837 protein-coding genes, 17 tRNA genes, 5 rRNA genes, 1 other RNA gene, 30 pseudogenes and 1 riboswitch (2 of these 891 only partly in view) are annotated in these 922,746 nt (G+C 59.3%); of the genes and pseudogenes, 375 read left to right on the top strand and 515 right to left on the bottom strand.

Annotated elements, in window-relative coordinates:
• Window positions 1-259: the 3' portion of a VOC family protein gene (locus PspS34_RS10945; protein WP_159389704.1), read on the top strand. It extends 1,136 nt beyond the left edge of the window; only the last 259 of its 1,395 coding nucleotides appear in the window; its start codon lies off the left edge, out of view; it ends in the stop codon at window positions 257-259.
• Window positions 260-620: 361 nt separating this feature from the next.
• Here PspS34_RS10945 and PspS34_RS10940 read toward each other — a convergent pair whose 3' ends face one another.
• The 4 genes from PspS34_RS10940 to PspS34_RS10925 form a co-directional block, all read right to left on the bottom strand.
• Window positions 621-1,199, bottom strand: a complete 579-nt coding sequence (locus PspS34_RS10940; protein ID WP_159389703.1) for a hypothetical protein — start codon at window positions 1,197-1,199, stop codon at window positions 621-623.
• Between the two features lie 132 nt (window positions 1,200-1,331).
• Window positions 1,332-2,405: a lipocalin-like domain-containing protein gene (locus PspS34_RS10935; RefSeq protein ID WP_159389702.1), complete on the bottom strand. Its 1,074-nt coding sequence runs from the start codon at window positions 2,403-2,405 to the stop codon at window positions 1,332-1,334.
• Window positions 2,395-4,866, bottom strand: a complete 2,472-nt coding sequence (locus tag PspS34_RS10930) for an ABC transporter permease (protein WP_159389701.1) — start codon at window positions 4,864-4,866, stop codon at window positions 2,395-2,397. The genes PspS34_RS10935 and PspS34_RS10930 overlap by 11 nt, the downstream gene beginning before the upstream one ends.
• 1 nt (window position 4,867) lies before the next feature.
• Window positions 4,868-5,536 (bottom strand): ABC transporter ATP-binding protein, encoded by a 669-nt coding sequence (locus PspS34_RS10925; protein WP_159389700.1) that lies wholly within the window; start codon window positions 5,534-5,536, stop codon window positions 4,868-4,870.
• Window positions 5,537-5,673: 137 nt separating this feature from the next.
• On the opposite strand from PspS34_RS10925, the gene PspS34_RS10920 reads away from it, so the two are divergent.
• The gene (locus tag PspS34_RS10920) at window positions 5,674-7,647 is read left to right on the top strand and encodes an alkyl sulfatase dimerization domain-containing protein (protein WP_159389699.1); all 1,974 of its coding nucleotides are present in this window, start codon (window positions 5,674-5,676) and stop codon (window positions 7,645-7,647) included.
• A gap of 244 nt (window positions 7,648-7,891) precedes the next feature.
• Here PspS34_RS10920 and PspS34_RS10915 read toward each other — a convergent pair whose 3' ends face one another.
• From PspS34_RS10915 to PspS34_RS10895, 5 genes are all read right to left on the bottom strand, one after another.
• Window positions 7,892-9,277, bottom strand: a complete 1,386-nt coding sequence (locus tag PspS34_RS10915; RefSeq protein ID WP_159389698.1) for a DUF1254 domain-containing protein — start codon at window positions 9,275-9,277, stop codon at window positions 7,892-7,894.
• Complete coding sequence (locus PspS34_RS10910; protein ID WP_159389697.1) at window positions 9,274-10,623, bottom strand: DUF1254 domain-containing protein; 1,350 nt, start codon at window positions 10,621-10,623, stop codon at window positions 9,274-9,276. The genes PspS34_RS10915 and PspS34_RS10910 overlap by 4 nt, the downstream gene beginning before the upstream one ends.
• A 163-nt stretch (window positions 10,624-10,786) precedes the next feature.
• Entirely contained in the window at window positions 10,787-12,124 is a 1,338-nt protein-coding gene (locus tag PspS34_RS10905; protein WP_159389696.1) for a DUF1329 domain-containing protein, read from the bottom strand.
• 11 nt (window positions 12,125-12,135) lie between these two features.
• Window positions 12,136-13,962, bottom strand: a complete 1,827-nt coding sequence (locus tag PspS34_RS10900; RefSeq protein WP_150815127.1) for a DUF1302 domain-containing protein — start codon at window positions 13,960-13,962, stop codon at window positions 12,136-12,138.
• Between the two features lie 929 nt (window positions 13,963-14,891).
• Window positions 14,892-15,731 carry an AraC family transcriptional regulator gene (locus PspS34_RS10895; protein ID WP_090456379.1) on the bottom strand — a complete coding sequence of 280 codons (840 nt, stop codon included), beginning with the start codon at window positions 15,729-15,731 and terminating at the stop codon, window positions 14,892-14,894.
• A gap of 94 nt (window positions 15,732-15,825) precedes the next feature.
• Here PspS34_RS10895 and PspS34_RS10890 point away from each other — a divergent pair, with 94 nt between their 5' ends.
• Window positions 15,826-16,746: a LysR family transcriptional regulator gene (locus tag PspS34_RS10890; RefSeq protein ID WP_238786596.1), complete on the top strand. Its 921-nt coding sequence runs from the start codon at window positions 15,826-15,828 to the stop codon at window positions 16,744-16,746.
• Window positions 16,747-16,863: 117 nt separating this feature from the next.
• Here PspS34_RS10890 and PspS34_RS10885 read toward each other — a convergent pair whose 3' ends face one another.
• Window positions 16,864-17,778, bottom strand: a complete 915-nt coding sequence (locus PspS34_RS10885) for a LysR family transcriptional regulator (RefSeq protein ID WP_159389695.1) — start codon at window positions 17,776-17,778, stop codon at window positions 16,864-16,866.
• Between the two features lie 71 nt (window positions 17,779-17,849).
• Between PspS34_RS10885 and PspS34_RS10880 the strand changes: the two genes are divergently transcribed.
• Window positions 17,850-18,890: an AraC family transcriptional regulator gene (locus tag PspS34_RS10880; RefSeq protein ID WP_159389694.1), complete on the top strand. Its 1,041-nt coding sequence runs from the start codon at window positions 17,850-17,852 to the stop codon at window positions 18,888-18,890.
• Between the two features lie 384 nt (window positions 18,891-19,274).
• Here PspS34_RS10880 and PspS34_RS10875 read toward each other — a convergent pair whose 3' ends face one another.
• Complete coding sequence (locus PspS34_RS10875; protein WP_154862333.1) at window positions 19,275-20,081, bottom strand: class I SAM-dependent methyltransferase; 807 nt, start codon at window positions 20,079-20,081, stop codon at window positions 19,275-19,277.
• 171 nt (window positions 20,082-20,252) lie between these two features.
• Here PspS34_RS10875 and PspS34_RS10870 point away from each other — a divergent pair, with 171 nt between their 5' ends.
• A complete protein-coding gene (locus PspS34_RS10870) occupies window positions 20,253-20,630 on the top strand; it encodes a hypothetical protein (RefSeq protein ID WP_154947890.1) in 378 nt (125 codons plus the stop codon).
• A 3-nt stretch (window positions 20,631-20,633) separates the two neighbouring features.
• On the opposite strand, the gene PspS34_RS10865 is transcribed toward PspS34_RS10870, so the two are convergent.
• From PspS34_RS10865 to PspS34_RS10850, 4 genes are all read right to left on the bottom strand, one after another.
• Window positions 20,634-22,067 carry a sigma-54 dependent transcriptional regulator gene (locus PspS34_RS10865; protein ID WP_154862332.1) on the bottom strand — a complete coding sequence of 478 codons (1,434 nt, stop codon included), beginning with the start codon at window positions 22,065-22,067 and terminating at the stop codon, window positions 20,634-20,636.
• On the bottom strand, window positions 22,036-23,529 hold the full coding sequence (locus PspS34_RS10860) for an ATP-binding protein (RefSeq protein ID WP_150815247.1): 1,494 nt from the start codon (window positions 23,527-23,529) through the stop codon (window positions 22,036-22,038). Before PspS34_RS10860 ends, PspS34_RS10865 begins: the two co-directional genes overlap by 32 nt.
• Before the next feature lie 102 nt (window positions 23,530-23,631).
• Window positions 23,632-24,747 (bottom strand): SCO family protein, encoded by a 1,116-nt coding sequence (locus PspS34_RS10855; protein WP_154862330.1) that lies wholly within the window; start codon window positions 24,745-24,747, stop codon window positions 23,632-23,634.
• A 184-nt stretch (window positions 24,748-24,931) separates the two neighbouring features.
• On the bottom strand, window positions 24,932-26,377 hold the full coding sequence (locus PspS34_RS10850; RefSeq protein WP_150815245.1) for a HAMP domain-containing sensor histidine kinase: 1,446 nt from the start codon (window positions 26,375-26,377) through the stop codon (window positions 24,932-24,934).
• Window positions 26,378-26,657: 280 nt separating this feature from the next.
• On the opposite strand from PspS34_RS10850, the gene PspS34_RS10845 reads away from it, so the two are divergent.
• On the top strand, window positions 26,658-28,004 hold the full coding sequence (locus PspS34_RS10845; protein ID WP_159389693.1) for a hypothetical protein: 1,347 nt from the start codon (window positions 26,658-26,660) through the stop codon (window positions 28,002-28,004).
• 35 nt (window positions 28,005-28,039) lie between these two features.
• Complete coding sequence (locus tag PspS34_RS10840; protein ID WP_159389692.1) at window positions 28,040-30,289, top strand: Ig-like domain-containing protein; 2,250 nt, start codon at window positions 28,040-28,042, stop codon at window positions 30,287-30,289.
• A 672-nt stretch (window positions 30,290-30,961) separates the two neighbouring features.
• Here the strand turns inward: PspS34_RS10840 and PspS34_RS10835 are convergent.
• Together PspS34_RS10835 and PspS34_RS10830 are read right to left on the bottom strand one after the other, a co-directional pair.
• A complete protein-coding gene (locus tag PspS34_RS10835; RefSeq protein ID WP_159389691.1) occupies window positions 30,962-32,380 on the bottom strand; it encodes an FAD/NAD(P)-binding protein in 1,419 nt (472 codons plus the stop codon).
• Window positions 32,381-32,395: 15 nt separating this feature from the next.
• Window positions 32,396-32,959: an XRE family transcriptional regulator gene (locus tag PspS34_RS10830; RefSeq protein ID WP_090456428.1), complete on the bottom strand. Its 564-nt coding sequence runs from the start codon at window positions 32,957-32,959 to the stop codon at window positions 32,396-32,398.
• Window positions 32,960-33,043: 84 nt separating this feature from the next.
• Between PspS34_RS10830 and PspS34_RS10825 the strand changes: the two genes are divergently transcribed.
• From PspS34_RS10825 to PspS34_RS10795, 7 genes are all read left to right on the top strand, one after another.
• Window positions 33,044-33,979 carry a DMT family transporter gene (locus tag PspS34_RS10825; protein WP_238786595.1) on the top strand — a complete coding sequence of 312 codons (936 nt, stop codon included), beginning with the start codon at window positions 33,044-33,046 and terminating at the stop codon, window positions 33,977-33,979.
• A 257-nt stretch (window positions 33,980-34,236) separates the two neighbouring features.
• Window positions 34,237-37,155, top strand: a complete 2,919-nt coding sequence (locus PspS34_RS10820) for a monovalent cation/H+ antiporter subunit A (protein ID WP_154947661.1) — start codon at window positions 34,237-34,239, stop codon at window positions 37,153-37,155.
• Entirely contained in the window at window positions 37,155-37,499 is a 345-nt protein-coding gene (locus PspS34_RS10815) for a Na+/H+ antiporter subunit C (RefSeq protein ID WP_007986256.1), read from the top strand. The genes PspS34_RS10820 and PspS34_RS10815 overlap by 1 nt, the downstream gene beginning before the upstream one ends.
• Complete coding sequence (locus PspS34_RS10810) at window positions 37,496-39,181, top strand: monovalent cation/H+ antiporter subunit D (protein WP_154947660.1); 1,686 nt, start codon at window positions 37,496-37,498, stop codon at window positions 39,179-39,181. The genes PspS34_RS10815 and PspS34_RS10810 overlap by 4 nt, the downstream gene beginning before the upstream one ends.
• Window positions 39,178-39,666 carry a Na+/H+ antiporter subunit E gene (locus tag PspS34_RS10805; RefSeq protein WP_150815145.1) on the top strand — a complete coding sequence of 163 codons (489 nt, stop codon included), beginning with the start codon at window positions 39,178-39,180 and terminating at the stop codon, window positions 39,664-39,666. Before PspS34_RS10810 ends, PspS34_RS10805 begins: the two co-directional genes overlap by 4 nt.
• Window positions 39,663-39,941, top strand: coding sequence for a K+/H+ antiporter subunit F (locus tag PspS34_RS10800; RefSeq protein ID WP_007986253.1), 279 nt, complete (start codon window positions 39,663-39,665; stop codon window positions 39,939-39,941). The genes PspS34_RS10805 and PspS34_RS10800 overlap by 4 nt, the downstream gene beginning before the upstream one ends.
• Window positions 39,938-40,300, top strand: a complete 363-nt coding sequence (locus PspS34_RS10795) for a Na+/H+ antiporter subunit G (RefSeq protein WP_090456437.1) — start codon at window positions 39,938-39,940, stop codon at window positions 40,298-40,300. The genes PspS34_RS10800 and PspS34_RS10795 overlap by 4 nt, the downstream gene beginning before the upstream one ends.
• 141 nt (window positions 40,301-40,441) lie before the next feature.
• Here PspS34_RS10795 and PspS34_RS10790 read toward each other — a convergent pair whose 3' ends face one another.
• From PspS34_RS10790 to PspS34_RS10775, 4 genes are all read right to left on the bottom strand, one after another.
• Window positions 40,442-40,879 (bottom strand): DUF3995 domain-containing protein, encoded by a 438-nt coding sequence (locus PspS34_RS10790; RefSeq protein WP_102671389.1) that lies wholly within the window; start codon window positions 40,877-40,879, stop codon window positions 40,442-40,444.
• 118 nt (window positions 40,880-40,997) lie between these two features.
• A complete protein-coding gene (locus PspS34_RS10785) occupies window positions 40,998-42,011 on the bottom strand; it encodes an ABC transporter substrate-binding protein (RefSeq protein ID WP_159389689.1) in 1,014 nt (337 codons plus the stop codon).
• Between the two features lie 120 nt (window positions 42,012-42,131).
• Window positions 42,132-42,335 carry a hypothetical protein gene (locus PspS34_RS10780; protein ID WP_150815148.1) on the bottom strand — a complete coding sequence of 68 codons (204 nt, stop codon included), beginning with the start codon at window positions 42,333-42,335 and terminating at the stop codon, window positions 42,132-42,134.
• Window positions 42,335-42,784, bottom strand: coding sequence for a hypothetical protein (locus tag PspS34_RS10775; RefSeq protein WP_174245513.1), 450 nt, complete (start codon window positions 42,782-42,784; stop codon window positions 42,335-42,337). The genes PspS34_RS10780 and PspS34_RS10775 overlap by 1 nt, the downstream gene beginning before the upstream one ends.
• Window positions 42,785-43,217: 433 nt before the next feature.
• On the opposite strand from PspS34_RS10775, the gene PspS34_RS28530 reads away from it, so the two are divergent.
• The 3 genes from PspS34_RS28530 (at window position 43,218) to PspS34_RS10765 (ending at window position 44,223) form a co-directional block, all read left to right on the top strand.
• Window positions 43,218-43,466 carry a hypothetical protein gene (locus tag PspS34_RS28530; RefSeq protein ID WP_150815149.1) on the top strand — a complete coding sequence of 83 codons (249 nt, stop codon included), beginning with the start codon at window positions 43,218-43,220 and terminating at the stop codon, window positions 43,464-43,466.
• A gap of 160 nt (window positions 43,467-43,626) precedes the next feature.
• Complete coding sequence (locus PspS34_RS10770) at window positions 43,627-43,857, top strand: hypothetical protein (protein ID WP_007973761.1); 231 nt, start codon at window positions 43,627-43,629, stop codon at window positions 43,855-43,857.
• Window positions 43,858-43,986: 129 nt separating this feature from the next.
• Complete coding sequence (locus PspS34_RS10765; RefSeq protein ID WP_007973758.1) at window positions 43,987-44,223, top strand: DUF2789 domain-containing protein; 237 nt, start codon at window positions 43,987-43,989, stop codon at window positions 44,221-44,223.
• A 5-nt stretch (window positions 44,224-44,228) separates the two neighbouring features.
• Here the strand turns inward: PspS34_RS10765 and PspS34_RS10760 are convergent, their stop codons facing one another.
• The 3 genes from PspS34_RS10760 to PspS34_RS10750 form a co-directional block, all read right to left on the bottom strand.
• Window positions 44,229-44,432: a hypothetical protein gene (locus PspS34_RS10760; RefSeq protein ID WP_159389688.1), complete on the bottom strand. Its 204-nt coding sequence runs from the start codon at window positions 44,430-44,432 to the stop codon at window positions 44,229-44,231.
• Between the two features lie 128 nt (window positions 44,433-44,560).
• Window positions 44,561-46,165, bottom strand: a complete 1,605-nt coding sequence (locus PspS34_RS10755) for a methyl-accepting chemotaxis protein (RefSeq protein ID WP_159390386.1) — start codon at window positions 46,163-46,165, stop codon at window positions 44,561-44,563.
• Window positions 46,166-46,403: 238 nt separating this feature from the next.
• A complete protein-coding gene (locus tag PspS34_RS10750) occupies window positions 46,404-46,808 on the bottom strand; it encodes a TraR/DksA C4-type zinc finger protein (RefSeq protein ID WP_007935965.1) in 405 nt (134 codons plus the stop codon).
• Between the two features lie 370 nt (window positions 46,809-47,178).
• Between PspS34_RS10750 and PspS34_RS10745 the strand changes: the two genes are divergently transcribed.
• From PspS34_RS10745 to PspS34_RS10720, 7 genes and pseudogenes are all read left to right on the top strand, one after another.
• On the top strand, window positions 47,179-47,784 hold the full coding sequence (locus tag PspS34_RS10745; protein ID WP_159389687.1) for a glutathione S-transferase: 606 nt from the start codon (window positions 47,179-47,181) through the stop codon (window positions 47,782-47,784).
• 256 nt (window positions 47,785-48,040) lie between these two features.
• Window positions 48,041-48,724: a response regulator transcription factor gene (locus PspS34_RS10740; RefSeq protein ID WP_090456447.1), complete on the top strand. Its 684-nt coding sequence runs from the start codon at window positions 48,041-48,043 to the stop codon at window positions 48,722-48,724.
• Window positions 48,702-50,105 (top strand): HAMP domain-containing sensor histidine kinase, encoded by a 1,404-nt coding sequence (locus tag PspS34_RS10735; RefSeq protein ID WP_154947659.1) that lies wholly within the window; start codon window positions 48,702-48,704, stop codon window positions 50,103-50,105. Before PspS34_RS10740 ends, PspS34_RS10735 begins: the two co-directional genes overlap by 23 nt.
• Before the next feature lie 30 nt (window positions 50,106-50,135).
• Window positions 50,136-50,234 (top strand): annotated as a pseudogene (locus PspS34_RS28525) (metal ABC transporter ATP-binding protein); the annotation flags it as partial.
• Between the two features lie 406 nt (window positions 50,235-50,640).
• The gene (locus PspS34_RS10730) at window positions 50,641-50,922 is read left to right on the top strand and encodes a DUF6124 family protein (protein ID WP_154862320.1); all 282 of its coding nucleotides are present in this window, start codon (window positions 50,641-50,643) and stop codon (window positions 50,920-50,922) included.
• Between the two features lie 142 nt (window positions 50,923-51,064).
• On the top strand, window positions 51,065-52,138 hold the full coding sequence (locus PspS34_RS10725) for an RHS repeat-associated core domain-containing protein (protein ID WP_159389686.1): 1,074 nt from the start codon (window positions 51,065-51,067) through the stop codon (window positions 52,136-52,138).
• Between the two features lie 146 nt (window positions 52,139-52,284).
• Window positions 52,285-53,205, top strand: coding sequence for a LysR substrate-binding domain-containing protein (locus PspS34_RS10720; RefSeq protein WP_154862318.1), 921 nt, complete (start codon window positions 52,285-52,287; stop codon window positions 53,203-53,205).
• On the opposite strand, the gene PspS34_RS10715 is transcribed toward PspS34_RS10720, so the two are convergent.
• Together PspS34_RS10715 and PspS34_RS10710 are read right to left on the bottom strand one after the other, a co-directional pair.
• Window positions 53,126-53,722, bottom strand: coding sequence for a DinB family protein (locus PspS34_RS10715; RefSeq protein ID WP_090456455.1), 597 nt, complete (start codon window positions 53,720-53,722; stop codon window positions 53,126-53,128). The genes PspS34_RS10720 and PspS34_RS10715 overlap by 80 nt on opposite strands.
• A gap of 72 nt (window positions 53,723-53,794) precedes the next feature.
• Window positions 53,795-54,904: an NAD(P)/FAD-dependent oxidoreductase gene (locus PspS34_RS10710; protein ID WP_159389685.1), complete on the bottom strand. Its 1,110-nt coding sequence runs from the start codon at window positions 54,902-54,904 to the stop codon at window positions 53,795-53,797.
• Window positions 54,905-55,022: 118 nt separating this feature from the next.
• Between PspS34_RS10710 and PspS34_RS10705 the strand changes: the two genes are divergently transcribed.
• Entirely contained in the window at window positions 55,023-55,343 is a 321-nt protein-coding gene (locus tag PspS34_RS10705) for a DUF2388 domain-containing protein (protein ID WP_150815279.1), read from the top strand.
• Here the strand turns inward: PspS34_RS10705 and PspS34_RS10700 are convergent.
• Window positions 55,337-56,329: a pyridoxal-phosphate dependent enzyme gene (locus tag PspS34_RS10700; protein ID WP_150815278.1), complete on the bottom strand. Its 993-nt coding sequence runs from the start codon at window positions 56,327-56,329 to the stop codon at window positions 55,337-55,339. The genes PspS34_RS10705 and PspS34_RS10700 overlap by 7 nt on opposite strands.
• A 159-nt stretch (window positions 56,330-56,488) precedes the next feature.
• On the opposite strand from PspS34_RS10700, the gene PspS34_RS10695 reads away from it, so the two are divergent.
• The gene (locus PspS34_RS10695) at window positions 56,489-57,148 is read left to right on the top strand and encodes an isoprenylcysteine carboxylmethyltransferase family protein (protein WP_159389684.1); all 660 of its coding nucleotides are present in this window, start codon (window positions 56,489-56,491) and stop codon (window positions 57,146-57,148) included.
• 50 nt (window positions 57,149-57,198) lie between these two features.
• On the opposite strand, the gene PspS34_RS10690 is transcribed toward PspS34_RS10695, so the two are convergent.
• The 5 genes from PspS34_RS10690 to PspS34_RS10670 all read right to left on the bottom strand — a co-directional run bounded on the left by PspS34_RS10690 (window position 57,199) and on the right by PspS34_RS10670 (window position 60,414).
• Window positions 57,199-57,933, bottom strand: coding sequence for an HAD-IA family hydrolase (locus tag PspS34_RS10690; RefSeq protein WP_238786594.1), 735 nt, complete (start codon window positions 57,931-57,933; stop codon window positions 57,199-57,201).
• 60 nt (window positions 57,934-57,993) lie between these two features.
• Complete coding sequence (locus tag PspS34_RS10685; protein ID WP_154862313.1) at window positions 57,994-58,401, bottom strand: response regulator; 408 nt, start codon at window positions 58,399-58,401, stop codon at window positions 57,994-57,996.
• Window positions 58,402-58,691: 290 nt separating this feature from the next.
• Window positions 58,692-58,961, bottom strand: a complete 270-nt coding sequence (locus PspS34_RS10680; RefSeq protein ID WP_154910984.1) for a pentapeptide MXKDX repeat protein — start codon at window positions 58,959-58,961, stop codon at window positions 58,692-58,694.
• A 53-nt stretch (window positions 58,962-59,014) separates the two neighbouring features.
• Entirely contained in the window at window positions 59,015-59,800 is a 786-nt protein-coding gene (locus tag PspS34_RS10675) for a molybdopterin-dependent oxidoreductase (RefSeq protein ID WP_154910983.1), read from the bottom strand.
• Window positions 59,797-60,414, bottom strand: a complete 618-nt coding sequence (locus PspS34_RS10670) for a cytochrome b/b6 domain-containing protein (protein WP_150815272.1) — start codon at window positions 60,412-60,414, stop codon at window positions 59,797-59,799. The genes PspS34_RS10675 and PspS34_RS10670 overlap by 4 nt, the downstream gene beginning before the upstream one ends.
• Before the next feature lie 281 nt (window positions 60,415-60,695).
• Here PspS34_RS10670 and PspS34_RS10665 point away from each other — a divergent pair, with 281 nt between their 5' ends.
• Window positions 60,696-61,631, top strand: coding sequence for a class I SAM-dependent methyltransferase (locus tag PspS34_RS10665; protein ID WP_150815270.1), 936 nt, complete (start codon window positions 60,696-60,698; stop codon window positions 61,629-61,631).
• Window positions 61,632-61,862: 231 nt separating this feature from the next.
• Here the strand turns inward: PspS34_RS10665 and PspS34_RS10660 are convergent, their stop codons facing one another.
• Complete coding sequence (locus PspS34_RS10660) at window positions 61,863-62,591, bottom strand: tellurite resistance TerB family protein (RefSeq protein ID WP_159389683.1); 729 nt, start codon at window positions 62,589-62,591, stop codon at window positions 61,863-61,865.
• A 258-nt stretch (window positions 62,592-62,849) separates the two neighbouring features.
• Between PspS34_RS10660 and pcsA the strand changes: the two genes are divergently transcribed.
• Both pcsA and PspS34_RS10650 read left to right on the top strand, forming a co-directional pair.
• Window positions 62,850-63,572, top strand: coding sequence for a phosphatidylcholine synthase (pcsA, locus tag PspS34_RS10655; protein WP_159389682.1), 723 nt, complete (start codon window positions 62,850-62,852; stop codon window positions 63,570-63,572).
• Window positions 63,573-63,574: 2 nt separating this feature from the next.
• Window positions 63,575-63,962: pseudogene (locus PspS34_RS10650) on the top strand (DUF488 family protein).
• A 129-nt stretch (window positions 63,963-64,091) separates the two neighbouring features.
• On the opposite strand, the gene PspS34_RS10645 reads toward PspS34_RS10650, so the two are convergent.
• Together PspS34_RS10645 and PspS34_RS10640 are read right to left on the bottom strand one after the other, a co-directional pair.
• A complete protein-coding gene (locus PspS34_RS10645) occupies window positions 64,092-64,904 on the bottom strand; it encodes a class I SAM-dependent methyltransferase (protein WP_057715441.1) in 813 nt (270 codons plus the stop codon).
• A 45-nt stretch (window positions 64,905-64,949) separates the two neighbouring features.
• Window positions 64,950-65,219 (bottom strand): DUF4242 domain-containing protein, encoded by a 270-nt coding sequence (locus PspS34_RS10640; RefSeq protein ID WP_057715442.1) that lies wholly within the window; start codon window positions 65,217-65,219, stop codon window positions 64,950-64,952.
• A gap of 177 nt (window positions 65,220-65,396) precedes the next feature.
• Here PspS34_RS10640 and PspS34_RS10635 point away from each other — a divergent pair, with 177 nt between their 5' ends.
• Complete coding sequence (locus PspS34_RS10635) at window positions 65,397-66,389, top strand: AraC family transcriptional regulator (protein WP_150814995.1); 993 nt, start codon at window positions 65,397-65,399, stop codon at window positions 66,387-66,389.
• A 9-nt stretch (window positions 66,390-66,398) separates the two neighbouring features.
• On the opposite strand, the gene PspS34_RS10630 is transcribed toward PspS34_RS10635, so the two are convergent.
• The 3 genes from PspS34_RS10630 to PspS34_RS10620 form a co-directional block, all read right to left on the bottom strand.
• Window positions 66,399-67,616, bottom strand: coding sequence for a cytochrome c biogenesis protein DipZ (locus PspS34_RS10630; protein ID WP_159389681.1), 1,218 nt, complete (start codon window positions 67,614-67,616; stop codon window positions 66,399-66,401).
• 145 nt (window positions 67,617-67,761) lie between these two features.
• The gene (locus tag PspS34_RS10625; RefSeq protein ID WP_159389680.1) at window positions 67,762-67,974 is read right to left on the bottom strand and encodes a hypothetical protein; all 213 of its coding nucleotides are present in this window, start codon (window positions 67,972-67,974) and stop codon (window positions 67,762-67,764) included.
• A gap of 48 nt (window positions 67,975-68,022) precedes the next feature.
• On the bottom strand, window positions 68,023-68,286 hold the full coding sequence (locus PspS34_RS10620) for a DUF2790 domain-containing protein (RefSeq protein ID WP_057715446.1): 264 nt from the start codon (window positions 68,284-68,286) through the stop codon (window positions 68,023-68,025).
• A 306-nt stretch (window positions 68,287-68,592) separates the two neighbouring features.
• On the opposite strand from PspS34_RS10620, the gene PspS34_RS10615 reads away from it, so the two are divergent.
• Together PspS34_RS10615 and PspS34_RS10610 are read left to right on the top strand one after the other, a co-directional pair.
• The gene (locus PspS34_RS10615; protein ID WP_008023822.1) at window positions 68,593-69,333 is read left to right on the top strand and encodes a response regulator; all 741 of its coding nucleotides are present in this window, start codon (window positions 68,593-68,595) and stop codon (window positions 69,331-69,333) included.
• Window positions 69,330-70,661 carry a HAMP domain-containing sensor histidine kinase gene (locus tag PspS34_RS10610; protein WP_159389679.1) on the top strand — a complete coding sequence of 444 codons (1,332 nt, stop codon included), beginning with the start codon at window positions 69,330-69,332 and terminating at the stop codon, window positions 70,659-70,661. Before PspS34_RS10615 ends, PspS34_RS10610 begins: the two co-directional genes overlap by 4 nt.
• Before the next feature lie 81 nt (window positions 70,662-70,742).
• Here PspS34_RS10610 and PspS34_RS10605 read toward each other — a convergent pair whose 3' ends face one another.
• On the bottom strand, window positions 70,743-72,068 hold the full coding sequence (locus PspS34_RS10605) for an OprD family porin (protein ID WP_159389678.1): 1,326 nt from the start codon (window positions 72,066-72,068) through the stop codon (window positions 70,743-70,745).
• A 329-nt stretch (window positions 72,069-72,397) separates the two neighbouring features.
• Here PspS34_RS10605 and PspS34_RS10600 point away from each other — a divergent pair, with 329 nt between their 5' ends.
• Complete coding sequence (locus tag PspS34_RS10600) at window positions 72,398-73,018, top strand: glutathione S-transferase family protein (protein ID WP_154910980.1); 621 nt, start codon at window positions 72,398-72,400, stop codon at window positions 73,016-73,018.
• A gap of 197 nt (window positions 73,019-73,215) precedes the next feature.
• Here PspS34_RS10600 and PspS34_RS10595 read toward each other — a convergent pair whose 3' ends face one another.
• Window positions 73,216-74,622 carry a cytosine permease gene (locus PspS34_RS10595; RefSeq protein ID WP_159389677.1) on the bottom strand — a complete coding sequence of 469 codons (1,407 nt, stop codon included), beginning with the start codon at window positions 74,620-74,622 and terminating at the stop codon, window positions 73,216-73,218.
• Window positions 74,623-74,945: 323 nt separating this feature from the next.
• Here PspS34_RS10595 and PspS34_RS10590 point away from each other — a divergent pair, with 323 nt between their 5' ends.
• The 5 genes from PspS34_RS10590 (at window position 74,946) to PspS34_RS10575 (ending at window position 79,137) form a co-directional block, all read left to right on the top strand.
• The gene (locus PspS34_RS10590) at window positions 74,946-75,431 is read left to right on the top strand and encodes a flavin reductase family protein (RefSeq protein ID WP_057715451.1); all 486 of its coding nucleotides are present in this window, start codon (window positions 74,946-74,948) and stop codon (window positions 75,429-75,431) included.
• A gap of 208 nt (window positions 75,432-75,639) precedes the next feature.
• Window positions 75,640-76,683 (top strand): LLM class flavin-dependent oxidoreductase, encoded by a 1,044-nt coding sequence (locus PspS34_RS10585; protein ID WP_046043514.1) that lies wholly within the window; start codon window positions 75,640-75,642, stop codon window positions 76,681-76,683.
• A 166-nt stretch (window positions 76,684-76,849) separates the two neighbouring features.
• Complete coding sequence (locus PspS34_RS28265; protein WP_167362844.1) at window positions 76,850-76,999, top strand: hypothetical protein; 150 nt, start codon at window positions 76,850-76,852, stop codon at window positions 76,997-76,999.
• A gap of 90 nt (window positions 77,000-77,089) precedes the next feature.
• Entirely contained in the window at window positions 77,090-77,767 is a 678-nt protein-coding gene (locus PspS34_RS10580; RefSeq protein ID WP_159389676.1) for an isochorismatase family cysteine hydrolase, read from the top strand.
• 5 nt (window positions 77,768-77,772) lie between these two features.
• Window positions 77,773-79,137 carry a cytosine permease gene (locus PspS34_RS10575; protein WP_057715454.1) on the top strand — a complete coding sequence of 455 codons (1,365 nt, stop codon included), beginning with the start codon at window positions 77,773-77,775 and terminating at the stop codon, window positions 79,135-79,137.
• A gap of 183 nt (window positions 79,138-79,320) precedes the next feature.
• On the opposite strand, the gene PspS34_RS10570 is transcribed toward PspS34_RS10575, so the two are convergent.
• From PspS34_RS10570 to PspS34_RS10555, 4 genes are all read right to left on the bottom strand, one after another.
• Entirely contained in the window at window positions 79,321-80,667 is a 1,347-nt protein-coding gene (locus tag PspS34_RS10570) for a glutamine synthetase family protein (protein WP_159389675.1), read from the bottom strand.
• Between the two features lie 20 nt (window positions 80,668-80,687).
• A complete protein-coding gene (locus PspS34_RS10565) occupies window positions 80,688-81,242 on the bottom strand; it encodes an XRE family transcriptional regulator (RefSeq protein WP_008000492.1) in 555 nt (184 codons plus the stop codon).
• Between the two features lie 25 nt (window positions 81,243-81,267).
• On the bottom strand, window positions 81,268-82,557 hold the full coding sequence (locus PspS34_RS10560) for an FAD-binding oxidoreductase (protein ID WP_159389674.1): 1,290 nt from the start codon (window positions 82,555-82,557) through the stop codon (window positions 81,268-81,270).
• Between the two features lie 138 nt (window positions 82,558-82,695).
• Window positions 82,696-83,898 carry an NAD(P)/FAD-dependent oxidoreductase gene (locus tag PspS34_RS10555; RefSeq protein WP_159389673.1) on the bottom strand — a complete coding sequence of 401 codons (1,203 nt, stop codon included), beginning with the start codon at window positions 83,896-83,898 and terminating at the stop codon, window positions 82,696-82,698.
• A gap of 312 nt (window positions 83,899-84,210) precedes the next feature.
• On the opposite strand from PspS34_RS10555, the gene PspS34_RS10550 reads away from it, so the two are divergent.
• On the top strand, window positions 84,211-84,771 hold the full coding sequence (locus PspS34_RS10550) for an Rrf2 family transcriptional regulator (RefSeq protein WP_154862408.1): 561 nt from the start codon (window positions 84,211-84,213) through the stop codon (window positions 84,769-84,771).
• A 93-nt stretch (window positions 84,772-84,864) separates the two neighbouring features.
• On the opposite strand, the gene PspS34_RS10545 is transcribed toward PspS34_RS10550, so the two are convergent.
• A complete protein-coding gene (locus tag PspS34_RS10545; protein WP_057715459.1) occupies window positions 84,865-85,200 on the bottom strand; it encodes a hypothetical protein in 336 nt (111 codons plus the stop codon).
• A gap of 381 nt (window positions 85,201-85,581) precedes the next feature.
• Between PspS34_RS10545 and PspS34_RS10540 the strand changes: the two genes are divergently transcribed.
• Both PspS34_RS10540 and osmE read left to right on the top strand, forming a co-directional pair.
• Window positions 85,582-85,821 carry a hypothetical protein gene (locus PspS34_RS10540; protein WP_159389672.1) on the top strand — a complete coding sequence of 80 codons (240 nt, stop codon included), beginning with the start codon at window positions 85,582-85,584 and terminating at the stop codon, window positions 85,819-85,821.
• A 13-nt stretch (window positions 85,822-85,834) separates the two neighbouring features.
• Window positions 85,835-86,185, top strand: coding sequence for an osmotically-inducible lipoprotein OsmE (gene osmE, locus PspS34_RS10535; protein ID WP_150814964.1), 351 nt, complete (start codon window positions 85,835-85,837; stop codon window positions 86,183-86,185).
• A 130-nt stretch (window positions 86,186-86,315) separates the two neighbouring features.
• Here the strand turns inward: osmE and PspS34_RS10530 are convergent, their stop codons facing one another.
• Window positions 86,316-86,504, bottom strand: coding sequence for an SPOR domain-containing protein (locus PspS34_RS10530; RefSeq protein WP_057715463.1), 189 nt, complete (start codon window positions 86,502-86,504; stop codon window positions 86,316-86,318).
• Window positions 86,505-86,721: 217 nt separating this feature from the next.
• Here PspS34_RS10530 and PspS34_RS10525 point away from each other — a divergent pair, with 217 nt between their 5' ends.
• Window positions 86,722-87,084 (top strand): NUDIX hydrolase, encoded by a 363-nt coding sequence (locus PspS34_RS10525; protein ID WP_150814966.1) that lies wholly within the window; start codon window positions 86,722-86,724, stop codon window positions 87,082-87,084.
• A gap of 3 nt (window positions 87,085-87,087) precedes the next feature.
• Here PspS34_RS10525 and PspS34_RS10520 read toward each other — a convergent pair whose 3' ends face one another.
• The 9 genes from PspS34_RS10520 to PspS34_RS10480 all read right to left on the bottom strand — a co-directional run bounded on the left by PspS34_RS10520 (window position 87,088) and on the right by PspS34_RS10480 (window position 95,596).
• Complete coding sequence (locus tag PspS34_RS10520) at window positions 87,088-87,786, bottom strand: alpha/beta hydrolase (protein WP_057715465.1); 699 nt, start codon at window positions 87,784-87,786, stop codon at window positions 87,088-87,090.
• Window positions 87,787-87,828: 42 nt separating this feature from the next.
• Window positions 87,829-88,602 carry a 1,6-dihydroxycyclohexa-2,4-diene-1-carboxylate dehydrogenase gene (locus PspS34_RS10515; RefSeq protein ID WP_154947541.1) on the bottom strand — a complete coding sequence of 258 codons (774 nt, stop codon included), beginning with the start codon at window positions 88,600-88,602 and terminating at the stop codon, window positions 87,829-87,831.
• 275 nt (window positions 88,603-88,877) lie between these two features.
• Entirely contained in the window at window positions 88,878-89,891 is a 1,014-nt protein-coding gene (gene benC / locus PspS34_RS10510) for a benzoate 1,2-dioxygenase electron transfer component BenC (protein WP_159389671.1), read from the bottom strand.
• A 10-nt stretch (window positions 89,892-89,901) separates the two neighbouring features.
• On the bottom strand, window positions 89,902-90,390 hold the full coding sequence (gene benB / locus PspS34_RS10505; protein WP_102672557.1) for a benzoate 1,2-dioxygenase small subunit: 489 nt from the start codon (window positions 90,388-90,390) through the stop codon (window positions 89,902-89,904).
• Window positions 90,387-91,751, bottom strand: a complete 1,365-nt coding sequence (benA, locus tag PspS34_RS10500) for a benzoate 1,2-dioxygenase large subunit (RefSeq protein WP_057715469.1) — start codon at window positions 91,749-91,751, stop codon at window positions 90,387-90,389. Before benA ends, benB begins: the two co-directional genes overlap by 4 nt.
• A gap of 236 nt (window positions 91,752-91,987) precedes the next feature.
• Entirely contained in the window at window positions 91,988-92,947 is a 960-nt protein-coding gene (locus tag PspS34_RS10495) for an AraC family transcriptional regulator (RefSeq protein WP_057715470.1), read from the bottom strand.
• A gap of 216 nt (window positions 92,948-93,163) precedes the next feature.
• Window positions 93,164-94,093 carry a catechol 1,2-dioxygenase gene (catA, locus tag PspS34_RS10490; protein ID WP_057715471.1) on the bottom strand — a complete coding sequence of 310 codons (930 nt, stop codon included), beginning with the start codon at window positions 94,091-94,093 and terminating at the stop codon, window positions 93,164-93,166.
• Window positions 94,094-94,146: 53 nt separating this feature from the next.
• Window positions 94,147-94,437, bottom strand: a complete 291-nt coding sequence (gene catC, locus PspS34_RS10485; protein ID WP_008053771.1) for a muconolactone Delta-isomerase — start codon at window positions 94,435-94,437, stop codon at window positions 94,147-94,149.
• Window positions 94,438-94,447: 10 nt separating this feature from the next.
• On the bottom strand, window positions 94,448-95,596 hold the full coding sequence (locus tag PspS34_RS10480; RefSeq protein WP_174245512.1) for a muconate cycloisomerase family protein: 1,149 nt from the start codon (window positions 95,594-95,596) through the stop codon (window positions 94,448-94,450).
• A 124-nt stretch (window positions 95,597-95,720) separates the two neighbouring features.
• Here PspS34_RS10480 and PspS34_RS10475 point away from each other — a divergent pair, with 124 nt between their 5' ends.
• Window positions 95,721-96,608 (top strand): LysR family transcriptional regulator, encoded by an 888-nt coding sequence (locus PspS34_RS10475; RefSeq protein ID WP_057715474.1) that lies wholly within the window; start codon window positions 95,721-95,723, stop codon window positions 96,606-96,608.
• Between the two features lie 217 nt (window positions 96,609-96,825).
• On the opposite strand, the gene PspS34_RS10470 is transcribed toward PspS34_RS10475, so the two are convergent.
• The gene (locus PspS34_RS10470) at window positions 96,826-97,725 is read right to left on the bottom strand and encodes a polysaccharide deacetylase family protein (protein ID WP_057715475.1); all 900 of its coding nucleotides are present in this window, start codon (window positions 97,723-97,725) and stop codon (window positions 96,826-96,828) included.
• Between the two features lie 207 nt (window positions 97,726-97,932).
• Here PspS34_RS10470 and PspS34_RS10465 point away from each other — a divergent pair, with 207 nt between their 5' ends.
• Window positions 97,933-98,613 carry an SOS response-associated peptidase family protein gene (locus PspS34_RS10465; RefSeq protein WP_154862405.1) on the top strand — a complete coding sequence of 227 codons (681 nt, stop codon included), beginning with the start codon at window positions 97,933-97,935 and terminating at the stop codon, window positions 98,611-98,613.
• Window positions 98,614-98,772: 159 nt separating this feature from the next.
• Here the strand turns inward: PspS34_RS10465 and PspS34_RS28260 are convergent, their stop codons facing one another.
• The 3 genes from PspS34_RS28260 to PspS34_RS10455 all read right to left on the bottom strand — a co-directional run bounded on the left by PspS34_RS28260 (window position 98,773) and on the right by PspS34_RS10455 (window position 99,993).
• Window positions 98,773-98,919 (bottom strand): hypothetical protein, encoded by a 147-nt coding sequence (locus PspS34_RS28260; RefSeq protein ID WP_167362858.1) that lies wholly within the window; start codon window positions 98,917-98,919, stop codon window positions 98,773-98,775.
• Between the two features lie 64 nt (window positions 98,920-98,983).
• Window positions 98,984-99,295, bottom strand: a complete 312-nt coding sequence (locus tag PspS34_RS10460; RefSeq protein ID WP_167362889.1) for an AzlD domain-containing protein — start codon at window positions 99,293-99,295, stop codon at window positions 98,984-98,986.
• On the bottom strand, window positions 99,295-99,993 hold the full coding sequence (locus PspS34_RS10455; RefSeq protein WP_007978998.1) for an AzlC family ABC transporter permease: 699 nt from the start codon (window positions 99,991-99,993) through the stop codon (window positions 99,295-99,297). The genes PspS34_RS10460 and PspS34_RS10455 overlap by 1 nt, the downstream gene beginning before the upstream one ends.
• Window positions 99,994-100,160: 167 nt before the next feature.
• On the opposite strand from PspS34_RS10455, the gene PspS34_RS10450 reads away from it, so the two are divergent.
• The 5 genes and pseudogenes from PspS34_RS10450 to PspS34_RS28895 all read left to right on the top strand — a co-directional run bounded on the left by PspS34_RS10450 (window position 100,161) and on the right by PspS34_RS28895 (window position 105,298).
• The gene (locus PspS34_RS10450) at window positions 100,161-101,096 is read left to right on the top strand and encodes a sensor domain-containing diguanylate cyclase (protein ID WP_090457832.1); all 936 of its coding nucleotides are present in this window, start codon (window positions 100,161-100,163) and stop codon (window positions 101,094-101,096) included.
• 285 nt (window positions 101,097-101,381) lie between these two features.
• Window positions 101,382-102,257 carry a 4-hydroxy-tetrahydrodipicolinate synthase gene (dapA, locus tag PspS34_RS10445; protein ID WP_159389670.1) on the top strand — a complete coding sequence of 292 codons (876 nt, stop codon included), beginning with the start codon at window positions 101,382-101,384 and terminating at the stop codon, window positions 102,255-102,257.
• Between the two features lie 60 nt (window positions 102,258-102,317).
• A complete protein-coding gene (locus tag PspS34_RS10440; RefSeq protein WP_102672564.1) occupies window positions 102,318-102,683 on the top strand; it encodes a DUF2784 domain-containing protein in 366 nt (121 codons plus the stop codon).
• Window positions 102,684-102,874: 191 nt separating this feature from the next.
• Entirely contained in the window at window positions 102,875-104,539 is a 1,665-nt protein-coding gene (locus tag PspS34_RS10435) for a condensation domain-containing protein (RefSeq protein WP_159389669.1), read from the top strand.
• Between the two features lie 109 nt (window positions 104,540-104,648).
• Window positions 104,649-105,298, top strand: a pseudogene (locus tag PspS34_RS28895) (LysR family transcriptional regulator).
• A gap of 40 nt (window positions 105,299-105,338) precedes the next feature.
• On the opposite strand, the gene PspS34_RS10425 reads toward PspS34_RS28895, so the two are convergent.
• Both PspS34_RS10425 and PspS34_RS10420 read right to left on the bottom strand, forming a co-directional pair.
• Window positions 105,339-106,883 carry a sensor domain-containing diguanylate cyclase gene (locus tag PspS34_RS10425; protein ID WP_154862402.1) on the bottom strand — a complete coding sequence of 515 codons (1,545 nt, stop codon included), beginning with the start codon at window positions 106,881-106,883 and terminating at the stop codon, window positions 105,339-105,341.
• An 84-nt stretch (window positions 106,884-106,967) separates the two neighbouring features.
• On the bottom strand, window positions 106,968-107,495 hold the full coding sequence (locus tag PspS34_RS10420) for a DUF3087 family protein (RefSeq protein WP_154862401.1): 528 nt from the start codon (window positions 107,493-107,495) through the stop codon (window positions 106,968-106,970).
• A 233-nt stretch (window positions 107,496-107,728) separates the two neighbouring features.
• Here PspS34_RS10420 and ppnN point away from each other — a divergent pair, with 233 nt between their 5' ends.
• On the top strand, window positions 107,729-109,102 hold the full coding sequence (ppnN, locus tag PspS34_RS10415) for a nucleotide 5'-monophosphate nucleosidase PpnN (RefSeq protein ID WP_057715483.1): 1,374 nt from the start codon (window positions 107,729-107,731) through the stop codon (window positions 109,100-109,102).
• Window positions 109,103-109,191: 89 nt separating this feature from the next.
• Window positions 109,192-109,632, top strand: coding sequence for an NUDIX domain-containing protein (locus PspS34_RS10410; protein WP_154862400.1), 441 nt, complete (start codon window positions 109,192-109,194; stop codon window positions 109,630-109,632).
• 168 nt (window positions 109,633-109,800) lie between these two features.
• Here PspS34_RS10410 and PspS34_RS10405 read toward each other — a convergent pair whose 3' ends face one another.
• The 15 genes and pseudogenes from PspS34_RS10405 to PspS34_RS10335 form a co-directional block, all read right to left on the bottom strand.
• The gene (locus PspS34_RS10405; RefSeq protein WP_057715485.1) at window positions 109,801-110,124 is read right to left on the bottom strand and encodes a DUF6124 family protein; all 324 of its coding nucleotides are present in this window, start codon (window positions 110,122-110,124) and stop codon (window positions 109,801-109,803) included.
• Between the two features lie 901 nt (window positions 110,125-111,025).
• Complete coding sequence (locus PspS34_RS10400) at window positions 111,026-111,565, bottom strand: type II secretion system protein (RefSeq protein ID WP_154862399.1); 540 nt, start codon at window positions 111,563-111,565, stop codon at window positions 111,026-111,028.
• Entirely contained in the window at window positions 111,540-111,914 is a 375-nt protein-coding gene (locus tag PspS34_RS10395) for a type II secretion system protein (RefSeq protein WP_057715487.1), read from the bottom strand. Before PspS34_RS10395 ends, PspS34_RS10400 begins: the two co-directional genes overlap by 26 nt.
• Before the next feature lie 4 nt (window positions 111,915-111,918).
• Window positions 111,919-112,392 carry a type II secretion system protein gene (locus PspS34_RS10390; RefSeq protein ID WP_090454714.1) on the bottom strand — a complete coding sequence of 158 codons (474 nt, stop codon included), beginning with the start codon at window positions 112,390-112,392 and terminating at the stop codon, window positions 111,919-111,921.
• A gap of 2 nt (window positions 112,393-112,394) precedes the next feature.
• Entirely contained in the window at window positions 112,395-114,221 is a 1,827-nt protein-coding gene (locus PspS34_RS10385; protein ID WP_090454713.1) for a secretin N-terminal domain-containing protein, read from the bottom strand.
• The gene (locus PspS34_RS10380; protein WP_159389668.1) at window positions 114,218-114,736 is read right to left on the bottom strand and encodes a hypothetical protein; all 519 of its coding nucleotides are present in this window, start codon (window positions 114,734-114,736) and stop codon (window positions 114,218-114,220) included. The genes PspS34_RS10385 and PspS34_RS10380 overlap by 4 nt, the downstream gene beginning before the upstream one ends.
• Window positions 114,736-115,284: a GspMb/PilO family protein gene (locus PspS34_RS10375; RefSeq protein WP_159389667.1), complete on the bottom strand. Its 549-nt coding sequence runs from the start codon at window positions 115,282-115,284 to the stop codon at window positions 114,736-114,738. The genes PspS34_RS10380 and PspS34_RS10375 overlap by 1 nt, the downstream gene beginning before the upstream one ends.
• Window positions 115,271-115,816, bottom strand: coding sequence for a PilN domain-containing protein (locus tag PspS34_RS10370; RefSeq protein ID WP_057715492.1), 546 nt, complete (start codon window positions 115,814-115,816; stop codon window positions 115,271-115,273). Before PspS34_RS10370 ends, PspS34_RS10375 begins: the two co-directional genes overlap by 14 nt.
• Window position 115,817: 1 nt before the next feature.
• The gene (locus PspS34_RS10365) at window positions 115,818-116,621 is read right to left on the bottom strand and encodes a hypothetical protein (RefSeq protein WP_057715493.1); all 804 of its coding nucleotides are present in this window, start codon (window positions 116,619-116,621) and stop codon (window positions 115,818-115,820) included.
• On the bottom strand, window positions 116,602-118,308 hold the full coding sequence (locus tag PspS34_RS10360; RefSeq protein WP_159389666.1) for a GspE/PulE family protein: 1,707 nt from the start codon (window positions 118,306-118,308) through the stop codon (window positions 116,602-116,604). Before PspS34_RS10360 ends, PspS34_RS10365 begins: the two co-directional genes overlap by 20 nt.
• Window positions 118,309-118,391: 83 nt before the next feature.
• The gene (locus PspS34_RS10355) at window positions 118,392-118,925 is read right to left on the bottom strand and encodes a response regulator (protein ID WP_102672812.1); all 534 of its coding nucleotides are present in this window, start codon (window positions 118,923-118,925) and stop codon (window positions 118,392-118,394) included.
• Between the two features lie 364 nt (window positions 118,926-119,289).
• Complete coding sequence (locus tag PspS34_RS10350; RefSeq protein ID WP_159389665.1) at window positions 119,290-120,840, bottom strand: ABC transporter substrate-binding protein; 1,551 nt, start codon at window positions 120,838-120,840, stop codon at window positions 119,290-119,292.
• Between the two features lie 9 nt (window positions 120,841-120,849).
• Window positions 120,850-121,185, bottom strand: a pseudogene (locus tag PspS34_RS10345) (hypothetical protein); the annotation flags it as partial.
• A gap of 8 nt (window positions 121,186-121,193) precedes the next feature.
• Window positions 121,194-121,850 carry an SCO family protein gene (locus PspS34_RS10340; RefSeq protein ID WP_150814701.1) on the bottom strand — a complete coding sequence of 219 codons (657 nt, stop codon included), beginning with the start codon at window positions 121,848-121,850 and terminating at the stop codon, window positions 121,194-121,196.
• 471 nt (window positions 121,851-122,321) lie between these two features.
• Window positions 122,322-122,930, bottom strand: coding sequence for a transglycosylase SLT domain-containing protein (locus PspS34_RS10335; RefSeq protein WP_159389663.1), 609 nt, complete (start codon window positions 122,928-122,930; stop codon window positions 122,322-122,324).
• A 196-nt stretch (window positions 122,931-123,126) separates the two neighbouring features.
• Between PspS34_RS10335 and gspG the strand changes: the two genes are divergently transcribed.
• From gspG to PspS34_RS28790, 3 genes are all read left to right on the top strand, one after another.
• The gene (gspG, locus tag PspS34_RS10330; RefSeq protein ID WP_057715501.1) at window positions 123,127-123,561 is read left to right on the top strand and encodes a type II secretion system major pseudopilin GspG; all 435 of its coding nucleotides are present in this window, start codon (window positions 123,127-123,129) and stop codon (window positions 123,559-123,561) included.
• A gap of 14 nt (window positions 123,562-123,575) precedes the next feature.
• Window positions 123,576-124,763, top strand: a complete 1,188-nt coding sequence (locus tag PspS34_RS10325) for a type II secretion system F family protein (protein WP_154862394.1) — start codon at window positions 123,576-123,578, stop codon at window positions 124,761-124,763.
• 172 nt (window positions 124,764-124,935) lie between these two features.
• Window positions 124,936-125,466 carry a hypothetical protein gene (locus PspS34_RS28790; protein WP_159389662.1) on the top strand — a complete coding sequence of 177 codons (531 nt, stop codon included), beginning with the start codon at window positions 124,936-124,938 and terminating at the stop codon, window positions 125,464-125,466.
• A 150-nt stretch (window positions 125,467-125,616) separates the two neighbouring features.
• On the opposite strand, the gene PspS34_RS10315 is transcribed toward PspS34_RS28790, so the two are convergent.
• Window positions 125,617-126,513, bottom strand: a complete 897-nt coding sequence (locus PspS34_RS10315) for a LysR family transcriptional regulator (protein ID WP_154862393.1) — start codon at window positions 126,511-126,513, stop codon at window positions 125,617-125,619.
• A 145-nt stretch (window positions 126,514-126,658) separates the two neighbouring features.
• Between PspS34_RS10315 and PspS34_RS10310 the strand changes: the two genes are divergently transcribed.
• Window positions 126,659-128,086, top strand: a complete 1,428-nt coding sequence (locus PspS34_RS10310) for a mechanosensitive ion channel family protein (protein WP_057715504.1) — start codon at window positions 126,659-126,661, stop codon at window positions 128,084-128,086.
• Window positions 128,087-128,206: 120 nt separating this feature from the next.
• On the opposite strand, the gene ycaC is transcribed toward PspS34_RS10310, so the two are convergent.
• From ycaC to PspS34_RS10280, 6 genes are all read right to left on the bottom strand, one after another.
• A complete protein-coding gene (ycaC, locus tag PspS34_RS10305) occupies window positions 128,207-128,833 on the bottom strand; it encodes an isochorismate family cysteine hydrolase YcaC (protein WP_102672891.1) in 627 nt (208 codons plus the stop codon).
• Window positions 128,834-128,902: 69 nt separating this feature from the next.
• A complete protein-coding gene (locus PspS34_RS10300) occupies window positions 128,903-130,741 on the bottom strand; it encodes an amidohydrolase (protein ID WP_057715505.1) in 1,839 nt (612 codons plus the stop codon).
• Window positions 130,741-131,349: an antibiotic biosynthesis monooxygenase gene (locus PspS34_RS10295; protein ID WP_090454696.1), complete on the bottom strand. Its 609-nt coding sequence runs from the start codon at window positions 131,347-131,349 to the stop codon at window positions 130,741-130,743. The genes PspS34_RS10300 and PspS34_RS10295 overlap by 1 nt, the downstream gene beginning before the upstream one ends.
• Complete coding sequence (locus tag PspS34_RS10290; RefSeq protein ID WP_090454694.1) at window positions 131,342-131,758, bottom strand: DoxX family protein; 417 nt, start codon at window positions 131,756-131,758, stop codon at window positions 131,342-131,344. The genes PspS34_RS10295 and PspS34_RS10290 overlap by 8 nt, the downstream gene beginning before the upstream one ends.
• A 268-nt stretch (window positions 131,759-132,026) precedes the next feature.
• Window positions 132,027-132,293 (bottom strand): DUF6124 family protein, encoded by a 267-nt coding sequence (locus PspS34_RS10285; RefSeq protein WP_090454692.1) that lies wholly within the window; start codon window positions 132,291-132,293, stop codon window positions 132,027-132,029.
• A 1,573-nt stretch (window positions 132,294-133,866) separates the two neighbouring features.
• Complete coding sequence (locus PspS34_RS10280) at window positions 133,867-134,784, bottom strand: LysR family transcriptional regulator (protein WP_159389661.1); 918 nt, start codon at window positions 134,782-134,784, stop codon at window positions 133,867-133,869.
• Between the two features lie 160 nt (window positions 134,785-134,944).
• On the opposite strand from PspS34_RS10280, the gene PspS34_RS10275 reads away from it, so the two are divergent.
• On the top strand, window positions 134,945-135,406 hold the full coding sequence (locus PspS34_RS10275) for an AraC family transcriptional regulator (protein ID WP_159389660.1): 462 nt from the start codon (window positions 134,945-134,947) through the stop codon (window positions 135,404-135,406).
• 36 nt (window positions 135,407-135,442) lie between these two features.
• On the opposite strand, the gene PspS34_RS10270 is transcribed toward PspS34_RS10275, so the two are convergent.
• Complete coding sequence (locus PspS34_RS10270) at window positions 135,443-136,267, bottom strand: alpha/beta hydrolase (protein WP_159389659.1); 825 nt, start codon at window positions 136,265-136,267, stop codon at window positions 135,443-135,445.
• Window positions 136,268-136,310: 43 nt separating this feature from the next.
• Window positions 136,311-136,877, bottom strand: coding sequence for a flavodoxin family protein (locus tag PspS34_RS10265; protein ID WP_150814710.1), 567 nt, complete (start codon window positions 136,875-136,877; stop codon window positions 136,311-136,313).
• Window positions 136,878-137,245: 368 nt separating this feature from the next.
• Between PspS34_RS10265 and PspS34_RS10260 the strand changes: the two genes are divergently transcribed.
• Window positions 137,246-140,050, top strand: coding sequence for a winged helix-turn-helix domain-containing protein (locus PspS34_RS10260; RefSeq protein ID WP_159389658.1), 2,805 nt, complete (start codon window positions 137,246-137,248; stop codon window positions 140,048-140,050).
• Here the strand turns inward: PspS34_RS10260 and PspS34_RS10255 are convergent.
• Entirely contained in the window at window positions 140,015-141,499 is a 1,485-nt protein-coding gene (locus PspS34_RS10255) for a winged helix-turn-helix domain-containing protein (RefSeq protein WP_154947899.1), read from the bottom strand. The genes PspS34_RS10260 and PspS34_RS10255 overlap by 36 nt on opposite strands.
• Before the next feature lie 151 nt (window positions 141,500-141,650).
• Window positions 141,651-142,601, bottom strand: a complete 951-nt coding sequence (locus PspS34_RS10250) for a GlxA family transcriptional regulator (protein WP_159389657.1) — start codon at window positions 142,599-142,601, stop codon at window positions 141,651-141,653.
• Window positions 142,602-142,918: 317 nt separating this feature from the next.
• On the opposite strand from PspS34_RS10250, the gene PspS34_RS10245 reads away from it, so the two are divergent.
• The gene (locus PspS34_RS10245) at window positions 142,919-143,641 is read left to right on the top strand and encodes a pirin family protein (RefSeq protein ID WP_159389656.1); all 723 of its coding nucleotides are present in this window, start codon (window positions 142,919-142,921) and stop codon (window positions 143,639-143,641) included.
• 7 nt (window positions 143,642-143,648) lie between these two features.
• On the opposite strand, the pseudogene PspS34_RS28510 reads toward PspS34_RS10245, so the two are convergent.
• Window positions 143,649-143,768, bottom strand: a pseudogene (locus tag PspS34_RS28510) (metal ABC transporter ATP-binding protein); the annotation flags it as partial.
• On the bottom strand, window positions 143,759-144,820 hold the full coding sequence (locus PspS34_RS10240) for an AraC family transcriptional regulator (RefSeq protein ID WP_057715518.1): 1,062 nt from the start codon (window positions 144,818-144,820) through the stop codon (window positions 143,759-143,761). The gene PspS34_RS10240 and the pseudogene PspS34_RS28510, both read right to left, overlap by 10 nt.
• A 163-nt stretch (window positions 144,821-144,983) precedes the next feature.
• Here PspS34_RS10240 and PspS34_RS10235 point away from each other — a divergent pair, with 163 nt between their 5' ends.
• The 5 genes from PspS34_RS10235 to PspS34_RS10215 all read left to right on the top strand — a co-directional run bounded on the left by PspS34_RS10235 (window position 144,984) and on the right by PspS34_RS10215 (window position 148,352).
• The gene (locus PspS34_RS10235) at window positions 144,984-145,835 is read left to right on the top strand and encodes a 3-hydroxybutyryl-CoA dehydrogenase (protein WP_057715519.1); all 852 of its coding nucleotides are present in this window, start codon (window positions 144,984-144,986) and stop codon (window positions 145,833-145,835) included.
• Window positions 145,822-146,481 carry a TetR/AcrR family transcriptional regulator gene (locus PspS34_RS10230; RefSeq protein WP_057715520.1) on the top strand — a complete coding sequence of 220 codons (660 nt, stop codon included), beginning with the start codon at window positions 145,822-145,824 and terminating at the stop codon, window positions 146,479-146,481. The genes PspS34_RS10235 and PspS34_RS10230 overlap by 14 nt, the downstream gene beginning before the upstream one ends.
• A gap of 89 nt (window positions 146,482-146,570) precedes the next feature.
• Window positions 146,571-146,984, top strand: coding sequence for a VOC family protein (locus PspS34_RS10225; RefSeq protein ID WP_150814717.1), 414 nt, complete (start codon window positions 146,571-146,573; stop codon window positions 146,982-146,984).
• Window positions 146,985-147,122: 138 nt separating this feature from the next.
• The gene (locus PspS34_RS10220) at window positions 147,123-147,551 is read left to right on the top strand and encodes a hypothetical protein (RefSeq protein WP_159389655.1); all 429 of its coding nucleotides are present in this window, start codon (window positions 147,123-147,125) and stop codon (window positions 147,549-147,551) included.
• A gap of 48 nt (window positions 147,552-147,599) precedes the next feature.
• Window positions 147,600-148,352 (top strand): hypothetical protein, encoded by a 753-nt coding sequence (locus PspS34_RS10215; protein ID WP_223473825.1) that lies wholly within the window; start codon window positions 147,600-147,602, stop codon window positions 148,350-148,352.
• 167 nt (window positions 148,353-148,519) lie between these two features.
• Here PspS34_RS10215 and rrf (PspS34_RS10210) read toward each other — a convergent pair.
• The 7 genes from rrf (PspS34_RS10210) to PspS34_RS10175 form a co-directional block, all read right to left on the bottom strand.
• A 5S ribosomal RNA gene (rrf, locus tag PspS34_RS10210) occupies window positions 148,520-148,635 on the bottom strand.
• Between the two features lie 156 nt (window positions 148,636-148,791).
• Window positions 148,792-151,685: ribosomal RNA gene (locus tag PspS34_RS10205) — 23S ribosomal RNA — on the bottom strand.
• 247 nt (window positions 151,686-151,932) lie between these two features.
• Window positions 151,933-152,008, bottom strand: a tRNA-Ala gene (locus PspS34_RS10200).
• A 30-nt stretch (window positions 152,009-152,038) separates the two neighbouring features.
• Window positions 152,039-152,115, bottom strand: a tRNA-Ile gene (locus PspS34_RS10195).
• 159 nt (window positions 152,116-152,274) lie between these two features.
• Window positions 152,275-153,811: ribosomal RNA gene (locus PspS34_RS10190) — 16S ribosomal RNA — on the bottom strand.
• The 16S, 23S and 5S rRNA genes sit together here with 2 tRNA genes alongside, the layout of an rRNA operon.
• A 694-nt stretch (window positions 153,812-154,505) precedes the next feature.
• Window positions 154,506-156,710, bottom strand: a complete 2,205-nt coding sequence (locus tag PspS34_RS10180) for an OsmC domain/YcaO domain-containing protein (protein ID WP_159389654.1) — start codon at window positions 156,708-156,710, stop codon at window positions 154,506-154,508.
• 77 nt (window positions 156,711-156,787) lie between these two features.
• Window positions 156,788-157,666, bottom strand: a complete 879-nt coding sequence (locus tag PspS34_RS10175) for a LysR family transcriptional regulator (RefSeq protein ID WP_150812772.1) — start codon at window positions 157,664-157,666, stop codon at window positions 156,788-156,790.
• A 100-nt stretch (window positions 157,667-157,766) separates the two neighbouring features.
• On the opposite strand from PspS34_RS10175, the gene PspS34_RS10170 reads away from it, so the two are divergent.
• On the top strand, window positions 157,767-159,158 hold the full coding sequence (locus PspS34_RS10170; protein WP_159389653.1) for an aldehyde dehydrogenase family protein: 1,392 nt from the start codon (window positions 157,767-157,769) through the stop codon (window positions 159,156-159,158).
• 107 nt (window positions 159,159-159,265) lie between these two features.
• Here the strand turns inward: PspS34_RS10170 and PspS34_RS10165 are convergent, their stop codons facing one another.
• Window positions 159,266-160,375, bottom strand: coding sequence for an MFS transporter (locus PspS34_RS10165; RefSeq protein ID WP_154910311.1), 1,110 nt, complete (start codon window positions 160,373-160,375; stop codon window positions 159,266-159,268).
• A 165-nt stretch (window positions 160,376-160,540) separates the two neighbouring features.
• Window positions 160,541-161,482 carry a LysR substrate-binding domain-containing protein gene (locus tag PspS34_RS10160; RefSeq protein ID WP_174245511.1) on the bottom strand — a complete coding sequence of 314 codons (942 nt, stop codon included), beginning with the start codon at window positions 161,480-161,482 and terminating at the stop codon, window positions 160,541-160,543.
• 489 nt (window positions 161,483-161,971) lie between these two features.
• Between PspS34_RS10160 and PspS34_RS10155 the strand changes: the two genes are divergently transcribed.
• The gene (locus PspS34_RS10155; RefSeq protein ID WP_150812769.1) at window positions 161,972-163,348 is read left to right on the top strand and encodes an MFS family transporter; all 1,377 of its coding nucleotides are present in this window, start codon (window positions 161,972-161,974) and stop codon (window positions 163,346-163,348) included.
• Between the two features lie 61 nt (window positions 163,349-163,409).
• Here the strand turns inward: PspS34_RS10155 and PspS34_RS10150 are convergent, their stop codons facing one another.
• The 3 genes from PspS34_RS10150 to PspS34_RS10140 all read right to left on the bottom strand — a co-directional run bounded on the left by PspS34_RS10150 (window position 163,410) and on the right by PspS34_RS10140 (window position 166,885).
• Window positions 163,410-164,864, bottom strand: coding sequence for an alanine/glycine:cation symporter family protein (locus PspS34_RS10150; protein WP_159389652.1), 1,455 nt, complete (start codon window positions 164,862-164,864; stop codon window positions 163,410-163,412).
• Window positions 164,865-165,016: 152 nt separating this feature from the next.
• Window positions 165,017-165,835, bottom strand: coding sequence for an alpha/beta hydrolase (locus tag PspS34_RS10145; protein WP_159389651.1), 819 nt, complete (start codon window positions 165,833-165,835; stop codon window positions 165,017-165,019).
• A gap of 156 nt (window positions 165,836-165,991) precedes the next feature.
• Entirely contained in the window at window positions 165,992-166,885 is an 894-nt protein-coding gene (locus PspS34_RS10140; RefSeq protein WP_154860549.1) for a LysR family transcriptional regulator, read from the bottom strand.
• A gap of 105 nt (window positions 166,886-166,990) precedes the next feature.
• Here PspS34_RS10140 and PspS34_RS10135 point away from each other — a divergent pair, with 105 nt between their 5' ends.
• Genes PspS34_RS10135 through PspS34_RS10120 form a run of 4 tightly spaced genes read left to right on the top strand, consistent with a single transcriptional unit; the run spans window position 166,991 to window position 170,167 of the window.
• The gene (locus PspS34_RS10135) at window positions 166,991-167,656 is read left to right on the top strand and encodes an RraA family protein (protein ID WP_154910291.1); all 666 of its coding nucleotides are present in this window, start codon (window positions 166,991-166,993) and stop codon (window positions 167,654-167,656) included.
• The gene (locus PspS34_RS10130) at window positions 167,656-168,318 is read left to right on the top strand and encodes an RraA family protein (RefSeq protein WP_159389650.1); all 663 of its coding nucleotides are present in this window, start codon (window positions 167,656-167,658) and stop codon (window positions 168,316-168,318) included. The genes PspS34_RS10135 and PspS34_RS10130 overlap by 1 nt, the downstream gene beginning before the upstream one ends.
• Window positions 168,318-168,956, top strand: coding sequence for a dimethylmenaquinone methyltransferase (locus tag PspS34_RS10125; RefSeq protein ID WP_154910289.1), 639 nt, complete (start codon window positions 168,318-168,320; stop codon window positions 168,954-168,956). Before PspS34_RS10130 ends, PspS34_RS10125 begins: the two co-directional genes overlap by 1 nt.
• Entirely contained in the window at window positions 168,953-170,167 is a 1,215-nt protein-coding gene (locus tag PspS34_RS10120) for a pyridoxal phosphate-dependent aminotransferase (RefSeq protein WP_159389649.1), read from the top strand. Before PspS34_RS10125 ends, PspS34_RS10120 begins: the two co-directional genes overlap by 4 nt.
• Window positions 170,168-170,224: 57 nt before the next feature.
• Here PspS34_RS10120 and PspS34_RS10115 read toward each other — a convergent pair whose 3' ends face one another.
• Window positions 170,225-171,529 (bottom strand): dicarboxylate/amino acid:cation symporter, encoded by a 1,305-nt coding sequence (locus PspS34_RS10115; protein ID WP_154860553.1) that lies wholly within the window; start codon window positions 171,527-171,529, stop codon window positions 170,225-170,227.
• A gap of 323 nt (window positions 171,530-171,852) precedes the next feature.
• Between PspS34_RS10115 and PspS34_RS10110 the strand changes: the two genes are divergently transcribed.
• From PspS34_RS10110 to PspS34_RS10070, 9 genes are all read left to right on the top strand, one after another.
• A complete protein-coding gene (locus PspS34_RS10110) occupies window positions 171,853-172,392 on the top strand; it encodes a thiamine pyrophosphate-binding protein (protein WP_007896342.1) in 540 nt (179 codons plus the stop codon).
• Window positions 172,380-172,976, top strand: a complete 597-nt coding sequence (locus tag PspS34_RS10105) for a thiamine pyrophosphate-dependent enzyme (RefSeq protein ID WP_150812760.1) — start codon at window positions 172,380-172,382, stop codon at window positions 172,974-172,976. The genes PspS34_RS10110 and PspS34_RS10105 overlap by 13 nt, the downstream gene beginning before the upstream one ends.
• 66 nt (window positions 172,977-173,042) lie before the next feature.
• Window positions 173,043-174,206, top strand: coding sequence for an acyl-CoA dehydrogenase family protein (locus PspS34_RS10100; protein WP_150812759.1), 1,164 nt, complete (start codon window positions 173,043-173,045; stop codon window positions 174,204-174,206).
• A gap of 20 nt (window positions 174,207-174,226) precedes the next feature.
• On the top strand, window positions 174,227-175,429 hold the full coding sequence (locus PspS34_RS10095; RefSeq protein WP_174245510.1) for a CaiB/BaiF CoA-transferase family protein: 1,203 nt from the start codon (window positions 174,227-174,229) through the stop codon (window positions 175,427-175,429).
• A 37-nt stretch (window positions 175,430-175,466) separates the two neighbouring features.
• Window positions 175,467-176,231 (top strand): electron transfer flavoprotein subunit beta/FixA family protein, encoded by a 765-nt coding sequence (locus tag PspS34_RS10090; RefSeq protein WP_154860555.1) that lies wholly within the window; start codon window positions 175,467-175,469, stop codon window positions 176,229-176,231.
• On the top strand, window positions 176,232-177,191 hold the full coding sequence (locus tag PspS34_RS10085; RefSeq protein WP_154860556.1) for an FAD-binding protein: 960 nt from the start codon (window positions 176,232-176,234) through the stop codon (window positions 177,189-177,191).
• A 25-nt stretch (window positions 177,192-177,216) separates the two neighbouring features.
• Window positions 177,217-178,059, top strand: coding sequence for a MaoC family dehydratase N-terminal domain-containing protein (locus tag PspS34_RS10080; protein ID WP_154860557.1), 843 nt, complete (start codon window positions 177,217-177,219; stop codon window positions 178,057-178,059).
• Entirely contained in the window at window positions 178,056-178,871 is an 816-nt protein-coding gene (locus PspS34_RS10075) for a CoA ester lyase (protein ID WP_154860558.1), read from the top strand. Before PspS34_RS10080 ends, PspS34_RS10075 begins: the two co-directional genes overlap by 4 nt.
• Window positions 178,872-179,118: 247 nt before the next feature.
• On the top strand, window positions 179,119-179,460 hold the full coding sequence (locus PspS34_RS10070; RefSeq protein WP_150812753.1) for a hypothetical protein: 342 nt from the start codon (window positions 179,119-179,121) through the stop codon (window positions 179,458-179,460).
• A 587-nt stretch (window positions 179,461-180,047) separates the two neighbouring features.
• Here the strand turns inward: PspS34_RS10070 and PspS34_RS10065 are convergent.
• The 8 genes from PspS34_RS10065 to PspS34_RS10030 all read right to left on the bottom strand — a co-directional run bounded on the left by PspS34_RS10065 (window position 180,048) and on the right by PspS34_RS10030 (window position 189,105).
• Window positions 180,048-181,460: an aldehyde dehydrogenase family protein gene (locus tag PspS34_RS10065; RefSeq protein ID WP_154860559.1), complete on the bottom strand. Its 1,413-nt coding sequence runs from the start codon at window positions 181,458-181,460 to the stop codon at window positions 180,048-180,050.
• A 4-nt stretch (window positions 181,461-181,464) separates the two neighbouring features.
• A complete protein-coding gene (locus PspS34_RS10060) occupies window positions 181,465-182,514 on the bottom strand; it encodes a homoserine dehydrogenase (RefSeq protein WP_154860560.1) in 1,050 nt (349 codons plus the stop codon).
• A gap of 176 nt (window positions 182,515-182,690) precedes the next feature.
• On the bottom strand, window positions 182,691-183,128 hold the full coding sequence (locus PspS34_RS10055; RefSeq protein WP_150812750.1) for an Lrp/AsnC family transcriptional regulator: 438 nt from the start codon (window positions 183,126-183,128) through the stop codon (window positions 182,691-182,693).
• Window positions 183,129-183,150: 22 nt separating this feature from the next.
• A complete protein-coding gene (gene thrC, locus PspS34_RS10050; protein WP_154860561.1) occupies window positions 183,151-184,530 on the bottom strand; it encodes a threonine synthase in 1,380 nt (459 codons plus the stop codon).
• Between the two features lie 16 nt (window positions 184,531-184,546).
• Complete coding sequence (locus PspS34_RS10045; RefSeq protein WP_150812748.1) at window positions 184,547-185,437, bottom strand: LysR substrate-binding domain-containing protein; 891 nt, start codon at window positions 185,435-185,437, stop codon at window positions 184,547-184,549.
• Between the two features lie 60 nt (window positions 185,438-185,497).
• Window positions 185,498-186,928, bottom strand: a complete 1,431-nt coding sequence (locus PspS34_RS10040) for an amino acid permease (protein ID WP_150812747.1) — start codon at window positions 186,926-186,928, stop codon at window positions 185,498-185,500.
• A gap of 151 nt (window positions 186,929-187,079) precedes the next feature.
• Entirely contained in the window at window positions 187,080-188,357 is a 1,278-nt protein-coding gene (locus tag PspS34_RS10035; protein WP_154860562.1) for a cystathionine gamma-synthase family protein, read from the bottom strand.
• A 247-nt stretch (window positions 188,358-188,604) separates the two neighbouring features.
• On the bottom strand, window positions 188,605-189,105 hold the full coding sequence (locus tag PspS34_RS10030; protein ID WP_154860563.1) for an Lrp/AsnC family transcriptional regulator: 501 nt from the start codon (window positions 189,103-189,105) through the stop codon (window positions 188,605-188,607).
• 119 nt (window positions 189,106-189,224) lie between these two features.
• Here PspS34_RS10030 and PspS34_RS10025 point away from each other — a divergent pair, with 119 nt between their 5' ends.
• The 3 genes from PspS34_RS10025 (at window position 189,225) to PspS34_RS10015 (ending at window position 192,954) form a co-directional block, all read left to right on the top strand.
• Window positions 189,225-190,259 carry a histone deacetylase family protein gene (locus PspS34_RS10025; RefSeq protein ID WP_150812744.1) on the top strand — a complete coding sequence of 345 codons (1,035 nt, stop codon included), beginning with the start codon at window positions 189,225-189,227 and terminating at the stop codon, window positions 190,257-190,259.
• A 50-nt stretch (window positions 190,260-190,309) separates the two neighbouring features.
• The gene (locus PspS34_RS10020; protein WP_150812743.1) at window positions 190,310-191,365 is read left to right on the top strand and encodes an ornithine cyclodeaminase; all 1,056 of its coding nucleotides are present in this window, start codon (window positions 190,310-190,312) and stop codon (window positions 191,363-191,365) included.
• A 173-nt stretch (window positions 191,366-191,538) separates the two neighbouring features.
• On the top strand, window positions 191,539-192,954 hold the full coding sequence (locus tag PspS34_RS10015) for an amino acid permease (RefSeq protein WP_154860564.1): 1,416 nt from the start codon (window positions 191,539-191,541) through the stop codon (window positions 192,952-192,954).
• Window positions 192,955-193,201: 247 nt separating this feature from the next.
• Here PspS34_RS10015 and PspS34_RS10010 read toward each other — a convergent pair whose 3' ends face one another.
• Window positions 193,202-194,134 (bottom strand): AraC family transcriptional regulator, encoded by a 933-nt coding sequence (locus tag PspS34_RS10010; protein WP_154860565.1) that lies wholly within the window; start codon window positions 194,132-194,134, stop codon window positions 193,202-193,204.
• A gap of 585 nt (window positions 194,135-194,719) precedes the next feature.
• Here PspS34_RS10010 and PspS34_RS10005 point away from each other — a divergent pair.
• The 4 genes from PspS34_RS10005 (at window position 194,720) to PspS34_RS09990 (ending at window position 198,660) form a co-directional block, all read left to right on the top strand.
• Window positions 194,720-196,069 (top strand): MFS transporter, encoded by a 1,350-nt coding sequence (locus PspS34_RS10005; protein ID WP_154860566.1) that lies wholly within the window; start codon window positions 194,720-194,722, stop codon window positions 196,067-196,069.
• Window positions 196,070-196,168: 99 nt separating this feature from the next.
• Window positions 196,169-196,861 (top strand): fumarylacetoacetate hydrolase family protein, encoded by a 693-nt coding sequence (locus tag PspS34_RS10000; protein ID WP_150812739.1) that lies wholly within the window; start codon window positions 196,169-196,171, stop codon window positions 196,859-196,861.
• 42 nt (window positions 196,862-196,903) lie between these two features.
• Window positions 196,904-197,668 carry an SDR family oxidoreductase gene (locus tag PspS34_RS09995; RefSeq protein WP_150812738.1) on the top strand — a complete coding sequence of 255 codons (765 nt, stop codon included), beginning with the start codon at window positions 196,904-196,906 and terminating at the stop codon, window positions 197,666-197,668.
• 35 nt (window positions 197,669-197,703) lie between these two features.
• On the top strand, window positions 197,704-198,660 hold the full coding sequence (locus PspS34_RS09990) for a 2-hydroxyacid dehydrogenase (protein WP_150812737.1): 957 nt from the start codon (window positions 197,704-197,706) through the stop codon (window positions 198,658-198,660).
• Between the two features lie 45 nt (window positions 198,661-198,705).
• On the opposite strand, the gene PspS34_RS09985 is transcribed toward PspS34_RS09990, so the two are convergent.
• From PspS34_RS09985 to PspS34_RS09980, 3 genes and pseudogenes are all read right to left on the bottom strand, one after another.
• The gene (locus PspS34_RS09985; RefSeq protein WP_150812736.1) at window positions 198,706-200,007 is read right to left on the bottom strand and encodes an Nramp family divalent metal transporter; all 1,302 of its coding nucleotides are present in this window, start codon (window positions 200,005-200,007) and stop codon (window positions 198,706-198,708) included.
• A gap of 310 nt (window positions 200,008-200,317) precedes the next feature.
• Window positions 200,318-200,477 (bottom strand): annotated as a pseudogene (locus PspS34_RS28890) (NAD(P)H-binding protein); the annotation flags it as partial.
• 416 nt (window positions 200,478-200,893) lie between these two features.
• Window positions 200,894-201,715: a MinD/ParA family protein gene (locus PspS34_RS09980; RefSeq protein ID WP_150812735.1), complete on the bottom strand. Its 822-nt coding sequence runs from the start codon at window positions 201,713-201,715 to the stop codon at window positions 200,894-200,896.
• Window positions 201,716-201,914: 199 nt separating this feature from the next.
• Between PspS34_RS09980 and PspS34_RS28505 the strand changes: the two are divergent.
• A pseudogene (locus tag PspS34_RS28505) lies at window positions 201,915-202,119 on the top strand (hypothetical protein).
• 130 nt (window positions 202,120-202,249) lie between these two features.
• Here the strand turns inward: PspS34_RS28505 and PspS34_RS09975 are convergent.
• Window positions 202,250-202,600 (bottom strand): BON domain-containing protein, encoded by a 351-nt coding sequence (locus PspS34_RS09975; protein WP_150812540.1) that lies wholly within the window; start codon window positions 202,598-202,600, stop codon window positions 202,250-202,252.
• 758 nt (window positions 202,601-203,358) lie between these two features.
• Between PspS34_RS09975 and PspS34_RS09970 the strand changes: the two genes are divergently transcribed.
• Window positions 203,359-205,008, top strand: coding sequence for an arylsulfatase (locus PspS34_RS09970; protein ID WP_150812539.1), 1,650 nt, complete (start codon window positions 203,359-203,361; stop codon window positions 205,006-205,008).
• Between the two features lie 332 nt (window positions 205,009-205,340).
• On the opposite strand, the gene PspS34_RS09965 is transcribed toward PspS34_RS09970, so the two are convergent.
• The 6 genes and pseudogenes from PspS34_RS09965 to PspS34_RS09945 all read right to left on the bottom strand — a co-directional run bounded on the left by PspS34_RS09965 (window position 205,341) and on the right by PspS34_RS09945 (window position 210,341).
• The gene (locus PspS34_RS09965; RefSeq protein WP_154860567.1) at window positions 205,341-205,808 is read right to left on the bottom strand and encodes an NUDIX domain-containing protein; all 468 of its coding nucleotides are present in this window, start codon (window positions 205,806-205,808) and stop codon (window positions 205,341-205,343) included.
• A gap of 336 nt (window positions 205,809-206,144) precedes the next feature.
• Entirely contained in the window at window positions 206,145-207,278 is a 1,134-nt protein-coding gene (locus PspS34_RS09960; RefSeq protein WP_154860568.1) for an aminotransferase class V-fold PLP-dependent enzyme, read from the bottom strand.
• An 829-nt stretch (window positions 207,279-208,107) separates the two neighbouring features.
• A complete protein-coding gene (locus tag PspS34_RS09955) occupies window positions 208,108-208,521 on the bottom strand; it encodes a hypothetical protein (RefSeq protein WP_150812535.1) in 414 nt (137 codons plus the stop codon).
• 608 nt (window positions 208,522-209,129) lie between these two features.
• Window positions 209,130-209,288: a hypothetical protein gene (locus PspS34_RS28255; RefSeq protein ID WP_174245509.1), complete on the bottom strand. Its 159-nt coding sequence runs from the start codon at window positions 209,286-209,288 to the stop codon at window positions 209,130-209,132.
• 144 nt (window positions 209,289-209,432) lie between these two features.
• Window positions 209,433-209,576: pseudogene (locus tag PspS34_RS09950) on the bottom strand (phage head morphogenesis protein); the annotation flags it as partial.
• A 417-nt stretch (window positions 209,577-209,993) separates the two neighbouring features.
• Window positions 209,994-210,341, bottom strand: coding sequence for a hypothetical protein (locus tag PspS34_RS09945; RefSeq protein ID WP_154860570.1), 348 nt, complete (start codon window positions 210,339-210,341; stop codon window positions 209,994-209,996).
• Window positions 210,342-210,455: 114 nt separating this feature from the next.
• On the opposite strand from PspS34_RS09945, the gene PspS34_RS09940 reads away from it, so the two are divergent.
• Window positions 210,456-210,818, top strand: coding sequence for a hypothetical protein (locus tag PspS34_RS09940; protein ID WP_154860571.1), 363 nt, complete (start codon window positions 210,456-210,458; stop codon window positions 210,816-210,818).
• 53 nt (window positions 210,819-210,871) lie between these two features.
• Here the strand turns inward: PspS34_RS09940 and PspS34_RS09935 are convergent, their stop codons facing one another.
• Both PspS34_RS09935 and PspS34_RS09930 read right to left on the bottom strand, forming a co-directional pair.
• The gene (locus PspS34_RS09935; protein WP_154860572.1) at window positions 210,872-211,177 is read right to left on the bottom strand and encodes a hypothetical protein; all 306 of its coding nucleotides are present in this window, start codon (window positions 211,175-211,177) and stop codon (window positions 210,872-210,874) included.
• Between the two features lie 75 nt (window positions 211,178-211,252).
• Window positions 211,253-211,483 carry a hypothetical protein gene (locus tag PspS34_RS09930; protein ID WP_150812531.1) on the bottom strand — a complete coding sequence of 77 codons (231 nt, stop codon included), beginning with the start codon at window positions 211,481-211,483 and terminating at the stop codon, window positions 211,253-211,255.
• Window positions 211,484-212,111: 628 nt separating this feature from the next.
• Between PspS34_RS09930 and PspS34_RS09925 the strand changes: the two genes are divergently transcribed.
• From PspS34_RS09925 to PspS34_RS28250, 3 genes are all read left to right on the top strand, one after another.
• Entirely contained in the window at window positions 212,112-212,321 is a 210-nt protein-coding gene (locus PspS34_RS09925) for a hypothetical protein (protein WP_159389648.1), read from the top strand.
• A 287-nt stretch (window positions 212,322-212,608) separates the two neighbouring features.
• Complete coding sequence (locus PspS34_RS09920; protein WP_159389647.1) at window positions 212,609-213,064, top strand: hypothetical protein; 456 nt, start codon at window positions 212,609-212,611, stop codon at window positions 213,062-213,064.
• An 888-nt stretch (window positions 213,065-213,952) separates the two neighbouring features.
• A complete protein-coding gene (locus tag PspS34_RS28250) occupies window positions 213,953-214,078 on the top strand; it encodes a helix-turn-helix domain-containing protein (RefSeq protein ID WP_169721036.1) in 126 nt (41 codons plus the stop codon).
• Between the two features lie 280 nt (window positions 214,079-214,358).
• Here the strand turns inward: PspS34_RS28250 and PspS34_RS09915 are convergent, their stop codons facing one another.
• A complete protein-coding gene (locus tag PspS34_RS09915; RefSeq protein WP_090454537.1) occupies window positions 214,359-214,652 on the bottom strand; it encodes a hypothetical protein in 294 nt (97 codons plus the stop codon).
• Window positions 214,653-214,665: 13 nt separating this feature from the next.
• The gene (locus PspS34_RS09910; protein ID WP_159389646.1) at window positions 214,666-214,941 is read right to left on the bottom strand and encodes an ASCH domain-containing protein; all 276 of its coding nucleotides are present in this window, start codon (window positions 214,939-214,941) and stop codon (window positions 214,666-214,668) included.
• A 62-nt stretch (window positions 214,942-215,003) separates the two neighbouring features.
• Between PspS34_RS09910 and PspS34_RS09905 the strand changes: the two are divergent.
• Window positions 215,004-215,144: pseudogene (locus tag PspS34_RS09905) on the top strand (LysE family translocator); the annotation flags it as partial.
• A 339-nt stretch (window positions 215,145-215,483) separates the two neighbouring features.
• Here the strand turns inward: PspS34_RS09905 and PspS34_RS09900 are convergent.
• Both PspS34_RS09900 and PspS34_RS09895 read right to left on the bottom strand, forming a co-directional pair.
• Window positions 215,484-216,026 carry a DinB family protein gene (locus tag PspS34_RS09900; protein WP_159389645.1) on the bottom strand — a complete coding sequence of 181 codons (543 nt, stop codon included), beginning with the start codon at window positions 216,024-216,026 and terminating at the stop codon, window positions 215,484-215,486.
• 58 nt (window positions 216,027-216,084) lie between these two features.
• Window positions 216,085-216,987, bottom strand: a complete 903-nt coding sequence (locus PspS34_RS09895; RefSeq protein WP_159389644.1) for a LysR family transcriptional regulator — start codon at window positions 216,985-216,987, stop codon at window positions 216,085-216,087.
• Window positions 216,988-217,103: 116 nt separating this feature from the next.
• Between PspS34_RS09895 and PspS34_RS09890 the strand changes: the two genes are divergently transcribed.
• From PspS34_RS09890 to PspS34_RS09870, 4 genes are all read left to right on the top strand, one after another.
• Window positions 217,104-217,523 (top strand): nuclear transport factor 2 family protein, encoded by a 420-nt coding sequence (locus tag PspS34_RS09890; RefSeq protein WP_159389643.1) that lies wholly within the window; start codon window positions 217,104-217,106, stop codon window positions 217,521-217,523.
• Between the two features lie 3 nt (window positions 217,524-217,526).
• A complete protein-coding gene (locus PspS34_RS09885) occupies window positions 217,527-218,594 on the top strand; it encodes an SDR family oxidoreductase (RefSeq protein ID WP_159389642.1) in 1,068 nt (355 codons plus the stop codon).
• Window positions 218,595-218,764: 170 nt separating this feature from the next.
• Window positions 218,765-219,307: a histidine phosphatase family protein gene (locus tag PspS34_RS09880; protein ID WP_159390385.1), complete on the top strand. Its 543-nt coding sequence runs from the start codon at window positions 218,765-218,767 to the stop codon at window positions 219,305-219,307.
• A gap of 193 nt (window positions 219,308-219,500) precedes the next feature.
• Window positions 219,501-220,685, top strand: a complete 1,185-nt coding sequence (locus PspS34_RS09870; RefSeq protein WP_159389640.1) for an MFS transporter — start codon at window positions 219,501-219,503, stop codon at window positions 220,683-220,685.
• Window positions 220,686-220,840: 155 nt separating this feature from the next.
• On the opposite strand, the gene PspS34_RS09865 is transcribed toward PspS34_RS09870, so the two are convergent.
• Both PspS34_RS09865 and PspS34_RS09860 read right to left on the bottom strand, forming a co-directional pair.
• Entirely contained in the window at window positions 220,841-223,972 is a 3,132-nt protein-coding gene (locus PspS34_RS09865; RefSeq protein WP_090454526.1) for an efflux RND transporter permease subunit, read from the bottom strand.
• Window positions 223,969-225,078 carry an efflux RND transporter periplasmic adaptor subunit gene (locus tag PspS34_RS09860; protein WP_090454524.1) on the bottom strand — a complete coding sequence of 370 codons (1,110 nt, stop codon included), beginning with the start codon at window positions 225,076-225,078 and terminating at the stop codon, window positions 223,969-223,971. Before PspS34_RS09860 ends, PspS34_RS09865 begins: the two co-directional genes overlap by 4 nt.
• Window positions 225,079-225,294: 216 nt before the next feature.
• On the opposite strand from PspS34_RS09860, the gene PspS34_RS09855 reads away from it, so the two are divergent.
• Window positions 225,295-226,752 (top strand): efflux transporter outer membrane subunit, encoded by a 1,458-nt coding sequence (locus PspS34_RS09855; RefSeq protein ID WP_159389639.1) that lies wholly within the window; start codon window positions 225,295-225,297, stop codon window positions 226,750-226,752.
• Between the two features lie 90 nt (window positions 226,753-226,842).
• On the opposite strand, the pseudogene PspS34_RS09850 reads toward PspS34_RS09855, so the two are convergent.
• The 3 genes and pseudogenes from PspS34_RS09850 to PspS34_RS09840 all read right to left on the bottom strand — a co-directional run bounded on the left by PspS34_RS09850 (window position 226,843) and on the right by PspS34_RS09840 (window position 229,481).
• Window positions 226,843-228,115 (bottom strand): annotated as a pseudogene (locus PspS34_RS09850) (outer membrane protein transport protein).
• Window positions 228,116-228,310: 195 nt separating this feature from the next.
• Window positions 228,311-228,937, bottom strand: a complete 627-nt coding sequence (locus tag PspS34_RS09845) for a TetR/AcrR family transcriptional regulator (protein WP_159389638.1) — start codon at window positions 228,935-228,937, stop codon at window positions 228,311-228,313.
• A 136-nt stretch (window positions 228,938-229,073) separates the two neighbouring features.
• Window positions 229,074-229,481, bottom strand: coding sequence for a helix-turn-helix domain-containing protein (locus tag PspS34_RS09840; protein WP_090454518.1), 408 nt, complete (start codon window positions 229,479-229,481; stop codon window positions 229,074-229,076).
• Window positions 229,482-229,582: 101 nt separating this feature from the next.
• Here PspS34_RS09840 and PspS34_RS09835 point away from each other — a divergent pair, with 101 nt between their 5' ends.
• Window positions 229,583-230,332, top strand: a complete 750-nt coding sequence (locus PspS34_RS09835) for an NAD(P)-binding domain-containing protein (RefSeq protein ID WP_159389637.1) — start codon at window positions 229,583-229,585, stop codon at window positions 230,330-230,332.
• Between the two features lie 231 nt (window positions 230,333-230,563).
• On the opposite strand, the gene PspS34_RS09830 is transcribed toward PspS34_RS09835, so the two are convergent.
• Window positions 230,564-231,481 (bottom strand): AraC family transcriptional regulator, encoded by a 918-nt coding sequence (locus PspS34_RS09830; protein WP_159389636.1) that lies wholly within the window; start codon window positions 231,479-231,481, stop codon window positions 230,564-230,566.
• Window positions 231,482-231,646: 165 nt separating this feature from the next.
• Here PspS34_RS09830 and PspS34_RS09825 point away from each other — a divergent pair, with 165 nt between their 5' ends.
• The 3 genes from PspS34_RS09825 to PspS34_RS09815 all read left to right on the top strand — a co-directional run bounded on the left by PspS34_RS09825 (window position 231,647) and on the right by PspS34_RS09815 (window position 235,062).
• Window positions 231,647-232,696 carry an NAD(P)-dependent alcohol dehydrogenase gene (locus PspS34_RS09825; RefSeq protein ID WP_159389635.1) on the top strand — a complete coding sequence of 350 codons (1,050 nt, stop codon included), beginning with the start codon at window positions 231,647-231,649 and terminating at the stop codon, window positions 232,694-232,696.
• Between the two features lie 53 nt (window positions 232,697-232,749).
• A complete protein-coding gene (locus tag PspS34_RS09820) occupies window positions 232,750-233,772 on the top strand; it encodes an alpha/beta hydrolase (RefSeq protein WP_159389634.1) in 1,023 nt (340 codons plus the stop codon).
• 87 nt (window positions 233,773-233,859) lie between these two features.
• Window positions 233,860-235,062 carry an MFS transporter gene (locus PspS34_RS09815; RefSeq protein WP_174245508.1) on the top strand — a complete coding sequence of 401 codons (1,203 nt, stop codon included), beginning with the start codon at window positions 233,860-233,862 and terminating at the stop codon, window positions 235,060-235,062.
• 169 nt (window positions 235,063-235,231) lie between these two features.
• Here the strand turns inward: PspS34_RS09815 and PspS34_RS09810 are convergent, their stop codons facing one another.
• The 4 genes from PspS34_RS09810 to PspS34_RS09795 form a co-directional block, all read right to left on the bottom strand.
• Entirely contained in the window at window positions 235,232-236,485 is a 1,254-nt protein-coding gene (locus PspS34_RS09810; protein WP_159389633.1) for an OprD family porin, read from the bottom strand.
• Between the two features lie 91 nt (window positions 236,486-236,576).
• Window positions 236,577-237,881, bottom strand: a complete 1,305-nt coding sequence (locus tag PspS34_RS09805) for a citrate:proton symporter (protein ID WP_090454507.1) — start codon at window positions 237,879-237,881, stop codon at window positions 236,577-236,579.
• 136 nt (window positions 237,882-238,017) lie between these two features.
• Window positions 238,018-239,343 carry a C4-dicarboxylate transporter DctA gene (dctA, locus tag PspS34_RS09800; RefSeq protein WP_090454505.1) on the bottom strand — a complete coding sequence of 442 codons (1,326 nt, stop codon included), beginning with the start codon at window positions 239,341-239,343 and terminating at the stop codon, window positions 238,018-238,020.
• A 44-nt stretch (window positions 239,344-239,387) separates the two neighbouring features.
• The gene (locus PspS34_RS09795; protein WP_090454503.1) at window positions 239,388-240,470 is read right to left on the bottom strand and encodes a 4-oxalomesaconate tautomerase; all 1,083 of its coding nucleotides are present in this window, start codon (window positions 240,468-240,470) and stop codon (window positions 239,388-239,390) included.
• A gap of 166 nt (window positions 240,471-240,636) precedes the next feature.
• Between PspS34_RS09795 and PspS34_RS09790 the strand changes: the two genes are divergently transcribed.
• Window positions 240,637-241,527, top strand: coding sequence for a LysR family transcriptional regulator (locus PspS34_RS09790; RefSeq protein ID WP_015095835.1), 891 nt, complete (start codon window positions 240,637-240,639; stop codon window positions 241,525-241,527).
• 442 nt (window positions 241,528-241,969) lie between these two features.
• Here PspS34_RS09790 and PspS34_RS09785 read toward each other — a convergent pair.
• The 4 genes and pseudogenes from PspS34_RS09785 to PspS34_RS09770 form a co-directional block, all read right to left on the bottom strand.
• A pseudogene (locus PspS34_RS09785) lies at window positions 241,970-242,272 on the bottom strand (oxaloacetate decarboxylase); the annotation flags it as partial.
• A gap of 151 nt (window positions 242,273-242,423) precedes the next feature.
• Window positions 242,424-243,122: pseudogene (locus tag PspS34_RS09780) on the bottom strand (isocitrate lyase/phosphoenolpyruvate mutase family protein); the annotation flags it as partial.
• Between the two features lie 123 nt (window positions 243,123-243,245).
• Complete coding sequence (gene dctA, locus PspS34_RS09775) at window positions 243,246-244,553, bottom strand: C4-dicarboxylate transporter DctA (RefSeq protein WP_159389632.1); 1,308 nt, start codon at window positions 244,551-244,553, stop codon at window positions 243,246-243,248.
• Window positions 244,554-244,655: 102 nt separating this feature from the next.
• Window positions 244,656-245,825 carry a mandelate racemase/muconate lactonizing enzyme family protein gene (locus tag PspS34_RS09770; protein ID WP_159389631.1) on the bottom strand — a complete coding sequence of 390 codons (1,170 nt, stop codon included), beginning with the start codon at window positions 245,823-245,825 and terminating at the stop codon, window positions 244,656-244,658.
• 99 nt (window positions 245,826-245,924) lie between these two features.
• On the opposite strand from PspS34_RS09770, the gene PspS34_RS09765 reads away from it, so the two are divergent.
• On the top strand, window positions 245,925-246,803 hold the full coding sequence (locus PspS34_RS09765) for a LysR family transcriptional regulator (RefSeq protein ID WP_159389630.1): 879 nt from the start codon (window positions 245,925-245,927) through the stop codon (window positions 246,801-246,803).
• 23 nt (window positions 246,804-246,826) lie between these two features.
• Here PspS34_RS09765 and PspS34_RS09760 read toward each other — a convergent pair whose 3' ends face one another.
• Window positions 246,827-247,417 (bottom strand): TetR/AcrR family transcriptional regulator, encoded by a 591-nt coding sequence (locus PspS34_RS09760; RefSeq protein WP_159389629.1) that lies wholly within the window; start codon window positions 247,415-247,417, stop codon window positions 246,827-246,829.
• Window positions 247,418-247,584: 167 nt separating this feature from the next.
• On the opposite strand from PspS34_RS09760, the gene PspS34_RS09755 reads away from it, so the two are divergent.
• The 5 genes and pseudogenes from PspS34_RS09755 to PspS34_RS09735 form a co-directional block, all read left to right on the top strand.
• Window positions 247,585-248,685 (top strand): alkene reductase, encoded by a 1,101-nt coding sequence (locus PspS34_RS09755; protein WP_159389628.1) that lies wholly within the window; start codon window positions 247,585-247,587, stop codon window positions 248,683-248,685.
• A 74-nt stretch (window positions 248,686-248,759) separates the two neighbouring features.
• Complete coding sequence (locus PspS34_RS09750) at window positions 248,760-249,548, top strand: SDR family oxidoreductase (protein ID WP_159389627.1); 789 nt, start codon at window positions 248,760-248,762, stop codon at window positions 249,546-249,548.
• A 96-nt stretch (window positions 249,549-249,644) separates the two neighbouring features.
• Window positions 249,645-250,514, top strand: coding sequence for an alpha/beta hydrolase (locus tag PspS34_RS09745; RefSeq protein ID WP_159389626.1), 870 nt, complete (start codon window positions 249,645-249,647; stop codon window positions 250,512-250,514).
• Between the two features lie 45 nt (window positions 250,515-250,559).
• The gene (locus PspS34_RS09740) at window positions 250,560-251,558 is read left to right on the top strand and encodes an NADP-dependent oxidoreductase (protein ID WP_159389625.1); all 999 of its coding nucleotides are present in this window, start codon (window positions 250,560-250,562) and stop codon (window positions 251,556-251,558) included.
• A 602-nt stretch (window positions 251,559-252,160) separates the two neighbouring features.
• Window positions 252,161-252,367 (top strand): annotated as a pseudogene (locus PspS34_RS09735) (site-specific integrase); the annotation flags it as partial.
• A 137-nt stretch (window positions 252,368-252,504) separates the two neighbouring features.
• On the opposite strand, the gene PspS34_RS09730 reads toward PspS34_RS09735, so the two are convergent.
• From PspS34_RS09730 to PspS34_RS09690, 9 genes are all read right to left on the bottom strand, one after another.
• Window positions 252,505-253,878, bottom strand: coding sequence for an aspartate aminotransferase family protein (locus tag PspS34_RS09730; protein ID WP_159389624.1), 1,374 nt, complete (start codon window positions 253,876-253,878; stop codon window positions 252,505-252,507).
• A 262-nt stretch (window positions 253,879-254,140) separates the two neighbouring features.
• On the bottom strand, window positions 254,141-255,322 hold the full coding sequence (locus tag PspS34_RS09725) for a hypothetical protein (protein WP_159389623.1): 1,182 nt from the start codon (window positions 255,320-255,322) through the stop codon (window positions 254,141-254,143).
• 239 nt (window positions 255,323-255,561) lie between these two features.
• Entirely contained in the window at window positions 255,562-256,800 is a 1,239-nt protein-coding gene (locus PspS34_RS09720; RefSeq protein WP_159389622.1) for a serine hydrolase, read from the bottom strand.
• Between the two features lie 6 nt (window positions 256,801-256,806).
• On the bottom strand, window positions 256,807-257,763 hold the full coding sequence (locus PspS34_RS09715) for an oligopeptide/dipeptide ABC transporter ATP-binding protein (RefSeq protein WP_159389621.1): 957 nt from the start codon (window positions 257,761-257,763) through the stop codon (window positions 256,807-256,809).
• Between the two features lie 24 nt (window positions 257,764-257,787).
• On the bottom strand, window positions 257,788-258,819 hold the full coding sequence (locus PspS34_RS09710) for an ABC transporter ATP-binding protein (RefSeq protein WP_159389620.1): 1,032 nt from the start codon (window positions 258,817-258,819) through the stop codon (window positions 257,788-257,790).
• On the bottom strand, window positions 258,819-259,703 hold the full coding sequence (locus PspS34_RS09705) for an ABC transporter permease (protein ID WP_159389619.1): 885 nt from the start codon (window positions 259,701-259,703) through the stop codon (window positions 258,819-258,821). The genes PspS34_RS09710 and PspS34_RS09705 overlap by 1 nt, the downstream gene beginning before the upstream one ends.
• The gene (locus tag PspS34_RS09700; protein WP_159389618.1) at window positions 259,700-260,716 is read right to left on the bottom strand and encodes an ABC transporter permease; all 1,017 of its coding nucleotides are present in this window, start codon (window positions 260,714-260,716) and stop codon (window positions 259,700-259,702) included. The genes PspS34_RS09705 and PspS34_RS09700 overlap by 4 nt, the downstream gene beginning before the upstream one ends.
• 178 nt (window positions 260,717-260,894) lie before the next feature.
• Window positions 260,895-262,439: an ABC transporter substrate-binding protein gene (locus PspS34_RS09695; protein WP_159389617.1), complete on the bottom strand. Its 1,545-nt coding sequence runs from the start codon at window positions 262,437-262,439 to the stop codon at window positions 260,895-260,897.
• 223 nt (window positions 262,440-262,662) lie between these two features.
• Window positions 262,663-263,490: a helix-turn-helix transcriptional regulator gene (locus PspS34_RS09690; protein WP_159389616.1), complete on the bottom strand. Its 828-nt coding sequence runs from the start codon at window positions 263,488-263,490 to the stop codon at window positions 262,663-262,665.
• 646 nt (window positions 263,491-264,136) lie between these two features.
• Between PspS34_RS09690 and PspS34_RS28500 the strand changes: the two are divergent.
• Window positions 264,137-264,337: pseudogene (locus PspS34_RS28500) on the top strand (histidinol phosphatase); the annotation flags it as partial.
• A gap of 130 nt (window positions 264,338-264,467) precedes the next feature.
• Here PspS34_RS28500 and PspS34_RS09685 read toward each other — a convergent pair.
• The 9 genes from PspS34_RS09685 to thrS all read right to left on the bottom strand — a co-directional run bounded on the left by PspS34_RS09685 (window position 264,468) and on the right by thrS (window position 271,921).
• A tRNA-Pro gene (locus PspS34_RS09685) sits at window positions 264,468-264,544 on the bottom strand.
• Between the two features lie 89 nt (window positions 264,545-264,633).
• Window positions 264,634-264,990, bottom strand: a complete 357-nt coding sequence (locus tag PspS34_RS09680; protein WP_003179985.1) for a MerR family transcriptional regulator — start codon at window positions 264,988-264,990, stop codon at window positions 264,634-264,636.
• On the bottom strand, window positions 264,971-265,273 hold the full coding sequence (gene ihfA / locus PspS34_RS09675) for an integration host factor subunit alpha (protein WP_002553164.1): 303 nt from the start codon (window positions 265,271-265,273) through the stop codon (window positions 264,971-264,973). The genes PspS34_RS09680 and ihfA overlap by 20 nt, the downstream gene beginning before the upstream one ends.
• Window positions 265,274-265,276: 3 nt before the next feature.
• Window positions 265,277-267,655 (bottom strand): phenylalanine--tRNA ligase subunit beta, encoded by a 2,379-nt coding sequence (gene pheT, locus PspS34_RS09670; protein ID WP_057715538.1) that lies wholly within the window; start codon window positions 267,653-267,655, stop codon window positions 265,277-265,279.
• A 26-nt stretch (window positions 267,656-267,681) separates the two neighbouring features.
• Entirely contained in the window at window positions 267,682-268,698 is a 1,017-nt protein-coding gene (pheS, locus tag PspS34_RS09665) for a phenylalanine--tRNA ligase subunit alpha (protein ID WP_007975711.1), read from the bottom strand.
• A 109-nt stretch (window positions 268,699-268,807) separates the two neighbouring features.
• A complete protein-coding gene (rplT, locus tag PspS34_RS09660; protein ID WP_007905879.1) occupies window positions 268,808-269,164 on the bottom strand; it encodes a 50S ribosomal protein L20 in 357 nt (118 codons plus the stop codon).
• A gap of 28 nt (window positions 269,165-269,192) precedes the next feature.
• Window positions 269,193-269,387: a 50S ribosomal protein L35 gene (gene rpmI / locus PspS34_RS09655; RefSeq protein WP_002553160.1), complete on the bottom strand. Its 195-nt coding sequence runs from the start codon at window positions 269,385-269,387 to the stop codon at window positions 269,193-269,195.
• A gap of 60 nt (window positions 269,388-269,447) precedes the next feature.
• The gene (gene infC / locus PspS34_RS09650; protein WP_172435703.1) at window positions 269,448-269,999 is read right to left on the bottom strand and encodes a translation initiation factor IF-3; all 552 of its coding nucleotides are present in this window, start codon (window positions 269,997-269,999) and stop codon (window positions 269,448-269,450) included.
• Entirely contained in the window at window positions 269,999-271,921 is a 1,923-nt protein-coding gene (gene thrS, locus PspS34_RS09645) for a threonine--tRNA ligase (RefSeq protein ID WP_154860591.1), read from the bottom strand. Before thrS ends, infC begins: the two co-directional genes overlap by 1 nt.
• A gap of 375 nt (window positions 271,922-272,296) precedes the next feature.
• Here thrS and PspS34_RS09640 point away from each other — a divergent pair, with 375 nt between their 5' ends.
• Both PspS34_RS09640 and PspS34_RS09635 read left to right on the top strand, forming a co-directional pair.
• Complete coding sequence (locus tag PspS34_RS09640) at window positions 272,297-272,599, top strand: hypothetical protein (RefSeq protein WP_057715540.1); 303 nt, start codon at window positions 272,297-272,299, stop codon at window positions 272,597-272,599.
• Window positions 272,600-272,891: 292 nt separating this feature from the next.
• Complete coding sequence (locus tag PspS34_RS09635) at window positions 272,892-273,104, top strand: cold-shock protein (protein WP_003179963.1); 213 nt, start codon at window positions 272,892-272,894, stop codon at window positions 273,102-273,104.
• A gap of 70 nt (window positions 273,105-273,174) precedes the next feature.
• On the opposite strand, the gene PspS34_RS09630 is transcribed toward PspS34_RS09635, so the two are convergent.
• Both PspS34_RS09630 and PspS34_RS09625 read right to left on the bottom strand, forming a co-directional pair.
• Window positions 273,175-273,495 carry an I78 family peptidase inhibitor gene (locus PspS34_RS09630; RefSeq protein ID WP_008047240.1) on the bottom strand — a complete coding sequence of 107 codons (321 nt, stop codon included), beginning with the start codon at window positions 273,493-273,495 and terminating at the stop codon, window positions 273,175-273,177.
• Window positions 273,496-273,660: 165 nt separating this feature from the next.
• Window positions 273,661-273,966, bottom strand: a complete 306-nt coding sequence (locus PspS34_RS09625; protein WP_007975706.1) for a hypothetical protein — start codon at window positions 273,964-273,966, stop codon at window positions 273,661-273,663.
• A 132-nt stretch (window positions 273,967-274,098) separates the two neighbouring features.
• Here PspS34_RS09625 and PspS34_RS09620 point away from each other — a divergent pair, with 132 nt between their 5' ends.
• Window positions 274,099-274,311, top strand: a complete 213-nt coding sequence (locus PspS34_RS09620; RefSeq protein ID WP_057715541.1) for a hypothetical protein — start codon at window positions 274,099-274,101, stop codon at window positions 274,309-274,311.
• A 33-nt stretch (window positions 274,312-274,344) separates the two neighbouring features.
• Here the strand turns inward: PspS34_RS09620 and PspS34_RS09615 are convergent, their stop codons facing one another.
• The 8 genes from PspS34_RS09615 to PspS34_RS09580 form a co-directional block, all read right to left on the bottom strand.
• A complete protein-coding gene (locus tag PspS34_RS09615) occupies window positions 274,345-275,352 on the bottom strand; it encodes a nucleoside hydrolase (protein ID WP_154860592.1) in 1,008 nt (335 codons plus the stop codon).
• Window positions 275,353-275,415: 63 nt separating this feature from the next.
• A complete protein-coding gene (gene rbsD / locus PspS34_RS09610; protein WP_150812528.1) occupies window positions 275,416-275,820 on the bottom strand; it encodes a D-ribose pyranase in 405 nt (134 codons plus the stop codon).
• Window positions 275,817-276,734, bottom strand: a complete 918-nt coding sequence (gene rbsK, locus PspS34_RS09605; RefSeq protein WP_154860593.1) for a ribokinase — start codon at window positions 276,732-276,734, stop codon at window positions 275,817-275,819. Before rbsK ends, rbsD begins: the two co-directional genes overlap by 4 nt.
• A gap of 91 nt (window positions 276,735-276,825) precedes the next feature.
• Window positions 276,826-277,845: a LacI family DNA-binding transcriptional regulator gene (locus PspS34_RS09600; protein ID WP_154860594.1), complete on the bottom strand. Its 1,020-nt coding sequence runs from the start codon at window positions 277,843-277,845 to the stop codon at window positions 276,826-276,828.
• A gap of 3 nt (window positions 277,846-277,848) precedes the next feature.
• The gene (locus tag PspS34_RS09595) at window positions 277,849-278,826 is read right to left on the bottom strand and encodes an ABC transporter permease (RefSeq protein ID WP_154860595.1); all 978 of its coding nucleotides are present in this window, start codon (window positions 278,824-278,826) and stop codon (window positions 277,849-277,851) included.
• The gene (locus PspS34_RS09590; RefSeq protein WP_154860596.1) at window positions 278,823-280,376 is read right to left on the bottom strand and encodes a sugar ABC transporter ATP-binding protein; all 1,554 of its coding nucleotides are present in this window, start codon (window positions 280,374-280,376) and stop codon (window positions 278,823-278,825) included. The genes PspS34_RS09595 and PspS34_RS09590 overlap by 4 nt, the downstream gene beginning before the upstream one ends.
• A 55-nt stretch (window positions 280,377-280,431) precedes the next feature.
• On the bottom strand, window positions 280,432-281,388 hold the full coding sequence (locus PspS34_RS09585; protein WP_057715547.1) for a sugar ABC transporter substrate-binding protein: 957 nt from the start codon (window positions 281,386-281,388) through the stop codon (window positions 280,432-280,434).
• Between the two features lie 191 nt (window positions 281,389-281,579).
• Complete coding sequence (locus PspS34_RS09580; protein WP_154860597.1) at window positions 281,580-282,041, bottom strand: hypothetical protein; 462 nt, start codon at window positions 282,039-282,041, stop codon at window positions 281,580-281,582.
• 351 nt (window positions 282,042-282,392) lie between these two features.
• Between PspS34_RS09580 and PspS34_RS09575 the strand changes: the two genes are divergently transcribed.
• The 3 genes from PspS34_RS09575 (at window position 282,393) to PspS34_RS09565 (ending at window position 284,626) form a co-directional block, all read left to right on the top strand.
• Window positions 282,393-283,481, top strand: a complete 1,089-nt coding sequence (locus PspS34_RS09575; RefSeq protein ID WP_154860598.1) for an asparaginase — start codon at window positions 282,393-282,395, stop codon at window positions 283,479-283,481.
• A 181-nt stretch (window positions 283,482-283,662) separates the two neighbouring features.
• A complete protein-coding gene (locus PspS34_RS09570; RefSeq protein ID WP_046041595.1) occupies window positions 283,663-283,932 on the top strand; it encodes a DUF1654 domain-containing protein in 270 nt (89 codons plus the stop codon).
• Between the two features lie 4 nt (window positions 283,933-283,936).
• Window positions 283,937-284,626, top strand: coding sequence for an endonuclease I family protein (locus PspS34_RS09565; protein WP_154860599.1), 690 nt, complete (start codon window positions 283,937-283,939; stop codon window positions 284,624-284,626).
• Window positions 284,627-284,710: 84 nt separating this feature from the next.
• On the opposite strand, the gene PspS34_RS09560 is transcribed toward PspS34_RS09565, so the two are convergent.
• Window positions 284,711-285,076, bottom strand: a complete 366-nt coding sequence (locus PspS34_RS09560; RefSeq protein ID WP_150812522.1) for an SPOR domain-containing protein — start codon at window positions 285,074-285,076, stop codon at window positions 284,711-284,713.
• A 250-nt stretch (window positions 285,077-285,326) separates the two neighbouring features.
• Here PspS34_RS09560 and csrA point away from each other — a divergent pair, with 250 nt between their 5' ends.
• On the top strand, window positions 285,327-285,518 hold the full coding sequence (gene csrA, locus PspS34_RS09555) for a carbon storage regulator CsrA (RefSeq protein WP_007975691.1): 192 nt from the start codon (window positions 285,327-285,329) through the stop codon (window positions 285,516-285,518).
• 185 nt (window positions 285,519-285,703) lie between these two features.
• On the opposite strand, the gene PspS34_RS09550 is transcribed toward csrA, so the two are convergent.
• Entirely contained in the window at window positions 285,704-286,159 is a 456-nt protein-coding gene (locus PspS34_RS09550) for a DUF2214 family protein (protein WP_150812521.1), read from the bottom strand.
• Window positions 286,160-286,362: 203 nt separating this feature from the next.
• Here PspS34_RS09550 and PspS34_RS09545 point away from each other — a divergent pair, with 203 nt between their 5' ends.
• Complete coding sequence (locus tag PspS34_RS09545) at window positions 286,363-287,115, top strand: carbonic anhydrase (RefSeq protein ID WP_154860600.1); 753 nt, start codon at window positions 286,363-286,365, stop codon at window positions 287,113-287,115.
• A 75-nt stretch (window positions 287,116-287,190) separates the two neighbouring features.
• Here PspS34_RS09545 and PspS34_RS09540 read toward each other — a convergent pair whose 3' ends face one another.
• Window positions 287,191-287,385 carry a hypothetical protein gene (locus PspS34_RS09540; protein ID WP_056722222.1) on the bottom strand — a complete coding sequence of 65 codons (195 nt, stop codon included), beginning with the start codon at window positions 287,383-287,385 and terminating at the stop codon, window positions 287,191-287,193.
• A gap of 251 nt (window positions 287,386-287,636) precedes the next feature.
• On the opposite strand from PspS34_RS09540, the gene PspS34_RS09535 reads away from it, so the two are divergent.
• Complete coding sequence (locus PspS34_RS09535) at window positions 287,637-287,843, top strand: hypothetical protein (protein ID WP_150812519.1); 207 nt, start codon at window positions 287,637-287,639, stop codon at window positions 287,841-287,843.
• A gap of 250 nt (window positions 287,844-288,093) precedes the next feature.
• Here the strand turns inward: PspS34_RS09535 and PspS34_RS09530 are convergent, their stop codons facing one another.
• Window positions 288,094-288,750, bottom strand: a complete 657-nt coding sequence (locus tag PspS34_RS09530; RefSeq protein ID WP_150812518.1) for a serine protease — start codon at window positions 288,748-288,750, stop codon at window positions 288,094-288,096.
• A 547-nt stretch (window positions 288,751-289,297) separates the two neighbouring features.
• Here PspS34_RS09530 and PspS34_RS09525 point away from each other — a divergent pair.
• The 4 genes and pseudogenes from PspS34_RS09525 to PspS34_RS09510 all read left to right on the top strand — a co-directional run bounded on the left by PspS34_RS09525 (window position 289,298) and on the right by PspS34_RS09510 (window position 291,530).
• The gene (locus tag PspS34_RS09525) at window positions 289,298-289,438 is read left to right on the top strand and encodes a hypothetical protein (RefSeq protein WP_159389615.1); all 141 of its coding nucleotides are present in this window, start codon (window positions 289,298-289,300) and stop codon (window positions 289,436-289,438) included.
• 483 nt (window positions 289,439-289,921) lie between these two features.
• Window positions 289,922-290,194, top strand: coding sequence for an integrase (locus tag PspS34_RS28390; protein ID WP_223473717.1), 273 nt, complete (start codon window positions 289,922-289,924; stop codon window positions 290,192-290,194).
• A gap of 341 nt (window positions 290,195-290,535) precedes the next feature.
• A pseudogene (locus PspS34_RS09515) lies at window positions 290,536-290,744 on the top strand (hypothetical protein).
• A 348-nt stretch (window positions 290,745-291,092) separates the two neighbouring features.
• On the top strand, window positions 291,093-291,530 hold the full coding sequence (locus PspS34_RS09510) for a glycine zipper domain-containing protein (RefSeq protein WP_150812517.1): 438 nt from the start codon (window positions 291,093-291,095) through the stop codon (window positions 291,528-291,530).
• A gap of 479 nt (window positions 291,531-292,009) precedes the next feature.
• Here PspS34_RS09510 and PspS34_RS09505 read toward each other — a convergent pair.
• The 6 genes and pseudogenes from PspS34_RS09505 to PspS34_RS28495 form a co-directional block, all read right to left on the bottom strand.
• Window positions 292,010-292,477 (bottom strand): annotated as a pseudogene (locus PspS34_RS09505) (DUF2514 family protein).
• A gap of 56 nt (window positions 292,478-292,533) precedes the next feature.
• Complete coding sequence (locus tag PspS34_RS09500) at window positions 292,534-292,851, bottom strand: DUF6527 family protein (RefSeq protein WP_150812516.1); 318 nt, start codon at window positions 292,849-292,851, stop codon at window positions 292,534-292,536.
• On the bottom strand, window positions 292,848-293,273 hold the full coding sequence (locus PspS34_RS09495; RefSeq protein WP_150812515.1) for a cell wall hydrolase: 426 nt from the start codon (window positions 293,271-293,273) through the stop codon (window positions 292,848-292,850). Before PspS34_RS09495 ends, PspS34_RS09500 begins: the two co-directional genes overlap by 4 nt.
• A 487-nt stretch (window positions 293,274-293,760) precedes the next feature.
• Window positions 293,761-294,138, bottom strand: coding sequence for a phage tail protein (locus PspS34_RS09490; protein ID WP_154860602.1), 378 nt, complete (start codon window positions 294,136-294,138; stop codon window positions 293,761-293,763).
• Window positions 294,139-294,140: 2 nt separating this feature from the next.
• Complete coding sequence (locus tag PspS34_RS09485; RefSeq protein ID WP_154860603.1) at window positions 294,141-294,647, bottom strand: hypothetical protein; 507 nt, start codon at window positions 294,645-294,647, stop codon at window positions 294,141-294,143.
• Window positions 294,648-294,704: 57 nt separating this feature from the next.
• Window positions 294,705-295,159: pseudogene (locus tag PspS34_RS28495) on the bottom strand (hypothetical protein); the annotation flags it as partial.
• Here PspS34_RS28495 and PspS34_RS09475 point away from each other — a divergent pair.
• On the top strand, window positions 295,065-295,631 hold the full coding sequence (locus tag PspS34_RS09475) for a tyrosine-type recombinase/integrase (RefSeq protein ID WP_317849807.1): 567 nt from the start codon (window positions 295,065-295,067) through the stop codon (window positions 295,629-295,631). The pseudogene PspS34_RS28495 and the gene PspS34_RS09475 sit on opposite strands and share 95 nt — an antisense overlap.
• A gap of 113 nt (window positions 295,632-295,744) precedes the next feature.
• On the opposite strand, the gene PspS34_RS09470 is transcribed toward PspS34_RS09475, so the two are convergent.
• Window positions 295,745-295,821: transfer RNA gene (locus PspS34_RS09470), tRNA-Val, on the bottom strand.
• A 183-nt stretch (window positions 295,822-296,004) separates the two neighbouring features.
• Here PspS34_RS09470 and PspS34_RS09465 point away from each other — a divergent pair.
• Window positions 296,005-297,288 carry an FAD-binding oxidoreductase gene (locus PspS34_RS09465; RefSeq protein ID WP_154860604.1) on the top strand — a complete coding sequence of 428 codons (1,284 nt, stop codon included), beginning with the start codon at window positions 296,005-296,007 and terminating at the stop codon, window positions 297,286-297,288.
• 117 nt (window positions 297,289-297,405) lie between these two features.
• Here PspS34_RS09465 and PspS34_RS09460 read toward each other — a convergent pair whose 3' ends face one another.
• From PspS34_RS09460 to PspS34_RS09440, 5 genes are all read right to left on the bottom strand, one after another.
• Window positions 297,406-298,377, bottom strand: a complete 972-nt coding sequence (locus PspS34_RS09460; protein ID WP_154860605.1) for an XdhC family protein — start codon at window positions 298,375-298,377, stop codon at window positions 297,406-297,408.
• Between the two features lies 1 nt (window position 298,378).
• Window positions 298,379-299,617, bottom strand: coding sequence for a cytochrome c (locus tag PspS34_RS09455; protein WP_154860606.1), 1,239 nt, complete (start codon window positions 299,615-299,617; stop codon window positions 298,379-298,381).
• 2 nt (window positions 299,618-299,619) lie between these two features.
• Window positions 299,620-300,159: a (2Fe-2S)-binding protein gene (locus tag PspS34_RS09450; protein WP_015095868.1), complete on the bottom strand. Its 540-nt coding sequence runs from the start codon at window positions 300,157-300,159 to the stop codon at window positions 299,620-299,622.
• Window positions 300,152-302,983, bottom strand: coding sequence for a xanthine dehydrogenase family protein molybdopterin-binding subunit (locus PspS34_RS09445; RefSeq protein ID WP_154860607.1), 2,832 nt, complete (start codon window positions 302,981-302,983; stop codon window positions 300,152-300,154). The genes PspS34_RS09450 and PspS34_RS09445 overlap by 8 nt, the downstream gene beginning before the upstream one ends.
• A 176-nt stretch (window positions 302,984-303,159) precedes the next feature.
• Complete coding sequence (locus PspS34_RS09440) at window positions 303,160-304,101, bottom strand: LysR family transcriptional regulator (RefSeq protein WP_150812509.1); 942 nt, start codon at window positions 304,099-304,101, stop codon at window positions 303,160-303,162.
• A 125-nt stretch (window positions 304,102-304,226) separates the two neighbouring features.
• Between PspS34_RS09440 and PspS34_RS09435 the strand changes: the two genes are divergently transcribed.
• The 4 genes from PspS34_RS09435 to aldA are packed head-to-tail and all read left to right on the top strand — an operon-like array spanning window position 304,227 to window position 308,992.
• On the top strand, window positions 304,227-305,522 hold the full coding sequence (locus PspS34_RS09435; protein WP_154860608.1) for an MFS transporter: 1,296 nt from the start codon (window positions 304,227-304,229) through the stop codon (window positions 305,520-305,522).
• A gap of 17 nt (window positions 305,523-305,539) precedes the next feature.
• Entirely contained in the window at window positions 305,540-306,724 is a 1,185-nt protein-coding gene (gene rhmD / locus PspS34_RS09430; RefSeq protein WP_008067008.1) for an L-rhamnonate dehydratase, read from the top strand.
• Window positions 306,725-306,738: 14 nt separating this feature from the next.
• Window positions 306,739-307,539, top strand: a complete 801-nt coding sequence (locus tag PspS34_RS09425; protein WP_102668747.1) for an HpcH/HpaI aldolase/citrate lyase family protein — start codon at window positions 306,739-306,741, stop codon at window positions 307,537-307,539.
• Between the two features lie 19 nt (window positions 307,540-307,558).
• The gene (aldA, locus tag PspS34_RS09420) at window positions 307,559-308,992 is read left to right on the top strand and encodes an aldehyde dehydrogenase (RefSeq protein WP_154860610.1); all 1,434 of its coding nucleotides are present in this window, start codon (window positions 307,559-307,561) and stop codon (window positions 308,990-308,992) included.
• Window positions 308,993-309,172: 180 nt separating this feature from the next.
• Here the strand turns inward: aldA and PspS34_RS09415 are convergent.
• From PspS34_RS09415 to leuC, 19 genes are all read right to left on the bottom strand, one after another.
• Window positions 309,173-309,249: transfer RNA gene (locus PspS34_RS09415), tRNA-Asp, on the bottom strand.
• Window positions 309,250-309,354: 105 nt separating this feature from the next.
• Window positions 309,355-309,431 (bottom strand) — tRNA-Asp (locus PspS34_RS09410).
• Between the two features lie 53 nt (window positions 309,432-309,484).
• Window positions 309,485-309,560, bottom strand: a tRNA-Val gene (locus tag PspS34_RS09405).
• Between the two features lie 183 nt (window positions 309,561-309,743).
• The gene (locus PspS34_RS09400) at window positions 309,744-310,520 is read right to left on the bottom strand and encodes an SDR family oxidoreductase (protein WP_057715567.1); all 777 of its coding nucleotides are present in this window, start codon (window positions 310,518-310,520) and stop codon (window positions 309,744-309,746) included.
• Window positions 310,517-311,728: an O-succinylhomoserine sulfhydrylase gene (locus PspS34_RS09395; protein ID WP_057715568.1), complete on the bottom strand. Its 1,212-nt coding sequence runs from the start codon at window positions 311,726-311,728 to the stop codon at window positions 310,517-310,519. The genes PspS34_RS09400 and PspS34_RS09395 overlap by 4 nt, the downstream gene beginning before the upstream one ends.
• A gap of 81 nt (window positions 311,729-311,809) precedes the next feature.
• Entirely contained in the window at window positions 311,810-313,315 is a 1,506-nt protein-coding gene (purF, locus tag PspS34_RS09390; RefSeq protein ID WP_007975670.1) for an amidophosphoribosyltransferase, read from the bottom strand.
• A 41-nt stretch (window positions 313,316-313,356) separates the two neighbouring features.
• A complete protein-coding gene (locus PspS34_RS09385; protein ID WP_007975669.1) occupies window positions 313,357-313,917 on the bottom strand; it encodes a CvpA family protein in 561 nt (186 codons plus the stop codon).
• A gap of 98 nt (window positions 313,918-314,015) precedes the next feature.
• On the bottom strand, window positions 314,016-314,684 hold the full coding sequence (locus PspS34_RS09380; protein ID WP_057715569.1) for an SPOR domain-containing protein: 669 nt from the start codon (window positions 314,682-314,684) through the stop codon (window positions 314,016-314,018).
• Window positions 314,668-315,975 (bottom strand): bifunctional tetrahydrofolate synthase/dihydrofolate synthase, encoded by a 1,308-nt coding sequence (folC, locus tag PspS34_RS09375; protein WP_154860612.1) that lies wholly within the window; start codon window positions 315,973-315,975, stop codon window positions 314,668-314,670. Before folC ends, PspS34_RS09380 begins: the two co-directional genes overlap by 17 nt.
• Entirely contained in the window at window positions 315,972-316,892 is a 921-nt protein-coding gene (accD, locus tag PspS34_RS09370; protein ID WP_008047319.1) for an acetyl-CoA carboxylase, carboxyltransferase subunit beta, read from the bottom strand. The genes folC and accD overlap by 4 nt, the downstream gene beginning before the upstream one ends.
• A 191-nt stretch (window positions 316,893-317,083) precedes the next feature.
• Entirely contained in the window at window positions 317,084-317,710 is a 627-nt protein-coding gene (locus tag PspS34_RS09365) for a phosphoribosylanthranilate isomerase (RefSeq protein WP_154860613.1), read from the bottom strand.
• 63 nt (window positions 317,711-317,773) lie between these two features.
• Window positions 317,774-318,598 carry a tRNA pseudouridine(38-40) synthase TruA gene (gene truA / locus PspS34_RS09360; protein WP_032829430.1) on the bottom strand — a complete coding sequence of 275 codons (825 nt, stop codon included), beginning with the start codon at window positions 318,596-318,598 and terminating at the stop codon, window positions 317,774-317,776.
• 280 nt (window positions 318,599-318,878) lie between these two features.
• Window positions 318,879-321,500, bottom strand: coding sequence for a FimV/HubP family polar landmark protein (locus tag PspS34_RS09355; RefSeq protein WP_154860614.1), 2,622 nt, complete (start codon window positions 321,498-321,500; stop codon window positions 318,879-318,881).
• Window positions 321,501-321,706: 206 nt separating this feature from the next.
• Window positions 321,707-322,717 carry an aspartate-semialdehyde dehydrogenase gene (locus tag PspS34_RS09350; protein WP_154860615.1) on the bottom strand — a complete coding sequence of 337 codons (1,011 nt, stop codon included), beginning with the start codon at window positions 322,715-322,717 and terminating at the stop codon, window positions 321,707-321,709.
• Between the two features lie 283 nt (window positions 322,718-323,000).
• Window positions 323,001-324,113: an aspartate-semialdehyde dehydrogenase gene (gene asd / locus PspS34_RS09345; RefSeq protein ID WP_057715575.1), complete on the bottom strand. Its 1,113-nt coding sequence runs from the start codon at window positions 324,111-324,113 to the stop codon at window positions 323,001-323,003.
• 66 nt (window positions 324,114-324,179) lie between these two features.
• The gene (gene leuB, locus PspS34_RS09340) at window positions 324,180-325,262 is read right to left on the bottom strand and encodes a 3-isopropylmalate dehydrogenase (protein ID WP_154860616.1); all 1,083 of its coding nucleotides are present in this window, start codon (window positions 325,260-325,262) and stop codon (window positions 324,180-324,182) included.
• Window positions 325,263-325,312: 50 nt separating this feature from the next.
• Entirely contained in the window at window positions 325,313-326,080 is a 768-nt protein-coding gene (locus tag PspS34_RS09335; RefSeq protein WP_154860617.1) for a class I SAM-dependent methyltransferase, read from the bottom strand.
• 150 nt (window positions 326,081-326,230) lie between these two features.
• Window positions 326,231-326,875 (bottom strand): 3-isopropylmalate dehydratase small subunit, encoded by a 645-nt coding sequence (gene leuD / locus PspS34_RS09330; protein ID WP_159389614.1) that lies wholly within the window; start codon window positions 326,873-326,875, stop codon window positions 326,231-326,233.
• Window positions 326,876-326,886: 11 nt separating this feature from the next.
• Window positions 326,887-328,305 carry a 3-isopropylmalate dehydratase large subunit gene (leuC, locus tag PspS34_RS09325; protein WP_057715577.1) on the bottom strand — a complete coding sequence of 473 codons (1,419 nt, stop codon included), beginning with the start codon at window positions 328,303-328,305 and terminating at the stop codon, window positions 326,887-326,889.
• Window positions 328,306-328,453: 148 nt separating this feature from the next.
• Here leuC and PspS34_RS09320 point away from each other — a divergent pair, with 148 nt between their 5' ends.
• Window positions 328,454-329,344: a LysR family transcriptional regulator gene (locus PspS34_RS09320; protein ID WP_154860618.1), complete on the top strand. Its 891-nt coding sequence runs from the start codon at window positions 328,454-328,456 to the stop codon at window positions 329,342-329,344.
• A 65-nt stretch (window positions 329,345-329,409) separates the two neighbouring features.
• Window positions 329,410-332,688, top strand: coding sequence for an EAL domain-containing protein (locus PspS34_RS09315; RefSeq protein ID WP_150812499.1), 3,279 nt, complete (start codon window positions 329,410-329,412; stop codon window positions 332,686-332,688).
• 46 nt (window positions 332,689-332,734) lie between these two features.
• On the opposite strand, the gene PspS34_RS09310 is transcribed toward PspS34_RS09315, so the two are convergent.
• From PspS34_RS09310 to gltX, 10 genes are all read right to left on the bottom strand, one after another.
• Window positions 332,735-333,181, bottom strand: coding sequence for an Hsp20 family protein (locus tag PspS34_RS09310; RefSeq protein WP_057715580.1), 447 nt, complete (start codon window positions 333,179-333,181; stop codon window positions 332,735-332,737).
• 132 nt (window positions 333,182-333,313) lie between these two features.
• The gene (locus PspS34_RS09305; RefSeq protein WP_057396160.1) at window positions 333,314-334,273 is read right to left on the bottom strand and encodes a tRNA-dihydrouridine synthase; all 960 of its coding nucleotides are present in this window, start codon (window positions 334,271-334,273) and stop codon (window positions 333,314-333,316) included.
• A gap of 156 nt (window positions 334,274-334,429) precedes the next feature.
• Window positions 334,430-334,885 carry a thioesterase family protein gene (locus PspS34_RS09300; protein WP_150812498.1) on the bottom strand — a complete coding sequence of 152 codons (456 nt, stop codon included), beginning with the start codon at window positions 334,883-334,885 and terminating at the stop codon, window positions 334,430-334,432.
• A gap of 49 nt (window positions 334,886-334,934) precedes the next feature.
• A complete protein-coding gene (locus tag PspS34_RS09295; RefSeq protein ID WP_057715583.1) occupies window positions 334,935-335,768 on the bottom strand; it encodes an alpha/beta hydrolase in 834 nt (277 codons plus the stop codon).
• Between the two features lie 29 nt (window positions 335,769-335,797).
• Complete coding sequence (locus PspS34_RS09290; protein WP_057715584.1) at window positions 335,798-336,337, bottom strand: TetR/AcrR family transcriptional regulator; 540 nt, start codon at window positions 336,335-336,337, stop codon at window positions 335,798-335,800.
• Between the two features lie 193 nt (window positions 336,338-336,530).
• Window positions 336,531-336,606 (bottom strand) — tRNA-Glu (locus tag PspS34_RS09285).
• A gap of 80 nt (window positions 336,607-336,686) precedes the next feature.
• Window positions 336,687-336,762 (bottom strand) — tRNA-Ala (locus PspS34_RS09280).
• Between the two features lie 53 nt (window positions 336,763-336,815).
• Window positions 336,816-336,891: transfer RNA gene (locus PspS34_RS09275), tRNA-Glu, on the bottom strand.
• A 79-nt stretch (window positions 336,892-336,970) separates the two neighbouring features.
• A tRNA-Ala gene (locus PspS34_RS09270) sits at window positions 336,971-337,046 on the bottom strand.
• Window positions 337,047-337,248: 202 nt separating this feature from the next.
• A complete protein-coding gene (gene gltX / locus PspS34_RS09265) occupies window positions 337,249-338,730 on the bottom strand; it encodes a glutamate--tRNA ligase (protein ID WP_090454210.1) in 1,482 nt (493 codons plus the stop codon).
• Window positions 338,731-338,960: 230 nt separating this feature from the next.
• Between gltX and PspS34_RS09260 the strand changes: the two genes are divergently transcribed.
• Window positions 338,961-340,049, top strand: a complete 1,089-nt coding sequence (locus PspS34_RS09260; protein ID WP_154860620.1) for an HlyD family secretion protein — start codon at window positions 338,961-338,963, stop codon at window positions 340,047-340,049.
• A 49-nt stretch (window positions 340,050-340,098) separates the two neighbouring features.
• Window positions 340,099-341,589: an MDR family MFS transporter gene (locus PspS34_RS09255; RefSeq protein ID WP_174245540.1), complete on the top strand. Its 1,491-nt coding sequence runs from the start codon at window positions 340,099-340,101 to the stop codon at window positions 341,587-341,589.
• Window positions 341,590-341,708: 119 nt separating this feature from the next.
• Here PspS34_RS09255 and uvrB read toward each other — a convergent pair whose 3' ends face one another.
• Window positions 341,709-343,724: an excinuclease ABC subunit UvrB gene (gene uvrB / locus PspS34_RS09250; RefSeq protein WP_057715588.1), complete on the bottom strand. Its 2,016-nt coding sequence runs from the start codon at window positions 343,722-343,724 to the stop codon at window positions 341,709-341,711.
• Here uvrB and PspS34_RS09245 point away from each other — a divergent pair.
• The 3 genes from PspS34_RS09245 to PspS34_RS09235 all read left to right on the top strand — a co-directional run bounded on the left by PspS34_RS09245 (window position 343,723) and on the right by PspS34_RS09235 (window position 345,699).
• Window positions 343,723-343,899 carry a hypothetical protein gene (locus PspS34_RS09245; protein ID WP_159389613.1) on the top strand — a complete coding sequence of 59 codons (177 nt, stop codon included), beginning with the start codon at window positions 343,723-343,725 and terminating at the stop codon, window positions 343,897-343,899. The two genes, uvrB and PspS34_RS09245, sit on opposite strands and share 2 nt — an antisense overlap.
• Window positions 343,900-344,060: 161 nt before the next feature.
• The gene (locus PspS34_RS09240) at window positions 344,061-345,257 is read left to right on the top strand and encodes an amino acid aminotransferase (protein WP_008050829.1); all 1,197 of its coding nucleotides are present in this window, start codon (window positions 344,061-344,063) and stop codon (window positions 345,255-345,257) included.
• A gap of 232 nt (window positions 345,258-345,489) precedes the next feature.
• On the top strand, window positions 345,490-345,699 hold the full coding sequence (locus tag PspS34_RS09235) for a hypothetical protein (RefSeq protein ID WP_057715590.1): 210 nt from the start codon (window positions 345,490-345,492) through the stop codon (window positions 345,697-345,699).
• On the opposite strand, the gene PspS34_RS09230 is transcribed toward PspS34_RS09235, so the two are convergent.
• Window positions 345,696-345,926 (bottom strand): hypothetical protein, encoded by a 231-nt coding sequence (locus PspS34_RS09230; protein ID WP_150812496.1) that lies wholly within the window; start codon window positions 345,924-345,926, stop codon window positions 345,696-345,698. The genes PspS34_RS09235 and PspS34_RS09230 overlap by 4 nt on opposite strands.
• A gap of 227 nt (window positions 345,927-346,153) precedes the next feature.
• Here PspS34_RS09230 and PspS34_RS09225 point away from each other — a divergent pair.
• Window positions 346,154-346,229: transfer RNA gene (locus PspS34_RS09225), tRNA-Asn, on the top strand.
• Between the two features lie 134 nt (window positions 346,230-346,363).
• Here the strand turns inward: PspS34_RS09225 and PspS34_RS09220 are convergent.
• The gene (locus PspS34_RS09220; RefSeq protein ID WP_057715592.1) at window positions 346,364-347,881 is read right to left on the bottom strand and encodes a nucleobase:cation symporter-2 family protein; all 1,518 of its coding nucleotides are present in this window, start codon (window positions 347,879-347,881) and stop codon (window positions 346,364-346,366) included.
• A 254-nt stretch (window positions 347,882-348,135) separates the two neighbouring features.
• Here PspS34_RS09220 and PspS34_RS09215 point away from each other — a divergent pair, with 254 nt between their 5' ends.
• Entirely contained in the window at window positions 348,136-348,417 is a 282-nt protein-coding gene (locus PspS34_RS09215) for a BrnT family toxin (protein ID WP_154860621.1), read from the top strand.
• Between the two features lie 3 nt (window positions 348,418-348,420).
• On the top strand, window positions 348,421-348,726 hold the full coding sequence (locus PspS34_RS09210) for a BrnA antitoxin family protein (protein ID WP_090454198.1): 306 nt from the start codon (window positions 348,421-348,423) through the stop codon (window positions 348,724-348,726).
• Between the two features lie 55 nt (window positions 348,727-348,781).
• Here the strand turns inward: PspS34_RS09210 and PspS34_RS09205 are convergent, their stop codons facing one another.
• Entirely contained in the window at window positions 348,782-349,612 is an 831-nt protein-coding gene (locus tag PspS34_RS09205; protein WP_150812495.1) for an arylamine N-acetyltransferase, read from the bottom strand.
• A 113-nt stretch (window positions 349,613-349,725) separates the two neighbouring features.
• On the bottom strand, window positions 349,726-350,520 hold the full coding sequence (locus PspS34_RS09200; protein ID WP_154860622.1) for an exodeoxyribonuclease III: 795 nt from the start codon (window positions 350,518-350,520) through the stop codon (window positions 349,726-349,728).
• A 347-nt stretch (window positions 350,521-350,867) separates the two neighbouring features.
• Between PspS34_RS09200 and PspS34_RS28245 the strand changes: the two genes are divergently transcribed.
• Window positions 350,868-351,194: a hypothetical protein gene (locus PspS34_RS28245; RefSeq protein WP_174245506.1), complete on the top strand. Its 327-nt coding sequence runs from the start codon at window positions 350,868-350,870 to the stop codon at window positions 351,192-351,194.
• Between the two features lie 35 nt (window positions 351,195-351,229).
• On the opposite strand, the gene PspS34_RS09190 is transcribed toward PspS34_RS28245, so the two are convergent.
• Window positions 351,230-352,636: a DUF1254 domain-containing protein gene (locus PspS34_RS09190; RefSeq protein WP_150812493.1), complete on the bottom strand. Its 1,407-nt coding sequence runs from the start codon at window positions 352,634-352,636 to the stop codon at window positions 351,230-351,232.
• 112 nt (window positions 352,637-352,748) lie between these two features.
• Window positions 352,749-354,320 (bottom strand): GGDEF domain-containing protein, encoded by a 1,572-nt coding sequence (locus PspS34_RS09185; RefSeq protein ID WP_159389612.1) that lies wholly within the window; start codon window positions 354,318-354,320, stop codon window positions 352,749-352,751.
• Window positions 354,321-354,563: 243 nt separating this feature from the next.
• Between PspS34_RS09185 and PspS34_RS09180 the strand changes: the two genes are divergently transcribed.
• Window positions 354,564-355,031 carry a hypothetical protein gene (locus PspS34_RS09180; protein WP_150812491.1) on the top strand — a complete coding sequence of 156 codons (468 nt, stop codon included), beginning with the start codon at window positions 354,564-354,566 and terminating at the stop codon, window positions 355,029-355,031.
• A gap of 187 nt (window positions 355,032-355,218) precedes the next feature.
• Here the strand turns inward: PspS34_RS09180 and PspS34_RS09175 are convergent, their stop codons facing one another.
• Window positions 355,219-356,973, bottom strand: coding sequence for a L,D-transpeptidase family protein (locus PspS34_RS09175; protein WP_154860624.1), 1,755 nt, complete (start codon window positions 356,971-356,973; stop codon window positions 355,219-355,221).
• Window positions 356,974-357,054: 81 nt separating this feature from the next.
• Here PspS34_RS09175 and PspS34_RS09170 point away from each other — a divergent pair, with 81 nt between their 5' ends.
• The 6 genes from PspS34_RS09170 (at window position 357,055) to PspS34_RS09145 (ending at window position 362,722) form a co-directional block, all read left to right on the top strand.
• Window positions 357,055-357,756 (top strand): murein L,D-transpeptidase catalytic domain family protein, encoded by a 702-nt coding sequence (locus PspS34_RS09170; protein ID WP_102668829.1) that lies wholly within the window; start codon window positions 357,055-357,057, stop codon window positions 357,754-357,756.
• A gap of 107 nt (window positions 357,757-357,863) precedes the next feature.
• Window positions 357,864-359,570, top strand: a complete 1,707-nt coding sequence (locus PspS34_RS09165; RefSeq protein WP_154860625.1) for a copper resistance system multicopper oxidase — start codon at window positions 357,864-357,866, stop codon at window positions 359,568-359,570.
• Window positions 359,571-359,580: 10 nt separating this feature from the next.
• The gene (locus PspS34_RS09160; RefSeq protein WP_154860626.1) at window positions 359,581-360,483 is read left to right on the top strand and encodes a copper resistance protein B; all 903 of its coding nucleotides are present in this window, start codon (window positions 359,581-359,583) and stop codon (window positions 360,481-360,483) included.
• Between the two features lie 52 nt (window positions 360,484-360,535).
• Window positions 360,536-360,919, top strand: a complete 384-nt coding sequence (gene copC / locus PspS34_RS09155) for a copper homeostasis periplasmic binding protein CopC (RefSeq protein WP_090454177.1) — start codon at window positions 360,536-360,538, stop codon at window positions 360,917-360,919.
• Window positions 360,920-360,922: 3 nt separating this feature from the next.
• Window positions 360,923-361,846: a copper homeostasis membrane protein CopD gene (copD, locus tag PspS34_RS09150; RefSeq protein ID WP_150812487.1), complete on the top strand. Its 924-nt coding sequence runs from the start codon at window positions 360,923-360,925 to the stop codon at window positions 361,844-361,846.
• 90 nt (window positions 361,847-361,936) lie between these two features.
• Complete coding sequence (locus tag PspS34_RS09145; RefSeq protein WP_090454174.1) at window positions 361,937-362,722, top strand: transporter substrate-binding domain-containing protein; 786 nt, start codon at window positions 361,937-361,939, stop codon at window positions 362,720-362,722.
• Between the two features lie 70 nt (window positions 362,723-362,792).
• On the opposite strand, the gene PspS34_RS09140 is transcribed toward PspS34_RS09145, so the two are convergent.
• Window positions 362,793-363,014, bottom strand: coding sequence for a hypothetical protein (locus PspS34_RS09140; protein WP_150812485.1), 222 nt, complete (start codon window positions 363,012-363,014; stop codon window positions 362,793-362,795).
• Window positions 363,015-363,668: 654 nt separating this feature from the next.
• On the opposite strand from PspS34_RS09140, the gene dusA reads away from it, so the two are divergent.
• A complete protein-coding gene (gene dusA / locus PspS34_RS09135) occupies window positions 363,669-364,664 on the top strand; it encodes a tRNA dihydrouridine(20/20a) synthase DusA (protein WP_154860628.1) in 996 nt (331 codons plus the stop codon).
• Window positions 364,665-364,842: 178 nt separating this feature from the next.
• Window positions 364,843-365,769 carry a transaldolase gene (tal, locus tag PspS34_RS09130; RefSeq protein WP_057715632.1) on the top strand — a complete coding sequence of 309 codons (927 nt, stop codon included), beginning with the start codon at window positions 364,843-364,845 and terminating at the stop codon, window positions 365,767-365,769.
• A 204-nt stretch (window positions 365,770-365,973) separates the two neighbouring features.
• On the opposite strand, the gene rssC is transcribed toward tal, so the two are convergent.
• From rssC to PspS34_RS09115, 3 genes are all read right to left on the bottom strand, one after another.
• A complete protein-coding gene (gene rssC / locus PspS34_RS09125) occupies window positions 365,974-366,456 on the bottom strand; it encodes an anti-sigma factor antagonist RssC (protein ID WP_057715633.1) in 483 nt (160 codons plus the stop codon).
• A complete protein-coding gene (rssB, locus tag PspS34_RS09120; protein WP_057715634.1) occupies window positions 366,456-367,637 on the bottom strand; it encodes a two-component system response regulator RssB in 1,182 nt (393 codons plus the stop codon). Before rssB ends, rssC begins: the two co-directional genes overlap by 1 nt.
• Window positions 367,638-368,026: 389 nt before the next feature.
• A complete protein-coding gene (locus PspS34_RS09115; RefSeq protein WP_150812442.1) occupies window positions 368,027-368,716 on the bottom strand; it encodes a VacJ family lipoprotein in 690 nt (229 codons plus the stop codon).
• A gap of 201 nt (window positions 368,717-368,917) precedes the next feature.
• On the opposite strand from PspS34_RS09115, the gene PspS34_RS09110 reads away from it, so the two are divergent.
• On the top strand, window positions 368,918-369,538 hold the full coding sequence (locus PspS34_RS09110) for an HAD family phosphatase (protein WP_150812441.1): 621 nt from the start codon (window positions 368,918-368,920) through the stop codon (window positions 369,536-369,538).
• A gap of 112 nt (window positions 369,539-369,650) precedes the next feature.
• Window positions 369,651-369,914, top strand: a complete 264-nt coding sequence (locus PspS34_RS09105; protein WP_150812440.1) for a DUF4404 family protein — start codon at window positions 369,651-369,653, stop codon at window positions 369,912-369,914.
• 174 nt (window positions 369,915-370,088) lie between these two features.
• Here the strand turns inward: PspS34_RS09105 and queF are convergent, their stop codons facing one another.
• Both queF and PspS34_RS09095 read right to left on the bottom strand, forming a co-directional pair.
• Window positions 370,089-370,919 carry an NADPH-dependent 7-cyano-7-deazaguanine reductase QueF gene (queF, locus tag PspS34_RS09100; RefSeq protein WP_154860629.1) on the bottom strand — a complete coding sequence of 277 codons (831 nt, stop codon included), beginning with the start codon at window positions 370,917-370,919 and terminating at the stop codon, window positions 370,089-370,091.
• Window positions 370,920-370,980: 61 nt separating this feature from the next.
• Window positions 370,981-371,502 (bottom strand): cupredoxin family protein, encoded by a 522-nt coding sequence (locus tag PspS34_RS09095; protein ID WP_150812439.1) that lies wholly within the window; start codon window positions 371,500-371,502, stop codon window positions 370,981-370,983.
• Window positions 371,503-371,657: 155 nt separating this feature from the next.
• Between PspS34_RS09095 and PspS34_RS09090 the strand changes: the two genes are divergently transcribed.
• Window positions 371,658-372,338 carry a heavy metal response regulator transcription factor gene (locus tag PspS34_RS09090; protein ID WP_154860630.1) on the top strand — a complete coding sequence of 227 codons (681 nt, stop codon included), beginning with the start codon at window positions 371,658-371,660 and terminating at the stop codon, window positions 372,336-372,338.
• Window positions 372,338-373,687, top strand: a complete 1,350-nt coding sequence (locus PspS34_RS09085) for a heavy metal sensor histidine kinase (RefSeq protein WP_159389611.1) — start codon at window positions 372,338-372,340, stop codon at window positions 373,685-373,687. Before PspS34_RS09090 ends, PspS34_RS09085 begins: the two co-directional genes overlap by 1 nt.
• 124 nt (window positions 373,688-373,811) lie before the next feature.
• Here the strand turns inward: PspS34_RS09085 and PspS34_RS09080 are convergent, their stop codons facing one another.
• From PspS34_RS09080 to PspS34_RS09070, 3 genes are all read right to left on the bottom strand, one after another.
• Window positions 373,812-375,056, bottom strand: coding sequence for a lipoprotein-releasing ABC transporter permease subunit (locus tag PspS34_RS09080; RefSeq protein ID WP_057715642.1), 1,245 nt, complete (start codon window positions 375,054-375,056; stop codon window positions 373,812-373,814).
• Window positions 375,057-375,122: 66 nt separating this feature from the next.
• On the bottom strand, window positions 375,123-375,806 hold the full coding sequence (gene lolD / locus PspS34_RS09075; protein ID WP_173677889.1) for a lipoprotein-releasing ABC transporter ATP-binding protein LolD: 684 nt from the start codon (window positions 375,804-375,806) through the stop codon (window positions 375,123-375,125).
• A 7-nt stretch (window positions 375,807-375,813) separates the two neighbouring features.
• The gene (locus PspS34_RS09070) at window positions 375,814-377,064 is read right to left on the bottom strand and encodes a lipoprotein-releasing ABC transporter permease subunit (protein ID WP_102668916.1); all 1,251 of its coding nucleotides are present in this window, start codon (window positions 377,062-377,064) and stop codon (window positions 375,814-375,816) included.
• Between the two features lie 94 nt (window positions 377,065-377,158).
• On the opposite strand from PspS34_RS09070, the gene PspS34_RS09065 reads away from it, so the two are divergent.
• Together PspS34_RS09065 and PspS34_RS09060 are read left to right on the top strand one after the other, a co-directional pair.
• Window positions 377,159-377,740, top strand: a complete 582-nt coding sequence (locus PspS34_RS09065; protein WP_159389610.1) for a PilZ domain-containing protein — start codon at window positions 377,159-377,161, stop codon at window positions 377,738-377,740.
• A gap of 14 nt (window positions 377,741-377,754) precedes the next feature.
• On the top strand, window positions 377,755-378,477 hold the full coding sequence (locus PspS34_RS09060) for a glycerophosphodiester phosphodiesterase (protein ID WP_057715645.1): 723 nt from the start codon (window positions 377,755-377,757) through the stop codon (window positions 378,475-378,477).
• A gap of 42 nt (window positions 378,478-378,519) precedes the next feature.
• Here PspS34_RS09060 and sthA read toward each other — a convergent pair whose 3' ends face one another.
• The 3 genes from sthA to PspS34_RS09045 form a co-directional block, all read right to left on the bottom strand.
• Complete coding sequence (sthA, locus tag PspS34_RS09055) at window positions 378,520-379,914, bottom strand: Si-specific NAD(P)(+) transhydrogenase (RefSeq protein WP_007984277.1); 1,395 nt, start codon at window positions 379,912-379,914, stop codon at window positions 378,520-378,522.
• A 207-nt stretch (window positions 379,915-380,121) separates the two neighbouring features.
• Window positions 380,122-381,159, bottom strand: coding sequence for an FAD:protein FMN transferase (locus PspS34_RS09050; protein WP_174245505.1), 1,038 nt, complete (start codon window positions 381,157-381,159; stop codon window positions 380,122-380,124).
• Window positions 381,160-381,455: 296 nt separating this feature from the next.
• On the bottom strand, window positions 381,456-382,919 hold the full coding sequence (locus PspS34_RS09045) for a glyceraldehyde-3-phosphate dehydrogenase (RefSeq protein WP_090454111.1): 1,464 nt from the start codon (window positions 382,917-382,919) through the stop codon (window positions 381,456-381,458).
• Between the two features lie 363 nt (window positions 382,920-383,282).
• On the opposite strand from PspS34_RS09045, the gene mfd reads away from it, so the two are divergent.
• The 3 genes from mfd to PspS34_RS09030 are packed head-to-tail and all read left to right on the top strand — an operon-like array spanning window position 383,283 to window position 390,021.
• Complete coding sequence (mfd, locus tag PspS34_RS09040; protein ID WP_159389608.1) at window positions 383,283-386,732, top strand: transcription-repair coupling factor; 3,450 nt, start codon at window positions 383,283-383,285, stop codon at window positions 386,730-386,732.
• 10 nt (window positions 386,733-386,742) lie between these two features.
• Window positions 386,743-387,321, top strand: a complete 579-nt coding sequence (locus tag PspS34_RS09035; protein ID WP_057715649.1) for a CsiV family protein — start codon at window positions 386,743-386,745, stop codon at window positions 387,319-387,321.
• A gap of 6 nt (window positions 387,322-387,327) precedes the next feature.
• Window positions 387,328-390,021, top strand: a complete 2,694-nt coding sequence (locus PspS34_RS09030) for a DEAD/DEAH box helicase (protein WP_057715650.1) — start codon at window positions 387,328-387,330, stop codon at window positions 390,019-390,021.
• Between the two features lie 143 nt (window positions 390,022-390,164).
• On the opposite strand, the gene PspS34_RS09025 is transcribed toward PspS34_RS09030, so the two are convergent.
• The 3 genes from PspS34_RS09025 to PspS34_RS09015 form a co-directional block, all read right to left on the bottom strand.
• Window positions 390,165-390,902, bottom strand: coding sequence for an S-methyl-5'-thioinosine phosphorylase (locus PspS34_RS09025; RefSeq protein ID WP_007974037.1), 738 nt, complete (start codon window positions 390,900-390,902; stop codon window positions 390,165-390,167).
• Between the two features lie 12 nt (window positions 390,903-390,914).
• Window positions 390,915-391,925, bottom strand: a complete 1,011-nt coding sequence (nagZ, locus tag PspS34_RS09020; RefSeq protein ID WP_159389607.1) for a beta-N-acetylhexosaminidase — start codon at window positions 391,923-391,925, stop codon at window positions 390,915-390,917.
• Window positions 391,926-392,083: 158 nt separating this feature from the next.
• Window positions 392,084-392,791, bottom strand: a complete 708-nt coding sequence (locus PspS34_RS09015; RefSeq protein WP_007974041.1) for a TetR/AcrR family transcriptional regulator — start codon at window positions 392,789-392,791, stop codon at window positions 392,084-392,086.
• A 229-nt stretch (window positions 392,792-393,020) separates the two neighbouring features.
• On the opposite strand from PspS34_RS09015, the gene lexA reads away from it, so the two are divergent.
• Together lexA and sulA are read left to right on the top strand one after the other, a co-directional pair.
• The gene (gene lexA / locus PspS34_RS09010; protein WP_007995278.1) at window positions 393,021-393,629 is read left to right on the top strand and encodes a transcriptional repressor LexA; all 609 of its coding nucleotides are present in this window, start codon (window positions 393,021-393,023) and stop codon (window positions 393,627-393,629) included.
• Between the two features lie 10 nt (window positions 393,630-393,639).
• Complete coding sequence (gene sulA / locus PspS34_RS09005) at window positions 393,640-394,116, top strand: SOS-induced cell division inhibitor SulA (RefSeq protein WP_008052977.1); 477 nt, start codon at window positions 393,640-393,642, stop codon at window positions 394,114-394,116.
• A gap of 92 nt (window positions 394,117-394,208) precedes the next feature.
• Here sulA and PspS34_RS09000 read toward each other — a convergent pair whose 3' ends face one another.
• From PspS34_RS09000 to fadB, 7 genes and pseudogenes are all read right to left on the bottom strand, one after another.
• Window positions 394,209-394,442, bottom strand: coding sequence for a hypothetical protein (locus PspS34_RS09000; RefSeq protein ID WP_046041430.1), 234 nt, complete (start codon window positions 394,440-394,442; stop codon window positions 394,209-394,211).
• A gap of 94 nt (window positions 394,443-394,536) precedes the next feature.
• Entirely contained in the window at window positions 394,537-395,061 is a 525-nt protein-coding gene (locus PspS34_RS08995; RefSeq protein WP_150812431.1) for a DUF6586 family protein, read from the bottom strand.
• A 132-nt stretch (window positions 395,062-395,193) separates the two neighbouring features.
• Window positions 395,194-395,274 (bottom strand): annotated as a pseudogene (locus PspS34_RS28885) (outer membrane lipoprotein carrier protein LolA); the annotation flags it as partial.
• 34 nt (window positions 395,275-395,308) lie between these two features.
• Window positions 395,309-397,936: a type I DNA topoisomerase gene (topA, locus tag PspS34_RS08990; protein WP_150812430.1), complete on the bottom strand. Its 2,628-nt coding sequence runs from the start codon at window positions 397,934-397,936 to the stop codon at window positions 395,309-395,311.
• A gap of 114 nt (window positions 397,937-398,050) precedes the next feature.
• On the bottom strand, window positions 398,051-398,287 hold the full coding sequence (locus PspS34_RS08985; RefSeq protein WP_057715655.1) for a DUF1653 domain-containing protein: 237 nt from the start codon (window positions 398,285-398,287) through the stop codon (window positions 398,051-398,053).
• 95 nt (window positions 398,288-398,382) lie between these two features.
• The gene (gene fadA, locus PspS34_RS08980; RefSeq protein ID WP_008023006.1) at window positions 398,383-399,558 is read right to left on the bottom strand and encodes an acetyl-CoA C-acyltransferase FadA; all 1,176 of its coding nucleotides are present in this window, start codon (window positions 399,556-399,558) and stop codon (window positions 398,383-398,385) included.
• 29 nt (window positions 399,559-399,587) lie between these two features.
• On the bottom strand, window positions 399,588-401,735 hold the full coding sequence (gene fadB / locus PspS34_RS08975) for a fatty acid oxidation complex subunit alpha FadB (protein WP_159389606.1): 2,148 nt from the start codon (window positions 401,733-401,735) through the stop codon (window positions 399,588-399,590).
• 493 nt (window positions 401,736-402,228) lie between these two features.
• Here fadB and PspS34_RS28880 point away from each other — a divergent pair.
• Window positions 402,229-402,342, top strand: a pseudogene (locus tag PspS34_RS28880) (outer membrane lipoprotein carrier protein LolA); the annotation flags it as partial.
• A gap of 12 nt (window positions 402,343-402,354) precedes the next feature.
• Here the strand turns inward: PspS34_RS28880 and PspS34_RS08970 are convergent.
• The gene (locus PspS34_RS08970; RefSeq protein ID WP_090454096.1) at window positions 402,355-402,792 is read right to left on the bottom strand and encodes a hypothetical protein; all 438 of its coding nucleotides are present in this window, start codon (window positions 402,790-402,792) and stop codon (window positions 402,355-402,357) included.
• Window positions 402,793-402,896: 104 nt separating this feature from the next.
• On the opposite strand from PspS34_RS08970, the gene PspS34_RS08965 reads away from it, so the two are divergent.
• Entirely contained in the window at window positions 402,897-403,337 is a 441-nt protein-coding gene (locus PspS34_RS08965) for a universal stress protein (protein WP_046041383.1), read from the top strand.
• A gap of 33 nt (window positions 403,338-403,370) precedes the next feature.
• Window positions 403,371-403,448 (top strand): annotated as a pseudogene (locus PspS34_RS28875) (outer membrane lipoprotein carrier protein LolA); the annotation flags it as partial.
• Between the two features lie 72 nt (window positions 403,449-403,520).
• On the opposite strand, the gene PspS34_RS08960 reads toward PspS34_RS28875, so the two are convergent.
• Complete coding sequence (locus PspS34_RS08960; RefSeq protein ID WP_008022990.1) at window positions 403,521-405,440, bottom strand: ATP-binding cassette domain-containing protein; 1,920 nt, start codon at window positions 405,438-405,440, stop codon at window positions 403,521-403,523.
• 215 nt (window positions 405,441-405,655) lie between these two features.
• On the opposite strand from PspS34_RS08960, the gene PspS34_RS08955 reads away from it, so the two are divergent.
• Window positions 405,656-407,584, top strand: coding sequence for a transglycosylase SLT domain-containing protein (locus tag PspS34_RS08955; RefSeq protein WP_057715658.1), 1,929 nt, complete (start codon window positions 405,656-405,658; stop codon window positions 407,582-407,584).
• A 54-nt stretch (window positions 407,585-407,638) separates the two neighbouring features.
• On the opposite strand, the gene PspS34_RS08950 is transcribed toward PspS34_RS08955, so the two are convergent.
• Together PspS34_RS08950 and PspS34_RS08945 are read right to left on the bottom strand one after the other, a co-directional pair.
• Window positions 407,639-408,682 carry a Fic family protein gene (locus tag PspS34_RS08950; protein ID WP_154946515.1) on the bottom strand — a complete coding sequence of 348 codons (1,044 nt, stop codon included), beginning with the start codon at window positions 408,680-408,682 and terminating at the stop codon, window positions 407,639-407,641.
• Window positions 408,683-408,750: 68 nt separating this feature from the next.
• The gene (locus tag PspS34_RS08945) at window positions 408,751-410,526 is read right to left on the bottom strand and encodes an ABC transporter transmembrane domain-containing protein (protein ID WP_174245539.1); all 1,776 of its coding nucleotides are present in this window, start codon (window positions 410,524-410,526) and stop codon (window positions 408,751-408,753) included.
• A gap of 251 nt (window positions 410,527-410,777) precedes the next feature.
• On the opposite strand from PspS34_RS08945, the gene PspS34_RS08940 reads away from it, so the two are divergent.
• Window positions 410,778-410,957, top strand: a complete 180-nt coding sequence (locus tag PspS34_RS08940; RefSeq protein ID WP_150812426.1) for a PA1571 family protein — start codon at window positions 410,778-410,780, stop codon at window positions 410,955-410,957.
• 79 nt (window positions 410,958-411,036) lie between these two features.
• Here the strand turns inward: PspS34_RS08940 and PspS34_RS28870 are convergent.
• Window positions 411,037-411,154: pseudogene (locus PspS34_RS28870) on the bottom strand (outer membrane lipoprotein carrier protein LolA); the annotation flags it as partial.
• Window positions 411,155-411,205: 51 nt separating this feature from the next.
• Window positions 411,206-412,348, bottom strand: coding sequence for a 4-phosphoerythronate dehydrogenase PdxB (pdxB, locus tag PspS34_RS08935; protein ID WP_159389604.1), 1,143 nt, complete (start codon window positions 412,346-412,348; stop codon window positions 411,206-411,208).
• A gap of 255 nt (window positions 412,349-412,603) precedes the next feature.
• Between pdxB and PspS34_RS08930 the strand changes: the two genes are divergently transcribed.
• Window positions 412,604-413,998, top strand: a complete 1,395-nt coding sequence (locus tag PspS34_RS08930; RefSeq protein WP_057715662.1) for an MATE family efflux transporter — start codon at window positions 412,604-412,606, stop codon at window positions 413,996-413,998.
• Between the two features lie 126 nt (window positions 413,999-414,124).
• Here PspS34_RS08930 and tusA read toward each other — a convergent pair whose 3' ends face one another.
• Entirely contained in the window at window positions 414,125-414,376 is a 252-nt protein-coding gene (gene tusA / locus PspS34_RS08925; RefSeq protein ID WP_056721984.1) for a sulfurtransferase TusA, read from the bottom strand.
• 191 nt (window positions 414,377-414,567) lie between these two features.
• Window positions 414,568-415,641 carry a 23S rRNA (cytidine(2498)-2'-O)-methyltransferase RlmM gene (rlmM, locus tag PspS34_RS08920; RefSeq protein WP_057715663.1) on the bottom strand — a complete coding sequence of 358 codons (1,074 nt, stop codon included), beginning with the start codon at window positions 415,639-415,641 and terminating at the stop codon, window positions 414,568-414,570.
• A gap of 298 nt (window positions 415,642-415,939) precedes the next feature.
• On the opposite strand from rlmM, the gene acnA reads away from it, so the two are divergent.
• The 21 genes and pseudogenes from acnA to PspS34_RS08815 all read left to right on the top strand — a co-directional run bounded on the left by acnA (window position 415,940) and on the right by PspS34_RS08815 (window position 442,309).
• A complete protein-coding gene (acnA, locus tag PspS34_RS08915) occupies window positions 415,940-418,681 on the top strand; it encodes an aconitate hydratase AcnA (RefSeq protein ID WP_159389603.1) in 2,742 nt (913 codons plus the stop codon).
• Between the two features lie 221 nt (window positions 418,682-418,902).
• On the top strand, window positions 418,903-419,691 hold the full coding sequence (locus PspS34_RS08910) for a CPBP family intramembrane glutamic endopeptidase (protein ID WP_159389602.1): 789 nt from the start codon (window positions 418,903-418,905) through the stop codon (window positions 419,689-419,691).
• Window positions 419,692-419,907: 216 nt separating this feature from the next.
• Window positions 419,908-420,342, top strand: a complete 435-nt coding sequence (locus tag PspS34_RS08905) for a low molecular weight protein-tyrosine-phosphatase (RefSeq protein WP_150812422.1) — start codon at window positions 419,908-419,910, stop codon at window positions 420,340-420,342.
• A gap of 24 nt (window positions 420,343-420,366) precedes the next feature.
• Window positions 420,367-422,604: a polysaccharide biosynthesis tyrosine autokinase gene (locus PspS34_RS08900; RefSeq protein ID WP_159389601.1), complete on the top strand. Its 2,238-nt coding sequence runs from the start codon at window positions 420,367-420,369 to the stop codon at window positions 422,602-422,604.
• 54 nt (window positions 422,605-422,658) lie between these two features.
• On the top strand, window positions 422,659-423,165 hold the full coding sequence (gene rfaH, locus PspS34_RS08895) for a transcription/translation regulatory transformer protein RfaH (RefSeq protein WP_159389600.1): 507 nt from the start codon (window positions 422,659-422,661) through the stop codon (window positions 423,163-423,165).
• A 617-nt stretch (window positions 423,166-423,782) separates the two neighbouring features.
• On the top strand, window positions 423,783-425,174 hold the full coding sequence (locus PspS34_RS08890) for an undecaprenyl-phosphate glucose phosphotransferase (RefSeq protein ID WP_159390383.1): 1,392 nt from the start codon (window positions 423,783-423,785) through the stop codon (window positions 425,172-425,174).
• Between the two features lie 266 nt (window positions 425,175-425,440).
• Window positions 425,441-426,343, top strand: coding sequence for a nitroreductase family protein (locus PspS34_RS08885; protein WP_159389599.1), 903 nt, complete (start codon window positions 425,441-425,443; stop codon window positions 426,341-426,343).
• A 63-nt stretch (window positions 426,344-426,406) separates the two neighbouring features.
• Complete coding sequence (locus PspS34_RS08880; RefSeq protein WP_159389598.1) at window positions 426,407-427,714, top strand: oligosaccharide flippase family protein; 1,308 nt, start codon at window positions 426,407-426,409, stop codon at window positions 427,712-427,714.
• Window positions 427,715-427,782: 68 nt separating this feature from the next.
• Complete coding sequence (locus tag PspS34_RS08875) at window positions 427,783-428,877, top strand: polysaccharide pyruvyl transferase family protein (protein WP_159389597.1); 1,095 nt, start codon at window positions 427,783-427,785, stop codon at window positions 428,875-428,877.
• A gap of 16 nt (window positions 428,878-428,893) precedes the next feature.
• Window positions 428,894-429,889 (top strand): glycosyltransferase family 2 protein, encoded by a 996-nt coding sequence (locus tag PspS34_RS08870; RefSeq protein ID WP_159389596.1) that lies wholly within the window; start codon window positions 428,894-428,896, stop codon window positions 429,887-429,889.
• A gap of 455 nt (window positions 429,890-430,344) precedes the next feature.
• On the top strand, window positions 430,345-431,238 hold the full coding sequence (locus PspS34_RS08865) for a glycosyl transferase (RefSeq protein ID WP_159389595.1): 894 nt from the start codon (window positions 430,345-430,347) through the stop codon (window positions 431,236-431,238).
• Window positions 431,239-432,264: 1,026 nt separating this feature from the next.
• Complete coding sequence (locus PspS34_RS08860) at window positions 432,265-433,398, top strand: hypothetical protein (protein WP_159389594.1); 1,134 nt, start codon at window positions 432,265-432,267, stop codon at window positions 433,396-433,398.
• Window positions 433,399-433,681: 283 nt separating this feature from the next.
• On the top strand, window positions 433,682-434,800 hold the full coding sequence (locus PspS34_RS08855; protein ID WP_159389593.1) for a glycosyltransferase: 1,119 nt from the start codon (window positions 433,682-433,684) through the stop codon (window positions 434,798-434,800).
• Window positions 434,797-435,816, top strand: a complete 1,020-nt coding sequence (locus tag PspS34_RS08850) for an NAD(P)-dependent oxidoreductase (RefSeq protein ID WP_159389592.1) — start codon at window positions 434,797-434,799, stop codon at window positions 435,814-435,816. The genes PspS34_RS08855 and PspS34_RS08850 overlap by 4 nt, the downstream gene beginning before the upstream one ends.
• Before the next feature lie 163 nt (window positions 435,817-435,979).
• Window positions 435,980-436,466: pseudogene (locus tag PspS34_RS28490) on the top strand (sugar phosphate nucleotidyltransferase); the annotation flags it as partial.
• A 449-nt stretch (window positions 436,467-436,915) separates the two neighbouring features.
• Window positions 436,916-437,203: a hypothetical protein gene (locus PspS34_RS08840; protein WP_159389591.1), complete on the top strand. Its 288-nt coding sequence runs from the start codon at window positions 436,916-436,918 to the stop codon at window positions 437,201-437,203.
• Window positions 437,204-437,288: 85 nt separating this feature from the next.
• On the top strand, window positions 437,289-438,395 hold the full coding sequence (locus PspS34_RS08835; protein WP_159389590.1) for a polysaccharide biosynthesis/export family protein: 1,107 nt from the start codon (window positions 437,289-437,291) through the stop codon (window positions 438,393-438,395).
• A 14-nt stretch (window positions 438,396-438,409) separates the two neighbouring features.
• Window positions 438,410-439,069, top strand: coding sequence for a YjbF family lipoprotein (locus tag PspS34_RS08830; protein WP_159389589.1), 660 nt, complete (start codon window positions 438,410-438,412; stop codon window positions 439,067-439,069).
• A 38-nt stretch (window positions 439,070-439,107) separates the two neighbouring features.
• Window positions 439,108-439,839 (top strand): capsule biosynthesis GfcC family protein, encoded by a 732-nt coding sequence (locus PspS34_RS08825; protein ID WP_238786591.1) that lies wholly within the window; start codon window positions 439,108-439,110, stop codon window positions 439,837-439,839.
• The gene (locus PspS34_RS08820; RefSeq protein ID WP_159389587.1) at window positions 439,836-441,929 is read left to right on the top strand and encodes a YjbH domain-containing protein; all 2,094 of its coding nucleotides are present in this window, start codon (window positions 439,836-439,838) and stop codon (window positions 441,927-441,929) included. Before PspS34_RS08825 ends, PspS34_RS08820 begins: the two co-directional genes overlap by 4 nt.
• Window positions 441,926-442,309 (top strand): VanZ family protein, encoded by a 384-nt coding sequence (locus tag PspS34_RS08815; RefSeq protein WP_159389586.1) that lies wholly within the window; start codon window positions 441,926-441,928, stop codon window positions 442,307-442,309. Before PspS34_RS08820 ends, PspS34_RS08815 begins: the two co-directional genes overlap by 4 nt.
• A gap of 131 nt (window positions 442,310-442,440) precedes the next feature.
• Here PspS34_RS08815 and PspS34_RS08810 read toward each other — a convergent pair whose 3' ends face one another.
• Window positions 442,441-443,373 (bottom strand): NAD-dependent epimerase/dehydratase family protein, encoded by a 933-nt coding sequence (locus PspS34_RS08810; protein ID WP_159389585.1) that lies wholly within the window; start codon window positions 443,371-443,373, stop codon window positions 442,441-442,443.
• A gap of 492 nt (window positions 443,374-443,865) precedes the next feature.
• Here PspS34_RS08810 and PspS34_RS08805 point away from each other — a divergent pair, with 492 nt between their 5' ends.
• A complete protein-coding gene (locus tag PspS34_RS08805; RefSeq protein WP_159389584.1) occupies window positions 443,866-445,431 on the top strand; it encodes a PAS domain-containing methyl-accepting chemotaxis protein in 1,566 nt (521 codons plus the stop codon).
• A gap of 206 nt (window positions 445,432-445,637) precedes the next feature.
• On the opposite strand, the gene PspS34_RS08800 is transcribed toward PspS34_RS08805, so the two are convergent.
• Window positions 445,638-446,315, bottom strand: a complete 678-nt coding sequence (locus PspS34_RS08800) for an alpha/beta family hydrolase (protein ID WP_159389583.1) — start codon at window positions 446,313-446,315, stop codon at window positions 445,638-445,640.
• Window positions 446,316-446,409: 94 nt separating this feature from the next.
• On the opposite strand from PspS34_RS08800, the gene ccoN (PspS34_RS08795) reads away from it, so the two are divergent.
• From ccoN (PspS34_RS08795) to ccoP (PspS34_RS08760), 8 genes are all read left to right on the top strand, one after another.
• On the top strand, window positions 446,410-447,834 hold the full coding sequence (ccoN, locus tag PspS34_RS08795) for a cytochrome-c oxidase, cbb3-type subunit I (protein ID WP_057715668.1): 1,425 nt from the start codon (window positions 446,410-446,412) through the stop codon (window positions 447,832-447,834).
• A 10-nt stretch (window positions 447,835-447,844) separates the two neighbouring features.
• On the top strand, window positions 447,845-448,453 hold the full coding sequence (gene ccoO / locus PspS34_RS08790; RefSeq protein WP_057715669.1) for a cytochrome-c oxidase, cbb3-type subunit II: 609 nt from the start codon (window positions 447,845-447,847) through the stop codon (window positions 448,451-448,453).
• Between the two features lie 18 nt (window positions 448,454-448,471).
• Entirely contained in the window at window positions 448,472-448,669 is a 198-nt protein-coding gene (locus tag PspS34_RS08785; RefSeq protein ID WP_159390382.1) for a cbb3-type cytochrome c oxidase subunit 3, read from the top strand.
• Window positions 448,666-449,619 (top strand): cytochrome-c oxidase, cbb3-type subunit III, encoded by a 954-nt coding sequence (gene ccoP, locus PspS34_RS08780; RefSeq protein ID WP_057715671.1) that lies wholly within the window; start codon window positions 448,666-448,668, stop codon window positions 449,617-449,619. Before PspS34_RS08785 ends, ccoP (PspS34_RS08780) begins: the two co-directional genes overlap by 4 nt.
• A gap of 482 nt (window positions 449,620-450,101) precedes the next feature.
• Window positions 450,102-451,544 (top strand): cytochrome-c oxidase, cbb3-type subunit I, encoded by a 1,443-nt coding sequence (ccoN, locus tag PspS34_RS08775; protein ID WP_008050393.1) that lies wholly within the window; start codon window positions 450,102-450,104, stop codon window positions 451,542-451,544.
• Window positions 451,544-452,152, top strand: coding sequence for a cytochrome-c oxidase, cbb3-type subunit II (gene ccoO / locus PspS34_RS08770; protein ID WP_009042961.1), 609 nt, complete (start codon window positions 451,544-451,546; stop codon window positions 452,150-452,152). The genes ccoN (PspS34_RS08775) and ccoO (PspS34_RS08770) overlap by 1 nt, the downstream gene beginning before the upstream one ends.
• A gap of 5 nt (window positions 452,153-452,157) precedes the next feature.
• Window positions 452,158-452,343 (top strand): CcoQ/FixQ family Cbb3-type cytochrome c oxidase assembly chaperone, encoded by a 186-nt coding sequence (locus PspS34_RS08765; RefSeq protein ID WP_003175465.1) that lies wholly within the window; start codon window positions 452,158-452,160, stop codon window positions 452,341-452,343.
• The gene (ccoP, locus tag PspS34_RS08760; RefSeq protein ID WP_150812399.1) at window positions 452,340-453,317 is read left to right on the top strand and encodes a cytochrome-c oxidase, cbb3-type subunit III; all 978 of its coding nucleotides are present in this window, start codon (window positions 452,340-452,342) and stop codon (window positions 453,315-453,317) included. Before PspS34_RS08765 ends, ccoP (PspS34_RS08760) begins: the two co-directional genes overlap by 4 nt.
• 70 nt (window positions 453,318-453,387) lie before the next feature.
• Here the strand turns inward: ccoP (PspS34_RS08760) and PspS34_RS08755 are convergent, their stop codons facing one another.
• Window positions 453,388-454,392 carry a metallophosphoesterase gene (locus PspS34_RS08755; RefSeq protein ID WP_159389582.1) on the bottom strand — a complete coding sequence of 335 codons (1,005 nt, stop codon included), beginning with the start codon at window positions 454,390-454,392 and terminating at the stop codon, window positions 453,388-453,390.
• A gap of 135 nt (window positions 454,393-454,527) precedes the next feature.
• Here PspS34_RS08755 and PspS34_RS08750 point away from each other — a divergent pair, with 135 nt between their 5' ends.
• From PspS34_RS08750 to PspS34_RS08710, 9 genes are all read left to right on the top strand, one after another.
• The gene (locus PspS34_RS08750; RefSeq protein ID WP_178122799.1) at window positions 454,528-455,187 is read left to right on the top strand and encodes a hypothetical protein; all 660 of its coding nucleotides are present in this window, start codon (window positions 454,528-454,530) and stop codon (window positions 455,185-455,187) included.
• 97 nt (window positions 455,188-455,284) lie between these two features.
• Window positions 455,285-456,700, top strand: coding sequence for a cytochrome c oxidase accessory protein CcoG (ccoG, locus tag PspS34_RS08745; protein ID WP_090454077.1), 1,416 nt, complete (start codon window positions 455,285-455,287; stop codon window positions 456,698-456,700).
• Window positions 456,701-456,711: 11 nt separating this feature from the next.
• Window positions 456,712-457,251, top strand: a complete 540-nt coding sequence (locus tag PspS34_RS08740; protein WP_057715675.1) for a FixH family protein — start codon at window positions 456,712-456,714, stop codon at window positions 457,249-457,251.
• Between the two features lie 125 nt (window positions 457,252-457,376).
• Window positions 457,377-459,827, top strand: a complete 2,451-nt coding sequence (locus PspS34_RS08735; protein WP_159389581.1) for a heavy metal translocating P-type ATPase — start codon at window positions 457,377-457,379, stop codon at window positions 459,825-459,827.
• 22 nt (window positions 459,828-459,849) lie between these two features.
• Window positions 459,850-460,068: a cbb3-type cytochrome oxidase assembly protein CcoS gene (ccoS, locus tag PspS34_RS08730; RefSeq protein WP_056721958.1), complete on the top strand. Its 219-nt coding sequence runs from the start codon at window positions 459,850-459,852 to the stop codon at window positions 460,066-460,068.
• Window positions 460,061-460,744 carry a sulfite exporter TauE/SafE family protein gene (locus tag PspS34_RS08725; RefSeq protein ID WP_154946542.1) on the top strand — a complete coding sequence of 228 codons (684 nt, stop codon included), beginning with the start codon at window positions 460,061-460,063 and terminating at the stop codon, window positions 460,742-460,744. The genes ccoS and PspS34_RS08725 overlap by 8 nt, the downstream gene beginning before the upstream one ends.
• 200 nt (window positions 460,745-460,944) lie before the next feature.
• The gene (gene hemN / locus PspS34_RS08720) at window positions 460,945-462,327 is read left to right on the top strand and encodes an oxygen-independent coproporphyrinogen III oxidase (RefSeq protein WP_159390381.1); all 1,383 of its coding nucleotides are present in this window, start codon (window positions 460,945-460,947) and stop codon (window positions 462,325-462,327) included.
• Window positions 462,328-462,417: 90 nt separating this feature from the next.
• Window positions 462,418-463,152, top strand: a complete 735-nt coding sequence (gene fnr, locus PspS34_RS08715; protein ID WP_046041331.1) for a fumarate/nitrate reduction transcriptional regulator Fnr — start codon at window positions 462,418-462,420, stop codon at window positions 463,150-463,152.
• Window positions 463,153-463,232: 80 nt separating this feature from the next.
• On the top strand, window positions 463,233-463,781 hold the full coding sequence (locus PspS34_RS08710) for an adenine phosphoribosyltransferase (RefSeq protein ID WP_008057870.1): 549 nt from the start codon (window positions 463,233-463,235) through the stop codon (window positions 463,779-463,781).
• A 129-nt stretch (window positions 463,782-463,910) separates the two neighbouring features.
• Here the strand turns inward: PspS34_RS08710 and PspS34_RS08705 are convergent, their stop codons facing one another.
• The 5 genes from PspS34_RS08705 to dnaX all read right to left on the bottom strand — a co-directional run bounded on the left by PspS34_RS08705 (window position 463,911) and on the right by dnaX (window position 469,713).
• A complete protein-coding gene (locus PspS34_RS08705) occupies window positions 463,911-465,059 on the bottom strand; it encodes an acyl-CoA dehydrogenase family protein (protein ID WP_159389580.1) in 1,149 nt (382 codons plus the stop codon).
• Between the two features lie 190 nt (window positions 465,060-465,249).
• Window positions 465,250-465,852, bottom strand: a complete 603-nt coding sequence (recR, locus tag PspS34_RS08700) for a recombination mediator RecR (RefSeq protein WP_057396224.1) — start codon at window positions 465,850-465,852, stop codon at window positions 465,250-465,252.
• A gap of 79 nt (window positions 465,853-465,931) precedes the next feature.
• The gene (locus PspS34_RS08695) at window positions 465,932-466,963 is read right to left on the bottom strand and encodes an NADP-dependent oxidoreductase (protein WP_159389579.1); all 1,032 of its coding nucleotides are present in this window, start codon (window positions 466,961-466,963) and stop codon (window positions 465,932-465,934) included.
• 262 nt (window positions 466,964-467,225) lie between these two features.
• A complete protein-coding gene (locus PspS34_RS08690) occupies window positions 467,226-467,564 on the bottom strand; it encodes a YbaB/EbfC family nucleoid-associated protein (protein ID WP_007971455.1) in 339 nt (112 codons plus the stop codon).
• 67 nt (window positions 467,565-467,631) lie between these two features.
• Entirely contained in the window at window positions 467,632-469,713 is a 2,082-nt protein-coding gene (dnaX, locus tag PspS34_RS08685; protein WP_159389578.1) for a DNA polymerase III subunit gamma/tau, read from the bottom strand.
• Between the two features lie 123 nt (window positions 469,714-469,836).
• Between dnaX and PspS34_RS08680 the strand changes: the two genes are divergently transcribed.
• The 6 genes from PspS34_RS08680 (at window position 469,837) to PspS34_RS08655 (ending at window position 478,342) form a co-directional block, all read left to right on the top strand.
• Window positions 469,837-470,634, top strand: a complete 798-nt coding sequence (locus tag PspS34_RS08680) for a transporter substrate-binding domain-containing protein (protein WP_159389577.1) — start codon at window positions 469,837-469,839, stop codon at window positions 470,632-470,634.
• 290 nt (window positions 470,635-470,924) lie between these two features.
• Complete coding sequence (locus PspS34_RS08675) at window positions 470,925-472,226, top strand: site-specific integrase (protein ID WP_159389576.1); 1,302 nt, start codon at window positions 470,925-470,927, stop codon at window positions 472,224-472,226.
• Window positions 472,227-473,418: 1,192 nt separating this feature from the next.
• Window positions 473,419-474,915 (top strand): hypothetical protein, encoded by a 1,497-nt coding sequence (locus PspS34_RS08670; protein WP_159389575.1) that lies wholly within the window; start codon window positions 473,419-473,421, stop codon window positions 474,913-474,915.
• Between the two features lie 1,250 nt (window positions 474,916-476,165).
• Complete coding sequence (locus tag PspS34_RS08665; RefSeq protein ID WP_159390380.1) at window positions 476,166-476,789, top strand: recombinase family protein; 624 nt, start codon at window positions 476,166-476,168, stop codon at window positions 476,787-476,789.
• A 496-nt stretch (window positions 476,790-477,285) separates the two neighbouring features.
• Window positions 477,286-477,999, top strand: coding sequence for a hypothetical protein (locus PspS34_RS08660; protein WP_159389574.1), 714 nt, complete (start codon window positions 477,286-477,288; stop codon window positions 477,997-477,999).
• Window positions 478,000-478,123: 124 nt separating this feature from the next.
• Window positions 478,124-478,342, top strand: coding sequence for a hypothetical protein (locus tag PspS34_RS08655; protein ID WP_159389573.1), 219 nt, complete (start codon window positions 478,124-478,126; stop codon window positions 478,340-478,342).
• A gap of 188 nt (window positions 478,343-478,530) precedes the next feature.
• Here the strand turns inward: PspS34_RS08655 and PspS34_RS08650 are convergent, their stop codons facing one another.
• The 8 genes from PspS34_RS08650 to PspS34_RS08615 form a co-directional block, all read right to left on the bottom strand.
• On the bottom strand, window positions 478,531-479,367 hold the full coding sequence (locus PspS34_RS08650; RefSeq protein ID WP_159389572.1) for a DUF4435 domain-containing protein: 837 nt from the start codon (window positions 479,365-479,367) through the stop codon (window positions 478,531-478,533).
• Window positions 479,354-480,628 (bottom strand): AAA family ATPase, encoded by a 1,275-nt coding sequence (locus tag PspS34_RS08645; RefSeq protein WP_159389571.1) that lies wholly within the window; start codon window positions 480,626-480,628, stop codon window positions 479,354-479,356. The genes PspS34_RS08650 and PspS34_RS08645 overlap by 14 nt, the downstream gene beginning before the upstream one ends.
• A 344-nt stretch (window positions 480,629-480,972) precedes the next feature.
• Window positions 480,973-481,069: signal recognition particle sRNA small type (ffs, locus tag PspS34_RS08640), an RNA gene on the bottom strand.
• A gap of 111 nt (window positions 481,070-481,180) precedes the next feature.
• The gene (locus PspS34_RS08635; RefSeq protein ID WP_159389570.1) at window positions 481,181-482,347 is read right to left on the bottom strand and encodes a putative zinc-binding peptidase; all 1,167 of its coding nucleotides are present in this window, start codon (window positions 482,345-482,347) and stop codon (window positions 481,181-481,183) included.
• A 172-nt stretch (window positions 482,348-482,519) separates the two neighbouring features.
• Window positions 482,520-484,877: an NAD-dependent DNA ligase LigA gene (ligA, locus tag PspS34_RS08630; protein ID WP_159389569.1), complete on the bottom strand. Its 2,358-nt coding sequence runs from the start codon at window positions 484,875-484,877 to the stop codon at window positions 482,520-482,522.
• 91 nt (window positions 484,878-484,968) lie between these two features.
• Complete coding sequence (gene zipA / locus PspS34_RS08625) at window positions 484,969-485,823, bottom strand: cell division protein ZipA (protein ID WP_008050196.1); 855 nt, start codon at window positions 485,821-485,823, stop codon at window positions 484,969-484,971.
• 257 nt (window positions 485,824-486,080) lie between these two features.
• Window positions 486,081-489,569 carry a chromosome segregation protein SMC gene (gene smc, locus PspS34_RS08620; RefSeq protein WP_154946549.1) on the bottom strand — a complete coding sequence of 1,163 codons (3,489 nt, stop codon included), beginning with the start codon at window positions 489,567-489,569 and terminating at the stop codon, window positions 486,081-486,083.
• Between the two features lie 2 nt (window positions 489,570-489,571).
• The gene (locus tag PspS34_RS08615) at window positions 489,572-490,231 is read right to left on the bottom strand and encodes a GntR family transcriptional regulator (protein ID WP_102668964.1); all 660 of its coding nucleotides are present in this window, start codon (window positions 490,229-490,231) and stop codon (window positions 489,572-489,574) included.
• Between the two features lie 277 nt (window positions 490,232-490,508).
• Between PspS34_RS08615 and xdhA the strand changes: the two genes are divergently transcribed.
• From xdhA to guaD, 4 genes are all read left to right on the top strand, one after another.
• Window positions 490,509-491,963, top strand: a complete 1,455-nt coding sequence (xdhA, locus tag PspS34_RS08610) for a xanthine dehydrogenase small subunit (RefSeq protein WP_159389568.1) — start codon at window positions 490,509-490,511, stop codon at window positions 491,961-491,963.
• Window positions 491,956-494,355 carry a xanthine dehydrogenase molybdopterin binding subunit gene (xdhB, locus tag PspS34_RS08605; protein WP_150758869.1) on the top strand — a complete coding sequence of 800 codons (2,400 nt, stop codon included), beginning with the start codon at window positions 491,956-491,958 and terminating at the stop codon, window positions 494,353-494,355. Before xdhA ends, xdhB begins: the two co-directional genes overlap by 8 nt.
• Before the next feature lie 146 nt (window positions 494,356-494,501).
• Window positions 494,502-495,344 (top strand): xanthine dehydrogenase accessory protein XdhC, encoded by an 843-nt coding sequence (xdhC, locus tag PspS34_RS08600; protein ID WP_057715689.1) that lies wholly within the window; start codon window positions 494,502-494,504, stop codon window positions 495,342-495,344.
• A gap of 8 nt (window positions 495,345-495,352) precedes the next feature.
• Complete coding sequence (gene guaD / locus PspS34_RS08595; protein WP_159389567.1) at window positions 495,353-496,657, top strand: guanine deaminase; 1,305 nt, start codon at window positions 495,353-495,355, stop codon at window positions 496,655-496,657.
• A 172-nt stretch (window positions 496,658-496,829) separates the two neighbouring features.
• Here the strand turns inward: guaD and PspS34_RS08590 are convergent, their stop codons facing one another.
• Window positions 496,830-497,594: a GntR family transcriptional regulator gene (locus PspS34_RS08590; protein WP_007971481.1), complete on the bottom strand. Its 765-nt coding sequence runs from the start codon at window positions 497,592-497,594 to the stop codon at window positions 496,830-496,832.
• 342 nt (window positions 497,595-497,936) lie between these two features.
• Here PspS34_RS08590 and PspS34_RS08585 point away from each other — a divergent pair, with 342 nt between their 5' ends.
• Complete coding sequence (locus tag PspS34_RS08585) at window positions 497,937-499,151, top strand: benzoate/H(+) symporter BenE family transporter (RefSeq protein ID WP_159389566.1); 1,215 nt, start codon at window positions 497,937-497,939, stop codon at window positions 499,149-499,151.
• Between the two features lie 112 nt (window positions 499,152-499,263).
• Here the strand turns inward: PspS34_RS08585 and PspS34_RS08580 are convergent, their stop codons facing one another.
• Entirely contained in the window at window positions 499,264-499,608 is a 345-nt protein-coding gene (locus PspS34_RS08580; RefSeq protein WP_007971486.1) for a YggL family protein, read from the bottom strand.
• Between the two features lie 234 nt (window positions 499,609-499,842).
• On the opposite strand from PspS34_RS08580, the gene dacB reads away from it, so the two are divergent.
• Window positions 499,843-501,303, top strand: a complete 1,461-nt coding sequence (gene dacB, locus PspS34_RS08575; protein WP_159389565.1) for a D-alanyl-D-alanine carboxypeptidase/D-alanyl-D-alanine-endopeptidase — start codon at window positions 499,843-499,845, stop codon at window positions 501,301-501,303.
• A gap of 120 nt (window positions 501,304-501,423) precedes the next feature.
• On the opposite strand, the gene PspS34_RS08570 is transcribed toward dacB, so the two are convergent.
• Window positions 501,424-503,823 (bottom strand): diguanylate cyclase, encoded by a 2,400-nt coding sequence (locus PspS34_RS08570; RefSeq protein WP_159389564.1) that lies wholly within the window; start codon window positions 503,821-503,823, stop codon window positions 501,424-501,426.
• Between the two features lie 213 nt (window positions 503,824-504,036).
• Window positions 504,037-506,307: a bifunctional 23S rRNA (guanine(2069)-N(7))-methyltransferase RlmK/23S rRNA (guanine(2445)-N(2))-methyltransferase RlmL gene (gene rlmKL, locus PspS34_RS08565; RefSeq protein ID WP_057715695.1), complete on the bottom strand. Its 2,271-nt coding sequence runs from the start codon at window positions 506,305-506,307 to the stop codon at window positions 504,037-504,039.
• Between the two features lie 530 nt (window positions 506,308-506,837).
• On the opposite strand from rlmKL, the gene PspS34_RS08560 reads away from it, so the two are divergent.
• On the top strand, window positions 506,838-507,053 hold the full coding sequence (locus PspS34_RS08560) for a ribosome modulation factor (protein ID WP_003223300.1): 216 nt from the start codon (window positions 506,838-506,840) through the stop codon (window positions 507,051-507,053).
• A 249-nt stretch (window positions 507,054-507,302) separates the two neighbouring features.
• Here PspS34_RS08560 and PspS34_RS08555 read toward each other — a convergent pair whose 3' ends face one another.
• Entirely contained in the window at window positions 507,303-508,322 is a 1,020-nt protein-coding gene (locus PspS34_RS08555; RefSeq protein ID WP_090454050.1) for a quinone-dependent dihydroorotate dehydrogenase, read from the bottom strand.
• 228 nt (window positions 508,323-508,550) lie between these two features.
• Between PspS34_RS08555 and PspS34_RS08550 the strand changes: the two genes are divergently transcribed.
• From PspS34_RS08550 to cobA, 8 genes are all read left to right on the top strand, one after another.
• Window positions 508,551-509,762, top strand: a complete 1,212-nt coding sequence (locus tag PspS34_RS08550) for a CmpA/NrtA family ABC transporter substrate-binding protein (RefSeq protein WP_154946553.1) — start codon at window positions 508,551-508,553, stop codon at window positions 509,760-509,762.
• A gap of 15 nt (window positions 509,763-509,777) precedes the next feature.
• Window positions 509,778-510,353 (top strand): ANTAR domain-containing protein, encoded by a 576-nt coding sequence (locus PspS34_RS08545; protein ID WP_057715697.1) that lies wholly within the window; start codon window positions 509,778-509,780, stop codon window positions 510,351-510,353.
• 339 nt (window positions 510,354-510,692) lie between these two features.
• Complete coding sequence (locus tag PspS34_RS08540; protein ID WP_057715698.1) at window positions 510,693-511,904, top strand: nitrate/nitrite transporter; 1,212 nt, start codon at window positions 510,693-510,695, stop codon at window positions 511,902-511,904.
• 7 nt (window positions 511,905-511,911) lie between these two features.
• Complete coding sequence (locus PspS34_RS08535) at window positions 511,912-513,579, top strand: bifunctional protein-serine/threonine kinase/phosphatase (protein ID WP_159389563.1); 1,668 nt, start codon at window positions 511,912-511,914, stop codon at window positions 513,577-513,579.
• A 289-nt stretch (window positions 513,580-513,868) separates the two neighbouring features.
• Window positions 513,869-516,322: a nitrite reductase large subunit NirB gene (gene nirB, locus PspS34_RS08530; RefSeq protein ID WP_159389562.1), complete on the top strand. Its 2,454-nt coding sequence runs from the start codon at window positions 513,869-513,871 to the stop codon at window positions 516,320-516,322.
• Window positions 516,319-516,636 carry a nitrite reductase small subunit NirD gene (gene nirD, locus PspS34_RS08525; RefSeq protein ID WP_046042889.1) on the top strand — a complete coding sequence of 106 codons (318 nt, stop codon included), beginning with the start codon at window positions 516,319-516,321 and terminating at the stop codon, window positions 516,634-516,636. The genes nirB and nirD overlap by 4 nt, the downstream gene beginning before the upstream one ends.
• On the top strand, window positions 516,636-519,353 hold the full coding sequence (locus tag PspS34_RS08520; protein WP_154860686.1) for a nitrate reductase: 2,718 nt from the start codon (window positions 516,636-516,638) through the stop codon (window positions 519,351-519,353). The genes nirD and PspS34_RS08520 overlap by 1 nt, the downstream gene beginning before the upstream one ends.
• 10 nt (window positions 519,354-519,363) lie before the next feature.
• Window positions 519,364-520,128: a uroporphyrinogen-III C-methyltransferase gene (gene cobA / locus PspS34_RS08515; protein WP_154860687.1), complete on the top strand. Its 765-nt coding sequence runs from the start codon at window positions 519,364-519,366 to the stop codon at window positions 520,126-520,128.
• Between the two features lie 73 nt (window positions 520,129-520,201).
• Here the strand turns inward: cobA and PspS34_RS08510 are convergent, their stop codons facing one another.
• The 8 genes from PspS34_RS08510 to ppsA form a co-directional block, all read right to left on the bottom strand.
• The gene (locus PspS34_RS08510) at window positions 520,202-521,233 is read right to left on the bottom strand and encodes an OmpA family protein (RefSeq protein WP_057715703.1); all 1,032 of its coding nucleotides are present in this window, start codon (window positions 521,231-521,233) and stop codon (window positions 520,202-520,204) included.
• A gap of 107 nt (window positions 521,234-521,340) precedes the next feature.
• Complete coding sequence (sigX, locus tag PspS34_RS08505) at window positions 521,341-521,931, bottom strand: RNA polymerase sigma factor SigX (protein ID WP_015096065.1); 591 nt, start codon at window positions 521,929-521,931, stop codon at window positions 521,341-521,343.
• A 90-nt stretch (window positions 521,932-522,021) separates the two neighbouring features.
• A complete protein-coding gene (locus PspS34_RS08500; protein ID WP_008048604.1) occupies window positions 522,022-522,846 on the bottom strand; it encodes a mechanosensitive ion channel domain-containing protein in 825 nt (274 codons plus the stop codon).
• 2 nt (window positions 522,847-522,848) lie between these two features.
• Window positions 522,849-523,097: a hypothetical protein gene (locus PspS34_RS08495; protein ID WP_008017601.1), complete on the bottom strand. Its 249-nt coding sequence runs from the start codon at window positions 523,095-523,097 to the stop codon at window positions 522,849-522,851.
• A gap of 62 nt (window positions 523,098-523,159) precedes the next feature.
• A complete protein-coding gene (locus PspS34_RS08490) occupies window positions 523,160-524,155 on the bottom strand; it encodes a zinc transporter ZntB (RefSeq protein WP_150812371.1) in 996 nt (331 codons plus the stop codon).
• 26 nt (window positions 524,156-524,181) lie between these two features.
• On the bottom strand, window positions 524,182-524,673 hold the full coding sequence (rraA, locus tag PspS34_RS08485; RefSeq protein WP_008027412.1) for a ribonuclease E activity regulator RraA: 492 nt from the start codon (window positions 524,671-524,673) through the stop codon (window positions 524,182-524,184).
• 114 nt (window positions 524,674-524,787) lie between these two features.
• A complete protein-coding gene (locus PspS34_RS08480) occupies window positions 524,788-525,783 on the bottom strand; it encodes an alpha/beta fold hydrolase (RefSeq protein WP_102668982.1) in 996 nt (331 codons plus the stop codon).
• Window positions 525,784-525,980: 197 nt separating this feature from the next.
• A complete protein-coding gene (gene ppsA, locus PspS34_RS08475) occupies window positions 525,981-528,356 on the bottom strand; it encodes a phosphoenolpyruvate synthase (RefSeq protein WP_090454035.1) in 2,376 nt (791 codons plus the stop codon).
• Between the two features lie 174 nt (window positions 528,357-528,530).
• Here ppsA and PspS34_RS08470 point away from each other — a divergent pair, with 174 nt between their 5' ends.
• Entirely contained in the window at window positions 528,531-529,349 is an 819-nt protein-coding gene (locus PspS34_RS08470) for a pyruvate, water dikinase regulatory protein (protein WP_008048584.1), read from the top strand.
• A gap of 118 nt (window positions 529,350-529,467) precedes the next feature.
• Here the strand turns inward: PspS34_RS08470 and prpD are convergent, their stop codons facing one another.
• The 6 genes from prpD to PspS34_RS08440 form a co-directional block, all read right to left on the bottom strand.
• Window positions 529,468-530,952 carry a 2-methylcitrate dehydratase gene (gene prpD / locus PspS34_RS08465; protein WP_154860688.1) on the bottom strand — a complete coding sequence of 495 codons (1,485 nt, stop codon included), beginning with the start codon at window positions 530,950-530,952 and terminating at the stop codon, window positions 529,468-529,470.
• Window positions 530,953-531,078: 126 nt separating this feature from the next.
• A complete protein-coding gene (prpF, locus tag PspS34_RS08460) occupies window positions 531,079-532,269 on the bottom strand; it encodes a 2-methylaconitate cis-trans isomerase PrpF (protein WP_090454031.1) in 1,191 nt (396 codons plus the stop codon).
• Window positions 532,270-532,335: 66 nt separating this feature from the next.
• The gene (gene acnD / locus PspS34_RS08455; RefSeq protein WP_159389561.1) at window positions 532,336-534,930 is read right to left on the bottom strand and encodes a Fe/S-dependent 2-methylisocitrate dehydratase AcnD; all 2,595 of its coding nucleotides are present in this window, start codon (window positions 534,928-534,930) and stop codon (window positions 532,336-532,338) included.
• Window positions 534,931-535,135: 205 nt separating this feature from the next.
• A complete protein-coding gene (gene prpC / locus PspS34_RS08450; RefSeq protein WP_008048580.1) occupies window positions 535,136-536,263 on the bottom strand; it encodes a 2-methylcitrate synthase in 1,128 nt (375 codons plus the stop codon).
• A gap of 185 nt (window positions 536,264-536,448) precedes the next feature.
• Window positions 536,449-537,339, bottom strand: a complete 891-nt coding sequence (gene prpB / locus PspS34_RS08445) for a methylisocitrate lyase (RefSeq protein WP_008017616.1) — start codon at window positions 537,337-537,339, stop codon at window positions 536,449-536,451.
• Window positions 537,336-538,055: a GntR family transcriptional regulator gene (locus tag PspS34_RS08440; protein WP_008048579.1), complete on the bottom strand. Its 720-nt coding sequence runs from the start codon at window positions 538,053-538,055 to the stop codon at window positions 537,336-537,338. The genes prpB and PspS34_RS08440 overlap by 4 nt, the downstream gene beginning before the upstream one ends.
• Window positions 538,056-538,352: 297 nt before the next feature.
• Here PspS34_RS08440 and PspS34_RS08435 point away from each other — a divergent pair, with 297 nt between their 5' ends.
• Genes PspS34_RS08435 through PspS34_RS08425 form a run of 3 tightly spaced genes read left to right on the top strand, consistent with a single transcriptional unit; the run spans window position 538,353 to window position 541,416 of the window.
• Window positions 538,353-538,889, top strand: coding sequence for an ATP-dependent zinc protease (locus PspS34_RS08435; RefSeq protein ID WP_046042906.1), 537 nt, complete (start codon window positions 538,353-538,355; stop codon window positions 538,887-538,889).
• Window positions 538,890-538,894: 5 nt separating this feature from the next.
• A complete protein-coding gene (locus tag PspS34_RS08430; RefSeq protein ID WP_057715711.1) occupies window positions 538,895-540,430 on the top strand; it encodes an inactive transglutaminase family protein in 1,536 nt (511 codons plus the stop codon).
• On the top strand, window positions 540,430-541,416 hold the full coding sequence (locus tag PspS34_RS08425; protein WP_057715712.1) for an alpha-L-glutamate ligase-like protein: 987 nt from the start codon (window positions 540,430-540,432) through the stop codon (window positions 541,414-541,416). Before PspS34_RS08430 ends, PspS34_RS08425 begins: the two co-directional genes overlap by 1 nt.
• A gap of 12 nt (window positions 541,417-541,428) precedes the next feature.
• Here the strand turns inward: PspS34_RS08425 and PspS34_RS28485 are convergent.
• Window positions 541,429-541,506, bottom strand: a pseudogene (locus PspS34_RS28485) (YqgE/AlgH family protein); the annotation flags it as partial.
• Between the two features lie 101 nt (window positions 541,507-541,607).
• On the opposite strand from PspS34_RS28485, the gene pabB reads away from it, so the two are divergent.
• The gene (pabB, locus tag PspS34_RS08420; RefSeq protein WP_159389560.1) at window positions 541,608-542,951 is read left to right on the top strand and encodes an aminodeoxychorismate synthase component I; all 1,344 of its coding nucleotides are present in this window, start codon (window positions 541,608-541,610) and stop codon (window positions 542,949-542,951) included.
• Window positions 542,952-543,060: 109 nt separating this feature from the next.
• On the opposite strand, the gene thrH is transcribed toward pabB, so the two are convergent.
• On the bottom strand, window positions 543,061-543,678 hold the full coding sequence (gene thrH, locus PspS34_RS08415; RefSeq protein ID WP_057715714.1) for a bifunctional phosphoserine phosphatase/homoserine phosphotransferase ThrH: 618 nt from the start codon (window positions 543,676-543,678) through the stop codon (window positions 543,061-543,063).
• Window positions 543,679-543,851: 173 nt separating this feature from the next.
• Between thrH and PspS34_RS08410 the strand changes: the two genes are divergently transcribed.
• On the top strand, window positions 543,852-544,592 hold the full coding sequence (locus tag PspS34_RS08410; protein WP_057715715.1) for a phosphoadenylyl-sulfate reductase: 741 nt from the start codon (window positions 543,852-543,854) through the stop codon (window positions 544,590-544,592).
• Between the two features lie 4 nt (window positions 544,593-544,596).
• On the opposite strand, the pseudogene PspS34_RS28480 reads toward PspS34_RS08410, so the two are convergent.
• Window positions 544,597-544,677, bottom strand: a pseudogene (locus PspS34_RS28480) (potassium-transporting ATPase subunit C); the annotation flags it as partial.
• A gap of 463 nt (window positions 544,678-545,140) precedes the next feature.
• On the opposite strand from PspS34_RS28480, the gene PspS34_RS08405 reads away from it, so the two are divergent.
• Window positions 545,141-546,682, top strand: a complete 1,542-nt coding sequence (locus PspS34_RS08405; RefSeq protein WP_057715716.1) for an NCS1 family nucleobase:cation symporter-1 — start codon at window positions 545,141-545,143, stop codon at window positions 546,680-546,682.
• A 56-nt stretch (window positions 546,683-546,738) separates the two neighbouring features.
• A complete protein-coding gene (locus PspS34_RS08400; RefSeq protein WP_007988885.1) occupies window positions 546,739-547,467 on the top strand; it encodes an aspartate/glutamate racemase family protein in 729 nt (242 codons plus the stop codon).
• Between the two features lie 133 nt (window positions 547,468-547,600).
• Here the strand turns inward: PspS34_RS08400 and PspS34_RS08395 are convergent, their stop codons facing one another.
• The gene (locus PspS34_RS08395) at window positions 547,601-548,524 is read right to left on the bottom strand and encodes a LysR family transcriptional regulator (RefSeq protein WP_159389559.1); all 924 of its coding nucleotides are present in this window, start codon (window positions 548,522-548,524) and stop codon (window positions 547,601-547,603) included.
• 124 nt (window positions 548,525-548,648) lie between these two features.
• Here PspS34_RS08395 and PspS34_RS08390 point away from each other — a divergent pair, with 124 nt between their 5' ends.
• A complete protein-coding gene (locus tag PspS34_RS08390; RefSeq protein WP_151213299.1) occupies window positions 548,649-549,395 on the top strand; it encodes a 3-oxoacyl-ACP reductase family protein in 747 nt (248 codons plus the stop codon).
• Between the two features lie 135 nt (window positions 549,396-549,530).
• On the opposite strand, the gene PspS34_RS08385 is transcribed toward PspS34_RS08390, so the two are convergent.
• A complete protein-coding gene (locus tag PspS34_RS08385; protein WP_057715719.1) occupies window positions 549,531-550,226 on the bottom strand; it encodes an HAD-IA family hydrolase in 696 nt (231 codons plus the stop codon).
• A 247-nt stretch (window positions 550,227-550,473) separates the two neighbouring features.
• Here PspS34_RS08385 and PspS34_RS08380 point away from each other — a divergent pair, with 247 nt between their 5' ends.
• Window positions 550,474-553,806, top strand: coding sequence for an RHS repeat-associated core domain-containing protein (locus PspS34_RS08380; RefSeq protein WP_159389558.1), 3,333 nt, complete (start codon window positions 550,474-550,476; stop codon window positions 553,804-553,806).
• A 55-nt stretch (window positions 553,807-553,861) separates the two neighbouring features.
• Here PspS34_RS08380 and PspS34_RS08375 read toward each other — a convergent pair whose 3' ends face one another.
• The 10 genes from PspS34_RS08375 to PspS34_RS08330 all read right to left on the bottom strand — a co-directional run bounded on the left by PspS34_RS08375 (window position 553,862) and on the right by PspS34_RS08330 (window position 558,914).
• Complete coding sequence (locus PspS34_RS08375; protein ID WP_159389557.1) at window positions 553,862-554,071, bottom strand: hypothetical protein; 210 nt, start codon at window positions 554,069-554,071, stop codon at window positions 553,862-553,864.
• Between the two features lie 107 nt (window positions 554,072-554,178).
• Entirely contained in the window at window positions 554,179-554,361 is a 183-nt protein-coding gene (locus PspS34_RS08370; RefSeq protein ID WP_150812361.1) for a hypothetical protein, read from the bottom strand.
• Between the two features lie 16 nt (window positions 554,362-554,377).
• A complete protein-coding gene (locus PspS34_RS08365) occupies window positions 554,378-554,857 on the bottom strand; it encodes a YMGG-like glycine zipper-containing protein (protein WP_150812360.1) in 480 nt (159 codons plus the stop codon).
• Between the two features lie 115 nt (window positions 554,858-554,972).
• Window positions 554,973-555,341 carry a hypothetical protein gene (locus tag PspS34_RS08360; protein WP_007988063.1) on the bottom strand — a complete coding sequence of 123 codons (369 nt, stop codon included), beginning with the start codon at window positions 555,339-555,341 and terminating at the stop codon, window positions 554,973-554,975.
• 311 nt (window positions 555,342-555,652) lie between these two features.
• Window positions 555,653-555,841, bottom strand: a complete 189-nt coding sequence (locus tag PspS34_RS08355; protein WP_057716647.1) for a hypothetical protein — start codon at window positions 555,839-555,841, stop codon at window positions 555,653-555,655.
• A 146-nt stretch (window positions 555,842-555,987) separates the two neighbouring features.
• Window positions 555,988-556,308, bottom strand: a complete 321-nt coding sequence (locus PspS34_RS08350) for a YbjQ family protein (protein WP_057715723.1) — start codon at window positions 556,306-556,308, stop codon at window positions 555,988-555,990.
• Complete coding sequence (locus PspS34_RS08345) at window positions 556,305-557,648, bottom strand: serine hydrolase (RefSeq protein ID WP_154860697.1); 1,344 nt, start codon at window positions 557,646-557,648, stop codon at window positions 556,305-556,307. The genes PspS34_RS08350 and PspS34_RS08345 overlap by 4 nt, the downstream gene beginning before the upstream one ends.
• A 59-nt stretch (window positions 557,649-557,707) precedes the next feature.
• Entirely contained in the window at window positions 557,708-558,040 is a 333-nt protein-coding gene (locus PspS34_RS08340; protein WP_150812359.1) for a type II toxin-antitoxin system HicB family antitoxin, read from the bottom strand.
• A complete protein-coding gene (locus tag PspS34_RS08335; protein ID WP_154860698.1) occupies window positions 558,037-558,291 on the bottom strand; it encodes a type II toxin-antitoxin system HicA family toxin in 255 nt (84 codons plus the stop codon). Before PspS34_RS08335 ends, PspS34_RS08340 begins: the two co-directional genes overlap by 4 nt.
• Window positions 558,292-558,824: 533 nt before the next feature.
• Window positions 558,825-558,914: transfer RNA gene (locus PspS34_RS08330), tRNA-Ser, on the bottom strand.
• 308 nt (window positions 558,915-559,222) lie between these two features.
• Between PspS34_RS08330 and PspS34_RS08325 the strand changes: the two genes are divergently transcribed.
• The 3 genes from PspS34_RS08325 (at window position 559,223) to PspS34_RS08315 (ending at window position 561,980) form a co-directional block, all read left to right on the top strand.
• Window positions 559,223-559,912, top strand: coding sequence for a crotonase/enoyl-CoA hydratase family protein (locus tag PspS34_RS08325; RefSeq protein ID WP_154860699.1), 690 nt, complete (start codon window positions 559,223-559,225; stop codon window positions 559,910-559,912).
• Between the two features lie 214 nt (window positions 559,913-560,126).
• Window positions 560,127-560,849, top strand: coding sequence for a 1-acylglycerol-3-phosphate O-acyltransferase (locus PspS34_RS08320; RefSeq protein ID WP_057715729.1), 723 nt, complete (start codon window positions 560,127-560,129; stop codon window positions 560,847-560,849).
• A gap of 159 nt (window positions 560,850-561,008) precedes the next feature.
• Window positions 561,009-561,980 (top strand): magnesium and cobalt transport protein CorA, encoded by a 972-nt coding sequence (locus PspS34_RS08315; protein WP_154860700.1) that lies wholly within the window; start codon window positions 561,009-561,011, stop codon window positions 561,978-561,980.
• On the opposite strand, the pseudogene PspS34_RS28865 reads toward PspS34_RS08315, so the two are convergent.
• The 4 genes and pseudogenes from PspS34_RS28865 to PspS34_RS08300 form a co-directional block, all read right to left on the bottom strand.
• Window positions 561,976-562,053, bottom strand: a pseudogene (locus tag PspS34_RS28865) (outer membrane lipoprotein carrier protein LolA); the annotation flags it as partial. The gene PspS34_RS08315 and the pseudogene PspS34_RS28865 sit on opposite strands and share 5 nt — an antisense overlap.
• Window positions 562,054-562,080: 27 nt before the next feature.
• Window positions 562,081-562,803 carry an amidotransferase gene (locus PspS34_RS08310; RefSeq protein ID WP_159389556.1) on the bottom strand — a complete coding sequence of 241 codons (723 nt, stop codon included), beginning with the start codon at window positions 562,801-562,803 and terminating at the stop codon, window positions 562,081-562,083.
• A gap of 95 nt (window positions 562,804-562,898) precedes the next feature.
• Window positions 562,899-565,043, bottom strand: coding sequence for a 3-hydroxyacyl-CoA dehydrogenase NAD-binding domain-containing protein (locus tag PspS34_RS08305; protein WP_159389555.1), 2,145 nt, complete (start codon window positions 565,041-565,043; stop codon window positions 562,899-562,901).
• A gap of 24 nt (window positions 565,044-565,067) precedes the next feature.
• On the bottom strand, window positions 565,068-566,273 hold the full coding sequence (locus PspS34_RS08300; protein WP_159389554.1) for an acetyl-CoA C-acetyltransferase: 1,206 nt from the start codon (window positions 566,271-566,273) through the stop codon (window positions 565,068-565,070).
• A gap of 595 nt (window positions 566,274-566,868) precedes the next feature.
• Here PspS34_RS08300 and PspS34_RS08295 point away from each other — a divergent pair.
• Window positions 566,869-567,690: a cytochrome c gene (locus PspS34_RS08295; protein WP_090454001.1), complete on the top strand. Its 822-nt coding sequence runs from the start codon at window positions 566,869-566,871 to the stop codon at window positions 567,688-567,690.
• Between the two features lie 120 nt (window positions 567,691-567,810).
• On the opposite strand, the gene PspS34_RS08290 is transcribed toward PspS34_RS08295, so the two are convergent.
• From PspS34_RS08290 to PspS34_RS08245, 10 genes are all read right to left on the bottom strand, one after another.
• Window positions 567,811-568,620 carry a transglutaminase family protein gene (locus PspS34_RS08290; RefSeq protein ID WP_154946569.1) on the bottom strand — a complete coding sequence of 270 codons (810 nt, stop codon included), beginning with the start codon at window positions 568,618-568,620 and terminating at the stop codon, window positions 567,811-567,813.
• Window positions 568,617-569,567 (bottom strand): alpha-E domain-containing protein, encoded by a 951-nt coding sequence (locus PspS34_RS08285; RefSeq protein WP_057715736.1) that lies wholly within the window; start codon window positions 569,565-569,567, stop codon window positions 568,617-568,619. The genes PspS34_RS08290 and PspS34_RS08285 overlap by 4 nt, the downstream gene beginning before the upstream one ends.
• 12 nt (window positions 569,568-569,579) lie before the next feature.
• Window positions 569,580-570,989 (bottom strand): circularly permuted type 2 ATP-grasp protein, encoded by a 1,410-nt coding sequence (locus PspS34_RS08280; protein WP_007988088.1) that lies wholly within the window; start codon window positions 570,987-570,989, stop codon window positions 569,580-569,582.
• Window positions 570,990-571,353: 364 nt separating this feature from the next.
• Window positions 571,354-571,698: a ribonuclease E inhibitor RraB gene (locus PspS34_RS08275; RefSeq protein ID WP_007971898.1), complete on the bottom strand. Its 345-nt coding sequence runs from the start codon at window positions 571,696-571,698 to the stop codon at window positions 571,354-571,356.
• Between the two features lie 209 nt (window positions 571,699-571,907).
• Window positions 571,908-572,141 (bottom strand): hypothetical protein, encoded by a 234-nt coding sequence (locus PspS34_RS08270; RefSeq protein ID WP_150812355.1) that lies wholly within the window; start codon window positions 572,139-572,141, stop codon window positions 571,908-571,910.
• A gap of 216 nt (window positions 572,142-572,357) precedes the next feature.
• On the bottom strand, window positions 572,358-573,233 hold the full coding sequence (gene speE, locus PspS34_RS08265) for a polyamine aminopropyltransferase (protein ID WP_057715739.1): 876 nt from the start codon (window positions 573,231-573,233) through the stop codon (window positions 572,358-572,360).
• Window positions 573,234-573,459: 226 nt separating this feature from the next.
• Window positions 573,460-573,651 carry a PLD nuclease N-terminal domain-containing protein gene (locus tag PspS34_RS08260; protein ID WP_057715740.1) on the bottom strand — a complete coding sequence of 64 codons (192 nt, stop codon included), beginning with the start codon at window positions 573,649-573,651 and terminating at the stop codon, window positions 573,460-573,462.
• Between the two features lie 80 nt (window positions 573,652-573,731).
• The gene (locus PspS34_RS08255; RefSeq protein ID WP_159389553.1) at window positions 573,732-574,262 is read right to left on the bottom strand and encodes a hypothetical protein; all 531 of its coding nucleotides are present in this window, start codon (window positions 574,260-574,262) and stop codon (window positions 573,732-573,734) included.
• A gap of 235 nt (window positions 574,263-574,497) precedes the next feature.
• Window positions 574,498-575,016 carry an ankyrin repeat domain-containing protein gene (locus tag PspS34_RS08250; protein WP_057715742.1) on the bottom strand — a complete coding sequence of 173 codons (519 nt, stop codon included), beginning with the start codon at window positions 575,014-575,016 and terminating at the stop codon, window positions 574,498-574,500.
• A 97-nt stretch (window positions 575,017-575,113) separates the two neighbouring features.
• Window positions 575,114-576,952: a long-chain-acyl-CoA synthetase gene (locus PspS34_RS08245; RefSeq protein ID WP_150812352.1), complete on the bottom strand. Its 1,839-nt coding sequence runs from the start codon at window positions 576,950-576,952 to the stop codon at window positions 575,114-575,116.
• 370 nt (window positions 576,953-577,322) lie between these two features.
• On the opposite strand from PspS34_RS08245, the gene PspS34_RS08240 reads away from it, so the two are divergent.
• Window positions 577,323-577,601, top strand: a complete 279-nt coding sequence (locus tag PspS34_RS08240; protein ID WP_057715744.1) for a DUF3509 domain-containing protein — start codon at window positions 577,323-577,325, stop codon at window positions 577,599-577,601.
• 107 nt (window positions 577,602-577,708) lie between these two features.
• On the opposite strand, the gene mtnC is transcribed toward PspS34_RS08240, so the two are convergent.
• Genes mtnC through aroC form a run of 5 tightly spaced genes read right to left on the bottom strand, consistent with a single transcriptional unit; the run spans window position 577,709 to window position 581,852 of the window.
• A complete protein-coding gene (gene mtnC / locus PspS34_RS08235; RefSeq protein WP_159389552.1) occupies window positions 577,709-578,392 on the bottom strand; it encodes an acireductone synthase in 684 nt (227 codons plus the stop codon).
• Window positions 578,393-578,396: 4 nt separating this feature from the next.
• The gene (locus tag PspS34_RS08230) at window positions 578,397-578,942 is read right to left on the bottom strand and encodes an acireductone dioxygenase (RefSeq protein ID WP_159389551.1); all 546 of its coding nucleotides are present in this window, start codon (window positions 578,940-578,942) and stop codon (window positions 578,397-578,399) included.
• Between the two features lie 20 nt (window positions 578,943-578,962).
• Entirely contained in the window at window positions 578,963-579,583 is a 621-nt protein-coding gene (locus tag PspS34_RS08225; protein WP_057715747.1) for a methylthioribulose 1-phosphate dehydratase, read from the bottom strand.
• A complete protein-coding gene (locus tag PspS34_RS08220) occupies window positions 579,580-580,731 on the bottom strand; it encodes an MFS transporter (RefSeq protein ID WP_090453989.1) in 1,152 nt (383 codons plus the stop codon). Before PspS34_RS08220 ends, PspS34_RS08225 begins: the two co-directional genes overlap by 4 nt.
• A 29-nt stretch (window positions 580,732-580,760) precedes the next feature.
• Window positions 580,761-581,852 (bottom strand): chorismate synthase, encoded by a 1,092-nt coding sequence (gene aroC / locus PspS34_RS08215; protein ID WP_057715749.1) that lies wholly within the window; start codon window positions 581,850-581,852, stop codon window positions 580,761-580,763.
• A gap of 128 nt (window positions 581,853-581,980) precedes the next feature.
• Between aroC and PspS34_RS08210 the strand changes: the two genes are divergently transcribed.
• Both PspS34_RS08210 and PspS34_RS08205 read left to right on the top strand, forming a co-directional pair.
• Complete coding sequence (locus tag PspS34_RS08210) at window positions 581,981-582,934, top strand: alpha/beta fold hydrolase (RefSeq protein ID WP_159389550.1); 954 nt, start codon at window positions 581,981-581,983, stop codon at window positions 582,932-582,934.
• A gap of 88 nt (window positions 582,935-583,022) precedes the next feature.
• A complete protein-coding gene (locus PspS34_RS08205) occupies window positions 583,023-583,814 on the top strand; it encodes a hypothetical protein (RefSeq protein WP_159389549.1) in 792 nt (263 codons plus the stop codon).
• 128 nt (window positions 583,815-583,942) lie between these two features.
• Here the strand turns inward: PspS34_RS08205 and prmB are convergent, their stop codons facing one another.
• Window positions 583,943-584,851, bottom strand: a complete 909-nt coding sequence (prmB, locus tag PspS34_RS08200; RefSeq protein ID WP_057715752.1) for a 50S ribosomal protein L3 N(5)-glutamine methyltransferase — start codon at window positions 584,849-584,851, stop codon at window positions 583,943-583,945.
• Between the two features lie 238 nt (window positions 584,852-585,089).
• Here prmB and PspS34_RS08195 point away from each other — a divergent pair, with 238 nt between their 5' ends.
• The 5 genes from PspS34_RS08195 (at window position 585,090) to PspS34_RS08175 (ending at window position 587,867) form a co-directional block, all read left to right on the top strand.
• Complete coding sequence (locus PspS34_RS08195; protein ID WP_056721821.1) at window positions 585,090-585,680, top strand: cysteine hydrolase family protein; 591 nt, start codon at window positions 585,090-585,092, stop codon at window positions 585,678-585,680.
• A gap of 131 nt (window positions 585,681-585,811) precedes the next feature.
• The gene (locus PspS34_RS08190) at window positions 585,812-586,132 is read left to right on the top strand and encodes a hypothetical protein (RefSeq protein ID WP_008048404.1); all 321 of its coding nucleotides are present in this window, start codon (window positions 585,812-585,814) and stop codon (window positions 586,130-586,132) included.
• 78 nt (window positions 586,133-586,210) lie between these two features.
• Complete coding sequence (locus PspS34_RS08185; RefSeq protein ID WP_159389548.1) at window positions 586,211-586,768, top strand: Smr/MutS family protein; 558 nt, start codon at window positions 586,211-586,213, stop codon at window positions 586,766-586,768.
• A 77-nt stretch (window positions 586,769-586,845) separates the two neighbouring features.
• Complete coding sequence (gene folE, locus PspS34_RS08180) at window positions 586,846-587,391, top strand: GTP cyclohydrolase I FolE (protein ID WP_007988130.1); 546 nt, start codon at window positions 586,846-586,848, stop codon at window positions 587,389-587,391.
• Between the two features lie 104 nt (window positions 587,392-587,495).
• On the top strand, window positions 587,496-587,867 hold the full coding sequence (locus PspS34_RS08175) for a glutathione S-transferase N-terminal domain-containing protein (protein ID WP_046042961.1): 372 nt from the start codon (window positions 587,496-587,498) through the stop codon (window positions 587,865-587,867).
• Between the two features lie 157 nt (window positions 587,868-588,024).
• On the opposite strand, the gene PspS34_RS08170 is transcribed toward PspS34_RS08175, so the two are convergent.
• Entirely contained in the window at window positions 588,025-589,191 is a 1,167-nt protein-coding gene (locus PspS34_RS08170) for a PLP-dependent aminotransferase family protein (protein ID WP_150812348.1), read from the bottom strand.
• 82 nt (window positions 589,192-589,273) lie between these two features.
• On the opposite strand from PspS34_RS08170, the gene PspS34_RS08165 reads away from it, so the two are divergent.
• From PspS34_RS08165 to PspS34_RS08155, 3 genes are all read left to right on the top strand, one after another.
• Window positions 589,274-589,720, top strand: coding sequence for a MarR family transcriptional regulator (locus PspS34_RS08165; RefSeq protein WP_102671808.1), 447 nt, complete (start codon window positions 589,274-589,276; stop codon window positions 589,718-589,720).
• Window positions 589,721-590,037: 317 nt separating this feature from the next.
• Entirely contained in the window at window positions 590,038-591,387 is a 1,350-nt protein-coding gene (locus tag PspS34_RS08160; protein ID WP_057715756.1) for an NCS2 family permease, read from the top strand.
• A 72-nt stretch (window positions 591,388-591,459) separates the two neighbouring features.
• On the top strand, window positions 591,460-592,086 hold the full coding sequence (locus tag PspS34_RS08155) for a LysE family translocator (protein ID WP_150812347.1): 627 nt from the start codon (window positions 591,460-591,462) through the stop codon (window positions 592,084-592,086).
• A 209-nt stretch (window positions 592,087-592,295) separates the two neighbouring features.
• On the opposite strand, the gene uraH is transcribed toward PspS34_RS08155, so the two are convergent.
• Window positions 592,296-592,649 (bottom strand): hydroxyisourate hydrolase, encoded by a 354-nt coding sequence (gene uraH / locus PspS34_RS08150; RefSeq protein WP_003223171.1) that lies wholly within the window; start codon window positions 592,647-592,649, stop codon window positions 592,296-592,298.
• 434 nt (window positions 592,650-593,083) lie between these two features.
• Here uraH and puuE point away from each other — a divergent pair, with 434 nt between their 5' ends.
• The 8 genes from puuE to PspS34_RS08110 all read left to right on the top strand — a co-directional run bounded on the left by puuE (window position 593,084) and on the right by PspS34_RS08110 (window position 601,231).
• Complete coding sequence (puuE, locus tag PspS34_RS08145) at window positions 593,084-594,010, top strand: allantoinase PuuE (protein ID WP_057715758.1); 927 nt, start codon at window positions 593,084-593,086, stop codon at window positions 594,008-594,010.
• Window positions 594,007-594,522, top strand: coding sequence for a 2-oxo-4-hydroxy-4-carboxy-5-ureidoimidazoline decarboxylase (gene uraD, locus PspS34_RS08140; protein WP_159389547.1), 516 nt, complete (start codon window positions 594,007-594,009; stop codon window positions 594,520-594,522). The genes puuE and uraD overlap by 4 nt, the downstream gene beginning before the upstream one ends.
• A gap of 91 nt (window positions 594,523-594,613) precedes the next feature.
• Entirely contained in the window at window positions 594,614-595,609 is a 996-nt protein-coding gene (gene alc, locus PspS34_RS08135; RefSeq protein WP_057715760.1) for an allantoicase, read from the top strand.
• 124 nt (window positions 595,610-595,733) lie between these two features.
• Complete coding sequence (locus PspS34_RS08130; protein WP_085723223.1) at window positions 595,734-596,237, top strand: ureidoglycolate lyase; 504 nt, start codon at window positions 595,734-595,736, stop codon at window positions 596,235-596,237.
• 50 nt (window positions 596,238-596,287) lie between these two features.
• A complete protein-coding gene (locus PspS34_RS08125) occupies window positions 596,288-597,592 on the top strand; it encodes a urate hydroxylase PuuD (RefSeq protein ID WP_057715761.1) in 1,305 nt (434 codons plus the stop codon).
• Window positions 597,593-597,756: 164 nt separating this feature from the next.
• Window positions 597,757-599,115, top strand: coding sequence for a nucleobase:cation symporter-2 family protein (locus tag PspS34_RS08120; protein ID WP_159389546.1), 1,359 nt, complete (start codon window positions 597,757-597,759; stop codon window positions 599,113-599,115).
• Window positions 599,116-599,282: 167 nt separating this feature from the next.
• Window positions 599,283-600,068: an outer membrane protein OmpK gene (locus tag PspS34_RS08115; RefSeq protein WP_154946577.1), complete on the top strand. Its 786-nt coding sequence runs from the start codon at window positions 599,283-599,285 to the stop codon at window positions 600,066-600,068.
• A gap of 377 nt (window positions 600,069-600,445) precedes the next feature.
• On the top strand, window positions 600,446-601,231 hold the full coding sequence (locus PspS34_RS08110; RefSeq protein ID WP_057715764.1) for an outer membrane protein OmpK: 786 nt from the start codon (window positions 600,446-600,448) through the stop codon (window positions 601,229-601,231).
• A gap of 115 nt (window positions 601,232-601,346) precedes the next feature.
• Here PspS34_RS08110 and PspS34_RS08105 read toward each other — a convergent pair whose 3' ends face one another.
• A complete protein-coding gene (locus PspS34_RS08105) occupies window positions 601,347-602,519 on the bottom strand; it encodes a patatin-like phospholipase family protein (protein WP_090453970.1) in 1,173 nt (390 codons plus the stop codon).
• Between the two features lie 132 nt (window positions 602,520-602,651).
• Window positions 602,652-603,584, bottom strand: a complete 933-nt coding sequence (locus PspS34_RS08100; RefSeq protein WP_090453969.1) for a lipid A biosynthesis lauroyl acyltransferase — start codon at window positions 603,582-603,584, stop codon at window positions 602,652-602,654.
• Between the two features lie 118 nt (window positions 603,585-603,702).
• On the opposite strand from PspS34_RS08100, the gene minC reads away from it, so the two are divergent.
• From minC to PspS34_RS08065, 7 genes are all read left to right on the top strand, one after another.
• Window positions 603,703-604,440, top strand: coding sequence for a septum site-determining protein MinC (minC, locus tag PspS34_RS08095; RefSeq protein WP_090457784.1), 738 nt, complete (start codon window positions 603,703-603,705; stop codon window positions 604,438-604,440).
• A gap of 202 nt (window positions 604,441-604,642) precedes the next feature.
• Window positions 604,643-605,455, top strand: a complete 813-nt coding sequence (gene minD / locus PspS34_RS08090; RefSeq protein ID WP_090453967.1) for a septum site-determining protein MinD — start codon at window positions 604,643-604,645, stop codon at window positions 605,453-605,455.
• Between the two features lie 3 nt (window positions 605,456-605,458).
• Window positions 605,459-605,713 (top strand): cell division topological specificity factor MinE, encoded by a 255-nt coding sequence (gene minE / locus PspS34_RS08085; protein WP_007974947.1) that lies wholly within the window; start codon window positions 605,459-605,461, stop codon window positions 605,711-605,713.
• Window positions 605,714-605,894: 181 nt separating this feature from the next.
• Entirely contained in the window at window positions 605,895-606,530 is a 636-nt protein-coding gene (locus PspS34_RS08080; RefSeq protein ID WP_046037585.1) for an RluA family pseudouridine synthase, read from the top strand.
• A gap of 199 nt (window positions 606,531-606,729) precedes the next feature.
• On the top strand, window positions 606,730-608,019 hold the full coding sequence (locus tag PspS34_RS08075) for a M18 family aminopeptidase (protein ID WP_150812344.1): 1,290 nt from the start codon (window positions 606,730-606,732) through the stop codon (window positions 608,017-608,019).
• 36 nt (window positions 608,020-608,055) lie between these two features.
• Window positions 608,056-608,370 carry a hypothetical protein gene (locus PspS34_RS08070; RefSeq protein WP_150814116.1) on the top strand — a complete coding sequence of 105 codons (315 nt, stop codon included), beginning with the start codon at window positions 608,056-608,058 and terminating at the stop codon, window positions 608,368-608,370.
• Window positions 608,371-608,448: 78 nt separating this feature from the next.
• The gene (locus PspS34_RS08065) at window positions 608,449-610,608 is read left to right on the top strand and encodes a mechanosensitive ion channel domain-containing protein (RefSeq protein ID WP_159389545.1); all 2,160 of its coding nucleotides are present in this window, start codon (window positions 608,449-608,451) and stop codon (window positions 610,606-610,608) included.
• Between the two features lie 123 nt (window positions 610,609-610,731).
• Here the strand turns inward: PspS34_RS08065 and PspS34_RS08060 are convergent, their stop codons facing one another.
• Window positions 610,732-611,445, bottom strand: a complete 714-nt coding sequence (locus PspS34_RS08060) for a UTRA domain-containing protein (protein WP_159389544.1) — start codon at window positions 611,443-611,445, stop codon at window positions 610,732-610,734.
• A gap of 363 nt (window positions 611,446-611,808) precedes the next feature.
• Here PspS34_RS08060 and PspS34_RS08055 point away from each other — a divergent pair, with 363 nt between their 5' ends.
• The 6 genes from PspS34_RS08055 (at window position 611,809) to PspS34_RS08030 (ending at window position 617,135) form a co-directional block, all read left to right on the top strand.
• The gene (locus tag PspS34_RS08055; protein ID WP_159389543.1) at window positions 611,809-612,873 is read left to right on the top strand and encodes an ABC transporter substrate-binding protein; all 1,065 of its coding nucleotides are present in this window, start codon (window positions 611,809-611,811) and stop codon (window positions 612,871-612,873) included.
• Window positions 612,874-613,025: 152 nt separating this feature from the next.
• On the top strand, window positions 613,026-613,832 hold the full coding sequence (locus PspS34_RS08050) for an alkaline phosphatase family protein (protein ID WP_159389542.1): 807 nt from the start codon (window positions 613,026-613,028) through the stop codon (window positions 613,830-613,832).
• A 5-nt stretch (window positions 613,833-613,837) separates the two neighbouring features.
• Complete coding sequence (locus tag PspS34_RS08045; RefSeq protein WP_174245537.1) at window positions 613,838-614,674, top strand: ABC transporter permease subunit; 837 nt, start codon at window positions 613,838-613,840, stop codon at window positions 614,672-614,674.
• On the top strand, window positions 614,661-615,461 hold the full coding sequence (locus PspS34_RS08040) for an ABC transporter permease (protein ID WP_090453956.1): 801 nt from the start codon (window positions 614,661-614,663) through the stop codon (window positions 615,459-615,461). Before PspS34_RS08045 ends, PspS34_RS08040 begins: the two co-directional genes overlap by 14 nt.
• Entirely contained in the window at window positions 615,458-616,447 is a 990-nt protein-coding gene (locus PspS34_RS08035) for an ABC transporter ATP-binding protein (protein ID WP_154860715.1), read from the top strand. The genes PspS34_RS08040 and PspS34_RS08035 overlap by 4 nt, the downstream gene beginning before the upstream one ends.
• Before the next feature lie 34 nt (window positions 616,448-616,481).
• The gene (locus PspS34_RS08030) at window positions 616,482-617,135 is read left to right on the top strand and encodes an HAD family hydrolase (RefSeq protein WP_150814121.1); all 654 of its coding nucleotides are present in this window, start codon (window positions 616,482-616,484) and stop codon (window positions 617,133-617,135) included.
• 114 nt (window positions 617,136-617,249) lie between these two features.
• On the opposite strand, the gene PspS34_RS08025 is transcribed toward PspS34_RS08030, so the two are convergent.
• Entirely contained in the window at window positions 617,250-618,212 is a 963-nt protein-coding gene (locus PspS34_RS08025) for a zinc-binding dehydrogenase (RefSeq protein ID WP_057715778.1), read from the bottom strand.
• A gap of 138 nt (window positions 618,213-618,350) precedes the next feature.
• Between PspS34_RS08025 and PspS34_RS08020 the strand changes: the two genes are divergently transcribed.
• Window positions 618,351-620,432 (top strand): carboxy terminal-processing peptidase, encoded by a 2,082-nt coding sequence (locus PspS34_RS08020; protein ID WP_174245504.1) that lies wholly within the window; start codon window positions 618,351-618,353, stop codon window positions 620,430-620,432.
• Between the two features lie 145 nt (window positions 620,433-620,577).
• Window positions 620,578-622,368, top strand: coding sequence for a bifunctional diguanylate cyclase/phosphodiesterase (locus PspS34_RS08015; RefSeq protein WP_154860717.1), 1,791 nt, complete (start codon window positions 620,578-620,580; stop codon window positions 622,366-622,368).
• A 24-nt stretch (window positions 622,369-622,392) separates the two neighbouring features.
• Here PspS34_RS08015 and PspS34_RS08010 read toward each other — a convergent pair whose 3' ends face one another.
• The 5 genes from PspS34_RS08010 to PspS34_RS07990 form a co-directional block, all read right to left on the bottom strand.
• Window positions 622,393-622,800: a sel1 repeat family protein gene (locus PspS34_RS08010; protein ID WP_150814125.1), complete on the bottom strand. Its 408-nt coding sequence runs from the start codon at window positions 622,798-622,800 to the stop codon at window positions 622,393-622,395.
• Window positions 622,801-623,172, bottom strand: a complete 372-nt coding sequence (locus tag PspS34_RS08005; protein ID WP_007898892.1) for a hypothetical protein — start codon at window positions 623,170-623,172, stop codon at window positions 622,801-622,803.
• Window positions 623,169-623,510, bottom strand: a complete 342-nt coding sequence (locus PspS34_RS08000) for a helix-turn-helix transcriptional regulator (protein WP_007974980.1) — start codon at window positions 623,508-623,510, stop codon at window positions 623,169-623,171. The genes PspS34_RS08005 and PspS34_RS08000 overlap by 4 nt, the downstream gene beginning before the upstream one ends.
• Before the next feature lie 114 nt (window positions 623,511-623,624).
• Window positions 623,625-624,080, bottom strand: a complete 456-nt coding sequence (locus PspS34_RS07995; RefSeq protein WP_154860718.1) for a YkvA family protein — start codon at window positions 624,078-624,080, stop codon at window positions 623,625-623,627.
• Window positions 624,081-624,372: 292 nt separating this feature from the next.
• The gene (locus PspS34_RS07990; protein ID WP_057715783.1) at window positions 624,373-625,089 is read right to left on the bottom strand and encodes an FKBP-type peptidyl-prolyl cis-trans isomerase; all 717 of its coding nucleotides are present in this window, start codon (window positions 625,087-625,089) and stop codon (window positions 624,373-624,375) included.
• 270 nt (window positions 625,090-625,359) lie between these two features.
• Here PspS34_RS07990 and PspS34_RS07985 point away from each other — a divergent pair, with 270 nt between their 5' ends.
• On the top strand, window positions 625,360-627,162 hold the full coding sequence (locus PspS34_RS07985; protein ID WP_154860719.1) for a di-heme-cytochrome C peroxidase: 1,803 nt from the start codon (window positions 625,360-625,362) through the stop codon (window positions 627,160-627,162).
• Between the two features lie 28 nt (window positions 627,163-627,190).
• Entirely contained in the window at window positions 627,191-628,327 is a 1,137-nt protein-coding gene (locus PspS34_RS07980; protein WP_159389541.1) for a catalase family protein, read from the top strand.
• Window positions 628,328-628,517: 190 nt separating this feature from the next.
• On the opposite strand, the gene PspS34_RS07975 is transcribed toward PspS34_RS07980, so the two are convergent.
• The 4 genes from PspS34_RS07975 to PspS34_RS07960 form a co-directional block, all read right to left on the bottom strand.
• Window positions 628,518-628,594, bottom strand: a tRNA-Asp gene (locus PspS34_RS07975).
• 15 nt (window positions 628,595-628,609) lie between these two features.
• A tRNA-Val gene (locus PspS34_RS07970) sits at window positions 628,610-628,685 on the bottom strand.
• Between the two features lie 198 nt (window positions 628,686-628,883).
• Window positions 628,884-628,960 (bottom strand) — tRNA-Asp (locus tag PspS34_RS07965).
• Between the two features lie 19 nt (window positions 628,961-628,979).
• A tRNA-Val gene (locus PspS34_RS07960) sits at window positions 628,980-629,055 on the bottom strand.
• Window positions 629,056-629,214: 159 nt separating this feature from the next.
• Between PspS34_RS07960 and rdgC the strand changes: the two genes are divergently transcribed.
• From rdgC to sugE, 3 genes are all read left to right on the top strand, one after another.
• On the top strand, window positions 629,215-630,135 hold the full coding sequence (rdgC, locus tag PspS34_RS07955; protein WP_159389540.1) for a recombination-associated protein RdgC: 921 nt from the start codon (window positions 629,215-629,217) through the stop codon (window positions 630,133-630,135).
• A 147-nt stretch (window positions 630,136-630,282) separates the two neighbouring features.
• Window positions 630,283-631,248, top strand: coding sequence for a bile acid:sodium symporter family protein (locus PspS34_RS07950; protein ID WP_150814129.1), 966 nt, complete (start codon window positions 630,283-630,285; stop codon window positions 631,246-631,248).
• A gap of 131 nt (window positions 631,249-631,379) precedes the next feature.
• Window positions 631,380-631,694, top strand: a complete 315-nt coding sequence (gene sugE, locus PspS34_RS07945) for a quaternary ammonium compound efflux SMR transporter SugE (protein WP_007977599.1) — start codon at window positions 631,380-631,382, stop codon at window positions 631,692-631,694.
• A 125-nt stretch (window positions 631,695-631,819) separates the two neighbouring features.
• On the opposite strand, the gene PspS34_RS07940 is transcribed toward sugE, so the two are convergent.
• From PspS34_RS07940 to PspS34_RS07925, 4 genes are all read right to left on the bottom strand, one after another.
• Window positions 631,820-633,694, bottom strand: coding sequence for an MFS transporter (locus tag PspS34_RS07940; protein ID WP_154860722.1), 1,875 nt, complete (start codon window positions 633,692-633,694; stop codon window positions 631,820-631,822).
• A gap of 110 nt (window positions 633,695-633,804) precedes the next feature.
• A complete protein-coding gene (locus PspS34_RS07935; protein WP_154860723.1) occupies window positions 633,805-634,956 on the bottom strand; it encodes a TDT family transporter in 1,152 nt (383 codons plus the stop codon).
• A 105-nt stretch (window positions 634,957-635,061) separates the two neighbouring features.
• A complete protein-coding gene (locus PspS34_RS07930) occupies window positions 635,062-635,373 on the bottom strand; it encodes a cupin domain-containing protein (RefSeq protein ID WP_154860724.1) in 312 nt (103 codons plus the stop codon).
• A gap of 48 nt (window positions 635,374-635,421) precedes the next feature.
• Window positions 635,422-636,612 carry an MFS transporter gene (locus PspS34_RS07925; protein WP_154860725.1) on the bottom strand — a complete coding sequence of 397 codons (1,191 nt, stop codon included), beginning with the start codon at window positions 636,610-636,612 and terminating at the stop codon, window positions 635,422-635,424.
• Between the two features lie 148 nt (window positions 636,613-636,760).
• Here PspS34_RS07925 and PspS34_RS07920 point away from each other — a divergent pair, with 148 nt between their 5' ends.
• On the top strand, window positions 636,761-637,297 hold the full coding sequence (locus tag PspS34_RS07920) for a TetR/AcrR family transcriptional regulator (protein ID WP_154860726.1): 537 nt from the start codon (window positions 636,761-636,763) through the stop codon (window positions 637,295-637,297).
• A gap of 220 nt (window positions 637,298-637,517) precedes the next feature.
• On the top strand, window positions 637,518-640,988 hold the full coding sequence (locus PspS34_RS07915) for a PAS domain-containing hybrid sensor histidine kinase/response regulator (RefSeq protein WP_154860727.1): 3,471 nt from the start codon (window positions 637,518-637,520) through the stop codon (window positions 640,986-640,988).
• 171 nt (window positions 640,989-641,159) lie between these two features.
• Here the strand turns inward: PspS34_RS07915 and rmuC are convergent, their stop codons facing one another.
• Together rmuC and PspS34_RS07905 are read right to left on the bottom strand one after the other, a co-directional pair.
• Entirely contained in the window at window positions 641,160-642,524 is a 1,365-nt protein-coding gene (gene rmuC, locus PspS34_RS07910) for a DNA recombination protein RmuC (protein WP_162252406.1), read from the bottom strand.
• 175 nt (window positions 642,525-642,699) lie between these two features.
• A complete protein-coding gene (locus PspS34_RS07905; RefSeq protein ID WP_090453933.1) occupies window positions 642,700-643,023 on the bottom strand; it encodes a hypothetical protein in 324 nt (107 codons plus the stop codon).
• Window positions 643,024-644,030: 1,007 nt separating this feature from the next.
• Here PspS34_RS07905 and PspS34_RS07900 point away from each other — a divergent pair.
• From PspS34_RS07900 to PspS34_RS07890, 3 genes are all read left to right on the top strand, one after another.
• Window positions 644,031-644,255 (top strand): hypothetical protein, encoded by a 225-nt coding sequence (locus tag PspS34_RS07900; protein WP_008051046.1) that lies wholly within the window; start codon window positions 644,031-644,033, stop codon window positions 644,253-644,255.
• Between the two features lie 278 nt (window positions 644,256-644,533).
• Window positions 644,534-645,016 (top strand): hypothetical protein, encoded by a 483-nt coding sequence (locus PspS34_RS07895; RefSeq protein WP_007984504.1) that lies wholly within the window; start codon window positions 644,534-644,536, stop codon window positions 645,014-645,016.
• 146 nt (window positions 645,017-645,162) lie between these two features.
• Entirely contained in the window at window positions 645,163-646,443 is a 1,281-nt protein-coding gene (locus PspS34_RS07890) for an outer membrane protein transport protein (RefSeq protein WP_057715795.1), read from the top strand.
• 180 nt (window positions 646,444-646,623) lie between these two features.
• Here the strand turns inward: PspS34_RS07890 and PspS34_RS07885 are convergent, their stop codons facing one another.
• From PspS34_RS07885 to cobO, 14 genes are all read right to left on the bottom strand, one after another.
• A complete protein-coding gene (locus tag PspS34_RS07885; protein WP_090453930.1) occupies window positions 646,624-647,190 on the bottom strand; it encodes a redoxin domain-containing protein in 567 nt (188 codons plus the stop codon).
• Window positions 647,191-647,245: 55 nt separating this feature from the next.
• Window positions 647,246-647,368 carry a hypothetical protein gene (locus PspS34_RS28785; protein WP_008051054.1) on the bottom strand — a complete coding sequence of 41 codons (123 nt, stop codon included), beginning with the start codon at window positions 647,366-647,368 and terminating at the stop codon, window positions 647,246-647,248.
• A complete protein-coding gene (locus tag PspS34_RS07880) occupies window positions 647,365-648,573 on the bottom strand; it encodes an MFS transporter (RefSeq protein ID WP_159389539.1) in 1,209 nt (402 codons plus the stop codon). The genes PspS34_RS28785 and PspS34_RS07880 overlap by 4 nt, the downstream gene beginning before the upstream one ends.
• Before the next feature lie 52 nt (window positions 648,574-648,625).
• Entirely contained in the window at window positions 648,626-649,030 is a 405-nt protein-coding gene (locus PspS34_RS07875) for a MarR family transcriptional regulator (RefSeq protein WP_154860820.1), read from the bottom strand.
• A 173-nt stretch (window positions 649,031-649,203) separates the two neighbouring features.
• Window positions 649,204-649,935 (bottom strand): adenosylcobinamide-GDP ribazoletransferase, encoded by a 732-nt coding sequence (locus PspS34_RS07870; protein WP_154860729.1) that lies wholly within the window; start codon window positions 649,933-649,935, stop codon window positions 649,204-649,206.
• Between the two features lie 2 nt (window positions 649,936-649,937).
• Window positions 649,938-650,513, bottom strand: coding sequence for an alpha-ribazole phosphatase family protein (gene cobC, locus PspS34_RS07865; RefSeq protein ID WP_154860730.1), 576 nt, complete (start codon window positions 650,511-650,513; stop codon window positions 649,938-649,940).
• Entirely contained in the window at window positions 650,510-651,565 is a 1,056-nt protein-coding gene (gene cobT / locus PspS34_RS07860; RefSeq protein ID WP_154860731.1) for a nicotinate-nucleotide--dimethylbenzimidazole phosphoribosyltransferase, read from the bottom strand. The genes cobC and cobT overlap by 4 nt, the downstream gene beginning before the upstream one ends.
• Window positions 651,565-652,083, bottom strand: coding sequence for a bifunctional adenosylcobinamide kinase/adenosylcobinamide-phosphate guanylyltransferase (cobU, locus tag PspS34_RS07855; protein WP_154860732.1), 519 nt, complete (start codon window positions 652,081-652,083; stop codon window positions 651,565-651,567). Before cobU ends, cobT begins: the two co-directional genes overlap by 1 nt.
• 122 nt (window positions 652,084-652,205) lie before the next feature.
• Entirely contained in the window at window positions 652,206-653,657 is a 1,452-nt protein-coding gene (locus PspS34_RS07850; RefSeq protein ID WP_154860733.1) for a cobyric acid synthase, read from the bottom strand.
• Window positions 653,654-654,646 (bottom strand): threonine-phosphate decarboxylase CobD, encoded by a 993-nt coding sequence (gene cobD / locus PspS34_RS07845; RefSeq protein ID WP_057715804.1) that lies wholly within the window; start codon window positions 654,644-654,646, stop codon window positions 653,654-653,656. The genes PspS34_RS07850 and cobD overlap by 4 nt, the downstream gene beginning before the upstream one ends.
• Window positions 654,639-655,547 carry an adenosylcobinamide-phosphate synthase CbiB gene (gene cbiB, locus PspS34_RS07840; RefSeq protein ID WP_154909977.1) on the bottom strand — a complete coding sequence of 303 codons (909 nt, stop codon included), beginning with the start codon at window positions 655,545-655,547 and terminating at the stop codon, window positions 654,639-654,641. Before cbiB ends, cobD begins: the two co-directional genes overlap by 8 nt.
• Window positions 655,544-656,194, bottom strand: a complete 651-nt coding sequence (bluB, locus tag PspS34_RS07835; RefSeq protein ID WP_154860735.1) for a 5,6-dimethylbenzimidazole synthase — start codon at window positions 656,192-656,194, stop codon at window positions 655,544-655,546. The genes cbiB and bluB overlap by 4 nt, the downstream gene beginning before the upstream one ends.
• Window positions 656,191-657,573: a cobyrinate a,c-diamide synthase gene (locus tag PspS34_RS07830; RefSeq protein ID WP_154860736.1), complete on the bottom strand. Its 1,383-nt coding sequence runs from the start codon at window positions 657,571-657,573 to the stop codon at window positions 656,191-656,193. The genes bluB and PspS34_RS07830 overlap by 4 nt, the downstream gene beginning before the upstream one ends.
• Window positions 657,570-658,181, bottom strand: a complete 612-nt coding sequence (gene cobO / locus PspS34_RS07825; protein ID WP_057715808.1) for a cob(I)yrinic acid a,c-diamide adenosyltransferase — start codon at window positions 658,179-658,181, stop codon at window positions 657,570-657,572. Before cobO ends, PspS34_RS07830 begins: the two co-directional genes overlap by 4 nt.
• 81 nt (window positions 658,182-658,262) lie before the next feature.
• Window positions 658,263-658,497: riboswitch (cobalamin riboswitch) on the bottom strand.
• Window positions 658,498-658,650: 153 nt separating this feature from the next.
• Here cobO and PspS34_RS07820 point away from each other — a divergent pair.
• Entirely contained in the window at window positions 658,651-659,235 is a 585-nt protein-coding gene (locus PspS34_RS07820) for a hypothetical protein (protein ID WP_154860737.1), read from the top strand.
• 66 nt (window positions 659,236-659,301) lie between these two features.
• Window positions 659,302-660,615, top strand: a complete 1,314-nt coding sequence (locus PspS34_RS07815; protein ID WP_154860738.1) for a sorbosone dehydrogenase family protein — start codon at window positions 659,302-659,304, stop codon at window positions 660,613-660,615.
• Window positions 660,616-660,741: 126 nt separating this feature from the next.
• Here the strand turns inward: PspS34_RS07815 and PspS34_RS07810 are convergent, their stop codons facing one another.
• The 6 genes from PspS34_RS07810 to PspS34_RS07785 form a co-directional block, all read right to left on the bottom strand.
• Window positions 660,742-661,395, bottom strand: a complete 654-nt coding sequence (locus PspS34_RS07810; protein ID WP_154860739.1) for a class I SAM-dependent methyltransferase — start codon at window positions 661,393-661,395, stop codon at window positions 660,742-660,744.
• Window positions 661,396-661,413: 18 nt separating this feature from the next.
• Complete coding sequence (locus tag PspS34_RS07805) at window positions 661,414-661,950, bottom strand: C40 family peptidase (protein ID WP_057715812.1); 537 nt, start codon at window positions 661,948-661,950, stop codon at window positions 661,414-661,416.
• 165 nt (window positions 661,951-662,115) lie between these two features.
• A complete protein-coding gene (locus PspS34_RS07800) occupies window positions 662,116-662,748 on the bottom strand; it encodes an NlpC/P60 family protein (protein ID WP_057715813.1) in 633 nt (210 codons plus the stop codon).
• 222 nt (window positions 662,749-662,970) lie between these two features.
• Window positions 662,971-663,675 carry a DnaA regulatory inactivator Hda gene (hda, locus tag PspS34_RS07795; protein WP_007984552.1) on the bottom strand — a complete coding sequence of 235 codons (705 nt, stop codon included), beginning with the start codon at window positions 663,673-663,675 and terminating at the stop codon, window positions 662,971-662,973.
• A 230-nt stretch (window positions 663,676-663,905) separates the two neighbouring features.
• Window positions 663,906-664,979, bottom strand: a complete 1,074-nt coding sequence (locus tag PspS34_RS07790) for an AI-2E family transporter (protein ID WP_150814156.1) — start codon at window positions 664,977-664,979, stop codon at window positions 663,906-663,908.
• A gap of 36 nt (window positions 664,980-665,015) precedes the next feature.
• Window positions 665,016-666,074: a DUF2066 domain-containing protein gene (locus PspS34_RS07785; RefSeq protein WP_154860740.1), complete on the bottom strand. Its 1,059-nt coding sequence runs from the start codon at window positions 666,072-666,074 to the stop codon at window positions 665,016-665,018.
• A gap of 383 nt (window positions 666,075-666,457) precedes the next feature.
• Here PspS34_RS07785 and purM point away from each other — a divergent pair, with 383 nt between their 5' ends.
• The 5 genes from purM (at window position 666,458) to PspS34_RS07760 (ending at window position 670,429) form a co-directional block, all read left to right on the top strand.
• Window positions 666,458-667,516: a phosphoribosylformylglycinamidine cyclo-ligase gene (gene purM, locus PspS34_RS07780; RefSeq protein WP_090457782.1), complete on the top strand. Its 1,059-nt coding sequence runs from the start codon at window positions 666,458-666,460 to the stop codon at window positions 667,514-667,516.
• Window positions 667,516-668,166 carry a phosphoribosylglycinamide formyltransferase gene (gene purN, locus PspS34_RS07775; protein WP_102671757.1) on the top strand — a complete coding sequence of 217 codons (651 nt, stop codon included), beginning with the start codon at window positions 667,516-667,518 and terminating at the stop codon, window positions 668,164-668,166. Before purM ends, purN begins: the two co-directional genes overlap by 1 nt.
• 8 nt (window positions 668,167-668,174) lie before the next feature.
• Window positions 668,175-668,888 carry a DUF3108 domain-containing protein gene (locus PspS34_RS07770; protein ID WP_057715817.1) on the top strand — a complete coding sequence of 238 codons (714 nt, stop codon included), beginning with the start codon at window positions 668,175-668,177 and terminating at the stop codon, window positions 668,886-668,888.
• 201 nt (window positions 668,889-669,089) lie between these two features.
• Window positions 669,090-669,506: an OsmC family protein gene (locus PspS34_RS07765; RefSeq protein ID WP_154860741.1), complete on the top strand. Its 417-nt coding sequence runs from the start codon at window positions 669,090-669,092 to the stop codon at window positions 669,504-669,506.
• A 62-nt stretch (window positions 669,507-669,568) separates the two neighbouring features.
• Window positions 669,569-670,429, top strand: coding sequence for a pirin family protein (locus PspS34_RS07760; RefSeq protein WP_057715819.1), 861 nt, complete (start codon window positions 669,569-669,571; stop codon window positions 670,427-670,429).
• A 132-nt stretch (window positions 670,430-670,561) separates the two neighbouring features.
• On the opposite strand, the gene PspS34_RS07755 is transcribed toward PspS34_RS07760, so the two are convergent.
• The 4 genes from PspS34_RS07755 to PspS34_RS07740 form a co-directional block, all read right to left on the bottom strand.
• On the bottom strand, window positions 670,562-671,290 hold the full coding sequence (locus PspS34_RS07755; protein ID WP_154860742.1) for a dienelactone hydrolase family protein: 729 nt from the start codon (window positions 671,288-671,290) through the stop codon (window positions 670,562-670,564).
• Between the two features lie 67 nt (window positions 671,291-671,357).
• Entirely contained in the window at window positions 671,358-673,262 is a 1,905-nt protein-coding gene (gene htpG, locus PspS34_RS07750) for a molecular chaperone HtpG (RefSeq protein ID WP_057716650.1), read from the bottom strand.
• A gap of 81 nt (window positions 673,263-673,343) precedes the next feature.
• On the bottom strand, window positions 673,344-673,796 hold the full coding sequence (locus PspS34_RS07745) for a PaaI family thioesterase (protein ID WP_090453899.1): 453 nt from the start codon (window positions 673,794-673,796) through the stop codon (window positions 673,344-673,346).
• The gene (locus PspS34_RS07740) at window positions 673,793-674,269 is read right to left on the bottom strand and encodes a PaaI family thioesterase (RefSeq protein ID WP_057715822.1); all 477 of its coding nucleotides are present in this window, start codon (window positions 674,267-674,269) and stop codon (window positions 673,793-673,795) included. Before PspS34_RS07740 ends, PspS34_RS07745 begins: the two co-directional genes overlap by 4 nt.
• 158 nt (window positions 674,270-674,427) lie before the next feature.
• Here PspS34_RS07740 and PspS34_RS07735 point away from each other — a divergent pair, with 158 nt between their 5' ends.
• A complete protein-coding gene (locus PspS34_RS07735; protein ID WP_150814887.1) occupies window positions 674,428-674,700 on the top strand; it encodes a hypothetical protein in 273 nt (90 codons plus the stop codon).
• 67 nt (window positions 674,701-674,767) lie between these two features.
• Here PspS34_RS07735 and PspS34_RS07730 read toward each other — a convergent pair whose 3' ends face one another.
• From PspS34_RS07730 to sdhC, 12 genes are all read right to left on the bottom strand, one after another.
• On the bottom strand, window positions 674,768-675,169 hold the full coding sequence (locus PspS34_RS07730; RefSeq protein ID WP_150814888.1) for an MAPEG family protein: 402 nt from the start codon (window positions 675,167-675,169) through the stop codon (window positions 674,768-674,770).
• Window positions 675,169-675,906 (bottom strand): DUF599 family protein, encoded by a 738-nt coding sequence (locus PspS34_RS07725; RefSeq protein WP_090453895.1) that lies wholly within the window; start codon window positions 675,904-675,906, stop codon window positions 675,169-675,171. Before PspS34_RS07725 ends, PspS34_RS07730 begins: the two co-directional genes overlap by 1 nt.
• A 272-nt stretch (window positions 675,907-676,178) precedes the next feature.
• The gene (gene brnQ, locus PspS34_RS07720; protein WP_154860743.1) at window positions 676,179-677,492 is read right to left on the bottom strand and encodes a branched-chain amino acid transport system II carrier protein; all 1,314 of its coding nucleotides are present in this window, start codon (window positions 677,490-677,492) and stop codon (window positions 676,179-676,181) included.
• Window positions 677,493-677,895: 403 nt separating this feature from the next.
• A complete protein-coding gene (sucD, locus tag PspS34_RS07715; protein ID WP_007919877.1) occupies window positions 677,896-678,777 on the bottom strand; it encodes a succinate--CoA ligase subunit alpha in 882 nt (293 codons plus the stop codon).
• The gene (sucC, locus tag PspS34_RS07710) at window positions 678,777-679,943 is read right to left on the bottom strand and encodes an ADP-forming succinate--CoA ligase subunit beta (protein WP_007919879.1); all 1,167 of its coding nucleotides are present in this window, start codon (window positions 679,941-679,943) and stop codon (window positions 678,777-678,779) included. The genes sucD and sucC overlap by 1 nt, the downstream gene beginning before the upstream one ends.
• A 196-nt stretch (window positions 679,944-680,139) precedes the next feature.
• Window positions 680,140-681,576: a dihydrolipoyl dehydrogenase gene (gene lpdA / locus PspS34_RS07705; protein WP_007998079.1), complete on the bottom strand. Its 1,437-nt coding sequence runs from the start codon at window positions 681,574-681,576 to the stop codon at window positions 680,140-680,142.
• A 98-nt stretch (window positions 681,577-681,674) separates the two neighbouring features.
• Window positions 681,675-682,886 carry a 2-oxoglutarate dehydrogenase complex dihydrolipoyllysine-residue succinyltransferase gene (gene odhB, locus PspS34_RS07700; RefSeq protein WP_154860744.1) on the bottom strand — a complete coding sequence of 404 codons (1,212 nt, stop codon included), beginning with the start codon at window positions 682,884-682,886 and terminating at the stop codon, window positions 681,675-681,677.
• A gap of 42 nt (window positions 682,887-682,928) precedes the next feature.
• Window positions 682,929-685,760 (bottom strand): 2-oxoglutarate dehydrogenase E1 component, encoded by a 2,832-nt coding sequence (locus PspS34_RS07695; protein WP_154860745.1) that lies wholly within the window; start codon window positions 685,758-685,760, stop codon window positions 682,929-682,931.
• Between the two features lie 253 nt (window positions 685,761-686,013).
• Window positions 686,014-686,718, bottom strand: coding sequence for a succinate dehydrogenase iron-sulfur subunit (locus tag PspS34_RS07690; protein WP_008063297.1), 705 nt, complete (start codon window positions 686,716-686,718; stop codon window positions 686,014-686,016).
• Between the two features lie 11 nt (window positions 686,719-686,729).
• Window positions 686,730-688,502: a succinate dehydrogenase flavoprotein subunit gene (gene sdhA / locus PspS34_RS07685; RefSeq protein ID WP_057715828.1), complete on the bottom strand. Its 1,773-nt coding sequence runs from the start codon at window positions 688,500-688,502 to the stop codon at window positions 686,730-686,732.
• A 3-nt stretch (window positions 688,503-688,505) separates the two neighbouring features.
• The gene (gene sdhD / locus PspS34_RS07680) at window positions 688,506-688,874 is read right to left on the bottom strand and encodes a succinate dehydrogenase, hydrophobic membrane anchor protein (protein ID WP_008049683.1); all 369 of its coding nucleotides are present in this window, start codon (window positions 688,872-688,874) and stop codon (window positions 688,506-688,508) included.
• Window positions 688,868-689,242: a succinate dehydrogenase, cytochrome b556 subunit gene (gene sdhC, locus PspS34_RS07675; protein WP_057715829.1), complete on the bottom strand. Its 375-nt coding sequence runs from the start codon at window positions 689,240-689,242 to the stop codon at window positions 688,868-688,870. The genes sdhD and sdhC overlap by 7 nt, the downstream gene beginning before the upstream one ends.
• A 364-nt stretch (window positions 689,243-689,606) precedes the next feature.
• Between sdhC and gltA the strand changes: the two genes are divergently transcribed.
• Window positions 689,607-690,896, top strand: coding sequence for a citrate synthase (gene gltA / locus PspS34_RS07670; RefSeq protein WP_007977501.1), 1,290 nt, complete (start codon window positions 689,607-689,609; stop codon window positions 690,894-690,896).
• Window positions 690,897-691,822: 926 nt separating this feature from the next.
• Here gltA and PspS34_RS07665 read toward each other — a convergent pair.
• From PspS34_RS07665 to PspS34_RS07655, 3 genes are all read right to left on the bottom strand, one after another.
• Window positions 691,823-693,481, bottom strand: a complete 1,659-nt coding sequence (locus tag PspS34_RS07665; protein WP_150814891.1) for a cation acetate symporter — start codon at window positions 693,479-693,481, stop codon at window positions 691,823-691,825.
• Window positions 693,478-693,789, bottom strand: coding sequence for a DUF485 domain-containing protein (locus tag PspS34_RS07660; RefSeq protein WP_102669691.1), 312 nt, complete (start codon window positions 693,787-693,789; stop codon window positions 693,478-693,480). Before PspS34_RS07660 ends, PspS34_RS07665 begins: the two co-directional genes overlap by 4 nt.
• A 241-nt stretch (window positions 693,790-694,030) precedes the next feature.
• Window positions 694,031-694,882: a glycine betaine ABC transporter substrate-binding protein gene (locus tag PspS34_RS07655; RefSeq protein WP_057715833.1), complete on the bottom strand. Its 852-nt coding sequence runs from the start codon at window positions 694,880-694,882 to the stop codon at window positions 694,031-694,033.
• 287 nt (window positions 694,883-695,169) lie between these two features.
• Here PspS34_RS07655 and PspS34_RS07650 point away from each other — a divergent pair, with 287 nt between their 5' ends.
• Complete coding sequence (locus PspS34_RS07650) at window positions 695,170-696,765, top strand: beta (1-6) glucans synthase (protein ID WP_154860746.1); 1,596 nt, start codon at window positions 695,170-695,172, stop codon at window positions 696,763-696,765.
• A 126-nt stretch (window positions 696,766-696,891) separates the two neighbouring features.
• On the opposite strand, the gene PspS34_RS07645 is transcribed toward PspS34_RS07650, so the two are convergent.
• The gene (locus PspS34_RS07645) at window positions 696,892-697,260 is read right to left on the bottom strand and encodes a hypothetical protein (RefSeq protein ID WP_150814894.1); all 369 of its coding nucleotides are present in this window, start codon (window positions 697,258-697,260) and stop codon (window positions 696,892-696,894) included.
• 225 nt (window positions 697,261-697,485) lie between these two features.
• On the opposite strand from PspS34_RS07645, the gene PspS34_RS07640 reads away from it, so the two are divergent.
• Both PspS34_RS07640 and PspS34_RS07635 read left to right on the top strand, forming a co-directional pair.
• Entirely contained in the window at window positions 697,486-698,784 is a 1,299-nt protein-coding gene (locus PspS34_RS07640; RefSeq protein ID WP_057715836.1) for a serine/threonine protein kinase, read from the top strand.
• A complete protein-coding gene (locus tag PspS34_RS07635) occupies window positions 698,777-699,565 on the top strand; it encodes a VacJ family lipoprotein (RefSeq protein ID WP_057715837.1) in 789 nt (262 codons plus the stop codon). Before PspS34_RS07640 ends, PspS34_RS07635 begins: the two co-directional genes overlap by 8 nt.
• A gap of 127 nt (window positions 699,566-699,692) precedes the next feature.
• Here PspS34_RS07635 and PspS34_RS07630 read toward each other — a convergent pair whose 3' ends face one another.
• On the bottom strand, window positions 699,693-700,607 hold the full coding sequence (locus PspS34_RS07630; RefSeq protein WP_150814895.1) for a DUF808 domain-containing protein: 915 nt from the start codon (window positions 700,605-700,607) through the stop codon (window positions 699,693-699,695).
• A gap of 134 nt (window positions 700,608-700,741) precedes the next feature.
• Here PspS34_RS07630 and PspS34_RS07625 point away from each other — a divergent pair, with 134 nt between their 5' ends.
• Window positions 700,742-701,350, top strand: coding sequence for a TetR/AcrR family transcriptional regulator (locus PspS34_RS07625; protein WP_150814896.1), 609 nt, complete (start codon window positions 700,742-700,744; stop codon window positions 701,348-701,350).
• Window positions 701,351-701,460: 110 nt separating this feature from the next.
• On the opposite strand, the gene PspS34_RS07620 is transcribed toward PspS34_RS07625, so the two are convergent.
• Together PspS34_RS07620 and PspS34_RS07615 are read right to left on the bottom strand one after the other, a co-directional pair.
• Entirely contained in the window at window positions 701,461-701,919 is a 459-nt protein-coding gene (locus tag PspS34_RS07620; RefSeq protein WP_154860747.1) for a transposase, read from the bottom strand.
• Window positions 701,920-702,115: 196 nt separating this feature from the next.
• A complete protein-coding gene (locus tag PspS34_RS07615; protein ID WP_150757696.1) occupies window positions 702,116-702,556 on the bottom strand; it encodes a heme-binding protein in 441 nt (146 codons plus the stop codon).
• Window positions 702,557-702,824: 268 nt separating this feature from the next.
• Between PspS34_RS07615 and gcl the strand changes: the two genes are divergently transcribed.
• The 8 genes from gcl to PspS34_RS07575 all read left to right on the top strand — a co-directional run bounded on the left by gcl (window position 702,825) and on the right by PspS34_RS07575 (window position 712,396).
• Window positions 702,825-704,600 (top strand): glyoxylate carboligase, encoded by a 1,776-nt coding sequence (gene gcl, locus PspS34_RS07610; protein ID WP_057715848.1) that lies wholly within the window; start codon window positions 702,825-702,827, stop codon window positions 704,598-704,600.
• Between the two features lie 138 nt (window positions 704,601-704,738).
• A complete protein-coding gene (gene hyi, locus PspS34_RS07605; protein WP_090453874.1) occupies window positions 704,739-705,521 on the top strand; it encodes a hydroxypyruvate isomerase in 783 nt (260 codons plus the stop codon).
• Between the two features lie 136 nt (window positions 705,522-705,657).
• Complete coding sequence (locus PspS34_RS07600; protein ID WP_057715850.1) at window positions 705,658-706,551, top strand: 2-hydroxy-3-oxopropionate reductase; 894 nt, start codon at window positions 705,658-705,660, stop codon at window positions 706,549-706,551.
• 158 nt (window positions 706,552-706,709) lie between these two features.
• The gene (locus PspS34_RS07595) at window positions 706,710-707,990 is read left to right on the top strand and encodes a glycerate kinase (protein WP_057715851.1); all 1,281 of its coding nucleotides are present in this window, start codon (window positions 706,710-706,712) and stop codon (window positions 707,988-707,990) included.
• Window positions 707,980-709,395, top strand: coding sequence for a pyruvate kinase (gene pyk, locus PspS34_RS07590; RefSeq protein ID WP_090453871.1), 1,416 nt, complete (start codon window positions 707,980-707,982; stop codon window positions 709,393-709,395). Before PspS34_RS07595 ends, pyk begins: the two co-directional genes overlap by 11 nt.
• 150 nt (window positions 709,396-709,545) lie before the next feature.
• A complete protein-coding gene (locus tag PspS34_RS07585; protein ID WP_090457776.1) occupies window positions 709,546-710,460 on the top strand; it encodes an urea transporter in 915 nt (304 codons plus the stop codon).
• A 21-nt stretch (window positions 710,461-710,481) separates the two neighbouring features.
• Entirely contained in the window at window positions 710,482-711,306 is an 825-nt protein-coding gene (locus PspS34_RS07580; protein ID WP_090453869.1) for an ion transporter, read from the top strand.
• Window positions 711,307-711,397: 91 nt separating this feature from the next.
• Window positions 711,398-712,396, top strand: a complete 999-nt coding sequence (locus PspS34_RS07575) for a sulfate ABC transporter substrate-binding protein (RefSeq protein WP_102669706.1) — start codon at window positions 711,398-711,400, stop codon at window positions 712,394-712,396.
• Window positions 712,397-712,525: 129 nt separating this feature from the next.
• Here the strand turns inward: PspS34_RS07575 and PspS34_RS28780 are convergent, their stop codons facing one another.
• Window positions 712,526-712,651 (bottom strand): hypothetical protein, encoded by a 126-nt coding sequence (locus PspS34_RS28780; protein WP_256355609.1) that lies wholly within the window; start codon window positions 712,649-712,651, stop codon window positions 712,526-712,528.
• A 139-nt stretch (window positions 712,652-712,790) separates the two neighbouring features.
• Between PspS34_RS28780 and PspS34_RS07570 the strand changes: the two genes are divergently transcribed.
• Window positions 712,791-713,996: an MFS transporter gene (locus tag PspS34_RS07570; protein ID WP_150813444.1), complete on the top strand. Its 1,206-nt coding sequence runs from the start codon at window positions 712,791-712,793 to the stop codon at window positions 713,994-713,996.
• 60 nt (window positions 713,997-714,056) lie between these two features.
• Window positions 714,057-714,341 (top strand): annotated as a pseudogene (locus PspS34_RS07565) (LysR substrate-binding domain-containing protein); the annotation flags it as partial.
• 14 nt (window positions 714,342-714,355) lie between these two features.
• On the opposite strand, the gene phnN reads toward PspS34_RS07565, so the two are convergent.
• From phnN to ccmA, 11 genes are all read right to left on the bottom strand, one after another.
• On the bottom strand, window positions 714,356-714,907 hold the full coding sequence (gene phnN / locus PspS34_RS07560) for a phosphonate metabolism protein/1,5-bisphosphokinase (PRPP-forming) PhnN (protein ID WP_150813443.1): 552 nt from the start codon (window positions 714,905-714,907) through the stop codon (window positions 714,356-714,358).
• Between the two features lie 524 nt (window positions 714,908-715,431).
• Window positions 715,432-715,839, bottom strand: coding sequence for a hypothetical protein (locus PspS34_RS07555; RefSeq protein WP_079246789.1), 408 nt, complete (start codon window positions 715,837-715,839; stop codon window positions 715,432-715,434).
• Window positions 715,840-715,853: 14 nt separating this feature from the next.
• Complete coding sequence (ccmI, locus tag PspS34_RS07550) at window positions 715,854-717,056, bottom strand: c-type cytochrome biogenesis protein CcmI (RefSeq protein ID WP_154947859.1); 1,203 nt, start codon at window positions 717,054-717,056, stop codon at window positions 715,854-715,856.
• Window positions 717,049-717,522 (bottom strand): cytochrome c-type biogenesis protein, encoded by a 474-nt coding sequence (locus PspS34_RS07545; RefSeq protein ID WP_102669711.1) that lies wholly within the window; start codon window positions 717,520-717,522, stop codon window positions 717,049-717,051. Before PspS34_RS07545 ends, ccmI begins: the two co-directional genes overlap by 8 nt.
• Complete coding sequence (locus PspS34_RS07540) at window positions 717,519-718,055, bottom strand: DsbE family thiol:disulfide interchange protein (protein ID WP_150724492.1); 537 nt, start codon at window positions 718,053-718,055, stop codon at window positions 717,519-717,521. The genes PspS34_RS07545 and PspS34_RS07540 overlap by 4 nt, the downstream gene beginning before the upstream one ends.
• Window positions 718,052-720,040, bottom strand: coding sequence for a heme lyase CcmF/NrfE family subunit (locus PspS34_RS07535; RefSeq protein WP_057715862.1), 1,989 nt, complete (start codon window positions 720,038-720,040; stop codon window positions 718,052-718,054). Before PspS34_RS07535 ends, PspS34_RS07540 begins: the two co-directional genes overlap by 4 nt.
• Before the next feature lie 3 nt (window positions 720,041-720,043).
• Window positions 720,044-720,499 (bottom strand): cytochrome c maturation protein CcmE, encoded by a 456-nt coding sequence (ccmE, locus tag PspS34_RS07530; RefSeq protein WP_008052305.1) that lies wholly within the window; start codon window positions 720,497-720,499, stop codon window positions 720,044-720,046.
• Entirely contained in the window at window positions 720,496-720,672 is a 177-nt protein-coding gene (ccmD, locus tag PspS34_RS07525) for a heme exporter protein CcmD (protein WP_057715863.1), read from the bottom strand. Before ccmD ends, ccmE begins: the two co-directional genes overlap by 4 nt.
• Entirely contained in the window at window positions 720,669-721,424 is a 756-nt protein-coding gene (locus PspS34_RS07520) for a heme ABC transporter permease (protein WP_102669713.1), read from the bottom strand. Before PspS34_RS07520 ends, ccmD begins: the two co-directional genes overlap by 4 nt.
• Window positions 721,425-721,497: 73 nt before the next feature.
• Window positions 721,498-722,166, bottom strand: a complete 669-nt coding sequence (gene ccmB, locus PspS34_RS07515) for a heme exporter protein CcmB (protein ID WP_007983326.1) — start codon at window positions 722,164-722,166, stop codon at window positions 721,498-721,500.
• Window positions 722,163-722,798, bottom strand: a complete 636-nt coding sequence (ccmA, locus tag PspS34_RS07510) for a cytochrome c biogenesis heme-transporting ATPase CcmA (protein ID WP_057715865.1) — start codon at window positions 722,796-722,798, stop codon at window positions 722,163-722,165. Before ccmA ends, ccmB begins: the two co-directional genes overlap by 4 nt.
• Window positions 722,799-722,997: 199 nt before the next feature.
• On the opposite strand from ccmA, the gene PspS34_RS07505 reads away from it, so the two are divergent.
• From PspS34_RS07505 to PspS34_RS07495, 4 genes are all read left to right on the top strand, one after another.
• Window positions 722,998-724,572, top strand: coding sequence for a flagellar hook-length control protein FliK (locus PspS34_RS07505; protein WP_154860749.1), 1,575 nt, complete (start codon window positions 722,998-723,000; stop codon window positions 724,570-724,572).
• A complete protein-coding gene (locus PspS34_RS07500; RefSeq protein ID WP_150813437.1) occupies window positions 724,569-724,898 on the top strand; it encodes an EscU/YscU/HrcU family type III secretion system export apparatus switch protein in 330 nt (109 codons plus the stop codon). Before PspS34_RS07505 ends, PspS34_RS07500 begins: the two co-directional genes overlap by 4 nt.
• An 818-nt stretch (window positions 724,899-725,716) precedes the next feature.
• On the top strand, window positions 725,717-726,022 hold the full coding sequence (locus PspS34_RS28475) for an IS3 family transposase (protein ID WP_008047186.1): 306 nt from the start codon (window positions 725,717-725,719) through the stop codon (window positions 726,020-726,022).
• A complete protein-coding gene (locus tag PspS34_RS07495) occupies window positions 726,019-726,855 on the top strand; it encodes an IS3 family transposase (RefSeq protein WP_223509062.1) in 837 nt (278 codons plus the stop codon). The genes PspS34_RS28475 and PspS34_RS07495 overlap by 4 nt, the downstream gene beginning before the upstream one ends.
• A gap of 202 nt (window positions 726,856-727,057) precedes the next feature.
• On the opposite strand, the gene PspS34_RS07490 is transcribed toward PspS34_RS07495, so the two are convergent.
• The 55 genes and pseudogenes from PspS34_RS07490 to PspS34_RS07225 all read right to left on the bottom strand — a co-directional run bounded on the left by PspS34_RS07490 (window position 727,058) and on the right by PspS34_RS07225 (window position 781,796).
• Window positions 727,058-727,450, bottom strand: coding sequence for a DUF2802 domain-containing protein (locus tag PspS34_RS07490; RefSeq protein ID WP_150813436.1), 393 nt, complete (start codon window positions 727,448-727,450; stop codon window positions 727,058-727,060).
• The gene (locus PspS34_RS07485; RefSeq protein WP_007980742.1) at window positions 727,451-727,936 is read right to left on the bottom strand and encodes a chemotaxis protein CheW; all 486 of its coding nucleotides are present in this window, start codon (window positions 727,934-727,936) and stop codon (window positions 727,451-727,453) included.
• A gap of 76 nt (window positions 727,937-728,012) precedes the next feature.
• Window positions 728,013-728,942, bottom strand: a complete 930-nt coding sequence (locus tag PspS34_RS07480; protein WP_154860750.1) for a CheW domain-containing protein — start codon at window positions 728,940-728,942, stop codon at window positions 728,013-728,015.
• Window positions 728,940-729,067, bottom strand: a pseudogene (locus tag PspS34_RS28860) (outer membrane lipoprotein carrier protein LolA); the annotation flags it as partial. The gene PspS34_RS07480 and the pseudogene PspS34_RS28860, both read right to left, overlap by 3 nt.
• 1 nt (window position 729,068) lies before the next feature.
• Complete coding sequence (locus PspS34_RS07475) at window positions 729,069-729,857, bottom strand: ParA family protein (protein WP_008020302.1); 789 nt, start codon at window positions 729,855-729,857, stop codon at window positions 729,069-729,071.
• 43 nt (window positions 729,858-729,900) lie between these two features.
• Entirely contained in the window at window positions 729,901-730,791 is an 891-nt protein-coding gene (motD, locus tag PspS34_RS07470; protein WP_154860751.1) for a flagellar motor protein MotD, read from the bottom strand.
• 12 nt (window positions 730,792-730,803) lie between these two features.
• Window positions 730,804-731,544 (bottom strand): flagellar motor protein, encoded by a 741-nt coding sequence (locus PspS34_RS07465; RefSeq protein ID WP_057715870.1) that lies wholly within the window; start codon window positions 731,542-731,544, stop codon window positions 730,804-730,806.
• A complete protein-coding gene (locus PspS34_RS07460; protein WP_154860752.1) occupies window positions 731,544-732,668 on the bottom strand; it encodes a chemotaxis response regulator protein-glutamate methylesterase in 1,125 nt (374 codons plus the stop codon). The genes PspS34_RS07465 and PspS34_RS07460 overlap by 1 nt, the downstream gene beginning before the upstream one ends.
• A gap of 48 nt (window positions 732,669-732,716) precedes the next feature.
• On the bottom strand, window positions 732,717-734,981 hold the full coding sequence (locus tag PspS34_RS07455; protein WP_154860753.1) for a chemotaxis protein CheA: 2,265 nt from the start codon (window positions 734,979-734,981) through the stop codon (window positions 732,717-732,719).
• Between the two features lie 46 nt (window positions 734,982-735,027).
• Window positions 735,028-735,816, bottom strand: a complete 789-nt coding sequence (locus PspS34_RS07450) for a protein phosphatase CheZ (protein WP_150813431.1) — start codon at window positions 735,814-735,816, stop codon at window positions 735,028-735,030.
• Between the two features lie 21 nt (window positions 735,817-735,837).
• A complete protein-coding gene (locus PspS34_RS07445) occupies window positions 735,838-736,209 on the bottom strand; it encodes a chemotaxis response regulator CheY (RefSeq protein WP_003183998.1) in 372 nt (123 codons plus the stop codon).
• 167 nt (window positions 736,210-736,376) lie between these two features.
• Window positions 736,377-737,117 carry an RNA polymerase sigma factor FliA gene (fliA, locus tag PspS34_RS07440; protein ID WP_150813430.1) on the bottom strand — a complete coding sequence of 247 codons (741 nt, stop codon included), beginning with the start codon at window positions 737,115-737,117 and terminating at the stop codon, window positions 736,377-736,379.
• Window positions 737,114-737,944 carry a flagellar synthesis regulator FleN gene (gene fleN / locus PspS34_RS07435; protein WP_008001746.1) on the bottom strand — a complete coding sequence of 277 codons (831 nt, stop codon included), beginning with the start codon at window positions 737,942-737,944 and terminating at the stop codon, window positions 737,114-737,116. Before fleN ends, fliA begins: the two co-directional genes overlap by 4 nt.
• 116 nt (window positions 737,945-738,060) lie before the next feature.
• Complete coding sequence (gene flhF, locus PspS34_RS07430) at window positions 738,061-739,389, bottom strand: flagellar biosynthesis protein FlhF (protein WP_150813429.1); 1,329 nt, start codon at window positions 739,387-739,389, stop codon at window positions 738,061-738,063.
• Between the two features lie 11 nt (window positions 739,390-739,400).
• The gene (gene flhA, locus PspS34_RS07425; RefSeq protein WP_102669722.1) at window positions 739,401-741,530 is read right to left on the bottom strand and encodes a flagellar biosynthesis protein FlhA; all 2,130 of its coding nucleotides are present in this window, start codon (window positions 741,528-741,530) and stop codon (window positions 739,401-739,403) included.
• Window positions 741,531-741,759: 229 nt separating this feature from the next.
• Entirely contained in the window at window positions 741,760-742,899 is a 1,140-nt protein-coding gene (gene flhB, locus PspS34_RS07420; RefSeq protein ID WP_154860754.1) for a flagellar biosynthesis protein FlhB, read from the bottom strand.
• A 3-nt stretch (window positions 742,900-742,902) separates the two neighbouring features.
• Complete coding sequence (fliR, locus tag PspS34_RS07415; RefSeq protein WP_150734894.1) at window positions 742,903-743,688, bottom strand: flagellar biosynthetic protein FliR; 786 nt, start codon at window positions 743,686-743,688, stop codon at window positions 742,903-742,905.
• Window positions 743,689-743,691: 3 nt separating this feature from the next.
• Window positions 743,692-743,961 (bottom strand): flagellar biosynthesis protein FliQ, encoded by a 270-nt coding sequence (gene fliQ, locus PspS34_RS07410; protein ID WP_008058625.1) that lies wholly within the window; start codon window positions 743,959-743,961, stop codon window positions 743,692-743,694.
• On the bottom strand, window positions 743,958-744,716 hold the full coding sequence (gene fliP, locus PspS34_RS07405) for a flagellar type III secretion system pore protein FliP (protein ID WP_150813425.1): 759 nt from the start codon (window positions 744,714-744,716) through the stop codon (window positions 743,958-743,960). Before fliP ends, fliQ begins: the two co-directional genes overlap by 4 nt.
• Window positions 744,716-745,129: a flagellar biosynthetic protein FliO gene (gene fliO / locus PspS34_RS07400; RefSeq protein WP_102669727.1), complete on the bottom strand. Its 414-nt coding sequence runs from the start codon at window positions 745,127-745,129 to the stop codon at window positions 744,716-744,718. The genes fliP and fliO overlap by 1 nt, the downstream gene beginning before the upstream one ends.
• Before the next feature lie 30 nt (window positions 745,130-745,159).
• Window positions 745,160-745,606, bottom strand: a complete 447-nt coding sequence (gene fliN, locus PspS34_RS07395; RefSeq protein WP_150813424.1) for a flagellar motor switch protein FliN — start codon at window positions 745,604-745,606, stop codon at window positions 745,160-745,162.
• Between the two features lie 65 nt (window positions 745,607-745,671).
• A complete protein-coding gene (fliM, locus tag PspS34_RS07390; RefSeq protein ID WP_046037701.1) occupies window positions 745,672-746,640 on the bottom strand; it encodes a flagellar motor switch protein FliM in 969 nt (322 codons plus the stop codon).
• A 9-nt stretch (window positions 746,641-746,649) separates the two neighbouring features.
• A complete protein-coding gene (fliL, locus tag PspS34_RS07385; RefSeq protein WP_150813423.1) occupies window positions 746,650-747,153 on the bottom strand; it encodes a flagellar basal body-associated protein FliL in 504 nt (167 codons plus the stop codon).
• 229 nt (window positions 747,154-747,382) lie between these two features.
• Window positions 747,383-748,711, bottom strand: coding sequence for a flagellar hook-length control protein FliK (locus PspS34_RS07380; protein WP_159389538.1), 1,329 nt, complete (start codon window positions 748,709-748,711; stop codon window positions 747,383-747,385).
• Between the two features lie 100 nt (window positions 748,712-748,811).
• Complete coding sequence (locus PspS34_RS07375) at window positions 748,812-749,162, bottom strand: Hpt domain-containing protein (protein ID WP_150813421.1); 351 nt, start codon at window positions 749,160-749,162, stop codon at window positions 748,812-748,814.
• Window positions 749,163-749,192: 30 nt separating this feature from the next.
• Window positions 749,193-750,899 (bottom strand): fused response regulator/phosphatase, encoded by a 1,707-nt coding sequence (locus tag PspS34_RS07370; RefSeq protein ID WP_150813420.1) that lies wholly within the window; start codon window positions 750,897-750,899, stop codon window positions 749,193-749,195.
• Window positions 750,900-750,904: 5 nt separating this feature from the next.
• Window positions 750,905-751,204, bottom strand: coding sequence for an STAS domain-containing protein (locus PspS34_RS07365; protein ID WP_150813419.1), 300 nt, complete (start codon window positions 751,202-751,204; stop codon window positions 750,905-750,907).
• Window positions 751,205-751,361: 157 nt separating this feature from the next.
• Window positions 751,362-751,811, bottom strand: a complete 450-nt coding sequence (fliJ, locus tag PspS34_RS07360; protein WP_159389537.1) for a flagellar export protein FliJ — start codon at window positions 751,809-751,811, stop codon at window positions 751,362-751,364.
• 6 nt (window positions 751,812-751,817) lie between these two features.
• Entirely contained in the window at window positions 751,818-753,176 is a 1,359-nt protein-coding gene (gene fliI, locus PspS34_RS07355; protein ID WP_057715886.1) for a flagellar protein export ATPase FliI, read from the bottom strand.
• On the bottom strand, window positions 753,166-753,963 hold the full coding sequence (gene fliH, locus PspS34_RS07350) for a flagellar assembly protein FliH (RefSeq protein WP_154860756.1): 798 nt from the start codon (window positions 753,961-753,963) through the stop codon (window positions 753,166-753,168). The genes fliI and fliH overlap by 11 nt, the downstream gene beginning before the upstream one ends.
• 4 nt (window positions 753,964-753,967) lie before the next feature.
• On the bottom strand, window positions 753,968-754,987 hold the full coding sequence (gene fliG / locus PspS34_RS07345) for a flagellar motor switch protein FliG (RefSeq protein ID WP_150813417.1): 1,020 nt from the start codon (window positions 754,985-754,987) through the stop codon (window positions 753,968-753,970).
• Complete coding sequence (gene fliF, locus PspS34_RS07340; RefSeq protein ID WP_154860757.1) at window positions 754,980-756,767, bottom strand: flagellar basal-body MS-ring/collar protein FliF; 1,788 nt, start codon at window positions 756,765-756,767, stop codon at window positions 754,980-754,982. Before fliF ends, fliG begins: the two co-directional genes overlap by 8 nt.
• Before the next feature lie 16 nt (window positions 756,768-756,783).
• The gene (gene fliE, locus PspS34_RS07335; RefSeq protein WP_057715889.1) at window positions 756,784-757,110 is read right to left on the bottom strand and encodes a flagellar hook-basal body complex protein FliE; all 327 of its coding nucleotides are present in this window, start codon (window positions 757,108-757,110) and stop codon (window positions 756,784-756,786) included.
• Between the two features lie 254 nt (window positions 757,111-757,364).
• Window positions 757,365-758,750 carry a sigma-54 dependent transcriptional regulator gene (locus PspS34_RS07330; protein ID WP_154860758.1) on the bottom strand — a complete coding sequence of 462 codons (1,386 nt, stop codon included), beginning with the start codon at window positions 758,748-758,750 and terminating at the stop codon, window positions 757,365-757,367.
• Window positions 758,751-758,755: 5 nt separating this feature from the next.
• Window positions 758,756-759,949: an ATP-binding protein gene (locus tag PspS34_RS07325; RefSeq protein ID WP_174245536.1), complete on the bottom strand. Its 1,194-nt coding sequence runs from the start codon at window positions 759,947-759,949 to the stop codon at window positions 758,756-758,758.
• A gap of 128 nt (window positions 759,950-760,077) precedes the next feature.
• Complete coding sequence (locus PspS34_RS07320) at window positions 760,078-761,553, bottom strand: sigma-54 dependent transcriptional regulator (RefSeq protein WP_150813413.1); 1,476 nt, start codon at window positions 761,551-761,553, stop codon at window positions 760,078-760,080.
• Between the two features lie 172 nt (window positions 761,554-761,725).
• On the bottom strand, window positions 761,726-762,022 hold the full coding sequence (fliT, locus tag PspS34_RS07315; protein WP_154860760.1) for a flagellar protein FliT: 297 nt from the start codon (window positions 762,020-762,022) through the stop codon (window positions 761,726-761,728).
• 24 nt (window positions 762,023-762,046) lie between these two features.
• A complete protein-coding gene (gene fliS, locus PspS34_RS07310; protein ID WP_008001785.1) occupies window positions 762,047-762,436 on the bottom strand; it encodes a flagellar export chaperone FliS in 390 nt (129 codons plus the stop codon).
• 155 nt (window positions 762,437-762,591) lie between these two features.
• Window positions 762,592-763,977, bottom strand: a complete 1,386-nt coding sequence (fliD, locus tag PspS34_RS07305; RefSeq protein ID WP_154860761.1) for a flagellar filament capping protein FliD — start codon at window positions 763,975-763,977, stop codon at window positions 762,592-762,594.
• Between the two features lie 81 nt (window positions 763,978-764,058).
• Window positions 764,059-764,412 carry a flagellar protein FlaG gene (locus PspS34_RS07300; RefSeq protein ID WP_154860762.1) on the bottom strand — a complete coding sequence of 118 codons (354 nt, stop codon included), beginning with the start codon at window positions 764,410-764,412 and terminating at the stop codon, window positions 764,059-764,061.
• Window positions 764,413-764,486: 74 nt separating this feature from the next.
• Window positions 764,487-765,950, bottom strand: coding sequence for a flagellin (locus PspS34_RS07295; protein WP_154860763.1), 1,464 nt, complete (start codon window positions 765,948-765,950; stop codon window positions 764,487-764,489).
• Window positions 765,951-766,199: 249 nt separating this feature from the next.
• Complete coding sequence (locus PspS34_RS07290) at window positions 766,200-767,129, bottom strand: ketoacyl-ACP synthase III (RefSeq protein ID WP_154860764.1); 930 nt, start codon at window positions 767,127-767,129, stop codon at window positions 766,200-766,202.
• A gap of 314 nt (window positions 767,130-767,443) precedes the next feature.
• Window positions 767,444-769,033, bottom strand: a complete 1,590-nt coding sequence (locus PspS34_RS07285; RefSeq protein WP_154860765.1) for a flagellar hook-associated protein 3 — start codon at window positions 769,031-769,033, stop codon at window positions 767,444-767,446.
• Between the two features lie 13 nt (window positions 769,034-769,046).
• Window positions 769,047-771,059 (bottom strand): flagellar hook-associated protein FlgK, encoded by a 2,013-nt coding sequence (flgK, locus tag PspS34_RS07280; RefSeq protein WP_154860766.1) that lies wholly within the window; start codon window positions 771,057-771,059, stop codon window positions 769,047-769,049.
• Between the two features lie 10 nt (window positions 771,060-771,069).
• Window positions 771,070-772,353, bottom strand: a complete 1,284-nt coding sequence (gene flgJ, locus PspS34_RS07275) for a flagellar assembly peptidoglycan hydrolase FlgJ (RefSeq protein ID WP_154860767.1) — start codon at window positions 772,351-772,353, stop codon at window positions 771,070-771,072.
• An 11-nt stretch (window positions 772,354-772,364) separates the two neighbouring features.
• The gene (locus PspS34_RS07270) at window positions 772,365-773,453 is read right to left on the bottom strand and encodes a flagellar basal body P-ring protein FlgI (protein WP_057715914.1); all 1,089 of its coding nucleotides are present in this window, start codon (window positions 773,451-773,453) and stop codon (window positions 772,365-772,367) included.
• A 27-nt stretch (window positions 773,454-773,480) separates the two neighbouring features.
• The gene (gene flgH / locus PspS34_RS07265; protein ID WP_057715915.1) at window positions 773,481-774,176 is read right to left on the bottom strand and encodes a flagellar basal body L-ring protein FlgH; all 696 of its coding nucleotides are present in this window, start codon (window positions 774,174-774,176) and stop codon (window positions 773,481-773,483) included.
• Window positions 774,177-774,228: 52 nt separating this feature from the next.
• The gene (flgG, locus tag PspS34_RS07260; RefSeq protein ID WP_056721513.1) at window positions 774,229-775,014 is read right to left on the bottom strand and encodes a flagellar basal-body rod protein FlgG; all 786 of its coding nucleotides are present in this window, start codon (window positions 775,012-775,014) and stop codon (window positions 774,229-774,231) included.
• 45 nt (window positions 775,015-775,059) lie between these two features.
• A complete protein-coding gene (locus PspS34_RS07255) occupies window positions 775,060-775,800 on the bottom strand; it encodes a flagellar basal body rod protein FlgF (protein WP_090453789.1) in 741 nt (246 codons plus the stop codon).
• Between the two features lie 203 nt (window positions 775,801-776,003).
• Window positions 776,004-776,600, bottom strand: coding sequence for a cytochrome c3 family protein (locus PspS34_RS07250; RefSeq protein ID WP_085723386.1), 597 nt, complete (start codon window positions 776,598-776,600; stop codon window positions 776,004-776,006).
• A gap of 9 nt (window positions 776,601-776,609) precedes the next feature.
• Window positions 776,610-777,101, bottom strand: coding sequence for a nitrate reductase cytochrome c-type subunit (locus tag PspS34_RS07245; protein WP_150813402.1), 492 nt, complete (start codon window positions 777,099-777,101; stop codon window positions 776,610-776,612).
• 11 nt (window positions 777,102-777,112) lie between these two features.
• Entirely contained in the window at window positions 777,113-779,617 is a 2,505-nt protein-coding gene (napA, locus tag PspS34_RS07240; RefSeq protein WP_090453787.1) for a nitrate reductase catalytic subunit NapA, read from the bottom strand.
• Window positions 779,608-779,874, bottom strand: a complete 267-nt coding sequence (locus tag PspS34_RS07235) for a chaperone NapD (RefSeq protein ID WP_057715921.1) — start codon at window positions 779,872-779,874, stop codon at window positions 779,608-779,610. The genes napA and PspS34_RS07235 overlap by 10 nt, the downstream gene beginning before the upstream one ends.
• Window positions 779,875-779,911: 37 nt before the next feature.
• Window positions 779,912-780,079, bottom strand: a complete 168-nt coding sequence (locus tag PspS34_RS07230; protein WP_173677902.1) for a periplasmic nitrate reductase, NapE protein — start codon at window positions 780,077-780,079, stop codon at window positions 779,912-779,914.
• Window positions 780,080-780,236: 157 nt separating this feature from the next.
• The gene (locus PspS34_RS07225; protein WP_095945466.1) at window positions 780,237-781,796 is read right to left on the bottom strand and encodes a sigma-54-dependent transcriptional regulator; all 1,560 of its coding nucleotides are present in this window, start codon (window positions 781,794-781,796) and stop codon (window positions 780,237-780,239) included.
• Between the two features lie 382 nt (window positions 781,797-782,178).
• Here PspS34_RS07225 and phhA point away from each other — a divergent pair, with 382 nt between their 5' ends.
• From phhA to PspS34_RS07200, 6 genes and pseudogenes are all read left to right on the top strand, one after another.
• Window positions 782,179-782,964 carry a phenylalanine 4-monooxygenase gene (phhA, locus tag PspS34_RS07220; RefSeq protein ID WP_057715923.1) on the top strand — a complete coding sequence of 262 codons (786 nt, stop codon included), beginning with the start codon at window positions 782,179-782,181 and terminating at the stop codon, window positions 782,962-782,964.
• 105 nt (window positions 782,965-783,069) lie between these two features.
• A complete protein-coding gene (locus PspS34_RS07215; protein WP_007938547.1) occupies window positions 783,070-783,426 on the top strand; it encodes a 4a-hydroxytetrahydrobiopterin dehydratase in 357 nt (118 codons plus the stop codon).
• Window positions 783,426-784,619 carry an amino acid aminotransferase gene (locus PspS34_RS07210; RefSeq protein ID WP_159389536.1) on the top strand — a complete coding sequence of 398 codons (1,194 nt, stop codon included), beginning with the start codon at window positions 783,426-783,428 and terminating at the stop codon, window positions 784,617-784,619. Before PspS34_RS07215 ends, PspS34_RS07210 begins: the two co-directional genes overlap by 1 nt.
• Window positions 784,610-784,729: pseudogene (locus PspS34_RS28470) on the top strand (metal ABC transporter ATP-binding protein); the annotation flags it as partial. The gene PspS34_RS07210 and the pseudogene PspS34_RS28470, both read left to right, overlap by 10 nt.
• 368 nt (window positions 784,730-785,097) lie before the next feature.
• On the top strand, window positions 785,098-785,283 hold the full coding sequence (locus PspS34_RS07205; protein ID WP_057715925.1) for a hypothetical protein: 186 nt from the start codon (window positions 785,098-785,100) through the stop codon (window positions 785,281-785,283).
• A 99-nt stretch (window positions 785,284-785,382) separates the two neighbouring features.
• Entirely contained in the window at window positions 785,383-786,582 is a 1,200-nt protein-coding gene (locus PspS34_RS07200; RefSeq protein WP_150813398.1) for an MFS transporter, read from the top strand.
• Here the strand turns inward: PspS34_RS07200 and arfB are convergent.
• From arfB to PspS34_RS07165, 7 genes are all read right to left on the bottom strand, one after another.
• Window positions 786,579-786,992 carry an alternative ribosome rescue aminoacyl-tRNA hydrolase ArfB gene (gene arfB / locus PspS34_RS07195; protein ID WP_057715927.1) on the bottom strand — a complete coding sequence of 138 codons (414 nt, stop codon included), beginning with the start codon at window positions 786,990-786,992 and terminating at the stop codon, window positions 786,579-786,581. The genes PspS34_RS07200 and arfB overlap by 4 nt on opposite strands.
• 238 nt (window positions 786,993-787,230) lie before the next feature.
• Window positions 787,231-788,652: an amino acid permease gene (locus tag PspS34_RS07190; protein WP_154860770.1), complete on the bottom strand. Its 1,422-nt coding sequence runs from the start codon at window positions 788,650-788,652 to the stop codon at window positions 787,231-787,233.
• Between the two features lie 861 nt (window positions 788,653-789,513).
• The gene (gene rluB / locus PspS34_RS07185) at window positions 789,514-790,734 is read right to left on the bottom strand and encodes a 23S rRNA pseudouridine(2605) synthase RluB (protein WP_154860772.1); all 1,221 of its coding nucleotides are present in this window, start codon (window positions 790,732-790,734) and stop codon (window positions 789,514-789,516) included.
• A gap of 288 nt (window positions 790,735-791,022) precedes the next feature.
• Window positions 791,023-791,994, bottom strand: coding sequence for an SMC-Scp complex subunit ScpB (gene scpB / locus PspS34_RS07180; RefSeq protein ID WP_154860773.1), 972 nt, complete (start codon window positions 791,992-791,994; stop codon window positions 791,023-791,025).
• 11 nt (window positions 791,995-792,005) lie between these two features.
• Complete coding sequence (locus PspS34_RS07175) at window positions 792,006-792,764, bottom strand: ScpA family protein (RefSeq protein WP_172435389.1); 759 nt, start codon at window positions 792,762-792,764, stop codon at window positions 792,006-792,008.
• 60 nt (window positions 792,765-792,824) lie between these two features.
• On the bottom strand, window positions 792,825-793,454 hold the full coding sequence (locus PspS34_RS07170; RefSeq protein ID WP_032829738.1) for an L-threonylcarbamoyladenylate synthase: 630 nt from the start codon (window positions 793,452-793,454) through the stop codon (window positions 792,825-792,827).
• Window positions 793,455-793,467: 13 nt separating this feature from the next.
• Window positions 793,468-794,331, bottom strand: a complete 864-nt coding sequence (locus PspS34_RS07165; protein WP_150813395.1) for a PHP domain-containing protein — start codon at window positions 794,329-794,331, stop codon at window positions 793,468-793,470.
• An 87-nt stretch (window positions 794,332-794,418) separates the two neighbouring features.
• Here PspS34_RS07165 and PspS34_RS07160 point away from each other — a divergent pair, with 87 nt between their 5' ends.
• From PspS34_RS07160 to PspS34_RS07135, 6 genes are all read left to right on the top strand, one after another.
• A complete protein-coding gene (locus PspS34_RS07160; RefSeq protein WP_057715933.1) occupies window positions 794,419-795,015 on the top strand; it encodes a septation protein A in 597 nt (198 codons plus the stop codon).
• A 1-nt stretch (window position 795,016) separates the two neighbouring features.
• Entirely contained in the window at window positions 795,017-795,316 is a 300-nt protein-coding gene (locus tag PspS34_RS07155; RefSeq protein ID WP_053156484.1) for a YciI family protein, read from the top strand.
• A 122-nt stretch (window positions 795,317-795,438) separates the two neighbouring features.
• Window positions 795,439-795,852: a hypothetical protein gene (locus PspS34_RS07150; RefSeq protein WP_057715935.1), complete on the top strand. Its 414-nt coding sequence runs from the start codon at window positions 795,439-795,441 to the stop codon at window positions 795,850-795,852.
• A gap of 7 nt (window positions 795,853-795,859) precedes the next feature.
• A complete protein-coding gene (locus tag PspS34_RS07145) occupies window positions 795,860-796,537 on the top strand; it encodes a response regulator transcription factor (protein ID WP_007984138.1) in 678 nt (225 codons plus the stop codon).
• Window positions 796,538-796,781: 244 nt separating this feature from the next.
• Window positions 796,782-797,231, top strand: coding sequence for an LTXXQ domain protein (locus PspS34_RS07140; protein ID WP_090453778.1), 450 nt, complete (start codon window positions 796,782-796,784; stop codon window positions 797,229-797,231).
• Window positions 797,232-797,406: 175 nt separating this feature from the next.
• Window positions 797,407-798,750, top strand: a complete 1,344-nt coding sequence (locus tag PspS34_RS07135; RefSeq protein WP_057715937.1) for a HAMP domain-containing sensor histidine kinase — start codon at window positions 797,407-797,409, stop codon at window positions 798,748-798,750.
• Between the two features lie 138 nt (window positions 798,751-798,888).
• Here the strand turns inward: PspS34_RS07135 and PspS34_RS07130 are convergent, their stop codons facing one another.
• Window positions 798,889-799,455 (bottom strand): NAD(P)H nitroreductase, encoded by a 567-nt coding sequence (locus PspS34_RS07130; protein WP_154860774.1) that lies wholly within the window; start codon window positions 799,453-799,455, stop codon window positions 798,889-798,891.
• 121 nt (window positions 799,456-799,576) lie between these two features.
• Between PspS34_RS07130 and PspS34_RS07125 the strand changes: the two genes are divergently transcribed.
• Window positions 799,577-801,031, top strand: a complete 1,455-nt coding sequence (locus PspS34_RS07125) for a TrkH family potassium uptake protein (protein WP_102669776.1) — start codon at window positions 799,577-799,579, stop codon at window positions 801,029-801,031.
• On the opposite strand, the gene PspS34_RS07120 is transcribed toward PspS34_RS07125, so the two are convergent.
• The gene (locus PspS34_RS07120; protein WP_079246791.1) at window positions 800,988-802,049 is read right to left on the bottom strand and encodes an AraC family transcriptional regulator; all 1,062 of its coding nucleotides are present in this window, start codon (window positions 802,047-802,049) and stop codon (window positions 800,988-800,990) included. The genes PspS34_RS07125 and PspS34_RS07120 overlap by 44 nt on opposite strands.
• A gap of 159 nt (window positions 802,050-802,208) precedes the next feature.
• Here PspS34_RS07120 and PspS34_RS07115 point away from each other — a divergent pair, with 159 nt between their 5' ends.
• Both PspS34_RS07115 and PspS34_RS07110 read left to right on the top strand, forming a co-directional pair.
• Window positions 802,209-802,520 (top strand): DUF962 domain-containing protein, encoded by a 312-nt coding sequence (locus PspS34_RS07115; protein ID WP_008051185.1) that lies wholly within the window; start codon window positions 802,209-802,211, stop codon window positions 802,518-802,520.
• Window positions 802,521-802,547: 27 nt separating this feature from the next.
• Complete coding sequence (locus PspS34_RS07110) at window positions 802,548-803,138, top strand: phosphohydrolase (RefSeq protein WP_154860775.1); 591 nt, start codon at window positions 802,548-802,550, stop codon at window positions 803,136-803,138.
• A 147-nt stretch (window positions 803,139-803,285) separates the two neighbouring features.
• Here PspS34_RS07110 and PspS34_RS07105 read toward each other — a convergent pair whose 3' ends face one another.
• On the bottom strand, window positions 803,286-804,101 hold the full coding sequence (locus tag PspS34_RS07105) for a UDP-2,3-diacylglucosamine diphosphatase (RefSeq protein ID WP_150813391.1): 816 nt from the start codon (window positions 804,099-804,101) through the stop codon (window positions 803,286-803,288).
• Between the two features lie 134 nt (window positions 804,102-804,235).
• Between PspS34_RS07105 and PspS34_RS07100 the strand changes: the two genes are divergently transcribed.
• Window positions 804,236-804,994, top strand: coding sequence for an AraC family transcriptional regulator (locus PspS34_RS07100; RefSeq protein ID WP_154860776.1), 759 nt, complete (start codon window positions 804,236-804,238; stop codon window positions 804,992-804,994).
• A gap of 77 nt (window positions 804,995-805,071) precedes the next feature.
• Window positions 805,072-805,965: a DMT family transporter gene (locus PspS34_RS07095; RefSeq protein WP_154860777.1), complete on the top strand. Its 894-nt coding sequence runs from the start codon at window positions 805,072-805,074 to the stop codon at window positions 805,963-805,965.
• On the opposite strand, the gene PspS34_RS07090 is transcribed toward PspS34_RS07095, so the two are convergent.
• From PspS34_RS07090 to recQ, 4 genes are all read right to left on the bottom strand, one after another.
• Window positions 805,959-806,246, bottom strand: a complete 288-nt coding sequence (locus PspS34_RS07090; protein WP_056721456.1) for a SelT/SelW/SelH family protein — start codon at window positions 806,244-806,246, stop codon at window positions 805,959-805,961. The two genes, PspS34_RS07095 and PspS34_RS07090, sit on opposite strands and share 7 nt — an antisense overlap.
• Before the next feature lie 33 nt (window positions 806,247-806,279).
• Window positions 806,280-807,527, bottom strand: coding sequence for a hypothetical protein (locus PspS34_RS07085; protein WP_159389535.1), 1,248 nt, complete (start codon window positions 807,525-807,527; stop codon window positions 806,280-806,282).
• Window positions 807,528-807,654: 127 nt separating this feature from the next.
• Window positions 807,655-808,089 (bottom strand): MarR family transcriptional regulator, encoded by a 435-nt coding sequence (locus tag PspS34_RS07080; protein ID WP_007984163.1) that lies wholly within the window; start codon window positions 808,087-808,089, stop codon window positions 807,655-807,657.
• Window positions 808,090-808,208: 119 nt separating this feature from the next.
• The gene (gene recQ, locus PspS34_RS07075) at window positions 808,209-810,335 is read right to left on the bottom strand and encodes a DNA helicase RecQ (RefSeq protein WP_057715948.1); all 2,127 of its coding nucleotides are present in this window, start codon (window positions 810,333-810,335) and stop codon (window positions 808,209-808,211) included.
• Window positions 810,336-810,762: 427 nt separating this feature from the next.
• Here recQ and PspS34_RS07070 point away from each other — a divergent pair, with 427 nt between their 5' ends.
• From PspS34_RS07070 to lapD, 4 genes are all read left to right on the top strand, one after another.
• The gene (locus tag PspS34_RS07070) at window positions 810,763-811,350 is read left to right on the top strand and encodes a YecA family protein (protein WP_057715949.1); all 588 of its coding nucleotides are present in this window, start codon (window positions 810,763-810,765) and stop codon (window positions 811,348-811,350) included.
• Between the two features lie 10 nt (window positions 811,351-811,360).
• Window positions 811,361-811,756 carry a YbaN family protein gene (locus tag PspS34_RS07065; protein WP_057715950.1) on the top strand — a complete coding sequence of 132 codons (396 nt, stop codon included), beginning with the start codon at window positions 811,361-811,363 and terminating at the stop codon, window positions 811,754-811,756.
• A gap of 256 nt (window positions 811,757-812,012) precedes the next feature.
• The gene (gene lapG / locus PspS34_RS07060; protein ID WP_150813387.1) at window positions 812,013-812,720 is read left to right on the top strand and encodes a cysteine protease LapG; all 708 of its coding nucleotides are present in this window, start codon (window positions 812,013-812,015) and stop codon (window positions 812,718-812,720) included.
• A 22-nt stretch (window positions 812,721-812,742) separates the two neighbouring features.
• A complete protein-coding gene (gene lapD, locus PspS34_RS07055) occupies window positions 812,743-814,689 on the top strand; it encodes a cyclic di-GMP receptor LapD (RefSeq protein ID WP_154860779.1) in 1,947 nt (648 codons plus the stop codon).
• Between the two features lie 82 nt (window positions 814,690-814,771).
• Here lapD and PspS34_RS07050 read toward each other — a convergent pair whose 3' ends face one another.
• Window positions 814,772-824,203 carry a retention module-containing protein gene (locus PspS34_RS07050; RefSeq protein WP_159389534.1) on the bottom strand — a complete coding sequence of 3,144 codons (9,432 nt, stop codon included), beginning with the start codon at window positions 824,201-824,203 and terminating at the stop codon, window positions 814,772-814,774.
• A gap of 587 nt (window positions 824,204-824,790) precedes the next feature.
• Here PspS34_RS07050 and PspS34_RS07045 point away from each other — a divergent pair.
• The 3 genes from PspS34_RS07045 to PspS34_RS07035 are packed head-to-tail and all read left to right on the top strand — an operon-like array spanning window position 824,791 to window position 829,690.
• Window positions 824,791-826,149, top strand: coding sequence for a TolC family outer membrane protein (locus tag PspS34_RS07045; RefSeq protein WP_150813384.1), 1,359 nt, complete (start codon window positions 824,791-824,793; stop codon window positions 826,147-826,149).
• A 16-nt stretch (window positions 826,150-826,165) separates the two neighbouring features.
• Window positions 826,166-828,325 (top strand): type I secretion system permease/ATPase, encoded by a 2,160-nt coding sequence (locus PspS34_RS07040; protein WP_154860781.1) that lies wholly within the window; start codon window positions 826,166-826,168, stop codon window positions 828,323-828,325.
• Between the two features lie 9 nt (window positions 828,326-828,334).
• Entirely contained in the window at window positions 828,335-829,690 is a 1,356-nt protein-coding gene (locus PspS34_RS07035) for an HlyD family type I secretion periplasmic adaptor subunit (RefSeq protein WP_154860782.1), read from the top strand.
• Between the two features lie 119 nt (window positions 829,691-829,809).
• On the opposite strand, the gene PspS34_RS07030 is transcribed toward PspS34_RS07035, so the two are convergent.
• Together PspS34_RS07030 and PspS34_RS07025 are read right to left on the bottom strand one after the other, a co-directional pair.
• A complete protein-coding gene (locus PspS34_RS07030) occupies window positions 829,810-830,406 on the bottom strand; it encodes a DTW domain-containing protein (protein WP_159389533.1) in 597 nt (198 codons plus the stop codon).
• Between the two features lie 5 nt (window positions 830,407-830,411).
• A complete protein-coding gene (locus tag PspS34_RS07025; protein ID WP_007972518.1) occupies window positions 830,412-831,305 on the bottom strand; it encodes a LysR family transcriptional regulator in 894 nt (297 codons plus the stop codon).
• 351 nt (window positions 831,306-831,656) lie between these two features.
• Between PspS34_RS07025 and speB the strand changes: the two genes are divergently transcribed.
• The 6 genes from speB (at window position 831,657) to PspS34_RS06995 (ending at window position 837,273) form a co-directional block, all read left to right on the top strand.
• Window positions 831,657-832,607: an agmatinase gene (gene speB / locus PspS34_RS07020; protein ID WP_007984912.1), complete on the top strand. Its 951-nt coding sequence runs from the start codon at window positions 831,657-831,659 to the stop codon at window positions 832,605-832,607.
• A 9-nt stretch (window positions 832,608-832,616) separates the two neighbouring features.
• Entirely contained in the window at window positions 832,617-833,039 is a 423-nt protein-coding gene (locus tag PspS34_RS07015) for a nuclear transport factor 2 family protein (RefSeq protein WP_057715957.1), read from the top strand.
• A 55-nt stretch (window positions 833,040-833,094) separates the two neighbouring features.
• The gene (locus PspS34_RS07010) at window positions 833,095-834,606 is read left to right on the top strand and encodes a cytosine permease (protein WP_150813380.1); all 1,512 of its coding nucleotides are present in this window, start codon (window positions 833,095-833,097) and stop codon (window positions 834,604-834,606) included.
• A 155-nt stretch (window positions 834,607-834,761) separates the two neighbouring features.
• Window positions 834,762-836,141 (top strand): sodium:solute symporter, encoded by a 1,380-nt coding sequence (locus tag PspS34_RS07005; protein ID WP_150813379.1) that lies wholly within the window; start codon window positions 834,762-834,764, stop codon window positions 836,139-836,141.
• Window positions 836,142-836,225: 84 nt separating this feature from the next.
• Entirely contained in the window at window positions 836,226-836,951 is a 726-nt protein-coding gene (locus PspS34_RS07000; protein WP_150813378.1) for an MBL fold metallo-hydrolase, read from the top strand.
• A 70-nt stretch (window positions 836,952-837,021) separates the two neighbouring features.
• Window positions 837,022-837,273: a phosphopantetheine-binding protein gene (locus PspS34_RS06995; protein ID WP_150813377.1), complete on the top strand. Its 252-nt coding sequence runs from the start codon at window positions 837,022-837,024 to the stop codon at window positions 837,271-837,273.
• An 87-nt stretch (window positions 837,274-837,360) separates the two neighbouring features.
• On the opposite strand, the gene PspS34_RS28775 is transcribed toward PspS34_RS06995, so the two are convergent.
• Entirely contained in the window at window positions 837,361-837,489 is a 129-nt protein-coding gene (locus PspS34_RS28775) for a PA1414 family protein (RefSeq protein WP_007972508.1), read from the bottom strand.
• 135 nt (window positions 837,490-837,624) lie between these two features.
• Window positions 837,625-838,518, bottom strand: coding sequence for a LysR family transcriptional regulator (locus tag PspS34_RS06990; protein ID WP_150813376.1), 894 nt, complete (start codon window positions 838,516-838,518; stop codon window positions 837,625-837,627).
• A gap of 104 nt (window positions 838,519-838,622) precedes the next feature.
• Between PspS34_RS06990 and PspS34_RS06985 the strand changes: the two genes are divergently transcribed.
• Window positions 838,623-839,804: an MFS transporter gene (locus PspS34_RS06985; protein ID WP_154860784.1), complete on the top strand. Its 1,182-nt coding sequence runs from the start codon at window positions 838,623-838,625 to the stop codon at window positions 839,802-839,804.
• Here the strand turns inward: PspS34_RS06985 and PspS34_RS06980 are convergent.
• Window positions 839,749-840,681, bottom strand: coding sequence for a DMT family transporter (locus tag PspS34_RS06980; protein WP_150813374.1), 933 nt, complete (start codon window positions 840,679-840,681; stop codon window positions 839,749-839,751). The genes PspS34_RS06985 and PspS34_RS06980 overlap by 56 nt on opposite strands.
• 196 nt (window positions 840,682-840,877) lie before the next feature.
• Window positions 840,878-841,714 carry a S1-like domain-containing RNA-binding protein gene (locus tag PspS34_RS06975; RefSeq protein ID WP_056721413.1) on the bottom strand — a complete coding sequence of 279 codons (837 nt, stop codon included), beginning with the start codon at window positions 841,712-841,714 and terminating at the stop codon, window positions 840,878-840,880.
• Between the two features lie 351 nt (window positions 841,715-842,065).
• On the opposite strand from PspS34_RS06975, the gene PspS34_RS06970 reads away from it, so the two are divergent.
• From PspS34_RS06970 to PspS34_RS06960, 3 genes are all read left to right on the top strand, one after another.
• Window positions 842,066-842,254, top strand: coding sequence for a hypothetical protein (locus PspS34_RS06970; protein ID WP_015096330.1), 189 nt, complete (start codon window positions 842,066-842,068; stop codon window positions 842,252-842,254).
• A gap of 206 nt (window positions 842,255-842,460) precedes the next feature.
• Window positions 842,461-843,183: a TorF family putative porin gene (locus PspS34_RS06965; protein ID WP_150813373.1), complete on the top strand. Its 723-nt coding sequence runs from the start codon at window positions 842,461-842,463 to the stop codon at window positions 843,181-843,183.
• Between the two features lie 77 nt (window positions 843,184-843,260).
• The gene (locus PspS34_RS06960) at window positions 843,261-844,130 is read left to right on the top strand and encodes a DUF6279 family lipoprotein (RefSeq protein WP_150813372.1); all 870 of its coding nucleotides are present in this window, start codon (window positions 843,261-843,263) and stop codon (window positions 844,128-844,130) included.
• Window positions 844,131-844,252: 122 nt separating this feature from the next.
• Here the strand turns inward: PspS34_RS06960 and PspS34_RS06955 are convergent, their stop codons facing one another.
• Window positions 844,253-844,645, bottom strand: a complete 393-nt coding sequence (locus tag PspS34_RS06955) for a hypothetical protein (protein ID WP_057715967.1) — start codon at window positions 844,643-844,645, stop codon at window positions 844,253-844,255.
• A 194-nt stretch (window positions 844,646-844,839) separates the two neighbouring features.
• Between PspS34_RS06955 and PspS34_RS06950 the strand changes: the two genes are divergently transcribed.
• Both PspS34_RS06950 and PspS34_RS06945 read left to right on the top strand, forming a co-directional pair.
• On the top strand, window positions 844,840-845,574 hold the full coding sequence (locus tag PspS34_RS06950) for a thioredoxin family protein (protein WP_154860785.1): 735 nt from the start codon (window positions 844,840-844,842) through the stop codon (window positions 845,572-845,574).
• A 189-nt stretch (window positions 845,575-845,763) separates the two neighbouring features.
• Window positions 845,764-846,042 (top strand): hypothetical protein, encoded by a 279-nt coding sequence (locus PspS34_RS06945; RefSeq protein ID WP_154860786.1) that lies wholly within the window; start codon window positions 845,764-845,766, stop codon window positions 846,040-846,042.
• A gap of 62 nt (window positions 846,043-846,104) precedes the next feature.
• Here the strand turns inward: PspS34_RS06945 and PspS34_RS06940 are convergent, their stop codons facing one another.
• On the bottom strand, window positions 846,105-847,445 hold the full coding sequence (locus PspS34_RS06940; protein ID WP_007972492.1) for a DEAD/DEAH box helicase: 1,341 nt from the start codon (window positions 847,443-847,445) through the stop codon (window positions 846,105-846,107).
• A gap of 192 nt (window positions 847,446-847,637) precedes the next feature.
• On the opposite strand from PspS34_RS06940, the gene PspS34_RS06935 reads away from it, so the two are divergent.
• Complete coding sequence (locus PspS34_RS06935) at window positions 847,638-848,936, top strand: mechanosensitive ion channel family protein (protein WP_154860787.1); 1,299 nt, start codon at window positions 847,638-847,640, stop codon at window positions 848,934-848,936.
• A 148-nt stretch (window positions 848,937-849,084) separates the two neighbouring features.
• Here PspS34_RS06935 and PspS34_RS06930 read toward each other — a convergent pair whose 3' ends face one another.
• Complete coding sequence (locus tag PspS34_RS06930; protein WP_008018228.1) at window positions 849,085-849,729, bottom strand: hydrolase; 645 nt, start codon at window positions 849,727-849,729, stop codon at window positions 849,085-849,087.
• A gap of 158 nt (window positions 849,730-849,887) precedes the next feature.
• Here PspS34_RS06930 and PspS34_RS06925 point away from each other — a divergent pair, with 158 nt between their 5' ends.
• Window positions 849,888-850,775, top strand: coding sequence for a LysR family transcriptional regulator (locus PspS34_RS06925; RefSeq protein ID WP_150813368.1), 888 nt, complete (start codon window positions 849,888-849,890; stop codon window positions 850,773-850,775).
• A gap of 133 nt (window positions 850,776-850,908) precedes the next feature.
• Here the strand turns inward: PspS34_RS06925 and PspS34_RS06920 are convergent, their stop codons facing one another.
• The 3 genes from PspS34_RS06920 to PspS34_RS06910 all read right to left on the bottom strand — a co-directional run bounded on the left by PspS34_RS06920 (window position 850,909) and on the right by PspS34_RS06910 (window position 853,274).
• Window positions 850,909-851,775 carry a carboxylate/amino acid/amine transporter gene (locus tag PspS34_RS06920; RefSeq protein ID WP_150813367.1) on the bottom strand — a complete coding sequence of 289 codons (867 nt, stop codon included), beginning with the start codon at window positions 851,773-851,775 and terminating at the stop codon, window positions 850,909-850,911.
• Window positions 851,776-852,129: 354 nt separating this feature from the next.
• Entirely contained in the window at window positions 852,130-852,729 is a 600-nt protein-coding gene (locus PspS34_RS06915) for an FMN-dependent NADH-azoreductase (RefSeq protein ID WP_046043697.1), read from the bottom strand.
• 230 nt (window positions 852,730-852,959) lie between these two features.
• Window positions 852,960-853,274, bottom strand: coding sequence for a hypothetical protein (locus PspS34_RS06910; protein ID WP_057715974.1), 315 nt, complete (start codon window positions 853,272-853,274; stop codon window positions 852,960-852,962).
• Between the two features lie 49 nt (window positions 853,275-853,323).
• Between PspS34_RS06910 and PspS34_RS06905 the strand changes: the two genes are divergently transcribed.
• From PspS34_RS06905 to aqpZ, 5 genes are all read left to right on the top strand, one after another.
• Window positions 853,324-854,247 carry a LysR family transcriptional regulator gene (locus PspS34_RS06905; RefSeq protein ID WP_007972479.1) on the top strand — a complete coding sequence of 308 codons (924 nt, stop codon included), beginning with the start codon at window positions 853,324-853,326 and terminating at the stop codon, window positions 854,245-854,247.
• A 14-nt stretch (window positions 854,248-854,261) separates the two neighbouring features.
• Window positions 854,262-855,065: an alpha/beta hydrolase gene (locus tag PspS34_RS06900; RefSeq protein ID WP_154860788.1), complete on the top strand. Its 804-nt coding sequence runs from the start codon at window positions 854,262-854,264 to the stop codon at window positions 855,063-855,065.
• 3 nt (window positions 855,066-855,068) lie between these two features.
• Window positions 855,069-855,632, top strand: a complete 564-nt coding sequence (locus PspS34_RS06895) for a peptidylprolyl isomerase (protein ID WP_090453726.1) — start codon at window positions 855,069-855,071, stop codon at window positions 855,630-855,632.
• Window positions 855,633-855,726: 94 nt separating this feature from the next.
• Entirely contained in the window at window positions 855,727-857,559 is a 1,833-nt protein-coding gene (locus tag PspS34_RS06890; RefSeq protein ID WP_150813363.1) for an ABC transporter ATP-binding protein, read from the top strand.
• A 301-nt stretch (window positions 857,560-857,860) separates the two neighbouring features.
• Entirely contained in the window at window positions 857,861-858,559 is a 699-nt protein-coding gene (gene aqpZ / locus PspS34_RS06885) for an aquaporin Z (protein WP_090453724.1), read from the top strand.
• Between the two features lie 11 nt (window positions 858,560-858,570).
• On the opposite strand, the gene PspS34_RS06880 is transcribed toward aqpZ, so the two are convergent.
• Complete coding sequence (locus tag PspS34_RS06880) at window positions 858,571-859,695, bottom strand: GNAT family N-acetyltransferase (protein WP_154860789.1); 1,125 nt, start codon at window positions 859,693-859,695, stop codon at window positions 858,571-858,573.
• A gap of 281 nt (window positions 859,696-859,976) precedes the next feature.
• Between PspS34_RS06880 and PspS34_RS06875 the strand changes: the two genes are divergently transcribed.
• A complete protein-coding gene (locus tag PspS34_RS06875; protein WP_057715980.1) occupies window positions 859,977-861,308 on the top strand; it encodes a putative porin in 1,332 nt (443 codons plus the stop codon).
• 309 nt (window positions 861,309-861,617) lie between these two features.
• On the opposite strand, the gene PspS34_RS06870 is transcribed toward PspS34_RS06875, so the two are convergent.
• From PspS34_RS06870 to aceK, 4 genes and pseudogenes are all read right to left on the bottom strand, one after another.
• Complete coding sequence (locus tag PspS34_RS06870; protein WP_057715981.1) at window positions 861,618-862,739, bottom strand: beta-ketoacyl-ACP synthase III; 1,122 nt, start codon at window positions 862,737-862,739, stop codon at window positions 861,618-861,620.
• 244 nt (window positions 862,740-862,983) lie between these two features.
• Window positions 862,984-863,058: pseudogene (locus PspS34_RS28855) on the bottom strand (outer membrane lipoprotein carrier protein LolA); the annotation flags it as partial.
• 4 nt (window positions 863,059-863,062) lie between these two features.
• Window positions 863,063-866,974 carry an ATP-dependent RNA helicase HrpA gene (gene hrpA / locus PspS34_RS06865; protein ID WP_154860790.1) on the bottom strand — a complete coding sequence of 1,304 codons (3,912 nt, stop codon included), beginning with the start codon at window positions 866,972-866,974 and terminating at the stop codon, window positions 863,063-863,065.
• A 178-nt stretch (window positions 866,975-867,152) separates the two neighbouring features.
• Entirely contained in the window at window positions 867,153-868,871 is a 1,719-nt protein-coding gene (gene aceK / locus PspS34_RS06860) for a bifunctional isocitrate dehydrogenase kinase/phosphatase (protein WP_150814860.1), read from the bottom strand.
• Between the two features lie 159 nt (window positions 868,872-869,030).
• On the opposite strand from aceK, the gene PspS34_RS06855 reads away from it, so the two are divergent.
• Window positions 869,031-869,939 carry a DMT family transporter gene (locus PspS34_RS06855; protein WP_102671265.1) on the top strand — a complete coding sequence of 303 codons (909 nt, stop codon included), beginning with the start codon at window positions 869,031-869,033 and terminating at the stop codon, window positions 869,937-869,939.
• A 139-nt stretch (window positions 869,940-870,078) separates the two neighbouring features.
• Here PspS34_RS06855 and PspS34_RS06850 read toward each other — a convergent pair whose 3' ends face one another.
• From PspS34_RS06850 to PspS34_RS06825, 6 genes are all read right to left on the bottom strand, one after another.
• Window positions 870,079-871,659 carry an aldehyde dehydrogenase (NADP(+)) gene (locus PspS34_RS06850; protein WP_154860791.1) on the bottom strand — a complete coding sequence of 527 codons (1,581 nt, stop codon included), beginning with the start codon at window positions 871,657-871,659 and terminating at the stop codon, window positions 870,079-870,081.
• 74 nt (window positions 871,660-871,733) lie between these two features.
• Entirely contained in the window at window positions 871,734-872,729 is a 996-nt protein-coding gene (araD1, locus tag PspS34_RS06845) for an AraD1 family protein (RefSeq protein ID WP_150814862.1), read from the bottom strand.
• A 52-nt stretch (window positions 872,730-872,781) separates the two neighbouring features.
• Entirely contained in the window at window positions 872,782-873,957 is a 1,176-nt protein-coding gene (locus tag PspS34_RS06840; RefSeq protein WP_007972458.1) for an L-rhamnonate dehydratase, read from the bottom strand.
• Window positions 873,958-874,286: 329 nt separating this feature from the next.
• Complete coding sequence (locus tag PspS34_RS06835) at window positions 874,287-875,291, bottom strand: 4-hydroxythreonine-4-phosphate dehydrogenase PdxA (RefSeq protein WP_154860792.1); 1,005 nt, start codon at window positions 875,289-875,291, stop codon at window positions 874,287-874,289.
• Window positions 875,288-876,247 (bottom strand): amidohydrolase, encoded by a 960-nt coding sequence (locus tag PspS34_RS06830; protein ID WP_154860793.1) that lies wholly within the window; start codon window positions 876,245-876,247, stop codon window positions 875,288-875,290. Before PspS34_RS06830 ends, PspS34_RS06835 begins: the two co-directional genes overlap by 4 nt.
• Window positions 876,240-877,580, bottom strand: a complete 1,341-nt coding sequence (locus tag PspS34_RS06825; RefSeq protein WP_150814865.1) for an MFS transporter — start codon at window positions 877,578-877,580, stop codon at window positions 876,240-876,242. The genes PspS34_RS06830 and PspS34_RS06825 overlap by 8 nt, the downstream gene beginning before the upstream one ends.
• A 445-nt stretch (window positions 877,581-878,025) precedes the next feature.
• Between PspS34_RS06825 and PspS34_RS06820 the strand changes: the two genes are divergently transcribed.
• The 4 genes from PspS34_RS06820 (at window position 878,026) to PspS34_RS06805 (ending at window position 882,162) form a co-directional block, all read left to right on the top strand.
• Window positions 878,026-879,039 carry a tripartite tricarboxylate transporter substrate binding protein gene (locus PspS34_RS06820; RefSeq protein ID WP_150814866.1) on the top strand — a complete coding sequence of 338 codons (1,014 nt, stop codon included), beginning with the start codon at window positions 878,026-878,028 and terminating at the stop codon, window positions 879,037-879,039.
• 52 nt (window positions 879,040-879,091) lie between these two features.
• Window positions 879,092-879,625: a tripartite tricarboxylate transporter TctB family protein gene (locus PspS34_RS06815; protein ID WP_154860794.1), complete on the top strand. Its 534-nt coding sequence runs from the start codon at window positions 879,092-879,094 to the stop codon at window positions 879,623-879,625.
• Window positions 879,622-881,151: a tripartite tricarboxylate transporter permease gene (locus PspS34_RS06810; protein WP_154860795.1), complete on the top strand. Its 1,530-nt coding sequence runs from the start codon at window positions 879,622-879,624 to the stop codon at window positions 881,149-881,151. The genes PspS34_RS06815 and PspS34_RS06810 overlap by 4 nt, the downstream gene beginning before the upstream one ends.
• 69 nt (window positions 881,152-881,220) lie before the next feature.
• The gene (locus PspS34_RS06805; protein ID WP_150814869.1) at window positions 881,221-882,162 is read left to right on the top strand and encodes a LysR family transcriptional regulator; all 942 of its coding nucleotides are present in this window, start codon (window positions 881,221-881,223) and stop codon (window positions 882,160-882,162) included.
• 46 nt (window positions 882,163-882,208) lie between these two features.
• On the opposite strand, the gene PspS34_RS06800 is transcribed toward PspS34_RS06805, so the two are convergent.
• The 3 genes from PspS34_RS06800 to cysK form a co-directional block, all read right to left on the bottom strand.
• Window positions 882,209-883,072: a DMT family transporter gene (locus PspS34_RS06800; protein WP_154860796.1), complete on the bottom strand. Its 864-nt coding sequence runs from the start codon at window positions 883,070-883,072 to the stop codon at window positions 882,209-882,211.
• 498 nt (window positions 883,073-883,570) lie between these two features.
• Entirely contained in the window at window positions 883,571-884,509 is a 939-nt protein-coding gene (locus PspS34_RS06795; protein ID WP_150814871.1) for an aspartyl/asparaginyl beta-hydroxylase domain-containing protein, read from the bottom strand.
• Between the two features lie 263 nt (window positions 884,510-884,772).
• Complete coding sequence (cysK, locus tag PspS34_RS06790) at window positions 884,773-885,747, bottom strand: cysteine synthase A (RefSeq protein WP_090453716.1); 975 nt, start codon at window positions 885,745-885,747, stop codon at window positions 884,773-884,775.
• A 129-nt stretch (window positions 885,748-885,876) separates the two neighbouring features.
• Between cysK and PspS34_RS06785 the strand changes: the two genes are divergently transcribed.
• The 3 genes from PspS34_RS06785 to PspS34_RS06775 all read left to right on the top strand — a co-directional run bounded on the left by PspS34_RS06785 (window position 885,877) and on the right by PspS34_RS06775 (window position 889,131).
• On the top strand, window positions 885,877-886,950 hold the full coding sequence (locus tag PspS34_RS06785) for a DUF748 domain-containing protein (RefSeq protein WP_057715988.1): 1,074 nt from the start codon (window positions 885,877-885,879) through the stop codon (window positions 886,948-886,950).
• Window positions 886,951-887,095: 145 nt separating this feature from the next.
• Complete coding sequence (locus tag PspS34_RS06780) at window positions 887,096-887,941, top strand: MoxR family ATPase (protein WP_057715989.1); 846 nt, start codon at window positions 887,096-887,098, stop codon at window positions 887,939-887,941.
• 11 nt (window positions 887,942-887,952) lie between these two features.
• Window positions 887,953-889,131 carry a VWA domain-containing protein gene (locus tag PspS34_RS06775; RefSeq protein ID WP_008055445.1) on the top strand — a complete coding sequence of 393 codons (1,179 nt, stop codon included), beginning with the start codon at window positions 887,953-887,955 and terminating at the stop codon, window positions 889,129-889,131.
• Between the two features lie 103 nt (window positions 889,132-889,234).
• On the opposite strand, the gene PspS34_RS06770 is transcribed toward PspS34_RS06775, so the two are convergent.
• The 4 genes from PspS34_RS06770 to PspS34_RS06755 all read right to left on the bottom strand — a co-directional run bounded on the left by PspS34_RS06770 (window position 889,235) and on the right by PspS34_RS06755 (window position 892,971).
• Window positions 889,235-890,161, bottom strand: a complete 927-nt coding sequence (locus PspS34_RS06770; RefSeq protein ID WP_154860797.1) for a biotin-dependent carboxyltransferase family protein — start codon at window positions 890,159-890,161, stop codon at window positions 889,235-889,237.
• The gene (locus PspS34_RS06765; protein ID WP_154860798.1) at window positions 890,158-890,862 is read right to left on the bottom strand and encodes an allophanate hydrolase subunit 1; all 705 of its coding nucleotides are present in this window, start codon (window positions 890,860-890,862) and stop codon (window positions 890,158-890,160) included. Before PspS34_RS06765 ends, PspS34_RS06770 begins: the two co-directional genes overlap by 4 nt.
• Window positions 890,859-891,611: a 5-oxoprolinase subunit PxpA gene (locus PspS34_RS06760; protein WP_057715992.1), complete on the bottom strand. Its 753-nt coding sequence runs from the start codon at window positions 891,609-891,611 to the stop codon at window positions 890,859-890,861. Before PspS34_RS06760 ends, PspS34_RS06765 begins: the two co-directional genes overlap by 4 nt.
• A gap of 73 nt (window positions 891,612-891,684) precedes the next feature.
• Window positions 891,685-892,971 (bottom strand): MFS transporter, encoded by a 1,287-nt coding sequence (locus PspS34_RS06755; protein WP_090453706.1) that lies wholly within the window; start codon window positions 892,969-892,971, stop codon window positions 891,685-891,687.
• Window positions 892,972-893,117: 146 nt separating this feature from the next.
• Between PspS34_RS06755 and PspS34_RS06750 the strand changes: the two genes are divergently transcribed.
• The 3 genes and pseudogenes from PspS34_RS06750 (at window position 893,118) to PspS34_RS06745 (ending at window position 896,697) form a co-directional block, all read left to right on the top strand.
• Complete coding sequence (locus PspS34_RS06750) at window positions 893,118-894,047, top strand: LysR family transcriptional regulator (protein WP_090453704.1); 930 nt, start codon at window positions 893,118-893,120, stop codon at window positions 894,045-894,047.
• Between the two features lie 261 nt (window positions 894,048-894,308).
• Window positions 894,309-894,571, top strand: a pseudogene (locus PspS34_RS28455) (MFS transporter); the annotation flags it as partial.
• Between the two features lie 14 nt (window positions 894,572-894,585).
• Entirely contained in the window at window positions 894,586-896,697 is a 2,112-nt protein-coding gene (locus PspS34_RS06745; RefSeq protein WP_150814874.1) for a TonB-dependent receptor, read from the top strand.
• Window positions 896,698-896,741: 44 nt separating this feature from the next.
• Here the strand turns inward: PspS34_RS06745 and PspS34_RS06740 are convergent, their stop codons facing one another.
• The 4 genes from PspS34_RS06740 to ltrA all read right to left on the bottom strand — a co-directional run bounded on the left by PspS34_RS06740 (window position 896,742) and on the right by ltrA (window position 900,395).
• Window positions 896,742-897,284, bottom strand: a complete 543-nt coding sequence (locus tag PspS34_RS06740) for a DUF2937 family protein (protein WP_095945362.1) — start codon at window positions 897,282-897,284, stop codon at window positions 896,742-896,744.
• An 11-nt stretch (window positions 897,285-897,295) separates the two neighbouring features.
• The gene (locus PspS34_RS06735) at window positions 897,296-898,072 is read right to left on the bottom strand and encodes a class II glutamine amidotransferase (RefSeq protein WP_090453698.1); all 777 of its coding nucleotides are present in this window, start codon (window positions 898,070-898,072) and stop codon (window positions 897,296-897,298) included.
• A 32-nt stretch (window positions 898,073-898,104) separates the two neighbouring features.
• Complete coding sequence (locus PspS34_RS06730; protein ID WP_154860800.1) at window positions 898,105-898,602, bottom strand: MFS transporter; 498 nt, start codon at window positions 898,600-898,602, stop codon at window positions 898,105-898,107.
• Window positions 898,603-898,697: 95 nt separating this feature from the next.
• Entirely contained in the window at window positions 898,698-900,395 is a 1,698-nt protein-coding gene (gene ltrA, locus PspS34_RS06725; protein ID WP_159389532.1) for a group II intron reverse transcriptase/maturase, read from the bottom strand.
• A gap of 1,270 nt (window positions 900,396-901,665) precedes the next feature.
• Between ltrA and PspS34_RS06720 the strand changes: the two genes are divergently transcribed.
• Complete coding sequence (locus tag PspS34_RS06720) at window positions 901,666-903,720, top strand: S9 family peptidase (RefSeq protein ID WP_154860802.1); 2,055 nt, start codon at window positions 901,666-901,668, stop codon at window positions 903,718-903,720.
• A 208-nt stretch (window positions 903,721-903,928) separates the two neighbouring features.
• Window positions 903,929-904,402, top strand: coding sequence for a cyclic nucleotide-binding domain-containing protein (locus PspS34_RS06715; RefSeq protein WP_057715999.1), 474 nt, complete (start codon window positions 903,929-903,931; stop codon window positions 904,400-904,402).
• On the opposite strand, the gene PspS34_RS06710 is transcribed toward PspS34_RS06715, so the two are convergent.
• A complete protein-coding gene (locus tag PspS34_RS06710; protein ID WP_057716000.1) occupies window positions 904,399-904,689 on the bottom strand; it encodes a hypothetical protein in 291 nt (96 codons plus the stop codon). The two genes, PspS34_RS06715 and PspS34_RS06710, sit on opposite strands and share 4 nt — an antisense overlap.
• Window positions 904,690-904,784: 95 nt before the next feature.
• Here PspS34_RS06710 and PspS34_RS06705 point away from each other — a divergent pair, with 95 nt between their 5' ends.
• From PspS34_RS06705 to PspS34_RS06690, 4 genes are all read left to right on the top strand, one after another.
• On the top strand, window positions 904,785-905,471 hold the full coding sequence (locus PspS34_RS06705; RefSeq protein WP_154860803.1) for an MnmC family methyltransferase: 687 nt from the start codon (window positions 904,785-904,787) through the stop codon (window positions 905,469-905,471).
• Window positions 905,472-905,521: 50 nt separating this feature from the next.
• On the top strand, window positions 905,522-905,893 hold the full coding sequence (locus PspS34_RS06700; protein WP_007898702.1) for a YajD family HNH nuclease: 372 nt from the start codon (window positions 905,522-905,524) through the stop codon (window positions 905,891-905,893).
• 193 nt (window positions 905,894-906,086) lie between these two features.
• Window positions 906,087-906,557 (top strand): RNA methyltransferase, encoded by a 471-nt coding sequence (locus PspS34_RS06695; RefSeq protein ID WP_007993783.1) that lies wholly within the window; start codon window positions 906,087-906,089, stop codon window positions 906,555-906,557.
• 80 nt (window positions 906,558-906,637) lie between these two features.
• A complete protein-coding gene (locus PspS34_RS06690; RefSeq protein WP_154860804.1) occupies window positions 906,638-907,015 on the top strand; it encodes a DUF2892 domain-containing protein in 378 nt (125 codons plus the stop codon).
• Window positions 907,016-907,128: 113 nt separating this feature from the next.
• Here the strand turns inward: PspS34_RS06690 and PspS34_RS06685 are convergent, their stop codons facing one another.
• Window positions 907,129-908,358, bottom strand: coding sequence for a hypothetical protein (locus tag PspS34_RS06685; RefSeq protein WP_154860805.1), 1,230 nt, complete (start codon window positions 908,356-908,358; stop codon window positions 907,129-907,131).
• 35 nt (window positions 908,359-908,393) lie between these two features.
• On the bottom strand, window positions 908,394-908,843 hold the full coding sequence (locus tag PspS34_RS06680) for a YcgN family cysteine cluster protein (RefSeq protein ID WP_008015986.1): 450 nt from the start codon (window positions 908,841-908,843) through the stop codon (window positions 908,394-908,396).
• A 164-nt stretch (window positions 908,844-909,007) separates the two neighbouring features.
• Here PspS34_RS06680 and PspS34_RS06675 point away from each other — a divergent pair, with 164 nt between their 5' ends.
• Complete coding sequence (locus PspS34_RS06675; RefSeq protein WP_154860806.1) at window positions 909,008-909,601, top strand: nitroreductase family protein; 594 nt, start codon at window positions 909,008-909,010, stop codon at window positions 909,599-909,601.
• A 124-nt stretch (window positions 909,602-909,725) separates the two neighbouring features.
• On the opposite strand, the gene PspS34_RS06670 is transcribed toward PspS34_RS06675, so the two are convergent.
• The 5 genes from PspS34_RS06670 to PspS34_RS06650 all read right to left on the bottom strand — a co-directional run bounded on the left by PspS34_RS06670 (window position 909,726) and on the right by PspS34_RS06650 (window position 915,656).
• Window positions 909,726-910,658 carry a D-2-hydroxyacid dehydrogenase gene (locus PspS34_RS06670; RefSeq protein ID WP_102671295.1) on the bottom strand — a complete coding sequence of 311 codons (933 nt, stop codon included), beginning with the start codon at window positions 910,656-910,658 and terminating at the stop codon, window positions 909,726-909,728.
• Window positions 910,659-910,777: 119 nt separating this feature from the next.
• Entirely contained in the window at window positions 910,778-911,071 is a 294-nt protein-coding gene (locus tag PspS34_RS06665) for a YcgL domain-containing protein (protein ID WP_057716006.1), read from the bottom strand.
• Window positions 911,068-912,201 carry a ribonuclease D gene (gene rnd, locus PspS34_RS06660; RefSeq protein ID WP_150815305.1) on the bottom strand — a complete coding sequence of 378 codons (1,134 nt, stop codon included), beginning with the start codon at window positions 912,199-912,201 and terminating at the stop codon, window positions 911,068-911,070. The genes PspS34_RS06665 and rnd overlap by 4 nt, the downstream gene beginning before the upstream one ends.
• A 232-nt stretch (window positions 912,202-912,433) precedes the next feature.
• Window positions 912,434-914,083: a phosphoethanolamine--lipid A transferase gene (locus PspS34_RS06655; protein WP_154860807.1), complete on the bottom strand. Its 1,650-nt coding sequence runs from the start codon at window positions 914,081-914,083 to the stop codon at window positions 912,434-912,436.
• 190 nt (window positions 914,084-914,273) lie between these two features.
• Complete coding sequence (locus tag PspS34_RS06650) at window positions 914,274-915,656, bottom strand: glutamine synthetase family protein (RefSeq protein WP_057716009.1); 1,383 nt, start codon at window positions 915,654-915,656, stop codon at window positions 914,274-914,276.
• A 498-nt stretch (window positions 915,657-916,154) separates the two neighbouring features.
• Between PspS34_RS06650 and PspS34_RS06645 the strand changes: the two genes are divergently transcribed.
• The 3 genes from PspS34_RS06645 (at window position 916,155) to PspS34_RS06635 (ending at window position 919,323) form a co-directional block, all read left to right on the top strand.
• Entirely contained in the window at window positions 916,155-917,339 is a 1,185-nt protein-coding gene (locus PspS34_RS06645) for a cyanate transporter (protein WP_154860808.1), read from the top strand.
• A gap of 13 nt (window positions 917,340-917,352) precedes the next feature.
• Complete coding sequence (locus tag PspS34_RS06640; protein ID WP_154860809.1) at window positions 917,353-918,270, top strand: DMT family transporter; 918 nt, start codon at window positions 917,353-917,355, stop codon at window positions 918,268-918,270.
• Between the two features lie 114 nt (window positions 918,271-918,384).
• Window positions 918,385-919,323, top strand: a complete 939-nt coding sequence (locus tag PspS34_RS06635; protein ID WP_154860810.1) for a LysR family transcriptional regulator — start codon at window positions 918,385-918,387, stop codon at window positions 919,321-919,323.
• A 3-nt stretch (window positions 919,324-919,326) separates the two neighbouring features.
• Here the strand turns inward: PspS34_RS06635 and PspS34_RS06630 are convergent, their stop codons facing one another.
• The 4 genes from PspS34_RS06630 to PspS34_RS06615 form a co-directional block, all read right to left on the bottom strand.
• Window positions 919,327-919,692: a 5-carboxymethyl-2-hydroxymuconate Delta-isomerase gene (locus tag PspS34_RS06630; RefSeq protein WP_090453683.1), complete on the bottom strand. Its 366-nt coding sequence runs from the start codon at window positions 919,690-919,692 to the stop codon at window positions 919,327-919,329.
• A gap of 58 nt (window positions 919,693-919,750) precedes the next feature.
• Complete coding sequence (locus PspS34_RS06625; protein ID WP_150815309.1) at window positions 919,751-920,677, bottom strand: LysR substrate-binding domain-containing protein; 927 nt, start codon at window positions 920,675-920,677, stop codon at window positions 919,751-919,753.
• Window positions 920,678-920,955: 278 nt separating this feature from the next.
• Window positions 920,956-921,071 (bottom strand): 5S ribosomal RNA (gene rrf, locus PspS34_RS06620).
• A 156-nt stretch (window positions 921,072-921,227) separates the two neighbouring features.
• Window positions 921,228-922,746: ribosomal RNA gene (locus tag PspS34_RS06615) — 23S ribosomal RNA — on the bottom strand; it runs 1,375 nt beyond the window's last position.

Below are 922,746 nucleotides of genomic sequence, written 5' to 3'. Positions count from 1 at the left end.
AGACCTGCTCAGCGACGGTTACCTGCGGGTAGAACCCCTGGTGTACGAAGACTTCCTGCCCGTCAGCGCGGCGGGGATTTTTCAGTCAAACCTGGGGGACGCGGCGCAAACCCGTTACGGCGCCCATGCCAACCAGCAAGCGTTCGAACAGGCCCTGGGGCGTTCAACGATCGATGAGCTGGAACTGTACGCCGAGAGCCAGCGGCGTTCGATCGAACAGTGTTTCGCCGCGTTGGCCGATGTTGCTTCAAGTCAATAAAAAACATGACTGAATGATTTGTCACAACTCAATAAAAACGGGCGACCTACAGGTCGCCCGTTTTTTTATATCCGAAACGTTCTATACAGCAAATAAAGTGTTCGCCCAGTGCAATGGCCTCGGCAATCCATGCACTGGTAAAGAGCCCTGACACTGGGCGAACGGAACGTATTTTAGTAGAAGCGGATTAATATGTCCGTACGCAAAAATGAAATTTATCGACACAATGTTTAACAAGATGTCGATTTAAATACTATGCAACACGGCATCTCAAACTCACCAGCTCGACCATTACGAGCTGATTATTCCTATACAAAACTTGCACAAAAACAATCGGCCCGTATAACGCCAATACTCAATATTAGTGCTTGCTGGTCACCGTCAATATGTCGGTATAAACCACGTTGACGCTTTGTCCGACTTTCAAGTCCTTGAGTTTGGCCTGGACTTCAGGTCGTTTGACGTCGACGGTCTTGGACTTGCCTTCCGGGTTTTCGAAGGTCACCTGGTTTTTCTTCAGGTCAATGCTGGTGATTTTCAGCTGCACTTTCACCTGACGGTAAGCTTCGCCGCCGGGGTTTGGGCTACCTGGCGCTGTGCGCATTTCGCCGGTGGCTTCGGCGGTGCCGGGCAGGCCTTTGTCGACATCGGTGTCGAGGAAGGCTGCAACGGCGCTGGTAACCCTGATTTCCACCGTATCGCCAGCCTTGAGGTTGTCGAGGTTTTTCGCCTTGTCGGTCAACTGCACAGGGAACTCATTACCCTGCGGGCCTTTAAGGACCACGGAATGGTTCGCGGTATCTACCGAAACGACTTTGGTGGTGACCTGGTCAACCACCACAACTTCGGACAACGGGAGTTCGGCGGCAACCGCGCCAAAACTGGCGACAGACAGCAAGGTTGCGAGGGTGATGGCTTTGCTCAGTGCGTGGCTTTTCATAGGCAGAACATTCCCTGTGATAGATGGCAACAGACGGCGTTGAAACCGGGCTCAACGCCATGTGTGCGAGTGAGCATAGACGCTGTTCAGCGAGTGGTCGCGCCGCAGCGGTGATTTTCCTGACACGAGCGCCTAGTACCCGGTCATTTCCAGATAGCCCTGCCCTGCATGGCTGCCGCTGAGGCGCACCGGGCCTTCCCAGTACGGAATGCGCAAGTCCATCCAGGCCTGGGGATTGAGCGCGGCAATGGTTATATCGAGGTGTCTGGCAGGGATTTTGATCGACCAGCGAATGGGCATCTCACGCCCGGCAACCCGGGCGGTGTCTTGCGGCGTGAGGCTGATGTCGCGGGCGTGCAGCAATTGTGTCTGACCCCGGGCGTCGATCCAGGTGCCGGTGAGGTAAGGCTCACCGTCCTTTTGCCGCATGCGATACAGCATCACCTGCTCGCCGCTGTCCAGATGCAGGGAGAACCAGTCCCAACCGGTCTGGTTGCTCGTCAGGGGCTGGCTGCTCCATTCCCGGTCGAGCCAGGCCGGGCCACTGACCTGAAAGGTCTTGCCGTCGATGTCCAGGGTGCCGCTGGCCTGGAAAAACGGCTGGCTGTAGTAATAAGAGGCCTGACCCTGTTCGGATTTCTGGCTGAAGCCCCGGTCCCCCTGAAGCACCAGCGGACCTGTCGAAGTCAATCGCAGCCGGTAGCTGAAACGCCGGTCGCTGGCACTGAGCTGCAGGTCGGCCAACGGGTCGTCGGCAGTCGCCTGGCTACTCAATTGCCAGTCGTCGATCCACGCGTTGAACGGCGCGACGCTGACACCGGCTTGACCGACGCCGCCACGGGCATAACGTTCGGCCGCGTGATGCGCCGTCGCCGATGTCACCGCCGCGTGGCCGAGCCAGATCGTCTGATTCTGCCAGCCCAGCACCTCGGGGGTGGCTTTCAAGGCACTGCGGAACAAGGTCCATTGCGCGCCAAACTCATGCCCCTGATCGTCCTTCAGGTTGGCCGTGACATACCACCATTCGATGCGAAAGCCCTCGTGCGGGCCGTGATCCGCCGGGAAGCTGAACACCCGACCGGGCACCACCGGGGTGAACGCAGCGGCCTGGTTGCCCAACCCGGCAAAGCCCTTTTCCACCGGTGCCGGTTGATCGCAACCGCTCGCCAGCAGCGCCAGGAGCAACACGCCGACTTTAATCTTCATGGGCAAACGTCCGCAGCAGGTCCGCCGGTTGCGTGCGGTACAAACGGTACAACGGCCAGGCCGAGGCCAGTAACGTCGCCACCAGCGCCAGCCCCATCAATTGCAACAGTTGCAATGGAAACACTCGCAACGGCAGTCGCCAGCCAAAGGCCTGCACGTTGATCACCGCGTCCAGGCACCACGCCAGGGCGATGCCCAACGGCAACGCCAGCACCAGGGTCAATATCGCCAGCAGCCAGGTTTGCCCGAGGTTGAGCAACATCAAATGCCGACGCGTCACGCCCAACGCCCACAATGGCGCCAGTTGCCCGAGACGGCTCTGGCTTTGGGTCAACAGGCTGATGAACAGCGCCACCCCCGCCACGCACAGCGTCAGGCTGTTGAGTGCGGCGGTGGCAGCGAAGGTGCGCTCGAAGACTTGCGTGGACCAGCCCTTGAGCCGTGCCTGATCGACGATGCGGCTGTCGTCCAGGGTAAATCGTGCCTGCAATGCCGTGACGAACGCCGGGATCGATGCCGGATCGATGCGCAGGTTGAAGCGGTTCGGAGTCAGTTGCGGCCAGCCGCGCAACAGGTGGCGGATGTTCACCAGAATGTGGCCCTTGGGATTGCCATAGTCGGCGTAGATCCCGACGATCCGTGGCGACCAAGGGCCGGTGGGCGTCGGCAGCGTCAGGTGATCGCCCAGTTGCACTCGCAGGCGCCGGGCCAGTTGTTCGCTGAGCATCACCGCATCGTCCTTGGCCAGTCGCTCCCAAGGGTTGTCGCCCAAGGCTTCGAGCAGTGGCCAGTGCTGGCGGTAAGTCGGATGGTCGATGATCCCGGACAGGTCCGTCGGCCAGCCCTGCAATTGAATCGAAACCTGCCAGTTGGGCAGCACGGCCGCCAGTTGCGGCTGCTGGTTGAGCCAGCTGTTCAGTTCCCTGGCCTGGGCCGGGTTCTGTGGATTGAGGTAAAGCTCGGCCGTCAGCCGTTGCTCGAGCCAGTCACTGAAGGTCTGGCGAAACCCTGCGGTCATGCTGCCGGCACCGATATTCGCCGCCATGGCCAACAGCAGCGCCATCAAGGCCAGGCTCAACGCCGGCAGTTGCTGGCGGCAATCGGCAACAAACCACTGGCCGAGCACCGAGCGACTGCGCTGCGAAACGAGACTGAGCAGCGCGCTGAGCACCACCGGCAAGGCCAGCGCGGCACCGATCAACAGCGCGGCCATCAACACGAAGCCACTGATCAGGCTGTGGCCGAAGATCAACGCCAGCAACGCGATCATCCCGGCCATGGCCGCCACCCAACCCTGGCGTCGCAACCAGCGCGCATGGGCTTGATGCCAGGCCTGCGGATCAGCCAGCGCCAGCAATGGCAGACGCGCCGCCCGCAGCAGGCTGTTGGCCCCGGCCAGCAACGCGCCGATCAGACTCAAGCCGATACCACTGAACCACCACGACAGACCAAGGCTCAACTGCCCCGCCACTTCGGCGCCATACAAGCCACGCAGGCTGGCGGCGACATCGGGTAACAGCACGCCGGCCAGCAGGTAGCCGCTGACCACCCCGGCCATACCACCGATCAGGGCCAATCCACCCAATTCGACGGCAAGACAGGCCATCAGCATCCGCGCACTCACACCGCAGGCACGCAGGGTCCGGAGCAGGCTTCGCCGTTGCTCCAGCGCCAGCCCGATGGCGGCGTGCACGATAAACAGGCCGACCACGAACGACAGCACCCCCAGGGCATCGAGGTTCAGGTGAAAGCTTTCGGTCAGGCGCCTCAGATTGTTTTCTTCGCCAGCGCGCTTGAGTTGCAACTGGCCCTTGAACGGCTCCGGCAACGGCGCGGTGAAATCCTTCGGTAACAGCAGCCGCGACAGTTGCTGCGGCAACCCCAGAATCTGCTGGGCAAAACCGATGTCCACCAGCAGCACGCCGGGCGCCATATCGGCCTGCACATGCAGCGGCGGCAGGGCCACGCCCGCCAGGTTCAGTGGCCGGTCACCCTCGCGCAAACCCAGTGCCTGCAAGGTCTGCGACGATATCCAGGTGCTGCCCGGCGGACTGAAAAAGCCGACCACCTGTTCAATCGCCAAGGCCTGCCCGGCCACCGCTGCGCCCGTCGGCAGCGACACCGGCTCGATGCCCATCAACTGCAAGCGCTGCTCTTCATGCCCCTTGAGCGTGACCCGGCCTTGCAGCACCGGTGACACCGGCCACCCCGCGCGCCGCAGATCGATAAACCATTGCTGGGGGAACGTGCCGCCACCGGGCGCACCGAGGCTGGCCTGAGGTTCGCCGCCGATCAACTGACTGGCGCGGGCATAGCTGTCGCGGGCCTGGCTGTTGAGTGCCTGGACGCCGGTCAACAGACTGGTGGCCAGCCACAACCCGGTCAGCACACTGAAAAACTGCACCGGATGCTGCCGCCAGTGGCTGAGCAGTGCGCGCAGGGTTTCGCCAAAGATGCGCATGTCAGCGCTCGCCCGCAGCGGCCAGGCGACCGCCGCACAGCAGGGCTTTTTCCGCCAGCCGTGCCGCGACGCCGGGACTGTGGGTGACCATCAACAGGCTGGTGGGGCTGTCGTCGAGCAATTCCAGCAGCAACTGCAACACCTCGGCACCGGTGGTTTCATCGAGGCTGCCGGTGGGCTCGTCGGCCAGCAACAATGGCGGACGCGACGCCAGCGCCCGGCCCAGCGCGACCCGTTGTTGCTGGCCACCGGACAGTTGCTCGGGGTAGCGCCGCAGCAGCTCGCCCAGGCCCAGGCGTCGCACCAGGTGCGCCTGCCAGCGTGGGTCATGACGCCCCGCCAGCCGCGCCTGAATCGCCAGGTTGTCTTCGACCCGCAGGCTGCCGATCAGGTTGAACTGCTGGAACACCAGGCCGATTTCCGTACGGCGCCAGTTCGCCAGTTGCCCTTCATTCATCTGTTCCAGGCAATGCGCGCCACTGCGGATGCTGCCGCGATCGACCTTGTCCAGCCCGGCGATCAGGTGCAGCAAGGTGCTTTTGCCACTGCCCGACTCGCCCATCAGCGCCAGGCTGCTGCCGGGCCTTAGCGTCAGGTCGACGCCTTGCAGCACCGGCAGCGGCCCCTGCGGTGTGGCGTAGCTTTTGAAAACACCATGGACTTCAAGCATGGGTCAACCTGCTGGATAGGCGTGGCTCAAGGATAGCGGTCCTGAATGTTTTTTGTCCGTTGCTGATGATCGCCCCGCCCGCGCCCCGCCCTACCCTCGAAGCTGGTCTAACCATAACGATAAAAAACGGAGACGCCATGCCTCGTTTCACCTTGAGCCCTCGTGGGCTGCTCGCTTGCCTGATCACTGCCTGCCTGACGCAATCGGTGGTCGCCGCCGATGAACCGGTCGCAGCCAGCCCGCAAACCACGGCCAGTAACGCCGCCGTGCTGCAACAACTGCCCTTCACCGACCGCACCGACTACGAGTCGGTCACCAAGGGTCTGATCGCGCCGTTCAAGGGCCAGGTCAAGGACGCCTCGGGCAAGGTCATCTGGGATATCCAGGCCTATGACTTCCTAGCCAAAGACCAGGCCCCGGAGTCGGTCAACCCGAGCCTCTGGCGCCTGGCCCAACTCAGCGCCCATGCCGGATTGTTCGAAGTCAGCCCACGGCTGTATCAGGTGCGCGGCCTCGACCTGGCCAACATGACCATCATCGAAGGCGACGACGGGCTGATCATCATCGACCCGCTGACCATGGCCGAAACCGCCAAGGCGGCACTGGACCTGTACTACCAGAACCGTCCGCGCAAACCGGTGGTGGCGGTGATCTACAGCCACACCCACGTCGACCACTTCGGTGGCGTGCGCGGGGTCATCGACGAAGCCGACGTCAAGGCCGGCAAGGTCAAGGTGTTCGCCCCCGCCGGGTTCATGGAACACGTGATGAGCGAGAACGTCTACGCCGGCAATGCCATGAGCCGCCGCGCACAGTTCCAGTTCGGCAGCCTGCTGCCCCGTGGCGAAAAAGGCCAGGTCGATGCCGGCCTGGGCAAGAGCACACCGAGCGGCGGCACTGTCACCCTGATCCCGCCCACCGACCTGATCGACCAGGAACTGCAAACCCGCACCATCGCCGGTCTCGAGGTAGAGTTCCAGTTGACCCCGGGCACCGAGGCGCCGGCAGAAATGAACCTGTACCTGCCGCAATTGCGCGCCTTGTGCATGGCGGAAAACGCCACGCAAATGATGCACAACATCCTTACCCCCCGCGGCGCGCAAGTGCGTGACGCCAAGGCCTGGGCCGAGTACCTCGACGCCAGCCTGGCGCGTTACGGCGACAAGAGCGACGTGTTGTTCGCCCAGCACAACTGGCCGACCTGGGGTGGCGAACGCATCCGCACCTTCCTCGCCGACCAGCGCGACATGTACGCCTTCCTCAATGACCGCACCCTGCACCTGCTGAACCAGGGCCTGACGCCGCTGGAAATCGCCGATTCGATCAAGAAACTGCCCGGCAACCTCGACCAGAAGTGGTACACCCGTGGCTACTACGGCTCACTGAGTTTCAACACCCGGGCGGTGTATCAGCGCTACATGGGTTTCTATGACGGTAACCCGGCCAACCTCAATCCGCTGCCGCCGGTAGAAACGGCCAAGCGTTCGGTCGAGGCCATGGGCGGCGAAGCGGCAGTGCTTGAGAAAATGCAGGCGGCGATGGCCAAGGGTGAATACCGCTGGGCCGCGCAACTGGGCAATCAGGTGCTGTTCGCCAACCCGGACAACGGCGACGCCCGCAAAGCCCAGGCCCAGGCGTTGGAGCAAATGGGCTATCAAAGTGAAAACGCCACCTGGCGCAACATGTACCTGACCGGTGCCATGGAACTGCGCAACGGCGTGCCACCCCATGCGGGCACTTCGGTATCGGTGGACATGGTGCGGGCGATGAGCCCGCAGATGTTCTTCGACTTCCTGGCGGTACGCCTGGACAGTGAAAAGGCCGTAGGCCATGACCTGACCCTGAACTGGACCTTCGATGACCTGAGCAAGGACTTCAACCTGACCCTGCGCAATGGCGTGCTGACCCACCGTGCCGGGCTCAATGCTCAGGCGGATGCCAGCGTGACCATGAGCAAGGCCACCCTGGAACAGATCAGCCTCAAGCAGTTGGATATTCCGACGGCAATCCAGAAAGGTCTGATCAAGTTGCAAGGCAATGGCAAGAAGCTTGGGGAGTTGATGAGCAGCCTCGATACGTTTGCGCCGCAGTTCAATATCGTCACGCCTTGACCGGATGACGCGGGAAACCGCGTCGCCTTCCTCGCGAGCAGGCTCGCTCCTACACTGGATCTGTGGACGAGACAGATTCAGTGTGGGAGCGGGCTTGCCCGCGAAAGCGGTGTTTCAGTCGATGATGATGTCGAATCATGCGGCCCCTTCGCGGGCAAGCCCGCTCCCACAGGGGACCGGGTTGTTCACAGCATTTGTGAATGGCACAGGTCCAATGTAGGAGCGAGCCTGCTCGCGATGCGGTTCAGGCAGACACCACTTCAACCACCGGCATTTTCCAGTGTTGATTGACCACCTGCTGCCCGGGTCCATACAGGCGCAGGACCAGGGTGAACGCTCCGTTTGCAGGCGTCGGCAACCAGTTGCTCTGCTCCGGCGGAGCGACGTTCTGCAGGATCAACGTCAACCCACCGTCCGCATCTTCCTGCAACTGATCCCGGCTGCTCAGGCAGTAGCGATTGATCGGGTTGGCCACCAGTTGCCGGTCCGGCAAGTCATACAGCGTCAGCGACCAGAACTCGCTGGCCGGCGGCAATTGACCCGCTGCGAAACGCAGGCGATAGCTTCGCCCACCCTGCAAGGGTTGCCCCTGATTATCCAGGCGAGTGCCGGTGTAGAAGGCCTCTTCCACGCTGTTGCCGTAGATGCCGACATTCGCCGCGACAGCACGGTTGAGGTAATTGCCGTTCAGCGCTTCGCGAGTGCCGAACAGCCCGAGGGTGGTGCGTACCTGGCTCACCGCGATTTGTAGTTGCGCCTGAGCGTCTTCAATCCCGGCGAGCAGTGCCTGGCGCGTTGCTGGCGGCAACGTCGCCGGGTCGAAACCCTGGCCGGGCACGATGCCGATCCGTGCAAAGCGCGCGCGCAAGGCTTGTTCGGACGGTTGCGTGGGGCACAGGCTGAGGATCTGGTTCAGCGCCGGAATAAACTCCAGCCCCAACCCGGTCTTGCTGTCCCAGGGGCGCCAGTCAATGGCTGGCGCAGGCACAGGCGGCGCACTGCCGATGTATTCATGCAACGAACGCAAACCGTATTGCTGCTGCAGGGCACGCACCGCCGGCAGGTCCCCGGCGTTTTTCAGGCCCGTTCTCCCAAGCACCATGACGATTTCGGTTTCACTGCGCAGCACAGCTTTGACGCCGTCCGGTGTCGGGCCTTGCCAGTGGGGTCCGGCGATCAGGTAATTCCCCGCATCGCGGCCGGTGCTGAGCACACCGACATAGGCAAAGTTGTGGGTGTACTGGTCGACCAGTTGAAGCACGTAATAGCGGTCGTCAGGCACGGCCGGCACGCTCAACACCTGGGGCTCGCTGCGCAGGTCAAGCCACGCCCAGGAGTACGGCGTGTCGTTGTTCGGCGTGACGATGTCGCGATTGTTCGGGGTAAACAACTCGCTGTAATGACGAAAGCGGTTGAAGCCGCCAACGTACTCCGGCGCGCCCGGCTTGAGCGCCTGTTTTTCCATGGTCTGGTAATGCATGAGCATGGGGTACGCGTAAATCCACGCCTCTTTGGCAATCTGCCGAGGGTCATCGGAATCACCGGCCAGCAGCCGGCGTGGAAACATCAGGCTTGCTCCCAATATCCCCATGCCGCCCAGCAACCGGCGGCGACTGAAAATCAGGTTCATGATTCGATCCTCGCAATCGTCGGCAACTGATAACTCCCGTCCAATGCCCCGCCCTTGGGCAGGTACAGGCGCAACAGCAGGTTGAACGGACCTTGCGGCGTCGGCAGCCAGTTGCCCTGCGGCGCAGCCTTGGGCGCATCGGCTTGCAGGATCAGGGTCAAGCCGCCGTCGGCATCGTATTGTAGACCAGGGCTGCGGTCGCCCAGGGCGTAACGCTGAATCGGGTTGGCCACCAGCAACTGGGTTTTGCCGTCATACAGGGTCAGCGACCAGAACGCATTCACCGGCGGCAATTGCCCGGCGGGAAAATGCAGGCGATAGGCGTGTTGGCCATTGAGTTCCTGCCCCTTTGCATCGTGCAACGCCATCGGGTACAGCGCTTCCACCGCATCGTTGGCGTAGATGTAGCGCCAGGCGACTGCGGCACGGGTCAGGTCATCGTCACCGAACTTGCCGACGTTGGGCGGCGACGGCAACCAGCCCTGCTGTTCCACCGATAGTCGGCTGGAGGCTGCGCGGACCTGTTCGCGACCGGCTTCGGCGCCCTGTGCGACGGCTTCGTTCAAGTCCGCCGGGGCCTGGAATCCGGCCCCCGGCTTCACCCCGATGGCGGCGAAACGGGCCAGTTTCTTTTGTTCGCTGGCGGTCCATTGATGCAAGGGGGCCAGCGCGTTGAAGGTGCTGAACAACACCTGCGCCGGCCCGTGCCTGGTGTCCGTGTAAGCTGGCAGTTGCAGCGGTGCCTGGGGTTCAGGGGGCGCGCTGCCATTGACTTTGGACAGCGGTTGCAAGGCGTAGCCCCTCAGCACTTGCGCGGCGTCTTTCTGATCCGCTTCGCCCTTGACCTCGGTCCGTCCCAACAGGAAGACCAGCCGGCTCGGTGAGCGAATCACCGCGCTGAACCCCGATGGCGCGGGCCCCTTCCAGTCCGGCCCGACAATCAGGTAGCGCCCCGCCTTGTCACCCGTGGCGCGAGTGCCGATGTAGTCGAGGTTGTCGGTGCGCATGTCCACCAGCTGGAAACTGTAGTAGCGACCTTGCACGGCCGGTACGTCGAGCACCACAGGTTCGCTGCGCAAGTCCAGCAAGGCACGGGAATAGAAGGTGTCGTTGTTGGGCGACACCACTTTGTTGTCTTGCGGGCCGAGCAGGCGCGGTTCGCTGTAGAGACGGTTGAACGGCAGTTTCGCGGCGATGGCGCTGAGCACTTTGTCGTGTTCGACGGTGGCGTAGGCGAACACGTAGGCCTCCTGCGCCAGGTCTTTGGCTTGCTGTTGGTCGAGGGTTGCGGCGTGAACAGTACCCAGGCTCGCGCCCAGGGCCAGAGCGGATATCCAGTAGCGCATGGCAGATCTCCTGGTAGATGCAAAAATGTCATCCACCACCGTCCAATGTGGGAGCGGGCTTGCTCGCGAAAAGGGCATCACATTCAACATTTTCGTTGACTGGTACACCGCTTTCGCGAGCAAGCCCGCTCCCACATTGGCTTTGCGGTGGTTTGACGAATGTTTATTTGGCCCAACGCCGCAGGTCCGACGGGGTGTAGTCGTCGGTCTTGGCGGCGAAGCCCACGCGCATCGGCTCGGTCTCTTCGTTGGCCAGGCCGCCGGCGTAGTAGCGTCCGGAGATCAGGTCATAGGAGGTTTCCAGCACGTTGTAGGTGAAGCCGTGGTCGTACTGCTGGATCGCGTGCAGTTCACCGCTGCGCCACAGTTCACCGCGGCTGTCGTACTGGTCCGACTGGGCGATCTGCCAGCTGTCTTCGTCCACATAGAAGCGACGTTTGGCGTAGATGTGCCGGGCACCGGGCTTGAGGGTCGCTTCGACCACCCACACGCGGTGCTTCTCGTAGCGGGCCAGGTCCTGATTGACGTGGTTGGGCTTGATCACGGCGTCGTACTTGAGGTCGCGGCTGCCGATCTTGTAGCTGTTGTAAGGGATGAACAGCTCTTGCTTGCCCACCAGTTTCCAGTCGAAACGGTCCGGCGCGCCGTTGTAGCCATCGATGTTGTCGGCGGTGATCAGGCCGTTGCTGTAACGGGCGCTGTTGTCGTAGGCGATCATCGGCGCACGGCGCACGCGACGTTGCCCTGGCAGGTATTGCCAGGCCGAACGCGGCTCGGCGACCTGGTCGATCGGCTCGTGCACCAGCACCGCCTCACCGGACAGACGCGCCGGTTCCAGCACCCGGCTCTTGAACATGAACAGGATGTTCGAGCCCGGTTCCAGCCCGCCCACGGTGTCGGCAAAGTTGATCAAAGACTGGTTGCGCACGTAGCTGGTGGCGCCATTTTCACGCACCAGCGCGGCGCTGCTGATGCGCTCGTAACTGCCGCCGCGATAACGGGTCATGTGGTTCCACATCACCTCCAGGCCTTCGGTGGGCAACGGAAACGGAATGCCCCTGGCATAGTCGTGCAAGCCGTTGCCGCCGTCGGCCATGCTGGTCTTGGCGACGTTCTCACGACTGACCGCCAGTACCTCCTTGGGCAGGTTGGCGCTGCGATGGCTCGAGTAGATGTTCATCTTGTAGGTGTCGGGAAAACGCTTGAACAACGCGATTTGCCCGGGGCTGAGAAACTTCTGGTACTGCGTCAGGTTCTGCGCGGTGACGGTGAACAACGGCTTCTCGGCGGCATACGGATCGCTGTAGCCGCCCTTGCTGTCGACGGTGCCGGCGTTGCTCGCCAGACCACCGGTCCAGGCCGGAATGCTGCCGTCGGCATTGGCCGCCATTTCCGAGCCCATGGGGGTCAGGGTCTTGCCCAGTGCCGCCGAATCGGTGCCTTTGGCCTGGGCCAGGCCGACGGTGCAGGCCAGGGCCAGCACGCACAATTGCATACGCATAACGGTTCTCCTTAGAAGTCTGCCTTGAAGCTGACGGATGCAAAATCGCGGTCGTCGAGGGTGCTGTAGTCGTTGGAACCGAAGAACGTGTTGTAGGCCAGTTCCACGCTGTAATCGTTCATGTAGACGCCGGTCAGGCTCACGCCCAGCGCTTGCTGGCCTTCCTGGAACGGCCCTTGCGGATCGTAGGAATAGCCCGAGACGTCATGCCGCCAGTTGACGGCCGGAATCAGGTTGATGCCTGGCAACACATCGCTGTATTCGAGGCTGGCGCGCAGGCGATACCCCCACGACCAATCGGTGGCAAAGCCCTTGTCGGTGCAGTATTGGTTGGTCACACCTGAAGCCACCGTGTTGCACAGCGTGCCGTTGCGCGGGGCGCTGCGGCCGAACGCGGCGTTACGGCCCAGGCGCTCGTCCCCGAGATCGTCGATGTGCACGACACCGGCCTCACCGAACAGGCTCAGGCGCGTGGCGCCCAACACGTTGTCGATGGCCTGGGTGGCCGAACCGGTCAACTGCCAGACGCCCTTGCGCTCCCACGCATCGAACTGGCTGCCATTGGTGGTGCTGAAGCCGGGCGGCAACTGCAACCAGGAACTGCCCCCCGGTCCGGAAATCACCGCAACGTTGACGTCGGGCGCGTTGATCGCGATCGGCATGTTCGGCCGGTAGCTCAACTCACCGGCCAGGGAAATCCCGGTGACAGGCTCGACGCCGTTGAGGCTGATGCCGTACAGGCGAATATTTTCCGGGAAGGCCGCCGCGTAACTCGGCCCCTGGATACCACCGGGGAAGGTACCGGGCACGGCGGTGTTCCTGGCGTTAATGGTGAAATACGGCAGCCGCGAGTGATAGTTGATGTAGTAGATCGCCGCTTCCGCATCGTTGAGCGCTGGGATCATCTGGCGCAAGGCGAAGCCGAACTGGCCGTTGTCGGACGGCGATTCATTGCCCCGGGACGTGGCGAACAAACCAGCGGCCTGCATCTGTTGATCGGTCTGCACCTGGCTCAGGTACAGCGGCCCGCAACCCGGCTGGATCACATCACTGCTGGCGAAGAAGGTGCCGCAACCGTCGAGTACGCTGGGGCGCCAGTTGTACTGGTAGAAACCTTCGAGGTTGGTGGTGTCGGTCAGGCCGAAGCTGAAGGAGACCATCTCCACTGGCAACTGGCCCTCCTTGATTTCCACGCCGGGACGGTTGAACGCCGAGATGTCCAACGGGTTGATCACGTTGATGCCGTTCTGGATCAGCAGCGCTTCGCCCCAGGACAACACCTGGTTACCGACCTTTACGTTCAGCGGATGTTCGGCCACCTGGAAGTCTTTCCAGACGTAGGCATCGAGCACCTCGAAGCCCTTGAATTTTGACAGGTCGTCCCAGCCCGAATCGTCGAAATCCTTGAAGCGGCCATTGCCGGTTTCGTAGGCGTGGTCGTACCAGTACTTGAAGCGAATGAACGCGCCCTGGCCCTGGCCATCGAGACTGATATCGGTGAGCCCCTTGAAGAGTTGCGAGATGGGGTCGCCCTTCTTGAAGTTCAGCCGGTTGTCGTCGGCGCTGACGCTGGTGCCATTGGCATTTACACCCTGGGCCTGCAAGGCGTTGGCGCGGGTCATCAGGCTCTTGTCAGGGTTTTGCGTCGACCAGCTGCTGCCCAGGCTCAGGCTGGTCTTGGTCGACAGGCTCCAGTCTTCGTTGAGGTCAAATGTGGTGGCGTAGGTTGGCCCCGTCAGAACGGCAAGAATCGCCAGCGCAAGGGGTTGCGGGCGAGTGTGGCCAAGCCGGTGAAGCCGTTGGCGGACTCCGGCTGTGGCCGAGCGTTTTTTTATCATTATTAGGCTCCGGTCAGGTTTGCTCAGCCCGGACACGGTGCCCAACTATCGGCCCCGACACGCAAGCGATGGCCGACAAAAAATAATCATCGGGGAGATCTGCGGGGGGCTTCGGTTAATTTCTGAAGGCATACATATCCGTTTCTGCGGATGCGGTCACCTGTGGGAGCAAGCTTGCTCGCGATGGCGGCGTGGCAGGCGATGAGTATTTTGTGGGTGTACATATCCATTGCTGCGGTAACGGCCACTTAGGGTTCCGCCCTTACGGCAGGTCACTTGGAAAAGCCCCAAGTAACCAAAGGCTCTTGCCCCTGACATTCGGTGCCTCGCCGTGGCTCGGCATGCCCTCCAGCGTATGCATTCCCCCTGTAGGAGCGAGCCTGCTCGCGAAGGACGTCAACGATAACGCGTGTTGTCTGAATGAACGCGGTGTCTGGACGTTTTTCGCGAGCAAGCTCGCTCCCACAGGTACTGAGTACATCCGCAAGATTTCGGTCGACTGTGAGGCCGCCATCGCGAGCAAGCTCGCTCCCACAGAAGAGCAAAGACAGAGCGGCGTACACCACGCTCTTCACCACTCATCAGGCCGAGCGTTAGCTCGCCTGCAGCTCTTGATCTTGATCCACCCGCCCCCTCGGCAGGCTGAGTGGAGGTGTTTATCCGGGGATTGGCGCGCAGCGCCGTTCGACGCAGTCGAACTCATTGCATGTAGGTCGAAGCGAAGCCGACCGGAGGGCAATGCCCCCGGATGAATACCGGAGCGAAGGAACCCCGAGCCTCAGCGAGGGGCCGTACGTAAGGGGCGAGACCTTTTGGTTCCTTTTGGCTGGGCCGGCACTCCGGGCGTTTGCCAAAAGGGACTCGCCGTAAGGGCGAAACCATAAGCAGCCGTTACCGCAGAAACGGATATGTACACCGACCCCATCAACCTACAAACCAAGACGAAACTGCTTAGGCGTAATCCCGAACTGCTTACGAAACGCCCGAATGAAATTGCTCGGCTGCCGATACCCCAACCGCTCGGCAATCCGCTCAATCGGCTGATCCCCCGCCGTCAACCAGTGCCGCGCCAACTCCAGGCTATCGCTACGGGTGTGTTGCGCCGCAGCGGTCTGCCAGTGCCGCAACATGCTCTGATGCAAAAACCCATTGGCCCCCAGCAAAGGCTCATCGAGACTGGCCGCTGGCAGGCTCAGACACGGATGTGAACCCTCCAGCACCTCGACACCCATGCTACGCAACCACTGCCCGGCAGCCTGTTGCGGCGTCAAGTGGACCGCGACGAACACCTCGGCCGGCGCGCGCCCCAAACGTCGGGCGATGTTGCGCACCAACGTCAGGGTCGCCGCATCAAGACCAAAAAAATGCGGCGGCTGGTCAACACTGCGCAAATGCAAGCGAGCCTGCCCGTCACCCTCCTCCAGTTCCGCCACTACGTAGTTGGTCACCCGCGGCAGGAAATCAGTGAAACACGCCAGGCTCGCGCGAAGGGTCGCGGCGGAGTCCAGCAGAATGTTCAAACCCCGTAACGTGGTAGTCGCCATGCCATTGACCAGTTCGCAGCCAAACGACACCCCGGCGCCCGCACGTTCGCATTCATTCCACAGGCGTTCGACCAGGTGCGCGGGCACGTGCAGGTCCTGCCCTTCGAGCAACGACTGGCAGATGCCGGCTCGTTGCAGCAGTTGGTCCTGGCACAGTCCGGACTGCCGGGCATGGCTGAGAATGGTACGGGTGAAGGCGCTGGAAATGAACGGTTGGCTGGTCATGGCAGGTTACGGCGAGAAGACAGGCGTGTACTTATGCCAGCCCCTGTGATATCGATCCAATGCATTAAAAGTATCCGACAAATGCAGGAGACGCATGATGGACCTACGACAACTCCGCCACCTTGTCGCCTTGGCCGATTACCGCAACTTCGGCCGTGCCGCCGAGGCGATCAACCTCAGCCAACCCGCCTTCAGTCGCAGCATCCAGACCCTGGAGCGCGACCTCGACTGCGCGCTGGTAGAACGCAGCAGCCGCGAATTCCGTCTGACTGGCCAGGGTCAACTGGTACTGCAACATGCCCGGCGCCTGCTCGCCGGCAGCCAGGCACTGCAAAACGAACTGACGCAATACAACGGCCTGACCGGTGGCGAGTTGCACTTCGGCTGCGGCCCGTACCCGGCCCAGGTGCTGGTGCCCGAAGCGCTGGCGGAATTCATCCAGGCTCACCCGGCGATCCGCATCAGCTTCCACCAGGGCGACTGGGAGCAACTTGCGGTCTGGCTTCGCGAACAGCAGATCGAATTCCTCGTGGCCGACGCGCGGTACTTCACCGGCGACCCGCAATACCAGGTTCAGCTGTTGCGCCCTCGACGTGGGCGGTTCTTTTGCCGTGTCGGACATCCCTTGGTGCAGCAGCAGAACCTGTACCTGCGCGCCCTGCTCGACTACGCGGTGGTCGGCACGCGAATACCGCCGATGATCCGCAAGATCCTCGCCGACGTGCAGGGCGAGGCGGACTTCAACCCGAGCGTGGAGTGCGCGCAATTCGATGCGATCCGCCGCGTGGTGATGCGCTCCGATGCGGTGGGTATAGCCACCATGGAGGCCTTGGCCGAACTGGTGGACCAGGGCCTGATCCGGCTGCTGGAGTTTACCGACGTGCCCAAGGAGGATCCCGGCCTGCAATTGCATTACGGCATCGTCAGCCGTGCCGGGCATTCCCTGACACCGGCCGCGCTGGCGATGGTTGAGGCTGTGCTGACGGTCGACCAACGTTTGCTGGCGTCGAACTAGGCGCATCTGAAACACACACAAATCCCTGTAGGAGCGAGCTTGCTCGCGATGGTGTATCAGTCGACACAGCGGTGAATGACACTCCATCGCGAGCAAGCTCGCTCCTACAGGGGTAGATCACGCGCGCCGTGCCAGCGACTGCAAGGCCCGGGGCTCACCGAGGGCGCGCAGCAGGCAGTGCATCGCCTCCTCGCGGCTGCGCTCGAAGCGATAGCGCGACTCGATGTACAGCGCCAGTTTCAATTCCACGGGTTCGTCCAGGGGCAGCGGCACGTGTTGCAGGCCCAGCACGTTGGCGACCCGGCTTGGCAGGCTGATGCCGAACGGCTGGCGATCGGCGATCAGCTTCGCGGCCAGGGTGCTTTGGGTGCTCATCGCCACATTCCGGCGCAGGCCTTTCAAGCCAAGCTGCAAGTCCACCGGGCTGAGCCCGTCGCGGCGGCTCGACACCTGGATCTGCGGCTGCTCCAGATACTCCTGCAGGGTGCGCGGCGGCTCCTTGAGCGCGGCGCCATAGGCGAACACATAATGGTCGGCGGGCAATGCCTGTTTGTGCAGGCCGGCAAGCCCGGCCAGCGGTTGGTCGAGGTCGATCAGGATATCCAGCTTGCCGCTGGCCAGGTCCTGCAAGGCGTCGCGGCGCCGGGGCTGGAAATAACGCACCTGCCAATCGGCGTGGGGCGACTCGAGCAAGGCATCGAGCAACACCGGTTGCAGGCAATCCAGACAACTGACGCGCAGCAGTGGATTGTTCTGCCGCGCGGCGGGAATCATGCGCAAGCCATCGCGCAATGACTCCAGCGCTGCACGCACGTAGTCGGCCAGACGGTGGGCGACCAGTGTCGGCGTCACCCCCAGGCGACTCTTGATGAACAGCGGGTCGCCGCACAACTCGCGCAGGCGACGCAACGCATTGCTCATGGCCGGTTGCGACAGGCACATCACCTCAGCCGCACGGGTGACGCTGCGCTGCTGATAAATCGCATCGAAGGCAAGCAACAGGTTCAAATCGAGCTGGCGTAAATCAAGCATGGTCTTGCTCCGGCAAATCGCTTAACTTCGGGCAGCCTAACCAGTGTTGCGGAACAAGCTGTGAGCCCTACATGACAAAAAGCGATCAGCCACTGCGCGATCAATCGATACCCAATGCGTTCTACGCGCCGACCCTGCTGCCGGCCATCGAAGAGTTGCTGGCCCGTGGCGTGGACCGGGACAGTATCGAAGGCCTGTTTCGTCGCAGCCTGTTCGAGTTGCGCACGCCATTCATGCGCATTCCGCTATTCATGTCGCGGCGCTTCTGGGCGTTTGCCCTGGAGCAGACCGGCGACCCGCTGATCGGCCTGGCGGCTGGCCGGCGTTTCGTTTCCACCGCTACCAATGGCCTGACGTACCTGTTCGACGTGGCCGACTCACTGGACAGCGCCTGCCAGTATTTCGTGCGTTTCTTTCCGTTTTTCAACGGGCACTTCCACGCGCGGATCGTGCGCGGCGACGACAGCGTCCAATTGCACCTGCTCGACCGCGGCAGTGTGAAAAGCAGCGCGGCAACCGCCGATTACATTCTCATCAGCCTGTGCAGCATGTTGCGACGCAAATTCCTCGCCAGCGGCCTGGAGCGTGATCCGGTTCTGGGCGTCGGGCTGGTCGGCGCTTGCACGACCAATGCGCAGGAACATCAACAAGCCTTTCGCGCACCGGTGCAATGGGGGCAGGCGCAGCACTCGATCCGCCTCGATCCACAGCTGTTCGTCATCCCGTTGACGCCGGGCAATCATGAACTGGAACACACGCTGATCGAGCTGCTGGAGCAGACCCGACGCAACAGCGAACCGACCTTGCTGGAGCAAGTCTGCGACCATTTGATCGGCAACCTCGCCGAAGCCAACTGGCAGCAATTCTGTACCACCCAGCACGTGCTCGAGCGCACCGCCGCCCGACGCTTGAAGGCGTTGGGCTGGAGTTTTTCAGAGTTGCTCGACGAATACCGTCGTTACCGGGCCGAAGACTTTTTGCAGGGAACGGACCTGGAGCTGGTGGAGATTTCCGACCGCCTGGGCTACAGCGACGTGCAAAGCTTCAATCGTGCCTGCCTGCGGTGGCTGGGGTGCGCACCGGGTGCCTGGCGAACGCGGCAAGGTCAATAAAAAACACACGGGTGCGCCACGGGTGCCTTTGGTTTTTGCGCTCCCCCGGTTTCCAGCGACAAATGATGAGTGGGTTGAGAGTCCAAAATCTTCAGTGGATTCTCAGCGGGCGCAGTCACCACCCGACGGACTGCTGGAAATCGTCGCCCACCCGAACCAGCTCGGCGCCGACTTCGGCGATGCCTACCTGGAACCGGGAATAACCGAGGCCTACGCAGTTCTAATCGGGTCCACCTGAAACCGCGTCGCCGCCATCGCGAGCAAGCTCGCTCCCACATGGGATTGTTGTCTTATGCAAGACCGATGCACGACTCCGAACACCTGTGGGAGCGAGCCTGCTCGCGATGGGGCCGGCAGGACCCGCACGCAATTGAGCCCAGGGCATCAGCCCTTCACCACCACCCACGTAAAACACAACGGCAACTGCGCTGCCTGCTGCTGATAGCGGTCATAGAGCTCTTCGCGGTTGGAGTGTGGGTATTCCCTGAAGTGACGGATCTGCAGCCCTGCCGCAATGGCGGCGCTGAAGAGGTCGCCCAGGGTGTGGGCGAACCAGTAGGACGGCGCGGCCGGCTGTTCGATCCTGCCTTCGTAGACGATCGGTTCGTGCTGCACGAACGGTTCGCGGCGGAAGTATGAGCTGGCCGGGCGAAAAGGATCGGCTGCCTCGGGGTCGAACATTTCCAGGAACGGATGGGTTTCGTACACCACCAGCGCCCCACCCGGCTTCAGCGTGCGCGCCACATGGCGGAAGAATTCGCCGATGTCCGGCATCCAGTTCAAGACCCCGATGGTGATCAGCGCCAGGTCAAAGCGCTCCTGCAGTCCGGCCGGCAAGTGGTGAATGTCCGCTTCGATGAATTGCGGCGCGTGGGGCGATCGGGACGCCAGTTCCCGTGCCTGCCCGAGAAAGGCTTCGGACTGGTCGACGCCCACCACGCTACGCGCGCCCATGGCGAACAGCGACAGGCTTTCACGACCGTTGTTGCAGCCTAGTTGCACCACGTCCTTGCCGTCGATACCTGTCTGGGTCAGCAAAGCTGTCAGGGTGTCGTCCAGGCAGGAAAAATCCGCGTGTTCCACGCCCTTCAACAAGGCTTGCCATTCGCTGGAGTCCTTGTGGTGACGGGCGGAGTCATTCCAGGCCTCGCGGTTACTGGCGATGGCTTGTTCTTTTGTCGGCAGTTCCATTGCACACTCCAGGGTCCGGGTCGTCGATTTGACCGGCGAAGTCTAGATCAACCCCATCCTGGCAGGTGTTGCGAACTTGTAATCCGCGCGGCAGCGACGGCTGTCCACGGCGCCAGCTATAGTTAAAGACCTTGGGGGAAGTGTGGTTAAACCGATTTAGCAGGTGTTGCCATGAAAAAGACCGACCTGACGCTTTTGCTCGCCGTCTGCCTGGGCGCAACCGCTGTCGTCCACGCGGACGACATGCCCACCACCAACTACAGCAGCGAATTCAACTATTACGGCGCCGACCAACCCTTCGCGCACCCCGTACCACCGTCGATGAACATTGTGCCGCCGGGTTCGTACATCCCGACCGCGCCCGGGGAATTCATTCCGGTTTCAAGTGAGCACGTGTTTTCCGACTCGCGCCTGCCGACAGTGGCCGACGCCACGGTTCGGGTGTTTATCCGCTCCTACGATCCGGAGCGTGGTGTGTACGTGAACCAGGAAGTCGAGAACCCCAGCTGCATGCTGTCCTGTCTGAGGCAGGGCCCGGTGTTGCAGTGAGCCTTACCACTGGCGCTTGTCCGGACGGGCGAGGCCGAGTTTTTCGATCCGGTAGCGCAACATGTCACGGCTCAGACCCAGCAGGCGTGCCGATTTGGTGACGTTCCAGTCGGTCTTGTCGAGCATCTTGCGCACCATGTCGCGCTCCACTTCCGGCAGGTTCATGGAGTCGCTGCCGCTGAAGGACGGACGCGGCTCGCTGAAGTGTGACGGCTCGTGATGAAACATCGGTGGCTCATCCATCAGGCTCAGGCAGACGTTCAACTGATGGGCGGCGATAGTGTCGCTTTGCGCCAGCAACACGGTTTGCTCCAGCATGTTGCGCAGTTCGCGCACGTTGCCCGGCCAGCTGTAGCTGAGCAGCAAATCTTCGGCCTGGTTGCTGAAATGCAGGTTCGGCTTGCCGTAGCGTTTGCCATGTAGCCCCAGGAAGTGCCGGGCCAGCAGCAGGATATCGGCGCCACGGGTATACAGTCGCGGCACCTTGATGGAAATGATGCGCAGGCGGAAGAACAGGTCACGACGGAATTTGCCTTGCTGGACCATCTGTTCGAGATTGCAGTTGGTGGCGCTGATCACCCGCAGGTCGACCTTGCGCTCCTTCACTGAACCGACCCGGCGAATGGTCCGGTCTTCCAGTAGTTTCAGCAGCTTGGCTTGCAGCAGCAGGTCCATTTCACCGATTTCATCGAGGAACAGCGTGCCGCCATCGGCCGCTTCCACCAGCCCCATGCGACGATCCTTGGCGTCGGTGAAGGCGCCCTTCTCGTGGCCGAACAGTTCCGACTCCACCAGATTGGACGGGATCGAAGCACAGTTGAATTCAATGAATGGGCCTTTGGCGCGCGGGCCATCGAAGTGCAAGGCCCGGGCCACCAGTTCCTTGCCGGTGCCCGTCTCGCCTTCCACCAGCACCGGCGGCAGGTCGCTGTTGGCCATGCGCCGTTCGGCGTCGAGCAACTGGGTGATGGTGCCCTTGAGGTACGCCATCGGTGCCGACTCGCCAATCAGTGCCTGCACTCCCGACTTCTGGGCCTCGCGCTCCTGGTAAAACGACAGCGTACGCTCCATGCGGTCGGTGGCCAGGGCCTTGTCCAGCAGCAACTTGAGCTCTGGCAGGGCCACCGGTTTGGTGACGTAGTGAAAGGCGCCCTCTTTCATCGCCACCACGGCGTCTTCGACATTGCCGTAGCCGGTCATCATGATCACTTTCAGATCCGGCGCGCTGATGCGCAGCTTCTGGATCAGGTCGTGACCACTCATGCCCGGCAACGAGTTGTCGGTCAGTACCACGTCAGGCGCGAAAGAACCCAATTGCTCCAGTGCATCTTCAGCCGAGTGGCAGACGGTCACCTCGAAGTCCTTGCGCTCCAGGTAAGTCTGAATATTCTCGGCGAGGATTTCGTCATCCTCGACCAGCAGAATGCTGTGCTCCATATACCCCTCCCGTTGCCACTTTGAAATTGAGACAAACACGGGTTCCTTCCTGCTCCCGGCTGGTCAGTTCGACCGAGCCGTCAAAACGCTCCATTATTCGTTTGACCAGGGCCAGGCCCACACCCAACCCACCTTGCTTGGTGGTAAAAAACGGCTTGAAGACCATTTGCTGCTGTTGTTTGGACATGCCCTTGCCGGTGTCGGTCAATGTCATTCTCACGTCGCCGGACACCGAGGAATCGATCTCGATCGTCAGCACGCCACCCTTGGGCATGGCTTCCAGTGCATTAGCAAACAGGCTATTGAGTATTTGCGTGAGCAGCACCTGCTGGCTGACGACCGGTGGCACGCTGACAGGGGAGAAACGCACTTCGACGTCCGAACGTTTGATCAGGGACTCAAAGGCACTCAGGGTGTCTTCGAGGGCCAGCACCAGGTCGACCGTTTCACAGTCGTCATTCATCGGCCGCAACGACACCAGCAATTCACGGACCCAGCGCGACATGCGGTCGACCTGACTGATGATGTCGCCGATGTTTTTCTGTGCGGTCTGGCTGGCGATGTCCTGGGCCAGTTCGGCGCTGGAACGGATATTGGCCAGCGGGTTGCGCAAGCTGTGGGCGACCGCCGAGGACATCTCGCCAAGGGCGACAAAGGTCTCGTTGGCGATCAGTTGTTTCTGCTGGCTCTGCAACAGCGTCGCCGCGCGTCGCACAATCCAGAACAGCCCCAGGTAAATGGCTGCCCCGCCGATCAGCGTGGCCAGCCAGATTGCCTTGAAGCCACGCTGGATACGCGCCACCAGATCCACCGGCTCCTTGTAGATTTCCACCATGGCAATCACTTTGCTTCTGTCGGCGTTGAACATCGGAATGTAGTTCTCGACGAACAGGTACTCCGGTTCGCGCAGCAAGCGCTGCTCGGGACGCTCCTCATCGATTTCGTGGTAACTGGTGGACACCGGCGATTTCATTTCGAAGGATTCGTCCAGCTCAAAGTCGCCTTCGATACGCACGCCGATCAACTCGGGGTTGGTCGACCAGACCACGGTGCGGTCCAGGGAGTACACCGTCGCCAGCAGGATGTCCGGCAGATGCTTCACATGGTCAAGAAACTCAACGCGCGCGGCGGCCCGGGATACGGGGTTGACGTCGGGGTAGGCATCATCCATGCGCGGGTCGAGCATTTCACCCATGGTTCGCCCCGGGGCAATGCCGGCATGCCGGATTTCGGCCTCGCCAATGGACTGGATGAACTGCGCGGTCAGCATCGAATCGCGCTCGATACTTTCATCGACAACAAAGCGCGTGGAGATGTAACCGAGCCCTAGCGCCACCACAGCGATGATCAGAAAGCTTGCCAGGGAGAACCAGCGCAGCAAATTGAACTGCGGCCGCCAACCCTTGCGTTGTGCAACGGGAGCCTGCGGCGCAGCTACTTTTTGTTGTTCGAGTATCTGCATGGCTGTGTCCTGGGTGCTTGAAATCGAGCCTGTTCAGCCGCTTTCAGGATCAGTGTAGGTGGCATTGATAGCCACCGACTGGCCCGCGTAATTTTTTTGACACTATTGCACCCGGGGTGTCTCGGGGTGCGCGACCGAATGATGTTGTTCAGGCTCTTCATTACCACTGGCCAATGGCGCCGCTGGCGGATGTTGACGGTCGGTTTCTTCTTTCAGGAAATCGATGAGGGACTGGGCGGAACGCGTATCCAGTCGCAAGTTGGGCATCGAGATCCTGTTGTAGCGCTCGAACAGTTCCATCGCGATCGGGTCCTTTTCCGCGAGCATGCGGTCAGGTTCGCGGATCCAGCGGATGAGCCAGGCCTGATCGCGCTGATAGGTCACGCCGATCAGGTCCGGGCCGATGCTGCGCAGGCCGATGCCCTGCCCATCCAGCGGACCGAGGCTGTGGCAAGACGCGCAGCGGGTGCGAAACAGCTCTTCGCCATTGCTCGGCGGACGGATTTCGGGGGCCTCGACGTAGCTTTCCTCCACACTGGGCTGTTTCCAGTTATGCAGGGTATTGGCCAGTTGGTCGGCCAGAATCCACGGGTTTTCGAACGGCGAGGCTTTCATCCAGCGGCCCGTTGCCTGGTTGCCGACGATCAGGCTCAGGTTGTGGTCCTTGTTGCGCCCGTTATCGACGCCTTCGATGAACAGCCCCAGTTTTTTGCGCAGGTCGGTGACGTCGGCGAATTCCCCGGTGAGGAATTTCCACCCGGGCCCGACCTGGAAGCGTTGTGCATAGGCCTTGAGCACCTCGGGGGTATCACTCAAGGGGTCGATGCTGATGGAGTAGAAGAAGATGTCCTTGCCGACCCGATCCCCCAGCAGTTTCTGCACCTGGCGCATGCGCGCGGTTTCCAGGGGGCAGGAGTCACTGCACGAGGTGAAGATGAAGTTGATCACCACCACCTTGTCTTTGATCAAGTCATCGAAAAAACGCAGCTGTTGTCCGTCCTGGTCGGTCAGCAGGGTGTTGGGGAAATAGTCTGCACCCCACGGGGTGACGGCTTCAACGACAGCGGGTTCGGCAGTGGATGCCGGAGCAGGTGCAGGCGTCGACGTCGGCTGGCTGGCGACCAGCAACTGGCTGGCCAGCAAACCGGTCACCAGCATCAGCACCAGGTGCATGCCCAGGGCTCGCGAGCGTGGTGAATGCATCTCTTTTTTTTCCATCACCAGCCGCCTCGATGTGGTGAAGGGGGTTATGGTGGTTTTGCAAGGACCTCGCCAATCATGTGTTTTTTTATAAAAACGTACTAACACTCGACAAAACAGTGATTTATCAAAATCAATGTGCAACGACCGGGGAAATGACCGGGGATTGATACCCGTTATTGGGGGTAGATCATCCCCGTTTTCAGGGGGCCAGAACAAAGGACAGGCGCACAGTGGTGCCCTCGCCTTCACTGCTGTCGAGGGTCACCGCACCGCCAAATCGCTCCATGATCCGCTCGACCAGCACCAGCCCGACCCCCAGCCCGCCCTGTTTGGTGGTGAAGAACGGCCGGAAGGCCATAGTGCGCTCTTCTTCGCTCATGCCTTTGCCGGTATCACTCACCCTCACACTGACGCGCTGGGCATCGCGCGGTTCGATCTGGATGGTCAGGGTGCCGCCGCCGTCCATGGCTTCCACCGCATTGGACAGCAGGCTGTTGAGGAGCTGGGTCAGTTGTACGTGCTGGCTCAGCACCATGGGCGTCTGGTCCGGCTCGAACACCACGTTGACCTTGGCCTTGTTGATCTGATGCTCGTAAGCCATCAGGCTGTCATGCAGGGCCGCCACCAGGTTCACAGGTTCGGCCTCGTCATTGAGCGGTCGCAGGGACTGGAGCAATTCCCGTACCCATGTCGACATGCGATCGACCTGACCAATGATGTCGTTGATGTTCCCGTGTGCCGGCCCGCTGTCGAACTCTATCGCCAGCTCGGCGCTTGAACGGATGTTCGCCAACGGATTGCGCAGACCGTGGGCGACCGCCGAAGACACCTCTCCCAGAGCCACAAAGGTTTCGTTGGTGATCAATTGCTTCTGCTGCGTCGCCAGCAGGATCGCCGCCCGCCGCACGATCCAGTACAGCCCCAGGTAAATGAGACCGCCGCCCAGGGCGGTTGCCAGCCAGATCAGCACCAGGCCGCGCTCCATGCGGTCGATCAGGTCCTGGGGTTCCTTGTAGATCTCGACCATCGCCGTGACGGTGCTGCCATCGGCGTCGAACAAGGGAATGTAGTTTTCGATGAAGGCGTATTTGGGTGGTTCCAGGAACTTCTGCTCCATGCGGGATCTATCCACACCGTGGTAAGCGGTCGACACGGAAATTTTCGAGTTGAATGCCCGATCGAGGTCTTCATTGCCATTGATCGCAATGCCCATCAAGGCCGGGTTGGTCGACCAGATCACCATGCGGTCGGGGGCGTAGATGTTGACCAGAATCACGTCCGGCAAGTTTGCGATATGGTCGAGGAATTCACCACGGGCACTGGCACGGGTCAGAGGGTCGACGTCAGGAAAGTCCATGTCTTTTCGTGGGTCGAGCAACTCACCCATGGTCCTGACGTTGGGAATCGACACATGGTGCACCTCGGCCGAGGCAATCGCCTGAATGAATTGTGAGGTCAATAGCGCATCGCGCTGCACGCTTTCGGTAATCACGAAGCGCGTGGATACCGCCCCCAGCGCCACCGCCACCGTGCCGATCACCAGCATGCTGACCAGTGAAAACCAGCGCAGCAGATTGAAGGGCTCCTTGCGCGTGTTCAAGCGAACTTCGCTGTCGGTCGCAAGTACTTTGGCGATTGTGGTCATGGACACGGTTCCCGGAAACCCCCTATAGGTTTATAGCCCAGCCATGGCCGTTTGGCCGAGCCTGGGGACTGCGATACCCCACCCGTCCCGCGACCCCGTCCCCCCCAAAGTCGGGGATAGCTGCCCGTGCCATAACTTCCCGGCCTGCCGCCTGCGACCGCGCCAACGCCTTTACTGCGGGCGTCTCACGGGCGTTTTCGCCGATTGGTATGGAAGTTGCCGAACTCCCTGCCAACTGCCCCATCCCCAAGGGGCAGGTACTTCGACAGAGGGAACACTCATGCACCCGTTACTGTGCAAAACCGCGTCCGCCCTGGTTGTGACTGCTCTAGCCCAAGGTATTGCCCAGGCCGCGCTGTTTGCCGTAGACCCCGGCCCCTACCTGCCAGCCAATGGCAATTTCGCCGCTTGGTATCAAGACAGCCACGGCCGAACCCTTGACCTGTGTTTATCAAAGGCTGTCAGTTCCAGGGTTGCCAGCGCGCCGGGCGCCCCGACTTACATGTGCTCGCTGATCCCAAATCCCGGCATTTTCGATGACACGCAACCGTTGGTCTTCCCGACCAATTTCCCCGACGAAGCGTTCTGGGCAACAGGCGAAACAACCATCGTCGATACCGCCCGAGGCATCGACCTGACCTATGTCTCGGCGCTCGAAGCAGCCTTCAGTGGTGGGGATCCACTGGAGGGCGACCAGATCAGCTTCGCCCGGATCCGTGTTCGCATCGACGTGGCCACCGCTGGCACTTATGTCATCACCCACCCTTACGGCGTCGAAGTGTTCAACGTCGAGACCCCCGGCCGTCGGGCGATCAACATGACCCGGGACATTGGCATCGGCGCGCCAAAAACCTACAACGGCGCGCTCAAGGGCGACGTCGGGCCGTTCCTGCGCAGCGTCAATGGCCCCTACACCGAGACCAACCCGAGCACGGGCCAGGCCGAACAATTCGTCGGCGATCCGAACCTCACCGAAGCCGTCACCGGCAGCCCGTTCAACACCAACTACGTGCGCATCGAGGGCCCCAATGGCCTGGACTTGCGCACCAACCTCTTCGCTGTTTCCGGCAAGTTGTCGAAGGTGGTCCGTCCGACCCCGGTGATCGCCGAGCGCAGCACCTACTCGCGACAGGCCGGCACCAGCGCCCCGGTGGCCCAGCAGGACGTGTTCGTGATGGCCCCGCCGCCACCCGCCACCGTGACCCTGGACAGCAACAATCCGCTGCTGAACTTCACCGAAGCCAATACCACCGGCCACTGGTATGCACAGTCGCCGAACAATCCGACGTTGCCGAGCACCATGCAGGTAACCGCCGACAACCACCTGGCCATCGCCAGCAGCGCGCCGACCATATTGCCCATGCCGTTGACCGACCTGGTGACGATCTCACGCGCCGAGTACAGCCTGAGCACCGGGCAAATCACCATCGTGGCTTCGACCAGCGATGAAACGTCGCCACCGGTGCTCACCGCCACCTCCGGCACCGGTATCGCCATCGGCGCCCTGAGTGGTGATGGCGCCGTGAAAAGCCTGGCCACCGGCATCTCGCCGATTCCGCCAGCCCAGGTTCGTGTGTCGTCCTCCAATGGCGGCAGCGATACCGAAGAAGTGGTCATCGTGCAATGAACGCCCACATGCCCGGATCCTCATCAGGAGGCATCATGAACAAATGGCCACGCCTGGCGCTCAACGCCCTGGGACTGACTCTATCGCTGACCGGCAGTGCTTTCGCGCAACTCGCCGCCGTCGATCCCGGTCCTTACACCTTTGCCACCGGGAAATTCCCGATCTGGTATCAGGACCAGAACCAGCTGTCGATGGAGCTGTGCCAGTCTCGCGCCGCCAGCTCGCGGGTGGCAGCCAGCGTGCCACCGGCCTACATGTGTACCCTGCTGCCGACACCGGGCATTTTCGACGACACCCTGCCAATGGTGTTCCCGGATAACTGGCCAGACGAAGCCTTCTGGTTCCTTGCCGAGACCAGCATCCCCAACAACACCGCCGGCTATGGCATGGACGTCTATGTCGCCGGGATCGAGGCTGCATTTGCCGGTGGCAACCCGCTCGATGGCGACCAGATCAGCTTCGCGCGGATTCGTCTGCGGGTGAACATTCCCGTTGCCGGGACCTACACCATCACACACCCCTATGGCGTGGAAACGGTCAACGTCACCACCACCGGGCGCCGGGCGATCAACATCACCAGGGACGTCGGCATCGGTGCGCCGGGGGTTTTCAGCGGTGCGGTCAACGGTGCGATCGGGCCGTTCCTGCGCAGCGTCAACGGTCCCTACACCGAGGTGAACCCGGACACCGGCGCCATCGAAACCTTCGTCGGCGACCCCAACCTCACCGAAGCCGTGACCGGCAGCCCCAACAACACCAACTTCGTGCGCATCCAGGGTCCGGCCGGGACCATCCAGACCAACCTCTTCACCCTGTCCGGCAAGGTGCTCGACAACCGCGCGCAGACCGCGGTGGACATGACCCGTGCCACTTACCGCCGCATAGCCGGCACGGGCGGCAACACCACCCGGGTCGAAGTGTTTGCCAAAGCCGCCAACGGTTCGACCCTGTGCTTTCGCGAAAGCATCGCCCTGGTCCCCGGCCCGCCTGTGTCACCTTGCCAGACCAACATGGTGAGCGATAACAACGGCGTGTTCTTCGCCCAGAATCTGCTGGCCAACGCAACGGTGCCGCCGGTCGTGGTGGTCACCGCCACCAACCCCGCCGGGACCACCCGCCCGACTGCGGTGTCGAGCAAGCTCTCGGACGTGGTGAAAATCCAGACCGCCCGTTACGACTGGAGCAACCACAGCCTGCTGATCGAGGCCACTTCCACAGACGAAGTGGTGGTACCGGACATGGTCGCCCAGGGTTACGGGCGGCTGTCGAAAACCGGAATCCTGCAACGCCTGACGGTGGCTGACTTGACCCAACCCCCTGCAACCGTAACGGTCAAGTCCGCTGCCGGCGGCAGTGACATCGAGCCGGTCGTAGTCGTCGGCACTGCACCGGACACCGGCGCGAACCAGGCACCGATCTCCGTCGCCGATACCGGCAGCACCAGCTTCGGCGTGCCGATCACCCTCAACCTGCTGGCCAACGACAGGGACCCGGACGGCAATACGCCGCTGAGCATTACCGCGCTGACCCAACCGGCCGCCAGCCAGGGCACGGTGGCATTGAGCGGCACTACGGCGGTGGTCTACACCCCTCCTGCTGTCGTCAACGCACCGTTGACCACGACCTTCACCTACAAGGCCCAGGACGTCAAAGGCCTGGCCTCGACGACAGCGGCAACCGTGAGCATGACCGTGTCGCCTAACCGGCCTCCGGTGGCCGTTGCCGATGCCGTCACGACACTGGGTGTGGCGATTCCAATCAACGTGCTGGCCAACGACACCGATCCAGAAGGCAATGTGCCGCTAGCCGTCGCCGGCTTCACTCAACCGCTGGCAGGTGGCGGCACCGTCAGCAGTAACGGCACGGTGCTCACCTACACCCCACCGGCCACCGTCACCACGGCCTTCACCACGACCTTCACCTACTTTGCCCGGGACAGCTTCGGCGCCCAATCGACGTCGCCAGCCACGGTCACGGTGCAGGTCTCGCCACGGCCTGCTGCGGAAACCTTCGCAGTGACCACCGCAACGGTGAGAGCCCGCTCCAACAACCGCTTCACCTGGGACTTTGCCGGCACCTCATCGGTGACCACCGGCAACACCATCACCATCAAGGTCACCACTCCGACCGGGCTGGTCACCCTGGGCACCACCGCCGTACCGGCGAATGGACGCTGGCGGTTGACCGTGAACAACACCACCACGGTCGCTCCGTCGGCGAACCCGACCGCCACGATCACCTCGTCCCAAGGCTCCGTGCGCACGGTGCCGGTGATCGCCAACTGAGCCCGCGCCCCATTAACCACGCAGGTTGATGGGGCCGGCTTCAACCCTATGGAAAACCGCGACCTCGGGTGGGGGGACGCGGTTTTTTGCCGGGTGCATTGATGGGAGTAATCCAGCGGTGGTCTGGCTGCCATCACTGGAGCGGTGCCCGGACCAGGCTCAATCCCACAGGTATTCAGTACATCTGAAAGATCTCGATCGACTGGCAGGCCCTCTTCGCGGGCAAGCCCGCTCCCACAGGGGATTGTGTGCATCTTTGAGAAATTGGTCGGCTGGCAGGCCGCCATCGCGAGCAAGCTCGCTCCCACAGAAGAGCAAAGGCAGAGCGGCGTACACCCACGCTCTTCACCACTCATCAGGCCGAGCGTTAGCTCGCCTGCAGCTTTTGATCTTGATCCACCCGCCCCCTCGGCAGGCTGAGTGGAGGTGTTTATCCGGGGATTGGCGCGCAGCGCCGTTCGACGCAGTCGAACACATCGCATGTAGGTGCCAGCGAAGCCAACCGGAGGGCGATGCCCCCGGAGGAATGCCGGAGCGAAGGAACCCCGAGCCTTGGCGAGGGGCCGTACGTAAGGGGCGAGACTTTTTGGTTCCTTTTGTGTCGTTTGACAAAAGGGACTCGCCGTAAGGGCGAAACCATAAGCCGCCGTTACCGCAGCAACGGATATGTACTCAGACCCCCAACCTGATCGACAGCCGCTCGGCCAACGCCTTGGCCTGGCTCGCCACATCGGTGACGGCGGTACTTTCCCACCACATGCCACGCAACGGCGGGCCCATGGCAAACAAACGGAGGGCAGGCTGCCCCTCGGCGTTCAGGACCGCACCATCGACCTCTGCCGCGATGCCCAAGGCCAGCGGCCCGGGCCGGACCAGGCCTCGGGCGAGCAGTTGCCGGGGCAGCGGTCGCGCGACCCGGCGCCAGTCGTATTCGATACCGCTGGAGTTGATCAGGGCGACACCGCTGACCACACAGGTCTGCGCCTCGCCCCGCCGTCGAAGGCGAATACTCACCTCGCCATTCAGCGACGGCTCGAGGCCCTGGTAAGAGGCTGCGTGAATACGTAACCGCCCTTCTTTATACAAGCGCTCAACCAGTTCGGCACTCAAGGGTGGCGAACGGTGATGATGGCTTTCCCACCACGGCCGCACATGCCGCACGAACTGCCGACGCTGCACGTCGGTCGCCTGATGCCACAAGCGGCCGATGTGTGCCCGCACCGTGTCCAGCGGCGCCTGCCAGTCGATGCCTTGGGCGATGGCGTCCCGGCAGTGCCGACGCAGTTCGCGCATCAACTGGCGAGGTGTGCGGATGCTCTGATCCTGCGCGAGAAAATCCACCCAGGCCGGTGGCTGGCGACGCACATGGGGCAGCAGCCCATGGCGGGAAAACACTTCGATCGGCCCATGATGCCCGGCCTGTTCCAGCGACACCACAGCATCGACCATGGTCAGGCCCGAGCCGATGATCATGACCGTCGCTTGCGGATCGAGTTGCCGCATGGCCGCCACATCCCACGGATCGAGGGCTGCTGCGTTCAAGCCGCTGGACCGGGTTTGCGGGGTGCGCGCGGCGGGAAACATCCCGGTGGCCAGCACCGCAAAAGCGCCCTGCAAGCATCGGCCGTCGCTCAGGGTCAACCGCACGGCGTCTGCATCGGCTTGCAAATCGACCACCTCGTCTTGCACATGCTCGACCGTCGAACCGACCAAGGCGCCCACTGCCTGCGCTTCTGCCAGGCGCTGCCGGGCGTACAGGCCGAAAACGCCCCGAGGCGGAAACAACTCGCTGATCGGCACATGCTGCTGGTCCGATTCCGGCCAGCCGCCCGCCTCGATGTACTCGGTCAGCCATTGGGTCAGGTCGTCGGCGTTGTCCGGGTCAACACTCATACGCGCCGCATTGCCGTTGAGCGTATGACCCAGTTCCACCGCGCTGTAGGCTTCACCCCGCCCCAACCCGGCCCGGGGCTCGATCACCAGCACCCGGCGCCGGCCCGGCAAACGCATCAACTGCGCCGCCAACATTGCGCCACTGAGGCCGCCACCGACAATCAGGATGTCGGCGTCATTGTTCAAGGTCTGGCCCATCCATGCACTCCCTGTTCAGATCACCACATTACGCACAAACTTCGCCGCCACCACCCCGTCGTTGCGATAACAGTGTGGCTGGTTGCTGGCGAACATAAAGAATTCACCCGCCGCGATATGCTGTGGCTGGTCGCCGAGCATAACGGTCAGGCACCCTTCGAAGACATAAATCTGCTCGCTCCAGCCATCGGCGTCCGGCTCCGACGGATACACCTCGCCCGGTTGCAGGCACCATTCCCACTGCTCGACTTCGCGGCTGGCCTGGGCCTTGGAAAGCAACACCGCCCTGCTGCCGGGGATCGTGCCGGTCCAGGCCAGCTCATTGATACGGCTGGGATCGCGGGCGTCGGGGGCCTGGATCAAATCACTGAAGGCAACGTCCAGGGCTTCGGCCACCCGGTCGAGGGTGGTCAGGCTGACGTTCTTTTCCCCTGCCTCGATCGCCACCAGCATTCGACGGCTGACACCGGACTTTTCGGCCAGCGCGGTCTGGCTCAGGTCGGCGGCATGACGTAAACGACGAACGTTTTGACTGACGTGCTGGAGGACCGAAGCCCGCTGGGTAGAATCTTTGTGCACTATATTGCTCACTGAGTGGGGTTGGGCAGTATACTGCGCAACATTCGACGCATTGTGCGTCCCCCTCCAGTAGCGTGCAAGGTCATGACGTCGGTGAATTCCCCAAAGGCTTCCTCCCGTTTTACAAGGTTCAGCAAGGCCGAATGCGTGCTGGTACTGATCACGATGGTCTGGGGCGGTACCTTCCTGCTGGTACAGCATGCGATGACCGTCAGCGGCCCGATGTTTTTCGTCGGCCTGCGCTTTGCCGCCGCCGCGAGCATCGTCGCCCTGTTTTCCTGGCGTCACCTGCGCGACCTGACCCTGTTCGAACTCAAGGCCGGGTCGTTTATCGGCGTGGCGATCATGCTCGGCTACGGCTTGCAGACGGTCGGGCTGCAGAGCATTCCCAGCAGCCAATCGGCATTCATTACCGCGCTGTACGTCCCGTTTGTGCCGTTGCTGCAATGGCTGGTGCTGGGGCGGCGCCCGGGGTTGATGCCGAGCATCGGCATCATGCTGGCCTTTACCGGGTTGATGTTGTTGTCCGGGCCGTCAGGTGCGTCGTTCAATTTCAGCCCCGGTGAAATCGCCACCTTGATCAGCGCCGTGGCCATTGCGGCCGAGATCATCCTGATCAGCACCTATGCCGGCCAGGTCGATGTGCGCCGGGTGACGGTGGTGCAACTGGCGGTCACTTCGGTGCTGTCGTTCCTGATGGTGGTGCCGACCAACGAAGCGATTCCGGACTTCTCCTGGTTGCTGTTGTGCAGCGCGCTGGGGCTCGGGGCGGCGAGCGCGGCGATTCAGGTGGCGATGAACTGGGCACAGAAAAGCGTGTCACCGACCCGCGCCACGCTGATCTATGCCGGCGAGCCGGTATGGGCCGGGATTGTCGGGCGCATTGCCGGAGAGCGCTTGCCGGCGATTGCCCTGGTCGGGGCCGGATTGATTGTGGCGGCGGTGATTGTCAGCGAATTGAAGACCAAGGGTAAGTCTGCGGCGCCTGAGGAAGAGCTGGAAGAGGAAACTCAGCGATAAACCGCCGGTTCCGCATCGCCAGATCAATCGCCTTCGCGAGCAAGCCCGCTCCCACAGGGGATTTGTGTCGTTCACAAATCCCCTGTGGGAGCGGGCTTGCTCGCGAAGGGGCCGGAACGGGCTCCCCGACCTCTCTCTGAAACAATGTAAATCAGGGCGTTTCCGTCTACCGTGTAGGATTCTGCGACAGCTTGGCGTTTGGTGATCCGGGAGCTGGCACGTATGATGCTTCACAAACTTCCGCAGATTAGAAGCCTATGTCCCTGATAGTTCTACTGCTTCTGCCTTTCATAGGCAGCTGTTTGGCGGCCGTGTTGCCGCACAATGCCCGTAACGCCGAATCCCTGCTGGCTGGCCTGATCGCCCTGATCGGCACCGTTCAGGTCGCCTTCCTGTACCCGCAGATCGCCGATGGCGGCGTCATTCGCGAAGAGTTTTCCTGGCTACCCAGCCTGGGCCTGAACTTCGTCCTGCGCATGGACGGTTTCGCCTGGCTGTTCTCCATGCTGGTGCTGGGCATCGGCACTCTGGTTTCGCTGTACGCGCGCTACTACATGTCGCCGAACGATCCGGTGCCGCGATTCTTCGCGTTTTTCCTGGCCTTCATGGGCGCCATGCTCGGGCTGGTGATCTCCGGCAACCTGATCCAGATCGTGTTTTTCTGGGAGCTGACCAGCCTCTTCTCGTTCCTGTTGATTGGCTACTGGCACCATCGCGCCGATGCCCGGCGCGGCGCCTACATGGCGCTGATGGTGACCGGTGCGGGCGGTTTGTGCCTGCTGGCGGGGGTCATGCTGCTCGGCCATGTGGTCGGCAGCTATGACCTGGACAAGGTCCTGGCCGCCGGCGATCTGATTCGCGCCCATGCCCTCTACCCGATTCTATTACCCCTGATCCTGATCGGCGCCTTGAGCAAAAGCGCACAGTTCCCCTTCCATTTCTGGCTGCCCCACGCCATGGCCGCGCCGACGCCCGTGTCGGCGTACCTGCACTCGGCGACCATGGTCAAGGCCGGGGTTTTCCTGCTCGCACGGCTATGGCCTTCGCTTTCGGGCAGTGAAGAATGGTTCTACATCGTCAGTGGCGCCGGCGCCTGCACCCTGTTGCTCGGGGCGTATTGCGCGATGTTCCAGAACGACCTCAAGGGATTGCTGGCCTACTCGACCATCAGCCACCTGGGCCTGATCACCCTGTTGCTTGGCTTGAACAGCCCGCTGGCCGCCGTCGCCGCGGTGTTCCACATCCTCAACCATGCGACGTTCAAGGCCTCGCTGTTCATGGCTGCCGGGATCATCGACCACGAAAGTGGCACCCGCGATATCCGCAAACTCAGCGGCCTGTACAAGCTGATGCCGTTTACCGCCACCCTGGCCATGGTCGCCAGCGCCTCGATGGCCGGCGTGCCGTTGCTCAATGGCTTCCTGTCCAAGGAAATGTTCTTCGCCGAAACCGTCTTCATCAATGCCACGCGCTGGATCGAACTGAGCTTGCCGATCGTGGCAACCATTGCCGGTACCTTCAGCGTGGCTTACTCCCTGCGTTTCACCGTGGATGTGTTTTTCGGCCCGCCCGCGACCGACCTGCCCCACACACCCCACGAGCCACCACGCTGGATGCGCGCGCCGGTCGAGTTGCTGGTGTTCGCCTGCCTGCTGGTGGGAATTTTCCCGGCCCAGATAGTCGGCCCGCTGCTCGCGGCGGCGGCGCAACCGGTAGTCGGCGGCACGCTGCCCGAATACAGCCTGGCCATCTGGCACGGCCTGAACGCGCCGATGATCATGAGCCTGATCGCATTGTCCTGCGGCACCCTGCTCTATCTGCTGCTGCGCAATCAATTCAAGCGCGGACGTTTCGATCGTCCGCCCGTCATCGGTCGCCTGGACGGCAAGCACCTGTTCGAATACACGCTGGTCGCCATCATGCGCCTGGCCCGTCGCCTGGAGCCCCGGATTGGCACCAGGCGCCTGCAAATGCAGTTGTTCCTGGTGGTGCTCGCCGCCGTACTGGCCGGGTTGATTCCCATGCTCCACAGCAGCCTTCACTGGGGTGACCGGCCGAAAATCCCGGGGTCGATCGTCTTCGTCACCTTGTGGTTGCTGGCCATCGCCTGCGCCCTTGGCGCGGCCTATCAGGCCAAGTACCACCGTCTCGCGGCCCTGACCATGGTCAGCGTCTGCGGCCTGATGACCTGCGTCACCTTCGTCTGGTTTTCCGCGCCGGACCTGGCCCTGACCCAACTGGCGGTCGAAGTGGTGACCACGGTGCTGATCCTGCTGGGCCTGCGCTGGCTGCCACGACGGATCGAGGAGGTCTCGCCGTTGCCGGGCAGCCTGCGCCGGGCGCGAGTGCGGCGTATCCGCGACTTGCTGCTGTCGACCGCGGTCGGTGTCGGCATGGCGTTGCTGGCCTACGCCATGCTGACGCGCCAGACCCCCAACGATATTTCCTCGTTCTATCTCAGTCGCGCCTTGCCTGAAGGCGGCGGCAGCAACGTGGTCAACGTGATGCTGGTGGACTTCCGTGGTTTCGACACCCTCGGTGAAATCACCGTGCTGGTGGCCGTGGCCCTGACTGTGTTCGCCCTGCTGCGCCGCTTCCGCCCGCCCAAAGAAAGCCTGCAACTGCCGGCCCAGCAACGCTTGCTCGCGCCGGACGTGGTGACCGACCTGGTCAACCCGCGTCACGCCAGCGACACCGCGCTCGGTTTCATGATGGTGCCGGCGGTGCTGGTGCGCCTGCTGTTGCCGGTGGCGCTGGTGGTCTCGTTCTACCTGTTCATGCGCGGGCACAATCAACCGGGCGGCGGTTTTGTCGCCGGGCTGGTGATGTCGGTGGCGTTCATCCTGCAATACATGGTCGCCGGCACGCAGTGGGTCGAGGCACAAATGAGCCTGCGGCCACTGCGCTGGATGGGCACGGGACTGATGATTGCCACGGCCACGGGCCTGGGCGCGATGGTCGTCGGCTATCCGTTCCTGACCACCCACACCTGGCATTTCTCGTTGCCGCTGCTGGGTGACATTCACCTGGCCAGCGCGCTGTTCTTCGACATCGGTGTGTACGGCGTGGTGGTCGGCTCGACCCTGTTGATCCTCACCGCCCTCGCCCACCAATCGGTGCGCGGCCACAAAACCGCCGCCCAGCCCAGATCCGTTGCCGCCAAAGGAGCCGTCTGATGGAAGAAGTCATCGCAATCGCCATCGGCGTACTGGCCGCGTCCGGCGTCTGGCTGATCCTGCGCCCACGGACGTTCCAGGTGGTCATGGGCCTGTGCCTGCTGTCCTACGGGGTCAATCTGTTCATCTTCAGCATGGGCAGCCTGTTCATCGGCAAGGAACCGATCATCAAGGACGGCGTGCCGCAGGACCTGTTGCACTACACCGACCCGCTGCCGCAGGCACTGGTGTTGACGGCGATCGTCATCAGCTTTGCCATGACCGCGCTGTTCCTGGTGGTGCTGCTGGCTTCCCGGGGCCTGACCGGCACCGACCATGTGGATGGCCGGGAGCCCAAAGAATGATGGCGATGACTCACCTGATCGTCGCGCCCATTCTGCTGCCGCTGCTGACCGCCGCGATCATGCTGATGCTTGGCGAGAAGCACCGGCCGCTCAAGGCCAGGATCAATCTGTTCTCCAGTCTGCTCGGGCTGGGCATTGCCGTGGCGTTGTTGCAATGGACACAGACCACCGGCGTGCCCGGCTCCATCGGTGTGTACCTGCCGAGCAACTGGCAAGTGCCGTTCGGCCTGGTGCTGGTGGTCGATCGCCTGTCGGCGCTGATGCTGGTGCTGACCGGCATCATCGGCGTCAGTGCCCTGCTGTTCGCCATGGCCCGCTGGGACAGCGCCGGTTCGAGTTTTCACGCGCTGTTCCAGATCCAGTTGATGGGTCTTTACGGCGCATTCCTCACCGCGGACCTGTTCAACCTGTTCGTGTTCTTCGAGGTGCTGCTGGCCGCGTCCTACGGCTTGATGCTCCACGGTTCGGGCCGGGCGCGGGTGTCGTCGGGACTGCATTACATCTCGATCAACCTGCTGGCCTCGTCGCTGTTCCTGATTGGCGCGGCGCTGATCTATGGGGTCACCGGCACGCTGAACATGGCCGACCTGGCGGTGAAAATCCCGCTGGTGTCCGAAGCTGATCGCGGTTTGCTACACGCTGGCGCGGGGATCCTGGCCATCGCGTTCCTGGCCAAGGCCGGCATGTGGCCGCTGAACTTCTGGCTGGTGCCGGCCTACTCCTCGGCCAGCGCGCCGGTGGCGGCGATGTTCGCGATCATGACCAAGGTCGGCGTGTACACTTTGCTGCGCCTGTGGACGCTGCTGTTCTCCGCCCAGGCCGGGGCATCGGCGTTCTTTGGCGGCGACTGGCTGATCTACGGCGGGATGGCGACCATCGTCTGCGCTGCCATTGCGATCCTCGCCGCGCAACGCCTGGAGCGCATGGCCAGCCTGAGCATCCTGGTGTCGGCGGGCATTCTGTTGTCGACCATCGGCTTCGCCCAGCCGAACCTGGTCGGCGCTGCGCTGTTCTATCTGTTCAGCTCGACCCTGGCGTTGAGCGCCCTGTTCCTGCTGGCCGAGCTGATCGAGCGCTCGCGCTCGGCCAACGAAGTCCTGCTCGAAGATGAAGCCGAACTGCTGCCGCGGCCACTGGAATCGCTGTATCCGCCCAAAGGCACCAACCTCGACGACGACCAGAAAGCCGTGGTCGGCCAGGTGATTCCCTGGACCATGGCGTTTCTCGGTCTGAGCTTCATCGCCTGCGCCTTGCTGATCATCGGCATGCCGCCGCTTTCTGGCTTTATCGGCAAACTCGGGTTGATCGGCGCCCTGCTCAATCCGCTAGGCCTGGGCAACAGCGGCGACACACCGGTTTCCAACGCCGCGTGGGGCCTGTTGGTGTTGTTGATCGTGTCTGGGCTGGCATCGCTGATCGCGTTCTCGCGCCTGGGCATCCAGCGTTTCTGGACGCCTGCGGAACGACCATCGCCCCTGTTGCGACGCCTTGAATGCGTACCGATCTTCGCCCTGCTGGGCCTGAGCATTGCGCTGACCTTCAAGGCCGATCCGCTGCTGCGCTACACCCAGGCCGCCGCCGACGCCCTGTACAACCCGCAGCAATACGTGATGGCGGTGCTCGACACACGCGTCGTACCGAACCCGTCGGCCGTAGCGGCCCCGCAGGAGGTGCAGCCATGAAGCGCCTGTTTCCGGCACCGCTGCTATCGCTGGCCCTGTGGCTGCTGTGGCTGCTGCTGAACCTGTCGATCAGCCCCGGCAACCTGCTGCTGGGTGCCGCGCTGGGATTCTGTGCGCCATTGATGATGCGCAGGCTGCGTCCGCTGCCGGTGCGCATCCGTCGTCCCTGGGTAATCCTGCGCCTGATCCTGCTGGTCGGGCGCGATGTGCTGGTGTCCAACCTCGCCGTGGCCTGGAGCGTGCTCAATGCCGGTCGCCGCCCGCCTCGCTCGCAATTCATCAAGGTGCCGCTGGACTTGCGTGACGCCAACGGCCTGGCCGCGCTGTCGATGATCACCACGGTGGTTCCCGGTACAGTCTGGTCGGAGCTGGCGCTGGACCGCAGCATTCTGCTGTTGCACGTCTTCGACCTGGACGATGAGGCGCTGTTCATCCAGCACTTCAAGGCGACCTACGAACGTCCGCTGATGGAGATTTTCGAATGAGCCCCTTGCTGTCGAACGCGATCCTGCTGAGCCTGTTCTTCTTTTCCCTGGCGATGATCCTGACCCTGATCCGCCTGTTCAAGGGGCCGTCGGCCCAGGATCGGGTTCTGGCGCTGGACTACCTGTACATCGTCGCGATGCTGATGATGCTGGCGCTGGGTATACGTTATGCCAGTGATACCTACTTCGAGGCGGCGTTGCTGATCGCACTGTTCGGTTTCGTCGGCTCGTTCGCCCTGGCGAAATTCCTGCTGCGTGGCGAGGTGATCGAATGAATACGCCATTGTCGTTGTGGGTGGAGATCCCGGTGGCGATCCTGCTGGTGCTCGGCAGTCTGTTTGCCTTGATCGGCGCCACGGGCCTGCTGCGCATGAAGGACTACTTCCAGCGCATGCACCCACCGGCCCTGGCCTCGACGCTCGGGACCTGGTGCGTGGCGCTGGCTTCGATCATCTATTTTTCGGCGCTCAAGTCCGCGCCGGTATTGCACGCCTGGCTGATTCCGATCCTGCTGGCGATTACCGTGCCGGTGACCACCTTGCTGTTGGCCCGGGCGGCGCTGTTTCGCAAACGCATGGCCGGGGATGATGTGCCGGCCGAAGTGAGCAGCCGGCGGACGGAGAGCGGTAGTTAGAGCAAAGATTTTTAGTGCCTGGACTGACCCCTTCGCGAGCAAGCCCGCTCCCACATTTTGAACTGTGTACGCAGATCAATTGTGGGAGCGGGCTTGCTCGCGAAGGCGATAGACCTGTCAATACATCACGACCGGCCTGTCTCAGACCCAGGCCACCGCCAACAACCCCGCCCCCAGCACCACACACAACGGCGAGTAAACCCAGGTGTCGAGCCGGGCAAATTTCGAGCCTTTGACCTCTTTGAAAAAACCAACCAGATCCGAATCGCCAATGGCCCGGGCAAACAGCAAAATCGCAATCGCACTGAGCACCCACTGCAACGACCAGTGATGCAAGGGTGGCAGGCACCAACCCACCCGCAAGCACACCAACACGGCAATCAGCAGCAACAGCCCGGCCACCACCAGCGTGATCCAGCCTCGCGGTTTAAACGCCGGTCGCAGTTGCGCGCTGCCCACCTGCGGTACTTGCGGGACCGCCGCCACCGCCGCCCACTCGCCACCCAACGCCCAATACACATGCACCAGACTGATCGCGGCGAAGATCGTCACCAGCGATTGAGCCAACACCAGGGTCATGGTTCAGAGATCCTTGAAAGGGAAATGAACTGAACATTGTAGGAGCTACCGCAGGCTGCGATGTTTTGATTTTGCATTTCCATGATAAAGATCAAAAGATCCCGACCTGCGGCAGCGCCTACAGGGCGGCGGAGACTTTATCTGCCACGTCCTTGGGCAGCCAGGCCCGCCAGACGCCCGGATGGGCCTTCATGAACGCCTCTGCCGCCTGGCGCGGCGGTGTATGTTTCTCGCTCATCTCGGCCAGGGCCTTGTTCAGCGGGTCGATCGGAAAGTCGACCTTGGCAAAGAACTCGGCAATCTGCGGATATTGCTTCTGGAAGGGGGTGGACACACCGATCGACAGCTTGGAGGCCAGGGAGCGGGTCGGCTTGGGATTGGGGTTGTCGGCGTCGGTCAGGGTCTTCCAGGCTTCGGCGTCGAACGGTGGCTCTTCGAGTTGAATCAGCTTGAAGCGGCCGAGCAACGGCGTGGGCGACCAGTAGTAAAACAGCACCGGCTTGCCACGATGAATGGACGAACTGATCTCCGCATCCAGTGCCGCGCCCGAACCGCTGCGGAAGTTCACGTAGCTGTCGTCCAGCCCATACGCCTTGAGCTTCTGCTTGTTGACCACTTCCGAGGTCCAGCCGATAGGGCTGTTGAGGAAACGTCCCTTGGTCGGGGCTTCCGGATCCTTGAACACGTCTTTGTAACGCGGCAGGTCGCTGACACTGCGCAGGTCGGGCGCCAGCGGCTTGATGCCCTTGGCCGGGTCGCCCTTGATCACATATTCCGGCACCCACCAGCCTTCGGTAGCCCCCTTGACCGTATCGCCGAGGCTGACAACCTTGCCTTCTGATTCCGCCTTGACCCACACCGGGCTGCGACCGGCCCACTCTTCGCCAATGACCTGGATGTCATTGTTGGCCAGCGCGGTTTCCAGAGTGATGGTGGTGCCCGGCAACGTATCGGTCGGCAGCCCGTAGCCCTTCTCGACAATGATGCGCAGGACATCGGTAATCAGGCTGCCGCTTTCCCAGTTCAGGTCGGCAAAGTGGATTGGCGTCTGGGCGGCCAACGCCGGGGCCGGTGTCGCCAGCAAACCGAAAGTGGCCAGGACCGCAGCCAGCAACCGTCGAAATCCGTTCATGCTTTTGCACCTCGTGCTGTTCACAGCAATAGCAGGGGGGGGCCTGGTAGTAGACCGCGAAGCCTCTGAATACTCAGTCCATTGACTGTAGTAGAGGTTCCTGCTTTCGAGGTGCATGGGTCAGTTTTCGCAGGTTTCCTGCAAACGCATCAGTTCTCGTCTGACCATGTTGGCGTAGGGTGCCGGTTGCAGTTGGTAAAGCTGTGACGCCACCCAATTCAGCCAGGCTCCTTGCAGAATGGTCTTCTGCCCGAACAGCCGCCGCGCTTCGTCTTGAGCACTGGCCAGGTTCTGTTCGTGGAAATCGGCGCGGGTCAGGATCATCACTCGCTGGCCTTGAAGGTCACCAGCTCACCCTTGCGCCACTTGGCCGCTTTGGCGGTCACGGCCTTGAGGGTCTTGGTCAGGCCTTCCTGCAACTGTTGATGGGCAGCGAACACCATCACCACGCTATGACCTTCCTTGAACACGATCCCCTGACCGTCGGCCGAGGTCACGAAGGCGTAATCGCCTATTCCGTAGACCGTCAGCTTGATGTCACGAAACCTGATGTCCAGCTTGCCACCTTCGCGGCTGGGCAGCACGGACGCGCTGAAATGATCGCCGACCTTGAGCTTGAGTCCGGGCTTGTCGTCCACAACCAGGGCTGACTCGGTGTCGATTTCGGCAATGTAAATGCCTTCTGCGTTCTGTTCGGTGATGTAAACGAAACGTGATTGAAACTGCTTGACCAGCTTTGCGCGCAAATCACCCAGCACGAACAAAGCATGCATATCGAGATTACTTACTGCCAAGGAAACATCCCCACATCTGAATAATGGTGCCGTGCGCGAAAAATGAACGCACAGCCAAAAAAGCGGCAATGCCGAAGGTGTAGCCAAAGAACCCGGGTTGAAGTCCTGAATGAGCAGTGCACTCATTCATCACGAAGCTTGAGAAGACTACTGGAACGTCACTCACGTCGTCCTGACTGGCGTTCGTCACAGGTTGAAGGAAAACACCCTTCCTGCTGCCAGAAAATTATGGACTATCAATTTCGGGGAAAAATCTCATCAAGAAAAAAACTTTTCCTACATATCGTCCGCAAAAAATTGCTTTAGATAAACGTCATTCACCCACCAGTGGGGGTGATTCTAGAGCAGCGATGCTCTTGGAGACTAGCCAAAACGACGTACATACGTCGGTAAACAATGAAAAGGACTTCATATGTGCACGCTGACACACTTTGCCTATCCCTTGGTGCCTGACTCGAAAACAGCACCAACCCCGCACCCGACACGGTTCTGCCTCCATGAACCAGCTCCCGATGCCCCGACCCGCCCGCGATTTCAGGTGGTAATGGCGGGCATTGCCTTCTTCCACATCAAGGATATTTCTACAGGCTGTGTAAGAGGTTTCCGAGCCAATCATAACGAAGCCTGTGCCCTCGCCCGGTTTCTTGAATCACACGGTTGACTTGCCCACCGCACTCGCTTCCATCGACGTTTCGTCTGCCCGTCGACTTATCTCAGCCGTCGACGGGCAACTACTGCCATACTGCCCGCCCAATAAAACGGATCCGCAGAAAATCGGGTGCGTTGACAACAACAATGTATTTCCAAGGGAAGTCGGCAACGTGACGGAATTTGATATCGGCGAGTTTTTTATCCGGGGTGAAGCCAGAGAAGTCGAAGGTGAATTCCAGGCCGTGATTGTCATGCGGGCCAAACCACCGCTCAAGACCGTGACGTATCACCAGGTCGAAAAGGATCGCTGGTTCAAAACCCCGGATGTCGCCGCCATCGCGGCCCAGGAATCGGCCAGGGAACTCAAGGCCGCGGTCGATGCGGGCGCATTGAAAGCCTGATGGTCGGGTTGGCGGTCTATGCTCATTGTTGCACTTGAACATTGCGATCGAACTCCACCGGTGCGGCGCCCTCGAATCCAGGGTGCGCCTCGTCCCTCGACCCGACCGATGACCTGCAAGGAGATGAAGATGGAATCACCGACCCATGACTTGAAAGGCCTGTTCGACCAACTCGGCCTGGACTCCAGCCAGAAAGCGATCGACGACTTCATTGCCGGCCATTCCCTGCCTGACGACAAGAAACTCATCGACGCCGAGTTCTGGTCACCGCAACAGGCCGGCTTCCTCAAGGAACAACTGCGCGAAGACGCTGACTGGGCGCGGGTGGTCGACGACCTGAACCTGCGCATGCACCAGACCCACTGACAACTTCAATGCAGGCTGCCAGGACTTTCGGCGCTCAATTGCGCCAGCCAGGCAGTCTTGCACTCCTCCGCTTCGTCGCGACTGGAGAACGCCGTGCCCCGGCGCTCGCCATTGAGCAACACTACCCAGCAAACCTTGCGTCCCATGGAACGAAGACTGGCAGGTACTCCACTGCCGATCATGACCGCGACATCAACTTTGCCTTGCATGCTGCCCCCGAACTTAATTAGCAACCTAATTAGTAGGTATGTTAATTAGTTTTCCAACGAGGAAACAGCAAAATCCTGCACAGGTTAATTGCAGAACTTGCAACAATCACCCGGCAAGCACGGCGTTTCTAGCGCGGTTTTTCCGGTTTGTAACCCAGGCGCAAACCACCCCAATGCCAGCCCTTGAGCATGATCGGCACCGAAAGATCGTGCATCAACTCTCCGGTATCACGGGTATAGGTTTGCAGCAGCACGGCCTTCTGATGGCTGCCGCAGCGGATCCCGGTGCGGTCAGCGAATTTGCGTTTGGTCCGGTTCTGCAAGGCATCGACCTGCGCGTCCCCCGTCAGCGGCTGGCTGAACACCTTGTTATGGGTCGGCACATAACCCTGTTGGGTGCAGGCGATGGCGAACACCAATCCTTCGTGACGCGGTAACAACGGTTCTTGAATCGCTGGCAAAACCTGATCGGTGTAACGGTCGAAACGCGTCTGGTACTTGGCCGGGCTGGTATTGGGGATGACCTGGTAATTACGGTCGAACAGATCGTCGAGACTGATTCGACCGGCATCGATATCCGCTTCGAAACGCGCTGCAATCTGGCTCGCGGCGTCTCGGGCCAGGTCATAGATCCGCTGGTGATAGTCATCCAGCCCCACTTCGGCAAGACGCTCACTGATGGTTTCGGCTTGCCCTTCCATTTGCACCGCCGCATGGGCCAGGCGCTGAGTCTGCTGGTCGCTGACCACCAGATCGCTGCGCATCTGTTCGATGGCGTGAAACAGGCTGTCGAGTTGTTCGCGGTTGGTGTCTGCCCCTTGGGCGATCTCCCCGACCTGGGACTCGACACTGGCCGCCAGACGGGCAATGTTCTCCAGATGTTGCCCCGTCCGCTCTACCTGCTCCACACCGGAGTCAAGGTCGCTGGACAGTTGGCGGATCTGCTCCACCACCTGCGCCGTGCGATGCTGGATGTCGGCCACCATCTCGCCCACCTCCCCCGTGGCGGTCGCCGTGCGTGCGGCGAGCCCGCGAACCTCGTCGGCCACCACTGCAAACCCGCGACCGTGCTCCCCTGCCCGCGCCGCTTCTATCGCGGCGTTCAATGCCAGCAGATTGGTCTGGCTGGCGATGGATTGAATCACCAGGGTCACTCGCTGGATATCGTCGCTGCGCAGGCTCAAGGCTTCGATCAGTTCACGGCTGTTGCTGGCGCGCTGGCTGAGCTGATGCATGCGCGAAATGGACTCGATCAACTCCGTACGCCCGACCACTCCGCTTTGATGAGCCTCGCTGGCGGCACTGAGCGCCTGGCGACTGAGGGTCGAGGTGGCCTGTTCGGTGGTGATCATGACCTCGGCATTGCTGACGATCTGTGCCGCCGACGTGAGCTGCGATTGCAGTTTGTCCGCCAGTTGCCGAACCGAAAACGCCACACCGGCGGCCGACAGTGCGTTATGGCTGGTGGTGCAGGAAAGATCGCGAGTCAACGCGCCGATGGCATCGGGGTTGTCGGGGCAAGCCGCCTGCGGGGTCGCGCGCGAACGCAAACGAGGCAACCAGATAATCAATATGGCCAGGGGCAGGCCAAGGTAGAGCGACCCGTCGCCCAGTGTCATGCCACTTAACAACAGCATCAGGGCGATGCTTTGCAGCGTTGGCGTCAGCCAGCGGTTTTTCGGCAACAGCACGGGTGCGGGCACTGCCGCAACCAGAGACCCGTCTTGCGTCATCATCGTCACCCCGTAAAGCTTCTAATTGTTGTCTTCGCATTAAACGCCACCATAAAGCCATTATCCATGAGCCTTTAGTCGCGAACGTTGCAGCAGATCAATAGAAGAACCGGGAAATCGAAGACGGCAGAAAACAAAGATCGCAGCCTGCAACAGCGCCCTACTTCAATTGCGTAGGAGCTGCCGCAGGCTGCGATCTTTTCAAGGCAGCCCGGATTAACGGGGCTGCCCCGCTGAATCAGGCCTGACGCTGGTGCTTGTCGATTTGCTCGTGACGTTCCTGAGCTTCGATGCAGTACTTGGTGGTCGGGCTGATCAGCAGGCGCTTGAGGCCAATCGGCTCGCCGCTGTCGTCGCACCAGCCGAAGCTGTCTTCCTTGATGCGTTCCAGCGCTTGTTCCAACTGAGGCAGCATGCGCTGGTCGCGATCGATCGCATTCACCAGCCAGGTGCGCTCTTCTTCGACCGAAGCCGCGTCTGCCGGATCGGCCGGGGTGTCCAGGCTTTCGATGGCGATGCGGTTCTGTTCGATGCGCTCATGGGTTTCGACTTTCATGTTCTGCAACAGCTCGGAGAAAAAAGCATGTTGCTCGGCATTCATGTAGTCATCCGCCGGCATGGCCAGCAACTTGTCCTTTGTCATTGATATCTCTATAAAAAAACGTGCATTAAGGCGAATTAGGGAGCGTTCCGGCAGGCCTGGGCAGGCCATCGGAAAGGCGCCGTTTGTTCCAAGCGCCACCCGGCACTCAATTTACGAGGGGCGGCAGTCTAAGGCCGACTTGAGGCCTCAGCAACTGAAAAGACAGCGAATTTGTCCGACAAAGCCCTGAAAATGCTCTACGGCAGGCTTTGAGGCGGTAATCGGAGTGCGTTTATAGCAAGAAATTCAATCGAGCGGCTGTATATAGATGACAAACGGCCTGGACCGGGCATTTTTCACTGTCATTTGCAGGGCTGCGAACCTCAGCTAAGGTTGTCCCTCCCGAAATGGCCATATAAAGGAAAGGACCATGAAGCTGATCGGTATGCTTGATTCGCCCTATGTAAGGCGCGCCGCCATTTCTGCCAAATGTCTGGGAATCACGCTGGAACATCAGTCGGTCTCGGTGTTCCGCCACTTCGAACAATTCCAGCAGATCAACCCGGTGGTCAAGGCGCCCACCCTGGTGCTGGATGACGGTGAGGTGTTGATGGACTCGACACTCATCATCGACTACCTGGAAACCCTGGCCCAAAAAAGCCTGATGCCCGTCGAACCGGGCCAACGCCTGCGCGCGCTGCGCCTGATTGGTCTGGCGTTGGCCGCCAGCGAAAAGTCCGTGCAACTTTATTATGAGCGCAACCTGCGGCCTGCAGAGATTCAATTCGAACCCTGGGTGCAACGGGTCGAAGGACAGCTGACGGCAGCCTATTCGGCGCTGGAGCGGGAGCTGGAAAAGCAGCCGCTGAAGACTGACGGTCCGATTGAGCAGGACGGCATCACGCTGGCGGTGGCCTGGAGCTTCACCAATCTGGTGGTGCCGGACCAGGTGAGTGCGGCGCAGTTTCCGCGGATCGCAGCGTTCACGAAGTATGCCGAGGGACTAGAGGTATTTGTCAGTACGCCGATTGACTGACAGATTCGTTTTGCCTGATCTGCCGTCATCGCGAGCAAGCTCGCTCCCACAGTAATTTTCGTCGTACGCGGGCTTTGTGTTCGACATCAATCCGTTGTGGGAGCGAGCTTGCTCGCGATGGCGTCGTGTCAGTCGACACATGAATTGCCTGTCAGCCCGCTATCGCGAGCTAGATGAAAGTTAATTTATTAAGTCGCGGGCAATTCTTGGCAAAATGCTCGCAACTTCGTATTGAACTGCTTATCAGGCCAGCCCTATGACCCGCATCTTGACCATCGAAGACGACGCCGTGACCGCCCGGGAGATTGTCGCCGAACTGAGTAGCCACGGCCTGGACGTCGACTGGGTCGACAATGGCCGCGAAGGGCTGGAGCGTGCGGTCAGCGGCAACTACGACCTGATCACCCTCGACCGCATGTTGCCCGAACTCGATGGCCTGGCGATCGTCACCACGCTTCGGACCATGGGCGTGGCCACGCCGATCCTGATGATCAGCGCGCTGTCCGACGTCGATGAACGCGTGCGCGGCCTGCGCGCCGGCGGCGACGACTACCTGACCAAACCCTTCGCCACAGATGAAATGGCCGCCCGGGTTGAAGTCCTGCTGCGCCGGCAGAACACCGTGACCGCCCAGGCCACCACTTTGCGGGTGGCGGATCTGGAACTGAACCTGATCAGCCACGAAGCCAGTCGCGACGGTCAGCTGCTGACGCTGTTGCCCACCGAGTACAAACTGCTGGAATTCCTGATGCGCAACACCGGGCAAATCCTCTCGCGGATGATGATTTTCGAAGAGGTCTGGGGTTACCACTTCGATCCCGGCACCAACCTGATCGACGTACACATCGGCCGTCTGCGCAAGAAGATCGACCCGCCTGGCAATGCCCCACTGATTCGGACCGTGCGAGGCTCGGGTTATGTCATTGCCGAACCCGTCTAAAGGCTGGCGCTCTTCCAGCAGCCGTCTGCTGGCGCTCTACAGTTCGCTGTTCGTGATCTGGAGCGGGATTCTCATGGGGGTCATGTACTACGAGGTTTCCGCTTACCTGGACAACCTGGCCAAGCATTCGCTGATGCAACGCCAGCACCTGTTTTCACGCTTCTCCGGCGAGCAACTGGTGGACGCCCTCGCCGTCAGCATGACCTTCGACATCCGCGGCATCGACGCCTACGGCCTGTTCGATGCCCGGCACCATTACCTCAGCGGCGCCCTGCGTTACATTCCGGACGGCTTGCCGCTCGATGGCAAGATCCACATGCTGCGCGATTGCGATGCCTCCGGCGACAGCGACGAGCAGACGCTGCCCGCCGACAGTTGTGACGCCGTGGCGACCCGCACCCTCGACGGCCGCTGGCTGGTGCTGGTGCGCGACAACGGTTCGTTGTTTGCCGTGACCCGGATCATCCTTCACGCCTTGTTCTGGGGTGTGACCCTGACCATCGTGCCGGGCATCGTCGGCTGGTATTTGCTGCGCCGCCGCCCGTTGCGGCGCATTCGCGGGATTCAGGCCAGTGCCGAGGCCATCGTCGCCGGCGACCTGAGCCGACGCTTGCCACTGTCCAATCGGCGTGACGAACTGGACATGCTCGCCGCCATCGTCAACGCCATGCTCGAACGCATCGAGCGCTTGATGAACGAGGTCAAGGGCGTGTGCGACAACATCGCCCATGACCTGCGCACGCCCCTGACCCGCCTGCGCGCGCAGCTTTACCGCATGCAGCAACAAGCCGGCGAAGGCTCGCCGCAGGCCATGCAACTGGACCTGGTGCTGGCCGAGGCCGATACGCTGATGGCACGTTTCCGAGGCTTGCTGCGGATCTCCGAGCTGGAAGATCGCCAGCGTCGCTCCGGTTTCGTCCAGGTGGACCCGGTGGCGTTGCTGCAGGAACTGCATGAGTTCTACCTGCCCCTGGCGGAAGACGACGACCTGGTGTTCCAACTTCATCTGCCCGCGTCATTGCCGCCCCTTAATGGCGACCGCGCGCTGATGTTCGAAGCGGTGGCGAACCTGCTCAGCAACTCGATCAAATTCACCCCGCCCGGCGGCGCAGTGATCCTGCGCGGGATCAATGATGGCGGGCACACGCGAATCGAAGTACTCGACTCCGGCCCGGGCATTCCCGAAGCGGAACGTGAAGCGGTGTTCCAGCGCTTCTATCGCGCCGAGGCGGGCAATCACAAAAGCGGCTTCGGGCTGGGGCTGTCCATCGTCGCGGCGATTGTCAGTCTGCATGGGTTTACCCTGGAAGTGGGCAGCAGCGAACTGGGTGGCGCGCGGCTGGTGCTTGATTGTCAGGAGAGTCTGATTCCTCAAGCCTAGTGTTCATCTGAAGAGCAAAACAGATCCCCTGTGGGAGCGGGCTTGCTCGCGAAAGCGGCGTGTCAGGCACCATCAATGTCGACTGACACTCCCTCTTCGCGAGCAAGCCCGCTCCCACAGTTGATGGGTCTCGTACGCAACATTTGTGCCCGCTGAAGATCCCATGTGGGAGCGAGCTCGCCCGCGATGGCGGCGCCTGTTTAAAGCACATGTTTAACGGCTGTCAGCGTAACTTGATGAAAGCTACAACGCCTTGCGTCATTGCCTACGGGTACGCCAGAATCCGCCGGCTTACGCGTCTTGAGTCCGGGCATTATCGTTAGCCGGTCGCTGAAAAACAGCGATCGGGTTTGGTAGCCCGGAGTACTACGCGTAGCGCCACTTCAAGCAGTTGCTGCTTTATGGTTGTCATGCGCAGGGCCTCTTTGGGGGCGCCGGTTCCAGTACTCCGGTCTACCAACCTGTGCATGGCCACCGCCCTTCGTTTGGTAGCGAAAGTGATGGCTCCAATTTTTACAGTACTGGAGTTCTATCGATGATCAAATCAACACCCAACCCGCCAGAAACAGATCTCGCCGCGAACATCATGGCCGCACCCCACAAACCTGCCTCAATGTTCACCATTAACCCCGACATCGACACCGAAACCCTGCTGGCCCACGCCTGCGAGTCGCTGGCCTCGGCCAACGTGATGACCAACGATCTAGCGGGTTTTCTAGATGGCTCGCACCGCAACACGCTGCTGGGCATTGCACAGGTCATCATGCTGGGTGAACTGGCGGTGAACCGGGCGCTGGATCGACTTGATCCACCTTAGTAGCCACTGCCCCGCACCTGTGGCGTGGGAACAAGTTCCTTCGCCCCAGTGGATCATTGACCAAAAAACCTAGCAGTTCTGATAGTTCCCACCGGCTGTGCAAACGCCAATACTGAGCGTCAGAACTTCGGAACCATCACCCATGCCATCGCCAGGCGAATCCCTGCTCTGCTACTTTCGCTACGATCCCCTTGATCGACTGGTAGGCCATAGCCCTGCGGACGCTCCACCGCTTCAGCGCTTCTACTGCAAAAACCGAATGGCCACCGAGATTCAGGGCGCGATGCAGCATTCCATCGTCCAGCACGGTGATTTGCCATTGGTGCAACAACAGCGCCAGGGCGATGCACTCGACAGCACGTTGCTGGCCACCGATCAGCAGCGTTCGGTGCTGCGCACCCTCAGAGCGAATCAACCACTACAACCCTTTGCCTATTCGCCCTATGGTCATCGCTATCCTGAAAACGGGTTATTGTGTTTGCTGGGTTTCAATGGTGAACGTCCCGACCCGGTGACCGGCTATTATTTGTTGGGGAATGGATATCGGGCGTTTAATCCGTCGTTGAAGCGCTTTAACACTCCGGACAGTTTGAGTCCATTCGGTGAAGGCGGCTTGAATGCCTATGCATATTGCCTGGGTGATCCCGTCAATCAAGCGGACCCGACAGGGCATGCAATTTCAATAGGATGGGCATTTGTACGAGATAACCTTAAACGCATCGTGCGCCAATCCCGCCCAATTCCTTGGACCGGAACAAATGGAACGATGGTACTCAATGAAACCCCGGCATTGAGTCGGCTCATAGCGAAAGTTGAGCCCATGAAATCCCTCCCCCCGCCTTTGGGCGAAGTTCCAACTTCAAACCTATCAATTACACTTCCGCGACGTGCAGTGACCAGCTCCGATGAATTTTCGCGCGTTCTTTCACCCGATTTCAGACCTTCGCAACCGTTTGAACATCCAAGTCCTGCGATGAGAATTGCAATGCGCAATGCTGCCGAACCGCGTTTGCCCACTGGCATCATTCCGAGAGCGGTTGTTGATGCTGGTCGCATAAGGGAGATGAGTGGCTACGCCAATATGAGGGGAATAGGGATCACATCCTTCCCAAGGGCGACTCAATTAGCGAATCAACGTAGACGTACGTTTGAAATCAGCAGACTCCGCGACCAGACAATGGAGGGAGCTCCGCTACGGGGAAATCACCCCCGTTAGCGTCTTTGCGAAATGAACTTGTTCAAATCGATAGTTGGAACATTACGAGGGCAATGACTTCCAGCGCCAAGCCGACCAGACGTAAAGCACTCTCAGGGTATGCTGCTTTACTGAAAAAGACTCCTCCCCCAACGAGCCCCTCCCCCATGAACCGCAACGACCTGCGCCGCGTGGACATGAACCTGCTGGTGATTTTCGAAACCCTGATGTTCGAGAAGAACCTGACCCGGGCCGGGGAAAAGCTGTTCCTCGGCCAGCCTGCCGTCAGCGCATCGCTGGCAAAATTGCGCGATCTGTTCGACGATCCGTTGCTGGTGCGCAATGGGCGCACCCTGGAGCCGACCCTGCGGGCATTGCAGATTCTCAAGGAATTGCAGCCGGCAATGGACACCATTTCCGGGGCGGTCAGCCGGGCCAAGGATTTCGAGCCGTCCACCAGCCGCGATGTGTTTCGTATCGGACTGTCCGACGACGCCGAATTCGGACTGTTTCCGCCACTGCTCAAGCAGATTCGTGAAGAAGCGCAGAACGTGGTCGTGGTGGTGCGCCGAGTGAACTTCCTGCTGATGCCATCGATGCTGGCCAGCGGCGAGATTTCCGTCGGCATCAGCTACACCACGGAATTGCCGGCCAACGCCAAGCGCAAGAAGTTGCGCGACTTGAGTGTGAAGATCCTGCGTGGCGATGATCGCCCCGGCCCGTTGACCCTGGACGAGTTCTGCGAACGCCCTCACGCGCTGGTGTCGTTTTCCGGGGACCTGAGCGGTGCCATCGACAATGACCTGGCGCGGATCGGCCGTTCGCGCCGGGTGGTGCTGGCGGTGCCACAGTTCGCGGGGTTGCGGGCCTTGCTGGCGGGCACCGACATGCTCGCCACCGTGCCGGATTACGCGGCCAATGCGTTGATCGAAGGCAGCAGTCAGTTACGGGCGGACGATGCACCGTTTGATATCAACCTTTCCGAACTGTCGATGGTCTGGAACGGGGTCAACGATAACGATCCGGCAGAACGCTGGTTGCGCTCGAAAATTGCACAGCACATGGCGGCGCCACTATCGGGGCATTGATCGACTGCAGGAGCACCGGCTCGGACTCGCGCAGGTACACCGGCATGTCGGTCACCGGTGGCATGGCCGGAATCTCGAAGTACATCTGCACCACCCAGCCACGGTGATAGCTGGCGTGGTTGACCACGTGCATCAGCATCGCGCCGGCACTCATGGTGCCGCTTTCGCCTGAGACAAAGGTGAATTCCAGGGGCTTGTCCAGGGAGGCATCGGTTTGCCGGGCACTCCAGTCGCAGTACCAGCGATCGATGTTTTTTTGCGCCATGCGCAGTTCGGACAGATCGGCATGCAGCAGGTCGTGTGAAGTCTTGAAACCATGCCCCCGGCCTTCGAGGTGCGCCTGCCAGATGCAATCGACCACGTACACGTGATTGAGGGTGCCAATCATGTTTTTGAACACCGACACCCGTTCTTTTTTGACTTCGCCCGGAGGGAGCGCCGCGAGGCTGTCAAAGAGGCGCTGATTGGCCCAGCGCTTGTAATCGGCCAGCAGGCAGGCAGTGCGTACGGTGATCATCAGAGTTCTCCGATGGCAGTAAGCGCATCCCCTAGCATAGACCCGATGGCCACAAAGCAGCGCCAGCCCTGATCATCGGTCGTCCAGGTGTTTCACCACCAACTCGGCGAGCGCCAGGCAACTGGTCAGCCCCGGTGACTCAATACCGAACAGATTCACCAGCCCCGGCACGCCATGTTCGGCGCGAGCGCTGATGAGAAAGTCGGCGCTCGGCTCTGTCGGCCCGCTGATTTTCGGGCGAATGCCGCTGTAGGCCGGTTGCAGGCTGTTGTCCGGCAACCCCGGCCAATAGCGGCGGATCGCCTGATAAAACCCCTCGGCCCGATTGGGTTCGACGCGGTAATCAATGTGCTCGACCCATTCAACATCCGGCCCGAAGCGCGCCTGCCCGCCCAGATCCAGGGTCAAGTGCACACCCAGTCCGGCGCTCTCCGGGGCCGGATACACCAGGTGGCGAAACGGCGCCCGGCCGCTGAAACTGAAATAACTGCCCTTGCACAAATGCGCCCGGGGAATGAATGCCCCAGGCAGTCCGACAATGCTGCTCGCCACCTCGGGAGCGGACAGCCCCGCGCAGTTGATCAATTCGCGGCAGCACAGCGTCATGGGTTGACTGCCGCCCATGTGCAGCTCGAAACCCTGTTCGATGCAACGGGCAGACAGCAGCGGCGTGTGCAAGGCCAGCGTGGCGCCGAACCTCTGGGCATCGCCCTGTAGCGCCAGCATCAGCCCGTGGGAGTCGACAATGCCGGTAGACGGCGACCACAGCGCCGCGACGCAGGACAACGCCGGTTCAAGCTCCCGGGCCTGCGGGCCATCCAGCCACTTCAGGTCATCGACACCATTGGCACGCCCCTGCTGCAACAGGCGCTGCAAAGCTGCGTGCTGCTGTTCGTCGGTGGCCACTATCAGCTTGCCCACGCGCCGGTAATCGACACCGTGCTCATCGCAATAGGCGTAGAGACGCTGCTTACCTTCCACACACAGCCGCGCCTTGAGGCTGCCGTCCGGGTAATAGATGCCAGCGTGAATCACTTCTGAATTACGCGAACTGATGCCCGTGCCGATACCCTCACTCGCCTCGACCACCAGCACTTCCCGCCCGCTCCTGGCCAGGGCCCTGGCCACCGCCAGGCCGACCACGCCGGCCCCGATTACCACGCTTTGAATATCGACGTTCAACGACCTTGCCTCCCTCTCACCCCGTTCCTCGCTAATGCCAGGGAACTCTCGGCGACCGTCACGCATCCTAAACTATGTGGTACTTACCTTATGCTTCATGCTGTCGGAGGACACCGTCATGCGCCGCATATTTATCATTTCTTCCCTGGTACTTTGTTTACCCTTCGGCTCGGCTCTGGCCGATGTGGATGCGGGTGACGTCGCCACTTCCGCCGGGGTTTCCGCCTCGCTGTACTCGACGTTCAAAGACGACAAACTCATGATTCCCGCCCGGGATGACGCTTCCAGCTTCGTCGCCAGCGGCGGTGCGATTCGTGGTGCTTACCTGGAGGCGCTGTTGAAAAAGGTCCGCCAGGACAATCCCGCCCTCAACAATGCAAGCGACGAAGACCTGGCCCGCGCTATTCTCGTCCAGGAAGGCGTTGCCACCGATCACTGAAGATCGTCATCGCCAGCGGTGGGGCTTGTGACACCGGGATAGCGTTTCCAGCCCTGCCTGGCGTGCGTGCCAGTGGACAAACGTGCCCACCCGGCCACGATTTGCGCGTTGATACTCACCCCGCCGCACACCACGATCACCACGTCATTGGCGTCGGCAATCGCCGGGTGATCCAGGTAGGCAATCGCCAATGAAACCCCGCACGCAGGTTCGACCAGCTGACGCAAATCATTGGCGTAACGCACCACGCCCATGATCGCCTCATCATCACTGAGCACCACGCACTCATGGGGGAATTCGCCGATGTGCTTGACCGGCCAGGCGGCCACTTGTGCGGCGCCCAGGGACGTGGCGACAGTGTCGATTTTCGGCAGTCTGACCGGATGCCCGGCCGCCACCGCCGCGGCGAATGATGCCGCGCCTTCGGTTTCGCAGGCAACGATGCGGCAATCGGTGTGCCGATGACGTATCAGGCCGGTGAGCAGCCCCGCCAGCAAGCCACCGCCGCCCACCGATGTCACCAGCACATCCACTGGCGGGCAGTCTTCGAGGATTTCATCGACCATGGTGCTGTGCCCTTCCCACAACACCGGGTGGTCGAAGGCCGGCACGAATTCACTGCGCGGGTCCTGGGCGAGTTCCCGCGCCCGTTGATTGGCTTCGTCCCAGACCTTGCCGTGCACGATCACCTCGGCGCCGGTATTGCTGATCCGCGCCCGGGTGCTTTGCGGGGTAGTGTGCGGCACCACGATGCATGCCTTGAGCCCCAGGCATGCAGCGGCCATGGCCGTGGCCAGGCCCGCGTTACCGCCGGAGGGACAGACCACCTTGCGCTTGCCCTGCTGCGCCGCCCGGCTGCACAGCAAGCCAATGCCGCGTATTTTGAACGAGCCGCCAGGTTGCAGGTTTTCCAGTTTCAGCCAGATACGGCGGGTCGGAGTCGATAGGCCAGGGTGCAGGATCAAAGGCGTTCGGATGTGAAGCATATCGGTTCCTGTTACACGCCACCGGCTCGCGGAACAGGTCAACGAGCCAGCGGTGAACGGTTCTCTCATGCAAGTTTAGTTCACCCGGTCCGGGGTGACCGTCTCAGCGGTCTGGCGCAGGCTCCTACACTTAGAGGTAAGCTAATTCGTGGAGGCACCATGAAGATCTCGGCAAAATTGGCGTTTTTCGCCGTCATCAGCACCCTCGCCTACCTCGCCTTGGCGATCTGGGGAATCGGTGGATTCGCGGCTTATTTCAGCCACGGTTCACTGGTTGTCGTTGCCCTGGCCACCCTGATCATGGCTGTCGCGTCGCTGTTCACCGAGGTCAACCTGAGTTCGGGGGAACGCGAAGACCGGGCCAACCGCTGGGTCATTCCGGCCTTCGGGGTGATCGGGTTGCTGAGCGGCTATCTGCCGGCCTATACCGACCGCATCGATTTCTGGACCTTTGGCGGTGAAGGCGTGCGCTGGCTTGGGGCGCTGTTGTTCATCGTCAGCGGTGCGCTGCGGTTGTGGCCGGTGTTTGTGCTGGGCAAGCGCTTCAGTGGGCTGGTGGCCATTCAGCCGGACCATCGACTGGTCACCGAGGGCATTTACCGCAACCTGCGCAACCCCAGTTATCTGGGGATGATGGTCATCGGCATCGGTTGGGCGCTGGCCTTTCGTTCTGGTGTCGGGTTGATATTGGTGGCGCTGACGCTGATCCCGCTGATTGCGCGCATTCACTCGGAAGAGGCCTTGCTGAGGGCGCAGTTCGGCAGCGAATACGAGGCCTATTGCGCCCGCTCCTGGCGGTTGATCCCCGGGCTTTACTGACCGGAACACTGATCCCCTGTGGGAGCGGGCTTGCTCGCGAAGGCATAGTGTCAGTCGCTATCAATGTTGACTGATACGCCGCTTTCGCGAGCAAGTCGGATCGCCGCACCGCCGCTCCCACATGAGGCCGTGTGCAGGCGCAATCCATCGGCACCCACCTTAACCAGAACCGATTCATAACTTGCCAACGTCGCATGCAACGTCTCGATCGGCTGCTCATGGGTCGCCGTGACAATCATCAAATCCGCCCCCGCCGCCTCGGCGGCCAGAATCCCCACCGTGGCGTCCTCAAAAACCAGGCACTGCTCAGGCTCGACACCCAAGCGCCGGGCCGCGAGTTTGTACCCCGTCGGATCGGGTTTGCCGACCGTGACGTCCTCGGCCGTAATCATGACGTCAGGCTCCGGTATCCCCGCCGCCGCCATGCGCCGCAACGCCAGTTCCCGCGGGGCGGAAGTGACGATGGCCCATTGGCCGGCTGGCAAGGACCGCAAGAATTTTGCCGCGCCAGCCACTTCCAATACCCCGTCGACGTCGACGACCTCCGCTCCGGTAATCCACGCGGCTTCGGCCTCGGCATCCACCCCGGGCAAGTCCAGGCGCCTGATGGTGTCGATGGCGCGGGCACCGTGAATGGTCGGCAGGAAGCTGTCGACATCGACACCATGGCGCACCGCCCAGGTGGTCCAGACCCGCTCGGCGGCGGCAATGGACGTCAGGACGGTGCCGTCCATATCGAACAGAAAGGCACGGTAAGTCGAGTTGAATACAGAGTGATCGGACAAGGAAAAGAACCTCGCAGGTGCCGGACGGATTTGCCCGGCAATGTAGCATCTGCGCGCAGATCAGTTGAGTCGTTTGGACTTGAAGGTCTGGCCCACGCAATCGAGCAGCCCGCCAATCATCCAGGGTTTCTTGATGAACGAGACCGCGTGCCGCACACCTGCGCTTTCAGGGGTTTCGAAACCGGACATGATCATGATCGGCTTGTCCGGCCAGCGATCGCCGAACTGGTTGGCCAGGTCCGCGCCGTTGAGCGTGCCGGGCATGGTGATGTCTGTCAGCAGCATGTGCACCTGTGGCGCATGCTGCTCCAGATAAATCGCTGCCGCGTCCGCACTGACTTGCGGCTCGACGACAAAACCTTCCTCCTGAAGGATTTCGCAGAGAAACTCCAGGATCAGCGGGTCATCCTCAACCACCAGAATCAATCCGCCAGGAAGATCCCCACCCGCCGTCGGTACTCGACTCATGACCGTGCCGCTCCCTGATTGCCTCGATGATTTCGCGGGTTCTGATCCGCCACCTAAAAGGTATGAGCAGCGGAATCGGTGGAAATTCATTTTTGATACAGCCAGATGACCGGCGCCAAGCGTCCGGATCAATCATCGATGTCCCTTTTGGGGATTCAGGTAGTTCGGGGCGACAAAAACCTGTGGGAGCGGGCTTGCTCGCGAAGGCATAGTGTCAGTCGCTATCAATGTTGACTGATACGCCGCTTTCGCGAGCAAGCCCGCTCCCACAGGGTCTGCGGTGCTTGGAATTACTGCGACATTTCGCTTTTTTTCATCGCATCCTTGGACATGGCGTCTTTTTTCATGCCTTCCTTGCTCATGGAGTCTTTGGACATGCCGTCTTTGGACATGGCGTCCCTGGACATCGAATCGGTCTTCTTCATCGCATCCTTGGACATGGCGTCTTTGGACATCGAGTCCTTGCTCATGCTGCCGTTATCGACAGCAGTAGCGGCAAACACAGAGGCAGCGCCAACGGCCAGGCACATGGACAGAACAACAGTGGTCAACTTTTTCATGATGGATCTCCTTGGAGCACGGGTTTGCGGACGGTGAATGTTTCGCACGTTCATCAGCTGCCACCGAACCAGTTGTAGCCCTGGTCTTCCCAGTAGCCGCCGCTGTAGGTGTTGCTGACGAAAATCGCCTGAATGTGTTTGGGGTTCTTGTAGCCAAGCTTGGTGGGCATGCGCAGCTTCATCGGGAAGCCATATTCGCGCGGCAGCACCGCGCCGTCCCAGGTCAGCGCCAACAGGGTTTGCGCATGCAGCGCGGTGGCCATGTCGATGCTGGTGTAGTAGTCGTCGGCGCATTTGAAGCCGACGTATTTGGCATCGGTGTCGGCGCCGATGCGCTTGAGGAAATCGCTGAAGCGTACGCCGCCCCAACGCCCGATCGCGCTCCAGCCTTCGACGCAAATGTGCCGGGTGATCTGCTCGGTCTGGGCCATGGCCCTTAGCTCTTCGAGGCGCCAGCTGCGCTTGTCGGCGACCAGGCCGGTGACTTCCAGGCGATAGCCCTCCTCCTCTACCGTCGGCGCTTCGTCGATGCCGTAGAAGGCATTGAAGGGAAACGGCCGGGTGATCATCGATTCGGGATAGGTCGGCGCCATCGCGTTGGGGTTGAACAGCCAGCCTTGCACCCGGTCGTTGAAGCGCGACATGGACGACAGCGCAGTCTCAACACTGTCGTTGTCAGTGATGTTGCAGCCGGACAGCATCGCCACGCCGCCAAGGGTCAGGCCGCGCAACAGGAACGAGCGGCGCGAGCGGTCCTCGATCTGTGGCGCGAGGATCTTGCGGGCATCGGTGAGGATCGAACCCTCGTCCAGCCCGGCTACCTGAATGCGCTTTTTCATACCTGCTCCTTGCGGCCGACGATCATGGCCCACAGCGTTTTTGGAACCAGTGCGACCATCACCAGATGCACCACCACGAAGGCCACCAGCAATGCCATGGCGAAGAAGTGCACGCGGCGTGCGCCCTCGTAGCCGAACAGCAACTCGCGCAGCAGCGGAAACTGCACCGACTTCCACAACACCAGCCCGGAGAGCACCAGCAGGAGGATGTCGACCATCACGAACAGGTATGCAAAACGCTGCACCTGGTTGTAATGATTGAGGTCGGCGTGCCCGAGTTTTCCCCGCAAGGCGGCCCACAGGTCGTGCAACACGCCTTTGGGCGACACCGGGAAGAAACGCCGCTTCAGGCGCCCGCTGAACAGGTTGAAGGCCAGGTAAATCAGACCGTTGATCGCCAAGAACCACATCGCCGCGAAGTGCCATTGCAGCGCGCCTGCCAGCCAGCCGCCGAGGGTGATCGAATTGGGAAAGCTGAAATCGTAGAGCGGCGAGGCGTTATAGATGCGCCAACCGCTGGTGACCATCACCAGCACCGCCAGGGCGTTGAGCCAATGGGTCAGCCGCAGCCAGCGTGGATGGCTGGCCTTGGGTGAAGCAGTTGTCTGCGACATGTCCGGCTCCCGTTTGTTGTTGTTCGTTGGAGCCGAGTATGGAAGCCGGAAGATCGCCAAATCCTCACGCAAAGTTAAATTAAACGTGATAACTCGCTCCTGACGAGCACCGGAAAACCTATGGGAGCGAGCTTGCTCGCGATGGCGTCGTATCCGGCGATACAACTGCTGAATGACCCACCTCTATCGCGAGCAAGCTCGCTCCTACAGGGTTCTGTGGTGGTCCGTCGGTTGTGCAATTATGGTTAAATGCCGCCCCCGCAAATTGCCGACCCAGACCAATGAACGCAGACGCCCTCTCCACCCTTCACGACCACTTGCTGACGGCACTGGCAACACCCCCCGCCGAAACCCGCCGCCTGTTCCACGGCCGTGGCCGCTGCTGGCCGGGGCTGGAGCAAGTGACCGTGGACTGGTTGCAGGGCGTCGTGCTGGTGGCGCTGTTCAAGGAGCCGGAAGCTGAGCAACTGGAAGGCTTGAAGCAGTTGCTGATGGCGATCACCGAGTCAACGCAATGGGCCCAGTCCGGCGCCCACACCCTGTTGCTGCAACATCGCTACCTGCTGCAAAGCACCACCGAGTGGCTGCTGGGGGACGTCATCGAGGAAATGACCATCACCGAGGGTGGCCTGAAGTACCGGGTGGACCTGGGCCGCAAACAGAACACCGGGCTGTTCCTCGACATGCGCTACGGTCGCGACTGGGTGCGGGCCAATGCCGAGGGCAAACGGGTGTTGAACCTATTCGCCTACACCTGCGGATTTTCGGTGGCGGCCATCGAAGGCGGCGCGAGCCACGTGGTCAACCTCGACATGTCGAGCCCGGCCTTGAACCGTGGCCGTGACAACCACCGGCTCAACGGCCACGACATGAGCAAGGTCAGTTTCCTCGGCCACGACCTGTTCAAGTCCTGGGGCAAGGTGATCGGCAAAGGCCCGTACGACCTGGTGATCATCGACCCCCCATCGTTCCAGAAAGGCAGCTTCCTGCTGACCAAGGACTACCAGCGAGTGTTGCGCCGATTGCCGGAATTGCTCAGCCCCCAGGGTACCGTGCTGGCATGCATGAACGACCCGGCCTTCGGAGCTGATTTCCTGATCGATGGCGTGACACACGAGGCGCCAAGCCTGCGGTTCGAGCAACGGCTGGAGAATCCGCCGGAGTTTCCGGATACCGATCTCGAGTGTGGGTTGAAGGCGTTGGTGTTTCGGCAGTAACACCGAGTCATGCCCTTCGCGAGTAGGCTCCCCACAGTGTTTTTCAGCGCACACGGAATCTGCGCTCGATGGCGATCAAAATGTGGGAGCGAGCTTGCTCGCGATGGCGGTGTGTCAGGCTCCAGGGATGTTGACTGGGTCGGCCACATCGCGAGCAAGCTCGCTCCCACAGTGATTTTCAGCGCACACGGAATCTGCGCTCGGCGGCGATCAAAATGTGGGAGCACCCCGTCAGGCAGTGCCCTTGGCCTGCTGCTCCAGGTGCACTTGCAACTGCGGGTCGATCTGCAACGCCGCGGCCAGTTCATCCAGATAGTTGCGTTCGGCGTCCTGCTGGTCGTCCACCAGCATGACGCTGGCCAGGTACATCTCCGAGGCCATGCCCGGGTCGGTGGCCGACTGCGCGATGTCATAGGCATCCAGTGGCTTGGCGACCTCGTCGTCCAGCCATTGCTGCAATTGCGGATCGTCGGTGTGACGGCCGATTTCAGTGCTGATCATCTGTTTCTCGGCGGCATCGATGCGGCCATCGGCCTTGGCCGCGGCAATCAATGCCCGCAGGATCGCATGGCTGTGCTCCTCGGCCTCCGGGCCGGCCAGCAAGTCCACGGTCCGTGGCGCTTCCTGCGGCGCCGAGGCCTGACTGCGCTGCCAGGCCTGGTACGCCTGGAACGCCATCATGCCCAAGGACGCCAGCGCCGCATAATTGGTGCCGCCAGTGGAACGACTTTGCGGTGCACCGCCCATCGGCGAACCGCCGCCAAGCAAACCACCGAGCAAACCGCCCAACCCTGCGCCACCACCGCCAGCACTGGTACCGGCACCCCCGCCCAACAAACCGCCGAGCAATCCACCCAGGTCGCCGAGCCCGCCCTGGGCCGATGCGTCACCGCCACCCTGTCGCGCCATCGAGCCCTGGCCGGCGCGCAGTAATTGTTCGAGCAGATCGCTGGTGTTCATGACGTTTGTCCTCTTGAAGGGCGTTTATCCAGTCAGGCAACGATAGCCCCCGCAGGCGAATGTGCCAGCACCGTTGGGCTGACCCGCCCGCGCTATACCGGATTCGTCCGGGGTATTTTCTTGCGGCGCAGCTAAGATTCATGAGTGGTGAACCTTATTCCCGGATACCCGGTCGATACCTGCAACCCGACCCGGTTTGCCACCACCCCCGTACGCGGGGTGACAACTGGCTTGCTTCATTCACTGGAGAACGCCCCTGTGATTTCAACCCTGTACATCGCCAGGCTCAAAGCATGGGGCGCCCATGGTTTTACCGCCACTGGCGTGGTCACCGCTTTCCTCGCCACCCTGTCCCTGCTGGAAAACCAGCCGACCCATTGCCTGCTGTGGCTGGGTGTCGCCCTGATCGTTGACGGACTGGACGGTGCGCTGGCACGCAAGGTCAACGTGCAGTCGGTGTTGCCGAGCTTCGATGGCTCGATCCTCGACCTGGTGATCGACTACCTGACGTACGTGTTTATCCCGGCACTGTTCATCTATCGCTATATCCCGTTGCCGGACTACACCTTGCTGCTGAGCGTGTCGCTGATTCTGGTGTCGTCGCTGTTCTGCTTCTGCAACGTCAACATGAAGAGCAAGGACAACTACTTCCAGGGCTTCCCCGCCGCCTGGAACGTGGTTGCCCTGTGCCTTTACATCATCGCCCCGTTGCCGTGGATCACCTTCATTACAGTCATTGGCCTGGCCCTGCTGACCGTGACCCGGATGAAATTCCTGCACCCGTTTCGCGTGCGCCGGTTCATGCCGATCAACATTGCGGTGACGGCCATCTGGTTGCTGTGCAGCCTGTCACTGGTGCTCAACCATCCGCTGATCAACCCGTGGGTGATGGGGCTGTGGCTGCTGATGTCGGCGTACTTCCTGGGCATCTGCTTGTGGCGCACGGCGCTGGAGTGGTTCGACGAATCGAGGCTCAAGTAGCCATGGCGGTCCATATCGTTCAACTCGGCTCCACCCCGTCGACCCGATGAAGGATTGCGCCTGGGCACGGTACGCCGCCCTCCCCGTGGCGTACCGAAAGCCGAATTCGCCCGTCGGGACTTTTATGATGTCTGGCAGCCGCTGCTGTCGCCCAGTGCGCAGTTGGTGGCCGAGGCCAAGGCTGCGCAAGATGCCAAGGCCTGGGAGGTGTTCCGGCGCAAGTTCAAGACCGAGATGAGCCAGCCCTCTGCCAGTCAGTTACTGGATCTGCTGGCCGCGTTGTCCCATCAGACGTCCCTGGCCGTGGGCTGTTATTGCGAGGATGAGGCGCATTGCCATCGGTCGGTGTTGCGCGAGTTGCTGCAGGCGCGGGGGGCCGTAGTGATTTAGATGCCATGACCACCACACAACCCCTGTGGGAGCGGGCTTGCTCGCGAAAGCGGTCTTTCAGTCGAAGATGCTGTGGCTGATACACCGCTTTCGCGAGCAAGCCCGCTCCCACACTGGACTTGTGTCAACTCAACGCCGCGTGATCACCACCTCCAGGTATTCACTCGGCACCACCAGCGACTTGTTGCCCGCCCGGTTCAACCGGTTGATCAGCTCGGTCAAGTCGGTCTCCAGGGCCTTGGCGCCATCCTCGGGCAGCGCGGCGAAGGCCTTGTGCACCGGCCCGTACCACTGGCGGAAGGTGTCGATGAAATGCGCCGCCGAGCGATAGCGGAAATTGAACGTGCGACGCGTCACCTGGAGCAGGAATTCACGCTCGTCGAAATGCTCGTGCAGCCAGGCTTCGGTGCCCCAGCGTGAGGGTGGATTGGCACCCGGAGGGGGGGGCAGGTGCTGGCCAAGGGTCTTGAACATCTGGCCGACGAAACCTTCCGGCGTCCAGTTGGCCAAGCCAATCCGCCCGCCCGGGCGACAAACCCGTGCCAGTTCCGCGGCGGCTTTGGGCTGGTCCGGCGTGAACATCACACCGAAGGTCGACAGCACGGCATCAAAGCTGCCGTCGGCAAAGGGCAAGGCTTCGGCATCGGCGACCTGGAAGGAGACATTCAGCCGTTCTGCCCGGGCCCGTTCTTCGCCGCGTTCGAGCAAGGCGGCGACATAGTCGGTGGACGTCACCTGGCAGCCACGGCGCGCAGCCGCGAGGGTTGCGTTGCCGTTACCGGCGGCAACGTCGAGCACGCGCTCATCGCACAACAGGTCACAGGCTTCGGCCAGTTGCTCGCCGACGATCTGCAGGGTAGTGCCGATCACGGCGTAGTCGCCGCTGGCCCAGGAGGCCATCTGGCGGTTTTTCAAGGCAGTCAGATCAATAGGTGTACTCATGGAGAAGGTCTCTGGGTTGAAACACGAGTCGGGCCTGGCGGGCATTCACTCCGCCGTTGTCGGATCGATGATGTTCATGACCTGGGAAATGCGATTGGCGGGAAACCCGCTCACCCGAGCGTGCTCCCTGATCTGCTCTTCGTTCGGCGAGATGTACACGCAGTAGAGCTTGTCACCGGTGACATAGCTCTGCAGCCACTGCACCTCAGGCAACTCACGCAACGCCCGGCAGGACTTTTGCGAAGCCGCTTTCAAATCCCTATCCGATAATGCTCCGGCGCCCTGGATCTCACGTTCAATGACGAACTTAGGCATGGCAACCTCTCTTTATTGTTCTTGATGGCAGGGTGGCACTCACCCTGTGATCAAACTATCGCCCTGACGGGCGCTGGCGTCCTGTCCGATCGTCGCCCAACCCTGCCCGATCGTCCGGAGATTCCACGTTGCGCGCCGAGGCGCTCACAATCAGGAATCCTTCCACGGGAAACCCCAATGGACGCTCTGTCGCAGACCCTGCGCGTCGTGCATCTGGTCGGCGCGATCTTTATCAACGCCCGGTTCACCGCGCCCTGGTGCTACCAGTCGCCCAGCGCCGACACCGCAGCGCCGTTTCTGGAGCCCGATGCGGAACGGGTAGTGATCTTTCACCTGATAACCGAAGGTGAGTGCTACGTTGAACTGGGCGATGACCCGCCGCTGCATCTGAGTGCGGGCGACGTGGTGATCTTCCCCCAGGGCGACGCCCATCGCATGTGCTCACGTCCCGGATTGCCCCCGGCCACGGGTGCGCGACTGGATGCCGTGCTGGCGCGCCGGCCCCGGCAGTTGAGTTATGGCGGAGGTGGCGCGGTCACCCGGTTGGTGTGCGGTTACCTGGCGTGCGACACGCGCCTGGCGGGCATATTGCTCAAGGGCTTGCCGGCGGTGGTGCGGGTCAATGTGCGCGGTTCGGATGCCGGTATCTGGCTGGAATCCTCCGTGCGCTATGCCCTCGCCGAAGCCCGCTCGCCCCGCCCTGGCGGTGAAGGGGTATTGGCCAAACTGGCCGAAGTGCTGTTCATCGAAGTGTTGCGCCTGTACATGAACGAACAAGGCGAAGGCCGCACCGGCTGGCTGGCCGGTGTGCGCGACCGCATCGTCGGCGCCGCCCTCAACGCCTTGCACAAAAAACCCTGCCACGCCTGGACACTGGACGAACTGGCGCGCACCGCCAGCACCTCAAGATCGGTGTTGGCCGAACGCTTCCAGCAACTGGTGGGGGTGTCGCCGATGCAGTACCTGACGCAATGGCGCATGTTGCTCGCCGCCAATCTGTTACGCAGCAGCAACAGCTCATTGACGCGCATCGCCGAAGAAGTGGGTTACCAGACCGATACCGCTTTCAGCCGCGCCTTCCGTCGCGAGTTCGGTGCGCCACCGGCGGCGTGGCGGCGCGGACAGGAGAAAAAAACCATGGCCCACGGGGCAAGACCCGTGAGCCATTGATCGAGCAAGTTACGCCGCTGGCGTGCCGGCCTTGGCCTCCTCCAGCAACTGCTGAATCATTTTTTCCTGAGTGTCGTAACTACCTTCGCCGAAGTGGGTGTAACGCACTTGCCCCTTGGCATCGATCAGGTAGTGCGCCGGCCAGTACTGGTTGTCGAAGTTGCGCCAGATCGCGTAGTTGTTGTCGATCGCCACTGGGTAGGTGATGCCGTATTCCTTCACCTTGGCCCTGACGTTGTCGATGATGCGCTCAAAGCCGTATTCAGGCGTGTGCACGCCGATCACCACCAGCCCGTCCTTTTCGTATTTCTTCGCCCACTCCTTCACGTATGGCAGGGTGTGCTTGCAGTTGATGCAGTCGAAGGTCCAGAAGTCCACCAGCACAACCTTGCCTTTCAGGGCTTCGTTGCTCAGTGCCGGCGAGTTGAGCCATTCCACCGCGCCGGACAGCGAGGGCATGGCGCCTTGGGCATCGCCCATGGTGCTGTCGGCCTTGACCTTGCTGACCAGGTAATCGACGACTTTCGGCACGGCTTCCAGCACGCCTTTCTCCACACTGTTGACACCTTCCGATGAGGTGTTGGCCAGCAACAGGTCATTGGCCCCCGTTGCAATCACTGCCGCACCGGCGAGCACCGCAACCCCGGCGCCACGGCGCAACCAGCCGGTGACCGGAATCGACGGTTTCAAGCGATTGACCAGGCCGCGCCCGGCAAAGATCAAGATGCCCAGGGACAGCGCACTGCCCGCGCCATAGGCCACCAGCAACAGACTGGTGCCGGCGTTCGCACCTTGCAGCATGGCGCTGGTGAGAATCACCCCGAGGATCGGCCCCGCGCAGGGTGCCCAGAGCAGCCCGGTGGCGACACCGATCATGATCGACGCCAACGGCCCGGACATCTTGCGCGAGTCCGGGTCGATGCGATTGCCCAGCAGCACGAAGGGACGGGCCAGCCAGTCACCGACCCGGGCGGAGATCAGCGACAGGGCGAACAGCACCATCACCGCCAGCGCTACGTGGCGGCCGGTGTTGCTGGCCTGTATCACCCACTCGCTGCTGACCACCGCCAGGCTGGAGACCAGGGCAAAGGTCAGGACCATGCCGCCGAGGGTCAGCAGGATCGAGGAGCGTGTACGGTCGGCCCCGGCAAACAGGAATGGTACGACCGGCAGGATGCACGGGCTGAGGACGGTCAATATGCCGCCCAGGAAAGCGATGAGTAACATGGGATCACCTAATGCAAATTAGAGGGCAACACAGAACCTATGTGGGAGCGGGCTTGCTCGCGAATGCGTCGGGTCAGACGACACATCGTTGATTGAACAATCGCTTTCGCGAGCAAGCCCGCTCCCACAGTGGATCGAGGTGTTTTCAAGCGGTCTGCTCATCCAGTAACTGCCCTTGCGGCGTGCGGCTGGAACCGTCTTGCGCCAGGAAACCCTGGGTGCCCTTCTCTGCCACAGGCGTGAGCTGGAAGCAGGTGTTGCTGGCACAGGCGCTTTGCTCGACAGCGGCGTTGGCATGGGCCGCCGCACCGGCGACGGAAAAGACGATGGCGGTCAGGTAGCGGGTAACGTTGTTCATGATGTCCTTCCTGTTGCAAATGGATTTGGCGGGGGTTGATCGCGACACTCAGTTTTCCGAGTTGCAGTTGTCGGCGAATTTGCTGTAATCCAGCACCTGGGTTTTTGACTGGGAGTCGAGGTAGGTCAGCCGCGCATTCACCACGCCGCAGGAAGGCGTAGTGTCCTCGGTCAGCGACACCACTTTCCTGATATCCAGTTGGGTGCCATAGGTGTAGGTTCTGGGAGCGACATCGGCTTCGGCACGGGCCGACAAGGTGCAGATGTTCAGTGCGGCAAACAGGCAGGCTGCGTAGATGGCTTTGGTGTTCATGGCGGACTCCTCAAGGTTTCAACAGGTCAACTGTTCGTTGGGCCGAGGCGCTCTGGTTTGCCTCGATGGAACCTATTAAAAGCCTGCGAGGTATCTCGTCTGTGTCGGGAATCGGCGAGAATCAATCGCTGCGTATCAGAACGGTGCCTGGATACAAAGCAATACAAAACCGCTGGAAATCGGCTTTTTTGCCTTCGTGTGTATCCTCAGGCAAGCCGGATACACTGCAATACAAAGGGCGGCAGGCGAGCCCGCACAGGCTCGATAGACTGTGTGGCATTCCCCATTTACCAGAGGTTTGGCCCAATGGATCACGTTGATCACATCCTCATCGTTGACGATGACCGCGAAATCCGCGAACTGGTTGGCAACTACCTGAAGAAGAACGGCCTGCGCACCACGGTCGTGGCGGATGGACGGCAAATGCGCGCCTTTCTGGAAACCACCCCGGTGGACCTGATCGTGCTGGACATCATGATGCCGGGTGACGATGGCCTGCTGCTCTGCCGCGAACTGCGCGCCGGCAAGCACAAGGCCACGCCAGTGCTGATGCTCACCGCCCGCAACGATGAAACCGATCGCATCCTCGGCCTGGAAATGGGTGCCGACGACTATCTGGTCAAGCCATTCGCTGCCCGTGAACTGCTGGCGCGGATCAACGCGGTGCTGCGGCGCACGCGCATGCTGCCACCGAACCTGGTGGTGACCGAAGCCAGCCGCCTGTTGGCCTTTGGGCGCTGGCGCCTGGACACCTCGGCCCGTCACCTGCTCGATGCAGACGGCACCATGGTGGCCCTGAGCGGTGCTGAATATCGTTTGCTGCGGGTGTTTCTCGACCATCCACAACGGGTGCTCAACCGCGATCAATTGCTCAATCTGACCCAGGGCCGCGACGCCGACCTGTTCGACCGCTCCATCGATCTTTTGGTCAGTCGTCTGCGCCAGCGCTTGCTCGACGACGCTCGCGAACCGGCCTACATCAAGACCGTGCGCAGCGAAGGCTATGTGTTTTCCCTGCCGGTGGAAATCCTGGGCGATCAATCATGACCCTGGCGCTGCATTGGCCGCGGACCCTGGCCTCGCGGCTGTCGCTGATATTCCTGATCGGCCTGATCCTCGCCCAGGCGCTGTCCTTCGGCGCGCAGTACTACGAACGCTACGAGTCCTCGAAAAACACCATGCTCGGCAACCTGGAAACCGACGTTTCCACGTCCGTCGCCATCCTCGACCGCTTGCCCGCCGATGAGCGAGCCGCCTGGCTCAAACAACTGGAGCGGCGCAATTACAGTTACATGCTCAATGAGGGTTCGCCGGGCACGCCCATCCGCACCGACATGCCCGATGCGCCCATTGCCATTGCCTCGATCAAAGACGCCATCGGCCACGATTACCCGATGACCTTTACCGACATCCCCGGGCCGAAAAAACATTTCCAGGTGCACTTGAACCTGGCCGATGGCAGCCCGCTGACCATCGACGTCCGCCCGGCGATGGTGCCGTTGTCGCCTTGGCTGCCCATCGTGTTGCTCGGGCAACTGGCGCTGATGCTGGCGTGCTCCTGGCTGGCGGTCAGAATCGCCATCCGCCCCCTCACCCGCCTCGCCGGTGCCGTCGAAACCCTGGACCCCAACGCCCATCCCGTACTCCTGGACGAAAAAGGCCCGACCGAAGTCGCCCACGCCGCCAAGGCCTTCAACGCGATGCAGGCACGCATCGCGGCGTACCTGAAGGAACGCATGCAATTGCTCGCGGCAATCTCCCACGATCTGCAAACCCCGATCACCCGCATGAAACTGCGCGCCGAGTTCATGGACGACTCCAGCGAAAAAGACAAACTGTGGAACGACCTGGGCGAAATGGAACACCTGGTGCGCGAAGGCGTGGCCTACGCCCGCAGCATCCACGGTGCCACCGAAGAAAGCCGCCGCACCGACCTCGACTCGTTCCTCGACAGCCTGGTGTTCGACTATCAGGACGTGGGCAAGGATGTTCAGCTCAGCGGCAAGAGTGCCGCCGTCATCGACACCCGCCCCCACGCCTTGCGCCGGGTGCTGGTCAACCTGACGGACAACGCATTGAAGTTTGCCGGTGCCGCCGAGTTGCGGGTGCAAAAGCAGGCCGATGGCAACCTCTCGATCAAGATCCTCGACCGTGGTCCGGGGATCGCCGAGGAAGAACTCAAGCAAGTGATGGAACCGTTCTACCGCGTTGAGAATTCCCGCAACCGCAACACCGGCGGCACCGGGCTGGGGCTGGCGATCGCCCAGCAACTGGCGGTCGCGATTGGAGGCTCCTTGACCTTGAGCAATCGTGAAGGGGGCGGGTTGTGTGCGGAGTTGCGATTGCCGGGGCAGAAGGGTTTGGCTCAGGGGTGAGAATGCCGGACCAACCGTAGAAAGTGGTCGGCTGTCAGGCCGCCTTCGCGGGCAAGCCCGCACACAGGGGGTGCGCCGTGATTACAACAACGACAAGGTGTAATTGATGATGAACCGGTTCTGATCCACGTTGCGCCCGGCATCGGTATTGGACTTGGCGTTACGCAGTGTGAACCCCACCCCCTTGAACGTACCCGATTGCAACACGTAGTCCAGGGTCATGTCGCGCTCCCACTCGGACTGGTCACTGGCGTTTTGCGCCTTGATGTCCGTGCCCTTCAGATACACGATCGAGGCTTTCAGGCCCGGCACGCCCAAGGGCGCGAAGTCGTAGGTGTATTGGCCGAAATTCGTCTGCTCGCCGGCCCGGGCAAAGTTCTGGATCATCTTGTCGGTGGGCAGGTAGACACTGCCGCCGCCCGCCCCCTTGTCCACCAGGCTGCCCTGGTTGGGCTGGACGAAGTTGCTGCCATCGCCCACACGTTGATGCCCCACCGACACTGCGTGACCGCCGTGGCTGTAGGTGACCATCGCGGCCCAGGTGCTGTTGTCGATTTCACCATCGTTGTCGTCGGTGTAGCCCGATACCCGATAGCCTTGCGCACGGCCGGAGGCAGAGCTGTTGGCACCGCTCGACGTGGTACGGAAGTAGCGCAGGTCGGTGGTGAGCGAGCTTGCACTGTCGATGAACAGGATGTGCGTCAGGCCGAGGAAGTTCTGGCTGTAGAAGTCTTCCAGCTGCGCGAAGTAATACTGGGTCTTCAGGTTCCTGGCGAGGTTGTAGTCACCGCCGGCGTAGTAGAACTTGTTGCTGTCCCGCGTGCTGCCGGCGACCGATAAACCTGTGCGGTCCGTCGAGGCGCGCCCTACCGCGTGCTCCAGCACACCGCCGGTCAACGTCAGGCCATCGATGTCGCTCGAGGTGACCTGCGCGCCGGTAAACGATTGCGGCAACACACGGGCATCGTTCGCCAGAAGGATCGGCAATTTCGGCAGCAAGGTGCCGTAGCGAAATTCAGTCTTGGCCAGGCGCATTTTCGCCGTAGGGCCGAAGCTGCTCCAGGCATCGGCCGCGCCATCGCCGTCAGAGGGAATCATGCCGCTACCGACGTGGCGCCCCGCTCCGCTGTCCAGCGTGATGCCGAGCAACGCCTGGGCATCGAGCCCGAACCCCACCGCGCCCTGCGTAAACCCGGACTCATAGCGCAACACGAAACCCTGGGCCGCCTCTTCGGTTTTCGAGGGGGCAGCGCTGCCATCGCGATTGTCGCTGTTGAAGTACAGGGTGCGCATCGACAGGTTGGCCTTGCTGTCTTCCAGAAAACCATGGCCTGCGGTATCGGCAGCCTGTGCGCACACCGAACTGGTGGCCAGCAGGACTGCGGTGGGAATCGCTCGTTTGAACATAGGGGGCTCCTGGGTGTTTCTTATCGTTATTTGAAGGTTTCACCGCCAGACAAGACTCGATTACCGCCCACGCAACAGCGCTCGATGAGTGACATGAGTCATCGGACGTTCGAGGCGAGGGTTGACTGACTGGCTTGTGAAACTCTTAAAACACTTCGAGAGGCTATTATCAAACGCGGTGAAAGTAGTTTTCGTACAGGGATAAGCCTTGTCGCACAGGGGTATGGACGATCACTGTTTTTGAATATCGGTGCGGCGGATTTTCATCATACTGACTTCATCGGCAGCGATCGGTGGCTGCTGGTATGTCACTACAAGAGCAATGACCCATGAACGATCAAATCGAACTTTACGGCGCGAACACCGGCAACAGCCTGAGGGCCGCGATTGCCCTGGAAGAGTCGGGCATCGCCTATACGGCACGCAAGCTCGACTTGTATGCACAGGAACACCGTGGTCCGGCCTTCCTGGCGCTTAACCCGGCCGGGAAAGTGCCGACCCTGATCGATCACGGGACAACTCCGGTGCTGGTCATCAACCAGTCCAACGCCATCATCCAGTACGCCGATTCCATTGCGCCCGGAAGGCTGGCACCGGCGCAGCCAGGACCTGATCGCACCCGGGTGATCGACCGCTATTTCTTTTTCGTGACCGATGTCATCGCCCCCAGCCACGCCGCCTTTTTCCTGCACCAGGCGGGGCAGACCAAGGCGGCGGCGATCATCGATCTGCGCGTGATTGAACAGCTCACCTACTCGGAAAGCTTTCTGACGGACGACTTCATGGCCGGAGCGCAGTTCTCCATGGCCGACATTTCGGCCTTCACCATTGCCACGGCGTTCCGTGATCGGCTGGACTGGAAGCAACTGCCTCAGCTATCACGCTGGTTCGACACAGTCGAAGCCAGGCCGGCGGTTCAACGCGGCCTGAATGTGTTCAACCATTCCTGAGCGTTCGCCGAAAACAAAAATGCCCCATGTCGCCGTAACTGTAGGAGCGAGCTTGCTCGCGATGGTCGTTAACGATTACGCGTGTTTACTGACTAAACGCAGCGCTCTTGAGTCCATCGCGAGCAAGCTCGCTCCTACAGTGACGGCGATGTGCCGGGCATTTTCTGACGTTCTGACGAACACGAAACGACTTTTCCTCAGTCGGTGTAGCCGAACTTCACCGAAGGGCTTTCCTGCGCCTGGCTTCGCGTAGCGAGGCAGTAATACAACGGGCACGTCACCACCAGCCCCACCAGCCACGACAGGTCCGCGCCCTCCACCAGATTGGCATACGGTCCGACGTACAGTGAAGTATTGGCGAATGGCAGTTGCACGATGATGCCGATGAAGTAGGCAATGATCGCATGCAGGTTGAAGCGACCGTAGATGCCGCCGTCGGCCCGGAAGATCGAGGCGATGTCATAGCGACGTCCCTTGATCAGGTAAAAGTCGATCAGGTTGATCGAGGCCCACGGCACCAGCACCAGCAACAGCGCCAGAATCAGGCCGATGAACTGCGAAATGAAATTCGCCGAAGCCCCCAGCGCCACCACGCAGCAACCCGCCAGCACGATGCCCGACAACACCACGCGCACCTTGATGCTGGGCGTCCATTGGCTGGCGAAGGTCTGGATCGAGGTGATGATCGACAGCACTGCGCCATACAGATTCAAGGCGTTGTGGCTGATGATGTTGAGCAGGAACAACACCATCAGGATCGGCCCCAGCCAACCGGTGGACTGCTTGACCGCCGCCATCGCCTCGGTGCCTTCCGGGGTTGCCAGTACCGCCACGGCGCCGAAGGTGAACGACAGGATCGTGCCCAGGGTCGCCCCCAGATACGTGGCCCAGAATGGCTTGGCGATCCCAATATCCGCAGGCAGGTAACGCGAGTAGTCCGACACATACGGCGAGAAGCTGATCTGCCAGATGATGCCCAGCGACACCGTGGCCAGCCAGCCGGACAGGTTGAACCCGCCGCGAGTGAAGAAGTCCGCCGGCAGATCATGGGCGAAGATATAGAGGAAACCGGCGAGCAAGGCACCGCCCATCACCCAGGTGCCGATGCGGTTCAGGGTATGGATGAAGCGATAACCGATCACCCCGATGGCCGTGGCGCTTAAGGCGCCGATGAGAATGCTGGCCGGCACCGGAACCGACGGCGCAATGCCGACAATCGATTTACCTGCCAGCACGATGTTGGAAATGAAGAAACCGATGTAGATCAATGCCGCGAAGAACACGATCAGCAGCGCGCCATAGCGGCCGAACTGACCACGGCTCTGCACCATCTGCGGGATGCCCATGCACGGTCCCTGGGCCGACGCCAGCGCAATCACTACGCCGCCGACCATGTGCCCGAGGGCAATCGCCAGCAACCCCCAGAACAGGTTGAGGTGGAACACCTGGACCACCATGGCGCCGGTGACGATGGGCAGTGGCGCGATATTGGTGCTGAACCACAGGGTGAAAAGATCGCGGGCCTTCCCGTGGCGCTCTGCGAGTGGAACGTAGTCGACCGTGTGATTCTCGATCAACGGGTCTTGCCGGGACATCTGGGACATGTGCATGAACTCGAGTTTGTCTGTTCTTATCTTTGTATGAAGCCAAACCGGGGGGACTCTCTGGCCGCCCCTCAGATGCGGACCATATTATGGTATTCCAAACTTTAAACAAGACTGATCCGGTCTTTGAACAAGCATCTGAGCCGGCATCCTGCCCGATCCACGCCAGCGTTTGCTAGCTTAAAGCCCAGCAATCATTGGGTTCCAGACGAAAGCCTTACGTTTATCGGTTCACCTAAAAAGACCTTGCAATCGATGTATTACGGTATACCATCAGACCTATAAACACATAAAAACGCGTCACACCACCCGAGGACCGTCCAATGATCGATGCCGCCATCTACAAACAAGTCATGGGTTCGTTCCCGTCCGGAGTGACCGTGATCACCACCCTGGATGACGACGGGCAAATCGTCGGCCTGACCGCCAGCGCCTTCAGCTCGCTGTCGATGGACCCGGCTCTGGTGCTGTTCTGCCCCAACTACAGCTCCGATTCCTACCCGGTCCTGATCAAGAACAAACGTTTTGCCATCCACGTGCTTTCCGGCGGCCAGCAAAGCGAAGCCTATGCCTTCGCGCGCAAAGGCAAGGACAAGGCCCAGGGGATCGAGTGGACGTTGAGCGAGCTGGGCAACCCGATTCTGGCCAATGCCACGGCGGTCATCGAGTGTGAGCTGTGGCGCGAATATGAAGGCGGTGACCACGCCATCATGGTCGGCGCGGTGAAAAACCTGATCGTGCCCCGCCAGAGCAGTGGGCCACTGGTGTATTGCCACGGCAAGATGGGCGCGTTGCCGGTCCTGGCCTGATCCCCTAGTGGGAGCGGGCTTGCTCGCGAAGAGGCCGGCACACCCAACATCAATGTTGTCAGGCATACCGCTTTCGCGAGCAAGCCCGCTCCCACAGGTTGCTCACTGACCAGTGAGAAACATTTGCACAGATTTCGTATTATGGTATACCAATAATCAACAGGCCCGCGATCGACTGGCCGACAACAATAGATCCGAGGTAAGCGTCATGAAGTTTTCCCTGTTCGTACACATGGAACGTTGGGACGAAAGCGTCAGCCACCGCCAGTTGTTCGAAGACCTGACCGAACTGACGCTGATGGCCGAGGCCGGTGGTTTCAGCACCGTGTGGATCGGTGAACACCACTCCATGGAATACACCATCTCGCCAAGCCCGATGCCGCTGCTGGCTTACCTGGCGGGCAAGACCACCACCATTCACCTGGGTGCCGGCACCATCATCGCGCCGTTCTGGCATCCGCTGCGGGTGGCCGGTGAATGCGCGTTGCTCGATGTGATCAGCAACGGACGCATGGAAGTCGGCCTGGCCCGTGGCGCCTACCAGATCGAGTTCGACCGTATGGCCGGCGGCATGCCGGCCTCCTCCGGCGGCCAGGCGTTGCGGGAAATGGTTCCGGTGGTGCGGGCATTGTGGAACGGCGACTACGCCCATGACGGCGACATCTGGAAATTCCCGACCTCCACCAGCGTGCCCAAGCCGATCCAGCAGCCGAACCCGCCGATGTGGATCGCCGCCCGCGACCCGGACTCGCACAACTTCGCCGTGGCCAACGGTTGCAACGTCATGGTCACGCCGTTGATGAAAGGCGACGAGGAAGTCCTCGACCTGAAGAACAAATTCCAGGCCGCGCTCGACAACAACCCCGGCGTGCCGCGACCGCAACTGATGGTACTGCGTCACACCCACGTGCACACCGCCGACGATCCTCAAGGCTGGGAAGTCGGGGCCAAGGCAATCTCCAGGTTCTATCGCACCTTCGATGCCTGGTTCGGCAACAAGACCACCCCGGTCAACGGCTTCCTCGCACCGAGCCCGGAAGAGAAATTCGCCGGTCGCCCTGAGTTCGAACTGGAAAGCCTGCACAAGACCGCCATGATCGGTACCCCGGAAGAAATCATTCCGCGCATCAAGTACTACCAGGAACTGGGGGTCGACGAATTCAGCTTCTGGTGCGATAACAGCCTGCCCCACGCGGAAAAGAAAAAATCCCTGGAGCTGTTCATCAAGCATGTGGTGCCAGCGTTCCGCTGATTGCGCCGCCCTGCTCCCCGGACGCGAAGCCGGGGGTCAGCACACCTCAACTGTGGGAGCGAGCTTGCTCGCGATGGACGCCAACGATAACGCGGGCCATCTGAAACACCGCGTTGTCTAGAGTTTTTCGCGAGCAGGCTCGCTCCTACATGGGTCGATTCCAATGATGACTGGTCACCTCCCATCACTCGCCCTTCCCTCCGGCGCCGCGCGGGCTTACCTGCGCGGTGAATGGACCGCTTCGCACCTGCATTTCAAGCGCCTGCGCGCCAGCGTTTCGGCCAAGCAGAACGGTTTCTGGCAAATAGTTCACTGAGCCCACCCGAACAGCCAATCACGCACCCCGCGTCTCGCCATTGCATGGCGCGTACGGTGCATCGTGTTTCGTCTTGATCAGGTTTGCCCAATGAACAATAACAACGCGCTGTTGATCATCGACATGCAGCAGGAGGACAGCTTCGTCCTGGAAAACTTCGACACGGTGGCTACCAATACCGCCACCCTGCTAGATACCGCCCGCCATCAGCGGATGCCTGTCATCTATACCCGCCACATCAATCAGGCCGACGGCAGTGACCTGCCCCACGGCGAACCTTTGGCCGCCGACGGTGGCCCCGGCAGTTACCGCGCCGGCACCCGCCAAGTGGAAATCATCGAGTCACTGACGCCTCAGCCCGGTGAATTGATCATCGACAAGGGCCGTTACAGTGCCTTCCACCGCACCGACCTCGATGCCCGACTCAAGGCAATGGAGGTTGACACGTTGATCGTCTGCGGCGTGTTGACCGACGTCTGCGTGCTGACCAGCGTGTTCGATGCCTTCGCCCTGGGTTATCGCGTGCGCCTGGTCAGCGATGCCTGCACCACGACCACCGAGGCCGGGCATTACTCGGCCCTGCTGATCATGGCCAACTGGGTCTACGCGCTGGAAATCCTCACCACGACCGAGTGCCAGCGCGCCCTGCAACAGCTCGATCACATCAGCCTGATCCCCGAGCAGCCGGACCTGTTTGCCCACCAGCCCCATGAGCTGCAAAGCACCATCGCCCGTCTGCAATCCCACCTCGTCCGGACTCAGGAGTGATCGCCATGCAAGTCGAAAAAAGAAGCATCGATTTCATCCCCGAAACCGAACGTCACGGCAAACCGGGTTCGCTGTTCTACATCTGGTTCGGCGCCAACATGAACATCACCACCATTGCATCCGGCGTGTTGCCGGTGGTGATGGGACTCAACCTGTTCTGGAGTGCGCTGGCGATCATCATCGGCTCGTTGCTGGGGGCGATTTTCATGGCCTCCCACTCGGCCCAGGGACCGAAGCTGGGCATTCCGCAAATGATCCAAAGCCGGGCGCAATTCGGCGTGTTGGGGGCGGTGTTGCCGCTGCTGTTCGTGATGCTGATCTACCTGGGTTTCTTTGTCAGCAACACCTTGCTCGCGGCCCAGGCGCTGGAGTCCGTCAGCCCACTGCCGATGTCCGGCAATATCTACCTGATCGGCGCGTTGTGCTTCGTCGTCGCGCTCTATGGCTATCGGTTGATTCACCGCTTGCAGAAGCTGCTGTCGATTCTGTCGCTGGTGGTGTTCGTGGCCGCCACGGTGCTCGCCTTGCAGTTGCCGATCCCGGCCGAACAATGGCTGCCAACAGGCTTCTCGCTGTCGAAGTTCCTGGTGGCAGTGAGCATTGCCGTGACCTGGCAACTGTCCTATGCACCTTATGTCGCCGACTATTCGCGCTACCTGCCTAGCAACACGCCCACCGCCCAGGTGTTCTGGTACAGCTACGCCGGCACGGTCAGCGGCGGCGCGTGGATGATGATTCTCGGGGCAATCCTGAGCGTCGGTATCGGCGACTTTTCCAGCAACGTCGGCGGGCATGTCGCCGGCCTGTTCGGCGCTGGCGCGGTGCTGCTGTTCGCCTTCATCGTCTACGGCCAAGTGTCGATCAACGTGTTCAACCTGTACGGCGCGTTCATGTCGACCATCACCGTGATCGAACCTTTCGCCCGGCTCAAGGTGACCCCGCGGGTACGCGGTGTGTTCATGCTGCTGATCAGCCTGGTGGCCACGGCCCTGTGCACCATCAGTCAGGACGACTTCATCAGCTTCTTCCTGAATTTCATCTTCTTCATGAGCTACTTCCTGATCCCGTGGACGGCGATCAATCTGGTGGACTACTACTGCCTGCGCAAAGGCCAGTACCGAATTGACGACATCTTCGACTTGAACGGGATCTACGGGCGGGTCAACCGGATTGCCTGCGGCAGTTTCCTGCTGGCGATTGCCCTGGAAATTCCGTTCATGAACACCACGCTGTACGTCGGACCGGTGGCCACGGCGCTGGACGGGGTGGACCTGGCGTGGATCGTCGGGTTGCTGGTGCCGGCGCTGAGTTATTACTGGCTGATGAAGCTCGGCAAGCGAGCGCCGATGATGGAGTCAGCGGCCGACTAAATTTCAGGCAAAAAAAATCCCAGGCAGCTGATGGACGCCTGGGATTTAAAAATGCATAAACCGTGGTGGTGAACGCGGCGCGGATATTACGGAATATTTCACGCTGTAACAAGATATTTTTATTCACTATCTAGTTACTAAACGCTCTAACCCATTAAATATCCACATATTTTCTAAGGGCGACTACAGGAACCAGCGATACTCCCGCGCGCTGATGTCATGCAGAAATGCCAGATGATCCTGACGCTTGTTTTCGCAGTAGACGTCCACGAACTCCGCCCCCAAGCCTTCGCGCAGCGATGAATGACTTTGCATGGACTGCACCGCTTCGAGCATTTCCAGCGGAAAATCGATGCCACTGCTGCGGTCTTCATTAAGCGGTGCAATCGGCTCGCGCTCCCCTTCCAGGCCTTGCTCCAACCCCACCAGAATCGCCGCCAACGCCAGATACGGGTTGGCATCGGCGCCGGCCAGACGATGTTCAATGCGCAGGTTCTTGATGTCCGACTCCGGAATCCGCAAGCAGGCATCGCGATCCTCGAAGCCCCAACTGGCGCGGGACGCGACGTTCACCGTGCCGCTCAGGCGGCGCATGGCATTGTGGTTCGGGGCAAAAATCGGCATGCAGTGCGGCAACACATCCAGGCAACCGGCCACCGCATGACGCAGCGCCCGCTGGCCGTTCGCCGCCAGCAGGTTGTTGCCGGCCTGGTCATACAGGCTGACATGCACGTGCATGCCGCTGCCGGGGTGTTGCAAGTAAGGTTTGGCCATGAAGCTGGCGCGGTAGTTGTGCTTGAGCGCCACGCCCCGGGTGCTGCGGCAGAACAGGGCCGCCCAGTCGGCGGCGCGCAGGCCGTCATCGCAATGGCCGAAGTTGATTTCGAACTGGCCCGGGCCGAGTTCGGCGGTGATCACCGTGGCATCGACGCCCTGGGCTCGAGCGGTCTCGACCATTTCATCGAGCACCGGGGCGAAGCGCGACAAGCGCTCGATGTGCATGTTCGGCTGATCGTCGGCATCGCCGGTCAACTCATCACGGGGAAACTGCGGCAAGCCGTCCTTCAAGCGGCTGTCGAACAGGTAAAACTCCAGCTCGAAGGCCACCACCGGGAAAATGCCTTTGCGGTGCAGACGGTCCAGCACCCGCGCCAGCACTTCACGGGGTTCGAACTCGATGGGTTTTTCGGTGCCGTCGGAGGTGATCAGCATCTGGCCCAAGGGCTGCTTTTCCCAGCTCACCAGCTTCAGCGTGCCGGGCACCAAACGGCGCAGCGCGTCCGGGTCACCATCGTTGAAGCAGTAATCGCCGATCTTGAACAGCCCACCCTGGGTGCCGAGCAGCACGCAGTTCTGCGGCAGCTTCAATGCACTGCCGGCAGCGACTTTTTCCAGCATCTCGATCGGGTAGCGCTTGCCGTAGAAATGCCCCGGAATGTCCAGGGAGATCAGGTCGACGTAACGCACTTCAGGGTTACAGTGGCGGAAGTTGCGAACCTCGGCCAGCAGTTCAGAGCACACAGCATCCATCGTTTTGTTCCTTGTTGTTATCAGGTGTAAACCCAAAGCACGCGGGTCAGTTGGTCGGACAGGTTGCCGTAGCGGCAGTGCGCATGGCTGGCCAGTTGAAAGCTGTCGCCGGGGTGCAGGGTCACCGGTTCATTGTCGTCGAGCCACAGGGTCAGTTCCCCTTCCAGGACATAACCGCCCTGCTCGGAGCTGTCCTTCATGTGCCGGTCACCGCTGCTGGCACCGGGTTCGAGCTGGCTTTCGAGCATCGAGAACGACGCGCGCATTTTCGGCGAAACGAGGATGTCGGTGATGCCGTCGGCGTAGTACAGCGTGCGGCGCTCGTCCGGGCGGGTGACCCAGGACAAGGCCATGGGTTTGGGCAGGCTGTAGAAATAGGTGGTCGGCACCCCCAGGGTTTCGCTGATGGCGGTCAGGTCCGCCACCGTCGGGCGCGACAGGCCGCGCTCGACCTGGGACAGAAAACCCACGGAGCGGCCGATTTTGTCCGCCAGTTCCTTCAAGGTGTACTTCTTGTGTTTGCGCAGGTCCTGGATCAGGATCGCCAGCGCCGAGATTTCTTCTTGCATGTCCATCTAGAGGCTTCCAGAAAGTGTCGCTTCAAATGCTGTCGCGCAGTCGATACCAGGCCTTGCCGATGGCTTCCAGCGGCGCGGCCAGGTATTTGCCGCCGGGAAAACTGCCGTTGTTCAGGCCCTGGTACAGGGACAACTCGTCGGGCTGACCGAGTACCGCGTCGGACACCGCTCTCGCCGCGGCCAGTGTCGGCAGCACGCCATGCCCGGAATACCCCTGCATCCAGTACAGATCGCCCCGCCGTCCGATATCCGGTGTGCGCTTGAGGGTCAGGTCGATGTGGCCGCCCCAGGCAAACTCCAGATCGACGCCGGTGAGTTGCGGGAACACGCGCTCCAGGAACGGCCGGGTCGCGGCGGCGATGTCCTTGGGCATGCCGCCCAGGTAAGTGCAACCGCCGCCGAACAGCAGGCGGTTATCCGGGGTGCGGCGGAAATAATCGAGCACGAACTGGTTGTCGGTCACGCACACATTGCTCGGCAACAGCGCGGTGGCTAACTCCTTCGTCAGCGGCGCGGTCGCGACCTGATAGGTCCCGACCGGCAACACGCAACTGGCCAGTTGCGGGTCGAGTCGATCGAGGTAAGCGTTGCACGCCAGCACCAGCACATCGGCGCGAATACGACCGCGCTCGGTGGTCACCACAAACCCGTCGCCCTCCTCGGCATAGCTCAGCGCCTTGCTTTGCTCGTGGATGCGGCCACCGGCCCGCTCGATCGCATCCGCAAGGCCCAGGGCCAGTTTCAGCGGATTCAAATGCCCGCCCTCGGGATCGAACAGGCCGGCCTGATAACGCTCGCTGGCAACCCACTGCGGCAAATCGCTGCGCTCGATAAATTGCAGTTTGTCGTGGCCCCACTTGTGGCTCGCCTCGTGTTGCCACTCGGTCAGCAGGCCTACCCGACGGGGCATCACCGAGGTCCAGAGATGACCGGCGCGATAGTCGCAATCGAACTCATGGCGGCCGGGCAAGTCACGCAGCTCGCGCGCGGCCCAGCGCATGCCGTCCCACAAGCGCCGCGCCCGCTCGTAACCCAGCGCCGCTTCCAGCGGTGGCATGTCGCACGACCAACCGAGGATCGCCTGGCCGCCATTACGCCCGGACGCGGCCCAGGCCACCCGGCTGGCTTCGAGCAAAGTCACGCGCTTGCCGGCCAGCGCCAGACGCAAAGCCGTGTGCAATCCACTGAACCCGGCCCCGATGATCAGCACTTCGGTGTCTTGTTCACCTTCCAGTGCAGCTCGATTGACCAGACGATCGGCGCAGGTATGGGCGTAGTAACTGGCGACATGCCGGGTGGATTGCTGAAACATACGGCCTCGTGAAATTTTGTATTTTTAATTTCATGAAAAAATACACGGTAAATTTCACACAAGCAATCAACGCGTAAAAAATCCCGCTCAGGCGAACCCGAGCGGGATGTTTTTATTCAGACGTGACGTTCGAATCAATCAGGCCACGGGAATCATCGGATCCGCCGAAGCCAGCGCCGAGGCGCGATCAGCCGCCGGTGGGTAGATCCACTGGGTGTTGATCTGAGTCTTCAATGCCTTGGCTTCGTGCTTGACCAACTTGACCTGACGATCCCAACCCTCGGTGTACACCGCGCCCCAAGCGCCCAGATCGAGGCAGGTCACGTATTTCGGCTGGCTGTACGGCGTCGGGTCGACACCGAGAAGCTGCGCGGCGACATTGTTGCCGGCATGGCGGCCCAGCGAAATAGCATGCTGACAGGTCATCAAGGCGTAGTTGCCGATCTCGTCACTGGCCGCATAGGCGACGTCGCCGGTAGCGAAGATGTCGTTCTGGCCAATGACTTTCAGGTGCGCGTCAACATGCAGACGGCCCAGGTGATCACGTTCGGCGGGAATCTGCTCGGTCAGGGAGCTGGCGCGAACGCCGGTGGTCCAGACCACGGTTTTTGCATCGATGCGCGCACCGTCGGACAGGGTGACACCGTCGGCATCGACCGACACAACCGAAGCTTTCAAGTGCCATTGCACGCCGGTCGCCACGCTGGCCTCGACGATCGATTCGGCGATTTGCTCACCCATCGAGCCGCCCACTTTATCGCCGCGGTCCACGATGATCACATTGATGTCGGCACGGTCGCCGAGGATGGCCTGCAGGCGGGTCGGCATTTCAGTCGCCGTTTCGATCCCGGTGAAACCGCCACCAGCCACCACCACCGTGTTGCGCGCCTTGCTTTCGGGCTGGCTGGCCAGCGCCTTGAGGTGGTTTTCCAGGCGAACGGCCTGCTCGATCTGATCGACGTCGAAGGCATGTTCGGCCACGCCCGGAGTGCTCGACGAAGCCAGACGACTGCCGGTAGCCAGAACGAGTTTGTCGTAGCTGCAGACTTGTCGGGTCCCTGCGGCATCGACATAGCCGACCTGCTTTTGCTCGACGTTGATGGTCTGCGCCGCGCCCTTGATGAACTTGACCCCTACAGCATCAAACAGATCGCCAATCGGCGCGGCCAGTTGATGGGCATTCGGTTCGTAGAAGCGCGGACGCACACGGAGTTCGGCCTGAGGCGCCAGCACGGTCACTTCAACATCGTTGTGGCCGTGAATGTCGAACAGGCGCGTGGCACTCAATGCGGTCCACATGCCACCGAAACCTGCGCCGATCACCAGAATGTGCTGTTTCATTTTTTGACTCCTGGGGGGAATGACCAAGTGTTGAAAATCGTTGAGCGGTTTAGGACCGACGCGGGCTTGTACCCAGATAAGCGCCTGCCACTGCGACCGAGCAACTACGACTGTATTGATCCTAGTTAGATCCTGCAACAGGTTTTTATCGAGGGCTGCCACCGAAAAACGCGACCCATGACCTGAGCCCCCTGTATTCAGCGCATCACAGGAGTGTTTTGTTGTCATGAAAAAAGATTCAACGAGAAGGGATTCGTTGCCTTGCTTACTTTCTGCTGTTAGAATTTACGACTAATTCAGTCGGAGATTTGCATGTCTCTTTACAGCGCGGGTGTCGAATACGGCATCCACTGCCTGCTTTTTCTGGTGGGTAATGGCGGCGACTCGCGCGAAGCGAGCGTGCGCGACCTTGCCGATCTGCAAGGCGTCCCTCAGGACTATCTGGCGAAAATCTTCACCAAGCTGGCCAAGGCCAGACTGGTGGTCGCCACCGAAGGCGTGCGCGGTGGCTTCAAGCTGGCCCGGCCCGCCGACGAAATCACCTTGCTGGATATCGTCAATGCCATCGACGGCCGCAAGTCGATTTTCGATTGTCGGGAGATCCGTGGTCGTTGCGCCGTGTTTGACGGCGCCCCGCCTGAGTGGGCACTGGAGGGTCTGTGCGCGATCAATGGCGCGATGATGGTTGCGCAAAAACGCATGGAAGAGGCCCTCGCGCAACAAACCATCCTCGACATCGCCAGGAAATTCGGGCGCAAGGCCCCGCCAGAGTTCGGCGTCAAAGTGGAAAGCTGGATGAACGAGCGCCGGGAACGCAAAAGTGCCACCCAGGCCAGTGAGCAAATCATCCCGACGACCAACCTTTCAGACTGATCCACACAAAAAAAACCGGATGCGCACCAGACATCCGGTTTTTTCTGGATTCAGGCGAACATCGGTCGCTGACCGATTTTCGGTCTCCCGCGCTTACAAACAGTCGCGCACGATTTTGCGCAGGTCGCCGGACTTGGCCCAAGGTGGCCCCTGATACAGCGAAACCCGGCTGCCTTCCTTGTACTTCACGATATCCAGCACTTCGTCGGCCGTGATCACGCTGGGCGCGGTGATGCGGAATCCGTTGGATATCGAAACCTGGGTCGTATTCGATACTTCCTTTTGCCAGGCAGGCAACACGCACGCCGCATACTCTTTTGGCGTCTTCTCGCTGTGCTTGCTGACATTCGGCTCACCCGGTACCAACGAAGCCGGCAACGAGCACCCGCCCAGCAATGCCAACACGACTCCCCCCATCAACATCCGCATGCTGTTTCCTTTAATTTGAAATAAGAAAATGTAGCTCGCCGTCGTCCCTACAGCCATCCCCAACGATTCAGCGACTGTCATTGATATCGCTTGCCCCGGTTAGTTCCTTGAATTCAGATAATCCATCCATCTTTCGCAGGCGTCATGGTTGGTCGCCGCCTCCAGGTCAACGATCAATTCCTGGGCCATGGCCCTGAAATAATCGGTTGTGGTCATTTTACGTCGCCCCCGCAGGAACAATCGGCACTTGAGAAGGACAGCTTATTTTTTCGTTCGCTGTAATTTTCCCGACCAAAGGGGACCCCGCTGATTCAGACGAACACAACATACGGCGCGGTAAACAGGTCTAAAATTTTGGTGTGCAGAGTTCAGGAGGTCATCATGTGGCTTAACGAATCGGAACAGGAACTTCGGCGCGATCTACAAGGGCTTGCGTCAGACTTGCGCTGGTCGGCCGTCGAGCTGTTGCGCATCGAGCAGCAATTGCGCCTGCTCGGGAGCGAAATCGACGCGCAAGCCGTTCAAAGACTGTGTTCTTTATTTCAAGGCGATGAAGAAAAGCTGTCCGGCTACGCCGAGGAAGTGAAGGCCAAGGTCATTAGCCGCAACAAGGCTCAATAGCGGGAGCGCTGCCATGAACAGACCTCTATTCACGCTGGTCGTCGTACTGACCGCGTTGGCAGGCTGCAGCACCAACTCGATCTACAAGGATCAGCCGCTGGTCGCGAAAGTCGACACCGGCATGACCCAGGAGCAAGTCCGGCAAATCGGCGGCCAACCGCTGGCGGTCAGCAATCGTAGCGTCGAACCCGGTACGTGCTTTGACTACAAACTGACTCATGCCGACCATCAGCAGCCGTACAACGTCAGTTTCGACGGCCGCGGCATGGTCGACCACAAGAGCTTCATGACCTGCGCGGAGTGGAGCCACACGCAGCAAAAGGCCAGGGAACCCTCCCGCCCCAGCGGAGGCGGCGGCTACTAGCGCCCTTGAGGATTTTGCAGGCTGTAGGAGCGAGCTTGCTCGCGATGGACTCAAGCGCGGCGGGTTTAGCCAGGAAACACGCGTTATCGTTAGCGACCATCGCGAGCAAGCTCGCTCCTACAGGGGGGCTTCATTTTCCCGCTGGCCTGGCAGCACGTGCCCTGTAGCCGGGCAGCGATGCGGCAAATGCCAGCGCTTCTTCCCGACTGGCAAACGAGCCAAGCCGGTCACCTTGGGTACATACCCGCCAGGGGCCGTTGTTCACGCTGAGTACGTCATAACCATTCATGTGCATCTTGTTCAACATAGGAACGCTCATAGTCACCTCCTCTCGGGCAGCGATCTCAGGTTGACTTGCCTACCTTACACCCACCCTTGTCCAAAATACCGACCAGACGTCGCCATGGAAATTCCCGAAATCGATTGCACTTTTCCTCGCATTGCCCCCTCGAATTACTCGTAAAGTGCTCAATCGACCCTGGCCCGAATGCTGCATTTCAATGCCTGCACCATCTCAACCGGCCATTAGGTAATCAATGAAAGTACGCGCAACGATCATCTGCGAGCAGGACAGGCATGTACTGCTGGTACGCAAACGAGGAGGACGCTGGACGCTGCCCGGCGGCAAGCTCGAACGGGGTGAAAGCGCAGCCGATGCCGCCGTTCGCGAGCTGCTGGAGGAAACCGGCCTGCGGGTCGACGAGTTGATATACGTGCTGGAACTGGAGTCGGGCGGCACCCGACACCACGTATTCGAGGTGTCGGTGCTGAATCTGGAGCAATTGCGACCGCTCAACGAAATCACCGATTGCATCTGGCACCCCCTTGATGCGCTACACAACCTGAACATCAGCGACGCCATGCGCAGTATTGTCAGCACCTTTGTGCGCCGCTTGTAGGCCCTAGCCTTTGGCCAACGCCGTCGCAGCCCTGTCGATCAAGGCCGCCACTTCGGCGGGCATCGACGCCAATGACGCGTGGCTGGCATTCAAGGTCAGGATCTCCCGGGCGTTGAGTCGCGCGGCCATCCATTGCTGGTTCTGTGGCGCGATCATCCGGTCTGCGGTCGAAATCTGATACCACGATGGCTTTTTCTTCCAGGCCACCGTGCCAATGGTGTCACCGAAGGTACTCGCCAGCGGCGCTTTCTGGGTGATACCCATGACCAACCCTTCGGTCGCCGGCAGGTCCTGACAGAAGCTTTCGTGGTAGAGCTCAGGCTTGACCCACAGGTATCCGTCGCTGTCGGGAGCCAGGTTGGCCGCCGCCGCCGGCAGATGCCTTTGCGTGATGCCACCGGGGCTTTCACCGGCGTCCGGTGCGAATGCGGCGATGTACACCAGGCCCACCACATTCGGCAAATCACCCGCTTCGGTGATCACCGCGCCGCCATAGGAATGCCCCACCAGCAGCACCGGACCGGGCACCTGGGCGACCATCTTGCGCGTACGCTCGGCATCATCGGCCAGCGAAGTCAGCGGCAACTCGACGGCACGAATGCGCGTGTCACCACGGCTGACCAATTTAACGATGACCTTGTTCCAGTGGGCAGCGCCGCCCCAAAAACCATGGACCAGCACGATCGTGGGTTTATCACTCATCACCATGACTCCGTTTGCCGATGGGGTTGTCTGTCGTTCGCCTCAGCCCTGATCGCCGCCGCCCACGGGCATGACCATGCCGGTGATATAGGACGCGTCGTCGCTGGCCAGAAACAGAATAGCCCCCGCCTGCTCATCCAGGGTGCCGTAGCGTTTCATCAAACTGCTGTCGAGGGTCTGGTCGACGATCTGCTGGTACCAGAGTTTTTCCTGCTCACTCTGCTCGGCACCATTGCGGGGTATGCGTCGCGGCGGTGCTTCGGTGCCACCAGGCGCCGTCGCATTGACTCGCACGCCGCGACCGGCGGTTTCGAATGCCAGACAAGCGGTCAAGGCATTGACCCCACCCTTTGCCGCACCGTAGGGCACGCGGTTGAGGCTGCGGGTGGCGATGGAGGAAACGTTGACGATCGCACCGCTGCCCTGCTGCAACATGAACGGCAGCGCGGCATGGCAACACCACAAGGTCGGGAACAGCGAACGGCGAACCTCGGCCTCGATCTGTGACGCTTCATAGTGCTCGAACGGCTTGGCCCAGATCGTCCCGCCGACGTTATTGACCAGCACATCGAGGCGACTGAAGCGCTCGACGGCGGTTTGCATCACCCGACTGCATTCCTCGTATTGCTCAAGGTCGGCGGTCAGGGCCAGTACCTGGGTGGTTGGCGCCAACTGTTGCTGGACTTCGAACACCAGGTCGGAGCGATCCACCAGGATCAGCTTCGCCCCTTCGGCGGCCATACGCTCGGCCACCCGCCGCCCGATACCTTGGGCTGCGCCGGTGATCAGGACGACTTTTTCGTGAAATCTGTTCATGTGTACCTCATGAAGAAGGTTGCCGTTCAACTGTGGGAGCGAGCTTGCTCGCGAAAGCGGTGTCACGGGCAACATCGATGTTGAATGTTCCTGCCTCTTCGCGAGCAAGCCCGCTCCCACATGAGTCCTGTGTCGGGCACAGCATTTGTGTACGACTGCTACCAACTGTGGGAGCGGGCTTGCTCGCGAAAGCGGCCTCAGGGGCAATATCAATGCTGGATGTTCCGGCCTCTTCGCGAGCAGGCTCGCTCCCACATTGGGTATTTATGCGTGGCTCACGCCGCGCTGGCGGCAAATTTTTCGTAGTAGAAATTTGCTGGCTTGATGCCTTGCTCGCCAATGTACCGGCTGACGGCTTCGACCATCGGCGGCGGGCCGCACAGGTAGACGTCGACGTCGCCATCGTTCAAATGCCTGGGCTCGATGTGCTGGGTCACATAGCCCTTGAGCGGGTGTTGGCTCTCGGGGCTGGCGACGCAGGCGCTGAAGGTGAAGTTGGGGATGCGCGCGGCAAAGGCTTCGAGACGGTCGAGTTCCACCAGGTCGAAATCGTGGGTCACGCCGTAGATCAGATGCAGCGGGTGATCGCTGCCCTGCTCGGCGATCTTCTCCAGCATCGCGGTGAACGGCGCCAGCCCGGTGCCACCGGCCAGCAGCAACAACGGCCGACGGATGTCGCGCAGGTAGAAGCTGCCCAAAGGACCGGCCAGGCTCATGCAGTCGCCGGCCTTGGCCATGCCGGTGAGGAAGCTGCTCATCAGGCCACCCGGCACGTTGCGGATCAGGAAACTGACCTCACCGTTGCGCTGCAACGAACTGAACGAATAGGCACGGGTCTGCTCGCTGCCGGGAATCCCCAGGTTCACGTATTGCCCCGGCAGGAACGCCAGTTTGCTCAGGGATTCGCCCTTGATCGACAGCGCGATAGTGCTGTCGGACAGTTGGCGCACGGCACTGATGGTCGCGTCATAACTGGCCTGACGGGTGCGGCAAACCTGCGAGGACGTCGGTACGCGCACCACGCAATCGCTCTGCGCACGCATCTGGCAGGTCAGGACAAAACCCTGCTCGGCCTCTTCAGGGCTGAGGGCGTCTTCGATGTACTCCTCGCCCAGATCGTAGGTGCCGGCTTCGGCAAAACACTTGCAGGTACCGCAAGCACCGTCGCGGCAGTCCAGCGGGATGTTGATGCCCTGGCGGTACGCGGCATCGGCCACGGTTTCGCCGACGTTGGCGTCGATGAACCGGGTGACGCCGTCTTCAAAATTGAACGCAATGGAATGGGTCATGACGGCAGTCTCACAAGTGGTAGACATCGATGACCTGGCGAACGTAATCGTTCTTCAGAATCACTTTCTTGGCCAGGATCAGCGGGTTTTCACCGCGCACGTCGAGGGTGTAGAAACTGCTGCCGAAATAGCTGTCGACCGTCTTGTAGCGAAAACTCAGGGTGTGCCAGTTGAAGCGCACCTTGCACAGTCCGTCGGCCTGTTCGAGCAGCTCGATGTTGCTGATGTTGTGGGAGGTGCGGGTGTCCGGCACGCTGGCGCTGGAGCGCTCGGTCTTGATGCGGAAGACGCGGTCTTCAAGGCCCGTGCGGTTGCCGTACCAGATCAGCGAGATTTCCCGCTGCGGGTCTTCGGTCAATTCGTCGTTATCGTCCCAGGACGGCATCCAGAATGTCGCGTCGGGGGCGTACAGCTCCAGCCACTCGTCCCACTGACGATCATCGAGGTAGCGCGCCTCGCGGTAGAGGAAATCGCGCACGGCATCGTAAGAAATGGTCATTGCACGTCCTCCACGGCGATCAGCTTCGACTGTTCGGCAGCCAATGCCTTGAGCATGGTCTGCTGCCAGTACTTGTGTTGCAGCACGAACAGGCCTTCGTCCTCGGTGCGCACGCCGCTGAGCAGCGGATGCAGGTCGATTTCTTTTGCAGCCTCGTCAGCACCTTCGATCCAGTGTTCGGCGCCACGGGACATGTCGTTCCAGGTGGTGACGCTGCCCTGGTAGCTGGTCTGACAGGAGCGGAACTCTTCCAGATCGTCGGGCGTGGCCATGCCGCTGACGTTGAAGAAATCCTCGTACTGGCGAATCCGGCTGGAACGGGCGTGGTCGCTCTCGCCTTTGGGGGCGATGCAGTAGATGGTGATTTCCGTGCGGTTGACCGAGATCGGCCGGGCAATGCGGATCTGCGAGCTGAACTGGTCCATCAGGTACACGTTGGGGTACAGGCACAGGTTGCGCGAGTTCTCGATCATCCAGTCGGCGCGGGCCTTGCCGAAGTCTTGCGCCAGCTCATCGCGGCGCTCGTACAGTGGACGGTCCTCGGGGTTGGCCCAACGGGTCCAGAGCAGCATGTGGCCCTTGTCGAAGGAATAGAAACCACCGCCCTGCTTGGCCCAGCTGCCGGCGCTCATGGTCGGGTTGGTGTCGCCGGCTTCGCGCTGCTTGCGCTGGTTCTGGGTGGCCGCGTAGTTCCAGTGCACGGAGCTGACGTGGTAGCCATCGGCGCCGTTCTCGGCGGTGAGTTTCCAGTTGCCTTCGTAGATGTAGCTGGAGGAGCCACGCAGCACTTCCAGGCCATCGGCTGACTGGTCGACGATCATGTCGATGATCTTCGCCGACTCGCCCAGGTGTTCGACCAGTGGCAGCACATCAGCTTTCAGGCTGCCGAACAGGAAGCCGCGATAGGACTCGAACCGCGCAACCTTGGTCAGGTCGTGGGAGCCTTCGCAGTTGAAACTCGACGGGTATCCGGCGTTGGCCGGGTCCTTGACCTTGAGCAGCTTGCCGGAGTTGTTGAAAGTCCAGCCGTGGAACGGGCAGGTGTAGGAGCTCTTGTTGCCGGACTTGTGCCGGCACAGGGTCGCGCCGCGATGGCTGCAGGCGTTGATAAAGGCGTTGAGCACACCGTCCTTGTTGCGCGCGATGAAGATCGACTGGCGCCCCATGGTGGTGGTGTAGAAATCGTTGATGTTGGGGATCTGGCTTTCGTGGGCCAGATACAGCCAGTTGCCTTCGAAGATGTGTTCCATCTCCAGATCGAACAACCGGGGGTCGGTGAACATCTCGCGCTTGCAGCGATAGAGGCCTTGCTCGGGATCGTCTTCAAGCAGGGAATGCAAATATTCGGGTCGCAGGGTCATGGCCGCCGCCTCCATTGTTATTGTTCAGGCAGGGGTCATGCTAGGACGGGGGGTCAGGCTGGAATATCCGCGCAGTGCAGACCTTTATCCGTTTTGTGCAGTGTGTTTTTTGTAGGAGCGAGCTTGCTCGCGAAAAACCTGAGAGCACTGCGGGGTGTCAGGTTCCCCGCGTCATCGTTGACCTCCATCGCGAGCAGGCTCGCTCCTACAGTAGATCGGGAGCCATTGCTGGCGCCTCAATGCCGGCGCTTGAGGGTATCGGACGGCAATTCGCCGAACTGCTTGCGGTAGCTGTCGGAGAACCGGCCCAGGTGCAGGAAGCCGTAATCCATTGCCACTTCGGTGACGTTGCGCACGTTGCAGGTTGGATCGCTCAGGCAAGCGTTGATGCGTTCCAGGCGTTTCTGGCGTAGATAGTTTTTCGGCGTAAGGCCGGCATTTCGCTCGAACAATCCGTACAACGAGCGCAGGCTCATGTGGGCCTGGCGCGCCAGCTCTTCGCTGTCGATGTCCTGCTTGAGGTTATTGGCGATGTAGTCGGCAATCGCCTCGAACGTGGCCGTCTGCGAGCCCAGTTCGAGGCGGCTGACGTTGGTTTTCATCAAGCTGAGCATCTTGCTGACGATGATCTGCGTGTAATGCTCCTGGACCCTGGGGATCTGCTCGGTGGATTCGGCCTCCTGGCAGATCATCGCCAACAGGTTGACGAAGCCTTCCAGTTCATCGAGCTGATAACGGTTTTCCAGAAACCGCACGCCCTGCCCCGGATAACGCCAGCGCTGCTCATCGCAGACCGATTCAAATAAGCGGGTCGGGACTTTGAGGATGAATTTTTCGCAATCGGCGGAGTACGTCAAGTCCACCGGATCGTCAGGATTGATCAGCAGCAATTCGCCGGGAGCGAAGTAATGTTCCTGGCCGTGGCCACGCCACAGGCAATTGCCGCGCAGCAGCACTTGCAGGTGATAGATGCTGTCCAGCGCACCGGACGTCACCCGCACACTGGCACCGTAGCTAATGCGGCACAGGTCGAGGCTGGCGAACTTGCGATGGTCAAGGCTGGCCAGCGGGCTGCCGGCACGTGGCATGAGAATGCAGTGATTACCGACGTGCTGATTGACGTAGCCCGACACCGCATAGGGGTCGGCATGGTCGAACACTCTGCTGCGCTGACTCAACAGTTGAGCTTGCATCATCGGGTCACTCTCGTTGTTGTTATAGGTTGCGTCGGGGCATTCTAAGGCAGTACTTGCAGCGGTGTATCAGTGGACTGACCTGTGGGCCTTCTCAATGAAACCTGTAGGAGCGAGCCTGCTCGCGATGGACTTGAGGACGCCGCGGGGAATCAGGCACCCGGCGTTATCGTTAACGTCCATCGCGAGCAGGCTCGCTCCTACAGGGAATCAGGACAATCAGTCCTCGAGTGCGCGAACCCGCTCGTGGCGCTGCTGTTCTTCAGGCTGGGCCGACGACTGCAGGGTGAAATCGAAGTCGATTTCGGCAAAGCGACCGCTCACACCATGGGCCGCCGCGCGCTGCTGATCGTCGCTGAAGGTGATTTTGGCGATCAGTTCGTCACGGGTGGCGTAGGCGAAATCGTCGTGCAGGTATTGATCGCCGTCAAGGTTGATCTGGGTGGTCAGGTGGCGATGATCCGGCGCGGAAATGAAGAAGTGCACGTGCGCCGGACGCTGGCCATGACGACCCAGTTGATCGAGCAGTTGCTGGGTCGGACCGTCCGGTGGGCAGCCGTAGCCCGACGGCACGATGCTGCGGAAACGATAGCGGCCTTCGGCGTCGGTCACGATACGGCGACGCAGGTTGAATTCCGATTGCGTGGTGTCGAAGTACGAGTAGGTGCCACCGGTATTGGCGTGCCAGACGTCTACCACGGCACCGGCCAGGGGTTCGCCAGCGGTGTTGAACACGCGGCCTTGCATGAACAGGGTCACACCCGGATCGACGCCGTCGTCCAGACGCGCTTCGCCTTGCGACAGCGGCGCACCCGCCACGTACAGCGGGCCTTCGATGGTGCGCGGGGTGCCGCCGGACTTGCCGGCCTGCTCGTCTTCGGCGTCCATCAGCAGGTCGAGGTAGTGCTCCAGACCGAGACCGGCCACCACCAGCCCGGCTTCCTGGCGAGCGCCCAGCACGTTGAGGTAGTTGACGGCTTTCCAGAACTCTTCCGGGGTCACGGCCAGGTCTTCGATGATGTTCACCGAATCACGCAGGATGCGATAGACCAATGCCTTGGTCCGTGGGTTGCCGGCATCGTTGAGCAGGCCGCTGGCCTCTTCGAGAAATTTCTGGACTTCGGCAGTGTGGGAAATCTTGACGTTCATTTTGAAGGGTTCCTCATCTTGTAATTATTAGCGTAGCGCTGAACAGGCTGGGCTCAGCGGTCATCGTCACGGATGGAAGAAGGATGCCGGCACATCGCGTCGATTTCGATGGCCATGTACGGGAACAGCGGTAATTGCATCAGCAGGTCATGCAGTTCCTGAACGCTGTCGACATCGAACACGCTGTAGTTGGCGTAGTGCCCGGCGATGCGCCACAGGTGGCGCCACTTGCCCTGCTCTTGCAGGCGCTGGGCCAGGGCTTTCTCGTCAGCCTTGAGTTTGGCTGCCGCTTCGGGATTCATGTCGACCGGCAGATTCACGGTCATTTTTACGTGGAACAGCATAATGCTCTCCTCAGGCTTGATGAATGGCGGTGGATGTCTTGTCGCGGCGGAAGAACGCCAGGCGCTCTTCATCCAGGCTCAGGCCCAGGCCCGGCGTTTTCGGCACGTGCAGTTCAAAATCGCGATACACCAGCGGTTCGCTGAGAATGTCTTCGGTCAGCAGCAACGGGCCGAACAGTTCGGTGTCCCACGCCAGCTTGTTCAGGGTGACGAAGGCATGGGCCGAGGCCATGGTGCCCAGGCCACCTTCAAGCATGGTGCCGCCGTACAGGGCAATACCGGCCGCTTCAGCGATGGAGGCGGTGCGCAATACGGCACGTGGGCCACCATTCTTGGCAATTTTCAGGGCGAACACCGAAGCTGCGCCTTCGCGGGCCAGGTTGAACGCATCTTCCACGCATTCGATGGATTCGTCGGCCATGATCGGCGCCGGGCTCATCGCGTTGAGGCGAGCCATGCCGGCGCGGTTGTTGCGCGAGATCGGCTGTTCGATCAGGTCGATGCCGTTGGTGCCGAGGATCCGGCAGGCCCGCAGCGCCACCGCTTCGTCCCAGGCCTGATTGACGTCGACCCGCACGCTGGCGCGGTCACCCAGGGCCTTCTTGATGGCGATGACGTGGGCCAGGTCGCGGTTGACCTCCCCGGCGCCGATCTTCAGTTTGAAGATGCGGTGGCGACGCAGGTCGAGCATTTTTTCCGCTTCGGCGATGTCCTTCTCGGTGTCGCCGCTGGCCAGGGTCCAGGCCACGGGCAGCGCATCGCGAACACGACCGCCAAGCAATTCGCTGACCGGCAGGCCGAGGCGTTTGCCCAAGGCATCGAGCAGTGCGGTTTCAATACCGGATTTGGCGAAGGTGTTGCCACGAATGCTGCGCTCCAGGCGCAACATGGCAGCGTTGACGTTGTTGCTGTCCTGGCCGATCAACAGTGGCGCGAAGTGCGTGTCGATGTTGGTCTTGATGCTGTCCGGGCTTTCATTGCCGTAAGCCAGACCACCGATGGTGGTGGATTCGCCGATGCCTTCGATGCCGTCGGCGCAACGCACGCGGATGATCACCAGGGTCTGGTTCTGCATGGTGTGCATCGCCAGCTTGTGCGGGCGGATGGTTGGCAGATCGACGATGATCGTCTCGATCGACTCAATGGCTGTTGCAAGCATTTCGATACCCGTCAGGTTCTTGAAGTTCTGGAATCGATTCTCGTACGGCTTTTTTCCTGAAGCCAATATAGAATTGGTCTGACTTGATACCTTAAAGGTATGCAACTGATTGACTGGAGGCCCCATGGAACTGCGGCACCTGCGTTACTTCCAGGTATTGGCTCAAACCCTCAACTTCACCCGCGCGGCCGAGTTGCTTCACATCGCCCAGCCGCCCTTGAGTCGGCAGATCCAGCAACTGGAGGACGAACTGGGAGTGATGCTGCTCGAGCGCGGCCGACCGCTGAAGTTGACCGACGCCGGGCGGTTTTTCCACGAACACTCCACCGCCCTGCTCGAACAACTGAACAAGGTCTGCGACAACACCCGGCGCATCGGGTTGGGTGAGAAAACCTGGCTGGGTATCGGCTTTGCGCCGTCGACACTGTATGGCGTGCTGCCGGAACTGATCCGCCGGTTACGCAGTGGCGAGCCGCTGGAGCTGGAGCTGGGGCTTTCTGAAATGACCACCCTGCAACAGGTGCAGGCGTTGAAGGCCGGGCGCATCGATATCGGTTTCGGTCGAATCCGTATCGACGACCCGGCCATCGTCCAGACCGTGCTCACCGAAGACCGCCTGGTCGCCGCCCTGCCCGCCGGGCATCCGTTGCTCGCAGGGCCCATCAGTTTGCGGGAACTGGCCAAGGAACCCTTTGTGCTGTACCCCGGCAATCCAAGGCCGAGTTACGCCGACCATGTGATTGCCCTGTTCGAGTCCTACGGCGTGAGCATCCACGTCGCGCAATGGACCAACGAACTGCAAACGGCGATCGGGTTGGTGGGGGCGGGAATCGGCGTCACGCTGGTACCGGCCTCGGTGCAGTTGCTGCACCGCGACGACATCGGCTTCACCCCGCTGCTGGAAGACAACGCCACCTCGCCGATCATTCTCAGCCGACGGGTGGGCGATGTATCGCCGGGGTTGAACCATTGTTTGCGGATGATTGATGAGCTGCTGCCACCAGCAGCGTAAGGCAATAGAACAGGCGATAATCACCTGTGGCGAGGGGGCTTGCCCCCGTTCGGCGGCGCAGCCGTCGCAAGCTGAGATGGTTTTAGGGCCGCTGCGCGCCCCAACGGGGGCAAGCCCCCTCGCCACAGGTCAGTGTTCACTGGGAACCTGGGGCAGCCCGCAACCCGCCCGGTGAAATTCGCAATGAGTGCGATCCAGTTCTCATTTCTGCAAGCGTCTAACGGGTGTTCCCGCCCCAGATCCAGTTCCAGAACCCCGGCAATTCGACTGGCTGCGAACCGTCGCGCACGGTGCGCGCCATGGCCGCCCGCTGTAACGCAGCCTGATCGTCGTAAAACGGCTTGTCGGCGGTTTTCACCCCGGTCTCCCGGGCGCTGTCGAGCAGAATCTGCAGGTATTCGCGGGTATGCCGGGCGGTATAGCGGTTGAGGTCGTGGAAGGTCACCACCACCGGAATCACGCCATCGACCACCGGCAACTCGCCGCGGGCAATGCGCTCGCGAACTTCGGACATCGAGCGCAGCATGTGCGACCGGCGCCGGGGGCTGGCGTTGAAGCCCCAGATCTTGCCGTCATTGGCGCTCAAGTCGGTGAGCAGTACATGCAGGCCATGCCGCTGATAAGCGGCGAAGGTGCGTTTGTCGTAGTTCCAGAATGGCGGGCGCAACAGGGTTGGCGCAGCGCCGGTAATCGCAGCGATGTCGGCGCTGCCATCGGTGAGGGCCTGCTCCAACACGGGTGGGTCAAGGGAACGATGATTGGTGTGCCGGGGTGTTGCCGTGTGAAAGCCCAGGATATGACCTTCGGCATGTTCACGACGCATGATGTCCCGGCCCAATTCGCTGCCACCGGCTCGCGGAGCGCGGGTTTGCACGAAGAACACGGCCTTGATGTCCGATTGCAGCGGGTTTTGCGCCAGGCTCTCCAATACAGTGACGGTCGGATTCCACCAACTCGAGGCACTGGGGCCGTCATCGAAGGTCAGCAGAAACCGGATGGGGGGTTGCGCCTGCAAACGCTGCTCGGTCCGCGGAGTCATTTCGATGGGTGCGGCGATACAGCCGAACAAACCCACTGCCAGGGCGCACACCGTTAAACACTTGAACAATCGTTTCATCTTTTGCCTTGGGCCAGACCATCACGGTCGATACTTCAATGGGCAAGGATCCTTCGCCCGCTCATCCGTCGTCGGCCCGCATCCAGACGACGGGCCGAGGTTGGATAGGGTACACAGGGTTTGGTTCCGGTGCTTGCCAGGCCCGTTTCGCCACGAGCAACTAAACTCAAAGCTTCGGTCGGAGCGTCTTAACCGGAGTGTCAGGCCATGTGCGGACGACTGTCGCAATACCGTGGAATCCACGACTTCGTAGCGGTGCTGAGCATCCCCGATGCGCTGATCAATCGCGTCGGCAACGAACCCCTGGGGCACTATAACGCCGCCCCCACCACGCAACTCGCCCTGCTGCACCTGGAGAATGAGCGCCTGCACGCCGATGCCGTGCGTTGGGGTTGGCGACCGCACTGGGCGACGGATCGCGTGGAGCCGGTCAATGCCCGGGTCGAGAAAGTCGCCCACGGCCCGTACTTTCGGGCGATCTGGCCCCATCGCGCGATCTGCCCGATTGATAACTGGTTCGAATGGGTCGACACCGGCGAGGCCAACAAACAACCGTGGCTGATTCGGCGACGGGACCGCGCCCCGGTTTTCTGCGCGGCCATCGGCCAGTACCCCATCGGTGGAGCGCCCCACAGGGAGCACGACGGTTTCGTCATTCTGACGGCCGACAGCGCGGGCGGCATGCTTGACGTGCATGACCGCCGACCGGTGGTGTTCTCACCCGAACTGGCGCGGGAATGGCTGGACCCGGCCACGCCCAGGGAGCGAGCCGAGGAAATGGCGTTATCCCAAGGCGAGGCCAGCGATGTATTCGAGTGGTACAAGGTCGACAGGGCCGTTGGCAATGTCAGGAACCAGGGCGCCACGCTGATCAAGGAAGTCCCATGAACTGATCAACCGCTGTAGGAGCGAGCTTGCTCGCGATGGACTCAAGAGCGCCGCGTTTAGCCAGTAAACACGCGTAATCGTTAACGACCATCGCGAGCAAGCTCGCTCCTACAGCAGCATTACGCTCAATGGCGGGGCTTCGTTGTATTCCCGTGCTGCTCAGAACTTGCGGTCAGGCTCTGACAGTTCCTTACCGTCGTCAGGATGCTTCCAGTCCGGTACCGAACGTTTCTGCTGCTCAATCTCTTCTTCCGTGGGTTCGTCCTCATCTTCTTCCGGGTCCGGTTGCTTGGGTTCATTGGCCATGTTCACCTCTCATCCTGAAGGGATCGGTCATCAACTTAAGCTTAGATCAGTTCCCCTGCCCCGCTCAGAGCCACCAGCGCAGCAAAAAGAAGAAGCCCATGCTCAACAGCATGCTGAGCAACGTATTGCGCGTGTAGAGCACCAGCCCGACCGCCACCAGCGAGCTGATCAGATAGGGATTGTCCCAGTGCAGATTCAGCTGTTTTTCCGGCATGAACACAATCGGCCCGCAGATGGCGGTCAACATGCCCGGTACGGCAAACCCGAGGAACTGCCGGGCATTGCTGCTCAAGCGTAGCGGCAGTCGCGGTTCCAGAAAAACATAGCGGTTGAGGAACACCAACACGCCCATTCCGATAATCACTGCCCAGACCATCATGTGCGTCCACCGTAGAATTTATTGCAGACAAACCCGGCGGTCATGCCCGCCAGCCCCGACAGCACCAGCGCCGAGCCCCATTGCCAGTAGCTGAACAGCACCGAGCAGAACAGTGACACCGCCACGCACACCACGGTCGGCACATTGCGCACCACCGGGGTGATCAGGGCGATGAAGGTCGCCGCGATGGAGAAATCCAGGCCCAGGTGTTCAAGGCCGGGAATGCTGCTGCCGAGCACAATGCCCGCCAGGGTGAACAGGTTCCAGGCGATGTAGAACGTCAGGCCCACGCCCAGGGCGTACCAGCGGTTGAACTGCTGTTTGTCGTGCTGGCTGGTCAGGGCGAACAACTCATCGGTGAGCAAGAACCCCAGGCCCGCGCGCCAGCGCCCCGGCAATGGCGAAATCACCGAGCGCATGCTCATCCCGTAGAGCAAATGCTGGGAGGTCAGCAGCAGCGTGGTCAGCAAGATCGAAAAAATCCCGGCACCGCCCTTGAGCATGCCGATGGCCACCAGTTGCGCGGCACCGGCAAACACAATGCTCGACAGGCCCTGGCCTTGCAGGGGCGTGAGGTTGGCTTCGATGGCCATGGAACCGGCCAGCAAGCCCCAGGGCGCGGTGGCCAGGGACAACGGCATGATCGCCGCTGCGCCGCGCAAAAAGGCACTGCGCGGCATGATTGAGTTGGACATAACGTTCTACAGACAGGGATAGACCCCAGACTGTGCCAGCAGTCGCGGCCGAAGGCTTGAACAATCTTGCTCACTGATACGTGGCGTGCCATTCATCGGCTGCCCGCTTGATTCGCCAAAGTGCTAGCAACATGATGGCCCTGCATTTTCATCGAGGCAGGCCCTTCATGAGTTCAGTGGAAACCGACAGCGACGTTTATAAAACCCTGCTTGAATCGACCCGGGCGATTCCCTGGCGCATCGACTGGAAAACCATGACGTTCAGCTACATCGGGCCACAGATCGAAGAACTGCTGGGCTGGAAACAGCACAGCTGGGCGTCGGTCAATGACTGGGTCGAGCGCATGCATCCGGATGACCGCGACTACGTGATGGACTTCTGCGTCTCGCAATCGCGCGCCGGTATCGATCACGAGGCCGACTATCGCGCACTCACCGAAAGCGGCGAGTACGTCTGGATCCGCGATGTGGTGCATGTGGTGCGCAAGGACGGCGAAGTCGAGGCGCTGGTAGGTTTCATGTTCGATATCAGCGAGCGCAAGAAAACCGAAGAGCACCTGATCCGCCTGCAAAAGCAGCTTGAAGAGTATTCCTTCCAGGACGGCCTGACCGGCATCGCCAACCGGCGCATGTTCGACACCGTGCTGGAGCGCGAGTGGAACAATGCCCAGCGCACCGGCTTGCCATTGTCGGTGATCGTGCTGGATATCGACTACTTCAAGCAGTACAACGACCATTACGGCCACATCAAGGGCGACGAATGCCTGCGCCGCGTTGCGCAAACCTTGTCCCTGGCGGCGAACCGGCCACGGGATTTCATTGCGCGGATCGGCGGTGAAGAGTTTGTCTGGCTGCTGCCGGAAACCGATGCCGAGTCAGCGCGGCTGGTGGCGCACAAGTGTCTGCACCTGATTCGTCAGCAGCAGATCCCCCATGAATTCTCGAACGTGTCGAAGCTGCTGAGTATCAGCCTCGGCGTTGGCACCACCCTGGCGTCGATGCACGCGACGGCCCTGGAATTCGTCGAACAGGTCGATCATCTGCTGTACAAGGCCAAGCACAATGGCCGAATGCGCGCCGAGTACGCCGATTTTCGTGATTGACAAACGGCGCGCCGGCTTTTAAAACTGAGCGCCTCACTCAGGGTGTAAGCAAGTATGTCCGCAACCTTCAATCTCGACTCTTCCGTCATTGGCTTGATTGCCAAGGCGCAAGGTTGCGTTGCGCACGCCCTCAAATCGAAGAAACAGTCGCTCATGTGACCGGGGCGCGCTGTCCCGTCAGATGAGCTGACAGGACATTGAGCGCGACGGACCACCCTCCCCTTGCTTACTCTCCTTCCATGCCCCTGACGGTGACGAATTCGGTCAACCATCAGGAGAAAGTGCATGTCAGCGTTTCAAGGTATCTGGGTTCCACTGGTCACACCATTCCACAACGGCGCCATCGATTTTGTCGGCTTGCGCCGGCTGGTCAGCCATCTGCTGGAAAAAGGTGTCGACGGTCTCATCGTTTGCGGCACCACCGGCGAACCGGCGGCGATGGGCAAGCATGAGCAACTGGCGGTGCTCGATGCGGTGCTGGAACTGGCGCCGGCGCAACAGGTGGTCATGGGCCTGGCCGGTAACAACCTGACCGAGTTGTTGCAGTTCCAGAGCGAGATCCTCAAGCGCCCGGTGGCTGGCCTGCTGGTGCCGGCACCGTATTACATCCGCCCTTCCCAGGCCGGCCTCGAAGCGTTTTTCCGCACGGTCGCCGATGCCTCCAGCGTACCGCTGATTCTCTACGACATCCCATACCGTACCGGCGTGACCTTCGAACAGGCGACCCTGCTCAACATCGTCGCCCACGAGCGGATCGTCGCCATCAAGGATTGCGGCGGTAATTTTTCCAACACCCTCGCCTTGCTCAACAGCGGCCTTGTCGACGTGCTGTGCGGCGAAGACAACCAGATCTTCAATGCCCTGTGCCTGGGCGCCAAAGGTGCGATTGCCGCGTCGGCGCATGTCCATCCCGAACTGTTCGTGCAGTTGCACCGGCAAATCCGCGACAACCAATTGGCCGAAGGCCGCGCCACGTTTTTCCGTTTGCTGCCACTGATCAACAGCCTGTTCCTGGAGCCCAACCCGGCCCCGGTGAAAACCGCACTGGCCCTGCAAGGCTTGATCGGTGACGAACTGCGCACGCCCATGCAACGCAGCAGTGAACCGATGACCGAGCGTTTGAAGGGTGTGCTCAGCGCATTGGGCCGCGACAATCGATAGAGCAACGGCCTGCGGCCCGAGTAACATGGAGCGATTCGTTCAGCCTTCAGGGGCACCGACATGCTGTACCGAATCGCCGCCGACGGGCTGATGCTGTTTCACTTGCTGTTCATCGTGTTTGTGTTGTTCGGCGGGTTGCTGGTGCTCAAATGGCGCCACCTGATCTGGTGGCACCCACCGGCCGCGCTGTGGGGTATGGCGGTGGAGTTCTTCCACCTGCCCTGCCCGCTGACCGACTGGGAAAACCGCATGCGCCATGACGCCGGGCAAACCGGCTATGGCGGAGGATTCATCGAGCATTACATTTGGCCGGTGATTTACCCGGCGGGGCTGACGCCGGCTATTCAACTGTGGCTGGCCGCTGTGGTACTGGCACTCAATGTGCTGGTTTATCTTCGAGTGTTCAGGAAATGGAAGTGCCTCTGAAGGATCGCAGTCTGCGGCCGCTCCCTTTCCAGAGCAAAGAGTTGAATCGGGTGATTAATTTGTAGGAACCGACTCACTCGATAAATGGAAAAGGAGCTGAAAACGCAGGAAAAATCCGACTTAACAATCCATCTACAATCGTCAACAGTACCCCCCCTATTACGGAAAATTTAAACTGCAAAGGGGGCATCATGAGTCGCACCACACCGTCAGTCACTGGCGACGCTTCGACATTCGATCGATTACAAGCTATCTGGAAAGAAATCCTCAACCACCAGGCCATCTCGGCCGACAGCCATTTTTTTGAATGCGGCGCGACTTCCCTGTCGGTCATGATGCTGCTTGGCAAAATTGCCAACCTGTTCAATGTTGACCTGACCCCCAAAGATATTTTCGACCATCCGACGCTGGCTCAGCAGACGAGGCTGCTCAACGGCAGCGCACGCCAGGGTAGTGAAAACAGCCTATTGCTGGACGCCCACGTCTGGCGCAAGCGAGAAGGTGAAGATACGCCCGGACTGGCTCAACGCGAGATCCTTGAAAAGCCCAACGAAACCCCAGCCTATCTGGAAAATGTGGTGATGGCGTTTTACATTCGCGGCGAATGTTCAGTGGCCAGGGTTCGCGAAGCCTTCGGCGCCGTACTTGAACAGCAACCGGCGTTACGTTGCAGTTTCGAATTCAACGCTCACGATCAGTGGCGTCGTTCACAACACGCCCTGGATGAGTTCCCGTTGCCTTTTCACCTGATAAACCTGGCGCTTGAAAGCGATATCAGCCGAACCGTGACAGATCTGATCGCTGAAGAAACAGTGACCGCTTTTGACCTGAAACATCCACCGTTGATCCGGGCAACCTACCTTGAATGCCAAGGGACAGACGACGTGCTGATCATCACTGCCCATCACATTGCATTCGATGGCTGGTCAGGTGCGGTACTGATGGACCAGCTTTGCGCGCACTATCAGTCATTACTCGCCACCGGCGTGCCTGACAAAGCCAAATACTGCCTGCAATACGCAGATTATACCGATGCCCAACATCAACGTTTGGCTGAAAACCTGCTGGATAAACATAACGATTTTTGGCAAAAGACACTGAAACAACTGCCCGAACCCTTTCCACTGCGCGGCGCTATTGAGCGGCCCCGGCAATTCACCTATCGCAGTGCCGTTCTACCGCTTAATCTGGATGTGCAATACCCCGCAATCGCGCAATTGTGCAGCCGAACGGGCTTCAGCCTTTATACCGTTATCCTCACTGCGTTCCTGGTTTCTCTCGCCAGAAACACAGGCACGACCGACCTCTACGTACGTTCTCCGGTGGCTAACCGGACCGACGCGGCCCTGGAGCCGGTAGTGGGGTATTTTGTTCACCCCATGGTGATTCGCCCCCGGCTTTGTGAATGGTCTCCTTCTCTGTTGCTGCTGGAGCAGGTCAACCATTGCGTGTTGGATGCCTATGGCCACGCCATGCTGCCGCCGCATATTTTTGAGGCGCACTGCTCGCCCCGCGCTGTCGCTTACGGCTCCCGATTTCCCTATTGGTATAACCACCATAACTATCCCTCGCGGCAGCGCCAATTAGGCACATCACAGCTCCACGGTATCGGGGTTCCATCCAGCGGGATCAAGACCGATGTTTCGCTTAACACACTACGTACCGAAAGCGGATTGGTCGGTAGTCTTTCCTACTACCGTGACGCCATTTCTGAAGATTGTGTGCAAGCCCTGTTGGTCAGTTTCAAGCAGGTATTGAATGAGTTACTTGCCATCCCACCCGGCGTACTTCTCGGCGACAGCACCAACTTCAACCAGGAAGGCACCGGTAACCAGGCAACCGGGTTGCAGCAATAATCGCGTAGTGGCCCTTGTGGGGATGGTCGCGATCTTTATTGCCGCATACGGAACACAGGGAACGCATATTCTTCTGTAGATACCGTATGGCCCCTCAAGAATTTTGCACATGCTGTCGACAGAAGACCCGGCGCTGCTCGAGGCCATCCGTGAAACCGGCAACCTGTCGCGGGCGGCGGCACACCTGGGCAAAGCGCTGTCGACCGTGTCCTATGCGGCGTGGCAACTGGAGGAACGCTTCGATGCATTGCTGTTCGACCGCCGCCGCTACCGTTTGCAACTGACCCCGGCAGGCGAGCTGCTGGTCAACGAAGCGGCGCGGCTGATGCAGGACGTCTCGCGCCCGACCCAACGGGTCCAGCAAGTCGCCTATGGCTGGGAGAGCCGCTTGTGGATCGTCACCGACGAACTGCTGGAGTTCGAGACCTTGATTCCGGTGATCGACGAACTCGACGCACTGCACAATCCGGCGTATCGCTGCGCATAACCCAGGAAGTGCTCAAAGGAGCCTGGGGAGGCCCTGCGCGAAGGCCGCGCGGACCATGCGCGCAAAAATCCTCGCCAAGTGCAATGCACTGGTGGTGGGCTGGCTGCTCAGGAACCGGGTTGGCTCGCTGCTGAAAACGGCACGCTGGTTGAAAAGCCGATGGCCGCCCCCGAGAGCCGAACATCCTGTACGCCGGTTGGCGTGGCGACCATGACGGTCGCGCCCTGGGCTGGTGGCTGGAGCAGCTGAAGAAATCGTACCTGGCTACCTGACTGGTCCAGGGAACGGACCGGTTTGTCTGACGCCCGACGTTCAGTTGGCGATCACGCTCATGTTTCGCCCACTGGCCTTGGCCACGTACAGCGCCTTGTCTGCCGCACCAATCAGGTCTTCGGGGCGGACCGGGGACGCGGCATTGCTGGCACAGACGCCGACACTGACAGTCACGGTGCCTTCCGGGCTGTCACTGTGGGCAATGTCGGCCTGCAGTACCGCACGGCGGATTTTCTCCGCCACCAGAAATGCCCCCACATAGTCGCTGCCGGGCAGCACCACGGCAAACTCTTCGCCACCATAGCGGGCGGCCAGGTCACCGGGACGCTTGATGCTGTCCGTGATGATCGCACTGACCTTGCGCAAACACTCGTCACCGGCCAGGTGGCCGTAGCGGTCGTTGAACGGTTTGAAATGGTCGACATCAATCATCAACAGCGCCAATTCGGACTGGCTGCGTCGGGCACGGCCCATTTCGGCATCGATGAAAGCATCGAGCTGACGGCGGTTGGCCAGCCCCGTCAGCGCGTCCTTGAGGGCCAGGCCTTCGAGGTTGCGATTGACCTCCAGGAGCTTGTCCTGGGTGTCCAGCAACTCGACCTGCACCAGGTTCTGCTGTTTCATCAGTTTGATAAGCCGAAACCCCAGTACCCCGAGAAAACCCAGCAACAGCGTGACGATGCCGGTGCTGAGCAGCGTCTCCTTGCGCCAGCTGCCGAGCACCTCATCCTTGTTCAACGCGGTAAAAACGATCAGCGGATAACCCTCGACCCGGCGATACCCTATCACCCGCTCGACACCGTCGATGATCGACCTGATCGTCGCCGTCCCCGCGTCGCCCTTGGGCAACAACTGGGTGAACAACGGGCTCTTGGCGAGGCTGGTGCCGATGTCCGCCTCCTTGAAGGGTCTGCGAATGACAATGCTGGCATTGTCGGCGATCAGGTTGATCACGCCGTTACTGCCCATGTCGATGCTGTCGTAGAGCTGCAGGAAATGGCTGAGGTAAATCGTCGCCACCGCCACCCCGGCAAAGCTGCCGTCGGGATGATTGAACCGGCGCGAAACCGTCATGATCCATTCACCGCTCGAACGGCTCTTGATCGACGGCCCGATGTGCGGCCCACGGCTGGGGTTATCGCGATGGAAGGTGAAGTATTCGCGGTCGGAATTGTTGACGCCGGTTTGGCCGGCGCCGTTGGAATTGGCGATCCATTGCCCTTTTTCGTCGAAAACGAACACGCCATGGAGCTGACTCAACTCACTGCGCTGGGCATTGAGCAATGCCGGCAGCCGGGATTGATCCACACCCTCGTGCTCCAGCCGATCGACCAGGGTGAACAACAGTGTGTCGGCCTGCTTGATCGTTGCCTGCGCTTGCGATGCCAGGGTCTGCGCAAGGTTGGACATCGTCACTTCCTTGTCATGCAGGTAGTACTGGCGCGAGCTCCAGGCTTCCCAGATCACGATAGCCACCATCGACAGGCACACTGCGAGCAGCAGGATCACCGCCGAGCGGACCTTGAGCCGGGGCACGGCTGGCCGGAGCATTTCAATATGATCGTTGATCGATGGATGTCCCATGGTGCTCCCTGATTGTCTGTGACAGGGCGATTCTTCCTGATCGCCTCTTTTGCTGACTATGCCTGATACAGGCTCGCAATGATGTTAGCGCGACGCCTGCTTTACCGCCTCCAGCCACGCCGGATCCAGTCGCGTCTGTTCGGTGTCGATGCCCAGCGCTTGCATTCGTTCCTTGTGCTGATCCATTTCGCGGAGCAACTGGCCGTGGTCGCTGGAGTTGCCATCGAGTTGATGCATCTGGTTCAACCCCAAATGGTAGAAACGCAACAGCTTCATCGCAACCGGATCGCCCTTTTCCACGGCCGTCGTTACATGATGCATGACATTGGTAACGCTCATCAGGCTGCGCTTGAGTTGCCAACTGTAGACCGCCGGCGCCATCCATTCCTGGCGCCAGAACACCTTGCGCATCAACGCTGCCATCGCCAGCACCGCAACGAACACGCCACCGGCATTGAAGCGCAGATTGTCGCCTCCCGGCGTGCCGAACAGAGCCACCGCCGCCGTGGACAGCACCATCGCCAGCGCCAGAAAGATCAGGGCAATGATGACCGTGCTGCGCCGGGTCTGTTGCCGGTAGGTCTGGGCGTTCATCGGCTGGATTTCGAACATTGCGTCGGGTTTCCTGAGCTTCAATGGTAAAAAGGGGTCTGAGGCAAAAAGACTGCGGGCCATTATCGCCTCTGCGCAGGATTTAGCTATGCTGGGGCTCCTTTTCATCTTTTCATCGTCAAGCAGGGACATGGCGAGACAGCGCAGTTCGTGCCATCTTCTTTCATGAATACACATTATTCGGATGCCATTCGTTGTTGTTGTGTGAATGACATCGTTTTAAGGATCATTGAATGACCCAACGCCAAGTTATCAACGCCTCCGTCAGTCCCAAAGGCAGCCTGGAAACACTCTCGCAACGGGAAGTCCAGCAATTGAGCGAAGCCGGTTCCGGCAGCACCTACACCCTCTTCCGCCAGTGCGCCCTGGCCATCCTCAACACCGGCGCCCATGTCGACAACGCCAAGACCATCCTTGAAGCCTACAAGGATTTTGAAATCCGCATTCACCAGCAGGACCGTGGCGTGCGCCTGGAACTGCTGAACGCCCCGGCCGACGCCTTCGTCGACGGTGAAATGATCGCCAGCACCCGGGAAATGCTGTTCAGCGCCCTGCGTGACATCGTCTACACCGAAAACGAACTCGACAGCCAACGCATCGACCTGAGCAGCTCCCAGGGCATCAGCGATTACGTCTTCCACCTGCTGCGCAACGCCCGCACCCTGCGTCCTGGCGTCGAGCCGAAGATCGTGGTGTGCTGGGGCGGGCACTCGATCAACACCGAAGAATACAAATACACCAAGAAAGTCGGCCACGAACTGGGCCTGCGCAGCCTGGACATCTGCACCGGTTGCGGCCCCGGCGTGATGAAAGGCCCGATGAAAGGCGCCACCATCGCCCACGCCAAGCAACGCATCCACGGCGGCCGCTACCTGGGCCTGACCGAACCCGGAATCATCGCCGCCGAGGCGCCGAACCCGATCGTCAACGAACTGGTGATCCTGCCGGACATCGAAAAACGCCTGGAAGCCTTCGTCCGTGTCGGCCACGGCATCATCATTTTCCCGGGCGGCGCCGGTACGGCCGAAGAGTTCCTGTACCTGCTGGGCATCCTGATGCACCCGGGCAATGAAGGCCTGCCCTTCCCGGTCATCCTCACCGGGCCGAAACACGCCGCGCCGTACCTGGAACAACTGGACGCATTCGTCGGTGCGACCCTGGGCGAAACCGCCAAGCAGCACTACCAGATCATCATCGATGACCCGGCCGAAGTGGCGCGGCAGATGACCCAGGGCCTCAAGGCGGTCAAGCAGTTCCGCCGCGAGCGCAACGACGCGTTCCACTTCAACTGGCTGCTGAAAATCGACGAAGGCTTCCAGCGCCCGTTCGACCCGACCCACGAAAACATGGCCAACCTGAAACTGAGCCTCGACCTGCCGTCCCACGAACTGGCAGCGAACCTGCGCCGCGCGTTCTCCGGCATCGTCGCCGGCAACGTCAAGGACAAGGGCATCCGCCTGATCGAAGAACACGGGCCGTACCAGATCCGTGGCGACGCGGCGATCATGCAACCGCTGGACCTGCTGCTCAAAGCCTTCGTCGCCCAGCACCGGATGAAACTGCCGGGCGGCGCGGCGTATGTGCCGTGTTATCGGGTGGTGGCATAACCCTTTCGGTGTAATAACGCCAACATGAGCTTTACCGTCGCGAGCCGCAGTGAAAGCTGCGGTTCGCGGCACTCTATGGAAAGAAAAAAATGCGCCAACGTAATTCCGCCAGACTGCTGGTGATCAATCCCTCGCAACAGGTTCTGCTGTTTCACTTCCAACACAAAAACGATGCCCTCGCTGGCCAAAGCCACTGGGCGACACCCGGTGGGGGGCTTGAGCAGGGTGAATCCTTCGAGGCTGCGGCGGTTCGTGAACTGTTTGAAGAGACGGGTTTACTCATCGACACGGTGGGTCCGAGCGTTGCAGAACGCAGTTTTCCGATGATGCTGCCAAGCGGCGAAACGGTGTTGTCCGTTGAGCGCTATTTCGTGGTTCGTACCGACAGTGAACACCTGTCCCGTGAGGGATGGACGGCTAACGAAGTCCGAGTAATGGCTGACCATAAATGGTGGTCGGTGGCAGAGCTGCAAGAGACCCGAGAAACGGTGTGGCCGGAGCAGTTGATCACGATGCTGGAAAACGCCTGAAGCGTGCAAGCCAACACAACCCCTGTGGCGAGGGGGCTTGCCCCCGTTCGGCTGCGCAGCAGTCGCAAATCCACTCAGCGCGGTCAGCCTGAAAAACCGCATTGCCTGATTTTGGGGCCGCTGCGCAGCCCAACGGGGGCAAGCCCCCTCGCCACAAAGGTTCTGTGTTTAGTCCAATGGGGCAACATTATCCAGAGCGCGGTTGACCGCCAGGTCGGCCAGCATGATCACCTGCTGGATGCCCAACAGCATGCTGCGTTGCGGGCCGTCCAGAAACGTGGCGAAATCAGTCGCCATCACGCTTGCTGAAGCCAGCGATTCACAGGCGTGGGCCAACAGGGTTTCGGTGTCGATGTTCGGGGCGATGACGAACATCGTGCTGGGATTGTGGGGGGCGATGCTTTTGAGGATGGCAGGTTTCAGGTGGAGAGTTGATGCACGCTGACTGGTATCGGCTTTTGATTCGGGGGGATTTGGCGTGGGTTTGACCATGACGAAGCTCCTTGATTGATGGAGCCGCCACAATTCGCTGCGAAGCGAAGAAGGTGGCGGCCATACGCGGGTTCGCAGACCGGGAATCAAGGAACCCGGCAGACCCGAAAGTCTCCCGCGCACAGCCGCCATAACGCAAAACAGTGGGCGAACAAAAGCGCCAACTGCAAGGAAACGGTGGCGCTGAGCGCCTTGATTAACCTGGGCTGCGAAACCCGATCGCTGAATTTGCAGCGACCCGGCAACGATAGAATCAGGGTCCAAGGCCCACAAGCCGGCGGATTCTGGCGTAGATGTAGGCAACGACGCAAGGCGGTGTAGCCTCACTCCTGGTCCTACAGCCGCCTCTGACATCCACAAATTCCTGTGGTGTGAGCCAACGGATTATCGTTGGTTGTAAGACCGCCATCGCGAGCAAGCTCGCTCCCACAGAAGAGCAAAAAGCAGAGCATCCCGCACCACCGCGTCGCTTCTCACCACTCATCAGGCCGAGCGTTAGCTCGCCTGCAGCTCTTGATCTTGATCCACCCGCCCCCTCGGCAGGCTGAGTGGAGGTGTTCATCCGGGGATTGGCGCGCAGCGCCGTTCGACGCAGTCGAACACATTGCATGTAGGTGCAGCGAAGCAAACCGGAGGGCGATGCCCCCGGATGAATGCCGGAGCGAAGGAACCCCGAGCCTCAGCGAGGGGCCGTACGTAAGGGGCGAGACTTTTTGGTTCCTTTTGTGTCGTTTGACAAAAGGGACTCGCCGTAAGGGCGAAACCGCCAGCCGCCGTTACCGCAGCAATGGATATGTACACGGTCAACAAAAGACAGGTCGGCTGTCAGGCCGCCTTCGCGAGCAAGCCCGCTCCCACAATTGGACCGGGTACATTTGGCGGAAATGTGTTGGCTGAAGGTTCAAGGCTGCAATGCCTGGGGCCCGGTGGACTGTGCTTTCGGCGGCCCGTCGGTACCTTCGAAGGAGACTTTCTCGGCCACGAACTGCCAGTCCTTGTAGCTGGCCATGCCTTTGAAGTCCGCCCACTGGCTGGGAAAGTTCTCTTGCTTGAGCGGCTTCTGCTCGGACGGGCAGTACACACCGCTGATCCGCCCGTCGAAATCACGCATCAGCTCCCATTCGCCACCTGTCATCGGCTCCGGGTACAACTGCCGCAGATGATGCCTGGCCGACGGAAAACGCTCGTCCTGCAACAGGTCCTTGAGTTCTTTCGGATACTGGGCCATACCGGGCGAACTGCGGTAATAGCTGCGCAGCGCCTGGGCATATTGCGTACCGACCCAGAGCAACTGGTTTTCGCGATCGCGGCGCGCAGCGGTGGCCCACAACTCGCCGGCACTGGCCAGGCCCATGCCCAGCACGACGACCAGAAACAGCACGCCCAGGTAGGTGAAGCCGTCCTGGTTCGAAGGTTTACCACTCGGAATACAGGCTGCCATCACGCGCCCTCCCGCTGGCCCCACTCTTGATATCGGCCACCCCGCCCGCCACGCCATCCGGTGGCGCGACTATGACCCAGGTGTCCTTGCGCTCGGCAATCGGGTCCAGCGGCTGGTTGCGCAGGTAGCGCAGTTCGACCAGCTGTTCGATGGAATCGGGATAACGCCCGGTGTCTCCATAGTAATGATCCAGCGCCTCGCGCATGGACGACAGGCTCTGATGCAAGGTGGTCTCTTTGGAAGCTTCCAGGCTGCTGAAGTAGCGTGGCAAGGCGATCGTCATCAGGGTCGCGATGATTGCCATGACCACCATCAGTTCAATCAGGGTAAAGCCCTTTTGCCGACGCATATGCTCACCACTCTCGGTAGGCGATGCCATTGAGGCCCTTGCCGCGGGCCTTGGAGTAAACGTCAAAGACGTCCTGGCCCTCGCGCGGGTTCTCAGCCGAACTGTCATAGGAACGCAGGCCCCAGCCGCCCTCGTCGTCACGCTTGACGGCTGCCAGCGGGTCACGGGGGATACGTCGCAGGAAGTAGAACTTGGCGCCCTTTGCGCTGCGCGTGTCACGCACACCCTCGACCAGTACCTGCAGGTTCGGCGGGTAGCCGCTGCTGTCGAGCGACTTCTCGATGTAGCCCGCGTCGAAGGCTTGTTTGTAAGCGTCGATGGCATCGCGGATCTGGTACAGCGCGGTTCGCAGGTCCTGCTCTTTGCCCCGACGCACCACGGTCTCGGTCAGCGGTGCGGCCATGCCGGCCAGCAGGCCGACCAGGGCGAGCGTCACCACGACTTCGACCAGGGTAAAACCGCGTTGCGAGGCGTTCATGATCAAGGCTTCCCGACGGTAACGGTGGTGGCGATCGGGGCGGTCATGGGGTTGACCTGAACCGTGGTGCTCATCGAACGGTCCGGTGCCTGGATGTGCATGCTGGTTTCGGTACCGGTCGGGAATTCCATGTCCGACGGACTCTGGTACGGCAGATTGCGCACGATCCGCGGGGTGATCGACAGCACCAGTTCGGATTTGATGACGTCGTCCCTGTTGCTGCCGAACAGGCGACCCAGGCCGGGAATGTCGCCAAGGCCGGGAATCTTGTTGCCGGTGGCGCCGTGGTCGTCGCGCACCAGACCGGCGAGGATCTGGGTTTCGCCGTCATGCAGACGCAAGGTGGTCTGGGCGTTGCGGGTATCGACCTGGACCGGAATGGTGCCCTGAGCGGTCGGTGTCAGCGGCGTGGCGTTACTGACTTCCAGCGCGATCTTGATCGCCACTTCGTTGTTCAGGTGCACGATGGGCTGCACTTCGAGCTTCAGACCGACGTCGAGGTAGGTCACGCTTTCGGTGATCACCGGGCCCTGGGTCGAAGGCACCGAGGTGGCGCTGATGATCGGCACGCGCTGACCGATGTGGATGCGCGCCTGTTCGCGGTTGCTGACCCGAATCACGGGGCTGGCCAGGGTATTGATGTCCTTGTCCTGGGCATTGATCTTGGCCTGGGGCGATGGCGAGATCGTGATGCGGCCGGAGTTGATGCCCTTGAGCTGATCGAGAAGGGTCACCGCCGATCCGTCGCTGTTGACCACGCCGAAGGTGTTTGGCCATTGCAGGCCAAGGTCGAGAATGCGCTGGCGGGCGACTTCCATCACTTCCACTTCCAGCACCACTTCCGGGTTGGACTGGTCCTGCGATTGCAGGAGTTTTTCCGCCATGCGCACAGCGTCACCGGTATCGCGCATGGTCAGGGTGTTGAGGCGCTCATCGACGAACACGTCGCGGGTCTTGAGCATGGTCTTGATCATGTTCAACGCCGTGTTGGCATCGATGCTGGTCAGGTAGAAGGTGCGCATCACCAACTCCTGGTAATCCTTGAGTTTCTGCGGCGAGTCCGGGTAGATCAGCACGGTGTTTTCATTGACCACTTTCTGATGCAGCTGGTTCTGTTGCAGCAGCAGATCCACGGCGTCTTCGATACGCACGTCACGTACGAAGATCGTGGCTTTCATGTCCGGGCGCAGGTCCTTGTCGAAGATGAAGTTCAGGCCGGCGACCTGGGACAGCACTTCGAAAATGGTCTTGAGGTTGGCATCGCGAAACTCCAGGGTCACCGGCCGGTCAAGGCGCGTGCGCAGTTGTGGGTACTGCACCACGTTGCGGCTCTGCACCAGGCGGATGCTGCCTTGCAGTTCCAGGGCGCCTTCGTTCTTCGGGTCCAGTTCGAGAATCTGTCTGACCTGGCGGTCGGCACCATAGATGTCACCGCGACGCAGGTCGCCACGGGCCAGTTCGAGTTTCTCATCCATGCTGCGCAGGTAGTCGAGCTGGCGCAGGGAATCCTGGGCACGACGGTTGTTCGGTTCGATGTTCAAGACCCGGCTGTAAGTCATGCGGGCCCCGGCGAAATTACGCTGGGTGCGGTCCATGTCGGCCTGGGTCAGCAGCGCCGTCACGGCGCGGGCCCGTCCGCTGTTGAGAGCCATGTGCAGTTCGGTATCGCGAGGGTTTTCCCGCAATCCTTCTTCGATGCGCGCCAGACCGGCTTCATACTGGCCCGATTCGATCAGGGCCGAAGCTTCATCCCTGGCAACCTGCGCCGAACTGCATGCGGCCAGCCCCGCGCAGAGACAAAGGCTCATCAGCAAACGGGATTTGTTCATTCCGTACTCCCCACAGACAAGGTCTGCGCCAAATGCAGAGGCAGGTAGACCAGGCTCAGTTCCTTATCGGAAATCCGCTCGATCCGCCAGGTTTCGTCGATGACATCCCCTTTGCGCACGACGTATATTTTTTCGCCGCTCTGCAAAAACACCTGCAGATCGGAACGGTCATCCAGCCTGCCGACAAACTGGAAGGGCAACGGTGGTGCAGTGGGGACTTGCACCACAGGAGTAACGACTACCGGTTGTTCAGTGACGGTGCCCGGGGCCATCGCCGCTATCCAGCTGCGGGCGGCGAACAGGTCGCCTGCCGGGCTCAGGTCCTTGATCGGCGCCAGCGCAGCGGCGCTCGATGCAGCCGTCGATGCGACAGGGGTCTTGCCCTTGGCTGGCGTAGCCACGGTGGCCACCGCAAGGTCGCTGTCGCCGGCCTGATTGAAGTATTCGGGGAGCCAGGCGAGCGCTGCCGCTACACCGAAGAACGCCACCCAACCCGACACTCGTTTGGTATTCATCATGACCTCGACAAGTAAAGGGTCATGCGGATCCGCCCGGTCAGGTCGGTATCGGCGATATTCTTGCGCTGTAGCTCCACATCCTCGAGCACCACCGCCGGCAACTGGCCGAGCAAGGCGTGCAGGAAACGCCGCAGTTGCGGATAGCTGCCACGTACCGGCAGCAGAATCTGATAACGGGCCAGCTGGGTCTTGGGGTCCACGCCCAGGGAGTATTCACCCCGGGACAAGGTGATGCGTTCCTGGGCGGCCAGGGCGTAGATCTTGTCGATGGCCACGGTGGCCTGGGGCTGGGACGGCAACTTGCTGCGAAAATCGTCGAGCTGGCGCTGCGGCACCACCGGCGCGGCCACGCTGCCGTCTTCGACCTTGGCCAGGTACTCGGTGGCTTCGCGAGTCTGCTGGCTGAGGCTCTGCAGCGACTCCCAGTCCGGCAGCAATCCCACCAGGCCATAGCTCAGCGCCAGCACCAGCATGGCCATCCCTGCCAGCCCCGGAATGCCCAGGCCTTGCAGGTATTCGTGGACGATCAATTTATGGATTTGCATCGCCGATCTCCCAGGTAGCCGACAGGTTGAACTGCACCGGGTGTTCCGGCACGTTGGCGACAATTTCGTGGCTCAGCAGCGATACGTCGGACAGCTCGTCGCTGGCTTCGAGACGGCGGTGGAAATCGAGCATGGCGTCCAGGTCCAGTGCCTCGGCGCTGATCCGCACCTGGCCCTTGCGGGCGTCCGGGGTCAGGGTCAGCAGGGCAATGTTGTCCCGCGGCATGGCTTCGAGGGTGGCGAACAGGCGTTCCCAAGGGCGGCGCAACTGCTGGGAGACCTTGCGCATTTCCGCCAGGTTATGCGCCTGCTCGCGAATTTGCGCCGGGGTCAGGCTGAGCTTGCTGCCGGTATCGCCGGTGAGCACTCGCTGTGTGATTTGCAGATGACCTTGCTGTTGTTCGGCTTCGTGGCTCAGGTGCTGTTGCACCAGCAGGCAGGTCAGTGTCAGCACCACGCCACCGGCCAGCAGGCTCCAGCCCAAGGGGCCTGCACGGCGGCGCGGCTGAAAGTCGAGCATCAGGGGGCGCATGTCAGGCCACCGCCCGAGACATGAGGTACAGGCAATCGCGTACGGCTGTCCGGTCTTCTTCGAGGGTGCGCAGATGCACACCAGGCACGTCAGGAGGCGAATCGATGCGCGCCGGTGCATGCAGGTAGACATTCAACGGCCGTTCGCTGCTGGAAGCCTGCAACTGGTGTTCACGACCGATCAACGCGGTCAGCGCCGCATCGCTGTCGCTGCTGCCCACCGATCGCACCGAGGTCCAGCGCCCCTCCCTGGCCAGCAGCAACACGCTGCGCACCGGTTCGGCGACCACGAACAGGAAATCCCCGGCCTCAAAGCTTTTATCGAAATGGTTGAACGCCGTCATCAGGTACGGCTGCACCGAACGCAAGCGCAAACCGCGAGCCCTGACCAGGGCGCGCAGGCGTTCGAGCAAGTCCTGTGGCAGCGCGGTGGCGATGCGGTCGTAACCGGCGGGTTCGGCCGAGAGCACCAGGCTCCAGGGTTGTGTCGGGGCACCGTAGAGGTCTTCGAAACACAGTTGGGCGAAGCCGAGCAATTCGGCCGGGCTACTGATCTGCTCACTCCAGGGCACCAGGCAATAGCGGCTGAAGTGCCCGGAGATCACCACCGTCAGTTCCGCCCTGGCAACGGTGTGTTCGGCCAACAAACGGTCGAGGGTATCGAGGGCCACCGTCCAGGCCTGGAAGCCTTCGTCAATGTAGCCGACGCTGCCCAGCCAGTGGGTTGCAGCACCTTGCCGCTGCCCCAGGCCAACACCGCTTGCGCCGAGCACGGCGACAAATTGCTCACGAGATAAAAGTGACACGATTGATCTCCTCGAGAGTCGTCCGGCCTTGTTCCACCATCTCCAGCGCCGACTCGCGCAACAGGCGCAAGCCACGTTTGCAGGCGTGCGCCTTGATTTTCGAAATGGGTTGGCGCTCGACGATCATTTGCCGCAATTCGTCGTCCAGGTGCAGCAACTCGGCAATTGCGCTACGCCCGCGATAACCGGTGCCCCGGCAATGTCCGCAGCCCTTGCCATGGACGAACCGGTAGTGAGCGACCTTTTGCGGATCAAGCCCCGAGACCTCCAGCTCTTCTTGCGTCGGGCTGTAGGGGCTGCTGCAACTGGTGCAGACCAGGCGGATCAAACGCTGGGCCAGTACGGCATTGAGTGCCGAGACCAGGCTGTAGGGATCGATTTCCATCTGGGTGAAACGGCCGATGACGTCGAACACGTTGTTGGCGTGAATGGTGGTGAACACCAGGTGACCGGTGAGCGCCGATTGCACGGCGATCTGTGCGGTGTCCGGGTCGCGGATTTCACCGACCATGATCTTGTCCGGGTCATGGCGCAGGATCGAGCGCAGGCCCCGGGCGAAGGTCAGGCCTTTCTTCTCGTTGACGGGGATCTGCAGCACGCCCGGCAGTTGATATTCCACCGGGTCTTCAATGGTGATGATCTTGTCCACGCCGTGATTGATCTCGGTGATCATCGCGTACAGGGTAGTGGTCTTGCCGCTACCGGTCGGCCCGGTCACCAGCACCATGCCGTAGGGTTCGGCGGCCAGCCGGCGCAGTTGGCGCAGGGTTTCTTCTTCAAAGCCCAGGGCCTGCAACTGCACGCCACAGACCTTGTCCGCCAGGTCCTGTTTGTCGAGTACCCGCAGCACCGCGTCTTCGCCGAAAATGCTCGGCATGATCGACACCCGGAAGTCGATCTGCCGGCCGCTGATGCCGATCTTGAAGCGACCATCCTGGGGCACGCGTTTTTCGCCGATGTCCAGTTCGGCCATGACCTTGACCCGGGAAATCACTTGCTCGGCGAACTCGCTGCCCTGGATTTTGCTGATGTTGTTGAGCACGCCGTCGATCCGGTACTTGATCACCAGGCCGCTGCCGGTGGTGCCGAGGTGGATGTCGCTGGCGTGCATTTTCAGCGCGTCGTACAGGGTCGAGTTGACCAGTTTGACCACGACGCTGGAATCTTCGCTGATGCTGGTCAGGGACAGGCTTTGCAGGTTATCGGTTTCGGCGCCGGCGTCGCTCTGGGCGTTGAGCGACTCCACCGCATGGAAGCTTTCTTCGTGACGCGCCAGATAGGCCTTCAGGTCATCGGCATGCACCAGGTACAGCGGCGCGCCTTGCAGGCACTCATCGATCCAGGCCAGGCGTGCACTGTCGAAGGGGTCGGCGAACACACCGATGACCGCATCGTTGTGACGCAACAGGGTGAATTCGCGCTTGAGGCATTGGGCCAGGGTCACCCGGTCGAACACCGGCGTGGAATTGAACAGGCTGTCGGTGTCGAGCACCGGGTAGTGCAGGGTTACGCCGAGGCATTGAATGAAAGGCATGGGAGCCAGTGCGCACAGCCGCCCCAGGGCGTCCAGCATCCGCTCGCCGGAACTGGTGGCCAGGGCTCGGGCCTGGGCCAGTTGCTCACTGGTAAAACGAGTCGGTGAACATTCCGGTTGCGCCGGATCTACGGCAAAGGATAGACGGTCCATGGCTTGCTCTCCTACGCCCGGGGCTTTGGGCCCTGTCGGCGCGGCGAGCCATTCGGCGGAGGCCGGAACGTCTTGTCGCGCCACTACTCCCCGGTGAGCAATTGTTCGTCGTCTGGCGCCTTGGAGGCCGATGTACTTTTTCGGCGATCTGCCAGCACCCAGCTACCGTCGTACAACTGCAGCGGGAAACTCTCGGTCCTGCTCTGGCGTCGTTCGACAAAGCCTTCGGAAGTGCTCACCCCCACTTTGGGTTCGCGTTGCCTGCCCAGAAGATCAAGCACGGCACGGGCCAATTCCGCCAATGGAAACGGTTTGAACAGGATATGGCTGACGCCCAGTTGCCGGGCCCGCTCGCAAACCTCTGCGGTTGGATGCCCTGTGATCAGCACGAAATGACACTTCCTGTTCTGGCGGACGGCATCGAGCACCTGAAAGCCTTCCATATCGGGCAAGCGGTAATCGAACACCATCACATCGGGCGCGAAATCATCGGCTTCAGCGATTCCTTTCGCACCGTCGTGGGCAATCCGGACTTCCAGTGCTTGCGCCTGCAGGTAACCCTGGAGGTTCTCCGCCAGCAACTGTTCGTCATCAACAACCAGTACTTTATTCAACAAGGTGGACTCCTTGAAACCGCAGGTCCGGATTTTGAACCTGACGGAGTGCGCGTCCTGACAGGACTAACGCACACTTCATGCCAGGCTGGGCACCGGTAATTTGAGGACTTCATGTCCTTGAATTTAAAAAACAATGCCTTTTCGTAGCGCAGTTCCATCCCCCAAAAACGGGGAAAGCGACGTGATTGGCACTGGACTTTTCCCCCCACTGTTGGGGAAACCCCCTATTGATCGGCAATCCGTTCGATTCGATTGCGCGAGCGCAATGGCGCCGACGCCCTCATCCCGGTTAAGCGTAGCCCTGCGGTTTCGCCAGTGGAAGCGTCTGCACCGGGCGGTATCGAGTTTCATGATCGGCCTCCAGTCAGGGCGTGGCAGCAATGGGTTTATAGGGTGCGACCAGATAGAAACGCTGGCCCGGCAGATCCACCGTGACGATATGGGCACCGCTCAAGCCCAGGCGCCGGCCCGGACCAAAGCTGATCAGCGGTGTCAGCCCGGTATCGAAGTCACGCAAGCCTTCCAGGGCCCTGACCAGCTTCTCGCGACTGGCATTGCGCCCGGCCTGCTTCATGCCTTCGCTGAGCAGCATCATCGAACTGAACGCGCCCACTTGCAGCACCGCATGCTGGCCACCGAGGCCCTGGTGTTCGCGCAACTGGGTCAAGGCCAGGCGCCCAGCCTGAGTCCAGTCGCTGGGCACGAACGGATAGGCCAGGAACACCCGTCGGGAAAATCCGCTGGGCACCTGCATCAGATTACCCGCCACCTGGTTCGAGGCGGCGAACAGGTAAGGCACCTGCCCCGCCGTTTGCAAACGCTCGGCCAGACGACTGAAGCCGCTGCTGCTGCCCAGGTAAAACACCGAGCGCGACCCCAAGGGAAAATCATCCCCGGCCGGGTCATAGGCTTGCAGGCGCACCTTTTGCCAGGCGTGCCCCTGCAAGTACTTGCCGAGCTCCTGCGCCGCCAGCCGTTGGCCGGGTTCGTCCGGGTAGGCGATCAGCGTCGGCCCCTGAAGCACCCGCAGGCTCGCACTGGCGTAGTTGGCCAGGGCGATCAATTGGTCGCGAAGGCCCGGCAGTGGCTCGAATATCTGCGGGCTGGTGTGGAGCGTGCCCTGCAAGGACAGCGGCCCGATCAGGGGAATGCCGGCCTGTTCCAGACGCATGGCGAAGTTCAGGTCCAATGCCGGCGCCATCGGTGCGATCAGGGCAAACACCTGCTCTTCATTGATCAACCGGTCCAGCGCCTTTTCGGCACTGGCGCGGTCGGCGCCGGGGTCGAGGATGGTCAGGCGCAACTGCCGGCCATGAATTCCGCCCGCCTCGTTGATGCGCGCCACGCAGCCATTGAGCACCGCTGCCACCGTGATGCCCTCCTCGCCCAAGGGGCCGGAACCCGGCAACAACGTACCCAGGTGCAGACTGTCGGGGGCCAGTCCCGGAACGCGGTCTTCGGCCAGGTGCTTGAGGTACGCCGTGAGGTTGCGTTGATCGATCATCGACAACACGAACCGTGGCATCGTCGGATCGAGCCGATTGTTGCCCGGGTCGCGCCCCTCCTGCACCGCCCGCGCCAGGGTGATTTCGCTGTAGGCCGGATAACTGCGGCCGTTGATGTGCTGCTGGCCTTGACTGCTGGCCAGTCGCGACCAGCGCAGGTCCGGCGGTCGTACCTCGCCTTCCGGGCGCCCGAGGCCATCCTCGCCATGACAATTGGCGCACGGCAGGCGGGTGGCCGGCAGCAGCACGCCCTCTGCGCCGACCCGGACCATGATCGGTTCGCCGCTGGCCGACACGCCTTCGTGGTACAACCGTTTACCGGCACTTTCGCTGAGACTCAGCGGCAGCGCCTGGGCGGTGAGCGCGATGCTGCCGAAGAGCAGCAGGCCAAGGACGAGGGCAGTATTCATGGCCCTGGCTCAGCGACTGGCCACGGGCATTGTCAGCAACTGCAAGCGCTGGGCAATGGCGGCGGGACGGATTTTGCTCCAGCGCTTGTTCGCCACGTCACCGACGATCAACCGTGTGGAGTGCTGCAAGGGGGTCGGCACGATCTGGTCGATGCGACCCCATACAAGGTCCATTTGCACCTTGTCTTCGGTAAGAAAAAACCAGTGGGGCCCATCGATGCCCTGTTTCAAGGTGCAAGCCTTGAGTACCGCTGGAGTGTTGCGCAGCGGATCACTGGTAAGGGAGATAAAGGTGCTGCCGTTCTGGTCCTGCAAGGGTGTGTCGGGGAAGCAGGTTTTCCTGTCGATGGCGCTCATGGCTGGTGCTCCATGGCGATGGCGGTGTGCTTGGCGTGGGCGTTGCGTTCGCCTCTGAGCCTCTCGACGGCCCGGGCCAGCTCTGTCGGTTCGGTGAGACCGTAGTAGCGGGTCCAGTAGCGGTTGTTGCCGTCCCCCACCAGAATCAGTGGCGAGTGATTCTCGAAGTCACCGCTGTAGACGCCCAGGCCCTTGAGGGTGGCATCGACCGCCTGCGGCGAACCGGTCAGCCAGCTCCAGCCCGGCCCTTTCTGGAAGGTGCGGGCGTAGTCGTTCAGGCGTTGGGGATCATCATGCTGTGGGTCGATGCTGATGGACACCAATTGCACCTCGGTGCCGACCCGCGCGCCCAACTGTTTCTGCACCCTGCCCATGATCGAGGACATCACCGGGCAGACCGTGGTGCAACGGGTGTAAATGAAACCCATGACCACGATTTTGTTGCTGACCAGGTCTTTTTCCAGGTTGACGACCTTGCCGTTCTGGTCCAGCAGGGCCACGTCGGCAAATCTGATCCGGGCGTTCTCCGGGCTGGCGGTGCTGGCCGCCATGTCGTGCCCGGTGTGCTCGTCCGCCGAGTGAGCCAGCGCCTGGTCGATACCGAAGGCCAACAGGCAAAACGTCAGCAGGCCGCAATGCGCGAATCGGTCCATGTCGGTTTCCTCGTTAGTGGGTATCACCGGGATTGACCCGAAATTCCGGCACGACGCCGGACAAGGGTTGGTCCTGTTTTCAGCAACATTCCTCTTTACCGATCTGTACCTGTCTTAACCGCCCCGTTGTGGGAGCGAGCTTGCTCGCGATAGCGGACTGACAGTCGACATCGTTGGCGAGTGGAAAGCAGTCATTGCGAGCAAGCTCGCTCCCACAGGGGGGGGTAAGCAAATCAATCAAGGACCAAGCGTGGGATATGCCAATCATGGACTCGGGCCTCGCTGCGGGTTATCGGGGGAACACTTCGATAAATCGTCCGAAGCAATCCGCATGCCACAAAAAAATACTTTATTAATCAGATTGTTATGATCACGACTTGATTGGTCGGGGGATATTCCCCACCCAATCCCCCCACTTTTTCGCCGGGGCCACTATTCCCCACTATTGGGGAAATTTCCCCGGGTGTTCGATCACAGCGGCGCATCCGCGGGCAACCCCTGCAAACGCCGATACTGGTTCAGCACACTGGGCACATAACGCTGGGTTTCGGCGAACGGCGGGACCACGTTGCCCCGGCTGAGCACCGCTTGCGGGCCGGCGTTATAGGCCGCCACGGCGAGCCGGATATCGTTGTCGAACATCGTCATCAGGCGCTTGAGATAGCGGGCGCCACCCTGGATGTTGGCCTTGGGGTCGTAGACATTGGTCACCCCCATTTCGCGGGCGGTGGCGGGCATCAATTGCATCAGCCCGCGAGCGCCCTTGGGTGAGGTGGCGCGGGCGTTGTAGCTCGATTCGGTCTTGATCACTGCGTGCAGCAGCGCCGCCGGCAGTTCGTTGGCCCTGGCCGCCGCCGCCACCAGCTCGGCATAGGGTTGCGCGGCGATCATCTGCGGTTGCTGATCGAGGCTGACCACCGGCGCATCGGGCTCACGAATCACCCGTACATATTGGCGTCCGGGGCGGTGGACATTGGACAGGACGTAGCCGCCATTGGCGTCCACGGAAACAAACACATCGGCCTGTGCGGCGCTGGCCAACACAAGGAAACCCAGCAATCCGGCGGTGAGTGTCTTCATTGTTATACCTCCCCTTTCCGGCCCCGAAAATTGGGGGTATTGCCCCAATGGCCAGTCGTGCACCAGCCATACGCAAGCACTGTGCCGTAAGCGAGAAGGCCCGTAGCAAGGGGGGCGCGCAAGGGTCAGCAACCGTGAGCATGGCAATTGCATGCAACTACATGGCAACTCTGCTGCCGACTGTTATGAGGTCATCATGAATCAGCGACTGTGTTATGCCCGGCGAACCCAAAGCGGGTTCACCTTGCTCGAACTGTTGGTGGTGCTGGTGGTACTGGGGCTGTTGGCCGGCATCGTGGCGCCGAAGTATTTCGCCCAACTGGGTCGCTCCGAAGTGAAAGTGGCCAAGGCGCAGATAGAAGGCTTGAGCAAGGCACTGGACCTTTACCGTCTGGAAGTTGGCCATTACCCGTCCACCGAACAGGGTTTGCAGGCGCTGGTCACCGCCCCCGCCGACGAACCGCGCTGGACCGGCCCGTACCTGCAGAAAAAACTCCCGCAAGACCCCTGGGGCCGCAACTACGCCTATCGCTATCCCGGTGAAAACAGCGAGTACGACCTGTTGTCCATGGGCAAGGACGGGCAGCCCGGTGGCGAAGGCGAGAACGCCGAAGTCACCAACTGGAACTGACGGGAATGGCGACCATGCGCTTTCATCTCAAGGCTGTCGGCAAGGCCGGTGTGGTCTCGATGACCGTCGAGGCACCGGGGCACAGCGAAGCCAGGCGCATCGCCGAAGACCAGGGCCTGCGAGTGGTCAGCCTGCACGCCGAACGACATTGGCGCGCCTTGCGCCTGCACAAGCGCGAGACGTTCAACCTGGTGTTGTTCAGCCAGGAACTGACCACCCTGCTCAACGCCGGTCTGCCGTTGATCGATGCCCTGGAAAGCCTGGCGGAAAAGGAAAACGCGCCACAGGCCCGCAAGACCTTGAACGAGTTGGTCCGCCTGCTTTACGAGGGCAAATCGTTTTCCCAGGCCTTGAGCCAGCTGTCGGCGGTTTTCCCCCCGTTGTACGTGGCGCTGGTGCAGTCCAGTGAAAAGACCGGCGCCGTGGGCGATGCCCTGGGCCGCTATGTCAGCTATCGCCAACGCATGGACGAGGTTCGCCAAAAGATCATCAGCGCTTCGATCTACCCCTTGCTGTTGCTGGTTGTGGGCGGTGGCGTGGTTTTGTTTTTGATGGGGTATGTCGTGCCGCGCTTCAGCCTGGTGTTTGAAGGACTGGGGTCGAACCTGCCCTGGATGTCGCAGATCCTGATGAGCAGCGGCATGTTCCTGCACGCCCACCAGGGTGAATTCTTCGGTGGCTTGTTGGCCATCATCGTCGCCCTCACCCTGCTCCAGCGCCAGCCGGCCTTTCGTCGGGGGCTGGACCACCTGATCGAAAAACTCCCTGCGGTGCACCAGCGCATCTTCATGTATGAACTGGCGCGCTTCTACCGTTCACTGGGGATTCTGCTGCAAGGCGGCATTCCCCTGGTCACCGCCATGGGCATGGTCCGTGGCCTGCTCACCGTCGCCTCCCGCACGCGCCTGGACCAGGCCTGCGACCGGGTGCGCGAGGGGCAATCACTCTCTGCCGCGCTGGAACTCAATCACCTGGTGACCCCCGTGTCCCTGCGCCTGCTGCGAGCCGGCGAACAGTCCGGCAACCTCGGGCAGATGATGGAGCGCAGCGCCGACTTCTACGACGAAGAAATCAGCCGCTGGATCGAATGGTTCGTGCGGCTGTTCGAACCCTTGCTCATGACCTTCATCGGTCTGTTGATCGGGGTGATCGTGATCCTGATGTACATCCCGATTTTTGAACTGGCCTCGAGCATTCACTGACTCTTTGAAACTGACCCTTTAGACGCGGGTCCAGCTGAACGCTGCACTCTTTTTCAATGTTCCCGCCGAATAAATCGGTGCGCTGAACTGTTCATCAAGTTCCCACGGGGAAAAATCAGCACATTGCACTGTTCATGAAGGTTCCAATCTGAATTACAGGACGGAGAACGACATGCTCATCAATAAGCTTTTACTGGCAGTAGCTATTGGCGCGGTTCTGTCGGCGTCTACCGTATTGATTCCGGACAGTCTGTCTGGAGTTTCCAGCGCTCAGGCCAAGGATGGGGGTAGTGGTGGCGGTGGTGGCGGTGGTGGCGGTGGTGGCGGTGGCGGAAGTGGTGGTGGCGGCAGTCACGGTGGTGGCGGCGGCGGTGGTAGCGGTGGTGGCGGCGGCAGTCATGGTGGAAGCGGCAGTGGTGGCAACAGCGGCAGCGGCCACAGTGGCGACCATGGCAGCAACAGTGGCCATGGCAGTGCCAACAGCGGTTCGAGCCACTCCGGATCGGTCTCGTCCTCAGGACGCAGCGGCACCCATGATGAACCTGGGGACGACCATGGCGTTCATCGGTCCGGTGAAGTCGGCGACGATCATGGCGTTCATGCCAATGGCGAGCCCGGCGATGACCGTGGTGTCCATGCCAATGGCGAGCCCGGTGATGACCGTGGTGTCCATGCCGAGCCCGGTGATGACAAAAGGAGCTGATTCCCACTGATTCCCACACAACACAAAACCCTGTGGGAGCGAGCTTGCTCGCGATGGCGGAGTGTCAGACGACTTCAATGTTGGATGACACGACGCCATCGCGAGCAAGCTCGCTCCCACAGGTTTGTTTGAGTCGGGCACTGCGCACTTCTACAAGCCACCTTCAACCCGATCCAGCCGTTCGCGCAAGAACTCAACCAGCGCCTGCACCGGCCGCGAACTTTGCCGGTGTTGCGGATAGACCGCCGACAACGTCAGCGGCTCCGGCCGAAAATCCTCCAGCACTTCCACCAGCCGTCCATCCTTCAACGCCGAGCCGACAATGAACGTCGGCAAATACGTGATCCCCAGCCCGGCAATCGCCGCGTCCTTGAGCAATTCACCGTTGTTGACCCGCATCCGCCCGCTGACATTGACGCTCAATGGCTTGCCCTGCCCTGCAAACCGCCATTGCACCTGTCGACCATGGCCGTACGGCAGGCAGTCGTGACCGTGCAAATCTTCAGGCTTGAGCGGTGTGCCGCGTTCGGTCAGGTACGCCGGGCTTGCGCAGTACACCCGCTCAATGGAGGCAATGCGTCGGGCGATCAGTGTCGAGTCTTCCAGTGTGCCGATGCGCAGCGCCAGGTCGTAGCCCTCACCGAGCAAATCCACGGGACGATCGCTCAAATCCATCTCCACCGTCACGTCGCGATAGCGCTGCAAAAACACCGGCAACAGGCAGCCCAGATGCGCCAGCGCGAACGACAGCGGCGCACTCACACGAATGGTCCCCCGTGGCTCGGTGGTCTGGCCGGCGATGCCCTGCTCCACTTGTTCGACTTCGCTGAGCAGGCGCAAGGCTGACTCGTAATAGCTCTGCCCCAGCGGCGTGACATCCAGGCGCCGGGTCGAACGATTGAGCAAGCGCACGCCCAGGCGCTCTTCGAGTTGCATCAAGCGGCGGCTGACAAACTGCTTGGACAGCCCCAGTTGATCGGCGGCCGCCGTGAAGCTGCCGGAGTCCATGACCTGGCAAAAAATACGCATATCTTCGAATGGGTTCATTGTCACTTCCCGGTTGACAGTCAAACACTTTATAGCCGCTTGTTCCCTTTCAGGCACACCATTAATCTTCGTTCACCGCACTGAAATCACCTTCCCCGAAGGATCTGCGATCTGTTTGCCTCAAGCATTTAAATGGAGTTTCCCCATGTCCTTGCTCCTTGAGCATTTGCTTTCCCTGAGTGCACTGCTGTTGGTAATCGACGCCCTGCTGTGGCACCTCGCGCCGTTCAAGCATCGCGTCAGCCGGGTCGGTGTGCGCCTGGCGCTGTTTGTGCTGTTCAGCGCGGTGCTCATCAACGCCGGCGTCAGCCCGTTGCAGGCGCCGTTGTTTGCCGATGATCGCGTGGCACAACTGGGGGCCACGGCCCTGGGGATTCTCTGGTGGCTGTACGTCGCGCGGGTGCTGACCGAAGTGATCGGCCTGGCCCTGATGCGGCGCATCGGCCATAGCGGCCGGCTGTTGCAGGATGTCATCGGTGCACTGGTGTTCCTGATTGCCGTGGTGGCCGCCGCCGGCTACGTGCTGGAGCTGCCGGTGAAAGGTTTGCTGGCGACCTCCGGCGTCGTCGCCATCGTGGTGGGTCTGGCATTGCAGAGCACCTTGAGCGACGTGTTCTCCGGCATCGTGCTCAATACCACCAAGCCGTATCAGGTCGATGACCGGGTTTCCATCGACGGTATTGAAGGCAAGGTGCTGGACATCGACTGGCGCGCCACCCACCTGCTGACCAGCGCCGGCAGCACCGCTGTAGTGCCGAACTCGGTGGCGGCCAAGGCAAAGATCGTCAATCTCAGCCGCCCGTTCAATATGCACGGCGTGTCGATCAGCATTCAGGTGCCCAACCACATCCGCCCGCGTCGGGTACTCGATGCCCTGGACCGCACCCTTCAGGGCAGTAGCAGCCTGCTGCTCGATCCGGCGCCGAAAGCCGTGCTCAAGGAGGCCGGCGAAACCATGTCCGAATACGTGGCCAGCGGCTTCATCGCCGAATTGGGCAAAAAGGGTGAAGTACGCAATCAACTGTTCGACCTGGCCCATCGGCACCTCGAAGCGGCAGGCATTTCCCGGCAACCCGATGGCGTGATCGAGCCGTCGACCCGCGCACGGGCCTTGCTCGATGAAGTGAAAATATTCCGCTCCCTGAGCGCCGAGGAACGGGATCACCTGGCCCAGAACATGGTGGCGCAGCAATACGCGGCCGGTGAGGTGGTGCTGGATCTGGATGAAGTACCGGACAGCCTGTTCGTCATCGCCACCGGCGTGGTCAGCGCCACCGTCCCCAACGGCAGCACGCAGATCGAAGCCGGGCGCATGGGGCCGAGTGAAGTCATGGGCGAACAAAGCATCCTCGCCGACACGCCGTCCCAGGCACGGTTCACCGCCATGACCTCAAGCATCATCTACCGCCTCGACAAATCACTGACCCGCAACTGCATGGCGCAACGACGGGAAGTCGACCGGGCGTTGAACAAGCTGCAGGCGGTGCGCCAGCAGAACAGCCGGATGGCGTTGATGGCCAAACCGGTAGCGGTCAGGAAAGGTGGGTTTTTGAGTTGGTTGCAGAGTCGCTGATCCAAGGTTCACACAAAACCTTGTGGGAGCGGGCTTGCTCGCGAAAGCGGTGTGTCAGGCAACATTGCTGTGACTGATACTCCGTCTTCGCGAGCAAGCCCGCTCCCACAGGTTTTGCGATTATTGGGCAGTAAATTTGGTGTAGCTGTTGATCAGGTTGCGATAGTTCGGCAGGCGTTCGGACAGCAGGTTGGCCAGGCCTTCCATGTCGTTGCGCCAGTCGCCTTGCAGCTCGCAGGCCACGGAGAACCAGTTCAGCAGTTGTGCACCGGCGGCCGACATGCGCGCCCAGGCCGCTTGTTGCACGGTGGTGTTGAAGGTGCCGGAAGCGTCGGTCACCACAAACACCTCAAAGCCTTCGGCAATGGCTGACAGTGTCGGGAACGCCACGCACACGTCGGTCACCACACCGGCAATGATCAGTTGCTTGCGACCGGTGGCCTTGATCGCCTTGACGAAGTCTTCGTTGTCCCAGGCGTTGATCTGGCCCGGGCGTGCAATGAACGGTGCGTCCGGGAACTGCGCCTTGAGTTCCGGCACGATCGGACCGTTCGGACCGCTGTCGAAACTGGTGGTGAGGATGGTCGGCAGTTTGAAGAACTTGGCGATGTCGCCCAGCGCCAGCACGTTGTTCTTGAACTCGTTGGGCGAGAAATCCTGTACCAGCGAGATCAGACCGGTCTGGTGGTCGACCAGCAATACCACAGCATCGTCTTTGTTCAGGCGTTTGTAGGGAACGTTGCTCATTGGAAACTCCTTGGTGGATGGTTGTTGCAGTCAGCGCCGACCTGTTGGGCCGGCGCTTTTTTAAAAGAGTCAGAAGGCAAAACACGAGCAGCCAAAGGCGCCCCAGAAACCGGCGAAATCGCTGACCGGCGCGTTCGACAGACGCGCCCGTTCATGACTGTGGGAATGCACCGCGCACGGGCCGCTGCAATGGTGAACCTGGGCCTGCATCGGCGAAGTCGGGCGCCAGTGGCCCGGCACCTTCACCACCGGCGACCAGTCCGGCAGCACCGGCACGCTGGCCGGCCCGAGCTTCTCGAAGTCACCGGCGCCGTACACCACCTTGCCGCCGACCACGGTCAATACCGACTCGATCCACTTGATCGCCTCTTCATCGACGCTGAAAAAATCTGCACTGAGGGCCGCGACGTCAGCCAGTTGCCCGACCTTGATCTGGCCCTTCTTGCCTTGCTCCGAGGAGAACCAGGCGCTGCCGTGGGTGAACAGTTCCAGCGCCGTCAGGCGTGAAAGGCCTTCGGCGTGCAATTCCATACCTCCGACGGTGCGACCGCTGACCATCCAGTACAGCGAGGTCCACGGGTTGTAGCTCGACACCCGCGTGGCGTCGGTACCGGCACCCACCGGTACGCCTTCGGCCAGCATGCGTTTGATCGGTGGCGTGGCTTCGGCCGCTTTCGCGCCGTAACGCTCGACGAAATATTCACCCTGGAACGCCATGCGATCCTGAATCGCGATGCCGCCACCCAGCGCCCGCACCCGCTCGATGTTCTGCGGGGTGATGGTTTCGGCGTGGTCGAAAAACCACGGCAAGCCGTTGAACGGAATGTCGCGATTAACCTTCTCGAACACATCGAGCATGCGGCTGATGGATTCGTTGTAGGTGGCGTGCAAACGGAACGGCCAGCGTTGCTCGACCAGATGGCGCACCACCGGCTCCAGTTCGGCTTCCATGGTTTGCGGCAGGTCCGGGCGCGGTTCGAGGAAGTCTTCGAAGTCCGCCGCCGAGAACACCAGCATTTCCCCGGCGCCGTTGTGCCGCAGGAAATCATCGCCCTGGTGCAGCTTCACGCTGCCGGTCCAGTTCTTGAAGTCGGTCAACTCTTCCTTGGGCTTCTGGGTGAACAGGTTGTAGGCGATGCGCACGGTCAGTTGCTCGTCCTTCGCCAACTGCTCGATCACCTGGTAATCGTCCGGGTAATTCTGGAAACCGCCGCCGGCATCGATGGCACTGGTCAGGCCCAGGCGATTGAGTTCGCGCATGAACTGACGGGTCGAGTTGACCTGATACTCCAACGGCAGCTTCGGCCCCTTGGCCAGGGTCGAGTACAGAATCATCGCATTGGGCCGCGCCACCAGCATGCCGGTCGGCTCGCCATTGGCGTCACGCACGATCTCGCCACCCGGCGGGTTCGGCGTGTCGCGGGTGTACCCGGCGACGCGTAACGCGGCGCGGTTGAGCAAGGCGCGGTCGTACAGGTGCAGCACGAAAACCGGCGTGTCTGGCGCCGCCTGATTGAGCTCCGCCAGGGTCGGCATGCGCTTCTCAGCGAACTGGAATTCGTTCCAGCCACCGACCACCCGCACCCACTGCGGGGTCGGCGTGCGGTCGGCCTGCTCTTTGAGCATGCGTAAGGCATCGGCCAATGACGGCACACCTTCCCAACGCAGTTCCAGGTTGTAGTTCAAGCCGCCACGGATCAAGTGCAAGTGTGAGTCGTTGAGCCCAGGGATCACGCAACGTCCTTTGAGGTCGATCACCTGGGTGTTCGAGCCCCGCAGGGCCATGGCTTCGGCATCGTTGCCGACTACGACAAAACGCCCGTCGCTGATCGCCACGGCGCTGGCGAGCGGTTTTTCGCGGTCAACGGTATGGAATTGACCATTGAACAGAATCAGATCGGCGTTCATCACGGTTCCTCGTGCAATGTGGCGGGAGACAGCCAGGGCGCGAACAGACGCGTCGCCATGGGCATGAAGATGTAAACCACCGACAGCACGATGGTCAGGGTGATCAGAAACGTGGCCACCACGTAATTGGAGAGCAAGGCGTTGAGCCGCAACAACGGCCCCCATAGCAGCGGCACCAGCAAGGTGTGCGGCAGGATCACCAGCAGCGTCACCACGGCCTGCTTCCAGCGCGGCGGTGGCGTACTGGCCTCGGCCTGGGGCGAGAACCAGAACTCGTTGACCGGATTGATTTCGGTCTGGTCGCCATCGGCCAGCATCGGCGCGGCTTCATCGACCAGTTCCTGGCGTTGCGGTGAATCGAGCCAGCGCTGCATCGCCTCGGTCGAACAAAAGCGCAGCACGCAGGTGTAGGTGTCGAGGCCGGCATTCTTGCCACGCACCACATCCACGCCCAAGTGCCCGACGTTCTGCGCGGCCACCTTGACGATGTTGCGCAGCCAGGCGGCATAAGGCACTTCGAAACCGGCCTTGACCCGATGCTTGACGATCAGGGTCACCACCTCATCAGGCCCCGGACTTGCCGGCTCACGGCGATTGGATTCAGACATAACGCAAGGCTCCGGCGAAACGGACATTGAGTGCCAGGCGTCCCGGCCCGGCGATGAAAATGCTGGTGAACACGATCAGCAACAGCCAGCCGAACTGGCCTTCGAAGAGCGTCCACTGCGGATGCACGATCAACATCGACACCCACAGCAAAAACAGAATAGGCAAACACGCCAGACGCGCCAGCAACCCGGCGACGATCAGCAGCGGGCACACGACCTCGGCGAAAATCGCCAGCATCAGCGTCAGATTCGTGCCCAGGTGGAAAGGGTCTTCGATGCTTTGCAGTTCGGCACTGTAGTGAAGCAACTTGGGCAAGCCATGTACCCACAACAGGAACAACCCGCCGCTGACCCGCAGGAACAGCAGCCCCCAGTCTTGCGCCCGATCATCACTTCGCGAAGTGTCCATGGCCTACCCGCACAAATGAAAAACCACCGGCGTCGATGCGCCGGGACAGGATTCGATAGTGCCGGGGCGGTGGAAGGAAAAATTGAATGTACGTGCTCTGTTTGCGTGAAGACCGAGATCGACCAAACGACATAGAACCCTGTGGGAGCGAGCTCGCTCGCGAAAAACGTCTGGACAACACGATCAATCAGGCAGCACGCGTTATCGTTGACGTCCATCGCGAGCAAGCTCGCTCCTACAGGGTTACTCGTTGCTTGCTGCTACTGGACTAGTCTTGCGGGTCGAGATTATCCAGCGCCCGGTTCACCGCCAGCTCACCCAACATGATGATCTGCGCAATCCCCAGCAGCGCATTGCGATGAGGGCTTTGCAGAAACCCCGCAAGGTCACTGGCCATGATGCTGGCCGAGGCCAGGGATTCGCAGGCGTGGGCCAAGAGGGTTTCGGTGTTGATGTCGGGGGCGATGAGAAACATCGTGCTGGGATTGTGTGGTGGTGCCGGGGCTTTCGGGGGATTGGGGGTGGGTTTGAACATGGTCAAGCTCCTTGATCAATGGAGCCGCCACAAGTCGCTGCTAAACGAATTGGGTGGCGGCTGTACGCGGGTTAGCAGACCAGGGATCAAGGAACCCGGCGCACCGAAGTGCCCCACGCACAGCCACCAAATTGCAGATCGAACTGATCTGAAGGTGACACTGGCGAGCCTTGAAATTTACCGAGCTGCTAAACCCGATCGCTGAATGGGCAGCGACGTGGAGAACGATAGAGATCAGGGCCAAGACTCACAAGCCGGCGGATTCTGGCGTAGTTGTAGGCAACGACGCAAGGCGGTGTGGCTTTCAGGAATAAAGGCTGACGGCTTTTAAACAGGGCTGTCAGAACACTGCACATTCCCTGTGGGAGCGAGCTTGCTCGCGATGGCGGCATTACATCCGGCATTGATGTTGACTGATACACCGCTATCGCGAGCAAGCTCGCTCCTACAGTGGATCAGCGTATGTCTGTGAGAGATTGGTCGGCTGTCAGGCCGCCTTCGCGGGCAAGCCCGCTCCCACAGGTGCTGAGTACATCTGCAAGTGATTGAGCGGCTGTCAGGTCGCCTTCGCGAGCAAGCTCGCTCCCACAATTTGATCGGTGTACATCAGCAAGAAATTGATTGGCTGGCAGGCCGCCTTCGCGGGCAAGCCCGCTCCCACAGGTGCTGAGTACACCTGCAAGTGATTGGGCGGCTGTCAGGTCGCCTTCGCGAGCAAGCTCGCTCCCACAATTTGATCGGTGTACATCAGCAAGAAATTGATTGGCTGGCAGGCCGCCTTCGCGGGCAAGCCCGCTCCCACAGCTGCTGAGTACATCTGCAAGTAATTGGGCGGCTGTCAGGTCGCCTTCGCGAGCAAGCTCGCTCCCACAATTTGATCGGTGTACATCAGCAAGAAATTGATTGGCTGGCAGGCCGCCTTCGCGGGCAAGCCCGCTCCCACAGGTGCTGAGTACACCTGCAAGTGATTGGGCGGCTGTCAGGTCGCCTTCGCGAGCAAGCTCGCTCCCACAATTTGATCGGTGTGCATCAGCAAGTGATTGGTCGGCTGGCAGGCCGCCTTCGCGAGCAGGCTCGCTCCTACAGTTGGGCTGGGTACACTTGAAAGAAATTGGTCGGCTGGCAGGCCACCATCGCGAGCAAGCTCGCACCCACAGAAGAGCAAAAAGCAGAGCATCCCGCACCACCGCGTCGCTTCTCACCACTCATCAGGCCGAGCGTTAGCTCGCCTGCAGCTTTTGATCTTGATCCACCCGCCCCCTCGGCAGGCTGAGCGGAGGTGTTCATCCGGGGATTGGCGCGCAGCGCCGTTCGACGCAGTCGAACTCATTGCATGTAGGTCGAAGCGAAGCCGACCGGAGGGCAATGCCCCCGGATGAATACCGGAGCGAAGGAACCCCGAGCCCAAGCGAGGGGCCGTACGTAAGGGGCGAGACCTTTTGGTTCCTTTTGGGGCGTTTGCCAAAAGGGACTCGCCGTAAGGGCGAAACCACCAGCCGCCGTTACCGAAGAAACGGATATGTACTCAATCAACCAAGAACCTGGTCGGCCCAGAGGCCGCCAAGGTCAACACCTATGAAACATCCAAAGCCACAGACATGAACTGACCGATCCGCGACCGCAACCACCGCTCCGCCGGATCATTGTCATGCACCCCGCTCCAGGCCATCGACAACTGCGCCGCCTCAATCTCGAACGGCGGATCCTCAGCGCGCAAGCCACAGCCCTCGACCAACGCACACGCCGCATAATCCGGCACAGTGGCAATCATCTCGGTCCCGGCGAGCAACGCCCGCAATCCACTGAACTGCGGCACCCCCAGCACCACACGACGACTACGCCCGACCTTCGCCAGATCCAGGTCGATGTTGCCACTCAGGTCGCCGGAAAAAGACACCATCGCATGGGGCCGCTCGCAGTACTCATCCAGGGTCAGCGTCCCCGGCCGGGTGTCGCCGCGCAGCACTTTGCAGGGGATATCGCGCAGCTTCTTGCGCTTGGCATTGGCCGGCAGATCCGTGGTGTAGCTCACGCCCACCGAAATTTCCCCCGACGCCAACAGCACTGGCATCAACAGGTAATTGGCTCGCCGCACGACCACGACGATGCCCGGTGCTTCCTCTTGCAACTGACGCAGCAACGGTGGAAACAAACCGAACTCGGCATCGTCCGACAACCCGATGCGAAACACATCGCAACTGGTCGCAGGATCGAGTTCCTTGGCCCGGCTGACCGCACCGGAGATGGTGTCCATCGCTGGCTGCAATTCCTTGAGAATCGCCAATGCGCGCGCCGTCGGTTCCATGCCGCGTCCGTTGCGCAGCAGCAACGGATCGTCGAACAGATCGCGCAAACGCCCCAGCGCGGCGCTCACCGCCGGTTGGCCCATGAACAGTTTTTCCGCGACTCGGGTCAGGTTCTTTTCGAACATCAGGGCCTCGAAAATCACCAGCAGGTTCATGTCGACGCGACGCAGATCGTTACGGTTCATAGGCACGGGTTCCTTATGTGTGTTCGGCCGGGCGCGAGGATGAGAATTGTGTCTGACTTTACCCAAGACTTCCCGCGGTGAGCGAGAAATTAACAACGATTAACTCGTAAGCCAGAGCCTTCGGGTCCAAGAATGAAGCCTACCGACACGGACATTCGCCATGGCTCACGTTCAGCAAAATGCCGCCCCCGCGTCATTCACGCCGGTGCCAAAGAAAAACACCGGCGGCCTCAGCCCGCAGCGCGAAAAGCTGGTCAAACAACTGATCCTCGAACGCTTGGGCGACAGCCTGGAAGTCACCGAACTGGCGCAGGCCTGCGCCCTGTCGCGCAGTCACTTCTCCCGCGCGTTCAAGTGCAGCACCGGCCTCTCGCCACAGGACTGGATTCGCCAGCAGCGCATTGCCCTGGCCAAGCAATTGATCCAGCACACCAACCTCAGCCTCACGCAGATCAGCCTCGAATGCGGCTTCTGCGATCAGGCGCACTTCTGCCACATCTTCACCCGCAGCGAAGGCATCAATCCGTTTGCCTGGCGCTGTCAGTTTGTCCGTGGCATCGTCCACAATGGCAAAAGATCGCAGCCTTCGGCAGCGCCTACGGGTATGCAGGTTACCGTGTAGGCGCTGGCGAAACCTGCGATCCCTTGATCCGGCTTTTTAACCTTTCAAGAACGCCAACAGGTCAGCGTTGAGCTGATCCTTATGGGTGTCCGTCAAACCGTGAGGGGCGCCCGGGTAAATCTTCAGGGTCGAGCCCTTTACCAGTTTGGCGCAGGAGACGCCCGCCGCTTCATACGGCACGACCTGATCCGCGTCGCCATGCACCACCAGCGTCGGCACGTCGAACTTCTGCAAGTCTTCGGTGAAGTCGGTTTCCGAGAACGCCTTGATGCAGTCATAGGCGTTCTTGTGGCCGGCCATCATGCCCTGCATCCAGAACCAGTCGATCATGCCCCGGGACGGTTTCGCGTCAGGCTTGTTGAAGCCGAAGAACGGGCCGCTGGCGAGGTCAATGTACAGCTGCGAGCGATCGACCAGCGAGGCCTGGCGGATGCCGTCGAACACTTCCAGCGGCAGGCCGCCGGGGTTGGCTTCGGTCTTGAGCATCAGCGGTGGCACCGCGGAAATCAGCCCGGCCTTGGCCACGCGGCCGGTGCCGTGGCGACCGATGTAACGCGCCACCTCGCCACCGCCGGTGGAGAAGCCGAACAGCACGGCGTTTTGCAGGTCGAGCAGCTCGATCAACTGTGCCAGATCGTCGGCGTAATGGTCCATGTCATTGCCCGACCACGGCTGGCTGGAACGCCCATGACCGCGACGGTCGTGGGCGATGACCCGATAGCCCTTGGAGGCCAGGAAGATCATCTGCGATTCCCAGCTGTCGGCGTTCAGTGGCCAGCCGTGACTGAAGACAATCGGCTGACCGGTGCCCCAGTCCTTGTAGTAAATCTCGACGCCATCGCGGGTAGTGAAAGTGCTCATGGGTGATGCCTCCTTAACGAGGATTGGGGGTGAATCAAACGGGTCAGTGGCGCAGGCGATCGGCCAGGCGCGCCACTCGCTCGCCCAGGTGCGCGGCTGTGCAGCGATCCTCGGGCGGAGGGGCATCGTCGGGGGATTGCTCGACATTCGACTGGGCCATGGCGCCCAGTGAGCTGCCCAGGCGATTGAGTTGGCCGTTGAACGCGCCGGTGCTGGAGCGTGCCGGCAGCAGGTCGAGGCCGACCCAGATCATCGAGTGCTGGGCGGCGAACACCGTCATTTGCAGCAAGGTGTTGAGCTTGTCGCCGCACAGGCTGCCGGAGTTGGTGAAGCCCGCCGCGAGTTTGTCGCGCCAGGGCTGGGTCAGGTAGAACGCCGCCGTGGCCTCCATGAACGCCTTGAAGGCCGCCGAGGCGCTGCCCATGTAGGTCGGCGCGCCGAAAATGATGGCGTCGGCGTAGTGCAGCCGCTCCCAGTGCTCGTCTACCTCTTCGACCGGGATCAACTGGCAGGTGCTGCCAAGGTGCCGTTCCACGCCACCGGCCACGGCTTCGGCCATGACCCGGGTGTGCCCGTAGCCACTGTGATAGACCACCACCACGTTGCTCATTGGTTTGTCCTTGAGAGGGGTTGAAATCCCTTGTAGGAGCGAGCTTGCTCGCGATGGAGTATCAGTCGACACCCATGTGGCTGACACACCATCGCGAGCAAGCTCGCTCCTACAGGGAAGAGAGTTTTGAGTGCAGACCGGACGCAGGACGAGTTAAACGTTGTTAATTTTCCATGGCGCGCAAAAAGCCCCGGCTATCGCTGTCCATCTGTCGCGCCCAATGATCATCGGGCTGACGCCCCTTGACCGATACGCTAGAGTCAACACCCGCACCCGACAGTCACCCGGGCAGCGCATTGCGCTGGCTAAAAAACTTGAGGAATATGCTCGAAAACCGCGTACCAGACGGATGCAGCAGGAGCGACTCGTTGACCCTTTCCCCCGAACAGGCTGTGCATTTCGGCCCCTACCGGGTCTACCCCGGACAACGCCTGGTGATGGAGGCCGACCAGCCTTTGCGCCTGGGGCGGCGCGCCATGGACATCCTGTTGATCCTGCTTGAGCACGCCGGCAACGTGGTCAGCAAGCAGCAACTGATCGCCCGGGTCTGGCCCAACAGCGTGGTCGAAGACATCAACCTGCGGGTGCACATGGCCGCGTTGCGCAAGGCGCTCGGCGACGGACAGGCCGGCCAGCGCTACATCGTCACCGTGGCCCAGCGCGGGTACAGCTTCGTCGCACCGCACTCACTGGAGCAGGCCGAGCAACCGCCAGCACCCGAGGCTTGCGCACCGAGCCGGCATAACCTGCCGGTGCGCCGTACGCGAATGATCGGCCGGCAGACCCTGGTCGACAATCTGATGGTGCAACTGCCACGCCAGCGCTTCATCACCCTCGTCGGTCCCGGCGGCATCGGCAAGACCACCGTGGCCTTGCGGGTCGCCGAACAAATGATCGGTCGCTACCGGGACGGCATTCGCCTGCTGGACCTAGCCCCGATCAACTGCCCGCTGATGATCGACGGTCATCTGGCGACGTTGCTCGAACTGGCCCTGCACGACGACGCCCCCCTGAACGGTCTTGCCGACTGTCTGCGTGACAGGCAAATGCTGTTGGTCATCGACAACTGCGAGCACCTGGTCGACGCCATCGCCCATCTCTGCGAAACCATTCTGCGCAGTGCGCCGCACGTGCATATTCTCGCCACCAGCCGCGAAAGCCTGCGGGCCGAAGGCGAATTCGTCCAGCGCCTGGAATCACTCGACTGCCCGCCGCCCATCGCCGTCCTCGACTGCGCCCAGGCGATGACCTTTTCCGCCCTGCAACTGTTTGTCGAGCGGGCCATGGCCAGCCATGACAGCTTTGAACTGACGGACGATGAACTGCCGCTGTTGATCGACATCTGCCACCGACTGGACGGCATTCCACTGGCCATCGAACTGGCGGCGGCGCAAGTGGGCAACTTCGGATTGCCCGGCTTGTTGACGCAGTTGCAAAGCAACTTCCGGGTGTTGACCCAGCCCAGCCAGACGCCCCCGGCACGCCATCAGACCCTGCGCGCGACACTGGACTGGAGCTTCGAGCTACTCAGCGCCTGCGAAAAGACCTGCCTGCGCCGACTGAGTGTGTTTCGCGGCGGTTTCACCCTGGAGTCCGCAGCGGCGGTGATTGTCGGCGAACACATCGAACCCCGCGAGGTGTTCGGCTCGATCACCCAACTGGTCGCCAAGTCCCTGTTGAACGTGGAGGTGGGCGACGAGGATGTTTACTACCGCCTGCTCGATACCACCCGCAGCTATGCCCTGGAAAAACTTGCGCAAACCACCGACCTGCCCGGGACGCGGGAGCGGCATGCCGAGCGTTGCCTGGCAACGATGCAACAGGCGCAGGACGACTGGGAGAAAACGTCCACCGGCTTGTGGCTCGAACGCTATGGCCGGGCCCTGGAGGACATCCGTGCAGCCCTCGATTGGGGTTTGCACGGGCAAGGGCCGCAGGCACTGGCGATACGCCTGGCCGCGACGTCCACGCCGCTGTGGCAGGAGTTGTCACTGCTCAAGGAACACGGCGGTTATGTGCGCAAGGCGCTGGCCTTGCTCGAGCAGTCTGCCGAGCCTTGCCCGCGCTTGCAGATGGCCCTCAAGCTGGCTTTGGGCAGTGCCTGTTATCACGTTCAAGGAGGTAGCAGCGAAACCGTTGGCGCCTTCGTCAGCGCCAGAGCCCTGGCCCGCCAACTCAACGATGTGGCCGGTCAGTTGCGGGCGATTTCCGGGCACCTGGCGGTCAATCTCAGCTGCGGCCAATACCAGATGGCCCTGGAACAGAGTCGGCAATTCGATCACCTGGGGCTGCAAGACGACGCCCAGATGTCCCTGAGCATGCATCGATTGCGGGTGCTCGCCCTGCACTTCTCCGGCAACCAGCATCAGGCTGGGGAGCATGCCGAACAAGTGCTGCAACGCATGGCCCACAGCGGTCATCTCAACCGTTTCACCCATGGCTTTGGCGTGCAATACGACCAGAGTGTCGCGGCGCTGACCCTCCACGCGCGCATCCTCTGGCTGCAAGGCCAGCCGGAACAGGCCTGGCGCACTGCCCGCCAGGCGCTGGACATCGCATTACAGATCAACCACGGCACATCGATCTGCTACACCCTGGCGCTCGCCGGCTGTCTGATCGCCCACTACAACGGCGATACCCGCAGCGCCCGCGAACTCCTGCGCCTGCTGCTGCAACAAGCGCGGAAGCACTCGGTCCTGCTGTTCCATGACTGGGCGCAACACTATGCGCGGGTGATCGGCGGTACCGATGTTCAGCCAATCGGCCGACAAAGCGTCGGTTTGATCAAGGACATCATGGTCACGCTGGATTCAACCTGTGTCGACGATGATTTGCTTGAACGTGCGCAAAGCGGTGTTTCGGACTGGAGCACGGCAGAGATACTGCGGGCCAGGGCCAGGACGTTGCTGGCAACCGATTGCCCGCTCCAGACCGCGACGGCCGAAACCATGCTGCTCAAGGCACTCAACGTGGCAAAGGCCCAGGGTGCCCTGACCTGGGAGCTGCGCAGCGCCACCTCACTGGCGCAGTTGTGGCAGCGTCAGGGCGATCCCCAGCGGGCGCATCAATTGCTGGCCCCGATCTATCAGCGCTACACCGAAGGTTTCGCCACGCCAGACTTGATGACCGTTCGCCGGCTACTCGACGAGTTGCAATGCGACCTGCCCGCCTGAAGGCCAGCGCGCTTGACTGACGTAACCGGCATAACGCATTTCAAGGGCGCGCAACTCACCACTGAGTTCGAGTTTTTCCAGCGCGTAGGTGCGGGTGGTGTTGAGGAAGCGGTAGCGGGCCACTTCCCTCCCCTGCTCCAGGGTCAGTAGCGACTTGAGGGCCAGACTTTCCATCACCTTGATCAGGTCGGCGGCGGGCAGCCTGTCGCAGCAGATCACGCCGATCGCTGCGTCCCGGGTGAAGGCCATTTTGAACACTGCCAGGCGCTGCAACACGGTTTGCTCCGCGGCTGTCAAACGTTCGTAGCTCCAGTCCAGCGCCGCCTTGAGCGTCTGGTGCCGCGGCACGGCCGTGCGGCGGCCCTGGGACAGCAATTGAAAACAGTTATCGAGTTGCGCTTGCAACCCCACCAGCGCCAGCGCATCGATTTGCGCCGCCGCCAATTCAATCGCCAGCGGCAGGCCGTCGAGGCGCCGGCAGATTTCCCGTACGGTCTTGAGGTCTTGTTCGCGCAGGGTGAACCCTTGCTGACGAGCCCGGGCACGGCTGACGAATAACTGCACCGCCGAATAGCCCATGACCTCGTCAACACTGCGCAGCGCTGACACCGGCGGCACCGCCAGCGGTGGCAGACGCAATACGGTTTCGCCCGCCGCCTGGAGCGGCTCGCGGCTGGTGGCGAGGATCGACAGACGAGGCAGCGAAGCCAGCAGCGTTTCGATCAACGTCTGGCAGCGTTCGAGCAGGTGTTCGCAGTTGTCCAGGACCAACAAGGCATGCCGCTGCGCCAGCGCCTCCAGCGTGGTGCCGACCTCCAGCCCAAGGGTTCGTGTGAGGTGGTCGGTCACTTGCGCCGGGTCATCGATCGCCGCCAGGTCCACCAGCCACACGCCGTGCCGATAGTGCTGCAACAACAGTTCGGCCACGCGCAGCGCCACGGTGGTCTTGCCGATCCCGCAAGGCCCGACCAGGGTCATGAATCGGCGCACCGGCAACTGCCGCACCAGGCTGCCGACAACCGCATCGCGCCCGGTGATCGGCGTGAGCCGCGCCGGCAAGTTGTGCAGGGGCTTTTTTACGGTCTCGCTCGGGAACGATACGGGCTGCGGCGAATGCTGTACCGGGGCGACAAAACTGTAGCCGCGCTGGGGAATGTTGACGATGTAGCACTGGCCGTTCTGGCCGTCGCCCAGGGCTCGGCGCAGGGCGGCAATGTGTACCCGCAGGTTGATCTCTTCGACCACGGAGCGCGGCCAGACCTGCGCAATCAACTCTTCCTTGCTGACCACCGAGCCTGCGTGCTCGACCAGCACCTGCAACACGTCAAGGGCGCGGCCGCCCAGGCGCAGCGGTCGATCGCCCTCCAGCACCAGTCGCTGACTGAGGTGGAAAGCGTAGGGCCCGAATTGCAGCACCGCTTCGCTGTTTATATCTCTGAGACTGTTCATGAGCTGTCACTCGCTGCAAGCCTGGCTTCCAGCCCAGGCTCTGCACCGTCCTTGCAATGAGTTCAGCGGTATCTTGGCAGGCCTCGGTGACGGTACAACTGCCGCGGGGGGAGCGTCACGGCCATTGCGGTGCGCACGACGGACATGCGCGCTAGCTGAACTGCTCGCGGTATTGGGTTGGAGTCAGGCCGAGTTTTTCACTGAACAGAAAACGCATGTGCCGCACGCTGCCGAAGCCGCTTTTGAAGGCCACGGTCTTGAGTGGCAACTCGGTGGTTTCCAGCAGGTTCCTGGCGCAATCGATACGCGCGCTTTGCAGAAACTCCATTGGCGTCATGTTCACATCCCGGGCAAACACCCTGGCGAAATGACGCGGGCTCATGTTGGCCAGCCCGGCCATGGACTCGATGCTGTAGGTTTCATCGAGATGTTCAAGCACATGGTTCTGCACCCGGGTAATCGCCGTTTCGTGAGGGGCCACCGCCGCCATCAACGGGCTGAACTGCGCCTGCCCGCCCTGGCGTTTCATGACCACCAGCAACACCTTGGCCACGTCCTGGGCGACTTTTTTGCCATGGTCCTGGGCGACCACCGACAAGGCCAGGTCGATCCCGGCGGTGACGCCACCGGAAGTGATCAGGTTGCGGTCCTGAACGAAGATCTGATCGGTCTCGACGGTCGCCTTCGGAAAGCCCTTGATCAGCCGCTCGGTGTAGTGCCAGTGGGTGGTGACGCGATAGCCGTCGAGCAAACCCGCATGCCCCAACACGAACGCCCCGGTGCAGATCGAGCCATAACCGGCGGACCGGCTGACGTTGTGCCTGAGCCAGTCGAGCAATGGCGGATGCTTTTCGTTGTAGGCACCGGGACCACCGGGCACCAGCAGCAAATCAAAACCCTCGCAGGCCTGATCGATGTGCCGGTCGGCGTACACGCTTACCCCGTTGGACGCCCGCAGTGCGCCGGGCTCGGTGCCGATGGTCGTCAGCACGTAGTGATCCTCGGGTTTCAGATAACGATTGGCGATGGAAAACACTTCCATGGGCCCGGCCATGTCGAGCAGGAGAAAGTCGGGAAACAGCACCATTGCCACGGTTTTCATGGATTGGAATTCACTGGGATCTATAGGGTTGGCACACCGAACCTTGTGGGAGCGGGCTTGCTCGCGAAAGCAGTGTGTCATCCACCATCAAGTAACCTGACACTACGCCTTCGCGAGCAAGCCCGCTCCCACAAAAGTCGTGCTGTGCATTATGACCAGACACAAGCCAAAGTCGGAAAAGAATAACTGATTCGCGCCCGAATACTGTCAACCTGACAGAGACAGTATTTCAATTTCAACCTACTTATTGCACCAACCAGTAACCATTAACCTTCTCCTCACTCGGACGAATTCACGTCCCCAAAGGAGATTTCATCATGCTGACTCTTCGCAAAGCCTCGGATCGTGGCCTGGCCAATCACGGCTGGTTGAAGTCGTTCCATACCTTTTCCTTCGCCAGCTATCGCAACCCGAAAGAGCAGGGTTTTTCCGACCTGCTGGTGATCAACGACGACCGCGTCGCCGCCGGCAAAGGCTTCGGCCAGCACCCGCACCGCGACATGGAGATTTTCTCCTATGTGCTTGAAGGTGCCCTGGAACACAAGGACACCCTGGGCACAGGTTCCGTGATCCGCCCCGGCGACGTGCAACTGATGAGCGCAGGCAGCGGTGTGGCCCACAGTGAATTCAACCACTCCGGAACCCGGCCGGTGCACTTTCTGCAAATCTGGATCGTGCCCGACGTCAGCGGCGCCAAACCGCGCTATCAGCAAGAGCATTTCAGCACCCAGAAGAAACGCGGGCGCCTGCAACTGATCATCTCGCCGGACGGCGCCAAGGGTTCGCTGAAGGTGCGTCAGGATGCACGGGTGTATGCCGGACTGATCGACGGCAAGGAAAGCGCCACCCTGGAGCTCGCCGCCAACCGCTACGCCTATGTGCATGTGGCCCGGGGCAACGTTGAACTCAACGGTGTGTTGTTGCAGGAAGGCGACGGTGTGCGGGTTCGCGAAGAACAGGTGCTGACCTTGAGCAATGGCGTGGATGCTGAAGTATTGGTCTTTGACCTGCGGCCACAGGAACTGCCGGAAATGCCATGACAGATCCCTGTGGGAGCGGGCTTGCTCGCGAAAGCGCTGTGTCATTCAACAGAGATGTCGACTGGCACTCCGCCTTCGCGAGCAAGCCCGCTCCCACAGGTTGTGTGGCCCCCGGATTTATTCGCAGGTCCCGGCGCCCCCTGCGACAAGGGTAGCGACCTCTGCGCCCTGCTCCCCCTGATAACGGGCCCGATAGCGCCCGGGGCTTTCCCCGGTCCACTTCTTGAACGCCCGATGGAAGGCGCTGGGTTCCTGGAAACCCAGTTGTTCAGCGATATCGCTGATGCTCGCGTCGCTCTGACGCAATTGCTCAAAGGCCACGCCACGGCGGACTTCGTCCTTGATCTCTTGGTAGGAACAGCCTTCACGCTCCAGTTTGCGGCGGAAGGTGCTGGGGCTCAGGTGCTGTTCCAGGGCAAAGGCCTGCAACGTCGGCCACTGACTGTAATGACTACCGCGCAAGCGCTGATGAACCTGGGATGCCAGGCCATGCTGGTTGCGGAAGCGGATCACCAGCCATTGCGGCGCAGTACGCAGAAACACTTTCAGCGACGCCAGGTCCTGAACCACGGGCAGGCGCAAGTAGTGGCTGGCAAATTCGATTTCGGTGCGCTCGGCACCGAAGGTCAGGTTGGGGCCCCACAGCAGGCGGTCGTCACCCAGCGACAGGCGCGAATGGCGGAAGTCCGCACGGTCAATGGGAATGCGCCGCCCGCCCAGCCAGCACAGCAGACTGATCATCAACACCAGGAAAGTTTCTTCACCAAACCGGCTGGCATCGTTGTCCGTCGAACGGGTGTCGAGGCTGATGACCGCACGCTTGCCACGCACGGCCAGAGAGCCGCGAAAGTCGCGCAGGAACAAGCCGAAGTTGGCCAGGCATTGACGCATGGCCTTGTGCAGATCGGGCTCCTGAATCAAGGCACGGCAAATCAGGGCGAAACTGCCCGGCGGCATGCCATGGGAATCGAGCCCGAAAAACTCATCGTCGAGCTCGCGGATCTGGATCAGCCACAACGCCGCAAACGCATTGGCCGGCACCCGCGCCGTGGGTTGGTGCATGACCGCCGGATCAATGCCCGCCTGTTCGAGCACGGCCGTCACGCGCTGCGGATCATCGCGCAGCCCATGGATCATTGCCTGCACGAAATAGGCGGCAACCGAGTCCTTTTCCCGCATTGGTTCGCTTCTCTCTCATCACCCGAATGGCAAAAAACATCAGTGCCGTTGAACAGTTTTGGCATAGGACAACCGCCCTGCCGGCTCTAGACTCGCGGCAATAGTACGCCTTCGACCGCAATCGCGGCCAAGGTATCGCAGGGTTTGATCGAAGGATGGGAAGATGAATCTGCAAAACATCGGGGTGATCGGTGCGGGCACCATGGGCAACGGCATCGCCCAAGTCTGCGCCATGGCCGGTTTCAACGTGACCTTGCTCGATATTTCCGAAAGCGCTTTGCAAAAAGCCGTCGCAACGGTCGGCAAAAACCTGGACCGGCAGATCGCCAAGGAAACCCTGACGCCGGAGCAGAAACAGGCCGCCCTCGACAAAATCCGCACCAGCACCGACTACAGCAGCCTGCAAAACGCACAGCTGGTCATCGAAGCTGCGACGGAAAATCTCGACCTGAAACTGCGTGTGCTGCAACAGATTGCCGCGCAAGTCAGCAGCGAATGCGTCATTGCCTCCAATACCTCGTCGCTGTCGATCACCCAACTCGCCGCCAGTGTCAGCCAGCCTGAGCGCTTCATCGGCCTGCATTTCTTCAACCCGGTGCCGGTGATGGGCCTGATCGAAGTCATCCGTGGCCTGCAAACCAGTGACGCGACCCACCAACTGGCGCTGGACATGGCAACCACCCTCGGCAAAACCGCAATTACCGCCGGCAACCGCCCGGGCTTTGTGGTCAACCGGATCCTGGTGCCGATGATCAACGAAGCGATCCTGGTGTTCCAGGAAGGCCTGGCCAGCGCCGAAGACATCGACGCCGGCATGCGCCTGGGCTGCAACCAGCCTATCGGCCCGTTGGCCTTGGCGGACCTGATTGGCCTGGACACTCTGTTGTCGATCCTTGAAGCCTTCTATGACGGTTTCAACGACAGCAAATATCGCCCGGCGCCGTTGCTCAAGGAAATGGTCGCCGCCGGTTACCTGGGACGTAAAACGGGGCGCGGCTTCCATGCCTATGCCTGAGCGTTGCTCGCGCTTTGCCGAGTACCGGGACAAGGTCCTGGAGCTGTTTGCCTGCAAGGGGTTCGGCCAGGTCGGCATGCGTGAGCTCGCGACGTGCCTGGGGCTCTCCCCAGGCTCGCTGTATCACCATTACCCCAGCAAACAGCATCTGCTGCTCGACCTGATCGAGGAGTTCTACGAGGAGCTGCTGGCCACTCTGGGGCGTATCCAGCAAAAGGCCCCAGGCAAGCGCGACAAACTCAACAGTCTGATCCGCGCCCATCTGAATCTGCATCGGGAGATGCCCTGGCATTTCCGCCTGGTGGAGCGCGACAGCGGTTGCCTGAACGAAGAGCAACAGGATCGGGTCCGGCAATTGCGCGAGCAATACGAACGCACGTTGCTGAGAATGCTGGGCGCCAAGTCCCGTTTCAGCGAGCAAGGCCTGCTGGCCGCCGGGCATGCCATTGGCGCCCTGCTCAACAGTGCTCCCAGCTGGCTGACACCCCATGTGCTGGACGAGCAGGAACGTGAGGAGCTGCTCGAGAGCATGGTCAGCGGCGCCATCGAACGTGTACTGGCGCCACGACGTGTGCCGGAGGCGATAAGCCTCGCGCGTCCTATCGAAAAAACATCTAAAGAAACACAAGCTTCGACAAAGATTTAGCGCTTTGCTTGTCGGCTCGACACAATCGGAATTCGCCGAAAAAACCGGCGTCCAAACCGTTGTATGTACTCGAGCACCTGGAGCCGACCATGAAAATCAATCCCTACCTTATCTTCAACGGCGACTGCAAAGCGGCCTTCACGTTCTACGCGCAGTGCCTGCAAGGCCAGATCGAAGCCATGATGACCTTCGGCGAAACGCCTGCCGGTGAGCATGTCCCCACGGATCTGCACAACCTGATCATCCATACCCGCCTGATCGTGGGCGATCAGGCGATCATGGGGTCGGACACCACTCCGGATCGTCCCGTCCAGGGCATGAGTGGTTGCTCGATCTCACTCAACGTCGACAGCATTGCCGAGGCCGAACGGGTCTTCAAGGCACTGGCGGACGGTGGCTCTGTGCAAATGCCACTGGAAACCACGTTCTGGGCAGCACGCTTCGGCATGCTGGTCGACCGTTTTGGTGTGTCGTGGATGGTCAATTGCGAAAAGGATCAGTGAAAGGCCTTGGTCGATCGAGAGTATTGAAGGCACAAAAAAGCCCGACCTGAAAAGGTTGGGCTTTCTGGCAACTCCCGGCCTGTCTGCTACCGTCAACTAGCCATACGGATAGCAGCGAACCTGAGGAGGATACCCACTATGCCGGCCCACGACGCGTCCTGGCCCACCCGTTGCAAGCTCTTGCTACTGGCCGGTGGAATGATCGCCAGCCTGCTGACCCTCAATGGTTGCACCACTGTCGATGCCCAGACCACCGCCTATGTCGGCGTAGAACATCCGGCACCGACATCGCCGGACCAGGTTGTCGTGCTGCGCTCGGAGCCTCTGCGCCCACATGTGCGCCTGGGTGAAGTGTTGATCGACGCCAGCATCGACCCTGCCCCGCCGATTACCGAAGTCGAACAGAAGCTGCGGGAAGAGTCCGCCAAACTCGGTGGCGACGCCGTGGTGGTCGTCTATGACCACATTCAGGCGGTGGGTGCCTATGCCAGCGGGCCGCTGTGGGCACGCGACGTGAGGACCATCGAGGGACGCAAGCTCAAAGGTATCGTGATCAAGTACCAGTAGATATCTCCCCTTGGAGGACAGCGTCAACGGAGGTTGAATTTGAATGACGTGGTGATTGCCCTCATCGTTTTCGCCTGCCTGTCCGCCAGCGCACTGATGGGCTCGTACGTGAGGGAGCGATTACCGAGCCATCATCTGAGCGATGACTCCGTGGCGGTGGTGAAGCTGGCCACCGGCCTCATTGCAACGATGTCGGCGCTGGTCCTCGGCCTGCTCGTTTCCTCTGCCAAAGGCACCTTCGATACGGCCAATGCCGAACTGGAGGGCGCGGCGGCGAAAGTGGTTCAATTCGACCGCTTGCTGGCCCGCTACGGCCCCGACACCCAGGGCATCCGCACCGAGCTCAAGCACAACTACGCCGAAGTCACCCAGGTGCTCGCGACCCGCGATCACCGTCAGATTGAAAAACTCGATAGCCCGGAAGTGATCCGTCGCTCCGAAGGCCTGCAACGCCAGGTCGAGTCACTGACGCCCGGCAACGATGATCAGCGCGCGCTCAAAGCCAAGGCATTGCAAGACATGGACACCGTGTTTGCCGCCCGCTGGCTGACCCTGCTGCAGGCCAATCAATCGATTCCACCGGTGATGCTGGTGATCCTGGTGACGTGGCTGGGGATTATCTTCGGTTCGTTTGGCCTGTTTGCACCCTGCAACGGCACCATTGTCGCCGTATTGCTGATGTGTGCCCTGTCGACGGGGGCAACCATCCTGCTGGTAGAGGAACTCAATCGACCGCTTGATGGTTTTATTTGTGTGTCGCTGGATCCCTTGGAGCACACGCTGGAGCGGTTGGGGCAGTAATTGGCTTCATTGTAGGAGCGAGCCTGCTCGCGATGGACGTTAACGATGACGCGGGAAACCTGACGCCCCGCAGCGCTCGCGGGTTTTTCGCGAGCAAGCTCGCGCCTACAGGAGCGCCAAAAACAAAACCCCTACCTGCATACGCAGATAGGGGTTTCGGAATTTAATCTTGACGATGACCTACTCTCACATGGGGAAACCCCACACTACCATCGGCGATGCATCGTTTCACTGCTGAGTTCGGGATGGGATCAGGTGGTTCCAACGCTCTATGGTCGTCAAGAAATTCGGGTACTGAGTCGTGGCCGGCTGGCCTCGCTTCAGCAAATTGGGTATGTGATAAAAATCGGTGTTTTGTGAGCGTCGAACTTTCGGTTCTTTCGTCTTCACACACCGCAATCTGATGCTCTTTCGAGTAGTCAAATTGCTTGGGTGTTATATGGTCAAGCCTCACGGGCAATTAGTATTGGTTAGCTCAACGCCTCACAGCGCTTACACACCCAACCTATCAACGTCGTAGTCTTCGACGGCCCTTCAGGGGACTCAAGGTCCCAGTGAGATCTCATCTTGAGGCAAGTTTCCCGCTTAGATGCTTTCAGCGGTTATCTTTTCCGAACATAGCTACCCGGCAATGCCACTGGCGTGACAACCGGAACACCAGAGGTTCGTCCACTCCGGTCCTCTCGTACTAGGAGCAGCCCCTCTCAAATCTCAAACGTCCACGGCAGATAGGGACCGAACTGTCTCACGACGTTCTAAACCCAGCTCGCGTACCACTTTAAATGGCGAACAGCCATACCCTTGGGACCGGCTTCAGCCCCAGGATGTGATGAGCCGACATCGAGGTGCCAAACACCGCCGTCGATATGAACTCTTGGGCGGTATCAGCCTGTTATCCCCGGAGTACCTTTTATCCGTTGAGCGATGGCCCTTCCATACAGAACCACCGGATCACTAAGACCTACTTTCGTACCTGCTCGACGTGTCTGTCTCGCAGTCAAGCGCGCTTTTGCCTTTATACTCTACGACCGATTTCCGACCGGTCTGAGCGCACCTTCGTACTCCTCCGTTACTCTTTAGGAGGAGACCGCCCCAGTCAAACTACCCACCATACACTGTCCTCGATCCGGATAACGGACCTGAGTTAGAACCTCAAAGTTGCCAGGGTGGTATTTCAAGGATGGCTCCACGCGAACTGGCGTCCACGCTTCAAAGCCTCCCACCTATCCTACACAAGCAAATTCAAAGTCCAGTGCAAAGCTATAGTAAAGGTTCACGGGGTCTTTCCGTCTAGCCGCGGATACACTGCATCTTCACAGCGATTTCAATTTCACTGAGTCTCGGGTGGAGACAGCGCCGCCATCGTTACGCCATTCGTGCAGGTCGGAACTTACCCGACAAGGAATTTCGCTACCTTAGGACCGTTATAGTTACGGCCGCCGTTTACCGGGGCTTCGATCAAGAGCTTCGCGTTAGCTAACCCCATCAATTAACCTTCCGGCACCGGGCAGGCGTCACACCCTATACGTCCACTTTCGTGTTTGCAGAGTGCTGTGTTTTTAATAAACAGTCGCAGCGGCCTGGTATCTTCGACCGGCGTGGGCTTACGGAGCAAGTCCTTCACCCTCACCGGCGCACCTTCTCCCGAAGTTACGGTGCCATTTTGCCTAGTTCCTTCACCCGAGTTCTCTCAAGCGCCTTGGTATTCTCTACCCAACCACCTGTGTCGGTTTGGGGTACGGTTCCTGGTTACCTGAAGCTTAGAAGCTTTTCTTGGAAGCATGGCATCAACCACTTCGTGTTCCAAAGGAACACTCGTCATCAGCTCTCGGCCTTAGAATCCCGGATTTACCTAAGATTCCAGCCTACCACCTTAAACTTGGACAACCAACGCCAAGCTGGCCTAGCCTTCTCCGTCCCTCCATCGCAATAACCAGAAGTACAGGAATATTAACCTGTTTTCCATCGACTACGCTTTTCAGCCTCGCCTTAGGGACCGACTAACCCTGCGTCGATTAACGTTGCGCAGGAAACCTTGGTCTTTCGGCGTGGGTGTTTTTCACACCCATTGTCGTTACTCATGTCAGCATTCGCACTTCTGATACCTCCAGCAAGCTTCTCAACTCACCTTCACAGGCTTACAGAACGCTCCTCTACCGCATCATCCGAAGATGATACCCGTAGCTTCGGTGTATGGTTTGAGCCCCGTTACATCTTCCGCGCAGGCCGACTCGACTAGTGAGCTATTACGCTTTCTTTAAAGGGTGGCTGCTTCTAAGCCAACCTCCTAGCTGTCTAAGCCTTCCCACATCGTTTCCCACTTAACCATAACTTTGGGACCTTAGCTGACGGTCTGGGTTGTTTCCCTTTTCACGACGGACGTTAGCACCCGCCGTGTGTCTCCCATGCTCGGCACTTGTAGGTATTCGGAGTTTGCATCGGTTTGGTAAGTCGGGATGACCCCCTAGCCGAAACAGTGCTCTACCCCCTACAGTGATACATGAGGCGCTACCTAAATAGCTTTCGAGGAGAACCAGCTATCTCCGAGCTTGATTAGCCTTTCACTCCGATCCACAGGTCATCCGCTAACTTTTCAACGGTAGTCGGTTCGGTCCTCCAGTCAGTGTTACCTAACCTTCAACCTGCCCATGGATAGATCGCCCGGTTTCGGGTCTATTCCCAGCGACTAGACGCCCTATTAAGACTCGCTTTCGCTACGCCTCCCCTATTCGGTTAAGCTCGCCACTGAAAATAAGTCGCTGACCCATTATACAAAAGGTACGCAGTCACCCAACAAAGTGGGCTCCCACTGCTTGTACGCATACGGTTTCAGGATCTATTTCACTCCCCTCTCCGGGGTTCTTTTCGCCTTTCCCTCACGGTACTAGTTCACTATCGGTCAGTCAGTAGTATTTAGCCTTGGAGGATGGTCCCCCCATATTCAGACAAAGTTTCTCGTGCTCCGTCCTACTCGATTTCATGACTAAGAGATTTTCGCGTACAGGGCTATCACCCACTATGGCCGCACTTTCCAGAGCGTTCCGCTAATCTCAAAGCCACTTAAGGGCTGGTCCCCGTTCGCTCGCCACTACTAAGGGAATCTCGGTTGATTTCTTTTCCTCAGGGTACTTAGATGTTTCAGTTCCCCTGGTTCGCCTCTTGCACCTATGTATTCAGTACAAGATAACCATCTTATGATGGCTGGGTTCCCCCATTCAGACATCTCCGGATCAAAGTCTGTTTGCCGACTCCCCGAAGCTTTTCGCAGGCTACCACGTCTTTCATCGCCTCTGACTGCCAAGGCATCCACCGTATGCGCTTCTTCACTTGACCATATAACCCCAAGCAATCTGGTTATACTGTGAAGACGACATTCGCCGAAAATTCGAATTTCTCAACTAAGAGAACTCACAAATTTTACCTTAGCCTGATCCGTTACCAGTGAAAGTAACGTTCAGTCTATCTTTCTATCACATACCCAAATTTTTAAAGAACGAACTAGTCAAAGACTAGAAATCAACATTCACCATCGAACCGATGGAATGCTCATTTCTAAGCTTTATACAATCAGAAGCAGTAGTGGTGGAGCCAAACGGGATCGAACCGTTGACCTCCTGCGTGCAAGGCAGGCGCTCTCCCAGCTGAGCTATGGCCCCGTATTTCTACAGGCGTTTCCCACACAAAATTGGTGGGTCTGGGCAGATTCGAACTGCCGACCTCACCCTTATCAGGGGTGCGCTCTAACCAACTGAGCTACAGACCCAATTTCGAGCTGCTAAGGCCGACCTCACCCTGCTCTTAACCACAGAGCATGGGGTGCGCTCTAACCAACTAAGCTACAACCCCAAGGCTGCTTCTTATCGTCTTCTTCAATGAATCAAGCAATTCGTGTGGGAACTTATGGAGCAGCTGAGTCGTCGATTAAGGAGGTGATCCAGCCGCAGGTTCCCCTACGGCTACCTTGTTACGACTTCACCCCAGTCATGAATCACACCGTGGTAACCGTCCTCCCGAAGGTTAGACTAGCTACTTCTGGTGCAACCCACTCCCATGGTGTGACGGGCGGTGTGTACAAGGCCCGGGAACGTATTCACCGCGACATTCTGATTCGCGATTACTAGCGATTCCGACTTCACGCAGTCGAGTTGCAGACTGCGATCCGGACTACGATCGGTTTTGTGGGATTAGCTCCACCTCGCGGCTTGGCAACCCTCTGTACCGACCATTGTAGCACGTGTGTAGCCCAGGCCGTAAGGGCCATGATGACTTGACGTCATCCCCACCTTCCTCCGGTTTGTCACCGGCAGTCTCCTTAGAGTGCCCACCATGACGTGCTGGTAACTAAGGACAAGGGTTGCGCTCGTTACGGGACTTAACCCAACATCTCACGACACGAGCTGACGACAGCCATGCAGCACCTGTCTCAATGTTCCCGAAGGCACCAATCCATCTCTGGAAAGTTCATTGGATGTCAAGGCCTGGTAAGGTTCTTCGCGTTGCTTCGAATTAAACCACATGCTCCACCGCTTGTGCGGGCCCCCGTCAATTCATTTGAGTTTTAACCTTGCGGCCGTACTCCCCAGGCGGTCAACTTAATGCGTTAGCTGCGCCACTAAGAGCTCAAGGCTCCCAACGGCTAGTTGACATCGTTTACGGCGTGGACTACCAGGGTATCTAATCCTGTTTGCTCCCCACGCTTTCGCACCTCAGTGTCAGTATCAGTCCAGGTGGTCGCCTTCGCCACTGGTGTTCCTTCCTATATCTACGCATTTCACCGCTACACAGGAAATTCCACCACCCTCTACCATACTCTAGCTTGTCAGTTTTGAATGCAGTTCCCAGGTTGAGCCCGGGGCTTTCACATCCAACTTAACAAACCACCTACGCGCGCTTTACGCCCAGTAATTCCGATTAACGCTTGCACCCTCTGTATTACCGCGGCTGCTGGCACAGAGTTAGCCGGTGCTTATTCTGTCGGTAACGTCAAAACACTAACGTATTAGGTTAATGCCCTTCCTCCCAACTTAAAGTGCTTTACAATCCGAAGACCTTCTTCACACACGCGGCATGGCTGGATCAGGCTTTCGCCCATTGTCCAATATTCCCCACTGCTGCCTCCCGTAGGAGTCTGGACCGTGTCTCAGTTCCAGTGTGACTGATCATCCTCTCAGACCAGTTACGGATCGTCGCCTTGGTGAGCCATTACCTCACCAACTAGCTAATCCGACCTAGGCTCATCTGATAGCGCAAGGCCCGAAGGTCCCCTGCTTTCTCCCGTAGGACGTATGCGGTATTAGCGTTCCTTTCGAAACGTTGTCCCCCACTACCAGGCAGATTCCTAGGCATTACTCACCCGTCCGCCGCTGAATTCAGGAGCAAGCTCCTGTCATCCGCTCGACTTGCATGTGTTAGGCCTGCCGCCAGCGTTCAATCTGAGCCATGATCAAACTCTTCAGTTCAAACATCTTTGGGTTTTTAGAAAACCCTAAACTTGGCTCAGCAATCGTTGGTTACATCTTTGATTTCTCGCGGAGTAACTTGTGATGCTGATAATCTGTTGACTAGCAGTCTGACTCCACAAGCACCCACACGAATTGCTTGATTCAGTTGTTAAAGAGCGGTTGGTTAAGATCTTTCGTCTCAACCGAGGCGCGCATTCTACAGCAGCCTCATTTGCTGTCAAGTGATTATTTTCAGAAGCTTTCAAAGTTTCCTTTGTAACTTCAACCACTTGCGCTTCAGATCTCTCGTCAGCGGGAGGCGAATTCTACAGCGTTACACGCTGCTGTCAACACCTCTTTTTCAACTCCCTTTCGGCTTCGATGAACTGAAGCAACCTGCTGCCGAAAACTGCGTAACTCTTTGTTTACCAAGGAGTTTTCCGTTTCGACTGCGCCGGAAGTGGGGCGAATTATAGACATCTACAATCTGCCGTCAAGCACTGATTCGGGTTTTCTATCAATATCCTGCAGAATGCAGCAAAACGACCCAAATGACGCCTATATAGAGGAGCCAGAACGCCCCTCTATATAGAAGAGCTTCCCATAGGCAGCCACAACCCATGTCATAGCCAAAAAATCAGCCCACGTGCACAGACGATTGACTGACCGCCAAAAACAAAAAAGCACCCAAGGTGCTTTTTTGTTATCGCTATCAGTTGAACAAAGCCGACACCCTCGCCCGCGCCATGTGCAGCTTTTTGTAGCTTTCGATCAGGCGAAGGTGCCTGTCGAGCCCTTCCAGTTTCATGCTCGTCGGCGTCAGACCATAGAATCGCACGCTGCCATCCACGGACCCTATCGCCGCGTCCATCCGCTCGTTGCCGAACATCCGGCGGAAGTTGACCTCGTAGTCGCTCAGTTCCAGATCATCGTCCAGCTGCATTTCCAGCACGACGTTCACAGCTTGATAAAACAAGCCGCGCTCGACGGTGTTGTCGTTGTATTGCAAGAAGGCTTCCACCAGATCCTTGGCCTGATCAAACTTCTGCAAGGCGAGATAAATCAGCAGCCTCAGCTCCAGGATCGTCAACTTGCCCCAAGGCGTGTTGTCGTCGAACTCGATGCCGATCAAAGTGGTGATGTCGGTGTAGTCATCCAGCTCGCTGTTTTCCAGACCTTGGGCCAGCGATCTCAGGCCGACTTTGCTCAGGCTGTGCAGGTTCAGGATGTCAGCGCGGAACTGCAGCGCTTTGTTGGTGTTATCCCAGATCAAATCTTCTACCGGATAAATTTCCGAGTAACCCGGCACCAGAATGCGGCAGGCCTTGGCACCAATGTGCTCATAGACTGCCATGTACACTTCTTTGCCCATGTCTTCGAGAATGCCGAACAGGGTCGCGGCCTCTTCGGTATTGGAGTTTTCGCCCTGACCGGAGAAATCCCACTCAACGAATTCAAAATCCGGTTTTGCACTAAAGAAGCGCCACGAGACCACACCGCTGGAATCGATAAAGTGCTCGACGAAGTTGTTCGGCTCAGTCACCGCCTGACCTTCGAAGGTCGGCTGAGGCAGATCGTTCAGGCCTTCGAAACTGCGGCCTTGCAGCAGCTCCGTCAGGCTGCGCTCCAGCGCCACTTCCAGGCTGGGGTGCGCGCCGAACGAGGCAAACACACCACCGGTACGCGGGTTCATCAAGGTCACACACATCACCGGGAACTCCCCGCCCAGCGATGCATCCTTGACCAGCACCGGGAAGCCCTGCTCTTCCAGGGCCTGGATACCAGCCAGAATCCCCGGGTATTTCGCCAGTACTTCCTGCGGCACATCCGGCAGGGCCATTTCGCCTTCGAGGATTTCGCGTTTGACCGCGCGCTCGAAGATCTCCGACAGGCACTGCACCTGGGCTTCGGCCAGGGTGTTGCCGGCGCTCATGCCATTGCTCAGGAACAGGTTTTCGATCAGGTTGGACGGGAAGTACACCACCTCATTGTCCGACTGGCGCACAAACGGCAGTGAACAAATGCCGCGCTGGATATTGCCGGAGTTGGTGTCGTACAGATGCGAGCCACGCAACTCGCCATCCCGGTCGTAAATCTTCAGGCAGTACTCGTCGAGAATTTCAGTCGGCAGTTCGTCCTTCGGGCCAGGCTTGAACCAGCGCTCGTCCGGGTAATGCACAAACGCCGCGTTGGCGATGTCCTCGCCCCAGAACTGATCGTTGTAGAAGAAGTTGCAGTTGAGCCGCTCGATAAACTCGCCCAGTGCCGATGCCAGCGCGCCTTCCTTGGTCGCGCCTTTGCCGTTGGTAAAACACATTGGCGAGTGCGCATCGCGGATGTGCAGCGACCACACATTGGGAACGATATTGCGCCACGAAGCGATTTCAATCTTCATGCCCAGGTCAGCCAGGATGCCCGACATGTTGGCGATGGTTTGCTCCAGCGGCAGGTCCTTGCCCACAATGTAGGTGCCCGCCTCGCTGGTCGAGTGCGGCATCAGCAACGCCTGGGCATCGGCGTCGAGGTTTTCGACCTCTTCAATCACAAACTCAGGCCCGGTTTGCACCACCTTCTTTACCGTACAACGGTCGATGGAGCGCAAGATCCCCTGACGGTCCTTGGCGGAAATGTCCGCTGGCAATTCAACCTGAATCTTGAAAATCTGGTTGTAGCGGTTTTCCGGATCAACAATGTTGTTCTGCGACAGGCGGATATTTTCGGTGGGGATATTGCGAGTTTCGCAATACAGCTTCACGAAGTACGCCGCACACAACGCCGACGAAGCCAGGAAGTAATCGAACGGCCCCGGTGCCGAGCCATCGCCCTTGTAGCGAATGGGTTGATCGGCAATCACCGTGAAGTCGTCGAACTTGGCTTCAAGTCGAAGGTTGTCGAGAAAGTTGACCTTGATTTCCATGTGCGATTACCAGAATTACGAGCTAAACGATTTGGCCGCCATTATCCGGTTTTTCGGCACAGACCGTTAACTTTCCGCTATTTATCGATCAACACCACACCCCGCTCCTCAAGCAAGCGCACAAACATCGTCAGGCTCTGCGACACGGTCCCCCTGCGCCATACCAGCCAGGTGCGTAAATAGCGGAACGACTCCGACAACGGCCAGACGCTGACCGTCGTGCATCCAGGCATGCTTTCGAGCATGCTGCGGGGCATCAGCGCCAGGCCGGCACCGGCGCTGACGCAGGCCAGCATGCCGTGATAGGACTCCATTTCGAAAATCTTGCCGGGCACCGCCGCGCCATTGGCGAACCAGCTTTCGAAATGATGGCGATAGGAGCAGTTGGAGCGGAAGGCATAGATGTTTTCGCCATTCACATCCTTGGCCCGATGAATCGGGTCATGGTTGAGGGGGGCGATCAGGACCATTTCCTCCTCGAATGCAGGCACACCCTCCAGCGCCGGATGCAACACCGGACCATCGACAAATGCAGCGGCCAGCCGCCCGGACAGCACTCCATCGATCATGGTCCCGGAGGGGCCGGTGGACAGGTCCAGTTCGACCTTGGCGTGCTTCTGGTTATAGGCGGCCAATAGCTCTGGAATACGTACCGCTGCAGTACTTTCCAGCGAACCCAGGGCGAAGGCTCCCTGCGGTTCTTCACCCGCCACGGTGGCGCGCGCCTCCTGAACCAGATCGAGAATACGTCGAGCGTAATCCAGAAAGCTCCAGCCGGCCGGCGACAGGCGCAGGCGACTCTTCTCGCGAATAAACAGATCCACACCCAGGTCCAGTTCAAGCTGTTTGATTCTGGTCGTGAGATTCGATGGCACCCGGTGGATATGCTGGGCGGCCACGCTGATGCTGCCGTGCTCGGCGACAGCCTTGAAAATTTCGAGCTGAACCAGATCCAAGCCATTCTCCAAACGTGAACGTTATGCTCAGTATTATTCAGTTTCCAGAAAACATATAGCCCCATAACCTGAGCACATTCCTACCTCGCAGGACGGTGCCATGACCAACGTATCCAGCCTTACCCATGCTATTTCGATCAACCCCGCTACAGGCGAGCAGATCGGCCATTACCCTTTCGAATCCGATTCGGCATTACAGGCCGCGCTGACGCGGGCCGCTACCGGGTTTCGCGCCTGGCGCGGCAAACCGGTTGAACAGCGCGCGCAACTGTTGATCAACCTCGCTCAGGCCTTGCGCAACAATGCACAGGCCATGGCGAACATGATCACCCTGGAAATGGGTAAGCCGATTGCCCAGGCCCGCGGTGAAATTGAAAAATGTGCGCAGCTCTGCCAGTGGTACGCCGAACACGGCCCCGCCATGCTGAGCCCGGAACCGACCCTGGTTGAAGGCGGCAAGGCACGCATTGAATATCGTCCCCTGGGCCCGATTCTCGCCGTGATGCCGTGGAACTTCCCCATCTGGCAAGTCCTGCGCGGCGCGGTCCCCACCCTGCTCGCCGGCAATACCTACGTGCTCAAGCACGCGCCAAACGTCATGGGCAGCACCTACCTGCTGCTGGAGGCCTTCAAGCAAGCGGACTTCCCCGAAGGTGTTTTCGAGGTCATCAACGTCACCCCGGACGGTGTATCCAAGGCGATCGCCGATCCACGCATCGCGGCCGTCACCCTCACCGGTAGCGTGCGAGCGGGCATGGCCATCGGTGCTCAGGCCGGAGCCGCACTGAAGAAATGCGTATTGGAACTGGGTGGCTCCGACCCCTTTATCGTGCTGGACGACGCGGACCTCGATGAGGCGGTAAAAGCCGCCGTGATCGGGCGCTATCAAAACACCGGACAAGTCTGCGCCGCAGCCAAACGACTGATTGTCGAGCAAGGCATTGCCCGGGAATTTACCCGCAAGTTCGTCGAGGCCACCCAACAGCTGGTTGTCGGTGATCCACTGGCTACCACCACCTATATCGGCCCGATGGCTCGCTTCGATCTGCGCGATGAACTGGATCAACAGGTGCGCGACACACTGAAAGAAGGCGCGACGTTGCTGATGGGTGGAAAGAAGGCTGAAGGCCCAGGTAACTACTATGAGCCCACTGTACTCGGCGACGTGACCGATCAGATGACATCATTCAAACAGGAGTTGTTTGGTCCGGTGGCCTCAATCATCACGGCCCGAGACGCAGCCCATGCGCTGGAGTTGGCCAATGACAGCGAGTTCGGCCTCACCGCCACCCTCTACACGCGCAATGTCGAACTCGCCCGGCAGATGGCCAGCGAACTTGAAACCGGCGGCGTGTTCATCAACGGCTATAGCGCCAGCGATCCGCGTGTCAGTTTTGGTGGCGTGAAGAAGAGTGGCTTTGGTCGTGAACTCTCGCATTTCGGGGTGCGTGAATTCTGTAATGCACAAACGGTTTGGCTGGACCGGCGTTAAGGGCAGCGTAGTGCCCCTGGGGTAAAACCGGGGGTATTTCTCAATGACTAGGCCCAATCTTTTCAGATTGGGCCTAGTCATTGAGAAATATGGTCAGGACTGGAGTGTCATACCAGTCGAATCAGCAGCAACACCAGGAGCACATTCAATACCGCCAGCGAACTCAGGCCCGCAAGCACACCGCCAGCGCCCCAGATCTCTAACAGGTACCCGGCCGCGAGGGGAGTCAAGGCCTGTCCTATGAGCGAAGGCCGAGCCATGCGCCCCATCAGCAAAACATAATGAGTAGGCGACATGAGGGCCAATGGCAGCAGTCCTCGAACGATCGCCCGCAAGCCATTACCCGCACCATAGATCACCAGACCCAGCGCGGTCATTGCCGGAGAGATGGTCACAAACAGCAGACCAATTGCCACGAACACCACAGAGATCAACGTCGTCCAGATCGGGTGTCGCTTTCGCGAAAACACTTGTAGAACACGTGATCCTACCTGACTCGGCCCCAGCAACGCGCTCAGTCCGATAGCGGCTGCAAGCGAGTAGCCCTGCCCCTGCAACAATGAAATCAGCTGGACCGACATCGCCGTCATGATCACGGCACCCAACGCGAAGATCAGCGTAAGCAACAGGTAGATCCGCCGGTCTATTGAGAGACTTTCATCACTCACTGCCGGGCTCTTTGTGAGGGGTCCCGTGCCCCGCGCCAGCACCCAGAGATAAAGCGGTGCCACGGCAATGACCAATAACACCCCATAAGCCACGCACGTCGTGCGCCAGCCAACGTGCTCGATGACCAGCGCTACCGCGGGCCATGACAGCGTTGTCGCAAACCCTGAAATAAGCGTGATCCCGGTAATCGCACTGCCCGCCCGCTCCCCGTACAGAGAACCTAAAGCCGCGAATAGCGCTTCATACAGCCCCAGCGCCATACCGACGCCAATCACGGCCCAAGACAAAAGAAACATCGGCAACGAGGTCGAGATGGCCAACAAAAACAACCCGATAGCGACACCCAGCCCGCTACTGGCCAGGATGGGGCGGCCGCCGTACCGGGCGATAAGCCGGCTGGTCAACGGTGCCAGCATCGCGGAAACCAGAATGCTCAGAGACAGTGCGCCATACACCCACTGGCTGGCCCAACCGGTCTCTTTCATGATCGGATCGGCCATGACGGCCATCAGGAAGAACGAACCTCCCCAGACCAGAACTTGCAGCATCCCCAAAATAAAAATGCCGAATACGCCAGGCAGTCGCGTTTGTTGGTTCAAGACAGTGTCATCAGTGGTGAGCAAAGCGGAACTCGTGAGCAGCTGCGCAACTACGGATAATTGGGCGATTTGTATGGGGACGGGGCACTCGCAGCTAACAGGTTCACCGTTGGCTCAAAGCATGTGTCCAGCCCAAATCTTGCGATTGACCAGATCGGCGGCAATCTCGATAAAGGCATCCCCGACAAATTTGGCGGCCGGACTGACCCGCCTGTCGGCCGGAAAAACCTGAACCAGTTTGCGCATGGGAACGGGGTCGACCAAGGGGGCTGCACTGAGCACGCCAGCGTCGACCTGCGCGTAAATCGATGCCAAAGGCAAAGCGGTCAGACCGAAGCCATTTCGGACCAGATCGATCATGGCGCCGAAGGAGTCGGCTTCAACGCTGGTCTTGAGCTTGATCCCGACTTGACGTGCACAATCATCCAGAATCACGCGAAGGCTATGTCGAGCGCTTGGCAATACCAATTGCTGCTCAGCCAATGACTCGAACGATATCGGCGTATCAAGACGCAGGTTGGCGCTGGCGGGACCGACCAGCAGCAGATTTTCCATCATCACCGGCACGATACGCAGCGTATGCAAAGGATGGGGATCGTAAGAAATCGCCAGTTCCAATTCGCCACGCTGAACCCAATCGAGCAGATAACCGCTGAAGGCCGAGGAAAACCTGACGGCGAGATTCGGATGCGCCTCTTTGATCTTGCGTACCAATGGAACAGTGATAATTTGCGCGACCGTCGGCGTCGTGCCGATGACGACCGTTCCCCGAAAAGAGGACTTTGCGCCCACAACAGAACTTCGAATGGACTCCATTTCTTCCATGATTCGGGTGGCATGTGCCAACACTTCACGTCCGGCGTCGGTGATCTCCATGCCTCGACCATGTCGATCAAACAGGTAGGTGCCGAGCTCCTTTTCCAACAATCGAATTTGCCGGCTAAGTGCCGGTTGCGCGATGTGAAGACGATCCGAGGCCTTGCTGAGACTGCCCAGCTCGGCAACATGAATCAGGGTTTTGAGTTGAACGACATCCATTACCAGGCCAGTCAGCATCGGGCTCGGCGCGATATGCGGCGAAAGTGCTGTGAGTGTAATCGCATTTACGCACCTTGGAATGCCCCGCAACCACCGTGTCGTGCGGCCCCAGGACCTTCAAGCCGGCTGTATCCCCCGGCCCGCCGGGGCTGCACGCCAAGCTATAAAATTCAGGTATATCAGTTAGGCCTTCCTGACGGCTTATTACCCTCCTGACTCTGCGGTAGCGTGCAATCAACGTCGGCGCCAAAGAGCGCTCGACTCACTACAAGAATAAGATTCGAGGGCTCGCGCCATGATGTTCAATGCTTCGTCTCACCCGTCCGATTTCCCCGGGCCACTACCGTTCGCCACGCTCGTGCTTCCACCCTCCCCCTTCTCTACGGAAATCCGGCCGTGAGCGGGTTCACGCCTTTTCGTTAAACCCAAAACCCAACGAGCCAGTCACGTCGGACGCGCATCAGCGCGCTCCTCGTCTCCCCTCGCCTTGAAAAAAGGGTGAATCACATGTCCGCATCAATCACAGACGCCAAAGACCACGCAGCCCAAACTGCTGCGATGAGAGCGCCCAACCGCGTCAAGGCCATCATGGGTGCCTGCTCGGGCAATCTGGTGGAGTGGTACGACTTTTTCATTTACGCCTACACCGCCATCTACTTCGCCGCTTCGTTTTTCCCCAAGGGCGACACGACCAGCCAGCTACTGGCGACCGCGGGCGTCTTCGCCGTCGGATTTTTCATGCGCCCGCTCGGTGGCTGGATATTCGGCTGGATTGCTGACACTCGCGGCCGCAAGGTCTCGATGATTATCTCGGTGTTCATGATGTGCGCCGGCTCGCTGCTGATCGCCGTCATGCCGACCTACGCAACCATAGGCGTCGCGGCGCCGATCCTGCTCGTGGTTGCCAGGCTGATTCAGGGCCTGTCGGTCGGTGCGGAATACGGCACCGGCGCCACCTACATCAGCGAAATCGCAACACCGGGTCGTCGCTGTTTCTATGGCTCGTTTCAGTACTTCACCATCATTGCCGGTCAGCTGCTGGCCTTGATGACCGTCGTCATTCTCCAACAAACCCTGACCGGTGAAGAGTTGCGCGAGTGGGGTTGGAGGATTCCGTTCTTCATCGGCGCGCTGAGCTCGGTCGTGGTGGTGTATCTGCGTCGCGCCATGCATGAAACCGCCAACAAGAAAGACATGAACCGCAAAGATGCCGGCTCTCTGCGCGGCATGTTCAAACACAAACGCGCAGTTGCCCTGGTGGTGGCGTTCACCATCGGTGGTTCGCTGTATTTCTATACCTTCACTACCTACATGCAGAAGTTCCTGGTGATCTCCGCCGGCTTCAGCCCGGAAACGGTCAGCTTCATCATGACGGCGGCCCTGATCGGCTTCATGCTTTGCCAGCCGCTGTTCGGCTTGCTCGCCGACCGCATCGGTATCAAGGCGCACATGTTGATGTTTTCCGGGCTGGCCATGTTGCTGGTGATCCCCCTGCTCTACTCGCTGCAGTCGGTCAGCAACCCGTTCATGGCATTCGTGCTGGTGTTTGGCGGTCTGGCCATTGCGTCGCTCTACACGCCGATTGCCGGGATCGTCAAAGCCGAACTGTTCCCACCTGCCGTACGTGCATTGGGGGTTGGATTTCCCTATGCGGTGGGCAATGCGGCATTTGGCGGCACCGCCGAATACGTGGCCTTGTCGCTTCGCTCACAGGGCATCGAGGAGTACTTTTTCTTCTACGTAGCGGCGGTCGTGACCATCACCTTCATCGCCGCGATGCTGATGCCCAACCTGTCGCGTTACGGCTATATCAGTGGCTCAGGTGAGATTGAAGAACGTACCGGTTTGAAGGGACGTGTAAAGCCCCATGCTGCGCGAGTCTGATTGACGGAGGATCTCCAGACGACCTTCAAGGGCCCATGACTTGTCATGGGCCCTTTTTTCATCAGCGCACGGCAGAGGCAGGTGCTACCTGTGGTGCAGATTCAGGGATGCTGTTGCCGACCTTTTCCCGATGGGGCCATGCCTGCAAGTCAAGATCAAGATCCGCGAACTGGCTGGAGTCGAATATCGGCGACTTGATGCCGGCCTTGCGCTGCCGGTCATAGTCACGCAGCAAGCGCATGCCGACGTTGAACAACAGCGCCAGCGCGATCAGATTGACGAAAGCCAATAGCGTCATGGTGATATCGGCAAAGGCGAACACCGTGCCCAGATTTTGCACGGCGCCCCAAAGGATCAACAGCAACACCAGGCCCCGATAGATCATCACCGCAGCACGTTTATCGCCCAGTAGAAAGCGCAGGTTATTTTCGCCCAGATAGTAGTTGTAGAGGATCGACGTGAAGACAAACAGAGCCAATGCCACGCTAATGAACGTGCGCCCCCAGTCCCCGACCACTGCCGCCAGTGCGTTCTGTGTCAGTACCAGGCCATCGCCTTCGAAGCCTGGTGTGTAAAAGCCCGACAACAGGATCAGCAGGGCCGTGCAGGTACAGATCACAAAGGTATCCAGGAAGACGCTGAAAGCTTGAACCACCCCTTGAGCCGCCGGGTGATCGACTTTCGCCACGGCGGCTACGTTGGGCGCACTGCCCAGTCCCGCCTCATTGGCAAACACCCCGCGTTTGACGCCCATGACGATGGCACTGCCAACCAGGCCTGCGAATGCCTGGTCGAGGCCAAAGGCACTTTTGAAAATGGTCACCAGCATGCCCGGCACATGGTCAAACTGAAGCACGATCACATAAACGGTCACGCCAATGTAGGCCAGTGTCTTGACCGGCACCAACAGGTCCGAGACGGCAGCGATGCGCTTGATGCCACCCATGAATACCAGGCCGAGCAATACGGCAATCGCAATACCGGAGTAGGTCGTGGAGAAGCCGAACGCATTGTTCAGCGAGTGAGTCACGGCATGGGATTGCAGCCCGTTGAAGGCAAAACCGAAAGTCACCAGGAGCAACACGGCCATGACCTTGCCCAGCCACGCCTGTTTCAGTCCGTACTGGATGTAGTACGACGGCCCACCCCGAAACTGTCCCTTGGCATCGCATCGTTTGTACAACTGCCCCAGGCTGCATTCGAAGAAGCTGGTGGACATGCCTACCAGCGCGGTCACCCACATCCAGAACACCGCTCCTGGCCCGCCCAACGTCACGGCCAACCCGACTCCGGCGATATTGCCCGCCCCTACGCGACCCGCCAGGCTAAGCATCAAGGCCTGGAACGAGCTGATCTGACCGGCACTCTTCTGCACGCTATCGCGAAAGGCTCCGAACATATGCAGGAAATGGCGAAACTGGACAAAGCGTGAACGAATCGTGAAATAACCACCCAGGCCTACGATAAGTACGATCAGGAGCTTTCCGGAAAGAAAGCTGTTTATGACTTCGAGCATGATTTGAACCTCTTGTTGTTATGGATTACAGGCATGCACACGCCCTCACACATCGCCGCGGCAGGCATGTGAGATGAAACGCGTTGAATAGCGACCGCGAGCCCGCAGTCAGGCTCCCGCCCTACATCGGGAAGCGCTCGGGGCGATCGGACTTATCCGGTTCGACTGCCGGTCTGGAAATCGGCGATCTGTTTCCACATCGCGATGGGGTTGGAGTACATGGGGAAGTGGCCGCAGGCCGGAATTGGCGCCAAACGCACGCCTTGGGCCTCGATGTGCGAAAGGTAGGACAGTGAAGCGTTCTGCTCGCCGTACATGAACATTCGCGGGCACTTCAAGCCGAGAAACCTGCTCATCAGGTCGGCGTTATCGGAAAGGTCGACCATCGACCGGAATATCCCCCGCACTGCCCCGGCACGCACCTTTTGCCTGAGGCTCGCCGAATAGAGTGCGCTGGCGTATGCCGGGGCCTGCCGGGCACGCTCGATGAAAGCCGTGAAAAACTTCTCTGGATCATCGCTTGGATAAGCGTCGATCTGCCGGCTGAGAAAGCAATCTTCCGGAGCAATATTGCCCTCTATATCGACGAAGCTGATTACCCGCTCCGGGAACTGATGGGCCAGCATCAGTGCGGTCAGTCCGCCCATGGAGTGGCCGACCAGGTGGAAGCGCTCGATACCGAAATGCTCCAGCATCTGTAATGCGGTCTGCAGCAGAAAAGGAATCGAAATACTGGAAAGGTCGCTGCACTGGCTCTCCCCGCAGCCCGGTGCGTCGTAGGCGAGGAAGGGGTGCCCGGCGAATTCCGCGTGCTGCACGATATCGGCGTAGTCCTCTTTGGTGGAACCAAAACCATGCAGGAACACAATCGGCGTCAGGTTGCCATTTCGATGAATGGCGGCGACGTTCAGCTGGACTCCCTCAACGGTCAAAGGGAGCTGCGTATGAGTGAACGTTTCGGATGCGGTCACGAAAATGACTCCTTGGACGATAGGACTGCCGCCGAAACAGGTCATCGGCGACAGGCCCAATTTCAGCCGGTTCGAGTCTTATGTAAATTCCTAATTGTGGAACGTTTCCATACGCCAAACCTATCATTGATTGCCCACTCGCAGCCCTTGCTCGCCTCAGGCCTTTTTCCGCAGTCGGGCAATGACTTCTGCTATGAGCGGATTGGGCCGATCCGCATTCCAGGCCACCGCCGTCGTCACCACGTTAAGCTTCTGACTCAATGATCGAAATACCACGTTATCCGGTGCCATTTTTTTCAAGGATGCCGGTACCAGGGCGATGCCCTGCCCATAGCTGACAAAGGCAATTTGCGAAGCGACCGAACGCACTTCATGCAGCACCCGCGGGGAAAACCCGCTGGCTCGGCAGGTTGCGATCAAGTAGTCGAAATAGACCGGGCTGACCTTTCGCGAAAACATCACCAAAGGTTCGTTGGCCAGGCTGGACAAACTGATACGTGTTCGCGCCGCCAATGGGTGGTCACTGGGTAACGCCACTACCAGACGATCCTCCAGCAACGGCAGTGACTGGATCGAGGCGCCCAGATCACCGTCCAGACGGGCGAAGGCCAGGTCGATATCACCGGCTTCCAGTGCCGGAACGGCCTCTACGCTGTCGATTTCCCGCACGGATACGGTCAGGTGCGGGTAATCGTCTTTCATCTGTTCGATCAGACCAGGCAGTACGTCAAACATGGCCGTGGAGATGGCACCGATGGTCAACATCCCCGACTGCCCTGCTACGGCCTCCTCCACCGCCAGTTCCAGGCGCTCGAGTTGTTCGGCGAATTTACGCACCGCCGGCAGGATCGCCGCCCCCACTGGGGTCAGTTTCGCCCCGCGTCGCGAGCGCTCGAACAGTTGGACCTTGAGTGCCTGTTCCAGCACCTGAATCTGCTCGCTCAGGGGAGGCTGAGACATGCCAAGCCGCTTGGCCGCACGGCCGAAATTCTGCTCTTCGGCGACGGCCAGGAACAGCCAGAGGTGACGGATCAGACGGAAATTGATCATGATTATTCCATAGGTTTAGCGTATCTAACGCTTCTGTGATTAGTAATATACCTATCAAATCGCCTCGTCGACACTGGCCGCCTCCGTCACCGCAGGGGCTACCCCATGAACAAAAAGAGTTTGCTGGATCGCTTGGCAGCGCTGGATACCAACACGGTATCCGACGCCCTCGACTTCCTCGGCCTGGCTGGTGCCACCGTGGGACTACGTCCGCTGTGGAACTGCCCGAAGATTGTTGGTCGCGCCAGCACCGTATTGCTGGCGCCAAAATCCGACAGCGTGCCCACCGTGCATCTGATCACCCCGGTGGTGGAGCAGATCGACAGCGACGACCGCGTGCTGGTCATTGCTGGCGGTATCGAAGGCATTTCCTGCTGGGGCGATATTCTCGCCAACGCCGCGGCTGGCAAACAGGTGCGCGGCACGGTCATCGACGGTTTCAGTCGCGACATCGACGGCAGCGAGTCGATTGGCTACCCGGTATATGGCCGTGGCGTCACCATGATCAGCGCGCGCAATCGGGTGGTGCAGATCGATGCCGCCGTGACGATCAATGTGGCGGGCGTCGACGTCAGCGAAGACGACTATGTCATCGCCGATAACTGCGGAACGGTGTTCGTGCCCCAGGCTTACATCGAGAAGGTAGTCGATCTTGGCGAGCGCATTACCCGTCGCCAGGACGGCATGGTGGAAGCGGTTCGCAGCGGCCGCTCAGTAGCCGAAGTGATGCATGACACCCAGTTCGAAGCTATCCAGGTGGAGCGTTCCTGATGAATCTTGAAGACCAAGCACTTGTCGCCCTGTTTGAGGGCCTGGACACCCCTGGCGTCTCCGATGCCCTGGACAAACTCGGCCTGCCCGGCCAATGCCTGGGCGTGGCACCACTGGACAATTACAGCAAGGTCATCGTCGGACCTGCCTTCACCGTGCAGTACGTTTCGGCCAGCGTGCCTCCTGGTACTGTGGGCGACTTCATCGAAGACGTGCTCCCCGGTGACGTCGTGGTGATCGACAACAGTGGCCGCACAGACTGCACGGTATGGGGCGACATCATGACCCAGTACGCCGGCAGCCGGCAGATCGCCGCAACGGTCATCGACGGTGTATGCCGTGACGTGAACAAGGCCCTGGGTGACGGTTATCCGGTCTTCAGCAAGGGCCGCTTCATGCGCACTGGCAAGGACCGCGTGCAGGTTCAATCCGTCAATCAGCCAGTGTCCGTCGGCACGGCCCGGGTGTGTGCCCGTGACATCGTGGTGGCCGACGCCAACGGCGTGGTGATTGTGCCTCGCGCCCGGGCAGCTGAAGTGGCCGCGTGCGCCCGCCAGATCGAGTCGGTCGAAGCCGATATCCGAGCCCTGATCGCTCAAGGCAAAACCCTCAAGCAAGCCCGCGCCGCACTGGGTTACCACCACCTGCAGAGGAAAGTCTGATGACCACGCTCCCCCTCCCGTTGAATTTCCACGAACGAGCAAAAATCCTGGGCAGTTCGACACTGTATGAAGCGTCCCATCTGCCCTGTGCGGTCGACAGCGCGATCCGTCCCGTCTGGGACGGTGCCTTCATCGCCGCGCCGGCCTACCCACTGGAGTGCTCGCCGGGTGACAACCTGTCGTTGCACCTGGCAATGGAGCGCGTACCTCGCGGCAGCGTTCTGGTGGTGGGTACGGGAAGTTTCATCGCCGGTTACTGGGGTGAAGTGCTGACCGTGGCAGCCGAAGCGGCAGGCGTGGTCGGCCTGGTCATTGATGGGGGCGTCCGTGATATCGCGGCGCTGAAGAAGCGCCAGTTTCCAGTATTCGCGCGCGGCATCTCGGTCAAAGGCACCGTCAAGGTCAGCGCGCCCTCCGTGGGCCAGCCATTCAATTTCAATGGCGTAGGCGTGGCGGTCGGTGACCTGGTCGTAGCCGACGATGATGGCGTGATCATCATTCCCAAGTCGGATGCCGCACGTACCCTCGCTGAAGGCGAAGCTCGCGCGAACAAGGAAGCGCTGATGATGCAAGCATTGACCGAAGGTCGCTCGACCCTGGAACTGATGAACCTTACCGAATGGAGAACCCGCGCATGAGCGCTGATATCCAACGTCTGAACCAACGCCTGGCCTGTGCGCAACCTTCCGCGACCTATCGGATAATCGATAGAGTGGCTGAGCGCCGGGCGCAAGGTGCGAAGATCATTTCGCTGTGCGCCGGCGAGCCAGATTTCGATACACCCGAACATGTACGTGAAGCGGCCATTCACGCCATCGAACACGGCCACACCCGCTACACCCAGGTCGCCGGTGTACACTCACTGCGAGAAGCGGTGGCCGCCAAGTTCCGTCGTGAGAACGGCCTGGACGTTACCTGGCAAGACACCCTTGTCTGCAACGGTGGCAAGCAGGTGATCTACAACGCCCTGGCCGCGACCCTAAATGAGGGTGACCAAGTCATCGTGCCAGCGCCGTACTGGGTCAGTTATCCGGAGATGGTGCAACTGTGTGGTGGTGAAACCAGAATCGTCACTTGCGATGCCGATACCGGATTCAAGCTGACGCCCGCGGCACTGACCGCGGCGATCACACCGCAGACCCGCTGGCTGATCCTCAACTCGCCGTCCAACCCGACGGGCGCAGTGTACAGCCGGGATGAGCTTCAAGCCTTGGCGCTGGTGTTGTTGGCACACCCTCACGTGTTGATTCTGGCCGATGACATCTACGAACACCTGATCTTCGACGATCAAGTATTCCATACCCTCGCCCAGGTTGAACCACGGCTCGCCACGCGAACCCTGACCATGAACGGTGTTTCCAAGGCCTATGCCATGACCGGCTGGCGTATCGGTTTTGCCACCGGGCCACGCTGGCTACTGGAGGCCATGGAAAAACTGCAAGGTCAGCAAACCTCAGGTGCAAGCTCGATCTCGCAGCAGGCCGCACTCGCCGCACTGGAGGGCCCCAAGGACTTCATCCGCGAAAGCCGTGCCGCTTTTCAGGGGCGTCGCGATTTGATGGTGGAGCTTTTGAACGCCACACCTGGTCTTGAATGCGTCAGCCCAGCCGGGGCGTTTTACGCGTTCGCCTCCTGCGCTGGGCTGATCGGTCGAACCTCAGCGGGCGGTCGAGCGCTGCTCACCGATGAAGATGTCGCCCACGCATTGCTTGACGAAGCGAATGTGGCGGTGGTGCATGGCAGCGCCTTTGGCCTCGGCCCCTACATCCGCATTGCCTATGCCCTGGATGATGCTTCATTGCGCAAGGCCTGCGAGGCCATCCGCGCGTTCTGTAGCGCCCTGCGTTAACCCAAGTGTATTTGAACGAACCCGGCCATCGCCGGGTTTCGTTTTTCTCGGCACGGGTCAGACAGTCAGCGGTTTCTCCCCCACGCCACCCGAAGCGTCCAGCACGGCGGCGTCTCGCTCGGCCTCATCCTCACTCACCAACTCGCCTTCCCATTTGGCCACCACAGCCGTGGCGATGGAGTTGCCCACCGCGTTGGTGGCCGAGCGGCCCATATCGAGGAAGGTGTCGATCCCCAGAATCAGCAGCAAACCGGCTTCGGGAATATCGAACTGGGTCAGCGTCGCGGCAATCACCACCAACGAAGCCCGGGGCACGCCGGCCATGCCTTTGGAGGTCAGCATCAACGTCAACAACATGGTGATCTGCGTGCCGATGGACATCTCGATGCCATAGGCCTGAGCGATGAACAGTACGGCAAACGTGCAGTACATCATCGAGCCGTCAAGATTGAAGGAATACCCCATGGGCATGACGAAACTCGAGATTCGGCGCTTGACCCCAAAACGATCCAGCGCATGAAGAATCTTCGGGTAAGCCGACTCGGAGCTGGCTGTAGCGAAAGACAGAAGGAATGCTTCCCTGATCAGCACCACCAGTTTGAACACCCGACGCCCCAGAAACATCCAGCCGGCAAACACCAGCATCACCCAGAGCACCATCAGCCCGAGATAGAAGTCGCGCATGAACACGGCGAACTTGACCAGAATGGACAGGCCGTTAATTGAAACGGTCGCGGCCATGGCCGCCATCACCGCCAGCGGAGCAAGCTTCATCACATAACCGGTAACCTTCAACATCGCGTGGGACAGGTCTTCGATGACATTCACCAGGCCCTCGGCTTTCTTGCCCAGGGAGGCCAGCGCAACGCCGAAGAATATCGAGAACACCACGATTTGAAGAATTTCGTTGGTGGCCATGGCCTCCGCGAAAGATTTGGGCACCAGATGTGTCATGAAATCCTTGAGGGTGAACACCGACGTTTGCAGATTGGTGGCGCTAGTGACGTCTGGTAACGGCAATCCCAGGTTATGCCCGGGTTGCAACAGGTTGGCCATGACCAGCCCTACCGACAGCGAGATCAACGAGGCCGTCAAAAACCAGCCCAGTGCCTTGCCGAACACCCGGCCGACAGCGCTGGCATCCCCCATGTGTGCGATGCCCACCACCAGGGTCGAGAACACCAGAGGGCCAATGAGCATTTTGATCAGGCGTAGAAAAATGTCAGAGACGATCGAGATGTAACCGGCGACTCTGGTCGCCGCCGCTTTGTCCGGGAAGTTCAGGAAAATCATGTAGCCGATAAGAATCCCCAATAGCATGGCGATCAGAATGCCTGCCGCGGCCGGTAGCCTGTTTTTCATTAGGTGTGCCCCCTACTTATTGTTGTAGTTGCGTCGGTTACGCGCTGTAACCACGTAGCCGAAAACTACCCTAGCCCCACCCCGTCAATAAGAGCGGATCACGCTCTAGCTGATATGCCCAAATGCTATGGCCAGGCGCCCAGGCTCAGCACCTTTGCCCTTCCCATACTTTGTGGTTATCGCAGTTCGCCACTGCGCCATGCATTCACCGTCCAGCTATATAAAACGGGCATATCTCAAAGACAAAAACGGTAGTCGTCGTTCTCCTTCAGCACTCCCAGAATGTGTGAAAACACAAAAGCAGCACTGCTTGGGAGATGGGCATGTCAACAGAAGCTGAACAAACCGTGGGACAGGATTGGCAGGAGGATGTATTCCGCGTGCTCAAGGCCCACGACGTCAAACACGTGGTCTTCGTACCGGATGCAGGTCACTCGGCGGCCATCCGCATGTCGTATGCCGACCCGGACATCAAGGCCGTTGTCCTCACCACCGAAGAAGAAGGCATCGGCTACCTCGCCGGCGCCTGGCTCGGCGGTGAGCGCGGCGCCCTATTGATGCAGTCCAGTGGTGTCGGCAACTGCATCAACACCCTGGCACTTCAGGTATGTGCCGGCTTCCCGCTGTTGATGGTGGTCACCATGCGCGGCGACTGGGCCGAATTCAACGCGTGGCAGAACCCGATGGGCCAGGCCACCGAAGCCTCCCTGAACCTGATGAAGGTCATGACCTGGCGCGCAGATGTCCCGGAAGACGTCGCCCCGCTGCTGCACGGTGCCGCGACCATGGCCTTCAACGGTGATTCCGCCACTGCCCTGCTGCTCGGTCAGCGCCTGATTGGAGAAAAGAAATGGGTCAAGTAAGCGCAAACCACACCCTGTGCCGCCGCGAAGTGGTCAAGGCCTTGCTGGCCGACCGCAAAGATGTGCTGGTCGTGACCGGTCTGGGCTCAGCGTCTTATGACGTCATGGCCGCCGGCGACCATGATCTGAATTATTACCTCTGGGCTGCCATGGGCAGCGCAATAACGGTCGGCCTGGGCCTGGCGAATGCCCAGCCGGACAAGTCGGTGGTGGTAGTCACCGGTGACGGTGAGTTACTCATGGGATTCGGCGCACTGGCCACGGTAGCACTGCAGAAGCCCGCCAACCTGACCATCGCAGTGCTGGACAACGGTCACTTTGGTGAGACCGGCATGCAAGTCAGCCACGCCGGTTTCGGTATTTCCCTGGACCAGGTGGCGAAGACTTGCGGCTTCAGCTGGACCGACGAAATTCGCGACATGGAAGGCGTACACGACCTGCGCGAACGCTTCGCTACCCGTGACGGCGTCAAGCTCGCGACGATCAAGATCAAAGCAGAAAACCCACCCCGGGTGCTGCCACCCCGTGATGGTCACTACGTCAAAAATCGCTTTCGTGCTGCGCTGGGTTTCAACCCGATCTGATTGCGCCCTACCCGAACCCGGTCACGCAGGGCTGATGCCATGCGTGACGCGTTGAGGAGAATAATAATGACCGACCGCAACTCTGATGAACTCAATGCCATCCGCGAAGGCGTACGCGCCTTGTGTGCTGAATTCGATGCCGCTTACTGGCGCAAAGTCGACGAAGAAAAAGGCTTCCCGGAAACCTTCGTCAAGGCTTTGACCGACGCCGGTTGGCTGGCTGCGATGATTCCTGTCGAATATGGCGGCTCCGGCCTCGGGCTGGCCGAGGCCTCGGTGATCCTCGAAGAAGTGAACCGCTGTGGCGGCAACTCCGGCACCGTTCACGGGCAGATGTACAACATGTTCACCCTGCTGCGTCATGGCAGCGAGGCACAGAAAAGCTACTACCTGCCGAAACTGGCCAACGGTGAACTGCGCCTGCAATCGATGGGTGTGACCGAGCCCACCACCGGCACCGATACCACCAAGATCAAGACCACCGCGATCAAACGCGGCGACAAGTACGTGATCAACGGGCAGAAAGTGTGGATCTCGCGAATCCAGCATTCCGACCTGATGATCCTGCTGGCGCGCACTACGCCCTTGGCCGAGGTGAAGAAAAAGTCCGAAGGCATGTCGATCTTTCTGGTCGACCTGCGCGAGGCCATCGGCAACGGCATGACCGTGCAGCCGATCGCCAACATGGTCAATCACGAAACCAACGAACTGTTCTTCGACAACCTGGAAATCCCCGCTGACAGCCTGATCGGCGAGGAAGGCAAAGGCTTCCGGTACATCCTCGACGGGCTGAATGCCGAACGCACACTTATCGCTGCCGAATGCATCGGCGACGGTCGCTGGTTTATCGAAAAGGCCAGTGCTTATGCCCGAGACCGTGTGGTGTTCGGGCGCCCTATCGGGCAGAACCAGGGCGTGCAGTTCCCCATCGCCGAAGCCCACATCGAAATCGAAGCGGCTGACCTGATGCGCTGGCGTGCCTGCGAAGAATACGACAGCGGCATCAACGCCGGGGCCAGCGCCAACATGGCCAAGTACCTGGCAGCGAAAGCGTCCTGGGAAGCGGCTAACGCCTGCTTGCAGACCCACGGAGGATTCGGCTTTGCCTGCGAATACGACGTCGAACGCAAATTCCGCGAAACCCGTCTGTATCAGGTAGCGCCCATCTCTACCAACCTGATCTTGTCCTACGTTGCCGAACACCTGCTCGAGCTGCCGCGCTCTTTCTGATAACAAGAGAGATAAAAATCATGAGCCAGCCCAAAAGCATCCGTCCGCTCGATGGCCTTACCGTCGTCAGCCTTGAGCATGCCATTGCCGCGCCCTTCTGTACCCGACAACTGGCCGATCTCGGCGCAAGGGTGATCAAGGTCGAACGTCCAGGCACAGGCGATTTCGCCCGGGGCTACGATCAACGCGTCAACGGTCTGGCCTCGCACTTTGTCTGGACCAATCGTTCAAAAGAAAGCCTGACCCTCGACCTGAAGCAGGATTGTGCCGCCGACGTGCTGGACAGTTTGCTGGCCACCGCCGATGTGCTCGTGCAGAACCTGGCGCCCGGTGCGGCCGCGCGAATGGGGCTGTCATTCGAGGTGCTGCACCAGCGTTTTCCGCGCCTGATCGTCTGCGACATTTCAGGCTATGGCGCCGGTGGCCCCTACGAGAAGAAGAAAGCCTACGATCTGCTGATCCAGAGTGAAGGCGGATTCCTGTCGGTCACCGGCGGCCAGGGCGAGGAAGAAATGGCCAAGGCCGGTTGTTCAATTGCCGATATCGCGGCCGGCATGTACGCCTACACCGGCATCCTGTCTGCGCTGTTGTTGCGTGAACGCACCGGTGAAGGCAGCCACCTCGACGTTTCGATGCTCGAAAGCCTGGTCGAGTGGATGAACTACCCGATGTACTACGCCTATGACGGAGCTCCTCCGCCCCCTCGCGCCGGCGCTGCACACGCCACCATTTACCCCTACGGTCCCTTCCCTGTCGGTGACGGCACCACGGTGATGCTGGGTTTGCAGAACGAGCGTGAATGGCAGTTGTTTTGCGAGAAGGTGCTGCTTGCGCCCGGGTTGGCCAAAGACCCGCGTTTCTCGGCCAACTTCAAACGTGTCGAAAACCGCAATGTGCTACGGGAATTGATCGTTGAGTCGTTCTCCATGCTCAATTTCGATGCGGTGATTGATCGCCTGGACCACGCGCAAATCGCTAACGCCCGGGTGAACGATATGCAAGGCGTCTGGGACCATCCACAACTTCAGGCCCGTGATCGCTGGCGAGCAGTCGAAACCTCTGCTGGCCCCGTTCCGAGCCTGGTCCCGCCCGGCAGTAACAGTGCGTTCGAACCTCGCATGGATGCCGTGCCAGGACTTGGCCAACACACCGAACAAGTGCTCAAGGAGCTGGGACTGGGGGCAGAGCGCATTGAACAAATGCGTGCCACCGGTGCCATCTGACGGCAACGATCAAAGTTTTTCGAGAGAACACTGCCCAATGAAGATCCTGGTAGCTGTGAAACGAGTGGTCGATTACAACGTGAAAGTTCGCGTGAAAGCCGACAACTCTGGCGTCGACCTCGCCAACGTCAAGATGTCGATGAACCCGTTCTGCGAAATCGCCGTGGAAGAAGCCGTGCGCCTGAAAGAACTCTCTATACAAGAAGGGCGCGTTGCGACTGAAATCGTCGTTGTATCCGTAGGCCCGTCCACCGCTCAAGAGCAACTGCGCACCGCGCTGGCTCTGGGTGCCGACCGCGCCATCCTCGTCGAGTCCGCCGAAGACCTGACTTCCCTGGCCGTTGCCAAACTGTTGAAAGCTGTTGTCGACAAGGAACAGCCTCAGCTGGTGATCCTTGGCAAACAGGCCATCGACAGCGACAACAACCAGACTGGCCAGATGCTCGCTGCATTGAGCGGCTACGGTCAGGGCACGTTCGCTTCGAAAGTCGAAATCAGCGGCGACAGCGTAGCTGTGACCCGTGAAATCGACGGCGGCGCGCAGACAGTTTCCCTGAAACTGCCGGCGATCGTCACCACCGACCTGCGTTTGAACGAGCCGCGTTATGCGTCTCTGCCAAACATCATGAAAGCCAAGAAGAAGCCTCTCGAAGTAGTGACTGCGGATGCTTTGGGCGTTTCCACCGCCTCCACCAACAAGACGTTGAAAGTCGAAGCGCCGGCTGCACGTAGCGCGGGTATCAAGGTCAAGTCGGTGGCTGAACTGGTCGAGAAACTGAAGAACGAAGCGAAGGTGATCTGAATGGCTATCCTGGTTATTGCTGACTTTTCAACCGACCAGCAGGACAACAAAGTGCTGGCCCCGGCCACGCTGAACACCGTTGCTGCTGCCGCCAAAATCGGTGGCGACATCCACGTTCTAGTCGCTGGCCAGGGTGTGGGTGCCGTGGCTGAAGCCGCTGCGAAAATCGCTGGCGTGAGCAAAGTATTGGTAGCTGACAACGCTGCCTACGCGCACCAGCTGCCGGAAAACGTCGCTCCTCTGGTTGCTGCTCTCGCTCAAGAAGCAGGGGCTGCGGGCTACAGCCACATCCTGGCTGCCGCCACGTCCAACGGCAAAAACATCCTGCCGCGCGTTGCCGCTGCCCTGGACGTTGACCAGATCTCCGAGATCATCTCGGTTGAAAGCGCCGACACCTTCAAGCGTCCGATCTACGCCGGTAACGCCATCGCTACCGTTCAGTCGAACGCGGCGGTCAAGGTGATCACCGTGCGTGCCACCGGTTTCGACCCGGTTGCAGCTGTTGGTGGCTCCGCTGCTGTTGAAGCTATTGGCGCTGCCCACGACGCTGGCATCGCAAGCTTCGTTGGCGAAGAACTGGCCAAGTCCGATCGTCCGGAACTGACCGCTGCCAAGATCGTCGTTTCCGGCGGTCGCGGCATGCAGAATGGCGACAACTTCAAACACCTGTACGCCCTGGCCGACAAGCTGGGCGCTGCCGTCGGTGCATCGCGCGCCGCGGTCGACGCAGGTTTTGTACCCAACGACATGCAGGTCGGTCAGACCGGCAAGATCGTTGCTCCACAGCTGTACATCGCCGTCGGTATCTCCGGCGCGATCCAGCACCTGGCCGGTATGAAAGACTCCAAAGTGATCGTTGCGATCAACAAGGACGAAGAAGCGCCGATCTTCCAGGTGGCCGATTACGGACTGGTGGCGGACTTGTTTGAAGCGATTCCAGAAATGGCCGCCCTGGCCTGATTGCCGACTGACAGGAGCGATAAATATGAGCAGTTCCGATTTTTCAGCCTGGATTGGACGTCGTCAGGAAAGCCAGGACCGGATCAGTTTTACTTTGGTCAAACGTATTGCCGCGACGTTGGGCGAGCCGGCACCCCGGTCGGGTGAATCGCTGCCGCCTTTGTGGCACTGGGCGTTTTTTCAGGAACCGGTTACCGCCGACGAACTGGGTCCGGACGGTCATCCGGCGCTCGGGGGATTCCTGCCGCCCGCCCACAACCGCAATCGCATGTGGGCGGGTAGTCGACTTGAGTTTTACCAGCCGTTGAAGGTGGAGGCTGACGTGACCTGTGTGTCAACCATCCTCAACGTCGAAGAGAAGCACGGGCGCACGGGTTCCTTGTTGTTCGTCACGGTGCGCCATGAGTATTTTCAGGATGGCAAATGCGCCCTGCAGGATGAGCAGGACATTGTCTATCGGGAACCCACTCCACCCAAACTGAGCGGCACCGAGGCGATCCCGGAAGGCCAATGGCGGGACCTGGTCGTCCCTTCCCCGACCTTGCTGTTCCGTTACTCCGCCGTCACCTTCAATGGCCACCGGATTCACTACGACTGGCCATACGTCACAGAGACCGAGGGTTACCCGGGATTGGTGGTGCATGGTCCTTTGATCGCCACGCTGAATTTGCGCGCGTTTACCAAAGCGCACCCGAACGCGCGCTTGAAGCGCTTCACCTTCCGTGGCGTCCGTCCCTTGATTTCGCCTAAGCCTTTCGAGGTCGGCGGACGCCTGATTGATAGCGGCAAGGCACAGCTCTGGGCAGGTAATCAGGACGGCACGGCGCAGATCGGCGAAGTCGAGTTCAGCGCGGGAGAAACACCATGAATACCTCCATTGTTCGCTCCGCCCTTTTTGTCCCGGCCACTCGTCCGGAGCGCATACCCAAAGCCATCGCTACCGGTGCGGACCGGGTCATTGTTGATTTGGAAGATGCCGTGCAGGAGAACCTCAAGGAACAGGCGAGGGATAACCTGGAGCGCTTCTTGAGTGACAATCCGCAAGCCCGGATTCTGGTGCGGGTCAATGCTCCGGATCACTGGGCCCACATGGCGGATCTGGAGCTTTGTCGACGACACGCTGGCGTGATCGGTATTTTGCTACCCAAAGCAGAAAGCGCGGAGCACGTTCTCACGGGCGCCAATACTCAAAAACCGATCTGGCCCATCATCGAAAGCGCCAAGGGCCTGGCCGAACTCCAAGCGATTGCCCAGGCCCAGGGCGTTGAACGCTTGTCGTTCGGAAGCCTTGATCTGGGCCTGGACCTGAACTTGACCACCGGCAGTCCTGCCGCCGAAGAGATCCTGAGTCACGCTCGATACGCAGTACTGCTCGCGACTCGGGTGGCCGGTCTCGCTCCGGCGCTGGATGGCGTGTTTCCTTCCATACAGGACACCGTCGGCCTGCACAGCACCGTTCAGTTTGCCCGCGACATGGGATTTGGTGGCGCGTTATGTATCCATCCGAGCCAAGTGGCGATTATCCATCAAGCGCTAAAACCCGGTCTGGAGGAACTGCTTTGGGCACAACGCATCATGGACGCCGCCGGTTCGGGTGAAGGTGTATTCGTGCTCGATGGGCAAATGGTCGACGCGCCTGTCATTGGCCGTGCGCAGGCCATCCTGGCGCGCGCGACCTGACTCAACGGCAGCGCTCTTGCACCGTACGCGAATTTTGTAACGCACGGACCGTATGGCTGGACCGTCACTATCAACCAGCCAATCGCCAAGCCCGGCGAGACCTGTCGCCAAATAAAAGATGGGCGAGTCCGAAAAAGACTCGCCTGACCCTTATGAGAATTTTTTGATGCGTGCCTTCCCTTAAACTCCACCAGGAACGCGCCTACACTGAGATGCACAGCGATTGAGAGGACATGGAGCTCCACGCATGCGGACTAGCGCCCTTGTGATACTCCTTATCAGCTATGCCGTGCTGATGGTGGTTTTTTTCAAGCTAAATGCTCGAAACAATCTACGCCGCAGAGAGGGTCTTTACGAAGCCTTTGAAACGACTATGCGACAGCATGGGATCAAGTCTTTCGAGATCCTCAAGGAAAGTATTTATATCGGTAACAACTTTCGGCCATCAGAACTGTGCCGGGTATTGCTGGACGATTCAGGGCACTACTTTCTTTACTTGCACGCCAGCAACGCGCAACCAACTTTAACGCCGCTGACCGAGGAGCGAGCGTTACAAGCTGCACAGGGTGACATAGGAATTCAGGCATAGATCATCGCAACCGCCACAAGTCACCTCCGAGCACATTCGGAGCAAGGAAATACCTCCCCTTTTCCTCGGCATGCTCACGCCATCACCTGGCGTGAGCATGCGCCGATTACTCAGGTAAAGGCGAAGTCCGCCTCGGTGATGGCTGCCTGTGGGACACCGGTCAAGGTGATGCTTCCCACACCCGGCTGGTCAGTGACGGTTATGACGGCCTCACCGTTCTGCTCTCCAACAGTGAGATTCGCAAAGGCCAATCCGCTGGTACTCAGGTTGATCAGGTCAGTGCCGTCCTCGAATTTTATGACCCTTCGTACGCCCACACTGGGAAGACTCTTTAATACTGTCCCCTCAAAGCTTTGCTGCCAGCTGCGGTTCGATTTCGGTCGGCCACGACATGCACAAAGCGGCCAGAAGTCGTCATTCTTCAGATCTCACCGCCCCCCGCCCTCCAGAACGCAACAGACGCTTTTTTGGCGATTATCCAGCTCAGTGGAAATATTCAACTTCTTCTCCCCATTCAGTAAAACGCATTGGGCAGGTGACCAAACCGACCCAATGCCATACGAGCTGATCCATTTACCGCGAATCGACTAACCCAACGTGTTAAGGCACACCACCTTGGGTTGGGTCATTTCCTCGTAGGCAAAACGCACCCCTTCCCGGCCCAGGCTACCGTACTTGGAACCGCCAAACGGCATCGCATCGAAGCGGTAGTCGGAAGAGTCGTTGATCATCACGCCCCCGGCTTCGATCCTCCGTGCGGCGCTCATCGCCGTAGCCAGATCATTGGTGAAGATCCCGGCATGCAGGCTGTATTCGGGCTCATTGGCCAACGCAATGGCTTCATCGAAGGTTTCGAAAAGCTGCAATACCACCACAGGAGCGAAGACTTCATTGCGCCAGAGTCGACTGGAGTGATCGACGTTTTCCAACACGGTGGCGGCATAGCACGATCCTTCACGCCGATGGCCGCAGAGCAACGTGGCGCCCTCTTGCAAGGCCTCGTTGACCACTTGCTCGGCATTCTGCGCGGCTTGCGAAGTAATCATGGGGCCGATATCGGTAACGGCCAGTAATGGATCGCCGACCACAAGCGCACGGGCCTGACTGACAAAACTCTCTCGGAACGCTTCATAAATCGACGCCTGAATCAGCAAGCGCTGAGTGCCTACGCAGTTCTGCCCCGCTGCCCAAAAGGCGCCGGACACGCAACTCTCGACAGCGGCCTCAAGGTCGCAGTCGCCCATGACGATTACCGGCGCATTGCCGCCCAGGTCCATGGCCAGTTTCTTCAACCCGGCCGTGCGGGCAATCTGCTCTGCGGTGACGAAACCGCCGGTGAAGGAAATCATCCGCACCTCACGGGCGGCGACCAACGCCTTGCCCAGTTCTGCGCCGCCGGTGGCGACTGTAACCACTGATTCAGGCAAGCCTGCTGCGACCAGATAAGACACCAGTTTAATCGCCGACAATGGCGCGAGCTCGGATGGTTTGAGAATCACCGCGTTACCGCCCGCAATGGCCGGACCGAGTTTATGCGCCACCAGGTTCAACGGATCGTTGTACGGCGTGATCGCGACGATCAGGCCCAAGGGCTCGCGAGAAAACCAGCCCTGACGCGATTCGGAGCCTTCATAAGCATCGAAAGGCACCACCTCCCCAGCATTGCGCCTGGCCTCCTCGGCCGATAGCTTGAGGGTGTTGACGCAGCGTTTGACCTCCTTTTCCGCCTGTTTGAGGGTCTTTCCGGCCTCATCGACGATCAGCCTGGCAAACACTCCGGCATCACGTTCAATATTGATTGCGGCTTGCTCAAGAATGCGAGCCCGACGATGACGCGCTAATGCGGCGCATGCTCGTGTACCACTGCGTCCCGTCTCCAACAACTGCGGAACTTGCGACGCACAGACATTCGTTACGCTACCGATGACGGAACCGTCATAGGCGTTAAAGACTTCAATGGGCGACTCCACGATATCCAGAACCAGGCGCGATAATTTCACAGGTTTACTCCTGGTTGCGTGCAATGGATTGATGGATGCTGATGATGTCCGAGAGCAGCGCAAACGCTGTTTCCGTGCGCCCGGCTCCCGGTCCCGAAACCGTCACCGCACCGAGCAGTTCGGAGGTAAACGACACCGCGTTCGTTGCACCGCCAACACTGGCCAGCGGATGGTCATTGTTCAACAGCCGCGGTTCGACACTGGCACTGATCGAGCCGTCGGCATGGCGCATCGCCGACCCGATCAGCTTCCAGCGAGCGCCGTCCTGCCGGGCCTTTTCGATGTCGCCAAGGCTGAGGGACGAAATGCCGCTGCACGTGACGTCGCTGACCGTAAGCTTCGCGTCCAACAGTTCATTCGCCAGGATCACCACCTTGAGGCGTACGTCATGACCCTCGACATCCGCCGTCGGGTCGGCTTCGGCGTAACCCAGCGCCTGGGCCTTGGCAACGGCCTCGGCAAACCCCAGGCCGCCTTCCATGCTGGTGAGCACGAAGTTGGACGTGCCATTGAGAATACCTTCAAAACCGACAATGGAGCTGCCTGCCAGTGCCTGCCGGGCCAGGCGAATAACCGGCGTGCCGCTCATGACCGAGCCTTCGTATTCAAAGGCGACATGCTTGCGTCGAGCCAGTGCCTTGAGCTCGGCGCCGTGCAAGGCGATGGGGCCCTTGTTGGTGGTGACGACATGCTGGCCGCCCTCCAGCGCCCAACGGCAGAACGAAGTCGCCGGTTCACCGTCCACCGGGTTGGTAAACGTGGCTTCAACAATAATGTCCGCGCCGCAATCCTTGATCACCGTTTCATTGAGGGCTGTGACGTCGCCACCCGACAGTTGCGCCAATGCACCTTTGACTGCCGGCAATTGGGCAAGAGCACTGGCGTCCAGCCCTTCGCGGCCAATCACCGAACCGAGAAACAAGTCAGTCACGCCGACGATTTTCAGGGTGAAACCCAGTTCTGTATTCCACTGTTCGTTACGTTCGGCAATCAGCTGAGCCAATGCCCGGTTAACACCGCCAAAGCCAACCAGCGCCAATTTGTATTCAGTCATTTTTTTATGCCCTTGATCCGGGTGATGGGTTGTTGGGCTCTAGGTTAGGGGCACGACCAGGGCAGTGAAATAGGCCAATTTGCTCTATTTTGTGGGCGTTTTGACCAGCACCCGGGCAAAACGCCAAGCATAAAAAAAGCCAACACAGGTTGGCTTTTTTCAGAGCGATAAAGGGGTTAGACGACGGACGACAGCACGAATGAGGTCACCGTGTTTTCCACCCCGGGCAACGCGCAGATCTCATTCCAGACCTTATGCACCCGCTCCGGACTGGCAGCGCCGACCCGCAGCATCAGATCGAACTCGCCACTCATCACATCGCACTGAATGACTTCCGGTATTGCCCGCAGGGCCTGCAGCACTTCCGCGCCACGCATGCGGTCGTAGCGGTAGACGAAAATCACCGCATTGATGTTCGAAGAAGCTTGCCGCCCCTCCCCCGTGCGTACCGTATAACCCTGTATCGCCCCGTCGCGCTCAAGCCGTTCAATGCGCTGGCGCACGGCATTGCGCGACAGGTTGACCTTCGCCGCCAGCTCGGCGTGGGCAGCCCGGGCATTGAGCCGCAGTTCCGCGATGATGTGTTCATCGAGAGGGTCCAGAATTCGCTTCACTTGGCCTCCTGTTGTCGCGCCTTCACAGCGCGCCGAGCAGCTGATGGATGGTATCGAGGTCGTCCGGTTGAATCCGGTAAAGCTGCTCCGGCCCTTGCGCCGGGACCGGACGGTGTTGCGCTGGCGTGCTGACCCCCAGCTCGCCGAGCAGCACCGCCGATTTGGCCGGCGAGATTTCCCCCAGGGTAACCATCGGCGCCACCAGGCTTCGACGATACAACCTGGCCGCGAGGACGCCGGTGGCGGTATGCGGGTCGATGACGTAACCGGTGTCACGATACAGCGAGGTAATTTCCTTCAGTGTCTCCTCATCACTGACCGCGTAAGAGTCGATGATCATCCGAGCCTGCAACCAGAACTCGTTGGCGATGGTCATCTCGCCGCTGGATTCGAACGCTGCCATCAGAGCACTCACGGCCTGATCGTCATGCCCGTAGAGTTCCCAGAGAAAACGTTCCAGGTTAGAAAAGATCGACAGGTCCATGGCCGGCGACAAGGTCTTGTTGGCTCGCAACCTGGAGTAGTGGTTCTTCAGAAACAACTGATGCAACGCGTCATTCTGGTTGGTCGCAACGATTATCTGAGTGATCGGCAAGCCCATTTTCTGCGCGATGTAGCCGGCATAGACCTCGGCAAAACTCGCGGCTGGCACGCTGAAACCAATCGGACGCTGACCGCCCCCCAGTTGCAGCACGGCGTGGAAATAAAACACCAGTTGCGCCAACACACTGACCCAGTTGCTGGAGTTGAAACTGATCGCCTCGTGCTGCGTGTACGGCCACTGAAGGAACAGCCGGGTGACGATGGCCTGGCACTCGTCGAAACTGCCATTCACTGCGAACTGATGAACCTTGGGATGCGCCACCGCTTGCAGGTGCTGGAGTTGGTCTTGCGGTACACCTGCCTCCGGGTAAAACACCACCACGTCCGTTTCGTCGCCGTGCTTGAATGCCTCGATGGCGGCAAGTCCGGTGTCGCCATTGGTGGCACCGAGCACCACCGCGCGACGCCCGCGTTTGCGCAGAAAATATTGCACCAGCCGTGCCTGCAACTGGGCGGCAAAATCCTTCGAGGAACGGGTCGGTCCATGGAACAGCTCCAACACCCATTCGTTGCGATCTACCTGATGCAAAGGTACCAGGGACCGATGGCTGAATTGGCTGCCAGCCTCCTTGAGCATGCATTTGAGGTCTGTCTCGGAGATCGTCTCGCCAACAAACGGACTGATCACCCGATAGGCCAGTTCGTCATAGGGCAAGGTCGACCAGTTGGCAATGTCCTGTGGTTTGAACAGCGGCAGTTCGAGCGGCACGAACAACCCACCGTCCTCGGCAATTCCAGACAACACGACCCTTTCGAAATTGACCTTAACAGCCGAATTTCGGGTACTTACATAGTGCATGGTTGGCTCCGGCCATTCATTTGAAACGATGTGCCTGCTCGACCAGCCAGGTGGAAAACATGACCGCGTCGGGGTGCTGGTCGGCCCCGGAACCGCGTACGAGGTAAAAAGACTCACTGGCCTCGATGCGCTGGTCGAAGGGCTCGACCAGTCGACCGTCCTGAAGCATCTCTTCAACCATCGAGGACCGGGCCAGGGCAACCCCCTGTCCCAACTCGGCCATACGCAAGGTGGAAATCAGTGTGTCAAACTGCATGCCGGTCGACGAATCGACGGTGTCTGCACCGACCATGTTCAACCAGTAACCCCAACCCTCTTCGTAACCCAGGACATGCAACAACGGATGGTGCGCCACGTCCGCCGGCACCGTCAGCGGCGAACTCGCCATCAGGGCTGGCGAGCAGACCGGAAACAAGGTGTCCCAAGTCAGGCGCTGCGACACCAGGCCGGGCCATTGACCATGGCCCCAGCGAATTTCCATGTCGTCCTCACCATCCAGTTCTTTGACCCAGATGTTGCTGATGTAGCGGATGTCGACCTGTGGATGGGCCTGGCGAAAATCCACCAGTTTGGGCGCCAGCCAGTGCACGAAAAACGCCAGGCTGCCGCGCACCTTGATCGGCCGGCGTTTGTGCTGGCCAAAAATCTCGTTGGTCCCCACCGCCAGTCGAGTGATTGCATCCTGCACGACCGGCAGATAGGCCTGACCTTCCTCGGTCAGCCCCAGGCCACGGGGCAAACGCTTGAACAGCGCCACACCCAGATGACTTTCCAATTGGCGGATTTGCTGACTGACTGCACCCTGAGTCAAAAACAGTTCTTCGGCAGCGTGGGTGAAGTTCAGGCAACGGGCGGACACCTCGAATGCCCGCAACCAGTTCAATGGGGGTAACGTCTTTTGCTTCATGGTCTGAACCTCAATGACGCCCCCTCCACCGAGCGCGCTTGCCCACCCCGTCGACAGTGCCTAGAACGCATCGGACGGTTGTGCCAAGGGGGTAACCGACAAGCGTCGCTCGCGGCTTTTGCGCGTAATGTAATACACGAAATAGCACCAGGCGATGAATGGCAAACCGAAGTACAGAGCTACCCGCTGTTCAGGGTCGAAAGCAATCCCGACACACGCCAGGCTGCAGCAGACCAACGCCCCCAACGGCACCCATGGATAACCCCGGACGCGGAACTTAAGGTCGTGGACATCGCCTCCATTGGCCACATAGTGACGGCGGAAAGCAATCTGGCTCGCGGCGATGCTCATCCACACCACCACCACTGCCAATCCGGAGATCGACACCAGCGCCAGATAGATGGTGTCGGCGGCAAACACGCTGCTGAGCAAAGAGGCGGCGCCACCGGCCATGCTGACAATAATGGCGTTGAGTGGTGTGCCCATGCGGGTCAGGGCCGAGAACTGTTTGGGCAGGTGACCCTGGTCACTCAGGGTCCAGAGCATCCGTGAAGCAGCGTATAAACCGGAGTTGGCGGCCGACAACAAGGCACTGATGATCACGAAGTTCATGATGTCAGCCGAATAGGGAATCCCGATGTAAGTGAACACCGTGACAAATGGACTCTCTACCAGGCCGGCCTGCTCACGGGGTAACAGCGTCGCCAGGACGAAAATGGTACCTACGAAGAAGATCGCCAGGCGCAGCACGGTCGTGCGAATGGCACGTGGCACATTGCGCTGGGGGTCCTTGGTTTCACCCGCGGCGATGCCGATCAGTTCAGTACCGGAGAACGCAAAGGAGACCGCCAGTAACGTCATGGCAATCGGCATGAAACCGGTAGGGAAAAGCCCCTCGCGAGTGAAGTTGCTCAGCCCGATACTGTGAGCCTGATCGATATGCAGCAGACCGATAATCGCGCCACCACCGATTAGCAGAAAAACCACCACGGTCACCACTTTGACCAGAGACAACCAGAATTCGGTCTCAGCGAACAAGCGTACCGAAATCACGTTGGTCAGAAACACCAAGCCTGCGAACAGCGCGCTCCAAATCCATACCGGTGTATCCGGAAACCAGCGCGCCATCAAAATCCCGGCGGCGGTAAATTCAGAGCCGATTGCCACAGTCCAGGTCAGCCAATACAACCACGCCACGGTGTAGCCGGTGCCGGGTCCGAGAAAACGCGTGGCGTAGGTGCTGAACGAACCCGTTTCCGGCATCTGCACCGCCAATTCGCCCAAGCACATCATGACCATGTAAACCATGAGTGCGCCAATGATGTAGGCGATGACTGCACCCAACGGACCGGCCTGGTTAACAGTGTACCCGGACGTGAGAAACAGCCCGGTACCAATGACGCCACCCAATGCCAACATGACAATGTGGCGCGTCTGCATTTCCTGTTTAAAACCGGCACGCGTAGTGAGTTGTTCTTCTTTTATGGACATGGTTGTTCTCATGAAAGTTGTCAGGGCGCGCATTAACGTCTGCGATCAGTTACTGGGCAGAGTAAAAACAGGTCGCCACTAAGTTTTATTATTATTCCACTTCATGAACGCCTCACTAACAGCCTTGTCGTGAGGTACTAACGTTAAAACTTCAGCTTGCAGCCTCGATGCACGTTTTGTTGTTTGAGTGCTGTGTGTTTGCCTGTGCCAGCTCATCGCGCGAACACCTGACAAAAGCGAACGCCTGCTTCAAATCGTCGAGCAGATCGTCAGTGTCTTCAATGCCGACCGAGACCCGCACCAGTCCTTCGGAGATACCCAGAGCCAGTCGTTCCTCCAGCGTGTTCTCGACATGGCTGGTGGTCCGGGCCGGGCCGTAAATGGTTTCCACTGCACCGAGATTGCCCGCGCAATGGGCGAATCGCAGACGTGGCAAGAGCACCTTGACCGTGTCCATCCCACCGACCAGAACAAAACTGACGATGGCGCCGAAGCCGGACATTTGCGCGCACGCCACAGCGTGGTTCGGATGACCGGGCAAGCCGGGATAATTGACCGACTCAACCAACGGTTCCGTGCAGAGGAACTCCGCCAGGGCACGGGCACTGCGTTGCTGTTGACGTATGCGCAGCACCAGCGTTTTCATGCCCCGGATGATCATGTAGGCCGAGAACGGGTCGAGCGTCGCACCGTTGATTTCCCGGTAATGACGAACCTTGGCCATCAAGGATTCGCTGCCGCACACCAGGCCGCCAAGTACATCGCCATGACCGCTGAGGAACTTGGTCGCGCTGTGGATGACCACGTCCACCCCTAACGCCAGGGGGTTCTGATTCAGCGGCGTGGCAAAGGTGTTGTCCGCCACCACCACGGCACCGACGCGCTTGGCTGCAGCTACCAGACGCTGGATATCGAGTATTTTCAGGGTCGGGTTGGTCGGCGTTTCCAGGTACACCAACTGGCAGCCTTTGGCGATTTCACGCTCGATCTCCTCGTGATCGAACGTCTCGCACAATGTCACCTCCACACCCGTGCGCGGCAGGAATTCTTCGAAAATCTTGTTGGTGCCACCGTAGCTGTCCTTGGTCGACACCACACGATCGCCATTGGCCAGGAAGGTGAAAAGCACACTGCTGATCGCCGCCATGCCGCTGCTGAAGGCCACGGCGGACTCGGCCATTTCCAGCTCGCGAATCTTTGCTTCGAGGGTCTCGACTGTCGGGTTGCTCATGCGGCTGTAGATAAAGCCCGGCGTCTTGCCCAACGCAACGTCGTACCAGACGTCGATGTCGTCGTAACCGTAAGCGGCGCTGACCACGATCGGTGTTTGAGTGGCGTTGTAGGGATGCCTGACTTGCTCCCCGCCCCAGACCGCTCGGGTCCCGGTTCCGGCGTTATCAAGCCCCGCGTTGTCAGGTTTATTGTTCATTAAGACTACTCGCACTGAGGGTGGTGAGTGTTGAGTCATTCACCAGATCTGGCGGCCAATATATTGAAAAGCGGTGCGCCCGAGAAACGATGTTATCGGTGCCAAAGGGCTGCTTTTTTTAATGGCTGTGTAGTCCTGAAATAGGTTTACACCTTCTGATCTGTTTTTCAGGAAGGCATGATTGTTCAGCGGCTGTCGCCCAATGTTGCCTGGGTCATCGTCGGGGCTCCGGACTACCTCAATCGTTTTACCCCCTGCTCGATTTGGGTATCGCTATACGGCTACTGGTCTTGACCTCGCGTAACGACAAACTGGACTGGATGGATGCAATACCCACCTGACGCCTGAGTACCTGTTCGATAAAGTCGCTGTAGCTATCTAGATCCTCTGCCAGCACTTGCAGTACGTAATCGGCATCCCCGGTGATCTTGTGACAGGACAACACTTCGGGCAATTGCGCAATCACCGCCTCGAAGGCGTCCGGAGCGTGATCGGCGTGGGTGGAAAAACGGATGTGCACGAACGCCATGATATCCAGCCCCAGCATTCGTCGATCAAGGTTGGCCTGGTAGCCCTTTATCACGCCCGCCTCCTCCATTCTCTTACGCCGCCGCCAGCAAGGCGTAAGGCTTAACGACAGCCGCTCACTGAGCTCGGCGTTGGAAATACTCGCGTCCTCCTGCAGCAACGCGAGAATCGCCAGGTCGGTGTCGTCGAGACTGATGCGCTTGGATGATTTTTTCTGCATTACGCCATTCCTGAGTAATAAATCCCGAACAATCTAGTAAAACACGAAAACAAAGCAAAGAAAGCGCCTCCCGACCGGAACAGAATATTTGCACTGGTTCACATCAACGGATGCGCACAATGTTTACAGTTTTCAGTGATTCCCACCGTTTGCACCACGGCTCCGAATTGAAAGACGGCGTGCTCAAGCCCTCCTTCGAACAGCCCAGTCGGGCCGATACCGTCCATCATCGGGTCAAACAGGTAGGGCTTGGCCAGGTCATCGAACCGCGAGCATTTGACCGGTCGTGCTATGTCAACGCGCACAGCGAGCGCTACGTAACCTTTCTGGAAACTGCCTGGTCTGAATGGTGCGCAACCGGACGCACCCACGATGCCTTGCCGCTGGTATGGCCCGTGCGCGATCTGGCCAACGAGCAAGTACCGACTTTCATCGACGGCAAACTGGGTTTCTACGCTATGGACGCCGGCTCCCCCATTACCGCCACCACATGGCAAGCGGTAAAAACCAGCGCCGATATCGCGCTGACCGGACTGGCGCTGATCGATGAAGGCCACGACAGTGCCTTTGCCCTGTGTCGCCCACCTGGCCATCACGCAGCACGTGAATACATGGGCGGCTACTGCTATCTGAACAACGCCGCCATTGCCGCACAACAGGCCATTACTCAAGGCGCCAAACGGGTCGCCGTACTGGACGTCGACTTTCATCATGGCAACGGCACGCAGAACATTTTCTACGGGCGCAGCGACGTCATGTTTGTCTCGCTGCATGGCGAACCGGCAGTGTCCTATCCGTACTACTCAGGCTACAGCCACGAAGTCGGCGCCGGCCACGGCGAAGGTTACAACCTGAACTACCCGTTGCCGAAGAACACCACCTGGGAAAGCTACCGCAACGCCCTGCTCCACGCCTGCAGGAAACTGCAGCAATTCGCCCCTGAAGTACTGGTTATTTCACTCGGCGTCGATACGTTCAAGGACGACCCCATCAGCCACTTCCTGCTGGAAAGCGAAGACTTCATCGGCATCGGCGAGCTGATCGCGGGCGTGGGCTGCCCCACCCTGTTCGTGATGGAAGGCGGCTACATGGTCGATGAGATCGGGATCAATGCGGTCAACGTACTGCATGGTTTCGAGAGCAAACGTGCCTGAGTCATGCCCTGAATCGCAGCGTTTCAACTACTGAATCGGAGAATAAAAAAATGACTCATTTTATCGATGTCGATCATGCCGCACACCTGTTCGCCAAGGTGGGAATCTGTCGGGCCATCCGCGAAATGGCGGCTTACATTGAGGCTGACTATTCACGCTGGGCGCAGTTTGATAAATCGCCCCGCACTGCCAATCATTCAGCAGACGGTGTGATCGAGTTGATGCCCACCGACGACGGCCAGCAGTACTCGTTCAAATACGTGAATGGTCACCCGGACAACGGTCAAAGAGGCATGCTGACGGTCATGGCCTTCGGAGTCCTGGCCGATGTCCACAGCGGCTATCCAACATTGCTCAGCGAACTGACGCTGACAACTGCCGTACGCACTGCCGCGACCTCTGCCCTGGTTGCGCAGTCCCTGGCGCGCCCGGGTGCAAGCATCATGGCAATCATCGGAAATGGCGCCCAGAGCGAATTTCAGGCCCTCGCCTTCCACGAAATGCTGTCCATCAAGCAAATACGCATTTTCGATATCGATCGCGACGCTTCACTCAAATTGAAGCACAACCTGGCCGCATTCCCGGATATTGAGGTGATTCTGGCCAACTCGGTACAGGAAGCGGTCAAGGGCGCGCACATCGTCACCACAGTCACCGCAGACAAAGCCTATGCAACGATTCTGACGCCCGAGATGATCGAGCCCGGCATGCATATCAATGCCGTCGGCGGCGACTGCCCGGGGAAAACCGAACTGCACGCCGAGATCCTGCGCAATGCCCGGGTCATCGTTGAGTTTGAACCTCAAACCCGGATTGAAGGCGATATTCAACAACTGGAGCCCGACTTTCCTGTCGTCGAGTTCTTCCGGATTGTCCTGGGCGAAGTCCCGGGGCGCGAGAACGACGCACAGGTCACCGTGTTCGATTCGGTGGGTTTTGCCCTCGAAGACTTTTCGTCACTGCGCTACGTGCACGACCTGGCGCGAGAGCATGCCATCGGTGAGCGCATCCATCTGGTGCCGACGCCTTCCAACATAAAAAATCTCTACCAACTGCTTGATCAGCAGCCAGCAATCGTCCCCTCGCGCCTGCGCACGGCCAGTTGATAGCCACAAGTGGTGCCCCTGAACAAAGTGCCAAGGGGCCACTCACCCTGCAGTGAACGCGAACCCTGCCGCCCGCAAACCACCACCGTCAGTAGCCGTTGCATCCCTAACAAGAACGCTAGACAGCCACCTTTCTGCCAAAACTCAAAAACATAAAATCAAGAGGTTTTGTAATGAAATCGACTCCGTCCGAGCGGGTTGAACAGCCCGCGCTGCAGCGCACGCTCAGCAATCGTCACATTCAATTAATGGCCATGGGAGGTGCCATCGGTACAGGCCTGTTCATGGGTTCCGGGAAGATCATTGCCCTCTCCGGCACGTCGATCATCCTCATTTATATGATCATCGGTCTGTTCGTCTACTTCGTCATGCGCGCCATGGGCGAACTGTTGCTGTCCAACTTGAACTTCAAAACCTTCGCGGATTTTGCCGGTGCCTACCTCGGCCCGCGGGCGGCATTCTTCCTCGGCTGGTCGTACTGGCTGAGCTGGAGCGTCGCGGTGGTGGGCGACGCCGTGGTGGTCGGCGGATTCTTTCAGTACTGGTTCCCCGATGTACCCGCCTGGATCCCGGCCATCGGTATGTTGATGACGCTGTTCGCCCTAAACGTGCTGACCGTCAGACTTTTCGGTGAAGTGGAGTTCTGGTTCGCGATCATCAAGATCATTGCCGTCGTCACCCTGATTGGCGTCAGCATGGTGATGATTGCCAGCTCCTTTGTATCACCTAGTGGCGTTACAGCATCCCTGAACCACCTGCTGGATAAACAGGCGGCCTTCCCCAACGGCCTGTTTGGTTTCTTTGCCGGATTCCAGATGGCAATCTTCTCCTTTGCCGGCACTGAGCTGATCGGTACTGCAGCCGCCGAAACTCGCTCCCCCGAGAAGACCCTGCCAAAAGCCATCAACTCGATTCCGCTGAGAATCATCCTGTTTTATGTGCTGGCACTGGCCTGCATTATTGCAGTGACTTCCTGGCAGCAGGTTTCGCCCAACAAGAGCCCTTTCGTCGAACTGTTTCTGGTTGCAGGGTTTCCCGCAGCAGCAGGTATCGTCAACTTTGTGGTGCTGACGTCTGCCGCCTCATCGGCCAACAGTGGCGTATTTTCATCCAGCCGCATGCTGTTTGGACTGGCCAGTCACGACAATGCGCCTGGGATTTTTCGGCGTTTGTCGGGCAATAGCGTACCTCTGCTAAGCCTGGCGTTTACCACACTGTTGATGCTGGTGGGTGTACTGCTGCTGTTCATCGTTCCGGAAGTCATGACAGCGTTCACCATCGTTTCTACCGTGTCGGCGATCCTGGTGATTTTCACTTGGTCGACCATCCTCGCGTCGTACATTGCCTATCGCAAAAGCCGACCCGACCTGCATGCGCAATCGACCTACAAGATGCCTGGCGGCGTGCCGATGGCCTGGTTCTCCTTGGCGTTCCTGGGGTTTGTTCTCTGCCTGTTGGCATTAAGACCTGACACTCGTATTGCCTTACTGGTCATGCCAGGGTGGTTCATTTGGTTGGCAATTGCTTATCAGCTGACCCATTCCAGGAAGCTAAAATCCGCTGCTGGTTCGGCAAATCAGTACAGCTGATGTTCACCTGCCACCTCAAGGTGCCGATGCAGTGAACCGCGCTTGAGCAACGTGGCGTTTGTGGGGCACCTGCAGGTTGAAGAGCGGCAAGCGAAGGCCGTCAGATTTTACTGACGGCCAACTCTGCGAATGAACGATTCGCTCAGTGCAGCGCGCTGCGTTGCGCCCAACTGCCGATCACCCCATCCCCAATCCGGTGCGCCCGGATCGACCTCGTATCTAGCGCCACATCACCTACAACTGTCGATCACGTGTTGGACGGCGATTGCGGCGTATCAGGATTGAGTTGCTGACGTCTGAATTGCCCAGGTGGCTGGCCGTGGATCTGGCGGAAGCGTCGCGAAAAATATGCCTCGTCAGCGAAACCGCACAACCTCGCCACCTCCCCCACCGGTCGTGTGCCATTGAGCAAATAATTGCGTGCAGCGTGCATTCGGCGTTCGAGCACCAGTTCGGTGAAGGTCTTGCCGATTTCCCTGCGCAGCCAATGCGTCAGGTACGTCGGGGACAGGTAGGTCGCCGCCGCAACTTTAATCAAGTTGAGGTCGGGGTCGGCGATGTTCTTGCGCAAGTATTCCGACATCCTGCTCAGCGCATCGCGTCGGCTGACTTCGGCGGCATTCTCTTCGGCCAATCGTTTGAGCGGCTCGGCATACAAGGCACAAACGCTCCCCACCAGTTGCAGCAACAACCCCTTGAGCATCTCGCGAGTGCCAAACTGACGCTTCTCATCCAGGACTCGCATCTGTTCGATCAAGGCACAGACTTTGTTGAAATCCTCATCGGCCAGAATGAAATCCAGATGCTCTTGAAAGCGGAACGGCGACAACTCCGGCGCCAGCAGAATCGAGACTTCCTCCAGATCCATCGGATCGCACTGCAAATGCGGCAGCAGGAAGGTCTGGGAAAAATTGATCACCATGAAGTTGCTGTCGGCCGGATGCGGAATCACGTGCACGCGATGCGGCAGGATGAAGGCCAGCGTGTTGCGCGGAAACGGACGTTCGACATTGCCGATGTGCTGCTTTGTATCGCCACCGAGGTTGACCTGGATCTGGAAATACTCGTGGCGATGCGGGCTGGTTTCGGCGCGCCGTCCCTTTTTGTCGCGGATGTAAAAGTCCGTCAATTCGCTGCGCTGCTGCATGACGTAAGTGGGTACTCGACTGGGTGACGACATCGCCTGAGGATCCTCGACAGGTACATGGACAGGTTGTCGTCGCGCCGCGATGCAGGCGGCGACCGCGCTGATTGTGAAGGCAGACTCTGCTGACCTCAACATGTCATAGGATGACAACGAAATTCAGAGAATTAATTGTATCCGTGTGTGATTTGTCGTCCGTCCAAAAAACTACGAGCACACAAAAATAATTAATCCTTTAAAAACATAATCTTATTAAACGAATGAAGCATGACTAAGGAAATGAGCTGATTTGATTTTTCTTGGACACCTGCATTAATCGCCTTTTTCAGAAGAAAAAACGATCTAACGCCCCCGTTGATTTTGAGATGTTGTACGACCACTGTGACAGCCAATGCAGCCCGACCCGTCCAAAAACAATCAAAAGGTGCGCACGTGATGAACCTGATTTTCCCCCTCGCCAACCCTCCCCAGATCGAGCCAGTCCGAAGGCGTATCTGAGCGCCTGACAGCGGCTGTCCGCGCCTCTCATTCAAGTAGCGATTGCTCTGCCCCGACACTGGCGGCATCGGCTTCGGCTGCGCGCGAACATCTCGATTCTTCTAACAATAAAAAGGTCTACTCATGTCGAACTCGCAAACCTCCCCGTCCACCGCGCCGTCGGTGAATGCCGGCGCCCGGGACGCCCTGCTGCCACAACGACTGCCGACGCGTAGGCGCTGGTTCATGCTGTCGTTGCTGCTGATTGCAACCATCATCAACTACATCGACCGCGTGAACATTTCGATTGCGGCGCCGTTCCTCGCCAAGGACCTGGGCCTGGACAAGATTGAAATGGGCCTGATTTTTTCCGCGTTTGCCTGGACTTACGCCCTCGCCCTGGTGCCCGCCGGGTTTGTTGCCGATCGCTTCGGTTCCCGGTTCACTTACGGTGTATCACTGATCAGCTGGTCGACGGTCACCGTGTGCCAGGGCTTCGCCACGGGCTTCGCGTCGTTGTTCGGACTGCGCCTAGCCGTCGGCGCCATGGAAGCTCCAGCCTTTCCGGCCAACAGCCGTGCGGTGACGGTATGGTTCCCGGCCCGCGAACGGGGCCTGGCCAGCAGCATTTACGTGTGCGGCCAATATCTGGGCACGGCACTGTTCACGGGCGTGCTGTTATGGCTGGCCACGACCTATGACTGGCGCCATGTGTTTTACAGCACCGGATTACTCGGCATTGTTTTCGGAGTGATCTGGCTGTACCTGTACCGCGATCCGTTGAACTGCAAGACCGTCAGCCCGGAAGAACTGAAGTACATCGAAGCCGGGGGTGGACTGGTCAAGAGCAGCCAGGAACGCACCCGGTTCAACTGGCGGCAGATCGCCGAGCTGTTCAGCTATCGGCAGATCTGGGCGATTTGCATCGGCAAGTTCGCCAGCACCTCAGCGCTGTACTTCTTCCTGACCTGGTTCCCGACGTACCTGATCGAAGAACGCAAGTTGACCATGATCAAGGCCGGGATCTTCGCGGTGCTACCGTTCGTGGGCGCAACGGTCGGCATCTTGCTCGCCGGCATCGTCTCCGACTTGCTGATACGCCGTGGTTACTCAATGTCCTTCGCTCGCAAGTTGCCATTGGTGGTCGGATCAATGCTGGGGATGTCGATTGTGCTGGTGAATTTCACCGACTCGAACGTGATCTGCATTGCCGTGCTGACCATTGCCTTCTTCGCCCAGGGAATCGCTTCTTCGTCGTGGGCGGCAGTGTCGGAGGTCGCGCCCAAGGAATTGATAGGACTGACCGGCGGGGTCACCAGCCTGGCCGCCAACATCGGCGGGATTGTCACTCCGATTGTGATTGGTGGCATCGTCCACGCGACAGGCTCGTTTGCCTACGCCTTCTGGTTCATTGGTGGCGTGGCGCTGATGGGTACCTTGTCCTATTCGTTGCTGCTCGGTCGTTTGTATCGCATCGAACTCAAGGCGCGCTGAGCGCAGAAAAGCGTTTTTCTCCAACACGAGGTGGCATTCGTCCAACTTCGCAAAACGAAGCCGCCGTAGGCTGATGCTTCCAACAGGACAACTACAAAAATGACTATGACCGAATACGTTTTTACCCCGGATCTGCCTGCGACCTTGCCGGTTGCCGGCAGCCAGCAGCGCTTTCCCGTCGGCCGGGTATTTTGCGTCGGCCGCAACTACCCTTGGCCAGACACCCAAGGCCAGTCCCGTCAGCCGCCAGTGTTTTTCATGAAACCGGCGAGCAACGTGGTGGATGCGGCGGGTGAAGTGACTTTCCCGCCGTTGACTGAAGAGTTTGTCCACGAAATCGAATTGGTCGTGGCCATCGGTGAAGGCGGCGCCAATATTCCGGAGAGTCAGGCGCTGGCCTATGTCTGGGGCTATGCCGTCGGTCTTGACCTGACTCGTCGTGATGTCCAGCGCGCGGCCAAAAGCAATGGTTTGCCGTGGGAAGGTGCCAAGGTGTTCGACGGCGCCGCACCGATGACCGCCATCGTGCCGGTGACTCACGCGGGACACCCGGACGGCGAGTTGTGGCTAAACGTCAACGGCGAAGAACGCCAGCGCGACAGCCTCGACAGCCAGATCTGGTCGGTCAGTGAAATCATCAGCCGCATCTCGCAATCGGTAGCGCTGCGGGCCGGTGACTTGATCATGACCGGCAGCCCGGCAGGCGTCGATGTGCTGCAACCAGGCGACATCATCAACGCCGGGATCGCCGGCATCGGCCAACTGGAAATGCGCGTTGGTCAGCGACCTTGAACCCGGCACACGCCCTCGTGAATTGAAAAAGGAGATAACAACATGTCTAACACTCTTCCTTTAAAGGTGGCCCTGGTCACCGGCGCCGGTAGCGGAATCGGCCGCGCCGTGGCCCTGGCTCTGATGGCCGACGGATTCACCCTGGTATTGGCCGGACGTCGGCCGGAGCCGTTGCAGGCCTTGGTCGAATTGGCACTCAGCGAAGGACACGAAGCGTTGGCGGTCCCCACTGATGTGCGCGACCCGGCCAGTGTCGATGCACTGTTTGCAACCATCACCGAGGTATACGGACGCCTCGACGTGGTGTTCAACAATGCCGGGGTCAACGCCCCTGCCGTGCCGCTCGATGAACTGACATTCGAGCAGTGGCGCAACGTGATCGACACCAACCTCAACGGCGTTTTCCTCTGCGCCCGTGGTGCCTTCGGACTGATGCGCCGGCAACAGCCACAGGGCGGACGCATCATCAATAACGGTTCGATCTCGGCGCATACCCCACGCCCCTTCAGCAGCGCCTACACCGCCAGTAAACATGCGGTGCTGGGACTGACCAAATCCCTGGCCCTGGACGGGCGCGAATTCAACATCGCCTGCAGCCAGATCGACATCGGCAACGCCCTGACCGAAATGTCGGTGCGCATGACTAAAGGCGTGCGCCAGGCCAACGGCACCATCGCCGTGGAGCCGATGGTGGACGTCAAGCATGTGGCCGATGCCGTGCGCTACATCACCGGTCTGCCGCTGGAGGCGAACGTCCTGAACATGACCGTCATGGCCAGCGCCATGCCGTTTGCCGGTCGCGGTTAAACCGGCCTTTTTTATTCCGTTACGCGAGGTTTTATATGAAGCCAGAAGTCTTGCAGCTCAGCCCGATCCTGATCCCTGAAATCAACGCTCGGCTCGATGAGCTGTTTACCGTCAGACGTTACTTCCAGCAGGCCGACAAGCAGGCTTATTTGCAGGAACACGGCGCGAACATTCGCGGTGTGATCACCGGCGGGCATACCGGTATCAGCCAGGCACTCATGGCGCAACTGCCCAAGCTGGAAGTGGTGGCGGTCAATGGCGTGGGCACCGATGCGGTGGATCTGGCATACGCCAGGGATCGCGGAATTCGCGTAACCGCGACCATCGGCGCGCTGACCGAAGATGTCGCGGATCTGGCCATCGGATTATTGATTGCCGTGTGCCGGAGTCTGTGCACCAGTGATCGTTATGTGCGTTCGGGCCAATGGCCCCATAGCCCGACACCGTTGGCCCCGTTGCCGTTGGCGCGCCAAGTGTCCGGCATGCGCATTGGCATCGTCGGCATGGGCCGGGTCGGTCGTGCCGTGGCGACCCGCGCCGCAGCGTTCGGTTGCCCGATCAGTTACACCGATTTGCAGCCGATGAGCGATGTAAACCACACCTTCATCGCCGACCTGAAGCAGCTTGCCAGCAACAGTGATGCGCTGATTCTCGCGGCCGCTGCCGACAAGGCTGAAGCCATCATCAATGCCGAGGTGCTGCAGGCGCTGGGCAAGGACGGGTATCTGATCAACGTGGCGCGCGGCAAGCTGGTCAACGAGGTCGATCTGGTGGCGGCGCTTGCCGCTGGTGAGATCGCGGGTGCGGCGCTGGATGTGTTTGTCGATGAACCGAACGTCCCCGAGACACTGTTTGCCAACGAAAAAGTGGTGCTGCAGCCCCATCGCGCGAGCGCGACGCTGCAGACCCGCACGCGGATGGGCGAGATGGTGGTGGCGAGCCTGGTGGACAGTTTCGCCGGGAGAATGCCGCAAGGGTCTGTGACTGATTGAACGCTAGCCGCCAAGGGGACGTTGCGTCCCCTTGGCGGCTCGGTGTCAGGTAAACAGATCGACGCCCAACTGGAAGGCGACCCACAGCGCGAGGCCTGTAGCAAAGAGCAGCGCGATGTTTTCAAACAGGTTGTTGCGATATTTCTTGTCCAGCAGCGACTTCTGGTTGGACATGATCAGCAGGCCCAGGGAAATGACCGGCAAGCCAATGATGTTCAACGCGCTGACACCAATGGTCAGGGTTACGAAATCAGGCATGCCTGGCAGCGACCAGATCAACGGCGTCACCAGGATAAAAAGCATGAACCATTTGTGCATCGGATCATGATGAAACTCTTTACCGTACTTTTCGCGACGTTCAGGACGAACGTGTTGGAAGGCATCGGTAATCAGCATCGGGAACGCGGTGGTCTTGCCTGAAATACTGGCAAACAGTGTCGCGAACACGCCAATGAAGAACACATACCAACCAATCGGGCCAAAGAAAATTTCCAGCGCCTTGCCAAGGTCGCCCAAGGTCTTCACCTCGATGCCGTTGGGCCGCAGAATTTCCGCGCCGACGATCCAGATGGCCAGGTTGATGACGATCCCGACGAACACTGCAAACAGCAAATCGTTACGTTGAACACGCTTGTGCTGCGGCCCTACCCAGCCCTTTTGGCGCATGACATACGGATGCACGAAGTTGGCAATGGAGCCTGCAACCGCGCCGATAACCGATACCGCCACCAGCAGCGCGCCATGCACGCCTTCATCCGGCGGGATACTGAAGCCGATGGTGCCTTTAACGATACCGGCGACATCGGGACCTGACATTACGGCCAAGGCAATAAAGGCCAGGGTCATGATCGCCAGCAGCATCTTCATCACGCCTTCGATCATCGAATAAATATTACGACCGACCAGCATCCACACAGCGAGTACCACCGCCAATGAACACAGCAGTGGCTGGTCGATTTTGAACAGCATCGCCAGCGACTCACCCGCCCCCTTGATCATGTAGGCGTTCATCAAGTGCCCCATCAGCAGGGCGTAGACGAGCATGAACCAGGCGAAAAAGGGATTCAGCTGCGCATAGCCTTGCAGGATGGTCATGCCTTGGTTATTGCACAACTGGAAGCGAGCGATGATGTTTACGATCAGGTATCTCAAGAGCAGAGAGACCGCCAGCACCCACATCATTGCGTAACCGTAATTGGCACCGGCCACGGACGACGTGATCAGATCACCTGCGCCCAGCCAGGACAGTACGGCGATGATTCCTGGGCCCAGCAGTTTGAGTATTCGGGAAAATCGATTTTGTGCGGGCGCCGCAGCCTGGCCTTCTACGGAAGGAATGCTCGTCATAGAGGGTATCTCCATTTATTTTTTTTGTGAGAACGAGCGCAGTCGAACACATTAGATACGACGTCGTACAACTAATCTTGAGCGAGTGTGTTTATAAATGTTTCAAGCTCGCGGGTCAGCGCCGGGCTGCGTGGACGGTATCTAACCAGGCTCGGCTCGTGCAAACACTGCGCCTGAGCCACGACGTGTCATTCCAACCTAAGAAAACAGCGATTGATGTCGTTTTAGGATAATCATAGGATGACTGACCACATAAACAAAATAAAGAATCACCCGCAAGTAAACCCCTTCTCTTGGCCGCTGCCGTTTCCACCCAATTCAAATCCGTCCCCACCAAGTGATCATCTGCTCGTTTTTTCACGGCAATGTAATTTTCGAAACCTTCGGATAACGGGCTTCCACGCAGCGCATCGGGGGAAGACAGAGACCAGAATGAAGCGCCTGACACCTGCTTCAATGGCTGCGGCCAAACCAAGTCGTCTTCTAAACAGGCTCATCGCGAACAAATCGTATCAAACCGGACAAGATGTAAGACGCATCCACCCAGAACCAGTCGTTTTGCAGGGGTAAAAACGACCAAAAATAAAAAAGGGTCGCGAGATAAAATCTCGCAACCCTTTGAATTATATGGTCGGGACAGAGTGATTCAAACACTCGCCCCCTAGCACCCCATGCTGGGGGCTGTAGCAGCCTAACCTATTGTTTCTAAACGAATATAGCTACTTACAAGGGTGGCAAAACACCCGCTTTTTTGTGCGTATACAAACGGAAACACGCGGCCTCCAGAGGAGGTTTTGCGCAAGCCGATCCAACAAAAGCGCCTCCAGGCTTATTAGGCAGAAGCGGACACCACAATCGCACCACTCACACGGCCGGGAGAGAAATGTCACCTTCTCGAATTATGGACGAGTCGGTCAACGAAGAACTCCATATGCCCTCTGGGGGTAGCCAGCAAGGGCCAAGCGTCGACCATTAAAGCGATTTCTTGAAATGCTTGGGCGCACTTGGAGCGCGGAAAGTGTTCGTAGACTGCTCGCTGCTTCTGCACTGCCCTACGCGCACATTCATCGTACGGAACCGCTCCCACATACCGCAGGGTTACGTCGAGGAAGCGATCGGTGACTTTGGCCAATTTAGCGAACAGCGCGCGACCTTCCGTCGGGCTCTGCACCATATTGACCAGCACCCGGAAACGGTCCATTCCGTAATCACGATTAAGCAGTTTGATCAGTGCGTAGGCATCGGTGATCGAGGTCGGTTCGTCGCAGACCACCAGCAAGACTTCGTGGGCCGCCCGGACGAGACTGACCACCGACGCGCCGATGCCCGCAGCTGTGTCTATCACCAGCACATCGAGACTGTCGCCGATTTCACTGAAGGCCTGGATCAGGCCTGCGTGCTGAGTCGGAGACAAATGCACCATGCTCTGGATGCCTGAAGCCGCAGGGACGATTCGTATCCCGCCCGGACCGCGCAAAAGTACATCGGATAGCTCACAGCGACCTTCGATTAAATCGGCAAGCGTGTACTGCGGGGAAAGCCCCAACAGGACATCGATATTCGCCAAACCAAGATCGCCATCAAGCAATACGACTCGCCTTCCAAGTTTCGCCAGCGCCAATGAAAGATTCACAGCCACAGTCGTCTTGCCGACGCCGCCCTTTCCGCCGGTCACGGCGATAACTTGTACAGAACGCACACCATCCATGTTATTGATTCCCTTCCATGTGCAACGCGTGCGAGTAGTCGCTCACTATTCCTAGATACGCGATGGTAACTGAAATGTGCAGACACATGGCCACTAGCTATATCACAGGATCACCAGAAACGCTGTAACCCACGACATGGCAATCACGCGAACCAGTACTGCCACTGCTGCGATGCGCTCATCCGCCGAGTAATCGCCTATGCCGAATTCAGACCTGCTCCCTTCCCTGCTATTCAAGATCAACGAAAACCAGCTCGCCCTCGAAGCCGCCATCTTGGAGCATTCGAACTGGGTCGAGCAGCGCGACCGATGTCGCCGACAACGTGCGCGGCGCCCTGGAAGCCATCGACAAAAATGAAGAGCTCATCAAGATGACGTTCGCGCTGATGATGGCGCCGGAGTGACTGCTTTCGGCTGTGGATTCAACCGGTCGATGCAACACAAATAAATTCTGTGTAAGCAGAAGGAGTGTTGCAGATGAAGCAGAGACCTCGGTTCCCGACTGGGAGCGCGGCGCCTACAAAGTTGCCATTATCATTTGTCGTCCATCTTTGTTGACGATTGTGGCCGGCGCTCAGTGCTCTCTTCGGCGTTGGGCGCTTCTGGAAAACTCCCTGGCGTGAACACATGGGTCTGCAAGTCGCTGGCATCGACTTCGGCGACACCATGAACCGAACGGGCCAGACCAATGGCCTGTTCACACTGTCTATGAGTGTTGACGCGGCCGCTTAACCCCACTATGCCCGCATGGGTTTTGACATTGATATGCAGGCTAAGGGTCGGATCGGAAAATGCCAGGGCCGACTTCACCTTGGCGGTAATCCATGCATCGTGAACGGCCATTTCCAGACCATGAGAATAATGCTGGAAGGAGTGAATTTTCATGGCTGAACCCTCTCTCGCGTAATCAGATGTACTGTCCATCCCATTTGCTGTGCTGCCCTCTGCCTGTCAGGTGAACGCTATGGATTCCTGATTCGTTTTGGAGCGCTCGCCACACAAACATTGACAGACATTAATTATAGTACGGCCGTTGCCTGCGGTCAGAGCGCTGTCCCCGTGGACGTCCGTCTTGGTCGCTCTGTGCCAGGCGCAACACCTACAGAGCACTCCAAACGGTCCTTATTGCGATCAGCGCTGATCAACCCATAGCTGCCAATCTCGACCGACAGAAAACGGTCGGTTCTGTTGAAAAAGTCGGTTCGCCCAAACAGCCTGGTCACTTTCTGGCTCACACAAAGGGTAATCGCCTCCTCGCATCATTCTGAGTGTCCGCAATGGGTTGTGGATTCAACCGGTCGATGCAACACAACTAAATTCTGTGTAAGCAGAAGGAGTGTTGCAGATGAAGCAGAGACCTCGGATCTATTACACCGAAAGCCAGAAAAAACTGATGTGGGATCACGGGCAAAAAGGCGACGAATGACTCTAATTGCGCCCCCCAAATAAGACAGATAGAAATTTTTCGTACTAGGCTTCACGAGCGCGTTGAACGGTAAGAGGGATTCGATCCAATCGTTACACCGTTCCCTTGAACCGTCCAGGCTAAAAGTTGGGGGGATTACTGACGAAGTTCCTTGTTGTATTGCTCTCGATGTTTGAGCGGCCGCAACAAGGATCGGAACTTGAGAAAGGAAATCCACATGAATAGGCTCTCGCACCGCACTAGATTGTACCTAGCATGTTCCCTCCTGATGGCAATTAACCTTACCCAGGCAGCGCAGACAGAAAAACCAAACATCCTTTTTATCGTATCCGACGATACCGGCTACGGTGACCTGGGCCCCTATGGCGGCGGTGTGGGTCGCGGCATGCCGACGCCGAGCATCGACGAACTGGCGGCGCAAGGCACAACCTTCTTCTCGTTCTATGCCCAACCCAGTTGCACGCCGGGTCGGGCGGCCATGCAAACCGGGCGCATTCCCAACCGAAGCGGCATGACCACCGTGGCCTTCCAGGGCCAGGGCGGTGGCTTGCCGGCAGCGGAATGGACCTTGGCCTCCGTGCTGAAAACCGGTGGCTACGACACCTACTTCACCGGCAAGTGGCACCTGGGCGAAGCCGATTATGCAATGCCCAACGCCCAGGGTTACGACGTCATGAAATACGTCGGTCTTTATCATCTCAACGCCTACACCTACGCAGATCCCGAATGGTTCCCGGACATGGACCCGGAGACTCGCGCCATGTTCGTCAAGGTGACCAAGGGCGCATTGTCCGGCAAGGCCGGTGAAAAACCGGTCGAGGAGTTCAAGATCAATGGCGAGTATGTTGATACGCCGGTCATTGATGGAAAACCCGGCGTGGTTGGGATTCCCTACTTTGACGGTTATGTCGAGAAAGCCGCAATGGAGTTCCTCGACACCGCCGCCAAATCTGACAAGCCGTTCTTCATCAACGTCAACTTCATGAAGGTGCACCAGCCGAACTTGCCAGCACCGGAGTTCGTGCACAAATCGATCTCCAAATCCAAGTACGCCGACTCGGTGGTGGAACTCGACACCCGCATTGGCCGCATCATGGACAAGTTGAAAGCGCTGGGAATGGATAAAAACACCCTGGTGGTTTACACCACCGATAACGGCGCCTGGCAGGACGTTTATCCGGACGCCGGCTACACGCCCTTCCGCGGCACCAAAGGCACGGTACGTGAAGGTGGCAACCGGGTGCCGGCGATCATGGTTTGGCCGGGCAAAATCAAACCCGCGGTGAAAAACCACGACATCATCGGTGGACTGGACCTGATGGCGACGTTTGCCGCGGTGGCCGGCATCAAACTGCCAGAGAAAGACCGCGAAGGTCAGCCGATCATGTTCGACAGTTACGACATGTCCCCGGTGTTGCTTGGCACCGGCCCATCTCCACGCAAGGAATGGTTCTACTTCACGGAGAACGAACTGTCCCCTGGTGCTGCCCGTGTCGGCAACTTCAAGGCCGTGTTCAACCTGCGCGGCGATAACGGCGCCCAGACCGGTGGCTTGGCGGTCGATTCCAACCTGGGCTGGAAAGGTGAGAGTAAGTACGTGGCGACCGTGCCGCAGGTCTTCGACCTGTTGCAGGATCCGCAGGAACGCTACGACATTTTCATGAGCAACTTCACCGAACGCACCTGGTCGATGGTTCCCATCAGCATCGCGATCAACAACCTGATGAAAACCTACGCCAAGTACCCTCCACGCAAAATGCAAAGCATGACCTACGACGGCCCGGTGGAAATTTCCAAGTACCAGAAATTCCAGTCGGTGCGCGAAGACCTGCAGAAGGAAGGTGTGAACATTCCAATACCTAACTAGCGGTTGGGCGGCAGCCTCATTTGCGGCTGCCGCTTCCCCACTTCTCATAGACAGAAAATTCACTCTGACAATTGGCACCTTGCGAGCGTCCGTTAAGGGTCGATCTCGGTCCTTCGTGACAGGCAGCAATCGGCCGACACTGTGTAAAAACGTTTTCGGCCAGTAATAGCGGGCTGAGTAGTGTCAAATAACGCGTTCCCACGCCAATTTCAGGTCTTCCGACTGACCGCAAACACCGGCTGATTTCACGTAGCAACGCAGAATTCAAAATGGCACCTGCGTTTTTACACAGCCTGGGCCAGAAACAGCCGCTCGAAAGCCGCTTGCGAACATCAAGTCGGAGCTTCGGAGGATATGTTTGTGCTTTGATCATGAGCCAATGCATAACCTTGCGCTGTCAGTGTGGCAGTCAGGTACCGTAATGCTCGACGGAAGACCGGATGACAGTCGGCAAACGGCAAATCATCGAGCGGAGCCCAAAAAAAGCTGAAGGTGTGACCATGGTCATCGAGCGTGCGATGAGTCCATTGCTCCGGCAAAAGTGCATGCGTGTAACACAGTTGAAATGACCATATCTGGTCGAGATGCGCGGCGTCCCAGCAGCCCATATCGCTGACAACCGAGGCAGCTTCTATGCCTGATTCTTCGCTTAATTCACGCAGAGCGGTCTGAGCCGGAGTTTCACCTGTCTCGATTGTCCCTTTGACCAGTTGTACGCCTGCTATTGGATGGCGGAACAGAAGGATGTGTGTGCCAGGAATACTGGAGAGGATGACCGGGCAAGCCTTGTTCGGTGACATGGCGATTTCCTTATCGGCAATGAAGCACACATCTTACGGCCTTATCCGTTACGCGAGCGGCCAGATATTCAGATGTCCGCTTGGGGTCGATCCAAGTCATAAAGCCGCCAATCATCCGCCCCGTGAAAGGCTTCATCGGAAACCTTTTCTGATAGCGCTGAAGGGCGCACTTGTCAGTAAGACGCGTGCACGGGCTTTCCCTTGTGGTTCTAACATGACGTCCGGACGAACAGCGTCATATTTGTCGAAGATCAGCGCCATGGGCCGGCAGTGCCCAGGGCAGGATGCCTTCCTGGAATTCACAAGTTCGGTATGTGCTGCGGGCAAGATGAGGGCTTAGTTAACCATCACCTCGTCCAGTGCCTGCTCGAGGGTGCTGACTGTGCGCTCGATATTGTGCAGCTTTTCGAGTCCGAACAGACCGATGCGGAAGGTTTGGAAGTCGGCCGGCTCGTCGCATTGCAGCGGCACTCCGGCGGCGATCTGCAGGCCGTGGTCGGCAAATTTCTTGCCGCTCTTGATGTCGGCATCATCGGTGTAGCTCACCACTACGCCAGGGGCCTGAAAGCCGGCTGCGGCCACGCTTTTGATGCCTTTGCCGGTCAACATTGCGCGCACCCGATCGCCCAGAGCCTGTTGTTCGCCGCGGATCTTGTCGAAACCGTAGGCTTGCGTCTCTTTCATCACTTCGTTGAATCGCGCGAGGGAATCGCTGGGCATGGTCGCATGGTAGGCATGTCCGCCCTGTTCGTAGGCCTGCATGATCTGAAGCCACTTTTTCAGGTCGCAGGCGAAGCTGCTGCTATGCGTCTGTTCGATGCGCTCGAGGGCCAAAGAACTGAGCATCACCAGGGCGCAGCAAGGGGAGGCGCTCCAGCCTTTCTGCGGTGCGCTTATCAGCAGGTCGACTGCGCATTTGTGCATATCAACCCAAAGCGTGCCTGAGGCAATGCAGTCCAGCACGAACAGGCCTCCCACCGCATGCACGGCGTCGCCGACGGCCCGCAGGTAGTCGTCGGGCAGGATAATCCCTGATGAGGTTTCAACATGGGGGGCGAAGACAATCTGCGGCTTCTGCGCCTGAATGGCTGCCAGCACTTCGTCCAGAGGGGGTGGGGCGTAGGCAGCCTGACGACCAGTCTCGACCGGTCGGGCTTTCAGAACCGTGGTAGCCGCCGGGATGTTGCCCATCTCAAGGATCTGACTCCAGCGATAACTGAACCAGCCGTTGCGTATCACCAGGCATTGCTGGCCGGTGGCAAACTGTCGTGCCACCGCTTCCATGCCGAATGTGCCGCTGCCCGGGACCACCGCTACAGCCTGAGCGTTGTAGACCTGTTTCAGGGTGCTGGAAATGTTCTTCATCACGCCTTGAAATGACTGCGACATATGGTTGAGTGAGCGGTCGGTGTAGACCACCGAGTACTCGACCAGCCCCTCAGGATCGATACTGGGATATAGCTTGGACATGGGTGACTCCTTTGGCAGAGATGTCAGTGGTATCGACCCTGCCCTAAGCTTTGGTAAATGACAAGATTGCTCGGGATTGAATTGCGACTTCTGTCGAGCGGCTGGCATCATCAGGTCGATTACTGGACGTAACAATGCTCGCAGGTGGCTGCTGAGTTGTAGGTGGGTGGGCTTTAAAGGTTCCTACTTCCTTCCGTTCGGTCGATAACGACCAGTTACGAGGGGCAGCAGCCGACCCAAAACGGACAATCTATTAGCAAATGTGTGAATGCGATCAAGCAGATGGTCGGCTATGAAAGTGTGTTGATAGAGTAGCCGTTATGCTTTGGGGCGGCCTATGGAGTCGATGTTTAATGTAAAACAAGAATGGCTAGGTGTATCTCATGAGTGAATATGGGTGGGCGCTCATTACAGCGTTTGTGTTGGTCGTAGGCATGTTCAGGATTGTCACTCGACGCACAGGTAAGCAATTAACTGCTGTGCAATCGATACTGCCAATTCCAATTTCGTTTTTTCTGGCAGCAGTTTTCGTTTCGATATGGCGTGCTGTTTGATCACGACTGGTGGATTGCAGCCCTTCACGATAGGCAGTGCTGGCCTAATTCCGTGCAGAATTACACCGCGATTCTAAAGGGGTAAGGCAAAGTACGCAGAGCCAATGAAACCGGGCACTTCCTTACTTCGGAAATGCCCGGTTTACGCCCTAATTACACGGTCAGTGGTACAAAAATTGGTACAAGATTGATTCCCTCCTACGGCGTCCTGCTGACCGCCCCCTTCATCCATCCCTCACGATTGACAACTGCTAGGCTGCGCCCCCTCCCTCAGTTCAGATTGAGACTCGCGCCGCTCGTTTTCGCAGATCGATTACAACTGCGATACCAGCCAACAAAATTGCAAGGGTGTATGCAAGAAGGCCTAAGTTCACCCCCAGAATCATTTTCTCTGAGCCATCTGTGAGGATCATCGATCCACCGTAAGACTCTCGAAGCCAGTAAGCCATCAAGAACCCGCCAGTAATAAACAATGTAAGAAGACTGGAGAGGCGGAGGTTGCCCTTGAGCCACACAAGCCAAAGGCTAAATGCACCAATTGCAGTATTGGTGAACAATTGCCAGACCTCATGTAGCCGAGCGTGGGGCTCCCAAGCCTGGTTAAAAACATGGGTATCATTGAGCTCTAACACCGGTACAACGACGGCGTAGAAGACAATCCCAATAGTCACGAGTAGCTTCGGTATCATTTGAAACCTCCCTGTTATTGTTAGAGCGGGCTGGCCAGTCATCCAACGTGGATGAATGCACAGTAACGTGAACTGCCCTTCCGTAGTAGCCTCCTGCCTTCACGCAACGGATACCCCCAGTCCTTTGCCTGCAAACCCAAGGACTGGGATTGCGCCAATTTCGGCGCGGTTATGACCTTGAGGTCAATGTGTCAGAAGCAGGTAACCAAGCAATGCAAGACCCGTTCAAAATGGGTGTTTTAACGTCGCTTCTACGTCGCAGCGTTCCGTGCAAGTATTGGGCTTTGGGGAAATTCGCCCCCCTTACCCCGCCTCATCCGCTTCCTGTTCGTCAGACCAGCATTTTGCCTCGGGCTTCCTTCAGATTCGCAGTCACCCGCGACACCCTTGCCTCTGGCTGACACTTCCTCTTGCCGGGTGTGTAGAGGACTTTCACCTCCAAGTCACCAGCGTGACCACCACAGCCGAGCTGGTTGCGCTTGCGCGCAACGCACCCTGCCTGGCGCACGCATAAAAAACCCCGGCGGCTGCCAGGGCTTGATTCAAAGCATGTAGACCCGTGCGGATGGACGGGCCCTTTGGGTTACTTGCGTTTAGATTTTGCTGTGTCAGTCCTCTTGATCTATCTGATCAAGAAAATCAACGTCATCATCCTCTTCGTCAAAAATTGCTTGAGCGTCTTCTTCGACCCATGACTCGTCATCATGGAATTCATGATCGAGCAGATGGTCGTGCTCAGGCTCGGGAATATCTCGTTCTTCGCTCATGACTTACCGAAACAAAAATTGAAAGAACGGATTGTATATGCAGATCCTTTCCCTCAGTCAACGATCACGAAACAACAACGCGCTCACCCTTGAGCAGGCAGCAGACGCAAAAGCAGCGCCTTGGTCCCGCCAGTTGGTTTGCCGTTATTTGATGCCCGCCCGCTCGAACGCCAGTGGTTCAAGAGCCTTCATCTGTACCAGGGTCAGCGGTGAGAAGTTGCGATCAAGCTGCAGCTCGGAGAACCGTTCGATGCTCAGGTCACCTTCGCGGAAAAGCTTGGCGCGAACCCGATCAAGCAAATCACCGCCACAACGGCCTTTACGATTTCCATTGCCGGCTTATCCGCTTCGCCCTGAGCCGCCTTTCTTCGCTCGTATGCCATCTTCCCAGCCATAACCCTACGCGGATTTTTGAGTTAGTCAGGTTTGCTTGAACGCCCCATTACTGCTCCTTCGGCCGGCCCCAGTGCAGGTTATCCGTAATACACCATCCGAAATCAAATTGCCACCATGCTGCATCCGGTCACGGAGGGCGGCGCCTACCCGAGGCAACAGCTATGCCAATCGCAGCAGATACCGCCGAGTTCCTTGAAGAACTGAACGGCGGTGCATTCGCCAATGCTGACACTCGGCACCTTCGATCCAAAATGAAAAACAGGTAACCCGTCCGATACAGCGGGTTACCCCTTCAACCGGATGGCTCACCTATATTTGTTGCATCCGGCCGCGGAGGACTACTCCATCTTGATTGATGGTCGGTCGGCGCAACTCTGGATCGTTTTCATTGAGGCACCGAAACTGCAACTCGGCATTGGCATAGCGATCGTAACCAGAATCCCTGGACGCATCTTTTACCGGCATCAGCTGCTTGCCTTTGCTCTCACAGAAAGCATTGGCCTCTTGATATAGCTCAGCCTTTACAGCTCCTCCGCCAAAGGTCGTGAAGCTCCCATCCTTCGCGATCATGTAGGTGTCTCGCCCCATCGGCACAACACCTGGTCCTGAACAACCGGTTATGAACAGGGCAATCGTTGAAACCAGTAACAGGCGCATTTGCGCGCTCCATGCGTGAGTGATGGCGAATCATATGGCTATCACCTTGCCACTTCACCATTTTTCATACTGCCGCATCCGGTCACGGAGGACGGCGCCTGACAGGAGATAGCCATGAGGACATTTGCCGTATTCGGAATGAATGAGTACTTCGCCCGCGAAGAGGCGAAACGCAAGGTTCGGGACTTCAAGATCGAGAAAGGCAAGCGGATCGAACTGTCCATGAGCCAGTGGCTCCAGGCTGTCGAAGATCGCGTAGTCAAGATCATGGATGGCAAGCGAGTCGCCCAGCTCAGCAGCATGTTCGATGCCCCCCAGTACGCCGCCGATAACACCGAGCGTATTCACAAGCCGGGACGGTGCCGAGACGTAGTCATCAGAGCGAAGGTCAAGCTGCCGCAGAACGATGCAAAACGGAAGTCGGCGACCAGGCTTTCGTGGATGGACCACTCACTCGAATCGACAGCGGCAGCCTGATCCGCCCTCACCTATTGCACTGAACGCATCGGCAGACGGGCAGTTGTCACGATTTAAAATCTTGGTAGGTCGCTGATCATTCTGCCTGGATTAGCACGTTCTTCGGTTACGGTCACCTCGCCACTTTGCAAGTGACATTCCAGAAGCTTTCCACCTGACACCGTCCCGATGCCCGCTTCGAATGTCATCTCAACAACGTCGCCATCGCGAATAGCCGCAATGATGTCTTCCATCGAAGCTATGTGTGGTTTTTCAAGAAATCTTCCTCTGCTGACGCTGGGGTCAATCTTTGCCCACATGAAGAGCTCTATTTCAGCGGCATCGTTGATTCGAACGGCTGAAACCACATAATGCGCCATAGACTCACCTTGAAGAATCTACCTTCTCGATCTGTTCAAACCTCAGCATAACTCCTCACCTATTGAGCTACGAGCTCAGCCATTGCCTCGGTCGTACCAGTTGTTAGCCAACGCTACGGGGATCGTTACCGTCTTCGCCTTATTGAGTTTTTGACAAGCTGCAGAAGCTTTTTCTATCTCATTACCAAAGTAAGCCAACCAATCGCCGCTCGCCTGTTGATCTAGCTGGCACAGGTAGGTTCCCACCTCGCCCTCAGTCAAGCCTGAAACCTCTGCAATCAACTTATTGCTTGGTTTTTTGACCATTTTTCCTCCTTGATCCAGCGATATGCCGGGTCATCAACCAATAGCCCACTTCAACGAATCATGCCAGCCGGCGAGGCGGCGTCCACCTGGAAAACAATCATGACCATCACCGCGCCGGTCATACGCTCCCACGGAGCGAAACCATCTCAGAGCAGAAATCGCGAAGCATTTCTTCCAGCATCAGGTGACATTTCAAGATGAGTGTTATGTCATCCATCTGCGACGAAAAGTGCTTTTCCAATCGATTGTCGTGTTTCCTGCTGGACCCTACATTGACCATACAGCCCCCTATCAGACGGCATTTCTTCAATGGGTTTTGCGCCAGTTTTGCGCAGGCACAAAAAAGCCGATCTAGCTGATCGGCTTAAGTGTCTGATTTTACTCAGGAATAATGGTCGGGACGGAGTGATTCGAACACTCGACCCCTAGCACCCCATGCTTGAAAATGGGCACAAGGCCCAGCATTTACTGGCTCTTCTTCCGGCGCTCGCTGCAAACGGTGCCTTACAGAGTTGAACAGGAAACAGCGAATCCCCGAAAAAGTCCCCACACCCATTTGGGACCATCCCCGGCGTTCTGCCGACCTAAAACTCCCCTGCTACGCTGACCTCATAACCGAGGATTCGCGATGCCAAACTCAGACCTACTCCCTTCCCTGCTGTTCAAGCTCAACGAAAACCAGCTCGCCCTGGAAGCCGCCATCATGGAGCTTTCGAACTGGGTCGAGCAGCGCGGTGCGGTCGGTGTGGCCGACAACGTACGCGGCGCCTTGGAAGCCATCGACAAGAACGAGGAATTCATCAAAATGACGCTCGCGGTGATGATGGCGCCGGAGTGAAACTCATCGACGACAAACACGGCCCAAGCAACCCATATTGGGGACTATAGCTACATAACTAATTGTTTTATAAGGATAACATCACATTTTTTAGCGTGGCAAAACATCCGATTTTTTGTGCTTATGCAAACGTAAACATGCGGCCTCCAGAGGAGGTTTTGCGCACCTCACTGCGCTCGCCTGAGCAGTATGGATGAGAGGTGTAAAAAGCTGTTGGACCTGGTTTAGTATCTGAATTCAAATCGCTAAAATCACACATTTCTTCGCGCCCCATATAGGAATAAAAAGTGTCAAAACCCGGAAATGAAATCGGTGACCACAACCTATTGATCGATGAACACAACGCCGCCCAGGAACGAGTCAAGGAGCGCGCTCAGGAAATCGTGAAGATGTTTTTCCTGGTAAGCGGTGGCGCACTTGCGGTTTGTGCCGGGTTCTTCTCAGCAGGCGTAGCGCTGCCATCTGAAACTATCTTTCCAGTCCGTGGTGCGTGGGTGAGTCTTACCGCAGGAATGATAATGATCGGATTCACACTATTGCTCATGCTGGGGCAAGACGTCAGCTTCGGCAATCTCAATAGTCGACAGATTGACACTGGCGAGCAATCACCAGATACATCAGATTGGTGGGATATCGGTATATGGGCTTCTGGCCTAATCGGATTTATATGTTTTTGCATCGGTATGTGTTTCTTCACATATGCTGCTTGGATTTATGTGACACCTACCCTGGTTACTTCATAAACAATTGGGTATGTTCTAGTTCACAGTCACTTTGACAACCACCATGTCAAGGTGACCCCGAAACCAACGCAAGCAATTGATTCAAAAGGAAAAGCAGGTGATTTTACAGAGGTGCAAAACCACTACATCACCCTATAAGAATCAATAACTTAGCGTTGTATATTCCTACAGTAGTTGATGAGCTCAGCCTAAATGACGATGCTGCTCACCACCTTGTACACAGCTAGCCCCGCAGTGAACACCACAAGACAAATCACAAAAAACCGCCAAAGAGACATCTCTATCCTCCCAATTGAAGGGCTAATCCTACCTCGAAGCGCTGAAGCGGCAAAGCGGGATCGAATCACTCATCCTGGCAGGCCGATGCTAGCCCGGTGTCAAAGCCTGGGATACCGTATAGGAATCGCCAAAGGCCTTTATAATCAAGGCCTTGAGCTACAAATCAGCTACGAAATTCAGCGTCTTTTGCGACTTTTTAGAACCCAATTGTTGGCGCCGACGCAGAATTGACCCAGTTACCGAGATGTCACTGACCCAGCCTGATTCCTCGCGAACCAATACCTGTGCTGGATTTGTGCGGATTTGAAGATGGGTCAGTCTTGCGTCGGCACGTGGGGCAATTCGGCATCGGCGTCAACACTGGTGCGATTGCTTCTAGATCGCTAGCGGCTGGGGGAACCCGTGGAGCATCAGGACGGCATCGCCATCCCCCGCTGTAAAGCATACGATCTCAGTGCTGCTTCATCGTGAAAGCCTTTAAACATCGAACCTAAGCTCCGCAATACCCCAGGGGCTTTGTTGGCGTTGAGTCTATCGGCGAGACAAAGGACGACCCGAGCGGCGGCAAAAACTGAGTGCAACACCTGACCGCTTCGGTAGGGTGTTGCCATGTATTATCACGAACTCAGCGTTGAAGAGCGCGTCACGATCCAGATCGGCCAACTGCACGACATGAGCCAGAGCGAGATCGTCCGTCTGTTGAACTTTGGCCCCGACTGGCGGGGCTTTCGTTAACCTGGGCGACATATCCTATTGGTTTGCCTTGTGGTTCGCTTCTTCGCGCCAGTTGCTTTCAGCGCTAGCCTTGGTGGAACCACGAACATCTATTAGGCCACCGCGAAATTCCGCATACGCACTGTATGACTTCCCATCCTTAACTACCCAACCCTGGATCTGCTCACCGTCAATCATGATTGAAAACTCAACTGCTGCGCTCATAGCCTACGGCCTCATGTGGTTACTGATGAGGCCAGCATGCCGTCACGACAGTGAGCAATGAGCTATTCCTCGAACTTCAGGCTTGGAATATTCCGGTGGTTCTGAGTCGATTGCGGTCCCACGCTCTATCAACAGCAGCTGGGAATTCATCAGATAAAATCCACAGGTCCCGATCGTCACGGCGGCGACAATCCCCATTGGGGAAACGCCAAGAATCGTTCTTCGCCACATACACGGGGTGCGCACCGTAGATATTCAGATGTTCAGCAGCCCCATGGGCACGCTCGGCGATGACGTAACGAACTCCGTCGACCAAGGCAGGCAATCGCGAGAAATCCCGCAACAAGTCCTCAGAATTCAGAGTGTCCATAGAGGATAAATTCCTACAGGTTTACGTTGATCGCGAACACCAGGACAGGCTCAGAGCCAAAGTGCGGGTGAGTGATAGTAGTCACGCGATATCCGCGCCATGGAAGAGACAATCGCCGGGTTTGATCACCACGCGCTGGGTAGCCCTTGGTCAGCTCGATGCGTTCATAGCTTCGGCCTTCCAAGCGCTTACGCCAATACGGCGTTAGCAGGCGAAATTCTTCAGGCTTGGTGCCCGCCTTGATCACGTCGAAGTATTCGCCCTTGAGGGCCAGTGTCCGCGTAGCCAAGTGTGGATAGTTGATTAACGATTAAAAGTGGACCTTCGGAAAGGCTCGCGAAAATGGACAGCAGCGTGCTAGCGCAATCCATCGTGCTTGGCTTTACACAGATCGTCATTAGCGTGAACGTCAACGCCCTGATTGCCGTCATGGCTGGCTCCATTTCGACATTCCTCGCAAGCAGGCCCGTGTGGCAGATCGTGCAGTGCTGACTGATGGGGACAGTTCTCGCGGGCTTGGCCATGCGCATGGCCGTCGAAGGGCGACGCTAAACCGGGCTGTTTGCGGTTAGCGCATCGGGCGCGCTAGAAAAAGATCCGCGCGGGTTTGCGAAAGCCACGCACTGGAGGATCGTCGCAAGTTCACCTTGCCCTCCTCCGGGATAAGCTATCAGGTGGGCAACGACGCCGTGGGAGAGCGCTCGTTCACCACCAGCGGTGCGAAGGTGTTCGTCATGGATTAAGCCAGGGCAACAGCGATGCAATCAGTGCGATCCGAATCGAATTGCCCTCTTTGGCTGTGAATTCTCAATACTGGTATCCAGCTTTTCTTCATACGCTGGATCGGGATGGGATGAGGACGACTAAATCTGTATCACCTATGTCGACACCAGCCTGTGAAAGCAGCGTAGTAACCTGGCCACGGTGATGGGTCTGATGGTTGAAGAAATGCATCACCAGGCCGTAAAAATCCTTGTCGGACACTACACCCTTCAAGCTGGCGTAATGGAGGGTATGGTCTAGATCGGACTCTGTAATAGAGTTAGCCCATTCGACGATTATCTGATCAAGCCGCTCTCGATATACTGAGAGTTCTCGAATAGTAGAGAACAACGCTTGGTCAAGGTTTTTCGGATCAGAAAGTCGCCTGACCGGCTCCAATGCCGAGTGGTTCGCTGGATGTTTGGCGAATCGCTTTAGCCACACAGTGTCTCCGGCTGCCACGTGGTTTAGCGTCCCGAGAATCGACCTGAAGAACGCTTTTCTATCAGCTGAGAGCTCATCATCGGACAAGCACCTGGCCGCTCCAAAGATCTTTTCGTTCATCCATTTGTTATAGGTCGCCATCAGGCAGATATGGCCGGTACGGCTCATGTGCTCATCCTTTGAGTGGGTATTTGGTACGCAGTAGAGATCGCTATTCCTCCGATACTCACGGGTCGCCCCCTAAGAGGTAACCGTCGACATTTTCTATGGATAGGGCTTCGAGCAACACCTGCTCCAGGATGGCAAAAAAACATTTGATGTGGGCCTGTTTTAATGCCTGAGGCCGGGTCACCAGATAGACCTCCATATCTGGAAGGTGGAGATCCGGGAACAACCCGATCAGATCCTTCGCCAATATACGGGGCAGTACGGCCACCCCCATACCTCGCCTCACCGATTCGAGCTGCACGGCGAACGAGTTCACGCTGATCTGCGCGCGGTCCAGACCACCGGCCTTTGCCGCACGCATTTGCGGCAACATGTCCAGTGGGGGAAGCAAGGCAATATTGACCGCAGTGGCCGGGGTCACCCCCGGAAACCGCTTCAGATAACCTGCATCAGCGAAGACACCGTAGGCGAGCCGGCCTATTGGTCGATAAATCAGCGACGGCTCACCCAGATGAGCTGTACGCACAGCAATGTCTGCCACGCCGCGGACGATCTTGTGAAAGTCGGCTGTTACCATCAGCTCCACCGAGCAACGCGGGTGCAGAGAAGTGAAGCGACTCGCGGCCTCCAGCACACAAGACGAGAACCCCTCTCCTGCACTGACCAGGACACTGCCAGATAGCTCTGTGTGCAGCTCGGATATGCCAGCAGCGGTTTGACGCCTCAAGCCAGCTTCCGCAGCCAGGGCAACTTCCACGAGGGATTGGCCCCGCGAGGTCAACCAACATCCTTCAACGCCGCGCTCGACGAGTGGCTCGCCCAGTGCGACCTCAAGTTGGGTCAGGCGGCGGGACACGGTAGACGCCGCGATACCCAGCAACTGGCCAGCTTGAAGGAAGCTGCCACGCCGCGAGACTGCCAACAGCAGACGAAGATCGTCCCAATTTGCTTGCAACGCCATGCGTCCTGTCCTCCCTGGTCTGCATATGTGCAAATCCATTATGCAGTAGTCGCTGTTTTTCGGCAGAGGCCTCAAAGGTATATCTACAGGCCCTCGAAACGAATGGAATGGATTGTATGACTACTGGCCCCAACGACTATGCGGAGCGCGCCTCAAGAGCCTTCAATCGCCGTGATGTGGAGGCGATGCTTGCGTTGGTTTGCGAAGACTTCATCTACCTCGATGGTATGGGGATTCAAACCGGTCGCGAATCCATGCGCAAACGAGAGACTGCGCTGTTCGAAGCGTTCCCTGATGCCCAAGTGACCTTCACCCCATTCATGGTCGCTGACGATCTTTTGGCGCTGACTGCCTTACTGACCGGCACCTTCGCCGCACCCTTGGTGCTGCCAGGCCGGGTGATTCCACCCCATGGACGCCATATTACCGTGCACTACGCCGCACACTTCACCTTCAGAAACGGGCTGGCCATCCGTGAAGAGGCCTTCTTCGACAGTGCGGTGTTGATGCCGTTAGCCGAACAGGGTGAGGGTTGAGCCATGCGTAGCGCATTTGTTACTGGAGCAACCGGCTTGCTGGGCAACAACCTGGTGCGTGAATTGGTCGCTCGTGGCTACACGGTCAAAGGCCTGGTCCGCTCAAGAGCCAAAGGTGAACAGCAGTTCAACAATCTGCCGGGGGTGGAGCTGGTCGTTGGTGACATGGCCAATGTCGACGGATTCGCAGCATCGCTGCAAGGCTGCGATACGGTGTTTCACACCGCGGCGTTCTTTCGCGATAACTACAAGGGCGGCAGCCACTGGAAAGAACTTGAAAAGATCAATGTGTCTGGTACGCGGCGCCTGCTTAACCAGGCCTACCGCGCCGGTATACGACGGTTCGTCCATACGTCTTCCATTGCTGTGCTCGACGGCGCACCTGGTATGTCCATCGATGAGACATGTCTGCGGGACGACGCCGACGCGGATGACTATTACCGCAGCAAGATCCTCGCCGACCGTGTCATCTTGTCGTTCCTGGAAGCACATCCCGAGATGCATGCCTGCATGGTCCTGCCCGGTTGGATGTGGGGTCCTGCCGACATTGGCCCGACCTCCTCCGGACAATTGGTCAACGATGTCGTGAACGGCAAGTTGCCCGGGCTGATCCCTGGCACCTTCTCCGTTGTCGATGCCCGTGATGTGGCAGGGGCGCTGATTGCTGCCGCCAAACAGGGCCGACGAGGTGAGCGCTATCTCGCGGCGGGCCGGCATATGACGATGCGTCAGCTGGTCCCTGTTCTAGGACGTATCGCTGGCGTCAAGACACCCGTTCGACAACTACCGCTGCCCTTTCTATACACCTTGGCGACTGTGCAGGAGATCTATGCGCGCCTGACCGGCAAGCCCATTCTGTTGAGCATGGCCACGTTGCGCCTGTTGATACGAGAGGAGTACCGCACCTGCTTCAACCACCGCAAGAGTGAACAGGAGCTTGGCCTGAGTTTCCGGGCGCTAGAGCTGACAATCACTGACACCGTGGCGTGGTACCGCGATCACGGCTGGTTTGAAAAGCACAGTGCGCGCGCCTCGAAGAAAAAAAGCTCATCGGCCATGGTCGACAACTGACTTTCGCAGACGGGATTACCGTCTAGTCCCAAAGCCGATAATCTCGAGCCTCATTGTGCGGTTTTATGCGGGTACGCGAGGCGTACCTTGAGCTCCCGAAACCGCACTTGCTGGTCATTTACCACACACCAGAACAAGGACGTAAAATGGTGAACAGGGAAATCATCCTGATGCGTCACGGCCAGCCAAAACTCGCCGCAACCGACAAGATCTCAGCGCTCGAGATGAAAGACTGGATCGAGCAATACGACCGATCGGAAATTACCCACCACCCGGTCCCGCATGCCAGTATGCAACTCGCCGCAACCGCCACGGTGATTGTTTCAAGCAGCGCGCCTCGTGCGCTGACCTCCGTCCAAGCGCTCGGCCTGAAGCCTGCACTGGTCGACGCACTTTTCTGCGAAGCACAACTGCCTTGTGGTCATTGGAAACTGCCACGGCTATCGCCGTTTAACTGGGCATTTATCCTTCGAGTCTTATGGCTGTGCGGTTACTCACGCAACGTCGAATCCGCCGGCACTGCGAGGATCCGCGCCAGCACCGCAGCCAAACGATTGCAGTCCCTTGCCAGCGATGGACCGGTTCTGCTGCTCGGTCATGGCTTTATGAATCGAATGATCGCCAATCAACTGGTAGCCGACGGATGGGCTCGCCAAAAAGGTAACGGCAGCCAGTATTGGAGTGCGACCGTGTATCAGTACGGCGGTGTGTAATAGGCGGCAGATGGTCGGCGAACTTGGCCATCATGACGTGGGCTAGCAGACCCGCTGTCGGGAGGCCCTTGTCGATGACGTGCGCCGGTACCGGCGCTTGGATATCGTAAGGGGCAGCGCGGTCGTTAGTGTTCATTGATAATCGGCACGCTGCAGCTGCATTAAGGGACGATTCATTCAAGGGAGAGAAGTCGTGTCAGCCACATCTGGGAACAGCAACATTTTTCGACTGGCAACCGCCCAGGCATTGGCGGGTGGTAACTCAGTCATCGTCTATGCAACCGGCGCTATCGTGGGAGACATGCTTGCACCGGATAAAGCATTGGCGACGCTGCCTATCTCCATTTTTGTCGTGGGCATGGCGAGCTGCACGCTACCTGCCGGTGCCATTGCGCAGCGCTATGGGCGCAGTCTCGTGTTTATGCTGGGAGCGTTGTGCGGCATCCTGATGGGAGTGCTGGCTGCGATTGGCATTTATTTGTCTTCCTTCTTCATTTTCTGTACTGCGATGCTATTTGGTGGCGCTTATGCCGCTGTGGTGCTGACGTTTCGTTTCGCCGCCGCAGAATGCGTTCCAGAAAACAGGCAGCCCTGGGCGCTTTCAATCGTCATGGCTGCCGGGCTAGTGGCGGGTGTGCTTGGTCCACAGACGGTCACCTATACGATGGACCTGTGGGAGTCCCACCTGTTTATCGCTACTTACGTTGCAGCCGCATTAATGGCAGTGGTTTCGGCGGCGGTGCTGCTAGGTGTCGATTTGCCACGCCATGAGGCAGCTGTTCGTACTCCAGGTCGCCCACTTGCGGTGATTGTTCGGCAGCCTCGACTCATCAACGCCATGCTCTGTGGCGTCATAACTTACACCTTGATGAATTTCCTGATGACTTCGGCCCCACTGGCAATGAAGCATGAGGATCTTTCACTGGAATCATCGAACCTGGCATTGCAGTGGCACGTAATTGCAATGTACGCACCCAGTTTTTTCACTGGAAATCTGATCCGCCGTTTTGGAGCAAACCGCGTTGTGTTGATGCTAACCGGCGCGTCTATTGCTGTCGGGCTTGCCGGTGTGCAGTCCTACCACTTTTATCTATGTTTGGTGCTTCTAGGGATTGGTTGGAATTTCGGTTTTGTCGGCGCCTCTGCACTCGTCCTTCAGAGCCATAAAACAAGCGAAAGAAACAGTGTCCAGGCGCTCAATGATTTCATTGTCTTTGGCGCCGTGGTGCTCGGCTCGTTTGCATCGGGAGGTATATTGAATCGATACGGTTGGACCGTTATCTGTGCGCTTGCCTTTGTACCTGTGCTGGTTGCTATAGCGACGTTGATGTTGAGCGAGCATCGCGTCAGGTATTCAACTAAGGAACGCACAAGCTAGTTCCGCGGGACTGGCTTAGCCTCCAGGGCTCACATGGGGCACTACAACTGACCGAGCCCCGGGGCATCCTTAGCGATGGCGTCAGAAAGGCGTGTTTGCCGAACGCTCCCCTCAATCGTCCGAAAAACTGGTCATGTACCCCTGTGAGTGATTGGTCAGCTGGGTGCATTGGGAAATGCCGCCCTATCCACTAGGCTTGCTTGCTTATTCGCTGTTTCAGTTTGACCCGTATTGACAGGACGAATCTTGAACCAGATGGAGTACATCGCTGGCAGGAACACCAGCGTCATGATGGTGCCGACGAACGTGCCTCCGATAAGGGTGTAGGCCAGCGTCCCCCAGAAGACGGAGTGTGTCAGGGGAATGAACGCCAGGATTGCCGCCATCGCAGTCAGTAGTACCGGGCGGGCACGTTGTACCGTGGCTTCGACCACTGCGTGAAACGGGTCCAGCCCTTCTTGAATGTTGTGATGGATTTGCCCAATCAGAATCAGCGTATTGCGCATCAGAATGCCCGAAAGGGCGATTAAACCGACCAGTGCGTTAATCCCAAATGGCTGCTGGAAAATGAGCAGTGTCGGCACTACGCCAATCAACCCCAGCGGCGAGGTGAAGAACACCATGATCATCGCCGAGATCGAACGGACCTGCAGAATGATGACCAGCAGCGTCATGGCAATCATGATCGGGAACAACGGCAACATCGCTTTACCGGCCTTGCCCGACTCCTCGATTGCACCCGCCTGCTCAATCCGGTATCCGCCAGGCAGCTTGTCGATGACTGGTTGCAGCTCCTTCATGATCACGCTCGAGACGTCCGGTGGCTGCAAACCTTCGGCAATGTCACCGCGCACTGTGATGGTCGGCGTGCGGTCACGACGTCGGAGGATCGGATCCTCCATACGCACATCGACCTCTCCTACCTGGGACAACGGAATCCGCTGACCCGCCGCGCCCACCAGCGTAAAGCCTTCTATCTTGGCGGGATCGAGCCGGATATCACCCGCTGCGCGACCAACCACCTGCACCGAACGAATGTCCTCACGAACCGCGGTGATCGGCACTCCGGCCAGCAGGAACTGCAGTTGCTGCGCGACTGAGTTTGACGTCAATCCCACCGCCTCCAAGCGATCCTGATCCAGAGCGAAATGCAGCGTCAGCGTCAGCGGTCCCCAATCGGTGTTGACGGTTCTCATCATCGGGCTCGACTGCAACACGTCCTGTACCTGGCCCGCAATCTCGCGCAACGTTGACGGATCAGGCCCCATCACCCGGTAGGCAACAGGGAATGGCGAGTACGGCCCAAAAACAAGCTGAGTCACCCTGACCCGCGCTTCTGGGGCAAGCCCCTCAGCAGCTGCCTCGCGGATACGGAACTTGAGGGCCTCACGCTCCTCCTGACTGTCCGTCAGCACCACAATCTTTGCGAACGACGGATCAGGGAGTTCCGGCGCCATCGCCAGATAGAAACGCGGCGCGCCTTGCCCGATATAGGCCGTGACGATTTTTGCCTCACCCTGCTTTTGCAGCCAGGCCTCTATCTTGGCAGTGGTGGCGCTGGTCTGCTCAATGGAGGTCCCATAAGGCATTTGCACTTCAATCAATACCTCGGGACGGTCCGAGGTAGGGAAGAACTGCTTCTTGACCAGGCTCATGCCGAGGATCGCCACGACAAACGAAGCGATGACAGTGCCGGCGACCAGCCATTTGCGAGCGATGACCCGCGTCAAAATCCGGCGGAAGCGGTTGTAGTTAGGGGTGCTGTAGATGGCCGCGTGCCCCCCCTCTACCTTCTTGATGTTCGGCAACATCTTCACCCCCAGGTACGGGGTAAAAGCGACTGCAACCACCCAGGAGGCGATCAGGGCAATGCCCACGATCCAGAACATGTTGCTGGTGTATTCGCCGGCGGTCGATTGCGCGAAGCCGTTGGGCATAAAGCCGATAGCGGTCACCAGCGTACCGGAGAGCATCGGCGCGGCCGTATGACTCCAGGCGTACGCGGAAGCTTTGATGCGGTCGTAGCCCTCTTCCATTTTCACCACCATCATTTCGATAGCAATGATGGCGTCGTCCACCAGCAGTCCAAGCGCCAGAATCAACGAGCCAAGGGTAATACGGTCAAAGTTCTTTCCGGTGGCCGCCATCACCACAAACACCACGGCCAACGTCAACGGCACAGCCGCAGCGACCACAACACCGACACGCCAGCCCATGCTGAGAAAGCAGACAAGCATTACCACAAGCAGCGCGACGAAGAACTTGACCATAAACTCGCCGACGGCCGAATCGATATTTACAGATTGATCGGTGACTTTGGAGAGCGTCATACCCAGCGGCATGCCTTCATTTATTTTGACTGTCTCCGCGTCCAACGCCTTGCCAAGGTCAAGACCGTTCCAGCCCTCACGCATCACGATCCCCAGCAACAAGGCCTCTTCACCGTTGTTACGCACGAGAAAGGTTGCTGGATCTTCATAACCACGTTCGATCGTCGCCACGTCAGAGAGTTTTAGCGTGCGCCCCTGGACCGCAATGGGTGTGTCACGAATCTTCTGCACCTTATCGAAGGCACCATCTAGCCGCAGGAAGACCTGAGGCCCATTGGTCTCGATGGAACCGGCGGGCGTGAGCACGTTTTGGTTATTCAGCGCGGCAAAGATGTCCTGAGGAGAGATGCCCAAGGTGGCCAACCGATCATGGGAAAAGGAAACAAAGATACGTTCGGGCTGCTCCCCAATGATGTTGACCTTCTTCACGCCCGGCACATGCAACAGTTGTTGGCGCAACGACTCTGCATCCCGCACCAACAGTCGCTGCGGCTCGCCTTTGGCTTTCAGGGCGAAAAGCGCAAATGTCACGTCCGAAAACTCGTCGTTGACCATTGGGCCGATGACACCCGCCGGCAGCTTCCGGGCCTCATCGTCGAGCTTTTTACGCGCTTGATAGAACTCCTCCTGCACTTGCGAGGGCGGCGTGCTATCGAGCAGTGACACCATCGTGAAAGCCAGCCCAGGACGGGTGTAGGTCTCCGTGCGGTCGTACCATTTCAGTTCTTGCAGGCGTTTTTCAAGTGGCTCTGCTACCTGATCCTGCATCTCCTGCGCCGTGGCGCCCGGCCACGCGGTAATGACCGTCAACTGCTTGACCGTAAACGGAGGATCTTCCGCGCGCCCCAGTTGAAAGAACGACAAGATGCCCGCAACGGCAATCAGGAAGATCAGAAACACCGTGATGGAACGCTCACGAACGGCGATCGCGGAAAGATTGAAGCGGCCCTCGCTCATGGACGACCCCCGGCAACTTTGGCGTCATCCTGTTGAGGCAGTCTCACCTCTTCACCCTCGCGCAACAGATGCGCACCTAACGCCACGATCTGCTCGCCGACCTTGAGATCGCCTGCGACTCGCGCTGAGTCGTCGCTCAAGCCCAAGACTTGAACAGGTCGCCAAGCCACCTTCGCAGGTGCGCCGACGATGACCCACACGCCAGTGCCTTTACCCGGGTCATAAACGGCAGCAATCGGCACCTGCATCGAATTTCCCTGTGCGGCGCTTTCAGCGATCCGAAGCGTGACCGTCGAACCTATCGGTGCATTGGCCAGCGCGCCCTCAAGCACATACCGCGCCTCAAAGGTGCGCGTCATACGGTCGGCCGAGTCAGACAGCAGCCTCAGCTTCGCTGTAACTGCACCCGTGGTATTGCCATAAAGCGTCGCCTGCGCGGTGGATCCTGCTGCGGGGCGCAACGTCTCGGGCAGGTGCACGATCGCTTCGCGTTGCCCTGCCCGCGCCAGTCGAACCACGGGCTGTCCCGGGCTGACAACTTGTCCGGGCTCGGCGAGCGTCTCCACCACCACGCCGTCGGAATCCGCAAACAGCACCGCATAACCAGAAGCATTGCGGGCTACATCAGCCTGCGCGTCTGCAGCGCTGAGCTGTGCTTTTGCCGTATCGGCTGCGGCTTTGATCTGGTCATAGGCCGATGCAGAAATAGCGCCTGCGGCAACCAGATTGCGGTATCGCGCCTCGTCATCTGCTGTCTGCTTGGCTCGGGCCCGAGCGGCTATGACCGACTCTTGCTGTGCTCGCGCCTGCAACCCCAGGTCGATTGGGTCGAGGCGCATGAGCGGCTGACCACGTTTAACGGTCTGACCGGTGTCAACCAGACGCTCAAGCACCTTTCCTGACACCCGAAAGCCAAGGTCGCCCTGAACGCGGGCAGCCACTACACCAGTGAAGGAACGCGAGACGTCGGACGAAGCCTGAACAGCAGCGGACCTCACCAAAGGGGCATTCGTGCGCGGATCTTCAGCGGTGGATGAATCACCACATGCCGTCAGGACGAGAGGCAACAAGCAAGCGGCAATGGGGAAAGGTAGAAGCCGGCGCATAGGTTCCCTTACTTAAAAATAGGACGAGCGTCATATTCTCGATCTAGTGACGATTTGTGTCAATGGTCACATTCTGTCAATCATTTTGGTTTTCAACCAAAGCTTATGAATCACCATGAACACGGAGAAAAAGGTAATCGCTTCAAAGAACGTCAATTGACAGGTCGTGACTATTACGTAATATGGTCACAAATATCCTCTATTGAAGGAATCTCAATGCCTCCCCTCCGTCCAATTGCACTTTTGGTCAGCGCCGGCTTAATGGCCGGTTGCGCAGTCGGTCCGGATTACCATCGTCCAGACGCTCCGCTTTCGGATCGTTACTTGGGTCAAGCTGCTGTCGAACAGCGGCCTGGAACGATGCCGGCCAGCCTTGTCGCTTGGTGGGAAGGCTTTGGTGATCCAGTGCTGACCGGGTTCATTTCCAAGGCACTAGAGCAGAATCTTGACCTGGCGCAGGCGTCGGCGCGAGTCACACAGGCGCAGGCCGGACTGGGTGCTGCAAATGCCGCGTTACTGCCTTCGGGGAATATCAGCAGCCAGGCTGCGCGCTCGTACCAGTCAATCGAGACGCCACTCGGCCAGGTGTTGAATTCGACACCTGGCTATGATCGGTACGGAAATTCCTACGAGGTCAACCTCGATGCCAGCTGGGAGGCAGATGTCTTTGGTGGCCTGCGACGCGGACGCGAGGCTGCTCTGGCCGAGTACCAGGCGTCCCAGGCGGGCGTCGCGGCCACACGACTGGCCATCGCCGCGCAGACCGCCGATGTCTACATCACTATTCGCGGATTGCAGACACGGCTGGACATTGCCAACAGGCAAGTCAAAACGCAGCAGGCGTTGCTAGAGAAAGTCCAATTGCTCTACAGCAAGGGACTCGCCGCCAACTATCAGGTTCGCCAGACCGAGGGTGAGCTATCACAGGTTCAAGCGACAGTGCCGGTCCTGCAAACCGGTCTGGATGCTGCGATGAATGCACTGGATGTCATGCTCGGCACCCCGCCAGGCACTCACCGCACACAACTTGCAATGGCAGCGAGCATTCCTGTAGCACCGCCGTTAAAAGCGATGGGAACGCCGGCCGATTTGCTGCGCCGCAGGCCTGATCTGATTATGGCCGAGCGCCGTCTTGCGGCCTCAAACGCACGCATCGGGGAGGCGATTGCCGAGTACTACCCGAAGTTCTCCCTTAGCGCATTGCTGGGCAGTGCCACGGCGGTGTCCGCCGGCAATCTTTTTACCGGCGGCGCCAGCCAATCGGCGGGCCTGCTGGGACTGCGCTGGAGGCTCTTCGACTTCGGTCGCATAAACGCCCAAATCGACCAGGCCAAGGGACAGGAAGCCGAAACCCTGGCGGCTTACCGTCAGTCTGTGTTGCGCGCCACCGAGGATGTCGAGAACGCGCTCTCCTCACTGGTGAATCGGGAGGCTCAAGCAACCACACTCACCGGGGGAGAGGCGTCTCTTACTCAGGCTCGCCAATCGTCGTTCATTGCCTATGAGAAAGGCACGGCCAGCCTGATTGATGTCCTGCACGCTGACGAGACGATGCTGCAGGCTTCCGATGCTCGGGCGCAAGCGCGAACGGAGTCGGCACGAGCGGCGGTAGCGGTATTCAAGTCACTCGGTGGTGGCTGGCAACCTCGGGATGTCACGGTGACGAGTCGATGAAGCTTGAGGGGAAAGGCCCGAGATGTGTGCTTGAAGGTCGGGAGGCAACGCGTGCTCCCGACAGGACACTTATCGTGTAACAGCACTCAACTAGAAGCGGTAACTCACAGAAGTACCGAGCCCGCTCGCACCGTTCTTATAGTTGGCACTGTATGCACCTCGGGTCGCCGAGGTGTCATTGACCTGAACGCTCTCCTCCCACAGGTAGGAGTAAGCCACATCGATCGTGACATTCTCTGCCGGAGTCCAGCCAGCACCGAAGCTGATCACCTTCCTGTCGCTCGTCGGAATGCGCGGTCCACGATTGATGTTATTGGTGGGTGACTGATCGACCGAAAAGCCTGCGCGAAGCACCCACTCGTCATTCAGTTTGTACGCCGTGCCGATGGCGTGAGCCCACGTATCATGCCAGTTCTGCTCTTCGGTAATGGTGCCCAGCGCGCCGCTCAACGCAGGGGGTAAACCCGTGTTCTCGATGGTTAATTCTTTGAAGCGACTCCAGCGAGTCCAGGTGCTCCCCCACGTAAAGGGTCCAGTCATTATTAAGCTGATGAGTCACCGAGAGATCCACTGACTCCGGGGTATCCACATCCAGCGAAGCGTCATAACTCCGGCCGCTGACTCCCAACACGCTAAAGATGCCGTCAGTGACCTTGGTCTTGGCATCCAATTGATAACTGACCTTGGAATGGTAGGTCATGCCCAAACGGGTTCGGTCTGTAGCCTGCACCAGGATACCGGCGTTGAAACCGAGGGCAGTGTCGTCGCCAGTGCTTTTAAGTTTTCCGTCGTTGCGACCAGGACTGAGTGGGTTGGGCACCATACCGGACAACTCACCGCTGATACGGTTGATGGTCGGACCGAACCCGATCGAAACTTTGTCGTTAAAGGCATAGCTGATGGTGGGCTGGAACGTAAAAGTCGTGACCTCGCTTTTGTTGGCGTAGTAACGCCCGGCAAAACCGCTGCCATAGTCAGTGATCAGACCGAAAGGTACATAAAAACCCACACCAAACGCCCAATGCTCATCGATAGGTTTGACGTAGTACCCCATAGGTACCGTGGTGGTTGGCACCATGTCGCCGTCTTCCTGGCCTCCGAATGTACTGCGGGTATGGCTTATGTCGGACTTGGCAAAAAGAGTCGAAGCTCCCACGCTGACCTGCTCTCTTTTCAAGCGAGACATTCCCGCGGGATTACCGAATACCGTGCTCGCATCTTCAGCAGAGGAGGAGCGACCGGCAAACCCCGACCCCATCCCGCTGATGCTCTGTTCATTAAGAGCAAAGCCGCTTGCAAAAACGTTTGAGGATGCGAGCACGACAGCAAGGCCAAATGGGCTCTTGAGCACTATTTTTTTCATTGTTTGAACTCTATGGGATCACTGAGATGACGCAGTAGATGCGACGGACCACCATATTTACTCATGTGACAAAATCAGTCATTGGTCACGATACAGATAAATAAATGCCCTTCGCCGGATGGACGAAGGGCCAAGTGAAAAGCCGTTTGATGATCTGTTGCTTACCCGGGGATGCCGTAAACCTTTAGCCGAAGGTCAAGGCATGAGGCTACGCAAGATGAGGTTGGAGGTGAGCATGGGCGCCTCCTCGACGAAATCGAGGTTGTACTGCAGCAGCAAGGGATTGACGAAGGGCCGTAGCGCGAGATGTATCGCTTCTACTGTTTCATCCAGCGGAGTCTTGCGTTCAAATTCGCCAATCTCTCGCCCCTCCCGAACGATTTGCGACACGAAGCTTTTGATCTGTGCGTCATAAGCCTGCGTACTGGGCCAGCTTTCCGACGCCGCGAACGCTGCAATGTCATAGAGTTTTCGGTCGTTGAAGAACAGATTCACACCGGTGGCGATAACAGTTTTGACCAAACGTCGAAAGCGCTCCGTTGGAGACAGGCCTTCTACATTGATAGCCTGCTCCACTGCCGCGACGATTTCTGCCAGACAATTAGCGCAGATGGCCTCACCGATTGCTTGCTTGGAATCAAAGAATTTGTAGATGTAAGCCTTGGAAAACCCGATGGCCTTGGCCAGGTCGGAAACCGTGGTTTTGCTGTAGCCGTATTGACTGAAGTGCTCGTTGGCCGCCGCGACAATCTGGTCTCGAATGTCGTGATCGGCTGGGCCACGGGTGCTGGGCGAAGATGAAGATATTGATGGCTGATTCATGGAAATAGCTTACTCACCCTATCGAGGACTTACAAATTGTGACTAATTATATATATAGTCACAAATCGAACGTTTGAAAACCACAGTTGATCAGATTTGAAACGGGTTGACGTTTTGAGTAATCGCATATGGCGGATTAGCGTTCCAAAAGTTCCTTGTCGCTTACGCTAGACAGTCCCATCCCCTTCTCCTCGTGCTGGTGACGAAGCTCAGCCCAGTCTATAAGGGCAGTCATAGCCGGGCCGAGTGCATGACCCAGCACCGTCAGCGCGTACTCCACCCGCGGCGGCACCTCTGGGTATACGGTGCGTTGAACGATGTCATCCTGCTGAAGCCCTTTCAACTGCTGAATGAGCATCTTCTGCGTGACATCGGGAATGAGCTTTTCCAGTTCGGAGAACCGAAGCGGCCGGCCTTTAGCGGCCATCAGCTCATTGATGATCACAATTTTCCATTTGCCCTCCAAAACGCGAAGCGTAGCGTTTATAGCGGCTGACCAGGCCTGCCGTCGTAAAGGGTTCCCACATTCCCACTCGCGCTCCATCGATACTTACCTTTTGGTGGGTTACAGACTAAAACGTCGGTTCTTGCGGATCTTGCAGTGCTGATACTAACGTATCCGGACTTTGAATCCCTGGAGGCATTATGAAAATTGCGATCGTTGGTATTGGATCTATCGGCGGCCCCCTTACCCGAAAGCTTGTCACTGCTGGCCACGAGATCAGCGTCGCCAACTCTCGCGGAAAGGACTCGGTAAGCGCTTTTGCCAAGGAAGCGGGTGCTATTGCTTGCGATCTGAACGATGTCTTCGACGGCGCCGATGCTGTGATTATTTCCATTCCCCAACCAGCCATGGCGACTCTTCCCAAGAACCTTTTGGCCGCATTGCCATCCTCGGTTCCAGTGGTCGACACGAGTAATTACTACCCGGGCCTGAGAGACGAGCGCATCGCCGCTTTGGAAAATGGTCAAACCGAGAGCGTGTGGGTCAGCAAGCAGCTTGGCCGACCGGTAATCAAGGCCTTCAACAATATTCTTGCTTATTCGCTGGAAAATCTTGGTAAGCCAAAAGACGCCGAAGGCCGCCTGGGCGTAGCCGTTGCGGGGGACGATGAAAATCATAAGCGTCTCGTGATGCAACTTGTCGATGACGTTGGATTCGAGCCGGTCGACAGCGGCAGCCTCGAAGACTCATGGCGTCAACAGCCCTGCACGCCAGCGTACTGCTGCGATTACACCGCTGAAGAGATGCGCCCGGCGCTGAATGCTGCAGTCAAGGGAGCCGCCGCGCAGAAGAGAGAGGTGTTCAATGCGCAACTCCCTGCACTATTCGCCAAAAACCCTTCTCATCATGACGTCGTTGAATTTAATCGAAGCTTCAACGCGGCCAGTTGAACTCCTCGTAACCCACCGGCAGCTATCGGCCCAGGCACCCTGGTTGACCTTCCCGACGATCGCCAAGCGATGCTACGAAATCTAATGTCAGATCATTTCTACATCACCTCTGACGCCAGTCATCACCGCGACCACCTCGTGTAGGCAACCATAGCCCCTCATCATTCTGAGTGTCCGCAATGGGTTGTGGATTTAACCGGTCGATGTAGCCCCTTGTACGCACTGAAGGTCCTACCCCTGCCCTCGCAACGCCGAAATATCCCTCTTTGGGGGTACGCCAAACAGCCGGCTGTATTCACGGCTGAACTGCGATGGGCTTTCATAGCCGACCTTGAAAGCGGCACTGGATACGTCCTGGTGTTCATTGAGCATCAATCGCCTTGCCTCATTCAGTCGCAGCCACTTTTGATACTGCAAGGGGCTCATCGCGGTGAGTTGGCGGAAGTGGTGGTGAAAGGTCGGAGTGCTCATCTGCACTCGGGCCGCAAGTTCATCGACGCGAAGCGCCAAGGTGTAATTCAACTTCAACCAATCGATGGCTTTCGCGATCCGATAACCTTGGCCATCGACAGACGTTATTTGTCGAAGCCGGCTCGCCTGATCACTCTGCAAGAGACGGTAGTGAATCTCGCGCTGGATCAAGGGCGCAAGGACAGGGATGGACTCCGGCTCATCGAGCAGTGCCAGTAAGCGCTCAAATGAGGCCAGCATCGCTGGTGTCACGGCACCAATTCCTACCCCTTTCACAACTGATCGATCACGGGTTGGCGGCAGGTCACTTTGCGCTATCAGCTCAGCCAGAATGCGCAGATCGAGTTTCAACGTCAGCCCTAGGCATGGCTGTTCCGGGCTTGCCGCTAGCACTTCTGAATTGGCAGGTAAGTCCAACGAGGTGATCAGAAATCGCGACGTGTCGTAGGGGTAACCCTCGCCACCTACCCAGAGCTGTTTCTCACCCCGGGCGATGAGGATGATGCTTGGCTCGACCATGCAGACGATGGGCGGTGCTGGATGTTCGCGCCTGAAGAAGCCGAGACCTGTAATGGCCGTTCCGAAATCACCTGGTTTCGAGATCTGCGCGCCGATGATCTGCGCAAGCTTTTCTTGTGGCGATGTCTGTTGAGGAGCTGCGTCGGGGTTGTTGTTCATATTCGTCTTGTACCTCTTCACTGAACTCTAACTCGCCAGCTACCGACCGTCCTGCAAAAAAACAGAGACTCATAGAATCAGGCAAGTAATCCAGCGCAATGCACTACAGAGGGTCTGGGCAGAGCGGGAGAATGTTCATCCGACAAACCCATCGAGGATGCTCCCATGCTTGTCAAAGCCTACGGTGCTCACGCAGGCGAAAAACCCCTTGAGCCGATGCAGATCAACCGCCGCGAGCCGGCGGCCCATGATGTTCAGATCGATATCGCCTTCTGTGGCATCTGCCATTCGGATTTGCATCAAGTACGCGCCGAGTGGGCAGGCACGCAATTTCCCTGCGTACCGGGGCACGAAATTGTCGGCCACGTATCAGCGGTGGGCGCACATGTAGCGGATTTTAAAGTCGGCGATCTGGTCGGTGTAGGCTGCATCGTCGACAGCTGCAAACACTGCGACGACTGTGAGACTGGCCTAGAAAACTACTGCGACGACATGGTTGGCACCTACAACTTCCCGACACCGGACGCACCCGGCTGGACGCTGGGCGGCTACTCGCAAAACATCGTGGTGCATGAGCGCTACGTGTTGCGCATCCGCCATCCCGAGGCACAACTGGCTGCCGTCGCTCCGCTGCTGTGCGCGGGCATAACCACCTACTCACCTCTGCGCCACTGGAATGCCGGCCCAGGCAAGAAAATAGGCGTGGTCGGCATCGGTGGCCTGGGCCACATGGGCATCAAGCTGGCTCATGCGATGGGCGCCCACGTCGTGGCGTTCACCACCTCTGAATCCAAGCGCGAGGCGGCAAAGGAGTTAGGCGCCGATGAAGTCGTCGTATCGCGCAAATCTGAAGAAATGGCTGCACATACCAAGAGTTTCGACTTCATTCTCAACACCGTCGCAGCCCCCCACGATCTTGATGCGTTTCTGGTGCTGCTCAAGCGTGATGGTGCGCTGACGCTGGTCGGCGCGCCCGCCTCGCCACACCCATCGCCGAACGTATTCAACCTGATCATGAAGCGCCGAACGATTGCTGGCTCGATGATCGGAGGCATCCCGGAAACACAGGAGATGCTGGATTTCTGTACCGAGCACGGCATCGTCGCCGACATCGAACTGGTTCGAGCAGACCAGATAAATGAATCCTACGAGCGAATGCTCAAGGGTGACGTCAAGTATCGCTTCGTGGTCGACAACGCCACGTTGGCTGACTAAACGCCTGAGTCAAAAACTCCAGTGAACAACCATTCAATCGAAAGGAATATCCAGTGAAAGGAATGTTGCTAGCCCTAGGGCTGCTTGTTATCTCTTTTTCTTCAATGGGAGCCAACATGTCGAACGGCGCAGACAACTTCTACACCAGCGATAAAGTGATCGTGGAAAAGGTCAACTTCAAAAACCAATATGGCATGAAGGTGACAGGTAACTTGTTCACCCTCAAAGGACTCGAACCGCAATCAAAGAGTGCAGCGATAATCGTCGGACACCCTATGGGTGCAGTAAAGGAACAGAGCGCGAATCTTTACGCCACTAAAATGGCCGAGCAGGGATTTATCACGCTGTCACTGGACTTGTCGTTCTGGGGTGAGAGCGAAGGTACGCCTCGCCAAGCAGTTTCGCCTGATATTTACGCCGAGGACTTTAGTGCCGCCGTGGACTATCTCGGCACTCGCCCGATTGTTGATCGAGAGCGTATCGGCGTCATCGGTATCTGCGGCAGTGGCAGCTTCGCCATCAGCGCCGCCAAGATCGACCCTCGTCTGAAAGCCATCGCCACGGTCAGCATGTATGACATGGGGGCGGCCAACCGTAACGGTCTCAAGCACTCAGTCACGTTGGAACAACGCCAGCAAATCATTCGCGATGCGGCGCAGCAACGTAACGCGGAATTCTGGCGCGGCGAAGTTCGCTATACCAGCGGCTCACCACTAAAGCTGACCGGCAACGCTGTGGGTGACGAGTTCTATGATTTCTACCGCACTCCGCGCGGCGAGGTCACCCCCGCTAGCGCATCGCCGCAAACCACTACCATGCCGACGCTGACCAGCAATGTGAAGTTCATGAACTTCTACCCATTCAACGACATCGAGACCATCTCCCCGCGCCCACTGCTTTTCATTACGGGCGCCACGGCGCACTCAAGGGAGTTCAGCGAGGACGCCTACAAACGGGCGGCCGAACCCAAAGAGTTGCTGATCGTTCCAGATGCCGGGCATGTGGATCTTTACGATCGGGTCAATTTGATTCCCTTCGCCAAGTTGGCCACGTTCTTCAACAGTCATCTGAAGTAATCGGATCGGCGACCCACACGGGAACCGTTCCTCTCTCGCGGCTTCGCTTCTGGAGCCGCGACGCTTCACGCAATACAGGATTTTTCAATGCCCCATCTTCCCTCCTACCATGAAGCTCAACATTCATGGGGCGCTGTCCTGGCCATGTCGCTCGCCGCCTTCGTGCTGGTGGCATCGGAGTTCATGCCCGTCAGCCTGCTGACACCAATTGCCGCCGATCTGCATATCACCGAAGGACAAGCCGGTCAGGGCATTTCCGTTTCGGGGCTGTTTGCCTTATTCACCAGCCTTCTTATCCCGCTGGTGGCGGCGCGGGTTGACCGTAAACCGCTACTTCTTTCACTGACGCTGTTGATGATCCTTTCCGGAACAGTGGTCGCGTTCGCACCGAACTACGGGGTATTCATGATCGGGCGCGCGCTGATCGGTGTTGCGATTGGTGGCTTCTGGTCACTGTCGGCGGCAACCGCCATGCGCCTTGTGCCTGATGACCAGGTCACACGCGCCATGGCAATCGTCAACGGCGGCAACGCTTTGGCGACTGTGATTGCAGCACCATTGGGCAGTTTTCTCGGTGCCTTGATTGGCTGGCGCGGTGCATTCTTGTGCGTCATCCCAGTCGCGATAGTCGCTTGTGTATGGCTGTCTGTAAGCCTTCCACCGATGAAATCGCAAAGCGGCTCAGGCACTGGAAACGTCTTCAGGTTGATGAAAAGCGTACCGGTCGCGCTAGGCATGGTAGCGGTCAGTGTGTTTTTCATGGGCCAGTTCATGCTGTTTACCTATTTGCGCCCATTCCTTGAAACGGTCACGCACGTCAGTGTCTCCATGCTGTCTTTTATGTTGCTCGTTCTGGGCCTGGCGGGACTTGCCGGAACCTTCCTGATTGAAGCGTTCTTGAAAAATGGCCTGCATCGAACCCTCATCGTCATCCCGATCTTTATGGCGATGATTGCACTGGCGCTTGTTTCATTCGGTAGCTCGACGGCCACCACGACCGTCTTGCTTGGCGCATGGGGACTGGTTGCGACTGCAGCGCCCGTGGGATGGTGGACATGGCTGGCAAGAACGTTGCCACACGCTGCTGAAGCGGGAGGCGGTTTAATGGTGGCGATCATCCAACTCGCTATTGCGTCTGGCGCAACCGTTGGCGGGCTGGTCTTCGACTCGAGCGGCTATCAAGCGACCTTCGAATTGAGCGCCACTTTGCTAGGCGTGGCGGCCGTTCTTGCCTTCCTGGCTGCACGCGCAGCATCGCGGGAGCCTGTTGCATCGGTAAGCATTGCTTGAAATAACCGCAAGACACGCCAAGGCATGTCTTGCGGTTTCGGTGGAGGAGACGCTCGAAAATTGGACGTGACCGTCAGCGTGCGCTGTCGATGATTTGCCCACCGTCCAATCCTATGAAGCCGCCACTGAAAAGGCGGCCTGCGAAAATCGCGAGGCCGCAATCAGGGGATCACCAGAGGGCGATGTCGTAGGTAAAGTAGATTCGGTTGCTATCTCGGCCACGGGAATAATCAGAGCGGTAAACGTAGTTACGCAACCGCACACCCAGCCCCTTGAAGGTGCCTTGTTGCACGACGTAAGCCAGTTCGGCATCACGCTCCCACTCCTTGACAGCGGTGTCGGACTTACCGTCGTTGCCGCTCAGATACCGGGTGGAAAACGTCAGACCCGGCACGCCGACGGCAGCAAAGTTATAGCCGTAATTAAGCATCCAGGTTTTTTCATCCTCCTCGACAAACTTGCCTATCCCGGCGTTGCTGAACGAATAAACCGTTGCGCCACTGATAAAAGGCAATCCGGCATCACCACTGAGGGTCTGGTATCCGCCACCGAAGGTATGGCCAGAGATGGCGTAAGACAGTTGCCCGCTCAGCATGTTGTTGTCGATCTTGCCACCGAAGGCTGAGCCGGTATCGACACTGTTGAAGTAGCGTAAATCACTGGTCAGCACGCCGCCGCCCAAGGGCTGATCGTGCTGGATACCTGCAAAGTTCTGACGGTAAAAGTTTTCCAGTTCGCCGTAGAAGTAACTCGAACGAACGCTCTTTCCCAGCTTGTATTCGGCGCCTGCATAGCTGAAGTCGCCTGATTTATCTCCGCCGTAACCGTCGGGCACAATCGGCATGCTGTCGCTGGAATCACGCAGTTTGAATCGATCCAGGTAGCCCCCGGTGAGGGTGAGGTTTTCGATGTCGACGCTACTGATCTGAGTGCCTTGGTACGTTTGCGGCAACAGACGCGCGTCGTTATAGATCAGCACCGGAGTCTTGGGTAGCAAGGTGCCGTATTTGACCGTGGTCTTGGCCAGTTGGGCTTTGGCTGTCATACCCAGACTTGCGAATTCGTCAGCCGCACGACCGTCATCATGTACGGGCAACAAGCCAGTGCCGCTGCGGCCACGGCCGGAGTCGAGCTTGACCCCGAGCAGGCCGAGGGCATCAACACCAAACCCGATAGTGCCAGGCGTAAATCCCGACTGGTAATCCAACAGAAATCCCTGGGCCCACTCGGTTCGCTCGCTCTTCGCCGTCCTTGCTGATTTGGCACTCAAGCCATGCTCATCGCGGAAATTTTCATTGAAATAGACGTTGCGCAATTGCAGCTTGAGCTTGCTGTCGTCGATCAATCCTTCTGCACTGGCGCTGGCCAGCGGCAACAAACCAAGAAGTGAAAACAGCGCCCGCTGGGTATGCAAAGTGGTCATTGGCAAACTACTCATTGTTGTTATTTGGAGTGCAGAACAGCGCACGCCTCGCAAGCGAAGCGCGTCAGGAGAAACAGATGGTTGGGGTGAATCAGGAGAAGAGACTGATCGCCCCGGTCAACAGGGCTAGCGCGGTGACTACTAATGAAGTGAGTACCGCCCATTTGACGGTGGCTTTCTGGAAATCGCCGATATCACGATCGACCATACCCACCAGCAACAGGGTTGAGGCTACCAACGGACTCATCAGGTGTACTGGCTGACCGAGAATCGACGCGCGGGCGATTTCCACCGGGTCAATGCCATAGGCTGCAGCGGCATTAGCCAAGATGGGTACCACCCCAAAGTAGTAAGCATCGTTGGAAAGAACAAAGGTCAACGGCATGCTGGTGATCGCCACCACCAGTGGGAACAGGTGACCCCAGGATGGCGGAATCCAGTCCACCAGCGTTTGCGCCAGGGAGTCGACCATCTTGGTGCCCGAGAAAATCCCGGCAAAGATACCGGCGGCAAACACCAGCAGCACCACCGTCATCGCATTGCCGGAATGGGCGAGAATGCGCTCTTTCTGAATATCCAGTTGCGGGTAGTTGATCATCAGTGCCAGGACAAATCCGATCAGGAACAGGATCGCCGAGTGCATGATCCCCATTACCAGCGCGACCATGACCGCGATCACCAGCAACAGGTTCACGTATGCAAGTTTAGGCCGCTTGTGCGGGGTATCGCCCAGGATCTCGTCGATGTAGCAATTACCGCCACCGCTCTGTAGCTGCACATTACCGATGCGCTTACGCTCGGCACGGCCCAGGAGGAAAGCGGTGAACACCACCCACATCGCGCCGCCGATCATGGTCGGCAGCAAGGGCACGAAGTACTCGCCGGCATCCAGGCCCAGTGCCGCGATCGCCCTTGTAGCGGGCCCGCCCCATGGGGTCATGCCGCTCATGATGCTCAAGGACAACATGGCGATGGTCGCCAGAATCATCGGGTTCATGCCGATACGCTTGTACAACGGCAGCATTGCCGCGCAGGTGATCATGTAGGTGGTTGTGCCGTCGCCGTCGAGGGCTACCAGCAGTGACAGCAGCGCGGTGCCAATAGCGATTTTCATCGGATCGCCGTTTACACGCTTGAGGATTTTACGAATCAACGGGTCGAACAACCCGGCATCAATCATCAGGCCGAAGAACAGGATGGCGAACAGCAGAAGCGCAGCCGAAGGCGCAACCATCTTCAGGCCGTCGAGCATCATCTTGCCCGTAGTACCGCCAAAACCGCCAATCACCGCAAACACAATCGGCACCACCGTCAGGGCGACAATCGGCGATAGGCGTTTCGACATTATCAGATAGGTAAAAACCACCACCATGGCCAAACCAAGAAATGCGAGCATAGGTCAGTTCTCTTGTTCTTATCAGTAGCGTGGCCGATGCGCAGGCGCACGACCTCGAACCCGCCAGACGGTACGATCAGCCGTGCCTGGCGGGGAGTTGAATGAAATGTTTGTTGGGTGTTTCAGGCGTGTCCGGTCAGACGTGTTCCGTGACCTTGCGACCATCCCAGTTTTCACTCTGGGTTTGTGCCAGGGAGGGCGACGGTTCGCCGTCAAGAGTCCGCATCAGTGTCTCGCGATCACAAGCGTTCTCCGAGATGGACATCACCACGGTAGCCACGGCGTTGCTTGCCAGACTGGTCAAGGCCCGGGCTTCCGACATGAAGCGGTCAATACCGATCAGCAGTGCAAGGCCGGCCAAGGGAATGTCATGGATCACAGTCAGTGTCGACGCCAGCGCGACAAACCCGGCTCCGGTCACACCTGCTGCACCCTTCGAGGACAACAGCATGATGGCCAGCATGGTCACGGTCTGTGTCAGGCTTAGATCGATGTTGCAAGCTTGAGCAATGAATACCGCTGCCAGCGATAGGTAGATTGCCGTACCGTCGAGGTTAAACGAGTACCCCGTTGGCAGCACCAACCCCACCACGCCTTTTTTGCAACCCAGGGCTTGCAGCTTTTCCAACATCCGCGGCATCACCGGCTCGGTTGAGGAAGTCCCGAGCACCACCAGGAACTCTTCGCGGAAGTAGCGCAGCAACTTCCAGAGACTGAAGCCATTTGCCCGGCAAATGCTCCCCAGCACCACAAAGACGAAGAAGGCACAGGCTACGTACAAGGTCATGATCAGCTTGGCCAGCGAGCCCAACGATGTAATACCGTACTGGCCTACGGTGAATGCCAACGCGCCAAAAGCACCGATCGGAGCGAAGCGCATCAGATAGGAGAAAATCTTGAACACCATGTGCGAGGCGGATTCCAGTACATCCAGTACCGGCTTGCCACGCTCGCCGATGGCCGACAGTGCGAAACCGCAAAGCACCGCGATGAACAACACCGGCAGCACTTCACCCTTATTGAAAGCGCCGATGAAAGTGTCCGGGATGATGTGCATGAAAAACTCGACCACTCCCAGCTTCGCGGCGGAATCGGTGTATTGCGACAGTCCCTTGGTGCTCAACTGGGCGGGGTCAATGTTCATGCCCACACCGGGTTTGAACAGGTAGACCGACACCAGGCCTATGATCAAACTGATCACGGTCAGTGCCAGGAACAGCAGCATGGTCTTGCTCAACAGACGCCCGAGGGAGCGTTTGTCGCTCATGCCGGCAATACCGGTGACGATGGTGCAGAACACCACCGGAGCGATCATCATCTTGATCAACTTGATGAAGGCATCACCAAGCGGCTTCAAGGCGATGGCCTGTTGCGACCAAAAATGTCCGACCAGCACACCCAACAGCACGGCGAGGAGAATCTGGAAGTAGAGCGATTTTACAACTTTCATGGCATCACCCATTTTTAGAATTGTGCTGATGCAAGAACGGCAATGACCAGGGGAAATTATCCGGCAAGTCGTTGGGAAGCCGTGGCGTAGACAAAACCGGAGAACAGCCTGCGCGATGTACGCACCACTGAGGCACGAATTGTCTCACCCTGATCGCCGGTGTAGGACAACACGACATCTATCCCGCCACTTGGATGTTCAATGCGTACTTGCTTCAAGCGCGGCTCGCTAACCCCGCCGAGCAATTGCGTGACCACACTGCCTTCAGTGACACAAGCGGTGGCAAGGCCGATGGAACCGGTGATCGCCAAGGCCCGGTGGCAGTTGTGTGGCATGAAGTAGCGCACCTGAATTGTGCCGCCAGCCTTGGCCGGTGACACCAGTACAGGCTTGGGAATCACTTTGTCGCTGACGTCACCCAGGCCCATTGCCAAGCCGGCTTGCAGTCGCAAGGACTCGAGGCGACGCAGGAACTCTTTGTCGGCATCCAGTTCAGCAGGACTTTCATCGCCGCGCTTACCCAGTTGGCCAGCTTCGATGATCATCATCGGCATCGCCATGTCGATGCAGGTCACTGGAATACCGTCGATCAAATCCTGCGTTTGCCCAGTCGGGAAAAGCTTGCCGGTCTTGCTGCCCGCAGCATCCAGGAAGGTGAGTTGCACAGGAGCAGCGGTACCCGGCACACCATCGATGGCGGTGTCACCTTCATAGCTGACCTTCCCACCGGGCGTCTGTACCTCGGCGTTCACAAAAGTGCCCGTGTTGAGGTTGCGAATACGCACACGTGTCAGGTCTTTGGAGGCTTTTACCAGCCCCTGCTCGATGGCGAACGGGCCAACGGCGCAAAGCATGTTGCCGCAATTAGGCGCGGTGTCGACTCGACGCTGGGAGACCATGACTTGAACGAACAGATAGTCGACATCCGCCTCAGGATGCAGCGACGGGCTGACGATCGCCACCTTGCTGGTTTGTGGGCTACCGCCACCAATGCCGTCAATTTCCAGTTCATGCCCAGAGCCCATGAGGTTGAGCAGCAGTTCATCACGGTCTTCGATCGCAACAGGTAGATCCCAGTCGAGGAACACTGGGCCCTTGGAAGTACCACCGCGCATTAGCACACAGGGAATTCGTTGCATGAACACTAACTCTTGTTGATCAATCGGGGTAATTGATGTCTTGTGAGCAAGAGTCGCAGGCTTTAAAAATTGTTTCCAATGCAAATATCAGCCTGATTATTGCGTTTTACGAATGATGAATTTAGGCTGACTGGGCTTAACAACTCTCGGCTAGTGAGATAAAAAAGTGAATTATGAGCTCAATGACATCCGATCTTTCGTGAAGATCGCCGAACTTGGAAGCTTCCACGAAGCTGCCGATGCATTGCATCTCTCTCAACCCGCGCTGAGTCGGAGAATGAAAAAGCTTGAAGAGGGATTGGGAACAGCGCTTCTTGATCGCACGACAAGAAGGGTAAGCCTCACCAGCGTTGGGCGAGACTTCCTGCCCAAGGCACGACGCTTATTGGATGACTTCGACGACTCGATACTTAACATCCGAGAGTTGGCGGAGCGGCAGAGCGGCCGCGTAACCCTTGCCTGTATCCCAACCGCAGCCTTCTACTTCCTCCCTTCGGTAATCCGCCTCTACAACGAGCGCTATCCACAAATCCGCATTCGCTTGCTTGATCTCAGTGCAAACGAAGGGCTGGAGGCTGTTCTGCGTGGCGAAGCCGACTTTGGCATCAACATGATGAGCGGCCAGCACCCAGACATAGAGTTCGTGCCGTTGGTCAACGAGCCTTTTGTTTTAGCTTGTCGACGCGATCATGAGTTGGCCGAGCGCAGCTCGGTCACCTGGTCTGAACTGAGCAATTACCGCCTTATCGGAGTCGGTCGCCTCAGCGGCAACCGCATGCTGCTTGACCACGCTTTGTCAGGCTTGAGCTGGCGTCCACAGTGGTTCTATGAGGTTCAACACCTGTCTACATCGCTGGGCCTGGTAGAAGCGGGATTAGGCGTCTCGGCAATGCCGAGCCTCGCAATGCCTGCTGTGGATCATCCAACCTTGGTAAGCGTCCCTTTGATAGAGCCTATAGTTAACCGATCGTTGGGACTGGTTTACCGGAGAGGCGCTTCACTATCTCCGGCAGCGGAAAAATTCGTCTCAATACTGCTTGAACAATGGGAGAAATAACCTCACGCCTCCTACTTTTTTGAGTTGACATAACAATTTTTAAACCGCGTTTCGCTGTCATGAATTGTCTCAGCCAAGTCCTGCACAGCGGTTGAAATCACAGAGTCTTACCGGTACCTGTAGAGCACCATTTTTTAGCAGGGAACGCACCATGCCGCCAAGATTCAAGGTGATCGAGACCACCTGCGCGCGGCGCGTTGGCGACGATCAGCAAGAACGAAGAGTTCATCAACAAGACGCTAGCGGTGCTTAGGGCTTCGAGCGCTTTGTTGAGAAGAAAAAAGCTTCCAGATCGCTCCGCAAGCAAACTGCTGAATACGCAACCGAGGGTGACCAAACCGCATGAGTGCGAGTGCTCTTCTCGGCACGCAAATCATGCTTGCGGATTCAAGCAGGAGGAAACCTGTAGGCAGAGCAACAGGAGCTGATCAGGAGATTTTCATCACTCCCGAACATCCATGAAGTCCCGGGCCCAATTCAAATATGTTTCCGGCAACGTGTAGGTAAAGGCCAGCTCGGTAGCGCTTAAGTTTGATGTGCTGCGCGTGAGCTGGCGTTGTTCACGAAGGCAGTCATAGGTCGCTTTAATGGAGGCGAAATAAGCACCATGACCTGCAACAATGATTCGTACACCTAGCTTGGCTAGCCGTTCGTTGTCGTTGAGTCTTGGATTTCCGTAAGTGACCAACATCAGTGGAATCGTGATGTGCTCCACTATCTGTTCGAGGTGCGCAAAATCTTGTATGTTGGCACCGATGCCGAATTGACCCAGTTGCCGAGATGTCACTGACCCAGTCTGTTCCTCTCGAACCATTGCCCATGCGAGATTTGTGCAGATTTTGAGGTGGGTCAGTCTTGCTTCAGCTCGTGGGTCAATTCGGCGCCAGCGTCAACACATTGACCACGATCCGCACATTGGCTGCACTCAGTTTCTCAACATCGCTCAGTGCAGGGTTTCCATAATTGATCAGCATGATCGGCACGGAAAGATGCGAGGTGAGTGCCTCCAAGTGTTGGAAGTCCTTTACTCCGACAAGGCAAATCGCGTCGGCCCCAGCCTTTTGATAGGCCGTGGTGCGTGCAATGGAGTCTTCTAAAGTGGTAACGGCCACATTCGTACGGGCGATGATGCTGAGGGCATCATCTGAACGGGCAAACCGCGCAGCGTAAATCTTGCTTGCGGCTTCTTCCATTTCGATAAGTACGTGCGACTGCTCGTCGTATTTGGCCGGTAGGTGGGTGTCTTCCAGCGTTAGGGCAGCAACACCGGCTTTCTGCAGTTCGGTCACTGTTCGCATTACATTGAGTGCGTTACCAAACCCATGATCAGCGTCCCCAATGATTGGGATTTGGCTGGCCCGCCCGACTCTGGAAACCTGCTCGACATATTCATCAAGCGTGAGCAGAGAAATGTCCGGAGCTCCGAGCACTTGAAGCGAGGCGACGGAACCACCTTGGATTGCAACCTCAAAACCAAGGTCGGATGCCATACGAACCGAGATGGGATCGAATACGGAAGCAGCAAATTTACAGACTGTTCCATGAAGTAAATCACCAAACGCCTTGCGCAATTCATGATGAGATCGCTCAATCATTTTTTCGGCTCCATCAAATTCATTCGAGGACTTCTTTGGGATCGTTCCGCGTTGAACGAGTCCTGGAAATCACTACCGGTCATGGCCGTGGTTGAAGCGGAAATGACCGGTAAACTTTGCAGATTACTTTTGCGCCAACAATTCTTTTCGCGCTGCCTTTTCGAGTTTCATTGCGGCAATCTCACGCTCGCAGGCTTCGACGTCAAAGGAGTTGTCCCATTTGGCAATGGCGATGGTGCCGATACCGTTGCCGATCAGGTTAGTCACGGCTCGCGCTTCGTTGAGGAATCGGTCGATGCCCAAAAGCAGGACAAGGCCTACCAACGGAATGGAGTGGATGGTTGTGAGCGTTGCCGCAAGGGTTATGAACCCGGCACCCGCCACGCCAGCGGAGCCTTTTGAGGTCAGCAGGAAGACGCCCAACAGAATCATCTGATCCATAAACGTCAGTGGCGTATTGGTTGCCTGTGCGATAAAAATCGCCGCCATGGTGAGGTAAATGCAGGTGCCATCCGCATTGAAGGCATATCCAGTTGGTAGCACCATGCCCACCACTGACTTCTTGCAGCCCAGCTTTTCAAGTTTCACCATCATTCGCGGAAGTACGGCTTCGGTTGAGCAGGTGCCAAGCGTGATGAGAATTTCATCTTTGAAATAACGAAGAAATTGCATAAGCGGCATGCCCGACCATCTAGCAACCGTACCCAGCACTACCACGATGAAAATCAAGGTCGTGATGTAGAGCGCGACCAGCAACTGGCCGAGTGACAGCAAGGTACCAATTCCGTACTTGCCTATAGTGAAAGCCATCCCAGCGCCGGCACCAATCGGAGCCAGACGCATAACCATTGCCACGATCTTGAACAGCCCTTGCAGAAACAGGTCGATGGTATTAATCAGCGGTTTGCTGGTTTCGCCCATTTGAACGAGGGCAACGCCCATCAAAACCGAAATCAAGATGACCTGAAGCATGACGCCATTCGAGAATGCGCCAATGAAGGTACTCGGGATTATGTTGAGAAAGAAATCGATTGTTCCGCCCTGCTCACTGGCGGCTTGGCTGTACTTGGCGATAGCGCTGGCATCAAGCGTGGTAGCGTTGATATTCATCCCAGCGCCTGGCTTTGCGATATTGACCACAATAAGGCCGATGACCAGCGCAATGGTTGAAAGGATTTCAAAGTAGAGCAGCGCTTTGACGCCGATCCGCCCGACTTCCTTGATGCTGCCCATCTTAGCGATACCAACGACGACGGTACCGAAAATAATAGGCGCCAACAGCATTTTGATGAGTTTGATAAAGCCATCCGCAAAAGGTTGGAGCTTGGCTCCGAATTGCGGTTCAAAGTGACCAATTGCTGCACCGATGACGATACCGATCAGCACCTGCACATACAGCTGGCTGTACCAGCGGGACTTGGAGATTTCCACGGGAGCACCTCATTTTATTTTTGTGATGGGCGTGTGGCGTGGCGTCAGTGAGTGACGCCTGATAACTGCGGCCTCTTGAAAAAGGCCGCAGTTCGAGGGCTATTAGCCTTCGCCCAGCTCACGCATCACTGCGTACAAGGCGGACTTGGCTTCGAAGCCGACACCTGGAATATCCGGCAGACCGACATAGCCGTTTTCCACACGAATCCCGTCAGCGAACCCGCCGAAAGGCTGGAACACGTCTGGGTACGATTCGTTACCGCCCAGGTGCAGACCCGCTGCGATGTTCAGGGACATCTGGTGACCACCATGCGGAACTACACGGCGGGAAGACCAACCCATTTCTTCCATCACCTTCAGGGTGCGCATGTACTCCACGAGCCCGTAGGACAGAGCACAGTCGAACTGTAGGTAGTCGCGATCAGGGCGCATACCGCCGTGGCGCAGAAGGTTACGGGCATCCTGGTGGGAGAACAGGTTTTCCCCGGTAGCCATTGGCAGTTCATAGTGATTTGCAAGCTCAGCCTGCAGCGCGTAGTCCAGCGGATCGCCAATCTCTTCGTACCAAAAGAGGTTGTACTTTTTGATGGCCTCCGCGTATGCAATACCTGTCTTCAGATCGAAGCGGCCATTGGCATCGACCGCCAGTCGACGACCGTCCCCTACCACTTCAAGTACCGCCTCGATACGACGGATATCTTCGTCCAGTGATACTGCACCAATCTTCATCTTGACGACGTCGTAGCCACGATCCAGATAGCTCTGCATTTCTGCCTTGAGCTTGGTTTGATCTTTGCCAGGGTAGTAGTAGCCGCCCGCTGCGTAGACCCACACCTTGTCATCTGCCACGCCGTCACGATAACGGTCGGCCAGCAGGCGATACAGAGGCTTGCCTTCAATCTTGGCAACGGCATCCCATACAGCCATGTCAATGGTACCCACTGCGACTGAACGTTCACCGTGACCACCTGGCTTTTCGTTAGTCATCAGAGTCTTCCAGATGGCAAACGGATCCAGGTTGTTGTTCTCGTGGTCGATGAGAGTATCTGGATCAGCTTCCGTGATACGCGCCAGGAAGCGATCACGCATCAGTGCACCTTGACCGTAGCGACCGTTGGAGTTGAAGCCGTAGCCGATTACTGGTTTACCATCGCGAATCACATCCGTGACGACAGCGACAACCGAGCAGGTCATTTTGGAAAAATCGATATAGGCGTTGGCAATTGGGGAGGCAATAGAAACAGTTTTTTCACGGATGTCTACGATACGCATGACGGGCTCCTCTTGTTGTTGGTGGCCCCACGTTATGCTTTGCGATGACACCCGCCCAATGCTATTAATGCCGAGCCCTATGCACAGGAGGCATGGCCCTTGGAACTCGTTTGGCTAGAAGATTTTTCAGCGTTGGCAGAGTACGGCAGCTTTGTTCGTGCCGCTGAAGCGCGCCACGTTACTCAGCCGGCATTCAGTCGCAGAGTCCGCTCACTGGAAAATTGGATGGGTGTTGAACTGTTCGTTCGCACGCCACAAGGTGCAACGCTGACCGAGGCTGGGAAGCAGATTTTGCCAAGTGCCCAGGAGACTGCCAGGCGCTTGTACCGAATGCGCAGCGAAGCCCAGGAAGTGGCGGGAATGGCTGCCAAGACTCTGCAATTCGCTGCAACCCATTCGCTGTCGTTCACTTTCTTCCCGAGATGGTTAAGAAGCACGGAAAACGGCGCTCCCATTGAGGCTGTGCGGCTGCATTCCGACAGCATGGCGGTCTGTGAGCAGATGCTGATTCAGGGCCAGGTGCAGTTCCTGCTTTGTCATCGTCACCCGGATGTTCCACCGCTGTTGACCCCTGATCAGTTCATAGGCAAAAAGGTTGGCGAAGATGTTCTCGTTCCATTGGCGAGCGCTTCTGCCAACTTTGAAAGTTCGCCCGCATCGTTGCCGTACTTGGCGTATACCCAAGAGTCCGGGTTGGGACGCATCGTGGCTCACCGGCTTAATGGAAAGGAAGATTTCCTTCACCTCAAGCCATTATTCAGTAGTCACCTCGCTGCGGTACTGATGTCCATGGCCCTGGAAAACAAAGGTGTGGCCTGGCTACCAAGGAGCCTAACCGAACAGGAAGTCACCGACGGACGTCTTGTACGAGCTCTTGATGAAAGCTGGGATATCCCCTTGGAAATTCACCTCACGCGTCCAACGGCTCCTATCAGCCAATCCGCTGAAGAATTTTGGGCGAAGTTGAGAGACTGCTGAATATCGTTCACGGAAGATGGTGCCTACTTTCCGGGGCAATGCTGAGCCAACGGCAATGAAGCAATTATCTCAGCGTGGCAAACCTCGAGTATTTCATCAGCCAGAGAAGAATCATCTGGGCAGGCGCGTGACAACATGACCGCACCGATTGCATGCGCCAGCATGTCGATCATTTTTGCCCGTACCCCATCCTGCGGCGCGTCTTGCCTCGCGTTGTACTTTTCTTCGAGCGCTGCCAGCGTGCTTTCTACCCCGCTGGCAAAGGTGGCTTTCAACTCATCTGATTGACGCGCAGCGTCTCCACAAAGGGCCGCCATGGTGCAACCGCTGCCCCTGCCGTCTCGGTGATCCCTCGACACATACAAATCGATGAACTCAGCAACTTCGAGACCTTCGGAACTGGTCAGCGAATGCGAAAGACTGTTCGCTGCCGCTTCAGCCATCAAATCAGCCTTGGAGCCGAAGTGCTTATAGAAACCGCCTTGCGTAAATCCGGCTGCTGCCATGAGTTCAGCCACCCCCACGCCATCGTAGCCACGCTCTCGAAACAGCTCTGAAGCCGTCTCAACGATGTGAGCTCTATTGGCGAGTGATTGCGCCTTGGTGATCTTCATTTCCTGCGCCTCTGCATCTCAAAGCAATGCCCTCATCATACTCTGATGTCGATCATAATCAAAAGCGTTGACATCTTTGAGTGCGATCGACATCATAAATGCGCCAATGCGAATCTTCCCTGGCACGGCGCATGTCGCCTTCATTAATCAACGAGTATGGAAACGATATGAACGATAAGACGTTATTTGAGCCGTACACGCTCGGCTCGCTGACACTTTCCAACAGAATCGTGATGGCTCCGCTGACGCGTAACCGTGCGGGGGAAGGCCTCGTCCCGAGCGAGTTCGCTGCAACCTATTACAGCCAGAGAGCCTCTACAGGCCTGTTGATCTCCGAAGCCTCGCAGATCTCGCAGCAGGGACAGGGCTACCAGGATACGCCCGGTATCTACACGCAGGCGCAGATTGATGGCTGGCGCAAGGTCACCGATGCCGTCCACGCAAAAGGCGGACGAATTTTCCTGCAACTGTGGCATGTCGGACGCGTATCGCACGTTGACCTGCAGAAGAACGGTGCCGCTCCGGTAGCACCCTCCGCACTCCGTCCCGCGACCAAGGTGTTCGTCAACAATAGCTTCGTGGACGTTTCAGAGCCGCGAGCGCTTGATATCAGCGAGCTTCCCGGGATCGTTAATGATTTTCGCCAAGCGGCGGCAAATGCCATCGCTGCGGGATTCGATGGCGTGGAGATCCACGGCGCAAACGGCTATTTGCTGGATCAGTTCGTCAAGGACGGTGCCAACATCCGCACCGATGCCTACGGTGGCTCGATTGAAAACCGCGCTCGCCTACTTCTGGAAGTGACGGCGGCGGTAGTAAACGAGGTCGGAGCAGAACGCACAGGCATCCGTATATCGCCAGTTTCGCCAGCCAATGGTGTCTCCAGCAGCGAACCGCAGGCCCAGTTTGACTACATTGTCGACCAACTCGATGCCTTGGGCATTGTGTACCTCCATGTGGTCGAAGGCGCGACTGGCGGGCCGCGCGATATTGCGCACTTCGACTTTGGTTCTTTGCGCCAACGCTTCAAAAACACTTACATCGCGAACAATGGCTACAACGTGAGTCTGGCCACCTCTCAACTCAACGATGACAAGGCTGACTTGATCGCCTTTGGACGTCCCTTCATTGGTAACCCGGACTTGGTGGAGCGCCTTAAAACCGCTGCCTCTTTGTCGGCATTCGATCCTGCGACCCTGTATGGCGGCGGGGCAGAAGGCTACATCGACTACCCAACCCTTGCTGAATCCAGTACCCGGCACGGCTAAAAATCACGTCTGCGCACGTCCTCCGGACACCACGCATGACTCGCCTATCGATATCCGAAACTGAGGATCAATTCATGAGCATCCCTGCCACCGTTCTCATTACCGGCGCCTCCACTGGCATCGGCGCTACCTATGCCGAGCGCTTTGCACAGCGCGGGCACAACCTCGTACTGGTTGCCCGCGACAAAGGGCGGCTGGATGCTCTTGCAGCCCGGCTGCGTGAGAAACACAACATCATCATTGATGTTCTCCAGGCTGACCTGACCCAAATCAGCGATTTGACCACGGTCGAGGCTCGCCTGCGCGACGACGCCAGTATTGGCATCCTGGTGAACAATGCAGGCGCCGCACAATCCGGCAGCTTTATCGAACAATCCACCGACAGCGTTGCTCAGTTGGTCACGCTCAACACTACCGCACTGGTACGGCTTGCCAGCGCCATCGCCCCACGCCTGGCACAAGCCGGGGACGGAGCGATTATCAACATAGGCTCGGTCGTTGGCCTGGCACCGGAGTTCGGGATGACGGTCTACGGCGCGACCAAGGCGTTTGTACTGTTTCTTTCTCAAGGTATGAGCCTGGAGCTGTCGCCCAAAGGCGTCTATGTGCAAGCCGTTCTGCCGGCAGCCACTCGCACCGAAATCTGGGAGCGAGCAGGCATCGACATCAATACCCTCACTGACGTCATGGAAGTGGGTGATCTGGTCGATGCGGCGCTGGTCGGTTTTGATCGTCGCGAGCCCGTGACCATTCCACCCTTGCAGGACGCCGCCCGTTGGGATGCCTTGCAGGGTGCACGTCAGGGCTTGCTGTCAGAGATCAGGCAATCCGATGTCGCCGAGCGTTATCAAGCCAAGGCGTAATCATCGCGCAGCAGGCGCTGGTGCGTAACATTCGATTTAAAAGCGCCTGCAACACAGTCTCACTTGCAGCTTTTCGACCCGCATCACGGGGCAAACATGAATATTCAAGACACAAAATTTCATCCCGGATCGCGCACGCAGTTCGTAAATGCAGCGAACCAATGGATCAAGGTCGAAGGAACAGCGTTCGCTTACCGTGACATAGGCCCCAAGGGTGAGTTGCCGCTCGTTCTGCTTAACCATTGGGGCGCAGTGCTGGACAACTTCGACCCACGGATCATCGATGGGCTCGCAAGCACCAGGCGCATCATCGCCACTGACTATCGGGGAATCGGCGCCTCAGATGGCACAGCCCCTGCGACGGTCAGTGAAATGGCAAGCGATGCCATCGCTTTGATTCGTGCGCTGGGTTTCGACAAGGTCGACCTGCTGGGTTTTTCACTTGGAGGGTTCGTGGCCCAGGAAATTGCTCTGAGCGCCCCTGACCTGGTGCGCAGACTGATTCTGACCGGTACCGGGCCTGCTGGCGGCACCGGCATCGACAAGGTCTGGTCAGTGTCATGGCCATTGATGCTTAAAGGTTTGCTGACGTTGCGCGATCCGAAGACCTACCTATTCTTCACCTCGACGGTCAATGGCCGGCGAGCCGCCAAGGATTTTCTGAATCGCCTGAAGGAGCGCAGGAAAGATCGCGACAAAAATCCAACGCCAACCGCTTTTTTGCGGCAGTTGAAAGCCATTCACGCATGGGGCAGGCAGCCCCCGCAGAACCTCAGTCGCATACAGATACCGACGCTTATCGCCAACGGTGACCACGACATCATGGTACCCACGGTGAACTCTACTGACTTGGCGAACCGGATCCCGAATTCACACCTGATCATTTACGAAGACGCAGGGCATGGCGGAATTTTTCAACATCATGCCGACTTCGTGGCGAAAGCAACGGCATTCCTGGATGCCTGAGGATGCTCCGTCATTCCCATTTCAAGCGATGAGAGTTGAATCAATATGAAGGCTTTTTTAATCGACCGTTACGGCAAGCATAATGGACGTATTGGCGAGGTGCCTGCCCCTGAATTGGGTGCCCATAACGTCCTGGTTCAAGTGCACGCCACAAGCGTCAACGTGCTCGATTCGAAGATCAGTAAAGGCGAATTCAAACTAATATTGCCGTATTCATTCCCGTTGATACTGGGCAATGACCTAGCTGGGGTGGTGGTTGACGTGGGCTCAGCTGTGCGGCGCTTCAAGCTAGGTGACGAAGTCTACGCGCGCCCTCCTCAAGAGCGCATAGGCACTTTCGCCGAGCTTATTGCTGTGGAAGAAAATGCACTCGCGTTGAAACCCAAAAATATCAGCATGGAAGAAGCTGCTTCCCTCCCCCTGGTCGCACTGACGGCCTGGCAGGTGTTGGTTGAAACAGCCAGGTTGCAAAAAGGCCAGAAGGTCTTTATTCACGCCGGTTCCGGCGGTGTTGGCACCATCGCCATCCAGCTCGCCAAGCATCTGGGCGCCTTCGTTGCGACAACCACCAGCACAAACAATGTTGAATGGGTTAAAGCGCTGGGAGCGGACGTTGTCGTCGACTACAAGAAGCAAAACTTCGAAAGCGTTTTGCAGGACTACGACGTCGTTTTGAACAGCTTGGGCGCTGAAGAACTGGAAAAGTCGCTCACCATTCTTAAGCCTGGTGGCCAGCTCATTTCCATCTCGGGTCCGCCGACGCCGCAGTTCGCTGAAGAGCAAAAACTGTTTTGGGGATTGGGCCTGGTCATGCGTATGTTGAGCAGTGGTATCCGCAGAAAAGCGCGTAAAAAAAATATCAACTATGCGTTCGTATTTATGCGTGCCAGTGGTGCCCAGCTGGATGAGATAACGGCGCTCATCGAGTCCGGCATTATAAAGCCGGTGATCGACCGAACCTTCCCTTTCGAATCGACAGCCGAGGCGTTGAGTTATGTCGGGCAAGGGAGATCAAAAGGCAAGGTCATCATTAAAATACAATAACTAACCGCCACCACTCTATGACGAGAGTTTAGGTTGAGCAGCATGTCTTGGCATTCCGATGCGATGTATGTCAGCAGCGAACTTCATTGATTGAAGATGTTAATAAAAGAAACTGCTCGTCAGCCCGGCGTCATTACTGATTACTGGCCTCCACATGTCGGCAATGAATTATGATCGCAATACCTAATTATGCTCATAACAAAATTGTTTACATCTAGCCCTTTGGCATTGGAGTGGATCGGTGCCAAAGGCAGCGCGAAAAAGGGCCAGAAGCGACGTGAACTCACATGACAAGATGCGGTGATGATTCTACTGAGAGCCAACCGTTTTGTAGGGGTAAAAACGGCCTGGATTAAAAAGGGGTCGCGAGATAAAGTCTCGCAACTCCTTGAGTTATATGGTCGGGACGGAGTGATTCGAACACTCTACCCCTAGCACCCATCTCCTTTTTCATACTTCTTGAAAGATCCCAAAATTTTACTCTGGATTTTTCTAAGCCAGTATTTACTTGAGCTCCAGCGGTGTTCTGCTCTACGAGAGTCCAGTAACGTCCATCAAGAGCCGACGTTTTTGTGGGGGTAAAAGTAGGGGGAGTCCATTTTATGGCCAAAATTACCATCAAAGAACTCGAGTCGCTGACCGCCAATGATGCCGGCCGGATCCTCAGGGAAGATGGCAATCTCGCCGGTCGAATCTCAGTCCGTTATGACGGTGTGTCGGTCAGCTTTTTTTATCGCTATCGGTGGGGCGATCAGAACAAAGAGTACTCCTGCGGATCCTGGCCGCGCAAATCCCTGACGGACATAAAAGGTGCTTTGTCCTGATGAGACTCCATCCTGACCAGGGATGCGGTCTTGAGCCTCATTTGGCCAAAGGACAAAGCGAGTATAGAACTGCTGGCCAGAGGACTCCGCACTCCGGCTCTGCCTGTAGTGAGTGGTGTTAACTACTGTGCAGTGTGTTTGAGGTACCAGTGTTCTGTCGCATCCAGAGAAGCCCCAAAAACTCCAAGGACTTCATTGATATCCTTCTCCGTTGAGATCAACGGAGGACAGAATGCCAATGCATCTCCCATGACTCGGTTGATCATTCCACGCTCCTGGGCCTGAGAGGACAGATACCGCCCGAGTCTGCCAATAGCCTCAAAAGGCTCTTTTGTGTGCCGGTCGGCTACCAACTCAACGGCAGCAATCAACCCCACACCACGAACCTCGCCAACCATTGGATGATCAGCAAACTGCTGAAGCCCTTTGCGAAGGATAATCCCCATTTCAGCAGCATGCTGAACCAGGCCCTCCTCTTCGATAATTTTAAGATTCTCCAGGGCGACTGCAGTAGCTACCGGGTGCCCGCTACCAGTGAAGCCATGCCCTAAGGTGCCAATCGAATGGCTCTGATCGGCAATACCTTGGTAAACGGCATCGTTGATCAGTATGGCTGCAATAGGCTGATAGGAGGATGACAGCTGTTTGGATAGCACCATGACGTCTGGTTTGATATCAAAGGTCTCGCAACCGAACATATTGCCGGTTCGACCGAAACCACAGATGACCTCATCCGCGACAATCAAGACGTCATGCTTGCGGCACACCTTCTGGATTTTTTCCCAGTAGGTCTTGGGCGGAATGATCACACCCCCGGCTCCCATCAGCGGTTCGCCATAAAACGCTGCGACCGTCTCAGGGCCTTCCTTGATGATCAGATCATCCAGTTCTTGGGCGAGGCGATCGGCGAACTGTTCTTCTGTTTCACTTGCTCGACCATATCGATAAAAGTGCGGGCAGCTGACATGCAGGAAGCCCGGCAGGGGAACGTCAAAACCGCGCTGATTTGCCGGCAGCCCAGTGAGGCTTGCACTTACGGTAGTGATACCGTGATATGCGTTCTGCCGACTGATGAACTTTTTCTTGGCGGGCTTCCCCAGAGCATTGTTCCGGTACCACAAAAGTTTAACAACCGTGTCGTTTGCCTCAGAGCCGGAGTTGGTGAAAAACACTTTGCTCATCGGCACCGGAGCCATCTCCACCAATTTTTCGGCGAGCTCGATGCTGGGGCGGTGTGCCTTACTGGAAAACACATGATAGAACGGCAGTGTACGCAGTTGCTTTTCGGCAGCCTCGATCAGCCGCTGGTTGCTGAAACCAAGCGCTACACTCCATAGCCCTGACATCGCCTCGATGTATCGCTTATTTTGATTATCATAAACATAAACTCCTTCTCCACGTTCGATAATGAGGGGGCCATCCGCCTCATGAAGTCGAGCATCCGTATAAGGATGGAGGTGATTTTTAACATCTTTTTGTGCAAGCAAATCCGTCATGATTTTGCCTCGAAGTGAGAGAGGATTCGTTAAACCAAGGGCCGTGTAGAAACCCAAATTAAATACCCAGGCAACCGCAGCAGGCTCCACAGCTACAACAACTACCTGTCGCCAATAGCCATGGAGCAAAAAGCGGCATAAACATCGTAATCGGTGTCCGGACTTACTTGACCAATTCAGGCTCGCCTACAGGTTATGCGCTAAACCTGTGGGCGAGCCCACTCGCGAAGAGGACTTTAGGGCTGTTGCCAAAAAATCCGGATCAGAAGTAATAACCGATGTTCATGTACAACTGGTTTTCCCACTGGTTACTACCACCAGCCCCCAGACTCTGGGTGAGACTGCCGCCACCAATGACCGGATCATTCTTGCCGTACAACCATTCCGTGGCGATCCACAGCTTGCTGAGGGAGAACGAGGTGCCGAAAATCATCCGTTGCGAGGTCTTGAAATCATCAGCAGATTTATCGAAGGCGCTGTAGTTGGCGTACAGCTTCACACCGCTGATCTGATCGAACAGATACTTGCCGCTGACGTCATAGCTCACATCCGCCACGTACAAGTTGCCGCGACTGGCGACGTTGAAGGTGGCGTCGTAACTGCCGAAAGTCACCAGTTCATCGGTGCCGGGGTTGCGCGGGGACATCTGCTGACGCGCGGCTTGCAGTTGCACGCCCCATGGGCCGTTCTTGCCGATGTAGTGCACCGCCATGGCATTGCGCCGACCATTGTTGTTGGTGTCGCGGTTCTCCAGAGACGAGGTCAGGCCGGAGATCCCGACTTCGGACTTCCACGGCCCCAGGTCCAGCGCCTTGGCCACCCGCAGGACCACTGTGTTGCGTTCCTGGTTGTTGCTGCCGTCGGTGACATAGCTGTCCGCTTCGGAGACCACGGTGGAGTAGGTTTCACCGTTGCTAGTGCCTTTACCCTGCCAAGCGGGGCGCAAGTAATAACCGGCCTGAAGATTCCAGTCGCCGCTTTGCTGGATGTACTTGGCGCCGACTTCTTCCACGTCTTCCAGTCCCATTACGCTGCCCAGGGTTTGGTAGAACGTGCTGCCGAAGTACGGCTGCAAACCGAACGGCAGCTGGTTCAGGCCGACTTGGACCTGCTGGTCGGGGTTGAACTTGTAGCCGATCCACGCCAATTCGGCGAACTGGACGTCTCCGACATTCTTTGTGTACTCGTAAGGGTAGGATCGACCGTAGAAACGGTATTGGGCCTCGCCGATCCAGGTGTCGGAGTTGTACTTGGCGCTGAGGATCGCGGTGTCGAAGCTGAATTTCTGGATGTCGCGATCCGGGTCATAGTCCCAACGCGCCCGGACGGCACCGCCGAGATCGAGGTTGTCGGTGACCTGGATCGCCATCGCTGGGGTGGAAAGCGCCCCCAACAGCGCCAGCGGGGTCAATGAGCGCAAGGCCCGGGTGGTGTTCAAGTTCATGGTCGCTCCGTCTCTTGTTTATTTTATTGTTGGCAACACTCATCCCGGCCACGGCAAAAGCGCGGTCTGGATGAAAGGGGTAGGGCCCACCAGAACGAAGGCTGCAAACAGCGTTCAAGTGAGGGCCGGGAGGGTCAGCCGCCGGCGTTCAGCCGGGTCTGGGTGTAGCTATGCCGAGCCTGCAATTTGCACTTCTTCACCAAGGCTGGGAGGTGCGTGACAAGCCGCGGTCACCCGCGTCAGCTGCGTTGCAGTTCTTCAACCACAGCTGCACAAGCACGGAAGGTATTCAACGTCCACTCTAAGTTGATGAAGTCCGGCCAACTGGAAAGTTTTACGATTGCCACTTCAGAAGCCGGATCCCAATAGATACTCTGCCCAAAAACTCCTCGCGCCGAATAGGTACCCTGTTCACTGTCCAGCACCCAGCACTGATTGCTATAGGCGGCGTCAGGAAAGTGTTTGACATAGAAGCCATAGAGGACTTCAAAAGCCGGTGTGGAACCACGGCCGCATGCACGCACAAACTCCTCTGGAACAATCTGTTGGCCGTTGAAACGTCCACCCTGCAGATACATCTGGGCAAAGCGCGCCAGATCACGCAGCGTGGCGCTCATCCCGCCATCGGCCAATGCAGTTCCAACGCAATCGAGGGTGATATTCGCGTCTTGTTCTGCCCCAAGTCTTGACCAGATTTCCCGGCTCAGTAAAACGGGGAGCCGTTCGCCGCAGGCCCGCTCACAGACCCAGGCCAACATGTCGGTATCCACTGAGCGATACTCAAAGAACTGGCCATGTTCACGGTCTTTACTCAGCGACTTCAACAAACCATAAATGCTGTCAGGTGACTCCCGCTCTCCCCGTTCACGCCAACCCGAGGCGATATCCAACTGGATGAATTCAGCATCCGGATCGGTGTAGTCCTCCCTGAATCTCACTCCCGTGCGCATATCCAGCAGATCCTGTACCCGGGTGTCGCCATAACCGCTTGCCGAAAGCTCAGGCACATAGTGGCTGACACGCGCTTGGGGATCGATTCTGCCCTGGCCGATCAACCTGCCGACCAGGCTACCGATGACGGTCTTGGATACCGATTGCAACAGATGCAACGTGTGCGGCTGCATACCGTTGAAATACTGCTCCGAAACCACCTTGCCTTGATGAAGCACCAAAAAACCATCGGTGTAGCTATCGGTCAAGAAGGTCGCCAGATCGGTTTGCCCGCCGTCGACCCGCTGGAAACGTACGTCGTCCAGTGAGCGTTCGTTGCGCTCGAGTTCGGTGACCGGCCCGGGACTGCGATGAATAGCGGCCACCGGAAACAACTGGCTCATGTGCTGGAACGACCAGCGGTTATAGGGCGGACTGTCCCAATTATGCAGGCCGACTTGCTTTTCCCGGGGCGGCGGATAGCCCTGCATCAAACTTAGGTCCTGATAACCAATGCCGGGAGCGGTCATGTCTTTTTTATTGTACATAGGGGTTCAGCTCTCATCGTTCAGAGGGTGGTGGCAAGAAAAGCGGTGGCCGTGATCTTGGGTCTCGGCTGGCACCTCTCGGCGACAACGCTCACTGGCCCGCGGGCAACGGGGCGCGAAGTGGCACCCGGCAGGCCGGTTCAAGGGGCTGGGGATCTCGCCACTCAGGATTTGCAACTGGTCACGGCGCTCCGGGTCGATGGAGGGCACTGAATTGAGCAGCGCACGAGTGTAGGGATGACGCGGTCGGCCGAACACCTGTTCCACAGGCCCGGCCTCGACGATGCGCCCCAAGTACATCACCAGCACCTGCTGCGCCAGATACTCGACCGTCGCAAGGTCGTGGCTGATGAACAGGTAGCTCAGGCCATTGTCGGTCTGCAGCGTCTTGAGCAGTTGCAGCACCTGGGCCTGGACCGACACGTCGAGCGCCGCCGTAGGCTCATCGAGGATCAGCAGTTTTGACTCCAGCGCCAGGGCCCGGGCGATAGCGATACGCTGCAACTGGCCACCGGAGAATTCATGGGGATAGCGTTCCATGTGCTCCTCGCCCATCCCTACATTTCCCAGCAGCGTGAGAATGCGCGCGTGCAAGGCGCTACCGCGCAAACCAAAGGCAACCTTCAGCGGCTCGGCAACAATTGCCTTGATCGTCATTTTCGGGTTCAGCGAGGCGTACGGGTTCTGGAACACCATACTCAAGCTCCTGCCCCGCGCCCTGGCATCAGTGGGCAGCGGTCGACCTTCAACCAGAATTTGCCCGCTATCGGCTGGCAGCAGACCGAGCAAGGTCGCGGCCACCGTACTTTTGCCACAACCGGATTCCCCCACCAGCGCGACCGTCTCACCGACCTGCACCTCCAGGCTGATGTGGTCAATGGCCGTCACCAGGCCATCGCGGCTGGCGTAGGTCTTGTGCAACTGATTGACGCTCAACAGTGCGGGCTGTTTGTTGTTATTCATAGCCGTTTACCTTTCAAAGAAGCCTCACACCTTGACCAATATGTTGTGGCAAGCTGCCCAGTGCTCCTTGCCGATGACAACCCTCGGCGCAGCGTGATTGCAGCGTCCGGTGGCGCGTTCACAACGTGGGTTGAAGGCACAGCCAGCCGGGGGAGCCGCCATGTTCGGCACCTGCCCCGGGATGAAGCCCAGGGCTTGGGGTCCCTGCCCCAACTTGGGCACGGTGCCCATCAACTTCAGGGTGTAGGGGTGTGCAGGTCGCTTGAACACCTCGCCCACCGGACCGCTCTCCACCACTTCGCCGGCATACATCACCGCCACCCGGTCACAGAGCGAAGCCACTACCCCCAGGTTGTGGGTGATAAACAGAATCGCCAGGTCTTGCTCCCGTGCCAGTTTGCGCAGCAGAGCGATGATCTGCGCCTGCACGGTGACGTCCAGCGCCGTGGTCGGCTCATCGGCGATCAGCAGCTTCGGCCGACAGGCCAGCGCCATGGCAATCACCACTCGCTGCAACTGACCGCCAGACATCTGGTGCGGGTACTTGGCTAGCGCCAGAGGGGGGTCGGGCATGCTCACCGCTTCCAGCGAGCTCAGCGCCTCGGCGCGGATTTGTGCCTTACTCAGTTGCCGATGGCAGCCGATGACGTCGAACATCTGCCGCCCGATGGTGAAGAACGGATTGAGCGCCTTCATCGGATTCTGGAAGATCATCGCCGCGCCACCGCCACGCAAAGCCGCCAGTTGCGATGCCGAGGCGCCGTTGACCTGCTGTCCGGCGACCCTGACACTGCCTCCCAGCCGAGCGGCCTCAGGCATCAATCCAAGGCAGGACATGGCCGTCATAGACTTGCCCGAGCCCGACTCCCCCACCAACCCGAGGATCTCGCCGCGCCTTACCTTAAGGTCGATGCCGCGTACGGCCTGTACGGTCTTGAACAAACCAGGGAAAGACACCGTCAGCCCTTCCACTTCCAGCACCAGGTCTTGAGCTGCGTCGTTATTCGCAGCGGCGAGACGCTCAATAGTCGAATACTGCAAGGATTCGTCGATCATCAGCGCATCCCCTTCTTTGGATCAAGCACATCGCGCAGCCCGTCACCTACCAGGTTGACAGCCAGCACCAGAACAAAAATCGCCACTCCGGGAAACAGCACCGTCCAGGGATTCTCGAGTAACTGCGAGCGCGACGCCGCGGCCATCAGCCCCCATTCGATCATGGGCGGCTTGGCCCCCAGCCCGATAAAGCTTAGCGAGGCAGCGGCGAGAATGGTGTAACCAAAGTCCATGGAGCCCTGCACGATCACAGGCGTGGTGGCATTGGGCAGTACATGGCGAAGCAAGATACGGCAGTGACTGACGCCCATGGAACGGGCGGCATGGATATAGGTTTCTGAACGAACCCGTACTACCGCACCGCGCATGATCCTCGCGTACCAGGGAAACCAAGAGACAGCGAGCGCTAACATGGCGTTGGCCAATCCTGATCCCAGCGCAGCGGTGATAGCGATCGGCAACAACAGCGGCGGAAAGGCCAGAAACACGTCTGAGAAACGCATCAGCAGCGTATCAACTCGACCACCGAAGTAACCGGAAACAAGCCCAATCGGAATCCCGATCAGCATCGCAATCAGAGTCACGCTCACTCCGATGATCAGCGAGGTGCGTGCGCCATAAAGCACCCGTGAAAGAATGTCGCGACCAAACTCGTCGGTGCCCATCCAGTGTGCCCAGTCGGGTGCCAGCAATTTCTGGGAAAAGACAATCTTGTTCGGTTCATAAGGTGCAAGCCAGGGGGCGAAGACTGCCGCCAGGATGATCAGCAGCAATAACAGCGCGCCGAATACAAACAACTTGTTATCGCAGGCAAACGCCAAGGCCTTGATACGCCATGATGGGGCTCGCGAGGGCATGGACAGGGATACGTCTTGGATACTCATTGGACTCGCAACCTCGGATCAACAAGGTGATACAAGAGATCAACGATCAGGTTGATCGACAGATACGTCGTGGCCAGCACCAGGGTGGCTCCCATCACTGCGGGGAAATCATTCTGGGCAATCGAAAACACCACGAAGCCGCCCAGGCCGGGCCAATCGAAAACGAACTCAACCACTACCGCACCACCGAGCAGGTAACCGAAGGTCAGGCCCACCACTGTCAGGAGCGGAATCATTGTCGCCTTCAGGGCATAGGCGTAATGGATACGCCACTTGGGTACACCGTAAGAAACGGCCGTACGGATGTACTCCTCGGATAGCACCTCCACCATCATGTTTCGGGTGATCCGGGTGACAGTGGCCAAGGTCACGATGACCAGGGCGAGCACGGGTAGCGTCAGGTGTTTGATGGCGCTCCACAGTGCTACGAAATTACCGGCCAGCAGAGTGTCGATCAGGTAAAAGCCTGTCACACGCTCAAAAGGGCTATCGAGAAGAATGGAAGCATCGATACGTCCTTGCAGGGGCAGCCAGTTGAGCTTGCCGTAGAACAATAACTGCAACCCCATGGCCAGGATGAAAACTGGAAACGCCGTCCCGGCGATGGACCCCGCTCGTGCCGCATTGTCGACCACTGAGTTCTGCCGCGCCGCTGAGATGACACCGATCGGCACCCCCAGCACCACCACCCAGAACATCGCCAGGAATGTCAGTTCAAAAGTCGCGCCAACCCGCCTGACCACTTCCTCCACCACCGGCCGCCCGGTGCGCAGACTAGTGCCAAAATCACCTCGGAGAAGATCGCCGATGTAATTGAAGTATTGGATCGGCAGAGACTTATCCAACCCCAGTTTTTCCCGTGCGACGGCAATCTGCTCCACCGTGGGGTGGTTCCCCAGCATCATTTCTACCGGGGAACCCGGAAGAGCTCGGCTCAGAACGAAGGTGATGGTCAACACTCCCAAAAGAATGAAGAACATCACTATCAATCGCTGAGCTATATACTTCGCCATTTGGAATACCCCTTGTGGCTAAAAAACTTGACCCTGACTTCTTACGCCCTACATAAAAACCCCAAAAGCGGATTAACCCTTGAGGGAATGACCAGGCAGATTAACTAACTGCCCGGCTATCGATATATATGGCAAATCAGGTGTTACACGTACAACTTCATCAAGGACGACTCAGTATTCAGCGATTCAAGTTGTAATAGAGAATCGCCTCATAAGCAGGATTCAGGCTCCTTTCCATACCCTTGATGTCTTTGCGGGAGACACGTATCTGCTGCACGTCGGCGTACCAGATCGCAGGAGCGTCCTTGGCCAGTAGCTGCTGGGCCTGCACGTACTTTTCAGTGGATTGGGCCCGATCACTGCCTTCTAGCGCCGCCGCCTCTTCAATCAACTGATCAAAGCTTGGGTTGCTGTAGTGAGACAGATTGAATAGCGTGGTTTTCTCTGTATGGAACTCACTGAAAAGCCAATCGCTGGGTGTCGGATACGTCGGCCACCAAGCCATAGATTGCAGGTTGGGAGCGGTGTCCAGCTTCTTTGCCTTATCCCAGATCACACCCCACTCGCCGGGGCGTAACTCCACCTCTACGCCAACCTGAGACGCCGTCGCCTGGAATAGTTCAGCAGCGTTTGCATAGATGCCACTGATGTACTGCATCGAGACCTTCCAGTCCTGCTTAGGTACACCGGAGGCTTCCAACAATTGTCGGGCTTTATCCAGATCGTAAGTAGCCATAGGCACGCTGGCATGCCCCCAGATACTGGTGGGTAAAGGCCCCTTGGGAACACTGCCGTAGCCATGCAAAATATCTTTGGTGACACTTTCATAGTCCCAGAGATACTGCAGCGCCTGACGAAATGCCAGGTTGTTCGTAGGGTACTTCTGGGTATTGATCAAAAATTGAAAGTTCTTCCACGAAGGCGCGGTGCTCACCTTGATGGAGGGGTTCTCTCCCAACACCTTGAGCTGATCAAGAGGGATATCCCAAGCGACACCGGCCTCGCCATTTTTGATCATCTGGGTACGAGTGGCGGCTTCGGACACGACCTTCACGATGACCCGATCAAATTGCCCTTCTTTCCAACCTCCCCAGTAGCCATCGAATCGCTCAAGCACCACTTGCTGGCCCTGTTCGACCTGCCCAAGTTTGTAGGGACCGGTACCGATGGCGTTGGGAGCCATCATCCAGTCATGCCCTTTCTCCACCGCCGCCGGGGCAATGATGTAAGCGGCATACTGACCTGCCGCGATCAGATTGGCCGGAGTGGGACTCTTAAACTTGAGCACTACCGTATCGTCAGCGAGGGCCTCGACGGCATCCAGACCTTTCCATACAAATGCAGCGCCTTGTTTCAGCTCCTTGACGTAATCAATGGACTTTTTGACCGCTGCGGCATTAAAGGCCGAACCGTCATGAAATTTAACGCCGTGCCGCAGCTTGAAGGTCCAGGTCTTGCCGTTGTCGCTGCTTTCCCAGGACGTGGCAAGCCCGGGGGAAAACTCCTCAGCACTGCCTGGCGCGTTATATACAACTAGTGTCTCGTAGATATTGCCCAGTACCCGCACTTCCTCCGAAAAGGCTGAGGCTGGATCCCAATCCTTGAAAGAGGCTCGATCAGCGACAACCAAGGTATTGTTTGCCGCATACACCAAACCACTGGTCAATGGCGCAGTAATGGACAGCGCCATCAACCCCGCCATCAATGTTCTTTTGAATTTCATAGGTGTTCCTCTTATTTTTATGGCGGGCGCAGCGGATCACTTGTAGAAACAGGCACTCATTCAACTGGAATGAATGATGTGATTGGCCGTTAACGAAACTGACATTTGAGTGGTGTATGGCATTATCGATCTGCCGCACGGCCAGCTCAATTTCGCGAGCACGAAGAAAAAAACGCCAGGTGACGCCCCAAAGCGTCACCTAGCGTCAATTTTAAAAAAAAGACTAAAACAGCGGAGGGACGAGGTTGAACTCACCTTCTGATGGATGTACCAGCAGCCGCGACCTCACCTCGTCGGGAATCTCAGGGGCATCAATCGGAAAACAGCTGCAACTGGTGAGAGCGTTACGCAGGTCGATCGACTCGCCTAGGTGCTCAAATACAATATGGGCACCAAAAGGACGGCGGAAATTGTCACCCGAAACGCCGAGTACCAAGCCGTTGAGAAAACGGAAACGACTGCGGTAGGAGGGATAAAGCGCTGACCAGATATAGCCCCGGGACGAGAGGTACTCGCGCTCGACGATGTAAATCAGATCCGATGAGGCAAAGCAGAACCCACGATATTTATTGATGCCGAAACTGTTCAGCTGGTCATCGCCCAGCCTCATCCGCTCGTAGGTTTTACTCAGGATCTTTTCGCCGGAGCGGGTCAAGCGGGTAATCGACTTGATCACCTCCCCCGGCGCGGCAGGCGACATCAAATAGACAAAGTAGTAACCCTGGTACTTCGACAACGCCTGCGCGGAGCTCGGGAAAAAATCGGCTGGTACCGCACTGTCCGGCTCTCGCGCCGTGCGTTGCCTGTTGAGCAGAGCGCGGAAGGATTCATGCTCGGAGAATATTTCCTCCTCATCCACCCCAAAAAAAGTGCAGATCTTGCGCAGGGTAAAGGACGAGGGAGTCGCTTGCGCCCCCAAGTATTTGTTGAACTGCTGGCGGTTGATATCAAGGGAGCGGCACACCTTCGCCACCGACTTATAATATCCGCAGAGAAGGCGCAAGTTCTGACTGAAGTCTTGCATCGACTGGGATGAACTGGAACTGACCATAAAGAGTATTCCTAACGCCAGAATTGACAACATGCTGAACTAATCGTCGCTTGGGGTCACGGCTTCAAAAGCTCAGTGCAAGACAGTGCCTGAAAGTGGCGCTGAAGCTCGGCATCGCCAACCCGTGATCGACGCGAGCATTGAGCCCGACCATAGCGACTAGGTGAGGAAATATTCAACAAATACACAAGCTTATCCAGCGATTCCTGACGCCTCGATAGAATTACCATCGGCTGCATATTTGTAATTCGCGCCTATTGCTACCCAAGATGTCACCGCTGTGGTCTTCATTAGCACCACCGGTGCGGGCGAGGTGGGGCCGGCACGTTGCGCCAGTCACCTGGATTGGTGCGGCAGCAGCCGCGCATCATTGGCTACGCATACGACGCGATCGAGCCAATGCCAGGATGCGGCAGCCGATGCGTGGATCGCTGGCACGCGCTCATGTGTTGGCGTCGGTCAGCACGCTGCTCCCAAGCCTTTAGAGGTCCAGAGATCCAGAGATCCAGCGATTAAGGAACTGTCGGAAAAATTAGCCTTTGATCGCAAAGCGCTGAGCCAAACGGGGTATGGGCCAAAGTATGGGCTGGTTTTTTTCAGAAACGAAGAAACGAAAAAGCCCTGAATAATCAGCGCCCTAACATATATGTGTGGCGGTGAACTGCGGCATGTACGCATCACGCGAGCCTTGGCCCAGCGCCCACAGATTTTGTGGCTGGACGAACCGAGCAATCACCTGGACATCCAGAGTCGGCTCGCTACCTTAAACGTTGTATAGGCTCTACCTGTGACGATATTGGAAGCCCTGCATGAGCTGACAAGTGATCGCTTGGAAGTACTAGAACGGTGCCCTCGACAGGCGCCAGCTCATCCAAAAGAGTGAGGATTCCATACACAGCCAGTGGTTTTGTGTGGGTAAAAACGACCAAAAATAAAAAAGGGTCGCGAGATAAAATCTCGCAACCCCTTGAATTATATGGTCGGGACGGAGTGATTCGAACACTCGACCCCTAGCACCCCATGCTAGTGCGCTACCGGACTGCGCTACGCCCCGACTAGGCGTGAAACCCATTCCTCATCTCGAGGAACGCTCAAGAATATATCGCAAGCTTTTGAAAACTGGAAGTATTTAAAAGCGAGAATTTATTTCTTGAGTACCACCAGAACATCTTCGAGCTCGGCGATCATCTGGCGGATCATTTGCTTGTATTGGGTGGTGTCGTCTTTGGCCTCATCACCGGACAAACGCAGGCGCGCTCCGCCGATGGTGAACCCCTGATCGTAAAGGAGCGCACGGATCTGCCGGATCATCAGCACGTCCTGGCGCTGATAATACCGGCGGTTTCCGCGGCGTTTGACAGGGTTGAGTTGAGGAAACTCCTGCTCCCAGTAGCGCAGCACGTGTGGTTTTACCGCACACAGCTCGCTGACTTCACCAATGGTGAAGTAGCGTTTGCCCGGGATGACGGGGAGCTCGTCGTTATGACTTGGTTCCAGCATAAGCCTCAACTCGGGCCTTCAACTTCTGCCCTGGACGAAAGGTGACCACACGGCGAGCCGTGATCGGGATTTCTTCCCCCGTTTTCGGATTGCGGCCAGGCCGCTGGCGTTTGTCCCGAAGGTCGAAATTGCCGAAACCGGACAATTTGACTTGTTCGTTGTCTTCGAGAGCGTGCCTGATTTCTTCAAAAAACAGTTCGACCAATTCCTTGGCCTCCCGTTTGTTCAGGCCCAGCTCTTCATACAGACGTTCCGCCATCTCAGCTTTCGTCAGAGCCCCCATACGTCACTTCCTTAACGTGGCGTTCAACCTTTGTTCGAGCGAGGTGAGGATGTTTTGCGTTGCGGTATTCACCTCATCGTCATTAAGAGTGCGCGATGGATGCTGCCAGGTCAAGCCGACTGCGAGGCTTTTTCTATCAGGATCAATGCCTTTACCCTGATACACGTCAAATAGCCTGAGGTCTGTCAGCCATTCGCCTGCATTTTCACGGATTACGTCCAGTACAGCCGTGGCTGCAACGTCTTTGTGCGCAATCAGTGCAAGGTCACGACGCACTTCAGGAAAGCGCGATAACTCGTGGAATTTTGGCATTTTGCCCGACGCCACTTCCGCCAGAACCAGCTCGAAGACGAAGACCGGACGGTCGAGACCGAGGGTTTTCGACAATTCAGGGTGGATCGCGCCAATGAAGCCGACCAGACGACCGTCACGTTCGATGCGCGCGGTTTGACCCGGGTGCAGCGCTGGGTGTTTGCCCGGCACGAAAGTGAAGGAATCCAGAGCACCGGCAAAACCCAGCACCGCTTCCACGTCTGCCTTGACGTCGAAGAAGTCGACGGTATCGCGACCCTGCGCCCAGCCTTCCGGCAGGCGACTACCGCAAACAACACCCGCCAACATCGGCTCTTGCTTCAGACCTTCAAGCTGGCCAACGAAACGCAGGCCGCTTTCGAACAGACGCACGCGATCCTGCTGACGGTTCAGGTTGTGCTGAAGCGCCTTGACCAGACCCGGCCACAGCGACGAACGCATGGCAGCCATGTCATTGGAGATCGGATTGGCCAGCAGCAACGGCTCCACACCCGGATTAAACAGTTCGAACTGTTTCGGATCGATGAAGCTATAGGTAATTGCTTCCTGATATCCACGGGCAACCAGCAGGCGGCGCAGTTCAGGCAGGTCGCTACGGGCTTCTGCCTTGGCTTGCGGCGCCAGACGCGCTTGCGGATAACGAACCGGCAAACGGTTGTAGCCATACAGGCGTGCCAGTTCTTCGATCAGGTCCACTTCCAGGCTGATATCGAAGCGATGGCTTGGAACTTCTACACGCCACTGCCCTGCCCCGTCGGCAGTAATGGTCAGGCCCAAGGCGTTGAGCAGACGCTCCACCTCGGCCGAATCCATTTCCATACCCAGCATCTGGGTAATACGCTGGGCACGCAGGGTGATCGGAGCAATTTTCGGCAGGTGCTGTTCGCTGACGGTCTCGATGATCGGACCCGCTTCACCACCGGTGATTTCCAGCAGCAAACCAGTCGCGCGCTCCATGGCTTCGCGGGCCAGTTGCCAGTCCACGCCACGCTCATAGCGATGGGATGCATCGGTGTGCAGGCCATAGGAACGGGCCTTGCCTGCTACGGCGATCTGGTCGAAGAAGGCGCTTTCCAGGAACACATCACGTGTGGTCGCGGAAACACCGCTGTGCTCGCCACCCATGACGCCAGCAATTGCCAGTGCGCGGGAGTGGTCGGCAATCACCAGCGTATCGCTACGCAGGCTGACTTCCTGGCCGTCGAGCAGCACCAGCTTCTCGCCCTCTTCAGCCATGCGCACACGGATGCCACCGTTGATTTCGGCGAGATCGAAGGCGTGCAGCGGCTGACCCAGTTCCAGCATCACATAGTTGGTGATGTCGACGGCAGCGTCGATGCTGCGCACGTCGGCACGACGCAGACGCTCGACCATCCACAGCGGCGTTGCTTTGGACAGGTCGACGTTACGGATCACACGCCCCAGGTAACGCGGGCACGCGGCGGGCGCCAGCACTTCTACCGAGCGCACTTCGTCGTGGGCGGCAGGAACCGAAGCCACCACCGGACGGACCACCGCAGCGGCGTACAGGGCACCCACTTCACGGGCCAGACCGGCCAGGGACAGGCAGTCACCACGGTTCGGGGTCAGATCGACCTCGATGCTGGCGTCTTCCAGGTCCAGGTAAACGCGGAAATCCTCGCCCACCGGCGCATCGGCCGGCAGCTCCATCAGGCCGTCATTGCCTTCACCGACCTGCAGCTCGGTTTGCGAGCACAGCATGCCGTTGGACTCGACGCCACGCAGCTTGGCTTTCTTGATCTTGAAGTCGCCTGGCAGCTCGGCGCCGATCATGGCGAAAGGAATCTTCAAGCCCGGGCGCACGTTTGGCGCACCGCAAACAACCTGGAAGGTTTCCGAACCGTTGCTGACCTGGCACACGCGCAGTTTGTCGGCGTCCGGGTGCTGCTCGGTGCTCAGCACCTCGCCAACGACCACGCCACTGAAAACACCGGCGGCCGGCGTAACGCTATCGACCTCAAGACCGGCCATCGACAGACGAGCAACCAGCTCGTCGCGACTTACCTGCGGGCTAACCCAGCCACGCAGCCATTGTTCACTGAATTTCATCCTGCTCTCCTAAGAATTCGTTACGACTAGCGAAATTGCGCGAGGAACCGCAAGTCGTTGTCGAAGAACAGACGCAAGTCGTTCACGCCGTAACGCAGCATGGCCAGACGCTCTACGCCCATGCCGAAGGCAAAGCCCGAGAACTCTTCCGGGTCGATCCCGGACATGCGCAGCACGTTCGGGTGAACCATGCCGCAACCCATCACTTCCAGCCAGCCGGTCTGCTTGCAGACGCGGCAGCCTTTACCGCTGCACATCACGCATTCCATGTCGACTTCAGCGGATGGCTCGGTGAACGGGAAGTACGAAGGACGGAAACGCACCGCCAGTTCCTTTTCGAAGAACACCCGCAGGAACTCTTCGATGGTGCCTTTGAGGTCGGCGAAATTGATGTCGCGATCGATCAGCAGGCCTTCGACCTGGTGGAACATCGGCGAGTGGGTGATATCGGAGTCGCTGCGGTATACACGGCCTGGGCAGACGATGCGGATCGGCGGCTGTTTCGACTCCATGGTGCGGACCTGTACCGGCGAGGTATGGGTGCGCAACAACATGTTCGCATTGAAATAGAAGGTGTCATGCATCGACCGGGCCGGGTGGTGGCCGGGGATGTTGAGCGCTTCGAAGTTGTGATAGTCGTCTTCGACCTCAGGGCCTTCGGCGATGCCGTAGCCAATACGGGTGAAGAACTGTTCGACGCGTTCCAGAGTACGGGTAACCGGATGCAGACCACCGGAGGTCTGACCACGGCCAGGCAGGGTCACGTCAATGGACTCGGCGGAGAGTTTGGCAGCCAGATCGGCTTCTTCAAACAATGCCTTGCGCGCATTAAGGACCTCTGTGACACGCTCCTTGGCAACGTTGATCAGCGCACCGACCTGCGGACGCTCTTCTGCCGGCAAATTCCCCAGGGTCTTCATCACCTGAGTCAATTCACCCTTCTTGCCAAGGTAGTGAACCCGGATTTGCTCCAGGGCATTGATATCTTCAGCGCTTTGCACAGCCTCTAGAGCTTGAGAGACGAGCGCATCCAGGTTTTCCATGTACAGACTCCAGATACAAAATAGGGGAAGAGCTTGAAGGCTCTTCCCCTATTTATGACGTTTAACACCTGACCCCACAGATGCGAGGCCGGGTGACTGTCGGGGGTACTTAAGCCAAGGTGGCTTTAGCTTTCTCGACAATCGCAGCAAACGCCGCTTTTTCGTTCACTGCCAGATCAGCCAGAACCTTACGGTCGATCTCGATGGACGCTTTTTTCAGGCCGGCGATGAAACGGCTGTAGGACAGACCGTTGATACGAGCACCAGCGTTGATACGAGCGATCCACAGAGCGCGGAACTGACGTTTTTTCTGACGACGGTCACGGTAGGCGTATTGGCCTGCCTTGATTACCGCTTGCTTGGCAACACGGAATACGCGGGAGCGTGCGCCGTAGTAGCCTTTAGCAAGTTTCAGAATTTTTTTGTGACGCTTACGGGCAATGACGCCACGCTTTACACGAGCCATGAGTTACTTCCTCTATTCTTGACTAAAATTAACGAAGGCGCAGCATGCGCTCGACTTTTGCCACGTCAGACGGATGCAGCAAGCTGCTACCGCGCAGTTGACGCTTACGCTTGGTCGACATTTTGGTCAGGATGTGGCTCTTGAAAGCGTGCTTGTGCTTGATACCGTTAGCAGTTTTCAGAAACCGCTTAGCAGCACCACTTTTGGTCTTCATTTTTGGCATGTTCGGATACTCCGCATTCAGTTGATAAACATAATCAGAAGGCCTGCCGTGCCCTGTTGATTACTTCTTCTTTTTCGGGGCGATGACCATGATCAGCTGGCGTCCTTCCATCTTAGGATGCTGTTCGACCGAACCGTACTCGAGCAAGTCACCTTCAACTCGCTTGAGGAGTTCCATCCCCAGCTCCTGGTGGGCCATCTCACGGCCGCGGAATCGCAAGGATACCTTGGCCCTGTCCCCGTCACTCAGGAAACGTACCAGGTTGCGCAGTTTTACCTGGTAATCCCCTTCCTCCGTCCCTGGACGAAACTTGATTTCTTTAACCTGAATCTGCTTCTGGTTTTTCTTGGCCGCAGCAATCTGCTTCTTCTTTTCGAAGATCGATTTGCCGTAGTCCATCAGTTTGCAAACAGGTGGTACTGCATCGGCGGAAATCTCCACCAGATCCAGCTTGGCCTCTTCAGCCTTAAGAAGCGCGTCTTCAATTGACACAATCCCGAGCTGTTCACCTTCAGCCCCAATTAACCGAACCTCGCGTGCCGAGATATTCTCGTTGATCGGGGCTTTCGGTGCAGTTCGTTTATCTTGTCTCATTTCACGCTTAATAATAATTACTCCGAATCTTGGCGACCACGCCGGGAAACCGCTTGCGCGAGGAACTCAGCGAACTGGGCGACGGGCATCGAGCCCAGGTCAGCACCTTCACGAGTACGCACAGCGACAGTCTGCATCTCGACTTCCCGATCTCCGATAACCAAGAGATAAGGAACCTTGAGCAAAGTATGCTCGCGGATTTTAAAGCCGATTTTTTCATTTCTCAAGTCAGACTTGGCACGAAATCCGCTTTCGTTGAGGGTTTTTTCAACCTCGGCGGCGAAATCAGCCTGTTTGTCAGTGATATTCATCACCACTGCCTGGGTCGGAGCAAGCCACGCCGGGAATGCACCCTCGTAGTGCTCGATCAGGATTCCGACGAAACGCTCGAAGGACCCCAGGATCGCCCGGTGCAACATGACCGGGTGCTTGCGACTGTTGTCTTCGGAGACGAATTCGGCTCCCAGACGGACCGGCAGGTTAAAATCGAGCTGCAGGGTACCACACTGCCAGACGCGACCGAGACAATCTTTCAACGAGAATTCGATCTTCGGACCGTAGAACGCACCCTCGCCCGGTTGCAGATCGTACGGCAGGCCCGCACTATCAAGGGCTGCGGCCAGCGCAGCTTCGGCGCGATCCCAAAGCTCGTCGGACCCGACGCGTTTTTCCGGACGAGTGGACAGCTTCATCTCGACATCTTTAAAGCCGAAATCGGCGTAGACGTCCATGGTCAGCTTGATAAACGCGGCGGACTCGGCCTGCATCTGCTCTTCGGTGCAGAAGATGTGAGCGTCGTCCTGAGTGAACGCGCGCACGCGCATGATGCCGTGCAAGGCACCCGATGGCTCGTTACGGTGGCACGCGCCAAACTCGGCCAGGCGCATTGGCAGCTCGCGGTAGCTTTTCAGGCCCTGGTTGAACACCTGCACGTGGCAAGGGCAGTTCATTGGCTTGATCGCGTAGTCGCGGTTTTCCGACTGGGTGGTGAACATGTTGTCGGCGTAGTTGGCCCAGTGCCCGGATTTCTCCCACAGGCTGCGGTCAACGACTTGCGGCGTCTTGATTTCCAGGTAGCCATTGTCGCGCTGAACCTTGCGCATGTACTGCTCGAGCACCTGGTACAAAGTCCAGCCGTTCGGATGCCAGAACACCATGCCCGGCGACTCTTCCTGGGTGTGGAACAGGCCCAGGCGCTTGCCGATCTTGCGGTGGTCGCGCTTTTCGGCTTCTTCAATGCGCTGGATGTAAGCCGCCAGTTGCTTCTTGTCCGCCCATGCGGTGCCGTAGACGCGCTGCAATTGCTCGTTCTTGGCATCGCCGCGCCAGTAGGCACCGGACAGCTTGGTCAGCTTGAAGGATTTCAGGAAGCGGGTGTTCGGCACGTGCGGACCGCGGCACATGTCGACGTATTCTTCGTGATAGTACAGGCCCATGGCCTGCTCGTTCGGCATGTCTTCGACCAGGCGCAACTTGTAGTCTTCGCCACGGGCCTTGAACACTTCGATCACTTCGGCGCGCGGAGTGACTTTCTTGATCACGTCGTAATCTTTCTCGATCAGCCGCTGCATGCGCTGCTCGATGGCCGCCAGGTCGTCCGGAGTGAAAGGACGCTCGAAGGCGATGTCGTAATAGAAACCTTCATCGATGACCGGACCGATGACCATTTTGGCGGTCGGGTACAACTGCTTGACCGCGTGGCCAACCAGGTGGGCGCAAGAGTGGCGAATGATCTCCAGCCCCTCTTCATCCTTTGGCGTGATGATTTGCAGCGACGCGTCGCTGTCGATGATGTCGCTGGCGTCGACCAGCTTGCCATCGACCTTGCCGGCAACGGTGGCCTTGGCCAGGCCTGCACCGATGGATGCGGCGACCTCGGCTACGGAAACCGGGTGATCGAATGAACGTTGACTGCCGTCGGGAAGAGTAATAGTTGGCATGGCGCCTCCTCTCCTAGTGGTGACCCCTACCAAAGGTCACGTGGGTTGGGATGAGCCAGTACAAGATCCGGTCCAGGCCGTTCAATGACGAACGCCTGCCTTACAGCGGCAGGAGCCTTGCGGCCAACCGGGAAACCGAACCAGAGTGACTGGGATTCAAATCAGGGTTAATCGTGCATCTGCCGCCACCGGGACTGAAGGTCCATCGGAGCCTGCAAACGCCCGAGCCACGCATGCTAGCACAGATGAACGGTTGCCACCGTGCGCAGGTTTTGCAGCAAGGTAAATTGGCTGTTTTTATGCCAGAGTGCTGAACTTGAAGCGCACTCTCGCCCTCAGATAACAAGATATCTGACCCACAAGGAGTATCTCAGCATGCGTCTGAATCGTTTATTCGCCGTAGTCGCCCCCGTCATTCTCCTCCTGCCACTGGCCGCCCATGCAGAATGGCCAAAAGGCGAACGACAGAAATACATGGCTCAGTGCGTTCCTGCCGCTGCCGAGAAGATTGGTACGCCGGCAGCAAAATCCCACTGCGCCTGCGGTGCCGATGCCATCAAATCGTACCCTGCCGCCGACATTCAGGCCCTGATGAACAACACGGCCAGCGACACATTGAAGCAGCAGGCACTGAGCAAAATTGCAGCCTGCAAGGCCACCAAAACAGAGCAAAAATAAGCCCGCCCCCATGCTTTCAGCCCCTGAAACACTGTTAAAAAGCCGCTGAAACAGGACCTTTCGTACAATTTATTCAGGTTTTTCAGCTTTTTTTATCGCCTTAACTTTCGGCCGAAAGCCTTATAGAACGGGGCTTTCAGCCGCTAAAGGGTACAAAGAAAAAACGTCTGATTGGCAAACAGTGCGTCCGGGGGGCTCCCAAACCGAACATTTCGACTATGATACTCGGGTGTGCCCAGTTGGCCTGAGCAGCACAGTACTACTGAAAATATATGTTTCTTGGAGATACACCATGTCTAATCGCCAAACCGGCACCGTTAAATGGTTCAACGATGAAAAAGGCTTCGGCTTCATCACTCCTCAAGGTGGCGGTGACGACCTGTTCGTACACTTCAAAGCTATCGAAAGCGACGGTTTCAAAAGCCTGAAAGAAGGCCAGACTGTTTCCTTCGTGGCTGAGAAAGGCCAAAAGGGTATGCAAGCTGCTCAAGTTCGCCCAGAGTAATTTCCAGGCGCACTAAAAAAACCCCGTCCATGTGACGGGGTTTTTTATGGGTGAAACAAAAGCCAAACGATCAGCCGCAGTTGACGCGGGTCACTACCCGGCTGGCATCGGTGTTCAGGTTCAGGCGATCGGAACGGTACTCCAGCGTCACCATATCGGTTGGCAGCAGGAACCGTGCACTTTGCGCCCCGGCACGGGTACGCGCCTGCTCGAGCAGCTGCGGCGATGCCTGTTTGCCGATGGTGAACTCGGCAGCCTTTGCCTCACAGCGACTGTGACCCGTGTCAGTCGTCGCAACATCCGTTGTTGCCGACTCCGTAGAGGGAGTGCTGCAACCGGCCAGCGTGGCAACGGCCAACAAAGTACCCAATGACGCGAGCTTCCAAGGCATGAAGCCTCCTTATTCAATGATTAAGCTGAGATCGTGCGACAACCAGACTGGCGTTTGGTTTCACAGGGAACACTGGCACCCTGCCCATGATCCGGACGAGCCGCGATTCTGCCTGAGCGTCGCCCTGCCCTTAATCACTGAATCGTGACTGAATATGAACGACGCTCAATAAACGTCGATGTAGTCGTAAGGAGGATTGGGCCAGTTCTCTTTCAAGGCATTGAAGATTTGCATGACCCAGACTTCATCGCTGGCCGCAACCCGCCCGACATAACCGGAGCCCTTGGCCCAGGTTTCGAGCCGGAACAACAACCCGTCGATATCGGTACCGCCCACGACACCCGAGGAGATGTAGGCAATGCCTCCCTTGGTGACCCGCAACTGGGTGTGCTCATCGTCACTGGCGCCGGCCAGCAACTGACGCACCGCCTCGAGGGTCAGGCCATCCGGGGAGTTCAAATCGATCTGCACAGCGCGTTCCTTGAATATTCGTCAGAGACCAAGTGTCGCACAGCCCTCCTTTCATGCCTAAGTCGACGTGTCAAAAGCCCCGCAAAATGGTTAACTCGGTACTCAGACTTCCCCGACCTCCCGAGTGCCATCATGACCACCGTAAGCATCGACGCTGCCATCAAGGCCAAGTGGCAAGACGGCCACAGCTCCTACAGCCCAAGCAGCACGGAAGAGCTCGCCATTATCGGTATCGACCTTCTGGTCAGGGACCTTGGAACCGAAGCCGCCCAATCGTTCATCGAGCAGATTTTCGAGAAACATCTATCGGACCAAAAGACCGAAGCGGTTAGTACGAGGGAGTAAAACCCGCAGGCAAGCACCTGCGGGAGATAATGCTTACTTCAGGCGGGCCAGGCGCTCGGCCAGCAGATCGAAGAAGCCCTGGGCGTCGCCGCTTTCTACCCAGAAGGCGTTCTTTGGCGCTTTCAAGCCGTCATACCAGTCGACGATGGTTTGTCCAAAGGTCGGTCCTTCGCGGCTGTCGACCACCACGTTGACCGAACGACCGCTGAACAATTGCGGCTTGAGCAGATAAGCGACAACCGTGGCGTCATGCACCGGGCCGCCCGGAAGGCCGTAGTGTTCCATGTCGCCCTTGATGTACTCATTGAGAATACTGCCCACCAGACGACTGGCGTTGTTGTTCAGCGCGGCAATCTGGTTCAGGCGCGCTTCGCTGGTAAGGATCTTGTGGGTCACATCCAGCGGCAGGTAGGTCAGCTTCACGCCACTGTTGAGCACCACTTCGGCGGCTTGCGGATCGGCGAACAGGTTGAACTCGGCCACCGGCGTGATGTTGCCGCCGTTGAAGTGCGCACCGCCCATGACCACCACTTCCTTGATCCCCTGAACGATACCCGGCTCCTGGATCAACGCCAGGGCCAGGTTGGTCTGCGGGCCAAGCATGGCGATGGTAATGCTGTGGGGCTCGGCAGATTTCAAGGTATCGATCAGATAGGTGATGGCGCTGCCCTTGGCCAGCCCCTTCCTGGGCTCATGCACGTCAATGCCCGACACCCCTTCCTTGCCATGAATGTCCTCGGCGTAGATGGGTGTGCGCATCAGGGGTCTGGGCGCCCCCGCATAGACCGGCACCTCTTCGCGCCCCGCCCACTCCCGGGCCAGCCGCGCATTGCGTGAGGTCTTGTCCAGGCGAACGTTGCCGGCAACGGTGGTCAATGCCCGGACATTCAGTTCGTCCGGCGACGCCAGGGCGAACAACAGGGCAACGACGTCGTCAGCCCCCGGATCGGTGTCGATGATCAGGTCGATCTTTGGTGCCGCCTGGGCGTTGGTTGCGGTCGTCAGGGTCAAAAGCAGCAGGCTCCGGAGCAGTGGGTGCAGTTACTGAGCATAGCGATGCGGGCGCACGCCTTGTGCCAGGGACATCAAAACGCGGACAGCCAGTCAAAACGTAACCCCGGCGACCAGCACAATGTTGCAGTACGGCTGGCATTCGCCTGTACGAACAATCGCCCTGGCTTGTCGGCTCAGGACCTTGAATTGTTCATGGGTGAGCAACTCACGCCGACCCAACGCGCCTTCGCCATCCAGCGTTTCCAGCGTGACCAGGGCCGACGGCTTTTTATCGAAGATTTCCTGAGCCAGCACATGGCTTTCGACCTGCATCTCACTGAGCACGATCTTCAAGGTGCTGACAAAGTCCGGAATGCCATGGGTCAGGGCCAGGTCGATCAATTCAACGCCCGGAGGAACCGGCAGCCCCGCATCCCCGATGACGACCCTGTCGCCATGTCCCAATGAAGCAATCAGTCGCGACAGCGCAATGTTGAGCAGGGGTGTCTTTTTCATGGGGTTTTAAACGCCTGTACATCGCTCAAGGCGGGAATTGAAGGCTGCGCGCCGGCACGGGTGACCGACAGCGCCGCGGCCACCTGTCCGAAGCGGATCGCCTGCGCCTCATCGTTACCCGCCGCCAGTGCCGCAGCGAAACCGCCGACGAACGTATCGCCGGCCGCCGTGGTATCCACAGCCTTTACCGCGGGCGCGGGGAAATGTTCGAAGCGTTGGCCATCGGCAAACAGCGAACCTTGCGCACCGAGAGTGATGATCACCTTGCCGGCGCCCAGGGCAATCAGGCGGGTTGCCGCGGCTTGTGCGGTGTCCAGGGAGTCCACTGACAGTCCGCTCAGGGCCGACGCTTCGCTTTCGTTGGGAATCAGGTAATCGATGGACGCGTACCAGTCCGATGGCAGCGGACGGCTGGCCGGAGCCGGGTTGAGGATGACTGTCTTGCCCAGCTCGCGGCCGCGCTTGAGCGCATGGCCAACAGACGCATCGGGCACTTCCAGCTGACAGATGAGCACGTCCGCCGCACGTATCACCGAATCAAAACGGTCAATGGTTTCTGCGGTCAATGCACTGTTGGCACCGGGGACGATCACGATGGAGTTCTGACTGCTGTCGTCGACCACAATCAACGCCACGCCGCTGGAACCGTCAACGGTGCTCACCGCCCGGCAATCGATCTGCTCGGCCAACAGCGCCCCACGCAGTGCCTCACCATAAGCGTCATTGCCCACGCAGCCGACCATCGACACCTGGGCTCCCAGCCGCGCCGCAGCCACGGCCTGATTGGCGCCCTTGCCACCGGAGACGGTGGTAAACGATTGACCAATCAGCGTTTCACCGCCCTTGGGCAAGCGCGGGGCCCGGGTCACCAGGTCCATGTTCAAACTGCCAATTACCACTACTTTTGCTGACATACATTGCTACTCATCGATTCTGTTTCGGCGGCGCTTTTGATTCAGCGGCTTTCTGTTTTCAACGGATCTCTGCTTTCAACGGCTTTTTGTTTCAACGGAATTGGGCAAACACGCCGGCCAGCGGCGCCGTCGATTCACGCATGACGATACTCGGCGTCACGATCCGCTGATCGGTCGCCAGGCCCGGCGTTGCGATTCGGCGCAAAAGCACTTCGGCAGCCATTTCGCCGAGCTGCAGGATCGATTGCCCGACCGTGGTCAGCGACGGGTAGACATACCGACTCATCTGGATATCGTCGAAGCCGATCACCGACAACTCGCTCGGTACGCGAATATTGCGCTCGGCGGCGGCCCTTAGCACACCGATGCCGATCATGTCGTTGGCCGCAAAAACGGCGGTAGGCGGATTGTTTTCCAGCAGAATCGCGGCAGCGCTGTAACCACCGGTGCTGGTGAAATCGCTTTCCAGCATGCGCCCGGGAGAGACTTCGACGCCCGCCTCCTTCAAGGCCCTGCGATAACCCGCCAGACGCATCTGCGCCACACTGGTGCTTTGCGGCCCGCTGATCGTGGCGATATCCCGGTGCCCCAACTCCAACAGGTGCCGGGTCGCCAGATACGCGCCGTATTCATGGTCGATGCGCACCAGGTCTGCATCGACACCATCCAGTCCGCGGTCGACGATCACCATGGGCGTGCGGACGCCTTTCAGGCCTTGTGCCAGGCCACTGTCGCCGCCGGCCGAGGCGACGATCAGGCCGTCGATGCGTTTTTCCAGCAGCACACGCAGGTAGCTGCGCTGCTTGTCCGGATTGTCGTCGGAGTTGCACAGGATGACGCAGTAACCGTTTCGCTCGCAGTAATCCTCGATACCCCGGGCCAGCTCGGCGAAATACGGGTTGAGGCTGTTGGGGACCAACAGGCCGATGGTGGCCGTGGTCTTGGCCTTGAGTGAACGGGCCACGGCGCTGGGAACGTAGTCGAGGGTCTGGATCGCCGCCTCGACCTTGATCCGCACCTCTTCACTGACCGGGCGGGTCTTGTTCACCACATGGGAAACCGTGGTGTAGGAAATGCCGGCAAGGGCTGCTACATCTTTGATAGTCGCCATGACTCAGGTCCGCCGGCTTGCGCGTTGACTGCGATAAGTATCCAGCACCACTGCCACCACGATCACCGCGCCGGTAATGATGCGCTTGGTCGGTTCGGTTGCCCCGATCTGCGCCAGCCCCGCAGCCAGCACGGAAATAATCAGGACGCCAAAAAACGTGCTGATCACCGAGCCGCGCCCGCCCATCAGGCTGGTACCGCCGATCACGACGGCCGCGATCACCTGCAATTCAAGACCGGAGCCAGCATTCGGGTCGGCGGCTTCCAGGCGAGAAATCTGGAACAACGCCGCAACGCCGGCCAGCAACCCCATCAGGCTGAAGACCAGGACCTTGTAAGGCTTCGGGTTGATCCCCGCCAGCCGCACGGCCTCTTCGTTGGTGCCGATACCGATCAGGTAGCGACCGAACACCGTGCGGGTCAACACGGCCTGGGCGACGAAAATGATCAGCAACGCAATGATGAACGACGGCGAAATGCCGAAGGCAATCGGATTGGACAGCCAGGCGAACGCATCGCCGATGTAGGCCGTACGCGAACCGGTCATCTGGTACGCCACACCGCGAGCCATTTCCAGCACGCCCAGGGACACGATGAATGATGGTATCCGCCACGCCACAGTGATCGAGCCGGTGATGGTACCGGCAAACGCCGCGACGGCCATGCCCAGCAGGGCCGCCGGCAGCACGCCCCAGCCCCACCCAAGAATCGCCACGCTCACGGTCGAGGCCGCCAGCGCCAGCACCGAGCCTACCGACAGGTCGATGCCACCGATGATCAACACAAAGGTCATGCCGACCGCCAGCACCATCAGGTCCGGAATCTGGTTGGCCAGGGTGCTGAAAGTATCGTACGACAGGAAGTGACTGCTCAGCACCGAGAACAGCACGATCATCGCCAACAAGGCACCCGCCAGCCCCAGATAGGTGCCCAGGCCGTAGAAGTTGCCACTGCGTTTGCCGGCATAAGAAGCGGTATTCATGGAAGATCCCTAGGCGCGGCTTCAACGAGCTGCGCATCACGTTTTTGGTAGCCGGCGAAAGCAGCGGCGAGCAACTCATCCTGGGTCCAGCTGTCGCGATCGAAGGTATCGATCAGGCTTCCTGCCGACAGCACGCCGATCCGGTCGCAGATCAGCATCAGCTCGCGCAAGTCGCTGGAGACCACCACCAGCGCCTTGCCCTGGCGGGTCAATTCACCGAGAAGGTTGTAGATATCGAACTTGGCGCCGACGTCGATGCCGCGGGTCGGCTCGTCGAACAGCAACACCGAGCAATCGCGCTCCAGCCAACGGCCGATGACAACTTTCTGCTGATTGCCGCCGGACAGCTCGGACACCAGTTGTGCCGGACCGGAACTGCGGATGCGCATGGCGTCGATCTGACGCTGGGCCAAAGCGCGCTCCTTATCGTTGTCGACAAAGCCCGCGCCGGAGATGCCGGGCATGTTGCCCAAGGCGATATTGGCGCCGATCGACTGCGTCAACAAAAGGCCTTCGCCCTTGCGATCTTCAGTGATCAACGCGATGCCATGCCCGACCGCATCCACTGGCGAACGCACATTGATGACCCGCGCCGGCGCCCCCAGGGCAATCGTGCCGCTGTCGGCGATATCCGCACCGAAGATCAGACGCAGCAATTCAGTGCGCCCCGCGCCGATCAAACCGGAAATCCCGAAAATCTCTCCGGCACGGACTTCGAACGACACGTCGCGAACCTTGTCGGACCGGCTCAGGCCCTTGACCGTCAACACCGGAGCGCCGATCTTGCGCGCCCCCATATCGATATGTTCGCCGAGCTCGCGGCCGACCATCAGCGTGACCAGTTGCTCGCTGTTGTAGTTGGCCATCGGCTCGACACAGACCAGGTTGCCGTCGCGCAGCACGGCAATGCGTTGCGCGACCCGCGCCAACTCTTCGAGGCGATGGGAGATGTAGATGATCGATACGCCGCGAGCCTGCAGGCGGGTGATCTGCTCGAACAGCATTTCGACCTCGCGGGCAGTGAGCATCGCGGTCGGCTCGTCGAGAATCAGCACATGACAATCGCCAATCAGGTTGCGCGCGATCTCCACCATTTGCTGGTGGCCGATGCCCAGCTCGCCGACCAGGGTGTCCGGGTCAATGGCGTCTAGCCCGACATGGGCCATGGCCTCGATGGCGGCCTTGCGCAACTGCTTGCGACTGATCCAGCCGCCTTTGCTGGGCAGGTTGTCGAGAAACAGGTTTTCAGCCACCGACAGGGTCGGCAGCAGATTGAGTTCCTGCATGACCATGCGGATACCCAGCGCTTCAGCCTGAGCCCGGCTACCCGGACGATAGTCCTGCCCCTGATACTGCATCTGGCCGGTGGTCGGCGTGACCAACCCGCCAATAATCTTCGAAAGCGTGCTTTTGCCCGCACCGTTCTCACCGGTCAGCGCCAGCACTTCCCCGCGCATGAGCGTCAGGTCGATGCCGGCCAGGACCGGTTGGACGTAAGTCTTGCCGATACCACTGACCGAAAGGACAGCGTTCGGAGCGCAAACTGACATAAAAACTCTCCATGCGCCCGTCCGGCTGGACGAGCGCCGTTACGTCGCCAGAAGGCTACTTGGTGACCAGTTCTACCGGCGTTTCAATGACGCCATTGGCGCCGCCGTCGACCTTCTCGCCCTTGAGAATCTTCAATGCAGTCTCGATGCCGAACACCGCCTGTTTAGCCGCGAACTGGTCCGCAGTGGCCAGCACGCGACCATCCTTGAGCATCGGCTGGATGGCATTGATGTTGTCGTAGCCGACCACCTGCACCTTGCCGGCCTTGCCCGCGGCGCGCACCGCAGACACCGCACCGACCGCCATGCTGTCGTTGCCGGCCAACAGGGCCTTGGTTTGCGGGTATTCGCTGAGAATCGACGCGGCTACCTTGTTGCCCTTGTCGATCTCCCAGTCTCCGGATTGCAGGGACACGACCTTGATCTGCGCCGCCTCCATCGCATCCTTGAAACCTGCGGTTCGCTGCTGGGCATTGGTGGTGGTGGACACACCTTCGATGATGCCGACTTCGTCACCGGCCTTCAGCTGTTTGGCCAGGTAGTCCCCTACCAGCCGTGCGCCCTTGCGATTGTCCGGGCCTACGAACGGAACATTGATGTTTTTGCTTTTGACGACGGCAGGGTCCAGCTGGTTGTCGATGTTGATCACGGTGATACCGGCATCGATGGCTTTCTTGATCACCGGGACCATGGCCTTGGAGTCTGCCGGCGCAATCACCAGTGCATTGACCTTGGCCAGGATCATCTGCTCGACGATACGCGTCTGGCCTGCGGTGTCGGTTTCATCCTTGATGCCGTTGGAGATGAGGTCGAATTCGCCGGAGTGATCTTTCTGGTAGGCCTTGGCGCCGTCTTCCATTGTCAGGAAGAACTCGTTGGCCAGGGATTTCATGACCAGTGCGACTTTCGGTTTTTCAGTGGTTTCAGCAAAAGCCGAAGAGACAGGCAATGCAGCGGATGCAGCAGCCAACATAGCGACAGCGAGAAGACGTCCAGCGAATGGCAGCTTCATGGGTTCACTCCGATCTTATGATTATTGTGAGCAACGCTTGCGCTGGCGTAAGCTTCACGGCCCGCTGCGATGAAAAGCCATCATTGGAGCCGCGCAAACGTTTGCGTGAACCAAACTATGCGAACCCTGCCGGTATTTGTCAACGACCTGAAAAGCGCTTTCAGCTATGTTTGGCGAAAAACGGCATTCAGCTATGCCGTGGTATTGACCACCGATCCCGTGCCAGAACCCTTGGTCATTTCCTTTATCAGGCTCGCACTCACTTGCAGGATGGCGCCGTTGGTGTCGGCAACTTGCCCCTGTATGGCTGCTACTGCTGTGGCCTTGGCTTCCGGGGTTGGATAGGACGCTGCCTGGGCTTGTGCCAGTTGCTGCTGTTGCTCGCGCAATTGCTGCTGCAATTCCTTCAGACGCTTGAGCAAGACCTTCACCGCAATGCTGGTGTTATCGCTGGTTTCCGATTCGGCCTGTACGCCGGCACTCTCCCCCAGACCTACCGGACCCGTCTTGACCTGGTTGCCGTCGCTTTCCTTTGCAGCCAGCGCTTGAGCAGCCGAATCAGCGGCTGCGTCGCTCAAGGCACGAGGGGCAGTGGCCGATTTGCCAGCGATGGTGATGCGGGCGGCATTGGGAATGCCAACAGATAACGACATGTGAACTCCCGAAGAAAAAGATCCCTTGAAGGAGCATCGACCGGCTCGGGCGTTTCTTTAGTCATGACGGATGATTTGACCCGTTTAAATCCTAAACAAGACCACGATTCGTTTCGGAGAGCCGAACGCGAAGGTTAAAAATGTTCGGCATTCCGGACGTCCAGCCCCGAAAGCGCTCTGGACACAAACAACAATACTGTTACAAATCATTAACTTAGGTGTGTTTTTCGATTCAGCGTATTACTGGTACAGATCCTGCTCTTCCCCTCGCACCCCCGGCGTTCAGATTCGCCCGGGGCGTATCTAGATGAACCTGCATCTGCACCGTCTCACAACTAGAAGAGAAAAATAATGACATCTGCACTCAAGACCTTTGTTCCGGGCGCCTTGGCCCTGCTGCTGCTCCTGCCCACCGCCCTTCAGGCCAAAGAAGCCGAAACCCAACAGAAACTGGCCAACGTGGTGATCCTGGCCACGGGCGGCACCATTGCCGGCGCCGGGGCCAGCGCCGCCAACAGCGCAACCTATCAAGCGGCGAAAGTCGGCATTGAACAGTTGATCGCCGGCGTTCCTGAACTGAGCCAACTGGCTAACGTTCGCGGCGAACAGGTCATGCAAATCGCCTCCGAAAGCATCACCAACGAAAACCTGCTGCAACTGGGTCGCCGCGTAGCCGAGCTGGCCGACAGCAAAGACGTCGATGGCATCGTGATCACCCACGGCACCGACACCCTGGAAGAAACGGCGTACTTCCTCAACCTGGTGGAAAAAACCGACAAGCCGATCATCGTCGTAGGCTCCATGCGCCCAGGCACCGCGATGTCCGCCGATGGCATGCTGAACCTGTACAACGCGGTGGCCGTGGCCAGCAGCAAAGACGCGCGAGGCAAAGGCGTGCTGGTGACCATGAATGATGAAATCCAGTCGGGTCGCGACGTCAGCAAAATGATCAACATCAAGACCGAAGCTTTTAAAAGCGCCTGGGGTCCGCTGGGCATGGTGGTAGAAGGCAAATCCTACTGGTACCGCCTGCCAGCCAAGCGTCACACCATGGATTCCGAATTCGACATCAAGACCATCAAGAGCCTGCCTGACGTCGAGATCGCCTATTCCTATGGCAACGTCAGCGACACCGCCTACAAGGCCCTGGCTCAGTCCGGCGCCAAAGCCATCATCCACGCCGGCACCGGCAATGGCTCGGTATCGTCGCGAGTGGTGCCCGCCCTGCAAGCCCTGCGCAAGGATGGCGTGCAGATCATTCGTTCGTCCCATGTCAACGCCGGCGGTTTTGTACTGCGCAACGCCGAACAGCCTGACGATAAATACGACTGGGTCGTGGCCAACGACCTGAATCCGCAAAAAGCCCGGGTCCTGGCGATGGTCGCGTTGACCAAAACCAATGACAGCAAAGAGCTGCAACGGATGTTCTGGGAATACTGATTCGCCCTCGCCCGACCGGATCCGGTCGGGCACCCCGTGCGCCATTCGCCAGCCTTGGCGAGTGGCTGCCGCGGATCTTACAAAAAAAATCCCTTCGCCTTACGCCAAACGGAACAAATCGCTGTCAGAGGATTTTCTTGGTTTTTAAGCAGTTGCGAAATGGCCTACAGTTAAATACTGTATGCACGTACAGCTTAATAAGGATAATTCCGTGGACACCACCTCAGCCTCTCCCGACACCTATGTACGCATGGGCCTGCGCGTTCAGAAAATCATCAACTCCCCCACCGCACAAAAAGCCAGGGCAGCGTTGATCTTCCGCCTTCCCGACGAGCCGGTGGATGAATGGGAACGCTTACTGGAAGAAATAGACGAAAACGACAACGTCACCCTCGCCTATCGCGACGATGGCGGTGTGCAGATTTTCTGGGTTGTGCCGAAGGAAGATTGAGTCGATGAGTGTTCGCTGGTTTGCTTTGCTGTTTCTGTTTTTTGTCATGGGGGCGCAAGCCGACGCGCCGCGCACTTTTACCGAAGCGAAAAAGGTCGCCTGGAAACTCTACGCGCCCCAGTCCACCGAGTTTTACTGTGGCTGCAAGTACACCGGTAACCGGGTGGACCTTGCAGCCTGCGGTTATGTGCCACGTAAAAATGCCAAACGCGCATCCCGCATCGAGTGGGAGCATATTGTTCCGGCCTGGCAAATCGGCCATCAACGCCAGTGCTGGCAAGAGGGCGGTCGCAAGAACTGCACCCGCTACGACCCGGTTTACCAGAAGGCCGAGGCTGATTTGCACAACCTGGTGCCCAGCATTGGCGAGGTCAATGGCGATCGCAGCAACTTCAGCTTTGGCTGGCTGCCCGAGCAGTCGGGGCAATATGGTTCCTGCCTGACCCAGGTCGACTTCAAGGCCAAGAAAGTCATGCCCCGCCCTTCCATTCGCGGCATGATCGCCCGGACCTACTTCTACATGAGCAAGCAGTATGGCTTGCGCCTGTCGAAACAGGATCGACAACTGTACGAAGCCTGGGACAAGACCTATCCGGTACAGGCCTGGGAACGCCAACGCAATCAGAGCGTGGGGTGCGTCATGGGGCGCGGCAACGAGTTCGTCGGCCCGGTAGACATGAAGGCCTGCGGCTGAATCCAGGACGGGACACTGAAACAAAAAAGGCCCCGGTGCTAAACGCCCGAGGCCTTTTTTTGTTTCTTCAACGTCTGCGCTACGTTATTGAGCGGCTGGACGCTCAAGCACCAGCAATTCGATGTTCTGTTTCTTCGAGCGAGTGAGCGCCGCGCGAACTTCATCCTGTTTGGCTTCGGCTTCGGCTTTCGAATTGAATGGCCCCACCAGGATTCGGGTATTGCCATTCTCCTTGACGACACTGGACATGAAACTGTGCTCGATCAGCCAGCCACTCAGATCACTGACCGCCTGAGGGGTTTCACCTCGCACTTCAAGATCCCATTGCGGACCGGACACTGGCGCGGGTACGGCAGCCATGGCCGGCTTGGGCTTCGGCGCATCCACACGGCTGCCTTCGCCACATCCCGCCAGTGCCAATATCGCGATGATCAAAACCATTTTGCGCACGACGCTTCCCTCCAAATGCATAAAGCGGCGATTTTAACACCCATGAATACTTCACGAGTGCCGTAAAATGGGCTCAAAACAACGAGATTGATGATTGCGGCCTCTGTATAGTTACGTCTTGGGAATTAATGCCGCATCTGCGCGTCAGAAAGAGGCACCCAAACCACGAGACTTCGCACTAATCTATACATACCACCGACCTCTGCACTGTCCGAATCAGGTGCCCCACAAAGCAATCAAGGAGAAGACCATGCTGATACTCACCCGCAAAGTCGGTGAAAGCATAAACATTGGTGATGACATTACGATCACCATCCTGGGCGTAAGCGGCCAGCAAGTCAGGATCGGCATCAACGCTCCGAAGGACGTTGCAGTGCATCGTGAAGAAATTTACCAGCGCATTCAGGCCGGCCTGACCGCCCCGGAAAAGCCGCAATCCTGAATCCCGTTGCAGTCAGTAGCCAGCCCGTTCAGTCCGGAATCACGGCTGGCTAAAGATTCAGCACCCCATCGCCCCGTGCTTTCGCCCCCACTCAACCCCCAAGGGTCGATACTAGCGGCAAGCTCCACTCCTTTGCTGTCAGACTTTTCTGGTTTACCCCAGGGAAGGATGCGTTCACTGCGCAGTCAACCAAGCATCACGCCTCGCGCCATACCAGTCGCTGCCACCACCATCAGCAACACCAGCAGCGCCTCGATATGACTGATCCGTGCAAACAGCTTCGCACGGCCGGTATCGATCGCCACTTTACGGGCAAGCGCTATCCGCCATTTGATCAGCGTCACCATCGGCGCAATCTCCAGCAACAAGATCAGGACGAACAGCGTCATCTTCAGATGAAACAGCGGCTGATGCAGGTAATAGTCCGCGCCCTTCTCGTACCCGCCAAAGGCTCGCACCCCGCCACTGATCAATAAAACGACAGCTGAAATACCCCAGATATTGTCCGCCATCAAAACACTGCGCACCTCTGTGGCGCCATCTGCCAAACGCCGAAAAGCCGTGCCTCGAACCAATACCGCCCAGAATCCCAAGGCAAATGCCAGAAGATGAACCGCCGCCAGAAACCATTGAGTCAGCATCGAGAAACTCCTGCCAGGTCGAAGTTGTATGAGCCTGTCAGTAGTAGCCCATGAAATGGCTGCGTGCACGCCATCCGCAGACAATGCCCGGAACACAATATGACAGACCTACTAGACTCCACTGCGCCGGTATTGAGCGTCCATGGCAGTACCCGCCCCAACAGCAACTCACTCTCACCCCATTGAACTGAGTAAACAAAATCATGTGTAAATCATGTGATTCAAGCTCTGCTTCAAACACAACAGGCCGTCGTCGTTTTCTTCAATTTGCCGGATTGAGCGCAGGCGCCCTGCTGCTGACCGGCACACTGCCCGGCAAGATCATCCAGGCAGCCGAAAAAGCGTCAGCCCCACCCAAACCTCAAAACGTAATCAGTCCCGACTTGGCGTTGAAAAGACTGATGGAGGGCAATGCACGATATGTAGGCGGCACTTCCACGACGCACGATTTCAAGGCAGAGCGAGAGGCCTTGGTGTCCGGCCAAAATCCGTTCGTGGCCGTGCTGAGTTGTTCTGACTCGAGGATCGCCCCGGAATATGCGTTCGACACCGCGCGCGGCGATCTTTTCTCCATCCGCGTCGCGGGCAACTTCGTTACGCCGGAAGGCTTGGCCAGTCTTGAATACGGGGTTGCCGTACTGGGCGCCCCGCTGATTCTCGTACTCGGACATGAGAGTTGCGGTGCCATCGAGGCCGGTATCAAGGCGGTCAAGGATCAGACTATTTTTCCCGGTCATATCCCGAAACTGACTGACGCACTCAAGTCGGCAGTCGAGGCAGTACTCAAGCAGCCCGGGAACTTGATGGAAAACGCCACCGCGCAAAACGTCAAAAATTCGGTCAACAGCCTGAAACAGGCCTCGCCATTGCTGACTGATGCGCAGAGTAAAGGCGCGCTCAAGATCGTGGGCGGTATCTATCGCCTGGCGAGCGGCAAGGTGGAGTTGATCGCCTGATCCGCAATGCGCACGCCCCCAGCATCGGTGCATGACCCCGCATGCAAAGAGCCCAGCGCGACGGCTGGGCTCTGGTTATCTTCGGTTTTGCATCATTTTATCCGCGAGGACTCTGGCCCTCTCGATCAACAGGTTCTGCCTGTCCTCGTGAGTAGCCTCGCCCACAATCGGGGCAGTCAGATTGCTTTCGGCAATCAATGCAGCGCAGAAATATCGATCCCAGACAGCCGTGTCCACAGGTGCCTGTTTGCTCATTTGATCGGCGTTCATAGGCGGCTCCTTTTGATAAGGTCGCCTTGCTAGTTTACGCCTGAATAACAAAAAATCCGGACCATCATTCACAGGTACCCGCCATTCGTCGCCTACCGGAACACAACGAGGAATTCGCCCGTATCCGTGGCTTGAGGCTTGCTAAGATCGCCCGTAGCAGCGCCGGAACGACAGGATTCTGACGCCGCAGCCATTCAATCAATGCTTAAGGACGCCAGCGATACGCTTGGTCAGTCACCGGGAGATGTAACGTGTCAACGCTCAACGAAATCGCAATGAACCACGCGAGAATGGCCAAGGAAAAAGCAGGAAAGTCGACCGAACTGAGCGAGCGCCACCTCCAGATCGTAGGGAACTTCGAAGTACCGTCCATTGAAGTACAACAGAACATCCCAATGCACCTGATCGCGGGAGCACAGGAAGGCCACCACGGCCTTGCAGCGACCTTTGCCCTCTGACGCCTACTGAGGCTGGCGACGATCTGAACGATTACCTGGCAATCACTGGTGGCCCGGTATCCGCTCAGCAATCGTCGCGCGTGCATCAACGTTCACGTTGTCCAGCGTGAACGAGCCAGATACTTTGTGAACACCCTGAAGAAATCCAGGACAACAAAAAGGGCCCACCTTTCGGTGAGCCCTTCCAGGCCGCCCATCAGAGGGGACTTTGCCGGGTACGCGCGATGGCCAATGGGTTGAAAGCTAAAAGTTATTTCGCGACATACTTCGCGCCGTGCGGGTCGTCAAGTTTTGCCTGCAATATCCCCCACTCGCGCTGAATGATCGAGTAAGGAATAAAGATGCTGATCCTCTCAGCCCCCTTTACGCCGGAGTGATTGCTCACATCGTTCAGGGTGGTTGAATAGAAACCAATATTGATGCCGACAATACAGCCGTCACTTGTGATGACCGGCCCACCCGACATGCCCTTGATCAGTGGGGCATCATGGATGGCATAGAGATCACCGCTGTGTTCGGCGGTATTGACGAAAGGCGTTTGATATACCTTGCCCTTCCCGGAAGTGGTCATGAGGTAAGGACTCGCCCCAACGGCAGTTATGCTCTCGCCCACACGCGGTGCGCGCCATGACGGGTAGCGGCCGTTGGCCTTGTGCAGGATGAAGACGAGATCACAACCTGTGCTGCAGCTGTACTTCACGTTGGGGATGAACGGAGTGTGACGGGTGGTTACGGCGTAGTCATCGTTCCACTGCACGGCCGAGGCCATGTATAGATACGGTGCAGGAAAGCCCGAGTAGACTGAAAAATATGAATCACTCGCAGATCCCGAAAAGTCGGGTTTTACGATGCCGTTGCATCCTGCAGTTACAGCTCCAATTAAAAAGTAGGCCATGATCTTGATCATGATATACCACCGACTTAATAGGGAGAATGTGACTGTTTTTTGTTGTCAATATTTTGTCTTTTATCGGGTTGCAATACTCCTCGCCGCCTGTTCTAGTTTGACGCTTTCTTACTTATGGCTGAGTTTGTAATGGGCCGTATGAATAAATCGCGCTAAGACCAATCGCTTTTCTAACAACTTTAAAAGTTCAAATATTTGGCGCCTGAAAAACGTTAAAGACGAGAATAAAAATCAAGAGTTGCTATAGACTCCCTCGCTAATGGCGCCAACGGTCATGGGAAGTAGCACCTACCTGAATCATTCGCCATGCCCGTTACCCACAAAAGCAACAAGAAGGCTGAAGGCAATCCAGTTGTCCTGCACTACAGCGGAGCCGTAACTCACTAACGAAACTCAATGACTGCCGACGGATCAGCACCCATCCTTTTTTTCTCTCCCGTTAAGCCCGCCCATACGGGGTTTGTTCGCCTGCTACCTACAGTTCGCCTGCTACCTACAGTGTGCGCACCTCTTGGGCTACGCTTTTTTTGTGCATGGAGGAAGCGCGATGCCAGAATGTCTTATCGCCGCCCCGCTCAATCCTTCCGACGAAGATTTTATTGCCTTCGATGAAGTTGCTGCCTGGATCGACCAGCGCGGCTATAAGTGTGTATCTGATCGCATCAACAGGCCGATGCTACAAACTTGAGTATTTAACAACCCCCAACGCCTGCCTTCTAACAATCTGACGATTATCAAATTAACTCGCATGGAATGTGTAGTGTTTGACTTACTAACAAGCAGCGGGGAACGTGTTATTGGCAACGAGGAAATCCTTATGAAGTTAAATAAGGAGCTTTATAATTACAAAGGATTGCCCATGCGCCACAGTAGACTGCAAGCGAAATCCAAGAAGTTCACTAAAGGCGACAACCTCCTCCGTTCAGTAAGAAGCCGTGGTTACTGCTTGATCATGTGCATTAATCATCACTTGAATGGCGTTTACCCTGACCAGTTGCTGGCCATTCAGTAATCCATCTGAAACACACCAGGCCGGGCAAGCGGTAATGACTTTACCCAGAGCAGCGCCAAGTGTCCCGAACACAACCCTGAAAAAATTGACATTGAGCCTGCCGGTGAACGGCAGGCGATAAATCGCTATGAGGGCCGCGCTACGTGAGGTTGTCGGTGAATGCCTGCGGTCGCCACTGGCGTCACCGCGCCTGATCCACTACAAGCCCGGGGCGCCGCGCACGCCTACGACCACGTACCGGCCGGCGAGCGCCCCACTTTTCATGAGATCCGAGCCCTGGGGACATGGCTGTACGAACGGAAGAAATTCCCACAGGAGTCCTTCCAAGCGTTGACGGGGCATGCAGATGAGAAGGTGACGAAGCACTATCAGGAGGGGCACGACGAAAAGAAGATCGAGTATGTGGAGTTGGGCGCCAAGTTGGCGTTTTGAGTGGGGGGGTGCAAATTGCAGACAACAAAAAAGGGCCCACCTTTCGGTGAGCCCTTCCAGACCGCCCAGCAGAGCGGATTTTGTTTGGTAGGCGCGATTGGACTCGAACCAACGACCCCCACCATGTCAAGGTGACCGGTAAACAGTCATAACGCTTTGATCTATAAGAGAAAATAAGACTTTTTCAACCCCCTCAAAACCGCCACATCCCCCTATAAGAATCAATAACTTAGCGTTGTATATTCCTACAGTAGTGCCACCTTTCTGCGGCGTTCTGCCGATCTACACTCCAAGCCCACAGGCCGCCCCTGCTACGCTGAAAACTCCAAGGAGAATTCGCGATGCCAAACTCTGACCTGCTCCCTTCCCTGCTCTTCAAGATCAATGAAACCAACTCGCCCTGGAAGCAGCCATCATGGAGCTTTCGAACTGGGTCGAGCAGCGCGGGTCGGCCGATGTCGCCGATAACGTACGCTGCTCCCTAGAAGCCATCGACAAGAATGAGGAGTTCATCAAGATGACGCTCGCGGTGATAATGGCGCCGGAGTGACTGCAATCGATTAATGGAGTCCAGTAAGTATGACCCGTTCTCGCTCGTCACAGGCTCAAAAAGACCTCGCCAATATTCTCGGTATAAAGATAACCAAAGACACGTTCGATGTAGCTGCTGCACGCCTCTTAGATCATGTGGCCGCCGCCATCAGGCATGAACCGACCGAGCCATCGGCGACATGCAAAGGGCCTATGGGGGAGTGCCCACAGGTCATAATTGATCAACAAGCGGCTGCGCTAATCACAGATTGGTTGATCCAAATTTATGCACCGTCAAATACCTGTTGACCTGACTGATTCGTACCAACAAACTTTCTTTCCTTGGGTATTTCTATAGGTTTGTCTGATGCGTAAATCATTCACTGTCGTTGCATTAAGCCTTCTTGTATCGCAGTACTCCCTCGCTGGCGAAGCCACCAACACAGCTATCGGTGGCGGTGTCGGTGGAGCCCTTGGAAGCGTCGTCGGTCAGGCTGTGGGGGGTAGCACCGGCGCTGCGATCGGAGCCGGCGTAGGTGGCGCAGCTGGGGGCGCAATGACCGCGAAGAGTGGCAACAAGACCGAATCAGCCATCGGCGGCGGGCTCGGTGCAGCGGGTGGTCAGGTAATCGGCAACAGTGTTGGTGGTTCCACTGGTGGCCTGATCGGCGCTGGACTGGGCGGCGCAGCAGGTGGTGCTATCGGCAACAATCTGGCCAACGATAACGATCACGATAACGACCACTACGACCACAAGCATAAAAAGAAGTACAAGAACAAACATAAACACAAACATGACGACTGATCTCGGATTCCGAGATTGAGCAATTGGAAGCTTTGTTTCAAAAGGGAGTGGACGTGGCTCTCTCCCTTTTGGTCGTATTTCAAACTGGGCACTCATTGGTGCGCCTTTCTGCACTGACGAAACGCCATGCAGGGAAATCCCTTATTCTTCATCCTGCCCTCCAGCGGCAGCTCAATCTGCGCCGGCAGCGCCACAAACGACCATTACACCTCCCCCCTATCAGCGCCTTCCACTGAAGTAAATTTCACCTGGTCTTTAATAGAACGTGGACCAATCTATAAATATTTTTGTGACAATTATTTAACTTCCCACCCGCTTCTCGCCGATGTTTAACTCCCCCGGAGGAGAGGGTTATCGGGACGCTAGTTCATGGAGAGATTCCCTTCCCTCAATGATGTCTCATGACTTGCCCCGAACTGCTCTCCAGCAGATCGGGGATTTTTTCCTGCCTCCGGCGTTCTGCCGACCGCATACAATTCCTACCTCGAAAGACCTTCATGCACCTGTTCGCAGGTCAATTCCCGGGTTCGGGCTTGGTCGGCAATTGCAGCCAGGTCGCCCGTTCTCTGGTCAGCGCGCTTGAACACGTTGGCAAGCACCATTGCGGCGTGGGTAGCCGTCTAGCTTGCGGCGGCAGTACAGGAATTGCCGCTGGCTTCACTGGCTGCGAGTCGACGGGCAAGGTTGTCGGCGACGAGCTGCACGTCGTCAGCAGCAGCGCGAGCGGCAGCAGCATCAGCCATTGCTTGATCGATGTTTCGTTGCCCATCTTGAGCCGCCTTGTTGATTGATTGTTGGTAGGCCTGCTCTTTGGTGCGCTCGGTGGCCTCATTGAGTGCCCTCGCCTCGGCGTCCCGGGTGTCGCGATCATTCCATTCTGACTGCCACTTTTCATCCGTGACCGTCACGCCGTGGTGATAGGCGCCGAACAGCGCGCCCAGCACCATAGCTATGAGCAACAGAACAGCGCCTGCTTTCAGGTAGGTCGTCATGCTCAGTCCTCCTACTCCGGCAGATCGACCGTTTGTCCGGCTAGCGCGTGGGTGCAATCGCCCAGGAACTGGATACGGCCATCGGTGACGAACGAATGACATACACGCTCCGTACGCCACTCCTTGAATTCTTCAATGGCGTCAGGGTTAGCCGGATACCTGACTAAGATCGAAGGCGTGAACGTCGGACTTTCCGCACTACCATTCCAGCCCCAGCGTGGACCGGTCCCGGCGCCATGCTGAATGGCATGTGCGCCATCGCAGCCAGGACACCAGAACGTCAGACCATTGTCATTGCTGTCTCTCAGAACTTTCGATAGGCGACTCATGGCACATCCTTGAAGAACACATGGTGACCGAGCGCCAGCGTCTGCTTGGCACCTTTCACCCAGGCCGGCGGCTTGGGCATGGTGGTCGCGTAGTTATGGGTGGCACCACCGGTGGGATCCGGCACCTTTCCATCGATCACCTGGTCAGCGGCGATCCGTGCCTGCGCCAACTCGCGGAACGGAATCGGCTTCGCGCCACTCAGGGAGGCGAAGTTCGGGTCGCTCTTGTTCCAGCAGCTGAACTGGTAGGGTTTCTGGCATACGACGGCATAGCCCTCCCCCCAACACGATTTGTCCTTGCCGTCTTTCACGCGGTTGCGGATAGTCCAAGCCACGGCGATCTGGCCGGCCAAGGATTCGCCGCAGGCCTCGCCCCACAGCGTGCGGGCGAGGATATCGCGGTCTTTTTCTGTGACGGTCATGCTTTTCTCCAGACGTAAAAAAACCCGCTCAGGGCGGGCTTATGGCGGGTCAATAACAGCTACTGCTGCCGTGTGCTTGGCATTCGCTTTCAGAGGAAAACGAATGTAATCGTTCTTGGGCGAATTTTTGACGCCTGAAATCAATCGCTGGATATCCTGGAGCTCCTAGCTACCATCAGGGAATGGCTGGTACGGACCTAAGGAAAAATATGAGCATCGCACCTAAGAACGGATGGAAGTGGGCCTACAAAAAACTACTTGCCTTAGGCTGCTCGCGCTGGACAGCAGCCTATAGAGCGACGATTTATTCCGTCCGAGGCGATACAGGATCGTTTTATGTCGATCGCAGCTGGGAGAAGATCCGCCTTCGACGCGAATAGCGCCGGCGTTCGGGGGGATCTGCAGCGGTTGCTGCGATGTGAAGGACATTCCTTTTTTCCAGGCAAAAAAATCCCGCTCGATGGCGGGTGCGTTTGGATCTATTGATTCAGGCTTCGACGGTAGGCTCTTCACCAGATGGAGACGCCTCGGCGGGAATTTCAGAAATTTTCACGGGATCAGGGGTCGGTACTAAGATGTGCAAGGTGATCATGTGCTTCAGGTCGTATGGCAGACCGTCCTTTGTCACAGTCACCATTAGTTCCCCATCGGTAAAAACGGTCTCGACATCAGCACGGTTATCGACCTGATTGACCGTAAAGCCCCAGCCCTCGTCGACGGGGGGGAAAGGCACCATGCCCAGGCACCCGATAACTTTGTAAACGCCCTTCGAGATTCGCGAAGAAGACACTGGAGTGTCGCCCTGAGTAACAAAGTCGTAAGTGGCGCCAGTAGTGCCCAGAATGTTGATCGCAGCTCTTGTCATAATCAGATCGCCTTCAATGTGCCGTCAGCGGCGCGCGTGGTGTTGCCGTCGTGGTAGATCTTGCGCCAAGCAGAAAAACCAGCTGCACCAGACAGACAACGAAATCCCATTTCCGAAGTAGCGTAATCAACAGCGATTTGGCCGCCGTAGTTAGCGCCACCGCTAAACAATGCCGATAACTCGATAAGCGCCCCAAACCCTGTACCAAACGTCGGGCGCCCCTGCGTTGTGCTTGCGTATCGATAGAAACCAGTAGCATAAATTTCTACGCCCGAAGCATCACTCAAGAGTGGTAGCCCAGGATTGAATTGGGTCCCCACACCGAATCCGCCAACTGGCATTGCATTGGCGGCGGCAGTGCCGAGATTTACGTTGGATGCAGTGCCAAGTAATGCCTGGCGCGCGTACAACTCAACAAAATTGCTCTCGGTTTTAGCAAATGCACTCCGCGGCGTATCCCCGCCGACTCCGCTCGGTGAAGTACCGAGCAGTATCGTCTGCTTAGCCATTTGATCGTCCTCAATTTTAAGTGAAAGCCCGCACTGGGGCGGGATGCAAACGTTGGTTTAAACACTGATCTTGGCGAATACCGCAGGCATGAAAAATGCGAACGGGTTACTAAAGCCGTCGGTCAAGGCGTACAGCACGCCGGCATTAAAGTCCCACAGTGTTTTAACGCTTCGCCCGGAACCCGAACCCGTCAGCATGTTCATGCCGAAAGTATTAATCAGCAGGTATTCGTTTTCTGGAAAGTTGAACGGAACACTGTAAAAATTACGCGAGCTGCCCGTTGCCGTAATTTCATAGCGCAAATAGTTCCAGTTCTGGAACGACCGGGTAAACAGCGCCCGTTCGGTTGGTTGGTGTTGTCGTCATAGGCCCGCACATAAAACCCGGTCCAGTTTCCGGCCGAGCCGATCACCTGCATGGACGCCAGCCCGGCGATGCCGCCGGTGTCGGGCCGGCAGAACACTAGCGGCGGCTCAGCACTGGTAATCACCCGGGGAAAGTACGTGGTTGTGGACCTCGAGCAAAACACCATCAAGGTGTCACCCGGGAAAACGCAGAACTACGGAAAGCCCGTGCACCTGGAGATTGTCATGGGCCAGGCGCTGCGGGACGTGGTGTTGGAGTGTATGAAGTCGCCGGTCGTCTGCCCGTACCTCATCCACTACTCGCCGAAGGCGCGCAAACGCACCCAGTTGGACGCCAAGCTACACTGGAACGCGGTGACGGCGGACTACCTGACCAAATCATTTGCCCAGGCTCGGGACGATTCGAAGGCCTATGAGGACATGCCAGCCGGCGAGCGCCCCACTTTCCACGAGATCCGCGCTCTCGGCGCCTGGATTTATGAGCAACAGGGCTTCGAGCAGGAATACATCCAAGGTTTGATGGGTCACGCCGACGTGAAGATGACCGAACACTACCAGGCGGGGCACGGTGATGAAGCGGTGGTTTACATGAAGGTGAAAGCCGACCTGAAGGTATAGCGCGGTGGTCGTTTGCCCAAAGTATTCCCAAAGTTTGCTCAAACACCAGACAACAAAAAAGGGCCCACCTTTCGGTGAGCCCTTCTAGACCGCCCAGCAGAGCGGATTTTGTTTGGTAGGCGCGATTGGACTCGAACCAACGACCCCCACCATGTCAAGGTGGTGCTCTAACCAACTGAGCTACGTGCCTGCTGTGAGGCGGCATTCTACGGAATTCCGGAGGGGTGTCAACACCTTTTTTCGCGCTAACCCTATGAATATGCAAAATATTTAATTTTGCCGGGACAAAGAAGATTTTTCGGGTGCTGGCGGGCGATTTTCAACTCGGGTAGGATCAACGCACTCGTAAAATATATTAAACAGAGGCTGCCGGATGGCTAACACTCCCTACCCAGAATCCTATTACGCCGCATCGGCCAATGCGGTTCCGCCGCGCCCGGCGTTGCAGGATGACGTGGAGACCGATGTCTGTGTGATTGGCGCCGGTTATACGGGGCTGTCCGCTGCCCTGTTTCTGCTGGAGAACGGTTTCAAGGTCACCGTGCTCGAGGCGGCCAGGGTGGGTTTCGGGGCGTCCGGGCGTAATGGCGGCCAGATCGTTAACAGTTATAGCCGCGATATCGATGTCATCGAGCGCACGGTCGGTCCCAAGCAGGCCCAGTTGCTGGGGCAGATGGCGTTCGAGGGTGGACGAATCATTCGTGATCGGGTCACCAGGTACAACATCCAGTGCGACTTGAAGGACGGTGGCGTGTTCGCCGCGATGACCGCCAAGCAGATGGGCCATCTCGAATCCCAGAAGCGCCTGTGGGAGCGTTTCGGGCACACCCAGCTTGAGTTGATGGATCAACGCCGCATCCGCGAAGTGGTGGCTTGCGATCAATACGTCGGCGGGATGCTCGACATGAGTGGCGGTCATATCCATCCGCTTAACCTGGCGCTGGGTGAAGCGGCGGCGGTCGAGTCCCTGGGCGGGACGATTTATGAACAGTCGCCGGCCATACGCATCGAACGCGGCGCCAGCCCGGTGGTGCATACGCCGCAGGGTAAGGTCCGGGCCAAATTCATCATCGTCGCCGGCAACGCTTATCTGGGCAATCTGGTGCCGGAACTGGCCGCCAAGTCGATGCCTTGCGGAACGCAGGTGATTACCACCGAGCCATTGGGTGAAGAACTGGCCAAGACATTGCTGCCTCAGGATTACTGCGTCGAAGACTGCAATTACCTGCTCGACTACTACCGCCTCAGCGGCGACAAGCGCCTGATTTTCGGTGGTGGCGTGGTGTACGGTGCGCGGGATCCGGCGAACATCGAAGCGATCATCCGGCCGAAGATGCTCAAGGCATTCCCGCAGCTCAAGGACGTGAAGATCGATTACGCGTGGACGGGCAACTTCCTGCTGACCCTGTCGCGCCTGCCCCAGGTCGGACGCCTGGGCGACAACATCTACTATTCCCAGGGCTGCAGCGGCCATGGCGTGACCTACACGCACCTGGCGGGCAAGGTGCTGGCCGAAGCCCTGCGCGGCCAGGCCGAGCGTTTTGACGCCTTTGCCGACCTGCCCCACTACCCGTTCCCCGGCGGTCAGTTGCTGCGCACACCGTTTGCGGCATTGGGTGCGTGGTATTACGGATTGCGGGATAAATTCGGGTACTAAGCGACACGCAATGCATTGTAGGAGCGAGCCTGCTCGCGATATCGGTCTGGCAGCCAACGGATGTGTTGGATGTTACGACCTCATCGCGAGCAAGCTCGCTCCCACAGGTTTTGGGGGTTAGAGACGATCTCGTGGGATACCGCTGCGAATCCGCAGGATGTCCGCCAGTACCGCCAGGGCAATCTCGGCTGGCGTCTTGCTGCCCAGGTTCAAGCCGATCGGCGCATGAATCCGCGCCAGTTCGGCATCGCCCAAGCCACCAATACGCCGCAACCGCTCGAAGCGCTTTTGCGAGGTCTGCATGGAGCCCATCACACCGATGTAGAACGCCTCGGTGCGAACAGCCTCCATCATTGCCAGGTCATCGATACGTGGATCGTGGGTCAACGCCACCACCGCCGTGTCGCTGTGGCAACCGCCGTCAGCGATGAACACCGACGGCAGTTGGCGGCGAATCTCCACGTTTTCCAGCACGACGCCTTCGAGCACTTCGTCCCGCGGGTCACACAGAATCACCTCGAACCCAAGCCCCACGGCAAACTCCGCACAGGCCTGGGCGACACTGGAATACCCCGCCAGCAGCAAGCGCTGGGCCGCGCCGACGCGTACACGCACCCGGTCGATTTCACGCTCGATACGCACACCCTGTTCACGATCATCGAACAGGCTGCGCGCACCGCTTTGCAGATCAACCTCGCGGATCAACCGACGTCGGCCCAACAGCGCCGACTCCAGCTCCCGCAGATGCGCTTGCACCTCGCAATCGGCATCAAGCTTCTCGACCAGCACGTCCAGCACCCCGCCACAGGGCAGGCTGACGCGTGAGCGTGGATCATCGCCTTCGCCGTAACGAACAACGCTGACTGGCTCCAGAAACACACCCTCGGCGACTCGCTCGAGAAAGTCTTCCTCGACACAGCCACCGGACAGCGAGCCAATCCAGTGCCCATCAGCGCTCACCGCCAGAAGCGAACCCGGTGCGCGCGGTGCCGAGCCGTAAGTGGCCAGCACCGTACACAGCCAGATGCGCTGACCAGCCGCCGACCACTCCAGCGCCCGACGCACCACTTGCAGATCCAGATGCTGCATATCAGTGGGCCTTGTGCTCGAGCGGCGGCGCATCGGCCCGCAACTTCTGCACGTCGTTCACCGCCAGATCATTCGGCTGACCACCCCAGCCCTGACGCAGGTAGTTCAGCAGGTCCGTGAGTTGCTCGTCGCTCAATTTCGCGGCGAACCCTGGCATCGGTTGCATGTGTTCGAACCCGGAGAACTTCTGCTCGCCGATACCGTCGTCGATCACCCGCACCAGGTTGCGTGGATCTTCCAGGCGCAGCGTGGTGTTGCCGCGCATGGCCACGGCGATATGTGGTTTGCCCTCACCGCCCGGTGCATGGCAACCGGCGCAGACATTCAAATATTCCTGACGGCCACGCTGGGCACTCGGGCTCAGTTTGTCCAACGGCACTTCGACGAGCACTTTCGCCGCAGGCGGCTGATCGCCGAGCAGGAAAGTCGCCATCGCCGCCAGATCCGGATCGCTGAGGCCCTGGGTGCTGTTGTGGAACACCGGGAACATCTCGTTGAACATCGTGCCCTGGGCGCTCATGCCGTGTTTGAGGAACGAGCTCAGGTCCTGATGATTCCAGCCACGGGCCGCCAGATCTGTTGCCAGCAGGCTCGGCGCCAGATAACCATTGAGAATGCCGCCGGTCATGCGCTTGTCCTGCTGCATCGCGCCAGGCAAGCCACGTGGGGTGTGGCACTCGCCACAGTGCCCCAGCACGTCGACCATGTACTGGCCGCGCTTCCAGGCTTCGCTTTTGCCTTCAGCCGGTTCCAGCTTCACGTCCTTGCCGTACATCATGTTCCAGCCCATCAGGCCCAGGCGCACGTTGAACGGGAAGCTCAGGCTGGTGACCGGTGCTGCGCGCTCGATCGGCGCGACGGTTTTCAGGTAGGCATGAATCGCGTCGGAATCTGCACGCGGGATCAGGTGATACGAGGTGTAGGGCATCGCCGGATACAGGTTCGCGCCATCACGGCGCTTGCCTTCGGTCAGCGCGGCGAAGAACTCGTCATCGTTGTACAGACCGATACCGTGCTCTTTGCTCGGGGTGATGTTGGTGCCGTAGATCGTGCCGAACGGCGACACGATCGGCAGGCCGCCCGCGTACGGCGCGCCACCCGGTGCGGTGTGGCACGCCATGCAGTCGGCGGCGCGGGCGAGGTACTCGCCTTGCTTGACCTGCGCATCATCGGCGTGAGCTGCCACCACAGGCGCAGCCAGACCAACCGCCAACGCCAGGCGGCTAAGTAGAAGCTTCATGCTTAACCCTCCTTGACCAGGCCGAGATCGGTCAGCACGTTGCGGGTGGCGCTGTAGTAGCGCACGTACCCGGTGCAACGGCAGATGTGATGACCGAGGCTGTCCTCGATGACTTTTTCCAGCTGGCTTTTGACGATGGGCTGACGCTGCAGCTTTTCCACCAGCACGGTCGCGGCATTCACGAAGCCCGGCGCGCAGTAGCTGCACTGGAAGGCGAACTCGTCGACGAAACGCTGCTGGATCGGGTTCAGCTCGGTGACCTTGCCCTGCTCGTCGCAGGTCGCATGGCCTTCGATGGTCCGAACCTTCTTGCCTTCGAAATAGTGCGCGCCGGTGATGCAGGTGCGCACTTCTTCACTCGTGCCGTCCGGGTTGTCGACGATCACCACGCAGGCGTGGCAGATGCCCTGGCCGCAGCCCAGGCGCGAACCGGTGAGGTTCTTGTATTCGTGCAGGTAGTCGATCATCGGCAGGTCATCAGGGATGTCCACCGGGCCGACGGATTGACCGTTGAGGGTCAGTTGAAGCGGACGGTTAGCCATTGAGGGCCTCCTTGATGCGTGCAGAGGTGATAGGCAGGTCGCGGACACGTTTACCGATGGCATGGGCCACGGCGTTACCGATGGCACCGACCACCGGGATCATCACCACCTCGGCGATGCCCTTGGACGGGTCGCTCGGCGACAATGGCGGCAGGATTTCCGCGGTCTGTTTCCACACCGCGACGTGACGCGCCATCGGCAAGCGGTAACGGTTGAAGTTCCAGTCACCCTCCCCCGGCCCGCCTTCGTACAACGGCATCTCTTCCATCAGCGCATGGCCGATGCCCATGGCGATCCCGCCTTCGAGCTGACCCCTGACGAGTTCTTCCACCAGCACCCGACCGCACTCGACCCACGAGTGATGGTTGAGTACCGACACTTCGTTCGAACCCTTGTTGACCTTCACTTCCACCAGCGTCGCGACCGGGCTGTAGTAAGTCACCGCCGCGTTGTTCAGCTGGGTCGCCGGGTAAGCGATACCCTGCCGATCCAGCAGATGGAAACCGGCGCTGTTCATCTGCGCCTTCTTCGCCTTCGGTGCACCGTCGCCGTACTTCACGGCCAGACCGTCGAGCGGCAAGCGCTCACGCACGCCGTCGATGCTGAACTCGGCCTCGGCCCAGCTCCAGCGGTTGAAACCGTGCACAGTGGCGCCGCTCACCAGGCCACGTTCGTGAACACGCTTGGCCAGCATGGCGAAAGGCAGTGGCTCCATGCCGTTGGCCGTTAGCTTGCCGTCGACCCAATGGGCGTCTTCGCGACGCACCACGTAAGGGTTGGCCTGACCGCCGTAAGGGCCTTGTCGCCAGATTTCCAGCGCCGCCGGCCACAGGCCGTGGTTGAACAGCACGCGCGCCGCTTCACGGGTCGCGTGGCTGAAGTAGTACGCCGAGTTGGTGGCCGACGAAGCCGAAGCGACCTTGCCGACCCAGCGCGGATTGCGCAGGAAGTTGTCCTGCTCGGCCTGGCTCATGATGTACGGGTTGCCGCCACTGACCAGCTGCAACTCTTTCCATTCGGTTTCGCCGGTCTTCACTTCGTGCGCCGGAACACCGAGGAAATCGGCCACGACCATGGCCTGGGAGGTGGACATGCCGGTGCCGATTTCGATACCGATGTGGCGCAGGCTGATGCGACCTTCGGCGGTGAATTCAATGCTGGCCATCGGCGCTTCGGAACCGGTGCCGAAGTCTTTCTGGCAGATGGCGAAACCCACCCCGTACCAGTTGTCCGGATCGGCGGCTTCGCGTTGTTTCTTGATCGCGTCGCGGTTTTTCCAGGTGTCGTGGACTGCCGCCTTGTCGAGAATCTCGTGCAGGCGCAAGGCACCGGCCGGGATCGCGCCCTGGGTGTTTTTCATGCCCGAGCGCAGTGCGTTCTTGCGACGCAGCTCGATGGCATCGACACCGAGGCGACCGGCGATTTCATCGACCATCATCTCGGTCGCCGCCATGCTTTGCAGGGTGCCGTAGCCACGCATCGACCCGGCTTCAACGGCGCGGGAGTGATAAGCCGTGACCTGCAGATCGTTCTGCGGCATGTAGTAGATCGACTGTGCCGCCGTGGCGCCCACCGCAGCCACCGACGGGCTGTAGTTGATTCGTCCGCCACCGTCGACGCTCATCTCGGAGCGGAAAATCTTGAAGCTGTGGTCGTTCTTGTCCACCGCCAATTGGTAGCGAATGTCGAACGGGTGACGCTTGATGCCACTCTGGAACTGCTCGTAGCGGTCGTTGGCCAGGCGTACCGGTACACCGGCGCCGTACAACGCTGCGAGGGCTGCGTAGTAGACGAAAATGTTGTGGTCCTTGGAGCCGTAACCGACGGTGTAACCTGGGTGCATGTTCAGGTTGGCCAGGCCGAAACGCGACGGCGCGATCATCTTCGCGGTTTCGGTCGCGGCTTCCAGCGGACACTGGGTGGCGACGACGAAATGCAGGGTCTTGGTGGCCGGGTCGTACCAGCCGTTGCCGTTGTCCGGCTCCAGGGCGGCCGGTTCGATCGACGGGGTCTTGTAGCGTTCGTCGAACACCAGCCAGTTGTCCGGCGGCGTATCGATCTGCTGCTTCATGCGCTCGGCGTAGAACAACCCGCGCTCGGTCAAGTTGCCGTGCAGGTTCGGCTGGGAGTTCCACACCGGACGACGGTTTTTCAGCATCGGGAACAGAATCGAATCCTTGAGGCTGGCGAATTCGTCTTCGTCCGCCGAGGTCGCGCCGCCGACGCGCACGTAGCGGAAGCTGCCGTACGGATCGCCTTCGTAGAACGGCACCTGGGCACCGTAACGAATAGCCTTGTCATTGAATTTGAGTTGGTTCTTGGCCTGACGGAAGCGCTCGAAGTCGTTCCAGATCAGGATCGCCACCGGGTGGCCGATGAACATCGGCACCTTGCCGGCCGGCAACAGCGGATCCGGGGCGTGCTCCTCGGGGAACACGATACCGTCCTTGACCAGGTCTTCGGCGGTGACGATGCGGTCAGGTTGCAACTCGGCACCGAGCCACGACAGGTCGATGCCTGCAAAGATGTGGTCGGCCTTGATGGTTTTGAGCAGCATGGCGTGGCCTTGCTGCTGCGGCCAGCCCGGCATGTCCTTGGCGCGGATGTCGCGGGCAAAGACCTTGCTGCCGCAGACCTTGGACAAGGCATCGTTACGGGCGCGCGCCTTGCCATTGTTGCCGAGCCACTGCTCGGACGGCACGGTCACGCTGTTCTCCATCAAGGCGGCCAGCGCCTGGCTGCTCAATGGCGTGAGCGTCACGCTCACACCCGCTACCAGCCCGCCCTGAAGGAACGAGCGCCGGGATATATCACGGTTGGACATGGATCATCCTCTGGACGGTTATGGGGTCCGCCCTTCTGGTTATGTTCTGGAAATCTCGAGTCTTGCAGAAGCCCTTTTCGACGATGCAAAGGGCTGTTGTTGACAGTGCAAAGCTGACCGAAAGGTTAAGTTTATAGGCTTATGCCTTCGCGGAAAACTAAAAACTGACCAAGAAATCAAAAAACCGCGGCTTTTCGTCGCAGCAGATCGATGAACAACCCCAACTCCCGGCTGATGTGCTCGCCCTTGCGCAACAACAACCCGAATGGCGCCATCTGCACATCCAGTTCCACCGGCAACGCCACCACCAGGCCCATTTTAAGATAGTCGCGCAATGCGGTTTCCGACAGGACCATGATCGCGTCGGTCAGTTGAATCAGTTGCTGCATGGAGTACACCGAACTGCATTCGATGATGTCTGCCGGCAACGGCAACGCCAGGCGCTGCAACGCCTGATCCAGACCGATGCGCGCCGGACTGGTTTCCGGTTGCAGGATCCACGGCCAACCGCCGACCAGCTCCGCCATCTCCAGTTTTTTGCGCCGGGCCAGCGGGTGGCCGGCGTGCACCACCACCAGCAAGCGTTCGTTACCCAGTTGCTCGAAGACGTAATGCTCACTGTCGGTGGCGGCATTGCGCCGGGCGATGGCCAGGTCGATGCGCCCCTGCTCCAGCAACTGGATCACCTGGTCGCTGGTGTCGCCCATGATGCGGATCCGCAGCTGCGGATTGAGGGCCTTGATCTCGGCAATCGAATCCATGACCAGGTCCGGCGCCGCGCCCATGATGGTACCGATCGACAGATAGCCGTAGCCGCCCTGCTGCCGTGCCATCAGGTCCTCGGCACAACGGTCGAGGCCACTGAGGGCCGATTCGGCAAAGCGAATCAGCTCCTGGCCCAACGCTGTCGGGCGCATCCCCCGCGGCAGGCGTTCGAACAGATCGCAGCCGAACATGTCTTCAATCTCATGGAGCATGCGGGTTGCCGCCGGTTGCGACATGTTCAGGCTTTGCGAAGCGCGGTGCAGGTTCTGGCTGCTGCTGAGCGTCACCAACATGTGCAGATGCTTGTAACGCAGGCGATTGAGCAGGCTGCGGGAGATGATCGGTGTGGTCATGACGGGCCTTTTTTATCGATACCCTGAAGGTATCAGTTGTGAGCTAGATTCGATTTGTAACGCATCGATCAGCGGCCGTACAGTCTTCCCCATAAGAACAAATGCCCTACCAAAGGAAAACTGCGATGAAGACTCTACCCGCGCCTCTGCTCGCCAAAATTTCCTGGCGGCTACTCCCGTTTCTCCTGCTGATGTACATCATGGCCTTCCTCGACCGCGCCAACGTCGGGTTCGCCAAACAAGCCTTTCAAGCCGACACCAATATCAGCGATGCCGCCTTCGCCTTCGGCGCCGGGGTGTTTTTCGTGGGTTACGCGTTGCTTGAAGTGCCGAGCAACCTGATCCTGCACCGCGTCGGCGCCCGCCTGTGGATGTGCCGGATCATGGTCACCTGGGGGCTGGTCTCCGCCGCCATGGTCTTCGCCCACACAGAAACCAGCTTCTACATCCTGCGCTTTCTGCTGGGCGTGGCCGAAGCCGGCTTCTTCCCCGGCGTGATCCTCTACCTCACCTACTGGTTCCCCAGCGCCGTGCGCGGCAAGGCCATGGGTTTCTTCTATTTCGGTGCACCGCTGGCCTTCATCTTCGGCAGCCCGCTGTCCGGCCTGCTGCTGGAACTGGACGGCTTCGCCGGCTTCCACGGCTGGCAATGGCTGTTTGCCGTTGAAGGCCTGATGGCGACGGCGGTGGGCATCTGGGCCTACTGGTATCTGGACAACCGCCCGGCCGACGCCAAGTGGCTGACCGTCGAGGAACGCCAACAAGTGCAAAGCCTGCTCGATCAGGAAGACAGCCATAAACAGAACCACGGCCGCAGCCTGCTCAACGTGATCTGCCAACCCTCGGTGCTGTACCTGTGCCTGATTTACCTGCTGATCCAGGCCAGCGTCTATGGCGTGGTGTTTTATCTGCCAAGCCAGGTCGGAGGGCTGCTGGGGACCAAGGTCGGGCTGATGGTCGGCCTGGTCACGGCGATCCCCTGGATCTGCGCATTGGTCGCCGCCTACCTGATTCCCGGCTACAGCGACCGCACCGGCGAACGCCGCCGCACCGCCTGCCTGACCTTGCTCATGGCCGCCGCCGGGATCGCCTGCTCGGTGACCTTCAGCAACCCGCTGCTGGGGATCATCGCCCTGTGCTTTGCCGCCTCCGGCTTCATCGCCGTGCAACCAGTGTTCTGGACCTTCCCCTCCAGCTACCTCGCCGGTAGCGCCGCCGCGGCCGGGATCGCCCTGATCAACTCGTTCGGCGCTCTCGGTGGCTTCATCGCCCCGGTGCTGAAGAACTGGGCCGAAGGCGCCTTCCACTCACCGGCAGCAGGCTTGTACGTGCTGGCCGCTACCACCGTCATCGCCGCGTTGCTGGTGCTGGGCATACGCGCGCCCGGCCATAAAGCCTCGAACAAACCGGCCACCGTTTAAACCTGAGGAGTCACACCATGGGCATTCCAACCATCAAACACGTCCGCGCTTTCACTTTGCGAGGCGGTGGCGCGGATTATCACGATCAGGCGGACGGCCACTGGATCGACGATCACATCGCCACGCCGATGAGCAAATACCCGGAGTACCGCCAGAGCCGCCGCACCTTCGGCATCAACGTACTCGGCACCCTGGTGGTGGAAATCGAAGCCAGCGACGGCACCGTCGGTTTTGCCGTGACCACTGGTGGCGAACCTGCCGCGTACATCGTCGAGAAACACCTGGCGCGCTTCCTTGAAGGCGCCCGGGTCACCGACATCGAAAAAATCTGGGATCAGATGTACCAGTCGACCCTGTATTACGGGCGCAAAGGCATCGTCATCAACACGATCTCCGGCGTTGACCTGGCACTGTGGGACTTGCTCGGCAAGATCCGCCAGGAGCCCGTGCACCAATTGCTCGGCGGTGCGGTGCGCGACGAATTGCAGTTCTACGCCACCGGCGCCCGTCCGGACCTGGCGCAGAAAATGGGCTTCATCGGCGGCAAGATGCCGCTGCACCACGGCCCGGCCGAGGGCGAGGAAGGCCTGCGCAAGAACCTCGAAGAACTGGCCACCATGCGCGAACGCGTCGGCCCTGACTTCTGGCTGATGCTCGACTGCTGGATGAGCCTGGACCTCAACTACGCCACCAAACTGGCGGTCGGCGCCCACGAATACGGCTTGAAATGGATCGAAGAAGCCCTGCCGCCGGATGATTACTGGGGCTACGCGGCCCTGCGCAACAACGTGCCCAAAGGCATGCTGGTGACCACCGGCGAACACGAAGCCACCCGCTGGGGCTTCCGTATGCTGCTGGAGATGGGTTGCTGCGACATCATCCAGCCGGATGTCGGCTGGTGCGGCGGGATCACTGAACTGGTGAAGATCTCGGCCCTGGCCGACGCCCACAACGCGCTGGTCATCCCCCACGGCTCTTCGGTGTACAGCTATCACTTCGTCGCCACCCGGCATAACAGCCCGTTCGCCGAGTTCCTGATGATGGCGCCGAAGGCTGACGAAGTGGTGCCGATGTTCCACCCGCAATTGCTCGGCGAACCGGTGCCGGTCAATGGCCGCATGCGCCTGTCCGCGCTCGACCAGCCAGGTTTCGGCGTGACCCTCAACCCCGAATGCCAACTGCATCGGCCGTATAACCGCTGAGAAAGGAGTTCGACATGAACATGCCGCACAACGCGTTCAAGGCCGCGCTGAACAGCTCAGCGACCCAATATGGCATCTGGGCCGGGTTCGCCACCGGCTACGCCGCCGAGATCGTCGCCACCACCGGTTACGACTGGATGCTGATCGATGGCGAGCACGCGCCCAACACCGTGCCCGGGGTACTCGCTCAATTGCAGGCCGTGGCGCCTTACTCGACCGCGCCAGTGGTGCGCGCAGTGAATGGCGATGCCAACCTGATCAAGCAACTGCTGGACATCGGCGCACAGACGCTGATGATCCCGATGGTCGAAACCGCCGAGCAGGCACAGGCACTGGTGCGCGCCATGCGCTACCCGCCCCACGGTATTCGCGGAGTCGGCGGCGGCCTGACCCGCGCCACCCGCTGGGACGGCGTGCCGGACTACCTGAATACCGCCCATGAACAACTGTGCCTGATCGTGCAGGTGGAATCGCGCACCGGTGTGGAAAACGTCGCAGCGATTGCCGCCGTCGAGGGTGTGGATGCGGTGTTTATCGGCCCGGCGGATTTGTCGATCGGCCTGGGCCACGCCGGCAACCCCGGCCATCCGGAAGTCCAGGAGCGGATTCAACACGCGGTGAACGCCACACTGGCGGCCGGCAAGGCCTGCGGGATTCTTGCCCCCAACGAAGAAGACGCCCGCCGCTACCAGCGCTGGGGCTGCCAGTTCATTGCAGTGGCCATCGACATCAGCCTGCTGCGCCAAGGCGCCATGGCCACCCTCGCCCGCTACCGCGAACCCGCTGCCACTCAAGCGCCGTCACGCACTTACTGATCCGCCAAGGAGTCGCACCATGTCATCCGTGCCTGTTTACGAAAACTTCATCGACGGCCAGTTCGTGGCCAGCGCTGCCCATCTCGATGTGATCAACCCGGCCACCGGCGCCGTGCTGTCGAAAGTCCCGGCCTCGACCGCCGAAGACGTCGAGCGCGCCCTCGCCGCCGCCCGTGCCGCCCAGAAAGGCTGGGCGCGCAAACCGGCCAATGATCGCGCCGGCCACTTGCGCCGGATCGCTGCCAAACTGCGGGAAAACGTCGCGCACCTGGCGCGCACCATCACTCTGGAACAAGGCAAGATCAGCGGACTGGCGGAAGTCGAAGTCAATTTCACCGCCGACTACCTCGACTACATGGCCGAATGGGCCCGGCGCATCGAAGGTGAAATCATCACCAGCGACCGCCAGAACGAAAACATCTTCCTGTTCCGCAAACCACTGGGCGTGGTGGCCGGGATCCTGCCGTGGAATTTCCCGTTCTTTCTGATCGCTCGCAAGATGGCCCCGGCCCTGCTGACCGGCAACACCATCGTCATCAAGCCCAGTGAAGAAACCCCGAACAACTGCTTCGAATTCGCCCGGCTGGTGGCCGAAACCGACCTGCCGCCCGGCGTGTTCAACGTGGTCTGCGGTGACGGCCAGGTCGGCGCCGCCTTGAGCTCGCACAAGGGCGTGGACATGATCAGCTTCACCGGCAGCGTCGACACCGGCTCGCGGATCATGGCTGCCGCCGCACCGAACATCACCAAGCTCAACCTGGAACTGGGCGGCAAGGCACCGGCCATTGTGCTGGCGGATGCGGACCTCGACCTGGCGGTCAGGGCGATCCGCGATTCGCGCATCATAAACAGCGGGCAGGTGTGCAACTGTGCCGAGCGGGTGTACGTCGAACGCAAGGTGGCGGATCAATTTATCGAACGCATCGCAGCGGCCATGAGCGCGACCCGTTATGGCGACCCGATTGCCCAGCCCGACGTCGAGATGGGCCCACTGATCAACCGCCAGGGGCTGGAAAGCGTCAACCGCAAAGTCCGCACCGCGCTGAGCCAGGGCGCAAGCCTGATCAGCGGCGGGCAGATGGCCGACCTGCCCAATGGCTTCCATTTCCAGCCAACGGTGCTGGCGGGTTGCCGCGCGGACATGGAGATCATGCGCGAAGAGATTTTCGGCCCAGTGCTGCCGATCCAGATAATCGACGACCTGGACGAAGCCATCGCCCTGGCCAACGACTGCGACTATGGCCTGACTTCATCTATCTACACCCGCGACCTGAACAAAACCCTGCAGGCCATGCGTGAGCTGGATTTTGGCGAAACCTACGTCAATCGCGAGAACTTCGAAGCGATGCAGGGCTTCCACGCCGGCGTGCGTAAATCGGGTATTGGTGGCGCGGATGGCAAGCATGGGCTGTATGAGTACACCCATACTCATGCGGTGTATTTGCAAGGCTGATTGCCGAATACCAACAACCGAGCAGGAGCGTGCTTGCTCGCTCCTGCAGAATGGGTCGCAAAAACTTAAATCGCAGAAACAAAAAACCCCGGTCTTTCGACCAGGGTCTTTGCTATCGACTCGAAGTAACCAGTGGCTTCTTCGTAGCTCCAAGGCGTTCAGTGGGCCTCGGGGCAGATATGGCGCAGCGGACGGGACTCGAACCCGCGACCCCCGGCGTGACAGGCCGGTATTCTAACCGACTGAACTACCGCTGCGTATCGCTTTGAGCTGACGCTCAAGTAACTTGTCTGATTGAAAGCTCCGAGATTTTTCAATCTCTCTTTCAATCTCGAATCAAGGCATGCCTGACTCGGAAAATATGGCGCAGCGGACGGGACTCGAACCCGCGACCCCCGGCGTGACAGGCCGGTATTCTAACCGACTGAACTACCGCTGCGCGTCGGTGGAGGCATTTCAGCCTACCTCTTGCTTTCGCAAGTATCTCGGAAGTGGTGGGTGATGACGGGATCGAACCGCCGACATTCTGCTTGTAAGGCAGACGCTCTCCCAGCTGAGCTAATCACCCGTTTGCATCTCCGAGGCCGCGAAATTTACGCAGGTAGCGAACCTAAGTCAATACCCTGCTTGAAGTTTTTCTGAAAAAGACAAAATTCTTTCAATCGGGAGGGCACCTACAGCAGTCAGACCGCTTGCTCGCGAAGACGGCGGCACTTTCAACATCAATGCTGAAGACAGCTTCCTTGTCCGATTACTCGCTGTAAATCATCTTCTTGGTCATGCCGCCATCGACCACGAATTCCTGGCCGGTGACAAATCCGGCATTCCTCGACAGCAGCCAGGCCACCATCGCCGCGACATCCTCGACCTTCCCCACCCTGCCCGCCGGATGCTGGGCATGATCGGCCTCGGTCAAGGGTTCGGCACGTTGCACCGAGGGGTCGCGCGCATCGATCCAGCCAGGACTGACGGCATTGACCCGGATCTCCGGGCCAAGGCTGATGGCCAACGCATGCGTCAGGGCCAACAAACCGCCCTTGCTCGCCGCATAGGCCTCTGTGTCGGGCTCCGACTGCCCGGCGCGGGTCGAGGCCAGATTGACGATGGCGCCGCTGTGAGCGCGCAGGTACGGTGCACAGTGCTTGGCCAGCAACATCGGCCCACTGAGGTTCACCGCCAACACCCGATTCCAGTGAGCCAGGTCGAGGCTTTCCAGGGTGATGTTGTGCGGATCGGCAACCGCTGCATTGCATACCAGCGCATCCAGGCGCCCGAACTGACCGAGCACCTCGGCTACGCCCAGCGCGACTTGCCCCTCGTTGGAGACATCCATGGCGATGAACCAGGCGTTGTCGCCCAGCACTTTCGCCACTTTCGAACCCCGCTCCCGATCCAGATCCGTCAGCACGACTTGCCAGCCTTCGCTGATCAGCCAGGCCGAAATCCCCAGGCCAATGCCCCGCGCAGCACCGGTCACCAGCGCTACGCGGCCATTTGAGCCGGTGGCCGGCGCAGACAACTCGATCACAACGCAGCCAGGCCGCGTGCCAGATCGGCTTGCAGGTCCGCCACGTCTTCCAGGCCGACCGCAACGCGGATCAGGCTGTCACGAATGCCCGCCGCTTCACGCTCTTGCGGCGCCAGGCGACCATGGGAGGTGGTGCTCGGATGGGTGATGGTGGTTTTGCTGTCACCCAGGTTGGCGGTGATCGAAATCAGGCGCGTGGCGTCGATAAAGCGCCAGGCGCCCTCTTTGCCGCCCTTGACCTCAAAACTGACGACCGCACCGAACCCCTTCTGCTGGCGCAGCGCCAATTCGTGCTGCGGATGGCTCTTGAGGCCGGCGTAATGGACTTTCTCGATACCGTCCTGCTGCTCCAGCCACTCGGCCAGTTGCTGGGCGTTGGCGCAATGGGCCTTCATCCGCAGGTTCAACGTTTCCAGGCCCTTGAGGAAGATCCAGGCGTTGAACGGGCTCAGGGTCGGCCCGGCGGTGCGCAAGAAACCAACCACCTCTTTCATCTGCTCGCCGCGACCGGCCACGACGCCGCCCATGCAACGACCCTGGCCGTCGATGAATTTGGTGGCCGAGTGCACGACGATGTCCGCGCCCATTTTCAGCGGTTGCTGCAATGCAGGGGTGCAGAAGCAGTTATCGACCACCAGCATCGCGCCTTTGGCGTGAGCGATTTTCGCCAGTTCAGCAATGTCCACCAACTCGGCCAGCGGGTTGGACGGCGATTCGACGAACAGCAATTTGGTGTTGGCCTTGATTGCCGCGTCCCAGCCGGACAAGTCCGCCAAGGGCACGTAATCGACTTCGATACCGAAACGCTTGAAATACTTCTCGAACAGGCTGATGGTCGAGCCAAACACGCTGCGCGACACCAGCACGTGATCGCCGGCGCTGCACAGGCTCATCACCACCGCCATGATCGCGGCCATGCCGGTCGCGGTGGCCACGGCCTGCTCGGCGCTTTCCAGCGCGGCAATGCGCTCTTCAAAGGCACGCACAGTCGGGTTGGTGTAGCGCGAGTAGACGTTGCCCGGCACTTCGCCGGCAAAACGCGCGGCGGCATCGGCGGCGGTACGGAATACATAGCTGGAAGTGAAGAACATCGGATCACCGTGTTCACCTTCCGGCGTACGGTGCTGACCGGCACGTACGGCCAGGGTATCGAACGCTACGCCTTCGAGGTCGCTGTCCAGCCGACCGGCATCCCAATCCTGACTCATGCTGTCACTCCTTGCCTTGCTCTTGATAGATAAAAGTCTTTTTGCCAGATACAAAACCGGCCCCTCAGGGCCGGTAGTTACTCAGTTGTTGTACAGATCGATGATCGCACTGACTGCCTGCGTCTTGACCTTGGAGGCATCGTTGCGTGCCTGCTCGATCTTGTTCAGATAAGCCTCGTCGACGTCGCCGGTGACGTACTGGCCGTCGAACACCGCGCAATCGAACTTGTCGATCTTGATCTTGCCGCCCCCGACCGCTTCGATCAAGTCAGGCAAGTCCTGATAGATCAGCCAGTCGGCACCGATCAGGTCTGCCACGTCCTGGGTCGAACGGTTGTGGGCGATCAGCTCGTGAGCGCTCGGCATGTCGATGCCGTAGACGTTCGGGTAGCGAACCGCTGGTGCCGCGGAGCAGAAGTAAACGTTCTTGGCGCCGGCTTCGCGGGCCATCTGGATGATCTGCTTGCAAGTGGTACCGCGAACGATGGAATCGTCCACCAGCATCACGTTCTTGCCGCGGAATTCCAGCTCGATGGCGTTGAGCTTCTGGCGTACGGATTTTTTCCGCGCGGCCTGGCCCGGCATGATGAAGGTCCGGCCGATGTAGCGGTTCTTCACGAAGCCTTCGCGGAACTTCACGCCCAGGTGGTTCGCCAGCTCCAGGGCCGCGGTGCGGCTGGTGTCCGGAATCGGGATGACCACGTCGATGTCGTGATCCGGACGCTCGCGCAGGATCTTCTCGGCGAGTTTCTCGCCCATGCGCAGACGGGCCTTGTAGACCGAAACGCCATCGATGATCGAGTCTGGACGCGCCAGGTAGACGTGTTCGAAGATGCACGGGGTCAGGGACGGGTTGGTCGCGCACTGACGGGTGTACAGCTTGCCCTCTTCAGTGATGTAGACCGCTTCGCCCGGTGCCAGGTCGCGAATCAGGGTGAAGCCGAGCACGTCCAGGGAAACGCTTTCCGAGGCGATCATGTACTCGACGCCTTCGTCGGTGTGACGCTGGCCGAAAACGATCGGGCGGATGCCGTGCGGGTCGCGAAAGCCCACGATGCCGTAGCCGGTGATCATCGCAACGACGGCATAACCACCGACGCAACGGTTGTGCACGTCGGTGACGGCGGCGAAAACGTCTTCTTCGGTCGGCTGCAACTTGCCGCGCTGGGCCAGTTCGTGCGCGAACACGTTGAGCAGTACTTCCGAATCGGAACTGGTGTTGACGTGGCGCAGGTCAGATTCGTAAATCTCCTTGGCCAGTTGTTCAACATTGGTCAGGTTACCGTTGTGCGCCAGGGTGATGCCGTAAGGCGAGTTGACGTAAAACGGTTGAGCTTCAGCCGACGTCGAGCTGCCCGCGGTTGGATAACGCACATGGCCAATACCCATGTGACCGACCAGGCGCTGCATGTGACGTTGCTGGAACACGTCACGCACCAGGCCGTTGTCCTTGCGCAGGAATAACCGGCCATCATGGCTGGTCACGATACCGGCAGCGTCCTGGCCGCGGTGCTGGAGGACGGTTAGCGCGTCATACAGCGCCTGATTGACGTTCGACTTACCGACGATACCGACGATGCCACACATGCGACGCAACCCCTACTTAATGGATCTGAACTGAGCACTACTCACTGAGGCGTTTTGGCCATCGGCAAGAGTTGCTCCTTGAACGGAATATCAGCGGGTACGCTGATTCCGCTGGCAAGCCACTGACTGCTCCACCCGAGGATCAGGTTTTTGGACCAGTCTGCAACCAATAGAAATTTTGGCACGAGCTGTGACTCTTTCCACCACCCGTCCTGCTGTACCGGCCCCAGGCTCAACAGCCCGACGGCGATAACCACCAGCAACCCGCCACGGGCGGCGCCGAAGGCCATGCCGAGGAATCGGTCGGTCCCGGAGAGCCCGGTGACGCGAACCAGTTCGCCGATAAGATAATTGATCATTGCGCCTACGATTAAAGTGGCGACAAACATGATGGCACAGCCCGTTATTATACGTGCCGATGGCGTTTGAATGTACCCGCCGAGGTACTCGGACAGTGAGCCACCGAACATCCAGGCTACGACTCCTGCGATGATCCAGGTCAGCAGCGACAGCGCTTCCTTGACGAAGCCGCGGCTCAGACTGATCAATGCGGAGATGGCGACGATTGCAACGATCGCCCAGTCAACCCAGGTAAATGGCACAGTGCAGCCTACAGACGGATAAGGCGGCGCATTTTAGCAGAGCCCATGCTTATCGGTAAGCTGCGATTGTCAGTGCATTTCATATCGGGGCGATAGTTTTAGCCACGTTCCGGTTGAAAGCGCACCACAAACCCCTTGAGGTTCTGTTGGCGGTTAAGCAAGTCACGCAGCCGGTCGGCTTCGGCACGCTCGATCAGCGGCCCGACAAACACCCGATTTTTGCCGTCGGCGGTACGGATGTAGGCGTTGTAACCCTGGCTGCGCAGGGTTTTCTGCAGTTTTTCCGCGCTTTCACGGTTCGACAGGCTGGCCAGTTGCACCGACCAGCTGACAGACAAACCATTGGCATCGACACGGCTTTGCGTGGTGTCCGGCTTGCCCGGTGCCGCGGTGATCGGCTGGGCAGGCGCCGTTGCAGGCTTAGCCGCCAAAGCCGGGACCGGCGCGGGTGCAGCCGGCTTGGCTGCTGGCGCTGGAACCGCAGGCGCTGGAGCCACCGGAACAGCTGGCACCGCCGATTCCTGCTGGGCGATTTCGTCATCGCTCGGCACGGGTTCCTGAGGCAGGGCTTGCGGCTCAGGCACCGCCACGGGCTCGACCTGTACCTGGGGCATCGCCGGCGCCTGCGGAGCCGCGGGCGCTTCGACCGTCACCTGGCGCTGTTCGTCCTGGCGGGAAAACAGCATCGGCAGAAAAATCACCGCCAGCGCGACCAACACCAGGGCGCCAACCATGCGCTGTTTGTATGCCTTATCCAGCAATGCCATTTGCCGCTTCCTCCGTGGAGCGCCGGGCCAACCACTCAAGGGCCTCGGCGACACAATAAAATGATCCGAACAACAGGATTTCGTCGTCGCTCGTGGCCTGCGCGCACTGCCCTTCCAGGGCGGCCGCGACACTGTCGTATGACGTGACCGACGCACCAAGACCTTGCAACGCGGCGTGCAAATCCGCAACCGAACGTGCCCGAGGCGAATCCAGAGGCGCGACGGCCCAGTGCTGGACACTAGCATTCAATTCACCGACAACACCACCCAGGTCTTTGTCCGCCAGCAACCCGAACACCGCCAGACGCTTGCCGACCGGCGGGCGACTGGCCAGGCGACGAGCCAGATACTCCGCCGCATGGGGGTTATGCCCCACATCCAGCAATAGATTCAAGCGCTTGCCTTGCCACTCGAACTCACGGCGATCCAGGCGACCGACCACCCGGGTGGCCCGTAGCGCCTCGATAATCTGCGCATCCGCCCAAGGCAAGCCGAGCAGCAGGTAAGCCTGCAACGCCAGCGCGGCGTTTTCCATCGGTAGATCGAGCAGTGGCAGGTCGCGCAGCTCCACCGCGCGCCCTTGCCCATCGACACCGCGCCATTGCCAGTTGTGATCGGTCACACCGAGGTCAAAATCGCGCCCACGCAGGAAAAACGGGCAATTGAGCTCGCGCGCCTTGTCCAGCAGAGGTTGTGGAGGATTCAGATCGCCGCAGAGCGCAGGCGCGCCCTGACGGAAAATACCGGCCTTCTCGAAGGCCACGGACTCCCGGGTATCACCGAGGTAATCCGCATGATCGACGCCGATACTGGTGACCAGCGCCATGTCGGCGTCCACCACGTTGACCGTGTCCAGACGACCGCCCAGACCGACTTCCAGCACCACTGCATCGAGCCCGGAGCGCTGGAACAGCCAGAATGCCGCCAGGGTGCCCATTTCGAAGTAAGTCAGGGACGTGTCACCGCGCCCGGCCTCTACCGCGGCAAAGGCCTCGCACAGCTCGGCATCCGTGGCTTCGACGCCATTGACTGTTACCCGCTCGTTGTAACGCAGCAGGTGTGGGGAGTTGTACACCCCCACTTTCAAGCCCTGGGCCCGCAGCAAGGACGCCACGAACGCACAGGTGGAACCCTTGCCGTTGGTCCCGGTGACCGTGATCACCCGAGGCGCCGGCTTGCCCAGTCCCATACGGGACGCTACCTGCTGCGACCGCTCCAGGCCCATGTCGATGGCTGAAGGGTGCAACTGTTCAAGGTAGGCGAGCCATTCGCCAAGGGTACGTTGGGTCATAGGCTGGCTGGCACCGGCGGAACCACGATCGGCTCGATAGGGGCAGCCACGAACTTCGGCGTCGGCAGGCCCATCATTTGCGCCAGCAGGTTGCCCAGACGCGGACGCAGCTCCTGACGGTCGATGATCATGTCGATGGCACCGTGCTCCAGCAGGAACTCGCTGCGCTGGAAGCCTTCCGGCAGTTTCTCGCGCACGGTTTGCTCGATCACACGCGGACCGGCAAAACCGATCAACGCCTTCGGCTCGCCGACAATCACGTCGCCCAGCATCGCCAGACTGGCGGAAACACCGCCGTAGACCGGGTCGGTCAACACGGAGATGAACGGGATGCCCTCTTCACGCAGACGGGCCAGCACCGCGGAGGTCTTGGCCATTTGCATCAGGGAAATCAGCGCTTCCTGCATCCGCGCACCGCCGGAAGCGGCGAAGCAGATCATCGGGCAACGTTTTTCCAGGGCGTAGTTGGCGGCGCGAACGAAACGCTCACCGACGATGGCGCCCATCGAACCGCCCATGAAGGAAAATTCGAACGCCGAAACCACGACCGGCATGCCCAGCAAAGTGCCACTCATGGAAACCAGTGCGTCTTTTTCGCCAGTCTGCTTTTGTGCAGCGGTCAGGCGGTCCTTGTACTTCTTGCCGTCGCGGAATTTCAGACGGTCAACCGGTTCCAGGTCTGCACCCAGCTCGGCACGGCCTTCAACATCGAGGAAGATGTCGATACGGGCGCGGGCGCCGATACGCATGTGATGGTTGCACTTGGGGCAAACGTCCAGGGTCTTTTCCAGCTCCGGACGATACAGCACAGCCTCGCAAGACGGGCATTTGTGCCAAAGACCTTCAGGCACCGAGCTCTTCTTGACCTCGGAACGCATGATCGAAGGGATCAGTTTGTCTACTAACCAGTTGCTCATGCTTTCTTTCTCCAGTACCGGCGGCCCGAACGCTCTGGTTCGCGGCCCCGTGTATGCCCTAGCGCTAAATTCATGTGTGCGGCGATGATCAGTGAATGGCCGGGTCAGCGAAACGTGACCTGCGTACCACCCCATGACCCTCAGCCGTTTTGTACAGTGCAGTGGACGGCGGCAGACTGCCAGCCGTCACATCAACGGGTGCTACCACGTACCGCTTTGATAAATGCCTGAATCTTTGCGTGATCCTTGATGCCCTTGCTCGCCTCAACCCCGCCGCTGACATCCACGGCATAAGGCCGAACGCGGGTAATCGCTTCGGCGACGTTATCCGGCGTCAGACCGCCCGCCAGAATGACCGGCTTGCTCAGGCCTTGCGGTATCAGTGACCAGTCAAACGCCTCCCCGGTTCCTCCGGGAACGCCTTCGACATAGGTGTCGAGCAGGATTCCACTGGCACTTGCATAAGCATCACAGGCCGCGGCGATGTCATCACCCGCCTTGACCCGTAGCGCCTTGATGTACGGCCGGTGCCAGCCTTCGCACTCAGCGGCGGTTTCGTCGCCATGGAACTGCAACAGGTCCAGCGGCACGGCGTCGAGGATTTCCCCCAGCTCGCAACGGCTGGCATTGACGAACAAGCCCACGGTGGTCACGAACGGCGGCAGCGCCTTGATGATCGAGCGCGCCTGCTGGACCGTCACCGCACGGGGGCTTTTGGCGTAGAACACGAATCCGATGGCATCCGCCCCGGCCTCGACGGCTGCCAACGCATCCTCTATGCGGGTAATCCCACAGATCTTGCTGCGAACGGCTGACATGTCGATACAACTCCAAGACAAATCCGGGAAAGTCCCGGATGGTAACAAAAGCGTTCGAGGGCGTCAGCCGCCAAGTTCCGAGAAGCCGGTCAGGAAGTGCGGACCGATGTAGCGCTCGGGCAACTCGAACTCGTCACGGTACTCGACCTGAACCAGATACAAGCCGAATGGATGCGCGGTCACGCCACCGGTCCGTCGAATCCGGCTCTCCAGCACCTCTTTCATCCACTCCACCGGCCGCTCTCCGGCGCCAATGGTCATCAGCACACCGGCAATGTTGCGCACCATATGATGCAGGAAGGCGCTGGCGCGAATATCCAGCACGATCATCTTGCCGTGACGGGTAACGCGCAGGTGATGCAATTCCTTGATCGGCGACTTGGCCTGGCACTGACCGGCGCGAAAAGCGCTGAAATCATGGGTGCCGAGCAGGTACTGGGCGGCCTCGGCCATGCGCTCGACGTCCAGCGGACGGTGGTTCCAGGTCACCTCTTCGTTCAAGTGCGCCGGGCGGATCTGATCGTTGTAGATCACGTAGCGATAACGCCGGGCAATGGCCTTGAACCGCGCATGGAAATGCGCCGGCATGACCTTGGCCCAACTGACACTGACGTCATGGGGCAAGTTGATGTTGGCGCCCATGGTCCAGGCCTTCATCGAACGCTCGACCTGAGTGTCGAAATGCACCACTTGTCCGCAGGCATGCACCCCGGCGTCGGTACGCCCGGCGCACATCAGCGAAACGGGCGAGTCGGCGACTTTGGACAAGGCGTTTTCGAGGGTTTCCTGCACGGTGAGCACCCCGGACGCCTGGCGCTGCCAGCCGCGGTAGCGCGAGCCTTTGTATTCGACGCCCAGCGCGATCCGGAAAAAGCCGTCGGCTGCCATTTCGGCGGCCGGGTTATCTATATTTGCCAAGGAGGGACAGCCTGATGATGTACCAAAGGCGGGCATTATAAGGCCGCCGGGCGGGGATGCCAGAGAGTTCTCCATTGACTGTCCCGGCCTCATCGCGGGCAAGCCCGCTCCCACAGTGATTTATGTTGTTCACAAAACCTGTGGGAGCGGGCTTGCCCGCGATGAGGCCCGAGCAAACAACATCCATTAATGAGCCAAACAAAAACGGCAGCCTCAATGGGCTGCCGCTTTTTTTCAATCTGCCGATCAATCAAGCCAGGCGCGCAAGCATCTCCGCGGCTTCACTCTTCTGCTCGGCACTGCCTTCGCTTACCACCTCATTGAGGATGTCGCGAGCACCGTCGCTGTCGCCCATGTCGATATAGGCCTGAGCCAGATCGAGCTTGGTAGCGGCTTCGTCAGTGCCCGAGAGGAAGTCGAAGTCATCATCGCTATCCAGCGCGGCATCAGCTTCGGTAAAGGTCGGCTCGCCGATGCTGTTGGACAAGCTCTCCAGTTCGGCGTTGACATCATCCAGCTCTGCCGCGAACGCATCCGGCGCGTCCAGTTCCTCGGCCAGCGACAGATCGAAATCGGCCGGCAACTCCAGATCATCCAGCGCGACCTCAGGAACAGCCGGGGTTTCGGCAACCGGGAAATCCTTCACGCCCTCATCCAGATCCAGCAGGAAATCGTCTTCAGCCAGCATCGCCGGCGACGGTTGCGCACCGAGATCCAGGTCGAGGTCGAAGTCCGACAGATCGTCGAGGTTTTCCTTGATTTCAGTCTGCTGCTGCAACACCGACTCAAAGCTCAGATCGTCGTCCAGCGGGAACTCACCAAGGTCTGGCAACGCCGCCACATCAGGCTCCGCTGCAGGTGCAGGTGCCAAAGGCGTAATCGCGTCCAGATCATCCAGGCTCAGGTCGAAGGCGCTGTCGAGGTCATCCTCGAACGGTGCTGGTGCTGGTGCTGGCGCTGGTTCTGGTTCTGGCGCCGGTGCTTGCGGCTCATCGAGCAACAGCTCCTTGACGTATTGCGCATCCAGTTCGGCAGCAACGGCGGCCGCGGCGATGCCACCGGCAGCCACCAGCGCCATGGCCGGGAAGCGACTTTTGAGTTTTTCAACCTGGGCGAAGTTGTCGCCATTAGCCACCAACTGACGCTCCTGGCCGACGAACGCATCGCGGTCGCCTTGCTGACCGTAGACTTCCATCAGTTTCAAGCGCAGATCGCTGCGCTTGGGCTCTTGCTTGACGCCGTCCTCCAGCAACGCGGCGGCCTGATTCAGGCGACCGGCATTGATGTGCGACTGAGCCTGACCCAGCACGTCGTCGGAACGCTCGGCAGCCGGCGCCACCAATGGTGCGGCGATCGGCGTGGTCATCACCACCGGAGCAACCACCGGCGCTGGCGCGGGAGCAGGCGTCGGGGCAGTCGCCAGCTTCACGCTCGGCGGCGGAACTTCCAGGCCTTCGAAGCTGCTTTCCGGCAAGTCGAAATCGGCCGAGAACGGCTGATCTTCGGCCAAGGCACGGGCCATGCGCAGATGTTTCTCGGCTGCTTGCTGGGCTTTGCGTCGACGCGCCAGCAACAGCAGCAGGAGCAGGAGAATCACCGCACCGCCACCGACCAGGCCCAGCAACAGCGGATTGGTCAGCAATTCATTGAACTTCTGATCGTCAGATGCCGCCGGTGTCGCCTCGACGGGCTTCTCGGCTGGCGCGGGCGTTGCCTCAGGGGCAGGCGCAGCGGCAACCGGTGCAGGCGCTGCCTCCGGGTTGGCAGCCAGCTCGGCCGACATTGCCGGCGCGGTCGCAGCCGCTGGAGCAGCCGCAGCGCCCTCGGTTTGCAACTTGGCCAGTTGGTTGTTCTTCAACTCGATCAGGCGCTGCAGCTTGTCTACCTGGCTTTGCAGATCGGCCATGCGGCTTTTCAGTTCGGCGTTATCACGACGACTGGTGTCGAGGCTTTCCTGGGTCACCGCCAGCTTGTTGCTGAGGGCCTTGGCATCTCCGGCAGCCCCTTTGCCAGGGTTCTTGCCGGACTCGGCAGACACCAGGCTCAACTTGTCGGTGGCCGCTTGCGCCGGAGCACCCTCGGTACGAGCGCGATTGGTGGCGTCGAGCTGTTGCTGCCCTGCCCCGGGTTTTGCCACATAACGGCGACCCTGGCGCCAGGCCTTGTTCTGTGCGGCCACTTCGGCAATGGCCTTGGCTTGCGGCAGGCCGGTGCTCTGCGCCTGGTCCGGCATGCGCAGCACCTGGCCGGTCTTCAGGCGATTGATGTTGCCGTCGATAAAGGCATCCGGGTTCAACGCCTGGATGGCCAGCATGGTTTGCTGGATCGAACCGCCATTACGCGCCTTTGCGGCGATTTCCCACAGGGTATCGCGCGGCGTGGTGGTGTATTGGGACGGTTTGGTCGCACCGGTGACGGGCGCGGCAACCGTCGAGGTCGGCTGCGCAGCCGCTTCAGCGGTTTGCGGCGAGAATTTGGACGGATCGAGCAGCACACTGTAGTCGCGCAGCAAGCGGCCGTTCGGCCACATGACCTGAACCAGGAACTTCACCATGGGTTCGGAAAGTGGCTTGCTGGAGGTCACGCGCAGGATGCTTTTGCCGCTGGCGTTGAGCACCGGGGTGAAGGTCAAGTCGTTGAGAAACGCCTGGCGGTCAACACCGGCCTTGGCGAAATCGTCTGGTGAGGCCAGGCTCGGTACCACTTCGGCGGCGGTGAGTTCCTTGACATCGAGCAGCTCGATTTCCGCCACCAACGGCTGGTTGAGCGTCGATTTCAGGGTCAACTCCCCGAGCCCGAGGGCATGCGCCATACCGGAGGACAGCGCCGAGGCGGCCGCTATTGCTAACACCAGTTTGCGAACTTGAACCATTAGCTCATCCTTAGTTTGAACATTCCTCGGCCAGCGAGAAGGTATTGATAGTCGCTGCCGTAAGGCATTGCACGCAACGGCGAGGGTCGTCGCGCGCGGTCATTTCATTGATGCCCGGCAAAGCCCCGCAGAGTGGCTCTGCCTTCAGCACTCCGGCAAGCATAGGCTCGCGCGGAATCATTCGACAAATTGTTGCAAAGTATCTTTTACAGCAGGTCTTTTATCAACAACTCGGCCAGCTGCACAGCGTTGAGCGCCGCGCCTTTGCGTACGTTATCTGACGTCAGCCACAGATTAAGTTCCGACGTGTCGTCAATACCATGGCGAACCCGACCAACGTAGACCACATCCTGGCCTACCGCATCGCCCACCGGGGTCGGGTAATCACCGGCTTCCACCAGTTCGATGCCAGGGGCGTCTTCCAGGGCCGCATTGACTTTCCCCAGGTCGATTTCACTCGCGGACTGCAGGGTCACGCTATAGCTATCGCCAAAAAACACCGGGGCTTGAATGCAAGTGACGGAAATCTTCAATGAAGGCCGCGCCATGACCTGGCGCAGCTCACGCACCAGGCGTTTTTCCAGCAGCGTATGACCTTGCTCATCCGGTTTACCGACCTGGGCCAACAGGTTGAAGGCCATTTGCCGATCAAAGAATTTCGGCTCCAGCGGCCGCACATTCAGCAGCTCGGCGGTTTGCCGGGCGAGCTCGCTCACGGCTTCGCGGCCCTGGGCCGATACCGCCAGGCTGGCGGTCAGGCTGATGCGCTGCAAATCAAGCAAATCCATCAGTGGCGCCAGCACCACCGCCAGCGTGGTGGCCGACGGGCTTGGACTGCTGACCTGAAAGGGTTTGTTCAAGCCGGCCAACACCTGAGCATTGGCTTCAGGCACAACCTGTGGCGCCTTTTCGGCCGGCAGGGCACCGGAGAGATCGATAACCGAGCAACCGGCATCGGTCGCGCGGGAAGCGAAACTCAACGAAACCGCCGGGCCGGCGGCAAAGAATGCCAACTGCACCTTGCTGAAGTCGAACTGATCGACTTCCCGCACCCGCACGTTCTTGCCGCGAAACGGCACCGAACTGCCGGCCGACTCGCTGCTGGCCAACAGGTGCAGGTTACCGATCGGGAAATCGCGCTCTTCGAGAATCTGCACAAGTGTTTCGCCGACAGTACCGGTGGCGCCGATCACGGCAATATCAATGGTCTGGCTCATGGGTTTTACCTCTGGCGAAACGGGGGGAGCGGCACTTTACCGGGTGGGGGGCATGCAGGCAATTCTGCCGGAAATTTGCTGCGGCTGTACCGGCCCCTTCGCGGGCAAGCCCGCTCCCACAGGTTTCAGTTGTGCATACAAACCTTGTGCTCGACACCGAACACTGTGGGAGCGGGCTTGCCCGCGAAGAGGCCAGTATGGGCAATCAATAACTTTCAGACTGTCAGGAATAAAAAAACCCGCGCCTCTTGCAAGGCGCGGGTTCTTTCATTGCATCAACCGATCAACGCTCGAGCAGGATCCGCAGCATGCGACGCAACGGTTCGGCCGCGCCCCACAGCAACTGGTCGCCGACGGTGAACGCGCCGACAAATTGCGAGCCCATGTTCAGCTTGCGCAGACGACCAACCGGGATGTTCAGGGTGCCGGTGACCTTGTTCGGGCTCAGCTCCTGAATGCTGGTTTCGCGGTTGTTCGGCACCAGCTTGACCCAAGGGTTGTGCTGGCTGATCAAACCTTCGATATCAGCGATCGGTACGTCTTTGTTCAGCTTGATGGTCAGCGCCTGGCTGTGGCAGCGCATGGCGCCGATGCGCACGCAGATGCCATCGACCGGGATCGGGCTCTTGAAGCGACCGAGGATCTTGTTGGTCTCGGCCTGGGCCTTCCACTCTTCGCGGCTCTGACCGTTCGGCAGTTCCTTGTCGATCCACGGGATCAGGCTGCCGGCCAACGGTACGCCGAAGTTTTCAGTCGGGTAAGCGTCGCTGCGCATGGCTTCAGCCACACGGCGGTCGATGTCGAGGATCGCGCTGGCCGGATCGGCCAGTTGATCGGCAACAGCGGCGTGGGTCGCGCCCATTTGCTTGATCAGTTCACGCATGTTCTGCGCGCCGGCACCGGAGGCCGCCTGATAAGTCATGGCGCTCATCCACTCCACCAGGCCAGCTTCGAACAGGCCACCGAGGCCCATCAGCATCAGGCTGACGGTGCAGTTGCCGCCGATGTAGTTCTTGGTGCCCGCGTCCAGTTGCTGGTCGATGACCTTGCGGTTGACCGGATCCAGAACGATCACCGCGTCATCCTGCATACGCAGGCTGGAAGCGGCGTCGATCCAGTAACCCTGCCAGCCGGCTTCACGCAGCTTGGGGAAGACTTCGCTGGTGTAGTCGCCACCCTGGCAGGTCAGAATCACGTCGAGGGTTTTCAGCTCTTCAATGCTGTAAGCGTCCTTGAGCGGAGCAATGTCCTTGCCCACGGACGGGCCTTGGCCACCGACATTGGAAGTGGTGAAAAACACCGGCTCGATAAGATCGAAATCCTGCTCTTCCAGCATCCGCTGCATGAGCACGGAACCGACCATGCCGCGCCAACCGATCAGACCTACACGTTTCATCGCAACTACACCTTCTTGAAATGTGGACCGCTACCTTGTCTTGAATTTGGCAGCGGGCCCGAGAGATTACAGATTCCGCAGCGCGGCGACTACTGCGTCACCCATTTCCTGCGTACCGACTTTAGTGCAACCGGCCGACCAGATGTCACCGGTGCGCAAGCCCTGATCCAGCACTAGGCTGACGGCTTTCTCGATGGCATCGGCCGCGGCCTGCTGGTTGAAGCTGTAACGCAACATCATCGACACCGACAAAATGGTCGCCAGCGGGTTGGCGATGCCCTTGCCCGCGATGTCCGGGGCCGAACCGTGGCACGGCTCGTACATGCCCTTGTTGTTGGTGTCCAGGGACGCCGACGGCAGCATGCCGATGGAACCGGTGAGCATCGAGGCCTGGTCGGACAGGATGTCGCCGAACATATTGTCGGTAACGATCACGTCGAACTGCTTCGGTGCGCGCACCAGCTGCATCGCGGCGTTGTCGACGTACATGTGGCTCAGTTCGACTTCAGGATAATCCTTGGCCACTTGTTCGACCACTTCACGCCACAGTTGGCTGGAAGCCAGTACGTTGGCCTTGTCCACCGAGCACAGCTTCTTGCCACGGACCATGGCCATGTCGAAACCGACACGGGCGATGCGGCGGATTTCGCTTTCGCTGTACGGCAGGGTGTCATAGGACTGACGCTCGCCGTTTTCCAGGGTACGGGTACCACGAGGCGCGCCGAAGTAGATGCCGCCGGTCAGCTCACGAACGATCAGGATGTCCAGGCCGGCCACGATTTCCGGCTTCAGGCTGGAAGCCTCGGCCAGTTGCGGGTACAGGATCGCCGGACGCAGGTTGCCGAACAGGCCCAGTTGCGCACGGATTTTCAGCAGACCGCGTTCAGGGCGGATGTCACGTTCGATGGCATCCCATTTCGGGCCGCCAACGGCGCCCAGCAACACGGCGTCGGCCGCGCGGGCACGCTCCAGGGCCTCGTCGGCCAACGGCACGCCGTGCTTGTCGATGGCAGCGCCACCGATCACATCGTGGCTCAGTTCGAAACCCAGGGCGAACTTGTCGCTGGCCAATTCCAGCACCTTGACCGCTTCGGCCATGATTTCCGGGCCAATACCGTCACCTGGGAGAATCAGAATCTGCTTGCTCATGCTTTCCTCATGTCATCAGTCGGTGCGCCTTGGGCGCACCCGGAAAAGTTCTATCGCTCGGCCATCAGTACCAGCACATCCGTACTGAACGAACCATCGGCCTCAATCTCAAAATATTCGCGTACTTCATTGCCCATCGACTGCTGCAACTCGCGGATCGCCGCGCGCATCACTTGCGGTGTGCGCATGCGCTCGACCCAGCTGTTGTATTCCAGGCGCAAGCGCTGACGGGTGGTACTGCGGGTGTGCAGCCCCGCCTCGCTGACCTGGCGCAACCACTCGCCGGCGGAATAATCGCGCACATGGCTGGTGTCGCGCAGCACTTCGACGCTTTGCAGGTAAGTGTCGAACAGCGGGCTACCCGGTGACAACACGTCGACGAACGCGGCCACACCGCCCGGCTTCAGGACTCGACGCACCTCCCGCAGGGCCGCGCCCAGGTCGCTCCAATGGTGCGCCGAATAGCGGCTGAAGACGAAATCGAATTCGCCATCGGCGAACGGCAGGCGCTCGGCGGCACCGTTGACCGTGGTTACGTTGCTCAAGCCACGCTCGACAGCAGCGGCAGCGACCACGTCGAGCATTTGCTGCGACAGGTCGTAGGCCACCACCTCTTTCACCAATGAGGCTACGTGAAAACTCACGTGACCTGCGCCGCACCCCAGATCCAGGACCCTGGCCTCGGCCTGCCCCGCCAGTTCGGCCTGTAGCAGCGCGAATTCGGTGCCTTGAGCGTGTACGGCGCTGCTCAGGTAGGCCGAGGCCTGTTCACCGAATTGCTTCTGGACTACCTGACTGTGCTGGGCGGAGCTGGTCATGAGGGACTTCCTTTTTCAGGTTTTAGCCTTGTGGTGTCTGGGCTGCCGTCTTCGCGAGCAAGCCCGCTCCCACATTGGAATGCATTTCAAAATGTGGGAGCGGGCTTGCTCGCGAAGGGGCCAGCCCTGACTACTTCAATCTCAAATCAATCAAGCGTCGCGAAACAACCAAGGCTGGCTCGCACGATGCTTGGCCTCAAATGCCGCAATCGCATCGCCGTCCTGCAAGGTCAGGCCGATATCGTCCAGGCCGTTCAACAGGCAATGCTTGCGAAACGCATCAATCTCAAAACTCAACACCTTGCCATCCGGACGGGTCACGGTCTGGGCCTGCAGGTCAACCTGCAACTGATAGCCCGGATTGGCCTCGATCTGCTGGAACAGTTCGTCGACTTCGGCGTCGCTCAAGATGATCGGCAGCAAGCCGTTCTTGAAGCTGTTGTTGAAGAAGATGTCGGCATAGCTCGGCGCGATGATGCTGCGGAAACCGTACTCTTCCAGCGCCCACGGCGCGTGTTCACGGCTGGAGCCGCAACCGAAGTTTTCGCGGGCCAGCAACACGCTGGCGCCCTGGTAACGTTCGGCGTTGAGGACGAAGTCCTTGTTCAGCGGACGCTTGGAGTTGTCCTGGTAAGGCTGGCCCACATCCAGGTAGCGCCATTCATCGAACAGGTTCGGGCCAAAGCCCGTGCGCTTGATCGACTTCAGGAACTGCTTCGGGATGATCTGGTCGGTGTCGACGTTGGCACGATCCAAAGGCGCGACAAGACCAGTGTGCTGGGTAAAAGCTTTCATGCTGCGCTCCTTCAGATCAATTCACGGACGTCGACGAAACGACCGTTTATAGCAGCGGCCGCGGCCATGGCCGGGCTGACGAGGTGAGTACGACCACCGGCACCCTGACGGCCTTCGAAGTTACGGTTGGAGGTCGAGGCGCAATGCTCACCGGACTCCAGGCGGTCCGGGTTCATCGCCAGGCACATCGAGCAACCCGGCTCACGCCATTCGAAACCGGCTTCGAGGAAAATCTTGTCCAGGCCTTCCGATTCAGCCTGGGCTTTAACCAGGCCCGAGCCCGGCACCACGATGGCCTGCTTGATGGTCGAGGCCACTTTACGGCCCTTGGCGATCACGGCCGCCGCACGCAGGTCTTCGATCCGCGAGTTGGTGCAGGAACCGATGAACACACGGTCGAGCTGAATGTCGGTGATCGCCTGATTGGCGGTCAAACCCATGTACTTCAAGGCACGGACGATGGAGTCGCGCTTGACCAGGTCCATTTCCTTCGCAGGATCCGGCACGTTCTGGTCTACCGCCAGCACCATCTCAGGCGAAGTACCCCAGCTGACTTGCGGCTTGATCTGGGTCGCATCGAGCTCGACAACCGTATCAAACGTGGCATCGGCGTCAGACACCAGGTCTTTCCAGGCTTCAACGGCCAGGTCCCATTCCGCGCCTTTCGGGGCAAATGGACGACCCTTGACGTAAGCCACGGTTTTTTCGTCCGCAGCCACCAGGCCTACGCGAGCGCCGGCCTCGATGGACATGTTGCAGATGGTCATGCGGCCTTCGACGGACAGGTCGCGAATCGCGCTGCCGGCGAACTCGATGGCGTGGCCGTTACCGCCGGCGGTGCCGATCTTGCCGATCACCGCGAGCACGATGTCCTTGGCGGTCACGCCGAACGGCAATTGGCCTTCGACGCGCACCAGCATGTTTTTCATTTTCTTGGCGACCAGGCACTGGGTGGCGAGCACATGCTCGACCTCGGAAGTGCCGATACCGTGAGCCAATGCGCCGAATGCGCCATGGGTCGAGGTATGGGAGTCGCCGCAGACCACGGTCATGCCGGGCAAGGTTGCGCCTTGCTCCGGGCCGATGACATGGACGATGCCCTGGCGAACGTCGTTCATCTTGAACTCGACAATGCCGTATTCATCGCAGTTGTCATCGAGGGTCTGGACTTGCAGGCGCGAAACCTGGTCAACGATGGCGTCGATGCCGCCCTTGCGCTCCGGCGTGGTCGGTACGTTGTGGTCCGGGGTCGCGATGTTGGCATCGATGCGCCATGGCTTGCGCCCGGCCAGACGCAGGCCTTCGAAGGCTTGCGGCGAGGTCACTTCGTGGATGATGTGACGATCGATGTAGATCAGCGCAGAGCCATCGTCGCGCTGCTTGACCAAATGCGAATCCCAGAGCTTGTCGTAGAGCGTTTTGCCGGCCATCAGACGGTTTCCTCATCAGCTTGTTTCTATGCCCTGGGTCTTGAGCGACTCAATAACCCCTTGGCTTGTGAGGCTGATCCTATGGGGTTACATTAAATAACTCAAATTCATATTTTTTATGCTTTGGATAACCAACTGGAATGCAACTATGGACCTGGCCAACCTCAATGCCTTTATTGCCATCGCCGAGACCGGAAGCTTCTCCGGCGCCGGGGAACGGCTGCACCTGACCCAGCCGGCCATCAGCAAGCGCATCGCCGGGCTGGAGCAGCAATGGAAGGTGCGGTTGTTCGACCGTCTGGGTCGTGAAGTGGGCCTGACCGAGGCCGGGCGCGCCCTGCTGCCGCGGGCTTATCAGATTCTCAATGTCCTCGATGATACGCGCAGAGCCCTGACCAACCTCACCGGCGAGGTGACCGGCCGTCTGACCCTGGCCACCAGTCACCACATCGGCTTGCACCGTTTGCCGCCCTTGCTGAGGGAGTTCACCCGACTCTACCCACAAGTGGCGCTGGATATTCAGTTCCTCGATTCGGAAGTGGCCTACGAGGAAATTCTCCATGGCCGCGCCGAACTGGCGGTCATTACCCTGGCGCCGGAACCCCATGCGCTGGTCAAGGCCACCCCGGTATGGGACGACCCGCTGGATTTCGTGGTTGCGCCGGAGCATTCGTTGCTCAATAACGGCAAGGTCAGCCTGGCGGACATCGCCCGACACCCGGCGGTCTTCCCCGGTGGCAATACCTTTACCCACCACATTGTGCAGCGGCTGTTTGAAGCCCAGGGCCTGACGCCAAACATCGCCATGAGCACCAACTACCTGGAAACCATCAAGATGATGGTCTCGATCGGCCTGGCCTGGAGCGTTTTGCCGCGCACCATGCTCGATGACCAGGTGGCGCGCATACCTTTGCCGGGCATACAGCTCACTCGCCAGCTAGGCTATATCTTGCACACAGAAAGGACGCTGTCGAATGCTGCGCGGGCCTTCATGGCCTTGCTGGACGCTCAACTCGATCAGCCAGGGACTCAAGGCTAAGCTGTGCTAATCCTGTAGAGCCGCGAATTCCTGCCCCAAACGCCCATTCAGCCCAAGGCTTGCCAATGCCCAAATCTGTTGACCGTATTCCGCCAATGCCGCGTATACAGGCACTTGACCCGAAAAGCTCCGAACAGAGCTGGGAAAGTGCCCCGCAATTGTTGGCCGCGCTCAACGGCGCGCGCCTGGGTGCGTGGTATTGGGACATCGAGCGCGGGAAGATCAGTTGGTCCCGGGGCACGCAGGCGTTGTTCGGCTTCGATCCCCGCAAACCGTTGCCATCGGATCTGGAATACCTCGACTTGCTGCCTCCGGAGGATCGTGCGAAAACCGTTCGCGCGTTCCACGCAGTCATCGCTGGCGCACCGCTGGAGCAAGCGATGCATCACCGCATCCGCTGGCCCGATGGCAGCCTGCACTGGCTGGAAATCAGCGGCAGCCTGTTACCGGACAAGCACGGCCGGCCACGGATGATCGGTGTGATCCGCGAGATTACCCACCAGCGCCAGCGCGAACAGGCGTTGAGCAGCTCGGAAAAACGCTTCGCCACCCTGTTCCACCTGTGCCCCAACATGGTCCTGCTGACCCGCCAGGAAGACGGCCTGATCACCGAAGCCAACCAGTATTTCGAAAGCCTGTTCGGCTGGCCGGTGCAAAACGCGATCGGCCGCACCACCCTGGAACTGGGCCTGTGGGTGCATCCCGAACAACGGGCCGAACTGGTCAAGGCCACCAAAGCCAAAGGCGACCTGGTCAGCATGGAAGTGCAGTTTCGCGCCAGCAATGGCCAGGTTCACGACGGCATCCTCAGTGCGCAAAAGGTCGAGCTCGAAGGCCAGCCCTATCTACTGAGCACGTTCCTTGACACCACCGAGCGCAAAGTCGCCGAACAGGCCCTAAAGGACAGCCAGGAACGCCTCGACCTGGCACTGGACTCGGCGCAACTCGGCACCTGGGACTGGCACATTCCCAGCGGCATGCTCTACGGATCGGCACGGGCCGCCCAGCTGCACGGTCTGGACGCCAAGCCCTTCCACGAGTCCTTCGACGAGTTCTTCGAAGGCGTGCCCGGCGAAGAACGCGACACCATGCGCGACGCTTACCGCAGTCTGCGTGAAGGCCCGGCCGGCAACTATCAATTGACCTACCGCGTGCAATTGCCCGACGGCACCTCGCGCTATCTGGAAAGCCGTGCCCGCCTCTACCGCGATGACAACGGTGTGCCGGTGCGTATGGCCGGCACCTTGCTCGACATCACTGATCAGGTGGAACGCGAACAACGGCTGGTGGCCTCCGAAGAGAAATTCGCCACGCTGTTCCAGGTCAGCCCCGATCCGATCTGCGTCACCCGCCAGGACTCCGGCCAGTTCATTGAAATCAACTCCAGCTTCACCCAGACCTTCGGCTGGAGCACCGCCGATGTGATCGGCCGCAGCGCCGACGAAATCGGCCTGTGGGACGCTTCGGCGAAAAGCCTGCGACGAATCGAACAAGTGATCCGCGAACAAGGCCTGAACAACGTGGCCATTCTGGTCCAGCACAAGGAAGGACAGACCCTGACTTGTGTGATTTCCAGCCGCCAGATCAGCGTCGGCGACCAGCCCTGCATCGTCACCACCCTGCGCGATATCACACAGCAACAGCGCTCGGAAGCGGCGCTCAAGGCCAGTGAAGAGAAATTCGCCAAGGCCTTCCACTCCAGCCCCGACGCCATCACCATCACCGAGCGCGACACCGGACGCTATCTGGAGGTCAACGACGGCTTCTGCCGCCTGACCGGCTACCGCGCCGAGGAGGTGGTGGGCCGCACGGTGTACCAGGTCGGGATTTGGGCCGAAGAAAAACAACGCTCGGCGCTGCTGGCCGAATTGCAGATCAAGGGACGGGTTCATCACCAGGAAATGCTCGGGCGCAACAAGCGCGGCGAACTGCTCACCGTCGAAGTCTCGGTGGAACCGATCACCCTCAATGAAACCGCCTGCCTGCTGCTGACCGCGCGCGACGTCAGCCTGCTGAAAAATGCCGAAGCGCAGATCCGCCACCTGGCCTATCACGACCCACTGACCAACCTGCCCAACCGTGCCTTGCTGATGGACCGCCTGAGCCAGCAGATCGCCCTGCTCAAACGGCATAACCTGCGGGGCGCGCTGATGTTCCTCGACCTCGACCATTTCAAGCACATCAACGACTCCCTCGGGCACCCGGTGGGCGATACCGTGCTGAAAATCATCACCGCTCGCCTGGAGGCCAGCGTGCGCATGGAGGACACCGTTGCGCGCCTGGGCGGTGACGAATTCGTGGTACTGCTCAGCGGCCTCGAAGGCTCGCGCAGCGAGGTCAGTGAACAGGTTCGCGAAGTGGCCGACACTATCCGCGAGCTGCTGTCCGAACCGATGTTCCTCGACGGCCAGCGCCTGCAAGTGACACCCAGCATCGGCATTGCGCTGATCCCCGATCACGGCTCGACCCCGACCGACCTGCTCAAGCGCGCCGACATCGCGCTCTATCGCGCCAAGGACTCGGGTCGCAATACCACGCAGATGTACCACAACACCATGCAGAAGGCCGCGAGCGAACGCCTGCGCATGGAAACCGACCTGCGCCTGGCCCTTTCCCGGGGCGAGTTTCGCGTGCATTACCAACCCCAGGTCGACGCCCGGGGCGACCGCATCGTCGGTGCCGAGGCCCTGGTGCGCTGGAATCATCCGGAACTCGGCCCGCAGTCACCCGCCGAGTTCATCAAGGTGCTGGAAGACAGCGGACTGATTCTGGAGGTCGGCACCTGGATCCTCGACGAAGCCTGCCAGGCCTTCAAACGGTTGATCGACGACGGTCTGGTGAATCCGTATAAATTCAGCCTGTGCGTAAACATCAGCCCGCGCCAGTTCCGCCAGAACGATTTCGTCGAACGTGTCGAAAACAGCCTGAACACCTATGGCCTGCCCTGCTCCCTGTTGAAACTGGAAATCACCGAAGGCATCGTGATCCAGAACCTGGAAGACACCATCAGCAAAATGCGCCGCCTGAAAAAACTCGGTGTGAGCTTCGCCATGGACGACTTCGGCACTGGCTACTCCTCGCTGACCTACCTCAAGCGCTTGCCGGTCGACACCCTGAAAATCGACAAGTCATTCATCCGCGACGCCACCAGCGACCCGAACGACGCCGAGATCATCCGCGCCATCGTCGCCATGGCCCACAGCCTGGATTTGAAGGTGATCGCCGAAGGGGTGGAAACGGCGGAGCAGCTTGAGTTCCTGCAGGGACTGGAGTGTCACTTCTACCAAGGGTATTTGCACAGCCAGCCGTTGCCGGTGGAGGAGTTTCAAAAACTGCTGAAGTGACAGGCACAAAAAAGGGCGCCAATGGCGCCCTTCTTCTTGCTCCGACTCAGTGTTGCAGAGCCGGCTTTTGCGTCCCGTTGATCGGGATGCGCTTGGCTTTCGCCTCTTCCGGAATCACCCGTAGCAGGTCGATGCTCAACAGACCGTTGCTCAGGCCGGCAGCCTTGATCTCGATGTGGTCCGCCAGACGGAAGGACAGCTTGAACGCACGCTGCGCAATGCCCTGATACAGATAAGTGACGTCTTCGTTCGCGTCGCGTTTACCGCCACTGATGGTCAGCACACCTTTCTCGACTTCGAGCTCCAGATCTTCTTCCTGGAAACCGGCCGCGGCAATCACGATGCGGTATTGATCGTCGCCGTGTTTCTCCACGTTATAGGGTGGATAGCTGCTGCCTGGCTCGTTGCGCAGGGCGGTCTCGAACAGGTCGTTGAAACGGTCGAAACCTACCGAGGAACGGAACAGTGGGGCCAAGGATAATGTAGTAGCCATGATGCAAATCTCCTGAAAACAATCAGCAAGGTTTTTTGTCTCCGCGACCCGAATTCGGCATCGCGTAATCCTTAAATAGGGACCGCTGATTGCATTTCAAGAGATTGTTTTCTGCTTTTTTTACAAAAAATTTCAGGCCGCTTCCGCCACCGGCAGCCCCAGCAAACGCGAGACGTTATCCAGCTCGGTCTCACGACGCAGCACGGTAAAGAGCTCTACCGCCTCGGGATAATTGCGGGTCAGCATCGCCAGCCATTGCTTCAGACGACCCGGCGACTGGCGTGGCGTCATTTGTGCCTTGGCTTGCAGCCAGAAGTCCTGGATCAGCGGCAACAACTCGGTCCAGGTCATCTCGACCACCTCTTCACCGGCCCGCGCCGCGGCGATCTGCCGGGCGAGATCCGGGCGCGAAACCAGGCCGCGACCGAGCATGATGTCTTCCACGCCGCTGATCTCGCGGCAACGACGCCAGTCTTCGACGCTCCAGATGTCGCCATTGGCGAACACCGGCACCTTGACCACGTCCTGCACCCGCGGAATCCACTCCCAGTGTGCCGGCGGCTTGTAGCCGTCGACCTTGGTCCGCGCATGCACCACGATGTGTTCGGCGCCGCCTTCGGCCAGGGCCGTGGCACACACCAGCGAGCCGTCCGGGCTGTCGAAGCCCAGGCGCATCTTGGCGGTGACTGGAATGTGCGCGGGGACGGCACGACGGACGTGCTCGACGATCTGGTTGAGCAGCTCGGGTTCCTTGAGCAATACCGCACCACCACGGGATTTGTTGACGGTCTTGGCCGGACAGCCGAAGTTCAGGTCGATCACTTCGGAGCCCAGCTCACAAGCCAGCGCGGCATTTTCCGCCAGGCACACAGGATCGGAACCGAGCAGTTGCACACGCAGCGGCACACCGGAGGCCGTCCGGGCACCGTTGAGCAACTCCGGACCGAACTTGTGGAAATAGGCAGGTGTGAGCAACTGGTCGTTGACCCGGATGAACTCGGTCACGCACCAGTCAATACCACCCACACGGGTCAGCACGTCGCGCAGGATGTCGTCGACCAACCCCTCCATGGGCGCCAAAGCAATTTGCATGAAAAACACACTCGAGGAAAAACGTGCGGCAGTTTACTGGATTGCGCGAGAAACCGCAGATCCCTTGTGGGAGCGGGCTTGCTCGCGAATGCGATTTAACATTCAACATTGATATTGACTGGCACACCGCTTTCGCGAGCAAGCCCGCTCCCACATTCAGATTTTGGCGGATTCCAGATTTTGCGATAGCAACGCCGGACCATAACCCTCGATGAACTCCGCCGGCATGCGCTTGGGCTTGCCTGTGGACAACTCGATGCAGACGAAGGTGGTCTGCGCCCGCAGCAACGTCGAATTATCGCTGGGGCGGACCAACTGGAAGTGCCGGGTCATTTTAAGGCGCTGATCCCAATCGACGATCCAGGTCGCCAATTGCAACTCATCGTCCTCATAGGCTGCCGCCAGGTAATCGATCTCGTGCCGCACCACCGCCATCGCCCGGTCCAGCCGCCGATACTCGACCAGGTCCAGGCCAAGACGCTGGGAGTGGCGCCAGGCACAGCGTTCGAGCCAGGTCACGTAGACCGCGTTGTTCGCGTGCCCCAACCCGTCAATGTCCTCGGCGCTCACTTGCAGATCAATGATGAACGGCGTTTCCCGATCCCAGCCCATGCCCGACTCCCTGGTCAGATAATTTCGACCGGGGCAGTGTAACGGAAGCTCAGGCGGATTGGCGTGATTGCAGACTGCGCCCGGCCAGCAGTGATAACACGCCATCAATCACCCGAGGGTCGGCCAACACTCGCTGATGACCACCGTCTTTCAAACGCAACAAGCGGCTGTCGAACCAGGCTTCATGGATCAGCTGGGATTCCTTCACAGAGACAAAGTTGTCGTCTTCGGCATGGACAATCAGGCCGGGCATGTCGAGTTGATAGTGCGCGACATCCAGCGTCGCGGCTCGCATGCCGACGTCTTGCTCGACCTGGCGAATGAACGCCGAGCGGGCCTTCGGTGGCAGCCCGACATAGCGGGCAAAACCACGCAACACACCGAGAATCCGCGCTGGGGCCGCAATGCTGACCAGGGTTTCCGTGCGCAGGCCCAACTGGACCGCGAGCATCGCACTGGCGCCGCCCATGGAGTGGCCGATGACCGCTTGCAGGGGTGGCAGTTCGGCGGCCGCTTCCAGCATGGCGCGGGCGAACAGCACCACATTCGCTTCACTGCCCGGTGAGCGACCGTGGGCCGGACCATCCAGGGCCACGACCGAGTAACCGGCATCGACCAGCGCGGTGATGAGGCTGGCAAACTGCGTCGGCCGCCCTTCCCAGCCATGCATCAGCAATACTGCCGGGCCCTGACCCCAACGCAAGGCCGAGAGACCGAAACGCAGGGTGACCCGCTCGGACTTGGCCAACAGTGGCAGCTCCCAGTCACGCAGCGGCAGATCCCGTGGCGTCATGAACGCCTGTCGCATTTTGCTTGCGACCAGTTTCGGGGCAAACCAGCCCAAGGTGCCATTAACGCCACGAACCCACTTTAACGTGCTCATCGCATTCTCCTCAGGCCGCAGCCTTCAGGTCAACGCACTGCCGATTTGGCCGCGCGCAGTAATCGATCGGACAACTCTCCTGGCCCCAGCGCCCGCGCCAGAGCCAGCCCACCCACCATCAAGGCCATGTCGGCCAGGGCTTTTTCGGTTTCTTCAGGGCTGGCCGCCAACTGCGCGACCATCAATTCCACATGCTCATTGAGCGCAACACGAAACGCTTCCGGCAGCCGCCCCAGTTCGCCGACCGATGCCGGGATCGGACAGGCCGATTCGGAGGAATCACGGTGCTTGCGCGACAGATAGAACGCCGCCACCAGCGCGCGGCGCTCTTCGCCGGTCAACTCCGCGTCCATGTCGGCAATCAGGTCACGGCGGTGACCGAGCAATTGCCTGAACGCCTCCAGCATCATCGCGTCCTTGCTTTCGAAGTGGGCGTAGAAGCCGCCGACCGTCAGGCCCGCCGCGCCCATCACTTCGCCCACGCTTGGCTCGGCCGGGCCGCGCTGAATCAGCGCTGCGCTGGCAGCCTTGAGGATGCGTTCGCGGGTTTGGGCTTTTTTATCGTTCATCGTTGCCTCCGAATATTACGATTGAAATATTATTCTCATAATAAATTTTAACAAGTCATGGGCATGACCGCTGGTCTGAAGAACAGTTTTTTTGGAAATTTTGGAAATGGAGGAATTTGGCCAAACGCCAGACAAACAAAAGGGCCATTCAATAATTGAATGACCCTTATAAATCCCGCAGAGCGGGTAATCGTGGCGTCCCCTAGGGGACTCGAACCCCTGTTACCGCCGTGAAAGGGCGGTGTCCTAGGCCACTAGACGAAGGGGACACAAACCCTTCTATACAACTGATCAGTGCTGAGTGCTGATCGATTCAAGGCCGGTGTGGCCAGACCTTGAACTGTAAAATTGGTGGAGCTAAGCGGGATCGAACCGCTGACCTCCTGCATGCCATGCAGGCGCTCTCCCAGCTGAGCTATAGCCCCGGATTTTTCGCCTCGCGGCGGAGCGACATCTTGCAACATCGCTTCTGTAAAACTGGCGTCCCCTAGGGGACTCGAACCCCTGTTACCGCCGTGAAAGGGCGGTGTCCTAGGCCACTAGACGAAGGGGACGCAAACCCTTCTATACAACTGATCAGTGCTGAGATCTGATCGCTTCAAGGCCGGTGTGGCCAGACCTTGAAGTGTAAATTGGTGGAGCTAGACGGGATCGAACCGTCGACCTCTTGCATGCCATGCAAGCGCTCTCCCAGCTGAGCTATAGCCCCTCATCGTTGATGTCATCGCTGAGGACGGGGCGAATCTTAAGGGCGTATCGAAAGCCTGTCAAACTTATTTTTCAAAAAATTAAAATTTTTTGCCGACATAACAATCACTTACCGCCCTCCCCCCCGAAAAATCGGGGTCTGAGGACCACTGCGCGCCCAACGACGGGCACACACAATGGCCATCAGCCCTTCATCAAGCGTGTCAGGCAATCGCGCCCAACAGCTTTTCCCACTCCTTGTTTTCTTTCTTCGACACGCCTCCCAGCAGGTCAATGGCCTGGCGCAGACGGAAACGGGTCAGGTCCGGCCCGAGGATTTCCATCGCATCGAGCACCGACACCGAGCTGGCCTGACCAGTGATCGCAGCGAACATCAGCGGCATGGCATCACGCAGCTTCAGCTCCAGGGATTCGACCACCGCCTGAATGGTCGCGGTGATGCTGTCCTTTTCCCACTGACGCAGGCTTTCGAGCTTCCACAGGATCAACTGCATCAACTGACGAACCTGATCACCCGACAGTTTCTTCGATTCGAACAACTTCGCATCCGGGTTCACGCCACCGGCAAAGAAGAACCCGGCCAGCGGTGCGACCTGGCTGAAGGTTTCGACCCGGCCCTGTACGTGCGGTGCGATCTTCATCATGTATTCGGAATTGAACGCCCACTTCTGCACGCGCGCGGCGAACTCTTCCACCGGCAGGTCGCGCAGCCACTGGCCGTTGAGCCACGACAGCTTCTCGATGTCGAAGATCGGCCCGCCGAGGGACACGCGCTTGAGGTCGAAGTTGTCGACCATTTCCTGCAGCGAGAACTTCTCACGCTCGTCCGGCATCGACCAGCCCATGCGACCCAGGTAGTTGAGCATCGCTTCGGGCATGAAGCCCATGCGCTCGTAGAAGGTCACCGAGGTCGGGTTCTTGCGCTTGGACAGCTTGCTCTTGTCCGGGTTACGCAGCAGCGGCATGTAGCACAGCTCCGGCTGTTCCCAGCCGAAGTATTCGTAAAGCAGGATCAGCTTCGGTGCCGATGGCAGCCACTCTTCGCCACGCAATACGTGGGTGATGCCCATCAGGTGGTCGTCGACCACGTTGGCCAGGAAGTAGGTCGGCAGGCCGTCGGTCTTCATCAGGACTTGCATGTCCATGCGGTCCCACGGGATTTCAACGTCGCCACGGAGCATGTCCGGCACCACGCAAACGCCTTCGCTCGGTACTTTCATGCGGATAACGTGGGGCTCGCCAGCGGCCAGGCGACGGGCGACCTCTTCCTTGGACAGCAGCAGCGCGCGGCCGTCGTAACGCGGGGTTTCGCCGCGAGCCATTTGCTCGGCGCGCATCTGGTCCAGCTCTTCGGCGGTGCAGAAGCACGGGAAGGCATGGCCCATTTCGACCAGTTGCTGGCAATACTTCTGGTAAATGTCGCCGCGCTCGCTTTGACGGTACGGACCGTGCGGGCCGCCGACATCCGGGCCTTCGCTCCAGTCGATCCCGAGCCAGCGCAAGGCGTCGAAAATCTGCTGTTCGGACTCGCGGGTCGAACGCAGCTGGTCAGTGTCTTCGATCCGCAGGATGAACTCACCGCCGTGCTGCTTGGCAAAGCAGTAGTTGAACAAGGCGATATAGGCGGTACCTACGTGGGGATCCCCGGTAGGCGATGGCGCGATGCGAGTGCGGACGGTGGTCATGGCATGTCTCGAAAAGAATAAAAGCGAAGTTCAAACAAGGCGCGAATGGTAACAGGCGACACCCGCCCGGCTCCAGTGAACAGGGCATTTAAGCCAAGGTTGCGTCTGTAACGCCCGTACAGGGAGGTGAATGGCCGAAAATCAGCCGACAGCATTTACCGCTTATCGGCTGTATGCCAGATTTGCCCGCTGATAACTTCTCTTACAATTTCTCGACTACAGTTTGCCCCATGCCTGCCCAACTCAAGCGTCGCCTCTTCTCGTTCCTGCTGATTGTCCTGTTGGTTGCCGGGGGCCTGTTTGCCCATTGGCTCTTGAAGGGGCGCTTTTATGAAAGCACCGACAACGCTTATGTCCAGGGCGAGATCACCCGCGTGTCGAGCCAATTGGGCGCGCGTATCGATCAGGTGCTGGTGCAGGACAACCAGCATGTCGAGAAAGGCCAGTTGCTGGTCAAACTCGAAGGCGACGACTTCCGCCTCGCTGTCGACCGCGCCAATGCCGCCCTGGCCACCCGCCAGGCCGAACGCCTGCAAGCCCAGAGTAAACTGACCCAGCAGGCCAGCCTGATTGCCGCCAGCGAAGCGCAGGTCGCGTCCAGCCAGGCCAGCCTGGGTCGCTCGCAGATCGACCTGACCCGTGCCGAGACCTTGCGCAAACCCGGCTATATCTCGGAAGAACGGGTGACCACCCTCTCCGCCGACAACCACATCGCACGCTCGCAAGTGGCCAAGGCCCAGGCCGACGCGCAAAGCCAGCGCCAGCAGGTCAATGCGCTGAATGCAGAGATCAAACGCCTCGACGCGCAGATCGCCAACGCCAAAACCGACCTGGCCCAGGCCGAACTGAACCTGACCCGCAGCGAAATCCATGCCCCCATCAGCGGCCTGATCGGCCAGCGTGCAGCCCGCGAAGGCCAATATGTGCAGGCCGGCGCTTACCTGTTGTCGATCGTGCCGGACGAAGACATCTGGATTCAGGCCAATTTCAAGGAAACCCAGATTGGCCACATGCAACCCGGCCAGGAAGCCGAACTGACCTTCGACGCCTACAGCGACACCCCGATCAAAGCCCGGGTCGACAGCCTGTTCGCCGCCTCGGGCGCGCAGTTCAGCCTGTTGCCGCCGGACAATGCCACGGGCAACTTCACCAAAGTCGTACAACGGATTCCGGTCAAACTGACCTTCGCCGCGGACAATCCGCTACGCGGCAAGATCCGCCCGGGCATGTCGGTCACCGCCAAGGTGAACATCAAGGACGCCCCTGAAGAAATCACCCCCAAAGTGAGCCACAAAGACGCCCCTGACGATGGCCGGTGATCAACTGATCCGCCCGGTCGGCGAACCGACCCGGCGGGACTGGATTGCGGTGATGAGCGTGATGCTCGGTGCGTTCATGGCGGTGCTGGACATCCAGATCACCAACTCCTCGCTCAAGGACATCCAGGGTGCACTGTCGGCGACCCTGGAAGAAGGTTCGTGGATTTCCACTTCGTACCTGGTGGCGGAAATCATCATGATCCCGCTCACCGCCTGGCTCGTGCAGCTGCTGTCAGCCCGGCGCCTGGCGGTGTGGGTGTCCCTCGGATTCCTGGTCGCGTCCCTGCTCTGCTCCATGGCGTGGAGCCTGGAAAGCATGATTGTGTTCCGCGCCCTGCAAGGCTTTACCGGTGGCGCGCTGATTCCGCTGGCGTTCACCCTGACCCTGATCAAGCTCCCGGAACACCACCGCGCCAAAGGCATGGCCATGTTCGCCATGACCGCCACCTTCGCGCCCTCCATCGGCCCGACCCTCGGCGGCTGGCTGACGGAAAACTGGGGCTGGGAATACATTTTCTACATCAACATCCCGCCCGGCCTGATCATGATCGCAGGCCTGATGTACGGCCTGGAGAAGAAAGAAGCCCACTGGGAATTGCTGAAAAGCACCGACTACGCCGGCATTCTCACCCTCGGCGTCGGGCTCGGTTGCTTGCAGGTGTTTCTGGAGGAAGGCCATCGCAAGGACTGGCTGGAATCGAGCCTGATCGTAACCCTGGGCAGCATCGCACTGGTCAGCCTGATCAGCTTTGTGATCGTGCAGACCTCCAAACCCAATCCGCTGATCAACCTCGGCATCCTGCGCAATCGCAACTTTGGCTTATCAAGCATTTCCAGTGTCGGGATGGGGGTCGGGCTGTACGGCTCAATCTACCTGTTGCCGCTGTACCTGGCGCAGATCCAGAACTACAACGCCCTGCAGATCGGCGAAGTGATAATGTGGATGGGCGTGCCACAGCTGTTTCTGATTCCGCTGGTGCCCAAGTTGATGAAATACGTCTCGCCCAAATGGCTGTGCACACTGGGCTTCGGGCTATTCGGGTTGGCGAGTTTCTCTTCGGGCGTGTTGAACCCGGACTTTGCCGGACCGCAGTTCAACCAGATCCAGATCATCCGCGCCCTGGGCCAGCCACTGATCATGGTCACCATCTCGCTGATCGCCACCGCCTACATCCTGCCCCAGGATGCGGGATCGGCCTCGAGCCTGTTCAACATCCTGCGCAACCTCGGCGGCGCCATCGGCATCGCCCTGCTCGCCACGCTGCTGGATGCGCGGACCAAGGTTTACTTTGATTACCTGCGTGAATCCATCGTGCCGAGCAATCCGCAGGTGGCTGAACGGATCGCCTCACTGGCTGACCGGCTGGGCAATGAAACGGCAGCCTTGGGCAAACTCAGCGAGATCGCCCACCAGCAGGCGTCGATCATGGCCTACAACGATGCGTTTCATTTTGTCGGAATTGCGTTGGGGATCAGCATGGTGGCGGTGTTGCTGACCAAGAAGTTGCCGGAGGGGTTGAAGGCTGGGGAAGCACACTAATTGATACTTGCAGCGTCCTGACCGGCCTCATCGCGAGCAAGCTCGCTCCCACAGGGATCACACCGAACCTTGTGGGAGCGGGCTTGCTCGCGAAGAGGCCCGTACATTCACCGCAAATCTCAGACAGTAATCAACCGCTCGCGCAACTTGCCAATCTCATCGCGCATCTGCGCCGCCGCTTCAAACTCCAGATCGCGCGCCAACGCATACATCTTCTCTTCCAGGGCCTTGATACGCTTGGCGATCTCGCCCGGCGAACGCAATTCCGCTTCGTATTTGGCGTTCTCTTCCGCCGCCTTGGCCATGCCCTTGCGCTTCTTGCTGCGCGAACCCGGCACGGTGGCGCCTTCCATGATGTCGGCGACGTCCTTGAACACACCTTTGGGGGTGATGCCGTTGGCCAGGTTGAAGGCGATCTGCTTGTCGCGACGGCGCTCGGTTTCGCCGATCGCGCGCTCCATGGAACCGGTAATCCGGTCGGCATACAGAATCGCCCGGCCATTAAGGTTACGTGCCGCACGCCCGATGGTCTGGATCAGTGAGCGCTCGGAACGCAGGAAACCTTCCTTGTCGGCATCGAGGATCGCCACCAGCGACACTTCCGGCATATCCAGGCCTTCGCGCAGCAGGTTGATCCCCACCAGCACATCGAAAGTACCCAGGCGCAGATCACGGATGATCTCGACCCGCTCCACGGTGTCGATGTCAGAGTGCAAATAGCGCACGCGCACGCCATGATCGGCCAAATAGTCAGTCAAGTCTTCGGCCATGCGCTTGGTCAGCGTCGTGACCAGCACTCGCTCTTCCAGAGCGACGCGCTTGGTGATTTCCGACAGCAAGTCGTCGACCTGGGTCAGTGCCGGGCGAATCTCGATTTGTGGATCCACCAGCCCGGTCGGGCGCACCACCATGTCAATGACGCGGCCAGCGTGTTCGGCTTCGTAGTTGCCCGGGGTCGCCGAGACGAAAATCGTCTGCGGGCTGATGCTTTCCCACTCATCGAAACGCATCGGCCGGTTATCCAGCGCCGAAGGCAGGCGGAAACCGTATTCCACCAGCGTCTCTTTACGCGAACGGTCACCTTTGTACATCGCACCGACCTGCGGAACGCTGACATGGGATTCGTCGATCACCAGCAAGGCATCGGCAGGCAGGTAATCGTAAAGGGTCGGTGGTGCCGCGCCGGCTTCGCGGCCGGACAGGTAGCGCGAGTAGTTTTCGATGCCGTTGCAGTAACCCAGCTCGAGGATCATCTCCAGGTCGAAACGGGTACGCTGCTCCAGGCGCTGGGCTTCCACCAGTTTGTTGTTGGAGCGCAGGTATTCCAGACGCTCCTGCAACTCGACCTTGATGCCCTCGACCGCGCCCATCAGGGTTTCCCGTGGCGTCACGTAATGGCTCTTCGGGTAGAAGGTGAAGCGCGGCAGTTTGCGAATGACTTCACCGGTGAGCGGATCGAACGCCGACAGGCTTTCCACTTCATCGTCGAACAGCTCGATGCGGATCGCCTCGAAGTCGGATTCCGCCGGGTGGATATCGATCACATCGCCACGCACGCGGAAGGTCGCACGGGCAAAATCCATGTCGTTGCGGGTGTATTGCAGGTCAGCCAGGCGGCGCAGCAATTCGCGCTGGTCGAGCCGGTCGCCGCGGTCCACGTGCAACACCATCTTCAAATAGGTTTCCGGGCTGCCCAGACCGTAGATGCACGACACCGTGGTGACGATGATCGCGTCCTTGCGCTCGAGCAATGCCTTGGTCGCCGACAGACGCATCTGCTCGATGTGGTCGTTGATCGACGCATCCTTCTCGATGAAGGTGTCCGAGGACGGCACATAGGCTTCCGGCTGGTAGTAGTCGTAGTAGGAAACGAAATATTCCACCGCGTTGTTCGGGAAGAACGCCTTGAACTCCCCGTACAACTGCGCCGCCAGGGTCTTGTTCGGCGCCAGCACCAGGGTCGGGCGCTGCACCTGGGCGATCACGTTGGCGATGCTGAAGGTCTTGCCCGAGCCGGTCACACCGAGCAGCGTCTGGTGCGCCAGCCCGGCTTCGATGCCCTCGACCATCAGGCGGATGGCTTCCGGCTGATCGCCGGCGGGCTCGAAACGGGTGACTAGCTGGAATTCAGACATGAAATACCTCTGGAATCACGCTTGCCGGCAAAACCGGCACGAACGAGAAAGACCGCAAACGACCGATGTCGCCCGAAGAAAAAACTGGATTGTGCTCAATGTGGAGCCGATTGCCATCGCTTTCAAGGCAAACGTCCTACATCGCGCAAAACCTTTGCCGACACCATTCGACTAACGGTCGCAAAATAATCGGAAAAACTTACCTTAAAAGCCGAATAGCCTGTCGCCATTGATCGCGGATGGCCTCTATACTAGCTCCCCGTTTGTGCACCGCTCTAGTGCATTCGGCTGGAGCGCGACACGTCCCTCCACACTCCATTCAGAGCCGCCGCAATAATGAGCCTGTTCTCCGCTGTCGAAATGGCACCACGCGATCCAATCCTGGGCCTCAACGAAGCATTCAACGCCGATACCCGGACCAACAAAGTCAACCTGGGGGTCGGTGTTTACTGCAACGAGGAGGGGCGAATTCCACTCCTGCGCGCCGTTGTCGAAGCCGAAACCATTCGCGCCGCTCAACACGTTTCCCGTGGCTACCTGCCAATCGACGGTATCGCCGCTTACGACCAGGCTGTGCAAAAGCTGCTGTTCGGCAATGATTCGCCACTGATCGCTGCCGGCCGTGTAATCACCACCCAGGCCGTTGGCGGTACTGGCGCACTGAAAATCGGTGCCGACTTCCTCAAGCAACTGCTGCCGAACGCCGTTGTGGCGATCAGCGACCCGAGCTGGGAAAACCACCGCGCGCTGTTCGAAACCGCCGGTTTCCCGGTGCAGAACTACCGTTACTACGACGCCGCCACCCACGACGTGAACCGTACCGGCATGCTGGAAGACCTGAACGCGCTGCCAAACGGCTCGATCATCGTGCTGCACGCCTGCTGCCACAACCCGACCGGCGTGGACCTGAGCCCGGCGGACTGGAAAAACGTCCTGGAAGTTGTTAAAGCCAAAGGCCACGTGCCGTTCCTCGACATGGCCTACCAGGGCTTCGGCGATGGCATCGACGAAGACGCCGCTGCCGTACGCCTGTTTGCCGAGTCGGGCCTGACTTTCTTCGCCTCCAGCTCCTTCTCCAAGTCGTTCTCGCTGTACGGCGAGCGCGTGGGTGCCCTGTCGATCGTCAGCGAATCGAAAGAAGAAAGCGCGCGCGTGTTGTCGCAAGTCAAACGCGTGATCCGCACCAACTACTCCAACCCGCCGACCCACGGTGCCAGCGTTGTCGCTGCAGTACTGAACAGCCCGGAACTGCGCGCCCAGTGGGAAGCCGAACTGGCCGAAATGCGCCTGCGCATTCGTGGCATGCGTACCCAGATGGTCGACCTGCTGGCACAAAAAGCGCCTCAGCGCGATTTCAGCTTCGTCGGTCGTCAGTGCGGCATGTTCTCCTACTCCGGCCTGACGGTTGAGCAAGTTCACCGTCTGCGCAACGAGTTCGGCATCTACGCCCTGGACACCGGCCGCATCTGCGTGGCCGCGTTGAACCAGAGCAACATCAAGGTTGTGACGGACGCTATCGTCCAGGTCATCTGATAACACCTTGAAATGAAAAACGGGAAGCCATGTGGCTTCCCGTTTTTTATTTGTCACAGATAATTCTCAACGCAACGACCCAGCCCTCTAAACTCCACACAAGTCAAAATGTGGGAGCGGGCTTGCTCGCGAAGACGGCAGTACATTCAATACTTGTACAACCTGACCCACCGCTTTCGCGAGCAAGCCCGCTCCCACAGGATTTATGTACTAAGCATTCCCGAGAACCCATATGAAAAACGATGACCTGCGCGCCGACCGCGATGACTTGGATGACCTGGATCACTTCACCCCCCGCGCCCCGGCAAAACGCGGCAACAACCTGGTGATGCAAGTGGCCGCCGGTGTGTTTCTCGGCGGCCTGGCCCTGTGGCTGGTGCAATTGGGTGCCACGGCGCTCTACGCCAAACTGATGCTTGGCACGATTACCTTCGGCGGTTAAACCAGTTCGGTCGCGCGCTGGCTGGCAGCGTCGTCGTAGGCGACATACAGCGATTCAGCGACCTGGCTCTTGATCGCTTTAGTGCTTTCCAGGCCCAGGACAAAACCTTCGGCCTTGCCGCCAGCACGGTTCAATGCTTCAGCGGTGCCGGCCTGAGTGATGGCGTCGAACAACTTTTCGGCGTGGGGGCCGACACCTTTGGGCAGGCTGATCTGAGAGATGCTCATGGGTGCATCCCGTGGTGTCGAGGTGTGAGGGTCAAATGATTCATGGCGCGTACCTTTTCGGCGAATGGCCGGCAGCGCGTGTCACCACTTCCGGGCAGCCATGGTAGACCTCTGGGGCGATCCTGGTAACCGCCAATCGCCGCTAAACCACCGCCCGTCCCGCTGATTCGCTCCAATTGTTATTTGATGCTTGACTTCTCTTTTTGAATCAGTAAGATACGCGCCATTCCGCGATAGCTCAGTTGGTAGAGCAAGTGACTGTTAATCACTGGGTCCCTGGTTCGAGTCCAGGTCGTGGAGCCAGACAGCAACATCGAAAAGCCCCTGAATCGAAAGATCCAGGGGCTTTTTTGTGGTCGATTGAAAAGCCAACGCCTGAAAAGCAAAAAGCCGATCTGTCTATTCGACAGATCGGCTTTTTTCAGTTGCCGTGAACGTCAGACATGCTCACTGCTTTTCGTGTGGACCGCCCGTGGTTCCGCCACGCCATGTTCCGATTCCAGCACCGGAATCTCCTTGCCGTCGCAATCGTGCAGTTTACCGTCACTGAAGTAGTCCCCTTCACGCAACGCCGCCAGATCCTGATAACGCAGCACCCGCTCGGTACCGGCCGCAAACACCGATTGCTGGTCGGAGTTACCGGCAGTCAGATGGTTGAAGGTCAGGTTCAGCACGATGGCCATGATTGCCGAAGAACTGATGCCCGAATGGAAAATGGTCGCAAACCAGCTCGGGAAGTGATCGTAGAAGCTAGGTGCAGCGATCGGGATCATGCCGAAGCCAATCGAGGTCGCGACGATGATCAGGTTGACGTTGTTGCGGTAGTCGACCTTGGACAAGGTCCGAATGCCGCTGGCCGCGACAGTACCGAACAGCACGATGCCAGCGCCACCCAGTACGGAGGTCGGTACGGCGGCGATGACCCGGCCCATGAAGGGCAGCAGACCGAGGATCACCAGGAACAGACCGCCGGTTGCCACCACGTAGCGGCTCTTGATGCCGGTGACCGCCACCAGACCGACGTTCTGGGCGAAGGCGCTCTGGGTGAAGGAACCGAAGATCGGCGCGAACATGCTCGACAGCATGTCGGCGCGCAGACCGTTGCCCAGGCGCTTGGAGTCAACCTTGGTGCCGATGATCTCACCGACGGCCAGAATGTCCGCCGAGGTCTCCACCAGCGTCACCATCACCACGATGCACATCGACAGGATCGCAGCGAAGTGGAAGGTCGGCATGCCGAAGTGGAACGGCGTCGGGAAGCCGAACATCGGGCCCTGGGTTACGGACGAGAAATCCGCCATGCCAAGGAACACCGCGATCACCGTACCAATGACCATGGCCAACAGAATCGACAGGCGGGAGATGGTCGCACTGCCGATTTTGCTCAGAAACAGCACCAGCACCAGCGTTACCGCCGCCAGACCGATGTTCGCCATGCTGCCGAAGTCCGGCGCATGGCTGTTGCCGCCCATTGCCCAGCGCGCGGCTACCGGCATCAGCGTCAGGCCGATGGTGGTAATCACGATGCCGGTCACCAGTGGCGGGAAGAACTTGGTGATACGCGAGAACACCGGGGTTATCAGCAACCCGATCAGGGACGCCGCTATCACCGCCCCCAACACCGATTGAAACCCGCCCTCCCCGCCACTGCTGACAATCGCCACCATGGTCGCGACGCCGGAGAAGGATACGCCCTGCACCAGCGGCAATTGACAACCAAAAAACGGTAAACCCAGGGTTTGCAGCAGTGTTGCCAGCCCCCCCGCAAACAATGAAGCAGCAATCAACAAACCGATGTCCGCCGGCGAGAGCCCGGCCGCCTGGCCGATGATCAATGGCACCGCGACGATACCGCCATACATGGTCAGAACATGTTGCAGGCCATAAGCCATATTCGCGCCGATCCCAAGATTTTCGTCCTCGGGCCGTTGGTGTGAAACATGGGGCGTTTTCATGGAGGGGGTTCCCTGGTTTTTGTTATGCGCACACTGTATGCAAGACATAGGACAAATGTCTATAGAGTTGTATACAACTTATCAGTCACAAAATGGATACTTGTCCATTTCCGCCTGACACCCACCCTCCTGGCCACGCCAAAAACCTTGAAATACATCCCTCGCCGCCCACACCCGCGTGCTGACTAGTCTTTTGAATTCCTGGCGACCATCGGTAAGGCCCGTCTCTTCTATATACATATAAAGTATGCATAATGAAGTCATTCGAAATTCAGTTCCACAAGGCCAGGAACGCAGCCAACAAACTCAAGCACCAAGGCATCAGCCTCGCAGAGACTGAACCGGTATTCCATGACGAGCGAGCGCTGACCATCGAGGACAATCACCATGATGAACAACGCTGGATCACCCTGGGGCTGGACGCCAAAGGCCGGTTGCTGGTTGTCGTGTACACCCACCGCGATCCGAATTTCGTTCGAATCATTTCCGCGCGCATCGCCACCAAAAGCGAGCGTCGTCAGTACCTGGAGGCATGACCGATGAAAGACGAATACGATTTCAGCAACGCCAGGCGCGGGGCCGTGGCGCCCGCCAAAGGCAAGACCCGCATTACCATCATGCTCGATGACGCAGTCATCGAAGCGGCCCGCGCACTGGCAGAACACGAGGGGTACGGCTACCAGACGGTGATCAACAATACCTTGCGCCGAGCCCTGCTCAACGAAGGCAAGAGCGCACACCTGAAACAAACCCTCACCCCTGCCGAACTCAAGGGTCTGGAGCAGAAGCTGGCAGAGGCCTTGCGCGAAATCCAACGGGTGATGGAACCGGGTGTTCGGCCCTGAAACACAAAGGGCCGATCAATCGGATCAGCTCTGTGCGATGCCCAGGATCAGCCTGTTACTGCGGCGCTGCGATCAATCGTTTCAGAGTCCGTGCCAATTGCGCCTGTTCCGGAACGCGAATGCCGAACTCGCTGCCCAGCAGGCCAATCAGTTCCTGAACATCCGTCACCTCCCGCCGCTCGCTGTCATGGCCAATCCGGTGAATCGCGAAGCTGCCATTGTTGAGCGTGCGTCGCCACCCCTCCCCGGTGCGCGCCACCATCAACTGCTTGACGAAAGACGACTCGGGGTGGGTCGAGACGTACCAGTTGCCCACAGCAAAATCGATATCTTCCTGGCGTTGCAGGTCGAAGATGTACATCGCTCGCCACTCGCCCGCAACGTTGGCGCGCAGGGTAAAGCCGTCGACGTGCAGATCGATGCGATACGACTCGTGAGGGGTAGCTTGTTCGGCACGGGTATCAAGCAACAGGGGCGCAGTCGGTACCATGCCGCCGAAGCCGACGTCGGTGATGTAGCGCACGTCATCGATGATGACCAGGCTCAGGCGGTGGGTCCGGGCAGTCCAGGACCCCTCCGGCTGGCCCATCACCACCCGGCCGCTGATGGCACGGGCGTCGAAACCCAATTCCTGTAGCAAGGCCAGGAACAGGTTGTTGAGTTCGTAGCAGTAACCGCCACGACCATCGTGCAAGACCTTCTGCTCTATGGACGGCAAGTCGATCAGCACCGGCTCGCCGGATAATGTGGTGAGGTTTTCAAACGGGAAAACGCCGGTATGGCGCAGTTGCAGCTGGCGCAAGGTTTCCAGGGTCGGCGCTGGAGGTGCATCGAAGCCCAGGCGTTGCAGATACAAAGCACGGTCGGTCAGGCGTGGCTCGCTCATCGTTCAGTCCTTTTGCACGCAGCGGCGGATTGCTCCGCCAGTGGCCGCTATGTATACGGGATCAAGCACTGCCGCCGACAATTGATTTAGCCAATCACCCGGCATGAAAAAACTCAACGCCGCTTGTGCGAGCCCAATTGAATCCAGGTCGGCGCGTGGTCGCTGGCATGGGGCTCGTTACGCACCCACGCATCCACCCCGGCGTCTTGCAGATACGGACTCAGGGCCGGGTTGAGCAGCAGATGGTCAATGCGCAGCCCCGAGTTTTTCTGCCAGTGCTGACGGAAATAATCCCAGAACGTGTAGAGCCGATCCTGTGGATGCAGGTGCCGCAATGAATCGGTCCAGCCCTGGTCCAGCAACCGCTGGTAACACTCGCGACTTTCCGGTTGCAGCAAGGCGTCCTTGAGCCAGGAGCGCGGGTTGTAGATGTCCAGGTCGGTGGGCACCACGTTGTAGTCCCCCGCCAGCACCACCGGATGTTCGCTGCCTTCAAGCGTCTGCGCGTAATGGATAAGCCGTTCGAACCACGCCAGCTTGTAATCGAATTTCGGTCCCGGTTGCGGGTTGCCGTTGGGCAAATACAGGCAACCCACCAGAACCCCGTGGACAGCGGCTTCCAGATAGCGACTATGGTTGTCGCTGTCATCGCCGGGTAACCCGCGTCGGCTTTCCAGCGGCTGCGCATCCCGCGCCAGGATCGCCACGCCGTTCCAGGACGCCTGACCCTGCCAGATGGCGCCGTAGCCGGCCGCTTCAAGCTTAGCCGCCGGGAATGCGCTGTCCACTGCCTTCAATTCCTGCAGGCAGGCGATATCCGGTTTTTCCCGTTCAAGCCAGGCCAACAGATTCGGCAGGCGTGCGCGCAGGCCATTGACGTTGAACGTGGCGATCCGCAACTTTTTCATGAACGGACACTCCTGAGGACGAGGTGCCTGACGTGTGACACCGGCAGGTTTCGCAGGTTGCGTCAGCGGTCCCGGGGCGACAGCACCTTGAGCGCAAGCTGGTCGATCATAGGCCTTGCTGACGCTGAGAGCTGTGTGGGAGCGAGATTGCTCGCGAAGGCGTCGTATCAGTGGCCAACCATTTGCCTGACCTGTCGCTTTCGCGGGCAAGCTCGCCCTCACAGGGTTCTCGTTTGGCCATGGATCGGTGGCCCCCTTAGGTCCCGTGCCATTCGTCAACCGGATCGGCACCAACCGCGTGACCCTTCAGACTAACATCAGGTAACGACTCATCCCGGGAGACGACCATGATGAACAGAAAAATGACTTCGCTGGTCATGGCCGGATGGTTGTCGGCTACGTCCCTGGCCACGTTTGCGGCGTCCGGCGATGGTCCTGGCGCGACCGGTACGGCACCCGGCGCAACCCGCAATTCAACTCTGCTGCCAGACAACAACAGGCCCAGCGATCCCTCGGGCAATAACGGGCGCGGACAAAGCCCCGGCTCGTCAAGCGGCAGCACCGGCGTCAATGGCCCGGGCAGTGGCGCGGGCGGCGGCACCGGTGCGCCCGGTGGCGGAACCGGCGGTGCTGGCGGCGGAACAGGTAGCTGGACAGGCAAAAGCCGCCAATGACATGCCGTCATTGGCCGCTTTTTGTGACCTGAGGCCTACATCGGCTTGACCGCTGGCGGGTTCCACTTGCCATTCAGCGCCTCGGCTTTCGGGCCGTACAGACGCATGGTCAGGTTGAACGGCCCTTTGGGTGCCGGTAGCCAGTTGGCCTCCAGATCCTTGCCAGGGCTTTCGTTCTGGAAGTAGAGATCCAGCGAGCCATCGGCGTTGTTCTTGAACGGCATCCAGCTACTGACCGCAAAACGATTGAGTGAGTTGGCGACCTGGAACCCTTCCGGGTCATACAGGGTGATCGACCAGAAGGCATTCACTGGCGGCGCCTCGCCCTTGTTGAAATGTAGCATGTACTTGTTTGCGCCCTCGAGCGGCTTGCCATTGCTGTCGCCGATGTTCAACGGATAAATTGCGTCCTCGGGCAGGTTGGCACCGAGCCCCACCTGCGTAACGATGGCGCGTTTGAGGTAGTAGTTGCCGTAGACACCCATGGTGTCAGTGTTCATCGACCAGCCATTGACCTCTCGCGCCAGGGTCGGCACTTTCCAGGTCATCAAGGCCTGCGCATCCTGGGGCACGCTTTGCAGCGCGGCCTGGATTTGCGGATCCAGCGTGTCCATGTCGAACGATTTGCCGGGTTCGATGCCGATCCGTTTGATCTGCGCCAGCATGGGCTGGTCGGTGCTGTGCGGCGGATTCACTTTCAGCAGTTCGGCAGCGTAAGTGAAGTAGTTGGCAGCCGACATGGAATCGACCTGAATCTTCGGTGGCGTTTTCATGTCCACCGCCGGGTCGACCTTCACGGTGACGGCTTCAGGCTCCTTGCCCAACCGAGACAACGGCGTAACCGTGTAACCGGCCTGGATCTTGTGCACCGCCGCGTAATCCGCCGCGCCATCAGTCTTGGTACGGCCGATGACCCAGACAAACGGAGTTGGCGCCGGCAGGTGGCTCATTCCGGCGGGCACCGTCCCGGTCCATCCCGGCGGCGTCACCAGAAATTGCCCGGCCTCAGTGCCCGTGGTGCGCCAGCCCGGCGAAGCGAATACGTCGGTCCACATATCCAGCATCGGTAACAGGTAGAAACGCCCATCGGTATCGGGCGCGGCGATCACCAGCGGTTCCTTGGTCAAGTCCAGCCAGGCAATCGAATACAACGTGTCGAAATTAGAGCGCACCACCCCTCTGAAATCGGCAGGCGGGTACTGCGGCACACTCACAAACATGTTCATCGGGCCTTTACCGAACTCCTTGCCCGGCTCGATGTTGGTGAACTGCTTGCGAGTGACGTCCATGCTCAGCAGCGGGTAAAAATAGATGTAGGCATCCACGCCGATCGAGTGAGCTTCTTCGGCGGTGATTTTCGATTGCGCGTGGCTGGCCAGCGGAAAGATGGCAGTGGCTGCGACGGTCAAAGCAACGGCTGTCAACGTTTGAGGTATCAACATGTTGGCGATCGTCCATGCGAGTGGATGTCTGCCGGGATCGACAGAACAATCGGAACTCTAGACGATCAATTCCGCCAGGCCAGGGAGACAGACCACCGGCAGCAACAGCACCTCAACGGTCGGAGCGCATCAACGCCTCGACGCCACCGGCCATCGACAACGTTGCCACGCGGTTTCTCCCCGAATGCTTGGCCTGATACAACGCCGCATCCGCCCGCTCGACAAACACATCCATGCTGTCACGCCCCGACGGCACGAACGAATAGCAACCAAGACTCACCGTCACGTAGCCATTGGGCGAGCCGGTGTGGCTGATGTGCTTGTCGATGACGCTGCGGCGGATCTGCTCGGCAATCGTCATGGCGCCGTGGATGTCGGTGTCCGGCAGCAGCACCGCAAACTCTTCGCCGCCGTAACGCACCGCCAGATCGGCCTTGCGGTGACAGCAACTCTTCAGCGCGCGTGCCACTTCGGCCAGGCAGTGATCCCCCACCACGTGGCCGTAGGTGTCGTTGTAGCGTTTGAAGTAATCGATATCGAGCATGATCAGGCTCAAAGGGCTCGCCTGCCGGGCGCCGCGCCCGAACTCGACGTCCAGCGCCCGCTCGAACAATCGGCGGTTGGCCAATCCGGTCAGGCTGTCGTGGGTGGCGATCAGCTCCAGCGCTTGCTGTGCCCTGCGCAAATCCGACTCGACCCGCTCGCCAACACGCACCTGATGCAGGAACACCCACCCGAACAACCCCACGCCCAGCAATACCAGGGCAACAATGAGACTGGAGCGAAACGCCGTGTCGTACCAGCCCGCGAGAATGGATTCCGTGGACGACGCCGCCGTGACCACCAGCGGATACGCCTCCAGCTGTCGGTAACCGTAAAGGCGTGTCACACCATCGATGATGGATGTGAACATCGCATTGCCGGAGCTGGCCAGTGGCAGGGACTTCTGGAAAATCTCGCTCTGGGCCAGCGACGTGCCGATCTGCGCCTCCACAAAAGGTCGACGCGCCAACAGCGTGCCATCGGTCAAGCCGAGAAACATCGAGCCGTTGTCGTCGAGGCTGAAGCTTTTGAAGAACTGGTCGAAGTACGACATCTTGATCCCGGCCAGCAATACGCCCTGGAAACGGCCGTTCTTGTCGTTGACCCGTTTGGAAACCGGAATGATCCACTCACCGTTTTCCCGACTGCGAATGGCCGGGCCGATATGCGCCACCGACGATACGTTCTGCTGGTGATACTTGAAGTACTCGCGATCGGCGACGCCGGCCCCCCGAGGCAGATTTTCAAACGAGGTCACCACCCACTGGCCCTTCTGGTCGAACAGCAGGATGCCGTGCAACTGATCCAGCGCCAGCACGCGCCGAGCGAAGGTCTGCTGCAAGCGTGGCCGTTGGTCCGGGCCGAACCCGTCGACCTGAATCCAGTCCACCAGGCTGGTCAACACCAGGTCGGCCTTCATGAAGGTGTCTTCGGCTTGCTGCGCCATGGCCCGCGTCAGGTTCGAAGACGCCACTTGCGCCAGGCTCAGGTCGTGGCGACGGGACTGTTCCAGTTGCAGGTAGAGCAAACCGCACAGGCACAGGCACACCGTGGCAATGAACAATACCGCGGCCTTGCGCAGTGGTATGCGTTTCAATGCGATGCCAGGGGCGTGGTCCGGGTCGTTAAAGCGCGTGGGCAAAAGTTCATCCTGTCGGGGGCAAGGCATGGGCAACGACCCAAAGCCCTCAGTCTTCGGGCGGCGTAGTTTACGGGGTTATCCAGGACAAATGGGTGGCCACTTGCCCAGCGGTAACACACCGCCCGTCGGTGCTGCCCGGACGCAACGTCCGCACCCTGCCTGCGCTGCAAACATGACCCAGGGCAAGCGCGGCCTGTGCGTCAACGAGCTACGATTAGACAAACCTCAATACAGGGAATCGACATGAGCAAGGCAGACGAACTCGCCGCAAAATTGAAACAGACACGGCTGGCCAGCGCAGATCAGGCGATCGATGGCTGGCCGGGCCAGGTCTACGAACTGTATCAACGCATAGAGACCTGGCTACAGCCGTTGACCGAAGCGGGCCTGATCCTGCGGCGCAACCCCACCCACGTCTTCGAGAGCCACCCCGATGGCGACGCTTACGACTACGCCATCGACCAGTTGGTGATCATCGGCAACGAGCACAGCATTACCTTTGACCCGGTTGCACGCTTCACCGCCGACGGTGAGGGGCGGGTCGAGATCCACACAACAGACAACGAACTCGCTCTGTTGCGCACCGTGGACGAACACGGTGAAACACACTGGTGGCTACAAACGATCGAGCAGGCCACCGCGCAACTGGATGCGGTGGCGCTCACGGAAACCGATCTGCTTGTCGTGGTCCAGCAAGGGCTGGCGCTTTAGGGGCTAATGCCAGTCAGTTAAGCCTTTGAACACCGCAAACCTTGTGGGAGCGAGCTTGCTCGCGATGACGGTTGGACAGTCACGTAAGGGGTGCCTGACAGTCCGCCATCGCGAGCAAGCTCGCTCCCACAGGTTTCGTGTGTTAAGTGATCAGTAATACGCTCCGGCGCCCGTTTCCAGTCTTTCGCTACAGCTTGTTCTGCCCCGTCACCACCAGCGGTATCTCTGCGCGACGCAAGTCCAGAGCGGGCAATTTCGTAGGCTGACTCAAGCCCTGCAGCACCCTGGCATCGTAATCATAAATGTCGGGCTTGAACGTCACCCGCCCGTCATTGCTCAGGTCCACGGTCCAGTAAGCCAACAACACCGGCACTTTCACCGGTAGCGGGATGTTCTCGGTCCTGCCATTGGCCAACTGTTTTTGAATCCCGGCGCTGTTCCAGCGCACCGGGTCGTTAAACAACAGCTCGACCAGTTGCAAGGGGTTTTCCACGCGGATGCAGCCTGAACTGGTGGCCCGGACCGTTTTGGCAAACAGCTCGCGGTGTGGCGTGTCATGCAGGTAAATCGCATAGTCGTTGGGGAAGCGGATCACCACCTGCCCCAGCGAACTGTCGGGGCCGGCATCCTGACGCAGGTGGATGCCTCGCGGGTTGCTCCAGTCGACACTCGACGGATCGAGCACATTGCCTTCGCGATCCAGCACGCGAATCCGGTTGGCCGCCAGATAACCCGGATCGTTCTGGACTTTCGGAATCACGTCCTGCTTGAGGATGGTCGGCGGCACGGTCCAGGTCGGGTTGAACGTGATGTAGGTGATTTCGGCCTGGAATACCGGCGTACTGCGCACCGGCTTGCCGACCTGCACTCGCGAACGCCAGATCGGCAGACCGTCACGGTACATCGCCACCTTGTATCCGGCGATATCGACGATCACAAACGTGCCCTGCAGTTTGTACAACAGCCACCGGGCGCGCTCCATGTTGACCCGCACCTGATCGATCCGCGCCTCGACCGGCACGTTCAGCGCCGCCAGCGTCGCCGCCCCTGCCACGCCATCGGCCCCCAGGTATTGCTCGGTCTGATACTTCTTCACCGCGGCGATGACCTTGTCGTCGTAACCGGCTTTTTTCGACAGGTGCGCGCCCAGGTAACCGCCCGCCACCAGACGCGCACGCAATTGAGCCACCGCCACCCCGTCCATGCCGGGCTTGAGCGATTGCCCTTCAGTGACTTTCGGCCAGCCGCCCGCATCATGGACCTGGCGCAACCGGGCCAGGCCTTCACGCAAATTGCGGTAAATCTCTTCCTGAGGAGGCGCATCGGCGAATGCACGCGCAACGTCATGGGCATCGAGGGCGGCGAACAGGTTGTTCATGTCCTCGTGGGCATTACCGCCGGCAGGATCGAAATTCCAGTGAATGTCCAGCCGCGACGGATCGACTTTACCCCGGCGCAGTTGCAGCAGCGCGGTGATGAACGTGCGGGTCGCCGCCATGTCGAACATCGCCCGTTGCGCCGTGGAAGGCATGGCCGCCACCAGCGACTCATGGGCCTGAGCCAGTTCGGTGATGCGGAAATCCGCCGGATTCAGGCCGTCGATCCGGGTCTCTTCGAGGCTCTTGAGTAATTGCGCCACGTCACGATCATCCGTCCACGCGGCGCGATAGTTGCGATGCATATAGAAATCCAGCACCACCCGGTTGACATCCACACGCTGATGGCGCCTGGACGTGAGCAACGGCGGAAAAGCCGATCGCAGCGGTTCCAGCGTCGCTTGAATCGCTTGGCCGACCGCATCGTCGGGCGCCGCGGCATCGATTGTGCTGCTCGCCGCAGATACCGGCTCAATCGGCGAAACTTGCCCAAACGCTGCACCGCTGATCAGAAAGCCCATAAAAAACATGCGGCTTATGACGAATGACCTTGTTAACTGCACCATGGATAATCCTTAATCCCCCGTTTCAAACGGCTAGTTTTCCGCTCGCTGCTAGACTCGAAATTATCATGATGAGACCCGACTATGGCGCTAAACCGCTTTGGCCTTTTATTTGCCATTTTACTGACGTGCCTTTCAGTAACGTCAGCCTACGCCGATTCGCTTGAAAACGCGCTGGTCAAAGCAGCACCCGGCGCCGACGCCAAAGTGATTGCCCTGGCCGTTCGTGCCACTCAATGCAGCCGTGCCCAAGGTGTCGCCCCCGCCCAACGACTGGCGGTGATCGATTACTCCCTGCCCTCGACCGAACAACGCCTGTGGGTCTTCGACCTTAAACGGCGCAAGTTGCTGTTTCACGAACTGGTCGCCCATGGCCGCAACAGCGGTGAAAACATGGCCACGCTGTTCTCCAACCGCAACGAAAGCCACGCCACCAGCATCGGTCTGTTCCGCACCCAGCAAAGCTACCTCGGCCAGAACGGTTACTCGCTGCGCATGGAAGGCCTGGAGCCCGGCTTCAACGATAACGCCTTTGACCGGGCCATCGTCATTCACGGCGCGCCCTATGTCAGCCCGGTACTGGCCCGCGCCAATGGCCGCATCGGCCGCAGCCTGGGTTGCCCGGCCGTCAGACCGGCGATTGCCCATCGGCTGATTGATTCGATGAAGGACGGGCAATTGTTATTTTCCTACTACCCGGACCAACGCTGGCTGAAGTCGTCTTCCTACATCAACTGCAGCGGCGACACGGTGGCCTCAAGGGAAAAGTCCACTTCACGCCGGTAAGCGACGCCCAACCTGTCAAAACTGTAATCTTCGCCTCAGCCAGCTGAAAGGCACCGCCTGCTAGCCTCATCGACAAGTTCAACAGGCTGACGGGCGGAACAGACGGCATGCACTCCCACACTTCAAGACGCACCTTCGTCAAAGGCCTGGCCATCGGCGGGCTCTTCGGCGGCCTCGGGTTATGGCGCACGCCGGCCTGGGCAATCAGCAGTCCCGGCGAACCGCAGGTGTTGGCCGGTAATGAATTCGACCTGTTCATCGGCGAATCCCCGGTCAACTTCAGCGGCAGCCCACGCACCGCGATGACCATCAACGGCGGCATCCCCGGCCCGCTGCTGCGCTGGCGTGAAGGCGATACGGTGACGCTGCGGGTGCGCAACAGACTCAAGGACAGCACGTCCATTCACTGGCACGGCATCTTGCTGCCGGCCAACATGGACGGCGTGCCGGGGCTGAGCTTCAAGGGCATCGAACCCGGCGGCATGTACGTCTACCAATTCACGGTGCGCCAGAACGGCACCTACTGGTATCACAGCCATTCGGGGTTTCAGGAACAATCCGGCGTCTACGGCCCGCTGGTGATCGACGCCAAAGACCCGGAGCCGTTCCAGTACGACCGCGACTACGTGGTGATGCTCAGCGACTGGACCGACGAAGACCCGGTCGGCCTGATGAAGACGCTGAAAAAACAGTCCGATTACTACAACTTCAACAAACGCACCGTGGGCGACTTCATCCACGACGTCAGCGAAAAAGGCTGGGGGCCGACCGTCGCCGATCGCAAAATGTGGGCCGAAATGAAGATGAACCCCACCGACCTGGCGGACGTCGGCGGCGCCACTTACACCTACCTGTTGAACGGCCAGGCGCCGGATTCGAACTGGACCGGGGTGTTCCGCCCCGGGGAAAAGCTGCGGCTGCGCTTCATCAACGGCTCGGCCATGACCTACTTCGACGTGCGCATCCCCGGCCTGAAAATGACCGTGGTCGCCGCCGATGGCCTGTACGTCAAACCCGTGAGCGTCGACGAGTTTCGCATCGCCGTGGCGGAAACCTTCGACGTTATCGTCGAACCGACTGAAGCGGCCTACACCCTGTTCGCCCAGGCGATGGATCGCACCGGCTACGCACGGGGCACCCTGGCGGTGAAGACAGGACTGGTTGCGCCGCTGCCGCCACTGGACCCGCGCCCCCTGGTGACCATGGATGACATGGGCATGGGCGGCATGGACCACGGCAGCATGGCGGGCATGGATCACAGCAACATGGCCATGGACGATATGCCCGGCATGCAGTCCCACCCGGCCTCGGAAACCGACAACCCGCTGGTGGACATGCAAGCCATGTCCACCTCACCGAAACTCGACGACCCCGGCATGGGCCTGCGCAACAACGGGCGCCGCGTACTCACCTACTCCGACCTGCGCAGCACCTTCGAAGACCCGGACGGCCGCGAGCCTGGCCGCAGCATTGAGCTGCACCTGACCGGCCACATGGAAAAATTCGCCTGGTCGTTCAACGGCGTGAAGTTCTCTGATGCAGAGCCGTTGCGCCTCAAGTACGGCGAGCGGCTGCGGATCGTTCTGGTCAACGACACGATGATGATGCACCCCATCCACCTGCATGGCATGTGGAGCGACCTCGAAGACGAGAACGGCCAGTTCATGGTGCGCAAACACACCATCGACATGCCACCGGGCTCCCGGCGCAGCTATCGGGTCACGGCCGATGCGCTCGGCCGCTGGGCCTATCACTGCCATCTCCTGTACCACATGGAAATGGGCATGTTCCGTGAAGTTCGCGTGGAAGAATGAGGTGCGCCCCATGATTCGATTCACCCCGGTTTTTTTCGCACTCGTGACCTCGACGGCAATGGCCGCCAGCGATGACATGCAAGGCATGGATCACAGCCAGATGGACCACGGCCAGATGCAAGGCATGGATCATAGCCAGATGAACCACGGCCAGATGCAAGGCATGGACGAGGGCCAGATGCAGCCCGCCGCCCCCAGCGAAAGCCGCACGCCGATCCCGGTGCTGACCGATGCCGATCGTGCTGCGGTGTATGCCGATCCCGCCGGCCACCACGTACATGACAGCACGCTCAACTCCTTTTTCCTCGCCGACAAACTGGAATGGCAGGACGCCGATGACGGCAGCACACTGGCCTGGGACTTGTCCGGTTGGGTCGGCGGTGACATTGATCGCCTGTGGCTGCGCTCCGAAGGCGAGCGCACCAACGGCGTGACCGAGGACGCGGAAATCCAGGCCCTGTGGGGCCACGCCATATCCCCGTGGTGGGACGTCGTCAGCGGCGTGCGCCAGGACTTCAAACCCGGTGCCCCGCAAACCTGGGCCGCGTTCGGCGTGCAAGGCATGGCGCTGTACAACTTCGAGGCCGAAGCCACGGCCTTCATCGGCGAAGGCGGTCAGAGCGCCGTGCGGCTGGAAGGCGACTACGACATCCTGCTGACCAATCGGCTGATCCTGCAGCCGACCGTCGAGCTCAACGCCTACGGCAAAAACGATCCGCAACGGGGCATCGGCGCGGGGCTGTCCAACACCGAGGCTGGCTTGCGCCTGCGCTACGAAATCCGCCGGGAATTCGCGCCCTACCTCGGCGTGACCTGGAACCGCACCTACGGCAACACCGCCGACTACGCTAACGACGAAGGTGAGGACCGCAGCGAAACCCGCCTCGTGCTCGGTGTTCGGATGTGGTTCTGAACAGACTCACCCAAAACCAACAACAACCGCTTCGAGCGGTAAAGGACCTTGCATGCGCATCTTCAAACCCACCGCTATCGCAGTCGCGTTGCTCAGCGGCCTGCTTGTTAGCACCCTCGCTCAAGCGCACCCCAAACTACTCTCTTCCACCCCGGCGGAAGGCGTAGAAGGTGCATCACCCGACAAGATCGAACTGCACTTCTCCGAAAACCTCGTCACCCAGTTTTCCGGTGCAAAACTGCTGATGACCGAAATGTCCGGCATGGCCCATGCCCCGATGCCGGTCAAGGCCAAAGTCAGCGGCGGCAGCGATCCGAAGACCATGTTCATCATCCCGGCAGCGCCCCTGGCTGCCGGCACCTACAAGGTCGAATGGCGCGCGGTGTCGTCGGACACCCACCCGATCACCGGCAACGTCACCTTCAAAGTGAAATGATCGATGAGCGACTCGGCCAACGTCGTGCTGCGGTTTGTGTTGTATGTGGATTTGATGTTGTTGTTTGGCGTGGCGCTGTTCGGGCTCTACAGCTTCAAGGGACAGGAACGGCAATCCGGGACAGTCTTGCCCTTTCGCCGGTTATTGACGGGAACAGCCGGGCTCGGCGCGCTGCTATCCATCGCCGGCATGGTGCTGATGGTCCGCGTCATGAGCGGTGAATCAGACGTTACCGAGTTGCGCCCTCACCTCGAAATGATGCTGTTCGAGACGGACGTCGGGTTGGCCTGGGCCGTGCGGATGATTGCATTAGCGGTCGCGGGTTTGGCGTTGATGCTCAACCCACGCGCCCCCGGCATCAGCCTGGTGATCGCCGCCACGGCTGGCGGCATCGCCCTCGCCAGCCTGGCCTGGAGCGGGCATGGCGCCATGGACGAAGGCAGTCGCCGTTATTGGCATTTCGCTACGGACATCCTGCACCTGTTGGTGGCGGGTGTCTGGCTCGGCGCGTTGCTGGCGTTTGCGTTGATGGCGCAACCCCGGGCCCTGCAAACCGAAGCGCACATACGGTTGCTGGCTCACGCAGTCAGGCGATTTGAGCTTGTCGGTGCGCTGGTCGTTGTGATCATCACCGTGACGGGCGTGGTGAACTACCTCTTCATTGTCGGGCCTAAACTCGATGAGGTTTTACTCAGCCACTACGGAGTTTTGCTGGCGATCAAAGTACTGCTGTTTGCCGGGATGCTGGTGTTGGCGGCGCTGAACCGCTTTTATCTTGGCCCCTTGCTGGAGCGGTCGTTGCGAGAGGGCCAGTATCGCGTGGCAGCCCATGCACTTCGACGCAGTGTGTGGGTGGAAATGGCCGCGGCGATATTGATTTTGGGGTTGGTGGCGTGGCTGGGTACGTTGAGCCCGGAAGTGGAGTGAGTCATCTTCAGGGGCGTTGATTTTTCACACCGGTGAAAGTTTCACTACACTCCCCTTTCAAAACCACTCCAGCACAAAAGCCCGATAACAATGACGAAAATCAAAAGAGCAATGATGCTCGGCGGCTTGCTCGCACTCTCCCTTGGCGCCCAGGCAGAACCTTCGCATCTGGACAGCGTCATGCAACAGGGACAACTGCGCGTCTGCACCACCGGCGACTACAAGCCCTACACCCTCAAAGCCGAGGACGGCGAATACTCCGGCATCGACATCGCCATGGCCCGCGCCCTGGCCGACAGCCTTGGCGTCAAGGTCGAGTGGGTGCCCACCACCTGGAAAACCCTGATGCCCGACATGCTCGCCGGCAAGTGCGACATCGCCATGGGCGGCATCTCGGTCACCCTGGAACGGCAGAAAAAAGCCTTCTTCAGCAGCATCCTGGACGTCGACGGCAAAATCCCGCTGGTGCGCTGCGAAGACCAGGCGCTGTACCAGACCGTCGAACAGATCAACCAGCCAACGGTTCGCCTGGTCGAACCTGCCGGCGGTACCAACGAAGCCTTCGTCCACGCCTTCCTGCCCAAGGCGCAATTGAAGTTGCACGACAACGTGACCATCTTTCAGGAACTGCTGGATAAAAAAGCCGACGTGATGATCACCGACGCATCCGAGGCGCTGTATCAGCAGAAGCTGAAACCGGGCCTGTGCGCGGTCAACCCCACGCACTACATGCAATACGGCGAAAAAGCCTACCTGCTGCCCCGCGACGACATCACCTGGAAGCTGTACGTCGATCAGTGGCTGCACCTGGCCAAGGCGACAGGCAACTACCAGAAGATTCTGCGCCAATGGCTGGCGGTGCCTGACGCCAAGTAACGGATCGTTTTTAATCGCACAAAAAAAGGGCGCCCCCAAAGGAGCGCCCTTCTTCATTGCGGAGCGCGTATCAATCGTCGTGCAGCAAACCGGAACCGTATTCGCCGAAGCTATTGCCGAGCGCACTGCCATGGAAATTCATCTTGTCGGGATTGCTGCTGGTCGGCCCCGGGCCAAACCCGGCCGGCTGCACCGAGTCGGCAGAATAATCACGATGGGCGCTCACACCCGAACAGGCGCTCAACAACAAAGCACCGGCAAGCAGCGAGACTTTGACGAGGTTTGCGATCATTTTTTGATTCCTGTGGGTTAGGCGCGAGGGGCATGACCTTTGGCGGTCATCCTATGCCTCGTCTGCGCCGGGCAACATGAAACTTTGGGGGGTGACAGCGTTGGTTCAGGAACCGTGCGCACCTGGCGATCTCTCACATCCACTACCTTGCGGATCGACATTGTCCAAGGCTCGATTCACCAACAACTCCCCCACCACCGCCAGTTGCTGAATCGACAGCGCCAAACTGCGTGTTGAACCTTCGAGCGAACAAACAAAGTCTGGGGTGGAAGCTGTGCACGGATGTGGAAGACCAGGGATCCAGTAACCCGGCGCACCCGAAAGTGCCCCGCGCACAGCCGCCATTGTTTTAACAGCAGACATGAAAAAAGCGCCTGCTTAAATTCAGGTGGCGCCTGTGCGCCTAGATCCTGTGAAGGGCTTCCACACCCTTGTCGCTGAATTTGCAACGACGGAGGGAGGTTAAACGGGTGATCAGAGGTGGGGCAATATGGGCAATGTGGACGCGATTTGAGGGAAATCTCCTACTTTTTCGTGATGTTATCAACGCAATACCCAGCACCTGCTAAATCGCCCTGAGGCATGCCCAAACCCCACAAGCCCCATTCCTGATAAACTCCTCCACCTCCCAGCCTCACCGATTCCAGATCCCCCATGTCCGTAACCACCGCAACACCCGCCCCGCTTTCCCGTCGTTTCTCCGTCGCGCCGATGATGGATTGGACCGACCGCCACTGCCGCTTCTTCCTTCGCCTGCTGTCGAAAAACGCCCTGCTCTACACCGAAATGGTCACCACCGGTGCCCTGCTCAACGGTGATCACGACCGTTTCCTGCGTCACAACGAAGCCGAGCATCCGCTGGCGTTGCAGCTTGGCGGTAGCGTGCCGCTGGACCTGGCCGCATGTGCGCGCATGGCGCAGGAGCATGGTTACGATGAGGTGAACCTGAATGTCGGCTGCCCGAGTGATCGGGTACAGAACAATATGATCGGCGCGTGCCTGATGGGGCACCCGCAACTGGTGGCCGATTGTGTGAAGGCGATGCGTGATGCGGTGTCGATTCCGGTGACGGTCAAGCACCGTATCGGGATCAATGGCCGGGACAGTTACGAAGAGCTGTGCGATTTCGTCGGCACGGTGCGGGATGCCGGGTGCACCAGTTTTACCGTGCATGCGCGGATCGCGATTCTGGAGGGATTGTCGCCGAAGGAGAACCGTGACATCCCGCCCCTGCGTTATGACGTGGCAGCGCGGTTGAAGGCGGATTTTCCTGAGCTGGAGATTATCCTCAACGGCGGGATCAAGACGCTGGAAGCTTGCCACGAACATTTGCAGACGTTTGACGGCGTGATGTTGGGCCGCGAGGCGTATCACAACCCTTATGTGATGGCCGAGGTGGACCAGCAGTTGTTCGGCAGCCCGGCGCCGGTGATCAGCCGGGCTGAGGCGCTGGCGCAGTTGCGTCCTTATATAGCGGCGCACATCGCGGCAGGTGGTTCGATGCACCACATCACTCGCCATGTGCTTGGGCTGGGCACCGGGTTCCCGGGAGCACGCAAGTTTCGGCAGTTATTGTCGGTGGACATTCACAAGGCCAAAGAGCCTTTGGCGTTGCTGGATCAAGCGGCGGAGTTGCTTGAGGGGCGTTAACGGTCGGTCTTGTTGAACCTGTGGGGCGTTTTGGCATCGTATTCTTCGATACCGCACCCCACCTTTCAAACACCTGTTTTCAGGTTGTTGCCACAGGGGGCATTGATACACGTACACGCCCTTGAGTGGCTGTCAGCGCTCGGGTAATGTCATCAGACCCATAGGACAGAGCACGCTCATGACTTCCAAGCTGGAACAACTCAAACAAATGACAACCGTGGTTGCCGACACCGGCGACTTCGAAGCTATCGCTCGCGTTAAACCCGTGGACGCCACCACCAACCCTTCCCTGCTGCTCAAGGCCGCGGCCATTCCTGCGTATGCCGAGCTGCTGAACGCCTGCGTCAATGACTGCAAGGGCGATGTGGGCCTGGCCAGCGACCGTTTTGGCGTGGCCGTGGGGCAAGAAATCCTGAAAGTGATTCCGGGCCGCATTTCCACCGAAGTGGATGCGCGCCTGTCGTTCGACACCGATGCCATGCTCAAGCGTGCGCATCGCCTGATCGAGCTGTACGACAAGGCCGGTATTGGCCGCGACCGCGTGCTGATCAAGATCGCGTCCACCTGGGAAGGCATCCGCGCTGCCGAGATCCTGGAAAAGGAAGGCATCCAGACCAACCTGACCCTGCTGTTCTCCTTTGCCCAGGCGGCCGCCTGTGCCGACGCCGGGGTGTTCCTGATTTCGCCGTTCGTGGGCCGTATCTACGACTGGTACAAGAAAGCCAACGGCAACGACTACACCGGCGCGGATGATCCGGGCGTGCAGTCGGTGACGCGCATCTACAACTACTACAAGGCCAATGACTACAAGACCGTGGTCATGGGGGCGAGCTTCCGCAACCTGGGCCAGATCGAGCAACTGGCCGGCTGTGACCGCCTGACCATCAGCCCGGACCTCATCGACAAGCTGGCCGCGGATACCGGCAAGCTGGAGCGCAAACTGGCGCCTGGCCATGCCGGTGAAGCGCGCCTGAGCCTAAACGAATCGCAGTTCCGCTGGCTGTCCAACGAAGATGCGATGGCGACCGAGAAACTCGCTGAAGGCATTCGTCAGTTCGCGCGGGATCAGGAGAAGCTCGAGGCGTTGTTGCAGGCCAAGCTGTGATCTGAGTGGGTGTAATGCAAAAAGGGCGAACCTGTGAGGGTTCGCCCTTTTTTGTATGTGTTTGGTGACTGGCAGGACGCCATCGCGAGCAAGCTCGCTCCCACAGGAGTTCGCGGGATGACTGAGGTCGTGTGCTAAACGAGGACCTGTGGGAGCGAGCTTGCTCGCGATGGGGGTCTGGCTGACCCACATCAATTCAGGGGATCAATGGCGTTCGAGCGCATTCACCAGGTCATGGAAGGCTTCACGATTGGTGTCGTTCAGGCCCATGAGGATCTTGTGCGCTTCGAGCACCTTGATCCGCACCACTTCTTCGGACTGATCCTGGTCTGGCAGGTCGTCCAGGCATTCCGGGCACGGCACCGGCTTGTCAACGATGTTGAACACCTGCTCGAAGCCCATGGACTGCAGCAGCCGCGTGATGTCTTCGTGGGTGGTGACGACGGTCGGCAGCAGGCCAACCTTCTGCCGCGACAGGATCGACAGCTTGGCCAGCAGGCCAAGTGTGGTGCTGTCGATGCTGCGGGTTTCGGTCAGATCGATCACGATCGAATTGAAATTCAACGCGCTGAAGATCCGCTCAATAGTCGCATCCAACGCCGAACACAGGGTCAGGCGAACTTCACCGACGAACTTCAGGACGAAGGTGCCATCCTGCTCGGCGAACTGGATTCTACCGGTACTCATCAAAGATTCCTGCTCAACACCAACAGGGCGATATCATCCGGCATCTCCCCTAGCGTGGCCAATCCAAAAACCTGCCGCAGCCCATCCAGGGTGCCGCCCGCTGCCTTGACCCGTTGGGGCAACGCCGCTTCTTTCTCTTTGAGTGTGGGTTCTGGCAAAAGATCCAGAATGCCATCAGACATCAGCGTCAGGCTGAACGTCGGTGGCAGTTCCAGCACGTGGTCTTCGTAGGTGGCTTCGTTGAAGAGGCCCACCGGCAGACCACGCCCTTGCAGATAACGAACACTGTCTGGCGTGTACAACACTGGCAACGGCAAATGACCGCCGATGCTATAGGTTAACAAACCGGTCTCCTCGTCGATGACTCCACCGACCATTGTGACGTGTTTACCCAGCTTACAACTGATCAGGCCCCGGTTGATATGACCAAGAACCTCTGAAGGCTTGAATTCCGGCAGGGTGCCGCTGCGCTTGGATTCGAACAGCAAGCGCGTGGTCATGAACTTCAACAGCACGGTGACGAAGGCTGAGGAGGCGCCGTGACCGGAAACGTCCGCCAGGTAAAAGGCGACCCGGCGCTCGTCGACCCGGAAGTAGTCGACGAAATCACCCGACAGGTACAGCGACGGGATGATCTGGTGAGCAAACTTGAACTCGTCGATGGTCCAGGGGCTGACCGGCAGCATGTTCATCTGCACCTGGCGACCGGCGTTCTGGTCCTCCTGGAGCAGGTTCAGGCTGGCTTCGAGCTCGCGATTGGCCTTCTCCAGCTTCTCGCGGTAGCGCTGGTTCTCCAGTAGCAGGCGCGCACGATCCAGGGCCCGGCGCACAGAGTGCTCGAGCACAGCCAGATCTTCGAGAGGCTTGATCAGGTAGTCCGCCGCGCCCAGGCGCAGGGCTTCGACCGCGTCATTCATCACGCCGGCACCCGACACCACGATCACCGGGGTTTGCGGCGACAGTTCGGTGACCTGGCGAATGAGTTCGAGTCCACCCATCTGCGGCATGCGCAGATCGCAGATGACCAAGTCGGGCTTGTCTTGCTCGAATACCTGAAGACCCTGCTGACCATTGCTGGCCTGCAAGACGCTGAAACCACTGTCTTCCAAATAGGCGGCGAGGCTCGCGCGCACTACTTCGTCATCATCGATTATCAGCAGCGTGGCACTGGTTTTTGGCATGTGGGCAAACGGCGCCAGAATTAGGTTGGCGTAGCAGGCGGGGATTTTGGCCCGGCGCTGACTACTGGATTCGCTTTCTAGCCTCTCTGTCGCACCGCTTTCGGGCAATTGCCCTACACACGTGTTCACCAGAGGTGCCCTTCTAAGGCGCAGACGGTACTCCCATCCGCGGGGCGTTTCAAGCTCACGCCGATGGTCGCCTGACGTCTTTATTTGTCAAATCACCGAGAGTTATAAGAACAGGCAAATCCGTAACCCAATGGAAGGTTCGAACCCACGAGCCAAACCGGCCGGGACTACAGTGAAAACCGCGATTTCATCCGCATGCGGCTCTTCGCAGACAAAAAAGGCGGCCTTGATGGCCGCCTTTTTCAGTTTACCGGTCGAGATCAAAAATCGTCTTCGACCTGACCGTCTTTCACCTTGAATTCACGGTTCTGCAAGTATGCATTACGGATGAAGGTGTACTTGTCGCCGGTGATCAGCTTCTCGCTCGACAGCAGGTTGGCACGGGTATCGATGATGTCCAGGGCGTGGAACGAGTTACGCACCGAAACGTCGTTTACGTAACGATAAGCGCCGGTGTAGCTGTCGACGTACTTGGACGGCGTATCACGCAAGGTGCTTGGCCCCAGCAGCGGCAGCATCACGTAAGGGCCGCTGCCGACACCCCAGTAGCCCAGCGTCTGACCGAAGTCTTCGTCATTGCGCTGCAGGCCCATTTTCGTGCCGACATCAATGACGCCCAGCAAGCCGAAGGTGGTGTTGAAAATGATTCGTGCGGTATCAACGCCTGCGGCACGAGGTTTGGCCTGCAGGATATCGTTGGCCAGGTTGCGCACATCGCCGATATTACGGAAGAAGTTGTGAACGCCGTCTTCGACAAACTGCGGCGTCACGTACTGGTAGCCCTGGGCCAGGGGTTTGAGCGCGTAGGTGTCGATCACGTCGTTGAACTTGAAAATCGGGCGGTTGACGCTTTCCCAAGGATCCTCTTCCGTGGCTGCCTGGGCAGCGAACGGAACCAGCATCACACTGGCGCATACACAAATCCTGGCTAGATGATTGCTCCAGCGCATAGAAAAAAACTCCTTGGTTTGTACTGGCTCGGGCACTTGGCCCAGGCAATAAGTTGGCAAGTATAAGACGTAAACGCCGTTTAACGCACTTTGTACGAGATCCACACGGAAGGAATCGTGCCAAATGTGAGCGTTTCACATCCATGTCATTCAACTGTCACCGTCGTCCACTAGCCTTCAGGCTATTTCAGGGACGTCCACATGCCGCTCGCCGAAGCCTTGCCCCAAACCGCACCCAGCCTGACCGCCGTACTGTTCGGCCTCAGTGGCTGCCTGGTGGATTTCGGCGCGCACACGCACCGGCACGGCAGCCACTCGGCCGAACACGCCGAGGCCACGCCCGGCGCACTGGATAGCCTGCGCAGCTTGCAGCGCCAGCAAATCCCCTGCGCCTGGCTCGATGAACTGCCCCCTGCCCTCAGCCAAACCCTGGCCGCGGCGCTGCCGGAATGGATCAAACCCTCGCAACATTCAGCTACAAACAACCCATGGCCCGCCCCGAATGCCTGCTGGCACGCCTTGATGACCCTGAACGTCGAGCGACTCGACGGCTGCGTACTGGTGAGCGGTGAACCCCGTTTGCTGCAAGCGGGGCTCAATGCCGGGTTGTGGACCATCGGTCTGGCATCCTGCGGCTCGCTGTGCGGGCTGGCGCCCGAGCAATGGCAAGCACTGCCCCCGCAGGAGCGCGACATCAAACGTGCCAAGGCGACGATGCAACTGTTTGGCCTGGGCGTGCATTCGGTGATCGATCATCTCGGTGAACTCGACACCTGCCTGGCCGATATCAGCTTGCGTCGGCTCAAGGGCGAAAAGCCCTGATCGAGATCATGCACGTTGGCCGCGAGTGGATTAATCTAAAGGTCAGCCATCGACCTTTGGCCTGCCGCCATGGTCTATGCCAGTGCCTATCGATAAAAGAAGGAAGAACGCCATGCCTGCCCGCGAACTGCAAGAACAGCTCAATGCCCTGCGCGAGCAATTGGAACAGAATCCTCCATTGTCTGAAGCCGAACGCGCAGAGTTGAGCGAACTGATGCAACAGATCGAGTTGAAGCTTGAACTCGAAACCAAAACCCAGGATTCCAGCCTCGCCGATGGCGTCAACCTGGCTGTCGAGCGCTTTGAACTCGAACACCCTACCCTTGCCGGCACCCTGCGCAACATCGGGCAGGCCTTGGCCAATATGGGAATCTGAACCCCGCCAGACGCAAAAAAGCCCTGCTAGTGATAGCAGGGCTTTTTTGCGTCTGCACTTGGCAATGCACGTCCCCTGTGGGAGCGGGCTTGCTCGCGAAAGCGGTGGGTCAGTCAACATCATCGTTGAATGTGAAGCCGCCTTCGCGAGCAAGCCCGCTCCCACATTAAAGCGTTACTGGCGGACCAGGCGATGGTTCGGCAGCTGCACCTCTTCAGTGCTGCGATACGGGTTGATATCCAGCCCGCCACGACGCACATAACGCGCATACACCGTCAGTTTCTCTGGCTTGAGCAACCGCTGCAGGTCGAGAAAGATCCGCTCTACACACTGTTCATGGAAGTCCGAGTGTTGGCGGAAGCTGACGATGTACTCGAGCAGGCTCGCATGATCCAGCGCCGCGCCACGGTACTCCACCGCGACGCTGCCCCAGTCCGGCTGGCTGGTGACCGGGCAGTTGGACTTGAGCAAATGACTGTGCACGCTCTCCTCGACAATGCGCGAATCATCGCAACGCAGCAGTTCCGGCCGTGGATGCTCGTAGTTGCTGACGCTGATATCCAGTTCATCGATGCACACGCCCGGCAAGGCCACGACGCCTTCGCTCTCGACATCCTTAAGACTGCGAATGCGCACACCCACCGGCTTGCCGGCAGCCGCCGACAAGTCCTTGGCCAGCGTCACCTCAAGGCTCGCGGTATCGGCAAACGGCGTCTGGTTCAGGGAGTTGAGATAGAGCTTGAACGACTTCGACTCGATGATGTTCGGCGAATCCGCCGGAATGCTGAATTCGCCGATCGCCACCACCGGCTTGCCCGACGGCAGCAGCCAGGACAGCTCGAAGCAGTTCCAGAAGTCCACGCCTTTGTACGGCAGGGTTTGCGCCGTCAGGCCCAGCTCCGCCCACTTCGCGGTGCGCGGGATCGGGAACAGCAAGGACGGCGTGTAGGTGGCGATGTATTCGCTGGACTTGCCCAGCGGCGAGTGTTCGGCTGCGGGATGCATGGCGGAAACCTGACTGAAGAATCAGCGGATTCTATCAGCCTTTGCTCCCGCCTTTGAGTGCTTACTGACTGACAGTCAGTTTGCCGACCATGCCGGCCTGGTAATGGCCGGGAATATTGCAGGCAAACTCAAGGCTGGTGGCCTTGCTGAAGGTCCAGGTCAGCTCGGCGGTCTTGCCCGGTTCCACCAGCACGCTGTTGGGGTCATCATGCTTCATGCCGTGGTCCATTTTGCTGTGATCCATGCCGGCCATTGCCTTCATACCGGTTGGCGCCAGCATGCCGCTCTGTTGCATCTGCAACATTTCCTGCTGGTGCCTGGCATGCAATGCCGCATCCCCCAAGTTGAACTCATGCAGCAACTGGCCTTTATTGACCAGCACGAAGCGCACGGTTTCCCCGGCCTTGATATCGAGGGACTTCGGCGTGAAGGACATGTCCCCCATCACCACCTCGATGCTGCGGGTCGCCTTGGCCGCCGAGGCCGGTTGACCGAAATCGTAGGTATGCCCGGCGTCTGCCCACACCGGTGAACTCAGCGCCAGCAAACACAGGATTTGCGCCACGGATTTGCGTAAAAACATCGTCATACTCCAACAAGTTAAGGCTCAGCATGCGCAAAACTCTAAACTGCTGCCACTGCCCGTAACCTGACAGCCAGATTACAACTTTGTCAGGTTGCCCTGTGCGAATGCTGCCCACGGTATAAAGCCTTCGTTCCACTTGCCATGAGTCGCCCATGAAACTGCTGATCGTCGAAGACCAACCCAAAACCGGCCATTATCTGCGCCAGGGCCTGACCGAGGCCGGGTTCAACACGGAACTGGTGGCCGACGGCAACACCGGCCAGCAATTGGCCCTCAGCGGCGAATATGCCCTGCTGATTCTTGATGTAATGCTGCCGGGTCGTGATGGCTGGCAAATTCTCCAAGCGGTGCGCAGCGCCGGCCTGGACACACCGGTACTTTTTCTGACCGCCCGTGACGCCGTGGAGGACAGGGTTCACGGCCTCGAACTGGGCGCCGACGACTATCTGGTCAAGCCGTTTGCCTTCTCCGAACTGCTGGCCCGGGTCCGCAGCCTGTTGCGTCGCGGCAGCACCACGCCGCAGGAGACCAACCTGCAACTGGCCGATCTGCGCCTGGACCTGATCCGGCGCCGGGTCGAACGCAGCGGCCAGCGTATCGACCTGACCGCCAAGGAATTCGCCCTGCTGGAAATGCTCCTGCGCCGCCAGGGCGAAGTCCTGCCCAAGTCGCTGATTGCGTCCCAGGTCTGGGACATGAATTTCGACAGCGACACCAATGTCATCGAGGTGGCGATCCGTCGCCTGCGCCTGAAGATCGACGATGAATTCCCCAACAAGCTGATCCATACCGTACGCGGCATGGGCTACGTCCTTGAAGAGCGTCCCGCCTGATGCGCCGCCTCTCCTTGAGCAACCGCCTGGCCCTGCTGTTTGCCGCATGCACCGCCGTGGTCTCGTTGTTCGCCGGGGTGCTGTTCAGCCGCGCCAGCGAGGCGCACTTCGTTGAACTCGACCAGCAACTGCTGGACGGCAAGCTGATTGGGTTGCGTCGGGCCCTGTACGACTTACAGTCGAGTGACAGCGAAGTAAAACTGGCCGAGGAGTTGAGCCGGCAGGCTGACCTGTCCCTGCGAATCACCGGCAGCGACGGCCAGCGCTGGTATGACAGTTCGACCAACATCCCCCAGGCATTGCCGCACCGGTCCGGATTGTCGACGGTGAGCCATGAAGGCACAGATTACCGCGTCCTGAATGCGCCGCTTTTCGCGGACAAACCCGAGTCACCGCAACTGACCCTGCTGTTGGACATCACCCATCACCAGCACTTTCTGCAACGCATGCAGCATTTGATCTGGCTGACCGTCGGCCTGTCAGCCCTGGCCACCGCACTGCTGGGCGCCTGGGCGGCACGCAGCGGCTTGCGCCCGTTAAGGCGGATCAGCGCGGTGGCCAGTGGTGTTTCCGCGCAATCGCTGAACTCGCGGCTACCTGAAGAAAACATGCCGCCGGAACTGGCGGAAATGGCCCACAACTTCAACGCCATGCTCGGACGCCTCGACGACTCGTTTCAGCGCCTGTCGGCCTTCTCCGCCGACATTGCCCATGAACTGCGCACGCCATTGTCGAACCTGCTGACCCACACCCAGGTTACCCTCACCCGCCCTCGCCCCATCGAGGACTACCGCGAAGCCCTGCACAGCAACCTCGAAGAGCTGCAATGGATGGCGCAACTGGTCAACGACATGCTCTATCTGGCCAAGGCTGACCATGGACTGTTAATCCCCAAGCGCGAACCGTTGGAACTGGGACAGGAAACGGATCTGCTGCTGGAGTTTTTTGCGCCGCTGGCGGAAGACGCGCAGGTAAAACTGAGTCGTGACGGCAATGCCCGCCTCGAAGGTGACCGCAGCATGTTGCGCAGGGCACTGTCGAACCTTCTGGACAACGCACTGCGATTCACGCCGGTCGATGGCGAGGTTCGGGTGCGAATCGTCGATCAGCCAAAAGAGTTGCGCCTGACCGTTGAAAACACCGGCCAACAGATTTCCAAAGATCTATTGCCGCGCCTGTTTGACCGGTTTTACCGGGCCGATCCTGCGCGTCGTGAAGGCAGTAGCGAACATGCGGGACTGGGACTGGCGATCACCCAATCGATCATCCGTGCCCATGGCGGGCAGATTCGTTGCGAATCGGAGAATGGGTGGACGCGGTTTGTGATTGAGTTACCGAAGGGGGATTGAGGCCAGCAGCTCCGGCCCCTTCGCGAGCAAGCCCGCTCCCACAGTGTTTTGTGGCGTTCACATCATCTGTGTACGACGCAGATCCCTGTGGGAGCGGGCTTGCTCGCGAAGGCGGTGTAACGGCTTACGAATACCGCAACGCGTGAGCCGGCTCGATCTTCGCCGCACGCCAGGCCGGGTAAACCGTGGCCAGGAAGCTCATGACAAACCCCGCCGTGCAGATCAGCGCCACATCCGCGCCTTGCAGCTCAGACGGCAGGTTACTGACGAAGTACACGTCGGAACTGAAGATGTGCTGCCCGCTGACCCGCTCGATCCAGCCTACGATCTGGCTGACGTTCAGTGCGGCAATCACGCCCAATACACCGCCAATCAAGGTGCCGACGATGCCGATCACCGTGCCCTGCACCACGAAGATCGCCATGATCTGCCGTGGCGTGGCGCCGATGGTGCGCAGGATCGCGATGTCCGCACCCTTGTCGTTCACCACCATGATCAGGGTCGCGATGATGTTGAACGCCGCCACCGCGACGATCATCAGCAACAGCAGGCCGATCATGGTTTTTTCCATCTTCATCGCGCTGAACAGGCTGCCCTGGGTGTGGGTCCAGTCGTCAGCCTTGTAGGCGGCGCCCAGCCCCGTGGCGATGTCGTTCGACACTTGCGGCGCGGCATACAAGTCCTTCACCGCCAGGCGCACGCTCTGCACCTGATTCGGCTCCCAGCGCTGCATCTGCGCGGCATCGGCCATGTGGATCAGCGCCATGGTGCCGTCCAGTTCCGCACCGACCTTGAACACGCCGACCACATTCAGCCGCTGCATGCGCGGGGTAATGCCGCCCGGCGCATTGCTGACCTCAGGCACGATCAAGGTGATCTTGTCGCCCACGTTCAAGCGGAAGCGGCGCGCCGTGATCTGCCCGATCACCACGCCGAATTCGCCCGGCTTCAGGGCTTCCAGGCTCCCCTGAACGATGTGCTTGGCGACGATCGACACCTGGCCTTCCAGCGCCGGGTCGACACCGCTGACCTGGATCGGCTGCATCGTGCCCTTGTAGGACAGCATGCCCTCCATCTCGGTGAACGGCACCGCCGCCGTCACTTCCGGGTTTTTCATCGCGGCCGCCGCCACGGGCTTCCAGTCGTCAATCGGGTTCACGCCGACGATGGTGGCGTGCGGCACCATCCCGAGGATGCGTGAGCTCATTTCGCGCTGAAAGCCGTTCATCACCGACAGCACCACGATCATCGCCAGCACGCCGAGGGCGAGGCCGATCATCGAGGTCATCGAGATGAAGGAAACAAAGCGATTGCGGCGCTTGGCGCGGGTATAGCGCGTGCCGATAAAGATCGATAACGGTCTGAACATTCGCTGGGGCACCGTATAAAAATAAAAGACCCGACGCACCTTTCGGTCGCGTCGGGTTTCAATCCGTTAGATGGGAGTCAGGCAACCTTCCTGCAAGTGCAGGACGCGGTCCATCTGGCGGGCGAGGTTCATGTCGTGGGTCACCACCAGGAACGCCGTGCGCATCGAGGTGCTGAGCTCCAGCATCAAGTCCTGGATCCCCTGGGCGGTGTGGGAATCGAGGTTGCCGGTCGGCTCGTCGAGCATCACCAGGCCCGGATTGTTCACCAGGGCGCGGGCGATGGCCACGCGCTGACGCTCACCACCGGACAGTTCGGCCGGCTTGTGCTCCAGGCGATGACCCAGCCCTACCCGCTCCAGCAACGCCGTGGCACGCTGACGCGCTTCGGGGATCGCGGTCTTGCCGATCAGCAGCGGCATGCAGACGTTCTCCAGGGCGGTGAATTCCGGCAGCAGGTGGTGGAACTGGTACACAAAGCCGAGGGCGCGATTACGCAGCAGGCCGCGTTTCTTCTCGCTCAGCGCCGACAGTTCTTCACCGTCGAGCCAGACGCTGCCCTTGGTCGGTGTATCGAGGCCGCCCAACAGGTTGAGCAAGGTACTTTTGCCCGAGCCCGACTTGCCGACAATCGCCACACGCTCGCCCGGGTGCAACTCCAGTTGCAGGCCGGCCAACACTTCCACCGATTCCGGGCCTTCCTCGTAGGATTTGCCCAGGCTGCGGCAGCTCAAGATTGCTTTATCACTCATGCCCGACTCACTCATAACGTAGCGCCTCCGCAGGCTGGGTGCGCGCGGCACGCCAGGCTGGATACAGGGTGGCGAGGAAACTCAGGACCAACGCCGCGGAGCAGACCATCACGACGTCCTGGCTCTGCACCTGCGACGGCAGGTAATCGATGAAGTACACGTCGGCGTTGAGGAACTTGTGCCCGATCAGGCCTTCGAGGGCCGAGATCGCGGCGCTGACGTTCAGCGCCGCGAAGATCCCGACCACCGCGCCGATCGCGGTACCGACTACGCCAATGACGGTGCCTTGCACCATGAACGTGCGCATGATCGTGCCTGGTGTGGCGCCCAGCGTGCGCAGGATCGCGATGTCGCCCTTCTTGTCATTCACCACCATCACCAGCGTGGAAATGATGTTGAACGCAGCGACGGCAACGATCAGCAGCAGCAAAAGGCCGATCATGGCTTTTTCCATGCGGATCGCCTGGTACAGGTTGCCGTGGGTGCGGGTCCAGTCGCGGGCGTAGTAGCGGTCTTCGCCGAGGTCGCGGGCGATGCTCCACGCGGTGCGCGGCGCCTGGAACAGATCGTCGAACTTCAGGCGCAGGCCCTGGACCTGATCCGGTTTCCAGCGGTGCAGCCGGGCCAGGTCCTGCAGGTTGGTGACGCCAAGATAGCCATCGAGCTCACCGGCGCCGACATGGAAGATGCCGACCACGGTAAAGCGCTTCATGCGCGGGAACATCCCGGCCGGGGTCACCGTGACTTCGGGCGCGACGAAGGTCAGCTTGTCGCCGATGGCCGCACCGAGCTTGGCCGCGGCCTTGTCGCCGATGACGATGCCGAACTCCCCCGGCACCAGGTCGTCGAGTTTTCCCTGGGTCATGAATTGATCGATGATCGACACCTGGCGCTCTTGCGCCGGGTCGATGGCATTGAGCAGGACTTTCGAGACCTTGCCGTTATTGGTCAGCAAACCCTGCATTTGCGTAAACGGCGCCACGGCCGTCACCTGCGGGTTCTGCTTGACCTTCGCGGCCAGGCCTTGCCAATCGCTGATCGCCTCACCGGACTCGATGGTCGCGTGGGGCACCATGCCCAGCACGCGGGTGCGCATCTCATGATCGAAGCCATTCATCACCGACAGCACCACGATCATCACGACCACGCCAAGGGCGAGCCCGATCATCGAAGTCAGGGAAATGAATGACACAAAATGATTGCGACGCTTTGCACGGGTGTAACGCGTGCCGATAAATACGAAGAGAGGTCTGAACATGTCGGGGCTTGTTCGGAGGGAAAAGGAACGTCCTTGTGGCGGGGGTCGATAACCAGCTTTACACTCAGACCACCGCCGCTACCATGGGTTCGCCATGTCGACATTAGATGAAGAAGATCGCCGCGAATACTACCGTATCGAGGATACGATCGCACTGGAAATTCGGCCCCTGTCCGCTACTGAAGCCACAGGCCAGGAAGTGTTGCAGGATGCTTCTCCACTCTTCAACTTGCTCAGCGAATTGCACCTGAGTGAATTCGAGTCGCAACACCTGTTACGCCAGATCAGCGAACGCGACCGGAACCTCGCGGCGCTCCTCAAATCCCAGAACAAGCGCATCGACTTGCTGAGCCAGGTGATCGCCATCACCGTGCTCGGGCAGATCGGCGAACCGCAGCCAGTGATCATCTCCGAAGGCGGCATCGACTTTCAGCATCCATCGCCCATTGCCGCCGGCGCACGCCTGTCGGTCAAACTGGTATTGATGCCGCAGGCCCTGGGCCTGCTGCTGCGCGCCCGCGTCACCCATTGCGACCGCAAGGGCGACGGCTATGACGTCGGCACCGAGTTCGAACACCTGACCGACGCCCAACGCCAACTGCTGGCCCGCCACATCTTGCAAAAGCAGGCCCAGGAACGACGCCTGGCCCGCGACCAACTCGAATCAGGCAATTAAATTAAGGAAGAACCGTGACCCTCATCTACGGCCATCGCGGCGCCAAGGGCGAAGCACCGGAAAACACCCTGACCAGCTTTCAGGAATGTCTCAAGCACGGCGTGCGTCGCTGCGAACTGGACCTGCACCTGTCCATGGACGGCGAGCTGATGGTCATCCACGACCCGACCCTCAAGCGCACCACCGACCGTCGCGGCAAGGTCGTCGAACACACGGCGGCCGAGCTTGTGACGTATGACGCACGCAAGGGTGGACCGGGCTGGATCAAGCCTTGCCCGATTCCGACGCTGGAACAGCTGTTCGAGCAATGCGACTTCGATCACTGGCAGCTGGAAGTCAAAAGCGCATCACGGATGCGTGCCGCGACCACCGTGCTGGCGATTCGCGAAATGGTGCAGCGTCATGGCCTGATGGACAAGGTGACCATCACCTCGAGTTCCCGTGAAGTGCTCAAGGCTGCGCTGGAGTTGGTGCCGGACGTATCCCGCGGGCTGGTGGCCGAGTATGCCTGGCTTGACCCACTGAAGGTCGCCGCCAGCTATGGCTGTGAGATTCTGGCGCTGAACTGGACCCTGTGCACGCCGGAACGCCTGCAAAGGGCGCAGCGTCAGGGGCTGCATGTGTCGGTATGGACCGTCAACGAGCCCGCGCTGATGCGCAGACTCGCCGACTTCGGCGTTGACAGCCTGATTACAGACTTTCCCGGTTTGGCCACCGCCACGCTCGAGAATTGCTGAAATCGGTCTCCCCGGCCGGCTCAGGCCACCGGCCGGAGCCCGTCAAAAAAGCCGGTTGAGGCCGTCGTACGCGGCTACCCGATAGGCTTCGGCCATGGTCGGGTAGTTGAACGTGGTGTTGACGAAGTACTTCAACGTATTGAGTTCGCCCGGCTGGTTCATGATCGCCTGACCGATGTGCACGATCTCCGACGCCTGATAACCGAAGCAGTGAACACCCAGCACTTCCAGGGTTTCACGGTGGAACAGGATCTTCAGCATGCCTTGCGGCTCGCCGGCGATCTGCGCCCGCGCCATGCTCTTGAAGAAGGCCTTGCCCACTTCGTACGGCACTTTGGCCTGAGTCAGTTCCTGCTCGTTCTTGCCGATCGAGCTGATCTCCGGAATGGTGTAGATGCCGGTCGGCACGTCATTCACAAAGCGCCAGCTACCGTTATCGACGATGCTGCCAGCGGCCGAACGACCCTGGTCGTGGGCGGCACTGGCCAGGCTCGGCCAGCCGATCACGTCGCCGGCGCCGTAGATGTTCGGCACGCAGGTGCGGTATGCCTCGTCGACTTCGATCTGGCCACGGCTGTTGACCTTCACGCCGATGTTTTCCAGACCCAACTGATCGGTGTTGCCGGTACGACCGTTACACCAGAGCAAGGCGTCGGCCTTGATCTTCTTGCCGGACTTGAGGTGCAGGATCACGCCGTTGTCCACGCCTTCGACGCGGTCGTAGTCTTCGTTGTGGCGAACCGTGATGTTGTTGTTGCTGAAGTGATAACTCAGGGCCTGGGAAATTTCCGAGTCGAGGAAGCTCAGCAGTTGCCCACGGTTGTCCACCAATTCAACCAATACACCCAGACCGCTGAAGATCGAGGCGTATTCGCAACCGATCACGCCGGCGCCGTAAACGATGAGTTTACGCGGGGTGTGGCCGAGGCTGAGGATGGTGTCGCTATCGTAGATACGCGGGTGGTGGAAATCGATGTCCGCCGGGCGATAAGGACGCGAACCGGTGGCGATGATGATGTGCTTGGCCACCAGTTTCTCGACCACGCCGTTGGCGCAGACCACTTCGATGGTTTGCTCGTCGGCGAAGCTGCCGGTGCCGAAGAACACGTCGACGCGGTTACGGGCGTAGTAGCCGGTACGCGAAGCGACTTGCTTGGAGATGACTTTCTCGGCGCTTTTCAACACGTCCGGGAACGAGAACCAGCGCGGCTCACCAATGGCCCGGAACATCGGGTTGGTGTTGAATTGCATGATCTGCCGCACCGAGTGACGCAGTGCCTTGGACGGGATGGTGCCCAAGTGAGTGCAGTTGCCGCCGACCTGGCGACGGCTATCGACCATCGCCACCTTGCGCCCTGCCTTGGCGGCGTTCATTGCCGCGCCTTCCCCTGCCGGGCCGGAACCCAACACCACCACGTCGTAGTTGTAGACAGCCATGCGTACTCCTCAGAACAGGCCGCGGCACCCTCGGCACCTGCGGCTAAATCACGCCAATGCGTGGCATGAAGGAACAATTTGGGGCCAGTGCAGAACCCGGACACAGTCTATAGAAGCGTCAACGCCGCGCACATTAACCCTTGGTCGCGTCGTAGGCTACTTTTGCCTGCGCTACAACGCCAGTTTTCAATGCTCAAATCGCCGAAATCATTCGGTTTTTTCGCCACTGATGCGTTCAAAAGCCGGACTGCTGCGTGTGACGAAACCTGTATCGGCACGAATCACAAAAAATGCGCCGATATCGTGTTTTTCTGCGTAGTCCCAACCGCGCTCCGGGCCGAGAATCAGCAACAGCGTCGATAAGCCATCGGCCATCAACGCAGAAGGATGAATCACTGTGACGGATGCCAGGTTGTGTGAGACCGGCGCACCGGTGCGGGCATCGAAGGTGTGGGAAAAACGCTGTCCGTCCTGCTCGAAATAATTCCGGTAGTCGCCGGAAGTGGACAGGCCATAGCCGTCGACGACAATGACCCGCTCCGCCACCTGCCGGTCATCCCGCGGCTCTTCCAGGGCAATGCGCCACGGCGAGCCGTCAGCTTTCTTGCCGGACGCCTTGAGCTCACCCGTGGCCTCGGCGAGGTAGTCATGGATGCCCATCGCCTCGAGTCTTGCGGCAATCGTGTCCACCGCATAACCGGCGGCGATGCTGTTGAAGTCGACCTCGACGGCGGCGTCCTTGCACAACCGGTCGCCATCGATGCGCAAGTGTTCATGGCCGACGCGCTTGCGGGCTTCGGCGAGCGCTTCGGCGGTCGGGACTTTTTCCCCGCGAGCCTGCGGACCGAATCCCCAGAGGTTCAGCAACGGCTCAACCGTCAAATCGTAGGAACCGTCGCTTTGCACTGACAGTTGCTCGCCCATGCGGACCAATTCGAGGATCGACGCCGGCATTGCCTGACAGCCGTTGGCCGGTAACGCATTGAAGCGCTCGATGTCCGAGTCGCTGCGGTAGGTCGACATTTGCCGGTCAATGTCAGCGAGGATCTGCTCGACCTGGACACGGACTTCGTCCGGCGCCGGAAGGTCGGCATGGCGCACATACTTGATCGAATAAGTGCTGCCCATGGTCGGGCCGCCGAAGCTCTCCAGAGTGTCGCCGTTGCCGCAGCCTGATAGTGCGCCGAGCAGCAAAAGTGCCACCCCCTGCCACCTGATCAACAATTCCCGAGCTCCCCAATGCATCCCCTGACACATCGCCAGGGCCAGCCATTATGCGATAGAACCGTGGGAGCGGGCTTGCTCGCGAAGAGGTCATCACATTCAGCATTGATATCTCTCTCAGACCGCTATCGCGAGCAAGCTCGCTCCCACATTGGATAGCTGGCGTGATCACTACCGTGCAAACACCACCACACCCTGTGGGAGCGAGCTTGCTCGCGATGAGGCCAGTGCGAACAACACATCCCCCCAATAGACAAAAGCAGCACAAACAAAAACGCCCCGACCAAGGCCGGGGCGTTTTCATGTGCAGCTAAGGCTTAGCGCGGGAATGCTGGCGGGTTTACACCGGCCATGTCTTCCATCACGCGAACCACCTGGCAGCTGTAACCGAACTCGTTGTCGTACCAGACGTACAGAACAACGCGGTTATCCTGGGTGATGGTCGCTTCAGCGTCCACTACGCCTGCGTGGCGCGAGCCAACGAAGTCGGTGGAAACCACTTCCTGGGAGCTGACGTAGTCGATCTGCTTGTGCAGATCCGAGTGCATGGCCATCTGGCGCAGGTACTCGTTGATCTCTTCGCGAGTGGTGGCCTTTTCCAGGTTCAGGTTCAGGATAGCCATCGACACGTTCGGCGTAGGAACGCGAATCGCGTTACCGGTCAGCTTGCCCTTCAACACTGGCAGAGCCTTGGCGGCTGCAGTGGCGGCACCGGTCTCGGTGATTACCATGTTCAGCGGCGCGGCGCGGCCACGACGGCTGCCCTTGTGGAAGTTGTCGATCAGGTTCTGGTCGTTGGTGAACGAGTGAACGGTTTCGACGTGACCGTTGACGATGCCGTACTTGTCATTCACAGCTTTGAGCACCGGCACGATGGCGTTGGTGGTGCACGAAGCGGCCGAGATGATCTTGTCGTCAGGGGTGATTTCGCCGTGGTTGATGCCGTGCACGATGTTCTTCAGCGCGCCCTTGCCAGGTGCGGTGAGGATTACGCGGGCAGCGCCCGGGCAAGCCAGGTGCTGGCCAAGGCCATCGGCGTCACGCCATACACCGGTGTTGTCGACGATCAGAGCGTTTTCGATGCCGTACTGGGTGTAGTCGACTTCGGCCGGGCTCTTGGCGTAGATAACCTGGATCAGGTTGCCGTTGGCGGTGATGGTGTTGTTGGCTTCATCAATGGTGATGGTGCCATCGAACGGGCCATGAACCGAGTCGCGACGCAGCAGGCTGGCACGTTTGACCAGGTCGTTCTCGGCGCCCTTGCGGACCACGATGGCGCGCAGGCGCAGGCCGTCGCCACCACCGGTTTTCTCGATCAGGATGCGCGCCAGCAGACGGCCGATACGACCGAAGCCGTACAGGACAACATCGGTGCCTTTGCGGGCGGAAGCGTTCTGCTGGCCAACCACGTCGGCCATCTCTTCACGGACGAACTGCTCGGCACTACGGCCATTGCCTTCGGCCTTGTATTTGGCCGCCAGCTTGCCCAGGTCTACCGAAGCGGCACCGAGCTTGAGCTCGCTCATCGCCTTGAGTAGCGGGAATGTTTCGTGGACGGAGAGTTCGGTTTCGTCGGTCTGGCGATGACGGGCAAAGCGGTGCGCTTTGAGGATCGAAATCACCGAGCGGTTGATCAGGCTGCGGCCATAGATCGAGCTCACCACGTTGTTATTGCGGTAGAGCTGACCGATAAGCGGAATCATCGCTTCTGCGAGTGCTTCACGGTCGATCCATTCACCAAGACACTGGTCGGGCTTCTGAGTCACGGGAACCTTCCACATGTAGGGGCAGAAAAAAGGGGCTACATTATGCCGCCGAGTGACAGCGGTAGCAATGCGCGCCCGTCGCGCTTTACGTAACAAATCGTCGTTCAAAAAAATTACGCCTCGCTCCAGCCCAATAAAACCGGGGCTTTCAGCACAGTCAATTTTTTGGAGCCAAAGCCTCCTTATCCGTAACCCTCCGTAACACTCGTTGTTTTTGCCACTACATATTCATTAATTTTAGGTAAAAAAGCGCAGAATTTTGTCTTTACCACTACATTTCGCCAAACCCGTGTTTTAGACACAGTCAGCAACTGACAGGCGGCATCGTAGACCGCTACAATTACCGACTTTGTCGCAACGCTTGGAGCTCAACCTTCCGTGCCCGTTCTGCGTCTACCGCTTCTCCCTGCCGCGGCAGGTAAACAGCACTGGGGCAACCTGCCCGGTGCCGCCCTGAGCCTGGCCATCGCCGAGGCCGCCAGCGCTGCCAAGCGCTTTACCCTGCTGCTGACCGCCGACAGCCAAAGTGCCGAACGGCTGGAACAGGAGCTGGCTTTCTTCGCCCCGGATTTGCCCGTACTGCACTTTCCCGACTGGGAAACCCTGCCCTACGACCTGTTCTCGCCGCACCAGGACATCATTTCCCAGCGCATCGCCAGCCTGTACCGGTTGCCGGAACTGAGCCATGGCGTGCTGGTGGTGCCGATCACGACCGCCCTGCATCGCCTCGCGCCGACCAAATTCCTGCTCGGCAGCAGCCTGGTGCTGGATATCGGCCAGAAGCTCGATGTCGAGCAAATGCGCACCCGGCTCGAAGCCACGGGCTATCGCTACGTCGATACGGTGTATGAACACGGCGAGTTCACCGTTCGCGGTTCGCTGATCGATCTGTTCCCGATGGGCAGCAAGTTGCCGTATCGCATCGATCTGTTCGACGACGAAATCGAAACCCTGCGCACCTTCGACCCGGAGAACCAGCGTTCGATCGACAAAGTCGACTCGGTCAAGCTGTTGCCGGCCAGGGAGTTTCCGCTGCAGAAAGAAGCGGTCACCCGTTTCAAGGCGCGGTTCCGCGAGCGTTTTGACGTCGACTTCCGCCGTTGCCCGATCTTCCAGGACTTGAGCAGCGGGATTACCCCGGCCGGTATCGAGTACTACCTGCCGCTGTTCTTCGAAGAAACTTCGACACTGTTCGATTATCTGCCCCAGGACACGCAAGTATTTTCCCTGCCTGGCATCGAGCAAGCCGCGGAAAACTTCTGGAACGATGTGCGCAATCGCTATGAAGAACGCCGCGTCGACCCGTCCCGTCCTTTATTGCCACCCGCCGAACTGTTCCTGCCGGTGGAAGACTGCTTCGCGCGCCTGAAGAACTGGCCGCGCGTGGTGGCCAGTCAGCAGGATGTAGAAAGCGGTGGCGGTCGCGAGCGCTTCCCGGCTCGCGAGTTGCCCAACCTGGCGATCGAAGCCAAGGCCACTCAGCCAATGGCGGCACTTGCTGGTTTCCTCGACCAGTTCCCCGGTCGCGTGCTGTTTACCGCCGAATCGGCAGGCCGCCGCGAAGTGTTGCTGGAGCTGCTGGAACGCCTGAAGCTGCGACCGAAAACCGTCGACAGCTGGCCGGACTTTGTCGCCGGCAAGGAACGGCTGGCGATCACCATCGCCCCGCTCGACGAAGGCTTGCTGCTCGATGACCCGGCCCTGGCCCTCGTCGCCGAAAGCCCGCTGTTCGGCCAGCGCGTGATGCAGCGCCGTCGCCGCGAAAAACGCGCCGATGCCAACAACGATGCCGTCATCAAGAACCTCACCGAGCTGCGCGAGGGTGCGCCGGTGGTGCACATCGACCACGGTGTCGGCCGCTACCTGGGCCTGGCGACCCTGGAAATCGACAGCCAGACCGCTGAATTCCTCGCCCTGGAATACGCCGAAGGCGCCAAGCTTTATGTGCCGGTGGCCAACCTGCACCTGATCGCCCGCTACACCGGCAGCGACGATGCCCTGGCCCCGCTGCATCGCCTGGGCTCCGAGACCTGGCAGAAAGCCAAGCGCAAAGCCGCCGAACAGGTGCGTGACGTGGCCGCCGAGTTGCTCGACATCTATGCACGTCGCGCTGCCCGCGAAGGCTACGCTTTCGCCGATCCGAAGGCCGACTACGCCACCTTCAGCGCCGGTTTCCCGTTCGAAGAAACCCCGGACCAGCAAACCACCATCGAAGCGGTGCGCGAAGACATGCTTGCGCCCAAGCCGATGGATCGCCTGGTGTGCGGCGACGTCGGCTTCGGCAAGACCGAAGTGGCAATGCGCGCCGCGTTCATTGCGGTGCACGGCGGTCGCCAGGTGGCGATTCTGGTGCCGACCACCCTGCTCGCCCAGCAGCACTACAACAGCTTCCGCGACCGCTTTGCCGACTGGCCGGTGAGCGTGGAAGTGATGAGCCGCTTCAAGTCGGCCAAGGAAGTGAATGCGGCGGTCGCGGACCTGGCCGAAGGCAAGATCGACATCGTCATCGGCACGCACAAGCTGCTGCAGGACGACGTGAAGATCAAAAACCTCGGGCTGGTGATCATCGACGAAGAGCACCGTTTCGGTGTCCGTCAGAAAGAACAACTCAAGGCCCTGCGCAGCGAAGTCGACATCCTGACCCTGACCGCCACGCCGATTCCGCGCACGCTGAACATGGCGGTGTCGGGCATGCGCGACCTGTCGATCATCGCCACGCCGCCGGCCCGGCGCCTGTCGGTACGCACCTTCGTCATGGAGCAGAACAAGAGCACGGTCAAAGAGGCCTTGCTGCGTGAGTTGCTGCGTGGCGGCCAGGTCTACTACCTGCACAACGACGTGAAGACCATCGAGAAATGCGCTGCCGATCTGGCCGAACTGGTGCCGGAAGCGCGGATCGGCATCGGCCACGGGCAGATGCGCGAACGCGAACTCGAACAGGTGATGAGCGACTTCTACCACAAGCGCTTCAACGTGCTGATTGCCTCGACCATCATCGAGACCGGCATCGACGTACCGAGCGCCAACACCATTATCATCGAGCGTGCCGACAAGTTCGGCCTGGCACAGTTGCACCAGTTGCGCGGCCGGGTCGGACGCAGCCACCACCAGGCGTACGCCTACCTGCTGACGCCGCCACGCCAGCAAATCACCCCAGACGCGGAAAAGCGCCTGGAAGCGATTGCCAACACCCAGGACCTCGGCGCTGGCTTCGTGCTTGCCACCAACGACCTGGAAATCCGTGGCGCCGGCGAACTGCTCGGCGACGGCCAGAGCGGGCAGATCCAGGCCGTCGGCTTCACGCTGTACATGGAAATGCTCGAGCGCGCGGTGAAGTCGATCCGCAAGGGCGAACAGCCAAACCTCGATCAACCGCTTGGCGGCGGTCCGGAAGTCAACTTGCGGGTACCGGCGTTGATCCCGGAAGACTACCTGCCGGATGTCCATGCCCGCCTGATTCTCTACAAGCGCATTGCCTCGGCCACCGACGAGGACGGCCTCAAGGATTTGCAGGTGGAGATGATCGACCGTTTCGGCCTGTTGCCGGAACCGACCAAGAACCTGATCCGCATCACTGCATTGAAATTGCAGGCCGAGCAACTGGGTATCAAGAAAGTCGATGGCGGCCCTCAAGGCGGTCGCGTCGAGTTCGCCGCACAGACGCCGGTCGACCCGCTGACCCTGATCAAACTGATCCAGAGCCAGCCAAAACGCTACAAGTTCGAAGGTGCCACGATGTTCAAGTTCATGGTTCCGATGGAGCGCCCGGAAGAGCGCTTTAATACTGTAGAGGCGCTTTTCGAGCGCCTCGTTCCGAAAACTGCTTGAAGGACGCCGCATGCGCCTGTTTCGCTCACTGACCCTGCTGACCCTGTTGATGCCAGCGCTGGTCGCACCCACGGCATATGCCGATGACCTGTATCAGGTCGAAATGATTCTGGTCCGTCAAAACACCGTGCCGGCAATCGTCAGTCGCGCCGCGCCGGAAGACTGGGCCGCTGGCGCCCAACCGGTCAGCCCCGACAGCCTGCGCACGCCAAGCCTCAATGGCGAGGTGGAAAAACTCACCAGCAGCGCTGACTACACGGTGTTGCTGCACAAGGCGTGGCAACAGCCCCTCGGCGAAACCGCCAGCAAAGTGGCGATCAGCGACGGCAAGGAACAGTATGGTCAGTACCCGATCGAGGGCACACTGAACATGAAACTGGGGCGCTTTACCGACGTCGACGCCGATTTCTGGGTCAACCAGATCGATGCCAATGGCATGGTGACGGCCAGCGAGCGCTTGAAACAGGAAAGCCACACCAAAAACGGCCAATTGAACTTCCTCGACAACGGCCACCTCGGCCTGCTGATCAAGATCACCTCGCTGACCGCCCCCGCCCCCCGAGCAGCTCCCGAAGAAATTCCGGACTGATTCCCAATGTCCGCGACCCTGAGCAAACCCCTGGCACCGTCCTGGGTCAGCCGATTCAAGGAACAGAGCCTGGAGCGTGGCCGCCGCTACGCGCTGGAGAATCGTGTCAGGATCGTCGAAGCCGGCGACGCAACCATCGTCGCCGCGTGTGAAGGCTCGGGCGGTAACGTTTACCGTCAGACCATTCGCCTGCGCGAGTCAGCCAAGGGCACTCTGCTGATGGTCGACGCCACCTGCTCCTGCCCGGTCCACAGCAACTGCAAACATTGCGCGGCGGTGCTCCTTCAAGTGCAGGAAACCCTCGACTACCCCGCTGCCGCCAAAGATGCCGAACTCCTGGAAAAACTCCAGGCAGTCCTGGAAAACCGCAGTCCGAAAGCACCGCCGCAAGTGCTGGTGGACAATGTGCAGCCCGTTCCGCGCCTGTGGCTGGCCAGCATCGAGTTCAGCGCGTTCGAACCGCGCAACGGTCGAATGCAGCGTTACATCCAGCATCGCGCGGCGCTGTCTTTCAGTTACCTGGACGAGTACGTTTCCGGGCAGAAAAACACCGACATCCTGATTCGTCAGGAAACCCAGACGCTGCGGATAAAACGCCACCCGGAAGTGGAACAGTCCTACCGAGAGCAACTGCGAATCCTCGGCTTCAAAATCGCCACCCGGCAAAGCAAGGCCCTGCCGGAAAGTGCCGGCGAGCTGTTCGAGATGGTCAATGACAGCGCCTGGCTGACCTTTACCCTCAATGAACTGCCGAAGTTGCGCACCCAGGGCTGGGAATTGCAGATCGACGAGGAATTCGGTTTCGACCTGACGGCGGTAGACGACTGGTACGCCACGGTCGAACAGGCACCGGAACGCGACTGGTTCGACCTGGAACTGGGGATCATCGTCAACGGCGAACGCCTGAGCCTGTTGCCGATCCTGCTCAACCTGATGCGCTCCCACACCGAAATCCTCAACCCGGAGCGCCTTGCCCGACGCCGCGACGACGAGCTGATCCTGGTCAATATCCCCAATCGCCCGAACTCCGGGCACGGCCCGCTGCAAGTCGCCCTGCCCTTCGGCCGCTTGAAACCGGTGCTGGCCACCCTCGGCGAGTTCTACTTGCAGGAGCCCGGCGACACCACGCTGCGCCTGAGCAAGGCCGATGCCACACGCCTGAACCCACTGGAAGACATGCCACTGCTCTGGGAGGGTGGCGAACAGATCCGCACCTTTGCCCAGCGCCTGCGCGACATCAAGGACCACACGGCCGTCGCCCCGGACGGCCTGAATGCGACGTTGCGTCCGTATCAGCTTGAGGGCTTGAGCTGGATGCAATCGCTGCGGCAGCTGGAAGTGGGTGGAATCCTTGCGGATGACATGGGCCTGGGCAAAACCCTGCAGACACTGGCGCACGTCCTGAGCGAGAAAAACGCCGGTCGTCTCGACCGGCCGTGCATGGTGGTGATGCCGACCAGCCTGATCCCCAACTGGCTCGACGAAGCGGCGCACTTCACGCCGCAGCTCAAGGTACTGGCGCTGTACGGTGCCAGCCGCAAAAAACACTTCGACAAGCTGGCCGACTACGATCTGATCCTGACCACTTATGCGCTGCTGCCCAAGGATGTCGAACGCCTGGCGGCGCAGCCCTTGCACATACTGGTGCTGGACGAAGCGCAATACATCAAGAACCCGACCAGCAAGGCCGCCCAGGCTGCCCGCGAGCTCAATGCCCGACAGCGCCTGTGCCTGAGTGGCACGCCGCTGGAAAACCATCTCGGTGAACTCTGGTCGCTGTTTCACTTCCTGTTGCCCGGCTGGCTGGGCGACGTCAAAAGCTTCAACCGCGATTACCGCGTGCCGATTGAAAAACGCACCAGCGAGGTCAGGCTCCAGCACCTCAACGGCCGGATCAAACCTTTCCTGCTGCGCCGCACCAAGGAACAGGTTGCCACCGAGTTGCCGCCGAAAACCGAGATCATCCACTGGGTCGAACTCAATGAGGCCCAGCGCGACGTGTACGAAACCATGCGCCTGGCCATGGACAAGAAAGTCCGCGACGAGATCACCCGCAAAGGCGTGGCCCGCAGCCAGATCATCATTCTTGAAGCCCTGCTCAAGTTGCGACAGGTGTGCTGCGATTTGCGCCTGGTCAACGAGGCGACCCTGCCAAGCCGTGGCAGCACGTCAGGCAAGCTCGATAGCCTGATGGAAATGCTCGAGGAATTGTTCGAGGAAGGTCGGCGGATCCTGCTGTTCTCGCAGTTCACTTCGATGCTGTCACTGATCGAAGACGAACTGAACAAGCGCGGCGTGGCCTACGCCCTGTTGACCGGCCAGACCCGCGACCGCCGCACACCGGTGAAGGAATTCCAGAGCGGCAAGCGTCAGATTTTTCTGATCAGCCTGAAGGCCGGTGGCGTTGGCCTGAACCTGACCGAAGCGGACACGGTGATTCATTACGACCCGTGGTGGAACCCGGCGACGGAAAACCAGGCGACCGATCGTGCGTATCGCATCGGCCAGGAGAAGCCGGTGTTCGTCTACAAACTGATTGCGCGCGGTACGGTGGAAGAAAAGATTCAGCACCTGCAAAAGGAGAAATCCGACCTCGCGGCCGGCGTATTGGATGGGCGCAAGGCCGGGGACTGGAAACTGCAGAGCGATGATATCGAGGCGCTGTTTGCGCCGCTGCCGGAAAACCTCGAAAAACGTTGAGACATTCGGTGCCTGATCCGGCCTCTTCGCGAGCAAGCCCGCTCCCACAGTGGTTTTGTGTTGCCTCCACTGTTGAAGCTAAACACAATTCGAATGTGGGAGCGGGCTTGCTCGCGAAGGAGTCGACTCGGTGTATCGACTGATCAGCCCTTGAGCACCCGCGCCAGCGTCGACTTCACCTTGCCCATGCCGTCATGCAATGCCTGCTCGATCTCGGCCATGGTGATCACCGCCGTCGACTTGCCCGCCGCCGGGTTCACCACCAGCGCCAGACAGGCGTAATCGAGTTCCAGCTCGCGGGCCAAGGCGGCTTCCGGCATACCGGTCATGCCGACGATGTCGCAGCCATCGCGCTCCAGCCTGGCGATTTCAGCCACCGTCTCCAGGCGCGGCCCTTGAGTGCAGGCATACACGCCATGACTGCTGTAGCCCACGCCTTCCGCCGCCAATGCCGCAATCAGTTGCTGACGCAACGGCTCGCTGTAGGGGTAGCTGAAGTCGATATGGGTGACGTGCTCCAGGTCATCGGCAAAGTAGGTGTGCTCACGACCGCTGGTGTAGTCGATCAACTGATGCGGCACGCAGAAATGCCCGGTGCCCATCGCGGCATGGATGCCGCCCACGGCGTTGACTGCCAGAATGGCTTCGGCACCGGCCTGCTTCAGCGCCCAGAGGTTGGCGCGGTAGTTGACCTGATGCGGTGGAAAACGATGGGGATGACCGTGACGCGCGAGGAACAGTACTTCCTTGCCGGCATACTCGCCGATCTGAACGTCGGCCGAAGGTGCGCCATAAGGCGTGTCCACTGCCAGTGACTGGCGAATGCTCAGGCCTTCGAGTTGAGTCAGGCCAGTGCCACCGATAATCGCGTAAACCGTCATAACGAACAGTCCTTAATCAATCAATTGAGCTTCTTTGAGCGCACCGACAGCGGCCAGCCAGCGCGGGTCTTGACGGTATTCGGTGCTGGCAAACGACTGGCCGCGCATCCGCGCAATGCGCTCGGAAGGCTTGACCTTCAAACGCTGGGCAGCGCTCAGGGCCAGTTCGGCGGCCGCACGGTCGTTGCACACCAGGCCCATGTCGCAACCGGCAGTCAGCGCCGCTTCGATACGGCTGGCGGCATCGCCGACCACGTGAGCGCCCGCCATGGACAAGTCGTCACTGAAGATCACGCCATCGAACTGCAACTCGCCACGCAGGATGTCCTGCAACCAGCGGCGGGAGAAGCCGGCGGGCTGGGAATCGACTTGTGGATAAATGACGTGGGCCGGCATGACCGCGGCCAGTTGCTTGCTCAGCTTGGCAAACGGCACCAGGTCATTGGCACGGACCTCGTCGAGGCTGCGTTCGTCGTTGGGAATCGCGACGTGAGAATCCGCTTCAGCCCAGCCGTGGCCGGGGAAGTGCTTGCCGGTGGCAGCCATCCCGGCGCTGTTCATCCCGCGGATGAATGCACCCGCGAGCAAGGCAGCGCGCTCGGGATCACCTTCGAACGAACGGGTGCCAACAACGGCGCTGCGCTGGTAATCCAGGTCCAGCACCGGGGCAAAGCTCAAGTCCAGGCCGACAGCCAACACTTCGGTGGCCATGATCCAGCCGCACTGCTCGGCCAGGTATTCGGCGTTCGGGTTGTCGGCAATGGCGCGCATGGCGGGCAATCGCACGAATCCCTGGCGCAGGCGCTGCACGCGGCCGCCCTCTTGATCCACCGCCAACAGCAGATCGGGACGAATGGCGCGAATGGCCGCACTCAGCTCGCGCACTTGACGCGGATGCTCGATGTTGCGGGCAAAGATGATCAGGCCACCCACTTCGGGCTGGCGCAACAATTGGCGATCTTCAGCCGTCAGCCAGGTACCGGCGACGTCCACCATCAACGAGCCTTGCAAGCCAGCAGTCATAGAAATTCCTTGATAACAGAAAACCCGGCCCACACGAATTCGCCGCCAGACGCTATGCCCGGCAGGTCGGCGATTTCAATGGGAAACGGGTTCAGAACGAGAGTCGGCATGGGCGGCTAGCTTAGCGGATGTCAGCTGCCGCGCCCACCCGTGTGCGGTTAAACCTTGGCGGCAACCGGTGTCGATTTGCTACGCGGACGCAACTGGGCCGTGGCCATGGCCGTGTCGGTAACGCCGGATTCGGCGCGCATGCCGGCAGCCAGGAACGGCACCATCAGGCGCATGACCTGCTCGATCGAGGTGTTCACGCCGAAATCGGTTTCGGCAATCGCGCGCAAGGCCTTGATACCGGACATGCTGAACGCCGCCGCACCCAGCATGAAGTGCACGCGCCAGAACAGTTCGATAGGTGGAATACGTGGCGCTGCTTCGTTGACCAGCATCATGTAGCGGCGAAACACCTTGCCGTACATGTCTTCCAGATAACGACGCAAGTGCCCCTGGCTCTGACTGAACGCCAGTCCCAGCAAACGCATGAAGATAGACAGGTCGTTGCCACTGCGCGGCTGCACCACCAGTGCCTGCTCGACGAGGATTTCCAGCAACTCTTCGAGTGTCGGCTTGATTTCAGGCTTGGCCTGACGCCGCTCCAGCTCTTTATCGAGGCTGATGCAGAATGGCCCGAGGAACCGCGAGAAAACCGCTTGAATCAACGCCTTCTTCGAACCGAAGTGATAGTTCACCGCCGCCAGGTTGACACCCGCCTTGCTGGTGATCAGACGCAACGAGGTTTCGGCGAAACCTTTTTCCGCGAACAACTGCTCGGCGGCATCAAGAATGCGTTCAACGGTTTCCGACTGGGCCATGGCTACTCCGCCTGACAAACACTTGTTTGAAACATACGTTTCAGCCTGTGCATTGTCAAGTCTGGCAGTTCGTTTCGGGAATGGTCGGTCAGACATTTAACCACACAACGGCAAAGCTTCAATCCACCAGCTGTTTGACCGTCCGGCGGCGACTGAAAAATGGAGCATTGCCAAGACCGCCTTACTGTATATAATCCCAGTCACTGTATAAAAAAACAGAGCGATCGATATGCTAAAGCTGACGCCACGACAAGCAGAGATTCTGGCTTTCATCAAGCGCTGCCTGGAAGACAACGGGTACCCACCCACCCGCGCGGAAATCGCTCAGGAACTGGGTTTCAAGTCACCCAATGCGGCGGAAGAACACCTCAAGGCACTGGCCCGCAAGGGTGCAATCGAGATGACGCCTGGCGCCTCCCGTGGCATCCGCATTCCCGGCTTCGAGGCCAAGGCCGACGATTCCACCCTGCCTATCATTGGCCGGGTAGCAGCCGGCGCCCCGATTCTTGCGCAGCAACACATCGAAGAGTCCTGCAACATCAATCCCGCCTTCTTCCATCCCCGCGCCGACTACCTGCTGCGCGTCCATGGGATGAGCATGAAGGATATCGGCATTTTCGACGGCGACCTGCTGGCGGTCCACACCACCCGCGAAGCCCGTAACGGCCAGATCGTCGTTGCGCGGATCGGCGACGAAGTGACCGTCAAGCGCTTCAAGCGTGACGGCAGCAAAGTCTGGCTGATCGCCGAGAACCCCGAGTTCGCCCCTATTGAAGTGAACCTTCAAGACCAGGAACTGGTGATCGAAGGCTTGAGTGTCGGCGTCATTCGCCGCTAAAGGAGGCACCATGCAGTTCCCACAGACATCACCACAGCAAACCCAACTGCCGTTGTTCGAAGCGTTCATGGCACAGCCATTGGCGCCGATCCTGAAAGACGTAGTCGAGTCCCCCTGGAGCGCCGAACCTGACGCTTTCAGCGAGCTGTCACTGCGTGGTGCAGCCGGGAACTGCCTGAGCCTTCTGGCACCGATCCTCAGGGAACTGAGCCAGGACCAGGACGCACGCTGGTTGACACTGATCGCGCCACCCGCCAGCCTGACTCAAGCCTGGCTGCGAGATGCCGGCCTTAACCGCGAGCGCATTCTGCTGCTGCAACCCCGGGGCACCCAGAGCGCCCAGCAACTGACTTGCGAAGCCCTGCGCCTGGGTCGTAGCCACACGGTGGTCAGCTGGATCAACCCGCTGAGCCCCCAATCGCGACAACAACTGATCAGCGCCGCCCGTACCGGGGACGCTCAGAGCCTGAATATTCGACTGGGTTAACCGGCGGACAAACGCGTGATTCACCGCGCAAGGCTTCTCCAGGGACAGAGAAGCCGATGAGTAACGACATCAAGAAAAGCGACAGGCGGCGGTCAATGAAGAACCCGCGACCCCTCTTCCTTGTCGAATTCGCCTTCAACCAGGCGACCGGCCATCTGAACACCGACGCTCAACATCGCCTTGGCGACTTCCACGTGCTGCCCTTGCAGGAATGCCTTGGCGTCCTCGGAGAAATCCAAAGTAACCAGAGAACCCTCGTCCTCGGCCCTGCGCAGCTCGATACGGCCGTCTGGTAACTCGACAATTTCTAGAAAGGACGTTGGCATAAAGGACTGTTCTCCACGAAAGGCGGGGATTATATAGGCATCGGCCAGGCTTCGCTCGGGATCTTGACCAGATGCCATCCCAAAACTGTTTCTGTCAGCACTCGTTCAAGCCTTCGCGAAAGCGGATCGCCAGCGCTTTCAGGTTCTGACGCCAGCTCTCCAGCTCCTCCCGACTCAGCTCTTGCGGCGCGTCCTCTTCATCCAGATTGACAGCCAGGATCAGTGGCTGGGTCACGTCGCCTTTTGGCTTGTGGGGCGCGCGCGGCGGCTGAAACAACGCAGCATGGGCAGCCAACAACTTGGCCAGCCAGGTCTCCGGGTTATTGGCCAGCTCGACCAGCTCAGCCATTTCCGGAATGGCGATGGTGTCCAGCACCTCGCGAGTCAGCAACAACTCTGCACGGGGCGCATTGGCCTGAGGCAAGCGATAGAAACCGGCGATCTCGTGACACAGGCCCAGCAGCGCGCCGTATAGATGAAACAGCGCGGATTCGCGCCCAGCCTGGATCAGCGCCAGCGAATTCATCGCCCGCCCCTCTTCAGTGCGGGCCAGCGCTTCAAGCGACAAGCCGGCGAAATAAATCTTCTGATTGGTGCGGGTGTACAGTTCGTGGGCCATGACGGCAGCCTCCACAACGAAATAATTGCTTCACGCAGGTCTGACAGTGTCGTGGATCAGCCGATCCGACCGCAAGCCCAAAACAAAAAAGCCGCATGAAAACCCGAGGGTTCTCATGCGGCCTTGCGCATTGACTGTAGGAGCGAGCTTGCTCGCGATGGACCTGAGAGCAACGCGGGCATTCTGAAGGCCCGCGTCATCGTTGACGACCATCGCGAGCAAGCTCGCTCCTACAGGGGGCGCGGCTTTAAGCCTTGGCTGCCGGACGCTTGTCTTCGACCGCCCACTTGCCGCCGTCGTAGAACGCTTTCCAACCAGTCGGCTTACCGTCAACTTCGGTCTGCACGTACTGCTCCTTGGTCTTGCGGCTGTAACGAATCACAGCTGGGAGGCCATCCGGATCTTTCTTCGGCGCTTCGCAGAGGAAGTGATACTTCGGATCGATCTCATCCTTGTGCGGGATGATTTCCATCACCAATGGAGCACGAGTCTCGCGGTTTTTCGGGAACTGGCTGGCCGCCAGGAACAGACCGGATGCACCGTCGCGCAGAATGTAGGTGTCGTTGACCTTTTCGCACTTCAGCTCAGGCATCTTCACCGGATCCATCTTCGGCGGCGCGGCATCACCACTCTTCAGCAGTTTGCGGGTGTTCTTGCAGGTGGCATTGGTGCAACCGAAGAACTTGCCGAAACGGCCGGTCTTGAGCTGCATCTCGCTACCGCACTTGTCGCACTCCAGGCTCGGACCTTCATAGCCCTTGATGCGATAGGTGCCCTCTTCGATTTCGTAGCCATCGCAATCCGGGTTGTTACCGCAGATGTGCAGCTTGCGCTTCTCATCGAGCAGGTAGGCGTCCATCGCCGTGCTGCAGATCGGGCAGCGATGCTTGCCACGCAACACCAGCGACTCCGACTCACCCTCGTCGTCCGCAGCGATTTCATCGCCCGGCACCAGGTTGACGGTGGCCTTGCAGCGCTCTTTCGGCGGCAGGCTGTAGCCCGAGCAACCGAGGAACACGCCGGTCGACGCGGTACGGATCTGCATCGGGCGACCGCAGGTGGTGCACGGAATGTCAGTCATGACGGGCTGATTGGCCCGCATGCCGTGTTCCGGGCTTTCGGCTACTTCGAGTTTCTTCTTGAAGTCGCCATAGAACTCGTCGAGCACGTTTTTCCAGTCGCGTTCGCCCTGGGCCACGTCATCGAGATGCTCTTCCATGCCGGCGGTGAAGCCGTAGTCCATCAGGTTGGAGAAGCTTTCGGCCAGACGCTCGGTGACGATGTCGCCCATCTTTTCCGAGTAGAAACGACGGTTGTGCAGCGCTACGTAGCCGCGGTCCTGAATGGTCGAAATGATCGCCGCGTAGGTCGAAGGACGACCGATGCCGCGTTTTTCCATTTCTTTTACCAGGCTGGCTTCCGAGTAACGCGCCGGCGGCTTGGTGAAGTGCTGGGTCGGATCAAGCTTGATCAGCTTCATCGCGTCGCCCTGGGCCATGTCCGGCAGTACGTCGTCATCGCCCGGCTTGGCGATTTGCGGCATGACGCGGGTGTAACCGTCGAACTTCAGGATGCGGCCCTTGGCGCGCAGCTCGAAGTCGCCGGCACCGACAGTGACCGTGGTCGACAGGTATTGCGCCGGCAGCATCTGGCAAGCGAGGAACTGGCGCCAGATGAGCTCGTAGAGGCGCTCAGCGTCACGCTCCATGCCCGACAGCTTGCTTGGCTCGGTATTGGCGTCGGACGGACGAATCGCTTCGTGAGCCTCTTGTGCGCCTTCCTTGCTGCTGTAGACGTTCGGGGTTTCCGGCAGGTATTTCTTGCCGAATTCGCCTTCAATATAGGTACGCGCCATCGCCACGGCATCAACCGAAAGGTTGGTGGAGTCGGTACGCATATAAGTGATGTAGCCAGCTTCGTAAAGACGCTGGGCCATCATCATGGTCTTCTTCACACCGAAGCCCAGGCGATTGCTTGCGGCTTGCTGCAAGGTGGAAGTGATGAAGGGTGCCGACGGCTTGCTGCTGGTCGGCTTGTCTTCGCGCTTGACGATGCTGTAGCTGGAAGCCTTGAGCTTCTCCAGCGCGGCCATGGCCTGGGTTTCATTGAGCGGCTTGAAGGCTTCGCCTTTCTCGCGGGCCACGTCGAAGCGCACGGTCGCGCCTTTCGCGGTGCCGAGGTCGGCGTGAACTTCCCAGTACTCTTCCGGGTTGAACGCGCGGATTTCACGTTCGCGCTCGACCACCAGCTTCACGGCAACCGACTGCACGCGACCGGCGGACAGACCGCGAGCGATCTTGGCCCACAGCAGCGGCGAAACCATGTAACCCACCACGCGGTCGAGGAAGCGACGCGCCTGCTGGGCGTTGACACGATCGATATCCAGCTCGCCTGGTTTCGAGAAGGCTTCCTGAATCGCCTTCTTGGTGATTTCGTTGAACACCACGCGCTTGTAGCGGGTGTCGTCACCACCGATGGCTTCGCGCAGGTGCCAGGCAATGGCTTCCCCCTCGCGGTCCAAGTCGGTTGCGAGATAGATGGTGTCAGCATCCTTGGCGAGCCGGCGCAGCTCTTCGATGACTTTTTCCTTGCCCGGGAGGATCTCGTACTTGGCTTTCCAGCCATGATCCGGATCGACACCCATGCGCGCGACCAGCTGCTTGCGCGCTTTTTCTTTCGGCGACAGTGCCGGCGCTTCACCCGCAGCAGCCTTGCCGCGCTTGGCGGCTGGCTCTTTGCTGGCGCTAGCCGAACCGCTGGTGGGCAGGTCTCGGATATGGCCGATACTCGACTTCACCACGTATTCGTTGCCCAAATACTTGTTGATGGTCTTGGCCTTAGCCGGGGATTCCACAATGACCAGCGATTTGCCCATGGATCAGAAAATTCCTGAATTCGAGAAGTGAAAGGCGGTTGGCGCCTGACGCGGCACCGCTATATATAGTGGCTACAAGATGAGGTCAAGCGCAGGGCTCTGCGCGCACTCCCCTTATGGCTGCGGAAAAACGCTCGGTTCGGCCTGCACCAAAGCAAAGCGTGGCACCTGTTCGCCGTCAACCTCGACGGACTCCAGGAACATGCTCAAGGGACGCACCCAAAAGCCGTAATCGCCATACAGGGCTTGGTAGAAGACCACTTCTTCTTCGGTTTCCGAATGCCGCGCAACACTGAATACGCGGTACTGCGGACCTTTGTAATGTTGGTAGAGCCCAGGTTGTATCGGCATGCTTTGGCCCTCACTCAAATTTTTTCAAAATAAAAAAATAAATCCGGAAAAACAAAAACCGGGGCACTTGGCCCCGGCTTCCATCAACGAGACGCTTAAACGCGTTCGAAGACGGTGGAGATGCCTTGGCCGAGACCAATGCACATGGTGGCTACCCCGAAGGTACCGCCATTCTGCTTCATCACATTGAGCAAAGTGCCGGAGATACGCGCACCGGAGCAACCGAACGGGTGGCCCAGGGCGATCGCGCCGCCGTGCAGGTTAACCTTCTCGTTCATCTTGTCGAGTACTTTCAGATCTTTCAGCACTGGCAGGGCCTGTGCGGCGAAAGCTTCGTTGAGCTCGAAGAAGTCGATGTCGGAAATGCCCAGACCCGCGCGCTTCAGTGCTTTTTGTGTGGCCGGTACTGGACCATAGCCCATGATTGCCGGATCCACACCTGCCACTGCCATCGAACGAATCACCGCCAGAGGCTGGATACCCAGATCCTGCGCACGCTGCGCCGACATCACGATCATGCACGAGGCACCATCGGTGATCTGCGACGAGGTACCGGCTGTCACGGTGCCGCCCTTCGGATTGAACGCCGGCTTCAGAGCCGCCAGGCTTTCCAGGGTGGTTTCCGGACGAATGGTTTCGTCGTAGTCGAAGGTTTTCAGGAAACCGTTCTCGTCGTAGCCCTGCATCGGGATGATTTCGTCTTTGAACTTGCCTTCCACGGTCGCCTTGTGGGCGAGTTGGTGGGAGCGCACGCCGAAAGCGTCCTGCTGCTCGCGAGTGATGCCGTGCATCTTGCCCAGCATTTCCGCGGTCAGGCCCATCATGCCCGAGGCTTTCGCCGCGTACAGCGACATGTGCGGGTTCGGATCGACACCGTGCATCATGCTCACGTGACCCATATGCTCGACGCCACCAACCACGAAAACGTCACCATTGCCGGTCATAATCGCTTGCGCGGCAGTGTGCAGAGCGCTCATCGACGAGCCACACAGGCGGCTGACGGTCTGGCCGGCCGAAGTGTGCGGGATCTGGGTCATCAGCGACGCCATGCGCGCGATGTTCCAGCCCTGCTCCAGGGTCTGGTTCACACAGCCCCAGATCACGTCTTCGACTTCGTTCGGGTCGACCTTGACGTTACGTTCCAGCAGTTTGCTGATCAGGTGCGCCGACATGTCTTCGGCACGGGTGTTGCGGTGCATGCCGCCCTTGGAGCGGCCCATCGGAGTACGACCGAAGTCGACAATCACGACGTCTCTAGGATTCAAGCTCATAAGTTCACTCTCACTCTAGTTGGGGGCGCTTAACCGAAGAAGCTCTGGCCGTTCTTGGCCATTTCGCGCAGCTTCGCGGTCGGGTGGTACAGCGCGCCCAAATCAGCGTACTGGTCAGCCAGGGCAACGAACTCTGCCACACCGATCGAATCGATGTAACGCAGCGCACCGCCACGGAATGGAGGGAAACCAATACCGTAGACCAGACCCATGTCGGCTTCGGCAGCGGTTTCGACGATGCCGTCTTCCAGGCAACGCACGGTTTCCAGGCACAGCGGGATCATCATCCAGTTGATGATGTCTTCGTCGGTGACTTCGCGCTGTTCAAAGACGATTGGCTTGAGCACTTCCAGTACCGACGGATCGGCCACTTTCTTCTGCTTGCCTTTCTTGTCGGTCTCGTAGGCGTAGAAGCCCTTGCCGTTCTTCTGGCCCAGGCGCTTGGCTTCGTAGAGCACGTCGACGGCCGAGCGACGGTCGTCCTTCATGCGGTCCGGGAAGCCTTCAGCCATTACGTCACGACCGTGGTGACCGGTGTCGATGCCGACCACGTCCATCAGGTACGCCGGGCCCATCGGCCAGCCGAATTTTTCCATGATCTTGTCGATACGGACGAAGTCCACACCGGCGCTGACCAGCTTGGCGAAACCGCCGAAGTACGGGAACAGGACGCGGTTGACCAGGAAGCCCGGGCAGTCGTTGACGACGATCGGGTTCTTGCCCATTTTCTTGGCGTAGGCAACGGTGGTGGCAACAGCCAGCTCGCTGGACTTCTCGCCACGGATCACTTCCACCAGCGGCATCATGTGCACCGGGTTGAAGAAGTGCATGCCGACGAAGTTTTCCGGACGCTTGAGGGCCTTGGCCAGCAAGGTGATGGAAATGGTCGAGGTGTTGGACGCCAGGATGGTGTCCTCCTTGACCTTGTCTTCAACTTCGGCCAGTACCGCTTGCTTGACCTTCGGGTTCTCGACGACCGCTTCGACCACCAGATCCACGTGACCGAAGTCGCCGTAAGACAGGGTTGGACGGATGCCGTTGAGCACTTCAGCCATTTTCGCGGCAGTCATGCGACCTTTATCAACGCGGCCGACCAGCAGTTTGGCGGCTTCGGCCAGCCCCTGCTCGATACCGTGCTCGTTGATGTCCTTCATCAGGATCGGCGTGCCTTTGGAAGCCGACTGATAGGCAATACCGCCACCCATGATGCCGGCGCCCAGTACGGCGGCCTGCTTCACGTCCTTGGCGATTTCGTCGTAGGCCTTGGCCTTTTTCTTCAGTTCCTGATCGTTCAGGAACAAGCCGATCAGGCTCTGCGCGGCAGAGGTCTTGGCCAGCTTGACGAAACCTGCAGCTTCAATTTCCAGCGCCTTGTCGCGACCGAAGTTCGCGGCTTTCTGGATGGTCTTGATCGCTTCAACCGGCGCCGGGTAGTTCGGGCCAGCCTGGCCGGCCACGAAACCCTTGGCGGTTTCGAAAGCCATCATTTGTTCGATGGCGTTCAGCTTCAGCTTTTCCAGCTTCGGCTGGCGCTTGGCCTTGTAGTCGAACTCGCCGGAGATGGCGCGCTTGATCAGTTCCAGCGCGGCATCCTGCAGTTGCTCAGGAGCAACCACGGCGTCGACGGCGCCGACTTTCAGCGCGTCTTCAGGACGGTTTTCCTTGCCGGCGGCGATCCATTCGATGGCGTTGTCGGCACCGATCAGGCGCGGCAGGCGCACAGTACCGCCGAAGCCCGGGTAGATGCCCAGCTTGACTTCCGGCAGACCGATCTTGGCCTTGGTGGACATGACGCGGTAGTCCGCCGCCAGGCACATTTCCAGACCGCCACCCAACGCGATGCCATTGATCGCGGCGACGGTCGGGACGTTGAGGTCTTCGAAATCGCTGAAAATCTTGTTGGCTTCGAGGTTGCCAGCAACAAGTTCTGCATCCGGCAGCTTGAAGTTGTCGACAAATTCGGTGATGTCGGCGCCGACGATGAACACGTCCTTGCCACTGCTGACGATCACGCCCTTGATCGAAGCATCTGCCTTGATGGTGTCTACGGCCTGACGCAGTTCGTTCAGGGTTAGACGGTTGAACTTGTTGACGGACTCACCCTTGAGGTCGAACTTCAGTTCGACGATGCCACTTTCAAGAGCCTTAACCGTGATGGCTTTACCTTCGTAAATCATCAACTGATCTCCACGATATGGAAGCTGAACAGTACACGTCGGACGCAGGCGAATGGCTTGGCAGGGACGTTGATCGTCAATGCTACGCCCATTCCCCCGGCACACCCGCCAACGCGATAGTCGGGATTCTGTAGGAGCGGTCTGAAATACAAACGCTCAATTCATACGCCCGTTTGATTTGGGTACGTCACCTTCACGGAATTTCCGACAATTGTCAATCGCCCGAAACATGGGTTGAAACGCGACTTTCCGGTCATATCCGTACTGCGAAGACCTTAAACACGCTTGAGCATGCAAGGTCATTCATAGAATCAATTGTTAGAAAGTTCGCCCTAATTCGCTGCAGCCCGTGTTTAACAAGCTACGCTGGCGGAACCCAGGGGAAAATTGTGAACGCTTTTGGCGAATGCCCAGCGTAAGATCAGCCAACACCGTTTTTACCGGCCTGCCTGGCCAACTCCAGCCCGATGATGAATGTCGGGCTTTTTATTGCCTGCGAAAAACACCTGTAGGAGCGAGCCTGCTCGCGATGGACGTCAACGATGACGCGGGAAGCCTGGCACCCCGCGGCGCTCTCAGGTTCATCGCGAGCAGGCTCGCTCCTACAGGGGATCGGGTTTCAGGCGAGGGCTTTGAGGGTGGCGTCGATCTGCTGCAACACCTCGGCCTCGCCCTTCTCGCCCCAGTACAACGTGATCATTTGCTTGTCCGCCTCGACTTTGTAGACGTTGGCCGGCAATTTTTCGAAATGATCGAGCAGTGCCCTGTCTTCACAGATTTCCTGCCATTGATTGACCCAGACACCCGGTGATTTCTGCCAGTAACTCCAGCACGCCGGCTGATTGCCACGTCGAGGACGATGGTACTGGGCGCAGGGGCTCGGCGGCTCCTGGCTGAGCCAGTGCGGCCACTCCTGAGGCGCCAATTGCATGGCCAGCCCGATGCGTCGAGCCTCCATCCGCAAGGCGATGCGCCCGCTCTGAACTCGCGACGGCCGCAACCATGCCAGCGGACTCAGCACCACCAGCAGGATTGACACCACTATCCAGACCGTCATATCTGTACTCCCGAATTTGAATGAGCCCATTGTGTCACTTTGGAACCAATGCGCTTGAAACCAGCCATACTTACCAATATTGCATCCCTCAGGAGGAGCACCTCATGCCCTACAACCATATTCTGGTCGCTGTAGATCTGACCGAAGAGTGCGACCCTGTGATTCACCGCGCTCGCGAACTGTCGGTGAGCAACGGTGCGAAATTGTCGCTGGTGCACATTGTCGAGCCGATGGCGATGGCCTTCGGCGGCGACGTGCCGATGGACCTGTCACAACTGCAACAGCAGCAGTTCGATCAGGCCAAGGAGCGCCTTGACCGCTTGATCCTGAAATACCCGGAGCTCTCCAGGGAATACAGCCACCTGACCTACGGCCAGCCACGCCAGGAGATCCACCACCTGGCCAAGGAGCAAACCTGCGACCTGATCGTGGTGGGCAGCCATGGCCGGCATGGTCTGGCACTGTTGCTGGGCTCCACCGCCAATGACGTGCTGCATGGCGCGCCTTGCGATGTGCTGGCGGTGCGCTTGCAAAACAAAAGCTGACAACACCCCCCTGTAGGAGCGAGCCTGCTCGCGATGGTCGTCAACGATGACGCGGGCAGCCTGACACCCCGTGGCGCTCTCAGGTTCATCGCGAGCAGGCTCGCTCCTACAGGGGGATTGCATTTCATATGAAAAGCCCGGCGTTCATCACTGAACGCCGGGCTTTTTTTGTTACCGGGTCAATCAGGCATCCAGCTCGGCCCAACGCTCGACCATGATGTCGAGTTCAGCCTGCAACTGCTCCAGCTGAGCAATCACCGCAGCCGTTTCGGCCGCCGGACGCTGATAGAAGCCGGCATCCGCCATTTGTGCTTCAACGGCGGCAATCTGCTGCTCCATGGCCTCGATCTGCCCCGGCAACGCCTCCAGTTCGCGCTGCAATTTGTAGCTGAGCTTTTTCTTCGCCACTGGCGCTTCGACAGCTGCCGCAACCGGCGCAGGCTCGGCCTTCACCACCGCGGAGTTCAGGTCTGCCTTGCCGGACTTGCTCTCGGTCACGCCCAGCAGACGCGGCGAGCCGCCCTGGCGCAGCCAGTCCTGGTAACCACCGACGTACTCGCGAACCTTGCCTTCACCTTCGAAGACCAGGGTACTGGTGACCACGTTGTCGAGGAATGCCCGGTCGTGGCTGACCATCAGTACGGTGCCGTTGAAGGTCAGCAAGACCTCTTCCAGCAGTTCGAGGGTTTCGACGTCGAGGTCGTTGGTCGGTTCGTCGAGTACCAGCAGGTTCGCCGGCTTGCTGAACAGCTTGGCCAGCAACAGACGGGCACGCTCACCACCCGAAAGCGCCTTGACTGGCGTGCGGGCACGCTGCGGGCTGAACAGGAAGTCGCCGAGGTAGCTCAGCACGTGGCGGCTCTGGCCGTCGATATCGATGAAGTCGCGACCTTCGGCCACGTTGTCGATCACGGTTTTTTCCAGATCCAGCTGATGGCGCAACTGGTCGAAGTAGGCGACATCGATCCGGGTGCCCTCTTCCACTTTGCCGCTGGTCGGCTGCAAGCCGCTGAGCATCAGCTTCAGCAGGGTGGTCTTGCCGGTACCGTTGGCGCCGAGCAGACCGATACGGTCGCCGCGCTGCAGCACCATGGAGAAGTCCTTGATCAGGAACGGACCGTCCGGGTGAGCGAAACTCACGTTATCGAGGACCATGACCTGCTTGCCGGACTTGTCGGCGGTTTCCAGCTGGATATTGGCCTTGCCGGTACGCTCACGACGCTCGCTGCGCTCGACACGCAAGGCTTTGAGCGCACGTACACGACCTTCGTTACGGGTGCGACGGGCCTTGATGCCCTGGCGAATCCACACTTCTTCCTGGGCCAGGCGCTTGTCGAACAGCGCGTTGGCGGTCTCCTCGGCCGCCAGTGCGGCTTCCTTGTGCACGAGGAAACTGGCGTAGTCGCCGTTCCAGTCGATCAGGCCGCCGCGATCCAGTTCGAGGATGCGGGTTGCCAGGTTCTGCAGGAAAGAACGGTCGTGCGTGATGAACAGCACGGCGCCCTGGAAATCCTTCAGCGCTTCTTCAAGCCAGGCGATGGCACCGATGTCCAGGTGGTTGGTCGGTTCGTCGAGCAGCAGCAGGTCCGGCTCGGACACCAGGGCCTGGGCCAGCAGGACGCGACGACGCCAGCCGCCGGACAACTCGGCGAGGGTCTTGTCGGCCGGCAGTTGCAGGCGGCTCAAGGTGCTGTCGACGAGGGTCTGCAAGCGCCAGCCATCGCGGGCTTCGAGGTCGTGCTGGACGTGCATCAGCTTGTCCAGATCGGCGTCAGTGACGATGTTCTGGCTCAGGTGGTGATATTCGGCGAGCAAGGCGCCAACGCCGTCCAGGCCTTCGGCCACCACGTCGAACACTGTCCGCTCGTCGGCCACCGGCAATTCTTGCGGCAATTCGCCGATCTTGAGCCCGGGTGCGCGCCAAACGGAGCCGTCATCGGGCTTCTGGTCGCCCTTGACGAGCTTCATCATGCTGGACTTGCCAGTGCCGTTGCGGCCGATGATGCACACCCGCTCACCACGGGCGATCTGCCAGGACACCTTGTCCAACAACGGCATAGCGCCGAAAGCAAGGGACACATCGCTGAATTTGAGCAGGGTCATGAGCTTCTCCAAAAACCGGGCGCGCATTCTACCTGACTTGAGGCTTCAGAAGGCCGGCAATTTCACTCTCGTAGCACTCTGCATGACAAATGTTGCGAACTGATGCGGGAAGACCCGCAAAGCTTTCACCGGCTGCTGGCAAAAGGCTAAGCTACAGACAATTCAGCGCGGGCCTGGCCCGCGCTTGTCATGATTTTTCTCTGCCCGGACGTCTCATGCGCAGTCGCCTTTTCAATCTTTTATCTGCTTTTTTACTGTCTGCCGCTGCCGTTCAATCCGCCCAGGCAGTGGACCTGTCCACCCAACGCCAGTATTACGATGAAGCCAAGCGCGCCCTGGCCAAGGGCGATAGCGGCCCGTATTTCCGTTACAGCCAGGCCCTCGCCGATTATCCGCTGGAACCCTACCTGGCGTACGACGAACTGACCGCGCGCCTGAAAACCGCGAGCAACGCCGAAATCGAGAAATTCCTCGCCGAACACGGCGACCTGCCCCAGGCCAACTGGATGAAGTTGCGTTGGTTGCGCTGGCTGGCGGAACGGGGCGACTGGGCGACCTTCGTCAAGTACTACGACCCGAAAATGAACTTCACCGAACTGGACTGCCTGAATGCGCAGTACCAGATCAGCCACAACCTCAAAGCCGAAGGTTACGCCAACACTGAAAAGCTCTGGCTGACCGGTAAATCCCAGCCCGAAGCCTGCGATGCCCTGTTCGGCATGTGGGCCGCCGATGGCCAGTTGACCGAGCAAAAACGCTGGGAACGCGCGAAACTCGCCGCCCAGGCGCGCAACTACCCGCTTGCCAACAGCCTGATCAACGGCATGACCACCCTCGCCCCTCGCGGTCGTTTGCTGGTGGACGTGGCGCAGAAACCGGAACTGCTCAACCAGCCGTCACGCTTCACCCCGGCCGATGAAGCCATGTCCGATGTGGTCAGCCTCGGCCTGCGCCGCCTGGCTCGTCAGGACCCGGACAGGGCCATGAATCTGCTCGACGGTTACGCCAGCAGCATGCATTTCTCCCGGGATGAAAAAGTGGCGATCGCCCGGGAAATCGGGCTGACCCTCGCCAAACGTTTCGACAGTCGAGCCCTGGACGTCATGACCAAATACGATCCGGAACTGCGCGACAACACGGTTTCCGAATGGCGCTTGCGCCTGCTCCTGCGCCTGGCGCGCTGGGACGATGCCTATCAGTTGACCCGCCGCCTGCCCCAGGACCTGGCCACCACCAACCGCTGGCGTTACTGGCAGGCCCGCACCCTGGAGCTGGCGCAACCGCAGAACCCGGAAGCCCAGACCCTTTATCGAAGCGTGGCTCGTGAGCGCGACTTTTATGGGTTCCTCGCGGCGGATCGCTCGCAGTCACCCTATTCGCTGAACAACAAGCCGCTGGTGATGAGCCAGGCGCTGATCAACAAAGTGCGCAACACCCCCGGCATACGTCGCGCCCTGGAGTTCCACGCTCGCGGGCAAATCGTCGACGGGCGCCGCGAGTGGTACCACGTCAGCCGTCACTTCAGCCGCGACGAAATGGTCGCCCAGGCCAAACTGGCCTACGACCTGAAATGGTACTTCCCGGCCATTCGCACCATCAGCCAGGCGCAGTACTGGGACGACCTGGATATCCGTTTCCCGATGGCCCACCGCAACACGCTGGTGCGTGAAGCGAAGAATCGCGGCCTGCATCCGAGCTGGGCGTTCGCCATCACTCGCCAGGAAAGCGCCTTCATGGAAGATGCCCGCTCCGGGGTCGGCGCCTCGGGCCTGATGCAACTGATGCCCGCCACCGCCAAGGAAACCGCACGCAAGTTCAGCATTCCCTATAGCTCGCCACAGCAACTGTTCAACCCGGACAAGAACATCCAGCTCGGCGCCGCGTACCTGAGCCAGGTGCACAGCCAGTTCAACGGCAACCGCGTCCTCGCCTCCGCCGCCTACAACGCCGGCCCCGGTCGCGTACGCCAATGGTTGCGCGGTGCGGACCACCTGAGTTTCGACGTGTGGGTGGAAAGCATTCCGTTCGACGAAACCCGCCAGTACGTGCAAAACGTGCTGTCGTATTCGGTGATCTATGGCGAGAAGCTCAACTCACCGCAGCCAATCGTGGATTGGCATGAGCGGTATTTCGACGATCAATGATTCAAATCGACCCTCAAAAAAAGCCCGCATCCCAGATGCGGGCTTTTTTGTTGCTCAGAATTTCTTTGCCGACTTGAGTCGTGCGAAGACCTGTTTTCCAAGCTGGGTCAGGCGATACTTTTGTGCCGGACTACTTGGCGACTCAGGATGGGTCATCTCTATCCATTCGACCGCTAATGCAGGCCTGAGATAGTTAGCCCGAAAGGTCGCCCTGTGCACCAATCCGATGTCAGCCATCAATTCGCTGATCTTTCGCGGACCGTTAAGATGCAGTGCAGAAAGCAACTTCTCTACTGGGTCGGTTACTGGGTCGGTTACTGGGTCGATTTCTGGCTCACCCCGTACCGCCTCCGATAGTGCAAGGCTCATGGCTTGCAACATGAACTCTACGAAAGGCGTTGATTCCGCCAAATGATCGGCCGCCGACAATGCCGCGTAGTACGCCTCCTGCTGATCCCGAATCACGGCCTCAACCGGCAAATAAGATAATACCGGGCGCCACTGACTGAGTATCAGGGTTTGCCAAAGGCGTCCCATACGTCCGTTACCGTCAGCGAAGGGATGGATGAACTCAAATTCATAATGAAAGACGCAACTGGTAATCAGCGGATGCCAGTCCGAGGCACCAAGCCACGCCAACAAGTCATCAATCAAGTGCACAACGCGACTCGGCGGCGGCGCCATATGGATCAACTTATCGCCACGATAGATACCCACGCCGGTTCGACGAAACTGCCCGCATTCATCAATCAATCCGCCCATCAGCAATTCATGGGCACGCAGTAAATCGGTCCGGCTGCTTGGCTGCCAATCAGGCATGGCTTCGTATGCAGCAAACGCATTTCGTACTTCCTGGATTTCCCGAGGCAACCCCAGCACACGCTGCCCTGCCAGAACGGCAGTCACCTGCTCGATGCTCAGCGTATTGTTTTCGATGGCCAAAGAAGCCTGAATCGTTCGAATCCGATTGCCACGACGTAACTGAGGTGTCTGCAGGCGTTCGTCCATAGCCGTAAGCTGACCGATCTGTTCGCTGATATCGGCGATCAGCGACAACATTTTCGTCGTCAAGGTCAACGGTGGTTGATAACGGCTCATATCCTCATCCGGGCTCATAACAGAGGACGACATAATGCCCGAACCGGGCGTCATTCATCAGTAGTCATTCATGCCGCTTCATGTCCATCACTGAACTGCAACGCCGCCAACCGCGCATACAACGCATTGCTGGCAATCAGCTCCAGATGCGTGCCCACCGCCACCAGTTTCCCCTGGTCCATCACCGCAATTCGGTCGGCGTTTTTCACCGTGGCCAGGCGATGGGCGATCACCAGGGTGGTCCGGTTTTTCATCAGGCTCGGCAGCGCCTGCTGGATCAGGTGTTCGCTTTGGGCGTCGAGGGCGCTGGTGGCTTCGTCCAGGAGCAGGATCGGCGCGTCCACCAGCAGCGCACGGGCAATGGCCAGGCGTTGGCGCTGGCCGCCGGACAAGCCGAGGCCACCGTCCCCCAGATGAGTCTGGTAACCATTGGGCATGGCTTCGATAAAGTCATGGGCGTAAGCGACTTTTGCCGCTTCCTGTACCTCGGCCAACGTCGCCTGCGGATTGCCGTAGCGAATGTTTTCTTCAATGCTGCCGAAAAACAGCGCCGGGGTTTGCGACACCAGGGCAAAACAGCGACGCAGGTCCAGCGGGTCGAGTTGAGTCAACGGCACGCCATCGAGCAGGATGCGCCCCTCGGCCGGGTCGTAAAAACGCAGCAGCAAGTCATACACCGTGGATTTTCCGGCCCCCGATGGCCCGACCAGCGCCAGCGTCTCACCGGCATTGACGGTCAGGCTCAACCCGTCGACAGCATAATTTTCCGGCCGCGACGGGTAGGAAAAACGCACATTGTGCAGTTGTAGTTGGCCATTGACCCGCTCCGTCAGCTTCACCGCGCCCGCCACCGGCGGCAGGATGATGTTTTCCGAACGCAGCAACTCGGCAATCCGCTCGGCCGCGCCGGCTGCCCGCTGCAACTCGCCAATCACTTCGCTCAACGTACCGAACGCGCTGCCGACGATGAGGCTGTAGAACACGAACGCCGCCAGCTCGCCAGCGGAAATTCGCCCGGCGATGACGTCCATGCCACCAACCCAGAGCATCACCCCGACCGCACCCAAGACCAACACGATCACCAGGGTAATCAGCCAGGCCCGCTGGAAGATGCGCTTGCGCGCGGTGTTGAACGCCTCTTCCACCGTCACGGCAAACCGTCGCTCGTCCTGGGCCTGATGGTTGTAGGCCTGCACGGTCTTGATCTGCCCCAGGGTTTCGGACACATAACTGCCGATATCGGCAATCCGGTCCTGACTCAGGCGTGAGAGGTTACGCACCCGGCGTCCGAAGATCAGGATCGGCGCGATCACCAGGGGCAAGGCAACCACCACGATGCTGGTGAGTTTGGGGTTAGTGATGAACAGCAGGACGATCCCACCGATCACCATCAGCAAATTGCGCAGGAACAATGACAGCGAAGAACCGATGACCGATTGCAGCAGCGTGGTGTCGGCGGTCAGGCGGGACTGGATTTCCGAGCTGCGATTGTCTTCGTAAAACCCCGGGTGCAGGTAAATCAGATGATTGAACACGTTGCGGCGGATATCGGCGACGCAGCGCTCGCCGATCCACGACACAAGGTAAAACCGTGCAAAGGTTCCGATCGCCAATCCCGCCACCAGTAACATGAACAGACCGATGGACTGATTGAGCAGATGCGGTGACTGGGTCATGAACCCCTCGTCCACCAGCAGGCGGATGCCTTGCCCCATGGACAAGGTGATGCCAGCGGTGACGATCAACGCCAGCAAGGCGCCAAAGGCCTGCCAGCGATATGGCGCGATGAAGCGACTGGCCAGGCGAATGGCACGGCGGTGACGGGCAGAGAGCATCGTAATCATCCTGGACAAGGCAGTCATTAGGGTCAGCCTATACCGCTCAATGGGGTGGTTTGCTGCAAATCACAATGAGTCGGGTTAATTATGTCCGCCAAGACTAGAGGCTAGACACTATTGGTCTAAAGTTCGGGTAGCCACGCGAAGGCATTTCTGCTGGACTGGTTCTGTCCCCCCGGAAAGATCGCAGGGAGTTGTCATAGCCCGGTCACCTGGCGGTTCTACAGTAAGCTAACAACCTGATGAGGAGACAGGCCATGTCCTTGCAACACAGCAGCGATGACAAGATTCAAGTGATCCGCACGCAACCAGACCAGTCTCTGGGTTGCTCGATTATTGACGAGCAGGGTCGCGAAGTACCGATCACTGAAGAAATGATCCAGAAAGCTTGCAGCGAACTGGATAAGCGATTGGTCAAACCTGCCGAACAAAAGTGATATAGCCACCGTCTTCTTGACCCGGCCCATTGTTGGCCGGGTTTTTTATGGCCGGCAAAAAAGGCAATTACCCCCTCTCTGTAGGAGCGAGCTTGCTCGCGATGAACCTGAGAGCACCACGGGGTGTCAGGTTTCCCACGTCATCGTTGACGACCATCGCGAGCAGGGCTCGCTCCTACATGGGATTTGTGGTGCATGAAGATCCAGTGTGGGAGCGAGCCTGCTCGCGAAGGGGCCGCCACGGTCTATCAGATTGTCGTTGCCCCCAACGCCGCCACAATCCTCTGCAACTCAGGCGCATCCCCCTCGATCCGCACCTGCAATCCGTCGATCTCACGGCGCGAAGGATAATTCTTGCGCAACACATCAAATGCCGCTCGTTGCTCGCTGACACTGCCGACAAGGCTGCGACGGAAGTCCGCATCGTCACGTCGCGGGTCATACACGCCACGGCACAGCATCGCCAACGCCCAGGCCGGGTCACTTTGTGCATTGAGGGTCACGTGCGACAGCCACGGCGCCGGCAGCAAATCGCCCAGGCTGACCCGGGCTGGCTGCCCAAGGAAATCGCAATAGGCCTGATAAATCTGCGCGGTGCCCCGCTGCTTGCCGTCGAGGCTGTAGCCGGCAATGTGTGGCGTTGCCAGCACGCAGAGTTCGGCCAGCGCCACGTCGACTTCAGGCTCGCCTTCCCAGACATCGAGCACCGCTTGCAGGTCTTCGCGCTCCAGCAGCACGTCGCGCAGTGCTGCATTGTTGACCACCGGCCCGCGACTGGCATTAATCAGCCAGGTGCCGGACCTGAGCTGGTTCAGGCGCTTTTCATCGAACAAATGCCAGGTCGATTGCTGACCCTGTTTAGTCAATGGCGTGTGCAGACTGATGACGTCGCACTCGTCGATGATCTGCTCGAGGCTGACGTAGTCTCCACCTTCCGCAGTTTGCCGTGGCGGATCGCACACCAGCACCTTCCAGCCCAGGCCTTGCAAGACCTTGACCAGGCGTCCACCCACCTCGCCGGCACCGACCACGCCGTAGGTACGCCGGGTCAGGTCGACACCCTCGATTTCGGCCAGGGTCAGCAGACTGCCGAGCACATAGTCGACCACACCACGGGCATTGCAGCCCGGCGCGCTGGACCAGGTGATACCGGCCTGCTGAAAGTAATTCAGGTCCAGATGATCGGTGCCGATGGTGCACGTACCGACAAAGCGCACCTTGCTGCCCTCGAGCAGCGCGCGATTGACGTTGGTCACCGAGCGCACCAACAGCACATCGGCCTGCTCGACCGTGGCACGGTCGATGGCGCGACCCGGTACCCGGCGGATTTCACCGAAGCCTTCGAAGAAGGCATCGAGCAGAGGGATATTTTCGTCGGCAACAATCAGCATGGCAGGCTCCTTTGGCGGGTTGGCAGTGTAGGCGCAGAATTCATCTCTGTGTAGGAGCGAGCATGCTCGCGATGGGCGTTAACGATAACGAGGGCTGCCTGAATGAACGCGGTGCCCTCACATCCATCGAGAGCGAGCTCGCTCCTACAGGGGGAGCGGTGCGATTACAAATAGCCAACACAGTCTTTTCCTGACCGAAGCGTCAACGCGTAGAATGCGCAGCCCTGCGCATCAAAACCTCTGGACGCTTCGCTTGTGAATTCCGTGACTGACACTACCGCCGCCCCACGCACGACCCCGGTTCGCCTGGAGCTCAAGGGCCTGCTCGGCCTGGCCCTGCCGATCATGATCGCGCAACTGGCCACCACGGCCATGGGCTTCGTCGATGCGGTGATGGCCGGCCGCGTCAGCCCACGGGACCTGGCATCGGTGGCCCTGGGCAACTCGATCTGGATTCCGGTCTACCTGTTGATGTCCGGCGTCCTGCTGGCAACCACACCCAAGGTCGCGCAACGCTTTGGCGCCGGGCAGTTTGACGAAATCGGCCCGCTGGTACGCCAGGCGCTGTGGCTCGCATTGTGTGTCGGGTTGATCGGCAGCGGCCTGTTGCTCGGCGCCGAACCGATCCTGCACTGGATGAAAGTCGATCCGCAATTGATCGAGCCGAGCATGGGTTACCTGCACGGGATCGCCTTCGGCTTGCCGGGCATGGCGTTCTATTACGTGCTGCGCTGCTACAGCGATGGCATGGGTCGGACCCGTCCGAGCATGGTCATCGGCTTGTGCGGCCTACTACTGAACATCCCGCTGAACTACACGTTGATCTATGGCCATTTCGGCGCACCGGCCCTGGGCGGCGTCGGTTGCGGCTGGGCCAGCGGCATTGTGATGTGGTTCATGGCGTTGAGCATGGCCGGCTGGACCTTCTGGGCCCCGTTCTATGCCCGCACCCGTGTGCTGGTGCGCTTCGACCGGCCGAAATGGGCCGTGATCAAGCGCCTGGTCAGCATTGGCCTGCCGATCGGTATCGCCGTCTTCGCCGAGTCCAGCATCTTCGCGGTCATCGCCCTGTTGATCGGCAGTCTCGGCTCCACCGTGGTGGCAGGGCATCAAATCGCCCTGAATATCAGCTCGTTGCTGTTCATGATTCCTTACTCGCTGGGCATGGCGGTGACCGTGCGGGTCGGCCAGGCACTGGGGGCCGGCAATCCCTGGCAGGCGCGCTTCGCGGCGAAGGTCGGGCTTGGCGCGGCACTGGTGTTCGCGGCGTTCTCGGCGGCACTGATCCTGCTCCTGCGCGAACCTATCGCCTCGATCTACACGCCTGACAAGGCCGTGATCCAGATTGCGTCGATGTTGATTGTGTATGCCGCGCTGTATCAGTTTTCCGATGCCATCCAGGTGATCTGCGCCGGCGCGCTGCGTGGATACCAGGACACCCGGGTGACGATGATCCTGACCTTGTTCGCCTATTGGGGCATCGGCCTGCCGGTCGGCTACGTGCTGGGACTGACCGATTGGTTCGGTCCGGCCAGCGGCCCGAGCGGGCTGTGGGAAGGGTTGATTGCCGGTTTGAGCTGTGCGGCGTTGATGCTGTCGATCCGACTGACGCTCAGTGCGCGCCGGCGGATTCGTAACAGCCAGGGTTGATCGCCACAACCCTGTAGGAGCGAGCTTGCTCGCGAAGGTCGTGAACGATAACGCGCAAAAACCAGATGCCCAACGGCGCCTTCGTTATTTTCGCGAGCAAGCTCGCTCCTACAGGGGGCTTGTTGGTTAAACAGACTTCTTGCGAATCCAGTAGAGGTAGGTGCCCTCATCTTCGTGCTGTGCCACCAGTTCATGGTCGAGAAACACACAGAACTTGGGAATATCGCGACGGGTCGACGGGTCGGTGGCGATCACCTTGAGCAGGCCGCCGGGCACCAGATCACGGATGTGCTGGTGCAGCATCATCACCGGCTCGGGGCAATTGAGGCCGGTGGCGTCGAGGGTGCCGTCTACCGGCGTATCAAGCATTTCACTCATGATTCACTCCTGAAGCTGGCCGGCATTGTCGCGCATTGCCGGGTGTAACGTCATCTGTGGCATAACGCCGTACCCTTGTAGGAGCGAGCCTGCTCGCGATGATCGTTAACGATAACGCTGGATGCCTGACACCCCGTGGCGCTCTCAGGTCCATCGCGAGCAGGCTCGCTCCTACAGGGGATTGCGGTGTTTCAGCGGGACTTGGGTTTCTTCACGTCCAGTCGGCGCAAATGGCAGGTCACTTCTTCGCGGTCGTGGTACAGCTGCTTGCAGCCAATCTCGACCTTGATACCCCGGGCCTTGAAGCCATCGGCAATGCGCTCGAGCAAACGCTTCACTTCGGCATAGCGCTGTTTCATCGGCAGCTTGAGATTGACCACCGCCTCGCGGCAATGGCCGTCACCGATCCACTCTTCCAGCATCGCGGCGTTGCGCGCCGGCTTCTCGACGATGTCGCAGACCATCCAGTCCACCGGTTGCTTGGGCTTGAAGGTGAAACCGTCAGCCATCAAGTGCTGCACCAGACCGGTGTCCATCAGGCTTTCGGCCATCGGGCCGTTGTCGATGGCGGTCACCAGCATGCCACGGTTGACCAGTTGCCAGGTCCAGCCACCAGGGGCGGCCCCCAAGTCAACGCCGGTCATGTCGCCATGCAGGCGCTCGTCCCACTGGTCGCGCGGGATGAAGTGGTGCCAGGCCTCTTCCAGCTTGAGGGTCGAGCGGCTCGGCGCCTCGCGGGGGAACTTCAAACGGGGAATGCCCATCGGCCACATCGCCGAATTGTTCGACTCCGCCAGGCCCATGAACACTTCACGACCGCTCTTGAACGTCAGCAGCAAACGCGGCTTGTGGGCATCTTCCACCAGCTTGCCGGCCGCCATCAGCGCCTTGCGCAGGTGCACTTCGAATTTCTTGCAGAAGTTCGACAGTTCCTTGCCGTCGTTGGTGTCGACCATTTCCAGCCACAGGCTGCCGCACAGCGGAAAGTCCGCCATATGGGCGAGGATCACACTGATGCGGTCGGTTTCCGGCAGATCGATGAAAATCCCCCGGGCCCACTGGCGCGGGAAGATCAGCTCGGCAAAACGCTGCCCGCGCATCAGGCGCTCGGCGCCGTCTTCTTCGGTGCAGACAAACTCGGCGCAGGCAGTTGCCGCCTTGGCCTTGGCATAACCGGCCACGTTCAAGCGCGCGGCGAGGTCGGAAATCTCGGAACAGACTTCGCCTTCGAAGCCCGGCCGGCAATGCATAAAGAGGGTGTTCATTAATACTCCTGGACCCTGTAGGAGCGAGCCTGCTCGCGATGGACTCAAGGGCGGCGCGTTTATTCAGGAAACACGCGTTATCGTTAACGTCCATCGCGAGCAGGCTCGCTCCCACAAAGAGAGACCGCTTGCCCTGAAGCAAAGCCTGTCACGAAAACCGGCGCATGATAGCCGAGATCGGAAGCTGGAGCTTGTCGATAGAACCCGGTTATTAGCCAGCTACTGAAAACAGAGCTAGGTTTAATGTTCTGCCCATCCCCTCAGTCCGTAGCCGTGCGGACTCAAAGGAGTGATTGCAATGCCGTCCCTCGATAGCCTGAATACGCTCAAGACCCTGCAAGTCGGCAACAAGACCTACCACTACTTCAGCCTGCCCGATGCCGCCAAAAGCCTGGGTGATCTGGACAGGTTGCCAATGTCGTTGAAAGTCCTGCTGGAAAACCTGCTGCGCTGGGAGGACGAAAAAACCGTCACCGGTGCCGACCTCAAGGCACTGGCCGCGTGGCTCAAGGAGCGTCGTTCCGACCGCGAGATCCAGTACCGCCCCGCGCGAGTGCTGATGCAGGACTTCACCGGCGTACCGGCGGTGGTCGACCTGGCCGCGATGCGCGCGGCGATGGCCAAGGCCGGCGGCAATCCGCAACGGATCAACCCGCTGTCGCCGGTGGACCTGGTGATCGACCACTCGGTGATGGTCGACAAGTTCGCCAGCAGCAGCGCCTTCGAGCAGAACGTCGACATTGAAATGCAGCGCAATGGCGAGCGCTATGCGTTCCTGCGCTGGGGCCAGAGTGCCTTCGACAATTTCAGCGTGGTGCCGCCGGGCACCGGGATCTGCCACCAGGTGAATCTTGAATACCTCGGCCGCACGGTCTGGACCAAGGACGAGGACGGCCGCACTTACGCCTTCCCAGACACACTGGTTGGCACCGATTCCCACACCACCATGATCAACGGCCTCGGCGTGCTTGGCTGGGGTGTCGGCGGCATCGAGGCGGAAGCGGCGATGCTCGGGCAACCGGTGTCAATGCTGATTCCCGAAGTCATCGGTTTCAAACTCACCGGTAAGCTCAAGGAAGGCATCACCGCCACCGACCTGGTGCTGACCGTGACCCAGATGCTGCGCAAGAAAGGCGTGGTGGGCAAATTCGTCGAATTCTATGGCGACGGCCTTGCCGACCTGCCCCTGGCCGACCGCGCGACCATCGCCAACATGGCCCCGGAATACGGCGCCACCTGCGGTTTCTTCCCGGTGGACGACATCACGCTGGACTACCTGCGCCTGTCCGGCCGGACCCTGGAAACGGTGCAACTGGTCGAGGCCTACAGCAAGGCCCAGGGCCTGTGGCGCCTGCCCGGCCAGGAACCGGTGTTCACCGACAGCCTGGCGCTGGACATGGGCAGCGTCGAAGCCTGCCTCGCGGGGCCGAAACGCCCGCAGGACCGGGTGACGCTGCCGAATGTCGCGCAAGCGTTCAGCGACTTCACCGACCTGCAATTCAAGCCCACCAGCAAGGAAGAAGGCCGCCTGGAAAGTGAAGGCGGTGGCGGTGTTGCCGTCGGCAATGCCGATATGGCCGGCGAAGCGGATTACGATTACGAAGGCCAGACCTATCGCCTGAAAAACGGCGCCGTGGTCATCGCCGCGATCACCTCCTGCACCAACACCTCCAACCCCAGCGTGATGATGGCCGCCGGGCTGGTGGCGAAGAAGGCCGTGGAAAAAGGCCTGAAACGCAAACCCTGGGTGAAGAGCTCGCTGGCCCCCGGCTCGAAAGTGGTCACCGACTACTACAAGGCGGCCGGCCTGACCCAGTACCTCGATGAATTGGGCTTTGCCCTGGTCGGCTATGGCTGCACCACTTGCATCGGCAACTCCGGGCCACTGTCGGAGCCCATCGAGAAAGCCATCCAGCAAGCCGACCTCACCGTGGCCTCCGTGCTCTCGGGCAATCGCAACTTCGAAGGCCGGGTGCATCCATTGGTGAAAACCAACTGGCTGGCCTCCCCGCCGCTGGTGGTGGCCTATGCGCTGGCCGGCACGGTGCGCACCGACCTCAGCCGCGAGCCGCTGGGCGATGGCAAGGACGGCAAACCAGTGTACCTGCGGGACATCTGGCCAAGCAGCAAGGAAATTGCCGACGCCGTGAATCAGGTCAACACCGCCATGTTCCACAAGGAGTACGCCGAAGTGTTTGCCGGTGACGAACAATGGCAGGCGATCAAAGTTCCGCAGGCGGCGACCTATGTCTGGCAGGACGACTCGACTTACATCCAGCATCCGCCGTTCTTCGACGACATCGGCGGCCCAGCGCCCGTGGTCAAGGATGTCAGCGGCGCCAGGATCCTCGCACTGCTCGGCGACTCGGTGACCACCGACCACATCTCCCCGGCCGGCAACATCAAGGTCGACAGCCCGGCAGGGCAATACCTGCGCGACAAAGGCGTGGAACCGCGGGACTTCAATTCCTACGGCTCGCGGCGTGGCAACCATGAAGTAATGATGCGCGGCACCTTCGCCAACATTCGCATACGCAACGAAATGCTCGGCGGCGAAGAAGGCGGCAACACCCGCTACATTCCCACCGGGGAAAAAATGTCGATCTACGACGCCGCCATGCGCTATCAGGCTTCGGGCACGCTGCTGGTGGTGATCGCCGGCCAGGAATACGGCACCGGCTCGAGTCGCGACTGGGCGGCCAAGGGCACCAACCTGCTGGGGGTGAAAGCGGTCGTCGCCGAAAGCTTCGAACGGATTCACCGCTCCAACCTGGTGGGCATGGGCGTGCTGCCGTTGCAATTCAAGCTGGATCAGAACCGCAAGAGCCTGAAGCTCAACGGCAGTGAAACCCTGGACATCCTCGGCTTGACCGGCGTCGAGCTGACACCACGGATGAACCTGACGCTGGTCATCACCCGCGAAGACGGCAGCCGCGAGAAGATCGAGGTGTTGTGCCGCATCGATACGTTGAATGAGGTGGAGTACTTCAAGTCCGGAGGGATTCTGCATTATGTGTTGCGGCAGTTGATTGCTTCGTAACTGATGAGCAATACACAGACAGACACCGCCTTCGGGCGGTGTTTTTGTTTATGTCGCCTACATCCCTATAATCGCGCGCCGCAATCCTTGTGGGAGCGAGCCTGCTCGCGAAGGCGCCGTGTCAGTTGAAAGCAATGTCGACTGACCCAACGCCATCGCGAGCAGGCTCGCTCCCACAAGGGGGTTGGGGTACATCGCACATCCCGACACAAGGACTTCGAATGATTGCCCTGCCATGGACTTTTCTGGCCCTGCTCTGCCTCGGCTACGGATTGGCGCTGACCTACGGCCACCTCGATTGGCTGGCGGCAATCTCGGTAATGCTGCTGTTGATCGCAGGCTTCACCGTTCGCCAACAAGTAATCCCTGGTCTACGCATCCTCGGCCACGGCCTGTTCATCGCCTTGGCGCTAGCCCTGGCATTGCACTGGCTACCGGGCTTCCATAACGGTCGCGGCATTGCTCTGCAGCGCTTCAGCGAAAACGCCGTGCCGTTTTCCATGTTCCTGAACCTGGATAAACCCCTGATCGGCTTCTGGCTGCTGTTGGCCTGCCCATGGATAGTCGGTCGCTTCTCGTTGCGCTCCTTCCTATATGCCACCGTGCTGTCACTGGCGTTGAGCGCAGTGCTGGCATTGGGCGGCGCACTGTTGCTGGGCATTATCGCCTGGGCGCCGAAATGGCCGGACCAGGCCTGGCTATGGATGCTCAACAACCTGCTGCTGGTAACCCTGGTCGAGGAAGCGTTGTTTCGCGGCTATATCCAGGGCGGACTGAGCCGGATCATGAAAACCCTGCCCCAGGGTGAAACCCTCGCCCTGCTGCTGGCGTCTCTGATCTTCGGCCTGGCCCACGCCGGGGCTGGCTGGCAATGGGTGGTACTGGCGAGTCTGGCCGGGGTCGGTTACGGCCTCGCCTACCGTTTCGGTGGATTGGGCGCAGCCATCCTCAGCCACTTCGGCTTGAACCTGATGCACTTCGCACTGTTCACCTACCCGATGGCGGGATAGTCACCGCGACGAACCAAACAACCGTATGACAGAAAGTAACAGCCGAGCCTTGACCCTCCCCCCCTACACCACTAGAGTGCACGCTTTTAAAATGGCCCCGGTAGCAGTTAGCCACCGGAGATAGCCGTACAGTTGCGCGGGAACGGAATCCAGACGCCTCTCCTTCCTTCTGCCTGTGCGGTTTTCACACTTGATATCGCAACGTGCGCAGCCCCTATGTTCAATAAAATCCTGGTCGTTTGCATCGGCAACATCTGCCGAAGCCCCACCGTCGAGGCCCTGCTGAAAAGCAGACTGGCCGAGCGCGGCATTGATGTGAGTTCAGCGGGCATCCACGCCCTGGTGGACAAACCCATGGACAGCACCGCGCTGCAAGTCTTGCGCGAACACAATGGCGACCACCCGGACCACAAAGGCCGGCAACTGACCCGCGAACTGCTGCAACAAGCTGACCTGATCCTCACCATGGAAACAGGCCACGTTAAACGCATCGTGCAAATGGCACCGGAAGCACAGGGCAAAACGTTCCTGCTGGGCAAGTGGCAGAACAACCAGGAAATCCCCGACCCCTATCGCCAACAGAAGGTCGCCTTCGAACACGTCTACCAACTGATGACGCAAGGCGTCGACAGCTGGTCGCAAAAACTATAATCACCCCTTGTAAAAGTACCCCGCATGCAAAGCCCAAACAGCCTCCCCATCCAGGAACACCGCGACGACGATGACGACATCGATCTGCTCGCACTCTTCGGCACATTGATCGATAGCAAGTGGATCATTGTTGGCATCACTGCGTTCTTTTGCGCGGTGGGTGTTGCGTATGCACTGTTGTCGACGCCGATTTATCAGGCGAATGCGCTGGTGCAGGTTGAACAGAAAAAAGGTGGCATGTCTGCTTTGGGTGGCATGGGCGAAATAAGTGAGATGTTCGGTGGCACATCTCCGGCGGTGACTGAAATAGAGCTGCTTAAATCCCGGGCGGTACTGGGCAAAGCTGTAGAGAACCTCAAGCTCGACATTATTATCAAGCCGAACTACTTCCCGTTGATTGGCCATTTTCTGAGTCGTCGTTTTGAGCCAGTGACTGAAAACCAGGTAGCCTCACCATTGCTTGGTTTGGAAAGCTTCACATGGGGTGGAGAGAAACTCGACATTTTCCAACTAGAAGTTCCAGATGCCTATCTGGGCAAGGGCCTGACACTGCGCTCTGAAGGAAATGGTGCGTTTACCCTACTTAATGATGCTGACGAAGCTCTCCTTCATGGCCAAGCCGGTGAGAAGCTCCAGCAAAATGGTTTCAAACTGCAAGTTGCCGCTCTCAACGCCAATACTGGGGCGCTATTCAAAGTCATTAAGCAACGTCGCTTGAATACCATCCTGCAGTACCAGGATGATGTGTCGGCTACTGAACGCGGCAAAGAGTCCGGCATCATCGCGCTTTCGCTGGAAAACGATGATCCTGCACTAGCCAACAAGGTCCTAGATGAGATCAACCGGCTCTACGTTTTGCAAAACGTCCAGCGCAACTCTGCGGAAGCCGCACAAAGTCTCGAGTTCCTTCGCACCCAGTTACCCGATGTGCGCAAACAACTTGAGAAAGCCGAAGGCCAACTGAACGCCTATCAAACCAGCGCTCGCTCGGTCGATATCACAATCGAAACCAAAGCAGTGCTCGATCAGATAGTGGCCCTGGAAACCTTGATTTCGGGATTGAAGCTCAAGCAAGCTGAAATGGAGCACCGCTTTACCCGAGAACATCCGGCGTATCAGGCCTTGATGACCCAGATGGGACAACTCGCCGGACAGAAGCTTACCCTCGAGAAAAAAGTGAAAAACCTGCCGGAAACACAGCAGGAGCTGTTGCGCCTATCGCGTGACATGCAGGTCACCACGGAGATCTACACCCAGCTGCTGAACAAAACACAGGAGCTAGATATTGTCCGCGCAGGAACGGTTGGTAACGTTCGAGTGATTGACTCGGCGGATGCGAATATCGAAAAACCGGTTAGTCCGAAAAAAGCGTTAATCGTACTGATTGCCACCCTAGTCGGTGGACTGATTGCCATAGCTTACGTCCTGCTCCGCAAAGCACTGAATCGCGGCGTCGAAGACCCGGAGATCATCGAGCAACTCGGTATTCCTGTGTACGCCTCGATCCCGCTGAGTAAGGGCCAGTCCCAGATCGAAGGCACATTGAAGGGCAACAACCGCGCCTCTACTGGTTCACTGTTGCTCGCCGTTAACAACCCGGCCGACCTCGCCGTCGAATCGTTGCGCAGCCTGCGTACCAGCCTGCACTTCGCGACTCTTGAAGCTAAGAACAACATCCTGATGATCTCCGGCCCAAGCCCGGCCGTCGGTAAATCCTTCGTCTCGTGCAACCTGGCCGCGATCATTGCCCAGACCGGACAAAAGGTACTGCTGGTCGACGCCGACATGCGTAAAGGCTACCTGAACAAAATGTTCCGCATGGACGTGAGCAACGGCTTGTCCGACCTGCTCGCCGGCAAAATTGACTTGAACAAGGCAACCCACTCCACCGAAGTGGACAACCTGCACGTCATCACTCGCGGGCAAATCCCACCTAACCCGTCGGAATTGCTGATGCACAGCAACTTCACTCAGTTCCTGGAGCAAGTCAGCAGCCAGTATGACCTGGTGATCATCGACACCCCGCCAATCCTCGCTGTGACCGATGCCGCCCTGGTGGGCCGTCAGGCCGGCACAAGCCTGATCGTGACCCGTTTCGGCGTAAACGCCGCCAAAGAGATCGCAGTAACCAAGCGCCGCTTCGAACAGAATGGCATCGTGGTCAAGGGTGCGATTTTCAACGCCGTGGAACGCAAAGCTTCGGCGTACGGCTATGGTAGCTACAGCTATTATCAATACGAATACGCCTCGGACAAAAAGTGACACCGGACATCAGGGCAGCGCCGCTGCCCTGATTCACCCATGAGAGCCCTCAGCATGCCTCGCCCGCACCCGCCCCCACGCTGGTACCTGATCCAGTGCAAACCCCGGCAAGATGCCCGCGCCGAGGAAAATCTGATTCGCCAGAGCTTCACTTGCTACCGACCAACTCAACGGATCGAACGTATTCAGCGCGGTCGCCGCAGCACGTCAGTGGAGTCTCTCTTCCCCGGCTACCTTTTTATCCAGCTCGACCAACTCAACGATAATTGGCACCCGATCCGCTCTACCCGCGGAGTCAACCAACTGGTGACGTTCGGCAAACTACCGATTGCGGTCGCTGACGATCTCATCGAGCAATTGCAACAGCAACTCAACGAGGCACCAGTCGAGTCCGCAGCACTCGAACCCGGCGACAGGGTGCGCATCAACCGCGGCAGCTATAAGGAACTGGAAGCGATTTTCCTGGCCCGCGACGGTGCCGAACGCATCGTGATCCTGCTCCAGCTCTTGCACCGCGAACACACCCTCAGCATCCCGATTGACGCAATAGAAAAAACCTGATCACCCCTATCGTTTTACTCACCTAAAACAACAAAAATAAACACCAACGACTGACTTGCGAGCGCTGAAATTGCTTGCAATGTCGAACCATGCCCGAACCACAGCAAATCTGGCTAAAAACCGCTCCTCGCCCAATAAAAACGCCGCTTTTATTGGATCCATCCTACAAATTCGTCTTCACTTTTCCTACGAATTCAGTAGAATGCACCCTCGGCTGAGGTTAACCACTTCACTCCGGCAGGATGCCTTGCACAGCCCCCCCGTTGTGCCGCCGTCAAGGAACAGACGCATAGTCCTCTGCTGAGCCATGGCTCGGCCTGCCCGATTGACTCCCTCATCCCCAAAATAAACCGCCAGCGCTCGCGCATCGGCTCATTCGTCGCACCCACGGCGCACGTTCTCAGGAAACCAACGGTCAATCCTGGGGCGGTAGCGTGCCCAAAACCTTGATATTGGCCAAGGCGAGTGCGTTCCCTGTCACGGATAAGGGAAACGCCACGACACAGACCGGTTTGTGCCAGAGGCTCAAACAGCAACCAAAGCTGCATGGCGCGAACACTCCAGACAGCAGGCATGCCCAGGAAGGCTATGTCCAAATCGACGCAAGGGACATTATTTTGATTCGCAAGCGCAACACCACGCTACCAGCCGGTCGCGGTCTTACGTTCTGGACCCAATGGCTTGCCGCAATCTGCGCACTCATCCTCCTGCTCTGTGCGCTGGCAACCATGAAGACCGGGGAAGTCGAAGCCCACTACCGGATACTCTCGGCATTCATACTGCTCGGCTCGGTACCCGCCTACTCCATGATGCAGGTCTACCATAAACACCATGGTTATTTGGTAGGACTAGGCCGATTGTTGGCTGGCTGGCTGGTGCTAATCTCCGGCTTGACCGTCGTGGCGTTTATCACCAAAACCAGTGAGCTTTTTTCCCGCGAAGTTATTATTGGCCTCGTGCTCGGCGGTTTCGCACTTCAAGCCTGCCTCTATGTGCCGCTGCACAACCTCTCCCGGCGTTACCAGCAAAAGCTGCAAGCCGCCCGAACCTCGCTGATTATCGGCACCGGCGACCTGGCCCAAGAACTCGCGGACAAATTGGTTCGCAATAGAAACGAACCACTGGTTGGCTTGGTAGCCGCGGACGACCAACCCTCGCCCAGCAATGGCCTGTACCCGGTGATTGGCAGCCTTGCCCACCTGCGGGACCTGATCGCAACCCACCAGATTCGGCGCCTCTACATCGCATTGCCGCTGACAGAAGCCGACCAGATCGAAGGCCTGTACATCGACCTGCTGGACTCCAGCGTCGACGTCATCTGGACCCCAGATCTGCAAAGCCTGATCCTGCTCAACCACTCCGTAAGTGATATCGAAGGCCTTCCCGCCATTCACTTGAACGAGAGCCCACTGACGTCCTACCCCACCGCCGCTGCCTCTAAAGCGATAATGGACCGGACCGTCGCACTCATTGCGATCATTCTCCTCAGCCCGGTATTGTTGGCCACCGCCATCGCCGTCAAATGCTCATCCCCTGGCCCCATCCTGTTCAAACAGAAACGCCATGGCTGGAACGGCAAGATCATCAAGGTCTGGAAGTTCCGTTCGATGCGGCTCCATGACGACCATGAGGTCAAACAGGCTAGCCGAGACGACCCGCGAATAACCCGGGTCGGTCAATTCATCCGCCGTACCTCTCTAGACGAATTGCCACAGCTTTTCAACGCTCTTCAGGGTCGTATGTCGCTGGTTGGCCCCCGCCCTCACGCCGTCGCTCACAACGATTACTACACAGGAAAAATCGACGCATACATGGCTCGCCACCGAATCAAACCGGGCATTACCGGATTGGCCCAAATCAGTGGCTATCGCGGCGAAACCGAAACAATCGACAAAATGGAAAAGCGTGTAGAGCTAGATCTGGCTTACATCAATAACTGGTCATTGTGGCTGGACATCAAGATATTGATTAAAACGCCTTTTACTCTCTTGTCAAAAAACATTTATTAGTCGAATTTCTGTAACTGATCTGAAAATAGTCCACTCTGTACGCTCTCACTAGGCGATTAGCGGCGCGTCTCCGCAGCTATTTATCCAACCAGAAATGACGATCGGTTAACGTATATTGCTGAGAAAACTAAGACCTCATGAGCATATCTCCTCTTAATACAGTCAAAAAAGCACTACGTAGATTTGCACCCAGCGTAATCCCTTATACAAAACGTATAATAAAAATAAGTTATTATCTCCGAGATATAAAAACATCTTGGAAATACATGAATTGGCCAGCCACCACCGCTGATTATGGAAAACTTAGTTCAGAACTAATTTTTCAGTATCACAAACTGGAAAAAGGCTTATGCATGCCGGGACCAAAACGGTTTTTTGGTGAGCAACCTGCCATTGCTACCATTACACTTATAAACCGCTGGAATGAAAATGGATTTAAAACGGCGAACCCTATATATTTCGGGGCCATAGAAACATTAAGAGCCTATAGAGACTTCATAGCTAACACACCTCTACCAAGCACATCAGATCAGTCTCTAAAAGAAAAAATAGAAACAATACTAGCAGCAAACCTGGAATCACCAAATCAATTTAAAACCCCCATCCCAATTTCAAAACCAAACAATCTGTTATGGGAAGAGTTCTCAACCCTAATGGTTATGCGTAGAAGCGTTAGAAATTACCTTCCAAAAAAAGTGGAAACTGAAACTATCGAAGAATGCATTAATATTGCCAACTTAAGCCCAAGCGTTTGCAATAGACAAACCTGCAAAGTTCGAATATATGAAGACCCTGACCAAATAACAAAACTACTAACTTTCCAAAACGGAAACCGCGGATTTGGACACCTTCTTTCTACTCTATTAATAATCACTTCTGACACCCGATACTTTTTTGACGGAAGCGAGAGAAACCAGCCTTTCATCGACGGCGGCCTGTTGAGTATGAGCCTTATTCTCGCCCTGCAGAGTAAAGGCATTTCCTCCTGTTGCTTAAACTGGTGCGTTTCACCAACTGCCGATAACCAAGCCCATATTGTTGGTGGCATCCCTGATCATGAAAGGATCATCATGTATCTAGCTATTGGATATCCTGCAGAAGGAGCAGTAGTGCCAAAATCAGAACGCAGAGCACAAAACGAAATTGCAATTCAGTACACCAACATGTGAGCGACCACTTAATAAATGGTAAGAACTGACTGCACGCCCAATCAATAAACTGGCAAAAAATTCGTGTCGTACAAAAAAAACTCATTCTATCTAATGATTTTATCTCTGGGATCATTAATCGCTTCAGGGTTAGGTTTTGCTACACACATCCTAATTGCTCGAAATGTCTCCCCTGAAGTTCTTGGCAATTACTCCTCTATTTTTTTTCTGACTTCTACTCTTGCTCCGCTAAGTGGCTTTGGTGTTTCCCAGTACCTATTAAAAACATTCGGAAAATATGGTTGGGATGGAATGGAATGGGTACCTGCAACACTTCGATTCGTCACAATAAGCACACTAACAACCTGGATCTTCCTGATAGCGCTAGCCTTCACAACTCAAAAAACGACCAGCTTAATACTTGCCGCAACATTGATGTCTTTTATAATTCTCCCGAATCTTTTCACTGAGTTAATCGGCAGCATTTTTCAGCTTGAAGAAAACTACACTCTTCTTTCCCTTTGGCAGTTAACGCAATCTGTTTTAAAACTCACCCTTCTCGCGATTGCAACCTTGATATTTCGCATTCAAATCAACGAAGTTGTTATATCTGCAATATTCGCTTTTACAGCGATACTCATGGCACCATTTGCAATAGCAAAAATTAGCAACTTGAAAAAAGGAAAGATCAAGCTAAAAGGCCACAAACACAGAGATATACATGACTTAACACAAAGAAACATAACTACTGGTAGAATATTCAAAGAGTCGTGGCCATTTGGTGTATCTGGACTTTTCCACCTTATATATTTTCAATTTAGCATTGTATTAATAAATCATTACTTGGGTGCAGAAACAGCCGGAAATTTCAGCGTAGGTTTCACTCTGATAACAGCAGCTGCCATTTTACCGGGAATAATTTATCAAAAGTTCTTGCTCCCCAAAATGCACCGTTGGGCCCATCAAGACCGCGCGCTTCTCTATAAAACCTACATAATTGGAAATTATGCGATGGGGGCTATTGGGTTGCTCATCGCGTTTTGCATGTATTTAATAACCCCTTACCTCATCGAATATGTATTTGGAAATAAATATAAAGAATCTATTAAAATAATAAACTATTTAATCTGGGTTATCCCAATTTTTTATATTGCTAGCAGTGCTGGCTCAACTCTGATTACCGGCACCTACATGTTAAAAAAAATAAAGTACATGGGGCTGACCGCCGCAATTAGCGTTATAGCTACTACCTCGCTAATTCCTATTCTTGGCGTACACGCCGGGGCAGCGTCACTCGTTATATCCTTTTCGGTTTTAGCCAGCTTATTTCTGAGAGCCAACAGAAACTATGTATTCGCCGACTTATCTCCTCAAAAAAACACGCCTCACTAAAGCCAAGAAATGAATACGCCTGACTACTACCCAGTAACAGTCGAGCCAAACTCTCATGAAGAATCCAGATGAAAAAAATTGGACTGTTAACCCTACCTTTAAAGAATAACTATGGCGGAATCCTTCAAGCAGTAGCCTTATATAGTTATTTAAGTAAAAATCACAACGTCAAAATTATTCAAAAAAACGCTTTCCGACCAACCTGGAAAAGACTTTTAGTTGGTATTCTTGAATTAATACCACTCCAAAATTTTAAAAACCACAGATCAAACCACCTAAAGAACAAACACCATAAATCCTTCATTAAAAAGCACCTCCCGAATCAAACCTCTCCAATCAACAATGTAGATCAATTAAAAAAATTCACCCTTGAGTCAGAGTTCGACGCCATCATAGTCGGAAGTGATCAAGTCTGGAGAATGGATTACATTGACGACGGTTCTTATAGCGCCTACTTTTTAGACTTTATAGAAAATCCTAAAACAAAAAAAATCTCATATGCAGCATCTTTTGGCAAAGACCATTGGCAAGCACCTGAAAAAATTGAAGAAGTTACACAACTACTAAAAGGTTTCGATGCAATTTCAACGAGAGAGACAGTCGGCGTTGATATCTGCCGCGAGGTTTTCAACAGTCCACGATGCGAACATGTTTTAGACCCAACGTTATTGGTCGAGAAGAGCTTTTTTGAAGCACTGCTTGTTCAACCCGTAAAATCCTCTAAAAAAATACTGCTAAATTACACACTAGATCAGAACAAGATAAAAAACAGCCTTTTAACAAAAACACTAGATGTGTTAGGTGAGTCGTATGAAGTTTCTAGTATCTACGAGCCGCAAGAAAAGCGGCCAAAATTCAACGTACAGCAATGGATTGGCCATTTCTCAGCAGCAGATTTTGTGATAACGGATTCTTTTCACGGGATGGTTTTTTCGATTATCTTCAATAAAAATTTTTTGGTAGTCGCAAATAAAGATCGTGGTCTATCAAGATTTTCTTCATTGCTAAATTTATTGAGCCTTGAGTCAAGGTTAATTACGGAAGACTCACAAGCGGATATTAGGAATATAGTCTCGAACGCCATTGACTACTCCGATGTAGAAATCACACTTTCCCAGTTAAGAGCACAATCAAAACAGTACCTGGAAGACTCGTTAAGATAAAAACCTTGGAAAAGAAATGTCAATAACATCATCAAGAGAAAATCCGTTTTTTTCTATAATTCTTCCTACGTTTAATGTTGATAAATACATTGCAAGATGCATAAACTCTTGCCTTGAACAAGAATTTAGTGACTTCGAAATAATAGTTGTCGATGACTGCGGCAACGATCAATCGATAGAAATCGCCGACGCTTTTAAAGCTCGAGATTCAAGAGTTAGAGTCCTTTACAACCAGTGCAACAAAGGCACATTTCTAGCTAGAAAGATGGGTGTTGAAGCTGCGCGGGGTAAGTACATTGTGTTCCTTGACCCTGATGACTGCTTAAAAAGTAGAGCACTAAATCGACTGCATGAGCAGGTCAATACTCACTCTGCAGACATAGTTTTTTTTGGGGTTGAAATATTTCCAGAACAACCACTAACCTCATTGAAACGCAGCCTCCCCGCTGACTGCTTTCAACCGAATACCATTTTGAAGTCTGTATTTTGTGATACCTCTAATGCAAGCTGGGGAACTCCAGGAAAAATGTATTCGAGAAGCCTTGCAACCAGTGCGTTTCAAAAGCTTTCCTTCATAGAGGAGCGATTAACATTCGCAGAAGATGTTCTTTATCTTTTTACCGCTGTTGCTTACGCGAACTCATGCACAAGGGTAAATGAACCTCTGTACCTTTACTTTAAGAACCTAGAATCTATCACTGAAACAAAAAATCACAATGATGCATCAAAGCTCTATGCACAAATTGAACTAGTCAAAGTCCACCTGCATAAAGTGTCTACAGATCGTGAACTCATTCAAAAAAATGGATCAGCCCTAAAAAAATCTCTATCTAAAATAACGAAAGAGCTAACATCAAATGCAGAGCTGATGAAAAGGTTTACTACCGACCCTAAAAATGGAAAAAATCTATATTTTTCGTCCGTTTTTAATTCCTTGCTTGCACGGGCTAGTATCAAGGATGCAATAAGACTAGGCTTGTATCTCTGCACACTCGGAAAATTAAAATTTTAAATATACACATTAGTATTCTAGCTCACTACATCATAGTCTAAACATCATTTCTCAGTACAGAAGTACGCAGAAATATGCAAATATTTATCTTGCATTCAGAAAAGCTGTGTACCAAGGAATAGCAGCATACAATGATTTTTTTGGCGATCGCACTTGAGTCATCAATGGAACACTGGAAAAGATGATCAGATTGGCACCAATATCAAACTGTTGGCATTTCATACAACTCTATCCACATTGAAATCATGAAAACCGTATAGTTATTGACATAGCAGTAATAAATAATTATTTTAAATCCAATGTAAATATTCTGATTTAGGTAATTGTTATCGCATCTACAATTCCAAGGGATATTTATTGGTTAAAGTACTGGTAGCCGAAGTTACTGTAGCTGCATTTAATATCAATCAAATTTGTTGCCATCTTGACGAATTGCTGAGTCAGATTTCTAAATTATGAATATTGGAATTGGATTAAAACATGGCACGTACACGCCAGAGGCTTATGCCTATGCGTCTTTTTTAAAGGATAAGGGTTGGAATGTTCAGCTAGAATTTGAAGATCTATTAGATGGAGATCTCGATGCTCATATCTATGTCATGGGTATCAGACCATTCTATTTAAAAAGCAAACGAAAAGATCTTGTTGAAATTCATGAGTACCAAAGCCTTTCAACGCCTCGTTTCGCTAAAACAAAAGATTTAGCAAAGCGATTTCTCAATAAAAAACCGACCGCTAGGGTTTTTCTAAACTCCACTGTCAAAGATAAATTTAACTTTACCGACAACATCCCCTATGTATTAAGAGACATGGGTGTAGATAGCGCCCTTTTTTTACCTCCCCCAAAAAACCCACGCTTCGACTTGATATACTGTGGCTCTATTGGTAGAGCGGGACTGGTCAATGAACTACTGCGATTAGCAGAAATCGGGTTAAAGATCCTGATAGTTGGTGATGCGCCTGCTGAGGTAATTAATGTTTTTTCAAAATTCCCGTTTGTAGAGTTTAGTGGCCGCGTAAAACGCCACGAACTACCAGAAATTTACCAGCAGGCGCGGGCGGGTTTAAACTTTACGCCTAATATTTATCCATTCAATATACAAACCAGTACTAAAACACTGGAGTACTGCGCCGCGGGACTTGGAGTTGTATCTAACTACTACGAATGGGCTGACCAATTTTCATCAACGAGGCAAGCAAATTTCCTTTGGGCCGAAAAAATACTTTCTAGAAAAGATTTCGATGAATTCGATTTCAACAAAGTTGATGTGCATGACCTGGAGTGGTCAAAAATACTAACCAACATAGAGCTAGATACATTTTTAAGCGAAGTAATCACAAAAAAATAATAGATAGCGGTTCAATACTTTGCGGCACAAAATTTGAGAGCAACACCAAACCTATCGGTAATGTGCACCGTGCCCTACGCAAATCTCAAGGTCGAAGGACGCGCTACGATCCAGGTAGGGCATCATAAAGACCTTAGTCAGCGCGAGACAACTCGAATGCATGGCCGCCTCCCCACTGCGATCAGCCGGTAGCTGCGGGTAATCGATTCTTCAAGGGCGGATGCGTTGCCCACGTTGCGCAGCTTTCGCGAGTGTCGTAAAGTTTGCCGTATTGCCGAAAATTTGGTCATGGTCAAGAAAATTCCGAGCTGGAGCTTCGTTAGTTCGAAAAAGCTTATTTTCAGAACCATCGCGAGCAAGCTGTAAGGCATGAAGACAAATTTTGAAAAACGCTATGCTTGCCGGGAAACCATTTGTAAAGCCATCAATGCGATACGCGTCAGGAAATTGCGCAAAGATTGATCGAGCCGAACACCGCGCCTCGGCGGTCGGGACACTCGTTGAGCGCTCCACCAGCTATTTCATGTTGGCGGCAATCAATGATGCAACTGCGCCGGTCAAACGGTCCAGTTCTGCGCTCAATAGCATGCCGCTGGCAGTTCGTATGGACATGACATATGATCAGGGTAAAAAATGGCTAGGCACCGGGATGTGACCAAGAAGACAAAAATCGCTTTTTACTTTGCAGATCCACACAGCTCACGGCAGAGCGGGACCAACGGGAACATCCATGGTCTTGTCCGCCAGTTTTACCACTGGGGACCGATCTGTCCAAGCACAGCTTAGAGAAGCTACATAAGTTTACATGTTTCCTGAACATCCGACCACGCAAGAGATCTAACTGGCCGCGTCCGATTAAGGTGTTTTACTCATACTCACGGGCTTGCAATATGACACACCTACTTCAGTTCACTAATCGTGATGCACTCAGCTGTTGAAAACGCAATTTAGTATTAAATCCATGGTTGGCGTATGCCATTGTGCATCACCGCAAGTAAGTGCTATCGATGCACGTATTGAGCAAACATGAAACTTATCAAATTAAAAATCACATCTAAAAAAAACGCCAACTCTACGTTTTCCGGTACACTTTGGGCTGCATTGATCGTTTTACTCCTGCTCTTGGCGTTAATGAATGAGTACATCCTGCCTCGCTATTTTTTTTATGATTCTGTGACAATATCAAAATTCATACAAACAAGGATAGGGTTTGCACCTGGGGATTCATTTGCAAGCACTGCTGCATTTTTCGCCATTTTCGGGGTGGAGCGAAATTCAATTCCGTTCTCACTGGTATCTTTTTTAATTGTGCTTTTTTCTTTTAATTTGTATTTGAAAAAATCAAAAACGCGCTCACTTGATTTTATTGAATTCACATTACTTGCATTTCTTGCTGTTCTGAGCATAGTCTTCATGACCGCAGTAAGTAAAGAACTTATAGTTTTACTTTTCATTGCTCCTTTTATACTTTTTGCAAAACGCGGAATTTTTGGACTTGTAGTTTGGAGCCTTATTGCTCTGGTATATGCTTTTTTCTTTCGGCAGTACTGGTTCCTCTTTATTGCTATGTTTTGGGGCATTTATATAGTTTTCAGATTTTCGAGAAGTGTTACAGTTCTCTTTGCAGCCGTTCCCATAGCGCTATTCGCACTGGCTGCTTTTTTCATGTTTTATTTGGGAGTCGATCTTGATAGCTTTCGGACGATGGTCAATGACGTTCGAATTGAAAGTGGCGATGAAGATGCTAGGACCATGATTCTTCCTTGGGTACAAGGGGGAGGACTGCTGACAGGTTGGTTGAATTCGTTTATTACATGGCTAACATTAATGTTTCCAGCGCCGCTTTTCTTATTATTCTCTCCTTACCATATGCTGATCTCAGTTCTTATATTCACGCTATTTTATAAATTTTGGTCGGAGGCTCTTTTAGAGTTCCATTCGAAACAAAGCTCGGATAGAGCAGCATGTTTTTCACTTGTCATTTCGTTTACGGCAGTACAATGTATTTTTGAGCCGGATTATGGTAGCTATGTCAAACACTTGTCCCCTTTCTACCCTATGATTCTTTATACGATCCTTAAGAACTCTTCCACAAGTGCCTCTAAGCTAACTCGGAAAAACTTTCAAAATTTTGTAAAATACGCACCTCGTACAAACTGAACGGGTTGAGCCTCGGTGAAACAAATGTCCTTCGCCATGCCAAAAGTGCTGAAAAACTGAGGCAGACCCGTCCTAAACGTTTCCTGCTGCGTGATGGACCAGGTATTGTCCTAGAAGGGCCCGTGTACTTCAGCCCGTCCGAACATAGGCGCAGGCAGTCGAATAAATCCGCTTTTTGTAATATTCAGCAGTTGACCCGATCGCTTGTATATTTTCAATTCTAATAATAGATATACAGAGATCATGGGTAAGCTACAACTCCATCAAACCTTAAAGATCAAGAATGAAAATACTTCACGCTACTGAAGTCGAGATCGGCGGCACAGTTTCAGTCATGATGACTCTCCTTCAAAGTCAACTTACATCCAGAGCAATACAATCCGCCATCTGTTTAGTTCCAGAGAAGCAATTAGAATCGTTAATAGAGATCCCCAGCAGCAACATCAACACGTATAAGCGCTCGGGAAGAAACTTTCATTCTTTTTCCGCATTTATCGTCTCTTTAATAAAACTCACCTTAAAAGAAAAACCAGACGTAATACATCTCCACAGCTCATTCGCTGGAATTTTAGGTCGGATCGCGCTGGCACCACTCTTGCCATTTATTAAAGCTAGAATAGTATATTGCCCGCACGGGTTCTCTTTTTTGATGGACGGATCAAATAAAAAGAAAAAAATATTCTCAATTATAGAGTCCCTCTTATCAAAGCTTACCGATAAAATCATATGTGTCAGCGAATATGAAAAAAAATCTGCAATCAACGCTGGGATTGACGAAAGTAAGATTGTAGTCATACATAATGGTGTTGCTAATATTGACACCTCTGTTGAGGCAGTGGTTGACAATCCGTTCAGCGGCAATAAGCTAAATCTGATCTTTGTTGGCCGTTTAGATCCTGCAAAAGGATTTGACACGCTTCTCGCTGCAATGAAACGTCTCGAAGGCGAGCCTATTCACTTAACTGTTCTAGGAATTTCAGATTCAGAGATTCCAGATGAGGTGCGCAGCGCCAATATTTCCTACATGGGTTGGCGCAGCCAGAAAGAGATGCGCCCATACTTCACATATGCAGACATTCTAGTCCTTACCAGCCGCTGGGAAGGTTTCCCAATGGTCGTATTGGAAGCAATGAACTTCTCCACTGCAGTCGTTTCTAGCGATTGTACATCGCTATCCGAATCAGTCAAACATGGTTTAACTGGGTATCTCTTTCCTATTTCAGACCATGAAAAACTAGCAGAAATAGTTTCAACTACACCATTAGAAAAATGGAAGCTACTAGGTATTAATGGTAGAGGGTATTACCTTGACCACTTCACTTCTGAAAAAATGACCCAGTCTACGTACAATCTATACAAATCCCTTTTAGATAAGCCTCGTACGAGAGAGATGAAGAAATGACTTGCGCTGTGATTTTTGGCGGTTCCGGCTTTATTGGTGTTTTCTTTGCCAAACAGCTGCTTGCCGCTGGAGGTTTTGAAAAGATATATCTGTTCGATAAGGAACAGGTTGCTAGCAAACCCTTCCCCTATCGTACTCAATTGGTCAACGAAAATCCTCGGATCGTCGAAGTGAATGGGGATGTTCGTCAGGCAATCACATGGTCGCCTCCGGAAAAGATCACGCAAATTGTCAATTTTGCGGCGATCCACCGCGAACCGGGGCATGAAGATTTTGAGTACTACGAAACCAACCTGCTCGGCGCCGAGAACGTCTGCACCTGGGCGGAGCAGGTAGGTTGCACCGAAATCATCTTCACCAGCTCCATTTCACCTTATGGCCCTAGCGAACAAGAGAAGGACGAACGCTCCTTACCTGCACCAGCAACGGCTTATGGCGGATCAAAACTGGCCGCCGAGAAGATTCATCAGACCTGGCTGGCGGCCGACAAGACCCAACGTCATTTAGTGATCGTTCGCCCTGGCGTGGTTTTCGGCCCAGGTGAAGGCGGCAATGTTTCGCGCCTGGTAAAGGCAGTGCTTAAACGTTACTTTTTTTACATGGGCAATCGTGACACCCGAAAAGCGGGTACTTATGTTAAAGAGCTGTGTACTGCCATCTTGTGGGTGCTGCAACGTCAGAAGGAACAAGGCTCGAATTTCAGCCTATTTAACATGTCGATGAATCCTGGTCCCTCTATCCAGGAGTACGTGGATGCAGTTTGCAAAGTAGCGGGTGTTGAACGCAAGGTTCCTGCTATACCCTACCCTCTTATTCTCACCGTAGCTTATAGCATTGAATTGATTGCCCGCCCACTTGGTATTAAGCATCCATTTAGCCCAGTACGGATTCGCAAGTTGGTGCGATCCAACAATATTCGTCCTGGATATCTTGTTGAGCAGGACTATCCATATCAGTACACCCTTGAGTCTGCACTGGCGGATTGGAAAAAGGACTGCCCGGAAGAATGGCAATAAGCCCCGCCACTGTTGCGCATTTGTAGCCTTGTGAATGTCGGCTTTGCAGCACCGCATCCGTCCTCCGGACAGATTCGGTGCGGTAAGCAGCTATATCAAAGACTGAGCTTGCGGGGCAGGACCTCCTACAAGACGACAGGCGTTTGACGTATTTATTGATTAGATGCTTATGTCTCACAAATTCTTGTCAGGTACCCGATTGCATCCAATCAAACGCGGTACACTCAAGCAAACGCTGCCGGTTTACCACAAGCCGATGAACTATTACCCACTGGCGGCAGATGCTCGCAAGCATCCGTGTAGTGTTAATCATCTCTACTCATTAAGGTTGCCGGAACCCTCGCAAGTACTTGTGCGATGGTTTGACGTTTAGTACTAAGCGTAACTACGCTAAACAGCCTTCCCCGCGATGAACGCTATGTGTACTTGAACCTCGGTGATAATATTTTATGGCTACGGCTTCAGCCCGCTGCTCCACGAAACGGCCAGTCGCACTCCAAATGTTCCGTTATCACGTTAGTGATTCGGAACGCTTCGGGATAGTGGGGCTCAATGCAGGTAGCAAAGCGATTTCCATCGAGGAAAAGGCTAAACCATGCAGTCACCGGCCTGTATTTTTACGACAACTCGGTGGTGGAGATTGCTCCAAGTAGGTGAGGCCCTCTGTTCGTGGCGAGGAAGGCGGTTTAAGTGAGATTGCCCACTACCGCCTCGCCTCGCTGTGCTGTGCTGTGCTGTGCTGTGCTGTGCTGTGCTGTGCTGTGCTGTGCTGTGCTGTGCTGTGCTGTGCTGTGCTGTGCTGTGCTGTGCTGTGCTGTGCTGGCACTTTTCAATACTCAGGCTACAGACGCAATGCCCTCGGAGGAAATAGAACTCGTTTTTAGCTCTCCTCCAAATCTCCATCTCGATAGTTAAATTCGAGGCATGATTTGTGGGCGCGTCCGACAGAGGTCCATCCAGCTCAACATACCGAGGTAAAAAAACTGAAAATATCCCAAAAAGCCCTAAACCAGCAGCCCTAGCTTGCAATACATCCACTTACTACAATACCCTTAATCCCTAACACCCATCAGGGACTATCCTTTCAAGGAGCATGAACATGAAAAAGCTACTGGCCTTGGCCCTCGTCACCTCCCTCAGCCTGCCTCTGATGGCCGCTGAAACTGTCCCTGCGGCCACCGCCAAGGTGCCCGACGCGTCCTCCAATCTGAGCTTGTCGACTCCAATCGCCGGCGGCGTAACGGTTGGCACTGGCTTGGCCATTGGCGCCGGCGTTATCGCCGCTGGTGTTGCTGCCTCTAACAGCGGCGGTGGTGGTGGTAATGATGGAACTCCAGGCACTAGCGGCACCGGTGGCACTACCGGCACTACTGGCACCACCCGGTAACAAATCCCGCTTTAGTTCGATACGCTAACCTCCCAGCCCTGCTGGGAGGTTTTGTTTTGCCTATTCCCTTCGAGCAATTTCGACAATGAATCGCGCGCTTCCCTTGGCCATGCTGGTTGGCCTGACCCTGCAAGGCTGCATATTTTCCCCTGGTCAGCACATGGACACGGGCAATCTGGTACGTGAAGGTTCACCAGAAAGCAGTCGGATCGAACTGGTGCCCATTACTCCCAAACTTGTTGCCATTGAAGCGGCCGCCAACCGGTCGAATTTTGTTGCGCCGGAGCTACTTGGCTACCAGCCAGTTGAGTACAAGATCGGTGCCGGTGACCTGATCTACATTACCGTCTGGGACCACCCAGAGTTAACCGCTCCGTCAGGAGGGCAGCAACCGATTGAAGCGAACGGGCGCATGGTTCGCCCCGACGGCAGCCTCTTCTACCCCTATGTTGGGACGATCGAAGCTGCTGGCAAAACCATCGAAGATCTTCGTTCGACCATTGCTTCGCGCCTGGCCAAAGTGATTGCTGAGCCCCAAGTGGATGTCAGCATCGTGCGCTTTGTCAGCCAGAAAGTCATTCTCTCCGGCGCTTTCGTCAAGCCCGGCCAGTTTCCTATCACCAATACGCCTTTAAGTCTTTTGGAGGCCATTGGGCAAGGCGTGGTGCAGCCCGAGTCTGCTGATATTTCCGGGCTGGTACTCAAACGTGACGGTCGCGAATACGTAATCGATCTCGATTCGCTCAATCGCAAGGACTCGAAACTGCACGCCCTCTACCTAAAGGACGGCGACCAACTGCACCTACCCTACAATGACCAAAAGAAGGTCTATGTGCTGGGTGAGGTTACCGCGGCGCGCGCCCTTATCTTCAAGGGAAGCAACATGAACCTGACCGATGCCCTAGGCAGCGTAGGCGGCTTGCGTCAGGAAACCGCAAGCGGCAAAGAGGTTTATGTGATCCGTGGAGTAGAGAATCTAGCGGATGAACCAGCGAAGGTTTTCCAGCTTGACCTCAAGTCGCCTTCAGCGTTCGCCCTTGCCGAGCACTTCAAACTGCAACCGCAGGATGTGGTCTACGTCGGCCCGGCCGATGTCACTCGCTGGAACCGCTTTATCAGCCAGGTGTTCCCTTCGGCTAACCTGCTGCGCACGAGTGTCGCCATTCAAGATGACATAGGCAATAACAACTAAGAATTGGAAATCTCGTGAAATTTCTGCGACTGGCCATCCTCGCGATGGCCACCTTGCTGTTGAGCGCCTGCAATCCATTGATGACCGCCTCTTTGGATACGCTGAAGGCCGCTTTCGAAGGGCCAGCGCCTCTGGAACTCACACGGCAGCAGGTCGATGCGACTCCGTACTACCAGATCACTATCGAGGCCCCTACGGGTGAAGCCGTGATGGCACTGGTGCGTCTGCAGGATGGTGTCGGCTTCTGGATGGCTTCGACTCGCCAAATCCTGATGCTCGAGGACGGCCTGGCCATTCGCAGTGCCGGTTTCAATGACAATCTGGATGGCACTCGCTTCGACGGCGTGTCGCCGTTCAAAACCGGACTGCACCGTATCCCCGATGGCTTGCAAACCCGACGTCAGGTGGACTTTACCGACGGTTATCGAGTGGGTGTCATCGTGACCAGCCGTTTCAACAGGAAGGGCCTGGAGACCGTGCACATCCTCGACAGCGATGTGGAACTGCTGCGCGTGGACGAAGAGATCGCGATGGACGGCCTGGGCTTCACCGCGCAGAACCGCTTCTGGGTCGACCCCACCGACGGTTTCATCATGGCCAGCGAGCAGCACCTCACCCCCGAATTGCCCCTACGCATTGTTCAAGTGCGCCCGAATAAGCCGGTAGTGCAATGATTTTTCGTTCCTCCTGGCTGCTTTGCTGCAGCCTGCTCATGACTTTTGCCGCAAATGCTGACTCGCTGGTCACGGTGCAGGGTGATGCCGCCAAGCCCGGGCGCTATTCGTTCGTGGACGGCACGCGCCTGCATGACGTGTTGCTGCAGGCTCAGGTAAGCCCCAAGGCTTATCTGCTCGGCGCAGCCTGGTTGCATACCCCTCTGCGTGATGCGCAAGAGCGTCTCAAGGTTGGTGTTCTTTTCGATCTGTCGACCTTGCACAGTAGTGCGCTAGTGGGCGATCAGGCTGGGTTGGCATCGCTTGCCGCGCGCCTTCGCGAAAAGGTGCAGGCCATGCCGGTGACCGGGCGCAAGGTCGCCCAACTTGACCCGGTGCAGGTGGAATTGAACCGCGTTAATAACCGCTTCCTGAGTGATGGCGATGTACTGCTTTACCCGCTTCGCCCAACCACGGTTCGGGTCGAAGGCGCGGTACTGGGTGAGTGCGAATTGCCGTTCCAACCGTTACAAGCAGCGATCGACTATCTCAAGGCTTGCCCGCGCGATCCAAACGCTGACGCCGATTGGCTGTTCGTGATTCAGCCTGACGGCCGAGTATTCAAGGATGGCGTGGCTCTGTGGAACGAAACCACATCCGTACCACCTGCCCCAGGCGCACGCATTTACGTGCCGGTGCACAACAGCAAACAAGGCGCTCCCACGCCTGATCTGAATACCGAACTGGCTGCCTTCATTGCCACCCAGCCATTGCTGGAGGTTAAGCCATGAAGTATCACTTGATCCCTTGCTTGTTGCTGGGTTGCAGTACGTGGGCGGGGGCAGAACCGCGTTATACCCAGAGTGACTTTGGTGGTGTGGGGCTGCTGCAAACGCCTACTGCGCGCATGGCGCCTGCGGGTGAGTTGTCACTGAACGCTAACCGTACCGATCCTTACAGTCGTTATAGCGTGTCCTTTCAGCCGTTCGATTGGTTGGAGGGTTCGTTCCGCTACACCGCTATTACCAACCGCGATTATGGTTCGGAAGACTTGAGTGGCAACCAGAGCTATAAGGACAAGGCGATCGACGCCAAAGTGCGTCTGCTCGAAGAGTCTCACTGGATGCCGCAAGTGGCACTGGGTGCGCGTGACATTGGTGGTACCGGCTTGTTCTCCAGCGAATATTTTGTCGGCAACAAACGCTTTGGCGATTTTGACCTGAGCCTGGGCCTGGCATGGGGTTACATTGGCAATCGTGGTGACATGGACAATCCGTTGGGCTGGCTCGACGACAAGTTCGATGAACGTCCCAATACCAACATTAGTCAGGCGGGTGACTTCAACGGCAACCAGTACTTCCGCGGATCGCCCTCCTTCTTTGGCGGCGTAACTTACCAAACGCCCTGGGACCCACTGTCTCTGAAACTCGAATACGAAGGTAACGACTACCAGCACGAACCGCAGAACAACAACCAGGTCCAGGACTCGCCAATCAACCTCGGCTTCGTTTTCAAAGCCAACGACTGGATCGACCTGCACGCTGCCTGGGAACGCGGCAACACCGCGATGTTCGGCATCACCATGCACACCAACTTTGCCACCCGCAAGGCGCCGACCAAGAGCTTCGACCCCAAGCCCGAGCCTGTGTCCGACACCAAACCCATGGTCGCGCCGCAAGATGTACAGTGGGCCGGTGTCGCCAAGCGCCTGCAAACCAACGCGGGCTACACGGTTTCGCGCATCACCCAGCGGGATTCCGAAGTCATTGTTTATGGCGAGCAAGGGCGTTATTTCCATACGCCGAAAGCCGTTGGCCGCGCTTCGCGCATTCTGGACAACAGTGTCAATGACGAAATCGACTGGTTCACCATGGTCGACACGCGCTACAGCCTGCCGGTCGAGGAGGTCAGCGTGCCTCGCGATACCTTCCGTGAAGTGGTGCAAGAGGATCGTCCGCTGGAAGACCTGCGTCGGGTGACCGAGATGAACGTCCCGGTACCGCATCAGGAAAAGACCCTGTTCGAACAAAAGCCTGACCCGCTCAGCTATGGCTTGGGTCTGGGCTACAAGCAAAACGTCGGCGGCCCCGACGGGTTCCTGTTGTACCAGTTCAGTGCGGACTTGAACGGCGAGTATCGCTTCAAGCCTGACCTGTGGTGGAGCGGCACCCTGAGCGCGAACCTGGCGAACAACTTCGACAAGTTCAAGTACGACGCACCTAGCGGTCTGCCACGTGTGCGTACCGACCTGCGCCAGTACATGACGACTTCGGAAGTCACCATGCCGACCTTCCAGATGAACAAGGTCAAACAGCTGGATGAGGACCTTTACGGCATGCTGTACGGCGGCTACCTGGAATCGATGTTCGCCGGTGTCGGTGGCGAAGCGCTGTATCGTCCGATGGGCGAACGCTGGGCCGTGGGTGTGGACATGAACTGGGTCAAGCAGCGTGACTTCGATCAGGGCTTTGGTCTGCGTGACTACGACACCATTACCGGCAATGCCACGCTTTACTATCGCAGTTCGTTCCAGGACATTCTCGGTGCGGTCAGCGTTGGACGTTATCTGGCCAAGGACTACGGGGTTACCCTGGACCTGTCCCGTGAATTCAACAATGGCGTGCGTTTCGGTGGCTGGGTGACGGTGACCAATGCGACCAAGGAAGAGTACGGCGAAGGTAGCTTCGGCAAAGGCATTTACTTCTCGATTCCGTTCGACGAATTGATGGCCAGCTCCACCACCCGCCGTGCCAGCCTGGCGTGGACGCCGCTGACCCGTGACGGTGGTGCCGCACTGGCGCGCAGCTACTCGCTGTATTCCCTGACGGAGCGTCGCAACATCGACCTGTTCCACAACAACTTCTACAAGGTCACCGAATGAAGCAGCGAGTCTTGCAAGCCCTGCCCAAACTCGCGTTTTTCGTGATCTTGCTGGTGCTGTGTTTCGCCGGGATGCGCGGCGAGCCGGTGCCTCAGGTGTTCGAGAACCAGGACAAGCTGCATCACTGGGCAGGTTTCGCCTGCCTGACGGTGAGTGCCTATCTGGCGTTCCCCGGCACGCGGTTGATCTGGTTGTTGTTCTGGCCGTTGGTGGGCTCGGTGGTGATTGAGCTGGAACAGAGCTTCATGCCGCTGCGCAGCGCGTCATGGGGTGACATGGTGGCCAATGCCACCGGCGTGACGTGCGGCATGTTGGTGATTCTGGCGTGGCGCGGGTATCGGAACACCAAGTTCGAAAAGGCTTCCGAGCTTGCGTCGTGAAGCGCTAGCTGATGTTTTTCGTGAACCAGCGCGCTCCCACTCTTTAATTGAAACTATCGAAGCTTATGAATTAGCTGGCTACGTCGCCTGAAGACCTAGCCAGCTCAAAGGTGAAGCCTCTCTAAGCGTTTTTAATTGCTAGCCAGCAGCCTTGCCAACCCAACGCTCATCGATGTCTGCTCAGGAAGTTTGAATCGCTCTAATAGCCGCTTGTTGTTCGCTCGCGAATGCCGGATATCACCCGAGCGACCCGGGCCATAATTGATAGGTGGCAGCTCTCCCAATACTTCAGTTAAAGCATCGAGCATTTGGTTAAGTGTCGTCGCGCGATTCATTCCGACATTGATTGCGCCTATCTCAACCTGCGGCACCTCAATCGCTTGCACCAACACGTTAACCAAGTCTTCTACGTATACGAAATCTCGGGTTTGCTCACCGTCGCCGAAAATGGTGATAGGCAGTCCTTTCCGAGCTCGCTCACTAAATATGCTGATTACGCCGGAATACGGTGAAGATGGGTCCTGGCGCGGGCCAAAAATATTGAAAAAGCGAAATACTACGGGCTCCAGTGCATGTTGGCGCTGATAGAAATCGAGATAATACTCGCTCGCCAGCTTGTCCGAGGCATAGGGAGTCAATGGCGCTTTTGGTGTTTCCTCATCGATTGGGAAACCCTCACCATTATTTCCGTACACCGCTGCACTCGAGGCAAATACAACGCGTTTGACTTTAGCTTGGCGCATAGCCTCACAAACGTTCATCGTGCCAACGAAGTTGCTTTGATGGGTCCGTACCGGATCATCAACCGAAGCCTGAACTGAAGCCACTGCAGCTAGATGTGCAACCGCCTGACATCCAACCATTGCTTGAGCAACGGCACCGGCATCAGCAACATCTCCCACAATCAACTCAAGCAAAGGGTTATTTAGCGGGAGATTGCAGCGTTTACCGGTCGACAAGTCATCGAAGACCCGAACAGCGTAACCTTTAGCCAGCAATGCGTCTGTCAGGTGGGAACCAATAAATCCGGCACCCCCAGTGATTAAAATAGGGCCATTAGCCATGATCAAAACCTATCCATAATTTTCGGGAGGGGTTCACATCCTCTCGATGATGTTCCCTGGTTTCAGTTTGAGTGCAAAGAATGTAAAGCACTTACTTAGGTGCGGTACTCAAATTGCGACTCAGCGAAGTCGAATTATCCCACAGATCATTCGGTAAACACGAGATTGGTTAATGCTAAGCGGTCCATGGATCACGATGTACACATCTCATCGACTTCTGTATCTGGGCATCGGACGCATCTCGCCCCTGTGCTCGGCATCAACGTCGTTTCTAAAATGAGAGAGTGATTGGTCTGACTCTGCGTAAATGTCAGACGCAGTCTTTGGAGGACTCCTGCTGGCGAAATCACCTATTGGGTGAACACCTCTAACGCGAAAAAATCTGTTCCCATACACATTTAAGTCGACCTCTCGCCCCTCATCTGAAAAATAAACTCAACAAATCCCCTCCCCCGCCGACACCCTGTCAAAGCCTCACGGATTGAAAACGCCATGCGTAACAACCAGCCTATTACACAACGCGAACGAACCTTCCCCGCTCAGCAACGGTTGATTTCCACCACCGATGCCAAGGGCATGATCACCTACTGTAACGATGCTTTCGTTGAGATCAGTGGGTTTTCCCGAGAGGAATTGATTCGTGCGCCGCATAACCTGGTGCGTCACCCCGACGTGCCGGCAGCGGTGTTCGCGCATATGTGGGGCACGCTCAAGCAAGGCTTGCCCTGGATGGGTATTGTGAAGAACCGCTGCAAGAGCGGCGATCACTACTGGGTTAACGCCTATGTGACACCGATCTTCGAAGGCAATCAGGTGATCGGTTACGAGTCGGTGCGGGTTAAGCCCACCGCCGAGCAGATCCGCCGTGCCGAAGCGCTCTACCAGCGCATCAACCAGGGTAAGTCGGCTGTTCCCTCCTCGGATAAATGGTTGCCGATGCTGCAGGACTGGCTGCCGTTCATTCTAGTCAGCCAATTGAGCTTCATGATCGGTGCCTCGTTGAACTCCCACTGGGGGTTTGCCCTGGCTGCGGGGCTCTCGGTGCCACTGGGCCTGATGGGCCTCCAGTGGCAACAGCGAGGCCTCAAGCGTTTGCTGCGCCTGGCCGAGCAGACCACCTCCGATCCGTTGATCGCACAGATGTACACCGACAGCCGCGGCGCCCAGGCGCGTCTGGAAATGTCCATCCTCAGTCAGGAAGCACGCCTGAAAACCTGCCTGACACGTCTGCAGGACACGGCCGAACACCTGACCGATCAGGCCCGACAGTCCGACGCCCTGGCGCACAACAGCTCCAGCGGCCTGGAACGTCAACGGGTCGAGACCGAGCAAGTGGCCACCGCGGTCAACCAGATGGCCGCGACCACCCAGGAAGTCGCCAGCCACGTGCAGCGCACCGCCGACGCCACCCAGGAAGCCAATCGCCTGACCGGTCGTGGTCGTGACATCGCCGGGGAAACCCGCGAAGCCATCCAGCGCCTGTCGGTGGTGGTCGGTGAAACCGGCGTGACCGTGACCCAACTGGCCAAGGACAGCAACGAAATCGGTGGTGTGGTCGACGTGATCAAAAGCATCGCCGACCAGACCAACCTGCTGGCCCTGAACGCAGCCATCGAAGCGGCGCGTGCCGGCGAGATGGGTCGTGGTTTTGCGGTGGTGGCCGACGAAGTCCGTCAGCTGGCGCAACGCACCAGCGAGTCCACCGGGCAGATTCACGCGCTGATCGCCAAGCTCCAGCACACCGCCGGCACCGCCGTGCAAACCATGGAAGCCGGGCATCGTCAGGCGGAAGAAGGCGTGGCGCGGGTACTGGAAGCGGACCAGGCGTTGGTGGGGATCAGCGAAGCGGTGGCCAACATCACCGACATGACCACCCAGATCGCTGCCGCGACTGAAGAGCAAAGTGCCGTGGCCGAAGAGATCAGCCGCAACATCAGCAACATTTCGGAACTGGCGGACCAGACCTCGGAACAGGCACAGAACTCGGCGTTGCTAAGTGAAGAGCTGACCAAGACTGCCAATACCCAGTATTCGTTGGTGGAGCGGTTTAACCGCTGATTGCTGCTGGAATGATAAAAACCCGGACAGTGAGAGCTTCCGGGTTTTTTATTGAGCCGGTGAAAGTGATGTTGCCCAGGAGTTCCTCATCGCGAGCAGGCTCACTCCTACAGTTGATCGTTGTCGACACAAAAATCTGTGCCCACTGTAGATCCAATGTAGGAGCGAGCCTGCTCGCGATGAGGCCATGAAGGGCAATGAAGAACTCACTGAAGGAATGAAGCCACTTTCTGCGCCGCAGCCGCCAAATGCTGCTCATGGCTAAACCCCGAAGCCTTCAGCGGCTTCAAGTCATGATCCCCCGCCACCAGCCAGAACACCTCGATACCCGGCGATAGCGCATAACCCTCGACCGCCTCCCGGTTGCCCAACGCATCGCGCTCACCTTGCACGATCAAGGTCCGCGTCTTCAGCCCCGCCAAATGCTCAACCCGTGGCTTCTCCGGTTTACCCACCGCATAGAACGGATAACCCAGGCACACCAGCCCATCCGCACCCAATTCATCCGCCAGCAGACTGGCCATGCGCCCGCCCATGGACTTGCCGCCGATGGCCAGGGGCCCAGTGACATGGCGTCGCACCTGGGCATACACCTCACGCCAGCATTCCAGCAGTTTCGGCGCGGGGTTCGGCGGGCGTCTACCGCCATCGAGGCGCCGTTGCGCCATGTAGGGAAACTCGAAGCGCAACACGTTGACGCCTTGAGCGGCGAGGCGTGCAGCCATGTCGCTCATCCAGTCGCTGTCCATCGGTGCGCCGGCGCCATGGGCGAGAATCAGCGTCGCCGCAGCCTTGCCAGCGGCGGCATTCCACAACCATCCATGATCCCGCACGCACTGCGCCCATTGATCCCCGTCAATACCGGCCTTGTGCCCTTTGTCCATGCTTGCCTCGCTTTTAGTCTGCCTATAACTCCGGCCGAAGGGTGCACTGCCTTGCGCTGCGCGCTCACTTCGGCTGAACCGTGGATGGGGAACCATGAACACTTCTATCAGTACCGCCTACAACTACAAGGTGGTCCGCCAATTCGCCATTATGACGGTGGTGTGGGGCATCGTCGGCATGGGGCTCGGGGTTTTTCTCGCTGCCCAGTTGGTCTGGCCCGAACTCAACTTCAATTTGCCGTGGACCAGCTTCGGCCGCCTGCGCCCGCTGCACACCAACGCGGTGATCTTCGCCTTTGGCGGCTGCGCGTTGTTTGCCAGTTCGTTCTATTCGGTGCAACGCACCTGCCAGACCCGGTTGTTTGCGCCAAAAATCGCCGCGTTCTGTTTCTGGGGCTGGCAGCTTGTGATTCTCCTGGCAGCCATCAGCCTGCCGCTGGGCTACACCAGCTCCAAGGAATACGCCGAGCTGGAATGGCCGATCGACATCCTGATCACCATTGTCTGGGTCGCCTACGCCATCGTGTTCTTTGGCACGATCATGCAGCGCAAGACCAAGCACATCTATGTCGGTAACTGGTTCTTCGGTGCGTTCATCGTCACCGTGGCGATCCTGCACATCGTCAACAACATGGAACTGCCGGTCAGCTTCACCAAGTCCTACTCGCTGTACTCCGGTGCCACCGATGCGATGGTGCAATGGTGGTACGGGCACAACGCCGTAGGCTTCTTCCTCACCGCCGGTTTCCTCGGGATGATGTATTACTTCGTGCCGAAACAGGCCGAACGTCCGGTGTACTCCTATCGTTTGTCCATCGTGCACTTCTGGGCGCTGATCACCCTTTATATCTGGGCCGGTCCGCACCACTTGCACTACACGGCGCTGCCGGACTGGGCGCAGTCGCTGGGCATGGTGATGTCGCTGATCCTGCTGGCGCCGAGCTGGGGTGGGATGATCAACGGCATGATGACCCTGTCCGGTGCCTGGCATAAGTTGCGCAGCGACCCCGTTCTGCGTTTCCTCGTGGTGTCGCTGGCGTTCTACGGCATGTCGACCTTCGAAGGGCCGATGATGGCGATCAAGACGGTCAACGCCCTCTCCCACTACACCGACTGGACCATCGGCCACGTACACGCAGGCGCCTTGGGCTGGGTGGCGATGATCTCCATCGGCGCGCTGTACCACATGATCCCGAAAGTCTTCGGACGCGAGCAGATGCACAGCATCGGCCTGATCAACGCGCACTTCTGGCTCGCCACCATCGGCACCGTTCTGTACATCGCCTCGATGTGGGTCAACGGCATCGCCCAGGGCCTGATGTGGCGTGCGGTGAACGAGGACGGCACGCTGACCTACTCCTTCGTCGAAACCCTGGTGGCCAGCCACCCAGGCTTCGTCGTGCGGCTGGTGGGTGGCGCGATCTTCCTCAGCGGCATGTTCCTGATGGCCTACAACACCTGGCGCACCGTGCGGGCCTCGCAGCCTGCCGAAGTCGCCGCTGCCGCGCAGATGGCCTGAGGAGTCCGCCATGAAACACGAAACTATCGAGAAAAACGTCGGCCTGTTGCTGCTGCTGATGATCCTGGCCGTGAGCATCGGCGGCCTGACCCAGATCGTCCCGCTGTTCTTTCAGGACGTGACCAACAAACCGGTGGAAGGCATGAAGCCCTACACGGCGCTGCAACTGGAAGGTCGCGATATCTATATCCGCGAAGGCTGTGTCGGCTGTCACTCGCAGATGATCCGTCCGTTCCGTGCCGAGACCGAACGCTACGGGCACTACTCGGTCGCCGGCGAAAGCGTGTGGGATCACCCGTTCCTGTGGGGCTCGAAACGCACCGGGCCGGACTTGGCGCGGGTCGGCGCGCGCTACTCGGATGACTGGCACCGCGCGCACTTGTACAACCCGCGCAACGTCGTGCCGGAGTCGAAGATGCCGGCGTACCCGTGGCTGGTGGCCAACCCGGTCGACAGCAGTCATACCGAAACCAAGATCAAGGCCATGCGCACCCTGGGCGTGCCGTACACCGACGAAGACATCACCGGCGCCGTCGCTTCGCTCAAAGGCAAGAGCGAAATGGATGCGCTGGTCGCCTACCTGCAAGTACTCGGCACTGCCATCAAGAGCAAGAGGTGAGCCATGCCCCTGTCTTTTATAGAGATCGAATTGAGCACTGGAATGATCCGCGGCCTGGGCACCGTCGTGGTGTTCGTGGCCTTCGTCGGCCTGACACTGTGGGTATTCAACGGCAAGCGCAGCCCGGAATTCGCCGAAGCGCGCCTGCTGCCGTTCGCCGACGAGCCACAACCCGACATCACTGACGAATCAGCAACAAGGAGCACCCGGCCATGACCACCTTCTGGAGTACGTGGATCTGCGTACTGACCATCGGCAGCCTGATCGGCCTGACCTGGTTGCTGCTCAGCACCCGCAAGGGCGAAACCAAGGGCAGTGTCGACCAGACCATGGGCCACAGCTTCGACGGTATTGAGGAGTACGACAATCCGTTGCCGCAATGGTGGTTCATGCTGTTCGTTGGCACCTTGGTGTTTGCCGTCGGCTATCTGATCCTCTATCCGGGCCTGGGCAACTGGAAAGGCATCCTCCCCGGCTACGAAAACGGCTGGACCGGGGTGCACGAATGGGAAAAGGAAATGGCCAAGGCTGACACGAAGTTCGGGCCGATCTTCGCCAAATTCGCGGCAATGCCCGTGGAAGAAGTGGCCAAGGACCCGCAGGCTCTGAAAATGGGCGGCCGCCTGTTTGCCTCCAACTGCTCGGTGTGCCACGGCTCGGACGCCAAGGGTGCATTCGGCTTCCCCAACCTGACCGACAGCGACTGGCGCTGGGGCGGCAACCCGGAAACCATCAAGACCACCGTCATGGGCGGCCGGATGGCGATGATGCCGGCCTGGGGTGAAGTCCTGGGGGAGGAAGGTGTGAAAAACGTCGCCGCTTATGTGCGCCATGATCTGGCCGGCCTGCCGTTGCCCGCCGACAGCAAAGCCGACCTGCAGGCCGGACAGCAAGCCTTCAGCACCACCTGCGTCGCTTGTCACGGAGCAAACGGCCAGGGCACTGAAGCCATGGGCGCACCGAACCTGACCCACCCGGCCGGCTTCATTTACGGTACAAGCCTGACGCAGCTTGAACAGACGATTCGGCATGGTCGCCAAGGCCATATGCCGGCGCAGAACGAACTGCTCGGCAACGATAAGGTGCAGTTGCTGGCTGCGTATGTGTACAGCCTGTCACACGGTTTGAATACCGAGCGCTTGCAGGCTGAAGACAACCGCAAATAAATTCCGACCGCTCTGCTGCCGCATTCTCCCGGATGCGGCAGTTCCCTGCCCCTTTGCGACCCATTGTCGCACCCTCGCACAGACTTTCTTTCGGAACCCCGGATTCGAGTCTAAGCTTCCCCCGATGCGGACTGGCCGGTGCCGGTTCCAGGTCGACCCTGAACGATGTGTTCGACGAATCTGCCCGATGACAGGCCGCAAAGGCTGGTAGATACCGGCTGTCGCGCCAGTTGCCTTCGGTCAGCCAAACGTTGCGTTTGAACACACCCCGTTACATCCGACCTGACCCCCTCGCCTGATCAGTCCGCCGGGACGTTTTGCCCACGGGCAATTTTGTCCCTACGCGGTGCATGGAAAGGCCGCAGAATCAGCTTTTGAAAGCATTGACCCAGGTCATGGCGCGTTGCAATGACCCCCTGCTTTCTCCATACTTGCGGCCGATTTTTAATCCTAATAAAACACCCAAACCGTGGAACCTTAGAATGAGCACAGCAATCAGTCCGACTGCTTATAACTATAAGGTAGTCCGCCAGTTCGCCATCATGACGGTGGTCTGGGGGATCCTTGGCATGGGGCTTGGTGTCTTCATCGCCTCGCAACTGGTCTGGCCGGAGTTGAACTTCGGTCTGGCATGGACGAGCTTTGGACGCCTGCGCCCGTTGCACACCAACCTGGTGATTTTCGCCTTCGGTGGATGTGCACTGTTTGCCACTTCTTATTACGTCGTGCAGCGAACCTGCCAAACGCGACTGATTTCCGACAGCCTCGCCGCCTTCACCTTCTGGGGATGGCAAGCGGTGATCGTCGGCGCGATCATTACCTTGCCGATGGGTTTCACCACCACCAAGGAATACGCGGAACTGGAATGGCCCCTGGCTATTCTGCTGGCCATTGTCTGGGTCACCTACGGTCTGGTGTTCTTCGGCACCATCGTCAAGCGCAAGACCAAGCACATCTATGTCGGTAACTGGTTCTACGGCGCGTTCATCGTCGTGACCGCGATGCTGCACATCGTCAACCACATGTCGCTGCCGGTCAGCCTGTTCAAGTCCTACTCGGCCTACTCGGGTGCGACGGACGCGATGATCCAGTGGTGGTACGGCCACAACGCCGTGGGCTTCTTCCTGACCACCGGCTTCCTGGGCATGATGTACTACTTCGTGCCGAAACAGGCCGAACGTCCGATCTACTCCTATCGCCTGTCGATCGTGCACTTCTGGGCGCTGATCACCCTGTACATCTGGGCCGGTCCGCACCACCTGCACTACACCGCGCTGCCGGACTGGGCTCAGTCCCTGGGCATGGCAATGTCGATCATCCTGCTGGCGCCAAGCTGGGGCGGCATGATCAACGGCATGATGACCCTGTCGGGCGCCTGGCATAAGCTGCGCACCGACCCGATCCTGCGCTTCCTGGTCGTCTCCCTGGCGTTCTACGGCATGTCGACCTTCGAAGGCCCGATGATGGCCATCAAGACCGTCAACTCCCTGTCGCACTACACCGACTGGACCATCGGCCACGTACACGCCGGCGCTCTGGGCTGGGTTGCGATGATCTCGATCGGCGCCATCTACCACATGATCCCGAAACTGTTCGGTCGTGCGCAGATGCACAGCACCGGCCTGATCAACACCCACTTCTGGCTCGCGACCATCGGCACCGTGCTCTACATCGCCTCGATGTGGGTCAACGGCATCACCCAGGGCCTGATGTGGCGTGCAATCAACGATGACGGCACCCTCACCTACTCGTTCGTCGAAGCGCTGCAAGCCAGCCACCCGGGCTTCATCGTCCGTGCCCTGGGCGGCGCGTTCTTCGCCACCGGCATGTTGTTCATGGCCTACAACGTATTCCGTACCGTACGCGCCTCGAACCCGGCTGAAGCCAAAGCCGCCGAACAGATTGCCGTAGTTGGAGCTCACTGATGAAGCATGAAGCAGTCGAGAAGAATATTGGCCTGCTGGCCTTCTTCATGGTCATCGCCGTCAGCATCGGCGGCCTGACCCAGATCGTTCCGCTGTTTTTCCAGGATGTCACCAACAAGCCGGTCGAGGGCATGAAGCCCCGCACCGCCCTTGAACTGGAAGGCCGGGACGTTTATATCGCCAACGGTTGTGTCGGCTGCCACTCGCAGATGATCCGCCCGTTCCGTGCTGAAACCGAACGCTATGGCCACTACTCGGTCGCCGGTGAAAGCGTCTGGGACCACCCGTTCCTGTGGGGTTCCAAGCGTACCGGTCCGGACCTGGCCCGCGTCGGCGGTCGTTACTCCGATGACTGGCAGCGTGCGCATTTGTACAACCCGCGCAACGTGGTGCCTGAGTCGAAAATGCCAGCCTACCCGTTCCTCGTGGAAAACAAGCTCGACGGCAAAGACACCGCCAAGAAAATGGAAGTCTTGCGCACGCTCGGCGTCCCTTACACCGACGAAGACATCGCCGGCGCCAAGGATGCTGTGAAGGGCAAAACCGAAATGGACGCGCTGGTGGCCTATCTGCAAGGCCTGGGCACCATCATCAAAAGCAAACGGTGATCTAAATGGATATCGGGATGATTCGTGGCCTGGGCACCGTCGTTGTGATGGTGGCCTTCATCGGTCTGGCGCTGTGGGTATTCAGCCCCAAGCGCAAGTCTGAGTTTGAAGACGCGACCTTGCTGCCTTTTGCGGATGATCCCGAAGCCATCAAGCACGTCGAGCAAGCTTCTAGGAGTAACAAAGAATGACTACATTCTGGAGTCTGTACGTCACAGTCCTCAGTCTCGGTACGATCTTTTCCCTGACCTGGCTGCTGCTGTCGACCCGCAAGGGCCAGCGCACCGAGCAGACAGACGAGACCGTCGGGCACTCCTTCGATGGCATCGAGGAGTACGACAACCCGCTGCCGAAATGGTGGTTCATGCTGTTCGTGGGCACCATCATCTTCGCACTGGGCTACCTGGTGCTGTATCCGGGCCTGGGTAACTGGAAAGGCCTGCTGCCGGGTTATGGCTACCTCGACAACGAGAAGCAGACCCCGTTCGCCAACGGCCAGACCGGCTGGACCGGCGTTCACGAGTGGGAAAAGGAAATGGCCAGGTCGGACGCCAAGTTCGGTCCGATCTTCGCCAAGTTCGCGGCCATGCCAATCGAAGAAGTGGCCAAGGACCCGCAAGCCCTGAAGATGGGCGGCCGCCTGTTCGCCTCCAACTGCTCGGTTTGCCACGGTTCCGACGCCAAGGGCGCCTACGGCTTCCCTAACCTGACCGACGCCGACTGGCGCTGGGGCGGCGACGCGCAAGCCATCAAGACCACCATCATGGGCGGCCGTCACGCGGTGATGCCTGCGTGGGCTGAAGTGATCGGCGAGCAAGGCGTGGCCGACGTGGCCGCGTTTGTCCTGACCAACCTCGATGGCCGCAAGCTGCCGGAAGGCGCCAAGGCCGACCCGGTTGCCGGGCAGAAACTGTTCGCCACCAACTGCGTGGCGTGCCACGGTCCGGAAGGCAAGGGTACGCCAGCGATGGGCGCACCTGACCTGACTCACCCGGCAGCGTTCATCTACGGCTCGAGCTTCGCTCAACTGCAGCAGACCATCCGTTACGGCCGTCAGGGCCAGATGCCTGCGCAAGAAGCAATGCAGGGTAACGACAAGGTTCACCTGCTGGCCGCTTACGTCTACAGCCTGTCTCACGGTGAGAAGGCAGCGGACGCCGAGTAAGGCAAACGCTTGAAGCAACAAAAAACGGCCCCGCCAATGTGAATTGGCGGGGCCGTTTTGTTCTTGATGCCTATTTCATGACCGGTATCGTCTGGACGACCTTGCGACTTGGCCAGTTATTGCCTCTAACAACGCTAATGGCGAGCGACTGCTTATCATCGGAAAAGCTGGCAATAAGATACGTTTGCTGAGAAGCCGAACCGCTAAGAAATACGGGCACATCACCAAAACGCTCAGATTTTCCCCAATCGAACCAGCTGCCGGCACCCCAGTGATCGTGTCCACCAAAAATCGCCGTCACCCGGTACGTTTCGATCATCTGCTGAAACCTGGCGATCTGCTCGCTCGTTCCGCTCCAGTCATACACCTTGTGCATATTAAGAATAATGATCTTGCCCTGCTGGCGGGCACTTCTTAAATCCCGCTCAAGCCAATCGAGTGCAGGCGTGATCTCAAAAGCGGTCGGCCCCAGTGGATTTCCGGACGAAAACTCCACAGCGTAGGTCGGTTCGTTATGCAACTGCACCATATGCACATCACCGAAGTTCTTCGAATAGGCAAGACTGCCATAATAAATTTTTCCCAGGCCTGAACTTCTAATTCCAAGATCCATTGAATCGGCCTTCCCCCAATAACGTTCCTTGAGTTCGACGATACTGCCCGCGGCGCAATTATTCAGAAAACAGTCGTCAACATTATTCGCGTAATCATGATTACCCAGCCCATAATCATAAATACCTTCAAGTTTCCTCTCGAATACCTCTTTCATATACGAGCGTTCACCACCATGACCGAACGCCGTGATATCGCCATTGATCATCACGGGTATACGGGATGCACCGCCATTGTGCCTCCTGAAGTCTGCAATGTCGGAATACTGCAACTCTACCAACTCCTTCGCCCGCGCATCGTTGCTTGGAAGTCCTTCATCGGTGAGATCACTCCAGGGGTACTGCGGATCAGAGACCAGAACCAGATGCTTCGGTGTTTCGGTTGCTGCAACGGCAAGGAGCAGGGGACATAGCAACGAGAATGCAGTCGCTACCAGCAGACCATATTTTCCATGTAAGTTCATAAAAATCCATTTCATCAATAATTAATAGTTACCCCGCAGTAGCGGCGTCCCGCCAGACACTAATCAACCACACAAATAAACCAAACAACAAAACCAATAGAGCAAATTTCCAGTCAATCCCAGCCACAACACCTGGTGTTTGCTGCGGAACCGAAGTATCCCTCCAGTGAAAAATCCGATAACAAAGAACACGAATCCGCAGCCGACAAGGAAGCGCGATCACTATGGCTGATCAACGCCCAGTACAGCAGCATCGCCGACTTCAGGAACCAACTTGGGGGAGCTGCCACCGTCCCGGTGATGATCAACGGCAACCTGACCGCTTCCGGGCATCCCGGAGAACGCGCCTACGTCCATTCGGTACTGCAAGACAAACTCAACAACCTTTACGACTATGGCCTGGGCAATCACGACTATGACTTCAATGTCGCAGCTTGCCCCGATTGCGCCGCCGGGAGCGTCGAAGACCTGAAGAATCGCTACTGGGGCAAAGTCGCCACCATGGACCTTTCCGCCAGGGCATCTGTTTTCACGAAGACCTGGTACGGCAACCTGGCGTATTCCAGGGACTACGGCGATGTTCACCTGGTCCAACTGCACAACGAGCCCACCTACTCCGTCAACTTTTCCACTCAGTCGCTTTCGCGACGCCATCGGAGGACCGGATGGCGTCGATGCCCGACAACCGGGCAGCTATACTGCGGATGTCAATTGACCTGCATCATGTTTTGTTACATTCGCTACACCATCCGCGGCCTTCTCCCAACGCGACCAAAGGTCGCACCCGCAGGCTAGAGCGACAGGCGTATCATTGCGCCACTGCAACACCCCTTTTTGACCGCGGTCGGCACGTACTGACCGAGGCATTTTTCCACTGCCGTGGGATGCAATGATGAGCAACCAGATTCCGGTACACGACGTCACTCCACCCACCAAGAACGCGAACAACAGCGTCGACCTCTACGCCTCCAGGGAAAAAATCTACACCCGCGCCTTCACCGGCCTGTTTCGCAACCTGCGGATGACCGGCGGAGCCCTGTTGTTCCTGCTGTATTTCGGCACGGTGTGGCTGGACTGGGGCGGTCATCAGGCCGTGTGGTGGAACCTGCCGGAGCGCAAGTTCTTCATTTTCGGCGCCACCTTCTGGCCTCAGGATTTCATTCTGCTCTCCGGCATGTTGATCATCGCCGCCTTCGGCCTGTTCTTCATCACCGTGTACGCCGGACGGGTCTGGTGCGGCTATACCTGCCCGCAAAGTGTCTGGACCTGGATTTTCATGTGGTGCGAAAAAGTCACCGAAGGTGACCGCAACCAACGCATCAAGCTCGACAAGGCGCCGATGAGCGCCAACAAGTTCGTGCGCAAGTTCAGCAAACACAGCCTGTGGCTGTTGATCGGCTTCGTTACCGGCATGACCTTCGTCGGCTACTTCTCGCCGATCCGCGAGCTGGTATTCGAATTTTTCACCGGCCAGGCGGATGGCTGGTCGTACTTCTGGGTCGGTTTCTTCACCCTCGCCACTTACGGCAACGCTGGCTGGTTGCGCGAACAGGTGTGCATCTACATGTGCCCGTACGCACGCTTCCAGAGCGTGATGTTCGACAAGGACACCCTGATCGTTTCCTACGATCCGCGCCGTGGCGAAGGCCGTGGACCGCGTAAAAAAGGTATCGACTACAAGGCCCAGGGCCTGGGTGACTGCATCGACTGCACGATGTGCGTCCAGGTCTGCCCGACGGGCATCGACATCCGCGACGGCCTGCAAATCGAATGCATCGGTTGCGCCGCCTGCATCGATGCCTGCGACGCCATCATGGACAAGATGGACTACCCGCGCGGACTGATCAGCTACACCACCGAGCACAACCTGTCCGGACAGAAAACCCATAAACTGCGCCCGCGCCTGATTGGCTATGCCATTGTGCTGCTGGCGATGATCAGCCTGCTGGTGACGGCATTCTTCATGCGTGCGCTGGTGGGTTTCGATGTCAGCAAGGACCGCGTGCTGTACCGCGAGAACGCCGAAGGCCGGATCGAAAACGTATACAGCCTGAAAATCATGAACAAGGACCAGCGCGACCATACCTACCTGCTCGAAGCATCCGGCCTGCCGGATCTCAAATTGCAAGGTCGACGCGAGATCAAGGTCGCGGCCGGCGAGATCGTCAGCCAGCCTGCCGAGCTGTCCGTTGCACCGGAAAAACTGCCGTCGAGCACCAACGAGGTGAAATTCATCCTCAAGGACGCCGATGACGACAGCGTCCACATTGAAGCCAAGAGCCGGTTCATCGGCCCACAGAATCGTTGAGAGAACTGAACATGCCCGCAGCAAATGCCGCAAGCCCCTGGTACAAGCACCTCTGGCCGTGGATCATCATCGGGATCCTGGCCTGCTCGGTGGCCCTGACCTTGTCCATGGTGACCATCGCGGTGAACAACCCGGACAACCTGGTCAACGACAACTACTACGAGGCCGGCAAAGGCATCAACCGCTCCCTCGACCGTGAGCTGCTGGCCCAGACCCTGAAAATGCGCGCCAGCGTTCATCTCGACGGCATGACTGGCGAGGTTGACCTGCGCCTGAGCGGCGACAGCCAGCCCAAGACCCTGGAGCTGAACCTGATCTCGCCGACCCAGCCGGAAAAGGATCGCAAGATCACCCTGACCCGCAGCGAAACCGAACAGGGCCGCTACATCGGCCAGTTGAGTGACAAGATCGAAGGCCGGCGTTTTGTCGAGTTGCTTGGCACTCAGGACGAGCACATCTGGCGCATGTTCGAAGAGGAACCGGTCAGCCATGACAAGGATCTGCTGCTGGGCGACGAACCGCTGCAAGGCGCGGAAGACCTGAAGAAGTAAAAAGCCTGCGCTTCGCGCTTCGCGAGCAGGCTCGCTCCCACAGTGGATTTGTGTTGATACTCAGATCAATGTGGGAGCGAGCCTGCTCGCGATGAGGCCCTCCCGGACGATGTAGACTTCACCTCATGATCACGCCACTCCCCTGCTACCACTGCGCCCTGCCCGTCCCGGCCGGCAGCCGCTTCACCGCTGCGGTCCTGGGGCAAACCCGCGAATTCTGCTGCCCAGGTTGCCAGGCCGTGGCCGAGGCCATTGTCGCCGGTGGCCTGGAAAGCTATTACCAGCACCGCAGCGAAGCCTCGGCCAACCCTGAAGCGCTGCCGGTGCAACTGGTGGATGAACTGGCGCTGTACGACCGCGCCGATGTGCAGCAGCCCTTTGTCCGCCACGATGGCGAACTGGCCGAAACCACGCTGCTGATGGAAGGCATCAGCTGCGCGGCCTGCGGCTGGCTGATCGAAAAACACCTGCGCACCTTGCCGGCCGTAGCCGAAGCGCGCCTGAACCTGTCCAACCATCGCCTGCACGTACGCTGGGCCGATGGGCAGTTGCCGCTGAGCCAGGTCCTCAGCGAACTGCGTCACATCGGGTACGCCGCACACCCGTATCAGGCCGACCGGGCCAGCGAACAACTGGCCAGCGAAAACCGCCTGGCCCTGCGCCAGCTCGGCGTGGCCGGTCTGCTATGGTTCCAGGCGATGATGGCAACCATGGCCACCTGGCCTGAATTCAACATCGACCTCAGCCCCGAACTGCACACCATCCTGCGCTGGGTCGCGCTGTTCCTCACCACCCCGATTGTGTTCTACAGCTGCGCGCCGTTTTTCAAAGGCGCCATGCGCGATCTGCGCACCCGCCATCTGACCATGGACGTTTCGGTGTCGCTGGCCATCGGCAGCGCCTACATCGCCGGGATCTGGACGTCCATCACCGGGGTCGGCGAACTGTATTTCGATGCCGTCGGCATGTTTGCCCTGTTCCTGCTGGCCGGGCGTTATCTGGAACGCCGCGCCCGCGAGCGCACCGCCGCCGCTACCGCACAGCTTGTAAATCTATTGCCTGCCTCGTGCCTGCGATTGACAGCCGATGGCCAGAGCGAACGCATTCTGCTCAGTGAACTGCGTGTCGGCGATCAGGTGCTGGTTCATCCGGGCGCCATTCTCCCGGCTGACGGCAAGATCCTCGACGGCCAGTCGAGTGTCGACGAGTCGCTGCTGACCGGCGAATACCTGCCGCAACCACGCACCCTCGGCGACGCGGTCACCGCCGGCACAATGAACGTCGAAGGCGCACTGACCGTCGAGGTCCAGGCCCTGGGCCAGGACACTCGCCTCTCGGCCATCGTTCGCCTGCTCGATCGTGCCCAGGCCGAAAAACCGCGCCTGGCGGAAATCGCCGACCGCGCCGCGCAATGGTTCCTGCTGTTGTCGCTGATCGCTGCCGCCGCGATTGGCCTGTTGTGGTGGCAGTTGGATGCCTCGCGAGCCTTCTGGATCGTGCTGGCGATGCTGGTGGCGACCTGCCCGTGCGCCTTGTCGCTGGCGACGCCGACCGCCCTCACCGCTGCCACCGGCACACTGCACAAACTCGGTCTGTTGCTGACCCGCGGCCATGTGCTGGAAGGCCTGAACCAGATCGACACGGTGATTTTCGACAAGACCGGCACCCTCACCGAAGGACGCCTGGCGCTGCGCTCGATCCGCCCCCTCGGCGCGCTCGACAGCGATCAATGCCTGAGCCTCGCTGCCGCCCTGGAAAACCGCTCCGAACATCCGATCGCCCGCGCTTTCGGTCGTGCGCCGACGGCTGCCGAAGAAGTCCACAGCACACCGGGCCTTGGCCTGGAGGGGCTGGTTGATGGGCGGCGTCTGCGTATCGGCCAACCGGGTTTTGTCTGCGAACTCAGCGGCGCCATGGTGCCATCGATGCCCGAAGAACCCGGCCAATGGCTGCTACTCGGCGACAGCGAGGGGCCGCTGGCCTGGCTCGTCCTCGATGATCGCTTGCGTGCCGATGCGCCCGCGCTGCTCGCCGCGTGCAAGGCGCGTGGCTGGCGCACGCTGCTGCTGTCCGGCGACAGCTCGCCGATGGTCGCCAGTGTGGCGGCGGAACTGGGTATCGATGAAGCCCGCGGCGGCTTGCGTCCGGACGATAAACTGCAGGTCCTGCAACAACTGCACAAGGAAGGTCGCAAGGTGTTGATGCTCGGTGACGGGGTCAATGACGTGCCGGTGCTGGCGGCTGCGGATATCAGCGTCGCCATGGGCTCGGCCACCGACCTGGCGAAAACCAGTGCCGACGCCGTGCTGCTGTCCAACCGCCTCGACGCGCTGGTGCAAGCCTTCAGCCTGGCGCGGCGCACCCGTCGGGTCATTATCGAGAACCTTCTGTGGGCCGGGTTGTACAATGGCCTCATGTTGCCCTTCGCCGCCCTCGGCTGGATCACTCCGGTATGGGCGGCGGTGGGCATGTCGATCAGTTCGTTGACCGTGGTGTTGAACGCGCTGCGCCTGACTCGCATGCCGAGCGCGCCCGCCCCCGGCACCACGCCAGAAACCCGCCCGTTGCCGGCCTGAGCCGCGCGGGCATGGAGTCCAGATGCCAGCTCTTTACGTGATGATTCCCGCTGCGCTGCTGATCGTGGCCATCGCCGTCTATATCTTCTTCTGGGCGGTGGACAGCGGTCAGTACGACGACCTTGACGGCCCGGCCCACAGCATCCTGTTCGACGACCAGGACCCGAACCACACTGCCGCCGTCGACGAAGCCAGCGGCCAACCGGCCAAAACGGACGACAAGGCCCCACCCCATGCTTGAATTGACGCCACTGCTGGTGTCTGCGGTGATCCTCGGCTTGCTCGGCGGCGGCCATTGCCTGGGCATGTGCGGCGGCTTGATGGGCGCGCTGACCCTGGCGATTCCCAAGGAGCAACGCAGCCGCCGCTTTCGTCTGCTGCTGGCCTATAACCTGGGCCGGATTCTGAGCTATGCCTGTGCCGGACTGCTGATCGGCCTGGCCGGATGGGCCGTGGCCAGCAGCCCGGCGGCGATGTTCCTGCGCATCCTCGCCGGCTTGCTGCTGATTGCCATGGGCCTGTACCTGGCCGGCTGGTGGAGCGGCCTGACCCGTATCGAAAGCCTCGGTCGAGGCCTGTGGCGGCACATCCAGCCAGTCGCCAACCGGTTACTGCCGGTGTCGAACGTTCCGCGCGCGCTGCTGTTGGGCGCGCTCTGGGGCTGGCTGCCGTGCGGCCTGGTCTACAGCACCTTGCTATGGTCGGCCAGCCAGGGCAACGCGCTGGACAGCGCATTGTTGATGCTCGCGTTCGGGCTCGGCACCTGGCCGGTGCTGCTGGCGACAGGCCTTGCCGCCGAGCGCATCACCGCACTGTTGCGCAAGCGCAGCGTGCGGATGGCCGGCGGGATGCTGGTGATGTTGTTTGGTATCTGGACACTGCCGGGACCGCATCAGCATTGGTTGATGGGGCACTAGATCGGCGGCGCGCCCATCGCGAGCAAGCTCGCTCCCACAGGAGAGTTGCTGTGTACACAAAACCTGTGGGAGCGAGCTTGCTCGCGATGAGGCCCTCACAAACGACAAAGATTCTGACCTTGATGCAAATCAAGATGCCCCACCCCGCCCTCGCATAAAGTGGCTGACACTGCCAGCCTATCCGGGGGAATGCCCGCATGATGCTCGACGCCATTCGTTGGGACACCGATCTGATCCGCCGTTATGACCTGGCGGGACCACGCTACACCTCGTACCCGACCGCCGTGCAATTCAACAGCCAGGTCGGCACCTTCGACCTGTTTCATGCCCTGCGCGACAGCCGCAAGGCTCAACGCCCGTTGTCGCTGTACGTGCACGTGCCGTTCTGCGCGAACATTTGCTATTACTGCGCCTGCAACAAGGTCATCACCAAGGATCGCGGGCGGGCGCAGCCGTACTTACAGCGCCTGGAGCAGGAAATCCAGTTGATCGCCTGCCACCTCGACCCCACGCAGAAAGTCGAGCAACTGCACTTCGGTGGCGGCACGCCGACCTTTCTCAGCCACGACGAACTGCGCCAATTGATGGCGCACTTGCGCAAACACTTCAATTTGCTGGACGACGACTCCGGCGACTACGGCATCGAGATAGACCCGCGCGAGGCCGACTGGTCGACCATGGGCCTGCTGCGGGAACTGGGTTTCAATCGGGTCAGCATCGGCCTGCAAGACCTCGACCCGGCCGTGCAACGTGCAGTCAATCGCCTGCAAAGCCTGGAAGAAACCCGCGCGGTAATCGATGCCGCCCGCACCTTGCAGTTTCGCTCGATCAATATCGACCTGATCTACGGCCTGCCCAGACAGACGCCGGAGAATTTCGCCCGCACCGTCGAGGAGGTCATCAACCTGCAACCGGACAGGTTATCGGTGTTCAACTACGCCCACTTGCCGGAACGCTTCATGCCCCAGCGGCGCATCAATAGCAATGAGCTGCCGACACCGGCGCAGAAACTGGAAATGCTGCAGCGCACCATCGAGCAACTGATCAGCGCCGGTTACCGCTACATCGGCATGGACCACTTCGCCCTGCCCGACGATGAGCTGGCGATTGCCCAGGAAGAATCGACCCTGCAACGCAATTTCCAGGGCTACACCACCCACGGCCATTGCGACTTGATCGGCCTCGGCGTGTCGGCGATCAGCCAGATCGGCGACCTGTACTGCCAGAACAGCAGCGACCTGAACCAGTACCAGAACGCGCTCGCATCCATGCAACTGGCCACCAGCCGCGGCCTGCTGTGCAATGCCGATGACCGGCTGCGGCGTGCGGTCATCCAGCAATTGATCTGCAATTTCAGTCTCGAATACGCTGACATCGAGCAGGCCTTCAACATCGATTTCCAAGGCTATTTCGGCGATCTCTGGCCCCAGTTGCAATACATGGCCAAAGACGGGCTGATCGAACTCGATCGCGACAGGCTCACCATCCTGCCCGCCGGGCGACTGTTGGTGCGCTCGGTGTGCATGGTGTTCGACGCGTACCTGGAACAACACAGTCGCCAGCGATTTTCACGGGTAATCTAATTCTGCAAGCTAGCGCCCCAGACTGGCCTCGATATCCTATGGTGAGTTACCCTTACGTCTTATGTGTGAATTCCCACAAGGATTGAAGAAATGTCCGAGCCAGTAAAACTGCGCGCTCATAATCAAGCCCATTGCAAGGATTGCAGCCTGGCCCCTCTTTGCCTGCCACTTTCGCTGAATCTGGAAGACATGGATGCGCTGGACGAAATCGTCAAACGTGGCCGGCCGCTGAAAAAAGGCGAATTTCTGTTCCGTCAGGGCGATACCTTCGATTCTGTCTACGCAGTCCGTTCTGGCGCCCTCAAGACCTTCAGCCTGAGCGACACCGGTGAAGAACAGCTCACCGGCTTCCACCTGCCCAGCGAACTGGTCGGCCTGTCGGGCATGGACACGGAAAAGCACCCTGTGTCGGCACAAGCCCTGGAAACCACCTCGGTGTGTGAAATTCCTTTCGAACGCCTCGACGAACTGGCCCTGCAATTGCCGCAGTTGCGCCGTCAGCTGATGCGGGTGATGAGTCGCGAAATCCGTGACGACCAGCAGATGATGCTGCTGTTGTCGAAAAAGACCGCCGACGAACGCATCGCCACCTTCCTGGTCAACCTTTCGGCACGTTTCCGCGCCCGGGGTTTTTCCGCCAATCAGTTCCGCCTGAGCATGTCGCGTAACGAAATCGGCAACTACCTGGGCCTGGCGGTGGAAACCGTGTCCCGCGTTTTTACCCGCTTCCAGCAAAACGAGCTGATTGCGGCAGAAGGCAAGGAAATCCGGATTATCGACCCGATCCAGCTGTGCGCCCTGGCCGGTGGCTCACTGGAAGGCTGAAACAAAACGTTGCGGCTGAGCGAAACGGTTCAGCCGCCGTTATACTGCGTCGTTTGCAGCCCTGCCAGGACACCACGACGATGGTCTTCGACTCCTTCGACATCAAATCCCTCATCCGCCCTGTCATCGACTTCCCGAAACCGGGTGTGATCTTTCGCGACATCACCCCGCTGTTCCAGTCGCCCACGGCCCTGCGCCTGGTGATGGACAGCTTCGCCCACCGTTATGTCGAGGCTGACTTCACCCATATCGGCGCGATGGACGCCCGTGGCTTCCTGATCGGTTCGGTACTGGCCTATCAGTTGAACAAGCCGCTGGTGCTGTTCCGCAAGCAAGGCAAGCTGCCAGCCGACGTGCTGGCCGAGGGCTATGCGACCGAATACGGCGAAGCCTTCCTGGAAGTGCACGCCGACAGCCTGTGCGAGGGGGATTCGGTGGTGATGTTCGATGATCTGATCGCCACCGGCGGTACCCTGATTGCCGCCGCCAACCTGATCCGCCGCATGGGCGCCCGGGTGCATGAAGCGGCGGCGATCATCGATCTGCCGGAACTGGGTGGCTCGCAGCGTCTGGAAGATATGGGCATTCCTACGTTCTGCCTGACGCAGTTTGCGTTGAGCGACAAGTAAGCGGCGCCTGTCAGACCGCCATCGCGAGCAAGCTCGCTCCCACATTCGACCGCGTTCTGTCAGGAAGAACGCAATCCACTGTGGGAGCGAGCCTGCTCGCGATGGCGTCAGTCGCCTCACCACATCACTTCAAAGCCCCATCTGCTTGCTGATGATCTCGTTCATCACTTCCCGCGTCCCGCCGCCAATCGACAGGATCCGGTTATCGCGATACAGCCGCTCCACCAGGCTCTCGCGCATGTAACCCAGCCCACCGAGTATCTGCACCGCATCGTTCACGATCCGGTCCGCAGTATCCGTCGCAAAATTCTTGGCCATGGAAATCTCCTTGATCACACTCTGCCCCGCCGCCATTTTCGCGGCCTGGCGGTAAGTGAATTCCCGGGACACTTCCAGCGCGGTCGCCATCTCGGCGAGGCGATGCTTGATCACCTGAAACTTGCCGATCGGTTTGCCAAAGGCTTCGCGCTGGCGCGCCCATTTCAGGCTCTCTTCCAGCGCCAGCTGTGCGGTCATGTTGGCCATCAATGCCAGGGCCAGGCGTTCGCTCTGGAAGTTGCCCATGATGCAGGCAAAGCCCATGTTCTCGGCGCAGATCAGGTTTCCTGCGGGCACTCGGCAATCATCGAAGAACAGTTCAGCGGTGTCTGACGCCCACCAGCCCATTTTCTTCAGCTGCCGTCCTACGGTGAAACCCGGTGTGCCCTTCTCGATCAGTAACAGGCTGATGCCACCGAAACCTGGTTCGCCCGTTCGCACTGCGACGGTATAGAAATCCGCGCGCACGCCGCTGGTGATAAAGGTCTTGCTGCCACTGACCCGGTAGAAATCGCCGTCGCGCACGGCACGGGTTTGCAGGTTGGCGACGTCGGAGCCACCGCCAGGCTCGGTGATGGCCAGGGCGCTGATCTTCTCTCCCGACAGCACCTGGGGCAGCACTCGATCCCGCACTTCGGGTCGTGCCCACTTGAGAATGGGCGGCAAGCCGATATCCAGCGACCCCAGGCCGGCAACCAGCCCGCCTGAGCCGCAGCGCATCAACTCTTCACTGGCGGCAACCTTGGCGAACAGATCCCCTTCATGGCTGCCTCCGTAGGCCTCCGGGTACCCGATGCCGAGAATCCCCGCCGCGCCGGCCTTGAGGTAGAGCTCGCGAGGAAAGCTTTCGGCTTCTTCCCACTGCGAGATGTCAGGAAGAATCTCGCGCTCGACGAAACGTCTGACGCTGTCGCGGACCAATTGGTGGCTGGGGTCGAAGTATTCCTGAAAGGCAGACATCGGCGAGCTCCACTGAAGGGGTCAGTGAAGTTAACCGAGCGCTTGCTTGGTTTTCAACAGGATTGTGTAAGTCAGGTGGACCGAGGCGCCCTTATCGCGAGCAGGCTCGCTCCCACAGGGTATTGCGGCGTACACAAAACCAATGTGGGAGCGAGCCTGCTCGCGAAGGCGTCAGCCCGGACAACACAAATTACAGGGTGATCGGCTTACGCCCGGCAAACGAATGCGCCAGCGTCCCGCCATCCACCAGCTCCAGCTCGCCACCCAGCGGTACGCCATGGGCGATGCGCGAGGCGATCAGGCCTTTGCTGCTGAGCAATTGGGCGATGTAGTGCGCCGTGGCTTCACCTTCCACGGTCGGGTTGGTGGCCAGAATGACTTCGGTGAAGGTGCCGGCCTCTTCTATCCGTGCCATCAACTGCGGAATGCCGATGGCTTCCGGCCCCAAGCCGTCGAGCGGCGACAGATGGCCCTTGAGCACGAAATAGCGCCCGCGGAAACCGGTCTGCTCCACCGCATAGACGTCCATCGGCCCTTCCACCACGCAGAGCAAGGTGTCGTCGCGACGGGTATCGGCGCATTGCGGGCACAGATCATCTTCCGTCAACGTACGGCACAAGCGGCAGTGACCGACCCCTTCCATGGCCTGGCTCAGGGCCAGCGCCAGGCGCGAGCCGCCGCTGCGGTCACGCTCGAGCAACTGCAACGCCATGCGCTGGGCGGTTTTCTGACCCACGCCTGGCAGAATTCGCAGGGCGTCGATCAGTTGGCGAATCAAAGGGCTGAAGCTCATGGTGGAAAAGTCCGACAAAACAACGAGACGCGGTTTATACCCGCGCCTCGGTTGAGCGTCAAATTGCAGCGTGAATTACTCAGTCCCGGGAAACCCGAACCACCAACTTGCCGAAGTTGCGCCCTTCCAGCAGGCCGATGAACGCATCGGGTGCCTGTTCCAGGCCATCGACCACGTCTTCGCGGAACTTCACCTTGCCATCGCGTACCCAGGGCGCCATGGCACTTAGGAATTCCGGCTGGCGATCACCATAGTCATCGAACACGATGAAGCCCTGGATGCGCACTCGCTTGGTCAACAGGCTGCGCTGCAACAGTGGCAGGCGATCCGGGCCGCTCGGCGCCTCATGGGCGTTATAGGACGCGATCAAGCCACACAGCGGAATCCGTGCCTTGGGATTGAGCAATGGCACCACGGCGTCGAATACCTTGCCGCCGACGTTTTCATAATAGATGTCGATGCCCTTGGGACAGGCTTGCGCCAGTTCATCGGCAAAGTCCGGGCTCTTGTGGTCGATGCAGGCGTCGAAACCCAACTCGTCGACCACATAACGGCACTTTTCCGCACCACCCGCCACACCGACCACGCGCAGCCCCTTGATCTTCGCCACCTGGCCGACCACCGACCCCACTGCCCCGGACGCCGCTGCAACCACCAGGGTTTCGCCGGCCTTCGGCTGACCGATGTCCATCAGGCCCATGTACGCGGTCATGCCCGGCATCCCCAGCACCCCGAGGGCCATCGAAGGGCTTGGCAGCGCGGGGATCGGAATGATGCTGCGACCGTCATTGATGCTGTGGCTTTGCCAACCGGTGGCACCGACCACCAGGTCACCTTCCTGAAACTTCGGATTGAGCGAACGCTCAACCCGGCTGACAGCGCCCCCGGTCATGACTTCGCCGATTTCCACCGGTGCGGCGTAGGACGGTGCGTCACTCATGCGTCCGCGCATGTAGGGATCCAGCGACAGGAAAACGGTCTTGAGCAGCACCTGACCGTCGGCCAGGTCCGGCAGCGTCACCCGCTCCATGCGGAAGTTTTCCGGCGTTGGCGCGCCCACCGGGCGAGAAGCCAGGACAATGCGTTGATTGAGGGTCATGGGGTCGGACATGGCAGCGTCTCCTGTGATCGATGAGGTTCAGTGATGTAGGGAGCAGACCTTTGTGGCGGTATGGCGTTCGATGTGTTTTCAGTTGGACCGCGGTGAATTCTTCGCGAGCAGGCTCGCTCCCACATTTGGAATGCAACCCCCTGTGGGAGCGAGCCTGCTCGCGATGGCGGCATACCTACCACCATCGACCCAATGGCCAGAAACAAAAATGCCAGGCGTTATGCCTGGCATTTTTGTAACTCATCTGCCGCCTGAAGGCGAATCAGAATGGCAGTTTCATGCCCGGCGGCAGTTGCATGCCGGCAGTCATGCTGCCCATTTTGTCCTGGCTGTTGGCTTCGATCTTGCGCACGGCATCGTTGACCGCGGATGCGATGACCGCTTCCAGCATTTCCTTGTCGTCTTCGCTCATGCCTTCGACCAGGCTTGGGTCGATGGTCACGCTCTTGACGTCATGACGACCGGTCATCACCACGGTGACCATATCGCCACCGGCCTTACCGGTGACTTCGGCGTTGGCCAGTTCTTCCTGCATCTTGGCCATTTTTTCCTGCATCTGCTGCGCCTGCTTCATCAGGCCGGCCATGCCACCTTTCATCATGGTAATCACCTCAAAAGTACTTGGATTAAAACAGCGCCCGGCCCATGCGACCGGGTGCCTTCAGTTATTAGCCCTGAGTGACCAGGGCGTCGACAGGTTCAATAGTATCGTTACGGACCACCGCACCGAACTGCTGCATCATTTGCTGGATGAACGGATCACCGTGGATCGATTCCTCCGCCTCGCGCTGACGGTTGGCGCGGCGGCGCGAAGCCGCTTGTGCCGGGGTTTCCTGCTCGGGCTTGATCAGCTCGATGCTCAGGGTCAGCGTGCGCTGGTGATACTGGTTCAGCGCATCGTTGAGGCGACGCTGTTGAGTGGCGTTGAACAAGGCACTGTGGGCCGGGTCCAGGTGCATCAGCCAATTGTCGCCATCGACCGCGATCAGCGTGCAGTTGGCGGCGATACTGCCGGTCATGCCGGAGATCGGCAATTTCGGGAACAGCTCCAGCCATTGCAGGGCCAGACCGGTGGCCGGCATCGCGGCGGGCTCAGGCTCGGGCTCCGGAGCCGGGTCGGCGGCATGCTCGCTGGCCAGCTCGTCGAGGTAACTGTAGGCCGAATCCATGTCCGGCTCGATGTAATCCTCGTCCAGCGGCGGCTCGTCATCCAGGTCCATGCCCGGCGTCGCGGCATCGACGTCGGCCACCGAAGGTTCCGGGATCGGCGCGGCGGCCCACTCCGGGGCGTCCGGCACCACGCTGTCCGGCGTCGGCAACGGCATTGGCGGTAATTCGGATTGTTCGCTGGCGGTTTCCAGCACCGGCTCTGCCGCCGGTTGCTGGACGGGCGCTGGCTCGACCGGGTCATTCCACGGCAGGTCGACAACCTCTTCGACCACGACCGCTTCAACCACAGGCACAGGCGCAGGTTCTGGCACAACGACCGGCGCAACCGGTTCCGGTGCAGGCGCTGGAGCTGCCACTGGCGCAGCCGCTATCGGGGCAACGACCGCAGCGACAACCGGCGCAACAACCGGCGCGGCAGCCACTGAGTTTGCGGAATCAACTGTGGCCTGGCTGATCCCCACTGGCTTTAGCGGTTGCCTCGGGGCATCCGCAGTGTCTGCGGGCCGGAACGCCAGCATCCGAAGCAACACCATTTCAAAACCGCCCCGGGGATCCGGCGCCAGCGGCAGGTCGCGGCGCCCGATCAGGCCCATCTGGTAGTAGAACTGCACGTCTTCGGCCGGCAACGCCTGGGCCAGTGCCAGCACGCGATCACGGTCGCCGTGACCGTTGTCGACACCTTCCGGCAAGGCCTGGGCGATGGCAACGCGGTGCAGCACATTGAGAATTTCCGAAAGCACGCCGTTCCAGTCCGGGCCTTGTTCGGCCAGGTGGCGGACGGCTTCGAGCAACGCCTTGGCATCGCCTTCGATCAGGGCATGCAGGACGTCGTAGACCTGCCCGTGATCGAGGGTCCCGAGCATCGCCCGCACGTCGGCGGCCATGACCTTGCCTTCACCGAAGGCAATCGCCTGGTCGGTCAGGCTCATGGCATCACGCATCGACCCGTCGGCGGCACGGCCCAGCAGCCACAGCGCATCGTCTTCGAACGGCACGTTCTCGACACCCAGTACGTGGGTCAGGTGCTCGACAACGCGTTCCGGCGTCATGTTCTTCAAGGAGAACTGCAAGCACCGCGACAGAATCGTTGCAGGAAGTTTCTGCGGGTCAGTGGTCGCCAGGATGAACTTGACGTAGGGTGGCGGCTCTTCAAGGGTTTTGAGCAGTGCGTTGAAGGAATGGCTTGAGAGCATGTGCACTTCGTCGATCAGGTAGACCTTGAAGCGCCCGCGGCTCGGGGCGTACTGCACGTTGTCGAGCAATTCGCGGGTATCTTCGACCTTGGTGCGGCTCGCGGCGTCGATCTCGATCAGGTCGACAAAGCGGCCTTCGTCGATTTCGCGACACACCGAACACTCGCCACAGGGGGTCGAAGTGATACCTGTCTCGCAGTTAAGGCATTTGGCAATAATTCGCGCGATGGTGGTCTTGCCGACCCCACGGGTACCGGTAAAGAGGTAGGCGTGGTGCAGCCGCTGGCTGTCCAAGGCATTGATCAGAGCCTTGAGCACATGGGTCTGGCCGACCATTTCGCGGAACGAGCGCGGACGCCATTTACGTGCAAGAACCTGATAACTCATCGAAAACCGTCGCAGCGAAGGAAGCAGAAGCGGCTAATGCTAGCGGAGCAAGGGACAAATTGCATCCGGTGCGCTCGTGTATTGTGGCTAAGCTGCACATCGGGGGCTTTTAACGGAGTGTTTATGCGGCTGGCCTTGGGGGCATTGCTGTTGATCAGCCTGGACGGCGTGGCTGCGCAAGCACCGCTGCGCTTCGTGATATCCGACAGCTGGACCATGCCCATGGTGCAGCTTGAACGGGGCAAACCGACCCAGGGCATCCTGTATGACGTGATGCTCAGCCTCGCGACCCAGGTCGGCGTGCCGGCCGAATTCCATGTATTGCCCCGCGGGCGGGTGGAAAACGCCATGGAGCAAGGCGAGGTCGATGTCCGCTGTTATGCCGCGCAATCGTGGCTGCCCGATCAGCCTGGCGATTATCTCTGGAGCATCCCGCTCTTCATTCAACCTGACGTGCTGATCACCCGGCATGCGCCGCCCGGCGCAGTCAACCCCGCCGACTTGCCGCAACAGCCCATTGGCACCGTGCTCGGTTACAGCTACCCGACCCTGCAACCGCTGTTCGACACCGGCCAACTGCAGCGCGACGACGCACGCAATCAGGAACAAGTGCTGGAAAAGCTCCTGGCCGGCCGCAATCGCTATGCCGTCAGCAATCAATGGAGCCTGGACTGGTTCAATCACCGCCTGCTGCCGGAGCAGCAACTGCAAGGCGTGGCAGTGCTGCAGGAAAACCAAATCGGTTGCTACGTTCGCAACGACCCGAAGATCCCGGTGCAGAGCATCCTGCGCACCTTGGCGCGGATGAAGATGTCCGGAGAGATCGATGAGGTTGTTCGGCTGTATATCGGTGGCGAGCCTACGGCTGTGGATAAACCGCAAACAGCGAAAAACCGCCCCGGAGAAGATCCTGGCAGCTAGCGAAAGTCTTAATTCAGAAAGATAACGCGAGAGAACACTCGCGTGGCGTTAAGGTGGTAACCCTACCAGCCACACCCCGGCACACAATGTCACCGCTGCGGCTGCTCCCTTCCAGGCCACCGAGGTGGCATGCAAGCATGCTCGCTGATCGTTGCGAAGCTTCTATATCAAGGGTTGTGGCGTTATTGGGTTGTTCCTTACTACTGTGTTCAAGGTGATCACAGGCCGTCAAAAAATCGGGGTGTAGCCAGCACTGTCACACTTTGCTGTCACACTTTGGTGTCACACCCATGGCCTACCTGATCAAGCGCGGGGCGCTCTACTACCTCAATCTCAAGCTGCCCAAGCACCTCTTCCCGAGGTGTCACACTTTACGTTTGAGCCTGAACATCCGGCAGCGGCAGAGCGCCCTGTTCCTCGCTGCTTCACTCGCCCAGCAAGTCCATAGCCACCTGAACGCACACCCCTTGGCAGACCTTCAGACGCTGCGTAGGCTGTGTTCGGAGTGGCGAGACTCTACCCCCTCACCAACGATCCAACCTGCTGTACGGAAGGCGCCAACTAATGCAGTGAAGCGGAACAGTGACGGCCCTACCCTTGCCACCCTGTCGAAGCTCTATATAGAAGAAGGGAAACGTGGTGGCACGTGGCGTGAGGTCAGCACGCACGAAGTCGAACGCTCATTACGAGATTTGTTCGAACTGATGGGTGACATGCCCGTTGAAGCATTTGACGTACAGCAAGCCCGACTATTGAAAGATCGTCTGAGTCGTTGCCCGCAATACTTCGGCCTACGTCCCGAGTACGAGGGCAAATCCCTGAAGCAGGTCGTTGAGTCTGGTGCCACCTATAAGACCATCACCGCCGTTACCGTGAACAACCGCCTTCGCAAGCTCTCTGCCTTCCTGAACTGGTGCAAGTCCAATGGGTACATTACGGACAATCCGCTGCTGGGGCTGAAGGTCATGACCGGGTCTGCTAAGGAAGCACGGCTGTCCTTTGATCGACACGATCTGACCACCCTACTGGATCTGTCTTTACTCAGAGCAGAAGCCCGCAAGCATCCGTGGCGTTACTGGTTGCCACTCCTGGGTCGGGCCACTGGGGCTCGGCTGGAAGAACTCTGCCAGTTACGTGTGGATGACTTCATCGAGCAACAGGGTCTCCAGTGCATCCGCATCGATGACAGCCGCGAAGGCCAGAACCTGAAGAACTCCAGTAGCAGACGTGTACTGCCCATCCACCCTGCTCTGATCAAGCTGGGACTACTGCTGCATGTCGAGTTAGTTCGGTCCACAGGAGCGGAACGGCTGTTCCCTGAACTGGAAGCCGTACGGGGGAAGCTGGGCCATGCTCCGTCGAAGTGGTTCGGTCGGTACAAGACCAAGCAGGGCATCACCGACCCGAGAAAGACCTTCCACAGCTTCCGCCACACCCTCATTGACGACCTGCGGGATGCTGGTGTGCAGGATTCGCTGATAAAGCGAATAGCCGGTCACGAGGACGGGGCGGTCACGTTTAGCATCTACGGCAGCCGGAGCCCACTGAAAGCTATGGCAGAAGCCCTCCAGCACATTCACATCACAGCCTGAAAGCCCACCTCCACCAAGCGTCAGCCCTCCTGCCCCCACCTAGGTTGTATATACCACTGGGTAGCTACCCATCTGGGTACTTACCCATTTGAGTACCTGCCTACGCCCTCCCTTACCCACGTGCGCGACTGCTTGGGTCCGTGAGCAGGCATGTACTTGTATAGGTAAGCCATTGAACCATTGATCACTCAAGCCATTGAACGATTGCTCAAGCAATCAATTGATCGATTGGTCACGCCCTTGGATGGGTACGTGAGGGCTTGAGTGGATACGCAATCGGGTGCGTGATTGCTTAACCACTTAATGAGTTAACGACTTAAGCAAGTAAGCAAGTAAGCAAGTAAGCAAGTAAGCAAGTAAGCAAGTAAGCAAGTAAGCAATAATTAAATCTCAAATAAAACAAACTAAACACAACTATTGACAAATGCTTTTCCACAACTAAAATACCGACCATCAAAAGCAATGTAGGCAAGCAACCACCAAGATAGAAAATTCAAATAAGCCAGAAACACAATATTTACAAGAAACATATAGCTCGGACTTCAGCTTCCAGCCAGCCATATAGCCTTACCCAACTTAAAAGACAGAACACAATAGCTCACCAATAGAGCTACGGTATTCTTTTATCAAAATAAACACACAAACGATCATATATAAAACATGAAACCCAGCAATCAGCAACGCAAAAAGAAAATTAGTAGCCAAGCAATGTACCCTTACATTGTCAGCGCTATCACTTCGCGGTACTGCGAAATAACCTACGGAGATGGACACTACCCAGCACTATACTTTCTGATAACGAGTGACGAGGAAATACTCGGACTTACAGATGACCCATCTGAAGGCGATTGTTATCATTGCACCGCCGCAAGCGAGGGAGACATAACTTTCATTACAGAGTTTCAGAAACATTGGCCTGATGCAAACCCACGATTCTGGGAGCTTCAACTTTATCGGAACTATGTAAAAGCCGGCTTCGAGCTCTATAAGATCCGACGAGATCATGAGGAAGAATGCACACTGCAACGCATAGAAAAAATCAAGGCCATAAAAATCTCACATTAAATTATTAATAAGTCGTTAAAAATGCCTCAAGCCACGCAACTCACCGCTCGATAACAAAATTACCTAACCTCACTTCAAGGGCGCCTCAGCACTCTCATGCTGCTGCGCCCAGTCCGAACCAAATCCTATGAAGATTATCAATACCCTAATTGCCCCCCCAGGAGCAGGAAAGACTACTTGGCTAATCAACCACCTTAACCAGAGTAAAGATTCAAACTCTATCCTTGCCTTCCCTACCAAGCTTCTTGCTGGCGAGGTGCAGCGGAGACTGACGAGCATTGGCCTAGAGTTCAACTCAATCAACAGCGATACTGTAGATGGATCAGTCGTTCAATGCTTAGAGGGTAACCTAATCAATCAGACTGACAGGATCATCATCTGCACACACGAATCTCTCAGGCTTATTAATCCAGACGCACTACAGGGGTGGCACCTATATATCGATGAGATTCCGGTGACGTGGGATTGCAACACTTGTAGCTTCACTAATTTATCGTATCGCAAGGTATTCGATAGAATCGTTGATATTGTCAGGATAGGTGATAAAGACAGAGTCAAAGCAAAAGACTCTTGCAAGCAATTGATCGATGACTTGGCGAGTGGGTTTGACTCGACGCTATCAAACGATGCATGCAAAGTACTGAAAGCTCTCCTAGACGATAGATATATAGTTGAGATTGATGAGCTTGACGCAAAGCAAAAGCGCACAATGAGAATAATCGGAGTCAAACACTACATACCTGCATTCGAGGCAGCAGAGACCACCGTCATCATGGGGGCTGAGATTCAGAAAACACTTCTAGGGGTTATTTTAAAAGGTGCTGGCTGGTCTATCATTCCTATCGATGCAACCCTTGACTTCACGGGTTACGGTAATGAAGTAATCATTCATCCGTTTTTTGAAAACAAAGCATACTCGAAGACGGCCGCTCTTATGAAAGGCGGGAAGATTCACCACGTTTACCAAGATGACTGCCTTCTTGATGCGTGGCTAAAGGTGGATGTATTCAGAATTATCGGTAGCAGAAAAGCGATCCTAGTAGCACATACTTGGTGTCAACCCGAGCTTCCAGTTCGGGAAGGTAGCGAATTCAGCAATATCAGCCGCATTAAGATTGACAATCGAGGGATAAATGATTATGACGATTACAGCATCGCAATCTGCCTTCAACATGGAAACATTACACCGATTGAGAATAGAAGCACACTTACTCTTGCGGGGCTTCTTTCTATTAAGAACGAGATTGAGGTGGCGGAGATAAAGAACGCCATCAAGTACGAGCGGTTTTACGAATCAACTATTCAGTCTGTTTGCAGGACAGCATTAAGGTCAAGAAGCCATAATGGTAAAATTTTGCTGTTCGTTCAAGACATCGACATTGCCAACTTTCTCAAGGAGAGGATTGGTGATTGCACCATCGATTGCACCTATTCTGAATTAGTTGTAGCGCCGACCTCGCCAGCAAAAACCAATAGAGAACAGCTTAAAAAGAAAGCTATTGAACTATGGGGGAAGGGGCATAACACTATACTCATTGCAGCACAGATAGGTAAGACAGATAGAACAGTGAGAAACTGGTTGAAACCTTATCGTCAATTGGAAGAGCTGAGTGAGGACGGATAAGTGGAAATTTTCTCTTAGAGATCTTTAAGAGATTTTTTCCGCTGTATCTGACAAGGAGACACTAAAGAAGCAATCATAATACCAAGTTACGCACTATTCCACTCATCGGTTGAACATGAGGCGTCTACGCCACGATTAACCAATGTTGAAGGATTAGCAGTTACTACTATGCTCACAAGAAATTAACCTGTGCCTGAGGCACCAGCTCCCTTGCACAATTCAGAGCAAAAGCGGGAGGGGGGCTCCCCCCTTTCTTCCCTGGGAGTATACAGTTGTTAATCGTGCCCCGAGGCACAGGCAGGAAGAATGGAGGTTACAGACTTCGAAGTCAATTATCCGTGACTGTCAGTCACCACATACCTGTACAGTTCAGATCAAAAGCGTGTGGGGCTTGTCTGCCACTACCCCACCGATTACATGTTACGCCGTGAGGCAAGATAACAATTTTATTCAGTAGGGTAGATAGGGGGCTCAGCCACCACCCTGCTCTTGATCTTGATGCTAACCATGCCGAGCGGCATAAGTTTATTATCGCATGACGGCAGAGCCATTACCGCTGGTGGCATAGGTCAGACCAACTTTGGTTCTACCCCGCTGGTGGGCGTGAGTGCCAGCAGAGTGGCTGACACCTCCGCTGGTGGATAGGAGAACGCAAATTTGCTGGCACCTCGATTACTAATCGCAGAACTAACCACTATCTAATCTCCAACGGGCGGCAATGCCGGTGCTGATACACCCTTACCCCCGCCTAACCCCCTGTTTACGGGACATCCGCTACAGGCGGGTTAAGCCAATGTCGCCACACGGCCCGTATCTCTCGCAAACTGGCAGAGTTCCCCGCATGACTACCTGGATTTCCGCCATGGCTCATAAGCCCCTGCAATGGAGGGCCTTGAAAGCAGGAAGTCCTGCATTGCTATAGGGGGATAGCCGCCTGATGAATCAAGAATGAGCCATCCTCGATGCCCCCAATAGTGGGGCCATCTCCCTCTGCCCGCCAGTGTGCGGGCCTTCTTATGCGTGCTGGAAAGCTTCGGTAACTCGACTCAAACTTGAGCCCAATCGATCATTCATTTGTGAATCATCCTCGATGTCCTCAAGGGTGAGGTTATCGCTAGCCTACCATTTGTCTATAGCTATCCGAGATGGCGATAAATAGTCGTGCATTCCTATCACTCACCAGTTGGTTGGTAGTTAAATGATATGTTATCGTTAGGCTATGGCAAATCAAGACAAAGGATAAAACCATGATCAAGGCCCATCTCTACCTTCGTGCTTCGACTAGCGATCAGGACGCAGAGCGAGCTAAACAGTCCCTGCTGGACTTTGCCCAGGGCAAGAGCCTGCAAGTGGCAGGCATCTATTCAGAGAACATCAGCGGCACCAAGCTGGAGCGTCCTGAGTTGTCTCGCCTGCTGGCCTCGGCGTCGGCTGGTGATGTGCTGCTAGTGGAGTCGGTAGACCGCCTGTCTCGCCTGACGATGGCTGAGTGGGATTCTCTGAAGTCCACGATCAAATCTAAGGGGCTGCGTCTAGTTGTTGCTGATATGCCGACCACTCACGAGATGCTTACTCTGAAAGATGATGGTGACATTGGCACCCGCATAATGCAGGTTATCAATGAGATGCTGGTGGACCTGATGGCAACAATGGCCCGCCTAGATCAAGAGAAGCGGGTAGAGCGTATCAAGCAGGGACTGGATAACAAGCGTGCCCGTGGCGAGAAGGTCGGAGGCAAGGGCCGCAACCAGAAGAAGTGGGATCAGGTAGCCGATCTGCTCAAACGTAACGGCAATACTATGGAAGAGATAGCTAAGCTGGCTGATGTGGGTATCGCCACTGTGTACCGGATCAAGAAGGAATTGACCCTCTAAGGCCATAGGAAGCGATTCCAGCAACGCTACGCCCTTCCTGGGTATTCAGGAGCGACCACGACATAGCCGCCTACGGGCGGCCTTTTCATGCCTGTCATATTTTGAAATCGTAGCCGCTGACAGTGGGTTGGCACGGGAATGGCTCTTAACCTCGACCCACACTTAGCGGGATTTCCACCGCTCCCCCCAGTGCCTCTCTGATATTTTCGCCACAGACTCACGGGCGATATTTACCCCTAGGGCAAGTGCCGGTTTGAAAAATCTGGGGTATCGGTGGATTTTGAAATGTGGCTTACAACCGACAGAAAACGACCAGTTTCTACCGTCACAGAAAGCAACAAGCGACTCACTAGGGTCAGTCGCGGCGACTAGTAAATCAGCGACAACTCTGAACCATGCCTAGCCGAGATTCGCGAACCAAATTGTTGCGAAGGGGAGCAACTGGACTATCTTAGACCGGGCAAGCCTTTCACCTATCTACGATGAGAATATTCAAGTGGAAAATTCGGATACTACCCTCGATGAGGCAGTCATTCCCAACAAGTACGTCGCGTTCTGCGATGTCCTCGGTTTTTCGCACGCGGTTGAAAACGAGTTCGAAACAACAATTAGATTGTACAAAGAATTCAGCAAACGCATGGCCGAATGGCCATTTCCCGAGAAGGCTACTGTCGCCGTCTATTCTGATTCAATTCTCATAGTGTGCGACGAGTTGCCTCCGCTTCTGTATGCAGTTCAAAGTTTATGGTTTGCCACTCTCACTCAGAATTGGCTGATTAGAGGCGGGATTGCTTATGGAAAATACTGGGAAGACAGGAGTAATGGGAACCTCTTCGTGGTCAGTGACGCCCTGGTGAGGGCTGTACGCTTAGAGGCAACGGTAAAGATTCCTGGTGTTGTTGTATCACCTGAAGTCGAAATCCCCCTAGGTACATGGTTCGCTCGATTTCGCGATGGTCCGTTCGCGGCGCCACTCTTACATTTTGAGGGACTTAACGTGGTCAATCCATTTAACATTTATTGGTTCCGATCAGCAAAAAACCGGGTTCAACAGTTGAAAGATCAGTTCCCACAACACTCTGACAAATATGACTGGTTTCTAAAATTGGCAGACCAAGTTGAAGCTAACGAGCCATTGATTCCTGAGCTGGCGCTACAAGAGCTCCTTGCGAAAGGAATTATTGGACCTACAAACAACGAAGACGAGTGAAACAAAAAGCCGTGCTGGTCAGGTCGAACGCAAACAATTGGGCGGGGCTTGGCGACTACCCACCCAGTCCTAGCCAGCGGCTAGTTGATCTAGGCTTACGGCACCATCACTCAAGGAGATACCCATGGCAGATAATTCAGAAGCCAACATCGCCACAGCGGATGCACTGACGTTACTTCTACACAACCAGCACGCCATATGTGCGGCGATAGAAGAAGTCATCAAGTGGCTCTCTGACAATGGAGTGGGGAGTGTTGCTGCTAACGCTACAGCGGCTTTGGAAACGCTGGACATGAATGCACGGGAAATCACAGATGCGATTATGCGGATACGACAACCGTAGGCATCAATCAGCCCTTCAAGCGATGCAACCCCGTAGCCAGTTACTAAGCACCCAACCAAGCAAATGGGCAGTCACGCTAAATGCAAACAGGCAATAGTCCCAACGTTGCGATCAAACAGCTACAGATACACATCCTTGTGTATATTGAGCGAGGCAAGCCACTTAGTGCCACACCGAACTATAGCCAGCTATAAAATTGCGACCTGAGACGCATAGTGCTCATAATGCGGATGGTGATGATTGAAAACATTGCTAAATCCCATCATCAAACTACTTGTAAAACTATCGTTATTAACTGTTTTACTTCCACCGTTTCTAGCCACCAGACGGTTGACTCTTTTCATCGCAGCTGTCGCTAAAAAATGCCCTCTCATGAAATCCAAAGCTCTATATCTCGTTTTACCAAAAACAGCCTTTACCGTCAGCATGTTGTTCTGAAGAGGAACATCAGCTGCGTGTTTCACAACCGCTGCCTCTATTTTTTTGGTGCATGGCGAACAAGACTGTTGACTGGTCATAAAACGAGTGCAGTTATCTGAAAGCACACCAACACCCATTTCATTAATTTGATTGGCCGCATCGTAGAAAATCAAATCCACAAAACTATTTTCTAAGTCATCCAACCATTCATCGAAGTCTGCTTCAGAGATTTTACCATCTGGGATACGGCCATATATCTTCGCAAGCTGAAATAGCGCCATCGAAGTTACTAGCGAGTTTTCAATCGAATGCCCATATGTCACCATTACATCTTGAACCACTTTATAGGCGGGATCCAACCTAGTAAAATCAGAATCTCTTGCAGCCACAGAGTCAATTTGCCGAGCTTCAATTTTCTTTATTTTCTTTTTTAACTCTTCTACCCCATCAACGGATTCGACTTTAAAGCCGCTTTTCTGAAAAGCACGCAGTATCGACTCCCAAAAAATAACATCATCCTCACCCTCAACGTAAAGCATTCGACTCGCACCGAAGAAGGCTGCACGCACGTTTAGAGCTGCATCCGAGTAATCAAGCACGGCCATTGATAACATCCTTCATATCGATAATGCACTTCGGATATTTAGATGCGACCTCTGGAGAGTGAGTAGCAGCGATGATCTGTGCATTCTGATTGAGTTGCTTGATGGCCGGCAGAATTTTTCTCTGCCAATCTATATGCAATGATAGCTCTGGCTCATCCGCCAAGTACACATAGTGCCTGCCCCGCTGGAGCAATGCTTCCGCCAACAGAATGATCAGTTGTTTTTCGCCAGAGGAAAGCTTGGGAATAGGAATCTCCTCACACTTCCCCTCCGTACTAGCAACCTTCAACTCACCAGAACTAATACTAAAACTCTTATCAGGAATAAACTCCTTAAGAGTCGAAGTAAACTGATTGATTTCACTATATATATCTAAAGTTTTCTCTTCCGCCTTTAGCGACATATCTACAATATCTTGAGTCCTTAAGAAAGACTCAATTGCGGTAAAGTGCTTTTCCTTCATTTCCGCATGAGAACCTGAAAAGAAAACCTTGAACGCCTCATCAACGGCCACGATGTGCGCCGATATTTTTCTTTGAGTGTTTGAATCACTTGCACCCAATCTTGTGTAAGCATTCACAAGCTTCCTGTGCTCTTTTTCTTTTTCAAAACTCGATGGCACCGCCCTTGAATTAGCGCCATCCGTAAAAAGAATTGAAGCAAGTACATCTTTCTGTAGATTTGACGAAACTTCCCGAGCCTTCAGCGACAACTCATATTGGTACTTAGTTATATCCGATCTCAGCTGCATCAATCTAAAGTCAATTGGAGAGATAAGCCGCCTACCCGACCTATCTTTAATTTCATAATCTTCCGAACTTTTAAGCCGATAGACTGACAACGAGGACAGACTAATCAGTTCAGAGAGACAACCACGCACCGTTGCTGCCTCTTCTAGTATACGCTTCCTGTAACCTATTGGAACGCGCACTTCATCGCTAGCCGCAATTGCCCTAAGCGAATAGCGCTTATTGGAAATTCTATAATCTATGGAGTGAAAATTAAAGTTGGGGATTTCCCCTTTTGTCACACGCACAAGCCGGCTTTTACTTCCCTTAACCAGCTTTATTGTAATGGTGGTAAAGTCATTTTCGGCCAACTCATCCAAATCCACTGTCAATGCAGCGTGCAGTAGATTCATGAATGTAGTTTTACCAGTACCATTCCGCCCAATAATAATGTTTACATCATCATTAAAGACGCATTTAGCATCTAGTCGATGCCAGAAATTATCTATTCCTACTTCCCTGACGGTATACATTCCTACCCCGACTTTAGATTAAGCATTCGCTTGACATAGCCTTCGAATGTACCGAGAGGCTGATGGCCATCATGGGAATGTACTACAACGAGGTCATGCCTTGAAGACTTTAAGCAGCAGAAGATTGAGATAGTCCGAATCAAAGGGAACTAACGGGAGACACAGAGGGGGGGGCAGCGAGAACTAGGCGTTGCAACTCAAGAAACAAAGGCTTTGGAATGAGGATGATTGCTAGCTAATATGGGACAAGGCTGCACCACTTAGGTGTACCTCAACGCTGTCACACTTCGAGATTTTTGACTGACAAATCCTTGTAAAATCAAGGACTTAGAGATAGGTGGTAACCCTACCAGCCACACCCCGGCACACAATGTCACCGCTGCGGCTGCTCCCTTCCAGGCCTGACCGGGTTCACGGCTGATCGTTGCGGGGGGACCGATAGGGTCACCATAACGACGCTCACCTGTCGGCGAGCCGCGCCATTGTACCTATCTGAGGCGAAGTTACAACCGTTGGTTTCGGATTAAAAACATGAGGGGCTTCAAGCACTTGCTATTGCGCCTCAAGCACCTCGTCCGCCCTGCCGCCCTCCTGCTGAATCACCAGGTGAATAAAGTGCAGCTTGGCAATGACGGATGGCGGCAGGACGAACGGATAGAAATCCGGCTGCCCCATGCTGCGTGACAATTCGTTGAGCATGCCCGCCAGTTCGATCCAGGCATTGACGAACGACAGGAACGCCGCGCCGCCGGGATGCTGCGGATCGTAAAGGGTTTGAGGTGGAAACGGCTGATAGTCGAAGTCCATTTCCCGGGCACTCATGCCAAACCCCAGCGCGGTGTCCACCGCATCCATCATGTGCAGGTAATGCGCCCAGGTTTCCGCCCAGTCTTCCCACGGGTGCATGGTGGAGTAGGCGCTGACGTAGTGCTGCTGCCAGTCGAGCGGTGCGCCCTGCCGATAATGCCGCTCGAGGGCTTCGGCATAGCTGGCGCGCTCATCGCCGAACAATCCGCGAAAAGGCTCAAGCCACTGGCCATTGGCGATCAATCGATCCCAGTAGTAGTGCCCGACTTCGTGACGAAAATGCCCGAGCAGCGTGCGATAGGGTTCGTGCATTTGCACTCGCACCTGCTCGCGGTGCGCATCGTCGGCTTCCTTGATATCGAGGGTGACCAGGCCATTGGCGTGCCCGGTAGTGGGCGGTTTGCCTTCGAGGTCCACGCCGATGAAATCGAAGGCAAGGCCCGTGTCTTCATCGACGGTTTTGGGAATCACCTGTAACCCCAGGCTGAGCAGTTGCGCCACCAGACGCCGCTTGGCGGTTTCCACCTTGCGCCAGCGCTCGTGGTTGTCGGCTATCGATAGGTCAGGAATGGTGCGATTGAGGCTGCAGGCAATGCACAAGACATCACGATCATTGGCTGGCAGCAACCAATTACAGGCCGCCGGGGAGTCGAGATTGGCGCAGCGTCGAAACAGGCCCGCCCCGGGATCGGCATCCAGCCGCCAGGTGCCTGCCTGCACACCCGGTTGCAGCGCAGACAAGCGACTCTGCTCCGGCTGATAACCCAACGCCGCTGAACAGGCCAGGCACTGGCTGTTGCGAAAGAACAGCGACTGCCCGCAACGACAGGACCAGACCTTGCTGTTGCGCGAGCTTTCGCCCATGAACGGCGCGGCGATGCGCGAGCTGAGTTGCTCGAAGAAAGGGTACATGGCGATCTCTCCCTGGGGCTTGCCAAGACTAGATCATTTCCCAAGGAGGATCGTTCCCAGGTCGAACGCAACACCTGTAGGAGCGAGCCTGCTCGCGATGGAGTGTCAGTCGACATCAATGCGCCTGATCCACCATCGCGAGCAGGCTCGCTCCTACAGGTTGAATTGCTGCTCAATCTACCTTGCCGTACCCGCGCAATGTTTCAACAAACGCCTCTTCATCCAGCACTTTCAAGCCCAGGTCATTGGCCTTGGTCAACTTCGAACCGGCACCCGGCCCTGCCACCACGCAATGGGTCTTGGCCGACACCGAGCCGGCGACCTTGGCGCCGAGGCTTTCGAGTTTGTCCTTGGCGATATCACGGCTCATCAGCTCCAGCGAGCCGGTCAGCACCCAGGTCTGCCCGGCCAGCGGCAAGCCTTCGACGACCTTCTTCTCGCTCTGCCAGTGCATGCCGAAATCGGCCAGTTGCTTCTCCGCCGCTTCGGCCAATTGGCGATTGGCCTCGACCGCGAAGAACTCGCGCACCGAATTGGCCTGTTTTTCCGGCAGCGCCTGGCGCATATCCAGCCAGTCAGCACCGATCACAGCCTGCAGCGAGCCGAATTTGTCCGCCAGTTTCTGCGCCCCGCCCGGCCCTACCAAGGGGATATGCAGTTTGTCGAGGAAACCGCCCAGCGTGGTGCTCGCCGAAAACTCGGCACCCAGCTCGCCCTGATCCTGAATCTGCAGGCCATGCCTGAGCAAATCAGCGATCACCTGCCGGTTATGCTCATCCTCGAAGAAACTGTGGATCTCGTGCGCGACTTCCAGGCCAACATCCGGCAAGTACGTCAGCACCTGCGGCAAGGCCTGTTGCACCCGCTCCAGCGAACCCAGGGAGCGGGCCAGGACTTTGGCTGTTTCCTCGCCGACATCAGGAATCCCCAGGGCGTAGATGAACCGCGCCAGGCCCGGCCTCTTGCTGTCTTCGATGGCGCCGAGCAGGTTCTTGCTCGACAGCTCGGCAAAGCCTTCCAGATCGACGATCTGCTCGAACGTCAGGGCGTACAGATCCGCAGGCGAGCTCACCAGGCCTTCGTCGACCAGTTGCTCGACACTCTTCTCACCCAGGCCTTCGATGTCCATGGCGCGCCGGGAAACGAAGTGAATGATGGCCTGTTTGAGCTGCGCGCCACAGGCCAGCCGGCCGACGCAGCGATACACCGCGCCTTCGCTGACCGTTTCGCGACCCTTGCTGCGCTTGATCAGTTGCGTGCGCTCGACATGGGAACCACATACCGGGCACTGCTCGGGAATCTGTACTGGCCGGGCGTTTTCCGGACGACGCTCCATGACCACTTGCACCACTTGCGGAATCACGTCACCGGCACGGCGGATGATCACCGTGTCGCCGATCATCAGGCCCAGGCGCGCGACTTCGTCCATGTTGTGCAACGTGGCGTTGGCCACCGTGACGCCCGCGACCTTGACCGGTTTCAGACGCGCCACCGGCGTCACCGCCCCGGTGCGGCCGACCTGGAATTCCACATCGAGCAGCTCGGTGAGCTCTTCCATCGCCGGGAATTTATGGGCGATGGCCCAACGTGGCTCACGGGCGCGGAAACCCAGTTCGCGCTGAGAGGCAATGCTGTTGACCTTGAACACCACGCCGTCGATTTCATATGGCAGCGCATTGCGACGCTCGCCGATGTCACGGTAGTAATCCAGGCACTCGGCGATGCCGTGCGCCAGTTTCAACTCATGACTGATCGGCATGCCCCAGGCCTGGAGTTGCTGCAAATTACCGATGTGCGTATCGGCGATGTCCGCCGACACCTGGCCGATGCCGTAGCAGCAGAACTCCAGCGGGCGATTGGCGGTGATCTTCGAGTCCAGCTGGCGCAAACTGCCCGCCGCCGCGTTGCGCGGGTTGGCGAAGGTCTTGCCGCCGACTTCCAGTTGCGTGGCGTTGAGCCGCTCGAAACCGGCCTTGGACATGAACACTTCGCCGCGCACTTCCAGGGTCGCAGGCCAGCCGGTGCCGTGCAACTTGAGCGGAATGTTGCGTACGGTGCGCACGTTGACGCTGATGTCTTCGCCGGTGGTGCCATCGCCGCGGGTCGCGCCGCGCACCAGCACGCCATCCTGATACAGCAGGCTGACGGCCAGCCCATCAAGCTTGGGCTCACAGCTATATTCAACGGTTGCGCCGCCACCGAACAGGTCGCCCGCCGGCAGGTCCAGGCCTTCGGTCACCCGGCGGTCGAACTCACGCATGTCGGTTTCTTCGAAGGCGTTGCCGAGACTGAGCATCGGCACTTCGTGACGCACCTGGGTAAACGCCGACAGCGCCGCGCTGCCCACTCGCTGGGTTGGCGAGTCACTGGTGATCAGTTCGGGATTGGCCGCTTCCAGAGCCTTGAGCTCGCTGAACAAGCGGTCGTACTCGGCGTCCGGAATGCTCGGTTCGTCGAGCACGTGGTAACGATAGTTGTGCTGATCCAGCTCAGCGCGCAGCTCTAAAATACGGTTCTTGGCGGCGGTCATGGGTGTTCTCTCATAAAGCAAAAGAGCAGCCGAGGCTGCTCAATCTGTTTTGCCGATCATCCCGCGCACCGCGTGGGAATAACCATTTCAATCAACGTTTCTGGGTCAGGGCGCGGCGTTCGAACTCGACAATGCGCTGACGGTAGTGCTCGATCGTCTGGGCGGTCAGCACGCTGCGCTGGTCGTCCTTGAGCTCACCGTTGAGCTCCTGGGACAGTTTACGCGCCGCTGCCACCATCACGTCGAAGGCTTGCTTCGGATGGCGAGGACCCGGCAGACCCAGGAAGAAACTCACCGCCGGGGTGCTGAAGTGGTCGATGTCGTCCAGGTCGAATACGCCAGGCTTGACGGCGTTGGCCATGGAGAACAGCACTTCACCGTTGCCGGCCATGCTTTCGTGGCGATGGAAAATATCCATCTCGCCGAAACGCAAACCGCTCTCCAGAATGTTCTGCAACAGCGCCGGGCCCTTGAAGCCGGCAGCGTCGCGGCAGATCACGCTGATCACCAGCACTTCTTCAGCTTGCGGCTGATCCTTGTCGTTGACCGCTGGCGCGGACTTGGTGTCGTCCGGGAAATCGTCGTCGCGGCTGCTGAAGCTCGGGCCGCCGTCCAGATCCAGGCTGAGGTTCATGTCGCCCTGGGAAGGCTCGCTATGGCCACGCTTGCCGCGTTTGGAGCCCGACTCGCGAGGCTCCCGGGCCGGCATGCTCACCGACGGCAGATCCTGCTCGTCCAGTTGCGGCTCTTTATGTGCGTCCAGCACGCGCGGCGGGCCCAGCAGCTCGGCGCTGCTGTCCTCGTCCGGCAGGTTGGACAGACTTCGATCAAGACGGAACTTCAGTTTTCCCTTGCCGCCGCGCATACGGCGCCAGCCATCGAAAAGAATACCGGCAATGACAATAATGCCGATGACGATCAGCCACTCGCGCAGACCGATTTCCATGTAATCCCGTGCCTCTATAAAAAATGCTGAAAAATAAGGGGTTTACAACCTGCAAACCGCTTTAAAACGTGGCGCCAACTCTATGTTCTGACAGGCGTTTTGCCCACGTATACGAAAAATTGACATTAAACTAGCACGACCAAAGGCAACTTTACACCGTCTACCACGTTGGCTAGCGCGAATATGTCGATTGGCCAGCAAGTCGAAGCCAGGAAAAGAGTCCTACAAGCCGCAAACACTCTTCCTACAACCCCGACTCAGGCATCCACCATCGCCATCGCCTCCTCGACATCCACCGCCACCAGACGTGAACAACCGGGTTCGTGCATCGTCACACCCATCAGTTGTTCGGCCATTTCCATGGCGATCTTGTTGTGGGTGATATAGATGAACTGCACTGTCTGTGACATCTCTTTTACCAATCGCGCGTAGCGTCCAACGTTAGCGTCATCCAGTGGCGCGTCAACCTCATCGAGCATGCAGAACGGCGCCGGGTTCAACTTGAAGATCGCAAAAACCAGGGCCAATGCGGTCAGGGCCTTTTCGCCGCCGGAGAGCAAATGGATGGTGCTGTTCTTCTTTCCTGGCGGCTGCGCCATGATTGTTACCCCTGTATCGAGTAGATCTTCGCCCGTCAGTTCCAAATACGCGCGGCCTCCACCGAAAACTTTTGGGAAAAGCGCCTGTAAACCGCCATTGATCTGATCAAAGGTATCCTTGAAACGGTTGCGGGTTTCCTTGTCGATCTTGCGAATCACGTTCTCAAGGGTTTCAAGGGCTTCCACCAGATCGTCGTTCTGCGCATCCAGATAACGTTTACGCTCCGATTGTTGCTGGTACTCATCGATGGCCGCCAGGTTGATCGCGCCCAGACGCTGGATCCTGGCGGCGATGCGCTCGAGTTCTTCCTCAGCTTCCTTCTCGCTGGCCTCGGCAGTCAGTGTCGCGAGTACGCCGTGGAGATCGTAGCCGTCTTCCAGCAATTGGTCCTGCAAAGTCTTGCGGCGTACGGTCAGGGCCTGCCATTCCATGCGCTGGGTTTCGAGCTGGCTGCGAATCAACTGGGATTGCTGTTCGGCCTGGCTGCGACGCTTCTCGGCGTCGCGCAGTTCGCGGTCGGCATCTTCGAGGGCGATCTGCGCGGTCTTGAGCTCTTCGTCGACGGTCATGCGCTTGTCGAGCAACTCCTCGAGTTTCAGGCGCAGCTCTTCCAGTGGCGCCTCGCCCTCCTCCAGATTGAGGCTCAGTTGCTCGCGTTTTTCAGTCAGGCGCTCGGACTGCATCTCCAGCCGCTCCAGCGCCTGGCGCGTCGAATCATGCTGCGCCTTGAGCGAGCCCAGACGCACCGCCAGCTGATGGGCGTGATCCTTGTGCTGCCGCGCTTCCTGACGCACCCGGTCCAGACGCTCACGCAGGCTGTCGCGCTGGGCCAGCAGCAACTCACGCTGCTCGGTGTCCTGCGCCATGCTGTCGAGGGCTTCCTGCAATTGCAGGCGCGCTTCGCCGATGTTTTCGTGTTCCAGCGCTCGCTGCTCATCGAGTTCGATGAGCTCTTCGTCGAGGCGGGTACGGCGCAGGGTCAATTGTTCGGCCTTGGCCTTGCCGGCAGACAATTGAGCCTTCAACTCACCTTGCTGACGTGCTTCGTCCTGCAGCAAACGGCGCAGATGTTCGCGCCCGTTCTCCTGCTGACGCTGCTGTGCCCTGAGATTTTGCAGTCGGGTTTCCAGGGTTTCGACAGCGGCTTCGCGCTCTTCGCGCTCCAGGCCCAGTTGCTGGATTTCCTGACCCCGGGCGAGCACGCCGCTTTCCGCTTCACTAGCCCGACGCACCCGCAGAAAATGCCGACCGACCCAGTAACCGTCGCGGCTGATCAGGCTCTGCCCGGCAGCCAATTGACTGCGCAAGGCCAAGGCCTGTTCGAGGCTGTCCACCGGCTTGACCTGCCCCAGCCATGGCGACAGATCGAGCTGCGCCTCGACCTTGTCCAGCAGGCTGCCCGGCACCCGTACGCCATCGCTGGACGGGCTGAGCAAGCGCAAGTCGCCCTGGGCAAACCCGGACAGATCGAAATCGTTGAAATCGTCCACCAGCACCGCTTGCAGGTCGGCACCCAGCACGGTTTCCACCGCCAGTTCCCAACCGGCCTCAACCTTCAGGCCTTCGGCCAGGCGCGGGCGATTCGCAAGATTCTGTTCGCGCAGCCATTCGGCGGTACCGGTGCCCGGGTCGAGCGCGGCTTGCTGCAAAGCTTCGAGTGAAGCCAGCCGACCGTTGAGGCGCTGCAAATCGCCTTGCGCCTGCTGCTGCGCGGTCAGCGCTTGCTGCAGTTCCTGACGCAACTGCTCAAGCTTTTCGACCTGGGCTTCTTCGCTGGTCTGCAAATCCTCGAGCGTCGCTTCGGATTCAGCGAGCTGCTCGCTGAGCGCCATGATCGCCGCGTCTTCCGGGTCCGCCGAGAGCAAGGCGCGTTCTTCGCCAAGACGCTTCTGGCGATCGGCCAGGCGCTCCAGGCTGGTTTCCAGCTGCTGGATCCGCGATTGCTGCACTTCGGCCTGACGGCGCGGCTCGGCGGCGGTGAGGTTGAACGTATCCCACTGCTCTTGCCAGCCGTGCATGGTGGTTTCGGATTCTTCCAGCGCGGCAGCGGCCTCTTCGGCGGCGGCGCTGGTGACTTCCTGCTCCGGGGTGAGCATGTCCAGCTCTTCGCCGAGGGTCAGCAGCAGCGTGCGGTCGTGGCCCAGGTGCGATTCGGTTTCCAGGCGCGCGCGCTCGGCCTCTTTCAGGTCATCCTGCAACTGGCGCAAACGCTGCTGACCGTGCTGGATGCTCTGCTCGACCCGGGCAATGTCGCCGCCGACCGAGTAGAAGCGCCCCTGCACCAGGTTGAAGCGTTCCGACAGGTCGTGGTGCCCGTCACGCAGGCGCTCGATGCTTGCGTCGGCATTGCGCTGTTCGGCCACCAAGGCTTCGAAAGAAACTTCCTGGTTGCCGATGATCGCTTCACGCTGGCCGACCTGATCGTTCAGCGCCTGCCAGCGCAGGGCCGACAGCTGGGCCTTGAGCTGACGCTCCTCGCCCTTGAATTCCTGATACTTCTTGGCGGCCTCGGCCTGGCGGTGCAAGCGTTCGAGCTGACGCTCGAGCTCTTCGCGCAGGTCGGTCAGGCGCTCAAGGTTTTCGTGGGTGCGGCGGATGCGGTTTTCCGTCTCGCGCCGGCGCTCCTTGTACTTGGAGATACCCGCGGCTTCTTCGATGAAGTTGCGCAGGTCTTCGGGTTTGGACTCGATCAGCTTGGAGATCATCCCCTGCTCGATGATCGAGTAGCTGCGCGGGCCAAGGCCGGTGCCGAGGAAGATGTCGGTGATGTCGCGGCGCCGGCATTTGGTGCCGTTGAGGTAATAGGTGGTCTGGCTGTCGCGGGTCACTTTGCGGCGGATGGAGATTTCCGCATAAGCGGCGTACTCCCCGAGCAAGGTGCCGTCGGAGTTGTCGAACACCAGTTCGATGCTCGCCTGGCTCACCGGCTTGCGGCTGGTGGAGCCGTTGAAGATGACGTCGGTCATCGATTCGCCGCGCAGGTTCTTCGCCGAACTCTCGCCCATCACCCAGCGCACGGCGTCGATGATGTTCGATTTGCCGCAGCCATTGGGCCCGACCACCGCCGCCATGTTACTGGGGAAGTTCACCGTGGTCGGGTCGACGAAGGATTTGAACCCCGCCAGCTTGATGCACTTGAGCCGCAAGATCAGGCGTCCGTCAAGGCGGATATCACCAGATCGCAACTGCGCTGGGCGTAAGCCGTCAGCACTTCGCGAATCTGCACGAAGTCACGGGCCAGCACGGCAGCGAGCAAGCGCTCGAACAGCTCGAGGAATTCGCTCATCGACGCTTTGCGCTGGTCCAGCGCGAGGAAATACGCACGGCTCATGGCCGGCTGCAGATTCTCGACTGTCTCCTGCAAGTACGGGTTGTTGGCGAACGGGTACGCGGCGCGCATCACGTTGAAGCTGTCGTCGACGAAAGTGCGGATGTCCTGACGCTCGTAGCTGGCAGTCAGGCGTTGCTGGATCTGCACGAACGGCGCCATGTCGGCCTGGGTTTTCCAGCCGCTGGCCACGGAGTTACCGAGCAGGATATAGAGTTCGCTCATCAGCGTGCACAGGCTCTGCACCTTGTGCGGTGTGAGCTCGGTGACGTGGGCGCCCCGTCGCGGCAGGATCGCGATCAGGTGCCGACGCTCGAGGATCAGCAAGGCCTCGCGGACCGAACCGCGGCTGACGTTGAGGGCCAGCGTGACCTTCTGTTCCTGGATGCGCTCTCCGGGCTTCATTTCGCCGCGAATGATGCGTTCGGCGAGGTGGTGAGCGATTTGCTCGGCGAGGCTGTCCGGCGCCTTGAACGTCATGGTTGTCCTTCAAACTCTTTGATCTGTACAAGCGGCGCAGTGTAGCGCAATTGCTGCGTCAGGGCGGAGTGCCCGCCCGGAGGTTTTTGGCACGATTCAAGCAAATTCAAGCAAAAAGGCAGGCTATCGAACCAGCGACAATAATTAAGGAACAGGTGGTTAATCGACAAATTGCAATTTCCTGACCTTTAAGTCAGAAAATCATTGACCGAAAAGTCAGACCTGCTAAATTCAGTTCCTATCGGTTAACAACAATAATGAGTCTGCGAGGCCTTCCGTGATCCAGTTTTTACTAAACCAGGAACTCCGTAGCGAGCACGCCCTGGACCCGAACCTGACCGTGCTCAATTATCTGCGCGACCATGTGGGCAAACCCGGCACCAAAGAAGGCTGCGCCAGCGGTGACTGCGGCGCCTGCACCGTGGTGGTCGGCGAATTGCAGACCGATGATGACGGCCGCGAACACATTCGCTATCGCAGCCTCAACTCGTGCCTGACCTTCGTGTCGTCCCTGCACGGCAAGCAACTGATCAGCGTCGAAGACCTCAAGCACAAAGGTGAACTGCACAGCGTGCAGAAAGCCATGGTCGAGTGCCACGGCTCGCAATGCGGCTTCTGCACCCCCGGTTTCGTGATGTCGCTGTTTGCCCTGCAAAAGAACAGCGATGCACCGGATCATGCCAAGGCCCACGAAGCACTGGCCGGCAACCTCTGCCGTTGCACCGGCTACCGGCCGATCCTGGAAGCCGCCGAACAGTCCTGCTGCGCCAAGCAACCGGACCAGTTCGACGCCCGCGAGGCCGACACCATCGCACGCCTGAAAGCCATTGCCCCGACCGATATCGGCGAACTCAACAGCGGCGACAAGCGCTGCCTGGTGCCCCTGACCGTGGCCGACCTGGCCGACCTCTACGACGCTTATCCACAGGCCCGCCTGCTGGCCGGCGGTACTGACCTGGCGCTGGAAGTCACGCAGTTCCACCGCACCCTGCCGGTGATGATCTACGTCGGCAACGTCGCCGAGATGAAGCGCATCGACCGCTTTGACGATCGCCTGGAAATCGGCGCCGCCACGTCCCTGTCCGATTGCTACGAGGCCTTGAACGCCGAGTACCCGGACATCGGTGAATTGCTGCACCGCTTCGCGTCCTTGCAGATCCGCAACCAGGGCACCCTGGGCGGCAACATCGGCAACGCCTCGCCGATTGGTGACTCGCCGCCCCTGCTGATCGCCCTCGGCGCGCAAATCGTGCTGTGCAAAGGCGAAACCCGCCGTACCCTGGCGCTGGAAGATTACTTCATCGATTACCGTGTCACTGCGCGCCAGGAAAGCGAGTTCATCGAGAAGATCATCGTGCCCCGCGCCAGCGTCGAAAAACTGTTCCGTGCCTACAAGGTTTCCAAGCGCCTGGACGATGACATCTCGGCAGTCTGCGCCGCCTTCAACATTCGCCTGGAAAACGGCGTCGTCGCTGAAGCCCGCGTCGCCTTCGGCGGCATGGCCGCCATCCCGAAACGCGCCGCAGCCTGCGAAGCCGCGTTGCTCGGTTCGCCATTCAACAACGCCACTGTCGAACGCGCCTGCGCTGCCCTGGGCGAAGACTTCACGCCGCTCTCGGACTTCCGCGCCAGCAAGGAATATCGCCTGCTCAGCGCACAGAACCTGCTGCGCAAATACTTCATCGAACTGCAAACACCGCACATCGAGACTCGGGTGACCGCTTATGTCTAATCATCACGCCGTAGAGAAGACCCAAGCCGAATTGGCTGAACTGTTCGCCAAGGACCTGACCACCGGTGTCGGCCGCAGCGTCAAGCACGACAGCGCCGCCAAGCATGTGGCCGGTGAAGCGCAGTACATCGACGACCGCCTGGAGTTTCCGAACCAGTTGCACGTTTATGCGCGCATGTCGGACCGTGCCCACGCCCGGATCATCAGCATCGACACTTCGCCCTGCTACGCCTTTGAAGGCGTGCGCATCGCCATCACCCACGAAGACGTGCCGGGCCTGAAGGACATCGGTCCGTTGCTGCCGGGCGATCCGCTGCTGGCGATCGATACCGTGCAATTCGTCGGTCAACCGGTGATCGCCGTGGCGGCGAAAGACCTGGAAACCGCGCGCAAGGCGGCGATGGCCGCAATCATCGAATACGAAGACCTGGAGCCTGTGCTGGACGTGGTCGAAGCCCTGCGCAAGCGCCACTTCGTACTCGACAGCCACACCCACAAACGCGGCGATTCGGCCACGGCGCTGGCCACTGCCGAACATCGCATCCAGGGCACGCTGCACATTGGTGGCCAGGAACACTTCTACCTGGAAACCCAGATCTCTTCGGTGATGCCGACCGAAGACGGCGGCATGATCGTCTACTGCTCCACGCAAAACCCCACCGAAGTGCAGAAACTGGTGGCCGAAGTGCTGGACGTGTCGATGAACAAGATCGTCGTCGACATGCGCCGCATGGGCGGTGGTTTCGGCGGCAAGGAAACCCAGGCGGCCAGCCCTGCGTGCCTGTGCGCGGTGATCGCGCACCTCACCGGCCAGCCGACCAAGATGCGTCTGCCACGGGTCGAAGACATGCTGATGACCGGCAAGCGTCACCCGTTCTATGTCGAGTACGACGTGGGCTTCGACAGCACCGGCCGCCTGCACGGCATCAACCTGGAACTGGCCGGCAACTGCGGTTGTTCCCCTGACCTGTCGGCGTCGATCGTCGACCGCGCGATGTTCCACTCGGACAACTCGTACTACCTGGGCGATGCGACCATCAACGGTCACCGCTGCAAGACCAACACCGCGTCGAACACCGCCTACCGTGGTTTCGGCGGCCCGCAAGGCATGGTCGCCATCGAAGAAGTGATGGATGCCATCTCTCGCCATCTGGCCCTGGATCCGTTGGCCGTGCGCAAGGCCAACTACTACGGCAAGACCGAGCGCAACGTCACCCACTACTACCAGACCGTCGAGCACAACATGCTCGAAGAGATGACCGCGGAACTGGAAGAAAGCAGCCAATACGCCGAGCGCCGCGAAGCGATCCGTCGCTACAACGCCAACAGCCCGATCCTGAAAAAAGGCCTGGCACTGACCCCGGTGAAATTCGGTATTTCCTTCACCGCCAGCTTCCTCAACCAGGCCGGTGCCCTGGTGCACGTCTACACCGACGGCAGCATCCACCTGAACCACGGTGGCACCGAAATGGGCCAGGGCCTGAACACCAAGGTCGCGCAAGTCGTGGCCGAAGTGTTCCAGGTGGAAATGGACCGCGTGCAGATCACCGCGACCAACACCGACAAAGTACCGAACACCTCGCCGACCGCCGCTTCCAGTGGCGCCGACCTGAACGGCAAGGCCGCGCAGAACGCCGCCGAAACCATCAAGCAACGCCTGGTGGAATTCGCGGCTCGCCAGTACAAGGTCAGCGAAGAGGACGTGGAATTCCACAACGGCCACGTGCGGGTTCGCGATCACATCCTGACCTTCGAAGCGCTGATCCAGCAGGCGTATTTCGCCCAGGTGTCGCTGTCGAGCACCGGCTTCTACAAGACTCCGAAAATCTACTACGACCGCAGCCAGGCTCGCGGCCGTCCGTTCTACTACTTCGCCTTTGGCGCGGCGTGCTGCGAAGTGCTGGTCGACACCCTGACCGGCGAATACAAGATGCTGCGCACCGACATCCTCCACGACGTCGGCGCCTCGCTGAACCCGGCCATCGACATCGGTCAGGTCGAGGGCGGTTTCATCCAGGGCATGGGCTGGCTGACCATGGAAGAGCTGGTGTGGAACAACAAGGGCAAGCTGATGACCAACGGCCCGGCCAGCTACAAGATCCCGGCCGTGGCGGACATGCCGCTGGACCTGCGGGTGAAGCTGGTGGAAAACCGCAAGAACCCCGAAGACACGGTGTTCCATTCCAAGGCTGTGGGCGAGCCGCCGTTCATGCTCGGCATCGCCTCGTGGTGTGCGATCAAGGACGCCGTGGCGAGCCTGGGCGATTACCGGCATCAACCGAAAATCGACGCCCCGGCGACGCCTGAGCGAGTGTTGTGGGGCTGTGAGCAGATGCGCCAGTTGAAGGCGGCGAAGGCTGTCGAGGCTGAGACCGAGTTGGCTTCGCTCTGAGACCGAGGTGCGGCCTTCGCGAGCAAGCCCGCTCCCACAATGGATCTCCAGTGGGCACAAATTTTGTGAATGACAGAGATCAAAATGTGGGAGCGGGCTTGCTCGCGAAGAGGCCGGTACAAACAACAGAGATGTTGAGGTGAAACATGTACAACTGGATCGACGCCCTCGCCGACCTGCAAAACCAGGGTGAGCCCTGCGTGCTGGTTACCATCATCGAAGAGCTCGGCTCGACGCCGCGCAACGCTGGCTCGAAGATGGTCATCAGCGCGAACCAGAGCTTCGACACCATCGGTGGCGGGCACCTGGAATACAAGGCCATGAAGATCGCTCGCGAGATGCTCGCCAGCGGCAAGCAGGACACCCATCTGGAGCGCTTCAGCCTCGGCGCCAGCCTCGGCCAGTGCTGCGGTGGCGCGACCGTATTGCTGTTTGAACCGATGGGCCAGGTTCAAGCGCAGATCGCCGTGTTCGGTGCCGGCCACGTCGGCCGCGCCCTGGTGCCACTGCTGGCCAGCCTGCCTTGCCGGGTGCGCTGGATCGATTCGCGGGAAGATGAATTCCCCGAGCAGATCCCCCATGGCGTGCGCAAGATCGTCAGCGAAGAACCGGTGGATGAAATCGATGATCTGCCGGCCGGCAGCTACTACATCGTGATGACCCACAACCATCAACTCGACCTCGAACTGACCGCTGCGATCCTCAAGCGCAACGACTTCGCCTACTTCGGCCTGATCGGTTCGAAGACCAAACGGGTGAAGTTCGAACATCGCCTGCGCGACCGCGGTTTCGACAACAGCGTCGTGCAACGCATGCGCTGCCCGATGGGCATCGGCGAAGTCAAAGGCAAGCTGCCTGTGGAAATCGCCATCTCCATCGCCGGCGAAATCATCGCCACCTATAACGCGAACTTCGGCCAGCAAACCTCCAGCGCCGGATCGATTGCCAAACTGCTGCCTGCCTCACGCCGCAGCCAAGCCTCCAACTGAGAATTCTCATGCCACTGACTCGCAGAGCCTACCGCGCCGCCATCCTGCACAGCATCGCCGACCCAGCCGTCGTCGGCATCGAAGCCTCCTACGAGTATTTCGAAGACGGCTTGCTGGTTGTGGATAACGGCCAGATCAGCGCCCTCGGTCACGCCAGCGAACTGCTGCCGACCCTGCCGGCTGACGTCGAAATCACCCACTACCAGGATGCACTGATCACCCCCGGCTTCATCGACACCCACATCCACCTGCCGCAAACCGGCATGGTCGGCGCCTATGGCGAGCAACTGCTGGACTGGCTCAACACCTACACCTTCCCGTGCGAAAGCCAGTTCGCCGACAAGGCCCACGCCGACCAGGTCGCGGACATTTTCATCAAGGAACTGCTGCGCAACGGCACCACCACTGCGCTGGTATTCGGCAGCGTGCACCCGCAATCGGTGAACTCGTTCTTCGAAGCGGCCGAGCAGCTCGACCTGCGGATGATCGCCGGCAAGGTGATGATGGACCGCAACGCCCCGGACTACCTGACCGACACCGCCGAATCCAGCTACGTCGAAAGCAAGGCGCTGATCGAGCGCTGGCACGGCAAGGGTCGCCTGCACTACGCGGTCACCCCACGCTTCGCACCGACCAGCACCCCGGAACAACTGACCCTGGCCGGCCAGCTGCTGACCGAGTACCCGGATCTGTACATGCAGACCCACATCAGCGAAAACCTCAAGGAAATCGAGTGGGTCAAAGAGCTTTTCCCGGAGCGCAAGGGCTACCTGGACGTCTACGATCACTACCAGTTGCTCGGCGAGCGCTCAGTGTTCGCCCACGGTGTGCACCTGTGCGATGACGAGTGCGCGCGACTGGCAGAAACAGGTTCGGCCATCTCGTTCTGCCCGACCTCGAACTTCTTCCTCGGCAGCGGCCTGTTCAACCTGCCGATGGCCGAGAAGCACAAGCTCAATGTCGGTATCGGCACCGATGTGGGTGGCGGCACCAGTTTCTCGCTGCTGCAAACTCTCAACGAAGCCTACAAGGTCATGCAACTGCAAGGTGCACGCCTGAGCCCGTTCAAGTCGCTGTACCTGGCCACCCTCGGCGGCGCCCGCGCATTGCGCCTGGAAGACAAGATCGGCAACCTGCAACCGGGCACCGACGCCGACTTCCTGGTGCTGGACTACAACGCCACGCCGCTGCTGAGCTATCGCCTGAAGCAGGCCAATAACATCGCCGAGACATTGTTTGTGTTGATGACCCTGGGGGATGACCGGACTGTGCAGCAGACCTATGCAGCGGGGAACCTGGTGCATCAGCGATAAAATTTGCGCCCATAAAAAAATCCCCCGTGATCATCAGATTCCGGGGGATTTTTTTGACCCTCTGTAGGAGCGAGCCTGCTCGCGATGAACCCGAGGGCGCCACGGGGTGTCAGGCTTCCCGCGTAATCGTTAACGACCATCGCGAGCAGGCTCGCTCCTACAGGGGGCGGTGTCAGATTTTCGCGGGTGAACGCCCAGGCTTCTTGGTCTGCAGCAAATGCGAGAACACCGCATGCAGATCATCCGACGCACTTTCCTCATCGAGGTTGAGTTTGCTGTCGATGTGATCCATGTGATGCATCATCAGGTTCACCGCCAGTTCAGCGTCGCGCTTTTCGATGGCGTCGATCAACTGGGTGTGCTCGTCGTAGGAGCAATGGGAACGGTTGCCGCTTTCGTACTGGGCGATGATCAGCGACGTCTGGGACACCAGGCTGCGCTGGAAGCTGATCAACGGGGCGTTTTTCGCCGCTTCGGCCAGCTTCAGGTGAAACTCGCCCGACAGACGGATACCGGCACCGCGATCACCGCGCGAGAAACTGTCGCGTTCATCGTTGACCATCTGGCGCAACTCGGCAATCTGCTCGGCGGTAGCGTGCTGAACCGCCAATTCGGTGATCGCACGCTCGACCAGACGGCGAGCCATGAACACCTGACGGGCTTCTTCGACGCTCGGGCTGGCGACCACGGCGCCGCGATTCGGACGCAGCAGCACCACGCCTTCATGGGCCAGGCGCGACAAGGCGCGGCGAATGATGGTGCGGCTGACCCCGAAAATTTCCCCCAGCGCTTCTTCGCTCAACTTGGTGCCGGGCGCCAGACGCTGCTCGAGGATGGCCTCGAAGATATGCGCGTAGACAATATCGTCCTGGGTACCGCTGCGGCCGGCTTTGCCTGCTCGCGGTTGTTTCTTTAGGGGTTGCAACTGTTCGTTCATGGGCACTCGAGTCGGAAGAACTGCGGCGAATTGACCGTGACTGTAATACGGCACAGTGGGTCGCTGGCAAGTATCGCGTAAAAAACACTGCGATTGTACACAATGGAGGGTGGCAACACGACTGTACGGCTGAATGTTGCCTCGGCTGTATCGCAACGCCTGGTTACTTTTGAGTTTAGGCTTGTTCGCAGAATCCGCCTTCCTGTGGGAGCGGGCTTGCTCGCGAATGCAGTCTGTCAGCAACATCAATGTCGACTGACACGCCCTCTTCGCGAGCAAGCCCGCTCCCACAAGGTTCTGCATCGCTGCGGACATCTTCATTTGTTAAGGAACATCCCCGTCATGAACGACGCCACCCACACGCAAATCCGCCCGCTGGCCGACACTTCGCCCTCGGCCATCGTCGCCGGTTTCATCGCCATGATGACCGGCTACACCAGCTCCCTGGTGCTGATGTTCCAGGCCGGGCAAGCGGCGGGCCTGAGCAGCGGGCAGATTTCTTCGTGGATCTGGGCGATTTCCATCGGCATGGCGGTGTGCTCCATCGGCCTGTCCTTGCGTTATCGCACGCCGATCACCATTGCCTGGTCGACCCCGGGCGCAGCGCTGCTGATCACCAGCCTGGGCGGCGTGAGCTACGGCGAAGCCATTGGTGCCTATATTACCTGCGCGGTGCTGGTGACGATTTGCGGGCTGACCGGCAGCTTCGAACGACTGGTGAAAAAGATTCCGGCATCCCTGGCCGCCGCCCTGCTGGCGGGGATCCTGTTCAAGATCGGCAGCGAGATTTTCGTCGCAGCGCAACACCGCACTGCCCTGGTACTGGGGATGTTCGTCACTTATCTGGTGGTCAAGCGCCTGTCGCCGCGCTATGCGGTGTTGGCGGCATTGCTGATCGGCACGGCATTGTCAGGCTTCATGGGGTTATTGGACTTCAGCGGCTTCCACCTGGAAGTGGCCACGCCGGTCTGGACCACACCGAATTTCTCCCTGGCCGCGACCATCAGCATCGGCATCCCGCTGTTTGTCGTCGCCATGACCTCACAAAACATGCCCGGCATCGCCGTATTGCGCGCCGATGGCTACACGGTACCCGCCTCGCCGCTGATCACCACCACCGGCATCGCCAGTTTACTGCTGGCACCGTTCGGTTCCCACGGGATCAACCTGGCGGCCATCAGCGCCGCGATCTGCACCGGGCCCCACGCCCATGAAGACCGTAACAAGCGCTACACCGCGGCGGTCTGGTGCGGGATTTTCTACGGGATTGCCGGCGTGTTCGGCGCGACGCTCGCGGCATTGTTTGCCGCGCTGCCCAAGGAACTGGTGCTGTCGATTGCGGCGCTGGCGCTGTTCGGCTCGATCATCAATGGCTTGAGCATCGCCATGAGCGAAGTGAAGGAACGTGAAGCGGCGCTGATCACCTTCATGGTCACGGCATCGGGGCTGACGCTGTTTTCCATCGGTTCGGCGTTCTGGGGGATTGTCGCGGGGGTGGTGACGCTGCTGATCCTGAACTGTAGGAGCGAACCTGCTCGCGATGGTCGTCAACGATAACGCTGGAAACCTGAGACCCCGCGGCGCTCTCAGGTTCATCGCGAGCAAGCTCGCGCCTGCAAAAAAAGCATAAAAAAACGGCGACCCTTGGGTCGCCGTTTTTTCTGGAACATCAAGCTACCGGATTGATCGGCTTTTCCGGGTACCAGACGTCCAGCAGCGGGCTGACTTCAACGCTGGTCAGCTCGGTGCGGCCTTTGAGCCAGGCTTCAACGGCAGCGCGCTGTTCAGCGCTGACCGAGCCACGCTTCTGCAGGCAAACCAGACCGTAGTCATCGCCGCCAACATAGCCCAGACCGTTGGCTTCCATGGCTTCTTTGAGGAACGCGTCGAGGAAAGCATCAATGGCTTCATCAGCCAAATCTTCTTTGAAATCCAGGTTCAGTTCGAAACCCAGCTCTTGAAATTCATCGACGCACAGTTTTTTGCGCAGACGCTGGGAACGGTTAGTCGCCATTGGAACAATCCTCTTAAGTAATAACGGGCGGCACTTTAGCAGTTTAAGCCGCCGATTGCCTGACTCTCTGGGCCACCACGCCTACCGTCGGTAAAAAAATAGCCGATCAGGATGCTCGCGCACGGCACAAGCCGTGACACCTTGGGGCATAATGCCGACACTTTCATGACCATTGAGGGAATTTATCTCCATGCCCTCTTTATATTTCCCCTCGGCTGTAGGGTTTTATTTCAGATGATCAAATCTTTACGTCCTTTGCTGTTGGCCGGTTTTCTTCTCCCCCTGGCCCTCCCCGTTTCCGCCGCTCCAATCAATACCGCGTTGTCGCCCAACGTTGAAAAAGCCCTGAAAGCCAGCAAGCTGCAGGACAACGCCCTGTCGCTGGTGATGATCCCCCTCACCGGCCCCGGCACCCCGACGGTGTTCAACGCCGACGTGTCGGTCAACCCGGCATCGACCATGAAACTGGTCACCACCTACGCGGCGCTGGAAATGCTCGGCCCGAACCACCAGTGGAAAACCGAGTTCTACACCGACGGCACCCTCAGTGGCGGCATTCTCAACGGCAACCTCTACCTTAAGGGTGGCGGCGATCCGAAGCTGAACATGGAAAAACTCTGGCTGCTGATGCGCGACCTGCGCGCCAACGGCGTGACCCAGGTCACCGGCGACCTGGTGCTGGATAAAACCTTCTTCGTGCAACCGCAACTGCCGGAGTTCAATGACGACGGCAACGACGATAACAAGCCGTTCCTGGTCAAGCCCGACTCGCTGCTGGTCAACCTCAAGGCGCTGCGCTTCGTCGCGCGCAATGACTCGGGCAAGGTGCTGGTCTCGGTGGAACCGCCGATTGCGAGCATCCGCATCGACAACCAGGTCAAGGCTCTCAACTCCAAGCAATGCACCGGTGGCGTGCGCTACAACCCGGTGACTCAGGCCGACGGCAGCGTGACCGTGACGGTCGGCGGCCAACTGGGGGAAGGCTGCAGCTCGCAGACTTACCTGTCGCTGCTCGACCACGCGACCTACACCGCCGGCGCCGTCCGCGCGATCTGGAAGGAACTGGGTGGCAGCATTCAGGGCAGGGATGTGCTGGCGCCAACACCGAAAGACGCCAAGGTCCTGGCCCGGGCGTTCTCGCCGGACCTGGCGGAAATCATCCGCGACATCAACAAGTACAGTAACAACACCATGGCCCAGCAGTTGTTCCTGAGCCTGGGCCAACGCTTCCGCACCGATGCCGATGGTGACGACGCCAAGGCTGCCCAGCGTGTCGTGCGTCAGTGGCTGGCGAAAAAAGGCATCACCGCGCCGCACCTGGTGATGGAGAACGGCTCCGGCCTGTCCCGTGCCGAGCGTGTCAGCGCCCGAGAAATGGCCTCGATGCTGGAAGCTGCCTGGCACAGTCCGTATTCCGCCGAATACATCAGTTCGATGCCGATCGCCGGCACCGACGGCACCATGCGCAAACGCCTGAAGACCACTGCGATGCGCGGTGAAGCCCACGTCAAGACCGGCACCCTGAACACCGTGCGGGCGATCGCCGGTTTCAGTCGCGACGTCAACGGCAACACCTGGGCGGTGGTGGCGATCCTCAACGACAAGGCCCCGTTCGGCGCCTCGTCGGTACTCGATCAGGTGCTGCTGGATCTGTACCGCCAACCGAAAACGCCGCAAACGGCTTCGGTTCTGTAAAGCGCCACATAACCCTGTGGGAGCGGGCTTGCTCGCGAAGACGGCGGCACATCCAACATCGATGTGACTGACAAATCGCCTTCGCGAGCAAGCCCGCTCCCACAGGGATTGCATGCAACCCTAGTTCATTTCCTCTTCTACCCGATCCCTTCCTGCCTGCTTCGCCGCGTAAACCCCCGAATCCGCACGCAACAGCAAGGCATCGGCGCCCTCCCCGACCCGCCAACTGGCAATCCCGAAACTGGCAGTGACCGTACCGACACCTTCAATGGGTGAACTGCGCAGGCCTTGCCACAATTGCTGGGCCAACATATAGGCCTGTTCGCCGCTGATATCCGGGCACAGCACCATGAACTCCTCACCGCCCAAGCGGCAGAACACATCGGTGCGACGCAGCCGGTGGCCGATCCGTTGGCACACGGCCTGCAACACCCGATCACCGATGGCATGACCATGCAGGTCATTGATGCGCTTGAAATGGTCGATATCGAGCATGATCACCGACAGATCCCCACCGCCACGCTCCACCCGGGCCATTTCGATGGTCAAGCGTTCCTGGAAATAACGCCGGTTGTGGATACCGGTCAGGGAATCGGTGACCGACAACGCGCGCAACTCTTCTTCCACCCGCTTCCTATCGGAAATGTCCGAGATGTAGCCGTGCCACAGCACACCGCCACCGGGCAGTTCCTCTGGCGTGGCCTCGCCACGTACCCAACGCAGACCCCGTTGCGGCAATTGCACGCGGTATTCCTCGCGCCAGGGACTGAGGGTGTCGGCCGAGGCACGGATCGAGGCTCGGACACGGGTGCTGTCCTGGGGGTGAATCCGGGTGAAGATCGCTTCGGCATTGAGCAGCAGCACGTCAGGTTCCAGCTCGTAGATCTCGCGAATGCCGTCGCTGGCGTAGATCACGCTGAAACGCCCGTCGAACTCCATCTTGAACTGGTAGATGCCACCGGGCACGTGGGCGCTGAGTTTCTTCAACAACAGATCCCGCGCCGCGAGCGCCTCATGGACCCGCTTACGCTCGGTGATGTCGATGCACACCGCCAGGTGCCCGACCCACAGGCCTTGCTCGTCGAGCACTGGCGTGGCGAGCATGTTGACGATCAAATGGCTGCCATCGCCACGTACCAGCGTCCACTCCCGCGCCTCGTGGCTGCCCTGCACGTCGCCTTCGACCAGCATCGCCTGGCAGGTCGGCACCGGTTTACCATAGCGTGCGCTCAACTCTGCCGAGCGAGCGACCAGCTCCCGGGGCAGGTGCAGGCTCTCCAGGGTCATATGCCCCACCACCTCGGCACTGGTATAGCCAAGCATCTGCTCAGCACCGGCGTTGAAGGTGCTGATGACACCGCGCAGGTCGGTGGCGATGATCGCGACCTGGGTGGCGGCATTCAGCACACCACGCAACTGACCATGGGTTCCGCGCAGCTCCTGCTCTCGATCCCGTAGCTCCTGGGTGCGTTGCTCGACCATTTTCAACGCCCGCTGCCGCTGGCTGACCAACACGTACAGCAAGGCACTGAGCATCACGCTGAGCATTCCACCCAACACCACCACACTGGTCACGGAGGAATGATTGGCCTTCACGAACGCATCGCTGGGCTGGATATCGACTTGATAGTCATGGTCGGCCATGCGCAACAGGCGCGTGGCCGACAGCTCGCTGATGGCCGGCGGGTTGGGTGACTCGAACAGCACCTCGTGCTGGTCATCGATCGACAAATCGAGGATGCGCACCGAGAGATAGTCATGGCTGGCGTCCGGCAGTCCGTCCGCCAACAACTGGCGCATGCTGATCACGGCCATGACATAACCGTAGGGCTTCGTGGATTTGCGGTCCTGACTGTTGCGCTGCATGAGCGGCGCGACCAGCAGCACGCCGCGGGCATAAGCCGGTTCGATACTTACCAGATGCATCGGTTGCGATACCGCCATACCGCCACGCTGATCGGCCCGAGCGAGCGTGGCACGCCGCAGCGGCTGGGCCAGCAAGTCGTAACCGAGGGGAGCGCCGAGTTTGCTTTGCGTCTGGCTGTACAGCACCGCCACGTACTCATCTCGCTCGCCGGCCAGTTGCAGTTGGCCGTCGGCGTTGAGCTCTCTCAGGGTAAAGTTGTTCAAGCCCTCGTCTCGCACCCGACGCTCGAACGCCACCCGCTCGTCACGAGTGACCCGCTGGGCATAGGAATACGCTTGGGTTCGCAGCAGCAAAGGTTGGGTGTAGCCGTCGAATTCCGCTCGGGACACCGAATCGGAATTGGCGAAAAACCGACGCAGGCCGTCGAGGCGCTGCTCCTGATCTTCGAAACGCTCTTCGATACGGCTGTAACGTTCACTGGCCAGCAGTTGGAAACGTTGCCGCAATTGATGGTGAAACAGATTCAGCGTCGACCACGCCAGCAACCCGGTGAGCACCCCGCCAACCAGCAATACCAGCAGCGCGACCAACCAGGCCGAGGCATCTTCGCTGATTATTCCCAGGATCCTGGGGCGCACGGCGTGCAACGACATAAAACGCAAACTCAAAACGCCAGGTGCGGAGAAGCCCTTTGGCCATGAACTGAGTTATAGCTATTAGCCACTAATTTGACCAGCACTGAACAACTCTGTAGGAGCGAGCTTGCTCGCGATGGTCGATAACGATAACACGTGCTTTCTGAATACACGCGGCGCTTTCGGGTTCATCGCGAGCAGGCTCGCTCCTACAGTGAATCAGCACAGCTATCAACGAGCCGTAATTTTCCAGGCGCGATGGATCTTGGCGTTGCGGGCAAAATCCGGGTCGATGGTCTGGGCGGTGATCTCCTCGACTGCATAACGCTCGCCGAGATTGGCTTCCAGTTCAAACTTGCGGAAGTTGTTGGAGAAGTACAACACGCCGCCGGGCGCCAGTCGCGCCATGGCCAGGTCGATCAGTTGCACCTGGTCGCGCTGCACGTCGAAGACACCTTCCATGCGCTTGGAGTTGGAGAACGTCGGCGGGTCGATGAAGATCATGTCGTACTCGTCACGACTGGCTTCGAGCCACGCCATCACATCACCCTGCTCCAGGCGGTTCTTGTCGGAGAAACCGTTCAACGACAGGTTGCGACGCGCCCAGTCCAGATAGGTTTTCGACAGGTCGACACTGGTGGTGCTGCGCGCGCCGCCCTTGGCCGCATGCACACTGGCCGTCGCGGTGTAGCAGAACAGATTGAGGAAGCGCTTGCCGGCCGCCTCTTTCTGGATACGCATGCGCATCGGCCGGTGGTCGAGGAACAGACCGGTGTCGAGGTAGTCGGTGAGGTTCACCAGCAGCTTCACGCCACCCTCATTGACCTCGACGAACTTGCCCTGTGCCGCCTGGCGCTCGTACTGCTTGGTGCCGCTCTGGCGCTCGCGGCGCTTGACCACCACACGGCTCTTGTCGATGTTCAACGCCTGCGGGATGGCTGCCAGGGCATCGAACATGCGGGCCGAAGCCTTTTCCGGATCGATTGATTTCGGCGCGACGTACTCCTGGACATGTACCCAATCGTGATACAGGTCGATGGCCATGGAGTATTCCGGCATGTCGGCATCGTACACGCGGTAGCAGTCGATGCCTTCACGCTTGACCCACTTGCCCAGGGCCTTGAGGTTCTTTTGCAGGCGGTTGGCGAACATCTGCCCGCCTTCGCTCAGGCGCGGCTGCTCGACCACTGGAGCCGGTGCCGGCGCCGGTTTGATCGGGTTGCCGTTTTTGTTGAACTTGCGTTCCTGCGGTTCGTTCGGCGCCTGATCGTAGGCGGCTTGCTCGCGCTCGACCTGGCGCTGCTCCGGAGTACGACGCTCGCCGGTGACGAATTGATCCGGCAACACCTTGATCAGCAACAGCTTGCACGGCAAGGCGCCGTTCCAGAACGAATACTGCTTGTGGCTGCGGATGCCCATGCGCTTGCCCAGGTCCGGGGCGCCGGTGAACACCGCGGCTTCCCAGTTGAGGCAAGCCTGACGCAGACGTTCGCCAAGGTTCTGGTAGAGGTAGAGCAGGCTCGCCTCGTCGCCCAGACGCTCGCCGTATGGTGGGTTGCAGATCACCAGGCCTTTCTGGTTCTGGTCCGGACGCGGCTCGAAGGTCGCGACTTCGCCCTGGTAGATCTTGATCCACTCACTGAGGCCGGCACGTTCGACGTTGTTGCGGCCCGGTTGAATCAGGCGCGGGTCGGCTTCGTAACCGCGAATCCACAGCGGCGGCTTGGCCAGGCCGGCGGCGGCGCGTTCGGTGGCTTCTTCGTGGAGTTTTTTCCACAGCGCCGGTACGTGACCGAGCCAGGCGGTGAAGCCCCACTGCTCGCGACGCAGGTTCGGCGCCATGTCGGCGGCGATCATGGCGGCTTCCACCAGGAACGTGCCGACGCCGCACATCGGGTCGGCCAGAGCGCCACCTTCGGCCGCGATACGGGGCCAGCCGGAACGGATCAGGATGGCGGCCGCGAGGTTTTCCTTGAGCGGCGCCGCACCTTGCTGCAAGCGATAGCCGCGCTGGTGCAGGCTGTGACCGGACAGGTCAAGAGACAGAATGGCTTCGCCACGATCCAGGCGCAGGTGAATGCGCAGGTCCGGGTTGAGCTTGTCGATGGACGGACGGTCGCCTTGCGGGGTGCGCAGTTTGTCGACGATGGCGTCCTTGACCTTCAGCGCGCCGAAGTGGGTGTTGTCGATACCTGAGCCATGGCCGCTGAATTCGACGGCCAGGGTGCCGTCATTGAGCATGTGGTCTTGCCACTCGATGTCCAGCACGCCGTGGTACAGGTCTTCGGCGTCCTTCATTTGGAAACGCTTGAGCACCAGCAGCACGCGGTTGGCCAGGCGCGACCACAGGCACAGGCGATAAGCGGTTTCCATGGTGGCCATGCCGCGTACGGCAGAGGTGTGCTCCCGCGCTTCCTCAAGGCCAAGCCCGACGGCTTCCTCGATGAGCAGGCCTTCAAGGCCTTTTGGGCAAGTGAGGAAGAGTTCGAAACGATCGGACATGGGAATTCCAGAACCTTTAGCTAAGTGACCGGGCAACGCATTGCCGGTCCGGTTTTCAATCAGGCGCTTTTCTCGAAGAGCGCCCGCGTGGCACGAAGGTGTGCCGTTCCACCCCTGCTGCTCGGGTTAAATGAGCTTAGATGCAAGGACAGATAAAAAAGTTGATGCAACAAAATGTCATAAGTCGACCCTTCGTCGAATAGTGCTTCCCGGCAACGGGAGCCATTCTCACTAAAGGATTAAGCCCATCATCCAGCGCAGAGCCGATCATACCGGGGTTTGGCCAATAAATACGCTACAAACGCTCTGTTACTTATGGCGTTAGCACATGAACGGTTACGTCCTTATGACAAAACGATCATTCCCTCGATGTGACGCATTGGTTAGAACTCAATACAGGTTGGCGCCGCAATGACGCCAACACCTTGGCTCGTCACGCCGGCAACGAGCCCCCAACGGCAGAGTTTTTCTGCCAGACCTCAATAGAGGTCGACGCGATAAATACAGTCAACAAGTGAGGGCAACACCCTATGAGAAGACTTAAGCGTGATCCGTTGGAAAGAGCATTTTTGCGCGGATATCAATATGGCGTTGGTGGTAAATCCCGTGAGCTTTGCCCATTTACTCTACCGTCGGTACGTCAAGCCTGGATTAACGGCTGGCGAGAAGGACGCGGCGACAACTGGGACGGTATGACCGGCACTGCGGGAATCCACAGACTCAACGAACTTCACGCCGTCGGCTAATTACAGGGCAGAACACTCCGACACGACAATCTGATTTGTACTGAATTAACCATGCACGTCCCATCCGGACGGCGGGCTCCGGCCCAGGGGCTCCTTTAAAGGGGCCCTTTTTTATGCCTGCTCATTGACCCGGAACAATCCCCCTGTAGGAGCGAGCCTGCTCGCGATGAACCCGAGAACACCGCGTGTATCCAGAAAGTACGCGTTATCGTTATCGACCATCGCGAGCAGGCTCGCTCCTACAAGGGATCAGCGCAGGGCTGCGATGGCGTCTACCGACTCACGAATCAGCGCCGGGCCTTTGTAGATGAAGCCCGAGTAGATCTGCACCAGGCTCGCGCCCGCGGTGATTTTCTCCGCTGCATGCTTGCCTTCGGTAATACCGCCGGCAGCGATGATCGGCAGCCGACCACCCAGCTCCGATGCCAGCACTTTCACGGTGTGGGTGCTCTTGTCGCGAACCGGCGCGCCGGACAGACCACCGGCTTCTTCGCCGTGCTCCATGCCTTCGACGCCTACACGGCTCAGGGTGGTGTTAGTCGCAATGACCGCATCCATCCCGGTTTCGATCAGCGCTTGCGCAACTTGTGCGGTTTCTTCGTCGCTCATGTCCGGCGCGATCTTGATCGCCAGCGGTACATGTTTGCCATGACGCAAGGCCAGTTCCGCGCGGCGCTCGGCCAGATCGGCCAGCAACTGCTTGAGCGAGTCACCGAATTGCAGGCTGCGCAGGCCCGGCGTGTTCGGCGAGCTGACGTTGACCGTCACATAGCTGGCGTGGGCGTAGACCTTGTCCAGGCAGATCAGGTAGTCGTCCACGGCACGCTCGACCGGCGTATCGAAGTTCTTGCCGATGTTGATGCCCAGCACGCCCTTGTACTTGGCCGCCGCCACGCGGGCCAGCAGGTGATCGACGCCGAGGTTGTTGAACCCCATGCGATTGATGATCGCCTCGGCTTCCGGCAGACGGAACAGGCGAGGCTTCGGGTTGCCCGGCTGCGGACGCGGCGTGATGGTGCCGATTTCGACAAAACCGAAACCCAGTTGGGCGAAACCATCGATGGCCGCCCCGTTCTTGTCCAGGCCGGCGGCCAGCCCCACCGGATTCGGGAAGTCCAGGCCCATGACATTCACCGGCGTCTTCGCCGGGGCCTTGCACAGCAAGCCGTTGAGCCCAAGACGCCCGCCCGCGCCGATCAGGTCCAGGGACAGATCGTGGGAGGTTTCCGGGGAGAGTTTGAACAACAGCTGACGGGCCAGGGTGTACATGGGCGGATTTGACTCGATTGGCGGCGAATTGAGGCGGCGATTATAGCCGGGCAACGGGGTGGCAAGCGAGGCGCGTGATCAAATCAACGGATAATGGCATATGCCTTGCACCACTCTGGGCACCAGCACCCATGCCAACGACCGAATGTGTGCAAAGACAATGGCGTCGTCCCCGGCCTGCTCATGCAAGAACTCGGGACGACGTTTTTTTTGCAAGGTGAACACGCGATGAACGAACCATCAGCCGGCCCTCTGGCCTGGGTCAATGGCAGCGATGCCCCGGAAAAAACCGAAATCAATCTCGGCTTCATGGCTCTGAGCGACTGCGCCTCGGTGGTTGTCGCCGCCACCCAGGGCTTCGCCCAACCCCATGGCTTGACCCTGAACCTCAAGCGTCAGTCGTCCTGGGCCAACCTGCGGGACAAACTGGTCAGCGGCGAACTCGATGCCGCCCACAGCCTCTACGGTCTGGTTTACGCCGTTCACCTGGGCATCGGTGGCGTGGCCGCGACCGACATGGCCGTGCTGATGGGCCTGAATCAGAACGGCCAGAGCATCAACCTGTCCCGTGGTTTGCAAGCGCTTGGAGTGACCAGTCCTGAAGCACTGGAACGGCACGTGCACCAAACTCGCTCAAAATTCACCTTCGCCCAGACGTTTCCAACCGGCACCCACGCCATGTGGTTGTATTACTGGCTCGCCAGCCAGGGCATTCACCCGCTGCTGGATGTCGACAGCGTGGTGGTGCCGCCGCCGCAAATGGTCGCGCACCTGCGGGCCGGGCGTATCGACGGGCTCTGCGTCGGCGAACCCTGGTCCGCCAGCGCCGTGCAACAGGACCTCGGCTTCACCTTGGCGACGACCCAGACCATCTGGCCCGATCATCCGGAAAAGGTCCTGGGCTGCACCCGCGCCTTCGTCGAGCAATACCCCAACACTGCCCGCGCGTTGGTGATGGCGATTCTGGAGGCCAGTCGCTTCATCGAAGAAAGCAGCGAAAATCGTCGCAGCACCGCGCAATTGCTCAGTGCAGCGCAATACCTCGATGCGCCGCTGGAGTGCATCGAGCCGCGCCTGCTGGGCGACTATGTCGATGGTCTGGGCAATCGCTGGCAAGACCCACACGCCCTGCGCTTCCATGGTGAAGGCGAGGTCAATCTGCCGTACCTGTCCGATGGCATGTGGTTCATGACCCAGTTCCGTCGCTGGGGTTTGTTGCGCGACGACCCGGATTACCTCGCCGTGGCCCGTCAAGTCCAGCAACTAGACTTGTATCGTGAAGCGGCCAGCGCTGTAGGTGTCGCGGCACGGGGCAAGGAGATGCGCAGCAGTCAGTTGATCGACGGCAAGACCTGGGACGGTTCGGACCCGGCCGGTTATGCCCGCAGTTTCAAACTGCACGCCATGAGCGACAGCTCGCACCGATCCGCCAGCCGCTGACAGGAGACCATGAACATGCTGCGTATCCTGCTGATCAATGACACCGCTAAAAAAGTCGGGCGCCTGAAGGCCGCCCTGATCGAGGCCGGATTCGAAGTGATCGATGAATCCGGCCTGACCATCGACCTGCCCGAACGCGTCGAAACGGTGCGTCCGGATGTGATTCTGATCGATACCGAGTCACCGGGCCGCGATGTCATGGAACAAGTGGTGCTGGTGACTCGCGACCAGCCACGACCGATTGTGATGTTCACGGACGAACACGACCCCGATGTGATGCGACAGGCGATCAAGTCCGGTGTCAGCGCCTACATCGTCGAAGGCATTCACGCACAACGCCTGCAGCCGATTCTCGATGTGGCCATGGCACGCTTCGAAAGCGATCAGGCCTTGCGTGCCCAACTGCATGCCCGCGACCAGCAATTGGCCGAGCGCAAGCGCATTGAACTGGCCAAGGGACTGCTGATGAAAATGAAGGACTGCAACGAGGAAGAGGCCTACACACTGATGCGCCGCCAGGCGATGAGCCGCCAGCAGAAGCTGATTCAAGTGGCGGAGCAGATTATTGCCATGAGCGAGTTGCTCGGCTGAAGTTCCGTGGCGAATGTTCTATCGCCTTCGCGAGCAAGCCCGCTCCCACAAGGGCGCTACGCCGAACACGAATCACCTGTGGGAGCGGGCTTGCTCGCGAATGGCGGCAACTCGATTTCGAGTGTTGGCACAGATCTCGCTAAGTAATCACCACAGGTAACCAACGGCGGTTGCCCCACCTACGACAAAGACGTCGCTCACCTCATTTGCCCTTGGCGGATCGGGTAGCGGCGTTTTTTCGTTTTGGCCCCACAGCACGGGGCCGGTGGTGCGGCCGTATCGGCGCCCCACCTGCAAGCTCATGACTCCTTTCGAGACTCTTCACAGCTGAGGTGCGCAATGAATTCAAGCTTCTGGAAATCCGGCCATACACCCACATTGTTCGCAGCCTTCCTCTATTTCGACCTGAGCTTCATGGTCTGGTACCTGCTCGGTCCTTTGGCAGTACAGATCGCCGCCGACCTGCACCTGACGACGCAGCAACGAGGGCTGGTGGTCGCCACGCCGATTCTGGCCGGGGCGGTGTTGCGCTTCGTGATGGGGATGCTGGCTGATCGCCTGTCGCCCAAAACCGCCGGCCTGATCGGTCAGGTCATCGTGATCTGCGCGCTGTTCGGCGCCTGGAAACTCGGAATCCACAGCTACGAGCAGGCGTTGCTGCTGGGCCTGTTCCTCGGCATGGCCGGCGCTTCGTTCGCCGTCGCCCTGCCCCTGGCCTCGCAGTGGTATCCACCGCAGCATCAAGGCAAGGCCATGGGCATCGCCGGCGCGGGGAACTCGGGCACGGTGCTCGCCGCATTGATCGCCCCGGTGCTGGCGGCGGCGGTTGGCTGGAGCAACGTGTTCGGTTTCGCCCTGATTCCGCTGATTCTGACCCTGATCGTCTTCGCCTGGCTGGCCCGCAATGCCCCCGAGCGGCCAAAAGCCAAATCCATGGCCGACTACTTCAAGGCCTTGGGCGATCGTGACAGCTGGTGGTTCATGTTTTTCTACAGCGTGACATTCGGCGGCTTCATCGGTCTGGCCAGTGCCCTGCCCGGTTATTTCAACGACCAGTACGGCTTGAGCCCGGTGACTGCCGGCTACTACACCGCTGCCTGCGTGTTCGGCGGCAGCCTGATGCGCCCCTTGGGTGGCGCGCTGGCTGACCGGTTCGGCGGCATTCGGACTCTGCTGGCGATGTACACCGTCGCGGCGATCTGCATTGCCGTGGTCGGCTTCAATCTGCCGAGTTCCTACGCCGCACTGGCACTTTTCGTCTGCACCATGCTCGGTCTGGGCGCAGGCAATGGCGCGGTATTCCAATTGGTGCCCCAGCGTTTTCGCCGGGAAATCGGCGTGATGACCGGCCTGATCGGCATGGCCGGCGGTATCGGTGGCTTTGCCCTCGCGGCCGGCATGGGCGCGATCAAGCAAAGCACCGGCAGCTATCAACTGGCGCTGTGGTTGTTCGCCAGCCTCGGCGTTCTGGCCTGGTTCGGTCTGCACGGCGTAAAACGTCGCTGGAGAACCACCTGGGGTTCGGCCGCCGTGACGGCTGCGCGGGTCTGACGCCCCGATGAGCCTGCAACTGAGTTTCGCCGAAGCCAGCGCCATCGGTCCTCGCGAGGAAAACCAGGATGCCCTGCGCCTGGTCACGCCGGCTCCGGCGCTGGCCGCGAGCAAGGGTTATCTGTTCGCGATTGCCGACGGTGTCAGCCAATGCGTCGATGGCGGTCTGGCTGCCCGTTCGACGCTGCAGGCCCTGGCGCTGGATTACTACGCCACGCCGGAAACCTGGAGCGTCGCACAGGCACTCGATCGCCTGCTGCTGGCGCAGAACCGCTGGTTGCAGGCCAATGGCGGCGGACAACCGCTGCTGACCACCCTCAGTGCTCTGGTCCTGCGCGGCCGGCGTTTTACCCTGGCTCATGTCGGCGATTGTCGGGTGTATCGCTGGCACGCCGACCAATTGCAGCGAATCAGCGAGGATCACGTCTGGGACCAGCCGGGCATGCAGCATGTGCTGAAACGGGCGCTGGGGCTCGATCAACACCTGGTGCTGGATTTTCTCGACGGTGAGTTGCGCCCCGATGAGAGCTTCGTCCTGCTCAGCGACGGCGTCTGGGCCGTCCTGGGCGATACCGCCATTGCCGCGATCCTGCGCGATCAACCGGACTTGCACAGCGCTGCGAACACCCTGGTCAATGCTGCGCACCTGGCGGGCAGCCAGGACAACGCCAGCGCCATGCTGGTGCGGGTCGATGCCCTCGGTGAAGCGAGCATTGGCGATGCGTTGATGCACTTACAGCAATGGCCACTGCCGCCTGCCCTGAAACCGGGTCAGGCGTTCGAGGGCTGGCAGGTCGAGGGGATCGTCGCACAGAGCCAGCAATCGCTGCTTTATCGCGTTCGCGACAGCCAGCAACAACCCTGGCTGTTGAAAACCCTGCCCGGTCGCCTGCACGACGATCACCAGGCCGGGCAAGCGTTACTGTCGGAAGAATGGTTTCTCAAACGCGTGGCCGGTCGACATTTTCCTGAAGTCCACTCCGCCAGTCAGCGTCAGCATTTGTACTACGTGATGCGTGAATATTCGGGCGTTACCCTGGCCCAACGACATGAGCAAGGCGGGCCGCTGCCGCTGCCCCAGTGGCAAGACATCGCCGAACGCTTGCTGCGAGCGGTCGGTCTGTTGCATCGACGGCAGATCCTGCATCGCGATATCAAACCGGAAAACCTGCTGCTGGGGGACGATGGTGAGTTGCGCCTGCTGGATTTCGGCCTCGCCTACTGCCCCGGGCTTTCGCAAGATCTGCCCTGGGCGCTGCCGGGTACACCCAGTTACATCGCACCCGAAGCCTTTCGCGGCGAAGTACCGACGCCACAGCAGGACTTGTACGCCGTCGGAGTAACCCTGTATTTCCTGCTCACCGGGCATTACCCCTATGGCGAAATCGAAGCCTTCCAGCGCCCGAGGTTTGGCCTCCCGGTCAACGCCAGCCGCTACCGGCCCGATCTGCCGGACTGGATCGCCCATAGCCTGGAGCGCGCCGTGGCGGCGGCCCCCGACCAGCGTTTCGAAACAGCGGAAGAATGGCTGCTGCTGATCGAACAGGGCGAGCGCCACAGCTTGAGCGTGCGCCCCAGGCCCTTGCTGGAGCGCGAACCGCTGAAAGTCTGGCGAACATTGGCGCTGGTATCGTTGCTGCTCAATCTGGTGCTGTTGATGGTTGCGCTCCATTAGCGGGCAAAGCGCCTTGAATCGGTGCACTCCCTCACGGTTCTGCCCTTGTGAACGGGGAAAATGCCAACAAACACGGGATTTGAGCGACTTGGCATAACCACTGCATTACCTCTTTCAACAGACATACAGCGCAGGCTTCAACGACGAAGGTTGCACTTCCCGAGAGAACGGGACCAGGACAAAGGCGTCCTCGCTAGGCAACTAGCGGGACGCCTTTTTTTGTTTGCGCAAAATTTGTCGAGCATGGCCTGCCACTGATGAGGCACGCCCGAGCTCCCCGGAGAACCTGATGAAAAAACTAAAACTGGTGATGATCGGCAACGGCATGGCCGGGGTCCGGACCCTGGAAGAGCTGCTCAAGCTGAGCACGGAGCTGTACGACATCACGGTCTTCGGTGCCGAACCGCACACCAACTACAACCGCATCCTGCTGTCGCCGGTGCTGGCGGGCGAACAGACCTTCGAAGAAATCGTGCTCAACGACCTGGACTGGTACCTGGAAAACAACATCAAACTGCTGCTCAACCGCAAGGTGGTGGAGATCGACCGGGTCAAGCGCCGGGTCATTGCCGAAGACGGCAGCGAAGCCGAATACGATCGCCTGCTGATCGCCACCGGCTCGACGCCTTTCATCCTGCCCATTCCCGGCAACACCCTTGACGGCGTGATCGGCTACCGCGACATCGCCGACACCCAGGCCATGATCGACACCGCGAAAACCCACAGGCACGCCGTAGTGATCGGCGGCGGCCTGCTCGGCCTGGAGGCCGCCAACGGCCTGATGCTGCGGGGCATGCACGTCACCGTGGTGCATATCGGCGAGTGGTTGCTGGAGCGGCAACTGGACAAGACCAGCGGCCAGTTGCTGCAAACCGCGCTGGAATCTCGCGGCCTGCACTTTCGCCTGTGCGAGCAGACCCAGGCCTTGCACGACGCTGGCAACGGCCGGGTCGGTTCGGTGCAATTCAAGAACGGCGACATCATTCCCGCTGACTTGGTAGTGATGGCCGCCGGCATTCGCCCCAATACCGAACTGGCGGAGAAATCCGGCATTCCGTGCAGCCGCGGGATTCTGGTCAACGACACAATGCAAACTTACGACCCACGGATCTATGCCATCGGCGAGTGTGCCAGCCACCGCGGTATCGCCTATGGTTTGGTGGCGCCGCTGTTCGAACAGGCCAAAGTCTGCGCCAACCACCTGGCCCAACTGGGTTTTGCCACCTACAAGGGTTCGGTGACCTCGACCAAATTGAAGGTTACCGGTATCGACCTGTTTTCCGCCGGCGACTTCATGGGTGGCGAAGGCACCGAGACCATTACCCTCTCGGACCCGATTGGCGGGGTCTACAAGAAACTGGTGATCAAGGATGACGTGCTGGTGGGCGCCTGCCTGTACGGCGATACGGCAGACGGCGGCTGGTATTTCAGGCAGATCCGTGAGAATCACGCCATCAGTGAGATCCGCGATCACTTGATGTTTGGTGAAAATGCACTGGGCGACGTAGGACATCAAGGCCAGGACAAAGCCATGAGCATGGCCGACACCGCCGAAGTCTGCGGCTGCAACGGTGTGTGCAAAGGCACCATCGTCAAGGCGATCCAGGAGCACGGGCTGTTCAGTGTCGACGACGTCAAGAAACACACCAAGGCTGCCAGCTCCTGCGGCTCGTGCGCGGGTTTGGTGGAGCAGATCCTGATCAACACCGTGGGCGGCGCCGCCGACGTCAAGCCGAAAAGCGAAAAGGCCATCTGCGGCTGCAGCGATCTCAACCACGGGCAGATCCGCCAGGCCATCCGCGAGCAGCACCTGCTGACCATCGCCGGCACCATGAGCTACCTGAACTGGCGCACACCCAACGGCTGCGCCACCTGCCGCCCGGCGCTCAACTACTACCTGATTTCCACCTGGCCTGGGGAAGCCAAGGACGATCCGCAATCGCGCCTGATCAATGAACGCGCCCACGCCAATATTCAGAAAGACGGCACCTACTCTGTAGTCCCGCGGATGTGGGGCGGTGTGACCAATCCTTCAGAGCTGCGGCGCATTGCCGACGTCGCCGACAAGTACAACGTACCGATGGTCAAGGTCACCGGTGGCCAGCGCATTGACTTGCTGGGTATTCGCAAGCAAGACCTGCCGGGGGTGTGGAAAGACCTGGACATGCCGTCCGGCCACGCCTACGGCAAATCCATCCGCACAGTGAAAACCTGCGTCGGCAGCGAGTTCTGCCGCTTTGGCACCCAGAATTCCACACAACTTGGCATTGAACTGGAACATGACCTGTTCAACATGTGGTCGCCACACAAGGTGAAGCTGGCTGTCTCCGGTTGCCCACGCAACTGCTCGGAAGCCGGTATCAAGGATGTGGGAATTATCGGTGTGGACTCCGGCTGGGAGATGTACATCGGTGGCAACGGCGGGATCAAGACCGAAGTCGCGGAATTCTTCGTCAAACTGAAAACCGCCGAAGAAGTGCGCGAATACAACGGTGCATTCCTGCAGCTCTATCGCGAAGAAGCCTTCTACCTCGAGCGCACCGTGCACTACCTGCAACGGGTCGGCATGGAACACATCAAGAAAGCCGTGCTGGAAGATCCGGAGCGTCGCAAGGCGCTCAACGATCGACTGCAATTCTCCCTGTCGTTCGAACAGGACCCGTGGAAGGAACGCCTGGAACAGCCCCAGCTGAAAAAAGAATTCGACGTCATCCCCGTGAAAAACCTGGAGGTGCTGGCATGAACTGGCTGGATATCTGTGCACTGGAAGAGATCAATGCCCTGGGCTCGCGGATCATCGCCGGGCCAAAGGGAGACATCGCGATTTTCCGTACCAGCGACGACGAAGTGTTCGCCCTCGACGACCGCTGCCCGCACAAGGGCGGCCCGTTGTCCCAAGGTCTGGTCTACGGCAAGCGTGTGGCCTGCCCGCTGCACAACTGGCAAATCGACCTGGAAAGCGGCGAAGCCCTGGCCCCGGACATCGGCTGTGCCCATCACCATCTCGCCCGGGTGGAAAATGGCCGGGTGATGCTGGCCCTGCGGGATGCAGGCTGATGGACCGCCAGATCACTGCGTCCACCTGCTGTTACTGCGGGGTCGGCTGCGGGGTGCTGATCGAGCACGACGGTTCACGCATCCTCGGCGTCAGCGGCGACCCGGCGCACCCGGCCAATTTCGGCAAACTGTGCAGCAAGGGTTCGACCCTGCACCTGACCGGCGACTTGACGGCGCGGGCGTTGTACCCCGAACTGCGCCTCGGTAAAAGCCTGGCCCGCCACCGCACCGATTGGGATACCGCCCTCGATCACGCCACCAGCGTGTTTGCCGCGACCATTGCCGAACATGGCCCGGACAGCGTGGCGTTCTACATTTCCGGGCAACTGTTGACCGAGGACTACTACGCCTTCAACAAGCTGGCGCGTGCCCTGGTAGGCACCAACAACATCGACAGCAATTCGCGCCTGTGCATGTCCTCGGCGGTGGTCGGCTACAAGCGCAGCCTGGGTGCCGACGCCCCGCCCTGCAGCTACGAAGACCTGGAGCTGAGCGATTGCGTGATGATCGTCGGCAGCAACATGGCCTACGCCCACCCGGTGCTGTTTCGCCGCCTGGAAGCAGCCAAATCCCGCCGGCCGCAGATGAAGGTCATCGTGATTGACCCACGTCGCACAGATACCTGCGATCTGGCTGATCTGCACCTGGCGATCTTGCCGGGCACCGATGTCGCCTTGTTCCATGGGATTTTGCATCTGCTGCTATGGGAAGACTGGATAGATCGTGACTTCATCAGGGACCACACCGAAGGCCTGGCCGAGCTGAAAAACCTGGTGCGTGACTACACGCCGCAAATGGTTTCACAGCTCTGCGGTATCAGCCTCGGGCAATTGCAGCAATGTGCCGAGTGGATCGGCACATCACCGAGCTTTCTGTCGCTGTGGTGCATGGGGCTTAACCAGTCCACCGCCGGCAGCGCGAAAAACAGTGCATTGATCAATCTGCACCTGGCCACCGGGCAGATCGGTCGTCCCGGCGCCGGACCTTTCTCCCTCACCGGTCAGCCAAATGCCATGGGTGGACGGGAAACCGGCAGTTTGTCCAACTTGCTGCCCGGTCACCGTGACGCCGCCAATGCACAACACCGTGCGCAAGTGGCGTCCTACTGGGGCGTCGAGCAACTGCCGGAAAGCCCCGGGCTCACTGCGATCGAATTGTTCGAGCAAGTGCGCAACGGCAAGATCAAGGCGTTGTGGATCGCCTGCACCAACCCCGCGCAATCCATGCCGGACCAGACGGCCGTGCGCGCAGCTCTGCAAGCCTGCCCGTTCGTGGTGTTGCAGGAAGCCTTCAGCACCACTGAAACCGCGAAGTTCGCCGACCTTCTGCTGCCCGCCGCCAGTTGGGGGGAAAAGGAAGGTTGCGTGACCAACTCAGAGCGGCGCATTTCCCACGTACGCCAGGCAATCGTCGCACCGGGTGAGGCGCGGCCAGACTGGGCAATCACCGTAGATTTCGCACAACGCCTGGAAAAACACCTGCGTCCCGGCCAAGCCAGCCTGTTTGAATTTGATAATTCAGCTCAGGTCTTTGACGAATACAAACAACTGACTCAAGGTCGCGACCTGGATCTGTCCGGTATCAGCCATGCACTGATCGATCGTCTCGGCCCGCAGCAGTGGCCCTTCCCTGCGGGTGCCGTTGAAGGCACGGCCCGGCTGTACGTCGACGGGGTATTTGCCACTGCCAATGGGCGCGCGCAGTTCGTGGCCGATCCATACCGTGCCGCCAAAGAGCAACGCGATGCACGCTTTCCGCTGACCCTGATCACCGGCCGGCTGCGCGATCAATGGCACGGCATGAGCCGCACCGGCACCGCTGCGCAGCTGTTCGGTCATGTCAGCGAAGCGGAGTTGAGCCTGCACCCGGACGAACTGCGCCGCCATCGCCTGCAGCCGGGGGATCTGGTCAGCCTGAAAAGCAGGCGCGGCGCAATCGTCGTCGCGGTTGCCAGCGATGACAGCGTGCGTCCGGGCCAGGCCTTTTTGCCGATGCATTGGGGCGACCGTTTTCTCAAGGGTGGGGTGAACAGTCTCACTCTGCCCGCATTCGATCCGTTGTCGAAACAGCCCGAACTTAAACACAGCGGCGTTCGCCTGGATCCGGTGGATTTGCCCTGGAAACTATTCGCACTGATCGAGGGCGATGTTCAACGGCATTTTGAAACGCTACGACCGCTCTGTGAGGTGTTTTCCTACGTCAGTCTCAGTCTGGTTGGCCGTGAGCGCCCTGCCCTGCTTGTACGAGCTGCCAATACTTCAGCACCTTCGGCAGAGTTGCTAAGCGAAATCGATAAAAACCTGGCGCTCGATGACGGCCCGGTACTGGCTTACGACGACCCTCGACGGGCCATAGGCAAGCGCGTGCGGATCGAAAATGGCCGGATCACTGCCATTCGACTGGCCGGTGAAACCCTTGCCCAGCACTGGTTGCAGGGGCTGTGGCTCGAAGGTCGCGCGGACCAGCAACTGCGGCGCTGGCTGCTTGCGCCGCTGAGCGCACCACCGGGCAATCTCGACACGTCCTTCAACTCGAACAAGATCCTGTGCAATTGCAAGAACGTCGGCCAGAACGCGATCTGCGCCGGCATCAGCCGTGGCTTGGACTTGCAGGGGCTCAAGCAAGAACTGGGTTGCGGCACGCAATGCGGGTCCTGCGTTCCGGAAATCAAACGCCTGCTGGCTGCCACGGCGCAGCCAGTCACCGTCTTCTCGTGAGGAAAACACTATGAGTGCAAAAGTCTGGCTGGTAGGTGCGGGCCCGGGTGATCCGGAGTTGCTCACGTTGAAGGCGGTACGTGCCTTGCGCGAGGCAGATGTGGTGCTGATCGATGACTTGGTCAATGTCGCGGTACTCGAGCATTGCCCTGGGGCGCGGATCATTCCGGTGGGCAAGCGTGGCGGCTGCCGCTCTACCCCGCAAGCGTTCATCCATCGCCTGATGCTTCGTTATGCCCGGCAGGGTAAATGCGTAGCGCGGCTCAAAGGCGGCGATCCATGCATTTTCGGCCGCGGTGGTGAAGAGGCGCAGTGGCTGCGTGAGCGTGGGGTCGAAGCCGAGTTGGTCAACGGCATCACTGCCGGGCTGGCGGGGGCAACGCAATGCGATATTCCGCTGACTTTGCGCGGTGTAGCCCGTGGTGTCACGCTGGTCACCGCACACACCCAGGACGACAGCCAATTGAACTGGCAGGCACTGGCCCAAGGCGGAACGACGTTGGTGGTTTACATGGGAGTGGCCAAGCTCGGTGAAATCCGTGAGCAGCTATTGGCCGGCGGCATGGCAACGGATACGCCCGTGGCCATGATTGAAAATGCCTCCTTGCCCCATCAACGGGAATGTCGGAGCACTCTCACAAACATGGATGAAGCAGCCTACAGATTCCAGCTGAAAAGCCCTGCCATACTGGTGATCGGTGCAGTGGCAGCCTGTGCAACTCAATCGCTGTGGGAGCGTGAATTGCCTGTGATGGCGGCAGATCAGTCAGCGTAGTTTCAACTATTTCACCAAATTGCAGACAAAGAAAAGCCCGGCCTGAGCCGGGCTTTTCAGAGCTGCGAGCTAATTACTTAGCTTGAGCTTCAACCTGCGCTTCTACGCGACGGTTAACTGCACGACCAGCGTCAGTTTTGTTGTCAGCAACTGGGCGGGATTCGCCGTAGCCAACAGACTGAACGCGGGACGATTCAACACCGTACTGGTTGGTCAGAACTTGTTTAACGGCGTTTGCACGACGCTCGGACAGTTTCTGGTTGTAAGCGTCAGGACCGACGGAGTCAGTGTGACCTTCAACAGTAGTGCTGGTGGATGGGTACTGCTTCATGAAGTCAGCCAGGTTCTTGATGTCGCCGTAGCTGTTTGGCTTGACTACCGACTTGTCGAAGTCGAACTTCACGTCCAGCTCAACACGAACAACTTCAGCAACTGCCGGGCAGCCGTCAGCGTCAACAGTTACGTTGGCTGGGGTGTCTGGGCACTTGTCAACGTTGTCGCAAACGCCATCGTTGTCGCTGTCAGAGCAAACTTCCGGAGCTGGAACTGGAGCAGCAGCTGGCTTGCTGCCGCCGCCGAAGTTCACACCGATACCGACGCTAGGAGCCCACTCGGTGTTGCCCTGGTCGATGTTGTACTGAGCTTCAACGCCAGCACGGGCGTAGAAGTTGTCGGTGAAGTACAGCTTGGCACCGCCGCCAACGTTGGCGAAGGTGGAACGGTTACGACCGTTCGAGCCGTTCTGGTCGATGCTCTGGTCGGAGAAACCGCCCGAGACGTAAGGACGCAGCATGTCGCCTGGGTTGTTGAAGTGGTACAGAGCGTCCAGAGCGGTGTTCGCGCCCTTAACGTTCTTGCCGTCGTTTGCACGGGCGTTGTGCACTTCGTCGTAGGCCAGACGCAGTTCAACGTCGTCTGTCAGGAAGTAACCGATAGAACCACCCGGCAGGATGCCGTCGTTCTTGAAGTTACGGTCGCTATCGAAATATTGCTTCTTTGCGTAGCCTTCGATTTCAACTGCGCCTTGGCCCTGTGCCAGAGCGCCGATGGAAGTGGCGGCAATAAGAGAACCAATGGCCAAGCCCAAGGTGTTTTTCAGTTTCATCCGTTAAATCCCCATCTGGTGATTGTGAAGCAGTCCCGCAAACCGGGGGACAACTCGGCGGCAAGTCTAACAGAACTTGCCTACACGTAAGAGATATTTGCGCTGAACTAAGTTTCAGCAATGCCTGCAAATTTCTCACGCAATTTATCTAGAGCGCGTTTGTACCGCATTTTTGTTGCGCTCAAACCCATATGCATGATGTCTGCGATTTCCTGAAACTCCAGCTCTGCGACAAATCGTAGCACCAGAATTTCACGATCAATCGGGTTCACATACACCAACCAGCGATCAAGTCCGCCTTTTTCCTCAGGTTTCGGCGTCTTTTCTTCAGACGCTTCCTCGAGGGGGTCAAGACTCAATGCGTCCATCAAGCGACGCTTTCGCCGTTCCTTCCGATACTGTGTGATGCACTCGTTGTACGTGATGCTATATAGCCATGTCTTGAACTTCGATTTACCTTCGAAGTTCTTCAGGCCATACAGCACCTTCAACATGACCTCCTGACAGACATCGTCTGCGTCGCGATCGTTCCCTAGATATCGTGCGCACACGTTAAATAATGTTCGCTGGTAACGCCGCATCAGTTCTTCATAGGCGCGTGTTACGTGAAACAGCTCGGTATGCGAGCGCGCGACCAACTCCTCATCAGAGAGCTCGCGGGGGTCGTAGCGCATGGATAACGATTGGGCTTTATTCAAAACAAGTCGGGCCGACAGTCAGGTCAATGTCCGCCGCAGCCAGCGTGAGCAGGCATTTTGCGGCGGCATACATTAGCAGGGTTTGCCGGGTTAGCGGCTACTCACATGCTGCTCAAGGAGGATCCGATTGGAAAGAGAGACTAGCTCACCCTCATCGGTCAGCAATGTGGTTTTAACCGTGCCGATCTCTTCGATCTGGCCTTCGACCTCGCCAACACGCACTTGTTGCCCAACCTGGTACAGCTCACGCACGTAGATTCCCGCAAGAATCTGGCCGGCAATTTCCCGGCTTCCCAACCCCATGGCCAGCGCTACTGCCAGACCAACGGTTATCAACACAATCACGATCACATGGTTCAGCAGGTCGGTCTTGACCTCCAACTGGCTGATCGCAACCGAAATACTGATGATGATCACCAGGCCCTGGGCAATCCGCCCAAGCCCTGAAGCATAGTCCAGCCCCACGCCTTCTGCCGCTCCGCGCACCAGCCCGTTGGCCAGTTGCGCCAGCAAGACACCGACCAGCAACACCAGCGCCGCGCCGAACACCTTCGGCAAATACAACGCAAGCATGTCCAGCGTAGCTGAAACTCGCTCAAGGCCAAGGGATTCTGCGGCAGAAACCAGAAAAATCAGCAGAACGAACCAATAGACGATTTTGCCGATCAGCGTCGAAATAGGAACTTGCAACCCTGCACGGGACAGCAATTTGGTCAGGCCGGTGCCACCCATCAAGCGATCAAGGCCCAGTTTGGCGAGCAACTTCGAGAGCAAGGTGTCCAGCAGTTTGGCCACGACAAAACCCAACAGCAGCACAACCAGTGCGCCGAACAGGTTCGGAATGAAGTTCGCAACCTTGGTCCACAACGCAGTCATTGCAGTGACGAGGCTCTGAGTCCAGAGATCAAGTTCCATATTCAATCAGCCTTATCAGCAGTGCGAGCAGTAGGTTTACGAAGACGGGATACCGGCGCGACATGGGCCGATCCGTTATTCAGGGCGATCATCAGTGCGGGCAACCAGCGCCCCAGCAGGCTGAACAGATCACCGGCGCCGACCTGGCGGTTGGCGGTTTTCAGCACACGCCCCAGGCACGCATCGTCGTCCCGGGTGGACGGTGAGGCGTTGAGCATGTCGCGTAAAGACTGTTCAAACGGATCGTGCATACGCACCTCTCGTGATGTCTGTGGGAGACGCGGTCAGTTTTGGTCGGGTCACATGGTTTCCCTCAGACCCAGCGTAAACGTCGGAACAACCACCACTGCCCGAGCGCCACCGAGACCATCATCAGGCAAGCGATCAGAAAGCCGTAAGGGCTGGCAGAGAATGGAATTCCACCGACGTTGATCCCCAAAAGCCCGGCCAGAAAACTCATCGGCAAAAAGATCCCGGTGATGATCCCGAAGCGATACATCGTGCGGTTCATGCGCACGCTCAAGCGACGGTCTTCAGCCTCCAGGACCAGCCCCACCCGCTCCCGGGTCAATTCCAGCTCTTCGAGGTAGCGGGTCAGGCTGTTGTTCAATTCGTTCCAGTAATCGCCGTCATCCTCGACGAACCAGGGCAACTTGATTCGCGTCAACTGCCCGAAAATGTCCCGCTGCGGAGCCAGAAAGCGCTTCAACGCAGCCGCCCGGCGACGAATCTGCAAAACCGCCCCGTGCTCAGGAGTATACCGTTCGTCGGTATCCAGCTTTTCTTCTTCCTCATCGACCACTTCCGAGAGACAGCTGACCAGATCCTGCACCTTGTTGGTGAGGTACTGCGCCATGCAAAGGATGAGTTCGGAGGCAGTTTTCGGCCCCTTGCCCTCGGACAGTTGCACCAGCAACTCGTCAGTGGCACGCAAAGGACGCAAACGCAGGGAAATGACACGCTGGGCAGAGCCGAAAATCCGCACCGACACCATGTCTTCCGGTTCGGCGCCAGGGTTCAGATTGACCCCGCGCAAAAATAGCAGCAGTTCGCTGTCCGAAAGCTGCAAAAGTCGCGGACGGGTGTTTTCTTCGAGTAACAGGTCACAGCTGAATTCGCTCAGACCGCTGGATTTGCGCAACCAGGTCCGGGTTTGCGGATGACTGCGATCCCAGTGCAGCCACAGGCTTTCATGGGCCTGCAGCTGCAAGTCATCGAGTTCAGTCCGGGCAATCGAACGCGCACCGCCTTTACCGTCCAGCACCAGGGCATGCACCAGCCCCCATTGCGCGTTTTCTTCCTCGAACATCCGCACTCCTTTGGTCAACCGGCGCTTTATTCAGGCATTTTCAGCGGGCTGGGCGAGATGATCACGCCGTTGTTGTCCGCATAAATGTATTCGCCTGGACGGAACGTCACGCCGGCAAACGTCACCACAACGTTGAGATCGCCGAGCCCGCGCCTGTCGGATTTCCTCGGGTGGCTGGCGAGGGCCTGAACGCCCAGATCGGTCTGCGCGATGATATCGACGTCGCGGATGCAACCGTAGATCACCAGCCCTTCCCAACCGTTTTTCGCGGCTTTCTCGGCCAGCATGTCACCGAGCAACGCATGCCGCAGGGAACCGCCACCGTCTACCACCAGCACTTTGCCATTCCCCTTGAGCTCGACCTGCTCCTTGACCCGCGAGTTGTCTTCAAAGCATTTGATGGTCACGATTTCGCCGCCGAAGGAATCACGGCCGCCGAAATTGCTGAACATCGGTTCCAGCACCTGCACCAGCTCCGGATAGGCGTCGCACAGGTCAGGCGTGATGTAATGGTTCATCGAGAAACTCCTGTAAGAGGAAGACAATCGAGGATGTCGGAAAGTGACCAGAACAGCTCAATGCGTCATATCTTAGCCGCAAGCCGACCGGAGCGAAATGCCCTTGTCAGAGCGTCAGGCTCGGACTGCCGCGACCAAATCCTGTTGCGCTCCCGGCAAAGGTGTCTGCTGATCGGCCAACCAGCGCGTCACCAAAGGCCAGACTTCAGCCTGGGCTGCCTTGCTGACGAGCATTTCCACGTGACCGAAATTGTCGCCGAAGCCCTGCTCGCGCCCCAGGTTGATGAATTGCTTGTGCTCGGAACCGAACTGCTCGAACAGCTTGCGACACGCCCACGCAGGATCCTGATGATCACCCGCAGCGCTCACGGCAAGCACCGGTAACTTGACCTCGGCCAAACCCGCCCACCAGTTTTTATCGGCATCGCCAAAGCGCCCGAACAGACCGTACCAGCGCATGCCTTCCAGGGCCAGGCCGATGGGCTCGTCCTCCGGACCGCGCTTGAGCCTTGAGCCGGACAACTGGGCAAAACGTTTGAGAATGAAGCGACCGCTCCACTCTACCGGCGGAATCTTCAATGGCCAGTAGGTGCGACTGACTTGTGTACCGAAAAACGCCGCCGAGGCCACGACGGGCTCACCGATGTACTCGCCACCCAGCGCTGCGGCCAGTGTAATACCGCCCAGTGAGTGACCGATCCAGTGTGGCACCTGCCCGCTCTGTTCGCGCACGAACGCGCCAATGGCCGGCAGGTCATAGCGTGCGTAATCGGCAACACGGTTCTTGCGGTAGTCGTGGTTACGCTGGGACAGGCCGTGACCGCGCATTTCCGGAATCCAGACATCGAACCCCAGACGGGCCAGGTAAGCGCCCAACCCCAGGCCTTTGGGAGAAAACCAGAACCGGCGATTGGAAAAGCTGCCGTGCAGCAGGATCACCGGCACGCCACGGGAGGACGACTCATCGGCCATGCCAAGGCGTGTCACAGCCAATTCGACGGTGAAGTCGGGACTGTTACCGGGTTTCAAACGATACACATCTTCGCTCAGATCACCGCGCCGTTCGGCACTGATCAGGGCGACAGGAAATAGGTTGCTGCTGCTTTGCATAATCTCTTGCACAAAAAAGGGCGGCATCCAGATGGAGCCCGCCCTGCTTGAATCTCATAAAGACCGCTCCCTGTAGGAGCGAGCCCTGCTCGCGAAGAACTCGGGACACCACGTTTATCCAGGATAAACGCGTTATCGTTGACGTCCATCGCGAGCAAGCTCGCTCCCACAGAAAGGGGCGGCCCGTTTACACCGGATCAGGCCGAAGCTTGACCTTCCGCCAGGAAGAACCAGGTTTCCAGTACGGAGTCAGGGTTCAACGAAACGCTTTCAATGCCCTGCTCCATCAGCCACTTGGCCAGGTCCGGGTGGTCCGAAGGACCCTGACCGCAGATACCGATGTATTTGCCGGCCTTGTTGCACGCGGCAATCGCATTGGCCAGCAGCTTCTTGACCGCCGGATTACGCTCGTCGAACAGGTGGGCGATGATGCCGGAGTCACGGTCCAGGCCCAGGGTCAGCTGGGTCAGGTCGTTGGAGCCGATGGAGAAACCGTCGAAGAACTCGAGGAACTCTTCAGCCAGGATGGCGTTGGACGGCAGTTCGCACATCATGATCACGCGCAGGCCGTTCTGGCCACGAGCCAGACCATTTTCCGCCAGCAGATCCACCACCTGGCTCGCTTCGCCCAGGGTACGGACGAACGGCACCATGATTTCGACGTTGGTCAGGCCCATTTCGTTGCGCACGCGCTTGAGGGCACGGCATTCGAGTTCGAAGCAGTCGCGGAACGATTCGCTGATGTAACGCGAGGCACCGCGGAAGCCCAACATCGGGTTCTCTTCTTCCGGCTCGTACAGCTTGCCGCCGATCAGGTTGGCGTATTCGTTGGACTTGAAGTCCGACAGACGCACGATGACCTTTTTCGGCCAGAACGCAGCCGCCAGGGTGCTGATGCCTTCGACCAGTTTCTCGACGTAGAAACCCACCGGATCGTTGTAGCCGGCGATGCGCTTGTCGACGCTTTCCTTGATGTCCAGCGGCAGGCCGTCGTAGTTCAGCAGTGCCTTGGGGTGCACGCCGATCATGCGGTTGATGATGAACTCCAGGCGGGCCAGGCCCACACCGGCGTTCGGCAGCTGTGCGAAGTCAAAGGCGCGGTCCGGGTTACCGACGTTCATCATGATCTTGAACGGCAGCTCAGGCATGGCGTCCACGGAGTTCTTCTTGATGTCGAAGCCCAGTTCGCCTTCGAAGATGAAGCCGGTGTCGCCTTCAGCGCAGGAAACGGTCACGCCCTGGCCATCTTTCAACAGCTGGGTGGCGTTGCCGCAACCTACTACCGCTGGAATACCCAGCTCACGGGCGATGATCGCCGCGTGGCAAGTACGGCCGCCACGGTTGGTGACGATCGCGCTCGCGCGCTTCATGACCGGCTCCCAGTCCGGGTCGGTCATGTCGGAAACCAGTACGTCGCCTGGCTGGACCTTGTCCATCTCGGACACGTCCTTGATGATGCGGACCTTGCCGGCGCCGATGCGCTGGCCAATGGCACGGCCTTCCACCAGCACGGTGCCGGTTTCTTTCAACAGGTAACGTTCCATGACGTTGGCCTGGGTGCGGCTCTTCACTGTTTCCGGACGGGCCTGCACGATGTACAGCTTGCCGTCGTCACCGTCCTTGGCCCACTCGATGTCCATCGGGCACTGGTAGTGCTTCTCGATGATCATCGCCTGCTTGGCCAGTTCGCTGACTTCCGCGTCGGTCAGGCAGAAACGTGCGCGCTCGGCCTTGTCCACGTCGACGGTCTTGACCGAACGACCGGCCTTGGCCTCGTCGCCGTAGATCATCTTGATGGCTTTGCTGCCCAGGTTGCGGCGCAGGATCGCCGGGCGACCCGCGGCCAGCGTGCCTTTGTGAACGTAGAACTCATCCGGGTTCACCGCGCCTTGTACGACGGTTTCACCCAGGCCGTAGGCGCCGGTGATGAACACCACGTCACGGAAGCCCGACTCGGTATCGAGGGTGAACATCACGCCGGCGGTGCCGGTTTCGGAACGGACCATGCGCTGCACGCCAGCAGACAGGGCAACCAGCTTGTGGTCGAAGCCCTGGTGCACGCGATAGGAAATGGCACGGTCGTTGAACAGCGAGGCGAACACCTCTTTGGCGGCGCGAATGACGTTTTCGACACCACGGATGTTCAGGAAGGTTTCCTGCTGGCCGGCAAAGGATGCGTCGGGCAAGTCTTCGGCGGTGGCGGAAGAACGCACGGCCACGGCCACGTCAGGGTTGCCGGCGGACAGCGTGGCGAACGCGGTACGAATTTCGGCATTCAGTTTTTCAGGGAACTCGGCTTCCATGATCCATTGGCGGATCTGGGCACCGGTCTTGGCCAGCGCATTCACGTCATCGACGTCCAGGGCATCGAGCGCATCGTGAATCTGCTGATTCAGGCCGCTCAGTTCCAGGAAATCACGATAAGCCTGAGCGGTCGTGGCGAAGCCGCCGGGCACCGATACACCGGCACCTGCAAGGTTGCTGATCATCTCGCCCAGGGATGCGTTCTTGCCCCCCACATGCTCAACATCGTGTTTGCCGAGCTTATCGAGGGAAACTACGTACTCTACCAAGGTGATCTCTCCACTAACTGTGTTGGAAAAGCTCAGAAACCGGCTGCTTAAGTGAGCATTTGCCGGTTATATGGCCTGGACCTGGAAAATAAGTGAGAATGCGGGCCAATGGCGGCCGGCAAATCGCGCCTATCATATCCAAGATTCGTCACTAGCTTAAGGCCCAAGGTGCAAATGAAACGATCTGCTTTCTTTATCTCCGATGGTACCGGCATTACCGCCGAAACCCTGGGTCAAAGCCTTCTGGCGCAGTTCGAAAACATTACCTTCAGCAAAGTCACGCGGCCGTACATCGACAACGTGGACAAAGCGCGGGCCATGGTACAACAAATCAACAAAGCCGCCGAAACCGACGGCTTCCGTCCGATTATCTTCGACACCATCGTCAATCAGGACATTCGTGAGATTCTCGCAACCTCGAATGGTTTCATGATCGACATTTTCTCGACGTTCCTGGCACCGCTTGAACAGGAACTGACCGAGCATTCTTCCTATACCGTGGGCAAGTCCCACTCCATCGGCGCCAACACCAACTACATGGAGCGTATCGAGGCCGTTAACTTCGCCCTCGACAACGACGACGGCGCCCGCACGCACTATTACGACAAGGCCGACCTGATACTAGTGGGCGTGTCGCGATGTGGTAAGACGCCGACGTGCCTGTACATGGCAATGCAGTTCGGTATCCGTGCAGCCAACTACCCGCTGACCGAAGACGACATGGAGCGCCTGCAACTGCCGTCCGCCCTGCGCGCCCACCAGCACAAGCTGTTCGGCCTGACCATCGACCCGGACCGCCTTACCGCGATACGCAACGAGCGCAAGCCCAACAGCCGCTATTCGAGCTACGCCCAGTGCGAGTTCGAAGTTCGCGAGGTGGAAAACCTGTTCCGCCGCGAGAACATTCCGAACATCAACTCCACGCACTTTTCCGTAGAAGAAATCTCCGCGAAGATTCTCGTGGAGAAAGGTGTGGAGCGGCGTTTCAAATAGATTTGTAGCGCCTGATCTGCCGCCTTCGCGAGCAAGCCCGCTCCCACAGTTGATTTGTGTTCACCGCAGATCTCCTGTGGGAGCGGGCTTGCTCGCGAATGAACGATAACGCGGTCTCCTAGATAACAAACAAATCCACAAACCGGTTTACCGGTGTCGCCTCAAGTTTCTGCTGATCCTTGCACAACGCAAAAATCTCTTCGCTACGCTGACTGGTGAATCGTGTCAGCAAGTTCGCCCTGAACTTGTCCTCCAGCAACGGAATGCCTTCGACCCGACGTCGACGATGCCCAATCGGGTATTCCACCACCACGTTTTCAGTACTCGACCCGTCCTTGAAAAACACCTGCACAGCGTTGGCAATGGAGCGCTTGTCGGACTCCAGATACTCACGGGTGAAACGCGGCTCCTCAACTATCACCATCTTGTCGCGCAACACATCGATGATCGGATGCGCCTTGTGGAAATCATCTTCGTAATACTCGGCAACCAGATTGCCAAAGGCCAGCGGCACGGCAGTCATGTACTGGATGCAGTGATCGCGATCAGCGGCATTGGCCAGCGGGCCGACCTTGGAAATGATGCGAATCGCCGACTCGTGAGTGGTGATGACGATCCGGTCGATTTCGTGCAGACGATTGCGCACTTGCGGATGCAGGGTCACCGCCGCCTCACAGGCCGTTTGCGCATGGAACTCGGCCGGAAAACTGATCTTGAACAACACGTTTTCCATCACATAACTGCCGTACGGTCTCGAGAAACTGAACGCACGCTTGTCTTCAGGCTTGAGCGCCAGATCATTGTTGGTGTGGCTGAACAATACGTCGTAAAACCCCCACTGCCTGGCACTCAATACACCGGGAATACCCATTTCGCCGCGCATCGCCATGTCCGCCAAACGCACGCCACGACTGGACGCATCCCCCGCCGCCCAGGATTTACGCGAACCGGCATTCGGCGCATGCCGATACGTGCGCAATGCCTGACCGTCCGCAAAGGCATGGGACAACGCCGACAACAACTGCTCGCGATTGGCCCCCATCAGCTTGGCGGTGACTGCGGTCGAGGCCACTTTCACCAGAATGACGTGATCGAGGCCGACACGGTTGAACGAGTTTTCCAGGGCAATCACGCCTTGAATCTCATGGGCCATGATCATCGCTTCAAGCACTGTGCGCACGGTCAGCGGCGCCACACCATTAGCCAGGTGCTTTTGTGATAAATGGTCGGCTACCGCGAGAATACCGCCGAGGTTGTCCGACGGATGCCCCCACTCCGCCGCGAGCCAGGTGTCGTTGTAGTCGAGCCAGCGCACGATGCAGCCGATGTCCCACGCCGCCTTCACAGGATCGAGCCGGTAACTGGTCCCCGGCACCCGGGCGCCGAATGGCACGACAGTGCCTTCTACCACTGGCCCCAAATGCTTGGTGCACTCGGGAAAACGCAGGGCCAGCAGGCCGCAACCCAAGGTATCGATCAGACAGTTGCGCGCAGTATCCAGCGCCTCTTTTGACTCGATCTTGTAGTTGAGGACGTAATCGGCAATGTCCTGCAGGACCTTGTCGTAGTCGGGGCGGTTGTTCAGGTCGACGTTGGCACTCATGTTCGATTCACTCTTGCAGGAGCGAGCCTTGCTCGCGATGGTCATCAACGATAACGCTGGGTGCCTGACACCCCGTGGTGCTCTCAGGTCCATCGCGAGCAGGCTCGCTCCTACATAAGGTGTGGGTCAGAAAGAATCACCCGGCACACGGACAAACCCTTCCATCAACACCCGTGCACTGCGGCTCATGATCGCTTTGTTCACGGTCCACTCGCCATTGACCTGGCTGGCCTCGGCGCCGACGCGCAAGGTACCGGACGGGTGGCCGAAGCGCACCGCGTTGCGTTCGATACCGCCTGCCGCGAGGTTAACCAGCGTACCGGTGATCGCTGCCGCCGTGCCGATTGCCACCGCAGCAGTACCCATCATCGCGTGGTGCAACTTGCCCATGGAAAGCGCACGCACCAGCAGGTCGACATCACCCGCCGCAATGGCTTTGCCACTGGACGATACGTAATCCGCCGGTTTGGCGACGAAGGCCACTTTTGGCGTGTGCTGCCGCTTGGCCGCTTCGTCGACGTTCGAAATCAGGCCCATGCGCAATGCCCCGTAAGCGCGGATGGTTTCGAACATCAGCAAGGCTTTCGGGTCGCCGTTGATCGCGCCCTGCAACTCGGTGCCCTTGTAGCCGATGTCTTCGGCATTGACGAAAATCGTCGGGATACCGGCGTTGATCATGGTCGCCTTGAAGGTGCCGACGCCGGGCACTTCCAGGTCGTCCACCAGGTTGCCGGTAGGGAACATCGAACCGCCGCCGCCCTCTTCGTCCGCCGCCGGATCGAGGAACTCGATCTGCACTTCGGCCGCCGGGAAGGTCACGCCGTCGAGTTCGAAATCACCGGTTTCCTGTACTTCACCATTGGTGATCGGCACATGGGCGATGATGGTCTTGCCAATGTTGGCCTGCCACACGCGAACCACCGCCACGCCGTTGTGCGGGATGCGGCTGGCGTCCACCAGGCCATTGCTGACGGCGAACGAACCGACCGCCGCCGACAGGTTGCCGCAGTTGCCGCTCCAGTCCACGAAGGGCTTGTCGATGGACACCTGACCGAACAGGTAGTCGACATCGTGATCGGCCTTGATGCTTTTCGACAGGATCACGGTTTTGCTGGTGCTGGAAGTCGCGCCACCCATGCCGTCGATTTGTTTGTCGTACGGGTCGGGGCTGCCGATCACCCGCAGCAGCAAAGCGTCGCGGGCCTGGCCCGGGACCTGTGCCGCTTCAGGCAAATCCTTCAGGCTGAAAAACACGCCTTTGCTGGTGCCGCCGCGCATGTATGTCGCTGGAATTTTGATCTGCGGTGCATGAGCCATGGTGCTCGTTACTCCTAATCTGAAAACAGACACGGGACTCAAAGTCCCGTGTCTGCAAAGCGTGTGTTAAACGGCAATCGCCGATTCTTCGAGGAAGTCCTGGGCGAAGCGTTGCAGCACGCCACCGGCTTCGTAGATCGACACTTCTTCAGCAGTGTCGAGGCGGCAGGTCACCGGCACATCGACGCGCTCGCCATTCTTGCGATGGATCACCAGGGTCAGCTCGGCACGCGGGGTGCGGTCGCCAATCACGTCGTAGGTTTCGCTGCCGTCGATGGCCAGGGTGTGGCGGTTGGTGCCCGGCTTGAACTCCAGCGGCAACACGCCCATGCCCACCAGGTTGGTGCGGTGAATGCGCTCGAAACCTTCGGCGGCAATCGCTTCCACACCCGCCAGGCGCACGCCCTTGGCCGCCCAGTCGCGGGACGAACCCTGACCGTAGTCGGCACCTGCGATGATGATCAGCGGCTGCTTGCGATCCATGTAGGTCTCGATGGCTTCCCACATGCGCATCACTTTGCCTTCCGGCTCGACGCGGGCCAGCGAACCCTGCTTGACCTTGCCGTTTTCCAGAACCATTTCGTTGAACAGTTTCGGGTTGGCGAAGGTCGCGCGCTGCGCGGTCAGGTGGTCACCACGGTGAGTCGCGTAGGAGTTGAAGTCCTCTTCCGGCAGGCCCATTTTCGCCAGGTATTCGCCCGCGGCGCTGTCGAGCATGATGGCGTTGGACGGCGACAGGTGATCGGTGGTGATGTTGTCCGGCAGCACCGCCAGCGGGCGCATGCCCTTGAGCGGACGGGCGCCGGCCAACGCACCTTCCCAGTACGGCGGACGGCGGATGTAGGTGCTCATCTCGCGCCACTCGTACAGCGGCGCGACTTTGGGACCTGTGTCTTCGTGGATCGCGAACATCGGGATGTAGACCTGACGGAACTGCTCAGGCTTGACCGAGGCTTTCACCACTGCGTCGATTTCTTCGTCGCTCGGCCAGATGTCCTTCAGGCGGATTTCCTTGCCGTCGACCACGCCCAGCACATCTTTTTCGATGTCGAAACGGATGGTACCGGCAATGGCGTAAGCAACGACCAATGGCGGCGATGCGAGGAACGCCTGCTTGGCGTACGGGTGAATCCGGCCGTCGAAGTTACGGTTACCGGACAACACAGCAGTGGCGTACAGGTCACGGTCGATGATCTCTTGCTGGATCACCGGGTCCAGTGCGCCGGACATGCCGTTGCAGGTGGTGCAGGCGAAGGCCACGACGCCGAAACCGAGCTGTTCCAGCTCATCGGTCAAACCGGCTTCATCGAGGTACAGCGCCACGGTTTTGGAACCTGGTGCCAGGGACGACTTGACCCACGGCTTGCGGGTCAGGCCGAGCTTGTTGGCGTTGCGCGCCAGCAGGCCGGCGGCGATCACGTTGCGCGGGTTGCTGGTGTTGGTGCAGCTGGTGATGGCGGCGATGATCACCGCGCCGTCCGGCATTTGCCCTGGCACATCGTCCCACTGACCGGAGATGCCTTTGGCGGCCAGATCCGAAACCGCCACACGGGCGTGCGGGTTGCTCGGGCCAGCCATGTTGCGTACCACCGAGGACAGATCGAAGGTCAGGCCGCGCTCGTATTGCGCGCCCTTCAGGCTGTCGGCCCACAGGCCCGTGGTCTTGGCGTAGTTCTCGACCAACTGCACCTGCTCGTCTTCACGTCCGGTGAGCTTGAGGTAGTCGATGGTCTGCTGGTCGATGTAGAACATCGCCGCGGTGGCGCCGTATTCCGGGGCCATGTTGGAGATGGTCGCGCGGTCGCCGAGGGTCAGTGCCGCAGCACCTTCACCGAAGAATTCCAGCCACGCGCCAACCACTTTTTGCTTGCGCAGGAACTCGGTCAGCGCCAGCACCATGTCGGTGGCGGTGATGCCCGGCTGCAGCTTGCCGGTCAGCTCGACGCCGACGCTTTCCGGCAGACGCATCCACGATGCGCGGCCGAGCATTACGCTTTCGGCTTCCAGACCACCGACACCGATGGCGATCACGCCCAACGCATCGACGTGCGGGGTGTGGCTGTCGGTGCCGACGCAGGTATCAGGGAAGGCCACGCCGTCACGCACCTGGATCACCGGAGACATTTTCTCCAGGTTGATCTGGTGCATGATGCCGTTACCCGGCGGGATCACGTCGACGTTCTTGAACGCCTTCTTGGTCCAGTTGATGAAGTGGAAGCGGTCTTCGTTGCGACGGTCTTCGATGGCGCGGTTCTTCTCGAACGCTTCCGGATCGAAGCCACCGCGCTCGACGGCCAGGGAGTGGTCGACGATCAGTTGGGTCGGCACCACCGGGTTCACTTGCGCCGGATCACCGCCCTGCAGGGCGATGGCGTCACGCAGGCCGGCGAGGTCGACCAGTGCGGTCTGGCCGAGAATGTCGTGGCACACCACGCGGGCCGGGAACCACGGGAAGTCGAGGTCGCGCTTGCGCTCGATGAATTGCTTCAGGGATTCGGTGAGCGTGGCCGGGTCGCAGCGACGCACAAGGTTTTCCGCCAGTACACGGGAGGTGTACGGCAGGGTGTCGTAGGCGCCAGGCTGGATCGCCTCGACCGCTGCGCGGACATCGAAGTAATCCAGGTGGCTGCCGGGCAGCGGTTTACGAAATTGTGTGTTCATCGTCAGGACTCGGTCACGGTAGTTACAAAAGGTGGGGCCTGGCACAGGCACTGAACTGGACTCGGTCAAATGTGGGAGCGGGCTTGCTCGCGAAAGCGGTGTATCAGTCAACATCAATGTTGGATGTCAGTCCGTCTTCGCGAGCAAGCCCGCTCCCACAGTGGTTCCCGGTTCAGTCAGTAACCCGTGCGGTAGCCTCCACCATTCAGCGTTGTTCGATTGGTACGAACTTGCGCTGCTCAACGCCGGTGTATTCGGCGCTTGGACGGATGATGCGGTTGTTGGCACGTTGTTCGTACACGTGGGCGGCCCAGCCGGTCAGGCGCGAGCAGACGAAGATCGGTGTGAACAACTTGGTCGGGATGCCCATGAAGTGGTACGCCGAGGCATGGTAGAAGTCGGCGTTCGGGAACAGTTTCTTCTGCTCCCACATGGTCTTGTCGATGGCTTCGGATACCGGGAACAACACCTTGTCACCCACTTCGTCAGCGAGCTTTTTCGACCAGCCCTTGATCACCTCGTTACGCGGATCGTTGTCCTTATAGATCGCGTGGCCGAAGCCCATGATCTTGTCCTTGCGCTCGAGCATGCCGAGGGTGCCCTTGATCGCGTCTTCCGGCGACGAGAAACGCTCGATCATTTCCATCGCCGCTTCGTTGGCGCCGCCGTGCAGCGGACCGCGCAGCGAGCCGATGGCCGCGGTGATGCACGAATACAGGTCGGACAGGGTCGAGGCGCAAACACGTGCGGTGAAGGTCGACGCGTTGAACTCGTGCTCCGCGTAGAGGATCAGCGAAACGTTCATCACCTTGACGTGCAGCTCGCTCGGCTTCTTGCCGTGCAGCAGGTGCAGGAAGTGGCCGCCGATGGACTGCTCGTCGCTCACGCAATCGATGCGCTTGCCTTCGTGGCTGAAGCGATACCAGTAAGTCATGATCGCCGGGAACGCGGCCAGCAGGCGGTCGGTCTTGTCGTGTTGCTCGGAGAAGTTGTTCTCCGGCTCCAGGTTGCCCAGGAACGAGCAGCCAGTGCGCATCACGTCCATCGGGTGGGCGTCGGCGGGGATGCGTTCCAGCACTTCTTTGAGCGCTTGCGGCAGGTCGCGCAGCTTGCTCAGTTTGGCAACGTAGGCTGCCAGTTGCGCCTTGCTCGGCAGTTCGCCGTACAGCAGCAGGTAGGCAACTTCTTCGAACTGTGCGTCAGCCGCCAGTTCACGTACGTCATAACCACGATAGGTCAGACCGGCACCCGACTGGCCCACGGTGGACAGTGCGGTTTGCCCGGCTACCTGGCCACGGAGCCCGGCGCCACTGAGTACTTTTGCTTCGGCCATTGCTGCCTCCAGTTTTCTTGAATTTGTTAGGGAATCGGCAAATACATTGATCGGGATTCACACCCGACCTTGTAGGAGCGAGCCTGCTCGCGATGCAGGTCCCGACACCACGGTGTGTCAGGGGGCCCGCGTTATCGTTGACGCCCATCGCGAGCGGGCTCGCTCCTACAGGTACAGGGGGTTCATCATTTTTTCGCGGCGAACAACGCATCGAGCTTCTGCTCGAAGGTGTGGTAGTCGATACGATCGTAAAGCTCCATGCGAGTCTGCATGGTGTCGATGACGTTCTGTTGCGTGCCATCGCGACGGATCGCGGTGTAGACGTTTTCCGCAGCCTTGTTCATGGCACGGAACGCCGACAGCGGGTACAGCACCAGCGATACGTCGGCAGCGGCCAGTTGCTCGGTGGTGTACAGCGGCGTCGCGCCGAACTCGGTGATGTTGGCCAGGATCGGCGCTTTCACGCGATTGGCGAACAGCTTGTACATTTCCAGTTCAGTGATGGCTTCCGGGAACACCATGTCAGCGCCGGCCTCGATGCACGCGGCGGCGCGATCCAGGGCAGACTCCAGACCTTCCACCGCCAGGGCGTCGGTACGGGCCATGATCACGAAGCTGTCATCGGTACGGGCATCGACGGCCGCTTTGATGCGGTCGACCATTTCCTGCTGGGTCACGATTTCCTTGTTAGGACGGTGACCGCAGCGCTTGGCGCCGACCTGGTCTTCGATGTGAATCGCCGCCGCGCCGAACTTGATCATCGACTTCACGGTACGGGCGACGTTGAACGCCGAGGAACCGAAACCGGTGTCCACGTCCACCAGCAGCGGCAGGTCGCAAACATCGGTGATGCGGCGCACGTCGGTCAGCACGTCATCCAGGCCGGTGATGCCCAGGTCCGGCACGCCGAGGGAGCCGGCAGCCACCCCGCCACCCGACAGGTAGATCGCCTTGAAACCGGCGCGCTTGGCCAGCAGCGCATGGTTGGCGTTGATCGCGCCGACCACTTGCAATGGATGCTCGCTGGCGACCGCATCGCGGAAACGCTGGCCTGGAGTGCTCTTGTTCAAACTCATGACTCACCTCGTTTGGCTGTCGGGTTAGCGCCGTCCTGGTAATGACGGGCGATGTTGCGTTTGGAGGCGCCGATGTGACGGCGCATCAACAACTCGGCCAGTTCACCGTCACGGTCGGCGATGGCATCGAGAATGCGGTGGTGCTCGGCGAACGCCTGGTGCGGGCGATTGGGCGTGGTGGAAAACTGGATGCGGTACATGCGCACCAGTTGATACAGCTCGCCGCAGAGCATTTGGGTCAGCGTACGGTTGCCGCTGCCCTGGATGATTCGGTAGTGGAAGTCGAAATCGCCTTCCTGCTGGTAGTAGCCTCTCCCGGCCTGAAACGCCTCATCGCGTTCGTGGGTTTCCAGGACCCGACGCAGCTCGTCGATTTCTTCGAGGCTCATGCGCTCGGCGGCCAGGCGACAGGCCATGCCTTCCAGGGATTCGCGGATTTCGTATAGCTCAATCAGTTCGGCGTGATTGAGCGACACCACCCGTGCGCCGACATGCGGCACGCGAACCAGCAGGCGCTGGCCTTCCAGACGGTGGATGGCCTCGCGCAGCGGGCCACGGCTGATGCCGTAGGTGCGCGCCAGTTCCGGTTCGGAGATTTTGCTGCCCGGCGCGATATCACCTTTGACGATAGCCGCCTGAATGCGTCGGAAGACGTTCTCGGAAAGCGTCTCCGTATCGTCTTGCGTAGAAACCGGGGGATCGAGTTGATCCAGCATATTGTCGACACCTTGTAAGCCAGTGCCGCAAAAACTAGCGAATACTGGCGGCACAGTCAAAGTATAAATCGATATTGTCGACAATCTTCTGATAACCGGTTGCACCATTACGAAGCAACCGGTCTATTTATAGCCACCGGCCAGCGCTGGCGCCATCAAACCACCGTGCTAGAATGCCGCCCGCATTTGTTTGTCACATCTGCACTGCCTGTCATAAAAACCTGACAGGCATACGAGGGAGCTTGCGCAGCGATGCCAGGGCCTTGAATCAAGTCGGACCGCTGCGCATCAGGATTTATGAGACTCAAGCCCTTCCCCACCTTCCTTTATTTCCTTTGCCTGCCCGGCTTCGCAATGGCCGGGGAAAAGACCGTGTATGGCCTTAATGAGTACGCATCGCTCAATGGCATCGATCTGGAAGTGGCGGCCAAACTCGACACCGGGGCGAAAACCGCATCCCTGAGTGCACGGGATATCAAACGATTCAAACGCAACGGCGAGTCGTGGGTGCGCTTTTACCTGGCCATCGACGCCGCCCATTCGCACCCGATCGAACGCCCGCTGGCCCGTGTCAGCAAGATCAAGCGCCGGGCCGGCGACTACGATCCGGAGGAAGGCAAGAAGTACACCGCCCGCCCGGTGATCGAACTGGACATCTGCATGGGCTCGGCCCTGCGCAGCATCGAAGTGAACCTGACCGACCGCAGCGCTTTCCAATACCCGCTACTGATTGGCTCCGAAGCCCTCAAACGTTTCGATGCTCTGGTTGACCCCAGCCTTAAATATGCTGCCGGCAAACCTGCCTGCACCACCGACGCTCATACCGCCGAGTAATTCAAATGCGCTCTCTTACCCTTCACCTGAAACTGCTGATCGCCATCCTGGTGGTGCTGGGCATTTCAGTTACGGCCTATCAGATCTTCGTGCTGGGCATCCCGGTGACCGAAGACGCCACCGACGACCTGTGGAACATCGACGCCAAGGTCGAGTTCGTCGCCAGTGCCAAGGATCCGGTCAAGATCCAAATGTTCGTGCCTCCGCTGAGCCGCGACTTCGTGAGCCTCAACGAGAGCTTCATCTCCAACAACTACGGCGTGGCCGTGAACCGGGTCGACGGCAACCGCAAGGTCACCTGGTCGGCACGCCGGGCCAAAGGCAATCAGACGCTGTATTACCGCCTGGTGCTGACCAAGCGTTATTCCGGTGAGAAAGCCAAGATCAAAGGCCCGACCTTTCGCGACAGCATGACCATCGAAGGCCCGGAAAAAATCGCCGCCGAAGCCCTGCTCGCACCGATTCGCCAACACTCGGCCGATGTCGAAACTTTCGTCGGCGAAGCCATCAAACGGGTCAACAACCTCAACGACGACAACGTGAAGCTGCTGCTGGCTGGTGATCCATCCGCGGCGCACAAGGCGAAAATCGTCGAGCTGCTGCTGTCCATCGCCCATGTGCCGATCGAGAAGGTCCACACCATCCGCCTGGTGGCCGATCAGCCGCAAATGCCGGAACTGTGGCTGCGCAGCTTCAATGGCACCGACTGGCTGTACTTCAACCCGGAAACCGGTGAACAGGGCCTGCCGACCGACCGCCTGCTGTGGTGGACCGGCGACGAAAACCTGATCACCGTCGATGGTGGCAAGAAAGCCAACGTGACTTTCAGCCTGAACAACAGCGAAATGAACGCCATTCGCCTGGCCAAGCTGACCGACGAAAACACCGACGCCAATTTCCTCGAGTACTCGCTGTACGGCCTGCCGCTGCAAACCCAGCAGACCTTCATGATCATGGTGATGATCCCGATCGGCGTGCTGGTGATCCTGATCCTGCGCAACCTGATCGGCATCCAGACCCTGGGCACTTTCACCCCGGTGCTGATCGCCCTCGCCTTCCGCGAAACCCAGCTCGGCTTCGGTATCGTGCTGTTTACCATCATCACGGCGCTGGGCTTGTCGCTGCGCTCCTATCTCGAACACCTGAAACTGCAAATGCTGCCGCGGCTGTCGGTGGTGCTGACGTTCGTGGTGGTGCTGATTGCGGCCATCAGCCTGCTCAGCCATAAACTCGGCCTGGAACGCGGTTTATCGGTGGCGCTGTTCCCGATGGTGATCCTGACCATGACCATCGAGCGCCTGTCGATCACCTGGGAAGAGCGCGGCGGTGGCCATGCCATGAAAGTGGCCGTCGGCACCCTGTTCGCCGCGTCCCTGGCGCACCTGATCATGAGCGTGCCGGAACTGGTGTACTTCGTGTTCACTTTCCCGGCGATCCTGCTGATCCTGGTGGGCTTCATGCTGGCCATGGGTCGTTATCGCGGTTACCGCCTGACCGAACTGGTGCGCTTCAAGGCCTTCCTGAAAAAGGCTGACGCCTGATGTTCGGCCTCTGGAAGACCTGGAAGGCCCTGGAAGCCCGGGGCATCATGGGGATCAATCGGCGCAACGCAGACTACGTGCTCAAATACAACAAGCGCAGCCTGTACCCGATCGTCGATGACAAGATCATCACCAAGGAACGCGCCATCGCCGCCGGCATCCATGTGCCCGAACTGTATGGCGTGATCTCCACCGAGAAGGAAATCGACAATCTCGAAGAGATCATCGGCGCACGCAATGACTTCGTGATCAAACCGGCCCAGGGCGCTGGCGGAGATGGCATCCTGGTCATCGCCGACCGCTTTGAAGGGCGTTATCGCACGGTGTCCGGCCGGATCATCAGCCATGAAGAAATCGAACACCAGGTTTCCAGCATCCTGACCGGCCTGTACTCCCTGGGCGGTCACCGCGACCGGGCGCTGATCGAATACCGCGTGATTCCGGACCAGATCTTCAAGAGCATCAGTTACGAAGGCGTGCCGGACATTCGCATCATTGTTTTGATGGGCTACCCGGTGATGGCCATGTTGCGCCTGCCGACGCGCCAGTCCAACGGCAAGGCCAACCTGCACCAGGGCGCCATCGGCGTCGGTGTGGACCTGGCCACCGGCCTGACCCTGCGCGGCACCTGGCTGAACAACATCATCAACAAACACCCGGACACCACCAATGCAGTGGATGGCGTGCAACTGCCCTACTGGGACGGTTTCATGAAACTCGCCGCTGGTTGCTATGAGTTGTGCGGTTTGGGCTACATCGGTGTCGACATGGTTCTGGACCAGGAAAAAGGCCCGCTGATTCTGGAGCTCAACGCCCGGCCGGGGCTGAATATCCAGATTGCCAATGACTGCGGCCTGACGTTGCGCACTCATGCGGTCGAGGCGCGGCTGGAAGACCTGAAGGCGCGTGGCGTGAGTGAATCGGTCGAAGAGCGCGTGGCGTTTGTGCAGGAGATGTTTGGGCATATTCCTGCGGTCGAGGGCTGAGGCCCTTCTCTATGTAGGAGCGAGCTTGCTCGCGATGAACCTGAAAACACTGTGGGGGGTCAGGCATACAGCGTTATCGTTGACGACCATCGCGAGCGAGCTCGCTCCTACAGTACTCAATCCCCTCTAGGAGCAATTCTCCGAGGGGACTACAATCGCCACCCCGCCTCGATGGCTGACTTCCCCCGCCCATGTTGACCTGTTCCGTACACCCGCTGCCCTATCGCGCCAACCCCGCCGAATATTTCGCGGCGATTCGCCATGCGCCCGGTGCCGTCCTGCTCGACAGTGGCCGCCCCAGCGCCGACCGCGGTCGCTATGACCTGCTCAGCGCCTGGCCACTGGAACAACTGACGGTGTCGCCCGACGAAAGTGGCGATGCTTTCCTGCAACGCCTGCGCGACAACCTGACACGCCTGGGCGAAGCCATTCTGCCGGCAGATTATGAGTTGCCGTTTGCCGGTGGGTTGATCGGTTACCTGAGTTACGACTTCGGCCGACATCTGGAGCGCCTGCCGAGCCAGGCCAGTGATGACCTGCATCTGCCCGACGCACGTTTCGGCTTGTACGGCTGGGCCTTGATCAGCGATCACCTTTCGCAGACCAGTCAATTGGTGTTCCACCCGACCCTGCCCGACAGCGAGCGTCAGCGCCTGATCGAACTGCTCAGCCAGCCTGCGCCGCAAGCGATCGCGCCCTTCAAGCTGCTCACCCCGATGACTGCCGACTTGAGCGCCGATGAGTATCAACAGGCCATCGAGCGCATCCAGCAGTACATTCAGGCCGGCGACTGCTATCAGGTCAATTTCGCCCAACGGTTTCGCGCACCCTGCCTGGGTGATCCGTGGGCCGCTTACTGTGCGCTACGCGCTGCTTGCCCGACGCCTTTTTCCGGCTTCCAGAACTTGCCTGATGGCGATGCCGTACTCAGCCTGTCGCCGGAGCGCTTCGTCAAAGTCAGCCAGGGCCATGTGGAAACCCGCCCGATCAAGGGCACTCGCCCCCGAGGCCTGACGCCCGAGCAGGACGCCGCGAACGCCGCCGAATTGCTGGCCAGCCCCAAGGACCGCGCGGAAAACCTGATGATTGTCGACCTGCTGCGCAATGACCTCGGTCGCACCTGCCGCACAGGCTCAGTACGGGTGCCGGAATTGTTCAGCCTGGAAAGCTATCCGAACGTGCACCACCTGGTGAGCAGCGTCACCGGTGAACTGGCGGATGAGCGCGATGCCCTGGACCTGATCGCCGGCAGCTTCCCCGGCGGCTCGATTACCGGCGCGCCAAAGATTCGTGCCATGCAGATCATCGACGAACTGGAGCCGACCCGGCGCGGCCTGTATTGCGGTTCGTTGCTGTACCTGGACGTACGCGGCGAAATGGACAGCTCCATCGCCATCCGTAGTTTGCTGGTCAAGGACGGGCAGGTGTGTTGCTGGGGCGGTGGCGGGATTGTCGCGGACTCGCAGTGGCAGGCTGAGTATCAGGAGTCGATTACCAAGGTGAAGGTACTGCTCGATACGCTGCAAAACCTGTAGGAGCGAGCCTGCTCGCGATGGAGCAACTGACGACGCGGGCTGTCTGGTGCCCCGCGTTATCGTTGACGACCATCGCGAGCAGGCTCGCTCCTACATACAGGGAATGTGATTACAAGCTCAGGGTCCGGTTTGATGCCTTGATGAACTCCTGCTTCAACGCTTCAAACGTGTGCACCGCCGGGAACTGCGGGAACTGCGCAATCACGTTATCCGGCGCATGGAACAGAATCCCGGCATCGGCCTCGCCCAGCATCGTGGTGTCGTTGTAGGAATCCCCCGCCGCGATCACCCGGTAGTAGAGACTCTTGAAGGCCAGGACCGACTGACGCTTGGGATCTTTCTGACGCAGTTGATAGTCAGTGACTCGCCCAGTGTCGTCAGTAATCAGGCGATGGCAGAGCAAGGTCGGGAAGCCCAGCTGACGCATCAGCGGCTGGGAGAACTCATAGAAGGTGTCCGACAGGATCACCACCTGGAAGCGCTCGCGCAGCCAGTCGACGAACTCGATGGCGCCATCGAGCGGCTTGAGCGTGGCGATCACTTCCTGAATGTCGGAGAGCTTCAGGCCGTGCTCGTCGAGAATTCGCAGGCGCTGCTTCATCAGCACGTCGTAGTCGGGAATGTCCCGGGTAGTGGCCCTGAGGGATTCGATCCCGGTTTTTTCGGCGAAGGCGATCCAGATTTCCGGAACCAGCACACCTTCAAGATCCAGACAGGCAATTTCCACAAGACACTCCCATTTGTATTGATTATTGAGTCGAGCGAGCAAAAAGACTGCCGAACTCTAGCGATTCGGGCCTGCCTGCGCAACGCAGAGGATGCCCCGGCCCGTGCAGCTTTTTGTTACCATCGACCCCATATAGAGCGCCCAGCGCCACCGACCTGTAGGAAGCCGCCCTGATGAGCCCAACGTTCGACGTCGTGGAACTCGCCACGACCTATGCCAACAAATCCGCCCAGGACATTCTGAAACTCGCGTTTGCCGAGTTTGGCGATGACCTGTGGATATCTTTCAGCGGCGCCGAAGACGTGGTGCTGGTGGACATGGCCTGGAAGCTGAACAAGAACGTCAAAGTGTTCAGCCTCGACACCGGTCGCTTGCACCCCGAGACCTACCGCTTCATCGATCAGGTGCGCGAGCACTACAAGATCGACATCGAACTGGTGTCGCCGGACTACACGAAACTTGAGCCGTTCGTGAAGGAAAAAGGCCTGTTCAGCTTCTACAAGGACGGCCATGGCGAATGCTGCGGCATCCGCAAGATCGAACCGCTGCGCCGCAAGCTGTCAGGCGTGACGGCCTGGGCGACCGGCCAGCGTCGGGACCAGAGCCCCGGCACCCGCAGCGCCGTCGCGGTGATGGAAATCGACACCGCGTTCTCCACCCCGGAACGCACCCTGTACAAGTTCAACCCGCTGGCGCAAATGACCAGCGAAGAGATCTGGGGCTACATCCGCATGCTGGAGTTGCCGTACAACAGCCTGCACGAACGCGGTTTCATCAGCATCGGCTGCGAACCCTGCACCCGCCCGGTACTGCCGAACCAGCATGAGCGTGAAGGCCGTTGGTGGTGGGAAGAAGCGACGCAGAAGGAATGCGGGCTGCATGCGGGGAATATCATCAGCAAGTCGAAAGCGTAAATACCCCTGTAGGAGCGAGCTTGCTCGCGATAAACCCAAGAGCGCCATGGGGTGTCAGGAATACAGCGTTTTCATTGACGACCATCGCGAGCAAGCTCTCTCCCACAAAAATGTGTACACAGGAATGTCACCATCGGTGCCATTTATGTGTGCACTTTTCGTTTCTGCGCCCCCAAAAGTTACATCCCCCCGCCTGACGTACACCGCCATGTCCTCCTGAATCCCCTTCGTAAAATAAATACCTGTTCAATCGGTCAATTTAAATTGCCTATTTTTCAGTAATTTGGCGAAACGCCATAACAAAACGAAATGAGCAGCGCGTTTCATAGAACTGCCAGCTGGCACAGTTCTGGCTTAAGTGCATACATGTTTTGTATACAATCACTTCAAAACATACACACACTTTAGATCCGCAAGCCTGAAGCGCCCTATCCCGTACAGGCTGCAGATGCCCCGTAACCAATGATATTCGCCATCCGCGACGAAGATTTGTCGAGCCAACGCTCATGCACAGTCATCGCGATGTCGAGCATCAGGAGCCTGCCGGAATGCGTACTAGTCTCTCCAATAACAACATCGCGCTGGATCTACCCTCCTCCCATTCCATCCACACCGTCGACAATCAGGCGCATCACGCCCCCGTGGTGCTCAGCCCCCGATTGCACAACAAGGACCTGGCACCGACCAAGTCCGAAGGTCGGCGCTGGGGCCGCTACAGCATCTTTGCCCTGTGGACCAACGACGTGCACAACATTGCCAACTACTCGTTTGCCATAGGCTTGTACGCCTTGGGTCTGGGTGGCTGGCAGATTCTCCTGTCCCTGGGAATCGGTGCCGCGCTGGTTTACTTCTTCATGAACCTGTCTGGCTACATGGGCCAGAAAACCGGGGTGCCGTTTCCGGTCATCAGCCGGATCAGTTTCGGCATTCACGGTGCGCAGATTCCTGCATTGATCCGCGCCGTTATCGCCATCGCCTGGTTCGGTATCCAGACGTATCTTGCGTCCGTGGTCTTTCGCGTGTTGTTAACGGCGGTCCATCCCGGGTTCGCCGACTACGACCACGACTCGATCCTCGGCCTGTCGACCCTGGGCTGGGTGTGTTTCGTCGCGATCTGGTTCGTGCAACTGGCGATCCTGGCCTATGGCATGGAGATGGTGCGGCGCTACGAGGCATTTGCCGGCCCGGTGATTCTGCTGACCGTCGCCGCCCTTGCCGCGTGGATGTACACCCAGGCCGATGCGACCATCGCCTGGTCTATCCGTGAGCCGCTGACTGGCGGTGAGATGTGGCGCAACATCTTTGCCGGCGGCGCACTGTGGCTGGCGATCTACGGCACCTTGATCCTCAACTTCTGCGACTTTGCCCGTTCTTCGCCGTGCCGCAAAACCATCAAGGTCGGAAATTTCTGGGGCTTGCCGGTGAACATCCTGGTATTCGCCGGCATTACCGTCCTGCTGTGCGGCGCGCAATTTCAGATCAATGGCCGGATCATCGAAAGCCCGACCGAAATCATCGCCTCGATCCCCAACACCTTCTTCCTAGTGCTCGGCTGCCTGGCGTTCCTGATCGTCACCGTGGCGGTGAACATCATGGCCAACTTCGTCGCCCCGGCGTTCGTACTCAGCAACCTGGCGCCCAAGTACCTGACCTTCCGCCGCGCCGGCTTGATCAGCGCGACCATCGCTGTGCTGATCCTGCCGTGGAACCTCTACAACAGCCCGCTGGTGATCGTGTACTTCCTGTCCGGCCTCGGTGCCCTGCTCGGCCCGTTGTACGGGGTGATCATGGTCGACTACTGGCTGGTACGCAAAGGCCGGATCAACGTGCCGCAGTTGTACAGCGAAGACCCTGACGGCGCGTATTACTACAGCCGCGGTGTCAATTTGCGCGCGGTGGCGGCGTTCATTCCTGCAGCGTTGATCGCCATCGTCCTGGCATTGGTACCGGGCTTCCACAGCGTATCGCCATTCTCCTGGCTGATTGGTGCCGGTATCGCCGGGATGCTCTACCTGATCATCGCCAAGCGCCAACCGCATTACGTCGATGTTAGCGGCGAAGCCATCGCGGTCGACAACGTCAGCCACTGATCCTGTCGCGGCCCGGCGTTGTCGGGCCGCAGAACCAACTGCAATAAGGACTCCCCATGCGCATTCTCGTGGTCAACGTCAACACCACCGAATCCATCACCCAGGCCATCGCCCGTTCGGCGCAGGCCGTCGCGTCACCCGGCACGGAAATCGTCGGCCTCACCCCGCACTTCGGTGCCGACTCCATCGAAGGCAATTTCGAGAGTTACCTGGCGGCCATCGCGGTCATGGACCGGGTGATGTCCTACGACCAGCCGTTCGACGCCGTGATCCAGGCCGGTTATGGCGAACACGGCCGTGAAGGCTTGCAGGAACTGCTCAATGTGCCGGTGGTGGATATCACCGATGCCGCCGCCAGCACAGCCATGTTTCTCGGTCACGCCTATTCCGTGGTCACCACCCTCGACCGCACCGTGCCGCTGATCGAAGATCGCCTCAAGCTCTCCGGCCTCTGGGATCGTTGCGCCTCGGTACGGGCCAGTGGTTTGGCAGTACTGGAACTGGAACACGAACCGCAGCGCGCACTGGAGGCCATCGTCCATCAGGCCGAACTGGCGGTGACCCAGGACAAGGCCGAAGTGATTTGCCTGGGCTGCGGCGGCATGGCCGGGCTGGACGAGCAGATTCGCCGACGTACCGGGGTACCGGTGGTGGATGGGGTGACGGCGGCGGTGACCATTGCCGAATCATTGGTGCGACTGGGGCTGTCGACATCGAAGGTGCGGACTTATGCGACGCCACGGCCGAAAAACATCATTGGTTGGCCGGGGCGGTTTGCCCGGTAGACCGCGGCGCCCCCTTCGCGAGCAAGCCCGCTCCCACACTGGATCTCCGTTGAATACAGATATTGTGTCTACAACAGATCAAATGTGGGAGCGGGCTTGCTCGCGAAGGAGGCAACTCGGACCTGAGCCTGACTCAAACCGCACTGAACCTCTGCCCCAACCCTCTCTCGACAAACTGCTCAATGACAAACTCGACAAACGCCCGGGTCTTGCCCGGCAGCAGTTTGTGTTCGGCGTAATAGATGGAGGTGTAGCCGTCGTCGATGTACCAATCCGGCAGCACCCGCTGCAGCCTGCGCGACTCCAGATAGCCCGCGGCAAACGGCATGCTCACCAGCGCAATGCCCAGACCCTGCGCGGCCGTGGCGCAGGCGGCCTCGGAATCGCTCATGGTCATCCGCGCCTTGAGCGTCAACGGGCTGTGTTGCTGATTGCGATGGGTCAACTGCCAGGAGCGTACCCGACCGGTCTGCGGTGAGCGGATCAGAATCCCGTCATGGTGCTTGAGGTCATCCGGCTCGCTGATCGCTGCATGTGTCTCCAGGTAGTCCTGCGTAGCCACCAACACCCGATGCGCCGGACTCAACCGGCGTGCCACCACGCCCTGGGGCAATTCGAAGCCGCCGCCGATGGCCGCGTCGAAACCCTGCCCGATCAGATCGACCTGGCGGTTGTCGAAGTGCCAGTCCGGGTTGATCGCCGGGAATCGCCGCAGAAACTCGCCGAGCATCGGCACAATGTACAGGCAGCCAAATACTGTCCCCATGCTGACTTTCAAGGTGCCCGCCGGCTGCCCTCCGGCGCTGGCGAGATTGGCCACGGCATTCTGGATCGTGTGCAGGCTGCCGCTGACTTCGCCGAGAAACAACTGACCGGCTTCCGTCAGGGTCAGGCTGCGAGTGCTGCGCTGGAACAATCTGACACCCAGGCGCGCCTCGAGCTTGGCAACGCTCTTGCCCACCGCCGCCGGTGTCAGGCTCAAGCGCCGCGCCGCCTCAGCAAAGCTGCCGACCTCGGCACTGCGCACAAAGCATTCGATACTGCTGAAGGTTTCCATAAGCGCCACTATAAACTTCTGGTTTACACAGACTATCGTAACTATGGTCTACACAGCACGTAATCCTGAATCGATACTAGCCTCCATCAACCGGGACATCTCGCCTCGGGACTTGGAGATCGATATGACTACTCAGAACCTCAGCGGCAAAGTGGCCTTGATTCAAGGTGGTTCCCGCGGCATCGGCGCAGCCATCGTCAAGCGCCTGGCTGCTGAAGGCGCCACCGTTGCCTTCACCTACGTCAGCTCCACGGCCAAAGCCGAAGAACTGCAAGACAGCATCACCGCCAAGGGCGGCAAGGCCCTGGCCATCAAGGCCGACAGCGCCGACGCCGACGCCATCCGCGGTGCCGTGTCCGCCACGGTAGAAGCCTTCGGTCGCCTGGATATCCTGGTCAACAATGCTGGGGTACTGGCGGTCGCACCGCTGGCCGAGTTCAAACTCGAAGACTTCGACCAGACCCTGGCCATCAACGTGCGCAGCGTGTTCATCGCCACCCAGGCCGCCGCCAGACACATGACCGAAGGCGGTCGCATCATCAATATCGGCAGCACCAACGCAGACCGCATGCCCTTCGCCGGTGGTGGCCCGTACGCCATGAGCAAGTCGGCGCTGGTCGGCCTGACCAAAGGCCTGGCCCGTGATCTCGGCCCGCAAGGCATCACCATCAATAACGTGCAACCGGGCCCGGTCGACACCGACATGAATCCGGCCGAAGGTGACTTTGCGGAAAGCCTGATCCCGTTGATGGCCGTGGGCCGTTACGGCAAGGCCGAAGAGATCGCCAGCTTCGTCGCCTACCTTGTCAGCCCTGAAGCAGGCTATATCACGGGGGCCAGCCTGACCATCGACGGTGGTTTCGGCGCCTGATGCGTTAAACGCAAACCCAATGTGTGCGGGCTTGCTCGCGAAAGCGGTGAATCAGACAACATCAATGTTGCCTGGCACACCGCCTTCGCGAGCAAGCCCGCTCCCACATTTGCCAGAGTCGACCCGTCTTTTTAGCTAGGCCCATTCCAGCGCTGGCAAACCAAAAGCACTCGGCACAAACGCCTTCAGCGTACGAAGAATGCCATCGGCGTGTGCGTACCTGGCATCTGCCATTGCCGCATCCGGAATCGCAATTGCCGTCATCCCTGCCGCTTTCGCCGCAGTGACGCCGAAGGGCGAATCCTCGAACACCAGGCAGTCTTGCGGTGCAACACCCAGGCGCCGCGCCGCCGTCAGGAAAATATCCGGTGCTGGTTTGGCCGCGCCCACCTCGGCGTCATCGGCGGTGACGATAAAGTCGAACAAGGCGAACCAGTCGCGGTGCAATGTGGTTTTCTGGCCGAACGACTGGCTCGAAGAACTGGTGCCTACGGCAATGGGAATGTTGTTGGCCTTCAGATGCCGTACCAGTTCCTGTGCACCGGGCATTGCCTGCGCTGTAGGAAAACGCTCGCGCATCAGCGGCTCGCGGATCACCAGAAACTCTTGTGCCGTAATCGGCAAGTCCAGCGCTTCAACCACATAGCGCGCCAGATCGCCCGCGCCCCGGCCAATGATGTTCTGTTTGATGCTCCAATCGAACGTCCGGCCGTAACGCGCGGCAATGATAGAGGTGACTTCGGTGTAGATGCCTTCTGTGTCCAGCAACAAGCCGTCCATATCGAAAATCACGGCCTTGATCGGGCCGAATGCTTTCAGTGGTGCATTCATCGCATCTGATCCGTTTTCTAAGGCATCCCCGACAGCTCAGGTACGGCCGATGCCCTTGGATTAAAGGATTCAGCAGCATAGCGAGCGCCGCCGGTCTAGAGCAATGATGAAATCCCGATCGGCGCCGAATGACCCTCCGCGATTTAGCGAATCGCCCTACAGCAAGCGCCACCCTTTCCCGACTTCTTTCCTCGCCGATCCCCCGCAGAGTTTCGCGCTCCACATTCCGCCAAGCGAAAGACAGCAGATGTTCGATCCCCAAGAGGTATTGGCATGCCCCGCCAGCGGTCCCCTGATACTTTGCCCCGGCAGGCATGAACGCCACGAGGACGTCTCCAGACAGGCGAAAAACCCCAATGGTGTCAGTATCGACACCGCCGAGCGAACCGCCACCCACAACGGCCCGGTGTCGATGGTTACCGGTGAAGAACTGCTGACCCTGACCGATGGCACCCTCGACGGAATCCTGCCTTTCGACTTCACCCGCCTCTATCGCACCAGTGCCGTCGAAATCGACAGCGGCCTCGGTTTTGGCTGGAGCCATTCGCTGTCCCAGCACCTGGAACTCCACAGCGAGCGGGTGCTGTGGATCGACCCCGAAAACCGCCGCACGCCCTTTCCACGGCCGACGGCGGTGCGCCCGGTGATCCACAACAGCCTGTCGTGGGCGGCGATTTACCTCGGCGAAGAGCCGGACGAACTGATCCTCGCCCTGGCCGGCCACCGCGCGCGGTTCTACCACTTTCATGACGGCCGGCTCAGCACGATCAGCGATGCCTACGGCAATCGCCTGACGGTGCAGCGGGACCGCTGTGACCGGATCCAACGCCTGGACAACGGCGCCGACCGCGCCTTATTGCTGCGTTACGACGTCAAGCACCTGGTGGCCGTCGACTATCAGGTGTTTCAGCGCGGCGACTGCGAGGCAAACACCTGGCGCACCGAACAGACACTGGTCAGCTACCGCTACGACGCCCGCCGGCGCTTGATCGAGGCAACCAACGCCGCAGGTGAAAGCGAGCGCTATGACTACGACGAGCGGCACGTCATCCTGCAACGGCAACTGGCCGGCGGCGCGAGTTTCTTCTGGGCGTGGGAACGCTCTGGCAAGGCAGCCCGCTGCATCCATCATTGGGCATCGTTTTCGCAAATGGAGGCACGTTACGCCTGGGACGATAAAGGCTGTGTGACAGTGAACAACGCCGACGGTAGCGAAGAGGTTTACGTTCATGACAACCGCGCACGCCTGGTACGCCAGGTCGGGACCGACGGCGGTGAGTTGCACAAGGCCTACGACGATCAGGGTCGCCTGATCGCCGAGCAGGACGCCCTCGGCGCCGTCACCGAATACCATTATGACGAAGCCGGCCGGTTGATCGCGCGGCGTGCGCCCGATGAGGCGCCCATGACCTGCAACTATCGGCACGGTTTCCTGCGCACCCTCACCCGTGGTCAGGCGACCTGGACCTGTCAGCGCAATGCTCAGGGCGACATCACTGCTGTTTCCGATCCCGACGGGCAGATCACCCGCTATTTCTACGACCCCAAGGGGCGCTTGCTGACAATCCGATTCCCCGATCAGAGCGGTCACCGGTTTGTCTGGAACGCCTTGGGGCAACTGTTGGAGGAGACCTTGCCGGACGGTGCCCAGCGCGCTTTTTCCTACGATGTGCTGGGCCGGCGGATTACCCGGCAGGACGAACACGGTGCCGTCACCGGCTATGAGTGGGACGCCGTGGGTCGACTGACCAGGATCACGCTGCCCACCGGTGCCTGCCGTGCCTATCGCTACAACGCCTACGGCCAGGTCACCGCCGAAACCGACGAACTGGGACGGGTAACCCGTTACGAATACGCCGACGACCTGCACTTGGTCAGCCGTCGGATCAACCCCGACGGCAGCACGCTGAAGTACGGCTACGATCATGCGCAACTGTTGCTCACCGAGATCGAAAACGAGGTCGGCGACACCTATCGGCTGGACTACACGCCTGGCGGATTGATCCGACAGGAAACCGGCTTTGATGGCCGTCGTACCACCTATGCGTATGACGGTAATGGTCAGTTGCTGAAAAAAACCGAGTTCGGCGACGACGGTTCGCAACTCGTCACACAATACCAACGCGACAGCGCCGGGCGCTTGTTGCTCAAGACCCTGCCCGACGGGATCAAAGTCGAGTACCACTACGACAACTCAGGACGACTGGTTCGCGTCGATGACGGTCAGGGCCATCCGCTGGCGTTCGAATACGACCGCCAGGGCCGGCTGATCACCGAACATCAGGGCTGGGGCACCCTGCGTTACGACTACAATGCCTGCGGTCGGCTCAAGCGGCTGCACCTTCCGGACGACAGTGTCCTTCTCTACCACCATGCCAAGGGGGGCGCCCTCACTGCCATCGATCTCAATGGCACGCGCCTGACCTGCCACCGTTTTGTCGGCGGGCGCGAACGGCAACGCCAACAGGGCCTGCTGCTCAGCGATTACGCCTACGACGAGCAAGGCCGCTTGCAGGTCCATTGCGTCAGCCAAAAGCAACGAACGCTGTATCGCCGCGAGTATGCCTACAGCGCCAAGGGCAATCTCCTGCAGATTGCCGACAGCCGTCACGGCCAACGCCACTATCAATACGATGCGTTCGACCGCCTGACCGGCGTACGCCACGACCGCGATCCGTTCGCGGAGAGCTTCACCCATGATCCGGCCGGCAATCTGCTGATCCGTGGCCGTCCAGGCCCGCTCGTGCTCCAGGGCAACCGTCTGCACCGCCATTGCAACAGCCTCTACGACTACGACGCCTTCGGCAACCTGATCCGCGAACGCCGCGGCATGCCGCCCCAAGTCACCCAATACACCTATGACAGCCAGCACCGCCTGATCAGCGTCAGCACCCCGGACGGTAAAAGTGTCAGCTACCGCTACGACGCCTTCGGTCGGCGCATCCGCAAAACCGTCGACAGCCAGACCACGCAGTTTTTCTGGCAAGGCGACCAGCTCATCGCCGAAAGCGCTCCCGAGCACTACCGCAGCTACGTTTACGAACCCGGCAGCTTCCGCCCGCTGGCGCTGCTTGACGGAAAAGGCCCGGCAGACGCCTGCCCGCTCTACTACCAACTCGACCACCTCGGTACCCCGCAGGAACTGACCAACTACGGCGGCGCTATCGTCTGGTCGGCCAAATACACCGCCCACGGCAAACTTCGTGAAGTGAGCCAGGGCGACGGCGAACGACTCAAACAGCCTCTACGGTTTCAGGGACAATACTTCGACGCCGAGAGCGGCCTGCACTACAACCGTCATCGCTACTACCATCCCGACATTGGTCGTTATCTGACGCTGGATCCGGTCATGCTGGCCGGTGGGTTGAACCCGTATCGGTACACCCGGAACCCGACGGGGTGGGTGGCTCCATTGGGATTGGGCGGGAATTGCCCGCAGGAGAACAAGCCGGGATGCTCGGTGCCGTATGAGCAAGGAAAGGCAAGGGTTGATGAGGGAGAGCCTGATGCGCCCTCTCCAAAACCTTCGAATAAATACGGGTATTGCGGAGACTCACTAGAGCCCCGGGGGGCTTTTTAACCGGATTCCCCCCTCGGAGCAACACTTTAAAGAAGCAATCGGGACCCGGGGCTCTTCACTGTCGCTTTGTAATAGCTGGCTCACCCGCGCCATCGTCCCGATCTTCTGGATTGGCCTCTATATCATCGTCGTCGCTCGGAACCTGCTCCACACCTGCATCATCATCGTCCGGTGGTCGTTGGTCGCGGCGCAAGGAATCGGTAGGCGACGGCAGCGGATACTCCGGTGTTTCATCAACGTCGGGGACTTTCCGATCAGTGTTCATATCGCACCTCTCGTGTGACCTGAAGTGCAGGCCACGACCTGGCGAGGATCGGGCGATGGACGCGTTCGATCAGCTGGACAACCGGTCAATCCGACAGCACGATTCGATCAGTCCTCGTCCTCTTCCTCATCCTCAAACTCGATATTCCCCACATCGCCCGCATCATCAGCATCGTTAAGCGGCACCGTCGCATCGTCCATCAGCGATCCCGGATCTTCATTGCCGGGATCGTTTATAGATGGCTGTGCGCTCGGACCCTTTTCTTCCTTGCCTTCGCTTTTCGCAGTCATGGGATGCCTCGCTCAACTAGTGATGCTTATTGTGGTGCTTGTTGTGGTGCTTGTTCGAATGTTTATGTCCGCCACCGGAATGGGAGTGGCCGCTATCACTCCCCAGATCATTGCCGACCGCACCACCGGCTGCACCGCCAAGACCGGCACCGATAGCCGATCCGGTCGAACCGCCAAGACTGTTGCCGATCACTGATCCACCCGCCGCGCCCAAACCACCGCCTACCGCAGCTTCGGTGCGACTGCGCTTTGGCGCGGCAATGGCACTACCGGCCGCGCCGCCGACTCCGGCACCGACGGCCGCACCCGTGCTGCCACCCACCTGGCCACCGACAACATTGCCCAGCACCCCACCAAGACCACCGCCCACTGCGGCATCTCCATTACCTCCCGCCAGCGCCACCTGAGAAACCAACAATCCAAAAACAATCGCAGGCAACATCAATCGCCGAGCACTCTGGCTTACGGTTTTTTTGTCGTTGGTTTTCGGGTTCATGGCACGCCTCACATTCTTCAAGGGAGTATGGAAGATTTGAGCCATTGCGGCGTAAAACGTTCATAAATGAAAAAGCCCGGCATCAAGCCGGGCTCTTTTCAAATCTGGATCAGGATCAGTGACGCTTGTGACCATTGGCCAGGTTGCTGCCCACGCCGCCGCCCAATGCACCGCCCAGGCCCGCACCGATGGTGGCACCGGACTTGCCGCCGAGGCTATTGCCGATCACCGAACCACCGGCCGCGCCGACACCGCCACCGATAGCAGCGCTGGTGCGATGACCTTTTTTGGCGGCAACTGCGCTGCCTGCCGCGCCAGCGACGCCCGCACCAATCGCGGCGCCAGTGCTGCCGCCCATCTTCTGGCCGACGACGTTACCCAATGCGCCGCCCAAGCCACCGCCCAGCGCGGCAGTGCCGTCACCAGCCATTGCACCTTGAGCAACCAGAAGCCCCAGAACCAGAGCGGGCAGTGTTAAACGCATGACAAAAACCTCAAAAATAGGGGGTACACAAAAGGGGGCGAGATTGAATGCTTTTGCGCGGATAAAGTCCAGCACACCGGTCCAACTTCGCGATTGGCGAGGGTTGGACAGCGTTTACCGAAAAGGTTTTATCGCGGACAAAAAAAAGCCCGCTGGGGAAACGGGCCAGGTGTTGCTTTCTAACGGATGAGTCGAGATTACGGAGGGTGTTGTGAAAAGTTCGTGAAAGATCCCCCCCTTCAAAAAAATTGTCATAAAACTTTTCGAGCATGAAAAAACCCGCTCTATGACGGGGTCTACCTGACGTTCGATTACTTCCTGACCGGCGCTGTCACCTTGGGTAAAAATTTGCCCTTCAGTACCCGGCACGCCCTGGTCTTGATCTTGTCGACCTCAGTCTGGTCCTCGCCGAAACTGGCCACATACTGGGTCTGACCACACCGCACGGAGTTGTTGATCGGAAACTCTGCGCCATCGTCCTCGATATACGGATCAACCATCTCTCCACCCTTTTCAAAAAGCGCGATCGACAGCGGCAAGCCCTTTGCCTGAAGGAATATCGATCGCCAAGGTTTTTGAGACTAGACGGTCACTAACGGACCTGCCGTTCGGATTTCCCCGTGACCGACGAATGGCTTCTCACCTTTTACCTCAACTTGACCGCAGTCCCGGTCACAAACACCACGACCATCCCTCCCTTTCCGGCCGGCATGCTGATCTCATAATCAAGCCCGACCACCGCGTCCGCCTGAAGCGCCTGAGCCCGCTCCTTGATCTCATCGGTGGCCTGAATGCGTGCTTCCTTCAACGCTCGCTCCAGTGTCTGGGAACGCCCGCCGAAAAAGTCGCGCATCCCGGCAAACACGTCGCGGACAACGTTGATCCCTTGCACCGACTCGGCGCTGACGATGTCCAGGTAGGCGGTAATTTGCCGGCCTTCGATGGACTGGGTCGTGGTGATGATCATGGGTGTTCCTTCCTGTTCAGATAGTCAGCCAACGCGTCAAACGCCGGCAAAGTGACGGGATCATTGGCCGAGTTGCTGGCCACCGGATGGGATGCGTAGCGGACGATGACCATCTCGGCCTTCGGGTCGACATAAATGCGCTGCCCATGGACCCCACGCGCCATGAATGCCCCGCCTTCCTTGCTCGTCACCCACCACATAGACCGGTAACTCCAGTCTTTGAGCAATGTGTAACCCGCCTTGGCGAAAGCCTGCTTATCGCCGCCGCCACGGATATCGTCGATCACTGCCTCTGGCACTATCTGGTGGCCGTTGAACCGACCGCCGTTACGCAGCATCTCGCCAAAACGCGCCAGATCCCGCAACCCCGTATTCAGGCCACCACCGGCGAACGGCGTGCCGATGGAGTCCACTGTGAAATAGCCGTCCTGCTCGGCACCCAACCGGCTCCAGATGTTCTCCGACAGCAGTTGCGCAACATTGCGGCCGGTGGCGCGGGCAATGACCCAGCCCAACACGTCGGTGTTGACGGTTTTGTAGGCAAACGCTTTGCCGTGCTCGCCTTGCGGTTGCACCGTCTGCAAAAACTCGTAGTAACTGCGCGGTCCCTCATAACCCTTGGGTTTGGGCAACGGGTTGCCTGCCCGGGCATGGGCCCAGACTTCGGCATCCGGGTCCGCGTAGTCCTCGCTGTATTTGAGGCCCGTGGTCATGTCGAGCACCTGCCGTACCGTGGCGCTGCCAAACGCAGAATCCGCCAGTTCCGGTACATATTCGGCAACCCGCTTGTCAGCATCGATGCGCCCCTGCGCCACCAACATGGCACCCAGCGTGCCGACCAGGGACTTGGTCACTGACATTGCGGCGTGCTGGCCGTCCGGCTTCAACACGCCGAAGTAACGTTCGTAGACAACTTTCCCGCGGTGCATCACCACAATGCCATCGGTGTACGTGGCCGCGAGGGATTGCTCCCACGTCATCGGCGCCTTGGCGCCAAGCGGGACAAAACTGATCCCGTCGATATCTTTGCGTAGCACTGTCTCCAGAGGAACCGGAGCACCCAGGCCGCGTGAAACGTTGATCGTCGGCATCAGTTGCCGGAAATTCGAAACACTCCAGCGCATTGCCGGGAACTGGAAATAGCTGCCGTCTTCAAAGCGCACGGTGCGATCAGCGGAGGGTGGCGAACCGACCATCCAGCCAAGTTTGGCCGGGTCACTGGCTTGGGCGTCGGGAAAAGTCGCAGGGGCGGATGCGAGGGCCAGTGATGACGTGGCAACTATCGACACAGCCGCGATGAGCCTGGCTGCGCCGCGAAAACTGGCGCGAGGATAGAGCATGATGTCGATTCCGTTCGAAGAGTTTGAGCAGTCTACAGCCGGATCGGCTTATTCACTGCTTAAGCATGCGCCTCGCGATCAAGAACATCAGCAACCCACTGATTGATACTTTTGTGGGCTAACTGAGCTTTCACAGCTACCGTCGCGTGAAGGGCTGGGGCCAGGCGCAGACTGAGATGGCCTGAATAGGGCTTCTGTGGGGTGCGGCCGAGTTTGGCGCAAGTCTCCAGATAATCGGTGACGGCCTCTTCGAATGCGGTGCGAAGTTCTTTGACTGACTCGCCGTGAAACCCGACAACATCCTTGATGCCCGCAATGTGGCCGACGAACAGGCCGTCTTCGTCGCTGTACTCGATTCGGGCTGAGTAGCCGTTGTAGTTCATTACGTTCACGGGGTAACTCCTGCTTGCTCAAGGAAAGCCCGGGCGTCACGCACCTGGTAGGGCTTGGCTTCTTTGTCGGGGTGGGGCCGATGAAAAGTGGCCACCACGCCATTCAGTTCAAAACGTACTCGCGATCCATTGCCTTCGATGGTTCTTGCCCCTGCAGCGCCGAACAAAGATTCGATGCGTGACCACTCCATGATGGCCGGGGCTGGTCTTGAAAATACGGTTTTGAGGGTGCTGAGCTGTTTATTATTCATGGTATTATATCATGATACCGCACAGGGTTTAGCAACCGCGAATGACATCGCTGATGCGTGGGAGAAACCTCTAACGCGTGCTTAAAAAAACGCCGCTTATCCAGAACAGGAAAGCGGCGTTTTTCGTGTGGAACCGTTTGTTTTGCAAGGCAGGCAGGATATCGGGGTGACTCTCGCCGGGGTTGTAGGCAATTTCCGAGAGTTGCGTAAAGCCTTACGCTTGCTGCGTTTTTAGCTGGCCACTACCTTGCTGGTCTTAACCTGGGCGGGACACCCTTAAGTGGATCTGTATAGATACTCCCTAAGAAGACTGCATTTTTATAATCACTTCGCACGAAAGGAGACGGTTGACCGAAAGCAGGCATTAGCGAGATAGGTACTTGTCTGATGCTCTCACTCATATCGTGCGAGCTAGAACACCCCATAAATCATCTGCGTTCCCACTTTGTTCACATACGGCCCTTTTTCAGACGCCAAAAACCACAAACCCCCGACTTTCTCTAGGAAAATCAGGGGTTTGTGTTTGCAGAATGTGGCGGTGAAGGAGAGATTCGAACTCTCGATACAGTTTCCTGTATACACACTTTCCAGGCGTGCTCCTTAAGCCACTCGGACACTTCACCGTATCTCTTCAAACATGTTCTGTCTGTCGAGGCGCGCTAATGTAGTCGAAAGCTTTTCCGATGGCAAACATTTTTTTCAGAATTTTCATGCGGTTAACGCGATTCAGCGTTTCCGGTCGTTCCCGGCCATGGCAAACCGGCCAATCTCCGGCTTCGTGCCCTCTTCTATATAGAGGGGAATGCGCAGCAGGCACGGCGGGCTGCGCCTGACGGGCGGGCAAAGGGTGACTGGCGGGTCAGTCACGGCGCTTTACCTGGCTTGCGGCGGTGGGTAACGTCTGCCCAACTTTATTGAAAGGAATAGCGTCATGAGTGAGTTGATTTCCTACCATCTCGAAGACGGTATCGCGACCCTGACCCTGAGCAATGGCAAGGTCAATGCCATCTCCCCGGATGTGATTGCCGAGTTCAACGCTGCGCTGGATCGGGCAGTGGCTGATCGTGCGGTGGTGATCATTACCGGCCAGCCGGGCATTCTCTCTGGCGGTTATGACCTGAAGGTGATGACGGCCGGTCCTAGAGAGGCCGTGGCGCTGGTGACCGCCGGTTCGACCCTGGCCCGCCGCCTGCTGTCGCACCCCTTCCCGGTGATCGTGGCGTGCCCGGGGCACGCGGTGGCCAAGGGCGCGTTCCTGCTGTTGTCGGCTGACTATCGCATCGGCGTTGAAGGTGCGTTCAGCATTGGCCTGAACGAAGTGCAGATCGGCATGACCATGCACCACGCGGGCATCGAGATTGCCCGTGACCGCCTGAACAAAGTGGCGTTGCAGCGTTCGGTGGTCAACGGCGAGATGTTCAATCCACAAGGCGCCGTGGCGGCCGGCTTCCTCGATGTCGTGGTCTCGCCTGAAGAACTGCAAGGCGCGGCACTGGCGGCGGCTCGTCAGTTGAAGAAGATCAACATGACCGCGCACAAGAACACCAAATTGAAAGTGCGCAAAGCGCTGCTGGAGGTCCTGGACAACGCGATCATCCAGGATCAGGAGCATTTGGGCTAAGCCCGGATCTGCTGCAACGAAAAGCCCGACCGTCGTGTCGGGCTTTTTCATACATGTCTGTGTTAAACGTCTGTGACCGCTCTAGACCGCATCTGACCAAACAGTCGGAAACATCAGCTCAAACATCCTCCATCTCCCACTTCCCTGGGAGCAATTGCCGAAAACAGTGCACATCCGTACACTGCGCCACCTTTTGTCCCGGTGGGGCCTGTAAATGCTGTTTTTGTGCCGTATGTCATTGATGGGCCTGCACTTTATCGTGGCGGGTGTGCTGGGGGTGATGCTCGGCCTGTGCCGGCCGTTCAATCCGGACAACAGCCGCCTGTGCGCACGCCTGTACGCATGGCCGGCCATGTGCATTTTGCGTTTGCGAGTGAAGGCCGAAGTCGGGCCGTTGATGGATAAACCCGACAGCTGCGTGATCATCGCCAATCACCAGTCCAACTATGACCTGTTTGTGTTTGGCAACGTGGTGCCCCGTCGTACCGTGTGCATCGGCAAAAAGAGCCTGAAGTGGGTGCCGCTGTTCGGGCAGTTGTTCTGGCTGGCCGGCAATGTGCTGATCGACCGTGGCAATGCGCAAAAGGCACGCAAGTCGATGTTGACCACCACCCACACCCTGCAAAACAAAGACACCTCGATCTGGGTTTTCCCGGAAGGCACGCGCAACCTGGGTGAGGACTTGCTGCCCTTCAAGAAAGGCGCCTTTCAGATGGCGATTGCCGCCGGGGTGCCGATTGTCCCGGTGTGCGTCAGCAGTTACGTCAAACACATGCGGTTGAACCGCTGGCGCAGCGGGAAAATTCTGATTCGCTCGTTGCCGGCGATTCCCACCGCCGGATTGAGCCTGGACGACATGCCCCTGCTGATCGCCCAGTGCCGCGAGCAGATGCGTGAATGCATCGAATCGATGGACCGGCAACTGCAAGCTGCCTGAAAAAGAAACCCGCCTGGTGCGGGTTTTCTTTTGCCTGCGCGTCTTTGCCCAGAACTCGGCAGATTTAACTGACTCTCAAACACTGCAAGGCTAAGCTGATCCACACTGCCAATGCATTCGTTGCCAATTGAAAGCTGCCAAAAGAAGTGAACCACCATCATGGGTAGAGTTGTTGCTGCTGCGGTTTATAGCGCCGGTAAGAGAGTCACTGATATCAGCCTTGACGAAGGCGCAGCCTGGGCTGCAAAGCCCGGGCACTTTGTCTGGATCGGCCTCGAAGAGCCGAACGCCGAGGAGCTCTACAATCTGCAACGCCAGTTCAACCTGCACGAACTGGCCATCGAAGACGCCCTGGAAAAGCACAGCCGACCGAAGCTGGAAACCTTCGGCGATGCGCTGTTCATCGTGACGTATTCGCCCATCCGCCATGAGGGCAAACTCGAGTTCATCGAGACGCATATCTTTGCCGGCAATGGCTACATCATTACTGCGCGCAACGGTCACTCCGCGTCCTACGCCCATGTCCGCCAGCGCTGTGAGGCGCGTCCGCTATTGCTTGAGCATGGGGAAGATTTCGTACTCTATGCCATCCTCGATTTCGTGATCGAAAACTACCAGCCGATGGGCGAAGCCATTCACGGGGAAATCGATGAGTTGGAGCGCAACGTGTTGTGCGGCTCGCTCAATGACTACGACATCCAGAAGCTACATGGCCTGCGTCGTGATGTTTTGCGCTTGCGTCGCTATGTGGCACCGATGATTGAGATCGGGGAGGAATTGCAGAGGCTGAGCTTCCCGTTCATCGACAAGAACATGCGCCCGTACTTTCGCGATGTGCAGATTCATGTAACGCGGCAGATGGAAGACCTGACGACGCTGGCGGATATTGCCAGCCAGACAATTGAGGTCGGGGTGCTGTTGGAGGCCTCTCGCCAGAGCGTGGTGCAACGCAAGTTTGCGGCCTGGGCGGCGATTCTGGCCTTCCCGACGGCAGTGGCGGGGATCTACGGGATGAACTTCCAGAACATGCCGGAGCTGAGCTGGCACTACGGGTATTTCGGGGTGCTGGGTTTTATTACGGTGGGTTGTCTGGGGTTGTGGGCGAGCTTCAAGAAATCGGGGTGGCTGTAGGAGCGAGCCTGCTCGCGAAAAACCCGAGAGCACCGCGGGCTGTCAGGTTTGGCGCGTTATCGTTCACGACCATCGCAAGCAGGGCTCGCGCCTACAGGTTTTAAACAGCTGTTGGCTTGTGCGCGACAAACCGCATCATCCACTCGGCAACCGTGGTGCCGTGGTGTTCCTGGTCCAGGCTCGCGATACCTTTGGAGTAGACCTGCTCGCCCAGTGCCTGCTGGCGAATTTCCAGCAGGGCACGGGAGTAGTCGTGGATGAATTCCGGATGCCCCTGGAAGCACAGCACCTGATCGTTGATGTGGTAGGCGGCAAACGGGCAGAAGTCGCTGGAAGCGATAACCGTGGCGTTCTCCGGCAGCGACGTGACCTGGTCCTGGTGGCTGATCAGTAGCGTCAATTCTTCGCGCACCGGGTTCATCCACGGCGCCTTGGCGGCCAATTTGTAATTGTGGGTGCCGACGCCCCAGCCCTGGGTCGCACGCTCGCTCTTGCCACCGAGCAGCAACGCCAGCAACTGATGACCGAAGCAAACGCCCAGCAGCTTGTCGCCGCGCTCGTAGCGGGTCAGCAGATATTTCTTGAGGGTTTCGATCCACGGGTCGGTGCCGAAAGAGTCGGCCTTGCTGCCCGTCACCAGGTAGGCGTCGAACGTCAGGTCGTCGCTTGGGTACTCACCCTGCACCACGTTGTAGACCGTGAACTCGGCGGCAATCGGCTGCTGCGAAAACAGGTGTTTGAACATCTGCCCGTAGCCCTGATATTGGTCAACCAATTCCGGACGCAGGTGGTCGGTTTCCAGAATGCAGATGCGTAACGACATAAAAAATACCTGACACGTGATGGGAATAATGCACACCCCAGAGCCTGCCTTGAAACGCTGTGACAAGGCAAGCCCCGAAATGCATCATCTCCCCCTTAGAACGCCTCCCCTTTGGCGGCCTTCTCCAGCAGCAAAGCGGGAGGCGCGAACCGCTCGCCATACTGTGTGGCCAGATACTGGGCTCGGGCCACAAAGTCCTGCACGCCGTACTGGTTGATGAACTGCAGCGCACCGCCGGTCCAGGCGGCGAAACCGATGCCGAAGATCGAGCCAATGTTGGCATCCGCCGTCGAGGTCAACACCCCCTCCTCCACACAGCGCACGGTTTCGATGGCTTGCACGAACAGCAGGCGATCACGCACGTCCTTGGGCGAAATCTGCCCGTCGGCTTTCTCGAAGCGGGTTTTCAACTCAGGCCACAGGTGTTTCTGGCCGCCCGCCGGATACTCGTAGAAACCTCCACCGCCAGCCTTGCCCGGACGTTTGAACTCATTGAGCAACAAGTCAATCACGGTAAATGCCGGGTGTTCTGTCAGCGGCTTGCCTTCTGCTTGCAGGTCCTTGGCCGTTTGCAGGCGAATATGGTTCATCAGGCTGAGGGAAACTTCGTCAGAGATCGCCAGCGGTCCTATCGGCATGCCGGCCTTGCGCGCTTCAGTCTCGATCATCGCCGCGCTCACGCCCTCACCCAGCATGGCAATGCCTTCATTGGTGAAGGTGCCGAACACCCGCGACGTGAAGAAACCGCGGCTGTCATTGACCACAATCGGGGTTTTCTTGATTTGCAGGACGTAATCGAAGCCGCGGGCCAGGGTTTCATCGCTGGTGTTGGCGCCCTTGATGATTTCCACCAGCGGCATTTTTTCCACGGGGCTGAAAAAATGCAGGCCGATGAACTTGCTCTGATCGGGCACGGCACACGCCAGGCCGCTGATCGGCAAGGTCGAGGTGTTGGAGGCGATCACCGCGTCCGCGCCGACGACCTTCTGCGCCGCCAACGAGACTTTGGCCTTCAAATCCCGATCCTCGAACACGGCCTCGATGATCAGGTCGCAACCGGCCAGGTCGGCATCGCTTTCGCTGGTTTGAATGCGTGACAGAACGGTGTCGCGTTGCTCGATGCTTATTTGTCCGCGAGCAACCTTCTTGTCCAGCAGCGCCGCCGAATGCGCCTTGCCCTTCTGCGCCGCCGCGAGGTTGATGTCCTTGAGCACCACATCGATCCCCGCCGACGCACTGACAAACGCAATACCGGCGCCCATCATCCCGGCGCCGAGCACGCCGACCTTGCGGGTGACATAAGGTGCAAAGCCTTGAGGCCGCGAGCCGCCGGCATTGATTTCGTTGAGCTGGAACCAGAACGTGCCAATCAGGTTTTTCGAGACCTGGCCGGTGGTCAGTTCGGTGAAGTAACGGGTTTCGATCAAGTGCGCCGTGTCGAAGTCCACCTGGGCGCCCTCGACCGCTGCGCAGAGGATTTTCTCCGGCGCGGGCATCGTGCCCTGGGTTTTGCTGCGCAGGATCGAAGGCGCAATCGCCAGCATCTGCGCAACTTTCGGGTTTGACGGTGTGCCGCCCGGAATCTGGTAACCCTTCACGTCCCAGCGCTGCACCGCCGCTGGATTGGCCAGAATCCACGTCCGCGCCTTGGCCAACAAGTCTTCGTGATCGGTCGCCAGCGCGTCGATCAATCCTGCCTGCAATGCCTGTGGTGGCCGCACTTTCTTGCCTTCAAGCAAATAAGGCAGGGCTTTTTCCAGGCCGAGCATGCGCACCATGCGCACCACGCCTCCGCCGCCTGGCAGCAGACCAAGGGTGACTTCCGGCAGGCCGAGTTGCACCGACGGGTGGTCCAGCGCCACGCGGTGATGGCAGGCCAGGCAGATTTCCCAGCCGCCGCCCAGTGCGGCGCCATTGATCGCCGCGACCACAGGCTTGCCGAGGGTTTCCAGGGCGCGCAACTGGCCCTTGAGGCTCAGCACCATGTCGTAGAAGGCCTTGGCCTGGGGTTTGCCAACCTTGATCAGCTCGTTGAGATCGCCGCCAGCGAAAAATGTCTTCTTGGCCGAGGTGATAATCACACCGGCGATGCTGTCCTTGTCGGCCACCAGGCGCGTAACGCAGTCCGCCATGGCTTCGCGGTACACCGCGTTCATGGTGTTGGCACTCTGGCCCGGCATGTCGATGGTCAGGACGACGATCTGGTCCTGGTCTTTTTCGTAACGAATGGCTTCGCTCATAACTGGGTTCCTTGATGTCCGGGCTCAGAGGCGTTCGATGATGGTGGCAATGCCCATGCCGCCGCCGACACACAGGGTCGCGAGGCCATAACGCAGGCGCCGGGTTTCCAGCTCATCGAGCAGCGTGCCGAGAATGGCGCAGCCAGTGGCGCCCAGCGGGTGGCCCATGGCGATTGAGCCGCCGTTGACATTGACCTTGTCCGGATCGACGGCCATGTCCTTGATGAATTTCAACACCACCGACGCGAACGCCTCGTTGACCTCGAACAGGTCGATGTCTTCGACCCGCAGTCCGGCCTTGGCCAACGCCTTGCGGGTCGCCGGCGCGGGGCCGGTGAGCATGATGGTCGGATCGGTGCTGGTGACCGCCGTGGCGACAATCCGCGCCCGTGGCTGCAAGCCCAACGCCCGGCCCTTGGCTTCGGAGCCGATGAGCATCAGCGCCGCGCCGTCGACAATCCCGGAGCTGTTGCCGGGGGTGTGCACATGGTTGATCCGCTCGACATGGCTGTAGACCCGCAGCGCGGTGGCATCGAAACCCATCTGCCCCATCATCTCGAAACTCGGCTTGAGCTTGCCCAGGCCTTCCAGGGTCGAGTCGGCGCGGATGAACTCATCGTGATCGAGCAGGATGATGCCGTTCTGGTCCTGCACCGGCACCAGCGATTTGTTGAACGAGCCATCGGCCCGCGCCCGTGCAGCCTTTTGCTGGGAATGCAGGGCGTAGGCATCGACGTCCTGACGGCTGAAGCCTTCAAGGGTGGCGATCAGGTCGGCACCCACGCCCTGTGGCGTGAAGTGACTGTGCAGGTTGGTCGCCGGGTCCAGCGCCCAGGCCCCGCCATCGCTGCCCATCGGCACCCGGGACATCGACTCGACACCACCGACCACCACCAGGTCTTCGAAACCGGAACGCACTTTCATCGCGCCGAGGTTCACGGCCTCCAGCCCCGAAGCACAGAACCGGTTGATCTGTACTCCCGCCACGCTGACATCCCAATCGGCCACCTGAGCGGCAGTCTTGGCGATGTCGGAACCTTGATCACCAATCGGGGTTACGCAGCCAAGCACCACATCATCGACCTGGCTGGTGTCCAGCGCTGTGCGCTGTTGCAGTGCGGTGAGCAAACCAGCCACCAGGTTCACCGGTTTGACGCTGTGCAAGGCGCCATCGGCCTTGCCTTTGCCACGGGGCGTGCGTAACGCGTCGAAAATCAATGCTTGGGTCATGACGTCCTCGAACCGCAGTGCAGGTGGGTAAATACCGAGTGCCCACTCTTGACCCGAGCCGCGTTTGATTCAATGACCGCAGCGCTCACAGACATTGACGCTCACGCTCAGACGAACGGTAGTCAGCTACCATTCAGGACACCAAGCTGTCTAGCCAACGGGTGCCAAAGAAGCTGGCACTAGGCCTCATGCCATTTTTAACGCGAATTTGAAGAACACCATACGAAATGGATCTAAGCCAAGCGTACCGCGGGCTCTAAGGTGAACATGTACGAAGTTGTCGTCGGGTTTTGCCGAGGCACTCGTCACTACAGGAAGTGCAACGCGCTGCCATCATGGATGCTATGCGGGCAGGCATCAGGAAATAACAAAAAAGGCGGTCAAGCCATGTTCAAACAATCGAAAGTACGTCAAGCCGGGCTCATCCTTTTCGCCACCACGCTGTTGTTGATATTGCCGAACCTGACCAAGGTCATCGGCTAGTCGCGTCTATAAAGCTACGGCGTCACAGTTTTTGAATTGCCACTCTCAAAATGTGACTGGCCCGCTACCCGGGCCAGCGTGGCTGTGCCAATCTTTGCGGCACTTGCACGACATGGACGGCGATCACTTGAAAATGCTCATTCTGCTCGGGGCCACGCTGTTCGGCTCGCCCCTGTATGCCGCACAGCTGAACCTGGAGCTGGGCGCGAACAGTCGCACCTGGCAGACCGAGCAATTGCTCAAGCATCCTCAGGTTCAAACCATCGACATCAGCAACGACGTTTCCTACAAGCGGGACATGAGCTACCGCGCCGTGCCGCTGTCCGCACTGCTGACCGGCATCAAACCTGAAGACCACCTGCAAGCCGTTGCGCTGGATGGTTTTGCCGCCGAAATGACCGCCGCGCCGTTGCTCAATACCCAGGGTGCACAGGCGTGGCTGGCGATTGAAGACCCGAGCAAGCCCTGGCCACCGCTATCCGAAGGCAAGCCGGGCGCCGGGCCGTTCTATCTGGTCTGGAGCAATCCGCAGGCCGGCAACATCAGTCCAGAACAATGGCCGTTCCAGGTGGCGAGCATCAAACGCCTGGCACCCGTGGCCGAGCGCTTTCCCGCACTGCTGCCCGATCCGGCATTGAAGGCGGATGATCCGGTGAACAAGGGATTTGCGTTGTTCCAGAAGAACTGCCTGGCCTGCCATCGACTCAATGGCGCCGGGGACGCGCAATTCGGGCCGGACCTGAATATTCCGTACAACCCGACCGAGTACTTCGGTGCGGACTTCCTCAAGCGCTACATCCGCGATCCACAGAGTTTGCGCCAGTGGCCGCAAGCGAAGATGCCCGGGTTCTCGGCCGAGGTGTTGCCCGATGGGGATCTGCAGAGCCTGGTGGGGTATTTGCAACATATGGTCGGGCGCAAGGTTAAGCCGTAACAACATCGTACCTGTGGGAGCGAGCTTGCTCGCGATAGCGGTGTGTCAGTCACAAAAGTATTGACTGAAATGACGCCATCGCGAGCAAGCTCGCTCCCACAGGGTTCCGTGGTATCGCGCCTACTGCTGCTGCACTGAAATCACCGGCGCTGGCGTCGGTGACACCAGCACCTTGGCGTGCATCTGCTCACACCCGCCGCCCCGGCGCATCCCGCGCACCGGGCAGGCATCCAGGTAATCCAGGCCCACCGCCAGTTTCAGATGGCGTTCCGGCCGGGCCAGCTCATTGGTCACGTCGAAGCTGTACCAGGCGTCATCCAGCCAGGCTTCGGCCCAGGCGTGGCTGGCCAGGTGTTCGCTGTTTTCGCTGTACAGATAGCCCGACACATAACGCGCAGGAATGCCCAGGCTGCGGGTGCAGGCGAGAAACGCGTGGGTGTGGTCTTGGCACACGCCGGACCGTCCGGCAAAGGCCTGGGCCGCGCTGGTGTCCACTTCCGTGGAGCCCGGTGTGTAGGTCATATGCTGGTTGAGGCCATGCATCAGATCGATCAGCGCCGTGCGATCGCGGCGTTGCCTGCATTCCTTCTCGGCGAACGCACGCAGGGCGGCGTCGGCTTCGGTCAAACGGGTGAAGCGCAGAAACGGCAGTGCCGACTGGCTCTCGTGTTCGGCCTCACGCATTTCGTCGATATCGACCTGGCCACGGGCACCGATGATGATCGCCTCATGGGGCTCGTCCATGGTCAGCACATGCAGAATGTTGCCGAACGGATCGAGTTGCGCCCGCACCGGACGCGGCAGGTCGAGCTGCCAGCTGAGCACGTGCTGGCGCTCGCTGTCGTGGGGAGTCAGTCGCAGGTACTGGATGCTCGCCCGCACCTTGTCTTCGTAGTGATAGGTGGTCTCGTGGCTAATGGAAAGTCTCATGCGGCCTCCAGATAAGAACTGTGTATCGCGTTACCCAACTGGCGCACCAGCGGGATGAACTCGGTCAGCCAGGCGTGCAGGCCTTCTTCGAGAATTTCATGGATGCCGGTGTAGCGCAGGCGTGCGTCCATTTCTGCCGCCAGGCGTTGTGCCGGGCGACCGTTGGCCCCCGGCAATTGCGAGAGAATCTGGTCGATTTCTTCGGTGCAGGCGCGCAGGGATCGCGGTACATCGGCCCGCAGCAACAGCAACTCCGCCACATGCCTGGCGCCGGGGGCGTCGCGGTAGATTTCCGTGTAGGCCTCGAACGACGACAATGCCCGCAACAACGCGCTCCACTGGTAATAGGCGTGAGCGGTGCCATCGCTGACCGCTTCGGCCTGATCGCCGGCCATTTCATAGCGGGCATCGAGCAGGCGCAAGGTGTTGTCCGCCCGTTCGATAAAGGTCCCCAGACGAATGAAGCGAAACGCATCGTTACGCATGATGGTGCCGTAGGACGCACCCCGGAACAGGTGGGAACGTTCCTTGATCCACTCGCAGAAACGGCTCATGCCGTAGCGACTGAGGCCCTGTTCGGCGATGCCGCGAATTTCCAGCCAGGTGGCGTTGATGTTTTCCCACATGTCGGCGGTGATGCGCCCACGCACCGCATGGGCGCTGGCCCGTGCCGCACCGAGGCAGCTGTAGATGCTCGCCGGGTTGGCCGCATCCAGGGCGAAGAAATGCAGCAGCCGTTCGGCATGCAGTTCGCCATGGCGCTCCAGGTAATCGTCCAGGGTGCCGGTGATCAACAGCGGCATGGCCAGTTCGTGCAAACCGTCGCCACGACCGTCCTGCGGCATCAGCGACAGCGAATAGCTGATGTCGAGCATCCGGGCGAGGTTTTCCGCCCGCTCCAGGTAACGCGACATCCAATACAAATCCGAGGCAGTTCTACTTAACATGACAGGCTTCCTTTAATCCTCGACCACCCAGGTGTCCTTGGTTCCACCGCCCTGGGAGGAATTGACCACCAGGGAGCCTTCGCGCAGGGCGACGCGGGTCAAGCCGCCGGGCACGACCCGGGTTTCACGACCCGACAGAACAAACGGCCGCAAGTCGATATGGCGTGGCGCAATGCCGTTTTCGACAAAGGTCGGACAGGTCGACAGCGACAGCGTCGGTTGCGCGATATATGCATGGGGCTTGGCGATGATCCGCGCACGGAAGGCTTCGATTTCCGCCGCCGTCGCCGCCGGCCCCACCAGCATTCCGTACCCGCCGGAGCCTTGGGTTTCCTTGACCACCAGTTCTGGAAGATTGGCCAGCACATGGGAAAGCTCAGACGGATTACGGCATTGCCAGGTCGGCACGTTCTTCAGGATCGGTTCTTCATCGAGGTAGAAACGGATCATGTCGGTAACGAACGGATACACCGATTTGTCGTCCGCTACCCCCGTACCAATGGCATTGGCCAGCACCACGTTGCCGGAACGGTAGGACGACAGCAGCCCCGGCACACCGAGCATCGATTCCGGGTTGAAGGCCAGGGGATCGAGGAAGGCGTCGTCGAGGCGACGATAAATCACGTCGACCGCTTTCGGCCCGTCGGTGGTGCGCATGTAGACCTTGTCGTCACGCACGAACAGGTCCGCGCCCTCCACCAGTTCCACGCCCATTTCCCGCGCCAGGAATGCATGTTCGAAGAACGCACTGTTGAAGCGCCCCGGCGTCAGCACCACCACGCTCGGGTTATCGATGGGGCTTGAACTTTTCAGGGTGTCGAGCAGCAAGTTCGGGTAGTGGTCGATGGGGGCAATGCGTTGCGCCGCGAACAGCTCGGGAAACAGGCGCATCATCATCTTGCGATCTTCGAGCATGTAGCTGACGCCGCTCGGCGTACGCAGATTGTCTTCGAGCACGTAGTAGGTGCCGTCACCGTCGCGCACCAGGTCGACGCCGGAGATGTGCGAATAGATATCGCGGTGCAGGTCCAGGCCCTGCATCGCCAACTGGTACTGCTCGTTGGCCAGCACCTGCTCGGCCGGAATGATGCCGGCCTTGATGATGCGCTGCTCGTGGTAGAGGTCGGCGAGGAACATGTTCAACGCCTTGACCCGCTGGATGCAGCCGCGTTCGACAATCCGCCATTCGCTGGCGGGGATGCTGCGTGGAATGGTGTCGAAGGGGATCAGGCGCTCTGTGCCCTGCTCGTCCCCGTAGAGCGTGAAGGTAATCCCGGCGCGATGAAACAACAGATCGGCCTCGCGTCGCCGTTGTGCCAGAAGCTCGTCAGGCGTCTCGGCCAGCCAACGGGCAAACTCCCGATAATGCGGGCGGACCTGGCCGCCGGCATCGTACATCTCATCAAAATAGGTGCGGATCATGCCGTACTCCTTGTCACTCGGACGTCCAGACCTTCGCAAGGCCCGTGCCATCGGCATAAACGCTTAAATTTCAATCGGTTGGATAATCAACGCGCACGTACCGCACCAATCCTGTGCGGTAAATGCCCCAACCTGATCGCCCCCGCTTCATTGCAAGGCGTGGTGGTCGCCTATCACCAGCATAGTCAGAGTTGATTTCACTGCCCGGCAATGGGTACGGATAATCCAGGCATTCGCTGAAAAGCTCACCGGACTTCCCTTTTAGCCGCCTGCCCTGGCGGCTTTTTTTGGTGTCCAACGCCCACAAATGAAAACGGCCAACCCGAAGGTCAGCCGTGATTGCTGATTGTCACTGTTCATAAGGTTATGCGAGTCGCCCTCGTACCTCCTGTTTCACACCCCAGCCTTCGATGATGCCGCCCAGAGGCTCGACCACTGCTTCGAAACCCTGTTCGAAGTCGCCGATATCATCGTAGGTGGCATACATGACCTTGCACAGCTCCAGCGCCCAGGCGCCGTCGTCGCGCACACTGACTTGCGCATCCAGGGATTCACCACGGTGGAAATGACCTGCCGCCCTGCGTGCCCGCTCCTCATCCGGGAAAATGGCGTAGAACTCGATGGGATGAAACCGTGAAAAGTCAAAACCGCCTTCTTTCATGCGGCGCAGCACGCTGCTGCTGATGTCTTCTTGATAGGCTGTGCTCATGAAACGTCCTCCTCAAAACGATGGATAGACTTTCCGTACTCCCTCACCCGCAACCGAACAGCGCGAGCGACGGCAACCGATGTGCCGGCGGGAAACAAGCATGGAGCTACAAGACCAGACCTTAGCGATTCATTCGCTGATCTCGCTTGCAGAGTAGCCTCAAGACAGAGCCCGTGCCAAGGCCTGGATGTGAATGCGACAGGTGTTGTTCAGATTGGAGTAATGTCGAGGATTTGAATGCTGTTCTGGGACTTGAGCTCTTTGACGCTCGCGTCACTGGTCCGCCCTTCCAGATCGTTCAGATCCAGTTCGGCGGCGACAGGAAGAAGCCGGGCCTTGATGAGCTTGGCAGCACGCTCGTAGTCCGGGCGCTCGGTGCACTCAAAGACTTCGTTGATGGTTTCGCCATGATCATCCACGAAAGTGACCTTCCACTTTTGCATTGGTGCCTCCTCGATAAAACCCATGGATGGGCTTACCTCTATCTCGACCTTGTTAGCTGGCTAATTGTTCCGGTGGATCTGCACCCATCGCAAATCTCTGTAGGAGCGAGCCTGCTCGCGAAAAACTTGAGAACGCCGCGTTAAATCAGACATCCCGCGTCATCGTTCACGTCCATCGCGAGCAGGCTCGCTCCTACAGGTCTGCGTTTCAATCCATCAGTCGTTACTTGGCTTGTTCACTGCCTGCAACACGTATTGCGGCAAGGCGAAGGCGCCGATGTGGATTTCAGGATTGTAGTAGCGGGTGATGATGCCGCTGCCCGCGAAGCGTTGTTGCAGGGTTTCGCGGGACAACTTGCGATAAGCGGTATTGGTGGCGCCCCAGGCGAAGGTCATCGAACCACCGATGTAGGTCGGTACGGCGGCCTGATAGAAGTGCCAGTCCGGGAACAGGCTGCGCAGGCGACCGGCGGTGGTCTTCACTTCTTCGATCTGCATGAACGGCGTGCCGTTCTGGGTCACCAGGATGCCGCCTTCGTTCAGGCAGCGGTGGCAAGCCTGGTAGAAGTTTTCCGAGAACAGCACTTCACCCGGTCCGATCGGATCGGTGGAGTCGGAAATGATCACGTCGAACTTTTCAGTGGTGGTGGCGACGAAACGCATGCCGTCGTCGATCACCAGGTTCAGGCGTGGATCATCGAATGCACCCTTGGAGTGATTCGGCAGGAATTCCTTGCACATGTCGACCACGGTGCCGTCGATCTCGACCATGGTGATGTGCTCGACGCTGCGATGCTTGGCCACTTCACGCAACATGCCGCCGTCACCGCCGCCGATGATCAGCACGCGCTTGGCAGCACCGTGCGCCAGGATCGGCACGTGGGTGAGCATTTCGTGGTAGATGAATTCGTCGGCTTCGGTGGTCTGGATCACGCCGTCCAGCGCCATCACCCGGCCCATGCGCGGGTTCTCGAAGATCACCAGGTGCTGGTGCTCGGTGCGCACTTCGTGCAGCAGTTTTTCCATGCGAAAACGCTGGCCGTAGCCTTCATAGAGGGTTTCCAGGTAGTCGCTGGCGGGGATGTTGCTCATGGGAAGTGCTCCGATGAATGCGGGTGGCAACGGACGGTTACCCGCCCATGATGGCCAATCGAGCGTCTCGATTGGCCGGGAAAGGCGCGCATTCTACGTCGCGGAACATGACAGGTCGAATGTGGGAGCGGGCTTGCTCGCGAAGGCGTAGTGTCAGTCGCTATAAATGTTGACTGATTCACCGCTTTCGCGAGCAAGCCCGCTCCCACAGGTTCAGTGTCGACGCTCAGAGTTTGACGTTGCCCCGCGGCCCGGCAATGGCCCAGATGATCAGTCCCAGTACCGGCAACAGCGCGATCAGCAGTACCCAGAGGATTTTCATCCCGGTCCCGGCACTACTTTTGAAGACGTTGATGATGGCCCAGATGTCCAGGACAAAAATGATCAAGGCAACCAGGCTGTTGAACGTAGAACCCATGGTGACGCTCCCGAAAAGTGATATGCCCCCTCAGGATAGACGGTCGTCGCGAGGATTCCTTTTTATTGACAGTGTCTGGATCAGAAGTGGATCGCCACTTTCAGGGCTTCCAGGGATGGCGCGGCTGTAATGCCCACTTCGGTGCACAATTCCAGCACCCGTGGCACGTCGTTGCCGTAGACCAGGACCACCTGCAACTCGTCATCGAGCAACTGGCTGAAGTTCATCAGCGTGTAGCCACCGTTTTCCTTGTTCATGCTGCTCATCTGCACCTGGATGCGGTTGAGCGCGGTCAGGGCTTCGGTCCTGGCCAGTTGCTTGGGCTTGAGATTGAACTCCACACCCGGGCCGAACGAGGCGACGATCTGCGCGAACAGGTCCATGTATGTGTCAGCCTGGAACAGCACCGTTTCCGGCAGGCTGCCGACCACCACCCACTCACCCAGCGGGATCGGGAAGGTCTCGTCGTAGTTGATGTCCGGATTGGCCGTCAGAAAAGCCTCGGGATCGGCGTAGGCCTGGGCCGCTTCGTCCGCGACCTTGAGGATTTCGTCTTCGCCCATGCACCCGGAGCTGATTTTGCTGATGAGTTCGACGAGTGCGGCTTTCATGGGGAGGATCCTGTAGCGAGGTGAATTTTGAGGGCGCGAAGGATAGCGCATTAATGAGGGAAGTGCGGACCTGTGGCGAGGGGGCTTGCCCCCGTAGGGTCGCGAAGCGGCCCCAAAACATTCAATTGGGGTGTATCAGAAAGACCGCACATGCTGATTCTACGACTGCTTCGCAGCCGAACGGGGGCAAGCCCCCTCGCCACAATTGGGATTAACAGCCTCAAGTCATTCGATATCAGCCAATCAGCTTCTCAAGTTGCGCAACAGTATCGGAAGCCCCCATGGTCCTGGCAGCCTCCAGCGCGGTGATGCCATTGGCGTCCTTGGCTTTCGGGTCGGCGCCCTTGCTGATCAGGTAATCAACCACTTCGACGCGGTTGAACATCGCCGCCATCATCAGCGCCGTGCGGCCATCGAAGGACGAGCCTTCAACCTGGGCGCCACCATCGACCAAGGCCTTGATCACCGCCAGGTCGCCCTTGAAGGCGGCACCGGCAATCGGGCTCTGGCCGTTGTCGTTGCGGATCTCCGGGTCGGCCTTGTGCTCCAGCAGGACTTTTACCGTGTCCACATGCCCGTGATACGCGGCCAGCATCAGCAAGGTATCGCCCTTGTGGTTACGCAGGTTTGGCGGCAAACCCTTGGTCAGCAGCGCGGCCATCATCGCCGCATCGCCCTCCCGTGCCTTGTTGAATACCTGTTCGGTAAATTCGGCGGCTTCTTCGGGGGTCATCTGGCGGCTTTTGTCTGACATTGGGCACTCCCTTTTCTGTCATTCGTAAAAGCCGACAGTTTCCCGAGCGCCCCCGGCACTGTCACTTGTTTTTTCTCATGGGCCGCCATAGTCAGATTCAATAGCGGTACTTGCCGCCGTGAATGTCGGACAACAACTGCTCCGTGACCTGTACATAAGTCTGTGTCCCCGGCAGCCAGGCATAGATCGGGTCATCGCCGGTTTTACCCGGGTCGAAGGCCTCATCCTTGAGTCGGGTCTTCTGATATTTGAACGTCCCGGTGGTTTCCATTTTCACTTTCACCCGCAGGAACAACGGCACCGCATAGGCCGGCATCTGCTCGCGGGCGAAGGCCAGCAGCTCACTGAAGTCCAGGGTTGCCAGGGATTCGGCGGGAGTGATCGCCGCCATCCCGGCCCGGCCATTGGTGTTGCGGATTTCCACGCCATAGGCCACGGCTTCGGAAATAAGCGGGTGTTGCAGGAGGATGTTTTCGACCTCCGTGGTCGAAACGTTTTCGCCCTTCCAGCGGTAGGTGTCGCCCAGGCGGTCGACAAACTGCGCATGCCCAAAGCCGATGTTGCGCAACAGGTCGCCGGTGTTGAAGTAGCGGTCTCCCTTTTCGAACACATCCTCAAGCACGACCTTGGCGGTTTTCTGCGGATCGGTGTAACCGTCCAGGGGGGCCTTGTCGTCGATTTTTGCCAGCAACAACCCCTGCTCACCCTTGGCGACCTTGCGCATCAGGCCATTGGCCTGTCGAATCGGCGCGCCACTGTCATGGTCGTACGCGACCAGCTCCCAGGACATCAGGGAAAAACCGATGGTGTTGTCGAAATTGAGAATGTTGGTGAAACCGATATTGCCGTCGCTGGCAGCGTACAGCTCGCAGATGTGATTCACCGCAAAGCGGGTCTTGAACTCGCTCCAGGCGCCGGGGCGCAAGCCGTTGCCGATCATTTTCTTCACATCGTGCCGGCTGTCCTCGGAGCTGGGCGGTTGATCGACCAGGTAGCGGCACAGTTCGCCGACATAACCGATGGTGGTCGCCCGGTACTTGCGCGCATCGTTCCAGAACTGACTGGCGCTGAATTTGCGGCGAATGGCGAATCCGCTGGCCCCACTGACGGCCGAACCCCAGCACACGCAAAGGCCCGTGGCGTGGTACAGCGGCAAGGTGCAATAGACGACATCGTCGGGGCGCATGTCCAGGGCGATCATGCCGAAACTCGCAGAGCTGCGCATCCAGCGACCGTGCTTGAACACGCCGGCCTTGGGCAGCCCCGTGGTGCCCGAGGTGTAGATATAAAAGCAGGGATCGTCGAAGAAAATCTGCTGGCTGCTGGCCGGGTTGTCGCTGGCGTCGTCGAGGCTGACGGTCATCAGGTTGATGAAACCTTCAGGTGCGATACCGGGTTGTCGAGAGGTGTCCTGATCGGCAACGAACCAGGTTCGCGCAGCCTTGATCGACACCCGCTCACGCACCGCCAGGTACGCCGGGACCAACTCCTCACCGACAATGATCGCCACCGGCGCCACCAGGTTCACACTGTGCACCAGGGTGTCGCGGGTTTGCGAGGTATTGAGCAGCGCACTGATCGCGCCAACCTTGGCCACCGCCAGAATCGTCACCAGCAATTCCGGGCGGTTCTCGATGAAGACCGCCACCACATCACCCTTGCCGATGCCTTGGCCGATCAGGTGATGGGCGATGCGATTGGCCCATTGGTTGACCTCGGAATAACTGAGCGTTACGTCGCCTTGCAACAGCGCCGGGCCATCCGGGTTGCGCAACGTGGCTTGCTCGAAACTCCAGCCCAAACCACACGCCTGGGTCGGGTCCTTGACGTTGGCGGCCTTCATGCCCCTCACCACCCGGGGGATGGCCTTGGCGATGGAAGGCAGCTTGCGGAGCATCATGCTCCAGGTAATCGTGTCGTTCGACGTGCGACTCATGATGCTCCCGTTCGATCTTTTTATTGTCGGGCTGCGATGACTGAGCCCGAAAATACGTCAACGGTTCTTGAGCTGTACACGCGGTTTTTGAAATGTTTTGTATCCGCGATCTTGATCTGCGATCTTGATCCGCGATTGATACAAGGCCAATCGTGAACCCCCGCACACGCAATGGTTCCATCGAATCGCCGAGCGACCTCGCAAAATGCAGGATGCACGACGGCCGTTCATGCAGAATGCACGAAAGCAAAAATCACCATAGATACTAACTTATTGTTTTATAAGATTATTTACAAACAACCCAGGCTGGCACAATCACTGCAACCTTCTCCGTATGCTTGCCATTCAAGAGCCAACGGAGCTGAAAGAAATGAACCTGATTCAGGAAAAATTTTCGTCCCTGTTCTCCAACTTCGAAGTCACCACCCATGCCCGGCCTGACGGTGGGATCCTGCTGACCCTGAGCGGCGGCGAAGGCAAGGTGTTCAAGCGCTCGATTTCCTATCAGCAATTGCACAATGGCGACCAACTGACGTGGGTCATCAGTGCGATTCGCCGCGACCTCGCCGAACAAGCCAGTGAACTGCCGCAGATTTCCATGCTGCAGAGCCAGCAACGGTTTGCCCTGCCGACCTATCACTCGCTGTAGAAAATGTGGGAGCGGGCTTGCTCGCGAAGAGGGAGTGTCAGTCAACATCAACGTTGAATGACACACCGCTTTCGCGAGCAAGCCCGCTCCCACAGGTTGTATGGCGTTTAGAAAGTAGAGGGATCGATCCGCGCAAAGCTGTCCACGGTGACATGCCCCGCCAGTTCCCCACCCTCGCGGGCCAGCCCGCAAGTGGCCATCCCCGCCGTGCGCGCCGCGTCGAGTTCTTCGACGATGTCCGACAGAAACAGAATCTGCCCCGCCTCAAGGTTGATCGCCTGGGTGATGTTGGCGTAGGACTGCGCCTCGCGCTTGGGGCCTGAAGTGGTATCGAAATAGCCGCTGAACAGTGGCGTCAGATCCCCCGCCTCTGAGCAGCCGAAGATCAACCGCTGGGCCTGGATCGAACCGGACGAGTAAACAAACAGTTGAAAGCCCTCCCGATGCCAGCGCTTGAGCGCTTCAACGGCGTCCGGGTACACGTGCCCCTTCAACTGCCCGGCCTGATAGCCCTGCTCCCAGACCATGCCCTGCAACGCTTTCAGCGGCGTGGCCTTGCGGTCTTCAGCGATCCAGCCCAACAGGATCTCGACGACCCGCTCGACGTCGGCGTCCGGTTCATTGCTGTCGCGGCGCACGGCAGCCAGTTGCTCCGCCACATCGGCGCGTTCGGCATGCTGACGGACAAACGCCGGCAAGTGTTTGGCGGCATAGGGGAACAGCACGTCGAACACAAAACTCACCGCGCTGGTGGTGCCTTCGATGTCGGTGAGAATCGCTTTGATCGGCATCGACTCAGTCCTCCAGGCGCGGGAATCGGCTGGCGATGTCTTCGCCTGTGAAATTGGCCACCCAACCTTCCGGGTTGTTGAACAGACGGATCGCGACGAAGTGCGGATGTTCGCCCATGTCGAACCAGTGTTTGGTTCCGGCCGGCACCGAGATCAGGTCGTTTTTCTCGCACAGCACCGCGTAGACGTAATCGTCGATGTGCAGGGTAAACAGGCCACGGCCGGCAACGAAAAATCGTACTTCATCTTCGCCGTGGCGATGTTCGTCGAGGAACTTGGCACGCAGTTCGGCTTTTTGCGGGTGATCGCTGTTGAGGCTGATCACGTCGACAGTGACGTAACCGCGCTCGGTCATCAGCTTGTCGATTTGCTCCCGGTAGGCGGCAATCACTTCGTCCTGAGTGGCGCCCGGCTGGATCTTCGCCGCGGCTTGCCAGCGGTCGAAGCGTACGCCCTGCTCGGCCAGGGTCGAGGCGATGTCTTCGAAATGGGTCAGCACCTTGTTGGGGATTTCAGGGCTGGAGACGTGATAGACGGACAGGCTGCTCATCAGGGCAACTCCTTAACGGTTCATGCTTTAAAGAGCGAGCGCATCTTCAACTCGCACTCGAACAAAAATTCAAAGGCCTCGATCTGCCGCAGGGCATCGCTCATGCGCGCGCCCCAGGTGTACAGGCCATGGCCACGGATCAGGTAGCCGACGCAATCGGGATGGGCGTCGAGCCAAGGCTGCACCTTGGCGGCCAGTCGCGCAATGTCCTGGTCGTTGTCGAAAATCGGCACCCGCACCCGGGATTCGTGGGTCGTCACACCGCTGAAGGCCTTTTGCAGTTCGTAGTCTTCGAACTCGATGAAGTCTTGCGGCGTCAGGCGCGACAGCACGGTGGCGTTCACGGAATGGGTGTGCAACACGGCACCGATCTCCGGGCGCCAGCTGTAGAGCTGGGTGTGCAACAGGGTTTCGGCGGACGGTTTCTTGCCCGGCTCCAGGCTGTTGCCGGACAGGTCGGTGGCCAACACGTCGTCCATGCCCAGTTGCCCCTTGTGCTTGCCGGACACGGTCAGCAAGGCTTCGCTCGGCGACAGGCGGGTCGAGTAATTGCTGCTGGTGGCCGGCGACCAGCCGCGGCCATACAGAAAACGCCCGGCGTCGATGATTTCCTGGGCGAGTTGTTCACGGGTAAGGCTCATGGCCTGTCCTCTTGCATACGTGTGGCAATGATAACGGCAGCCGCGACGGCTGCGAGACTGGCAATACTAAATGTCCATGCCGCGCCGAGGGCGTTCCAGCTGTAGCCGGAATACAACGCGCCCAACGCACCGCCGGTGCCGGCCAATGCAGCGTACAGCGCCTGGCCCTGGCCTTGCTGGCGCGCACCGAAGCTACGTTGCACGAATGAAATGGCAGCGGCGTGAAAGCTGCCGAACGTCGCCGCGTGCAGGATCTGGGCAAACAACAGTACCCAAAGAAACTCTGCCAGCGAACCCAGCAACAGCCAACGCAACGCCGCCAGCAGAAAGCTGGCCATCAGCACCCGGCGCAGTGAAAAGCGCGCGAAGATCCGGCTCATGGCCAAAAACATCAGGACTTCGGCGACCACGCCGACCGCCCAGAGCATGCCGATCACACCCCGGCTGTAACCCAGGCGCTCAAGGTGCAGGGTCAAGAACGTGTAATACGGTCCGTGGCTCATCTGCATCAGCGCCACGCAGCCGTAAAACGCCAAAACACCGGGGTTGCGCAGTTGCTTGAGGAATCCCTCCCCCGCCACCCGGTTGCCCGGGGCCGGTTGGGCATTGGGCACCCACAGACTGCTGAGCACGATGCCCACCATGATCAGCACCAGCGCCGCCGGATAGATGTCCAGGCTCAGCCATTCAAACAAACGGCCCAGCGCGACCACGGTGATGATGAAACCGATCGAGCCCCACAGGCGAATCTGGCTGTAGCGCGAGGTCTGGCTCTGCAAATGCGCCAGGGTGATGACTTCGAACTGCGGCAACACCGCATGCCAGAAGAACGCATGCAAGGCCATGACCATCGCCAGCCAGGCGTAGGTCTTGCTGACGAAGATCAGCGAAAAGGTCAGCAGCGTACACACCGCGCCGAAGCGCACGATGGCCAGTCGCCGACCGGTGTAGTCGCCCAGCCAGCCCCAGATGTTCGGCGCCACACAGCGCATCAGCATCGGGATCGCGACCAGCTCGCCGATGCGCGCGGCGCTGAACCCCAGGTGATCGAAGTACAGCGCCAGAAACGGCGCTGTCGAACCGAGCAAGGCAAAATAGAACAGATAGAAACTGGAGAGCCGCCAGTACGGGAGCGCCGCAGTCGCCATCAGACGGCTGCGACCATGATGCCAGCCATTTACAGCTGACCCAGCACCGGAGTGCTCACACGCACGTCGGCGTTTTGCCCACGATGGCGCAGCAGGTGATCCATCAGCACGATGGCCATCATCGCCTCGGCAATCGGCGTGGCGCGGATGCCCACGCACGGGTCGTGACGGCCCTTGGTGATCACTTCCACCGGGTTGCCATGGATGTCGATGGAACGGCCCGGCGTTGTGATGCTCGACGTCGGCTTCAGCGCCAGGTGCGCAACGATGGGCTGACCGGAGGAAATACCGCCGAGAATGCCGCCCGCGTTGTTGCTGAGGAAACCTTCCGGGGTCATTTCATCGCGATGCTCGGTGCCACGCTGGGCGACGCTGGCAAAACCGGCGCCGATTTCCACGCCCTTGACCGCGTTGATGCTCATCAGCGCATGGGCCAGCTCCGCGTCGAGGCGGTCGAAGATCGGCTCGCCCAGGCCCGGCATCACGCCTTCGGCGACCACGGTGATTTTCGCACCGACCGAATCCTGGTCGCGACGCAACTGGTCCATATAGGCCTCCAGCTCAGGCACTTTGTCCGGGTCCGGGCTGAAGAAGGCGTTCTGCTCGACCGAATCCCAGGTCTTGAACGGGATTTCAATCGGCCCCAACTGGCTCATGTAGCCGCGAATGACGATGCCCTGGCTGGCCAGGTATTTTTTTGCAATCGCACCGGCCGCGACGCGCATCGCGGTTTCACGGGCCGAGCTGCGACCGCCGCCGCGATAATCGCGCTCGCCGTACTTGTGGTGGTAGGTGTAATCGGCGTGGGCCGGGCGGAACAGGTCCTTGATCGCCGAGTAGTCCTTGGACTTCTGGTCGGTGTTGCGGATCAACAGGCCGATGGCGCAACCGGTGGTGCGGCCTTCGAACACGCCGGAGAGGATTTCGACTTCGTCGGCTTCCTGGCGTTGGGTGGTGTGGCGGCTGGTGCCGGGCTTGCGGCGGTCCAGGTCACGCTGCAGATCCTCCAGGGAAATCTCCAGCCCCGGCGGGCAGCCATCGACAATGGCGACCAACGCCGGGCCATGGCTTTCGCCCGCGGTGGTGACAGTGAACAGCTTGCCGTAGGTATTGCCGGACATGCAGGACGCTCCGTGAAATGAACCTGAATACGTAATGCGCGCCAGTATACGCAGGCTACCCAAGTAGTTCATCCTCGAACCTTACGGGTGCCCGTGAGTCCAACCGGCATCTTCTTGATAATGGCGCGATGATGCTGCGAGTTCTAGCCTTGAGCCTTACCCTGATTTCCGGCTTCGCCCAGGCGACTGTCCTGCAACGACCGATCACATTGGATACGGGCACCGGCGAGCTTTTCGGCTCGCTGTTGCTGCCAAAATCCGACAATCGAGTGCCGGTTGTCCTGATCATTTCAGGCTCCGGCCCTACGGATCGTGACGGAAACAACGCCGACGGCGGGCGCAATGACAGCCTCAAGCGCCTGGCCTGGGTGCTGGCCAAACACAACATCGCCAGCGTGCGTTACGACAAGCGTGGCGTGGCCGCGAGCCTGGCGGCGACCCCGGATGAACGCAATCTGACGGTGGAAGCTTATGTGGCCGATGCCCAAGCCTGGGGCCGGAAACTCAAGACCGATCCGCGTTTTGGCCAGTTGATCGTGCTGGGTCACAGCGAAGGCGCCCTGATCGCCAGCCTCGCTGCGCCGGATATCGATGCCGACGCGGTGATTTCTGTCTCCGGCAGCGCAAGACCGGTGGATCAGGTCATTCGCGAGCAACTGGGCAATCGCCTGCCTCAACCGCTGATGCTGCGCAGCAATCAATTGCTCGACAGCCTCAAGGCCGGAAAAACCGACGACAATGTGCCGCCACCCTTGCAGGTGATTTTCCGTCCGAGCGTGCAGCCTTACCTGATTTCCCTGTTCCGCCAGGACCCGGCCGCGGCATTTGCGAAGTTGAAAATGCCAGCACTGATCATCCAGGGCAGCAACGACATCCAGGTCGGTGTCAATGACGCAAGGCTGCTCAAGGCTGCCAAACCGGACGCCGAACTGGCGCTGATCGAGGGCATGAACCACGTCATGCGCATCGTGCCCAACGACGTCAAACGCCAACTGGCCTCCTATAAGGACCCGCAGCTGCCCCTGGCGGCGGAACTGGGCACACGAATCCTCGGTTTTATTGAAGGACTTCGCGCCAGTTAACCTCCAGTCTTGAAAAAAACGGCCGATAAGCCTTTGTCGCCAACACATTGGTTGGCGACAAGCTGAGCTTGGACAGGATCTCGCCGTTATGACTGACACCCAGACTTCACCCGACACCAGCGCTGAAAAAGACGTGCCGCCAGCGGTCGAGCTGCCCTGGGCGGACGTCCACGTCGAGCACCACAAGATGCTCCGTCTGGCGCCCCTGCAGACTGACCGCAACACAGGCGGACGCCCATTGCGCTTTGTCGAGTTAGGCTATGCCGAACGCAATGACAAGACGCACAGCCTGATGCGCATGAGCATCACCCTGCCCGGCCAGCGCGTACGCAAGGAACAGAATCATCTGGACGTGTGGGTCGATCACGCCGAAAAACGCGTGCATTTCGGTCCGGAAAGCGGACTGCAGATTGAACCGCTGAACCGTGGCATTGGTCGCTACATGGCGGCCCAGGGCATCAATTGGGCGAAAAAGCGCTGGCCGACCTACACCGTCGACGGCTTCGACCTGAACAACAAGGATGCACTGAACGAAGACACCCGCCTGCGCCGCGATCATTTTTTGCGCGTGCACGGTTTCGACGTGGTGTATGCCGATGCCCAGCATTTGAAAGGCAGCGTCAAGCCGGTCAAGGTCGGCGACCTCTCTGGCGACTGGAACAGCGAAAAACTGCAGGTCGTGGAAATCCTCGAAGCGGCGCAGATGCTCCAGCAAGCCGAACAGAACCTGGCCGAGCAGGAAGTCAAACTCAAGAAACACGAAGAAAAAGTCAGCAAGTACAAACGCGAAGACGCCGGACTGCGATTCACCATCACCTGCCTGGTGGCGTTTGCGGTGTTTCAGGCGGGGTTGTTGATCTGGATTGCCACGCATCGTTGAAGGCTTGAGACCGCGGCGCATTCATTGTAGGAGCGAGCTTGCTCGCGATGGACGTTAACGATGACGCGTGTATTCCGAATAAACACGTCGCCCTTACGTCCATCGCGAGCGAGCTCGCTCCTACAAGGTCAGACGCGAGAAGCGAACAACGCCTGATGCTCACGACACTGCTGCGCGCTGAGCATGAACACACCATGGCCGCCACGCTCGAACTCCAGCCAGGCGAAGTCGACTTCCGGGTACAACGCCTCGACGTGCACCTGGCTGTTGCCCACTTCGACAATCAGCAAGCCCTTCTCGGTCAGGTGATCCGCCGCCTCGGCAAGCATGCGCCGCACCAGGTTCAAACCGTCATCACCGCAGGCCAGGCCCAGTTCCGGTTCGTGCTGGTACTCGTCCGGCATGTCGGCGAAATCTTCCGCATCGACGTAGGGCGGGTTCGACACGATCAGGTCGAAACGTTGACCCGGCAAGCCCTCGAAACCGTCGCCCTGCACCGTGTACACACGCTCATCGACACCATGGCGCTCGATGTTCTGATTGGCCACTTCCAGCGCTTCGAACGACAGGTCCGCCAACACCACCTCGGCATGCTGGAACTCGTAGGCGCAGGCGATGCCGATGCAACCGGAACCGGTGCACAGGTCGAGAATCCGCGCCGGCTCGGTAGCCAGCCAGGGGGTAAAACGGTTTTCGATCAACTCGCCAATGGGGGAGCGCGGGATCAGCACACGCTCATCGACGATGAACGACATGCCACAGAACCAGGCCTCGCCCAGCAGATACGCGGTAGGCACCCGATCTTCGATGCGGCGCTTGAGCAAAAGCTGCAGGTGAACCACTTCGTCTTCTTCCAGATTGCAGTCGAGGTAGCTGTCGGATATTTCCCACGGCAGGTGCAACGCGCCCAACACCAATTGCCGGGCTTCGTCCCAGGCGTTGTCAGTGCCATGGCCGAAAAAAAGATCCTCCCCATGGAAGCGGCTGACGGCCCAACGGATATGGTCACGCAGGGTACGAAGGCGGGAAGTGATCACGACGGCAAACTCCAGAAAAATCGACGGGGGATTCTACCAGTCAAACGACTTCACGACGACGCGGGAAACTACCGATTCAAATGTAGGAGTTATCCATTTTTTCGCTAGGCTATTGAACAAAACGTGACTATTGACAAGGCTACAGGCCAGCAACGACGGCACCTACGATCGTAGCGATTCACAGAACCGCTCAGCCAGAGGACAATGGCGCAAAAGCCCCACTCCAAGGAGCCCCAGAATGTCTGTTCCAAAAACGATGTTTCAACTCAGCGGCCGCGGTTATGCAGCGGCCAATCTGAGCCATGCCACCCTGGTCATCATCGATGCCCAGAAAGAATACCTCAGCGGTCCCCTGGCCCTGAGCGGCATGGATGAAGCTGTCGCGAACATCAAGCAACTGCTCGCCGCTGCCCGCGCCGCCGGCCGGCCGATCGTGCATGTCCGCCACCTCGGTACCCTCGGCGGGCTGTTCAACCCACAGGGCGTAGGCGGTGAGTTCATTCCGGGCCTGGAGCCACAGAGCGATGAAACCGTCATCGGCAAATTGTTGCCAAGCGCTTTTCACGGCACCGAACTGGCACAACGCCTGGAAGACCTCGGCGCCCTTGACCTGATCGTCTGCGGCTTCATGAGCCACTCCAGCGTCAGCACCACGGTGCGTGCGGCCAAGAACCTGGGCTTCCGCTGCACCCTGGTGGAAGACGCCTGCGCCACCCGCGACCTGCCTTACAAGGGCGGCGTGCTCAGTGCCGCACACGTCCATCAGACGGAAATGGCGATCATGGGCGACAACTTCGCCACCCTCGCGCTGACCCGCGAACTGATCTGATCGACGCTCAATGAGCGGCCCGGAACGCCGCTCATCCGCAAAAGCCTCCCATTTGCCGTAATTGTCTTAGCCTCAGGAACATCCCGGTCAACTCCCGGTCGAAGGGCCGATACCCATTGAGGAAGGTCGGAATGAAGTTATCCGATGGTTTTGACGCTCGCCGCTTGCGGCCCAAAGGCCAAAGCAACTGGCGTTTTCGAATCGGCGCGACGTTCGCGGCGTTGCTGGCGATGTGCGGCGTGTTGCTCGCCATGGCCGGTGCCGCCAGCCTGCTCGGCCACGCACCCGCCCTGGGTGAATTGAACACAAGCCGCACCGGTGCTGCCGTGATCCTGGCCATCGGCCTGTTCGTGCTGTACCTCGGTGTCTGGCTATGGCGCCGTTGCCGGCGTCGCTCGCGGCAGTCGCGGGAGCTGGCCATGTCCCCGCACCTGATGAAAAAACACGACTGAGCCTGGCATCGCGCGCGTTTTTGTCGCGCCCGATTCGCTTCGAGTTGGGTAAACTGGCCGCCCTTCGCGGAGGCTGACATGCAAGACGACGATTTTTCCCTGTTCAAAAGCGCGATCCAAGGCGTCAAGCCGATCAAGCACGATCGCGCCGAAACCGGCAAACCCAAGGCTGACCGCGCGCAGATTGCCAAACTGCGTCAAGCGGCCACCGTGCGCACCGAATCCACCACCGTCGACGGGCTGTCCGATCAGTTCGTCATCGACGTCGGCCCTGAAGACGAGCTGATGTGGGCCCGCGATGGCGTGCAGGAAGGCCAGATGCGCAAGCTCAAGGTCGGGCAGATTCCTTTCGAAGGCAGCCTCGACCTGCACGGCATGAGCGTGGAAAAGGCCCGGGAAACCCTCTGGGCATTTTTGGCTGAAGCCACCAAATTCGAAATCCGCTGCGTGCGCGTCACCCATGGCAAGGCTGTTCGCCTGGACGGCAAGCGGCCGATGATCAAAAGCCACGTCAACACTTGGCTGCGCCAGCATCCACAGGTACTCGGCTTCACCTCGTGCCAGGCGAAACATGGTGGTGCCGGCGCGGTTTATGTGATGCTCAAACGCACCATGATGGAAGGTCGTGACGAGTAAAGCTGACGCGTCACGCTTGCAGCGTCGTGTCCGTCACCGTACCCTTGCCCTTTGCGTAAAATCCCACAGGTAGTTTCATGTCCCTGGAACAGAATTACACGGCGATCCTCGGCCAGCTCGGCGAGGACGTTTCCCGCGAAGGCCTGCTCGACACGCCAAAACGTGCCGCCAAAGCCATGCAGTACCTCTGCCGCGGCTATGAACAGACACTGGAAGAGGTCACCAACGGTGCCCTGTTCAGCTCCGACAACAGCGAAATGGTGCTGGTCAAGGACATCGAGTTGTACTCGTTGTGCGAACACCACCTGCTGCCGTTCATCGGCAAGGCTCACGTTGCCTACATCCCGAGCGGCAAGGTCCTGGGCCTGTCGAAAGTGGCGCGGATCGTCGACATGTACGCCCGCCGCCTGCAGATCCAGGAAAACCTCAGCCGCCAGATCGCCGATGCGGTCCAGCAGGTCACCGGCGCCCTGGGCGTTGCGGTGGTGATCGAGGCCAAGCACATGTGCATGATGATGCGCGGTGTGGAAAAGCAGAATTCGACGATGATCACCTCGGTGATGCTCGGTGAGTTCCGCGAGAACGCCGCCACCCGCAGCGAATTCCTCAGCCTCATCAAGTAATTCGCGGCACGAAGAAAACCGGCGTTCATCGCCGGTTTTTTTTCGCCTGCAAAAAATCAGGTAAGCTGCGCGCCCTTATTCGTTTGCACCGTGAGGCTTTCAACGTGTTCGTAAAAGCGCTTCGTGTCGGCCTTGGCCAACTGATCATCTTCATCGACTTCATCACCCGCCCAGGCAAGAAGCAGCGCCCGGCGGAAGTTCAGGCACAGGTCAATTCGGCTGCCAAGGGCCTGACGCTGTATCAATTCCACGCCTGCCCGTTCTGCGTGAAGACTCGCCGTACCCTGCGCCGCCTGAATGTGCCGGTGGCCCTTCGCGACGCGAAGAACAACGAACAGGATCGCCAGACCTTGCTGGAGCAAGGCGGCAAGATCAAGGTGCCGTGCCTGCGCATTGAAGAGAATGGCCAGACCACCTGGATGTACGAGTCCAAGGTAATCATTGATTATCTGGACAAGCGTTTTGCGGCGGCCTGATGTTTTTGTGGTGATCTGACTGACGCCTTCGCGAGCAAGCCCGCTCCCACAGTTGACCGCATTTCCCTGTGGGAGCGGGCTTGCTCGCGAAGAGGCCGGCACAGGCACCATAAATTCAGACAAAAATAAACCGGTCCATGCGCCGGTTTATTTGTTTCTAGGCTGCTTTTGCGGCCTGGGCAGCACGCACCACCGCCGCCAACCGCTTGAGCCCCTCATCCAGCCGCGCCGGATCAATGTGGCTGAAGTTCAATCGCAGATACCCCGGATGGTTGTCCGGCTCGGGGAAGAACGGCTCCCCCGGCATGAACGCCACGTCGTTGGCCAGCGCGGCATTCAGCAAGGTGCGGGTGTCTTGCGGCTGCTTGAGTTTCAACCAGAAGAACAGCCCGCCCTGCGGCACGTTCCAGTCCGCCAGATCGGAGAAGTGCGTTTCCAGCGCAGCCTGAAACGCATCCCGACGCCCCCGATAAAAATCGCGCAACTCACTACGGTGTTGCTGATATTTCTCGGTGCCGATCCATTGCAGCGCCTGCCACTGGCCGACCCGATTGGTGTGCAAATCCGCCGATTGCTTGAGTTTCAACAGATGTGGAAACAGGTCCGGGCTGGCGATCAAGTAGCCGACACGCAAACCCGGCAACAGGGTTTTCGACACGGTCCCGGTATAGATCCAGCTGGCCTTCTTCAAGCGACTGACAATCGGCGTGGCGCTGCCACCGTCGAAGGTCAGCTCGCGGTAAGGCTCATCCTCAATCAGCGTCACGCCAAACTCATCGAGCAATGCCGCCACCGCGTTGCGTTTGGCTTCGCTGTAACGCACCGCCGATGGATTCTGGAAGGTCGGGATCAGGTAGATGAAAGCCGGGCGGTGTTGTTCCAGGCGAGCGCGTAGCGCCGTCAAGTTCGGTCCGTCAGCCTCCAGCGGCACGGTCAGGCAGTCGGCGCCGAACAGCTGGAAAATCTGCAATGCCGCCAGATAAGTCGGCGCTTCGAGCAGGATTTCGGTGCCCTTGTCGATGTACAGCTTGGCGGCCAGGTCGAGGGTCTGCTGTGAGCCGCTGACCACCAGTACCTGGCTTGCCTCACATGGCACTCCCAACGCTCGCGCCTCGGCGGCCAGCGCTTCGCGCAACGCCGGTTCGCCCTCGCTCATGCCGTATTGGCCCATGGAAACCGGCATCTCGGTCCACTCGACCTTCGGCAACATGGTTTCGGCCGGCAAGCCGCCGGCAAACGACATCACCTGCGGACGTTGGGCCGCAGCGAGGATTTCACGGATCAAAGAACTTTTAAGGCGTGAGACACGTTCGGAAAAAGCCATGGGGATCACCGGTAGCGAGGCATGTGAAAAATGAGTCAAACTTGTTGACCGAAATTACGCCTCCCCGAACGGATACGTCAATATGCTTGACCTTAAAAACCCGCTTTCCCAGCAGCAAGCCATGGAAGCGTTTTTCTTCGGCTACCAGGCCTTCACCGCCAAGGCCGATGAAATGCTCGAACGTCGCGGCCTGAGTCGGGTGCATCAGCGCATCGTGTTTTTCATCGCCCGCTATCCGAACCTGAGTGTCAAGGAACTGCTGGCTTTACTCGGTGTGAGCAAGCAGGCGTTGAACATGCCGTTGCGTCAGTTGGTCGAGATGCATCTGGTGGACAGCGTCGCGTCCGAGTCGGACAAGCGTAAGCGGCTGCTGGAACTGACCGATGACGGCGCTCGTTTCGAACAGTCGTTGCGCCGTGAGCAGGTGAAATTGCTGGAGCGGGTGTTTGCCGAGGCCGGGGAGACAGCGGTGAATGGGTGGTTGACGGTGAACCTGGCGTTGGGAAAAGGCCAGTTGTCGGCAGACTGAGTATTCAATCTGCTGGATTTGCAGTGGCTGAACCGATGCCTTCGCGAGCAAGCCCGCTCCCACAGGTGACCGCATTCCCCTGTGGGAGCGGGCTTGCTCGCGAAGGGGCCAGAACAGGCGATATATCCCTATTGCCAAACTTTTCGTCTACAAAACCAAAAACATTATTTGCTTTCTTTGTATACAAAAGCATAATCCACTTCGTGCGAGTTCCTGACCAAGAGGTCAACAAATTCGCAAGTACCTCAAAGGGCCGCTGCCACCCCTCTCGGATCCGGCCCTGGAAATAAAAATAAAACTCTTGAGGAGTACTCGCTGTGGAAAGCCGCAAATCCGAAGCACCGACGCTGGAAATCTCGCCGCCATTACGCAATGGCTTGCTGGAACGTCTGTTCAAACTCAGCTTGCACGGCACCACGGTGAAGACCGAGCTGATTGCCGGTCTGACAACCTTCATCACCATGGCTTACATCATTTTCGTCAACCCCAACATCATGGCCGACGCCGGGATCGATCACGGGGCGGCGTTCGTCGCCACCTGTATCGCCGCGGCACTCGGTTGCCTGTTGATGGGCCTGTACGCCAACTGGCCGGTCGGCCTGGCACCAGGCATGGGGCTGAACGCCTTCTTCACCTACACCGTGGTTGGCACCATGGGCTACAACTGGGAAACCGCCCTCGGCGCGGTGTTTGTGTCCGGTGTGTTGTTCATGATCCTGACCTTCTCGCGGATCCGCGAATGGCTGCTCAACAGCATCCCGGTCAGCCTGCGCTTCGCCATGGGCGCCGGCGTGGGTCTGTTCCTGGGGCTGATCGGCCTGAAAACCGCAGGTATCGTCGTCGATAGCCCGGCGACCCTGATCAAGCTCGGCTCCCTGCGCGAACCCGGTCCGCTGCTCGCCGCCGTGTGCTTCCTGATGATCGCCATCCTCAGCTATCACAAGGTGTTCGGCGCGATCCTCATCAGCATCATCACCGTGACCCTCGCTGGCTGGGGCCTTGGGCTGGTGCACTACGAGGGCATCATGTCCGCCCCACCGAGCCTGGCTCCGACCTGGATGGCCATGAACGTTGTAGGTGTATTCAACATCAGCATGGTCAGCGTGGTCCTGGCCTTCCTCTTCGTGCACATGTTCGACACCGCAGGCACCCTGATGGGCGTTGCCCAGCGTGCCAACCTGGTGGGCGCTGATGGCAGGATTGAAAACCTCTCCCGCGCCATGAAAGCCGACAGTGCTTCCAGCGTATTCGGTGCGGTAGTCGGCGTTCCTCCGGTCACCAGCTACGTGGAAAGTGCTGCCGGTGTTGCAGCGGGTGGTCGGACTGGTCTTACCGCAGTGACCGTAGGTGTGCTATTTATTGCAGCCATGTTCTTCGCACCGCTGGCCGGGATGATTCCTGCCTATGCAACCGCGGGCGCGCTGATTTATGTAGCGATGCTGATGATGGGCGGCATGGCCCACATCGAATGGGACGAAGCCACCGACAGCATTCCGGCAATTGTCACCGCCATCATGATGCCGCTGACTTTCTCGGTCGCCGACGGCATCGCGCTGGGCTTCATCACCTACGTGGCGATGAAGGCCGGTACCGGCAAGTACAAGGAAATTTCGGTGAGCCTGTGGGTGCTCTGCGCGATCTTCATCGCCAAGTTCATCTTCTTGTAAACCACACGCGGTACACGCTTGAAAACAGCCTCACCCCGTCGGGTGGGGCTTTTGTGCAAATGGAGGAAAGTGATGAGTCTGGAAACCTGGCTGCTGTTCAGCGGCGCTGCGCTGATAGTGATCCTGATCCCGGGGCCGCTGTCGTTGCTGATGATCAGCAACAGTCTGAATTACGGCCTGCGCCGCTCTTACCCGGCCTTTCTCGGCGGCGTGTCGGCATCGATCTGCCTGCTGAGTGCTTCGGCGCTGGGTCTGGGGGCGTTGTTGCTGGCGTCGGAACAGCTGTTCAGTGCCCTGAAGATTCTTGGCGCCCTTTACCTGTTCTACCTCGCCTGGCAGAGCTGGCAGCAATCGCGCCTGCCTTCCCATGGCGCTGAAGTGCCACAGGCCGCGCCGGTGCCACGCTTTCGCGCACTGTTCGGGCGTGCGTTCATGCTGGGCGCAAGCAATCCGAAAGATATCCTGTTCTTCGCCGCTTTCCTGCCGCAGTTCTTGAGTGCCGAACAGCCGTTCCTCCCACAACTGCTGGTGATGATCGTGACCTGGACCGTGCTCGACCTGCTGTGCAAATTGGCCTACGGCCTCGGCGCCCATGGTGCGGCACGGTATCTGCGCAGCGGCAAGGGCCAGAGCTGGTTCAACCGGATCAGTGCGGGGCTGTTCAGTGGTGCGGGGGCTGCATCGTTGTTGAGCCGATAACAGTTGTAGGAGCGAGCTTGCTCGCGATGGACGTTAACGATGACGCGGGCCATCTGAATGCCCGCGTTGTCTGGGCCTCCATCGCGAGCAATCGAGCGTCGACCGGCTGCTCCTACAGAAGACGAAAAAAAGCCCGCAGTGTGAGCGGGCGAAAGACCAAAGAAGCTATATGCGCAGTCGCTTCCAGGTTGCAGCAGCTGCCTGGGGGATCAGCTGCCGCGATAGGTGGAGTAGCTGTAAGGCGAAATCAACAACGGCACATGGTAGTGATCCTGCTCGGCGGAGATGCCAAAACGCAGCACCACCACATCAAGGAATGCAGGCTCCGGCAGCTGAACGCCACGGGCGCGGTAGTAATCGCCGGCATGAAACTGAACCTGATAGACCCCGGTGCGGTAGTCATCGCCTTGCAGCAGCGGTGCATCGACACGGCCATCGCTGTTGGTTATCGCGCTGGCGACCAATTCCAGGTGCGATCCTTCAACGCGGTACAACTCGACCTTGATCGAGCTGCCCGGGCAACCGTGTGCTGCGTCCAAAACGTGTGTAGTCAAACGTCCCATTGATTCTGCGCGCCTGCCTGCGTGGAGCAGTCAGACTTCGCGCCTCCCGAAGTCAGTTGAAAAGGAGACCGCACCGATTCGGAGCACGAAAAGCTGCGGCGAGCGACTGATTAAGACACTTTTCAAAAAAATTGTACACAATAAAAACGACATTTTTCGTATGACGTCCGCCATCTGCATATTTACCGCCGATTTCCCGCCAAACCGCACAGTCTATGAACCCTTCAATCAATAATTGACCAGTCAGGCAGATTTCTTGCAGGCTCACGCCAATAGCAGTAAAAGATGACAGTCGGTGAAAAATGCGAAAAATCAGGCTTACAAAGTGAATATAAAGTTGTATACAATCAGCCCATCGCTGTGACGCAAGCCCGCCATCCCATTTTCAGCTGCGTCACACCAACCGTCATCATCGAATAAGAAGGAAGCCTGCAGTGAGCGCTGACTACCCACGCGACCTGGTCGGTTACGGCAGTAACCCTCCTCACCCCCACTGGCCGGGCAATGCCCGTATTGCCCTGTCGTTCGTACTCAATTACGAAGAAGGCGGCGAGCGCAACATCCTGCACGGCGACAAAGAATCCGAAGCGTTCCTCTCGGAGATGGTTTCAGCCCAGCCGCTGCAAGGCGCGCGCAACATGAGCATGGAATCCCTCTACGAGTATGGCAGCCGTGCCGGCGTGTGGCGGATCCTGAAGCTGTTCAAGGAATTCGACATTCCACTGACCATCTTCGCCGTGGCCATGGCCGCCCAGCGTCACCCGGACGTGATCCGCGCCATGGTCGATGCCGGCCACGAGATCTGCAGCCATGGCTATCGCTGGATCGACTACCAGTACATGGACGAAGCCCAGGAACGCGAGCACATGCTCGAAGCGATCCGCATCCTTACCGAAATCACAGGCACTCGCCCGCTGGGCTGGTACACCGGCCGCACGGGCCCGAACACCCGTCGCCTGGTGATGGAAGAAGGTGGTTTCCTCTACGACTGCGACACCTACGACGACGACCTGCCCTACTGGGAACCGAACAACCCGACCGGCAAGCCGCACCTGGTGATCCCGTATACCCTGGACACCAACGACATGCGCTTCACCCAGGTCCAGGGTTTCAACAAGGGCGACGACTTCTTCGAATACCTGAAAGATGCGTTCGACGTGCTCTACGCCGAAGGCGCCGAGGCTCCGAAGATGCTGTCGATCGGTCTGCACTGCCGCCTGATCGGCCGTCCGGCGCGTCTGGCTTCACTCAAGCGCTTTATCGAATACGCTAAAAGTCATGAACAGGTGTGGTTCAGCCGTCGCGTCGACATCGCGCGTCACTGGCAAGAAACCCACCCGTACACAGGGGCTGCCAAATGAGCACCTTTCAAACCGTCAAACCTTCGGCCCTGAGCCGCGACGCCTTCGTCGCCGCTTTCGCCGACATCTACGAACATTCGCCATGGGTGGCCGAGAAGGCCTACGACCTGGGCCTGGATGCCTCGATCGATGAGATCGAAACCCTGCACCAGCGCATGAGCGACATCCTGTTGAGCGCCGATCACACCAGTCAGCTGGCATTGATCAACGCTCACCCGGACCTGGCCGGCAAAGCCGCCGTCCAGGGCCAACTTACCGAAGCCAGCACTAATGAACAGGCTGGCGCCGGTATTCACCAATGCACGGCCGAAGAGTTTTCTCGCTTCACCGAGCTGAACGACGCCTACAAAGCCAAGTTCAAGTTTCCCTTCATCATGGCGGTAAAAGGCAGCAACCGGCATCAGATCCTCGCAGCGTTCGAAACGCGCATCCACAACCCGGTCGACACCGAGTTCAAGTGCGCGCTGGCGGAGATCAACAAGATCGCCCTGTTCCGATTACTGACCCTATAGCAAGCCTGGCCCCAGCGGATTCAAGAACGCCGAAACCGCCCGGGGGCCTGGCAAGTATCCCAAGCCACTTATTTAAAGGCAGACAAGAAGAATGAAAGCTTACGCCGTACCTTTCGAGAAGTTCGTCAACCTGGCCGATGCCCGCCTGGGCACCAAAATCATCTCGGTCACCGATGACTGGTTCGCAGACGCCAACCGTCTGTTCCAACCGACCCCGGCCGTATGGAAGGAGGGCGTGTTCGATGACAACGGCAAGTGGATGGACGGCTGGGAATCGCGCCGCAAGCGCTTCGAAGGCTTCGACAGCGCAGTGATCCGCCTGGGCGTACCGGGTTCGATCAAGGGCGTCGACATCGACACTTCATTCTTCACCGGCAACTTCCCGCCATCGGCGTCCCTGGAAGCCTGCTTCCTGACCGAAGGCGAGCCGAACGAAAACACCCAGTGGGTTGAAGTGCTGTCGGCCGTCGAGCTGCAAGGCAACAGCCACCACTACCACGAAATCAACAACGACCAGGCCTTCAGCCACCTGCGCTTCAACATCTACCCGGATGGCGGCGTGGCCCGTCTGCGCGTGTACGGCGTGCCGTTCCGTGACTGGTCGGCTACCGGCGACAACGAGCAAGTCGACCTGGCTGCGGCCCTTAACGGTGGTCGCGCCCTCGCCTGCTCCGATGAACACTTCGGTCGCATGAGCAACATCCTCAACCCGGGCCGTGGCATCAACATGGGCGATGGCTGGGAAACCGCGCGTCGTCGTACCCCGGGCAATGACTGGGTCATCGTCGCGCTGGGTCATGCCGGCGAAGTCGAGAAAGTCATCGTCGACACCCTGCACTTCAAAGGCAACTACCCGGACAGCTGCTCGATCCAGGGCGCGTTCGTGAAGGGCGGTACCGACAGCCAGATCGAAACCCAGTCGCTGTTCTGGCGCGAACTGCTGCCAAGCCAGAAGCTGGAAATGCACGCCGAACACACCTTCGCCGAGCAGATCAAGGCACTGGGCCCGATCACCCACATCCGTCTGAACGTGTTCCCGGATGGTGGTGTGAGCCGCCTGCGCGTTTTGGGCAAGGTCGCTAAATAAGCGGTGGGACCAATCGCGAGCAAGCTCGCTCCCACAGGTTTTGTGAACGCCACAGTCCACTGTGGGAGCGAGCTTGCTCGCGATGGCGATAGAACTAACAACACAGAATTCGGATAAGAACAGCATGCGCACACTGACGATTGAACCGCTGACCAAAGAAGCCTTCGCCCCTTTCGGTGACGTGATCGAAACCGACGGCAGCGATCACTTCATGATCAACAACGGTTCGACCATGCGCTTCCATAAACTGGCTGTGGTCGAAACCGCCACGCCAGAGGACAACGCGATCATCAGCATCTTCCGCGCCGATGCGCAGGACATGCCGCTGACCGTCAGCATGCTGGAGCGCCATCCGCTGGGCAGCCAGGCTTTCATTCCGCTGCTCGGCAACCCCTTTCTGATCGTGGTCGCGCCACTTGGCGATGAACCTGTATCAGGCTTGGTCCGCGCCTTCGTCACCAACGGCAGGCAGGGCATTAATTACCATCGCGGCGTCTGGCACCACCCGGTGCTGACGATCGAAAAGCGGGATGACTTCCTGGTGGTTGATCGCAGTGGCACAGGCAATAACTGCGATGAGCATTTTTTCAAAGAGGATGAGCGTTTGATCCTCGCCCCCCACCAATAAGAGAAGGTCCGATCACTCGACAACAGAGTGACGGGCGAGAGGTAAAGACTGTGGAAGCACATCTGTTGGAATGGCTGAACCTGAGCGTGCGCTGGGTTCACATGATTACTGGCGTGGCCTGGATCGGTGCGTCGTTCTACTTCGTCTGGCTGGAAAACAACCTCAATCGGGTCAATCCGAAAAGCGGTCTGGCCGGTGATTTGTGGGCGATCCACGGCGGCGGTATCTATCACCTGGAAAAATACAAACTGGCTCCACCGACCATGCCGGACAACCTGCACTGGTTCAAATGGGAAGCCTACTTCACCTGGATGTCGGGTATCGCGCTGCTGTGCGTGGTATTCTACTCCAACCCGACGCTCTACCTGCTGGCTCCGGGCAGCACCCTGAGCGGTCCTGAAGGCGTGGCCATCGGCCTCGGCTCGCTGTTCATCGGTTGGTTCATCTACTCCTTCCTGTGCGACTCGGCCCTGGGCAAACGCCCTGCCCTGTTGGGTTTCATCCTGTTCGTGCTGATCATTGGCGCTGCCTACGGCTTCAGCAAAGTGTTCAGCGGTCGGGGTGCGTACCTTCACGTCGGCGCGATCATCGGCACCATCATGGTCGGCAACGTGTTCCGCATCATCATGCCGGCACAGCGCGCACTGGTTGCGGCGATTGCCGAGAACCGCACGCCGGATCCGGCGCTGCCGGCCAAAGGCCTGTTGCGTTCGCGTCACAACAACTACTTCACCTTGCCGGTGCTGTTCATCATGATCAGCAACCACTTCCCGAGCACCTACGGCAGCCAGTACAACTGGTTGATCCTGGCCGGGATCGCGGTACTGGCGGTGTTGGTGCGTCACTACTTCAACACCCGTCACGACAGCCACAAGTTTGCCTGGACCCTGCCAGTGGCAGCGGTAGGCATGATCTGCCTGGCTTATGTGTCCGGTCCGAAGCCGATGTCCAGCGCCCCTGAAGTGGCGAACGCTCCAGCGAAAATCGAATACCAGCCGCTGCCGGAAACCGCAGTGGGCGGTGGTTTGAAACCTGCTGAAGCCAAACCTGCACAAGCACCTGCTGCCGCTCCGGCTCAGGCATCCAATGCTGGCCCGGGTTTCGACAAGGTGCACAGCGTGATTCAGGAACGTTGCACGGTTTGCCACTCGGCCAAGCCAACCAGCCCGTTGTTCAGCGCGGCACCGGCCGGTGTGATGCTGGACACTCCCGAGCAGATCCGCCAGAACGCACCGCGGATTCAGGCGCAAGCCGTCACCAGCCAGATCATGCCACTGGGCAACATCACCCAGATGACCCAGCAGGAACGTGACCTGATCGGTGCCTGGATTGTGCAGGGAGCCCAGACCAATTAATCGCTAAAAGCATCGCGGGCAAGCTCGCTCCCACAGGTTTTGCATGGCCTGTGTGGGAGCTGGCTTGCCTGCGATTGGCCGCAACGCGGTCCACCAGATTCGAATACAGCTGCCAGCAGCACTGCAGCTGTAAATCACAAGAATAAAAAGATCCGAGGTGTTGCATGTCCGAGCTATCCGAAGCGCGCATCCCCGACGCACCCGCCATTCAGCGTTTGCCCCTCTTGCAACTGATCCTGGTCGGTTTGCAACATGTTCTGCTGATGTACGGTGGTGCCATCGCGGTACCGCTGATCATCGGACAGGCCGCTGGCCTGAGTCGTGAAGAAATCGCCTTCCTGATCAACGCCGACCTGCTGGTGGCGGGTATCGCCACCATCGTCCAGTCCCTCGGCATCGGCCCCATGGGCATTCGCATGCCGGTGATGATGGGCGCCAGTTTCGCCGCCGTCGGCAGCATGGTCGCCATGGCCGGCATGCCCGGTATCGGCCTGCAAGGGATCTTCGGCGCGACCATCGCCGCCGGGTTCTTCGGCATGATCATCGCCCCGTTCATGTCCAAAGTCGTACGCTTCTTCCCGCCGCTGGTGACCGGCACAGTCATCACCTCGATCGGTTTGTCGCTGTTCCCCGTGGCTGTGAACTGGGCCGGCGGCGGTGCCGGCGCCACTCAATTCGGTTCACCGATTTACCTGACCATCGCCGCACTGGTACTGGGCACCATCTTGCTGGTGCATCGCTTCATGCGCGGTTTCTGGGTCAATATTTCCGTGCTGATCGGCATGTGCCTGGGCTATGTGCTCTGCGGCCTGCTCGGCATGGTCGACCTCAGTGGCATGGCTCAGGCTCCATGGCTGCAATTCGTCACTCCGCTGCACTTCGGCATGCCCAAATTCGAACTCGCGCCGATCCTGTCGATGTGCCTGGTGGTAGTGATCATCTTCGTCGAGTCCACCGGGATGTTCCTGGCGCTGGGCAAGATCACCGGCCAGGAAGTCTGTCCACGGATGCTGCGTCGAGGCTTGTTGTGCGATGCCGGCGCTTCGTTCTTCGCCGGTTTCTTCAACACCTTCACCCACTCCTCCTTCGCCCAGAATATCGGCCTGGTACAGATGACCGGCGTGCGTTGCCGTTCGGTGACCATCGTTGCCGGCGGGTTGCTGATCGTCTTGAGCCTGCTGCCCAAAGCCGCGTTTTTGGTGGCGTCGATTCCTCCGGCAGTACTGGGCGGCGCAGCGATTGCGATGTTCGGCATGGTCGCCGCCACCGGAATCAAGATTCTCCAGGAGGCCGACATCGGTGACCGTCGCAACCAGTTACTGGTGGCGGTGAGCATCGGCATGGGCCTGATCCCGGTTGTACGCCCGGAGTTTTTCGCCCACCTGCCCGTGTGGATGAGCCCGATCACCCACAGCGGCATCGCCATGGCCACCCTCAGCGCGCTGACGCTGAACCTGCTGTTCAACATCCTTGGTGGCGCCGAACGCGCGGCCATCAACGACTGCCACGCTCACACGCATTAACCCGGAAACACACGCCCCCTGTAGGAGCGAGCCTGCTCGCGATGAACCCGAGAACACCGCGTTTATCCAGATAACACGCGTAATCGTTGACGACCATCGCGAGCAGGCTCGCTCCTACAGGGTAAGGGTTTCCTGCGCCTTAAAATAAAAACAAGAGGGAGCAACAGATGATTCGGACACAAACCAACCTGCTGTTGGGTGCTGGCCTGCTGGCCGCGAGTCAGGCCATGGCCGGCGATCTACTGCTGTGGCAGACCAACAGCCTGAGCTATCTGTATGGCAAGAACTTCGCGATCAATCCAGCGATCCAGCAGACGATAACCTTCGAACACGCCGACCGCTGGAAGTACGGCGACAACTTCATGTTCATCGACAGCACCTACTACAACGGCGAGAAAGACCGAAACAAAGGCGTTCATGCCTATTACGGCGAGTTCAGCCCACGCCTATCCTTCGGCAAGATCCTCGACCGCCGTTTCGAATTCGGCCCGATCAAGGACGTGCTGCTGGCCATGACCTACGAGAACGGCGAAGACGACACCGAGGCCTATATGATCGGCCCTGGTTTCGACCTCGCGGTACCGGGCTTCAACTTTTTCACCTTGAACTTCTATTACCGCCAGACCGAAGGCTCGCGCCCTGGCGATGATGTCTGGCAAATCAGCCCGGCCTGGTCCTACACCCTGCCACTGGGCAACTCGAACCTGTTGATCGACGGCTACATCGACTGGGTGGTGGATAACGACCAGAACGCCCGCGGCACCTATCACGCCAACCTGCACTTCAACCCGCAGATCAAATACGACCTGGGCAAAGCCCTGGGCTGGCGCGAGAAACAGGTGTATGTCGGCACCGAATACAGCTACTGGAAAGACAAATACGGCGTCCAGGACAGCTCCCGTTTCAACACCAATGAAAACACCGCCAGCCTGCTGGTAAAGGTGCACTTCTGATGCTGCTCCGCAACCGTGCCCAAAACCTGCCGTCGGTGCGCCGTTGCGGAGCACTTGAGACCTGGCCGAGGAGTCAGTATTCTCCGCGGCCGCCCGAATCCGGTTTAAAAAAAAGCCCGGATGTAAAACCTGACCAGAAAGCCAACTTATCCCGGCTCTGGCAGGCACCAAGGCACTCCAAAACCCCTCTCAATCGACCGCTCTTGAGCCGTCGAACGGGAGTTTTTTTGCTTTTTGAAAGCCTTGGCTCAGCTCTTGCTAACAGCATTAAAGCTGACCGAATGGATGATTTTTTACCGCTACAGAAAAAGGCGCCACACCAGAGCGCCGACCTTAAAAAAATAACGTGGAACCACCTACTTTTTGGGAGCAACCGAATGAAACGTACGTGCACTAGCCTGATGCTGGCGGGATCGATGCTGGCCGGGGGCCAGGCCATGGCCGGCGATTTGCTGCAGTGGCAAAACAACAGCCTGACCTATCTGTATGGCAAGGACTTCCAGGTCAACCCGCGCATCCAGCAGACGGTGACCTTCGAACACGCCGATGCCTGGAAGTACGGCGACAACTTCTTCTTCATCGACAAAATCTTCTACAACGGCAAGGAAGACCATTTCGCGGGTGAAAACACTCACTACGGCGAATTCCAGCCACGCCTGTCGTTCGGCAAGATCTTTGACCAGAAGCTGGAGTTCGGCCCGATCAAGGACGTGCTGCTGGCCATGACGTATGAGTTCGGCGAAGACGACACCGAGTCGTACCTGGTCGGTCCTGGTTTCGACCTGGCCATTCCTGGTTTCGATTACTTCCAGTTGAACTTCTATAATCGTCACACCGAGGGTGGCCGTCCGGGTGACGATGTCTGGCAGATCACTCCGGTCTGGTCCTACACCATTCCGGTGGGTGGCTCGGACGTCCTGATCGACGGCTTCATGGACTGGGTGGTAGACAACGACGTCAACAGCAAAGGCGAGTACCACGCCAACCTGCACTTCAACCCGCAGGTCAAATACGACCTGGGCAAGGCGTTGAATCTGGGTGCCAAGCAACTGTACGTCGGTGTCGAGTATGACTACTGGAAAAACAAATACGGTATCGAAGACAGCGAGGGCTTCAAGACCGATCAGAGCGTGACCAGCTTCCTGGTCAAGGTTCACTTCTGATCTGAACACCTCCTGTAGGAGCGAGCCCGCTCGCGATGGTCGTGAACGATAACGCTGGGGTCCTGATACCCCGCGGTGTCCTTTCGTCCATCGCGAGCGGGCTCGCTCCTACATCTCAAGCCGAAACCAAAGACTCCCCAATTCCAAGAAACCGGCACAACTCCCCGCGCTTTGCCAACGCATCCCGCCGCCCCAGTTCAATCAACTCGCTGCAATACCCCGCCTCGAACAGCAGGTAGCTCAAAACCCCCGCCCCACTGGTCTTGGTCGCCCCCGGCCCGCGCAGAAACAGGCGCAATGCCGCCGGCAATTCCTGGCGATGACGCGCGGCAATCTCATCGATCGGCTGGCTCGGTGAAATCACCAACACGTCCACCGGCGCCACGCCCAAAGCACGGGTGGGTGTACCGTCGGGCATCAGGTGACTGAACTGGTTCAGGCGCTGCAACAGCTCGATGTCGCTTTCCAGGCTGTCAATGAACGTACTATTGAGCATGTGCCCGCCGATCTGCGCCAGGGACGGCTGCTGACCGGTGTAGCTACGCAACAAGGGTTGTCGCGGGTCAATCCCGCGGGGGTTGCCACTGACGCCCACCACCAGCACCCGACTGGCACCCAGATGCAACGCCGGACTGATCGGCGCCGACTGACGCACCGCGCCATCACCGAAATACTCTTCGCCGATTTTCACCGGGGCGAACAGCAGCGGAATGGCCGAACTGGCGAGCAGGTGTTCAACGGATAACCGGGTGGGAACACCGATACGCCGATGGCGCAACCAGGCATCGATCTTGCCGCCGCCCTCATAGAAGGTGACGGCCTGGCCGGACTCATAGCCGAACGCGGTGACCGCCACCGCATGCAATTGCTTCTGTGCGATCGCTTCGGCGATGCCACCCATATGCAGCTTGTCGTTGAGCAAATCCCGCAGCGGAGAACTGTTGAGCAGCGCCACCGGAACCTGGGCACCGATGCCGAGCAAACTGTGGCTGACAAAGCGGCTGGCCTGGCGGATCACCCCGGGCCAGTCGCTGCGCAACACCAGATGACTGCGAAAGCCCTGCCAGAATGCCGTCAGGCGCTCGATGGCGTTACGAAAGTCCATCGCCCCGCTGGCGAGGCTGACGGCGTTGATCGCGCCCGCCGAGGTGCCGACGATCACCGGGAACGGATTGCGGGCCCCCGGCGGCAGCAATTCGGCAATCGCCGCCAGCACCCCGACCTGATAGGCCGCCCGAGCCCCGCCACCGGAAAGAATCAACCCTGTAACCGGTTCGCCTGGACTCATGCACAACTCTCCATGGTGCTTGATGGGATTTCGTTGTTTCAACCTGTTCCCTTGCTCGCGATGGTTGTGAAAACGCCGCGGGGGTCAGGTGTCCCGCGTTATCGTTGGCCACCATCGCGAGCGAGCTCGCTCCTACACGCGTTTGGCGTACAGCTTGGGCTCGCCCGGTGGGCGGCTCTTGAAGCGGCGATGGGCCCACAGGTATTGCTCGGGATGCTCGCGCAGAACGCTTTCGATCCATTGGTTGATGCGCAGGCAGTCGGCCTCCTCGGTTTCGCCGGGGAAGCCTTCGAGCGGCGCATGGATCACCAGGCGATATCCGCTGCCGTCCGCCAGACGTTCCTGGGTGAACGGCACCACCAGCGCCTTGCCCAGTCGCGCAAACTTGCTCGTGGCGGTGACGGTCGCGGCCTGAATGCCGAACAGCGGCACGAAAATGCTTTGCTTGGCGCCGTAGTCCTGATCCGGTGCGTACCAGATCGCCCGGCCCGAGCGCAGCAGTTTGAGCATGCCACGCACGTCTTCGCGTTCCACCGCCAGCGAATCGAGGTTGTGCCGCTCGCGGCCCTGGCGCTGGATGTAGTCGAACAGCGGATTCTTGTGCTCGCGGTACATGCCGTCGATGGTGTGCTGTTGACCGAGCAACGCTGCGCCGATTTCCAGTGTCGTGAAGTGCAAGGCCATCAGGATCACGCCCTTGCCCTCACGCTGAGCCTGCTGCAAATGCTCCAGCCCTTCGATATGAGCAAGATTTGCCAGGCGCTTGCGCGACCACCACCAGCTCATCGCCATCTCAAAGAACGCGATGCCGGTGGAGGCGAAGTTTTCCTTGAGCAGGCGTTTGCGTTCGGCGGCGGTTTTTTCAGGAAAACACAGTTCCAGATTGCGCTTGGCAATGCGCCGTCTGTCGCCGGCCACGCGATACATCAATGCGCCCAGTGCGCGACCGATCCACAGCAGTGCCGGGTACGGCAGCTGGACGATCAGCCACAACAGCCCCAGGCCACACCACAGTGGCCAGAAACGTGGAGATAGAAATGCTTTTCGAAAACGCGGGCGGTCCATTAATGCTTCCGGAATGACAATGGCCGCGCATTCTACATCGTTCGACCCGGCTTGCGGCCCGCGGGCGTTCTCGTTATAAGTCTCGGCACTTTTAGTGACAAGTCGTTGTATGCCGACCATGAGCCAAACCGAACCGCTAGACCAAGATCCCGTGTTCCAGTTGAAGGGCAGTATGCTGGCCATTACGGTGCTGGAACTGGCCCGTAACGACCTCGAAAGCCTTGATCGGCAACTGGCCGCCAAGGTCGCCCAGGCGCCCAACTTCTTCAGCAACGCGCCACTGGTACTGGCCCTGGACAAACTCCCGGCCAACGGAGGCGCGGTCGATCTGCCAGGGCTGATGCGCGTCTGCCGCCAGCATGGCCTGCGTACCCTGGCGATCCGCGCCAGCCGCATCGAAGACATTGCCGCCGCCATCGCGGTCGACCTGCCGGTGCTGCCACCGTCCGGTGCCCGGGAGCGTCCACTGGACCTGACCGAAGGCGAACCGAAGAAAAAACCGGAAAAACCGCCCGAGCCGACCATCAAGCCGACGAAAATCATCACCTCGCCGGTACGCGGTGGCCAGCAGATTTATGCCCAGGGCAGCGATCTGGTGGTGATCTCCTCGGTAAGCCCGGGAGCGGAACTTCTCGCCGATGGCAACATCCATGTATACGGCCCGATGCGTGGTCGCGTGTTGGCCGGCGTCAAGGGCGACACCAAGGCGCGGATTTTCTGTCAGCAAATGAGTGCTGAACTGATTTCCATCGCCGGGCATTACAAGGTTTCCGAAGATCTGCGCCGCGACCCGCTATGGGGTTCGGGTGTGCAGGTCAGCCTGTCCGGCGACGTGTTGAACATCATTCGGCTTTAACGGATACTGCCGCATTTTCCAAGCATCTCTAAAACGTAGCGAAAACGGCTCAAACGAAGTAGGAAAAAGGCCGAAAGCAGTGTTTACCGGGGGTAAACGCCGCTCAAAACCGGATTCCAGCCAAGGCTGTCCGACTGCAGTAGTTTTTCAGGAGATGTTTTTCAGGGACTGAAAAGTCCTTCTTCCTTAGGGGTGAAACACCTTGGCCAAGATTCTCGTGGTTACATCCGGCAAGGGTGGTGTGGGTAAGACCACCACCAGCGCCGCTATCGGTACCGGCCTCGCTCTGCGCGGCCACAAAACAGTGATCGTCGACTTCGACGTGGGCTTGCGCAACCTCGACCTGATCATGGGTTGCGAGCGCCGCGTGGTGTATGACTTCGTCAACGTGGTCAACGGCGAAGCCAACCTGCAACAGGCTCTGATCAAAGACAAGCGCCTGGAAAACCTCTACGTGCTGGCCGCCAGCCAGACCCGCGACAAAGACGCGCTGACCGTCGAAGGCGTGGAAAAAGTCCTGATGCAGCTCAAGGAAGACTTTGAGTTCGTGGTCTGCGACTCCCCGGCAGGCATCGAGAAAGGCGCACACCTGGCCATGTACTTCGCCGATGAAGCGATCGTCGTGACCAACCCGGAAGTCTCCTCGGTACGTGACTCCGACCGCATGCTCGGCCTGCTGGCCAGCAAGTCCCGTCGCGCCGAACGCGGCGAAGACCCGATCAAGGAACACCTGCTGATTACCCGTTATCACCCGGAACGTGTGAGCAAAGGCGAAATGCTCGGCGTAGAAGACGTCAAGGACATCCTTTCGGTGACCCTGCTCGGCGTGATCCCTGAATCCCAGGCGGTGCTCAAGGCATCCAACCAGGGTGTTCCGGTGATTCTCGACGACCAGAGCGATGCCGGCCAGGCCTACAGCGATACCGTGGACCGCCTGCTGGGCAAGACCGTGGATCATCGATTCCTTGATGTACAGAAGAAGGGATTCTTCGAGCGCCTGTTTGGAGGCAACTAAGCAATGAACCTTTTTGACTTCTTTCGTGCCAACAAAAAGCAAAGCACCGCGTCGGTAGCGAAAGAGCGTCTACAGATCATCGTGGCGCACGAACGCGGCCAACGCAGTACCCCGGACTACCTGCCAGCCTTGCAGAAGGAACTGGTCGAGGTGATCCGCAAGTACGTCAATATCGGGTCCGATGACGTGCACGTCGCACTGGAAAGCCAGGGCAGCTGCTCGATTCTGGAACTCAATATCACCCTGCCAGATCGCTGAGTCGATCCGGCTGGAGCCACGGCGGCTCAGGCTTTCACGGCCCTTTGTGTAGGAGCGAGCCTGCTCGCGATGTAGTGTCAGTCGACTTCGATGTAGCTGACACACCATTGCGAGCAGGCTCGCTCCTACAAGGACAGCGAAAGCCTGGGCCGCCGTTGGCGTTTGTTACGAGGCTGTTTTAATGCCGCTGTCCAACATCCACATCATCCATCAGGATGCCGCCGTACTGGTGGTGAACAAACCGACCCTGTTGCTCTCTGTCCCTGGCCGGGCCGACGACAACAAGGACTGCCTGATTACCCGCCTGCAGGAAAACGGCTACCCGGAAGCGCGAATTGTCCATCGCCTTGACTGGGAGACTTCCGGCATCATCCTGCTGGCCCGCGACCCGGACACCCATCGCGAACTGTCCCGGCAATTTCACGACCGCGAAACCGAAAAGGCCTACACCGCCCTGTGCTGGGGTCAGCCGGAACTGGACAGCGGCAGCATCGACCTGCCCTTGCGCTACGACCCGCCGACCAAGCCACGCCACGTGGTCGACCATGAATTCGGCAAACACGCACTGACCTTCTGGCGAGTGCTGGAGCGTTGCGGCGATTGGTGCCGCGTTGAGCTGACACCGATCACCGGCCGCTCCCACCAGTTGCGCGTGCACATGCTCTCGATTGGTCATCCGCTGCTGGGTGACGGGCTCTATGCCCATGAGCAGGCGCTGGCGGCTTGGCCGCGCCTGTGTCTGCACGCGAGCATGCTCAGCTTCACCCATCCGCAAAGTGGCGAACGCCTGCGCTTCGAGTGCCCGGCACCGTTCTGAAACTGTGGGAGCGGGCTTGCTCGCGAATACGGTGTGTCATTCAACGATGTATTGACTGACTCGACGCCTTCGCGAGCAAGCCCGCTCCCACAAAGGATCTCCTCCAGATTCAATTTCGATGGTCAGCCCCACAATCAGTGCGACGCCATTTACCAGGCCAATACGTTAAACTGGCGCCACTGCTGTCTGGAGCTACTTTATGCGCGAAGAGTTGAACCAAGGCCTGATCGATTTCCTCAAGGCCTCCCCTACCCCGTTCCATGCCACCGCCAGCCTTGTTCAGCGTCTGGAAGCGGCGGGCTACCAACGCCTCGACGAGCGCGAGCCATGGAATACCGAAGCCAACGGTCGCTACTACGTCACCCGCAACGACTCTTCGATTGTCGCGATCAAGATGGGCCGCCATTCACCGCTGCACGGCGGCATTCGCCTGGTCGGCGCCCACACCGACAGCCCGTGCCTGCGCGTCAAGCCGCAACCGGAACTGCAACGCCAGGGCTTCTGGCAACTGGGCGTTGAAGTCTATGGCGGCGCGCTGCTGGCGCCGTGGTTCGACCGCGACCTGTCCCTGGCGGGCCGCGTAACCTTCCGTCGTGATGGCAAGGTCGAGAGCCAGTTGATCGACTTCAAGGCACCGGTCGCGATCATTCCGAACCTGGCGATTCACCTCAACCGTGAAGCCAACATGGGTTGGGCAATCAACGCCCAGACCGAACTGCCGCCGATCCTCGCGCAATTTGCCGGTGACGAGCGCGTGGACTTCCGCGCGGTGCTCACCGACCAGCTCGCCCGCGAACACGGCCTGAATGCCGACGTGGTGCTCGATTACGAGTTGAGTTTCTACGACACCCAAAGCGCTGCGGTCATTGGCCTGCATGGCGACTTCATCGCCGGCGCGCGCCTGGACAACCTGCTGTCGTGCTACGCCGGCCTGCAAGCGCTGTTGACGGCCGACACCGACGAAACCTGCGTGCTGGTCTGCAACGACCACGAAGAAGTCGGTTCCTGCTCGGCCTGCGGTGCCGACGGCCCGATGCTTGAGCAAACCTTACGTCGCTTGCTGCCTGAAGGTGATGAATTCGTACGCACCATTCAGAAATCCCTGCTAGTTTCGGCTGACAACGCCCACGGCGTGCATCCGAACTACGCCGACAAGCACGATGCCAACCACGGTCCGAAACTCAACGCCGGCCCGGTGATCAAGGTCAACAGCAACCAGCGCTACGCCACCAACAGCGAAACCGCCGGGTTCTTCCGTCACCTGTGCATGGCTGAAGAAGTGCCGGTGCAAAGCTTCGTAGTGCGCAGCGACATGGGCTGTGGTTCGACCATCGGCCCGATCACCGCCAGCCACCTGGGCGTGCGCACCGTGGATATCGGCTTGCCGACGTTCGCCATGCACTCGATCCGCGAACTGTGCGGCAGCCAGGACCTGGCGCATCTGGTCAAGGTGCTGAACGCGTTCTACGCCTGCCGCGAATTGCCGTAAACCCCGCAATACCCTGTAGGAGCGAGCCTGCTCGCGATGGACGTGAACGATTACGCGTGTTTTCTGGATAAACGCGGCGCCCTGAAGTTCATCGCGAGCAAGCTCGCTCCTACAGACAACACGGTGCAAAAAAGCCGCCTAGACTTCCAGTATCCCTTCGACAAGGCCGTCTCCATGATTTCGATGTCTACCTTTCACGCCATGCTGATTCCGATTCTTGCCGGGATGCTCCTGCTGGCCGTCGGCTTCAACTTTCGCGACAAGAATGCCGGCGTGTTTGCCATGTGGATCGGCATGCTGACCATTCTCGCGACCGTTGTTCTCAAGATCCTCGCCAAACTCAACGAATAATTCCTCGCCCTTGGCTCGCATTGATTTTGACGGGCTCGTACACTCGGTCGATCCGCTCCCTGCGAGGTTGACCGCCTAGTGTTCGCTCGTCTTTTTTCCCTCCCGTGTATTGTCCTTGTCTGCCTGATGACGCTGCTGTCAGTGACGCCTGCCCAGGCGGCCGGCCTGCCGGGCCTGCTCAACAACCAGGCCAAGGCGCAGCCCGAAGCACAGGAACCGCTGGGGCAATCTCTGGACGAAGTGATCAAGTCACTGGAGAACGACCAGCAACGCTCCAAGCTGCTGGCCGACCTGAAAAAGCTCCGCGACACCACCAAACAGGCCCAGCCGATTACCGAAGAAGGCGTACTGGGTCTGATTGGCGGAACCCTGGCCAATTTCGAGAAGAAATTTTCCGGCGTCGACAGTCCGCTCACGCTCTGGTCCAGTGAATTCGATCAGGCCAGGGAAGAACTGGTGGCGCTGGCGCTGCCGGCCAATGAATGGCTGCCCATGCTGTTCGCCTTTGCCATGATCCTGATGGTCTGGAGCCTGCTGGCCGCCGCCCTGATCTGGATCAGCCACCGCGTGCGGATGCGTTTCGGCCTGACCGAAGAACTGCCGCAGCATCCCAGGGCCCTGGACATGTTGCGTTTTGCGCTGCGCAAACTCGGGCCATGGCTGATCGCCCTGGTGATCACGGTCTACATGAGCTACGCCCTGCCCTCGTCCCTGGGCAAAAGCCTGGCGATGGTGCTGGCCTATGCACTGGTGGTCGGCACCTGCTTCTCGGCCATCTGCGTGATTGCCTTTTCCCTGCTCGACGGCCCACACCGCCACCGCGCCTTGTACATCCTGCGGCACCAGGCGTTTCGGCCGCTATGGCTGATCGGCAGCTTCGCCGCGTTTGGCGAAGCGCTGAGCGATCCGCAACTGGTCAACAGCCTCGGCAGCCATCTGGCCCATACCGCCGCGACTGCCGCCAATGTCCTGGCCGCGCTCTCCACGGGGCGCTTCATCCTGCGTTTCCGCCGGCCGATCGCCCACCTGATCCGCAACCAGCCACTGTCCCGACGCCTGACCCGACGCGCCCTCAACGACACCCTGTCGATTCTCGGCACCTTCTGGTACGTACCGGCGCTGGTGCTGGTGGCCATTTCCCTGTTCGCGACGTTCATTTCCGCCGGCGACACCAGCACCGCCCTGCGCCAGTCGCTGATCTGTACCGTTTTGCTGGTGTTGTGCATGGTCATCAACGGCCTGGTACGCCGTCACGCCCTCAAACCGCAGCGCGGCATCCGGCGCTACGCGGTGTATTCGGAACGGCTGAAAAACTTCTTCTACACCATCGTTCACTTGTTGGTGTGGCTGGCCTTTATCGAACTCGGCCTGCGGGTCTGGGGCATGTCGTTGATCCGCTTTACCGAAGGCGACGGCCACGAAGTCAGCGTCAAACTGTTCAGCCTCGCCGGCACGCTGCTGTTTGCCTGGCTGATCTGGATTCTCAGCGATACCGCCGTGCACCACGCACTCACCCGCTCGCGCAAAGGCCTGGCCAATGCCCGCGCACAGACGATGATGCCGCTGATCCGCAATGTGTTGTTCATAGCGATTTTCATCATCGCGCTGATCGTTGCCCTGGCGAACATGGGCATGAACGTCACGCCCCTGCTGGCCGGTGCCGGTGTGATCGGTCTGGCCATCGGTTTTGGTGCGCAGTCGCTGGTAGCCGACCTGATTACCGGGTTGTTCATCATCATCGAAGACTCCCTGGCCATTGACGACTACGTGGATGTCGGAGGCCACCTCGGCACGGTCGAAGGCCTGACCATCCGTACCGTGCGCCTGCGGGACATCGACGGCATCGTCCACACCATTCCGTTCAGCGAAATCAAAAGCATCAAGAACTACTCCCGGGAATTCGGCTACGCGATCTTCCGGGTAGCGGTGCCGGCCAACATGGACATCGACAACGCAATCAAACTGATGCGCGAAGTCGGCCAGAAAATGCGCACCGACCCGCTGCAGCGGCGCAATATCTGGTCGCCGCTGGAGTTCCAGGGGGTGGAAAGTTTCGAGTCGGGCAACGCGATCCTTCGCGCCCGGTTCAAGACGGCGCCGATCAAGCAGTGGGAGGTTTCGCGGGCGTTCAACCTGTCACTCAAGCGGCACATGGATGAAGCCGGACTGGATCTGGCGACACCGCGGATGAGTATTCAGGTGATTACCGCGGGCGGTGCGCCAGAACAGTCCGTGTAGGAGCGAGCTTGCTCCGGGCGGCGTTCCGACGATGAAACTCAAGAACGCCGCGTTTAGCCAGTAAACACGCGTAATCGTTAACGACCATCGCGAGCAAGCTCGCTCCTACAGGAAGGTCGGACGTTAGACGACATCCACCCCGACATGAATCGCATCATGCCGCCAAAACTCCAGGTCGCAGTCGATCAAGCGTTCATGCTGATCATAGTTGACCCGGGCAATCTGCAAGCCCGGGCTACCCACCGACACCTTCAACGCCGCCGCCGCATCCACCGACAACGCCGTAGGTACAATCTCGAAGCGCACCCGCCCGTAGTGCAAGTCGTAATGCCGCGCATACAACTCGGTGATCGACTGATTCAGATCGAACTCAAGAATCCCCGGGAAATACTGTGGGTTCAGATAGTGCTCCACATACAACACCAGTCGCCCGTCAATCCGCCGTGAACGGCAGATCTGAATCACGCTGGACAGTGCCGGCAATTGCAGCCAGGCACAGATTGCCGCCGATGCCGGCTGCAATCGCGCCGAAATCACCTCGGTCGACGGCACCCGCCCCTGGGCGCTGACCATCGCGTGAAAGTGGCTACGCTGCATGAGGTTGTAGGCCAGGCGTGGCGGCGAGACGAACCAGCCGCGACGCTCCTCGCGATAAATCTGCCCCTGGGACTCCAACTGCAACAACGCTTCACGCAAAGTGATCCGTGTGGTGCCAAACAATTCACTGAGCTTGCGTTCGGCCGGCAATTTGCTGCCGGGGGTCAACAGTCCATGGTCGATCTGCTCCTGAAGCACCTGGCCGATGGCTGTTACCGCTTTTGTTGCCTCTTCACGCATCAACGTTTCCTTTCTGGACTAGACCAGCACCATTTCAGGGCAGAACCGCAGTGTAAACCGGCTCATTCAATAGTCTGCAAGCGTAGGCAGCGCAGATGAACCAGATGTGACAAAGCCGCCCAACGGTCGCCACTCCCTGCCTTCAACAACTTGCAATTCATCGGCCAAGTCCCTTGTCTTCCGGGGCCTTGACCATGGTCTACGCTTAGCAGGCCAGTCGCGATACCGCTGAACAAAAAGTCATTCCGGGCGACGAACGACATCAAAGTGTCATCCAGCCCCCTTAAATTGGCTCAGGTATTGCTGACCTAGACCAACACAAACCGCAATCGCAGCGTTGAACACGACCCAAGGAGCTTCGGAATGAAAAAGCTTTTCCTGGCATCACTGTTAGGCTCGACCATCGCAATGTGCACCGCCGCCATCGCGGCCGATGATCTGAAAACCCTGGAAGCCGCTGCGAAAGCGGAAGGCGCCGTCAACAGCGTTGGCATGCCCAATGACTGGGCCAACTGGGCCGGCACCTGGAAAGACCTGAGCGACAAGTACGGCCTCAAGCACATCGACACCGACATGAGCTCGGCCCAGGAGATCGCCAAGTTCGCCGCGGAAAAAGACAACGCCAGCGCCGACATCGGCGACGTCGGTGCAGCGTTCGGCCCGATCGCGGTCAAGCAAGGCGTGGTCCAGCCTTACAAGCCTTCGACCTGGGATCAGATTCCGGCCTGGGCCAAGGACAAAGACGGCAACTGGGCACTGGCCTACACCGGCACCATCGCTTTCATCGTCAACAAGAAGTTGCTGCATGGCTCCGAGGCGCCAACCAAGTGGGCTGACCTCAAGGACGGCAAATACAAGGTCTCCATCGGCGACGTGAGCACCGCGGCCCAGGCAGCCAACGGCGTATTGGCCGCGGCACTGGCCAACGGTGGCGACGAGAAAAACCTCAAGCCTGCCCTGGATCTGTTCGCCGACATCGCCAAGCAAGGTCGCCTGTCGATGTCCAACCCGACGATTGCCACCATGGAAAAAGGCGAAATCGAAGTCGGCGTGGTCTGGGACTTCAACGGCCTGAGCTACAAGGCCAAGATGGCCAACCCGGATGACTACGTGGTGCTGATCCCGTCCGACGGCTCGGTGATCTCCGGCTACACCACCATCATCAACAAGTACGCGAAAAACCCGAATGCAGCCAAGCTGACCCGCGAATACATCTTCAGTGACGCCGGCCAGATCAACCTGGCCAAGGGCAACGCCCGTCCGATCCGTGCCGAACACCTGACCCTGCCAGCCGAGGTGCAGGCCAAGCTGCTGCCTAACGAGCAGTACAAGAAGGTCACGCCGATCAAGGACGCGGACGCCTGGGAGAAGACTTCCAAGGCCCTGCCTCAGAAGTGGAATGAAGAAGTCATCGTTGAAATGAAATGATGCGGTAGATCCCTGTAGGAGCGAGCTTGCTCGCGATAGCGACCTGACATTCAGCATTGATGTTGAATGGAAGTCCCTCATCGCGAGCAAGCTCGCTCCCACAAGAGATTGGTGCGTACTTGAATCATCTGTTTTGCGGAGTTTTTGCCCCTATGAAGCACAACGTCATCCTTGTCGTGCTCGACGGCCTCAACTACGAGGTCGCCCGCCACGCCATGGGGCACCTGCAGGCCTACGTCGGCGCAGGACGCGCGGCACTCTACAAACTGCAGTGCGAGTTGCCGGCCCTGTCCCGCCCCCTGTACGAATGCATCCTGACCGGCGTCGCGCCCATCGACAGCGGCATCGTCCACAACAACGTCTCGCGCCTGTCCAACCAGCGCAGCATCTATCACTACGCCACTGACGCAGGCCTTGTCACCGCGGCGGCGGCCTATCACTGGATCAGCGAGTTGTACAACCGTTCGCCCTTCGTGGCGGCCCGGGACCGTCACACCGATGACCCGCAACTGCCGATCCAGCATGGGCATTTTTACTGGAACGATCACTACCCGGATTCGCACCTGTTCGCCGACGCCGAAAACCTGCGCCTGCGCCATGCACCGAATTTTCTGCTGATCCACCCGATGAACATCGACGACGCCGGGCACAAGCACGGCCTCGACACCCCGCAGTACCGCAACAGTGCCCGCTCCGCCGACATCATCCTGGCCGACTACCTGCAAGGCTGGCTCGATGCCGGTTACCAAGTGCTGGTCACCGCCGACCACGGCATGAACAACGACCGCTCCCACAATGGGCTGCTTGCCGAAGAACGCGAAGTACCGCTGTTCGTCCTCGGCGACGCTTTCAGTTTCGATTCGGGCGCTGCGCCCGAACAGACTGACATTTGCGGCACCGTCTGCGAACTGCTGGGCGTGCCTCACGACAAGCCGGTGTGCCGGGAGCTTCTGAAGTGAATTCCATGACTCGCGGTAAATGGCTCGCAGCCTTGTGCCTGGTGCCATTTGCGCTGTTCTTCATCGTGTTCGAAATCGCACCGCTGACCTGGGTGATGATCAACAGCCTGCAATCGGAAGAGTTCGGCTGGGGCCTGGCCAACTTCAGCAAGATCTTCAGCTCGAAGTTTTACCTGCAGGCCATCCAGTACAGTCTCGAGATCAGCTTCTGGTCCAGCGTGTTCGGGATCGTCATCGCGGTACTCGGCGCCTATTCCCTGCGCCGGGTGGACTCGAAACTGCGCAATTTCGTCAACGCCTTCGCCAACATGACCAGTAACTTCGCCGGCGTGCCCCTGGCCTTCGCGTTCATCATTCTGCTCGGCTTCAACGGCAGCTTCACCATCATGCTCAAGCAGGCCGGAATAATTCAGGACTTCAACCTGTACTCGAAAACCGGGCTGATCATTCTCTACACCTACTTCCAGATTCCCCTCGGCGTGCTGCTGCTGTATCCGGCCTTCGATGCACTGCGCGAAGACTGGCGTGAGTCCGCTGCGCTGCTCGGCGCCGACGGTTGGCAGTACTGGCGGCACATCGGCTTGCCTGTTTTGACGCCGGCACTGCTGGGCACCTTCGTGATCCTGCTGGCAAACGCCCTCGGTGCCTACGCCACGGTGTACGCCCTGACCACCGGCAACTTCAACGTGCTGCCGATCCGCATCGCGGCGATGGTGTCCGGTGACATTTCCCTGGACCCGAACCTGGCCAGCGCCCTGGCCGTGGTGCTTGTGGCCTTGATGACCCTGGTGACCATCGTGCATCAGTTGCTGTTGAAGAGGAGCTACCATGTCTCGCGCTGAACTGGGGCCCGCCGGTGTCTACCACCGCGTCGTGGTGTATCTGCTGTTTGCCATCCTGCTGTTGCCGCTGCTCGGCACGCTGATCTATTCGATCTCCAGCAGTTGGTCGGCGACCATTCTGCCCAGTGGCTTCACCCTCAAGTGGTACATCCAGCTGTGGAGCGATCCGCGCTTCCTGAATGCGTTCGGGCAGTCGCTGCTGGTCTGCGTCGGTTCGCTGATTCTTTCGGTAGTGCTGATTCTGCCGTTGCTGTTCGTGGTGCATTACCACTTCCCGAAACTCGACGCACTGATGAACATCCTGATCCTGCTGCCCTTCGCCGTGCCGCCGGTGGTGTCGTCGGTGGGGCTGTTGCAGCTTTATGGTTCCGGACCATTCGCCATGGTCGGCACGCCGTGGATCCTGATCGGTTGCTACTTCACCGTGGCGCTGCCGTTCATGTACCGGGCGATCACCAACAACCTGCAAGCGATCAACCTGCGCGACCTGATGGATGCCGCCCAGTTGCTCGGCGCCAGCACCTTTCAAGCCGCCTTCCTGGTGGTGCTGCCGAACTTGCGCAAGGGCCTGATGGTGGCGTTGCTGCTGTCGTTCTCGTTCCTGTTCGGTGAGTTCGTGTTCGCCAACATCCTTGTCGGTACCCGCTACGAAACCCTGCAGGTCTACCTCAACAACATGCGCAACAGCAGCGGTCATTTCACCAGTGCGCTGGTGATTTCCTACTTCTTCTTTGTGCTGGTTCTGACCTGGATTGCCAATATCTTGAACAGGGACAAAAGCGAATGAGCTATGTCAGCGTCCAACATCTTCAGAAAAGCTTCGCCGGCACCACGGTGTTCAGCGACATCAATTGCGAAATCCAGAAAGGTGAATTCGTCACCCTGCTCGGTCCGTCCGGTTGCGGCAAATCCACCCTGCTGCGCTGCATCGCCGGCCTGACTTCGGTGGATGGCGGCAAAATCCTGCTCGATGGTGCCGATATCGTGCCGGTGAGCCCGCAGAAACGCGGGATTGGCATGGTGTTCCAAAGCTATGCGCTGTTCCCCAACATGACCGTGGAGCAAAACGTCGCCTTCGGCCTGCGCATGCAAAAGGTCAATGCCGATGACAGCCGCAAACGCGTCGCAGAAGTGCTCAAACTGGTGGAGCTCAATGACTTTGCCGCGCGTTACCCGCACCAACTGTCGGGCGGCCAGTGCCAGCGCGTGGCCCTCGCCCGCTCCCTGGTGACCCGGCCACGCCTGTTGTTGCTGGATGAACCGTTGTCGGCCCTGGACGCGCGGATTCGCAAACACCTGCGCGAACAGATCCGTCAGATCCAGCGCGAACTGGGCTTGACCACGATTTTCGTCACACACGATCAGGAAGAAGCCCTGACCATGTCTGACCGGATTTTCCTGATGAATCAGGGAAAGATCGTACAAAGTGGCGACGCCGAAACCCTCTACACTGCGCCAGTCGATGTGTTCGCCGCCGGGTTCATCGGCAACTACAACCTGCTGGACGCCGACAGCGCCTCGAAGCTGTTGCAGCGACCGATCAACAAGCGCATTGCCATTCGCCCGGAAGCCATCGAACTGAGCCTTGAAGGTGAACTGGACGCGCAAGTGCGCAGCCACAGCCTGCTGGGCAACGTGATTCGCTACCGGGTCGAAGCCCGGGGCGTGGAATTGGTGGTGGATGTGCTGAACCGCTCGGCGGCCGACCTGCATCCCGATGGTCAGCGCCTGGCGCTTTCCATCGATCCGACGGCCCTGTGTGAGGTAGCCTGATGCCTTTGCTGACGCTGAAGAGAGAACTGCACTGATGGCCCTGGCAATTTTTGATCTGGACGAAACCCTGATCCACGGCGACTGCGCCTCACTGTGGAGCGAGCAAATGGTCCGCCTCGGCTGGGTCGATGGCGAGTCGTTCCTGCGTCGCGACAAGGAATTGATGGATGCGTACGGCAGGGGCCATCTGGCCATGGAGGACTACATGGCCTTCAGCCTGGAACCGTTGATTGGTCGTACGCCTGAAGAAGTCGCGCACCTGGTTGGTCCGTGGGTAGAGGACTTCATCGAGCCGATCATTTTCAGCGATGCCACCAAAGCCATCGCCGCGCACCGCAAGGCCGGCGACCGGATCCTGGTGATCTCGGCCTCGGGCACCCACCTGGTCGGTCCCATCGCCGAGCGCCTGGGCATCGACGAGATTCTGGGCATCGAACTGGAAGTGGCCCATGGCGTCTACACCGGCCACACCGTTGGCACCCTGACCTACCGCGAAGGCAAGATCACACGCTTGCTGGAGTGGCTGGATGCAGAGGAGGAAAACCTCGAAGGCGCGAGCTTCTATTCCGACTCCCGCAATGACCTGCCGCTGTTGCTGAAGGTGGATTTCCCTCACGTGGTCAACCCGGATCCGGTGTTGCGCGAGCAGGCCGAAAAAGCCGGCTGGCCGATCCATATCTGGAAGTAACCCGGATCCCCTGTGGGAGCGAGCTTGCTCGCGATAGCAGTGTGTCAGTCAACGTTAATGCCGACAGACAGAGCGCCATCGCGAGCAAGCTCGCTCCCACAGTTTTTTGTGTTGTCAGGTGAGGCTTTCGTCAATCACCAGCACCACTTTCCCCGCCACGGTATTACTCGCCAACTCGGCAAACGCCGCCTCGGCATCCTTGATCGGGAATGTCCCGGCCAGTTGCGGGCTCAAGCGCCCCTCGGCAAACAACGGCCACACATGCTGGCCCAAATCACTGAACAGATCGGCCTTGAACTGATCGTCGCGACTGCGCAAAGTCGAACCCAGCAACTGCACACGCTTTGCCAGCACCTGGGCCAGATCCAGCTTGGCCTCGCGGCCGCCCATCAGACCGATCAACACCCAGCGGCCATCCTGCGCCAGCAGCTTGAGGTTCAAGGCCGCGTAATTGCCGCCCACCGGATCGAGAATCACATCGAACGGCCCCAGATCCCGCAGGCTCTCCAGATCGCCATTACGCACCACGCCGCCCTGGGCGCCCAGCGCTTCGCAATACGCCAATCGCTCTGCGGAGCCGACACTGACCCAACACGGATTGCCGAACGCCTTGCACAGCTGAATGGCAGCTGAACCGATTCCACTTGCCCCGGCATGCAGAAGAACTTTCTGACCCGGTTTGAGCGCAGCCAGTTGAAACAAATTCAGCCAGACTGTTGCATAAACTTCGGGCAATGCAGCCGCTTCGAACAGTGACATTCCATCGGGAACCGGCAGCACATGCCGCCCGTCGACAACCACCTCTTCGGCCATCCCGCCCCCGGCCAGCAAGGCGCAAACCCGATCGCCAACTTGCCAGGAGGACCCGGCGCCCACCTCGCTGATGACCCCCGAGCACTCTAGACCGAGCACTTGACTGGCCCCTGGCGGGGGCGGGTAAAGGCCGGCCTTCTGCAACAAATCGGCACGATTGAGGCCCGCTGCCGCCACTCGTATACGAACTTGTCCTACATCGCATGCAGGACTCGGCTCATCAACCCATACCACTTGACCGTCAACGCCTTGCAATGCTTTCACAGTGCCTCCATAGTGAGTCTGGACTGAGCCCGAAGCTATAGCGTCGGGTTTTTTGCATTATGCGACCGGCTCCCAAAGAACCGGCGACTTCAAAGACGGCCTAATATGCGTTATCAATTGTCCCCGCGTCGAATCAGCATGAAGCATCTGTTCCCCAGCACTGCCCTCGCTTTATTCATCGGTATCGGCTTGCTGCCGATGTCGAGCAATACATTCGCAGCCAATAGCTGGGACAAGCTTCAACCCGATCGTGACGAAGTGATCGCCAGTCTGAACGTCGTGGAGTTGCTCAAGCGCCACCACTACAGCAAGCCGCCGCTCGATGACGCACGCTCGGTAATCATCTACGACAGCTACCTCAAGCTGCTGGATCCGTCGCGCAGCTACTTCATGGCCAGCGACATTGCCGAATTCGACAAGTGGAAGACGCAGTTCGACGATTTCCTCAAGAGCGGCGACCTGAACGCCGGGTTCACCATCTACAAGCGCTACCTGGACCGCGTCAAGGCGCGTCTGGACTTCGCTATTGCCGAGCTGAACAAAGGCGTCGACAAGATCGACTTCACCACCAGGGAAACCTTGCTGATCGACCGCAAGGACGCCCCTTGGCTCAAATCCACCGCAGAACTCGACGACCTGTGGCGCAAACGCGTCAAGGACGAAGTCCTGCGTCAGAAGATCGCCGGCAAGGATTCCAAGCAGATCCAGGAAACCCTGACCAAGCGCTACAAGAACCAGCTGGCGCGCCTGGACCAGACCCGCGCGGAAGACATCTTCCAGGCGTACATCAACACCTTCGCCATGTCCTACGACCCGCACACCAACTATCTGTCGCCGGATAACGCGGAGAACTTCGACATCAACATGAGCCTGTCCCTCGAGGGCATCGGTGCCGTGTTGCAAAGCGATAACGACCAGGTGAAAGTCGTGCGCCTGGTGCCGGCAGGTCCGGCGGACAAGACCAAGCAGGTTGCACCGGCCGACAAGATCATCGGCGTTGCCCAGGGCAACAAGGAAATGGTCGACGTCGTGGGCTGGCGCCTGGACGAAGTGGTCAAGCTGATCCGTGGTCCGAAGGGCACCGTAGTGCGCCTGGAAGTTATCCCGGCCAGCAATGCGCCGAACGACCAGACCACCAAGATCGTGCCGATCACCCGTGAAGCGGTGAAACTCGAAGATCAGGCCGTGAAGAAGTCGATCTTGAATCTGAAGCAGGACGGCAAGGACTACAAGCTCGGCGTCATCGAGATCCCGGCGTTCTATCTGGACTTCAAGGCCTTCCGTGCCGGCGATCCGGATTACAAGAGCACCACCCGCGACGTCAAGAAACTGCTGACCGAATTGCAGAAAGAGAAAGTCGACGGCGTGGTCATCGACCTGCGCAACAACGGCGGCGGTTCCTTGCAAGAGGCCACCGAGCTGACCAGCCTGTTCATCGACAAAGGCCCGACCGTGCTCGTGCGTAACGCCGATGGCCGGGTCGATGTCCTGGAGGATGAAAATCCGGGCGCGTTCTACAAAGGCCCGATGGCGTTGCTCGTCAACCGCCTGTCCGCCTCGGCTTCGGAGATTTTTGCCGGTGCCATGCAGGACTACCACCGCGCGCTGATCATCGGCGGCCAGACCTTCGGCAAAGGCACCGTGCAAACCATTCAGCCGCTCAACCATGGCGAACTGAAACTGACCCTGGCCAAGTTCTACCGGGTTTCCGGGCAGAGCACCCAGCATCAGGGCGTCTTGCCGGACATCGATTACCCGTCGATCATCGATACCAAGGAAATCGGTGAAAGCGCCCTGCCGGAAGCCATGCCGTGGGACACCATCAAGGCGGCGATCAAGCCTGCGCTCGACCCGTTCAAGCCGTACATTTCGCAGCTCCAGTCCGAGCATGACGTGCGTACGGCCAAAGATGCGGAGTTCGTGTTCATCCGTGACAAGCTGGCCCTGGCGCAGAAACTGATGGCCGAGAAAACCGTCAGCCTCAATGAAGTCGAGCGTCGTGCCCAGCACGCCGACATCGAAGCCAAACAGCTGGCCATGGAAAACATCCGTCGCAAGGCCAAGGGCGAAGAGCCGCTCAAAGAGCTGAAGAAAGAAGACGAGGACGCCATCGCGGCCGAGGATGACAAGACCAAACCGGAAGACGACGCCTACCTCAGCGAAACAGGGCGGATTCTGCTGGACTACCTGAAACTCAACACGGCAGTGGCCAAGCACTGAGTTTGTACAAACAACTGATGGCAATTTAATGCTGACGCCCCGGTAGCGTCATCAAACAGTCATCATTCTGTCGTGAAATAAAGGACCGGGCGTGCTCTTTTTACCAAGGGCACGCCCGGTCCTTTTTTTATTGCCAGAGATCGCCATGACCACAACCGAACAGCTGAGTGCCTTGAGCTCGATCCTGAGTCAAAGCGGTTTACACAGTCTGTTCCAACCGATCATCAGCCTCTCTGAACGACGCATCCTCGGTTACGAAGCCCTCAGTCGTGGCCCCTCCAACAGCCCTCTGCACTCCCCTGTCGCCCTGTTCGCCGTCGCCCGCCAGGCCGGACGCCTGAGCGAGCTGGAAATTGCCTGCCGCAAAAGCGCTTGCCGACGCTTCAATGAGCAACAACTGCCTGGCCTGTTGTTCCTTAACGTGTCCCCGGAGTCCCTGCTCGAAGCGGCCCATCAACCGGGGCGCACCCTGCAATTGCTGCAGGATTTCGGCATTGCGCCAAGCCAGGTGGTCATCGAGCTCACGGAACAGACGCCGACGGATGATTTCCAGCTGCTGCAAACCGCCCTGCATCACTATCGGGCGATGGGATTTTCGATTGCGCTGGATGACCTGGGCGCGGGCTATTCGAGTTTGCGCTTGTGGTCCGAGCTACGGCCGGATTACGTGAAAATCGACCGGCATTTCATTGATGGCATTCATCAGGATGCGCTCAAGCGCGAGTTCGTCGGCTCGATCCTGCAAATCGCCAAGGCCTCGCGGGCGCAAGTCATCGCCGAAGGTATCGAGCTCCCCGAAGAACTCACGGTGCTGACCGAAATGGGCGTGGACCTGGTGCAGGGCTATCTGCTCTGCCGCCCCCAGGAACACCCGCCACGGGATGCCCGGGCATTGATGCCCCGACAGGACAGCACCGCCGTTGCACTGAGCGAAGACGGCAGCGACCTCAGCGCCCTGCTCAACGAGCTGCCCGCGGTGAACCGCGACACGCCGACCGCCACGGTGCTCGAAGCCTTTCGCCGCCAGGCCAACCTGAACTCGCTGGCAGTCCTGGATGAACAGGGTCAACCCTGCGGCATTGTCCATCGTCATTCGCTCTCCGACGCCCTGCTCAAACCCTTTGCCACCGACCTGTTCGCCCGCAAGCCCATCAGCCGCCTGATGAACGATGACTTCCTCGCCGTCGAGCTGAGCCAGTCGCTGCAACAAGTCAGCCGCCTGATCACCAGCCGTGCCCGCCAGCGCATCGAAGAAGATTTCATCATTACCCTCAATGGCGGTTACCTGGGGTTGGGCCGGGTGATCGACGTGCTCAAGCTGATCACGGAACTGAAGATCCAGCAGGCCCGCTACGCCAACCCGTTGACCTTGCTTCCGGGCAACGTGCCGATTCAGCAATGCCTGACGCGACTGCTGCAACAGCGAAGGGAATCGGTGATCTGCTACGTGGACATTGATAGCTTCAAACCTTTCAACGACATCTACGGCTATGGTCGCGGCGACGAAGTCCTGCTGTGCCTGGCGCAATGCCTGAACGATCGCGTCGACCCGTCCCGCGACTTCGTCGGCCACATCGGCGGCGATGATTTCCTGCTGGTGCTAGGCCCGGAAGACTGGCGCAAACGTTTGAACCAGTTGCTCGACGACTTCCAGAGCCAGTGCCGGCGCTTCTACCGCAGCGAGCACCTGGAAGCCGGCTGCTTCATCGCACCCAATCGCCAGGGGCAGCGCCAGGAGTTTGCGTTGTTGTCGCTGTCGATCGGCGTGGTGCATTTGCATCCACAGGCCTGTGGACAACTCGATGCGAGCCAGTTGGCCGATATGGCATCACAGGCCAAGCACCATGCGAAGAATGTGCAGGGCTATAGCGTGCATGTGATTGATAGCCGGGTGGTTTCGACTGTTGAAGAGCTGCTCGTTTCCGGGCATCGATAAGGGCGCTTTCCGGTTTCACTCGGATCAACGAGGCGCCGAGGAAGACTTCAGCTCTTCGAGCTTGATCGGCGCCAATGGATGCCCGGCCTTCGCCGCCATCTCCCAGAATCGCGCCGCTTCGACCGGATCGGGAGACTTGCTCGCCGTCCCGGCCAGTGTGATCACGCCCACCTGATACGCCGCCTTGCCATCGCCCGCCAACGCCGCCAGGCGCAACAAACGCACGCCCTCCTCACGAGCACCGAGGCCGACACCTCGAAACGCCAGGATGTGCCCATAGAAGCTCTGGGCGCCGACATTGCCCAGGTTGGCCATGCGTGCGAACTGGCCTTCGAGCCAGCGCCAGCCACGTGGCTGACGGACAAACCATGACCAGTGAAACAATCGGCGCGCGAGCCAGTAACCAGCCCGCGCCTTGAGTTGTAAAAACACTCAGGCCTCGGCCGATTCCGGGTATTCGTACTCGAACACCCGCACCACTTCCGAAGCATGCCAGGACGCGGCGGCAACGCCGTCAGACGGCCCGGAAAAACGCCCGAGACGCTCGACACATTCAAAGAATCCAGTGCGCGGCAAGCGGCTGGCGCCCTGACTGATCACCAGTGAACTGCGCAATGGCTGCTCCGCCCTGGCGTCCAAGGCCGCCAGATGCTCAAGGGCCGCCGTCAGGGTCTGCATGGCCGGGGTCGGCAGCTGCAAACGCTCCAGCAATGCCCGATACGTCAACAGATGGCGCTGGCGACGCGCCTGATCCAGTTCGCCGAGCAATCCGTCCCAATGTTGACGACTGATGCGTACGCTCACGATTCATCCCTCCACCCTGGCACCGTCAATTCCCAGGCCAGGCTACGGCGAATCGCGGCGTCGGGCAGACGCTCGCCACTTTCGATCATGGCCAGGTAAGACGGGCTGATGCCTACCGTGCGGGCCAACGCCTCGATGGCGATGCCCTTCCCCTCGCGCAAACTGCGTAGTTGATCCAGACCCGGAAGTATCGCGTCTGGTGTCGCCGCCTGAGGCTTCGTGGCTTGAGGCGACGCTTGCTCTTTGATGCCCGCTGCTTTCAATAACGCCTGATACTGAGCCCATGGCAGAACCGCATACTCGGGCTCGCCTTCGCGTGTAATTATCTGAATATCCATCACTACCCCGTAGGACAACAACACTTAGCGAGTCGGCACTTTTCCCTAGAAGTGTAATCCTAACAGCGGCCAAGGTCGCGGGGGGCATCAATCTATGAACTGGTCAAAATCGAATCAGTGTTTTTTCGGGCCTTGAAGTTGAAGTTGCTCGGGGGTATCAGGCAGATGCTCAACCACCGCGAGCTTCTCCGGCACCTGCCGTTTGCGCCAGGCGCGGAAGGCATTGAGTTCGTCGTCGAGCACTTTCATCAGCCATGCCAGTACCGCGATGTCATCGAGCATGCCAAACACTGGAATGAAATCCAGGATCGCATCCACCGGACTGAGGAAATACATCAGGCCCGCGACAACCGATACCAGCGCCTTGGGGCTGATGGCGCGATACTCACCACGCCAATAGGCCAGGCAGAGTGCCTGCAACAGCTTCAAGTCGTCCTTGATCTTGCCCAATCGATTACCCTGGCTTGCGCCTTTACTGGCGACCGCGAACAACAGGGTTGGCAATCGACCGCGTGCCAGCAGACGTCCGGCCAGTGGCAGGAAACGAGCGAAACTCCAGGGCGTTTTCATCATTCCTCCCGTTGAAATGTTATCCACACAAATTGTGGATAACCTTGTGAACAGAGCTGCTTTTCATCGCTGTAAGCCCCGTTTTACAAGGCCCGCGTTCAGATCGGGCGTTTTTTACTCATCAAAAAAAACCCATAATTTCATTGACTTGGCGGCCTTGTGCGTCTACCGCCAACACTACTATGCCTAAGACTCCCGCCTAGAGCGTCTGTTCGTTTTGTTTACCCGTGCCGAACGCCAGATGCAACAACGCCCCGCATGAGCGAGGCGTTGTTATCGAAGCAGGCGCTGGTTACTTGGCAGCGGCGTCTTCTTTTCCCGGATCCTTGATGGCCAGCAGTTCCAGGTCGAATACCAGCACCGAGTTGGCTGGAATCGCCGGGCTTGGGCTTTGAGCGCCATAAGCCAGGTCAGCAGGGATGTACAGCTTGTACTTCTCGCCAACGTGCATCAGTTGCAGGCCTTCGACCCAACCCGGGATCACACCGCTGACCGGCAGATCAATCGGGCTGCCGCGCTCGACGGAGCTGTCGAATACGGTGCCATTGGTCAGCTTGCCGGTGTAGTGAACGGTCACTACGTCAGTCGGCTTTGGCTGAGGACCGTCGGCTTTCTGCACGACTTCGTACTGCAAGCCCGAAGCGGTGGTGGTCACGCCAGCTTTCTTGGCGTTGTCTTCGAGGAATTTCTTGCCGGCAGCCGCCGACTCTTCGCTCATCTTGGCCATGCGCTCTTCGGCACGCTTTTGCAGTGCGGCGAACGCCTCGACCAGTTCTTCGTCTTTGAGCTTCTGCTCTTTCTTGCCAACGGCGTCTTCGATGCCCTGGGCTACAGCCTTGGAATCCAGGTCATCCATGCCTTCCTGAGCCAGGCTCTTGCCCATGTTCAGGCCAATGCCGTAGGAAGCTTTTTGCGCCGGAGTTTTCAGCTCTACGCTGGTCTGCGAATCACAACCCGCGAGTACCAGGCCAACCAGGGCTACCGCCGCCGCCAACCGATGCTGTTTCATGCTATTTCCTTGTTCATGCGCCTAAAGGGCAATCGAGTAAAGCCGCGAGCTTATCAGGCCGCCACGACCAATGGCTACCGGCATGAGAGCCGGAAACAATTGATAAGTTCAGGTGTTTAAACGCATTTCACAATTCGTGTCGATGAAGCTTCTTTCATCTTGTTCCGACGCAGGCTGATTCCTGAACCTACAATATCTGGCGTAATGGCCTCTTGCCCCACCCTGAGTGCTCGGGCATAACGGCATGATCACTCGACAAGGAAGTTTATTTTGCGCCTCTTCTTTCGTTTGCTGATTCTCATCGCACTACTGCTCGGGCTGGTCATCGCCGTGGTTCTCTATTACGTCGCCAACCCGAAATTACCGGCCTGGTCGCCCGCACAACAGGTGCATTACCTGGAGCAATGGAGCGCCGCCGATCGAGATACTTATTACTTCACGCCCCAGGGCACTCAGGTCAAAGGCTTGCGCTATGACTGGTTCACTGCCCTCGAACTGCCCTTCTCGCAACAACGCTTCGCCACCCCCGAATACCTCGCCCGCTTCGGTTTCCTGGTGGACCCCGGCCAGGCACCAACACCGAACAACCCCGGCAACCTCCCGGCAGGCTTTACCCGGCACCAGAACGCGGGGAGCCCGGATGTGTTTCTGGATATCACCTGCGCGGCCTGCCACACCGGTGAACTGCGCTACAAGGGGCAAGTCCTGCGTATCGACGGCGGCTCGGCGCAGCATGTGCTGCCGTCCAGTGTTCCTACGCTCAAAGGCGGCAGTTTCGGACAGGCCCTGGTGGCCAGCCTCGCCTCCACTTACTACAACCCGTGGAAATTCGAGCGCTTCGCACGCAACGTGCTTGGCCAGGACTACGAGACGCGCCACCAACAGTTGCGCAAAGATTTCAAATCTTCACTGGATACATTCCTCAAAGTGGCCTGGAACGACACCCATCGCGGGCTCTATCCGACCGAGGAAGGCCCGGGGCGCACAGACGCCTTCGGGCGCATCGCCAACGCCAGCTTCGGTGATGCGATTTCCCCCGACAACTACCGCGTGGCCAATGCCCCGGTCGATTATCCACAGCTGTGGGACATGTGGACGTTCGAATGGGTGCAGTGGAACGGCTCGGCGAAACAACCCATGGCCCGCAACATCGGCGAGGCGTTGGGCGTCGGCGCCACGCTGAACTTCTTCGACAAGAACGGCCAGCCTCTGATGGGCGATGCCCGCTATCCGTCCAGTGTCCGCGTGCGCGATCTGCACCTGATCGAAGAAACTCTGCAACGACTCTCGCCTCCGGCCTGGCCGGAAGATCTGTTGGGCGCGGTCGACAAGCCTCTGGCAGCCCAGGGGCGCACCTTGTTCGCAGAAAACTGCGCGGGTTGCCATGTACCGCGCACCAGCCAGGGCGACGGACGATACGTCCAGCACCTGAAAATGCTCCCAGTGGATTACATCGGCACTGACCCCGGCGCGGCCAACAACATCGCCGACCACCGCTTCGACCTGACAGCGCTGCAATGGAAGCAGGCCGAACTGGAAAAACTCGATGTCGAGCCAAAACCCGACGAGCCTCTGGACCTGAGCAAGATGTCCGTGGCCAAGGGACTGGCCTATGTCACCGCCTATGTCCAGGACCGTGCGTATCAAGACGCCAATGTCACCCCAGTCGAGCGCCCTGAAATGGACGGTTTCGGTCTGCCAATCGGAGTGCGCGAATTGCGTTCGTACAAGGCCAGGCCATTGGCGGGTGTATGGGCGACACCGCCATTTCTGCACAACGGTTCGGTACCGAGTATTTATCAACTGCTGTCGCCTCAGGATGAGCGTGCGACCACGTTCTATAAAGGCACTTTCGAATACGACCCGGGACACCTGGGTTACCGCACCGAAGCCTTTGCCAATGGCTTCCTGTTCGACACGCGTATCACCGGCAACCACAACGGCGGCCATGAATTCCGTGCCGGCAAACTCGGCAATGGCGTGATCGGCCGCGGGTTGCAGCCGCAAGAACGCTGGGCATTGCTGGAGTATCTGAAAGTGCTGGGCGGCCCGCTGGAGGCGCAATTGCCATGACCACTGCCTCAGTCAGGAGAACGTTCCCATGCTGATAACGCTCTGGCTGCGCCTGGGCGCCTTCCTCGCCAGGCTGTTGCTGTGGTCACTGGTCCTCGGCGTGCTGGGCTGGGCCCTGGCCAGCGCCTGGTTTGCCTGGCAGCATCGCGGGCCGGTCTCGGCGCAGGAGTTGATTGCGGACGACGAAGCGGCGATGACCCAGGACATCATCCAGACCGCCGTGCGCATCGTCGATCAGCACCGTGAAAGCACCCGCTACCTGCGCGACGCCCATGCCAAGGCCCATGGCTGTGTGAAGGCCGAGGTTCAGGTGCTGCCGGAACTGCCAGGTGAACTGCGCCAGGGTGTGTTCAGCGAGCCGGGCAAAACCTGGCAAGCGACAATGCGCCTGTCCAACGGCAATGCCTACCCGCAGTTCGACAGCATCCGCGACGCCCGGGGCATGGCGATCAAACTGTTCGATGTGCCGGGCAAGCAACTGTTGAGCGACCGGCAGGGCCGAGGCGAACAGGACTTTGTGATGTTCAACCACCCGAACTTCTTTGTCAGTAATGTCGCCGAATACCGTCAGAACGTCGCCGCCCAGGCCAACGGTAAAAAGATGATGGCCTTCTTCCCCGGCCGGGACCCACGCACCTGGCAGGTTCGCCACCTGTTCATTGCCCTGGCGACACTGGCCCCTGCCCCGTCGAGCCCGACCCAGACGACGTACTTTTCGGTTTCACCCTACAAATTCGGTGAAGCCAATGCGAAGTTCCGGGTCATGCCCGATCCCGATAGCTGCCCGGCCTACAACCTGCCGGAACAGAATCGCAAGCTGCCGAACTTTCTGCGCAATGCGCTGAGCCAACAGCTGTCGACCGACCGGGTGCCTGCGTGTTTCGCCTTGCAAATCCAGCGACAGGACGCCAACAGGTACATGCCGATTGAAGACACCAGCATTGAGTGGCGCGAGAGCGATGCGCCCTTCGAGACGGTGGCGCGGATCAAGGTTCCGGCGCAGGACTTCGATACACCGGCGCTGAACCTGCAATGTGACAACCAGTCGTTCAATCCCTGGTTCGGCGTCGAGGCGCACCGACCGATTGGCGGGATCAATCGCCTGCGCAAGGCCGTGTATGAAGCCGTCAGCGACTACCGGCACAGCCGTAACGCCGAACTGTAGGAGCGAGCTTGCTCGCGAAAAACCCATGGGCGCCGCAGGCTATCTGAATCTACGCGTTATCGTTAACGACCATCGCGAGCCAGCTCGCTCCTACGGGGAGCGAGGAAAGCCAAATCCCGGACAGCAAAAAGCCCGCACAAGGCGGGCTTTCTGTGGTGACCTGGAGTTCAGTGTTCCAGGTTACCGAATATGGCGCAGCGGACGGGACTCGAACCCGCGACCCCCGGCGTGACAGGCCGGTATTCTAACCGACTGAACTACCGCTGCGCGTAGCGTTGAAAGTGGTGGGTGATGACGGGATCGAACCGCCGACATTCTGCTTGTAAGGCAGACGCTCTCCCAGCTGAGCTAATCACCCTTTACCTTCGTTGCGGGGCACATTATGCCACAGGTTTTTATAAAGTGTTGATTTATTTGAAGTTTTTTCAAAAAAATCTAAAAACCGGTGAAACGATGCAACCTGCAGGAACAACATACAAACTTGGAACAGAAAAAAACCCGCGTTAGCGGGTTTTTCCGTGGTGACCTGGCGTTCAGTGTTCCAGGTTACCGAATATGGCGCAGCGGACGGGACTCGAACCCGCGACCCCCGGCGTGACAGGCCGGTATTCTAACCGACTGAACTACCGCTGCGCGTAACACTGAAAACGAATGGTGGGTGATGACGGGATCGAACCGCCGACATTCTGCTTGTAAGGCAGACGCTCTCCCAGCTGAGCTAATCACCCTTCGCTTCGGTGTGGCGCGCATTCTACGGAGCGACCCAACCTCTGGCAAGCACTTTTTAAAATAATTTTCTCAGCCCTTCCAAAGGCTTAGAGAAAGGTTGGCCTATGGCACGGCGAAGACAATAATGCCCCCCTTTGTATAAAGGAGAGACTCACCCCATGTGGTTCAAAAACCTGCTTATCTATCGCCTGACCCAAGATCTGCCTGTTGATGCCGAGGCGTTGGAAACTGCACTGGCCACCAAACTGGCGCGCCCTTGTGCAAGCCAGGAGTTGACCACCTACGGTTTCGTCGCGCCATTCGGCAAAGGCGAAGATGCGCCACTGGTACACGTCAGCGGTGACTTCCTGCTGGTGTCCGCACGCAAGGAAGAACGTATGTTGCCGGGCAGCGTCGTGCGTGACGCCGTCAAGGAAAAGGTCGAAGAGATCGAAGTCGAGCAAATGCGCAAGGTCTATAAGAAGGAGCGCGATCAGATCAAGGATGAAATCATCCAGGCCTTCCTGCCCCGCGCCTTTATCCGCCGCTCGTCGACCTTCGCCGCCATCGCGCCGAAACAGGGCCTGATCCTGGTCAACTCGGCCAGCCCGAAACGCGCCGAAGACTTGCTGTCGACCCTGCGTGAAGTGATCGGCACCCTGCCGGTGCGCCCGCTGACCGTGAAGATGTCCCCGACCGCGACCATGACCGAGTGGGTCACCACCCAGAAAGCCGCGGACGACTTCTTTGTGCTGGACGAGTGCGAACTGCGCGACACCCACGAAGACGGCGGCATCGTGCGTTGCAAGCGCCAGGACCTGACCAGCGAAGAAATCCAGCTGCACCTGAGCACCGGCAAAGTGGTCACTCAACTGTCCTTGGCCTGGCAGGACAAACTGTCCTTCGTCCTCGACGACAAAATGGTGGTCAAGCGCCTGAAGTTCGAGGACCTGCTGCAAGACCAGGCGGAACAGGACGGCGGCGACGAAGCCCTGGGCCAACTGGACGCCAGCTTCACCCTGATGATGCTGACCTTCGGCGATTTCCTGCCGGCGTTGATTGAAGCGCTGGGTGGCGAAGAGACTCCGCAGGGGATCTAAAAGCTTGTGATCTCAAACTGTGGGAGCGGGCTTGCTCGCGAAAGCGGAGTGTCAGTCAGTATCTATGTCGACTGACACTCCGCTTTCGCGAGCAAGCCCGCTCCCACATTTGGTTTTGTGGTGCTACTTAATAAAAAGGATCAGGCCATGCGCGCACTGGCTGCATTAAGTCGTTTTGTCGGCAACACCTTCGCTTACTGGGTACTGATTTTCGCTGTCGTGGCGTTTCTGCAGCCGGCATGGTTCATCGGCCTCAAAGGCGCCATCGTGCCCTTGCTGGGGCTGGTGATGTTCGGCATGGGCCTGACCCTCAAACTCGAAGACTTCGCCGAAGTCGCTCGCCATCCTTGGCGCGTGGCCCTGGGCGTGGTTGCCCATTTCGTGATCATGCCGGGCGTGGCGTGGTTGCTCTGCCAGGTGTTCCACTTGCCGCCGGAAATCGCCGTCGGCGTGATTCTGGTCGGCTGCTGCCCAAGCGGTACCTCGTCGAACGTGATGACCTGGCTGGCCCGTGGCGACCTGGCGCTGTCGGTGGCCATCGCCGCCGTCACCACCCTTCTCGCCCCGCTGCTGACCCCAGCCCTGATCTGGCTGCTGGCCTCGGCCTGGTTGCCGGTGTCGTTCATGGAGTTGTTCTGGTCGATCCTGCAAGTGGTGCTGTTACCGATCGTGCTGGGCGTGGTTGCCCAACGGGTGCTCGGCGACAAGGTTCGCCATGCCGTGGACGTGTTGCCGCTGGTGTCGGTGGTCAGCATCGTGATCATCGTCACCGCAGTCGTCGCCGCCAGCCAGGCGAAGATCGCAGAGTCCGGTCTGTTGATCATGGCCGTGGTCATGCTGCACAACAGCTTCGGCTACCTGCTGGGCTACTTCACCGGGCGCCTGTTCAAGCTGCCTCTGGCCCAGCGCAAGTCCCTGGCCCTGGAAGTCGGCATGCAGAACTCCGGATTGGGTGCCGCGTTGGCGAGTGCACACTTCTCGCCACTGGCGGCGGTGCCGAGCGCCTTGTTCAGCGTGTGGCACAACATTTCCGGGGCATTGCTTTCGACGTATTTCCGCCGCATGAGCGAGAAACAGGATCGGGAAATGGCGGCGCAACAGGCCAGTAACTGATTCGCGATCTTGATCTAAAAACTTGATCCCCGGGTTAATGCTGGGCACTATATTGCGCAACGCGAGGACGACCTCGCGGCTCGATCGAGTCATTAATCAGGGGACGACCCCGTCAGACGATGGAGGTCTTCATGTCCTGGATCATTCTGTTTTTCGCCGGCCTGTTCGAAGTGGGCTGGGCCGTTGGCCTCAAGTACACCGACGGCTTCACCCGCCCGCTCCCCACTGTGCTGACCGTTGCGGCCATGGCTATCAGCCTTGGCTTGCTCGGCCTTGCAATGAAGGAATTGCCGCTGGGTACGGCCTATGCGATCTGGACCGGTGTCGGCGCCGTGGGCACGGTGATCGCCGGGATCATTCTGTTTGGCGAGTCCATGGCGCTGGTGCGGTTGGCGAGTGTGGCGTTGATCATTTCCGGGCTCGTTGGCCTGAAGGTCAGCGCCTAGGCCACTATTGCCTTCGCGAGCAAGCCCGCTCCCACATGGGATCTTCAGTGAACACAAAGTTTGTGTACGACTGAGATCAAATGTGGGAGCGGGCTTGCTCGCGAAGAGGCCGGTAGAATCACCGATTATCTTACGGCCCCACGCAACCCCCCCACCAATGCCTGCAACTTGACCGGCTCCGCCACCTCAACCGCCACCGCCGGCCCTGCCACCAATGTCACCCGCGACCACAACCGGCGAAACAGCCCTTTACCCGGATCGCGGCTGAAGAAACTCCCCCACAACCCCTGCAAAGCCAACGGAATCACCGGCACCGGGGTCTCTTCGAGAATCCGCGTCAAGCCGCCCTTGAACTCGTTGATCTCGCCATCAGCGGTCAATTTACCCTCGGGGAAAATGCACACCAGCTCACCGTCCTTCAGATACCGGGCAATGCGCGTGAAGGCTTGTTCATATATCTGGATGTCTTCCTGGCGCCCGGCAATCGGAATCGTCCCCGCGGTACGGAAGATGAAGTTCAGCACCGGCAGGTTGTAGATCTTGTAGTACATGACAAAGCGAATCGGCCGACGTACTGCGCCGCCAATCAGCAAGGCGTCGACGAATGACACGTGATTGCACACCAGCAACGCCGCGCCTTCATCGGGAATCAAATCCAGATTGCGATGTTCCACGCGGTACATGGAATGGCTGAGCAGCCAGATCATGAAACGCATGGTGAACTCGGGGACGATCTTGAAGATGTAGGCGTTGACGCCGATGTTCAGCAACGACACCACCAGGAACAGCTGCGGGATCGACAGCTTGGCCACACTCAGCAAGACGATCGAGACAATCGCCGACACCACCATGAACAACGCATTGAGGATGTTGTTGGCGGCAATCACCCGCGCCCGCTCGTTCTCGGCGGTACGCGACTGGATCAGCGCGTAAAGCGGCACGATATAGAAACCGCCGAAGACACCCAGGCCGAGGATGTCGAGCAACACCAGCCAGGCGTGGCCAAAACCGAGGATCTCGATCCAGCCATGGCCGGCGGCGCTTTCCGGTATTGAGCCGGAATGCCACCACAGCAGCAGGCCGAAAACGGTCAGGCCGAACGATCCGAACGGCACCAGACCAATCTCGACTTTGCGCCCGGAGAGTTTCTCGCACAGCATCGAACCCAATGCGATGCCGACCGAGAACACCGTCAGAATCAGCGTCACAACGGTTTCATCGCCGTGCATCCATTCCTTGGCATAGGCCGGGATCTGCGTCAGGTAAATCGCCCCGACAAACCAGAACCACGAGTTGCCGACAATCGAGCGTGACACCGCCGGTGTTTGCCCCAGGCCCAGCTTCAACGTGGCCCAGGACTGGCTGAAAATGTTCCAGTTCAGGCGCATTTGCGGCGTGGCCGCTGCCGCCCGGGGAATGCTGCGGCTGGCCAGGTAGCCGAGCACCGCAATGCCGATGATCGCCGCGGACACCACCGGCGCGTAATGCGCCGAAGACATCATGACCCCGGCGCCAATGGTACCGGCCAGGATCGCCAGGAAGGTGCCCATTTCCACCAGGCCGTTGCCGCCTACCAGTTCATCTTCCCGCAGGGCTTGCGGCAGGATCGAGTACTTCACCGGCCCGAACAGCGCCGAATGGGTGCCCATGGCGAACAGCGCCAGCAGCATCAACGACAGGTGATCGAACATGAAGCCGACGGCGCCGACCGCCATGATGGCGATTTCCCCAAGCTTGATCAGGCGGATCAACGCGTCCTTGGCGAACTTTTCCCCGAATTGCCCGGCCAGGGCCGAAAACAGGAAAAACGGCAGGATAAACAGCAGCGCACACAGATTGACCCAGACAGAGCGGTCACCTTCGATGGTCAGTTTGTACAGAATGGCCAGGATCAACGACTGCTTGAACACGTTGTCGTTGAACGCCCCGAGGGACTGGGTGATGAAGAACGGCAGGAAGCGCCGGGTACGCAGCAAGGTGAACTGTGAGGGGTGACTCATCTTCCATGTGTCCCTGGATTGTGGCTGGAGATCGGGTAAAGAATGGCCTGGATACAGTAATTGGAGTATCGAACGTCGATCCAGGCCACACCTTACCTAATCTTTGCCGGTTATTTCTTCAATCCGGCAATGCACGGCGAGACAAACAGCTCGCCACGCCAGGCGCCCAGCACCGTGCGCTTGCCGACGATCAGCCACATCACCGCCAGCAACGCCACCAGCACGCAGCCGAACACACTGAAGAACATCAGGCTCAAGATACTGGCCAGTTTCAACGTCGCTAGAGAATAGACGCCCAGCGGGAAAGTGAAGCCCCACCAGCCAAGATTGAAGGGAATGCCGGCACGCAGGTAGCGCACAGTGATCAGCAACGCCATCAGCATCCACCACAGGCCGAAGCCCCACAGGGTGATGCCGGCCACCAGACCCAGTCCAGCGGCAATTTCACCGATTCCCGGCATGCCGTTGGCCGCGAAAATCAGCGGTGCATCACCGCCCAGTACCAGCATGCCCAGCGCACCGGTGCCGATCGGGCCAAGGGCCAGCCAGCTCGAGGCGGCCATGTTTTCGTGGGGCAGTTTATGCAGGGCCATGCGCAGCAACAGAATGGTCAGGATGCTGAAGGCCACCGGCAGGGAAAACGCCCAGAGCACATAGCTGGTCACCAGCACCACCAGTTGCGAATGAGCGTCGGCCAAATGCGGCGCCAACAGGCCCCCGCTGGCGGCCGCCACTTCTGCCGCGACCACCGGCAACAACCAGACCGCTGTCATCTGGTCAATGCTGTGCTCCTGACGGGTGAACATCATGTAGGGAATCAGCACGCCACAGGCCAGCGACATCGCCACATCCAGCCACCACAGCACCTCGGCGAGGTGAATCACACCGTCGCCCCAGCGCGGCAGGCCAAACACCAGGAAGCCGTTGATGATGGTCGCCAGCCCCATGGGGATGGTGCCGAAAAACATCGAAACCGTGGAATGGCCGAAAATCCGCCGTGCCTCGTCGAAAAACAGCACCCAACGCGCCGTGTATACCGCCGTAAACAGCAGGAACAGAGCGATATTGAACAGCCAGAGGGCTTCGGCAAAGGCGTGTAAGGCAGGTGTGGCGACCGGCAACTGCGCCAGTGCCAACGCCAGCACCCCGGTGCCCATGGTGGCCGCGAACCAGTTGGGGGTGAACTGGCGGATCACCTCGCGGGGATGCTGCAAATGACTGAAAGGTTTGATTCCGGGCTTGATGCTATTGGCGCATGTCATGGCGAACTCCTGTCCTCTCGTGAGGTAGAGCCCATGTTAGATCCGAATAGAATATCTATATAACGGGTAATATCTCTATATCTTATCGATATCACTTATACAGCGTCAGACACTCCCTTCCGATTCGATCACCAATATCCGAGCCGGTCCTACCGGATGCGCCACATGCTCAGTGCCAACCGAGGCATGAAAAATGTCACCGACTTCCAGCAAAGCTTCCTGCTCCACCCCCTCTTCGCGATAACGCATCCTGACCCGACCATCGAGCACCACGAACACTTCCTCGCCATCGTTGACGTGCCACTTGTAGGGTTGATCGGTCCAGTGCAGCCGCGTGGTGATGCCGTTCATGCTGGCGATGTCCAGCGCGGCCCAGGCACGCTCGCCAGTGAACGACTTGCTGCGGATGATCTTCATGGTCCGATCCTTCGAGTGAATTGAGTGGGTGCCAAGGCTAACTCAATTCTACCGGTTGGCCTCGCAGACCCTGGCCGAACGTGATCGCAGTAGACTCGCCATTGCGCTGAGAGCCAGCACAATCAGCATCGCACCATAACCATCGGTCGTTGCCACCAGACCAAAAGTCCGCTCCAGGTTCCCGGCCAGTAGCGCCGGGAGGCAGAACGCCAGATAACTTAGCGCATAATATGCCGACATCAACCCGGCGCGCTCATGGGGCAAGGCCTGCGGCACCAGACTGCGCACCGCCCCGAGGAAACCGGCACCGAAACCGCAACCGGCGACCAGCGTGCCGAGGAAAAACAGCGGCAAACTGGCGCTGTGCACGCCCAGTAGAATCAGGGCGACTCCCGCCGGCAGCGAACAGGCGCCCAGTTGCAGCGCCTTGGTCACAGCCTGATTGCGCAGGGTGTAAATCATCAGGGCGCCGGTCACCGTCAAGGCAGCGACGGTCGCCCCGCCAATCAGATTCGAGGTCGAGCCAGTCGCCGTGCGCACCAGCGAAGGTGCCAGCGACGCGTAAAAACCGCCGAGCGCCCAGACCGCCGTGTTGAGCGGCAACACCCGCCACAAAGTGGAACGTGCCTGAGCCGGCACATGCAGGGTCGGTCGCAATGAGGCCCACACACCAGACTGGCGCGAGACGCTTTCCCGCAATCGCCAGACATACACGGCCTGCATCGCGAACAGGGCCAGCAGCAGCCAGAAGGTCAAATGCAGCGGCGCGGGGGCAAACTCGGCCAACACACCACAACCCAGCGCCCCCAGAGCCATCCCGAGTAAAGGCGCGACGCTGTTGACCAGCGGCCCCTGCTCGCGGTCGGTGTCGAGCAGCGTTGCACTCAGAACCGCGGTTGCCATGCCGGTGGCGAACCCCTGCAGCACCCGGGCACTGATCAGCCAGGCGACGCTGTCGGCATGGATAAACAGCAACATCGCCAGGATGTTCAGCATCACCGCCGTAAAGATCACCGGTTTGCGCCCCAGGTAATCCGACAGCGAGCCGACCGTCAGCAACGCCGCCAACAGGCTGAGGGCGTACACGCCGAAAATCAGGGTCAAGGTCGCTGCCGAAAACTGCATCTGCTCCTGATACAGGTGATACAGCGGCGTCGGCGCAGTGGAGGCCGCCAGGAAACTGAGCAAGGTAACGGCCAAAAACCACAGGCTGGCACGATTTGAATGAGAACCGGGCATCGACACACTCCGCAAAAGCTAATTTTTTGCTTTTGCGGAGTGTGCTACTGGATCCCTCTTAAAGCAAATTCTTTGTGTTAAGGTCCGATGCATGGCTTTCAGGACCGGGTGCCAGCCGCAAGACCCGGTGCAATACAGGAAACACAGAATGACAGTTCCCACATTACGCCCCGGCGGCCGCAGCGCCCGGGTGCAAGAGTCGATTCATTCGGCCGTGCGTCAACTCCTTGAGGAGCAGGACCGCGCCAGCGTGACGGTGCCGCAAATTGCAGCGCGCGCGGGCGTCACGCCGTCCACCATCTATCGACGCTGGGGCGATGTGTCGGCGCTACTGGCAGACGTCGCCCTCGCCCGCATGCAGCCCGACAACGAACCGGCCAACACCGGCAGCCTTCACGGCGACGTGCGGGCGTGGGCGGAGCAGTACCTGGACGAGATGAGCTCCGAACCCGGCCGCAACATGCTGTGCGACGTGCAGGCGGCGTTGAAACCGAGTTATTGCGCGACCATCATTGGCGGGCAATTGCAGACGATTCTGGATCGCTATCCGGATGAGCCCAGGCCCAGTGTCGATCGGTTGATCAATCTGATCGCCGCGCCGACGGTGTTTCGCATCCTGTTTTCCGAGGCGCCGCTGGAGGTCGAAGAGTTGCATCGATTGATCGAGATCGCGTTCAGCCAGTAAGTCCCCTATCGCGAGCAAGCTCGTTCCCACAGGGGGGGGGGGGCGAACACAGGGCAAATGTGGGAGCGAGCTTGCTCGCGATGGGGCCCGTCCAGACACTGCAAATCCCCCTGCGACACCCCGCCACGCCACGACCTTGGTCGACACTGACTAACGCTGGCGGTCGTGCGAGACTGTCTGTCCGGGCGGGAGGTCCGGATGTCTTTTGTCTGGAGTCCCCATGTCGCTGTCCACCGGGCTGATTGCCGTCGTCGCCCTGGCCTATATGGCCATCCTGTTCGCCATCGCCTTCTATGGCGACCGTCGCAGCGCGCCCTTGCCGCCGCGTGTGCGAGCGTGGGTGTATAGCCTGTCGCTGGCGGTCTACTGCACCAGCTGGACCTTTTTCGGCGCCGTGGGCCAGGCCGCCGAACAGCTCTGGTCGTTCCTGCCGATCTACCTCGGGCCGATCCTGTTGCTGGTCGGCGCGCCGTGGGTCCTGCAAAAAATGGTGATGATCAGCAAACAGGAGAACATCACCTCGATCGCCGACTTCATCGCCGCACGCTATGGCAAATCCCAGTCACTGGCGGTGGTGGTGGCGCTGATTTGCCTGGTCGGTGTGTTGCCCTACATTGCGCTGCAGCTCAAAGGCATCGTGCTCGGCGTGAACCTGCTGATCGGCGCCGGTGCCGACGCCATGGGCACCCGCGCCCAGGACACCGCTCTGATTGTGTCGCTGGTGCTGGCGCTGTTCACCATCGTCTTCGGTACCCGCAACCTCGACGCCACGGAGCACCACCGCGGCATGGTGCTGGCCATCGCCTTCGAATCATTGGTGAAGCTGTTCGCGTTTCTCGCCGTCGGCGCCTTCGTGACCTACGGCCTGTACGACGGTTTCGACGACCTGTTCGACCAGGCCATGCTTGCGCCGCGCCTTGAACAGTACTGGAAAGAAACCATCAACTGGCCGTCGATGGTGGTGCAGACCGGCGTGGCGATGATGGCAATCATTTGCCTGCCACGGCAGTTCCACGTGACCGTTGTCGAGAACATCGATCCCCAGGATCTGCGCCTGGCCAAGTGGGTATTCCCGGCCTACCTCGCCCTCGCCGCCTTGTTTGTCGTGCCGATCGCCCTGGCCGGCCAGATGATGCTGCCCAGCTCGGTGTTGCCGGACTCGTTCGTCATCAGCCTGCCCCTGGCCCAGGCGCATCCGGCGTTGGCCCTGCTGGCGTTTATCGGTGGTGCATCGGCCGCCACCGGCATGGTGATCGTGGCCAGCGTGGCGCTGTCGACCATGGTGTCCAACGACATGCTGCTGCCTTGGCTGCTGCGTCGCAACAACGCCGAGCGCCCGTTCGAAGTGTTCCGCCAGTGGATGTTGTCGGTGCGCCGCGTCAGCATCGTGGTGATTCTGCTGCTGGCCTATGTCAGTTATCGCCTGCTGGGCTCGACCGCCAGCCTGGCGACAATCGGCCAGATCGCCTTCGCTGCCGTGACCCAGCTGGCCCCCGCCATGCTCGGTGCCCTGTACTGGAAACAGGCCAACCGCCGCGGCGTTTTCGCTGGCCTCGCCGCAGGCACCTTCCTGTGGTTCTACACCTTGATCCTGCCGATTGCCGCCCTCAGCCTCGGCCTGTCCTTGAACACGTTCCCGGGGCTGGCCTGGTTGCACAGCAATCCACTGAACCTGCCGATCACCCCGCTGACCCAGGGCGTGGTGCTGTCTCTGGCAGGCAACTTCACATTGTTCGCCTGGGTCTCGGTGCTGTCCCGCACCCGGGTTTCCGAGCACTGGCAGGCAGGCCGCTTCATCGGCCAGGAAATCAGCGCCCGCCCCAGCGCACGCTCGATGCTGGCAGTGCAGATCAATGACCTGCTGCAACTGGCGGCGCGCTTCGTCGGCGAAGAACGCGCCCGTCAAAGCTTCATCCGTTTTGCCTATCGCCAGGGCAAGGGCTTCAACCCGAACCAGAACGCCGACAGTGAATGGATCGCCCACACCGAACGCTTGCTGGCCGGTGTGCTGGGTGCCTCTTCGACCCGCGCGGTGGTAAAAGCCGCCATTGAAGGTCGGGAGATGCAACTGGAGGACGTCGTGCGCATCGCCGATGAAGCCTCGGAGGTGCTGCAATTCAACCGCGCCTTGCTGCAAGGCGCCATCGAGAACATCACCCAGGGCATCAGCGTGGTCGACCAGTCGCTGAAACTGGTGGCCTGGAACCGTCGCTATCTTGAACTGTTCAATTACCCGGACGGCTTGATCAGTATCGGCCGCCCCATTGCCGACATCATTCGCTACAACGCCGAACGCGGATTGTGCGGCCCCGGCGAAGCCGAAGTGCATGTTGCCCGCCGCCTGCACTGGATGCGTCAGGGCCGCGCGCATACTTCCGAACGGATGTTCCCCAATGGCCGGGTGATCGAACTGATCGGCAACCCGATGCCCGGCGGCGGCTTCGTCATGAGTTTCACCGACATCACCGCGTTCCGCGAAGCCGAACAGGCGCTGACCGAAGCCAACGAAGGCCTGGAGCAACGGGTCACCGAACGGACCCACGAATTGTCGCAGCTCAACGTTGCCCTGACCGAAGCCAAAGGCACCGCCGAGGCGGCCAACCAGTCCAAGACCCGTTTCCTCGCGGCCGTCAGCCATGACTTGATGCAACCGTTGAACGCGGCGCGGCTGTTCTCCGCCGCCCTCTCCCATCAGGAAGATGGTTTGTCCGGCGAAGCGCAGAAACTGGTCGAACACCTGGACAGCTCGCTGCGCTCGGCCGAGGACTTGATCAGCGACTTGCTGGACATTTCCCGCCTGGAAAACGGCAAGATCAACCCGAATCGCCAGCCATTCGCCCTCAACGATCTGTTCGATACCCTCGGTACAGAGTTCAAGGTGCTGGCGCGAGAGCAAAAACTGGAGTTCCGGGTTCGCGCAAGCACGTTACGGGTCGACAGCGATATCAAGTTGCTGCGACGGATTTTGCAGAACTTCCTGACCAACGCTTTCCGCTACGGCAAAGGGCCGGTACTACTGGGGGTTCGCCGGCACAAGGATCAACTGTGCCTGGAAGTCTGGGACCGCGGGCCAGGTATTCCGGAAGATAAACTGCAGGTGATTTTCGAGGAGTTCAAGCGCCTCGACAGCCACCAGACACGGGCCGAAAAAGGCCTCGGCCTGGGGCTGGCGATTGCCGACGGGCTATGTCGCGTGCTCGGTCATACCTTGCGCGTACGCTCCTGGCCGGGACGCGGTAGCGTGTTCAGCGTCAGTGTGCCGCTGGCCCGGGCGCAAACCGCAGCGCCGGTCAAGGTCGCCGAGCTCAATGGCAAATTGCTCAATGGCGCGCAGGTGCTGTGTATCGATAATGAAGACAGCATCCTGATCGGCATGAACAGCCTGCTCAGCCGCTGGGGTTGCCAGGTCTGGACCGCGCGCAATCGCGAGGAATGCGCCGCGTTGCTGGGCGAAGGCATGCGCCCGCAATTGGCGCTGGTGGACTACCACCTCGATCATGGCGAGACCGGAACCGATTTGATGGCCTGGTTGCGCACGCAAATGGGCGAGCCGGTCCCTGGCGTGGTGATCAGCGCCGATGGCCGGCCGGAGACGGTCGACCTGGTGCATGCCGCGGGGCTGGATTACTTGGCCAAACCGGTGAAACCGGCGGCGTTGCGGGCGTTGTTGAGCAGGTACATACCGTTGTAACGAGGTTCAACACAGCCTCCTGTGGCGAGGGGGCTCGCCCCCGTTGGGCTGCGTAGCAGCCCCAAACCATTCAATGAGCCTCTTCAGATAAAACGCGTTGCCGGACTGACGACTGCTGCGCAGCCGAACGGGGGCAAGCCCCCTCGCCACAAGGTCCACGCTCGTCCGGGGCTACTCCGGTAACTCGACCAATCCATCCACATCGGTCATCGCCCGCTCCAGCAAGTCCGCCGGCAGACTCTTGCTTGCCCGCGCGCCCAGCAGCTTGAGTTGTTCACTGCGACTGACCAGGTTGCCGCGCCCCTCTGTCAGCTTGTTGCGTGCCGAACTGTAGGCCTTGTCCAGTTGCTGCAAGCGATTGCCGACCTCGTCCAGATCCTGGATGAACAGCACGAACTTGTCGTACAGCCACCCGGCCCGCTCGGCGATTTCCCGGGCATTCTGGCTCTGGCGCTCCTGCTTCCAAAGGCTGTCGATGACGCGCAGGGTCGCCAGCAACGTGGTGGGGCTGACGATCACGATATTGCGGTCGAATGCCTCCTGAAACAGCGTCGGCTCAGCCTGCAACGCGGCAGAAAACGCCGCCTCGATCGGCACGAAGAGCAACACGAAATCCAGGCTGTGCAAGCCATCGAGGCGCTTGTAATCCTTGCCGGCCAGGCCTTTGACGTGATTGCGCAACGACAGGACGTGCTGCTTGATGGCGATCTGGCCGATGGCCTCGTCTTCAGCCGCGACGTATTGCTGATAGGCCGTCAGGCTGACCTTGGAGTCGACCACCACCTGCTTGTCGCCCGGCAGATAAATGATCACGTCCGGCTGGAAGCGCTCGCCGTCCGGCCCCTTGAGATTAACCTGAGTCTGGTACTCGCGGCCCTTCTCCAGCCCCGCATGCTCGAGCACGCGCTCAAGAATCAGCTCGCCCCAATTGCCCTGGGTCTTCTGCCCTTTCAAGGCGCGGGTCAGGTTGGTGGCTTCATCGCTCAAGCGCAAATTCAGCTGTTGCAAGCGCTCCAGCTCCTTGGCCAGGGAGAAACGCTCACGGGCCTCGTTCTGATAGCTTTCCTCGACACGTTTTTCGAAGGACTGGATGCGTTCCTTGAGTGGATCGAGCAACTGCCCCAGGCGCTGCTGGCTGGTTTCGGCAAAACGCTGCTCGCGCTCATCGAAAATTTTCCCCGCCAGCTCGGCAAACTGCGCGCGCAACTCGTCTCGCGAACCTTGCAGGTCGTTGAGGCGTTGCTGATGGCTGTCCTGTTGCTCGCGCAATTCGGCATTGAGCGACGCGGCCTGGGCATCCAGACGGCGCAATTCGGCTTCTTTGCCGGCGCGTTCGATATTCCACGCATGGGCGGCGTCCCGAGCGTCGTCGCGCTCGATCTGCAGCAATTCGACTTCACGACGCAGCGCAGCCAGATCGGCCTGTTTGGCGGCGTTGGCCTGGGTCAGATCAGCCGCTTCATCGCGGCTGGATTCGAGTTGTGCATTCAATCCGTCCTGCGCCAGTTGCGCCATGGCCAGGCGTTCTTGCAGCAGCGCGACATCGGCTTGCGTGGTGCTGGCCCGACGCTGAAGTTGCCAGGCCAATACCAGCAACGGCAACGCAGCCGCTGCCAGCCCCAGCAATACGCTGGTCAAGTCCATTGCCATAGCCACTCCTGCCATTCGGATAAAGCTTGAAGGTTAACCAAGGCGTCCGGTCTTGGACAGCTCAGTCTTCGATCAGCCCCAGTTCCTGTTGAGCGCGGTGATCGCCTGCCCGAGCGGCCTGACGCAGCAGGTCCTGACCGATCCGGCGGTCCCGGGCATTCCCGCATTCGCGGCACATCAACTGGCCAAGGCGACTTTGCGCAGCCACCACGCCTTCACGGGCCGGTTGCTTGAGCAAACGTCCGGCGATGTGTTTGACGTTACGGTTTTCGCCCAGATGCGGACTGTCCAACAGCCACTCCGCCACGCGCATGGAAAAGCGCTTGGTAGGGGCAACAGGGGGCGGTGTGGAGGAAGAGGAAACAGGGGCTGAGCGAAACTTCATAAAGCACTGTGGGGCAGATCAGAAGGCGCGCAACTTTACTCTCTTTTTCTTACAGGTAAAGCTGAAAATATCCCGGCACGCCCGTCCTAGAGCAAGCGCTCGGGACAATCCACAGAAGCTGTGGATAACTCAGTGGACAACCGCCCTTGAACTCGCTCAAAGCCCTGTGGAATGGGGCTCGCAGTCAAACTGACGATTTTTTCACCAGTAAAAAAAAGCGATGTTTTTCATTGACTTAAATTTTGGTTACAGGCAGCCATTACGCTTGAACGTGAGATGACAGCGGGGTGACAGACCACGCAACTAATGTGCACAAGTGCCTTTACGATGGTTATATCCATGCACTTTTTCGGCGCATTTTTTTGTCATGCCTGGGGATAAGCCCTGGCAAACCCGGTGTCCAGACGGCTGCGCTGCTACAGACGTCGATGACCGATGGTCGGATTTTGTCCCGAAACAGGGCGCATGAATCCCAGGCTTTGCAGCTTTTTGCGCGCCACCACAAGACAAAACAGCCCGATCAGGCACCGGCCAGGAAACTTTTTTCGCTACCACACTTCCATTGGCCAGTTCAATCCGTTAGTATCCGCGGCGTTAGTACCAAGCTGAAAGTCAATTCTGGTCGAACAAATCCCCCCGGTCAGCCTTCCCGACGGAAGCCTCCACCGAACAAGCGGGATCGACCACCTCGATGGTTTCCAGGTAAATCTTGCGCCAACACAACCTTTGAATCGAAAGCAAAGGATGTTGCTCCGCCTGCCTACTCTGCTCGAACCAACCTGCAAATTGATCAGGATCTTCACCCCGGGCCCAGAACCTTTGCCCTCGATGTGTTGCCTGCCCTCCTAAGTACCTACCTGCCAGCCCAAGCGCGCCAACTTATCAGCGCTTCAAACTGGCTGCTTTGTTCCAGTCGGGTTCTTCGTTCGATCAATGGTGATCGACGTTACTGGAACGTTTTAACGTTGCACGGTTCTTATCCGTGTCATTTGTAGGAACACCCAATAATGTCTACTCAAATCCAGACTCAGGATGCCATTCGCACCCTAACCAACGCTTTTGCACCAATGAACTGCCTGATCATGGCCGCTCGCAAAGGCTGCTTCAGCTTCACCCTGGTCAACGAACACGGCATCGCTCGTCACAGCGAACGCCTGTACCCCGATCAATACTCCAGCGCCGAGCCGCTGCAGGCCGTGATCGAGCGTACCCGTCAGGCACTGGTTGCCTGAAACGCCAGAAAGGCTGAAAAACCCAAAAGCCCTGCCCGAAAAGCGGGGCTTTTTATTGCCCGATATTTCCCTTTCCTCGAATCACGACTAAGCACGATCCGATATAACGGTTATAACTGATCGCTGGAAATATTTTAAAAACAGGCCTTTACAGCGCGAATATGACACTACACTTCAACTCAAGCGGCTTGACCCGCTTGCGGCGAGCCTGAGTCGATTCACTGCTGCCAAGCCCCCCCCTTCAGGTATCGCCGTCCATTTCAGGTTTCGAGGGTTTTATGGGTATCGCTGCCAGCGAACTGTGCCGTTATGTGATTCGTCCGACCTTGATCTACCTCGGACGCCATAGCGCTACGGCCGAATCCCTGCTGTTGGGCATTGCCGCCAGCCAGTCCGCCCTTGGTTCCGCCCTGCATGACCGCCGTGGGCACGGCCTCTACCGTATCGCCGAGCCCCGTCACCAGGCCCTTTGGGACCATTACCTGGCCCTTGATCCGGAGCGTGCGAGCCTGGTCCGCGGCCTGGCCAGTCAGCATGCGTTCCTGAGTGGCCCGCACCTCGAGTTGACCGTCAACCTGCGTTACGCCACTGCCATCGCCTGGCTGCTGGTGGAAGAACAGAACACCCCCCTCCCCGCCCCTGATGATTTGCTGGGTATGGCCAGAATCTGGCGCCAGACATTTCAGCCCCAGGGACGTCTGCGTGATTTCACCTGCGCCTGGCAAACCTGTGTTTCACCGTTGAATCAGGTAGCCTGCTGACACACCTGGATCCAAAGATCGCTCAACACGCCGCGATTTTGGTCGGATTGTCCTACAAAACCGCTCTAAATCAAGGCATACAGCCTATGGCGCCGGGACGAAAATGTTGGTAATTTTCGCCCCGGTGATCACCAGGAGTTCTAATAATGAAAAAAGTAATGCTCAAAACCACCATTAGTCTCGCCGTTGCCATGGCATCCACCCAGATCTTTGCAAGTGGCTTTGCCCTCAACGAACAAAGCATCAGCGGGATGGGGTCAGGTTTTGCCGGGCGATCTTCCTCTGCCGACGACGCATCCACCATTTTTGGCAACCCTGCCGGCATGTCGCGCATCAAGCGCGAACAAGTCACCGGCGGTGTTGCGATGATCGACGCACACACTGACATCAGCCACGCAAGCTCCTCCCCGAACAATCGTGGCAGCAATGACGGCGACATGGTTCCGTTCATCGCCGTGCCCATGGGTTACTACGTCAAGCCAATCGACGACCATTGGGCCTTCGGTATTGGCATATACGCCCCGTTCGGCCTGGTAACCGACTACGAAAACGGCTTTGAGGGTCGTTACTTCGGCAGCAAGAGCGAAGTCAAGATCGTCACCGTGCAACCGACTGTCAGCTACGCCTTCAACGACAAGGTTTCCATCGGTTTCGGCCCGACCATCAACCGCATCGACGGCAGCCTGGAATCGAACATAACGGCCTTGCCGACCTTAACGAATTTGCCCGATGGTCATGTCAAGATCAAGGGTGACGACACCGCCCTGGGCTACAACATCGGCGTGCTGGTCCAAGCCACCGACAGCACCCGTGTCGGCCTGACCTACCACTCGAAAGTGAAGTACAAGCTCGAGGGTGACACCAAGGTCAACTACAACCTGCTGGGTCTGGTCGGCCAGAACCCGAGCCAGAAATACGACGCTTCGCTGGATGTGACCACGCCTGAATCGGTGGACTTTTCGGTCACTCACCAGCTCGACGACAAGTGGACTCTTTACGCAGGCAGCACCTGGACCCGCTGGAGCCGCCTGAAAGAAATCACCGTTGAAAACACAGGTGTTCCGGCGGTTCTGAACGGCCAGTTCGGCACCATCACCGAAGAACAGAACTGGCACGATACCTGGGCTCACGCCATCGGCGCGTCCTACCAGTTGAACAAGCAATGGGTACTGCGTACCGGCCTGTCCGTTGACCAGGCACCGACCAACAACGTCGACCGTTCCCCACGCATCCCGACTGGCGATCGCACGATTTTCAGCGTGGGCGCCGGCTGGAGCCCAACCGACGACCTGACCATCGACCTGGCGTACTCGTACCTGCGCGAGGAGTCGGTGAAGGTCAACGGCGACGACCATGGCCAGACCTACAACGCCAAGTATGACAACTACGCGAACGGCTTCGGTCTCGGTGCGACCTACCGCTTCTGATGATTCCCGGCGAGCCTGAACCGCTCGCCATCGGAATCAAAAAAGCCCCGCTCTCCTCACGGAGGCGGGGCTTTTCATTTGTAGGAACGAGCCTGCTGGCGATGAACGCGAACGATGACGCGTACTTTCAGGATTTACGAGACGCCTTGAGGTTTTCGCGAGCAAGCTCGCTCCTACAGGTCAGGGGGTCGAAACAAGTGGTGGCGAAGCCAGGGCCTTTTCCACCGCCGCAATGAACTCGGGATCGTCCGGCTTGGTCAGGCTGGAGAAATTGGCGACCACCTTGCCTTGGCGGTCCACCACATACTTGTAGAAATTCCACTTCGGCGCGCTGCTTTGACTGGCGAGGACCTTGAACAAGTGCGTCGCATCGTCGCCGCGAACCCTTTGCGGCTCGGTCATGGTGAAGGTCACACCATAGTTGACGTAGCAGACCTTGGCAGTCTCGGCGCCATCCTTCGACTCCTGCTTGAAGTCATTGGACGGAACGCCAATTACCTCCAGCCCTTGATCCTTGAAGCGCTGGTTCAGCGCCTCAAGGCCTTTGAACTGCGGAGCAAAGCCACAGAAGCTTGCGGTATTGACCACCACCAACGGTTTACCGGCGAAGCGCTGGCACAAATCGATGGATTCCTTGGCGCGCAGCTTTTGCAGTGATCCTTGCAACAGCTCCGGGCACTCGGCCGCGTAGGCCAGCCCGGTAAACGCCACCAGCAACGCGGGAACTGCAATCCAGCGCATCAGCATGTCGGTGCACCCTTGATAATTCGTCAAAAGCGACGTTACTCGCCCTCGCCGCTCGCTAGCAAGCACCCATGCCCAACTGCATCAGCGCCAGCCCGCCCTGATGCCAGCCCCACCACGACAACGCCAGCAATAAGGCGCAGACGGCGGCTACAGCGATCCGTGGCCAAAGGTTGTTCATATCGCACTCATTTGTGATTGCAGACGCTCTACCGGCCGCTCACGCACCGGCCAGTTGAGGGCAGCGGCCAACAGGCTCAAGAGAATCGCCACTTGCCAGATCAAGTCATAACTCCCGGTTCGGTCATACACCACGCCACCCAACCAGCCGCCCAGGAACGAACCGAGTTGGTGAAACAGGAAAACAATCCCGCCGAGCATGGACAGGTTTTGCACACCAAACAAGGTCGCCACCGTACCGTTGGTCAATGGCACCGTCGACAGCCACAAAAAACCCATGGCCATGCCGAACAGATAAGCCGTGGTGGTGGTCACCGGTGCCCACAGGAACAACGCAATGACCACCGCCCGCAGCAAGTACAACCCGGTGAGTAAACGCGGCTTGGACATGCGCCCGCCGAGCCATCCCGCGGTATAGGTGCCGAAGATGTTGAACAGGCCGATCAGTGCCAGCACCGTGGTGCCGACCGTCGCCGGAAGGTGTTGATCCACCAGATAGGCCGGCAGGTGCACACCGATGAACACCACCTGGAATCCGCACACGAAAAAGCCGAACGCCAGCAACCAGAAGCCGGAATGGGAGCAGGCTTCGCGCAGCGCTTCGCCAAGGGTCTGTTCGTGGCCCAGGACGGGCAGCGGCTTGTCCTTGAGCATGCCAACCAGCGGCACGATCAACGCCACCAGCAAGCCCAGCGCCAGCAGCGCCGCGGACCAGCCAAGCCATCCGATCAAACCGAGCGTGCCGGGCAACATCGCGAACTGGCCGAACGAACCGGCCGCACTCGCGATCCCCATGCCCATGCTGCGTTTTTCCGGTGGCACCGCGCGGCCGACCACCCCCAGGATCACCGAGAACGACGTACCCGACAGTCCGATGCCGATCAGCAGGCCGGCGCTCAGGGACAGGGTCATCGCCGAGTCGGAGAGCCCCATGCAAATCAGCCCGGCCGCGTACAGGACGCCACCGATCAGCACCACTTTCGCTGCGCCGAAGCGGTCGGCCAGGGCACCGGTGAATGGCTGGGCGAGGCCCCAGATCAGGTTTTGCAGGGCGATGGCGAAGGCAAAGACTTCACGGCCCCAACCGAACTCGGCGCTCATCGGCGCCAGAAACAGCCCGAAGCCATGGCGAACCCCCAGAGACAACGCAAGGATCAGCGCACTCCCCAACAGAACCCAGCCGCAAGTACGCCACATCGATGTCATTGTTGTTCTCCAATAGCGGGTATATACCCGCTTAAGATCGAAAAAACCGGCATCATGCCAGTTCGTCCAGCAGCTTCAATAAGGTTTCACGCTTCTCGGCGCCCAGGCGATCGATCATGCGTTGCTGTGCGGCTTCCCAGGCTGGCAAGGCCGCCTTGAGACGCTCTGCCCCGGCCTCGGTCAGCAGGACGATGCGATTGCGCATGTCCTCGCCCTCGACCAGCGTCACCAGGCCATCACCCTCCAGCACCCGCAAATTGCGCCCCAGGGTGCTGCGGTCCAGGCCCATGGCCTCGGCCAGGGTCGAGATGCTCGGCTGATCCAGACGCTGCAGATTGCACAGCAAAGAATACTGCGCAACGTTGATCCCGAAGCCGTCGAGAGCGCCGTCGTAGTGCCTGCTGACGCCACGGGCGGCGCGACGCAGGTTGATGCATAAACATTGGGAATCGAGCATGGTGCGTGTATATACCCGCGAGTCGGTTAAATCAAGTGGCATGGGGTTTGTTCAGTGATTGGGCGGTGTCCTGTAGATCGCCATCGCGAGCAAGCTCGCTCCCACAGTTGATCGCATTCCAATGTGGGAGCGGGCTTGCCCGCGAAGAAGCCGGAACATTCAACACAACCCGATCAGGCCAACGCCAAGCCTACCAGCACTGCAACTTCCAGCAACTCCAGCATCGCGCCCGCCGTGTCCCCTGTCGTGCCCCCCAGGCGCCGCAACATCACCTGGCGCAGCCAGACAAACCCCAGCGCCGCCAACACCACCGCCAGCGCTCCACTGACGCCGGCGATCAACACACAAGCCAATGCGCTGACCGCCAACACCTGCTTGCCCGGCGAACGCGGAAGATGATCGGCCAATGCCTGGCCCAGGCCACCGGCACGCACATAGGGCGTAGTCAGGAACAAGCCGAGCAATGCGCTGCGACCGATCAACGGCACGATGATCAAGGCCAGCGAATGCGGCTGCTCGATCAACGCCAGCAGTGCGGTGAATTTAAGCAACAACACCAGCACCAGCGTCACCACGGCGATCGGCCCGCTGCGCGGGTCTTTCATGATGGTCAGCGTGCGCTCACGGTCGCCAAAACCACCGAGCCAGGCATCGGCGCTGTCCGCCAGGCCATCGAGGTGCAAGCCGCCGCTGAGCAGCACCCAAAGGCTCAGCAACAACGCCGCGTGCAGCAACGTCGGCGTGCCCAGCAGCAGCCAGTTAACCGCCCACAGAATCGCGCCAAAGAGTAATCCCACCAGCGGATAAAACAGCAACGACCGCCCCAGTTCCCGGGGCTCAGGCATTCCGGGCAGGCGAATCGGCAGACTGCTGAGAAATTGCAGGGCGATCCAGAATGGCAGCATGGTCAGAGCACTTCCTTCAACGAGCCCGCAGGCTCCACCGTCAGCGAAAACAGCGCGCCATGCCCGACCTCAACGTTGAGCAGTTGCTCCCGTGGCAGCCCGCGCGCCTGTGCCAGCAACAGACGCATCACACCGCCATGGCTGATCAGCAGAATGCGCTCACCGGCACAGGTCGCGTGCAAACGCTCCAGCGCTGCCAGCACCCGTGCCGAAAAGTCTGCAACCGGCTCACCCTGAGGCGGCGTGAACGAATAGGGATCGGCCCAGAACAAACCCAGGGCCTGCGCGTCGGTTTCCATCAACGCCGCCGCGCTCTGTCCTTCCCAAGCGCCGAAATGCAACTCCTGCAGGTCTTTGTCCAGTTGCACCGGAATACCCAGTTGCGCAGCGAGTTCCTCGGCAAACAGCGCACAACGCTGCAACGGCGAACTGACCAGCCGGTCCCACGGACCTTGCCCGACCACGGCGACGCGCATCTGCGCCCAGCCCGTGTCGGTCAACGCATCATCGATGCTGCCGCGCAAGCCGCCGCCAAGTTCGGTTTCACCGTGACGCAACAGATCCACGCGCAAGGTCATGCCGGACGATCTGCCACGGCGGCTTCGGCAAAGGTCGCCATCTGCCCGTGCAGGTCGCAAGCCAGGCGCAGCAGCGGCACAGCCAACGCCGCACCACTGCCTTCGCCAAGCCGCAGGCCGAGATCGAGCAAGGGTTGTGCATCCAGGGTTTCCAGTACATGACGATGCCCCGGCTCGGCGCCGCGATGACCGAACAACAGCCACTGACGACACTCTGGATTCAAGCGCACCGCAACCAGTGCCGCGACGCTGCAAATGAAGCCGTCCACCAGCACCGCGACACCTGCCTGGGCACACGCAAGATAGGCACCGACCAGCGCGGCGATCTCAAAGCCGCCGAGGTTGAACAGGGTCTGCAAGGCATCGCCACGCTGCGCGCCATGCAATGCCAGGGCGCGCTCGATGACCTGGGCCTTGTGGCTGACACCTTCGGCATTGAGCCCGGTGCCAGGACCGGTCAGATGCACCACCGGACAATCGAGTAGCGCACACGCCAATGCACTGGCAGCGGTGGTGTTACCGATGCCCATTTCGCCACCGATAAACAACTGCGCACCGGTGGCAATTGCCCGCTGCACGCTGTCACGACCGGCCTGCAAGGCGAGTTGCCCCTGGGCCTGGGTCATGGCCGGTCCCTGTACAAAATTCGCCGTTCCCGGGCCGACATTCAGATGACACACGCCCGGCAGGTTCAGCGACGGCGTCACCGTGCCAAGATCCACCACCTCAAGGGAAGCGCCCAGTTGCCGCGCCAGCACGCTGATCGCCGCGCCACCGCTGACGAAGTTGAGCAGCATCTGCCCGGTGACTTCCTGGGGAAACGCCGACACGCCCTCGGCGACGACGCCATGGTCGCCGGCAAAAATCGCGATCCACACCTGCTCCAGGCTTGGCTTGACCCGCCCCTGCAATCCCGCCAGCTGCACCGCCACCGCTTCCAGCTGACCGAGGGAGCCGGCCGGCTTGGTCAGTTGCTGTTGCCGCGCCTGGGCCTGTTCGACCGCTTGGGTATCGACCGGCTTGCACGGGTTCAGCCACCAGGATTGAGTCATTACGCAGTTCCTTTCAGAGTCAGGGGCAGGCCGGCGACGGTCAGGACGACACGCTGACAACGCTCAGCCAGAGCTTGATGCAGCCAACCGGCTTCATCGACATAGCGGCGAGTCAATTCGCCCAGCGGCACGACACCCATGCCGGTCTCGTTGCTGACAAAAATGATTTCACCCGGCAGCGACGCCAGGCAGTCCAGCAAGGCATCACGCTCGGCGTGCAAGCGCTCGGTATCGTCGAGCATCAGCAGATTGGTCAGCCACAGGGTCAGGCAATCCACCAGCAGGCAGCGGTCGACACCGGCGGACTCACGCAGCACCCGGGCCAGTTCCACCGGTTCTTCGATCAAGGCCCATTCGGCAGGACGACGGGCGCGGTGATGGGCCACCCGCTCGCTCATTTCTCCGTCCAGTGGCTGGCTGGTGGCGATGTAGGTCACGGCCAGGGCGCTGTCGATGGCGAGTTTTTCAGCCAGGCGACTCTTGCCGGAACGGGCGCCGCCGAGGATCAGTTGGAGCATGGTTACATCCTTTCAAATGGGCGGTGTGGCCACTTCAGTCTTCGCGAGCAAGCCCGCTCCCACATTAGAACGCGGTCAACTGTGGGAGCGGGCTTGCTCGCGAAGAGGCCAGAGCTTTCAACTCAAAATCCACAGAGCTGCCGCAACAGCCCGGTATCCAGATGCTTCTCCACCAGATCAGCCAGCCGCTCGATATCACGCTCGCGCAAGGCGTGGTAATCCACGGCCTGCACATCCTGCAACCCGGCCCAGCGCAGCAGTGCACTGCACGCCGCCGGCGATTCGAACAGCCCGTGCAGGTAGGTGCCGAAAATCTGCCCGTCGGCACTTTGCGCACCATCACCGCGGCCGTCATCCAGATGCACGGCGGCATGTTCCAGGGCCGGTCCGGTGGTCACGCCGGCATGAATTTCATAACCCGCCACCGGCGCATCTTCCAGCGCCAGGCGACCACGCACATTGCGCAATTGCTTCTCCTGTTCGAGCTGGGTCTGGAACGCCAGCAGCCCCAAACCGGCACTGGAACCCGGCGCACCTTCGAGGCCCAGCGGGTCATGTACCTGCTCACCGAGCATCTGCAGGCCGCCACAGATCCCCAGCAGTTTCCCGCCGTAACGCAGATGCCGGGCGATGGCGGTGTCCCAGCCGTTGGCCCGCAGGTACGCGAGGTCGCTGCGCACACTTTTCGAGCCGGGAAGGATGATCAGGTCGGCGGGCGGAATCGCCTGGCCGGGGCCGATGAATTGCAGGTCCACTTGCGGATGCAGGCGCAGCGGATCGAAATCGGTGTGATTGCTGATGCGCGGCAGCACCGGCACCACCACCTTGAGCACCTGTTCGGCTTTATCGGTCTGGCGTTGATCGATGCCGTCCTCGGCCTCCAGGTGCAGATCCATCACGTATGGCAGCACGCCGATCACCGGTTTGCCGGTGCGCTCTTCAAGCCAGTCGAGACCGGGTTGCAGCAACGCGATATCGCCACGGAAACGATTGATGATGAAGCCTTTGACCCGCGCCTGCTCACTCGGCGACAGCAGTTCGAGGGTGCCTACCAGATGGGCAAAAACCCCGCCGCGATTGATATCGGCGATCAGCAGCACCGGGCAATCCACCGCTTCGGCGAAGCCCATGTTGGCGATGTCCCCGGCCCGCAGATTGATTTCCGCCGGCGAGCCCGCACCCTCGACCATCACCAGCGGATACGCCGCGCTCAAGCGCTCGTGGGAGGCCAGCACCGCTTGCATGGCGATGGTTTTGTAGTCGTGATAGGCGACCGCATTCATGGTCGTGACAGCGCGGCCATGGATGATCACCTGGGCACCGGTGTCACTGTTGGGCTTGAGCAACACCGGGTTCATGTCGGTGTGCGGTTCGAGGTGCGCGGCCTGGGCCTGTACCGCCTGGGCGCGGCCGATCTCGCCACCGTCGGCGGTCACCGCACTGTTGAGGGCCATGTTCTGTGGCTTGAACGGCACCACCCTGACGCCCTGACGCGTGACCCAGCGGCACAACGCGGTTACCAGCGTGCTCTTACCGGCATCCGATGTGGTGCCCTGCACCATCAGCGTGGTCATTGGTTTTCCTTGGCGAAATCGTCGAACGCCAGCGCCAGTCGTACCCAGGCGATTTCGTCACCGGGCAAGCCGAATCGCAGGCTGCTGTTGTGCGTGAACAACCGCAGGAGAATGCCGCGCCGGGCCATGAATTCATGCAGCTCTTCGGCGCGCTCGGTGATCAGCCACTGGAACAGCGCACAACCGCCCTGGGGCTCGAAGCCGTGCTGTTCGAGCAACGACGCAAGGCGCTCGCTGGCCTCTTCGGTGCGCACCCGTTGCCGCGTTTGTCCCTCGGTATCGCGCAGACAGGCCTGGCCCACTACCCGGGTTGCCCCGCTCACAGCCCACGGCCCCACTTGTTCTGCCAGCAACTTGAGCAGCTTGCGCTCGGCCAGCACAAACCCCAGGCGCACACCGGCCAGGCCGAAAAACTTGCCGAAGGAACGCAAGACGATCAATCCGACTTGATGGGCAAACGGCGCCAGACTCAGTTGCGGCGTGTTATCCATGAACGCTTCGTCCACCACCAGCCAGCCACCGCGCTGCGCCAGTCGCGTGTGCCAGTCGAGCAGCCGACTGGGGGTGAGGCTCAGGCCCGTGGGGTTATTCGGATTGACTACCACCAGCACGTCGAAACTGTCGATAAAGAAGTCGACTTCCTGCTCCAGCACTTCACGCACGATGTAGCCGTTGCGACGCCACGCTTCGGCGTGCTCGGCATAACACGGCGACAGTACGCCGACTTTGCCCGCCCGACGCAATCGCGGCAGCAGTTGAATCGCCATTTGCGAGCCGGCCACCGGCAATGCCTGCAAGGTGCCGTAGTAATCACAGGCGGCCTGCTCCAGACCGTCGTCCGTCTCCGGCAAACGGGCCCAGGCCCGCAGCGGAATATCCGGCACCGGAAACGGCCAGGGCGCAAGGCCGGTGGACAGGTCCAGCCAGTCGGCTTCATCTATGCCGTATTCGAGCGCCGCCTTGCGCAGTCGCCCACCGTGCTCAAGCATAAAATTCGGCCCCCAGGCAGAGAATCAGCAGCCATAACCATACCCCGCGCTGGACCAATTGCCAGCCCCGGTCAATCGAGTCGGCATCCGCCGGCACACCTTCGCCCAACTGCGGACGCTGATGCAGTTCGCCGTGATAAATCGCCGCCCCACCCAATTCGACACCAAGGGCACCCGCCCCTGCCGCCATCACCGGGCCGGCGTTCGGGCTATCCCAGGTCGGGGCCTGGGTGCGCCAGCATTTCAATGCCAGCCGGGTTTTGCCCAGCAGCGCGTATGTCAGTGCCACCAGGCGCGCAGGAATGTAATTGAGCACATCGTCGACCTTCGCCGCCGCCCAGCCGAACCGTTCGAAGCGCTCATTGCGATAACCCCACATCGCATCCAGCGTATTGCTCAGGCGGTAGAGCACCACGCCCGGCGCGCCCGCCACGGCAAACCAGAACAACGCCGCGAACACCGCATCGCTGCCGTTTTCCAGCACCGACTCGGTAGCGGCACGGGCGACTTCGGTTTCATCCAGTTCGCTGGTCTGGCGACTGACCAGATAGCCCACCCGGGTGCGCGCCGCTTCCAGGTCATTACTGCGCAGGGCCTTGGCCACAGGCGTGACGTGCTCACCGAGGCTGCGCATGCCGAGGGCGCAATAGAGCGCGAGAATCTCGACGATCCAGCCGACATAAGGCGCCCAGGAGAATGCCGTGGCCAGCAGCGTCAGTGGCAACACGGCAATCACCCACGCGGTGACGCCATGGCTGCGCCAGCCGCGACCGCCGCCGTTGAAACGTTGCTCGATGCGCTCGGCAAAACGGCCGAACGCCACCAGCGGATGCCAGCGTTTGGGTTCACCCAGCAGCGCATCCAGCGCAACCGCGGCGACACTCAACAACGCCACACTCATTGACTCACTCCCCAATAATTTTCATACAGCAATTCATGTAGCGGACGCGCCTGCGCCCAGCCTTCGAGCACCAGCATCGGCGCCGGGTAGAACTCTTTGACCGGCCCCAGGCACAGCACGGCCAATGGCTTGGCACCCGGCGGCAACCTCAACAGGTCCGCCAGTGCCTGTGGTTCGAACAGCGACACCCACCCCATGCCCAGCCCTTCGGCACGGGACGCCAGCCACAGGTTCTGGATCGCGCAGGACAACGAAGCCATGTCCATTTCCGGCAGCGTGCGGCGGCCGAAGATATGCTGCTCGCGGTCGTCCATCAGTGCGGCGACCAGCACCTCGGCGCAATCGTTGATGCCTTCCACCTTGAGCTTCATGAACTCATCGCTGCGCTCGCCAAGGGCTTCGGCGGTGCGAATGCGCTCTTCTTCTACCAGGGCCTGGATTTGCCCGCGCAAGGCGCGATCGCTGATGCGAATGAAGCGCCAGGGCTGCATCAGGCCGACACTGGGGGCCTGATGCGCGGCTTCGAGCAGACGACGGAGCAATTCGGGCTCGACGGCGCCGCCGCTGAAGTGGCGCATGTCGCGGCGCTCGGCAATGGCGCGGTACACCGCCGTGCGCTCGGCTTCGGAGAATGCGTTGTCGCTCATGGCCGCTTCGCGAGCAAGCCCGCTCCCACATTTGAAACGCAATCCCCTGTGGGAGCGGGCTTGCTCGCGAAGGCGGCTTCAAGGTCAGGCGCAAACAGCGCGGCAATCGCCGAGGGGTTCGACGGAAAATAAAAGTGCACGTAAGAGGCAGTCATCCGCCCCTCACGGTAGACCGCCTCCGCTCCACGCCCGCCGTTAGGGCTCAAGCCACGGGCAATCGGCGCCAGTTCAGTGGTGGTCAGCGAATGGTGATAGGTGTGCCCGCGCAGCGAGCCTTCCGGCAGTTCCACCGCTTGCAAAGCCAGCGCTGCCAGTCGCTTTTGCATGACCGCATCACCGGCCAGCAAGCCAACCAGTTCGGCGCGAGTGCCTTCGACATCGGTCAGGGAGTCGAGCAGATACAGCATGCCGCCACACTCGGCGAGCAACGGTTTGCCTGCCCGGTGGTGGGCGCGGATCGCATCGAGCATCGCGGTGTTTTGCGCCAGTGCAACGTGGTGCAGCTCCGGGTAGCCGCCCGGCAGATACAGGCTGTCCGCCTGCGGCAACGCACGGTCGCGGATCGGCGAGAAGAATGACAACTCGGCGCCCATCGCCCGCAGCAGATCCAGGCTCGCGCCGTAGGTGAACGCAAAGGCTTCATCGCGGGCGACGGCAATGCGTACACCGGCCAGCAGTGGTTCGGCCACGATGACATCAGGTGCGGCGAATTCGACTGCCGGTGGCAGCGCGACCTCGCAACTGCTGGCCAGGGCATCGGCTGCCGCGTCGAGGCGCAGGTCGAGATCGTTCAACTCACTGGCCTGCACCAGCCCCAGGTGCCGACTCGGCAGTTCGATCCCGGTTTCCCGGGACAGCGCGCCGTACCAGCGCAAACCCTCAGTCAGGCTACCTTCGAGCAGTTGCGCATGGCGCAGCGTGCCGACACGATTGGCCAGCACGCCGGCGAATGGCAAGTCCGGCTGATAACGCGCCAGCCCCAGGGCCAATGCGCCAAAGGTCTGGGCCATGGCGGTGCCATCGATCACCCCCAGCACCGGCACACCGAAATGCCGCGCCAGATCGGCGCTCGACGGCGTACCGTCGAACAACCCCATGACGCCTTCGATCAGGATCAAGTCGGCTTCAGCGGCGGCTTCCCACAGCAACCGGCGACTCTCCTGCTCGCCGACCATCCACATGTCCAACTGATACACCGGCGCACCGCTGGCGCGCTCGAGGATCATCGGATCGAGAAAGTCGGGCCCGCACTTGAACACTCGGACCTTGCGCCCCTGATTGCGATGCAATCGGGCCAGTGCCGCGGTGACGGTAGTCTTGCCCTGGCCAGAGGCCGGCGCGGCAATCAGTACCGCCGGACAGTGCCGAGGCTGACTCACAATTCGACGCCTTTCTGCGCTTTGATCCCGGCTTGGAAGGCGTGCTTGATCACGCCCATTTCGGTGACGGTGTCAGCCATCTCGATCATCTCCGGCTTGGCGGCACGACCGGTGACCACCACGTGTTGCATCGGCGGTCGGGCCTGCAAGTCGCTGAGCACCTGATCGAGATCGAGGTAGCCGTGCTTGAGGGCGATGTTCAGCTCATCGAGCACCACCAGACCGATGGACGGATCGCGCAGCAGTTGCTGCGACACCGCCCAGGCCGCTTCGGCGGCGGCGATGTCGCGCTGGCGGTCCTGGGTTTCCCAGGTAAAGCCTTCGCCCATCACATGAAAACGCACCTGCTCGGGAAAGCGCCGGAAGAACAACTCCTCCCCCGTACTGTTGCGGCCCTTGATGAACTGCACCACGCCGCATTGCATGCCGTGCCCCATGGCGCGGGCAAGCATGCCGAAGGCCGAACTGCTCTTGCCCTTGCCGTTGCCGGTCAGCACCAGCAGCAGGCCACACTCGTTTGGGGAATTGGCGATGCGCTCGTCGATCACGGCTTTTTTGCGCTGCATGCGCGCCAGGTGGCGTTCGTCACGATCGGGGGTATCAGTCATGGGGGAGCTCTCCGTTGAGGCAGGAATAACGGCGGGCAGGCACAAGAATAGAAGGCAACAAGCCTGGCATCGCCCACCGTGATGCCGCTGGATGAATCAGGCCGGTCTCCGGGCTCATGAGTGGCCGCGGGGCCAGACCGTGCGCCTTCCCGCATCAAATCGACACAGTGGCATCACACACAGTTTTCACTCATTTACCGTTGCGGGGGCAGCGCCGGAATTGCGGGCCTTCAACCAACAGAAGGACTCACTCACCGGCTTCCCTGTTTCACTCTGTCGACCCAAGCCACAGAGCACCTGAAACAAGCCGCGAAGGTTAGAGGGTTGGGGGTGGAGCGTCAATTAAAGCCGGGAGGCCATCGACCGAATAACTGCCATCAATCAATAAACTGACGTCAATCTTGTGCCACGCTCCCAGCAGTGATATCAAAGAGCCACAACCTCACAACACAACAACAAGGGTGAGCCCATGCAAGGCATGATCATCAGCAATCCAAAGCTGGAATTCCTGCGCCCGGTGCTCGAACGCTGGTTCGAATGCATCGACCGTTACAACGCCGTCCGCGGTGATGGCGACACACCGTACTGGCACGACGAGAAGGCCAATCTCGGACTGCTGTCTGCCGCCGCCTGGATGGCCGAGATGGTCACACTGCAACAGACGCCCACCCGCAAGCAGACCGAAGAAGGCGAACGCAACAGCCGCGCCGACCTGCTCCTGGCCTCGCCCGAAACCCGCGCCTACATCCAGACCAGCCAGCGCTGGCCACGGGTCAACGGCCTCAATCTGACCCAGGCCCTGCTCGACATCGCCAGCGATGCCAAGCGCCTGAGCCACGCCAGCGACCTGAAACTCGGCTGCCTGTTCGTCGCCCCGCAAAAAGCCCAGCAGGGCGCCACACCGGAAGAGCTCCAGGACATGGTCGACGACCTGCAAAAGGAACACAGCTGCGCTGTCGCCTGGTATTTCCCTTATGCCTACCGCAAGTTGCGCAACGAAGCCGGCAACTATCACCCCGGCATAGCAGTGCTGTTCAAGGAGGCACGTGGCTAAGGGTTGAACCATCGGACGACAACGCGCCTCTATGATTAGAACAAGGCACTCATAGGGAAGCCCCGTATGCGCACGCCCCCGCTCGTTCTCGTTATCGCGTTCTGCGGAGGGCTCGCCGCTTGTGGCGGGACCGCCCGCCTGCAAGTCTCCGACGGCACCGGTCCTTCTCCTCAACTGCCAGAACCCGACAAAACCCTGATCCCGACCGTGAACATCGCCCCGGCCATCGGCTGGCCGAAGGGTGCGAAGCCCATCGCCGCCAATGGCACTCAAGTGGCCGCTTTTGCCGAAGACCTGGATCACCCGCGCTGGCTTTATGTACTGCCCAATGGCGATGTGCTGGTCGCGGAAACCAATGCACCCCCCAAACCCGAAGACGGCAAAGGCATTCGCGGCTGGATCATGAAGAAATTCATGGGGCGTGCCGGAGCCAGGGTGCCCAGCGCCAACCGCATCACTTTGCTGCGCGACAAGGACCACGATGGGGTCGCGGAAACCCGCACGGTGTTTCTGCAAAACCTCAACTCGCCCTTCGGCATGACCCTGGTCGGCAATGACCTGTATGTGGCCGACACTGATCGGCTGCTGCGCTTTCACTATGAAAGTGGCGATACGCAGATCAAGTCAGCGCCGGCAAAAGTGGTCGACCTGCCGGGCGGCCTGCTGAATCACCACTGGACCAAAAACGTCGTCGCCAGCAAGGACGGCAGCAAGCTGTACGTCACCGTGGGTTCCAACAGCAACGTTGCGGAACACGGCATGGACAAGGAAGAAGGTCGCGCGGCGATCTGGGAAGTGGATCGCGCCACCGGCCAGCAGCGGATCTTCGCGTCCGGCCTGCGCAACCCCAATGGCATGGCCTGGGAACCGCACAGTGGCGCGCTGTGGACCGCGGTCAACGAACGGGATGAAATCGGCAGCGACCTGGTACCCGACTACATCACCTCGGTGAAAGACGGCGCATTCTATGGCTGGCCGTACAGTTACTTCGGCCAGCATGTCGATATTCGCGTCGAGCCGCAAAACCCGGACCTGGTGGCCAAGGCTATCGCCCCGGACTACGCCGTCGGCCCGCACACGGCATCACTGGGCCTGACCTTCGCTGAAAACAGCAAACTGCCGCCGCCCTTCACCCAAGGGGCATTCATCGGGCAGCACGGCTCCTGGAACCGCAAGCCGCACAGCGGCTACAAAGTGATTTTCGTGCCCTTCCGCGCCGGCAAGCCGGTCGGGAATCCGGTTGATGTGCTCAGCGGGTTTCTCAATGGCAAGGAAGAAGCCATGGGTCGCCCGGTGGGCGTGGTGATCGACCGACAGGGTGACCTGTTGGTGGCCGATGATGTGGGGAACAAGGTGTGGCGGGTGTCGGCAGCAAAATAAATTCCAACTGCCAACATATTCCCCTGTGGGAGCGGGCTTGCTCGCGAAGGCGGTGTATCAGTCAACAGATGTGGCGTCTGACATTGCGCATTCGCGAGCAAGCCCGCTCCCACAGGGTTCAGGGGTCTAGCGTTTGCGACAGAGTGTGAGCCCATCACCCAACGGCAACAACGACAGATCCACCCGCGCATCGTCCTTCAACGCCCGGTTGAGCGCCTGGATCGCCCGGGTGTCCGCGCTCTCGGGACTGATCTCGAGCACGCGCCCGCTCCATAGCGTGTTATCGAACACCGCCAGCCCGCCGACCCGCAGCAATCGCAGGGCGTGCTCCAGATAAGCCGGGTAGTTGGCCTTGTCGGCATCGATGAAAATCAGATCGAACTGGCCTGGCTGGTCCAGCTTGCCGAGGGTTTCCAGCGCAGGCGCCAGGCGCAGATCGATGCGTCCGGCCAGCCCGGCTTCCTGCCAGTAACGCAGGGCCGTGGCGTTGTAGTCACCGGGGATATCACAGCAAATCAGCGAACCCTCAGCGGGCAATGCCGCCGCCATGCACAGTGCGCTGTAACCGGTAAAGGTGCCGACTTCGAGCAAACGCCTGGCCCCCGTCAGTTTCACCAGCAAAGCAAGAAACTGCCCCTGCTCAGGCGCCACCTGCCAGCGTGCCATCGGCAGCGCCTGGGTCTCATCGCGCAAGCGCTTGAGCAGAGGCGTTTCGCGCAGGGAAACATCGAGCAGGTATTGGTACAGGGCGTCGTCGAGATTGAGCGTGCGAGCAGTCATGACCACCAGCTCCGGAGGTTACGGATTGCGCGCCAAATGTTCAGGCTGCAGAACACGCTTGGCGCTCAGGTAAGCCTTTTGCCAATAGGCCTTGGACAGGCTGTCGAGCTTCACGGTGCCGCCGGTGGCCGGCGCATGGACGAAACGCCCCTCTCCCACATAGATGCCAGCATGACTGACCTGGGAACCGCCATTGGTGGCAAAGAAAAGCAGGTCGCCGGTCTGCAAGCCGTCCTTGCCCACATTCGCCGCTTGCATGGAGATCATCTCGCGCGTGGTACGCGGCAAGGCAATACCGGCGACATCGCGGTACACATAAGCGATCAGGCCGCTGCAATCAAATCCGGAATCCGGTGTATTGCCACCCCAGCGATAAGGCGTGCCCACCAGACCGAGCGCGCGAAACAGCACGTCTTCCGCTTCGGGTGAAAAAGCCTGTGAGGAACCAAATACGATGGGAGCGCGAACCACCGGCGCAGGAGGCGGTGTGCGGCTGGCGCAGGCACTGAGCAGCGCTGCGAAGAACATGATTGCGAGGCGGGCCGACGTCGTCATAAGCAGAACATCCTGATCTGGCTGCGGCTTTTTCTGCGGGGAGCGCAGAAAAGAAAACCGCCTGCGTGGGACGCAGGCGGTTTGCCATCATTTGTAGATCAAGATTCTAGCGGCTACACGACAAACTTCAAGTAAGACTTTAAGTTCGCCTTACTAATTGTCCGCTTATTTGCGTGCAGTGACGATTGGCGACGCGTTAGGTGCCATTGCCAGGGCGCGCTTGGCTTCGATGAAGGTCTTGCTCCAGTAGCTGTCGCCCAGGCTATCGATGCGCACACCGCCGCTGCGGCGGCTGCTGGAGTGGATGAACTGGTTGTCACCCAGGTAGATCCCGGCGTGACTGACGCGACCACGACGACCGTTGGTTGCGAAGAACAGCAGGTCGCCCGGTTCAAGCTTGCTGCGCGAGACCAGCGGAGCGTCCACGTTGATCATTTCGCGGGTGGAGCGTGGCAGGTTCATGCCCGCTTCTTCGCGGAACAGGTAACCGATGAAACCACTGCAATCGAAGCCGGCTTCAGAAGTACCGCCGAAACGGTAGCGGGTACCGATCAGGGACATGCCACGTTCGAGGATGCTGTCAGCCAGGACCGGAAGCTGGTAGGACTTGCCGCCAGCGAAGTCTGCGAGTTCTTTTTCGGTAGCCAGTTCTTCCTGGAAGAGAGCGGAAGACTGGGCGGTAGCCGAGTTTTGAACCTGCTGTTGCGGAGCCTGCTGGGCCACTGGAGTGTGGGCAGCGCAACCGAACAACAGGGTAACGAGTGCGAGAGGCACGAGGGGTGCGAAGCGATTTAGCATGGGCACGACCGTGGCTGAAAGTTGTAAAGAAGCCGAGACTATGCCCGCTATCAACCTCATTTGCAAATTCAATCGATCTTTTTGTGACTTATCCGTTTCTCGTTTACATCTAAGCGCTTAAGCCCATTTTAAACACACACGCGGCCTGCAACCTTGCAGGAAAGCGGGATTTCTGGCGCCTGAAATATGCCGAAACGGCTAAACGCCCCGGTTTCAGCGGGTTTACCAGCCGAGGGTTTCTTTCAAAAACGGGATTGTCAGCTTGCGCTGAGCCTGGAGGGAGGCCTGGTCGAGGCGCTCGAGCAACTCGAACAGCGCACTCATGCTGCGGGTACCGCGAGTCAGAATGAAATGCCCGACTTCATCGGTCAGATGCAGACCGCGACGGGATGCGCGCAATTGCAGGGCACGCAGTTTGTCCTCATCGGACAGCGGACGCATCTGGAAGATCAAGGCCAGGGTCAGGCGGGATTTGAGATCCGCCAGCTTCACCGGCAGCTCCCGAGGGGATGTCGACGCGGCAATCAGCAAGCGCCGACCGCTGTCGCGCAAGCGATTGAACAGATGAAACAGCGCCTCTTCCCAATCCGCTCGTCCGGCAACCACCTGCAAATCATCCAGGCAGACCAGCTCGTACTGTTCGAGGTTGTCGAGGATTTCAATGCCGCGATCGAGCAGCTCGGCCAACGGCAGATACACCGCCGGCTCGCCCAATTGCTCGAAGCGCAGGCAGGCGGCCTGCAACAGGTGCGTACGCCCTACCCCGTCCTTGCCCCAAAGGTAAATCAGGCTTTCGGTCCAGCCGGCGTCGGCTTCGCACAGCCGCTCGACATAGCCGAGTGCAGCGGCATTGGCGCCTGGGTAGTAGTTGATAAAGGTGGCGTCGTCACGCAGACGCACACCTAGGGGCAGCTGAATCGGTTTCATGCTGACTGAACAGTTCCAAAGGAACCGTTAGTGGCCTCTGTGTAAAGTTTGCGAAGTTTATACCCGTGAAGCGGACCGCACAATGCGACAGACCACAAGCAAAATCAAAGGTTTGCGTTAATGCATTGGTTTTGTGACAGATTCTTTGGCGGTGCATGTGACAGTCGGGCGACGCCGGCAGGCTGATCCGGCACGAACCCGGGCAGCCCGCCATCGGCTATCGACGGCCCTTACAGCTGCGGCTCGTCGGCCCTCCCGTAGATTTCAGAATCCTTATACAAATCATGCACATGGCGCACCAGCACCATGATCACCGCGGCGACCGGCAATGCCAGCAACACGCCGGTAAAGCCAAACAGCTCACCACCGGCCAGGATCGAGAAAATCACCGCCACCGGGTGCAGACCAATCCGGTCACCGACCAGCAACGGCGTCAGCACCATACCCTCCAGCGCCTGGCCGACCATGAACACCGCGACAATGCCGAGCATTGGATAAAGATCACCACCGAACTGGAACAGCCCCGCAAGCAGCGCCGCGCCAATGCCGATGATAAACCCCATGTACGGCACGATCGCCGCCAGACCGGCAATCAGGCCAATCAGCAGACCCAGTTCCAACCCGACCAGCATCAGGCCTGCTGCGTAGATCACACCCAAGGCCACCATCACCAGCAGCTGTCCGCGCACGAACGCTCCGAGCACTTCATGGCATTCACCCGCCAGCGACACCGCGCGCGCTTCACGATCACGGGGCAGCAGGCTGCGGACCTTGGCCATCATCAGGTCCCAATCCCGCAACAGGTAGAAGCTCACCACCGGAATCAACACCAGGTTCGCCAGCCAGCCGATCAACGCCAGCCCCGAGGCCGTGGCATGGCTCAACACCACACCGACAACATCAGTGGTCTGACTCATATGCTCGCTGATGGCGGCCTTGAGCTTGTCGAACTTCCAGAAACCGTCCGACAGGCCGAACTTCGATTGCGCCCAGGGCAACGCCGTGTGCTGCAGCCAGTCGAGCATTTGCGGGGCCAGCTCATACAAACGAAACAACTGCCTGGCGAGCAAGGGCACCAACACCAACAGCAGCGCGGTGAAGATCAATGTAAACAGGGTAAACACCGCCACGACACCCCAGGTTCTGGACAGGCCTGCCTTCTCCAGCCGATCCACCAGCGGGTCGAACAGGTAGGCCAACAGCAGCGCCACCAGGAACGGCGTCAGGATCGGATGCAACAACCAGACAAACACACACAGCAGGACCACCCCGCCGAGCCAGAACCAACGCCGCGTATCGGCCATGAACCACTCCATTGCTTCTATATAAAGAAAGAAAAACTACCAGCGAAAACGTAGCTGCGGGATCGGGGCCGGTGCGGCGGCTGGCACCGGGCTGCCGGTGGCTGGCTGAACGGGCGCGACCGGGGCCGGGGCCGTGGCCTGACCCACCGGCGCCTCCTGCAGTCTGGCCAGCGACAGTTGCGCACGCAACTGATCGACGCTGCCATTGACCCGATAAAGAATCCGGTCACCGTCGACACTGCGCACACGCCCGCCAAACGGTTCCAGCAATCGTCCGAGCGACGCGTAGCGCTCAAGATTCATGCCTTGCACTTCCAGCAATTGCTCGCTCGAAGCACCCGGCCTGGCGACAAACCGCGGCGCCAGGCGCTCGTTGACCGCCAGCATTACCGCATCGGCCACGGCGGCCTGATCGGCGCCCTGCACACTGCCGGCCTCTTTTTTATCCCCCAGCCACAATTGCCACTTGGCTTGCCATTGCCCGCCCTCTTCCCTGGCGTGTACCGCAAGCAGGGCGTCGGCATTGTAGCGTTCCGATGCCGCATGCAAAGGTGCGGGATCTGCGCCCTCCAGGTTCGGCGCGGTTGCGACGATCTGTTCGTTCAGGTCCGCCAATGGCAAGCGCAATGGCAAGCCCCGATGCTGGGCAGCCCGACGCAGTGGCGCCGCGCTGGCCTGGCCGTCGCCCACCAGGCTCGAACCCTCGGTGGAATCATTCAACCACCAGCCGAGGATCGACGGCCGATTGGCCCCCCACATGGCCAGGCCGGCGCGGCGCAAGGCCTGCTCGGTGGTACCCGGATCGAAATCGACCTTCAGGACTTCCGGGGGCCCGGCCTCAAAGCCGTATTGGCTGATGATCTGTTGCGGGTCTTTGCGAATCGCTGCCAACCCCGGACTTTGAGCGGCTTTGGGGTCGCCGGTCAGGCGCAGTACCAATGTGTCCAACGCACGCTGAGTCGCCTGGTCGCGCTCCTCGGGCGACTGGCCATTCACCGGCTCGCGCACCAGGTAAAGGCCTTTGACGGTTTCGGCTTGACTGACCAGGCTGACCACTGACAAACAACTCACAAGCAAGAATTTACAGAAACGCATGGAGGATTCCTGACGACAAGAGCGGCTGGAACAGACCGCATGAAGACGATCGAGCAAGACTGTGACCGTTGCCCGACGCAAAACATTCACACGTTCCGGGTAAGTTTTCGCACTGTCATAACGATAGACGGTTAATGCGATACCTTATACAGCCATGCAGGATGCCACCGACACCGCGCATTAACGGTTTTTTTGAACGGATATGGCCCTGCTGTCGGCCTGAGGATGGCCGCTGCGGCTCAAGCCTGATAAAATCGCGCGCCTTCGCAGACCGGCAACAGCCGGGCACCCTGAAATTCGTGCATGGCCCTCGCCTTCGCCTGTTTCGGCGGTCCCGATGGACTCGGTCGTTACCCAGAAATCCCCCCCTAAAGGCCTGGATCATGAGCAAGCAACCCTCCCTGAGCTACAAGGACGCCGGTGTAGACATCGACGCCGGTGAAGCATTGGTCGAACGCATCAAGAGCGTCGCCAAGCGCACTGCGCGCCCGGAAGTCATGGGCGGCCTGGGCGGTTTCGGCGCCCTCTGCGAAATCCCGGCCGGCTACAAGCAGCCTGTGCTGGTTTCCGGTACTGACGGCGTCGGCACCAAGCTGCGCCTGGCACTGAATCTGAACAAGCACGACAGCATCGGCATCGACCTGGTTGCCATGTGCGTCAACGACCTGGTGGTGTGCGGTGCCGAGCCGCTGTTCTTCCTCGACTACTATGCAACCGGCAAACTGAACGTCGACACCGCTGCCCAGGTTGTGACCGGCATCGGCGCTGGCTGCGAACTGTCGGGCTGCTCGCTGGTTGGCGGCGAAACCGCTGAAATGCCGGGCATGTACGAAGGTGAAGACTACGACCTGGCCGGTTTCTGCGTCGGCGTCGTGGAAAAATCCGAAATCATCGACGGTTCCAAGGTTGCTGCCGGCGATGCCCTGCTCGCCCTGCCGTCTTCCGGCCCGCACTCCAACGGCTACTCGCTGATCCGCAAGATCATCGAAGTATCCGGCGCCGACATCGAGAACATCCAGCTCGACGGCAAGCCGCTGACCGACCTGCTGATGGCCCCGACCCGTATCTACGTGAAGCCGCTGCTCAAGCTGATCAAGGAAACCGGCGCTGTCAAAGCCATGGCCCACATCACTGGCGGCGGTCTGCTGGACAACATCCCGCGCGTTCTGCCAAAAGGCGCTCAAGCCGTGGTTGACGTGGCAAGCTGGAACCGCCCGGCAGTGTTCGACTGGCTGCAAGAGAAAGGCAACGTTGACGAGAACGAAATGCACCGCGTGCTGAACTGCGGCGTGGGCATGGTCATCTGCGTGGCTCAGGAGCACGTTGAAGCCGCCCTGAACGTTCTGCGCGAAGCTGGCGAGCAGCCTTGGGTCATCGGCCAGATCTCCACCGCTGCCGAAGGCGCAGCTCAGGTTGAACTGAAGAACCTCAAGGCTCACTGATGCCTAAGACCTGTGATGTCGTGGTGCTGTTGTCCGGCACCGGCAGTAACTTGCAGGCCCTGATCGACAGCACGCGGACCGGCGACAGCCCGGTCCGCATCGCTGCGGTGATTTCCAACCGCGCCGACGCCTACGGCCTGCAACGCGCCAGGGACGCGGGTATCGACACCCGCGCCCTGGATCACAAGGCTTTCGAAGGTCGCGAGGCCTTCGACGCCGCGCTGATCGAACTGATCGACGCCTTCAATCCCAAACTCGTGGTACTCGCCGGATTCATGCGCATTCTCAGCGCTGGTTTCGTACGCCACTATCAGGGTCGCCTGCTCAATATCCATCCCTCGCTGCTACCCAAATACAAAGGGTTACACACCCATGAGCGCGCGCTGGAGGCTGGCGACACCGAGCACGGCTGCTCCGTGCACTTCGTCACCGAGGAACTCGATGGCGGACCACTGGTCGTACAAGCTGTAATACCGGTAGAGTTACAGGATTCGCCGCAGAGTCTGGCGCAGCGGGTCCATGTTCAGGAACACCTGATCTACCCGATGGCCGTACGCTGGTTTGCCGAAGGTCGTCTAGCCCTCGGCGAGCAAGGTGCTTTACTGGATGGACAGTTACTCGCGGCCAGCGGCCACTTGATTCGAAACTAGGAGATTTTATGCGTCGCGCCCTGCTCTTCGCTTGCGCTCTGCTCGCCTTGCCCTTCGCCCAGGCGGCAGACCTTCAACCTTTCTCCGCCAGCTACACCGCCGACTGGAAACAGCTGCCCATGAGTGGCACTGCCGAGCGCAGCCTGACCAAGGAAGCCAACGGCGTCTGGAAGCTCAGCTTCAAGGCTTCGATGATGATCGCCAGCCTGTCCGAAGAAAGCACCCTGACCGTGGACAAGGACACCTTGCTGCCCCAGTCCTACCACTTCGAGCGTGGCGGTTTGGGCAAAGCCAAGAAAGCCGACCTGGATTTCGACTGGGCCGCGAAAAAGGTCACCGGCACCGATCGTGGTGACGCGGTCGATATTCCGCTGAACCGCGGCATGGTCGACAAATCCACCTATCAACTGGCGCTGCAACATGACGTGGCTGCCGGCAAAAAGAGCATGAGCTATCAGGTTGTCGATGATGGCGAAGTCGATACCTATGACTTCCGTGTGCTGGGCTCGGAAAAAGTCGACACCAAGGCTGGCCAGATCGATGCGATCAAGGTCGAGCGCGTACGCGATCCGACGCAAAGCAAGCGCATCACCGTGCTGTGGTTCGCCAAGGATTGGGACTACCTGCTGGTCCGCCTGCAACAGGTCGAAACCGACGGCAAGGAATACAACATCATGCTCCTGGACGGCACGGTCAACGGCAAGCCAGTCAAAGGCAGCTGATCCGGATCGAGACCTGTAGGAGCGAGCTTGCTCGCGATGGACTTTAACGATGACTCGCCCTGGCGGATACACGCAGTGCCAGTGAGATCATCGCAAGCAAGCTCGCTCCTACAGATTGGAACACCCGACAAACGCGATGGCTCTACACCTTCAAGGTCCTTTTTGATCGAATGAGTTTTCCTGTCGCCTGCGAGGTTTGCCATGACTGTTACCGTCAATACCGTTTCTGCCGAAGGTTTGCGCCACAGCGTCCAGATCGATGACCACGAACTCTTCGCCGACGCGCCCGTCACGGCTGGCGGAGAGGGCTCGGCGCCGGAGCCACACGATTATTTCGATGCCGCGCTGGGTGCCTGCAAAGCCCTGACCCTGAAGCTGTATGCCAGGAAGAAAGACATCCCGCTGACCGGTGTCGGCGTCGAGGTCAAGCGCGACAACAGCCTGGAACAGAAAGGCCAGTACGCGCTGCACGTCAAGCTGACCCTCAAGGGCGTACTCACCGACGCCCAGCGCGATGAACTGCACCGCGTCGCCGATCGCTGCCCGATCCACAAGCTGATGACCACCTCTGAAGTCAGCATCGAAACGCATTTGTCCGAAGGCACGTTCAGCCAATAGCGGCAAGGGTTGCCCAAGCGGGTTATGCTCGAACGCATTACCCGCTCAGCCTGGAACGCACCATGAACACTCCGCTCGTGATCCGCCCCCGCACCGAAGATGTCGAGGGCCAGCCGATTCTCCGCCCGCTGCCATCGGCCAAGTGCCGCAGCGTCGGGCCATTCGTGTTTTTCGACCACATGCTGGAAACCCGTTATCCACCGGGCAAAGGCATGAACATCCGCCAGCATCCACACATTGGCCTGTCCACCCTCACCTACTTGTTCCAGGGGCAGATCCAGCACAAGGACAGCCTTGGTTCCGATCAAGTGGTCGGGACTGGCGACGTCAGCTGGATGACGGCCGGCAGCGCCATCGCCCACGTCGAACGCACGCCCGAGGCTCTGAAGGAAAGCGGCTTCACGATGCACGGCTTGCAGATCTGGCTGGCATCACCCAAGGATAAAGAACAGGGTCCGGGGCATTACAGCCACCATCCAGCGTCCACATTGCCGGTCAGCGAAAACCTGGGGGTGAAGATTCGCATGATTGCCGGGTCAGGCTTTTGCCTGGAATCGCCAGTGCCAGTGCTTTCTCCTACGCTGTACGCGGAACTGCACCTGCAAACGGCGACGACATTGCTGATTCCCACGGAGCATGAAGAACGTGCGCTGTATGTGTTGAGTGGCGAAGTGCAACTCGATGGCGAGCCAATAGAGCCGTACTCGCTGGTGGTACTGCCTGCGGGGGAAGAGATGACACTGTTTGCCGAAAGCGACAGTCACGCCGTGTTGTTCGGCGGTGCTCCGCTGGACGGGCCACGGCGGATCAACTGGAATTTTGTCGCGAGCGATCCGGCGGCGATTGATGAAGCGCGCCGGCGTTGGGCGGCCGGGGATTGGCCGACGGTGCCGGGGGAAGTTGAGAGGATCGAACTGCCCTGAGATTTTAGTTACCTGTGGAACCGCCTTCGCGAGCAAGCCCGCTCCCACATTGGAACGCGGTTAAATGTGGGAGCGGGCTTGCTCGCGAAGAGGCCGGTTCAGGCTCTGACAAAGTCGGTGTCAGGCAACAGATCAGCCCTTGAACACTTCATCCAGCAGATTGTGCATCGACGTGAACGCCCGGGCGGCCACCTTGGCGTCATACATCATCATGCCCGGCACATTGGCGTGCGGGTCGGTGAACGAGTGGAACGCACCGCCGTAGCTCAGCAACTGCCAGTCCACACCCGCCGCGTTCATTTCGTCTTCGAACGCCGGCAACTGCTCCTTCGGCACCAATGGATCGGATGCGCCATGCAGCACCAGGACCTTACCCTTGATGTTTTTCGCATCGGCCGGATTCGGTGTGTCCAGCGTGCCGTGGAACGACACCGCGACCTTCACCGGCGCGCCGGTACGGGCAAACTCCAGGGCGCAGCAACCGCCGAAGCAGAAACCGAAAGTGGCCAGTTTCGAAGTATCGACAGCCACTTCACCCTGGCTTTGCAGCTGTTCGAACGCCACCTGCATGCGCTTGCGCAGCAATGGGCGATCATTCTTCAACGGCATCATGGCCGCGCCGGCCTCGTCATTGTTCGTCGGTCGAACCGATTGGCCGTAAAGGTCTGCAATCAACACCACATAACCCTTGGCAGCTACCGACTTGGCGATCTCCTCGGCACCGGCGCCGACGCCCATCCAGTTCGGCGCCATCAACAAACCCGGGCGCGGGCCTTTATGGTCGGCATCGAAGGCCAGACGGCTTTCGTAAGCCTGGCCGTCAATCTGATAGGCAACGGAACGTACAGTGATTTGGCTCATTTCTGACTCCTGATGTTTTAGCACCGAAATGAAAAAACCCGCCGAAGCGGGTTTTTCTACAACACCGTCAGGCCGATAGCTCGACCAACAGCTTGTTCAGACGGCGTACATAGGCCGCCGGGTCTTTCAAGCTGTCGCCGGCCGCCAGGGCCGCCTGATCGAAGAGGATGTGCGACAGGTCGCCGAAGCGCTCGTCGCTCTGCTCGTTGTCGAGCTTCTCGATCAGCGGGTGAGCCGGGTTGAATTCGAAGATCGGCTTCGAATCCGGAACCTTCTGACCGCTGGCTTCCAGGATCTGGCGCATCTGCAAGCCCAAGTCCTGCTCGCCGATGGCCAGGATTGCCGGGGAGTCGGTCAGGCGATGGGAAACCCGCACTTCAGCAACGGACTCGCCCAATGCGGTTTTCAGACGCTCGACCAGACCTTCTTTGGCCTTGGCGACTTCTTCCGCGGCCTTCTTGTCCTCTTCCGAGTCCAGGTTGCCCAGGTCCAGGTCACCGCGCGCCACGTCGACAAAGCTCTTGCCGTCGAAATCGCTGAGGTAGCTCATCAGCCACTCGTCGATACGATCGGTCAACAGCAGCACTTCGATGCCTTTCTTGCGGAAGACTTCCAGGTGCGGGCTGTTCTTGACCTGGGCGTAGGTTTCGCCGGTCAGGTAGTAGATCTTGTCCTGACCTTCCTTGGCGCGCGCCAGGTACTCGGCCAGACCAACAACCTGCTCGCCATCGTCGCCATGGGTCGATGCGAAACGCAGCAGGCCGGCGATTTTCTCCTTGTTGGCGAAATCTTCTGCCGGGCCCTCTTTCATGACCTGGCCGAAGTTCTTCCAGAAGCCCTTGTATTGCTCAGGCTCGTTCTTCGCCAGTTTTTCCAGCATGTCCAGGACGCGCTTGGTCAGCGCCGACTTCATCGAGTCGATGATCGGATCTTTCTGCAGGATTTCCCGCGACACGTTCAGCGACAGGTCGTTGGAATCGACCACGCCCTTGATGAAGCGCAGGTACAGCGGCAGGAAGGACTCGGCCTGATCCATGACGAACACGCGCTGCACGTACAGCTTCAGGCCTTTCGGCGCCTCACGCTGGTACAGGTCGAACGGCGCACGGGTCGGCACGTACAGCAATGAGCTGTATTCGAGCTTGCCTTCGACCTTGTTGTGGCTCCAGCTCAGCGGATTTTCGAAATCGTGAGCGATGTGCTTGTAGAACTCCTGGTATTCCTCGTCCTTGATCTCGGTACGCGGACGGGTCCACAGGGCGCTGGCGCGGTTGACGGTTTCCCACTCAACGGCCGGCTGCTCTTCACCTTCGGCAGCGGCCACTTCTTTCGGCAGCTCGATCGGCAAAGCGATGTGGTCGGAGTACTTCTTGATGATGTTGCGCAGACGCCAGCCATCGGCGAACTCGTCTTCACCGGACTTCAGGTGCAGGACGATGCGAGTGCCGCGCTCGGCCTTGTCGACGGTTGCGACTTCGAAATCGCCTTCGCCTTTGGACGACCAATGCACGCCTTCGCTGGCCGGGCTGCCGGCGCGACGGCTGAACACATCAACTTTGTCGGCGACGATGAAGGCGGAGTAGAAACCGACACCGAACTGGCCGATCAGGTGCGAGTCTTTCTTCTGGTCGCCGGTCAGGTGCTTCATGAAATCGGCGGTGCCGGACTTGGCGATGGTACCCAGGTGGGTGATCGCGTCTTCGCGGCTCATGCCAATACCGTTGTCTTCGAGGGTGACGGTTTTAGCGTCCTTGTCGAAGCTCACACGGATTTTCAGTTCGGCGCCACCTTCCAGCAGCTCTGGCTTGGCCAGGGCTTCGAAACGTAACTTGTCGACAGCGTCAGAGGCGTTCGAGATCAATTCGCGAAGGAAAATTTCCTTGTTGGAATACAGCGAATGGATCATGAGATGCAGCAGCTGCTTCACCTCGGTCTGGAAGCCCAGGGTTTCCTTTTGAGTTTCCACACTCATGGTCATCAAACTCCAATCAGATGGCATAAGCCGCGACCTTGAGGATCGACGGCGGGTTGTCCTCAGAGTTTGGGGCTGAGTTCAGGATTTCAAGGGCTCTTCGAGTTTGAAATGTGCACGGGCCGTGGCAATGGGCTCGGCTTCGGTGCTTTGCCAGGCGGTAATCGCCACATTGGCGACCCGGCGACCCTGGCGCCAAACCTGGCATCGGGCCCAGGTATCGCGAAACTGCCCGGCTCGCAGGTAATCCAGGGAGAAGTCGATGATCTTCGGCACCCCGGGCGTTCCGGTAAACACCAACAGGTGCAGCGCCGCGGCCAATTCCATGAAACCGGCGATCACACCGCCATGAATCGCCGGCAACAAGGGGTTACCGATGTTGTCCTGGTTCGCTGGCAGCTTGAACAGCAACTCATCTCCCACCCGGGAACATTCGACGCCGATCAGCCGGGCATAGGGAATCAAATCCAGCAACGAGGCGTAATCGCCCTGCTCATGGGCCTTTTGCAATTGCTCTTTCAGCGACTCGCTCATTGCGCACCTCCGGCAACCGCGCCACCAAAGCCCTTGGTGCCTTTGATGTTCTTTCCCATGCGCATGAAAGTGCCCATCACATGGGCAATGGGTTGCCCGGGGTCATCCTGATAGGCGAAGCCACGGGCAAAAATCACGTCGGTGGTGACCCGATAGCACTGGGCAAAGCCGTAGACATCCTTATGTGGTTCGGCGGCGTGCATGTAGTCGATGCGCAGGTCCAGGGTCGGGCAGACTTCGAATTCCGGGAGCACGCAAAGGGTCGCCATGCCACAGGCGGTGTCCATCAGCGAAGTCAGCGCTCCGCCATGAATCACGCCGGTTTCGGGATTGCCGACGATCTGCGGGCTGTACGGCAGCACAATCGTCAGCCCTTCGTTGCTGGCGCTGTGAACGCTTAGTCCAAGTACCTGGCAATGTCGCAGCGCTGACAGAAAGCGCTTCGCACGCTCAAAAACGGGGTTTTCAGTCATTTGATAAAAACTCTTGTTTATGTCTGTACAGTGCAGTGGCGGTCCGGGTAAAAGTTCCGCACTAGAACAAACTTATATATCTGAAAAAATTAAGGAACTTAACCCTGATGCGTGAGCTCTTAATGCCAGTAGATGCTTTTCATCAGGAGAAACACCCCATGCGTAAGACTTTAGCTATTGCCTTGATGTTGACCGCTTCCCTCGGTCTCGCGGCCTGCGATAAAAAATCCGAGGACAAAGCTCAAGATGCTGCCAAACATGCTGAGCAAGCTCAGCAAGACATGAGCAAAGCTCAGGATAAAGTGAACGACGCGGCGAAAGAAAACGCCGAAGCCGCCAAAGATCAGGCTGAATCGAACGCAGAAGCGGTAAAAGAGGCTGCTCCAGCCGCTCCGACTGCTCCAGCTGCCCCGGAAGCGCCTAAGAACTAATACGGTTTTTAGCGTGACAAAAGAAAACCCGCCAAGTGCGGGTTCTCTTTTGCCTTGATAAAAGTGGTTAGAGCAAAATCGTTCGAAAAGTCGGACTAATCATCAGCAACAGCGAACAGATCAATCCCACCAGCCAAACCAGACTGCGTTGCCAAGCCAGGTCCTTCCAGTAGCACACCAGGTAGATAACCCGCGTGATCACGAAGATGATCGCCAGGCAATCGATCAGCCAGCCCGCCGTCTGCGTGGTATGCGCCATCAACACACCCACCGCGAACAATATGAACGCTTCGAAACTGTTCTGATGCGCCGCCAGCGCCCGGGCTCCCAGACCTGTGAGTTGCATCTGCTGTTGGCGCGGCAGGTGGTTATCGTAACCACCCTGCTCTTTCATGGCCCTGGTCACGGGCATTCGCGCCAGATAAATCAACACCGCACTGATAAACACGCACCAGAATGGAATACTCATCAAGCTGCCTCTTTAATTGCCTCCGGCAACGGCGCCTCTGTAGGGGTATAGACCATCACGTCAAGAACGTCGGAATGAAACTCGCGGCGGTACAAAACAAACACGACGCCGGCACTCATCAACATGAACAGCCACGGGCTGACAAACCAGGCCAGCATGGTCATGCCGAAGTAGTAGGAACGCAGCCCGAAGTTGAACTGGTTGGCGGCCATGGAGATGACGCGGGCGGCGCGTGAAGCGAATGCTTTGCGCTCTTGCTCCGATACATGGCGCTCACCGACCATCGGCGCCGAACCTACCAGTACCGCCGCAAAGTTGTACTGGCGCATGCACCAGCTGAACGTGAAGAACGCATAGACAAACACCAGCGCCAGGCACAGCAACTTGATTTCCGACATGCCCTGGGACGCCTGTTGCACCATCGGAATATCCGCCAGCAAGGATACCGCCCGTTCCGAAGCCCCCAATACCGTGAGAATACCGGCCAGGATAATCAATGTACTGGAGGCGAAGAACGACGCATTGCGCTCCAGATTGCCGATCACGCTGGCATCGGCGATGCGGTTGTCGCGCAGCAGCATGCGGCGCATCCAGTCTTCACGATACAGGTGCAGCACACTGGCCAGGCACGCGGTGTCACGGCCTTTCCATGTGGCATAGCGGGTGTACCCGCCCCAGCAGATAACAAACCAGACGGCGGCAAGAATGTGGATCAGGTTGGCTTGGATGAACGACATGCAGGTCCTTGTGATGTGTTTGCGGTGTACATAAACCCTGTAGGAGCGAGCTTGCTCGCGAAGACCCTGAGAGCAACGCGTTTATCCAGAAATCACGCGCTATAGTTCACGACCTTCGCGAGCAAGCTCGCTCCTACAAGGGCCATGGCAGTATTTCGACGTTAGCGCAGAAGAAAAGACACCGCATCACCCCATAAAAAAATGCCCCGTATCGATTGATACGGGGCATTTCTGTTTTGTTCACAGGCCCGCTTGTGACGGGCCGGTAAAGCTTAAGCCAGCGCTTCTTCGCGCTTGCCCAGCAGACGGTCGCAGACCACGGCGACCACCAGCGTCATCACCGACGGCACCAACCACGCCAGGCCCTGCTCGCTAAGCGGCAGGTGGGCCATTTGTGTTGGCATCCAGTCCGCCAGGCCGGCCCCCTTCAGGGCATCGATCAGGCCGAAGATGAACGACACCAGCATCACCGGGCCGAGGATACGACCCTGCTCATGCCAGAAGTCCTTGCAGAAGCTCAACGCCACCAGAACGATGCACGGCGGGTAGATCGCGGTCAGTACCGGGATCGAGAACGCGATCAGCTTGGTCAGGCCCAGGTTGGACACCAGCAGCGAGAACGCCGCCAGGATGATTACCAGTGTCTTGTAAGACAACGGCACCACACGGCTGAAGTACTCGGCGCAGGCACAGGTCAGGCCGACCGCGGTCACCAGGCATGCCAGGGAAATCAGCACGGCCAGGAAACCGCTACCCAGCGAACCGAAGGTGTGCTGCACGTAAGCGTGCAATACCGCCGCGCCATTGGTAGCGCCAGCGGCCACTTCATGGCTGCCCGAACCGAGGCGGAACAGGCTGACATACACCAGTGCCAGACCCACGCCGGCGATCAGGCCAGCGATGATCGCATAGCGGGTGATCAGGGCTGGCGACTCGACGCCGCGGGAACGGATGGCGTTGACGATGACGATGCCGAACACCAGGGCGCCCAGGGTATCCATGGTCAGGTAACCATTGATGAAGCCTTGGGAAAACGGTGCTGCAACGTATTCAGGGGTTGCATGGCCAATGTCACCGGCCGGCAAGGCGAATGCTGCAATGCCCAGCGCGGCCAGGGCGATGATCTTCAGCGGCGCGAGGAAGCGCCCTACGGTATCCAGCAAACGGCCCGGATACAGCGAGATGAAGAACACCAGCAGGAAGTAAACCGAGCTGTAGAGGAACAGAGCCAGCGGGCTCTCGCCGGTCAGGGGCGCCAGACCCACCTCGAAGGATACCGTCGCGGTACGTGGCGTCGCGAACAGCGGGCCAACAGCGAGGTAGCAAGCCGCTGCCAGCAGGCCACCGGCCACTTTACCGATCGGGCTGCTCAAGGCATCCATTGCTCCGCCGACCTTGGCCAGCGCCACGACGGTGATCACCGGCAGACCAACTGCGGTGACCAGGAAACCCAGCGCCGCCATCCAGACATTGGGCCCGGACTGTAAACCGACGATAGGTGGGAAGATGATGTTGCCAGCCCCGACGAACAGGGCAAACGTCATAAAACCAAGTGCCAGGATGTCCTGGCCTTTCAACACTTTCATTAAGGAAATACCACACTACTGAATCGGAATTTAGAGAGGGATTTCCCTATGGGTGAGGGAAATGCTGTCAGTCCGTATAAGACCGACCCTTTTAGCGCGTTGCGCGCCTTGTGGGCCGCAGACGCAAAAATGGCGCATAGACTAACGAATTTGACCGATAAACGCACTGTTAGAGGGCGAACTATCCGATCTACGACATTTGCGTGTCGCATTTTCGCATGTAAATGGTTGGCGCCTGTAAGTCCGCCTTCGCGAGCAAGCCCGCTCCCACATTGGTACGCGTACAAAATGTGGGAGCGGGCTTGCTCGCGAAGAGGCCGGTACCGCCAACACAAATCCCGGAAACGACAAAGGCCACCCGAAGGTGGCCTTTGTTTGGTGAAGCGTCAGCTAAGCGCGAGGCTTACTTGACAGCCCAACCAGTCAGCTCGGCCAGGGCCTTGCCGATGTCTGCCAGCGAACGCACGGTTTTAACGCCTGCGTCTTGCAGAGCAGCGAATTTCTCGTCTGCAGTACCTTTGCCGCCAGAGATGATTGCGCCAGCATGGCCCATGCGCTTGCCCGGAGGAGCAGTCACACCAGCGATGTAGGAAACAACCGGCTTGGTCACGTGTGCCTTGATGTAGGCAGCCGCTTCTTCTTCAGCCGAACCGCCGATCTCACCGATCATCACGATCGCTTCGGTCTTCGGGTCTTCCTGGAACAGCTTCAGGATGTCGATGAAGTTCGAACCCGGGATCGGGTCACCACCGATGCCGACGCAAGTCGACTGACCGAAACCGGCGTCAGTAGTCTGCTTCACAGCTTCGTAGGTCAGGGTGCCGGAACGGGAAACGATACCGACCTTGCCTGGCAAGTGAATGTGACCTGGCATGATGCCGATCTTGCATTCGCCTGGGGTGATCACGCCTGGGCAGTTAGGGCCGATCAGGACTACGCCCAGCTCGTCGCACTTAACTTTAGCGTCCAGCATGTCCAGGGTAGGAATGCCTTCGGTGATGCACACGATCAGCTTGATGCCGCCGAAAGCAGCTTCCAGGATCGAATCTTTGCAGAAAGGAGCCGGAACGTAGATCACGCTGGCGGTGGCGCCAGTGGCAGCTACAGCGTCTTTAACGGTGTTGAACACTGGCAGGCCCAGGTGCTCGGTACCGCCTTTGCCTGGAGTTACACCACCAACCATCTTGGTGCCGTACTCGATGGCTTGCTGGGTGTGGAAACTACCTTGCGAACCGGTAATACCCTGGCAGATAACTTTGGTGTCTTTATTGATCAGGACGCTCATTATTTGCCCTCCGCAGCTTTGACAACTTGTTGAGCAGCGTCGGTCAGGCTGGTAGCAGCGATGATGTTCAAACCGCTTTCTGCCAGTACTTTAGCGCCCAGCTCAGCGTTGTTGCCTTCAAGGCGAACAACAACCGGGATTTTCACGCCGACTTCTTTCACTGCACCGATGATGCCTTCGGCAATCATGTCGCAGCGAACGATGCCGCCGAAGATGTTGACCAGTACTGCAGCGACGTTAGTGTCGGACAGGATGATCTTGAACGCTTCGGTAACGCGTTCCTTGGTAGCACCGCCGCCCACGTCGAGGAAGTTGGCTGGTTTGCCGCCATGCAGGTTGACGATGTCCATGGTACCCATGGCCAGGCCAGCACCGTTGACCATGCAACCGATGTTGCCTTCCAGCGCTACGTAGTTCAGTTCGAACTTGGCAGCGTGCGCTTCGCGCGGATCGTCCTGCGACGGATCGTGGAAAGTCTTCAGCTTAGGCTGACGGTACATGGCGTTGGCGTCGATGTTGATCTTGGCGTCCAGGCAGTGCAGATCGCCGTCAGCCTTGATCACCAGCGGGTTCACTTCCAGCAGGGCCAGGTCGTGATCCTTGAACAGTTTGGCCAGACCTACGAAGATCTTGGCGAACTGGGCAACTTGCTTGCCTTCCAGACCCAACTGGAATGCCAGCTCGCGACCCTGGAATGGCTGAGCGCCAACCAGTGGATCGATAGTGGCTTTCAGAATTTTTTCTGGAGTGTCGTGAGCGATTTTCTCGATGTCCACGCCACCTTCGGTGGAAGCCATGAACACGATACGACGGCTCGAACGGTCAACGACAGCGCCCAGGTACAGCTCTTTAGCGATATCAGTGCACGATTCAACCAGGATCTTGGTGACTGGCTGACCATTGGCGTCAGTCTGGTAAGTCACCAGACGCTTGCCCAGCCACTGCTGTGCGAAGGCTTTGGCGTCTTCTTTGCTGCGAACCAGCTTTACGCCGCCCGCTTTACCGCGACCACCGGCGTGGACCTGGGCTTTGACAACCCACTCGCTGCCGCCGATTTTGTCGCAAGCTTCTGCTGCTGCTTCCGGGGTGTCTACCGCGTAACCGGTGGAAACTGGCAGGCCGTACTCAGCGAACAGCTGCTTACCCTGATACTCGTGAAGATTCATGCTTATTACCGTCTTCGTTAGGTACTGCGCATTCGGTGCTGCACTCATTCAAGTGCCGCACCACCTGTGACTGCTGCTTGCATAGCCTTTCCGGATACCCGGTGCAGCTATGCAAGACTGCGTCCAGCGGATATTCCGCGGTGAGTCTTGCATGCAAGGCTCACGACGGGCCATTCCGCCGTGGTTTCTTATTGTCTTAACGCTTCTTGCGGTTGGCGATGTGGATGGCGCCGCCATTCACAGCCAAAGCAGCTTCGTGCAAGGCTTCAGACAGGGTCGGATGGGAGAAAACCATCATGCCCAGGTCTTCAGCGCTGGTGCCGAATTCCATACCGATCGCGCCCTGCTGAACCAGTTCTGCAGCGCTCGGGCCAATCACGTGGACGCCCAATACGCGGTCTGTCTTGGCATCTGCGATGACCTTGACGAAACCACCGGTGTCGTTGGCAGCCATGGCACGGCCAGAGGCTGCGAACGGGAAGGTGCCGACGTTAACTTCAACGCCTTCAGCTTTCAAGGCCTGCTCGGTTTTACCGACCCACGCGATTTCCGGGTGAGTATAAATAACCGAAGGGATCAGATCATAGTTCATCTGGGCCTTGTGGCCCTTGATGCGCTCGACAACCATGATGCCCTCTTCCGAGGCCTTGTGCGCCAGCATCATGCCGCGAACCACGTCGCCGATGGCGTAAACGCCCGGTACGGTGGTGGCGCAGTGATCGTCAACGTGCACGAAACCGCGCTCGTCCAGGGTCACGCCGCAGTCGGCAGCCAACAGATCAGTGGTCACCGGACGGCGACCAACGGCTACGATCAGCTTGTCGAAAGTGATGTTCTGTTCGCCCTTGGCATCGGTGTAGTTCACCACGACTTCGTCGCCGTTCACTTTGGAACCGGTGACGCGAGCGCCCAGCTTGATGTCCAGACCCTGCTTGGTCAGGGTTTTCAGCGCTTCCTTGGAAACAGCGGTGTCCGCTGCCATCAGGAAGGTGTCCAGGGCTTCCAGGACAGTCACTTCTGCCCCCAGACGCGACCAGACCGAACCCAGTTCCAGACCGATCACGCCAGCACCGATCACGCCCAGACGCTTGGGTACGGATTGGAATTCCAGGGCACCGGTGGAGTCGACGATCACATTCTGGTCAACCGGAGCTGGCGGAATGTCGATCGGACGCGAACCTGGAGCCAGGATGACGTTTTCGGCTTCGATGATTTCTACCGAGCCATCAGGCTTGGTGACTTCAACTTTCTTGCCGGCCAGCAGCTTGCCGTGACCCTGGATCGAGGTCACACCGTTGGCTTTGAACAGGGTCGCAACGCCGGAGGTCAGGCCTTTGACGATGTTGGCTTTACGGCCGACCATCGCTGGCACGTCCATGGTCACGCCAGCGTGATTGATACCGTGGATCGCGAAACCGTCCTGGGCTTCGTGGAATTTCCAAGAACTGTCCAGCAGGGCCTTGGATGGAATGCAGCCGACGTTCAGGCAGGTACCGCCCAGAGCCAGTTTGCCTTCCTTGTCGGTGTACTTCTCGATGCAGGCCGTCGAAAGACCAAGCTGAGCGGCCTTGATGGCAGCCACATAGCCGCCAGGGCCAGCGCCGATCACTACTACGTCAAATTTCTGCGACATTCAAAAAATCCTCTTTAGCGAAAAGCTTCAAGCCGCGAGCGGCAAGCCAGGCTGCGGGTTTTCCGACAGCCCGGGCTTGCAGCTCATGGCTGCTTCTATCAGATATCCAGCAACAGACGAGCCGGATCTTCCAGCAGGTTCTTGATGGTCACCAGGAAGGTCACAGCTTCTTTGCCATCGATCAGACGGTGATCGTAGGACAGTGCCAGGTACATCATCGGACGGATAACGACCTGGCCGTTGATGGCCATCGGACGCTGGATGATGTTGTGCATGCCCAGGATGGCTGCTTGTGGCGGGTTGACGATCGGGGTCGACATCATCGAACCGAAAGTACCACCGTTGGTGATGGTGAAAGTACCACCGGTCATTTCGTCCATCGACAGTTTGCCGTCGCGGGCTTTCTTGCCGAAGGTGGCGATGCCGCCTTCGATTTCAGCCAGGCTCATCAGTTCGGCGTTACGCAGAACCGGTACAACCAGGCCGCGATCGCTGGAAACTGCAACGCCGACGTCAGCGTAGCCGTGGTAAACGATGTCGCCGCCGTCGATCGACGCGTTGACAGCCGGGAAGCGTTTCAGCGCTTCGGTGGCTGCTTTCACGAAGAACGACATGAAGCCCAGGCGCACGCCGTTGTGGGACTTCTCGAACAGGTCCTTGTACTTCGAACGCAGCGCCATGACTTCGGTCATGTCGACTTCGTTGAAGGTGGTCAGCATCGCCATGTTCGATTGAGCTTCAACCAGACGCTTGGCCACGGTGGCACGTACGCGGGTCATCGGTACGCGCTTCTCGATGCGATCGCCAGCAGCGAATACCGGAGCGGCAGCGGCAGGTGCAGCAGCCTTGGCAGGCGCGGCAGCCGGAGCGGCTTTCTTGGCTTCGACAGCGGCAACCACGTCTTCCTTGGTTACACGACCATCTTTGCCGGTGCCTTTGACGGAAGCCAGGTTGATGCCGTTTTCTTCGGCCAGCTTGCGAGCAGCTGGAGCCGCGATAGCGTCTTCGTCAACGCCGGCAGCTGGAGCTGCGGCAGCAGCGGCCGGAGCAGCAGCAGCAGCAGCAGCAGCGCCGCCTTCAACGATGGAGCCCAGAACTTCGTCGGACAGAACGGTTTCGCCTTCGTTCTTGACGATAGCGCCCAGCACGCCGTCAGCGGTAGCCAGCACTTCCAGCACGACTTTGTCGGTTTCGATGTCGACGATCAGTTCGTCGCGCTTGACCGCGTCGCCCGGTTGTTTGTGCCAGGTGGCAACGGTGCCATCGGCAACCGATTCCGGGAAAGTGGGGGCTTTGATCTCGATAGCCATTGTCTGTGGTTCCTTAAATTCGGTTTCAGGTGCGCGAAGGCGTTAAACAGTAAAGGCGTCTTGCAGCAGTTGTTCCTGCTGTTCGGCGTGCATCGATGCGTAACCGCATGCAGGTGCAGCAGAAGCCTCACGGCCCGCGTACTCGAGTACGAGAGACTTGTTGAGGTTGCTGATGCTGCGACGCATGTGGTGTTGGCTGCAGTACCACGCACCCTGGTTCATCGGCTCTTCCTGACACCAGACGGCATGCTTGGCGTTGGTATAAGGAGCCAGGACTTCTTTCAAGTCGTCCTCAGGGAATGGGTACAGCTGCTCGATACGCACGACAGCGATGTCGTCACGACCTTCGGCACGGCGTTTTTCCAGCAGGTCGTAGTAGACCTTGCCGCTACACAGAACAACGCGCTCGACCTTTTTCGGGTCTTGGGCATCGATTTCCGGGATAACGGTCTGGAACGAACCTTCGGCCAGATCTTCCAGCGTCGAGATGGCCAGCTTGTGGCGCAACAGCGACTTCGGAGTCAGGACTACCAGTGGCTTGCGCAGCGGGCGGATCACCTGACGGCGCAGCAAGTGGTAGATCTGAGCCGGCGTCGTCGGCATGCACACCTGAATGTTGTGCTCGGCGCACAACTGCAGGTAACGCTCCAGACGAGCCGAGGAGTGCTCCGGACCCTGACCTTCATAACCGTGCGGCAGCAGCATGGTCAGACCGCACAGGCGACCCCACTTGTGCTCGCCACTGGTGATGAACTGGTCGATAACTACCTGGGCGCCGTTGGCGAAGTCGCCGAACTGGGCTTCCCAGATAACCAGGGCATTCGGCGTGGTGGTCGAGTAACCGTACTCGAACGCCAATACCGCTTCTTCGGACAGGAACGAGTCGTACAGGTCGAAGCGTGGCTGACCGTCGTACAGGTTCTGCAGCGGGATGTAGGTGCCCGCGTCCTTCTGGTTGTGCAGGACAGCATGGCGGTGCGAGAACGTACCGCGGCCGATGTCCTGGCCAGTCATGCGAATCGGGTGACCTTCGAACGCCAGGGTCGCGTACGCCATGGTTTCGGCGTAACCCCAGTTGATCGGCAGGCCGCCGGCTTGCATCTTCTGGCGGTCTTCGTAGATCTTGGCAACCTGGCGCTGAACCACGAAGCCTTCCGGGATTTCCAGCAGCTTGGCGGACAGTTCCTGCAAGGTCTTGAGGTCGAAGCGAGTGTCGTGACGCGCGGTCCAGGCGTGGCCCAGATACGGACGCCAGTCCACGAACAACTCTTTGTTCGGCTCTTTGACCAGGCTTTTGACCACGTGCAGACCGTTGTCCAGCGCGTTGCGGTACTCGTCGACTTTCGCCTTGACACGCTCAGCATCCAGCACACCGGCCTGGGTCAGACGATCGGCATACAGCTCACGGGTGGTGCGCTGTTTGGTGATCTGCTGATACATCAGAGGCTGGGTGCCGCTTGGCTCGTCGGCCTCGTTGTGGCCGCGACGACGGTAGCAGACCAGGTCGATCACCACGTCACGCTTGAACTGCATGCGGTAGTCGATGGCCAGCTGGGTCACGAACAATACGGCTTCCGGATCATCACCATTCACATGGAGGATCGGCGCCTGGATCATTTTCGCAACGTCGGTCGCGTACTCGGTGGAACGCGAGTCCAGCGGGTTGCTGATGGTGAAACCGACCTGGTTGTTGATCACGATGTGCACGGTACCGCCGGTCTTGAAACCGCGGGTCTGCGACATCTGGAAGGTTTCCATGACCACGCCTTGACCGGCGAATGCAGCGTCACCGTGGATGGAGATCGGCAGAACCTTCTCACCGGTCGGGTCGTTGCGACGATCCTGACGGGCGCGAACCGAACCCTCGACCACCGGGGAAACGATTTCCAGGTGGGACGGGTTGAACGCCATGGCCAGGTGAACTTCACCGCCGGTGGTCATCACGTTGGACGAGAAGCCCTGGTGGTATTTCACGTCACCGGAACCCAGCTCGACCTTCTTCTTGCCTTCGAACTCGTCGAACAGCTCGCGCGGGTTCTTGCCGAAGGTGTTGACCAGCACGTTCAGACGGCCACGGTGGGCCATGCCGATGACGATTTCCTTGGTGCCGTAGGAGCCGGAACGCTGGATCAGCTCGTCGAGCATCGGAATCAGGCTTTCGCCGCCTTCCAGACCGAAACGCTTGGTACCCGGGTATTTGGTGCCCAGGTATTTTTCCAGGCCTTCGCCGGCGGTCACGCGCTCGAGCAGGTGGCTCTTGATGTCGGCGGAGTACGTCGGACGACCGCGCACGCTTTCCAGACGCTGCTGGAACCACTGGCGCTGCTCGGAATCGGTGATGTGCGTGAATTCAGCGCCGATGGTGCGGCAATATGTCTGCTGCAACGCTTCGTGAATTTCGCGTAGGCTCGCTTCCTCTTTGCCGATGAACAGGTCGCCGGCACGGAAGGTCGTATCAAGATCGGCATTGGTCAAGCCGTAATGATTGATCGACAGGTCTGCAGGTGCAGGACGCTGCCACAGCCCCAGCGGGTCAAGCTGGGCTGCCTGGTGGCCACGCATACGGTAGGCCTGGATCAATCGCAGCACTTCAACTTGCTTCTTCTCGTGCTCACTGCTCACGCTGCCGGCGGAAACCGGTTGGGCGCGGCGCTGGTTCTTTGCCAGCAAGACGAAATGATCGCGAATTGTGGAGTGCGAAACATCGGTGGCAGAGTTGCCGTCAGCAGGCAACTTCTGGAAGTAGGTGCGCCACTCTTCTGGCACAGCGTTAGGGTCGTGCAGGTAGAGCTCGTAAAGCTCTTCCACATAGGCAGCGTTACTACCGGATAGGTAGGCGCTGTTCCACATGCGCTGCATCACGCTTTCTTGCATGCTTGGTCACCCTCGGTTAGGGGAACACCATCGATGTCGACACCGAGCAAACTTGCAGAAGTCCGAATGCAGCGACCAAAACAAGCCACTAGGATCACACTGATAGTCCGGGTACCAGCCCGGATGCCCCTGCTTGTCTCATTTCTTCAAAATAAGAGCCGCAGCCTTTTAAGCTGCTGCTCAGGTTAAAACTACGGCGCCGGTTGAAGCCTGCGCCGTAGCATCTACGGGTACAGCGGGTACAGCAGCTGAATCACACGCCGCTTGAGAGCAACATGTTACGGATGTGACCGATGGCCTTAGTCGGGTTCAGGCCTTTCGGACATACGTTGACGCAGTTCATGATCCCGCGGCAGCGGAATACGCTGAACGGGTCATCCAGCGAAGCCAGGCGCTCGGACGTCTTGGTGTCACGGCTGTCTGCCAGGAAGCGGTACGCTTGCAGCAGGGCAGCTGGACCCAGGAACTTGTCCGGGTTCCACCAGAAGGACGGGCAGGAAGTCGAGCAGCAAGCGCACAGGATGCACTCGTACAGACCGTCCAGCTTTTCACGTTCTTCAGGGGACTGCAGGCGCTCGATGGCCGGAGCCGGCGTGTCGTTCTGCAGGTATGGCTTAACCTTTTCGTATTGCTTGTAGAAGATGCTCATATCGACGACCAGGTCACGGATAACCGGCAAACCTGGCAGAGGACGAACGATCAACTTGTTACCTTTTACGACAGCAGACAGCGGCGTGACGCACGCCAGGCCGTTTTTGCCGTTGATGTTCATGCCGTCGGAACCGCAAACACCTTCACGGCAAGAGCGACGATAGGAGAAACCCTCGTCCTGCTCTTTGATCAGGGCCAGCACGTCCAGCACCATCAGGTCTTTACCACCGGTATCAACCTGGAATTCCTGCATGAACGGCGCGGCGTCCTGATCAGGGTTGTAACGATAAACGCTGACTTGCAACATGGCGGCCACCCTTAATAAGTCCGAATCTTAGGTTCAAAAGTCGGAACAGTCTTCGGCGAGAAGTTCACGGCACGCTTGGTCACGCGCTTGTCACCCGGGAAGTAAAGGGTGTGGCACAGCCAGTTTTCGTCGTCACGATCTTCGAAGTCTTCACGGGCGTGAGCACCACGGGACTCTTTACGCACTTCGGCAGCGATGGCGGTGGCTTCGGCCACTTCCAGCAGGTTCTGCAGTTCCAGAGCTTCGATACGTGCAGTGTTGAACGCCTGCGACTTATCGTTGATCTTCACGTTGGCGATGCGCTTGCGCAGGTCAGCCAGCTGGGCAATACCCTTCTGCATGTATTCGCCGGTACGGAATACACCGAAGTAGTTCTGCATGCAGTTTTGCAGCTCGCGACGCAGGGTTGCCACGTCTTCGCCTTCGGTACGCTCGTTCAGGGCGGACAGGCGCGCCAGGGCAGCCTGGATGTCGGCGTCGGTGGCTTCGTCGTATTCGATACCGTCGGTCAGCGCCTTTTCCAGGTGCAGGCCGGCAGCACGGCCGAATACCACCAGGTCGAGCAGCGAGTTGCCGCCCAGACGGTTGGCACCGTGAACCGATACGCAAGCCACTTCACCTACAGCGAACAGACCAGGAATGATCTCGTCCACGCCTTCGGCGTTCTGGGTGATTGCCTGGCCATGAATGTTGGTGGCAACGCCGCCCATCATATAGTGGCAGGTCGGAACAACCGGAACCGGAGCAACAACCGGGTCAACGTGCGCAAAAGTCTTCGACAGTTCGCAGATGCCTGGCAGACGGCTGTGCAGCACTTCTTCGCCCAGGTGGTCGAGCTTGAGCATCACGTGGTCGCCGTTCGGACCGCAACCGTTGCCGGCGATGATCTCTTTAACCATCGAACGGGCAACAACGTCACGACCGGCAAGGTCTTTGGCGTTCGGAGCATAACGCTCCATGAAACGCTCGCCGTGCTTGTTGATCAGGTATCCACCTTCACCACGGCAACCTTCTGTAACCAGTACACCCGCGCCGGCGATACCGGTCGGGTGGAACTGCCACATTTCGATGTCTTGTACCGGTACGCCAGCACGCAGCGCCATGCCAACGCCGTCACCGGTGTTGATCAGGGCGTTGGTGGTCGAAGCGTAGATACGACCTGCACCGCCGGTGGCCAGTACGGTGGCCTTGGCGCGGATGTAGGTGGTTTCGCCGGTTTCGATGCAGATGGCGATCACGCCGACGAACTCGCCTTCGCCGTTCTTCACCAGATCGACAGCGTAGTACTCGTTCAGGAACACGGTACCGGCTTTCAGGTTGCCCTGATAAAGGGTGTGCAGCAGAGCGTGACCGGTACGGTCGGACGCAGCGCAAGTACGCGCAGCCTGGCCGCCTTTACCGTAGTCCTTGGACTGACCGCCGAATGGACGCTGGTAGATACGACCTTGCTCGGTACGCGAGAATGGCATACCCATGTGGTCCAGCTCGTAAACGGCAGCCGGGCCTTCCTGACACATGTATTCGATAGCGTCCTGGTCACCGATGTAGTCGGAACCCTTGACGGTATCGTACATGTGCCAGCGCCAGTCATCGTTCGGGTCAGCGGACGCGATCGCGCAGGTGATGCCGCCCTGGGCGGATACAGTGTGCGAACGGGTCGGGAAAACCTTGGTGATCACGGCAGTCTTGTGACCGCCCTGTGCCAGTTGCAGCGCTGCGCGCATGCCGGCACCGCCACCACCAATAATGATGGCGTCGAAAGAAATCGTTGGAATGTTAGCCATGACTCAGATACCCCAGAGAATCTGCACGCCCCAGACGAAGTAAGCGAACATCGCAACGCCGCAGACTGCCTGGAAAAGGAAACGTATAGCGGTCGCGGACTTGCCGAACGCCATTGGCGTCAGGTAGTCGGTCGCGATGGTCCACATGCCGACCCAGGCGTGAGCGCCGAGGGCAACAAGGGCCAGGAGGCTGAAAATACGCATTCCGTTATGGGCGAACAGTTCATGCCACTGGGCGTACTCGAGGCCAGGGTTGGCCACGATGTATCCGATCAGGAAGATGAAGTAAGCCGCGAGAACGACCGCAGACACACGTTGCGCCATCCAGTCATAGAGGCCCGAACGCGACAGGTTCGTGACGTTAGTTACCATATCCAAACTCCTGCCAGAACGATTACCACCACGGAAACGGCGATAACGATTTTCGAGCCCAGCTTGCCGCCTTCCAGCGTCTCACCGATGCCCATGTCCATCATCAAATGGCGCACACCGGCTACCAGGTGATAAAGCAGAGCGGACAGGATGCCCCATGTCACTAGCTTGGCTAGCGGACTGGTCAGACACGCTTTCACCTGACCGAAGCCTTCCTCGGAGCTCAGCGACTTGTCCAATGCGTAAAGCATGATGGCAAGGCACACGAAGAGGATGACACCGGAGATTCGGTGAAGGATGGACGTGTAAGCAGTGACTGGGAGTTTGATGGTCCTTAGGTCTAGGTTTACAGGTCGTTGGCTTTTCACGGCTTTTTTTTCACACTGAAGAGCCCCTAACAATCAGGGCAAAGTTGTTGGGGAGTGCACTGGTCAGGTAACCACCACCCAGGGATGCGACCCCCAATGAAAGCAAGCCCAAAAGCCCTTGGCGGTCGGTGGCCGAGTATAGACAGTTAGGCTACTAATGACAACGCAAACACCTAACCCAAACAGCTGATTGCGCAACTGACATAAAAGGCGTAAATGGCAGCCAATTTCGAGAAAAAAGTCCGGTTAAAGCCTTCTGGAGCAAGACTTTAGGCAAATTGACATTCGAATTTATCTCACTATAGTGGTGCGGGCCCTGCGTGGGGGGTCTGTCTGATGATTTCAAGCATAAATAGGAGGCCACATGGCTGACAAAAAAGCGCAGTTGATCATCGAGGGCGCAGCCCCCGTCGAGCTGCCCATTTTAACCGGCACCGTTGGTCCCGATGTTATCGATGTTCGGGGCCTGACGGCCACGGGCCGTTTCACCTTTGACCCTGGTTTCATGTCGACCGCCTCGTGCGAGTCGAAGATCACCTATATCGACGGCGACAACGGCATTCTGCTGCACCGCGGCTACCCGATCGAACAGCTGGCTGAAAAGTCGGACTACCTGGAAACCTGCTATCTGCTGCTCAACGGCGAACTGCCGACCGCAGAACAGAAGGCCCAGTTCGTCAGCACCGTGAAGAACCACACCATGGTTCACGAGCAGCTGAAGACCTTCTTCAACGGCTTCCGCCGCGACGCCCACCCGATGGCCGTCATGTGCGGCGTAGTCGGCGCCCTCTCGGCGTTCTACCACGACTCCCTGGACATCAATAACCCGCAGCATCGCGAAATCTCCGCGATCCGCCTGGTTGCCAAGATGCCGACCCTGGCCGCAATGGTTTACAAGTACTCCATGGGCCAACCCATGATGTACCCGCGCAACGACCTGTCGTACGCGGAAAACTTCCTGCACATGATGTTCAACACCCCGTGCGAGATCAAACCGATCAGCCCGGTACTCGCCAAGGCCATGGACCGGATCTTCATCCTCCATGCCGACCACGAGCAGAACGCCTCGACGTCCACCGTGCGCCTGGCGGGTTCTTCGGGCGCCAACCCGTTCGCCTGTATCGCCGCCGGTATCGCTGCACTGTGGGGCCCTGCCCACGGCGGTGCGAACGAAGCCGTACTGACCATGCTCGATGAAATCGGCGATGTTTCGAACATCGACAAGTTCATCGCCAAGGCCAAGGACAAGAACGATCCGTTCAAACTGATGGGCTTCGGTCACCGCGTTTACAAAAACCGCGACCCGCGCGCCACGGTCATGAAGCAGACCTGCGACGAAGTATTGAAGGAACTGGGCATCCAGAACGATCCGCAACTCGAACTGGCCATGCGCCTGGAAGAGATCGCCCTGACCGACCCGTACTTCATCGAACGCTCGCTGTACCCGAACGTCGACTTCTACTCGGGGATCATCCTCAAGGCGATCGGCATTCCAACCAGCATGTTCACCGTGATCTTCGCCCTGGCGCGGACCGTCGGCTGGATCTCCCACTGGAAAGAGATGCTCTCCAGCCCGTACAAGATCGGCCGTCCGCGCCAGTTGTACACCGGCTACGAGTCGCGTGACATCACCAAGCTGGAAGACCGCAAGTAAGATCTGTCTTGCTGTAGCGTGTTGAGTTGTACCGGGAACGGCCTCTGCTTTTTATATAAAGAGCAGGAGGCCGTTTTTGTTTGTGCGCTTTTTTGATGGTGTACATATCCGTTTCTGCGGTTACGGCCGCTATTGGTTCCGCCCTTACGGCGGGTCACTTGGAAAAGCGCCAAGTAACCAAGCGCTTTTGCCCCTGACATTCGGTGCCTCGCCCAGGCTCGGCATTCCCTCGCTCCGGTCCTGCTCCGTGGGCCCGCCGCCATCGGCCATCCATGGCCGGGGGCGGCTAACCCGAGGCGGCCTACCGGCCGGCCTGGTTGCTGGTTGAGCTCGCTGCAGAATTTCGATCGGCCGACAGGTCGCCATCGCGAGTAAGCTCGCTCCCACAGAAGAGCAGAGCAAAAGCAGGGCCGCGTACCCCCACGCTCTTCACCACTCATCAGGCCGAGCGTTAGCTCGCCTGCAGCTTTTGATCTTGATCCACCCGCCCCCTCGGCAGGCTGAGCGGAGGTGTTTATCCGGGGATTGGCGCGCAGCGCCGTTCGACGCAGTCGAACTCATCGCATGTAGGTGCCAGCGAAGCCAACCGGAGGGCGATGCCCCCGGATGAATGCCGGAGCGAAGGAACCCCGAGCCCTGGCGAGGGGCCGTACGTTCGGGGCGAGACTTTTTGGTTCCTTTTGTGTCGTTTGACAAAAGGGACTCGCCGTAAGGGCGAAACCATAAGTCGCCGTTACCGAAGGAATGGATATGTACCCCCTCAAAAAACACTCCAACTGACACAAAGTCTTCGCGAGCAGACTCGCTCCTACAGTAAAACGGGCAAATCCAAAAAACCGGGTCGATTACCGCCCAATAAAAAAATGCCCCGATCTCTCGATCGGGGCATTTCTGCTTAACCAACTTACACAAACAATCTCGAAGCCTTAGTGCGAAACCGCCCCACTCGCCCCCAACCCCGTCTGCGAACGAACAAACTGCGGGAAGAACAACGCCCGCTCATTATCCGCAGCAGTCGACTTGTCAGTGATCGAGAAGAACCAGATCCCCACAAACGCAATGATCATCGAGAACAACGCCGGGTATTCATACGGGAAGATAGCCTTCTCGTGATGCAGGATCTGCACCCAGATGGTTGGCCCGAGGACCATCAGACCTACGGCACTGACCAGACCCAGCCAACCACCAATCATCGCACCACGCGTGGTCAGCTTCTTCCAGTACATGGAAAGCAGCAGCACCGGGAAGTTACAGCTCGCTGCGATGGAGAACGCCAGGCCCACCATGAACGCGATGTTCTGGCTTTCGAACAGAATGCCCAGACCGATCGCCAACACCGCCAGCGCGATGGTGGTGATTTTCGAGACGCGAATCTCGTCCTTCTCGTTGGCCTTGCCCTTCTTGATCACGCTGGCATACAGGTCGTGGGACACCGCCGAAGCACCGGCCAGGGTCAGGCCGGCAACCACTGCCAGAATGGTCGCAAACGCTACTGCCGAGATGAAGCCCAGGAAGATACTGCCGCCAACCGCGTTGGCCAGGTGCACCGCCGCCATGTTGTTACCGCCCAGCAAGGCGCCAGCAGCGTCTTTGAAAGCCGGGTTGGTGCTGACCAGCAGGATCGCGCCGAAGCCGATGATGAAGGTCAGGATGTAGAAGTAGCCAATGAAACCGGTTGCGTACAACACGCTCTTGCGAGCTTCCTTTGCGTCACTCACGGTGAAGAAGCGCATCAGGATGTGTGGCAGGCCAGCGGTACCGAACATCAGCGCCAGACCGAGGGAGAACGCCGAGATCGGATCTTTCACCAGGCCGCCAGGGCTCATGATCGCATCAGCTTTCGGGTGGACCTTGATAGCCTCGGAGAACAGCATGTTGAAGTCGAAGTTGACGTGCTTCATCACCATCAGCGCCATGAAGGAAGCGCCGGACAGCAGCAGGACAGCCTTGATGATTTGCACCCAGGTGGTCGCCAGCATGCCGCCGAACAACACGTAAAGGCACATCAGAATACCGACCAGGATCACCGCAACGTGGTAATCGAGACCGAACAGCAGTTGGATCAGCTTGCCGGCACCGACCATTTGCGCGATCAGGTAGAACGCCACCACCACCAGCGAACCGCAAGCGGACAGCGAGCGGATCTGGGTTTGCCCCAGGCGATAGGACGCCACGTCGGCAAAGGTGTATTTGCCCAGGTTACGCAGACGCTCGGCGATCAGGAACAGAATGATCGGCCAGCCCACCAGGAAGCCGATCGAGTAGATCAGGCCGTCGTAGCCAGAGGTGAACACCAGCGCGGAAATACCCAGGAAGGACGCAGCCGACATGTAGTCACCGGCAATCGCCAGACCGTTCTGGAAACCGGTGATCTTGCCGCCAGCGGCGTAGTAGTCGGCTGCCGAATTATTACGCTTGGAAGCCCAGTAGGTGATGCACAGGGTGGCACCGACGAAGGCGACAAACATCACGATCGCGGACACGTTAAGCGGTTGCTTCTGCACGGCACCGGTCAGGGCGTCAGCCGCCCAGGCGCCAGGTGCGAAAGCTGCGATGCTCAAAAGAGCCATTAGACGGCGGATCATTGCTGAGCCTCCTTGAGAATCGCATTGTTCAGGTCGTCGAACTCGCCGTTGGCGCGTCGTACGTAGATACCGGTCAGGATGAAAGCCGAAACGATCAGCCCGATACCGATCGGTATGCCCCAGGTAATCGAGGACTCAGGGCTGATTTTCGCCCCCAGCACCTGCGGCCCGTAGGCAATCAGAAGGATGAATCCGGAGTAAAGCCCTAGCATGATCGCCGAAAGAATCCAGGCGAATCGTTCCCTCTTGCTAACCAGCTCCTTGAAGCGCGGGCTGTTTTGAATCGAGAGGTAAATGCTGTCGTTCATTGTTTTTATCCTCGCAGCACAGATTTAGTTGGAACGGTATCCACTCTATGCGGCTGCGGGGCAGGTTCCAGACGACCTTAGTCTTAGAACCCCATGGGGGTTTTCGCCAAATTTCAGTACGCCATACACAAGTGTGGGAGCGGGCTTGCTCGCGAAGAGGCCATAACATTCAACATTATTGTTGACTGTTACACCGCTTTCGCGAGCAAGCCCGCTCCCACAATTTAAAGCGAGGTGCCTGTTATTTAGTCCAGTCAGCCACACGCTCAGGGTGTTTGGCGATCCAATCCTTCGCCGCGGCTTCAGGTTTGGCACCATCCTGAATCGCCAACATTACCTGGCCGATTTCATCCTTGGATTCCCACTGGAAGTTCTTCAGGAACTTGGCCACTTCCGGCGCCTTGGCTTCCAGACCCTTGCTGCCGATGCTGTTCACGGTTTCAGCCGCGCCGTACACGCCTTTCGGGTCTTCGAGGAAGCGCAGTTTCCACTTGGCGAACATCCAGTGCGGTACCCACCCGGTGACCGCGATGGATTCGTTCTTCTTCTCGGCACGGGTCAGCTCGGCGATCATGCCGGCGCCAGAACTGGCTTTGAGTTGATAACCTGTCAGGTCGTAGTCCTTGATCGCCTGATCGGTCTTGAGCATCACGCCTGAACCGGCGTCGATGCCGACAATGCGGTTCTTGAAGGTGTCATCGGTCTTGAGGTCGTCAATGGACTTGGCCTTGACGTACTCCGGCACGATCAGGCCGATTTTCGCGTCCTTGAAGTTCGGGCCGTAGTCGACGACCTGATCCTTGTTCTTCGTCCAGTACTCACCGTGGGTCACCGGCAGCCAGGCCGACAGCATGGCGTCGAGTTTGCCGGTGGCCACGCCCTGCCACATGATCCCGGTAGCGACGGCTTGCAGCTTCACGTCATAACCGAGTTTCTGCCTGATCACTTCAGCCGCCACGTTGGTCGTGGCGACACTGTCCGACCAACCGTCGACATAACCGAGCGTCACGTCCTTGCCGGCGGCGCTCGCCACGGCCGAACTGATCGCCAGCACCAAAGCCGCACCTGCGCCCAAGAGTCGTCGCATCTTCATCGTTACTTCCCCGAAAGTGCTGCGCTCGACGGATGCCGAGTCGCTTAAACGTATTGTTATGGTGCACAGCGCCCCCATCACGCCCACCGCAAACTCGTTCGAACATCAGCGGAGTACTGACACTTGCGATAATCAACCTGACGCTCATGGCGACCTGCTCTGCCAGCGACCTCAAGGCATCGAGAAACGACATCAGAAAGCCATTAATCTTCAGCGCAACAAACACCCCTGCCAATCCGCTCGAACTTTGCATGTCAAAATCATGCAGGCCACCAAGCACGCGGCAAATGCAGGTAACATGCGCCGCTTTGCTCCCACACGGCCTGACCATGTCCGCGACCTCCCGCTTCCCTTTTGCTGCTTATCTATTCGCTTGCCTGCTCGGGCTGTTTGCCCTTGGCGGCTTCTGGTACGGCCTCGGCAAACCGGTGATCCTACCGGACGTCGCCAGCGCGACGCACAAGCTGCAATGCGCCTCCTACACCCCGTTCGACAAGGATCAATCGCCGTTTGACGTGCCATTCAACTTGCGCCCCGAGCGCATGGATGCCGACCTCGCGCTGCTGTCCAAAAGCTTCGAATGCATCCGCACCTATTCCATGACCGGCCTCGAAGCCCTGCCGGACCTGGCGCGCAAGCATGGCTTGAAGCTGATGATCGGTGCCTGGGTCAACAGCAACCCGGTGGACACCGAGAAAGAAGTCGACCTGCTGATCGCCTCGGCCAATGCCAACCCGGATGTGGTGAGCGCAGTGATCGTCGGCAACGAAACCCTGCTGCGCAAGGAAATCACTGGCGCGCAATTGGCGAAACTGATCAACAAGGTCAAGAGCCAGGTCAAACAGCCTGTCACCTACGCCGACGTCTGGGAGTTCTGGCTCAAGCATCCGGAAATTGCCCCCGCCGTGGACTTCCTGACCATTCACTTGCTGCCCTACTGGGAAGATGATCCGTCGAACATCGACGCTGCCCTGCAACATGTGGCCGATGTACGCCAGGTGTTCGGCAACAAATTCGCACCCAAGGATGTGCTGATCGGCGAAACCGGCTGGCCAAGCGAAGGTCGCCAGCGCGAAACGGCCCTGCCGAGCCGGGTCAACGAAGCCAAGTTCATTCGCGGCTTTGTCGCCATGGCCGAGCAACAGGGTTGGCACTACAACCTGATCGAAGCCTTCGACCAGCCCTGGAAACGCGCCAGTGAAGGTGCGGTCGGTGGATATTGGGGCTTGTTCGACGCCGATCGCCAGGACAAGGGCGTGCTGGCGGGGCCCGTGACAAACGTACCGTACTGGTCGCAGTGGCTGGCGGTGGGCGGCTTGATTTTCATCGGCACCTTGCTGCTCGGCGGTCGGGTCCGCACGACGCGGTCGGCACTGGTGCTGCCCCTGCTCGGTGCCTTGGCTGCGTGTTCGATTGGCGCCTGGGGTGACCTGGCACGGGTGACCACGCGTTTTACCAGTGAATGGCTATGGGTCGGATTGCTGACCGCTCTGAATCTGCTGGTGCTGGCCCATGCCGCGCTGACATTGAGTCCTCGCAGCGGTTGGCGTGGGCGAGCTTTCAACCTGCTTGAGCGCCGTGCTGGCTGGCTGGTTGCAACGACAGGTTTCGCGGCAGCCGTGATGATGCTGGAACTGGTGCTCGATCCGCGTTATCGCAGCTTCCCGAGTGTCGCGTTCATCGTGCCGGCACTGGTCTATCTGTGCCGCCCGGTGAACGTGCCGCGCCGCGAGATTGCGCTGCTGACCTTCATCATCGGTGCCGGCATTGCACCGCAGCTGTACCGTGAAGGTTTGCAGAACCAGCAGGCCTGGGGTTGGGCGCTGGTGAGTGTGTTGATCGTGGCTGCGTTGTGGCGCTGCTTGCGGGTTCGCAAGGTTTAACTCTTTAGCGACCTGACTGACCTCATCGCGAGCAAGCTCGCTCCCACAGTAGATCTTCAGTGAACACAATGTTTGCGTGCGATAAAGATCAAATGTGGGAGCGGGCTTGCTCGCGAAGACGGACTTTTAAGCGCTGCGAGAAGCCCTGACCAACCGCAACCCCGCAATCACCACCGCAAACACCGCCAGCGTGGTGTTGTACAACGCCAGTGCCGGAAAACCGAACACCAGCGCCAGCACCGCCAGCCACCAGCCTGCCCGCCCCGGTACGACAAAGCCGATGATCGCCGCGCCCAGCGCAGCCCAGCCCAGCACCCCGAAATGAATCATCAACCCCAGCTTCGAACGTACCAGGCATTCCCAACGATTCGCTTCATCCACGCAAATGCCGACCCACTGCGCATCCTCCATGAAGCCATAGCGCGCGCCATAACTGGCGGCCAACCATAAAGGCAGCAATACAAGCAGCAGAATCACGGGCAAGCGGCGAGACATGAAACACTCCAATTGGCGAAAAGCGGCGGCCAGCTTAATCGCCCTTAAGCGTTTCGCAAGCGATAACAACTGTTAACTGGTCTTTCAATCGCTGCAAAGTGTATCGTCCAGCTACTATTACTTCGAAATTAAGCCTGTTTGGTGCCGAGGGTTGGCACTTTGGCGCAAATCCGGTGGTCATAGCCTGCGAAATTCATTCGGTACCTTCCTCTAAGGGATTTAGTCATGCTCCGTTCCTTGCGCTTCGCTGCCCTGTTCGGCGGCCTTATATTGAGTGCGTCCGCACTGGCGGCCGACATTGACGCCGCCAGCTATGGCTACCCCCTGACCAACCCGTTCGAGGCGACCATCGCGACCACACCGCCGGACCTGCGTCCGGAGTTACCCCTGGACGAAGACATCGATCAGACGGTGCGCAGTGTCACCTTGCGTCCGGAACGGGCGTTCGAATTGCCGAACAACTTCTGGGCGGTCAAGACGCTCGACTATCGCATTGCCACACAGGATCACGCCGCACCGCTGATGTTCCTGATCGCCGGCACCGGCGCGCGCTATGACAGCACCCTGAACGAATACCTGAAGAAGCTCTATTACAAAGCCGGCTACCACGTGGTGCAGTTGTCATCGCCCACCAGCTATGACTTCATGAGCGCCGCATCGCGCTTCGCCACGCCGGGTGTTTCCAAGGAAGACGCCGAAGATCTGTACCGGGTGATGCAGGCCGTACGGGCACAGAATCCGAAAGTGCCGGTCACCGATTACTACCTGACCGGGTACAGCCTGGGTGCACTGGATGCCGCTTTCGTCTCTCACCTGGACGAAACCCGCCGCAGCTTCAACTTCAAGAAAGTCCTGCTGCTCAACCCGCCGGTCAACCTCTACACCTCGATCACCAACCTCGACAAGCTGGTCCAGACCGAGGTCAAGGGCATCAACACCAGCACCACATTCTATGAACTGGTACTGGACAAGCTCACCCGCTACTTCCAGCAGAAGGGCTACATCGACCTCAATGACGCCCTGCTCTACGACTTCCAGCAGTCCAAGCAGCACCTGACCAACGAGCAGATGGCCATGTTGATCGGCACCTCGTTCCGCTTTTCGGCGGCCGACATCGCCTTCACTTCGGACCTGGTCAACCGTCGCGGCCTGATCACCCCACCCAAGTTCCCGATCACCGAGGGCACCAGCCTCACGCCATTCCTCAAGCGTGCGCTGCAATGCGACTTCGACTGCTACATCACCGAACAAGTGATCCCGATGTGGCGCGCCCGCACCGACGGCGGCAGCCTGCTGCAACTGATTGACCAGGTGAGCCTGTATGCACTGAAGGACTACCTGCACGAAAGCCCGAAAATCGCGGTCATGCACAACGCCGATGACGTAATCCTCGGTCCTGGCGACCTGGGCTTCCTGCGCAAGACCTTCGGTGATCGCCTGACCGTTTACCCGTATGGCGGCCACTGCGGCAACATTAACTACCGCGTCAACAGCGACGCCATGCTGGAGTTTTTCCGTGGCTAAATATCTCCTGCTTTTCGCAGCGTTACTCTGTGCAGGCGTCGCCAATGCCGACAACAGCAAAGCCAATGCCCCCGTGGTCGTCGACAGCGATGGTTTCAAGGAGCCGTTGAGCAAACTCAAATTCAACCCGGGCCTGGATCAGCGCGAGTTCGAGCGTTCGACGCTCAACGCGCTGGCCGTCTACGATCCGCTGGAAGAGTGGAACCGGCGCGTCTATCACTTCAACTACCGCTTCGACCAATGGGTGTTCCTGCCGGTGGTCAATGGTTACCGCTACGTTACCCCGAGCTTCCTGCGCACCGGTGTCAGCAACTTCTTCAACAACCTCGGCGACGTGCCGAACCTGATGAACAGCCTGCTGCAACTCAAGGGCCAGCGCTCGCTGGAAACCACCGGGCGACTGCTGCTCAACACCACCATCGGCATCGCCGGCCTGTGGGACCCGGCCACCGCCATGGGCCTGCCGCGTCAGAGCGAAGACTTCGGCCAGACTTTAGGCTTCTACGGCGTGCCGGGCGGCGCTTACTTCGTCCTGCCGATCCTCGGTCCGTCGAACCTGCGTGACACCGGCGGCCTGCTGGTGGATTACTCGGCCGAGAATGCGATCAACTTCCTCAACGTGGCCGAAGTCAGCTCCAACCATCCGGAAGTCGTGATCCTGCGCGGCATCGACAAGCGCCACCAGACCGGCTTCCGCTATGGTCAGATGAACTCGCCATTCGAGTACGAGAAAGTGCGTTACGTGTACACCGAAGCGCGCAAGTTGCAGGTTGCCGAGTAAGCCCGGCAACCGAAAAACACTGTGGGAGCGGGCTTGCTCGCGAAAGCGGTGTGTCAGACAACCTATTTGGTGACTGACACGACCTCTTCGCGAGCAAGCCCGCTCCCACATTTGCCTTGTGTTGCTTTCAGCCTTTCAGCGCCTTCCAGATCTTGCTGACAGCCATCACGCCAACCAACACCACCGCCCCCGCCACAATCCCCGCCACGCCATTGAGCAACACCGGCACGATAAATCCGCCGCCACCCGCCGCCGCACCGACACTTTCGATCCAGTGATGCACCACCGGCACACCGTGGGTGAGAATCCCGCCGCCCACCAGAAACATCGCCGCCGTGCCGATCACCGACAGGCTCTTCATCATGTACGGTGCCGCACGCAGAATCCCGCCACCGATGCTTTTCGCCATCTGCCCGGGTTTTTGGGTCAACCACAGGCCAAGGTCGTCGAGCTTGACGATACCCGCTACCAATCCGTACACGCCGACCGTCATGACAATGGCAATGCCCGAAAGCACGATGATTTGCTGGGTTAATGGAGCGCCGGCCACGGTGCCGAGGGTGATGGCGATGATTTCCGCCGAAAGAATGAAGTCGGTGCGGATCGCGCCTTTGATCTTGTCCTTCTCGAACGCCACCAGATCGGTGGCAGGATCGGCCACCGCCTCAACCAGCTGCGCATGCTCGGCGGCGTCTTCAGCCTTGCTGTGCAGGAACTTGTGGGCGAGCTTCTCAAACCCTTCAAAGCACAGATAGGCACCGCCGACCATCAACAGCGGTGTGACCAGCCACGGAATGAACGCACTGATCGCCAGCGCCGACGGCACCAGGATCAGTTTATTGATGAACGAACCCTTGGCGACCGCCCAGACCACCGGGATTTCCCGTTCGGCACGCACGCCACTGACTTGCTGAGCGTTGAGCGCCAGGTCGTCACCGAGTACGCCGGCCGTTTTCTTGGCGGCCATTTGGGTCATCAAGGACACGTCATCCAGCACGGTCGCGATGTCGTCGATCAGCACCAGCAAACTGCTTCCTGCCATGAATCGGGTTTCCTTCTGCAATGAATGCGCAGCAGCATAGCGCGACATAAGAGCCTACGGTGCATTCTTGAGCGCCGCGCGAGGCCGGTGATACCATGCGCAACCGCCAGAACAGGCAAGGAATCACCCGGTTTATGAGCACTATCCGCGAGCGCAACAAACAACTGATCCTGCGTGCCGCCAGTGAGGAATTCGCCGACAAAGGCTTCGCTGCGACCAAAACCAGCGACATCGCAGCCAAGGCGGGATTGCCAAAGCCCAACGTCTACTACTACTTCAAGTCCAAGGAAAACCTCTACCGCGAGGTTCTGGAAAGCATCATCGAGCCCATCCTGCAGGCCTCGACACCGTTCAATCCGGACGGCGAACCCGGTGAAGTGCTCAGCGGCTACATTCGCTCGAAAATCCGCATCTCCCGCGACCTGCCTTTCGCCTCCAAGGTGTTCGCCAGCGAAATCATGCACGGCGCCCCCCACCTGAGCAGCGATCTGGTCGAACAGCTCAATGGCCAGGCCAAACACAACATCGAGTGCATCCAGACCTGGATCGACCGCGGGCAAATCGCCCCCATCGATCCCAACCACCTGATGTTCAGCATCTGGGCCGCGACCCAGACCTACGCCGACTTCGACTGGCAAATCACCGCCATCACCGGCAAGGCGAAGCTGGATGAAGTGGACTATGAAGCGGCGGCGCAGACGATTATCCGGTTGGTACTCAAAGGGTGTGAGCCCGAGCGGTAGACTGCGGCGCGGCCTTCGCCAGCAGGCCCGCTCCCACAGCGGATTGGTGGGCGCTGAAAATCCAGTGTGGGAGCGGGCTTGCTCGCGAATGGCGACAACTCGGTTTTAGATCAAACCCAGATCGCATCCCACAACGGATAGTCGCCAAGCTTCTCGACCAACCCTGCCCGCAACGGGTTAGCCACGACATATCGAGCCAGCTTTACCAGATCTTCCTCTTTTCGCAGCGCATGATCATGAAAGCCTTGCTGCCAAAGGCTACCTGTTCTTCCGAGCACCGAATTGACTGCTCGAGTGCTCAGGGATTTCGCCTGACACATCAATTGCGCCAGCGTCCCCTTTTGCAACTGAATCAACCAATGAAAATGATCGGGCATGACCACCCAGGCCAAGGAATCGGCAAATCCCTCACTCTGCGCTTGCCTGAAGTGATTCACCACCAACCTGCCCAAGCGGTAGTCCCTGAAAACGGGCTCTCGCTTCAGGGTATTGGCAGTCAGTAGATAGATGCGGTTTTGCTCGGCGTACCGGCCGATGCGCAGGCGGTGTGAAGCTGACAGCTCAGGCATTCCCTTGCCCTCTCTCATGATGAAATCATCAAAAGGCTAGACCAGGGAATATGGGAGGGTGGGCCAGACTTTTAGCTGGATGTGTCTGAGAAATTGCCTTCGCGAGCAAGCCCGCTCCCACAGGGGATTGGTGGGCGCTGGAGATCCAATGTGGGAGCGGGCTTGCTCGCGAAAGCGGTAGTTCAGTCAGCGCAGATCAAGCCGCCACCCCCGCATCCGCCACCAACCCCAACGCCTCGATGGCATTGATCGCGCACTGCTCGTCGACATCCGACAGATCGCCGCTGATCCCCACCGCCCCCAGGACGTTCCCGTCCTGATCGCGAACCAGCACACCACCCGGTGCCGGCACGACGCTGCCCTGCCCCAGGCTGTTCAACGCGGCGATAAACGCCGGGCGTTGCTGGGCGTCCAGCGCCAGCAGGCGCGACCCCTTGCCCAGCGCGATGGCGCCCCAGGCTTTGCCGATGGCGACGTGCGGGCGCAGCAGGCTGGCGCCGTCTTCGCGCTGCAGGGTGATCAGATGCCCGCCGGCATCCAGTACCGCAATGGTCAAGGGTGCCGCAGAGATTGCACGCCCGGCGGTGATGGCCTCGTTGACCAGGTTGACTGCGACTTTCAAGGTTAAAGCGCTCATGGTGCCGTCCTCATTTTGTTTTTCGGAAAGTCGGTGGACTGCGCCGTTGTGCCGCAGCCCGATGCAACAAATAGAACACAATGAATTATTTTTTTGTATACAATAATCATCGAAAGGCGCCACATGCGACGAAAAGCCACAGCAGAACGGGCTTCCGACGAATGAAACAAGCGCTTGAGAAAATGGATTGACCTGCGCCGTCCGCCGTGAATACACTCTGCGCAAAGCCACTTGTATACAATTACAAAACGTAAAGAGGCACAAAACCATGAGCAAAATGAGAGCAATCGAAGCCGCCGTTCTGGTGATGCGCCGTGAAGGGGTCGATACCGCTTTTGGCATCCCGGGTGCCGCCATCAACCCGTTGTACTCCGCCCTGCAAAAGGTCGGCGGCATCGATCACGTACTCGCTCGCCACGTTGAAGGCGCCTCGCACATGGCCGAGGGCTACACCCGCACCAAGGCCGGCAACATCGGCGTGTGCATCGGCACTTCCGGCCCTGCCGGTACCGACATGGTCACCGGGCTCTACAGCGCCTCGGCCGACTCGATTCCAATCCTCTGCATCACAGGCCAGGCACCCCGCGCCCGTATGCACAAGGAAGACTTCCAGGCTGTCGATATCACCACCATCGTCAAGCCAGTCACCAAGTGGTCGACCACCGTCATGGAACCGGGCCAGGTGCCTTACGCGTTCCAGAAAGCTTTCTATGAAATGCGCTCCGGCCGTCCGGGCCCGGTGCTGATCGACCTGCCGTTCGACGTGCAGATGGCCGAAATCGAATTCGACATCGACGCCTACCAGCCACTGCCATTGGCCAAGCCGAGCGCTACCCGCGTCCAGGTTGAAAAGGCCCTGGCCATGCTGGATCAGGCCGAGCGTCCATTGCTGGTGGCCGGTGGCGGCATCATCAATGCCGATGCCGCCGATCTGCTGGTGGAGTTCGCCGAACTGACCGGTATTCCAGTGATCCCGACCCTGATGGGCTGGGGCGCCATCCCGGACGATCACCCGTTGATGGTAGGCATGGTTGGCTTGCAGACGTCGCACCGCTACGGCAACGCCACCATGCTCAAGTCCGACGTGGTTCTGGGCGTAGGCAACCGCTGGGCCAACCGTCATACCGGTTCCGTTGACGTGTACACCGAAGGCCGCAAGTTCATTCATGTTGATATCGAACCGACCCAGATCGGCCGCGTGTTCACCCCGGACCTGGGCATCGTTTCCGACGCTGCCGCCGCGCTGACCGTGTTCATCGAAGTCGCTCGCGAATGGCAAGCCGCCGGCAAGCTGAAGAACCGCAGCGCCTGGTTGCAAGACTGCCAGCAGCGTAAAGCCAGCCTGCAGCGCAAGACTCACTTCGACAACGTACCGGTCAAGCCGCAACGCGTTTACGAAGAAATGAACCAGGTGTTCGGCAAAGACACCTGCTACGTCAGCACCATCGGTCTGTCGCAGATTGCCGGCGCGCAGTTCCTGCACGTCTACAAGCCGCGTCACTGGATCAACTGCGGTCAGGCAGGCCCTCTGGGCTGGACCATTCCGGCAGCACTGGGCGTGGTCAAGGCTGATCCGAACCGTAAAGTCGTGGCCCTGTCGGGGGACTATGACTTCCAGTTCATGATCGAAGAATTGGCAGTGGGCGCGCAGTTCAAGCTGCCGTACATTCATGTGGTGGTAAACAACTCGTACCTGGGTCTGATCCGTCAGGCGCAGCGCGGTTTCGACATGGATTACTGCGTACAGCTGTCGTTCGACAACCTGAACGCGCCGGAACTCAACGGCTACGGTGTGGACCACGTCGCAGTTGCCGAAGGCTTGGGCTGCAAGGCACTGCGTGTGTTCGAACCGGCTCAGATCCAGCCTGCCCTGCGCAAGGCCCAGGAGCTGATCGAAGAGTTCAAGGTTCCGGTGATCGTCGAGATCATCCTGGAGCGCGTGACCAACATTTCCATGGGTACCGAGATCAACGCCGTCAACGAATTCGAAGACCTGGCGCTGGTCGGCGACGACGCACCGACTGCGATTTCGTTGCTCGATTAACTGTTGATCGCTCCCCACTGTGGGAGCGGGCTTGCTCGCGAAGGCGGCTTCGCACTCAACACACATGTTGACTGAAACACCGCTTTCGCGAGCAAGCCCGCTCCCACAGGGAAGCACACTCATATTTGGGAGACCACCATGCCGCGTTTCGCAGCCAACCTGTCCATGCTGTTCACCGAACAGGACTTTCTTGCCCGTTTCGAAGCGGCCGCCAAAGCCGGCTTCAGTGGTGTCGAATACCTGTTCCCGTACGACTTCAGCTCCGCCGAAATCAAGGCCCAGCTCGATGCCAACGGTCTGACCCAAGTGCTGTTCAACCTGCCGGCCGGCGACTGGGCCAAGGGCGAGCGCGGTATCGCCTGCCTGCCGGACCGGGTCGAAGAGTTCCGTGCCGGTGTCGACCTGGCCATCGCTTACGCGCAAGTGCTGGGCAACACCCAGGTCAACTGCCTGGCCGGTATTCGTCCGCAGGGCTTTGACGATGCCACCGTGGAGAAAACCTTCGTCGCCAACCTCAAGTACGCAGCCGACAAGCTGCAAGCGGCGGGCATCAAACTGGTGATGGAAGCGATCAACACCCGTGACATTCCAGGTTTCTACCTGAACAACACGGCGCAAGCCCTGTCGATTCGCGAGCAGGTCGGCAGCGCCAACCTGTTCCTGCAATACGACATCTATCACATGCAAATCATGGAAGGCGATCTGGCCCGCACCCTGCAATCGCACCTGGGCGAGATCAACCACGTGCAGCTCGCGGACAACCCGGGGCGCAACGAACCAGGCACCGGTGAAATCAACTACCGCTTCCTGTTCGAACACCTGGACCGCATCGGTTACCAGGGCTGGGTCGGTTGCGAATACAAGCCGCTGACCACCACTGAAGCGGGCCTGGGCTGGTTGAAAACCCATAACGCGATTTAACACATATCCCTGTAGGAGCGAGCCTGCTCGCGAAGAACGATCAGGCGCCGCGATTACTCAAGCAGTACGCATTTTCGTTGAGTTTTTTCGCGAGCAAGCTCGCTCCTACAAAAGACAAAAACAAGAGGATTTTCTCATGGCTAAAATCGGATTTATCGGCACCGGCATCATGGGCCACCCAATGGCGTTGAACCTGCAGAAAGCCGGTCACAGCCTGTTCCTGTCGGCCCACCACGACCCTGCGCCTGCCGACCTGGTCGCTGCTGGCGCCGTTGCCCTGGCGAACCCGAAGGAAGTCGCCCAGGAAGCCGAATTCATCATCGTCATGGTGCCGGATACCCCACAGGTCGATGACGTACTGTTCCGCGCTGATGGCGTTGCCGCCGGTGTTGGCAAAGGCAAAGTGGTGATCGACATGAGCTCGATCTCGCCGACCGCCACCAAGGCTTTCGCAGCAAAGATCAACGAAAAAGGCGCGCAATACCTCGACGCCCCGGTCTCCGGCGGTGAAGTCGGCGCCAAGGCTGCGACCCTGAGCATCATGGTCGGCGGCGATGCCGACGCCTTCGAGCGCGCCCTGCCACTGTTCCAGGCCATGGGCAAGAACATCACCCTGGTCGGCGGCAACGGCGACGGTCAAACCGCCAAGGTGGCCAACCAGATCATCGTGGCCCTGAACATCCAGGCCGTGGCCGAAGCCCTGCTGTTCGCTTCGAAAAACGGTGCCGATCCGGCCAAGGTGCGTGAAGCACTGATGGGCGGTTTCGCGTCCTCCAAGATCCTCGAAGTGCATGGCGAGCGCATGATCAAGGGCACCTTCGATCCAGGCTTCCGCATCAGCCTGCACCAGAAGGACCTGAACCTGGCCCTGCAAGGCGCCAAGGAGCTGAACATCAACCTGCCGAACACCGCCAACACCCAGCAAGTGTTCAGCACCTGCGCGGCCATCGGTGGCAGCAACTGGGACCACTCGGCGCTGATCAAGGGCCTGGAACACATGGCTAACTTCTCGATTCGCGACAAGAAGTAAGCCCTGTCCCACCCTGCATCAAACCTGTGGGAGCGGGCTTGCTCGCGAAGAGGGAGTGTCAGTCGACATGGATACTGACTGAACCACCGCTTTCGCGAGCAAGCCCGCTCCCACAAGGTCCGCGACAACCCCAATAACAAGAATTCCGGGAGCCCGCCATGTCGGTCGATCCGCAACAATTGCTGCGCGAGCTGTTTGCCACAGCCATCGATGCGGCGCATCCGCAACAAGTCCTCGAAGCCCATTTGCCTGCTGACCGCAGCGGTCGCGTGATCGTCATCGGTGCTGGCAAAGCCGCAGCCGCCATGGCCCAGGTGGTCGAGCGCTGCTGGCAGGGTGAAGTGTCCGGCCTGGTGGTGACCCGCTACGGTCACGGCGCACCTTGCGAAAAAATCGAAGTGGTCGAAGCCGCACATCCGGTACCGGACGCTGCAGGTCTGGCGGTGGCCAAGCGTGTGCTGGAACTGGTCAGCGACCTGAACGAATCCGACCGCGTGATCTTCCTGCTCTCCGGCGGTGGCTCTGCCCTGCTGGCACTGCCGGCCGAAGGCATCACCCTGGCCGACAAGCAGTCGATCAACAAAGCCCTGCTCAAGTCCGGCGCCACCATCGGCGAGATGAACTGCGTGCGCAAGCACCTCTCGGCGATCAAGGGTGGGCGTCTGGGCAAAGCCTGCTGGCCTGCCACGGTTTATACCTATGCTATTTCCGATGTGCCGGGCGACCTCGCCACGGTCATCGCCTCTGGCCCTACCGTGGCAGACCCGAGCACGTCGGCCGAAGCGCTGGCGATCCTGAAACGCTACGCCATCGAGGTTCCGGCTTCGGTGCGCGCCTGGCTGCAAAGCCCCGAATCGGAAACCGTCAAACCCGGCGACCCGAGCCTGGCACGCAGTCATTTCCAGTTGATCGCCCGCCCGCAGCAATCCCTTGAAGCGGCGGCGGTGAAATGCCGTCAGGCCGGGTTCAGTCCGCTGATCCTCGGCGACCTTGAAGGCGAATCCCGCGAGGTGGCGAAAGTCCACGCCGGCATCGCACGGCAGATCGTCCTGCACGGTCAGCCGCTGGCGGCGCCCTGCGTGATTCTCTCGGGCGGTGAAACCACCGTCACCGTGCGCGGCAATGGCCGTGGCGGGCGCAATGCCGAGTTCCTGCTCAGCCTGACCGACAGCCTCAAGGGCCTGCCCGGCGTCTACGCACTGGCCGGTGACACCGACGGCATCGACGGTTCCGAAGACAACGCCGGCGCGATCATGACCCCGGACAGCTACGCCCGCGCCGCGGCAAAGGGCCTGAGCGCCAGCGACGAGTTGGATAACAACAACGGTTACGGCTACTTCGAGGCGCTGGACGCCCTGATCGTCACCGAGCCGACCCGAACCAACGTCAACGACTTCCGCGCCATTCTGATCCTTGAGAGCACTAAACATGACGCCTGATAAAAAGGTCAAAATCCTCGCCACGCTCGGCCCGGCCATCGATGGCATCGATGCCATCCGTGAACTGGTGCTGGCCGGGGTCAACATCTTCCGCCTGAACTTCAGCCATGGCGATCATGCTGACCATGCCCAGCGTTTCCAGTGGATTCGTGAAGTCGAGCGTCAGCTCAATTATCCATTGGGCATCCTGATGGACCTGCAAGGCCCGAAACTGCGGGTCGGCAAGTTCGCCGAAGGCAAGGTGCAACTGGTTCGCGGCCAGGCCTTGCGCCTGGATCTCGATGCCACACCGGGCGATGAGCGCCGGGTCAACCTGCCCCACCCGGAAATCATCGCCGCACTGGAGCCGGGCATGGACCTGCTGCTGGACGATGGCAAGTTGCGCCTGCGGGTGGTGACCAAGTACGCCGACGCCATCGACACCACCGTGCTCAATGGCGGCGAACTGTCGGACCGCAAAGGCGTGAACGTGCCACAAGCGGTGCTCGACCTGAGCCCGCTGACCGCCAAGGATCGTCGCGACTTGGCCTTCGGTCTGGAGTTGGGTGTGGACTGGGTGGCGCTGTCGTTCGTGCAACGTCCCGATGACATCCGCGAAGCCCGTACCCTGATCGGCGACAAGGCGTTCCTGATGGCCAAGATCGAGAAGCCCTCGGCCGTCGAGCAACTGCGCGAGATCGCCGAATTGAGCGACGCGATCATGGTCGCCCGGGGTGACCTGGGTGTGGAAGTGCCGGCCGAAAGCGTGCCGCAGATCCAGAAGAACATCATCAGCACCTGCCGCCAGCTCGGCAAACCGGTGGTGGTCGCCACCCAGATGCTGGAGTCGATGCGCTTCTCACCCGCGCCAACCCGCGCCGAAGTCACCGATGTGGCCAACGCCGTGGCCGAAGGTGCGGACGCGGTGATGCTGTCGGCGGAAACCGCATCCGGCGAATACCCGCTCGAAGCCGTGCAGATGATGAGCAAGATCATCCGCCAGGTGGAAAACGGTCCGGACTATCAGACTCAACTCGACGTCAGCCGGCCGAAAGCCGAGGCGACTGTTTCCGATGCGATCAGCTGCGCCATTCGCCGTATCAGCAACGTGCTGCCGGTGGCGGTGCTGGTCAACTACAGCGAGTCCGGTGCGTCGAGCCTGCGTGCGGCGCGGGAGCGGCCGACGGTGCCAATCCTCAACCTGACACCGAACCTGCAGACCGCCCGTCGCCTGAGCGTGGCGTGGGGTGTGCACTCGGTGGTCAACGACCGCCTGCGTCAGGTCGATGAAGTCTGCTCGACGGCACTGGAAATTGCCCAGGCCCAAGGCATGGCGCAGCGTGGCGACACGTTATTGATCACCGCCGGTGTGCCCTTTGGGCAGCCGGGATCGACTAACTCTTTGCGCATTGAGACGTTGATCTAGCGCCTGAACTGGCCTCTTCGCGAGCAAGCCCGCTCCCACAGTTGATCTATGTGCACCACAGAATCAATGACTGAACAAAGATTCAGTGTGGGAGCGGGCTTGCTCGCGAAGCAGGCGACACGATTCACTGGAAACACCACAGATTTCATCATGCCTGCCAATCACTTCAACACCCACTGCCCCGACTGGGCCGAAGCCTTGCTCAACGGCTTCAGCCAGATCTTTCTCCAGCGCAATCCGCTGTGCGGTCTGCTGTGCGTCCTGGCCATCCTGTTCACTGCGCCCGCCTTGCTCGGCGGCGCCTTGCTCGGTGGTGTTGCCGGGCTGCTCACCGCGCAACGCCGAAACTATGCCAAGGCTGATCGTCAGGCCGGGTTGTTCAGCTACAACGGCGTGCTGCTCGGACTGTTGCTGAGCCTGTATTTCCCCTGGTCGGCGATGATGCCGCCACTGATTCTGGCCGCCGGTGGCCTGAGCGCGATGGTCACCCAACAGTGGCTCAAGCGCGTCCGGTTCAGCCAATACCTGCCAGCCTACACCGCGCCCTTCGTTGGGCTGGGCTGGTTGCTGCTGTGCTTCGCCACGCCCTCGACAGAGCCGCATTTGATCGAAGTCAGCACCCTGAACATGCTCGCCGCGCCACTCAAAGGCCTCGGCCAGGTGATGTTCCTCGGTCATCCGCTGGCCGGTGCGATGATTGCCGCCGGTTTGCTGATCGCTGATCGCCGCGCATTCTGCTGGGCGTTGCTGGCCTCAGTCGCGGGCATGGGCTGGAGCCTGCTGAACCACGATTTCTATACCGCACTGCTCGGCCTCGGTGGCTATAACGCCGTGCTGGCCGCCCTCGCCTTCAGCTCGCAGCGTCGCCAACCGTGGCTGCCGCTGGTTGGCATCGGCCTGGCGCTGCTGCTGACGCCGCTGTTTGCCGCCATCGGTCTGCCCACCCTGACCGCGCCGTTCATTCTTGCCGGCTGGCTGATTCGCAGTGTTATTCAAATGCTCGGCAAAGCCACAGTCGAAAGCGCGCCTTGCGCTCCCGGGGAGAATCAACCTAGGCTGCGCTGATTTGCGGCCAAGGCGATGTGCATGATCAGCAACGACACGTGGCGTAATCGCCTGTACGTGATTATTTTCCAGACCGACACCGTCGCCGGTCGACGCTTCGACTCCACCCTGCTGCTGATCATCTTCGCCAGCCTGGTAGTCGTGATTCTGGACAGCATCGATGACGTTCACCAGCACTACGCCAGCCTGCTGGCGTACATCGAGTGGGGCTTCACGGCGATCTTCCTCGGCGAGTACATCCTGCGCCTGTACTGCTCGCCCAAGCCCCTGCGCTACGCCTTCAGTTTCTATGGGCTGGTGGACCTGCTGGCCATCGTGCCCGGCATCCTCGCGCTGTACTACAGCGATGCCCAGTACCTGCTGATCATCCGGGTGATCCGGATGCTGCGGATCTTCCGCGTGCTCAAGCTCGGCCCGTACCTCAAGCAAGCTCATTACCTGCTCGATGCCCTGCGTGGCAGCAAGCAGAAGATCCTTGTGTTCCTGCTCAGCGTCTGCACCCTGGTGACGGTGTTCGGCACCCTGATGTATGTGGTCGAAGGCCCGCAACATGGCTTCACCAGCATTCCCAAGGGCATTTACTGGGCTATCGTGACGTTGACCACCGTCGGTTACGGCGACATCGTGCCCAAGACCGCACTGGGTCAGGTCATCTCGTCGATGGTGATGATCACCGGTTACTCGATCATCGCCGTGCCCACCGGGATCTTCACCGCCGAACTGGCCACGGCCATGCGTGGCGGCCAGTTGCAGCACCACTGCCCGGTGTGCGCCAAGGACAGCCATGAGCCGGAGGCGTCGTTCTGCTCCCGTTGCGGTAATGCGCTGTTCAGGAAACGGGAATAAGCAAAGAGCTTTTTAATCTTTAAAGGACTATACGAGCCCAGTTATAGTCGCTGGCAAATTGCCCCACTTTTAATAGAACAAGGAATGCGCAGTGAAAAAACTCTTTGGCGCCTCGCTTATCGCCGCTGGCCTGGCCCTGGGCAACATCGCCCAGGCTGCACCGACCCTGCTCAACGTTTCCTACGACGTGATGCGCGATTTCTACAAGGACTACAACACTGCGTTCCAGAAACACTGGCAAGCCGAGCACAACGAAAACATCACCCTGCAAATGTCCTTCGGCGGCTCCAGCAAACAGGCGCGTTCGGTCATCGACGGCTTGCCGGCCGACGTCATCACCATGAACATGGCCACCGACATCAACGCCCTGGCGGACAATGGCAAACTGGTCCCGGACAACTGGGTCACGCGCCTGCCGAACAACAGCGCGCCGTTCACCTCGGCCACCGTGTTCATCGTGCGCAAGGGCAACCCGAAAGCCCTGAAAGACTGGCCGGACCTGCTCAAGGACGGCGTTCAGGTCATCGTCCCGAACCCGAAAACCTCCGGCAACGGTCGCTACACCTACCTGTCGGCCTGGGGCTACGTGCTGAAAAACGGCGGCGACGAGAACAAGGCCAAAGATTTCGTCGGCAAGCTGTTCAAACAAGCGCCGGTGCTGGATACCGGTGGCCGCGCCGCGACGACTACTTTCATGACCAACCAGATCGGCGACGTATTGGTGACGTTCGAGAATGAAGCGGAAATGATCGCCCGCGAGTTCGGCCGTGATCAGTTCGAAGTCATCTACCCAAGCGTTTCCGCCGAAGCCGAGCCACCGGTGTCGGTGGTCGACAAGACCGTCGACAAAAAAGGCACCCGTGCAGCGGCCGAGGAATACCTGAAGTACTTGTGGTCGCCGGAAGGTCAGGAAATTGCCGCGGCAAACTACCTGCGCCCGCGTGACCCAGCCGTGCTGGCCAAGTACACCGACCGTTTCCCGAAAGTAGACTTCCTGTCGGTCGAGAAGACCTTCGGCGACTGGCGCACCGTGCAGAAGACCCACTTCAATGATGGCGGGGTTTTCGACCAGATCTACAGCGGCAAGTAATCGGCTGAAACACTGCAACTTCTGTGGGAGCGAGCTTGCTCGCGATGACAATTGAACAGTCAGCATCGTCGTTGACTGCCATTACGCTATCGCGAGCAAGCTCGCTCCCACAGGTTCTGCGACATCCCGCTACATCGGCGGCGTCACGTCATCCTTGCCCGCCGAAATGGATTGGGCGGTGAGCGTGCCGTCAGCGCCCGGCGTCACAAAGGTCACGATCTTCACGAACAAGATGTAAGTGAATGTATCATTCACCCTCGATGTTCTGACGCAAGACACACGCGTTCGTCAGTCATTCCGCAATGGAATGATTGCTATCACTCCAATCCCACTTCCGCCGTTTCAGTCAGCCCATTAGCCTGCGCGCATTCCTTTCCGTACAGCGAGACCCGTTATGAACCCAGCGACCCAGGTGTCCCACGGCACCGCGACAATGACCCGAGGCATGGTGCTGCTGTTCGCCTTCTGCTGCGGCGCCATTGTCGCCAATATCTACTACGCCCAGCCGATCATCGGCCTGATCGCGCCGGACATTGGCCTGACCAACACCATGGCCAGCCTGATCGTTTCCTTGACTCAGATCGGCTATGCGCTGGGACTGTTTTTCCTGGTGCCGCTGGGGGATCTGCTGGAGAACCGCCGGTTGATGATCATCACCACGCTGGTGGCAATTGTCAGCCTGCTAGGTGCGGCGTTTACCGACCAGCCGAACGTGTTTTTGCTGATTTCGCTGTTGGTGGGCTTCAGTTCGGTTTCGGTGCAAATCCTGATTCCGTTGGCCGCGCACCTGGCACCGGAAGAAACCCGTGGCCGTGTGGTGGGCGGGATCATGGGTGGGTTGTTGCTCGGCATTCTGCTGGCCCGACCGGTGTCCAGCGTGGTGGCCGACCACTTCGGCTGGCGGGCGATGTTTGTGATTGCCGCGGTGTTGATGGCGGCCATCAGCATCGTGCTGGCCGTGACCATTCCCAAGCGTGAGCCTGATCACAGCGCCTCCTATGGCCAGTTGCTGGGCTCTCTGTGGACGCTTTTGCGCAAGCAACCGGTCCTGCGCCAGCGTGCGTTTTACCAAGGCTGCATGTTTGCCACCTTCAGCCTGTTCTGGACCGCCGTGCCGCTGGAACTGGCGCGCAATCACGGTTTGTCGCAAAGCGAGATCGCGATCTTCGCCCTGGTCGGGGCCATCGGCGCCATTGCTGCCCCGATCGCCGGTCGCCTGGCCGATGCCGGTCACACCCGCATCGCATCGTTGCTGGCCCTGCTGTTTGCCAGCCTGAGTTTCATGCCGGCGTTTATCCATCCGGTCTACAGCGTCATCGGCCTGGCGGTGACCGGCGTGGTGCTCGACTTCTGCGTGCAGATGAACATGGTCCTCGGCCAGCGCGCCGTCTACGCCCTCGACGGCAAAAGCCGCAGCCGCCTGAATGCGCTGTACATGACCAGCATCTTCATCGGCGGCGCCTTCGGCTCTTCGGTGGCCAGCGCGGTGTACGAACACGGTGGCTGGTTGTGGATCGTGATCGTCGGCAGCGCGTTTCCGCTGTTGGCGTTGTTGCGGTTCTTGAGTGTTTCGCAGAAGGCTTCGCTGGCGACGGCGTAAGCCTCAAAACCCGGTCGGATCGCCGCCCGGAGCAGGCTCGCTCCCACAGTGGATCGGCCGTTCAACAAGGCCGGCGAGGAGCAATCGGTCATCGTCAGCGGCCGGATCCGCGTCAATGCCGCCGAAGGCCTGCGAGAAGCCGTGCTGGCCCACCAAGGGCTGGCCATGGCCTCGCAATGGATGTTTGCGCCGGAACTGGCCGACGGTTCGGTTCGGGAAGTGATGAAGGACTGGACACTGCCGGACCTGGATTTGTGGACGGTTTTCCCTACAGGGAGAATGGCCAGCGCCAACGCTCGGGCATTCGTGGAGTATGTGCAGGGGTTGTTGGCCTGGAAGGCCTGACAGGCAGCCGGGAGTTACTCGTCAATGCAGACCAGCAACCGTTCGACCGTTTGCTCAAGCGGCCCTGAGTTGTCGAGCACGTGCACGGCCGGGTCCTCCGCCAGCAATTGCTCGCTGAATCTGGCATTGCGTGCCAACCGCTGGTCGATCTCGATCGGCGATTCCCGCCCGCGTTCCAGCAAGCGCTGGCGCAGTACTGCCTGATCCACAGTCAACAACAGCACCAACGCGTTCGGATAGCGCAGGCGCGTGTTCTGCAAATGCCCGCGAGAACCATTGATCAGCACGTCCTGCCCGGCGGCCAGCCAATTGTCGATTTCCCGTGGGATGCCATAGGACAATCCGTTGGCGTGCCAGCTCAGGGCAAACGCGCCCTGGGCCTCCATTTCGGCGAACTGCTGTTCACTGACGCCCAGCGCCGCTTCGCCCACGGCTTCCGCCGAGCGCGTGATGACCCGCCGCACGATACGGCAGCCGCTTTCGGCCAACCGTGTTCGCGCGGCATCCAGCAGGCTGTCCTTGCCCGAACCTGAAGGCCCGATGAGATAGATCAACCTGCCCGCCATCAAACCACCCTCTTCATTTGTCGCCCTGTTTGCCGGATCCACGGCAGACCGTCCTGATTGCGCTTGCGCCAGATCAGCCCGCAGGCCCGGCGTATGATCCATCACCGACACCGGTTGCACCAGCGGGTTTTCCAGCGGGTCTCGGTATACGCCAAGGGTGTCCTCGCAGAGCATTGACGCCTCGGCGCGGGCGAGTCCATCCAATTACGGCGGGTTACTTGGCAATTCCCCAAGTAACCAAGGGCTCTTGCCCCTCACGTTCGGCCTCTCGAGAGGGCAAGAAGATCAAAAGCCAAAGCAAAAGCGAGGCAGCCTACTGGCCGGCCTGATCGCAATTGAACGCGTTCCCCCTGTAGGAGCGAGCTTGCTCGCGAAAAACGCCGGGACACCGCGGGGATTCAAACAGCCCGCGTTATCGTTGACGTCCATCGCGAGCAAGCTCGCTCTCACAGAATTGAGCAGTGACCCACCCATCACATTCCAGCAGGCACAAAAAAGGCGACCCGAAGGTCGCCTTTTTTGCGTTACTGCCCGAATTTTCGCCCCAAGCCACCCGGTACACCCTGGATGTCAGTATCTTCCCACGGCCCTTGCGGACTAATCGACCGACTCCAACCATTATCCCAGCGGTAATAGGTACGTTGGCGATAAAAGGTATTGGGCTGGTCATCAAGCACATACACCCCGAGCTTCGGATCCCAATGGCTATTGCCCCCCGGTGGTGGCGCGAAGCTGGCAGAAGTGCGTGGCAACGGCTTGGAGGGTTTGGCCGGGATGGTCGGCTTGCTCGGTACAGGCGACGTCGATGGCGTGGGGCTGGGCTGCGACGGCGGGAACGGTGGTGGTGCCTGATGTTCCGTTGGTTGCTGGACCGCACAAGCGCTTAACCCCAAAACAGCGCTGAGCAGGGCAATACGAGCAATGGCGGTCATGGTGGCGTTTCCTGTTATTTATCCGGGCTGTCGATGGTCAGTGTCTGCGGCGCGGTGGTGCTGCTGGCCAGGGGCTGGCTGCGACCAATCCATTCGCCGGCGGTCGGTTTGCCGGCACGGGAAATGCGCGCAACCAGTTGGACTTCAGGGAAGTTCGACAGTTTCAATTGCGGCATCATTGCGTCGGCATCGCCCAGTTCGACGGTTACCGGCAGGTCGGCCACGGTCATGCGCTTGACCGCCAGCGGGGCTGGAGGACCGGAGATCGCACGGGCGAAGATGAACACGCTGTCGCCAGGCTGGACCTTGGATTTGAGGTCCGCGGCCAGATCGACACTGACCTTGAGCAACGCCGAGGCCTTGGCCGCCGGTGCTTGTGCAACCTTGCCGCCACTGGCCACCAGCTTTTCCGTGGCCCGGGTAATTCCGCCTTGCAGCGCCTCGCGGGACTTGTCCTCCGGCGGCAGCTGCGCCAACAGGCGATTCCAGTAATCGATGGCGTCCTGATAACGCTCGCTTTCAAACGCGGCAATGCCAAGCAAGCCAAGGCTGGTGACTTCTTTCGGATCGGTCTTGAGCGCTTCGTCGGTCAGGGCCTGGACCTTGTCCGACCACTTCTTGCCATCGGCGAAGTACTGGGCCTGGGCCCATTGACCGAGCAACTCGGGCTGGCGACCGGCCAGACCCACGGTGCGTTCGAACATTTTCGCCGCGTCCGCCGGGCGATCCTGGGCCATGTAGGTGCGACCGAGGAAATACATGCCTTCAGCGGAATCCGGTTGAGCGGCGACCGCACGTTCCAGGCGCCGCGTCATCTCTTCCATCGACTGGGGTGCCTGGGAGAACTCGCGGGTCAGTTCGACCTTGTCGCTGGCACCGAAATGCAGATACAGGCCCAGGCCCAGCACCGGCACCAGAATGGCCGCCAGCAACGGCAAGGGTTTGCCCAGACGCGACACCCGTGGCGCTTCAGCGCCTTCGGTGTCCGCCAGCAACTCACGGGCAGCTTCGGCGCGACCGGCGTCCATTTGCGCGGCATCGAGCACGCCCTCTTCCTGCTGAGTCTGCAACTCAGCCACGCGCTCCTGATACAGCGCGACGTTCAGGGCGGTACGATCCTCTTCGCGCTGGGCGCGACGGCTGCGCAGCACCGGGATCAACAGAAAACTCAGGGCAACCAGAAGCAGCAGACCTGCAGCGAGCCAGAAATCAATCATTCTTGGTTTTATCCAACAGGTGGTCGAGGCGCGAGCGCTCCTCGGCAGAAAGCGAGTCCGGGGTGCCGGCGCGTTGCACGCGACGACGGCGGACGATCACCGCGATGATCACGACACCGCCCAGCAGCAGGCCGGCGGGGCCGAACCAGAGCAAGGCGGTCTTGGCGTTCAGCGCAGGCTTGTAGCGGACGAAATCACCGTAGCGATCGACCATGAAGTCGATGATCTGCTGGTTGTCCTTGCCCTCGCCGAGCATGCGGAAAATCTCTTTGCGCAAGTCGGCGGCAATCGGTGCGTTGGAATCGGCGATGTCCTGATTCTGGCACTTGGGGCAACGCAGCTCCTTGGTCAACTCGCGGAAACGCTCGCGATCTTCTTCCTTGGCGAACTCGTAGGTGTCGATGGCCGCGTGGGCCACGCCCGCCAGGCTCAAGCCCAGGACAACGGCAGCGATCCAGCGCTTCATGGCTTGGCCTCGTCGACCAGCGCCTGGTACTTGCCCGCCAGTTTTTCACGCCAGACCTGCTCGTCGATCACGCCGACGAACTTGTCACGGATGATGCCCTTGGCGTCGATGAAGAAGGTTTCCGGTGCGCCGTACACGCCGAGATTCAGGCCCAGCGAGCCTTCGTCGTCACGAATGTCCAGCGCATACGGATTGTGGAAGTCCTTCAGCCACTTCAAGGCATCGGCGTTGACGTCCTTGTAGTTGATGCCGTAGATCACCACGCCCTGCTGGGCCAGTTTGTTCAACACCGGGTGCTCGACCCGGCAGGAAATGCACCAGGTGCCCCAGACGTTGACCAGCGCCGGTTTGCCCAGAATGTCAGCGCGGGTCAGGGTCTTGTCGCCCTGCACCGACGGCAGGGAAAATTCCGGGAACGGCTTGTTGATCATGGCCGAAGGCAGCTCGGCCGGATCCAGGTACAACCCACGGTAAAGGAATACAGCGACCACCAGAAAAATCGCCAGTGGCAGCAACATCAACCAACGCTTCATGCAGTGGCTCCCGACATGCCCAGTGCTTCGCGCACGCGGCTTTTGACCTTGACCCGATAACGCCGATCCAGCGCCGCCAGCAACCCGCCAGCGCCTGTCAGCAAGCCGCCGAACCAGATCCAGCGCACGAACGGCTTGACGTGCACGCGCACGGCCCAGGCGCCATTACCCAGTGGTTCACCGAGGGCGACATAGAGGTCGCGGGTGAAACCGGCGTCGATGCCCGCTTCGGTCATTACCGAGTTCTGCACGGTATACAGGCGTTTTTCCGGGTGCAGCACGCTGATTTCCTTGCCGTTGCGGATCACTCGCACGGTGCCCTTGTCGGAGGTGAAGTTCGGGCCTTCGAAGTGTTTGGCGCCTTCGAAGACGAACTGATAGCCGCCCAGGTCCATGGATTCGCCGGGCGCCAGGCGCAGATCGCGCTCGGCACTGTTCTGGCTCGACAGCACGACACCCAGCGCACACACGGCGATGCCCAGGTGCGCGATCTGCATGCCCCAGTAGCTGCGGGTCAGGGTTGGCAGTCCTTTGATCAGGCCCTTGTGGCGAGTCTTGTCGAAGATGTCACGCACGCCGGCCAGCAACACCCAGGCAGCGAGCATGAAGGTCGCGAGCACGGCCCAGTTGAAATCGCCGTAGGCGATGCCGGCCACTACGGCCAGCGCGGCACTGCCGAGCAGGACCGGGGTGAGCATGCTTACCAGCCATTTCACCGGCGTGTCTTTCCAGCGCACGATCACGCCGACCGCCATCACCACCATCAGCAATGCCATCAACGGAATGAACAGCGCGTTGAAGTATGGCGGGCCGACGGACAGCTTGGCGCCGGTCATGGCATCCAGAATCAGCGGATACAAGGTGCCGAGCAGGATCATCGACGCGGCCACCACCAGCACCAGGTTGTTACCCAGCAGCAGGGTTTCCCGGGACCAGAGGTTGAAGCCCACCTGGCTCTTGACCACCGGCGCGCGCAGGGCGAACAGCGTCAGCGAACCACCGACCACGAACAGCAGGAAAATCAGGATGAACACCCCGCGCTCCGGGTCGGACGCAAAGGCGTGCACCGAGGTCAGCACGCCGGAACGCACGAGGAAGGTGCCCAGCAGGCTCAAGGAGAAAGCGGCGATGGCCAGCAACACAGTCCAGCTTTTGAACACGCCACGTTTTTCCGTGACCGCCAACGAGTGAATCAGTGCGGTGCCCACCAGCCATGGCATGAACGAGGCGTTTTCCACCGGGTCCCAGAACCACCAGCCACCCCAGCCGAGTTCGTAATAGGCCCACCACGAACCAAGGGTGATACCAATACCGAGGAACGCCCAGGCCACGATGGTCCACGGACGCGACCAGCGCGCCCAGGCGGCGTCCAGGCGACCGCCCATCAACGCGGCGATGGCGAAGGCGAAGGCCACCGAGAAGCCGACGTAGCCCATGTACAGCATCGGCGGGTGAACGATCAGGCCGATGTCTTGCAGCAGCGGGTTGAGGTCGGCACCGTCGGTGGGCATTTGCGGCAGGATGCGCTTGAACGGGTTGGAGGTCATGATCAGGAACAGCAGGAAACCGGTACTGATCATGCCCATCACCGCCAGCACGCGGGCCAGCATGACCTGCGGCAACTGCCGGGAAAACACCGACACCGCAAAGGTCCAGCCGCCGAGAATCAAGGCCCACAACAGCAGGGAACCTTCGTGGGCACCCCACACGGCGCTGAACTTGTAGTACCACGGCAAGGCACTGTTGGAGTTGTTGGCCACGTAGGCCACGGAGAAATCGTCGACCATGAAAGCGTAGGTCAGGCAACCGAAGGCGAACAGCAAGAACGCGAACTGCCCCCACGCGGCCGGCTGGGCCAGACTCATCCAGAAGCGGTCACCGCGCCAGGCACCGACCAATGGCACCACGGCCTGAACCAGCGCGAAACACAGCGCCAGGATCATGGCCAGGTGGCCCAATTCGGGAATGAAGATTCCAGCTGTCATCAGTTAGCCCTCTTTCGCGGGAGTGGGTGCCGACTGGCCGCTGTCTTTCAACGCCTTGGTCACTTCCGGCGGCATGTACTTTTCATCGTGCTTGGCCAGCACTTCATCGGCCACCACCACACCATCGGCATTGAGCTTACCCAAGGCGACGATGCCCTGCCCTTCGCGGAACAGGTCCGGCAGGATGCCGCGATAAGTGATGGTCACGGATTTGTTGAAGTCGGTGACGACAAACTTCACGTCCAGCGAGTCGCCGGAGCGCTGCAAGGAACCGGCCTCGACCATGCCGCCGGCGCGGATGCGAGTGTCTTGCGGGGCTTCGCCGTTGGCGATCTGGGTCGGTGTGTAAAACAGGTTGATGTTCTGCTGCAGGGCGCTCAGGGCCAGGCCAACGGCAGCGCCGACCCCGACCAGGATCGCGAGAATGATGATAAGACGCTTTTTACGCAGCGGATTCACTTGCCGTTCTCCCGGCGCAGACGGCGCGCCTCTTGTTGCAGATACCGCTTGCGGGCCAGGATCGGCGCCGCCACGTTGAGGGCCAATACCGCCAGGCAGATGCCATAGGCTGACCAGACATACAGGCCATGATGACCCATGGCGACGAAGTCGCCGAATGAAGCAAAACTCATCGAGCGACCTCCAGGCTGTTTTCGACTTCGGTTTTGACCCAACTGGCCCGGGCTTCGCGCTTGAGCACTTCAAGACGCATGCGCAGCAGCAGGACCGCGCCGAAGAAACAGTAGAAACCCAGCGCCGTCAGCAGCAGTGGCAGCCACATCTCGGCTGGCATCGCCGGTTTTTCGGTGAGGGTGAAGGTCGCGCCCTGGTGCAGTGTGTTCCACCACTCCACCGAGTACTTGATGATCGGGATGTTGATCACACCAACGATCGCCAGCACCGCACAGGCCTTGGCCGCGCTGTCACGATTGCTGATGGCGTTACCCAATGCAATGAGACCGAAGTACAGGAACAGCAGGATAAGCATGGACGTAAGGCGTGCATCCCAAACCCACCACGAACCCCAGGTCGGCTTGCCCCAGATCGCCCCGGTGACCAGCGCCACGGCGGTCATCCAGGCGCCGATGGGCGCCGCGCATTGCAGGGCGACGTCGGCCAGTTTCATCTTCCACACAAGGCCGACGATGCCGCACACGGCCAGCATCACGTAGATGGACTGCGCCAGCATGGCGGCCGGAACGTGGATATAGATGATGCGAAAGCTGTTGCCCTGCTGGTAGTCCGGCGGCGCGAAGGCCAGGCCCCAGACCACGCCAACGCCGATCAGCAGCAACGCCGCAACGCTCAGCCAGGGCAGCATTTTGCCGCTGATGCCGTAAAACCATTTGGGCGAGCCAAGCTTGTGAAACCACGTCCAGTTCATACTGTTTCCATCACGGTTGCTCTTTACTGTGAAGAGCCAGGGCCTTTACTGATCAATTTTTGACCAGACCTCATTATTCGCCGACGCTGATCTTCAAGCCAGCGGCTATTGCAAAAGGTGTCAGGGTTATCGCCAAGGCGGTCAGGCTGCCAAGCCATAGGAGATAACCGGTCGCCGGCATTCCCTGCAAGGCCGCCTGCAAGGCGCCACTGCCAAGGATCAATACCGGGATGTACAACGGCAGAATCAGCAGTGCCAGCAACAGGCCGCCGCGCTTCAAACCTACTGTCAGCGCCGCACCCACCGCACCGAGCAGGCTCAGTACCGGTGTACCGAGCAGCAACGAAAGCAGCAACACCGGCAGACAGGCGGCAGGCAAACCGAGCATCAGCGCCAGCAAGGGTGCGAGCAAAACCAGTGCCAGACCGGAAAAAGCCCAGTGTGCCAGCACTTTGGCCAAAACCAGAAGAGGCAGGGGGTGCGGCGAAAGGACCCACTGCTCAAGGGATCCGTCTTCGAAATCACTGCGGAAAAGCCCGTCCAGCGAGAGCAGAACCGATAAAAGTGCCGCGACCCAGACCAACCCCGGAGACAAGGTTTGCAACAATTGAGACTCGGGTCCGACCGCCAACGGGAACAAGGAAACGACGATGGCGAAAAACACCAGCGGATTGGCCAGCTCCGCGGGACGGCGAAACAGCAGACGGGCCTCACGGGCGACCAACAGGCCAAAAACACTCATACGGCCCAATTCCCCAGATCGATGTCGCGATAAGCGGCCGGCATCCGGCTCAGCGTGTGGTGGGTGGTCAACACCACCATGCCGCCACGTTCGCAGTGGCCGGCCAGGTGTTCTTCGAGTTGCGCCACGCCTTGCTTGTCGAGAGCGGTGAACGGCTCATCGAGAATCCACAACGGCGGGCTGTCCAGATACAAACGCGCCAGTGCGACGCGACGCCGCTGCCCAGCGGACAGAGTGTGGCAGGGAACATCTTCGAATCCGCGCAAGCCGACCGCCGCCAAGGCTTGCCAGATCGCCTCACGGGAGGCCGGTTGATGCAGGGCGCAGAGCCAACTCAGGTTCTCTTCCGGTGTCAGCAGATCCTTGATTCCCGCCGCATGGCCGATCCACAGCAGATTGCGCGCCAGCTCAGCGCGCTGCTCATCAAGGGGCTTGCCGTTGAGCAGCACTTGACCGGCGGTCGGATGCATCAGCCCGGAGAGCAGGCGCAACAGGCTGGTCTTGCCGCTGCCGTTGGGGCCACTGATTTGCATCATTTCGCCACTGGCCAGTCTCAAATCGAGATTTTCGAAGAGCAGCCGAAGGTCTCGCTCACAGGCAAGGGCAACGGTTTGCAGGACAGGACTGGTCAAGGGATCACGGGCCTTATACGGTTCAAGTCGGCTCTGGCGCGGCCGTTAAAGAGATGCAGCATAGATGCAATGGCGTCTTGTTCTAGAGAGCTGCGTCAAAGAATTGCAAAGTTTTCGCCATTATTGGATACAACGGCGCGGCATTATACATGCCATACCTTACTCTAAAGAGTGCATTTTCCTCAGGTTGTGACCGCGTATGACAGGCGAAATGAACATCCTCCCGCTACCGCAAACCCTCCCGGCGACTTCGCGCCCGCAGGTGGTCAGCGGTGAGTTGCTCAAGTTGCTGACGCCGGTGGAAGGGCTGATCAGCGTCGGTCAAACCGCCCAGGCCGAAGTGTTGTCGCTCAAGCAGGCGGACCAGACTTTCCAGATGCTGCTCAAGGTCACCCTCGACAGCGGCCGCCAGGCCACGGTCCACACCACCAGCAATCAACCGCTGGCCCAAGGCACCACGCTGGTCGTCACCCAGCCCTCGGCCGGCAACCTGGCCGTGACGGTGCAACAGGCCATTGCTTCCAACGTCGCCACCCTCACCCGCCTCGACACCGCGCAACTGCCCGTTGGCACCCTGCTGCAGGGCAAAGTGCTGACCTCGCAAATGCTGCCCCAGGTGCCCGGCCAGCCCATGGTGTTTCGCTCGATGGTGGGCCTGCTCAACACCGCACTGAGCGGCAGCACACTGAGTATCTACAGCCCGCAACCCTTGCGCATCGGCACCTTGTTGAGCGCACAGGTGCAGGACGCCCAGACAGTGAAGTTCGTGCCCCTGAGCAGCCGACAGGAACAACTGGCGGTGACCCGGCAACTGGTCGACCAGCAAAGCCGCCAGGGCTCGCTGGCTAGCTTGCTCAAGCACCTGCAGAATCTTCCGCCCTCGGACCAGACATCCGTTGAATTGCGCAGCGCTGCTGCCCGTTTGCTCGCCGGCTTGCCGGATGTTCAACAGTTGAGCACCCCCAAGGGCCTGGCCCAGGCCCTGGCCAGCAGCGGCATGTTTCTCGAAAGCAAACTGCTGACCGGGCAAAACCCGACGCTCGCGCCGGACATGAAAGGCGATTTGCTCAAACTGGTTGCGCAGTTGAGTCAGGGCTTGCCGGCCAACACCAGCCTCGGCGCGATCATCGCCGCCAATACCCTGGCCCAGGCCATGCCGAATTTTGTCCGCAATGCCCTGGGCATGCTCGGTCAGGTCAGTGCCAAGCCATCGCCGACCGGTTTCCCGCTGCCCGAACGTCTGTTAAAAGGCGCCGACGGTGAAAACGACCTCGAACACCTGCTTCGCCTGGCCGCCGCCGCGGTTTCGCGCCTGCAAAGCCATCAACTGTCGAGTCTGGAACAAACCGGCGTAACCGCCGACGGGCGGCTGATGAGCACCTGGCAGCTGGAAATCCCGATGCGCAATATGCAGGACATCGTGCCCTTGCAGGTCAAGTTCCAGCGCGAAGACGCCGCCGAAAAACAACAGCCAAAGGAACGTCGCGAAGAACACGAACCCAAGCAACAACTGTGGCGTGTGGAGCTGGCCTTCGCCATGGAGCCTTTGGGGCCGCTGCAAATCCAGGCGCAACTGATCAAGGGCAGCCTCTGCGGCCAGCTCTGGGCCGAGCGGCCATACACCGCCAGCCTGATCGAAAGCAATTTGGCCGGGCTGCGTGATCGCCTGCTGTCCGTCGGTCTGAACGTCGGCGACCTCGATTGCCACCTCGGTGCACCGCCCCAAGGCCCGCAAACCCGCCTCGAACAACGCTGGGTGGACGAAACCGCATGAACAACCCCAACACCCCACGCCAGGCCATCGCCCTCAAATACGACGGCACCCACGCCCCCACCCTCACCGCCAAAGGCGACGAAGAGCTGGCGGAAGAAATCCTGCGCATTGCCCGCGACTGCGAAGTGCCGATCTACGAAAACGCCGAACTGGTGAGACTGTTGGCGCGCATGGAACTGGGAGACAGCATTCCGCAGGAACTCTATCTGACGATTGCCGAGATCATTGCGTTTGCGTGGAGTTTGAAGGGGAGGTTTCCGGCGGGGCAGGATGCGGATGCGCTGATGGTCGAGAAGGATGTTACCGAGCGCGGGGAAGACTACTGAGGATTCGAGGGCGCCTTCGCGAGCAAGCTCGCTCCCACAGATGATCTGCGGTGAACTCATGTTCTGTGTCCGACATAGAACCATTGTAGGAGCGAGCCTGCTCGCGATGGAGGTATGAGCGCCGCGTTTCTTCAGGAGGTCCGCGTCATCGTTGACGTCCATCGCGAGCAAGCTCGCTCCCACAGATGATCTGCGGTGAACTCATGTTCTGTGTCCGACATAGAACCATTGTAGGAGCGAGCCTGCTCGCGATGGAGGTATGAGCGCCGCGTTTCTTCAGGAAGTCCGCGTCATCGTTGACGTCCATCGCGAGCAAGCTCGCCCCCACAGGTGATCTGCGGTGAACACATGTTCTGTGTCCGACATAGAACCATTGTAGGAGCGAGCCTGCTCGCGATGGAGGTATGAGCGCCGCGTTTCTTCAGGAAGCCCCCGTCATCGTTGACGTCCATCGCGAGCAAGCTCGCTCCCACAGGTGATCTGCGGTGAACACATGTTCTGTGTCCGACATAGAACCATTGTAGGAGCGAGCCTGCTCGCGATGGAGGTATGAGCGCCGCGTTTCTTCAGGAGGTCCGCGTCATCGTTGACGTCCATCGCGAGCAAGCTCGCTCCCACAGGTGATCTGCGGTGAACACATGTTCTGTGTCCGACATAGAACCATTGTAGGAGCGAGCCTGCTCGCGATGGAGGTATGAGCGCCGCGTTTCTTCAGGAAGCCCGCGTCATCGTTAACGACCATCGCGAGCAAGCTGAACTGGCCTAATAATTCCGGACACCTCTTAAGGGCGATATGATTTCGCCAACTTGGAGGTTCCATGAACGAAAGAAAGGTCTATACCCGCGAGTTCAAGCTGCATGCTGCCAGCATGGTGCTTGATGATAACTGCCCGGTTCCAGACGTTTGTGCATCGCTGGATATCGGGCCCACCGCTTTACGGCGCTGGGTCGATCAGGTTCGCAAGGAGCGCGAGGGGCAGCCAGTTAAAGGCACTAAGGCGATTACCGAAGATCAACGCCAGATCCAGGAACTGAAGGCCAAGATCAAGCGCATGGAAATGGAAGCCGAGATCTTAAAAAAGGCTACCGCTCTCTTGATGTCGGATCCCGATCGTTTTCGATGATTGCGGAACTAAGAGAGTCGTTCCCGACTGCCATTGTGTGTCGTGTTTTCGATGTGAAGCGCAGCAGCTTTTATGAGTGGCTTCAGCGGCGAGCCAAACCGCGGATCAGACGCGAAGAACTCAAGCTGAAAGTGGTTGAACTGCACAGCGAAAGCCGGGAAGCCATGGGTTCCAGAATGATCAGCAAGAACCTGAAGTCCCAAAACATCGCGATCGGAAGAGGCCTTGTCAGAACGCTAATGAGGGAGGCCAACATTGTCAGTAAACAACGCCAGCCTCACCCATTCAGATCCAAAGGTGTTGAAGCATTTGTCGTGCCCAATCGGCTCAAACGCAATTTTAAGCCGGCTGCAGTCGATCAGGTCTGGTGTGGCGACGTGACCAGCTTGATGGTGGGTGAGCGCTGGGTTCATCTGGCCATCGTGATCGATTTGTTTGCTCGCCGCGTCATTGGCTGGGCGTTTTCGCTGGTCAATGACGCCAACTTGGTCAGCAAGGCGCTACGCATGGCAATAGAGGTTCGAATGTGTCCTCCGGGACTGATGTTCCATTCGGATCAGGGCTGTCAGTACACCAGCCGCAAGTTTCAGGAAGAACTGAAGCGTCGAGACATATTGCAAAGCATGAGTCATCGCGGGCAGTGTTGGGACAACGCTCCAACAGAGCGATTTTTTGGCACGCTGAAATCAGAATGGGTGCCTCGTAGTGGCTACAGCAAGATCGAGGAAGCAAAAACCGATATGGTGCGCTTCTTCATGTACTACAACCGCACGAGGCTCCACAGCTACAACAACTATCTGTCGCCAATAGCCATGGAGCAAAAGGCGGCATAAGCACCGTAACCGGTGTCCGGGATTACTTGACCGGTTCAAGCTCGCTCCCACAGATGATCTGCGGTGAACATATGTTCTGTGTCCGACATAGAACCATTGTAGGAGCGAGCCTGCTCGCGATGGAGGTATGAGCGCCGCGTTTCTTCAGGAAGCCCGCGTCATCGTTAACGACCATCGCGAGCAAGCTCGCTCCTACAGGCTGTCAGTTCTTGTGCAACTTGCTCATCAACTCCGCCTCAGCCTGGGTCAAGCCGCAGGACTGGGTCAGTTCGTTGACGCTGGCGCCCATCCCGACCAGTCGCGCCGCCTGGGCGAACGACAGGCTTGAGGGGTCGCGTTGTTCCAGCTGGGCGAGTTTGTCCGGCAAGGGCGCGACGATCGCCCGCAGTTCATACAGGTCCTCGCCCATGCGCACATTGCCGTTCTGGTAATCCTCGACGCGCCTGGCCAGGTCCTTGATGCGCTGATCGCGCAGCGCATCACCCTGGGCCTGTTGCGCGGCGATCTGCTTTTGACCGCGAATGTATGCCAGGAACATTGCCAGCGTGCCTGCCCAGAACAGGAACAGGACAATGACCGCAACCTCGAGAATCAATCAGATACTCTCCAGTTCCGACCATTCTTCTTCGCTCATCATCTTGTCGAGCTCGACCAGGATGAGCAATTCGTTGTTCTTGTTGCATACGCCTTGAATGAACTTGGCGGACTCTTCGTTACCCACGTTCGGCGCGGTTTCGATTTCCGACTGACGCAGGTAAACCACTTCGGCCACGCTGTCGACCATGATCCCGACCACCTGTTTGTCGGCTTCGATGATGACGATACGGGTGTTGTCGCTGATCTCGGCATTCATCAGGCCGAAGCGCTGGCGGGTGTCGATCACGGTCACGACGTTGCCGCGCAGGTTGATGATGCCCAGCACGTAGCTCGGGGCACCCGGGACCGGGGCGATTTCGGTGTAACGCAAGACTTCCTGGACGCGCATCACGTTGATGCCGTAGGTCTCGTTGTCCAGCTTGAAGGTGACCCATTGCAGGATCGGATCTTCGGAACCTTTTGCCGCCGTTGCCTTGTCATTCATACCCTGCCCCCTCAAGAAACCGCCCTGGCGGTGTGTGTTCTGTGCAACATCATCAGAGTGACGTCGCCTGTTTTGTTTATTTGACTGATGTCGGTCTGTGGCCCGGCTTGCCGCCGGACATGTGCCGGGCTCCGCCGCTGGCGATCAACTCGGCCAGTGAGGCGACATCGAGCAAGGCGCACATGTGTTCTATTACCGTGCCGGCGAGCCATGGCCGCTGACCTCGGTGACTTCTCCATTTGATTTCATTCGGGTTCAGACGCAACGAGCGGCTGACCTGATGCACCGCCAGCCCCCACTCGTAGCCTTGCACCGAAATCACGTATTGCAGGCCTTGCTTGAAATCGTCGCGGTAACGGTCGGGCATGACCCAACGCGCGGTATCGAGCACCTTGAGATTGCCGGCCTGGCTCGGCAGGATGCCCAGGAACCATTCGGGCTGGCCGAACAATGGGGTCAACTCGTGACCGGCCAGGGAGTAAATCGACCCCAGGCACACCAGCGGCACCGCCAGGGTCAAGCCGGCGACATCGAACAGCAGGCATTCGAAGGGTTCGGCAGCCCAGGACGGACGACCGTCGGACTCAACCGGGGGCGGCGTGTTGCTCGGTGGTAGATGCACATCGACGACCGGCGGCACCAGGGTTTGCTGCACTTCGACGACTGCTGGCTGCGCCTCGACAGGTGGTGGCACCAAGGCTTGCAGCAGCGGCGCGATGGTCGAGACCGGCGCCATAACAGGGACCGGAGCTTCGATCACCGGCGCCTTGAACACTGGCGCCACCGATGCCTGCACCGGGACGACCGTCACAGCGGCTGCGGCGTCGCGGGTCTGCTCTTCGAGCACCGCTGCCTGAAACTCGTCCAGCACCGCTTCTGCGGCGATCTCCTCGGCCACTGCCTCTACGGGCAGCGTCAATTCTTCGGTCACTTCCTGCAGCAAGCTGTCCAGGTAGGACTGCAATGCCAGTTGCGGGCGCGAAGTGGTCTTCAATGGCCGGTTCATGAGCACGCACCTGTAGGAGCGGGCATGCTCGCGATGAACCTGAGAGCGCCACGGGGTGTCAGGTTTCCCGCGTCATCGTTGACGACCATCGCGAGCAAGCTCGCTCCTACAGGAATTGGGCTCATGTCACGCCACCTGCGCAACAAGTTGCGCCGCCAGCAGATGCTTGAGCAACGCACGGTAAGCGAGAACGCCACGGCTCTTGCCGTCGAATTGCGAAGGCGTCAGACCGGCGCGGCTGGCATCGCGCAGGCGCGTGTCCACCGGGATATAGCCTTGCCAGATTTCGTCGGGGAATTTGTCGCGCAGCACGCGCAACGTTCCGAGGGACGCCTGGGTGCGACGGTCAAACAGGGTCGGTACGATGGTGAAGGGCAGCGCCTGTTTGCGAGAGCGATTGATCATCGCCAGGGTGTTGACCATGCGCTCAAGGCCTTTGACCGCCAGATGCTCGGTCTGCACCGGGATCACCAGTTGCTGGCTCGCCGCCAAGGCATTGACCATCAGCACGCCGAGCAATGGCGGGCTGTCGATCACGGCGTAATCGAAGTCCTGCCACAGTTGCGCCAGGCTCTTGGCAATCACCAGGCCCAAACCGCTCTGCCCCGGCGACTGGCGCTCAAGGGTGGCCAGTGCGGTGCTGGAGGGCAACAGGGAGATGCGCTCGTCACTGGTCGACAGCAGCAGTTGACCCGGCAGGCCTTGGGGCACGTTGCCCTTGTGCAGGAACAGGTCGTAGCTGCTGTGCTCCAGGGCGTCGGGATCGTAGCCGAAGTAGCTGGTCATGGAGCCGTGGGGGTCGAGATCGACCACGACCACACGCTTGCCCGCCTCCGCCAGTAAACCGGCTAAAGCGATGGAGGAAGTGGTTTTACCGACACCACCCTTTTGATTGGCGACTGCCCAGACTCTCATTCGGATTGTTCCTCCCGGCCGAACGGATCGACCGAGAAATAGCTCAACGTGTTAATGCGGGTGACGGAGAATTGACGGCGTTCTCTCGTACCGGCGACTTGACCGGGGTCGGTGCAGTTTGTGTGCCAGCACGCTTCAAAGCGGCATCCGGTTGCGCATGGGCGGTTCCGGTGCCGGTCAGGCTGCGGCGAACATCGAGGTTGCGCGACACCACCAGCACCACGCGACGGTTGCGGGCGCGGCCTTCGGCGGTGGCGTTGTTGGCCACCGGTTGAAACTCGCCGTAGCCCACCGAAGCCAGGCGACCGGGGTTCACCCCTTGCATCGCCAGCATGCGCACGATGCTCGCCGAGCGTGCCGAGGACAGCTCCCAGTTGGTCGGGTACTGCGCGGTACGGATCGGTTGATCGTCGGTGAAACCTTCGACATGGATCGGGTTGTCGAATGGCTTCAGGATCGCCGCGACCTTGTCGATGATGTTGAACGCGATGTCGCTGGGCATGGCGTCGCCGCTGCCGAACAACAGGCTGGAATTAAGCTCGATCTCGACCCACAACTCATTGCCGCGCACGGTCATCTGGTTGGAGCTGATCAGGTCACCGAACGCCACACTGATGTCGTCGGCGATGCTCTTGAGGGGATCGCTGGTGCCGGAGACGCCGGCATCGACCTGGTCACTGTCCTTGACCAGCGGCTTGGCCGGGGTCACGGTCTTCGGCCGCTCGTCACCGATGGGGATCGGCTTGAGCGAACGGTCGGAGTCGGTAAAGACCCCGATCAATGCCTCGGAAATGACCTTGTACTTGCCTTCGTTGATCGACGAGATGGAGTACATCACCACGAAAAAGGCGAACAGCAAGGTGATGAAGTCGGCATAGGAAACCAGCCAACGTTCATGGTTTACATGCTCTTCATGCTGGCGACGACGTGCCATGAGCTTATTCCCTTAATCCATGAAGCCCTGAAGCTTCAACTCAATGGAGCGAGGGTTTTCACCTTCGGCGATCGACAGGAGCCCTTCCAGCAACATCTCGCGATAACGCGACTGACGTAACGCGATGGATTTGAGTTTGGCGGCAATCGGCAGCAGCACCAGGTTGGCACTGGCCACACCGTAGATAGTGGCGACGAACGCCACGGCAATACCGCTGCCCAGTTGCGATGGATCAGCGAGGTTGCCCATGACATGAATCAGGCCCATGACCGCACCGATGATGCCGATGGTCGGCGCGTAACCGCCCATGCTTTCGAAGACTTTGGCCGCTTCGATGTCGCGGCTTTCCTGGGTGTAGAAGTCCACTTCCAGAATGCTGCGGATGGCTTCCGGCTCGGCGCCATCCACCAGCAGTTGCAGGCCTTTGCGTGCGTAGTTGTCGGGCTCGGCATCGGCGATGCCTTCAAGGCCCAGCAGGCCTTCCTTGCGGGCGGTCAGGCTCCAGTTCACCACGCGGTCGATGCCACCGGCCAGATCGACACGGGGCGGGAACAGGATCCAGGCGAGGATCTGCATGGCGCGCTTGAAGGCACTCATCGGCGATTGCAGTAGCGCGGCGCCAATGGTGCCGCCGAGCACGATCAGCGCTGCCGGGCCGTTGGCCAGGGCGCCGAGGTGACCGCCTTCAAGGTAGTTGCCGCCGATGATCGCGACAAAGGCCATGATGATGCCAATCAGGCTTAGAACATCCATCAGATACAGGCCTCGACCAGGTGCCTGCCAATGTCGTCCAGGCTGTACACCGCGTCGGCGAGCTCGGCTTTGACGATGGCCATCGGCATGCCGTAGATCACGCAACTGGCTTCGTCCTGCGCCCAGATCGAACTGCCGCCCTGCTTGAGCAGGCGCGCGCCTTCGCGACCGTCGGCGCCCATGCCGGTCAGGACCACCGCCAGAACTTTGTCACCGTAGGTCTTGGCTGCCGAACCGAAGGTAATGTCCACGCACGGCTTGTAATTGAGACGTTCGTCACCCGGGAGGATTTTCACCGCGCCGCGGCCGTCGATCATCATCTGCTTGCCACCCGGCGCCAGTAGCGCCAGGCCCGGACGCAGGATATCGCCATCCTCGGCTTCCTTGACGCTGATGCGGCAGAGCTTGTCCAGGCGCTCGGCAAAGGCCTTGGTGAAGGCCGCCGGCATGTGTTGAACCAGCACGATCGGGGCCGGGAAGTTGGCCGGCAATTGGGTCAACACTCGCTGCAGGGCGACCGGGCCGCCGGTGGACGTACCGATGGCCACCAGTTTGAAGGCTTTGCGTTTCGGCGCGGGCGACGACGCAGTGGCCGCATGCGTACGCGCAGGGATCGGTGCCGGACGCACGGGCGCGCTGCTGCCGTAACCGCCGACGCTCGAAGGCGCAGCTGTTGGAGCAGGTGCGGCCACAGGGGCCGGAGCGCTGTAAGTGCTGACGCGACGATTGCTGCGCGAGATGCTCAGGATCTTCTCGCACAACAGTTGCTTGACCTTCTCGGGGTTGCGCGAGATGTCTTCGAAATTCTTCGGCAGGAAGTCCACCGCGCCGGCATCCAGCGCATCGAGGGTGACCCGGGCGCCTTCGTGGGTCAGCGAGGAGAACATCAGGACCGGGGTCGGACAGCGTTGCATGATGTGCCGCACGGCGGTGATGCCGTCCATCATCGGCATCTCGTAGTCCATGGTGATCACATCGGGCTTGAGGGCCAGCGCCTGATCAATCGCCTCTTTGCCGTTGGTCGCCGTGCCGACGACCTGGATATTGGAATCCGCTGAAAGAATTTCCGAGACGCGGCGGCGGAAAAACCCCGAATCGTCCACCACCAGGACTTTGACTGCCATAAACACTCCATTAGATGGAGCGAGGCCAGGCGCCTCGCTCCACCAGAATCAAATACGCCGTGTGGCGTAACGCTTGAGCATGCTCGGAACATCGAGAATCAGCGCGATGCGGCCGTCACCGGTGATGGTGGCGCCGGACATGCCCGGGGTTCCCTGGAGCATTTTGCCCAATGGCTTGATGACTACTTCTTCCTGGCCCACCAGTTGATCGACGACAAAGCCGATCCGCTGCGTGCCCACCGAAAGGATCACCACATGGCCCTCGCGCTGCTCTTCGTGAGCGGCGGAGCTGACCAGCCAGCGTTTGAGATAGAACAATGGCAGCGCCTTGTCCCGCACGATCACCACTTCCTGGCCGTCCACGACGTTGGTGGTCGACAGGTCGAGGTGGAAGATCTCGTTGACGTTCACCAGCGGGAACGCGAACGCCTGGTTACCGAGCATGACCATCAGCGTCGGCATGATCGCCAGGGTCAGCGGCACCTTGATGACGATCTTCGAACCCTGGCCCTTGGCCGAGTAGATGTTGATCGAGCCGTTGAGCTGGGAAATCTTGGTTTTCACCACGTCCATGCCCACGCCACGACCCGATACGTCGGAAATCTCGGTCTTGGTCGAGAAACCCGGGGCGAAGATCAGGTTGTAGCATTCGGTGTCGCTCAGGCGATCGGCGGCATCCTTGTCCATCACACCGCGTTTTACCGCGATGGAACGCAGCACGTTCGGGTCCATGCCCTTGCCGTCGTCGGAGATCGACAGCAGGATGTGGTCGCCTTCCTGCTCCGCCGCCAGGATCACCTTGCCACCCCGGGCCTTGCCCGAGGCTTCACGCTCTTCCGGTGACTCGATGCCGTGGTCAACCGCGTTGCGCACCAAGTGGACCAGCGGGTCGGCCAGGGCCTCGACGAGGTTCTTGTCGAGGTCGGTTTCTTCGCCGACCAGCTCCAGGTTGATCTCTTTCTTGAGCTGGCGGGCCAGGTCGCGAACCAGGCGCGGGAAGCGCCCGAAGACTTTCTTGATCGGTTGCATCCGGGTCTTCATGACCGCGGTTTGCAAGTCGGCGGTGACCACGTCGAGGTTCGACACGGCCTTGGACATGGCTTCGTCGCCGCTGTTGAGGCCCAGGCGGACCAGGCGGTTACGCACCAGCACCAACTCGCCGACCATGTTCATGATCTCGTCCAGACGCGCGGTATCGACACGTACCGTGGTCTCGGCTTCGCTCGCCGGCTTTTCCGCCGGTGGCGCGGCCGGGGCACGGGACGATGCCGGTGCAGCAGTTGCCGGGGCCGGCGCTTCGGCTTTTGGCTCGGGGGCCCTGGCCACCGGTTTCGGCGTAGCTGCCTTGGCGGCAGGTGCCGCAACCGAGGCGTTGGCGCCGGTTGCCGTTCCAACCGTCGCGCCCACTTCAGTGAACTTGCCTTTGCCGTGCAATTCGTCGAGCAGCGCTTCGAACTCGTGATCGGAAATCAGATCGCTGCCGGCCGCCACCGCGCTTGGTGCCGCGGGTGCAGGCACAGAAGCAATGGCCGACTCCAGCGCCTCGACAGCAAAATTACCCTTGCCGTGCAGCTGGTCGAGCAGTGCTTCGAATTCGTCGTCAGTAATATCGGAACTGTCGCCAGTCGCTTTCGGGGCTTCTGGCGCAGCCGGTGCCGGGACCACCGCGTCAACGGCGAACTGGCCTTTACCGTGCAGTTGATCGAGCAACGACTCGAACTCGGCATCGGTGATTTCGTCGCTGCCAGCGGCATTGCCGGCAGGCGCTGGAACAGCCGCCGGGGCCTCGGCCTGGGCCTTGACGGCGTTCAGCGAGTCCAGCAGTTGTTCGAATTCATTGTCGGTGATATCGCCCGACTCGCTTTCAGCCACAGGCGCTTCGACCACAGCGACGACAGGTGCGGCAGCCGCCTCGTCAGCCGATTGCGGCTCGGCCAGACGGGCCAGCGCCGCGAGCAGTTCCGGTGTCGCAGCCGTGATCGGGCTGCGTTCGCGGACTTCGCTGAACATGCTGTTCACCGCGTCCAGCGCTTCGAGAACCACGTCCATCAGTTCCGAGTCGACGCGACGCTCACCCTTGCGCAGGATGTCGAACACGTTCTCGGCGATGTGGCAGCACTCCACCAGCTCGTTGAGCTGGAGGAAGCCGGCGCCCCCTTTTACAGTGTGAAAACCGCGAAAAATTGCATTGAGCAAATCCGCATCATCCGGACGGCTTTCCAGCTCGACCAGTTGCTCGGACAGTTGCTCTAGAATCTCGCCGGCCTCAACCAGGAAATCCTGAAGGATCTCTTCATCGGCGCCGAAGCTCATTAAGGGGGTGCTCCTAAAGGTCTAAAAACCTAAAATGCCTAAAATTCTAAAACCCTAGGCTGGATAGCAAATCGTCCACATCGTCCTGACCGGACACAACGTCTTCTCTTTTATCGGCATGAATCTGCGGACCTTCACCCTGAGAGAGATGTTTTTGTGGATCTTTTTCAGCAAGCATCGCTTCACGGTCATGTTCGATGCCCGCAAAGCGGTCCACCTGACTGGCCATCAGCACGAGCTTGAGCAGGTTGCTTTCAACTTCGGTGACCAACTGGGTCACACGCTTGATCACCTGGCCTGTGAGGTCCTGGTAATCCTGGGCGAGCAGGATGTCGTTCAGGTTGCCCGACACCGCGCGATTGTCCGTGCCGCTGCGCGTCAGGAACCCGTCGACCCGTCGGGCCAGTTCACGAAACTCTTCGGCGCCGACTTCGCGACGCATGAAGCGCCCCCAGTCCGCGCTCAACACCTTGGCTTCATCGGCCAGGCCATTGACCAGCGGCGTGGCACTTTCCACCAGATCCATGGTGCGGTTGGCCGCAGCCTCGGTCAGCTTGACCACATACCCCAGGCGCTCGGTGGCGTCGGTGATCTGCGACACTTCTTCGGCCTGCGGCATGTGCGGGTCAATCTGGAAATTGACGATCGCGCTATGCAGTTCGCGGGTGAGCTTGCCCACTTCCTGATACAGGCCGCGGTCACGGGTCTGGTTGAGCTCATGGATCAATTGCACCGCGTCGCCGAACTTGCCTTTTTCAAGGCTCTCGACCAATTCGAGGGCGTGTTTTTTCAGGGTCGATTCAAAATCGCCCAATGAAGTTTCGTTATTGCCCATAGCTCCCCCGTGGCGCACTCATCAACCGATGCGTTCGAAAATCTTCTCGATTTTTTCTTTCAACGCCTGGGCCGTGAAGGGCTTGACCACATAGCCGTTAACGCCGGCCTGGGCCGCTTCGATGATCTGCTCGCGCTTGGCTTCAGCGGTCACCATCAGCACCGGCAGGTGCTTGAGCTTTTCATCGGCACGCACGTGACGCAGCAGATCGATACCGGTCATGCCAGGCATGTTCCAGTCCGTTACCAGAAAGTCGATGCTTCCGCTGTTGAGCACCGGAATGGCGGTAGTGCCATCGTCGGCCTCGACGGTGTTGGTGAACCCAAGGTCACGCAGCAGGTTCTTGATGATCCGCCGCATCGTTGAGAAGTCATCAACGATGAGGATTTTCATGTTCTTGTCCAATTCGACCTCCAAGCAGTCTTAAACGCGCCCAGCACCTGGACACGCCATTTCAATCAATCCGGCAAAGCACTCAATGACTGTCTGGAGCACAACAGATCGCGACCGGCGCAGTTCAACACCACACCGGCCTCGTTCGCAGTGTCCCCACACTGCCTTCAGCGCGCTCGCCACTCCCCCAAACGCCCCCGCAAACGGGCCGCGCACTGGCTGTGTAACTGGCTGACCCGCGATTCGCTGACCCCCAGGACCTCACCGATTTCCTTGAGATTCAACTCTTCGTCGTAGTACAGCGCCAACACCAGTCGCTCACGCTCCGGCAAATTGGCAATCGCATCCGCCAGCGCAGCCTGGAAGCGTTCATCCTCCAGGTCGCGTGACGGCTCGACATGAGCACTCGCGCCATCCTCGTGCAGCCCTTCGTGTTCGCCGTCCTGCAACAGGTCGTCGAAACTGAACAGCCGGCTGCCCAGGGTGTCGTTCAAAATCCCGTAGTAATCGTCGAGACTCAATTGGAGTTCGGCCGCAACTTCGTGATCTTTAGCGTCACGGCCGGTTTTAGCTTCAATCGAGCGAATGGCATCGCTGACCATGCGCGTATTGCGGTGGACTGAACGTGGCGCCCAGTCCCCCTTGCGCACTTCATCGAGCATGGCGCCGCGGATTCGTATGCCCGCGTACGTCTCGAAACTGGCGCCTTTGCCGGCGTCATATTTGGTCGACACTTCAAGCAGGCCAATCATCCCGGCCTGGATCAGGTCTTCGACCTGGACACTGGCCGGCAAACGCGCCAGCAAGTGGTAGGCAATGCGTTTAACCAGCGGCGCGTAACGCTCGATCAGCTCGTACTGCGCATCACGCGCCGATCTCTTGTAGAGGTTGTAGCCGCTGGCTGTCATAGAACAGGTCCTGCTGTCTGCTGCACGAGGCGCTCGACGAAAAACTCCAGGTGCCCGCGCGGGTTGGCAGGCAGCGGCCAGGTATCAACCTTTTGTGCGATTGCCTTGAACGCCAGCGAGCACTTGGAACGCGGGAAGGCCTCGTAGACGGCGCGCTGCTTCTGCACGGCCTTGCGCACGCTTTCGTCGTAGGGCACCGCGCCGACGTATTGTAAGGCGACGTCGAGGAAGCGATCCGTGACCTTGGTCAACTTGGCGAACAGGTTGCGTCCTTCCTGCGGGCTCTGGGCCATGTTGGCCAGGACGCGGAAGCGGTTCATGCCGTAATCGCGGTTCAGCAACTTGATCAAGGCGTAGGCATCGGTGATCGAGGTCGGCTCGTCGCACACCACCAGCAGCACTTCCTGGGCTGCACGGACGAAACTGACTACCGAGTCACCAATGCCCGCAGCGGTGTCGATCACCAGTACGTCGAGGTTGTCGCCGATATCACTGAAGGCCTGGATCAGGCCGGCGTGTTGCGCGGGGCTCAGATGCACCATGCTCTGAGTGCCGGATGCGGCCGGAACGATACGGATGCCGCCGGGCCCCTGCAGCAATACATCGCGCAGTTCGCAGCGGCCTTCGATCACGTCGGCCAGGGTACGTTTGGGTGTCAGGCCCAGCAGAACGTCGACGTTCGCCAGCCCCAGGTCGGCGTCCAACAGCATGACGCGCCGGCCAAGTTCGGCCAAAGCCAGGGACAAGTTCACTGACACATTAGTTTTCCCGACGCCACCTTTGCCGCCGGTCACCGCGATCACCTGTACGGGATGCATGCTGCCCATGTTATTTCTTTACCTTGTCTTGCATAGACGGAGGCCACATTACTGGCTGCGCGTTCACAAACGGAACAATGCATGGCAGACCATCGATGTAGGTATAAAAACTGTTCATTTTTACCTCAGCCAACCTGCTTGGTCGGGCTGTGGTAGATGTCAGCGAACATGTCAGCCATGGCTTCTTCGCTGGGTTCTTCCTGCATTTGCACACTCACGGCGCGGCTGACCAATTGATGACGGCGCGGCAGATGCAAATCATCCGGGATCCGCGGGCCATCGGTCAGGTAAGCCACCGGCAGTTCATGACTGATGGCAAGGCTCAACACCTCGCCCAGACTAGCCGTTTCATCCAGTTTAGTCAGAATGCAGCCGGCGAGCCCGCAGCGCTTGTAACTGTGATAAGCGGCCGTTAGAACCTGTTTCTGGCTGGTGGTTGCCAGAACCAGATAATTTTTTGAACGGATGCCGCGACCGGCCAGACTTTCGAGCTGCATGCGCAGCGCCGGATCGCTGGCCTGCAGGCCCGCGGTATCGATCAGCACCACGCGTTTGCGCAGCAATGGCTCCAGCGCCTGCACCAAGGACTGGCCAGGGTCGACGTGGGTCACCGACACATTGAGAATGCGCCCCAAGGTCTTGAGCTGCTCCTGGGCACCGATGCGGAAGCTGTCCATGCTCACCAGCGCAATGTTCTGCGCGCCGTACTTGAGCACATAACGGGCAGCCAGCTTGGCCAGGGTGGTGGTCTTGCCCATGCCGGCAGGGCCGACCATGGCGATCACGCCGCCCTCTTCCAGCGGCTCGACCTCCGGAGTAACGATCATGCGCGCCAGGTGCGCCAGCAACATGCGCCAGGCCTGACGAGGCTCTTCGATTTCGGTGATCATTGCCAGCAGGTCGCGCGACAGCGGGCCAGACAGGCCGATACGTTGCAGGCGACGCCAGAGGTTGGCCTGGTCCGGACGGCTGCCTTGCAGCTGATTCCAGGCCAGGGAGCCGAGTTGTACTTCCATGAGTTCGCGCAGGCTGTTGAGCTCGAAACGCATCGAGTCGAACGCACGTGGATCCACGCCACCGGACGCTGGCGCAGCGGCCGGCGCGGGGCGACGGGGTTCGGCGTAGGTCGGTTCGATCAGCGGCTCGGCGGCAGTCAACGGCAATCCGGCGAACAGCTGGCGATTGGTTGCATTGTCGCTCTCGCCATCGCCACGCAGGCTCAATTCGGCCTGGGCGGTGACGATCCGCGACTGAGTCTTGCGCAATTCGTCTTCGAGCTCCATGTTCGGAACCCGCGGCGCCAGCGCCGACAACTTGTAGTCCAGCGCAGCCGTCAGTTCGACCCCCCCGGCGATCCGGCGGTTGCCAATGATGGCGGCATCAGCGCCCAGCTCATCGCGAACCAGCTTCATGGCCTGACGCATATCGGCGGCGAAAAAACGCTTAACTTGCATAAACCACTACCTCAGCCGTTGGGCCCTACTGTCGCAACGATGGTCACTTGCTTGTTGTCAGGGATTTCCTGGTAAGCCAACACATGCAAACCCGGGACTGCGAGCCGGCCAAATCGCGAGAGCATCGCGCGAACCGGACCGGCCACCAGCAGAATCACCGGCTGACCTTGCATCTCCTGACGCTGCGCCGCGTCGATCAACGAACGTTGCAGCTTCTCAGCCATGCTTGGCTCCAGCAGAACGCCCTCTTCAGAGCCTTGTCCTGCCTTTTGCAGACTATTGAGCAATATCTGTTCCAACCTTGGCTCCAGCGTGATAACCGGCAGCTCCGACTCAGTGCCTACAATGCTTTGGACGATTGCGCGGGATACGCCAACCCGCACGGCAGCCACCAGCGCGGCGGTATCTTGACTCTTGGCGGCATTGTTGGCGATCGCCTCGGCAATACTGCGGATATCGCGAACAGGCACTTGTTCGGCCAACAGCGCTTGCAACACCTTGAGCAACTGCGACAGCGAAACCACGCCCGGCACCAGCTCCTCGGCCAGTTTCGGCGAGCTTTTGGCCAGCAATTGCATGAGTTGCTGCACTTCTTCGTGACCGATCAGCTCACTGGAATGCTTGTAGAGTATCTGGTTCAAGTGAGTAGCCACTACTGTACTGGCATCGACCACCGTATAACCGAGGGATTGCGCCTGGGCGCGCTGGCTGATTTCGATCCAGACCGCCTCCAGGCCGAAAGCCGGATCTTTGGCGGTAATGCCATTGAGCGTGCCGTAGACCTGCCCCGGGTTGATCGCCAGCTCGCGATCCGGGTAAATCTCCGCCTCGGCCAGGATCACCCCCATGAGGGTCAGGCGATAGGCACTTGGCGCCAGGTCGAGGTTGTCGCGGATATGCACGGTCGGCATCAGGAAGCCGAGATCCTGGGACAGCTTCTTGCGCACGCCCTTGATTCGCGCCAGCAACTGGCCGCCCTGGTTGCGGTCCACCAGCGGAATCAGGCGATAACCCACCTCCAGGCCGATCATGTCGATCGGCGTCACGTCATCCCAGCCAAGCTCCCTGGTTTCCTGGGCGCGGGCAGGCGACGGCAGCAACTCCTGCTGGCGCTTGACCTCTTGCAGGGCGTGAACCTTGGCGACGTTCTGCTTCTTCCAGAACAGGTAAGCGCCACCGGCCGCCAGGGCCGCCATGCTCAGGAACGAGAAGTGCGGCATGCCGGGCACCAGGCCCATGACCGCCATCAAACCGGCTGCCACCGCCAGCGCCTTGGGCGAGGCGAACATCTGGCGATTGATTTGCTTGCCCATGTCTTCCGAACCGGACGCACGGGTCACCATGATTGCCGCTGCTGTCGATAACAACAGTGATGGCAATTGCGCCACCAAACCGTCACCGATGGTCAGCAGCGCATACACCTTGCCAGCGTCGCCGAAGGTCATGCCGTGCTGGAAGATACCGACCGCCATGCCGCCGATCAGGTTGATGAACAGGATCAACAGACCGGCGATGGCGTCACCGCGGACGAATTTGCTGGCACCGTCCATGGAACCGTAGAACTCGGCTTCCTGGGCCACTTCCGAACGACGGGCCTTGGCCTGGGCCTGATCGATCAGGCCGGCGTTGAGGTCGGCGTCGATCGCCATTTGCTTGCCGGGCATCGCATCGAGGGTGAAACGCGCGCTCACCTCGGAAATCCGCCCCGCGCCCTTGGTCACCACGACGAAGTTGATGATCATCAAAATCGCAAAGACCACGATACCGACCACGTAGTTACCGCCGATCACCACCTCGCCGAAGGCCTGGATCACCTTGCCGGCCGCCGCATGACCGTCCTGACCGTGGAGCATCACCACCCGCGTCGAAGCCACGTTCAGCGCCAGGCGAAGTAACGTTGCCACCAGCAGAATGGTCGGAAACACCGCGAAATCCAGCGGTCGCAGAGCGTAGACGCACACCAGCAGCACGACGATGGACAGGGCAATGTTGAAGGTGAAGAACACGTCCAGCAGGAACGGCGGCACCGGCAACATCATCATCGCCAGCATGACCAGCAGCAACAGCGGCACGCCCAGATTGCCTCGACTGAGGTCGGCAACGTTTGTGCGGGCACTGTTGATTAACTGAGAGCGATCCACCGGTTTTCCCCGTTCCTTTAAAGCAAACTTTTGACGCCTGAAGCGGGCGCAGAGCGGCTACTGCAAGAAGCTTTCCAACTTTTGCAAAGGGAGAAATAGAGCGATTTTTCAGGAGGATATGTGTTGCCTGGGCTGACGTCATCGCGGGCAAGCCACGCTCCCACAAGTTATCGCTGAAACTGTGGGAGCGGGCTTGCCCGCGAAGGGGCCATCAGCGACAGCGCGAAACTCAAGAATCGCGGCGCAAATCCGGCGGAATCGGCAAATCATCCTTCAGCGGATCAGGCCGCTTGCCCTTGCCCGCCCGGTACTGTCGAATCTGGTAGACGTAAGCCAACACCTGCGCCACCGCCAGATACAACCCACCCGGGATCTCCTGCTCAAGCTCCGTCGAGTAGTAGATCGACCGCGCCAATGCCGGCGATTCCAGCAACAGAATCTCGTTGGCCGCCGCGATCTCACGGATCTTCAGGGCCAGGAAGTCGCTCCCCTTGGCCAGCAATACCGGCGCATTACCCTTTTCCGGGTCGTACTTGAGGGCTACGGCGTAGTGCGTCGGGTTGGTGATGACCACGTCGGCGTCGGGGATCGCCGCCATCATCCGCCGCTGGGACATTTCGCGCTGGAGCTGGCGAATGCGTTGTTTGACCTCCGGCCGCCCCTCTTGATCCTTGTGCTCGTCACGCACTTCCTGCTTGGTCATTTTGAGTTTCTTGATGCTCTCCCAGAGCTGGATCGGCACATCCACGGCAGCGATGATGATCAATCCGCAAGCCATCCACAGGGAACTCCAACCGACCACTTGCACGCTGTGAATGATCGCGCGGTCCAGCGGTTCGTGAGCGATGCGCAGCAAATCGTCGATGTCCGCCGCCAACACCAGCAGCGCCACGAACAGCACGATGAAAAACTTCGCCAAAGCTTTGAGCAGTTCGGCAATGGCCTTGGTGGAGAACATGCGCTTGAGCCCGGCGCCGGGGTTCATCCGGCTGAACTTGGGCGCCATGGTGCCGGCAGAAAACAGCCAGCCGCCAAGGGAAATCGGGCCGATCAACGCGGCCAGCAGCAAGGTGATCATCACCGGTTGAATCGCCAGCAAGGCAATCTGTCCCGAGTGCAGCAAGTAGGTGCCCATCGAGCGCTGATCCAGCACCACCTCTCGCGACAGGGAAAAGTTCAGGCGCATCAGGTCCATCATTTCCTGGGCCAGCGCCCCACCGAACACCAGCAATGCCCCAGCCCCGGCGAGCATGATTGCCAGGGTATTGAGTTCCTTGGAACGGGCAATCTCACCCTTCTCACGGGCGTCCTTTTTCTTTTTCTCCGTGGGGTCTTCTGTTTTGTCCTGACCGCTTTCGCTCTCAGCCATGACTCAGCGCGCCTGTGCCAGTTCGCGTAAAAACTGCAAGGCCTCGGTGGCCAGCGGTTGATACTGATTGAGAATGTCCGCCAGCCCGACCCAGACGATAAACAGACCGAGCACCAGGGTCAGCGGGAAGCCGATGGAGAAAATGTTCAGTTGCGGCGCCGCCCGGGTCATCACGCCAAACGCGATGTTGACCACCAGCAGCGCGGTGATCGCCGGAAGCACCAACAGCAGCGCCGCGCCAAGCACCCAACCCAGCTTGCCGGCCAGCTCCCAGTAATGATTGACCATCAGGCCGCTGCCGACCGGCAGCGTGGTGAAGCTCTCGGTCAGCACCTCGAACACCACCAGATGGCCGTTCATCGCCAGGAACATCAGCGTCACCAGCATGGTGAAGAACTGCCCGATCACCGCCACTGACACGCCGTTGGTGGGGTCGACCATCGAGGCGAAACCCATGCCCATCTGGATCGCGACAATCTGCCCCGCCACCACGAACGCCTGAAAGAACAACTGCAAGGAGAAACCGAGGATTGCGCCGACGAGGATCTGTTCGGCAATCAGCAGCAGGCCGCTTAAATCCAGCGCATTCACTGGCGGCATCGGCGGCAGGTTGGGTGCGATGACCACGGTGATGGCAAGGGCGAAATACAGGCGGATACGTTTAGGCACCAGTGAGGTGCCGAACACCGGCATGACCATCAGCAAGGCGCCGACGCGAAACAGCGGCAACATGAACGTCGCCACCCAGGTACTGATCTGGGTGTCCGTCAGCTGCAGTAGCGACGACATGGTTTAGCCGATGACCTGCGGAATACTGCCGTACAACTGCAGGATGTACTCCATGAAAGTCTGCACCAGCCACGGACCGGCAACGATCAGCGTCACCAACATGACCAACAGACGCGGCAGGAAGCTCAGGGTCTGTTCGTTGATCTGTGTCGCGGCCTGGAACATCGCCACGATCAGGCCCACCAGCAGGCTCGGAATCACCAGCACCGCCACCATCAACGTTGTCAGCCACAGCGCTTCGCGAAAGATGTCGACCGCAACTTCCGGGGTCATGGCGAGACACCGCCGAAGCTGCTGGCCAGCGTGCCGATGATCAGCGCCCAGCCATCGACCAGCACGAACAACATGATCTTGAACGGCAGGGAAATGATCAGCGGCGACAGCATCATCATACCCATGGCCATCAACACGCTGGCCACGACCAGGTCGATGATCAGGAACGGAATGAAGATCATGAAGCCGATCTGGAATGCCGTTTTCAGCTCGGAGGTCACGAAGGCCGGCACTAGGATGGTCAACGGCGCCTGATCCGGCGTCGCGATGTCAGTGCGCTTGGACAGGCGCATGAACAGTTCCAGATCGCTGGTGCGGGTCTGGGCGAGCATGAAGTTCTTGATCGGCACCTGAGCCTTGGCGACCGCATCCTGGGCCGTCAGTTTTTCCGCCAGATACGGCTGCAAGGCGTCCTGGTTCACCCGGTCGAACACCGGCGCCATGATGAACAGGGTCAGGAACAGCGCCATGCCGGTGAGGATCTGGTTCGACGGTGTCTGCTGCAGGCCCAGGGCCTGGCGCAGGATCGAGAAGACAATGATGATCCGGGTGAAACTGGTCATCAGCATGACAAACGCCGGGATAAAACTCAGCGCGGTCATGATCAGCAGAATTTGCAGGCTGACCGAGTATTCCTGCGCACCCTGCGCATTGGTGCCCAGGGTGATGGCCGGGATCGACAACGGATCGGCGGCGAATGCCAGCGGCGCGGCCAGCATCAGGGTCAGCGTCAAGGCGATGCGCAGCGCACCCATTACTTCTTATCCTTCTGATCTTTACCCAGCATCTCCAACAGGCGCTGGGCAAATTCCGGCGTCGGCTTCTCGGTACTCGGCACTTGCACCGGCTCCTTGAGCACATGCAGCGCAGTGATGTTGCCGGGGCTCAGGCCCAACAGGATCTGCTCGTTGCCGACCTGCACCAGCATCAGGCGGTCGCGAGGCCCCAGCGCGCGGGAACCGACAATCTCGATCACCTGCCCCTTGCCGGCCGGACCGGCCTGCTGGACCCGACGCAGCAACCAGGCGAGGAGGAAGATCAGCCCCAGCACCAGCAGCAAGCCGAACACCAGCTGCGTCAGTTGCCCAGCCACACCGCTGCTCACCGCCGGCGCGGCAGCCGTGGTCGCCGTAGCGACAGGCTCAGCCGCCAGCACGCTGAACGGCATCGCCAATACAAACCCGAGAACCCTTTTCACTCAGCGCAGCTTCTTGATGCGTTCGCTTGGGCTGATCACGTCCGTCAGGCGGATGCCGAACTTCTCGTTGACCACCACCACTTCCCCGTGGGCGATAAGCGTGCCATTGACCAGCACGTCCAGCGGCTCGCCGGCCAGGCGATCAAGCTCGATCACCGAACCCTGGTTCAGTTGCAGCAGGTTGCGGATGTTGATCTCAGTGCTGCCCACTTCCATGGAAATCGACACCGGGATATCGAGGATCACGTCCAGGTTCGGGCCTTCGAGGCTTACCGGATCGTTGTTTTTCGGCACACTGCCGAACTCTTCCATTGGCAGGCGGTTGGACGCGGAACTGCCGGCGTCGGCGGCCAGCAAGGCATCGATATCGGCCTGCCCGGCATCACCGGTTTCTTCCAGGGCTGCTGCCCACTCATCGGCCAGAGCCTGGTCGTCTTGCGTGTTCATTTGTCAGTGTCCTCGGCGAGCAAAAAATCAGAATTCGTTTAATCGCGATTGGGTACGAGCGCCGGTCAACGGCGCTCGATCGGCTCGATCACTTGCAACGCCAGATTGCCCTTGTGCGAGCCCATCTTGACCTTGAAGGCCGGCACGCCGTTGGCGCGCATGATCATTTCTTCCGGCATGTCGACCGGGATCACATCCCCCGGCTGCATGTGCAGGATGTCGCGCAGGCGCAACTGACGACGAGCCACCGTCGCACCGATCGGCACGTCGACGTCCAGCACGTCCTGGCGCAGGGCGTTGACCCAGCGCTCGTCCTGATCGTCGAGGTCCGACTGGAAGCCGGCATCGAGCATTTCGCGCACCGGCTCGATCATCGAGTACGGCATGGTCACGTGCAGGTCGCCGCCACCGCCATCGAGTTCGATGTGGAAGGTCGACACCACAATGGCCTCGCTCGGGCCGACGATGTTGGCCATGGCCGGGTTCACTTCCGAGTTGATGTACTCGAAGTTGACTTCCATGATCGCCTGCCAGGCTTCCTTCAAATCGACGAACGCCTGCTCCAGCACCATGCGTACCACGCGCAGTTCGGTCGGCGTGAATTCACGCCCTTCGATCTTGGCGTGGCGGCCGTCGCCGCCGAAGAAGTTGTCCACCAGCTTGAACACCAGTTTGGCGTCGAGGATGAACAGCGCGGTGCCGCGCAGGGGTTTGATCTTGACCAGATTGAGACTGGTCGGCACGTACAGCGAGTGCACGTATTCGCCGAACTTCATCACCTGCACGCCGCCGACCGCCACGTCTGCCGAGCGACGCAGCATGTTGAACATGCTGATGCGGGTATAACGGGCGAAACGCTCGTTGATCATTTCCAGGGTCGGCATGCGTCCACGGACGATGCGATCCTGGCTGGTCAGGTCATAGCTTTTGACGGTGCCGGGTTCGGCAGCGTTATCGGTCTGTACCAGACCATCGTCGACGCCATGCAACAGCGCGTCGATCTCATCCTGGGACAGCAGGTCCTGCACGGCCATGTCGTGTTCCTACTGCAGTACGAAATTAGTGAAAAGCAACTGTTCGATCACCACTTTGCCGAGCTCTTTCTGCGCCACTTCCTGGACACTGGCGGTAGCTTTCTGCCGCAGCATTTCCTGGCCGACCGGCGAGGCGAGGGTCGCGAAGTCCTGCCCGGAGAACAGCATGACCAGGTTGTTGCGGATCACCGGCATGTGGACCTTGAGTGCTTCCAGATCCGCCTGGTTGCGCGCGAGCATGGTGATGCTCACTTGCATGTAGCGCTGGCGACCGTTCTGGTTGAAGTTGGCCACGAAAGCCGGCGCCATCGACTCGAAAATCGCTGGCTGCTTGCCGACAGGAGCGGTTTGCTCCACTGCGGCGGCAGGCTTGCTCTGAGCGCTGTGCATGAAGTACCAGGTCGCCCCCACGGACACACCGATCGCCAGCAGCAGGGCCACCACGATCACGATAATCAGCTTGAGTTTGCCTTTGGTTGCGGGGTCTTTTACTGCTGCGTCGCTCTTCGCCATGCCAATAATCCGTCACTAATCGGGTTTTCACAGTCGCACGGCAAGGCAAGAGCAAGTGTTATGCCAGAACGGTTGGGAGGGAGATGGGTGGACAGACGCCTTTTTGAAGAGCGCCGCCAAACAAATGTGGGAGCGGGCTTGCTCGCGAATGCGTTGTGACAGTCAACATTAATGTTGAATGTTAAACCGTATTCGCGAGCAAGCCCGCTCCCACAGGGTTTGTGTCTGATCAGGCGTAGTAGTCGACGGCGCTGGAGCCGATCACACTGGTAGCCGTTGCGGCAACTTCTGTGATGCTCGGGGCTATTTCGTCATCCATGGTTTCAAGACGACCACCACTGGCGCTCGCTCGCCCGCTCAGGCTCTGCTGAGCCTGCTCCTGCTGCGAACCCCGAGACTGGTCCGAAACGTTGACATCGACCTGCCCCATGCCCTGCTGCGCGAACATGTCGCGCAAGCGATGGACCTGCCCATCCAGCGCCTCACGGACGCCCGGATGCGCACTCATGAACGTGACCTGGGTCTGCTGATCGGGAACCATGTTCACCCGAATGTCCAGACGCCCGAGTTCAGCGGGCTGCAACTGGATGTCCGCCGCCTTGAGATTGGCGCTGGACAGGTACATGACCCGGTTCACCACCTCTTCGGTCCACCCGCTCTGGTGCATGGCGACCGGCTGGTTCACCGGCAAGGCATTGGCTGTCTTCGGTGTGGCCGCCTGGGTCAGCGCTGCCAGACGGTTGGCGAAATCATCGACACGGGTGTCGCTGCTGGCGGACTTGAGGTCCTTCAGGCCGTCATCGATCAAGCCGCTGAAAGCCTTGTCGCCCCCCTGACCGGTGCCGCTGTTGTCGCCCTGAACCTCCAGCATGGTCGCCATGCCGGCGGCAAAGTTTTGCGCCGACGTCAGCTCACCGTCAGCCTGGGCTTGCGCTTGTGTCGGTGCAGCCTTGGGCTGCGCCTGGCTGGAAGCCGATACGTGACCGCCCTGCTCCATCGCCAGGCGCACCGCTGGCAATGCGTCGAGCGGATCGGTCGAGGGATCGAAATCGCCGTCGGCAGTGGCCAGCGCTGGAGCGAGTGCAGCCGTAGCCGTAGCCGTAGCCGCGGACGCAACCGGCGCATCAACGACAGGTTGCACTGTGTCGACTACGCAAGAGGCTACCGGTGCCAGTACAACGGGATCTATCGGTGTGGCATCGACGACCGGAGCCGGGTCGGCATCTGACGCATCATCGCCAACGGTCTTGTCATCAGCCGGCACCGAATTGTCGACAGGCAAGGATTTGCCGCCATCGGCAACCACCGGTTCCTCGGCGGCAGACTTGTCGTCATCAGCGTCGTTCCTTCCGGCAACATCGCTGGTTTTGTCGCGACCGGGCTTGACCGAGGTATCGGCCAATGCATTGGGCTTGCTCTGGGCCTGGCTGGCGTAGACATGAGCGAAACTTGCGGCCTTGCCCCCGGGCTTGGCGGTCTGCGCCGGAGGATTGGCGGAGCCAGCTTGAGTCTTGGCCTGCCTGGAGGCCTGAAGCAGAATATCGGGGGTAACGGGCATGAAACGGTCTCCGCTGCACGGGGCTCGTAAGTACAGTTGGATGAGTTGACTGCAAAGGTCGAGCCAGTTTCACTCGAAGAGGACCAAATGCAGCGTGTGCTCAGATTTTCGCCGGGCAACGCTGTCGTTCAGCTTCGTACAGAGGCCGGATACCGGCGAACTCGCGATCGATTTCGCCGACCAGTTCCTGAACGGCGGTGCATGGCAAACTTCTGGCCTGCAGCTCAAGTTGATGGCACAGCTCGGTCAGCCTCAGGGCGCCCATATTGCTGCTGCTGCCCTTGAAGCTATGGGCGGTTTCAACCAGCAGTGCAGCACTGTCAGCCGTTCTCAAGACTTTCAGGCGCTCTTCGGAGTCCGCAAGAAAGATATCCAGCAGATCCGGATAGCCCTCTTCCATCACTTCCTGCAATGCGCTCAGCACGTCGCGATCCACATGTGTGTCGTCCACTTGCTCACTCCTTGATCAAGAATGCGCGGATTATGCCAGAGCCTCCCAGATAAACTCCACGCGTGCACTTCGACCATTGTCGCTCCAGCGGGCATTACGCCCCAACTGGCGGATCAGACTGACCCCACGCCCCGACAGGCGGACGTCTTCCAACGGTCTTGCCATCACCCGCTCGACATCGAAACCCTTGCCGCTGTCTTCGATGTGAATGGTCAGGCAACCGCCATCGTCCGTTGGCGTCACCTGCAAATGTAACCGTACATAGCCATCCAGCAGCTCGTCCAGCCGGGTATTGCGCTCTTGATAATATCGCGCAAAACCCGAGGCATCGCGCTTGAGACTCGAATCCAGCCCAAGCACGCCATGCTCCAGCGCATTGGAGTAGAGCTCCGCCAGCACGCTATAGAGCGCACCGCTCTGAGCCCGAAGACCATGGACCTCAAGCAACAACTGCAACAGATAGGGTAACGGATTGAAGCGCTTGAGCGTGGCGGCGCGAAACTCGAAACTTACCGACCAGTCCAGCGGGCAGGACTGGCCGCTGTCGGAGTAGACCAACGCCGGCGGAGTGATTTGCGTCGACTCCAGCAGGCTGACTTCGACCATGCTGACATCGTCACGCGCTTCACCGCCGAAATGACGCAGCGCCTGCTCGATCTCTTCGAACAGCACATCCGGATGCCGATTGGCAGCAAACACCTGCTGCAATCGCTGCACGCCAAACAGTTGATCATTGGCGTCGCAGGTATCGATCACCCCATCGGACAGCAGAAACACCCGATCCCCGAGAGCCATGGGATACACGTCGGTACGCTCATCGAAGGATTCCGGGCTCAGCACACCCAAAGGCAGGTTCCGCGCCGGCAGAGGCGTTCGCTCGCCACTGGCAACGCGATGCAGGTAACCGTCCGGCATGCCGCCATTCCAGACTTCCACCGAACGACGCTGAAAACTCAGGCACAGCAACGTGGCACAGCAGAACATGTCCACCGGCAGGATGCGCTTGAGCTTGGCATTCATCTCGCGCAGGGTTTCCGCCAGGCCATAGCCCTTGGCGGTCATGCCGTAGAAGACTTCGGCCAAGGGCATCGCACCCACTGCCGCCGGCAAACCGTGGCCGGTGAAGTCGCCCAGCAGCACGTGCATGTCTCCGGCCGGGGTGAACGCGGCCAGCAACAGGTCGCCATTGAACAGCGCATAGGGCGATTGCAGATAACGGATATTCGGAGCGGCATTCAGGCAGCCGGAGTGCGCCACCTTGTCGAAAACGGCCTTGGCCACACGCTGTTCGTTGAGCAGGTAGTCGTGGTGCCGGGCGATCTGGTCACGCTGTTGCAGCACGGTGTCCTGCAAGCGCCGCAAGCGATCCATCGCCTTGATCTTGGCAGCGAGAATCACCTGGTTGTAGGGCTTGGCCAGAAAGTCGTCACCGCCGACTTCCAGGCAACGGGCCAGGGCTTCGCTTTCGGACAACGACGTGAGGAAGATGATCGGCACCAGGGTTTCCCCGGCCAGAGCCTTGATCTGCCGGGCCGCCTCGAAGCCGTCCATGACCGGCATCATCGCATCCATCAACACCAGGTGCGGTGATTGCTGGCGAAACACCTCGACCGCTTCGGCACCGTTGGCCGCCGTCAGCACTTCGTGCCCCTGGCGGCGCAGAATGCTCGACAACAGCAGGCGATCGGCGGCGCTGTCCTCGGCAATCAGGATCGTCAGCGGCTCCAGTGGCTGCATGGCAATCAACTGATGTCGAACAGCTTGTCGAAGTTGGAGATGGCGAGGATCTTGCGCACATCGGTACTGCTGTTGACGACACGGATATCGGATTCGTCGCCACCGGCGTGATCACGCAGCAAAAGCAACATGCCCAGGGCCGAGCTATCGAGGTAAGTGGCATCTTTCAGGTCGACCACAACCGCCGATATCTCTTTATTTTCGTAGGACTGACGAAATTCCTGATGCTTGGCGAAATCGAATCGTCCCTTGACCGATATCGTCAGTTTTTGCCCATCCGGAGAGACTTCTGTAACGACTGACATTTCATGGCTTCCTTGTCATTTGTAAACCCGCTTGCACAAGGTTTAGCATTTGGTAGAGGTTGGAGCAAGGCGGTAGGTTGTGGTGACTGTCGAATCGTTATCGCTGTAAGCCTGACATCCCCGTGCGCTCACAGGTTCATCGCGAGCGAGTTCGCTCCTACAGGTGATCCTGCCGTGGCAGGCGCTGGGACAATTCATCCAACAGTTTCTGTTCGCGCCGGTCTTCAAGCGCCCGCGCCTCATCGGCATAGCGCTGAACCAGCTTGCGCAAGCCTTCGACCCGGGCAAACGCCTGCTGCCAAGTGTCCCGGGCCTTGTTCAGGTTGTTCTGATGCCAGGCCAGGCTTTGCCGCTGCTGGTCGATGGCCGTGCCCAGTTGCGCGAGAAAGCCTTGATAGCCCAGCAACCATTGGCCCGAGACGCCGCCGCTGCCGCGCACGATCCATTGCTCCTGATAATCGAGACGGAAGGCTTCGAGGTCGGCGAGTTTGCTTTCGGCCAAACGCACCTGCCCCTGAAAGCGCCCCAGGCGCTGGACTGCGGTTTTCTCGGCCTTTTCGGCCATTTCCACCACGGGGGCCAGGCGCCCTGCCCGAGTCTGGGCCATGGCCGGTTAGCCGCCCGCCGCGGGCGCGAAGATCGACGCGAGGTAAGCTTCGCTTTCGCCCAGGCTGATGCTGTCGTTGAGCCCCTGGCGCAGGTATTTGACCAGTTGCGGTTGCAAGGAAATCGCCAGGTCGGTCTCGCGGTCGCCGCCAGCGACGTAGGCGCCGACGCTGATCAGGTCGCGACTCTGCTGATAGCGCGACCACAATTGCTTGAAATACTGCGCTCGCATCATGTGCTCCGGCGACACCACCGCCGGCATCACCCGGCTGATGGATGCCTCGATATCAATGGCCGGGTAATGACCTTCCTCGGCCAGTCGCCGGGACAGCACGATGTGCCCGTCGAGCACGCCCCGCGCCGAGTCGGCAATCGGGTCCTGCTGGTCATCGCCTTCGGACAGCACGGTGTAGAACGCGGTGATCGAACCACCGCCCTTCTCGGCATTACCGGCCCGCTCTACCAGCTTCGGCAACTTGGCGAACACCGACGGCGGATAGCCTTTGGTCGCCGGCGGCTCACCGATGGCCAGAGCGATTTCCCGCTGGGCCTGGGCGAAACGGGTCAGCGAATCCATGAGCAACAGGACGTTCTTGCCCTTGTCGCGGAAATATTCGGCGATGCGCGTGCAGTACATGGCGGCGCGCAGTCGCATCAGCGGCGCATCGTCCGCCGGGGACGCCACCACTACCGAACGCTTGAGCCCTTCTTCACCGAGGATGTGCTCGATGAATTCTTTAACTTCACGCCCCCGCTCACCGATCAGCCCGACGACGATAATGTCGGCCTCGGTAAAGCGCGTCATCATCCCCAACAGCACGGATTTACCGACACCGGTACCGGCGAACAGGCCGAGCCGCTGGCCGCGTCCGACCGTCAACATGCCATTGATGCAACGGATGCCCACGTCCAGCGGTTCGCTGATCGGTTCGCGCTTGAGCGGGTTGATGGTCGGGCCGTCCATTGGCACCCAGTCTTCGGCCTTCATCCCGCCCTTGCCGTCCAGCGCACGACCGGCGCCATCCAGCACCCGCCCGAGCATGCTCATGCCCATGGGCAAGCGACCGGTATCGGCCAAGGGCACCACTCGGGCACCGGGCGCAATGCCGGCGACACTGCCGACTGGCATCAGGAAGACTTTACTGCCGGAGAAGCCCATCACTTCGGCTTCAACCTGCATCGGGTGATAGCTGTCGTCGTTGATGACCATGCAGCGGCTGCCCATGGCGGCGCGCAGGCCTTCGGCTTCGAGGGTCAGGCCGACCATGCGCAGCAAGCGGCCTTCGAGGATCGGTGCGCCCTCCAGTCCCGTGGCCTCGGCATAGCTGCCCAGGCGCTTGGCGAAACTGGTGCGTTCAAGGCGCATCGGGAACATCCTGAGCCGGTGCGACCGCAGGCTTACCTTCGATCGGCAGTTCAAGGCTCAGGTCCGGCGCGGCCGGGTGCAAGGCCTGCTCGTGCAACTGATCGAACAGCTTGTCCATCACCCGCGCGACACGGGTTTCGACCGTGGCGTCGATGCGGCTGTGTTCTGTCTCGACCCGGCAACCGCCAGGCAGCAGCGCTTCGTCCTCGACGATGCGCCAGGTTTCTTCATGACGCTCGCGCAGGGCTTTGACCTGTGCGAAGTCCTGCGGATTGATGTACAGCCGCACATTGCCCACGCCCAACGGCAACAGCTTGAGCGCCTCGCGCATGACGTGTTCGATCTGCGTCGAGTCGATGGCCAGTTCGCGCTGGATCACCTGTCTGGTGATGTGCTGCACGAGGTCGACCAAGGACTTTTCAATCTCGGTGTCCTGTTCGGCAATGGGCTCGAACAGGTGCGTCATCAGTTGCTCCAACGCCGCAATCTTGGCGGTCAGGGCCATTTCGGCTTCCTGGCGGACCTTGAGCGTGGTGCTGTGGAAACCTTCCTTCTCACCCACCGCGAAGCCTTCGTTATAGGCTTCCTGGCGAATGCTTTCGAGTTCTTCGAGGGTCAGTGGCTGGACTTCCTCCAGCGGCACTTCCTCCATTTCCGGCGGTTCGGGTTCAGGCTCAGGTTCCGGCTCGGGTTCCGGCGGGTCGAAACTGGGCAGCGCCCAGGTATCGAAGCCACTGACATCCCTGGCCCGGATCAGGTCAGTGGGTGCATCATCATTCTTGACCATGGTGTTAGATCATTTCCTCGCCGCCCTTGCCGCCGAGAACGATTTCCCCGGCTTCGGCCATACGGCGGGCGATGGTGAGGATTTCCTTCTGCGCGGTTTCCACGTCGCTGACGCGTACCGGGCCCTTGGCTTCCAGGTCGTCGCGCAACAGTTCGGCCGCACGCTTGGACATGTTCTTGAAGATCTTCTCCTTGACGCCTTCGTCCGACCCCTTGAGGGCCAGCACCAGCACATCGGAGGACACCTCGCGCAGCAGCGCCTGAATCCCGCGGTCGTCGACATCGGCCAGGTTGTTGAACACGAACATGAGGTCTTCGATCTGACCGGACAGGTCTTCGTCGACTTCGCGGATCGAGTCCATGAGCTGGCCTTCGATCGAGCTGTCGAGGAAGTTCATGATGTCCGCAGCACGCTTGATACCACCCAGGTTGGTGCGCGAGGCATTCGAGTTGCCGGAGAACTGCTTCTCGAGAATCTGGTTGAGTTCTTTCAGGGCCGCTGGCTGTACGGTGTTCAGCGAGGAAACCCGCAGGATGATGTCCAGTCGCGCCTTGTGGTCGAAGTTACCGAGCACTTCACCGGCCTGGTCCGGATCGAGATACGCCACCACGATCGCCTGGATCTGCGGGTGCTCGTAACGGATCACGTCGGCGACGGCGCGCGGCTCCATCCACTTCAGGCTGTCGAGGCCGCTGGTGTTACCACCAAGCAGGATGCGGTCGATCAGGCCGTTGGCCTTGTCTTCGCCCAGGGCCTGGGTGAGCATCTTGCGCACATAGTCGTCGGAGCCGACGCCCAGGCTGGTCTGGTCGCCGACGATGTCGACGAACTCGCTCATCACCTGTTCGACCTGCTCGCGGTGCACATTACCCATCTGGGCCATGGCCACACCCACGCGCTGAACCTCTTTGGGGCCCATGTGGCGCAGCACCTGGGCAGCGTCGGTGGAGCCCAGGGACAGCAACAGGATTGCGGCTTTGTCGACCTTGGACAGTTTGGCGGCAACGGCTCGGTTATCACTCATCTGCGTTAATCCACTCTTTCACGACCTGGGCCACACGACCCGGGTCTTCTGCCACCAGACTCTTGATTGCGTTCAACTGAGCGTCATAGCCTTCGCTCGGGCTCGGCAACAGGATGCTGGTCGGGCCACCGAGGCTGACACGGTCGTTGGCCAGTTCGCCATCCAGACCGCCCATGCCACCCAACTCGACGTCGCTGCCGATACCGGCCAGCTGCTTGCCCTTGCCACCACCGGTGATGTTGTTGAGCACCGGACGCAGCACACCGAACACCAGCACCAGAATGAACAGCACACCCAGCACTTGCTTGACGATGTCCCAGAACCACGGCTGGGAGTAGAACGGAATTTCGGCAATCACTTCACCGCGCTCGGCGGAGAACGGCATGTTGATCACGCTGACGCTGTCACCACGGCTGGCATCGAAGCCGACCGCGTCCTGAACCAGACGCGTGAAGCGCGCAAGTTCATCGGCGCTCCATGGCGCACGGGTGGTTTCGCCATTGGCCGGGTTGATCTTGACCTGATCATCGACCACCACCGACACCGACAGGCGATTCAACCGTCCCTGCTGCTGCTTGGTGTGGCTGATGGATCGGTCGAGTTCGAAGTTCTTGGTCGATTGTTGACGCTTGTCCGCCGGGTACGGAGCGAGCATCGGCTGACCGGTGGCCGGGTCCATGATTTGCTGGCCATTGGCATCAACCAGCGGCTGGCCCGGCTGCACCATGCCGGCTGCCCCCGGAGTGCCGCCGGTGGTTTGCGGTGCGGAGGCCGGCGCTGGCGGCTGGTTGCTCAAGGCACCCGGCACGCCTTGCGGGCCATTGCTGGCGGTACGTTGTTCGTTGACCGACTGCTCGCTGCGCAACGCCGGTTGATCCGGGTTGAATTGCTCGGAAGTCGACTCGACCGCACTGAAATCCACGTCGGCCGAGACTTCGGCCTTGTAACGGTCGTTGCCCAGCACTGGCTGCAGGATGTTGTGCACGCGCTGAGTGAGCATGCTTTCCATGCGACGGCTGTAGTCGAACTGCTTGCCAGCCATGGTCAGTTCGGAGTTTTCCGCCTGATCGGAGAGCAGGTTGCCCTTCTGGTCGACCACGGTGATCTGCGATTTGCTGAGTTCGGGAACGCTGGTCGCTACCAGATTGATGATGGCCACGACCTGGCCTGGCTCGAGGGAGCGACCGGAATAGAGTTCAACCAGAACCGAAGCGCTCGGCTTGCGCTCGTCGCGCACGAACACCGAACTTTTCGGGATCGCCAGGTGCACACGAGCACCCTTGACGTTGTTGAGGCTGGAAATGGTGCGGGCCAGTTCGCCTTCGAGGCCGCGACGGTAGCGGGTCGCTTCCATGAACTGGCTGGTGCCAAGCCCCTGCTCCTTGTCGAGGATTTCAAAACCGATGTTGCCGTCGCTGGGAGTGACACCAGCGGCCGCGAGCTTGAGCCGCGCTCGGGACAGGTCATCGGCCTTGACCAGCAAGGCACCGGAATTGGGTTCGACGGTGTACGGGATATCGGCGGAGGCCAGGGTATCCATGACCTGCTTGGCGTCCATGCCGGCAAGGCTGCCGTACAGAGGCCGGTAGTCCGGTTGCTGGGACCACAACACCACGGCAAAACCAATCGCCACGCTCGCCGCCAGGCCGACCAACAGGCCCACCTGACGCAACATGGTCATCTCGGAGAGGTTTTCCAGGAAGGACAACCCGAACAGCGGCGGTTTGCCGTCTATTGGAGTGACCTTGGCCGGAACGTTATCGGCGACTGCTTCTGCCATGACTCAATCTCGTCCTTTAAACCGGCATCTGCATGATGTCTTGGTAGGCCTGAACCAGCTTGTTGCGCACCTGGGTCAATGCCTGGAAGGACACGCTGGCTTTCTGCGATGAGATCATCACGTCTGTAAGATCGACGCCACTTTTGCCGATTTCGAACGCACTGGCCAACTGCGTGGAAGCCTGTTGGGTGTCGTTCACTTTATTGACGGCCTGACCGAGCATGTCGGAAAAGCTGCTGCCCGACACTTCAGGAACGGCAGTCGATTTCGGCGCAGACATGGCATCCATTTGCATGGCGCGCATATCCAGCATCAACCGATTGAATTCAATACCTTGGCTCATGGTTTCTCTCTTTGACGACCCGCAATTTTTTGACACTCACTCGGCGGGTCATGAGGTGTTAGCAACAAGGGTGCCAGCTCCATGGCCACTCTGAACAAAAGCCCTTCCCCGACTCTGATCCCAACGCAACCCTGTAGGAGCGAGCCTGCTCGCGATGGACCCAGGAGCGACGCGCTTATCCTGTAACTGCGCGTAATCGTTAACGACCATCGCGAGCAGGCTCGCTCCTACAGGGCCCAGGCGCAGGCTAGAGGTCAGGTGGCGAACAGATAGGCTTCCACATCCATACCGGCATCGCGCATTTGCGCCAGCTTGTAGCGCAGGGTCCGCGGGCTGATACCCAGGCGCTCGGCCGCCTCTTTGCGACGACCGCGTTCGGCGCGCAGGGTATCGATGATCATCTGAAATTCTCGGCGACGCAGATCATCGCCCAGCGCACCGGCCGACTCGGCCTCGACTTCCACAGGACGCACCGGCGCCTGCGCCAACGCTGGCAGTGGCGCACAAGCCACCGGCCCGGCCAGGCAGAAATCCTGCGGCTGGATCAAGCCACCCTGCTGCAGAATCAACGCACGCTGAATCGCGTTGTCCAGCTCACGCACGTTACCCGGCCACGGATAAGCGATCAGGCACGCCTGGGCCTCGGGGGACAATCTGGCCGGTGAATGCTTCATTTTATTGACATGTCTGGCCAGCAGACGCTCGGCCAGCGGCAGGATGTCGGCGGTGCGCTCGCGCAACGGACGCCACGCCAGGGGAAACACCGACAGGCGATAGTAAAGGTCTTCGCGGAAGCGCCCCGCCGCCACCTCACCCGCCAGGTCACGATTGGTGGTGGCGACCACGCGAATGTCCAGCGTGATCGGCTTGCGCGCCCCAACCCTTTCGACCTCACGCTCTTGCAGTACGCGCAGCAGTTTGGCCTGGAGCCCCAGGGGCATTTCGGAAATTTCGTCGAGCAGAATGGTGCCGCCGTCGGCCTGCTCGAACTTGCCGGCTTGCGCGGCAATGGCACCGGTGAAGGAGCCCTTCTCGTGCCCGAACAAGGTCGCTTCGAGCATGTTGTCCGGGATCGCCGCACAGTTGATCGCAATAAATGGCTGATTGGCGCGATGAGAATGCTGATGGATGTAGCGCGCCAGCACTTCCTTGCCCGTGCCCGACTCACCCGAGATCAACACCGTGGAATCGCTGCGTGCGACCCGCGCTGCCAATTCGAGCAACTGCGCGCTCGCCGGCTCGAATGCTATCGGCCCTTCACCCTCAGCCAGGCCGAGACTGCCCAGGGCATGACGCCCCACCAGATCGAGCAACGCCCTGGGCTCGAAAGGTTTGACCAGATAGTCCACCGCACCTTGGCGCATCGCATCGACCGCACGCTCGACCGCGCCGTGAGCCGTCATCAGCAACACCGGCAATTGCGGCTGCCGCGCTCGCAACAGGCCCAGCAACTGGTGGCCGTCCATACCCGGCATGTTGACGTCGCTGATCACCAGGCTGAAGGCCTCGCCGCCGACGGCAAGCAACGCCTCCTCTGCCGAACCCACCGCCTTGTAATCGTGCCCCGCGAGCAATAGCGTATCGGCCAGCGCCTCGCGCAACGCGCGATCGTCCTCGACCAGCAGAACCTTGATACCCATCTGTGTCACTCCGCTCCTTGAGCGCTGCTGAACAACGGCAGGATAACCTGCGCGCAAGTGCCGCGACCGAGTCGCGAGCGCAACTGCAATTGTCCCTGATGAGCACGCGCCACTGCCTTGACCACGGTCAGGCCAAGACCTGTGCCAGTGGCCTTGGTGGTAAAAAAGGGTTCGCCCAATCGCGCCAGAACGGTGGCATCGATACCGGAGCCACTGTCGCTGACGCACAGGCGCAGGTAATTGCCGCGGGTGTAGAGGTGAATCTTGAGGCGCAATGGACCGGCACTGGACTGAATGGCGTTCTCGATCAGATTGAGGATCGCACCGACCAGGGTGTCGCGATTGCACAGCAACTCCCCCGAGTGACTGTCGCACTGCCAGCGGATCGGCAGATCCTGAACGTGGGTCAGCGCCGCCGCTTGCAACGATTGCATCAGCTGACCGGGCGTCACGCGGTCAGTCAGCGGCAACTCGCCCCGGGCGAACACCAGCATGTCGCGCACCTGGTGCTCCAGCTCGTGCAGGCGTTCCTTGAGGCGTCCGGCAAAGCGCTGCTGGGTAGCGACCGGCAGCTCTTGCTCGGTCAAATGACTGGCATACAGCAACGCGGCGGACAACGGCGTGCGTATCTGATGAGCCAACGAAGCGACCATGCGCCCCAGCGACGACAGCCGCTCATGTCGGGCCAGTTGATCCTGCAGGTGACGGGTTTCAGTCAGGTCGTTGAGCAACACCAACTGGCCAGGCTCTGCGTCCAGCGAGCGCGTGGCGATCGACAGGCGCCGACCATCCTTGAGGGAGACTTCATGACCATCGTCTTCGCGCGGCGCAAAACAGCGGGCAATGACGTGGCGCCACAATTCACCTTCCAGCGGCAACCCCAGCAACTCGCACGCCGCCGGATTGGCTTCGCGCACGATGCCCTGGGCGTCAATGACGATGACTCCGCCGGGTAAGAGATCAAGGAGGTTTTGCAGGCGGTTGGCCAGGCGTTCTTTTTCCGCCAGCTCCTGCATGCGCTGGGCACTGACCACTGCCAATTCACCCTTGAGCTCGGTTACCCGGGCTTCAAGCATGCTGTAGGAATCGGTCAACTGACTGGACATCTGGTTGAACAGCGTAAATGCCTGCTCAAGGCCAAGCCGGCTCGCCAGCTCTACGGACGACGGTTGTCCCGAAGCATCAAGGACAGGAGACATCTGGGCGGCTTGGGGCATCGTGCAATCTCGCTTGGCTGACCGTCAGTGAAACGGAACGTTGCGAGGGACGTAGCAATACCCGTGCCTAAAAAAAACTTCTTATAAATGAACGAGTTGAAAAACAGGCGTCAATCATCCGCCTGCTCGTCTCCATCACGACGGCTCATGCCGTACTTGCGCATCTTTTCCACCAGCGTGGTACGACGAATACGCAGGCGCTCGGCCGCGCGCGCCACAATGCCGTTGGCATCATCCAGCGCCTGCTGGATCAGCCCCTGCTCCAGACCACCGAGATAGTCCTTCAGGTCCAGACCTTCCGGAGGCAACATGGCATTGGCGGTAAAGTCCTGGGTATGGCCGTTGATGGCCACGCGCTCTTCCAGATCGCTGCGCAGGCTGTCGACCATTTGCTCGTCTTCATCGTCGACGTAGCGGAATTTCTTCGGCAACTCGACCACGCCGATCACGCCGTATGGATGCATGATCGCCATGCGCTCCACCAGGTTGGCCAATTCGCGGACGTTGCCCGGCCATCCATGACGACACAGCGACATGATGGCCGCCGAGTTGAAACGGATCGAACCGCGCTTCTCGTGCTCCATGCGCGAGATCAGCTCGTTCATCAGCAGGGGAATGTCTTCGACGCGCTCACGCAGCGGCGCCATCTCGATCGGGAACACATTCAGGCGGTAGTACAGGTCTTCGCGGAAGGTGCCGATCTCGATCATGCTTTCGAGATTCTTGTGGGTCGCCGCAATGATGCGCACGTCGACGCTCTGGGTCTTGTTGCTGCCCACGCGCTCGAAGGTGCGCTCCTGCAACACGCGCAACAACTTGACCTGCATCGGCAGCGGCATGTCGCCGATTTCATCGAGGAACAGAGTGCCGCCGTTGGCCAGCTCGAATCGACCGGCGCGACTGGTGATCGCCCCGGTGAAGGCGCCCTTCTCATGGCCGAACAATTCGCTTTCCAGCAACTCGGCCGGAATCGCCCCGCAGTTGACCGGCACGAACGGCGCTTCGCGGCGCTTGGAATGGTAATGCAGGTTGCGCGCAACCACTTCCTTGCCGGTGCCGGACTCACCGAGGATCAGCACGCTGGCATCGGTGTCGGCGACCTGTTGCATCATCTGGCGGACGTGTTGAATCGCCCGGCTGGTGCCGACAAGACTGCGGAAAAGATTGGGTTCGCGATGACGACCGCGCTCGCGGGCCTGGTCGTACATCTCGCGATAGACCTGGGCACGGTGCAGCGAATCGAGCAATTTGCTATAGCTGGGCGGCATTTCGAGGGTCGAAAGCACTCGCCGACGCTGGTCTTCCGGCAGGTCAATGGAAGAATTTTCGCCCATCAGCAAAACCGGAAGGAACTCATCCCAGGTCGAGAGTGTCTTAAGCAAGCCCAGAAGTGCACCAGGAGCATTGACCGTCCCGATAAGGACACAGATTACTTCACGACTTGACGACAAAGAGCCGACAGCCTGCTGCCAGTCATGGCTACCGCAGGGTAAATTTTCTTCGCCGAGAAAATTCAAAATCACCGCCAAGTCGCGGCGGCGGACGCTATCGTCATCAATCAGCAGAATTTTGGTTTCACGCCACATGCAATAGCAACTTCCCTAGTCAACTCAATGCCCAAAATGCTGGGGCAAGCTAAACGCTTGCAGGCACAAATATGCCTGAAGACGACTGAAATCTGGAACAGCCACTAGTTAAGTCAAAAAACCGTGCACAGTCAAATTTATGGCGCACTATATTTGGATTAACTGGCGTCAATTAACCAAACAAATGGTAAACCTTTGACGCTTTTTGTGCTTGGGTGATCTGCGACATTTCATCGACTATCGCCTGGCGCTCGCCCATGGTCACGGTCAGCAACTCTTTGTAGACGGCCAACAGCCCTTCGAGATTAGTCCGAAGCGCCTCTTCGTCAATCGGTGCTTCGCTGAGCACCTCGTCGACGCATTCGCGGCAGGTCGTATCCAGCTCGCCAATCGCATCCCAGTTACGCGCCGCCAGGGCGTCGATCAGGGCTTCTCGGGTTTCCTCAATTCGCCGCAGTGCTTGACTCATGACGTCATCCTCAGACCCTTGGGCCTATTGATTGGCAATTGCATCCCAACCGCTTTTCAGGGTTTCGAGCAGACCTGATACTTCGTCGATGATTGCCGCGTTGTTATCGCGATTGGCTTCCATCAGACGGGTCATCATGTAGGCGTACAAATTGTCGAGCTGTTGCAGCGAAGCCGGATCTTCGGTCTTTTCCGGGTTCAAGCCGTCACGCAGGCCGATGATGATGTCTACGGCCTTGCCCATCATCAACCCCTTGAGTGCGATGTCGCCCCGCTCCATCGCGCCTTTGGCCTGGGCCATGCGGTCGAGCCCGCCCTCCATCAGCATCTGCACCAGGCGATGGGGGTTTGCTTCAGAGATCTGGGCATGGGAATTGACCTTCTGATATTGGCGAAGGGCTCTCATGGGGTTCATGTTTCTACCTCGTGACAGACAACAGCTTGAAATTGGGAAGGCTCTGATCTTTATGTCGACTGGTCGACACATAACTTTAACGCGTAAGCATCACCAACGAAAAAACCCAGGAGCCGTCATGACAGCGTGCCTGGGTTTTTTATGCGTGATCCGAATCAGTCCGACTTCGGATTGTTCAGCGCATTGAGCGTGGTCATGATGCTATCGCTCTGGGCGCGCAGCCTGGCCACCAGGGAATCCATCGCGGTGTACTTGGCGGTCAGACTGGTTTGCAGGCTGGTCATCCGCGCATCGAGGGAATCCTGCTGCTTCTTCAGGTCGGTCAGGCTATCGCTCAAGCTAGCCGAACGCGCGGCAAAGACCCCGGTCGTTTTCTGCGCAAAGCTATCGGTGGCGGACTTCATGCGCGCAAGCAAACCGGTATCGCCCGAAAAGATCCCGTTGATATCAGCGGCATTGGTCTTTGCCGCAGCACTAAACACTTTGTCGTCAATCGACAGCAATCCGGTCTTCTGATCAGTCTCGACACCAAACTGAGCGAGAGACTTCATTTGACCGGTACCGCTCATGGCGTTTAATTCGGTACGAACCGACGACAGCAGCGAACGCAGAGAGGCGTCGCCCGTCAGGGCGCCGGTTGTCAACGAACCATCGGCATTGGTTGTGACCTGCGTCTCACTATTGGCGGCCTTGATTAGCGCATTGTAAGTATCGACGAAGCCTTTGACCGACGACTTCAACGTCGCGGTATCGGCAGACACCGTAATAGTGGCTGGCGTCGCCGCACCGCCACCGGATGGAGTCGGAGAAACACCCGTCAGCTTGACGGTGATCCCGCTCACTGCGTCGGCAATCGTATTGGACTTGGATTCCATCACCACGCCATCGAGCGTGTACTTGGCGTTCTGCGGGGTAGCGAGAATCGAAGTACCGGTCTCCAGACCGGAGTTGCCCGTCATGCTCAGCTCCGAACCGACACCGGTTTTGTTGGACGTCAGCACCATTCGAGAACCGTTGGCATCGGTCAGGATGTTGGCACTCAAGCCCTGGTTCGCGTACTGGGAGTTGATCGAGTCGCGCACCTGCTGCAAGGTCGCACCAGCCGGAATGCTGACGTCGAAGGTGTCACTGCCCTGCTTGATTGTCAGCGTGGACGGTGTAGAACCTGCATTGACGACCGAAGAAGCGCCGCCAGTGAAGACCTTGGTTGAAATTTTCGAAGCTGTTGCCAACTGAGTAACCAGCAGCGAGAAGCTGCCTGCCGCCGCACCATTACCAGTGGTGACGGTGGCGACTTTCTCATCGGAGGTCGTGCCGCTCAACCCGCTGAAGCTGGAGGCGGTTTTCATACTGTCCAACGCCCCACGGAAGGCATCCAGCGCCGCCTGGATTTTACCGATCGACGACAGCGAGGTGGTTGCTTTCAGCGTCTGATTGTTAATCTGCGTCTGTTTTGGCGCTCTTTCGGAGTCCACCAAAGACTTCACAATCGCCTGGGTATCGATGTTCGAACCAATACCACTAACCGATGTACCCGCCATCATCTCTCTCCTTTTCCAGTGGCTGCCGCGTTCTTGACCAGGAACGTCTTAAACAGCGACAGCAACAAAATTCATGCCAGTTCAGACTTTGTCGTCAAACAACAAACTACTGGCGTCCGACAGGCTCTGGGCCAGTTTCAGTGCAGCTTCCGACGGTATCTGACGAATCACCAGGCCCGTTTCGGTGGCAATGACCTTGACCACGACCCGGCCGGTTGAATCATCAATGGAAAAATCCAGATTGCGCTGGGCAGCCTGGACGAATTCCTGAATATCGGTCACTGCTTTTTCCAGTTCGTCGCGCTTGGGCTCCAGGCCCGATTTTGCGACGGTTTCAGTTTTGGGCTGATCCTGATTGTCAGTGACAGTCGGTGTTGCGCCCTGCGGGGCAACGGCGGCGGGATAAGACAGGTTCAACTTGACGCTCATGTCCATGTTAAATCTCCGCATCACTCAAAAGACAAAAGGGCACGTAAACGCGCCCTTCCGTCATTCGCCAAACGCTGGAATTAACCCAGCAGTTTCAGCACAGCCGATGGCAACTGGTTAGCCTGAGACAGGATCGCGGTGGATGCCTGTTGCAGGGTTTGCTGCTTAGTCAACTGAGCAGTTTCTGCAGCGAAGTCAACGTCCTGGATCACGCCACGAGCAGCCGTGGAGTTGTCCGAGATGCTGCGCAGGTTCGACACGGTGCTGTCGAAACGGTTTTGTACGGCACCGAGGTCAGCACGCTGCGAGTCGATGTTGCTAATTGCCTGGGTGATTACATCGATAGCGTTTTGCGCGTTGGCTGCCGTGGTCACGTCAGTAGCAGATACCGCAGTTCTGCTCGAGCTAGCAGCAGTTGCAGCTGCAGCACCAAACAGACCACCTACACCTGTACCACTCAGAGAGTAGCTACTGGTGGAGTTCAACGATACAGAACCGGTCGCCTTAATTACAGTAGCGGCAAGTGCGATCGAACCACCGTAAGCACCAGAACCATCTTTTGTGGAAACTTTTACACCTGCAATCGCCGCATCATCGCCCGCGTTGAATTCGATGTTTTCACCAGTATCCGACTTCACAGAAAGGGTGTCTGTGGTTTGATCGTAGTTGACGCTGATACCCAGCTTGGCAGCATTGGACTTCAATTGATCTGCCAGGCCACTAGTATCAGTCACACCGACCATGTTAACGGTTGCGCCACCTACTTTTACGGTGAAGTTAGCCGCTGGGCCTGTTGCAGGCAATGTAGAAGAAATCGCAGCGATAGCGGTCTTATCGACGGCAAACTTCACTTCAGTACTTGCGGTTGCAGACAAGCCTGGCACTGCACCATTCATCATGGCGGCAATCGATTTGGCAGTCTGACCAGCAGTGGTGGCCAGGGTCGCAATCTTACCACCACCAGTTACAATCAATGGGCCTGCGGCAACACCACCAGCGCTCGGTACGATAGCTACACTTTTAAGCTGCTGAGAACCAATGTTGTTAGCGTCAACGTTACCCAGAGTCATGTTGATGGTCTGGTTAGAGTTAGCACCAACTTGGAAAGCGGTAGTACCGAAAGAACCATCCAACAGGTTACGACCACCGAAAGTAGTGGTGGTAGCGATACGAGTCAGTTCTGCAGTCAATGCCGAGTATTCAGCGTTGTTCGACTTACGGTCTTCAGCGCTTGGCGAGCCGTTCGCGGAAGCCAGGGCCAAGGTACGCATTTTTTGCAGGATGTTGGTGGATTCCTGCATCGCGCCTTCAGCAGTTTGCGCGATGGAGATACCGTCGCCGGCGTTCTTGATGGCGGTGCCCAGGCCGTTGATCTGGCTGGTCAGACGGTTGGAAATCTGCAGGCCGGCAGCGTCGTCTTTAGCGCTGTTGATACGCAGGCCGGAGGACAGGCGCTGCATGGAGGTCTGCAGGTTGCCGGAAGCTTTGTTCAGGTTGTTCTGAACGGTCAAGGAAGCAAGGTTGGTGTTTACGGTTAAAGCCATGACGAAATCCTCGTTGGATGGATACTGCGGCTTCCGGCCCTGGCTACCGCCTGGTGTGGCCTAGAGAACCTACGTAATAGTTATCGTCGTGATGAGGCTTTGCTTGAGGGGTTTTTTTGAATTTTTTAGTGGCAGGGTGCCAGCCCTTTATTTTCAAGGCTTTAGAGCCAAAAATTCGGCGTCAGAAAAACGCAAAACGCCCGAAAATTTTCATTTCCGGGCGTTTTTTTGCCACTGCAATCGAAGGGATCAACCGCGATAGAGAATCGCCGAGCCCCACGAAAGGCCTACGCCAAAGCCGCTGATGGCCACACGCGTCCACTTCGAATCGAACACATGGTTCTGCAACAGCAGCGGGATGCTCGACGAGACCGTGTTGCCAGTTTCGAGCATGTCCTTGACGAATTTCTCTGGCTCGCCTTCTTCAAAGCGGCGCGCCACGGCATCGACGATGGCCGCGCTGCCCTGGTGAATACAGAAGGCGTCGATGTCGCTGGCTTGCAAATGCGATTCATCCAGCAGCTCATGCAAATGCGCCGGGACTTTCAGCAAGGCAAAGTTGAATACCTGGCGGCCATTCATGAAGAACACACCGTCGGTGACCTTCAGGTGCGGTGCGCCGGAACCGTCGGTGCCGAACTTCGACTTGCCCAGTTGCCAGATCGGGTTTTCGCCCATCCAGGTCGCGGTCGCGGCATCGCCGAACAGCATGGTGGTGTTGCGGTCTTCCGGGTCGACGATCTTCGAATAAGGATCGGCAGTAATCAGCAGACCGTTTTTCAGCCCCGTCGCTTCCATGAAGCCTTTGATCGCATAAAGACCGTAGACGTAACCGGAACAACCCAGGGAAATATCGAAAGCAGCGACATGAGTCGGCAAGCCCAGCTTGTCCTGAACGATCGCAGCCGTGTGCGGCAACCCTTCTGCATCACCGTTCTGGGTGACGACGATCAAGCAGTCAATGGATTCACGCTTGAGTTCTGGACTGGCAGCGAACAGCGCATTGGCTGCTTCGACACACAAATCGGAGGTTTCCTGATCGGCATCCATGCGCGGCAAAAACGCAGAACCGATTTTGCCAAGGATAAAGGTTTCGTCCTTGTCGAACTTTGCACCCTGGGCGTAATTATCAATCCCGGCTGCCGGCACGTAACTCGCTATATTTTTTATGCCAATCATTATGGCTTCCCAATAATAAACAGCTGAACATCGCCGCTCGCTGAACCGAGGGCGTCTACAGTCAGGGCCTGGCCCCCAGAGGAGACAACATCGGGGCTCAAGGTATACACCTTGAACAGCCCGCCACCTTCACCGCCCGCAGACAGGATACAGTGAAGATGCGCGTTTTGACTGACGGGTCACTCAGACATCGCTGCTTTATTTGATTTTGTGGTCCAGATCCCGCCCCTGGCCTGCCTTGCCCTATCACAAAAAAAGCAAAAAAAAAGCCAGCCCCCTGTGACAGGGGCTGGCCACGAGCGATCAAGACCGACTCAAAGCTTGTTGAACAGGCTCAACTGAGAAACCTTGGCGAAGGCCAGTTGCGCGGCCTGCAGCATGGTTTGCTGCAAGGTCAGACGCGTCAGCACTTCCGCCGGGTCGGCGTTCTTGATCGAGTTACCTGTCGATTCGTTGATCAAGCCGGTGCTGGAGTTCTGGTCAGCCTGCATGTCCATCACATTGCCCCGGGCACCGATCGCGCCACGCGCCAGGTCGACCTGATTCTTGCCGTTGTTCAGGTTGGCAATGGCCGAGGCCACCGTGTCTTCCAGAAAACGCTGCGCGGTCGGGTTGCCCTGTGTCGGCGCGTCGAGCGCCGAACGCAGCTGGCTGATGGTGTCGAGTACGTTCTGGGTCTGGTGTGTATTGACCGCGATATCAAACTGGTCACCCGGATTGAGCACGCCCGGAGGAGTGCCGCCACTCAAGGTAAAGTCGACACCGGCCGCTGTCGCCACGCCAGCCACCACAACCCCAGAGGTTACCGGCGTGCTGCCGCTGGTCAACGGACGGGCGTACAGATCGAAGGTCCCGGGACCGGTGAACTTCAGGACCGCCCCGCCTTCAGGGAAAAAGCTGCTGTAATCAGCGGCGTTGCTCACCGTTGCATTGCTCACGACAACCGTCGATACGTTGCTCGGCGCACGGTTGCTGACGAAGCTGTCCGGCTTGGCCGACAATTCGAAACTGTGAGTGGCGATGAAACCATCGATGTTGGTGGCGTTATCGCCGGACTGGGGGATGATGTCCAGTTTGAACGTCACGCCGCGGAAGTTGATGTCAGAGCCGCCCTTGGCATTTGGGTCGAACACCCCTCCGCCAGTCGCCTCGGCGGTTCTGTCGGCGCCGGTGGCATCGGTGATCACGAACTGAGTGCTGCTGGTGAACTGCAACTTGTAAGGCTCGCCGCCGCGGAAGTTGGCATCGAAGGCCGGACCGGAGTTCACCAGGCCTGGCGACAGCTTGACGCGTCCGTCATCGACGGGCGGCGTGAGCATGGTGGTCGAACTGCGAGCGGCGTTGATCGCCTGCTGGAAAACGTCCCAGCCGGTATCGTTCAGGCCCAGCGACATCGAGTCACCGATTTTCAGCTCCAGCTGAGTCTGGTCACCCTGATAGCTGTAGGTGCCGTCACTGTTACGCACAAACGGCTGAGTGTTGTTGCTGGCGCCGGAGAAGATGTACTTGCCGTTGGCGTCCTTGCTGTTCATCAAGTTCAGCAACTGCTCTTCGGACTGCTTGAGTTCTGCGGCAATGGATTTGCGGTCATCGTCGTTCAACGAACCGCCACCAGCACGTATCGCCAACTCGCTGACTTTTTGCAGTACGTTGTTGATGCCGTCCAGCACACTCTCTTCTTGCGCCTGAGCCGTGTTCAACGCGTTGATGTTGGTGGTGTACTGACCCAACATGGCTTTTTGCTGTTCAAGTTGCAGTAGGCGGGCCGCCCCGACCGGATCATCCGCCGCCGTCTCAAGCTTGACGCCGCTGCTGGCCTGCTCGGCGGTCTTCATCACGTTGTTGAGGTTGCGAGAGTAGTTGGCAGCCGTCGTGGCGTAATACTGTGCTGTAGAAATGCGCATGTTCTACGGCTCCTTATAGGGCATTGATCAGAGTGCTGAAAATTTCCTGCGCAGTCTTGATTATCTGCGAAGACGCCGTGTAGTACTGCTGATACTTGGTCAGGTTACCGGCCTCTTCATCGAGATCGACCCCCGATACCGAGTCACGGGCGTTTCGCGCCCCGGTCAGGATGGTGTCAGTGGCCGTGCCGTCCATCTGAGCCTGCTTGGTCTGGGAGCCGACGCTCGACACCAGGCCGCCATAAGCCTCGGTAAAACTCACACCCGGGCTAGTGGCAGTGGCACCCACCGTTGCCTTGGTTTGCAGACCGAGCAAGGCCGCAGCGTTGCGGTTGTCGGTGCTGCCGGCCGCGGTCATGGAAATGTTGAAACTGTCGCCCGAAGCCGGACTGCCGCTGACGGTCATCCCCACACTGAAGGTTTTGGCATTGCCGCCGGTATCGGTGTAAGGCACAGAAATGTTCAGGTCGTTGTTCTGGCCTGGCACGATGTTGCCGGTACCGATGCTGTTGCCCTTGGCATCGAACACTTCATAGGCAGTGGCGCTGGTCATGAGCATGCGAACCGGCATCGATGTCTTGACCGCCGTCTGCACTTCCAGACGCTGGACCGGATCGTAGATATCCAGGGCAGTGTTCAGTTTCGGCTGGCTGACAGCACCGGTGCCGTCATTGCCCGAGGCCTTGGAAGAGGTCAGCGGAGCAGCCGTGGCCAGGGTTTTGGCGTCGGTCATGACCGTGGTCATGTCCGCAGCGGAGCTGCGCGTCGGGGTAATCTTGAAGCTGTCGCCGGCGGTTACCGAGCCTGCGTTCAGGCTCAGGCTGAAGCCGTCTATGACCGGATCAGCAGCAGGAGGTGTAGCGAAAGCGAAGTTGCCCATGTCGGTGTTATCCGACAAGCGACGCACGTTGTAGCCCGTGGCCGTGACGGTCACCTGATAGTCGCTGGCCTGCAGCTTGCTGGTGTCCTTGATGGTGACGTTCAGGTTGCCGGAGGCCGGGTTGTTGTTCGCATTGGCGATGCTGCGCTGACTGATGGCCGCCGCGCTGTTGATGTTGTTGAACAGCGCCGCGCCGAAGTTACCGTTCTGGTCCAGACCCTGCCCCAGTTGTTTGTTGACCTGATCCGCCACAACCATGGCGATACGACCCAGGCTATTGACCGCCGGCGTCAGCACTTCAGAGCGATAGCGCAACAACCCACCCATCTGGCCGCCGCTCATCACACCCGTGATGTCGATCGACGAACTACCACGATCCATGATGATCGAGGAACGGGTCGGGTCGGTCGGGTCGGCCGCCACGCGCAATTTATTGACTGTGTCGCCGACAATCAATGGTTGGCCGCTACCCAGGTAGATATCCAGCCGACCTTCAGTTTCGGTGACCTGAGTGCCGACCAGTTCGTTGAGCTGGCGAATGGTTTCATTGCGCTGGTCCAGCAGTTCGTTGGGCGCGCCACTCGAACTGCTGACTTCACTGATTCTCTTGTTGTACGCCGCGACAGTCGACGCCAGCTTGTTGACCTGTTCGGCCATCGAGCCCAACTGATCGTTGATGTAGGTGTTCTGCTGCGTCAACTGCTGGGACATGGCATTGAAGCGGCTGCTCAAGCCTTGGGCATTGGTCAACAGCGCCTGGCGTGCGGCGTTGTCGTTGGAGCTGGCGGAGAGCGTCTGCAACGACGAGAAGAACGACTGCAGTGTTTTAGTGATGCCGGTGCCGCTGTCGGACAGCAGCTTGTCAACTTGCGTGGCCTGGCCGAGATAAGCCTGCGCATCGCCATTGAGCGAAGTGGTGGTCTGCAGTTGCGCGTCAAGGTAGCTGTTGTACACCCGGCGCACATCCGCCAGGGTCGTACCGGTGCCGATGAACACATTGCCATTCTGAATAGAGCTTTTGGTGCCCTGCACAGTTTGCTGGCGCGAGTACCCGATGGTATCGACGTTGGAAATGTTATTACCGGTAGTCACCAACGATGCGTGACTAGCGGACAAACCCGACATTCCGATGTTGAGCAAACTCATGGTTCAAACCTTATAAATTCGTTGAAACGCCCGCCGCAGCGTAGTTCTGGTAACTCGTCATCTGCTTGGCTATCTGCGAAATCTTGCTCGCGTAGTTCGGATCGGTTGCGTAACCGGCCTTCTGCAACTCGCGTACAAACTGTTCCGGGTTATCGGCCGACTTCACGACATCTTGATAGCGATTGTTCGATTGCAGCAGCGTTACAAGGTCGTGGAAGCTGTCCTTGTAGGAGTCGTAGGAGCGGAACTGCGCCGTCTCCTTGACCATCTGCCCGTTCCTGAATTCGCTGGTGATCGCCCGCGCCGAATTGCCCTGCCAACTATTGCCGGCCTTGATGCCGAACAGGTTGTGGCTGCTGCTGCCGTCCTGAGCACGCATGACCGACTTGCCCCAGCCGGTTTCCAGGGCCGCCTGCGCCACCAGGTAACGCGGATCGACACCAATGCGGGCCGCCGCTTCCTTGGCCATCGGCAACATGGTGTTGACGAACTGGTCGGCGGAACCGAAGGCTTTCTTCGCCGGCGCCAGCGGAATCTGCGCCATGGCGCGACCGTAGATCTGCATACCGCCACCGGAGGTTTGCTGCGCGTTGGCCAGCCAGTCGCCGTTATACAAAGGACCGGTGCCAGTGCTTGTCGCGCGCTCAGGCAACGGTGTCTTGTTGATCGTCGTGGCTGCGGCCGTCGCCGAAGGCACCAGCCCGGCCAACAGACGATCAGCCAGCTTCGGCGGCAACGCCAGGCGTCGCTGATTGATCAGAGCCATGTCATTGCGATGACCACCCTCGCCCGCCTCTTGCGGCGCATGGACCGATCGCGAAGCCCACAATGGACGCTGGCCATTGACCCGCGACAGCGGCCCATTGACCGCAACCGTGCCCGCCGCCACCGGCGTTTGCACGGCGGCCTTGGCAGCCTCTTGCCTGGCCAGCGATGCAGCAGCGGCCTCGCCCGGCGCCAATGGCTTGTTCTTCGACATCTGGCGCATCAGCACGTCCGCCAGACCGATACCACCGCCCTCGCGGGACATGGAAACGGCCAGTTGCTGGTCGTACATTTCCTGGTACTGCTTGGCCGCCGGCGTGTTCATCGGATTGTCCTGTCCCAGCGCTTCGGTTGCCGAGCGCATGGACTTGAGCATCTCACCGAGGAACAGCGATTCGAACTCCTGCGCCACCTTGCGCATGTTGCCGTCGCTGTTCTTGTCGCCGACCTTGAGCTGATTCAGGCGATTGAGGTCCGAATAGGAGCCCGAATCGCTGCTGCTGACCAGACCGCTCTTGCGCATATCCACGATGGCCGTCCTCAGATCACGATCAGATCGGCTTGCAGAGCGCCGGCCTGCTTCAGCGCTTCGAGGATGGCCATCAAGTCACCCGGTGCCGCGCCAACCTGGTTCACCGCCCGCACGATCTCGTCGAGGGTGGTACCAGGGCCGAACTTGAACATCGGCTTGGCTTCCTGCTGGGCGTTGACCTTCGAACGCGGCACCACCGCCGTCGTGCCATTGGACAGAGGGCCGGGCTGACTGACGATCGGGTCTTCGGTAATGGTCACGGTCAGGCTGCCATGGGTCACTGCGGCCGGGGAAACCTTGACGTTCTGGCCGATCACGATGGTGCCGGTACGGGAGTTGATGATGACTTTCGCGACTGCCTGGCCCGGATCGACTTCGAGGTTTTCCAGGATCGACAGGTAGTCGACGCGCTGGCTCGGATCGAGCGGCGCGGTGACGCGAATCGACCCGCCGTCGATGGCCTGGGCCACGCCAGGACCGAGCATGTTGTTGATCTTGTCGACGATGCGCTTGGCGGTGGTGAAGTCGGAACGGTTGAGGTTCAGCGTCAGGCTGTTGCCCTGGTTGAAACCGCTCGGCACCGCGCGCTCCACCGATGCACCACCGGGGATGCGACCGGCCGACGGAACGTTGACGGTAATCTTCGAGCCGTCTCGCCCTTCCGCGTCGAAACCGCCGACCACCAGGTTGCCTTGGGCCACCGCATAGACGTTGCCATCGATACCCTTGAGTGGCGTCAGCAGCAAGGTGCCGCCACGCAAACTCTTGGAGTTACCGATGGACGAAACGGTGATATCGACCTGCTGACCCGGCTTGGCGAACGCCGGCAAATCGGCACTGATCGACACCGCCGCGACGTTCTTCAACTGCACGTTGCCCGAACCCGGCGGCACCTTGATGCCGAACTGCGAGAGCATGTTGTTGAAGGTCTGCAGGGTGAACGGGGTCTGCGTCGTCTGGTCGCCGGTGCCGTTCAGCCCGACCACCAGGCCGTAGCCGATCAATTGGTTGGAACGCACGCCGGAAATGCTGGCGATGTCCTTCAGGCGCTCGGCTTGAACGTTGAACGCCGCGGACATCAGGAACGCAGCCATCATGAGACTTCTGAAATTCAACGTAGCCACCTAGAAAGGGAACAGCGGGCTGAGGAAGAAACGGTCGAACCAGCCTGGCTGACTCGCATCGGCAAACGAACCGGTGCCCGAGTAGGTGATGCGCGCATCGGCGACACGGGTCGACGGCACGGTGTTGTCGGTGGCGATGTCATCGGCGCGAACCAGGCCGGCAATCCGCACCAGCTCGTCGCCGGTGTTGAGGGTCATCCACTTCTCGCCGCGTACCGCGATAATGCCGTTGGGCAACACATCGGCGACGGTGACAGTGATCGAACCGGTCAGGGTGTTGCCCTGAGCCGCCTTGCTGTCCCCCTTGGTCGCGCGGTCACCTTCGTAGCTGGCACTCAGGCTCAGGTCGCCATCGCTGAACGGGTTGTTGGTGGTGGCGCTGCTGCCGAACAGCGAACTCAGGCCGATGTTGGCCTTGCTGTTCTTGCCAATTTGCGAGTTGGCGTTTTTGCTGGCCTGGGTCCTTTCGTTCAGGGTGATGGTGATGATGTCACCGACCCGGAACGCCTTGCGGTCGCTGTAGAGGTTCTGCTCGAAACCGGCCTGATAGATCGAGCCATTGTTCGCGGCCGCCGGCAACGGCGTGCGCGGCAACACCGGAGCGTAGTAAGGGTCATTGGGCTTGGGCGTCGCAGGCACGCAACCTGCGAGCGCGGTGATCCCACTCAGTGCCAGAACAGATACATAGCGATTCATGACCCTACCTCACGGTGTTGCAGGCGGCCCAATGGCCGCCACATAGACTTGATTACAGATTCTGTGTTACGAACGAGAGCATCTGGTCGGCGGTGGAGATCACCTTGGAGTTCATCTCGTAGGCGCGCTGGGTGGTGATCATGTTGACCATCTCCTCAACGGTGCTGACGTTGGACGTTTCCAGGGTGTTCTGCAGCGTGGAGCCGAAACCGTTCAGGCCCGGAGTGCCGACTTGCGGCGCGCCACTGGCGGCGGTTTCCAGGAACAGGTTGTTGCCCACCGCCTGCAGGCCGGCCGGGTTGATGAAGTCGGCGGTTTGCAGGTTGCCGATCACCTGGGCTGCCGGGTTGCCGGCAACGGTGATGGACACGGTGCCGTCGCGGCCGACCGTGAAGGTCTGCGCTTCGTTCGGAATGACAATGGCCGGCTCCAGGGCAAAGCCGCTGGCGTTGACGATCTGGCCGTTGGAGTCCAGGTGGAACGTACCGTCACGGGTGTAGGACGTGGTGCCGTCCGGTTGCAGGATCTGGAAGAAACCACGGCCGTCGATGGCCATGTCCAGCGGCTGCTCGGTAGTTTGCAGGCTGCCGGCGGTGAAGTTTTTCTGGGTACCGACGATGCGCACACCGGTACCCAGTTGCAGACCCGACGGCAGTTCGCTGTCCTGGGTCGACTGGGCGCCTGGCTGGCGCTTGATCTGGTAGAGCAGGTCCTGGAACTCGGCGCGGTCACGTTTGAAACCCGTGGTCGACACGTTGGCCAGGTTGTTGGAAATGGTGGTCAGGTTGGTGTCCTGGGCGGACAGACCTGTCTTGGCAACCCATAGAGCCGGAAGCATTCGATTCTCCTCGTGCGCCTGTTTTACGGCGCGACGTTCTGGTAATTAGCTGATCTGCAAGACCCGAGCCATGGCCTGGTCATCGTCTTTGGCGGTGTTCATCATCTTGATGTGCAGCTCGAACTGCTTGGCCAGGGCCAGAACGGAGGTCATCTCCTCCACGGCATTGACGTTGCTCGACTCGAGGAACCCGGACACCAGCTTGACGTTGGCATCGGCCTGCGCAGGCGCGCCGTCCTTGGTGTGGATCGAACCATCCAGGCCCTTGGTCATGTTCTTGAAGTCCGGGTTGACCAGCTTGATGCGATCGACTTCCGCCATCACCCGGGGACCTTCGCCCATCGCGCGGATGCTGATGGTGCCGTCCTCGCCGACTTCGATCTGCTGCTCCGGCGGCACGGAAATCGGCCCGCCATTGCCCATGACCGGCATGCCGTTGCCGGCGCGCAGCACACCCAGGGCGTCAACGTTCAGGCTGCCGGTGCGCACGTAGCTTTCACCGCCATCGGGATTCTGTACGGCAATCCAGCCGTTGCCTTGCACGGCAACGTCGAGGTCGCGGCCGGTTTCCACCAGTGAGCCAGGGGAGAAATCCGTGGCCGGGCGTTCGGACATGGCAAACGCACGCGCCGGAAAGCTGTCACCGAACACCGGCATCGAACGGGCCTGCTCCAGGTCTTTCTGGAAGCCGTTGGTGGAGATGTTCGCGAGGTTGTTGGCATGAGCCTTTTGCGCCAGTGCATTCTGGCTGGCGCCGGTCATTGCCACATAAAGGTACTTGTCCACACTCTTTCCTCTGCCTGCCGGACGTTTGCCGCCCACTGCTGTGTTGCGCAGGTTGTAGCAATTTGCAGACCAACTTGCGCGCAGCGGCTCCAACCCCCTTTAAACAAGGGGCTGGAGGCTAATCAGAAGGGAATCGAACGATGTATCGAAGACGAAAAACCGGCGCGGTTATGCCGCTTGGCGGCAATGCCGTGAAAAGCCGGCTACCAACCTTTCACGCCGCTCATGTCGGGCAATTTGTGGGCAATGCCTTTATGGCAATCGATACAGGTCGCCTGGCCACTGGCCAAGGAGGTGGAGTGCATGTTGGCGGCGCGTTTACCCTGGCGTGTGAAGTCCATGAACTCGAAGTTATGGCAGTTGCGACACTCCCGGGAATCGTTGGCCTTGAGCCGTGCCCACTCGTGTTCGGCCAGCTCCCGGCGCATGCCCAGAAACTTGTCCCGGGTACTGATAGTGCCGAACAGCTTGCCCCAGACCTCCTTGGAAGCCTGCATCTTGCGGGCGATCTTGTGCGTCCACTCATGGGGGACGTGACAGTCCGGGCACGTGGCGCGCACGCCCGAGCGGTTGGTGTAGTGAATGGTTTCCTGCAACTCGACAAAAACGTTGTCGCGCATTTCATGGCAGGACGTGCAGAACTTCTCGGTGTTGGTCGCTTCCAGCGCGGTGTTGAACCCACCCCAGAAAATCACCCCGGCGATAAACCCGCCGAGGGTCAGGAAACCCAGGCTGTAATGCACACTGGGCCGACGCAGCACACCCCAATAATCCTTGAGCAAGGCAAGCAAAGATTTCATGGCCTTTCCTCAAGGTTTCGGCTGGTGGTTGATTTCGTCTTGCAAGACCTGGTCGATGTTCTTGAAGCTGTTGCTCACCAGTGGCTTCACATCCTTTTGCGGCACGTGACACTGGTTGCAGAAGTATCGGCGCGGCGACACCGCGGCCAATGCCTGGCCGTCGCGGTCCATGTAGTGAGTGATGCTGATCATCGGCGCCTGGGTACGCGCACTGTTGGCGCGACTGTGGCAGGTCAGGCACTTGTTGCTGTTCATGTCGATGGCATACCCGCGAATGCTGTGGGGTATGGTGGGCGGTTGATCGGGGTAATTGCGCTCACGCTTGAGGTCCTTGTTCTCGTCTTCGGCAATGGGCGGTGCCGGCAGCTCCTGGGTCAGGGTCCCGCCGACTCGCCGTCCATCCGGTGCCGGCGCATCCAGTGGGTAACCGGGTTCTGCCGCAAATGTCGCGGGCAGCCACATCAGCAGCATGACAAGCAAGGACAGCGAACGAAAATTCATGAAAGCTCTCCTTATGCCGTCTTGATCAACTCAATCCTGATCGCGCATTTCTTGTAATCGGTCTGTTTGGAGATCGGGTCCGTCGCATCAAGCGTGACTTTGTTGATCAGCTTGTTGGCATCGAAAAACGGCACGAACACCAGGCCTTGGGGCGGCTTGTTGCGCCCCCGGGTTTCAATCCGCGCACGCATCTCGCCGCGCCGACTGATCAGCTTTACTTCGCTGCCACGCCGGGCATTCAAGGCCTTGGCATCGGCCGGGTGCATGTAGACCAGCGCATCGGGGACAGCTTTATAAAGTTCTTCGACACGCTGGGTCATAGTCCCGGTGTGCCAATGCTCAAGCACCCGACCGGTGCTCAACCAGAACGGGAAGTCCGCGTCCGGGGCTTCCGCAGGAGGCTCGTAAGGCAGCGCGAAGATGATTGCCTTCTTATCGGGGTAGCCGTAGAACTGCACGCCACTGCCCTTCTCGACATACGGATCGTAACCTTCGCGGAAGCGCCAAAGCGTTTCCTTGCCTTCGACGACAGGCCAGCGCAAACCGCGCTCGGAGTGATAACGATCAAAGGGTGCCAAGTCATGACCATGTCCACGGCCGAACTGGGCATATTCTTCGAACAGGCCTTTTTGCAGGTAGAAACCGAAATCCCGGGCCTCGTCGTTCTGATAGCCTGCCGCCATTTGTTCAACAGGGAACTGATCGACCTGGCCATTCTTGAACAGCACCTCATACAGGGTCTTGCCCTTGTATTGCGGTGAGCCGTCCAACAGTTCCTGCGGCCAGACCTCGTCGGTTTTAAAGCGCTTGGAAAACTCGACCAATTGCCAAAGGTCCGACTTGGCGTCACCCGGCGCCGAGACCAGTTGATGCCAGAACTGCGTACGCCGCTCCGCGTTGCCGTAAGCGCCCTCTTTCTCGACCCACATCGCCGTCGGCAAAATCAGATCGGCCGCCTGTGCCGAGACGGTGGGATACACATCCGACACCACTACGAAGTTCTCGGGGTTGCGCCACCCCGGCAGCACTTCCTGCATGATGTTGGGCCCGGCCTGCATGTTGTTGCTGGCCATCGTCCAATACACATTGAGCACGCCGTCCTTGAGCATGCGACTCTGCTGCACGGCATGGAACCCGACCTTTTCCTTGATGGTGCCCGCCGGGAGCTTCCAGATTTTTTCCGCGGTGGCGCGGTGCGCCGGATTGGTGACCACCAGGTCGGCCGGCAAACGATGGGAGAACGTACCCACTTCACGTGCCGTCCCGCAGGCCGAAGGCTGGCCCGTCAGGGAGAAAGGACTGTTGCCCGGCTCGCTGATTTTCCCGGTCAGCAGGTGAATGTTGTAGATCAGGTTGTTGGCCCACACACCCCGGGTGTGCTGGTTGAAGCCCATGGTCCAGAACGAAACCACCTTGCGCTTGGGGTCGGCGTACAGTTCGGCCAATGCCTTGAGGCGCTCGGCCGGCACACCGGTTTCTTTCGCGGTGCGCTCAAGGGTGTAGGGTTTTACAAAAGCGGCGAATTGCTCGAAGTCGATGTCGGTCCAGGTGTTCGCCTTGTCGGCATTTTTGGCTTTCATTTCCAGCGGATTATCGGCACGCAAACCGTAGCCGATGTCATCCGTGCCTTTGGCGAACTTGGTGTGTTTGCTGACGAAGTCTTTGTTGACCGAACCGCTTTCAATGATGTGATTGGCGATGTAGTTGAGAATGAGCAGGTCCGTCTGCGGCTTGAACACCATCGGAATGTCGGCCAGTTCAAAACTGCGATGTTCGAAAGTAGAGAGCACGGCCACTTTCACATTCGGCTGGCTTAAACGGCGATCAGTGACCCGACTCCACAGAATCGGATGCATTTCCGCCATGTTCGAACCCCACAAGACGAATGCATCGGTGACTTCGATATCGTCATAACAGCCCATTGGCTCATCGATACCGAACGTGCGCATAAAGCCCATGACCGCCGAGGCCATGCAATGGCGTGCATTGGGATCGATGTTGTTCGAGCGAAACCCCGCCTTCATCAATTTGTTGGCCGCGTACCCTTCCCAGATCGTCCACTGTCCGGAACCGAACATGGCGATAGACTCCCCGCCCTTGTTCTTCAGCGCCTCCTTGTACTTCAACTCCATCACATCGAACGCCTGTTTCCAGGACACCGGGTGAAACTCGCCTTGTTTGTCATATTGCCCATTGGTCATGCGCAACAGTGGCTGAGTCAGCCGATCAACGCCGTACATGATCTTGGATAGAAAGTAGCCTTTGACGCAGTTCAACCCGCGATTGACCTCGGCTTTTACGTCGCCGTGAGTTGCAACAACCCTGTTGTCCTTGGTCGCCACCATGACGCTGCAACCGGTGCCGCAAAAACGACAGGGCGCCTTGTTCCAGTCCAGGGCGACCATGTCTTGTTCGGTAATCAGGTTGCTGGCAGAGGTAAACACCGGGAGGCCCGCAGCCGCTGCCGCGATCCCGGCAGCCTGGGCTTTGACAAACTCTCGCCGCGTCATAGGCATGTGCTTTCTCCCGTTACATCGAGAATCTCGTGATAAACCAGGGCGGCATTGAGCACGCCTGGCAAGCGATTGATCTGATCGATTCGCTGAAGAATCTGGCTTTCGTGATCGGTTTCCAGCACAACCACCAGTTTGCCGGCAGGGCTTTCCTGATGAAGTTCAACGCCCTTGAGCAAACGCAAGTTGGCTTTCACCGCCTCGAACAGGGCCGGACGGGCATGTACTACCAGACTGGCAATGTGCAGCGTCTTTCCCATGTCCCGTACTCCCTGCTGAATTAGAGATAGATGGCGATCAGTTGGGGGGGCCTGGCGGCCCGAGGAGCATTTGCAGAAACCAGACAAAAAAACCGTAACCACCGACTATCGCCACCGATAACAGTGGAAACAGAACAATGATCAGGAAATAGAAGAGGCGAGTTTCTTTGCGAACTCGCTGGGTAGAGTCATCCATTGATGGCATGGTCAGCGCTCCTGCCAAACTTTGAGAGGAGCCTAGATGGCTTCCACTATAAGTTCCATGATTCAGATCAATAGCAGAAGCTTTATCGCCTTAAATGCGAACTGACAGCACTGGATAAATATTGACACTCGAGAAGAGTTATTATTTGAGTGTGTTTTTAACGCTCCAGTTTGCCTATTTCATATTCACGCAACTTGTTGGCAATCGTTGTGTGGGAAACACCCAGTCGCTTGCCGAGCAATCGGCTACTAGCATGTTCCGAATAAAGCCGTTCCAGTACCGCCTTCTCGAAACGCCCGACGATCTCGTCCAACCCACCCTCCAGCGAAAAATCGCCAAGGGGCTGACGCACGCCATAATCCGGCAGACGAATATGCTCGGCCTTGACCGTGCCGCCGTCGCACAGGGAAACCGCCTGGAACAGCACGTTCTCCAGTTGACGCACGTTACCCGGCCAATGGTAGTGGCTGAGCCGCTCCATGGCTGCCGGGGCGAGTTTGGGCAGCGGACAGCCAATCTGCCGGCTCGCCTGATCAAGGAAGTGCTCCACCAGCGGCGTCAAACCGTCGAGGCATTCGCGCAACGGCGGGATGTGCAGCGACAACACATTCAAGCGGTGGTAGAGGTCCTGGCGGAACTCACCGCGAGCGCACAATTCGGACAGGTCGACCTGGGTCGCGCAGATCACTCGCACGTCGAGGTAGACCTCTTCATCACTGCCTACACGACGGAAGCAACCGTCCTGCAAAAAACGCAGCAATTTCACCTGCAAGCGCGGGCTCATTTCCCCGACGCCATCGAGAAACAACGTGCCGCCCGCCGTCAGCTCCAGCAGCCCGAGCTTGCCTTCGGCCCGCGCCCCTTCAAAGGCACCCGGGCCGTAACCGAACAGCTCCGTCTCGGCCATGGACTCCGGCAGACCGGCGCAATTGAGCGCCATCAACGGCGACTGCCCTCGAGGACTGGCCAAGTGGCAGGCCCGCGCCAGCAACTCTTTGCCGGTGCCGGTTTCCCCTTCGATCAACAGCGGTGCATCCAATGGCGCCATGCGCCGCGCTTCGCGCACCACGGCGGCCATGACTTTCGAGCTTTGGAAGATGCTGTCGAAGCCGCGCAACTCCTGCTTGCGCACGTTGTAGATGCGCTCGCCCACCCGGTCGGCGCGGTGCAATGTCAGCACCGCACCGGCCATGGCCTCGCTGTCGTCATGCTCCGATTGCAGCGGCGCGATGTCGGCCAGGAACACATCCCCCTTGACCTTGACCCGCAGCCCGTTGATCCGCGACTTGTTGGCGCGCACCAGTTCCGGCAAATCGAAATCCTCGGCGTACCGCGACAGGGGAATCCCCGGCACCTCGTCGACGCGCACCCCGAGCAACTGCGCCGCCGCACGGTTGGCCGCGACAATGGAACCGCCCATGTCGATCGACAGCACCGGAAACTCCAGCGCACCGAGCAGTGCATTGAGTTCCATGTGCCGACGCTCGCTGGGCATCAGCCCTACACGCTTGACGCCAAAGACCCCGGCAATCGCTTCGAATTTCGGACGCAAGGCCTGGAACTGAATGTTGATCAGGTTTGGGCAATGCAGGTAGATGGCATTGCCATGCTCCCCCCCCACCTCACCGCGGGCCACGTTGATCCCGTACTCCACCAACAGGTTGAGAATGTCGCGCAGGATGCCGATGCGGTTCTGGCAGTGGACTTTGATACGCATATAAAGACCCGAAAATGCAGTGATTGAGGTTGAGGTCCTGTGGGAGCGGGCTTGCTCGCGAAAGCGTCGGCATAGCCAACATTGATGTATCAGACAGACCGCTTTCGCGAGCAAGCCCGCTCCCACAGGGGTATTGCGATCGCATTTTTCTTTCGAGGCACCCAGATAGTCGTCAAGATTATGTGACAGGCAAAGCGTTTTTCAAACCAGGAAATCTCAATAGTTGCGCGACCTCGAGCAATTCGTCACGAAAACTTTACGAATATCGAGGGATTTTCCTGTGCGCGACGCTGAGCACCTGCTGCAACAATGCAATCCTTGGGGTATTTCTAGGTCCATAGCAGTACATAACAAGAACGAAATCCCCTAGCAGGAGAGCAGCATGAAGCAGACGCAATACGTGGCTCGCGAGCCCGATGCGCAAGGTTTTATCGACTACCCCGCCGAAGAACACGCGGTGTGGAACACGCTGATCACTCGTCAACTGAAAGTGATCGAAGGGCGTGCGTGCCAGGAGTACCTGGACGGTATCGAAAAACTCGGTCTGCCCCACGACCGCATTCCTCAACTCGGCGAAATCAACAAAGTCCTCGCTGAAACCACCGGCTGGCAGGTTGCCCGGGTTCCCGCACTGATTCCCTTCCAGACCTTTTTCGAATTGCTGGCCAGCAAGCAGTTTCCGGTGGCGACCTTTATTCGTACCCGCGAAGAACTGGACTACCTGCAAGAGCCGGACATTTTCCACGAGATATTCGGTCACTGCCCGCTGCTGACCAACCCATGGTTCGCCGAATTCACCCACACCTACGGCAAGCTCGGCCTCAAGGCGTCCAAGGAAGAACGCGTGTACCTGGCGCGCCTGTACTGGATGACCATCGAGTTCGGCCTGCTCGACACCCCGCAAGGCCAGCGCATCTACGGCGGCGGCATCCTGTCTTCACCGAAAGAGACCGTCTACAGCCTGTCGAACGAGCCTGAACACCAAGCCTTCGACCCGCTGGAATGCATGCGCACGCCTTACCGCATCGACATCCTGCAACCCCTGTATTTCGTTCTGCCGAACCTCAAGCGCCTGTTCGACCTGGCCCACGAAGACATCATGGGCATGGTCAAGCAAGCGATGCAGATGGGTCTGCACACACCGAAATTTCCGCCAAAGGCCGCGTGAACCGCGACTTTTGCTGACAAGTGAGTCTGTCAGTCACCGTCGCTTTGGTTTAGCGTGACGGCACTGTCGACCGATATAAAAACACTCGATTACAGGAAACACACCATGTCCACTTTGAACCAAGCCCATTGCGAAGCCTGCCGCGCCGACGCCCCACAAGTCAGCGACGAAGAACTGCCGATCCTGATCAAGCAGATCCCGGACTGGAACATCGAAGTACGTGACAGCGTCATGCAGCTGGAAAAGGTCTTCCTGTTCAAGAACTTCAAGCACGCCCTGGCGTTCACCAACGCCGTCGGCGAAATCTCCGAGGCCGAAGGCCATCACCCGGGCCTGCTGACCGAGTGGGGCAAAGTGACCGTGACCTGGTGGAGCCACTCGATCAAGGGCCTGCACCGCAACGATTTCATCATGGCCGCGCGCACTGACGAAGTGGCGAAGGACGCTGAGGGGCGCAAGTAATGCATTTCGACGCCATCGGTCGAGTGCCTGGCGACCCGATTCTGGGCCTGATGGAGGCCTACGCGCAGGACCCGAACCCGCGCAAGTTCGATTTGGGCGTGGGTGTCTACAAGGACGCCCAGGGCCTGACGCCGATTCTCGAGTCGGTGAAACTTGCCGAGCAGCGCCTGGTGGATCACCAGTCCACCAAGACCTACATCGGTGGTCACGGCGAACCGGCGTTCGGCAAAGCGATCAATGAGCTGGTGCTGGGTGCCGACTCGAAGCTGATCAGCGCACAACGCGCCGGCGCCACCCAGACTCCGGGCGGCACCGGGGCGTTGCGCCTGAGCGCGGACTTCATCGCCCAGTGCCTGCCAGGGCGTGGCGTGTGGTTGAGCAACCCGACCTGGCCGATCCACGAAACGATTTTTGCGGCAGCCAAGGTCAAGGTCAGCCACTACCCGTACGTGGGCAGCGACAACCGTCTCGACGTCGACGGCATGCTGGCGGCGCTCATCGAAGCGCCCAAGGGTGACGTGGTCTTGCTGCACGCCTGCTGCCACAACCCGACGGGTTTCGACCTGTCCCAGGATGACTGGCAACGGGTGCTGGAGGTAGTACGCAAGCGTGAATTGCTGCCGCTGATCGACTTCGCGTATCAAGGATTCGGCGATGGGCTGGAACAGGATGCCTGGTCGACCCGGCTGTTCGCCGCCGAGTTGCCGGAACTGCTGATCACCAGTTCCTGCTCAAAGAATTTCGGCCTGTACCGCGACCGCACCGGCGCGCTGATTGTCTGCGCGAAAACCGCCGACAAGCTGGTGGATATCCGCAGCCAACTGGCCAACATCGCCCGCAACCTGTGGTCGACGCCGCCGGATCATGGCGCTGCCGTTGTAGCGACCATCCTCGGTGATCCAGAGCTGAAACGCCTGTGGGCCGACGAAGTTGAAGCGATACGCCTGCGTATCGCCCAACTGCGCAGCGGTTTGGTGGAAGCGTTGGAGCCTCACGGTTTGCGCGAGCGCTTTGCCCATATTGGCGTGCAACGCGGGATGTTTTCCTACACCGGCCTGTCGCCTGAGCAAGTGAAGAACCTGCGTGATCATCACAGCGTTTACATGGTCAGCTCGGGCCGGGCCAACGTGGCCGGCATTGATGCCACGCGCCTGGATTTGCTGGCCGAGGCGATTGCCAGCGTCTGCAAGTAATCCTCGGGCACTGCAATCCCCCTGTGGGAGCGAGCTTGCTCGCGATAGCGGTCTATCAGTCAACATCATCGTTGAATGACACTCCGCAATCGCGAGCAAGCTCGCTCCCACATTTGCTTCTGCGTAATTGTTACTTATCTGTCTATACAACCCCATCCGTCGAAACAAATGGATATAAAAGTCCGTTTGTCATTTTCAGTGCTGTATCCTGCCCAGGCTTTTTTAAAGCGCGGATCTACCAGATCTATCAACAGACTTAGCGAGGAGCGCAACCATGCACGAGATTCCTAATCTCCCCTTCCCAAGCCTGCACGTACCTGAGCAGACGACCACGCAGCAAGCCGGAGCCCAACAGCCCGAGCCGAAAGAAGCCACTGACAGCCGCCAGGCTGACAGAGAAGACTGAAACACCCGCCGTACAGACCGTGTGGAAAGCGCTACCATGCGCTTTCCACACTGCCTGAAACGAGAACTTTCCATGACCGATGAATTCAGCGAAGCGCAGGCCAGCGTCCTGATCGGCACCGCCGAGAAAATGATCGAGATCTGGAATCGCCTCTCTCCCGAGAAACAAGCCGCTTTGCTCGCCCGCTTCGGCACCCAGGAAAATGCGCTGGCCGCCCTGGTCACCACGCAACTGGTCGCTCCCGTCAAAGCTGAATGACACCGCCCGGTAAATAGTTTTACTTTTTCACAACCGACGACCGTCCACACCGCTATCATAAGCAGCCTATCTATCCTGCTTTACCGTGGACCTTTACCCATGCCTGAAAACCAGCGCCCCCTGGCGGTCACGCTGCAAGTCGTTTCCATCGTCCTTTTCACCTTCATTGGCTACCTGAACATCGGCATCCCCCTGGCCGTATTGCCCGGTTACGTCCACAGCGACCTGGGCTTCGGCGCGGTGATCGCGGGTCTGGTGATCAGCGTGCAATACCTGGCCACCCTGCTCAGCCGCCCCTATGCCGGGAAGATCATCGACAACAAGGGCAGCAAACTGGCTGTGATGTATGGCCTGGCCGGTTGCGGCTTGAGCGGTGTGTTCATGCTGCTCTCGGCCTGGACCCAGAGCCTGCCGACCTTGAGCCTGATCAGCCTGTTGATCGGCCGCCTGGTGCTCGGCAGCGCCGAAAGCCTGGTGGGCTCGGGCTCGATTGGCTGGGGCATCGGCCGGGTCGGCGCGGCGAACACAGCCAAGGTCATTTCCTGGAACGGTATCGCCAGCTATGGCGCACTGGCTGTCGGCGCGCCCCTGGGCGTGCTGCTCGTCCATCAACTGGGCTTGTGGAGCATGGGGGTGAGCATTGTATTGCTGGCCGTTCTCGGCCTGCTGCTGGCCTGGCCGAAAACCGCCGCACCGATCGTTGCCGGTGAGCGCCTGCCGTTCATGCATGTGCTGGGGCGAGTCTTCCCCCACGGTTGCGGCCTGGCCCTGGGCTCCATCGGCTTCGGCACCATTGCCACCTTCATCACCTTGTATTACGCCACGCAACACTGGGACAACGCGGTGCTGTGCCTAAGCCTGTTCGGCGCCAGCTTCATCGGCGCGCGCTTGCTGTTCGGCAACCTGATCAACCGCCTCGGCGGCTTTCGCGTGGCCATTGCCTGCCTGTCAGTGGAAACCCTGGGATTGCTCCTGCTGTGGCTGGCACCGGATGCCCATTGGGCACTGGCGGGTGCGGCGCTGAGCGGCTTCGGCTTTTCGCTGGTGTTTCCGGCACTGGGCGTGGAGGCGGTCAACCTGGTCCCGGCCTCCAGCCGTGGTGCAGCGGTCGGCGCCTATTCGCTGTTCATCGACTTGTCGCTGGGGATCACCGGGCCGCTGGCCGGGGCGATTGCCGCCGGGTTCGGGTTCGCTTCGATCTTCCTGTTCGCCGCACTCGCCGCGCTCAGCGGTTTGATGCTGAGCCTATACCTGTACCGGCAGGCGCCGAAGCAACGCGAAGCGCGGGACGCCCGCTAGAAGTCGACCTTGCCGCGCCCGGCCTTGATGTTGCCGCGCTTGCTCTTGGATTCGAGGCGACGGGTCTTCGAGCCGAGGGTCGGCTTGGTCGGACGGCGCTTTTTCTCGACCTTGGTGGCGCTGAGGATCAACTCGGTCAGCCGCAACAGCGCATCGGCGCGGTTCTGCTCCTGCGTCCGGTACTGCTGGGCCTTGATGATCAACACACCGTCGCTGGTGATGCGACTGTCGCGTAGCGCCAGCAGCCGCTCCTTGTAGAACTCGGGCAAGGACGACGCCGGAATGTCGAAGCGCAGGTGCACGGCGCTGGAAACCTTGTTGACGTTCTGCCCACCCGCGCCCTGGGCTCGAATGGCCGTCAACTCGATCTCGGCATCCGGCAGTTGCACGTTGTTGGAAATCACCAGCATGGAAAAGCGTCCGTATTCAGAGTGTGCAGGATACCGCGAATAGATGGGAGGAATCCGGACCTTGTGGGAGCGAGCTTGGTCCGGGCGGCGTTCCGACGAATGCGGAGTGTCAGTCGACTTGAATGCTGACGGTTAAACCGCTTTCGCGAGCAAGCCCGCTCCCACAAAGGGATTTATGTGAACCCCGAAAACAACAAACCCGGCACATGGCCGGGTTCGTTGTTTCTGCGCTCTGCGTTTACTTCGCCGCAGAGCCGGCAACCTGCAATGCCTGTTGCGCACTGCGCTTGTTCTTGATGCCGTAGCAGACCCACATGAACACGAGCCACACCGGAATCGCGTACACCGATGTCTGGATCCCCGGAATCAACAACATCACACCAAGGATGAACAACACGAACGCCAGGCAGATGTAGTTGCCGTACGGATACCACAAGGCCTTGAACAGTGGCGTCTGTTTTGTCTTGTTCATGTGTTGGCGGAACTTGAAGTGCGAGTAGCTGATCATCGCCCAGTTGATCACCAGGGTGGCCACCACCAGCGACATCAGCAGTTCCAGCGCGCTGTGCGGAATCAGGTAGTTCAGCAGTACCGCGATCAGAGTCACGGCGGCCGAGGCCAGGATCGAGCGCACCGGCACACCGCGCTTGTCGATCTTCGCCAATGCCTTTGGCGCATCGCCTTGCTCGGCCATGCCCAGCAGCATGCGGCTGTTGCAGTAGGTGCCGCTGTTGTACACCGACAGCGCAGCGGTCAGGACCACGAAGTTGAGGATGTGCGCGGCGGTATTGCTGCCCAGCATCGAGAACACTTGCACGAACGGGCTGCCGCTATAGGAATCACCGGAAGCGTTCAGGGTGGTCAGCAGGCTGTCCCACGGCGTCAACGACAGCAGGATCACCAATGCACCGATGTAGAAAATCAGGATCCGGTAGATCACCTGGTTGATCGCTTTCGGAATCACGGTTTTCGGTTTGTCGGCTTCGGCAGCGGTGAAACCGAGCATTTCCAGGCCACCGAAGGAAAACATGATGAAAGCCATGGCCATCACCAGACCCGTGACACCGTTCGGGAAGAAGCCACCGTGGGACCACAGGTTGCTGACCGCAGCTTGCGGGCCGCCATTGCCACTGACCAGCAGGTAGCTGCCCAGAGCGATCATGCCGACGATCGCCACGACCTTGATGATCGCAAACCAGAACTCGGCCTCGCCAAAGACTTTGACGTTGGCCAGGTTGATGGCGTTGATCAGCACGAAGAAGGCAGCTGCGGAGGCCCAGGTCGGGATGTCCGGCGCCCAGTAGTGGATGTATTTGCCGACCGCGGTCAGCTCGGACATACCCACCAGAATGTACAGGATCCAGCAGTTCCAGCCCGACAGGAAGCCGGCAAAGCCGCCCCAGTACTTGTGCGCGAAGTGACTGAAGGAGCCGGCCACCGGATCTTCGACGATCATTTCACCCAGTTGGCGCATGATCATGAAGGCGATGAAGCCGCAGATGGCGTAGCCGAGGATCATCGACGGGCCGGCGGATTTCAGCACCCCGGCCGAGCCGAGGAACAAGCCGGTACCGATCGCGCCACCGAGGGCGATCAATTGAATGTGGCGATTTTTCAGGCCGCGTTTCAGCTCGCCTGATTGCGGGTTTTGTCCACTCATGAAAAGGGTCTCACGCAAGGTTTGATGATGTTCAGTAGACGTTGCTGCTCAAGAAAGGCGTTAAGCGGCACCGATCAAACCCCAGCGCAGGCACCAGGAGTTCAGCGTAATTACAACGGTCATGCGTCACCTGTTTGTTTTTATCTGTGACGAAATCGAACCCGACACGCTCGTGACGCGACGGAGTGAACAAGGCGGATAGCCCTGAGGGTTGCGCAGATGCGCAGGAGGTCACAGGTAAAACGCGGCGCATTGTACACCTGTAACCCCCTGCTGCCAGACCCGCTGGACAAGCGTGTCTATGGCCGGGATTGCCTGTGTCCGCCCCGAGAGGCTCGGGCGGCTGCAAAAAATGGGTCAGATCCTTGCGGATCATCGACGCAGACGGCGCCAAACACGCCGCTCGCGGAGAGATGAAAACGGATTGCGGCGTTCATTGCGCCTCCTTTTTGTTATGCACCTGCACGACAGGCATGGCGCGCATAACACCCTGCATGGAGCGGTGAAACAAGCGGGCCAGAGGGTCGGAAGGAGGAAGGAAGACGCTGAAGCGTAAGCGTTTTCTTACAGCATACGGAGATAACCGAATCCACGGGGTTAATCGGTGGATTTCGTCAGGATTTCTTTACAGCGTGTAATTTTGATTTTCCACTTCGGACATCTCTTTGCTTCGACTGGCGCTTTCGCGAGCAAGCCCGCTCCCACAATGAATTGCATTTCGACCAAACAACTCCGTCCCCTGTGGGAGCGGGCTTGCTCGCGAAGGCGGCATCAAAATCAACAAAGACATAAAGCCAGGCAAAAAAAAAGCCAACCCGAAGGTTGGCGTTTTTGACTTGTCGCTAACAGCTTACCGCTGCCTCACTCCGGCTTGCGACGACCGAAGCCTGGACGCTGGCCGGAACCGGCCGGTGCGCCACGGCGCTTGCCCGATGGCGTGTCACCGTCGACCAGTTTGATCCCCGGACGCTTCGGCACAGGCTTGGCCGGGCGCTTGGTGTCGGCCGGGCGATCGGCTACCGGCGTACCACGACCTTCGCCACGCTCGGTACGGCCGTTGGCCGGACGTGGCGTACGTGGACCGCGTTCGCCGTCCTGACGGGCAGCAGGCTTGCGCCCTGGACGCTCGCCTTCGATCTGCGGCTCGCGGCTGGCACGAGGCGCGGCAGGTGCGGCGGCTGCACCAGTGGCTGGACGCAGGGTACGAACGCGCTCGGTCTTGGCCATCGGACGCGACGACTTGCGCTGCATCCGGTCAAGCTTGTCCTTGCTCTTGGCGTTCATCTGCGGCATCGCGACCGGCGTCAGGCCGACCTCGGCACTCAGGATGTCGACTTCGTACTGGCTCATTTCGCGCCAGCGGCCCATCGGCAGATCGGAGTTGAGGAACACCGGGCCGAAACGCACGCGCTTCAGACGGCTGACCACCAGGCCCTGGGATTCCCACAGGCGACGAACTTCGCGGTTACGACCTTCCATCACCACGCAGTGATACCAGTGGTTGAAACCTTCACCGCCTGGCGCCTGCTTGATGTCGGTGAACTTGGCCGGGCCGTCTTCAAGGACAACGCCAGCCTTCAGACGCTCGATCATCTCGTCATCGACTTCACCACGCACACGTACCGCATATTCACGGTCCATTTCGTAGGAAGGGTGCATCAGGCGGTTAGCCAGCTCACCGTCAGTGGTGAACATCAGCAGACCGGTGGTGTTGATGTCCAGACGACCGATGTTGATCCAGCGGCCTTCTTTCGGGCGCGGCATCTTGTCGAACACGGTCGGACGGCCTTCCGGGTCAACGCGGGTGCAGATCTCGCCGTCGGGCTTGTTGTACATGATCACGCGGCGGACCGACTCGGCAGCCTCTTCGCGCTTGATCACCTTGCCATCGATGGTGATGGCGTCGTGCATGTCGACACGCTGGCCAAGGGTGGCGTCTTTGCCGTTGACCTTGATGCGGCCGTGGCTGATCCAGGCTTCCACGTCACGGCGCGAGCCGACGCCGATACGGGCGAGGACTTTCTGCAGTTTTTCGCCTGCTGGGCCGATTGGCTGGTCGTCTTGCTGGTCTTTGATACTCATCTGGGCACCTCCCGGTGTGGTCTGAAAACTGGGTACTTGGGCGAAGGGATCGCCGAAGGGTCGCGAATCATACGCGCATGAGGGCGTTTGCGCATCAGAGACTAGCCGATCAAGGCAAGGTTATTTGTTTTTCCGCCGACCGGTGACATGTGACTTACCACCATGACCTTGTGGGAGCGGGCTTGCTCGCGAATGCGTCAGGTCAGCCAACAAAGATGTCGACTGACACGCCCTCTTCGCGAGCAAGCCCGCTCCCACAATGGATCTCCATAGTTCTCAAGAATCGTATCAATCTTCGAACTGGCGCCGTTCGGCCTCGATGGCTTCGGCCAGGGCCTGGGCTTCGGCTTCTTCGTCCGACAATTCGGGCTCGGGTTTCGGTTGTTCGAGAGCGGCAACGGCGGCCAGGAGCTTTTCCCGGGCTTCGGCGACACCGAGGATGTCGTCTTCTTGATCCGGTTCAATTTCCGGTTCAGGCTCGGGCTGTGCCGCTTCGACTTCTGGCTCGATAACCGACTGTTCCGGATCGAATTCAGGCGACGCCCCATCACGCAGCAAATCGTCGAAATCGGTCTTGATCCCCTCCTCCATGCTGTCCAGTTCCAGCAGCAGTGTGTGGAAACTGGTTTCTTCCTTGGGTTCTTCCGGTTCGGCACTGGCGTCGGCCAGTTCCTGCAGGGCTGCCGGTACCGGGGCATCATCGAAGTCGAGCACCGGATCCGGTTCCAGCTCGCGCAGTTCCGCCAGCGGTGGCAGGTCGTCGAGGTTCTTCAGGTTGAAGTGATCAAGGAACGCCTTGGTGGTGGCGAACATCGCCGGTTTGCCGGGCACATCGCGGTAGCCGACGATGCGAATCCACTCGCGTTCCATCAAGGTCTTGACGATATTGCTGTTGACCGCCACGCCCCGCACGTCTTCGATTTCACCGCGGGTGATCGGCTGGCGATAGGCAATCAGCGCCATGGTTTCCAGCATGGCACGGGAGTAACGCTGCGGGCGCTCTTCCCACAGACGCCCGACCCAAGGCGCATACTTCTCGCGAATTTGCAGGCGATACCCCGAGGCCACTTCCTTGAGTTCAAACGCGCGGCCATCGCAGGACTTGGCGAGAATCGTCAGGGCCTTCTTGAAGACCGGCGGTTCCGGGCGCTCGCCTTCCTCGAAGAGTTCGAACAGGCTTTCCAAAGATTGCGGCTTTCCCGAGGCCAACAGAAAGGCTTCAAGCAAGGGTGCCAGATCACGGGGTTCAGTCAGGTTCATGTTTCGACTCGTTATTCGGCTCGGGCTCGCACGTGGATCGCGGCAAATGGCTCATTCTGCACCAGCTCGACCAGGGATTCCTTGACCAATTCAAGGATCGCCATAAAGGTCACCACCACCCCCAGGCGCCCTTCTTCAGCGGTGAACAGCTCGACAAACGGTACGAAACCGCCGCCCTTGAGGCGCTCCAGCACATCGCTCATGCGTTCGCGGGTCGACAGCGCTTCGCGGCTGACCTGATGGCTTTCGAACATGTCGCCACGGCGCAACACCTCGGCCATGGACAACAGCAGCTCTGACAAGCGCACATCCGGCAACAGCTTGCGCGCCCGGGCCTCCGGGGCGTCCAGCTTGGGCACCACCACATCACGGCCGACGCGACTCAGGCCGTCGATGCCTTCGGCGGCAGCCTTGAAACGCTCGTACTCCTGCAAACGGCGGATCAGTTCGGCGCGCGGGTCTTCCTCTTCGTCTTCGACGGTTTCGGCCCGCGGCAACAGCATCCGCGACTTGATCTCGGCCAGCATCGCGGCCATCACCAGGTATTCGGCGGCCAGCTCCAGGCGCACCGACTGCATCAATTCGACGTAGCCCATGTACTGGCGAGTGATTTCCGCCACCGGGATGTCGAGGATGTTGATGTTCTGTTTGCGGATCAGATACAGCAGCAGGTCGAGCGGGCCTTCGAACGCCTCGAGAAAGACTTCGAGGGCATCCGGCGGGATGTACAGGTCCAGCGGCATTTCCATGACCGCCTGGCCATAGACCATGGCGAAGGGCAGTTCCTGCTGGGCTCCGGCCTGACTGTCGACGGGTTCTACTGCGGACATCTAGGCCTCGACCATGAACGGCGCAGGGTCGCCGCAACCAACGCGAATGACTTCCGGCTCGCCGTCGGCGAGGCTGATCACGGTGGACGCCTTGATCCCGCCGAAACCGCCGTCGATGATCAGATCGACCTGATGTTCGAGCAACTGGCGCATTTCGTGGGGATCGCTCAACGGATCTTCATCGCCTGGCATGATCAGGGTTACGCTCATCAACGGCTCGCCCAGTTCAGCCAGCAGCGCCAGGGCAATCGGGTGGCTCGGCACACGCAGGCCGATGGTGCGCTTCTTCGGGTGCAACAACAGCCGCGGCACTTCGCGGGTGGCATTGAGAATGAAGGTATACGGCCCCGGCAGATGGGCCTTGAGAATGCGGAAAGTGCCGGTGTCGATCTTGGCGAACAGCCCCAGTTGCGACAGGTCGCTGCAAATCAGCGCGAAGTTGTGCTTTTCATCCAGCTGCCGCAGACGCCGAACGCGCTCCACGGCTACCTTGTCGCCGATCTGGCAACCTATGGCGTAGGAAGAGTCCGTGGGATAAATCACCACCCCGCCCTTGCGGATGATCTCGACTGCCTGTTTGATCAGGCGCGCTTGCGGGTTTTCCGGATGAATCTGGAAAAATTGACTCACATTCTCTACCTGTTCAGACGGCGGCAATAATTGGGTCATGTTTGAATCGACACCATAGCGGTGGCAGATCCTCCGGGAGTGGCCGGTATTCACCGATCTCCGACCAGCCCCCGGGGCCATGAAAATCACTGCCGGCACTGACCAGCAGACCGAACTCGCGGGCCAGAATGGCCAGGCTGCCCACTTGCTCGGCAGGCTGGTAACCATTGACCACTTCGATGGCGTGGCCCCCTGCTTGAATATAGTCGGCAATCAGGCGACGTCGCTTGCTGCGCGTGAATTCATAGTGCCATGGGTGTGCCAGACTGACCCAGGCCTTGGCCGCGCGCAGGGTTTCGACGGTTTCCTCCAGGGTCGGCCAGTGTTGCTTGACGTCGCCCAGCTTGCCGGCGCCCAGCCATTTGCGGAACGCCTCGGCGCGATCCTTGACGAAACCTTCACGCACCATCCAGTCGGCGAAATGCGGGCGAGCCGGCGCGTTACCGCTGTCGCCCAGCTCCTGCTGGATCTCCCGGGCGCCATCCAGCGCCCCCGGCATGCCTTTCAATGCCAGTTTGCGGCTGATTTCCTCGGAGCGTAGCCAGCGGCCATCATGCAATCTGGCGATGGCCTCGACCAACGGCGCGGCGTTGACGTCAAAACCGTAGCCCAGGATATGAATGGTCGCGCCGCCCCAGGTGCAGGACAATTCGACGCCGTTGACCAGTTGCATCCCCAGCGCGGTAGCCGCGTGCCGGGCCTCGTCGAGGCCCTCAAGGGTGTCGTGATCGGTCAAGGCCAGGACTCGCACGCCTTTCTCGAACGCCCGCGCCACCAGAACCGCAGGCGCCAGGGCGCCATCGGAGGCCGTGCTATGGCAGTGCAAATCAACATTCACAGGGCTTTGTAACCTCAAATCAGCTGGCGCTATCGCGCGCCCATATGTTTGTTATTATGCCGCCACATCCTGCTTCTGGCTGCCACTGTGAAACAATTCATCGATTTCATCCCGCTACTGCTGTTTTTCATCGTCTTCAAAATCGACCCACAGGTCGTCGACATCGCCGGTCATGAGATCACTGTAGGCGGTATTTACAGCGCCACCGCGATGCTGATCGTCAGTTCACTGGTGGTCTACGGCACACTGTTCATCAAGCAGCGCAAGCTGGAGAAGAGCCAGTGGCTGACCCTGATCGCCTGCCTGGTCTTCGGCAGCCTGACGCTCGCGTTCCACAGCGAGACGTTCCTTAAGTGGAAAGCCCCGGTGGTCAACTGGCTGTTCGCCCTTGCGTTCATCGGCAGCCACTTCGTCGGTGACAGCCTGCTGATCAAACGCATCATGGGCCACGCGCTGACCTTGCCGGAGCCGGTCTGGACGCGCCTGAACATCGCCTGGATCGCCTTCTTCCTGTTTTGCGGTGCCGCCAACCTGTTTGTCGCGTTCACCTTCCAGAGCTACTGGGTCGACTTCAAGGTCTTCGGCAGCCTGGGCATGACTTTGCTGTTCCTGATCGGCCAGGGCATCTACCTGTCCCGTCATCTGCACGATGCCGACACCACAACGCCAAAAACCGAGGACTGACATGCTTTACGCAATCATTGCCACAGACGTCGCCAACTCCCTGGAAGCCCGCCTGGCCGCTCGGCCTGCACACCTCGAGCGCCTGCAAGCGCTCAAGGGCGAAGGTCGCATCGTACTGGCCGGCCCACATCCGGCGATCGACAGCAATGATCCGGGCGCGGCGGGTTTCACCGGCAGCCTGATCGTCGCCGAATTCGATTCCCTGAGCGCCGCCCAGGCCTGGGCCGACGCTGATCCGTACATCGCTGCTGGCGTCTACGCCAACGTTCTGGTCAAGCCGTTCAAGCAAGTCCTGCCGTAACTTTCTTCTCGCAATGCCCCCACGCGGTGAACCATATCGGTTCATCGCGTTCTCAATCGCTCATTATTCTCGTTTGCCGGCCGACAACTTTCCCAATACTCGTATTGGAACCAGGAGTCGCCATGCGCAAGGGTCCGTTGTGCCTGATGTTGGTCACGTTGTCGATCGTGGCGCCCGCCCACGGTGAAGAAAACGCCGAGGGGGGCAACTCGACGCCGCTTTCCTTGAGCGCTGGAAGCCAGATCACCGAGCTGCAGCAACGCTTGAAAGAAAGCGAACGGCAACGGGAAGAACTGAACAAACAATTGCAAACTGCCGATGGCGAACGCGAAAGCCCGCTCCTGGCCCGGTTGCGCCAGGAGAACCAGCGTTTGAAGCTGCAACTCAAGGAAGCCCAGGCCAGCAGTCCGCTGCCGCGCCTGCTGACCGACCAGCAACAATGGTTCGTCATTGGCGCCGGGGTAGCGCTATTGGCCCTGCTCTGCGGTATCTTCGCCAGTGGAGCAAGTCGAAAACGTCGACAATGGCTAAATTGAGTGAGTCATGAGCGAGCTGTTACTTATTGATGATGACCAGGAGCTGTGTGAGCTCCTGAGCAGTTGGCTGAGCCAGGAAGGGTTTCAGGTTCGGGCCTGTCACGACGGCCAGAGCGCACGCCGCGCGCTGGCTGAAACCGCCCCGGCGGCCGTGGTGCTGGATGTGATGTTGCCCGATGGCAGCGGCCTGGAACTGCTCAAGCAGTTGCGCAGCGATCACCCGGACTTGCCCGTACTGATGCTCTCGGCCCGAGGCGAACCGCTGGACCGTATCCTCGGCCTGGAACTCGGCGCCGACGATTACCTGGCCAAGCCCTGCGACCCACGGGAACTGACCGCCCGCTTGCGCGCAGTCCTGCGTCGTAGCCACCCGGCGGCGGTGTCCAGCCAGATGGAACTGGGCGACCTGTGTTTCAGCCCGGTGCGCGGCGTGGTCAGCATCGACGAACAGGAATTCACCCTCACCGTCTCCGAAAGCCGCCTGCTGGAAGCCTTGCTCAAGCAACCGGGCGAGCCCCTGGACAAACAGGAACTGGCGCAGATCGCCCTCGGCCGCAAGCTGACCCTGTACGACCGCAGCCTGGACATGCACGTCAGCAACCTGCGCAAGAAGATCGGCCCACACCCCGATGGTCGCCCCCGCATCGTGGCCCTGCGCAGCCGCGGTTACTACTACAGCCTGTAGGAGCAGCCGGTCGACGCTCGATTGCTCGCGATGGTCTCACAGTCAACGCGCCTTTCCAGACAGCACGCGTAATCGTTCAACTCCATCGCGAGCTCGCTCCTACAGCAAGGCACCTGGACGTTTTGTCAGGTCGGCGCAAAATCATCTTTACCCAAGCTTTACGTACCGCTGACCGCCGCTGACCTTGATCTGCGTAATCTGTACTCATCCGGAACGTACCGGGAACGAGACAAGGAGATACACCATGCGCAAGACTCTTATCGCTCTGATGTTCGCTGCTGCCCTGCCGACCGTTGCCATGGCCATGCCTGAAGGCACGGGCCCCATGGGTGGGTCGATGGACGGTTCGCGCCACGGCGGTCAGATGCACGGCATGCACGGCAAAGGTCCGTACAGTGAACTGGACCTGAGCCGCGAACAGCGCGAGCAGATCCGCAAGATCATGGGCGAGCAGATGCACGAGCGTAAGCAACTGGTCGATAAGTACCTGGAGAAACTCTCGCCAGCCGACCAGAAAGCCATGAAGGACGAGATGGCCGCCAACCACAAGAAAGCGGAAGCGGACGTGCGCGCCTTGCTGAAACCGGATCAACAGAAGAAATTCGACGAAATCCAGAAAAAACAGGCTGAACGTCGCGCCGAGTGGGCCGAGTTCAAGGCCTGGAAAGCGCAACAACCGCAAAAAGCGCAATAATACGCTGACCCCGGACCCGACGGCTGAACACCGTTGGGTCTGACACCACACAATTCACTGTGGGAGCGGGCTTGCTCGCGAAGGCGGAGTATCAGTCACCATTGTTCTTGACTGACAAATCGCCTTCGCGAGCAAGCCCGCTCCCACAAGGGTTGTGATCGTTTGAGGATTTCCTGTGCGTTCATTGTTCTGGCGTATCCTGGCCAGCTTCTGGCTGGCCATCGCCCTGGTTGCAGGGCTTTCCATCCTGCTCGGGCACATGCTCAACCAGGACGCATGGATTCTCAGCCGCCACCCGGGCCTCAACACGCTGGCCGAAGAGTGGACGCAAACCTACGAAAGCCAGGGTGAAGACGCCGCCCAGGACATTCTCCAGCAACGCAAACGCCAGTATCACATCGACGTTCAGGTGCTTAACGAAAGCGGCGATCCGCTGGTGCGCGGCACTTTCCCCAAACGTGCGGCGGCCTTTGAGGCGCGCCAGAACAATGAGGACCGGCGCCTGCCGTGGCGGCGTCTGACCGATGAGTTCACCAGCGAAAAAACCGGTGACACCTACCTGTTCATCTACCGCATCGCGCACCCGGAACTGGACGCCTGGCACCGCGAGAGCCTGCTCTGGCCGCTCAGTGCGCTGGGGATCGCCCTGGTGGTGCTGACCCTGTTCAGCCTGCTGGTGACCTTCTCCATCACTCGCCCGCTCAGCCGTCTGCGCGGCGCGGTGCATGACCTGGGACAAACCACGTATCAACAGAACAGCCTGGTCAAGCTGGCTAACCGTCGCGATGAGTTCGGCGTCCTGGCCAACGACTTCAACCGCATGGGTGCGCGCCTGCAAAGCCTGATTGGCAGTCAGCGGCAACTGCTGCGGGATGTGTCCCATGAACTGCGCTCGCCCCTCGCCCGCCTGCGTATCGCGCTGGCATTGGCCGAACGGGCCACCCCACAGGAACGGGAACAGCTGTGGCCGCGCCTGACCCGCGAGTGCGACCGACTGGAAGCGCTGATCAGCGAAATCCTGGTACTGGCGCGGGTCGACTCCGATAACGCCAGTGCGGAAGAGGTGGACCTGAACGCCTTGCTCAATACCCTGCAAAAGGATGCGCAACTCGGTTCACCCGAGCAACTGGTCCACCTCGAAGCCGAATCGCAACTGAATCTGAAGGGCTGGCCGACCATGATCGAACGGGCCGTCGACAATCTGCTGCGCAATGCACAGCGTTTCAATCCGGTAGGTGGCCTACCGATCGAAATGCAGGCGCTGCGTCAGGGTGAGCGGATCGTCGTGACTGTGCGCGATCATGGGCCCGGAGTCAGTGCCGAATACATGAGTCAGCTCGGTGAGCCATTCTATCGGGCGCCGGGGCAGACTGCGGCCGGACACGGCCTGGGCCTGGCCATCGCCCGGCGCGCGGCGGAGCGACATGGCGGCAGCCTGGTGCTGGCCAATCACCCGGAAGGCGGGTTCATTGCCAGCCTGGAATTGCCGTTGGTGCCGGGGGCTGTCGTGCAGCCCTGAAACGGACACCCTTTGATGTGAGCTACCTGGATCTACTGTGGGAGTGAGCTTGCTCGCGATGACGGCGGCACTCTCAACAATCAAATTGACTGACCGGCCGCTATCGCGAGCAAGCTCGCTCCCACAGGTTTTGCGGTGTCAGACTTTGCCCGGCCAGGCGCTGACGAATTCGGCCAGGTCGACTTTCTCGGCCACACGCGGTTCTTTCTGCGGTGTGCCCAGATACAGGAAAGCAATCACCTCTTCCCCATCCGCCAGGCCCAAACCCTTGGCCACATGGGGCGAGTAGGCCAGGTCACCGGTACGCCACACCGCACCAATGCCCTGCGCATACGCCGCCAGCAAAATCCCGTGGGCTGCACAGCCCGCCGCCAGCAATTGCTCGGACTTCGGATACTTGACGTGATCCTGCAACCGCGCAATCACCACCACCACCAGTGGTGCACGCAGTGGATTATTGCGCGCCTTGTCGATGGCCGCTTCGCCGACTTCGCTGTCTTGCAGTTTCGCCGCCTCGGCCAGCAACTCGCCCATCTGCTCACGCGCCGCGCCTTCCACCGTCAGGAAACGCCAAGGCTGCAAGTGACCGTGATCCGGAGCGCGCATGGCGGCGCCAAACAGCACCTCGCGCTGCTCGGCAGTGGGTGCAGGGTCAATCAGTCGTGGAACGGAAACACGGTTGAGCAAAGCGTCGAGAGCCTGCATCGGCCACCTCCTGAAAAATTTGTGCGGCTATTCTAGCTGTAACTGTCGCAGCAGTGCCGGTTTACATGCCCTGCCCCGCAGGTAGAATGGCGCCCTTTCCACTATCAGCCGAGCGGACCTCATGGCGTTGCCGACCTTACGGATCATTGGTTTCATCATCGGCATCTTCCTGATCACGCTGGCGATCTCCATGGTCGTGCCCATGGCCACACTGGTCATTTTCGAGCGCACCAGCGATCTGCCATCGTTCCTCTGGGCCAGCATGATCACCTTTGTCGCCGGTTTGGCGCTGGTGATTCCAGGGCGCCCCGAACATATTCACCTGCGCCCCCGGGACATGTACCTGCTGACCGTCAGCAGTTGGCTGGTGGTGTGCATCTTCGCCGCGCTGCCATTCCTGCTGACCCAGCACATCAGCTACACCGATTCATTCTTCGAAAGCATGTCCGGCATCACCGCCACTGGCGCAACCGTGCTCAACGGCCTGGATAACATGTCCCCCGGCATCCTGATGTGGCGCTCGTTGCTGCACTGGATCGGCGGCATCGGCTTCATCGGCATGGCGGTGGCGATCCTGCCGCTGTTGCGCATCGGCGGCATGCGGCTGTTCCAGACCGAATCGTCGGACCGCTCGGAAAAGGTCATGCCCCGCTCACACATGGTGGCGCGGCTGATCGTGGCGGCCTACGTCGGCATTACCATTGTCGGCAGCCTGGCGTTCTGGTGGGCCGGGATGAGCCCGTTCGACGCCATCAACCATGCGATGTCGGCCATTTCCACCGGCGGCTTCTCGACCTCCGACCAGTCTTTGGCCAAGTGGCCGCAACCGGCGGTGCATTGGGTAGCGATCGTCATCATGATTCTCGGTGCCCTGCCGTTCACCCTGTATGTGGCCACGTTGCGTGGAAACCGTCGGGCGCTGATCAAGGACGAACAGGTTCAAGGCCTGCTCGGCATGCTGCTGGTGACCTGGCTGGTGCTCGGCACCTGGTATTGGTGGACTACCCAGCTGCATTGGCTGGAGGCGTTGCGGCATGTGGCGCTGAACGTGACATCGGTGGTGACGACGACCGGTTTCGCGCTGGGGGACTACAGCCTCTGGGGCAATTTCTCGCTGATGCTGTTCTTCTACCTGGGGTTTATCGGCGGTTGTTCCGGCTCGACCGCGGGCGGGATCAAGATTTTCCGCTTCCAGGTGGCCTATATCCTGCTCAAGGCCAACCTTAACCAGCTGATTCACCCGCGGGCGGTGATCAAGCAGAAGTACAACGGTCACCGCCTCGACGAAGAAATCGTGCGGTCGATCCTGACCTTTTCGTTCTTCTTTGCAATCACCATCTGTGTGATCGCGCTGCTGCTGTCGCTGCTCGGCGTGGACTGGATGACCGCCCTCACCGGCGCGGCCAGTACCGTGTCCGGTGTCGGCCCGGGGCTCGGCGAAACCATCGGCCCGGCGGGCAACTTCGCCACCCTGCCGGATGCCGCCAAGTGGATTCTCTCGTTCGGCATGCTGCTGGGCCGGTTGGAGATCATTACGGTGTTTGTGCTGTGTATTCCGGCATTTTGGCGTCATTGACCGCATCAGGTGCTTGCATCAGCCGCATCCGGTACTCGCCGGGTGTGGCATCGAACCAGCGCCGGAAAGCACGGAAGAAGTTGCTCGGATCGGCAAACCCCAGCAAGTAGGCAATTTCCAGCAAGGTCATGTTCGGTCGTGCCAGGTACTGTTCGGCCAGTTCGCGCCGGGTATCGTCCAGCAGCGCCTGAAAACTCGTGCCCTCTTCCTGCAAGCGCCGCTGCAAGGTGCGCTGGGACAGATGCAGCGTCTGCGCCACGGTATCGCGCTTGGGTTCGCCTTGGGGCAACAGGCGGCACAACACCTGCCGCGCCTTGTGGGTCACGCGGCTTTCGGAAAAACGCGCCAGGTACTCGCCGGCAAAGCGGTCATGCAGCAACGCCATGGCCTCGTTGGCCGTCGGCAGCGGCGCTTCCATATCGGCGGGTTCGAAAATCAGCGCATCGTAAGGTGCGTTGAACACCAGCGGTGCATGGAAAGCTTGTTTATAGGGCTCCAGATTGACCGGCTCGGTACCTTGCAACAACACTTTGCGCGGTTGCAACGTACGCCCGGTCAACCAGCCACACAGCGCCAAGGCACAGGCCATTGAAGCTTCGGCGCTTTGCCGGGTCGGCGGCAGATGATCGCCATGCACCGTCAGAATCAGCCCGTAGCCTTCTTCCAGCAGCTGGAAACTCAGGTCGGCACTTTCGGCGATGATCCGCTGATAGCGCACCAGACGCTGAAAGCCTTCGGCCAGGGTCCGGCTGGACATCAAGGCGTAACCGGCCACATGAAACTGCGCCGGTCGCAGCACCTTGCCCATGTTCAGGCCGATGGCCGGGTTCCCGGACAGCTCGACCGCGCGTTGCCACAACCGGGTCATGGAATCTTGGGGGAAGCGTGCGTCCGGATCATCCAGTGCCGCGTAGTCGAGCCCCAACTGCTTGAACAGAGCCCGGCAATCCAGGCCGTCCATCTCCAGCGCTTTGACAATCCCCATCGCCCAGCTTGCAGAAGTCGTTCGTTCGCTCATGGCGTTTTCTTACATGGTGGCCGCATGCTACGGCTATTGACCGAAGGATACTAAAGTGGCGCCTATTGTCAGTGGCTGATGCCATTGATCACTCTAGACTCAAATAAGCTACCCGCAGAACAACTTGCAGCAAGAACAATAACCACAGAGATCGCTGTCGTGGAAAACGTCAAACGATTCAACAGCTTCGCTGAGTTCTATCCTTACTACCTCAGTGAGCACAGCAACAGTACCTGCCGCCGTTTACACTTTATCGGCACGACCCTGGTTATCTTGATTCTGACGCTGACCATTGGTCGCGGAGCCTGGATGCTGTTGTGGGCCCTGCCACTGGCAGGCTACAGCTTTGCCTGGGTCGGGCATTTCTTCTTCGAGAAGAACCGCCCGGCAACGTTCCAACACCCCTTCTATAGCCTGCTCGGCGATTTTGTCATGTACCGGGACATGGTCCTGGGGCGCGTTCCGTTCTAGCTGACTTGCGTCACAAGAGAGTTACCGATGAATGCCAATGCCCGCTTCACCCACATGAAGGACGGCACACAGGAAGACTGGGCGATCATCGCCGCGGACTTCAGTGCCTATGCGCGACAATTGCCGACAAGGATCGTGGCGCACCTGAAGTTGCTGGCGGGGGATTTTGGCGGCTTCCCGGTGGATCGCCTGACCCACTCCCTGCAAACCGCCACCCGCGCCTGGCGCGATGGTCGCGACGAGGAGTACGTGGTCTGCGCCCTGCTCCACGATATCGGCGACACCCTGGGCACCTATAATCACCCGGACATCGCGGCGGCGATCCTCAAGCCATTCGTCAGCGCCGAGAACTTGTGGATGGTGGAAAAGCACGGGATTTTCCAGGGCTACTATTTCTTCCATCACTTGGGTATGGATCGGCACTTGCGCGAGCAATTCAAGGACCATCCGCAGTACCAGGCGACCGTCGAGTTCTGCGCCAAATACGATGCGGCGGCGTTTGATCCGGCGTACGAGACGCTGCCGTTGAGCTTTTTCGAGCCAATGATGGAGCGCCTGTTTGCGCACCCCAGGAATTCGATCTACAAGGCGGCGATGGAAGAACACTCGCCAGCCTGACAGATCCAGCGGAACCGCTTCGCGCTCCATTCGCGGGCAAGCCCGCTCCCACAATGGGCGAAGGTGAACGCAGCACTTGTGACCGCCAGTTAACCCTGTGGGAGCGAGCTTGCCCGCGAAGAGGCCAGTACAAACAGCGAATGATTATCAGGCCAACTCTGCAACCCTGGCCGCCTTCATCTGTGCCTCGCGCGCCTGGGCATCCGCCAGTCGATACAACTCGATCGAGCCATCCCAGTGCTCGATCAGCGCGGTGCACGATTCCACCCAGTCGCCGCAATTGAGGTAGTCCACCTCGCCGACCTTGCGAATCTCGGCATGGTGAATGTGCCCGCACACCACTCCGTGCAGCTCGCGCTTGACGCATTCATGGGCGATGGCTTCTTCGAAGTCGCTGATGAAGCTGACCGCGGTTTTCACCTTGTGCTTGAGGTAGGCCGACAGCGACCAGTAGCCGTAGCCATATCGCGCGCGCCAATGATTGAGCCAGCGGTTGAGGGTCAGGGTGAATTCGTAGGCCGAGTCACCGAGAAACGCCAGCCAGCGATGGTAACGGGTGATCACATCGAACTGGTCGCCGTGTATCACCAGCAGGTGCCGGCCGTCGGCGGTGACGTGCACGGCTTCGTCGACCAACTGGATGTTGCCCAGGATCAGCTTCGAATAGCGGCGCAGGAATTCGTCGTGGTTGCCGGTGACGTAGATCACCTCGGTGCCACGCTTGCTCATGGTCAACAGGCGCCGGATCACGTTGGTATGCGCTTGTGGCCAATACATGCCGCCGCGCAGTTTCCAGCCGTCGATGATGTCGCCGACCAGGTAGATCTTGTCTGCGTGGTAGCTCTTGAGAAACTGCGACAGGTGTTCAGCCTGGCAATCCCGGGTGCCCAAATGCACGTCGGAAATCCATAAAGTCCGTACGCGTTGCTTACGGGTGGGTTTGGCGAGCTCGGCGCTGGTCATGGGCAACCCTCTGACAAGTTTTGCCAAGTCTGCCCCGGCCCGGTTAATGGTCCATGACAGCGTCAAGTCAGTCCTGTGACAGCGCTTGTCGGCCCGCTCGGTGTAGACTGACACCCTGAACCGGGAGACCCGCGATGAGACCGATCCTCACGCTTCGCCAATACAGCCACGACCTGATCGTCCATAGCCACGAACACGCGCAACTGGTGTTCGGGCTCTCGGGCGCCCTGGATTTCGAGGTCGACGGCTGTGGCAGCCAGGTGGTCCAGCAGAGTTTCGTGGTGGTGCCCTCCGGAGCGCATCACGCGTGTGGCAGCACCAATGGCAGCCGCTGCCTGGTGCTGGATGTCCCCAGCGAACAATGGGTTGCCCAGTCGTTGGGCGATCACGCCGAGTCCAGCCGACGCCTGCTCGACAACGCCGGGCGCCTGCCCCTGGACGCCGGGCAAAGCCATTTGGTCAGTTGGCTGGCGAACAGTCCGGTCGATGATCCGCTGATCGCTCAACAAGGCGCGGTGCTTTTGCTGGCCAGCCTCAACAACGCCAGGCCCGAGGCCGTCGGCGGTCGGCGCCTGCCCTACGCGGCGCTGAACGCACACATCGATCAGTACGCGGCGTACCCGTTACAAGTGGCCGACCTGGCCCGGGTCGCCGGCCTTTCCAGTGCCCGTTTGCATGCGCGGTTCGTGGCCGAATGCGGGCAGACGCCGATGGACTACATCCGCAGCCGACGCCTGCACATCGCGGTGGGCTTGCTGCGCAATTCGGCGTTGCCCATCGGCGAGATTGCCAGCCGCGTCGGCTACAGCTCCCAGAGTGCCTTCGCGGCGGCGGTGCTGCGCGAATTCGGGGCATCCCCCGGAAAACTGCGGCGCGAGGCTGGCGACAAATAACGCGAGTTTGCCGACAGACTTGATGGGCCATTACGCGCTTCAATGAGGCCTCCGTTCGTTTGTCGTTAAGGATTGCAATGACTCCCCGTACCGCCCTTGGCGCCTTGCATATAGGCGCATTGATGTTCGGCCTGACCGGTGTGTTCGGCAAACTGGCCGCTGCGTCCCCGGCGATCATCGTTTTCGGCCGTGCCGCTTTCGCCGTGCTCGCGCTGGTGTTTTTTGCACGGTTCGCCAGCCAGACGCGCTGGCAGAAACTCGAGGCCATGGACTGGCGTCGGCTGTTGCTCAGCGGCTTGTTGCTGGCCGGACACTGGGTGAGCTTCTTCATTGCGGTGAAAGTCGCAGGCGTGGCGATTGCAACGCTCGGTTTCGCCAGTTTCCCGGCCTTTACCGTGATCCTCGAAGGGTTGATCTTCCGCGAGCGCATCCGCGCCAATGAGATCGTGCTGGTGCTGCTGGTGAGTGTCGGCCTGGTGCTGGTCACGCCCGATTTTGACCTCGCCAGCGGCGCCACCACCGGCCTGCTGTGGGCTGTGGGTTCCGGATTGTTGTTCGCCCTGCTGTCACTGACCAACCGTGCCAGCTCCGGGCGGGTCCCGCCGGTACAGGCGGCGCTGTGCCAGAACGTGGTGGTTGCCCTGTGCCTGTTGCCGGTGGCGGCGCCTCAATTGAGCGAAGTGCGCGCCATCGACTGGCTGTGGATCGGCCTGCTCGGTGTGTTCTGTACCGGTGTCGCCCACAGCCTGTTCGTCGCCAGCCTCGCGGTGATCAAGGCACGCACTGCCGCCGTGGTGTTCGCCCTGGAGCCGGTCTACGGCATCACCGTCGCCTGGCTGCTGTTCAACGAAAACCCGACCCTGCGCATGTTGCTGGGGGGGGCGCTGATCATTGTGGCGATTGTGGTCTCCAGCCGGTTCTCAAGTGGCACAAGCAAGAAGGCCGTTGCAGCCGAGGCCGCGTCTCACTGAGTGCGGTCGTTGTGCCCCAGGTCGCGGTCCGGGTCGATCTGGTCGCGGACCCGCTGCTTGAGCACTTTGGCCTCGGGGAAGCCACCGTCCGCCTTGCGCTCCCAGATCTGCACAGCGTCACAGTAGATATGAAAGACCCCGCCGGTGCCTGGCACCAGGGAGACTTTGCCCAGGTCATCACCAAAGGTGCTGAGCAGTTCCTGGGCCAGCCAGGCCGCACGCAACAGCCATTGGCATTGCGTGCAGTAGGTGATGATGATTTCCGGTTTGCTGACGGTCATGATGGGACCTGACTCCAGAGTTTGACGACGCCGCTATGATAGCCCGACCGGAGGCTGTCGAGACGGCGCAACGGGTTGCATCTCCAGCTCGAACTCAGGCTCGATCATGGCCAGAGCCGCCGGCTGCGGGTTCTCGGTCAGGTTGATCACGTCCCAACTGGACGCCATGGACAGCTCCTCCAGGTTGAGCCGGTACTCATCGTCAGTAGCGGATTCGCCGGATATCGCCAAACCCGGAACCACCGCCATGGCAACAGCGACCGGGACGGAATGATGGCTATCGACCCGCTCAAGCTCATCGTTGGCCGGCACCCCGTCGCGATGCACAGTGGATGGTTGCATGACGGAGGGCCACATCACTGGCTCGGTAAAGAGCTCAGCCAGCGGTTCATGCTGCGACGGCAGCGCCTCTGACGCTGTGGCTTGATGCTGCTGGCGGCGAACAAACCAGCCCAGCGCCAGCAACGCTATCAGCGCCGACAAACCGGCAATCGGCAGCCAGCCAATCCCGGGGTTCTCAGCAATAACGGGGGCTGGCGTCGCCACGTCGGAAGCAACCGGTTGGGCCTTTACCTTCTTGAGCTCCGCGAGTTGGGTTTGCAGTTCGGCCAAATGTTTTTTCTGGCCGGCGATCAGCTCATCCTGGTCTTGAAGCTTCGCGTTGAGCTCATCGACAGTGGTTTGCAACTGGTGGTTTTGCAGGGCGCTGGCGGCCAGTTGTTCGACAGCGGGATCAACCACTGCGACGTCCGTTTCCGGTGTCGTCCTGGCCACGGGTGACGGCGCCACGACCGGTTTCACACGGGGGAATGCGGACGCCGGGGAACCGGATGCCGCTTCATCAGCGGCGGGATCAACCCCAGGCGCACCCGGCGGATCGATCAGTAACGTGTACTCACGCAGCAATCGCCCATTAGGCTGATTGAGCTGCACGAGGAAATTCAGGAACGGCTCACTCACCGGTTTGTTGGAGGTCACCTGTATCACGCTGCGATTACCGCGCAACACCGGGGTGAACTTCAGGTTGCTGAGGAAAAACGCCCGGTCGACCCCGGCACGGCTGAACTCGTCTGCCGTTGCCAGGCTCACCGACAGCTGGTTTTCCTCCAGGCCAGCAGCATCCACCAGTGCGATATCGGCACGCAGCGGTTGATTCAGCGCCGAATGCAGGGTGATTTCACCCAGGCCCAGCGCAGGTGCCCATGCCGAATAAGTGACCGCGGCCCCGGCCAGCAACCACTGAGAACCACCGCGTAAAACCAATCGCCAACACTTGAGCATGAGCATCCTTGAGATCTACAGAAACCATCCGCACGGGTTCGTACATCCGTTACGAACACGATATTGCCGAGTAGTTCTTATAGTCTGTCCAATGCGGTCTCTCAAAAACCTGGCGTTCGGTTATACCTCAAGACTTTTCAAGGTTGCCCAGGATGTGCCCGTGAACCCGCATGCACACCTTCAAATCCGCCTCATCGACGCCTTCGAACAGTTCGTGACGCAGTTGCGTGGCAATGGTTTCAATTTGTTCGATCAAGGGACGCGCTGGCGCGCAGAGCACGATTTTCTTCGCCCGACGGTCTTCCAGCACTGCCTGGCGTTGCACCAGGCCCTGGCTTTCCAGGCTGTCGAGTAAACGGGCCAGGGTCGGACCTTCGACGCCGACGCTTTGTGCCAGCTCACGCTGGGTCGGTGCTTCTTCGAAACGGGCCAGGTGCAGCAGCACCAGCCAGCGTGCCTGGGACAAGCCCATGCCCGCCAGTCGGCGGTCCAGTTCGGCACGCCAGCCACGGGACATCTGGGCCAATTGCATGCCAAAGCGGTGTTGATCGGTTAACGGCATAAAACACTCATGATTAGACTGAAATAAATAAAAACTAATTATTAGTCAGCTAAGCATGAGCCTCGACTTGAGGCAAGGCTTGATCTGTAGTGAATCGTTACATCAGCACTACGGATGTCTCAAATCTCGAACTCCGACTGCAAGGCAGCGCGAACGCAGTACAACACCCCTTCCGGCACCCGGCCCGCGAACAGCGCGGCGATTTCGGAAACCGGCGGCAACTCGCCTTCGCCATCGAGGAAGGCGTCCTGGACTTCACCCATCAGGTCTTCAGGCAGATCCAGCGCCTGTTCCAACGACAACTGCTGCTTGCCGATCGCTTCGGCCAGCATGGTGTAGACATTCTTTTCCGAGCACTGCAATTGACCGGCGATCTGCACCGGCGTCATCCCGGCCCGCGCCAGCGTGATCAGTTCGTGACGTACGTCGGCCACCGGTTTCGGCGCCTCGACCTGGCCGCCGAGCACTTCGAGGAAGGCCTCGCCGTAACGCTCCAGCTTGCGCGCGCCAACGCCGCTGACCGTGGCCATTTCCGCCAGCGAGGTCGGCTGGCTGCGCAGCATCTCCAGCAAGGTCGAGTCGGGGAAGATGACATACGGCGGCACGCCATGTTCTTCGGCGAGCTTGCGACGCAGGGCGCGCAAGGCTTCCCATTGTTCGCGCTCCTCGCCACGGACCAGCTGGCTCGCCTGGCTCTTGCTGCTTTTCGCCACGGTTTGCGCCTTGAGATCGCGGCGCAGTTCCAGGGTCACTTCACCCTTGAGCAGCGGCCGGCAGCTGTCGCTCAGGCGCAGGCCACCGTAGCCTTCGAGGTCGATGTCCGCCAGACCACGGGCCACCAGTTGGCGGAATAACGAGCGCCATTCGCCCTCCGCCATCGTCTTGCCAACACCATACACCGACAGGTGCTGATGGCCGAAGCTGCGGACCTTCTCGTTGTCCTTGCCCAGCAATACATCCACCAGGTGCCCGACGCCGTAGCGCTGACCGGTGCGGTAGATCGCCGACAGCGCCTGACGCGCAGGCTCCGTGGCATCCCAGGTCTGCACGCCGTCGACGCAGTTGTCGCAATGACCGCAGGGCTCGGGCATGTCTTCGTCGAAGTAGGCCAGCAGCGTTTGCCGACGGCAGCGGGTTTCTTCACAGAGCGAGAGCATGGCGTCTAGCTTGTGCTGCTCCAGGCGCTTGTGGCGTTCGTCGCCTTCGGAGTTCTGCAGCATCTGCTTGAGCATCACCACGTCTTGCAGGCCGTAGGCCATCCAGGCATCCGCCGGCAGACCGTCACGGCCACCACGACCGGTTTCCTGGTAATAGGCCTCAAGGGATTTCGGCAAATCGAGGTGCGCGACAAAACGCACGTTGGGCTTGTCGATGCCCATGCCGAACGCCACCGTCGCGACCATGATCAGGCCTTCCTCATTGAGGAAGCGCTTCTGATGGTAGGCCCGCAGATCATTGGGTAGCCCGGCGTGGTACGGCAACGCCGGGAAGCCTTGCTCGCTGAGGAACGCGGCGACTTCCTCGACTTTCTTGCGCGACAGGCAATACACGATGCCCGCATCGCTACGGCGCTCGGCGAGGAACGCCAGCAACTGCTTGCGCGGCTGTTCCTTGGGCACGATGCGATAAAAGATGTTCGGCCGGTCGAAGCTCGACAGGAAGCGCTCGGCGTCTTGCAGGTGCAGCCGGGTGACGATTTCTTCCCGGGTGCGCTTGTCGGCCGTGGCGGTCAGGGCGATGCGCGGCACGTCGGGGAACATTTCCGCCAACTGGCCCAGTTGCAGGTATTCCGGGCGGAAATCGTGGCCCCATTGCGACACGCAATGCGCTTCGTCGATGGCGAACAGGGAGATGTCCAGGCCCTGCAGGAAGGACAACATACGCGGCTGGACCAGGCGCTCTGGCGCCAGATAGAGCATTTTCACTTCACCGCGGCGGATACGGGCGGCGAGGTCGCGTTGCTGCTCGGCGCTGAGGGTGGAGTTCAACGCGGCGGCGGCCACGCCCAGTTCTTCGAGGGTAGCGACCTGATCGTCCATCAGTGCGATCAGCGGCGAAACCACCACGGCCAGGCCTTCGCGTAACAGCGCCGGAACCTGGAAGCACAGGGACTTGCCGCCGCCGGTAGGCATCAGGACCAGGGCATCGCCGCCGCTGGCCACGCGCTCAATGATTGCACCCTGGCGGCCACGGAAACTGTCGTAGCCGAAGATGTCCTTGAGGACGCGTTGAGCCTGTTCGAGCATAAAAACTCCAAAAATCACCGAAACATCCCTGCAAGGCTGGTTCAGAACCCGCGATGCTGCACCGATAAATCGTAAGTGCGCATTGCATGACGCTTCACATTTCAGCCGTGACGCCAGCAGGGCATCACAAAACGCGCGAGTATACCCGAGCCCCGTCCGGCAAAGGGCACCGCTGATAAGACACCGGCAAACCCGATGTACATAAAAAACTGTGGGAGCGAGCTCGCTCGCGATGAGGCCATCACAGTCAACATTGATTTCGCCTGAACCATCGCTATCGCGAGCAAGCTCGCTCCCACAGGGGTAGTGCTTGACCGAACTGCAAGGGGGCAGCTCCCACAAACGGGCAAATATGCCGTGCGGCTGGCCCAAGTGCTCAAGAAGGCCTAGAATTCCCGCATCGAACATTCCCCAAGGTAGTCCTTTAATGTCCTTCGCTGAGCAACTAACCCGCCTGCAAGTCTTCCTCGACGCTGATGAACTGCATGACGAGGCGCTGGACTACGTGGCCGCCCACGGCTACCTCACCGCGCTGTCGATCTGTTCCGAAGTCGTTCCTGATCGTGAGTGGATCGATGCACTCTTCGCCGAGGAGCCGCATTACAGCAGCGAAGCCCAGCGCGAAGAGATCGAAGCCACCCTGATCGGCCTCAAGGCCCACATCGCTCGCCAGCTGGCCTCCGATGAAGAATTCGAACTGCCATGCGACCTGGACCTGGGCGACGAGCCGGACGATTCCGACCTGCGCGGCTGGTGCATCGGCTTCATGGAAGGCGTATTCCTGCGCGAAGCGGCCTGGTTCGAAAGCGCCGAAGACGAAGTCAGCGAAATGCTGCTGCCGATCATGGTCGGTTCGGGCCTGTTCGACGAGCAGCCGGAGTTCGAAGACATCGCCAAAGATGCCAACCTGATGGACGACATGATCGTACAGATCCCGGAAGCCCTGACCGCGCTGTACCTGCTGTGCAACGCGCCAGACGAAAAACCGGCGATTCTCAAGCCCCGCCACCACTAAGGTTCTGCCTATGGACAACCCCATAGGCAACCGCCCCCTGATGTTGCGCTACGTGCTGCTGGCCATCGGCTGGCTGAGCGTGGCGCTGGGGGTGATCGGGATTTTCCTGCCGGTATTGCCCACCACCCCTTTCCTGCTGCTGGCGGCCGCCTGCTTCGCCCGCAGTTCGCCGCGCTTTTATCAATGGCTGGTCGAGCATCCACGGCTTGGCCCGTGGATTCGCGATTACCTCAACGGCAACGGCATTCCGCTCAAGGGCAAGGTCTACGCCATTGGCCTGATGTGGCCGAGTATCCTGTTCTCCTGCTACCTGGTACCGCTGTACTGGGCACGGTGCTTCATGCTGACTAGTGCGGTGCTGGTGACGATTTACATCCTCAAGCAGAAAACCCTGCGCAAATCCTGAAATTTCCCGCGACCATTGTGGCGAGGGGGCTTGCCCCCGTTGGGTTGCGCAGCAGCCCTAAAGCCATTCACCGCAGATCACCAGATAGATCGCGCTCACAGGTTCACGGCGGCTTCGCCACCGAACGGGGCGGTGCGGCGTTCCGACAAGCCCCCTCGCCACAAAAAACTCAGTGAGCGTCCTTCGGCCGACGACGTGACCTACCGCGCCCAAAACTCCACCTAAACTTCACAAACCTACACTCGAGCAGCCAGACATGGCCCGCAGTCTGCGTAGTCCAGGACGGCCAACGCTCCGACTTCGGCTCGGCGGCTGGTTGCTGCTGGCTGGTTTGGTACTGACTGTATGCAACGGGGTCCGGGCCGACTGGGATTTTGCGCAGATCTTGCAAACCGTTGAAAAACGCTACGGCCCCCTTGGACCGGCGCGAGGTCGGATCGAGGCCTGGAGTCAAATGCTGCAAAGTGCACGCGGCGCCCCCGAACGCGAGCAGCTCAACGCGGTGAACCGCTTCTTCGATCAACAGCTGAACTTCCAGGACGACACGCGCATCTGGCAACAGACCGATTACTGGGCCACGCCCGTCGAAGCCCTGATCAAGGGCGCCGCCGATTGCGAGGACTATGCTCTGGCGAAGTATTTCAGCCTGCGCCGGCTTGGTATTCCCAGCGAAAAACTGCGCATCACCTACGTCAAGGCCTTGAGCCAGAACCAGGCGCACATGGTGTTGACGTTCTACAGCACCCCCACGAGCGAACCACTGGTGCTGGACAACCTGATCGGCGATATCCGCCCCGCCTCCCAACGCAAAGACTTGCTGCCGGTGTACGCCTTCAATGCCGAAGGCCTGTACCTGCCGGGCAAAAACGGCGGTCAGCGCAGCAGCGACTCGAAAAAGCTGTCGCGCTGGCAGGACGTGTTGAAAAAGATGCAGGCCGAAGGGTTCGACATCGGCGACGGCTAACCGCCTTGGCAAGGAGCGAAGCATGACACTGCGAAAACAGTTGTTCCTGGCAATCTGCCTGTTCCTGCTGGTGGCGTTCAGTGGCAGTTTTTTTGCCAGCCTGGAAAGCTCCCGCGAACAAACGCTCAGCCAACTGCGCGCCCACGCCCAGGACGCGGCCACCGCGCTGGGGCTGTCGCTGACGGCACAGGTCGATGACCCGGCAATGATGGAACTGATGGTCAGTTCGATTTTCGACAGCGGCTATTTCAGCAGCATCCGCGTCATCAGGCTCAAGGATCAGCAAACCCTGGTGGAACGCACCGCACCGACAAAAATCGGCGGTGTGCCTGACTGGTTCGTCAACCTGGTCGACCTGCGCCCGGAGGGCGGCGATGCCCTGATCATGCGCGGCTGGGAACAACTGGCACGGGTCGAAGTGCTGAGCAATCCGCAATTCGCCCTGGCCAAGCTCTGGGAAAGCACCCTTGGCAGCCTGATCTGGCTGCTACTGTGCGGGCTGTTCAGCGCCGTGATTGGAGGATGGATGCTGCGCCGGCAATTTCGCCCACTCGACAGCATGGTCCGACAAGCCGAGGCCATCAGCAAACGCGAATTTCTCAGTCTGCCGAAACTGCCGCGCACACCGGAATTGAAACGGGTCGTGCTGGCGATGAACCAGATGGTCGAGAAGCTCAAGGCGCTGTTCGTCGAGGAGGCTGCACGCAGCGAAAAACTGCGGGCCGAATCCTATCTGGACAGCCTCACCGGCCTGGCCAACCGACGCCTGCTCGACGAGCAACTGGCCGACCATTTACGCGTGTGCGAACAGAGCCGTGATGGCCATTTGCTGATGTTGCGAATCAACGACCTGAACGGCCTCAACCAGCGCCTGGGTGGCCAACGGACTGATGCGCTGATCACTGCCGTCGGCGAATTGCTCAAGCGCCTGACTCAATTGCCGGAGCGTCGAACCTGGCTGGCGGCGCGCAACCGTGGCGGCGAATTCAGCCTGCTGACACCGGGTCTGGATGCTGAAAGTGCCGCGCGCCTGGCCGCCGATGTCAGCGTCAGCCTGGAGAACCTGCGCCTGACCGGCGCCAGCGATTGCATGCCGGTCGCCCATCTGGGCGTTGTCGCCTACCGCCCCGGTGAGCCGATCAGCACCGTTCTCCTGCGCCTTGATCAGGCGCTGACGGAGTCCCGGCAGCATCCCGAACGCCCCTGGGTTCATTTGAGCCATCGTGACACCGCACCCAATCACTCCCAGCACGACTGGCGCACCTGGATCGACGACGCCCTGACCCATGGCAAAGTGCTGCTGTACTTTCAGCCCGTCGTGCAATGCGCCGACACCCGCCAGATGCTGCATCACAAAGTACTCGCACGCCTGCTCGACCCGCAGGGCGAAGCGATTGCCGCGGGGCATTTCCTGCCGTGGATCGAGCGTCTCGGCTGGTCGGGAAGGTTCGACCTGGCGATGCTCGAAGCCACGCTGGACGAGCTGGTGGTCAACCGCAGCCCCTTGGCATTGAGCCTGTCCGGGAGCACCCTGCGCGACCCGGTGCAATGGAGAACAATTCTCGACCTGCTCGAATCCCTTCCCGAACTGGCACCGCTGTTGACCCTGGAAATCGACGAGCGCCAGTTGCCCTCCCCCGAAGTGCTGCAGAACCTTTGCAGCACATTGCTCAAGACCGGTTATCGAGTCGGCCTGCAACACTTTGGCGGGCGCTTCAGCCAGATCGGCAACCTGACCCAATTGGGCTTGGCGTACCTGAAAATCGATGGAGCCTACATTCGCAACATCGACGAGCAGCCTGACAAACGACTGTTCATCGACGCGATCTTTCGCGCAACCCACAGCATAGATTTGCCGCTGATTGCGGAAATGGTCGAGACGCGTGGGGAACTGGAGGTAATCAGGGAGTTGGGAATATTCGGGGCCATGGGTCGATTGATCGGGGCGCCCAGGTTTTCTAACCACTGACCGGGCATCGACTATTGTCCCGGGCAACAAAGAACCCGCCTCCCCTTCACAGGGATGGCGGGTTCTTTAGCGGGTTTTCAGGTCACACGGTATCCACCTTCAACGAATGATCGTTGAGCATGCCGTTGATAATGGTCCCCGTGTCATGCCCACCCGCGATCACCCCACCCGCGCCTGGCGTTACACCGTATTGACTGGCGAGGTCGACGCCGGCCAGGTCGATGGTCTGGTTCGGCGCGGCACCGGCCATGGCGCTGACGTCGATGCTGGTCACTGTCGACGGCCCGCTGCCGGTGACGGTGAAGTGCAGGTAGTCATCCAGCGAAGCCGTGGTGCCGTTTTCCCCTTGCAGCAGTTGCGACAGGTCGAGTTTGTCGGTGCCGGGCGTGAAGTCAGTGATCACGTCATGGCCATTGTTGCCCTTGAACCACTGGAAGGTATCGCCCCCCGCCCCCCCGGTCAGGGTGTTATTGCCCAGGCCACCAATCAGCAAGTCATCGCCGCCCCCGCCGCTGAGGATGTCGTTGCTAAGACCGCCATTGATCGTGTTGTTAGTGTTGTCGCCGGTCAGGGTATCGTTGAAGTTCGAGCCGATGAGGTTTTCGATACCGGTCAGGGTGTCAGTGCCGGCACCGAGAGTGTTTTGCCCACCCGGCAGGCTGAGGCCGACCGTCACCCCAGCCGTGGCGTGGGCGTAACTGGCCGTGTCGATACCCGTGCCGCCATCAAGGATGTCATTGCCCTGGCCGCTGAAGAGCAGATCATTGCCGGCGCCACCATGCAGCTCGTTGTTGCCGGAACCGGCAGTGAGCACATCGTTGCCGTCGCCGGCATTGATGATGTTGTTGCCCGTGCCCGCCACCAGTACGTCATCCCCACTGGTACCGGTGAGGGTATGGCCGTCCTGATAGCTGATGGTCAGGTTGGCCGAGTCGCTGCCGCCGTGGTTGTCGTTGGCGGTGTAGGTGCCGTGGTAGTCCGTGGTGACTTCGTGTGCTCCGGCGTAGTTGACGGTCATGGTCAGTTCGTAGTTTTCTGCCCCATTCTTATTGCCGCCACTGGAATTGGCGATGTTGGTCACGTGGATCTGGTAAGTGCCATCGGCGCCTGCGGTGATGGTGTCACCATCGGCGATGCTTACGAACGCCCCACCGTTGAGCGAATACTCCATCGTGATGTGCCCGTCATCCAGGTTGTGATTGAGGTTGAGTGTCTCACCTTGATTCAGCTTGACCGTGATGAAGTCTTCATTGTTGCCATTGGAGTTGTTCGCTGCGCCAAGATAACCACTGACCACCAGCAGCGCCGTCATGGTCGCCGCGTTGGCCGCAAAGGCGTTGCGCACGTTGGCCAGATTCTGGTTGCCGGGGTTGTTGTTTTCGCCGGCGAAGCTGATCGCGCCGGTGCCGGTGAAGTCCGCGCCTTTCACGACCCAGCCGGTGTTGAACGAGGTCGGTGTTGCCGAGAGTTGATCGCCGTTGGGGTCGGTGTCGTTGGCCAGCAACAGTTCGCCCGGCACCACGACGGTGCCCGAGAGCACGTTGGTGATGACTTGGTCGTCCACCGCCACCGGAGGCGCGTTGGGGATCACTTTCACGGTAAGCGTCGAGCTGGCGAGGTCGCCATCGTTGTCGCTGGCGGTGAAACCGATGTTCTCGGTGATCACCACCGCAGTGGTTTTCTGCGAGGTGTAGTTGTAATCGCCAGTGTCGAGGTTGATCACCAACGTGCCGCCGTTGTTGGTGGCGATGCTCACCGTGTTGTTCACGGTGTTGAAGGTGCCGTGGTTGGTGCCGCCGCTTGACGTCAACGAACCCTGGCCGCTGAGGGCGTTTGGATCGTAAGTGTAGGTAGTGCCGTCGACCACGATGGATTTGATGAAACCGCCATCAGCGCCGAACGTGCCGCCCTCACCCAGCAACGAACCGGTGACCGGTGAGCCGACCACGGTGCCGGACAGCACCGAGTTGAGTTGGTTGAGGTCAGTGACCACCACCGCATTGGTGTTGGTGTGGCTGATGCCGTCGTAGGCCAGCGGATCGAGGTTGGCGTTGCTCACGCCACTGCCCAGGCCGATCGCGTAGTTCTTGATGTTGTTGGCATCGAGGAAGGCTTTCAGCGCGGTTTCGTCGGCGGTGCCGATTTCCTGGCCGGTGGTGGGCTTGCCGTCGGAGAAGAAGTAGCCGACGTTTTGCGCACCAGTCAGTTTGCCCGAGGTGTTGAACGCGGCCTGCATGGTCACCACGGCCGCGTCGTAGTTGGTCCCGCCGTTCGCGGTGAGGCCGGCCAGCAGTGTCTTGGCGGTCGCGACATCGACCCACACAGAGGTCATGTCGGTAGCGCTGCTGCTGAAGGTGACGAGCTGCACTTTCACATCGCCGAGGTCATCGTATTTATCCAGCAAGGCACTGATGGCCTGCTTGGCCAGGGCCAGGCGCGACAGGCCCGACACGCCGGATGGGTCCGCCATGCTGCCGGAGACGTCGAGCACGATCAGCAGGTTGGAATCGATCTCCACCGCCGCCACCGAGCGATCCGTTGCCACCGCCTTGGGCACGTCATCGACAATGTTGACCACGATGGTGCTGGTGCTGCTGTTGCCCAGCGCATCGGTCGCTTTGTAGGTGAAGCTTTCACTCAGGCTGTTCGGCCCGTCGTTGGCATTCGGCAAGGTTTTCGGAGCCGAGGTCAGGGTGTAGGTATAGCTGCCGTCGGGGTTGATCAGGATCTTTCCGTAGGTGCCTGTCGCGCTGCCGACCAGGGTGTAGGTGAGCGCGCCGCTGGCACCCGAGACCGAACCGACCAGGGTCCCGGACGCGGTTTCGCCAGTGTTGCCCGGGTCGCTGCCGGTGACCGTACCGGCGATCAGGTCCAGCCCGTCCTTGCTCAGGTCGAGGGCTTTTTCGTAGACCGTCACGTCGCTATCGGGGTTGGCCTTGATCGTGCTGCTGGCGACGTCGATGGTGATGGTGGTGGTGCTTTCATCGCCATCGGCATCACGCACGGTGTAGGTGAACGTGTCAGTGGCGCCCGGATCGCCGACGGAATCCTGGTTGCTGTGATACACCGCGTTGCCGTTGGCATCGAGGGTCAGGTAGCCATAGGTGCCGTTGATCTGGTTACCCAGTCCGCCGATGGCCGAGGTCGAGGTGTTGCCGCCGGCACGCACGCCGACCACCGTCGCCGGACCATCGGCGCCGCTGGCGTCATTGCCCAGCACACTGATGTTGACGGTGCCGCCCTCCACTACCGACGACGAGTCAGGTTTGGCGCTCGGCAAGTCATCGATGATGTTGACGTTGATCTGCCCGGTCGCCGTGTCGCCATTGCTGTCGATAGCGACGACGTTGAAGTTCTCGGTCAGGCTGTTGGCGCCGTTGGCGGTTGGATGGGCTTCGTTATCGTTGAGGGTGTAGCTGTAGCTGACCACCCCGCTCGCCGCGTTGTAATCGGTGATGGTCAGGGTGCTGCCCAGTAGCGTAACGGCCGTTTGCGGGAAGCTGGCGGCCACGCCTCCGCTGACGACAGTGATGCCGCCCACGGTCAGGGTCGTTACGCCGTCGAGTGCAGTGACGGTGAAGGTGCCGCTCTGGGTCAGGGCCGATGCGTTGGGGTTGCTGCCGTCGCCGAGATTTTTTTCGTAGACCGTCAGCTCACCGCCATACACGTTGAGGCCGTTGAGGGTCACCGGATCGTCGTTGTTGTAGACGTTGAGCACCAGGTTGGCGGTGCTGCTGTCGCCGTCCGAATCGGTGATTGTGTAGGTGAAGGTTTCGGTGCCGTCGCCACCGCCGTGCAGGGCTTTGAAGTCGGCATCGCTGGTGTTGAGGGTGTAGGTGTAAGTGCCGTTGGCATTCAGCACCAGAGTGCCGTAGGTGCCGGTGAAGGTGCCGGGGGTGATAGGGCCGGCGTTTTCGCCGAGCGGTACGCGGTCGGCGCCTTGCACGTCGTTGCTCAGCACGTTGCCGTTGAGGGTCAGCAGGGTTTCCGAAGCCGTTGATGCATTGCTGTCGTACACGCCTTTCGGCAGGTCGTCGACGATGTTCACATCGAGGCTGCCCGTGGCGGTCGTGCCGTTGTCATCGACCACGGTCACGGCGAACTGCTCAGGCAGGGTGTTGGCACCGTTGGCGGTCGGGTGCGCTTCATTGTCGTTGAGGGTGTAGCTGTAACTGACCACCCCGCTCGCCGCGTTGAACCCGGTAATGGTCAGGGTGCTGCCCAGCGGGGTGGTGATCGATTGCGGGAAGCCGGCGGCCACGCCAGCGGTGACCACGGCGATGCCGCCGACAGTCAGGGTCGTTACACCGTCGAGGGCGGTGACGGTAAACGTCCCGCTCTGGGTCAGGGCCGACGCGTTGGGGTTGCTGCCGTCGCCGAGATTTTTTTCGTAGACCGTCAGCTCACCGCCATACACGTTGAGGCCGTCGAGGGTCACCGGATTGTCGTTGTTGGAGACGTTGAGCACCAGGTAGGCGGTACGGCTGTCGCCGTCCGAATCGGTGATTGTGTAGGTGAAGGTTTCGGTGCCGTCGCCACCGCCGTGCAGGGCTTTGAAATCCGCATCGCTGGTGTTGAGGGTGTAGGTGTAAGTGCCATTGGCATTCAGCACCAGGGTGCCGTAGGTGCCGGTGAAGGTGCCGGGGGTGATCGGCCCGGCGTTTTCGCCGATCGTTACCCGGTCAGCACCTTGCACGTCGTTGGTCAGCACGTTGCCGTTGAGGGTCAGCAGGGTTTCCGAAGCCGTTGATGGATTGCTGTCGTCCACGCCCTTCGGCAAGTCATCGACGATGTTCACGTCGAGAGAACCGGTGGCAGTGGTGCCGTTGTCGTCGACCACGGTCACGGCGAACTGCTCAGGCAGGCTGTTGGCACCGTTGGCGGTTGGGTGCGCTTCGTTATCGTTGAGGGTGTAGCTGTAGCTGACCACGCCGCTCGCCGCGTTGAACCCGGTAATGGTCAGGGTACTGCCCAGTGGGGTGGTGATCGATTGCGGGAAGCCGGCGGCCACGCCTCCGCTGACGACAGTGATGCCGCCCACGGTCAGGGTCGTTACGCCGTCGAGTGCAGTGACGGTGAAGGTGCCGCTCTGGGTCAGGGCCGACGCGCTGGGGTTGCTGCCGTCGCCGAGATTTTTTTCGTAGACCGTCAGCTCACCGCCATACACGTTGAGGCCGTCGAGGGTCACCGGATTGTCGTTGTTGTAGACGTTGAGCACCAGGTTGGCGGTGCTGCTGTCGCCGTCCGAATCGGTGATTGTGTAGGTGAAGGTTTCGGTGCCGTCGCCACCGCCGTGCAGGGCTTTGAAGTCGGCATCGCTGGTGTTGAGGGTGTAGGTGTAAGTGCCATTGGCATTCAGCACCAGGGTGCCGTAGGTGCCGGTGAAGGTGCCGGGGGTGATCGGCCCGGCGTTTTCGCCGAGCGGCACGCGGTCGGCGCCTTGCACGTCGTTGGTCAGCACGTTGCCGTTGAGGGTCAGCAGGGTTTCCGAAGCCGTTGATGCATTGCTGTCGTCCACGCCCTTCGGCAAGTCATCGACGATGTTCACGTCGAGAGAACCGGTGGCAGTGGTGCCGTTGTCGTCGACCACGGTCACGGCGAACTGCTCAGGCAGGCTGTTGGCACCGTTGGCGGTTGGGTGCGCTTCGTTATCGTTGAGGGTGTAGCTGTAGCTCACCACGCCGCTCGCCGCGTTGAACCCGGTAATGGTCAGGGTACTGCCCAGTGGGGTGGTGATCGATTGCGGGAAGCCGGCGGCCACGCCAGCGGTGACCACGGCGATGCCGCCGACAGTCAGGGTCGTTACACCGTCGAGAGCAGTGACGGTGAAGGTGCCGCTCTGGGTCAGGGCCGATGCGTTGGGGTTGCTGCCGTCGCCGAGATTTTTTTCGTAGACCGTCAGCTCACCGCCATACACATTGAGGCCGTCGAGGGTCACCGGATTGTCGTTGTTGGAGACGTTGAGCACCAGGTAGGCGGTACGGCTGTCGCCGTCCGAATCGGTGATTGTGTAGGTGAAGGTTTCGGTGCCGTCGCCACCGCCGTGCAGGGCTTTGAAGTCGGCATCGCTGGTGTTGAGGGTGTAGGTGTAAGTGCCATTGGCATTCAGCACCAGGGTGCCGTAGGTGCCGGTGAAGGTGCCGGGGGTGATCGGCCCGGCGTTTTCGCCGAGCGGCACGCGGTCGGCGCCTTGCACGTCGTTGGTCAGCACGTTGCCGTTGAGGGTCAGCAGGGTTTCCGAAGCCGTTGATGCATTGCTGTCGTCCACGCCCTTCGGCAAGTCATCGACGATGTTGACGTTGATCTGCCCGGTTGCACTGTCGCCATCGCTGTCGGTAGCGACGACGTTGAAGTTCTCGGTCAGGCTGTTGGCGCCGTTGGCGGTCGGGTGCGCTTCATTGTCGTTGAGGGTGTAGCTGTAACTCACCACACCAGTGGCGGCATTGAACCCGGTAATGGTCAGGGTGCTGCCCAACGGCGTGACGGCGGTTTGCGGGAAGCCTGCGGCCACACCACCGCTGACGACAGTGATGCCGCCGACGGTCAGGGTTTGCAAGCCATCGAGGGCGGTGACGGTAAACGTCCCGCTCTGGGTCAGGGCCGATGCGTTGGGGTTGCTGCCGTCGCCGAGATTTTTTTCGTAGACCGTCAGCTCACCGCCATACACATTGAGGCCGTCGAGGGTCACCGGATTGTCGTTGTTGGAGACGTTGAGCACCAGGTAGGCGGTACGGCTGTCGCCGTCCGAATCGGTGATTGTGTAGGTGAAGGTTTCGGTGCCGTCGCCACCGCCGTGCAGGGCTTTGAAGTCGGCATCGCTGGTGTTGAGGGTGTAGGTGTAAGTGCCATTGGCATTCAGCACCAGGGTGCCGTAGGTGCCGGTGAAGGTGCCGGGGGTGATCGGCCCGGCGTTTTCGCCGAGCGGCACGCGGTCGGCGCCTTGCACGTCGTTGGTCAGCACGTTGCCGTTGAGGGTCAGCAGGGTTTCCGAAGCCGTTGATGCATTGCTGTCGTTCACACCGTTGGGCAGGTCGTCGACGATGTTCACGTCGAGTGAACCGGTAGCAGTGGTGCCGTTGTCGTCGACCACGGTCACGGCGAACTGTTCAGGCAGGGTGTTGGCGCCGCTGGCGGCCGGGTGGGCTTCGTTGTCCACCAGGGTGTAACTGTAGCTGACCACGCCGGTCGCCGCGTTGAACCCGGTAATGGTCAGGGTGCTGCCCAATGGAGTGGTGATCGATTGCGGGAAGCCGGCGGCCACGCCAGCGGTGACCACGGCAATGCCGCCGACGGTCAGGGTGGTTACGCCGTCGAGGGCGGCGACAGTGAAGGTGCCGTTCTGGGTCAGGGCAGTGGCATCCGGTGCACTGCCGTCGCTGAGGTTTTTCTCGAAGACGGTCAACTCGCCGCCCTCGGTATTCAAACCGCCAATCGTGATCGGGTCATCGTTGTTGTGGATTTGCAGCACCAGGTTGGCGGTGCTGCTGTCGCCATCGGCGTCTGTCAGCGTATAGGCGAAGGTTTCCGTGCCATTGCCGCCGCCGTGCAACGCCTGGAAGTCGGCATCGCTGGTGTTCAGGGTGTAGGTGTAAGTGCCGTTGGCATTCAGCGCCAAAGTGCCGTAGGTGCCGGTGAAGGTACCGGGTGTGATCGGGCCGCTGTTTTCACCGAGCGTCACCCGGTCCGCGCCTTGCACGTCGTTGCTCAGTACGTTGCCGTTGAGGGTCAGCAGGGTTTCCGAGGCAGTGCCATTGCTGTCGCCCACGGCGTTGGGCAGGTCATCGACGATGTTCACGTCGAGTGAACCGGTGGTAGTGGTGCCGTTGTCGTCGACCACAGTCACCGCGAACTGTTCGGGCAATGTGTTGGCGCCGCTGGCGGCCGGGTGGGCTTCGTTGTCCACCAGGGTGTAGCTGTAGCTGACCACGCCGGTTACCGCATTGAACCCGGTAATGGTCAGGGTGCTGCCCAGTGGGGTGGTGATCGATTGCGGGAAGCCGGCGGCCACGCCAGCGGTGACCACGGCAATGCCGCCGACGGTCAGGGTCGTTACGCCGTCGAGAGCGGCGACGGTGAAGGTGCCGTTCTGGGTCAGGGCAGTGGCATCCGGTGCACTGCCGTCGCTGAGGTTTTTCTCGAAGACGGTTAACTCGCCGCCCCCGGCATTCAAACCGCCAATCGTGATCGGGTCATCGTTGTTGTGGATTTGCAGCACCAGGTTGGCGGTGCTGCTGTCGCCATCGGCGTCTGTCAGCGTATAGGTGAAGGTTTCCGTGCCATTGCCGCCGCCGTGCAACGCCTGGAAGTCGGCATCGCTGGTGTTCAGGGTGTAGGTGTAAGTGCCGTTGGCATTCAGCACCAAAGTGCCGTAGGTGCCGGTGAAGTTACCGGGGGTGATCGGCCCGCTGTTTTCACCGAGCGTCACCCGGTCCGCGCCTTGCACGTCGTTGCTCAGTACGTTGCCGTTGAGGGTCAGCAGGGTTTCCGAGGCGGTGCCATTGCTGTCATCGACTGCTTGCGGCACGTCGTCGATGATGCTGATATCCAGCGTACCGGTAATGCTGTCGCCATTGCTGTCGCTGGCCACCACGGTGACGTGTTCGGCAAGACTATTGGCACCCTCGCCGCTTACGTGGGTTTCGGCACGGTTGAGGGTGTAGCTGTAACTGACCACGCCCGTGGCCAGATCGTAACCGGTGATGGTCAAGGTACTGCCCAGAGGGGAGGTGATCGACTGCGGAAAACCTGCCGCCACACCGCCGCTGATCAAGTTGATTGCGCCGATGCTGAGGCTGGTCAGCCCGTCTGGCGCATTGATGGTGAAGGTGCCGCTTCGCGTCAGCGAAACTTCGTTCCTCGCCGAACCGTCGGCCAGGTTGGCTTCATTGACAGTCCGCTCGCCGTTCTGCTCCGACAGGCCGACGAAGGTGACCGGATTGTTCGGCACCTGCGGCGTCACCGGCGGCACCACAGGGGCCTCGTCCGCTACAGCGATGTCCGGATTAACGTTAAGGCGTTCTTCGGGAAATTCGGGAATGCCATTGAACCCGGCAGTGGGGAAGCCGATGACCGGATCGACTCGCCCGCCCACTTCTTCGAGCATGACAAAACTATGGCCACTGCCCGGGATGCCGCCCGGTACTCCGGTAGTCATGGCAGGCCCGGCAGCGGTGGCTTCAGCGGTTTGGGTCGGGTCGTCGCCCGCCGCAATGGCTTTTTGCAGCTGTTCGACATCGGTCAGTTGCGCTTCGCTCGGTGTCACCGCTTCGGGTGAGTCGATATGGGGAATCTGATTGGCGAGTAACTGCGGCGTCATCTGCATGCTGCTGTCGCGCCCGAGGGTCAGTTCCTGGCCATTTTTCAGATGTACCGCCACCGCGCCTTCAGCGCCGGTGCTCAGTCGGTCGCCAGCGAACAGCCGGTCCCCCTCGACCAAAGCACGCCGGGTGCCGTCGCTCGCAACCGCGAACACCTGACCGATGACCTTACTGACGATTCCGATGAGCGTTGCCATGTGCATTTCCTCCGCCGCCAACCGCTGTCGGCACCTTGATTGCGCGAAGAACGTGCTCATGGCTCGAGCGGGTTGTCTGGCGGATCGTGTTCCGGGTGCCGGTTTACTTGAGTAAGCCGTGGCCCCGGCAACGATCTCGCCCAGCCAGTCGCTCACGGCGCTGTTTACGATTTCGGGGAAATCCCTCTGCAATCAATGGCATCGGATCCCTATTCGCAACAACGTTGCCTGTGAGCGATACGTAACGATCTCGAAGCACTTAAGTGACAAAAAACCGTCACCACCAGATCGCTCGCATCCCTCCCCTCCAGCACTTCTCCGCTCTATTTCGATAAGTGGATTGGAACTTTACTCAAACCCCGATGAGCGCCCTAGAGCCCATAAAACAAGGGCTTTCTAATTGAACAATGTGCTGGATTTTGCAGAGCGCATAAGTTTTTTTTGGCATATCCGTTATGAAAAAAATTTCTTGGCTACGCTCCAGAATGTTCTTAGCTCTTTTGTTAAAGATGTGAAACAACTTTACCGGTAAATTTCGTCAAATAATTGGCGACAGACAAGCACCATCAGGAATCAGGGAGATGTACATGCGCCTATTAACCCCCGTCTGCAGCGCGGTTCTTTTGGCCATGGCCTGCTCGTCCCAAGCGCAGGCCATAACGCTGACCGAAGCGATCCAGAGCACCATTGCGACCCACCCGGAACTGGCATCCCGGGTGGACAGCCGACTGTCGGCGGATGAGGACGTGAAGGTCGCCAAAGGGGGCTTTTATCCATCGGTTGATTTGAACGCCGCCTACGGGCGCGGGTACAGCGATAACACCAATACCCGGGCGTTCGGCAATCACCACACCGAAATTCTCAATTACACCCAGTCGGAATTGCGCCTGCGACAAATGCTCTTCGACGGGTTCAACACTTCCAATGAAGTCGAACGCACCAAAGGCGTGGTCAACTCGCGAGCCTATTACGCTCAGGGTACGGCTCAGGATCTGGCCCTGCGCACCACCGAGGTTTACCTCGAAGTCCTCAAGCGCCGCGAACTGGTGACCCTGGCCAAGAACAACCTGCAAGCGCACTTGCGGGTCAACGACCAGATCGGCCTGCGCACCCAGCGCGGCGTGGGCAGCAACGCCGATGCCGACCAGTCCAGCGCTCGCCGGGCACTGGCGGAAAACAACCTCGACACCGCCGAAGTCGATCTGGCGGATGCCGAGTCGAACTTCTATGCCGTTGTGGGGCGCATGCCCGATGAACTCGAAACCCCGCCGTCGATTCGCGGCGAAGTCCCCACCACCCTGCCCGAAGCCCAGCAAAGCATGGTGGAAAACAACCCTTACCTGAAATCCGCCCAGGCCGACGTGCAATCGGCCGAAAGCCAGTACGAAGTCGCCAAGTCGCCGTTCTACCCTCGCTTCGACGCCGAGGCGGCGGTGGGCGCGAACAACAACCTGCAGGGTGACGAAGGGCACGACAACGAATGGCGGGTCGGCGTGGTGATGAACTACAACCTGTTCCGCGGCGGCAGCGACAAGGCGCGCCTGGCCTCCGACTCGCACAAGATCAACCAGGCCATGGACATCCGCAACAATGCCCTGCGCCAGCTCAACGAGAACATTCACCTGGCCTGGAACGCCATGGTCAACGCCAAGAAACAAACCCCGACCGCCCGTGAATACGCCGACACCAGTAAGCGCGTGCGCATCGCCTACCAGGATCAGTTCGGCCTCGGCCAACGGACCCTGCTGGACCTGCTCGACAGTGAAAACGAGCTCTACAACGCCAACCGTCGCTATACCGAAGTGCGCTACACCGAAGAGTTCTCGATGTACCGTGTCCTGGCGAACATGGGCCAGTTGCTGAGCAAGCAACGGGTCGTACTGCCCGCCGACGCGATCGCCCAGACCGAAGTAAAAAACGAAGCTCGTCTACCTGATATGAAGTAGTGCACGGGAGGGTTCAATGACCAGCATGGAACCCGGCAACACCGGTGTCGATCCGCGCCTGAGCTTCGATGACCCGCTTCTGGACGGTCTATTGATCCTCTGCAAACTCCACGGCGCGACGGTCAGTCGCGCCAGCCTCAGTGCCGGGCTCCCCATGGCACACCAACGCCTGAGCCTGGACCTGCTGCCCCGTGCAGCGGCCCGGGCCGGTTTGCAGGCGCGCTTGCTGCGCCGCGACCTCAAAGACATCTCCTCGCTCAACCTGCCCGTGCTGCTGCTGCTCAACAACGGCCGCACGGCTGTGCTGCGTCGTTATGGCGAGGACGGCAAGGTGCTGATCCTGCCCAGCGAAGCCGACGGCGGCGAACAATGGCTCAGCCCAGAGGAGCTGGCCGAACACTACAGTGGCCAGGCATTGTTCGCCCGGCCACGTCACGAACTCGAAGACTTGCGATCGCCGCTGGTGCCTCGGGTCCAGGCCTGGTTTCGCGATACGCTGAAGCTGTCGAAATGGCTGTACAGCGATGCGATCCTGGCGAGCTTCCTGATCAACCTGCTGGGACTGATGGTGCCGCTGTTCGTGATGCAGACCTACGATCGCGTGGTGCCGAACCAGGCCACTTCGACCTTGTGGGTGCTGGCGATCGGTTTGCTGATCGGCACGGCTTTCGAACTGGTGCTGCGAGTTGTGCGCGCGCACTTGCTGGATACCGCCGGCAAGAAAACCGATGTGATCCTGTCCGCCACCCTGTTCGAGCGCATCACCGGCATGGCGATGAAAGCACGGCCGGCGACCATCGGTGGCTTCGCCCAAAGCATTCATGACTTCCAGGGCCTGCGGGAATTTCTCACCGCCGTGACCCTCACCAGCCTGATCGACCTGCCCTTCTGCCTGCTGATGCTGCTGGTGATCGGCCTGCTCGGTGGCTGGCTGGTGGTGATCCCGATGCTGGCGTTTCCCATCACCATCATCTTCGCCATGGTGATCCAGGTGCGCCTGCGCGATACCGTGCAAAAAAGCCTCAGCCTGGGCGCCGAACGCCAGGCACTGCTGATCGAAACCCTCAGCGGCCTGGAAACCCTCAAGGCCTGCAGCGCCGAAAGCGAACGCCAGCACAAATGGGAAAGCACCCACGGCGCCCTCACCCGCCTCGACAGCCACGCGCGCAACCTCTCGGCCCTGGCCACTAACGGCACGTTGTTCATCCAGCAACTGTCCGGCATGGTAATCATCGTCGCCGGGGTCTACAGCATCATCGCCGGCAACCTCAGCGTCGGAGCCCTGGTGGCCAGTTACATGCTCGGTAGCCGGGTACTTGCACCACTGGGTCAGATCGCCGGCCTGATCACCCGCTACCAGCAAGCGCAACTGACCATGAAAAGCACCGATGCGCTGATGGGCCTGCCCCAGGAGCGCGACGCCAGACAACGGCCACTGGAGCGCACCCAACTGCAAGGTGCACTGGATGTTGTCGGCGTAACCTTCCACTACAACGGCCAAAGTGCGCCCGCCCTGGCCAATGTCAGCTTCAGTGTGAAACCCGGCGAGCGCATCGGCATCATCGGCCGCAGCGGCTCAGGCAAAAGTACCCTGGCGCGACTGGTGATGGGCTTCTACGAACCGGATGAAGGCCAGTTGCTGCTCGATGGTCTGGACCTGCGGCAACTGGACGTCGCCGACCTGCGCCATCAAATCGGTTACGTCGCCCACGACCTGCCGCTTTTGGCCGGCAGCCTGCGCGACAACCTGACCCTCGGCGCGCGCTATATCAGCGACTCACGCATGCTCGAAGTGGCAGAGATGACCGGCGTTACCGAACTGGCCCGGCAACACCCGCAAGGCTTCGACCGGCCCGTGGGTGAACGCGGGCAACTGTTGTCCGGCGGCCAGCGCCAGGCCGTATTGATGGCCCGGGCGATGTTGCTCGACCCGCCCATCATGCTGCTCGACGAACCCACCAGCGCCATGGACAACAGCAGCGAAGACGTCCTGCGGCAAAAACTTCACGGATGGGTCCAGGGCAAAACCATCCTGCTGGTGACCCACCGCACCTCGATGCTGAGCCTGGTGGACCGGCTGGTGGTACTGGACAACGGACGGATCGTCGCCGACGGTCCGAAAGACGCGGTCATCGATGCACTGCGCAAGGGCCGTGTCGGCTCTGCGGCCGTCTAGGAGTCGCCCATGTCTGCCGATCAAGGTTCCCGTAGCTACTTCGACAGTTTCAACAAAAGTGCCGAAACCGAGTACATGCCGGAAACCGCCGGCGCCTCCTTGCAGGACTCACCGCGCTGGTCGCGGATCACCGTGTGGCTGGCGGCCGCGCTGTTGGTCAGTGCACTGGTCTGGGCCAAATTCGCCGTGTTGCAGGAAGTGACCATGGGCGAAGGCAAGGCGATTCCGTCAAGCAAGGTCCAGGTGATCCAGAACCTGGAGGGCGGCATCGTCACTGAAATTTTCGTCCGTGAAGGACAGATGGTGAAAAAGGGCGACACCTTGCTGCGCCTGGATGACACCCGCTACCTGTCGAACAAGGGCGAAAGCGAAGCCGATCGCTTTGCCTTGACCGCGCAGGTCGAACGGCTTTCGGCCGAAGCCGAAGGCCGGCCGTTCAAGCTGTCGGAAGAAGTGATCGCCAAAGCCCCGCAAGTGGCTGAAGACGAGCGTTCGTTGTACGAGCAACGACAACGGCGACTGGCCAGCGAGCAGCGCACCCTGAGCGAACAACTTCGGCAAAAAACCCAGGAGTTAGCGGAGTTCCGCTCGAAACAGGGCCAATTCAGTTCAAGCCTGGCGTTGTTGCAACAAGAGATGAACATGTCCGCGCCGCTGGTGGGCACGGGGGCGGTGTCACCGGTGGAAATCCTGCGGCTCAAACGCAGCGCAGTGGAGATTCGCGGCTCATTGAACGCCACCACACTGGCGATTCCCCGGGCGGAATCGGCGATCAACGAAATCAAAAGCAAGATCGACGAGTCGGAGCAAACCTTCCGCTCGGAAGCCGCCAAAGAGCTGAACGAGAAACGCACTGACCTGTCGAAAATCACGGCCTCGAGCATCGCCATCGACGACCGCGTGACCCGCACCACCGTGGTCTCGCCAGTGCACGGCATCATCAAGGTGTTGAAGGTCAACACCATCGGCGGCGTGGTCCAGCCCGGCAGTGACATGGTGGAAATCGTGCCGCTGGAAGACAACCTGCTGATCGAGGCCAAGGTACGGCCACAGGACGTTGCATTCCTGCATCCGGGCCAGAAAGCCATGGTCAAGTTCAGTGCCTACGACTACACCATTTACGGCGGCCTGAGCGCCAAGCTGGAGTTGATCGGCGCTGACACCATCACCGACGATAAGGGCAACAGCTTCTATCTGATTCAGGTGCGAACCGACAAAAACCATTTGGGCGGGGATGTGAAACCACTGCTGATCATCCCGGGGATGGTGGCGACGGTGGACATTATTACCGGGGAGAAAACGGTGCTGGATTATCTGCTTAAACCAGTGCTTAAAGCGCGGACCGAGGCGATGCGGGAAAGGTAGAACTGGTTGGAAATTTCTGTGACTGTTCTGCCGTCTTCGCGAGCAAGCCCGCTCCCACACGGATCACGCTGAACCTGTGGGAGCGGGCTTGCTCGCGAAGGGGCCGTCATTGACGACGCCTACTTCGGCCCATGGTTACGCTGAAAAACCTCCTCCCCCATCGCCGCAATCTGCCCCTCGATCAACGCTTCGAATGGCTTCAACAACGGCGCAAACGAAGTCGGCGCTTCGAGGGTTTCCAGCGCCTGCACAATCGCCTCCACCGTCGACAACGCCCCCGGTCCCGGTGCCTTGCGCAACCGATAGCGGGACACACCGCCCTCCGCCAGCGTCACCCTTGGCAACGCCGCCAGCAGCGGATTGAGGTGCAGCATCTTGCGTGCCTTGCGCCAGGTACCGTCCGGGACCACCAGCAGCAAGGGTTCGTCTGTCGCGGCACAAGCCTGCATCGGTTGGGCATCTTCGCCGGGAAACAGCAACCGCGCCCGATACCCCGGCTGATTCAACAGCGCTGGCAAATCCTCAAACACCTCGCCGACGATCAACTCGGCATTCTTCAACCCAAGCGCCGCCAGACGCGCGGTGTTCAACGCATGATTCACTTCGTTCGGATGCTGCAACAACAGTACCCGGGTGCGGCTGTCGAGGCTGGGAATCAGCGGGCAAAGGCAATGAGTTTGCGGGCGCAGACAACGCTGACATTGAATTCTGGACATCGTCTCTACGCCTGATTCAGTTGAGCTTTAAGCAAGTCGCGGAACGTCTGGATCAGCGGCTCGCGGCTACGGCCCCGCCGCACGATCATCGAGAACGGCGCTTGATAACCGAAGGTAGCCGGCAGCAGCACCCGCAAGTCACCCTTGTCGGCCCAGGCCTGGGCGTAGTGCTCCGGCAGGTAACCGATGTAGGCGCCGGACAGCACCAGGATCAACTGGGCCTCCATACTTTCTACCGTCGCGGCACTGTGCTTGAAACCGTGGCGCGCCAGTTCGGCCTGGCTCCAATAACCACGACCGACCATGCGCTGCTGGGTGATGACTTGCTCGGGAATGCGCCGCTCGTTGAACAGCGGATGCCGCGTGCTGCAATACAACCAGTGTTGTTCACGGTACAGCGGCATGTACACCAGGCCGCTCATGCGCGTGGAAAACGCACCGATAGCCAGGTCGAGACGGTTGTCCTGCACGCCGAGTTGCAATTCGTAAGGGCTCATCACCGACAGGTGCAAGTGCACGGCCGGGTGTTCCTGGCTGTAGGCGCCGATGGCTTCGGCGAACGGCAGGGCCTTGTCGCTGACGGTGGAGTCGATCACCCCCAGGTTCAAGGTACCGCGCAACTCGCCCTTGAGGGCGGCGGCGTACTGCTCGAAGCCTTCGAGTTCGCCCAACAGACGCAGGGTTTCCTGATGGAACAGCTCGCCCTTGCTGGTCAGGCTGAAACCGCCACGGCCGCGATGGCACAGCACCAGGCCAAGGGCTGCTTCGAGCTGGCTCATGTAGGTGCTGATGGCCGACGTCGAGAGATTGAGCTCCTGCTGGGCGTTGGCGAACCCCTGATGGCGCACCACGCTGACGAAGATGCGCAATAGTTTCAGGTCGGGTAAAGCGTTGGCCATGGAAATGCTCCGATCTCGGGGTGACGCGCAATGCTCGATTCAATGCAAATCCTTGTGGGAGCGAGCTTGCTCGCGATGAGGGCGTAACAGCCAACATCAATGTTGACTGACCCACCGCTATCGCGAGCAAGCTCGCCCCCACCAGGTTTGTTCCCGGCATTGGGTTTTGCGTATGGGGTGAAGTCTAACGCCGCCACTTCCATTAGTTTAGAAAAATCTGAACTAAGTATTTGCCCGTAGCGATTCTTCCCGGCCACTACATTTCGCAGAATCGGCGCCACAAGGTGCGCCCGTCCCTTCCGTGAACGGCGCAACCAACATAAATAAAACAACGACGATGAGGCCCTACCCGTGGACAAGATTCTTCACCAACCACTGGGCGGCAACGAAATGCCGCGCTTCGGCGGCATCGCCACCATGATGCGACTCCCCCATTTGAATACCGCTGCCGGCCTGGACGCTGCCTTCGTAGGCGTGCCCCTGGACATCGGTACCTCCCTGCGCCCCGGCACCCGCTTCGGGCCTCGCGAAATCCGCGCTGAATCGGTAATGATTCGCCCGTACAACATGGCCACCGGTGCTGCGCCGTTCGACTCGCTGTCGGTTGCCGACATTGGCGACATCGCGATCAACACCTTCAACCTGCTGGATGCCGTACGGATCATTGAAGAGTCCTACGACAACATCCTCGAACACGACGTGATCCCGCTGACCCTGGGCGGCGACCACACCATCACCCTGCCGATCCTGCGTGCCATCCATAAAAAGCACGGCAAGGTCGGCCTGGTGCACATCGATGCCCACGCCGATGTGAACGATCACATGTTCGGCGAGAAAATCGCCCACGGCACCACCTTCCGTCGCGCCGTTGAAGAAGGCCTGCTGGACCCGGACCGTGTCGTGCAGATCGGCCTGCGCGCCCAGGGCTACACCGCTGACGACTTCAACTGGAGCCGCAACCAGGGCTTCCGTGTGGTTCAGGCTGAAGAGTGCTGGCACAAATCGCTGGAGCCCTTGATGGCTGAAGTCCGCGAAAAAGTCGGCGGCGGTCCTGTTTACCTGAGCTTCGACATCGACGGCATCGACCCGGCCTGGGCACCTGGTACCGGTACCCCGGAAATCGGCGGTCTGACGACCATTCAGGCGATCGAGATCGTTCGTGGCTGCCAAGGCCTCGACCTGGTCGGTTGCGATCTGGTAGAAGTCTCGCCCGCTTACGACACCACCGGCAACACCTCGCTGCTGGCCGCCAACCTGCTGTACGAAATGCTCTGCGTACTGCCTGGCGTAGTCCACCGCTGAGGATCGGTCATGAGCGAACGTGATCAGGTTCTCAAGGCCGCCGCCGATCTGGTGTCCGCTTTTGCCCGTAACGATCGCGAAGCCTACTTCGGCGCGTTCAGCGCCGATGCCAGCTTCGTCTTCTACACCCTCGAACAGCCCCTGCTGTCGCGCGACGCCTATCAGGCGATGTGGGACGGCTGGCGCTCTGAGGATGGCTTCGAGGTGCTCTCGTGCACTTCAAGCAACGCTTTCGTCAGCCTGCAGGGTGACGTGGCGATTTTCATCCATGACGTGGCCACCGAGTTGCGCATGCAAGGGGAGCAACACTTCAGCCAGGAGCGCGAGACGATTGTTTTCAAGAAACAAGCGTCTGGCCAAGAACAACAAGGCCTATGGCTGGCCTGCCACGAACATTTATCCGCGATGCCGGAAGGGCTGCCACCCCCTTAGCCAACACAGGTGACGCTCACGCACGATGAGCGCGCCTTTATGATCGGAGCTGATCATGAATAACAAAAACAACGAAAAAAGCCTTAGCAGCATCGAAACAAACGGGGTCGAACAGATCCCGGACAATGAGCGTGACGCCAAGCCCAGCGATCTGTTTCGCCTGATCTTCGGCGGCGCCAACACCTTTGCCACCGCCGTGCTCGGCAGTTTCCCGGTGCTGTTCGGCCTGTCCTTTCAGGCTGGCGTCTGGGCGATTGTGCTGGGCGTGGTACTCGGTGCGCTGATCCTGGCGCCGATGGGCCTGTTCGGACCCATCAACGGCACCAACAACGCCGTCTCTTCCGGTGCGCACTTCGGCGTGCACGGGCGAATCGTCGGTTCGTTCCTGTCGCTGCTGACCGCTATCGCGTTTTTCTCGCTCTCCGTCTGGAGTTCGGGCGATGCACTGGTGGGCGGTGCCAAACGCCTGATCGATCTACCGGAAACCGATCTGACCCTGGGCCTGGCCTACGGTCTGTTCGCGCTGCTGGTATTGACCGTGTGCATCTATGGTTTCCGCTTCATGCTGTGGGTCAACCGCATTGCGGTGTGGGCGGCCAGCCTGCTGTTCCTGCTGGGCGTTTTCGCTTTCGCCCCTGCATTCGACAGTCAGTACGCCGGCACCGTAGCCATGGGCCAGGCCGGATTCTGGGCTGCGTTCATCGGGGCAGCATTGGTGGCCATGAGCAACCCGATCTCCTTCGGTGCGTTCCTCGGTGACTGGTCGCGCTACATCCCTCGTGATACGCCCAAAGGCCGGATCATGGTGTCGGTGATTGCCGCGCAACTCGCCACGCTGATTCCGTTCCTGTTCGGCCTCGTCACCGCCACTATCGTAGCGGTCAAGGCACCGGACTACATCGCGGCCAACAACTACGTCGGCGGCCTGCTGGCGGTATCGCCGAGCTGGTTCTTCCTGCCGGTGTGCCTGATCGCGGTCATCGGCGGCATGTCCACTGGCACCACTTCGCTGTACGGCACCGGCCTGGACATGTCCAGCGTGTTCCCTCGGGTGCTGTCGCGGGTCAAGGCCACGCTGCTGATCGGTGTGATGTCGATTGCCTTCATCTTCATCGGGCGCTTCGCGGCCAACCTGGTACAGAGCGTGTCGACCTTCGCCGTGCTGATCATCACCTGCACCACCCCGTGGATGGTGATCATGATCATCGGCCTGCTGGTGCGTCGCGGCTTCTACTGCCCGGATGACCTGCAAGTGTTCACCCGCGGCGAGAAAGGTGGCCGCTACTGGTTCACCCACGGCTGGAACTGGCGAGGCCTGGGTGCCTGGATCCCGAGCGCGGCCGTTGGCCTGTGCTTCGTGAACCTGCCGGGTCAGTTTGTCGGGCCGCTGGGCGAAATGGCCGGTGGTATCGACATCAGCCTGCCGGTGACCCTGGGCCTGGCCTCGTTGGTGTACCTGGTTCTGCTGAGCCTGTTCCCGGAATCGAGCGCCGTGTTCGGTCCGAACGACCCTCGCAGCAAGAGCACGGATTCGCTCGCTAAACCGGCGATGCGTCAAGTCGCCTGATTCAACGCGTTCCCCCTGTGGGAGCGGGCTTGCTCGCGAAAGCGATCGGTCAGTCACATCAATGTTGAATGTGCCGCCGTCTTCGCGAGCAAGCCGCTCCCACAAGGGATTGATTTTCAGCCTCACATAAAAAAGACAATCGGAGACACGCCACAATGGCTTTGGATTTATTCGTCGTACTCATCTATGCCGCCGCGATGCTGATACTCGGCTACTACGGCATGCGCAAGGCCAAGACCAACGAAGACTTTTTGGTCGCCGGTCGTAACCTCGGCCCAAGCCTGTACATGGGCACCATGGCTGCCACCGTCCTGGGCGGTGCGTCCACCGTGGGCACCGTGCGTCTGGGCTACGTGCATGGCATCTCCGGTTTCTGGCTGTGTGCGGCCCTGGGTTGCGGGATCGTGGCGCTGAACCTGTTCCTCGCCAAACCGCTGCTGAAACTGAAGATCTACACCGTTACCCAGGTCCTGGAAAAACGCTACAACCCGATGGCCCGCTCCGCGAGCGCGGTGATCATGCTGGCCTACGCGCTGATGATCGGCGTGACCTCGATCCTGGCGATCGGCACCGTGCTGCAAGTGCTGTTTGGCCTGCCGTTCTGGATCTCGGTCCTGCTCGGCGGCGGCGTCGTGGTGATCTACTCGGCCATTGGTGGCATGTGGTCCCTGACCCTGACCGACATCGTTCAGTTCGTGATCAAGACTGTCGGCCTGATGTTCATCCTGTTGCCGATCTGCCTGTACCGCGTTGGCGGTTGGGATGAGTTGGTAATGAAACTGCCGGCGGCGAGCTTCAGCTTCACCACCATCGGCTGGGACACCATCATCACCTACTTCATGATCTACTTCTTCGGCATCCTGATCGGTCAGGACATCTGGCAACGGGTGTTCACCGTCAAGACCGCCAAAGTGGCTCAGGTTGCCGGTACCGCTGCCGGTATCTACTGCATCCTCTACGGCCTGGCCTGCGCCCTGATCGGCATGGCTGCACACGTGCTGATCCCGGATCTCGACAACGTCAACAACGCCTTCGCTGCGATCGTGAAACTGTCCCTGCCGGACGGTATCCGTGGCCTGGTGATCGCTGCCGCACTGGCCGCCATGATGTCCACCGCCAGCGCCGGCCTGCTGGCCGCCGCCACCACCCTGACCGAAGACCTGCTGCCGAAACTGCGTGGCGGTAAACAGTCGAGCCTGGCGATCAACCGCCTGTTCACCCTGTTGACCGGCATCGTGGTACTGGGCATCGCTCTGATCGTGAACGACGTGATCAGCGCCCTGACCCTGGCCTACAACCTGTTGGTAGGCGGCATGCTGATCCCGCTGATGGGTGCGATTTTCTGGAAGCGCGCTACCACCGCCGGCGCTATCGCCAGCATGGGCATGGGCTTCGCCACCGCGCTGCTGTTCATGTTCAAGGACGGTCTGGACGCCAACACCCCGATCTACTACAGCCTCGGTGTAGGCCTGGTGAGTTTCGTGGTGGTGAGCTTGATGTCCCGCCGCACGGCAGCAGTGGCCAGCACTGCCTAAGCTGAACATAACGACTTGATGCTTTCTTCGACGAGTGTGGCGTCGGTTGCCACACTCGTTTTTTTTCGCCTGGAGAAAACGTTCATGAAGATTGTTTCTCGTGACCAGTGGTTCGAGGTGAAACCGCTCAGTGACGGCATCCGCCTGATCCACGAGCCGTACATCCGCCCCTTCTACCGCTGCAACCTCTGGCACATCCAGGGACGTGACAAAGACCTGCTGCTGGACAGCGGCTCGGGCCTGGTCAGCCTGCGCGAGCAACTGCCGTGGATCACCGAACGGCCGCTGGTGGCTGTTGCCAGCCACTGCCATTTCGATCACATCGCCGGTCATCACGAGTTCGCTGAACGGCTGGTGCATCCGGCCGAGGCGGACATTCTCGCGGCACCCGATGGCAACAACGACCTGAGCAAAGCCTTTGTCGGCGACGACATGTTCGAGGCGCACCCCGATTGCCCGCTGTGCTACGCCGAATACCGGGTCAAGGCCGCACCGGCCACGGGGTTTGTCGAAGATGGCGATGTGCTGGACCTGGGCAATCGGGTGTTGCAGGTCGTGCACACACCGGGACACTCGCCCGGTGGCATCTGCCTGTACGAAGCCGCCACAGAGACCTTGTTCAGCGGTGACATCATCTACGACGGCCCGCTAATCGAAGACGCCTACCACTCCAATCTCGATGACTACGCCCGCAGCCTGCAACGTTTGCGCACGCTATCGATCCGCACGGTGCATGGCGGGCACTTCGGCAGTTTTTCCGGGGAGCATTTGCGTAGCATGATCGACCAATGGCAGCGCTCACACGGCTAAAGCCTGCTGTACTCAACGGCAGGAACTGCATCGGCAGGGAGAACTGCACCCACCTCGTCGAAGAACGATCATGAAAGAAGCTGCCCTTCGTGCTGTCGTACATCGCTACATCAGTCGCCTGCTGGAAGGCCGGGATGACTTCGACGACAACGCCAGCCTGGCGCAGTTGGGATTGGATAAAAAAGATATCGAAGAACTGATCTTCCATCTGGAAGATGAACTGGGTGTCACGGCGTTTACCGCGGAAGAAGACCGGATGCTCAAGACCGCCAGGACGGTGAATGATTTAAGCCGGTTCTTGCTGGAGATCGGGCGGTACTAAGTCTGGTAATCAAACGTACACGAAGCGGCAAGGGAGCTTGCTCCCTCGCCACGGGAAAACCTTTCACCTGTCAGATGTTATCTGCCATTACCGGCGCCGCTGCTGGCGCCGACGTTGTTCGTCGTCAGTACGAACAGGCACGGGTTGCAGAGGCGGCTCGATCAAACCGAGAGCAACGCCCAAGTCATGCAGCCAGTTTTGGATTTTCTCTTTCATGATGCCCCCTTCAGGGTAGTGCCGAGCGGCCAAAGTACTGTAGCCCCTTCGTACAGATAATAGTCCGAAGTCCTACGCAATGCTCGCTCAAAGTCACAATGATCTGTTACTGAATCCATCAAAATCAGTCTGCGTTCAGGCAATGTCCTGCGCCCGTACATGTGCCTGTGGAAAAACCACCTGTTGCTGCTCGATCCAGGCATTCAGGTTGGCCCCGACCATGCCCTTGCGCCACATCAGCCAGGTGGTAGCACTGGCGAACGGTTCGGCCAAAGGATGTACGGCCACACTCTCACGGCCCGGCAGACTGGCGAGCATCGACTCCGACATCAGCGCCACACCGGAACCGGCAATTACACACGCCAACATTCCCGGATAGGACTCGATCTCCATCGCCCGGCCCATGGCCGCATGATCATGGGCGAACCAGGCTTCCAGGCGCATGCGGTAGGAGCAGCCCTGGCGAAAGGTGAACACCGAGCGACCTTGCACATCCAGCGCGCTGCGCACGGGCGGATGGTCGGCCTCGCTGATCAGCACCAGGCGCTCGTCGCACAAGGGCACCCCGTCGAGTCCGGCCAGTTCCAGGGGGCCATCCACCAGCGCCGCATCGAGTCGACCGGTGAGCAGGCCTTCGAGCAGTTCACCGCTGGGGCCGGATTGTACTTGCAGGTTCACCGCCGGATACAAACGGTGGTAATGCGCCAATAGCCCCGGAAGGTGAATCGCCGCCGTGCTGTACATGGTGCCGAGCACGAAGTCTCCCGCCGGTTGCCCGCCCTGCACCGCCGCGCTGGCTTCGTCGCGCAAGGCAAACAGCCTGGCGGTGTAGTCCAGCAGGACTTTTCCCGCAGGCGACAACTGCAAGCGCTGACGTTCGCGCAGGAACAGTTCGACACCCAATTGCTCTTCCAGCTGTTTGAGCCGGGTCGACAGGTTCGACGGAACTCGATGTAGCCGTTCGGCGGCACGGGTTATGGATCCTTCCTCTGCCACCGCCTGGAAGATGCGCAATTGGCTGAACTCCACGACATTCTCCAAAAAAGAACAAGTTACTCACTATTATTCATTTTTAAAGAAAGTCAATCAGTCCTAGCCTGACGGTCATTGATCCTCCAGACGGACTCCAGACCATGTCTCCCCTGATCCGCTTATCCGCCAGCTTCGTTGCCCTGATGATGGCCATGGGCATCGGCCGTTTTGCCCTGACACCACAACTGCCGCACCTGCTCAGCGAAGGCCAGATCGACCTGACTGCCGCCGGGCTGATCGCCGCCGCCAACTACCTCGGTTATTTCATCGGTGCAGTGGATGCCATGTTTTCCCGGCGTCCGGCACAAGTGCGTCGACGCTTGTTCGGCGGATTGTGGCTGTGCGTGCTGCTGACCCTGGCGTCGTTCTGGGCCAATGGTTTCTGGTCGTACCTGTTGCTGCGCTTCGGCACCGGCGTGGCCAGCGCCTGGGTGTTGGTGATGATTACCGCCCTGAGCCAACCCCTCGCGGCAGCGGCTGGTCGTCCTCGGCTCGGAGCCCTGGTCTTCGCCGGACCCGGTTTGGGGATTTTTCTGACAGGTCTGTTGGCCCTGGGCTCGAATCTGCTGGGGCAGACTTCCGCCACCTTGTGGCTGGTGTACGCCGTCACGGGGCTGGCGATGCTGCTGGGGATCCTGCCGTTCCTGCCACAACCGAGTGTCACCGCGACTGCTGCACCCAGCGCCAGCGCCTCGGGCAATCACGGCATCGCTCGCCTGGGCTGGATCTATGCCTTGTACGGATTGGGCTACATCATTCCCGCGACCTTTTTGTCGCAAATGGCCAACGCGCAATTCCATGGCCAATGGCAGGCTGACCTGTTCTGGCCATGCTTTGGCCTGGCGGCGGCAATCGGTGTGGTGCTGGTGAGTCTGCGTCGGCAAAAACCTGGCGCCACGGGTCACTGGCTGATGGCGACGTTATGGCTGCAAGCCGCTGGCGTGTTCGCCTGCCTGCTGGGCAATGGTCCAGGCCTGGCGTTGGGCGTGATCCTGTGCGGCACGCTGTTCCTGGCCTGCATGCAACTGGTGATGCAACGCTCCCGGGAACTGGCACCCCATGCCACCCAGCGCAATGCCGGCCTGTTGACAGCCTGCTTTGCCGTGGGCCAGCTCAGCGGGCCATTGCTGGCGGCGCTGAGTAGTCATTTCAGTGGCGGTTTACAGCCGGCACTGGTGGTCGCCGGCTGCGGCTTGTTGATCGCCGGCGGTCTATTGCTCGCGCCGGTCAATGCTGCCCGAGGGCTTTGCGCAAACGACGGCGCAACCACTGCTCGGCGCTGACAAAAGTGATGCCCGCCAATACCAGCACGGCACCGATGACGAAGTTCAGGCTCAGTTCCTCGCCGAGCAGTACCACACCGAAGGTGACGCCGAACAACGGCGTCATGAACGAAAACACCGCAAGGTTGGCCGCCAGGTAACGGCGCAGTAGCCAGAACCAGACCAGGTAACTGAAGAACGACACGACCACGCCCTGAAACAGCACACTGGCCACCGCCACATGGGTCAGGCTGACATGGGTGATCTGGCCGCTGAGCAGCGCAATCAACAACAAGCCGAAGAAGCCGACAATCAACTGATAGAACAGCGTCAGGGTCACCGGTGCTTCCGACAGGCGCGAGGCGCGCACCACCACCGTGGTCGCGCCCCAGGCGGCACCCGCCAGCACACCCAAGGCATCGCCCATCAACATGCGGTAATCAAGGTTGTCCCAGGACACCCCGCCGGCAAACGCGATGGCAATCCCGATAAACGCCAGGACAATCCCCAGCCATTGCAAGGGCCGCAATCGCTCACTGGGCAGCAACCAGTGCACCCCCAAGGCGGTGAAGATCGGCGCGGTGTAAAGGAACACCGACATGTGCGCCGCCGTGGTCAGTTGCAGGCCTTCGGAAATGAAGAAGAACTCCAGGCCGAACAAGGCACCGGCCAACAGACCGCCGCGCCAGGTCGTACCCACCTGGCTCCAGCCGCCCTTCCAGCAGATCAGCAGCCCGACCAGCAACGCCGACATACCGGAACGTCCGGCCGCCTGCATCACCGGCGCGATATCGGTCGCTGCCCACTTGATCATCACCTGCTGCACGCCCCAGATCAGGCACAACCCGACCATCACTTGCAGGGCAAACCCGTCGGCGCTGCGCCGGGTGGCGCTCACCGGAACACCTCGAAGACACAATCCATGGCAAAGACTCGGCAGAAAAAAAACAAAACCCCGGCCTTCTCGTTGAAAAGAAAACACCGGGGCGAAGAATCATGTTGTCGATTATTAACCAGAAGGCCAGAAAATGCCGCCTGCCAGAGACCTCTACTTCTCTGCTTGCGCCATCCCGGCCCTCTGTCTTGTCAGCGCATCAACTGAGTTCGATGCGATCGGCATGAATGACAATCTGGCCGTTCTTGTACAACGCACCGATGGCCTTCTTGAAGTTGCCCTTGCTGACACCGAACAGACTGCTGATCAACGCCGGATCGCTCTTGTCGCTCACCGCCAGGCTGCCGTTGTTTTCGCGCAACTTGGCGAGGATCTTCGAGTTCAGGCTGGTGGCCGCTTCCTGGCCGACCGGTTGCAGGCTCAGGCTGATCTTGCCGTCGGCGCGAACTTCCTTGATGAAGCCCTTTTCTTCTTTACCGGCGCGCATGAACTTGAAGATTTCGTTCTTGTGGATCAGGCCCCAATGCTTGTTGTTGATGATGGCCTTGAAGCCCATGTCCGTGGCTTCGGCCACCAGCAGATCCACTTCCTGGCCCGCGGTGTAGTTGGCCGGGGTCTTGTCCAGGTAGCGGTCCAGGCGCGCGGTCGCGGTAATGCGACGGGTGTGCTTGTCGAGATAGACGTGCACCACCACATACTCGCCCGCTGTCATCTGGCGCTTCTCTTCGGAGAACGGCAGCAACAGGTCTTTCGGCAACCCCCAGTCCAGGAATACGCCGATGCTGTTGACTTCAACAACTTTCAAACTGGCGAATTCACCGACTTGAACTTTCGGTTTTTCAGTAGTTGCGATGAGTTTGTCATCGCTGTCCAGATAAATAAAAACGTTGAGCCAGTCTTCATCTTCGGTAGGAATATCTTTTGGAATATAACGATTAGGCAGAAGGATTTCGCCATCCGCGCCACCGTCCAGATATAAACCGAAGTTAGTGTGTTTAACCACTTGCAAACTGTTGTAACGCCCGACTAAAGCCATGTCCAATACCCTCATTGCGTGGGCGGCATTCTACCCGGTTTTAAGCGCCGCGTTCGGCAGCCGGCCCGGTGGCGCGAGAAAATCTCCCTGAAGCCCTTAATTTTCCCGGGTTTTCAACGCACCTCGTCCGCTCGTCAGGCCGTTCCGGGCATTTACGCCATGCCCAGGCAAGCGTGACGCGGTATTTTTCCAGGCAATGTTATTAGTTAAAACAGCGGCTTAGGTGCATATTTCGAATATTGGCCGGGGACCAATTACCCCGTGCTCACGAATATGCCAAGGGGATATTTGCCAAGCAATTATCAGGCAATTCCTGTACGATGCCTGGCCAAGTTAATTTTCTACAGGTTAATGGCCGCCATGCGCGTAAAAGCATCCACCAGCAAAGCAAAGCCAGCTCCAGCCGTCGAAACCAGCGAATCGATCAACAGCCAGATCGCTGCGTTCCTCAAGTCCGGCGGTGAAATCCAGCAAATTGCCAAAGGCGTCAGCGGCCAGACGTTCGGCCCGTCCAAGCAGATCACCCTGGGCAAAAAGTAATCCCCTCGCGTCACCTGGTCCCAAAGCGCTTTGAGCTTCGAAGCGCTTGGACTGGAACCCTCGTTACTCCTCCGGCACTCCCTCAAATCCCGTAGAAATCGACGAACGGCCTTCATTGCCGATTATTCGTCGGTATCCTTGCACATGTCTGGATCAAGCGTTTCAGCGGGTTCACCAGCCTGCCCTCGCAGTTCATGGAGTGACGCATGCTCAAATCTTTCTACCTTTCGGCATTGCTCGGCAGCCTGCTGGCATGCTCCGTGGCACAGGCACAAATCTTTCAGCGTGAGCTGGGGGGCTTCGACCTCAAGCTTGGCACCACCCCCACCCGCAGCATGGCCCAGGGCCTGGTCAAACCCTCGACCGTCGGCTCGTTCCACGGTGGCCTGGACCTGAGCCACGACAGCGGTTTCTACGTGGGCCAATGGTCGCCCAGCATGGGCATCAGCCCAGGGAAAGACCTCGAGATCGACTCCTACATGGGTTTTAAACAACCCTTCGACCAAACCCTCGGCTACGAAGTGGGCCTGATCCGCTACAGCTACCCCGAAGTCACGACCCCTGACAGCCAGGAACTGTTCGGCGGCCTGACCTTGCTCGGCAGCCGTTTCGGCATCGCCTTCAGCAATGACCCGGACAAACAGAACAACACCCTGTTCGCTGACTTGAGCGGCAATCAACCGTTCGGTGTCGGCATCAGCCTGAAATACACCACCCACCAATTCAATACGCCAGTGGCGGTGGATGGCGGGTATGTAGGCAGTTTTACCGATTGGTCGCTGAAATTGTCCCGCCCGTTCATGGGCATCGACCTTGACCTGATCTACAGTGACTCCAGCCTGAACGGCAGCGGTTGCTCGGCCTATGCCGGGCACAACAGCCAGTGCGACGGGCTGGTGACGCTCAAGGCCGAACGCGCGTTCTATTGATCGGCTGAACTGCCGGGCTCCTCCCGGGTTCACATGAGAATCAGACCCCGAAGACTGGCTTTCGCAAGGAATCGCCCATGTCCCGCTGGTTCAAACATTTCGCCGTTGTGTTGACCGTTACCCTCGCCCTCGGCGCGTGCAGCCGCGTGGGCCTGGCCTACCGCAATCTCGATGTGATCATCCCCTGGACGCTCAGCGACTACCTGGACATGAACGGCGAGCAAAAAATCTGGCTGGACGAGCGCCTGAAAGAACACCTGAGCTGGCACTGCACCACCCAACTGCCCGGCTATCTCGACTGGCTGGACCGCCTGCAAACCATGGTCGCTACCAACCAGGTCACCGATGCCGCCTTGCAGGCCCGCGCCCACGAAGCCGAACAGGCGATCGCAGAGACCGCGCGAGAAATCACCCCGTCGGCCATCGAGTTGCTGCAAAGGCTGGATGACAAGCAAGTCGCCGAAATGAACGACGCCTTCGCCAAGGACCGGCGCAAACGCCAGGAGGAATACCTCAAACCCTCCCTCGACCAGCAGATCAAGGAGCGCAGCGCCCGCATGGAGAAGCGCCTGAATGACTGGCTCGGGCCACTGAGCACCACCCAGCAACAGCGGGTAGCCACATGGTCCAGCGCCCTGGGCGATCAGAACACCCAGTGGCTTGCCAACCGGGTCCATTGGCAGAAGCAGTTCAGCGCGGCCGTTGCCCAACGCCAGAGTCCACAATTCCCACAACGAATCGAGACACTTCTGGTCAATCGCGAGAAGTTGTGGACACCTGCCTATCGACAGGCCTTTACCAACACCGAAGCCCAGGCGCGTTCACTGTTCGTGGATCTGATGGCTGAAAGCACGCCGAACCAGCGCGCACGGTTGCTGAAGAAAATTGAAGGTGTGAGGAAGGACTTCAACGACTTGAAGTGCCTGAAAGCGGCGAAACAGGACTGACTGCAACACAAGTCGCATGTAGGAGCGAGCCTGCTCGCGATTGCGGTGCGTCAGTCAACATCAATACTGAAGCTGAAATCGCTATCGCGAGCAGGCTCGCTCCCACAGGGGATCACACAACATCAGGCAATCTGCGCTTTCGACGCTACCTCATCGAACGTCATCTCATCCAGCGCATCCGCCTGCTCGTCCAGGACCTGCCGCGGGTGATCATTGCCGGGAATACTGCTGTCGATCAGGCTCAACAAACGCGAACCCCGCGCCGTCAGAATGTAATTGGTGCCCGTGCCACCTTCGTCTTCAGGTCGCGGCGCGATATAGCCACGCGCCAACAGTAACTTTTCGTACTCTCCAGCCACCGTTTTCAAGTGATCAAGATTTTCAATCGGCTCGCCTTCCGCAGCCTTCTGCGCGGCATGCTGTTCGGCGTAAGGCCGCGGCGTGAAGCTGTGGCCCGCGCTGTTTTGCACTTCATGCAGCAAGCGCTCAATCAAGTCCCAGTTGTAAGTCGTCATCCTGATTCAACCTCCGGTGTCCGTTCGATTGATGCCCGTGCAATTGAACGGGCCTTACAGGTTGTGACCGGTACGCCCGGCCACCGTTCAGCCGGGCGTTTGCAGACGACCGACCGGCGGCATGTCGAAATCCATGCAAGCCAAACGACTAGGCTGTGTAAGTCACCTCCCCGCCCCACGCAGGAGAAAACAACATGAACATTCAGAACCATCCCGTCGTATCGCGGGAAGAATGGGTCGCCGCCCGCAAAGAGCACCTGGCCCACGAAAAAGCCTTCACCAGGGAAAGGGACAGACTCAGCGCCGAACGCCGTGCCCTGCCCTGGGTGAAAGTCGACAAGGACTACCACTTCCAGGGACCCGACGGCGAACTGAAACTGGCGGACCTGTTCGGGGGGCGCAGCCAGTTGGTCATCTACCACTTCATGTTCGCCGAGGGCTGGGATGAGGGCTGCCCCGGTTGCTCGTACCTGAGCGATCACATCGACGGCGCCAACCAGCACCTGGCCCACCATGACGTGGCCGTGGTAGCGGTTTCCCACGCACCGTTCGCCGAATTCCAGGCGTTCAAACGGCGCATGGGCTGGAAGTTCGACTGGGTGTCGTCCGAAGGCTGCGATTTCAACTACGACTTTGGCGTCACCGCCCGAGCCGAAGACGTCGCCGCCGGAAAGGCTACATACAACTACGAAAAAACCGACGGCGCCGAGGAGGAACTCCCCGGTCTCAGCGTGTTTTATCGCAATGACGCCGGCGAAATTTTCCATACCTACTCCACCTATGCCCGGGGCCTGGACATGCTGGTCGGCGCCTACAACTACCTGGACCTGACGCCCAAGGGTCGCAACGAAGACGAAATCATGGAGTGGGTGCGGCATCACGACAAATATGAGGAACAGGAGAAGTCGAGCTGCTGTCATGGTGGTTAACCCCAGACACCGAGGCGCGGCCTTCGCGGGCAAGCCACGCTCCCACAGTTTCTGCGGTGTTCACAAAACCCGTGGGCTTGCCCGCGAAAAGGCGCTGACAACCAACGCAAATATCACAGGCTGAACTTTCCCCAGGGGCCAACGCTCAACCGAATAACCCGCCTTGACCGGAGCTGAGGCCCGCCCCCCATGAAACCACTGCTGAAGAAGCTCACTCTCGCCGCTACCCTCACCTGTGCCCTGCCTGCCTGGGCCTGCACCCTCGAGGAAGCCACCGCCAAACGCGAACAACTGGCCCGGGAAGTGGCCAGGCTCACCGAGCAGAACCCGACCAAGGCCAAGGAGATCAACGACGAGTTGCAGAAAATGGACCTGGGCACTGCCGCCAAGGACCTGCCGGACAAGTGTCAGTTAATCGATCAGCGCTTGAAGGAGTTGGACTCGGCAGAAAAGAAAACCGAGAGTTGATAATCATCAGACATAAAAAACCCGGACAGTGTCCGGGTTTTTTATGGGTCGCTTGCAACGATTTACTCAGCCGCTGGCGCTTCCGGCTTGCGGCGCTTGAGCGGGGCCATGCCGTCCTTGCTGACCAGGGAATCGCTCTTCGGCCGGTTCGCGCTCTTGCGCTTGGTCGGGGTCTTGGCGGCAGTTTTCTTCTTGTCACCCTTGGCGTCGGTCTTTTTCTTCTTCACGCCGACGGCCTTGCCCGAGGCCTTGACCTTTTTCGGTCCGCCGTAGGTGCCCTTGACTTCCTTGATGGTGCGGCGCTCGAAGCTCTGCTTGAGGTAGCGTTCGATGCTCGACATCAGGTTCCAGTCGCCATGGCAGATCAGTGAAATCGCCAGGCCATCGTTACCGGCGCGACCGGTACGACCGATACGGTGCACGTATTCGTCGCCGCTGCGCGGCATGTCGAAGTTGATCACCAGGTCCAGGCCATCTACGTCCAGACCGCGAGCGGCGACGTCGGTGGCCACGAGGATTTTCACGCCGCCCTGCTTAAGGCGGTCGATCGCCAGTTTGCGATCCTTCTGGTCTTTCTCGCCGTGCAGCACGAACGCTTTGTATTCCTGCGCCACCAGGCGGCCGTAGATACGGTCGGCCATGGCCCGGGTATTGGTGAAGACGATGGCCTTCTGGTAGGTCTCGTTGGCCAGCAGCCAGTTGACGATCTGTTCTTTGTGCTGGTTGTGGTCAGCGGTGATGATCTGCTGGCGGGTGGTGTCGTTCAGCTGGCTGACCGCATTGAGCTGCAAGTGCTCAGGGTTGTTCAGGACTTTGGCGATCATCTCGCGCAGGCCCGAACCACCGGTGGTGGCAGAGAACAGCATGGTCTGCTGACGGTTGGTGCACTCGTCCACCAGACGCTGAACGTCTTCGGCGAAGCCCATGTCGAGCATGCGGTCGGCTTCGTCGAGCACCAGGACTTCAACTTCTTTCAAGTCGAGGTTGCCGGCGTTCAACTGTTCGATCATCCGGCCTGGCGTACCGATCAGGATGTCCGGCACCTTGCGCAACATCGCGGCCTGGACCTTGAAGTCTTCACCGCCGGTGATCAGGCCGGACTTGATGAAGGTGAACTGCGAGAAGCGTTCAACTTCTTTCAAGGTCTGCTGGGCCAGTTCGCGGGTCGGCAGCAGGATCAGGGTCTTGATGCTGACGCGGATTTTCGCCGGGCCGATCAGACGGTTGAGGATCGGCAAAACGAATGCAGCGGTTTTGCCGCTACCGGTTTGCGCCGTCACCCGCAGGTCACGCCCCTGGAGCGCCAGCGGGATGGCCGCGGCTTGCACAGGCGTTGGCTCGACAAATTTCAGCTCGGCCACGGCTTTGAGCAGGCGTTCGTGCAGGGCGAATTGGGAAAACACGGGTGCTACCTCGAAGAAATGCAAAAAAACAGCTGCATAGGGTAACGGTTTCGAGCGCTCAGGCCGAGTTTCTTTATACAAATGGCGGTAAACAGTTGGTTTTTTGTTGCCTGATTTTTCCCGAAACGTAATACAAAGCGTCTTAAATGCTCTAATCCCCTCTCGCGCCTTACAGAAGAATCGTTTTCGACCATGGATATCAAACAGCTCTGGACCAACGTCCTGGACCTTTGGGGTGCCCTCGACCAGCACCCGCTCGTGCACTCCAGCCTGTCGCTGTTGCTGCTGCTGGCAATTGCGCTGTTCCTCGGACGGGTGGCGCGCTACCTCATTCTGCACGCGGCAAAAATGCTCAGTCGCCAGCCGCCCCTGCACTGGGTCAATGATTTTCTACAGAACAAGGTGTTCCATCGCCTGGCCCAGATCACGCCTTCGCTGGTGATCCAGTTCGGCCTCAATCTGGTGCCGGACCTGAGCAAAACCGGCCTGAATTTCCTCGGCAATGTCGCGCTGTCCTTCACCTTCCTGTTTCTGCTGCTGGCGGTCAGCGCCCTGCTCAATGCCCTGCTGGATATCTACGCCCGCACCGAACACGCCCGCACCCGCTCGATCAAGGGCTATGTGCAACTGGCGAATTTGGTGTTGTACGTGTTTGGCGCGATCATCATCGTCGCTACGCTGATCGACCGCTCGCCGCTGTTGCTGCTGTCGGGCCTGGGTGCCATGTCGGCGGTGATTCTGTTGGTCTACAAGGACACGCTGCTATCGTTCGTCGCCAGCGTGCAATTGACCAGCAACGACATGCTGCGGGTCGGCGACTGGATCGAGATGCCCCAGGTGGGCGCCGATGGCGATGTGGTGGACATCACCTTGCACACGGTCAAGGTGCAGAACTTCGACAAGACCATCGTCTCGATCCCGACCTGGCGCCTGATGTCCGAGTCGTTCAAGAACTGGCGCGGCATGCAGGCTTCCGGCGGCCGCCGGATCAAGCGCAGCCTGTTCATCGATGCCAGCGGCGTACGCTTTCTGCGTGACGACGAGGAGCTGAAACTGTCCCAGGTGCACTTGCTCACCGACTACATGACCCGCAAACAGGCCGAGCTCAAGGCCTGGAACGAAGCCCAGGGCAACGTCGCGGCCATGTCCGCCAACCGCCGGCGGATGACCAATATCGGCACGTTCCGCGCCTATGCGCTGGCCTACCTGAAGAGTCACCCGGAGATCCAGCCGAACATGACCTGCATGGTGCGCCAGATGCAGACCACGGCCCAGGGTATTCCGCTGGAAATCTATTGCTTCACCCGCACCACGGCGTGGGCCGACTACGAGCGGATTCAGGGGGATATTTTCGACTACCTGCTGGCGGTGCTGCCGGAATTCGGGTTGAGCCTTTATCAGCAGCCGAGCGGTACGGATTTGCGTGCCGGGCTGCTGCCGGCAGTGCTGGGTGCAAGTCACATTCCCGAAGCCGAAAAACGCGTGATGTAACACTACAAAAACAAATGTGGGAGCGGGCTTGCTCCGGGCGGCGTTCCGACGAATGCGGTGGGTCATTCAACATTGATGTCGATTGACACTCCGTTTTCGCGAGCAAGCCCGCTCCCACAGGGGTTACATCGTTTTCAGAATTTGCGGGTTACTTGACCTGCCGCTGCGGTGCCTTGTGCACCATGGTGTAGGCGTAATCCACGCCCATGCCGTACGCGCCGCTGTGCTCCAGCACCAGTTCCATCACTGCCTCGTAAGTATCCTTGTGCGCCCAGTCACGCTGGTATTCGAGCAACACTTGCTGCCAGGTCACCGGCACCGCGCCGGCCTGAATCATCCGTTGCACCGACATGTCGTGGGCTTCCTTGCTGGTGCCGCCGGAGGCGTCGGTGACGATGTACACCTCGTAGCCTTCAGCCAGGGCTTCCAGTGCCGGGAAGGTCAGGCAGACCTCGGTCCACAGCGCGGCAATGATCAGCTTCTTGCGACCGGTGGCTTTCACCGCGTCTACCAATGCCTTGTCTTCCCAGGAGTTCATCGAAGTACGCTCGATCGGCTTTTGATCCGGGTGCACAGCCAGCAATTCGGGCCAGATGTAACCGCTGAAGCTTTCGGTTTCGACCGAGGTGTAGATGGTCGGCACGTTGAAGATCTTCGCCGCCTTGGCCAGGCCCACGGTGTTGTTCTTCAGGGTCTGGCGATCGATGGACTGAACGCCGAACGCCATTTGCGGCTGGTGGTCGATCAGGATCAGGGCAGAGTTGGTTGGGTTGAGCAGTTCACGAATAGACATGGCGCGTTCCTTTTGATGTCGATACTTCGAATGGGTAAGGGGTTAGTCGACGTTGCCTTCTGCGGCGTTGTTGTCGGCTTGGATGTCACTTTAGGAGCTAGTCATAAAAGGGACAATTACCTAAAATCGAGAATCATTGATTCCAAAAAAGGGACAATATGGATCGCATCGAATGCATGCGCGCCTTCGTCGTCACGGTTGGCGAGAACGGCTTCGCCGCAGCCGCCCGGGCCATGGACGTGCCGCGCTCGAAAGTCAGCAAACAGATTCAGGCGCTGGAAGAAGCTATCGGTGTGCAATTGCTGCAACGCACCACTCGCAGCCTGCACCTGACCGAGGCCGGAGCCGAATATTTCGATGCAGCACGGGAAGTGTTGGCGGCACTGGACGAGGCCGAGCAACGCGCCCGTGACGGCATCGGCGAGTTACGCGGTGTGTTGCGGGTCAATGCGCCGATGTCGTTCGGTCTTCGGCGGCTGGGGCCGTTGATTCCGCTGTTTCATGAGCAGAACCCGAACATCGAACTGCAACTGGTGCTCAGCGACCAGCAAGTCGATCCCGTGCGGGGTGGATTTGACGTGACCATCCGCATCGCCAGCATGCCCGACTCGACGATGATTGCCCGGCAACTGGCACCCGCGCCGCGCATCATGGTGGCATCCCCGGCTTATCTCGAGCGCGCGGGCATTCCGCGGACTCCGCAGGACCTGCGCGCCCATCAATGCCTGAACTACGGGTATCTGCAGAGCGGTGTCAGCCTGCAACTGTGCAATGGCAAGGAAACCCAGCGGGTGAACGTCACCGGCCCACTGCACGCCAACAATGGCGACCTGCTCGCCCAGGCCGCCGAAGCCGGCATGGGCATCGCCCTGCTGCCCGACTTCATCGTCGAGGATGCGCTGGCGGCCGGGCGACTGGTGCCAGTGTTGTGTGAATGGCAGGCTCCGGCGATCACCATCAATGCGGTGTATTCGTCGGCACGGCGGGTGCCGCAGAAGACCCGGGCGTTTATCGAGTTTCTGGTAGGACAACTGGCGCCGAAGTGATTTTCAGATCACACAATTTCCTGTGGGAGCGAGCTTGCTCGCGATAGCGGTGGATCAGGCAACATCATTGTCGACTGACACTCCGTTATCGCGAGCAGGCTCGCTCCTACAGGTTTATCGGGATACCCGGAGTTTAGTGAACGGCCAAAGGCTTGCGTATACCCAACCGACTGATCCACACCGCCAGCAATATCACCGAACCGCCGAGCAACAACCGCCCCAGTTCTTCATGCTGGTTCCAGATCAGCAGGTTGATCAGCAACCCCACCGGCACATGCAGGTTGTTCATCACCGCCAGGGTCCCGCCGTTGACCAGGCACGCACCCTTGTTCCACCAGTAGAGCCCCAAAGCGGTCGAGACCAGGCCGAGGAACAGCAGCACGCCCCATTGCAACGGTGCTTCGGGCAGGAAGTTCTGTTTGCCGAACAATAGGAACGCCGGTAGCGCCACGGCCAGTGCGCCGAGGTAGAAGAAGCCGAAACGCCGGTAATGCGGCAGATCGCTCGGGTGGCGCGCGACCAGATGTTTATAGAGCACCTGCCCGGCGGCGTAGGTGAAGTTGGCCAGTTGCAGCAACATGAACCCCATGAAGAAGTCCGGGTTGATCCGGTCAAGGCGAATCACCGCCGCCCCCGCCACCGCCACCAGCGCCGCGACCAGGGCCCAGGGGTTGAAGCGACGATTGAGCGCATCTTCAATCAGGGTCACGTGCAGCGGCGTGAGGATCGTGAACAGCAACACTTCCGGCACCGTCAGTACGCGAAAGCTCAGGTACAGGCAGACGTAGGTCACGCCGAACTGCAACGCGCCGATCAATAGCATGCCACGCATGAATGCCGGCTCTACCGAGCGCCAGCGGGTCAGCGGGATGAACACCAGCCCTGCCAGCAGCACGCGTACCAACACGGCGAAATAACTGTCGACATGACCGGCCAGGTATTCGCCGATCAAACTGAAGGAAAACGCCTGGATCAGCGTGACAAAAAGTAGATAGCCCATGCTCGCCTCATTTCGAATGGCGGCGACGATAACGGGTTTTGCCTTGAATCGCGATCCCCAAGACCTGTCGGAAAACACGCAAAACCTTGTGGGAGCGGGCTTGCTCGCGAAAGCGGTGTGTCAGGCAACAATGGTATCGACTGACACGACGCTTTCGCGAGCAAGCCCGCTCCCACAGGGGGTTGTCGGTGTTGGTTAAATCGCAGGCAAAAAAAAGCCCGATCTCGCTAAAGCGTTCAATCGGGCCAGAGCACTCAGGAGCAACAAGTGCGAAGGGAGGTTCGATGCGCGTACAGGCTTGAAGGGTTGCGCCAGGTCACTAGACCATCCAGCGATTATCTGGCGATTAACTGGTCAGGCCACTTGCGAAAGCTTGGCGTTCGCCTGGTTCAGGCCTTTCTCCTGGAAGTCGCCACCCAGGTTCATGCCTTCGGCGTGGATGAACGTCACGTCGTGGATGCCGATGAAACCCATGACCTGGCGCAGGTACGGTTCCTGGTGATCGGCAGTGCTACCGGCATAGATGCCGCCGCGAGCCGTCAACACATACGCACGCTTACCACTGAGCAGGCCTTGGGGACCGGTTTCGGTGTACTTGAAGGTCACACCGGCACGCAGTACATGGTCGAGCCAGGCTTTCAGGGTGCTGGGGATCGCAAAGTTGTACATGGGCGCGGCCATGACCAGCACATCGGCGGCGAGCAATTCATCGGTCAACTGGTTGGAGCGTTCCAGGGACGCCTGTTCGATGTCGCTGCGCTGCTCGGCGGGTTTCATCCAGCCACCCAGCAGGTTGATGTCCAGATGCGGCACCGGCTTGACGGCCAGGTCCCGGACGGTGATCTGGTCATTCGGGTGAGCGGCTTTCCACTGGCTGATGAACGTCTGGGTCAGTTGGCGGGAAACCGAGTCTTGCTGACGGGCACTGCTTTCGATGATCAGAACGCGGGACATGGGATGTAGCCTCCATCTGAGAATGCTGTAGGTCGATGGAGTGAAGGTTAAACAGAGTCATATCGATGAAAAAGCGCAAATAACTGCTATAACCCATCAATAAATTCGTTTATAAGCAAACCATGCTCCTGTGGGAGCGGGCTTGCTCGCGAATAGGCCCTGTCAGTCGACAGCAACGTTGAATGACACACCGCCTTCGCGAGCAAGCCCGCTCCCACAGGGGGTTGAGTTCATTTCGGGGTGCAGGTCAGCTCGATGCGCAGCTTGATGATGCTGCGGGTGAATTTGGCGGTTGCATTTTTGTGCTTGCCGGCCGGTACATCGATCTTGCGGGTACGCGGTGCTTCCGGGCCATTGATGAAAACGACCTTGCAGCTCGCATCGACATCGCCGTAGTTGGCCACCTGGATGGAGCCGATGTCGTTATCCGTGTCGTAGGTCTGGTAATCGATCTTCATGCCGTTGAGGTCTTTTTTCACATCGATCGGGTAAGCCATCGCCGTCAGCGGCAGCAGCGCCAGCAGCACACAACAGAATTTTTTCATTCAGCAGCCTCCAATTAGGGCTGCCAGCTTAGGACAAGAGGAGTTCAACATGAAAGCGCCCCGCGTGACCCTCGATCAATGGCGAACGCTGCAGGCCGTGGTCGATCACGGTGGTTTCGCCCAAGCCGCCGAGGCGCTGCATCGCTCGCAATCGTCAGTCAGCTACACCGTGGCCCGCATGCAGGATCAGCTCGGCGTACCCTTGCTGCGCATCGACGGGCGCAAAGCCGTGCTGACCGAAGCCGGCGGCGTGCTGTTGCGCCGCTCCCGGCAACTGGTGAAACAGGCCAGTCAACTCGAAGACCTGGCCCATCACATGGAGCAGGGCTGGGAAGCCGAAGTGCGCCTGGTGGTCGACGCTGCCTACCCGAGTGCCCGCCTCGTCCGCGCCTTGACCGCGTTCATGCCGCAAAGCCGTGGCTGCCGGGTGCGCCTGCGCGAGGAAGTGCTGTCGGGTGTGGAGGAAGTCCTGCTCGAAGGCGTGGCCGACCTGGCCATCACGGGTTTCAGTATTCCCGGTTACCTGGGCGCGGAATTGAGTGACGTCGAGTTCGTCGCTGTCGCCCACCCGGAGCATCCCCTGCACCGGCTCAACCGCGAACTGAGCTTCCAGGACCTGGAAAGCCAGATGCAAGTGGTGATCCGCGACTCGGGCCGCCAGCAACCACGGGACGTCGGCTGGCTCGGTGCCGAACAGCGCTGGACCGTCGGCAGCCTGGCCACCGCCGCGACGTTCGTCAGCAGCGGTCTGGGGTTTGCCTGGCTGCCCCGGCACTTGATCGAACGGGAACTCAAGGAAGGTACGCTCAAGCTGCTACCGTTGGATCAGGGCGGCAGCCGTAACCCGAGCTTTTACCTGTATTCGAACAAGGACAAACCGCTGGGACCGGCCACGCAGATTCTCATCGAACTGCTGCGTACGTTTGACACCGCACCACTGGACGCACCGTTCGCCGCCCCCGAACAAGCCTGACACGGAGTGTATGCATGGCCTATTTCGAACACGAAGGTTGCAACCTGCACTATGAGGAATATGGTCACGGCACGCCGCTGCTGCTGGTCCACGGCCTCGGCTCCAGCACCCTGGACTGGGAAAAACAGATCCCGGCACTTGCCACCCGCTACCGGGTGATCGTCCCGGATGTGCGTGGTCACGGCCGTTCGGACAAGCCCCGGGAGCGCTACAGCATCGCCGGATTCAGCGCTGACCTGATTGCACTGATCGAACACCTCAATCTCGGTCCGGCACACTATGTCGGCCTGTCCATGGGCGGCATGATCGGCTTCCAGCTGGGCGTGGATCAGCCGCAACTGCTCAAGAGCCTGTGCATCGTCAACAGCGCGCCCGAGGTCAAGTTGCGCAGCCGCGATGACTACTGGCAGTGGCTCAAGCGCTGGAGCCTGATGCACGCACTCAGCCTGCGCACCATTGGCAAGGCACTGGGCGGCAAGCTGTTCCCCAAACCCGAGCAGGCCGATTTGCGACAAAAAATGGCCGAACGCTGGGCAAAAAACGACAAACATGCTTATCTCGCCAGCTTCAATGCCATTGTCGGCTGGGGAGTCCAGGAACGACTTTCGAAGGTCACCTGTCCAACCCTCATCGTCAGCGCCGACCGTGACTACACACCGGTGGCGCTGAAGGAAAACTACGTAAAACTGCTGCCCGACGCGCGGCTGGTGGTGATCGCCGATTCACGCCACGCCACGCCGCTGGACCAGCCGGAACACTTCAACCAGGCGCTGCTGGAGTTTCTGACCGCAGTCGACACCACCACTCAGGATCACTGACCCATGCTGAAAAAAATCGCCCTCGCCGCAGGCACCGTCCTGTTTGCCGCCAACCTGATGGCCGCGACGCCGGAAAAGGCACCGCATGTGCTGCTGGACACCACCAACGGCCAGATCGAAATCGAACTGGACCCGGTCAAGGCCCCGATCAGTACCAAGAACTTCCTTGCGTACGTCGACAGTGGTTTCTACAACAACACGATTTTCCACCGGGTAATCCCGGGGTTCATGGCCCAGGGCGGTGGTTTCACCTCCTCGATGCAGCAGAAACCGACCAAGGACCCGATCAAGAACGAAGCCAGCAACGGCCTGCATAACGTGCGTGGCACGCTGTCGATGGCTCGCACCTCCGATCCTGACTCGGCCACCAGCCAGTTCTTCATCAACGTCAAGGACAACGATTTCCTTGATCCGGGTCGCGACGCCGGCTACGCCGTGTTCGCCAAAGTGGTCAAGGGCATGGACGTGGTCGATATCATCGTCAACACGCCTACCACCAGCAAAAACGGTATGCGCGACGTGCCGGCCGATCCGGTGTTCATCAAGTCAGCCAAGCGCATCGACTGAGACTAAGCTGGACAAGGATGTCCGAGCCGTTGCCGGTGTTTGCCGGCAACGCTCAAAACGTTAAAAGGAGAGCCCGCTCGCGGGCGAACAACCAATGCTTTATCGCCGCTTTGAAAAACTGATCGATGTTTTCCGCGAAGCACCGACGGCGTCTCCGCCGGACCGGGTTTTCCCTTTCTACACTTATTACCTCAAGCAGGTCTGGCCGAGCTTCGCCGCCCTGCTGATCGTCGGCCTGATTGGTGCGTTGATCGAGGTGGCGTTGTTCAGCTACCTGAGCCGTATCATCGACCTGGCCCAAGGCACGCCGAACATCAATCTGTTCCAGGATCACGCCCTCGAACTGACCTGGATGGTGGTGGTTGCGCTGGTGCTGCGCCCCATCTTCGTGGGCCTGCATGACCTGCTGGTGCACCAGACCCTGAGCCCCAGCATGACCAGCATGATCCGCTGGCAGAACCACAGCTACGTGCTCAAGCAGAGCCTGAATTTTTTCCAGAACGACTTCGCCGGGCGCATCGCCCAACGCATCATGCAAACCGGCAACTCACTGCGCGATTCCGCCGTGCAAGCCGTGGATGCGTTGTGGCATGTGCTGATCTACGCCATCAGTTCCCTGGTGCTGTTCGCCGAAGCCGACTGGCGCCTGATAATCCCGCTGCTGACCTGGATCTTCGCCTTCATCGGCGCCCTCTGTTACTTCGTGCCACGGGTCAAGGATCGCTCGGTGGTGGCGTCCGATGCGCGCTCCAAACTCATGGGGCGGATTGTCGACGGCTACACCAACATCACCACCCTGAAATTGTTCGCCCACACCAACTTCGAGCAGCAATACGCCCGCGAAGCGATCAAGGAACAGACCGAAAAGGCGCAACTGGCTGGCCGTGTCGTCACCAGCATGGACGTGGTCATCACCAGCATGAACGGCTTGCTGATCGTCTGCACCACCGGCCTGGCCCTGTGGTTGTGGACGCAGTCGTTGATCAGCGTCGGGGCGATTGCCCTGGCCACCGGCCTGGTGATCCGCATCGTCAACATGTCCGGCTGGATCATGTGGGTGGTGACCGGCATTTTCGAAAACATCGGCATGGTGCAGGACGGTCTGCAGACCATCTCGCAACCGGTCAGCGTCACCGACCGCGACCAGGCCAAACCCCTGGCGGTGGCCCGTGGCGAAGTACGCTTCGAACAGGTGGATTTCCACTATGGCAAGCAGAGCGGGATCATCGGCGACCTCAATCTGAGCATCAAGGCTGGCGAGAAAATCGGCCTGATCGGCCCTTCCGGCGCCGGCAAGTCAACCCTGGTGAACCTGCTGCTGCGCCTGTACGACGTCGAAGGCGGACGCATCCTGATCGACGGCCAGAACATCGCCGACGTCAGCCAGGAAAGCCTGCGCGAACGCATCGGCATGATCACCCAGGACACCTCGCTGCTGCACCGTTCGATCCGTGACAACCTGCTGTATGGCAAACCCGACGCCACCGACGCCCAACTCTGGGAAGCGGTGCACAAGGCCCGGGCTGACGGTTTCATTCCTTCGTTGTCGGACGCTGAAGGCCGTACCGGTTTCGATGCCCACGTCGGTGAGCGCGGGGTGAAACTCTCCGGCGGCCAGCGCCAGCGCATCGCCATCGCCCGGGTACTGCTCAAGGACGCGCCGATCCTGATCATGGATGAGGCCACGTCGGCACTGGACTCGGAAGTCGAAGCGGCGATCCAGGAAAGTCTCGAGACCCTGATGCAGGGCAAAACCGTGATCGCCATCGCTCACCGGCTCTCGACCATCGCTCGGATGGACCGGCTGGTGGTGCTGGAAAACGGCAAGATCGCCGAAACCGGAACCCACGCCGAGCTGCTCGCCCATGGCGGTTTGTATGCGCGGTTGTGGCAACACCAGACCGGTGGGTTTGTCGGGATCGATTGATCCCTTGATCAACACACCAATCCCTGTGGGAGCGAGCTTGCTCGCGATGACGGAGTGTCAGTCGACAGCAATGTTGTCTGGTCCGCCGCTATCGCGAGCAAGCTCGCTCCCACAGAGTCCCAGTGAAGCCGAAAAATTTTAGAAAACCGCCAGGACCCGCGAACAACGGGCCCTGGCGGTTTTTTGTGCCTGCTGGAATTCTGAAAAAACCGTGCTGTACTGACTTCAACGTTCTGGAGATGGTTCTGCAGTCCATCAGCTGGATGCTAAAGGCAGCATAATCTCGAAAGGGCACTCTCCTATGTCTCTGTTAAAACGTTCGGCGACTGAGTTGGTTGGTACGTTCTGGCTGGTGTTGGGTGGTTGCGGCAGCGCAGTGTTGGCGGCGGCTTTTCCGGAGGTGGGGATCGGCCTGCTCGGGGTGTCCTTTGCGTTTGGCCTGACAGTGCTGACCATGGCTTTTGCCATTGGCCATATTTCCGGTTGTCATCTCAACCCCGCGGTATCCCTCGGCCTGGTGGTGGGTGGACGGTTTCCGGCCAAGGAATTGCCGGCCTACATCATTGCCCAGGTCATTGGCGGTGTGATTGCCGCCGCGCTGCTGTACTTCATTGCCAGCGGCAAACCCGGTTTCGAACTGGCGGGAGGCCTGGCGTCCAACGGCTACGGCGAACACTCGCCTGGCGGCTATTCGATGGCGGCAGGGTTTGTCTGTGAACTGGTGATGACCGCGATGTTCATCCTGATCATCCTCGGCGCCACCGACAAACGTGCACCGGCAGGACTGGCACCCATTGCCATCGGCCTGGGGCTGACGCTGATCCACCTGATCTCGATCCCGGTCACCAACACTTCAGTCAACCCGGCGCGCAGCACCGGCCCGGCGCTGATCGTCGGCGGCTGGGCGATTCAACAACTGTGGATGTTCTGGGTCGCGCCGCTACTGGGTGCAGTGGTCGGTGGCGTGCTGTATCGCTGGCTGGGCAAGGAAGAAAGCTGACACGCTGAAGTTCAGCCCTGTCGATAAGGCAAGGCTGACTTCGCATCCTCTGCATAAGCCAGCACCCCCAGCCGCTCCTGCTCCAGGAAGTCTTTCACCGCAGCTTTCAATCCCGAATGCCGCAAGTAGTGCCAGGAATGCGTAATGACTGGCTCGAATCCGCGAATCAGTTTGTGCTCGCCCTGGGCTCCGGCATCGAAACGCTGGAAACCGTTGGCAATGGCATAGTCCATGCCCTGGTAGAAACAGGTCTCGAAATGCAGGCGATCGAACTCTGCCAGGCATCCCCAGTAACGGCCATAAAAGCTGTCGCCCCCCACCAGACTGAACGCCATCGCCACCGGCCTTGAACCCTGTTTGGCCAGTACCACGCGAATCGACTCAGGCATGCGCTCGGCCAGCAGGCTGAAAAACTCCCGCGTCAGGTACGGCGCTTGCCGGCGCACCGCGTACGTATTGGCGTAGCAGGCATAGACGAAATCCCATTGCGCCTGGCTCAGTTCCCGCCCCGCCAGCCATTCGAATTCGAAGCCCTGGCCGGCCACCTGCTCGCGCTCCTTGCGCATCTGTTTGCGCTTGCGCGAACTGAGAACGTCGAGGAAGTCCTGGAAATCCCGGTAGCCGCGATTCTGCCAGTGGTATTGACAGCCAACGCGCTGCAGCCAGCCCGGTTGCTCGCTCAGTGCCGCGTCGGTAAACGGATCGGTGAAATTGATGTGGGCACTGGAGAGCCCTTCAAGCTCCAGGTAGCCCGGCAGGCTTTTCAACAACTCGAAGCCGTCTTCGACCGTGGCCGCCAACAGCCGCGGCCCGGTGACCGGACTGAACGGCACCGCGCTCAACAGCTTGGGGTAGTAGTCGATGCCGGCACGTTCACAGGCATCGGCCCAGGCGTGATCGAACACGTACTCGCCATAGGAATGCCACTTGCGATAACCGGGCAGCGCGGCGATCAGTCGATCCCCTTCGACGTGCAATAAATGCTCGGGCTGCCAGCCGGTATGGGGTCCGACGCTGCCGCTGTCTTCCAGAGCGCTCAAAAAGGCGTGACGCAGAAAAGGCTGAGTCTCGGGCACCAGTGCGTCCCACGTCTGCGGGGCGATTTCTGACAGTTTTTGCAGGCGTTGCAACGGCATCACCATCCTCACTCTTCATGGCGTGAAAGCCCCGCGAGTATCGCCTATCGCTCTGCAATGCACACGGGCAAAACGACGACAGCGCTCTAACTCAATAGTTCACGGCAGCTTTGTATCGTCATCGACATGACATCACATTGCCACCGCCCTGTAATAAACCATCGCGATACTGGCGCCTGTTTTTAGAGCGCCGGGTTATACCCGGCCACTGTTTTCCGCCCCCTTATGGTCGGTTGTGTCCCGGATGGCTCTGTCATCCCCTCTCATCTTCGGAGATTGATATGCGTCTTGCTTCCACGAAAACTGCGGCGGCCTTGTGCGGTGGACTGTTGCTGGCCATGAGTGTTCCGGCCAGTGCCGCAGTCGACGCCAAACTGCTCGACATGCTCAAGGCTAACGGCTCGATCACCAGCGCGCAGTACAGCGAACTGCAAGCCGAGCTGGCCAGGGATCAGAAAGAACAGCAGATCGCCCGTCAGGCTCAGCAAGAGACCAACGAGCAAATCGCGGCCACCGCGAAGAAAACCGACACACTGAGCGCTTTCGACCAGAAACTGGCCTGGGCTGCCAAGACCCAGTTCAAGGGCGACGTGCGCTTCCGTCAGGAAACCGTGCACAACGATGGCGTATCCAACAACAAAGACCAGGACCGTCAGCGCATTCGTGCCCGCCTGGGTGCCTACACCGAAATCAACCCGCAAGTCGACACCGGTATCCGTATCGCCACCGGCAACAACGACGACGCTCGATCCACCAACCAGAGCCTGGACAACTACTTCGACAAGAAGCAGATCTGGCTGGACCAGGGTTACGTCGACTACCACCCGGACGCGATCAAGAACCTGCACCTGGTTGGCGGCAAGATGCCGCAACAATGGGTGAGCATGGGCGACATCATCTGGGATAGCGACATCAGCCCGGAAGGTCTGGCCGTTACCTACAAGTACCCGCTGAGCGGCAGCACCGAGCTGTTCGGCAGCGCCGGTCACTACACCCTCAAGGACAACGTCGACGGTGAAGGCGTGCAGTTCAAGCACGACCTGCGCCTGTATGCCGGCCAGTTGGGTGGTCGCTTCGCCATCACCGACAGCATGAAAATGACCTTGGGCGGCAGTCTCTACGCCTACGACAACGATGACAGCAGCGCCTGCCCTACCAGCGGCACCGTCACCACGCCGTGCGCACTGGCCGTCAACGGCAACAGCCCGGGCGAACAGTTCAAACTGTACGAAGGCTTTGGCCAGCTGGACTTCTCCAACCTGCCAGTACCGCTGTCGCTGTACGGTCAGTACGTCAACAACGCCGATGCCAGCAACGACCAGGACACTGGCTGGTTGGCCGGTGTCAAGACCAAGCTCTACGGCTTCGGCGTGGACTACAACTACCGCGACGTACAGCGTAACGCTGTGGTGGGCGCCTTCACCGACTCCGACTTCGCCAACGGCTTCACCGGTTCGCGCGGCAGCAAGCTGAAAGTGAGCTACGAACTGGACAAGAACTTCACCCTGGGCGCGACCTACTACATGGCGACCTCGGACCAGACCAACGCCAACATCAAAAAAACCGATTCGGACATCAACACCCTGCAACTGGATGCCGAAGCCAAGTTCTGATTCACCCCGCTATACGACTCGGGCAAGGAAGCCCGGGACGCTTTTACAGCCTGGCTTTGATGTATCGGTCCCCATCATCCTCCGACACATCAACGCCGGGCTGTTTTCATATCCCCGCCTGCACATATTCATTGTGGCGAGGGGGCTTGCCCCCGTTGGATCGCGAAGCGATCCCAAACCCGGCCACTGCAATTTGACAGACATACCGTATCAGCCTGTTCTACGTCGACTTCGTCGCCGAACGGGGGCAAGCCCCCTCGCCACAAAAGCCCTGCCAAAAAAATCGCAGCTACGACAGTTAAAACAATTTCAGCGCTTGCGCAGCAACACGCTACCAATCGAATAACCGGCACCGAACGAGCTGAGCACGGCCAGCGAACCTGCAGCCAGATCGTCCTGGTTCTTGTGGAACGCAATCACGGAACCGGCGGAACTGGTGTTGGCGTAGGTGTCGAGAATCACCGGCGCTTCCTGTTCGGTGGCGTCGCGACCCAGCAGTTTCTTGACGATCAGGTGGTTCATGCTGAGGTTGGCCTGGTGCAGCCAGAAGCGCTTCACGTCGCTGACGTTGAGCTGGTTTTCCTGCAGATGCTCACCGATCAGCTCGGCAACCAACGGGCAGACCTCCTTGAACACCTTGCGGCCTTCCTGCACGAACAGTTTGTCCTTGGCACCGATGCCCTCTTCCGCCGCGCGGTTGAGGAAGCCGAAGTTGTTGCGGATGTTGTTGGAGAACTTGGTCAGCAGCTTGGTGCTGACGATGTCGAACTGGTACTTGGACGTCGCCAGGTCAGCACGCTCGATGATCACCGCGGTGGCAGCGTCACCGAAGATGAAGTGGCTGTCGCGGTCACGGAAGTTCAGGTGGCCGGTGCAGACTTCCGGGTTGACCATCAGGACCGCCCGGGCCTGGCCCAGCTGCACGCTGTTGGCGGCGGTCTGGATACCGAAGGTCGCCGAGGAGCACGCCACGTTCATGTCGAAACCGAAACCCTGGATGCCCAGCGCTTCCTGGACTTCGATGGCAATGGCCGGGTAGGCGCGCTGCAGGTTGGAACAGGCGACGATCACGCCGTCGATGTCCGCGGCGGTCTTGCCGGCGCGCTGCAAGGCTTGTTCGGCCGCGCCGATGGCCATCTGGCACAGCACCGACCACTCGTCGTTGGAGCGCTCCGGCAGGCGTGGGGCCATGCGCTGCGGGTCGAGGATGCCATCCTTGTCCATGACAAAGCGGCTCTTGATGCCCGAGGCTTTTTCGATGAACGCGGCGCTGGATTCGGTCAATGCCTCCACTTCACCGCGCGCAATGGCATCGGCGTTGTCGGCGTTGAATTGCGCGACGTAAGTATTGAAAGACTGCACCAGCTCTTCGTTGGAAATGCTATTGGCCGGGGTGTACAGGCCGGTGCCGCTGATGACGACGTTATGCATGGTCGTGTCTCTAATCTGTTCAGGCAGAAAGCATTGGCACCGTCGTACCAATACACAAAGGGTCTATTCCCATCCGGGGGACGCAAACCTGGCATCGCTTTATTCCTGCTCGCAACCGGGTCGAAGGCTCTAGGTCGCGAAACTGGCGTTTATGGTCGCGAAGTTTGCCATAAACCTTGGGTTTTGGCGCCTTTTGCGAGAGCAACGCAATACTTGTAGGAGCGAGCTTGCTCGCGATGGACTAGAGAACGCCGTGGGGTGTCAGGTTCCCAGCGTTATCGTTGACGACCATCGCGAGCAAGCTCGCTCCTACAGGGATTGTGTCAGGCCTCTACCTGACTCCACTGCTTGTTCAGCCGCTTGTCGGAGATAGGCACCTTGGTTCCCAACTGTTGCGCAAACAACGAAACCCGGTATTCCTCCAGCCACCAGCGATACAACTCCAGCTGCGGATCGCGCTTGCCTTCCTGGGCGTGTTTGCTGGCGCGGGTCTGGTATTGCGTCCACAGGCCGCTCAATTCGCCGCTCCAGACCCGGTCGCGCTGCACCTGGGCACCGATTTTTTCAAAGCGCTGTTCGATCGCCTTGAGGTAACGCGGCAACTCCTTGAGCCACTGCATCGGCGTTTCCCGGACAAACCCCGGATAGACCAGGTAGCTGAGCTGCTGCTTGATGTCGTTCAGGGCCACGGCTTGGGCGAGATCGATCTTGCCCTTGAAGCGCTTTTGCAGGCCATGCCAGAGCTTGAGGATTTCCAGGGTCAGCTTCGCCACACGTTCGGCGTGCTCGGTCCAGGCGCCACGCTTGCGCTCGGCCAGGGACGCCAGACCGGCGCCGTCACGGGGCAGCGGGTCTTCACCTTCGAGAATGCAGCTGTCGAGGCTGGCCAGCAGAATGTCTTCCACCAGCGCATCGACCCGTCCCATGTCGCGGTACAGCAGGCCCAATTCGGTCAGGCCCGGCAACTTGCCGCGCAGGAACTTCGCAGGCTCAGCCAGTTGCTGCATCAGCAAGCGTTGCAGGGCACGGCGATGCTGGAACTCGGCTTCGGCCGGGGTGGAGAAACGTCCTTCCTTGACCGTGCCCGCCTCTTCCACCAGCGCCGGATACACCGTCATCGACAGTCCGGCGATCTTCTGTTGGGTTTTCTCGGCCACGGCGGCAAACACTTTCGGCTCCACCGGTTGCTGGCTCTTCGCGGTTTGCGGCACCGCCAATGCAGCCTGGCTGGCCTCGGCGAAACGCGCGGTGAGCTCGGCCAGATCGCGACCTTCGCCGAGGAACTTGCCCTGGGCGTCGACGATTTCCAGGTTCATCCGCAGATGACTTTCGACCTGCTGCGCGGCCTCGCTCCAGGCTTCATCGCTGACGCGGGCACCGGTCATGCGCAGCAGTTCGCGACCCAAGGCCTGAGGCAGCGAGCCCTCGGCAAAGGTCATACGCTGCAAGGCCGCCTTGACGAAGTCCGGCACCGGTACGAAATTCTTGCGCAAGGCCTTGGGCAGGTTGCGCACCAGGGCAATGCACTTGGCTTCGATGACGCCCGGCACCAACCATTCCAGGCGTTCCGGTGGCAGCATCGGCAACAGCGGTGCCGGCACGCGCAGGGTCACGCCGTCGCGCGGGTGATTCGGTTCGAAGTGGTAGCTGAGGGCTAATTCCAGATCGCCGATATGCAGCGTATCCGGGTAATGCTGGGCGGTGACTTCACTGGCTTCGCGGGCCAGCACGTCTTCTTCGCGCATGATCAGCAGCTGCGGGTCTTTCTGGCTGTTGATCCGGTACCAGCTGTCGAAGGTCGCGGTCTGATGGATCTCCGCCGGCAGCCGTGCATCGTAGAAGGCGTACAGGGTTTCTTCGTCGGCGAGAATATCGCGACGGCGGGCCTTGGCTTCCAGTTCGTCGAGTTGTTCCAGCAGCTGTTTGTTGGCGGTCAGGCACTTGGCTTTCGACTGGATCTCGCCGCGTACCAGTGCTTCGCGGATAAACAACTCGCGTGAAACCACCGGATCCACCGGGCCGTAATGCACCGGCCGGCGCCCGACCACGATCAACCCGAACAGGGTGATCTGCTCGAACGCCACGACCTGACCGCGCTTCTTCTCCCAGTGGGGCTCGAAGTGGTTCTTCTTGATCAAGTGCCCGGCCAGCGGCTCGATCCAGTCGGCATCGATCTTGGCGACCATACGCGCGTAGAGCTTGGTGGTTTCCACCAGTTCGGCGGTCATCAACCATTGCGGGCGTTTTTTGCCGATTCCCGACGACGGGTGAATCCAGAAGCGCCGCTGACGGGCGCCAAGGTAATCGCCCTCTTCGGTTTTCTGGCCGATCTGGCTGAGCAACCCCACCAGCACCGCTTTGTGCAGTTTCGGATAGTCCGCCGGCTCTTTATTGAGGCTCAGCTGCATGTCGCGGCAGATCAGGCTCAATTGGCGATGGGAGTCGCGCCACTCGCGCAGGCGCAGGTAATTGAGGAAATTCTTGCGGCACCAGTTTCGCAGCGGACTGGCCGTCAGCGCCTGGCGCTGCTCTTCGAAACCACGCCACAGATTGACCAGCCCGGCGAAGTCCGAGTCGGCGTCTTTCCACTGGGCGTGGGCCTGATCCGCCGCTTGCTGACGCTCCGGCGGACGCTCGCGCGGGTCCTGGATCGACATGGCGCTGGCGACGATCAGCACTTCCTGCAGGCTGCCGAGCTTCGCCGCTTCCAGCAGCATGCGGCCCATGCGCGGGTCCACCGGCAGCCGCGCCAGTTGGCGACCGAGCGGAGTCAGCTGGCTGTTGCGGTCCACCGCCGAAAGTTCTTGCAGCAGGTTGTAACCGTCGCTGATGGCCTTGCCATCCGGTGGCTCGATGAACGGGAACGCGGTGACTTCGCCGAGGCGCAGATGCAGCATCTGCAAAATGACCGCCGCGAGGTTGGTGCGCAGGATTTCCGGATCGGTAAACTCCGGGCGACCGAGGAAATCCTCTTCGCTGTACAGGCGCACGCAGATGCCCGGCTCGACCCGCCCGCATCGTCCTTTACGCTGGTTGGCGCTGGCTTGGGAAACCGCTTCAATCGGCAGGCGCTGGACCTTGGCGCGGTAGCTGTAGCGGCTGATGCGCGCCGTTCCGCTGTCGATCACGTAGCGAATGCCCGGCACGGTCAGCGAGGTTTCCGCGACGTTGGTCGCCAGAACCACGCGACGGCCTGGGTGAGACTGGAAAATCCGCTGTTGCTCGGCCGGCGACAACCGCGCGTACAACGGCAGGATTTCGGTGTGCTTGAGCTGAGCCTTGCGTAGCATGTCGGCGGCGTCGCGAATCTCGCGTTCACCGGGCAGGAACACCAGCACGTCACCGGGGCTGCGGCGTTCGCTGCGCTCGTAGGCGGCGATTTCGTCGAGGGTGGCGAGGATCGCCTGATCCACCGTCAGATCGTCCTCGACGCGATTGCCCTCTTCGTCCTGCTCAAGCGTCAGCGGGCGATACCAGGTGTCCACCGGATAGGTGCGGCCGGATACCTCGACAATCGGCGCGTCATCGAAGTGCTTGGAGAAACGCTCCAGGTCGATGGTTGCCGAAGTGATGATGACTTTCAGGTCGGGACGGCGCGGCAGCAGGGTTTTCAGGTAGCCGAGCAGGAAGTCGATGTTGAGGCTGCGTTCGTGGGCCTCGTCGACGATGATCGTGTCGTAGCGTTCCAGATAACGATCATTCTGGGTTTCCGCCAGCAGGATGCCGTCGGTCATCAGTTTGATCAGGGTGCTGGAATCACTCTGATCCTCGAATCGCACCTGATAGCCGACCAACGCGCCCAGCGGTGTACCGAGTTCTTCGGCGACCCGGCTGGCGACGCTGCGCGCAGCGATCCGGCGGGGCTGGGTGTGGCCGATCAGGCCGTGCTGGCCGCGGCCGATTTCCAGGCAGATCTTCGGCAACTGGGTGGTTTTACCCGAGCCGGTCTCACCGGCGATGATCAGCACCTGATGCTTTTCCAGCGCCTTTTTGATTTCGTCGCGCTTGGCGGCGATTGGCAGGCTGTCGTCGTAACGGATCACCGGCAGGCTGGCCTTGCGCGCCAGTACCTGCTCACAGGACGCCTGCATCCGCGTCACCCACTGGCCCAGCCTGGCCTCGTCGGGTTTCTTGCGCAGCTCAAGCAACTGCCGCCGCAGCCGGTGGCGGTCGGCGAGCATGGCGTGATCGAGGTTTTTCAGCAGTTTGTCGATGGAGGGCGATTCGTCGGTCATCGGGTACGCAATTCAGTCGTCTAGTGGCGCAGGGTGCGGATTGTCGCAGATTTTACGACCGCTGCGCGGCCGATCGCGAGCAAGCTCGCTCCCACACTGGATGTATAGCGACCACAAAATCAGGGCACACTGCAGTCAAATGTGGGAGCGAGCTTGCTCGCGATGGCGTCGGTGAGAACTACTCGTTGTCCAGGCCTTTACGCCGATACGGAAACACATCAATCACCTTCCCCGCCCGAATCGCTTCCTGCAGGCTCTTCCAGTAATCGGCGTTGTACAACTCGCCATGCAACTGATCGAACAACTTGCGTTGCCCCGAATCGGCAAACAGGAACGGTGGAAACTCTTCCGGGAACACGTCCAGTGGCCCGATCGAGTACCACGGTTCGGACGCCATTTCATCTTCGGGTGTACGTGGCAACGGGATGTGGCGGAAATTGGCCTCGGTGAGGAAGCAGATCTCGTCGTAGTCGTAGAACACCACCCGACCGTGACGGGTCACCCCGAAGTTCTTCAGCAGCATGTCGCCGGGAAAGATGTTGGCCGCCGCCAGTTGCTTGATCGCCAGCCCATAGTCTTCCAGGGCCTCGCGCACCTGCGCCTCGTTGGCGTTCTCCAGGTAGAGGTTCAGCGGGGTCATGCGGCGCTCGGTCCAGCAGTGGCGGATCAGCACCGTATCGTCGTCCACCGACACTGTGGACGGTGCGACTTCCAGCAGTTCCTCCAGGCACGCCGGATCGAACTTGCTCAGGGGGAAACGGAAGTCGGCGAACTCCTGGGTATCGGCCATGCGCCCGACCCGGTCGACGCTTTTCACCAGGCGGTACTTTTCGATCACCGTGGCGCGGTCGACGTTTTTCGACGGCGAGAAACGGTCCTTGATGATTTTGAACACGGTGTTGAAACCCGGCAAGGTGAACACGCTCATGACCATGCCGCGCACGCCGGGGGCCATGATGAACTGGTCGTCGGTATTGGCCAGGTGATTGATCAGTGCCCGGTAGAATTCCGACTTGCCGTGCTTGTAGAAGCCGATCGAGGTGTACAGCTCGGCAATGTGCTTGCCCGGCAGGATGCGTCGCAGAAAGCCGATGAACTCCGCCGGCACCGGCACATCCACCATGAAATACGAGCGGGTGAACGAGAAGATGATCGACACGTCTGCTTCATCGGTGATCAGCGCATCGATCTGGATGCCGCGACCCTCCAGGTGCAGCAATGGAATTGCCAGCGGCCATTGCTCGTCGGCGGTGTAGATGCGCCCCACCAGGTACGCGCCTTTATTGCGGTACAGCACCGAGGAAAACAGCTCGACGCTCAGCTCCGGATCCTTGCACACCCAATCCGGCAGGTTCTCGCGCAGTTGCGCTTCGAGGCGCTTCAGGTCACCGGCCAGGTCGGCGTAATCCTCGCTGAAGCGGTAGTCGGCGAAGATGCTGGCGAGCATCGCCGACAATTGGCCTTGCGGCTTGTAGGTGCGGGTTTGCGCGGCCCGGGCACGGCGCAGGCTCGGCCGGGTGGTGTGGATGAACATGCAGCCGTCACTGATCAGGTCATGGCTGAACAGTCCGCAGAAGATCGAGTTGTACCAGGTCTCGGACAGTTCATCGTCGAAGCGCAGGTCGATCAGGCTGATGTAGGCGTTTTTGACCAGCGGCCAGCAGCTGACGTCCAGGGTGTCGGCGTCAAACGCGGTGCGCAGTCGCTCCACCGTTTCACCGACCTTGTCTTCATACAGATTGATCCGTGCCGCCGACGCCGTCTGCGTTTCCTGCCACTTGGCCTGTTCGAAGCGGGCCCGGGCGCCGTCGGTGATCTGGCGAAAATGCTCGCGGTAATCGTCAAAGCCATCGAGGATCAAGCGGGCGATGTCGGCGGCTGGCCATTGCTGCGGCATGGTGAGACCTCTGCGGGAATTCGGGAGGCTTGAGCTTAGCCAGTGAACCGGGTGCAGGAGAAGCGTAATTTTGCGGGTGAATTAAATGCCCGGTTTTCGGTTGCCATCGATCACACACTCAGCAACACTTTCGCCCCTCCCCCAAGGAAGGACCGCTCTGTGAACCCCGTCGATATTTTCCGTTTACTGTCCCTGGCGGCCATTTGGGGGGCCAGTTTTCTGTTCATGCGCATCATCGCCCCGGTGATCGGCAGCATTCCTACCGCTTTTTTCCGTGTATCGATCGCCGCTGCCGGACTGCTGGTGATTCTCGGCCTGATGCGCATCAGTTGGGACTTCAAGGGCAAACTCAAGACCGTGATGCTGCTCGGGGTGATCAACTCCGGGATTCCGGCGACGCTCTATTCGGTGGCTGCGCAGGTGCTACCAGCCGGTTACTCGTCGATTTTCAATGCCACGACACCCTTGATGGGCGTGCTGATCGGCGGCCTGTTTTTCCATGAAAGGCTCACTGGCGCCAAACTCGGCGGCGTGTTCCTGGGGCTGTTCGGCGTGGGCGTGCTGACCCGTGCCGGTCCGGTGGCGTTCGATTTGGAACTGCTGATGGGTGCCGTCGCCTGCCTGCTCGCGACCACCTGCTATGGATTTGCGGGGTTTCTGGCCCGCCGCTGGCTCGATCAGGCCGGTGGTCTCGACAGCCGTTTGTCGGCAGTGGGCAGCATGCTTGGCGCGACGTTGTTCCTGCTGCCGCTGTTCGGCTACAGCGTGATCAGCCAACCACCCGCGACCTGGGGCGGCTGGAGTGTCTGGCTCTCGTTGCTGGGGTTGGGTCTGGGATGCACGGCGTTTGCGTACATTATTTACTTCCGCCTCCTGAGCTCGATTGGTCCGGTGAAATCGATGACTACGACCTTTTTGATCCCATTGTTCGGCGTGTTGTGGGGGGCGCTGTTTCTCGATGAGCCACTGTCGATGGCGCATATCTATGGCGGGTTGTTGATTGCGCTGGCGTTGTGGTTGGTGTTGAAGCCGGCTGCGGTGAAACCGGGTTTGGTGGCTGGCCGGTAGTGTTGTGGCGTTGCGGATGACGCCTTCGCGGGCAAGCCCGCTCCCACATTTGATCAGAGTGTTCACAAATTATGCGTTCACAACAGATCCAGCGTGGGAGCGAGCTTGCTCGCGATGGCGTCAGCCCAGACACCGACAATCACAAGGCCGAAGCACTCACCTCCCCATCCACCAACCGCCGAATCCCCAGCGGATTGCCGTTCTGCAACACCTCGGGCAGCAATGCATCCGGATAATTCTGGAAGCACACCGGCCGCAGGAAGCGGTCGATAGCCAGGGTGCCCACCGAGGTGCCCCGCGAGTCGGATGTCGCCGGATACGGCCCGCCATGCACCATGGCCTCGCAGACTTCAACCCCGGTCGGATAGCCGTTGAGCAAGATCCGTCCGACCTTTTCTTGCAGCAATTCAGCCAGCCAGCGGTACTCCAGTAATTCGTTCGCCTCACCAATCAGCGTCGCCGTCAATTGCCCGCGCAGGCCCTGCAACGCTGCCGCCAACTGTGCCTGGTCCTCGAGCTCAATGACGATGGTGGTCGGCCCGAACACTTCCTCCTGCAGCAACTCATCGCCCTTGAGCAACAGGCTGGCATCGGCCTTGAACACCTGCGGCTGCGCCTGATTGCCCTGTTGCGGCCGGCCCGCCAGGTGGGTCAGGCCCGGATGCTCGTGCAGTTCACCAAGGCCCCGGCCGTAGCTGGCCAGCGCACCGGCGTTGAGCATGGTTTGCGCCGGTTGCTGGTTCATGTGGGCGCAGAATGTCTCAAGAAAAGCACTGAACTGTGGCGAGCGCACAGCAATGACCAAGCCCGGATTGGTGCAGAACTGCCCGCAGCCCAGGGTCACCGAACCGGCCAATTGCGCCGCGATCTGCTCGCCGCGCACCTTGAGGGCTTCGGGCAGCAGGAACACCGGGTTGATGCTCGACATCTCGGCGAACACCGGGATCGGTTGTGGCCGGGTCGCCGCCATGTGGCTCAGGGCATTGCCGCCCTTGAGCGAACCGGTGAAGCCCACCGCCTGAATCGCCGGATGCTTGACCAGCCATTCGCCGACACCGCCACCATAAATCATGTTGAACACACCGGTCGGCATAGCGGTTTTTTCCGCCGCGCGGATGATCGCGTCAGCCACCCACTCGGCGGTTGCCATGTGCCCGCTGTGGGCCTTGAACACCACCGGGCAACCGGCAGCCAGTGCCGAGGCGGTATCGCCACCGGCAGTGGAAAATGCCAGCGGGAAGTTGCTGGCACCGAACACCGCTACCGGTCCGATGGCGATGCGGTACTGGCGCAGATCCGGACGCGGCAACGGCTGACGATCCGGCAATGCCCGGTCAATGCGCGCACCATAGAAATCGCCGCGACGCAGCACCTTGGCGAACAGGCGTAACTGGCCGCTGGTGCGTCCGCGCTCACCTTGAATACGCCCGGCCGGCAACGCGGTTTCGCGGCACACGGTGGCGACGAACTCATCACCCAGCCCGTCGATTTCATCGGCAATGGCATCGAGGAACCGCGCACGTTTTTCCGCACTCAGGTTGCGATAGACCGGGTACGCCGCAGCCGCCGCTTTCGCGGCAGCATCCACCTCGGCTTCGCTGGCCTGGACGAAGGTTTGGGGCAACGGCTCGCCAGTGGTGGCGTCGAGGCTTTGCAGCTGCAGCGTACCGTTGGCACTGCGGCGACCGCCGATGTAGTTGTGTCCAGATAATGTGGTCATGAGTGATTCCTTGATCGTCTGGCTAGCCGAAGATTTGTGCGGCGCTCTTGAGTCCATCGCGAGCAAGCTCGCTCCTACAGCGTACGCACCTGACCGATGCCAAGCGGCTGGGCGCTTTCTCCGATGCCGTTGACCAACGGCTCACCGAACTCATCGAGACTGATCTGGAAGCGATCCCCCGGTTGGGTTTTCACCCCGTCGGCAAACGACAGCGTGGCGGTGCCGAAGTAGTGCACGTGGACATCGCCGGGTCGCAGAAACTGCGCGTATTTGAAGTGGTGGAATTCCAGGTTCGCCAGGCTGTGGCACATGTTGTCTTCGCCGCTGAGAAACTCCTTTTCCCAGATCGTTTGCCCGTTACGCTTGATGCGGCTGGTGCCCACCAGATGCCTGGGCAATTCACCGACACGCAGCGCCGGACCGTAGGAGCAACTGCGCAGTTTCGAATGGGCGAGGTACAGATAATTGCGCCGCTCCATGACGTGGTCGGAGAACTCGTTGCCCAGCGCAAAACCGACACGGTATGGCTGGCCGTCGTCGCCGATTACATACAGGCCGGTCAGCTCAGGTTCTTCACCGGCATCCTCGGCAAACGGCGGCACCGGGAAATCCGCACCGGGACGCACGACGATGCTGCCGTCGCCCTTGTAGAACCACTCCGGCTGCGCACCGACCTGCCCTGCCGCCGGTTTACCGCCTTCCAACCCCCACTTGAACATGCGCATGGTGTCGGTCATGCCGGCTTCGACTTCGCCGTCGTGCTGGTGCATCTTGTCCCGGGTCGCGGCACTGCCCAGATGGGTCAGACCGGTGCCGCTGATCAGGCAGTGAGCGGGGTCTTCGTGGTCCAGCGGTGGCAGTACTTTGCCCTGCTGCAACAGCGTCGCGTAATCCGGTCCCGGTTCGGTACCGCGCAAGGCGACTTCTTCTTGCAGATTGCGTTGCGCACGAATCGCCGCCAGCGCGAGTTCACGGGTGCTGCGAGTATCGCGCACCACCAGAATCTGCGCCCCGGCGACCAGGCCGACCTGGCGCTCGCGGTCAGTGTTTTCAAATTGAATCAGGTGCATGTTGTGTCTCCGATCAGTCATCCGAACGCCGCTCGAATGCGGCGCTTGAAGGTCATTCGATGATGTTGAAATCGCTCAGGTACTCATCGGAGATTTCCAGGCCCAGGCCCGGCTTGTTGTCATCCAGCTGGATGTAGCCGTTGACAGGTTGCGGCTCGCCCTTGAATACGTAGTAGAAGAGTTCGTTGCCGACCTCGACGTCGAACACCGGGAAGAACTCGGCCATCGGCGAGGCGGTGGTGGACATGGTCAGGTGATAGTTGTGCATCTGCCCGGCATGGGGGATGACCGGCACCGACCAGGCTTCGGCCATGGCGTTGATCTTGCGCGCGGCGGTGATGCCGCCGACGCGGTTGGTGTCGTACTGGATGACGTCGACGGCGCGGCGTTCCAGCAGGTCCTTGAAACCGTAGGAGGTGAACTCGTGCTCGCCGCCGGAGATTGGCATGATCCCCATCTTCTTCAGCTCGATGTAGCCTTCGATGTCGTCGGCGATTACCGGTTCTTCGAGCCAGCGCGGTTCGAATTCGGCCAGTTTCGGCAACATGCGCCGGGCATATTCCAGGGTCCAGCCCATGTAGCATTCGAGCATGATGTCGACGTCGGGACCGGCCAGCTCACGCAGGGCGCGCACTTGTTCGATGTTGCGGCGCATACCTGCCGGACCGTCTTTCGGACCGTAGCCGAAACGCATTTTCAGCGCGGTGAAACCCTGGTTCAGGTAACCCTGGGCTTCTTCGAGGAACAGGTCGAGGTTGTCGTTGGCGTAGAGCTTGGACGCGTAGGTCCAGATCTTTTCCTTGGTGCGCCCGCCGAGCAGTTTGAACACCGGCTTGTTCACCGCTTTGCCCATGATGTCCCAGATGGCGATGTCGATCGCCGAGATCGCCGCCATGCCGATGCCCTTGCGGCCCCAGGCGTGGCTCTGGCGGTACATTTTCTGCCAGATGTATTCGTTGTCGAAGGGGTCTTCGCCGATGGCGATCGGTGCCAGGTAGGTGTCGATGATTTCCTTGGCCACACGCGGCGCCAGGGCGCAGTTACCGATGCCGACGAGGCCGGTGTCGGTCTCGACTTCCACCACCAGCCAGCCGTGGAAACGGAACGAGCCCATGGCGTCGCCACGTTCGAACAGGATGTCGCTGGCGTTGGTGCAGAAGTGCGCCTGGGGTGGCACGACTTTGCCTTTCCACTCGAAAACGCGGGTACGGATCGCTTTGATTTTCATGAATACAGTTCCTTGGGCTGTCGGCTTCTTGTCATTGTTGGTCGTGTGCGCAGGGCCTTTTGATGGAGGGGCTCGGGCATTCGATGGGCCGACTTTAGCCAGCGCCCGGGGACTGCGGATAATCACTTATGCGTATCCGGCGATAACCTGGGGTGATAGCCATACCCAGTAAGTTGGCTGATCGGGTTATCAGCCATACACAAAACAAATGTGGGAGCGGGCTTGCTCGCGAATGCGCTGGGTCAGTCGACACAGTTGTCGTCTGACCCAGCGCATTCGCGAGCAAGCCCGCTCCCACAGGGGATTTTTGTCGTTTTGGAAATCCGGGTTCAGTGGCGGTTGTGCCCCATCCGGCACGCAATCTCGAACGCCTGGCGGATCGCGCCGACGTTGGCCTTGCCCTGCCCCGCGATGTCGAACGCAGTGCCATGGGCCGGGGTGGTGATCGGGATCGGCAACCCGCCCTGCACCGTCACCCCACGGGAGAAGCCCATCAGCTTGATCGCGATCTGACCCTGGTCGTGGTACATCGTCACCACTGCGTCGAAGGCACTGGCATCGCCCTGGACCTTGAGGAAAATCGTATCGGCCGGATAAGGTCCGTCCGCCGCGATTCCCAGCGCCTGGGCCGAGCGGACCGCCGGGCCGATGATGTCCAGCTCCTCGCGACCGAACGAGCCGTTGTCACCGTTGTGCGGGTTCAGGCCGCATACGCCGATCCGCGGCTTTTCCAGTCCGTTGCGCTTGAGCGCCGTGTCGATCAGTTGAATCGCCTCAACCACCCGTTGCTGGCTGAGCAGGCCCGGCACATCGGCCAGGGCCACGTGGGAGGTCACCCGTGAAGTCCAAAGGTTATCGAGCACGTTGAATTCGCAGAACGGCCCGTGGAAATCCAGCAGCTCGGCGAACCAGTGCAACTCGTCACTGTGGGCCATGCCGGCCATGTGCAACGAGGTTTTGTTCAACGGGCCGAACAGTACCGCATCAGTGGTGCCGGCCTCGGTCAGGCGCAGGGCTTTTTCCAGGGTGTCGAGGCTGTAGCGACCGCCGATCACACTGGCTTCGCTGCGAGGAAACTCACCGATGGTGTCGCCACGAAAGTCATAGAACAACGGCGTGTCATCGACGAATGCCAGATGCTCCAGGGACTCGACGCGACGATAGGGAAACTCCATCCCGGCGATGCGCATGCCTCGACGCATTTCCGCTTCGTCGGCAATCAGGATCACATTAGCCTGGCTGCGCACTTCGGGCTCGCCGAGCAGGCGGGCGATCAGCTCAGGGCCGATGCCCGCCGGGTCCCCAAGGACCATCGCGATGGTGGATTTGCTCATGCTTCACTCCTCAAGGGTTCAGGCTGCGCCCGGTCGATGGCGCAAGGTTCGCAGCGATAGACCCGCCGCGCGTTGCTGTAGAAAAGTCGCTCCTGATCGGCCGTCGGCAGATCGGCGACGATGGATTTGAAACCGCTGTAGATGTCATCGAACGAGCCGCAGAGGCTGTCCACGGGGAAGTTGCTGGCGAACATCGCCCGGTGGCTGCCGAACATCGCGATCACTTCGCGCACGATCCAGGCGTTGTCCTTGGCGCGCCAGCGCTGGCCGCCCTGCCCCAGACCGGAAATCTTCACCTGCACATTTGGCCACTGGGCCAGTCGCGCCATCGCCAGACGCCATCCCGCCAGGCCTTCGGCACTGCGGTCGTTGGGCAATCCGGTATGGTTGAGAATCAGCGTGATACCGGGAAAATCCCGGGCCAGGCGCTCGGCCTCGTGCAGGTTCCACCAGGGTGTCTGCAAGTCGAAATGCAAGCTCAGCCCTTCGAGCGTGGCGTAACTGCGGCGCCAGCGTTCGTCGCTCATCAGGCTGCGCATATGCCCGACTTGTTGCGGCGTGGCCGGCCCACCGGGTTTGTGCCGCACGCTGCGCACATGCTTGAAGCGCGCCTGTTCGGCCAGGACATCGATGGCGTCCGGGTGGTCGAGCCAGGCTTGCGCCACGATCGCATTGGGCACGCCGTAGCGAGCGGCCAGTTGTTCGATGAATCGGGTTTCGCCAATCGGGTCCTTGGGGTTCCATTCGGTCTCGACGTACACCGTTTGCACCACGCGATGCTCGCCGGCATCGGCGAAGTAATCCTCGGGAAAATAGCGACGCTTGATGGCGCTGTAGTCACCGTATCGAAACGGGATATTGGCCTGGGGCGCGAGCCAGGGGTGATCGTTGACGGTCGGGTCCCAGAAGTGATGATGGGCGTCGATGATCGGGCCGTTCCATAACGCATTAGTCATGACGCACCTCATCCAGGCTGATGAACAAGGTCGCCAGCACGAAGACTGCCGAGCACGCAGCGAAGAACCCGAGCACCGGAGCAAAGCCACCGGTCGCTTGCAGGATCACCCCCACCAGAATCGGTACCGCGATGCCGCCCGTGCTGCCGGCCATGTTCATCACGCCGCCGATCAGGCCGACCCGCGCCGGCGCCGCCAATAGCGCCGGGAAGCTCCAGTAGAGACTGCCCCACATCAGGAAAAACGCGGTCATGGCCAACAGCGCCACCGCCGCAAAAGAATTACTCAAGGTCGGCAGCAACAGGAACGCGCCCAGAGCCACCAGGCCGGAAAACGCCAGCAGGCTCTTGACCGCCACACCGCGGCTGACGCCTTTGCGGATCAAGCCATCGCAGAGGAAACCACCGGTCAACGAGCCGAGCGCACCGCAAACGAAGATCACGAAGGTCGCCGCACCAATGCCCTTGATATCAAAACCACGGGCCTGGGCCAGGTAACTCGGGCCCCAGGTCAGCAGGCCGAAATACACCATGGCCCAACTGGCCCGGCCGATCAGCAAACCGCTCAGGGAACGGGCCGCGATGCCCAGGCCTTTGACCGCTACCCGCGCGGCTTCGGCAGCGGGAGTGGCGCGACCGGCGTTGATCTTCTCCAACTCATCTTCATTGACCTGCGGATGACTGGCCGGGTCATCGCGCAGGTAACGCCGCGCCAGCCAAGCCAACACCAGGGTCGCAATACCGGCGATCACAAACGCCAGGCGCCAGGAGTCCAGAGAGGCAATCAGCCAGGCAATGATCAACCCACCAAGGGCCACGCCCAACGGGCTGCCACTGTCCATCAGCACCGCCCCGCGACTGCGCTCGCTCGGCGCCAGCCACAGGGAAATCAGTTTACCGCCCGACGGGAACAGCGGTGCTTCGGCGGCCCCCAGCGCAACCCGGGCAAACAACAACGACAAGCCGCCGGTGGCGAACGCCGCCAGCACCTGAAACGTGCCCCACAACCCGGTGGACCAGCTGATGACCCGGTGCGGACCAAATCGATCAATCAACCAGCCGCCCGGAATCTGCAACAACGCATAGGCCCAGAAGAAGCTGCTGAGGATCAGCCCTTGCAGGCTCGGTGACAGGGAGAATTCATGGGCGATGGTCGGCATCGCGATGGACAGCGACACCCGGTCGATCAGGTTGACCATGGTCAGCGCGAAGATGATCGCGAAGATCCGCCAACGCACGTTGCTGGCCTTGGCGGTGGAGCTCTGCGCGGGTACCGCGGCCTGGGGCTGGATATCTGCACCGGCCAGATTCAGGGATGCACTGGAACGAGCCATGGTGCGTACCTCTTTTATTATTTTTGTGGAGACAGCAGCGCCGCTTCCTGGCGACGTTTGTGAGCACTATCGAAGGCTCGGTGATAACCGTCTAATCAAAACTTGAAATCAGGCGATAGCCTCGAGTTATGTCATGCCCTGCTTTCAATGCCCTTTCAACCATGCACGCCCTTCACTGCAGGAGCGAGCCAGCTCGCGATGGACTTCAACAAAAACGCTTGTTTCCTGAGTTAACGCAGCGCCCTTGAGTACATCGCGAGCAGACTCGCTCCTACAGAAGTGCCTGTTCGTTTGCCGAGCTATAACCCCAGGCTATCGGTGTATGTATTGTTTTGACTAGACGCCGTGCCCGCACCTTCACACACTCAGCCCAGGCTTGCGGCTTCACGGCACAGTCAAGTCGCTCATAACAATTACAAGAACATAAAAACGAGGCTCTTCCATCATGCGAAATGCATTCGTCCGTCGCACCTCCCGTCTGTTTCTCGGCTGCACCCTGATCACCGCCAGCGCCCTTCCCGCTTTTGCTAACGCCTGGCAACCGGACAAGAACGTCGAAATCGTCGTCGCCGGTGGCCCCGGTGGTGGCACTGACCAGCTCGGTCGCCTGATCCAGTCGATCATCACCACCCACAAGCTGCTCGACGTGAACACCATCGTCCTGAACAAGGGCGGCGGCAACGGTGCCGAAGCCTTCCTCGACATGAAAATGAACAAGGGCGATGCCGAGAAACTGGTGATCGGCACCAACAACATCTACCTGTTGCCTCTGGTGTCCAAGCTCGGTTACCAGTGGCAGGAGCTGACCCCGATTGCCGCCGTGGCCGAGGATGACTTCATTCTCTGGAGCTATAAGGGCGCGCCGTGGAAGGATGCGAAAAGCTTCTACGAAGCGGTCAAGGCTGACCCGTCGAATCTGCGCATGGGAGGCAGCCAGTCCAAGGACGTCGACCAGACCCTGACCCTCCTGCTGAACCAGACCAACAACAGCAAACTGGTGTACATCCCGTTCAAGAGCGGCAGCGAGGCCGCGACCCAATTGGCCGGAAAACACATCGCCGCCAACGTCAACAACCCCAGTGAAAGCATCAGCCAATGGCGTGGCGATCAGGTCCAGCCGCTCTGCGTGTTCAGCAAGGAGCGCATGAGCTACACCGACAAAGTCGCCGGCGACAAGTCCTGGGCGGACGTGCCGACTTGCCACGAACAAGGTCTGGGCATCGATCAGTATCGCTTCCCGCGCACCGTGTTCATGCCCGGCGAAGTCACCGCCGAACAGCGGGCGTTCTATGTCGAGCTAATGCGCAAAGTCACGGAAACTCCGGAGTTCAAGGCCTACGTCAAGCAGAACGCTCTGGTGCCGACCTTCCTCGAAGGCGAGCCACTGACCGCCTACATCGAAAAAGACACCGCCCGCGTCACCCCGGTGTTCAAAGAAGCCGGTTGGTTGAAAAACTAAAGTTGTCACGACCGCTCGCCTGCGGGCGGTCGTCATCTGCTGGAGGTGTTTCATGTCCCATTCTTCGGATTCACCGGCACGGGTCGGCACCCGTTGGGTCGAACTCGGCCTGGCGTTGTTCACCACCCTGATCGGGGTTGTGGTGATGTTCGGCAGCGTCGAGCAAGGCATCGGCTGGGGGGATACCGGCCCCGAGCCGGGTTACTTCCCCTTCTACATCGGCCTGATGTTGAGCGCCGCGAGCATCGCCAACGGCGTGTTGACCGTGGTGCGCTGGCAAGCATTGAGCGTTGCGTTCGTCAGTTACAGTGCATTCAAACAAGTGATGTCGGTGTTCATCCCGATTGCGCTGTTCGTCGGCACCATGCCCTTTACCGGCATCTATGTGTCCTCGGCGTGTTTCATTGCCTGGTTCATGTGGCGTGACAAAGTGCACGCCAAACCGTACAGCAAATGGATGATTGGCAGTGTGTCCCTGGGCGCGGTGCTCGCCAGTTACCTGATTTTCGCGTTGTGGTTCAAGGTGCCGCTGGATGCCGGCCCACTGGGCGACTGGATTGCCCTGGCCGGGAGAAATTTCAAATGAGCGAGTTCGATTCCCTGCTGCAAGGCATGAACCTGATCCTTACGCCGGGCCATATCGGCCTGATGGTGATCGGCGTGCTGCTGGGCATCCTGGTCGGCGTGTTGCCCGGTCTCGGTGCCCCCAATGGCGTGGCGCTGTTGCTGCCGCTGACCTTCACCATGTCACCGGTGTCGGCGATCATCCTGTTGTCGTGCATGTATTGGGGCGCGCTGTTCGGCGGCTCGATCACCTCGATACTGTTCAACATCCCCGGAGAGCCCTCATCGGTGGCGACCACCTTCGACGGATATCCGATGGCTCGCGAAGGCCGCGCCGCCGAAGCGCTGACCGCCGCGTTCAGCTCGGCCCTGATCGGCGCGCTGTGCGGTGTGTTGCTGCTGACTTTTGTGTCGACCCGGATTGCCGAATTCGCCATGTCCTTCAGTTCGCCGGAGTTCTTCGCGGTGTACCTGTTGGCGTTCTGCACCTTCATCGGCATGAGCAAGAACCCGCCGCTGAAAACCATGGTGGCGATGATGATCGGTTTCGCCATGGCGGCGGTCGGCATGGACACCGTGTCCGGCAACCTGCGCCTGACATTCGACCAGCCGACCCTGATGACCGGCATCAGCTTCGAAGTCGCGGTGATCGGTCTGTTCGGCATCGGTGAAATCCTCTGCACCGTCGAGGAAGGCCTGGTATTCCGTGGTGAGCATGCGCGGATCACGCCGATGGTGATTTTGCGCACCTGGGCGAAATTGCCGCGCTACTGGTGGACGATTGTGCGCAGCACCCTGGTCGGTTGCTGGATGGGCATCACCCCGGGCGGACCGACCGCCGCGTCATTCATGAGCTACAGCCTGGCCCGGCGTTTCTCGAAGAACCGCGAAAACTTCGGCAAGGGCGAAATCGAAGGGGTGATCGCCCCGGAAACCGCCGACCACGCCGCCGGCACCAGTGCCCTGCTGCCGATGCTGACACTGGGCATTCCCGGTTCCGCTACGGCCGCGGTGATGCTCGGTGGCTTGATGATCTGGGGCCTGCATCCGGGGCCGACGCTGTTCGTCGAGCAACACGATTTTGTCTGGGGCCTGATCGCCAGCATGTACCTGGGCAACGTAGTGAGCCTGATCGTCGTGCTGGCCACTGTGCCGTTGTTCGCTTCGATCCTGCGCATTCCGTTCTCGATCATCGCGCCGATCATCATCATGGTCTGCGCCATCGGTGCCTACTCGGTGCACAACTCGTTCTTCGACGTGGTGCTGATGCTCGGCTTCGGTGCGCTGGGTTATCTGTTCAAGAAACTCGGCTACCCGATTGCGCCGCTGGTGCTGGCGGCGGTGCTGGGGGACAAGGCAGAAGATGCGTTCCGCCAGTCGATGCTGTTCTCCGACGGGCACCTGGGGATCTTCTGGTCCAACCCGTTGGTCGGCAGCCTGACCACGGCAGCGCTGCTGATGCTGTTCTGGCCGTTGATTTCCAAAGCGCTGCAAAGCCTGATGGGCCTGCGCAAATCCCACGTTGCCAAGGCAAAATCGGTGCTGTGACACAGCAATGCTGGCAACGCCTGGCATTTGTTGTCAGGCTTGCCGCAGTCCTTCTTTCGAGCACGGCCAATGACCCGAATTCCTGATGCCAATGTGATCCACAGTCGACTGCGCCTGCGCCAACTGCGGTTGATGCTGGCGTTGCAGGAATTCGGCTCGTTGCGCCGCGCCGCCGACCACATTGGCATGACCCAACCGGCTGCGACCAAAATGCTCCATGAAGCCGAGGACCTGTTGGGCGTCGAGCTGTTCGAGCGTCTGCCCCGGGGCATGCGCTCTACCCCGTTCGGGGAAACGGTCATCTACTACGCGCGTATGGTATTCGCCGAACTCAGCGGCATGCGTGAAGAACTGGTCGCTCTCGAATCCGGCAACCTTGGCCGGGTCGCGGTCGGGGCCATTCCGGCGCTGGCCTCGGGGCTACTGACCCGCACCATCGCCACCTTGAAACAAAGTCACCCGCGCTTGTCGATGAGCATTCAGGTCGACACCAGCGACGTACTGGTGCAGGCACTTTTACAGGATCAACTGGATATCGTGCTGGGGCGGATTCCGGCCGGTGCCCGGGCCGAAGAGTTGTTGTTCGACAGCCTTGGCGAGGAAGCTCTGTGCGTGATTTGCGGTGCACAGAACCCATTGGCTAAGGCCACGCAACTGAGTTGGGCCGAATTGCAGAACATGACCTGGGTGCTGCAACAACAGCCCAGCCCGATGCGCGCGATCATCAACCAGGTATTCCACAACGCGCGGGTCGACATCCCGAGCAGCATCGTCGAAACCACGTCGATCATGACCTTGCTGTCGTTGATCCAGCAGACCGACATGCTCGGCGTCACACCGCTGTCGGTGGTCGAGGATTATCCGGGTCGGGATTTGCTCGCGGTGCTGCCGATCAAGTTCGAGGCGCGACTGCCGCCTTTCGGGCTGATCACCCGGCGCCATCGCATTCAGTCTTCAGCGATGCAGGCGTTCATGAATTCGGTGCGGGCCGAGCACGCGCTGGCCAAATGATAAAGGCCCGGAGCATTGCTCAAGGCCTTCTCGGGTTTACCCGCAACTACACGGTTTTACGGAAGACGAACACCAGACCGACAATGATCAGCAGCATGCCGAACAAGCTCAACATCGCCAGGCGATTGCCAAAGATCAGATAATCCATCACTGCCGTTACCGCTGGCACCAGGTAAAACAGGCTGGTGACATTCACCAGATTGCCTCGAGCAATCAAGCGGTACAGCAACAACGTTGCCAGCACCGACACCACCAGCCCCATCCACAACACCGGCAGGATGAAACCGCTGCTGTGCTCGAAGTGAAACGGCTGGAAGGGTACGAAAATCCCGCACAACAGCAGTCCGGCCAGATACTGCACCGGCAGTGTGCCGAGGGGATTGTCGGTGATGCGTTTCTGCATGATCGAACCGAAGGTCATGCTCGCCAACGCCAGCAGACCGAAAAGCATCCCGGCCAGCGACACCCCGGCCAACCCGATGCCCTGATAGACCACCATGACCAACCCGGTCAGCCCCAGGGCCAGACCGAACATCCGGCTCCAGGAACGCTGGCGTTCCATCAGCACCACGGTGAGGATCGGCTGCACGCCCATGATGGTCGCCATCACCCCGGGCGTGACTTTAAGGTCCAGGGCCAGCAGATAGAAAATCTGATACGCCCCCAACAACACCACGCCGGTGACCATCGCATACAGCATCGGTTTGCCGCCCTTGGGCAACTTCAGTTTGAGCAACGGCACCAGCAACACCAGGCCGCCCAGGGCGATGACGAAACGGAACATCAGGAAGGCAAAGGGCGACGCGTGGGCCAGCCCCCATTTGGAGAAGATCGCCCCGCTGCTCCACAGCAGAACGAACAGGCTCGTGGACGCCGCCGCGAGCGCGGAATTTTTCGAAAGGACAAACATGAATACCACCTGTAGTCAGGCAAAAAGCCAACTCAGCCGAAGCTGAAATTCAGTCGTTTTTTTTCAGGCGGGCGCTTTTTCAGACGTGCTTGGGAACAGCAGAGAGCAGCTGATCAGCCCGAAATGCCAACGCCTGGCGGTGAGACCACCGCGCACACTGGCGTGCGACTGACAGGAGGGGGGTAATGACTGATCTGCCCCGGCTGCTGATTCCCGCACGGCACGACGCCAGCGTTGACCGCTGAATCGACTACCGCGTTGATGAGGGATGCAGGCATTGGGTTGATCTTTGTTCGAGGGATAAAAAAGTGAGTCCGAAACTCACCTTGCGCCGACTATAACCAGCGTTCGACATGGATTGCAACGACTCGAACAAAAGGCCAGCTACGACAGTCGGTACAAAGTCTGCATTGTGCGGCTGGTGGGGCATTCAGGGACTGCGCGAAAACCTTTAAAAAACCGCTCACAACGAGCGGTTCTTTTATTCTGTATCCAGCGTTAGCCAAACAACCAATACCCCAACAACATCAGCACCAGCACCGCCAGTACCGGACGCAGTACACGGTAGGCCTTGGGATTGCGCCGCTTCCATTGCTTGACCACACCACTGAGTTTATCGCTGGAGTTCTTGCTCCAGGCATAGACCCGGTTGATGCCTCCCACTCGCTCGTCATCAAGGTTCTGCGGTGCCGTCGCACGACCTAGCCAGGCGCTGATACTGCGATTGATGCGGGTCATGAAGCGATTGCTCAGCGGACGTTCGATATCGCAGAACAGTATGACACGGGTCTTTTGCGTTTCATTCTTGACCCAGTGCACGTAGGTCTCGTCGAACATCACGTCTTCACCATCGCGCCAGGCGTAAACCTGACCATCGACAAAGATGCGGCAACCATCGGAATTGGGAGTGGACAGGCCCAAGTGATAACGCAGGGAACCGGCAAACGGATCGCGATGCGGATTGAGGTGGCTGCCGCCCGGCAGTAGCGCGAACATGGCGCCTTTGACGCTGGGGATGCTGTTGACCAGTTGCACGGTTTTCGGGCACAAGGCTTCGGCGGAAGTCAGCGGTTTGTCGTACCACTTGAGATAGAAACGCTTCCAGCCCTTCTTGAAGAACGAGCCAAAGCCGGCGTCGTTGTTCTTTGCCGCCGCGCGGATATACCCCTCGTCGAACAAGTGCATCGCTTCGTCGCGAATCACCTCCCAGTTGTCCTTGAGTACATCAAGTTCCGGGAACTTGCTGCGATCCAGATACGGTTTCGAAGGTACACCGGAAAACAGGTACATCAGGGCGTTATAGGGGGCGAACAGTGCCGAATGGTTAACGAACTGGCGCAAAACCGGCAGGCGCGTCTTGCCGCGCAAATGCACATAGAGGGTGCTACCGAGAAACAGCAACAACAACGAGGCTTTCGCGGCAAACGACGGGATCATCGACAACTCCTTTGAAGATAAACGGCACCGCACCACGTCCATTGCCCGACGTGGCTACCAGCATGATAAACACTACCGCCCCGGTGAAAACCTGCACTTTTCAACATTCAATGTTAATGAATGTGCAACAAAGCACTTATTAACATAAGGTGCCTGAACGCTGGCTGATGCAATCCATCATCAACCGGAACAGATCAATGGATCGCAACCAGCGATAACGCCTCAACCGTCAGCGCCAGTCACGATCCGCCAATATCTGGCACTTACTGGCGATTCTCCTGTTCGGTAAACAGATCACTGAACAGCATGCTCGACAGGTAACGCTCACCGGAATCCGGCAAGATCACGACAATGGTCTTGCCCTGCATTTCCGGGGTCTCCGCCAGTCTTACGGCCACCGCCATGGCGGCGCCGCTGGAAATCCCGCACAAGATTCCCTCTTCCTGCATCAAGCGCAAGGCCATGGCCTTGGACTCTTCGTCACTGACCAGTTCCACCCGATCGACGATCGACAAATCGAGGTTCTTCGGCACAAAACCGGCACCGATGCCCTGGATCTTGTGCGGGCTCGGCTTGATTTCTTCACCGGCCAGGGCCTGGGTGATCACCGGCGACACCACTGGCTCCACCGCCACCGAAAGTATCGGTTTGCCCTGGGTATTCTTGATATACCGTGAAACCCCGGTGATGGTTCCACCGGTTCCGACACCTGCCACCAGCACGTCGACCGCGCCGTCGGTATCGTTCCAGATCTCCGGGCCGGTGGTTTTTTCGTGGATGGCCGGGTTGGCCGGGTTGTCGAATTGCGCCGGCATGAAGTACTTCGACGGGTCGCCGGCAACGATTTCACCGGCCTTCTCGATGGCGCCTTTCATGCCTTTGGCCGGCTCGGTCAACACCAGTTCGGCGCCCAGTGCCTTGAGTACCTTGCGGCGTTCGATACTCATGGACGCCGGCATAGTCAGCATCAGCTTGTAGCCACGGGCGGCGGCCACGAAGGCCAGGCCGATGCCGGTATTGCCGGAGGTGGGTTCTACGATGGTCATCCCCGGCTTGAGTTTGCCGCTGCCCTCGGCATCCCAGATCATGTTCGCACCGATCCGGCACTTGACCGAGTAACCGGGGTTGCGCCCTTCGATCTTGACCAGGATGGTCACACCACGCGGCGCAATGCGATTGATCTGCACCAGCGGCGTATTACCGATGGAGTGGGCGTTGTCAGCGAAAATGCGGCTCATGGCTGGGTCCTTAACGACAGCATTGAAATAGGGCATCAAGGTAAGCCTCTTGCCCGCAGGCGTCCAGTCGGGTCGAACGTCCGCTTATCAGTGCAGTCAATGGCTTTAGACAGCCAGAGATTTGCCGCCATGAAACGTCGATACAGCTGGCCCCTGTGGACCCTCGCCGGCCTCGGTCTGCTGCTGGTTGCCTTGCACATTGCCCTGCCCTACATCGTGCGCGATTACCTCAACGAGAGATTGGCGAACATGGGTGACTACCGCGGCCAGATTACCGACGTGGACCTGGCCCTGTGGCGCGGCGCCTACAAAATCAATGGACTGAAAATCGTCAAGGTCAATGGCAAGGTCCCCGTGCCTTTCGTCAATGCGCCATTGATTGACCTCTCCGTCAGCTGGCACTCGCTCTGGCATGACCACGCAGTGGTGGCCGAGGCGCAGTTCGACAAACCCGAGGTCAACTTCGTCGATGGCGCCAACAAGCAAAATTCCCAGACCGGCGAGGGTACCGACTGGCGAGCACAATTAGGCAAGCTGCTGCCCATTACCCTGAACGAAGTGCGGATCAACGACGGCAAGATCAGTTTTCGCAACTTCAACTCCAAGCCACCCGTGAACATGAATGCCACAAAAGTGGATGCCAACATCTACAACCTGACCAACGTGGTCGACACCAAAGGCAAGCGTGATGCGCGCTTCGAAGGCAAAGCCCTGCTGCTGGGGCACGCACCACTGGAAACCACAGCCACATTCGATCCCTTGAGCGACTTCGAAGACTTCGAGTTTCGCTTGCGCACCACGGATATCGAGCTCAAGCGCTTGAACGACTTCGCCGCGGCCTACGGCAAGTTCGACTTCAACGCCGGCCATGGCGACGTGGTGATCGAAGCCTCAGCCAGCAAGGGGCGACTGACCGGCTATATCAAGCCATTGCTGCGCGATGTTGACGTGTTCAACTGGCAGCAGGATGTGCAAAGCGAGGACAAAGGGCTATTCCGCTCGATTTGGGAAGCCCTCGTCGGTGGTACCGAGACCGTCTTGAAAAACCAGGGCAAAAACCAGTTTGCGACACGGGTCGAACTCAAGGGTAATGTGCATCAGCAAGATGTCAGCGCATTCCAGGCTTTTTTACAGATTTTACGCAATGGTTTCATCCAGGCATTCAATGCGCGGTATGAACGGCCAAAGCCGGATGCAGGCTGAGTCACCAAGTGACGCCCCATTCAGAGACTGAATAAGCCGTCTGCGTTCACAGTCGACCGGACACCGCGTTATAGTCGGGGCTGACTCTTTTATTGCCCCCCGCCCTGCCTCGTACAGGTCGGCGTTACCGTTCGAGGATTAGCAGATGAAGTTCGAAGGCACCCAGGCCTACGTCGCCACCGATGACCTGAAGCTGGCGGTCAACGCCGCCATCACCCTGGAGCGGCCGTTGCTGGTCAAGGGCGAACCGGGCACCGGCAAGACCATGCTCGCCGAGCAACTGGCCGAATCCTTTGGCGCCAAGCTGATCACCTGGCACATCAAATCCACCACCAAGGCCCACCAGGGCCTGTACGAGTACGACGCGGTCAGCCGTCTGCGCGATTCGCAGCTCGGCACGGAAAAGGTCCACGACGTTCGCAACTACCTGAAAAAGGGCAAGCTCTGGGAAGCCTTCGAATCCGAAGAACGGGTCATCCTGCTGATCGACGAAATCGACAAGGCCGACATCGAATTCCCGAACGACTTGCTGCAAGAACTCGACAAGATGGAGTTCTACGTTTACGAGATCGACGAGACCATCAAGGCCAAAAAACGTCCGATCATCATCATTACCTCCAACAACGAAAAAGAGCTGCCGGATGCGTTCCTGCGCCGCTGCTTCTTCCACTACATCGCTTTCCCGGATCGCGTGACGATGCAGCGGATCGTCGACGTGCACTACCCGGACATCAAGAAAGACCTGGTCAGCGAAGCGCTGGACGTGTTCTTCGACGTACGCAAGGTGCCGGGCCTGAAGAAGAAGCCTTCGACCTCCGAGCTGGTGGACTGGCTGAAGCTGTTGATGGCCGACAACATCGGCGAAGCGGTGCTGCGCGAGCGTGATCCGACCAAGGCCATCCCGCCGCTGGCCGGTGCGCTGGTCAAGAACGAACAGGACGTGCAACTGCTGGAGCGTCTGGCGTTCATGAGCCGTCGCGGCAGCCGATAAGGGTCAACGCCATGTTGCTCAACCTGTTCAATGAAATGCGTGCAGCCAAGGTGCCGGTCTCGGTGCGTGAGCTGCTGGACCTGATCAACGCGCTGAAACAACGCGTGACCTTCGCCGACATGGACGAGTTCTATTACCTGTCCCGGGCGATCCTGGTGAAGGACGAAAAGCATTTCGACAAATTCGACCGGGCGTTCGGTGCCTACTTCAATGGCCTTGAAAAACTCGACGACCACTTGCAGGCCTTGATTCCCGAAGACTGGCTGCGCAAGGAATTCGAGCGTTCGCTGACCGACGAAGAGCGGGCGGCGATCCAGTCCCTGGGTGGCCTGGACAAGCTGATCGAAGAGTTCAAGAAACGTCTGGAAGAACAAAAGGAACGCCACGCCGGTGGCAACAAGTGGATCGGCACCGGTGGCACCAGCCCGTTCGGTTCCGGCGGTTTCAACCCGGAAGGCATTCGGGTCGGCGATGCCGGCAAGCGCCAGGGCAAGGCGGTCAAGGTCTGGGACCAGCGCGAATACAAGAACCTCGACGATTCAGTCGAGCTGGGCACCCGCAACATCAAGGTCGCCCTGCGGCGCTTGCGCAAGTTTGCCCGACAGGGCGCGGCCGAAGAGCTGGACATCGATGGCACCATCGACCATACCGCCAAGGATGCCGGCCTGCTGAACATCCAGATGCGGCCGGAGCGGCGTAACACCGTCAAGCTGTTGCTACTGTTCGACATCGGCGGCTCGATGGACGCCCATGTGAAGATTTGCGAGGAGCTGTTCTCGGCCTGCAAGACCGAGTTCAAGCATCTGGAGTACTTCTACTTCCACAACTTCATTTATGAATCGGTGTGGAAGAACAACATGCGCCGCACCTCCGAACGCACCTCGACCATGGACCTGCTGCACAAGTACGGTGCTGACTACAAAGTGATCTTCATCGGTGATGCCGCCATGGCACCCTACGAAATCACCCAGGCGGGCGGCAGCGTCGAGCACTGGAACGAAGAAGCCGGTTACGTGTGGATGCAGCGGTTCAAGGAGAAGTACAAGAAACTCATCTGGATCAACCCGTATCCGAAGGACACGTGGGGCTATACCTCTTCGACCAACATCGTGCGGGATTTGATTGAGGACCAGATGTATCCGCTGACCCTTCGCGGGCTGGAGGAAGGGATGCGGTTTCTGTCCAAGTAGAAATTCGTCGCCTGTGGAGGCCTCTTCGCGAGCAAGCCCGCTCCCACATTGGTTTTGTGCACGACACAGATCAAATGTGGGAGCGGGCTTGCTCGCGAAGCTTTTAGCCTTTCAAAAAGCGCTGCAAATACTCGACCTGTTCACGATGGGCGACATCCTGCACCACCGGCCGCAACCGCACCCGCGCCCCTGGCAGGCACTGCGCAAGCCGCGCCAGTGCCAACGGTGTCAACGCCCCCAATCGCGGATAACCACCGATGGTCTGCCGATCATTGAGCAACACAATCGGCTGCCCGTCAGGCGGCACTTGCACCGCCCCCAACGGAATACCTTCGGAAATCATCGGTTTGCCCTGGTACTGCAGCGCCGTGCCCAACAGGCGAATGCCCATCCGGTCGGCTCGGCTGTCAAGACTCCACACGCTGTTGAACGCATCGAACAGACTCTGCCCGCTGAACTCGCCAATCTGCGCACCCAGCACCAGATCCAGCAATGGCTCGCCGGTGAAGTCCAGCACGCATTGGCTTGGCAACTCCCGCAGCAATACCAGCGAGTTCCCCGAGTAGCTCAAGGACGCGCCTTCACCCAGCGCATGGCCCATTCCGTCCAGGCCACCCAGTTCTTCACGGACCACCGTCGCGCTGCTGCCCAGCACTTTCGGTGCATCAAACCCACCCGGCGCCGCCAGATAGGCCCGGGCGCCGAGTAGCGGCCGGGTGAATTGCAAACGCTGACCTTTGTGCAACCTGAAACTGCGCCATGGCGCCAGCGCTTCGCCGTCCACCTGCGCGCCAAGATCCGCTCCGGCCAAGGCCAGCACGCAATCCTCCTCGGCCGCGATGGTGAATCCGCCAAGGGTGATTTCGATTACCGGCGCATCCAGCCCGTTGCCCAATAGCCAGTTGGCCCAGGACATCGAACGCCAATCGGCGGCTCCGCCCTGGGTCACGCCCAGATGCCGCACGCCGAATCGACCGGCATCCTGCAACAGGCACAGCGCCGTACTCGCTTCAATGGTCAGACGGCTCATGCCTGGGCCTCCAGTGGCGTATCGTCACCGCCCAGATTAATGAATTCGGCATGGCCAACTGCTTCGAACCGTACGGTGTCACCGGGTTGCATCAGGCTGTAGCCGTCACGGTTGCGATCGAACAATTTGGCCGGTGTGCGGCCGATCAGGTTCCAGCCCCCCGGCGACACCACCGGGTAGGCTGCCGTCTGCCGTTCGGCGATGCCGACACTGCCGGCGGCGACTTTCTTGCGGGGCGTGTTCAGACGCGGCGCGGCAAGCACCTCTTCCACCAGCCCCATGAAGGCGAAGCCCGGCGCAAAGCCCAGGGCAAACACCTGATATTCACGCTCGCAGTGACGACGGATCACCTCCTCCACCGCCAACCCGCTGCGTTGCGACAACAGGCTCAATTCCGGACCGACGCTCAAGTCGTACCACACCGGCAACACATGGCAGGTACCGCGCGTACGCGCATTGGGCGACAGATCGATCAACGCCTGGGCAATCAATTCCCGGGCCTGGGCAGGACTCAGCGCGGTCAAGTCGTAATGCACCATCAAGGTGGTGTAGGACGGCACCAGATCGATCAGATGCCCGGCAAATGCCGTGCGCAGACTTTCACTGGCCGCCAGCATCCACGGCATGTTGGTTTCGGCAATTTCATCGAACAGGCGCACCATCAGGCAGTCCAGCGCCACCACTTCCACCCGCAGCTTCATGACGCGCTCTGCCGGTTCAAGGCTTCACGGATGCGTTGCACGGCAGCGACCGAACTGGCGTTGTCGCCGTGCACGCACAGGGTATTGGCCTGCAAATGCAGGGCGCTGCCATCGCTGGCAGTGAGCGGATCGCCACGGGCGATGGTCAGCGCCTGCTCGATGATTTTTTCCGGATCGTGATGCACCGCTCCCGGCAGTTGTCGCGACACCAGCCTGCCGGCGCTGTCATAAGCGCGGTCGGCAAAAGCCTCGAACCACAGGGTCACGCCGTATTCATCGCCCAGTTGTTGGGCGGCGCTGTTGTCGCGGGTGGCCATCAACATCAACGGCAGGTTGCGATCATAGGACGCTACCGCTTGCAGCACCGCGCGCAGTTGTGCCGGGTTGGCCATCATGTCGTTGTACATCGCGCCATGGGGTTTGACGTAACTGACACGACCACCCTGGGCCCGGCAGATGCCGTCGAGGGCGCCGATCTGGTAATGCAGAATGTCTTGAAGTTCCTGGGGGGCATAGGCCATGGATCGACGGCCGAACCCCACCAGGTCCTGATAGGCCGGATGCGCGCCAACTTGCACACCGTGGCTGAGGGCCAGGCTGACGGTCTTGCGCATGATGCTCGGGTCGCCGGCGTGAAAACCGCAGGCGATGTTGGCGCAATCGATGAAGGGCATGATTTCCGCGTCCAGACCCATGGTCCAGCTGCCGAAACTCTCGCCGATGTCGCAGTTCAATAGCAGGCGGCTCACACTGAACACTCCTGTAGGCTTTATTCTTTTCAGCTGCGGGACATATCCGTAAGACAGCCCCGCAGATTATCAGTTACTGGGCGTCGAGTTGCTTGCCACGGGTTTCCGGCAAACTCAAGGCCGCGAGGATCACCACGCCGTAGGAAACCGCCGCAAAGGCACCGATGCCTACACTCAGCGGCACGGTCTGGCTGAGCAGGCCAATCAACAGTGGAAACAACGCCGCCAGCGCCCGTCCGATGTTGTAGCAAAAACCCTGGCCCGAACCGCGAATGCGCGTGGGGAACAACTCGGTCAGGAATGCACCCATGCCACTGAAGATCCCCGAGGCGAAGAAGCCCAGCGGAAAGCCCAGCCACAGCATCACGCCGTTGCTGACCGGCAGTTGCGTGTACAGCAACACAATGGTGAACGAGCCGACGGCGAACAGGATGAAGTTCTTTTTACGTCCGAGGATGTCGGTCAAATAGGCGCTGATGACATAACCCACGTAGGACCCGATGATCACCATCGCCAGATAACCGCTGGTATTGAGCACGCTCAAACCGCGTTCGTTCTTCAGGAAAGTCGGCAACCAGGACGTGATCGCGTAGTAGCCGCCCAGGGCGCCGGTGGTCAGCAACGAAGCGCGAATCGTGGTGAAGAGCATGCCGGGGGCGAAAATCTCGTAGAACTTCGACGGGTTGCTCGGCTCCTGCCTGGCTTTGGCTTCACGATAGATTTCCGGGTCCTTGACCAGGCGACGGACGAATATCACGAAGATTGCCGGCACGATGCCGAGGATGAACAGCGCGCGCCAGGCGTCTTCCGGTGGCAATACCGAGAACAGCAGCGCATACAGAATCGCCGTCAACCCCCAACCCAGCGCCCAGCCGGACTGCACCATGCCCACGGCCTTGCCACGGTCCTTGGCTCGAATGACTTCACCGATCAGCACCGCGCCGGCCGTCCACTCACCGCCGAAACCGAAGCCCATCAGGGTCCGTGCAATCAGCAGTTGCTCGTAGCTCTGGGCAAAGCCGCAGAGGAAGGTGAAGAAGGCAAACCACAGCACCGTCAGCTGCAAGGTGCGAACACGACCGATGCGGTCGGAGAGAATACCCGCTACCCAGCCGCCGATGGCCGAAGCGATCAGCGTGCTGGTGTGAATCAGCCCGGCCTGGCCGGTGGTGATGCCCCACATGGCAATCAGGGTTGGCACCACAAAGCTGAGCATCTGGGTGTCCATGCCGTCCAGGCCATAGCCGATCTTGCAGCTCCAGAAGGTGCGGCGTTCCTGCTGATTGATGTTGCGATACCAGTCGAAAGGTCCCGGACGGGCCGAGGCTTTCGGAATGGCGGTGGTGTCGGGCGCACTCATGGCAAATCTCCGCGCTGATTTTATTGGTATTGTTCTGAGCCCCGACGACGCCTATCGTGGGAACCGGATGCGCCGATTTTTGGACGCGCGCCCCTGCTGCGTCCAACTAATAAAAACCCGCCTTAGACATAAGAAATCTTTATCCCATGAACCTGAAGTTTCTCGAGACCTTTGTCTGGGTCGCCCGACTCAAGAGTTTCCGCCTGACCGCCGACAAGCTCTTCACCACTCAGGCCTCGATTTCCAGCCGCATCGCAGTGCTTGAAAGCGAGCTGGGGGTAAAGCTGTTTCTGCGGGATTCTCGCGGCGTGAGCCTGACGCCCGAAGGCCTCAAGGTGCTCGATTACGCCGAGCAGATGATGGACACCATGCAGGCGCTCAAACAGTCGATCGAGACCCGCTCGAGCAAGGCCGGGCGGGTGCGCATCGGCGTGATGGACACAGTGATCCATACCTGGCTCAGCCCGTTGGTGGCGCAGATGACCGATCACTACCCGCTGGTGGAAATCGAACTGGTGGCCGATACCTCGCTCAACCTCTGCGATCAGCTGCAAAAAGGCTTTCTCGATGTGATCCTGCAGACCGACCTGCTGCGCCAGGAAAGCGTGCGCAGCCTGGAACTGGCCAGCCACCCCATGGGCTGGATCGTTGCCAGCAACTCGATCTACAACCGCAATTACACGAACGTCGCCGAACTGGCGCGTGAGCGGATTATCACTTATTCGAAAAACTCCCATCCGCATCAGGAAGTGCTGGCGCTGATGCAGGCCAATGGCGTCATGACACCGCGACTGAACTGCGTGAATTCGGTGTCGGCCATCACCCGTTTGTTGCGCGACGGCTTCGGCATCGGCGCATTGCCACCGGTGCTGGTGGCCGAGGAACTGGAGCGGGGGGAATTGACCTTGCTGGCCATCGACCAACGCCCGCCCAACCTGCAAGTGGTGGTGTCATGGCGGGTCGGCGCGGAGTGGGTCGAAGAGATCGTGACGTTGTGTCAGCACGTGGTGGAGAACTATGCGCAGAAGGTGGGCGAGCACTACATGGTCTTGAGCAAACCCCTGGCCAGCCTCTGAAAAGGAGCGCCCCACAGCACAACAAGCAATTACTATCATTTGCATTAATATTTTGAAAATGTATTCTCTGCGCGCATTCAGCTAAACCACTGTCCAGAAGGAATCGGACTTGATGCGCGCTTTCACGCAAAGACAGCAGCAACTGCTCTCACACTGGAGCGAAGCCTTCGGCACTCAGGCCTTCCAGTCTCGCCGCATCACCCCCGACCATTTGAGCTATGCACCGGCGCCCGCCGCGCTGCGCCGCTTCCAGCGTCTGATCCCGCTTACATCTTGCGTCTCATCGAGAGCGTTGCCTGGCTCTGCGCCTTGACACTGGCGGCCACGGCGCTGGCTTACGAATGGCTGGGGGTTCTCGTCTCCGGGGAATCTGGCAAGGCGCACTGTTCCCCATCACCTAGGCACTGATCGCCAACACCGTGTTTTCAAGCCAGCAGGGTTTTGCCCTCGGGATCCGCCGGGTGCGCTCATTCACCTCCACATCCGGCCCCGCAAATTTGCCTAGCCACACTTATCACGACTAAAAAAAGACCACCTCATGACCCGAACCAAACTTTCCTTGCTGATTCCGCTGCTCGGCTCCGTCAGCGTCCAGACCTGGGCCGAGGACAGCGACCAGCAACCCGGCACATTGAACATGCAAGCCACCGTCGTTTCCGCGACTCGCAGCGAAGCGAGCATTGCCTCGATTCCTGGCTCGGTCCAGGTGATCGACGAGCAACAGATCCGCGAGCAGAGTGGCGCGGGGCGTCGGGTCTCCGACATTCTGGGGCAACTGGTTCCCGGCCTGGCGCCGTCCAGCGGCGGGATGAGCAACTTCGGCCAGACCCTGCGCGGGCGCAACATGCTGGTGTTGATCGACGGCGTGTCGCAGAACGCCACGCGTGACAACTTCCGCCAGCTCAACAGCATCGCGCCGGCCAGTATCGAACGCATCGAGGTGGTTTCCGGCGCCAGCAGCATTTACGGTGCCGGTGCCTCAGGCGGCATCATCAACATCATCACCAAGCGCAATCAGGGTCAGGACCTTGCCTACAGCAGCAAACTGGGCCTGACCAGCGGCAACAACCTCAATAGCAAAGGTTTCGCCTACGAGGCCTTTCAGAGTGCGACCGGGCGCAAGGATGCCCTGGACTGGTACGTGTCCGCCGACCTGACCCAGCGCAACGACCAGTATGACGGCAACGGCAATCGCATCCCTCAGGACACCTCCCAGGGCAGCAACATGGACACCGAAACCTATGACCTGCAAGGTCGTTTCGGTTACGAACTGGATGCCGACAAAAAACTCAGCCTGTCGCTGCAGGACTACAAGGACCAGCAAGACACCGGCTACACCAAAGACCCGAAAAACCCGCAGCAAGCCGTGGCGGTCCAAGGGCTGAAACTTGATGACCAACCCTATACCCATAACCAGGCGGCCAATCTCAACTACACCGACAACGACTTCTACGGCCAGGGCCTGCAACTGGAAAGTTACTGGCGCCGGGCCGACGCGTTGTTCTTCCCGGACCTGTCGCGGGGCAAGGCCGGGATCGCCGACAACAACAGCGTGCAGGATGTCTACGGCCTGCGTGCGGCCATCGACACGCCGTTGCCGGCCATTGGCAGCGCCACAGGCAACCTGGTCTGGGGCGCCGACTATGATCACGAACGCTCCCGCCAGCGTGGTGACCAATACACCCTCAAAGGGCTGACCTACACCAAGACCGGCACCACTTACGAGATGGGCCCGGATATCGAAACCACCACCAAGGCGCTGTTCGGGCAGATGTCCTGGGACATCGGGGACTGGACCTTGCGTGGCGGTGTGCGCCGCGAATGGATCGAAAGCGAGGTCTCCGACAGCATCGCCTACGGGCAGATCGTGCAGACCGGCGTACGCGCCGTCCTGCCCGGTGACACCCTCAAATACGACGCCACGCTCTATAACCTGGGCGCGGTCTATCACCTGAGTGAGCATCAGGACGTCTTCGCCAATTTCAGCCAGGGCTTTTCGCTGCCGGACATCCAGCGCTTCCTGCGTGACGTGAGCAGCACCTTCGACATCCAGAGCCTCAACGCCCAGGCCATCAAGGTCGACAGCTATGAGCTGGGCTGGCGCGGTGACTGGGACCGGTGGCAGGCCGACGTCACCGTCTATGAAAACACCTCGGACGTGACCCAGTTCTACGATGCCAATAGCCGTGTCTTGCGTCTGATCAATCAGAAGGAGCGGGTTCGCGGCATCGAAAACAGCCTGACCTACCGCGCAACCGATCACTGGTCGGTGGGTGGTACCTATGCCTGGGCCAAGGGCGAGACCCAGCAGAACGGGAAATGGATCGATCTGCCGGCAACACGTATTTCACCGGCCAAGACCACGCTGTTCGTCGGCTACACCGAAGACGACTACAGCCTGCGCCTGCAAGGCATGCACCTGTCCAGTTACGACGCTGCGGCCAAGGACAACAACGGGCGCGACATCGAAGGCTATACGCTGGTGGACCTGCTCGGCTCCGTGTACTTGCCGGTCGGTCGCCTGGAAGGCGGGGTGTACAACCTGACCAACCGCACGTACGTCAACCTGTTCGCCCAGGCCAACGCCAAAGCGCCATACCCCAACGCCGAAGGCCGTACCTTGAGCATGAGCTATTCGATAGATTGGTAATCAACCGAGGAGCCGGCTTGCCGGCTCCTCGACGTTCGACGGGGTTACAAACCGCGCAAATCCCGCTCTTCGATCGGCCGGCTCTGGCGCAGACGCTTGCCGCCCAGCACCACCCAGTCGATCAGTCGGAACAGGCACTCGATCCCGAACGACAGCAGCAAGGCGCCGCTCATGCCCCAGACCATCGCTTCGGGCGTCAACAGGATCTGGTAGCTGTAGCCATTCCAGGTTTCCTTGCGGATATCCGGATCGGCGGCCAGCACCACTTGCAGGAAGCGGATGTACCACGGGCCCTGCATCGCCTGGAATTGCTTGTCCAGCGCCACCTGACGGGTCAGCAGGTTGCCCAGGCTGTCGGCGTCGCTGCGAAAGATCGGGTCTTCGCTGGCGCGGTAATGCGCGACCAGAGCTTGCATGTCACCCTTGAAGAACTGATTGGCGGTGTTCTGGAAGCCGCTCAGACTGGCCTGCGCCTCGATCAGGTGCGCCTCGACCCGTTTGGCGTAATCGCTGATGAAGCCCGGCACCTGGACACCGATCAACAGGCCCGCCGCAAACAACACCAGCCGTAGATAACTGAGCAACATGCAAGGAGTCCTTATTCGGTCTGGCCCTGGCTGACGCATTCGCCGCGTCGCCACAGGCTCCATTGACCCGGTTCGTAACGGGTCCAGGTTTCGTTTTCGGTCAGGGGTTCGGTGGCGATGACGGTCACCACATCGTTAGGCGTGGTTTCGGCCTGAAAGTCGACGATCACGTCGACATCCTTCAAGCGTGCCGGGCCAAACGGTGCACGACGGGTGATTTGCGCCAGCTTGGTCGAGCAATAGCAGAACAGCCAGTCACCGTCGCTGAGCAGGCAGTTGAACACGCCTTTGCTGCGGTATTCGGCGCACGCTGCCACCAGATCAGGCAGCAGCTCTTCGACCTCGACCGGCTCGGGGAACGCCGCACGCACACGGTTGAGCAAATCGCAAAACGCTGCTTCGCTGTCGGTATCACCGACCGGGCGATAGAAACTGGCCACTGGCTGGAAGTCCGCTAACTGGCCGTTATGGGCGAAACACCAGTTGCGCCCCCACAGCTCACGGACGAACGGATGCGTGTTGGACAGGGAGACCTTGCCGACGTTGGCCTGGCGGATGTGCCCGATCACCACTTCGCTCTTGATCGGATAGCGCTGCACCAGGTTCGCGACCTCCGACTCGCAGCTCGCCGCCGGGTCCTGGAACAGCCGCAGTCCACGGCCTTCATAGAAGGCAATGCCCCAGCCATCGCGGTGCGGGCCGGTGCGTCCGCCGCGCTGCATCAGCCCGGTGAAGCTGAACACGATATCGGTCGGGACATTGGCGCTCATGCCCAATAACTCACACATGCTCGGACTCTCGCTCAATCGCAGGGGCAAGGTTACAGACGGGGTTCGACTCGCATCCGCTGAGGAGTGCTCGGCACGGGCGGACGACCGTAACGATCATCGCCGGCACCGCCGAACGGTTGATCGTCCTCGGGCTCGTCTGCACGGACGGCAGCTTTGGCGGCGGCAGCCTGTTCCCTGCGGGCATTGGAGGCGCGCTCGATGGGGAAACGGATCGCCACCAGCACCAGATAGAAGCCGAACGCGATCATGCCGTACATGAACAGATCGGAAATCGCCCGCCAGGCGTTGTTGCCGACCTTGAACAGCAGGTCGAGCGCGGTAATGGCGAGAGCCGGTGCGACTTTGTCCTTGACCGGGTCGATGATGGTCGGGCTGAACAGCAGCACGACCATCGCCAGCCGTAGCGGCTCACGCAGCCAACGCCACATCCAGCGGGTCAAGCGCATCCACACCAACAGGCAGCCCAAAGCGGCGAAGGCGTAGAGGCCCCAAGCGATCAGATAGTCGTTCTCGGTCATGGTGTCCATGGCAAGGCAGGCAAGTCGGGTAGAGACAGGCCATTACTGGCCTGCCTCCCCCTAAGAACCGTACGTGCGCCTTTCAACGCATACGGCTCAAGTCTTTAGAAAGCCCCTTGCGGAGCCGGTTTGTTCACTGTCAATCCACGGCTGTGAAGCTGTTGGTGACAAATAGGATGCAATAGTACCCGGTTATCCAGGGTGTCTCTACCGCCATGAGTGCGGTGGATAATGTGATGGTCATGCCATCCCGTTTCCTTCGTAATCGGTTGTTTGCACATCAGACACAGTCCTTTCTGGCTTTGATAGAGACTGAGAATCTGTTTGCGATACTTCAGCTTTTTCAGCATCTGTGCCGTCCGCAGCTTCTCGCCCATTTCTTCCATGGAAGGGTCGAAGGGGTTGTACTCCCCACTAACCTTCCTGTGTCGTTCGATCGGTGTACTCGCAAGCGAATACAGAGCGACCTCCTTTTTTGTCCCGTTTTCCTCCAACATCGTGGTGGCAAACACCCAACTTCTGCTTCCTTGAGTTCGGAAATACTTCTTCCCGATCCATTGCAGTGACTTGTTCGGGTGCCGCCGCTTTGCCCAACGCCATAGAGCATAAAACAACAAATTATCCATGCGGCTGTAGGCCTGCTTGGCTACTACAGGCTGGTGATACAGCGCCCAGCCTTTCAAGATGGGATTGAGCAATCGAATCAAATACTCCTGCTTCGCCATCTTGTTGGCGTCGATGACCTCCTTCACCTTGTGATAGAACGCCTTGACATTCTTCTTACTCGGTTTGATCAGAAGCTTCCCGTCGTACTTACGGAAATTCCAACCCAGAAAGTCGAAGCCTTGATCGGTATGGACGATATGTGTTTTCTCAGGGGATAACTGCAACCCGCGTACTGCCAGGAATTGCTCCACCCAAGGTCTGATTTCGCTTTCCAGTACCTCTTTCGAGTTTCCAGTAATCACAAAATCATCCGCATACCGCACCACGTTGATCTTCAGCTTTCTGGCCCTTGTCACGCCCAGATACTGCTTGAGCTGTGTTTCCAGACCATCGAGCGCCATATTTGCCAAGGTAGGCGAGATAATCCCGCCTTGTGGCGTACCAGCATCCGTTGCCTGTAGCTGGCCTTTATGAATCACGCCAGCCTTCAACCATTTCCGAAGAATCGCTTTGTCCGTAGGGACGTTGGCGAGCATCCAGTCATGATTAATGTGATCAAAGCAGCCTTGTATGTCCGCCTCCAGTATCCATTGGGCCGAAACCTTCTTGGACAGGCAAACAAACAACTGTCCCATCGCATCCGCCGTAGAGCGTTCGATCCTGAAGCCGTAGCTGTTCGGATCGCCCTTGGTTTCTGCAATGGGTGCCAGAGCTAGCAAATACAGCGCCTGCATAGCCCTGTCAGTCATGGTTGGGATACCCAAAGGGCGTTCCTTCCCATTCGACTTCGGAATGAACACACGCCGTAAAGGTCGTGGTTTATATCCGTGACGCTTCAACCCATTTGCCGCTTTCCATTTTGCGTCGGGTGTATCCCAGAGCACGCGGTCGACTCCCGCCGTGCGCTTACCCTGGTTTTCAGTGACTCGCCGTACGGCCAAGTATCTGGCCGATCGAGAGCGGGTCAGCATCCGTTGCAGGGCTTTCACCCTGCGCCCTTTGCCTTCCCGACAAGCCTTCGCAATCCGCACCTGCATTGCCCGAACATTCCGCTGAACACGACACCAATCGATGTCATGCCATTGTTGCGGAGTGCCGGAAAGCGCAGGCACGGCCATTTGGCTGTGCTCTATCATGCTGCCTTCCTCTCAAGTTTCCCCGAGCAGAAGACGTACGCATCCCCTGACGGGAATGGACGCTCCCGTCAGGGTTGGATTAGTAGGAGGCCCAATACTGCGGGTCTCTAAGATCATTGAGACAGGTTCAGTCAGAGTTCATGCGACGAAAGACCACGCAGAAGTCTGCCCGGTTTCCCGTGAGGTAATGTCCCAACCCCTATCCGAGCCATTACAGCCCGGCTTTCGCTTTCTCTGCGATCCCATACCCGCACAGCCAACAGATCCCCTTGCGGTTCACCTGCCCGAAGGCGGCCATACGGGCTTACCACGTTCCCTGCCTATCACACGATTGGTTTAGGGCCTGCCTTTTCACCGATGGTCCTATGACGACGTACCTCAAGCCTCTACAGAGGTATCCGACCACGTGCCTTTTGGCTCAAGCCTGACAGCAGTTTTGGCTTGTTCATAATTACGGCGTTTATCAGCAGTTCACTTACGTTACCCATACCAACCAGCCTAGCGTCTCAACCCGGCACTGCTCCGAGTATCTATGCTTTACCTCGCGGCAAAAGCACACCCTGACGGGGACTACATTGTGAGAAGAGCTTCACACCTCACCGTTACCAGTGACGCATGTCTTCCTAGGCTATCGTTGGTCGCACAACGAGTCCGCTGCCACCTTGCGAGCAAGGTAGATGGACAATGACAGACAGAGCTTTCGCTCATGTCTCCGGTTTGATGTGAGCAGGGACTGCCGAGGCAGCATGCCCAAAGAAATTGTTACCTCCTGTTTCAAAAGCAGGAGGGAACCCCAGCGGGGATTCTCTCCCGCATGGGTTTAGCCCTGAACAGGGCTGATGTGTAGTAGGCACTCCAGTACCGGAAAATCTGGTACTGCGGTCGAGCTACCGAGCGCTAATCGACCTTGAGTTTGCCACCGCCGCTGCGGCAAGTCCTTGAAGGCATTGGACTTCTGGGAGGGTTTTGTTTCTTGGGGTTGGGTACCCAAGCTCTTGGCTTCCTTTCGGAAGCCCTTCAAGATGACTCTACACCTCGAAGTCTTGGAGACACGCTACGCGTGTCGCACAGAGGCGCTTATGATAACGGCTTTTCGCCCATCAGGCTGCATCAATGCCTGACTGTTGGGCGCTATCCATGTGGGAGCGGGCTTGCTCGCGAATGCGGCTTATCATTCAACAATGATATTGACTGACCCAACGCCTTCGCGAGCAAGCCCGCTCCCACAGGTTGCCAAGCCCCTATTCCGTACACTGCTCGAGAGCCCTTCATGCCCCTATCCGCCAACATTCACGACGCTCCGATTGCCCACAAGGCTGAAGGCTCCGACCCGTATGCCTGGCTGCAAGAGCGCGACACCGAGGCAGTGCTCGACTACCTGAAAGCCGAAAACAGCTATCAGCAAGTGCAAACCGCCGACCAGGCCGCATTGCGCGAAACCCTGTTCCAAGAGATCAAGGGGCGGATTCTCGAGACCGATCTGTCCCTGCCCTCGCCATGGGGCCCCTATCTGTATTACACCCGCACCACGGCAGGCGATGAGTACGCCAGGCACTACCGCTGCCCGCGTCCGGTCGATGACAGCCTGACCCTCGACGAAAGCCGCGAACAACTGCTGCTGGACCCCAACGAACTGGCCAAGGGTGGTTTCTTTTCGCTCGGGGCGTTCAGCATCAGCCCGGACCACCAGCGTCTGGCCTACAGCATCGACTCCAGCGGCGAGGAGATTTACACGCTGTTCGTGAAGGAATTGTCCGACGGCCGTGTCAGCGAGCTGGAATTCCAGGACTGCGACGGCAGCATGACCTGGGCCAACGATAGCCTGACGCTATTCTTTGGCGAACTGGATGACACCCATCGTCCGCACAAGCTGTATCGCTATCGACTGGACGGCACGGCGGCCGAAGAAGTGTTCCATGAGCCGGACGGGCGCTTCTTCATGCATTGCTACCGTTCCAGCTCCGAGCAGCAATTGCTGCTATCCGTGGGCAGCAAGACCACCAGCGAAGCCTGGGTGCTTGACGCCAACCAACCGCAGCACGCCTTTACCTGCATCGCACCACGGGTCGAGGAGCATGAGTACGACGTCGACCACGGCGTACTCGACGGTCAATGGACCTGGTTCATTCGCAGCAACCGTGACGGCATCAATTTCGCCTTGTACACGGCCGTCGATACCGGCGCCGCGCCCACCGAAGCCGACTGGCAGAACCTGATCCCCCACAGCGACACGGTGATGATCGACGGCATCAGCCTTAACACCGGGGCCATGACCCTGAGCCTGCGGGTTGGCGGCTTGCCGGTCATTGAAGTTCACCCACAAAGCCTGGCGCCTTATCGTGTGCAACTGCCGGATGCGGCCTACAGCCTGCACGTGCAAAACAGCCTGGAGTTCGAAAGCGACCGGATTCGCCTGCGCTACGAAGCGTTGAACCGTCCGGCGCAAATCCGCCAGCTTGAACTGGCGACCGGCGAGCAGAAAGTCCTCAAGCAAACCCCGGTGCTCGGCCCGTTCGATGCCGACGCCTACGTCAGCCAACGCCTGTGGGCCACTGCGCCGGACGGCACGCAAGTGCCCATCAGCCTGGTGATCAAGCGCGCAGACCTGGGCAAACCCGTGCCGCTGTACCTCTACGGCTATGGTGCCTACGGCGAAAGCCTCGACCCATGGTTTTCCCACGCGCGCCTGAGTCTGCTGGATCGCGGCATGGCGTTTGCCATTGCCCACGTGCGTGGCGGCGGCGAACTGGGGGAAGCCTGGTATCGCGCCGGCAAGCAGGAGCACAAGCACAACACCTTCAGCGACTTTATCGCCTGCGCCGAACACCTGATCGCCCAAGGCTTCACCACTGCACCGCAGTTGGCTATCAGTGGCGGCAGCGCCGGTGGCTTGCTGATCGGCGCGGTGCTCAACCAACGGCCGGAGCTGTTTGGCGCCGCCATCGCCGAAGTGCCGTTCGTCGACGTACTCAACACCATGCTCGACCCTGATCTGCCATTGACCGTGACGGAGTACGACGAGTGGGGCAATCCTGAAGAGCCGGACGTCCATGATCGGATCAAGGCCTACGCCCCGTATGAAAATGTCACCGCGCAAGCTTATCCGGCCACCCTGGTGATCGCCGGTTACAACGACAGCCGCGTGCAGTATTGGGAAGCAGCCAAGTGGGTGGCGAAATTGCGCGCGACCAAGACCGACAGCAATCCCCTGCTGCTCAAGACTGAGTTGGGTGCCGGGCATGGCGGGATGAGCGGTCGATATCAGGGATTGCGTGACGTAGCACTCGAATATGCATTTTTGTTCAAGGTTTTGGGCATGGCCTGAGGAACCTGGCGCGGTGTGCCGGTCTTAATTGCGTACACCGGCAGCCGATACAACACAAAACCCCTGTGGGAGCGGGCTTGCTCGCGAAGGCGGTGTGTCAGTCAACATCTCTGCTGAATGTTACGACCCCTTCGCGAGCAAGCCCGCTCCCACAAGGGATTTGCGGTGAATTCAAGTCAGCGACAATCACAAAAAAGACCGTGACGACATGTCTGAACCAACCTTTCTGAACAACGAAATTCGCGACTGGCTGATGGATTGCGGCCTGTTCAATCAACTGCAGCCAGCCGACTTCGCCGCGGCTTCGGGCTACTTCAGTATCAGCACCATTGCCCAGGGCGAGGAAATCTTCCAGGAGGGCGATGCCGGCAGTTTCATGTGCATCATCCATACCGGTCAGGTGGCGGTGCAGAAAACCAACGCTGACGGGCAGCGAGTCACCATCGCCACGTTGCGCAGCGGCCGCTCGTTCGGTGAAATGGCCGTGCTCGACGGCGAACGGCGCTCGGCCAGTTGCGTGGCCGCAAGCAACTGCCAGTTGCTCAACCTGGGCAAGGACTCGCTGGAAAAGATGCTCAACGACGCACCGAAAATCGCCGCCAAGATCATCCGCGCCCTCGCCGTTTCCCTTTCCAAACGACTGCGCATGGCCGACGGTCAACTGCTTTCGCAGCAGGTCTAGCCGCCCGGCGATTTGGTTTTCGGCGGATTGGGCTCCAGGCCCGGTATCGGCTGGTCCTTGATCGGCGGGCTGGGCATTTCAATCGGCACCAACGGCGGACCGCTACTGCCGGGGCCGACTTTAGGCAAAGGCGCCGGGCTGATTTGCGGGTACGGCGTGGGCGTCGCGGTGCCGGGCGAACCGGGTATCGGCGCGGGGCTGACGGGAATCGATTGCAGCTGTTGCGCCTGCACTGCAGTTATCGAGAGCGCGGCCAGGGCAATGACCGTTAGAATGGTGCGCTTCATCAATGGCTCCGTTGGCCTTGTCGTCATAAACAGGCTACTCCCAACTGCGTCTGTTTGCCCTCCCGAGTTCTGCCAATTTTCTTCAAGTGAGCCCCATGAAACGTTTCGTTCTGCTGGACACCACCCCCATCCCTGAAAACGGCGGCGCCCTGTGCCTGTTCGAATACGGCGAGGATTTTGTCATCAAGATCCAGGGCGGCGACGGCGGACAATTGATGAACACGCGCATGCACGGCTCCGAAGATGCCCTGGCCGAGATCCCGTGTCGCAAGGTCGCCGGCCGGCCGGGTTCACGGGTGCTCATCGGCGGCCTGGGCATGGGTTTTACCCTCGCTTCGGCGCTCAAGCACCTGGGCAAGACTGCCGAAGTGGTGGTCGCTGAATTAGTGCCTGGCGTTGTGGAGTGGAATCGCGGGCCACTCGGCGAGAAAGCCGGAAACCCGCTTCAAGACCCGCGGACCGTGATTCGCATGGAAGACGTGGCCAAAGTCCTGCAGGCCGAGCCACAGGGTTTCGATGCCATCATGCTCGACGTCGACAACGGTCCCGAAGGCCTGACCCAGAAAGCCAACAGCTGGCTCTACTCCGCCGCAGGCCTCAGTGCCTGCGCCAAGGCCCTGAGACCAAAAGGCGTGTTGGCCGTCTGGTCGGCCAGCGCTGACCGGCAGTTTTCCGACAAACTGAAGAAGGCGGGTTTCAAGGCCGAGGAAGTGCAGGTCTTCGCCCACGGCAACAAGGGCACCCGCCACACCATCTGGATTGCCGAGAAGCTCAAGGGCTAGGCTAAACTTCACCCTATAACCGTCATTAGTCTTTCTACAAAGGTGAACCCATGAGTTCGTCCACCCCGACCAACACATCGAAGCTGGATCGCATCCTCGCCGACAACCAGCGCGACAAGGAAATGGGCTACCGCGACAAGGCCCTGAAGATGTACCCGCACGTCTGTGGCCGCTGCGCCCGTGAGTTCTCCGGCAAGCGCCTGAGCGAACTGACCGTGCACCACCGCGACCACAACCACGACAACAACCCGCAGGACGGCTCGAACTGGGAGTTGTTGTGCCTGTACTGCCACGATAACGAACACTCGCGGTATACCGACCAGCAGTATTTCGACGAAGGCTCACTGAGCACGCCGAAAATTGCCAAGGCTACGCACAACCCGTTTGCGGCACTCGCCGGGTTGATGAAGAAAGAAGACTGAAGATTTTCAGCGCCTGATCCGGCCTCATCGCGAGCAAGCTCGCTCCCACATTTGATTTTGTGAACGACACAGATCCACTGTGGGAGCGAGCTTGCTCGCGATAGCAATAGCCCTGCCACCGCCAATCTCCAAACTGACCGTTGCCGCCCAATCCCCGTATAATCCCGCTTTTTTCCCGAAAGGCACCCCGCTCGTGGCAGACAAACGGTACAGCTGCATTGGTTTGTATAACCCCAAATCACCGGAGAACGTCGGTTCGGTGATGCGCGCCGCTGGCTGTTATGGCGTGGCGTCGGTGTTCTACACCGGCAAGCGCTATGAGCGCGCCGCCGACTTCGTCACCGATACCAAGCGCGTGCACTACGACATCCCGCTGATCGGCATCGACGACCTGAAGAAAATCCTGCCCCTCAATTGTGTGCCCGTCGCCGTGGAACTGGTCGAGGGCGCCCGCCCGTTGCCGGAATACACCCACCCGGATCGCGCGCTCTACATCTTCGGCCCGGAAGACGGATCGCTGGATAAAGAGATTCGCGACTGGTGCGAAGACGTGGTCTACATTCCGACCACCGGTTGCATGAACCTGGCCGCCACGGTCAACGTCGTGCTCTACGACCGCATGTCCAAGGGGCTCAATACCCGCTCCGGGCCAAAATTCCGCTGAATCGCCACACATCCGATTGAACGAGCTGCCCGCCCAGGCTGTCAGTTTGACTATCGATCACTGAAGCCTGGAGACAGACCATGAGCGAACTCAAACCCGTCGAGCGTATCGAATCCACCCCGTTCCAGAGCCCTTCCGAGCAAAACGTGCAGGGCTGGGAACGCATTGGCTCCCTGGCCGGCGGCGTGGTGATGGTGGGCAAGGGACTGCGGCGTGGCGGGATCTTTGGCCTGGTCCAGGTGGCCATCGGCGGCGTGGCCCTGGCGCGCGGCATTACCGGTCACAGCTCGGCGAAAAGCCTGCTGGAGAAAAGCCGTCAGGACATGAACAACGTGCGGGCGAAAATTCAGCGGGCGGGTGAAGAGTTGAAGGCGCTGAAGGCCAATGCCGAGGCGGCGACCAAAACCGCCAGCGTTACCGGCAATGATTCCTTGAAGTCGCCGAAAGCCGGGGTTTGATCCAGGAATTGCACCGAGGCTACCGGCCTCTTCGCGAGCAAGCCCGCTCCCACATTGGTTTTGTGTACGACACAGATCAAATGTGGGAGCGGGCTTGCTCGCGAATGGCGGTGTTACTGAATCAACTCGGTACTGAGCACTTTTGAAGAACCACCGATCACGCTCTCGCTGAGCAGAACAAACGCCTTGGTATCGATATCCCCCTCCCGCATCGCCCCGCGCAACACGTCGTCCAGCGAACGCTTGTTATGGGTTTTCAGGCGAATTTCGCGATCCAGTTCCTGCAGCAACACCACTGCCCTGGCCACCTGCGCCGGGTTGATCCGCTCACCGCGCAGCGTGGTGACTTTCTGGCTGATACTGACCAGCTTGCCGTGCAGGTTCTCGTAGCGTTCATCGCTCATGCCCCCGGCCCGGCGCACCAGTTCGATAGCGTAATACTCGGCAAAGCCTTCACTGATCCAGTTACTGCGCTGCGTGCCGTTGATTCGCCCGAACATCTGGGCCAACTCACGGACCAGGGCACTGGTGCCGCTTTCGCTGACCAACGGCAGGCGACTGTTGAGATAGATCGACTCGTGCGCCGACTGGCTACCGCGCCACATTGGATCATTGGCCCCGACGATCAGCAGTTTGCCCGGGTGTCGCGGATACAGCGCCTGCACTTGCGGCCAGACGAAGGTCAGCAGCGTCAGCACATCCATACGGCGCATGCCCTGCCCCAGCGGCGAGGCGACTGTGACTTCGGTCTCGCCCAGACGAGTGCGGCGACTGCCGAGCTCACCAGCGAGCATCCAGCCGGTAGGCCGGTCGAACAGTCGGGAAGGGTTATCGATACGGAATTTATTCGGGCCGATTCGTGGCCAAGCGGTTTCAACGCTTTTCCAGCCACCGGGCAGCTCGAACTCAAGACGTGAAACCAGTTCGATGCCGTCCTGTTGATCGAGTCTGGCAGCCGGCACCAGATTGTCGCCGCGCATCAACGCCCAGCCTGGCGTCATGCGCGTGTCGAAGCTGCCGCTCTTGCGCCCGTGGCTGATACTCACGCGGTAGGTCAGGCTGGCCTTGTCCGCAGCCGGACGCCAGACACCGCGCGCCGCTTTGCCGGGGGTCAGTTGCCATTGGCCGTCAGCCTTGAAATCGCTGTAGTGGCTGCCGTCGCCAAGGTCGAAATCCAGGCTGCGTACCGCCGAGCCCTGGGCGAGCGTCAGGCGCACTTCGGCCTGATCGCTCTGTGGCAACAGGCGCACGTGGTAATCCAGATTGACCTTGTTTGCAGCCCATGCCGGCGAATTCACGGCCAGTAACCCAAGGATCCACGCCTGCCGCCATCCCACAGCCATACACACTCCTTCGTGAAACGTTGAACCTCAGGCAATCAGCCTGCGCGGAAAATCAGATGATCTTCCCAATCATCTTCCGGCACGCTGCCTTCGGCGAGCATGCGCCCGGACTGGGAAATCCGCTCGTGATGAACGGCATCGCGATCACCGCACACCAGGTGATGCCACAACGGCAGGTCCTTGCCTTCGCTGACCAGGCGATAGCCGCAGGTCGGTGGCAGCCATTTGAATTCGTCGGCCTTGCCCGGCGTGAGCTGGATACAGTCCGGCACCGAGTCACGGCGGTTGGGATAGTCCGTACACTGGCAGGTTTTCAGGTCCAGCAACTTGCAGGCGATGCGCGTGTAATAGACGCTGTTGTCGTCTTCGTCTTCAAGCTTTTGCAGGCAGCACAATCCACAGCCGTCGCACAGCGACTCCCATTCCTCCTGATCGAGTTGATCAAGGGTCTTGCGTATCCAGAACGGTTCTACTTTGGCGGCCATGGTTCGAGCATCGACATCAGGTGGTGAAAAGGCCGCCAGTCTAGTGCCCGAAGCCCCTTGGGCCAAGCATTGGCGACTGTCGGTAGAACGGGCTTGTCAGTTTTTGCGCTGCCAAGTAGGGTTTTGCGTCGTTCCCACCTTCAAACGTAGCAAGGAATCTCTTGATGAGTGCCAACCCACGCGTTGCCGATTACGCCATTCACCCTCAGTTCACCGATCGCTGGTCGCCCCGCGCCTTTACCGGCGAAACGATCCCAGAGGAAACCCTGCTGAGCTTTTTCGAAGCCGCCCGCTGGGCACCCTCGGCCTATAACTCGCAGCCCTGGCGCTTCCTCTACGCACGTCGCGACACGCCGAACTGGGAGCGTTACCTGGGCCTGTTGAACGAATTCAACCGCAGCTGGGCGCAACATGCTTCGGCCCTGGTGATCGTGATTTCGAAAACCACCTTCGTTGCGCCTGGCGCAGCCGAAGAAACCCCGGCCCTGTGGCACACCTTCGACACCGGCTCCGCCTGGGGTCACCTGGCCTTGCAGGCGAGCCTGAGCGGCTGGCACACCCACGGCATGGCCGGCTTCGACCAGGAGCTGACCCGCAAGACACTGAACATTCCTGAAGGCTACGCCCTGCACGCCGCCGTCGCGGTGGGCAAGCTGGGGGACAAGGCGAGCCTGGCGGATTATCTGCAAGCCCGTGAAGAACCCAGCCCGCGTCGTCCATTGAGCGAGTTGGCGGCTGAAGGTGACTTCACCCTCTAAGCCACACTGCAAAACCAATGTGGGAGCGGGCTTGCTCGCGAAGAGGCCGTGTCAGACAAAGATATGTTGAATGACACAACGCATTCGCGAGCAAGCCCGCTCCCACATTTTTGATTGCGGCGAATCAATACCCGCGATCGAAATCCACTTCCCCGCGCAACGCCTCTCCCGCCTCATAAGCCCGCAGGTTCTCGACAAACAACTTCACCATCATCGAAGGCGAAGTCGGTGCCGAGCTGTGGCCGGTCAGCAGCAGGCCCCAGGCCGTCCAGAACGGATGACGCTGGGGCAAGGGTTCCTGACGGCACACATCGATCACTGCACCCGCCAGATGCCCTTCCTTCAAGGCATCCACCAGATCCGCATCGACCACCGCCACTCCGCGTCCGGCGTTGATGAACAACCCGGTCGGCTTGAATTGCTTGAACAGCGCCGCGTCGTAGACATCGTGGGTATCCGGCGTGTTCGGCAGCAGATTGACCACGTAATCGACTTCACCGACCAGCCGCGGCAAATCCGCCATCGAACCAACTTCGATAAACGGTGCCTGCTCCCGTGCGCTGCTGGCAACGCCATACAGTTCGACGCCAAACGGCACGAGGAACTGCGCGACACTTTGACCGATATCACCGGTGCCGACGATCAACACCCTGCGCCCCGCCAGGCTCTGAACCTGGCGACTGTCCCACTTGCGTTCGACCTGGCTGACCAGTCGCGCCAGCACTTCACGCTCGTGACCGAGCATGTACGTGAGCACGTACTCGGCCATGACCTGGCCAAAGATTCCGACTGCACGGGTCAGCCGATAGTGCCGCGGCAAGCCATCGGCCAGCAGCGGCGTGATGCCGGCCCAGGTCGATTGCAGCCATTGCGGTTGATGGCCCTGGCGTAACAGGGTCGCCAGCAAATCAGGCTGGCCGAGCCACACCGGGCAATCGGCGGCCTGGCTGGCCAGTTCGGCGGAATCACCGCTGGTCAGCACCTCCAGGTCCGGTGCCGCCTCGCGCAACAGTTGGGCGTACACGGGGTGGTCGTGTTCAGCAATCAGGACGCGCATGCTTCAAACCTTTCAAAAACAGTGCAGACGGCCGCCGACAGAGCAGTGCTCCGTCGATGCTGCCATCGCTAAAATCAATCAGTGTTTCATAACCACTCTGAACAGAGTCTGTCTGCCGCTCACATCGGATCGTTGCGACGCAACAATTCTTCCGGCAAGTGCTCGATGTACTCGTCTTCGGCAGGCGGCATTTGCAGGTGATAACCCTGTTTCTCGAGGTTCTCCAGCACGACCGTGATGTCCTCGCGCGACAGTTTGCGCTCGGGGCTCAGCACCAGGTCGAACGCGTGGATGGCCTTGCCGAAGGCTGCCATCAGGGTATCCGGCACGCGCTCCAGAGCATCGCTCTTGAGCACATACAGGTACATTTCGTTTCTTTTCGAGCTGCGGTAGATGGAGCAAATACGTTTCAAGGCTGTTCTCCGGCGGTGGCCAGGCTGTCGAGCAGCGCCTGGCCCATCAATTCGCGGCGCCAGCCACGCAGCGAATCAGGCAATTGGTAGGGACCATTGGGGAAGCCGCTCTTGAGCAGCGCTTCCAGGGTTTTCTTGCGCAGCATCAGTTCCGGCGCGATGTTCAGGCGCTCGGCTTCGGCCTGACCTATGGCCTTCATTTGTTTGAGCAGCGCAGCAGCATCCACCGGCAACGGCTCCGGCACGGCTGACGGCCACTGATCAGGCGACACACTGCCAGAGCGCTTGATCAGATCAAGCAGAAACTCGCCGTCCTGACGCACGGTACGTGGGTGCATGTCTTCGATTTTCGCCAGCGCGCCGAGGTTATCCGGTTGCGTACGCGCCAGTGGCCACAACGAATGCTCGCGGATGATCCGGTTGCGCGGCAAGTCGCGGGCCCGGGCTTCCTTTTCACGCCAGGCGCAGAGCTCACGCAAAACGGCAAGTTGGGCGCGAGACAGCTTCCAGGCCAGCTTGGCATCGCGATAGACCTCGTACGGATCGATCTCGCGGCGCAGGTTGGCCACCAGTTCGGCGCCATCTTCCAGGACCCAGGCGTATTTCTCGTCGGACAGCTTTGGACGCAGTTTTACGAAAACTTCAGCCAAATGCACGGCATCTTCGGCGGCATAGCTGATCTGGGTTTCGGAAAGCGGGCGTTGCAGCCAGTCGGAACGGGTTTCCCCCTTGGGCAGGTCGATGCCGAGCACTTCCTGCACCAGCCGCGAATAGCCCATGGAAAAACCAAGGTTCAGATAAGCGGCAGCCAGTTGCGTATCGAACAGCGGCGCCGGCAGGCTGCCGGTCAGGCGTAGCAGGACTTCGAGGTCTTCGCTGCACGCGTGGACAACTTTGACCACCGCAGGGTTTTCCAGCAAAGCGGCCAATGGCTGCCAGTTGTCGATGGTCAGCGGGTCGATCAGATAGGCGCGAACGCCATCACCGATCTGCAGCAGGCCGGCGATTGGGTAGAAGGTGTCGACCCGCATGAATTCGGTGTCGAGGGCAACGAATGGCAACTGTTGCCACTCGGCACACAACCGTCCGAGGCTATCGTTGTCGCGAATCCAGTGAATATCGATGGCCACACGGCTCTCCCTTGAAGAATGGCGCGCAGTATATATCGCCCCCGGCGATTTCCGCGCATCCACTGAACAAGAGCATTAGCGAAAATTACTGCGCGACATAAAGAATAGCCCTACAAAGCCAAGCTAGCCGGTCTTACCCAGCACCTGGAACCGTCGCGAGAGTCACCGTGTTCGGCCAACACCGGTCAAAAGCCAGGTCGACGGCCGCTGCGTGAAACAGAGTCAGAGGCGATCATTCCTTGGCCAACACGCCGTCTGTCACTGGACGACGACATCCGGCAAACATGTCCAGATCCTGGTGGTAGACCTTGCTGTCGACCTCCAGCAGCCCAAGCATCGAATGGAACAGGTTGTCCTGGCTGAGGGACTTTTCACGGCTCTGTTGCAAGCAGCGGGTATCTAGCGCAAACGACTTTTTATAGCTGTCGGAGAACCAGGCAAACATGGCGACATGCTTTTGCTGTTCCGGTGCCAGCATGTAGGGCGTGCCGTGGAGGAACAAGTTGTATTCACCCAGGGACTCGCCGTGGTCCGACAGATACAGCATTGCGGTATCCACTTTGTCCTGGTTGCTGCGCAGCAGATCGATCAAGGTCGACAGTACATGGTCGGTATAGACCAGGGTGTTGTCGTAGCCATTGACGATACTTTCGCGGCTGCAATTGTTCAGGGCATTACTCTCGCAAACCGGGGTGAAGCGCTCGAACTCTTTCGGATAACGCTTGAAGTACTCAGGGCCGTGGCTGCCCATCTGGTGCAGTACCAATACCGTGTCCTTGTCCAGGGTATCGATGAAATGCTGCAGCCCTTGCAGCAGGATTTCATCGCGGCATTCACTGTTGGCGCACAGCGCCGGGTCCTTCAGATTGCTGACGTCCTGAAGGGTGACGCGATCGCACGTACCTTTGCAGCCTGACTGGTTGTCACGCCAGATCACGTCGATACCCGCATGCTTGAGCACGTCCAACAGGCCTTCTTCGTTCTTTGCCTTGCTGGCGTTGTAGTCCTTGCGCCCCATGTTGGAGAACATGCAAGGCACCGATACGGCGGTTTCAGTACCGCAGGAGTGCACATCGGTGAAAGCGATCAGGCCGTCTTCCTTACTCAGCTTGGGAGTGGTGTCGCGGCTATAGCCAAGGATGCCGAAGTTCTCCGCCCGGGCACTTTCACCCACGACAAGTACCGTCAGGGATTTGCGCCCGTGAGTTTGCCAGGCTGGATTGCGCCGGGCATCTTCACCGAGCTTCACAAAAGGTTGATGTGCAGACGCAACCTGCTCGCGCAAGAAGCCAGCCGAGGCACCAATGTAGTTACTTGGCACCACCATCAGGCGTAACTCGTGGTGATTGCGAAACAACGAAGACAGGCCTTGATAGTTAACCAGTGCAACTCCACCAATGACTGCTGCCGAGGCAAAAGTCACCAAAACTTTACTGAGCAGTTCACGGTGCCAACGACGATAATTAATCGGTGTCTTCCACAACAGCCAGGACGGCAAAACGCCGAGCAGTAAGATATAAACAAACAACTTGAGCGACAGCAAGTCACGCACTTCCGTCGCATTGGTCTCGGCGAAGTTACGCAGCATGCCGGTATCGATCAAAACACCATACTGGCTCATGAAATAAACCACGCCCGCGCTGGTCATGAACAGCAGGGTCAGGAGCGGCTTGAGCACCGGCCGGAATGCCAGCAGGGTCAGCACAATGTTGAAGGCCGCGAAGATCATCACCCCGAAGGCCACGCGCATGACGATGCCTTTGCCATCGGATGCGGTGATTTCGAACAGGTGCTGCCAGAGTACAAAATTGAAGCCGACTAACAAAAGTGCACTGGCAATCAGTGTCACCCATTCGGGGCGCACGGCTTTAATATTAAGCATGATATTTGGCGGATCCTGAAAATAAGTGTCTACGGCAAATGTGAAAATTTCATTTACCGAGACAGCTCTAATTTTAGGAAGCCAACAATCAATTTTTTGTGAAAAATAAGCCAACAATTAGTTGGCTTATTAAGTCCGCCTGAAACTTTCAGACTATTTGAGAATGGTTCAGCCCCGATTCAGATTCGACTCAGGCCTGATGCAAATACCAGCGCCAGTCCTGCTCACCGACCTCCCCCATGAATTGACGATACTCAGCGCGTTTCACCGCCAGATAGACGCCGAGGAATTCACCGCCGAAGGCTTCCCTGGCCCAACTCGAACCTTCCAGTGATCGCAAGGTGGTCAGCCAGTCTGTCGGCAACAGTTTCGTGGCCTGGGCGTAGCCATTGCCTTCCACCGGCGCACCAGGATCGAGTTGTTCGCGGATGCCGCGATGAATACCGGCCAGAATCGCCGCAGCCGCCAGATAGGGATTGGCATCTGCGCCACAAATTCGATGCTCGATGTGCCGGGAATACGCAGGCCCACCTGGGACACGCAAACTCACGGTGCGATTGTCTACGCCCCAGGTGGCCGCCAGGGGCGCATAGCTGTTGGCCTGGAATCGACGGTAGGAGTTGGCGTTGGGGCAGAACAGCAACAGCGAATCGAGCAAGGTACTGAGCATGCCGGCGACGGCCTGCTTGAGCAGCGGCGTTCCATCCGCAGCTTCGCTGGCGAAGAGGTTGTTGCCGTCCTTGTCCGCCAGGCTCACGTGCATGTGCATCCCGGTGCCGGCAAGGTCATCGAAAGGCTTGGCCATGAAACAGGCTGTCATGCCGTGCTTGTGCGCCACGCCTTTGACCAGACGCTTGTAGCGCACCGCTTCATCCATCGCCTGTAGTGCGTCGGTGCGGTGTTCGAGGGTGATCTCCACTTGCCCCGGCGCGTATTCGGAAATGGCCGTGCGCGCCGGAATCCCCTGGAGTTTGCAGGCACTGTAGAGATCGGCCAGGAACGGCTCGATCTGTTCAAGCTCGCGTAAACCATAGACCTGGGTGCCGTACGGACGCCCGCCATCGACATCCCGTGCCGGTTGCGGTCGGCCATTGCTGTCGCGTTGCTGATCCAGCAGGTAGAACTCCAATTCCGCCGCCATGACCGGGTAATAACCGTCTGCCTGCAAACCCTCGATGACCTTCGCCAGCAAATGACGGGGATCGGCAATAGTGGCGGGCATTCCCTCCGTTGGGTGCATGCTGACCTGCACGGCCGCGGTCGGTATCAGACGCCACGGCATACGCGTGAGGCTGCCGCTGATCGGGTAGGCCCGGCAGTCGATATCACCGACATCCCAGACCAGCCCGGAGTTTTCCACGTCATCACCGTTGATGGTCAGGCCGAGGATGGTGCTCGGCAATGGTCGCCCGCTTTCATACACCGCCAGCAACTCGTCACGATGCAGCAACTTGCCCCGCGGCACACCGTTGTTGTCGAGGATGAACAGCTCGAACATTTCAATATCCGGGTTCTGCTCCAGAAAGGTCAGGGCTTCTTGCCGGGTGGCAAACGAGGTCGTGGCACAACTCATGGGAACTCTCTTTTTCCGTGTCAGACGGGTACGCAAAAGCACCCGCACTTTAATCCCGCCATCAAGCGGAACAGGTAGGAACAATCAGCGGAAAAAGCAGGAATCCGGCGGGCGCGCATGGCGGCAATGCCACAGCGCCCAAAAAGCCAGTTCAGAAGGAAGTGCAGAGAGGTTTGGCGCGGTGGCAGGCGTGAATCGACGACCAAGGCTCGACGCTCGAACGCCGTTGGATGCCTTGCAGTGGATTGCGACTGGCCAACCGTCCATAGAGAGAACCGCAGAAAACAGATGACCCGCAGCGTCACACGATGGCTTAAGTCGTTAAATCAGGATTTGAAGAACCTTGGATGTCGTCTGGCTAAACATTTGGCGGTTTTGTGCTGCCTTCTGTGGGGAGAAGGCCTGTATTTGATTTCTAAATACCACCCCGGACTTTCTGATTTGCGCCCTTCGGGCCTCGCGCGCCTTAATCGCCCGCCTATTCATCAAGGTCCGATCATGGAAAACACCCGAGCCACTTCCCGCCCTGCCCTCTGGCTCATGTTCAGCATTGTCCTGGTTGCCCTGAACCTGCGCCCTTCCATGGCCGCTGTCGGGCCGCTGCTCTCAGCGATTCGCGACGACATTGCGCTGAGCTTCAGCCAGGCTTCACTGCTGACAATGTTGCCGGTGACGGCCATGGGGCTGGCGATGTTTGTCGGCCTGCGCGTCAGTCAGCGATTCGGCGATCAACGCACGGTAGTCTTCTCATTGTTGATCATCGGCGTGGCTACGCTTTCGCGGTTGTTCCTTGATTCAGCCGCGCAGTTGCTCCTCAGCGCGGTGCTGGCCGGTGTCGGGATCGCCCTGATCCAGGCCCTGATGCCAGCGTTGATCAAATCCCGCTTCAGCGACCACGTTGCGCTGTGCATGGGGCTCTACGTCACTTCGATCATGGGCGGTGCGGCCATGGGTGCCTCCTTTGCGCCGCTGGTGATGGAACGTACCGGCAGCTGGCGTATGGGCCTGGCGATCTGGGCCGTTCTCGCCGTGCTGGCATTGCTCTTCTGGCGCAGCCAAAGCGCGGGGATGCCAACACTGGATTCGAGGGCATCCGGCAAAGGTTCGTACTTTGCCAAATCCCGCGCGTGGTTACTCGCGATTTTCTTTGGCTTGGGCACTGCGTCCTACACCTGTGTTCTGGCCTGGCTGGCGCCTTACTACGTGGAAGAGGGTTGGAGCGAGCAGCACGCCGGATTGCTGCTCGGTTTTCTGACCGCCATGGAAGTGCTGTCGGGTCTGTTGACGCCCGTCATCGCCAACCGCAGCCGCGACCGCCGCGTCGTGCTGATGGTATTGCTGACACTGATCATCGCCGGTTTCTGCGGATTGATTCTGAGCCCAAGGCATTTGAGCCTGCTGTGGCCATGCCTGCTGGGGCTGGGCATTGGCGGCCTGTTCCCGATGAGCCTGATCGTATCGCTGGATCACCTGGACAATCCATTGCGTGCTGGCGGCCTGACCGCATTCGTACAAGGCATCGGCTACTTGATCGCCGGCCTGTCGCCGCTGCTGGCGGGGATCATCCGCGACCAGCTCGGCAGCTTTGAATGGGCCTGGTGGTCGCTCACGGCGGTCATGGCACTGATGATGCTGATGGTTTTGCGCTTCAACCCAAAGCAATACGCCCGCCACATCCATTGACCCGGAGCCTGCCATGAAAACCACCGTTTTCGCCGCCGCTCACGCCAGCATGCTGCTTTGGGCCTTGTTGATCGCCGCATCGTTTTCCGCGGCGGCGCAAGTCAGCCAGGCCATCGACCCGATCCTGCTGACGGGTTTACGCCTGCTGTTTTGCGCTTTGGTGTTTCTGCCGTTGTTGCTGCTCAAAGGCGATGCCGTGATGACCGCCCGCGCACTGTTTGGTCACGCGGTGCTCGGCCTGCTGCTGGCGCTGTACTTCGGTTCGCTGTTCGAAGCGTTGCGCTACACCTCGGCCGTCAACACCGGGACGATGTTCACGCTGGTGCCACTGATGACCCTGGGTTTCGAAGCCGTGCTCACACCTGACAGCCGTCTGAAACAACGGATTATGCCGATGCTGCTCGCCGCTGCCGGGGCGGTGTTGTTGATCATGAAAGGCACCGGCCCCGGCGAGTTGCCATCGCCCTATGCATTGACGGTGTACGGCATCGGTTGCTTGGCGATGGCGCTCTACGCCCCCCTCAGCCAGTGCCTGAAAGCCAATAGCCTCAAGGGACGCGAACCGGTGCCCATGACGTTCTGGAACATGTTGTTCGGTGCGCTGTTTCTGCTGGTGTTCTGTGGATTGAGTGGCGGTTGGCGTTCGGCATCATTACTAACGCTCAACGACTTCTATTGGCTGATGTACCTGGCAGTGTTCGCCACCCTGGCGACGTTCTGGCTGCTGCACCGGGCCATCGGCGTGATCGCGCCGTCCTCGGTGATTTCCTACATCTACCTGAGCACGCTGTTCATCACCTTGTTCCACTGGCTATGGGGACACCAGACGCCGCTGCCGCTGGAAATGACCGGCGCGGTGCTGGTGGGCCTCGGCATGTTCGCGCTATTGATGTCCAGCCGCCGCGCCGTGTCGGCGATGGTCCGGGGCTGAAAGGGCCCTGGGCGAAACTTCCGACGAGGCATTCTCCCTGCTCCCTCATTCCGCTAGGATCATTCGCTCATCCTTGCACACGGTCAGCGCAAGGGACGCAGCGAGACGCAATGGATGCTGAACAGTAATTCGCTTAGAAAACTCGACATGCAGGACCTCATGGTGTTCGTCGCCGTGTACGAGCAAAACAGCGTCACCGACGTATCCGAGACGCTTTGCGTCAGCCAGTCCACGGTGAGTTACTGCCTGAAGAAATTGCGCACCAGTTTCGAGGACGAACTGTTCATCAATACTCGCACCGGCGGCATGCAGCCCACCGGCAAGGCCAGCGCGATGTACCCTCACGTGCTGAAAATCCTCGAAAGCATCAACCTGTGTCACGCCGGCTTACCCACGTTCGACCCAGGCCTGCAACCCGTGACCTTCAACATCTGCGCCCCGGAATATTTCGAGCAACTGATCCTGCCGCGCTTGTTGAAAACCTTCGACCTCGCCGATCTTCCGGTGATGGTCAATGTGTTCAAACTCCAGGCCGATATCCCTGCCCAAGCGTTGCGCGAAGGCAGCCTCGACCTGGTGATGTGCTTCGGCCCGAACTTTCATCGCAGTCACGTCGATTTCAAATCGCAGACGCTGCTCGAAGATGACCTGGTGTGTGTTTTCGACAAACGCGCCACGCCGGCAGAACCACGCTTGAGCCTGCAAACCTATGTCGAACGTCGACACGTGTTCCCGACACCCTGGACGTCCGCCACCAACATGGTCGACGGCTGGCTAGCGCAGCAGGCACAACAGCGCCAGATCGTCGCACGCGCCAACAGCTACAGCGCAGCGTTGAAGCTGATTACCGGCACCGACTATGCCCTGACCCTGCCCCGACGCATTCAGCGACTGCTGGCCAGTGCAGACACCTTCAATCACTGTGAAGCGCCCGAAGGCTTGCCGGGTTTTACCCTCGACATGCAGTGGGACCAGGGTGTCGATCAGGACAGCGCCAACACCTGGCTGCGAGCGCAGGTGATCCAGGCCTGTGTCGAGCAGGAAACGGCCTGAAACTCAGTTGCTGATGGCGGTCTTGCTGTAGGAATCGCGATCGATGTCGAGAATTTCCACGCACAACTGGACTTCAACGCCGCTCGGCCACTCACACACGTCCTGCACCACCGCCAGCAGGCTTTCAGACAGCTGTTTCTTGATCTGTGCGGAACGACCACTCAACAGTGCCAGCTTCACATGCACGAACGCCCGTTCAGCCAATGCAGTACCGACCTTGAACGCCTCGACCCTGATCGCGCGGCTCTTGATGTCGAATTCGGCAGCAAACTGACCGGAAGCCACCAGCGTATTGTTCAACCGCATCAATGCCACTTCGGCATTCAGATCAGTCAGGTTGGCGGTGTATTCCATGTGCAGGTGAGGCATGAGTGGGTTCCTGTAAGTGGGGTGGAAAGGTCGTACATATAACACAGCGCCACCCTGTTCATTCGGGCAGCGGCAATACGGCACGCTCACTCATGAACGCCTCCAGGCGCGATCGTAACCAGCGCTCGGCAGGGTCGCTATCGACATGGCTGAGCCAGACCATGGATAGATCCAGGGTCGGTGTCTTGAAGGGAAAGGGTTCCTTGAACAGCATTCCCGATGCAGCCATCGCCTCAGCGGTGTAGTCCGGCAGGCTGGCAATCAGGTCGGTGCCGGCAAGCAGGGCCGGTAATGCACTGTACTGCGGCACCGAAAGCACCACCTGGCGTGTGCGACCGATATCCGCCAGCCACTCGTCGGCATAGCCACTGACGTTGGCGGTATGGGACACCAGCACGTGCGGTCGCGCGCAATATTCATCGAGGGTCAGCGGTGTATCAGAGGCATCGGCGCGCAAAATGCTGGGCTGGATGTGTCGCAACAACTTGCGCTTGGCATTGGCCGGCAAGCCACGGGTCTGGCTGATACCCACCGTGATATCGCCGGCTGCCAGCAAGTCGGGAATCCGCCAGTAATCGACATGCTGCACCACAAACACCACGTTGGGCGCTTCCTGGCGCAGCGCTCGCAGCAATGGCGGCAACAGCCCGAACTCGACATCGTCGGACAACCCGATGCGGAACGACATCGTGCTGCTGGCCGGGTCAAAATCATGGGTCAGGCTCAAGGCCACGGACAAGGAATCCAGCGCCGGCGACAGGTGCCTGATGATCTCCTCGGCCCGTGCCGTCGGCTCCATGCGATGGCCAACGCGTATGAACAGCGGATCATTGAACATCGCACGCAAGCGGTTGAGCGCCGAACTGATGGTCGGCTGACCGAGAAACAGCTTCTCCGCCACCCGAGTGACATTGCGTTCGAGCATCAGCGTTTCGAATACCACCATCAGGTTGATATCCGCCTTGCGAAGTTCATTGCGATTCATCCACTGCCCCGATCCAAAAAATCTGCTGACAGTTTAGGTAGCTGGTGCGACTGCCGTCTATCCAACACAGGTCCAACAGCCCAACGCGAGTCAGGTTTATGTGATTTTTTTACAATGACCTTGTAGGAGCGAGCTCGCTCGCGATGGACGCTAACGATGACGCGGGAAACCTGACGCCCCGCAGCGCTCGCGGGTTTTTCGCGAGCAAGCTCGCGCCTACAGGAGCGCCAAAAACAAAACCCCTACCTGCATACGCAGATAGGGGTTTCGGAATTTAATCTTGACGATGACCTACTCTCACATGGGGAAACCCCACACTACCATCGGCGATGCATCGTTTCACTGCTGAGTTCGGGATGGGATCAGGTGGTTCCAACGCTCTATGGTCGTCAAGAAATTCGGGTACTGAGTCGTGGCCGGCTGGCCTCGCTTCAGCAAATTGGGTATGTGATAAAAATCGGTGTTTTGTGAGCGTCGAACTTTCGGTTCTTTCGTCTTCACACACCGCAATCTGATGCTCTTTCGAGTAGTCAAATTGCTTGGGTGTTATATGGTCAAGCCTCACGGGCAATTAGTATTGGTTAGCTCAACGCCTCACAGCGCTTACACACCCAACCTATCAACGTCGTAGTCTTCGACGGCCCTTCAGGGGACTCAAGGTCCCAGTGAGATCTCATCTTGAGGCAAGTTTCCCGCTTAGATGCTTTCAGCGGTTATCTTTTCCGAACATAGCTACCCGGCAATGCCACTGGCGTGACAACCGGAACACCAGAGGTTCGTCCACTCCGGTCCTCTCGTACTAGGAGCAGCCCCTCTCAAATCTCAAACGTCCACGGCAGATAGGGACCGAACTGTCTCACGACGTTCTAAACCCAGCTCGCGTACCACTTTAAATGGCGAACAGCCATACCCTTGGGACCGGCTTCAGCCCCAGGATGTGATGAGCCGACATCGAGGTGCCAAACACCGCCGTCGATATGAACTCTTGGGCGGTATCAGCCTGTTATCCCCGGAGTACCTTTTATCCGTTGAGCGATGGCCCTTCCATACAGAACCACCGGATCACTAAGACCTACTTTCGTACCTGCTCGACGTGTCTGTCTCGCAGTCAAGCGCGCTTTTGCCTTTATACTCTACGACCGATTTCCGACCGGTCTGAGCGCACCTTCGTACTCCTCCGTTACTCTTTAGGAGGAGACCGCCCCAGTCAAACTACCCACCATACACTGTCCTCGATCCGGATAACGGACCTGAGTTAGAACCTCAAAGTTGCCAGGGTGGTATTTCAAGGATGGCTCCACGCGAACTGGCGTCCACGCTTCAAAGCCTCCCACCTATCCTACACAAGCAAATTCAAAGTCCAGTGCAAAGCTATAGTAAAGGTTCACGGGGTCTTTCCGTCTAGCCGCGGATACACTGCATCTTCACAGCGATTTCAATTTCACTGAGTCTCGGGTGGAGACAGCGCCGCCATCGTTACGCCATTCGTGCAGGTCGGAACTTACCCGACAAGGAATTTCGCTACCTTAGGACCGTTATAGTTACGGCCGCCGTTTACCGGGGCTTCGATCAAGAGCTTCGCGTTAGCTAACCCCATCAATTAACCTTCCGGCACCGGGCAGGCGTCACACCCTATACGTCCACTTTCGTGTTTGCAGAGTGCTGTGTTTTTAATAAACAGTCGCAGCGGCCTGGTATCTTCGACCGGCGTGGGCTTACGCAGTAAATGCTTCACCCTCACCGGCGCACCTTCTCCCGAAGTTACGGTGCCATTTTGCCTAGTTCCTTCACCCGAGTTCTCTCAAGCGCCTTGGTATTCTCTACCCAACCACCTGTGTCGGTTTGGGGTACGGTTCCTGGTTACCTGAAGCTTAGAAGCTTTTCTTGGAAGCATGGCATCAACCACTTCGTGTTCTAAAAGAACACTCGTCATCAGCTCTCGGCCTTAGAATCCCGGATTTACCTAAGATTCCAGCCTACCACCTTAAACTTGGACAACCAACGCCAAGCTGGCCTAGCCTTCTCCGTCCCTCCATCGCAATAACCAGAAGTACAGGAATATTAACCTG

The organism is Pseudomonas sp. S34, from assembly GCF_009866745.1.
Taxonomy (GTDB): domain Bacteria; phylum Pseudomonadota; class Gammaproteobacteria; order Pseudomonadales; family Pseudomonadaceae; genus Aquipseudomonas; species Aquipseudomonas jessenii.
This window is presented reverse-complemented; position numbering and strand designations above follow the sequence as displayed.

Coding starts and splice junctions, on each gene's coding strand:
- PspS34_RS10940 (WP_159389703.1), bottom strand. CDS start 1,199: ATGAAAAGCCACGCACTGAGCAAAGCCATCACCCTCGCAACCTTGCTG.
- PspS34_RS10935 (WP_159389702.1), bottom strand. CDS start 2,405: ATGAAGATTAAAGTCGGCGTGTTGCTCCTGGCGCTGCTGGCGAGCGGT.
- PspS34_RS10930 (WP_159389701.1), bottom strand. CDS start 4,866: ATGCGCATCTTTGGCGAAACCCTGCGCGCACTGCTCAGCCACTGGCGG.
- PspS34_RS10925 (WP_159389700.1), bottom strand. CDS start 5,536: ATGCTTGAAGTCCATGGTGTTTTCAAAAGCTACGCCACACCGCAGGGG.
- PspS34_RS10920 (WP_159389699.1), top strand. CDS start 5,674: ATGCCTCGTTTCACCTTGAGCCCTCGTGGGCTGCTCGCTTGCCTGATC.
- PspS34_RS10915 (WP_159389698.1), bottom strand. CDS start 9,277: ATGAACCTGATTTTCAGTCGCCGCCGGTTGCTGGGCGGCATGGGGATA.
- PspS34_RS10910 (WP_159389697.1), bottom strand. CDS start 10,623: ATGCGCTACTGGATATCCGCTCTGGCCCTGGGCGCGAGCCTGGGTACT.
- PspS34_RS10905 (WP_159389696.1), bottom strand. CDS start 12,124: ATGCGTATGCAATTGTGCGTGCTGGCCCTGGCCTGCACCGTCGGCCTG.
- PspS34_RS10900 (WP_150815127.1), bottom strand. CDS start 13,962: ATGATAAAAAAACGCTCGGCCACAGCCGGAGTCCGCCAACGGCTTCAC.
- PspS34_RS10895 (WP_090456379.1), bottom strand. CDS start 15,731: ATGACCAGCCAACCGTTCATTTCCAGCGCCTTCACCCGTACCATTCTC.
- PspS34_RS10890 (WP_238786596.1), top strand. CDS start 15,826: ATGATGGACCTACGACAACTCCGCCACCTTGTCGCCTTGGCCGATTAC.
- PspS34_RS10885 (WP_159389695.1), bottom strand. CDS start 17,778: ATGCTTGATTTACGCCAGCTCGATTTGAACCTGTTGCTTGCCTTCGAT.
- PspS34_RS10880 (WP_159389694.1), top strand. CDS start 17,850: ATGACAAAAAGCGATCAGCCACTGCGCGATCAATCGATACCCAATGCG.
- PspS34_RS10875 (WP_154862333.1), bottom strand. CDS start 20,081: ATGGAACTGCCGACAAAAGAACAAGCCATCGCCAGTAACCGCGAGGCC.
- PspS34_RS10870 (WP_154947890.1), top strand. CDS start 20,253: ATGAAAAAGACCGACCTGACGCTTTTGCTCGCCGTCTGCCTGGGCGCA.
- PspS34_RS10865 (WP_154862332.1), bottom strand. CDS start 22,067: ATGGAGCACAGCATTCTGCTGGTCGAGGATGACGAAATCCTCGCCGAG.
- PspS34_RS10860 (WP_150815247.1), bottom strand. CDS start 23,529: ATGCAGATACTCGAACAACAAAAAGTAGCTGCGCCGCAGGCTCCCGTT.
- PspS34_RS10855 (WP_154862330.1), bottom strand. CDS start 24,747: ATGGAAAAAAAAGAGATGCATTCACCACGCTCGCGAGCCCTGGGCATG.
- PspS34_RS10850 (WP_150815245.1), bottom strand. CDS start 26,377: ATGACCACAATCGCCAAAGTACTTGCGACCGACAGCGAAGTTCGCTTG.
- PspS34_RS10845 (WP_159389693.1), top strand. CDS start 26,658: ATGCACCCGTTACTGTGCAAAACCGCGTCCGCCCTGGTTGTGACTGCT.
- PspS34_RS10840 (WP_159389692.1), top strand. CDS start 28,040: ATGAACAAATGGCCACGCCTGGCGCTCAACGCCCTGGGACTGACTCTA.
- PspS34_RS10835 (WP_159389691.1), bottom strand. CDS start 32,380: ATGGGCCAGACCTTGAACAATGACGCCGACATCCTGATTGTCGGTGGC.
- PspS34_RS10825 (WP_238786595.1), top strand. CDS start 33,044: ATGACGTCGGTGAATTCCCCAAAGGCTTCCTCCCGTTTTACAAGGTTC.
- PspS34_RS10820 (WP_154947661.1), top strand. CDS start 34,237: ATGTCCCTGATAGTTCTACTGCTTCTGCCTTTCATAGGCAGCTGTTTG.
- PspS34_RS10815 (WP_007986256.1), top strand. CDS start 37,155: ATGGAAGAAGTCATCGCAATCGCCATCGGCGTACTGGCCGCGTCCGGC.
- PspS34_RS10810 (WP_154947660.1), top strand. CDS start 37,496: ATGATGGCGATGACTCACCTGATCGTCGCGCCCATTCTGCTGCCGCTG.
- PspS34_RS10805 (WP_150815145.1), top strand. CDS start 39,178: ATGAAGCGCCTGTTTCCGGCACCGCTGCTATCGCTGGCCCTGTGGCTG.
- PspS34_RS10800 (WP_007986253.1), top strand. CDS start 39,663: ATGAGCCCCTTGCTGTCGAACGCGATCCTGCTGAGCCTGTTCTTCTTT.
- PspS34_RS10795 (WP_090456437.1), top strand. CDS start 39,938: ATGAATACGCCATTGTCGTTGTGGGTGGAGATCCCGGTGGCGATCCTG.
- PspS34_RS10790 (WP_102671389.1), bottom strand. CDS start 40,879: ATGACCCTGGTGTTGGCTCAATCGCTGGTGACGATCTTCGCCGCGATC.
- PspS34_RS10785 (WP_159389689.1), bottom strand. CDS start 42,011: ATGAACGGATTTCGACGGTTGCTGGCTGCGGTCCTGGCCACTTTCGGT.
- PspS34_RS10780 (WP_150815148.1), bottom strand. CDS start 42,335: ATGATCCTGACCCGCGCCGATTTCCACGAACAGAACCTGGCCAGTGCT.
- PspS34_RS10775 (WP_174245513.1), bottom strand. CDS start 42,784: ATGCATGCTTTGTTCGTGCTGGGTGATTTGCGCGCAAAGCTGGTCAAG.
- PspS34_RS28530 (WP_150815149.1), top strand. CDS start 43,218: ATGTGCACGCTGACACACTTTGCCTATCCCTTGGTGCCTGACTCGAAA.
- PspS34_RS10765 (WP_007973758.1), top strand. CDS start 43,987: ATGGAATCACCGACCCATGACTTGAAAGGCCTGTTCGACCAACTCGGC.
- PspS34_RS10760 (WP_159389688.1), bottom strand. CDS start 44,432: ATGCAAGGCAAAGTTGATGTCGCGGTCATGATCGGCAGTGGAGTACCT.
- PspS34_RS10755 (WP_159390386.1), bottom strand. CDS start 46,165: ATGACGCAAGACGGGTCTCTGGTTGCGGCAGTGCCCGCACCCGTGCTG.
- PspS34_RS10750 (WP_007935965.1), bottom strand. CDS start 46,808: ATGACAAAGGACAAGTTGCTGGCCATGCCGGCGGATGACTACATGAAT.
- PspS34_RS10745 (WP_159389687.1), top strand. CDS start 47,179: ATGAAGCTGATCGGTATGCTTGATTCGCCCTATGTAAGGCGCGCCGCC.
- PspS34_RS10740 (WP_090456447.1), top strand. CDS start 48,041: ATGACCCGCATCTTGACCATCGAAGACGACGCCGTGACCGCCCGGGAG.
- PspS34_RS10735 (WP_154947659.1), top strand. CDS start 48,702: ATGTCATTGCCGAACCCGTCTAAAGGCTGGCGCTCTTCCAGCAGCCGT.
- PspS34_RS10730 (WP_154862320.1), top strand. CDS start 50,641: ATGATCAAATCAACACCCAACCCGCCAGAAACAGATCTCGCCGCGAAC.
- PspS34_RS10725 (WP_159389686.1), top strand. CDS start 51,065: ATGCCATCGCCAGGCGAATCCCTGCTCTGCTACTTTCGCTACGATCCC.
- PspS34_RS10720 (WP_154862318.1), top strand. CDS start 52,285: ATGAACCGCAACGACCTGCGCCGCGTGGACATGAACCTGCTGGTGATT.
- PspS34_RS10715 (WP_090456455.1), bottom strand. CDS start 53,722: ATGATCACCGTACGCACTGCCTGCCTGCTGGCCGATTACAAGCGCTGG.
- PspS34_RS10705 (WP_150815279.1), top strand. CDS start 55,023: ATGCGCCGCATATTTATCATTTCTTCCCTGGTACTTTGTTTACCCTTC.
- PspS34_RS10700 (WP_150815278.1), bottom strand. CDS start 56,329: ATGCTTCACATCCGAACGCCTTTGATCCTGCACCCTGGCCTATCGACT.
- PspS34_RS10695 (WP_159389684.1), top strand. CDS start 56,489: ATGAAGATCTCGGCAAAATTGGCGTTTTTCGCCGTCATCAGCACCCTC.
- PspS34_RS10685 (WP_154862313.1), bottom strand. CDS start 58,401: ATGAGTCGAGTACCGACGGCGGGTGGGGATCTTCCTGGCGGATTGATT.
- PspS34_RS10680 (WP_154910984.1), bottom strand. CDS start 58,961: ATGAAAAAGTTGACCACTGTTGTTCTGTCCATGTGCCTGGCCGTTGGC.
- PspS34_RS10675 (WP_154910983.1), bottom strand. CDS start 59,800: ATGAAAAAGCGCATTCAGGTAGCCGGGCTGGACGAGGGTTCGATCCTC.
- PspS34_RS10670 (WP_150815272.1), bottom strand. CDS start 60,414: ATGTCGCAGACAACTGCTTCACCCAAGGCCAGCCATCCACGCTGGCTG.
- PspS34_RS10665 (WP_150815270.1), top strand. CDS start 60,696: ATGAACGCAGACGCCCTCTCCACCCTTCACGACCACTTGCTGACGGCA.
- PspS34_RS10660 (WP_159389683.1), bottom strand. CDS start 62,591: ATGAACACCAGCGATCTGCTCGAACAATTACTGCGCGCCGGCCAGGGC.
- PspS34_RS10645 (WP_057715441.1), bottom strand. CDS start 64,904: ATGAGTACACCTATTGATCTGACTGCCTTGAAAAACCGCCAGATGGCC.
- PspS34_RS10640 (WP_057715442.1), bottom strand. CDS start 65,219: ATGCCTAAGTTCGTCATTGAACGTGAGATCCAGGGCGCCGGAGCATTA.
- PspS34_RS10635 (WP_150814995.1), top strand. CDS start 65,397: ATGGACGCTCTGTCGCAGACCCTGCGCGTCGTGCATCTGGTCGGCGCG.
- PspS34_RS10630 (WP_159389681.1), bottom strand. CDS start 67,616: ATGTTACTCATCGCTTTCCTGGGCGGCATATTGACCGTCCTCAGCCCG.
- PspS34_RS10625 (WP_159389680.1), bottom strand. CDS start 67,974: ATGAACAACGTTACCCGCTACCTGACCGCCATCGTCTTTTCCGTCGCC.
- PspS34_RS10620 (WP_057715446.1), bottom strand. CDS start 68,286: ATGAACACCAAAGCCATCTACGCAGCCTGCCTGTTTGCCGCACTGAAC.
- PspS34_RS10615 (WP_008023822.1), top strand. CDS start 68,593: ATGGATCACGTTGATCACATCCTCATCGTTGACGATGACCGCGAAATC.
- PspS34_RS10610 (WP_159389679.1), top strand. CDS start 69,330: ATGACCCTGGCGCTGCATTGGCCGCGGACCCTGGCCTCGCGGCTGTCG.
- PspS34_RS10605 (WP_159389678.1), bottom strand. CDS start 72,068: ATGTTCAAACGAGCGATTCCCACCGCAGTCCTGCTGGCCACCAGTTCG.
- PspS34_RS10600 (WP_154910980.1), top strand. CDS start 72,398: ATGAACGATCAAATCGAACTTTACGGCGCGAACACCGGCAACAGCCTG.
- PspS34_RS10595 (WP_159389677.1), bottom strand. CDS start 74,622: ATGTCCCAGATGTCCCGGCAAGACCCGTTGATCGAGAATCACACGGTC.
- PspS34_RS10590 (WP_057715451.1), top strand. CDS start 74,946: ATGATCGATGCCGCCATCTACAAACAAGTCATGGGTTCGTTCCCGTCC.
- PspS34_RS10585 (WP_046043514.1), top strand. CDS start 75,640: ATGAAGTTTTCCCTGTTCGTACACATGGAACGTTGGGACGAAAGCGTC.
- PspS34_RS28265 (WP_167362844.1), top strand. CDS start 76,850: ATGACTGGTCACCTCCCATCACTCGCCCTTCCCTCCGGCGCCGCGCGG.
- PspS34_RS10580 (WP_159389676.1), top strand. CDS start 77,090: ATGAACAATAACAACGCGCTGTTGATCATCGACATGCAGCAGGAGGAC.
- PspS34_RS10575 (WP_057715454.1), top strand. CDS start 77,773: ATGCAAGTCGAAAAAAGAAGCATCGATTTCATCCCCGAAACCGAACGT.
- PspS34_RS10570 (WP_159389675.1), bottom strand. CDS start 80,667: ATGGATGCTGTGTGCTCTGAACTGCTGGCCGAGGTTCGCAACTTCCGC.
- PspS34_RS10565 (WP_008000492.1), bottom strand. CDS start 81,242: ATGGACATGCAAGAAGAAATCTCGGCGCTGGCGATCCTGATCCAGGAC.
- PspS34_RS10560 (WP_159389674.1), bottom strand. CDS start 82,557: ATGTTTCAGCAATCCACCCGGCATGTCGCCAGTTACTACGCCCATACC.
- PspS34_RS10555 (WP_159389673.1), bottom strand. CDS start 83,898: ATGAAACAGCACATTCTGGTGATCGGCGCAGGTTTCGGTGGCATGTGG.
- PspS34_RS10550 (WP_154862408.1), top strand. CDS start 84,211: ATGTCTCTTTACAGCGCGGGTGTCGAATACGGCATCCACTGCCTGCTT.
- PspS34_RS10545 (WP_057715459.1), bottom strand. CDS start 85,200: ATGCGGATGTTGATGGGGGGAGTCGTGTTGGCATTGCTGGGCGGGTGC.
- PspS34_RS10540 (WP_159389672.1), top strand. CDS start 85,582: ATGTGGCTTAACGAATCGGAACAGGAACTTCGGCGCGATCTACAAGGG.
- osmE (WP_150814964.1), top strand. CDS start 85,835: ATGAACAGACCTCTATTCACGCTGGTCGTCGTACTGACCGCGTTGGCA.
- PspS34_RS10530 (WP_057715463.1), bottom strand. CDS start 86,504: ATGAGCGTTCCTATGTTGAACAAGATGCACATGAATGGTTATGACGTA.
- PspS34_RS10525 (WP_150814966.1), top strand. CDS start 86,722: ATGAAAGTACGCGCAACGATCATCTGCGAGCAGGACAGGCATGTACTG.
- PspS34_RS10520 (WP_057715465.1), bottom strand. CDS start 87,786: ATGAGTGATAAACCCACGATCGTGCTGGTCCATGGTTTTTGGGGCGGC.
- PspS34_RS10515 (WP_154947541.1), bottom strand. CDS start 88,602: ATGAACAGATTTCACGAAAAAGTCGTCCTGATCACCGGCGCAGCCCAA.
- benC (WP_159389671.1), bottom strand. CDS start 89,891: ATGACCCATTCCATTGCGTTCAATTTTGAAGACGGCGTCACCCGGTTC.
- benB (WP_102672557.1), bottom strand. CDS start 90,390: ATGACCATTTCTTACGATGCCGTGCGCGATTTCCTCTACCGCGAGGCG.
- benA (WP_057715469.1), bottom strand. CDS start 91,751: ATGACCCTGCGACCCGAATATTTGCATTCCCTGCTTGAAGACGATCCC.
- PspS34_RS10495 (WP_057715470.1), bottom strand. CDS start 92,947: ATGATGCAAGCTCAACTGTTGAGTCAGCGCAGCAGAGTGTTCGACCAT.
- catA (WP_057715471.1), bottom strand. CDS start 94,093: ATGAACGTCAAGATTTCCCACACTGCCGAAGTCCAGAAATTTCTCGAA.
- catC (WP_008053771.1), bottom strand. CDS start 94,437: ATGCTGTTCCACGTAAAAATGACCGTGAATCTGCCGGTCGACATGAAT.
- PspS34_RS10480 (WP_174245512.1), bottom strand. CDS start 95,596: ATGCTTGCAACAGCCATTGAGTCGATCGAGACGATCATCGTCGATCTG.
- PspS34_RS10475 (WP_057715474.1), top strand. CDS start 95,721: ATGGAACTGCGGCACCTGCGTTACTTCCAGGTATTGGCTCAAACCCTC.
- PspS34_RS10470 (WP_057715475.1), bottom strand. CDS start 97,725: ATGAAACGATTGTTCAAGTGTTTAACGGTGTGCGCCCTGGCAGTGGGT.
- PspS34_RS10465 (WP_154862405.1), top strand. CDS start 97,933: ATGTGCGGACGACTGTCGCAATACCGTGGAATCCACGACTTCGTAGCG.
- PspS34_RS28260 (WP_167362858.1), bottom strand. CDS start 98,919: ATGGCCAATGAACCCAAGCAACCGGACCCGGAAGAAGATGAGGACGAA.
- PspS34_RS10460 (WP_167362889.1), bottom strand. CDS start 99,295: ATGGTCTGGGCAGTGATTATCGGAATGGGCGTGTTGGTGTTCCTCAAC.
- PspS34_RS10455 (WP_007978998.1), bottom strand. CDS start 99,993: ATGTCCAACTCAATCATGCCGCGCAGTGCCTTTTTGCGCGGCGCAGCG.
- PspS34_RS10450 (WP_090457832.1), top strand. CDS start 100,161: ATGAGTTCAGTGGAAACCGACAGCGACGTTTATAAAACCCTGCTTGAA.
- dapA (WP_159389670.1), top strand. CDS start 101,382: ATGTCAGCGTTTCAAGGTATCTGGGTTCCACTGGTCACACCATTCCAC.
- PspS34_RS10440 (WP_102672564.1), top strand. CDS start 102,318: ATGCTGTACCGAATCGCCGCCGACGGGCTGATGCTGTTTCACTTGCTG.
- PspS34_RS10435 (WP_159389669.1), top strand. CDS start 102,875: ATGAGTCGCACCACACCGTCAGTCACTGGCGACGCTTCGACATTCGAT.
- PspS34_RS10425 (WP_154862402.1), bottom strand. CDS start 106,883: ATGGGACATCCATCGATCAACGATCATATTGAAATGCTCCGGCCAGCC.
- PspS34_RS10420 (WP_154862401.1), bottom strand. CDS start 107,495: ATGTTCGAAATCCAGCCGATGAACGCCCAGACCTACCGGCAACAGACC.
- ppnN (WP_057715483.1), top strand. CDS start 107,729: ATGACCCAACGCCAAGTTATCAACGCCTCCGTCAGTCCCAAAGGCAGC.
- PspS34_RS10410 (WP_154862400.1), top strand. CDS start 109,192: ATGCGCCAACGTAATTCCGCCAGACTGCTGGTGATCAATCCCTCGCAA.
- PspS34_RS10405 (WP_057715485.1), bottom strand. CDS start 110,124: ATGGTCAAACCCACGCCAAATCCCCCCGAATCAAAAGCCGATACCAGT.
- PspS34_RS10400 (WP_154862399.1), bottom strand. CDS start 111,565: ATGGCAGCCTGTATTCCGAGTGGTAAACCTTCGAACCAGGACGGCTTC.
- PspS34_RS10395 (WP_057715487.1), bottom strand. CDS start 111,914: ATGCGTCGGCAAAAGGGCTTTACCCTGATTGAACTGATGGTGGTCATG.
- PspS34_RS10390 (WP_090454714.1), bottom strand. CDS start 112,392: ATGAACGCCTCGCAACGCGGTTTTACCCTGGTCGAAGTCGTGGTGACG.
- PspS34_RS10385 (WP_090454713.1), bottom strand. CDS start 114,221: ATGAACAAATCCCGTTTGCTGATGAGCCTTTGTCTCTGCGCGGGGCTG.
- PspS34_RS10380 (WP_159389668.1), bottom strand. CDS start 114,736: ATGAATACCAAACGAGTGTCGGGTTGGGTGGCGTTCTTCGGTGTAGCG.
- PspS34_RS10375 (WP_159389667.1), bottom strand. CDS start 115,284: ATGCAAATCCATAAATTGATCGTCCACGAATACCTGCAAGGCCTGGGC.
- PspS34_RS10370 (WP_057715492.1), bottom strand. CDS start 115,816: ATGCGCCCCCTGATGCTCGACTTTCAGCCGCGCCGCCGTGCAGGCCCC.
- PspS34_RS10360 (WP_159389666.1), bottom strand. CDS start 118,308: ATGGACCGTCTATCCTTTGCCGTAGATCCGGCGCAACCGGAATGTTCA.
- PspS34_RS10350 (WP_159389665.1), bottom strand. CDS start 120,840: ATGAATACTGCCCTCGTCCTTGGCCTGCTGCTCTTCGGCAGCATCGCG.
- PspS34_RS10340 (WP_150814701.1), bottom strand. CDS start 121,850: ATGGACCGATTCGCGCATTGCGGCCTGCTGACGTTTTGCCTGTTGGCC.
- PspS34_RS10335 (WP_159389663.1), bottom strand. CDS start 122,930: ATGAAGACACTCACCGCCGGATTGCTGGGTTTCCTTGTGTTGGCCAGC.
- gspG (WP_057715501.1), top strand. CDS start 123,127: ATGAATCAGCGACTGTGTTATGCCCGGCGAACCCAAAGCGGGTTCACC.
- PspS34_RS10325 (WP_154862394.1), top strand. CDS start 123,576: ATGCGCTTTCATCTCAAGGCTGTCGGCAAGGCCGGTGTGGTCTCGATG.
- PspS34_RS28790 (WP_159389662.1), top strand. CDS start 124,936: ATGCTCATCAATAAGCTTTTACTGGCAGTAGCTATTGGCGCGGTTCTG.
- PspS34_RS10315 (WP_154862393.1), bottom strand. CDS start 126,513: ATGAACCCATTCGAAGATATGCGTATTTTTTGCCAGGTCATGGACTCC.
- PspS34_RS10310 (WP_057715504.1), top strand. CDS start 126,659: ATGTCCTTGCTCCTTGAGCATTTGCTTTCCCTGAGTGCACTGCTGTTG.
- ycaC (WP_102672891.1), bottom strand. CDS start 128,833: ATGAGCAACGTTCCCTACAAACGCCTGAACAAAGACGATGCTGTGGTA.
- PspS34_RS10300 (WP_057715505.1), bottom strand. CDS start 130,741: ATGAACGCCGATCTGATTCTGTTCAATGGTCAATTCCATACCGTTGAC.
- PspS34_RS10295 (WP_090454696.1), bottom strand. CDS start 131,349: ATGTCTGAATCCAATCGCCGTGAGCCGGCAAGTCCGGGGCCTGATGAG.
- PspS34_RS10290 (WP_090454694.1), bottom strand. CDS start 131,758: ATGGACACTTCGCGAAGTGATGATCGGGCGCAAGACTGGGGGCTGCTG.
- PspS34_RS10285 (WP_090454692.1), bottom strand. CDS start 132,293: ATGTTCAAACCCACCCCCAATCCCCCGAAAGCCCCGGCACCACCACAC.
- PspS34_RS10280 (WP_159389661.1), bottom strand. CDS start 134,784: ATGAACCGTAACGATCTGCGTCGCGTCGACATGAACCTGCTGGTGATT.
- PspS34_RS10275 (WP_159389660.1), top strand. CDS start 134,945: ATGGCTCACGTTCAGCAAAATGCCGCCCCCGCGTCATTCACGCCGGTG.
- PspS34_RS10270 (WP_159389659.1), bottom strand. CDS start 136,267: ATGAGCACTTTCACTACCCGCGATGGCGTCGAGATTTACTACAAGGAC.
- PspS34_RS10265 (WP_150814710.1), bottom strand. CDS start 136,877: ATGAGCAACGTGGTGGTGGTCTATCACAGTGGCTACGGGCACACCCGG.
- PspS34_RS10255 (WP_154947899.1), bottom strand. CDS start 141,499: ATGAACAGTCTCAGAGATATAAACAGCGAAGCGGTGCTGCAATTCGGG.
- PspS34_RS10250 (WP_159389657.1), bottom strand. CDS start 142,601: ATGAAAACCGTGGCAATGGTGCTGTTTCCCGACTTTCTCCTGCTCGAC.
- PspS34_RS10245 (WP_159389656.1), top strand. CDS start 142,919: ATGCTGACTCTTCGCAAAGCCTCGGATCGTGGCCTGGCCAATCACGGC.
- PspS34_RS10240 (WP_057715518.1), bottom strand. CDS start 144,820: ATGCGGGAAAAGGACTCGGTTGCCGCCTATTTCGTGCAGGCAATGATC.
- PspS34_RS10235 (WP_057715519.1), top strand. CDS start 144,984: ATGAATCTGCAAAACATCGGGGTGATCGGTGCGGGCACCATGGGCAAC.
- PspS34_RS10230 (WP_057715520.1), top strand. CDS start 145,822: ATGCCTATGCCTGAGCGTTGCTCGCGCTTTGCCGAGTACCGGGACAAG.
- PspS34_RS10225 (WP_150814717.1), top strand. CDS start 146,571: ATGAAAATCAATCCCTACCTTATCTTCAACGGCGACTGCAAAGCGGCC.
- PspS34_RS10220 (WP_159389655.1), top strand. CDS start 147,123: ATGCCGGCCCACGACGCGTCCTGGCCCACCCGTTGCAAGCTCTTGCTA.
- PspS34_RS10180 (WP_159389654.1), bottom strand. CDS start 156,710: ATGGAAATCAAGGTCAACTTTCTCGACAACCTTCGACTTGAAGCCAAG.
- PspS34_RS10170 (WP_159389653.1), top strand. CDS start 157,767: ATGACCAACGTATCCAGCCTTACCCATGCTATTTCGATCAACCCCGCT.
- PspS34_RS10165 (WP_154910311.1), bottom strand. CDS start 160,375: ATGCTGCAAGTTCTGGTCTGGGGAGGTTCGTTCTTCCTGATGGCCGTC.
- PspS34_RS10160 (WP_174245511.1), bottom strand. CDS start 161,482: ATGCTGACTGGCCTGGTAATGGATGTCGTTCAACTCAAAACCCTGATT.
- PspS34_RS10155 (WP_150812769.1), top strand. CDS start 161,972: ATGTCCGCATCAATCACAGACGCCAAAGACCACGCAGCCCAAACTGCT.
- PspS34_RS10150 (WP_159389652.1), bottom strand. CDS start 164,864: ATGCTCGAAGTCATAAACAGCTTTCTTTCCGGAAAGCTCCTGATCGTA.
- PspS34_RS10140 (WP_154860549.1), bottom strand. CDS start 166,885: ATGATCAATTTCCGTCTGATCCGTCACCTCTGGCTGTTCCTGGCCGTC.
- PspS34_RS10135 (WP_154910291.1), top strand. CDS start 166,991: ATGAACAAAAAGAGTTTGCTGGATCGCTTGGCAGCGCTGGATACCAAC.
- PspS34_RS10130 (WP_159389650.1), top strand. CDS start 167,656: ATGAATCTTGAAGACCAAGCACTTGTCGCCCTGTTTGAGGGCCTGGAC.
- PspS34_RS10125 (WP_154910289.1), top strand. CDS start 168,318: ATGACCACGCTCCCCCTCCCGTTGAATTTCCACGAACGAGCAAAAATC.
- PspS34_RS10120 (WP_159389649.1), top strand. CDS start 168,953: ATGAGCGCTGATATCCAACGTCTGAACCAACGCCTGGCCTGTGCGCAA.
- PspS34_RS10115 (WP_154860553.1), bottom strand. CDS start 171,529: ATGAAAAACAGGCTACCGGCCGCGGCAGGCATTCTGATCGCCATGCTA.
- PspS34_RS10110 (WP_007896342.1), top strand. CDS start 171,853: ATGTCAACAGAAGCTGAACAAACCGTGGGACAGGATTGGCAGGAGGAT.
- PspS34_RS10105 (WP_150812760.1), top strand. CDS start 172,380: ATGGGTCAAGTAAGCGCAAACCACACCCTGTGCCGCCGCGAAGTGGTC.
- PspS34_RS10100 (WP_150812759.1), top strand. CDS start 173,043: ATGACCGACCGCAACTCTGATGAACTCAATGCCATCCGCGAAGGCGTA.
- PspS34_RS10095 (WP_174245510.1), top strand. CDS start 174,227: ATGAGCCAGCCCAAAAGCATCCGTCCGCTCGATGGCCTTACCGTCGTC.
- PspS34_RS10090 (WP_154860555.1), top strand. CDS start 175,467: ATGAAGATCCTGGTAGCTGTGAAACGAGTGGTCGATTACAACGTGAAA.
- PspS34_RS10085 (WP_154860556.1), top strand. CDS start 176,232: ATGGCTATCCTGGTTATTGCTGACTTTTCAACCGACCAGCAGGACAAC.
- PspS34_RS10080 (WP_154860557.1), top strand. CDS start 177,217: ATGAGCAGTTCCGATTTTTCAGCCTGGATTGGACGTCGTCAGGAAAGC.
- PspS34_RS10075 (WP_154860558.1), top strand. CDS start 178,056: ATGAATACCTCCATTGTTCGCTCCGCCCTTTTTGTCCCGGCCACTCGT.
- PspS34_RS10070 (WP_150812753.1), top strand. CDS start 179,119: ATGCGGACTAGCGCCCTTGTGATACTCCTTATCAGCTATGCCGTGCTG.
- PspS34_RS10060 (WP_154860560.1), bottom strand. CDS start 182,514: ATGACTGAATACAAATTGGCGCTGGTTGGCTTTGGCGGTGTTAACCGG.
- thrC (WP_154860561.1), bottom strand. CDS start 184,530: ATGCACTATGTAAGTACCCGAAATTCGGCTGTTAAGGTCAATTTCGAA.
- PspS34_RS10045 (WP_150812748.1), bottom strand. CDS start 185,437: ATGAAGCAAAAGACGTTACCCCCATTGAACTGGTTGCGGGCATTCGAG.
- PspS34_RS10040 (WP_150812747.1), bottom strand. CDS start 186,928: ATGTCCATAAAAGAAGAACAACTCACTACGCGTGCCGGTTTTAAACAG.
- PspS34_RS10035 (WP_154860562.1), bottom strand. CDS start 188,357: ATGAACAATAAACCTGACAACGCGGGGCTTGATAACGCCGGAACCGGG.
- PspS34_RS10030 (WP_154860563.1), bottom strand. CDS start 189,105: ATGCAGAAAAAATCATCCAAGCGCATCAGTCTCGACGACACCGACCTG.
- PspS34_RS10025 (WP_150812744.1), top strand. CDS start 189,225: ATGTTTACAGTTTTCAGTGATTCCCACCGTTTGCACCACGGCTCCGAA.
- PspS34_RS10020 (WP_150812743.1), top strand. CDS start 190,310: ATGACTCATTTTATCGATGTCGATCATGCCGCACACCTGTTCGCCAAG.
- PspS34_RS10015 (WP_154860564.1), top strand. CDS start 191,539: ATGAAATCGACTCCGTCCGAGCGGGTTGAACAGCCCGCGCTGCAGCGC.
- PspS34_RS10010 (WP_154860565.1), bottom strand. CDS start 194,134: ATGTCGTCACCCAGTCGAGTACCCACTTACGTCATGCAGCAGCGCAGC.
- PspS34_RS10005 (WP_154860566.1), top strand. CDS start 194,720: ATGTCGAACTCGCAAACCTCCCCGTCCACCGCGCCGTCGGTGAATGCC.
- PspS34_RS10000 (WP_150812739.1), top strand. CDS start 196,169: ATGACTATGACCGAATACGTTTTTACCCCGGATCTGCCTGCGACCTTG.
- PspS34_RS09995 (WP_150812738.1), top strand. CDS start 196,904: ATGTCTAACACTCTTCCTTTAAAGGTGGCCCTGGTCACCGGCGCCGGT.
- PspS34_RS09990 (WP_150812737.1), top strand. CDS start 197,704: ATGAAGCCAGAAGTCTTGCAGCTCAGCCCGATCCTGATCCCTGAAATC.
- PspS34_RS09985 (WP_150812736.1), bottom strand. CDS start 200,007: ATGACGAGCATTCCTTCCGTAGAAGGCCAGGCTGCGGCGCCCGCACAA.
- PspS34_RS09980 (WP_150812735.1), bottom strand. CDS start 201,715: ATGGATGGTGTGCGTTCTGTACAAGTTATCGCCGTGACCGGCGGAAAG.
- PspS34_RS09975 (WP_150812540.1), bottom strand. CDS start 202,600: ATGAAAATTCACTCCTTCCAGCATTATTCTCATGGTCTGGAAATGGCC.
- PspS34_RS09970 (WP_150812539.1), top strand. CDS start 203,359: ATGAATAGGCTCTCGCACCGCACTAGATTGTACCTAGCATGTTCCCTC.
- PspS34_RS09965 (WP_154860567.1), bottom strand. CDS start 205,808: ATGTCACCGAACAAGGCTTGCCCGGTCATCCTCTCCAGTATTCCTGGC.
- PspS34_RS09960 (WP_154860568.1), bottom strand. CDS start 207,278: ATGTCCAAGCTATATCCCAGTATCGATCCTGAGGGGCTGGTCGAGTAC.
- PspS34_RS09955 (WP_150812535.1), bottom strand. CDS start 208,521: ATGATACCGAAGCTACTCGTGACTATTGGGATTGTCTTCTACGCCGTC.
- PspS34_RS28255 (WP_174245509.1), bottom strand. CDS start 209,288: ATGAGCGAAGAACGAGATATTCCCGAGCCTGAGCACGACCATCTGCTC.
- PspS34_RS09945 (WP_154860570.1), bottom strand. CDS start 210,341: ATGCGCCTGTTACTGGTTTCAACGATTGCCCTGTTCATAACCGGTTGT.
- PspS34_RS09940 (WP_154860571.1), top strand. CDS start 210,456: ATGAGGACATTTGCCGTATTCGGAATGAATGAGTACTTCGCCCGCGAA.
- PspS34_RS09935 (WP_154860572.1), bottom strand. CDS start 211,177: ATGGCGCATTATGTGGTTTCAGCCGTTCGAATCAACGATGCCGCTGAA.
- PspS34_RS09930 (WP_150812531.1), bottom strand. CDS start 211,483: ATGGTCAAAAAACCAAGCAATAAGTTGATTGCAGAGGTTTCAGGCTTG.
- PspS34_RS09925 (WP_159389648.1), top strand. CDS start 212,112: ATGCCAAACTCAGACCTACTCCCTTCCCTGCTGTTCAAGCTCAACGAA.
- PspS34_RS28250 (WP_169721036.1), top strand. CDS start 213,953: ATGTATTATCACGAACTCAGCGTTGAAGAGCGCGTCACGATCCAGATC.
- PspS34_RS09915 (WP_090454537.1), bottom strand. CDS start 214,652: ATGGACACTCTGAATTCTGAGGACTTGTTGCGGGATTTCTCGCGATTG.
- PspS34_RS09900 (WP_159389645.1), bottom strand. CDS start 216,026: ATGAGCCGTACCGGCCATATCTGCCTGATGGCGACCTATAACAAATGG.
- PspS34_RS09895 (WP_159389644.1), bottom strand. CDS start 216,987: ATGGCGTTGCAAGCAAATTGGGACGATCTTCGTCTGCTGTTGGCAGTC.
- PspS34_RS09890 (WP_159389643.1), top strand. CDS start 217,104: ATGACTACTGGCCCCAACGACTATGCGGAGCGCGCCTCAAGAGCCTTC.
- PspS34_RS09885 (WP_159389642.1), top strand. CDS start 217,527: ATGCGTAGCGCATTTGTTACTGGAGCAACCGGCTTGCTGGGCAACAAC.
- PspS34_RS09880 (WP_159390385.1), top strand. CDS start 218,765: ATGCGTCACGGCCAGCCAAAACTCGCCGCAACCGACAAGATCTCAGCG.
- PspS34_RS09865 (WP_090454526.1), bottom strand. CDS start 223,972: ATGAGCGAGGGCCGCTTCAATCTTTCCGCGATCGCCGTTCGTGAGCGT.
- PspS34_RS09860 (WP_090454524.1), bottom strand. CDS start 225,078: ATGCGCCGGCTTCTACCTTTCCCCATTGCCGCTTGCTTGTTGCCTCTC.
- PspS34_RS09855 (WP_159389639.1), top strand. CDS start 225,295: ATGCCTCCCCTCCGTCCAATTGCACTTTTGGTCAGCGCCGGCTTAATG.
- PspS34_RS09845 (WP_159389638.1), bottom strand. CDS start 228,937: ATGAATCAGCCATCAATATCTTCATCTTCGCCCAGCACCCGTGGCCCA.
- PspS34_RS09840 (WP_090454518.1), bottom strand. CDS start 229,481: ATGGAGCGCGAGTGGGAATGTGGGAACCCTTTACGACGGCAGGCCTGG.
- PspS34_RS09835 (WP_159389637.1), top strand. CDS start 229,583: ATGAAAATTGCGATCGTTGGTATTGGATCTATCGGCGGCCCCCTTACC.
- PspS34_RS09830 (WP_159389636.1), bottom strand. CDS start 231,481: ATGAACAACAACCCCGACGCAGCTCCTCAACAGACATCGCCACAAGAA.
- PspS34_RS09825 (WP_159389635.1), top strand. CDS start 231,647: ATGCTTGTCAAAGCCTACGGTGCTCACGCAGGCGAAAAACCCCTTGAG.
- PspS34_RS09815 (WP_174245508.1), top strand. CDS start 233,860: ATGCCCCATCTTCCCTCCTACCATGAAGCTCAACATTCATGGGGCGCT.
- PspS34_RS09810 (WP_159389633.1), bottom strand. CDS start 236,485: ATGACCACTTTGCATACCCAGCGGGCGCTGTTTTCACTTCTTGGTTTG.
- PspS34_RS09805 (WP_090454507.1), bottom strand. CDS start 237,881: ATGCTCGCATTTCTTGGTTTGGCCATGGTGGTGGTTTTTACCTATCTG.
- dctA (WP_090454505.1), bottom strand. CDS start 239,343: ATGGGTGATGCCATGAAAGTTGTAAAATCGCTCTACTTCCAGATTCTC.
- PspS34_RS09795 (WP_090454503.1), bottom strand. CDS start 240,470: ATGCAACGAATTCCCTGTGTGCTAATGCGCGGTGGTACTTCCAAGGGC.
- PspS34_RS09770 (WP_159389631.1), bottom strand. CDS start 245,825: ATGCGTATCGTAGACATCCGTGAAAAAACTGTTTCTATTGCCTCCCCA.
- PspS34_RS09760 (WP_159389629.1), bottom strand. CDS start 247,417: ATGAAGATCACCAAGGCGCAATCACTCGCCAATAGAGCTCACATCGTT.
- PspS34_RS09755 (WP_159389628.1), top strand. CDS start 247,585: ATGAACGATAAGACGTTATTTGAGCCGTACACGCTCGGCTCGCTGACA.
- PspS34_RS09750 (WP_159389627.1), top strand. CDS start 248,760: ATGAGCATCCCTGCCACCGTTCTCATTACCGGCGCCTCCACTGGCATC.
- PspS34_RS09745 (WP_159389626.1), top strand. CDS start 249,645: ATGAATATTCAAGACACAAAATTTCATCCCGGATCGCGCACGCAGTTC.
- PspS34_RS09740 (WP_159389625.1), top strand. CDS start 250,560: ATGAAGGCTTTTTTAATCGACCGTTACGGCAAGCATAATGGACGTATT.
- PspS34_RS09730 (WP_159389624.1), bottom strand. CDS start 253,878: ATGACGGATTTGCTTGCACAAAAAGATGTTAAAAATCACCTCCATCCT.
- PspS34_RS09725 (WP_159389623.1), bottom strand. CDS start 255,322: ATGAACTTGAACACCACCCGGGCCTTGCGCTCATTGACCCCGCTGGCG.
- PspS34_RS09720 (WP_159389622.1), bottom strand. CDS start 256,800: ATGTACAATAAAAAAGACATGACCGCTCCCGGCATTGGTTATCAGGAC.
- PspS34_RS09715 (WP_159389621.1), bottom strand. CDS start 257,763: ATGAATAACAACAAACAGCCCGCACTGTTGAGCGTCAATCAGTTGCAC.
- PspS34_RS09710 (WP_159389620.1), bottom strand. CDS start 258,819: ATGATCGACGAATCCTTGCAGTATTCGACTATTGAGCGTCTCGCCGCT.
- PspS34_RS09705 (WP_159389619.1), bottom strand. CDS start 259,703: ATGAGTATCCAAGACGTATCCCTGTCCATGCCCTCGCGAGCCCCATCA.
- PspS34_RS09700 (WP_159389618.1), bottom strand. CDS start 260,716: ATGGCGAAGTATATAGCTCAGCGATTGATAGTGATGTTCTTCATTCTT.
- PspS34_RS09695 (WP_159389617.1), bottom strand. CDS start 262,439: ATGAAATTCAAAAGAACATTGATGGCGGGGTTGATGGCGCTGTCCATT.
- PspS34_RS09690 (WP_159389616.1), bottom strand. CDS start 263,490: ATGGTCAGTTCCAGTTCATCCCAGTCGATGCAAGACTTCAGTCAGAAC.
- PspS34_RS09680 (WP_003179985.1), bottom strand. CDS start 264,990: ATGCTGGAACCAAGTCATAACGACGAGCTCCCCGTCATCCCGGGCAAA.
- ihfA (WP_002553164.1), bottom strand. CDS start 265,273: ATGGGGGCTCTGACGAAAGCTGAGATGGCGGAACGTCTGTATGAAGAG.
- pheT (WP_057715538.1), bottom strand. CDS start 267,655: ATGAAATTCAGTGAACAATGGCTGCGTGGCTGGGTTAGCCCGCAGGTA.
- pheS (WP_007975711.1), bottom strand. CDS start 268,698: ATGGAAAACCTGGATGCGCTCGTCTCTCAAGCTCTAGAGGCTGTGCAA.
- rplT (WP_007905879.1), bottom strand. CDS start 269,164: ATGGCTCGTGTAAAGCGTGGCGTCATTGCCCGTAAGCGTCACAAAAAA.
- rpmI (WP_002553160.1), bottom strand. CDS start 269,387: ATGCCAAAAATGAAGACCAAAAGTGGTGCTGCTAAGCGGTTTCTGAAA.
- thrS (WP_154860591.1), bottom strand. CDS start 271,921: ATGCCAACTATTACTCTTCCCGACGGCAGTCAACGTTCATTCGATCAC.
- PspS34_RS09640 (WP_057715540.1), top strand. CDS start 272,297: ATGCGTCTGAATCGTTTATTCGCCGTAGTCGCCCCCGTCATTCTCCTC.
- PspS34_RS09635 (WP_003179963.1), top strand. CDS start 272,892: ATGTCTAATCGCCAAACCGGCACCGTTAAATGGTTCAACGATGAAAAA.
- PspS34_RS09630 (WP_008047240.1), bottom strand. CDS start 273,495: ATGCCTTGGAAGCTCGCGTCATTGGGTACTTTGTTGGCCGTTGCCACG.
- PspS34_RS09620 (WP_057715541.1), top strand. CDS start 274,099: ATGACCACCGTAAGCATCGACGCTGCCATCAAGGCCAAGTGGCAAGAC.
- rbsD (WP_150812528.1), bottom strand. CDS start 275,820: ATGAAAAAGACACCCCTGCTCAACATTGCGCTGTCGCGACTGATTGCT.
- rbsK (WP_154860593.1), bottom strand. CDS start 276,734: ATGTCAGCAAAAGTAGTGGTAATTGGCAGTTTGAACATGGACCTGGTG.
- PspS34_RS09600 (WP_154860594.1), bottom strand. CDS start 277,845: ATGGCGACTATCAAAGATGTAGCAGCCCTTGCCGGCATTTCCTACACC.
- PspS34_RS09595 (WP_154860595.1), bottom strand. CDS start 278,826: ATGAATACCGCTTCTTATGCCGGCAAACGCAGTGGCAACTTCTACGGC.
- PspS34_RS09590 (WP_154860596.1), bottom strand. CDS start 280,376: ATGTCAGTTTGCGCTCCGAACGCTGTCCTTTCGGTCAGTGGTATCGGC.
- PspS34_RS09585 (WP_057715547.1), bottom strand. CDS start 281,388: ATGAAGCTGCCATTCGCTGGACGTCTTCTCGCTGTCGCTATGTTGGCT.
- PspS34_RS09580 (WP_154860597.1), bottom strand. CDS start 282,041: ATGTCGTTATCTGTTGGCATTCCCAATGCCGCCCGCATCACCATCGCT.
- PspS34_RS09575 (WP_154860598.1), top strand. CDS start 282,393: ATGACATCTGCACTCAAGACCTTTGTTCCGGGCGCCTTGGCCCTGCTG.
- PspS34_RS09570 (WP_046041595.1), top strand. CDS start 283,663: ATGCACGTACAGCTTAATAAGGATAATTCCGTGGACACCACCTCAGCC.
- PspS34_RS09565 (WP_154860599.1), top strand. CDS start 283,937: ATGAGTGTTCGCTGGTTTGCTTTGCTGTTTCTGTTTTTTGTCATGGGG.
- csrA (WP_007975691.1), top strand. CDS start 285,327: ATGCTGATACTCACCCGCAAAGTCGGTGAAAGCATAAACATTGGTGAT.
- PspS34_RS09550 (WP_150812521.1), bottom strand. CDS start 286,159: ATGCTGACTCAATGGTTTCTGGCGGCGGTTCATCTTCTGGCATTTGCC.
- PspS34_RS09545 (WP_154860600.1), top strand. CDS start 286,363: ATGTGTAAATCATGTGATTCAAGCTCTGCTTCAAACACAACAGGCCGT.
- PspS34_RS09540 (WP_056722222.1), bottom strand. CDS start 287,385: ATGAACGCCGATCAAATGAGCAAACAGGCACCTGTGGACACGGCTGTC.
- PspS34_RS09530 (WP_150812518.1), bottom strand. CDS start 288,750: ATGATCAAGATCATGGCCTACTTTTTAATTGGAGCTGTAACTGCAGGA.
- PspS34_RS09525 (WP_159389615.1), top strand. CDS start 289,298: ATGCCAGAATGTCTTATCGCCGCCCCGCTCAATCCTTCCGACGAAGAT.
- PspS34_RS28390 (WP_223473717.1), top strand. CDS start 289,922: ATGCCTGCGGTCGCCACTGGCGTCACCGCGCCTGATCCACTACAAGCC.
- PspS34_RS09510 (WP_150812517.1), top strand. CDS start 291,093: ATGCGTAAATCATTCACTGTCGTTGCATTAAGCCTTCTTGTATCGCAG.
- PspS34_RS09500 (WP_150812516.1), bottom strand. CDS start 292,851: ATGAGTCGCCTATCGAAAGTTCTGAGAGACAGCAATGACAATGGTCTG.
- PspS34_RS09495 (WP_150812515.1), bottom strand. CDS start 293,273: ATGACCGTCACAGAAAAAGACCGCGATATCCTCGCCCGCACGCTGTGG.
- PspS34_RS09490 (WP_154860602.1), bottom strand. CDS start 294,138: ATGACAAGAGCTGCGATCAACATTCTGGGCACTACTGGCGCCACTTAC.
- PspS34_RS09485 (WP_154860603.1), bottom strand. CDS start 294,647: ATGGCTAAGCAGACGATACTGCTCGGTACTTCACCGAGCGGAGTCGGC.
- PspS34_RS09475 (WP_317849807.1), top strand. CDS start 295,065: ATGGACGCCAGCCCGGCGATGCCGCCGGTGTCGGGCCGGCAGAACACT.
- PspS34_RS09465 (WP_154860604.1), top strand. CDS start 296,005: ATGGCTAACACTCCCTACCCAGAATCCTATTACGCCGCATCGGCCAAT.
- PspS34_RS09460 (WP_154860605.1), bottom strand. CDS start 298,377: ATGCAGCATCTGGATCTGCAAGTGGTGCGTCGGGCGCTGGAGTGGTCG.
- PspS34_RS09455 (WP_154860606.1), bottom strand. CDS start 299,617: ATGAAGCTTCTACTTAGCCGCCTGGCGTTGGCGGTTGGTCTGGCTGCG.
- PspS34_RS09450 (WP_015095868.1), bottom strand. CDS start 300,159: ATGGCTAACCGTCCGCTTCAACTGACCCTCAACGGTCAATCCGTCGGC.
- PspS34_RS09445 (WP_154860607.1), bottom strand. CDS start 302,983: ATGTCCAACCGTGATATATCCCGGCGCTCGTTCCTTCAGGGCGGGCTG.
- PspS34_RS09440 (WP_150812509.1), bottom strand. CDS start 304,101: ATGACCACACCGATCATCTCCCGCAGCCTGCTCAATCGCCTGCGTTAC.
- PspS34_RS09435 (WP_154860608.1), top strand. CDS start 304,227: ATGAAGACTCTACCCGCGCCTCTGCTCGCCAAAATTTCCTGGCGGCTA.
- rhmD (WP_008067008.1), top strand. CDS start 305,540: ATGGGCATTCCAACCATCAAACACGTCCGCGCTTTCACTTTGCGAGGC.
- PspS34_RS09425 (WP_102668747.1), top strand. CDS start 306,739: ATGAACATGCCGCACAACGCGTTCAAGGCCGCGCTGAACAGCTCAGCG.
- aldA (WP_154860610.1), top strand. CDS start 307,559: ATGTCATCCGTGCCTGTTTACGAAAACTTCATCGACGGCCAGTTCGTG.
- PspS34_RS09395 (WP_057715568.1), bottom strand. CDS start 311,728: ATGAGTCAGGATTGGGATGCCGGTCGGCTGGACAGCGACCTCGAAGGC.
- purF (WP_007975670.1), bottom strand. CDS start 313,315: ATGTGTGGCATCGTCGGTATCGTCGGTAAGTCGAACGTCAATCAGGCG.
- PspS34_RS09380 (WP_057715569.1), bottom strand. CDS start 314,684: ATGGCATTGCTGGATAAGGCATACAAACAGCGCATGGTTGGCGCCCTG.
- folC (WP_154860612.1), bottom strand. CDS start 315,975: ATGACCCAACGTACCCTTGGCGAATGGCTCGCCTACCTTGAACAGTTG.
- accD (WP_008047319.1), bottom strand. CDS start 316,892: ATGAGCAACTGGTTAGTAGACAAACTGATCCCTTCGATCATGCGTTCC.
- PspS34_RS09365 (WP_154860613.1), bottom strand. CDS start 317,710: ATGTCAGCCGTTCGCAGCAAGATCTGTGGGATTACCCGCATAGAGGAT.
- truA (WP_032829430.1), bottom strand. CDS start 318,598: ATGGCAGCCGACGGCTTTTTCCGGATCGCGCTGGGCGTCGAATACAAA.
- PspS34_RS09355 (WP_154860614.1), bottom strand. CDS start 321,500: ATGGTTCAAGTTCGCAAACTGGTGTTAGCAATAGCGGCCGCCTCGGCG.
- PspS34_RS09350 (WP_154860615.1), bottom strand. CDS start 322,717: ATGAGCCAGACCATTGATATTGCCGTGATCGGCGCCACCGGTACTGTC.
- asd (WP_057715575.1), bottom strand. CDS start 324,113: ATGAAACGTGTAGGTCTGATCGGTTGGCGCGGCATGGTCGGTTCCGTG.
- leuB (WP_154860616.1), bottom strand. CDS start 325,262: ATGAGCAAGCAGATTCTGATTCTCCCAGGTGACGGTATTGGCCCGGAA.
- PspS34_RS09335 (WP_154860617.1), bottom strand. CDS start 326,080: ATGACCAGCTCCGCCCAGCACAGTCAGGTAGTCCAGAAGCAATTCGGT.
- leuD (WP_159389614.1), bottom strand. CDS start 326,875: ATGAAAGCTTTTACCCAGCACACTGGTCTTGTCGCGCCTTTGGATCGT.
- leuC (WP_057715577.1), bottom strand. CDS start 328,305: ATGGCCGGCAAAACGCTCTACGACAAGCTCTGGGATTCGCATTTGGTC.
- PspS34_RS09320 (WP_154860618.1), top strand. CDS start 328,454: ATGGACCTGGCCAACCTCAATGCCTTTATTGCCATCGCCGAGACCGGA.
- PspS34_RS09315 (WP_150812499.1), top strand. CDS start 329,410: ATGCCCAAATCTGTTGACCGTATTCCGCCAATGCCGCGTATACAGGCA.
- PspS34_RS09310 (WP_057715580.1), bottom strand. CDS start 333,181: ATGGCTACTACATTATCCTTGGCCCCACTGTTCCGTTCCTCGGTAGGT.
- PspS34_RS09305 (WP_057396160.1), bottom strand. CDS start 334,273: ATGCAAATTGCTTTGGCGCCCATGGAGGGGTTGGTCGACGACATCCTG.
- PspS34_RS09300 (WP_150812498.1), bottom strand. CDS start 334,885: ATGGGCTGGGATCGGGAAACGCCGTTCATCATTGATCTGCAAGTGAGC.
- PspS34_RS09295 (WP_057715583.1), bottom strand. CDS start 335,768: ATGAGCACGTTAAAGTGGGTTCGTGGCGTTAATGGCACCTTGGGCTGG.
- PspS34_RS09290 (WP_057715584.1), bottom strand. CDS start 336,337: ATGAACGATAAAAAAGCCCAAACCCGCGAACGCATCCTCAAGGCTGCC.
- gltX (WP_090454210.1), bottom strand. CDS start 338,730: ATGACCACCGTCCGCACTCGCATCGCGCCATCGCCTACCGGGGATCCC.
- PspS34_RS09260 (WP_154860620.1), top strand. CDS start 338,961: ATGCCTGCCCAACTCAAGCGTCGCCTCTTCTCGTTCCTGCTGATTGTC.
- PspS34_RS09245 (WP_159389613.1), top strand. CDS start 343,723: ATGAAATACCTCTGGAATCACGCTTGCCGGCAAAACCGGCACGAACGA.
- uvrB (WP_057715588.1), bottom strand. CDS start 343,724: ATGTCTGAATTCCAGCTAGTCACCCGTTTCGAGCCCGCCGGCGATCAG.
- PspS34_RS09240 (WP_008050829.1), top strand. CDS start 344,061: ATGAGCCTGTTCTCCGCTGTCGAAATGGCACCACGCGATCCAATCCTG.
- PspS34_RS09235 (WP_057715590.1), top strand. CDS start 345,490: ATGAAAAACGATGACCTGCGCGCCGACCGCGATGACTTGGATGACCTG.
- PspS34_RS09230 (WP_150812496.1), bottom strand. CDS start 345,926: ATGAGCATCTCTCAGATCAGCCTGCCCAAAGGTGTCGGCCCCCACGCC.
- PspS34_RS09220 (WP_057715592.1), bottom strand. CDS start 347,881: ATGAAAACGCCCCATGTTTCACACCAACGGCCCGAGGACGAAAATCTT.
- PspS34_RS09215 (WP_154860621.1), top strand. CDS start 348,136: ATGAAGTCATTCGAAATTCAGTTCCACAAGGCCAGGAACGCAGCCAAC.
- PspS34_RS09210 (WP_090454198.1), top strand. CDS start 348,421: ATGAAAGACGAATACGATTTCAGCAACGCCAGGCGCGGGGCCGTGGCG.
- PspS34_RS09205 (WP_150812495.1), bottom strand. CDS start 349,612: ATGAGCGAGCCACGCCTGACCGACCGTGCTTTGTATCTGCAACGCCTG.
- PspS34_RS09200 (WP_154860622.1), bottom strand. CDS start 350,520: ATGAAAAAGTTGCGGATCGCCACGTTCAACGTCAATGGCCTGCGCGCA.
- PspS34_RS28245 (WP_174245506.1), top strand. CDS start 350,868: ATGATGAACAGAAAAATGACTTCGCTGGTCATGGCCGGATGGTTGTCG.
- PspS34_RS09190 (WP_150812493.1), bottom strand. CDS start 352,636: ATGTTGATACCTCAAACGTTGACAGCCGTTGCTTTGACCGTCGCAGCC.
- PspS34_RS09180 (WP_150812491.1), top strand. CDS start 354,564: ATGAGCAAGGCAGACGAACTCGCCGCAAAATTGAAACAGACACGGCTG.
- PspS34_RS09175 (WP_154860624.1), bottom strand. CDS start 356,973: ATGGTGCAGTTAACAAGGTCATTCGTCATAAGCCGCATGTTTTTTATG.
- PspS34_RS09170 (WP_102668829.1), top strand. CDS start 357,055: ATGGCGCTAAACCGCTTTGGCCTTTTATTTGCCATTTTACTGACGTGC.
- PspS34_RS09165 (WP_154860625.1), top strand. CDS start 357,864: ATGCACTCCCACACTTCAAGACGCACCTTCGTCAAAGGCCTGGCCATC.
- PspS34_RS09160 (WP_154860626.1), top strand. CDS start 359,581: ATGATTCGATTCACCCCGGTTTTTTTCGCACTCGTGACCTCGACGGCA.
- copC (WP_090454177.1), top strand. CDS start 360,536: ATGCGCATCTTCAAACCCACCGCTATCGCAGTCGCGTTGCTCAGCGGC.
- copD (WP_150812487.1), top strand. CDS start 360,923: ATGAGCGACTCGGCCAACGTCGTGCTGCGGTTTGTGTTGTATGTGGAT.
- PspS34_RS09145 (WP_090454174.1), top strand. CDS start 361,937: ATGACGAAAATCAAAAGAGCAATGATGCTCGGCGGCTTGCTCGCACTC.
- PspS34_RS09140 (WP_150812485.1), bottom strand. CDS start 363,014: ATGATCGCAAACCTCGTCAAAGTCTCGCTGCTTGCCGGTGCTTTGTTG.
- dusA (WP_154860628.1), top strand. CDS start 363,669: ATGTCCGTAACCACCGCAACACCCGCCCCGCTTTCCCGTCGTTTCTCC.
- tal (WP_057715632.1), top strand. CDS start 364,843: ATGACTTCCAAGCTGGAACAACTCAAACAAATGACAACCGTGGTTGCC.
- rssC (WP_057715633.1), bottom strand. CDS start 366,456: ATGAGTACCGGTAGAATCCAGTTCGCCGAGCAGGATGGCACCTTCGTC.
- rssB (WP_057715634.1), bottom strand. CDS start 367,637: ATGCCAAAAACCAGTGCCACGCTGCTGATAATCGATGATGACGAAGTA.
- PspS34_RS09115 (WP_150812442.1), bottom strand. CDS start 368,716: ATGCGCTGGAGCAATCATCTAGCCAGGATTTGTGTATGCGCCAGTGTG.
- PspS34_RS09110 (WP_150812441.1), top strand. CDS start 368,918: ATGCCGCTCGCCGAAGCCTTGCCCCAAACCGCACCCAGCCTGACCGCC.
- PspS34_RS09105 (WP_150812440.1), top strand. CDS start 369,651: ATGCCTGCCCGCGAACTGCAAGAACAGCTCAATGCCCTGCGCGAGCAA.
- queF (WP_154860629.1), bottom strand. CDS start 370,919: ATGCATCCCGCAGCCGAACACTCGCCGCTGGGCAAGTCCAGCGAATAC.
- PspS34_RS09095 (WP_150812439.1), bottom strand. CDS start 371,502: ATGTTTTTACGCAAATCCGTGGCGCAAATCCTGTGTTTGCTGGCGCTG.
- PspS34_RS09090 (WP_154860630.1), top strand. CDS start 371,658: ATGAAACTGCTGATCGTCGAAGACCAACCCAAAACCGGCCATTATCTG.
- PspS34_RS09085 (WP_159389611.1), top strand. CDS start 372,338: ATGCGCCGCCTCTCCTTGAGCAACCGCCTGGCCCTGCTGTTTGCCGCA.
- PspS34_RS09080 (WP_057715642.1), bottom strand. CDS start 375,056: ATGTTCAGACCGTTATCGATCTTTATCGGCACGCGCTATACCCGCGCC.
- lolD (WP_173677889.1), bottom strand. CDS start 375,806: ATGAGTGATAAAGCAATCTTGAGCTGCCGCAGCCTGGGCAAATCCTAC.
- PspS34_RS09070 (WP_102668916.1), bottom strand. CDS start 377,064: ATGTTCAGACCTCTCTTCGTATTTATCGGCACGCGTTACACCCGTGCA.
- PspS34_RS09065 (WP_159389610.1), top strand. CDS start 377,159: ATGTCGACATTAGATGAAGAAGATCGCCGCGAATACTACCGTATCGAG.
- sthA (WP_007984277.1), bottom strand. CDS start 379,914: ATGGCTGTCTACAACTACGACGTGGTGGTGTTGGGTTCCGGCCCGGCA.
- PspS34_RS09050 (WP_174245505.1), bottom strand. CDS start 381,159: ATGCATTGGGGAGCTCGGGAATTGTTGATCAGGTGGCAGGGGGTGGCA.
- PspS34_RS09045 (WP_090454111.1), bottom strand. CDS start 382,919: ATGTGGAAGGTTCCCGTGACTCAGAAGCCCGACCAGTGTCTTGGTGAA.
- PspS34_RS09035 (WP_057715649.1), top strand. CDS start 386,743: ATGCGCCTGTTTCGCTCACTGACCCTGCTGACCCTGTTGATGCCAGCG.
- PspS34_RS09030 (WP_057715650.1), top strand. CDS start 387,328: ATGTCCGCGACCCTGAGCAAACCCCTGGCACCGTCCTGGGTCAGCCGA.
- PspS34_RS09025 (WP_007974037.1), bottom strand. CDS start 390,902: ATGACGGTTTACGCGATTATCGGTGGCACTGGCCTGACTCAACTCGAA.
- nagZ (WP_159389607.1), bottom strand. CDS start 391,925: ATGACTGCTGGCTTGCAAGGCTCGTTGATGGTGGACGTCGCCGGTACC.
- PspS34_RS09015 (WP_007974041.1), bottom strand. CDS start 392,791: ATGGCCCAGTCGGAAACCGTTGAACGCATTCTTGATGCCGCCGAGCAG.
- lexA (WP_007995278.1), top strand. CDS start 393,021: ATGCTAAAGCTGACGCCACGACAAGCAGAGATTCTGGCTTTCATCAAG.
- sulA (WP_008052977.1), top strand. CDS start 393,640: ATGCAGTTCCCACAGACATCACCACAGCAAACCCAACTGCCGTTGTTC.
- PspS34_RS09000 (WP_046041430.1), bottom strand. CDS start 394,442: ATGCCAACGTCCTTTCTAGAAATTGTCGAGTTACCAGACGGCCGTATC.
- PspS34_RS08995 (WP_150812431.1), bottom strand. CDS start 395,061: ATGGCCCACGAACTGTACACCCGCACCAATCAGAAGATTTATTTCGCC.
- topA (WP_150812430.1), bottom strand. CDS start 397,936: ATGGGCAAATCGCTGGTCATTGTGGAATCCCCGGCTAAGGCCAAGACC.
- PspS34_RS08985 (WP_057715655.1), bottom strand. CDS start 398,287: ATGCCGATACAACCTGGGCTCTACCAACATTACAAAGGTCCGCAGTAC.
- fadA (WP_008023006.1), bottom strand. CDS start 399,558: ATGAGCTTGAATCCTAGAGACGTCGTGATTGTCGACTTCGGTCGTACT.
- fadB (WP_159389606.1), bottom strand. CDS start 401,735: ATGATTTACGAAGGTAAAGCCATCACGGTTAAGGCTCTTGAAAGTGGC.
- PspS34_RS08970 (WP_090454096.1), bottom strand. CDS start 402,792: ATGACGGTCTGGATAGTGGTGTCAATCCTGCTGGTGGTGCTGAGTCCG.
- PspS34_RS08965 (WP_046041383.1), top strand. CDS start 402,897: ATGCCCTACAACCATATTCTGGTCGCTGTAGATCTGACCGAAGAGTGC.
- PspS34_RS08960 (WP_008022990.1), bottom strand. CDS start 405,440: ATGACCCTGCTCAAATTCAGCGATGTGTCCCTTGCTTTCGGCGCTATG.
- PspS34_RS08955 (WP_057715658.1), top strand. CDS start 405,656: ATGCGCAGTCGCCTTTTCAATCTTTTATCTGCTTTTTTACTGTCTGCC.
- PspS34_RS08950 (WP_154946515.1), bottom strand. CDS start 408,682: ATGAGCCGTTATCAACCACCGTTGACCTTGACGACGAAAATGTTGTCG.
- PspS34_RS08945 (WP_174245539.1), bottom strand. CDS start 410,526: ATGATTACGATGCTCTCTGCCCGTCACCGCCGTGCCATTCGCCTGGCC.
- PspS34_RS08940 (WP_150812426.1), top strand. CDS start 410,778: ATGTCCTTGCAACACAGCAGCGATGACAAGATTCAAGTGATCCGCACG.
- pdxB (WP_159389604.1), bottom strand. CDS start 412,348: ATGCTGATTGTTGCCGACGAAAATATCCCTCTGCTCGATGCCTTCTTC.
- tusA (WP_056721984.1), bottom strand. CDS start 414,376: ATGAGTGAAATGCTTGATACGCCGGTAGACGGCACCCTCGACGCCACC.
- rlmM (WP_057715663.1), bottom strand. CDS start 415,641: ATGAACACCCTCTTTATGCATTGCCGGCCGGGCTTCGAAGGCGAAGTC.
- acnA (WP_159389603.1), top strand. CDS start 415,940: ATGCCGTCCCTCGATAGCCTGAATACGCTCAAGACCCTGCAAGTCGGC.
- PspS34_RS08910 (WP_159389602.1), top strand. CDS start 418,903: ATGATTGCCCTGCCATGGACTTTTCTGGCCCTGCTCTGCCTCGGCTAC.
- PspS34_RS08905 (WP_150812422.1), top strand. CDS start 419,908: ATGTTCAATAAAATCCTGGTCGTTTGCATCGGCAACATCTGCCGAAGC.
- PspS34_RS08900 (WP_159389601.1), top strand. CDS start 420,367: ATGCAAAGCCCAAACAGCCTCCCCATCCAGGAACACCGCGACGACGAT.
- rfaH (WP_159389600.1), top strand. CDS start 422,659: ATGCCTCGCCCGCACCCGCCCCCACGCTGGTACCTGATCCAGTGCAAA.
- PspS34_RS08885 (WP_159389599.1), top strand. CDS start 425,441: ATGAATTGGCCAGCCACCACCGCTGATTATGGAAAACTTAGTTCAGAA.
- PspS34_RS08875 (WP_159389597.1), top strand. CDS start 427,783: ATGAAAAAAATTGGACTGTTAACCCTACCTTTAAAGAATAACTATGGC.
- PspS34_RS08870 (WP_159389596.1), top strand. CDS start 428,894: ATGTCAATAACATCATCAAGAGAAAATCCGTTTTTTTCTATAATTCTT.
- PspS34_RS08865 (WP_159389595.1), top strand. CDS start 430,345: ATGAATATTGGAATTGGATTAAAACATGGCACGTACACGCCAGAGGCT.
- PspS34_RS08860 (WP_159389594.1), top strand. CDS start 432,265: ATGAAACTTATCAAATTAAAAATCACATCTAAAAAAAACGCCAACTCT.
- PspS34_RS08855 (WP_159389593.1), top strand. CDS start 433,682: ATGAAAATACTTCACGCTACTGAAGTCGAGATCGGCGGCACAGTTTCA.
- PspS34_RS08850 (WP_159389592.1), top strand. CDS start 434,797: ATGACTTGCGCTGTGATTTTTGGCGGTTCCGGCTTTATTGGTGTTTTC.
- PspS34_RS08840 (WP_159389591.1), top strand. CDS start 436,916: ATGAAAAAGCTACTGGCCTTGGCCCTCGTCACCTCCCTCAGCCTGCCT.
- PspS34_RS08835 (WP_159389590.1), top strand. CDS start 437,289: ATGAATCGCGCGCTTCCCTTGGCCATGCTGGTTGGCCTGACCCTGCAA.
- PspS34_RS08825 (WP_238786591.1), top strand. CDS start 439,108: ATGACTTTTGCCGCAAATGCTGACTCGCTGGTCACGGTGCAGGGTGAT.
- PspS34_RS08820 (WP_159389587.1), top strand. CDS start 439,836: ATGAAGTATCACTTGATCCCTTGCTTGTTGCTGGGTTGCAGTACGTGG.
- PspS34_RS08815 (WP_159389586.1), top strand. CDS start 441,926: ATGAAGCAGCGAGTCTTGCAAGCCCTGCCCAAACTCGCGTTTTTCGTG.
- PspS34_RS08810 (WP_159389585.1), bottom strand. CDS start 443,373: ATGGCTAATGGCCCTATTTTAATCACTGGGGGTGCCGGATTTATTGGT.
- PspS34_RS08805 (WP_159389584.1), top strand. CDS start 443,866: ATGCGTAACAACCAGCCTATTACACAACGCGAACGAACCTTCCCCGCT.
- PspS34_RS08800 (WP_159389583.1), bottom strand. CDS start 446,315: ATGGACAAAGGGCACAAGGCCGGTATTGACGGGGATCAATGGGCGCAG.
- ccoN (WP_057715668.1), top strand. CDS start 446,410: ATGAACACTTCTATCAGTACCGCCTACAACTACAAGGTGGTCCGCCAA.
- ccoO (WP_057715669.1), top strand. CDS start 447,845: ATGAAACACGAAACTATCGAGAAAAACGTCGGCCTGTTGCTGCTGCTG.
- ccoP (WP_057715671.1), top strand. CDS start 448,666: ATGACCACCTTCTGGAGTACGTGGATCTGCGTACTGACCATCGGCAGC.
- ccoN (WP_008050393.1), top strand. CDS start 450,102: ATGAGCACAGCAATCAGTCCGACTGCTTATAACTATAAGGTAGTCCGC.
- ccoO (WP_009042961.1), top strand. CDS start 451,544: ATGAAGCATGAAGCAGTCGAGAAGAATATTGGCCTGCTGGCCTTCTTC.
- PspS34_RS08765 (WP_003175465.1), top strand. CDS start 452,158: ATGGATATCGGGATGATTCGTGGCCTGGGCACCGTCGTTGTGATGGTG.
- ccoP (WP_150812399.1), top strand. CDS start 452,340: ATGACTACATTCTGGAGTCTGTACGTCACAGTCCTCAGTCTCGGTACG.
- PspS34_RS08755 (WP_159389582.1), bottom strand. CDS start 454,392: ATGAACTTACATGGAAAATATGGTCTGCTGGTAGCGACTGCATTCTCG.
- ccoG (WP_090454077.1), top strand. CDS start 455,285: ATGAGCAACCAGATTCCGGTACACGACGTCACTCCACCCACCAAGAAC.
- PspS34_RS08740 (WP_057715675.1), top strand. CDS start 456,712: ATGCCCGCAGCAAATGCCGCAAGCCCCTGGTACAAGCACCTCTGGCCG.
- PspS34_RS08735 (WP_159389581.1), top strand. CDS start 457,377: ATGATCACGCCACTCCCCTGCTACCACTGCGCCCTGCCCGTCCCGGCC.
- ccoS (WP_056721958.1), top strand. CDS start 459,850: ATGCCAGCTCTTTACGTGATGATTCCCGCTGCGCTGCTGATCGTGGCC.
- PspS34_RS08725 (WP_154946542.1), top strand. CDS start 460,061: ATGCTTGAATTGACGCCACTGCTGGTGTCTGCGGTGATCCTCGGCTTG.
- hemN (WP_159390381.1), top strand. CDS start 460,945: ATGCTCGACGCCATTCGTTGGGACACCGATCTGATCCGCCGTTATGAC.
- fnr (WP_046041331.1), top strand. CDS start 462,418: ATGTCCGAGCCAGTAAAACTGCGCGCTCATAATCAAGCCCATTGCAAG.
- PspS34_RS08710 (WP_008057870.1), top strand. CDS start 463,233: ATGGTCTTCGACTCCTTCGACATCAAATCCCTCATCCGCCCTGTCATC.
- PspS34_RS08705 (WP_159389580.1), bottom strand. CDS start 465,059: ATGTCTGCCTTTCAGGAATACTTCGACCCCAGCCACCAATTGGTCCGC.
- recR (WP_057396224.1), bottom strand. CDS start 465,852: ATGAGCTTCAGCCCTTTGATTCGCCAACTGATCGACGCCCTGCGAATT.
- PspS34_RS08695 (WP_159389579.1), bottom strand. CDS start 466,963: ATGTCCGACCCCATGACCCTCAATCAACGCATTGTCCTGGCTTCTCGC.
- PspS34_RS08690 (WP_007971455.1), bottom strand. CDS start 467,564: ATGATGAAAGGTGGCATGGCCGGCCTGATGAAGCAGGCGCAGCAGATG.
- dnaX (WP_159389578.1), bottom strand. CDS start 469,713: ATGAGTTATCAGGTTCTTGCACGTAAATGGCGTCCGCGCTCGTTCCGC.
- PspS34_RS08680 (WP_159389577.1), top strand. CDS start 469,837: ATGCGGCTGGCCTTGGGGGCATTGCTGTTGATCAGCCTGGACGGCGTG.
- PspS34_RS08675 (WP_159389576.1), top strand. CDS start 470,925: ATGGCCTACCTGATCAAGCGCGGGGCGCTCTACTACCTCAATCTCAAG.
- PspS34_RS08670 (WP_159389575.1), top strand. CDS start 473,419: ATGAAGATTATCAATACCCTAATTGCCCCCCCAGGAGCAGGAAAGACT.
- PspS34_RS08655 (WP_159389573.1), top strand. CDS start 478,124: ATGGCAGATAATTCAGAAGCCAACATCGCCACAGCGGATGCACTGACG.
- PspS34_RS08650 (WP_159389572.1), bottom strand. CDS start 479,367: ATGGCCGTGCTTGATTACTCGGATGCAGCTCTAAACGTGCGTGCAGCC.
- PspS34_RS08645 (WP_159389571.1), bottom strand. CDS start 480,628: ATGTATACCGTCAGGGAAGTAGGAATAGATAATTTCTGGCATCGACTA.
- PspS34_RS08635 (WP_159389570.1), bottom strand. CDS start 482,347: ATGTACCCTTTCTTCGAGCAACTCAGCTCGCGCATCGCCGCGCCGTTC.
- ligA (WP_159389569.1), bottom strand. CDS start 484,877: ATGACCGCCGCCAAGAACCGTATTTTAGAGCTGCGCGCTGAGCTGGAT.
- zipA (WP_008050196.1), bottom strand. CDS start 485,823: ATGGAAATCGGTCTGCGCGAGTGGCTGATCGTCATCGGCATTATTGTC.
- PspS34_RS08615 (WP_102668964.1), bottom strand. CDS start 490,231: ATGACGTTCAAGGCGCCGGACAGCCTCGCCGAGCAAATCGCTCACCAC.
- xdhB (WP_150758869.1), top strand. CDS start 491,956: ATGTCTAATCATCACGCCGTAGAGAAGACCCAAGCCGAATTGGCTGAA.
- xdhC (WP_057715689.1), top strand. CDS start 494,502: ATGTACAACTGGATCGACGCCCTCGCCGACCTGCAAAACCAGGGTGAG.
- guaD (WP_159389567.1), top strand. CDS start 495,353: ATGCCACTGACTCGCAGAGCCTACCGCGCCGCCATCCTGCACAGCATC.
- PspS34_RS08590 (WP_007971481.1), bottom strand. CDS start 497,594: ATGAACGAACAGTTGCAACCCCTAAAGAAACAACCGCGAGCAGGCAAA.
- PspS34_RS08585 (WP_159389566.1), top strand. CDS start 497,937: ATGAACGACGCCACCCACACGCAAATCCGCCCGCTGGCCGACACTTCG.
- PspS34_RS08580 (WP_007971486.1), bottom strand. CDS start 499,608: ATGGCGACTAACCGTTCCCAGCGTCTGCGCAAAAAACTGTGCGTCGAT.
- dacB (WP_159389565.1), top strand. CDS start 499,843: ATGATCAAATCTTTACGTCCTTTGCTGTTGGCCGGTTTTCTTCTCCCC.
- PspS34_RS08570 (WP_159389564.1), bottom strand. CDS start 503,823: ATGTCGTTGCACGCCGTGCGCCCCAGGATCCTGGGAATAATCAGCGAA.
- rlmKL (WP_057715695.1), bottom strand. CDS start 506,307: ATGTCCGATCGTTTCGAACTCTTCCTCACTTGCCCAAAAGGCCTTGAA.
- PspS34_RS08560 (WP_003223300.1), top strand. CDS start 506,838: ATGAGAAGACTTAAGCGTGATCCGTTGGAAAGAGCATTTTTGCGCGGA.
- PspS34_RS08555 (WP_090454050.1), bottom strand. CDS start 508,322: ATGTACACCCTGGCCCGTCAGCTGTTGTTCAAACTCTCCCCGGAAACC.
- PspS34_RS08550 (WP_154946553.1), top strand. CDS start 508,551: ATGAACGAACCATCAGCCGGCCCTCTGGCCTGGGTCAATGGCAGCGAT.
- PspS34_RS08545 (WP_057715697.1), top strand. CDS start 509,778: ATGCTGCGTATCCTGCTGATCAATGACACCGCTAAAAAAGTCGGGCGC.
- PspS34_RS08540 (WP_057715698.1), top strand. CDS start 510,693: ATGAATTCAAGCTTCTGGAAATCCGGCCATACACCCACATTGTTCGCA.
- PspS34_RS08535 (WP_159389563.1), top strand. CDS start 511,912: ATGAGCCTGCAACTGAGTTTCGCCGAAGCCAGCGCCATCGGTCCTCGC.
- nirB (WP_159389562.1), top strand. CDS start 513,869: ATGAAAAAACTAAAACTGGTGATGATCGGCAACGGCATGGCCGGGGTC.
- nirD (WP_046042889.1), top strand. CDS start 516,319: ATGAACTGGCTGGATATCTGTGCACTGGAAGAGATCAATGCCCTGGGC.
- PspS34_RS08520 (WP_154860686.1), top strand. CDS start 516,636: ATGGACCGCCAGATCACTGCGTCCACCTGCTGTTACTGCGGGGTCGGC.
- cobA (WP_154860687.1), top strand. CDS start 519,364: ATGAGTGCAAAAGTCTGGCTGGTAGGTGCGGGCCCGGGTGATCCGGAG.
- PspS34_RS08510 (WP_057715703.1), bottom strand. CDS start 521,233: ATGAAACTGAAAAACACCTTGGGCTTGGCCATTGGTTCTCTTATTGCC.
- PspS34_RS08500 (WP_008048604.1), bottom strand. CDS start 522,846: ATGGAACTTGATCTCTGGACTCAGAGCCTCGTCACTGCAATGACTGCG.
- PspS34_RS08495 (WP_008017601.1), bottom strand. CDS start 523,097: ATGCACGATCCGTTTGAACAGTCTTTACGCGACATGCTCAACGCCTCA.
- PspS34_RS08490 (WP_150812371.1), bottom strand. CDS start 524,155: ATGTTCGAGGAAGAAAACGCGCAATGGGGGCTGGTGCATGCCCTGGTG.
- rraA (WP_008027412.1), bottom strand. CDS start 524,673: ATGAACCATTACATCACGCCTGACCTGTGCGACGCCTATCCGGAGCTG.
- PspS34_RS08480 (WP_102668982.1), bottom strand. CDS start 525,783: ATGCAAAGCAGCAGCAACCTATTTCCTGTCGCCCTGATCAGTGCCGAA.
- PspS34_RS08470 (WP_008048584.1), top strand. CDS start 528,531: ATGAAACGATCTGCTTTCTTTATCTCCGATGGTACCGGCATTACCGCC.
- prpD (WP_154860688.1), bottom strand. CDS start 530,952: ATGAGTGCCAACGTCGACCTGAACAACCGCCCCGACTACGACAAGGTC.
- prpF (WP_090454031.1), bottom strand. CDS start 532,269: ATGGCTCATGCACCGCAGATCAAAATTCCAGCGACATACATGCGCGGC.
- acnD (WP_159389561.1), bottom strand. CDS start 534,930: ATGAACACACAATTTCGTAAACCGCTGCCCGGCAGCCACCTGGATTAC.
- prpC (WP_008048580.1), bottom strand. CDS start 536,263: ATGGCCGAAGCAAAAGTACTCAGTGGCGCCGGGCTCCGTGGCCAGGTA.
- prpB (WP_008017616.1), bottom strand. CDS start 537,339: ATGAGTTTGAACAAGAGCACTCCAGGCCAGCGTTTCCGCGATGCGGTC.
- PspS34_RS08440 (WP_008048579.1), bottom strand. CDS start 538,055: ATGCTGGATCAACTCGATCCCCCGGTTTCTACGCAAGACGATACGGAG.
- PspS34_RS08435 (WP_046042906.1), top strand. CDS start 538,353: ATGAGACTCAAGCCCTTCCCCACCTTCCTTTATTTCCTTTGCCTGCCC.
- PspS34_RS08430 (WP_057715711.1), top strand. CDS start 538,895: ATGCGCTCTCTTACCCTTCACCTGAAACTGCTGATCGCCATCCTGGTG.
- PspS34_RS08425 (WP_057715712.1), top strand. CDS start 540,430: ATGTTCGGCCTCTGGAAGACCTGGAAGGCCCTGGAAGCCCGGGGCATC.
- pabB (WP_159389560.1), top strand. CDS start 541,608: ATGTTGACCTGTTCCGTACACCCGCTGCCCTATCGCGCCAACCCCGCC.
- PspS34_RS08410 (WP_057715715.1), top strand. CDS start 543,852: ATGAGCCCAACGTTCGACGTCGTGGAACTCGCCACGACCTATGCCAAC.
- PspS34_RS08405 (WP_057715716.1), top strand. CDS start 545,141: ATGCGTACTAGTCTCTCCAATAACAACATCGCGCTGGATCTACCCTCC.
- PspS34_RS08400 (WP_007988885.1), top strand. CDS start 546,739: ATGCGCATTCTCGTGGTCAACGTCAACACCACCGAATCCATCACCCAG.
- PspS34_RS08395 (WP_159389559.1), bottom strand. CDS start 548,524: ATGGAAACCTTCAGCAGTATCGAATGCTTTGTGCGCAGTGCCGAGGTC.
- PspS34_RS08390 (WP_151213299.1), top strand. CDS start 548,649: ATGACTACTCAGAACCTCAGCGGCAAAGTGGCCTTGATTCAAGGTGGT.
- PspS34_RS08385 (WP_057715719.1), bottom strand. CDS start 550,226: ATGAATGCACCACTGAAAGCATTCGGCCCGATCAAGGCCGTGATTTTC.
- PspS34_RS08380 (WP_159389558.1), top strand. CDS start 550,474: ATGTTCGATCCCCAAGAGGTATTGGCATGCCCCGCCAGCGGTCCCCTG.
- PspS34_RS08375 (WP_159389557.1), bottom strand. CDS start 554,071: ATGAACACTGATCGGAAAGTCCCCGACGTTGATGAAACACCGGAGTAT.
- PspS34_RS08370 (WP_150812361.1), bottom strand. CDS start 554,361: ATGACTGCGAAAAGCGAAGGCAAGGAAGAAAAGGGTCCGAGCGCACAG.
- PspS34_RS08365 (WP_150812360.1), bottom strand. CDS start 554,857: ATGAACCCGAAAACCAACGACAAAAAAACCGTAAGCCAGAGTGCTCGG.
- PspS34_RS08360 (WP_007988063.1), bottom strand. CDS start 555,341: ATGCGTTTAACACTGCCCGCTCTGGTTCTGGGGCTTCTGGTTGCTCAA.
- PspS34_RS08355 (WP_057716647.1), bottom strand. CDS start 555,841: ATGGTTGATCCGTATATCGAGGACGATGGCGCAGAGTTTCCGATCAAC.
- PspS34_RS08350 (WP_057715723.1), bottom strand. CDS start 556,308: ATGATCATCACCACGACCCAGTCCATCGAAGGCCGGCAAATTACCGCC.
- PspS34_RS08345 (WP_154860697.1), bottom strand. CDS start 557,648: ATGCTCTATCCTCGCGCCAGTTTTCGCGGCGCAGCCAGGCTCATCGCG.
- PspS34_RS08335 (WP_154860698.1), bottom strand. CDS start 558,291: ATGAATAATAAACAGCTCAGCACCCTCAAAACCGTATTTTCAAGACCA.
- PspS34_RS08325 (WP_154860699.1), top strand. CDS start 559,223: ATGAGTGAGTTGATTTCCTACCATCTCGAAGACGGTATCGCGACCCTG.
- PspS34_RS08320 (WP_057715729.1), top strand. CDS start 560,127: ATGCTGTTTTTGTGCCGTATGTCATTGATGGGCCTGCACTTTATCGTG.
- PspS34_RS08315 (WP_154860700.1), top strand. CDS start 561,009: ATGGGTAGAGTTGTTGCTGCTGCGGTTTATAGCGCCGGTAAGAGAGTC.
- PspS34_RS08310 (WP_159389556.1), bottom strand. CDS start 562,803: ATGTCGTTACGCATCTGCATTCTGGAAACCGACCACCTGCGTCCGGAA.
- PspS34_RS08305 (WP_159389555.1), bottom strand. CDS start 565,043: ATGAGCGAAGCCATTCGTTACGAAAAAGACCAGGACCAGATCGTCGTC.
- PspS34_RS08300 (WP_159389554.1), bottom strand. CDS start 566,273: ATGACCCAAGCATTGATTTTCGACGCGTTACGCACGCCCCGTGGCAAA.
- PspS34_RS08295 (WP_090454001.1), top strand. CDS start 566,869: ATGGACGGCGATCACTTGAAAATGCTCATTCTGCTCGGGGCCACGCTG.
- PspS34_RS08290 (WP_154946569.1), bottom strand. CDS start 568,620: ATGAGACTTTCCATTAGCCACGAGACCACCTATCACTACGAAGACAAG.
- PspS34_RS08285 (WP_057715736.1), bottom strand. CDS start 569,567: ATGTTAAGTAGAACTGCCTCGGATTTGTATTGGATGTCGCGTTACCTG.
- PspS34_RS08280 (WP_007988088.1), bottom strand. CDS start 570,989: ATGATCCGCACCTATTTTGATGAGATGTACGATGCCGGCGGCCAGGTC.
- PspS34_RS08275 (WP_007971898.1), bottom strand. CDS start 571,698: ATGAGCACAGCCTATCAAGAAGACATCAGCAGCAGCGTGCTGCGCCGC.
- PspS34_RS08270 (WP_150812355.1), bottom strand. CDS start 572,141: ATGCAAAAGTGGAAGGTCACTTTCGTGGATGATCATGGCGAAACCATC.
- speE (WP_057715739.1), bottom strand. CDS start 573,233: ATGAGCAACATCCCCGCCAGCGACTACCTGGAAACCCTCTATGAAGGC.
- PspS34_RS08260 (WP_057715740.1), bottom strand. CDS start 573,651: ATGGGTTCTACGTTCAACAGCCTGGTTGCCTTGATCATTTTTGTCCTG.
- PspS34_RS08255 (WP_159389553.1), bottom strand. CDS start 574,262: ATGAAAGCCGCACTCGTCGAACTCATCAGCAAAATCAGCTCCGGGTGC.
- PspS34_RS08250 (WP_057715742.1), bottom strand. CDS start 575,016: ATGTCAGACAAAAGCCGCCAGATGACCCCCGAAGAAGCCGCCGAATTT.
- PspS34_RS08245 (WP_150812352.1), bottom strand. CDS start 576,952: ATGAGTCGCACGTCGAACGACACGATTACCTGGAGCATGATGCTCCGC.
- PspS34_RS08240 (WP_057715744.1), top strand. CDS start 577,323: ATGAACCTGATTCAGGAAAAATTTTCGTCCCTGTTCTCCAACTTCGAA.
- mtnC (WP_159389552.1), bottom strand. CDS start 578,392: ATGCCGATCAAAGCGATTCTCACCGACATCGAAGGCACCACCAGCGCG.
- PspS34_RS08230 (WP_159389551.1), bottom strand. CDS start 578,942: ATGAGCAGCCTGTCCGTCTATCACGTCTCCAGCCCTGAAATCCCCAAC.
- PspS34_RS08225 (WP_057715747.1), bottom strand. CDS start 579,583: ATGAGCCTTACCCGTGAACAACTCGCCCAGGAAATCATCGACGCCGGG.
- PspS34_RS08220 (WP_090453989.1), bottom strand. CDS start 580,731: ATGGCGACTGCGGCGCTCCCGTACTGGCGGCTCTCCAGTTTCTATCTG.
- aroC (WP_057715749.1), bottom strand. CDS start 581,852: ATGTCCGGCAATACCTACGGCAAGCTGTTCACTGTCACCACCGCGGGC.
- PspS34_RS08210 (WP_159389550.1), top strand. CDS start 581,981: ATGATGCTGCGAGTTCTAGCCTTGAGCCTTACCCTGATTTCCGGCTTC.
- PspS34_RS08205 (WP_159389549.1), top strand. CDS start 583,023: ATGACTGACACCCAGACTTCACCCGACACCAGCGCTGAAAAAGACGTG.
- PspS34_RS08195 (WP_056721821.1), top strand. CDS start 585,090: ATGTCTGTTCCAAAAACGATGTTTCAACTCAGCGGCCGCGGTTATGCA.
- PspS34_RS08190 (WP_008048404.1), top strand. CDS start 585,812: ATGAAGTTATCCGATGGTTTTGACGCTCGCCGCTTGCGGCCCAAAGGC.
- PspS34_RS08185 (WP_159389548.1), top strand. CDS start 586,211: ATGCAAGACGACGATTTTTCCCTGTTCAAAAGCGCGATCCAAGGCGTC.
- folE (WP_007988130.1), top strand. CDS start 586,846: ATGTCCCTGGAACAGAATTACACGGCGATCCTCGGCCAGCTCGGCGAG.
- PspS34_RS08170 (WP_150812348.1), bottom strand. CDS start 589,191: ATGGCTTTTTCCGAACGTGTCTCACGCCTTAAAAGTTCTTTGATCCGT.
- PspS34_RS08165 (WP_102671808.1), top strand. CDS start 589,274: ATGCTTGACCTTAAAAACCCGCTTTCCCAGCAGCAAGCCATGGAAGCG.
- PspS34_RS08155 (WP_150812347.1), top strand. CDS start 591,460: ATGAGTCTGGAAACCTGGCTGCTGTTCAGCGGCGCTGCGCTGATAGTG.
- uraH (WP_003223171.1), bottom strand. CDS start 592,649: ATGGGACGTTTGACTACACACGTTTTGGACGCAGCACACGGTTGCCCG.
- uraD (WP_159389547.1), top strand. CDS start 594,007: ATGAGCACCTTTCAAACCGTCAAACCTTCGGCCCTGAGCCGCGACGCC.
- alc (WP_057715760.1), top strand. CDS start 594,614: ATGAAAGCTTACGCCGTACCTTTCGAGAAGTTCGTCAACCTGGCCGAT.
- PspS34_RS08130 (WP_085723223.1), top strand. CDS start 595,734: ATGCGCACACTGACGATTGAACCGCTGACCAAAGAAGCCTTCGCCCCT.
- PspS34_RS08120 (WP_159389546.1), top strand. CDS start 597,757: ATGTCCGAGCTATCCGAAGCGCGCATCCCCGACGCACCCGCCATTCAG.
- PspS34_RS08115 (WP_154946577.1), top strand. CDS start 599,283: ATGATTCGGACACAAACCAACCTGCTGTTGGGTGCTGGCCTGCTGGCC.
- PspS34_RS08110 (WP_057715764.1), top strand. CDS start 600,446: ATGAAACGTACGTGCACTAGCCTGATGCTGGCGGGATCGATGCTGGCC.
- PspS34_RS08105 (WP_090453970.1), bottom strand. CDS start 602,519: ATGAGTCCAGGCGAACCGGTTACAGGGTTGATTCTTTCCGGTGGCGGG.
- PspS34_RS08100 (WP_090453969.1), bottom strand. CDS start 603,584: ATGGACCGCCCGCGTTTTCGAAAAGCATTTCTATCTCCACGTTTCTGG.
- minC (WP_090457784.1), top strand. CDS start 603,703: ATGAGCCAAACCGAACCGCTAGACCAAGATCCCGTGTTCCAGTTGAAG.
- minE (WP_007974947.1), top strand. CDS start 605,459: ATGAACCTTTTTGACTTCTTTCGTGCCAACAAAAAGCAAAGCACCGCG.
- PspS34_RS08080 (WP_046037585.1), top strand. CDS start 605,895: ATGCCGCTGTCCAACATCCACATCATCCATCAGGATGCCGCCGTACTG.
- PspS34_RS08075 (WP_150812344.1), top strand. CDS start 606,730: ATGCGCGAAGAGTTGAACCAAGGCCTGATCGATTTCCTCAAGGCCTCC.
- PspS34_RS08070 (WP_150814116.1), top strand. CDS start 608,056: ATGGACGTGAACGATTACGCGTGTTTTCTGGATAAACGCGGCGCCCTG.
- PspS34_RS08060 (WP_159389544.1), bottom strand. CDS start 611,445: ATGCGTGAAGAGGCAACAAAAGCGGTAACAGCCATCGGCCAGGTGCTT.
- PspS34_RS08055 (WP_159389543.1), top strand. CDS start 611,809: ATGAAAAAGCTTTTCCTGGCATCACTGTTAGGCTCGACCATCGCAATG.
- PspS34_RS08050 (WP_159389542.1), top strand. CDS start 613,026: ATGAAGCACAACGTCATCCTTGTCGTGCTCGACGGCCTCAACTACGAG.
- PspS34_RS08045 (WP_174245537.1), top strand. CDS start 613,838: ATGACTCGCGGTAAATGGCTCGCAGCCTTGTGCCTGGTGCCATTTGCG.
- PspS34_RS08040 (WP_090453956.1), top strand. CDS start 614,661: ATGTCTCGCGCTGAACTGGGGCCCGCCGGTGTCTACCACCGCGTCGTG.
- PspS34_RS08035 (WP_154860715.1), top strand. CDS start 615,458: ATGAGCTATGTCAGCGTCCAACATCTTCAGAAAAGCTTCGCCGGCACC.
- PspS34_RS08030 (WP_150814121.1), top strand. CDS start 616,482: ATGGCCCTGGCAATTTTTGATCTGGACGAAACCCTGATCCACGGCGAC.
- PspS34_RS08020 (WP_174245504.1), top strand. CDS start 618,351: ATGAAGCATCTGTTCCCCAGCACTGCCCTCGCTTTATTCATCGGTATC.
- PspS34_RS08015 (WP_154860717.1), top strand. CDS start 620,578: ATGACCACAACCGAACAGCTGAGTGCCTTGAGCTCGATCCTGAGTCAA.
- PspS34_RS08000 (WP_007974980.1), bottom strand. CDS start 623,510: ATGGATATTCAGATAATTACACGCGAAGGCGAGCCCGAGTATGCGGTT.
- PspS34_RS07995 (WP_154860718.1), bottom strand. CDS start 624,080: ATGAAAACGCCCTGGAGTTTCGCTCGTTTCCTGCCACTGGCCGGACGT.
- PspS34_RS07990 (WP_057715783.1), bottom strand. CDS start 625,089: ATGAAACAGCATCGGTTGGCGGCGGCGGTAGCCCTGGTTGGCCTGGTA.
- PspS34_RS07980 (WP_159389541.1), top strand. CDS start 627,191: ATGCTGATAACGCTCTGGCTGCGCCTGGGCGCCTTCCTCGCCAGGCTG.
- rdgC (WP_159389540.1), top strand. CDS start 629,215: ATGTGGTTCAAAAACCTGCTTATCTATCGCCTGACCCAAGATCTGCCT.
- PspS34_RS07950 (WP_150814129.1), top strand. CDS start 630,283: ATGCGCGCACTGGCTGCATTAAGTCGTTTTGTCGGCAACACCTTCGCT.
- sugE (WP_007977599.1), top strand. CDS start 631,380: ATGTCCTGGATCATTCTGTTTTTCGCCGGCCTGTTCGAAGTGGGCTGG.
- PspS34_RS07940 (WP_154860722.1), bottom strand. CDS start 633,694: ATGAGTCACCCCTCACAGTTCACCTTGCTGCGTACCCGGCGCTTCCTG.
- PspS34_RS07935 (WP_154860723.1), bottom strand. CDS start 634,956: ATGACATGCGCCAATAGCATCAAGCCCGGAATCAAACCTTTCAGTCAT.
- PspS34_RS07930 (WP_154860724.1), bottom strand. CDS start 635,373: ATGAAGATCATCCGCAGCAAGTCGTTCACTGGCGAGCGTGCCTGGGCC.
- PspS34_RS07925 (WP_154860725.1), bottom strand. CDS start 636,612: ATGCCCGGTTCTCATTCAAATCGTGCCAGCCTGTGGTTTTTGGCCGTT.
- PspS34_RS07920 (WP_154860726.1), top strand. CDS start 636,761: ATGACAGTTCCCACATTACGCCCCGGCGGCCGCAGCGCCCGGGTGCAA.
- PspS34_RS07915 (WP_154860727.1), top strand. CDS start 637,518: ATGTCGCTGTCCACCGGGCTGATTGCCGTCGTCGCCCTGGCCTATATG.
- PspS34_RS07905 (WP_090453933.1), bottom strand. CDS start 643,023: ATGAAGTTTCGCTCAGCCCCTGTTTCCTCTTCCTCCACACCGCCCCCT.
- PspS34_RS07900 (WP_008051046.1), top strand. CDS start 644,031: ATGTCTACTCAAATCCAGACTCAGGATGCCATTCGCACCCTAACCAAC.
- PspS34_RS07895 (WP_007984504.1), top strand. CDS start 644,534: ATGGGTATCGCTGCCAGCGAACTGTGCCGTTATGTGATTCGTCCGACC.
- PspS34_RS07890 (WP_057715795.1), top strand. CDS start 645,163: ATGAAAAAAGTAATGCTCAAAACCACCATTAGTCTCGCCGTTGCCATG.
- PspS34_RS07885 (WP_090453930.1), bottom strand. CDS start 647,190: ATGCTGATGCGCTGGATTGCAGTTCCCGCGTTGCTGGTGGCGTTTACC.
- PspS34_RS28785 (WP_008051054.1), bottom strand. CDS start 647,368: ATGAACAACCTTTGGCCACGGATCGCTGTAGCCGCCGTCTGCGCCTTA.
- PspS34_RS07880 (WP_159389539.1), bottom strand. CDS start 648,573: ATGACATCGATGTGGCGTACTTGCGGCTGGGTTCTGTTGGGGAGTGCG.
- PspS34_RS07875 (WP_154860820.1), bottom strand. CDS start 649,030: ATGCTCGATTCCCAATGTTTATGCATCAACCTGCGTCGCGCCGCCCGT.
- PspS34_RS07870 (WP_154860729.1), bottom strand. CDS start 649,935: ATGCTGCCATTCTGGATCGCCCTGCAATTTCTCAGCAGTCTGCCGATT.
- cobC (WP_154860730.1), bottom strand. CDS start 650,513: ATGACCTTGCGCGTGGATCTGTTGCGTCACGGTGAAACCGAACTTGGC.
- cobT (WP_154860731.1), bottom strand. CDS start 651,565: ATGACTCAATCCTGGTGGCTGAACCCGTGCAAGCCGGTCGATACCCAA.
- cobU (WP_154860732.1), bottom strand. CDS start 652,083: ATGCTCCAACTGATCCTCGGCGGCGCCCGTTCCGGCAAGAGTCGCCTG.
- PspS34_RS07850 (WP_154860733.1), bottom strand. CDS start 653,657: ATGACCACGCTGATGGTGCAGGGCACCACATCGGATGCCGGTAAGAGC.
- cobD (WP_057715804.1), bottom strand. CDS start 654,646: ATGCTTGAGCACGGTGGGCGACTGCGCAAGGCGGCGCTCGAATACGGC.
- cbiB (WP_154909977.1), bottom strand. CDS start 655,547: ATGAGTGTGGCGTTGTTGAGTGTCGCCGCGGTTGCGCTGGATGCGCTG.
- bluB (WP_154860735.1), bottom strand. CDS start 656,194: ATGAGCGACAACGCATTCTCCGAAGCCGAGCGCACGGCGGTGTACCGC.
- cobO (WP_057715808.1), bottom strand. CDS start 658,181: ATGACTGATACCCCCGATCGTGACGAACGCCACCTGGCGCGCATGCAG.
- PspS34_RS07820 (WP_154860737.1), top strand. CDS start 658,651: ATGCAAGGCATGATCATCAGCAATCCAAAGCTGGAATTCCTGCGCCCG.
- PspS34_RS07815 (WP_154860738.1), top strand. CDS start 659,302: ATGCGCACGCCCCCGCTCGTTCTCGTTATCGCGTTCTGCGGAGGGCTC.
- PspS34_RS07810 (WP_154860739.1), bottom strand. CDS start 661,395: ATGACTGCTCGCACGCTCAATCTCGACGACGCCCTGTACCAATACCTG.
- PspS34_RS07805 (WP_057715812.1), bottom strand. CDS start 661,950: ATGACGACGTCGGCCCGCCTCGCAATCATGTTCTTCGCAGCGCTGCTC.
- PspS34_RS07800 (WP_057715813.1), bottom strand. CDS start 662,748: ATGCTAAATCGCTTCGCACCCCTCGTGCCTCTCGCACTCGTTACCCTG.
- hda (WP_007984552.1), bottom strand. CDS start 663,675: ATGAAACCGATTCAGCTGCCCCTAGGTGTGCGTCTGCGTGACGACGCC.
- PspS34_RS07790 (WP_150814156.1), bottom strand. CDS start 664,979: ATGGCCGATACGCGGCGTTGGTTCTGGCTCGGCGGGGTGGTCCTGCTG.
- PspS34_RS07785 (WP_154860740.1), bottom strand. CDS start 666,074: ATGCGTTTCTGTAAATTCTTGCTTGTGAGTTGTTTGTCAGTGGTCAGC.
- purM (WP_090457782.1), top strand. CDS start 666,458: ATGAGCAAGCAACCCTCCCTGAGCTACAAGGACGCCGGTGTAGACATC.
- purN (WP_102671757.1), top strand. CDS start 667,516: ATGCCTAAGACCTGTGATGTCGTGGTGCTGTTGTCCGGCACCGGCAGT.
- PspS34_RS07770 (WP_057715817.1), top strand. CDS start 668,175: ATGCGTCGCGCCCTGCTCTTCGCTTGCGCTCTGCTCGCCTTGCCCTTC.
- PspS34_RS07765 (WP_154860741.1), top strand. CDS start 669,090: ATGACTGTTACCGTCAATACCGTTTCTGCCGAAGGTTTGCGCCACAGC.
- PspS34_RS07760 (WP_057715819.1), top strand. CDS start 669,569: ATGAACACTCCGCTCGTGATCCGCCCCCGCACCGAAGATGTCGAGGGC.
- PspS34_RS07755 (WP_154860742.1), bottom strand. CDS start 671,290: ATGAGCCAAATCACTGTACGTTCCGTTGCCTATCAGATTGACGGCCAG.
- htpG (WP_057716650.1), bottom strand. CDS start 673,262: ATGAGTGTGGAAACTCAAAAGGAAACCCTGGGCTTCCAGACCGAGGTG.
- PspS34_RS07745 (WP_090453899.1), bottom strand. CDS start 673,796: ATGAGCGAGTCGCTGAAAGAGCAATTGCAAAAGGCCCATGAGCAGGGC.
- PspS34_RS07740 (WP_057715822.1), bottom strand. CDS start 674,269: ATGACTGAAAACCCCGTTTTTGAGCGTGCGAAGCGCTTTCTGTCAGCG.
- PspS34_RS07735 (WP_150814887.1), top strand. CDS start 674,428: ATGCGTAAGACTTTAGCTATTGCCTTGATGTTGACCGCTTCCCTCGGT.
- PspS34_RS07730 (WP_150814888.1), bottom strand. CDS start 675,169: ATGAGTATTCCATTCTGGTGCGTGTTTATCAGTGCGGTGTTGATTTAT.
- PspS34_RS07725 (WP_090453895.1), bottom strand. CDS start 675,906: ATGTCGTTCATCCAAGCCAACCTGATCCACATTCTTGCCGCCGTCTGG.
- brnQ (WP_154860743.1), bottom strand. CDS start 677,492: ATGAAAGTGTTGAAAGGCCAGGACATCCTGGCACTTGGTTTTATGACG.
- sucD (WP_007919877.1), bottom strand. CDS start 678,777: ATGAGCGTCCTGATCAATAAAGACACCAAAGTTATCTGCCAGGGTATT.
- sucC (WP_007919879.1), bottom strand. CDS start 679,943: ATGAATCTTCACGAGTATCAGGGTAAGCAGCTGTTCGCTGAGTACGGC.
- lpdA (WP_007998079.1), bottom strand. CDS start 681,576: ATGTCGCAGAAATTTGACGTAGTAGTGATCGGCGCTGGCCCTGGCGGC.
- odhB (WP_154860744.1), bottom strand. CDS start 682,886: ATGGCTATCGAGATCAAAGCCCCCACTTTCCCGGAATCGGTTGCCGAT.
- PspS34_RS07695 (WP_154860745.1), bottom strand. CDS start 685,760: ATGCAAGAAAGCGTGATGCAGCGCATGTGGAACAGCGCCTACCTATCC.
- PspS34_RS07690 (WP_008063297.1), bottom strand. CDS start 686,718: ATGTTGCAAGTCAGCGTTTATCGTTACAACCCTGATCAGGACGCCGCG.
- sdhA (WP_057715828.1), bottom strand. CDS start 688,502: ATGGCTAACATTCCAACGATTTCTTTCGACGCCATCATTATTGGTGGT.
- sdhD (WP_008049683.1), bottom strand. CDS start 688,874: ATGGTAACTAACGTCACGAACCTGTCGCGTTCGGGCCTCTATGACTGG.
- gltA (WP_007977501.1), top strand. CDS start 689,607: ATGGCTGACAAAAAAGCGCAGTTGATCATCGAGGGCGCAGCCCCCGTC.
- PspS34_RS07665 (WP_150814891.1), bottom strand. CDS start 693,481: ATGATCCGCCGTCTAATGGCTCTTTTGAGCATCGCAGCTTTCGCACCT.
- PspS34_RS07660 (WP_102669691.1), bottom strand. CDS start 693,789: ATGAACGACAGCATTTACCTCTCGATTCAAAACAGCCCGCGCTTCAAG.
- PspS34_RS07655 (WP_057715833.1), bottom strand. CDS start 694,882: ATGAAGATGCGACGACTCTTGGGCGCAGGTGCGGCTTTGGTGCTGGCG.
- PspS34_RS07650 (WP_154860746.1), top strand. CDS start 695,170: ATGCAGGTAACATGCGCCGCTTTGCTCCCACACGGCCTGACCATGTCC.
- PspS34_RS07645 (WP_150814894.1), bottom strand. CDS start 697,260: ATGTCTCGCCGCTTGCCCGTGATTCTGCTGCTTGTATTGCTGCCTTTA.
- PspS34_RS07640 (WP_057715836.1), top strand. CDS start 697,486: ATGCTCCGTTCCTTGCGCTTCGCTGCCCTGTTCGGCGGCCTTATATTG.
- PspS34_RS07630 (WP_150814895.1), bottom strand. CDS start 700,607: ATGGCAGGAAGCAGTTTGCTGGTGCTGATCGACGACATCGCGACCGTG.
- PspS34_RS07625 (WP_150814896.1), top strand. CDS start 700,742: ATGAGCACTATCCGCGAGCGCAACAAACAACTGATCCTGCGTGCCGCC.
- PspS34_RS07620 (WP_154860747.1), bottom strand. CDS start 701,919: ATGCCTGAGCTGTCAGCTTCACACCGCCTGCGCATCGGCCGGTACGCC.
- PspS34_RS07615 (WP_150757696.1), bottom strand. CDS start 702,556: ATGAGCGCTTTAACCTTGAAAGTCGCAGTCAACCTGGTCAACGAGGCC.
- gcl (WP_057715848.1), top strand. CDS start 702,825: ATGAGCAAAATGAGAGCAATCGAAGCCGCCGTTCTGGTGATGCGCCGT.
- hyi (WP_090453874.1), top strand. CDS start 704,739: ATGCCGCGTTTCGCAGCCAACCTGTCCATGCTGTTCACCGAACAGGAC.
- PspS34_RS07600 (WP_057715850.1), top strand. CDS start 705,658: ATGGCTAAAATCGGATTTATCGGCACCGGCATCATGGGCCACCCAATG.
- PspS34_RS07595 (WP_057715851.1), top strand. CDS start 706,710: ATGTCGGTCGATCCGCAACAATTGCTGCGCGAGCTGTTTGCCACAGCC.
- pyk (WP_090453871.1), top strand. CDS start 707,980: ATGACGCCTGATAAAAAGGTCAAAATCCTCGCCACGCTCGGCCCGGCC.
- PspS34_RS07585 (WP_090457776.1), top strand. CDS start 709,546: ATGCCTGCCAATCACTTCAACACCCACTGCCCCGACTGGGCCGAAGCC.
- PspS34_RS07580 (WP_090453869.1), top strand. CDS start 710,482: ATGATCAGCAACGACACGTGGCGTAATCGCCTGTACGTGATTATTTTC.
- PspS34_RS07570 (WP_150813444.1), top strand. CDS start 712,791: ATGAACCCAGCGACCCAGGTGTCCCACGGCACCGCGACAATGACCCGA.
- phnN (WP_150813443.1), bottom strand. CDS start 714,907: ATGGCGGGCAGGTTGATCTATCTCATCGGGCCTTCAGGTTCGGGCAAG.
- PspS34_RS07555 (WP_079246789.1), bottom strand. CDS start 715,839: ATGACCGCCATTGCTCGTATTGCCCTGCTCAGCGCTGTTTTGGGGTTA.
- ccmI (WP_154947859.1), bottom strand. CDS start 717,056: ATGATTGATTTCTGGCTCGCTGCAGGTCTGCTGCTTCTGGTTGCCCTG.
- PspS34_RS07545 (WP_102669711.1), bottom strand. CDS start 717,522: ATGAAGCGCTGGATCGCTGCCGTTGTCCTGGGCTTGAGCCTGGCGGGC.
- PspS34_RS07540 (WP_150724492.1), bottom strand. CDS start 718,055: ATGAAGCGTTGGTTGATGTTGCTGCCACTGGCGATTTTTCTGGTGGTC.
- PspS34_RS07535 (WP_057715862.1), bottom strand. CDS start 720,040: ATGACAGCTGGAATCTTCATTCCCGAATTGGGCCACCTGGCCATGATC.
- ccmD (WP_057715863.1), bottom strand. CDS start 720,672: ATGAGTTTTGCTTCATTCGGCGACTTCGTCGCCATGGGTCATCATGGC.
- PspS34_RS07520 (WP_102669713.1), bottom strand. CDS start 721,424: ATGAACTGGACGTGGTTTCACAAGCTTGGCTCGCCCAAATGGTTTTAC.
- ccmB (WP_007983326.1), bottom strand. CDS start 722,166: ATGAGTGTTTTTGGCCTGTTGGTCGCCCGTGAGGCCCGTCTGCTGTTT.
- PspS34_RS07505 (WP_154860749.1), top strand. CDS start 722,998: ATGACAGGCGAAATGAACATCCTCCCGCTACCGCAAACCCTCCCGGCG.
- PspS34_RS07500 (WP_150813437.1), top strand. CDS start 724,569: ATGAACAACCCCAACACCCCACGCCAGGCCATCGCCCTCAAATACGAC.
- PspS34_RS28475 (WP_008047186.1), top strand. CDS start 725,717: ATGAACGAAAGAAAGGTCTATACCCGCGAGTTCAAGCTGCATGCTGCC.
- PspS34_RS07495 (WP_223509062.1), top strand. CDS start 726,019: ATGATTGCGGAACTAAGAGAGTCGTTCCCGACTGCCATTGTGTGTCGT.
- PspS34_RS07485 (WP_007980742.1), bottom strand. CDS start 727,936: ATGAATGACAAGGCAACGGCGGCAAAAGGTTCCGAAGATCCGATCCTG.
- PspS34_RS07480 (WP_154860750.1), bottom strand. CDS start 728,942: ATGAACCGGCCATTGAAGACCACTTCGCGCCCGCAACTGGCATTGCAG.
- PspS34_RS07475 (WP_008020302.1), bottom strand. CDS start 729,857: ATGAGAGTCTGGGCAGTCGCCAATCAAAAGGGTGGTGTCGGTAAAACC.
- motD (WP_154860751.1), bottom strand. CDS start 730,791: ATGGCACGTCGTCGCCAGCATGAAGAGCATGTAAACCATGAACGTTGG.
- PspS34_RS07465 (WP_057715870.1), bottom strand. CDS start 731,544: ATGGATGTTCTAAGCCTGATTGGCATCATCATGGCCTTTGTCGCGATC.
- PspS34_RS07460 (WP_154860752.1), bottom strand. CDS start 732,668: ATGGCAGTCAAAGTCCTGGTGGTGGACGATTCGGGGTTTTTCCGCCGC.
- PspS34_RS07455 (WP_154860753.1), bottom strand. CDS start 734,981: ATGAGCTTCGGCGCCGATGAAGAGATCCTTCAGGATTTCCTGGTTGAG.
- PspS34_RS07450 (WP_150813431.1), bottom strand. CDS start 735,816: ATGGGCAATAACGAAACTTCATTGGGCGATTTTGAATCGACCCTGAAA.
- PspS34_RS07445 (WP_003183998.1), bottom strand. CDS start 736,209: ATGAAAATCCTCATCGTTGATGACTTCTCAACGATGCGGCGGATCATC.
- fliA (WP_150813430.1), bottom strand. CDS start 737,117: ATGACAGCCAGCGGCTACAACCTCTACAAGAGATCGGCGCGTGATGCG.
- fleN (WP_008001746.1), bottom strand. CDS start 737,944: ATGGGCAGCATGCATCCCGTACAGGTGATCGCGGTGACCGGCGGCAAA.
- flhF (WP_150813429.1), bottom strand. CDS start 739,389: ATGCAAGTTAAGCGTTTTTTCGCCGCCGATATGCGTCAGGCCATGAAG.
- flhB (WP_154860754.1), bottom strand. CDS start 742,899: ATGGCTGAGAGCGAAAGCGGTCAGGACAAAACAGAAGACCCCACGGAG.
- fliR (WP_150734894.1), bottom strand. CDS start 743,688: ATGTCGTCGCTACTGCAGCTGACGGACACCCAGATCAGTACCTGGGTG.
- fliQ (WP_008058625.1), bottom strand. CDS start 743,961: ATGACCCCGGAAGTTGCGGTCGACATCTTTCGCGAAGCGCTGTGGCTG.
- fliP (WP_150813425.1), bottom strand. CDS start 744,716: ATGGGTGCGCTGCGCATCGCCTTGACGCTGACCCTGATGCTGGCCGCG.
- fliO (WP_102669727.1), bottom strand. CDS start 745,129: ATGCCGTTCAGCGTGCTGGCGGCTGAGCCTGTCGCTACGGCGACCACG.
- fliN (WP_150813424.1), bottom strand. CDS start 745,606: ATGAACACGCAAGACGACCAGGCTCTGGCCGATGAGTGGGCAGCAGCC.
- fliM (WP_046037701.1), bottom strand. CDS start 746,640: ATGGCCGTGCAGGACCTGCTGTCCCAGGATGAGATCGACGCGCTGTTG.
- fliL (WP_150813423.1), bottom strand. CDS start 747,153: ATGGCGAAGAGCGACGCAGCAGTAAAAGACCCCGCAACCAAAGGCAAA.
- PspS34_RS07380 (WP_159389538.1), bottom strand. CDS start 748,711: ATGCCCGTTACCCCCGATATTCTGCTTCAGGCCTCCAGGCAGGCCAAG.
- PspS34_RS07370 (WP_150813420.1), bottom strand. CDS start 750,899: ATGCAGCCACTGGAGCCGCTGACGATCCTGATTGCCGAGGACAGCGCC.
- PspS34_RS07365 (WP_150813419.1), bottom strand. CDS start 751,204: ATGTCAGTCGTTACAGAAGTCTCTCCGGATGGGCAAAAACTGACGATA.
- fliJ (WP_159389537.1), bottom strand. CDS start 751,811: ATGGCCCAGACTCGGGCAGGGCGCCTGGCCCCCGTGGTGGAAATGGCC.
- fliI (WP_057715886.1), bottom strand. CDS start 753,176: ATGCGCCTTGAACGCACCAGTTTCGCCAAGCGCCTGGGCAGCTATGCC.
- fliH (WP_154860756.1), bottom strand. CDS start 753,963: ATGGTCAAGAATGATGATGCACCCACTGACCTGATCCGGGCCAGGGAT.
- fliG (WP_150813417.1), bottom strand. CDS start 754,987: ATGAGTGATAACCGAGCCGTTGCCGCCAAACTGTCCAAGGTCGACAAA.
- fliF (WP_154860757.1), bottom strand. CDS start 756,767: ATGGCAGAAGCAGTCGCCGATAACGTTCCGGCCAAGGTCACTCCAATA.
- fliE (WP_057715889.1), bottom strand. CDS start 757,110: ATGAGCCAAGGTATTGAATTCAATCGGTTGATGCTGGATATGCGCGCC.
- PspS34_RS07330 (WP_154860758.1), bottom strand. CDS start 758,750: ATGGGTATCAAGGTTCTGCTGGTCGAGGACGATCGCGCGTTGCGCGAG.
- PspS34_RS07325 (WP_174245536.1), bottom strand. CDS start 759,949: ATGTCTCCTGTCCTTGATGCTTCGGGACAACCGTCGTCCGTAGAGCTG.
- PspS34_RS07320 (WP_150813413.1), bottom strand. CDS start 761,553: ATGTGGCGTGAAACCAAAATTCTGCTGATTGATGACGATAGCGTCCGC.
- fliT (WP_154860760.1), bottom strand. CDS start 762,022: ATGAGTCAAGCACTGCGGCGAATTGAGGAAACCCGAGAAGCCCTGATC.
- fliS (WP_008001785.1), bottom strand. CDS start 762,436: ATGAACCCCATGAGAGCCCTTCGCCAATATCAGAAGGTCAATTCCCAT.
- fliD (WP_154860761.1), bottom strand. CDS start 763,977: ATGGCGGGTACATCGGTTAGTGGTATTGGTTCGAACATCGATACCCAG.
- PspS34_RS07300 (WP_154860762.1), bottom strand. CDS start 764,412: ATGGACATGAGCGTCAAGTTGAACCTGTCTTATCCCGCCGCCGTTGCC.
- PspS34_RS07295 (WP_154860763.1), bottom strand. CDS start 765,950: ATGGCTTTAACCGTAAACACCAACCTTGCTTCCTTGACCGTTCAGAAC.
- PspS34_RS07290 (WP_154860764.1), bottom strand. CDS start 767,129: ATGATTGGCATAAAAAATATAGCGAGTTACGTGCCGGCAGCCGGGATT.
- PspS34_RS07285 (WP_154860765.1), bottom strand. CDS start 769,033: ATGCGCATTTCTACAGCACAGTATTACGCCACGACGGCTGCCAACTAC.
- flgK (WP_154860766.1), bottom strand. CDS start 771,059: ATGAGTTTGCTCAACATCGGAATGTCGGGTTTGTCCGCTAGTCACGCA.
- PspS34_RS07270 (WP_057715914.1), bottom strand. CDS start 773,453: ATGATGGCTGCGTTCCTGATGTCCGCGGCGTTCAACGTTCAAGCCGAG.
- flgH (WP_057715915.1), bottom strand. CDS start 774,176: ATGAATCGCTATGTATCTGTTCTGGCACTGAGTGGGATCACCGCGCTC.
- flgG (WP_056721513.1), bottom strand. CDS start 775,014: ATGCTTCCGGCTCTATGGGTTGCCAAGACAGGTCTGTCCGCCCAGGAC.
- PspS34_RS07250 (WP_085723386.1), bottom strand. CDS start 776,600: ATGAAATCTTTGCTTGCCTTGCTCAAGGATTATTGGGGTGTGCTGCGT.
- PspS34_RS07245 (WP_150813402.1), bottom strand. CDS start 777,101: ATGAATTTTCGTTCGCTGTCCTTGCTTGTCATGCTGCTGATGTGGCTG.
- napA (WP_090453787.1), bottom strand. CDS start 779,617: ATGCCTATGACGCGGCGAGAGTTTGTCAAAGCCCAGGCTGCCGGGATC.
- PspS34_RS07235 (WP_057715921.1), bottom strand. CDS start 779,874: ATGGGAAAGACGCTGCACATTGCCAGTCTGGTAGTACATGCCCGTCCG.
- PspS34_RS07230 (WP_173677902.1), bottom strand. CDS start 780,079: ATGCCATCAATGGATGACTCTACCCAGCGAGTTCGCAAAGAAACTCGC.
- PspS34_RS07225 (WP_095945466.1), bottom strand. CDS start 781,796: ATGCGTATCAAAGTCCACTGCCAGAACCGCATCGGCATCCTGCGCGAC.
- phhA (WP_057715923.1), top strand. CDS start 782,179: ATGAAGCAGACGCAATACGTGGCTCGCGAGCCCGATGCGCAAGGTTTT.
- PspS34_RS07215 (WP_007938547.1), top strand. CDS start 783,070: ATGTCCACTTTGAACCAAGCCCATTGCGAAGCCTGCCGCGCCGACGCC.
- PspS34_RS07210 (WP_159389536.1), top strand. CDS start 783,426: ATGCATTTCGACGCCATCGGTCGAGTGCCTGGCGACCCGATTCTGGGC.
- PspS34_RS07205 (WP_057715925.1), top strand. CDS start 785,098: ATGACCGATGAATTCAGCGAAGCGCAGGCCAGCGTCCTGATCGGCACC.
- PspS34_RS07200 (WP_150813398.1), top strand. CDS start 785,383: ATGCCTGAAAACCAGCGCCCCCTGGCGGTCACGCTGCAAGTCGTTTCC.
- arfB (WP_057715927.1), bottom strand. CDS start 786,992: ATGCTGGTGATTTCCAACAACGTGCAACTGCCGGATGCCGAGATCGAG.
- PspS34_RS07190 (WP_154860770.1), bottom strand. CDS start 788,652: ATGAGTGGACAAAACCCGCAATCAGGCGAGCTGAAACGCGGCCTGAAA.
- rluB (WP_154860772.1), bottom strand. CDS start 790,734: ATGAGTATCAAAGACCAGCAAGACGACCAGCCAATCGGCCCAGCAGGC.
- scpB (WP_154860773.1), bottom strand. CDS start 791,994: ATGAACCTGACTGAACCCCGTGATCTGGCACCCTTGCTTGAAGCCTTT.
- PspS34_RS07175 (WP_172435389.1), bottom strand. CDS start 792,764: ATGGTCTATGGCCAGGCGGTCATGGAAATGCCGCTGGACCTGTACATC.
- PspS34_RS07155 (WP_053156484.1), top strand. CDS start 795,017: ATGCTTTACGCAATCATTGCCACAGACGTCGCCAACTCCCTGGAAGCC.
- PspS34_RS07150 (WP_057715935.1), top strand. CDS start 795,439: ATGCGCAAGGGTCCGTTGTGCCTGATGTTGGTCACGTTGTCGATCGTG.
- PspS34_RS07145 (WP_007984138.1), top strand. CDS start 795,860: ATGAGCGAGCTGTTACTTATTGATGATGACCAGGAGCTGTGTGAGCTC.
- PspS34_RS07140 (WP_090453778.1), top strand. CDS start 796,782: ATGCGCAAGACTCTTATCGCTCTGATGTTCGCTGCTGCCCTGCCGACC.
- PspS34_RS07130 (WP_154860774.1), bottom strand. CDS start 799,455: ATGCAGGCTCTCGACGCTTTGCTCAACCGTGTTTCCGTTCCACGACTG.
- PspS34_RS07125 (WP_102669776.1), top strand. CDS start 799,577: ATGGCGTTGCCGACCTTACGGATCATTGGTTTCATCATCGGCATCTTC.
- PspS34_RS07120 (WP_079246791.1), bottom strand. CDS start 802,049: ATGAGCGAACGAACGACTTCTGCAAGCTGGGCGATGGGGATTGTCAAA.
- PspS34_RS07110 (WP_154860775.1), top strand. CDS start 802,548: ATGAATGCCAATGCCCGCTTCACCCACATGAAGGACGGCACACAGGAA.
- PspS34_RS07105 (WP_150813391.1), bottom strand. CDS start 804,101: ATGACCAGCGCCGAGCTCGCCAAACCCACCCGTAAGCAACGCGTACGG.
- PspS34_RS07100 (WP_154860776.1), top strand. CDS start 804,236: ATGAGACCGATCCTCACGCTTCGCCAATACAGCCACGACCTGATCGTC.
- PspS34_RS07095 (WP_154860777.1), top strand. CDS start 805,072: ATGACTCCCCGTACCGCCCTTGGCGCCTTGCATATAGGCGCATTGATG.
- PspS34_RS07090 (WP_056721456.1), bottom strand. CDS start 806,246: ATGACCGTCAGCAAACCGGAAATCATCATCACCTACTGCACGCAATGC.
- PspS34_RS07085 (WP_159389535.1), bottom strand. CDS start 807,527: ATGCTCAAGTGTTGGCGATTGGTTTTACGCGGTGGTTCTCAGTGGTTG.
- PspS34_RS07080 (WP_007984163.1), bottom strand. CDS start 808,089: ATGCCGTTAACCGATCAACACCGCTTTGGCATGCAATTGGCCCAGATG.
- recQ (WP_057715948.1), bottom strand. CDS start 810,335: ATGCTCGAACAGGCTCAACGCGTCCTCAAGGACATCTTCGGCTACGAC.
- PspS34_RS07070 (WP_057715949.1), top strand. CDS start 810,763: ATGTCCTTCGCTGAGCAACTAACCCGCCTGCAAGTCTTCCTCGACGCT.
- PspS34_RS07065 (WP_057715950.1), top strand. CDS start 811,361: ATGGACAACCCCATAGGCAACCGCCCCCTGATGTTGCGCTACGTGCTG.
- lapG (WP_150813387.1), top strand. CDS start 812,013: ATGGCCCGCAGTCTGCGTAGTCCAGGACGGCCAACGCTCCGACTTCGG.
- lapD (WP_154860779.1), top strand. CDS start 812,743: ATGACACTGCGAAAACAGTTGTTCCTGGCAATCTGCCTGTTCCTGCTG.
- PspS34_RS07050 (WP_159389534.1), bottom strand. CDS start 824,203: ATGGCAACGCTCATCGGAATCGTCAGTAAGGTCATCGGTCAGGTGTTC.
- PspS34_RS07045 (WP_150813384.1), top strand. CDS start 824,791: ATGCGCCTATTAACCCCCGTCTGCAGCGCGGTTCTTTTGGCCATGGCC.
- PspS34_RS07040 (WP_154860781.1), top strand. CDS start 826,166: ATGACCAGCATGGAACCCGGCAACACCGGTGTCGATCCGCGCCTGAGC.
- PspS34_RS07035 (WP_154860782.1), top strand. CDS start 828,335: ATGTCTGCCGATCAAGGTTCCCGTAGCTACTTCGACAGTTTCAACAAA.
- PspS34_RS07030 (WP_159389533.1), bottom strand. CDS start 830,406: ATGTCCAGAATTCAATGTCAGCGTTGTCTGCGCCCGCAAACTCATTGC.
- PspS34_RS07025 (WP_007972518.1), bottom strand. CDS start 831,305: ATGGCCAACGCTTTACCCGACCTGAAACTATTGCGCATCTTCGTCAGC.
- PspS34_RS07015 (WP_057715957.1), top strand. CDS start 832,617: ATGAGCGAACGTGATCAGGTTCTCAAGGCCGCCGCCGATCTGGTGTCC.
- PspS34_RS07010 (WP_150813380.1), top strand. CDS start 833,095: ATGAATAACAAAAACAACGAAAAAAGCCTTAGCAGCATCGAAACAAAC.
- PspS34_RS07005 (WP_150813379.1), top strand. CDS start 834,762: ATGGCTTTGGATTTATTCGTCGTACTCATCTATGCCGCCGCGATGCTG.
- PspS34_RS07000 (WP_150813378.1), top strand. CDS start 836,226: ATGAAGATTGTTTCTCGTGACCAGTGGTTCGAGGTGAAACCGCTCAGT.
- PspS34_RS06995 (WP_150813377.1), top strand. CDS start 837,022: ATGAAAGAAGCTGCCCTTCGTGCTGTCGTACATCGCTACATCAGTCGC.
- PspS34_RS28775 (WP_007972508.1), bottom strand. CDS start 837,489: ATGAAAGAGAAAATCCAAAACTGGCTGCATGACTTGGGCGTTGCTCTC.
- PspS34_RS06985 (WP_154860784.1), top strand. CDS start 838,623: ATGTCTCCCCTGATCCGCTTATCCGCCAGCTTCGTTGCCCTGATGATG.
- PspS34_RS06975 (WP_056721413.1), bottom strand. CDS start 841,714: ATGGCTTTAGTCGGGCGTTACAACAGTTTGCAAGTGGTTAAACACACT.
- PspS34_RS06970 (WP_015096330.1), top strand. CDS start 842,066: ATGGCCGCCATGCGCGTAAAAGCATCCACCAGCAAAGCAAAGCCAGCT.
- PspS34_RS06965 (WP_150813373.1), top strand. CDS start 842,461: ATGCTCAAATCTTTCTACCTTTCGGCATTGCTCGGCAGCCTGCTGGCA.
- PspS34_RS06960 (WP_150813372.1), top strand. CDS start 843,261: ATGTCCCGCTGGTTCAAACATTTCGCCGTTGTGTTGACCGTTACCCTC.
- PspS34_RS06955 (WP_057715967.1), bottom strand. CDS start 844,645: ATGACGACTTACAACTGGGACTTGATTGAGCGCTTGCTGCATGAAGTG.
- PspS34_RS06950 (WP_154860785.1), top strand. CDS start 844,840: ATGAACATTCAGAACCATCCCGTCGTATCGCGGGAAGAATGGGTCGCC.
- PspS34_RS06945 (WP_154860786.1), top strand. CDS start 845,764: ATGAAACCACTGCTGAAGAAGCTCACTCTCGCCGCTACCCTCACCTGT.
- PspS34_RS06935 (WP_154860787.1), top strand. CDS start 847,638: ATGGATATCAAACAGCTCTGGACCAACGTCCTGGACCTTTGGGGTGCC.
- PspS34_RS06930 (WP_008018228.1), bottom strand. CDS start 849,729: ATGTCTATTCGTGAACTGCTCAACCCAACCAACTCTGCCCTGATCCTG.
- PspS34_RS06925 (WP_150813368.1), top strand. CDS start 849,888: ATGGATCGCATCGAATGCATGCGCGCCTTCGTCGTCACGGTTGGCGAG.
- PspS34_RS06920 (WP_150813367.1), bottom strand. CDS start 851,775: ATGGGCTATCTACTTTTTGTCACGCTGATCCAGGCGTTTTCCTTCAGT.
- PspS34_RS06915 (WP_046043697.1), bottom strand. CDS start 852,729: ATGTCCCGCGTTCTGATCATCGAAAGCAGTGCCCGTCAGCAAGACTCG.
- PspS34_RS06910 (WP_057715974.1), bottom strand. CDS start 853,274: ATGAAAAAATTCTGTTGTGTGCTGCTGGCGCTGCTGCCGCTGACGGCG.
- PspS34_RS06905 (WP_007972479.1), top strand. CDS start 853,324: ATGAAAGCGCCCCGCGTGACCCTCGATCAATGGCGAACGCTGCAGGCC.
- PspS34_RS06900 (WP_154860788.1), top strand. CDS start 854,262: ATGGCCTATTTCGAACACGAAGGTTGCAACCTGCACTATGAGGAATAT.
- PspS34_RS06895 (WP_090453726.1), top strand. CDS start 855,069: ATGCTGAAAAAAATCGCCCTCGCCGCAGGCACCGTCCTGTTTGCCGCC.
- PspS34_RS06890 (WP_150813363.1), top strand. CDS start 855,727: ATGCTTTATCGCCGCTTTGAAAAACTGATCGATGTTTTCCGCGAAGCA.
- aqpZ (WP_090453724.1), top strand. CDS start 857,861: ATGTCTCTGTTAAAACGTTCGGCGACTGAGTTGGTTGGTACGTTCTGG.
- PspS34_RS06880 (WP_154860789.1), bottom strand. CDS start 859,695: ATGCCGTTGCAACGCCTGCAAAAACTGTCAGAAATCGCCCCGCAGACG.
- PspS34_RS06875 (WP_057715980.1), top strand. CDS start 859,977: ATGCGTCTTGCTTCCACGAAAACTGCGGCGGCCTTGTGCGGTGGACTG.
- PspS34_RS06870 (WP_057715981.1), bottom strand. CDS start 862,739: ATGCATAACGTCGTCATCAGCGGCACCGGCCTGTACACCCCGGCCAAT.
- hrpA (WP_154860790.1), bottom strand. CDS start 866,974: ATGACCGACGAATCGCCCTCCATCGACAAACTGCTGAAAAACCTCGAT.
- aceK (WP_150814860.1), bottom strand. CDS start 868,871: ATGCCGCAGCAATGGCCAGCCGCCGACATCGCCCGCTTGATCCTCGAT.
- PspS34_RS06850 (WP_154860791.1), bottom strand. CDS start 871,659: ATGACCACATTATCTGGACACAACTACATCGGCGGTCGCCGCAGTGCC.
- araD1 (WP_150814862.1), bottom strand. CDS start 872,729: ATGCACCTGATTCAATTTGAAAACACTGACCGCGAGCGCCAGGTCGGC.
- PspS34_RS06840 (WP_007972458.1), bottom strand. CDS start 873,957: ATGAAAATCAAAGCGATCCGTACCCGCGTTTTCGAGTGGAAAGGCAAA.
- PspS34_RS06835 (WP_154860792.1), bottom strand. CDS start 875,291: ATGAGCAAATCCACCATCGCGATGGTCCTTGGGGACCCGGCGGGCATC.
- PspS34_RS06830 (WP_154860793.1), bottom strand. CDS start 876,247: ATGACTAATGCGTTATGGAACGGCCCGATCATCGACGCCCATCATCAC.
- PspS34_RS06825 (WP_150814865.1), bottom strand. CDS start 877,580: ATGGCTCGTTCCAGTGCATCCCTGAATCTGGCCGGTGCAGATATCCAG.
- PspS34_RS06820 (WP_150814866.1), top strand. CDS start 878,026: ATGCGAAATGCATTCGTCCGTCGCACCTCCCGTCTGTTTCTCGGCTGC.
- PspS34_RS06815 (WP_154860794.1), top strand. CDS start 879,092: ATGTCCCATTCTTCGGATTCACCGGCACGGGTCGGCACCCGTTGGGTC.
- PspS34_RS06810 (WP_154860795.1), top strand. CDS start 879,622: ATGAGCGAGTTCGATTCCCTGCTGCAAGGCATGAACCTGATCCTTACG.
- PspS34_RS06805 (WP_150814869.1), top strand. CDS start 881,221: ATGACCCGAATTCCTGATGCCAATGTGATCCACAGTCGACTGCGCCTG.
- PspS34_RS06800 (WP_154860796.1), bottom strand. CDS start 883,072: ATGTTTGTCCTTTCGAAAAATTCCGCGCTCGCGGCGGCGTCCACGAGC.
- PspS34_RS06795 (WP_150814871.1), bottom strand. CDS start 884,509: ATGATCCCGTCGTTTGCCGCGAAAGCCTCGTTGTTGTTGCTGTTTCTC.
- cysK (WP_090453716.1), bottom strand. CDS start 885,747: ATGAGCCGCATTTTCGCTGACAACGCCCACTCCATCGGTAATACGCCG.
- PspS34_RS06785 (WP_057715988.1), top strand. CDS start 885,877: ATGAAACGTCGATACAGCTGGCCCCTGTGGACCCTCGCCGGCCTCGGT.
- PspS34_RS06780 (WP_057715989.1), top strand. CDS start 887,096: ATGAAGTTCGAAGGCACCCAGGCCTACGTCGCCACCGATGACCTGAAG.
- PspS34_RS06775 (WP_008055445.1), top strand. CDS start 887,953: ATGTTGCTCAACCTGTTCAATGAAATGCGTGCAGCCAAGGTGCCGGTC.
- PspS34_RS06770 (WP_154860797.1), bottom strand. CDS start 890,161: ATGAGCCGTCTGACCATTGAAGCGAGTACGGCGCTGTGCCTGTTGCAG.
- PspS34_RS06765 (WP_154860798.1), bottom strand. CDS start 890,862: ATGAAGCTGCGGGTGGAAGTGGTGGCGCTGGACTGCCTGATGGTGCGC.
- PspS34_RS06755 (WP_090453706.1), bottom strand. CDS start 892,971: ATGAGTGCGCCCGACACCACCGCCATTCCGAAAGCCTCGGCCCGTCCG.
- PspS34_RS06750 (WP_090453704.1), top strand. CDS start 893,118: ATGAACCTGAAGTTTCTCGAGACCTTTGTCTGGGTCGCCCGACTCAAG.
- PspS34_RS06745 (WP_150814874.1), top strand. CDS start 894,586: ATGACCCGAACCAAACTTTCCTTGCTGATTCCGCTGCTCGGCTCCGTC.
- PspS34_RS06740 (WP_095945362.1), bottom strand. CDS start 897,284: ATGTTGCTCAGTTATCTACGGCTGGTGTTGTTTGCGGCGGGCCTGTTG.
- PspS34_RS06735 (WP_090453698.1), bottom strand. CDS start 898,072: ATGTGTGAGTTATTGGGCATGAGCGCCAATGTCCCGACCGATATCGTG.
- PspS34_RS06730 (WP_154860800.1), bottom strand. CDS start 898,602: ATGGACACCATGACCGAGAACGACTATCTGATCGCTTGGGGCCTCTAC.
- ltrA (WP_159389532.1), bottom strand. CDS start 900,395: ATGATAGAGCACAGCCAAATGGCCGTGCCTGCGCTTTCCGGCACTCCG.
- PspS34_RS06720 (WP_154860802.1), top strand. CDS start 901,666: ATGCCCCTATCCGCCAACATTCACGACGCTCCGATTGCCCACAAGGCT.
- PspS34_RS06715 (WP_057715999.1), top strand. CDS start 903,929: ATGTCTGAACCAACCTTTCTGAACAACGAAATTCGCGACTGGCTGATG.
- PspS34_RS06710 (WP_057716000.1), bottom strand. CDS start 904,689: ATGAAGCGCACCATTCTAACGGTCATTGCCCTGGCCGCGCTCTCGATA.
- PspS34_RS06705 (WP_154860803.1), top strand. CDS start 904,785: ATGAAACGTTTCGTTCTGCTGGACACCACCCCCATCCCTGAAAACGGC.
- PspS34_RS06700 (WP_007898702.1), top strand. CDS start 905,522: ATGAGTTCGTCCACCCCGACCAACACATCGAAGCTGGATCGCATCCTC.
- PspS34_RS06690 (WP_154860804.1), top strand. CDS start 906,638: ATGAGCGAACTCAAACCCGTCGAGCGTATCGAATCCACCCCGTTCCAG.
- PspS34_RS06685 (WP_154860805.1), bottom strand. CDS start 908,358: ATGGCTGTGGGATGGCGGCAGGCGTGGATCCTTGGGTTACTGGCCGTG.
- PspS34_RS06680 (WP_008015986.1), bottom strand. CDS start 908,843: ATGGCCGCCAAAGTAGAACCGTTCTGGATACGCAAGACCCTTGATCAA.
- PspS34_RS06675 (WP_154860806.1), top strand. CDS start 909,008: ATGAGTGCCAACCCACGCGTTGCCGATTACGCCATTCACCCTCAGTTC.
- PspS34_RS06670 (WP_102671295.1), bottom strand. CDS start 910,658: ATGCGCGTCCTGATTGCTGAACACGACCACCCCGTGTACGCCCAACTG.
- PspS34_RS06655 (WP_154860807.1), bottom strand. CDS start 914,083: ATGCTTAATATTAAAGCCGTGCGCCCCGAATGGGTGACACTGATTGCC.
- PspS34_RS06650 (WP_057716009.1), bottom strand. CDS start 915,656: ATGAGTTGTGCCACGACCTCGTTTGCCACCCGGCAAGAAGCCCTGACC.
- PspS34_RS06645 (WP_154860808.1), top strand. CDS start 916,155: ATGGAAAACACCCGAGCCACTTCCCGCCCTGCCCTCTGGCTCATGTTC.
- PspS34_RS06640 (WP_154860809.1), top strand. CDS start 917,353: ATGAAAACCACCGTTTTCGCCGCCGCTCACGCCAGCATGCTGCTTTGG.
- PspS34_RS06635 (WP_154860810.1), top strand. CDS start 918,385: ATGCTGAACAGTAATTCGCTTAGAAAACTCGACATGCAGGACCTCATG.
- PspS34_RS06630 (WP_090453683.1), bottom strand. CDS start 919,692: ATGCCTCACCTGCACATGGAATACACCGCCAACCTGACTGATCTGAAT.
- PspS34_RS06625 (WP_150815309.1), bottom strand. CDS start 920,677: ATGAATCGCAATGAACTTCGCAAGGCGGATATCAACCTGATGGTGGTA.